Annotated in this window: 805 protein-coding genes, 10 tRNA genes, 1 other RNA gene and 5 pseudogenes (2 of these 821 only partly in view); 364 read left to right on the top strand and 457 right to left on the bottom strand. The window is 62.9% G+C overall.

Features of this window, described 5'->3' with window-relative positions:
- From ACQ4WO_RS06160 to ACQ4WO_RS06095, 14 genes are all read right to left on the bottom strand, one after another.
- On the bottom strand, positions 1–857 hold the start of the coding sequence (locus ACQ4WO_RS06160; protein WP_436480612.1) for a phospholipase D-like domain-containing protein. Its footprint begins 1,201 nt before the window's first position; 857 of the gene's 2,058 nt are visible here — the first part of the coding sequence; its start codon is at positions 855–857; its stop codon lies off the left edge, out of view.
- 25 nt (positions 858–882) lie between these two features.
- Complete coding sequence (locus ACQ4WO_RS06155; RefSeq protein ID WP_436480611.1) at positions 883–3,657, bottom strand: type VI secretion system Vgr family protein; 2,775 nt, start codon at positions 3,655–3,657, stop codon at positions 883–885.
- Between the two features lie 143 nt (positions 3,658–3,800).
- Complete coding sequence (locus tag ACQ4WO_RS06150; RefSeq protein WP_436480610.1) at positions 3,801–5,948, bottom strand: S46 family peptidase; 2,148 nt, start codon at positions 5,946–5,948, stop codon at positions 3,801–3,803.
- Positions 5,949–6,035: 87 nt separating this feature from the next.
- Positions 6,036–8,150 carry a PAS domain-containing sensor histidine kinase gene (locus ACQ4WO_RS06145; protein ID WP_436480609.1) on the bottom strand — a complete coding sequence of 705 codons (2,115 nt, stop codon included), beginning with the start codon at positions 8,148–8,150 and terminating at the stop codon, positions 6,036–6,038.
- Positions 8,147–10,735: a chemotaxis protein CheB gene (locus ACQ4WO_RS06140; RefSeq protein WP_436480608.1), complete on the bottom strand. Its 2,589-nt coding sequence runs from the start codon at positions 10,733–10,735 to the stop codon at positions 8,147–8,149. Before ACQ4WO_RS06140 ends, ACQ4WO_RS06145 begins: the two co-directional genes overlap by 4 nt.
- A gap of 139 nt (positions 10,736–10,874) precedes the next feature.
- Positions 10,875–12,305: an efflux transporter outer membrane subunit gene (locus tag ACQ4WO_RS06135; protein WP_436480607.1), complete on the bottom strand. Its 1,431-nt coding sequence runs from the start codon at positions 12,303–12,305 to the stop codon at positions 10,875–10,877.
- Entirely contained in the window at positions 12,302–15,553 is a 3,252-nt protein-coding gene (locus tag ACQ4WO_RS06130) for an efflux RND transporter permease subunit (protein WP_436480606.1), read from the bottom strand. Before ACQ4WO_RS06130 ends, ACQ4WO_RS06135 begins: the two co-directional genes overlap by 4 nt.
- Complete coding sequence (locus ACQ4WO_RS06125) at positions 15,550–18,669, bottom strand: efflux RND transporter permease subunit (protein ID WP_436480605.1); 3,120 nt, start codon at positions 18,667–18,669, stop codon at positions 15,550–15,552. Before ACQ4WO_RS06125 ends, ACQ4WO_RS06130 begins: the two co-directional genes overlap by 4 nt.
- On the bottom strand, positions 18,666–20,030 hold the full coding sequence (locus ACQ4WO_RS06120; protein ID WP_436480604.1) for an efflux RND transporter periplasmic adaptor subunit: 1,365 nt from the start codon (positions 20,028–20,030) through the stop codon (positions 18,666–18,668). Before ACQ4WO_RS06120 ends, ACQ4WO_RS06125 begins: the two co-directional genes overlap by 4 nt.
- A gap of 438 nt (positions 20,031–20,468) precedes the next feature.
- On the bottom strand, positions 20,469–21,008 hold the full coding sequence (locus tag ACQ4WO_RS06115; RefSeq protein WP_436480603.1) for a GNAT family N-acetyltransferase: 540 nt from the start codon (positions 21,006–21,008) through the stop codon (positions 20,469–20,471).
- Positions 21,009–21,082: 74 nt separating this feature from the next.
- Positions 21,083–22,957 carry a signal peptide peptidase SppA gene (gene sppA, locus ACQ4WO_RS06110; protein ID WP_436480602.1) on the bottom strand — a complete coding sequence of 625 codons (1,875 nt, stop codon included), beginning with the start codon at positions 22,955–22,957 and terminating at the stop codon, positions 21,083–21,085.
- Between the two features lie 63 nt (positions 22,958–23,020).
- Positions 23,021–24,499: a sodium:solute symporter gene (locus ACQ4WO_RS06105; RefSeq protein WP_436480601.1), complete on the bottom strand. Its 1,479-nt coding sequence runs from the start codon at positions 24,497–24,499 to the stop codon at positions 23,021–23,023.
- A 68-nt stretch (positions 24,500–24,567) separates the two neighbouring features.
- Positions 24,568–25,785 (bottom strand): YeeE/YedE family protein, encoded by a 1,218-nt coding sequence (locus tag ACQ4WO_RS06100; RefSeq protein WP_436480600.1) that lies wholly within the window; start codon positions 25,783–25,785, stop codon positions 24,568–24,570.
- 86 nt (positions 25,786–25,871) lie between these two features.
- Entirely contained in the window at positions 25,872–27,083 is a 1,212-nt protein-coding gene (locus ACQ4WO_RS06095) for an MFS transporter (protein WP_436480599.1), read from the bottom strand.
- A 144-nt stretch (positions 27,084–27,227) separates the two neighbouring features.
- Between ACQ4WO_RS06095 and ACQ4WO_RS06090 the strand changes: the two genes are divergently transcribed.
- Entirely contained in the window at positions 27,228–27,464 is a 237-nt protein-coding gene (locus tag ACQ4WO_RS06090; protein ID WP_034749909.1) for a DUF3820 family protein, read from the top strand.
- A 20-nt stretch (positions 27,465–27,484) separates the two neighbouring features.
- On the opposite strand, the gene ACQ4WO_RS06085 is transcribed toward ACQ4WO_RS06090, so the two are convergent.
- Positions 27,485–27,868, bottom strand: a complete 384-nt coding sequence (locus tag ACQ4WO_RS06085; protein ID WP_436480598.1) for a glutaredoxin domain-containing protein — start codon at positions 27,866–27,868, stop codon at positions 27,485–27,487.
- Between the two features lie 124 nt (positions 27,869–27,992).
- Here ACQ4WO_RS06085 and ACQ4WO_RS06080 point away from each other — a divergent pair, with 124 nt between their 5' ends.
- Positions 27,993–28,508 (top strand): hypothetical protein, encoded by a 516-nt coding sequence (locus ACQ4WO_RS06080; RefSeq protein WP_436480597.1) that lies wholly within the window; start codon positions 27,993–27,995, stop codon positions 28,506–28,508.
- Here ACQ4WO_RS06080 and ACQ4WO_RS06075 read toward each other — a convergent pair.
- The 3 genes from ACQ4WO_RS06075 to ACQ4WO_RS06065 all read right to left on the bottom strand — a co-directional run bounded on the left by ACQ4WO_RS06075 (position 28,505) and on the right by ACQ4WO_RS06065 (position 30,578).
- A complete protein-coding gene (locus ACQ4WO_RS06075) occupies positions 28,505–29,182 on the bottom strand; it encodes a GNAT family N-acetyltransferase (protein WP_436480596.1) in 678 nt (225 codons plus the stop codon). The two genes, ACQ4WO_RS06080 and ACQ4WO_RS06075, sit on opposite strands and share 4 nt — an antisense overlap.
- A gap of 70 nt (positions 29,183–29,252) precedes the next feature.
- The gene (locus tag ACQ4WO_RS06070) at positions 29,253–30,074 is read right to left on the bottom strand and encodes an APH(3')-I family aminoglycoside O-phosphotransferase (RefSeq protein WP_436480595.1); all 822 of its coding nucleotides are present in this window, start codon (positions 30,072–30,074) and stop codon (positions 29,253–29,255) included.
- A 15-nt stretch (positions 30,075–30,089) separates the two neighbouring features.
- A complete protein-coding gene (locus ACQ4WO_RS06065) occupies positions 30,090–30,578 on the bottom strand; it encodes an Lrp/AsnC family transcriptional regulator (RefSeq protein ID WP_436480594.1) in 489 nt (162 codons plus the stop codon).
- A 77-nt stretch (positions 30,579–30,655) separates the two neighbouring features.
- Between ACQ4WO_RS06065 and ACQ4WO_RS06060 the strand changes: the two genes are divergently transcribed.
- Positions 30,656–31,552 (top strand): EamA family transporter, encoded by an 897-nt coding sequence (locus ACQ4WO_RS06060; RefSeq protein ID WP_436480593.1) that lies wholly within the window; start codon positions 30,656–30,658, stop codon positions 31,550–31,552.
- Between the two features lie 12 nt (positions 31,553–31,564).
- Here ACQ4WO_RS06060 and ACQ4WO_RS06055 read toward each other — a convergent pair whose 3' ends face one another.
- Together ACQ4WO_RS06055 and ACQ4WO_RS06050 are read right to left on the bottom strand one after the other, a co-directional pair.
- On the bottom strand, positions 31,565–32,749 hold the full coding sequence (locus ACQ4WO_RS06055) for an MFS transporter (protein ID WP_436480592.1): 1,185 nt from the start codon (positions 32,747–32,749) through the stop codon (positions 31,565–31,567).
- Positions 32,746–33,852, bottom strand: coding sequence for an alpha/beta hydrolase (locus ACQ4WO_RS06050; RefSeq protein ID WP_436480591.1), 1,107 nt, complete (start codon positions 33,850–33,852; stop codon positions 32,746–32,748). Before ACQ4WO_RS06050 ends, ACQ4WO_RS06055 begins: the two co-directional genes overlap by 4 nt.
- Positions 33,853–33,950: 98 nt before the next feature.
- Between ACQ4WO_RS06050 and ACQ4WO_RS06045 the strand changes: the two genes are divergently transcribed.
- A complete protein-coding gene (locus ACQ4WO_RS06045) occupies positions 33,951–34,844 on the top strand; it encodes a LysR family transcriptional regulator (RefSeq protein WP_034749920.1) in 894 nt (297 codons plus the stop codon).
- On the opposite strand, the gene ACQ4WO_RS06040 is transcribed toward ACQ4WO_RS06045, so the two are convergent.
- Positions 34,809–36,041 carry an MFS transporter gene (locus ACQ4WO_RS06040; RefSeq protein ID WP_436480590.1) on the bottom strand — a complete coding sequence of 411 codons (1,233 nt, stop codon included), beginning with the start codon at positions 36,039–36,041 and terminating at the stop codon, positions 34,809–34,811. The two genes, ACQ4WO_RS06045 and ACQ4WO_RS06040, sit on opposite strands and share 36 nt — an antisense overlap.
- A gap of 97 nt (positions 36,042–36,138) precedes the next feature.
- Here ACQ4WO_RS06040 and ACQ4WO_RS06035 point away from each other — a divergent pair, with 97 nt between their 5' ends.
- Together ACQ4WO_RS06035 and ACQ4WO_RS06030 are read left to right on the top strand one after the other, a co-directional pair.
- Positions 36,139–37,047 carry a LysR family transcriptional regulator gene (locus ACQ4WO_RS06035; RefSeq protein ID WP_436480589.1) on the top strand — a complete coding sequence of 303 codons (909 nt, stop codon included), beginning with the start codon at positions 36,139–36,141 and terminating at the stop codon, positions 37,045–37,047.
- A 64-nt stretch (positions 37,048–37,111) separates the two neighbouring features.
- Positions 37,112–37,645 (top strand): DUF4256 domain-containing protein, encoded by a 534-nt coding sequence (locus tag ACQ4WO_RS06030; RefSeq protein ID WP_436480588.1) that lies wholly within the window; start codon positions 37,112–37,114, stop codon positions 37,643–37,645.
- Between the two features lie 11 nt (positions 37,646–37,656).
- Here ACQ4WO_RS06030 and ACQ4WO_RS06025 read toward each other — a convergent pair whose 3' ends face one another.
- Positions 37,657–39,813, bottom strand: coding sequence for a putative bifunctional diguanylate cyclase/phosphodiesterase (locus tag ACQ4WO_RS06025; protein ID WP_034749929.1), 2,157 nt, complete (start codon positions 39,811–39,813; stop codon positions 37,657–37,659).
- A 165-nt stretch (positions 39,814–39,978) separates the two neighbouring features.
- A complete protein-coding gene (locus ACQ4WO_RS06020) occupies positions 39,979–40,905 on the bottom strand; it encodes a LysR family transcriptional regulator (protein WP_436480587.1) in 927 nt (308 codons plus the stop codon).
- A gap of 167 nt (positions 40,906–41,072) precedes the next feature.
- On the opposite strand from ACQ4WO_RS06020, the gene ACQ4WO_RS06015 reads away from it, so the two are divergent.
- The 6 genes from ACQ4WO_RS06015 (at position 41,073) to ACQ4WO_RS05990 (ending at position 47,918) form a co-directional block, all read left to right on the top strand.
- Entirely contained in the window at positions 41,073–41,774 is a 702-nt protein-coding gene (locus ACQ4WO_RS06015) for a pirin family protein (protein ID WP_436480586.1), read from the top strand.
- 31 nt (positions 41,775–41,805) lie between these two features.
- Positions 41,806–42,192, top strand: a complete 387-nt coding sequence (locus ACQ4WO_RS06010; protein WP_128142498.1) for a DoxX family protein — start codon at positions 41,806–41,808, stop codon at positions 42,190–42,192.
- Positions 42,193–42,348: 156 nt separating this feature from the next.
- A complete protein-coding gene (locus ACQ4WO_RS06005) occupies positions 42,349–44,586 on the top strand; it encodes a PhoX family protein (RefSeq protein ID WP_436480585.1) in 2,238 nt (745 codons plus the stop codon).
- 220 nt (positions 44,587–44,806) lie between these two features.
- Entirely contained in the window at positions 44,807–45,460 is a 654-nt protein-coding gene (gene ribA / locus ACQ4WO_RS06000; RefSeq protein ID WP_034749940.1) for a GTP cyclohydrolase II, read from the top strand.
- 89 nt (positions 45,461–45,549) lie between these two features.
- Positions 45,550–46,941 (top strand): S1 family peptidase, encoded by a 1,392-nt coding sequence (locus ACQ4WO_RS05995; RefSeq protein WP_436480584.1) that lies wholly within the window; start codon positions 45,550–45,552, stop codon positions 46,939–46,941.
- Positions 46,938–47,918 carry an FHA domain-containing protein gene (locus tag ACQ4WO_RS05990; RefSeq protein WP_436480583.1) on the top strand — a complete coding sequence of 327 codons (981 nt, stop codon included), beginning with the start codon at positions 46,938–46,940 and terminating at the stop codon, positions 47,916–47,918. The genes ACQ4WO_RS05995 and ACQ4WO_RS05990 overlap by 4 nt, the downstream gene beginning before the upstream one ends.
- A gap of 73 nt (positions 47,919–47,991) precedes the next feature.
- Here ACQ4WO_RS05990 and ACQ4WO_RS05985 read toward each other — a convergent pair whose 3' ends face one another.
- On the bottom strand, positions 47,992–48,648 hold the full coding sequence (locus tag ACQ4WO_RS05985) for a CCXG family PEP-CTERM protein (RefSeq protein ID WP_436480582.1): 657 nt from the start codon (positions 48,646–48,648) through the stop codon (positions 47,992–47,994).
- A 514-nt stretch (positions 48,649–49,162) separates the two neighbouring features.
- On the opposite strand from ACQ4WO_RS05985, the gene ACQ4WO_RS05980 reads away from it, so the two are divergent.
- On the top strand, positions 49,163–49,501 hold the full coding sequence (locus ACQ4WO_RS05980) for an MmcQ/YjbR family DNA-binding protein (protein ID WP_128142493.1): 339 nt from the start codon (positions 49,163–49,165) through the stop codon (positions 49,499–49,501).
- On the opposite strand, the gene ACQ4WO_RS05975 is transcribed toward ACQ4WO_RS05980, so the two are convergent.
- On the bottom strand, positions 49,502–50,122 hold the full coding sequence (locus ACQ4WO_RS05975) for a TetR/AcrR family transcriptional regulator (RefSeq protein ID WP_436480581.1): 621 nt from the start codon (positions 50,120–50,122) through the stop codon (positions 49,502–49,504).
- A 90-nt stretch (positions 50,123–50,212) separates the two neighbouring features.
- On the opposite strand from ACQ4WO_RS05975, the gene ACQ4WO_RS05970 reads away from it, so the two are divergent.
- The gene (locus tag ACQ4WO_RS05970) at positions 50,213–51,427 is read left to right on the top strand and encodes an MFS transporter (RefSeq protein WP_436480580.1); all 1,215 of its coding nucleotides are present in this window, start codon (positions 50,213–50,215) and stop codon (positions 51,425–51,427) included.
- 4 nt (positions 51,428–51,431) lie between these two features.
- Here ACQ4WO_RS05970 and ACQ4WO_RS05965 read toward each other — a convergent pair whose 3' ends face one another.
- The 33 genes and pseudogenes from ACQ4WO_RS05965 to rpsO all read right to left on the bottom strand — a co-directional run bounded on the left by ACQ4WO_RS05965 (position 51,432) and on the right by rpsO (position 81,064).
- A complete protein-coding gene (locus tag ACQ4WO_RS05965) occupies positions 51,432–51,734 on the bottom strand; it encodes a hypothetical protein (RefSeq protein WP_436480579.1) in 303 nt (100 codons plus the stop codon).
- Between the two features lie 58 nt (positions 51,735–51,792).
- Positions 51,793–52,956 (bottom strand): annotated as a pseudogene (locus tag ACQ4WO_RS05960) (PQQ-dependent sugar dehydrogenase).
- Between the two features lie 36 nt (positions 52,957–52,992).
- Positions 52,993–53,493, bottom strand: a complete 501-nt coding sequence (gene ispF / locus ACQ4WO_RS05955; RefSeq protein ID WP_436480578.1) for a 2-C-methyl-D-erythritol 2,4-cyclodiphosphate synthase — start codon at positions 53,491–53,493, stop codon at positions 52,993–52,995.
- Positions 53,494–53,510: 17 nt separating this feature from the next.
- Positions 53,511–54,224, bottom strand: coding sequence for a 2-C-methyl-D-erythritol 4-phosphate cytidylyltransferase (ispD, locus tag ACQ4WO_RS05950; protein ID WP_436480577.1), 714 nt, complete (start codon positions 54,222–54,224; stop codon positions 53,511–53,513).
- A 12-nt stretch (positions 54,225–54,236) separates the two neighbouring features.
- Positions 54,237–54,932, bottom strand: a complete 696-nt coding sequence (locus ACQ4WO_RS05945) for a hypothetical protein (protein WP_436480576.1) — start codon at positions 54,930–54,932, stop codon at positions 54,237–54,239.
- Between the two features lie 8 nt (positions 54,933–54,940).
- The gene (locus tag ACQ4WO_RS05940) at positions 54,941–55,498 is read right to left on the bottom strand and encodes an NUDIX domain-containing protein (RefSeq protein WP_353660760.1); all 558 of its coding nucleotides are present in this window, start codon (positions 55,496–55,498) and stop codon (positions 54,941–54,943) included.
- Between the two features lie 57 nt (positions 55,499–55,555).
- On the bottom strand, positions 55,556–55,879 hold the full coding sequence (locus ACQ4WO_RS05935) for a DUF2818 family protein (protein WP_034749970.1): 324 nt from the start codon (positions 55,877–55,879) through the stop codon (positions 55,556–55,558).
- Between the two features lie 3 nt (positions 55,880–55,882).
- Positions 55,883–57,385, bottom strand: a complete 1,503-nt coding sequence (nuoN, locus tag ACQ4WO_RS05930) for an NADH-quinone oxidoreductase subunit NuoN (RefSeq protein WP_128142482.1) — start codon at positions 57,383–57,385, stop codon at positions 55,883–55,885.
- A gap of 16 nt (positions 57,386–57,401) precedes the next feature.
- A complete protein-coding gene (locus ACQ4WO_RS05925) occupies positions 57,402–58,901 on the bottom strand; it encodes an NADH-quinone oxidoreductase subunit M (protein ID WP_230540380.1) in 1,500 nt (499 codons plus the stop codon).
- Positions 58,902–58,930: 29 nt separating this feature from the next.
- Complete coding sequence (gene nuoL, locus ACQ4WO_RS05920) at positions 58,931–61,039, bottom strand: NADH-quinone oxidoreductase subunit L (RefSeq protein ID WP_436480575.1); 2,109 nt, start codon at positions 61,037–61,039, stop codon at positions 58,931–58,933.
- A gap of 46 nt (positions 61,040–61,085) precedes the next feature.
- Positions 61,086–61,394 carry an NADH-quinone oxidoreductase subunit NuoK gene (gene nuoK / locus ACQ4WO_RS05915; RefSeq protein WP_010399724.1) on the bottom strand — a complete coding sequence of 103 codons (309 nt, stop codon included), beginning with the start codon at positions 61,392–61,394 and terminating at the stop codon, positions 61,086–61,088.
- Entirely contained in the window at positions 61,391–62,023 is a 633-nt protein-coding gene (locus ACQ4WO_RS05910) for an NADH-quinone oxidoreductase subunit J (RefSeq protein ID WP_034749981.1), read from the bottom strand. Before ACQ4WO_RS05910 ends, nuoK begins: the two co-directional genes overlap by 4 nt.
- 66 nt (positions 62,024–62,089) lie before the next feature.
- Positions 62,090–62,578: an NADH-quinone oxidoreductase subunit NuoI gene (gene nuoI, locus ACQ4WO_RS05905; protein WP_010399726.1), complete on the bottom strand. Its 489-nt coding sequence runs from the start codon at positions 62,576–62,578 to the stop codon at positions 62,090–62,092.
- A gap of 14 nt (positions 62,579–62,592) precedes the next feature.
- Positions 62,593–63,675 (bottom strand): NADH-quinone oxidoreductase subunit NuoH, encoded by a 1,083-nt coding sequence (gene nuoH / locus ACQ4WO_RS05900; protein ID WP_139089907.1) that lies wholly within the window; start codon positions 63,673–63,675, stop codon positions 62,593–62,595.
- Positions 63,675–66,008, bottom strand: a complete 2,334-nt coding sequence (gene nuoG / locus ACQ4WO_RS05895; RefSeq protein ID WP_436480574.1) for an NADH-quinone oxidoreductase subunit NuoG — start codon at positions 66,006–66,008, stop codon at positions 63,675–63,677. Before nuoG ends, nuoH begins: the two co-directional genes overlap by 1 nt.
- Positions 66,009–66,030: 22 nt before the next feature.
- A complete protein-coding gene (gene nuoF / locus ACQ4WO_RS05890; RefSeq protein WP_436480573.1) occupies positions 66,031–67,326 on the bottom strand; it encodes an NADH-quinone oxidoreductase subunit NuoF in 1,296 nt (431 codons plus the stop codon).
- Positions 67,323–67,802: an NADH-quinone oxidoreductase subunit NuoE gene (gene nuoE / locus ACQ4WO_RS05885; RefSeq protein ID WP_034749989.1), complete on the bottom strand. Its 480-nt coding sequence runs from the start codon at positions 67,800–67,802 to the stop codon at positions 67,323–67,325. The genes nuoF and nuoE overlap by 4 nt, the downstream gene beginning before the upstream one ends.
- 12 nt (positions 67,803–67,814) lie before the next feature.
- Entirely contained in the window at positions 67,815–69,068 is a 1,254-nt protein-coding gene (locus tag ACQ4WO_RS05880) for an NADH-quinone oxidoreductase subunit D (protein ID WP_034749992.1), read from the bottom strand.
- Complete coding sequence (locus ACQ4WO_RS05875) at positions 69,068–69,661, bottom strand: NADH-quinone oxidoreductase subunit C (RefSeq protein ID WP_436480572.1); 594 nt, start codon at positions 69,659–69,661, stop codon at positions 69,068–69,070. Before ACQ4WO_RS05875 ends, ACQ4WO_RS05880 begins: the two co-directional genes overlap by 1 nt.
- Before the next feature lie 17 nt (positions 69,662–69,678).
- A complete protein-coding gene (locus tag ACQ4WO_RS05870; RefSeq protein WP_010399733.1) occupies positions 69,679–70,155 on the bottom strand; it encodes a NuoB/complex I 20 kDa subunit family protein in 477 nt (158 codons plus the stop codon).
- A 3-nt stretch (positions 70,156–70,158) separates the two neighbouring features.
- On the bottom strand, positions 70,159–70,518 hold the full coding sequence (locus tag ACQ4WO_RS05865; protein WP_010399734.1) for an NADH-quinone oxidoreductase subunit A: 360 nt from the start codon (positions 70,516–70,518) through the stop codon (positions 70,159–70,161).
- A 177-nt stretch (positions 70,519–70,695) separates the two neighbouring features.
- Positions 70,696–70,780 (bottom strand) — tRNA-Leu (locus ACQ4WO_RS05860).
- A gap of 192 nt (positions 70,781–70,972) precedes the next feature.
- Complete coding sequence (gene secG, locus ACQ4WO_RS05855; RefSeq protein WP_034749996.1) at positions 70,973–71,377, bottom strand: preprotein translocase subunit SecG; 405 nt, start codon at positions 71,375–71,377, stop codon at positions 70,973–70,975.
- Between the two features lie 28 nt (positions 71,378–71,405).
- Complete coding sequence (gene tpiA, locus ACQ4WO_RS05850; protein ID WP_436480571.1) at positions 71,406–72,155, bottom strand: triose-phosphate isomerase; 750 nt, start codon at positions 72,153–72,155, stop codon at positions 71,406–71,408.
- A gap of 72 nt (positions 72,156–72,227) precedes the next feature.
- Positions 72,228–73,208: an NAD(P)H-quinone oxidoreductase gene (locus tag ACQ4WO_RS05845; protein WP_436480570.1), complete on the bottom strand. Its 981-nt coding sequence runs from the start codon at positions 73,206–73,208 to the stop codon at positions 72,228–72,230.
- Positions 73,209–73,277: 69 nt separating this feature from the next.
- Positions 73,278–73,886 (bottom strand): tetratricopeptide repeat protein, encoded by a 609-nt coding sequence (locus tag ACQ4WO_RS05840; RefSeq protein WP_128142476.1) that lies wholly within the window; start codon positions 73,884–73,886, stop codon positions 73,278–73,280.
- Between the two features lie 62 nt (positions 73,887–73,948).
- Positions 73,949–74,710 carry a GIN domain-containing protein gene (locus ACQ4WO_RS05835; protein ID WP_128142475.1) on the bottom strand — a complete coding sequence of 254 codons (762 nt, stop codon included), beginning with the start codon at positions 74,708–74,710 and terminating at the stop codon, positions 73,949–73,951.
- A 109-nt stretch (positions 74,711–74,819) separates the two neighbouring features.
- On the bottom strand, positions 74,820–75,029 hold the full coding sequence (locus ACQ4WO_RS05830; protein WP_128142474.1) for a hypothetical protein: 210 nt from the start codon (positions 75,027–75,029) through the stop codon (positions 74,820–74,822).
- A 152-nt stretch (positions 75,030–75,181) separates the two neighbouring features.
- Complete coding sequence (locus ACQ4WO_RS05825; RefSeq protein WP_436480569.1) at positions 75,182–77,128, bottom strand: methyl-accepting chemotaxis protein; 1,947 nt, start codon at positions 77,126–77,128, stop codon at positions 75,182–75,184.
- Between the two features lie 262 nt (positions 77,129–77,390).
- A complete protein-coding gene (locus ACQ4WO_RS05820; RefSeq protein ID WP_436480568.1) occupies positions 77,391–77,546 on the bottom strand; it encodes a hypothetical protein in 156 nt (51 codons plus the stop codon).
- Positions 77,547–77,555: 9 nt separating this feature from the next.
- Entirely contained in the window at positions 77,556–78,251 is a 696-nt protein-coding gene (locus ACQ4WO_RS05815; RefSeq protein WP_436480567.1) for a hypothetical protein, read from the bottom strand.
- Between the two features lie 205 nt (positions 78,252–78,456).
- Entirely contained in the window at positions 78,457–80,574 is a 2,118-nt protein-coding gene (gene pnp, locus ACQ4WO_RS05810; protein ID WP_128142471.1) for a polyribonucleotide nucleotidyltransferase, read from the bottom strand.
- A gap of 220 nt (positions 80,575–80,794) precedes the next feature.
- On the bottom strand, positions 80,795–81,064 hold the full coding sequence (rpsO, locus tag ACQ4WO_RS05805) for a 30S ribosomal protein S15 (RefSeq protein WP_010399743.1): 270 nt from the start codon (positions 81,062–81,064) through the stop codon (positions 80,795–80,797).
- A 185-nt stretch (positions 81,065–81,249) separates the two neighbouring features.
- Between rpsO and bamE the strand changes: the two genes are divergently transcribed.
- A complete protein-coding gene (bamE, locus tag ACQ4WO_RS05800) occupies positions 81,250–81,747 on the top strand; it encodes an outer membrane protein assembly factor BamE domain-containing protein (protein ID WP_128142470.1) in 498 nt (165 codons plus the stop codon).
- Between the two features lie 11 nt (positions 81,748–81,758).
- Here bamE and ACQ4WO_RS05795 read toward each other — a convergent pair whose 3' ends face one another.
- From ACQ4WO_RS05795 to ACQ4WO_RS05755, 9 genes are all read right to left on the bottom strand, one after another.
- The gene (locus ACQ4WO_RS05795; RefSeq protein WP_436480566.1) at positions 81,759–83,303 is read right to left on the bottom strand and encodes a 2-isopropylmalate synthase; all 1,545 of its coding nucleotides are present in this window, start codon (positions 83,301–83,303) and stop codon (positions 81,759–81,761) included.
- A gap of 48 nt (positions 83,304–83,351) precedes the next feature.
- Positions 83,352–84,203 (bottom strand): CDP-diacylglycerol--serine O-phosphatidyltransferase, encoded by an 852-nt coding sequence (gene pssA / locus ACQ4WO_RS05790; RefSeq protein ID WP_034750030.1) that lies wholly within the window; start codon positions 84,201–84,203, stop codon positions 83,352–83,354.
- A gap of 157 nt (positions 84,204–84,360) precedes the next feature.
- The gene (locus ACQ4WO_RS05785) at positions 84,361–85,116 is read right to left on the bottom strand and encodes an SIMPL domain-containing protein (RefSeq protein ID WP_331777999.1); all 756 of its coding nucleotides are present in this window, start codon (positions 85,114–85,116) and stop codon (positions 84,361–84,363) included.
- Positions 85,117–85,217: 101 nt separating this feature from the next.
- Positions 85,218–85,973, bottom strand: coding sequence for an SIMPL domain-containing protein (locus ACQ4WO_RS05780; protein ID WP_436480565.1), 756 nt, complete (start codon positions 85,971–85,973; stop codon positions 85,218–85,220).
- Between the two features lie 205 nt (positions 85,974–86,178).
- Complete coding sequence (locus tag ACQ4WO_RS05775; protein WP_436480564.1) at positions 86,179–87,417, bottom strand: MFS transporter; 1,239 nt, start codon at positions 87,415–87,417, stop codon at positions 86,179–86,181.
- A gap of 194 nt (positions 87,418–87,611) precedes the next feature.
- Positions 87,612–88,022 carry a hypothetical protein gene (locus ACQ4WO_RS05770; RefSeq protein WP_436480563.1) on the bottom strand — a complete coding sequence of 137 codons (411 nt, stop codon included), beginning with the start codon at positions 88,020–88,022 and terminating at the stop codon, positions 87,612–87,614.
- Positions 88,023–88,330: 308 nt separating this feature from the next.
- Positions 88,331–89,347: a ketol-acid reductoisomerase gene (ilvC, locus tag ACQ4WO_RS05765; RefSeq protein ID WP_034750044.1), complete on the bottom strand. Its 1,017-nt coding sequence runs from the start codon at positions 89,345–89,347 to the stop codon at positions 88,331–88,333.
- A 75-nt stretch (positions 89,348–89,422) separates the two neighbouring features.
- Positions 89,423–89,914 (bottom strand): acetolactate synthase small subunit, encoded by a 492-nt coding sequence (gene ilvN / locus ACQ4WO_RS05760; protein WP_010399754.1) that lies wholly within the window; start codon positions 89,912–89,914, stop codon positions 89,423–89,425.
- Between the two features lie 2 nt (positions 89,915–89,916).
- Positions 89,917–91,647, bottom strand: a complete 1,731-nt coding sequence (locus tag ACQ4WO_RS05755) for an acetolactate synthase 3 catalytic subunit (RefSeq protein WP_051991041.1) — start codon at positions 91,645–91,647, stop codon at positions 89,917–89,919.
- Between the two features lie 496 nt (positions 91,648–92,143).
- Between ACQ4WO_RS05755 and ACQ4WO_RS05750 the strand changes: the two genes are divergently transcribed.
- The 5 genes from ACQ4WO_RS05750 (at position 92,144) to ACQ4WO_RS05730 (ending at position 94,918) form a co-directional block, all read left to right on the top strand.
- Entirely contained in the window at positions 92,144–92,713 is a 570-nt protein-coding gene (locus ACQ4WO_RS05750; RefSeq protein WP_436480562.1) for an RNA polymerase sigma factor, read from the top strand.
- Positions 92,710–93,114 carry a DUF3619 family protein gene (locus tag ACQ4WO_RS05745; protein WP_141170161.1) on the top strand — a complete coding sequence of 135 codons (405 nt, stop codon included), beginning with the start codon at positions 92,710–92,712 and terminating at the stop codon, positions 93,112–93,114. The genes ACQ4WO_RS05750 and ACQ4WO_RS05745 overlap by 4 nt, the downstream gene beginning before the upstream one ends.
- A complete protein-coding gene (locus ACQ4WO_RS05740) occupies positions 93,115–93,876 on the top strand; it encodes a DUF3106 domain-containing protein (protein ID WP_436480561.1) in 762 nt (253 codons plus the stop codon).
- The gene (locus ACQ4WO_RS05735) at positions 93,866–94,402 is read left to right on the top strand and encodes an RDD family protein (RefSeq protein WP_436480560.1); all 537 of its coding nucleotides are present in this window, start codon (positions 93,866–93,868) and stop codon (positions 94,400–94,402) included. The genes ACQ4WO_RS05740 and ACQ4WO_RS05735 overlap by 11 nt, the downstream gene beginning before the upstream one ends.
- Before the next feature lie 63 nt (positions 94,403–94,465).
- Entirely contained in the window at positions 94,466–94,918 is a 453-nt protein-coding gene (locus ACQ4WO_RS05730) for a group III truncated hemoglobin (protein ID WP_436480559.1), read from the top strand.
- A 112-nt stretch (positions 94,919–95,030) separates the two neighbouring features.
- Here ACQ4WO_RS05730 and ACQ4WO_RS05725 read toward each other — a convergent pair whose 3' ends face one another.
- From ACQ4WO_RS05725 to ACQ4WO_RS05670, 12 genes are all read right to left on the bottom strand, one after another.
- Positions 95,031–95,789: an rRNA pseudouridine synthase gene (locus ACQ4WO_RS05725; RefSeq protein WP_436480558.1), complete on the bottom strand. Its 759-nt coding sequence runs from the start codon at positions 95,787–95,789 to the stop codon at positions 95,031–95,033.
- Positions 95,790–96,036: 247 nt separating this feature from the next.
- Positions 96,037–96,954: a class I SAM-dependent methyltransferase gene (locus ACQ4WO_RS05720; protein WP_436480557.1), complete on the bottom strand. Its 918-nt coding sequence runs from the start codon at positions 96,952–96,954 to the stop codon at positions 96,037–96,039.
- A complete protein-coding gene (gene iscX / locus ACQ4WO_RS05715; protein ID WP_034750067.1) occupies positions 96,941–97,135 on the bottom strand; it encodes a Fe-S cluster assembly protein IscX in 195 nt (64 codons plus the stop codon). The genes ACQ4WO_RS05720 and iscX overlap by 14 nt, the downstream gene beginning before the upstream one ends.
- A 1-nt stretch (position 97,136) precedes the next feature.
- Positions 97,137–97,478: an ISC system 2Fe-2S type ferredoxin gene (gene fdx / locus ACQ4WO_RS05710; protein ID WP_034750070.1), complete on the bottom strand. Its 342-nt coding sequence runs from the start codon at positions 97,476–97,478 to the stop codon at positions 97,137–97,139.
- Positions 97,479–97,539: 61 nt separating this feature from the next.
- Positions 97,540–99,426 (bottom strand): Fe-S protein assembly chaperone HscA, encoded by a 1,887-nt coding sequence (hscA, locus tag ACQ4WO_RS05705; protein WP_436480556.1) that lies wholly within the window; start codon positions 99,424–99,426, stop codon positions 97,540–97,542.
- A 108-nt stretch (positions 99,427–99,534) separates the two neighbouring features.
- Positions 99,535–100,050, bottom strand: a complete 516-nt coding sequence (gene hscB / locus ACQ4WO_RS05700) for a Fe-S protein assembly co-chaperone HscB (protein WP_436480555.1) — start codon at positions 100,048–100,050, stop codon at positions 99,535–99,537.
- 66 nt (positions 100,051–100,116) lie between these two features.
- On the bottom strand, positions 100,117–100,437 hold the full coding sequence (gene iscA / locus ACQ4WO_RS05695) for an iron-sulfur cluster assembly protein IscA (RefSeq protein ID WP_034750079.1): 321 nt from the start codon (positions 100,435–100,437) through the stop codon (positions 100,117–100,119).
- Between the two features lie 158 nt (positions 100,438–100,595).
- Entirely contained in the window at positions 100,596–100,982 is a 387-nt protein-coding gene (iscU, locus tag ACQ4WO_RS05690) for a Fe-S cluster assembly scaffold IscU (protein WP_034750082.1), read from the bottom strand.
- A 55-nt stretch (positions 100,983–101,037) separates the two neighbouring features.
- Entirely contained in the window at positions 101,038–102,294 is a 1,257-nt protein-coding gene (locus ACQ4WO_RS05685; protein ID WP_070302224.1) for an IscS subfamily cysteine desulfurase, read from the bottom strand.
- A 40-nt stretch (positions 102,295–102,334) separates the two neighbouring features.
- Positions 102,335–102,811: a Fe-S cluster assembly transcriptional regulator IscR gene (iscR, locus tag ACQ4WO_RS05680; protein WP_034750086.1), complete on the bottom strand. Its 477-nt coding sequence runs from the start codon at positions 102,809–102,811 to the stop codon at positions 102,335–102,337.
- A gap of 189 nt (positions 102,812–103,000) precedes the next feature.
- Positions 103,001–103,552 carry a riboflavin biosynthesis intermediates N-glycosidase gene (gene ybiA / locus ACQ4WO_RS05675; RefSeq protein ID WP_436480554.1) on the bottom strand — a complete coding sequence of 184 codons (552 nt, stop codon included), beginning with the start codon at positions 103,550–103,552 and terminating at the stop codon, positions 103,001–103,003.
- Positions 103,553–103,589: 37 nt separating this feature from the next.
- The gene (locus ACQ4WO_RS05670; RefSeq protein ID WP_436480553.1) at positions 103,590–104,369 is read right to left on the bottom strand and encodes a uracil-DNA glycosylase family protein; all 780 of its coding nucleotides are present in this window, start codon (positions 104,367–104,369) and stop codon (positions 103,590–103,592) included.
- 264 nt (positions 104,370–104,633) lie between these two features.
- Here ACQ4WO_RS05670 and ACQ4WO_RS05665 point away from each other — a divergent pair, with 264 nt between their 5' ends.
- Positions 104,634–106,373, top strand: coding sequence for a diguanylate cyclase (locus ACQ4WO_RS05665; protein ID WP_436480552.1), 1,740 nt, complete (start codon positions 104,634–104,636; stop codon positions 106,371–106,373).
- Between the two features lie 27 nt (positions 106,374–106,400).
- On the opposite strand, the gene maiA is transcribed toward ACQ4WO_RS05665, so the two are convergent.
- Genes maiA through ACQ4WO_RS05650 form a run of 3 tightly spaced genes read right to left on the bottom strand, consistent with a single transcriptional unit; the run spans position 106,401 to position 108,694 of the window.
- A complete protein-coding gene (gene maiA, locus ACQ4WO_RS05660) occupies positions 106,401–107,051 on the bottom strand; it encodes a maleylacetoacetate isomerase (RefSeq protein ID WP_436480551.1) in 651 nt (216 codons plus the stop codon).
- 11 nt (positions 107,052–107,062) lie between these two features.
- Positions 107,063–108,103 carry a fumarylacetoacetate hydrolase family protein gene (locus tag ACQ4WO_RS05655; protein ID WP_436480550.1) on the bottom strand — a complete coding sequence of 347 codons (1,041 nt, stop codon included), beginning with the start codon at positions 108,101–108,103 and terminating at the stop codon, positions 107,063–107,065.
- A 57-nt stretch (positions 108,104–108,160) separates the two neighbouring features.
- A complete protein-coding gene (locus ACQ4WO_RS05650; protein WP_034750100.1) occupies positions 108,161–108,694 on the bottom strand; it encodes a VOC family protein in 534 nt (177 codons plus the stop codon).
- Between the two features lie 126 nt (positions 108,695–108,820).
- On the opposite strand from ACQ4WO_RS05650, the gene ACQ4WO_RS05645 reads away from it, so the two are divergent.
- Positions 108,821–109,789, top strand: coding sequence for a LysR family transcriptional regulator (locus ACQ4WO_RS05645; RefSeq protein WP_436480549.1), 969 nt, complete (start codon positions 108,821–108,823; stop codon positions 109,787–109,789).
- 61 nt (positions 109,790–109,850) lie between these two features.
- The gene (locus ACQ4WO_RS05640; RefSeq protein WP_128143301.1) at positions 109,851–110,441 is read left to right on the top strand and encodes a gamma-glutamylcyclotransferase; all 591 of its coding nucleotides are present in this window, start codon (positions 109,851–109,853) and stop codon (positions 110,439–110,441) included.
- 82 nt (positions 110,442–110,523) lie between these two features.
- On the opposite strand, the gene ACQ4WO_RS05635 is transcribed toward ACQ4WO_RS05640, so the two are convergent.
- From ACQ4WO_RS05635 to ACQ4WO_RS05580, 12 genes are all read right to left on the bottom strand, one after another.
- A complete protein-coding gene (locus tag ACQ4WO_RS05635; RefSeq protein WP_436480548.1) occupies positions 110,524–111,714 on the bottom strand; it encodes a PA0069 family radical SAM protein in 1,191 nt (396 codons plus the stop codon).
- 80 nt (positions 111,715–111,794) lie between these two features.
- Positions 111,795–112,502 (bottom strand): tRNA-uridine aminocarboxypropyltransferase, encoded by a 708-nt coding sequence (locus tag ACQ4WO_RS05630; protein ID WP_436480547.1) that lies wholly within the window; start codon positions 112,500–112,502, stop codon positions 111,795–111,797.
- A gap of 71 nt (positions 112,503–112,573) precedes the next feature.
- Positions 112,574–114,349, bottom strand: coding sequence for a methyl-accepting chemotaxis protein (locus tag ACQ4WO_RS05625; RefSeq protein WP_436480546.1), 1,776 nt, complete (start codon positions 114,347–114,349; stop codon positions 112,574–112,576).
- Between the two features lie 263 nt (positions 114,350–114,612).
- Positions 114,613–115,125, bottom strand: coding sequence for a lipocalin family protein (locus ACQ4WO_RS05620; RefSeq protein WP_436480545.1), 513 nt, complete (start codon positions 115,123–115,125; stop codon positions 114,613–114,615).
- A gap of 21 nt (positions 115,126–115,146) precedes the next feature.
- A complete protein-coding gene (locus ACQ4WO_RS05615) occupies positions 115,147–115,938 on the bottom strand; it encodes a substrate-binding periplasmic protein (protein ID WP_436480544.1) in 792 nt (263 codons plus the stop codon).
- A 42-nt stretch (positions 115,939–115,980) separates the two neighbouring features.
- The gene (tssA, locus tag ACQ4WO_RS05610) at positions 115,981–117,012 is read right to left on the bottom strand and encodes a type VI secretion system protein TssA (protein WP_436480543.1); all 1,032 of its coding nucleotides are present in this window, start codon (positions 117,010–117,012) and stop codon (positions 115,981–115,983) included.
- 20 nt (positions 117,013–117,032) lie between these two features.
- On the bottom strand, positions 117,033–119,672 hold the full coding sequence (gene tssH / locus ACQ4WO_RS05605; protein ID WP_436480542.1) for a type VI secretion system ATPase TssH: 2,640 nt from the start codon (positions 119,670–119,672) through the stop codon (positions 117,033–117,035).
- Positions 119,669–120,145, bottom strand: coding sequence for a type VI secretion system baseplate subunit TssE (gene tssE, locus ACQ4WO_RS05600; RefSeq protein WP_436480541.1), 477 nt, complete (start codon positions 120,143–120,145; stop codon positions 119,669–119,671). Before tssE ends, tssH begins: the two co-directional genes overlap by 4 nt.
- A 66-nt stretch (positions 120,146–120,211) precedes the next feature.
- Positions 120,212–120,703: an Hcp family type VI secretion system effector gene (locus ACQ4WO_RS05595; RefSeq protein WP_034750126.1), complete on the bottom strand. Its 492-nt coding sequence runs from the start codon at positions 120,701–120,703 to the stop codon at positions 120,212–120,214.
- Between the two features lie 32 nt (positions 120,704–120,735).
- Positions 120,736–122,226 (bottom strand): type VI secretion system contractile sheath large subunit, encoded by a 1,491-nt coding sequence (tssC, locus tag ACQ4WO_RS05590; RefSeq protein WP_436480540.1) that lies wholly within the window; start codon positions 122,224–122,226, stop codon positions 120,736–120,738.
- 1 nt (position 122,227) lies between these two features.
- Positions 122,228–122,737, bottom strand: coding sequence for a type VI secretion system contractile sheath small subunit (gene tssB / locus ACQ4WO_RS05585; protein WP_436480539.1), 510 nt, complete (start codon positions 122,735–122,737; stop codon positions 122,228–122,230).
- Between the two features lie 37 nt (positions 122,738–122,774).
- The gene (locus ACQ4WO_RS05580; RefSeq protein WP_436480538.1) at positions 122,775–123,371 is read right to left on the bottom strand and encodes a hypothetical protein; all 597 of its coding nucleotides are present in this window, start codon (positions 123,369–123,371) and stop codon (positions 122,775–122,777) included.
- A gap of 278 nt (positions 123,372–123,649) precedes the next feature.
- Between ACQ4WO_RS05580 and tssJ the strand changes: the two genes are divergently transcribed.
- The 3 genes from tssJ to icmH are packed head-to-tail and all read left to right on the top strand — an operon-like array spanning position 123,650 to position 126,427.
- The gene (tssJ, locus tag ACQ4WO_RS05575; RefSeq protein ID WP_436480537.1) at positions 123,650–124,237 is read left to right on the top strand and encodes a type VI secretion system lipoprotein TssJ; all 588 of its coding nucleotides are present in this window, start codon (positions 123,650–123,652) and stop codon (positions 124,235–124,237) included.
- A 37-nt stretch (positions 124,238–124,274) separates the two neighbouring features.
- On the top strand, positions 124,275–125,645 hold the full coding sequence (gene tssK / locus ACQ4WO_RS05570) for a type VI secretion system baseplate subunit TssK (RefSeq protein ID WP_436480536.1): 1,371 nt from the start codon (positions 124,275–124,277) through the stop codon (positions 125,643–125,645).
- On the top strand, positions 125,642–126,427 hold the full coding sequence (gene icmH, locus ACQ4WO_RS05565) for a type IVB secretion system protein IcmH/DotU (RefSeq protein WP_436480535.1): 786 nt from the start codon (positions 125,642–125,644) through the stop codon (positions 126,425–126,427). The genes tssK and icmH overlap by 4 nt, the downstream gene beginning before the upstream one ends.
- 127 nt (positions 126,428–126,554) lie before the next feature.
- Here icmH and ACQ4WO_RS05560 read toward each other — a convergent pair whose 3' ends face one another.
- From ACQ4WO_RS05560 to ACQ4WO_RS05545, 4 genes are all read right to left on the bottom strand, one after another.
- Positions 126,555–127,340, bottom strand: a complete 786-nt coding sequence (locus ACQ4WO_RS05560; RefSeq protein ID WP_436480534.1) for an OmpA family protein — start codon at positions 127,338–127,340, stop codon at positions 126,555–126,557.
- 9 nt (positions 127,341–127,349) lie between these two features.
- A complete protein-coding gene (gene tagF, locus ACQ4WO_RS05555; protein WP_436480533.1) occupies positions 127,350–128,330 on the bottom strand; it encodes a type VI secretion system-associated protein TagF in 981 nt (326 codons plus the stop codon).
- The gene (gene tssM, locus ACQ4WO_RS05550) at positions 128,327–132,148 is read right to left on the bottom strand and encodes a type VI secretion system membrane subunit TssM (protein ID WP_436480532.1); all 3,822 of its coding nucleotides are present in this window, start codon (positions 132,146–132,148) and stop codon (positions 128,327–128,329) included. The genes tagF and tssM overlap by 4 nt, the downstream gene beginning before the upstream one ends.
- A 194-nt stretch (positions 132,149–132,342) precedes the next feature.
- Positions 132,343–133,182 carry a M15 family metallopeptidase gene (locus tag ACQ4WO_RS05545; protein WP_436480531.1) on the bottom strand — a complete coding sequence of 280 codons (840 nt, stop codon included), beginning with the start codon at positions 133,180–133,182 and terminating at the stop codon, positions 132,343–132,345.
- Between the two features lie 139 nt (positions 133,183–133,321).
- Between ACQ4WO_RS05545 and ACQ4WO_RS05540 the strand changes: the two genes are divergently transcribed.
- Complete coding sequence (locus tag ACQ4WO_RS05540; RefSeq protein ID WP_436480530.1) at positions 133,322–133,996, top strand: hypothetical protein; 675 nt, start codon at positions 133,322–133,324, stop codon at positions 133,994–133,996.
- Positions 133,997–134,010: 14 nt separating this feature from the next.
- Here ACQ4WO_RS05540 and ACQ4WO_RS05535 read toward each other — a convergent pair whose 3' ends face one another.
- Together ACQ4WO_RS05535 and ACQ4WO_RS05530 are read right to left on the bottom strand one after the other, a co-directional pair.
- Positions 134,011–134,388, bottom strand: a complete 378-nt coding sequence (locus ACQ4WO_RS05535; protein ID WP_436480529.1) for a VOC family protein — start codon at positions 134,386–134,388, stop codon at positions 134,011–134,013.
- The gene (locus ACQ4WO_RS05530; protein WP_436480528.1) at positions 134,385–135,176 is read right to left on the bottom strand and encodes an alpha/beta fold hydrolase; all 792 of its coding nucleotides are present in this window, start codon (positions 135,174–135,176) and stop codon (positions 134,385–134,387) included. The genes ACQ4WO_RS05535 and ACQ4WO_RS05530 overlap by 4 nt, the downstream gene beginning before the upstream one ends.
- A gap of 340 nt (positions 135,177–135,516) precedes the next feature.
- Between ACQ4WO_RS05530 and ACQ4WO_RS05525 the strand changes: the two genes are divergently transcribed.
- Positions 135,517–135,900, top strand: coding sequence for a hypothetical protein (locus ACQ4WO_RS05525; protein ID WP_223278793.1), 384 nt, complete (start codon positions 135,517–135,519; stop codon positions 135,898–135,900).
- Positions 135,901–136,020: 120 nt separating this feature from the next.
- Here ACQ4WO_RS05525 and ACQ4WO_RS05520 read toward each other — a convergent pair.
- A tRNA-Asn gene (locus ACQ4WO_RS05520) sits at positions 136,021–136,096 on the bottom strand.
- A 256-nt stretch (positions 136,097–136,352) separates the two neighbouring features.
- Here ACQ4WO_RS05520 and ACQ4WO_RS05515 point away from each other — a divergent pair.
- Positions 136,353–137,060 (top strand): GntR family transcriptional regulator, encoded by a 708-nt coding sequence (locus ACQ4WO_RS05515; protein ID WP_436480527.1) that lies wholly within the window; start codon positions 136,353–136,355, stop codon positions 137,058–137,060.
- A gap of 76 nt (positions 137,061–137,136) precedes the next feature.
- Here ACQ4WO_RS05515 and ACQ4WO_RS05510 read toward each other — a convergent pair whose 3' ends face one another.
- From ACQ4WO_RS05510 to ACQ4WO_RS05485, 6 genes are all read right to left on the bottom strand, one after another.
- Positions 137,137–138,435 (bottom strand): NCS2 family permease, encoded by a 1,299-nt coding sequence (locus tag ACQ4WO_RS05510; protein WP_436480526.1) that lies wholly within the window; start codon positions 138,433–138,435, stop codon positions 137,137–137,139.
- Between the two features lie 75 nt (positions 138,436–138,510).
- A complete protein-coding gene (locus ACQ4WO_RS05505) occupies positions 138,511–138,912 on the bottom strand; it encodes a GtrA family protein (protein ID WP_436480525.1) in 402 nt (133 codons plus the stop codon).
- Between the two features lie 140 nt (positions 138,913–139,052).
- The gene (locus ACQ4WO_RS05500; RefSeq protein WP_436480524.1) at positions 139,053–140,513 is read right to left on the bottom strand and encodes a c-type cytochrome; all 1,461 of its coding nucleotides are present in this window, start codon (positions 140,511–140,513) and stop codon (positions 139,053–139,055) included.
- Positions 140,510–142,168: a GMC family oxidoreductase gene (locus tag ACQ4WO_RS05495; RefSeq protein ID WP_436480523.1), complete on the bottom strand. Its 1,659-nt coding sequence runs from the start codon at positions 142,166–142,168 to the stop codon at positions 140,510–140,512. The genes ACQ4WO_RS05500 and ACQ4WO_RS05495 overlap by 4 nt, the downstream gene beginning before the upstream one ends.
- A complete protein-coding gene (locus ACQ4WO_RS05490; RefSeq protein ID WP_436480522.1) occupies positions 142,165–142,788 on the bottom strand; it encodes a sugar dehydrogenase complex small subunit in 624 nt (207 codons plus the stop codon). The genes ACQ4WO_RS05495 and ACQ4WO_RS05490 overlap by 4 nt, the downstream gene beginning before the upstream one ends.
- Before the next feature lie 158 nt (positions 142,789–142,946).
- Positions 142,947–143,963, bottom strand: a complete 1,017-nt coding sequence (locus tag ACQ4WO_RS05485; protein WP_436480521.1) for an SAM-dependent methyltransferase — start codon at positions 143,961–143,963, stop codon at positions 142,947–142,949.
- 156 nt (positions 143,964–144,119) lie between these two features.
- Between ACQ4WO_RS05485 and ACQ4WO_RS05480 the strand changes: the two genes are divergently transcribed.
- The 3 genes from ACQ4WO_RS05480 to ACQ4WO_RS05470 are packed head-to-tail and all read left to right on the top strand — an operon-like array spanning position 144,120 to position 146,346.
- Entirely contained in the window at positions 144,120–144,608 is a 489-nt protein-coding gene (locus ACQ4WO_RS05480; RefSeq protein ID WP_436480520.1) for a GNAT family N-acetyltransferase, read from the top strand.
- Entirely contained in the window at positions 144,593–145,330 is a 738-nt protein-coding gene (locus tag ACQ4WO_RS05475; RefSeq protein ID WP_436480519.1) for an aspartyl/asparaginyl beta-hydroxylase domain-containing protein, read from the top strand. The genes ACQ4WO_RS05480 and ACQ4WO_RS05475 overlap by 16 nt, the downstream gene beginning before the upstream one ends.
- Positions 145,327–146,346 carry a sulfotransferase gene (locus ACQ4WO_RS05470; RefSeq protein ID WP_436480518.1) on the top strand — a complete coding sequence of 340 codons (1,020 nt, stop codon included), beginning with the start codon at positions 145,327–145,329 and terminating at the stop codon, positions 146,344–146,346. The genes ACQ4WO_RS05475 and ACQ4WO_RS05470 overlap by 4 nt, the downstream gene beginning before the upstream one ends.
- On the opposite strand, the gene ACQ4WO_RS05465 is transcribed toward ACQ4WO_RS05470, so the two are convergent.
- The 3 genes from ACQ4WO_RS05465 to ACQ4WO_RS05455 all read right to left on the bottom strand — a co-directional run bounded on the left by ACQ4WO_RS05465 (position 146,347) and on the right by ACQ4WO_RS05455 (position 147,291).
- Entirely contained in the window at positions 146,347–146,664 is a 318-nt protein-coding gene (locus tag ACQ4WO_RS05465; protein WP_436480517.1) for a hypothetical protein, read from the bottom strand.
- Between the two features lie 151 nt (positions 146,665–146,815).
- Positions 146,816–146,891 (bottom strand) — tRNA-Asn (locus ACQ4WO_RS05460).
- Positions 146,892–146,964: 73 nt separating this feature from the next.
- Positions 146,965–147,291: a Dabb family protein gene (locus tag ACQ4WO_RS05455; protein ID WP_034750182.1), complete on the bottom strand. Its 327-nt coding sequence runs from the start codon at positions 147,289–147,291 to the stop codon at positions 146,965–146,967.
- A 162-nt stretch (positions 147,292–147,453) separates the two neighbouring features.
- Between ACQ4WO_RS05455 and ACQ4WO_RS05450 the strand changes: the two genes are divergently transcribed.
- Positions 147,454–148,407 (top strand): alpha/beta fold hydrolase, encoded by a 954-nt coding sequence (locus ACQ4WO_RS05450; protein ID WP_436480516.1) that lies wholly within the window; start codon positions 147,454–147,456, stop codon positions 148,405–148,407.
- 51 nt (positions 148,408–148,458) lie between these two features.
- Here ACQ4WO_RS05450 and ACQ4WO_RS05445 read toward each other — a convergent pair.
- The 3 genes from ACQ4WO_RS05445 to ACQ4WO_RS05435 form a co-directional block, all read right to left on the bottom strand.
- Positions 148,459–148,534: transfer RNA gene (locus tag ACQ4WO_RS05445), tRNA-Asn, on the bottom strand.
- A 135-nt stretch (positions 148,535–148,669) separates the two neighbouring features.
- Positions 148,670–148,745: transfer RNA gene (locus ACQ4WO_RS05440), tRNA-Asn, on the bottom strand.
- Positions 148,746–148,876: 131 nt separating this feature from the next.
- Positions 148,877–150,091: an amino acid aminotransferase gene (locus ACQ4WO_RS05435; protein WP_175444492.1), complete on the bottom strand. Its 1,215-nt coding sequence runs from the start codon at positions 150,089–150,091 to the stop codon at positions 148,877–148,879.
- A 112-nt stretch (positions 150,092–150,203) separates the two neighbouring features.
- Here ACQ4WO_RS05435 and uvrB point away from each other — a divergent pair, with 112 nt between their 5' ends.
- The gene (gene uvrB / locus ACQ4WO_RS05430) at positions 150,204–152,291 is read left to right on the top strand and encodes an excinuclease ABC subunit UvrB (protein WP_436480515.1); all 2,088 of its coding nucleotides are present in this window, start codon (positions 150,204–150,206) and stop codon (positions 152,289–152,291) included.
- Between the two features lie 167 nt (positions 152,292–152,458).
- Here uvrB and ACQ4WO_RS05425 read toward each other — a convergent pair whose 3' ends face one another.
- Positions 152,459–152,953 (bottom strand): DUF3224 domain-containing protein, encoded by a 495-nt coding sequence (locus tag ACQ4WO_RS05425; RefSeq protein WP_436480514.1) that lies wholly within the window; start codon positions 152,951–152,953, stop codon positions 152,459–152,461.
- A 55-nt stretch (positions 152,954–153,008) separates the two neighbouring features.
- Between ACQ4WO_RS05425 and ACQ4WO_RS05420 the strand changes: the two genes are divergently transcribed.
- Positions 153,009–153,851, top strand: coding sequence for a DUF6597 domain-containing transcriptional factor (locus ACQ4WO_RS05420; protein ID WP_436480513.1), 843 nt, complete (start codon positions 153,009–153,011; stop codon positions 153,849–153,851).
- On the opposite strand, the gene denD is transcribed toward ACQ4WO_RS05420, so the two are convergent.
- The 6 genes from denD to ACQ4WO_RS05390 are packed head-to-tail and all read right to left on the bottom strand — an operon-like array spanning position 153,848 to position 159,846.
- On the bottom strand, positions 153,848–154,825 hold the full coding sequence (denD, locus tag ACQ4WO_RS05415) for a D-erythronate dehydrogenase (protein WP_436480512.1): 978 nt from the start codon (positions 154,823–154,825) through the stop codon (positions 153,848–153,850). The genes ACQ4WO_RS05420 and denD overlap by 4 nt on opposite strands.
- Positions 154,826–154,827: 2 nt before the next feature.
- A complete protein-coding gene (gene otnI, locus ACQ4WO_RS05410) occupies positions 154,828–155,619 on the bottom strand; it encodes a 2-oxo-tetronate isomerase (RefSeq protein WP_436480511.1) in 792 nt (263 codons plus the stop codon).
- A gap of 20 nt (positions 155,620–155,639) precedes the next feature.
- Positions 155,640–156,284: a 3-oxo-tetronate 4-phosphate decarboxylase gene (gene otnC, locus ACQ4WO_RS05405; RefSeq protein WP_436480510.1), complete on the bottom strand. Its 645-nt coding sequence runs from the start codon at positions 156,282–156,284 to the stop codon at positions 155,640–155,642.
- On the bottom strand, positions 156,281–157,582 hold the full coding sequence (gene otnK, locus ACQ4WO_RS05400; protein ID WP_436480509.1) for a 3-oxo-tetronate kinase: 1,302 nt from the start codon (positions 157,580–157,582) through the stop codon (positions 156,281–156,283). Before otnK ends, otnC begins: the two co-directional genes overlap by 4 nt.
- Positions 157,579–158,502, bottom strand: a complete 924-nt coding sequence (gene ltnD / locus ACQ4WO_RS05395; protein WP_436480508.1) for an L-threonate dehydrogenase — start codon at positions 158,500–158,502, stop codon at positions 157,579–157,581. Before ltnD ends, otnK begins: the two co-directional genes overlap by 4 nt.
- Before the next feature lie 15 nt (positions 158,503–158,517).
- On the bottom strand, positions 158,518–159,846 hold the full coding sequence (locus ACQ4WO_RS05390; RefSeq protein WP_436480507.1) for an MFS transporter: 1,329 nt from the start codon (positions 159,844–159,846) through the stop codon (positions 158,518–158,520).
- A gap of 158 nt (positions 159,847–160,004) precedes the next feature.
- On the opposite strand from ACQ4WO_RS05390, the gene ACQ4WO_RS05385 reads away from it, so the two are divergent.
- Positions 160,005–160,847 carry a FadR/GntR family transcriptional regulator gene (locus ACQ4WO_RS05385; RefSeq protein ID WP_436480506.1) on the top strand — a complete coding sequence of 281 codons (843 nt, stop codon included), beginning with the start codon at positions 160,005–160,007 and terminating at the stop codon, positions 160,845–160,847.
- A gap of 6 nt (positions 160,848–160,853) precedes the next feature.
- Here ACQ4WO_RS05385 and ACQ4WO_RS05380 read toward each other — a convergent pair whose 3' ends face one another.
- Entirely contained in the window at positions 160,854–161,768 is a 915-nt protein-coding gene (locus ACQ4WO_RS05380) for a LysR family transcriptional regulator (protein ID WP_338679345.1), read from the bottom strand.
- Positions 161,769–161,880: 112 nt separating this feature from the next.
- Here ACQ4WO_RS05380 and ACQ4WO_RS05375 point away from each other — a divergent pair, with 112 nt between their 5' ends.
- From ACQ4WO_RS05375 to ACQ4WO_RS05365, 3 genes are read left to right on the top strand one after another with little or no spacing between them, the layout of a single operon-like run.
- Positions 161,881–162,972, top strand: a complete 1,092-nt coding sequence (locus ACQ4WO_RS05375) for a porin (protein WP_436480505.1) — start codon at positions 161,881–161,883, stop codon at positions 162,970–162,972.
- A gap of 17 nt (positions 162,973–162,989) precedes the next feature.
- Positions 162,990–163,793, top strand: coding sequence for a substrate-binding domain-containing protein (locus tag ACQ4WO_RS05370; RefSeq protein WP_436480504.1), 804 nt, complete (start codon positions 162,990–162,992; stop codon positions 163,791–163,793).
- Between the two features lie 35 nt (positions 163,794–163,828).
- Positions 163,829–165,163 carry an MFS transporter gene (locus tag ACQ4WO_RS05365; RefSeq protein ID WP_436480503.1) on the top strand — a complete coding sequence of 445 codons (1,335 nt, stop codon included), beginning with the start codon at positions 163,829–163,831 and terminating at the stop codon, positions 165,161–165,163.
- A gap of 2 nt (positions 165,164–165,165) precedes the next feature.
- On the opposite strand, the gene ACQ4WO_RS05360 is transcribed toward ACQ4WO_RS05365, so the two are convergent.
- The gene (locus ACQ4WO_RS05360) at positions 165,166–165,792 is read right to left on the bottom strand and encodes a flavin reductase family protein (protein WP_436480502.1); all 627 of its coding nucleotides are present in this window, start codon (positions 165,790–165,792) and stop codon (positions 165,166–165,168) included.
- A gap of 197 nt (positions 165,793–165,989) precedes the next feature.
- Between ACQ4WO_RS05360 and ACQ4WO_RS05355 the strand changes: the two genes are divergently transcribed.
- From ACQ4WO_RS05355 to ACQ4WO_RS05335, 5 genes are all read left to right on the top strand, one after another.
- Complete coding sequence (locus ACQ4WO_RS05355) at positions 165,990–167,051, top strand: AI-2E family transporter (protein WP_436480501.1); 1,062 nt, start codon at positions 165,990–165,992, stop codon at positions 167,049–167,051.
- 137 nt (positions 167,052–167,188) lie between these two features.
- On the top strand, positions 167,189–167,881 hold the full coding sequence (locus tag ACQ4WO_RS05350) for a hypothetical protein (protein WP_436480500.1): 693 nt from the start codon (positions 167,189–167,191) through the stop codon (positions 167,879–167,881).
- A gap of 278 nt (positions 167,882–168,159) precedes the next feature.
- Positions 168,160–168,618: a hypothetical protein gene (locus ACQ4WO_RS05345; RefSeq protein ID WP_139089958.1), complete on the top strand. Its 459-nt coding sequence runs from the start codon at positions 168,160–168,162 to the stop codon at positions 168,616–168,618.
- A gap of 61 nt (positions 168,619–168,679) precedes the next feature.
- Positions 168,680–170,113, top strand: coding sequence for a Dyp-type peroxidase (locus ACQ4WO_RS05340; RefSeq protein ID WP_436480499.1), 1,434 nt, complete (start codon positions 168,680–168,682; stop codon positions 170,111–170,113).
- Between the two features lie 115 nt (positions 170,114–170,228).
- Entirely contained in the window at positions 170,229–170,888 is a 660-nt protein-coding gene (locus ACQ4WO_RS05335; RefSeq protein WP_436480498.1) for a glutathione S-transferase family protein, read from the top strand.
- Between the two features lie 6 nt (positions 170,889–170,894).
- On the opposite strand, the gene ACQ4WO_RS05330 is transcribed toward ACQ4WO_RS05335, so the two are convergent.
- From ACQ4WO_RS05330 to ndk, 19 genes are all read right to left on the bottom strand, one after another.
- Positions 170,895–171,200, bottom strand: a complete 306-nt coding sequence (locus ACQ4WO_RS05330) for an NIPSNAP family protein (RefSeq protein WP_034752016.1) — start codon at positions 171,198–171,200, stop codon at positions 170,895–170,897.
- Positions 171,197–172,123, bottom strand: coding sequence for a WD40 repeat domain-containing protein (locus ACQ4WO_RS05325; RefSeq protein ID WP_436480497.1), 927 nt, complete (start codon positions 172,121–172,123; stop codon positions 171,197–171,199). Before ACQ4WO_RS05325 ends, ACQ4WO_RS05330 begins: the two co-directional genes overlap by 4 nt.
- On the bottom strand, positions 172,120–172,629 hold the full coding sequence (locus ACQ4WO_RS05320) for a GNAT family N-acetyltransferase (protein ID WP_436480496.1): 510 nt from the start codon (positions 172,627–172,629) through the stop codon (positions 172,120–172,122). Before ACQ4WO_RS05320 ends, ACQ4WO_RS05325 begins: the two co-directional genes overlap by 4 nt.
- 65 nt (positions 172,630–172,694) lie before the next feature.
- Positions 172,695–173,240: a phosphoribosyltransferase gene (locus tag ACQ4WO_RS05315; protein WP_034752020.1), complete on the bottom strand. Its 546-nt coding sequence runs from the start codon at positions 173,238–173,240 to the stop codon at positions 172,695–172,697.
- 66 nt (positions 173,241–173,306) lie between these two features.
- Entirely contained in the window at positions 173,307–174,620 is a 1,314-nt protein-coding gene (locus ACQ4WO_RS05310) for an adenylosuccinate synthase (protein ID WP_034752021.1), read from the bottom strand.
- Positions 174,621–174,623: 3 nt separating this feature from the next.
- Positions 174,624–175,784, bottom strand: coding sequence for an ATP phosphoribosyltransferase regulatory subunit (locus tag ACQ4WO_RS05305; RefSeq protein ID WP_034752022.1), 1,161 nt, complete (start codon positions 175,782–175,784; stop codon positions 174,624–174,626).
- Positions 175,785–176,053: 269 nt separating this feature from the next.
- Positions 176,054–176,941, bottom strand: coding sequence for a protease modulator HflC (hflC, locus tag ACQ4WO_RS05300; RefSeq protein ID WP_101482164.1), 888 nt, complete (start codon positions 176,939–176,941; stop codon positions 176,054–176,056).
- Positions 176,941–178,224 (bottom strand): FtsH protease activity modulator HflK, encoded by a 1,284-nt coding sequence (gene hflK / locus ACQ4WO_RS05295; RefSeq protein WP_128142408.1) that lies wholly within the window; start codon positions 178,222–178,224, stop codon positions 176,941–176,943. The genes hflC and hflK overlap by 1 nt, the downstream gene beginning before the upstream one ends.
- Positions 178,225–178,226: 2 nt before the next feature.
- A complete protein-coding gene (gene hflX, locus ACQ4WO_RS05290) occupies positions 178,227–179,450 on the bottom strand; it encodes a GTPase HflX (protein ID WP_436480495.1) in 1,224 nt (407 codons plus the stop codon).
- Between the two features lie 114 nt (positions 179,451–179,564).
- Positions 179,565–179,801 carry an RNA chaperone Hfq gene (gene hfq, locus ACQ4WO_RS05285; protein WP_008450615.1) on the bottom strand — a complete coding sequence of 79 codons (237 nt, stop codon included), beginning with the start codon at positions 179,799–179,801 and terminating at the stop codon, positions 179,565–179,567.
- A 241-nt stretch (positions 179,802–180,042) separates the two neighbouring features.
- Positions 180,043–181,389: a ribosome biogenesis GTPase Der gene (der, locus tag ACQ4WO_RS05280; protein WP_070221915.1), complete on the bottom strand. Its 1,347-nt coding sequence runs from the start codon at positions 181,387–181,389 to the stop codon at positions 180,043–180,045.
- 4 nt (positions 181,390–181,393) lie between these two features.
- Positions 181,394–182,539, bottom strand: a complete 1,146-nt coding sequence (gene bamB, locus ACQ4WO_RS05275; protein WP_436480494.1) for an outer membrane protein assembly factor BamB — start codon at positions 182,537–182,539, stop codon at positions 181,394–181,396.
- An 85-nt stretch (positions 182,540–182,624) separates the two neighbouring features.
- A complete protein-coding gene (locus ACQ4WO_RS05270) occupies positions 182,625–183,293 on the bottom strand; it encodes a YfgM family protein (RefSeq protein ID WP_436480493.1) in 669 nt (222 codons plus the stop codon).
- Positions 183,294–183,347: 54 nt separating this feature from the next.
- Positions 183,348–184,709 (bottom strand): histidine--tRNA ligase, encoded by a 1,362-nt coding sequence (hisS, locus tag ACQ4WO_RS05265; protein ID WP_070301526.1) that lies wholly within the window; start codon positions 184,707–184,709, stop codon positions 183,348–183,350.
- 57 nt (positions 184,710–184,766) lie between these two features.
- Positions 184,767–186,041 (bottom strand): flavodoxin-dependent (E)-4-hydroxy-3-methylbut-2-enyl-diphosphate synthase, encoded by a 1,275-nt coding sequence (gene ispG, locus ACQ4WO_RS05260; RefSeq protein WP_436480492.1) that lies wholly within the window; start codon positions 186,039–186,041, stop codon positions 184,767–184,769.
- A gap of 38 nt (positions 186,042–186,079) precedes the next feature.
- Entirely contained in the window at positions 186,080–187,060 is a 981-nt protein-coding gene (locus ACQ4WO_RS05255) for a helix-turn-helix domain-containing protein (protein WP_436480491.1), read from the bottom strand.
- A gap of 13 nt (positions 187,061–187,073) precedes the next feature.
- On the bottom strand, positions 187,074–187,862 hold the full coding sequence (gene pilW / locus ACQ4WO_RS05250) for a type IV pilus biogenesis/stability protein PilW (RefSeq protein WP_436480490.1): 789 nt from the start codon (positions 187,860–187,862) through the stop codon (positions 187,074–187,076).
- 11 nt (positions 187,863–187,873) lie between these two features.
- Positions 187,874–189,049, bottom strand: a complete 1,176-nt coding sequence (gene rlmN, locus ACQ4WO_RS05245) for a dual-specificity RNA methyltransferase RlmN (protein ID WP_436480489.1) — start codon at positions 189,047–189,049, stop codon at positions 187,874–187,876.
- A 125-nt stretch (positions 189,050–189,174) separates the two neighbouring features.
- Positions 189,175–189,591, bottom strand: a complete 417-nt coding sequence (gene ndk / locus ACQ4WO_RS05240) for a nucleoside-diphosphate kinase (protein WP_034752036.1) — start codon at positions 189,589–189,591, stop codon at positions 189,175–189,177.
- Between the two features lie 232 nt (positions 189,592–189,823).
- Between ndk and ACQ4WO_RS05235 the strand changes: the two genes are divergently transcribed.
- A complete protein-coding gene (locus tag ACQ4WO_RS05235) occupies positions 189,824–190,498 on the top strand; it encodes a Bax inhibitor-1/YccA family protein (protein WP_411268305.1) in 675 nt (224 codons plus the stop codon).
- Between the two features lie 57 nt (positions 190,499–190,555).
- Here the strand turns inward: ACQ4WO_RS05235 and ACQ4WO_RS05230 are convergent, their stop codons facing one another.
- From ACQ4WO_RS05230 to ACQ4WO_RS05085, 30 genes are all read right to left on the bottom strand, one after another.
- Positions 190,556–191,401, bottom strand: coding sequence for a LysR family transcriptional regulator (locus ACQ4WO_RS05230; protein WP_436480488.1), 846 nt, complete (start codon positions 191,399–191,401; stop codon positions 190,556–190,558).
- 12 nt (positions 191,402–191,413) lie between these two features.
- Positions 191,414–192,574, bottom strand: a complete 1,161-nt coding sequence (cfa, locus tag ACQ4WO_RS05225; RefSeq protein ID WP_436480646.1) for a cyclopropane fatty acyl phospholipid synthase — start codon at positions 192,572–192,574, stop codon at positions 191,414–191,416.
- 249 nt (positions 192,575–192,823) lie between these two features.
- Positions 192,824–193,858 carry a cupin-like domain-containing protein gene (locus ACQ4WO_RS05220; RefSeq protein ID WP_436480487.1) on the bottom strand — a complete coding sequence of 345 codons (1,035 nt, stop codon included), beginning with the start codon at positions 193,856–193,858 and terminating at the stop codon, positions 192,824–192,826.
- A gap of 77 nt (positions 193,859–193,935) precedes the next feature.
- On the bottom strand, positions 193,936–195,915 hold the full coding sequence (locus ACQ4WO_RS05215) for a glycosyl hydrolase family 18 protein (RefSeq protein WP_436480486.1): 1,980 nt from the start codon (positions 195,913–195,915) through the stop codon (positions 193,936–193,938).
- A gap of 395 nt (positions 195,916–196,310) precedes the next feature.
- Complete coding sequence (rlmD, locus tag ACQ4WO_RS05210) at positions 196,311–197,654, bottom strand: 23S rRNA (uracil(1939)-C(5))-methyltransferase RlmD (RefSeq protein WP_436480485.1); 1,344 nt, start codon at positions 197,652–197,654, stop codon at positions 196,311–196,313.
- Positions 197,655–197,786: 132 nt separating this feature from the next.
- Complete coding sequence (rpoS, locus tag ACQ4WO_RS05205) at positions 197,787–198,818, bottom strand: RNA polymerase sigma factor RpoS (RefSeq protein WP_436480484.1); 1,032 nt, start codon at positions 198,816–198,818, stop codon at positions 197,787–197,789.
- Between the two features lie 8 nt (positions 198,819–198,826).
- Entirely contained in the window at positions 198,827–199,744 is a 918-nt protein-coding gene (locus tag ACQ4WO_RS05200; protein ID WP_436480645.1) for a peptidoglycan DD-metalloendopeptidase family protein, read from the bottom strand.
- A 42-nt stretch (positions 199,745–199,786) separates the two neighbouring features.
- Positions 199,787–200,677, bottom strand: a complete 891-nt coding sequence (locus tag ACQ4WO_RS05195) for a protein-L-isoaspartate(D-aspartate) O-methyltransferase (protein WP_436480483.1) — start codon at positions 200,675–200,677, stop codon at positions 199,787–199,789.
- A gap of 9 nt (positions 200,678–200,686) precedes the next feature.
- The gene (gene surE / locus ACQ4WO_RS05190) at positions 200,687–201,424 is read right to left on the bottom strand and encodes a 5'/3'-nucleotidase SurE (RefSeq protein WP_436480482.1); all 738 of its coding nucleotides are present in this window, start codon (positions 201,422–201,424) and stop codon (positions 200,687–200,689) included.
- A gap of 93 nt (positions 201,425–201,517) precedes the next feature.
- Positions 201,518–203,983 carry a tetratricopeptide repeat protein gene (locus ACQ4WO_RS05185; RefSeq protein WP_436480481.1) on the bottom strand — a complete coding sequence of 822 codons (2,466 nt, stop codon included), beginning with the start codon at positions 203,981–203,983 and terminating at the stop codon, positions 201,518–201,520.
- 19 nt (positions 203,984–204,002) lie between these two features.
- The gene (locus ACQ4WO_RS05180) at positions 204,003–204,608 is read right to left on the bottom strand and encodes a toll/interleukin-1 receptor domain-containing protein (protein ID WP_034752049.1); all 606 of its coding nucleotides are present in this window, start codon (positions 204,606–204,608) and stop codon (positions 204,003–204,005) included.
- A 271-nt stretch (positions 204,609–204,879) separates the two neighbouring features.
- Positions 204,880–206,934: a DNA repair helicase YoaA gene (gene yoaA, locus ACQ4WO_RS05175; protein ID WP_436480480.1), complete on the bottom strand. Its 2,055-nt coding sequence runs from the start codon at positions 206,932–206,934 to the stop codon at positions 204,880–204,882.
- Positions 206,935–206,977: 43 nt separating this feature from the next.
- The gene (locus ACQ4WO_RS05170; protein ID WP_034752051.1) at positions 206,978–207,178 is read right to left on the bottom strand and encodes a YdcH family protein; all 201 of its coding nucleotides are present in this window, start codon (positions 207,176–207,178) and stop codon (positions 206,978–206,980) included.
- A gap of 128 nt (positions 207,179–207,306) precedes the next feature.
- Positions 207,307–208,026, bottom strand: a complete 720-nt coding sequence (locus ACQ4WO_RS05165) for a hypothetical protein (protein ID WP_436480479.1) — start codon at positions 208,024–208,026, stop codon at positions 207,307–207,309.
- Between the two features lie 16 nt (positions 208,027–208,042).
- On the bottom strand, positions 208,043–209,140 hold the full coding sequence (gene zapE, locus ACQ4WO_RS05160) for a cell division protein ZapE (protein ID WP_034752052.1): 1,098 nt from the start codon (positions 209,138–209,140) through the stop codon (positions 208,043–208,045).
- A gap of 70 nt (positions 209,141–209,210) precedes the next feature.
- Positions 209,211–210,641, bottom strand: coding sequence for a dihydrolipoyl dehydrogenase (lpdA, locus tag ACQ4WO_RS05155; RefSeq protein WP_034752057.1), 1,431 nt, complete (start codon positions 210,639–210,641; stop codon positions 209,211–209,213).
- A complete protein-coding gene (locus ACQ4WO_RS05150; protein ID WP_046685723.1) occupies positions 210,631–211,020 on the bottom strand; it encodes a PspC domain-containing protein in 390 nt (129 codons plus the stop codon). Before ACQ4WO_RS05150 ends, lpdA (ACQ4WO_RS05155) begins: the two co-directional genes overlap by 11 nt.
- A gap of 94 nt (positions 211,021–211,114) precedes the next feature.
- Complete coding sequence (gene odhB / locus ACQ4WO_RS05145; protein ID WP_128142394.1) at positions 211,115–212,371, bottom strand: 2-oxoglutarate dehydrogenase complex dihydrolipoyllysine-residue succinyltransferase; 1,257 nt, start codon at positions 212,369–212,371, stop codon at positions 211,115–211,117.
- Positions 212,372–212,488: 117 nt separating this feature from the next.
- Positions 212,489–215,341, bottom strand: a complete 2,853-nt coding sequence (locus tag ACQ4WO_RS05140) for a 2-oxoglutarate dehydrogenase E1 component (protein ID WP_128142393.1) — start codon at positions 215,339–215,341, stop codon at positions 212,489–212,491.
- A gap of 257 nt (positions 215,342–215,598) precedes the next feature.
- Positions 215,599–216,573 (bottom strand): LysR family transcriptional regulator, encoded by a 975-nt coding sequence (locus ACQ4WO_RS05135; protein WP_436480478.1) that lies wholly within the window; start codon positions 216,571–216,573, stop codon positions 215,599–215,601.
- A gap of 225 nt (positions 216,574–216,798) precedes the next feature.
- The gene (locus ACQ4WO_RS05130; protein WP_436480477.1) at positions 216,799–217,341 is read right to left on the bottom strand and encodes an NAD(P)H-dependent oxidoreductase; all 543 of its coding nucleotides are present in this window, start codon (positions 217,339–217,341) and stop codon (positions 216,799–216,801) included.
- A gap of 214 nt (positions 217,342–217,555) precedes the next feature.
- Complete coding sequence (locus tag ACQ4WO_RS05125; RefSeq protein WP_436480476.1) at positions 217,556–217,897, bottom strand: winged helix-turn-helix transcriptional regulator; 342 nt, start codon at positions 217,895–217,897, stop codon at positions 217,556–217,558.
- 124 nt (positions 217,898–218,021) lie between these two features.
- A complete protein-coding gene (locus ACQ4WO_RS05120) occupies positions 218,022–218,672 on the bottom strand; it encodes a PEP-CTERM sorting domain-containing protein (RefSeq protein ID WP_436480475.1) in 651 nt (216 codons plus the stop codon).
- A gap of 203 nt (positions 218,673–218,875) precedes the next feature.
- Complete coding sequence (gltA, locus tag ACQ4WO_RS05115; RefSeq protein ID WP_099667070.1) at positions 218,876–220,180, bottom strand: citrate synthase; 1,305 nt, start codon at positions 220,178–220,180, stop codon at positions 218,876–218,878.
- A gap of 122 nt (positions 220,181–220,302) precedes the next feature.
- Complete coding sequence (locus tag ACQ4WO_RS05110) at positions 220,303–220,584, bottom strand: FAD assembly factor SdhE (RefSeq protein ID WP_034752073.1); 282 nt, start codon at positions 220,582–220,584, stop codon at positions 220,303–220,305.
- 117 nt (positions 220,585–220,701) lie between these two features.
- Positions 220,702–221,412, bottom strand: a complete 711-nt coding sequence (locus tag ACQ4WO_RS05105) for a succinate dehydrogenase iron-sulfur subunit (RefSeq protein WP_034789099.1) — start codon at positions 221,410–221,412, stop codon at positions 220,702–220,704.
- A 9-nt stretch (positions 221,413–221,421) separates the two neighbouring features.
- On the bottom strand, positions 221,422–223,203 hold the full coding sequence (sdhA, locus tag ACQ4WO_RS05100) for a succinate dehydrogenase flavoprotein subunit (protein ID WP_046685730.1): 1,782 nt from the start codon (positions 223,201–223,203) through the stop codon (positions 221,422–221,424).
- A 2-nt stretch (positions 223,204–223,205) separates the two neighbouring features.
- Positions 223,206–223,571 (bottom strand): succinate dehydrogenase, hydrophobic membrane anchor protein, encoded by a 366-nt coding sequence (sdhD, locus tag ACQ4WO_RS05095; protein ID WP_436480474.1) that lies wholly within the window; start codon positions 223,569–223,571, stop codon positions 223,206–223,208.
- Between the two features lie 2 nt (positions 223,572–223,573).
- A complete protein-coding gene (sdhC, locus tag ACQ4WO_RS05090) occupies positions 223,574–223,996 on the bottom strand; it encodes a succinate dehydrogenase, cytochrome b556 subunit (protein ID WP_034752080.1) in 423 nt (140 codons plus the stop codon).
- Positions 223,997–224,302: 306 nt separating this feature from the next.
- A complete protein-coding gene (locus ACQ4WO_RS05085; protein WP_436480473.1) occupies positions 224,303–225,184 on the bottom strand; it encodes a GntR family transcriptional regulator in 882 nt (293 codons plus the stop codon).
- Positions 225,185–225,489: 305 nt separating this feature from the next.
- Here ACQ4WO_RS05085 and ACQ4WO_RS05080 point away from each other — a divergent pair, with 305 nt between their 5' ends.
- The 5 genes from ACQ4WO_RS05080 (at position 225,490) to ACQ4WO_RS05060 (ending at position 232,423) form a co-directional block, all read left to right on the top strand.
- Positions 225,490–226,479, top strand: a complete 990-nt coding sequence (locus tag ACQ4WO_RS05080; RefSeq protein WP_034752084.1) for a malate dehydrogenase — start codon at positions 225,490–225,492, stop codon at positions 226,477–226,479.
- A 110-nt stretch (positions 226,480–226,589) separates the two neighbouring features.
- Complete coding sequence (locus tag ACQ4WO_RS05075; RefSeq protein WP_436480472.1) at positions 226,590–227,588, top strand: HpcH/HpaI aldolase/citrate lyase family protein; 999 nt, start codon at positions 226,590–226,592, stop codon at positions 227,586–227,588.
- Between the two features lie 13 nt (positions 227,589–227,601).
- Positions 227,602–228,147 (top strand): hypothetical protein, encoded by a 546-nt coding sequence (locus ACQ4WO_RS05070; protein ID WP_230519012.1) that lies wholly within the window; start codon positions 227,602–227,604, stop codon positions 228,145–228,147.
- Between the two features lie 88 nt (positions 228,148–228,235).
- Positions 228,236–230,956: an aconitate hydratase AcnA gene (acnA, locus tag ACQ4WO_RS05065; protein ID WP_436480471.1), complete on the top strand. Its 2,721-nt coding sequence runs from the start codon at positions 228,236–228,238 to the stop codon at positions 230,954–230,956.
- A gap of 213 nt (positions 230,957–231,169) precedes the next feature.
- Positions 231,170–232,423 (top strand): DUF2863 family protein, encoded by a 1,254-nt coding sequence (locus tag ACQ4WO_RS05060; protein WP_436480470.1) that lies wholly within the window; start codon positions 231,170–231,172, stop codon positions 232,421–232,423.
- Positions 232,424–232,588: 165 nt separating this feature from the next.
- Here ACQ4WO_RS05060 and ACQ4WO_RS05055 read toward each other — a convergent pair whose 3' ends face one another.
- Entirely contained in the window at positions 232,589–233,053 is a 465-nt protein-coding gene (locus tag ACQ4WO_RS05055) for a CYTH domain-containing protein (protein ID WP_436480469.1), read from the bottom strand.
- 12 nt (positions 233,054–233,065) lie between these two features.
- Positions 233,066–234,187, bottom strand: coding sequence for a M14 family metallopeptidase (locus ACQ4WO_RS05050; RefSeq protein WP_070219185.1), 1,122 nt, complete (start codon positions 234,185–234,187; stop codon positions 233,066–233,068).
- Positions 234,188–234,489: 302 nt separating this feature from the next.
- Between ACQ4WO_RS05050 and ACQ4WO_RS05045 the strand changes: the two genes are divergently transcribed.
- Together ACQ4WO_RS05045 and ACQ4WO_RS05040 are read left to right on the top strand one after the other, a co-directional pair.
- Positions 234,490–235,152 carry a TetR/AcrR family transcriptional regulator gene (locus ACQ4WO_RS05045; protein WP_436480468.1) on the top strand — a complete coding sequence of 221 codons (663 nt, stop codon included), beginning with the start codon at positions 234,490–234,492 and terminating at the stop codon, positions 235,150–235,152.
- A gap of 96 nt (positions 235,153–235,248) precedes the next feature.
- The gene (locus tag ACQ4WO_RS05040) at positions 235,249–235,620 is read left to right on the top strand and encodes a hypothetical protein (protein WP_436480467.1); all 372 of its coding nucleotides are present in this window, start codon (positions 235,249–235,251) and stop codon (positions 235,618–235,620) included.
- Positions 235,621–235,681: 61 nt separating this feature from the next.
- On the opposite strand, the gene scpC is transcribed toward ACQ4WO_RS05040, so the two are convergent.
- Positions 235,682–237,178: a succinyl-CoA:acetate CoA-transferase ScpC gene (scpC, locus tag ACQ4WO_RS05035; RefSeq protein ID WP_436480466.1), complete on the bottom strand. Its 1,497-nt coding sequence runs from the start codon at positions 237,176–237,178 to the stop codon at positions 235,682–235,684.
- 159 nt (positions 237,179–237,337) lie between these two features.
- Here scpC and ACQ4WO_RS05030 point away from each other — a divergent pair, with 159 nt between their 5' ends.
- The gene (locus ACQ4WO_RS05030; RefSeq protein ID WP_436480465.1) at positions 237,338–238,231 is read left to right on the top strand and encodes a LysR substrate-binding domain-containing protein; all 894 of its coding nucleotides are present in this window, start codon (positions 237,338–237,340) and stop codon (positions 238,229–238,231) included.
- Positions 238,232–238,282: 51 nt separating this feature from the next.
- Here ACQ4WO_RS05030 and fucP read toward each other — a convergent pair whose 3' ends face one another.
- Positions 238,283–239,584 carry an L-fucose:H+ symporter permease gene (fucP, locus tag ACQ4WO_RS05025; RefSeq protein WP_436480464.1) on the bottom strand — a complete coding sequence of 434 codons (1,302 nt, stop codon included), beginning with the start codon at positions 239,582–239,584 and terminating at the stop codon, positions 238,283–238,285.
- Between the two features lie 436 nt (positions 239,585–240,020).
- Here fucP and ACQ4WO_RS05020 point away from each other — a divergent pair, with 436 nt between their 5' ends.
- Complete coding sequence (locus tag ACQ4WO_RS05020; RefSeq protein WP_080698581.1) at positions 240,021–240,254, top strand: DUF3563 family protein; 234 nt, start codon at positions 240,021–240,023, stop codon at positions 240,252–240,254.
- Between the two features lie 98 nt (positions 240,255–240,352).
- Positions 240,353–240,880, top strand: a complete 528-nt coding sequence (locus ACQ4WO_RS05015; protein WP_436480463.1) for an NADPH-dependent FMN reductase — start codon at positions 240,353–240,355, stop codon at positions 240,878–240,880.
- Positions 240,881–240,938: 58 nt separating this feature from the next.
- On the opposite strand, the gene ACQ4WO_RS05010 is transcribed toward ACQ4WO_RS05015, so the two are convergent.
- The 4 genes from ACQ4WO_RS05010 to ACQ4WO_RS04995 form a co-directional block, all read right to left on the bottom strand.
- Positions 240,939–242,642 (bottom strand): lactate permease LctP family transporter, encoded by a 1,704-nt coding sequence (locus tag ACQ4WO_RS05010; protein WP_436480462.1) that lies wholly within the window; start codon positions 242,640–242,642, stop codon positions 240,939–240,941.
- A 93-nt stretch (positions 242,643–242,735) separates the two neighbouring features.
- Positions 242,736–244,181 (bottom strand): LutB/LldF family L-lactate oxidation iron-sulfur protein, encoded by a 1,446-nt coding sequence (locus ACQ4WO_RS05005; RefSeq protein ID WP_436480461.1) that lies wholly within the window; start codon positions 244,179–244,181, stop codon positions 242,736–242,738.
- Positions 244,178–244,894 carry a LutC/YkgG family protein gene (locus ACQ4WO_RS05000; protein ID WP_436480460.1) on the bottom strand — a complete coding sequence of 239 codons (717 nt, stop codon included), beginning with the start codon at positions 244,892–244,894 and terminating at the stop codon, positions 244,178–244,180. The genes ACQ4WO_RS05005 and ACQ4WO_RS05000 overlap by 4 nt, the downstream gene beginning before the upstream one ends.
- Complete coding sequence (locus ACQ4WO_RS04995; protein ID WP_436480459.1) at positions 244,891–245,694, bottom strand: (Fe-S)-binding protein; 804 nt, start codon at positions 245,692–245,694, stop codon at positions 244,891–244,893. Before ACQ4WO_RS04995 ends, ACQ4WO_RS05000 begins: the two co-directional genes overlap by 4 nt.
- A 140-nt stretch (positions 245,695–245,834) precedes the next feature.
- Between ACQ4WO_RS04995 and ACQ4WO_RS04990 the strand changes: the two genes are divergently transcribed.
- The 6 genes from ACQ4WO_RS04990 (at position 245,835) to ACQ4WO_RS04965 (ending at position 252,178) form a co-directional block, all read left to right on the top strand.
- Positions 245,835–246,548, top strand: a complete 714-nt coding sequence (locus ACQ4WO_RS04990; protein WP_436480458.1) for a FadR/GntR family transcriptional regulator — start codon at positions 245,835–245,837, stop codon at positions 246,546–246,548.
- Positions 246,549–246,654: 106 nt separating this feature from the next.
- A complete protein-coding gene (locus ACQ4WO_RS04985) occupies positions 246,655–247,068 on the top strand; it encodes a hypothetical protein (protein ID WP_436480457.1) in 414 nt (137 codons plus the stop codon).
- Between the two features lie 240 nt (positions 247,069–247,308).
- Positions 247,309–248,100, top strand: coding sequence for a TorF family putative porin (locus tag ACQ4WO_RS04980; RefSeq protein ID WP_436480456.1), 792 nt, complete (start codon positions 247,309–247,311; stop codon positions 248,098–248,100).
- Positions 248,101–248,157: 57 nt separating this feature from the next.
- The gene (locus ACQ4WO_RS04975) at positions 248,158–250,248 is read left to right on the top strand and encodes a methyl-accepting chemotaxis protein (protein ID WP_436480455.1); all 2,091 of its coding nucleotides are present in this window, start codon (positions 248,158–248,160) and stop codon (positions 250,246–250,248) included.
- 151 nt (positions 250,249–250,399) lie between these two features.
- Complete coding sequence (locus tag ACQ4WO_RS04970) at positions 250,400–250,999, top strand: hypothetical protein (RefSeq protein ID WP_436480454.1); 600 nt, start codon at positions 250,400–250,402, stop codon at positions 250,997–250,999.
- 135 nt (positions 251,000–251,134) lie between these two features.
- Positions 251,135–252,178 carry an acyl-CoA dehydrogenase family protein gene (locus tag ACQ4WO_RS04965; RefSeq protein ID WP_436480453.1) on the top strand — a complete coding sequence of 348 codons (1,044 nt, stop codon included), beginning with the start codon at positions 251,135–251,137 and terminating at the stop codon, positions 252,176–252,178.
- Positions 252,179–252,250: 72 nt separating this feature from the next.
- On the opposite strand, the gene ACQ4WO_RS04960 is transcribed toward ACQ4WO_RS04965, so the two are convergent.
- Entirely contained in the window at positions 252,251–258,376 is a 6,126-nt protein-coding gene (locus tag ACQ4WO_RS04960; RefSeq protein ID WP_436480452.1) for an IPT/TIG domain-containing protein, read from the bottom strand.
- Positions 258,377–258,618: 242 nt separating this feature from the next.
- Here ACQ4WO_RS04960 and ACQ4WO_RS04955 point away from each other — a divergent pair.
- The 4 genes and pseudogenes from ACQ4WO_RS04955 to ACQ4WO_RS04940 all read left to right on the top strand — a co-directional run.
- Positions 258,619–258,795, top strand: a pseudogene (locus tag ACQ4WO_RS04955) (phage tail protein); the annotation flags it as partial.
- 99 nt (positions 258,796–258,894) lie between these two features.
- Positions 258,895–259,152 carry a phage tail protein gene (locus ACQ4WO_RS04950; protein WP_436480649.1) on the top strand — a complete coding sequence of 86 codons (258 nt, stop codon included), beginning with the start codon at positions 258,895–258,897 and terminating at the stop codon, positions 259,150–259,152.
- 30 nt (positions 259,153–259,182) lie between these two features.
- Entirely contained in the window at positions 259,183–259,716 is a 534-nt protein-coding gene (locus tag ACQ4WO_RS04945; protein WP_436480451.1) for a phage tail protein, read from the top strand.
- A gap of 48 nt (positions 259,717–259,764) precedes the next feature.
- Positions 259,765–260,298, top strand: coding sequence for a phage tail protein (locus tag ACQ4WO_RS04940; protein WP_436480450.1), 534 nt, complete (start codon positions 259,765–259,767; stop codon positions 260,296–260,298).
- Positions 260,299–260,488: 190 nt separating this feature from the next.
- On the opposite strand, the gene ACQ4WO_RS04935 is transcribed toward ACQ4WO_RS04940, so the two are convergent.
- The 4 genes from ACQ4WO_RS04935 to ACQ4WO_RS04920 all read right to left on the bottom strand — a co-directional run bounded on the left by ACQ4WO_RS04935 (position 260,489) and on the right by ACQ4WO_RS04920 (position 270,552).
- Positions 260,489–260,782: a DUF6916 family protein gene (locus ACQ4WO_RS04935; protein WP_252867352.1), complete on the bottom strand. Its 294-nt coding sequence runs from the start codon at positions 260,780–260,782 to the stop codon at positions 260,489–260,491.
- Positions 260,783–260,948: 166 nt separating this feature from the next.
- Positions 260,949–266,816, bottom strand: coding sequence for a putative Ig domain-containing protein (locus tag ACQ4WO_RS04930; RefSeq protein WP_436480449.1), 5,868 nt, complete (start codon positions 266,814–266,816; stop codon positions 260,949–260,951).
- A 626-nt stretch (positions 266,817–267,442) separates the two neighbouring features.
- Complete coding sequence (locus ACQ4WO_RS04925) at positions 267,443–269,455, bottom strand: S9 family peptidase (RefSeq protein ID WP_436480448.1); 2,013 nt, start codon at positions 269,453–269,455, stop codon at positions 267,443–267,445.
- A 188-nt stretch (positions 269,456–269,643) separates the two neighbouring features.
- Positions 269,644–270,552, bottom strand: coding sequence for a LysR substrate-binding domain-containing protein (locus ACQ4WO_RS04920; protein WP_436480447.1), 909 nt, complete (start codon positions 270,550–270,552; stop codon positions 269,644–269,646).
- Between the two features lie 158 nt (positions 270,553–270,710).
- Here ACQ4WO_RS04920 and ACQ4WO_RS04915 point away from each other — a divergent pair, with 158 nt between their 5' ends.
- From ACQ4WO_RS04915 to ACQ4WO_RS04905, 3 genes are read left to right on the top strand one after another with little or no spacing between them, the layout of a single operon-like run.
- A complete protein-coding gene (locus ACQ4WO_RS04915) occupies positions 270,711–271,256 on the top strand; it encodes a sugar ABC transporter (protein WP_436480446.1) in 546 nt (181 codons plus the stop codon).
- A gap of 7 nt (positions 271,257–271,263) precedes the next feature.
- Complete coding sequence (locus ACQ4WO_RS04910) at positions 271,264–271,590, top strand: hypothetical protein (RefSeq protein ID WP_436480445.1); 327 nt, start codon at positions 271,264–271,266, stop codon at positions 271,588–271,590.
- A gap of 21 nt (positions 271,591–271,611) precedes the next feature.
- Complete coding sequence (locus ACQ4WO_RS04905; RefSeq protein WP_436480444.1) at positions 271,612–272,451, top strand: MBL fold metallo-hydrolase; 840 nt, start codon at positions 271,612–271,614, stop codon at positions 272,449–272,451.
- Between the two features lie 22 nt (positions 272,452–272,473).
- Here the strand turns inward: ACQ4WO_RS04905 and ACQ4WO_RS04900 are convergent, their stop codons facing one another.
- From ACQ4WO_RS04900 to ACQ4WO_RS04885, 4 genes are all read right to left on the bottom strand, one after another.
- Positions 272,474–273,967: an efflux transporter outer membrane subunit gene (locus ACQ4WO_RS04900; RefSeq protein ID WP_436480443.1), complete on the bottom strand. Its 1,494-nt coding sequence runs from the start codon at positions 273,965–273,967 to the stop codon at positions 272,474–272,476.
- Complete coding sequence (locus tag ACQ4WO_RS04895) at positions 273,964–277,131, bottom strand: efflux RND transporter permease subunit (protein WP_436480442.1); 3,168 nt, start codon at positions 277,129–277,131, stop codon at positions 273,964–273,966. The genes ACQ4WO_RS04900 and ACQ4WO_RS04895 overlap by 4 nt, the downstream gene beginning before the upstream one ends.
- A complete protein-coding gene (locus ACQ4WO_RS04890) occupies positions 277,131–278,294 on the bottom strand; it encodes an efflux RND transporter periplasmic adaptor subunit (protein WP_436480441.1) in 1,164 nt (387 codons plus the stop codon). The genes ACQ4WO_RS04895 and ACQ4WO_RS04890 overlap by 1 nt, the downstream gene beginning before the upstream one ends.
- Positions 278,295–278,882: 588 nt before the next feature.
- The gene (locus tag ACQ4WO_RS04885; protein WP_436480440.1) at positions 278,883–280,133 is read right to left on the bottom strand and encodes an MFS transporter; all 1,251 of its coding nucleotides are present in this window, start codon (positions 280,131–280,133) and stop codon (positions 278,883–278,885) included.
- Between the two features lie 409 nt (positions 280,134–280,542).
- Here ACQ4WO_RS04885 and ACQ4WO_RS04880 point away from each other — a divergent pair, with 409 nt between their 5' ends.
- A complete protein-coding gene (locus ACQ4WO_RS04880; RefSeq protein ID WP_436480439.1) occupies positions 280,543–281,202 on the top strand; it encodes an ArsR/SmtB family transcription factor in 660 nt (219 codons plus the stop codon).
- Between the two features lie 52 nt (positions 281,203–281,254).
- On the opposite strand, the pseudogene ACQ4WO_RS04875 reads toward ACQ4WO_RS04880, so the two are convergent.
- From ACQ4WO_RS04875 to ACQ4WO_RS04840, 8 genes and pseudogenes are all read right to left on the bottom strand, one after another.
- Positions 281,255–281,572 (bottom strand): annotated as a pseudogene (locus ACQ4WO_RS04875) (IS21 family transposase); the annotation flags it as partial.
- 158 nt (positions 281,573–281,730) lie between these two features.
- Positions 281,731–282,087, bottom strand: coding sequence for an immunity protein PIM1 family protein (locus ACQ4WO_RS04870; protein ID WP_035820925.1), 357 nt, complete (start codon positions 282,085–282,087; stop codon positions 281,731–281,733).
- A gap of 227 nt (positions 282,088–282,314) precedes the next feature.
- Positions 282,315–282,770 carry a DUF2262 domain-containing protein gene (locus tag ACQ4WO_RS04865; RefSeq protein ID WP_436480438.1) on the bottom strand — a complete coding sequence of 152 codons (456 nt, stop codon included), beginning with the start codon at positions 282,768–282,770 and terminating at the stop codon, positions 282,315–282,317.
- 202 nt (positions 282,771–282,972) lie between these two features.
- A tRNA-Pro gene (locus ACQ4WO_RS04860) sits at positions 282,973–283,049 on the bottom strand.
- A 102-nt stretch (positions 283,050–283,151) separates the two neighbouring features.
- Complete coding sequence (locus ACQ4WO_RS04855) at positions 283,152–283,766, bottom strand: TetR/AcrR family transcriptional regulator (protein WP_436480437.1); 615 nt, start codon at positions 283,764–283,766, stop codon at positions 283,152–283,154.
- A 68-nt stretch (positions 283,767–283,834) separates the two neighbouring features.
- Positions 283,835–285,283: an AdeC/AdeK/OprM family multidrug efflux complex outer membrane factor gene (gene adeC, locus ACQ4WO_RS04850; RefSeq protein ID WP_436480436.1), complete on the bottom strand. Its 1,449-nt coding sequence runs from the start codon at positions 285,281–285,283 to the stop codon at positions 283,835–283,837.
- Position 285,284: 1 nt separating this feature from the next.
- Positions 285,285–288,449: an efflux RND transporter permease subunit gene (locus tag ACQ4WO_RS04845; RefSeq protein ID WP_436480435.1), complete on the bottom strand. Its 3,165-nt coding sequence runs from the start codon at positions 288,447–288,449 to the stop codon at positions 285,285–285,287.
- 15 nt (positions 288,450–288,464) lie between these two features.
- On the bottom strand, positions 288,465–289,685 hold the full coding sequence (locus tag ACQ4WO_RS04840; protein WP_072452525.1) for an efflux RND transporter periplasmic adaptor subunit: 1,221 nt from the start codon (positions 289,683–289,685) through the stop codon (positions 288,465–288,467).
- A 473-nt stretch (positions 289,686–290,158) separates the two neighbouring features.
- On the opposite strand from ACQ4WO_RS04840, the gene ACQ4WO_RS04835 reads away from it, so the two are divergent.
- The 3 genes and pseudogenes from ACQ4WO_RS04835 to ACQ4WO_RS04825 all read left to right on the top strand — a co-directional run.
- A complete protein-coding gene (locus ACQ4WO_RS04835) occupies positions 290,159–291,646 on the top strand; it encodes an ATPase domain-containing protein (RefSeq protein WP_436480644.1) in 1,488 nt (495 codons plus the stop codon).
- Positions 291,646–292,869 carry a sensor histidine kinase gene (locus ACQ4WO_RS04830; RefSeq protein ID WP_436480434.1) on the top strand — a complete coding sequence of 408 codons (1,224 nt, stop codon included), beginning with the start codon at positions 291,646–291,648 and terminating at the stop codon, positions 292,867–292,869. The genes ACQ4WO_RS04835 and ACQ4WO_RS04830 overlap by 1 nt, the downstream gene beginning before the upstream one ends.
- Positions 292,870–292,887: 18 nt before the next feature.
- Positions 292,888–293,178 (top strand): annotated as a pseudogene (locus ACQ4WO_RS04825) (response regulator); the annotation flags it as partial.
- A gap of 7 nt (positions 293,179–293,185) precedes the next feature.
- Here ACQ4WO_RS04825 and ACQ4WO_RS04820 read toward each other — a convergent pair.
- The gene (locus ACQ4WO_RS04820; RefSeq protein WP_436480433.1) at positions 293,186–295,072 is read right to left on the bottom strand and encodes an MFS transporter; all 1,887 of its coding nucleotides are present in this window, start codon (positions 295,070–295,072) and stop codon (positions 293,186–293,188) included.
- A 234-nt stretch (positions 295,073–295,306) separates the two neighbouring features.
- Between ACQ4WO_RS04820 and ACQ4WO_RS04815 the strand changes: the two genes are divergently transcribed.
- Positions 295,307–298,507, top strand: a complete 3,201-nt coding sequence (locus tag ACQ4WO_RS04815) for a DUF2339 domain-containing protein (protein WP_436480432.1) — start codon at positions 295,307–295,309, stop codon at positions 298,505–298,507.
- On the top strand, positions 298,504–299,964 hold the full coding sequence (locus ACQ4WO_RS04810; RefSeq protein ID WP_436480431.1) for a DUF3999 family protein: 1,461 nt from the start codon (positions 298,504–298,506) through the stop codon (positions 299,962–299,964). Before ACQ4WO_RS04815 ends, ACQ4WO_RS04810 begins: the two co-directional genes overlap by 4 nt.
- 43 nt (positions 299,965–300,007) lie before the next feature.
- On the opposite strand, the gene ACQ4WO_RS04805 is transcribed toward ACQ4WO_RS04810, so the two are convergent.
- Positions 300,008–300,751: a helix-turn-helix domain-containing protein gene (locus tag ACQ4WO_RS04805; RefSeq protein WP_436480430.1), complete on the bottom strand. Its 744-nt coding sequence runs from the start codon at positions 300,749–300,751 to the stop codon at positions 300,008–300,010.
- A gap of 160 nt (positions 300,752–300,911) precedes the next feature.
- Here ACQ4WO_RS04805 and ACQ4WO_RS04800 point away from each other — a divergent pair, with 160 nt between their 5' ends.
- The 3 genes from ACQ4WO_RS04800 to ACQ4WO_RS04790 are packed head-to-tail and all read left to right on the top strand — an operon-like array spanning position 300,912 to position 302,566.
- A complete protein-coding gene (locus ACQ4WO_RS04800; RefSeq protein ID WP_436480429.1) occupies positions 300,912–301,334 on the top strand; it encodes a hypothetical protein in 423 nt (140 codons plus the stop codon).
- Between the two features lie 24 nt (positions 301,335–301,358).
- Positions 301,359–301,775 (top strand): hypothetical protein, encoded by a 417-nt coding sequence (locus ACQ4WO_RS04795; RefSeq protein WP_436480428.1) that lies wholly within the window; start codon positions 301,359–301,361, stop codon positions 301,773–301,775.
- A gap of 5 nt (positions 301,776–301,780) precedes the next feature.
- Positions 301,781–302,566, top strand: a complete 786-nt coding sequence (locus tag ACQ4WO_RS04790; protein WP_436480427.1) for a DUF2145 domain-containing protein — start codon at positions 301,781–301,783, stop codon at positions 302,564–302,566.
- Positions 302,567–302,603: 37 nt separating this feature from the next.
- Here ACQ4WO_RS04790 and ACQ4WO_RS04785 read toward each other — a convergent pair whose 3' ends face one another.
- The 5 genes from ACQ4WO_RS04785 to ACQ4WO_RS04765 all read right to left on the bottom strand — a co-directional run bounded on the left by ACQ4WO_RS04785 (position 302,604) and on the right by ACQ4WO_RS04765 (position 308,762).
- Positions 302,604–303,677, bottom strand: a complete 1,074-nt coding sequence (locus ACQ4WO_RS04785; protein ID WP_436480426.1) for an ABC transporter ATP-binding protein — start codon at positions 303,675–303,677, stop codon at positions 302,604–302,606.
- Between the two features lie 22 nt (positions 303,678–303,699).
- Positions 303,700–305,490 (bottom strand): ABC transporter permease, encoded by a 1,791-nt coding sequence (locus tag ACQ4WO_RS04780; protein ID WP_436480425.1) that lies wholly within the window; start codon positions 305,488–305,490, stop codon positions 303,700–303,702.
- A 69-nt stretch (positions 305,491–305,559) separates the two neighbouring features.
- Positions 305,560–306,657: an ABC transporter substrate-binding protein gene (locus ACQ4WO_RS04775; protein ID WP_436480424.1), complete on the bottom strand. Its 1,098-nt coding sequence runs from the start codon at positions 306,655–306,657 to the stop codon at positions 305,560–305,562.
- A 43-nt stretch (positions 306,658–306,700) separates the two neighbouring features.
- A complete protein-coding gene (locus ACQ4WO_RS04770) occupies positions 306,701–307,696 on the bottom strand; it encodes a Bug family tripartite tricarboxylate transporter substrate binding protein (protein WP_139091593.1) in 996 nt (331 codons plus the stop codon).
- Positions 307,697–307,700: 4 nt separating this feature from the next.
- Positions 307,701–308,762 carry a porin gene (locus ACQ4WO_RS04765; protein ID WP_230517322.1) on the bottom strand — a complete coding sequence of 354 codons (1,062 nt, stop codon included), beginning with the start codon at positions 308,760–308,762 and terminating at the stop codon, positions 307,701–307,703.
- Between the two features lie 214 nt (positions 308,763–308,976).
- Between ACQ4WO_RS04765 and ACQ4WO_RS04760 the strand changes: the two genes are divergently transcribed.
- The 4 genes from ACQ4WO_RS04760 (at position 308,977) to ACQ4WO_RS04745 (ending at position 312,417) form a co-directional block, all read left to right on the top strand.
- Positions 308,977–309,699 carry a response regulator gene (locus ACQ4WO_RS04760; protein WP_436480423.1) on the top strand — a complete coding sequence of 241 codons (723 nt, stop codon included), beginning with the start codon at positions 308,977–308,979 and terminating at the stop codon, positions 309,697–309,699.
- Positions 309,696–311,189, top strand: a complete 1,494-nt coding sequence (locus ACQ4WO_RS04755; protein ID WP_436480422.1) for a sensor histidine kinase N-terminal domain-containing protein — start codon at positions 309,696–309,698, stop codon at positions 311,187–311,189. The genes ACQ4WO_RS04760 and ACQ4WO_RS04755 overlap by 4 nt, the downstream gene beginning before the upstream one ends.
- A gap of 168 nt (positions 311,190–311,357) precedes the next feature.
- Positions 311,358–311,921, top strand: coding sequence for a porin (locus ACQ4WO_RS04750; RefSeq protein WP_436480421.1), 564 nt, complete (start codon positions 311,358–311,360; stop codon positions 311,919–311,921).
- A gap of 142 nt (positions 311,922–312,063) precedes the next feature.
- A complete protein-coding gene (locus ACQ4WO_RS04745; protein WP_083293510.1) occupies positions 312,064–312,417 on the top strand; it encodes a ribonuclease E inhibitor RraB in 354 nt (117 codons plus the stop codon).
- 147 nt (positions 312,418–312,564) lie between these two features.
- Here the strand turns inward: ACQ4WO_RS04745 and ACQ4WO_RS04740 are convergent, their stop codons facing one another.
- Positions 312,565–313,887 carry a homoserine dehydrogenase gene (locus ACQ4WO_RS04740; protein ID WP_034750424.1) on the bottom strand — a complete coding sequence of 441 codons (1,323 nt, stop codon included), beginning with the start codon at positions 313,885–313,887 and terminating at the stop codon, positions 312,565–312,567.
- 76 nt (positions 313,888–313,963) lie between these two features.
- Positions 313,964–315,193: a pyridoxal phosphate-dependent aminotransferase gene (locus ACQ4WO_RS04735; protein ID WP_034750427.1), complete on the bottom strand. Its 1,230-nt coding sequence runs from the start codon at positions 315,191–315,193 to the stop codon at positions 313,964–313,966.
- 423 nt (positions 315,194–315,616) lie between these two features.
- On the opposite strand from ACQ4WO_RS04735, the gene ACQ4WO_RS04730 reads away from it, so the two are divergent.
- From ACQ4WO_RS04730 to ACQ4WO_RS04685, 10 genes are all read left to right on the top strand, one after another.
- Positions 315,617–316,009: an Mth938-like domain-containing protein gene (locus ACQ4WO_RS04730; RefSeq protein WP_436480420.1), complete on the top strand. Its 393-nt coding sequence runs from the start codon at positions 315,617–315,619 to the stop codon at positions 316,007–316,009.
- Positions 316,006–317,679, top strand: coding sequence for a glycosyltransferase family 39 protein (locus ACQ4WO_RS04725; RefSeq protein WP_436480419.1), 1,674 nt, complete (start codon positions 316,006–316,008; stop codon positions 317,677–317,679). The genes ACQ4WO_RS04730 and ACQ4WO_RS04725 overlap by 4 nt, the downstream gene beginning before the upstream one ends.
- A gap of 207 nt (positions 317,680–317,886) precedes the next feature.
- A complete protein-coding gene (locus ACQ4WO_RS04720) occupies positions 317,887–319,023 on the top strand; it encodes a DegT/DnrJ/EryC1/StrS family aminotransferase (protein ID WP_436480418.1) in 1,137 nt (378 codons plus the stop codon).
- An 11-nt stretch (positions 319,024–319,034) separates the two neighbouring features.
- Positions 319,035–320,030, top strand: coding sequence for a glycosyltransferase (locus tag ACQ4WO_RS04715; protein WP_436480417.1), 996 nt, complete (start codon positions 319,035–319,037; stop codon positions 320,028–320,030).
- Positions 320,030–320,947, top strand: coding sequence for a formyltransferase (locus ACQ4WO_RS04710; protein WP_436480416.1), 918 nt, complete (start codon positions 320,030–320,032; stop codon positions 320,945–320,947). The genes ACQ4WO_RS04715 and ACQ4WO_RS04710 overlap by 1 nt, the downstream gene beginning before the upstream one ends.
- A 21-nt stretch (positions 320,948–320,968) precedes the next feature.
- The gene (locus ACQ4WO_RS04705; RefSeq protein WP_230517331.1) at positions 320,969–322,021 is read left to right on the top strand and encodes a bifunctional UDP-4-keto-pentose/UDP-xylose synthase; all 1,053 of its coding nucleotides are present in this window, start codon (positions 320,969–320,971) and stop codon (positions 322,019–322,021) included.
- A complete protein-coding gene (locus ACQ4WO_RS04700; RefSeq protein WP_436480415.1) occupies positions 322,021–322,980 on the top strand; it encodes a polysaccharide deacetylase family protein in 960 nt (319 codons plus the stop codon). Before ACQ4WO_RS04705 ends, ACQ4WO_RS04700 begins: the two co-directional genes overlap by 1 nt.
- A 75-nt stretch (positions 322,981–323,055) precedes the next feature.
- Entirely contained in the window at positions 323,056–323,526 is a 471-nt protein-coding gene (locus ACQ4WO_RS04695) for a peroxiredoxin (RefSeq protein WP_034785468.1), read from the top strand.
- 288 nt (positions 323,527–323,814) lie between these two features.
- Positions 323,815–325,602, top strand: a complete 1,788-nt coding sequence (locus ACQ4WO_RS04690; RefSeq protein WP_436480414.1) for a PhoH family protein — start codon at positions 323,815–323,817, stop codon at positions 325,600–325,602.
- A 138-nt stretch (positions 325,603–325,740) separates the two neighbouring features.
- Complete coding sequence (locus tag ACQ4WO_RS04685) at positions 325,741–326,415, top strand: site-2 protease family protein (RefSeq protein WP_436480413.1); 675 nt, start codon at positions 325,741–325,743, stop codon at positions 326,413–326,415.
- Positions 326,416–326,453: 38 nt separating this feature from the next.
- Here the strand turns inward: ACQ4WO_RS04685 and ACQ4WO_RS04680 are convergent, their stop codons facing one another.
- Positions 326,454–328,136 (bottom strand): serine hydrolase, encoded by a 1,683-nt coding sequence (locus ACQ4WO_RS04680; protein ID WP_436480412.1) that lies wholly within the window; start codon positions 328,134–328,136, stop codon positions 326,454–326,456.
- A gap of 195 nt (positions 328,137–328,331) precedes the next feature.
- Between ACQ4WO_RS04680 and yidD the strand changes: the two genes are divergently transcribed.
- The 3 genes from yidD to ACQ4WO_RS04665 all read left to right on the top strand — a co-directional run bounded on the left by yidD (position 328,332) and on the right by ACQ4WO_RS04665 (position 330,248).
- The gene (yidD, locus tag ACQ4WO_RS04675; protein ID WP_436480411.1) at positions 328,332–328,757 is read left to right on the top strand and encodes a membrane protein insertion efficiency factor YidD; all 426 of its coding nucleotides are present in this window, start codon (positions 328,332–328,334) and stop codon (positions 328,755–328,757) included.
- Between the two features lie 265 nt (positions 328,758–329,022).
- Complete coding sequence (locus ACQ4WO_RS04670) at positions 329,023–329,964, top strand: bestrophin family protein (protein ID WP_436480410.1); 942 nt, start codon at positions 329,023–329,025, stop codon at positions 329,962–329,964.
- An 83-nt stretch (positions 329,965–330,047) separates the two neighbouring features.
- A complete protein-coding gene (locus ACQ4WO_RS04665; RefSeq protein ID WP_034750458.1) occupies positions 330,048–330,248 on the top strand; it encodes a heavy-metal-associated domain-containing protein in 201 nt (66 codons plus the stop codon).
- 47 nt (positions 330,249–330,295) lie between these two features.
- Here the strand turns inward: ACQ4WO_RS04665 and ACQ4WO_RS04660 are convergent, their stop codons facing one another.
- From ACQ4WO_RS04660 to ACQ4WO_RS04625, 8 genes are all read right to left on the bottom strand, one after another.
- Positions 330,296–331,018 carry a glutathione S-transferase gene (locus ACQ4WO_RS04660; RefSeq protein ID WP_436480409.1) on the bottom strand — a complete coding sequence of 241 codons (723 nt, stop codon included), beginning with the start codon at positions 331,016–331,018 and terminating at the stop codon, positions 330,296–330,298.
- Positions 331,019–331,039: 21 nt separating this feature from the next.
- A complete protein-coding gene (gene cueR, locus ACQ4WO_RS04655) occupies positions 331,040–331,459 on the bottom strand; it encodes a Cu(I)-responsive transcriptional regulator (RefSeq protein ID WP_225242080.1) in 420 nt (139 codons plus the stop codon).
- 1 nt (position 331,460) lies between these two features.
- On the bottom strand, positions 331,461–333,884 hold the full coding sequence (locus ACQ4WO_RS04650) for a heavy metal translocating P-type ATPase (RefSeq protein WP_436480408.1): 2,424 nt from the start codon (positions 333,882–333,884) through the stop codon (positions 331,461–331,463).
- A 105-nt stretch (positions 333,885–333,989) separates the two neighbouring features.
- Positions 333,990–334,733 (bottom strand): FecR family protein, encoded by a 744-nt coding sequence (locus tag ACQ4WO_RS04645; RefSeq protein ID WP_223278986.1) that lies wholly within the window; start codon positions 334,731–334,733, stop codon positions 333,990–333,992.
- The gene (locus tag ACQ4WO_RS04640; RefSeq protein WP_436480407.1) at positions 334,702–340,572 is read right to left on the bottom strand and encodes a YDG domain-containing protein; all 5,871 of its coding nucleotides are present in this window, start codon (positions 340,570–340,572) and stop codon (positions 334,702–334,704) included. The genes ACQ4WO_RS04645 and ACQ4WO_RS04640 overlap by 32 nt, the downstream gene beginning before the upstream one ends.
- Positions 340,573–340,588: 16 nt before the next feature.
- Positions 340,589–342,199 (bottom strand): ShlB/FhaC/HecB family hemolysin secretion/activation protein, encoded by a 1,611-nt coding sequence (locus ACQ4WO_RS04635; RefSeq protein WP_436480406.1) that lies wholly within the window; start codon positions 342,197–342,199, stop codon positions 340,589–340,591.
- Positions 342,200–342,389: 190 nt separating this feature from the next.
- Positions 342,390–344,591: a CHASE2 domain-containing protein gene (locus ACQ4WO_RS04630; RefSeq protein WP_436480643.1), complete on the bottom strand. Its 2,202-nt coding sequence runs from the start codon at positions 344,589–344,591 to the stop codon at positions 342,390–342,392.
- A 50-nt stretch (positions 344,592–344,641) separates the two neighbouring features.
- Complete coding sequence (locus ACQ4WO_RS04625; protein ID WP_436480405.1) at positions 344,642–346,264, bottom strand: GAF and HD-GYP domain-containing protein; 1,623 nt, start codon at positions 346,262–346,264, stop codon at positions 344,642–344,644.
- Positions 346,265–346,451: 187 nt separating this feature from the next.
- Here ACQ4WO_RS04625 and ACQ4WO_RS04620 point away from each other — a divergent pair, with 187 nt between their 5' ends.
- Positions 346,452–347,348 (top strand): MBL fold metallo-hydrolase, encoded by an 897-nt coding sequence (locus ACQ4WO_RS04620; protein ID WP_436480404.1) that lies wholly within the window; start codon positions 346,452–346,454, stop codon positions 347,346–347,348.
- Positions 347,349–347,394: 46 nt separating this feature from the next.
- Here ACQ4WO_RS04620 and ACQ4WO_RS04615 read toward each other — a convergent pair whose 3' ends face one another.
- The 7 genes from ACQ4WO_RS04615 to rpsF form a co-directional block, all read right to left on the bottom strand.
- The gene (locus tag ACQ4WO_RS04615) at positions 347,395–348,408 is read right to left on the bottom strand and encodes an inorganic phosphate transporter (protein ID WP_436480642.1); all 1,014 of its coding nucleotides are present in this window, start codon (positions 348,406–348,408) and stop codon (positions 347,395–347,397) included.
- Between the two features lie 39 nt (positions 348,409–348,447).
- Positions 348,448–349,074 (bottom strand): DUF47 domain-containing protein, encoded by a 627-nt coding sequence (locus tag ACQ4WO_RS04610; protein ID WP_010400015.1) that lies wholly within the window; start codon positions 349,072–349,074, stop codon positions 348,448–348,450.
- 94 nt (positions 349,075–349,168) lie between these two features.
- Positions 349,169–350,554: a replicative DNA helicase gene (locus tag ACQ4WO_RS04605; RefSeq protein ID WP_034750488.1), complete on the bottom strand. Its 1,386-nt coding sequence runs from the start codon at positions 350,552–350,554 to the stop codon at positions 349,169–349,171.
- Between the two features lie 135 nt (positions 350,555–350,689).
- Positions 350,690–351,145 (bottom strand): 50S ribosomal protein L9, encoded by a 456-nt coding sequence (rplI, locus tag ACQ4WO_RS04600; RefSeq protein ID WP_034783456.1) that lies wholly within the window; start codon positions 351,143–351,145, stop codon positions 350,690–350,692.
- A 27-nt stretch (positions 351,146–351,172) separates the two neighbouring features.
- Positions 351,173–351,463, bottom strand: a complete 291-nt coding sequence (gene rpsR / locus ACQ4WO_RS04595; RefSeq protein ID WP_010400024.1) for a 30S ribosomal protein S18 — start codon at positions 351,461–351,463, stop codon at positions 351,173–351,175.
- A 25-nt stretch (positions 351,464–351,488) separates the two neighbouring features.
- Entirely contained in the window at positions 351,489–351,788 is a 300-nt protein-coding gene (priB, locus tag ACQ4WO_RS04590) for a primosomal replication protein N (protein WP_034783455.1), read from the bottom strand.
- Positions 351,789–351,808: 20 nt separating this feature from the next.
- Positions 351,809–352,198 (bottom strand): 30S ribosomal protein S6, encoded by a 390-nt coding sequence (gene rpsF, locus ACQ4WO_RS04585; RefSeq protein WP_034750499.1) that lies wholly within the window; start codon positions 352,196–352,198, stop codon positions 351,809–351,811.
- Between the two features lie 275 nt (positions 352,199–352,473).
- On the opposite strand from rpsF, the gene lexA reads away from it, so the two are divergent.
- Positions 352,474–353,109: a transcriptional repressor LexA gene (gene lexA / locus ACQ4WO_RS04580; RefSeq protein ID WP_034750502.1), complete on the top strand. Its 636-nt coding sequence runs from the start codon at positions 352,474–352,476 to the stop codon at positions 353,107–353,109.
- Positions 353,110–353,179: 70 nt separating this feature from the next.
- On the opposite strand, the gene ACQ4WO_RS04575 is transcribed toward lexA, so the two are convergent.
- The 17 genes from ACQ4WO_RS04575 to leuC all read right to left on the bottom strand — a co-directional run bounded on the left by ACQ4WO_RS04575 (position 353,180) and on the right by leuC (position 372,272).
- A complete protein-coding gene (locus ACQ4WO_RS04575; RefSeq protein WP_436480403.1) occupies positions 353,180–353,953 on the bottom strand; it encodes a tetratricopeptide repeat protein in 774 nt (257 codons plus the stop codon).
- 79 nt (positions 353,954–354,032) lie between these two features.
- Positions 354,033–355,277, bottom strand: coding sequence for a cystathionine gamma-synthase family protein (locus tag ACQ4WO_RS04570; protein ID WP_436480402.1), 1,245 nt, complete (start codon positions 355,275–355,277; stop codon positions 354,033–354,035).
- Positions 355,278–355,425: 148 nt separating this feature from the next.
- Positions 355,426–356,949 carry an amidophosphoribosyltransferase gene (gene purF, locus ACQ4WO_RS04565; RefSeq protein ID WP_436480401.1) on the bottom strand — a complete coding sequence of 508 codons (1,524 nt, stop codon included), beginning with the start codon at positions 356,947–356,949 and terminating at the stop codon, positions 355,426–355,428.
- Positions 356,950–356,987: 38 nt separating this feature from the next.
- Complete coding sequence (locus tag ACQ4WO_RS04560; RefSeq protein ID WP_436480400.1) at positions 356,988–357,476, bottom strand: CvpA family protein; 489 nt, start codon at positions 357,474–357,476, stop codon at positions 356,988–356,990.
- A gap of 20 nt (positions 357,477–357,496) precedes the next feature.
- Complete coding sequence (locus ACQ4WO_RS04555) at positions 357,497–358,480, bottom strand: SPOR domain-containing protein (RefSeq protein WP_436480399.1); 984 nt, start codon at positions 358,478–358,480, stop codon at positions 357,497–357,499.
- A 24-nt stretch (positions 358,481–358,504) separates the two neighbouring features.
- A complete protein-coding gene (folC, locus tag ACQ4WO_RS04550) occupies positions 358,505–359,803 on the bottom strand; it encodes a bifunctional tetrahydrofolate synthase/dihydrofolate synthase (RefSeq protein ID WP_436480398.1) in 1,299 nt (432 codons plus the stop codon).
- Positions 359,804–359,904: 101 nt separating this feature from the next.
- A complete protein-coding gene (accD, locus tag ACQ4WO_RS04545; RefSeq protein WP_010400390.1) occupies positions 359,905–360,777 on the bottom strand; it encodes an acetyl-CoA carboxylase, carboxyltransferase subunit beta in 873 nt (290 codons plus the stop codon).
- A 212-nt stretch (positions 360,778–360,989) separates the two neighbouring features.
- Complete coding sequence (gene trpA / locus ACQ4WO_RS04540) at positions 360,990–361,787, bottom strand: tryptophan synthase subunit alpha (RefSeq protein ID WP_436480397.1); 798 nt, start codon at positions 361,785–361,787, stop codon at positions 360,990–360,992.
- Between the two features lie 78 nt (positions 361,788–361,865).
- Complete coding sequence (trpB, locus tag ACQ4WO_RS04535; protein WP_436480396.1) at positions 361,866–363,116, bottom strand: tryptophan synthase subunit beta; 1,251 nt, start codon at positions 363,114–363,116, stop codon at positions 361,866–361,868.
- On the bottom strand, positions 363,109–363,792 hold the full coding sequence (locus ACQ4WO_RS04530; protein WP_436480395.1) for a phosphoribosylanthranilate isomerase: 684 nt from the start codon (positions 363,790–363,792) through the stop codon (positions 363,109–363,111). The genes trpB and ACQ4WO_RS04530 overlap by 8 nt, the downstream gene beginning before the upstream one ends.
- A 28-nt stretch (positions 363,793–363,820) precedes the next feature.
- Entirely contained in the window at positions 363,821–364,624 is an 804-nt protein-coding gene (gene truA, locus ACQ4WO_RS04525; protein WP_436480394.1) for a tRNA pseudouridine(38-40) synthase TruA, read from the bottom strand.
- Positions 364,625–364,914: 290 nt separating this feature from the next.
- Complete coding sequence (locus ACQ4WO_RS04520) at positions 364,915–367,365, bottom strand: motility hub landmark protein FimV (RefSeq protein ID WP_436480393.1); 2,451 nt, start codon at positions 367,363–367,365, stop codon at positions 364,915–364,917.
- Between the two features lie 244 nt (positions 367,366–367,609).
- Entirely contained in the window at positions 367,610–368,737 is a 1,128-nt protein-coding gene (gene asd / locus ACQ4WO_RS04515; RefSeq protein WP_436480392.1) for an aspartate-semialdehyde dehydrogenase, read from the bottom strand.
- A 45-nt stretch (positions 368,738–368,782) separates the two neighbouring features.
- Entirely contained in the window at positions 368,783–369,853 is a 1,071-nt protein-coding gene (gene leuB / locus ACQ4WO_RS04510) for a 3-isopropylmalate dehydrogenase (protein WP_436480391.1), read from the bottom strand.
- A 125-nt stretch (positions 369,854–369,978) separates the two neighbouring features.
- A complete protein-coding gene (leuD, locus tag ACQ4WO_RS04505) occupies positions 369,979–370,626 on the bottom strand; it encodes a 3-isopropylmalate dehydratase small subunit (RefSeq protein WP_436480390.1) in 648 nt (215 codons plus the stop codon).
- A 51-nt stretch (positions 370,627–370,677) separates the two neighbouring features.
- The gene (locus ACQ4WO_RS04500; RefSeq protein WP_010400408.1) at positions 370,678–370,800 is read right to left on the bottom strand and encodes an entericidin A/B family lipoprotein; all 123 of its coding nucleotides are present in this window, start codon (positions 370,798–370,800) and stop codon (positions 370,678–370,680) included.
- A 68-nt stretch (positions 370,801–370,868) separates the two neighbouring features.
- Positions 370,869–372,272 carry a 3-isopropylmalate dehydratase large subunit gene (leuC, locus tag ACQ4WO_RS04495; RefSeq protein WP_436480389.1) on the bottom strand — a complete coding sequence of 468 codons (1,404 nt, stop codon included), beginning with the start codon at positions 372,270–372,272 and terminating at the stop codon, positions 370,869–370,871.
- 330 nt (positions 372,273–372,602) lie between these two features.
- Here leuC and ACQ4WO_RS04490 point away from each other — a divergent pair, with 330 nt between their 5' ends.
- On the top strand, positions 372,603–373,733 hold the full coding sequence (locus ACQ4WO_RS04490; RefSeq protein WP_436480388.1) for a S41 family peptidase: 1,131 nt from the start codon (positions 372,603–372,605) through the stop codon (positions 373,731–373,733).
- A 66-nt stretch (positions 373,734–373,799) separates the two neighbouring features.
- Here ACQ4WO_RS04490 and ACQ4WO_RS04485 read toward each other — a convergent pair whose 3' ends face one another.
- Both ACQ4WO_RS04485 and ACQ4WO_RS04480 read right to left on the bottom strand, forming a co-directional pair.
- Positions 373,800–375,692: a chemotaxis protein CheA gene (locus ACQ4WO_RS04485; RefSeq protein ID WP_436480387.1), complete on the bottom strand. Its 1,893-nt coding sequence runs from the start codon at positions 375,690–375,692 to the stop codon at positions 373,800–373,802.
- Positions 375,692–376,549: a protein phosphatase CheZ gene (locus ACQ4WO_RS04480; RefSeq protein WP_436480386.1), complete on the bottom strand. Its 858-nt coding sequence runs from the start codon at positions 376,547–376,549 to the stop codon at positions 375,692–375,694. Before ACQ4WO_RS04480 ends, ACQ4WO_RS04485 begins: the two co-directional genes overlap by 1 nt.
- A gap of 467 nt (positions 376,550–377,016) precedes the next feature.
- Here ACQ4WO_RS04480 and ACQ4WO_RS04475 point away from each other — a divergent pair, with 467 nt between their 5' ends.
- The 6 genes from ACQ4WO_RS04475 to ACQ4WO_RS04450 all read left to right on the top strand — a co-directional run bounded on the left by ACQ4WO_RS04475 (position 377,017) and on the right by ACQ4WO_RS04450 (position 381,541).
- A complete protein-coding gene (locus ACQ4WO_RS04475) occupies positions 377,017–377,484 on the top strand; it encodes a universal stress protein (RefSeq protein ID WP_436480385.1) in 468 nt (155 codons plus the stop codon).
- A 141-nt stretch (positions 377,485–377,625) separates the two neighbouring features.
- Complete coding sequence (locus tag ACQ4WO_RS04470) at positions 377,626–378,270, top strand: response regulator (RefSeq protein ID WP_034750556.1); 645 nt, start codon at positions 377,626–377,628, stop codon at positions 378,268–378,270.
- A gap of 336 nt (positions 378,271–378,606) precedes the next feature.
- Positions 378,607–379,413 carry a Crp/Fnr family transcriptional regulator gene (locus ACQ4WO_RS04465; RefSeq protein ID WP_034750901.1) on the top strand — a complete coding sequence of 269 codons (807 nt, stop codon included), beginning with the start codon at positions 378,607–378,609 and terminating at the stop codon, positions 379,411–379,413.
- Between the two features lie 250 nt (positions 379,414–379,663).
- Positions 379,664–379,861 carry a hemin uptake protein HemP gene (gene hemP / locus ACQ4WO_RS04460; protein ID WP_034750559.1) on the top strand — a complete coding sequence of 66 codons (198 nt, stop codon included), beginning with the start codon at positions 379,664–379,666 and terminating at the stop codon, positions 379,859–379,861.
- 85 nt (positions 379,862–379,946) lie between these two features.
- Positions 379,947–380,273 (top strand): hypothetical protein, encoded by a 327-nt coding sequence (locus ACQ4WO_RS04455; RefSeq protein ID WP_128142320.1) that lies wholly within the window; start codon positions 379,947–379,949, stop codon positions 380,271–380,273.
- A gap of 38 nt (positions 380,274–380,311) precedes the next feature.
- Positions 380,312–381,541: a DUF2325 domain-containing protein gene (locus ACQ4WO_RS04450; RefSeq protein ID WP_436480384.1), complete on the top strand. Its 1,230-nt coding sequence runs from the start codon at positions 380,312–380,314 to the stop codon at positions 381,539–381,541.
- 14 nt (positions 381,542–381,555) lie between these two features.
- On the opposite strand, the gene ACQ4WO_RS04445 is transcribed toward ACQ4WO_RS04450, so the two are convergent.
- Genes ACQ4WO_RS04445 through ACQ4WO_RS04425 form a run of 5 tightly spaced genes read right to left on the bottom strand, consistent with a single transcriptional unit; the run spans position 381,556 to position 386,023 of the window.
- Positions 381,556–382,920 (bottom strand): sulfite reductase subunit alpha, encoded by a 1,365-nt coding sequence (locus ACQ4WO_RS04445; RefSeq protein ID WP_436480383.1) that lies wholly within the window; start codon positions 382,918–382,920, stop codon positions 381,556–381,558.
- A gap of 12 nt (positions 382,921–382,932) precedes the next feature.
- Positions 382,933–383,961 (bottom strand): FAD:protein FMN transferase, encoded by a 1,029-nt coding sequence (locus ACQ4WO_RS04440; protein ID WP_436480382.1) that lies wholly within the window; start codon positions 383,959–383,961, stop codon positions 382,933–382,935.
- Positions 383,962–383,987: 26 nt separating this feature from the next.
- Complete coding sequence (locus ACQ4WO_RS04435) at positions 383,988–384,812, bottom strand: DUF4198 domain-containing protein (RefSeq protein WP_436480381.1); 825 nt, start codon at positions 384,810–384,812, stop codon at positions 383,988–383,990.
- A gap of 10 nt (positions 384,813–384,822) precedes the next feature.
- On the bottom strand, positions 384,823–385,338 hold the full coding sequence (locus ACQ4WO_RS04430; protein ID WP_070303571.1) for a DUF2271 domain-containing protein: 516 nt from the start codon (positions 385,336–385,338) through the stop codon (positions 384,823–384,825).
- 31 nt (positions 385,339–385,369) lie between these two features.
- Positions 385,370–386,023, bottom strand: a complete 654-nt coding sequence (locus ACQ4WO_RS04425) for a PepSY-associated TM helix domain-containing protein (RefSeq protein WP_436480380.1) — start codon at positions 386,021–386,023, stop codon at positions 385,370–385,372.
- Between the two features lie 264 nt (positions 386,024–386,287).
- On the opposite strand from ACQ4WO_RS04425, the gene ACQ4WO_RS04420 reads away from it, so the two are divergent.
- Positions 386,288–386,785 carry a pyridoxamine 5'-phosphate oxidase family protein gene (locus ACQ4WO_RS04420; protein WP_436480379.1) on the top strand — a complete coding sequence of 166 codons (498 nt, stop codon included), beginning with the start codon at positions 386,288–386,290 and terminating at the stop codon, positions 386,783–386,785.
- An 84-nt stretch (positions 386,786–386,869) separates the two neighbouring features.
- On the top strand, positions 386,870–387,469 hold the full coding sequence (locus ACQ4WO_RS04415) for a DUF2239 family protein (RefSeq protein ID WP_436480378.1): 600 nt from the start codon (positions 386,870–386,872) through the stop codon (positions 387,467–387,469).
- A gap of 15 nt (positions 387,470–387,484) precedes the next feature.
- Here ACQ4WO_RS04415 and ACQ4WO_RS04410 read toward each other — a convergent pair whose 3' ends face one another.
- The 13 genes from ACQ4WO_RS04410 to ACQ4WO_RS04350 all read right to left on the bottom strand — a co-directional run bounded on the left by ACQ4WO_RS04410 (position 387,485) and on the right by ACQ4WO_RS04350 (position 403,811).
- The gene (locus ACQ4WO_RS04410) at positions 387,485–387,748 is read right to left on the bottom strand and encodes a hypothetical protein (protein WP_436480377.1); all 264 of its coding nucleotides are present in this window, start codon (positions 387,746–387,748) and stop codon (positions 387,485–387,487) included.
- A gap of 228 nt (positions 387,749–387,976) precedes the next feature.
- Positions 387,977–388,336 carry a KGG domain-containing protein gene (locus tag ACQ4WO_RS04405; RefSeq protein ID WP_436480376.1) on the bottom strand — a complete coding sequence of 120 codons (360 nt, stop codon included), beginning with the start codon at positions 388,334–388,336 and terminating at the stop codon, positions 387,977–387,979.
- 193 nt (positions 388,337–388,529) lie between these two features.
- Positions 388,530–389,201 carry a ligase-associated DNA damage response endonuclease PdeM gene (gene pdeM, locus ACQ4WO_RS04400; protein ID WP_436480375.1) on the bottom strand — a complete coding sequence of 224 codons (672 nt, stop codon included), beginning with the start codon at positions 389,199–389,201 and terminating at the stop codon, positions 388,530–388,532.
- A complete protein-coding gene (locus ACQ4WO_RS04395; RefSeq protein ID WP_436480374.1) occupies positions 389,198–391,663 on the bottom strand; it encodes a ligase-associated DNA damage response DEXH box helicase in 2,466 nt (821 codons plus the stop codon). The genes pdeM and ACQ4WO_RS04395 overlap by 4 nt, the downstream gene beginning before the upstream one ends.
- Positions 391,660–393,291: an ATP-dependent DNA ligase gene (locus ACQ4WO_RS04390; protein ID WP_436480373.1), complete on the bottom strand. Its 1,632-nt coding sequence runs from the start codon at positions 393,289–393,291 to the stop codon at positions 391,660–391,662. Before ACQ4WO_RS04390 ends, ACQ4WO_RS04395 begins: the two co-directional genes overlap by 4 nt.
- Positions 393,284–394,324: a ligase-associated DNA damage response exonuclease gene (locus tag ACQ4WO_RS04385; RefSeq protein WP_436480372.1), complete on the bottom strand. Its 1,041-nt coding sequence runs from the start codon at positions 394,322–394,324 to the stop codon at positions 393,284–393,286. Before ACQ4WO_RS04385 ends, ACQ4WO_RS04390 begins: the two co-directional genes overlap by 8 nt.
- A gap of 90 nt (positions 394,325–394,414) precedes the next feature.
- Complete coding sequence (locus ACQ4WO_RS04380; protein WP_436480371.1) at positions 394,415–396,097, bottom strand: RecQ family ATP-dependent DNA helicase; 1,683 nt, start codon at positions 396,095–396,097, stop codon at positions 394,415–394,417.
- A 112-nt stretch (positions 396,098–396,209) separates the two neighbouring features.
- Positions 396,210–396,608 (bottom strand): MAPEG family protein, encoded by a 399-nt coding sequence (locus ACQ4WO_RS04375; RefSeq protein WP_034750597.1) that lies wholly within the window; start codon positions 396,606–396,608, stop codon positions 396,210–396,212.
- Between the two features lie 50 nt (positions 396,609–396,658).
- Entirely contained in the window at positions 396,659–400,039 is a 3,381-nt protein-coding gene (locus ACQ4WO_RS04370; protein ID WP_436480370.1) for a hybrid sensor histidine kinase/response regulator, read from the bottom strand.
- The gene (locus ACQ4WO_RS04365) at positions 400,036–401,160 is read right to left on the bottom strand and encodes a hybrid sensor histidine kinase/response regulator (protein WP_436480369.1); all 1,125 of its coding nucleotides are present in this window, start codon (positions 401,158–401,160) and stop codon (positions 400,036–400,038) included. Before ACQ4WO_RS04365 ends, ACQ4WO_RS04370 begins: the two co-directional genes overlap by 4 nt.
- A gap of 106 nt (positions 401,161–401,266) precedes the next feature.
- Positions 401,267–401,875, bottom strand: a complete 609-nt coding sequence (locus tag ACQ4WO_RS04360; protein ID WP_436480368.1) for a chemotaxis protein CheB — start codon at positions 401,873–401,875, stop codon at positions 401,267–401,269.
- 1 nt (position 401,876) lies between these two features.
- Positions 401,877–402,701 carry a CheR family methyltransferase gene (locus tag ACQ4WO_RS04355; protein WP_436480367.1) on the bottom strand — a complete coding sequence of 275 codons (825 nt, stop codon included), beginning with the start codon at positions 402,699–402,701 and terminating at the stop codon, positions 401,877–401,879.
- Positions 402,702–402,824: 123 nt separating this feature from the next.
- The gene (locus ACQ4WO_RS04350) at positions 402,825–403,811 is read right to left on the bottom strand and encodes an aldo/keto reductase (protein WP_436480366.1); all 987 of its coding nucleotides are present in this window, start codon (positions 403,809–403,811) and stop codon (positions 402,825–402,827) included.
- A gap of 89 nt (positions 403,812–403,900) precedes the next feature.
- Here ACQ4WO_RS04350 and ACQ4WO_RS04345 point away from each other — a divergent pair, with 89 nt between their 5' ends.
- Positions 403,901–404,791 carry a LysR family transcriptional regulator gene (locus tag ACQ4WO_RS04345; protein ID WP_436480365.1) on the top strand — a complete coding sequence of 297 codons (891 nt, stop codon included), beginning with the start codon at positions 403,901–403,903 and terminating at the stop codon, positions 404,789–404,791.
- A 68-nt stretch (positions 404,792–404,859) separates the two neighbouring features.
- Positions 404,860–405,369 carry a free L-methionine (R)-S-oxide reductase MsrC gene (locus ACQ4WO_RS04340; RefSeq protein WP_436480641.1) on the top strand — a complete coding sequence of 170 codons (510 nt, stop codon included), beginning with the start codon at positions 404,860–404,862 and terminating at the stop codon, positions 405,367–405,369.
- On the opposite strand, the gene ACQ4WO_RS04335 is transcribed toward ACQ4WO_RS04340, so the two are convergent.
- Together ACQ4WO_RS04335 and ACQ4WO_RS04330 are read right to left on the bottom strand one after the other, a co-directional pair.
- Positions 405,370–405,957, bottom strand: a complete 588-nt coding sequence (locus tag ACQ4WO_RS04335; protein WP_436480364.1) for an O-methyltransferase — start codon at positions 405,955–405,957, stop codon at positions 405,370–405,372.
- Between the two features lie 38 nt (positions 405,958–405,995).
- The gene (locus tag ACQ4WO_RS04330; protein WP_436480363.1) at positions 405,996–406,886 is read right to left on the bottom strand and encodes a DMT family transporter; all 891 of its coding nucleotides are present in this window, start codon (positions 406,884–406,886) and stop codon (positions 405,996–405,998) included.
- Positions 406,887–406,987: 101 nt separating this feature from the next.
- Here ACQ4WO_RS04330 and ACQ4WO_RS04325 point away from each other — a divergent pair, with 101 nt between their 5' ends.
- Both ACQ4WO_RS04325 and ACQ4WO_RS04320 read left to right on the top strand, forming a co-directional pair.
- Positions 406,988–407,767, top strand: a complete 780-nt coding sequence (locus tag ACQ4WO_RS04325; protein WP_436480362.1) for an AraC family transcriptional regulator — start codon at positions 406,988–406,990, stop codon at positions 407,765–407,767.
- An 80-nt stretch (positions 407,768–407,847) separates the two neighbouring features.
- On the top strand, positions 407,848–410,310 hold the full coding sequence (locus ACQ4WO_RS04320) for a tetratricopeptide repeat protein (protein ID WP_436480361.1): 2,463 nt from the start codon (positions 407,848–407,850) through the stop codon (positions 410,308–410,310).
- Between the two features lie 120 nt (positions 410,311–410,430).
- On the opposite strand, the gene ACQ4WO_RS04315 is transcribed toward ACQ4WO_RS04320, so the two are convergent.
- The 4 genes from ACQ4WO_RS04315 to ACQ4WO_RS04300 form a co-directional block, all read right to left on the bottom strand.
- A complete protein-coding gene (locus ACQ4WO_RS04315; protein WP_436480360.1) occupies positions 410,431–411,081 on the bottom strand; it encodes an FABP family protein in 651 nt (216 codons plus the stop codon).
- 78 nt (positions 411,082–411,159) lie between these two features.
- Entirely contained in the window at positions 411,160–411,684 is a 525-nt protein-coding gene (locus tag ACQ4WO_RS04310; protein WP_436480359.1) for a hypothetical protein, read from the bottom strand.
- Between the two features lie 2 nt (positions 411,685–411,686).
- Positions 411,687–412,490, bottom strand: a complete 804-nt coding sequence (map, locus tag ACQ4WO_RS04305; protein ID WP_070260327.1) for a type I methionyl aminopeptidase — start codon at positions 412,488–412,490, stop codon at positions 411,687–411,689.
- A gap of 17 nt (positions 412,491–412,507) precedes the next feature.
- Positions 412,508–413,107, bottom strand: a complete 600-nt coding sequence (locus tag ACQ4WO_RS04300) for a TetR/AcrR family transcriptional regulator (RefSeq protein ID WP_072455223.1) — start codon at positions 413,105–413,107, stop codon at positions 412,508–412,510.
- A gap of 132 nt (positions 413,108–413,239) precedes the next feature.
- Here ACQ4WO_RS04300 and ACQ4WO_RS04295 point away from each other — a divergent pair, with 132 nt between their 5' ends.
- The 7 genes from ACQ4WO_RS04295 to ACQ4WO_RS04270 all read left to right on the top strand — a co-directional run bounded on the left by ACQ4WO_RS04295 (position 413,240) and on the right by ACQ4WO_RS04270 (position 421,962).
- The gene (locus tag ACQ4WO_RS04295) at positions 413,240–413,668 is read left to right on the top strand and encodes a MarR family winged helix-turn-helix transcriptional regulator (RefSeq protein WP_436480358.1); all 429 of its coding nucleotides are present in this window, start codon (positions 413,240–413,242) and stop codon (positions 413,666–413,668) included.
- Positions 413,665–415,425 carry a chloride channel protein gene (locus ACQ4WO_RS04290; protein ID WP_436480357.1) on the top strand — a complete coding sequence of 587 codons (1,761 nt, stop codon included), beginning with the start codon at positions 413,665–413,667 and terminating at the stop codon, positions 415,423–415,425. Before ACQ4WO_RS04295 ends, ACQ4WO_RS04290 begins: the two co-directional genes overlap by 4 nt.
- 156 nt (positions 415,426–415,581) lie before the next feature.
- Complete coding sequence (locus ACQ4WO_RS04285) at positions 415,582–416,223, top strand: class I SAM-dependent methyltransferase (protein WP_436480356.1); 642 nt, start codon at positions 415,582–415,584, stop codon at positions 416,221–416,223.
- A gap of 165 nt (positions 416,224–416,388) precedes the next feature.
- Positions 416,389–416,751, top strand: coding sequence for a hypothetical protein (locus ACQ4WO_RS04280; RefSeq protein WP_436480355.1), 363 nt, complete (start codon positions 416,389–416,391; stop codon positions 416,749–416,751).
- A gap of 150 nt (positions 416,752–416,901) precedes the next feature.
- Complete coding sequence (locus ACQ4WO_RS28110) at positions 416,902–417,213, top strand: bleomycin resistance protein (RefSeq protein WP_495542768.1); 312 nt, start codon at positions 416,902–416,904, stop codon at positions 417,211–417,213.
- Positions 417,214–417,509: 296 nt separating this feature from the next.
- The gene (locus tag ACQ4WO_RS04275; RefSeq protein WP_436480354.1) at positions 417,510–419,024 is read left to right on the top strand and encodes an AMP nucleosidase; all 1,515 of its coding nucleotides are present in this window, start codon (positions 417,510–417,512) and stop codon (positions 419,022–419,024) included.
- A gap of 484 nt (positions 419,025–419,508) precedes the next feature.
- Positions 419,509–421,962 carry a TonB-dependent receptor gene (locus ACQ4WO_RS04270; RefSeq protein ID WP_436480353.1) on the top strand — a complete coding sequence of 818 codons (2,454 nt, stop codon included), beginning with the start codon at positions 419,509–419,511 and terminating at the stop codon, positions 421,960–421,962.
- A 134-nt stretch (positions 421,963–422,096) separates the two neighbouring features.
- On the opposite strand, the gene ACQ4WO_RS04265 is transcribed toward ACQ4WO_RS04270, so the two are convergent.
- Both ACQ4WO_RS04265 and ACQ4WO_RS04260 read right to left on the bottom strand, forming a co-directional pair.
- Positions 422,097–422,567 carry a cyanophycin metabolism-associated DUF1854 family protein gene (locus ACQ4WO_RS04265; protein WP_436480352.1) on the bottom strand — a complete coding sequence of 157 codons (471 nt, stop codon included), beginning with the start codon at positions 422,565–422,567 and terminating at the stop codon, positions 422,097–422,099.
- Positions 422,568–422,569: 2 nt separating this feature from the next.
- Positions 422,570–424,852: a cyanophycin metabolism-associated ABC transporter gene (locus ACQ4WO_RS04260; RefSeq protein ID WP_436480351.1), complete on the bottom strand. Its 2,283-nt coding sequence runs from the start codon at positions 424,850–424,852 to the stop codon at positions 422,570–422,572.
- Positions 424,853–425,319: 467 nt separating this feature from the next.
- Between ACQ4WO_RS04260 and ACQ4WO_RS04255 the strand changes: the two genes are divergently transcribed.
- Positions 425,320–427,497, top strand: coding sequence for a cyanophycin synthetase (locus ACQ4WO_RS04255; RefSeq protein WP_436480350.1), 2,178 nt, complete (start codon positions 425,320–425,322; stop codon positions 427,495–427,497).
- Between the two features lie 70 nt (positions 427,498–427,567).
- Positions 427,568–430,138, top strand: a complete 2,571-nt coding sequence (gene cphA, locus ACQ4WO_RS04250; protein ID WP_436480349.1) for a cyanophycin synthetase — start codon at positions 427,568–427,570, stop codon at positions 430,136–430,138.
- A 58-nt stretch (positions 430,139–430,196) separates the two neighbouring features.
- Here the strand turns inward: cphA and ACQ4WO_RS04245 are convergent, their stop codons facing one another.
- Complete coding sequence (locus ACQ4WO_RS04245; RefSeq protein ID WP_436480348.1) at positions 430,197–430,631, bottom strand: hypothetical protein; 435 nt, start codon at positions 430,629–430,631, stop codon at positions 430,197–430,199.
- Between the two features lie 292 nt (positions 430,632–430,923).
- Here ACQ4WO_RS04245 and ACQ4WO_RS04240 point away from each other — a divergent pair, with 292 nt between their 5' ends.
- The 8 genes from ACQ4WO_RS04240 to ACQ4WO_RS04205 all read left to right on the top strand — a co-directional run bounded on the left by ACQ4WO_RS04240 (position 430,924) and on the right by ACQ4WO_RS04205 (position 443,520).
- Positions 430,924–433,590 carry a TonB-dependent receptor gene (locus tag ACQ4WO_RS04240; protein WP_436480347.1) on the top strand — a complete coding sequence of 889 codons (2,667 nt, stop codon included), beginning with the start codon at positions 430,924–430,926 and terminating at the stop codon, positions 433,588–433,590.
- A 298-nt stretch (positions 433,591–433,888) separates the two neighbouring features.
- Positions 433,889–434,173, top strand: a complete 285-nt coding sequence (locus tag ACQ4WO_RS04235) for a hypothetical protein (protein ID WP_436480346.1) — start codon at positions 433,889–433,891, stop codon at positions 434,171–434,173.
- A gap of 44 nt (positions 434,174–434,217) precedes the next feature.
- The gene (locus ACQ4WO_RS04230) at positions 434,218–435,105 is read left to right on the top strand and encodes a MurR/RpiR family transcriptional regulator (protein WP_436480345.1); all 888 of its coding nucleotides are present in this window, start codon (positions 434,218–434,220) and stop codon (positions 435,103–435,105) included.
- A gap of 81 nt (positions 435,106–435,186) precedes the next feature.
- Positions 435,187–436,509 carry an aspartate aminotransferase family protein gene (locus tag ACQ4WO_RS04225; RefSeq protein ID WP_436480344.1) on the top strand — a complete coding sequence of 441 codons (1,323 nt, stop codon included), beginning with the start codon at positions 435,187–435,189 and terminating at the stop codon, positions 436,507–436,509.
- 201 nt (positions 436,510–436,710) lie between these two features.
- Entirely contained in the window at positions 436,711–438,930 is a 2,220-nt protein-coding gene (locus tag ACQ4WO_RS04220) for a protein kinase domain-containing protein (protein ID WP_436480343.1), read from the top strand.
- Positions 438,927–439,484, top strand: a complete 558-nt coding sequence (locus ACQ4WO_RS04215) for a hypothetical protein (RefSeq protein ID WP_436480342.1) — start codon at positions 438,927–438,929, stop codon at positions 439,482–439,484. The genes ACQ4WO_RS04220 and ACQ4WO_RS04215 overlap by 4 nt, the downstream gene beginning before the upstream one ends.
- A 308-nt stretch (positions 439,485–439,792) precedes the next feature.
- Positions 439,793–442,486, top strand: a complete 2,694-nt coding sequence (gene mutS / locus ACQ4WO_RS04210; protein ID WP_436480341.1) for a DNA mismatch repair protein MutS — start codon at positions 439,793–439,795, stop codon at positions 442,484–442,486.
- Positions 442,483–443,520, top strand: a complete 1,038-nt coding sequence (locus ACQ4WO_RS04205; RefSeq protein ID WP_436480340.1) for a hypothetical protein — start codon at positions 442,483–442,485, stop codon at positions 443,518–443,520. The genes mutS and ACQ4WO_RS04205 overlap by 4 nt, the downstream gene beginning before the upstream one ends.
- Before the next feature lie 47 nt (positions 443,521–443,567).
- Here the strand turns inward: ACQ4WO_RS04205 and ACQ4WO_RS04200 are convergent, their stop codons facing one another.
- Complete coding sequence (locus tag ACQ4WO_RS04200; RefSeq protein WP_436480339.1) at positions 443,568–444,110, bottom strand: FKBP-type peptidyl-prolyl cis-trans isomerase; 543 nt, start codon at positions 444,108–444,110, stop codon at positions 443,568–443,570.
- 93 nt (positions 444,111–444,203) lie between these two features.
- Here ACQ4WO_RS04200 and ACQ4WO_RS04195 point away from each other — a divergent pair, with 93 nt between their 5' ends.
- Positions 444,204–445,325: a cupin domain-containing protein gene (locus tag ACQ4WO_RS04195; protein ID WP_092710750.1), complete on the top strand. Its 1,122-nt coding sequence runs from the start codon at positions 444,204–444,206 to the stop codon at positions 445,323–445,325.
- 353 nt (positions 445,326–445,678) lie between these two features.
- Positions 445,679–445,933 (top strand): hypothetical protein, encoded by a 255-nt coding sequence (locus ACQ4WO_RS04190; protein WP_034783358.1) that lies wholly within the window; start codon positions 445,679–445,681, stop codon positions 445,931–445,933.
- Positions 445,934–446,105: 172 nt separating this feature from the next.
- Here ACQ4WO_RS04190 and bamC read toward each other — a convergent pair whose 3' ends face one another.
- The 8 genes from bamC to ACQ4WO_RS04150 all read right to left on the bottom strand — a co-directional run bounded on the left by bamC (position 446,106) and on the right by ACQ4WO_RS04150 (position 453,168).
- Complete coding sequence (gene bamC, locus ACQ4WO_RS04185) at positions 446,106–447,299, bottom strand: NlpB/DapX family lipoprotein (protein WP_436480338.1); 1,194 nt, start codon at positions 447,297–447,299, stop codon at positions 446,106–446,108.
- Between the two features lie 81 nt (positions 447,300–447,380).
- Entirely contained in the window at positions 447,381–448,259 is an 879-nt protein-coding gene (dapA, locus tag ACQ4WO_RS04180) for a 4-hydroxy-tetrahydrodipicolinate synthase (RefSeq protein ID WP_128142286.1), read from the bottom strand.
- 84 nt (positions 448,260–448,343) lie between these two features.
- Positions 448,344–448,916, bottom strand: a complete 573-nt coding sequence (locus ACQ4WO_RS04175; protein WP_436480337.1) for a class I SAM-dependent methyltransferase — start codon at positions 448,914–448,916, stop codon at positions 448,344–448,346.
- A 42-nt stretch (positions 448,917–448,958) separates the two neighbouring features.
- Positions 448,959–449,636, bottom strand: coding sequence for a site-2 protease family protein (locus ACQ4WO_RS04170; protein ID WP_128142284.1), 678 nt, complete (start codon positions 449,634–449,636; stop codon positions 448,959–448,961).
- Positions 449,637–449,729: 93 nt separating this feature from the next.
- Positions 449,730–450,353, bottom strand: coding sequence for an L-threonylcarbamoyladenylate synthase (locus ACQ4WO_RS04165; RefSeq protein WP_436480336.1), 624 nt, complete (start codon positions 450,351–450,353; stop codon positions 449,730–449,732).
- Between the two features lie 38 nt (positions 450,354–450,391).
- The gene (gene htpX / locus ACQ4WO_RS04160; RefSeq protein ID WP_070303511.1) at positions 450,392–451,276 is read right to left on the bottom strand and encodes a protease HtpX; all 885 of its coding nucleotides are present in this window, start codon (positions 451,274–451,276) and stop codon (positions 450,392–450,394) included.
- A gap of 92 nt (positions 451,277–451,368) precedes the next feature.
- The gene (locus ACQ4WO_RS04155) at positions 451,369–452,202 is read right to left on the bottom strand and encodes a 3',5'-nucleoside bisphosphate phosphatase (protein ID WP_436480335.1); all 834 of its coding nucleotides are present in this window, start codon (positions 452,200–452,202) and stop codon (positions 451,369–451,371) included.
- A 90-nt stretch (positions 452,203–452,292) separates the two neighbouring features.
- Positions 452,293–453,168, bottom strand: coding sequence for an alpha/beta fold hydrolase (locus ACQ4WO_RS04150; RefSeq protein WP_139091531.1), 876 nt, complete (start codon positions 453,166–453,168; stop codon positions 452,293–452,295).
- A gap of 206 nt (positions 453,169–453,374) precedes the next feature.
- Here ACQ4WO_RS04150 and ACQ4WO_RS04145 point away from each other — a divergent pair, with 206 nt between their 5' ends.
- The 5 genes from ACQ4WO_RS04145 (at position 453,375) to ACQ4WO_RS04125 (ending at position 458,994) form a co-directional block, all read left to right on the top strand.
- Positions 453,375–453,899 (top strand): gamma carbonic anhydrase family protein, encoded by a 525-nt coding sequence (locus tag ACQ4WO_RS04145; protein WP_131687534.1) that lies wholly within the window; start codon positions 453,375–453,377, stop codon positions 453,897–453,899.
- A gap of 4 nt (positions 453,900–453,903) precedes the next feature.
- Positions 453,904–454,884, top strand: coding sequence for an Hsp33 family molecular chaperone HslO (gene hslO, locus ACQ4WO_RS04140; protein WP_230517402.1), 981 nt, complete (start codon positions 453,904–453,906; stop codon positions 454,882–454,884).
- A 140-nt stretch (positions 454,885–455,024) separates the two neighbouring features.
- The gene (locus tag ACQ4WO_RS04135) at positions 455,025–457,436 is read left to right on the top strand and encodes a TonB-dependent receptor (RefSeq protein ID WP_436480334.1); all 2,412 of its coding nucleotides are present in this window, start codon (positions 455,025–455,027) and stop codon (positions 457,434–457,436) included.
- On the top strand, positions 457,436–458,566 hold the full coding sequence (locus tag ACQ4WO_RS04130) for a glycerophosphodiester phosphodiesterase (protein ID WP_436480333.1): 1,131 nt from the start codon (positions 457,436–457,438) through the stop codon (positions 458,564–458,566). The genes ACQ4WO_RS04135 and ACQ4WO_RS04130 overlap by 1 nt, the downstream gene beginning before the upstream one ends.
- 152 nt (positions 458,567–458,718) lie before the next feature.
- Positions 458,719–458,994, top strand: a complete 276-nt coding sequence (locus tag ACQ4WO_RS04125) for a hypothetical protein (protein ID WP_436480332.1) — start codon at positions 458,719–458,721, stop codon at positions 458,992–458,994.
- 230 nt (positions 458,995–459,224) lie between these two features.
- Here the strand turns inward: ACQ4WO_RS04125 and ftsB are convergent, their stop codons facing one another.
- The 3 genes from ftsB to pyrG form a co-directional block, all read right to left on the bottom strand.
- A complete protein-coding gene (gene ftsB, locus ACQ4WO_RS04120) occupies positions 459,225–459,548 on the bottom strand; it encodes a cell division protein FtsB (protein WP_070221436.1) in 324 nt (107 codons plus the stop codon).
- Between the two features lie 61 nt (positions 459,549–459,609).
- Entirely contained in the window at positions 459,610–460,893 is a 1,284-nt protein-coding gene (gene eno, locus ACQ4WO_RS04115) for a phosphopyruvate hydratase (RefSeq protein WP_070260371.1), read from the bottom strand.
- A gap of 140 nt (positions 460,894–461,033) precedes the next feature.
- Positions 461,034–462,686, bottom strand: a complete 1,653-nt coding sequence (gene pyrG / locus ACQ4WO_RS04110) for a CTP synthase (RefSeq protein ID WP_072455259.1) — start codon at positions 462,684–462,686, stop codon at positions 461,034–461,036.
- Positions 462,687–462,932: 246 nt separating this feature from the next.
- Here pyrG and ACQ4WO_RS04105 point away from each other — a divergent pair, with 246 nt between their 5' ends.
- Complete coding sequence (locus ACQ4WO_RS04105; protein ID WP_436480331.1) at positions 462,933–463,340, top strand: PRC-barrel domain-containing protein; 408 nt, start codon at positions 462,933–462,935, stop codon at positions 463,338–463,340.
- Positions 463,341–463,431: 91 nt separating this feature from the next.
- Here ACQ4WO_RS04105 and ACQ4WO_RS04100 read toward each other — a convergent pair whose 3' ends face one another.
- The 5 genes from ACQ4WO_RS04100 to ACQ4WO_RS04080 all read right to left on the bottom strand — a co-directional run bounded on the left by ACQ4WO_RS04100 (position 463,432) and on the right by ACQ4WO_RS04080 (position 468,737).
- Positions 463,432–465,690 carry a TonB-dependent receptor domain-containing protein gene (locus ACQ4WO_RS04100; protein ID WP_436480330.1) on the bottom strand — a complete coding sequence of 753 codons (2,259 nt, stop codon included), beginning with the start codon at positions 465,688–465,690 and terminating at the stop codon, positions 463,432–463,434.
- 31 nt (positions 465,691–465,721) lie between these two features.
- The gene (locus tag ACQ4WO_RS04095; protein ID WP_436480329.1) at positions 465,722–466,501 is read right to left on the bottom strand and encodes an energy transducer TonB; all 780 of its coding nucleotides are present in this window, start codon (positions 466,499–466,501) and stop codon (positions 465,722–465,724) included.
- A complete protein-coding gene (gene exbD, locus ACQ4WO_RS04090) occupies positions 466,498–466,923 on the bottom strand; it encodes a TonB system transport protein ExbD (protein ID WP_436480328.1) in 426 nt (141 codons plus the stop codon). Before exbD ends, ACQ4WO_RS04095 begins: the two co-directional genes overlap by 4 nt.
- Before the next feature lie 3 nt (positions 466,924–466,926).
- Positions 466,927–467,673, bottom strand: a complete 747-nt coding sequence (exbB, locus tag ACQ4WO_RS04085; protein ID WP_436480327.1) for a tonB-system energizer ExbB — start codon at positions 467,671–467,673, stop codon at positions 466,927–466,929.
- A 140-nt stretch (positions 467,674–467,813) separates the two neighbouring features.
- Complete coding sequence (locus tag ACQ4WO_RS04080) at positions 467,814–468,737, bottom strand: ChaN family lipoprotein (RefSeq protein WP_436480326.1); 924 nt, start codon at positions 468,735–468,737, stop codon at positions 467,814–467,816.
- 177 nt (positions 468,738–468,914) lie between these two features.
- On the opposite strand from ACQ4WO_RS04080, the gene ACQ4WO_RS04075 reads away from it, so the two are divergent.
- Positions 468,915–470,324: an FAD-binding oxidoreductase gene (locus ACQ4WO_RS04075; protein WP_436480325.1), complete on the top strand. Its 1,410-nt coding sequence runs from the start codon at positions 468,915–468,917 to the stop codon at positions 470,322–470,324.
- 77 nt (positions 470,325–470,401) lie between these two features.
- On the opposite strand, the gene ACQ4WO_RS04070 is transcribed toward ACQ4WO_RS04075, so the two are convergent.
- The gene (locus ACQ4WO_RS04070) at positions 470,402–470,875 is read right to left on the bottom strand and encodes a GNAT family N-acetyltransferase (protein WP_436480324.1); all 474 of its coding nucleotides are present in this window, start codon (positions 470,873–470,875) and stop codon (positions 470,402–470,404) included.
- Positions 470,876–470,914: 39 nt separating this feature from the next.
- The gene (locus ACQ4WO_RS04065) at positions 470,915–474,058 is read right to left on the bottom strand and encodes an error-prone DNA polymerase (RefSeq protein WP_436480323.1); all 3,144 of its coding nucleotides are present in this window, start codon (positions 474,056–474,058) and stop codon (positions 470,915–470,917) included.
- Positions 474,059–474,155: 97 nt separating this feature from the next.
- Between ACQ4WO_RS04065 and ACQ4WO_RS04060 the strand changes: the two genes are divergently transcribed.
- Entirely contained in the window at positions 474,156–474,941 is a 786-nt protein-coding gene (locus ACQ4WO_RS04060) for a PhzF family protein (RefSeq protein ID WP_436480322.1), read from the top strand.
- A 165-nt stretch (positions 474,942–475,106) separates the two neighbouring features.
- On the top strand, positions 475,107–477,509 hold the full coding sequence (locus ACQ4WO_RS04055) for a TonB-dependent receptor plug domain-containing protein (protein WP_436480321.1): 2,403 nt from the start codon (positions 475,107–475,109) through the stop codon (positions 477,507–477,509).
- A 72-nt stretch (positions 477,510–477,581) separates the two neighbouring features.
- Here the strand turns inward: ACQ4WO_RS04055 and ACQ4WO_RS04050 are convergent, their stop codons facing one another.
- Together ACQ4WO_RS04050 and ACQ4WO_RS04045 are read right to left on the bottom strand one after the other, a co-directional pair.
- A complete protein-coding gene (locus ACQ4WO_RS04050; protein ID WP_436480320.1) occupies positions 477,582–477,971 on the bottom strand; it encodes a GNAT family N-acetyltransferase in 390 nt (129 codons plus the stop codon).
- 114 nt (positions 477,972–478,085) lie between these two features.
- Positions 478,086–478,619, bottom strand: coding sequence for a hypothetical protein (locus tag ACQ4WO_RS04045; RefSeq protein WP_436480640.1), 534 nt, complete (start codon positions 478,617–478,619; stop codon positions 478,086–478,088).
- Between the two features lie 164 nt (positions 478,620–478,783).
- Here ACQ4WO_RS04045 and ACQ4WO_RS04040 point away from each other — a divergent pair, with 164 nt between their 5' ends.
- A complete protein-coding gene (locus ACQ4WO_RS04040; RefSeq protein ID WP_436480319.1) occupies positions 478,784–480,979 on the top strand; it encodes an OsmC domain/YcaO domain-containing protein in 2,196 nt (731 codons plus the stop codon).
- Between the two features lie 23 nt (positions 480,980–481,002).
- Positions 481,003–481,602: a 2-hydroxychromene-2-carboxylate isomerase gene (locus ACQ4WO_RS04035; RefSeq protein ID WP_436480318.1), complete on the top strand. Its 600-nt coding sequence runs from the start codon at positions 481,003–481,005 to the stop codon at positions 481,600–481,602.
- Between the two features lie 2 nt (positions 481,603–481,604).
- On the opposite strand, the gene coaD is transcribed toward ACQ4WO_RS04035, so the two are convergent.
- From coaD to ACQ4WO_RS04005, 6 genes are all read right to left on the bottom strand, one after another.
- Entirely contained in the window at positions 481,605–482,753 is a 1,149-nt protein-coding gene (gene coaD / locus ACQ4WO_RS04030) for a pantetheine-phosphate adenylyltransferase (RefSeq protein ID WP_436480317.1), read from the bottom strand.
- A gap of 104 nt (positions 482,754–482,857) precedes the next feature.
- Entirely contained in the window at positions 482,858–483,826 is a 969-nt protein-coding gene (locus ACQ4WO_RS04025) for an IS1595 family transposase (protein WP_436480316.1), read from the bottom strand.
- A gap of 90 nt (positions 483,827–483,916) precedes the next feature.
- Positions 483,917–485,251: an ATP-binding protein gene (locus tag ACQ4WO_RS04020; RefSeq protein ID WP_034750754.1), complete on the bottom strand. Its 1,335-nt coding sequence runs from the start codon at positions 485,249–485,251 to the stop codon at positions 483,917–483,919.
- A 2-nt stretch (positions 485,252–485,253) separates the two neighbouring features.
- Positions 485,254–485,913, bottom strand: a complete 660-nt coding sequence (locus ACQ4WO_RS04015; RefSeq protein WP_034750756.1) for a response regulator — start codon at positions 485,911–485,913, stop codon at positions 485,254–485,256.
- Positions 485,914–486,043: 130 nt separating this feature from the next.
- The gene (locus ACQ4WO_RS04010; protein ID WP_139091517.1) at positions 486,044–487,558 is read right to left on the bottom strand and encodes a Do family serine endopeptidase; all 1,515 of its coding nucleotides are present in this window, start codon (positions 487,556–487,558) and stop codon (positions 486,044–486,046) included.
- Between the two features lie 274 nt (positions 487,559–487,832).
- Positions 487,833–488,291: an Hsp20 family protein gene (locus ACQ4WO_RS04005; protein WP_034750759.1), complete on the bottom strand. Its 459-nt coding sequence runs from the start codon at positions 488,289–488,291 to the stop codon at positions 487,833–487,835.
- A gap of 221 nt (positions 488,292–488,512) precedes the next feature.
- Here ACQ4WO_RS04005 and ACQ4WO_RS04000 point away from each other — a divergent pair, with 221 nt between their 5' ends.
- Complete coding sequence (locus tag ACQ4WO_RS04000; protein ID WP_034783462.1) at positions 488,513–488,863, top strand: hypothetical protein; 351 nt, start codon at positions 488,513–488,515, stop codon at positions 488,861–488,863.
- A 75-nt stretch (positions 488,864–488,938) separates the two neighbouring features.
- Here ACQ4WO_RS04000 and ACQ4WO_RS03995 read toward each other — a convergent pair whose 3' ends face one another.
- From ACQ4WO_RS03995 to imuA, 4 genes are all read right to left on the bottom strand, one after another.
- The gene (locus ACQ4WO_RS03995; RefSeq protein ID WP_436480315.1) at positions 488,939–489,697 is read right to left on the bottom strand and encodes an alpha/beta hydrolase family protein; all 759 of its coding nucleotides are present in this window, start codon (positions 489,695–489,697) and stop codon (positions 488,939–488,941) included.
- A 69-nt stretch (positions 489,698–489,766) separates the two neighbouring features.
- Positions 489,767–490,471, bottom strand: coding sequence for a glutathione binding-like protein (locus ACQ4WO_RS03990; RefSeq protein WP_436480314.1), 705 nt, complete (start codon positions 490,469–490,471; stop codon positions 489,767–489,769).
- Positions 490,472–490,551: 80 nt separating this feature from the next.
- Positions 490,552–492,039: a Y-family DNA polymerase gene (locus ACQ4WO_RS03985; RefSeq protein ID WP_436480313.1), complete on the bottom strand. Its 1,488-nt coding sequence runs from the start codon at positions 492,037–492,039 to the stop codon at positions 490,552–490,554.
- Positions 491,969–492,679, bottom strand: a complete 711-nt coding sequence (gene imuA / locus ACQ4WO_RS03980; protein ID WP_436480639.1) for a translesion DNA synthesis-associated protein ImuA — start codon at positions 492,677–492,679, stop codon at positions 491,969–491,971. Before imuA ends, ACQ4WO_RS03985 begins: the two co-directional genes overlap by 71 nt.
- Before the next feature lie 234 nt (positions 492,680–492,913).
- On the opposite strand from imuA, the gene ACQ4WO_RS03975 reads away from it, so the two are divergent.
- Positions 492,914–494,179, top strand: coding sequence for a putative Na+/H+ antiporter (locus ACQ4WO_RS03975; protein ID WP_436480312.1), 1,266 nt, complete (start codon positions 492,914–492,916; stop codon positions 494,177–494,179).
- 51 nt (positions 494,180–494,230) lie between these two features.
- On the opposite strand, the gene ACQ4WO_RS03970 is transcribed toward ACQ4WO_RS03975, so the two are convergent.
- The 3 genes from ACQ4WO_RS03970 to ACQ4WO_RS03960 form a co-directional block, all read right to left on the bottom strand.
- Positions 494,231–496,264: a GNAT family N-acetyltransferase gene (locus ACQ4WO_RS03970; protein WP_436480311.1), complete on the bottom strand. Its 2,034-nt coding sequence runs from the start codon at positions 496,262–496,264 to the stop codon at positions 494,231–494,233.
- Between the two features lie 83 nt (positions 496,265–496,347).
- The gene (locus tag ACQ4WO_RS03965) at positions 496,348–497,562 is read right to left on the bottom strand and encodes an MFS transporter (RefSeq protein ID WP_436480310.1); all 1,215 of its coding nucleotides are present in this window, start codon (positions 497,560–497,562) and stop codon (positions 496,348–496,350) included.
- A gap of 307 nt (positions 497,563–497,869) precedes the next feature.
- Positions 497,870–499,069, bottom strand: coding sequence for an extracellular catalytic domain type 1 short-chain-length polyhydroxyalkanoate depolymerase (locus tag ACQ4WO_RS03960; protein ID WP_436480309.1), 1,200 nt, complete (start codon positions 499,067–499,069; stop codon positions 497,870–497,872).
- Between the two features lie 235 nt (positions 499,070–499,304).
- On the opposite strand from ACQ4WO_RS03960, the gene ACQ4WO_RS03955 reads away from it, so the two are divergent.
- Entirely contained in the window at positions 499,305–499,907 is a 603-nt protein-coding gene (locus tag ACQ4WO_RS03955; RefSeq protein ID WP_139091511.1) for a PRC-barrel domain-containing protein, read from the top strand.
- 181 nt (positions 499,908–500,088) lie between these two features.
- Here the strand turns inward: ACQ4WO_RS03955 and hrpA are convergent, their stop codons facing one another.
- On the bottom strand, positions 500,089–504,300 hold the full coding sequence (gene hrpA / locus ACQ4WO_RS03950) for an ATP-dependent RNA helicase HrpA (protein WP_436480308.1): 4,212 nt from the start codon (positions 504,298–504,300) through the stop codon (positions 500,089–500,091).
- Between the two features lie 56 nt (positions 504,301–504,356).
- Between hrpA and argA the strand changes: the two genes are divergently transcribed.
- Positions 504,357–505,667, top strand: coding sequence for an amino-acid N-acetyltransferase (argA, locus tag ACQ4WO_RS03945; RefSeq protein ID WP_046685875.1), 1,311 nt, complete (start codon positions 504,357–504,359; stop codon positions 505,665–505,667).
- Positions 505,668–505,711: 44 nt separating this feature from the next.
- Here argA and kdsA read toward each other — a convergent pair whose 3' ends face one another.
- Positions 505,712–506,557, bottom strand: coding sequence for a 3-deoxy-8-phosphooctulonate synthase (gene kdsA, locus ACQ4WO_RS03940; RefSeq protein WP_034750794.1), 846 nt, complete (start codon positions 506,555–506,557; stop codon positions 505,712–505,714).
- Between the two features lie 219 nt (positions 506,558–506,776).
- On the opposite strand from kdsA, the gene ACQ4WO_RS03935 reads away from it, so the two are divergent.
- Positions 506,777–507,049 carry an oxidative damage protection protein gene (locus ACQ4WO_RS03935; protein ID WP_436480307.1) on the top strand — a complete coding sequence of 91 codons (273 nt, stop codon included), beginning with the start codon at positions 506,777–506,779 and terminating at the stop codon, positions 507,047–507,049.
- A 167-nt stretch (positions 507,050–507,216) separates the two neighbouring features.
- The gene (locus ACQ4WO_RS03930; protein ID WP_436480306.1) at positions 507,217–507,753 is read left to right on the top strand and encodes a DUF6622 family protein; all 537 of its coding nucleotides are present in this window, start codon (positions 507,217–507,219) and stop codon (positions 507,751–507,753) included.
- Between the two features lie 47 nt (positions 507,754–507,800).
- On the opposite strand, the gene rpiA is transcribed toward ACQ4WO_RS03930, so the two are convergent.
- Positions 507,801–508,478, bottom strand: coding sequence for a ribose-5-phosphate isomerase RpiA (gene rpiA, locus ACQ4WO_RS03925; RefSeq protein ID WP_436480305.1), 678 nt, complete (start codon positions 508,476–508,478; stop codon positions 507,801–507,803).
- Between the two features lie 208 nt (positions 508,479–508,686).
- Here rpiA and ACQ4WO_RS03920 point away from each other — a divergent pair, with 208 nt between their 5' ends.
- The 3 genes from ACQ4WO_RS03920 to ACQ4WO_RS03910 are packed head-to-tail and all read left to right on the top strand — an operon-like array spanning position 508,687 to position 510,643.
- Entirely contained in the window at positions 508,687–509,055 is a 369-nt protein-coding gene (locus ACQ4WO_RS03920) for a response regulator (protein WP_092710869.1), read from the top strand.
- Positions 509,056–509,057: 2 nt separating this feature from the next.
- On the top strand, positions 509,058–509,684 hold the full coding sequence (locus tag ACQ4WO_RS03915) for a chemotaxis protein CheC (protein WP_034750807.1): 627 nt from the start codon (positions 509,058–509,060) through the stop codon (positions 509,682–509,684).
- A gap of 5 nt (positions 509,685–509,689) precedes the next feature.
- On the top strand, positions 509,690–510,643 hold the full coding sequence (locus ACQ4WO_RS03910; protein ID WP_436480638.1) for a GGDEF domain-containing protein: 954 nt from the start codon (positions 509,690–509,692) through the stop codon (positions 510,641–510,643).
- Between the two features lie 7 nt (positions 510,644–510,650).
- Here the strand turns inward: ACQ4WO_RS03910 and ACQ4WO_RS03905 are convergent, their stop codons facing one another.
- Positions 510,651–511,619, bottom strand: coding sequence for an IS1595 family transposase (locus tag ACQ4WO_RS03905; protein WP_436480304.1), 969 nt, complete (start codon positions 511,617–511,619; stop codon positions 510,651–510,653).
- 241 nt (positions 511,620–511,860) lie between these two features.
- Between ACQ4WO_RS03905 and ACQ4WO_RS03900 the strand changes: the two genes are divergently transcribed.
- The 20 genes from ACQ4WO_RS03900 to ACQ4WO_RS03805 all read left to right on the top strand — a co-directional run bounded on the left by ACQ4WO_RS03900 (position 511,861) and on the right by ACQ4WO_RS03805 (position 529,724).
- Entirely contained in the window at positions 511,861–513,528 is a 1,668-nt protein-coding gene (locus ACQ4WO_RS03900) for a sensor histidine kinase (RefSeq protein WP_128142249.1), read from the top strand.
- Positions 513,525–514,226 carry a response regulator gene (locus ACQ4WO_RS03895; RefSeq protein WP_436480303.1) on the top strand — a complete coding sequence of 234 codons (702 nt, stop codon included), beginning with the start codon at positions 513,525–513,527 and terminating at the stop codon, positions 514,224–514,226. The genes ACQ4WO_RS03900 and ACQ4WO_RS03895 overlap by 4 nt, the downstream gene beginning before the upstream one ends.
- A 243-nt stretch (positions 514,227–514,469) precedes the next feature.
- On the top strand, positions 514,470–514,616 hold the full coding sequence (locus tag ACQ4WO_RS03890; RefSeq protein ID WP_436480302.1) for a hypothetical protein: 147 nt from the start codon (positions 514,470–514,472) through the stop codon (positions 514,614–514,616).
- 82 nt (positions 514,617–514,698) lie between these two features.
- The gene (locus tag ACQ4WO_RS03885) at positions 514,699–514,872 is read left to right on the top strand and encodes a Flp family type IVb pilin (protein ID WP_070222439.1); all 174 of its coding nucleotides are present in this window, start codon (positions 514,699–514,701) and stop codon (positions 514,870–514,872) included.
- A 94-nt stretch (positions 514,873–514,966) separates the two neighbouring features.
- The gene (locus tag ACQ4WO_RS03880; protein WP_436480301.1) at positions 514,967–515,140 is read left to right on the top strand and encodes a Flp family type IVb pilin; all 174 of its coding nucleotides are present in this window, start codon (positions 514,967–514,969) and stop codon (positions 515,138–515,140) included.
- On the top strand, positions 515,137–516,207 hold the full coding sequence (locus tag ACQ4WO_RS03875) for a phosphatase PAP2 family protein (protein WP_436480300.1): 1,071 nt from the start codon (positions 515,137–515,139) through the stop codon (positions 516,205–516,207). Before ACQ4WO_RS03880 ends, ACQ4WO_RS03875 begins: the two co-directional genes overlap by 4 nt.
- Positions 516,204–516,791: a prepilin peptidase gene (locus ACQ4WO_RS03870; protein WP_436480299.1), complete on the top strand. Its 588-nt coding sequence runs from the start codon at positions 516,204–516,206 to the stop codon at positions 516,789–516,791. Before ACQ4WO_RS03875 ends, ACQ4WO_RS03870 begins: the two co-directional genes overlap by 4 nt.
- Positions 516,792–516,831: 40 nt before the next feature.
- Positions 516,832–517,452 (top strand): methyltransferase family protein, encoded by a 621-nt coding sequence (locus ACQ4WO_RS03865; RefSeq protein ID WP_436480298.1) that lies wholly within the window; start codon positions 516,832–516,834, stop codon positions 517,450–517,452.
- A gap of 31 nt (positions 517,453–517,483) precedes the next feature.
- On the top strand, positions 517,484–518,830 hold the full coding sequence (locus ACQ4WO_RS03860; protein WP_436480297.1) for a DUF8689 domain-containing protein: 1,347 nt from the start codon (positions 517,484–517,486) through the stop codon (positions 518,828–518,830).
- Positions 518,827–519,675 (top strand): Flp pilus assembly protein CpaB, encoded by an 849-nt coding sequence (gene cpaB, locus ACQ4WO_RS03855; RefSeq protein ID WP_436480296.1) that lies wholly within the window; start codon positions 518,827–518,829, stop codon positions 519,673–519,675. Before ACQ4WO_RS03860 ends, cpaB begins: the two co-directional genes overlap by 4 nt.
- Positions 519,676–519,697: 22 nt before the next feature.
- Positions 519,698–521,284 (top strand): type II and III secretion system protein family protein, encoded by a 1,587-nt coding sequence (locus ACQ4WO_RS03850; protein WP_436480295.1) that lies wholly within the window; start codon positions 519,698–519,700, stop codon positions 521,282–521,284.
- A gap of 9 nt (positions 521,285–521,293) precedes the next feature.
- Positions 521,294–521,572, top strand: a complete 279-nt coding sequence (locus ACQ4WO_RS03845) for a hypothetical protein (protein ID WP_436480294.1) — start codon at positions 521,294–521,296, stop codon at positions 521,570–521,572.
- Between the two features lie 46 nt (positions 521,573–521,618).
- Positions 521,619–523,169 (top strand): pilus assembly protein TadG-related protein, encoded by a 1,551-nt coding sequence (locus ACQ4WO_RS03840; protein ID WP_436480293.1) that lies wholly within the window; start codon positions 521,619–521,621, stop codon positions 523,167–523,169.
- A 7-nt stretch (positions 523,170–523,176) separates the two neighbouring features.
- Positions 523,177–523,644 carry a TadE/TadG family type IV pilus assembly protein gene (locus ACQ4WO_RS03835; RefSeq protein WP_034750833.1) on the top strand — a complete coding sequence of 156 codons (468 nt, stop codon included), beginning with the start codon at positions 523,177–523,179 and terminating at the stop codon, positions 523,642–523,644.
- Positions 523,645–523,654: 10 nt separating this feature from the next.
- A complete protein-coding gene (locus ACQ4WO_RS03830) occupies positions 523,655–524,173 on the top strand; it encodes a TadE/TadG family type IV pilus assembly protein (protein ID WP_436480292.1) in 519 nt (172 codons plus the stop codon).
- Between the two features lie 23 nt (positions 524,174–524,196).
- Positions 524,197–525,348: a CpaE/TadZ family protein gene (locus ACQ4WO_RS03825; RefSeq protein ID WP_436480291.1), complete on the top strand. Its 1,152-nt coding sequence runs from the start codon at positions 524,197–524,199 to the stop codon at positions 525,346–525,348.
- A 26-nt stretch (positions 525,349–525,374) separates the two neighbouring features.
- Complete coding sequence (locus ACQ4WO_RS03820) at positions 525,375–526,742, top strand: TadA family conjugal transfer-associated ATPase (protein WP_436480290.1); 1,368 nt, start codon at positions 525,375–525,377, stop codon at positions 526,740–526,742.
- 10 nt (positions 526,743–526,752) lie between these two features.
- Positions 526,753–527,727 carry a type II secretion system F family protein gene (locus tag ACQ4WO_RS03815; RefSeq protein ID WP_436480289.1) on the top strand — a complete coding sequence of 325 codons (975 nt, stop codon included), beginning with the start codon at positions 526,753–526,755 and terminating at the stop codon, positions 527,725–527,727.
- A gap of 19 nt (positions 527,728–527,746) precedes the next feature.
- Positions 527,747–528,694 (top strand): type II secretion system F family protein, encoded by a 948-nt coding sequence (locus tag ACQ4WO_RS03810; RefSeq protein ID WP_139091496.1) that lies wholly within the window; start codon positions 527,747–527,749, stop codon positions 528,692–528,694.
- A gap of 13 nt (positions 528,695–528,707) precedes the next feature.
- A complete protein-coding gene (locus ACQ4WO_RS03805; RefSeq protein WP_436480288.1) occupies positions 528,708–529,724 on the top strand; it encodes a LytR C-terminal domain-containing protein in 1,017 nt (338 codons plus the stop codon).
- Between the two features lie 20 nt (positions 529,725–529,744).
- Here ACQ4WO_RS03805 and ACQ4WO_RS03800 read toward each other — a convergent pair whose 3' ends face one another.
- The 3 genes from ACQ4WO_RS03800 to edd all read right to left on the bottom strand — a co-directional run bounded on the left by ACQ4WO_RS03800 (position 529,745) and on the right by edd (position 533,003).
- The gene (locus ACQ4WO_RS03800) at positions 529,745–530,257 is read right to left on the bottom strand and encodes a Rhs element Vgr protein (protein ID WP_436480287.1); all 513 of its coding nucleotides are present in this window, start codon (positions 530,255–530,257) and stop codon (positions 529,745–529,747) included.
- Between the two features lie 199 nt (positions 530,258–530,456).
- Entirely contained in the window at positions 530,457–531,086 is a 630-nt protein-coding gene (gene eda / locus ACQ4WO_RS03795; RefSeq protein WP_436480286.1) for a bifunctional 4-hydroxy-2-oxoglutarate aldolase/2-dehydro-3-deoxy-phosphogluconate aldolase, read from the bottom strand.
- Positions 531,087–531,089: 3 nt separating this feature from the next.
- Positions 531,090–533,003, bottom strand: a complete 1,914-nt coding sequence (edd, locus tag ACQ4WO_RS03790; RefSeq protein WP_436480285.1) for a phosphogluconate dehydratase — start codon at positions 533,001–533,003, stop codon at positions 531,090–531,092.
- A 336-nt stretch (positions 533,004–533,339) separates the two neighbouring features.
- Between edd and pgi the strand changes: the two genes are divergently transcribed.
- A complete protein-coding gene (pgi, locus tag ACQ4WO_RS03785; protein WP_436480284.1) occupies positions 533,340–535,004 on the top strand; it encodes a glucose-6-phosphate isomerase in 1,665 nt (554 codons plus the stop codon).
- A gap of 14 nt (positions 535,005–535,018) precedes the next feature.
- Positions 535,019–535,915 carry an SMP-30/gluconolactonase/LRE family protein gene (locus ACQ4WO_RS03780; protein WP_436480283.1) on the top strand — a complete coding sequence of 299 codons (897 nt, stop codon included), beginning with the start codon at positions 535,019–535,021 and terminating at the stop codon, positions 535,913–535,915.
- Between the two features lie 240 nt (positions 535,916–536,155).
- On the opposite strand, the gene ACQ4WO_RS03775 is transcribed toward ACQ4WO_RS03780, so the two are convergent.
- Positions 536,156–537,109 (bottom strand): chemotaxis protein, encoded by a 954-nt coding sequence (locus ACQ4WO_RS03775; protein WP_034750860.1) that lies wholly within the window; start codon positions 537,107–537,109, stop codon positions 536,156–536,158.
- 563 nt (positions 537,110–537,672) lie between these two features.
- Here ACQ4WO_RS03775 and zwf point away from each other — a divergent pair.
- Positions 537,673–539,145 carry a glucose-6-phosphate dehydrogenase gene (zwf, locus tag ACQ4WO_RS03770; RefSeq protein WP_436480282.1) on the top strand — a complete coding sequence of 491 codons (1,473 nt, stop codon included), beginning with the start codon at positions 537,673–537,675 and terminating at the stop codon, positions 539,143–539,145.
- 87 nt (positions 539,146–539,232) lie between these two features.
- Complete coding sequence (locus ACQ4WO_RS03765) at positions 539,233–540,087, top strand: SIS domain-containing protein (RefSeq protein WP_034750862.1); 855 nt, start codon at positions 539,233–539,235, stop codon at positions 540,085–540,087.
- 178 nt (positions 540,088–540,265) lie between these two features.
- Here ACQ4WO_RS03765 and ACQ4WO_RS03760 read toward each other — a convergent pair whose 3' ends face one another.
- Genes ACQ4WO_RS03760 through ACQ4WO_RS03745 form a run of 4 tightly spaced genes read right to left on the bottom strand, consistent with a single transcriptional unit; the run spans position 540,266 to position 546,799 of the window.
- Positions 540,266–542,368, bottom strand: coding sequence for a Tle1 family T6SS lipase effector (locus tag ACQ4WO_RS03760; RefSeq protein WP_436480281.1), 2,103 nt, complete (start codon positions 542,366–542,368; stop codon positions 540,266–540,268).
- The gene (locus ACQ4WO_RS03755) at positions 542,365–542,988 is read right to left on the bottom strand and encodes a DUF3304 domain-containing protein (protein ID WP_436480280.1); all 624 of its coding nucleotides are present in this window, start codon (positions 542,986–542,988) and stop codon (positions 542,365–542,367) included. Before ACQ4WO_RS03755 ends, ACQ4WO_RS03760 begins: the two co-directional genes overlap by 4 nt.
- A complete protein-coding gene (locus ACQ4WO_RS03750) occupies positions 542,985–543,896 on the bottom strand; it encodes a DUF4123 domain-containing protein (RefSeq protein WP_436480279.1) in 912 nt (303 codons plus the stop codon). The genes ACQ4WO_RS03755 and ACQ4WO_RS03750 overlap by 4 nt, the downstream gene beginning before the upstream one ends.
- Before the next feature lie 35 nt (positions 543,897–543,931).
- Positions 543,932–546,799: a type VI secretion system Vgr family protein gene (locus tag ACQ4WO_RS03745; protein ID WP_436480278.1), complete on the bottom strand. Its 2,868-nt coding sequence runs from the start codon at positions 546,797–546,799 to the stop codon at positions 543,932–543,934.
- A gap of 207 nt (positions 546,800–547,006) precedes the next feature.
- Between ACQ4WO_RS03745 and tal the strand changes: the two genes are divergently transcribed.
- Positions 547,007–547,942, top strand: a complete 936-nt coding sequence (tal, locus tag ACQ4WO_RS03740) for a transaldolase (RefSeq protein WP_092710941.1) — start codon at positions 547,007–547,009, stop codon at positions 547,940–547,942.
- 68 nt (positions 547,943–548,010) lie between these two features.
- Here tal and ACQ4WO_RS03735 read toward each other — a convergent pair whose 3' ends face one another.
- Positions 548,011–548,868 carry a hypothetical protein gene (locus ACQ4WO_RS03735; protein WP_436480277.1) on the bottom strand — a complete coding sequence of 286 codons (858 nt, stop codon included), beginning with the start codon at positions 548,866–548,868 and terminating at the stop codon, positions 548,011–548,013.
- Positions 548,869–549,037: 169 nt separating this feature from the next.
- On the opposite strand from ACQ4WO_RS03735, the gene ACQ4WO_RS03730 reads away from it, so the two are divergent.
- From ACQ4WO_RS03730 to ACQ4WO_RS03720, 3 genes are all read left to right on the top strand, one after another.
- Positions 549,038–550,129, top strand: a complete 1,092-nt coding sequence (locus tag ACQ4WO_RS03730; RefSeq protein ID WP_436480276.1) for a patatin-like phospholipase family protein — start codon at positions 549,038–549,040, stop codon at positions 550,127–550,129.
- A 122-nt stretch (positions 550,130–550,251) separates the two neighbouring features.
- Entirely contained in the window at positions 550,252–551,970 is a 1,719-nt protein-coding gene (locus ACQ4WO_RS03725) for a methyl-accepting chemotaxis protein (RefSeq protein WP_436480275.1), read from the top strand.
- A 129-nt stretch (positions 551,971–552,099) separates the two neighbouring features.
- Positions 552,100–553,287: a tetratricopeptide repeat protein gene (locus tag ACQ4WO_RS03720; RefSeq protein ID WP_436480274.1), complete on the top strand. Its 1,188-nt coding sequence runs from the start codon at positions 552,100–552,102 to the stop codon at positions 553,285–553,287.
- Positions 553,288–553,301: 14 nt separating this feature from the next.
- Here the strand turns inward: ACQ4WO_RS03720 and hemW are convergent, their stop codons facing one another.
- From hemW to rph, 3 genes are all read right to left on the bottom strand, one after another.
- Positions 553,302–554,576 carry a radical SAM family heme chaperone HemW gene (hemW, locus tag ACQ4WO_RS03715; RefSeq protein ID WP_436480273.1) on the bottom strand — a complete coding sequence of 425 codons (1,275 nt, stop codon included), beginning with the start codon at positions 554,574–554,576 and terminating at the stop codon, positions 553,302–553,304.
- A complete protein-coding gene (gene rdgB, locus ACQ4WO_RS03710) occupies positions 554,573–555,157 on the bottom strand; it encodes an RdgB/HAM1 family non-canonical purine NTP pyrophosphatase (protein ID WP_436480272.1) in 585 nt (194 codons plus the stop codon). The genes hemW and rdgB overlap by 4 nt, the downstream gene beginning before the upstream one ends.
- A gap of 138 nt (positions 555,158–555,295) precedes the next feature.
- A complete protein-coding gene (rph, locus tag ACQ4WO_RS03705) occupies positions 555,296–556,024 on the bottom strand; it encodes a ribonuclease PH (protein ID WP_436480271.1) in 729 nt (242 codons plus the stop codon).
- A gap of 303 nt (positions 556,025–556,327) precedes the next feature.
- On the opposite strand from rph, the gene ACQ4WO_RS03700 reads away from it, so the two are divergent.
- The 4 genes from ACQ4WO_RS03700 (at position 556,328) to ACQ4WO_RS03685 (ending at position 560,615) form a co-directional block, all read left to right on the top strand.
- Entirely contained in the window at positions 556,328–557,218 is an 891-nt protein-coding gene (locus ACQ4WO_RS03700; RefSeq protein WP_034753986.1) for a YicC/YloC family endoribonuclease, read from the top strand.
- A 135-nt stretch (positions 557,219–557,353) separates the two neighbouring features.
- Complete coding sequence (gene gmk / locus ACQ4WO_RS03695; protein WP_080753685.1) at positions 557,354–557,992, top strand: guanylate kinase; 639 nt, start codon at positions 557,354–557,356, stop codon at positions 557,990–557,992.
- Positions 557,993–558,046: 54 nt separating this feature from the next.
- The gene (rpoZ, locus tag ACQ4WO_RS03690; RefSeq protein ID WP_010400723.1) at positions 558,047–558,250 is read left to right on the top strand and encodes a DNA-directed RNA polymerase subunit omega; all 204 of its coding nucleotides are present in this window, start codon (positions 558,047–558,049) and stop codon (positions 558,248–558,250) included.
- A gap of 82 nt (positions 558,251–558,332) precedes the next feature.
- Entirely contained in the window at positions 558,333–560,615 is a 2,283-nt protein-coding gene (locus ACQ4WO_RS03685) for a RelA/SpoT family protein (RefSeq protein WP_436480270.1), read from the top strand.
- 101 nt (positions 560,616–560,716) lie between these two features.
- Here the strand turns inward: ACQ4WO_RS03685 and ACQ4WO_RS03680 are convergent, their stop codons facing one another.
- Together ACQ4WO_RS03680 and greB are read right to left on the bottom strand one after the other, a co-directional pair.
- On the bottom strand, positions 560,717–561,307 hold the full coding sequence (locus ACQ4WO_RS03680; protein ID WP_436480269.1) for a transposase: 591 nt from the start codon (positions 561,305–561,307) through the stop codon (positions 560,717–560,719).
- A gap of 71 nt (positions 561,308–561,378) precedes the next feature.
- The gene (greB, locus tag ACQ4WO_RS03675) at positions 561,379–561,945 is read right to left on the bottom strand and encodes a transcription elongation factor GreB (RefSeq protein WP_092710976.1); all 567 of its coding nucleotides are present in this window, start codon (positions 561,943–561,945) and stop codon (positions 561,379–561,381) included.
- Between the two features lie 115 nt (positions 561,946–562,060).
- Here greB and ACQ4WO_RS03670 point away from each other — a divergent pair, with 115 nt between their 5' ends.
- From ACQ4WO_RS03670 to ACQ4WO_RS03655, 4 genes are all read left to right on the top strand, one after another.
- On the top strand, positions 562,061–562,648 hold the full coding sequence (locus ACQ4WO_RS03670) for a hypothetical protein (protein ID WP_436480268.1): 588 nt from the start codon (positions 562,061–562,063) through the stop codon (positions 562,646–562,648).
- 17 nt (positions 562,649–562,665) lie between these two features.
- On the top strand, positions 562,666–564,168 hold the full coding sequence (locus tag ACQ4WO_RS03665) for a sensor histidine kinase (protein WP_436480267.1): 1,503 nt from the start codon (positions 562,666–562,668) through the stop codon (positions 564,166–564,168).
- A 30-nt stretch (positions 564,169–564,198) separates the two neighbouring features.
- Entirely contained in the window at positions 564,199–564,846 is a 648-nt protein-coding gene (locus tag ACQ4WO_RS03660; protein WP_034753998.1) for a response regulator, read from the top strand.
- A gap of 194 nt (positions 564,847–565,040) precedes the next feature.
- Positions 565,041–566,612 (top strand): diguanylate cyclase, encoded by a 1,572-nt coding sequence (locus ACQ4WO_RS03655; protein WP_436480637.1) that lies wholly within the window; start codon positions 565,041–565,043, stop codon positions 566,610–566,612.
- An 88-nt stretch (positions 566,613–566,700) separates the two neighbouring features.
- Here the strand turns inward: ACQ4WO_RS03655 and ACQ4WO_RS03650 are convergent, their stop codons facing one another.
- Genes ACQ4WO_RS03650 through ACQ4WO_RS03635 form a run of 4 tightly spaced genes read right to left on the bottom strand, consistent with a single transcriptional unit; the run spans position 566,701 to position 571,346 of the window.
- Complete coding sequence (locus tag ACQ4WO_RS03650; protein ID WP_436480266.1) at positions 566,701–567,912, bottom strand: class I SAM-dependent methyltransferase; 1,212 nt, start codon at positions 567,910–567,912, stop codon at positions 566,701–566,703.
- Positions 567,909–568,850 carry a UDP-glucuronic acid decarboxylase family protein gene (locus ACQ4WO_RS03645; protein ID WP_436480265.1) on the bottom strand — a complete coding sequence of 314 codons (942 nt, stop codon included), beginning with the start codon at positions 568,848–568,850 and terminating at the stop codon, positions 567,909–567,911. Before ACQ4WO_RS03645 ends, ACQ4WO_RS03650 begins: the two co-directional genes overlap by 4 nt.
- The gene (locus ACQ4WO_RS03640; RefSeq protein ID WP_436480264.1) at positions 568,847–570,892 is read right to left on the bottom strand and encodes an O-linked N-acetylglucosamine transferase, SPINDLY family protein; all 2,046 of its coding nucleotides are present in this window, start codon (positions 570,890–570,892) and stop codon (positions 568,847–568,849) included. Before ACQ4WO_RS03640 ends, ACQ4WO_RS03645 begins: the two co-directional genes overlap by 4 nt.
- The gene (locus ACQ4WO_RS03635) at positions 570,879–571,346 is read right to left on the bottom strand and encodes a hypothetical protein (protein WP_436480263.1); all 468 of its coding nucleotides are present in this window, start codon (positions 571,344–571,346) and stop codon (positions 570,879–570,881) included. The genes ACQ4WO_RS03640 and ACQ4WO_RS03635 overlap by 14 nt, the downstream gene beginning before the upstream one ends.
- Between ACQ4WO_RS03635 and ACQ4WO_RS03630 the strand changes: the two genes are divergently transcribed.
- The 8 genes from ACQ4WO_RS03630 (at position 571,321) to ACQ4WO_RS03595 (ending at position 579,263) form a co-directional block, all read left to right on the top strand.
- The gene (locus ACQ4WO_RS03630) at positions 571,321–572,799 is read left to right on the top strand and encodes a flagellin N-terminal helical domain-containing protein (protein WP_436480262.1); all 1,479 of its coding nucleotides are present in this window, start codon (positions 571,321–571,323) and stop codon (positions 572,797–572,799) included. The genes ACQ4WO_RS03635 and ACQ4WO_RS03630 overlap by 26 nt on opposite strands.
- Positions 572,800–572,883: 84 nt before the next feature.
- Complete coding sequence (locus tag ACQ4WO_RS03625) at positions 572,884–573,252, top strand: flagellar protein FlaG (RefSeq protein WP_436480261.1); 369 nt, start codon at positions 572,884–572,886, stop codon at positions 573,250–573,252.
- Between the two features lie 240 nt (positions 573,253–573,492).
- Positions 573,493–576,171: a flagellar filament capping protein FliD gene (gene fliD, locus ACQ4WO_RS03620; protein WP_436480260.1), complete on the top strand. Its 2,679-nt coding sequence runs from the start codon at positions 573,493–573,495 to the stop codon at positions 576,169–576,171.
- Between the two features lie 21 nt (positions 576,172–576,192).
- Positions 576,193–576,639, top strand: coding sequence for a flagellar export chaperone FliS (gene fliS / locus ACQ4WO_RS03615; RefSeq protein WP_436480259.1), 447 nt, complete (start codon positions 576,193–576,195; stop codon positions 576,637–576,639).
- Between the two features lie 3 nt (positions 576,640–576,642).
- Positions 576,643–576,969: a flagellar protein FliT gene (locus ACQ4WO_RS03610; protein ID WP_436480258.1), complete on the top strand. Its 327-nt coding sequence runs from the start codon at positions 576,643–576,645 to the stop codon at positions 576,967–576,969.
- 24 nt (positions 576,970–576,993) lie between these two features.
- A complete protein-coding gene (gene fliK / locus ACQ4WO_RS03605) occupies positions 576,994–578,172 on the top strand; it encodes a flagellar hook-length control protein FliK (RefSeq protein ID WP_436480257.1) in 1,179 nt (392 codons plus the stop codon).
- A complete protein-coding gene (locus ACQ4WO_RS03600) occupies positions 578,165–578,491 on the top strand; it encodes an EscU/YscU/HrcU family type III secretion system export apparatus switch protein (RefSeq protein ID WP_035821344.1) in 327 nt (108 codons plus the stop codon). The genes fliK and ACQ4WO_RS03600 overlap by 8 nt, the downstream gene beginning before the upstream one ends.
- 25 nt (positions 578,492–578,516) lie before the next feature.
- Positions 578,517–579,263: a flagellar brake protein gene (locus tag ACQ4WO_RS03595; protein ID WP_436480256.1), complete on the top strand. Its 747-nt coding sequence runs from the start codon at positions 578,517–578,519 to the stop codon at positions 579,261–579,263.
- A gap of 79 nt (positions 579,264–579,342) precedes the next feature.
- On the opposite strand, the gene fliE is transcribed toward ACQ4WO_RS03595, so the two are convergent.
- A complete protein-coding gene (gene fliE / locus ACQ4WO_RS03590) occupies positions 579,343–579,645 on the bottom strand; it encodes a flagellar hook-basal body complex protein FliE (RefSeq protein WP_230517249.1) in 303 nt (100 codons plus the stop codon).
- Positions 579,646–579,961: 316 nt separating this feature from the next.
- Between fliE and fliF the strand changes: the two genes are divergently transcribed.
- The 13 genes from fliF to fliR all read left to right on the top strand — a co-directional run bounded on the left by fliF (position 579,962) and on the right by fliR (position 591,410).
- On the top strand, positions 579,962–581,677 hold the full coding sequence (gene fliF, locus ACQ4WO_RS03585) for a flagellar basal-body MS-ring/collar protein FliF (protein ID WP_436480255.1): 1,716 nt from the start codon (positions 579,962–579,964) through the stop codon (positions 581,675–581,677).
- On the top strand, positions 581,670–582,668 hold the full coding sequence (gene fliG / locus ACQ4WO_RS03580) for a flagellar motor switch protein FliG (protein WP_034754023.1): 999 nt from the start codon (positions 581,670–581,672) through the stop codon (positions 582,666–582,668). Before fliF ends, fliG begins: the two co-directional genes overlap by 8 nt.
- 43 nt (positions 582,669–582,711) lie before the next feature.
- On the top strand, positions 582,712–583,413 hold the full coding sequence (locus tag ACQ4WO_RS03575; RefSeq protein WP_139092333.1) for a flagellar assembly protein FliH: 702 nt from the start codon (positions 582,712–582,714) through the stop codon (positions 583,411–583,413).
- Positions 583,414–583,502: 89 nt separating this feature from the next.
- Positions 583,503–584,819 (top strand): flagellar protein export ATPase FliI, encoded by a 1,317-nt coding sequence (gene fliI, locus ACQ4WO_RS03570; RefSeq protein ID WP_232731380.1) that lies wholly within the window; start codon positions 583,503–583,505, stop codon positions 584,817–584,819.
- Positions 584,820–584,851: 32 nt separating this feature from the next.
- The gene (fliJ, locus tag ACQ4WO_RS03565; protein ID WP_046685922.1) at positions 584,852–585,292 is read left to right on the top strand and encodes a flagellar export protein FliJ; all 441 of its coding nucleotides are present in this window, start codon (positions 584,852–584,854) and stop codon (positions 585,290–585,292) included.
- 19 nt (positions 585,293–585,311) lie between these two features.
- A complete protein-coding gene (locus tag ACQ4WO_RS03560) occupies positions 585,312–586,601 on the top strand; it encodes a flagellar hook-length control protein FliK (protein ID WP_436480254.1) in 1,290 nt (429 codons plus the stop codon).
- A 186-nt stretch (positions 586,602–586,787) separates the two neighbouring features.
- The gene (gene fliL / locus ACQ4WO_RS03555) at positions 586,788–587,300 is read left to right on the top strand and encodes a flagellar basal body-associated protein FliL (RefSeq protein WP_436480253.1); all 513 of its coding nucleotides are present in this window, start codon (positions 586,788–586,790) and stop codon (positions 587,298–587,300) included.
- A gap of 6 nt (positions 587,301–587,306) precedes the next feature.
- The gene (gene fliM / locus ACQ4WO_RS03550) at positions 587,307–588,293 is read left to right on the top strand and encodes a flagellar motor switch protein FliM (RefSeq protein ID WP_034754035.1); all 987 of its coding nucleotides are present in this window, start codon (positions 587,307–587,309) and stop codon (positions 588,291–588,293) included.
- Positions 588,294–588,469: 176 nt separating this feature from the next.
- Positions 588,470–588,904, top strand: coding sequence for a flagellar motor switch protein FliN (gene fliN / locus ACQ4WO_RS03545; RefSeq protein ID WP_034754038.1), 435 nt, complete (start codon positions 588,470–588,472; stop codon positions 588,902–588,904).
- Positions 588,901–589,488 carry a flagellar biosynthetic protein FliO gene (gene fliO, locus ACQ4WO_RS03540; RefSeq protein ID WP_436480252.1) on the top strand — a complete coding sequence of 196 codons (588 nt, stop codon included), beginning with the start codon at positions 588,901–588,903 and terminating at the stop codon, positions 589,486–589,488. The genes fliN and fliO overlap by 4 nt, the downstream gene beginning before the upstream one ends.
- Positions 589,478–590,254 carry a flagellar type III secretion system pore protein FliP gene (gene fliP, locus ACQ4WO_RS03535; RefSeq protein ID WP_436480251.1) on the top strand — a complete coding sequence of 259 codons (777 nt, stop codon included), beginning with the start codon at positions 589,478–589,480 and terminating at the stop codon, positions 590,252–590,254. Before fliO ends, fliP begins: the two co-directional genes overlap by 11 nt.
- Positions 590,255–590,263: 9 nt before the next feature.
- Entirely contained in the window at positions 590,264–590,533 is a 270-nt protein-coding gene (gene fliQ, locus ACQ4WO_RS03530) for a flagellar biosynthesis protein FliQ (RefSeq protein WP_034754044.1), read from the top strand.
- 16 nt (positions 590,534–590,549) lie between these two features.
- Positions 590,550–591,410, top strand: a complete 861-nt coding sequence (fliR, locus tag ACQ4WO_RS03525; RefSeq protein ID WP_128142210.1) for a flagellar biosynthetic protein FliR — start codon at positions 590,550–590,552, stop codon at positions 591,408–591,410.
- Positions 591,411–591,419: 9 nt separating this feature from the next.
- Here the strand turns inward: fliR and ACQ4WO_RS03520 are convergent, their stop codons facing one another.
- A complete protein-coding gene (locus tag ACQ4WO_RS03520; RefSeq protein WP_436480250.1) occupies positions 591,420–592,064 on the bottom strand; it encodes a LysE/ArgO family amino acid transporter in 645 nt (214 codons plus the stop codon).
- 73 nt (positions 592,065–592,137) lie between these two features.
- Here ACQ4WO_RS03520 and ACQ4WO_RS03515 point away from each other — a divergent pair, with 73 nt between their 5' ends.
- On the top strand, positions 592,138–593,034 hold the full coding sequence (locus tag ACQ4WO_RS03515; RefSeq protein ID WP_436480249.1) for a LysR family transcriptional regulator ArgP: 897 nt from the start codon (positions 592,138–592,140) through the stop codon (positions 593,032–593,034).
- Between the two features lie 9 nt (positions 593,035–593,043).
- On the opposite strand, the gene ACQ4WO_RS03510 is transcribed toward ACQ4WO_RS03515, so the two are convergent.
- The 13 genes from ACQ4WO_RS03510 to flgB form a co-directional block, all read right to left on the bottom strand.
- Positions 593,044–594,303, bottom strand: coding sequence for an MFS transporter (locus ACQ4WO_RS03510; protein ID WP_436480248.1), 1,260 nt, complete (start codon positions 594,301–594,303; stop codon positions 593,044–593,046).
- 45 nt (positions 594,304–594,348) lie between these two features.
- Positions 594,349–594,792, bottom strand: coding sequence for a MarR family winged helix-turn-helix transcriptional regulator (locus tag ACQ4WO_RS03505; protein WP_436480247.1), 444 nt, complete (start codon positions 594,790–594,792; stop codon positions 594,349–594,351).
- 166 nt (positions 594,793–594,958) lie between these two features.
- Entirely contained in the window at positions 594,959–596,200 is a 1,242-nt protein-coding gene (gene flgL, locus ACQ4WO_RS03500; protein WP_436480246.1) for a flagellar hook-associated protein FlgL, read from the bottom strand.
- A gap of 52 nt (positions 596,201–596,252) precedes the next feature.
- Positions 596,253–598,220, bottom strand: coding sequence for a flagellar hook-associated protein FlgK (gene flgK / locus ACQ4WO_RS03495; protein ID WP_436480245.1), 1,968 nt, complete (start codon positions 598,218–598,220; stop codon positions 596,253–596,255).
- Positions 598,221–598,308: 88 nt separating this feature from the next.
- Positions 598,309–599,235, bottom strand: coding sequence for a flagellar assembly peptidoglycan hydrolase FlgJ (flgJ, locus tag ACQ4WO_RS03490; RefSeq protein WP_436480244.1), 927 nt, complete (start codon positions 599,233–599,235; stop codon positions 598,309–598,311).
- A gap of 10 nt (positions 599,236–599,245) precedes the next feature.
- Entirely contained in the window at positions 599,246–600,361 is a 1,116-nt protein-coding gene (locus ACQ4WO_RS03485; RefSeq protein WP_436480243.1) for a flagellar basal body P-ring protein FlgI, read from the bottom strand.
- 2 nt (positions 600,362–600,363) lie between these two features.
- Positions 600,364–601,014 carry a flagellar basal body L-ring protein FlgH gene (locus ACQ4WO_RS03480; protein ID WP_436480242.1) on the bottom strand — a complete coding sequence of 217 codons (651 nt, stop codon included), beginning with the start codon at positions 601,012–601,014 and terminating at the stop codon, positions 600,364–600,366.
- Positions 601,015–601,064: 50 nt separating this feature from the next.
- Entirely contained in the window at positions 601,065–601,847 is a 783-nt protein-coding gene (flgG, locus tag ACQ4WO_RS03475; RefSeq protein WP_034754070.1) for a flagellar basal-body rod protein FlgG, read from the bottom strand.
- Between the two features lie 72 nt (positions 601,848–601,919).
- Entirely contained in the window at positions 601,920–602,663 is a 744-nt protein-coding gene (locus tag ACQ4WO_RS03470; RefSeq protein ID WP_436480241.1) for a flagellar basal-body rod protein FlgF, read from the bottom strand.
- 57 nt (positions 602,664–602,720) lie between these two features.
- Positions 602,721–604,268, bottom strand: coding sequence for a flagellar hook protein FlgE (locus ACQ4WO_RS03465; RefSeq protein WP_436480240.1), 1,548 nt, complete (start codon positions 604,266–604,268; stop codon positions 602,721–602,723).
- Positions 604,269–604,321: 53 nt separating this feature from the next.
- Positions 604,322–605,017: a flagellar hook assembly protein FlgD gene (locus ACQ4WO_RS03460; RefSeq protein ID WP_436480239.1), complete on the bottom strand. Its 696-nt coding sequence runs from the start codon at positions 605,015–605,017 to the stop codon at positions 604,322–604,324.
- Positions 605,018–605,032: 15 nt separating this feature from the next.
- Entirely contained in the window at positions 605,033–605,434 is a 402-nt protein-coding gene (flgC, locus tag ACQ4WO_RS03455; protein WP_034754081.1) for a flagellar basal body rod protein FlgC, read from the bottom strand.
- Positions 605,435–605,436: 2 nt separating this feature from the next.
- Entirely contained in the window at positions 605,437–605,889 is a 453-nt protein-coding gene (gene flgB / locus ACQ4WO_RS03450; protein WP_128142201.1) for a flagellar basal body rod protein FlgB, read from the bottom strand.
- A 191-nt stretch (positions 605,890–606,080) separates the two neighbouring features.
- On the opposite strand from flgB, the gene flgA reads away from it, so the two are divergent.
- From flgA to ACQ4WO_RS03430, 4 genes are all read left to right on the top strand, one after another.
- On the top strand, positions 606,081–606,776 hold the full coding sequence (flgA, locus tag ACQ4WO_RS03445; RefSeq protein WP_436480238.1) for a flagellar basal body P-ring formation chaperone FlgA: 696 nt from the start codon (positions 606,081–606,083) through the stop codon (positions 606,774–606,776).
- Positions 606,777–606,887: 111 nt separating this feature from the next.
- A complete protein-coding gene (flgM, locus tag ACQ4WO_RS03440) occupies positions 606,888–607,196 on the top strand; it encodes a flagellar biosynthesis anti-sigma factor FlgM (RefSeq protein WP_436480237.1) in 309 nt (102 codons plus the stop codon).
- An 8-nt stretch (positions 607,197–607,204) separates the two neighbouring features.
- Positions 607,205–607,672, top strand: a complete 468-nt coding sequence (locus tag ACQ4WO_RS03435) for a flagellar protein FlgN (protein ID WP_128142199.1) — start codon at positions 607,205–607,207, stop codon at positions 607,670–607,672.
- Between the two features lie 400 nt (positions 607,673–608,072).
- On the top strand, positions 608,073–608,636 hold the full coding sequence (locus tag ACQ4WO_RS03430) for an FxDxF family PEP-CTERM protein (RefSeq protein WP_139092291.1): 564 nt from the start codon (positions 608,073–608,075) through the stop codon (positions 608,634–608,636).
- Between the two features lie 118 nt (positions 608,637–608,754).
- Here ACQ4WO_RS03430 and ACQ4WO_RS03425 read toward each other — a convergent pair whose 3' ends face one another.
- The 12 genes from ACQ4WO_RS03425 to ACQ4WO_RS03370 form a co-directional block, all read right to left on the bottom strand.
- Positions 608,755–609,612 (bottom strand): hypothetical protein, encoded by an 858-nt coding sequence (locus ACQ4WO_RS03425; protein ID WP_436480236.1) that lies wholly within the window; start codon positions 609,610–609,612, stop codon positions 608,755–608,757.
- A gap of 82 nt (positions 609,613–609,694) precedes the next feature.
- Positions 609,695–610,057, bottom strand: a complete 363-nt coding sequence (locus ACQ4WO_RS03420; protein ID WP_436480235.1) for a translation initiation factor Sui1 — start codon at positions 610,055–610,057, stop codon at positions 609,695–609,697.
- Between the two features lie 99 nt (positions 610,058–610,156).
- Positions 610,157–611,764: a CehA/McbA family metallohydrolase domain-containing protein gene (locus ACQ4WO_RS03415; protein ID WP_436480234.1), complete on the bottom strand. Its 1,608-nt coding sequence runs from the start codon at positions 611,762–611,764 to the stop codon at positions 610,157–610,159.
- Between the two features lie 108 nt (positions 611,765–611,872).
- Positions 611,873–612,643 (bottom strand): flagellar motor protein MotD, encoded by a 771-nt coding sequence (gene motD / locus ACQ4WO_RS03410; protein ID WP_436480636.1) that lies wholly within the window; start codon positions 612,641–612,643, stop codon positions 611,873–611,875.
- A 5-nt stretch (positions 612,644–612,648) separates the two neighbouring features.
- Positions 612,649–613,395 (bottom strand): flagellar motor protein, encoded by a 747-nt coding sequence (locus tag ACQ4WO_RS03405; RefSeq protein ID WP_046685945.1) that lies wholly within the window; start codon positions 613,393–613,395, stop codon positions 612,649–612,651.
- The gene (locus tag ACQ4WO_RS03400) at positions 613,377–614,108 is read right to left on the bottom strand and encodes an RNA polymerase sigma factor FliA (RefSeq protein WP_010400804.1); all 732 of its coding nucleotides are present in this window, start codon (positions 614,106–614,108) and stop codon (positions 613,377–613,379) included. Before ACQ4WO_RS03400 ends, ACQ4WO_RS03405 begins: the two co-directional genes overlap by 19 nt.
- A 45-nt stretch (positions 614,109–614,153) precedes the next feature.
- The gene (locus ACQ4WO_RS03395; RefSeq protein WP_436480233.1) at positions 614,154–615,017 is read right to left on the bottom strand and encodes a MinD/ParA family ATP-binding protein; all 864 of its coding nucleotides are present in this window, start codon (positions 615,015–615,017) and stop codon (positions 614,154–614,156) included.
- Positions 615,010–616,338, bottom strand: coding sequence for a flagellar biosynthesis GTPase FlhF (gene flhF, locus ACQ4WO_RS03390; RefSeq protein WP_034754102.1), 1,329 nt, complete (start codon positions 616,336–616,338; stop codon positions 615,010–615,012). Before flhF ends, ACQ4WO_RS03395 begins: the two co-directional genes overlap by 8 nt.
- A gap of 337 nt (positions 616,339–616,675) precedes the next feature.
- Positions 616,676–618,772, bottom strand: a complete 2,097-nt coding sequence (flhA, locus tag ACQ4WO_RS03385) for a flagellar biosynthesis protein FlhA (protein WP_436480232.1) — start codon at positions 618,770–618,772, stop codon at positions 616,676–616,678.
- Entirely contained in the window at positions 618,769–619,962 is a 1,194-nt protein-coding gene (gene flhB / locus ACQ4WO_RS03380; protein WP_070312136.1) for a flagellar biosynthesis protein FlhB, read from the bottom strand. The genes flhA and flhB overlap by 4 nt, the downstream gene beginning before the upstream one ends.
- A 259-nt stretch (positions 619,963–620,221) precedes the next feature.
- Positions 620,222–621,220, bottom strand: coding sequence for a fumarylacetoacetate hydrolase family protein (locus tag ACQ4WO_RS03375; protein ID WP_436480231.1), 999 nt, complete (start codon positions 621,218–621,220; stop codon positions 620,222–620,224).
- Between the two features lie 88 nt (positions 621,221–621,308).
- Entirely contained in the window at positions 621,309–622,019 is a 711-nt protein-coding gene (locus ACQ4WO_RS03370) for a pseudouridine synthase (protein ID WP_436480230.1), read from the bottom strand.
- Positions 622,020–622,275: 256 nt separating this feature from the next.
- Between ACQ4WO_RS03370 and ACQ4WO_RS03365 the strand changes: the two genes are divergently transcribed.
- Entirely contained in the window at positions 622,276–622,665 is a 390-nt protein-coding gene (locus tag ACQ4WO_RS03365; RefSeq protein ID WP_436480229.1) for a hypothetical protein, read from the top strand.
- Positions 622,666–623,042: 377 nt separating this feature from the next.
- Here the strand turns inward: ACQ4WO_RS03365 and ACQ4WO_RS03360 are convergent, their stop codons facing one another.
- The 4 genes from ACQ4WO_RS03360 to ACQ4WO_RS03345 form a co-directional block, all read right to left on the bottom strand.
- Positions 623,043–624,044, bottom strand: a complete 1,002-nt coding sequence (locus ACQ4WO_RS03360) for a S49 family peptidase (RefSeq protein ID WP_436480228.1) — start codon at positions 624,042–624,044, stop codon at positions 623,043–623,045.
- Between the two features lie 40 nt (positions 624,045–624,084).
- The gene (locus ACQ4WO_RS03355) at positions 624,085–624,462 is read right to left on the bottom strand and encodes a Rieske (2Fe-2S) protein (RefSeq protein WP_436480227.1); all 378 of its coding nucleotides are present in this window, start codon (positions 624,460–624,462) and stop codon (positions 624,085–624,087) included.
- On the bottom strand, positions 624,459–625,118 hold the full coding sequence (locus ACQ4WO_RS03350; RefSeq protein WP_034754241.1) for an HAD-IIIA family hydrolase: 660 nt from the start codon (positions 625,116–625,118) through the stop codon (positions 624,459–624,461). The genes ACQ4WO_RS03355 and ACQ4WO_RS03350 overlap by 4 nt, the downstream gene beginning before the upstream one ends.
- A gap of 90 nt (positions 625,119–625,208) precedes the next feature.
- Complete coding sequence (locus ACQ4WO_RS03345; protein ID WP_436480226.1) at positions 625,209–626,204, bottom strand: RluA family pseudouridine synthase; 996 nt, start codon at positions 626,202–626,204, stop codon at positions 625,209–625,211.
- Positions 626,205–626,900: 696 nt separating this feature from the next.
- On the opposite strand from ACQ4WO_RS03345, the gene ACQ4WO_RS03340 reads away from it, so the two are divergent.
- The 5 genes from ACQ4WO_RS03340 (at position 626,901) to ACQ4WO_RS03320 (ending at position 635,735) form a co-directional block, all read left to right on the top strand.
- Positions 626,901–630,053 (top strand): Rne/Rng family ribonuclease, encoded by a 3,153-nt coding sequence (locus ACQ4WO_RS03340; RefSeq protein ID WP_436480224.1) that lies wholly within the window; start codon positions 626,901–626,903, stop codon positions 630,051–630,053.
- A 91-nt stretch (positions 630,054–630,144) separates the two neighbouring features.
- Positions 630,145–631,482, top strand: coding sequence for a chromate efflux transporter (gene chrA, locus ACQ4WO_RS03335; RefSeq protein ID WP_436480222.1), 1,338 nt, complete (start codon positions 630,145–630,147; stop codon positions 631,480–631,482).
- 29 nt (positions 631,483–631,511) lie between these two features.
- Positions 631,512–632,633 carry a GTP 3',8-cyclase MoaA gene (gene moaA, locus ACQ4WO_RS03330; protein WP_436480220.1) on the top strand — a complete coding sequence of 374 codons (1,122 nt, stop codon included), beginning with the start codon at positions 631,512–631,514 and terminating at the stop codon, positions 632,631–632,633.
- Between the two features lie 62 nt (positions 632,634–632,695).
- Positions 632,696–634,543: a molybdopterin molybdotransferase MoeA gene (gene moeA / locus ACQ4WO_RS03325; RefSeq protein WP_436480219.1), complete on the top strand. Its 1,848-nt coding sequence runs from the start codon at positions 632,696–632,698 to the stop codon at positions 634,541–634,543.
- 259 nt (positions 634,544–634,802) lie between these two features.
- Positions 634,803–635,735, top strand: coding sequence for an MHFG family PEP-CTERM protein (locus ACQ4WO_RS03320; protein WP_436480217.1), 933 nt, complete (start codon positions 634,803–634,805; stop codon positions 635,733–635,735).
- 6 nt (positions 635,736–635,741) lie between these two features.
- Here the strand turns inward: ACQ4WO_RS03320 and ACQ4WO_RS03315 are convergent, their stop codons facing one another.
- Both ACQ4WO_RS03315 and ACQ4WO_RS03310 read right to left on the bottom strand, forming a co-directional pair.
- The gene (locus tag ACQ4WO_RS03315; protein WP_436480215.1) at positions 635,742–637,112 is read right to left on the bottom strand and encodes a DNA recombination protein RmuC; all 1,371 of its coding nucleotides are present in this window, start codon (positions 637,110–637,112) and stop codon (positions 635,742–635,744) included.
- Positions 637,113–637,116: 4 nt separating this feature from the next.
- Positions 637,117–637,512 (bottom strand): group II truncated hemoglobin, encoded by a 396-nt coding sequence (locus tag ACQ4WO_RS03310; RefSeq protein ID WP_034754244.1) that lies wholly within the window; start codon positions 637,510–637,512, stop codon positions 637,117–637,119.
- A gap of 131 nt (positions 637,513–637,643) precedes the next feature.
- Between ACQ4WO_RS03310 and ACQ4WO_RS03305 the strand changes: the two genes are divergently transcribed.
- From ACQ4WO_RS03305 to ACQ4WO_RS03295, 3 genes are read left to right on the top strand one after another with little or no spacing between them, the layout of a single operon-like run.
- Complete coding sequence (locus tag ACQ4WO_RS03305; protein ID WP_436480214.1) at positions 637,644–638,909, top strand: MFS transporter; 1,266 nt, start codon at positions 637,644–637,646, stop codon at positions 638,907–638,909.
- Positions 638,910–638,921: 12 nt separating this feature from the next.
- The gene (locus tag ACQ4WO_RS03300; RefSeq protein ID WP_436480213.1) at positions 638,922–639,269 is read left to right on the top strand and encodes a GIY-YIG nuclease family protein; all 348 of its coding nucleotides are present in this window, start codon (positions 638,922–638,924) and stop codon (positions 639,267–639,269) included.
- 57 nt (positions 639,270–639,326) lie between these two features.
- On the top strand, positions 639,327–639,794 hold the full coding sequence (locus tag ACQ4WO_RS03295) for a MarR family winged helix-turn-helix transcriptional regulator (protein WP_436480212.1): 468 nt from the start codon (positions 639,327–639,329) through the stop codon (positions 639,792–639,794).
- A gap of 3 nt (positions 639,795–639,797) precedes the next feature.
- On the opposite strand, the gene cqsA is transcribed toward ACQ4WO_RS03295, so the two are convergent.
- Positions 639,798–641,042, bottom strand: coding sequence for an alpha-hydroxyketone-type quorum-sensing autoinducer synthase (gene cqsA / locus ACQ4WO_RS03290; RefSeq protein ID WP_436480210.1), 1,245 nt, complete (start codon positions 641,040–641,042; stop codon positions 639,798–639,800).
- A gap of 163 nt (positions 641,043–641,205) precedes the next feature.
- On the opposite strand from cqsA, the gene ACQ4WO_RS03285 reads away from it, so the two are divergent.
- Together ACQ4WO_RS03285 and ACQ4WO_RS03280 are read left to right on the top strand one after the other, a co-directional pair.
- Entirely contained in the window at positions 641,206–642,525 is a 1,320-nt protein-coding gene (locus ACQ4WO_RS03285) for a sensor histidine kinase (protein ID WP_436480209.1), read from the top strand.
- A 3-nt stretch (positions 642,526–642,528) separates the two neighbouring features.
- Positions 642,529–643,536, top strand: a complete 1,008-nt coding sequence (locus ACQ4WO_RS03280) for a response regulator (protein ID WP_436480208.1) — start codon at positions 642,529–642,531, stop codon at positions 643,534–643,536.
- An 8-nt stretch (positions 643,537–643,544) separates the two neighbouring features.
- Here ACQ4WO_RS03280 and ACQ4WO_RS03275 read toward each other — a convergent pair whose 3' ends face one another.
- Both ACQ4WO_RS03275 and ACQ4WO_RS03270 read right to left on the bottom strand, forming a co-directional pair.
- Positions 643,545–646,076 (bottom strand): ABC transporter permease, encoded by a 2,532-nt coding sequence (locus ACQ4WO_RS03275; RefSeq protein ID WP_436480207.1) that lies wholly within the window; start codon positions 646,074–646,076, stop codon positions 643,545–643,547.
- Positions 646,077–646,112: 36 nt separating this feature from the next.
- Positions 646,113–647,144, bottom strand: coding sequence for an adenosine deaminase (locus tag ACQ4WO_RS03270; protein WP_436480206.1), 1,032 nt, complete (start codon positions 647,142–647,144; stop codon positions 646,113–646,115).
- Between the two features lie 579 nt (positions 647,145–647,723).
- Here ACQ4WO_RS03270 and ACQ4WO_RS03265 point away from each other — a divergent pair.
- From ACQ4WO_RS03265 to ACQ4WO_RS03230, 8 genes are all read left to right on the top strand, one after another.
- Positions 647,724–649,646 carry a PrkA family serine protein kinase gene (locus ACQ4WO_RS03265; protein ID WP_034754154.1) on the top strand — a complete coding sequence of 641 codons (1,923 nt, stop codon included), beginning with the start codon at positions 647,724–647,726 and terminating at the stop codon, positions 649,644–649,646.
- 72 nt (positions 649,647–649,718) lie between these two features.
- Positions 649,719–650,987, top strand: coding sequence for a YeaH/YhbH family protein (locus ACQ4WO_RS03260; protein ID WP_436480205.1), 1,269 nt, complete (start codon positions 649,719–649,721; stop codon positions 650,985–650,987).
- Positions 650,987–652,588: a SpoVR family protein gene (locus ACQ4WO_RS03255; protein ID WP_046686270.1), complete on the top strand. Its 1,602-nt coding sequence runs from the start codon at positions 650,987–650,989 to the stop codon at positions 652,586–652,588. The genes ACQ4WO_RS03260 and ACQ4WO_RS03255 overlap by 1 nt, the downstream gene beginning before the upstream one ends.
- A gap of 539 nt (positions 652,589–653,127) precedes the next feature.
- The gene (locus ACQ4WO_RS03250) at positions 653,128–653,784 is read left to right on the top strand and encodes an energy transducer TonB (protein ID WP_034754161.1); all 657 of its coding nucleotides are present in this window, start codon (positions 653,128–653,130) and stop codon (positions 653,782–653,784) included.
- Positions 653,785–653,870: 86 nt separating this feature from the next.
- Positions 653,871–654,803 carry a MotA/TolQ/ExbB proton channel family protein gene (locus tag ACQ4WO_RS03245; protein WP_181878028.1) on the top strand — a complete coding sequence of 311 codons (933 nt, stop codon included), beginning with the start codon at positions 653,871–653,873 and terminating at the stop codon, positions 654,801–654,803.
- Positions 654,804–654,808: 5 nt separating this feature from the next.
- Positions 654,809–655,237, top strand: coding sequence for an ExbD/TolR family protein (locus ACQ4WO_RS03240; RefSeq protein WP_436480204.1), 429 nt, complete (start codon positions 654,809–654,811; stop codon positions 655,235–655,237).
- A gap of 105 nt (positions 655,238–655,342) precedes the next feature.
- On the top strand, positions 655,343–655,774 hold the full coding sequence (locus ACQ4WO_RS03235) for an ExbD/TolR family protein (RefSeq protein WP_176741207.1): 432 nt from the start codon (positions 655,343–655,345) through the stop codon (positions 655,772–655,774).
- A gap of 78 nt (positions 655,775–655,852) precedes the next feature.
- Entirely contained in the window at positions 655,853–657,064 is a 1,212-nt protein-coding gene (locus tag ACQ4WO_RS03230; RefSeq protein WP_034754169.1) for a tetratricopeptide repeat protein, read from the top strand.
- Between the two features lie 50 nt (positions 657,065–657,114).
- Here ACQ4WO_RS03230 and ACQ4WO_RS03225 read toward each other — a convergent pair whose 3' ends face one another.
- The gene (locus ACQ4WO_RS03225; protein WP_436480648.1) at positions 657,115–657,438 is read right to left on the bottom strand and encodes a hypothetical protein; all 324 of its coding nucleotides are present in this window, start codon (positions 657,436–657,438) and stop codon (positions 657,115–657,117) included.
- On the opposite strand from ACQ4WO_RS03225, the gene ACQ4WO_RS03220 reads away from it, so the two are divergent.
- From ACQ4WO_RS03220 to ACQ4WO_RS03195, 6 genes are all read left to right on the top strand, one after another.
- Positions 657,349–658,320, top strand: coding sequence for a bifunctional riboflavin kinase/FAD synthetase (locus ACQ4WO_RS03220; protein WP_034754171.1), 972 nt, complete (start codon positions 657,349–657,351; stop codon positions 658,318–658,320). The two genes, ACQ4WO_RS03225 and ACQ4WO_RS03220, sit on opposite strands and share 90 nt — an antisense overlap.
- Before the next feature lie 67 nt (positions 658,321–658,387).
- Positions 658,388–661,288 (top strand): isoleucine--tRNA ligase, encoded by a 2,901-nt coding sequence (gene ileS / locus ACQ4WO_RS03215; protein ID WP_436480202.1) that lies wholly within the window; start codon positions 658,388–658,390, stop codon positions 661,286–661,288.
- Between the two features lie 89 nt (positions 661,289–661,377).
- Entirely contained in the window at positions 661,378–661,887 is a 510-nt protein-coding gene (gene lspA, locus ACQ4WO_RS03210) for a signal peptidase II (protein WP_034754175.1), read from the top strand.
- 17 nt (positions 661,888–661,904) lie between these two features.
- Positions 661,905–663,125, top strand: a complete 1,221-nt coding sequence (gene coaBC, locus ACQ4WO_RS03205) for a bifunctional phosphopantothenoylcysteine decarboxylase/phosphopantothenate--cysteine ligase CoaBC (protein WP_070303584.1) — start codon at positions 661,905–661,907, stop codon at positions 663,123–663,125.
- Between the two features lie 35 nt (positions 663,126–663,160).
- A complete protein-coding gene (dut, locus tag ACQ4WO_RS03200) occupies positions 663,161–663,610 on the top strand; it encodes a dUTP diphosphatase (protein WP_034785229.1) in 450 nt (149 codons plus the stop codon).
- 10 nt (positions 663,611–663,620) lie between these two features.
- Positions 663,621–664,724, top strand: coding sequence for a M48 family metalloprotease (locus ACQ4WO_RS03195; RefSeq protein WP_436480200.1), 1,104 nt, complete (start codon positions 663,621–663,623; stop codon positions 664,722–664,724).
- A gap of 31 nt (positions 664,725–664,755) precedes the next feature.
- On the opposite strand, the gene ACQ4WO_RS03190 is transcribed toward ACQ4WO_RS03195, so the two are convergent.
- Complete coding sequence (locus ACQ4WO_RS03190) at positions 664,756–664,896, bottom strand: hypothetical protein (RefSeq protein ID WP_162995759.1); 141 nt, start codon at positions 664,894–664,896, stop codon at positions 664,756–664,758.
- 97 nt (positions 664,897–664,993) lie between these two features.
- On the opposite strand from ACQ4WO_RS03190, the gene ACQ4WO_RS03185 reads away from it, so the two are divergent.
- From ACQ4WO_RS03185 to ACQ4WO_RS03155, 7 genes are all read left to right on the top strand, one after another.
- The gene (locus tag ACQ4WO_RS03185; protein ID WP_436480199.1) at positions 664,994–666,004 is read left to right on the top strand and encodes an XdhC family protein; all 1,011 of its coding nucleotides are present in this window, start codon (positions 664,994–664,996) and stop codon (positions 666,002–666,004) included.
- Positions 666,005–666,065: 61 nt separating this feature from the next.
- Positions 666,066–666,971 carry a DNA-3-methyladenine glycosylase family protein gene (locus tag ACQ4WO_RS03180; RefSeq protein ID WP_436480198.1) on the top strand — a complete coding sequence of 302 codons (906 nt, stop codon included), beginning with the start codon at positions 666,066–666,068 and terminating at the stop codon, positions 666,969–666,971.
- A 57-nt stretch (positions 666,972–667,028) separates the two neighbouring features.
- Complete coding sequence (locus ACQ4WO_RS03175; protein WP_436480197.1) at positions 667,029–667,400, top strand: COG4315 family predicted lipoprotein; 372 nt, start codon at positions 667,029–667,031, stop codon at positions 667,398–667,400.
- Positions 667,401–667,421: 21 nt separating this feature from the next.
- Entirely contained in the window at positions 667,422–667,949 is a 528-nt protein-coding gene (locus tag ACQ4WO_RS03170) for an RNA polymerase sigma factor (protein WP_436480196.1), read from the top strand.
- Positions 667,946–668,728 carry an anti-sigma factor family protein gene (locus ACQ4WO_RS03165; RefSeq protein WP_436480195.1) on the top strand — a complete coding sequence of 261 codons (783 nt, stop codon included), beginning with the start codon at positions 667,946–667,948 and terminating at the stop codon, positions 668,726–668,728. The genes ACQ4WO_RS03170 and ACQ4WO_RS03165 overlap by 4 nt, the downstream gene beginning before the upstream one ends.
- Before the next feature lie 149 nt (positions 668,729–668,877).
- Positions 668,878–669,354, top strand: coding sequence for a (2Fe-2S)-binding protein (locus tag ACQ4WO_RS03160; RefSeq protein ID WP_436480194.1), 477 nt, complete (start codon positions 668,878–668,880; stop codon positions 669,352–669,354).
- Entirely contained in the window at positions 669,351–671,657 is a 2,307-nt protein-coding gene (locus tag ACQ4WO_RS03155) for a xanthine dehydrogenase family protein molybdopterin-binding subunit (RefSeq protein ID WP_436480192.1), read from the top strand. Before ACQ4WO_RS03160 ends, ACQ4WO_RS03155 begins: the two co-directional genes overlap by 4 nt.
- Here ACQ4WO_RS03155 and ACQ4WO_RS03150 read toward each other — a convergent pair.
- On the bottom strand, positions 671,654–672,847 hold the full coding sequence (locus tag ACQ4WO_RS03150; RefSeq protein WP_436480191.1) for an MFS transporter: 1,194 nt from the start codon (positions 672,845–672,847) through the stop codon (positions 671,654–671,656). The two genes, ACQ4WO_RS03155 and ACQ4WO_RS03150, sit on opposite strands and share 4 nt — an antisense overlap.
- 110 nt (positions 672,848–672,957) lie before the next feature.
- Here ACQ4WO_RS03150 and ACQ4WO_RS03145 point away from each other — a divergent pair, with 110 nt between their 5' ends.
- Positions 672,958–673,746: a helix-turn-helix transcriptional regulator gene (locus ACQ4WO_RS03145; RefSeq protein WP_436480190.1), complete on the top strand. Its 789-nt coding sequence runs from the start codon at positions 672,958–672,960 to the stop codon at positions 673,744–673,746.
- 70 nt (positions 673,747–673,816) lie between these two features.
- Here the strand turns inward: ACQ4WO_RS03145 and ACQ4WO_RS03140 are convergent.
- Positions 673,817–673,893 (bottom strand) — tRNA-Met (locus ACQ4WO_RS03140).
- A 129-nt stretch (positions 673,894–674,022) separates the two neighbouring features.
- Positions 674,023–674,099: transfer RNA gene (locus tag ACQ4WO_RS03135), tRNA-Met, on the bottom strand.
- A gap of 186 nt (positions 674,100–674,285) precedes the next feature.
- Between ACQ4WO_RS03135 and ACQ4WO_RS03130 the strand changes: the two genes are divergently transcribed.
- From ACQ4WO_RS03130 to ACQ4WO_RS03120, 3 genes are read left to right on the top strand one after another with little or no spacing between them, the layout of a single operon-like run.
- Complete coding sequence (locus ACQ4WO_RS03130; RefSeq protein WP_034747557.1) at positions 674,286–674,864, top strand: NUDIX hydrolase; 579 nt, start codon at positions 674,286–674,288, stop codon at positions 674,862–674,864.
- Positions 674,865–674,875: 11 nt separating this feature from the next.
- Positions 674,876–675,592, top strand: a complete 717-nt coding sequence (aat, locus tag ACQ4WO_RS03125; RefSeq protein ID WP_139092322.1) for a leucyl/phenylalanyl-tRNA--protein transferase — start codon at positions 674,876–674,878, stop codon at positions 675,590–675,592.
- A gap of 54 nt (positions 675,593–675,646) precedes the next feature.
- Complete coding sequence (locus ACQ4WO_RS03120; RefSeq protein WP_436480189.1) at positions 675,647–676,369, top strand: arginyltransferase; 723 nt, start codon at positions 675,647–675,649, stop codon at positions 676,367–676,369.
- Positions 676,370–676,493: 124 nt separating this feature from the next.
- On the opposite strand, the gene ACQ4WO_RS03115 is transcribed toward ACQ4WO_RS03120, so the two are convergent.
- Positions 676,494–679,805, bottom strand: coding sequence for a S41 family peptidase (locus ACQ4WO_RS03115; RefSeq protein ID WP_436480188.1), 3,312 nt, complete (start codon positions 679,803–679,805; stop codon positions 676,494–676,496).
- A 204-nt stretch (positions 679,806–680,009) separates the two neighbouring features.
- Here ACQ4WO_RS03115 and ACQ4WO_RS03110 point away from each other — a divergent pair, with 204 nt between their 5' ends.
- The 3 genes from ACQ4WO_RS03110 to ACQ4WO_RS03100 all read left to right on the top strand — a co-directional run bounded on the left by ACQ4WO_RS03110 (position 680,010) and on the right by ACQ4WO_RS03100 (position 684,825).
- On the top strand, positions 680,010–681,059 hold the full coding sequence (locus ACQ4WO_RS03110; RefSeq protein ID WP_436480187.1) for a quinone-dependent dihydroorotate dehydrogenase: 1,050 nt from the start codon (positions 680,010–680,012) through the stop codon (positions 681,057–681,059).
- Entirely contained in the window at positions 681,059–682,105 is a 1,047-nt protein-coding gene (locus tag ACQ4WO_RS03105; protein WP_436480635.1) for an aldo/keto reductase, read from the top strand. Before ACQ4WO_RS03110 ends, ACQ4WO_RS03105 begins: the two co-directional genes overlap by 1 nt.
- A gap of 296 nt (positions 682,106–682,401) precedes the next feature.
- On the top strand, positions 682,402–684,825 hold the full coding sequence (locus ACQ4WO_RS03100; RefSeq protein WP_436480186.1) for a TonB-dependent receptor plug domain-containing protein: 2,424 nt from the start codon (positions 682,402–682,404) through the stop codon (positions 684,823–684,825).
- Positions 684,826–684,909: 84 nt separating this feature from the next.
- Here the strand turns inward: ACQ4WO_RS03100 and ACQ4WO_RS03095 are convergent, their stop codons facing one another.
- Positions 684,910–685,467, bottom strand: a complete 558-nt coding sequence (locus ACQ4WO_RS03095; protein ID WP_436480184.1) for a PEPxxWA-CTERM sorting domain-containing protein — start codon at positions 685,465–685,467, stop codon at positions 684,910–684,912.
- 389 nt (positions 685,468–685,856) lie between these two features.
- Between ACQ4WO_RS03095 and ACQ4WO_RS03090 the strand changes: the two genes are divergently transcribed.
- From ACQ4WO_RS03090 to ACQ4WO_RS03080, 3 genes are all read left to right on the top strand, one after another.
- Positions 685,857–686,435, top strand: a complete 579-nt coding sequence (locus ACQ4WO_RS03090; RefSeq protein WP_436480183.1) for a hemerythrin domain-containing protein — start codon at positions 685,857–685,859, stop codon at positions 686,433–686,435.
- A gap of 75 nt (positions 686,436–686,510) precedes the next feature.
- A complete protein-coding gene (locus ACQ4WO_RS03085) occupies positions 686,511–687,122 on the top strand; it encodes an immunity protein Imm33 domain-containing protein (protein ID WP_436480182.1) in 612 nt (203 codons plus the stop codon).
- Positions 687,119–687,472, top strand: coding sequence for an MmcQ/YjbR family DNA-binding protein (locus ACQ4WO_RS03080; protein WP_436480181.1), 354 nt, complete (start codon positions 687,119–687,121; stop codon positions 687,470–687,472). The genes ACQ4WO_RS03085 and ACQ4WO_RS03080 overlap by 4 nt, the downstream gene beginning before the upstream one ends.
- Here the strand turns inward: ACQ4WO_RS03080 and ACQ4WO_RS03075 are convergent.
- The 8 genes from ACQ4WO_RS03075 to ACQ4WO_RS03040 all read right to left on the bottom strand — a co-directional run bounded on the left by ACQ4WO_RS03075 (position 687,469) and on the right by ACQ4WO_RS03040 (position 694,261).
- Positions 687,469–688,401, bottom strand: a complete 933-nt coding sequence (locus ACQ4WO_RS03075) for a CysB family HTH-type transcriptional regulator (RefSeq protein ID WP_070301441.1) — start codon at positions 688,399–688,401, stop codon at positions 687,469–687,471. The genes ACQ4WO_RS03080 and ACQ4WO_RS03075 overlap by 4 nt on opposite strands.
- Positions 688,402–688,415: 14 nt before the next feature.
- The gene (locus ACQ4WO_RS03070) at positions 688,416–689,486 is read right to left on the bottom strand and encodes a sulfate/molybdate ABC transporter ATP-binding protein (RefSeq protein WP_436480180.1); all 1,071 of its coding nucleotides are present in this window, start codon (positions 689,484–689,486) and stop codon (positions 688,416–688,418) included.
- Between the two features lies 1 nt (position 689,487).
- On the bottom strand, positions 689,488–690,441 hold the full coding sequence (gene cysW / locus ACQ4WO_RS03065) for a sulfate ABC transporter permease subunit CysW (RefSeq protein ID WP_436480179.1): 954 nt from the start codon (positions 690,439–690,441) through the stop codon (positions 689,488–689,490).
- A complete protein-coding gene (gene cysT / locus ACQ4WO_RS03060) occupies positions 690,411–691,220 on the bottom strand; it encodes a sulfate ABC transporter permease subunit CysT (RefSeq protein ID WP_230517174.1) in 810 nt (269 codons plus the stop codon). Before cysT ends, cysW begins: the two co-directional genes overlap by 31 nt.
- Positions 691,221–691,449: 229 nt before the next feature.
- Positions 691,450–692,088 carry a peroxiredoxin gene (locus tag ACQ4WO_RS03055; protein WP_436480178.1) on the bottom strand — a complete coding sequence of 213 codons (639 nt, stop codon included), beginning with the start codon at positions 692,086–692,088 and terminating at the stop codon, positions 691,450–691,452.
- A 43-nt stretch (positions 692,089–692,131) separates the two neighbouring features.
- Positions 692,132–692,698, bottom strand: a complete 567-nt coding sequence (locus ACQ4WO_RS03050) for an RBBP9/YdeN family alpha/beta hydrolase (RefSeq protein ID WP_436480177.1) — start codon at positions 692,696–692,698, stop codon at positions 692,132–692,134.
- A 44-nt stretch (positions 692,699–692,742) separates the two neighbouring features.
- Positions 692,743–693,747 (bottom strand): sulfate ABC transporter substrate-binding protein, encoded by a 1,005-nt coding sequence (locus ACQ4WO_RS03045; protein WP_436480176.1) that lies wholly within the window; start codon positions 693,745–693,747, stop codon positions 692,743–692,745.
- 130 nt (positions 693,748–693,877) lie between these two features.
- Positions 693,878–694,261 (bottom strand): diacylglycerol kinase, encoded by a 384-nt coding sequence (locus ACQ4WO_RS03040; RefSeq protein WP_436480175.1) that lies wholly within the window; start codon positions 694,259–694,261, stop codon positions 693,878–693,880.
- Positions 694,262–694,415: 154 nt separating this feature from the next.
- Here ACQ4WO_RS03040 and ACQ4WO_RS03035 point away from each other — a divergent pair, with 154 nt between their 5' ends.
- On the top strand, positions 694,416–695,195 hold the full coding sequence (locus ACQ4WO_RS03035) for an IclR family transcriptional regulator (RefSeq protein ID WP_034747499.1): 780 nt from the start codon (positions 694,416–694,418) through the stop codon (positions 695,193–695,195).
- A gap of 32 nt (positions 695,196–695,227) precedes the next feature.
- Here ACQ4WO_RS03035 and ACQ4WO_RS03030 read toward each other — a convergent pair whose 3' ends face one another.
- The 3 genes from ACQ4WO_RS03030 to ACQ4WO_RS03020 form a co-directional block, all read right to left on the bottom strand.
- Complete coding sequence (locus ACQ4WO_RS03030) at positions 695,228–696,301, bottom strand: serine hydrolase (protein ID WP_436480174.1); 1,074 nt, start codon at positions 696,299–696,301, stop codon at positions 695,228–695,230.
- 176 nt (positions 696,302–696,477) lie between these two features.
- A complete protein-coding gene (locus ACQ4WO_RS03025; RefSeq protein WP_436480173.1) occupies positions 696,478–697,197 on the bottom strand; it encodes a nitroreductase in 720 nt (239 codons plus the stop codon).
- 21 nt (positions 697,198–697,218) lie between these two features.
- Positions 697,219–698,136 (bottom strand): DMT family transporter, encoded by a 918-nt coding sequence (locus ACQ4WO_RS03020; protein WP_034747493.1) that lies wholly within the window; start codon positions 698,134–698,136, stop codon positions 697,219–697,221.
- Between the two features lie 350 nt (positions 698,137–698,486).
- On the opposite strand from ACQ4WO_RS03020, the gene ACQ4WO_RS03015 reads away from it, so the two are divergent.
- The gene (locus ACQ4WO_RS03015) at positions 698,487–699,053 is read left to right on the top strand and encodes a phasin family protein (RefSeq protein ID WP_034747490.1); all 567 of its coding nucleotides are present in this window, start codon (positions 698,487–698,489) and stop codon (positions 699,051–699,053) included.
- Between the two features lie 253 nt (positions 699,054–699,306).
- Here ACQ4WO_RS03015 and ACQ4WO_RS03010 read toward each other — a convergent pair whose 3' ends face one another.
- The 6 genes from ACQ4WO_RS03010 to ACQ4WO_RS02985 all read right to left on the bottom strand — a co-directional run bounded on the left by ACQ4WO_RS03010 (position 699,307) and on the right by ACQ4WO_RS02985 (position 704,706).
- Positions 699,307–700,029 carry an ABC transporter ATP-binding protein gene (locus tag ACQ4WO_RS03010; protein ID WP_436480634.1) on the bottom strand — a complete coding sequence of 241 codons (723 nt, stop codon included), beginning with the start codon at positions 700,027–700,029 and terminating at the stop codon, positions 699,307–699,309.
- Positions 700,030–700,040: 11 nt separating this feature from the next.
- Positions 700,041–700,814 (bottom strand): ABC transporter ATP-binding protein, encoded by a 774-nt coding sequence (locus ACQ4WO_RS03005; protein ID WP_034747484.1) that lies wholly within the window; start codon positions 700,812–700,814, stop codon positions 700,041–700,043.
- A 12-nt stretch (positions 700,815–700,826) separates the two neighbouring features.
- Positions 700,827–702,044, bottom strand: coding sequence for an ABC transporter permease subunit (locus ACQ4WO_RS03000; RefSeq protein ID WP_436480172.1), 1,218 nt, complete (start codon positions 702,042–702,044; stop codon positions 700,827–700,829).
- Between the two features lie 21 nt (positions 702,045–702,065).
- Complete coding sequence (locus tag ACQ4WO_RS02995) at positions 702,066–702,995, bottom strand: branched-chain amino acid ABC transporter permease (protein ID WP_034785168.1); 930 nt, start codon at positions 702,993–702,995, stop codon at positions 702,066–702,068.
- Between the two features lie 295 nt (positions 702,996–703,290).
- A complete protein-coding gene (gene ispH, locus ACQ4WO_RS02990; protein WP_436480170.1) occupies positions 703,291–704,238 on the bottom strand; it encodes a 4-hydroxy-3-methylbut-2-enyl diphosphate reductase in 948 nt (315 codons plus the stop codon).
- Between the two features lie 12 nt (positions 704,239–704,250).
- Positions 704,251–704,706, bottom strand: a complete 456-nt coding sequence (locus tag ACQ4WO_RS02985) for an FKBP-type peptidyl-prolyl cis-trans isomerase (protein WP_034785165.1) — start codon at positions 704,704–704,706, stop codon at positions 704,251–704,253.
- Positions 704,707–704,826: 120 nt separating this feature from the next.
- Here ACQ4WO_RS02985 and radC point away from each other — a divergent pair, with 120 nt between their 5' ends.
- The 3 genes from radC (at position 704,827) to rpmG (ending at position 706,175) form a co-directional block, all read left to right on the top strand.
- A complete protein-coding gene (gene radC, locus ACQ4WO_RS02980; RefSeq protein ID WP_070224500.1) occupies positions 704,827–705,501 on the top strand; it encodes a RadC family protein in 675 nt (224 codons plus the stop codon).
- Positions 705,502–705,748: 247 nt separating this feature from the next.
- On the top strand, positions 705,749–705,985 hold the full coding sequence (gene rpmB, locus ACQ4WO_RS02975) for a 50S ribosomal protein L28 (RefSeq protein WP_010400928.1): 237 nt from the start codon (positions 705,749–705,751) through the stop codon (positions 705,983–705,985).
- A gap of 22 nt (positions 705,986–706,007) precedes the next feature.
- A complete protein-coding gene (gene rpmG, locus ACQ4WO_RS02970) occupies positions 706,008–706,175 on the top strand; it encodes a 50S ribosomal protein L33 (protein WP_010400929.1) in 168 nt (55 codons plus the stop codon).
- 136 nt (positions 706,176–706,311) lie between these two features.
- Here the strand turns inward: rpmG and ACQ4WO_RS02965 are convergent, their stop codons facing one another.
- The 5 genes from ACQ4WO_RS02965 to ACQ4WO_RS02945 form a co-directional block, all read right to left on the bottom strand.
- Entirely contained in the window at positions 706,312–707,481 is a 1,170-nt protein-coding gene (locus ACQ4WO_RS02965; RefSeq protein ID WP_411268328.1) for a DesA family fatty acid desaturase, read from the bottom strand.
- Positions 707,482–707,653: 172 nt separating this feature from the next.
- Entirely contained in the window at positions 707,654–709,012 is a 1,359-nt protein-coding gene (locus ACQ4WO_RS02960; protein ID WP_034747962.1) for a mechanosensitive ion channel family protein, read from the bottom strand.
- A gap of 129 nt (positions 709,013–709,141) precedes the next feature.
- The gene (locus ACQ4WO_RS02955) at positions 709,142–710,461 is read right to left on the bottom strand and encodes an RsmB/NOP family class I SAM-dependent RNA methyltransferase (protein ID WP_102292656.1); all 1,320 of its coding nucleotides are present in this window, start codon (positions 710,459–710,461) and stop codon (positions 709,142–709,144) included.
- A 21-nt stretch (positions 710,462–710,482) separates the two neighbouring features.
- Positions 710,483–711,091: a phosphoribosylglycinamide formyltransferase gene (purN, locus tag ACQ4WO_RS02950; protein WP_436480169.1), complete on the bottom strand. Its 609-nt coding sequence runs from the start codon at positions 711,089–711,091 to the stop codon at positions 710,483–710,485.
- A gap of 156 nt (positions 711,092–711,247) precedes the next feature.
- A complete protein-coding gene (locus ACQ4WO_RS02945) occupies positions 711,248–711,646 on the bottom strand; it encodes a barstar family protein (protein ID WP_436480168.1) in 399 nt (132 codons plus the stop codon).
- A gap of 401 nt (positions 711,647–712,047) precedes the next feature.
- Between ACQ4WO_RS02945 and ACQ4WO_RS02940 the strand changes: the two genes are divergently transcribed.
- From ACQ4WO_RS02940 to ACQ4WO_RS02920, 5 genes are all read left to right on the top strand, one after another.
- On the top strand, positions 712,048–712,560 hold the full coding sequence (locus ACQ4WO_RS02940) for a glycine zipper 2TM domain-containing protein (protein ID WP_128142141.1): 513 nt from the start codon (positions 712,048–712,050) through the stop codon (positions 712,558–712,560).
- 88 nt (positions 712,561–712,648) lie between these two features.
- Positions 712,649–713,437, top strand: a complete 789-nt coding sequence (locus ACQ4WO_RS02935; RefSeq protein ID WP_436480167.1) for a class I SAM-dependent methyltransferase — start codon at positions 712,649–712,651, stop codon at positions 713,435–713,437.
- 47 nt (positions 713,438–713,484) lie between these two features.
- On the top strand, positions 713,485–715,245 hold the full coding sequence (locus ACQ4WO_RS02930) for a GspE/PulE family protein (protein WP_436480166.1): 1,761 nt from the start codon (positions 713,485–713,487) through the stop codon (positions 715,243–715,245).
- A 68-nt stretch (positions 715,246–715,313) separates the two neighbouring features.
- Positions 715,314–715,389: transfer RNA gene (locus ACQ4WO_RS02925), tRNA-Lys, on the top strand.
- A 104-nt stretch (positions 715,390–715,493) separates the two neighbouring features.
- Positions 715,494–715,898 carry a hypothetical protein gene (locus tag ACQ4WO_RS02920; RefSeq protein ID WP_436480165.1) on the top strand — a complete coding sequence of 135 codons (405 nt, stop codon included), beginning with the start codon at positions 715,494–715,496 and terminating at the stop codon, positions 715,896–715,898.
- Positions 715,899–715,912: 14 nt separating this feature from the next.
- Here the strand turns inward: ACQ4WO_RS02920 and ACQ4WO_RS02915 are convergent, their stop codons facing one another.
- Both ACQ4WO_RS02915 and ACQ4WO_RS02910 read right to left on the bottom strand, forming a co-directional pair.
- Positions 715,913–716,416 (bottom strand): hypothetical protein, encoded by a 504-nt coding sequence (locus tag ACQ4WO_RS02915; protein ID WP_436480164.1) that lies wholly within the window; start codon positions 716,414–716,416, stop codon positions 715,913–715,915.
- Between the two features lie 3 nt (positions 716,417–716,419).
- Positions 716,420–717,466 (bottom strand): lysozyme inhibitor LprI family protein, encoded by a 1,047-nt coding sequence (locus tag ACQ4WO_RS02910; protein WP_436480163.1) that lies wholly within the window; start codon positions 717,464–717,466, stop codon positions 716,420–716,422.
- 175 nt (positions 717,467–717,641) lie between these two features.
- On the opposite strand from ACQ4WO_RS02910, the gene ACQ4WO_RS02905 reads away from it, so the two are divergent.
- Positions 717,642–719,801, top strand: coding sequence for a prolyl oligopeptidase family serine peptidase (locus ACQ4WO_RS02905; RefSeq protein WP_436480162.1), 2,160 nt, complete (start codon positions 717,642–717,644; stop codon positions 719,799–719,801).
- A 59-nt stretch (positions 719,802–719,860) separates the two neighbouring features.
- On the opposite strand, the gene ACQ4WO_RS02900 is transcribed toward ACQ4WO_RS02905, so the two are convergent.
- The 3 genes from ACQ4WO_RS02900 to ACQ4WO_RS02890 all read right to left on the bottom strand — a co-directional run bounded on the left by ACQ4WO_RS02900 (position 719,861) and on the right by ACQ4WO_RS02890 (position 722,847).
- Entirely contained in the window at positions 719,861–721,153 is a 1,293-nt protein-coding gene (locus ACQ4WO_RS02900) for an MFS transporter (RefSeq protein ID WP_436480161.1), read from the bottom strand.
- Between the two features lie 174 nt (positions 721,154–721,327).
- Entirely contained in the window at positions 721,328–722,059 is a 732-nt protein-coding gene (locus tag ACQ4WO_RS02895; RefSeq protein WP_436480159.1) for a BON domain-containing protein, read from the bottom strand.
- Positions 722,060–722,163: 104 nt separating this feature from the next.
- Positions 722,164–722,847, bottom strand: coding sequence for a hypothetical protein (locus ACQ4WO_RS02890; protein ID WP_436480157.1), 684 nt, complete (start codon positions 722,845–722,847; stop codon positions 722,164–722,166).
- 191 nt (positions 722,848–723,038) lie between these two features.
- Between ACQ4WO_RS02890 and ACQ4WO_RS02885 the strand changes: the two genes are divergently transcribed.
- Positions 723,039–724,019, top strand: coding sequence for an IS1595 family transposase (locus ACQ4WO_RS02885; protein ID WP_436480156.1), 981 nt, complete (start codon positions 723,039–723,041; stop codon positions 724,017–724,019).
- Between the two features lie 57 nt (positions 724,020–724,076).
- Here ACQ4WO_RS02885 and ACQ4WO_RS02880 read toward each other — a convergent pair whose 3' ends face one another.
- From ACQ4WO_RS02880 to ACQ4WO_RS02870, 3 genes are all read right to left on the bottom strand, one after another.
- The gene (locus ACQ4WO_RS02880; protein WP_436480155.1) at positions 724,077–725,798 is read right to left on the bottom strand and encodes a dipeptidyl-peptidase 3 family protein; all 1,722 of its coding nucleotides are present in this window, start codon (positions 725,796–725,798) and stop codon (positions 724,077–724,079) included.
- Between the two features lie 48 nt (positions 725,799–725,846).
- Entirely contained in the window at positions 725,847–727,559 is a 1,713-nt protein-coding gene (locus ACQ4WO_RS02875) for a methyl-accepting chemotaxis protein (protein ID WP_436480154.1), read from the bottom strand.
- Positions 727,560–727,701: 142 nt separating this feature from the next.
- Positions 727,702–728,301 carry a short chain dehydrogenase gene (locus ACQ4WO_RS02870; protein ID WP_331776903.1) on the bottom strand — a complete coding sequence of 200 codons (600 nt, stop codon included), beginning with the start codon at positions 728,299–728,301 and terminating at the stop codon, positions 727,702–727,704.
- A gap of 112 nt (positions 728,302–728,413) precedes the next feature.
- Here ACQ4WO_RS02870 and ACQ4WO_RS02865 point away from each other — a divergent pair, with 112 nt between their 5' ends.
- On the top strand, positions 728,414–729,331 hold the full coding sequence (locus ACQ4WO_RS02865; protein ID WP_436480153.1) for a LysR family transcriptional regulator: 918 nt from the start codon (positions 728,414–728,416) through the stop codon (positions 729,329–729,331).
- Positions 729,332–729,340: 9 nt separating this feature from the next.
- On the opposite strand, the gene ACQ4WO_RS02860 is transcribed toward ACQ4WO_RS02865, so the two are convergent.
- From ACQ4WO_RS02860 to ACQ4WO_RS02850, 3 genes are read right to left on the bottom strand one after another with little or no spacing between them, the layout of a single operon-like run.
- Complete coding sequence (locus tag ACQ4WO_RS02860; RefSeq protein ID WP_436480152.1) at positions 729,341–730,813, bottom strand: efflux transporter outer membrane subunit; 1,473 nt, start codon at positions 730,811–730,813, stop codon at positions 729,341–729,343.
- A gap of 40 nt (positions 730,814–730,853) precedes the next feature.
- The gene (locus ACQ4WO_RS02855) at positions 730,854–732,452 is read right to left on the bottom strand and encodes a DHA2 family efflux MFS transporter permease subunit (RefSeq protein WP_436480151.1); all 1,599 of its coding nucleotides are present in this window, start codon (positions 732,450–732,452) and stop codon (positions 730,854–730,856) included.
- A 6-nt stretch (positions 732,453–732,458) separates the two neighbouring features.
- Positions 732,459–733,652 (bottom strand): HlyD family secretion protein, encoded by a 1,194-nt coding sequence (locus ACQ4WO_RS02850; protein WP_034747407.1) that lies wholly within the window; start codon positions 733,650–733,652, stop codon positions 732,459–732,461.
- Between the two features lie 144 nt (positions 733,653–733,796).
- On the opposite strand from ACQ4WO_RS02850, the gene ACQ4WO_RS02845 reads away from it, so the two are divergent.
- Positions 733,797–734,516: a TetR/AcrR family transcriptional regulator gene (locus ACQ4WO_RS02845; protein WP_034747405.1), complete on the top strand. Its 720-nt coding sequence runs from the start codon at positions 733,797–733,799 to the stop codon at positions 734,514–734,516.
- Between the two features lie 23 nt (positions 734,517–734,539).
- Here the strand turns inward: ACQ4WO_RS02845 and ACQ4WO_RS02840 are convergent, their stop codons facing one another.
- The 4 genes from ACQ4WO_RS02840 to aceE form a co-directional block, all read right to left on the bottom strand.
- Positions 734,540–735,715, bottom strand: a complete 1,176-nt coding sequence (locus ACQ4WO_RS02840; protein WP_436480150.1) for a hypothetical protein — start codon at positions 735,713–735,715, stop codon at positions 734,540–734,542.
- A 257-nt stretch (positions 735,716–735,972) separates the two neighbouring features.
- Positions 735,973–737,763, bottom strand: coding sequence for a dihydrolipoyl dehydrogenase (gene lpdA, locus ACQ4WO_RS02835; RefSeq protein WP_436480149.1), 1,791 nt, complete (start codon positions 737,761–737,763; stop codon positions 735,973–735,975).
- A 10-nt stretch (positions 737,764–737,773) separates the two neighbouring features.
- Complete coding sequence (aceF, locus tag ACQ4WO_RS02830; protein WP_436480148.1) at positions 737,774–739,414, bottom strand: dihydrolipoyllysine-residue acetyltransferase; 1,641 nt, start codon at positions 739,412–739,414, stop codon at positions 737,774–737,776.
- Between the two features lie 94 nt (positions 739,415–739,508).
- Complete coding sequence (gene aceE, locus ACQ4WO_RS02825; RefSeq protein ID WP_034747396.1) at positions 739,509–742,205, bottom strand: pyruvate dehydrogenase (acetyl-transferring), homodimeric type; 2,697 nt, start codon at positions 742,203–742,205, stop codon at positions 739,509–739,511.
- Between the two features lie 533 nt (positions 742,206–742,738).
- Here aceE and folD point away from each other — a divergent pair.
- The 5 genes from folD to ACQ4WO_RS02800 all read left to right on the top strand — a co-directional run bounded on the left by folD (position 742,739) and on the right by ACQ4WO_RS02800 (position 747,925).
- Positions 742,739–743,584 (top strand): bifunctional methylenetetrahydrofolate dehydrogenase/methenyltetrahydrofolate cyclohydrolase FolD, encoded by an 846-nt coding sequence (gene folD / locus ACQ4WO_RS02820; protein ID WP_436480147.1) that lies wholly within the window; start codon positions 742,739–742,741, stop codon positions 743,582–743,584.
- A 50-nt stretch (positions 743,585–743,634) separates the two neighbouring features.
- A complete protein-coding gene (locus tag ACQ4WO_RS02815; RefSeq protein WP_436480146.1) occupies positions 743,635–745,704 on the top strand; it encodes a M3 family metallopeptidase in 2,070 nt (689 codons plus the stop codon).
- A gap of 8 nt (positions 745,705–745,712) precedes the next feature.
- Positions 745,713–746,138 carry a DNA polymerase III subunit chi gene (locus tag ACQ4WO_RS02810; RefSeq protein ID WP_436480145.1) on the top strand — a complete coding sequence of 142 codons (426 nt, stop codon included), beginning with the start codon at positions 745,713–745,715 and terminating at the stop codon, positions 746,136–746,138.
- Positions 746,135–746,521 (top strand): DUF2486 family protein, encoded by a 387-nt coding sequence (locus ACQ4WO_RS02805; RefSeq protein WP_436480144.1) that lies wholly within the window; start codon positions 746,135–746,137, stop codon positions 746,519–746,521. The genes ACQ4WO_RS02810 and ACQ4WO_RS02805 overlap by 4 nt, the downstream gene beginning before the upstream one ends.
- A gap of 261 nt (positions 746,522–746,782) precedes the next feature.
- Positions 746,783–747,925 (top strand): branched-chain amino acid ABC transporter substrate-binding protein, encoded by a 1,143-nt coding sequence (locus ACQ4WO_RS02800; RefSeq protein ID WP_436480143.1) that lies wholly within the window; start codon positions 746,783–746,785, stop codon positions 747,923–747,925.
- 91 nt (positions 747,926–748,016) lie between these two features.
- Here the strand turns inward: ACQ4WO_RS02800 and ACQ4WO_RS02795 are convergent, their stop codons facing one another.
- Positions 748,017–748,919, bottom strand: coding sequence for a LysR family transcriptional regulator (locus ACQ4WO_RS02795; protein ID WP_436480142.1), 903 nt, complete (start codon positions 748,917–748,919; stop codon positions 748,017–748,019).
- A gap of 91 nt (positions 748,920–749,010) precedes the next feature.
- Between ACQ4WO_RS02795 and ACQ4WO_RS02790 the strand changes: the two genes are divergently transcribed.
- On the top strand, positions 749,011–750,012 hold the full coding sequence (locus ACQ4WO_RS02790) for an NAD-dependent epimerase/dehydratase family protein (RefSeq protein ID WP_436480141.1): 1,002 nt from the start codon (positions 749,011–749,013) through the stop codon (positions 750,010–750,012).
- A 21-nt stretch (positions 750,013–750,033) separates the two neighbouring features.
- On the opposite strand, the gene ACQ4WO_RS02785 is transcribed toward ACQ4WO_RS02790, so the two are convergent.
- On the bottom strand, positions 750,034–750,345 hold the full coding sequence (locus ACQ4WO_RS02785; protein ID WP_034747381.1) for a c-type cytochrome: 312 nt from the start codon (positions 750,343–750,345) through the stop codon (positions 750,034–750,036).
- 223 nt (positions 750,346–750,568) lie between these two features.
- Positions 750,569–752,434, bottom strand: coding sequence for a dihydroxy-acid dehydratase (gene ilvD / locus ACQ4WO_RS02780; RefSeq protein WP_436480140.1), 1,866 nt, complete (start codon positions 752,432–752,434; stop codon positions 750,569–750,571).
- Between the two features lie 174 nt (positions 752,435–752,608).
- Here ilvD and ACQ4WO_RS02775 point away from each other — a divergent pair, with 174 nt between their 5' ends.
- The 3 genes from ACQ4WO_RS02775 (at position 752,609) to ACQ4WO_RS02765 (ending at position 756,107) form a co-directional block, all read left to right on the top strand.
- The gene (locus ACQ4WO_RS02775) at positions 752,609–753,520 is read left to right on the top strand and encodes a LysR family transcriptional regulator (RefSeq protein ID WP_436480139.1); all 912 of its coding nucleotides are present in this window, start codon (positions 752,609–752,611) and stop codon (positions 753,518–753,520) included.
- Between the two features lie 80 nt (positions 753,521–753,600).
- The gene (gene lgt / locus ACQ4WO_RS02770) at positions 753,601–754,431 is read left to right on the top strand and encodes a prolipoprotein diacylglyceryl transferase (RefSeq protein ID WP_436480138.1); all 831 of its coding nucleotides are present in this window, start codon (positions 753,601–753,603) and stop codon (positions 754,429–754,431) included.
- 179 nt (positions 754,432–754,610) lie between these two features.
- The gene (locus tag ACQ4WO_RS02765; protein ID WP_436480137.1) at positions 754,611–756,107 is read left to right on the top strand and encodes a GGDEF domain-containing protein; all 1,497 of its coding nucleotides are present in this window, start codon (positions 754,611–754,613) and stop codon (positions 756,105–756,107) included.
- Here ACQ4WO_RS02765 and ACQ4WO_RS02760 read toward each other — a convergent pair.
- The 5 genes from ACQ4WO_RS02760 to ACQ4WO_RS02740 all read right to left on the bottom strand — a co-directional run bounded on the left by ACQ4WO_RS02760 (position 756,104) and on the right by ACQ4WO_RS02740 (position 758,368).
- A complete protein-coding gene (locus ACQ4WO_RS02760; protein WP_436480136.1) occupies positions 756,104–756,568 on the bottom strand; it encodes an EVE domain-containing protein in 465 nt (154 codons plus the stop codon). The two genes, ACQ4WO_RS02765 and ACQ4WO_RS02760, sit on opposite strands and share 4 nt — an antisense overlap.
- Before the next feature lie 90 nt (positions 756,569–756,658).
- A non-coding RNA gene (ssrS, locus tag ACQ4WO_RS02755) (6S RNA) lies at positions 756,659–756,836 on the bottom strand.
- A 54-nt stretch (positions 756,837–756,890) separates the two neighbouring features.
- Positions 756,891–757,202, bottom strand: a complete 312-nt coding sequence (locus ACQ4WO_RS02750; RefSeq protein WP_034747344.1) for a cell division protein ZapA — start codon at positions 757,200–757,202, stop codon at positions 756,891–756,893.
- On the bottom strand, positions 757,202–757,465 hold the full coding sequence (locus ACQ4WO_RS02745; RefSeq protein ID WP_034747342.1) for a hypothetical protein: 264 nt from the start codon (positions 757,463–757,465) through the stop codon (positions 757,202–757,204). Before ACQ4WO_RS02745 ends, ACQ4WO_RS02750 begins: the two co-directional genes overlap by 1 nt.
- A 156-nt stretch (positions 757,466–757,621) precedes the next feature.
- Positions 757,622–758,368: a hypothetical protein gene (locus ACQ4WO_RS02740; RefSeq protein WP_436480135.1), complete on the bottom strand. Its 747-nt coding sequence runs from the start codon at positions 758,366–758,368 to the stop codon at positions 757,622–757,624.
- 524 nt (positions 758,369–758,892) lie between these two features.
- Between ACQ4WO_RS02740 and groES the strand changes: the two genes are divergently transcribed.
- Complete coding sequence (gene groES, locus ACQ4WO_RS02735) at positions 758,893–759,183, top strand: co-chaperone GroES (protein WP_010400979.1); 291 nt, start codon at positions 758,893–758,895, stop codon at positions 759,181–759,183.
- Between the two features lie 50 nt (positions 759,184–759,233).
- The gene (gene groL / locus ACQ4WO_RS02730) at positions 759,234–760,883 is read left to right on the top strand and encodes a chaperonin GroEL (RefSeq protein WP_128142111.1); all 1,650 of its coding nucleotides are present in this window, start codon (positions 759,234–759,236) and stop codon (positions 760,881–760,883) included.
- Positions 760,884–761,051: 168 nt separating this feature from the next.
- Here groL and ACQ4WO_RS02725 read toward each other — a convergent pair whose 3' ends face one another.
- Complete coding sequence (locus ACQ4WO_RS02725) at positions 761,052–762,146, bottom strand: hypothetical protein (protein WP_436480134.1); 1,095 nt, start codon at positions 762,144–762,146, stop codon at positions 761,052–761,054.
- Between the two features lie 290 nt (positions 762,147–762,436).
- Here ACQ4WO_RS02725 and ACQ4WO_RS02720 point away from each other — a divergent pair, with 290 nt between their 5' ends.
- The 3 genes from ACQ4WO_RS02720 (at position 762,437) to ACQ4WO_RS02710 (ending at position 765,250) form a co-directional block, all read left to right on the top strand.
- The gene (locus ACQ4WO_RS02720) at positions 762,437–762,949 is read left to right on the top strand and encodes a hypothetical protein (RefSeq protein WP_436480133.1); all 513 of its coding nucleotides are present in this window, start codon (positions 762,437–762,439) and stop codon (positions 762,947–762,949) included.
- 87 nt (positions 762,950–763,036) lie between these two features.
- A complete protein-coding gene (locus ACQ4WO_RS02715; protein ID WP_436480132.1) occupies positions 763,037–763,594 on the top strand; it encodes a GNAT family N-acetyltransferase in 558 nt (185 codons plus the stop codon).
- Between the two features lie 81 nt (positions 763,595–763,675).
- On the top strand, positions 763,676–765,250 hold the full coding sequence (locus ACQ4WO_RS02710; RefSeq protein ID WP_128142106.1) for a POT-type proton-dependent oligopeptide transporter: 1,575 nt from the start codon (positions 763,676–763,678) through the stop codon (positions 765,248–765,250).
- Positions 765,251–765,363: 113 nt separating this feature from the next.
- On the opposite strand, the gene ACQ4WO_RS02705 is transcribed toward ACQ4WO_RS02710, so the two are convergent.
- The gene (locus ACQ4WO_RS02705; RefSeq protein ID WP_436480131.1) at positions 765,364–766,995 is read right to left on the bottom strand and encodes an alpha-D-glucose phosphate-specific phosphoglucomutase; all 1,632 of its coding nucleotides are present in this window, start codon (positions 766,993–766,995) and stop codon (positions 765,364–765,366) included.
- A 316-nt stretch (positions 766,996–767,311) separates the two neighbouring features.
- Between ACQ4WO_RS02705 and ACQ4WO_RS02700 the strand changes: the two genes are divergently transcribed.
- From ACQ4WO_RS02700 to ACQ4WO_RS02665, 8 genes are all read left to right on the top strand, one after another.
- Positions 767,312–769,573: a TonB-dependent siderophore receptor gene (locus ACQ4WO_RS02700; RefSeq protein WP_436480130.1), complete on the top strand. Its 2,262-nt coding sequence runs from the start codon at positions 767,312–767,314 to the stop codon at positions 769,571–769,573.
- 51 nt (positions 769,574–769,624) lie between these two features.
- On the top strand, positions 769,625–770,371 hold the full coding sequence (locus ACQ4WO_RS02695) for a DUF4198 domain-containing protein (RefSeq protein ID WP_436480129.1): 747 nt from the start codon (positions 769,625–769,627) through the stop codon (positions 770,369–770,371).
- A 2-nt stretch (positions 770,372–770,373) separates the two neighbouring features.
- Positions 770,374–770,709 carry a DUF3649 domain-containing protein gene (locus ACQ4WO_RS02690; protein WP_436480128.1) on the top strand — a complete coding sequence of 112 codons (336 nt, stop codon included), beginning with the start codon at positions 770,374–770,376 and terminating at the stop codon, positions 770,707–770,709.
- Positions 770,706–772,328 (top strand): PepSY-associated TM helix domain-containing protein, encoded by a 1,623-nt coding sequence (locus ACQ4WO_RS02685; protein WP_436480127.1) that lies wholly within the window; start codon positions 770,706–770,708, stop codon positions 772,326–772,328. Before ACQ4WO_RS02690 ends, ACQ4WO_RS02685 begins: the two co-directional genes overlap by 4 nt.
- On the top strand, positions 772,328–772,681 hold the full coding sequence (locus ACQ4WO_RS02680) for a DUF3325 domain-containing protein (RefSeq protein ID WP_436480633.1): 354 nt from the start codon (positions 772,328–772,330) through the stop codon (positions 772,679–772,681). Before ACQ4WO_RS02685 ends, ACQ4WO_RS02680 begins: the two co-directional genes overlap by 1 nt.
- A 5-nt stretch (positions 772,682–772,686) precedes the next feature.
- A complete protein-coding gene (locus tag ACQ4WO_RS02675) occupies positions 772,687–773,214 on the top strand; it encodes a sigma-70 family RNA polymerase sigma factor (RefSeq protein WP_436480126.1) in 528 nt (175 codons plus the stop codon).
- Positions 773,211–774,164, top strand: a complete 954-nt coding sequence (locus ACQ4WO_RS02670) for a FecR domain-containing protein (protein ID WP_436480125.1) — start codon at positions 773,211–773,213, stop codon at positions 774,162–774,164. The genes ACQ4WO_RS02675 and ACQ4WO_RS02670 overlap by 4 nt, the downstream gene beginning before the upstream one ends.
- Positions 774,165–774,255: 91 nt before the next feature.
- Complete coding sequence (locus tag ACQ4WO_RS02665) at positions 774,256–776,703, top strand: TonB-dependent siderophore receptor (RefSeq protein ID WP_436480124.1); 2,448 nt, start codon at positions 774,256–774,258, stop codon at positions 776,701–776,703.
- Here ACQ4WO_RS02665 and ACQ4WO_RS02660 read toward each other — a convergent pair.
- From ACQ4WO_RS02660 to ACQ4WO_RS02620, 9 genes are all read right to left on the bottom strand, one after another.
- A complete protein-coding gene (locus tag ACQ4WO_RS02660; protein WP_436480123.1) occupies positions 776,694–778,508 on the bottom strand; it encodes a putative bifunctional diguanylate cyclase/phosphodiesterase in 1,815 nt (604 codons plus the stop codon). The genes ACQ4WO_RS02665 and ACQ4WO_RS02660 overlap by 10 nt on opposite strands.
- Before the next feature lie 168 nt (positions 778,509–778,676).
- The gene (locus tag ACQ4WO_RS02655; RefSeq protein WP_436480122.1) at positions 778,677–780,305 is read right to left on the bottom strand and encodes a methyl-accepting chemotaxis protein; all 1,629 of its coding nucleotides are present in this window, start codon (positions 780,303–780,305) and stop codon (positions 778,677–778,679) included.
- 168 nt (positions 780,306–780,473) lie between these two features.
- A complete protein-coding gene (xylB, locus tag ACQ4WO_RS02650) occupies positions 780,474–781,955 on the bottom strand; it encodes a xylulokinase (protein ID WP_436480121.1) in 1,482 nt (493 codons plus the stop codon).
- 17 nt (positions 781,956–781,972) lie between these two features.
- Positions 781,973–782,863 carry an AraC family transcriptional regulator gene (locus tag ACQ4WO_RS02645; protein WP_436480120.1) on the bottom strand — a complete coding sequence of 297 codons (891 nt, stop codon included), beginning with the start codon at positions 782,861–782,863 and terminating at the stop codon, positions 781,973–781,975.
- A 34-nt stretch (positions 782,864–782,897) separates the two neighbouring features.
- Positions 782,898–784,022 carry an ABC transporter ATP-binding protein gene (locus ACQ4WO_RS02640; protein ID WP_436480119.1) on the bottom strand — a complete coding sequence of 375 codons (1,125 nt, stop codon included), beginning with the start codon at positions 784,020–784,022 and terminating at the stop codon, positions 782,898–782,900.
- A gap of 4 nt (positions 784,023–784,026) precedes the next feature.
- On the bottom strand, positions 784,027–785,067 hold the full coding sequence (locus tag ACQ4WO_RS02635) for an NAD(P)-dependent alcohol dehydrogenase (protein ID WP_436480118.1): 1,041 nt from the start codon (positions 785,065–785,067) through the stop codon (positions 784,027–784,029).
- Positions 785,068–785,078: 11 nt separating this feature from the next.
- Positions 785,079–785,906 (bottom strand): carbohydrate ABC transporter permease, encoded by an 828-nt coding sequence (locus tag ACQ4WO_RS02630; RefSeq protein WP_436480117.1) that lies wholly within the window; start codon positions 785,904–785,906, stop codon positions 785,079–785,081.
- Positions 785,894–786,784 (bottom strand): carbohydrate ABC transporter permease, encoded by an 891-nt coding sequence (locus tag ACQ4WO_RS02625; protein ID WP_436480116.1) that lies wholly within the window; start codon positions 786,782–786,784, stop codon positions 785,894–785,896. Before ACQ4WO_RS02625 ends, ACQ4WO_RS02630 begins: the two co-directional genes overlap by 13 nt.
- 160 nt (positions 786,785–786,944) lie before the next feature.
- Positions 786,945–788,216 (bottom strand): ABC transporter substrate-binding protein, encoded by a 1,272-nt coding sequence (locus ACQ4WO_RS02620; protein ID WP_436480115.1) that lies wholly within the window; start codon positions 788,214–788,216, stop codon positions 786,945–786,947.
- Between the two features lie 293 nt (positions 788,217–788,509).
- Here ACQ4WO_RS02620 and ACQ4WO_RS02615 point away from each other — a divergent pair, with 293 nt between their 5' ends.
- The 6 genes from ACQ4WO_RS02615 (at position 788,510) to ACQ4WO_RS02590 (ending at position 795,826) form a co-directional block, all read left to right on the top strand.
- Positions 788,510–789,502, top strand: coding sequence for a sugar ABC transporter substrate-binding protein (locus ACQ4WO_RS02615; protein WP_436480114.1), 993 nt, complete (start codon positions 788,510–788,512; stop codon positions 789,500–789,502).
- Positions 789,503–789,598: 96 nt separating this feature from the next.
- Positions 789,599–790,558 (top strand): ABC transporter permease, encoded by a 960-nt coding sequence (locus ACQ4WO_RS02610; protein WP_436480113.1) that lies wholly within the window; start codon positions 789,599–789,601, stop codon positions 790,556–790,558.
- A 5-nt stretch (positions 790,559–790,563) separates the two neighbouring features.
- Positions 790,564–791,355, top strand: coding sequence for an ATP-binding cassette domain-containing protein (locus tag ACQ4WO_RS02605; protein ID WP_436480112.1), 792 nt, complete (start codon positions 790,564–790,566; stop codon positions 791,353–791,355).
- A complete protein-coding gene (locus ACQ4WO_RS02600) occupies positions 791,348–791,803 on the top strand; it encodes an RbsD/FucU family protein (protein WP_436480111.1) in 456 nt (151 codons plus the stop codon). The genes ACQ4WO_RS02605 and ACQ4WO_RS02600 overlap by 8 nt, the downstream gene beginning before the upstream one ends.
- A 44-nt stretch (positions 791,804–791,847) precedes the next feature.
- On the top strand, positions 791,848–794,475 hold the full coding sequence (locus ACQ4WO_RS02595) for a GH32 C-terminal domain-containing protein (RefSeq protein ID WP_436480110.1): 2,628 nt from the start codon (positions 791,848–791,850) through the stop codon (positions 794,473–794,475).
- A 103-nt stretch (positions 794,476–794,578) separates the two neighbouring features.
- Positions 794,579–795,826, top strand: a complete 1,248-nt coding sequence (locus tag ACQ4WO_RS02590) for an ROK family transcriptional regulator (RefSeq protein WP_436480109.1) — start codon at positions 794,579–794,581, stop codon at positions 795,824–795,826.
- A gap of 29 nt (positions 795,827–795,855) precedes the next feature.
- Here the strand turns inward: ACQ4WO_RS02590 and ACQ4WO_RS02585 are convergent, their stop codons facing one another.
- From ACQ4WO_RS02585 to ACQ4WO_RS02575, 3 genes are read right to left on the bottom strand one after another with little or no spacing between them, the layout of a single operon-like run.
- Positions 795,856–796,380, bottom strand: coding sequence for a GNAT family N-acetyltransferase (locus ACQ4WO_RS02585; RefSeq protein WP_436480108.1), 525 nt, complete (start codon positions 796,378–796,380; stop codon positions 795,856–795,858).
- Entirely contained in the window at positions 796,377–796,895 is a 519-nt protein-coding gene (locus ACQ4WO_RS02580; protein WP_436480107.1) for a GNAT family N-acetyltransferase, read from the bottom strand. The genes ACQ4WO_RS02585 and ACQ4WO_RS02580 overlap by 4 nt, the downstream gene beginning before the upstream one ends.
- Positions 796,896–796,931: 36 nt before the next feature.
- Positions 796,932–798,206, bottom strand: coding sequence for an amidohydrolase family protein (locus tag ACQ4WO_RS02575; protein WP_139091086.1), 1,275 nt, complete (start codon positions 798,204–798,206; stop codon positions 796,932–796,934).
- 381 nt (positions 798,207–798,587) lie between these two features.
- Between ACQ4WO_RS02575 and ACQ4WO_RS02570 the strand changes: the two genes are divergently transcribed.
- From ACQ4WO_RS02570 to ACQ4WO_RS02555, 4 genes are all read left to right on the top strand, one after another.
- Complete coding sequence (locus ACQ4WO_RS02570; protein ID WP_436480106.1) at positions 798,588–799,457, top strand: phasin family protein; 870 nt, start codon at positions 798,588–798,590, stop codon at positions 799,455–799,457.
- Between the two features lie 289 nt (positions 799,458–799,746).
- Positions 799,747–801,498, top strand: a complete 1,752-nt coding sequence (locus ACQ4WO_RS02565) for an ABC transporter ATP-binding protein (protein ID WP_436480105.1) — start codon at positions 799,747–799,749, stop codon at positions 801,496–801,498.
- Positions 801,488–803,296 carry an ABC transporter ATP-binding protein gene (locus ACQ4WO_RS02560; RefSeq protein WP_436480104.1) on the top strand — a complete coding sequence of 603 codons (1,809 nt, stop codon included), beginning with the start codon at positions 801,488–801,490 and terminating at the stop codon, positions 803,294–803,296. The genes ACQ4WO_RS02565 and ACQ4WO_RS02560 overlap by 11 nt, the downstream gene beginning before the upstream one ends.
- A 183-nt stretch (positions 803,297–803,479) precedes the next feature.
- Positions 803,480–805,528, top strand: a complete 2,049-nt coding sequence (locus tag ACQ4WO_RS02555) for a sensor domain-containing diguanylate cyclase (protein ID WP_436480103.1) — start codon at positions 803,480–803,482, stop codon at positions 805,526–805,528.
- A 30-nt stretch (positions 805,529–805,558) separates the two neighbouring features.
- Here the strand turns inward: ACQ4WO_RS02555 and ACQ4WO_RS02550 are convergent, their stop codons facing one another.
- Positions 805,559–805,891 (bottom strand): hypothetical protein, encoded by a 333-nt coding sequence (locus ACQ4WO_RS02550; protein WP_034747273.1) that lies wholly within the window; start codon positions 805,889–805,891, stop codon positions 805,559–805,561.
- 137 nt (positions 805,892–806,028) lie between these two features.
- The gene (locus ACQ4WO_RS02545) at positions 806,029–807,300 is read right to left on the bottom strand and encodes a cytochrome-c peroxidase (protein ID WP_436480102.1); all 1,272 of its coding nucleotides are present in this window, start codon (positions 807,298–807,300) and stop codon (positions 806,029–806,031) included.
- A gap of 163 nt (positions 807,301–807,463) precedes the next feature.
- Here ACQ4WO_RS02545 and acpA point away from each other — a divergent pair, with 163 nt between their 5' ends.
- On the top strand, positions 807,464–809,584 hold the full coding sequence (gene acpA, locus ACQ4WO_RS02540) for an acid phosphatase (RefSeq protein ID WP_436480101.1): 2,121 nt from the start codon (positions 807,464–807,466) through the stop codon (positions 809,582–809,584).
- Positions 809,585–809,642: 58 nt separating this feature from the next.
- On the opposite strand, the gene ACQ4WO_RS02535 is transcribed toward acpA, so the two are convergent.
- Positions 809,643–810,536 (bottom strand): hypothetical protein, encoded by an 894-nt coding sequence (locus tag ACQ4WO_RS02535; protein ID WP_436480100.1) that lies wholly within the window; start codon positions 810,534–810,536, stop codon positions 809,643–809,645.
- 168 nt (positions 810,537–810,704) lie between these two features.
- Between ACQ4WO_RS02535 and ACQ4WO_RS02530 the strand changes: the two genes are divergently transcribed.
- Positions 810,705–811,589 carry a hypothetical protein gene (locus ACQ4WO_RS02530; RefSeq protein ID WP_436480099.1) on the top strand — a complete coding sequence of 295 codons (885 nt, stop codon included), beginning with the start codon at positions 810,705–810,707 and terminating at the stop codon, positions 811,587–811,589.
- Positions 811,586–813,088, top strand: a complete 1,503-nt coding sequence (locus ACQ4WO_RS02525) for a hypothetical protein (protein ID WP_436480098.1) — start codon at positions 811,586–811,588, stop codon at positions 813,086–813,088. Before ACQ4WO_RS02530 ends, ACQ4WO_RS02525 begins: the two co-directional genes overlap by 4 nt.
- Before the next feature lie 209 nt (positions 813,089–813,297).
- Here ACQ4WO_RS02525 and ACQ4WO_RS02520 read toward each other — a convergent pair whose 3' ends face one another.
- Positions 813,298–813,717 (bottom strand): hypothetical protein, encoded by a 420-nt coding sequence (locus ACQ4WO_RS02520; protein ID WP_080698430.1) that lies wholly within the window; start codon positions 813,715–813,717, stop codon positions 813,298–813,300.
- Positions 813,718–814,022: 305 nt separating this feature from the next.
- On the opposite strand from ACQ4WO_RS02520, the gene ACQ4WO_RS02515 reads away from it, so the two are divergent.
- Entirely contained in the window at positions 814,023–815,093 is a 1,071-nt protein-coding gene (locus ACQ4WO_RS02515; RefSeq protein ID WP_436480097.1) for a M29 family metallopeptidase, read from the top strand.
- Positions 815,094–815,096: 3 nt separating this feature from the next.
- Here ACQ4WO_RS02515 and ACQ4WO_RS02510 read toward each other — a convergent pair whose 3' ends face one another.
- Positions 815,097–816,056 carry a LysR family transcriptional regulator gene (locus tag ACQ4WO_RS02510; protein ID WP_436480096.1) on the bottom strand — a complete coding sequence of 320 codons (960 nt, stop codon included), beginning with the start codon at positions 816,054–816,056 and terminating at the stop codon, positions 815,097–815,099.
- 109 nt (positions 816,057–816,165) lie between these two features.
- Between ACQ4WO_RS02510 and ACQ4WO_RS02505 the strand changes: the two genes are divergently transcribed.
- Together ACQ4WO_RS02505 and ACQ4WO_RS02500 are read left to right on the top strand one after the other, a co-directional pair.
- Positions 816,166–817,005 carry a phytanoyl-CoA dioxygenase family protein gene (locus ACQ4WO_RS02505; RefSeq protein ID WP_436480095.1) on the top strand — a complete coding sequence of 280 codons (840 nt, stop codon included), beginning with the start codon at positions 816,166–816,168 and terminating at the stop codon, positions 817,003–817,005.
- On the top strand, positions 817,005–817,826 hold the full coding sequence (locus ACQ4WO_RS02500) for a sugar phosphate isomerase/epimerase family protein (RefSeq protein WP_436480094.1): 822 nt from the start codon (positions 817,005–817,007) through the stop codon (positions 817,824–817,826). Before ACQ4WO_RS02505 ends, ACQ4WO_RS02500 begins: the two co-directional genes overlap by 1 nt.
- Here the strand turns inward: ACQ4WO_RS02500 and ACQ4WO_RS02495 are convergent.
- Complete coding sequence (locus tag ACQ4WO_RS02495) at positions 817,823–818,740, bottom strand: LysR family transcriptional regulator (protein WP_436480093.1); 918 nt, start codon at positions 818,738–818,740, stop codon at positions 817,823–817,825. The genes ACQ4WO_RS02500 and ACQ4WO_RS02495 overlap by 4 nt on opposite strands.
- 120 nt (positions 818,741–818,860) lie before the next feature.
- On the opposite strand from ACQ4WO_RS02495, the gene ACQ4WO_RS02490 reads away from it, so the two are divergent.
- The 12 genes from ACQ4WO_RS02490 to ACQ4WO_RS02435 all read left to right on the top strand — a co-directional run bounded on the left by ACQ4WO_RS02490 (position 818,861) and on the right by ACQ4WO_RS02435 (position 835,462).
- The gene (locus ACQ4WO_RS02490; protein ID WP_436480092.1) at positions 818,861–819,736 is read left to right on the top strand and encodes an aldo/keto reductase family oxidoreductase; all 876 of its coding nucleotides are present in this window, start codon (positions 818,861–818,863) and stop codon (positions 819,734–819,736) included.
- 21 nt (positions 819,737–819,757) lie between these two features.
- Complete coding sequence (locus ACQ4WO_RS02485; protein WP_101482558.1) at positions 819,758–820,219, top strand: MarR family winged helix-turn-helix transcriptional regulator; 462 nt, start codon at positions 819,758–819,760, stop codon at positions 820,217–820,219.
- A 165-nt stretch (positions 820,220–820,384) separates the two neighbouring features.
- Positions 820,385–822,760 (top strand): M1 family metallopeptidase, encoded by a 2,376-nt coding sequence (locus ACQ4WO_RS02480; RefSeq protein ID WP_436480091.1) that lies wholly within the window; start codon positions 820,385–820,387, stop codon positions 822,758–822,760.
- Complete coding sequence (locus tag ACQ4WO_RS02475; protein ID WP_436480090.1) at positions 822,757–823,245, top strand: DUF6702 family protein; 489 nt, start codon at positions 822,757–822,759, stop codon at positions 823,243–823,245. Before ACQ4WO_RS02480 ends, ACQ4WO_RS02475 begins: the two co-directional genes overlap by 4 nt.
- 22 nt (positions 823,246–823,267) lie before the next feature.
- Positions 823,268–825,304 (top strand): TonB-dependent receptor, encoded by a 2,037-nt coding sequence (locus tag ACQ4WO_RS02470; protein ID WP_436480089.1) that lies wholly within the window; start codon positions 823,268–823,270, stop codon positions 825,302–825,304.
- A gap of 102 nt (positions 825,305–825,406) precedes the next feature.
- Positions 825,407–826,141, top strand: a complete 735-nt coding sequence (locus tag ACQ4WO_RS02465) for a 2OG-Fe dioxygenase family protein (RefSeq protein ID WP_436480088.1) — start codon at positions 825,407–825,409, stop codon at positions 826,139–826,141.
- Positions 826,142–826,283: 142 nt separating this feature from the next.
- Positions 826,284–827,645: a hybrid sensor histidine kinase/response regulator gene (locus tag ACQ4WO_RS02460; protein WP_436480087.1), complete on the top strand. Its 1,362-nt coding sequence runs from the start codon at positions 826,284–826,286 to the stop codon at positions 827,643–827,645.
- Between the two features lie 264 nt (positions 827,646–827,909).
- Entirely contained in the window at positions 827,910–828,638 is a 729-nt protein-coding gene (locus tag ACQ4WO_RS02455; RefSeq protein ID WP_436480086.1) for a CerR family C-terminal domain-containing protein, read from the top strand.
- Positions 828,635–830,047 (top strand): efflux transporter outer membrane subunit, encoded by a 1,413-nt coding sequence (locus tag ACQ4WO_RS02450; protein WP_436480085.1) that lies wholly within the window; start codon positions 828,635–828,637, stop codon positions 830,045–830,047. The genes ACQ4WO_RS02455 and ACQ4WO_RS02450 overlap by 4 nt, the downstream gene beginning before the upstream one ends.
- A 13-nt stretch (positions 830,048–830,060) precedes the next feature.
- Complete coding sequence (locus tag ACQ4WO_RS02445) at positions 830,061–831,227, top strand: efflux RND transporter periplasmic adaptor subunit (protein WP_436480084.1); 1,167 nt, start codon at positions 830,061–830,063, stop codon at positions 831,225–831,227.
- 9 nt (positions 831,228–831,236) lie between these two features.
- Positions 831,237–834,353: an efflux RND transporter permease subunit gene (locus ACQ4WO_RS02440; protein ID WP_436480083.1), complete on the top strand. Its 3,117-nt coding sequence runs from the start codon at positions 831,237–831,239 to the stop codon at positions 834,351–834,353.
- A gap of 131 nt (positions 834,354–834,484) precedes the next feature.
- Positions 834,485–835,462 (top strand): hypothetical protein, encoded by a 978-nt coding sequence (locus ACQ4WO_RS02435; RefSeq protein ID WP_436480082.1) that lies wholly within the window; start codon positions 834,485–834,487, stop codon positions 835,460–835,462.
- Between the two features lie 39 nt (positions 835,463–835,501).
- On the opposite strand, the gene ACQ4WO_RS02430 is transcribed toward ACQ4WO_RS02435, so the two are convergent.
- From ACQ4WO_RS02430 to ACQ4WO_RS02400, 7 genes are all read right to left on the bottom strand, one after another.
- Complete coding sequence (locus tag ACQ4WO_RS02430) at positions 835,502–836,242, bottom strand: tetratricopeptide repeat protein (RefSeq protein ID WP_436480081.1); 741 nt, start codon at positions 836,240–836,242, stop codon at positions 835,502–835,504.
- 91 nt (positions 836,243–836,333) lie between these two features.
- On the bottom strand, positions 836,334–837,728 hold the full coding sequence (locus tag ACQ4WO_RS02425) for an efflux transporter outer membrane subunit (RefSeq protein WP_436480080.1): 1,395 nt from the start codon (positions 837,726–837,728) through the stop codon (positions 836,334–836,336).
- Entirely contained in the window at positions 837,725–838,906 is a 1,182-nt protein-coding gene (locus ACQ4WO_RS02420) for an HlyD family secretion protein (RefSeq protein WP_436480079.1), read from the bottom strand. Before ACQ4WO_RS02420 ends, ACQ4WO_RS02425 begins: the two co-directional genes overlap by 4 nt.
- Positions 838,893–840,587, bottom strand: a complete 1,695-nt coding sequence (locus ACQ4WO_RS02415) for an MFS transporter (protein ID WP_436480078.1) — start codon at positions 840,585–840,587, stop codon at positions 838,893–838,895. The genes ACQ4WO_RS02420 and ACQ4WO_RS02415 overlap by 14 nt, the downstream gene beginning before the upstream one ends.
- 188 nt (positions 840,588–840,775) lie before the next feature.
- Positions 840,776–843,187 (bottom strand): catalase, encoded by a 2,412-nt coding sequence (locus ACQ4WO_RS02410; RefSeq protein ID WP_436480077.1) that lies wholly within the window; start codon positions 843,185–843,187, stop codon positions 840,776–840,778.
- Between the two features lie 251 nt (positions 843,188–843,438).
- On the bottom strand, positions 843,439–843,792 hold the full coding sequence (locus ACQ4WO_RS02405) for a hypothetical protein (RefSeq protein ID WP_436480076.1): 354 nt from the start codon (positions 843,790–843,792) through the stop codon (positions 843,439–843,441).
- Positions 843,793–844,125: 333 nt separating this feature from the next.
- On the bottom strand, positions 844,126–844,539 hold the full coding sequence (locus tag ACQ4WO_RS02400; protein WP_436480075.1) for a DoxX family protein: 414 nt from the start codon (positions 844,537–844,539) through the stop codon (positions 844,126–844,128).
- Positions 844,540–844,726: 187 nt separating this feature from the next.
- Here ACQ4WO_RS02400 and ACQ4WO_RS02395 point away from each other — a divergent pair, with 187 nt between their 5' ends.
- The 3 genes from ACQ4WO_RS02395 (at position 844,727) to ACQ4WO_RS02385 (ending at position 847,279) form a co-directional block, all read left to right on the top strand.
- The gene (locus ACQ4WO_RS02395; protein WP_436480074.1) at positions 844,727–845,707 is read left to right on the top strand and encodes an alpha/beta fold hydrolase; all 981 of its coding nucleotides are present in this window, start codon (positions 844,727–844,729) and stop codon (positions 845,705–845,707) included.
- Positions 845,708–845,870: 163 nt separating this feature from the next.
- Entirely contained in the window at positions 845,871–846,623 is a 753-nt protein-coding gene (locus ACQ4WO_RS02390; RefSeq protein ID WP_436480073.1) for a sensor histidine kinase, read from the top strand.
- A gap of 14 nt (positions 846,624–846,637) precedes the next feature.
- Positions 846,638–847,279, top strand: coding sequence for a response regulator (locus ACQ4WO_RS02385; RefSeq protein WP_436480072.1), 642 nt, complete (start codon positions 846,638–846,640; stop codon positions 847,277–847,279).
- A gap of 44 nt (positions 847,280–847,323) precedes the next feature.
- Here ACQ4WO_RS02385 and ACQ4WO_RS02380 read toward each other — a convergent pair whose 3' ends face one another.
- Together ACQ4WO_RS02380 and ACQ4WO_RS02375 are read right to left on the bottom strand one after the other, a co-directional pair.
- Positions 847,324–847,602 (bottom strand): XapX domain-containing protein, encoded by a 279-nt coding sequence (locus tag ACQ4WO_RS02380; RefSeq protein ID WP_034747181.1) that lies wholly within the window; start codon positions 847,600–847,602, stop codon positions 847,324–847,326.
- A 72-nt stretch (positions 847,603–847,674) separates the two neighbouring features.
- Complete coding sequence (locus ACQ4WO_RS02375) at positions 847,675–848,361, bottom strand: hydrolase (RefSeq protein ID WP_072455759.1); 687 nt, start codon at positions 848,359–848,361, stop codon at positions 847,675–847,677.
- Positions 848,362–848,570: 209 nt separating this feature from the next.
- On the opposite strand from ACQ4WO_RS02375, the gene ACQ4WO_RS02370 reads away from it, so the two are divergent.
- Entirely contained in the window at positions 848,571–849,203 is a 633-nt protein-coding gene (locus ACQ4WO_RS02370; RefSeq protein ID WP_436480071.1) for a response regulator, read from the top strand.
- Here ACQ4WO_RS02370 and ACQ4WO_RS02365 read toward each other — a convergent pair.
- Entirely contained in the window at positions 849,177–852,257 is a 3,081-nt protein-coding gene (locus tag ACQ4WO_RS02365; protein WP_436480070.1) for a sensor histidine kinase, read from the bottom strand. The two genes, ACQ4WO_RS02370 and ACQ4WO_RS02365, sit on opposite strands and share 27 nt — an antisense overlap.
- 6 nt (positions 852,258–852,263) lie before the next feature.
- Positions 852,264–852,962 carry a YoaK family protein gene (locus tag ACQ4WO_RS02360; RefSeq protein ID WP_436480069.1) on the bottom strand — a complete coding sequence of 233 codons (699 nt, stop codon included), beginning with the start codon at positions 852,960–852,962 and terminating at the stop codon, positions 852,264–852,266.
- A 251-nt stretch (positions 852,963–853,213) separates the two neighbouring features.
- Between ACQ4WO_RS02360 and ACQ4WO_RS02355 the strand changes: the two genes are divergently transcribed.
- The 4 genes from ACQ4WO_RS02355 to ACQ4WO_RS02340 all read left to right on the top strand — a co-directional run bounded on the left by ACQ4WO_RS02355 (position 853,214) and on the right by ACQ4WO_RS02340 (position 857,598).
- Positions 853,214–855,088: an amidohydrolase gene (locus tag ACQ4WO_RS02355; protein ID WP_436480068.1), complete on the top strand. Its 1,875-nt coding sequence runs from the start codon at positions 853,214–853,216 to the stop codon at positions 855,086–855,088.
- A gap of 7 nt (positions 855,089–855,095) precedes the next feature.
- Positions 855,096–856,187 carry a porin gene (locus ACQ4WO_RS02350; RefSeq protein ID WP_436480067.1) on the top strand — a complete coding sequence of 364 codons (1,092 nt, stop codon included), beginning with the start codon at positions 855,096–855,098 and terminating at the stop codon, positions 856,185–856,187.
- 83 nt (positions 856,188–856,270) lie between these two features.
- Complete coding sequence (locus ACQ4WO_RS02345; protein ID WP_436480066.1) at positions 856,271–857,095, top strand: AraC family transcriptional regulator; 825 nt, start codon at positions 856,271–856,273, stop codon at positions 857,093–857,095.
- Between the two features lie 77 nt (positions 857,096–857,172).
- Positions 857,173–857,598, top strand: coding sequence for a cupin domain-containing protein (locus ACQ4WO_RS02340; protein ID WP_436480065.1), 426 nt, complete (start codon positions 857,173–857,175; stop codon positions 857,596–857,598).
- A 68-nt stretch (positions 857,599–857,666) separates the two neighbouring features.
- On the opposite strand, the gene ACQ4WO_RS02335 is transcribed toward ACQ4WO_RS02340, so the two are convergent.
- From ACQ4WO_RS02335 to pepN, 3 genes are all read right to left on the bottom strand, one after another.
- Positions 857,667–857,742: transfer RNA gene (locus ACQ4WO_RS02335), tRNA-Thr, on the bottom strand.
- Positions 857,743–857,857: 115 nt separating this feature from the next.
- On the bottom strand, positions 857,858–858,859 hold the full coding sequence (locus ACQ4WO_RS02330) for a class 1 fructose-bisphosphatase (protein WP_034747152.1): 1,002 nt from the start codon (positions 858,857–858,859) through the stop codon (positions 857,858–857,860).
- Positions 858,860–859,001: 142 nt separating this feature from the next.
- Positions 859,002–861,656 (bottom strand): aminopeptidase N, encoded by a 2,655-nt coding sequence (gene pepN / locus ACQ4WO_RS02325; RefSeq protein ID WP_436480064.1) that lies wholly within the window; start codon positions 861,654–861,656, stop codon positions 859,002–859,004.
- A 198-nt stretch (positions 861,657–861,854) separates the two neighbouring features.
- Between pepN and ACQ4WO_RS02320 the strand changes: the two genes are divergently transcribed.
- Entirely contained in the window at positions 861,855–862,484 is a 630-nt protein-coding gene (locus ACQ4WO_RS02320; protein WP_436480063.1) for a DUF4136 domain-containing protein, read from the top strand.
- 310 nt (positions 862,485–862,794) lie between these two features.
- Here ACQ4WO_RS02320 and ACQ4WO_RS02315 read toward each other — a convergent pair whose 3' ends face one another.
- The 4 genes from ACQ4WO_RS02315 to ACQ4WO_RS02300 all read right to left on the bottom strand — a co-directional run bounded on the left by ACQ4WO_RS02315 (position 862,795) and on the right by ACQ4WO_RS02300 (position 867,720).
- On the bottom strand, positions 862,795–863,784 hold the full coding sequence (locus ACQ4WO_RS02315; RefSeq protein ID WP_436480062.1) for a quinone oxidoreductase family protein: 990 nt from the start codon (positions 863,782–863,784) through the stop codon (positions 862,795–862,797).
- A gap of 22 nt (positions 863,785–863,806) precedes the next feature.
- The gene (locus ACQ4WO_RS02310) at positions 863,807–864,196 is read right to left on the bottom strand and encodes a methylglyoxal synthase (RefSeq protein ID WP_070287924.1); all 390 of its coding nucleotides are present in this window, start codon (positions 864,194–864,196) and stop codon (positions 863,807–863,809) included.
- A 28-nt stretch (positions 864,197–864,224) separates the two neighbouring features.
- Positions 864,225–865,145 (bottom strand): DMT family transporter, encoded by a 921-nt coding sequence (locus ACQ4WO_RS02305; RefSeq protein WP_436480061.1) that lies wholly within the window; start codon positions 865,143–865,145, stop codon positions 864,225–864,227.
- Positions 865,146–865,236: 91 nt separating this feature from the next.
- A complete protein-coding gene (locus ACQ4WO_RS02300) occupies positions 865,237–867,720 on the bottom strand; it encodes an alkaline phosphatase D family protein (protein WP_436480060.1) in 2,484 nt (827 codons plus the stop codon).
- 143 nt (positions 867,721–867,863) lie between these two features.
- On the opposite strand from ACQ4WO_RS02300, the gene ACQ4WO_RS02295 reads away from it, so the two are divergent.
- The 14 genes from ACQ4WO_RS02295 to ACQ4WO_RS02230 all read left to right on the top strand — a co-directional run bounded on the left by ACQ4WO_RS02295 (position 867,864) and on the right by ACQ4WO_RS02230 (position 879,723).
- Positions 867,864–868,589 (top strand): YebC/PmpR family DNA-binding transcriptional regulator, encoded by a 726-nt coding sequence (locus ACQ4WO_RS02295; protein ID WP_072455668.1) that lies wholly within the window; start codon positions 867,864–867,866, stop codon positions 868,587–868,589.
- Positions 868,590–868,659: 70 nt separating this feature from the next.
- Entirely contained in the window at positions 868,660–869,928 is a 1,269-nt protein-coding gene (gene purD / locus ACQ4WO_RS02290) for a phosphoribosylamine--glycine ligase (RefSeq protein WP_139091129.1), read from the top strand.
- A gap of 88 nt (positions 869,929–870,016) precedes the next feature.
- Positions 870,017–870,763: a hypothetical protein gene (locus tag ACQ4WO_RS02285; RefSeq protein WP_436480059.1), complete on the top strand. Its 747-nt coding sequence runs from the start codon at positions 870,017–870,019 to the stop codon at positions 870,761–870,763.
- Positions 870,764–870,846: 83 nt separating this feature from the next.
- Positions 870,847–872,130 (top strand): hypothetical protein, encoded by a 1,284-nt coding sequence (locus tag ACQ4WO_RS02280; protein ID WP_436480058.1) that lies wholly within the window; start codon positions 870,847–870,849, stop codon positions 872,128–872,130.
- A 4-nt stretch (positions 872,131–872,134) separates the two neighbouring features.
- Positions 872,135–872,458, top strand: coding sequence for a hypothetical protein (locus tag ACQ4WO_RS02275; RefSeq protein ID WP_436480057.1), 324 nt, complete (start codon positions 872,135–872,137; stop codon positions 872,456–872,458).
- Entirely contained in the window at positions 872,455–873,258 is an 804-nt protein-coding gene (locus ACQ4WO_RS02270; protein ID WP_436480056.1) for a hypothetical protein, read from the top strand. The genes ACQ4WO_RS02275 and ACQ4WO_RS02270 overlap by 4 nt, the downstream gene beginning before the upstream one ends.
- A 101-nt stretch (positions 873,259–873,359) precedes the next feature.
- Positions 873,360–874,274 carry an oxygen-dependent coproporphyrinogen oxidase gene (gene hemF / locus ACQ4WO_RS02265; RefSeq protein WP_128142045.1) on the top strand — a complete coding sequence of 305 codons (915 nt, stop codon included), beginning with the start codon at positions 873,360–873,362 and terminating at the stop codon, positions 874,272–874,274.
- Between the two features lie 20 nt (positions 874,275–874,294).
- Entirely contained in the window at positions 874,295–874,942 is a 648-nt protein-coding gene (nadD, locus tag ACQ4WO_RS02260; RefSeq protein ID WP_436480055.1) for a nicotinate (nicotinamide) nucleotide adenylyltransferase, read from the top strand.
- On the top strand, positions 874,943–875,632 hold the full coding sequence (rsfS, locus tag ACQ4WO_RS02255; RefSeq protein ID WP_436480054.1) for a ribosome silencing factor: 690 nt from the start codon (positions 874,943–874,945) through the stop codon (positions 875,630–875,632).
- 6 nt (positions 875,633–875,638) lie between these two features.
- Entirely contained in the window at positions 875,639–876,109 is a 471-nt protein-coding gene (gene rlmH, locus ACQ4WO_RS02250; protein ID WP_034747108.1) for a 23S rRNA (pseudouridine(1915)-N(3))-methyltransferase RlmH, read from the top strand.
- A gap of 8 nt (positions 876,110–876,117) precedes the next feature.
- Positions 876,118–876,738 carry a Maf family protein gene (locus ACQ4WO_RS02245; protein ID WP_128142043.1) on the top strand — a complete coding sequence of 207 codons (621 nt, stop codon included), beginning with the start codon at positions 876,118–876,120 and terminating at the stop codon, positions 876,736–876,738.
- Positions 876,739–876,781: 43 nt separating this feature from the next.
- Positions 876,782–878,245: a ribonuclease G gene (gene rng, locus ACQ4WO_RS02240; RefSeq protein ID WP_034747098.1), complete on the top strand. Its 1,464-nt coding sequence runs from the start codon at positions 876,782–876,784 to the stop codon at positions 878,243–878,245.
- A gap of 2 nt (positions 878,246–878,247) precedes the next feature.
- On the top strand, positions 878,248–879,024 hold the full coding sequence (locus ACQ4WO_RS02235; RefSeq protein ID WP_436480053.1) for an AraC family transcriptional regulator: 777 nt from the start codon (positions 878,248–878,250) through the stop codon (positions 879,022–879,024).
- A 75-nt stretch (positions 879,025–879,099) separates the two neighbouring features.
- The gene (locus tag ACQ4WO_RS02230) at positions 879,100–879,723 is read left to right on the top strand and encodes a LysE family translocator (RefSeq protein WP_436480052.1); all 624 of its coding nucleotides are present in this window, start codon (positions 879,100–879,102) and stop codon (positions 879,721–879,723) included.
- On the opposite strand, the gene ACQ4WO_RS02225 is transcribed toward ACQ4WO_RS02230, so the two are convergent.
- From ACQ4WO_RS02225 to ACQ4WO_RS02215, 3 genes are all read right to left on the bottom strand, one after another.
- Complete coding sequence (locus ACQ4WO_RS02225; RefSeq protein ID WP_436480051.1) at positions 879,699–880,238, bottom strand: hypothetical protein; 540 nt, start codon at positions 880,236–880,238, stop codon at positions 879,699–879,701. The genes ACQ4WO_RS02230 and ACQ4WO_RS02225 overlap by 25 nt on opposite strands.
- Positions 880,239–880,315: 77 nt before the next feature.
- Complete coding sequence (locus ACQ4WO_RS02220) at positions 880,316–880,783, bottom strand: hypothetical protein (protein WP_436480050.1); 468 nt, start codon at positions 880,781–880,783, stop codon at positions 880,316–880,318.
- A 121-nt stretch (positions 880,784–880,904) separates the two neighbouring features.
- Positions 880,905–881,930, bottom strand: coding sequence for a LacI family DNA-binding transcriptional regulator (locus ACQ4WO_RS02215; RefSeq protein WP_219327808.1), 1,026 nt, complete (start codon positions 881,928–881,930; stop codon positions 880,905–880,907).
- 207 nt (positions 881,931–882,137) lie between these two features.
- On the opposite strand from ACQ4WO_RS02215, the pseudogene ACQ4WO_RS02210 reads away from it, so the two are divergent.
- The 4 genes and pseudogenes from ACQ4WO_RS02210 to ACQ4WO_RS02195 form a co-directional block, all read left to right on the top strand.
- Positions 882,138–883,376: pseudogene (locus tag ACQ4WO_RS02210) on the top strand (malic enzyme-like NAD(P)-binding protein); the annotation flags it as partial.
- A gap of 252 nt (positions 883,377–883,628) precedes the next feature.
- The gene (locus ACQ4WO_RS02205; protein ID WP_436480049.1) at positions 883,629–884,843 is read left to right on the top strand and encodes an O-antigen ligase family protein; all 1,215 of its coding nucleotides are present in this window, start codon (positions 883,629–883,631) and stop codon (positions 884,841–884,843) included.
- A gap of 51 nt (positions 884,844–884,894) precedes the next feature.
- Positions 884,895–886,628 carry a lipid A export permease/ATP-binding protein MsbA gene (gene msbA / locus ACQ4WO_RS02200; RefSeq protein WP_436480048.1) on the top strand — a complete coding sequence of 578 codons (1,734 nt, stop codon included), beginning with the start codon at positions 884,895–884,897 and terminating at the stop codon, positions 886,626–886,628.
- Positions 886,629–886,663: 35 nt separating this feature from the next.
- The gene (locus tag ACQ4WO_RS02195) at positions 886,664–887,764 is read left to right on the top strand and encodes a glycosyltransferase family 9 protein (RefSeq protein WP_139091142.1); all 1,101 of its coding nucleotides are present in this window, start codon (positions 886,664–886,666) and stop codon (positions 887,762–887,764) included.
- Between the two features lie 15 nt (positions 887,765–887,779).
- Here ACQ4WO_RS02195 and ACQ4WO_RS02190 read toward each other — a convergent pair whose 3' ends face one another.
- The 4 genes from ACQ4WO_RS02190 to ACQ4WO_RS02175 form a co-directional block, all read right to left on the bottom strand.
- Positions 887,780–888,388 (bottom strand): response regulator transcription factor, encoded by a 609-nt coding sequence (locus tag ACQ4WO_RS02190; protein WP_436480047.1) that lies wholly within the window; start codon positions 888,386–888,388, stop codon positions 887,780–887,782.
- Positions 888,378–889,973 (bottom strand): sensor histidine kinase, encoded by a 1,596-nt coding sequence (locus ACQ4WO_RS02185; protein ID WP_436480046.1) that lies wholly within the window; start codon positions 889,971–889,973, stop codon positions 888,378–888,380. Before ACQ4WO_RS02185 ends, ACQ4WO_RS02190 begins: the two co-directional genes overlap by 11 nt.
- Positions 889,974–890,092: 119 nt before the next feature.
- Positions 890,093–891,481, bottom strand: a complete 1,389-nt coding sequence (locus ACQ4WO_RS02180; protein ID WP_436480045.1) for a sensor histidine kinase — start codon at positions 891,479–891,481, stop codon at positions 890,093–890,095.
- Entirely contained in the window at positions 891,478–892,164 is a 687-nt protein-coding gene (locus ACQ4WO_RS02175; RefSeq protein WP_436480044.1) for a response regulator, read from the bottom strand. The genes ACQ4WO_RS02180 and ACQ4WO_RS02175 overlap by 4 nt, the downstream gene beginning before the upstream one ends.
- A gap of 157 nt (positions 892,165–892,321) precedes the next feature.
- Here ACQ4WO_RS02175 and ACQ4WO_RS02170 point away from each other — a divergent pair, with 157 nt between their 5' ends.
- The 3 genes from ACQ4WO_RS02170 to ACQ4WO_RS02160 all read left to right on the top strand — a co-directional run bounded on the left by ACQ4WO_RS02170 (position 892,322) and on the right by ACQ4WO_RS02160 (position 894,625).
- Positions 892,322–893,143 carry a MipA/OmpV family protein gene (locus tag ACQ4WO_RS02170; protein WP_436480043.1) on the top strand — a complete coding sequence of 274 codons (822 nt, stop codon included), beginning with the start codon at positions 892,322–892,324 and terminating at the stop codon, positions 893,141–893,143.
- Between the two features lie 132 nt (positions 893,144–893,275).
- Positions 893,276–894,277, top strand: coding sequence for a VirK/YbjX family protein (locus ACQ4WO_RS02165; protein WP_436480042.1), 1,002 nt, complete (start codon positions 893,276–893,278; stop codon positions 894,275–894,277).
- Between the two features lie 117 nt (positions 894,278–894,394).
- On the top strand, positions 894,395–894,625 hold the full coding sequence (locus tag ACQ4WO_RS02160) for a DUF6139 family protein (protein ID WP_034747058.1): 231 nt from the start codon (positions 894,395–894,397) through the stop codon (positions 894,623–894,625).
- Between the two features lie 57 nt (positions 894,626–894,682).
- Here the strand turns inward: ACQ4WO_RS02160 and dnaE are convergent, their stop codons facing one another.
- A complete protein-coding gene (dnaE, locus tag ACQ4WO_RS02155) occupies positions 894,683–898,222 on the bottom strand; it encodes a DNA polymerase III subunit alpha (protein ID WP_436480041.1) in 3,540 nt (1,179 codons plus the stop codon).
- A 137-nt stretch (positions 898,223–898,359) separates the two neighbouring features.
- Here dnaE and ACQ4WO_RS02150 point away from each other — a divergent pair, with 137 nt between their 5' ends.
- From ACQ4WO_RS02150 to ACQ4WO_RS02065, 18 genes are all read left to right on the top strand, one after another.
- Complete coding sequence (locus ACQ4WO_RS02150; RefSeq protein WP_436480040.1) at positions 898,360–899,256, top strand: sulfurtransferase; 897 nt, start codon at positions 898,360–898,362, stop codon at positions 899,254–899,256.
- Positions 899,257–899,762: 506 nt separating this feature from the next.
- On the top strand, positions 899,763–900,845 hold the full coding sequence (rfbB, locus tag ACQ4WO_RS02145) for a dTDP-glucose 4,6-dehydratase (RefSeq protein WP_436480039.1): 1,083 nt from the start codon (positions 899,763–899,765) through the stop codon (positions 900,843–900,845).
- Positions 900,845–901,738, top strand: a complete 894-nt coding sequence (gene rfbA / locus ACQ4WO_RS02140) for a glucose-1-phosphate thymidylyltransferase RfbA (protein WP_436480038.1) — start codon at positions 900,845–900,847, stop codon at positions 901,736–901,738. The genes rfbB and rfbA overlap by 1 nt, the downstream gene beginning before the upstream one ends.
- Before the next feature lie 3 nt (positions 901,739–901,741).
- Positions 901,742–902,290, top strand: a complete 549-nt coding sequence (rfbC, locus tag ACQ4WO_RS02135; RefSeq protein ID WP_436480037.1) for a dTDP-4-dehydrorhamnose 3,5-epimerase — start codon at positions 901,742–901,744, stop codon at positions 902,288–902,290.
- Positions 902,287–903,201, top strand: coding sequence for a dTDP-4-dehydrorhamnose reductase (gene rfbD, locus ACQ4WO_RS02130; protein ID WP_436480036.1), 915 nt, complete (start codon positions 902,287–902,289; stop codon positions 903,199–903,201). Before rfbC ends, rfbD begins: the two co-directional genes overlap by 4 nt.
- Before the next feature lie 74 nt (positions 903,202–903,275).
- Positions 903,276–904,046, top strand: coding sequence for a glucose-1-phosphate cytidylyltransferase (rfbF, locus tag ACQ4WO_RS02125; protein WP_436480035.1), 771 nt, complete (start codon positions 903,276–903,278; stop codon positions 904,044–904,046).
- Entirely contained in the window at positions 904,046–905,113 is a 1,068-nt protein-coding gene (gene rfbG / locus ACQ4WO_RS02120) for a CDP-glucose 4,6-dehydratase (protein ID WP_436480034.1), read from the top strand. The genes rfbF and rfbG overlap by 1 nt, the downstream gene beginning before the upstream one ends.
- A gap of 18 nt (positions 905,114–905,131) precedes the next feature.
- The gene (gene rfbH / locus ACQ4WO_RS02115; RefSeq protein WP_436480033.1) at positions 905,132–906,460 is read left to right on the top strand and encodes a lipopolysaccharide biosynthesis protein RfbH; all 1,329 of its coding nucleotides are present in this window, start codon (positions 905,132–905,134) and stop codon (positions 906,458–906,460) included.
- A gap of 1 nt (position 906,461) precedes the next feature.
- Positions 906,462–907,559 carry an NAD-dependent epimerase/dehydratase family protein gene (locus ACQ4WO_RS02110; protein ID WP_436480032.1) on the top strand — a complete coding sequence of 366 codons (1,098 nt, stop codon included), beginning with the start codon at positions 906,462–906,464 and terminating at the stop codon, positions 907,557–907,559.
- Entirely contained in the window at positions 907,556–908,359 is an 804-nt protein-coding gene (locus ACQ4WO_RS02105; protein WP_436480031.1) for a transketolase, read from the top strand. The genes ACQ4WO_RS02110 and ACQ4WO_RS02105 overlap by 4 nt, the downstream gene beginning before the upstream one ends.
- A 1-nt stretch (position 908,360) precedes the next feature.
- On the top strand, positions 908,361–909,284 hold the full coding sequence (locus ACQ4WO_RS02100) for a transketolase family protein (protein WP_436480030.1): 924 nt from the start codon (positions 908,361–908,363) through the stop codon (positions 909,282–909,284).
- A 10-nt stretch (positions 909,285–909,294) separates the two neighbouring features.
- Positions 909,295–910,641 (top strand): MATE family efflux transporter, encoded by a 1,347-nt coding sequence (locus ACQ4WO_RS02095; RefSeq protein WP_436480029.1) that lies wholly within the window; start codon positions 909,295–909,297, stop codon positions 910,639–910,641.
- 4 nt (positions 910,642–910,645) lie between these two features.
- Positions 910,646–911,632, top strand: coding sequence for a hypothetical protein (locus tag ACQ4WO_RS02090; protein WP_436480028.1), 987 nt, complete (start codon positions 910,646–910,648; stop codon positions 911,630–911,632).
- A gap of 222 nt (positions 911,633–911,854) precedes the next feature.
- Complete coding sequence (wecB, locus tag ACQ4WO_RS02085) at positions 911,855–912,943, top strand: non-hydrolyzing UDP-N-acetylglucosamine 2-epimerase (RefSeq protein WP_436480027.1); 1,089 nt, start codon at positions 911,855–911,857, stop codon at positions 912,941–912,943.
- The gene (gene wecC / locus ACQ4WO_RS02080) at positions 912,940–914,208 is read left to right on the top strand and encodes a UDP-N-acetyl-D-mannosamine dehydrogenase (protein ID WP_436480026.1); all 1,269 of its coding nucleotides are present in this window, start codon (positions 912,940–912,942) and stop codon (positions 914,206–914,208) included. Before wecB ends, wecC begins: the two co-directional genes overlap by 4 nt.
- A gap of 14 nt (positions 914,209–914,222) precedes the next feature.
- The gene (locus tag ACQ4WO_RS02075) at positions 914,223–915,476 is read left to right on the top strand and encodes an EpsG family protein (RefSeq protein ID WP_436480025.1); all 1,254 of its coding nucleotides are present in this window, start codon (positions 914,223–914,225) and stop codon (positions 915,474–915,476) included.
- Between the two features lie 71 nt (positions 915,477–915,547).
- The gene (locus tag ACQ4WO_RS02070) at positions 915,548–916,405 is read left to right on the top strand and encodes a glycosyltransferase family 2 protein (protein ID WP_436480024.1); all 858 of its coding nucleotides are present in this window, start codon (positions 915,548–915,550) and stop codon (positions 916,403–916,405) included.
- Positions 916,402–916,812 carry the 5' portion of a glycosyltransferase family 2 protein gene (locus tag ACQ4WO_RS02065; RefSeq protein WP_436480023.1) on the top strand. The gene runs 411 nt beyond the window's last position, so 411 of the gene's 822 nt are visible here — the first part of the coding sequence; the start codon lies at positions 916,402–916,404; its stop codon lies beyond the right edge, outside the window. The genes ACQ4WO_RS02070 and ACQ4WO_RS02065 overlap by 4 nt, the downstream gene beginning before the upstream one ends.

Below are 916,812 nucleotides of genomic sequence, written 5' to 3'. Positions count from 1 at the left end.
AGATGGGCCGTCGTGTCCCAATAATCGGTCACAGAGTTCAGGCCCATCACGTAACCGACGGCCTTGGCCCCCTCTTCGTAATCGAAATCGATCAGGACAGGCTTCTGGTGGTGCGTGCCCAGGTATTGCATGCCGGGCTTTTCGATTTCCCCCATCGTCAAGCCGCGCGGCTGGTTTATTTCGGTCGAGATACTCTTGCTGATCGCATCACTGTCGCCGTGCCGCAAGCGAATCTCCAAGCCGCCAAACACGCCCTTGAACGCGGCCGCATACCAGCTGTGACAATATTCTTCCCGCGCCATCATCGGGATATCCTCGGGCCGGACGTACTCGCCCCAATAACCGTTGCCCGCAACCGGTTTCTTTTTTTTGACCGCATCCTGCAACATCGCCAGGCTGGCTTTGGCGCTGATGTCGTCGGCGCGCTGTCCATCGGTTTTCCATGGCGAGGTGCCGTGCGAATGGCCCGGCATATTGTGCACCATCGGCGAACCGATCCGGTCATGCCAGATCAGCAGGCGCACCCTGACGTGACGCCGTGCGGCGGCGATCAGCAAGTCGCCAAAAGTTTCGCCACGCGGCCAGGTCGCGCCGTTGCCGCGCACCACTTCCATACCCGGGTCGAAGCCCCAGCAGCACAGGTCGACCGAATGTTTAGCCTTGGCGATCTCCGCGGCGATGTCGGCAAACGCTTCCTGTCCGCAAATGAACAGCGCCAACTTGTTGTTGTGCGTAATTGGATGAGTGGCCTTGCCCTTCAGGTTGCGATTTTCCAGCAGCCACTGGAGCGAACTCGTCGCGCTGCGGCCGACTTCGTCGATATGGGTCGTTTCGATGCGGCCGCTCGATTCCGGCATGGCGCTCTCCAGTCAGTGTCGTGCATCATTGAACCCAGCGGCCATCGGCGGTGTCGTCGAACGCGCGCAAACCGCGGTTCGACAGCTTCTGTTCGCCATCCGCCGCCGCGTTCGGGGCGAAGCGTGCGCTGGCCTGCAATGAAAACTCTTCACCATTGCCAAGGACGACACGGTAGCGCGGCGTGCCGTCCTGATGCGCGATCAGGATGCGGCCGAATTCGTCGGTCAAGCCGCGTTCGACTTCGGCGTCTCCCCTGTACAGCGTGTACGGCACGTGCGCGTATTGACCACCATGCGCATGGGCCTGGATCGTATGCTGCAATTGCCCCGCTACCGGCGCGATGGGCGGTTCCAGCTCCGGTTGCGGCCGGTTCTTGGGCGCCAGCGTTTCCAGGTTTCCATGGAACAGCGTCGGCGACGCGGTAAAAAACTGCACCTTGTCGCTAATTTCAAGCATGCAATTGGCGCCATGCAGGCGCACGCCTTTGCGGCCGCGAATATCCACCCAGTCGGTCTGGCTGATCAACTCCAGAACCTTGTTGGCGACGATATCGACGGTATCGGTTTGCGCCGCGATCTGCACCGGGCCAGCTGCGGCGATCAGTTTCATGCCAGCCTTGTGGACGAACAGGCGGAACGCTGCACCGATGCTGGCGAACAGGCCGCCGCCGGCTGCCAGCGACAGGTCGCACCCGGTCGTCAGCGCGGTGTGCTCGGCGCTGGCGATGTGCGTCGATTGCGCGGTCGTCGTTTCGATACCGGCCGGACTGGCCAGCACCAGATGCGGCTTTGATAATTCGGGAAATGCGTTTTCGCCATTGCCGCCACCGCCCTTGACCCCGGCATGCTGGGCTTTCAGCACATCGGCGGCGGCGCCCTGCTGGGCGGCGCTTTCTTGCGCACCGTAATGCTGCGCCAAGGCGGCAAGCGCCTTGTGCCGCTCGGCAGCCTCGGCCAACCGGCGCAAGGTTTCATCCATGCTCTTGATATGCGAGCCGGCACCGGGGCGCGCTTCGGTGGTCAGCAACATGCCGCGGCCGGCGCGCGCCACGCCCCAGGCGTCTGACGCCAGTTCCCAGCCCTCGCCACGCGCATCCTTGCGCCCGTTGGCGTCTTCGATGCGGCTGATGCAGCCGAGCGACAATTGGCTGTGCTGATGATCGCTTTTCAGTTGCGCCTGGATGCGCTGGTGCGTGTCGTCGAGCACCAACTGGTTACCGCGCACGCCGTAGCCGCCGCCAGGCATCAACTCGGCGCTGCGCCAGCCCCCAAGCATGCGTTGCCCCGGCAAATTCCACGGCGGCGCATGCTTGCCGTTGTATACCGCGCCGACAATGACGGGACGGTCGATATTGCCGTCGAGAAACTGGATCAGCACTTCCTGGCCGATGCGCGGCAACGCGATCTGGCCGAACGCCTGGCCCGCCCATGGCGTCATGACCCTGATCCATGGCGAACTGCCCGCGTCGAACTTGCCCAGCCGGTCCCAGTGGAATTGCACCTTCACCCGGCCCAGACCGTCGGTATGGATGGTTTCACCTGCCGGCCCGGTGACAATCGCCGTCTGCACGCCGGGCAACGCGCAAGGCGTGCTGTTGAACTGTCGCCCCGGATACCAGCGGACGCTCTTGCGGATGCAGTTAAAACGGTTTTCATAATGCGACTTCGCACCCGTGCCTGCCTGGTAATTGTTGCTGGCGATATGATCGACCGACAGGATCAGGTATTCGCGCGAGCCGATGTCCGGGCGCGCCGGTTCACCTCTGGCCGGCATGGATTGCTTGCCGCTGAAGTGTCCGCCCAGCGTGAAACTGCGCCCGGCCTGGACGCAGCGGTGATTGCCGCCCGCGTCGAAATATTGCGCCCGGCAGTTATGCTCTTCCAGGCGGCGTTGCGCCAGCGCTTCGCCGTCGCCCATGTCGGCATAGCCATAGCCGGTGTCCTGATACAGTTCATGGGCAAACACGTCGCCCTGCTGGTGCAGCGCATGGCCGCTGGCGCGGCTGGCATACGGCTGCTTGTAGTTGAAGCTGGCCAGCGTGAGCGAGCCGGAAGCGATATTCCGTATTGCCTGCCAATCGCGAATGCCGTCGCGCTCCAGCGAGCCCGCGTCGCCGCGAAACACCATCTCGTCGGCTTCGCTGGCATGGCCGTCGCCTGGGTCGATGCTGTCGCTCAGCCAGGTATTGTCGCCCAAACAGAGCGTATGACCGTCGGCGCGATGTTCATACCAGTAATGGATACCCTGGTCTTCCCAGCGCCGGTGCAGATGGTTGTAATCGGTTTCATTATGCTGGTTGGCGCAGCTTAGTATCGCTTTTTCCTCATGCAGCCGGTTTTGCCAGTCGCGCTGCAAATAGTGATCGAAGGTCGTTTCGCTGATGTCGATGACCGTGCGTTCGTGGAACGAGACGTTGTCCATGCGCAGCCTGGAAAACGCCAGCCAGGGTTGCAGCACCATCTGGTAGAACGCGAAACCACCATCGCTGCGCAACAAGCGAAATTCGCCGACATAACCATTAAAATAGCGCAAGCTGCCGTCATCGCGCACCATCGAAATCGTGACCATCCGGCCCATCATCGCCGTCAGGGGGACGTAGAGATTGTCGGACAGCAGTTCGACGTCGAAGCGGAAGTCGCGTGACATTTCCTCGTGTGCCCGCAAGCTGTTGACCAGCAGCGCGGTATCGGGCGGACCATCGTTGCGCGGAAAATCCATGCGCAGCAAGCGGCTGTCCTGGACTCGCCAGCTCGCTCCGAAAAGGCGCGCCAGATCGGCTGCCAGCTCGCCATCATCCATTTTTCCTCCTTCGGATAGTTCCCCTAGCCCATGCTAACCATCGTGAACGCTGGCATATTGATGGAACTCAAACTAGTTGCCCATACGCAAAAAAGCCGCATCGGCCCTGCGGCGGATGCGGCTTTCATTTCAACCAAGAAAGATTATTTCTTGGCGGCTTTCGAATACTTGATGCTCATTTCCTGCAGCAGGTTATCCGCATGGTCCACTTCCTTCATCACCCACAGCATGTAGCGGATGTCGAGGTGGATGGCGCGCGTGATGGCCGTGTCGAAGTACCAGTCCTTGGTGATCGATTCATACGTCGAGTCGAAGTTCAGCCCGATCAGCTCACCGCGCTTGTTCATCACGGCCGAGCCGGAATTGCCGCCCGTGGTGTCGGCGCTGGTGAGGAAGTTGACGGGAACCGTGCCCAATACCGGATCGCGGAACTGGCCGTAGCGTTTTTGCTTGACGGCATCGATCAGCGCTTGCGGTGCTTCGAACGGGGCCTTGCCAGTGACTTTCTCGACGATGCCTTCCACGGTCGTGAACGGTCCCTTGGACAGCCCATCGCGCGGCGAGTATGGCGACACGGTGCCGTACGTTACGCGCAGGGTCGAGTTGGCGTCAGGATAGACAGGTTTGCCTTGCGACTTCTTCCATGCGATCACGGCTTGCATATATTGCGGAATCACGCGCTCGAGGTTGCCGTCGATTTCCTTGCGGCGCTCTTCCAGCGCCGCCTCGACCGGCTGCAACTTGATGGCCAGCGCCATGAAGGCGTCATCGGACTGGGCAACGGCGGCCTGGTCCTTTTCCAGCCAGGCCAGGCGCTTGGCTGTGTCAGCCAGTTGCGTCTGCTGGTACAGGGCCGCCACGGCGCTTGGCGCCGGCAGCAGCGCATCCAGGCCTTGCGGATGGCTCTTCGCCGCCAGTTGCGCGTAACGCTTCAGGCCAGCTTCAAAACGCGCCTGGTCGACCTTGTTGACGTACGATTGCTCCAGGCGGGCCAGACGGGCCTTGATGAAGGCCAGGTCGCGCTGCTGGTAGCCCGATTCGCGCTCGGCGTCCGCTTTCTGGCGCTCCAGCGACAAGCGGTAGATGGTGCGCGCGCTTTTCAGCAAGTCGCTGTTGGTGGCAACACTCCAGGCGAACTCTTCTTCGCTCAAGGCCATGTCGCTGGCGATCGCCGCGTCCAGTTCGGCCAGCAGGGTCGGCGACACGTTCGGCTGTTTCGCGTACCAGGCGCGGAACTCGGCATCCTGCACATCCTTGATGGCGGCGATGTCCTTGCGCGCGAAACCGTCGAGCAAGCCCTGGGTTTTCTTCAGCACGTTGTTGATGCTTTTCACCACGCTCGCATAGCGCACGGCAGCGGCCGCGTCGCCATTCGTCGCCTCGGCCATCACGGCCAGGTCGGCTTGCAGTTCCGATACTTTCAGGGGGAAAGCCGTGTCGCGTGCAAAACGGATTTCCGCCGGCAGCTTGTAGCGGCTGGTGCGGCCGGGGTAGCCCGCCAGCAAGATGCCGTCACCAGCTTTCAAGCCTTCGGCCGAGACCACCAGGAAATCCTTCGATTTATACGGCACGTTGTCGGGCGACGGGTCGGCCGGGCGGCCATCCTTGCCCACGTAGGCGCGCAGGAACGAATAGTCGCCCGTGTGGCGCGGCCATTCGTAGTTGTCGATGTCGCCGCCGAAGTTGCCGATCTTGTCCGATGGCGCGTAGACCAAGCGCACGTCGCGTATCATCATCTGGCGGATGCGGTAGTACTCGAGGCCGCGGTGGAAGGCAGGCACGGAGCAGCGGTACATCTTGTCCGTTTCGCATTCGGCGATCAGGTCCTTGACGCGCTTTTCCACGGCTTCGTGGCGCGCGCGGCCGCTCATGTCGGCCGTCAAGCCTTTCAGCACGCGGTCGCTGACGTTCTCCACCTTGTCCGTCACATACACGAGGCTGTTCGGACCGCCCGGCAGCTCTGCGGCGCGCGTCTTGGCCAGGAAGCCGTCGGTGATGTAATTGTGTTCCGGCGTGGAATTGCGCTGCACGGCACCGTACGCGCAGTGGTGGTTCGTCACCACCAGGCCGGCGTCGGAGACGAAAGCGGCCGAGCAGCCGCCGAGCGACACGATGGCGCTCATCGGGTGCTTGCTCAGGTCGGCCAGTTTTTCTGCAGGAATTTCGATGCCGACCCGTTTCAGTTCGGCTTTCAGCTGTGGCAGTTGATGTGGTTGCCACTGCCCTTCGTCGGCGTGTGCGCCAGCGAACGCGCCCAACAAGGCGACTGGTACAACGATTGTTTTGAACAAGATATGCCCCTCCATAAATAGCAGGCGAAAGTATAGCCTGTCCAGGGGGCATGAGTCGGCAAAAATTAACCCCTTGCAATTTCCGTATCAGGCGGCCGGCCGCCCCGCTCCCTGCAGGGGTATCTGCAGGGCCAGTCGGCAACCGACGCCCGATGCCGGCAAGCCCACATAAAAGTGGCCGCCCAGCGCCGTCACCCGCTCGGCGATGCCGATCAGGCCAAAACACTGTTTCTTGCGTTGTTGCTGCGGCGTGATGCCGATGCCGTTGTCGCTGATGGCCACGTACACGGCGCAGGCATCCGAACTGAACTCGATCTCGACCTGGCTGGCCTGGGCATGGCGCATGACGTTGCTCAGCGCTTCTTGCACGATGCGGAACAGCACGATCTCGGCCTGGCTGCCGATGGTGGAAAACAGCGCCTCGTCGCGTATCAGCAAACGGCAAGCGACGCCGCTGCGCTTGCGGAAGTCGCCCACCTGCCATTCGATGGCGGCCTGCAAGCCCAGGTCCAGCGCCATCGGACGCAGCTCGTTGATGATGCCGCGCACGCTCCTGATGGTGGTGTCGACGTTGCTGAGCACGGCGCCGACGCGGCGGTGCAGGCGCGGATGGGAGCCTTCGGTGCGCGCGCTGAGCATGGAGATATCGATGCGCAGCGCCAGCAGGTTTTGCCCCAGTTCATCGTGGATATCGCGCGAAATGCGCTTGCGCTCGTCTTCCTTGGCCGTTTCCAGGTGCAGCGCCAGCTGGCGCAACTGCGCGTGCGACTGGCGCAGGGCGCCATCCATCAGCTTGCGTTCGGTAATGTCCGTGTGCGCCACCACCACGCGCAGCGGCCCTTCGCCGAGAAAACGGCTGACCCTGGCCTGCGACCAGCGGGGGCCTGAGCGCGTGATAAATTCATACTCGAGCGCAAACGTGTCGGCACGGCCGGCAATGACGGAGCGGATGCCGGCGGCCAGCTCGCGTCCGGAACTGCGCTGCCAGCGCGGATCCGTGTCGCAAAACTCCAGGTACTGCAGCGGTTTTTGCATCTGCCCGACAAAATCGAGGCACGCCTGGTTGGCATGCACGACGCTGCCCGTCTGGTCCAGCACCAGCACCCGGTCCGTCAGCGAATCGATGGTGGCATGAAAGAAACGCTCGGCATCGCGCAAGGCCTCCTGCGCCCGCTCACGCTGCTGCACTTCCAGCTGCAGATGCTGGTTGGCGTGCAGCAATTCGGCCGTGCGGTCGATGACCCGCTGGTCCAGCTCGCGGTGCAGTTCGCGCAAATCCGCCTCGGCCAGCTTGCGCTCGGTGATATCGGAAAACACGCCGACAAAATGGCTGATGCTGCCGCCCCCCGTGCGCATGGGCGTGATCGACAGCGATTCGACGAAGCGCTCGCCATTCTTGCGCCGGTTCACCAGTTCGCCATACCAGCTGCCATCCCGGTGCAGGCTGCGCCACATGGCTTCATAGAAATGGGGCAAATGCGTGCCGCCGCCGAGGAAGGACGGATCGCGCCCGATGGCTTCCTCGGCCTGGTAGCCGGTGATGGTGGTGAAGGCGGGGTTGACGGAAATGATGCGGTTGTCGCTGTCCGTCACCAGCACGCCCTCGCGGATGCTGTCGAGGATGACGAAGGCGCGCCGCAAGGCCGATTCGCGCGCGTGCTCGTCACCCAGGTCCGTCACGAGCATGCGCGCCGTGTCGCTGGCCGCGTCAAAATTGGCTTCGATGCGCACCATGCCGCCCGCCGAGCCGCCGAACAGCTGGGCTTCGAGCACTTGCCGCGCGCCGCTCGTGAAGACGGCGTCGAGGAAGCGGCGGAAGCTGCCCTGCGCCTGGGGCGCGACGAATTGCTCGAAACGCCGCCCCAGCAGCTGGTTCTTGTCGCGCTGCAGCAAGCCGCAGGCCGCCACGTTGACACGCGTGACGACGCCCTCGGGCGCCAGCGAGAAATAACTGACGGGCGCCTGTTCATACAGCTGCGCATAACGGTCGCGGCTGCTTTCATATTCATTCTTCAGCTGTTCCAGCTCGGCCAGGGCCGCGTTCTGCATTTCCAGCTCGATCTGGCTGACCTGCAACTCATGCAGCTGGCGCATCACGTCTTCACTCGACTGCGGCGCGGGCTGGCGCTGCTGCGCCGCCAATTGCTCGGCCTGCTCTCGCAATCTGGCCGGCGCGCTCTCCTCGTCGAATGGCTCGTTCATGACACGTTCTCGCCGCTATTGCCGGCCGCCGCGGCGCCGGACTGGATCTGGCGCAACTGGGCTTCCAGCAGTTTCGATTCCGTGATGTTGATGAAGGTCACCACCACGCCATCGATCACGTTTTCGATCGTGCGGTAGGGCATGATGCGCACGTTGCGCCCCGTCTTGGTTTCCACTTGCCGCTCGCAAAACACGAGGCTGCGGATCACTTCCAGCGCATCGTCTTCCAGGCCCGGATAGTCAAGGTCGTTGACGATGTCGCTGAGCGGACGGCGCAAGTCCGTCTGGATCAATTTGTAGATTTGCGTGGCCGGCGCCGTGAAGCGGCGGATGCGCAGCTCGCTGTCGAGGAAAATGGTGGCGATATCGGTGCTGTTGAGCAAGTTTTTCATGTCGCTGTTGACCAGCGACAAGTCGTCGACCTTCGATTGCAGCTCGGCATTGACCGTGTACAGCTCCTCGTTGAGCGACTGCATCTCTTCCTTCGAGGTGGTCAGCTCCTCGTTCGTCGATTGCAGCTCTTCATTGGTCGACTGCAATTCCTCGTTGGCCGACTTGAGTTCTTCGCGCGAGGTCTGCATCTCGTCGCGCACGGCCTGGACTTCATTGCGCGCCTGCGCCAGCTGCTGCTCCAGCTCCAGCACCTTCGGATTCGGCGAGCGGCCGCGGCGCACCTCGGTCACCAGCGGCGCACTGGAGAACGTCACGAAGACCATGCCGCGCAGGGACTCGGGCTGGCTCAGCGCTTCGGCGCTCAGATCCACGCCCAGGGATTGGCCCAGGTGGTCCTTGACCACCAGCCCCTTCAGGCGCACCACGCTTTCACTTTGCAGGGCTTGCTTGATCAGGCTCGCCAGCTCGTAGCGCAAGCCTTCGCGCGCCATGGCGTGGATATTCCAGTTGGCCTTGCCGGCCGCCGGTTCCAGGAAGGCGCCCGTGCGGCCGTTGATGTACAGGATGTCGCCATCCTGGTTCAGCAGCGCGGCGGCAGGCGAATATTTCTGGAGCAATAATTGCTCGACATGGGATTGAATCTTTCCAGTCATGCTCACTTCTCTCGTGTCGCTAGGTGTAGGGGGGGATGCCAACGATACCTTGGTGGGGAAATACGTGGGCAGGCGCTGGGGCGCCAGGTTGTCGAGGCGGCGATACAGCCGGGTCGACGTGGTCAGGGGCGAAAACAGGTCGTAAAAATGGCCGGGCGTGTCGGCGCTGCCCAGCAGCAAAATGCCGTCACGGTTCAGCGCGTAATGAAACAAGGGTATCAAACGCTGCTGCAGCTTGGCATTGAGATAAATCAACAGATTGCGGCAGCACAGGATGTCGAGCTTGGTGAACGGCGGGTCTGAAATGATGTTTTGCTGGGCAAAGATGATCGTGTTGCGGATCTCTTTCTTCACGTGGTAGCCGTTCTTGTCATTGACAAAGAAACGCGCCAGCCGTTCGGCGGACACGTCGCTGATGATGCTGTGCGGAAAATGACCCTGCCGCGCGCGGTCAATGGCGTCGGCCGACAGGTCGGTGGCAAAGATCTGCAGGCTGTATTTCGACGGCGGATTGATGCTGGCCACCACTTCATGAAAGACCATGGCCAGCGAATACGCTTCCTCGCCCGTGGAGCAGGCGGGCACCCAGGCCTTGAAGGCACGCCCGTCCGGATGGGCCGCCAGCATTTGCGGAAACACCACCATCTTCAGGTATTCCCACACCTTGGGGTCGCGGAAGAAGTTCGTCACGCCGATCAGCAATTCCTTGAACAGCAAGTCGATTTCGGCGGGATTGGCGCGCAAGTACGGCACATATTCTTCCATCGACGTCATTTGATACAAGCTCATGCGCCGCTCGATGCGCCGCAGCACCGTATTGATCTTGTAATCGGTAAAACTGTTGCCGGTGTGCTCGGACAGCAAGGCAACAATTTCCTGCAGGGAATTGCGCCCGTTCGGCTCATGCCCGGGCAGGCTGAGAAAACTGCTGCGGAACAGATAGGTGATGATCTTGTCCGGCATCTTGTCGGGAAAATCGACCACGTCGACCACTTCGGCTGCCACCGCGCTTTGCGGCATCATGTCGAACTTGGCCGTATCGGGATGCTGGGCCAGGGTCAGGCCGCCGGCCTGCTTGATCGCCTGCAGGCCGCGCGTGCCGTCGCTGCCCATGCCGGAAAACACCACGCCGACGGCCAGTTCGCCCAGTTCGCTGGCGAGACTCTCGAAAAAGGTATTGATGGGCAGGCGGTGGCCGCGCAGCTGCACCGGCTCGCTGAGCACGAAACGCCCTTTCGACAGGCCCAGGTCGGCATTCGACGGTATCACATAGATGTGATTGGGCCGCAATTCCGCCTGATGCGTGATTTCCGTGACAGGAATGCTGGTGGCGCGCTGCAGCAGTTCCGGCAGCATGGCCTTTTGCGTGGGATCGAGATGCTGGATCACCACATAGGCAATCCCGCTTTCCTGCGGCACGTTGGCCAGGAAAGCGACGATGGGATCAAGCCCGCCGGCAGAAGCGCCGATGGCCACCACCGGGAAAACGATGGCGGCCACTTCGGGAACGGAAGTATTGCTGTGTTTACTGCATGTCATCGTCTGCAAGATAGCAGCCACGGCCAAAGCATCAGGCTGAAAATTAATAATCTTGGATTCTAGCACTCAAGATGCGCAGGAAAACGCGAATTTGGCGCAGGGGTTTTGCCTGCGCCAGGCAGCCGCCCTGCGACTCCCCTTACTGCGCCTGCGGCACGTGCCAGCCGCCGCCCAGCGACTGGATCAGGGCCACGGCCGTCGTCTGGCGGTCCGCCTGCGCCTGCACCAGCGAGCGGCGCGCCGACAGGGCCGTCACTTGCGCCGTCACCACGTCCGTGTAGCCGACCTGGCCCGCGTTGTAGCGGTTCAGCATCTGCTGCTCGACCTGGTCGGCGGCGGACGACGCCTGCTGGCGCAAGGCCAGCTGCTCGGCCAGCGCGCGCGTGGCCGACAACTGGTCTTCCACGGCGCCAAAGGCAGTCAATACCGTCTGGCGGTAGCGCGCCACTGCCGCCTCATGCCCCGCCTTGGCCGCGTCCACGCTGGCGGTCGTGGCGCCCGCGTTGAACAGGGTTTGCGCGGCCGACACGCCCAAGGACCACAGGCTCGACGATGCATTGAACAGGTCGCCCACCTTGCTGGCGCCGGAACCGTAGGAACCCGTCAGGTTCAGGCTCGGATAGTAGGCCGAGCGGGCGATGCCGATCTGCTCGTTGGCCACGGCCACGCGGCGCTCGGCGGCGGCGATGTCGGGACGGCGCTGCAGCAGGGTCGATGGCACGCCCAGCGGCACCTCGGGCACGGTCAGCGTCCACGGCGCCACGGCCAGGCTGAAGTCGGACGGCGCGCGTCCCAGCAGGATGGCGATCGCATGTTCGAGCTGGGCGCGCGCACGCGTCTGGCTCGACAGGTCGATCTGCGCATTGGCCAGCTGCGTCTGCGCCTGCAGCAGGTCGGACTTGGCGGCGATACCCGAGTTGAAGCGGTTGCTGGTGATCTCGAGCACGCGCTTGTAGCCGTCGATCGTGGAATTGAGCAGCGCGATCTGCGCATCGCTCTGGCGCAGCAAAAAATAATTGGTGGCCAGCTCGCCCTGCGCCGACAGGCGCGCCGCTGCCAGATCCGCCGCGCTGGCGGCCGCACTCGCATCCGCGCCCGTCACACCGGCGCGCAAGCGGCCCCAGATATCCGGTTCCCACGACGCGCCGATGGCGGCCTTGAAGTTGTTGTTCGTCTGCTGCTCTCCCCCGCCACCGGAGCGTGCACCGCTGCCCGTCAGGTTCACGGTGGGGAACAGCGAGGCGCGCTGTTCGCGCACCAGCGCGCGCGCCTGCTCGTACGAGGCGATGGCGGCCGCCACGTTCTGGTTCGATATGTCGATGCCTTCGGCCAGCTGGTTCAGCTGCGCGTCGCCGAACAGGGTCCACCACGGCCCCCGTTCCAGGGTGTCGGCCGGCACGGCAGGCTGCCAGCCGGCCGCCTCCTTGAACGTTTGCGGCGCGGCGGCCGTCGGCGTTTCATACGTGGGGCTGACGGTGCAGCCGGCCAGCAGCAGGAAAGCGGTAGCGGCGGCCAGTGCCGGCAAATGGCGTGCGGGGACGGCGGATGGAATAGGTTTTACTTGCTTCATGATTGTGTGCTCGGGTTATCTGGCCCAGGAATGCGGCTCAATTGCTGCTCGTCGGCGCCGCGCGTGCGCAGCTTGTCGAGCAGGATGTAGACCACCGGGGTGGTCAGCAATGTGAGTAACTGGCTGGCAATCAGGCCGCCGATGATGGCGACCCCCAAGGGCTGGCGTAGCTCCGACCCCTCGCCGAAACCGATCGCCAGCGGCAAGGCGCCAAGCGCCGCCGCGAGGGTGGTCATCAGAATGGGGCGGAAACGCAGCAAACATGCCTCGCGCACCGCCTCCACCGCACTCAAGCCGCGCGAACGCTCGGCCTCCAGCGCGAAGTCGATGATCAATATAGCATTTTTCTTCACGATACCGATCAACAGGAACACGCCGATCAGGGCGATGATGGAAAACTCCATGCGGAACAGCAGCAATGCCAGCACGGCGCCCACGCCCGCCGACGGCAAAGTCGACAGCACGGTGACGGGGTGGATCAGGCTCTCGTACAGAATGCCCAGCACGATGTAGATCACCACGATGGCCGCCAGGATCAACAGCGGCTGCTCCTTGTTGCTGTCCTGCGCACTCTTCGCCGAACCCTGGAAGCTGCCGCGCACGTTCACGGGCATGCCGATTTCCGACTCCGCCTGGGCCACGGCCGCCTGCCCGTCGCTGAGCGGATAGCCGTCGGCCAGGTTGAACGACACGGTAGTGGCCAGTTCGCCGCCCTGGTGGTTGATCGACGTGGCCGTCGAGCTTTCCGCAAAGCTGCTGAACGAGGACAGCGGCACCATATGCGCCAGGGTGGTCGACAGGGCCGAGCCGCTGGACGGGTCGCGCGCGGCCGTCGTATTCGACGGCGCCACGCTGGTGGTGGCGGTGCTGGTGGCGGCAGTGGTCGCGGAGCCTGTGGCGGCGACGGCCGCCGCATTCGACGCCGGCACGTACACGGAGCGCAGCGCTTCCGGGCTTTGCGCGTAGCGCGGCGCCACTTCCATGATCACGTGGTACTGGTTCAGCTCATCGTAGATGGTCGCCACCTGGCGCTGGCCGAAGCTGTTGTACAGCGCATTGTCGATATCTTTGACCTGCACGCCCAGCTGCGTGGCGCGGTCCTTGTCGATGGAAACAAAGGTTTCCACGCCATTTTCCGCCTGGTCCGTGTCGACGTCGATCAGGGCCGGCTGCAGCTTCATCTGGTCGGCCAGCTTGGCCGCCCATTTTTTGAGGTCCGCCTGGTTGTCGCTGATCAGGGTGTACTGGTAGGTCGAATTGCTCGAGCGCCCGCCCATGCGCAAATCCTGCACGGGATTGAGGAACAGCGAAATGCCCGTCACCTTGGCCAGCTGCGGACGCAAGCGAGCGATGACGGCCTGGCCCTTGTCCGTGCGCTGCGAGGCCGGCTTCAGGTCGATGAACATGAAGCCGCCCCCTGCCCTGCCGCCGCCCGTAAACCCGACGACGGTGGCGACGGCCGGATCGTCCTTGATGATGTCGACCAGCTGGCGCAATTTACTTTGCATGGCCTGGAACGAGATGCTCTGGTCGGCGCGCATGCCGCCATTGATCTGGCCCGTATCCTGCTGCGGGAAAAAGCCCTTGGGCGCGGCCGCGAACAGGTACACGTTCAGGCCGACGACGAACACGAGAATGGTCATCACGAGCGCGGCGCTGGACAAGGCCCAGTCCAGGCAGTGCTCGTAGACTTTCAGCATGCGCTCGAAACCGCGTTCGAACCAGCGCGCGACAAGGCCGGGCGGCTTGTGCTGCTCACCGCTTTTCAGCAGCCAGGCGCACATCATCGGCGTGGTCGTGAGCGAGATCACCAGCGAAATCATCACGGCGGCCGACAAGGTCACGGCGAATTCGCGGAACAGCCGCCCCACCTGCCCGCCCATGAACAGCAGCGGGATGAAGACGGCCACCAAGGACAGGCTGATCGACAGCACGGTAAAGCCCACTTCGCGCGCGCCCAGCAGGGCCGCCTTGAAGCGGTCCATGCCCTCCTCGATGTGGCGCTGCGTGTTTTCCAGCACCACGATGGCGTCGTCGACGACAAAGCCCGTGGCCACCGTCAGCGCCATCAGGGACAGGTTGTTCAAACTAAAACCCAGCATGTACATCACGCCGAAGGTGCCCAAGAGCGAGACGATGGTGGCGACAGCCGGGATGATGGTGGCGCGCACGCTGCGCAGGAAGGCGCTGACCACCAGCACGACGAGCACGATGGACAGGATCAGGGTGAACTCGATCTCGTGCAGGGACGAGCGGATGGAATTGGTGCTGTCGGACGCCACCTGCAGCTTGATGTCGCCCGGCAGCTGCGCCTGCAATTGCGGCAGCAGCGCGCGCACGCCGTCGACCGTGGCGATGACGTTGGCGCCGGGCTGGCGCGTGATCAGCACGATGACGGCCGGGTCGCCGTTGAACAGTCCCAGGGTATTGTTGTTCTCCACGCCGTCGACCACTTCGGCCACGTCGTCGAGGCGGATGGCGGCGCCGTCGCGCCACGCCACGACCAGGCTGCGGTAATCGGCGGCGCTGCGCCCGCCCGAAGCCGTCGCCGCGCCCGAATAGATCTGCAGGCTGCGCTCGTCGCCGGAAATGGCACCCTTGGGCCGGTTGGCGTTGCTGGCCTGGATGGCCGCGCGCACGTCTTCCATCGACACGCTGTAGTGATTGAGCTGGTAGGGCAGCAGTTCCACGCGCACGGCCGGCAGCGAACCGCCGCCCAGTTCCACGTCGCCCACGCCCTTGACTTGCGCCACCTTCTGCTGCACCAGATTCGACACGGCGTCGTAGATCTGGCCTGGCGTGCGCGTTTTCGACGTCAGCGCCAGGATGATCACGGGCGCGTCGGATGGATTGGCCTTGCGGTAGGTCGGATTGCTGCGCAAGGTGGCCGGCAAGTCCACGCGCGCGGCGGCAATCGCCGCCTGCACTTCGCGCGCGGCCGAATCGATCTTGCGGTTCAGGTCGAACTGCAGGTTGATGCGCGCCGAGCCCGTGCCCGACGACGACGTCATCTCGTTCACGCCCGAGATCACGCCGAGGCGCCGTTCCAGCGGCGTGGCCACCGACGTGGCCATGGTCGCGGGGCTGGCGCCGGGCAGGCTGGCGCTGACGGAAATGGTCGGATAATCGACCTGCGGCAGCGGCGAGACGGGCAGCACGAAGAAGGCGCCGACACCGGCCAGCGCGATGCCGATGGTCAGCAGCACGGTGGCAATGGGACGCTTGACGAACGGTTCTGACAGGTTCACGCGGCGCTCCCCGCGTTATCGGCCGGCTTGTCCGGGTTGACGCCCCGCGTTCTGGAGGCGAAGCGCTGGCCCAGGCGGTCGAAGCCCAGGTAGATGACGGGCGTGGTAAACAGGGTCAGCACCTGGCTGACGATCAGGCCGCCGAAGATGGCCAGGCCCAGCGGACGGCGCAACTCGGCGCCCTCGCCCCAGCCCAGCATCAGCGGCACGGCCGCGAACAGCGCCGCCAGGGTCGTCATCAGGATCGGACGAAAGCGCAGCAGGGCCGCCTGGTGGATGGCTTCCTGCGGGCTCTTGCCCTCGTCGCGCTCGGCCTCGATGGCGAAGTCGATCATCATGATGGCGTTCTTCTTGACGATGCCGATCAACAGGATGATGCCGATGATGCCGATCACGCCCAGGTCCTGCCCGGAGATCATCAGCGCCAGCAAGGCGCCCACGCCGGCCGACGGCAGGGTCGACAGAATCGTCAGCGGGTGGATATAGCTTTCGTACAGCACGCCGAGCACGATGTACACGCAGACGACGGCGGCGAGAATGAGCCACAGCTGGTTCGACAGCGAGTTTTCATATGCGCCGGCCGCGCCGAGGAACGTCAATGTCACCGATGGCGGCAAGGCGATATCCTTGGCGGCCTGGCGGATGGCGTCGACGGCGCTGCCCAGCGCCACGCCCTGCGTCGTGTCGAAACCGAGGGTCGTGGCCGGGTATTGCGCCACGTGCGTGATTTGCAGCGGCGCCTGCTTTTCGCTGACGCTGGCAAAGGCGGACAGCGGCGTCGACTTGCCGGAACCCGTGCGCACCTGCAGGTCCGACAGGTCGGACGGCGTGGTGACGATGCCCGGCTGCGCTTCGAGGATCACGCGGTACTGGTTGGTTTCCGTGAAAATCGTCGAAATGATGCGCTGGCCGAAAGCGTTGTACAGCGCGTCGTCGACGGTTGCCGTGGTGACGGACATGCGCGCGGCGCTGTCGCGGTCGATCGCCACGGTGACGGCGGCGCCCGTGGCGCCCGCATCCGTGACGACGTTGCGCAGCTGCGATTTTTCGCGCATGCGCGCGGCCAGCTTGCCGGCCCACTCGGTGACGGTGGCCGTGTCGGCCCCTTCGAGCGAGACGCGGTACTGCGTCGGGCCCGATTCCGCATCGATGGTCAGATCCTGCGTCGGCTGCAGATACAGGGTCACGCCGGCCACCTTGGCCACGCGGTTGCGCAGGCGCTCCATGACCTCGTCCTGGCTGCCGCTGCGCGGACGCTTCAGGTTGATCAGCATGCTGCCCGTGTGCAGCATGGTGTTGTTGGCTGCATCCACCCCGACGAGGGAGCTCAGGGTATCGACAGCGGGGTCTTCCAGCAGCGCGCTGGCGGCCGCCTGCTGCAAGGTGGCCATGCGCTCGTACGAGACGGCTTGCGAGGTTTCGATGCGCGCCTGCAGCTGCCCCGTATCCTGCGTGGGGAACAGGCCTTTCGGGATGGTGATATACAGGATGACGGTCAGCACCAGCGTGGCCAGCGCCACCAGCAGGGTCAATCCCTGGCGTTTCAGCACCCACACGAGCGCATGGTCGTACTGCACGATCACGCGGTCGAGGAAAGCCTGGAGGCGCTGGCCCGTGGCGCTGATTTTTTCATCGGCGTGGCTTTTCAGCCAGCGCGCCGACATCATCGGCACCAGGGTCAGGGAGACCACGGCGGAAATCAGGATCGTGATGGCCAGGGTCATGGCAAATTCGCGGAACAAGCGGCCCACCACGTCGCCCATGAACAGCAGGGGAATCAGCACGGCGATCAGGGAGACCGTCAGCGAGATGATGGTAAAGCCGATCTGCGACGCACCCTTCAATGCCGCCGCCATCGGCGTTTCGCCCTCCTCGATGTAGCGGGCGATGTTTTCGATCATGACGATGGCGTCATCGACGACAAAGCCCGTGGCGATCGTCAGGGCCATCAAGGAGAGGTTGTTCAGGCTGTAGCCGAGCAGATACATGACGCCGCAGGCGCCGATCAGCGAGATCGGCACGGACAGGCTGGCGATCACCGTGGCGCGCATGCTGTGCAAAAAGGCGAAGATCACCAGCACCACCAGCAGCACGGACAACAGCAGTTCCATTTCCACGTGCTCGACCGAAGCGCGGATGCCCGTCGTGCGGTCGCTCAGCACGTCGAGCTTCATGGCCGCCGGCAGGCTGGCCTGCAGGTCGGGCAGCAAGGCCTTGATGGCGTCGACCGTCTTGATGACGTTGGCGCCGGGCTGGCGCTGCACGTTCAGGATGATGGCCGGCTGCTTGCCCGACCAGGCGCCAAGCCGCGTGTTTTCCGCGCTGTCGACGACATTCGCCACGTCGGACAGGCGCACGGGCGCGCCGTTTTTATAGGTGATGATCAGGCGCTTGTAGTCTTCCGCCGTCACCAGCTGGTCGTTGGCGTTGATGGTGAACGAACGCGTGGGGCCGTCGAAACTGCCCTTGGCGCTGTTGACGTTGGCCGCGGCGATGGCCGTGCGCAGGCTGTCGAGGCCCAGGCCGTACGACGCCAGCAATTTCGTGTCGCCCTGGATGCGCACGGCCGGACGCTGGCCGCCCGACAGCGAGACGAGACCCACGCCGTTGACCTGGCTGATTTTGAGCGCCAGACGCGTGTTGACGATGTTCTGCACCTGCGTCAGCGGCATCGTGTCCGATGTGATGGCCAGAGTCAGCACGGGCGCGTCGGCCGGGTTGATCTTCGCGTACACGGGCGGCGCCGGCAAGTCGGTCGGCAGCAGCGAGCCACCCGCATTGATGGCCGCCTGCACTTCCTGCTCGGCCACGTCCAGGGTCTGGCCCAGCGTGAATTGCAGGGTGATGATGGAGACGCCTGCCGCGCTGGTGGAACTCATGCGCTGCAAGCCCGACATCTGCCCGAACTGGCGTTCCAGCGGCGCCGTCACCGTCTGCCCCATGACTTCCGGGCTGGCGCCCGGGTACAAGGTCTGCACCTGGATGGTGGGGAAATCCACCTGCGGCAAGGCGGCCAGCGGCAGGAACTTGAAGCCGACCAGCCCCGCCAGCACGATGGCCAGCATCAGCAGCGCCGTGGCGACGGGGCGCTTGATGAATGGCGTCGATGGACTCATTGCGCTGCGCCCTTTGCGGGAGCGGTCGCCGGCGCCGATGCTGCAGCCGATGCGGCCGGTGCGCTGGCCGCGCCGTCAGCGTGCTGGCGACGGTGGCGGCGTTCGCCGGTGCCTGCCCCCGCGCCACCGGCGCCCATGGCCGGCTTGTCGCCCGCCAGGGTGACTTTCGCGCCTTCCTTCAGGCGGTCGGCGCCTTCCGTGATGACTTGTTCTCCCGCTTCCAGGCCGGCGCGGATTTCCACCATGTCGGTGGTCGCCTGGCCCCGCGTGACCATGCGCACGGTGACGGTTTTATCCGCTTTGAGCACGTAGACAAAGTCGCCGTTGTTACTGTGGCGCAGGGCCGTCACGGGCACCAGCACGGCGCCCGTGATGTTGCCCAGCTCCAGGCGCACGTTGACGAACTGGCTGGGGAACAGCGCCATCTTGTCATTCGTGTAGCGGGCCTTGGCGCGCACGGTGCCCGTCTGCACGTCGACCTGGTTGTCGAGCGCCGTCAAGCTGCCCTTGTCCAGGGTATGCGTGCGCGTGCGGTCCAGCGCCAGCGCCGCCAGGGCCGCGCCGCCATTCAGGCGCTCCTGGATGGTCTGCACTTTATCCTGCGGCACGGAGAACTCGACGTCGATGGGCGAGAGCTGCGTCACCACCACCACGCCGCCCGTATCGCTGGTGCTGACCAAATTGCCGATGTCGATCACCTTCAGGCCCGCGCGGCCGCTGATCGGCGACACCACCTTGGTGTAGCCGAGGTTCAGCCTGGCCGTGCCTTCGGATGCGCGGTCCGTCATCACCGTGCCTTCCAGCTGTTTCACCAGGGCGGCCTGCGTATCGACGTCCTGGCGCGCGATGGAATCCTGGCCCAGCAAAGTCTGATAGCGTTTCAGGGTCAGGCGCGCGTTTTCCAGCTGCGCTTCGTCGCGCTGGCGCTGGCCCGTGGCCTGCATCAGCGCCATCTCGAACTGGGCCGGGTCGATCTGCGCCACCACCTGGCCCGCCTTGACCATGCCGCCTTCCTTAAATTTCAATTCCTTCAAAATGCCCGACACTTGCGGGCGCACCGTCACGGTGGATGCTGCCGTCACCGTGCCCAGCGCGTCGAGCACCACGGGCAGGTCGGATTTCACGGCCGTGGCCACACCCACGGTGGTCGAAGGGCCGCCGCGGCGCCCGCCCGGGCCACCGGGCCCGCCAGGACCGCCTGGGCCACCCATGCCGGGGCCGCCCTGGGCGCTGGTGCCCGAATGGGTCAGGTACCAGGCACCGCCCCCCAGCGCAGCCATCACGGCCAGCGCGATGACCGTGCCGACGATTTTCGAACGACGGCTGCGCCGCGAGGTATTGGGTGTAGTCTGCGAATCCATCGCTTATCCTTGTCTAGGCCGCTGGCACGGCGAGTCTGTGGCGCCGGCCGAGGTGGAACACACTCAGGCCGGACGACCGTTTTTCGGGGTTGTTTCGGTACAAAGCCGGGGGAGTCAAGAGCTGAAAATCAGCTGAAAAAACATCGCTCCCTAGCGTAAAACGACTCTAGCATAGTCATGTAACTGTTTCATTTCTGCCTGAAACAATTACACACAGCCAGCCAGGCATGGGAGGATCAGACGGGCCGGCAGGCGGGCCGCCACTGCGGGGGAATGGTGGAAAAATCAGGCTTGCGGGGCGCCGCGCCCTGGCGAGCACGTGGCGCGGGCGACTCGCATGCAGATACAAACTCGCTACAAATCTCCGGCCAGTCGGCTTGACCTGGCGCCGCGCGGGTGCCCAGCCGACGGGAGACAGCGGCAATTCTTTACGTGGATTTACAAGGTCATGCCGAGGATGACGTCCTGGTAGTCGGTACGGCCCACGCGGAAGGTGCGCCTTCCCAGCTGCGCAAAGCCGCAGCGCGCATAGAACGCCAGCGCATCGTGGTTTTCCGCGTACACGCCCAGCAGCACCCTCCCCGCTCCGCTGGCGCGCGCCTGCTCCACGGCCGCCTGCATCAAACGCTGGCCCACGCGCTGGCCCTGGAAGCGGTGCAGCAGGTAGATGCGCTTGATTTCCAGATCGTTCGGGCGCGGGTCCGCCACCGGCAAGCCGGCGGGACTGAGCACCAGATAGCCGACGGGCGCGCCGCCCGGCGTGGCCTCGGCCAGCCACAGCCGCATGGCCGCCAGCGCCAGCCAGTCGCGGTACAGCTGCACGTCGTGCTGGCGCTGGCAATGGGCGATGACGTCGGCGCCATCGAGGATGCCGGCGAACGCTTCAAGAAAAGTGGCCTGCCCCACCAGCGCCAGCGCGTGTTCGTCGCCCTTGACGCAAGGGCGGATGGTGATCGCGTTGTCAGTGTGTGTACTCATGTCGCTTGGCATAGTCTGCTCCTCAAGGAAAACAAGCCGGACGAAGCCGGCTTGAGGTCATATCACTACTGCGATTACTTGCCGCCTAACGGCACCTCGCACAGACAGTGCGTGAGGGCCATGAACGGTTTATGTTCGCGCGTGATGCCGGACAGCCAGGAGAGGTCCTGCGCCATGCCCAGCGCCGCGTCGGCCGGCAAGCCGGTCGTGGCCAGGCCCAGCTTCACGTGTTCGCCCAGGCCCAGCGAAGCCATGGCCTTGGAGCCGAACATGCCGATCAAACGGTCCACGTTCGACGTTTCCTGCTCCAGGTAGGTCACGCGGTAGTCGGTGCCCAGCTTGGCGCGCTTGGCCGCCGAGGCCAGCGCATCGCCATAGCTGCCGATGCGGTCGACCAGGTTGCGCTCTTTCGCCTGCAAGCCCGTCCAGACGCGTCCCTGCGCCACCTCATTGATTTTCTCGGGCGTCGTCTTGCGCGCCTTGGCGGCCAGGTTCAGGAAGTCGCCATACACGTGGTTGATCGAGCCCTGGATCACTTCGGCGAAACGGGGATCGAGCGGCCGCAATGGGTTGCCCGCGTCGGCCAGCCACGTGGTCGGCGAGCCGGCCGTGTGGATGCCCAGCTTTTCCACCACCTTGTCGGCCGTCGGCAGAATCGCGAACACGCCGATGGAACCGGTGATGGTGGCCGCGTCGGCGATCACTTCATCGGCCGAGGTGCTGATCCAGTAGCCGCCCGAAGCGGCCACGTTGCCCATCGAGACGACCACCGGTTTGCCGGCGGCGCGCGTCAGTTCCAGTTCGCGGCGGATCAGTTCCGAGCCGAAGGCGCTGCCGCCCGGCGAATCGACGCGCAGCACGACGGCCTTGATCGATTTGTCTTCGCGTGCCTGGCGGATCAGGCGCGAGGTGGACAGGCCGCCGATGGCGCCCGGTGGCGCGATACCGTCGCCGATTTCCCCGGAGGCGATAACCACGCCGACAGCGTCGCCGACGTGCACGGGGCGCAGGCGCGCCAGGTAATCGGTGTAGTTCACCTGGCGGAAGTTCGTGCCTTCCGTGTTCTTCGCGCCGCGCGCCATCATGAACTGGCGCAGTTCATCGCGTGTTTTCAGCCCGTCGACCAGCTTGGCGTCCAGCGACAGCTTGGCAATGTCGCCACCGGCGGCCGTCATCAGCGCGGGCAGCGCATCGATCGATTGCATGATGGCGCCGGCCGGCAGCTTGCGCGCCTTTTCCACGTCCGTCGTGTAGGTGGTCCACAGGCCGTTATTCAGGTAGCGGTCCGCTTCGGCCGCCGCTTCGGACGGGCCGTTGGCGATGAAAGGCTCGGCCGCGCTTTTGTACGTGCCCACTTTCAGCAGGTTCACTGTCACGCCCACTTTGTCGAGCGCGTCGCGGTAGTAATTGCGGTAGCGGCCAAAGCCTTCCAGCATGACGCCGCCCATCGGGTGCAGGAATACCTCGTCGGCCTTGGCCGCCACCAGGTACTGGCGCTGGTTGTAGCTGGAACCCCAGGCCGTGACTTTCTTGCCCGTGGCGCGGAAGCGTTCCACGCCTGCCGCCACTTCGCGCAGCGAAGCGAGGCCGCCGCCCTGCAATTCGTCGAGCAGGATCACCATGGAGCCGATGTCCTTGTCCTTGGACGCCGTGTCGAGCACCGCCAGCACATCGCGCAGCTGCACCGTTTTCTTGACTTCGCCGCTGACATTGGCCAGCACGGCCTCGCGCACGCCGCCCGGGGCTTCCTCGACCAGCGGGCCTTGCAAGTCCAGCACCAGCGTGGTCTTTTCCGCCAGGGGCTTGGCGCCGCCGCCGAAAATGGCAATCAGGATGGCGATGACGATCAGCAGAAAAATCAGATTGATGACCGCGCGGCGGGTGGCGTCGAGCGCGCGCCAGAATGCGCCGAAACCGCGGCGCAGCGGCGGGAAGGGGTTGAGTGACATTGATGCTCCGTGAGGTTGTGTACCTAAAGGAAATCAATATAACTGAAAACGGGCTGAATCGTCTTATTTTGACAAGTGTGCCGCGCCTTTGATGGTCTGCCCTGCCGGTGTCGAAATGAGGAACAGGCCACCCAGCACCAGGGCGCCATTCAGGATCAGCAATTCCAGGCCGATGCGGTAATGCTGGAACAGCAGCGCCTGTTCCTGTTCGATCAGCGCGCACAGCAGCGGCCCCGCCACGGCCACCAGCGGCACCCAGCGGTCGCGCACGCCGCGCCGGCTCAGCAAGCCGAAGGCGAACAGGCCCAGCAGCGGACCGTAGGTATAGCTGGCCAGCTTCAGGATCACGCCTATCATGCTGGGATCGTCAAACCACTTGAAGGCCATGATCAGGAGCAGGAACAGCGCGGCAAACCCCAGGTGGACACGGCGGCGCCAGCGCATTTGCGCGGTCGGATTCAAGTCCGCCCGCCGCTGCACGCCGAGGATATCGATGCAGAAGGTGGACGTGAGCGCCGTCAGCGCCCCGTCCACGCTGGGAAACAGCGCGGAAATGAGGGCAATGAAAAAGATCAGCTGCACGACGGCAGGGAAATGCCCGAGCACGACGGCGGGGAACAATTTGTCGCCCGTGGCCGTCACGCCGGCCAGCGGCGCATACAGGTGCAGCAAGCCGCCGAGGAACAGGAACAGCAGCAGCACGCCCGTCAGCACCACGGTCAGGCTGAGCATATTCTTTTGCGAGTCGCGCAAGGTCCGCACGGAGATATTCTTTTGCATCATCTCCTGGTCCATGCCCGTCATGGCGATGGTGATGAACATGCCGGCCACGATGTGCTTCCAGACATAGGCGGGGCTGTCCGGGTTCGTGGTGAAGATGCGCGTGAGGCCCTGCGCGCGCATGCGCTCGAGGCTGTCGGCGAGGGACAGGTCCATTGCGCGCAATAAAAACACGCTGCAGATGACGAGACCGGCCAGCATGCACGCCGTTTGCAGGGTATCGGTCCAGACGATGGTCTTGACGCCGCCCTCATACGTGTACAGCAGGATCAGCAGCAACACGGCGCAGGCCGTCAGCCAGAACGGCACGCCCAGGCTGTCGAGGATGGTCGCTTGCAGGATATTGACCACCAGATACAGCCGCGCCGTAGCGCCCAGCAGCCGCGACACGATGAAAAACGCCGCCCCGCTCTGGTAGGAGCGCCGCCCCAGACGCAGTTCCAGGTAGCGGTAAATCGAGGTCAGCTGCAGCCGGTAGTACAGCGGCAGCAAGATGAAGGTGATGGCCAGGTAACCGAGTACATAGCCGATCATCAGCTGGATGTAGCCGAAACCGTTGCTGCCCACGGCGCCGGGCACGCTGATGAAGGTCACGCCCGTCAAGGTCGTGCCCACCATGCCGAAGGCCACCAGCATCCAGTTGCTGTCCTTGTTGCCGATGAAAAAACTGTCGTTGGTGGCTTGGCGCGACGTGCGCCACGCAACGCCCAGCAGGATCAGAAAATACGCGAGGACGACGGCAAACAGGATGAGGGGGGGCATGGGCGATACGCTGGCGGCAAGGTGAACAGGGGCAGAAATATACAGCAAAGCCCCTGGTTACGCCGGCATCAGCAGCCGGTCGGTTTGACTTTCTCCACTTCCAGACCGAACCACGGACGCAAGCGCGTGCCGATGACGTTGCCCAGAAAAGCGCACACCAGCCACAGCCAGCCATGCAGGCTGCCCGAGATGATGCCGCTGAAGTAAGCGCCGATGTTGCAGCCGTAGGCCAGACGCGCGCCGTAGCCGAGCAGCAAGCCGCCGACGATGGCGGCGATCACCGAACGGCGCGGGATGCGCCACACGGGTGCGTAGCGGCCGGCCAGCGCGGCCGCCAGCATGGCGCCCAGCACGATGCCGATGTCCATCACGGACGTCTTGTCTTGCGTCAGCGGCGCGGCCAGCGCGGCCGCGTTGGCCTTGGTCGACCAGTAGGCCCAGCTGGCCGTGTCGATGCCGACCACGGACGCCGCTTTCGCGCCCCACAGGGCAAACGCGGACGTCACGCCCCACGGCCGGCCCGACAGCGCCAGGGTGGCGAAGTTCAGCACGACGAGGGCAACGGCGCCCGCCACCAGCGGCCAGGGGCCGTGCAGCCAGGGCGATGCCTGCGCGGGCCGCAATGGCGTGGCGACGAGCTTGCCATGGCGGCGCTTTTCAACGAAGACCGTGATGCCGGCGATCAGCGCGAAGACGATCCAGTTCAGCGCCAGCGCGGGCACCAGGCCCAGGCTTGTGACGAGAGAAATGGGTTGCAATTGCGGCAGCGCCGTCCAGAACGGCATGTGCGCCGTGCCGATCACCGAGCCGGTAATAAAAGCGGCCAGGGTGATGAGCATGCGCGTGCTGCCCCCGCCCACCGTGTACAGAGTGCCGGACGCGCAGCCGCCGCCCAGCTGCATGCCGATGCCGAAGATGAAGGCGCCGAAGATGACCGAGGTGCCGGCCGGAGAAACGAGGCCCGCGACGGGCGTGCCGAACAGGGTGCCGGCCGACAGCGCGGGGAAGAACAGCGCCACGCCGACGGCCAGCATCAGCATTTGTGCGCGCAAGCCGTCGCCGCGCCCATCGGCAATGAAGACGCGCCAGGCGGAAGTAAAGCCGAAGGCCGCGTGATACAGGGTGACGCCGAGCAAGGCACCCACCACGTACAGCGCGGACAGCGTGGCGCCGACGGTTTGCGCCAGATACCACGCGCCGAGCATGATAAGCACAAGCGCGACGCCCAGCGGTTTGGGATTGATGGCGGCGCGCAGGCGCAGCGGTGACATTGCTGTATCGGACATGGAGAGTATGGGCAAGAGGAAAGTAAACGTCATTCTCGCCCGTTTTGGTGTTTTCTGCCAGAAACTTACTGGCAGATCAGGCTAGCCTAGTGCCCCACCGCATGCATCGACTTTGCACCGCCGGCACGCACGGGAATCGGGTGCAAGCGATCCATCCGGCCGCTCAAGGCTGTCAAGCCGAAGGCACCGAGCACGACGAGGGCGCCGATCCAGCCCGTGTGCACGAGGCCCAGGTGTTCGACGATCAGGCCGCCACCCCAGGCGCCGCCGGCGATGCCAAGATTAAAAGCGGCGATATTCAGGCCCGAAGCCACGTCCACGGCGCGGGGCGTGAAGTGCTCCGCTTGCTGCACGACATACACTTGCAAACCGGCCACGTTACCGAAGGCCACGGCGCCCCACAGCAGCACGGTGATGACGACGAGTACGGGATGCGGCGCCGTGAAGGTCAACAGCAGCAAAACAAAGGCCAGCAGCAAAAAGATCCGTTTCAGGGCGCGCACTGGGCCGCGCTTGTCGGCCAGCTTGCCACCCCAGATATTGCCGAACGCCACCGACACGCCATACACAAGCATCACCACGCCCACGGCGCCGGCGCTGAAACCCGACACTTGCTGCAGGATCGGCGCCAGATAGGTAAAGGCAATGAAGGAGCCGCCATAGCCGACGGCCGTCATCGCATACACAAGCAGCAGGCGCGGCTGGGCCAGTACCTGCACCTGCCGCAGCAGGGACGCCGGTTTGCTGTGGGCGATGGTCGACGGCACGTACAGCAGGCTGCCGATGAACGCCACCAGTCCCAGCGCCGAGACGGCAAGGAACGTTTCGCGCCAGCCGACATGCTGGCCGATGAAGGTACCCAGCGGCACGCCCGTCACCAGGGCCACGGTCAAGCCCGTAAACATGATGGCGATCGCGCTGGCCGCCTTGTCTTTCGGCACCAATGACGTGGCGATGGTCGAGCCGATCGAGAAGAACACACCGTGCGCCAGTCCCGTCAGGATGCGGGCGACGACGAGGGTTTCGTAGCCCGGCGACTTCCATGCCAGCAAGTTACCCAGGGTGAACAAGACCATCAGCGACAACAGCAGGGTCTTGCGCGGGATCTTGCCCGTCAGGGCCGTCAGCACAGGCGCGCCGACGGCAACGCCCAGCGCATACAGGCTGACCAGCAGGCCGGCCGATGGCAGGTTGACGCCCAGGTCGGCGGCGATGGTGGGCAACAGCCCCACGATGACAAACTCGGTGGTTCCGATGGCAAATGCGCTGAGGGTCAGCGCGAGCAAGGCAATGGGCATGGCAAACTCCGATAAATGATGTTGGCATGCAGTATCGGGGGTTTCTTTGTGTCGAAAAATACTCCCATGGGAAGAAGATACTTGCGCACAAGTCAACAATTCCATGCTCTGCTACACTGGCAGCATCAACACGGGGTCACCACCATGAATTCAGAAAAACTGGCGCTGCTGGTCACGCGCGAAATGCCATATGGGAAATATCAGGGGCGGCTGCTGGCCGACTTGCCGGGACACTACCTGGGCTGGTTCGCGCGCGAGGGCTTTCCCTCGGGCGAACTGGGCAGTTTAATCGCGCTGATGTACGAGCTCGACCACAACGATTTAAGAAGCTTGCTCGACCCGCTGCGCACGCGCAAGTCGCCGTGGCGGCCGGGCGAGTAAAGAGAGTAATACGGCGGGTCTTAAAACTCGCGTACTTTCTTTGCCAGCATGGCGCTGAACTCGCCATTTTCCACGAGTTTTTGCAGTTCGCTGGCGCCACCGATGAGCATGCCGTTGACAAAGACCATGGGAAACGTCGGCCAGCCCGTCCACATTTTCAGGGCATTGCGGCGGTGCCACTGGTTCAAATAGCTGCCGTACTGCAAGTACTGGTAGGGCGTGCCCAGCACGTCGAGGATCTTGCGCGCCTTGCGCGGAAACGGATTGAGCGCCATGCCGACGACGACCACCTGGTGCGCGGCGATGGCCGCCTGCACCTCGCGCACGATGTCCTTGTGCTTGCTGCCGATCAAGGGGCGGGCGGCGGAATGGATCTGGGCTTGGTCAAGGATGGCGCGGGTCATGAAAGTCCTGGGATGCATGGCACGTGGCGTGCGGATCACGCATTGTGCCACGCAGACAGGTTGGCGTGGGCTACACTGCACCTCCCCTCTCCTTCGCGTCAAATATATGCAAGCCATCCATCCCATGCCTGAATGGCGTCGCACCCGCCGCCTGCTCGGCGCTTTTCTGCTGGCCGCCAGCTGCGCCAGCGTCCACGCCGCCGATCCCGGACTTGAAAGCGGCCTGCTCCACGCGCTGCACCTGAAAAAGGGCACGACGGACAGAGTCGGCACCTCGGGCAAGGCCATCGCCGCCTACATGCGCGAAGGCTACATCGGCAAGCGCCCCAACCAGCGCTTCGACTACACCGATTACTACCTGCTGAAGAAACCGGCCAGCTTCATGGGGCATGAACTGGTGCTCATCGAAGAGGAATACATCACGCAATACATAGGCTGCTGCGTCAGCCCCGGCGCCGGCGTGACGGTGAAGGTGCGTGGCAACACGCAAAACCTGCAAGCGTTCGCCAGCGCCCAGCGCTGCACCCTGACCGATCCCGTCGATGTGCAACATGCATTGAGCGAGGTGGCCATCAAGGCCCGGCTGCCCCAAGGCCATTACGCCTCATTGAGCTGCCGCGAACGCGATGCGCAGCCCTAGCGGCTCGATAGCGGGTGCAGTACGCCGGCCTGAACGATCGTTGCCGTCGAATATGGTGATGCGCTATGCCAGCCCAGGCTCGCATACAATTTCGCCCCATCGTCCGTTGCCACCAGCACCTGGCGCGCGCCGGCCGATCGTTGCCTGGCCGCCAGCGCGGCCATCAGCGCCCGCCCCAGACCCCGGCGCCGGTGGCCGGCCTCGGTGACGATGCGGTCAAAGACAAAGACACCGGCATATTCGACGGCATGGCCGCTGGCGGCAACACCGCCATCTTCGGCCAGAATACGCGCCGTCGTAATTACCTGTGACGTCGTTATTTCCAGGCGATAGCCGGCAGCCAGACCCGGCGCCTGCAGACTGCCTTCATGGGTCATGAAAAAGCCGCCGGGGCAAAGTTGCCACTGCGGCGGTAACAGCCCCAGCAATTGCTCCCCGGCGCCACACATCTTGATGAAGATATGCGGACCGTGGATAGCGGCTGCCAGCGCGCTGATGCCTGGAACAGGTCCCGCAAAAACGTGGCGCCGGATTTCGCCCGGCAAGTCCGTATCGACGCGCCACCCGCCGTGATCGGGCACGGGCAGCGCCAAGCCGCGCGCCATCGAACGTGCCGCCAGCCAGGCGGCAAGCAGGCCGGGATCGGCCAGATGCGACATTCCTTGTTCTTCCAATCTTCATGCTCCTACATTCGTCCCTGCCCCGCTTATGCCAGGGTACAGGCGGCTACACACTGGAACGCATTCAAAACAGCTCGTCGAGCAGCAAGTGAAATTGCAGCTTGCCCTGATCGGCATCAATGATCCCATATTGTTCAACAAACCTTTGCGGTAGCGAAGCGTCCAACTCGGCAAGACCATGGCAGACGATGGCCAGATCCTGGTAACGATCGGCAATACCGGCCCGCCCCACGTCGAGGCAGCCGACGACGGCGCCTTCATGCAGAAGGATATTGTCCAGCGAAAAATCGCCATGCGTGACGACGACATCGGGCGTGACCGGCAAACAACCTTGCAGCGCCGTCCACACCTGCTCGGTCGTCCAGCCTTCGCGCCCGGCATCGAAATCGTCGGCGTCGACCAGGCCCGCATCGATACGCCGGCGCGCCTGGGCCAGCCGAACGACATGGCCGGCGTCGAACGGGCAATCTTCCACCGGCAGCGCGTGCAGGCGGCGCAGGAAGCCCGCCAGTGCGTCGGCCACGGTGGGTCCCAGCGCGGGGTTTTCTTCCAGCACCTCGGAGGCCGTCTTGCCCGGCAGGGCCGCCGTCAGCAGCCAGGCCTGGTCCGGGCCTGCCACCTTGGCGAATTGCGTCACGGCCGGCACGGATATGTACTGCGCCAGCCACTGCAAGCGCGCCAGCTCATCGGCCAGGTCGACAGCGGCGGCTCCCCTGCCGTGCTTCAGGAACAGGTCCGGCGCACCGTCCGTTCCCTGCAGGCGATAGACGGCGGCGTCCGACTCGCCGACGCTGTCGCGCGCCCATCGATAATCAGCCACGGCGGCTGCCATGCTGGCCGGCATGTCCGCCAGCATGGCGGCTTGCTTCTTTCTGGAAATCGTCATCGGCCTGGCCTTTCACTACCCGAGCGGCACGTGCGAGCCCATCTTGAGGCAAGTCAGTGCCACCGACGTGCGGTAGCGCCGGATATTGTCGTCGCCGCCGAACAGGCGCTCCGTCAGCGCCTCGTATTCGGCCATGCTGCTGGCGGTAATGATCAGCAGGTAATCGGCCTCGCCCGTAATCCCGTAGCATTGCTGGATGGCAGGCTCGGCCATGATGCGCGCGCGCATGCCGGCCGTGCGCTGCGGGTGTTCGTCGTGCAGATGCACTTCCACCGTCAGGATCAGGGGGCGGCCCACGCGGCTCGCGTCGAGCACGGCCACTTCATGACGGATCACGCCGCTCTCGCGCAGGCGCCGGATGCGCCGCTGCACGGCCGGTGCCGACAAGTGCACGGACTGGGCGATTTCGCGCTGCGAAGTCGTGTTATCGCGCTGCAAGATGTCGAGGATGGCCAGGTCGAACGCGTCGAGCGTGAGGGAGGGCGTGAGCGAAAGTTGCGTCATGAAGGTCAAAATGCAGTGCAAAACTCGGAGCAGACACAATAAACTTTCGCTATTCCGATATCAAGCCTTTTATCACCATGCCATTACGCCGCTATGCCTCGTTCATTCCCCTGCTGGCCATCCTCGGCTCCGTCACCTGCCTGGGACTGGGCACCTCATGGGCCAAGCACAGCCTGTTTCCGCTCGTGGGCGCGCAGGGCACGACGGCCGTGCGCGTGGGCTTTTCCGCGCTGCTGCTGTTGCTGTTCTGGCGCCCGTGGCGCTGGCAGCTGAGCCGTGCCGACCTGCGCACGGTGGCCCTGTACGGCGCCGCGCTGGGCTTGACCAACCTGTGCTTCTACATGGCCTTGCGCACGATTCCGTTCGGCATCGCCGTGGCGATCGAGTTTTCCGGCCCGCTGGCCGTGGCCCTGCTGGCCTCGCGACGCCCGCTCGACTTCGTCTGGGTGGCCCTGGCCGTGGCGGGACTGGCGCTGCTGCTGCCGCTCGGCCACGACGTCAGCAACCTCGATCCCACGGGCGTGCTGTTCGCCTTGGGCGCCGCCGTCTGCTGGGCCTCGTATATCGTCTTCGGCAAGCGCGCCAGCCATTTGCATGCGGGCCATTCCGTCTCGCTGGGCCTGGCCATGGCCGCGCTGGTGGTCGTGCCCGTGGGCGTGGTGCACAGCGGCGCCGCCCTGCTCTCGCCCGTCGTGCTGGCCGTGGGCCTGGGCGTGGCTCTCATTTCCAGCGCGATACCGATCTCGCTGGAAATGGTGGCCCTGAAGCGGCTGACGCCGCAAGCGTTCGGCATCATGAGCAGCATGGAACCGGCCGTGGCCGCCATGCTTGCGTACATCCTGCTCGACGAGCGCCTGGGTGCGGGACAATGGCTGGCGATTGCCATGATCATGGCCGCATCGATGGGCAGTTCGTACATGGCGCAGCGCCAGAGACGCGCTGCGCCGGTGCTCAGGCCCGAATATACATCGTGAAGCTGGTATAGATCATGACGATGCCTCGTGCTGCCTGGCCGTGCGCCAGGCCAGCAGCGCGGCCAGCACGAGCAGCGCGGCGCTGGCCGTGAAGGTGGCGCGAAAACCGTGGCCATCGAGCAGGATGCCGCCAACGGTGGAACCGAAGGCGATGCACAGCTGGACGACGGCCACCATCAGGCCGCCACCGGCTTCGGCGTCGGCGGGCAAGGTCTGCGCCAGCCACGACCACCAGCCCGTCGGCGCGGCCGTCGCCAGCAAGCCCCATAGCCCCAGCAGCACGAAGACGGGCGCCAGCTCGGCGCCGAACGCCAGCAAGGCCAGCGCGATGGCCGCCATCAGCAAGGGAATGGCGACCAGCGTGCGGTACAGGCCACGCTGCAGTACGACGCCGATCAGCGCCGTGCCGATGAAGCCGGCCACGCCGATCGCCAGCAGCAGCATCGACAAGGTGGCCACGCCAACGCGCGTGACGTTTTCCAGGAACGGCCGCACATAGGTAAACAGCACGAACTGCCCCATGAAAAACGCGCCGACGGCCAGCATGCCCAGGGCGACCTGGCGGCGTTCGAGCAGGCGCATGATTTGGCCGGAACGAGCCGAACGCGGCGCCGCCGGCATCGATGGCAGGCTGCGCCACTGCCAGGCCAGCGCCAGCAGCGCCACCGGCGCCAGACACAGGAAGGCGCCGCGCCAGCCGATGCTGGCGCCCAGATAGCTGCCCAGCGGCGCGGCCACCACGGTCGCCAGCGCATTACCGCCGTTGAAGATGGCCAGCGCCTTGGGTACGCTGTGGCTGGGCACGAGGCGCATCGCCACGGCCACCGACATCGACCAAAATCCCCCCACCACGACGCCGATCAGCGCACGCCCCGCCATGTACATCGCGTAGCTGGTGGCCAGTCCCACCGCCAGCGCCGACACGCACATCAAGACCGTCAACAGCAGCAGCAAGGTCTTGCGGTTCATCGATGCCGCCAGAGTCGAGATGGACAGGCTGGCCAGCACGGCAAAGGCGCCCGAGATGGCGATGCCATAGCCGGCCAGGCCTTCGCTGACGCGCAAGTCCTCCGCCATGGGCGTGAGCAGGCTGACGGGCATGAATTCGGAAGCGATCAGGGTGAACACGCACAGGGTCATGGCAAAGATGCCGCCCCAGAACGCGGGCGCTGCCGCCTCGCTGCGGACCGTGCTCATGCCGCCAGGGCGCGCTGGAAGAACGACGCCAGCTTGTCCCAGGGGATCAGGGTCACGCGGTCATACAGGTCGACGTGGCCGGCGCCGGCAACGTAATGCAGTTCCTTAGGCTCGGCGGCGCGCCGGTAGGCATCTTCGCTGAACTCCTTCGAGTGCGCCTGGTCGCCCGTGATGAACAGCAGCGGACGGGGCGAGATCGTCTCGATATCGATGAAGGGATAGAAATTCATGAACTTCACGTTGCTGCTCAAGGTGGGACGGGTGGCGCGCTCCGGCAGCTGGCCGGCCGGGGTGTAGGCGCCGCGCGGCGTGCGGTAAAAGTCGTGGAATTCGCGTTCGATGGGGCCCGCGTTGGCGCTCAGCTCGAGCAAGGTGCCGCTCGTGTACGCGGTGGCGCCGCCGGCAAATTCCACCTGGCGCTGGCGCGCGGCTGCAGCGATATAAGCCTGGCGCTGCGCCAGCGTTTGCGAGCGGCGCAAGCCGTGGCGGCTGGCGCTGCCCATGTCGTACATGCTCACTGTGGCGACGGCCTTGATGCGCGGGTCGATCTTGGCCGCGCTGATGACAAAGCTGCCGCTGCCGCAAATGCCGATGGCGGCGATGCGTTCGCTGTCAACCAGGGCTTGTGCGCCGAGAAAATCGACGGCCGCGCTGAAATCCTCGGCGTAGATGTCGGGCGAGACGGCGTTGCGTGGCTGCCCCTCGCTCTCGCCCCAGAACGACAGGTCCAGGGACAGGGCAACGAAGCCCTGCTCGGCCATTTTGGTCGCATACAGGTTCGCGCTTTGCTCCTTGACGGCGCCCATCGGGTGACCAACGATGATGGCGGCGTGCCGGCGAGCGGGGTCCAGCTGCGCCGGCAGGAACAGATTGCCGGCAACCGTCATCTGGTACTGGTTCCGGAAGCGCACCGGCTGCACCGTCACCTTGCTGCTCTTGTAGAAATTGTCGGCGCCATCGGGCATGGCTGGCAAGGCCGGCGCGGCGGCGGCGAAAATGGGTGCGCCCAGGACGGACAGGACGCCCAGTACCGCCATTCCCGTGCCCGCGGCCTTGACGAATTCGCGGCGGCCAGCTGTCGTTTTCATGCTTGTCGTTTTCATGCCCATGCTCCTTTAAAAGTCAGGGCACCATCTTGACGCAGGCAAGCTCTTTTGATTAGCGGGTACAATCTTGATGTAGTTGTGAGAAAAATTCAGCAATGAGCCAAACCAAAGTCAACGATCTGCAAGCCTTCCTGGCCGTGGCGCGGGAACGCAGCTTTACCAAAGCCGCCGCCAGGCTGGGCATCACCGCGTCCGCGCTCAGCCACACCATCCGCACCCTGGAAGAACGGCTGGGCGTGCGCCTGCTGGCGCGCACCACGCGCAACGTGGCGCCCACCGACGCGGGCGAAAAGCTCATGCTGGCCATCGCGCCCCTGTTCGAGCAGATCGCCGCCGAAGTCGAGGCGCTGGGCGCGCTGCGCGACAAGCCGCGCGGCACCATCCGCGTCACCTGCACGGACGACCATATCGAATTGCTGCTGCGCCCCATGCTGGCCGGCTTTCTGCGCGACTATCCCGACATCAGCCTGGAACTGGTGGTCGATTACGGCTTTACGAACGTCGTCGAGCAGCGCTTCGACGCCGGCATCCGCCTGGGCGAAGCGATCAGCAAGGACATGATCGCCGTGCGCATCGGCCCCGACTGGCGCCTGGCCGTGGTGGGCTCGCCCGCGTATTTCGCGCGCCATGGGGCGCCCGCGACGCCGCATGCGCTGACAGAATTCGCCTGCGTGAATATCCGCCACCGGCCCGCTGGCGCCATCTACGCCTGGGAATTCGAAAAAGATGGGCAAGCCTTTGCCGTCAAGGCCGAGGGCCAGTTGGTGTTCAACAGCATCATGCACGTGCTCAATGCGGCGCTCGACGGCATCGGCCTGGCGTATGTGCCCGAGCCCCTGCTGGCACCCTACCTGGCTGATGGCCGCCTGGTCGAAATCCTTGCCGACTGGTGCCCCACCTTCCAGGGCTACCATCTGTACTACCCGAACCGGCGCCAGGCCACGCCCGCGTTTTCAGCCTTCGTGGAGGCGCTGCGCTACCGCGCCTGATTTCGCCGCGTTCCTGCGCGCCAGCCAGGCCAGCGGCAGCAAGGCGAGCAATGCCGCCGCCACGCCGGCCCACGGCGACGACGCCATCAACTGGCGCGACACCATCAGCGCACCGAGGATGGAGCCGAAGGAAATGCCGAGATTAAACGCGGAAATGTTCAGGCCAGAAGCGAAATCGACGGCGTGCGGCGTGTAGCGCTCGGCCGTGGCCAGCATGCCGGCCTGCAGGGCGGGCGACAGACCGAAGGCGAACACGCCCCAGACGAACAGCATCACCGTCATCATCCACTGCGAGCTGATGCTGAGCGCCACGCCCGCCTGCGTGACGGCCAGCAACAGCAGCATCACACGCAAGGCCTTTTGCCAGCCCAGGTGGCTCGTCAGGTAGCCGCCCGCCAGGTTCCCGGCAAAGGTGGCGATGCCGAACACGATCAGCAAGGCGCTGGCCATGGTGGCGGAAAATCCCGTCACGTCCGTCAGGATGGGCGTAATAAACGTGAATGCGGCAAAGCTGCTGCCAAAGCCGAACGTCGTCACGGCCATCATGGTGATAATGGGACCGCTGCCCAGAGCCGCCAGCTGCGTCATGGCATTGCCGCCCTTGCCTTGCGCTAAACCGGCCGGCAGCCAGCGTGCCATGGAGGCCAGGCCCAGCGCGGCCAGGACCACCACGGCAAAGAAAGGCAGGCGCCAGCCCATCAAATTGCCGAGGAAGCTGCCGAACGGCACGCCGATCACCATGGCCAAGGTCAAGCCCGCAAACATCACGGAAATCGCCCTGCCCGCCTGCGCCTTGTCTACCAGGCTGGCCGCCACGGTGGCGCCGATGGCAAAGTAGGTGCCGTGCGCCACGGCCGTGATGACCCGTCCCAGCAGCAACAGTTCAAACGTGTGGGAAAACGCTGCCAGCAGGTTACCGGCCAGGAACACGCTCATCAGCCCCAGCAAGGCCGCCTTGCGCGGCAGGCGCGACATCAGCAGCACCAGCAGCGGCGTGCCGATGGCCAGCGCCAGCGCATACAGGCTCACCAGCGAGCCGGCTGATTCGATGGATATCTGTAAATTTTTCGCAATGGCGGGCAGGATGCCGACGACGATGAATTCGGTGACGCCGATGGCAAAGGCGCCGACGGCCAGCGCCAGCACGCCGGGCGGCATCTTGCTGGCTTGAGGTGAGACAGGGCTTGCGGTGGTCATGGCATTCTCCGGCTGAGTTCAAGCCACTCAGTGTATCGACGCAAACGCTTTTGATATAGACTCCAATAATGGAAACACCTGTGAAATGGATTCAATAATGGCCAGGCAAGACATCAACCGCGCGTTCGAGATGGCCGTCTTCGTCGCCGTGGTGGAAACGGGGGCGTTCTCCGCCGCCGCGCGCCGCCTGGCCTTGACGCCATCGGCCGTGAGCAAGCTCGTCAATCGCTTGGAAGCGCGGCTCGGCGCGCGTTTGCTCCAGCGCAGCACGCGCCAGCTGCACACGACGCCCGAGGGCGACGCCTTCTTCGTGCAGTGCAAGCGCATCCTCGACGATATCGACGGCGCCGAGCGCGAAGCATCGCAAGGCGCGGCGCCGCGCGGACGCTTGCGCATCAACTGTTTCGTGCCGTTTGGCGTGCGCCATCTGCTGCCCATCCTGCCCGAGTTCGCGCAGCGCTATCCCGACATCGTGCTCGACGTCGTCGTCAGCGACGCCATCGTCGACTTGCTGGAAGACCGCACCGACATCGCCATCCGCACGGGCAAGTTGAAGGAATCGAACCTGGTGGCGCGCAAACTGGGCGAAGACGCGATGATCGTCGTGGCGTCGCCGGCCTACGCGGCGCGGCACGGCCTGCCGCGCACGCCGCAGGACTTATCCACGCACAATCTGCTGGCGTTCAACTTCCGCTGCCAGAACGAAACCTGGCCCTTTCTCGATGGCGCGGGCGGAACGATGCAGGTGGCGCCGCAGGGCAATACCTGCGTCAGCGATGGCGAAAGCATGCGCCAGCTGGTGCTGGCCGGCATGGGACTGGGACGCTTTTCTCGCCAGCACGTGCTGCGCGATATCGAGCGGGGCGATTTGATTCCCGTGCTGCAAGACTACAATCCGGGCGACAGGGAACTCGTGCACGCCGTCTTCGTGGGACCGGGCTTGCAAGTGCCTGCCAGGGTGCGCGTGATGCTCGATTACCTGCTGGAAAAGGTCAAGCTGGGGTGAGCGCCGCCGACGCACATCGCGTCTTATAATCGGCCGTACCATTGAGCTTCCAGGGAGCCGCGCCATGCACGATGACTTGATCCATACCTTGCAAAACCGCTTCAGCCGGCATAGGCACCGCCATCCGGGATGGGCGTGGGACAAGGTGCTGGCGCGGCTGGATGCCGCTCCCGCCAGCCTGGCGGTATTGCAGCAAATGGAAGATACGGGCGGCGAACCGGACGTCATCGGGCCCGCCGACGACACGGGCGCCGTCACGTTTTGCGATTGTTCGGCAGAAAGCCCGCTCGGCCGGCGCAGCCTGTGTTTCGATGCGGCGGCCCTGGCCGCGCGCAAGGCCAACAAGCCGGCAGGCAGCGCCATGGCCATGGCGCAAACGATGGGTATCGCCTTGCTGACGGAAACGCAGTACCGCCAGTTGCAGGAGCTGGGACCGTTCGACCGCAAGACCTCGAGCTGGATCGCGACGCCGGACGCTATCCGGGCGCTGGGCGGCGCCCTGTTTTGCGACCGCCGCTATGATCAGGTCTTCGTCTATCACAATGGCGCCGACTCGTATTATGCGAGCCGGGGTTTCCGTGGTTTGCTGCGCGTCTGATCGCTACGGCTTCAGACTGCCTCTTCCAGGCGCAACTGCCGGCCTTCATCGAGCATCAACTCGAATTCGGCCGCCGGCACGGCCGGGCTGAACAGATAACCTTGCAGCTGGTCGCAACCGAGTTCGCGCAGGAAGCGCATCTGCTCGGCCGTTTCCACCCCTTCGGCGACGATTTCCTGGCGCAGCTGCTGCGCCATGGTGACGATGGCGCGGGCGATGGCGCAATCGTTTTCCTCGAACGGCAAGCCGATGACGAACGAACGGTCGATCTTCAACGTGCTGATGGGGAATTTCTTCAGGTAGGCGAGGCTGGAATAGCCGGTGCCGAAGTCGTCCAGCGCCAGCGCCAGGCCCATGGCCACCAACTGGTTCATGATATCGATGACCTTGTCGGCACCGCGCATCAGCAGGCTTTCCGTGATTTCCAGCATGATCTGGTCGGGCCGCACGCCGTAGCGCTCGAGCACGGCCGCTATGCGTGCCGGCAACTGCTCATCGAACTGGCGCGCCGACAGGTTGACGGCGATGGCCGGCATGTGCAGGCCCCGGTCTTCCCAGCTGCGGATCTGGCGGCAGGCCTCGTCCAGCACCCAGGTGCCCAGCTCCAGAATCAAACTGGTTTCCTCGGCAACAGGGATGAAGACGCCGGGCGAGACCATGCCGCGCATCGGATGCTTCCAGCGCAGCAAGGCTTCCGCGCCCACGATACGTCCGCTGGCCAGGCTCACTTTCGGCTGGTAATGCAATTCCAGCTCCTTGTCGCCCAGCGCCAGCCGCATTTCGCTTTCCAGGCGCAGATGTTCCTTGGCCCTGCGGTTCATGTCTTCGCGATAGAACAGGAAGGTCGATTCGATGGTCTGCCCCGCCTTGGACACGGCCACGTCGGCAAAGCGGAACAGGGCCGGCGCTTCCAGGCCGTCCTCCGGATACACGGTGATGCCGATGCTGGCGCCCACGTGCAGCGCGTGCGCATCGATATTGATCGGCGCCTCGAGCAGGTTGAGCAGCTTTTGCGCCACATTCGCCGCGTGTTCGCGCTTTTCGATATGCAGCAGGGCCACGACGAACTTGCTGTTGTCGACGCGCGCCAGGATGTCCGCGTCGCGCAGGGCGCCCCGGAACAGCTGGCCGATGGCGATCACCAGCTGGTCGCCCACTTCATGGCCCAGGGTGTCGCTGATGGAACCGATGCGGCTGATGTCGATGACCATCAGCGCGCCATGCGTGCCCTGGCGTTTCGCTTCGGCCAGGCCCTGGTCGACCAATTGATTGAGCAGGCAGCGGTTGGGCAAGCCCGTCAGGCTGTCGTAGTTGGCCATGCGCTGCATGCGCGCTTCCGCATCCTTGTGCACCGAGATATCGGAAAACAGGGAAAACACGTGGCTGATTTCGCCGAATTCGTCGCGCACGACGCTGATGGTGACGTCTTGCGGGAACAGTTCGCCATTCTTGCGCTTGCCGATGATCTCGCCGCGCCAGGAACCGTGTCCGCGCATGGCGGCGCGCACCTTGGCGCGGAAATCGGGGTCGTGCACGCCCGAGCGCAGCAAGTCCGGCGTGCGGCCGATGGCTTCGGCAGGCGAATAGCCGGTGATGCGGCTGAACGAGCTGTTGATCGAGACAATGCGTTCTTCCGCATCCGTGATCAGCACGGCTTGCTCGCTGTCTTCGATGATGCGCGCGTGCAACCTGACCTTGTCCACGTCGGACAGCGGCTCGCTCATGGCCGACAGGCGCACGGCCATGCCGCACGCCTTGCCCGCCTGGTCGTGGATCACGTGGCGGTGCATGCGCAGCCACGTCACCATGCCCGACTTCTTGCGCCGGCGCACATCGGTGGCCACGTCGCCCTGCATGAAATGGAGTTCCAGCACGCTCGCTTCCGCGTCGTCTTCCGGATACAAAAACAGGATGTGCTGGCCCAGCGCCTCGATTTCGGAATAGCCGAACATCTGTTCGGCGCCATGGTTCCAGCCGATCAAAAAGCCGTCGGGATCGATTTCCAGCAAGGCGTCGGGGGGCGCCACGCGCACCACGGGCCGGCTGGCGCCGCGCAGCCGTTCCAGCTCTTCCTCCAGCCGCGCCAACGTGGCGGCCTGCTGCGGCCCCGCCTGTTCACGGGCATCCTGGGCCAGGCGCAGGCACAGCGCGACCTTCGCCTCAAGCATGGCAACCCCACTTGTGGGCCAAGTCAGGGGAAGGTATCAGGGGCGCTGCGGTGTGTGTAATCATCAAAATCCCACTGTGGGGCATGGAGGTCGGGCAAGAAATACGATTGCAATACTGCGAATATGGTAACTTAAAAATGTTGGCGTATGTCAACATTTTAAGGCCTACGCCGAATGGCCCGGCAGATGGTGCGCCAGGCGGGCAAACACATCCGGTTCGCGCATGCGCGCCATCCACCAGCGCAATGCCGCGCCATCCTCGCCCACTCTCCAGGCCAGGTAAAACGTTTCCGACGGTTTCGGCTCTTCCACGGCCTTTTCCACCAGCAAACCGCGCGCGATGGCGGCGCGCGCGCACGGTCCCGGCAGGAAGCCAAAGCCCAGCCCCAGCACCTGGTAATCGAACTTGACCTGCATGTTCGGCACGCTCAAGGCATCTTGCCCCAGCAGCAGCCCCACCGTGCGCGGCGCCATCTGGCGCGCCGAATCGGCCACCACCACGGCCCGGTGCTGCTGCAAGTGGCCGCGCGACAACGGTTCCCGCACCTGCGCCAGCGGGTGCGTGGGCGCCACGGTAAAGACGAAGTCGAGCATGCCGATCGGCTGCGCGATATAGCCGCCGCCCGCCGGCCCGTCGCCTGGCGCCCCCACGAGCAAGTCGGCGCGCCGGTCCAGCAGCGCTTCCCACGTGCCCGACAGGGTGTCCTGCGACAGGCGCAGGCGCGTCTGCTGCGCCACGTCATAAAAGGCGCGCACGTCGTCGGCCAGGGCCACGGCGGAAAACATGGAATCGATGCCGATGGACAATTCCGTTTCCCAGCCGGAAGCCACCCTGCGCACGCGGTGCTCGAGGTCCTGTGCCGCCTTCAATAGATAACGGCCCTCTTTCAGCAATTCCTGGCCGGCCGCCGTCAGCATGACTTTCGGGCCATTGCGCTGGAACACTTGCACGCCCAGGTCGTCTTCCAGCTTGGCCACCGTATAGGAAATGGTGGACGGGACTTTATGCAACTCCTTGCCGGCCGACGAGAACGATCCGCGGCGGTCGATGGCGTCAACGATTTGCAGGGCTTCCAGACTCAGTCTTAACATTCGATTTTTTCGATCATAGGTCGCAAGATTTTCCGTTTTTCTTTCTCCGCAAGGGGGCCTATACTTTGCTCATCGTACAGCGAAGGGCAGAAAAGAAGCCACGGCGTAACGCCAGGCAACGGTCCTTCGAAATTATCGCACATTAACCTTTAGAAACGGAGTCCACCATGTTACAGATTCGTCATAGCGAAGAACGCGGCGCAGCCAACCACGGCTGGCTCAATTCCCACCACAGCTTTTCCTTCGGCAGCTACCACGATCCGCTGCACATGGGCTTTGGCCCCTTGCTGGTGATCAATGAAGACCGCGTCACGCCAGGCCAGGGTTTCGGCACGCACGGCCACCGCGACATGGAAATCATTTCGTATGTGCTCGACGGCGCGCTGGAACACAAGGACAGCATGGGCACGGGCTCCGTCCTGCACTACGGCGATGTGCAGCGCATGAGCGCCGGCAGCGGCGTGCGCCACAGCGAGTTCAACCACTCGGCAACGGATGGTTTGCACTTCCTGCAGATCTGGATCCAGCCGAACGTGACGGGCATTCCGCCCAGCTATGAAGAGAAACACTTCACGCCGGAAAGCAAACGGGGCAAGCTGCGCCTGATCGCCTCCTCCGACGGCCGCCAGGGTTCCGTGCTGATCCACCAGAATGCGGCCATCTACGCCAGCATCCTGCAGGAAGGCGAACAGGCAGAACATGTGCTGGAAGAAGGCCGTCTCGCCTATGTGCACCTGATCCGCGGCAGCCTGGTCGTCAACGGCACGCCGTTGAAAGCGGGCGATGCGCTGAAACTGACGCAGGAGGCAGCCGTGACGATTACCCAGCCGGAAGATGCCGAGTTTTTGCTCTTCGATTTACCTAAATAATTAACAGATAAATATACAGAAAGAGAAAATCATGGAAAACAGAAGCAACGTATTGCTGCCCCTCGGCCGTGCCGCCCTTGGCGTGCTGTTCTTTGTCTCGGGCTTGCTGAAAATCGGCGGCTTTGCCGGTGTGGCCGGCTACATGGCCAGCCAGGGCTTGCCGATCGCCAATATCTTGCTGGTGGGCGTGATCGTGCTGGAAGTGGGCGGCGGCTTGCTGCTGATCACGGGCTGGCAGGCGCGCTGGGCGGCGCTGGCCCTGGCGCTGTTCCTGATCCCGACCACCGTGATCTTCCACGCCTTCTGGAGCGCCGATGCAGCCCACTTCCAGGACCAGCTGACGAACTTCCTGAAGAACCTGTCCATCTTCGGCGGCATGCTCTTGCTGGTGGAACGCGGTTTTCGCCAGACCAAGTAAGGCCAAGGCTGCCTGACCGGACGGGCCCGTCATCGACGCGGCCCTCCCGGCCGGCAACCTGTCACCGTTTTGTCATCAAGCTGACATGGCGCTGTCACATTCGCCAACTATCATGCGGTTGCCATTTAATCACGCAACCACAGGACATCGCAGCCCATGAACAAGCCCAACGATCTGGCCATCAGCGCCACCGATCTGAACGACATTGACAGCAACGCGTCCCACGACAACCATTTCAACAGCATCCTGAACGCCCGCCTGAGCCGCCGCAACTGGCTGCGCGGCAGCGCCGTCACGGCCGCGACCGCCGTCATGGGGTCGATGGGCCTGTCCGCTTGCGGCGGCGGCAGCGATGCGGTCGCCGTCACGCCGACGCCGACGCCTGAAAAACTGCTGGCCTTCACGGCCGTGCCGAAAAGCCTGGCCGACGTCGTATCGGTACCGGCCGGCTACACGGCCACGGCCCTGTATGCGCTGGGCGACTCGCTGCGCGCGGCCACGCCAGCGTACAAGAACGACGGCAGCGATACCGATTTCGACAACCGCGCCGGCGACCACCACGACGGCATGGAATACTACGGCCTGTCCGCCGCCGGCGCGCCGCTGGCGTCCGGCGCCGAACGTGGCTTGCTGGCGATGAACCACGAAGCGACCACGGACGAAAAACTGTCCTCGCACTTCCTGCACGTGAATGGCGGCACCACCTCGCTGCCCCGCCCTGCCGCCGAAGTCGACAAGGAAGTGGCCGTCCACGGCCTGAGCGTGGTGGAAGTCAAGAAGACGGGTAGCACCTGGGCCACCGTCAACGATTCCGCTTTCAACCGCCGCGTCACGCCGCTGACGGACGTCGAGATCGCCGGCCCCGTGCGCGGCAACGCCCTCGTGGTCACCAAATATTCGCCGACCGGCACCAAGACGCGCGGCACCATCAACAATTGCGGCACGGGCAAGTCGCCTTGGGGCAGCTACCTGTCCGGCGAAGAAAACTGGGCCGGCTACTTCACCCGCTCGTCCACCGACAACGCGGCGCGCGGCGACAAGTCCGTCGTGTCGCTGAACCGCTATGGCCGCAGCCAGGGCGGCGCCTCGCGCCACGGCTGGGAAACGGGCGGCAGCGACGACAAGTACGCGCGCTGGAATCTGAGCAAGATCGGCGCCTCGACCAACGGCAGCGACGACTACCGCAATGAGCTGAACGGCATGGGCTACATCGTCGAAATGGACCCGTACGACAAAACCAAAGCCATCCGCAAGCGCACGGCGCTGGGCCGCTATGCGCATGAAAGCGCCGCGTTCAGCGTGCCGGCCGTGGGCCAGCAGCTGGCCGTCTACATGGGCGACGATTCGCGCAACGAATACATCTACAAATTCGTCACGACGGCCGTCTGGGCCGCCGCCGATGCCAATCCGACTGACCGTATCGCCACCGGCGACAAATACCTCGATTCGGGCAAGCTGTACGTGGCCAAGCTGGCCGCCGACGGCACGGGCCAGTGGATCGAGCTGGCCATGTCGAACGCGCTGATCCAGGCCTACAGCGCCTACAAGTTCGCCGACCTGGCCGACGTGCTGGTCAACGCCCGCCTGGCGGCCGACGCCGTGGGAGCCACAAAAATGGACCGTCCGGAATGGTGCTCGGTCAACCCGGCCAATGGCGAGATCTATTACACGCTGACCAACAACTCGAACCGCACCGTCAATCCGAGCGGCTCGTCGCAGCTGGCGCCGGACAGCGCCAACCCGCGCGCCTACACGGACATGAAGGGCAGCAGCGCGCAGAACGGCAATCCGAACGGCCACATCATCCGCTTCAAGGAAGGCACGGGCGCGGCCGCGGCCACCAGCTTTACGTGGGACGTCTACCTGTTTGGCGCCGAGAGCGGCGCCGATGCCAGCAAGATCAACCTGTCGAACCTGACGGCCGACCAGGATTTCTCGAGCCCTGACGGCCTGGCCTTCAGCCCGTACACGGGCATCTGCTGGATCCAGACGGACGATGGCGCGTACACGGATGTGACCAACTGCATGATGCTGGCGGCCATCCCTGGCAAGGTCGGCGACGGCGCCAAGTCCACCCTGAACTACGCGACGGCGGCCGGCGGCAACCTGGCGGTCGACACCTTCATCGGCAAGAAACCCACGGCCGACACGCTCAAGCGCTTCCTGGTGGGGCCGGTCGGCTCGGAAATCACGGGCATCAGCGAAACGCCTGACGGCAAGACGATGTTCATCAACATCCAGCACCCGGGCGAAAACACCTCGCTGGCGAACATCGGCGATCCGTCCAAGTACACGAGCCAGTGGCCGGCCAACGCCGGCTATGGCGCCGGCAAGCGCCCTCGTTCGGCCACCATCGTGATCACCAAGAACGATGGCGGACGCATCGGCAGTTGATGTCCCGTGCCTGGCGGCGGCATCCGCCAGGCAAAGCCAGCAATTCACCTTGTAAAAGGAGGAAGTGCCCCTAAGTAAGGTTCATCACCAGACATTGCAACAACCGAATGGCAGCCAGGGAAAACGTTTCCCTGCTTTTTGGTATGATGGCAAGGCGCGCCGGCACCGGAGTGGTGTCGCGCGCCTTTTATTTTTGATAATTACTTATATGAGCACAACCATGCAAAGCGGCGCAGACATCCTGGCGACAGGCGAATTGGATTACACGACTTCCTGCGCACTGCCGACGCCGTGGGCCCAGTTCACCTTGCACGCCTTTGTCGAACATGCCACGGGCAAGGAACACCTGGCCATGGTGCTGGGTGATATCGGCAACGGCGAACCGGTGCTGGCGCGCGTGCATTCCGAGTGCCTGACGGGCGACGTGCTGTTTTCGCAGCGCTGCGACTGCGGCGCCCAGCTCGAGGGCGCCCTGAAACGCATCGCCGAAGAAGGCCGCGGCATCTTGCTGTACCTGCGCCAGGAAGGGCGTGGCATCGGCCTGATCAACAAGATCCGCGCCTATCGCCTGCAGGAAGCAGGTGCCGACACGGTGCAGGCGAATGAACAGCTGGGCTTCAAGGCCGACGCGCGCAACTACACCTTGTGCAAACCCATGTTCGCGCAATTCGGCATCCACAGCCTGCGTCTGATGACGAACAACCCGCGCAAGATCGCCGCCATGGAAGCGCTGGGCATCACGGTGGCCGAACGGGTGCCGCTGCTGGTCAACCGCAACGCCTTCAACCAGCACTACCTGAATACCAAGCAAAGCAAGCTGGGCCACATGATGACGCCGGAAACGGCGCCGGCGCTGGAAGACGGCGCCCTGTAATTGCCGCACCGGCTTGCCGCACAGGCTTGCCTGGCTGGCGCATGCGCCGGCCCTCGCCCGCCGCGCTCCGGCTCACGCACAAAGGATGCATGAAATTATCTGACTACGCCTTCCTGCTGGCCAGCCTGTGCGCTGCAGCGGGCGCACACGCGGCCCCGGCGCCTGCGCCAGCCGCGGCTACCGCCGCTTCGACTCCTCCCGCCAAACCGCCACCGGCCACCGCCGCGCCCGCCGCCACCGAACATGCGGCCCTGCCGCCGCCCTCGTCCGCCGCGCAAAAACTGTACACGGCCGCACGTGCCGACATCCTGCAAGTGCGCGTGCTGCTGAAAAACGGCCGCACGCAGTCGTCGGTCGGCTCGGGCTTCTTGATCGGCACGGGCGACCTGGTGGTGAGCAACTATCACGTGGTGTCCCAGTTCGCGCTCGACCCCGATACCTATGTGGGCGAATGGGTCGATACGAGCGGCCAGCGCGGCAATGTGGAATTGCTGGCCGTCGACGTGCTGCACGACCTGGCCGTGCTGCGCGTGAACCGCCACGGCACGGGTTTCTTCAAGATGCCGGAGCCGCTGGCACCGCTGACCCAGGGCCAGTACCTGTATTCGATGGGCAATCCGCTGGACCTGGGCTTCGCCATTTCGGAAGGTTCGTACAACGGCGTCGTCACGCGCAGCTTCTACGACCAGCTGATGTTTACGGGGCCGATCAATTCCGGCATGAGCGGCGGCCCCAGCGTCACCGCGAATGGCGACGTGGCCGGCGTGAACGTGTCGAAACGCCTCGATGGCGAACTCGTCAGTTTTCTCGTGCCGGCCCGCTATGCCCAGCAATTGCTGGCCAAGGTGGCGCAGCAAGGCAAGCCGCCGAAAGACTTCAAGCCGCTGGTGACGGCGCAGCTGCTGGCGCACCAGGAAGTCATGCTGGCGCGCCTGCTCGACACGCCCTTGAGCCTGAAAGCCATGGGCCCGTACCGCGTGCCCGTGCGCGAGTCCGACCAGATGCGCTGCTGGGGCCGCTCCAACGTCAAGTCCGACAAGCCCTACATGCTTGACAACACCAGCTGCGCCATGGAATCGGCCATCTTCATTTCCGGCGCGCTGCAGACGGGGCAAGTGTCGATGCGCCACGAATTCTTGCGCAGCAGCGAACTGGGCGCGCTGCGCTTTTCCGAGCTGGCCAGCGCCTCGTTCAAGAATGAAAGTTTCGGCAGCTACAAGAGCGTGAATCTGACGGGCCCGCAATGCACCGAGCAGTTCGTCAAGAACAAGACGCTGCCCCTGCGCGCCGTCCTGTGCGTGCGCGCCTACCGCAAATTTACCGGCCTGTACGACTTTGCCCTGCTGGCCGCCAGCACCGATGAGCCACTGATGAGCCTGCAAAGCCGCATCGACGCGCGCGGCGTGTCCTACGCCAACGGCATGCGCGTCACGCGCACCTTCCTCGAAGCGCTGTCGCGGGAAAGCAGCCGCAAGCCATGAAGCCTCCCTATTACCTTGAAATCCTCGCCGAGAATGGCGAAGTGCAGCGGCGCCAGCGGATCGAGTCCCTGCCGATCCGCATCGGCCGCGGCTACGGCAACGACTTCATCCTCGACGACCCGCATACGGCGGCCGAGCACGCCATTGTCGAGGACGACGGCGCAAACGGCCTGCTGCTGCGCGACCTGGGCAGCCAGAATGGCGTGATCCACCGGGGACAGCGGCAACCGCAAGTGGCCATGACCGGCAACAGCATCGTGCGCCTCGGCCACACGCGCCTGCGCGTGCGCGCCAGCAATCATCCGGTGGCGCCCGAACTGGGCGACACGACCCGGCACGACTGGGAAGGCTTGCGCCCCGCCGTCGCCGGCCTGGCCATGATCGGCGCCTCGGCCGCCTTCAGCAACTGGTTGAGCGATGCGGACGCCTTCGAGCCGATTTCCTACCTGATGATCGTCGCGTATGCGCTGGCCGGCGGCCTCGTGTGGGCGTCGGTCTGGGCCGTGGCAAACCGCTTGTTCGGCCATGTGGCGCGCTTCGGCCGCCACCTGTTCATCATCGGCTGCGGCCTGCTGTCCATGGAAGTGTGGGAACTGGCCAGCAACGTGGCGGCGTATGCGCTGTCGCTGGAAGCGCTGACGCGCTACGGACGGCATATGTTCATCATCATCGTGTGCGCCATGATCTACTACCATTTGTGCACGATCAAGCCGCAGCACCCGCGCCGCTCCGGCCTCGTCGCCGTCGTGCTGGCCATTCTCGGCTCGACCCTGATCCTGCTGAGCAACCTGCAGGCCAGCGGCCGCCTGGCCGACGAGACTTACATGTCCGTGATCTACCCGCCCGCCTTGCGCCTGAGCCCGAATCACACGACGGACGCCTTCTTCCGCGAGGCGGCCGACCTGCAGCGCGCCGTCGATGCCGAACGGGGCAAGGCGGCCAAGGGGGCCGACGAAGACGAAGACAGCGGAGACTGACAACGCGCATGCAAAAAAAACCGCCGGGTCCTGACAGACCGGCGGGCTTTTTATTGTTGCTTGGAACTTGCGCTTAAAATTTCGCCTCCTGCTTGCGGCGCGCCGTAAAGCCCAGCAAGCCCAGACCGATCAGCAGCATGGCGTAGGTGCTTGGCTCAGGAACGGCCGAGATCAAGCCGTCATTGGCGCCGAAGCTGGCGAAATTGTTGTTGCCAGCCTTGAACTGCACTTGCTGGCCGCCATCGCAGCAGCCTTCCAGGCCGTAGATGCTCAAGGTGTGGTTGCCGGCCGACAGGTTGCCTGAACCGCTGAGGAACTGGGTGCCATTGTTGTAGTTGCCTGCCCACCACATGTCATTGTTCTTGAAGTCCAGCGCCACGCCGTCCAGGAACAGGGCGCCGCCCTTGCCGAAGTCGACGCCGCTGCGGAAGCTCCAGGCGCCCGCATCGGCCGCGCTGACGCCAAAGTTGATCACCGACTTGAAGGCGATGTTCGAGCCGCTGCCGAACAGGCCGCTGTTGTTGACGTTATCATAGCTGGCGATCGTCGTCGAGCCATAGCCGGCGCCGGGTGTGGCCACGGCGGCATTCACGACGGACTCGTAGGCGGCGGCGGAACTTTGCGCGCCGGCGCCCGAATAGCCGGTGGACAAGGTGATGGTGCTGGCGTTCGCGTGGGCAAACACGCCGGCAACGATCAGGGACAGGGCGATTTTAGGCAAGTTTTTCATGATGGTATCCAGTAAGTAAGTATTCAGTGGGCGCAGCAAGGGGCGCTGGAGCTGAATACACGCTGCATTGAGGCGTGTCGGCGTAGCGCTAGGGATTGCAGGAATGAGCGGTCGGGGACGTGGCTTCCGCGAAACAGCGCGGACTTGCGGCGTGCCATGGCGGCACTGCAAGCGTCCTGGAAAGGGTTCGGGTTCCCGGGACAAGACCAGACAATTGACGGGTCAGGTAAGACGATGAAGCTATTCTAGCTTAAATTCCCTGCAAGAAAAGTATTTTTCTTTTGACCATGAAAGATATTTTTCTGGCAAGTGCATGTCCAGCGGCAGAAAAGCGCCATGTTCCACTCTGTCGTAACGGCCGTGCGCGGCGCGCGGCGTGTCGCGGCGGCACCACAGACCAGTCCGTCTGTGTCGCATCTTGCGCATTTCTTTTCGCATGCCGCCGTACCACGGGGCGAAACAGCATGGCAAAATGTAGTCACGCTGCTATCTGTCCGATGAGGGGGAAAGAGGAATGGTCGACCTGGAAGAACTACGCTATCTGGCACTGTCGTTTCCCGACACTACCGAGGAAGAACACCACGACCGTCCATCGTTCCGCGTGGGCGGGAAGATCTTCGCCACCCTGCCCGACGACGAGCACATCAACGTGCTGCTCGATGCGGAGGCGGCGCATATCGCCACTGTCATCACGCCATCGGGCTGCGAGAAACTGTGGTGGGGCGAACGCCTGGCCGGCATCACGGTGCGCCTGGCGGACGCCGAGCTCGACATGCTGGCCGCCGCCCTGACGGCCGCCTGGCGGCGCAAGGCGCCCAGCGACCTGGCCAAGACCATCGCCCCGACAGGATAGTTACATCGGCCAATTACGCAGCAGCAAGCCCACCATCTGCTGCAATTGCTCGCGCGCGACGCCGGCCGCCGCCTGGATGGCCATGCCCTGCGACAGGGTCACGACAAAGCGCGCCTGCTGCTCCGGGCAGGAATCGGGCGGCAAATCCCCCTCTTCCTTGGCACGCCGCAAACGGTCGCGCAACTTGATTTCACCGCGCAGCCGGCGCGCGAACAATTCATCGCGGATCGGCAAGGCATCGTCGCTGCAGGCCAGTGCCGCATTGACGCCCATGCAGCCGTGCGGGCCGTCCGGCATGGTTTGCGCGTCGACATACTGCGTCAGCAACGCTTCCACCACCTGGCGCGCCGTCGGCTGTTCCAGTGCCGCATCGAAAAACCGCATGCGCGTGTCGCTGTAGCGTTCGAGCGCCTTGTGGAACAGCTGCTCCTTGTTGCCGAAGACGGCATACAGGCTGGGCCGGTTCATGCCCATGGCCTTCGTCAATTCCGGCAGGGAACTGCCTTCATAGCCCTTTTCCCAGAACACTTTCATGGCGCAATCGAGCGCCTCGTCCGCGTCAAACGTGCGTGGCCGTCCCGTTTTTGCCTTGCCTGTCTCAGCTGTTTTCTCTTGTTTCATACCGATCGGTAAAAAATTATGACGACGATGTTCGTTTCCAGATATTATATACCGACCGGTTAAAAACCTCCGGGCTTTTCAGGAACCTCTATGCACACACCTTCCAACACTACTGGCGACGATACCACCGTGGCGCCGTGGCTGGCCGTCCTGTCGGTCGGCATCGGCGCCTTCGCCCTCGTCACCTCCGAATTCCTGCCCGTCGGCCTGCTGCCGGCCATGGCCGCCGAACTGGCCATCAGCAAGGGCCAGGCGGGGCTGATGATTACCACACCGGGCATCGTTGCCGCGTTTGCCGCCATCTTCGTTACCGTCGGCTCGGGCCGCCTTGACCGCCGCATCGTGCTGCTGGCCCTCACGGCCCTGCTGATCGCCTCGAACCTGCTGGTGGCGCTGGCGCCGTCGTATGCGTGGATACTGCTGGGTCGCGCCATGCTGGGCGTGGGCGTGGGCGGCTTCTGGGCCATCGGCAGCGCCATCGGCCCGCGCCTCGTGTCGCCGCAGCATGCATCGCGTGCCATGTCCATCATCTTCGCCGGCGTCTCGCTGGGTACGGTGGCGGGCGTGCCGGCCGGCGCGCTGGTGGGCGAACTGGTGGGATGGAGAGTGGCTTTCGGCGCGGCCAGCGCCATTGCCGTGCTGGTCTTCATCGGTCAGCTATTGCTGCTGCCCAAGCTGCCGCCAACACAGGCCATCCGCTTGCGCCAGTTGCCGATGATTTTCGGCATCCGCAAAGCCAGGCTGGGCCTGATCGCCACGGCCCTGATCTTCACGGGCCAGTTCGCCGCCTACACGTATATCGCGCCGTTCCTCACGCAAGTGTCGCATCTGGCGGCCGGCACCGTCAGCGCCATGCTGCTCGTGTACGGCGCTTCCGGCTTCATCGGCAACCTCGTGGGCGGCTGGGCCGCCGGCCGCCATGAACGGTCCGCGCTGATGGTGACGGGCGCCGTGCTGGGCATGTCCACCCTGGCCCTGGCCGCGTTCGGCAGCCATTCGGTGACAGCCATGCTGCTCGTGGCCGTGTGGGGCTTCGGATTCGGCGCCATGCCGATCGCCGTGCAGACGTGGATGTTCAAGGCGGCGCCGCACTTGATGGAAGGCAGCAGCGCGCTGTTTGTCGCCATCGTGCAAGTGTCGCTGGCGTCGGGTGCCTTGCTGGGCGGCATGGCCGTCGACCGGCTGGGGGTATCGAGCGCGATGGTGGTGGGCGGCCTGTTCGCGCTTGGCTGTGCCTTGACGATCGCGCTCTTCGGCAAACCGCAAGCCAATGCCAAGGCGGGCGCGGCATGCCCCGCGTCGTAAAAAATCAGATGCGGCCGCGGCGAAATTCGCCGAGGAACTTCGTCACTTCGGCCGGCGTCATCACGACGTCCGCGTCGCCGTGATACGCATACAGGAAAGGCGTGCCGCCCAGGCGGTCCGTCAGCTTGGCAAACAGTAAAAAGCGGCTGCCCAGCGGGTAGCGCTGCAGGTCGGCCAGGCGGCGCGAACACTGCACGGCCAGCTCGGGTGAAAAGGCCTGGCCCGGCACGGGGCGGATTTCGACGCGGCCATCGATGGCGCGCGATTCGACGGCAACGTGCCGGTATGCATAAGTATCACGGGCCATACCGCCACCTTGGAATGAAGTAAAGGCGCCATCTTAAGCGAAGACGGCGCCTGGCGTGTTACCGCGGCACGATGCGCAGCAGGCGGCCATTGTCTTCATCGGTCAGTGCATACAGATAGCCGTCCGGTCCCTGGCGCACGTCGCGCACGCGCGCGCCGATGTCCAGACGGTCCTGTCCCGTCACCTTGCCGCCGGCATCGACGGCGATGCGGCGGATATCCTTGGCTGCCAGGCCGCCGCTGAAGATGCTGCCGCGCCAGGCGGCAATCTTGTCGCCTGTGTAGACGGCCAGTCCCGACGGCGCCGGCGACGGCACCCAGGCCACGCTCGGATTGAGCATGCCCGCCACTTCGTGCTTGCCAACGGGCTCATGCGTCTTGTAGTCGGCGCCATAGCTTTGCAAAGGCCAGCCGTAGTTGCCGCCCGCCGTCACCAGGTTCAGCTCGTCGCCGCCATACGGCCCGTGTTCCGTGGCCCACACGCGGCCGGAAACAGGATCGAGCGCCAGGCCCTGCACGTTGCGGTGGCCATACGACCAGATTTCCGGCAAGGCCCCCTTGGCCGCCAGCGGGTTGCCAGGCGCCGGTTTTCCGTCTTCCGTCAGGCGCAGGATGGACCCCTGGTGCGTGGCCAGGTTTTGCGCCTGCTCGCGCGCCAGCCGGTCGCCGATGCGCAGCGGCGGATTGCCGCCATCGGCCACGCTCATCAGCAACGTGCCATCCGGCAGCCACAGCAGACGCGAACCGAAATGCTGGCCGCCGCTCTTGTCCGTGGCCACCTTGAACAGGGTCTAGATGCCCGTCACCTTCTTGCCGTCGAACACACCGCGCACGAGGGTCGTGCGGTTGGCGTCGTTGTTGCCTGTCGATACCGTCATGTACACACGCGGATTCGGCTTGGTCGCATCCTGCGGATGAACGACGATGTCGAGCAAGCCGCCCTGCCCGCCCGTAAACACCTTGGGCATGCCTTCCAGCGCCACGTCCTCGAATTTCTTGCCGTTAAGCAGATGCAAGGTCCCCTGCTTGCTCGTGACGAGCGCGCGTCCCTCGCCCAGCCAGGCAATACCCCACGGCTGGGGCACGCCCTGCGCAACGGTCTCGGCCTTCCAGCCCTGTTTGGCGGCGGGCGGCTCGCCCGTGGCTTGCAGTTCGGCCCAGGCCGATGGCGCGGCGGCCAATGCGAATGCAAGCAAGATGCTGGTACGGCGTCGCTGGAACATGCTCTCTCCTGTCTGTGGTCGATAATCGGTGGCGTATCAGGCGCGCAGCAGCAAGGCCACGGCTTCGGCCGCGATGCCTTCTTCCCGCCCCAGGTAACCGAGCTTTTCATTCGTCTTGGCCTTGATGTTGACCTGGCCCACACTCACGCCCAAGTCTTCGGCCACGTTGGCGCACATGGCGGCGATGTGCGGCGCCATTTTCGGGCGCTGGGCGATGATGGTGGCGTCGATGTTGCCGATCACATAGCCCGTCGCCTGCACGCGGCGCACGGCTTCGCGCAGCAGGGTGCGCGAATCGGCGCCCTGGAATTGCGCGTCCGTGTCGGGGAAATGGCGGCCGATGTCGCCCAGGGCGGCGGCGCCGAAGATGGCGTCCGTGATCGCGTGCAGCAGCACGTCCGCGTCGGAATGGCCGAGCAAGCCCAGGTGATGGGGGATGTTCACGCCGCCGATGATCAGGTCGCGGTTTTCCACCAGCGCGTGGCAGTCATAGCCCTGGCCGATACGAAATGGGAGGTCGGGTGTCGTTGTGTGCATGCGGGTCTCTCTGGAATTCAAGGATGGGCCAAATACAACTCGGCCGTGTGTATGTCGCGCGGCAAGGTCACCTTCAGGTTGCGCGGATGGCCTTCGACGAGCCTGGGCGCCAGGCCCAGCGCTTCGACGGCGCTGGCGTCGTCCGTGATCGCTTGCGGATCGGGTGCTTCGGACAAGGCCTGGTGCAGCAAGGCATAGCTGAACATTTGCGGTGTCTGCGCCAGCCACAGGCCGTCGCGCGGCACCGTCTGCGCCGACATGGTGGCGGCACCCGTGCCCTGCCCCGCCCGCTTGACGGTATCGACCACGGGCAAGGCCAGCAGGCCCCCGGCCGGATGCTCACCGACTTCGGTGATGAGCTTTTCGATCAGTGCCGGCGTCAGGCCGGGACGCGCCGCGTCGTGCACCAGCACCTGGTCGTGGGCAGCGATGCTGCCGTGCAGGGCGCGCAAGCCATTGAGGATGCTTTCCATGCGCGTGGCGCCGCCGCAGCGCAGCACAGTGACACCCTGCTCGGGCACGACCGTGTCGATCACGCCATCGTCGGCGCTGACGACGACATACGTATGCACGATCAGGGGGCTGGCAAGAAAGGCGTCGAGCGCATGGCGCAGCATGGGTTTGCCGGCGATGGCTAAATATTGCTTGGGACTGCCCGCTTCCATGCGCGCGCCCACGCCGGCGGCGGGGATCAGCGCAAAGTAGCGGACGGTATTCGGTGCTGCTGTCATGCCATTCCTTGTCTATTTGGTGGGCGCTGCCTTGCCCGCCAGGATGTTCTGGATTTCGCCCTTGCACGCCTTGCCCAGGCGCGCATATTCTTGTGGAGAATCGATGGCCGCCTGCAAGGTTTCCACCTTGTGCATTTCCGCCTTGATGTACGGCAACCAGCCCGTGTCGATCTCGCGCGCCAGCGCCGCCTTGGCCGTGCCGCTGGGTGCATACAGGGGCCGCGCCTCGAAGCGTTTGGCCAGCGCGGCGCGCACGGTCTTTTCCACGCGCGGCAAGTGTTCCATATAGGTTTTCATGTGCCGCAGCTCGTGCGCGAGTATCTCATCATACGCGCAAGTGCCGGGCGCAAATTCGCGGCCGATATAGATCACGACGGGCGCATACGTGAGGGTCACGGTAATCTGCGGCGCCACGCATTCATAGCCGCTGGCCGGGTCTTGCAGCATGGGGCCGGCCAGGGCGATGGCCACGCGCGAATCCGTCTTGGTCAATCCCAGTACCCAGGTATTGGCGCGCGCCGTGCCCTTCATCACCGTCAGGGCCTTGTACGGCAGATGCGTGTCGATGCTGTAGCCATTCTGCTGCGCCGTCAGCACGGACACCGTCTTGCTGATCGTGTCTTCGCAGCGCACCTGGAACGGCGTGCGCGCGGCCGCCAGCGTGTCCAGGCTGGCGGCCGCCAGCAGCAGGAAGATTGCCGTGCGCATGCGCTGTATCAGGCCGGTTGCCACGCGCCGCTGGTGATCTTGTCGAGCCAGAAGATGCCGATGACGGTTTTCACGTCCGTGATCGTGCCATCCTTGACCCAGTCGAGCAGCTGCGGCACCGTGGCCGTAAATGTCTCCAGGAATTCGCCTTCGTCGAGCTGGCGTTCTCCGGCCACGAGTCCGCGCGCCAGGAACAATTCCAGGTGTTCATCCGAATACGCGATGGCGTTATGGATGGTGGAGACGAATTGCCAGTCGCTGGCCGTGTAGCCCGTCTCTTCCAGCAGCTCGCGCTGGGCGCAGGCCAGGTGCGATTCGCCCGCGTCGATCTTACCGGCCGGGAATTCAATGAAGACCCGATCCAGCGGATAGCGGTACTGGCGTTCCATCAGCACCGTGCCATCGTCGAGCAGCGGCAGGATCACGACGGCACCCGGATGCAGAACGAATTCGCGCGCCGTGATCTTGCCGTCCGGCAGCGCAACACGGTCGCGCTGCACGCGCAGGAAGCCGCCCTGGTAGACGAGCTCGCCATCGACCTTGGTTTCAATCAGATTCGTATCCATGGAATTCCTTTATTCAATAAAAAACGGCGCCAGAGGCGCCGCTTTCGGTCGTTGTTGCTAACGGCGTTTGCGCAGGTAACGCCCGACAAAGCCCGGGAAAGCCAGCACCAGGAACAGACAGCCTGTGATGGCGTAGAACTCCCACGTCTGCGGGAAACCGTTGCCGATGCGCGCTTCGAGCGCGAACGCCACGGCGCCGACGATGAAGTACAGAATCACCATCTCCAGCAGGCGCAGCGCCAGCGGCTTGCGCCAACCCTGCTCCGCCTGCGCCGCCTTTTTCAGGGGCACGGCGGCAAACAGTTTCTCGTTCAAGAAAGGCAGGTTGGCGCCCAAGATGCCCAGGGCAATCACCAGCCAGCTCGAGACGGTGACATCCATCGGTCAGGACGCCAGGGTCTTGGTGATGGCCGAAGCGCAGGCCGCCAGGATGCTGTTAGGCATGACGCCCAGCGCCAGAACGAACACGCCGTTCAGGGCCAGCACGACGCGCATGTCGCCATGCACGACCAGCGCGTTGGTATCGGTCGGCTCGTCGAACCACATCATTTTCACGACGCGCAGGTAGTAGAAGGCACCGATCAGCGAGAACAGCACGGCGGCGATGGTCAGCCACAGCTGGCCCGTGGCCAGCACGGAGGCCAGCACCGAGTACTTGGCCATGAAGCCCATCAGCGGCGGCACGCCGGCCAGCGAGAACATGAACAAGGTCATCACCAGTGCGAAGATCGGGCTGCGTTTGCCCAGGCCCTTGAAGTCGGCCAGTTCTTCTGCTTCGAAACCATTCCGTGCCAGCAACATGATCACGCCAAAGGTACCCAGGGTGGTGAACACGTAGGTGATGACGTAGTACATCGAGGCGCCGTAGGCGGTGGCTGCGCCAGCCGCGTTCAGGGTGTTGCCTGGAGCGTCAACGGTACCGGACAGCAGACCCAGCAGGACGAAGCCCATTTGCGCGATGGTCGAGTACGCCAACATGCGCTTCAGATTCGTTTGCGCGATGGCGGTGAAGTTACCGATAGCCAGCGACATCACGGCCAGCACCAGCAGCATTTGCTGCCAGTCATGCGCCATTGGCAGCAAGCCTTCGCCCAGCAAACGCAGGGTGATGGCGAACGCAGCCAGTTTCGGCGCGCCGCCCAGCAGCAGGGTCACGGCCGTTGGCGAACCCTGATACACGTCAGGCACCCACATGTGGAATGGCACGACGCCCAGTTTGAAGGCCAGGCCGGCAACGAGGAAGACCAGGCCGAAGACCATGATGGTGCCGTTGGTCTTGCCGTTTTCCAGCGCCACGCGCAGTTCGCCCAGGTCCAGGGTGCCGGAGGCGCCGTACAGCATCGAGATACCGTACAACATGAAACCGGAAGCCAGTGCGCCCAGGATGAAGTATTTCATGGCCGCTTCCGTGGCCTTGGCGTTGTCACGGCGCAAAGCGATCAGCGCGTACAGCGACAGCGACATCAGTTCCAGACCCAGGTAGATGATCAGGAAGTTGTTGGCCGAGATCATGATCATCTGGCCCAGCAGTGCAAACAGGGCCAGCACGTAGAACTCGCCGCCCAGGTTGCCCGACAGCATGTTGCGGTCGGTGGCATAGGCACGCGAGTAGATCAGGGTCAGCGCCACGGCGCCGTACGAGAACAGTTTCAGCAGCTGCGACATCGGGTCCGACACGAACATGTTGTGGAACGTGTAGACGGTGGTGCCCGCGTTGAAGTCGCCCACGGTCAGCAAGGCGCAGCCTGCCAAGGTCAGCAAGGACAGCGCATAGGTGATCGAACGCTTCGCCGCAGGCAAGAACATATCGATCAGCAAGAGCGCCGACGTGGCGATCAGCAGAAAGATTTCCGCGTACAGCGGTACCAGATTAGGTGCATTAGTCATGTTATCGGTCTTCTATTTAAGGCAACTTGCTGGTGGCGACATGCTGCAGCAGGTCAGCAACCGAAGTTTGCATCGTGTCGGTGAACGGGGCTGGATACAGACCCATCACGAGCACGGCGATGGCCAGTACAGCAAGCATGAAGAATTCACGTTTGTTGATGTCGGTCAGTTCGGCCACATGCTTGTTCTTGATCTTGCCGAACACCACGCGCTTGGCCATCCACAGCGAGTACGCCGCGCCCCAGATCAGTGCCGTTGCAGCCAGCAGACCGATCCAGAAGTTGAATTTCACCGCGCCCAGGATCACCATAAACTCGCCGACGAAGCCGGACGTCGCTGGCAAGCCGCAGTTGGCCATCGAGAACAGCACGAAGAAGGCGGCAAATTTCGGCATGCGGTTCACGACGCCGCCGTAGTCGGCGATGTTGCGGGTATGCATGCGGTCATACAGCACGCCGATGCACAGGAACATCGCGCCGGAGATGAAGCCGTGCGACACCATCTGCACGATACCGCCCTGCACCGAGATGTCGTTGAACATGAAGAAGCCCAGGGTAACGAAGCCCATGTGCGCGATCGACGAATAGGCGACCAGTTTTTTCATGTCGGTTTGCACCAAGGCAACCAGACCGATGTAGATAACGGCGATCAGCGACAAGGCGATCATGAAGCCCGACAGGTAGTGGCTGGCGTCCGGCGTGATCGGCAGCGAGAAACGCAGGAAGCCGTAGGCGCCCAGTTTCAGCATGATGGCGGCCAGCACGGCGGAACCGCCCGTAGGCGCTTCCACGTGGACGTCCGGCAACCACGTATGGACGGGGAACATCGGCACCTTGACGGCAAACGCCATCAGGAAGGCCAGGAAGATGAAGATCTGTTCGTTCATCGTCAGCTTGAACGCGTGCCAGGCCAGGATGTCGAAGGTGCCCGACACATTGCGCAGGTAGATGATGGCAACCAGGGTCAACAGCGAACCGAAGAAGGTGTACAGGAAGAACTTGAACGACGCATACACGCGGTTCGAACCGCCCCAGATACCGATGATGATGAACATCGGGATCAGGGTTGCTTCAAAGAAGAAGTAGAACAGCAAGCCGTCCAGCGCGCAGAACACGCCGATCATCAGGCCCGACAGGATCAGGAAGGAGCCCATGTACTGGGCGATGCGCTTCTCGATCACTTGCCAAGCCGAAATGACGACGATGACCGTGATGAAGGCCGTCAGTGGCACGAACCACAGCGACAGGCCGTCGATACCCAGCGAGTACCAGATATTGAAGGTTTCAATCCACGGTGCTTTTTCGACGAATTGCATGCCGTGTGCGGCGTTGTCGAAATGCTGGATCAGCGGCAAGGTGCACAGCATGCTGAGCACGGCGCCAGCCAGCGACAGCCAGCGGGTAAAGCCCGCTTTGCTGTCACGGCCGAGAGCCAGGATCAGGACGCCGCAAATGATCGGCACCCAGATCGACAGACTCAGGTAAGGAGGTAATGTAGAAATCGTAGACTGCATCATGGTTCTCAGTATTCTTTTATCAGGTCAGCTTACTTAGCGGGCCAGAATGGCAGGAAATAGATCAGGAAGCCCAGCACGCCCAGGATCATCACGAATGCATAGTGATAGATGTAGCCGGTCTGCAGCACTCGCGACAGCGAGGACAGCCAGGCGACGACCTTGGCGCTACCATTGACGACGAAACCGTCGATCAGCTTCTTGTCACCGAAGTTCCACAGGCCATTACCCAGCAAGCGGGCACCGCCGGCGAACACGACTTCATTGAACTTGTCCATGTAGTACTTGTTGTCCAGCAGGGTGTGGATCGCGTGGAACTTGGCAAAGAACCAGGCCGGTACACGCGGGTTGACCATGTAGCAGTAGTAGGCTGCCACCACGCCGGACAATGCCAGCCAGAACGGTGCCGTCGACAGGCCGTGGATCGCCATCGCCATTGCGCCGTGGAATTCATGCGACAACTCTTCCATTGCTGGATGGTTTTCGCCAACGAAGATCACGCCCTTGAAGAAATCGCCATGCAGCATCGGGCCGATCGTCAGGTAACCGATGATCAGCGAAGGAATCGCCAGCATCACCAGCGGGAACCAGACGACGAATGGGGACTCGTGCGGCTTCTGGCCAGGCTCCAGGCCGTGGTGCGCGTGGTCGTCTTCGGAATCGTCATGCGATTCCTCGTCATGGTGGTCGTCATGCGCGTGGGCATCGTGCTTGGCCGCAGGCGCGTGATGGTCGTCATGGCCGTGCGCATGCGCCTGGCCGAAACGCTCCTTGCCGTGGAAGACGAGGAAATACATGCGGAACGAGTAGAAGGCGGTGACGAACACGCCAGCCAGCACGGCGAACTGGGCAAAGCCAGCGCCCCAGATGTGCGTCGCTTCGACGGCTTCGATGATGCTATCTTTCGAGTAGAAACCGGAGAACAGCGGCGTACCGATCAGGGCCAGCGAACCGATCAGCGATGTGATCCACGTGATCGGCATGTATTTGCGCAGGCCGCCCATGTTGCGGATGTCCTGATCGTGGTGCATGCCGATGATGACGGAACCGGCGCCCAGGAACAGCAGTGCCTTGAAGAATGCGTGCGTCATCAGGTGGAACACGGCCACCGAGTACGCGGACGAACCGAGCGCCACGGTCATGTAGCCGAGCTGCGACAGGGTCGAGTAAGCGACGACGCGCTTGATGTCGTTCTGGATGATGCCCAGGAAGCCCATGAACAGCGCCGTGATGGAGCCGATCACCAGGATGAAGGACAGTGCCGTGTCGGACAGTTCGAACAGCGGCGACATGCGCGAAACCATAAAGATACCGGCCGTCACCATCGTCGCGGCGTGGATCAGTGCCGAGATCGGGGTAGGACCTTCCATCGAGTCAGGCAGCCACACGTGCAGCGGGAACTGCGCCGACTTGCCCATCGCGCCGATGAACAGGCAGATGCAGGCAACGGTCAGCAGCGCCCAGTCGGTGCCTGGCAAGCTCAACAGCGCCAGTTCGTCTTTCTTGGCGAACACTTCCTGGTAGTTCATGGTGCCGGCGTAGGCCAGCAGCAGGCCGATGCCGAGGATGAAGCCGAAGTCGCCCACGCGGTTGACGAGGAAAGCCTTCATGTTGGCCACGATGGCCGTCGGACGCTGGTACCAGAAACCGATCAGCAGGTAAGAGACCAGGCCCACGGCTTCCCAACCGAAGAACAGTTGCAGGAAGTTGTTGGCCATGACCAGCATCAGCATCGAGAACGTGAACAGCGAGATGTAGGCGAAGAAGCGGTTGTAGCCTTCGTCGTCCTTCATGTAGCCGATCGTGTAGATGTGCACCATCAGGGAGACGAAGGTGACCACGCACATCATCATCGCCGACAGCGAATCGATCTGGAAGCCCACTTCCATCTTCAGGGTGCCGATCGTCATCCAGTTATAGATCGTGCCATTGAATGTCGCGCCATCCATCACTGCCAGCAGTGTCTGCACGGACAGGATGAACGCAATCAGTACGCCCAGGATCGTCGCGGTATGCGACGTCTTGCGTCCGACCAAATTACCCAGGAACTGGGTGCCAAGCAAGCCTGCAATCGCGGCACCGGCCAGCGGCGCCAGCGGTACGGCAAGAAGGAGGTTAGGGTTGAGGAGTTGCCCCGCCATGATGAACCTTAATCGTTATTATTCGAGAGATCGAGTCTGAAAAACATCAGCCTTTGAGGCTGTCCAGGTCTTCGACGTTGATGGTATCCAGATTACGGAACATCACCACCAGAATAGCCAGACCGATAGCCGACTCAGCGGCGGCAACCGTCAGGATGAAGAAAACGAAGATCTGACCGGCCGCGTCGCCCATGAAATGGGAGAACGCGATGAAATTCATATTCACCGCCAGCAGCATCAATTCGATTGCCATCAGCAATACGATGATGTTCTTGCGGTTCAGGAAAATACCGACGATCGAGATTGCGAACAAGATCGCGCCCAGGACCAGAAAATGTGTGAGCGATAATGTCATGGTGCCTCCTTAACTTCCGGCTCGGCCGCAGGACGCTCGACAACCGCGTCCATCTTGATGATCTTCAGACGGTCGTTGCGCTTGACGCGCACGGCATCGCCTGGAGCAAAGTGCTTGGTGTCCTTGCGTTTGCGCAGGGTCAGCGCGACCGCGGCAACGATGGCCACCAGCAGCACGACGGCGGCGATCTCGAAGGCGAACACATATTCCGTGTAGATCAGCAGGCCCAGTTCCTTGGTGCCGCCCAGGTTGACGTTGACCGGCGCGATGCTAGGCGCAAAGTTGCGGAAACCGTGCCACAGGACGGCAGCCATTTCCAGCACGATGATCACGCCCACCGTCACCGACAAAGGCAGGTAGCCCCAGAAGCCTTCGCGCATGCGGTCGATATTGATATCGAGCATCATGACCACGAAGAGGAACAGCACCATCACGGCGCCGACATACACCAATACCAGCACGATGGCCAGGAATTCAGCTTGCAGCAGCATCCAGATGCCCGCTGCGGAAAAGAAGGACAGTACCAGGAACAGTACTGCGTGGACCGGATTACGGGCCGTGATGACGCGCGTCGCTGCCAGAATCAAGATCAGCGCGAAGGCGTAAAACAAAATTGTTTTAAAGTCCATAAAAAACCCAATAGACGTACAGATGAACGAGGGGCGCGCCGCAGCCTCTCGGCTGCGGCGCATCCATCAGCGATAAGGTGCGTCGGCGGCGCGCGCAGCGGCAATGTCATTTTCATAACGATCACCCACGGCCAGCAACATCTCTTTCGTGTAATACAAATCCCCGCGTTTCTCGCCGTGGTATTCCAGGATTTGCGTCTCGACGATCGAATCGACCGGGCAGGACTCTTCGCAGAAACCGCAGAAGATGCACTTGGTCAAGTCAATATCGTAACGCGTGGTGCGGCGCGAGCCGTCGTCACGCTGTTCCGATTCGATCGTGATGGCCATCGCCGGGCAAACCGCTTCGCACAGTTTGCAGGCGATGCAACGTTCCTCGCCGTTCGGGTAGCGGCGCAGCGCGTGCAAGCCACGGAAACGCGGCGAGATCGGTGTCTTCTCTTCCGGGAATTGCACCGTGATCTTGCGCGAAAACATGTACTTGCCTGTCAACGCCATGCCCTTGATCAGCTCGCCTAACAAGAGGCTGCTGAAGAAATCTTTTACCTTATCCATTCGTATGCACTCTCTTACTTCCAAATATTCCAGGATGTCTGCATCCAGGCAGCGACGAAGACCAGGTAGACCAGCGTCAACGGGATAAACACTTTCCAGCCGAGGCGCATGATCTGGTCATAACGGTAGCGTGGGAAAGTACCGCGCACCCAGATGAACACCGACACGATGAAGAAGGTCTTGGCGAACAGCCAGAAGAAGCCGCCGAAACCACCCCAGAACTCGAGGAAGGCAAATGGTGCGGACCAGCCACCGAGGAACATGATCGAAGCCAGCGCGCCGATCAGGATCATGTTGGCGTATTCGGCCAGCATGAACATGGCGTAGGCCATGCCCGAGTACTCGACCATATGGCCGGCAACGATTTCCGATTCGCCTTCGACGACGTCGAACGGGTGACGGTTGGCTTCAGCCAGGCCCGACACCAGGTAGATGACGAACATCGGCAGCAGCGGCAGCCAGTTCCACGACATGAAGTTCACGCCCTTGTCGGCGAAGTAGCCGATTTGCTGGCCGCCGACGATGTCGATGAAGTTCAGGCTGCCCGAGACCATCAGCACGATGACCATCACGAAGCCCATCGGGATTTCATACGAAATCATCTGCGCCGAAGCGCGCATGGCGCCCATGAACGAGTACTTCGAGTTCGAGGCCCAGCCGGCGATGATGATGCCGTAGACTTCCATCGAGGTAATCGCCAGCAGCATCAGCAAACCCGCGTTGACGTTGGCCAGCACGGCTTGCGGACCGAACGGCACGACCGACCAGGCGGCCAGGGCCGGCATGATGGTCATGATCGGACCGATCACGAACAGGCCCTTGGCGGCCTTGGACGGGATGATGATCTCTTTGAACAGGAGCTTCAGCGCATCGGCGATCGGCTGCAGCAAGCCCAGTGGACCGACGCGGTTCGGGCCGACGCGGATCTGGATCCAGCCGATCAGCTTGCGTTCCCACAAGGTCAGGTAAGCAACCAGGCCCATCAGCGGCAACAGCACGCACAGGATCTTGATCAGGGTCCAGAAGAACGGCCACGAGCCGCCCAGCAAATCCTGGCCGCCGCTGTTGATGACGTTTACAAATTCAGGCAGAGCCATCAGATTTTCCCCTCTGCTGTTTCAACTGTGATGTCACCGAACATGCCGCCCAGTCCAGCCGTCGAGGCATGCGCCGCCGACACTTTGACCACATTGGCTGGCAGGCCGGCGTGAATTGCCGCCACCAGGATGGCGCTGCCGGAGCCTTGCGCCACTTTGACCTTGTCGCCCGCCTTGATGCCCAGCTTGCCAGCCAGTTCGGCGGACAGGTGCGCTTGCGGCGCGGCGCCATCGACCGTGCGTTGCAGCGGTTCGGAGCGGCGTACCAGCGCGTCGGCGAAGTAGATCGGCACGTCGGCGATGCGTTGCAGCGCTGGCGAAGCCGGTGCATACGTTGCCGCTTCCGGTGCGTTCTTGGCGATGTTGTTCAGCTGTGCCGACAGGTCGGTCACGCCGGCGCCAAACGCTTCGTCGCGGATCGCTTCGGAGGTGTCGTAGTCGAAACCGGCCAGGCCCAGGATGTTGCCCAGGACGCGCAGCACTTTCCAGGCTGGACGGGTTTCCGCCAGCGGTTTGACGGTGCCGTTAAAGCTTTGCGCGCGGCCTTCGCAGTTCACGAAGGTACCCGAGGTTTCGGCGAACGGCGAGATCGGCAGCAAGACATCGGCGTACTCCATGCCGTGCTTGAAGGCGGACATGGCCACGACCATGTCGGCGCCATCCAGGGCGGCGCGGGCCGCTTGCGGATTGGCGGCATCGAATTCCGGCTCGGCGTGCAGCAGCACGTAGGCTTTTTTCGGTACGGCAAACGCTGCTTGCACATTGGCGCGCGGCTTGGCGACCAGGTGCGCGCCAACCGTGTTGGCCGCTTCCGTCAGGTAACCGAGCTTGGCGCCCGTCTGTTCGGCGATCCATTGCGCGGCAGCATGCAGTTGCGACGCTTGCGGGTGTTGCGTTGCCGCGTTACCCAGCAGCACGGCGCCGTTGTCGCCAGCCATCAGGCTGGCGGCGATGGCCACTGCCACGTCCGAAGCGGCGACCGCTTCAAAACCGGCTGGCGCGGCGATTTCTTTGGCTTTCGCAACAGCGACGACCACTTCCGACAAGGCCGCCAGCCAATCGCTAGGTGCGACGATCATCTTGTTGGCGATGGTGATCAGTTGATCATCGTCGGAGGCGTGCAGGATCGACAGCTTGGCGCCGCCCTTGACGGACGCGCGCAAACGCGTGGCCAGCAATGGGTGATCCTTGCGCAGGAACGAGCCGATGACGAAGGCGCGCTTGATCTGGCCAAATTCGCTGATCGGCATGCCCAGCCATGGCTTGACGCCAGCGTCGAGCGCGAAGTCGGTCTGGCGCAGGCGGAAGTCGACGTTCTCGGAACCGAGACCGTTGGCCACTTTTTGCAGCAGGACCAGCTCTTCGACGGTCGAATGCGGCGTTGCCAGCGCGGCGATGGCGTCGGCGCCATGTTCGTGCTTGATGTTTTTCAGGCCGTGCGCCACGTATTCCAGCGCGGTTTGCCAATCGACTTCTTTCCACTCGTTGCCTTGTTTCAGCATCGGGGTCGTCAGGCGTTCGGCGCTGTCCAGCGCTTCGTACGAGAAACGGTCCTTGTCCGAGATCCAGCACTCGTTGACAGCTTCGTTTTCCAGCGGCAATACGCGCTTGACCTTGCCAGCTTTCACTTGCACGATCAGGTTCGAACCGAGGCCATCATGCGGGCTGACCGATTTGCGGCGCGACAGTTCCCACGTACGGGCGCTGTAACGGAACGGCTTCGAGGTCAGTGCGCCGACCGGGCACAGGTCGATCATGTTGCCCGACAGTTCAGAGTCGACCGACTGGCCGACAAACGACACGATTTCCGAGTGTTCGCCGCGGCCGATCATGCCCAGCTCCATCACGCCGGCCACTTCCTGGCCAAAGCGTACGCAGCGGGTGCACTGGATGCAGCGCGACATTTCCTGCATGGAAACCAGCGGGCCGGCTTCCTTCGGCGTGACGACGCGCTTGTCTTCCTTGTAGCGTGATTCGCTCTTGCCGTAGCCCACTGCCAAGTCTTGCAACTGGCATTCGCCGCCCTGATCGCAGATCGGGCAATCGAGCGGGTGGTTAATCAGCAAGAATTCCATGACCGACTTTTGCGCCTGCACAGCTTTATCGCTGGCGGAGCGCACGATCATGCCGGCACTGACCGGGGTCGCACAAGCGGGCAAAGGCTTGGGCGCCTTTTCCACTTCGACCAGGCACATGCGGCAGTTCGCTGCGATCGACAATTTCTTGTGATAGCAGAAGTGCGGAATGTAGGTTCCCAATTTGTTGGCGGCGTCCATCACCATGCTACCAGCAGGGACTTCGACTTTTTTGCCGTCTATTTCGATTTCAACCATGGTGATCGTTACCTGACGCAGCTTAGATATATGCGGGCACTAAGCAATGCTTGTGCTCGATATGATATTCAAATTCTTCACGGAAATTCTTAATGAAGGCCCGTACCGGCATGGCAGCCGCATCGCCCAGCGCGCAAATGGTGCGGCCCTGGATGTTGTCGGCGATCGAGTTGAGCATGTCCAGGTCGTCTGGACGACCCTGCCCCTGCTCGATGCGGTGCACCATGCGGTACATCCAGCCTGTGCCTTCACGGCAAGGCGTACACTGGCCGCACGATTCTTCAAAGTAGAAGTAGGACAGGCGTTCCAGCGCCTTTACCATGCAGCGTGTTTCGTCCATCACGATGACGGCGCCCGAACCCAGCATCGAACCAGCTTTCGCGATCGAGTCGTAGTCCAAGTCGGTCTGCATCATGATGTCGCCGCGGATCACCGGAGCGGACGAACCGCCAGGGATCACGGCCTTGATCTTTTTCCCACCGCGCATGCCGCCTGCCAGTTCCAGCAGGGTCGCAAACGGGGTGCCGAGCGGCACTTCATAGTTGCCCGGTTTTTCCACGTCGCCCGAGATCGAGAAGATCTTCGAACCGCCATTGTTCGGCTTGCCCATCGCCAGGTATTTCTCTGGACCGATGTTCAGCACGAATGGCACGGCCGCGAAGGTTTCCGTGTTGTTGATCGTCGTCGGCTTGCCGTACAGGCCAAACGAGGCAGGGAAAGGCGGCTTGAAGCGCGGCTGGCCTTTCTTGCCTTCCAGCGATTCGAGCAGGGCCGTTTCTTCGCCGCAGATGTAGGCGCCATAACCATGGTGCGCATGCAACTGGAACGAGAACTCGCTGCCCATGATCTTGTCGCCCAGGAAGCCGGCGGCGCGCGCCTCTTCCAGCGCTTCTTCGAAACGCAGGTATTCCTGGAAGATTTCACCGTGGATATAGTTGTAGCCGACGGTGATGCCCATCGCATAAGCGCCAATGGCCATGCCTTCGATCAGGGCATGGGGATTGTAACGAATGATGTCGCGGTCCTTGAAAGTGCCCGGTTCGCCTTCATCTGTATTGCAGACGAGGTATTTCTGGCCCGGGAACTGGCGCGGCATGAAGCTCCACTTCAAGCCGGTAGGGAAACCCGCGCCGCCACGGCCGCGCAAGGACGACGCCTTGAGGTCGGCGATGATCTGTTCCGGCGTGATGTTCTCTTCCAGGATACGCCGCAGGGCCGAATAGCCGCCGCGGTTCACATAATCTTGCAAATGCCAGTTCTTGCCATCCAGATCCTTCAGGATCAATGGATCGATATGGCGGTTGTGGAGTGACGTCATTTCTTGAGTTCCTCCAGCATGGCGTCGATCTTCTCGTTCGACATCCAGCTGCACATGGTTTTATTACTGACCAGCAAGACAGGCGCATCGCCGCAAGCACCCATGCACTCGCCTTCAACCAGGGTGAACTGGCCGTCTGCGGTGGTTTCGCGGAAATCGATACCCAGTTTCTGCTTCAGGTAGTCTGCAGCGCGCACGCCGCCCGACAGGGCGCATGGCAGGTTGGTGCACACGGTGATCTTGTGCTTGCCCACGGGTTTCACGTTGTACATATTGTAGAACGTGGCCACTTCCTGCACGGCAATCGCCGGCATGCCGATGTAATCGGCCAGTTCCTTCATGGTTTCCGGCGCCAGCCAGCCCAGTTCATCCTGGGCATGGGCCAGCGCGGCCATGACGGCCGACTGACGCTGGTCGGCCGGGTACTTGGCCAGCTCGCGGTCAATTTTCTTATAGCATTGTTCTGATAACAACATACTTTTTGCCTCTTAGCGGTCAATACTGCCGAACACGATATCTTGCGTCCCGATGATGGTCACGGCGTCGGCAAGCATGTGCCCACGCGCCATTTCGTCGAGCGACTGCAAGTGGGCGTAGTCTGGCGCGCGCAGTTTCATGCGGTACGGCTTGTTGGCGCCATCGGACACCAGGTACACGCCGAACTCGCCCTTCGGGTGCTCCACGGCGCTGTAGGCCTCGCCTGGCGGCACGTGGAAACCTTCCGTAAACAGCTTGAAGTGGTGAATCAAGGACTCCATGTTGGTCTTCATGTCGACACGGCCCGGAGGCGCCACCTTGCGGTTGCTGGTCATGACAGGGCCTTCATTGTTGCGCAGCCACTCCACGCATTGCTTGATGATGCGGTTCGACTGGCGCAACTCTTCCACGCGGACCAGGTAGCGGTCATAGCAATCGCCATTGGTGCCGATAGGAATGTCGAAATCCATCAGGTCGTACACTTCGTACGGCTGTTTCTTGCGCAAGTCCCACTGCACGCCCGAGCCGCGCAGCATCGCGCCCGTAAAGCCCATGGCCAGCGCATCTTCCGGCGAGACCACGCCGATGCCGACGGTACGCTGTTTCCAGATACGGTTGTCGGTCAGCAGGGTTTCGTACTCATCCACCGAGTTCGGGAAACGGCGCGCGAAGTCTTCGATGAAGTCCAGCAGCGAGCCCTGGCGGTTTTCGTTCAGCTTGCCGATCGCCTTGGCGTTGCGGATGATCGAGGCCTTGTGCTGCGGCATCGCGTCCGGCAGGTCGCGGTACACGCCGCCCGGACGGTAGTAGGCCGCGTGCATGCGCGCGCCCGAGACTGCCTCGTAGGCGTCGAACAAGTCTTCGCGGTCGCGGAAGCAATACAGGAACGGGCCCATGGCGCCAACGTCCAGCGCGTGGGTGCCGAGCCACATCAGGTGATTCAGGATACGCGTCATCTCGTCGAACATGACGCGGATGTATTGCGCGCGCAGCGGCACTTCCAGGCCCAGCATCTTTTCGATGGCCATCACATACGCGTGTTCATTGCACATCATCGACACATAGTCGAGACGGTCCATGTACGGCACGGATTGCAGGTAGGTCTTTTGTTCGGCCAGCTTTTCGGTGGCGCGGTGCAGCAGGCCGATATGCGGGTCGGCGCGCTGAATGACTTCGCCATCCATCTCCAGCACCAGGCGCAGCACACCGTGCGCGGCCGGATGCTGTGGCCCAAAGTTCAGGGTGTAGTTCTTAATCTCAGCCATTATTTCATCCCGTAATGTTCTTCGCGGATCACGCGCGGCACGTTTTCCCGCGGCTCGATCGTCACGGGCTGGTAAATCACGCGCTTTTGTTCCGGATCGTAACGCATCTCGACATAGCCGGAGACGGGGAAATCCTTGCGGAACGGATGGCCGATGAAACCGTAGTCGGTCAGCAGGCGGCGCAAATCGTTGTGGCCTTCGAAGAGGATGCCCAGCAAATCGAACGCTTCGCGCTCGTACCAGTTGACGGCGCGCCAGATACCGACCACGGAGGGCAGCAGCGGCATGTCGTCGTCCGGCGCGAACACGCGCACGCGCACGCGCCAGTTGTGCTTGACCGACAGCAAGTGCGAGACGGCCGCGAAACGCAGGCCATCCCAGCTACCGTCGCCATAGGTCGAGTAGTCGACGCCGCACAGGTCGAGCAATTGCTCGAAATGCAGGGTCGGATCGTCGCGCAAGGTCTGCATCACGGCCAGGTAGTCCTCGGCCTTGACGAGCAGGGTGACTTCGCCCAGCGCAACCGTCGTGCTAACGCGATCGCCCAGGGCAGTGCCGAGGGCGTTTTGCAATACTTCTAAATGTGTTGTCATAATCTGAAGCGGCCCCGTTAGCGTGCGATCGTGCTGGTACGCTTGATCTTGTTCTGCAACTGCATGATGCCGTACAGCAAGGCTTCAGCGGTCGGAGGACAGCCAGGCACATACACGTCGACGGGCACGATGCGGTCGCAACCGCGCACCACGGAATAGGAATAATGGTAGTACCCGCCGCCATTGGCGCAGGAACCCATCGAGATGACCCAGCGTGGCTCTGCCATCTGGTCGTAGACCTTGCGCAGGGCCGGCGCCATCTTGTTGCACAGGGTGCCGGCAACGATCATGACGTCGGACTGACGCGGCGACGGACGAAACACGACGCCGAAACGGTCCATATCGTAGCGGGCTGCGCCCACATGCATCATTTCGACCGCACAGCAGGCCAGACCGAACGTCATCGGGAACATAGACCCGGTGCGCGCCCAGTTGATCAGCTTGTCGGCCGAGGTGGTGATGAAACCTTCGCTTAATACGCCTTCAATAGCCATGGCTTATTCCCAGTCAAGGGCACCTTTCTTCCAAATGTACCAAAATCCGACCACGAATTCAGCGATGAACACCATCATCGTGACGAAACCGGCCCAGCCCAGGTCGCGCATTGCAACGCCCCATGGGAAAAAGAATGCCGTTTCCAGATCGAACAAAATAAACAGGATTGCGACCAGATAGTAGCGCACATCAAATTTCATGCGCGCGTCTTCGAATGCTTCAAAACCACATTCGTACGGGGAGAGTTTTGCTGCGTCAGGCTTGTTAGGACCTAACAGGCGCCCCAGGAGCTGGGGAGCGATACCGACACCAAGGCCGATAATAATGAACAGCAGGACGGGGAAGTAATTTTCGAGGTTCACGATTGATGAGCTTATATTGAACGATCGGTTAAATGAGGACACTGCGATCATTTGCAGCGTATCTAACGCACGACCCCAATCAAAGCTAAGACCAGGATCGAACGACACATCCTCGTAAAAAAAGCCAGCAACTTTGTACGAGCCATGGCTCGTGCGCCGTTGCTGGCTTCTGATTTCTGGTGCCGACGACGAGACTCGAACTCGTACAGCTTTCGCCACTACCCCCTCAAGATAGCGTGTCTACCAATTTCACCACGTCGGCGGTAAGGCCCGTATTCTACTCTGCTTTGCCGCTAAAGTTAATGCACAAATGCATCAAAACACAGATAAAAACGATAAATTTTTACATCTTCCAGCGCGTCACGATTTTTTCCTGCCGCACTGCTGAAACATTGAGCAATAATCTGCCCGTAATGAGAATTACTCTCGATGAGGTATCGAGCTCATACAAAAATTACTTCGGAATCGCGCCTGCCGGGGTGCTGGCAACCGGTGCCGCCGCCGCTGGAGCGCTGGCAGCCGGAGCTGCCGCAGGCACCGTCGTCGGGATCGCGCCCGCGCCGGTGACCGGCACTGGCTTGACGACTTTATCCATCACGCCGCCGCCGACCGTCGTGGCGCGCTGATTGGCCATCAGCGACAGGGCCAGGGTGGCGCCGAAGAAGATCGCGGCGGCGACGCCCGTCGATTTCGACATGAAGTTAGACGAACCCGTCGCACCGAACAGGCTGCCCGAGGCGCCCGAACCGAAGGCGGCGCCCATGTCGGCGCCCTTACCGTGCTGCAACAACACCAGCGCGATAATCGACAATGCCGAAATAACCTGTACTACCACTACCAGATTGAACATCATGTTCATTGCAATTCCATTCTTAGTTTAAATTAATTCAATCAGCGGCGTGAATAATTGCCAGGAAATCCGCCGCCTTCAATGCTGCTCCACCGATCAGACCGCCATCGATATCCGGCATCGCCATCAATTCTTTTGCGTTCTCCGGCTTCATGCTGCCGCCGTACAGGATCTGCACGCCGGCCGCTGCCACCGCATTCTTTGCCGCCAGCTGGCCGCGCAACACCTGATGCACGTCCTGCGCCATTTGCGGCGTGGCCGTCTTGCCCGTGCCGATGGCCCAGACTGGCTCATAGGCCAGTACCAGTTTCGCCACGTCGTCGGCGGAAATCGCCGCCAGCACGGCGCCCAGCTGCTGCGCCACGACAGCGTCGGTCTGGCCCGCTTCGCGCTGCGCCAGCGTTTCGCCGATGCAGACGATGGGCGTGATGCCCGCCGCCAGCGCCACAACCGTCTTGGCCGCCACTTGCGCATCGCTCTCGCCATGGTAGGCGCGGCGCTCGGAATGCCCGATCACCACATAGCCGCAGCCGAAATCCTGCAGCATGGCGGTCGAGACTTCTCCCGTGTAGGCGCCACTGGCATGCGCGGACACATCCTGCGCACCCCAGCCGAGAGCCGTGCCTGCCAATTGCGCCTGGCACTGCGCCAGATACGGCGCCGGCACACAGACGGCGCTGGCGGCGCCAGAGGCAGCCAGGCCAGCAACTATTTGAGACAATAACACCGCGTTCGAGGTGCGACTGCCGTTCATTTTCCAATTTCCGACGACGAGTTTGCGACGCATAGTAGCCTAAATTCTAATAACCCGTCATTCTAACTCCGGCACTGATGCCGGTCAAACAGGCAGTGCCCCGTTTCAAGCAACTTGCAACATGATCTTGCCCACGTGCGTGCTCGCTTCCATCAAGGCATGCGCCTCGCTGGCTTTTTCCAAGGGGAAAGTTTTATAGATCACGGGCTTGATCTTGCCCGCCTCGATCAGCGGCCAGACGGCCGTGCGCAGATGGTTCGCGATGGCCGCCTTGAAGGCGATGGAACGGGGACGCAAGGTGGAACCCGTCACCGTCAGGCGACGGCGCAGCAAGCTACCCAGGTCCAGTTCCGCCCTGGTGCCGCCCTGCACGGCGATCAGGCCGATGCGGCCATCGTCTGCCAGGCAATCGATTTCGCGCGGCAGGTAGTCGCCGCCGACCATATCGAGGATGACGTCGACGCCCTTGCCTCCGGTCAATTCCTTGACGACGGCGACGAAATCTTCCGTGCGGTAATTGATGCCCCGTTCGGCGCCCAGCGCTTCGCAGGCGCGCGCCTTCTCGTCGCTGCCTGCCGTGGCGAACACGCGGTGGCCCAGCGCGGCCGCCAATTGAATGGCCGTCACGCCAATGCCGGACGTGCCGCCCTGCACCAATAACGTTTCGCCGTCGGCCAGCGCGCAGCGGTCGAAGACATTGCTCCAGACGGTAAAGAAGTTTTCCGGCAGGGACGCGCCTTCCAGCGCAGTCAAGCCGTGCGGCAAGGGCAGGCACTGGCCGGCGGGTGCGGCGCAGTACTCGGCATAGCCGCCGCCCTGCACCAGCGCGCAGACGAGGTCGCCCTTCTTGAATGCGGTATTGGTGAAATCGCCATCGACGACTTCGCCCGCCACTTCCAGGCCCGGCAAATCGGACGCGCCGGCTGGCGGCGCGTACTTGCCCAGGCGTTGCAGCACGTCGGGACGGTTGATGCCGGCCGCGTGCACCTTGATCAGCAGTTCGCCCGCTTTATATTGCGGCATGGGACGTTCCGCAATCTGCAAAACGTCGGCGGGACCTGGCTGGCTGATGGCAACTGCACGCATGGCGGGACTCTTTCAAGGGAAAACGGCGATTGTACGCCAAGCCGTCCACCCTTGCAGCGAGGGCCCTGCCTATGCGCCGCCCGTCTTCGACTGGCGCGGCAGCGGCGTGCCCGGCTTCCATTTCGCCGACAGGGCCTGCCCTTCCTCGACTTGCTCATGCGTCATCTTGCGCACCACGGCGGCGCGCTGGTCGGCCGCATTCGCGTTGCCATTCGCGGCCGCCAAATTCCACAGCATGTAAGCGATGACGTTATCCTGCGGCACGCCACCCATGTGGTAGCGGTACATCAGGCCCAGCACCTGCTGCGCCTCCGCGTGGTTCTGCTCGGCCGCCTTGCGGAACCAGCTGACGGCCTGCTTGTGATCCTGCAGCACGGCGTTGCCCGTGTAATACATGGCACCCACCACATACTGGGCGTCGGCCTTACCCTGGTCGGCTGCCTTGCGGTGCCAGAACATGGCTTGCTTGTAATCCTGCGGCAAGCCGCGTCCCATGTAATACATCAAGCCCAGCAAATGCTGGGCATCGGCGCTGCCGGTCTTGGCCAGCGGCAGGATTTCCTTGTAGGCCAGCGCGTAATTCTTGTTGTTGTAGGCGCTGGCGCCTTCGGCGAAGCCAGCCCGCGCGGGTAGCTGTATCGTCAACAGCATGAGTAATGTAATGATCAGTTTTTTCATCGGAATGGGATGTGGTCTGACTACTTGTTCTTGTCCTGCCAAAGGCCTGCGACAGGATGCTTTTACTTCCAGCTGACTTTGCCCAGGCCCTCGACGCTGACATCGCGGTTGGCCGGCTTGCCGTACACCACCACCGAACCGAGTCCGCTCAGATTCAGCTTGGCATTCGTATGGGCATTCACCGTGGCATTGCCCAGGCCGCTCAATTCCAGGTTGACGGCATCGGCTTCGAACTGCTGCGCATTCAGGCTGCCCAGGCCGCCCAGGCTCGCTTGCAGGATACGTCCGCGTCCACCCAGCATCACCGAGCCCGCGCCCTGCAGGTCCAGTTCCGCCCGCTCATTGTTGCCTATCCATATCTGCATGCTGCCCACGCCGCCCAGGCTGGCATTGAGCTTGCGGTAATCGCCCACCAGCTTGATGCTGCCCGCCCCTTCCAGCGACAGGGTCAGTTCCTCGCCCTTGAAACCCGTGATGTCGGTGCTGCCAAAGCCTTCCGAGCTCAGTTCGCGTAAGTTCGGCAGGACCAGGTCGGCGCGGATCGACGACGGGCCGATCTTGAAGCCGCGCACTTCCGTTTCGATGTGCAGGGTGTCGCCGCTTTGCGCCGTGCTGACATCGGCGATGTAGCGCTTGTCGGCCGTGATGCTCAGCGAAGCCACGTTGCCCTGGCGAATGCGCACTTCCATCACGCCATCGAGCTTGACGCGCACCACGCGGGCGTCGACGTTGCGCATTTCCAGCAAACGGGTCTCGGCGGCCACGCCGCGCACCAGGCCCAATGTCGCCAGGAACAGCAGCGCCAATTGCAGTATCTTTTTCATGTAGTGCATCCTCGGTATCTTGTTTTTATGTGTCGCGGCACCCTCGTGGGGCTTGCGCGCATTGCCATTGACCAACACTGTATCAGCGCCGAAAACGGCTGACAATCAATCAGGCGAAACGGGCTTTTTCGGCAGCGCTCAGGCGCTTGGCCTTGACGACCACCACTTGCATGGCAGCCTTGTTCGCTGGCGCGGCCAGAGTGGCCGTGGAACTGGCCACTTGCAGGGCCGGGGCGGCCGGGGCGATGGCGTAGCAGCTGGCGCCAAGCAGGATGGCGGCGGCAACGGCAATGACTTCCATGTTTTTAGCGACGTTCATGTTGTTCTCCTCGGGTGTCTGGCAGTGGGCTTGCGGTATGGTGTCACTATAGCCATACCGCCCCCGGCAGACACGCCGATTGCGACGAACTGCATTTTTGGCAGGCTGGCCTGACAAAAACGCGGATGAACGTGCAGATCGCTAGCGTCTTCTTAAAACTCTTCCCACTCGTCGGCGCCGGACTTGGCCGCTTTGACGGGTTTGACTGGCGCCAGCGCGCGGGCCGGCGCGCGCGGTGCAGCAGCGGCTGGCTTCGCCTTGAGGCGCGTCACGGGCGCAGGCGCCGCGGCAGGACCGGCATCGCCCAGGCGGAACATGCCGACGGCTTGCGCCAGGTCCACGGCCTGCTCCTGCAGGCTTTCCGCGGCGGCGGCGGCCTGCTCGACGAGGGCAGCGTTTTGCTGCGTCATGGTATCCATGTGCGTGACGGCCGTATTGATTTCGCCGATGCCGGCGCTCTGTTCGCGGCTCGCCACCGTGATCTCGCTCATGATGGTCGTCAATTGCTGCACCGAGGCCACCACCTGGTCCATGGTCTGGCCCGCTTCATCGACAAGGCGGCCGCCGGCATCGACCTTCTCCACCGAGTCGCCAATCAATTCCTTGATTTCCTTGGCCGCGCCGGCGGAGCGTTGCGCCAGACTGCGCACTTCGGACGCCACCACGGCAAAGCCCCTGCCCTGCTCGCCCGCGCGCGCCGCCTCGACGGCCGCGTTCAGCGCCAGGATATTCGTCTGGAAGGCGATACCGTCGATCACGCCGATGATGTCGACGATCTTGCGCGAGCTTTCCTGGATGCCGGCCATGGTGCCGACCACCTGCTGCACCACGCGGCCGCCCTTGGCCGCCACTTCCGAGGCGGACACGGCCAGCTCGTTGGCCGCGTGCGCGTTTTCCGCATTCTGCTTGACGGTCGACGTCAGCTCATCCATCGAACTGGCCGTCTCTTCCAGCGCGCCCGCCTGCGCTTCCGTGCGCGAGGACAGGTCGGCGTTGCCGGCGGCAATATCGGCCGACTCGCTGCGCACCAGGGTGCTGATGCTGCGGATCTGCACCAGCACGGTGGCGATCTTTTCGACGAACAAGTTAAACGCCTTGGCGATCTGCGCCAGCTCGTCCGCGCCTTCCGCGTCGAGGCGGCTGGTCAGGTCGCCGTCGCCCGTGGCGATCGCTTCCATCGCATCGCGCACCAGGCCCAGGCGGCGCAGGGCGCGCGCCACCAGCACGCTCAGCACCGTGGCGGCCAGGGCCAGCACCAGCAAGGCCGTCAGAGCCGACGCGCGCAGCATGGAGGTCAATGCCTGCGTCGCTTCTGCGCGATCGAGCACGGTAGCCAGCAGCCAGTCGCTGCCCGGCACTTTACTTACATGCAAGATGCCGTTACGGTCACCGAGGCGAATGGCTGCGCCATCGCCGCTCTTTTCGATATCGGCCAGCGCCTGCGCGCTCAGGCCAGGGTCCAGTTCGGCCAGCGGTTTCAGAGTCAGCTTGCTATCCGGGTGGGCGATGATCTTGCCGCCGCCATCGACGAGGAAGGCATAGCTGGACGCCGTCGGCTTGATTGAAGCGACGTTTTGCACCACTGCATCCATCATCACGTCGGCCGCCATCACGCCCGTCACGCTGCCCTTGCCGCCCAGCGGCTCGGCAAACGTCACCACCAGCTTGCCCGTGCTGGCGCCGATGTACGGCGCCGTGATGATGGGGCCGCCCACTTCGGACGCCAGCTTGTACCAGGGGCGCGCCGTGGGATCGTAGTCGGCGGCGCGCTTGCGCTCCTGCGAAAAGACGGCGTGCTTGTCGGCAAAGCCGATATACGCCATGTCGAACGTGCCCGCCTGCTCGGCCGCCTTCAGGGCCGGCAGCGGATCGGCCGCCGTGGCGCCCTGCTTGAGCGAGCCCACGACGGCTTGCTTGGAACGCAGCCATTCGGCGATGGCCTGCGCGTGGCTGTGCGACAACTGCAGCATCTGCGTGTCGAGCGCGGCCAGGGTGCTGGACCGTGTCGTGAAGAAATTGGCAATGGCGACGGCCAGCATGGCCAGCACGACGATGGAAACGGCGATGGCGATCAGCCGCGCCTTAAGGGAGGACAACATGGTGCATCCAATAAAAAAGAGAAAATCGGGAGGGATGCGCCATGGTCAGGGAATAAGATTTTGTCGTCAAGCAATACCGACAGTCAATTACCCATAAACAACAATTGATACCATATATTAATCATATCTCGCCGCGCAGCTTGCGCAAAGCCGGCAAGTCGCCGCCCGTCGCTTCGAGGCGGAAGCGGGCAAATGCCTGCTCCAGTTCGGGATAGCGGCGCAGGCCGCCTTCATTAAAGTGGCGCCCGCCGGGGATGTCGCCTCATGGCAGCGGTGCGCTCAAGCCCCCGCTGCCCGCCAGGGCCAGCAGCGGCTCGAGCGCGCTGCGCAGATCGGCCACTTCCCCGTCGGCGGGCGCCAGACGGGCCAGCCATTGTTCCAGTTCGGCGGCACGCGCCTGCAAACGCTGTTGATCCATCATCGCTCCTCAATTCTCGATCGTGCCGATCAGCACGGGGGCCGACCACAGGTTGCGGTTGGGCAACAAATACTGCTGCGCCCCACCCTTGCGCCGCACCAGTCCTCCCAGCTCTTGCGTCGGCGCCACCTGGTTGACGAACACGTTGACGGTGCCCTTGGGCATGATCTGATACACATCATACAGCGGCGCCTCGCTCTTCAAGGGCAAGCCGAAACAGTCTGCCAGGGTGGCGCAGCGGCTGGATGCCAGCTGCAATTGCGCGCTGGTGGTGAAATACGGCGAGTACGGCGACACATTCTGGCCATGCGGCACGATCTTTACCAGCGCGGCCGACATCGCTTGCAGGTCGGGCAAGGTGCTGCCGGAAGCGAGCTGCTCGACCGCCCGCGCGTAAATCGTCTCGGCCGGCGCGGCCGGGTCGGCGGCATGCAGTTCGCGCAGCAATTGCTGGCCCGGGGCACTGTCCAGGTAAGGATCGATGGCTTCGCGTTGCAAGCCGGCCGTCTTGAAGGTGCTGAGATCATTGATTTCGCGCGCATGCACGGCGCGCAAGGCGTCGAGGTCTTGCGCCGGCATGGCCGCGGACGCGGCGGCGATGGGGATGGGCAGCGGCACCGGTGTCGGCGCGTTATCCAGCTGCGCCCAGGCGCCGGGCGAAACGGCAAGCAGAAAGGCGGCGGCCAGCCCGCGGAATGTGCGCATGCTGCATCTCCTTGGAAGACTCGGTCAGGGGGAATATCCCCTCCCGAATCTACAAGGCGCAGCAGCGGCCGATGCGAGCTGCATCAAGGCCGGTGCGGGCGTCTGCCCGCACCTTCGACACAGCGCAAACGCGGCGCAAAAAAAACCGCCAGGGCTTGCGCGCTGGCGGTTTTGATCATGCGGCCGGGGCCGCACTCAGGCGAACTTAAGCGGCTGGCGCTTCGTTGCCTTCAGCAGCTTTCATCGACAGTTTCAGACGGCCGCGGTCGTCCGTTTCCAGCACTTTGACGCGAACCAGCTGGCCTTCTTTCAGGTAGTCGGCCACGGCATTGACGCGCTCGTTGGCGATCTGCGAGATGTGCAGCAAGCCGTCCTTGCCTGGCATGACTTGCACGATGGCGCCGAAGTCCAGCAGTTTCAGCACGGTGCCTTCGTAGGTCTTGCCCACTTCGACGGAAGCGGTCAGTTCTTCGATGCGGCGCTTGGCTTCCTGGCCGGCTTGCGCGTCGACGGAAGCGATGGTGACCACGCCTTCGTCGCTGATGTCGATCTGGGTGCCCGTCTCTTCGGTCAGCGCACGGATCACGGCGCCGCCCTTGCCGATCACGTCACGGATTTTTTCCGGGTTGATCTTGATGGTGATCAGACGCGGTGCGAAATCGGACAGTTCGGTTTTGACGTGCGGCATGGCTTTTTGCATTTCGCCCAGGATGTGCTCGCGGCCTTCCTTGGCTTGCGCCAGTGCCACTTGCATGATTTCCTTGGTGATGCCCATGATCTTGATGTCCATCTGCAGCGCCGTGATACCGTTGCGGGTACCGGCTACCTTGAAGTCCATGTCGCCCAGGTGATCTTCGTCGCCCAGAATGTCGGACAGCACGGCAAACTTGCCGCCTTCCTTGATCAGGCCCATGGCGATACCGGCCACGTGTTCTTTCATCGGCACGCCGGCGTCCATCAGTGCCAGGCAGCCGCCGCAGACGGAAGCCATCGACGAGGAACCGTTCGATTCCGTGATTTCCGATACCAGACGCACCGAGTAGCTGAACTCTTCAGCTGCTGGCAGGGCGGCGATCAGCGCGCGCTTGGCCAGGCGGCCGTGGCCGATTTCGCGGCGTTTCGGCGTACCGACACGGCCCGTTTCGCCGGTGGCGAACGGAGGCATGTTGTAATGCAGCATGAACGAATCGGTGAACTCGCCCATCAGCGCATCGATCTTCTGGCTGTCGCGGGCGGTGCCCAGGGTCGCGACGACCAGCGCTTGCGTTTCGCCGCGCGTGAACAGGGCCGAACCGTGGGTACGTGGCAGCACGCTGGTGCGGATCGAGATCGGACGCACGGTGCGCGTGTCGCGGCCGTCGATGCGTGGTTCGCCGTCGAGGATCTGCGTACGCACGATTTTCGCTTCGATGTCGAACAGGATGTTGTTGACTTCAGCGCTGTCGATAGCCGCGCCGCCGGTGGCAGCCACTTCAGCCGACAGGTCGGCGATCACTTCCGACGTCGCTGCTTTCAGCTTGGCCGTACGCTCTTGTTTGTCCTTGGTTTGATACGCATCATTGATCTTGGCGTTGGCGAAATGCGCGACGCGGGCGATCAGTGCTTCGTTTTTCGGCGCAGGCGCCCATTCCACTTCCGGCTTGCCGCCGTCACGCACCAGGTCGTGAATCGCGTCGATGACGACTTTCATCTGGTCGTGGCCGAAGACCACGGCACCCAGCATGATTTCTTCGGACAGCTGTTTCGCTTCCGATTCGACCATCAGCACGGCCGTTTCGGTACCGGCGACAACCAGGTCCATTTCCGACGTTTTCAGTTGCTGGACGGTCGGGTTCAGGATGTACTGGCCATTGGCGTAACCGACGCGCGCGGCGCCGATAGGACCGTTGAAAGGCACGCCCGATACGCACAGGGCAGCCGATGCGCCGATCATGGCGGCGATGTCCGGATCGATTTCAGGGTTGACCGACAACACGTGAATGATGACTTGCACTTCATTCAGGTAGCCTTCCGGGAACAGCGGACGGATAGGACGGTCGATCAGACGGGAGGTCAGTGTTTCTTTTTCGGAAGGACGGCCTTCGCGCTTGAAAAAACCGCCCGGGATTTTACCGGCAGCATAGGTTTTCTCGACATAATCAACCGTCAAAGGGAAGAAATCCTGGCCTGGCTTGGCATCTTTGCGTGCCACTACCGTTGCCAGAACGACGGTATCTTCGATCGACACCAGCACTGCGCCGGATGCCTGACGTGCGATTTCGCCGGTTTCCAGGGTCACTTGATGTTGACCGTACTGGAAGGTTTTCGTAACTTTGTTAAACATGGGGTATCCCTTTTCTAATTGCCGACAGATTTTCAGGGGCTGTCGTTCACCTCACCACAGGCGGCGAAAACTTCGTTGCCGCCTTTACTACTTTACTTTTAAAACATGATATCGGTAGAGAATACTGTACTTCTCGACATAAATCCGGAATTCAAATGACAAAATGCCCGCGTCAGCGAACTGGCGCAGGCATTTCTGTATAAACCTTGTACGGCAAAAATTACTTGCGCAGACCAAGTTTAGCGATCAGGTCGCGATAACGGGTAGCGTCTTTAGCCTTCAGGTAGGACAACAGGCTCTTACGACGGTTGACCATCATGATCAGGCCGCGGCGGGAGTGGTGATCTTTCGAGTGGGCTTTGAAGTGGCCGTTCAGTTCGTTGATGCGAGCTGTCAGCAGTGCAACTTGCACTTCAGGGGAGCCGGTGTCGTTTTGACCACGTGCGTTGTCCGCGATGATAGCGGCTTTGTTGATGTTTTCTACTGTCATGATAAACCTTTCACATGCGGTGCACAGAGTCTGAACCCTATCCACCGTGAACTACGATTATTAAAATACTGGCCTATGCTTCCAACCAGACGCGCAAGTATATCGGAAAAATGCCCGCCTGTATCCTGCCGTGCGCGCTTTTCTCGGTGCATGATAGGGTTTTCCTGCATTTCAGGAGGTCAAACATGAAAAAACTGCTCAAATCAGCAACACCGCTGCTGTTTGCCATGCTGGCCGGCTGCGCCAGCTGGAACGTCCCGCCGCCCCAGCCGGGCGAGCCGCGCGCCGCCGTGGAAGCGCGCCTGGGCCGTCCCACCAATATCTACCAGCTACCCACGGGTCCCGAACTCGAATACGCGACGGGACCGTACGGCCAGTACACGTATATGGCCCGTTTCGGCCCCGACGACAGGTTGATTTCCTACGAACAAGTGCTCGACACGCCAGGCTTTGCCCGCATCAAGGTGGGCGTATCGACCCAGCAAGACGTGCTGCACACCCTGGGCCGCCCGACGGAAACATCGTATCTGTCGTTGCCGAAACTGCACGTCTGGTCCTATCGCTACAAGGAATCGGGCGTATGGGACTCCATGATGCATGTGCACTTCGACCACGACGGCATCGTGCGCATGATGATGAACGGGCCAGATCCGGCCAAGGAAGAGCGGCGCTTCTTCTGGTAGTTAGCGCCCCCTCACGGCTGAGGGTCTATACGCTCATCCTTGGCGTGTAATTTGTTGAGGGCCGACAAATACGCCTTGGCCGAGGCGACGATGATGTCGGAATCAAAGCCCACGCCGTTGACGATGCGCCCGTCGCGCGACAGGCGCATGGTGACCTCGCCCTGCGACTGCGTGCCCGTGCTGATGGCATTGACGGAGAACAGGACCAGCTCGGCGCCGCTGGCGGCCGCGCTTTCGATGGCGTTGACGGTGGCGTCGACGGGGCCGTCGCCCTGCCCTTCACAGCTGCGCTGCTGGCCGCCGACGAGAAACTCCACGCGCGCATGGGGCACGGCGCCCGTCGTCGACTGCTGCGTCAGCGCAACAAAACGGTAGTGCTCACTCTCTTGCGCCTGCGGCTCCTCGCTGACGAGGGCCATGATGTCTTCGTCGAAAATCTCGGATTTTCGGTCGGCCAGCTCCTTGAAACGCAGGAAGGCCGCGTTGACTTCCGCTTCCGATGCCAGAGAAATGCCCAGCTCCTGCAGCCGCTGCTTGAAGGCATTGCGCCCCGACAGTTTGCCGAGCACGATCTTGTTGGCCGTCCAGCCCACATCTTCGGCGCGCATGATTTCATACGTCTCGCGTGCCTTTAAAATGCCGTCCTGATGGATGCCGGACGCGTGCGCGAAAGCGTTCGCACCCACGACGGCCTTGTTCGGCTGCACGGCAAAGCCCGTGATTTGCGACACCATCTTTGATGCGGCCACGATCTGCGTCGTATCGATGCCCACCGTCAAGTTGTAATAGGCGGCGCGTGTGCGCAGCGCCATCACCACTTCTTCCAGCGCCGTGTTGCCGGCCCGCTCGCCCAGGCCATTGACCGTGCATTCGATCTGCCGCGCGCCGCCGATCATGACGCCGGCCAGCGAATTGGCCACAGCCAGGCCTAGGTCGTTATGGCAATGGACGGACCAGATGGCCTTGTCGGAGTTCGGTATGCGTTCGCGCAAGCGCTTGATGGTGGCGCCGAAGATTTCGGGCACGGCGTAACCGACCGTGTCGGGGAAATTGATGGTGTTGGCGCCCTCGGCGATCACGCCCTCGAGCACACGGCAAAGGAAATCTTCATCGGAGCGGCTGCCGTCTTCGGGGCTGAATTCGATGTCGTCCGTGAACTGGCGCGCAAAGCGCACGGCATTTTGCGCCTGCGTAAGCACTTGCTCTGGCGTCATGCGCAGCTTCATCTGCATGTGCAGGGGCGACGTGGCGATAAACGTGTGGATGCGCTTGCGCTCGGCTGGCGCCAGCGCCTCGGCGGCGCGGGCGATGTCACGGTCGTTAGCGCGCGACAGCGAGCAGATGGTGGACTCGCGCACGGCGCCGGCAATCGCCCGTATCGACTCGAAGTCGCCCTGCGAGGCGGCGGCGAAGCCCGCTTCGATCACGTCGACCTTCATGCGCTCGAGCTGCTTGGCGATGCGCAGCTTTTCCTCGCGCGTCATGGAGGCGCCCGGCGATTGCTCGCCGTCGCGCAAGGTGGTGTCAAAAATGATGAGTCGGTTGCTGGTGGTCATGGCTGCTCCTGGCTGGCTGAAGACTGGCGACGCTACCGACTCGCCGCATTAATGCTCGGGGTCGGTCTGGATGATGCTGACGGGCTTGCCCTTCGCCATGCGCCAGAAAAACACGGCGTAGCCGGACAGGCCATACACGACGAAAATCGGGAACAGCACCTTCGGCGGATCGATGGAAATGAGCGCAAAGAACAATGCCAGCAGGAATACCACGATGAAAGGCACGGACTTGCGGAAATTCACATCCTTGAAGCTGTAGAACGGTACGTTGGTGACCATGGTCAGGCCGGAAAACAGGGCGATCGTCCACGACACCCAGGCCAGCTGGTTGCCGGCAAATTCCAGGTCGTTCATCAGCAGGATGAAGCCGGCCACCATGGCAGCCGCAGCCGGGCTGGGCAAGCCCTGGAAGAAGCGCTTGTCGACCACCGCGATATTCGTGTTGAAGCGGGCCAGGCGCAAGGCAGCGCCGGCGCAATACACGAAGGCGGCCAGCCAGCCCAGTTTGCCCATGCCGCGCAGCGACCATTCGTAGATCACCAGCGCCGGCGCGGCGCCGAACGACACCATGTCGGACAGGCTGTCGTACTGGGCGCCGAATTCGCTCTGCGTATTCGTCAGGCGCGCGATGCGTCCGTCCAGGCCATCGAGGATCATGGCGATGAAGATGGCCCAGGCCGCGTGTTCGAATTTCTGGTTCATGGCCATGACGATGGCGTAGAAGCCGCAAAACAGGGCTGCCGTCGTGAAGGCGTTCGGCAACAGATAGATGCCGCGGCGGCGCAAGGTTTTCTTGCCAGTGCCATCGCTCACCGGCTGGCGCGCGAATTTGCTGAAGCGGGACGCTTTGGATACTGCGGGGGTGCCGTTCTTGCCTCTACGACGGGGGAAGTTTGCCATGTTGTTCCATATCATGTGTACTGCGGGGGAATCGGTGCCAGATGGCAGGCGCATGACTGTTACGGCATGCGCCTGCCGATGTTGTCATTATAGAGGAGCCACCGCCAAAGAAAAGCGCGGCGGCGTCAAGCTGACAATATTGATCCCTGTTCAAGCCTTATTTGAACTTGACCTTGGCCACCAGGCCCATGTTCAGGGTCGTTTCGCCCGGCTCGAAGCTCGGTTCGGCCACCTGGTTGCCACCATGGCCCATGGCATCGGCGCTCATGGCGCGCGCGCCGGCCACGTTGACGCGCTGCGCATAATTGCCCGAACCCTCGAAATCGATGGTATCGATCACGGCGTCACTGACGTTGCGCCCCATGGCGCCGGCGATGGCGGCCACGCGCTCGTTGAGGTTCTTGTAGGCGGCGGCGATGCGCTGGTCGTCGAGCTTGCGGATGGTGGCGGGCGCCAGGCCGAAATTCAGGCGGTTCAGGGTCAGCACGCCTTGCGCAGCCGACACGGTCTTCGGCAAGGCGGCCAGGTTGGTCGTCGTCACCTGCAGGTACTGGCCCACTCGCCAGCCGGTCGGCACTCTGGGCTTGGCGGCGACACCAGGCGGCAGCGGCGCCGTTTCCGGGTACACGGCATACGTGTAGTAGCCCTGGGTCTTCAGCACGGCTTGCGGATCGGCTTTCTTGACGATGGCCGCGCCCTGGTTCATCTTCTGGTTCACGCGCGAGGCGGCGGCGGCCTTGTCCTTGTCCTGCTCTTCGACGGCTAGGGTAACGGTCACCTGGTCGTTCGCATGCACCACTTCGCCGTTGGCGGGCACCACTACGAGGGTGCCGGAGGTGGGCAGGGTCTGGGCTTGTGCGCTCAGGGCAACGGTAGCGGCGGCTGCAGCCAGCAGTGATTTCATGACGGTCACGGGGTTCTCCTGGAAAATATGGGGGCAAAAACGACCATGGGGCCAACAGCCCCATGATTTTTAACACAGTCTAACGCGAAAATGTTTCCGCGCTAACGCGCTTACTTGAACTTGACCTTGCCGACGACGCGCATGTCGAGCGTCGTTTCGCCCGGCTCGAAGCTCGGTTCGGCGACGGTGCTGTCTTCGGCCATCTTGGCGCTGCGCATCATCATCGGCGCGGCGGCAGGACGGTTTTCCGTGGCGTAGTTGCCCGAACCTTCGAAGTCCACCGTATCGAGCACGGCGTCGGAGACGTTGCGGCCCATGGCCTTGGCGATGGCGGCCACGCGCTCGTTCAGGTTTTTATACGTGGCGGCGATGCGCTGGTCGTCCAGCAGGCGGATGGTTTCCGGCTTCAGGCCGAAATTCAAGCCGTTCAGGGTCAGCACGCCTTGCGCCGCCGACACGGTCTTTGGCAGGGACGCCAGATTGGCCGTCGTCACTTCCAGGTACTGGCCGACACGCCACGCCGTTGGCAAACGCGGCTTGGCAACGGCGCCAGCCGGCAATGGGCGCTCTTCCGGATACACGGGATAGGTATAGTAGCCGTACGATTTCAATGCCGCCGACGGGTCGGCCTGCTTGACGATGGCAATGCCCTTGTTCATCTTCTGGTTGACACGCGACGCGGCCGCGGCTTTGTCCTTGTCCTGTTCTTCGACGGCCAGGGTAGCGACCACCTGGTCATTGACATGCTTGACTTCGCCAAACGCGGGGACGACCACCAGGGTGCCGTTGGTCGGCAAAGATTGAGCTTGCGCGCTCAGGGCAACGGTGGCTGCGGCGGCAACAAGGACGGATTTCATCACGGTCATGGGGTACTCCTAGGTAGTTAATGTGGCTGACAGCCAGCGAACGGGGCGCTTTTGGTACCCCTTTCGCTTGAGAAACTTGTCAAACTGTGTAGATTCTAACGCCTCATTCATTCCCGTGGCGCAAATTAACAAATCGTCACAAAATGCGCCAGCCAGTCACATCTGCTCACATTTCAACACAGTGTCATCATAAATAACAATGTTATTAGTGGCCGATCACCGCGCCACCGCTGCGCCGGCCAGGCTTGAAACTGTGGCGGTGCGCGCACCAGGCGATGCTCAATGCCACCAGCAGCAAGGCCAGCATGGCCCACGGGAACGATGCAGCGCCATAACCGTCGAGCAGCATGCCACCCGCCAGACCGCCACCCGCGATGGCCACGTTCCAGATAGTCGCCACCATGGCTTGCGCCACGTCCATGCCGTCGCCGGCCGCGTCCGCCGACGCCGTCTGCAGCAAAGTACCGGCGCCGCCAAAGGTGATGCCCCAGATGGCCATGCTGACATAAATGACGGTCGGCGAGTCCATCGCCAGGCCCAGCGCCACCATCACGAGGGCAAAGGCGGCGATGCAGCCCAGCACGAGCGGGCGCAGCCAGCGGTCGATCAGCTGGCTGACCAGCCAGATGCCGGCCAGCGAACCCACGCCATACACGAGCAGCACCAGGTCAACGCGGGGACGCAAGCCGGACGGCGCCAGGAACGGCGCGATGTAGGTATACAGAATGTTATGCGCCAGCATCCAGGCAACGATCACCGCCAGAATCGGCCGCACGCCCGGCGTCATGAATACCTGGCGGATCGACAGGCGCTCGCCATTCTTTTGCCCCGGATAATCGGGCACGGCCAGCAGCACCCACGCGACCAGCACCACGGCCAGGCCCGACATGATGCCGAAGATGCTGCGCCAGCCCAGGACGCCGCCCATCAGGGTGCCCAGCGGCACGCCCAAGGAGAGGGCCAGCGGCGTGCCGATCATGGCAATGGCCATCGCCCTGCCCTGCTGCTCCACGCTGACCATGCGGCGTGCGTATCCCGCCATCAAGCCCCAGGCCAGCCCGGCTGCCATGCCGGTGACGAAGCGCGAAACCAGGGCAACGATATAGTTGGGCGACAGGGCCGTCGCCGTGTTGAAGATCAAAAAGCCGATGATGGCCAGCAGCAAGACATTGCGCCGGCGCCAGCCGCTCGTCAGCGCCGTCAGGGGAATCGCCGTCAGGATGGAACCGATGGCGTAGACGGTCACCAGCTGGCCCGTCATGACTTCGGAAATACCGAGATCGCGGGCAATCTGCGGCAGCAAGCCGGCCGGCAAAGTTTCCGACAGGAGGGCGAGAAACGCCGTCATGGCCAGGGCCAGCAAGGCCAGCACGGGGAGACGTTCGGAAATGGAAGATTCGGCAGTACCCGGCATGGGTACTGTTGCGGTAGTGCGGTCGGTCATAGGGGTCCTTCTGGTTGCGCAAGCGGCTCAATAAACTAGCGCCTGGCGTGCTACGAAAGCGGTGATGCGCGTTGCGGTCGGCAGATACCGAAACAGATGCAGTCCACAGGAAACTGCAAAGGAAGGGCGGAATTATATAGGAATATAAAAAGACAGGCGGCGGGCGAAAAGCGCGCGGGCGGGAGCAGCCGTGCTCAAGCTGGCGTCATGCAGGCATCATTGGCCGCCTTGCGTGGCGAAAACCAGGCATTCGATTTCGGACTGTACAGCAAGGCGCAGATGACGGCGAACGTCAGCGCGCCAGGCAAGACATTCATCTTGAGCGGCACGGTCGCCAGGCTGAGCGCAATGTCGATCACGCCCCACACCAGATACACAGTGCGCGCGCCACGCTGCCTTTGCAGCATGGCCAGCGCTGCCACCAGGGTAATGCCCAGGCTGGCCAGCAAGATCGCGTATTGCGCCTCGGCGGGAATCGCGCTGTGCGCCATCCACGCCTGCATCGCGGGATCGTTGCGGCCGAGGTAAGCCGACACGAGGGATGACAGAGAACCGATGACCAGAAACCAGCAACTGATGGCAAGCGAGACGGGGCGCTTGACCACATGAAGATTCCCGACAAAAACTTTAGAAAAAACAAGCATGGTGCGAACGGTATTGTTGAATGGGCCTGATTGTAACGGATGTTGCCTTCCAAACGCCTGCATAAAAAAAGCCGGCTTGCGCCGGCTTCTTGTGAAGCACTACAACTGCCTAAGTAACCCCCAATAAATTATTGTGATTTCTGACTTCCATAACCGGCGCTCTGCGGCGTTGCCCGCTGCTAGCAGTGCTCGCACTGCGTCGCAGCGGGCGCCTTGCATAGCATCCGGTTCTGTTCGTCATAATTTCACAATAATTTCCTGAGGATTACTTAGTTTTTCGACTGGTCAACCATCTTGTTCTTGGCGATCCAAGGCATCATGGCGCGCAGTTTCGCGCCCACTTCTTCGATCTGGTGCTCGGACGTCAGGCGACGGCGCGAGATCAGGGTCGGTGCGCCTGCCTTGTTTTCCAGGATGAAGCTCTTCGCGTATTCGCCCGTTTGAATGTCTTTCAGGCATTGACGCATCGCATCCTTGGTGGCCGACGTCACGACCTTAGGACCGGTCACGTATTCGCCGTATTCGGCGTTGTTCGAGATCGAGTAGTTCATGTTGGCGATGCCGCCTTCATAGATCAGGTCGACGATCAGTTTCAGTTCGTGCAAGCACTCGAAGTACGCCATTTCAGGCGCGTAGCCCGCTTCCGTCAGGGTTTCGAAGCCGGCCTTGATCAGTTCCACGGCGCCGCCGCACAGCACGGCTTGTTCGCCGAACAGATCCGTTTCGGTTTCTTCGCGGAAGTTCGTTTCGATGATGCCGGCACGGCCGCCGCCGTTGGCCGATGCGTACGACAGGGCGATATCGCGGGCGATGCCCGATTTGTCCTGGTACACGGCGATCAGGTGGGGCACGCCGCCGCCCTGGGTGTAGGTGGCGCGCACGGTGTGGCCTGGCGCTTTCGGCGCGACCATGATCACGTCCAGATCGGCGCGTGGCACGACTTGGCCGTAATGCACGTTGAAGCCGTGGGCGAAGGCCAGCACGGCGCCTTGCTTGGCGAACGGGGCGATGTTTTCGTTGTAGACCTGGGCGATGTTTTCATCTGGCAGCAAGATCATGATGACGTCGGCCGCTTTCACGGCGTCGTTGACTTCCGCCACTTTCAGACCGGCTTGCTCGACCTTGGTCCACGAAGCGCCGCCCTTGCGCAGGCCGACGGTGACGTTGACGCCCGAATCGTTCAGGTTTTGCGCGTGTGCATGGCCTTGCGAACCGTAGCCGATGATGGCAACGTTTTTACCTTTGATCAAGGAGAGGTCAGCGTCTTTGTCGTAAAAAACTTTCATGGTATTTCCTATATATTTGATGATGCGTTGTTGTTTTAAATGCGGCGCCAGGGCCGCGTAGTGCTGCTTGTATTTTTATACTTTGAGGATGCGTTCGCCGCGGCCGATGCCGGAACCACCGGTACGGACGGTTTCCAGGATGGCGGCGCGGTCGATCGAATCGATGAACGCGTCGAGCTTGACCTTGTTGCCGGTCAGTTCGATCGTGTACGTCTTTTCGGTGACATCGATGATGCGGCCACGGAAGATATCGGCGGTGCGCTTCATTTCCTCGCGTTCCTTGCCCACGGCACGAACCTTGATCAGCATCAACTCGCGTTCAATATGCTGGCCTTCGGTCAGGTCCACCACCTTGACCACCTCGATGAGGCGGTTCAAGTGCTTGGTGATCTGCTCGATGATGTCGTCCGAACCGCTGGTGACGATGGTCATGCGCGACAGGGTCGAGTCTTCCGTCGGCGCCACCGTCAATGTTTCGATGTTGTAGCCGCGTGCCGAGAACAGGCCCACCACGCGCGACAGGGCACCCGCTTCGTTTTCCAGCAAGACAGAAATAATATGGCGCATGATTAGAGATCCTCCGAACCGAGCATCATTTCGGACAGGCCCTTGCCGGCTTTCACCATTGGCCACACGTTTTCGGACTGGTCGGTAATGAAGTTCATGAATACCAGCCTGTCTTTCATGCCAAACGCCTCTTTCAGGGCGCCGTCGACGTCACCCGGTTTTTCAATTTTCATGCCCACGTGGCCATACGCTTCCGCCAGCTTCTCGAAGTCGGGCAGCGAATCCATGTACGACTCGGAATAGCGCGAACCGTAATCGATTTCCTGCCACTGGCGCACCATGCCGAGGAAACGGTTGTTGAGCATGATGATCTTCGGCGTCAGGTGATACTGCTTGCACGTGGCGAGTTCCTGGATGCACATCTGGATCGAACCTTCACCCGTGATGCAGGCAACGGTGGCGTCCGGATTGGCCATCTGCACGCCCATGGCGTACGGCAAGCCGACACCCATGGTGCCCAGGCCGCCGGAATTGATCCAGCGGCGCGGCTTGTCGAAGCCATAATATTGCGCAGCCCACATCTGGTGCTGGCCCACGTCGGACGTGATGAAGGCGTCGCCCTTGGTGATCTGGAACACCTTTTCCACCACCGATTGCGGCTTGATGACCAGGTCGGAGGTCGGGTATTTCAGGCATTCGCGGCCACGCCATTCGGCGATCTGCTTCCACCAGTTGCTCAAGGCATTGACGTTCGGCTTGGCTTCGGCCGCGTCCAGTTGCGCGAGGAACTCGATCAGCACGTCCTTGACGTTGCCGACGATGGGGATATCGACCTTGACGCGCTTGGAAATCGACGATGGATCGATGTCCACGTGGATGATTTTGCGCGGATGCGAGGCGAAATGTTTCGGGTTGCCGATCACGCGGTCATCGAAACGGGCGCCGATGGCGATCAGGACGTCGCAGTTCTGCATCGCCATGTTCGCTTCATAGGTGCCGTGCATGCCGGGCATGCCGACATACTGCTCGCTCGAGGCGCGGTAGCCGCCCAGGCCCATCAAGGTGTTGGTGCACGGGAAACCCAGGCGGTCGACCAGCTTGTTCAGCTCGGGAGCCGCATGCGCGAGGATGACGCCGCCACCCGTGTAGATCATCGGGCGTTCGGCTTGCAGCAACAGCTGCACGGCCTTGCGGATCTGGCCCGAGTGGCCCTTGTCGACGGGACGGTAGGAACGCATCTCGACTTCCTTCGGATAGTCGAAATGGCACTTGTGCATGCTGATATCCTTGGGGATATCGACCAGCACGGGTCCCGGACGGCCGGTACGGGCGATGAAGAAGGCTTTCTTGATCGTCGCTGCCAGGTCCTTGACGTCCTTGACGAGGAAGTTGTGCTTGACGACGGGGCGCGTGATGCCGACCGTGTCGCATTCCTGGAACGCATCCTGACCGATGGCGTGGCTCGGCACCTGGCCGGAAATCACGACCATGGGAATCGAGTCCATGTACGCGGTGGACAAGCCCGTGACGGCATTCGTGACGCCCGGACCGGACGTGACGATGGCGACACCGACCTTGTTCGAGCTGCGCGAATAGGCATCGGCGGCGTGGATCGCGGCCTGCTCGTGGCGTACCAGGATATGCTGGAATTTGTTTTGCTGGAAGATGGCGTCGTAGATGTACAGTACGGCTCCGCCCGGATATCCAAAGACGTGCTCGACGCCCTCTTCAGCCAGACAGCGCACGACAATTTCTGCGCCGGTAATGGGTCCTGCTGCTGCTTCGGTATTCATGAAACATTCCTTTCAAGGTCCATTGGAGATTGATCGGATGTTCTTTCCTGACGAAGTTCGCCGTGCGCGACAGTGCTCCTGCTTCCCTTTTCATGCGGTCACGACATTTCTTTGGGCACCCATAGATACCTTACAAAACAACGCTTAACGCAACTCGTTTGGCCGGAGTTTCTGTGGCGCCTGTACGAACCGCTCGCGCTTGTGGCGCGGGTTAGAACAAACTGCCTACAAATGAAAGCGCGTCTTGCCGCGGATGGCCTTGTGTGCCGGTCGCGACCTGACCATAGGGCTTTGGGGTGTTCAAAGCGTCCCATACGTTATCGCGTTGCACCATTATGGTCAAGGAAAATGTCAGCCGAAAGGCCATTTCGCCCGCACGCCGTGCAAAAACCCTGCGGAAACGCACATTTTTTGCTAGCATGCACGGGGTTGCAAAAAGCATACCCGCCCCCATTTCGCCCACCGCTCCCAGCAGCCGCTAAGATCTCCATACCGCATGGCAACAGACAAAGAATTATCCGACTTTCTAGAAAATGTCGAGCGGCGCGCTTTCAAGCAGGCCGCCTACGCGGTCCGCAAGGAAGAATCGGCACTCGACATCGTGCAGGACGCCATGATCAAGCTGGCCGAGAAATACGGCGACAAGCCGGCCGCCGAACTGCCGATGCTGTTCCAGCGCATCTTGCAGAACACCATCCTTGATTATTTCCGCCGCGAAAAAGTTCGCAACACCTGGATCAGCCTGTTTTCCGGCATGAAGCCCTCGGGCGACGAGCATGAAGATTTTGATATACTTGATACTTATGAATCGGAACAGGGCTCGAGTGCCGCCGAATCGTCGGCCGACCAGGTCGAGCGCGCGCAAATCCTTGATTTGATTGATGCAGAGGTACAAAAACTGCCCTCACGTCAACGCGAAGCCTTCCTCATGCGTTACTGGCAGGACATGGATGTGGCTGAAACAGCGGAAGCGATGGGTTGCTCCGAAGGTAGCGTGAAAACACATTGCTCTAGAGCTACCCACACGCTCGCCGAATCGCTGAAAGCCAAGGGAATTAAATTATGAACACCGACGATCTCAATTTCGCTTACAAAGTGCGCCATGCACTGAACGAAAAACTCGACGACCTGCCCGCATCGGCCACCGATCGCCTGGCAGCGGCACGCAAGCTGGCCTTGTCGCGCAAGAAGGCGGACGCCCCTGCCGCCGTCGCCGTGCGCCAGAACGTGTTCGCCGGCGTGGCCAGCGGCCTGTTCGTCGAGCCGCTGTCGTGGCTGGGCCGCATGAGCGTCATCATCCCCCTGCTGCTGCTCGTTGGCGGCCTGGTGGGCATCTATCAGTTTGAGCAGGAACAACATATTGCCGAACTGGCAGAAATCGACGCCGCCGTGCTGTCGGACGAATTGCCGCTGTCCGCCTATATGGACCATGGCTTCAATGCCTACCTGACGAAACGCGAGCAATAAATGGCACGCACGAGCGTACGCAAAGGCTGGCTGGCCGGCGGCATCGGCCTGGGTGCGTGCGCCCTGGCGGGCGCCGCCTGGGTAGGCGCGCAGCAACATGCCGCACCCGCCGCTCCTCCCGTGGTGGCAGCGCCCGTGGCGGTGCCGGTGCCGGCCGTCAAGCCCGGCTCGCCCCGCACGGGCGGCAAGGGCGGCACGCCGAAGGCTGGCGAGAATCCATCATGGAACAAGCTGTCGCGCGCGCAACAGGAAGCCCTGCAACCGCTGGCGGGCGAATGGAACAAGCTGGAAGCCTTGCGCAAGCAGAAATGGCTCGATATCGCCAACCGTTTCGCCTCCATGACGGCCGACGAGCAAATCCGCGTGCATGAACGCATGCGCGAATGGGTCAAGCTGACGCCGGAACAGCGCCGCCTCGTGCGCGAAAACTATACGCGCACGAAAAAGATCGATCCGGGTCAAAAAACCGCGCAATGGGAGCAATACCAGCAATTGCCGGAAGATCAAAAGAAAAAGCTGGCGACGGAACTCGTGCCGAAAAAACCACTGGGCAAGGTGCCGGCGATCAATTCGACCACGACCAAGCCGCCGGTGCTCATGGCGCCCGCCACGCCGGCGGCGCCTGCCGCCGTGCCTGCCCTGCCGCCCGCTCCCGCAGCGACGGCCGTGCCGGCAGGCGATCCTGCCGGCACCACGCCACCCGCCGCCGTGCCCGTCACGCCACCTGCCACGCCCGCCCCACTGCCAACCAATGCCAAATAGCACGCCTGTCGCCAGCATCACTTCCCATCCCACGATCAAGCGCCGCCTGATTTCCATGGTGTACGAGTCGCTGCTGGCCCTGGCCGTGCTGTTTTTGCCGTTTCTGCTGTTTGAACTGGCCGTGCAAGGCGCGCATACGCCGTTGACGGAACACATGCGCCAATGCCTGGCCTTCCTCGTCATGGGCGCGTATTTCATCCATCAGTGGAGCCGCGAAGGGCAAACCCTGGCCATGAAAACGTGGCGCCTGAAAGTCGTGCTGGCGGGCCGCGCCCACGTGCCGCTGCGCGTGGCCGCCTACCGCTACGTCCTGTCATGGATGTGGCTGCTGCCAGCCCTGCTCGTATCGTATCTGCTGGACTTGCAGCACTGGACGGCCCTGGGCGCCATCGGCGTGGGCATCCTGGCCTGGTCCAGCACGGCCCTGTTCACGGGCAATGGTCAATTCCTCCACGACAAGCTGGTGGGCACGCAGATCGTGCAATTGCCGGCCCCCGCGAAGAAGCCAAAGAAAGTCGCCGCCTGAGTTTTTACGCGGCTTGACCTGGGTCATTGAAGCGCCACGGGGGCTCTGCGATCATGGCATGCCATGAAGAATACCGCCCCCCTCCCCCACACACGCTTCGCCCCCTACCGCGAGGAAGTCTGCAGCGAAGACGAAGTCAAGCATCTTGTCCACACCTTTTATGCGGCCGCGCGCGACGACGCCATGCTGGGCCCCATCTTTGCCGCCGAGGTCAAGGATTGGGATGCTCACCTGGCAACATTGATCGATTTCTGGTCAGGCTTGCTGCGCGGCACCATGCGCTACCATGGCAAGCCGCTGGCCCAGCATGCGCAAATGGAAAACCTCACGCCCTGCATGTTCCGCCGCTGGCTGACCCTGTTCTTCGCCACGACCGAGAGCATGGGCAACCCGGCCCTGCAAGAGAAGGCCGATACCATCGCGCTGAATATCGCCGAGCGGCTATGGAAAAGCTTTGCGGAAAGCCATTCAATACAAATGCATCTCGAAGCAAAAAAGCAGCCTCACGACGCCTGAGAAAACCGTAGCGAGCGGAAGCTAATTGTGGCTAAGAAGCGCAACTGTACTCTAGTACAGTGAGCATCGCAGGCCGCAAATAGCGACGCACAGCAGGTTTGCTCAGGTGTTCCTAGAAGCGCTCGTAACCCTGCAAGTAACGCCATTGCCCTACGGGCATGGCGCCCATCGGGATGCGGCCGATACGCAAGCGCTTCATGGCGACGACGTCCAGTCCCACCATCTTGCACATATGGGCGATCTGGCCCGGCTGCACGTTTTTCAGGGCGAAACGCAAGCGCGTTTCATTTTGCCAGCTGACCTTGATCGGCGGCAAAGGCTTGCCATTGAACGGCAAGCCGTGATTGAGCAGCGCCAGGCCGTTTTCAGCGATGGCGCCCGACACTTCCACGATGAATTCCTGCTCCACCGTTTTCGCTTCGTCGACCAGTTTGCGGGCCACGCGAAAATCCTGCGTGAACACCAGCAGGCCGGACGCCATGGTGTCGAGCGGATTGGTGATGGTCAAACCGATCAGGTGGCGCTTGAGGAAGCGCGTGACGGAGCTGGGCGCCACATTGTCCGGCGTGAAAATCTCTTCGGGACGCAAACAGCTCAATGCGGGCTTCCCCTCGCTGCCGATACCGCCGTTAATCCCAGCCGGCTTGTGCAGCAGAATCGTCACGGGCGGCATCTCATCGAGGGTCGCGTTTGGCAGCAGTACCACTTCCTGGTTGTCCCCCACGCGCGCGCCCGACTCTTCCACCGGCACGCCATCGACCGTCACCCAGCCGCCCTCGATATACAGCTCGGCCTCGCGGCGCGAACAGGGCACGTCTTCAGACAGACGCTTGGCCAGGCGGACAGTGGGCATTTCGATTGGTGTGGTCATGGGGATGCGCAAAAAGCAAGGGAGGAGAAAGCCGGTATTGTAACCGACCCGCCCCTCCCCTCTTGTTGCCGTTGTTGCTGATTGTCCGGTGATTGTCGGATTACGCTGCGCTAATCCGACCTACGCGACCTACCGGCTGTTGCTGGTGTTTGTCGAATTACGCGCTTGCGCGCTAATCCGACCTACCCGACCTGCGCGGCGGTGGCGGATATGGCAGGTTGGATTAGCGGAACGCGCAATCCAACAATCAGGCCGTCGCCTTGGCCAATTCCTCGGCAAAGAAACGGTGGCCCATCTCTTCCAGGCCCAGCGTCTGCAGCACTTCCTGCAGGCGTTCCGTCGGGCGCTGGCGCGGCAGGTTCTTGTAGCTGGCGATGATCAGTTCATTCTTCATCGAATGCTCCCAGCCCACCAGTTCCGTCACGCTGACCTGGTAACCGTGTGCTTCCAGCTGCAGGCAGCGCAGCACGTTGGTGATCTGGCTGCCGAACTCGCGCGTGTGCAGCGGATGGCGCCACAGTTCCGTCAAGACGCTCTTGCCCAGGCTCTTGCCCTTGTTCTTCTTCAGCACGGACGCGACTTCCGCCTGGCAGCATGGCACCAGCACCATGAACTTCGCCTTTTTCTTCAAGGCGAAGTGAATCGCGTCATCGGTGGCCGTGTTGCACGCATGCAAGGCCGTAACGATGTCGATCTGCTGCGGCAGCAAGTTCGATTCCGTCGATTCGGCCACGGACAGCGGCAGGAACGACATGCCGGGGAACTTGAATTTCTTCGCCAGCTCCTGCGAGCGCTGCACCAGCTCTTCGCGCGTCTCGATCCCGTAGATGTGCGAACCGTCGTTGCCGCTCTTGAAGAACAGGTCGTACAGGATGAAGCCCAGGTACGATTTGCCGGCGCCGTGGTCGACCAGCGAGACGCCGGGGTGGTCGAGCTGCACTTCGCGCAGCAGCGGTTCGATGAACTGCGTCAGGTGGTACACCTGCTTGAGCTTGCGGCGGCTGTCCTGGTTCATCTTGCCGTCGCGCGTCAGGATGTGCAGTTCCTGCAGCAAGGCGACCGACTGGCCATCCTTGATCTCGGGCATGTTGCTGGCGGCCGTGATGACGTCTTTCGGCGCAGCGACTGCGGTGGCGGCGGCTGCCGCGCCCTTAGCGCGCTTCATCGATCCACGCCATCTGTATCGCTTCGAGCACTTTTTCGCCGCCGCGCGTGTGGTCATCGTCGAAACCGTCCAGTTCCACCACCCAGTTATGCAGGTCGGTGAAGCGCACGGTCAGGGGATCGATGTCCGGATGCGTGTCGAACAGCGCTTCGGCGATCGCGGTGATGTCGGACCATTTCATGTTAGTGGCTGCCTTCGCTGACCTGATTGATCGTGTATTTCGGGATTTCAACGACGAGGTCCGCCTCGGCCACGATGGACTGGCACGACAGGCGCGACACGGCTTCCAGGCCCCAGGCCTTGTCCAGCATGTCTTCTTCCAGTTCCGTCGCTTCGTTCAGCGATTCGATGCCTTCGCGGACCAGCACGTGGCAGGTGGTGCAGGCGCACGATTTTTCGCAGGCGTGTTCGATGTCGATGTCGTTTTCCAGCAGGATGTCGCAGATGGACTTGCCGGCAGGTGCTTCGATGACGGCGCCGTCCGGGCAAAGCTTGGCGTGCGGCAGGATAACGATTTGTGGCATGGTTTCTTCTTTCAGTCTGTCATTCGGAGCGCGGCCGCAGCTTCGGCGGCGCGCTGTTCAATTAGTCTTGTACGACCTGGTCCAGGGATTTACCCGTCAAGGCAGTGCGCACACTGCGGTCCATGCGGCGCGAGGCGAAATCCTCGGTGCCGTCGGCGAGCAGCTCGATCGCCAGCTTCAAGGCCTGGTGGTCGATGGCGCCGCTTTGCGACTGCACGATGGCGTCGCGTACCTTGTTCATCAAGCCATCCACGACAACGCGCTCGGCGTCGTCCAGCAAGCCGCCGTCTTCATCGAGCGCCGACTGCGTGGCCAGCAGGATGCGTTCCGCTTCCACCTGCTCTTCGCGCAGTGCGCGCGCCACCATGTCGACGTCGGCCGACGTGTAGGAATCCTGCAGCATGCGGGCGATGTCGTCGTCGCCCAGGCCATACGCGGGCTTGACGCTGATCGACGCTTCCACACCCGAGCGCAATTCGCGCGCCGAGACGGACAGCAAGCCGTCCGCATCGACCTGGTAGGTGATGCGGATGCGCGCGGCGCCCGCCACCATCGGCGGAATGCCGCGCAGCTCGAAGCGCGCCAAGGAACGGCAGTCGCTGACCAGTTCGCGCTCGCCCTGCAGCACGTGCACGGCCAGGGCCGTCTGGCCATCCTTGAATGTCGTGAATTCCTGCGCACGCGCGCACGGGATCGTCGAATTGCGCGGGATGATTTTCTCTACCAGGCCGCCCATGGTTTCGATACCCAGGGAGAGCGGAATCACGTCCAGCAGCAGCCAGTCGTCGCCGGCGGCGCGGTTGCCAGCCAACAAGTTCGCCTGGATGGCCGCGCCCAGCGCCACCACTTTATCGGGATCGATGTTCGCGTGCGGCGTCGTGTGGAAAAATTCGCTCACGGCGCGCTGCACGTGCGGCATGCGCGTGGCGCCGCCCACCATCACCACGCCGTCGACGTCGTCCGCATCCACGTTCGCGTCGCGCAAGGCCTTCTTGATGGCGTTCATGGTCTTGGCCACCAGGTGCTGCGTCATGGTCGCAAATTCAGCGGCCGTGATACGCAGGTGGATCTCTTCGCCCGAGTTCAGCTTGGCGTCGATCGTCGTTTCCGGCTTGGTCGACAGCAGTTCCTTGATCTCGCGCGCTTTCACCATCAGGATGGCCGTGTCTTCGTCCGACAGCGGCGCCAGCTTGGCGTGTTCGCTGATCCAGCAGAACAGGCGGCGGTCGAAATCGTCGCCGCCGAGGGCCGAATCGCCGCCCGTGGACAGCACTTCGAACACGCCCTTGCTCAGTTTCAGGATAGAGATGTCGAAGGTGCCGCCGCCGAGGTCATACACGGCGTATACGCCTTCGGAAGCGTTATCGAGGCCATACGCGATGGCGGCGGCCGTCGGCTCGCTCAACAGGCGCAGCACGTTGATACCGGCCAGCTGCGCCGCATCTTTCGTTGCCTGGCGCTGCGCGTCGTCGAAATAGGCGGGCACGGTGATCACGGCGCCGACCAGGTCGTCGCCCAGCGCATCTTCCGCGCGCTGGCGCAAGGTGGCGAGGATTTGCGCCGACACTTCGACGGGGCTTTTCACGCCGGCCACGGTTTTCAGCTGCACCATGCCAGGCGTATCCTGGAAATCGTAGGGCAGGTTTTCCGCGTAGGCGATGTCGGCCAGGCCCCGGCCCATGAAGCGTTTCACGGACACGATGGTGTTCTTCGGGTCGGTCGTTTGCGCGGACAGGGCCTTGTAGCCGATGTTCGCGTGGCCATTCGGCAGGTAGCGCACGACGGACGGCAGCAGGGAGTGCCCTTCCTCGTCGTTGAGCACCTCGGGAATGCTGTTGCGGACGGTGGCGACCAGGGAATTGGTGGTGCCCAGATCGATGCCGACGGCCAGGCGGTGCTGGTGCGGCGCGGTCGACATGCCTGGTTCGGAGATTTGCAGAAGTGCCATTGTATTCGTGCCTCGATTAATTTTTTGCGTGATGCGGTTGATGCCTGTCGCGCATTATAAGACGCGCGCCAGACTGGCGCTTGGCACGCCGGTCAAGCTATCCGGAGATCAGACTTCAATCGCCTCATAGGCAAAACGGACTTCCTCGCCGAATTTGTCGAGGAACATCAGGGCGCGCACGCTTTGCGCGGCATTCACATAGTCGGCGGCGTCCAGCTGGGCCGCCACCTGGGCCAGCAAGGCCTTGCGTTCGCCGCGCAGCTGGCGGTCCAGGGCGTCGAGCGCCTCGGCATCCTTGCCGGCACGCGCATCGCCCAGCTCTTCGCGCCACTCCATCTGCTGCATCAGGAAACTGACGGGCATGGCCGTGTTCGATTCCGTCTGCAGGTCGACGCCATTGAGTTCGCACAGGTATTGCGCGCGCTTTTGCGGGCTTTTCAGGGTTTGATAGGCTTCATTGGCGCGCGTGGCCCATTGCATCGCCACGCGCTTTTCAGCGCTGCTGGCGTTGATGAAGCGGTCCGGGTGGACCTTGCCCTGCACGTCGCGGTAGGCCGCGTCGAGCGCGCTCATGTCGAGCGAGAACTGCGCCGGCAACTGGAATAATTCGAAGTGGTTTTGCATAATGGTCAGTGGTCGCTGTACCGCAATCGATGGGTACAGCGCACCGACCGGGGTCTTGCCAGCTGTTTAAATCCTGAAGGACTCGCCGCAGCCGCAGGCGTCTTTTTCGTTCGGATTGTGGAACTTGAAGCCTTCGTTCAAGCCTTCGCGCGCGAAATCGAGTTCCGTGCCGTCGATGTAAGGCAAGCTTTTCGGGTCGACGAAGACTTTCACGCCGTGCGATTCGAAGACACTGTCTTCGGCCGCCGCTTCATCGACATATTCGAGCTTGTAGGCCAGGCCCGAGCAGCCCGTGGTACGCACGCCAAAGCGCAAACCCATGCCCTTGCCGCGCCGTTCGATATAACGGTTGATGTGCTTCGCCGCTTTTTCGGTCAGTGTGATCATGTATTTCTCCGCTCCTGTTCCCTCATGGGAACAGGTATCAAAATCCAACAAATTCTAGAGTGCCTGAAAAACGTTCAGGGCAAGGCGCATTGCCGCAGGCAGTACGACTAGTACGACAAGGCAATGCAACGCAGCCATGGGCGTTTTCTCAGGTGCTCTTACGCTGCCGGATGACGGGTCTGGTAGTCCAGTACTGCCGCCTTGATGGCGTCTTCCGCCAGGATCGAGCAGTGGATCTTCACTGGCGGCAGGGCCAGTTCTTCGGCGATCTGCGTGTTCTTGATGGCCAGCGCCTGGTCCAGGGTCTTGCCCTTGACCCATTCCGTTACCAGCGAGCTCGACGCGATGGCCGAACCGCAGCCGTAGGTCTTGAATTTCGCATCTTCGATCAGGCCATCGGCGCCGACCTTGATCTGCAATTTCATCACGTCGCCGCAGGCGGGCGCGCCTACCATGCCGGTGCCGATGGTTTCATCACCCTTGTCGAAAGCGCCCACGTTGCGCGGGTTTTCGTAGTGATCGAGTACTTTGTCCGAGTAAGCCATTTTGATGCTCCTTTAATATTCTTGCCGGCCCCATCAACAGGGGCCACGGTGTTGGTTAGTGGGCTGCCCATTGGATGGAATTGATGTCAATGCCATCTTTAAACATGTCCCACAGCGGCGACAGTTCGCGCAGCTTGTGTACTTTCGATTTCAGCAGGTTCACGGCGAAGTCGATGTCTTCCTCGGTCGAGAAGCGGCCGATGGTGAAGCGGATCGAGCTGTGCGCCAGTTCGTCGCTGCGGCCCAGGGCGCGCAGCACGTACGATGGTTCCAGGCTGGCCGAGGTGCAGGCCGAACCGGACGACACGGCGATATCCTTGATCGCCATGATCAGCGACTCGCCTTCGACGTAGTTGAAGCTCACGTTCAGGTTGTGCGGCACGCGGTGATCCATGTCGCCGTTGATGTAGACTTCTTCGATCTCTTGCAGGCCTTTGGCCAGGCGGTCGCGCAAGGCCTTGATGCGGCCGATTTCGCTGTCCATTTCTTCCTTGGCGATGCGGAACGCTTCGCCCATGCCGACGATCTGGTGCGTCGGCAGGGTGCCCGAGCGCAGGCCGCGCTCATGGCCGCCACCGTGCATCTGCGCTTCCAGGCGCACGCGCGGCTTGCGGCACACGTACAGGGCGCCCACGCCTTTCGGGCCGTAGGTTTTGTGTGCGGTGAAGGTCATCAGGTCGACCTTGGTCTTTTGCAGGTCGATGACGACCTTGCCTGTCGCTTGCGCGGCGTCGCAATGGAAGATGATGCCTTTCGAGCGGCAGAACACGCCGATCTCGTCGATCGGCTGGATCACGCCGATTTCGTTGTTTACCAGCATGACCGACACGAGGATGGTGTCCGGGCGCACGGCCGCGGCCAGCTGCTCGACAGTGATCAGGCCGTTGTCCTGCGGTTCCAGATACGTCGCTTCAAAGCCGATGCGTTCCAGTTCGCGCACCGTGTCGAGTACCGATTTGTGCTCGGTCTTGACGGTGATGATGTGCTTGCCCTTGGTCTTGTAGAACTGTGCCGCGCCCTTGATGGCCAGGTTGTTGCTTTCCGTCGCGCCGGAAGTCCAGATGATTTCGCGCGGATCGGCGTTCACCAGGGCCGCCACGTGGCCGCGTGCCTCTTCCACGGCTTTTTCCGCCGTCCAGCCATACATGTGGCTGCGCGATGCCGGATTGCCGAACTGCTCGCGCAGGTAGGGAATCATCTGGTCGGCGACACGGGGATCGATCGGCGTGGTGGCCGAGTAATCCATGTAGATCGGGAAATGCGGTGCGGTTTCAAAGTGCACTTGGCCTACGTTTTTTTCTGGGGCGTTCATCAATAACTCCTGCAATCAGCAACTTAGTATTTTGTAATATTCAACCGATGGCGGCGTGGTTACGATGCATCACCATCACGCTTTGTTCGGCAATCTTTTGTCTCTGCTGGTCGACCAGGTCCTGCAAGGACACAGAATCCAGATAATCGACCATTTTTTCGTTGAGTGTGGACCACAATTCATGTGTCATGCAGCGCGCACCCGTAGCCGCGTCGGCGCCGTGGCAATGTTCCTTGCCGCCGCACTGCGTGGCGTCCAGCGGTTCATCGACGGCGATGATGATGTCGGCCACCGTCACCTTGTCCGCACGGCGCGCCAGGCTGTAGCCGCCGCCGGGGCCACGGATCGATTCGACGATCTCATGGCGGCGCAGCTTGCCGAACAGCTGTTCCAGGTAGGACAGGGAAATCGACTGGCGCTGGCTGATGCCGGACAAGGTGACCGGACCTTTACCCTGGCGCAGGGCAAGATCGATCATCGCAGTCACGGCAAAACGGCCTTTTGTAGTCAGACGCATACATCCTCGGTTCAACTAGTTTAAAATATTGCGGCTTTTCAACTTCTCAAACCCTGAGTAGTTGAATGATTTAGTCAAGTATAACAAATTCGGCGGGGTTTGTCAGAGCGCCCGTCGATGACCACAGGGCTGGCAGGGGCATGGCCGGCCGCGCCAGGCGCGGCGGCATCAGGAAAACAACAGTACCGCTCAAGCGCGCAAGGCGCTTCTCACTTTCATCAACTCGAAACCGAGCAAGTTTAAGCCGTCCCAGGTGGCGGGGTCCAGGATGCGCGGATTGTCCGACGCCAGGCCCACGCCCCAGATGCGGTCGACGGGACTGGCTTCGACGATCACGCGCTCGCCCGTGCCCAGCAGAAACTTGCGCAGCGCGGCCTTTTGCGAGAACTTGGCAAAGCTGCCATCGAAGACGATACCGGCGCGCGCCGCTTCCCACACCTTGGCGTCAAAGTTCGCCACTTCGCGCCCCAGTTTTTTCACTTCCGACGGCCGCGCGGCCGCCACGATGCGCGCCTGCACGGCCGTGTCGCCAAACAGGGCCGCCTTTTGCGCCATCATGTAGTGCTCGGCCGTCGCATACGTCACGCCGGCCAGGCTGAACGGCGACGGGAACCACTGGCTGAAGCAGCTTTTGTCGGGCACCTGCGGCTGCGCCGGCGTGTGCCCCCAGAAATACAGATAGTCGGGCACGCCGCCCGCCGCGATCCACGCCTTCAATTCTTCCACGTTACTGATTTGCATATTCCCCGCACTTCCGCCAGATGGCGTCAATTCAATCTCAAGCACGCAATAGTTGCATCGGGCCAAACAAGGCCTGCATGTCGCGATTGCCGATAAAGGACAGATTATACGGATGTTCGGCCGTCACCTGCGGCAAGGATGCGGCCACCGGCAGGCGTTTGATGAGCTCGGCAATCTTGCCCCACAACAGCAGCTGCGGCAAGGCCGCCCCGCCCTGCCGCGCCAGCGCTTCGAGCACCACCTGCAGGAAAGGCAGCCAGCCGCGCGCATCCTGCACGGGCGGCACGTGGGCACGGAACACCAGCGCCGCGTTGAGCAGCAGGAAGCCCTGCTCCGTCATTTTGCGCTGCAGGTCGGGCAAGGTCTGGATCACGCCGCTGCCAGGTAACCGCGCGGCGGCCGCCACGGGCGCCATGGCGGTGCCCGACGTGTCGCCACCCTGCAGCTGGCCATCGGCCACCAGCAGCATCTTCATGAAGTTGCGCAGGGACGTGGCACGGTTGACGGGCTTCGACAGCCCCGTGGCCGACCACAGACTGCCGACGGCGCCATCCATGAAGCACACGCCCGTGGCGCTGTCGGCACGCGGATACGGCCCCTCGCCCACCAGCACGTAGCGCACCTGCGCCAGCGGCAGGGCAAAGGCGGCGAACAACCGGCCCTGCGTGGGCAGGTAATCGTCGATGGCCAGCGCCGGCAAGTAGGCTGGATCGGCCGCCATCACGGCGTGCAAGCCGCGCAACAGGATGGGACGCCAGGAAGCGTGCGCCAGGGACAGGGCATCGGTGATGCTGGCAGGAACGGTTGTTGCAGTCATGGCGCGTGAAATATTTGGGCAAACGCAAATTGTAGCGCACCGGTACGCCTGCATTGTTGAATGAGCACACCCCCACATTTCACAGCAATACCAATATTGCAACAACCGTATCAAATATTGCACGCCACCTGCGCCAATCGAGGCCGGCAATGCTAGACTGGTTTCCTTGGAACTTGAGCCACATCAAGAAATAGTGCTTACCGGATTCTTCAATCCACTAACGCTCATTGCGCCTGGGCAAGTTCTCAACACACTGCCCTGTCCATGCCCCGTCCCTACCTCACACGATTGCGCGCCGCGATACGCTTGCCCTGCCTGAGCTTTTTGCTTTGGCTATGCGGCAACGCACCCCTCCATGCGCAAGACCTGGCGGAGATCAGCGCACCGCGTTTTGCGCCAAGGCAAGTGCTGGTACTGTATTCGCTGGGCAGCGATGCCTCCTCGCAGTGGCAAACGCTGATCCACAAGGGCATGAGCGCCGAACTGGCCAACGAGAACTGGCGCCTCGCGCCCGGCATCTATGAGGAGCGGCTCGATTCCGTGCGCGTGGGCGAGCAGCCTGCCATAGCCGGGCTGGAAACCTATCTGCAAACCAAGTACAGAATGGTGCAGTTCGACGCCATCATCACGGAAAACTACCTGGCGGCCCAGTTCCTGAGCCAGCACCCAAAGCTGTTTCCCGGCGTGCCCCGCTACTATGTGAATCAGGGACGGCAGGACTGGGTACCTGCCGACGGCATCAATCTCGATGTGCGCCACGATTTCGGCAAGGCCGTCGCCGTCATGCTGCAAGTGACGCCAAGGCTGCGCCATATCGCCGTCGTCGGCGACGGCAGCGCACGCGGCCAGGCCTGGATCGCCGCCATCCGCGCTGCGATTGCGCCCTACCAGGAGCGACTCAAGGTCGAGTTCTGGGATCACCTGAGCCAGGAAGAGTTGTGGCGCCGCACCGGCACGCTGGGAGAAGGCAGCGCCATCTATTTGCTGCCCGTCTACCGCGACGAACTGGGGCAGCGCACCACGCCGCCCGTCATGGCGCGCGACCTGGCCGGGCGCAGCGCCGTGCCCATTTTCACCAGCGTGGAGTCGCTGATACTGCCAGGCGTGGTGGGCGGCTATGTCATCAGCGGAGAGAAAGTGGGACGCACCATTGCGCGCATCCTGCTCGGCAGAACGCCCGACCCGGATGGCATGCAGGCGTATATCTTCGACGATGCCGCGGTACAGCGTTTCGGCTTGCGCAACCTGCCCGGCGAGGCGCGCATCCTGAACCGGCCACAGGGAGTGTGGGCGCAATATCACTGGCAGATCATCGCCGGACTGTCGCTGATCGCGCTGCAAGCGGCGCTGATCACGGCCCTGCTGCTGGCCCAGCGCAGCCGCCGCGCCAGCGTGGCGGCCCTGCATGCGGAGCGCGACATGCTCGAGGAGCGGGTCTTGCAGCGCACGCTGGAACTGCTGGTGGCCAACTCCCGGCTGGAGCAGCAAGCCACGACCGACCCGCTGACGGGCCTGGGTAACCGCCGCATGATGACCCTGCGGCTGACCGAGGAGCTTGAGCGCGCCCAGCGCTTCGGCCACACGCTGTCGCTGCTGATGATCGATATCGACCACTTCAAGCGCATCAATGACGGCCATGGCCACGCCGCGGGCGACCGCGCCATCGCCGCCGTCGCGCAAGTGCTGCGCAGCGTCACGCGGGGCATGGATACGGCGGCGCGCTTCGGGGGCGAGGAATTCGTGCTGCTGATGCCGGAGACGCCGCTGCCAGTGGCGCTGGAAGTGGCCGAGCGCCTGCGCCTGGCGGCAGCCAGCTTGCGCGTGGAATGCGATGATGGCCAACTGGTCAGCCTGACCATCAGCATCGGCGTGACATCCAATACGCCGCAATCGACCGCACCAGCCAGACGGGAAGCGGACCACTTGACCGATCTGCTGATTCGCGCCGACCAGGCCCTGTACCGCGCCAAACATGGCGGACGGGACAGGGTTGAGTGGAGCTGAACCTGCTCCCCTTATTGACCGGATGCCCTATTCGGCGTCAGGCTGCTGCGACGGATGGGCGGCCGCAAACGCGGGCAAGCCGGCGCAATGCGCGTGGATGCGCGCCACGCGCGGGTACGGCGCCAGGTCGATGGCGAAACGCTGCGCATTGAATACCTGCGGCACCAGGCAGCAGTCTGCCATCGTCGGGCTGTCGCCATGGCAGAACAGGCCCGTGCCGGCCGGGTCGCCCTGCGCCAGCAGCGCTTCGACGGCCGCCAGCCCCTCGCCCATCCAGTGGCGGTACCACTCCTGCTTGGCCTCGTCCGACAGGCTCAGGGTATTTTTCAGATATTTCAGCACGCGCAGATTCGTCAGCGGATGGGCGTCGCAGGCGATGGCCAGCGCCAGCGCGCGCACCCTGGCGCGTCCCAGCGCGTCCGCCGGCAGCAGCGGCACGCCAAGGCGCGTCTCGTCGAGGTACTCAAGCATGGCCAGCGACTGCGTCAGGATGGCGCCATCGTCGTCGAGCGCCGGCACCAGGGCCGACGGGTTGACGGCGCGGTAGGCTGGCAGCAGCTGCTGTCCGCCGTCCTGCAGCAGATGCACGGGGATGCTGTCGTAAGCGATGCCTTTGAGATTCAAGGCAATGCGCACGCGGTAGGCGGCCGAACTGCGGAAATAGGTGTACAGCTTCACGGGTGCCCTCCTCAGGCGCGCGTGGCGCCGTTGCCCTTGCCTACGTACAGGGCCACGGTCTGCTCGATGCTGCCGAAGATGCTGGCGCCGGCCGCGTCGCGCATCTCGATGCGCACCGTGTCGCCGAACTTCAGGTAGGCCGTTTTTGGCGCGCCATGTTCGATGGTTTCATACATGCGCACCTCGGCCAGGCAGCAATAGCCCACGCCGCCGTTCTCGATACTCGATCCGAACAGGTTGCCCTGCTTGTTCGACACCGTGCCGGAACCGACGATGCTGCCGGCGCCCAGTTCGCGCGTCTTCGCCGCATGGGCGACCAGCTGGGCAAAATTGAAGGTCATGTCTTCGCCCGCATTCGGCTTGCCGAACGGTTTGTCGTTCAAGTCCACCAGCAGCGGCAAATGCAGCTTGCTGTCCGCCCAGCAAGCACCCAGTTCGTCCGGCGTGACGGCGACGGGCGAAAACGCGCTGGCGGCCTTCGACTGGAAGAAGCCGAAACCCTTGGCCAGTTCGCCCGGGATCAGGTTGCGCAAGGAGACGTCGTTGACCAGCATGACCAGGCGGATCGCTTTCGCCGCGTCGTCCACGCTGGCGCCCATGGCGACGTCACCCGTAATCACCGCCACTTCCGCTTCCAGGTCGATGCCCCACTCTTCGGACAGGGCGAAGATCGGGTCGCGCGGGCCGATGAAACTGTCGGAGCCGCCCTGGTAGATCAACGGGTCCGTGTAGAACGAGGCCGGCACTTCCGCGTTGCGCGCCTTGCGCACCAGTTCCACGTGGTTGATGTAGGCGGAACCGTCGGCCCACTGGTAGGCGCGCGGCAGCGGCGAGTGGCACAGCTTTGCATCAAACGGCTGCGCGTCCGGCGCCTTGCCCGCGTTCAGGTCGGCGTAGGCCTGTTCCAGCTTTGGCGCGACGGCGTCCCAGTTGTCGAGCGCGGCCTGCAAGGTGGGCGCAATGGCGGCCACGCGCTGGTACTGGCGCAGGTCGCGGCTGACGAGGATCAGGGCGCCGTCGCGGCTGCCGTTTTTCAGGGTTGCGAGTTTCATGGTGTTCCTTGTTCGGTGTTTCGGTGTAATTAGTCAGAGAGTGTCGGTCCGGTGCGCTCAGGCGTCGGCTGGCGCGTGCATCCAGGCGGCGTGCTTGGGCGCGCGGCGCGTCTGCGACCATTCTTCCAGCATTTCCCATTTGACGGCGTCCAGTTTGGCCATCATCTCCGGCGTGCCCACGTTGGCCGCCAGCTCCAGGCGGTGGCCGTTCGGGTCGAAGAAATAGATCGACTGGAAGATCGCGTGATTCACTGGACCGAGCACCTCGATGCCGCCGGCGACCAGGCGCTCCTTGGCGGCCAGCAGCTCTTCCATGCTGCCCACTTCCAGCGCCAGATGCTGCACCCAGGCCGGGGTATTGCGGTCGCGGTCCATCGGCGGCTGCGTCGGCAGCTCGAAAAAGGCCAGCACATTGCCATGGCCCGCGTCGAGGAAGACGTGCATGTACGGGTCCGGCGCCTTGGTCGACGGCACCAGATCTTCGGCGATGGCGAGGACGAAATTCATGTTCAAATGCTTGACGTACCACTCGACGGTTTTCTTCGCGTCGATGCAGCGGTAGGCGACGTGGTGGATTTGCTTGATCTTCATGTGCTTGTCTCCAATGGATGGCGCCGTGGGCGCGTTGGCTGGCCTGTTTTTCAGCTTTTCACCATTAGAATCGAGTTACAGCTATCATACAAACAATTTTTAACCATTGATTTATCGGATTACCTTATGAGTCCCAGCCTGCGGCAAATGCGCGCCTTCGTGGCGCTGGCCAAGACCGGCAGTTTTACCCTGGCCGCCGAATACCTGCATGTGACGCAATCGGCCTTGAGCGGCTTGATCAAGGAACTGGAAAGCGTGCTGGGCGTGCGCGTGGTCGAGCGCAGCACGCGCAAGACGCAGTTGTCGGAAATCGGCCGCGAACTGTATCCGCTGTTTGAAAAGATGATCGAGGACCTCGACGGCGCCATGGCCGGCATCGCCCAGCGCAAGGCCCTGAAAACGGGCATGGTGCGCATCGCCGCGCCGCAGATGATGGCCTGCACCCTGCTGCCGGAAGTGATCGCCGCCTACCGCCAGGCGCACCCGGACGTGCAGCTGCGCCTCGTCGACTGCCCTGTGGAGAATGTTTCGGCGCGCGTGTTCAGCGGCGAAGTCGATTTCGGCATCGGCCCCGAGCGCGATCCGACGGCGGAAATCGCCGCGCAGGCGCTGTTCGAGATGCCTTTCGTGCTGGTCTTCCCCGAGCAGCACCCTCTGCAGCAAAAGGAAAGGGTCACCTGGGCCGACGTAGGCGACTACCCGTTCATTTCGCTGCAGGGCCAGTTCACGGAACGCCTGCTGCGCGACATGCACGGCGCGTTTCGCGAGTTGTCGCTCAACCCGTATAACGAAGTGACCTTCATGACGACGGCGCTGGCCATGGTCAGCGCCAACCTGGGCATCACGGTCTGCCTGCCGTACGCGGAACCGATGGTGAAACTATATAAATTGCACATGCGTGCCCTGCACGAGCCGGAATTGACGCGGCGCTTTTTCGTCTACACGAAGACGGGCCGTTCCCTGTCGCCGGCGGCCGAAAGCTTCATGGCCTTCCTGTTCCGCTTTGTCGAGACGCACGAGTGGAACGTGGGAGCGGCCAGCGGCGCGGCACGCCATGCCCTGCCGGCAGGCGGCCCGGCTGGCGCCGCTTTATAATGGCGCATCGCCCCTTGCCGCCTACGCCATGACCCAGCCTGCCCAGAACGACCTGTCCGCCATCGACGCCGCCACCATCGCCATCAACCAGCGCATGAACAAATTCGACGGTCATGCACAGGTCTGGCTGTTCGGCTATGGCTCGCTGATCTACAAGGCCGACTTCCCCTACATCGAACGCCGCCCCGCCAGCATCGCCGGCTGGACGCGGCGTTTCTGGCAAGGTTCGCACGACCACCGGGGCACGCCGATGGCGCCGGGCAGGGTCGCCACCATCGTGCCGCAGGCGGGCGCCGTGTGCGACGGCATGGCTTACCTGATCACGCCCGAAGTCTTCGCCCACCTCGACCACCGCGAAAAGAACGGCTACCTGCGCCTGGCCACCGACATCACCTTCGAGGATGGCGGCAAGGTCGAAGGCCTGGTGTACATCGCCAACGAGGAAAACGCCGCCTTCCTCGGTGCCGCCCCGGAACTGGACATCGCGCGCCAGATCGCCCGATCAAACGGCCCCAGCGGCCCGAACAGCGAATACCTGCTGCACTTGGCCAGCGCCTTGCGCGAGCTGGGCAAGAGCGATCCGCATGTCTTTGCCATCGAGCAACATCTGGCGCAGATGCAGGCACCTGCACAGGATAACGCTGCAGGATAATGCTACACGCTAGCGCTACACGATAGCGCCGCAGCGCCTCCGCCCCAGCAGCGGTAACGACGACTTAACTTGGCTTAACTTCTTAAAACAAATCCAGCTGTCCCGCATTGCCCCCTTTTGCCTTGTTTCCCAACGGCGGCACCACCAGCGGCCGGCGGAACTGCGTGCAATCGAGCTGCTTGAAGCGGCCACCCTTGCCATGCAGCCCCAGCCGGTGCACGGCCTTTTCAAAGCGCTGGCGGATGAGGTCGGCCCACACGCCTTCGCCCCGCATGCGCGCGCCGAACGCGCTATCGTAATCCTTGCCGCCCCGCATTTCACGTACCCGGTTCATCACGCGCTGGGCCCGTTCCGGGAAGTGTGCTTCCAGCCATTGCTGAAACAGCGGGCTCACTTCCCACGGCAGACGCAGCACCACGTAATGGGCATGGATGGCGCCCGCGTCGCGCACGGCTTCGAGCAGCTGTTCGATTTCCGGCTCCGTCACGAACGGGATGATGGGCGCGATGCTCACGCCCACGGGGATACCCGCCTCCGTCAGGGTGCGGATGGTGCGCAGCCGCCGCGCCGGGGCAGCCGCGCGCGGTTCCAGGGTGCGCGCGATGGCCGGATCGAGCGTGGTGACAGTAACGGCCACGGCCGCCAGATGCTTGGCCGCCATGGGTGCAAGAATGTCGATATCGCGCTCGATCAGCGACGATTTCGTGATCAGCGCCACGGGATGGTCGCACTCCTGCAGCACTTCCAGCACGCGCCGTGTCAGCTGCCGTTCGCGTTCGCACGGCTGATACGCATCGGTATTGACGCCGAGGGCGATCGGTTCAGGCACGTACGACGACCTGGCTAGCTCGCGCCGCAAGAGTTCGGGGGCGTTCACCTTGGCGTAGATGCGGCTTTCGAAGTCCAGGCCCGGCGACAGGCCCAGATAGCTGTGCGTGGGGCGAGCAAAGCAATAAATGCAGCCGTGTTCACAGCCCCGGTACGGGTTCAGCGAGACATTGAACGGCAAATCGGGCGAAGCGTTGCGCGTGAGGATGGTGCGCGCCTGCTCGTCGCTGACCTGCGTCTTCCAGCCCGGCGCCGCCTCTTCTCCGGCCGCCTCATCCAGGCCGCCCACGCTCCAGCCATCATCGAAACCGGCGCGCGCGTGCACTTCATAGCGCCCTTGCAGGTTCGAGACGGCCCCGCGCCCCTTGTGAGCTTTCAGCGATTGCGGCGGCAACATGGCTTGCCCGGCGAAGCTGTCATCGTGCTCTGAAATGATTGCTTTCATGAACGGCCCCATTAACTGTATATACGTACAGTATACTATGCCGCTGTCCGGCCAATATCAAGGGCTGCCATGGTGCTATTTCAAGCTTTTTCACCCTGCGGCATGACATAACTCAACTGCTGCGCGACAAAACCGTCAAATGCCGTGATCAGGGGAACGAAGCGGGCCGCATCCTGCTCCAACTGCATCAAGGCATAGCACGTTGCTTCCAGAGTCGATAACTGATCTGGCGCGTGCGCCTTGCGGATCAGGTAATGGGAGGCGGGCGTATCGCGCAGGGGCAGGCGCGGCAGCTGTTGCAAGGGGAGATTCTGATACAGCATCTTGCGGCTCTTGCGCCAGGTGGCGTCCAGCACCACCAGCCGCAAGCGGGTAGGATCGAGCAAGGTGGCGGGGTCGAGCGCTGGCGGCGGCGCGATGCCCAGCGAACGGTCGCCTGGCGTATCCGGGTACAGCAGCACATTGTGCTTGCCGGCCAGCAGCCCGGCGAGAACATCGGGGGCAAACTGCTCGCCCGGCAGCAGGCGGCTGTTGGGCAGGCTCAGGTGCAGCAAGCGGGCGCTGCCCTTGGCATTGTGGACTTCCAGCGGATGCTGGAGGATCAGCACTTCCACCGCGTGGGAAACGGGGGCGATCCAGCGGCAGATGCAGCTGGACACGGCGCGCAGGCAGGCCGGGCAGCGCGCCCGTTTGGCGGGTTCAGCCAGGGAGGACGATGCAGCGGTAGAGCTGGAGGTATGGCTCGAGGAATTACTGAACGGATGGCTGGGGATACGGCGGGTGGTCATGGCGGAGCGCATTCGCGGCTGTCTTCAAGCCGCGATTGTAGCGCCCACGCCATGCCAAGGGGAGTTTGCGCTTAAAACTCTTCCCACTCGTCGGCACCAGACGCCACCGGTGCCTTCGGCGTGCGTGCGCGCACAGCGTCCGCTTGCCCTCCCTTGCCCGGCGCGGGCGCGGTCACGGCTGGCGCCGGCGCGCGGTGCCTTGCGGGCTGGATGGTGGGCCTGGTGGCAGGTCGCGTCGCAGGTCGCATGGCAGCTGGCGCAGACGCCGTCACGGACGGGCTGGCACTGGCCGAAACATAGTGTTGCGTTGCATCGAGCTTGAACACGCCCACCACCTCGGCCAGCTTGGCCGCTTGCTCCTGCATGGATTCGGCCGCCGCCGCCGCTTCCTCCACCAGCGCCGCGTTTTGCTGCGTCACCTGGTCCATCTGGCCGATGGCACGATTGACTTGCTCGATGCCGGTGCGCTGTTCATCGCTGGCGTCGGTGATCTGGTTCATGATCTGCGTCACATGGCTGATGCTTTGCACGATTTCGTCCATGGTGCGGCCCGCCTTGTCCACCAGTTGCGAACCGGCCTCGACCTTTTGCACGGAATCGTCGATCAAGCCCTTGATTTCCTTGGCCGCAGCGCTCGAGCGCTGCGCCAGGTTGCGCACTTCGGAGGCCACGACGGCAAAGCCGCGGCCCTGTTCGCCAGCCCTGGCCGCTTCCACGGCCGCGTTCAAGGCCAGGATATTCGTCTGGAAAGCGATGGCGTCGATGACGCTGATGATATCGACGATCTTGCGCGAGGAATCGTTGATCGAGCCCATGGTGCTGACCACTTCCGACACCACCACCCCGCCCTTGCTGGCGATCTGCGAAGCGTCGATGGCCAGCTGGTTGGCGCTGCGCGCATTGTCCGCGTTGAGTTTCACGGTGGATGTCAGTTCTTCCATGGACGACGCCGTTTCTTCCAGCGAACTGGCCTGCTCTTCCGTGCGCGACGACAAGTCCAGGTTGCCGGCGGCAATTTCGCTCGACGCCGTGCTGATCGATTCGGTGCCGACGCGCACCTGGCCCACGATACTGACCAGTTTATCGTTCATATTTTTCAGCGCATGCATCAATTGCCCCGTTTCATCGCGGCTTTCCACGACGATATGGCTAGTCAGGTCGCCAGCGGAAACGGCTTCCGCCACCTCGACTGCACGCGTGATGGGACGCGTGATCGAGCGTGTAATCCAGTAGGCGCAGGCGATGCCCAGCAAGATGGCGACCACGCCCAGCGAGATCAGCAGCAGACGGCCACTTTCATAGCGTGAACGGATTTGCGCGGCCGATTCATCGAGCAATTTGGCTTCCAGCACTTCCAGTTTCTTCAGTGCCGCCAGGTAGATGTCACGCTTGACGGCCATGTCGCCTTCGTACAGGCGCTTGCCCAGCTCCAGGTCGCCCGCATTCTTGGCCTTGAACACATTCTTGCGCACTTCCGTGTAAGCCTTGCGCGTGCTCAGCACGTCCTGGTATAGCGCTTGCTCTTCGGCGCTCAGCTGGCTCTTGCCGATATCGCTCTGGATTTCTGTGGCGCGTGCCGACGAAACCGCCATTTCCCTTTCAAATTGCTTCTGGTGTTCGGGATCGCTGACCTTCCAGGCGGCCGCCGTGCGCGCCGCGTTCACCTCGATGACTTTGGTCCACTCACCGATCAAGCGCTCGTTGCGCACCTTGACGTTGACGAGCGCATCGGTTTCCTTGCTGGCGCTTTGCATCTGCACGATGCCTACCACGGTCAGGCTGGTCAACAGGAGCAGGACGGCGGCAAAACCTCCACCGAGTCGTACGCCGATTTTGAGGTTTTTCATTGGGTGATTCCTATCTGAAAAAACAATGCACAGACGCCACGAAACCGACTGACTGCTACGTATGAATATAGCAGTCATCCGCCGTGCGGCAATCACGAGCGGTGGCGCGACGGACACTTCGCCACCGGAATGGCAGCGCGCCGCAGCGCACTACTTTGAAGCAGATTGTGAGTGAATCAGAATGGTATTGCAAGAAATAACATGCAGAAAAGCAACAACCAGAAGGTGGTATGCCGCCACGAACGGGCGGCAGGCAAGCAAGATCAGTTTTGCTTCACGTAGATCAATTTTGACGTATCGAAACCCAGGCTACCGGCTTTCTCGATCAGGCGCTGCTGCAAAGCAGGGTCCATGGTTGGCGTGCGCGACAGCAACCAGAAGTAGGATTTGTCGGGGCCGCTGATCATGGAATAGCTGTAATTTTGCTGGTCGAGGTCGAAGACGATGTAGGAACCATAGAAGGGGCCGAAAAACGACACTTTCAGGTAGCCCACGTCTTTCTTGTCGACGAAATACGCCTTGCCTTCCGCGTCCTTCCAGACAGCGTCCGCATCCTTGTAGCCGCGGTTGAGCACTTTCAGGCCACCATCCTGGCGCAGACTGTAGTCGACCGTCACATGGCTCAGGCCCCGTTCGAACGAGTGGTCCAGACGCGCGATTTCATACCACTTTCCCAGATAGCGGGTCGTGTCGAAGTTGCTAACTGGCACAATATTCTCGGGCCGGCCCACGCACCCGGCCAGCACAAGCACACACAGGAACAGCAGTTTTTTCATGATTTTCTCCATCAGCTTGAATCAGGGTTGCAGTGCGCGGTCGACGATGCGGCGGATCGCGCCATTGTTTTGCATGCGCACGATGGCGGCATTGAATTGTTCGATAAAGTCATCGCGATAAGGGTAGGCGGCAGGCCTACGCTCAGTAAAACCCAGGTGGCCCTGCTGGCTGGCCAGCTGCGCCGTTTCCTCGATTGCCTGCATCGGCGTGCCCGGCGGCCCCTCGCGCCGGATGCGCTGCAATTCCCACTGCGCCGACAGGCGGTCGCTGACGTAACAATCGATACGCCCGCGCATCAGCTTGAGCAGATTCGTGCGCGTGCCCTTGGCCGTATCGAACACGATATTGGCCGCTTGCACGGCTGCCGTCTGCTTTGCATCGCCCAGCAAAAAACCGGCATTCACGCCGATGTGCAGGCCGCCATAATCGGCGGGCCACTGCCGCAGCGTGCGTTTGGCCAGCACGTCCTGGTTGCACAGCACCACCAATTGCTCCATCAGCAGCGGCACGGAATAGCGCACGTACGGCCGCTCGCTGCGCCACGAATACGGCGGATACAGGGCAAACGCCTCGCCCGTCTGCAGCATCAGCACGCCCCGTTTCCAGGGTATGGGACGCAGCTGCACCGCATACTGCGGCATCGATTGCACGGCTTCGCGCACGATCTCCGTGTAGATGCCTTTCAACTGGCCGTTGTCGACGTAGGAGTACGGCGGATAATCGTCGTCGCCATAGATCACCAGCGGCGTCGGCCCCTCGGCCCGCGCGCTGGCCGCGATGAACAGGCATAGCGCGGCAGGCAGGATGAGCATTCTGAACATGCCCGAAGATTAGCATGGAAGGGGCAACCACCATCACCCGTTTGCGCTGTTCGTGCCCAGCATTTCGTCGAGCTGCGCCAGGGTGCTTGAATCCTTCACGACGGCGCGCAGCCACAGGTGCAGCGGCAGCTCGCCCCAGCTGGCAGCCTTGTCGGCCAGGTAGGCGACGGGGCTGTGCGGTTCCGTGCGGCGGAAAAAATCGGCCACCTGGCGCAACTGGGCCAGCGCCTGCTGGCGCTGCACGATGGCGCCCCCGCCCCCGCTGGTGCCCTGGCCGGCGGCGGGCGACGCGCCGGCAAAGTCCGCGCGAGGCGACAGCGGCGCGATGAAGTGAATGGCGTTTTCCAGCGCTTCGCGCGCGGCGCGAAAACTCGGGCCATCAACACCGAAACGCGCATCGACGCTGCGTTCGAACGCCAGCAGCGACTGCATGCAGTATTGTGCATCGGCCAGCAAGCCGTCGGAAAATGCGCGCGAGTTCCTTTGCCGCGCCGCCTCCATCTGCGCCAGGCTCGCCCCTTCTTCATGGCGCGTATCGCCCCAGCCCTGATCCGCTGCGCCCTGCGCCAGGCTCGCGGCCGCGCGCTGGCGCGCCGTATCGAAATCCTGTAGCGAATACAGACCGTTGGCGCCGTCGGTCAGCGGGATCTCGCGCAACAGTTGCGGCGTGCGCGACAGCAGCCAGAAGACATTGCCGATGCGCTGTTCCTGGTCGCCCTCCTCCGCCGGCGGATACAGGCCGTCCCAGTAACGCTCGCACAGGCCGGCCAGCAGCGCGTAGCCATCGCCCAGGCCACGGAAGTGGCGCGTTTTCGCGTGCGCCTCGGCCAGCCACACGGCCACGCGCAAATCCTTGCTGTGCGTGGCGATCAGCTGTTCGCAGCGCGTCGCCACGAAAGGCCAGTCGGCCTCCTTCAGCGCCGTCACCCACTCGCCCTGGTCCAGGCTGGGGTCGTCGTGCTGGCGCGCGCGCGCGATGGCGTCGAGCTCCTGGCTGAAAGTGATGTCGTCGCCGCAGGGACTGACGGCGCTGACGGGATGCAGCAACTGCTCCAGATTGAACATGGCGCTCTCCGGAAGGTGGATTATCGGATCGTGTACTTGAACTGCCCCTGCTTGTTCGCGCTGACGCGTATCGACGCGACCGGCACGCCTTCGGCCATGCGCGCCAGTACCGCTTCGGCGATCGCCGGCAGCAGGCTGCCGTTGAGGATCTGGTCGACATTGCGCGCGCCCGAATCGACCTCGGTGCAGCGCGCCAGCACGGCATCGACCAGGCCTGCGTCATGGCTGAACTGCGCCTGGTGATTGCGCGCGATGCGCTGCCCGATGCGCGCCAGCTTCAGGTGGATGATCTCGGCCAGCACCGCGTCGCTGAGGGGATAGAACGGCAGCACCTTCAGGCGTCCCAGCAAGGCTGGCTTGAAATGCGCCACCAGTTGCGGGCGCACCAGTTCTTCCAGCGCGGCCGGCGTGGGCAAGTCTTGCGCGACCCGGTTCAGGCAGGCGGCCATCATGGCGCCCGAACCCAAGTTCGAGGTGGCGATGATGATGGTGTTGCGAAAATCGACTTCGCGCCCTTCCGCATCATCGAGCACGCCCTTGTCGAACACCTGAAAGAACAGCTCCAGCACGTCGGGGTGCGCTTTTTCCGCTTCATCGAGCAGCACCACGCTGTAGGGCTGGCGCCGCACGGCGTCCGTCAGCACGCCGCCTTCCCCATAGCCGACATAGCCGGGCGGCGAGCCTTTCAGGCCGGCCACGCTGTGCGCTTCCTGGTATTCGCTCATGTTGATCGTAATGAGCTTGCGCTCGCCGCCGTACAGCAGGTCGGCCAGCGCCAGCGCCGTTTCCGTCTTGCCCGTGCCGGACGGCCCCGTGAACAGGAACACGGCTTGCGGCTTGTTCGGGTCGTCCAGGCTGGCGCGCGCCGTGCGCACGCGCTGTGCCACTGCTGCGATGACGTGGTCCTGTCCCAGCACCCGTTCGCGCAGCGCCCCATCCAGGGTCAGCACCGTGCGGATCTCGTCCTTGAACATTTTCCCCAGCGGGATGCCGGTCCAGCCGGCGACGATGCCGGCCACCACCTGCGCATCGACTTCCAGCGGCGACAGCGGCGCCTCTCCCTGCAGGGCCGCCAATTCTTCTTTCAGCGCCAGCAGGCGCGGCGCGCCGACCTCTCCCGGCCGCTCGCCGCGCAGCTGCGTGCGCAAGTCGCCGATCTGCGCCACCAGCGCCTTTTCGCGCTCCCAGCGCTGCGCCAGCGCCGCGATCTGCGTCTGTCCTTCTTCATGCTCGTGCCGCAGCTGCGTCAGGCGCGCGGCGCCGGTTTTATCGGGCACTTCGCCATCGGCCGCTTCGCGGCTCAAGGCAGCGATTTCCGCGCCGATGCGTTCCTGGCGCCGGTGCGCGTTCTCCAGTTGCGCCGGCGTGGCGCGCTGGCCCAGCGCCACCTTGGCGCATGCCGTATCGAGCACGCTGATGGCCTTGTCGGGCAGCTGGCGCCCGCTGATGTAGCGGTGCGACAGGCGCACCGCCTCGACGATGGCGGCGTCGCGCACCCGGATGCCGAAATGGCGCTCCATCAGCGGCGCCATGGCGCGCAGCATGGCGCAGGCGATGTCCTCGCTCGGTTCTTCCACCTTCACCACCTGGAAGCGCCGCGCCAGCGCCGCATCCTTTTCAAAATACTTTTTGTATTCGCTCCAGGTGGTGGCGGCGATGGTGCGCAGGGCGCCGCGCGCCAGCGCCGGTTTCAGCAAATTGGCCGCGTCGTTCTGCCCCGCCTGGCCGCCGGCGCCGATCATCGTGTGCGCCTCGTCGATGAAGAGGATGATCGGGTGCGGGCTTTTCGTCACCTCGTCGATGACGTTTTTCAAGCGGCTTTCAAACTCGCCCTTCACGCTGGCGCCGGCCTGCAGCAAACCCATGTCGAGCGCGTGGATGTGCGCGCCCTGCAGCACCTCGGGCACGTCGCCGGCGGCGATGCGCAAGGCCAGGCCTTCCACCACGGCCGTCTTGCCCACGCCCGCCTCGCCCGTGAGAATCGGATTGTTCTGGCGCCGGCGCAGCAGGATATCGACGGCCTGGCGTATTTCCGTCTCGCGGCCGATCACGGGATCGAGCTTGCCGTCGCGCGCCAGCTGCGTCAGGTCGGTGGTGAACTGGTCCAGCGCCGGGGTTTTGCTGGCCAGGGCCGCAACAGGATCATCAGGTGTATCGGAACGTTGCGGCACTGCCGCACGTTCCTCCTCGGAGCCGGCCGTCAGCTTGTCCGGATGGTGTTTCAGCTGCTCCACGCTGAAGCGGGCGAACAGCTTCGAGCCGCGGTATGCGAGCTGCGACAGTTCCGGCTCCGTCAGCAGCGCCAATAACAGGTGGCGGCTGCGGATGGGGCCTGGCTGCGCCGCATCGAGCGAAGCGATCAGCCAGGCGTGTTCGAACAGCAGCGGCAGATGGGGAGAAAACACGGGCGTGCGCGCGCTGCCGGTACGGAAACCGCCGATCTCGCGGCGCAGGTCCGCCTCCAGCGCCGTCAGGCTGATTTCGCTGCGCCGCGCGATGGTGACGAAATCGCTGCGCTCCTGTTCCAGCAGCGCCAGGAACAGGTGCTCGATATCGACTTCATACTGACCCAGTCCCACGCAGATGGCGGCGGCGCGGGTGGCGGCCGTGCGCGCCGTGTCATTGAGTTTGGCGATCAGGATTTTCAAATTAGTGCTCATGCGGCGGCTCCCTTGCGGTTGATCGAATAGCGCAGCGACGATGGCTGCAGCACGGCGTCGAAATTGACCATCTCGCCGCCAGCCTTCACAGCCAGGGTGCCGCTGATGACGAAGCCGACCCGGTTGATGGCGCCCGCTTCGCGCTCCAGGCGGGCACGCACATTGCGCAGGCGCGGTTCGTGCCGTTCGATGGCGCCCTTCAGCGCGGCGCAGATGCGGGCGCGGTCATCGCTGCTGGACAAGCACATGCCGGCGAAATCGATCAGACCATAGTTGACGATGGAGGCCGCGCATTCCGGATAGGCGTCGAGCGCGCCGGGCGGCAGCGCCACGCGCGTGTTGAGCAGTTCTTCCAGGTCGCGCGCCACCGCATCCTTCAATTGTTCCAGCGACAGGCGCACCGCCACGCCGCCCGCCGCCGCACCGCCATCGCCCATCAGGCGGTCGAACAGGCCAGGTACATAACTGTCCATGCGCTCTCCTGAAAAATCGGCGCGGCGCGCGGGCGTTGGTGGCCGCTGCGCGCCGCGCACCATGGATCAAGCCACGCGGTTCGCGGCCAGGTCCCAGCCGCCCGAGGTATTGCCGCCGGCGCCGCCCGTCACTTTTTGCTGCGTGTATTTCCACTTCACTTTCGAGAACTTGAAACCGACGTGTTCGCCGAGGATGTCGCCCTCTTCCACGTTCGGCGTCACGGCGCCGATCAGCACATTCTCGATTTCGATTTCAAAGTACTTGACGCGCTCGCCCTGGCCGTCGGCGCGCATGAATTCGAAGCGCGCCTTGGGGATGGTCTTGCCGGCCGAGCAGGTCTGCAGCAGCACCGGCGAGGCCAGGTCGGCCAGCTTGGAGATGACGATGTCCTTGTGCTCGCAGCGTTCAGCCGTGTGGCCGCCGCCCGTCGAGGCGGTGGCGGACTTCGGCTGCTCGACGCTCCAGCTGACCGATTTGCACTCGATCCAGTCCTTGTGCTTGTCATCGGTGGACTCGCCCTTGATGCCGTCTATCTGCAGATATACATCGATTGCCATGGTGTGCTCCTGTGGTTGAAAGATGGGGGGAATCAGGAATTGGTCGACTTCGGCAACTCCGCGACCAGTCGGAGCGAAACGGATAATTCATCGAGCTGGAAGTGCGGCCGCAGGAAGGACACGGCGCGGTACACACCGGCCCGGCCCGGCACTTCATGCACCTGCACGGAAGCCTCGCGCAGCGGGAACTGCGCCTTCTGTTCCTGGCTGGCGTTATCGTCGAGCAGCACGTACTGCATCAGCCAGCGGTTCAAAAAATCTTCCACGTTGGAGGCGGCCGCAAAGCTGCCGATCTTGTCACGCATCATGGCCTTCATGTAGTGGGCGATGCGCGACACGGCGAAGATGTACTGCAGCTGCGACGACAGCACCGCGTTCGCGTTGGCCGCGTCGCTGTTGTACTTGCGGCTTTTCTGCGCCGACTGGGCGCCGAAAAACGCCGCATACGCCGTGTTCTTGCAGTGCACCAGCGAGATGAAGCCCAGGTCCGACAATTCCTTTTCGCGGCGGTCGGTGATCGCCACTTCGGCCGGGCATTTCAGGGCCACGTCGCCCTCGTCCGTCTTGAAGGTGTGGGTGGGCAGGTCGTCCACCAGGCCACCGCCCTCCACGCCGCGGATGGCGGCGCACCAGCCGTAGTCGGCAAAGGCGCTTGTCAGCTTGCTGCCGAACGCATACGCGGCGTTACACCACAGGTATTTGTGATGGTCGCTGCCGTCGACTTCCTCGACAAAATTAAAACCTTCGACCGTGGTGCCATCGATGGGATTGAACGGCAGCCGGCCCAGGAAGCGGGGCAAGGTCAGGCCGACGTAGCGCGCATCCTCGGATTCGCGGAAGGCTTTCCATTTCGCGTATTCGATGGTGTCGAACACCTTGGCCAGGTCGCGCGGCTTGCCCAGGTCGCCGTAGCTTTCCAGGCCAAACAGTTCCGGCGCGGCCGAGGCGATGAACGGCGCGTGGGCGGCGGCGGCGATGTGCGACATCTGCTCGACGAAATAGATATCTTCCGGCTGGCGCGAAATGGCGAAGTCGCCCAGCAGCGCGGCGAATGGCGCACCGCCGAAGGTGCCGAATTCCTCTTCATACACCTTCTTGAACATGCTGCTCTGGTCGAACTCCAGCGCGGCCTGGAAATCCTTCACCAGTTCGCGCTTGGTGGCGTTGAACATGCGGATCTGCAAACGCGTGCCCGTATCGGAATTGCCGACCAGGTAGCGCAGTCCCGTCCAGCTTTGCTCGAGCTGCTGGAACGGCGCCGCGTGCATGATTTCGCTGAGCTGGGCCGAGATCAGGCGGTCGATCTCCGCTACGCGCCCGTCCAGCGTCGCCGACAGGCTGCTGGACATCAGCACCGTGCCGTCGAGCACCTGTGCCACCAGCTCGGAGATCAGGTCGCGCGCGCGCGCATGTTCGGCGCCGGACTTGGCGACGCGGCTTTGCTCGACGATCTGGTCGAGCAAGTCGGTGGCGGCCGGCGCATTGGCGGCCGGTACTGCCAGGGATTCTGCCTGGGCGCTCATCTCAATCCTCCTGCGCTGGGAACTGCGGTTTCAGGGTGGCCAGGCTGTCCGTGTTGTTCAGCACTTCCGTCAGCAAGTCTTCCAGCTTGTCGTTGCCGGCCAGCTTGTTGCGCAGGTCGGCCAGCTTGGTGCGCGCCTCGAGCAGCTTGCGCAAGGGATCGACCTGGCGCACCACCGATTCCGGGCGGAAGTCATCCATCGAGCGGAAGTGCAGATCAACGGCGAACGTGCCGCCCGCCTCGCTGATGCGGTTCGGCACGGCGAAACGGGCCACCGGCTCCACGCCGGCCAGCACTTCGTCGAAGTTGTCGCTGTCGATGGCGACGAACTTGCGGTCCTTCAGACGTTTTTTCTCGCTGTCCGGATTGCCGCCAAAATCACCGAGCACGCCGACCACGAAGGGCAGCTCCTTGTTTTCAATCGCGTCGCCAATCTCGACGTCATAGGTCATTTGCACGCGCGGCGCGCGGATCTTCTGCAGGCGTTTTTGCACGCTGTCGGACTTGGACATGTCGCTTCCTTTGCAAGGGGATGGTGGGGATGCTCGCTTATTTCAGGCCGCTGAACGGGTCCGCCGTGCTGCCTGGGGCCGTCGCGCCCTTCGCTGCCGGCGTGCCGGAGCCGGATGCGGAAGCGCGCTTGCCGGCCGCCGGCGGGCGCTTGGCCGGCGGCACCAGCACGTCTTCGCCGATGCTTGCGCGCAGCAATTTTGCCAGGTCCTGCGCTTCCGAACGCAGCGAGCCATTCAGATTGTTTTGCCGCGACAGGTCGGCCAGCGCCTTGCCGGACAAACGCAAGCCGCTGACGGCGACGATGCTGTTGGCCACCTTGTCGTCCGGGTCGCGCTCCAGCGCTTCGAGCGCATGGCCGATGGCGTCGCCGTACTGGCCGCGGTCGAACTTCATCTGCGCCATTTGCAGCCATGGCGCCTTATCGGCCGGGTAGCTGGTGCCGCCGCGTTGTAGCAGGGTCATGGCGCGTTCGTACTGGCCGGCGCGCGCAGCCGCATCGGCATCGCTCATCACTTGCGCCAGGGTCGGCGCGGCAGGTTTTTGGGACGCCGGCTGGTCCGGCGTGGCGCAGGCGACCAGCAGCAAGGCGCTGGCGAGGCAGGCAATACGGGGCAAGATGCTGACTGGCTTCATCGGGCACTCCTTCACGTGGGGGACGCTACCGCTGGGAAAGATGGGCGGCGCCTTGGTGGAGACTATTATTGATCGGCAATTTTTTGCCAAATTGAGATTAATCAGCAAAGAAGAAGTTCCACATCACAGACGCGTACAGCGCCATGAATCCTGATCTGGCGCAGTAATTGTCATGATCGCAGGCCGATCTTGCGCCAACGCAAGCAGGCCGCCAGTGCATGCGCTTAAATGACTGCACCACTTTTATTTCCACCCTTCATTTTTTACAAAGGTCGCCCATGCCATTTGACGCCATGCTCCGCCGTCTGGCCCGCGCCACCGCGCTACTGTTGCTGGCGTCGTCGCAGGCCGGCTGCGCAGGCGGCGCCATCGGCACCCTGGCCAACGCGGCGCTGCAAATGGCGGGCGTCGCCAAGCCGCCGCCGGAACTGCCGGACGCACAAAAGCCGCCGCGCAATGTCAGCATCCGCCTGCATGCGGCGCAGCGTCTAAACACGGATGCCGATGGCCGGCCGCTGGCCCTGGTGGCGCGCATCTACAAGCTGCGCCAGAGCGCCGCCTTCGAACAGGCACCGTACGACAGCTTCCTCGACACGCAGCGCGAAAAGGCCGCGCTGGGCGCCGACCTGATGGAAGTCAAGGAAGTGCTGCTGGTACCGGGCCAGCGCTACGAAGTTCAGGAAAAAGTCAGCAAGGAAGCGTATTTCATCGGCGTCGTGGCCCTGTTCCGCGCGCCGGCAGCGCAGCGCTGGCGCGCCACCTTTGCCGCCGCCGATGCGGAACGCGGCGGCATCACCGTCGGCCTGCACGCCTGCGCGCTCAGCATCAGCGGGGTGGCCGCGCTGTCGGCCCCGCGCTGCCAGTAACACGAACAGACACGCCACACATACGAGGAGAATCGAGATGGGCATGGCAGCGAAAGTCTTGTGGGGAGAAGGCCTGTTCCTGCGGCCGCAGCATTTCCAGCGCCAGGATCAATATCACGAAGCGCGCCTGCATCACACGGCCAGCGCGCTGCATCCCTACCTGTGGGGCGTGGCGCACATGGAGTGGGACCTGGCGGCGCTGAAGACGGGCACCCTGCGCCTGCAAGCGCTGTCGGCGATCTTCCGCGACGGCGAAGTATTCGAAGCGCTAGGCGACGGCGCGCCCGGCAGCGACACCCTGCCCCTGCCCGTGGACCTGGAAGCGCTGCCGCCGGCGGTGCAGGAAGTGACGTATTATGCGGCGCTGCCCATCCTCAACCGCGAAGGCATGAATTACACGCTGCAGGCATCAACGGCAGGCACGCCGGCCAGCACGCGCTTCGCGCACGCCATGCGCGCCACGCCCGACCTGTTTACGGAGTCCGCCGTAGCCGACGTGGCCTACCTGAAGAAAACCGTGCGCCTGATTCCCGACAGCGAAGCGCGCGGCTCCTACGACTGCCTGCCGCTGATCGCCCTGCGGCGCACGGTGTCGGGCGGCTTCGAACCCGTGCCCTCGTTCATGGCGCCCAGCCTGGCGATCGCCGGCGCGCCGCGCCTGCAGGGCGTGCTGGAACACCTGCTCGACGCCTTGCAGGCGAAAGTGAGCGCGCTGCACGGCCACCACCGCGAACCGAGCCGCAACGTGATCGAGTTCCGCTCGGGCGACGTGTCCTCGTTCTGGCTGCTGCACACGGTCAGCACGGCCGCCGCCGCCCTGATGCACTATGTGCGCCATCCGGCCCTGCATCCGGAGCGCCTGTACGAGGCGCTGCTGGGCCTGGCGGGTGGCCTGCTCAGCTACTCCAAGCATTACACCCTGGCCAGCCTGCCCGCCTACGACCATGCGCAGCCGGGCGCCTGCTTCGACGCCATCGACGCGATCATCCGCGAACTGCTCGACACCGTCATCTCGTCGAAGTATTTTTCCATCACCCTGCTCGAAGACAAGCCGTCGTACTACCTGGGCAAGCTCGATTCGGGCAAGATCGACCAGCACACCACCTTGTACCTGGCGATTCGCGCCGCCATGCCCGCCATCGAACTGGTCGACGTGGTGCCGCTGCGCGTAAAAGTGGGCGCGCCCGACGACGTGGAAAAATGCGTGCTCACGGCCATGCCCGGCCTGAAGCTGTCGCATGCGCCGCAAGTGCCGGCCGCCATTCCCGTGCGCCCCGATACCTATTATTTTGCGATTGAAAACCGTGGCGCGCTGTATGAGCAGATGCTCAAGGCGCAGTCGATTTCCGTCTACGTGCCGGCCGGCATACGCGACCTGCAGCTCGAACTGATCGCGGTGACGGCATGAGCCAGCTCATCGAACGGCGCGCGGCGCCCTCCCTGCTGGGACAACGCGGTTCCGCCCCGGCAGGCAGCAGCCGGCATGCCGGCAGCGCCCTGCTGGACCTGATGCACGAAGGCTTTTATATGCTGTTCATGCTGAAGCACGGTTCGGCGCCCGGCGACGAGCAAAGCTTCATGGACCGCATCACGGCCTTCCTCGACGACTTCGAACGCGAGGCGAAAAAAATCCGCGCCGATGGCGACGATATCGAGGCGGCCAAGTATGCGTTCTGCGCGGCCGTCGATGAAATCATCCTGGCCTCGCCTTTCGCCCTGCGCAAACAGTGGGAGCGGCGCCCGCTGCAGCTGCTGATCTTCGGCGACCAGCTGGCCGGCGAACACTTCTTCGACCGCCTCGACGCCTTGCGCGGAAAGGGCGCCATGCGCGTGCAGGCGCTGCAGGTCTTCCACATGTGTTTATTGCTGGGATTCCAGGGCAAGTATGCGATCGACGGCGGCGAAAAACTCAGCTACCTGACGGCGCGCCTGGGCGACGAGATCGCCCACATCAAGGGCAAGAGCCGTGGCTTCGCGCCGCGCGCGGATCGCCCCGACCAGGTGGTCAACAAGCGTGGCAGCGACGTGCCGCTGTGGACGCTGTCGAGCTTTTTCGCCCTGCTGGCCATCTGCGCCTACCTGGGCCTGAAAACACATCTGACGCGCGGCACGCAAACGACCTTGGGCGCGTATGCGGACCTGGTCAAGCTGGCGCCACGGCCGGCACACCTGACCATCACCCTGCCCTGAACACCTCACAAAACCTACTGCGCGTCGGTATAGGCGGCCTGCGATGCTCACCGTGCTCTAGCACGGTTGCGCTTCTCGACCGCCTCTCCCTTCCGCTCGCTACGGTTTTGTGAGGTGTCAACCCAATCTACTGTGCAATCCTGAACTCGATGCGCCGGTTTCTCGCCCGGCCATCGGCCGTGGCGTTGCTGGCCACGGGGCGGTCCGGTCCCTGGCCCGACACCAGCACCGAATCGGCCGCGATGCCCTTGCCGGCCAGGTAGGCGCGCACGGCTTCGGCGCGCGCCTGGCTCAGAGCCACGTTACTGGCGCGCAGGCCCGTGTCGTCCGTGTGGCCGATCACCTCCACCTTGCGTCCGCGCAGCTTGAGCATGACGGCCGCCATCTCGTCGAGGATCGCCAGGCCTGCCGGCGTGATGGTGGCCTTGCCGCTGTCGAATTCGATGATGCGTTTATCGAGCGCCGCATCGAGCAAGCCCTGCTCGGCCTCGGCCGCCTTGACCCGCAAGCCATTGTTGACGATGTAGGTGGGATTGAGGCTGGTGGCGATGTCGCTGGCGATCTGCTGGCGCTGCGCCTCGTTCGCCACTTCGCCGCGCACGCTGACGTTGTTGCCGTCGACGGTGATCTGCCCCCGTGAAATGAGCTTCAGGTTCGGCGCGATCAGCTTGCACACGTAGGCGTTCCAGTTGGCCGGCACGGCCACGTTGCCGATGGCGATCTGGTCGACTACGCGCTCGGCGCCATACAGTTCGCGCAGACGGGCCAGCACGGCCGCCTTGCCCGCCTCGTCGGCCAGGGTACCCGTGACGAGTATTTGCCCCGGCATCGGCGTCTGGGGTGCTTGCGCTTGCGCCTGGACGCGGCAGGGAACGGCCACGGCAAGCAGCAGGAAAATGGCATAAGATTTCATCGCGGTCCTTCAAGCAAAGGTATCGGCAAACATGGCACAGGCCGAGCGCAGAGACAGCTGCTCCTGCTGCAGGCAGGCGGAAAACTGGCGCAGCGCCGCGTCGTGTCCCAGCTGCTCCTCGAGCCAGTCCAGCTGGTCGAACACGATCAGCCGTTCGCTGCCGGCCTGCGGGTCGATCAGCGCGCGCAAGCCATCCGGGTCGGCGCCGCAAAAGCCGATCACCAGCACGGGCGCCTCGTCGAGGTGAGAAAAGAACAGGGCAAGTTCGAAATCGGCCTGGCGCAGGAAAGGCGCGATCAGGTGCAGCCAGAAGCTGGCCACCAGTTCGCGCTGCTGCCCGTCTTGCGGCAGCGGCAGCACCAGGCTTTTCTCCAGGCGCGGCAAGCCGCTCTGGCGTACAGGCCGCAGCAGCAGGCCCAGCCCCAGCAGCAGTTCGCGCACCGTCACGGGGAAGGCGGGCGAAGCGAGCATCGCTTGCAGGCCATGCACCGTCTGCGCCTGCAGGAAGTCAGCCAGCCGCGCCGCATGGCTAGGCGCGGCCGGTTCGACTTCCACCACGTTGCCGGCCAGCGCCAGCAGGGCCGGCCCCGGCTCGGTGCTGGCCACGATGCCTTGCGACAGCTGCTCCACCCGCTGCCACAGGGGCGCCAGCGCCAGCGGGCTGCAAGCGACAAAGGCCTCGGCGTCATCGACTTCGAGGGCGCCCATGGCCATGAAGGGAAAGCGCCGCAGCGACTGGTCGTTGCTCGCTTCCAGGCGTCCGGCGATGGCGCGCCGGCTGCGCGTGCCGACGAAGGCAAAACGCAGCGGCGGCAGGGCGTCATAATTGAGCTTCCAGCGCGGTTCCACCGTCAGCGCGGTCATGACCTGCGCCAGCCAGTCGTCGAGCAGCTGCACCAGGGCGTGATTGTCGCAAGCCTTGATGAAATCGCCGCGCGCGGGAATCTTGCCAAAGTAGCCGAGGCGCACCTGCTGCGCCGCGCGCATCATGGCGCCACCCCGGTCGCCGCAACTGCGGCCATGACTGGCACGGGAACGCCCGGCATGCCGACGATCGTCTCGGGCAGCTGCATGCCGCGAAAGCCCTGATCCTGCACCGCCGTGGCGGATCCGGCGCCTGTCGTCTCGGCGCTGCTGGTGATTTTCAGGTCGACCGCCACGGCCACGTCGCCGCGCGTCCAGCGCAGTTCGAACACGCCGCCATCCTTGCGCTTCTTGGCCGCCGCATCGATCATGCGCTTCAAGCCGAATTGCCCCGGTTCGTTGAACAGTTCCACCGTGCGCCCGTCGAAGGTGACGGCCGTGATGCGCGCGCCTTGCTGGCCCGCCGCGCCTTGCGGCCCCGGATGGACCATGTTCGTCCACTGCGCCGGGGTATTGCGGTAGCGCAGCTGCTGGCCGTCGATCTCCACCGTGTATTCCAGGGTGCCGGGCGCGGGCGACGGCTGGATCTGGAACACGGTTTGCGCCGCCGTCGAGGTGGCCGCCACGCCGCCCGCACCCAGCGGCGCGATCCAGCCGGGGAAGCGCGCCACCACCTGCGGCGCCAGGCTGATGCCCATGTCGGCCCAGGTGCGCGGCGCCAGCACGTCGCCGCGCCGCACCACCAAGGGGCCCATGGATGTGGTGACGAATTTCGCCACCAGGCCTTCCGGACCGAAGAACTGGCCGATCTCCAGGTTGCTCGCCTCGATGCGCGCCGTGGGCGCAAACGGATATTTGTTGGCCAGCGATTTCTGGAACGGTTCGTACACCTGCGCCGCCCACGTCTTGTTGATATCGAGTTCGGCCGGCGTGACGATGACGGCAAAGGTCTGCATCAGCGGGCGCACGAGGATGGGGCGTATCGCCTGCTTCTGCGCGTCGCTCATCCCCGTGAGCACCTGCTCGTCGACCAGCTTCAGGGCATCGGCCAGCTCGGAGCCGCTGCCCTCCAGCGTCTGCTGCATGAACTGGCGCGCGCCCGGCCCCGCGTCGCCCTGGTTCTTCAGCTGGTTCAGGCGGCTGCGCAGTTTCGACAGCGCTTCCAGGTAGGCGCGCAGCAGCGAGGCATTGTTGTCCCTGGCCGCCACCAGCTTGCCCACGCCGGCAAATTCGCGCCCCACGGGACCCATCGGTTTATCCAGGCGGGCCGGGTCGATCTGCGCATTGACGCCGGGATTGGCCGTCAGCTGCGACGGCGCGCGGCGCAGCACGGTTTCCTTGAACCAGGCGATGATGCCCCGCTCGGCCTTGCGCAGTTGCGCATTTTGCAGGGCCGGATTGTCCCACGAGGTTTCCTCGTAAATGGTCGTCAGCAGCCTGGCGATCGGCGACGACTGCGGATCGCCCAGGCGGTTCATCGCCTGCACGGCGTCGTCAAAACCTTTCAGGTCGGCAACGGTCACACCCTGCACGAATTTTTGCCACTCGCGCGCGTAATCGGCCTTGTACATGGCCACGAGGTTTTTCTCGATCTGCTCCGGACTGCCTTCCAGGGTCAGGTCGTCGGTGGAGGCACTTTTCAGCACCCAGTCGGCGCTTTGCAGTTCGCGGTTGGCGGCGTCGCGAAACGCACCCTCGACGAACTTTTCCCAGGCCTGGCGCGTAAAGGCGCCGGAGACGGCATAGCTACCCGCCAGCAGGGCCTGATCCTGCTCGCCGACGATGCGCGCCACCGTCATGCCGGGAAAGCGCGTCGAGGCGCGCGCCTTGACGTCGGCATACACGCGCTCGCGCGCCGGCATGCCGCGCACCACGCGGCGCAGGTTTTCGCGCGCCTGGTCGACCAGCGCCAGCTTCTGCTCGATGCGCGGCCAGGACGGGTCGCCGATCTGCGCCAGGTAAAACGTCAGCAGCCGTTCGGCGCTGCGTATCATCTGCTCGCGCGGCATGGCGCCCCGGTTGCCCTCCAGCCAGCCGCGCCAGAAGCGCGTCATCTGGTCGTTCAGGTGGCTGCTTTCCGCATGCGTCTTATCGGCCAGCATCAGATAGGTTTTCAGCGCGTTGTAGGCATCTTCCACATTCGTCGCGCTGGCCGCCTGGTACTGGACATTGCGCGGCGCGGCGGACGGCGTTGCGGGTGCGGCGGCCGGCGTCTGCGGCGTGCGCGCCGTGGGCTGCAGCTGGTCGGCGCTGGCGTTCATCTCGAACAGCAAGGCTTCCAGCGCGCCCGCCACGGGGGCCAGCATGACCTGGCGCGCGCCGGCGAAATATTCCTCGCGCAGCTTGCGTTCGAGCAGTTCGCCCTGGTACAGGCCCAGGCGCAAGGACCACGGCCGTTGCGTGCGGTACGCGTCCAGCTGCTCGATGCGGTCTTGCAAGATCTCGAGCGCTTCCAGGCGCGACTGCAAGTCCAGGCGCCGCTCCTGCAGCTTGACCACTTTATTTAAATCGGCCTCGACATTGGCCACCAGTTGCCGGTTGCCCAGGTAGGACCAGCTCCAGCCGCCCAGGCAGGCGCCCAGCGACACCGTGGCGGCGAAGAACACGGCATATTTGAAGCGCAGCTTGGCCCGGTTGGCATAGTTGGCCACCAGGTGCTTGTCGGCAAAAATCACCTTGCGGAACAGCTCCAGCAGGAAATAGCCATGCTGGCGCGCGCCCGAGGGCGCGGCGGCCGGGGCCGGCGCGAAGGCCAGGTCGAAGCGGCGCGCCACCTGCTGCGAGGAAGCGCTGACGGGCTCGCCCTCCTGCAGCGCGCTGGTGAAATAAAAGCCGCGGAACACGGGCTGGAACTGGAACGGGTTTTCCTCGAACAGGGTGGCGATGAAGGCGCGCAAGGCCGGCTTGATGGCGGCAAATTCCAGCGGGAAGGTGAATACGCCGGGCGCCATCGTCTTGCGTTGCCGGTGCGCCATATTGGCCAGGCTCAGCTCCGTCAAGCCATCGTGCAATTCATCGAAGCTCTGGTCGAAAAAGGCCAGCAAGTCGGCCGTGGGCAACTTGCGCTGGTAGGGCATGGTGGCTCCCCAGACGCGCTCGCGTTCGCTGCGCTCGGCATCGGCGAAAAACTCCGTAAAGCCGGCGATCAGGTCCGCCTTGGTAAACACGATGTACAGGGGCGCAAACACTTCCAGGCGTTCGATGACGTCTTGCACGCGCTTGCGCAGGCTGCGCGCCAGTTGCATGCCGACATCAGGATCGCCGCCCAGCTCGGCGATGCTGACGGCGATGAGGATGCCGTTGATGGGCGCCTTGCGCCGGTATTTTTTCAGCAAGTCGAGAAAGCCGAACCACTCGCCGCGGTGCTCGTCGACGACGGAGTAGCGCCCCGCCGTGTCGAGCACGATGCCGTCCGTCGTGAAAAACCAGTCGCAGTTGCGCGTGCCGCCCACGCCTTGCACGATCTTGCCGTCGGCGAAGGGGAATTGCAGGCCCGAATGCAGGATGGCGCTGCTCTTGCCGGCCGCCGGATTGCCGATGATCATGTACCACGGCAATTCGTACAGGGCGGCGGCGCCCGACTTGAGGCCCAGCTTGGACGTCTTGATGGTGTCGATGGCGGCCAGCATGCCCGTGCGCACGGCGTCGAGTTCGCCTTGCTGGGTGTTGCTGGCCGTTGAGGACGAGGCCGCCTGCGCGGCGGCGATCTCGGCCTCGTTGAGGATGGCCTGGCCCAGTGCCTGGGCATCGCGCCGCGCACGGCGCCGGCGCCACAGCCACAAGCCCAGCCAGGTGGCAAAGGCCAGCAGCAGCAAGACCAGGGCCCAGATCAACGCCACTTCCAGCACCTCGGCGCCCAGGTACAGGAACACGGCCAGCGCCACGAAGCCGAGCATGGTCAGTTGGCGGCTGTCGGTGAGGAAATGCCAGAGTCGTCGCAGCATGATAAGCCCAGGGTGAGGTCGCAAAGCAAGGCGGATTCGGCCATGCTGACAGCAATGGGGCGCGCCTTTGTTGACATACGACAAGTACCGGGCACCAGCGCGCGGCAGGCAGCGGCAGGCCATTGACGCTGCGCAAGCAAACTTACAGCTGTGAAATTCGGGCCGATACGCGGCGCTAGAATGGCTGGCGCGGCTTACTTGCCAAGCACGCGCGGTTGCGGCAATTCCGTGTGGCCAAAATCCATTTTGGTCCAGCGTCCGCCCCAGCGCAGGCCCACCGATTCGGCCGTCACGCCATATAAACGGTAGCCGCGCATGGCCCAGGCATTTTTTTCAGAAATGATGAGCTTTCCTTCATGCATGAATGCGCAATCGGCCGCCAGGCCATACTGGTGATAGCTTTGAAACGCCTTCGCGTTCGTCACGTTCGGGCCGGCCGCCGCCAATTGATCCTGGCGCGCGGGGCTGCGATAGCCTTCCAGCAACACCATGTCATAGCCATGCACATCCTTCATGATCTTGAAGACCAGCAGCAGACGCTGCGCGAAATCGTGGTCGAGCAATTGCCAGTTGCGGCTGGCGCCGCCCAGCAGCGGGCGCAGCTGCGTCACTTCCGCCGTGGAAAACAGCAGCGGCGGCAAGGTCGGTGGCGGCACCAGCTGCTCGCCCTTGAGCAAGTCGCTGACCTGGTCGTTGATGACATGTTGCTGGTCGGCATAGCCGCGCAGGGCGATGCGGTCGCTGGACAGCCAGGCCAGCAGCGGCGGCACGATGACCAGCACGCTGCCTGCCAGGCTCAGCCAACGATGCCGCCACAGCAGTTGCCAGACGCGCGCCATGCCCGAGCCCGTGTGTTGCTGCACGCGCTGCCACTGCGCGCCGCCGCCCCGCTGCAACCCCTGTGCACGCCGCTGCATGCGCCAGCCCAGGTTGACGAGCGTGTGCAGCACGATGGCGCGCCCGCCGGGAAACAGCAGCAGCCAGCAGGCAAAACAGGCGAGCAAGAAATACATCAGGACCAGGGCGACGAACATGGGGCGCTCCGTGACGGGAATCGGCGGGGCCGGGCAATCCATTGCTCGGCGGTATCGCTAGATCGTAGGCGTCCGCGGCCCGCATGAGCGCGGTTTACATCAAGGTCAGTCGAATTTGATCCACTGCGGAGGTGATATTTTGTCTTTACTGAAAACCGGGGATGGCCAGGCGCGCGGACCTGACCTGCTGAGCAAGACCGGCGCGGCTGGCGCGCGCATCGAAGACAAGGGCATCCTGTCGCAGCTCGAACACGGTGTCGCCGCGCCTGTGGCCAAGCCTGCCCGGCGCTGGCGCCCCGGCTGGCGGCACGGAGCCGCTGGCGCGCTGTGCCTGCCGGCGCTGATCACGGTCGTGCTCGCCTACGACACGGACGCCCCGCCACTGCCGCCGGCGCCCGCCACGGCCATGGCGGCACCCGCAATACCGGCGCCAACGGTGCTGCAACAGGCGGCCTCCCCGCCGCAGGCGGCCACCATCGTCAATACGGCGGGACCGCCCTTGCCCGAGGCGGCAGCCTCGAGTGCGCCGCGCAAGACGCCGCCGCCCGCGCGCCAGGCGGCCACGCGTCCTCAGGAGCCGAGACCGGCTGCCGCGCCAGGCGACAGCGACGTCGCCTTGCTGACGGCGATGGTGGCCCATGCGCACCGGCAAGCAGGCACGGCGGTACCCGCGCGCGACGTGGTGCTGCGCAAACAGGAAGAAGAAACGGCGGAACTGTTGCAGCGCTGTCAGCAGCTGGGCCTGATCGAAGGCATGCTGTGCCGTTCGCGCATCTGCTCGGGCCGATGGGACAGCGATCCCGCCTGCCATTGAGTGCCCGGCAAACCTCAGGCGCGCTCGGATACTTCGATCAGGTTGCGGTCCGGGTCGCGCAGATACACGGAGCGGATGGGCCAGTTGGCGCCCGTGCGGGCCACCGGACCTTCCTCGATGGCAATCCCCAGCGCCGCCAAATGGGCGATGAACACGTCGAGCGGGATGGCGGCGATGAAGCACAGGTCCAGCGAACCGGGCGTGGGCAAATCCGCCTTGGGCAGGAATTCCTTGCCGGCCTCATGCAGATTGATTTTTTGCGCGCCAAACTTGAAGGCATGGCGGCCGGCGCCAAACGTTTCCAGCTGCATGCCCAGCACACGCGTATAAAAATCGATGCAGGCCGCCTTGTCGCGGGTGGTCAATACCAGGTGGTCGAGGTGGTCTATCATGGGTGTCTCGGGTGAGTGGCCACGTCCATGCGGCCTTGCAAAAAGCCTTCCATCAGCGCCAGCAATGCCTGTGGCTGCTCCTGGTGCGGCGTATGGCCGCACTGCTCGACCATGGCGGGCATGGCGTTGAGCGCCTGCGCCACGATGGTGTCGACCTGGGCCGCGCTGCCGTACTGGTCTTCGCTGCCCTGCACCACCAGCGCCGGGCATTCGACGGAGGGCAGCAGGTATTCGATGTTCCAGAACTGGAAGCCATAGCTGAGCCAGGTATCCGACCAGGCCTTGAAGATGGTCTCCGTCTTGTCGCCATGGTATTTCGCCAGCGCGCGCAGCTTGCCCGCGCCAAACGCCGCGTCCGCCTCGCGTATGCCGTCGAGCGTGATGCCTTCGACAAACACGTGCGCCGCCTCGGTGATGATGCCGCGCAAGCGCGGCGGCTGCTGCGCCGCATAGATCAGGGCGATGCTGCCGCCATCGGAGTGGCCGACGAGAAAATGGTCCTGTCCCGGCAGCAGTGCCGCCAGCACTTGCGGCAGCTCGCACAGCGCGTAGTCGTGCAAATAATGGAGCTGGCGGCGCGCCACCAGCGGCGACGACTGCCCATAGCCGTGGCGGTCGTACAGCAAGCCGCGGCATCCCGTCGCCTGGCATAGCTGCGCGGGAAAATCTTTCCACATCGCACAGCAACCGAGCCCCTCATGCAGGAATACCAGGCAGGGCTTGGCGGGGTCGCCTTCGATCAGTTCGTAATAGATATCGGTTTCGGCACTCAGGTTCAGTATCGGCATGGGCTAGGCTCGCAACGGGTTCCGTATCGGCAGGTCGGCTGGGCCTATTGTGCCATTGTCCTGCGCGGCATGCGTGGCGCCCCCATAAAAATAGCCTGCTGGAAAAGTTCTTGCCGCTTGCCTGCAAGGTGTTTGCGCCAGCACAAGCGAGCGCCCCTTTTCCAGCGGCCCAGCGCGCTTTCTACGCCTGTGTATGCCTAGAATGAATTACTCCAACAGCATGGAGCAGGCGGCTACCTTATCAGCCCGGACGTGACACTGGCCGTCACGGCAACCCAGATAGGGCGTCTTGCCGCACAACGACAGGCGCGGTGTCCAAACTATCGATCAGGAGTACATCATGGAAATGAAAGTAGAAAATCACACGGGCAGCAACCTGGCCCCGGAAACCACCGACCTGCCGCTGGAGCAGGACGGCCAGGCCTCGCAAGACGCGGCCGCACAGGACCTGAACCTGAGCGCCGCCGCCTTCACCACCTACTACACGTGGACGGCCAACGGCGTGCATCCTTCGGTCAACTTCGCCAACGCCAACGTGAAGGCCAATTCGCGCGTATTGCTCAACATCAGCGAATATGGCGCCACTCCCCAGAACCGCTTCATCGGCTCAGCCCGTATGGCCGTGTACAACATCGCGCCATATAACGGCGGCTTCCGTGCCTGGGTGGATATCTCGTGGGGCAGCCCGCTCAAGGTGCGTTTCGACGTGTTTGTGGATCCCTGATCAGGGAACAGCGCGCACGTCGTTGATGCGCTGAGGCGATAACTAGCGTGAACGGGAAACCGTGTGCGCATGACAAAAAAGGCCACGTGTTGCCACGTGGCCTTTTGCTGCTGCTTGTTCTGGCTCCCCGACCTGGACTCGAACCAGGGACCTGCGGATTAACAGTCCGTCGCTCTACCAACTGAGCTATCAGGGAAAGGAGGCCGAATTATATACGTCAAAATTTCTCATGTCCAGTTGTTGCTGCATGGCCAGCAAAACTGGCCAGGGAGCAAGCCTCGCCGGCTGGCTGCGCCCGTCTGCGCAGCGCCACGCAAGATAGTAGAATAGCCAGGCCTTGCCGACACGCAAGGCGCACAACGGCATGCCGGCAGCGGAGCGTCGACCACGCCCCCGCGCGGACATGCGCTTGCAAGGCGCACCTTGCCCCTGGCTTACTGCTCTCACCCGACATGACAGAATCAAGCGCAACACTGGTGGACCATCCCGGCAGGGGCGACAGCTCGGCGGACATTGCCGCACATATGGCGGCCGCCATCGTGGCGCGACAATTGCCACCCGGCACGCGGCTGCGCGAAGAGGCGCTGTGCCGGCTGTACGGCGTCAGCCGCACCAAGATCCGCGCCGCCCTGCTCATCCTCTCCAAAGACAAACTCATACGCATGGTGCCCGACAAGGGCGCCTTCGTCAGCCAGCCGACCGAAGCGGAGGCGCGCGACATCTTTGCCGCGCGGCGCATCATCGAGGCGGCACTGGCGCGCGAATTCGTTGCGCGGGCCAAGCCTGCCGACTACAGGATGCTCGAGCGCCACCTGAAAGCGGAACGCCAGGCGCTGGCCCAGGCGACGCCGCTGCGCTCGCAACTGCTGGGCGACTTCCACGTCTTGCTGGCCGATATCGCCGGCAACGCCGTCCTGCGCGACATCGTGCGCGAACTGGTGGGCCGCAGTTCGCTCATCACCATGCTGTACCAGTCGGGCCATGATGCCGCCTGCTCGTGCGACGAGCACCGCCGCTTTCTCGAGGCGGCGCGCAGCGGCGACGCGGATCTGGCGGCGCGCCTGATGGTCGAGCACCTGGCGCACGTGGAAGCGGCCCTGCGCTTCGACGGCAGCGCCGGCGAGGCCAAAAAAGACCTGGTGGCGGCACTGCTGATGTAGGCCGCACTATCAAAAAAGGCCGCCGGTGCGGATGCATGGGCGGCCTTGTTACATGTCACATGCGACGAAAAAACCGCTACTCACCCAGGTAGATAAACTTGAACAGGAAGATGGCGGCGATGATGTAAGCCACCACGGACACCTGCTTGCCCTTGCCTGTCAGCAGTTTCAATACGGCATAGGTGATGAAGCCGAAGGCGACGCCACTGGCCACGGAATACGTAAATGGCATCATCAGCGCCGTGATGGCGGCCGGAATGCTTTCCGTGCTGTCATCCCAATCGATGAAGGTCAGTTCGCGCAACATCAAACAAGCCACGTACAGCAGCGCGGGCGCCGTCGCGTACGGCGGTACCGTGTGCGCCAGCGGGGCAAAGAACAGGCTACCCAGGAACAGCAGCGCAACGGCCACGGCCGTCAAGCCCGTGCGTCCGCCCGCTTGCACGCCGGCTGCGCTTTCCACGAAAGCCGTCGTGCTGGACGTGCCCAGGCAGGCGCCGGCCGCGATCGCCGTGCTGTCGGCCAGCAAGGCCTTGTTCATGCGTTCCATCTTGCCGTCTTTCAGCAGACCGGCACGGTTGGCCACGCCCATCAGGGTGCCCGTTGCATCGAACAGTTCGACCAGGAAAAACACCAGCACCACGTTGACGATGCCGATCGACAGCGCGCCCATGATGTCGAGCTTGAACAGGGTCGGCTCGATGGCCGGTGGCGCCGAGACGATGCCGTTGAACTGGTTGCCGCCAAAGAAGAAGCTGGCAATCGTGATGGCGAGGATGCCGATCAGGATGGCGCCCGGCACTTTCAGGCGGTCCAGCGCGACGATGATGAAAAAGCCAAGGATGGCCAGGATGGGCGCCGCCTGGTGCAAGTCGCCCAGGGCGATGATGGTGGCCGGATTCGACACCACCACGCCCGCGCTTTTCAGGGAAATGATCGCCAGGAACAAGCCGATACCCACGGTGATCGCCGTGCGCAGCGCGGGCGGGATGCTGTTGATGATCATCTCGCGCACCTTGAACAGGCTCACCAGGATGAACAGGCAGCCGGAAATGAAGACGGCACCCAGCGCCACTTCCCAGCTCATGCCCATGCCCTTGACCACCGTGTACGAGAAATACGCATTCAAACCCATACCCGGCGCCAGCGCGATCGGGTAGTTCGCGTACAAGCCCATGATCAGGGTGCCGATGGCGGCCGCCAGGCAGGTGGCGACAAAAACGGCGTCTTTCGGCATGCCCGCGTCGCCGAGGATGGACGGGTTGACGAAGATGATGTAGGCCATCGTCAGGAACGTGGTCAGGCCGGCCAGCAGCTCCGTGCGCACATTGGTCCCGTTGTCCTTCAGTTTGAAATAGCGTTCCAGGAACTGCATGATTAACCCCCTGTTTTGGTAAAACCGCGCGCCTGGTCTTGGCCAAGACGCATCTTTTTTTCTTGCAATAACTAGTTACTTGGTCGCTGTGCCAGCCGGTTTGAAGGCCCACCAGCGGCTGCCCGCGAAATTCCAGACCAGCCCGATGCCCGTCGCCAGCACCTGCGCCAGCCAGTAATACCAGCCCAGCTGGTGTACCAGCAGCCACATCAGGCCCGTATTGATGCACCAGCCGATGCCCAGCAAGGTGAAGTACTTGGAAGCCGCCTCGCCATGGCCCTTGTCGCTTTTAAACGTGAAAAAGTAATTGAGAATGTAGTTGACGACGGAACCGAGGATGTAGCCGATGCCGGACGCGGCGGCGGCGCTGATGCCGGCCCATTCCACGCCGCCCCACAGCACGCTGTATTGCACGGCCGTACCGGAAGCGCCGACGGCGGCGAAACGTAGAAATTGGTGATGCAGGGAATGGGACATTGTCAATTTTCAAATATGGCGAACACTCTCGCCAGGATCGGGCCAGAATAAAAAATGGCTACGATTGCTCGTAACCATTTTTCAGCCTGCATTTTACTGCAAGTTGCGCCCAACGTTCATATTCGCCGCCGTTTCGACACTTATTCCTTGCGTTGGCGGCGCCGGCGCAACCACACAAACAGCGCGATCAGCAGCAGGATGCCCACGATGCCGCCCGGCAGCATGAACGGTTGCGCCCGCGCCAGCACGGGTTTCTCGCCACCGCTGCGCGCCTGCGCCACGTAGGCGGGCGTGACGGACAGGTCCGGGTTGCCGTACTGTTTCAATACGTAATTGGCGATCGACGCGATCTGCTCGTCCGTCAATGGCTGCACGTAGGAGCGCTGGTCGAAACGGGGCATGAATGCCTCGTGCTCTTCCCCTTCGATCTTGCGCTCGACGCCAAACAAGATGGCCGACACCAGGTTGGCCGGCGTGTTGCCTCCGGTCGCCGTGTTGTTGAACAGGGCCGGATAGCTTTGGCCCGTGCTGCCGGCGCCGCTGGCCGAGTGGCAGCTGGCGCAGTAGCCGGAAAACAGCACGGCGCCGCTATTGAGCGAATGGCGCTCGGTGGAACTGGCCATACCGCGCAGCAGCGGTTCTTCGCTGGCGGCGCTGCCATGGCTGAAGGCAGCCTTGGTCTGGCCCGGCGCGCGCACGGGCGGCACCGTGCGCAGCCACGCGACGATGGCGGCCACGTCGTCGTCGCGCAAAAATTGCAGGCTGTTCTGGATGGCTTCGGCCATGCCGCCCGCCGCCTGCCCCTTGCCTTCCACATGGCCCGTCTTCAGGTAGGCGGCGATTTCCGCATCCGTCCACGCGCCGATGCCGCTGACCTTGTCGGACGTGATGTTCGGCGCATGCCAGGAACCGAGCGAGGCGCCGGCCAGGGTCTGGCTGCCGATTTCCGCCATCAGCGCATTGCGCGGCGTATGGCAGGCGCTGCAGTGCGCCAGGCCTTCGGCCAGGTAGGCGCCGCGGTTGATCTGCGCGCTCTTCGTTGCGTCCGGCACGAAGCGCTTATTGTCGAGGAACAAGGTATTCCAGCCCAGCATCGACAGGCGCACATTGAACGGGAATGGCAGGGCCGTCTGGCGCGCTGGCTCGTCGACGGGCTTGACGGCCTGCATGAAGTAGTAATACAGGTCGCCCACGTCCGCATCCGTCAGCTGCGCATAGCTGGTGTAGGGCATGGCCGGATACAGGTGGCTGCCATCGGCGCGCACGCCTTCGCGCAGCGCACGCGCAAAGTCGGCTTCCGTATAGTGGCCGATGCCGCCTTTTTTCGATGGCGTGATATTCGTCGCGTAGATCGTGCCCAGCGGCGAGTCGATGGCGTAGCCGCCCGCATACGGCTTGCCGCCCGCTGCCGTATGGCACGCCATGCAGTCGGCGGCGATGGCCAGGTAGCGGCCCCGCTCGAGGCGCGCATCGGGCTTGGCGGCGGCAGGCACGGCCGGACGGTCCGGCGTCAGGGTGACGGGCGGCGCCGGTGGCGCAGCGTGCGCGGCCAGCGGCAAGCCGGCCGCCAAGGACAGGGTCAGCAATAAACGGCGCATCATGCTGCCTCCCTTGCCAGGGTACGGGCGATGTCGTCGGCAGCGCGCAAACCGAGCGCGGCCATGCTGAGGGTGGTGTTCACGACGCTGGCCGACGGCATGGCGCCGCCGCCGGGCAGCCACAGGTTGGCGTGGTCGTGGGCGCGGCAATTGCCGTCGACCACGGAATCGGCGCGATTCGAACCCATGATGACGCCGCCCATGATGTGGTTATTCGCGTTCAGGCTGTCGGTGATATGGAATTCCACGGCGCCGAACAGCTTGCCGATGTGCCTGAGCTGCGCATGCGCGGCCTTCGCGCCATCGCGCACGTAGTCGCCCACGTCATAGTAAATATCGGGACAGGCCAGGCCCAGCGGGTCCTTGCGCGTCTTGCTCAAGGTCAGGCGGTTGTGCGCTTCGGGCAGCGGTTCCAGGCTGATCGACAAGTCCACGCCAAACGCGGCGCGGCGGCGGATCTCATCGTCGAGGTCCTTGCCCACCAGGCCCAGCTTCAACGACTGCTGGGTAGCGGGTCCGACCCTGGTGATATTGTTCAGGATCATCTTGTTGGCCGAATATTGCGCGCGGAAGGCGCCGTCGCGCGGGCCCACCAGGCAGCTGCTTTGCGCGGGGCCGCGGCCCGTCCAGATCGGTTCATTGGCGAGGAAGGTACAGTGGAAACCAGAATGGTCCATCATGTTGCGGCCCACCTGGTCAGAACTGTTGGCGATGCCGTTCGGATTGTTCTTGTTCGCCGCCAGCAAGAGCAAACGCGGCGTTTCGATACCGTTGCAGGCAATCACGAAAGCCTTGCCCGTCGCCATGTGCGACTGTTTCTTGGCGTCATACCAGTGCACGGCCGTCACTCTGTTGTTGTGGTCCGTGTCGATGCGATAGACGACGGCCTCGGCCAGCACGCCAGCGCCCTTCAGCTCGGCCCGTTCTACGTGGTGGATGCCGTTGTACATGGCGCCGATGGGGCAGATCGGCTGGCAATTGTTATTGCCGCAGCAGGTGGGACGGCCCTGCCATGGGCGCGTCGAGCGGCCTTGCGGAATCGGCACGGAACGGTAGCCGTGCGGATTGACTACTTCGGCGAAGCGCTTGTCGCCATAGCCCCAGGGCACCATGTCCATCGGATACGGCGCGCTGCGCTCGCTCGGCGACTGCAGGGCCGGATCGTTGGGGCCGGCCACGCCCATTTCCTGCTCGGCGCGGCAATAGTACGGTTCCAGTTCATCGTAGGAAATGGCCCAGTCGCGCCCTACCCCGTAGTCGCTTTTCATGCGCATGTCGGACGGCAGATGGCGCCAGCACGACGCCGCCCAGTGCCAGGTCGTGCCGCCCACCGTGCGCAGATAGCCCTGCTGGAAACTGCTGCCGTTGGGACCGGACACTTCCACGTAGTTATTCTTCGGGAAATACAGCGGCGCGGGCGCGTTTTCCGCTTGCGGATACAGGCCCTGGAAGTCGGAACCGACGCGGTTCTCGAACGGCATGTTGCGCCAGTTTTCCACGGCTTGCCCCCGCTCGATGCGCAGGCCCGCTTCCAGCATGATCACGGAGTGACCCTGCGCGGCCAGCTGGTCGGCCATCATGGCGCCGACGACACCAGTACCGACGATGACGACATCGGCGACGACGTCGCCATTACTCTTGAATTGGGGTGATTTCATTTTGCTTGCTTGCCTTTCGGTTCGGGGGTGCCGGTGGTGGCCGGCGCGGGCACGGGTTTCGGTTCCACGGGTGCGAAAACGCGCACGGCCGGCGGCGCCTTCAGCCACCACAGGGGGCCGTAATTGCAGTAAGTCGGCACGACCTGGCCATCGGCCACCGTGCGGTACATCAAGGCCTCGGCGTAGGCGACGACGATGGATTTCGTACCCTGCGCCGCGTTGCCGGCGACGGTGCCCGTGTACCAGGCGGCGACGATGGCCAGCGCCAGCTCGCGCAGCCCCGCATCGGCGGCGCTGGCGGCCGCCAGCAAGGTCTTCGCTTCCTGGCCCGTGACGAGCAGCGCGCCCAGTTGCGGCAAGCGCTCGGCGAAGCCGGGCACGTTGGTGCGCATGGCTTGCTCGATGCGCGCCGCCGTCGCGACGGACAGATCGCGGTGGCCCGTGATCGTTTGCGACAGGGTGTAGAACAGCATGGTGGCGGGCGCCAGGCCGGCAGCCGGCGCGCTGGCCGGCGCCTGCATGGCGGCGGACAGGGGATTGCTCCAGAAACCGGCTTGCGCCAGCAAGGCGGCCAGGCCGATCAGGGCATGGCGGCGGCTGATGCGGGGAAGGGATGACACGGATGTTGCAGATGGTTCGTTGCCTGGATGGTTCATGAGACTCCCGCAAGACTTGTTGTTTTATTGACTTCGATGATTGCGCCGTAGTGCATTTGCGCATAGATGGAACCGGTTCCATATTATCCTACAGAAGTAAATAGTCTGCCAATGTAGTATTACTACTGAGACTCCGGCTTGTGCAATTCCTGCATGGATTCAGGCGTTTCGCGCAGGCAAAACGCCAGCCCCGGCTGGCCGCCCAGCCGGTAATGGAAGTCCAGCACGCTGCCGCCGGCCAGGTTCGGCTTGCCCGGCAAAGGCAGTGGCAAGTTCAAGCTGCACTCATGGTCGCCCAAGACGATGTCGCCATGCACGCGGATGCGCGTCAGCAAGCGCGGCGCCTGCTCCAGCACGTCGGGCAGGCGGATGCTGGCGGCCGGAAGCGTGTCGCCCCGCTCCCCCTGCCAGGCGCGCAAGGCGTCCGCATCGAGGGCAAACACGCGGCCCCAGTCCGTGCACGGCTCGCCAGGGCTGCGCCGGTCCAGGCCCAGGTGCACGGTGACGGCCGCCGGCAGCAGCGCCGCCGCGGGCGCTTGGGCGTGCAGATTGCGCAGGATGGCCACCTGCGGCTCCTTGCCCAGCGCCGTATTCATGGTTTCGCTGACGATCACGTCCGGCATGGCGCCTGCAGGTATTTGATAGGCGGCCGCGTCGGCGCAAATATACCCGGCGACGTGGCCATCGAGGCCCAGGGCGGCGATCAGTTCGCGCGCATAGTCCAGGGTTTCCATATGCACGTCGAGGATGGCAAACTGCACGTCGCTGGCATCCAGCACGGCCATCACCGGCAGGGCCAGCAAGGCAAACGGACCGCAGCCCGCATACAGCACGCGCACGGGCCGCCCGCCGTTCACGGCCAGCCGCTCGCGCACGGCCAGCGCCAGGCCCTGGATGAAGGCGGCGCTGCGATACGGCTCGCGCGCGCACAGTCCCGCCTGCACGGGCGAAATGGCCCAGCCGCTGGGGAGAAAACTTTCGCCGTCGCGCAAGCCGTCCGGCCGGTCCATGGGCAGGCGCGAATGGCGCTCGACGAGCTGGCGCAGCTGCACCGTTTCGCCGACCAGGCTGGCCAGCGAACGCTGCGGATCGCACAGCGCGGCCGCCATGGCGGCCAGTTCCGCGCGCGCCGAAGTCACGCGCAACGCCACGGGCAAGGCAGGATAAAGACAGAATGCATGGCGGCTTCCTTGAAATGATTGCAAGTGCGCGGAAAAATTGGCAGCATAGCAAATAAATAAACGCCTGCGCATTTGGCACCATCGCCCCCATCGCCACCACCTACCGGAGCACCGATGCACGACTTGCCGCTTTCCGCCCCCTACCAGTTGCGCGTCCAGCGCGACGACGACGATGGCTTTGCCGCCGCGTTGTACAGCTCCACGCGCGACGACCTGCGCCAGATGCCGGCAGATCCCGCCGTCATCGAGCAGCTGATCGCCATGCAGCAGCGCATGCAAAGCCACGGTTACCGGCAAGCGTATCCGCAGGCCATATACCTGGTGCTGCAGCACGGCGACACGCCCATCGGGCGCCTGGTCCTGGACCGCCAGGATCAGGTGCTGCACCTGCTCGACATCGCCATCCTGCCCGCCGCGCAAGGCCAGGGCGCAGGCAGCGCCGTGCTGCGCGGCCTGCAGGCGCAAGCGGGCGCGCATCAATGCCGGATCCACCTTGCCGTCAACAAAAGCAACGCCGCCGCGCGCGCGCTGTACCAGCGGCTGGGCTTCCGATTGCGCGGGGAAAACGAGGTGCAGGAGCAGCTGGAATGGAGCGCGCCATAGTGCCGGCGCCGACTCCACCCAGCACCTGGCTGCGGCTGCCGCTGCGCTTTGACGTGGCGCGCATGCAGCGCGACAGCGACCAGTTCGCCACGGACGAGTGGATCCATCATTTCAATACGGGCACCTACGACACGGGCTGGAGCTGCGTGCCGCTGCGCTCGCCGGGCGGAGCAGCCGGCGACATCATGCCCGTCGACGGCGCCGCCTATGCCGGCACGCCGCAACTGGCGCGCTGTCCCTGCCTGCGCGAGGTGCTCGCCAGCTTCGCCTGCGAGATCCGCGCCGCGCGCCTGATGGCTTTGGCGCCGGGCGCCATCATCCGCGCCCACCGCGACGCCGGCACGTCGCTGGCCGATGGCTTGATCCGCATCCACATCCCCATCCACACTACGCCGCAGGTGCTGTTCAGCATTGACGGCGAGAACGTGCACTTCACGCCCGGCCACGCCTGGTACATGGACGCCAGCCGCCTGCACGCCGTGCATAACCGGGGTACGGCGCCGCGCATCCACCTCGTGCTCGACTGCGTCACCAATGCCTGGCTCGAAACGCTGTTCGCCTCGGCCGGTTTCGTGCCGAAAACGGCCCGCAAATATGGCGACCCCAGCATCAACGATGGCAATGTGCGGGCCGTCATCGCCCAGCTGCGACTGTCGCCCTCGCCTGCCAGCCTGGCGCTGGCCAGCCAACTGTCCGCCTTGGCCGACGGGAGAGCGCCATGAGCGCCGCGCCGGGCCTGGCCCAGCAGGAACGCCTGCTGGCCAAAGGCAAGACGGTGGCATGGCACGAAGGCATGGACTTGCGCGGCTGGTATCCGTTGTACGTGGAACGTGGCGAGGCGCTGGCGGACGCCGCCATGTGCTGGCGCGCGCTGGGGGAAACGGTGTTCAGCGACGCCTTCTTTGTCAATACCCTGGCGCGCCAGCCGCATGAGGAGCGCCGCGTCTGCCGCACGCCGCTGGCGGCGCTAACCATGATGGCCACGCTCGGCGATGGCCTGGCGCCCGACGCCTTCATCTTCCACGTCTCGCGCTGCGGCTCAACCCTGCTGAGCCAGCTGCTGGCGTCCTTGCCGCAATGCATAGTCATGTCCGAGCCGCCCGTGATCGATTCGCTGCTGCGCCTGCATCACGACAGCGATGACCCAGCCGCCGGCATCGCCCTGCTGCGCCAGGCCATCCTGGCACTGGGCCAGCGCCGCTCGGGCACAGAAACGCACTTCATCATCAAGTTCGACTGCTGGCACGTCCACAGCCTGGACTTGCTGCTGCAAGCGTTTCCCGGCACGCCCTGCCTGTTCGTCTACCGCGAACCGCTGGCCGTGCTGGCCTCGCACCAGCGCCAGCGCGGCCCGCAAATGGTTCCCGGCATGCTGCACCCGACACAGCTGCCGCTGCCCCCGCACCAGCTGGCGCCCGGCGATATCGATGGCTATACGGGCCTCGTGCTGACCAGCCTGTTCGACGCGGCCCTGCCCCATGCGGCGGCCGGCCGGCTGCAGTTAATTTACTACGAACAATTGCCAGATATCGTGTTCAGCGATGTATTGACTCGCCTGGGCATCACCCCCACGCCGGCACAGTTGCAAGCGATGCGCGCGCGGGGCGGCGTGCATGCGAAATACGGCACGGCCTACCACGGCGATCCGCCAGTGGCCGCAGCCAACGGCCTGGCCGCCATCGCCGCGCAAGTGCAGCCCAGCTATCTGGCGCTGGAAGCGTTGCGCACGGGGCAATAGTCACAGCGCGGCGGCATTGTCCTCGCGCCACTTGCGCACCATCTCGCTGCTGATTTCCCGTTCATAGCAGATGGGGGCGTCACCGCCCTTCCTGCTCCATGCGCTGCGTCCCCCGCAAGCGCTGCCATTCTTGGCGACATTGTAGGGACAGGGGCAGCGGCCAGGATAGGCGGCAATCGACTCGGCGATGATCTGCTGTTTGACCTTCGCTTCCGATGGCGGCTGGCGCCCTTGGCCGCCGGCAAGGGGCGCGTAGGCCGTGCCAGCGGCCAGCAGCAGCAGCAGCAGCAGCAGCAGCGGGGCGCAGAGACTCTTCATAGGAAAGTTGTTTTCATCGAGAGGCAGCAAACGTGCCAAGCAAGTATGACAGATGCTTTTCGGCAAATCAGCGTGAAATGTCACGAGAACCACGGCCGCAATGCAAAAAGCCCAACCGTAAAGGCTGGGCTTTTCGATACTGCTGATGTTCTGGCTCCCCGACCTGGACTCGAACCAGGGACCTGCGGATTAACAGTCCGTCGCTCTACCAACTGAGCTATCAGGGAAAAGAGGCCGCATTCTATAGGGCAAATTTTCAGTTGTCCAGATTTACGCTGAAAAATTTACGCGCGGCGCCGCTCAGCCCGGATTTTCCCTGGGCTGATAGTCGAACACCAGCACCCGCCCCAGCCATGGCTTGAGCAGATCGACAAAGGCCAGGTGGGCCGGATGGGCCAGGTACACGTCACGCGCACTGGCGCCATCGAAGGTCAAGGTAAAGCAATCGGTAAAGCCGTCATCGAGGCCCTCCGGGCTGACGTTCGGCCCCCATTCGAATTGCAGCACGCCGGGGATGCGGTGTTTAAGCTGGGAAAACTCATAGACCAGCTCGGCATGCTTGGCCGGTGTGATGTCCTCAAGAAAATCACACAGGACGATATGGCGTAACGGGATAGAACAGGTCATGGTGGCAACTCTCCTATGGGGTTGCATTCAGGATAGCGCAAAACGGAAAAGCACACAGGCAGCGGCCCGCCACGGCACAGATATTTTCTATATGCAACATATTATTCGGATAATATCCCCCATGGACGCCCCATACCCGCAAGCAACCATTCATATCAGACCATGACAAAGCTACTGGCAGTGCTATTCATCACCTTGATGCCATTTTCTGCATGCAAAGCGCAAGCGCTTGCCATCGACGCGCTGCTGACTCCCGACATTGGCGGGATCAAGCAGTTTGTGGAAATCAAGACAGATGACTCAAAAAAACCTGTTCTTCTCTTTTTATCGGGCGGTCCGGGAAGTTCGATGATGAAGAATGCGGATGCCTTCACCGCCATCCTGAGAAACAGATTTACGCTGGTGCAGTGGGATCAGCGCGATGCGGGAAAAACCCTGAAACTCAATCCGTCGCCCAGCCAGCCCTCCGTCGCGCAGATGAAGCAGGACACGTATCAGGTCATCACGTTTCTTCAAAAAGAGATCAAGCAGGAAAAAATATACTTGCTGGGCAGCTCCTTGGGCAATGTGCTCGGTTTTCATATCGTCGAACAGCATCCGGAACTGCTGCACGCGTATTTCGCCGTCAATCCCGTCATCAGCCAGCTGGCCAGCGAAAAGGAATTGCTGGCCAATTTGAAGGCGCATTTCCGGGACGATGCCACCGCCAGCAAGGAACTGGCGCAAGTGCATATCCCCTTTCAACACGATGAAGACCTGTTCTATTTGCGCAAATGGCTTTTCCATCAGGAGGGAAAAACATTCGCGACCAGTGATGGCTTCAAGACCGGTTTTCTGCAATGGTCCAAAGCCTGGTCGCCCGTATGGAACGAAGTGATGCATATCGATTTGCCGAAAACCTTGAAGAAAGTCGACTGCCCGGTCTATTTCTTCGTTGGCAAGAACGACATCCAGACCTCCACCCGCATCACGCAAGACTATTTTGAGCAGCTGCAGGCACCAAAGAAGGGGCTGTTTGTATTTGAACAATCGGGACACCAGATACACCAGGATGAACCGGAAAAATTCCAGCAGGCGATCATCGGGACCCTGCCGGCACCCATCGCGGCGCGCTGAAATGCAAAAAGCCCAACCGGTAAAGGCTGGGCTTTCTGCTGCTACATGTTCTGGCTCCCCGACCTGGACTCGAACCAGGGACCTGCGGATTAACAGTCCGTCGCTCTACCAACTGAGCTATCAGGGAAAAGAGGCCATATTATATAGGCCAAACCCGGCACTGTCCAGATTTCCATAGGGAAAATCTTATCTTGCCGCAAGCTACACGCGGGCGCCGCAAAAACAAAAAAGGCCACGTTTTTCAACGTGGCCTTTCGAATTCTGGCTCCCCGACCTGGACTCGAACCAGGGACCTGCGGATTAACAGTCCGTCGCTCTACCAACTGAGCTATCAGGGAAAAGAGGCAATATTATATGTCACTTGTTCCATATTTGCAAGACTGATACTGCATCGCCACAAACACGGCCATCACCGACTTTCTACCGCCATCAGCGCCGCACTTGCATGCAGCGCCGAAGAAGCAAGATATTAAAGTACTTTGGCGATCGCGTCAATGACGATGTCGATATTGCGCGAATTCAATGCTGCCACGCAGATACGGCCCGTGTCGACGGCGTAGATCGATTGCTCGCGCAAGGACGCCACCTGCTCCTTGGTGAGACCCGAGTACGAGAACATGCCGATTTGCTGGCGCACGAATTCGAAGTCGTGGCCTGGCGCCTTGGCTTTCAGCTTTTCCACGAAGGCATTGCGCATTTCACGGATGCGCACGCGCATGCCGGCCAGTTCCTCTTCCCACAGCTGGCGCAGTTCCGGCGTGGCCAGGACGGTGGCGACCACCTTGCCGCCGTGTACTGGCGGGTTCGAGTAGTTGGTGCGCACGACGCGCTTCAGCTGCGACAGCAAACGGGCCGCTTCGTCGGCGCTCGAGGCGACGACGCTCAGGGCGCCCACGCGCTCGCCGTACAGCGAGAACGATTTCGAGAACGAGTTCGACACCAGCAGCGGGCCGCCCGCGTCGGCGAAGCGGCGCACCACGGCGCCGTCTTCGGCGATGCCGTTGGCGAAGCCTTGATACGCCATGTCCAGGAACGGCACCAGGCCGCGCGAGGTCACCACGCTGATGATCTGATCCCACTGGGCCACGCTCAGGTCGGCGCCGGTCGGGTTGTGGCAGCACGCATGCAGCACGACGATGGAGCCGGCTGGCATGGCGTTCAGGCTGGCCAGCATGCCGTCGAAGTTCACGCCATGGGTGGCGGCATCGTAGTAGGTGTAGTTATTGACGACGAAACCGGCGTTCTCGAACAGCGCGCGGTGGTTTTCCCAGCTCGGGTCGCTGATGTAGACTTGGGCGCCCGGCGCGAAACGCTGAAGGAAGTCGGCACCGATCTTCAGTGCGCCCGTGCCGCCGATGGCTTGCACGGTGACGGCGCGGCGCTCTTGAATTACGGCGCTATCGGCGCCAAATACGAGTTCTTGCACAGCCTTGTCGTAGGCGGCGAGGCCTTCGATCGGCAGATAGGTGCGTGGCGCCGCCTGTTCGATCAGGATGGCTTCTGCCTTGCGTACGCAAGCTAACAGAGGCACTTTGCCGTTGTCGTCATAATAGACGCCAACGCCCAGATTGATTTTGGCGGGATTCTGGTCCGCGTTAAATGCTTCGGTGATGCCCAGGATCGGGTCGCGTGGGGCCATCTCGATGGCGCTAAACAGACTGGCAGAAACAGTTGGGTTCGTCATGATAAGATTGGATTCGATTGGAAGCAGGTTCACAGCGGAGTTGTAGACAGCGCCCCAAAATACAACGCCAGGGCCGCCAGCAGAGCACTATTCTAACAAAGGTCTGATTCACATGCCCGAATTATCTACCGCCAGCGAGGCGGAAAGCGCAATTATCTCTTTCCCGGACTCCCCGTTCAAGCTGCACCAGCCCTTCCCTCCGGCCGGTGACCAGCCCACGGCAATCGACCAGTTGTCAGAGGGGATTGCCGACGGACTGGCGTTCCAGACCCTGCTGGGCGTGACCGGTTCGGGCAAGACCTACACCATGGCCAACGTCATCGCGCGCATGGGCCGCCCCGCCATCGTCTTTGCGCCCAACAAGACCCTGGCGGCGCAGCTGTACAGCGAATTTCGCGATTTCTTCCCGCAAAACGCGGTCGAATACTTCGTCAGCTACTACGATTACTACCAGCCCGAAGCCTATGTGCCGCAGCGCGACCTGTTCATCGAAAAGGATTCGTCGATCAACGAGCATATCGAGCAGATGCGGCTGTCGTGCACCAAGTCGCTGATGGAGCGGCGCGACGTCATCATCGTCGCCACCGTCTCGGCCATCTACGGTATCGGTAACCCGAACGAATACCACCAGATGATCCTGACCTTGCGCGTCAAAGACAAGGTCGCCCAGCGCGACGTCATCGCGCGCCTGATCCAGATGCAGTACACGCGCAACGAAGTCGACTTCGGCCGCGGCACCTTCCGCGTGCGCGGCGACACCATCGACATCTTCCCCGCCGAGCATGCGGAGCTGGCCGTGCGCCTGGAAATGTTCGACGACGAGATCGAATCGATCCAGCTGTTCGACCCGCTGACGGGCCGCGTTCGGCAAAAGATCCCCCGCTTCACCGTGTATCCGGGTTCGCACTACGTGACGCCCCGCTCCACCGTGCTGCGCGCCGTCGAGACCATCAAGGACGAGCTGCGCGAGCGCCTCGAGTTCTTCCGCAAGGAGAACAAACTGATCGAAGAGCAGCGGCTCGAGCAGCGCACGCGCTTCGACCTGGAAATGATGGCGGAAATCGGTTTCACCAAGGGCATCGAGAACTACTCGCGCCACCTGTCCGGCGCGCTGCCGGGCGAGCCGCCGCCGACCCTGGTCGACTACCTCCCGCCCGACGCCATCATGTTCCTCGACGAGTCGCACGTGCTGACGGGCCAGCTGAGCGCCATGTACAACGGCGACCGCTCGCGCAAGACGAACCTCGTCGACTACGGCTTCCGCCTGCCGTCGGCACTCGACAACCGGCCCTTGAAATTCGAGGAATTCGAACAGAAGATGCGCCAGACCGTATTCGTTTCGGCCACGCCGGCCGAATACGAAAAGAACCATTCCGATCAGGTGGTCGAACAGGTCGTGCGCCCCACGGGCCTGGTCGACCCGCAAATCATCGTGCGCCCGGCCAGCAGCCAGGTGGACGACCTGATGTCGGAAATCGTCGAGCGCATCAAGAAGGACGAGCGCGTGCTGGTGACGACCCTGACCAAGCGCATGTCCGAGCAATTGACGGAATACCTGGGCGACCACGGCATCAAGGTGCGCTACCTGCACAGCGACATCGAGACGGTGGAGCGCGTGGAAATCCTGCGCGACCTGCGCCTGGGCACGTTCGACGTGCTGGTGGGGATCAACCTGCTGCGCGAAGGCCTGGACTTGCCGGAAGTGTCGCTGGTCGCCATTCTCGACGCGGACAAGGAAGGCTTCTTGCGCTCCGAGCGCAGCCTGATCCAGACCATCGGCCGCGCCGCGCGTAACCTGAACGGCACGGCGATTTTGTACGGCGACCGCATCACGGACTCCATGCGCCGCGCCATCGACGAGACGGAGCGCCGCCGCGCCAAGCAGATCGCCTTCAATACGGCCAACAACATCATCCCGATCGGCGTGAAGAAATCGATCCGCGAAATGATCGACGGCGTCTACAGCCCGCAGGAAGCGCGCGAAACCCTGCAAGTGGCGCAGGAAGCGGCCAAGTTCGAATCGATGAGCGAGAAGCAGGTCAGCAAGGAAATCAAGCGCCTGGAAAAACTGATGGTCGACCACGCCAAGAACCTCGAGTTCGAAAAGGCGGCGCAAGTGCGCGACCAGCTGCATATCCTCAAACAGCAGCTGTTTGGCGCACCAGGTACCGATAATGTGACATCGATACTGGGCAAATAAACCTCGCGTAGGTCGGATTAGCTGGCCGCCAGGCCAGCGTAATCCGACAACATCGTTGGCGCTGGTGGTGTCGGATTACGCGGCCTTGCCGCTAATCCGACCTACCTGAGCCGCTCGCTACCTTGACCGCACCAGCGCCTGCAGGACCGCTGCCCATGGGCTTTGCCCTACTCCGGCAGCGAATAGTCGATGTCGTAGAAATGCTGGCCGTTTTCAATGCGGATGGCCAGGGTGCCGCTGATGCCCGTCAGCTGCCCCGTGCCGGAATGCGGCACGATGACGATGGATAGCTGCTGCTTGCCATCGGCCATGGTGCCCGCATGCTGCGCCACGAAGCTGCCTTCCATGCCCTGCAAGACGCCCGTGATGGCTTCCATGGCGACGTAGCCGGCCGCGCCTTTGGTGTCGGTGACGGCGCTGAGCATTTCCCCCTTGGCCGTGGCGACCAGGTCGCCGGCATAGACTTTGTCGAGCAATACCTTGCCCAAGGTCGTGCGTCCCGCGCGCTGCGCCGCCGCGGATGGCGTCATGGTGATGCTGAAACTTCCCGTGGCGTGCACCGGCATGCGATGATCTCCCTCTGCAGACGAGGCGGCGCCGGCTGGCGCCACCGATAGACAACATGCGGCCAGCACCAGGCCGGACAAGCTGTGTGATTTCATGATTCCCTTTCAATCGATGCGAGAGACCAGCTTAAGACAGCGCAGGAGACAAATATTGGATAAAGCCGACAGCACGCGCAATATGCTCGCCGCGCGCGGCCATGCACCGAAGGGCATCGTCGACCCGCGGGCGGCGGCGCGCCGCATACGGCTGGCGACCTATCCGCCGGACACCGCGCTGGCACCGTTCGTCGAGTACTTCTGGCTTGTCGAATGGGACAGGCGGGGCTGTCCGCCGGAGACGCAGCGCGTGCTGCCGTACCCGAACGCCCACCTGGTATTCGACCTTGGGCGCACGGCCATCCATGGCGTGGTGCGCGGCGCCTTTGACAGGCCGTTGAGCGGTGCAGGCAAGGTGCTGGGCGTGCGTTTTGCGCCGGGCGGCCTGCGCCCGTTCATCACCCAGCCCCTGTCGTCATTCACCGACACGACCATCGCCGCCGATGCCCTGCTGGACATGCAGGCAAGGGAAGCCGAGGCGCTGGTGCTGCGGCAAGCCGACGATACGGCCATGGTGGCGCAGGCGCAGGCGCTGCTGCTGGCACGGCTGCCGCAGGTCGATGATGCTGCCCTGCTGGCCGCCAGGCTGACTGCCGCGGCGGCGGCCCACAACGGCCCGGCGAGCGTGGCGCAGCTGTGCGAAAAAATGGCCATCGGCGAACGCCGGCTGCAGCGCCTGTTCGCCAACTACGTGGGCGTGCCGCCGAAGTGGGTGATCCAGCGCTACCGCCTGCAGGAAGCGATCTGGCGGCTGGCGCAGCCCGATGCGCCCGACCTGGCCAGCCTGGCGCATGCGCTGGGCTTTTTTGACCAGGCCCATTTCAGCCGCAGTTTTGCGGAACTGGTGGGCAGTACGCCGCTCGACTATCGCCGCTCGCAACTGCCGACAGCCGCCTAGCCGGCCGCTTTCACGTCGTCGATATACGCGCGAATGATGCTGGCAAAATCCGCATCGGCCGTCAAGCCCAGCGCTTCGGCCCGTGCCGTGTCCCAGGCGCCGGGCCAGCTCTTGACGATGCGCTCGACGGCAGGATCGGGCGCATAGCTGATGCGCTTTGTTACTTCGCTGCCGGCCACCTGTTCCAGTGCGGCGATCATCTCGCCCACGCTCACGCTCAAACCCGGCAAGTTCACCGTGCGGCTGGCGCCGAACGCCTCGCCCGCCAGTTCATGGCCGGCGATCAGCGAGGCGATGGCGCCGCGCGGCGACAGCAGCCACAGACGCAAATTGGTGGACACTGGGCAGACGGCCGCCTCGCCATTCAACGGCTCGCGGATGATGCCGCTGGCGAACGACGACGCCGCCTTGTTCGGTTTACCGGGACGCACGCTGATGGTCGGCAGGCGCAGCACGCGGCCATCGACAAAGCCGCGGCGGCTGTAGTCGTTGAGCAGCAATTCGCCGATGGCCTTTTGCGCGCCGTACGACGATTGCGGGTTCAGGGCGGTCGTATCCTGCACCACGTCCGGCAGCTTGCCGCCGTAGACGGCCACGGAACTGGTAAACACGACCTTCGGCTTGTGCCCCAGTTCGCGGCAGATGTCGAGCAGCAGGCGCGAGGCGTCGAGGTTGATGCGCATGCCCAGCTCGAAATCGGCTTCCGCCTGGCCGCTGACGATGGCGGCCAGGTGGAAGATCGAGCTGGTCTGTGCATCGATGGTAGCGCGCATGAGAGCGCCGTCAGCGATGTCGCCCGTGACCACTTTGACGCGCGCATCGTTGAAGTCATGCGCGGCCACCACATCGACCAGTACCAGCTCGCTGATCGTTTGCAACTGGCCGTGGCTGTCCGTCAGCTGGCCTTGCGCCAGCAACTGGCGCGCCAGGCGCTGCCCGAGGAATCCGGCGCCGCCGGTAATCAGTACTTTCATCTTCATGCTCCTTGTTTGTTGTTGTAAGCGGCAAGCCAGCCCAGGCCATCCTGAGTGCGCCCGCGCGGACGGTATTCGCAGCCGATCCAGCCCTCGTAGCCCAGTTCATCCAGCAGGGCGTACAGATACGGGTAATTGACTTCGCCATCGTCCGGCTCATTGCGGGCCGGGACGCTGGCGATCTGCACGTGGCCGATGCCATCGAAGTTGTTCTTGAACGTCATGGCGATATCGCCCTCGACGATCTGCGTGTGGTAAAAATCCATCTGCACCTTGACGTTGGCCGCACCCGACTCCAGGCGCAGCGCATGGCCCTGTGCCTGCGTGACGAGGAAGTAGCCGGGCATGTCGCGCCCGTTGATCGGTTCGATCAGCAGCTCGATGCCATGCTCGCCCACGGCCTGGGCCGCGTACCGCAGGTTGGCCAGGTAGGTGGCGCGGTGCAGGGCGAGGTCGGCGCCCACGGGCAGCAGGCCCGCCATCATGTGCACGCGCGGCGTGCCCAGCGCCAGCGCATACTCGATGGCGCGCGTCACGCCGGCACGGAATTCTTCTTCGCGGCCCGGCAGCGACGCGATGCCCCGCTCACCGGCCGCCCAGTCGCCCGGCGGCAGGTTGAACAGCACATTCTGCAAGCCGTGCTCGCGCAGCCAGCCGGCCACTTCCTGCGGCGCGTGGTCATACGGGAACAGGAATTCGACGCCTTTAAAACCCGCTTGCGCGGCGGCGGCAAAGCGCTGCGGGAAAGGGACTTCGTTGAACATCATGGTCAGGTTGGCGGCAAAGCGGGGCATGCGGTATCTCCTTGGGAATCTTATATGTCGAGTTTGAACGTGTGCTTCAGGTCCGCGATCTGCGCCGCGTCGAGCGGGCGCGTGGGCACGTCGCGCAGCAGCAGGAACAGCTTGGCCGTCTCTTCCAGTTCCTCGGCCGCATACACGGCCGCCTCCAGGCTCGCGCCCGATACGACGGGACCGTGGTTGGCCAGCAGCACGGCCGAGTGCTTGCGCGCCATGGCGCCGATCGCACCGGCCAGCGCCAGGTCGCCGGGCCGGTGATACGGCACCAGCGGCAAGCGCCCCACCTTCATCACAAAGTAGGGCGTGAGCGGCGGAATGCAGTCGTCATGGTTCAAGCCGCACATGCACGACACGGCGGCCGAATGGGTCGAATGCAGATGCACGATGGCGCCCGCGCTGCCCCGCTCTTCGTACATGGCGCGGTGCAGGAACGCCTCTTTTGACGGCGGCGCCCCGCTGATCAAATTGCCGTCCCAATCGAGCTTGGACAATTGCGCGGGATCGAGCCGTCCCAGGCTGGCATTCGTGGGCGTGAGCAGCCAGCCGTCATCCAGGCGCACGCTCAGGTTGCCGCTGCTGCCGGCCGTCAGGCCCCGCTCGAACAGCGACTTGCCGAAGTCGACGATCAGCTCGCGCTGGCGCGATTCGGTGGCGCTCATGCCAGCACCTGCCAGGCCTTGCTGAAGAAATCGACCGTGCCGAAATTGCCGGACTTGAGCGCCAGCGCCAACGGCGCCCGGCCATCGTCGCCCGGCGCGGGCAAGGCTTGCGTCCACGGCACGCCAGGGTCGATCTCGGGGCCAATGCGCAAGCCCGCCACGCCCAGCGCTTTCACCACGGCGCCCGAGGTTTCGCCGCCGGCGACGATCAGCTGGCCCACGCCGAGGCGCACGAGGCCTTGGGCGATGGCGGCCAGGGTTTCCTCGACGAGGGCCCCGGCACGCTCCACGCCCAGCTGCGCCTGCACGGCGCGCACGGCGTCCGGCGTGGCCGTGGCATAGATCAACACCGGCCCTTGCGGCAAGTGCGCGCCGGCCCATGCCAGCGCCTGCGCGACGACCGCATCGACTACCTCGCCGCCTGCGGCCAGCTGCAGCGGGTCGACGTGGAACGATGGCGCCAGTTCACGCAGGTGCGCCACCTGCTGCTGCGTGGCCACGGAGCAGCTGCCCGAGATCACGGCGCGCAAACCCGTCGGCGGCGGCAAACGCCCGGCCTGGCCCGCAGGCGATGGCGCCAGCTGGCCCCGCTGGCGGAAATTCTGCGGCAGTCCCAGCGCGATGCCGGAACCGCCCGTGATCAGTTTCAAGTCGGCGCAGGCGGCGCCGATGGCTTCTAGGTCGCGGTTCGAGACGGCGTCGACGACGGCGAAATGGCAGCCCTGGCCCCGCAAGTCCGTAAAGCGCTGGGCGATGGCGGCCGCACCCTTCTCCACCACGGAGAAATCGGCCAGGCCTACCTTGGCTGGCACCTGCTGCTGCAGCACGCGCACCAGATTCGAATCCGTCATCGGCGTCAGGGGATGGTCGCGCATGCCCGATTCGGCCAGCGGCACGTCGCCGACGAACAGGTTGCCCTTGTATATGGTGCGGCCGTTGGCGGGGAATGCGGGACAGGCGATGGTGAAATCCGTATCGAGCGCCCGCATCAGCGCTTCGGCCACGGGGCCGATATTGCCGCGCGGCGTGGAGTCGAACGTGGAGCAGTACTTGAAGTAGAACTGCTTGCATCCGGCTTGCTGCAGCCAGGCCAGCGCGGCCAGCGATTCGGCCACGGCCTCTTCCGGTGCATTCGTGCGCGACTTGAGGGCGATGACGACGGCGTCGACATCGGCTGGCGGCGGACGTTGCGGCACGCCGATCAGCTGCACCGTGCGCATGCCGGCCTTGACCAGCATGCCGGCCAGGTCGGTGCCACCCGTGAAGTCATCGGCGATACATCCCAGTAGTACGGTCATGATGGTTCCTCTTGATTCAGTGACGCTTGCACCGGCAAAGTAATTCCCGGGAAAGTCTTGATGACGGCCGAGTCGTCCTCGCCGCCAAAACCGGCCGCCGACGCCTGCATGAACATCTGGTGCGCCGTGGCGGACAGCGGTAATGGAAACACGCTTTTCTTCGCGTAATTGAGCACGATGCCCAAATCCTTGACGAAGATATTCACGGCCGACAGCGGCGTGTAGTCGCCCTTCAGGATGTGCGGCACCCGGTTCTGGAACATCCAGGAACTGCCGGCGCTGTTCGAAATGACTTCGTACAGGGCATCCGGATCGCAACCGGCGCGCAAGCCCAGCGCCATCGCTTCGGCGGCGGCGGCGATGTGCACGCCGGCCAGCAGCTGGTTAATCATCTTGACCTTCGAGCCCTGCCCCGGCTGTTCGCCCAGGCGGTACAGCTTGGCGCAGATGGCGTCGAAAATACCGGCGCAAGCGTCGAATGCATCGGGCGCGCCGGCCGCCATCACCGACATTTCGCCGGCAGCCGCCTTGGCCGCGCCGCCGGAAATGGGCGCATCGATGAAGCGCAGTCCCATGGCCGCCAGGCGCGCGCCGAGCGCCTCGGCAAACTCGGGCGCCACGGTGGCGCAGGCGATCACCACGCTGCCCGGCGCCAGGCTGGCAGCCGCACCGTGTTCGCCAAACAGCACGGCTTCCGTCTGCTGCGCATTGACGACGACGATCAGCATCGCTTGCACCTGCGCCGCCAGCGCGGCCGGAGACTGCGCCGCATGGGCGCCCTGGCCGGCCAGCGCTTGCACGGTGTCGGCGCGCACGTCGCAAGCATGTACTTCAAAGCCGGCGCGCAGCAACGATTGCGCGATGCCCATGCCCATGGCGCCCAGGCCGATCACACCTACTTTTTCTATTGTTGCGCTCATTATTTGCTCCATTTGTTATTTGTTCACCAGCTTGGCCGGCACGCGCATGATGATGGCCGCGCCGATCACCAGGATGCCGGCCAGCAGGTAGATGGCGATGTCGGTCGACTGCGTCAGGTCCTTGATCGAGCCGATCATGTACGGCGCCGCGAAGCCGGCCAGGTTGCCCACCGAGTTGATGGCGGCGATGCCAGCGGCGGCCGAGACGCCGCCAAGGAAAGCCGTCGGCAAGCTCCAGAACATCGGCGAGGCGGCCAGGATGCCGCCGGCAGCGATCGTCAGGAAGAAGATGGCCCAGCCCGTGTTGTGGGCGCCGGCCAGCGCGCTGCAGACGATGGCGGCGGCGCCGACGACCAGCGGAATGGCCATGTGCCAGCGGCGTTCGCGGTATTTGTCCGAGCTGCGGCCCAGCAGTATCATCGACGCCACGGCCACCGAGTACGGGATCGCCGTGAACAGGCCGATATTGAGCACGCCCGTCACGCCGGCCGCCTTGATCAGGCTGGGCAGCCAGAAGGTCAGCGAATACTGGCCCATCACGCAGCAGAAATAAATCAGGGCCATGCCCCAGATGCGCGGGTCGGCGAACATGGCGCGGATCGACGGGTGCGATACCTTGCCCTGCGCTTCCGTGGCGATGCGCTGCTCGAGGATGACTTTTTCCTCTTCCGTCAGCCACTTCGCGGCGCGGATGCTGTTATCGAGGTAGAACAGCACGGCCACGCCCATCAGCGCGGCGGGAATCGCTTCGAGCACGAACATCCACTGCCAGCCCGCATAACCGTGCCAGCCGGCGAAGGTTTCCATGATCCAGCCCGACAGGGGGCCGCCGATCAGACCCGCCACGGGAATGGCGGCCATGAAGGTGCACACCATGCGCGCGCGGCGCTCGGATGGATACCAGTAGGTCAGATACAGGATGATGCCGGGGAAGAAGCCTGCTTCGGCGATGCCGAGCAGGAAGCGCATGACGTAGAACTGGGTCGGCGTCGTGACGAACATGAAGGCGCCCGAGATGACGGCCCACGTGATCATGATGCGGGCGATCCACACGCGCGCGCCGATCTTGTGCAGCATCACGTTGCTGGGCACTTCGAACAGGAAGTAACCGAGGAAGAACACGCCCGCGCCCAGGCCGTACACGGTTTCGGAAAACCGCAGGTCGGCCAGCATTTGCAGCTTGGCGAAGCCCACGTTGACACGGTCGAGGTAGGCGACGATGTAGCACAGCATGAGGAAGGGAATGATGCGCCAGGTCACCTTGCGGTAGACGGCGTCGTCGATGGTTTTCTGGCTTGCGGCGGCGCCGGCCGGCTGCCCGGGCAATGCTTGTGATACGTCCATGCTTGTCTCCTGATCGCTGGGGGATCGACCGTGCCGGGTTTTTATGGTCCACCGGAGGTGGCTGGCAACTTGTCTAAAATTTGTATGGATGTATATTATGTGTGTGTTTTGTGTGTGTCAAGCTGTATATTCCATATAATGGCAAGCAGGCAAGCCCCATGAAAACCGCTAGCACAAGGATGCACCCGATGGACCGCACGTTCCGCTTTACCCTTCCCCCGCCGGAGCCCGCCGCGGGCAGTTTCACCACCGGCACCCTGGGTGCGCGGGTGGCGGCACGGCTGCGCCAGCAGCTCCACAACGATGGCCTGGCCGGCGGCACGCGCTTGCCGTCGGAGCAGGCGATGGCCAGCCACTTCGGCGTCAGCCGCACGGTGCTGCGCGAAGCCATCGCCCTGCTGCAGGCCGATGGCATCCTCGTTACGCGCAAGGGCAGCGGCACCTTCGTGTGCGCGCAGGATGGCGCGAAGACGGGCGAACGGGGCGATGCGCTGACGGAACAGTCGGTGCAATCGCTGCTGAACCTGATCGAGGTGCGGCAAGGGCTGGAGGCGGAAATCGCCGCGCTGGCGGCCGTGCGGCGCACGCCGGGCCAGCTGGCCGACATCGAGCATGCGCTGCACCGGATCGAGGAAGCCGTGGCGGCCGGCGTCGACGGCGTGGAAGAAGACGTGCGCCTGCACCTGTCGATCGCCGAAGCGACGGGCAACCCTTACTGGCCGAAATTCGTTGCCATGTTTGCCGACCCGATCCGCTCGGCCGTGAAGGTGACGCGCGCGAATGAAGCGCGGCGCACGGACTTTTCCATCGAAGTGCGGCGCGAACATGAAAAGATCGTCCAGGCGATCGCCGATGGCGACCCGCAGCGGGCGCGCCAGGCGGCCATGGAACACATGCAGCACGCGGCCGAGCGCGTGCGCCTGGCCGACCGCGAATTCTGGCGCGGCGACGGCGGCGCATTGGCGCGCACCCTGGGTCGCGATCCCATCATGCAAAAATAAGACCGCTCATCCCCTCCGCCCCTGCTTGCCTATGCTCGCGCTCATCATGTCGAACAGGGTGCGCGACGCGGGCGGCATCGCGTGCTGATGCCGGCTGATCAGGCCCAATGTCCGTTTCACGGCGGGATTGACGAGCGGCACGCCGACCACGGTGCCTTGCCGCTCCGGCAAAATCGACAGCCCCGGCACCGCCGCCACGCCCAAGCCCGACTCCACCAGCGCCAGTATGCCTGACACGTGGTTGATCTCACACGAGATCCACGGGTGCTTTTCCACGCCGGCCAGCGCCGCATCGAGCACGCTGCGGTTGCCGCTCGACTTGGCCACCGAGATATAGCGTTCGTCGACGGTATCCTTCCAGCTCAGCTTCTTGCGCCTGGCCAGCCGGTGATCGTGCCGCATCGCCAGCACGTAGGTCTCGACATAGATGGGCTGGAAATGGATCTCCGGATTTTCCGCGCCCGTGAAGCTGATGCCGAAATCCGCCTCGCCTGTCAGCACGAGGTTGAGCACGTCCTGCGCGCTTTCGTCATGCACGCGCACGCGGATTTTCGGAAACTGCGCGCTGAAGCGCTTGAGCACGTCCGGCAGGAAGTGCCACACGGCCGATGGCACGCAGGCGAACGTCACCGTCCCCGTGCGGTGCGCGGCCAGGTCGGCGACACCGAGCACGGCATCCTCGAGGCCATTGAGCGCATCGCGCACGTTCACCAGAAACACCTGTCCCACATTGGTCAGCTGCACGCGCCGGGTGGTGCGCTCGAACAGCTTGACGCCCAGCGCATCCTCGAGTTTTTCAATGCGGCGGCTCAGTGCCGGCTGCGACAGGAACAGGTCGGCCGCGGCCTGGCGAAAGCTGTTGCGCTCCGCCACGGCCACGAAGGCCTGCAAATCATGAAGTTCGTAATTGATGCGCTGCATGCATTAATCCTCGGAAAAATTGCAATTATCAAATTATGCCATTTCAACGATGATGGGGTCTTAATGCTGAGCCTCGCCAAGAAGGCATCCCCCCCAAAAAAATGGAGACACCATGCGACATTGTTCCACGTTCGCGCTGTTGTTCGCGGCCAGCGGCGCCTGCCTGGGCCAGAGCGGCGCGGTCTTGTATGGCATCGCGGATGCGGGCATCCGTTATGGAAAAGGCTTGAACGCCGCCAACGCACCCACGGCCGCCGGCACCACGCCCGCCGTCAGCAGCGGCATCAACAACACGAGCCGCTGGGGCCTGCGCGGCCAGGAAGACCTCGGCGGCGGCTGGCAGGCGCTGTACCGCCTCGAGGGTGGGCTGAATCTGGACACAGGCAGTGCGGCCAAATCCGACAAGCTGTTCGACCGGCAAGCATGGGTGGGCTTGAAGTCGCCGCTGGGCTCCGTGACCGTGGGCCGCCAGGCGACCTTGCTGGCCGACGCCATCGCGCCGGTGGACCCGCTGGGCATCCGCTACGCCTCGTTCAATCCGAACGTCAACATCACCGGCTTGAGCAACACGGCTTTTGGCCGCCACGCGTTCGGCCAGCAATACGGCAGCAGCGGCTATGCCGACAACTTCTACCGGCTCGACAACATGGTGAAAACCAGCGCCAGCCTCGGGCCGGTGGTGGCGCGCGCCGCCTACTCGTTCGGCGAGGTGGCGGGCGCCACCTCGCCATTGTCGACCTGGGGCGCCGCCCTGACGTACCAGCAGGCGGGGCTGGCCGTCTCCGGTGCGGCGATGCGCTTTCGCAACCGCGACAACCGCAGCCTCGACGCCGCCACCGTGGGCGCCGCTTACAAGGCGGATGCCTGGCAGTTCAAGGCCAATCTCGGCGTCAACCGCGCCGACGTGGGCGCCGGTAAGTCGGTCCGGCAAAGCGTGATATCGGCCGGCGTGGGACGGCAATTGGCGCCGGAGGTGCTGCTCACGACCGCCTACTACAAGGTGCGGCGCGGCGCCACGGGCCACGTCGACGACGGCTTCCAGCGCGCTTTCGCCTACCTGGAAAAAACGCTCTCGCCGCGCTCCACCCTGTACCTCGAATCGGACTACACCTTGTGGCAAGGCGATGCCGCCGGCGTCACGGGAACGCGGGCCAACGACCGCAAAGGCATGGGCTTGACGCTCGGTCTCATGCACAAATTTTAACGACAGGAGAAACAACCATGCTTCAACATACCCTGGTGCGGCGCTCCGCCCCCATCCTGGCCGGCTTCATGCTGCTGGCCGCCGGCGCGGCCCATGCCGCCGACATCCGCGTGGTCAGCTCGGGCGGTTTCGCCCAGGCCTACAAAAACCTGGCGCCCGCCTACGAGCGCGCCAGCGGCGACCATCTGGTCTCCGAATGGGGACCGTCGATGGGCTCCACCAAGAATGCGATCCCGGCGCGCCTGGCGCGCGGCGAGGCGATCGACGTCGTCATCATGGTGGGCGACGCGCTCGACAAACTGATGCAGGAAGGCCGCCTGGTCCCCGGCAGCAAGGTGGTGCTGGCCAATTCACCGATTGCCTGCGCCGTGCGGCGCGGTGCGGCCAAGCCCGACATCAGCACCACCGAGGGCTTGCGCAGCGCTTTCCTGAAGGCGGACAAGGTCGCCTATTCGGACAGCGCCAGCGGCGTCTACATCGAGACGCAGCTGATGAACAAGCTGCAGATTTCGGAGCAGATGCAGGGCAAGGCCGCAAAAATTCCCGCCACCCCCGTCGGCGAAATCATCGCGCATGGCCAGGCCGATTTCGGCTGCCAGCAGCGCAGCGAGCTGCTGCCGGTCGAGGGCATCGATATCGTCGGCCTGCTGCCGCCGGAAGTGCAGAAGATGACGCAGTTTTCGGCGGCGCTGGTCCCGGGCGGCAAACAGCCGGAAGCCGGCCGCGCCCTGCTGCGCTTCCTCGCCTCCCCTGACAACGCCGGCGCGATCGAGGCGACCGGTCTGGAACCGGCAGCGGCGCCAACGCCAGCAATGCACTAGGCGTGCGTCACTCATCTTTCATCAATAGGTAAATCATGGACATTCCCTCCACCGCCGCGCCCATCGCCAGGGCCGCAACGCCGCGCGCGCAAGTGCGCCAGCCCTCGCGCATCGCCACCGTCATCCGGGTGACGAGCGGGAACTTCATCGAAATGTACGATTTTTTCCTGTTCGGCTTTTACGCCACGTACATTGCCAAGGCCTTCTTCCCGGCCACCAGCGAATACGCGGCCCTGATGATGACGTTCGCCACCTTCGGCGCGGGGTTTTTCATGCGGCCGCTGGGCGCCATCATCCTCGGCAGCTATATCGACCGCATCGGCCGCCGCAAGGGCCTGGTGCTGACCCTGGCCATCATGGCTTCCGGCACGGCGCTGATCGCATTCGTGCCCGGCTATGCCACCATCGGATTGCTGGCGCCATTCCTCGTGCTGATCGGGCGTTTGCTGCAAGGCTTTTCCGCCGGCGTGGAGCTGGGCGGCGTGTCCGTCTACCTGTCCGAGATGGCGACACCCGGCAACAAGGGATATTACGTCAGCTGGCAATCGGCCAGCCAGCAGGTGGCCATCATCTTTTCCGCCGCGCTCGGCTACTATCTCAACGAAACCCTGAGCAAGGAATTCATCGCGGACTGGGGCTGGCGCATTCCGTTCTTCATCGGCTGCTCCATCATCCCCGTGGTGTTCTACATCCGCCGTTCGCTGCAGGAGACCGAGGCCTACCTGACGCGCAAGTCCCATCCGACGTTCCGACAAATGCTCAAGACCATCGCCCTCAACTGGCCGCTGGTGGTCACCGGAACGATGCTGATCGTGCTGACGACGGTCGCGTTCTACCTGATCACCGTCTACACGCCGACCTTCGGCAAGAACGTGCTCAAGCTGAGCACCGAGGAAAGCCTGCTCGTTACCTTGTGCATCGGCTTGTCGAACTTCATCTGGCTGCCCGTCATGGGCGCGCTGTCCGACCGGATCGGGCGCTGGCCCATCATGGCCGTATGCTCGGCGCTGACGGTGCTGACCGCGTATCCGACCCTGTCGTGGCTGGTCGCCCATCCCAGTTTCGACCATATGCTGATGGTGGAGTTGTGGCTGTCCTTCCTGTACGGCAGCTACAACGGGGCCACCATCGTCGCGCTGACGGAAATCATCCCGGCCAGCGTCAGGACCACGGGCTTTTCGCTGGCCTACAGCCTGGCCACCGCGCTGTTCGGCGGCATGACGCCGCTGGTGTCGACCTTGCTGATCGAGAGCACCGGCGACAAGGCGGCGCCAGGCTACTGGATGGCGGGCGCCGGCGCCATCAGCCTGGTGGCGACGTGGCTGATCTATCGCGGCATCGTCAGGGAGCGCCATCCGCTCCCGGCGTGATGTTACGGCCAGGCGGGCCGGCGCATGTGGAACAGGCTGTCCGGCCCGATCTCGAAATAATCGGCCGGACCGCCGCCGCGCAAGATCGGCGCGGCGGCTGCCGTGTCGTACACGCCATCGTTGAGCAGGTGGCGCGCGATGTGCACGCCCACCACTTCCCCCAGCACCAGCCAGCTGCCGACAACGTCGCCATTGACGCCTTGCAGCTCGATGATCTGCGTGCGCCGGCATTCGAAGGACACGGGACTTTCGGCCACGCGCGGTACCTTGACGATGCGCGTGGCGGCCGGCGTCAGGCCGGCCAGCGCGAATTCATCGACTTCGGGCGGCGCGGGCGCACAGCTGACATTCATTGCGTCGGCCAGCGGACGCGTTGCCAGGTTCCACACGAATTCGCCCGTCTGTTCGATATTGCGCAAGGTATCCTTGCGGCCGATGCTGGAAAAACCGATCAGCGGCGGATGGTAATTGAAGGCGTTGAAAAAGCTGTACGGCGCCAGATTGAGCACGCCCTCGCTGCTGCGCGAGGCAATCCAGCCGATGGGCCGCGGCCCCACGATGGCGTTGAACGGGTCATGCGGCAGGCCATGGCCCTGCGCAGGTTCATAAAAGTGAATGGGGTCAAGCACGCGCGTTCCTGAAGTCGAAGTTAAAAGCGCCCGGGATGGAACGCCTGGAACGACAGCTTACTGGAATTGCCGCCACCGCGTTGCCAGCCCGCCGGCGCCAGATGCGCTCGCGCACGCATCGAGACAATTGTATGGCGCGCCGCACCATGCCTCGCTTATGATGGGACAACTCAACCCTTATCATTACGCTACCGCCCATGCATACCCTCACGCTGCACCAGAAAGTGTTCCTGCTCCTCTTGAGCATCGTCACCATCGGCTTCGGCTGGATACTGGCGCCGTATGCTGGCGCCATCTTCTGGGGCGTCATCCTGGCGATCCTGTTCGCGCCCGTGTACCGCTGGCTGCTGCTGAAAACCAAGGGACGCGCCGGCCTGGCGTCGCTGCTGACCTTGCTGCTGATCATCGTCATCGTGATCCTGCCGCTGTCGCTCATTTCCGTATCGCTCGTGAACCAGGCGGCCAGCGTCGTGGAAATGGTACGCTCGGGCGAATTCACGGTCGCCATGTTCTTCAATAAAATCATGGCCGTGCTGCCGCAATGGCTGATCAATTTGCTCGACCGCTTCAACCTGACCAGCCTGGCCAGCATGCAGGACAAGCTGGCCGAGGGCGCCAAACAGGTGAGTCAGGTGGTGGCGGTGAAAGCCATCAATGTGGGCCTGTACACCTTCGAATTTCTCACCAGCCTGTGCATCATGCTGTACCTGCTGTTTTTCCTCATGCGCGATGGTTCCGCCCTGTCGGCACGCATCAAGGGCGCAGTGCCGCTGAGCCGCAAGTACAAGCAGCGCCTGTTCACCAATTTCACCACGGTGATCCGCGCCACGGTGAAAGGCAACATCCTCGTGGCGATCGCCCAGGGCGCCCTCGGCGGCCTGGCGTTCTGGTTCCTCGACGTGCCGGCGCCCCTGCTGTGGGCCGTGCTGATGGCTTTCCTGTCGCTGCTGCCGGCCGTCGGCGCCGCCCTCGTCTGGGCACCCGTGGCCGTCTACTTCCTGGCCACGGGCGCCATCTGGCAAGGCGCGGGCCTGGCCGCCTTCGGCGTCTTCGTCATCGGCCTGGTCGACAATGTGCTGCGCCCCATCCTGGTGGGCAAGGACACCAAGATGCCCGACTACGTGGTGCTGCTGTCGACCGTGGGCGGCATGGCCCTGTTTGGCCTGAACGGCTTCGTCATCGGCCCCGTGGTCGCGGCCCTGTTCATCGCCTCGTGGGACCTGTTCGTCTCGGCCAGCGAGTTCCAGGCCGAGGATTGACGGCTTAACAAAATCATCACACAGGCGCATTTTTCAGTACCCTGGGGAGCACAATCCGCGCTCTGCCCGAAACCTGTTTACAGCACTGTTGCAAATTTACATACTGGTGCCACCTTCATCACGCAAGCATGGAACAGATGCGTATCGACCTTGCACGACAGGAGCATGATTTTTCTCTCGGCCGGCGTCCCCAGGGCCCGTACGTCGCCGCGATTATCGTGCTGCACCTGGCGCTGTTCTGGGCCGCCACGCGTCCCGTACACATGAGAATCGGGCACGATGACCGGGTCTGGCTGCAGCTGATGCCGCCACTGCCGCCAATAAGGGCGATCATTCCACCCACCGAGCCCGATCCGGCGCCGGCACGTCCGCCAGCCAGCCCAGCCAGCGCGGCAAGCGTATCGCCAGCGAAGGAGGCGGCGGCATCACAAGACTACGCCGCGCCGTCAGAATCTGCGCCGGCAGAACCCAAAGCCTCCCCCCTCACCCTGGCGCAACAGGCGCTGCAGGCAGCCGGCGCCATCGACCGCCAGCTGCGCGCCGAGCATCCGCAGGAATTCGTGGCGCCGCCCGATACGCCGCAGACGCGCCTGGCAAAGGGATTTGCGGAAGCGCATGCGGCGGTCAAGCCAAAGTGGTTCGAAGCGGCCCGCATCGAGCTGTTCAGCGCGCCAAACGACCCCAAGCGCATCTACCGCGTCATCACGGCAACTGGCGAATACTGCCTCTATTTACCGGACAAAGGCAGCATGTCGCTGAACCTCAGCGCGCGATCCGGCTACGCCGGTTTCGGCGAAGGGACTGCGGCGCCTTGTCCCATCCGGTTTTGACGGCCGGCGGTGCAGCCGCCTCAAATAAAACCTGCGAATCCCGGCGCTGCCAACGACGTCACTTGCGCTTGCAGAATCAGGCAAGAACCGGCAGGCGGCAGAGTGTCCACGGGCACCGGCCAGCCTCGGCAACTATCCACATGAGACCACATTTCATAGCAACTATCATGTTGCAATAGTATACATTTAGCAACAAATGCAAAAATATAGTTTTTGACGCAGCAAGAGCCGCGGCGTAGTGTCGGTCGTCCCGACAACCACGTAATGAGGAGCCTTCCATGGCAAATCCACTGTGCTTAATGATGCCGGTACTACCCGGCACCAACCCGATCTCCATCGCCGCAGCATTGCAGGAATACCAGACGAAGATCAATACCGCCCTCACCGATATCGGTACCGTGCACTTTGCCCGCTTCGTCCTGTTTGACCGCTCCCAGGCCAATCTCTTGCCCAACATTGGCAAAACGGGCACTTCCGATACCCTGATCATCGGCGTGATCACCGAGTACGACGGCAGCTTCAATGGCTACATCGAGGATTTCGTGGCCCAGCTGGGCGAGGTATTCGACGCGCTGCTGCAGTTTGTCGTGGGCGGCAAGGCGCTGATGCCCGTTGCCGACCATGTGGCCGCATTCGAAGCCTTCATCACCGCCAACGACGCCGCGCAGCACGTGCCCAACACGGGCCTGTATAACGCCTATCCGCAGACCGTCCAGCAAATCCTCGCTTCCGTCTAAAGAAAACGCCACGCCGGGGCTGCGCAAGCGGCCCCACCACCCCAGCCCCCGGAGAGACAGCATGGCCGATCCCACCATCGATTACGACGACGTGCAAGGCACGATCCTGCGCGGCTACCGCGTCAACCTGGCGCGCCATTTCATCTTCAGCATCACAGATGCGGCGCAGGCGCGGCGCACCATCGCGGCCCTGCTCGACGGCAGCGACGGGCTGCCGGCCATTACCACCGCGCGCCATATCCATCCCAAGCCGCCCTGCTTCCTGAACCTCAGCTTTACCGCTCCCGGCCTGTCGGCTCTGGGGATAACCGCGGCCGAGCTGGTCACCTTTGACCAGGCATTTCAACGGGGTGCGGCCGATCCGGCCAGCGTCGCCGCCGTGGGCGACGTGGGCGACAGTGCCCCCGAACACTGGCTCGGCAACCTGGGGCCGGCCACCACAGCCGGCCAGGTGCATGCGCTGCTGAGCCTGTGGGTCAGCGAATCGGAGGAAGTGCTACAGGCAACGTCGGCCAAGCTGCGTGGCGCCTTTGCCGCCGGCTGGCATGAACTGTATGCGCACGATGGCGTGGCCCTGCCAGGCAACCGCGTGCATTTCGGCTACCGCGACAACATCGCCCAGCCCGACGTCGATGGCGCCCCGCCGCGCAAGCACGAACGCGCACACGAACCGGATCCGCTCAACAGCGTCAAGACGGGCGAATTCCTGCTTGGCTATCCGAATGAAAACGGCGGCACCTACCAGGTGCAGCCGCCGCAACTGTCCACCAATGGCAGCTATGCCGCCTTCCGCATCCTGGAGCAGGACGTGCCCCTGTTCGACAGTATTCTGAGCCAGGGCGCGGCCAGTTCCGGGCTCAGTACCGAGATGGTGGCCGCGAAGATGTGCGGACGCTGGCGCAACGGCAATCCGCTCGTGCTCAGCCCGGACGAACCGGGGCCTGTGCTGCCGGACGCCAGCCTGAACCACTTTCACTATGTCGATGCGCAGCCCGAACTGGACGACACGCTGGGCCTGAAATGCCCGATCGGCGCGCATATCCGGCGCAACAACCCGCGCGACGAAGGCGTCGTGGGCACCTCGGCCCGCCACCACCGCATCGTGCGGCGCGCCATGCCCTACGGCAGCGAATACGATCCGGTGACACCCATCGCAGAGCAGCGGGGACTGGTCGGCTATTTCATCAACGCCAACCTGCGCAATCAATTCGAGTTCCTGATGCAGCAATGGAACGATGACGCTACCTTCGTCAAATCGGCCGTCGGCCCGGCCGGTCCCGAGGCGGGCAATGCCACGCTCAACATCAGCGGCCAGGACGTGTTCCTGGGAATCAACGACCCGAGCGTCAGCTCCTTCACCTTGCCCGGCGTGGGCGCCAAGGGCAGCGGCAATACGAAACTGCAACATTTCTCGCGCAGCGTCATCACGCGCGGCGGCGTGTATTGCTTCTTCCCCAGCATCACGGGATTGCGCTACCTGGCAAACCTGAGTTAGGCGGCGGGCGGGCCTCAGATGCAAGCGGAACGGCCCGGACCGCTTGCATTGATCCTGTCATTGCACTATCGTTGCCACACGCGTGTGTTGCCAACCTTGCACAGGAGATTCCACCGTGTCGCTGATCCTCTACGGCCATCCCTTTTCCTCGTACACGCAAAAGGTGCTCATCGCCCTGTACGAAAACGCCATACCGTTCGATTTCCGCTGCCTGGCGCCGGACATGCCCGAGCACTTGCGGCAGTGGCTGGAGCGCTGGCCGCTGCGCAAATTCCCGCTGCTGGTGGACGGGGAGCGCAACGTCGCCGAGACCAGCATCATCATCGAATACCTGCAACTGGCCCATTCGGGCCCCCTGCGCCTGCTGCCGGACGACGCCATGAAGGCGCTGGACGTGCGTTTTCTCGAGCGCTATTTCGACCTGCACGTCATGACACCGGTGCAGCATGCCGTCGGCGCCGCCTTGAGCGGCGACCCGGCGAAGACCGAGGAAGGCCGCGCGTTTGCCGGAGACAAGCTGGACCTCGCCTACGCCTGGCTGGAAACCCACCTGGCCGGCAAGACGTGGGCCGCCGGCGACCACTTTACGCTGGCCGACTGCGCCGCCGCGCCCTCGCTGTTCTATGCGGACTGGACGCAGCCGATTCCCGCGACGCTGCCCCTGCTGCGCGCCTACCGCGCGCGCCTGCTGGCCCGCCCGTCGTTCGCCCGCGCGGTGGAAGAGGCGCGCCCGTACCGCCACCTCTTCCCCCTGGGCGCGCCGCAGCGAGATTGACCCTGTTCAGGCAAACACGGGGCGGAAGAAACTGCGCTCATAGCTGACGATGCAGCGCGTCTCTTCCGCGTAACGGAAGGCGGCCTGGCATTCGGCGTCCTGCATCGAGTCGCTGCGGTATTGCTCGTACAGGGCCAGGCTGGGGAACGAGAACATGGCCAGCGCCACGTTGCTGGCGCCTTCCGATGGCAAAAAGTAGCCGTGGTGCTGGCCGCCGAAGCGTTCGACCAGCGGTATCCACAGCTTGCCGTAGGCTTCGAATTCCCGCAATTTGTACGGGTCGATGATGTAACGCAGGTAACAGGTGATCATGTATTTTCCTTGTGAACGTTCAGATCCATCAGCATGCCAGATTCCCAGGAACCGATGGCGGCCAATGGCGGGCCAGGCAAAAAGTCCAGCGCGCAGGGATACGCAAAATCTTCCTGCGCCAGGACGTTTAACCCGGGCCAGGCGTAGAACAGCAGCTTGCCCCTGCCGACGCGTCCCAGCGCGCTGCCGTCGGGCAGCCAGCGCAAGGCGTCGCCCGTGCCGGCGCCCGCTTCCACGGGCGCCGTGGCCAGCAGGCGGCCATCGTCCATCGCATGCACGGACAGATACTCGTCGCCGCCCGCGTAATGCAGCACGGCCAGGCGCTCGCCATCGGGCGATGGGGCGCACGACGCCAGCTTGGGCAGCGACAGCACCTTGCGCCCGCCTCCCGCTTGCAATGGCCAATCCCACACGCTGCAGTAGTCGGGCGGCTGCACCTGCCCTTCCTCCACCGACTTGATGCCATGCAGGACCAGCAAACGCCGCCCGCCATCGATGGCATAGATTGCGCGCAGCATTTCGCCAGGGTGCTCGTGCATGAACAGCAGGTCGCCCGTCTGCGCGTCGCGCACGCGCAGACGGCCATCCCAACCGCCATCGGCAAGATACCGGCCGCATGGCGACCACGCGGGGCCGCAGCCTTCGCCATCCTTTTTGTTCTGAAAGTTCAGCAGCACCTGGCCCGCCTGCGCATCCACCACGGCCTGCAGGCCCGTCGTGCTCTTGATGGCCAGCCGGCCGCCGTCGGGCGAGAACGCCATGCTGGAACAATGGGCGATGAATGTGCCGCGCCACAGTTTCTGGCGTGCCGCCACATCCCACAGGACCAGGTCGCGCCCCAGCACGGCCAGGCGCGCGCCATCGGGCGAAAACCGCACACCGTAGGCGCAGCCCAGCTTCAAGGGCTTCGGCCTTGCCGTCATGGGCGCGCCAGGCGGTACACGACGCTATCGATATCGTAATGGCGCTCCATGCCCGCGTACCGCATGCCCAGGCGCGTCATGACCTTGATCGAGGCCGCGTTGTCCGGGTGCGCCACGGCCACCACTTCGGGCGCGCCGACGACGTCGAACGCATGCGCGACGATGGCGGCCGCCGCCTCGCTGGCATAGCCCTGGCCCCAGCCCGTGCGGGCCAGACGCCAGCCGATTTCGTGCGGCTTGCTCTTGTCGCCATCGAGATGCTGCAGGCAGGCCATGCCCACCATCTCGCCATCATCGAGGCGTATCAGCGCCCACCAGGAATAGCCCCACTCGGCCCAGCGGCCCGTGACGCGCTTGACGGCGGCGCGCGTGTCCTCTTCCTTTTCGGGCTGGCCCGCGTTCAGGTAGGTCATCACCTCGGGATCGGTGTTGAGCGTGCGCATGCGCTCGTAATGGTTTTCCGTGATCGGTTCCAGGCGCAGGCGCGCCGTCGTCAGTATGGTCATCGCATTTCCTTGGACGAAAAAAAAGACGATACACGATCGTCTTTTTTTTGCAAGCGCGCACGCAATTACTTGCCTGCTTCGCCCTTCTTGATCCACGCCGCCAGCTGGTGCGGGCGCAAGCCGTCGTAGTCTTCGAACGGCTGGTGGATCCACGGATTGTGCGGCAATTCGTCGAGGAAGTAGTCGGGACGCACGACGGAGCAGCCCTTCAGCCAGATCACGGCCGATTTGACTTCGGTCACGTCAGGGAAGTTTTCCTTCAGGTGACGCGTGACCTTGTCCAGCGTGACGCCCGAATCGGCCAGGTCGTCGACCAGCAGGATGCGGCCGGCCAGCGGGCCCTTGGTCATGGTCATGTACTTGGCGATATCGAGGTCGCCGCGCACCGTGCCCGCGTCTTCGCGGTAGGAGCTGGTCGACAGGATGGCCAGTGGCAAGTCAAAAATGCGCGAGAACACGTCGCCGGGACGCACGCCGCCGCGCGCCAGGCACAATACCTGGTCGAATTTCCAGCCCGATTCGTAGACCTTGAGCGCCAGGCGCTCGATCAGGCGGTGGTATTCTTCCCAGTTGACCCAGAGGTGTTGATCGTTCGATTGTGGGGTAGTCATGATAGTGGAATCTTATTATTAGCGTGATTAAAAAAATCCGCCTTGCGGCGGATTGTGTCCAGCAGCTTACTCGAATGGGTGACGCAGCACGATCGTTTCTTCACGATCCGGACCGGTCGAAACCATGTCCACCGGTACGCCGACCAGTTCTTCGATGCGCTTGATGTAAGCGCGCGCCGTTGCCGGCAGCGCCGCCAGCGATTTCGCGCCGACCGTGCTTTCCGTCCAGCCTGGCATCTCTTCGTACACAGGCACGCAACGGGCGGCTTCTTCGGCGCCCGACGGGAAGATGTCCGTGGCTACGCCGTCGATGGTGTAGCCGGTGCACAGTTTCAGCGTTTCGATACCGTCCAGCACATCCAGCTTGGTCAGGCACATGCCCGTCACGCCGTTGATCTGCACGGAGCGGCGCAGCAAGGCGGCGTCGAACCAGCCGCAGCGGCGGGCGCGGCCCGTCACGGTGCCAAATTCATGGCCGACTTGCGCCAGGTGGTGGCCGACGCCCGCATCCGTTGGCAGTTCCGAAGGAAACGGGCCTGAACCGACGCGCGTCGTGTAAGCCTTGGTGATGCCCATGATGTAGTGCAGCATGCCAGGACCCACGCCCGAACCGGCGGCGGCATTGCCGGCCACGCAGTTCGACGAGGTGACGAATGGGTAGGTGCCGTGGTCGACGTCGAGCAGGGAACCCTGCGCGCCTTCGAACAGCAGGTTCGCGCCGGCCTTGTGCGCCTTGTACAGCGCGCTCGACACGTCGGTGACCATCGGACGCAGACGCGGCACATAGGCCAGCGCGTCGTCGAGGGTCTTCTGATAGTCGACTTTCGGCGCCTTCAGGTAGTTTTCCAGCACGAAGTTGTGGTAATCGAGGTTTTCGGCCAGCTTTTCGGCAAAGCGCTTCTCGTTCAGCAGGTCGGCGATACGGATCGCGCGGCGCGCCACTTTGTCTTCGTAAGCCGGGCCGATGCCCTTGCCGGTGGTGCCGATCTTCGCATCGCCACGCTTGGCTTCACGCGCCAGGTCGATCGCGGTGTGGTAAGGCAGGATCACGGGCGCCGCGTCCGACACTTTCAGGCGCGAAGCGACTTCGACGCCGACGGCTTCGAGCTTGTCGATTTCGCGCAGCACGTCCGGCACGGAAACGACCACGCCGTTACCGATGTAGCAGGCGACGCCTGGACGCATGATGCCCGACGGGATCAGCTGCAGCGCGGTTTTAACGCCGCCGATGACCAGCGTGTGGCCTGCATTGTGGCCGCCCTGGAAGCGCACCACACCCTGGGCGTGATCGGTCAACCAATCGACGATCTTGCCTTTACCTTCATCGCCCCATTGGGTGCCGATGACAACGACGTTCTTTGCCATAATTTTCTTTGACATCACTTAACCTAAGTTTTTAAGAATCCAGCTACTACCATTATCGGCAAGTACCAGCACGCGATCGCACTCGAACTCGTCTTGTTCATTACTGTGACCCGGCATACTCTGGATCACGACCTCGCCCGCCTTGCGCAACTCGGCGATTTTTTCCTTCAATTCTGGCGCGCTGCCCCACGGCGCGCGGATCGAATGCTTCCGTTCCGCGGTCGGCAACAGGCGCGCCAGTTCGCGCAAATCGAGCGAGAAGCCGGTCGCGGGACGTGCCCGGCCGAACGCTTCGCCGACGTGGTCATAACGGCCGCCGCGCGCAACCGCGTTCGGCAAGCCAGGTACATACAGCGCAAACATCGCGCCACTTTCATATTGGTAGCCGCGCAGGTCGGCCAGGTCGATCGCCACTTCGGCGCGGCCCAGGGCAGATCCTGCCAGCGCGGCCAGTTCGGCCAGCGCCTTCAACACGCCCGGCAACGGCGGCAGCACTTCGCGCGCACGCGCCAGCACGTCGATGTCGCCATACAGATTCGGCAAGGCCAGCAGCGCATCGCGCGTGACGGCATCGTAGGATGCGGTCAGGGCGCGCAGGCCCGGCGCATCTTTCGCGCGCAGCAGGGCGTACAGCGCAGCTTCGTCGCGCTCGGCGGCGGCGTCTTGCGCAATGATAGCGCGCAACAGGCCGACGTGCGACAAATCCAGGCGGACGCTATCGAAACCGGCCAGGGCCAGCGAAGCGAGCGCCAGTTCCTGGATCTCGGCATCGGCTTCCAGGCCGGCGTGGCCATAGATTTCGGCGCCGATCTGCAGCGGTTCGCGGGTGGCGTGCAGACCCGACGGACGGGTATGCAGCACGCTGCCGGCGTAGCACAGGCGGGTCACGGTGGCGCGGTTCAGCAGATGCGCGTCGATGCGCGCCACTTGCGTCGTCATGTCGGCGCGCAGGCCGAGCATGCGGCCCGACAGCTGGTCGACCAGTTTGAACGTGCGCAGGTCGGTATCCTTGCCAGCGCCGGTCATCAGCGATTCCAGATACTCGAGCAGCGGCGGCATCACCAGTTCATATCCGTACAGACGGAAATTATCCAGCATGAGGCGGCGCAGCTCTTCGATCTTGCGCGCTTCCGACGGCAGAACATCGGCAATATTTTCGGGCAAAAGCCAATTCGGCATGAGGGAGCGAGATACGGAAGAAAGTTGAAAAAATGCATCATGCGAGGCAGCGGCGGGCGCGCCAGGCAAGAGGCCGAACCTGATATTTTACGCGAAAACACGGGCCTTTAGGGATAAGTTGTCCGAAACGCTGCCGCACAGCCCCAAAAACAGGGAATTTTACGCCTTCCCGCAACAGCCTGGCGGGCACAAAAAAACGGGGCCGGCATCGATGCCGGCCCCGCTGCTACTGCCCCGTCGTTGCGAACGGGGGCAGTGTCGATGCTGCCTTACTTCTTGGACGGAGCGGCCGTGCCGTTACCCTTGAAGTACTTGAAGAATTCCGAACTCGGATCGACCACCATCACGTCGCCCTTGTCCTTGAACGTGGCGCGGTAGGCTTCCAGGCTGCGATAGAACTTGTAGAACTCCGGATTCTTGCCAAACGCTTCCGCGTAGATCTGCGATGCCTTGGCGTCGCCCTCGCCGCGGATCTTCTCGGCTTCGCGGTACGCTTCGGCCAGGATCACCGTGCGCTGCTTGTCGGCGTCGGCGCGGATTTTCTCGGAGTCGGCCGAACCGGTCGAACGCAGCTCATTGGCCACGCGCACGCGCTCGGACTTCATGCGCTCGTACACGGAATTGTTGATCTGCTCGACGTAATCTACACGCTTCAGGCGCACGTCGACGATTTCCACGCCGATGGCTTTCGCTTCCGCCGAGACCTTCGCCAGGATCGCTTCCATCACCTTGCCGCGCTGGCCCGAGATCACTTCGCGCACGGTGCGCTTGGTGATTTCATCGTTCAGCGCCGCCTTGACGATTTGCGACATGCGGTTGCGAGCCGGCTTTTCATCGCCGCCGAAACTGCGGAAATACAGGCGCGGGTCGGCGATGCGCCATTTCACGTAGGCGTCGACGAGGATGTTCTTCTTCTCGGCAGTGATGAAGCGTTCCGGTTCCGGCGTATCCAAGGTCAGGATGCGCTTGTCCAGGTACAGCACGTTCTGGAACGGCGGCGGCAGCTTGAAGTACAGGCCCGGCGTGCTGATGACTTCCTTGACTTCGCCGAGGGCGAAGACGACCGCATACTTACGCTGGTCGACCACGAACACGGTCGAGGACAAGAGCATGATCGCGATAAAGCCCGCGATCAGGGCGGCTACGATACGGTTCATTAGCGGCTCTCCCGTTCACGCGAAGAGCGGCTGTCGCGGCGCTGATTGACTTCTACTGTCGGCATGGCTTCCTGTGGCAAAACGGTGTTGGCTGCGGGTGTCGCGGCAGCACGGGCGGCAGCGTCGGTGGCAGCCGTCTGGGCGATCAGCTTGTCGAGCGGCAGGTACAGCAGATTGCTGCCCGTCTTCGCGTCGACCATGACCTTGCTGGCGCTGCTGAACACTTGCTGCATCGTTTCCAGGTACATGCGGTCGCGCGTGACGACTGGTGCCTTCTGGTACTCGACCAGCACCTGCTTGAAGCGCGAAGCATTACCTGCCGCGTTCTCGGTCACCATCGCGCTGTACGCGGCGGCTTCTTCCATCAGACGGAAAGCGGCGCCGCGGGCTTTTGGAATGACGTCGTTGGCGTAAGCCTGGCCTTCATTCTTCTGGCGCTCGCGGTCCTGGCCTGCCTTGACGGCGTCGTCGAAGGCGGCTTGCACCTGCTCCGGCGGCTGCACGGCCTGCATTGTCACGTTGGTGATGACGGCGCCGACCTTGTAGCGGTCGAGAATCTGCTGCATCAGCTGCTGCGTATCGTACGCCACCTTTTCGCGGCCCTCGTACAGCACGAAGTCCATCTTGCTGCGGCCGACCACTTCGCGGATCGCCGTTTCGGCGACCTGGCGCAGGGTGTCTTCCTGGTCGCGCGTGTTGAACAGCCACGCCACGGGATCTTTCAGGGTGTATTGCACCGCGAACTGGATGTCGATGATGTTTTCATCGTCCGTCAGCATCAGCGATTCGCTGGCCTGCTTGTTGCGCAGCGACTGGCGGTAACCCACTTCCACCGTACGCACTTGCGACACGTTGACGGTTTCGTCGGTCTGGAACGGGTACGGCCAGCGCCAGTTGAAACCGGCAGGCGTGGTGTGGCTGTACTTGCCGAACGTGAGCACGACGCCGTTCTGGCCCTCTTGCACGATGAAGGCGCCGCTGGCGAGCCAGATGAAGACGGCGATCACGCCGACCACGCCGGCGGTGATGCCGGCGCCCTTCATGTCGGGACGCGGACCACCGCCACCGCCGTTGTTATTGCCGCCGTTGTCGGGACGGTTCTTCTGTCCGAAAAAGGCGTTCAGGCGCTGATTGAAATCGCGCCACAACTGATCGAGGTCCGGCGGACCTTCGCCGGGCTTTTTGCCTTCTTGGGCTTTCTTGCCGTCGTCCTTGCGATTGCCCCAGCGGGGATCGTTCAGGGACAACTTCAAGCCTGTTTTTTTGAGTAGGGAGACAAGCATAACTATCGTGTTCCGACTTGGGAGTGGGTGGAAATCCTATCGTCCTCGCCAGGCTCTTCGTCCTGGTCCGGGGCGGCGCCATCGTGCTGGTCGTACTGACCGTCCAACTGATCTTCCTGCGGTGCTTCGTCGTTCTGATACAGGTGGGCCGAACCGGGCGCCTTCCTGGCCATCTCGACGATCGCATCGCGCAGCAGGTCGAGCCCGCTGCCCTTCTGCGCACTGACGAACACGCGACTGATCGTAGCATATTCGTCGCGCTCCACCGAAGGCTCCAGCCCGGCCGCATCGATCTTGTTCCACACGAGAATTTGCGGAATATGATCGGCGCCGATCTCTTTCAAGACCAGGTTGACCTGCTCGATCTGTTCCATGCGCACCGGCGACGCGGCGTCGACGACATGCAGCAGCAAATCGGCATGGATGGTTTCTTCGAGCGTGGCGCGGAATGCGGCCACCAGCTGATGCGGCAATTCGCGCACGAAGCCGACCGTGTCGGAGATCACCACGTTGCCCACTTCCTGCCCCAGGTAAACCCGGCGCGAGGTGGTGTCGAGGGTGGCGAACAACTGGTCGGCGACATACACGCCGGCCTTGGTCACGGCATTGAACAGGGTCGACTTGCCGGCATTGGTATAGCCGACCAGGGACACCGAGAATGTGTGATTGCGGCCGCGCGCGCGGCGCTGCGTTTCGCGCTGCTTGTGCAGCTTTTCCAGACGGGCGCGCAAGGCCTTGACGCGCTCGCCAATCAGCCGGCGGTCGGTCTCGAGCTGCGTCTCGCCGGGACCGCGCAAGCCGATACCGCCCTTTTGCCGCTCAAGGTGGGTCCAGCCGCGGATCAGGCGCGTGGCCAGATGCTGCAACTGGGCCAGCTCGACTTGCAGCTTGCCCTCGTGGCTCTTGGCGCGTTGCGCGAAGATGTCGAGGATCAGGCTGGTACGGTCGAGCACGCGCACGTTCAGGCGTTTTTCCAGATTGCGCTGCTGGGCAGGCGAGAGGGCGTGATTGAAGATGACGATTTCCAGGCCATCGTTGACGACGACGTCGCCAATTTCATCGGCCTTGCCGCTGCCGACGAAATACGCGGAATCGGGACTGGAACGCTTGGCCGTAATGGTGGAAATCGGGTCCGCGCCAGCAGAACGCGACAACAGCATGAGTTCCTCCATGCTGGCGGCGAAGTCGCTGTGACCGAAGTCAACTCCGACTAGTGCCGCGCGCATGATGGCATCTGATAAGTTGCGGCGGACGCCGACGCCGATGCAAACGCATCAGCGCCGCTGGCGCGGACGGGGGCGATGGAGGGTGAAAGGCGCTGGGCCGTCAAGCTCAACGCTTTACTCCGCTTCAGATTCAATATTGAGATTGACGGCACGGGCCGGCACCACTGTCGAGATGGCATGCTTGTACACCATCTGTGTCACCGTATTGCGCAGCAATACGACATATTGATCGAACGATTCGATATGGCCCTGCAATTTAATGCCATTGACCAGATAGATCGAGACAGGAACATGCTCTTTGCGTAATGCATTGAGGAATGGGTCTTGTAACAGTTGCCCTTTGTTGCTCATAACAGCTCCGTTGTTTATGTTGTTGTGTAAGAATTGGAGGCGACTCGCTTGATTTCAAGTGCTCTCACACCTTTCAAAGAAAGAAAGATGCGTCATAGCTACTGTAACCTGTTTTCGCGATCGCTGTCGCGCATGGCGCATTAACACTTTATTATTTTCGTGCAAGCAGCCATTAAGTGGCTGCCGGCGCCGCATTATCTCCGCGGCGCCTTAATATGCACTTAATTCAGCATTTAAAACATTACTTGCTTGGCGTGCGTGCAAACGGGTTTTTACCCGTACGCAGTTCGATGCGCAGCGGCGTGCCGACCAGGGCAAACGTATCGCGGAAATGTTTTTCCAGATAGCGTTTGTACGGATCGCCAACGGCGTCGAGCGCATTGCCGTGAATAACGATCACAGGCGGGTTCATGCCGCCCTGGTGCGCATAGCGCAGCTTCGGACGGATCGAGCCCTTGCGGCGCGGTTCCTGCTTCTCCACGGCCTCGATCAGGGCGCGCGTCAGCTTCGGTGTCGACAAATCGCACATGGCGGCCGCATACGCGGCGTTGAGCGACTTCATCAGTGGACCGATGTTGGTGCCTTTCAGCGCGGAAATGAAATGCATCTGCGCGAACGACAGGAAGTCGAGCTTGCGGTCGATATCGATCTTGATTTCATCGCGCTGGTGCGATTGCAAGCCATCCCATTTATTCACGGCCACGACCAGCGCGCGGCCCGATTCCAGGATGAAACCGGCGATATGCGCGTCTTGCTCCGAGATATCCTGCTGCGCGTCGAGCATCAGCACGACCACGTTGGCTTCGGAAATCGACTGCAGCGTTTTCACGACCGAGAATTTCTCGATCGCTTCAAACACCTTGCCGCGGCGGCGGATACCGGCCGTGTCGATCAAGGTGTATTGCTGGCCATCGCGCTCGAACGGGATTTCGATCGAATCGCGCGTCGTGCCCGGCATGTCGAAGGCGATCACGCGCTCTTCGCCCAACAAGGTATTGATCAAGGTCGACTTGCCCACGTTCGGACGGCCGACGAGGGCGATCTTGATGCCGCGGTCGGTCTTTTCCAGCTCTTCAGGCTCATCCGGACGCTGCGCGAACGCCAGGTCCAGCATCACTTCGACGAGGTCGTTGACGCCGTCGCCGTGCGCCGACGAGATCGCGTACGGATCGCCCATGCCCAATTCATAGAATTCGGACACGACGGCCGTGTAGCGCATGCCTTCGCTTTTGTTCACCACCAGCAAGACCGGGCGACCGCTCTTGCGCAGGAAGTCGACGATGGTCTTGTCATGCGGGGTCAGGCCTTGACGGCCGTCCACGATGAATACCACCACGTCGGCCTCGGCCACGGCCTGCTTGGTCTGCAGTGCCATCTGGTGCATGATGCCTTCCTTGGCGACGGGTTCGAAACCACCCGTATCGATGACCAGGAAGGGACGTTCGCCGACACGGCCTTCGCCATAGTGACGATCGCGCGTCAACCCAGGCAAATCCGCCACCAGCGCGTCGCGCGAGCGGGTCAGACGATTGAATAAAGTCGATTTCCCAACATTGGGTCGACCTACTAGTGCAATTACCGGCTTCATTGTATTACTCGACCGCGAGAGCGGTCACTGTCCCTGATTGGGTTTGAAAAATCAAATTCGAACCGGCAACAACGGGAGCCGAAACAATCGGGCTACCGTCGGTGCTGACACGACCTATTAATGCGCCATCTTCCCGTGACAGGAAGTGGATATAACCTTGATAATCGCCGACGGCGACGCTGCGGCCGTAGGAGGCCGGTGTCGACAGGCGGCGGCGCGCCAGCGCCTCGTTCTTCCAGGCGCTCTGGCCGCCTTCGCGGCTGAATGCCAAGACGCCGCCCTGATCATCGGCAACAAACACGAAACGCTGGTCGACGGCCACGCCCACATCGGACGAGATCGGCTTGGTCCAGCGCGGCACGCCCGTGGCGGCGTCGAAACAGCCCGCCTTGCCCTGGTAGGTGACGGCGCACACTTCGCCTTCGAACACCACCGGTGCGCCGGCGATGTCGGAGACGCGTTCGAGTTCGGTAGCGCCGCGCGGTTCGCTGACGACGATCTCCCAGCGTACCACACCGGTGGCCGCCGTCAGTGCCAGCAGCTTGCCGCCAGGCTGGGCCACGTAGATGTTCGCGCCGCCCAGCACCATGCCCGGCGCATTGCGCAGGGTCAATGCCGGCGTGGCGCGCTGCACCGTCCATTTGCGCTCGCCCGTCTTGGCGTCGAAACCGACGATGCGGTTGTCCACGCTGCGTACGACGACCACGCCTTGCCCCACGACGGGCGCCGTCAATACTTCGCTGGACGCCTGCGCCTTCCACAGCTGCTTGCCATCGGCATCAAACGCCAGCACGGCACCCTTGGCGGCGCCGACGGCCACGACCGTGCCATCGCTGCCGGCGCTCGATGTGATATCGCTGCCGGCCTTGACGCGCCACGCTTCACGGCCGCTGGCCGCGTCCAGGCGCGCCAGCGCGCCATCGGCGTTGACCACGTACAGGCTGCTGCCGGCCAGCGCAGGCGTGAATGCATAGACGCCAGCCTTGCCGATCGAATACTTCCAGGCGTCGCGCACGGCGATGCTCGATTTTAACTCGACCAGCTTGGCCGGCTCGGTTTTCGGATCTTTCGAGGCGAACGGGTTCCAGGACGAGCAACCGGCCATCAGGGCCAACAGACTTGCAGCTACCAGCTTTTCAGTGACACGCATAAGTGTTATCCAACCTTTTTCTTGTACTTGTAAGGGCAAGGCAGGCGGCGCACAACGCCACCCGGCCCCGCCATCAGTGTTCCTGTCAGGCGGCGGCCTTGCCAGCCTTGGCCTTGTCTTCCGGTACCGTACCGCCGATCGCTTCCAGTTTGACCTGGATCAGCTGACGGCCTGGATTGTTCTTGTCCGTCGCGGCCAGCGCGGCCAGGTAAGCCGTGCGGGCATCGGCCAGCTTGTTTTGCGCCACCAGGATGTCGCCCTTGCGGTCGGCCACGGCGCCGGCAAATTGCGCCACGGAAGCCGTTGCCAGCACTTTCAGCGCTTCATCGTAGGCTTTTTCGTCCAGCAGGACAGCGGCCAGGCGCAGCTTGGCGATGGCCTTGTACTCTTCCGTGCCATGCTCGGCCGCCCACTGCAGCTGGGTCTTGGCCGTTTTCAGGTCGTTCGCGTCGAACGCCACCTTGGCAGCGGCCAGGGCGCTCATCTGCGCATACGCCGTGCCGCTGAAACGCGACTGCATGTCGCCGGCCGCGCGCATCACCTTGGCCGTGTCCTTGACGGCGATGGCGTTTTGCAGTTCGTCGTACAGCTGGCCCGCTTGCGCAGCCTGCGTGCGCTGGTAGTACTGCCAGCCAGCCCAGCCGCTGTAGCCTGCCAGCGCCACGATCAGGACCCAGGAGGTCAGATTGCCATTGCGCTGCCACCAGGCCTTGAGGGTTGCCAGTTGTTCTTGTTCTTCGTGATCGTATGCCATGGGTCGTCAGTTTTAATGAGTAGTTGATCGAGGGTAGAACGGTCTTGCTGCAAATCAGTGGTGGTGATGCACGTGGCCGCCAGGACCGTGGTCATGGCCGCAATCGTGGTCGCCGATGATCTGGTCCACCACGTAATCGACGACATCGTCGAACGGCACCGTGTTCTGCTGCGCGCCCGCATCGGCTTCGCGCATGGCTTTCACCGTCGCGACATGGTTGGCGATTTCATCGTCGCCCATGATCACGGCAAATGCCGCACCGCTGGCGTCCGCCTTTTTCATTTGCGTCTTGAAGCTGCCGCCACCGTTGCTCGCTGCGCAATGTAGCACAACGTCCAGGCCCGCATCGCGAATCCGCTCGGCCAGCACGAACGCTTGCAAGCCTGCCTGCTCGCCCTGGTGCACCAGGTAGACGTCGCACTGGGCTGGCTGTTCCGGCTCGGCCGCGTCCTTCATCAGCAGCACCAGGCGTTCGACGCCCATGCCGAAACCGACGGCGGGCGTCGATTTGCCGCCGAACATTTCAACCATGCCGTCGTAGCGGCCACCGGCGCAGACCGTGCCTTGCGCGCCCAGCTTGTCGCTGACCCACTCGAACACCGTGCGGTTGTAATAATCGAGGCCGCGCACCAGGCGTGGATTGATGATGAATGGAATATTGTTGTGGTTCAGAATCTTCTGCACGCCGTGGAAATGGGCCAGCGATTCCTCGCCCAGGTACTCGAGCAGCTTCGGCGCGCCATTGACCAGATCCTGCATGGCAGGATTCTTGGTATCCAAAATGCGCAGCGGGTTGCTGTGCAGGCGGCGCTTGGCTTCTTCGTCGAGCAGCTCGCTGTGGCTTTCCAGGTAGGCGATCAGGTCGGCGCGGTGGCGCAGGCGCTCGGCCGCATCGCCAATCGAGTTCAGTTCCAGGCGGATGCCTTCCAGGCCCAGGTCATCCCACAGGCGGCGGGTCATCATGATCAGCTCGGCGTCGATGTCCGGGCCCGTGAAGCCGATGGCTTCCGCGCCAAACTGGTGGAACTGGCGGTAGCGGCCCTTTTGCGGACGCTCGTGGCGGAACATCTGGCCCTTGTACCACAGGCGTTTCGGGCCTTCGTACACAAGGTTGTGCTCGACGACGGCGCGCACCACGCCAGCCGTGCCTTCAGGACGCAGGGTCAGGTTGTCGCCGTTCATCGAATCGGTGAACGAATACATTTCCTTTTCCACGATATCGGTCACGGCGCCGATGGCGCGCGCGAACAGCTTCGTTTCTTCCACGATCGGCGTGCGGATCTGCTGGAAGCCATAGCTTTGCAGCACGGATTGCGCCGTGTTTTCAAACAATTCCCACAGCGGGGCGTCAGCTGGCAGGATATCGTTCATGCCTTTGACGGCGGTGATTTTGTCGAGCTTTTTATTTTCGGACATAGTGTTCTTCTTTGCTTTAACTTGATTGTCGGATGACGCGCACAGCGCTAATCCGACCTACGCGGCAACCGGCGCGGTATTGCCGTAATGGCTTTTAACATAATTGAGGACGATGTCCTGGAATTCCTCGACGATGCGTTCGCCGCGCAGGGTGACGACCTTTTCGCCGTCGACAAACACGGGCGCGGCTGGCGACTCGCCCGTGCCGGGCAGGCTGATGCCGATGTTCGCATGCTTCGATTCGCCGGGACCGTTGACGATGCAGCCCATGACGGCCACGTTCATCGCTTCCACGCCCGGATACGATTTCTTCCACTCCGGCATCTGTTCGCGCAGATACGTCTGGATGTTGTCGGCCAGCTCCTGGAAGGTGGTCGACGTCGTGCGGCCGCAACCGGGACAGGCGATGACCATGGGCGCGAACTTGCGCAAGCCCATGGTTTGCAGGATTTCCTGGCCGACGATGACTTCGCGCGTGCGGTCGCCGCCCGGTTCGGGCGTGAGCGAAATGCGGATGGTGTCGCCGATGCCTTCCTGCAGCAGCACGGCCAGGGCCGCCGTCGAAGCGACGATGCCCTTGCTGCCCATGCCCGCTTCCGTCAGGCCCAGGTGCAGCGGATAGTCGCAGCGCTGCGCCAGTTCGCGGTACACGGCGATCAGGTCCTGCACGCCCGACACCTTGCACGACAGGATGATCTTGTCGCGCGCCAGGCCCAGCTCTTCGGCGCGCACGGCATTTTCAATGGCCGACGTCACCAGCGCTTCATACATGACGGCTTGCGCCGGCCATGGTTCGGCACGGCCCGCGTTTTCATCCATGATGCGCGCCAGCAAGGCTTGATCGAGGCTGCCCCAGTTCACGCCGATGCGCACCGGCTTGTCGTAGCGGCAAGCCGCTTCGATCATTTGCGCAAATTGTGTGTCGCGCTTGGCGCCCTTGCCCACGTTGCCCGGATTGATGCGGTACTTCGACAGCGCGCGCGCGCAATCGGGGTAATCGTTGAGCAGGGTATGGCCGTTATAGTGAAAATCGCCCACCAGCGGCACGTCGATGTCCATCTTGTCGAGCTGCTCGCGGATGTAAGGCACGGCCGCAGCCGCTTCCGGACGGTCCACCGTCAGGCGCACCAGTTCCGAGCCGGCACGCGCCAGTTCCTTGATCTGGATCGCCGTGCCGATGGCGTCGGCCGTATCCGTGTTCGTCATCGACTGCACCACCACGGGGGCGTCGCCGCCCACCCAGATCTGGCGCTGGCCGTGCGCGATCAGCACCTTGCGGCTGTCGCGCCGGCCGGATGGACCGGAGCCGATCGCTGTTTTCGAGGTAGCCATAATATTATCTTCTGAGTTTGCTTGAACGGTTACTGCAATTATTTGATGCTGACGCGCGAGATCGTGCCACCGGCAACGGTCGGCAGCTCCAGCTTGGCGCCGCGCAAGGTTGCCTGCACCACGCCAGGTTTGCCCACCACCAGGGTGGCCGGTCCCGTGATATCGAACGTTTCCGTGCTGCCCGCCTTCACCATGCGTGAAATCAGCGGCGTACTGCCAGGGCGGCGGATTTCCACCCAGGAATCCTGCTCCACTTTCAGCACGAGCGCATTCGCGCCCACGGCAGGGGCAGCGGCAGCTGCAGGCGGCGTGACGGCAGCCGTCGCGGCTGTCGCAGGGACTGGCGCAGCAGCCGGCGGCACGGCGGCGGCCGGCGCCGAAGCGATGGCGGCAGCCGGAGCGCCAGTCTGCGTATCGTTGCCTGGCGGCGGCGGCACGGAAATCAGGGGCACGGACGGCGACTGCACGGGCGTCAAGTCCTGGCCCGGCTTGACCAGGGTCGTTTCCACGGGCCCCACTTCCGCATGCGATGTTTCTTTCCCGGCCTGCGAGGACAGCAGGCTGGCCGGCACATAACCGAGTTTATACGCGCCAAAGGCGGCCGCCACGACGACGGCTACGGCACCGGCGATCCAGAGGGGAGTCTGGTTCGACGAGCGCTGCGTCATCGACGGGAAGCGCGATTCGGAAAACGTGGCGGAAATTTCACGCCGCACGGGCGCGGCCGGGTCTTGCGCCGGCGCCGGGTGAACTTCGATCATGGCCACCAGCGGCGCCGCGTCGAGACGCACCACCTTGGCGTAGGCGCGCACGAAACCGCGCACGACGGCCAGGTTCGGCAAAGCCGCCATGTCGCCCTCTTCCAGCGCGATCACCTGGCGCGGCGCCAGCTTGAGCTGGTCGGCCACCTGCTCCACCGGCCAGCCCAGCGCTTCGCGCTGCGCCTTCAACTGCGCGCCTGCCAACGCCAGATTGCCCTGGGGCTGCTGCTGAGGCGTTTCTGCCCACTCTGAATTCATTGGTATCCCTGTCTCACTCATCAAACGCCCCATTTTGATAAGCAGCATATTCGGGGGAGCCGGAATGGTGGTTGCGCAAATGCGCCCCCAGGCCAGCTTCCGCACCCGCATCCCCGAGCTTATGCTGCACCTTGATCCCGAGCCACAGCACATCGGCCGTCTGGCTCTCCATTGTTGCTATCTTACCGAGCCGCTGCAAATAATAAGCCGCCTGCCGGTAGTCTTGCTGTTGGTAATACACGCGCACCAGGCCGGCGTTCGTCACTGCCACGTCCGGTGCGATGCGTAAGGCGCGCATCCAATACGCGCCCGCACGCGGGTAATCGTTCAGGGCCAGGCTGCAAGCGCCCCCATTGTTGAGCGCCTTTTCCGGCGATACATACGCCGCATCCGCCAATGCCGCATCGAAATACGCCAGCGATTGCGCGGCGCGTCCCGTCTGGCACAAAAACAGGCCGTAATTATTGCTCAACTCGGGATTGTGGGGCGCAAGGCGCAAAGCGTAAAGGAAATCTTTCTCGGCTGACGCAGTTTGCCGCTGGGCCGCGCGGATCAGGGCGCGCACGCCATACGCTTGCGCATCGTTCGGCGCCAATTGCACGGCTTGCTGCACTTCCGCCAGGGCCACGTCGAGCTGGCCTTGTGCATAGTACGCGCTGGCCAGCTGCAAGCGCAGCGCGGCACGCTCCGGCGCACCCGCCTGCACGTCCTTGGCGACAGTCTGCGGCGTGGAAGAGGCACAGCCGACCAGCAGCACGGCCAGGCAAACAGCGGCCACAGCGAGCGAGCGTTGGTAAGCCATGCCTTCCCTCATCAGGAGCGGATCTCCACGATCTTGCCGAAATTGGCACCAAATTTCTGTTGATACTCGGTCATCTTTTCCATGCGTTCCTGCACCCGGGTGCGGTCCTTGACTTCGCCGGCCAGCTGGCCGCAGGCCGCATCGATATCGTCGCCGCGCGTCTTGCGCACGGTGGTGATGATGCCGCCGTCCATCAGCACCTGGGCGAACGCCTTGATGCGCGGGTTTTTCGAACGGAACAAGCCCGACTCGGGGAAGGGGTTGAATGGAATCAGGTTGAACTTGCAGTTCACGCCGAACTCGCGGTCCTGCACCAGCGCCAGCAGTTCACGCGCGTGCTCGTCGCTGTCATTGACGCCGTCGAGCATGCAGTATTCGAACGTGATGAAATCGCGCGGCGCGAATTCCAGGTAGCGCTTGCAGGCCGCCATCAATTCCTTCAGCGGGTATTTCTTGTTCAGTGGAATCAAGCCGTCGCGCAAGGCATCGTTCGAGGCGTGCAGCGAGACGGCCAGGGCCACCGGCACTTCCTGCGACAGCTTGTCCATCATCGGCACGACGCCCGACGTCGACAGGGTCACGCGGCGGCGCGACAGGCCGTAGGCGTTGTCGTCGAGCATCAATTTCAGGGCCGTGACGGTCGGTTCGAAGTTCAGCAGGGGCTCGCCCATGCCCATCATGACCACGTTGGTGATCTGGCGCTCGCCTTTCGGGCCCGGTTCGATGCCCTTGGTGCGGCGCAATTCGAATTCCGCCATCCACAGCTGGCCGATGATTTCGCCGACACTGAGGTTGCGGTTGAAGCCTTGCTTGCCCGTCGAGCAAAAACGGCAGTTCACGGCGCAGCCGGCCTGGGTCGAGATGCACAGGGTGCCACGGTTTTCTTCCGGAATGAACACGGTTTCCACGGCATTGCCATTGCCCACGTCGACCAGCCACTTGCGCGTGCCATCCGTCGACGTATGGTCGCTGATGATGGCCGGGGCGCGCACTTCGGCGCGCGTGGCCAGCTTGTCGCGCAGCGACTTGGCCAGGTCCGTCATGGCGTCAAAGTCGGAGGCGCCAAACTGGTGTATCCAACGTTGCAATTGTTTCGCACGAAACGATTTCTCTCCCAACTCGGCGCAGTAAGCGATGAGTTGCGCGGGATCGAGGTCCAGCAAGTTGGTGAGGGTCGTCGTATTCATGATCTTGTCTATTCTAAAAATCCGTCCCCGCGCGCATCCGGAGCGAAAACTCCACAGCGCAGCGGGAACAGGGGGTGATAAGTTATTTCACAGATAACGCCAGGAAATAACGTTATCTAAGGCAATTAAGCCTTCAGTTCTGGGAAGAAGTAAGCGATTTCCACTTTAGCAGCTTCGACAGCGTCGGAACCGTGTACGGCGTTTGCGTCGATCGAATCGGCGAAATCGGCGCGGATCGTGCCTTTTTCTGCTTTCTTCGGATCGGTCGCGCCCATCAGGTCACGGTGGGCCAGAACGGCGTTTTCGCCTTCCAGGGCTTGAATCATGACTGGACCGGAAACCATGAAGTCGACCAGATCCTTGAAGAAGCCGCGTTCTTTGTGCGCTGCGTAGAAGCCTTCAGCTTGTTCGCGCGACAGTTGGGTCATGCGTGCTGCAACGATTTTCAGGCCAGCGTTTTCAAAACGCGAGTAGATTTGACCGATTACGTTTTTTGCAACTGCGTCTGGTTTGATGATCGACAGGGTGCGTTCGATTGCCATGTGTGAAAACTCCAATAAAAAGTAAGGTTTAAAACGGTAAATTGAGAACTCAATCAACCTTTGATTTTACCATACTCCACCCCATGTCACCCAGACAGGCAGGGGCATCTTGCCGCCCCGTCCCCGTTTAATGAAATCTTAAGCTGCTTTTTTGGCAAATTCCGGCCCTCATGCTATCCTTGAGTAAAGCGGTAATTTGAATTGACAACACGGAGGCACTATGAATCAGAACATGCAACGCACCTTTGACCTGTCGGGGGGCATGCAGCAAGTCCGCCATCAGGTCTTGCGCAACACTTACTGGCTGCTGGCGCTGTCCATGATCCCGACCGTGCTGGGCGCCTTCATCGGCGTGCAAATGCATTTGCCGATGCTGACCGGCGGCATGGGCTTCATCATCTTCATGGCCGTCGCATTCGGCTTCATGTACGCGATTGAAAAGACCAAGAACTCGGGCCTCGGCGTCGCCGTCCTGCTGGGCTTCACCTTCTTCATGGGCCTGATGCTCACGCCACTGCTGACGCGCACGCTCGGCTACTCGAACGGCGGCATGCTGATCATGACGGCATTCGGCGGCACGGCCACCATCCTGGCCGTGATGGCGACAATCGCCACGGTCTCGAAGCGCGACTTCTCGGCCATGGGCAAATGGCTGTTCGCGGGCGTGATCGTGCTGATCCTGGCATCGGTGGCGAATATTTTCCTGGGCCTGTCGGCACTGTCGATCGTGATCTCCATGGTCGCCATCGCCATCTTCTCGGCCTACATCCTGTATGACGTGCAGCAAATCATCAACGGCGGCGAGACCAACTACATCTCGGCCACCCTGCGCATCTACCTGGACGTGTACAACATCTTCACCAGCCTGCTGTCGCTTTTAGGTTTCGCCGGCGGCAGCCGCGACTAAGCATTGCGCTTAAACGAAAAGCCGACCCTCGGGTCGGCTTTTTTACGTCCACAGCATTTACTTGATTCTCTCCGCCACCTCGAGCAGGCAGGCGCGGGCGCGGTCCAGGGTCGGGTTGTCGCGCTGGGCTGCGTAGACGGCGTAGGCGGAATGCGAGAATTCGGGCGCGTCGCGCACGCGCTGCAGCAAGCCCGCATCGAGATAAGGTTGCGCGCTGCCGATGCGGAAATAACTGGCGCCACCCACTTCCAGCAGGTAGACGAGGGCCAGCGGCCCCAGCGAGATCGAGACGGGCGGGCTGCTCAGCTCCGGATACGCGGCCTGGTGGTTCGCGGCAAACGCCGGGCCCCAGTCCACGTACACGTACGTATCGGCATGCATCTGCCCGTCGGCACGCGTGGTCACCATCACGAGCTTTTCCTCGGCCAGCAATTCGCTGGCCAGGCCCGGACGCTGGGGCGGGTTGTACAGCACGGCCAGGTCGAGCGAGCCGTCGTGCACGGCGTCGAGCAGGCGCGCGGGGCTGTCGACTTCCGCGCGCAGGGCGATCTCGGGGCAATCACGGCTCATGCGTATCAACCAGTCGCCGAGCAGCGGCTGCCACAAGCTCAATTCGCAGCCGATACTGACGGCGTCGTCGCGCCCCGGCGGCAAGGCCACCTGATGGCGCGCCCTTTCCCACACCTGCACCATAGTGGCCGCATGGCGCATGAAGCGCTCGCCGGCCGGCGTCAGGCGCGCGCCCGCCTTGTTGCGCACGAACAGCTGGCGCCCCAGTTGCTGTTCCAGGGTGCGGATGCGGGCGCTGACGGCCGTCTGCGTCACGTGCATGCGTTCGGCGGCCATGATGAAGCTGCCGCAGGACGCCACTTCGAGGAAGGTACGCGCTTGATTGATATCCATCAATCCATGATATCAGCTGACACGCTCATAGCCGCCCAATACGCCCTGCTTCGACAGCACCCATTGCCACAGCTGCAGGTCGCGCGCGCGGAAGGCGCCCGCGCAGGACAGCAGATAGTAGGACCACATGCGGTGGAAGCGCCCGCCCAGCTGGGCGGCAAAGCGCGGCCACGCCCGCTCAAAATTGGCATGCCAGGCCATCAGGGTCTTGTCGTAGTCGGCGCCGAAGTTGTGCAAGTCTTCGGCCACGAACAGATCGTCCATGGCGTCGCCGATCTGGCCGATCGACGGCAAGTCGCCATTCGGGAAGATGTATTTGTCGATCCACGGGTCGCACGTGGAATGGCGCTTGTTTTTGCCTATCGTGTGCAGCAGGAACAGGCCGTCGTCTTCCAGGCATCGGTGCGCCACTTCCATGAAGGTGCGGTGATTCTTGTGGCCCACGTGCTCGAACATGCCGATGCTGAAGATGCGGTCGAATTTTTCATCGGTGTCGCGGTAGTCCTGCAAGCGGATGTCCAGGGGCTCGCCGCCCGGCATGGCGCGCGCATACGCGGCCTGCTCTTGCGAAATCGTCACGCCCACGCACCGCACCTGGTATTTTTCCGCCGCATAGCGCATGAAACTGCCCCAGCCGCAGCCGATATCGAGCACGCGCATGCCCGGCTCCAGGCGCAGTTTGCGGCAGACCAGGTCGAGCTTGGCCTCCTGCGCCTCGGCCAAATTGCCCGCATCCTTCCAGTAGCCGCACGTGTACGTCATGCGCGGGTCGAGCATGGCCGCATAGAAGGCGTTACCGAGGTCGTAGTGCTCCTTGCCCACCATCCAGGCGCGGCGTTCCGTCTGCAGGTTGAACAGGCGCGCGGTCAGCGCGTGGAAGGCCAGGCGCATGGGGCGCACGTCGTCGCCCAACCTGGCGCGCAGCAAATGGCAAAAGAATTCGTCGAGCTGCTGCGCATCCCAGTCGCCGTCCATGTACGCTTCACCGAGGCCCAGGTTGCCGCTGGCGAAGGCGCGCTCGGGCACGCCCGGCTTGCGCAGCTGCATGTCCCAGGCGGCGCGGCCATTCAAATGGATATCGGCCCTGGCCAGCAGCTCGGCCGCTTCGCGGGTCAGCCTTGTGTCGAGTCGAAGTTCAGTACGATCTGCTGGTGCTTGCTGTAACTGTGTCATTTGCTGCGTGTTCATGCCCTGCCGCCTCCAGATGGTTGGTACTGGCGCCGCGCCAGCCATCAAATTATCCGCCCGCCACCGCCATCTGGATAATGAAACATCATGGCCATTCATATTAAAATAATTGCTTCAAAATGATTTGAATCAAATATTTTATGGAAATATCTTATACAAGAAGCGCACCGTAGCATGAAAAAAGCCGCCCGTAAGGCGGCTGTTCGCGGCAAGTTCGCGCCTGCGGCAGCAAGATCAAAAGTCGTGATTCGGCGGATACTTGCTGTAAAAATCGTTATCCCATTTGAAGTTGGTAAACGCCACCGTCATCGATACGTCGAGCGCTTCGACGAAATGCCAGCAGCCGACGGGCAAAAACAGGATCTCGCCCGGCGCCAGCACGCATTCGCGCACCTGCACGTCGGCCATCAGCGGATAGCGCCGCACGTCGATGTCGCGCCCGTCGACGGGCGTAAAACAGTGGCGCTGGTTGTACACGCGCGCCACCTCGCAGGCGGCCATGATGCGCAGCCGCTTGCGCCCTTTGACCTGCGCCATGAAGTTGTTCGTCAGGTCGTGGTGGAATGGCGTCACCGTGCCGGCGGGGCCGAACCACAGAAAACCCGTGCGGCCGCCATCCTGCTTCAGGTATTCGGGCAGCTGGCCGATATCGTCCCACAGCTCGCGCAAGGCTTGCCGGTTCTGCGAATTGTTATTCGCCGTCATATAGAAATCGTTGGTCGCGCCGCTGCCCTCGACCAGGCTCGCATACTCGCCGAACGCCATCTTGCGCTTGTGCGCCACGCTGTTCATTTCGTACTGATCATCCGCCTCGCGGCCGAACTGCACTTCCACTTCGCGCTGAGCGTAATGCTCGCGGAAATAGGCGGGGCTCCACTTGGCCATGGCGGGCCAGTCGTCCATCATGCCCGTGATGATCACGGGCTGATTGGTGGAGTAGTACTCGTCGAGGAATTCCTGCGCCGTCAATTTGTCGCGGCGGGGAATCTCGGGGTCGCGCAGCTGGTTCAGCTTGCGCTGGATATCGATCACCCAGTCGCGCTTGGCCAGGCGGTTCGACAGGCGCACGGCGCCGGCCAGATAGGGACTCTGCAGCGCCAGCTCGATTTCGCGGCGCGCCAGGGGCTCCGCAATGCCCGCCTGTTGCAGCACCGGCATCAGCGCCGACGGATGACTGCCCAGCATGAGGTTTTCCGCGATCCAGCTGCGCCACTCGCGGCTCAGCTCCTGTTCCTGCTGCTTGACTCCGAATGTCGATACCGCCGCCATCGCCCGTCTCCTGTTTTTTATGTGAACAAGCGGCCGGGCAGCAATGCCGCCCGGCCGCGTCTTACTCTACTCCAGTGTTACCGCACTTTCCACACCTCGGTCGCCAGCACGCCATTCGCATCGCCATCGAGTTCCCACGAGAACGCGCCGCGCAAGCCCTGATCCTTCACGTATTTCACCTTGGTGCCGATGACGGTCGGATCGTCATAGCTCCACCACTGGCCGCCCGCACCCGTGTACAGGTACAGCTGCTTGGTCACGGGATGGTAGTAGCGCGTGCCGGCCTTGGCGACGAGGATTTTATAGTCCTCGATGCCCGACTCGTAGGTGCCCGGCGCCGTGCCCGTGGCCGCCTGGTACAGGCCATCGCCGTTCGGTCCTGGCGCCACGCCCGTCCAGCCGCGGCCATAGAACGGTATGCCCAGCAGCAGCTTGTCGCGCGGCACGCCGGCGGCAATCATGTACTGCACCGCCTTGTCGCCCACGTATTCGCGCGCCATGCCCGTCGACGGATCGGCAGGGTCGGCAAACAGCTGGGCATTGAAGTTGGTGCTCGTTTCCCAGCCGCCGTGGAAGTCGTAGGTCATCAGGTTGATCCAATCCATGTACTGCGAGTACAGGGCCGGTTCCGTGTTGTCGATCTTGTCCTTGCCGGCGCCGACAGCCGCCGTCAACAGGTAGCGCTTGCCGTTGGCCGCGCCCAGCGCATCGAGCTGACTGCGGAATTCCGCCATCAGCAAGGTGAAGTTGCGCTTGTCGTTGGGGCTGACCGTGTTGTACGGCTGGCCGCCGCCGACCGGATATTCCCAGTCGATGTCGATGCCGTCAAAGATGTTGGCTGCCGCGCCCACGCCGCCGCGACCGCCCTGCACCGGCAGGTTGCCCTTGATGTAGATGTCGATGCACGAACGCACCATCTGCTTGCGCAGCGCATCGGTGGCAGAACCGACGGAGAAGTTCTTCGACCAGCTCCAGCCGCCCAGCGAGATGAACAGCTTCAGGTTCGGGTGCGCCGCCTTCAGTTTTCTCAACTGCAGGAAGTTGCCCGACAAGGGAGCATCCCAGGGAATCGCCTGGCCATCGACGGTACGCTTCGGCGTGCGGATGTAGTCGGCCTCGGCATCGCCACCCGTACCCGCATCCGGCGAATTCGGATTCGTCGCGCCCGGCTCGGCCTTGGTGATCATGCCGCATTCATAGCCGCCGTTTTTCGGGTAGATATTGCCGAAGGCGTAGTTGATGAAGGTCAGCTTGTCGGCCACGCCGCTCGTGTGCACGTTCGCCACTTCATAGTCGCGGCCATACACGCCCCACTGCGCGAAATAGGAGCCGACTTCACGGCCCGTTGGGGTCGGCGTTGGCGTTGGCGTAGGGGTTGGCGTTGGGGTCGGAGTAGGCGTCGGAGTCGGTGTTGGCGTTGGAGTAGGCGTCGGAGTCGGTGTTGGCGTTGGAGTAGGCGTCGGAGTCGGAGTCGGCGTGGTGCTGCAGATCTCCTGGCTGGTCCATGGCTTGCCCGTGCCGGCGCCGCCGCTGCTGGTCGACGGGTTGTCGCCCTGCGTCCAGTAATTGGCGCGGTAATTCGTGCCCGCATAGCTGACGGTGGCGCCCGCGCTATAAGCCGTGCCGGCCGCCCACGCCAGTGCGCAGGTGCCGCCGGTTGGCGTCGGGGTCGGCGTCGGGGTCGGTGTTGGGGTCGGTGTTGGGGTCGGGGTTGGGGTCGGGGTTGGCTCCGGTGTCGGGGTGGGCGTCGGCGTTGGGGTGGGAGTCGGGGTCGGCGTGGTGCCGCCGTCGCAGGTGCCGCCGGCGCTCCACAGGCTAGGCGTGGAAACGGGATTCCAACCCGAGCCCACGTGATCGGTCTGCGTCACCAGGGCCGTGTAGTTGGCGCCCAGGTACGTGACCACCGTGCCCGCGTTGTAGGTGCCGCCCTCCTGCCATGGCACGCAAGCGACGACCGTGCTGGCCGCCAGCAATTGCGAACCAGCCGGCGCGCCGGCGTCACCGCCGCCGCCACCGCATGCCGCCAGCACGCCGCCGCTGGCCAGACATACCATCATGTTCCTGATTGTTTTTTTAAGTATTAAATTTTCCACGTTGTCTCCTGTTCAGGTTTGCAGAAATGCCACTCTGCTTCGCAAATAACTACCCTGTGATTTTGTTTTTTGCAGTTGCAAGAACAGCATGCTGCTGAAAAAATAGGCGGTCAAGTGGTTTTGAAGTGGCATCAAAGTGAGCAATACCACTTCACACAGAAAGCGCAGCGGAGGGTGCAGACGGCGTGTTATCCTACTGGACAATCAAAAAACGGCAGAGGGAGAATGAAAAAAGACGCTGGATCGGGAAAAGACAGACCAGTTTTATAACACGGTGTAAGTGGTATTGCGCCAGCTTGGCGCGCCGCTGAACGCGGCAGCAGCGGGTGCCTGCCTGGCCACCCGCCGCGTTTAAACGTTTATTGCGCTAGGTCAAACACTGCCATCGATTCCACGTGGGAGGTATGCGGGAACATATTGACCACGCCCGCCTTGCTCAGCACATAGCCCGCTTCCAGCGCCAGGATGCCGGCGTCGCGCGCCAGGGTCGATGGGCTGCACGATACGTACACGATGCGTTTCGGCATCAAATCGGGACGCACTTGCGACAGGCCGACCAGCGCCTGGCACAGGGCCATGGCGCCGTCGCGCGGCGGGTCGACGAGGATGCGGTCGAACTTGCCCAGCGCAATCAGGTCATCCGTCGTCACTTCGAACAGGTTGCGCGTCGAGAACGAGGTTTTTTCCGCCAGACCATTGGCCAGCGCGTTTTCCAGCGCCCGCTCCGTCAGGGCGGTGCTGCCTTCGATACCGACCACTGCGCTGCCTTGCGTGGCCAGCGGCAAGGTGAAATTGCCCAGACCACAGAACAGGTCGGCCACGCGGTCCGTCGGCTGCACTTCCAGCAGGCGCAGCGCTTTCGACACGAGCACGCGGTTGATGTGATGGTTCACCTGCGTGAAATCGACGGGCTTGAACGGCATCTTGACGCCGAATTCCGGTAGCAGGTAGTGCAATTGCTTGTCGAGCGGATAGAACGGCACGGCCGTTTCCGGGCCTTTCACCTGCAGCCACCATTGCACGCCGTATTCGTCGGCAAAGGCCTTCAATTTCGTTTCATCATCCGCCGTCAACGGCGCCATGATGCGCAAGACCATGGCGGTGACGTCTTCGCCCACGGCCAGCTCGATCTGCGGCATCTGGTCGAAAATCGACAGCGAACCGATCAGCGCACGCAGGGGCAGCAGCATGGCGGAGATATGCGGCGGCAAGATTTCGCAGCTATCCATGTCGGCGACAAACGCCGATTTCTTTTCATGGAAGCCCACCAGCACGGCGTCTTTCTTCTTGACATGGCGCACGGACAGGCGCGCGCGGTAGCGGTAGCCCCACGTCGGGCCATACATGGGGCGCATGATGCTTTGCGGACGCACCTTGCCGATATGCCACAGATTGTCTTCCAGCACGCGCTGCTTGATCGCCACCTGCGCCGACGGTTCCAGGTGCTGCATCGAGCAGCCGCCGCAATTGTCGAAATGCTTGCACTTGGGCGTCACGCGCATCGATGATTCGCGGTGCAGCGCCGTCATGCGGGCCATTTCCCAGTTCTTCTTTTTCTTGAACGTCACAAAGCTGACGCGCTCGCCCGGCAATGCGCCTTCGACAAACACGACCTTGCCCGGCGAGCCGTCTTCGTTCTCAATATGGCCAACGCCACGGGCGTCCATGTCGAGCGATTTGATTTCGATGATATTTTCTTGCATAGCGATCAATAGGTAAGAGTGGGCCAGGACGCAGGGCCGCGCTGGAACTTGAAAGAATGGGGGAAAGGTCAGGCGCCGCGAGCGGGGCGTATGATAGCAGATGCGGCCCCGGAAATACCGGGACCGGGCGTCCTACAATAATGAGTCGCGCACGACGCCGCGTGCCGCCATGGCGCGTTTCAGTTTAATCAGCGCTTCCTGCTGGATCTGGCGTACGCGCTCGCGCGTCACGCCCATTTCCTCGGCCAGCGTTTCCAGCGTGGCCGGATCGTCGTTGTCGAGGCCGAAACGGCGCATGATGACGACGCGCTGCTTGTCGGGCAGCTTGGTCAGCCAGTCGCGCACCAGCACCGTCATTTCATGGTGTTCGGCGCGCGCGTCGGGGCTGTCTTCGCTGGCGCCGGGCAGCATGTCCATCAAGGACGACTGCGGGTCGTTGTCGAGCGGTGCGTCGAGCGAGGTGGCGTGCTCGGACAGGGCCAGGATATCCTGCACCTCCTCCACGGGACGGCCCACCAGATGGGCGATGTCTTCCGCCGTGGCCTCCTTGCCGTCGTGGTGCTGGGCTTCCAGGTGGTATTTGCCGCGCAGGATTTGATTGAGTTCGCGCACCATGTGCACGGGCAGGCGCACCGTGCGCGCCTGGTTCATGATGGCGCGCTCGATGCTCTGGCGTATCCACCAGGTGGCGTAAGTAGAGAAACGGAAACCGCGTTCGGGCTCGAACTTGTCGATGGCCCGCATCAGGCCGATGTTGCCCTCCTCGATCATGTCGAGCAAGACCACGCCGCGGTTGATGTAATGCTTGGCGATCGACACGACGAGGCGCAGGTTGTGCTCGATCATGGTTTGCCGGGCTTCGAAATTGCCCTGCTTGGCAAGGGTGGCGTAATGCACCTCTTGCGGCGCCGTCAGCAGGGGCCGCGTGCCGATCTGGTTCAGATAGTGCTGCGTGGTATCGGTCGACAGCTCGGCCGCCAGCACTTTTTTCAGTTCATCGACACTTTCGACCACCACGCTGACGCTGGCCACCTCGCCGCCCTCGCCCGCGTCGACGGCGTCAATGCCGTCGAGCTCGCCGATATCGTCCGTCACGACTTCGTCTGCCCCGTCTTCCGGCAGTTCCGGGTCATCGTCCAGCTGATCGTGCGGCGCGTGTGTCATTGCTTTACCTAACGGTTAGGCAGGAATTTCGAAGGATCGACGGGCTTGCCCTGCTGTCGGATTTCAAAGTGCAGCTTCACGCGGTCGGCATCGGAATCGCCCATTTCAGCGATGGCCTGGCCTTTGTTGACGTTCTGCCCTTCCTTCACCAGGATGCTGCGGTTATGCGCATACGCCGACAATAAACTATTACTGTGCTTCACGATAACAAGATTACCATAACCACGGATTCCGCTCCCGGCATACATGACTTTTCCCGCGCCGGCGGCCACCACTTGCTGGCCCGCCTTGCCTGCGATATCAACGCCCTTGTTCTTGCCTTCGTCGAAAGTGCCGATGACCTTGCCTTCGGAAGGCCACATCCAGCTGATCTTGTCGTCGCCAGGCGCCGATGCGGCAGGGGCTGCCGCGGCGGCGGCAGGTGCCGTGGCGACGGTTGCCGCCGGCGCTGGCGCAGGCTTGGCGTCGCTGGTGCCGCCATCGGCGCGCAGCTCGGCCAGGGTGGCGTCGGAATAGGCGCGCTTCTCGCCGCGCGGGCCCGTTTTCTTCGGCACGACAGGCGCGGCCGGCTTGATTTCCGTCGACGGCGGCATGACGATGGCCGACGTTTGCGCGCCGCCCGTGTCGCCGGTCGGCGGCAGCACGCGCAGCACCTGGTCGACCTTGATGTCGTTCGGGTTGCTCAAGTCGTTCCAGGTCACCAGGTCGCGGTAATTCTGGCCGTGCTCGAGGGCGATGCGCAACAGGGTGTCGCCACGCTTGACCGTGTAATAGGCCGGGTCGCGGTCGCGCGGATCGCTGGCGGCGGCGCTGCTGCTCGGTGAATGGCGCTCCACGACGGGCGCCTGGACGCCGGTCGTGCCGCAACCGCTCAACAGCGCGGCCAAGGTGATGCTACATAGAAGTATGTTACTTTTCTTAATCATTCGCATGTAATTGTATGTCCTGCTTGCTAGCTGATCCGGGGATCATATGGTGCCCGGGCGCAAAGGCACGAAATGGCAATCTTCCAGGGTCTGGCTGGTCCATTCCATTTTCCCCACCCGGGTAATGAGTTGTAAGTGTTGCAATTTAGCCCCCACCGGCGCAACCAGACGCCCGCCGGGCGCCAGCTGTTCCAGCAGGGCTTGCGGGACTTCCAGGCCGGCTGCGGCAAGGATGATCCCGTCGAAGGGCGCCGCCTGCGGCAGGCCAAGCATACCATCTCCGTACTGCAAACGCAGATTCGACACGCGCAGCGGACGCAAATTGGCCTTCGCCAGCTCATGCAGAGGCCGGATACGCTCGATCGAATACACCTCTTTCGCCACCAGCGACAGCACCGCGGCCTGGTAGCCGCAGCCCGTGCCGATTTCCAGCACGCGCTGCAGCTTGCCGCCCTGGCGCATCACTTCAATCATGCGCGCCACGATGTACGGCTGCGAAATGGTCTGGTGGTGGCCGATGGGCAAGGAAGCGTCGATATACGCCTGCGACGCCAGCGCCTCGTCCATGAACATGTGGCGCGGCACGGCTTGCAGCGCGTCGAGCACGACCTGGTCCTTGACGCCCTGCTTCGCCACGCGGGCCACCATGGCCCGGCGCACGGCCTCCGAGACGAGCGGGTTTTGCCGCGGCGGCGACACGACGGCCGGCTGCGCCCGCTCATTGGCGATCGCTTGCGCACGCGACGGTGCGATGGCCGCGTGCGCGCCATACGGCTGCACCACGCCGCGCGCCGCGTTTTGCGCCGCATTCTGCGTGGCCGTCTGCGGCGTGGCGATCCTGGACTGGGCCAGCGACTGTCCCCCGCCCTGCCTGGCGGGCTTGCCGGCCAGCGAATCGAGGGATAGGGGGAAGGTACGCGGCTTGTCAGTCATAGTGAGCGGTCATGCCAGGCCTTTTGCCAGTGCATCGAGTTGGGTGGTATGGGTCAGATCGATCTGCAGCGGCGTGATCGATACTTGTCCATGTTCAACGGCATGGAAGTCCGTGCCCGGACCGCCCTCCTTGGCCGCGCCGGCCGGGCCGATCCAGAAGATTTCACGGCCACGCGGGTCGAGCGCGCGGATGACGGGCTCGGCCGAATGGCGCTTGCCCAGGCGCGTGGCCACCACGCCTTGCAATTGCTCGTAAGGGATGGCCGGGATGTTCACGTTCAGCAGATACGGTTTTTGCAGGGCGTCAAACTGGCGTTCGACGATTTCCCTGGCCACGCGGGCGGCCGCGTCCAGGTTGGCCCAGCCAAACTGCGACTGGGAAAAGGCGATGGCGGGAATGCCGAACAGATAGCCTTCCGTGGCGGCCGCGACGGTGCCCGAGTACAGGGTGTCGTCGCCCATGTTGGGGCCGTTGTTGATGCCGGACACCACCAGGTCGGGGCGCTCGATGAGCATGCCCGTCAGCGCCACGTGCACGCAGTCGGTGGGTGTGCCGTTGACAAAATAAAAGCCGTTGGCGGCCTTGTGCACGGACAAAGGCCGGTCCAGGGACAGCGAATTGGACGCGCCCGAACGGTTGCTGTCGGGCGCCACCACGACGATGTCGGCAATGGGTGCGAGCGCGTCGGCCAATGCCTCCAGGCCGGGCGCCAGGTAACCGTCGTCGTTACTGATAAGAATTCTCATAACGAGATTTTACCTGAAGCAATGCCCACACTGCGCATGCCGCACGCCGATAGGCAGCATTTTTTGTGCCGCCGCGCGAAGATGGGCGCCAGGTCAGCGCTGTTCGATGCGCGCTTCCGACAACGCCCCTTCCAGCGCCTGCACTTCATCCTCCTGCAAGGCCAGCAAGGCATTCAGGTCGCCTTGCAACTTGTACATTCTTTTCAGCTGCGCCATGCCGCGCCTGCGCAGCTTGCCCGGCACGCCCGGGCGCAGCAGGCAGGACTTCAAATGTTCGGCCAGTTCGCCCGCCTGCGGATACTGCTCCCGCTCGATCATGCCTTGCAACATCGAGATCATGCTGGCCAGGGTGTCCGGCTCGGCCCCTTCGTGGCCGCTGGCGCGGCCAGCCAGGATGGTTTCCTGCAAATGCCGCGCGCCGTCGAGCACGCTGTCCGCATGCCCCGTGACGGGGGCGTTCAACAGCCGGTCGCTGCCGCTGAGCACGGCATCTTCCAGCAGGCGCGCCGCCTCGCTGTCACCCTGCTGCTGCAAGGTGCCGGCCAATTGCGTCTTGCTGTGCAAGGTATCGAGGTGGTCTTCGCCCAGCAGGCGCGCATGCACTTCCAGCACCTGCTCCTGCACGCTGCGCGCCGCATCGAGTTCACCGCGCCGTAGCAGCGCCTCGGCCAGCTTGCGCTGGCTCATCAAGGTTTCCGGATGGTCGAGCCCGCGCGTGCGCTCGCGCACCGCCACCTGGTCTTCGTGCAGTTGGCGCGCGCCGGCCCAGTCGCCCTGCCCGGCCACGATATCGGCCAGCAAATCGCGCGTGGACAAGGTGGCCGCATGATCGCTGCCCAGGCGCCGCTCTTGCACCTGCAGCACGGCGGCGAGCAGGCGCCGCGCGCCTTCCAGGTCGCCTTCACGCCCCAGCGCCTGCGCCAGGGCCAGCTTGCTGCGCAAGGTATCGCCGTGCTCGGCGCCAAACAGGCGCTCGCGCGCCGCCACCACCGTGGCCAGCACTTGCTGCGCCTGTGCCAGCCGGCCCATGCGCAGCAAGGTGGCGGCGCGGCCATCCATCGCATCGAGGGTCAGCGGATGCTCGCCGCCCAGCTGGCGCGCATAGGTGACCAGCACCGTATCCTGCAGCAGCAGCGCCGCCGCCAGCTCACCCTGCTGCAACAGGGTTTGCGCCAGGCAGGCCCGGGCGGCCAGGGTGTCCGGATGTTCGCCGCCCAGCACGCGCTCGCGCACATCGAGCACGTCTTCTTCCAGGAAGCGGGCTTCATCGAACTTGCCCAGCTGGCGCAGCAGGCGCGCCATGCCGCTCTTGCACGCCAGGCTGTCGGGATGCTCCTCGCCCAGCAGGCGCACGCGGATCTCGACGCTCTGGCGGAACGCGTCGAGCGCCTGCGCGCTGCGCCCATCCTTGCGGTACAGCTCGCCCAAACGGGCCAGGTCGCGCGCCAGCGGCAAGGCCACGGCGCGGCCCGGTTCGGCCAGCAAGGCCTGGCGCGCCTCGCTGATGGCGCCCAGCAAAGCGATTTCACGGCTCGACTGCCATGGGAAGTAGCCGCCCGTCAGCCACTGCAAAAAGGCTTCGAAGGTGCGCGTGAGGGAAAAGCGGTCGCCGCCCTGGTCGATGCGCACGGCCAGCTGCTCGCCATAGGCAAAGGTTTTCGTCTGCTGCAGCTGGACTTCGTCGAAATAGCTGTCGAGGGCGATCTGCGGCAAGCCATAGGAGGTGCGCAGCAGGCGCTCGAACATGGGCTGGAAGCCGGCGATGCCCTTGTGCGCGTCGCCGCGACGCCACTCGGCGCGCTGCGCGCCATCGCCCATTTCTATGCGCGAGGGCAAGGGATACACGAGCAGCGGACGCTGTTCGTCTTCATGGCTGCGGCGGTACTCGATGGCTCGCGTGACGAGCGCGTCGACGCCTTCCAGGCTTTGCCGGTTCGGCGTGAAGACCACCACGAGCTTTTTCGGCAGCAAGGTGGTGCAGATGCCGGCGCTGTCCGTGCGGCCCGTGCGCGAATCGACGAGCACGTAGCGAAAATGCTGGGCCAGGGTATCGGCGAAGCAGCGGAACAGGGCCGGGCACGTGTCGAACAATTGATCCCAGCGCATCTGCGCCAGGCGCTCGCTGTAGCTGGCATCGAAGCGCCCCGCGCGCATCAGATACAGCGGACTGCCCTGATCGACACGCACCACGTACTGCTGCCAGTCGATGGCGTCGAGCACGCGCTGGGCCAGCGCCGCGTCTTCGCGTCCTGTGCCTTGTCCGCCGGCGCGCCCGCCCGCCGTTTCCAGGCTGATGCGTTCGAGCTGCTGGCGGCACGCTTCGAAGAACTCGAGCACGCCCGGCCGCTCCTCGTGCTGCTCGAAATAATGGTGCAAGCCCGGCGCTTCCATGTCCCAGTCCAGCATCAGCACGGGCACACTGGCGTTTTCACGGCGCGCCAGCAGGACGGCGATATTCGACAGGGCCATGGTGCGGCCGGTACCGCCCTTGTAGGAATAGAAGGTGACGACTTCGCCAGGGGCGCTCAAAGGCGGCAGGGAGAGGCGTTGGCATTCCATGACAGGACCTTTTACGTGATTAACGTGGAAAGTGGGGAGGCGGAATGGCACGCCATTCCGGTGGAATATCGGGCAACACGAAACGGCTGCAATCGTGGCCGGGCGGTGTTGACCGCTTGAGCAAGTGGTAATGCGTGGCGATGCGCTGCACGATGCGTTCGATGTCGGGCAGATATTGGGGGTTTGACTTCAGGTCGCCGCTGGCCAGCGTATAGCCGGAAAAATCGACGTACAGGCCCGACTCCGTGATTTGCGGCGGCAAGCCGTCCGGATGGCGCGTCATGATGATGGGAATGATCAGGTGGCTGGGCAGTTCATACCAGGCGCGCCGCTCCTGCTCGATCAGCTGCATGGCGGCAAATTCGCGCCGCGTATAGCCGTGCGCTTCATATTTGGGCGTATACAGCACGATCATGCAGACGCTCTGGCACATGGCGCGCGCCACGCGCAAGTCGATATCGTCGCCGCCGCCCAGCTGCTCGCTGTCGATGAACAGGACCTCCTCGCGGTCCAGGTGCGGCTCCAGATAGCACGCCAGCGCCTCGATGAGGTCATTTTTGAACTTGTTCATGAACGCATATTGGCCGTGTGCATAACTCAAGAAACAGCCGTAGCGGATCTCCATGGCATCCCCCTGTTCCCCGTGCGGCCCTGCCATCGCCGCGCCTTGCCCCTGTAAGGCATGGGCTCACTGTAGACCGCTCAGCAACAACCTTTTTGCGCTGGCGCAAAGATGTGTCTGGCGTCCTGGACATGCGTCACAATGCCAGAAACTGGCGTGATCGCGCCGCTTTCTGGCATGACAAGCGCGCAAGCCAGCAGCGCGCGAAAAATCGCTACTCGCTTGATAATAAAGGGAAATAAGCCGGCGCGCGGGTGGCGCCGGCAAGCGGGGCTTAAGCGCCCTTGGCAGGCAGGTTGCGGAAGAACTCCACCACTTCGGCGGTATCGCGCGTGCGCTTGAACGGCGGCAGGCTTTGCCAGATGCGCTTGCCATACGGCTTGGAAATGAGGCGCGGATCGCAAATCATCAGTACGCCCCGGTCGCCCTCGTCGCGGATCAGCCGGCCCGCGCCCTGCTTCAGGTTGATGATGGCTTCCGGCAGCGAGTGGTGCATGAAACCGTTCTTGCCCTGCTTTTCCATCACTTCGATGCGCGCGGCCAGCACGGGGTCGTCGGGCGGCGCGAACGGCAGCTTGTCGATGATCACGAGGGACAAGGCATCGCCGCGCACGTCAACGCCTTCCCAGAAGCTCTGGCTGCCGATCAGCACGCCATTGCCGGCCGCGCGGAACTGGTCGAGCAATTCCGTGCGGCCCTTTTCTCCCTGGACGAACAGGGGGAAGTTCAGGCCCCGCTGCCTGAATTCGTCGGCCAGGCGCTCGGCGGCGCGCTTGACGGCGCGCAAGGTCGTGCACAGGAAGAAGGTGCGCCCGCCCGCCGCCTCGATGATGGGCAAGGCGCAGTCGATGACGGCGTCCGTGTAGCCGAGCGAGTTCGGTTGCGGCAGATTCTGCGGCACGAACAGCAAGCCTTGCTGGCCATAGTCGAACGGCGACGGCCACGTATGCGACGGCTCGCCCGTCAAGCCCATCTGTTCGGAAAAATGCTTGAAGTCGTTTTTCACAGCCAGGGTAGCCGACGTGAAAATCCAGCTGCGCGGCGTGCCTTCGCGCTGGTTATTGAAGATAGGCGCGATCGACAATGGCGTTTTATGCAATTGCAGGGAGCTGGAAAACGCTTCCACCCAGAACACGGCTTCCTCGCCAGCCGCCACTTTCGCCTTCGGATCGAACTTCCAGCCGCTCAGCTGCTGCGCCAGCTCGACGCCGCGCACCCTGCACTGTTCCAGCGTTTCCGCCCGCTCCGCCTGGGTTTCCAGCACGGCCACCATGCCGTCGAGCTCATCCTTGAGGGTGTCGAGCGCGGGGAAAAAGTCGCTCGACGGGGCGATCTGCGGCAGGGACAGGCGCACGATATCCTGCGGGAAGGTCAGACGCAGGTCGCGCGCCGCCTTTTCCACCACCGTGACGGTCTTGGCCCAGTCGATGCCGCGCGCGTGCGCGAGGCCCTCGGCCAGCACATCGCGGCACAACTCGAGGATTTGCGACGTCGATACCGTATTGCCAAAGAACAAAGTGGCCGTATCGGGCAGCTGGTGCGCCTCATCGAAGATGATGGTATTGGCCGACGGCAGCAACTCCGCCACGCCCGTGTCCTTCAGGGCCACGTCGGCAAAGAACAAGTGATGGTTGACCACCACCACGTCGGCCTGCTGTGCTTCCTTGCGGGCCTTCATCACGAAGCAATCCTGGTAATACTGGCATTCGGCGCCCATGCAGGTGTCGCGCGTGGACGTCACCAGGTTCCAGATCATGGCGTTTTCCGGCACCTTGGCCAGCTCGGCCTTGTCGCCGGAACTGGTCATCTTGATGAAGCGCGAGATTTCGCGCAGATGCCCCACGTCGTCGCGCGACGTCATGCGCCCGTTTTGCAGGGTGCGTTCCAGGTGATAGTGGCAGACGTAGTTCGAGCGGCCCTTGAGCAAGGCGACGGAAACGGGCGCCTGCAGCGCGGCGCGCACGGTGGGGATATCGCGCAGGAACAATTGATCCTGCAAGTTCTTCGTGCCCGTGGACACGATGGTCTTGCCGCCCCACATCAGGGCCGGCACCAGGTAGGCGAAGGTCTTGCCGGTGCCCGTGCCTGCCTCGGCGATCAGGGTCGTCTGGCTGTCGATGGCGCTGGCGATGGCTTTCGCCATTTCCGTTTGCGAACGGCGCGGCTTGTAGCTGCCCACGGCCGGACCGAGCGGGCCGCCGGCGCCAAACAGGCGCTCGATGTCGGCATCATGCTTGCCAGGCGCCGCCTGCGGTTCGGCTGGCAGACTGGCTTGCGGATCGGCCGGCTGGCCATCTGGGCTTACTGGCAATAAATTGTGATCGGTCAAAATATACTTAGGTGAAGGCTGGACTGGACGCTACTGGCGCCCCTCAGGCGGGAACGTCGGGCACCAACTGCATTTTCAGCAAGGTGATGTGATCCTTCAATTGCAATTTGCGCTTTTTCAGGCGGCGCAGCTGCAGCTCGTCATGGTGGCCATCGAGTATCAGCAACTCGATGACGGCATCGAGGTCCCGGTGTTCCACGTTGAGTTCAATCAGGCGCCGCTCTATTTGCTGTGCATCGCTCATGTGTTGCGTTCCAGGCAGTGTTACTAACAATGTGGGGAAACCGGCGCGCGCAGGCAGCCATGGTGCGTAGTTTAACCTGCCGCGCGCCTTAGGGCACGCCATTTCCGGCGTACCCTTGCACGGCAGTCTTACTTGGCCGGCGGCACAGGCACAGCAACGGCTGGCGTGCTGGCGGCGGCCGCCGCCTTGGCAGCCTTGGCCTGCGCTTCGGCCTGGCGCTCGGCCAGGCGTTGCGCCACCCGTTTCTGGCGCTCCACGGCTTCCGCCTGTTTTTTCGCATAGGCGGCTTCACGGGCCGCGCGGCGCGGCGCTTCGGCCGCATCGTCGGCAGCCTGTTTCGCCACCTTCGCCGCTTGCTCGGCCTCGCGTTCGGCAAGGCTCTTGCCTTGCGGCTTGGGCGGCGCCGACTCGGGCGTGACCACCTTCACGGGCTTGGGCACGGCCGCGGCCCGCTGCTCGGCGTCGAGGCGCGCACTTTCCTGCGTCCTGGCCAGGTCGATATCGCGCAAACGCACGGATTCGGCCCGCTTGAAGTAATTCGCTTCCGCGTCGACGGCGCGCAGGCGCACGAGGATCAGGCGGCGCTTTTCCTTGGCCTTGTCGAGGCAGTTATTCACGAAAAACTTGTCGTAGCACTCGAGTTCGCGCGCGGCAAACTCGTTTTCCGCCGCCTCGCGCTCGCTGGCCGACCGCTTCAGCTTGGCGTCCGCTTCTTCCACGGACAGGGTCGCGGGCACTTGCGGTGCACCGACCTCATCTAATGCCGCGGTACCCTGGTGCGCGCAGGCGGACAACGCCAGGACCAGGCCCAGCGCCGCACCCAGCTTGTATAGTGTATTTGCCATCATGTTCATTATCCCTGCCTCAAACGATCGCGTCGGCCGCGCCGCGCTGTTCTTTTTCCATGTATTCGCGCGATTGCATCTCGATGATACGCGAAACGGTGCGGTGAAACTCGTTGGCCAGCATGCCGTTCGTGTACAGCTCATCCGGCGGCACTTCGGCCGACATGATCAGCTTGACCTTCTGGTCATAAAACACGTCAATCAGCCACGTGAAGCGGCGCGCCTCGGACGACTGCGCCGCCGACATGGCCGGTATGCCGGACAATATCACCGTATGGAAGCGGCTGGCGATTTCCAGGTAATCATTTTGCGAACGGGGACCGCCGCACAGCGTGGCGAAATCGAACCAGATGATGCCGCCGGCGCGGCGCAGACAGTGGATTTCGCGGCTCTCGATGCGGATGCGCGCGTCTTCGTCGGCCGTCTCGGCGATGCGCGTGTAGGCGTCGCGCAGGGCCTTGTCGGTCTCCGCGCCCAGCGGAGTATAGTAACTTTCCACCTGCTCCAGCGCGCGGCCGCGGTAATCGACGCCGGCGTCGACGTTCATCACGTCGAGCTTGTCCTTCAGCAGCGCGATGGTCGGCAGCATGCGGTCGCGGTGCAGGCCGTCCGGATACAGCAGATCCGGATCGTAATTCGACGTCATGATGAAGGACACGCCATTGGCGAACAGGGCCGACAGCAGGTTGTACAGGATCATCGCGTCGGCGATGTCGGAGACGTGGAATTCATCGAAACAGATGAGGCGGTATTTCTTGGCGATGCGCTTGGCCACCTCGTCGAGCGGGTCGGCCACGCCTTTCAATTCATCGAGCTGCTGGTGCACGCCGCGCATGAATTCATGGAAGTGCAAACGCGTCTTGCGCACGAGGGGCACGACCGAGTAAAAACTGTCCATCAGGAACGATTTACCGCGCCCCACCCCACCCCACATGTACACGCCTTTCGGCACGGCAGGACGGTTCAGCAGGCGCTTGAAGGTGCTCGAGCGCTGGCCCTTGTAGGCCACCCACTCGTCATAGCACAGCTGCAGGCGGTCGACCGCGCGCCGCTGGGCGGCATCGGCCTTGAAATCACGCTTCTGCAACGCGTGCTGGTAAAACTCTTCTACGTTCATGGGATTCGCTTTAACGCACAAGGGCGCCGGCGGAAAAAATCCGCGAGCGCCCCTGAAGGACTAACTACAATTAAAAGTTCAACGTGCGCTTGTCAACCGCCAATGCCGCTTCCTTGGTCGCTTCCGACAGGGATGGGTGAGCGTGGCAGATGCGCGCGATGTCTTCGGCCGAAGCCTTGAATTCCATCGCCACGACGGCTTCGGAAATCAGTTCGGACGCCATCGGGCCGACGATGTGCACGCCGAGGATTTCATCGGTGGTCGCATCGGCCAGGAATTTCACCATGCCCGAGGTGTCGCCCAGCGCGCGCGCACGGCCGTTGGCCATGAACGGGAAGGTGCCGGCCTTGTAGGCGATACCTTCGGCCTTCAGGGTTTGCTCGGTCTTGCCGACCCACGCGATTTCCGGCGAGGTGTAGATCACCCACGGAATCGTGTTGAAGTTGGTGTGACCATGCTGGCCGGCGATACGCTCGGCCACGGCAACGCCTTCTTCTTCGGCCTTGTGCGCCAGCATCGGGCCGCGCACGACGTCGCCCACCGCCCAGACGTTCGGCAGGTTGGTCTTGCAGTCGCCGTCGACGGCGATGAAGCCGCGCTCGTCCAGCTGCAGGCCGACTTTGTCAGCGCCCAGGCCGTTGGTGTTCGGCGTACGGCCGATCGAGATGATCAGCTTGTCGAACACGGCTTTTTGCGCTTCGCCCTTGGCGTCCACGAATTCCACGGTGACGTCTTTCTTGCCTGGCGTGATCGCACCGATCTTGCAACCGAGGTTGATCTTCAAGCCTTGCTTGGTGAACAGCTTCGACGCTTCCTTGGCGATCTGCTCGTCGACAGCGCCCAGGAAGACCGGCAGGCCTTCCAGTACCGTGACGTCGGAACCCAGGCGGCGCCAGACGCTGCCCATTTCCAGGCCGATCACGCCGGCGCCGATGACGCCCAGCTTGGCTGGTACGGCGTCGATGGCCAGTGCGCCCGTGTTCGACAGGATCAGTTTCTCGTCGAATGGTGCGCCCGGCAGTTCGCGTGCGTTCGAACCCGTGGCGATGACCACGTGCTTGGCCGTCAGGGTTTCGTTGGCTTCGCCCGTCACGCTGATGTCATACGTGCCAGCGGCGGCAGCGGCGAAAGCGGCGCGGCCGTGGAAGAAGGCGATCTTGTTCTTCTTGAACAGGTACAAGATGCCGTCGTTGTTTTGCTTGACGACGGTGTCTTTGCGCTTGAGCATCTGGCCCAGGTTCAGCTTCAGGCCGGCGACGTCGATGCCGTGCTCGGCGAAGCTGTGGCCCGCGTGTTCGAAATGCTCGGACGATTGCAGCAGCGCTTTCGACGGGATGCAGCCGACGTTGGTGCAGGTACCGCCAGGAGCGGCGCCGCCCTTGGCGTTCGACCACTCGTCGACGCAAGCGACGGAAAAGCCCAGCTGCGCTGCGCGGATGGCGGCGATGTAGCCGCCAGGGCCCGCACCGATGACAACTACGTCAAATTGTTTAGTACTCATGTTTTGTTATTCCAATCTCTTCGTCTGGTACGAAAATCCACAATAGAAGGTAAATCACCACGCCGAAGCCGAAGGTCAATGTAAACAGGACGAAGACGAGGCGCCAGATCCACGCTTCCATGCCGGAAGCGCGTCCCAGGCCGCCGCAGACGCCGCCGAGCCAGCGGTCGTTGCGCGAACGGCGCAGGCGGTTGAATTCCTGCACCAGGTCGTTCGCCGGGCCGGCAGCCGCATCGGCGCCGGCGCCGGACGTGCTGTCCGGCTTGTCCAGGTTGATATTGCTCAGGAGCTTGGCTTTCGCTTGCGCGAATTCCGCGTCGCTCAGGGCGCCCGCCAGGTGCAACTCATGCAGACGCTTGATTTCTTCAGAGATGTTCATAGGAATCCTCTTTCATTGAGATCAGCCAGCTGCGTCTTCTGGCAAGGGGTATCAGCTACATTGCCCCGGCGGCTACGCCGGGGGACTACGGTGCTTACAGGTCCAGCAGCAGGCGTGCAGGATCTTCCAGCGCTTCTTTCATCGCCACCAGGCCCAGGACGGCTTCGCGGCCGTCGATGATGCGGTGGTCGTAGGACATGGCCAGGTAGTTCATCGGACGTACCACGATCTGGCCGTTTTCGACAACAGCGCGGTCCTTGGTCGCATGCACGCCCAGGATGGCCGATTGTGGCGGGTTGATGATCGGGGTCGACAGCATGGAGCCGAAGGTGCCGCCGTTCGAGATCGAGAACGTGCCGCCCGTCAGGTCGTCCAGGGTCAGCTTGCCTTCCTTGGCTTTCGCGCCGAATTCACCGATTTTTTTCTCGATGTCGGCGATCGACAGCTGGTCCGCGTTGCGGATGATAGGCACGACCAGGCCGCGTGGCGAACCGACAGCGATACCGATGTCGAAGTAGCCGTGGTAGACGATGTCGTTGCCGTCAACGGAGGCGTTGATGATCGGGTACTTTTTCAGGGCGGCGACGGCTGCCTTGACGAAGAACGACATGAAGCCCAGCTTGACGCCGTGCTCTTTCTCGAACTTGTCCTTGTACTTGTTGCGCAGGTCGATGACCGGCTGCATGTTCACTTCATTGAACGTGGTCAGGATGGCGTTCGTCGATTGCGATTGCAGCAGGCGCTCGGCGATACGTGCGCGCAGGCGGCTCATCGGCACGCGCTCTTCCGGACGGTCGCCCAGGTTGGCTGCCGACGGCGTGGCAACTTGTTGCAGCGCTGGCTTGGCAGCGGCTGGCGCCAGCGGCGCGACAGCTGGCTTGGCGGAAGCGGCCAGGGCGTCGCCCTTGGTCACGCGGCCGTCTTTGCCCGAACCGGCGACGTCGCCGGCGGACAGGCCTTTTTCGGACAGGATCTTGGCGGCGGCAGGCATGGCGACATCGCCTTTGGTCGCGGCGGCTGGTGCGGATGCGGTAGCGGCGTCTTGTGCAGCGGCAGCCAGGGCTGGAGCGGCAACGGCCGACACTTCCATCGGGCTGACCTTGGCCGAGCCGTCGGTGTCGATGATGGCGATGACTTCGCCGGCGACGACGGTGGCGCCGTTATCCTTGATGATCTGCACGATCACGCCAGCGGCAGGCGCAGGCAGTTCCAGCACGACTTTGTCGGTTTCGATATCGATCATGTTTTCGTCGCGCGCAACTGCTTCGCCGACTTTCTTGTGCCATGCGAGCAAGGTCGCTTCTGCTACCGATTCCGACAACTGGGGAACTTTGACTTCGATTTGTGCCATGTAAAACTCCGTTTATTTTGTTATTGCGGCGCCGCCCCTGCGTAGCAAGGGCGGCGCTCCGTCATGATGTATGCAAGCAGGCGCCATGCATGTGCATGGCGCCCCTTATCCTGCCACTTACTTGGTCAGGATAAAACCCTTCAGCTTCGAGAATGCCGTTTCCAGCAGATCTTTTTGCTGGGCGTAGTGCTTGTCATAGTAACCGACAGCAGGCGACGCCGAAGCAGGACGGCCGGCGTAGGCCAGACGTTGACCCGATTCCAGGCCTTCGAAGATGTTGTGCTGGATCTGGAACCAGGCGCCCTGGTTTTGCGGCTCGTCCTGTGCCCAGACGACTTCGACCAGGTTCGGGAACTTCTTCAGTTCAGCAGCGAACGACTTGTGCGGGAACGGATACAGCTGTTCCAGGCGCACGATGGCCGTGTCGGTCTGGCCACGGGTCTTGCGTGCGTTGACCAGGTCGTAATAGACCTTGCCCGAGCAGGCGACCACGCGCTTGACTTTCTTGGCGTCGATTTTGTCGTCGACTTCGCCGATGACGGTCTGGAAACCGCCCTTGGCCAGGTCGGTCAGCGGCGAACCGGCATCCTTGTTGCGCAACAGCGACTTCGGCGTCAGGATGACCAGCGGCTTGCGGAACTGGCGCACCATCTGGCGGCGCAGCAAATGGAAGATCTGCGAAGCCGTCGTCGGCTGCACCACTTGCATGTTGTTGTCTGCGCACAGCTGCAGGAAACGCTCAGGACGCGCGGACGAGTGCTCAGGACCCTGGCCTTCGTAACCGTGCGGCAGCATCATGACCAGGCCCGAAGCGCGGCCCCACTTCACTTCGCCGGAGCTGATGAATTGGTCGATCACCACTTGCGCGCCGTTGGCGAAGTCGCCGAACTGGGCTTCCCAGATCGTCAGGGTGTTCGGTTCAGCGGTCGAGTAACCGTATTCGAAGGCCAGTACGGCTTCTTCGGACAGCACCGAGTCGATGACGGTGAACGGCGCCTGGTTATCCGACACGTTTTGCAGCGGAATGTAGGTACCTGCATCCCAACGCTCGCGGTTCTGGTCATGCAGCACGGCGTGGCGGTGCACGAAGGTGCCGCGGCCGGCATCCTGACCCGTCAGGCGGATGGCGTAGCCGGACGATACCAGCGATGCGTAGGCCAGGTGTTCGCCCATGCCCCAGTCCAGGTTCATTTCGCCACGGCCCATGGTGCCGCGGTCGCCCAGTACTTTTTCAACCAGCGAGTGGACCTTGAAGTCTTCCGGCACGGTGGTGATGCGGGTGGCCAGGCGTTTCAGTTCCGTCATCGGCACGGCGGTGTCGGCCGAATCGGTCCATTTCTTGTTCAGGAACGGCAGCCAGTCGACGGCGTACTTGTTCTTGAAGTTCGAGATGACTGGATCGACGGTATGCTTGCCGGCGTCCATGGCGTCGCGGAATGCGGCCACCATCTTGTCGCCGCCATCGGCAGGGATCACGCCTTGCGCTACCAGCTTGTCCGCGTACAGCTTGCGGGTGCCTGGATGCTGGCCGATCTTCTTGTACATCAGTGGCTGCGTCAATGCCGGCGTATCTTGCTCGTTGTGGCCAAGCTTGCGGTAGCAGATGATGTCGAGGACGATGTCCTTCTTGAATTCCATGCGGTAGTCGAGCGCGATCTGCGTCGCCAGCACCACGGCTTCCGGATCATCGGCGTTAATGTGCAGGACTGGTGCTTCGATCATCTTGACGACGTCCGAGCAGTACAGGGTCGAGCGGGCATCGCGCGGATCCGAGGTGGTGAAACCGATCTGGTTGTTGATCACGATATGCACCGTGCCGCCGGTATGGTAGCCGCGGGTTTGCGCCAGATTCAGCGTTTCCATGACCACGCCCTGGCCGGCGAAAGCGGCATCGCCGTGCACCAGGATAGGCAGCACTTGCGCGCCCTGCGCGTCGCCGCGGCGATCCATGCGGGCCTTGACGGAACCTTCGACCACAGGGTTGACGATTTCCAGGTGCGACGGGTTGAACGCCAGCGACAGGTGGACCGGGCCGCCTGCGGTGGAGATGTCCGACGAGAAGCCTTGATGGTATTTCACGTCGCCTGCAGGCAGGTCGTCGCCATGCTTGCCTTCGAATTCTTCGAACAGTTCCTGTGGCGCTTTGCCCAGGGTGTTGACCAGCACGTTCAGGCGGCCGCGGTGGGCCATGCCGATGACGATTTCCTGCACGCCTTTTTCGCCGGCGCGCTGGATGGTTTCATCCATCGAGGCGATGAAGGTTTCGCCGCCTTCCAGGGAGAAGCGCTTCTGGCCCACGTAGCGGGTGTGCAGATAGCGTTCCAGGCCTTCAGCCGCGGTCAGGCGGTCGAGGATGTGGATTTTTTTCTCTGGGGTGAAATTCGGGGTGGAGCGAATCGATTCCAGTTTCTCTTGCAGCCAGCGCTTTTCGGCCGGATCGGAGATATACATGAATTCGGCGCCGATCGAACGCGTGTAGGTATCGCGCAGATAGTTGAGCAGATCGCGCAGGGTGGCGGTCTCGGGGCCAAAATAGGTATTGCTGATGTTGAACACGGTGTCCATGTCAGCGTCGGTGAAACCGTAGAAGCTCGGTTCGAGCTCAGGAATCATCGGACGTTCCTGGCGTTGCAGCGGATCCAGGTTGGCCCAGTGGGAACCGAGGTAGCGGTAAGCGGCGATCAGCTGCGTGGCGGCGACGCGCTTGCGGCCCATTTCAACATCGAAGGAAGCGGTCACTGTGCGGATCGGACCTGCTTTTGCGCGCTCGGCGAACGAGGCGACGACGGAGGCATGCGCCACGTCAGGCTTGTTGGTGCCATCGACGGCAGGCACGTGCTGCATTGCGTCGAAGTAGGAACGCCAGTTATCGGGGACCGAGCCTGGGTTGTTCAAATATGCCTCGTACAGGTCTTCCACGTACGGAGCATTCCCACCGAACAGGTAGGAGTTGGTCGTTAATTGCTGCATATATTGCTCACCTTTCTTCGCGCTTCGCGAGGAATTAGCGGGTTAATCTAACCTTCCGCGACACGGCCTGACCGGTTAGCGGATTGCACATCAAGTTGTGGGGAAGGGCTTTTATATTGCACCAGCATTCTGCATACCGTCATTTAGAATAGCACGCGGTATTGTAACGCAACAACGGCAAGTTGAATTTTATTTGGCAAGCAAATGTAAGCTGTGTTGTTGATTTTCCCGGGCTTGCAAGCCTGTCACTGTTGTACTTACAGCACATCGGCGGCCCCGCCGGCGTGCCGCTTGCGCCCAACTGGCCTGCCCGGCGAAGACGGCGCCGCGATGGCGGCCAGCCACTCGGGATCGCCGGCAAACCACTGCACCAGGAAGTCGAGCATGGTGCGCAGCAGGGGCGACATGTGCTGGCGCGAGGTGTAGACGCCGTAGATGCCCATGTCCTGCGGCCGGTACGCGGGCAGCAGCTCCACCAGCTGCCCGCTGGCGATCAGCGGCGCGGCCGAAAAGCGCGGCTGCAAGGCGATGCCCGCCCCCGCCACCGTGGCCACCAGCAGGACCAGCGATTCATTCGCCGACAGCCGGCCGCTGACGGGGACAGTGAGCGCTTCCCCGTCGTGCGTGAATTGCCACAGGCTCTTGCCGAAATACGTATAGGTCAGGCAGTTGTGCAGGGCCAGGTCTTGCGCCCGGCGCGGCGTGCCGTGCGCCGCCAGGTACGATGGTGCGGCGCACACCACCGAGGCGCAGCTGGCCAGTTGGCGCGCGATCAGGTTCGGCTCGAGCGCGTTCGTGATGCGGATCGCCAGGTCGATGCGCTGCTCCACCAGGTTGACGGCGCGGTTCTCCATCTGCAGGTCGACGGCGGCGCGCGGGTAGCGCCGCAGGTAAGCGGTTACTGCGCCAGCGAGCGCCGTCTGCGCCAGCGATTGCGAACAGGTGATGCGCAGCAAACCGTGCGGCGTATCGAGACCCTCGGGCGAGGTGACGGCCATGGCGCCGGCCACTTCCAGCATCTGCCGGCAGCGCGCCAGAGTGGTTTCGCCCGCATCCGTCAGGCTCAGACGGCGCGTGGTGCGATGCAACAGGCGCGCCCCAGCCCACTGCTCCATTTCGGCCAGGTAGCGCGTCACCATGGCGCGCGACATGTCGAGCGTCTCGCTGGCGGCCACCATGCTGCCCCGCTCGGCGATGGCGACGAATACTTGTGCGGCGGTGATACGGTCCATGCGGTACTCCCTTATTCATCCGATCCATGCAACTATATATCGCAATCTGCCCTATTTGCCGCGCCTGGTCGAAAGGCGGGAGGGCATTCAATACAGAAAGAACAATATGTTTGCCCACGCCGCCCGCCTCTTCCGCCCATTGGGAACCGTTCCGATGCGGCGCAGTTAGCGCACACCATCGCCGCCAGCGGCGAGCGGCATTGCACCGAGGCTGGCCCCGCTGCCTTACAGCGCGGCCAGGAAGCGCTCATACTCTTGCGCACTGCGTGCCAGCCGCCCGGCATAGTCCGGCTCCTTCGGCCCGTCTTCCGCGCCATAGAAGGCAAAGAAGCGGCGGTTGTCTGCGCCGATATACGCCAGGGTCACATCGAACGGTGCCAGCAGCTGCGCCAGGGTGACGTTCCACTTGCCTTGCGGCGTGAAGTCTTCCTGGCGGATGCCTGCCGTGACGCCCAGCGCCACTTTTCTCCCCTTGAAGGTATCGCCGCCCGTGCCGTAAGCCCAGCCATACGCCAGCACCTCGTCGAGCCACTGCTTGAGCAAGGGAGGGCAGTTGAACCAGTACACGGGAAACTGCAAGACCACATTGGTGTGCGCCTCCACCAGCGCCTGCTCGCGCACCACGTCGATATTTCCATCAGGATAAGCCTGGTGCACATCGTGGATGGTGTAGCGATCTGGATACTGCGCCAACTCCTGCAGCCAGCGCTTGTTGGCGACCGACGTGTCGATGGAGGGATGGAAGACGATAACAAGGGTTTTCAACATGCTGTTTTCCTGAAAATGGACGGATGCACCGGCCTCGCGCTCTGAAAAAGCAAGCGAGCCGGTACCCTGCTCCGCAGCGCTTCATTGCACCGCAAGACGCAGAAACAGCATATCCATGGCGAGTACTTTATACAAGTACGCACATTTATTGCTCATACCATACAAAAAGTAAGCTACTCAACTATAGAAAAGCGCGTTGCCATGCGCATCTGGATCAAACTGGCTGGTGCCGCTCACCCCACTCGCATAGGGTATGCAGCACGGGGATCAGCGAGGCGCCCTTGCTTGACAGAGAGTATTCCACCTTGGGCGGCACTTGCGGATATTCCTTGCGCACGATCAGCGCGTCGGCCTCCAGCTCCTTGAGCACGACGCTGAGTGTCTTGAAGGCGATGCCACCGAGATGGCGCTTGAGTTCGTTATGCCGCAGCACCGTGTTTTCCGCCAGCGCATACAGGATCAGCATTTTGTACTTGCCGCCGATCAGCGACAAGGTGTAGCCAAATGCCGTATCGCCGAGGGCCACGCCGCTGGGAGCGCATGTTTCTTCTTTCATCACGTTCTGCTTGCTGTTGATCCAGGGCTGAGCGTAGCAGCTTTGCGCGCCATCGGCCATGCATGGCCGACATAAAAAAAGCGCGCCGCAAGGCACGCTTTTGTGCGCCAAGCCCCCTGGCCCGTCAAGCCTTGCGGCGGCGCGCGGCGGCGCCGATGGCCAGCAGGCCGGCCATCAGCATCAGATAGGTGGAAGGCTCGGGCACGGGCGATACCTCGAAAACGATGTTATCCACGCCTAGGCTCATATTGCCACCGCTCCACCACAGTCTCAGGCCGCCCAATACCGTTATTTCAGGATTAAAACCGACGATGTTATTGAATGTCGGATCCCGGTCCGAACCAATGTATGCGCGCTGCATGTACAGCATCTTCCCTTGCAGGTCGCTCACTATAAGGTCAGGAATCTGCATCCCGCTGGTTGACAGCATGTCGAAATGGCGCAGGGTCACGCTGGCCCCGGGGCGCAGCGCCGCCATCCAAATCGACACCCCGCTGGCACCGCTGGAATGCACAAAAGACGGCGACAAATATCCTCCAGAGATGGGGCTGACATCCCAGGGCACATAGCTTCCCGTCCAGGGAGCCGAATAGCTGACATCAACGACACCGGCCACATCTCCGTAGGTTTGCGGAATGCCATCGCAAGGCTGAGCGCCGCAAGCAGTGTTGCGGTCATTGAAGTCGAGGGTGTAGACATGCCCAGGCACGGCGGCAGCCGCGCTGGCGCTCGTGGCGGCAAATACGGCACAGCAAAACAGTTGTGACAGTTTCATGTGAGCCTCTCATTGGCTGTAAATAAAATAACAACACAATGATGCTATGCTTGTCGTGAAAGTTGCAATATTTATTACCTATTTATGCAATTTATATCCGGACGACTGGCGGCCAGCAAATGCGCAGACATAAAAAAAAGCGAGCCATCAGGCTCGCTTTTGTGCGCCGGGCCGCAAGGCCGGCAGGAACACTGCGCCGTGACTTAGGCGCGCTTGTCCAGTGGCAGTACTTCACGCGTGGTCGAACCGACGAACAGCTGGCGCGGACGGCCGATTTTTTGCTCTGGGTCGGCGATCATTTCGTTCCACTGGGCGATCCAGCCGATCGTACGGGCCATGGCGAAGATACCGGTGAACAGCGACACAGGGATGCCCAGCGCCGATTGCACGATGCCCGAGTAGAAGTCGACGTTCGGGTACAGCTTGCGCGAAACGAAGTATTCGTCGTTCAGTGCAATCTTTTCCAGTTCCATCGCCAGCTTGAACAGCGGGTCGTCTTGCAGACCCAGTTCTTGCAGCACTTCGTAGCAGGTTTCACGCATCAGCTTGGCGCGCGGGTCGAAGTTCTTGTACACGCGGTGGCCAAAGCCCATCAGCTTGACGCCGGAGTTCTTGTCCTTGACTTGCGCGATGAAGGCAGGGATGTTCTCGACGGTGCCGATTTCTTTCAGCATGTTCAGTGCCGCTTCGTTGGCGCCGCCGTGGGCAGGGCCCCACAGGCAGGCGATACCGGCAGCGATACAGGCGAACGGGTTGGCGCCCGACGAACCGGCCAGACGGACGGTCGATGTCGATGCGTTTTGCTCGTGGTCCGCGTGCAGGATCAGGATACGGTCCAGTGCGCGCACCAGCACGTCGTTAACCTTGTACTCTTCGCACGGGTTGGCGAACATCATGTGCATGAAGTTGGCGCTGTACGACAGGTCGTTGCGTGGGTACACGAACGGCTGGCCGACCGAGTACTTGTAGGTCATGGCGACCAGGGTTGGCATCTTGGCGATCAGGCGGATGGCCGACACTTCGCGGTGACGCGGGTCGTTGATGTCCAGCGAGTCATGGTAGAACGATGCCAGCGCGCCGACGGTGCCCACCAGGACCGACATCGGATGCGCGTCGCGGCGGAAGCCACGGAAGAAGAATTGCATCTGTTCGTGCACCATCGTGTGCTTGGTGACGGTGTCGACGAACTTGGCTTTCTGCGCCGCGTTCGGCAGTTCGCCGTTCAGCAGCAGGTAGCACGATTCCATGAAGTCGGCGTTGACGGCCAACTGTTCGATCGGGTAACCACGGTACAGCAGCTCGCCCTTGTCGCCGTCGATGTAGGTGATCGACGAGTTGCAGGCGGCCGTCGACATAAAGCCTGGGTCGTAGGTGAACTTGCCGCTACCGGCGTACAGTTTGCGGATGTCGATGACGTCCGGGCCAACCGTGCCTTTGTAGATTGGAAATTCAAGCGATGGGCTGCCATCGGAGAACGACAGGGTAGCTTTTGTGTCAGAGATATTCATGGGCTCTTCCTTCTCGGGAGTGAGTCGAAATTAAAATCAAAAATTCTGGCTGCAATTCGCACCGCAATTCGGCAGTGCTACAGCGCGCCACTCGCACCGTTTGCAAACTATCGCCCAGGCGTCTAGGCAATGCGCAGTCGTTGCAGCAGTGCGCGCACATGCGGCAGATCGACTTCGCCTTCCGGCTCTTTACGGGCCAGTACCAGATCCATTAACGCATTGTCCGATAAATCCAGCAAACGCGTCAGCGCGTCAACTTCTTCATCGGTCAATTCGGTTTCATACGCATCGAGAAAACGGGTCAGGATAATGTCGTTTTCCAGCAGGCCACGGCGTGAACGCCAGCGCAGGCGGGCGCGGTTGGCCGGGTCGGCCTGATGCGAGGACAAAATTGATTCTGTCATTTGGTTTACCACTTTACGTGTGCCTTGCGGCACGGTGCTGCTTTGCAGGCGCCGCTTGCAGGCAAGAGAGGATACCCTCTTCCCGCAAACGGCGCCCGGCGGATGCGATCAGGGGGATCAGATCGCGCGGCGGACCATCAATTCCTTGATCTTGCCGATCGCCTTGTTCGGGTTCAACCCTTTCGGGCAGACGTCGACACAGTTCATGATCGAATGGCAACGGAACAGGCGGTACGGGTCTTCCAGGTTGTCCAGACGCGCACCGGTGGCTTCGTCGCGCGAATCGGCGATGAAGCGGTAGGCTTGCAGCAGGCCGGCCGGGCCGACGAATTTGTCCGGATTCCACCAGAACGACGGGCACGACGTGGAGCAGCATGCGCACAGGATGCACTCGTACAGGCCATCGAGTTCTTCGCGCTGTTCCGGCGATTGCAGGCGTTCTTTTTCAGGCGGGATAGAATCGTTGATCAGGAACGGCTTGATCGAATCGTACTGCTTGAAAAATTGCGTCATGTCGACGATCAGGTCGCGGATGACCGGCAAACCTGGCAACGGACGCAGCACGATAGGCTCCGACAGTTCGTTCAGGTTGGTCGTGCATGCCAGGCCGTTCTTGCCGTTGATGTTCATCGCGTCCGAACCGCACACGCCTTCGCGGCACGAGCGGCGCAGGGCCAGCGAGTCATCGACGTCAGACTTGATGCGCTGCAGTGCGTCGAGCAGCATCTTGTCGGTGTCTTTCAGCTCGACCGTCAGGTCTTGCATGTAAGGCTTGGCATCCTGGTCAGGATCGTAGCGGTAGATTTTGAATTTGAGAGTGCGTGCCATGGTATAGCCTTAGAAAGTACGTGGTTTCGGTTTGAAGGTATCAACCGTCAAAGGCTTGGTCACGACTGGCTTGTATTCCAGTCGGTTGCCTTCCGAATACCACAGCGTGTGCTTCATCCAGTTGTCGTCGTCGCGGGTCGGGTGGTCGTCCTGGGCGTGGGCGCCGCGCGATTCCTTGCGCGCTGCTGCCGAAACGATGGTCGCTTTCGCCGTTTCGATCAGGTTGTCCAGCTCCAGCGCTTCCACGCGGGCCGTGTTGAAGACCATCGATTTATCCTTGAAGGAGACGTGCTTGCGGCGCTCGTCGAGCTTCATGATTTCTTCGACGCCCTTGTTCAGCATCTCGTCGGTACGGAACACGCCGCAGTACTTCTGCATCGTTGCGCGGATGTCGTTCGCCACGCCCTGCACGGTTTCCGTGCCGGTCGAGTTTTCCAGGCGCTGCAAGCGGCCCATCGCGAAATCGGCGGCGTCGGCAGGCAAAGGCTTGTTTTCCTTGGCTTTCAGGCCGCTGTTGACGATGTGGTTGCCGGCCGCGCGGCCGAAGACCACCAGGTCCAGCAGCGAGTTCGTACCCAGGCGGTTGGCGCCGTGCACGGACACGCAGGCGCATTCGCCGATCGCGTACAGGCCGTTGACAACCTTGGCCGAATTGTCCGGACCGGTCGGGGTGACGACCTGGCCGTGGATGTTCGTTGGAATGCCGCCCATCTGGTAGTGAATCGTCGGCACGACAGGAATCGGTTCCTTGGTGGCGTCGACGTTGGCGAACTTGTGGCCGATTTCCAGAATCGACGGCAGGCGCTTGGCGATGGTGTCGGCGCCGATATGGCGCAGGTCCAGCATCACGTGGTCCTTGTTCGGACCGCAGCCGCGGCCTTCCTTGATTTCCTGGTCCATCGAACGCGAGACGAAGTCGCGCGGCGCCAGATCCTTCAGCGTCGGCGCATAGCGCTCCATGAAGCGTTCGCCTTCGCTATTGATCAGGATGCCGCCTTCGCCGCGCACGCCTTCGGTGATCAATACGCCCGCGCCGGCCACGCCGGTCGGGTGGAACTGCCAGAATTCCATGTCTTGCAGCGGCAGGCCGGCACGTGCCGCCATGCCCATGCCGTCGCCCGTGTTGATGAACGCATTCGTTGACGCGGCGAAGATGCGGCCTGCGCCGCCCGTTGCCATGACCGTCGTTTTTGCTTCCAGGATCATGCATTCGCCGGTTTCCATTTCCAGCGCGACCACACCGATCACGTCGCCTTCGGCGTCACGGATCAGGTCGAGTGCCATCCATTCGACGAAGAAGTGCGTACGCGCACGCACGTTGCGCTGGTACAGCGTGTGCAACAGGGCGTGACCGGTACGGTCGGCTGCCGCGCAGGCGCGCTGCACCGGCTTTTCGCCGAAGTGGGCCGTGTGGCCGCCGAATGGACGCTGATAGATGGTACCGTCAGGATTGCGGTCGAATGGCATGCCGAAGTGTTCCAGTTCGTACACGACCTTCGGTGCTTCGCGGCACATGAATTCGATGGCATCCTGGTCGCCCAGATAGTCGCCACCCTTGACGGTGTCGAACATGTGCCAGAACCAGTTGTCTTCGGCCATGTTGCCGAGCGACGCGCCGATACCGCCCTGCGCCGCAACAGTGTGCGAGCGGGTCGGGAAGACTTTCGACAGAACTGCGACGTTCAGGCCGGCTTCAGCCAGCTGCAACGACGCGCGCATGCCGGAACCGCCGGCGCCAACGATAACCGCATCAAAGCGGCGGGTAGGGATTGCAGATTTATATGCTGCCACGATTACACACTCCAGAGTATCTGTACCGTCCAGCCGGCACAAGCGATCAACCACAGCATGGTGGCAATTTGCAGGGTCAGACGGAGGCCAGCGCTTTTCACGTAGTCCATCCAGATGTCGCGTACGCCGACCCATGCGTGGTAGAACAGGGCGACGAAGGTCACCAGGCTGAACAATTTAAACCACTGCTGTGCGAACAGACCAGCCCAGCCTTCATAGCTGAAGTTGCTGCCGGTCAGGAAAGAAATAAGCAGGATGGCCACATAGGCCACCATGACGATGGCGGTAATGCGTTGCGCCAGCCAATCGCGCAAGCCGTAATGGGCACCGACGACGAGGCGTTTCGGTCCGATATTATTGTCTGCCATGTTTAAAATACTCCAAACAGTTTCAAAGCGACCAAGGCCGTCAACACCAGGCTCACGACCAGCACGGACGACGCGGTCTTGCGTGCGGAATCTTTTTCGATGGCAACGTGCACGTCCATGAACAGGTGACGGATACCGGCGCAGAAGTGGTGCAGGAAGGCCCAGACGAGGCCCAGGGTGATCAGCTTGACGAACCAGTGCGAGGCGATGCCCTGGAAGTAGGCGTAGGACATTTCGGAACGCAGGCTCAGTTCCAGCATGTACAGGATACATGGCAGCAAGGCGAAAATGATGAAACCGCTGATGCGATGCAGGATCGAGACGATGGCGCCGACAGCCATGCGGTAGTTCGACAATTCGGTAACATGAATGTTACGGAATTGCGGCCGTTCTTTTTTTGGTACTTCTCTTACGGCTTCAGACATAACAAAAACCTCCCCTTTGAATTTCAACTAAATATTGAAGCCGCGATTTTCGCCGATTTTCGCAACCCATACCAATATCTATTGTTACATATAACCAAAATGGTTTTTTACTACAAAATACCGCGCTACTTTCCGTAGTTCACGTAATTTAATTACAGAATCGCCGGCAAAACACGGCCCGCCGGGGCGGGCCATGCTGTCGCTGCGCTTTCCGTTGTCTCCGTTGCCCGCCTTGCGGCAGGCATCTTGCAAGCGATGCACTTCAGCCTGGCTGCTTGTTCGGACGCCCGCAGGCGCCCCGCCGCTTCAGCTGAGTTCATTCTGATAATGATGGCGACTGGTCAGGTACAAGCCCCGGCGCAGTTCGACCGGCTTGTCGCCGTAGGTAAACGACACGCGCTCGGAACTGAGCAAGGGCGTGCCGAGGTCGATATTTAACAATTGCGCGGCGCCCGCGTCGGCGCACACGGCGCGGATCTGTTCGGACGCGCGTATCATGCGCGTGCCAAATTCCGTTTCGAACAGGCCATACATGGGCCCCTTGTATTCCACCAGGCGCTCGGCCGTCAGGCCCTTGAAGATCAGGCCGGGCAGCCACAGCTCTTCGACGATGGTCGGCACGCCGTCGAAATACTGCACGCGCTTGATGAAGATGACGGCGTCGCCGGACTTCAGGTCCATCAGGCGCGCCACGTCGGCCGGCGCGCGCACGCGCTTGACTTCGATAAATTTGCTTTCGGGATAATGCGGCACGCCTTCGTCCGGCACCAGGCGCAGGAAGCGGAAATGCGCGCGCGCCTCATGGTGGGTGGAAACGAAAGTGCCCTTGCCCTGGCGGCGCATGACGAGATTCTCGGCGGCCAGTTCATCGATGGCCTTGCGCACCGTGCCCTGGCTGACCTTGAAGCGGCCGGCCAGCTCGACTTCACTGGGAATCAGTTCGCCCGGCTTCCATTCGCCCGATTGCAGGCTCTGCGTGATGAGCGCCTTGATCTGCTGGTACAGGGGACTGAAGGTGGGAGAAGCGGTCGCGGCAGGCGCGGACACGGCGGCGGCAGTGGTATTAATGCTGGCGACAGGGGTGCTGGTCGCAGTGGCGGCAGGCGTGGCCGGGGTGCCCGCGGTCGGACTGACCGCCCCGCTTGCAGCAGTGGCATTGTTGGTCAGATTGGACGAGGCGGAATTCATAGTCCGACATTTCAACACAAATCACTGCCCGCGTCCAGTAAAACAGACGTAGTTATCTGTCTTATATAAGACATAAGATATGATTGACAGATAGGGATCAGAGGCCTAAACTGCCCTCGATAAAACTTGTGAGCCAGCGTTTTATGCTGTCGGCCAGCCACTCTGGCCTCGTGCAGCACAAGCGTGACGGCAGCGTACACCAGCAATTCGGTGGCGCGGGCCGGTTTTGGTATCATTATAGTTTTTCCGGATAAGCGTAAGCCCAGCTTCAAGCCCGTTTTCTTTCCCATTTTTGGAGATTCATCATGGCTAAAACCCCAATGCGTGTTGCAGTGACCGGCGCCGCCGGCCAGATCGGCTACGCCCTGTTGTTCCGCATCGCCAATGGCGACATGCTCGGCAAAGACCAGCCTGTCATCTTGCAACTGCTTGAAATCCCGGACGAAAAAGCCCAGAAGGCGCTCAAGGGCGTGATGATGGAAATCGACGACTGCGCCTTCCCGCTGCTGACGGAAATGACCGCCCACTCCGATCCGCTGACCGCATTCAAGGATGTCGACGTGGCCGTCCTGGTTGGCGCGCGTCCACGCGGCCCAGGCATGGAACGCAAGGACCTGCTGGAAGCGAACGCCCAGATCTTCACGGTACAAGGCAAGGCGCTCGACGCCGTCGCTTCGCGCAATGTCAAAGTGCTGGTGGTCGGCAACCCTGCCAACACCAACGCCTACATCGCCATGAAATCGGCGCCATCGCTGCCAGCGAAAAACTTCACCGCCATGCTGCGCCTGGACCACAACCGCGCGCTGTCGCAAGTCGCTGCCAAGACCGGCACCGCCGTGAAAGACATCGAGAAGCTGACCGTCTGGGGCAACCACTCGCCTACGATGTACGCCGACTACCGCTTCGCCACCGTGAACGGCAAGGCTGTGAAAGACCTGATCAACGACCAGGAATGGAACGCCAACGTGTTCCTGCCTACCGTCGGCAAGCGCGGCGCGGCCATCATCGAAGCGCGCGGCCTGTCGTCGGCGGCGTCGGCAGCGAACGCCGCCATCGACCACATCCATGACTGGATGCTGGGCACCGCAGGCAAATGGACCACCATGGGCGTTCCTTCGGATGGCTCGTATGGCATTCCTGAAGGCACCGTGTTCGGCTTCCCGGTCACCACCGACAACGGTGAGTACACCATCGTTCAAGGTCTGGAAATCGATGCATTCTCGCAAGAGCGCATCAACCTGACCCTGAAAGAACTGACCGAAGAGCGCGAAGGCGTGAAACACCTGCTGGCCTAAGTCCAGTTTTGGCGGCGCGGCAATGCGCCGCCCGCCAAGAAGGCCGCTCCGCGAGATTCGCGGCGCGGCTGTTTTCTCAAGTAGTTTTTACCTGCAGAAATGCCTTAAGCATGCACCCTTCCGAGGTTTTATTCCAAGGCAAACGCCAGCCGCTGTTGCTCGCCGCTTGCGACCACTACGCCGGCTCTGAAAAGCTGATGCGTAAATCGATTGCTTTGCAACAAGAGCTTGGCCCCCTGTTCGACATCACCTTCGACTGCGAAGACGGCGCCAGCGCCGGCAACGAAGAAGCCCACGCGCTGATGATCGCCGGCCTGCTGGCCAGCGAGGAGAACCAGTTCAACCGCATCGGCGTGCGCGTGCACGACGTCGACAGCCCGTTTTTCGTGCGCGACGTGGAAATCATCTGCAGCGCCGCGTCCCGCCTGGCCTATATCGCCGTGCCCAAGGTGGCCGGCGTGCAGGATGCCATGCTGGCCATCGACCTGATCAACCTGCACGCGCGCCGCGCCGGCCGCGACAACCTGCCCGTGCACATCCTGATCGAAACGCATGGCGCGCTGCGCGACGCCTACGCGATCGCCGCCCTGCCCCAGGTCGAATGCCTGTCCTTCGGCATCATGGATTTCGTGTCGGCCCACTACGGCGCCATTCCCGCCGCCGCCATGCGCACGCCGGGCCAGTTCACGCACCCGCTGGTGGTGCGCGCCAAGCTCGAAGTGGCGGCCGCCTGCCACGCGCACGGCAAGGTGGCGTCGCACAACGTGACGACGGACGTGCGCGATTCTGCCGTGGTGGCGAATGACGCCCAGCGCGCGACGGCCGAGTTCGGCTACACGCGCATGTGGAGCATCCACCCGGACCAGATCAAGCCCATCATCAAGGCCTTTACGCCGCGCCTGTCCGAAGTCAACGAAGCGAGCAACATCCTCAACGAAGCGCTGCGCGCCAACTGGGGACCGATTGCGCAAAATGGCCGCTTGCACGACCGCGCCAGCTACCGATATTATTGGACCGTTTTGCAACGCGCCAAACTGGCGGGCCTCGGCCTGCCCGAGGCGGCCGCTGCATTACTCAACACCCCCTCTTCCAGCACCACTGAAAACTGACAGGAATTACACGATGTCCCTCTCCAAATTAGCAATTGCCTGCAGCGTCGCGCTGGGCGCCATGACCCTCACGCTGGCGCCAGCCAGCTTCGCCGCCACGGCAGAGGCAAATCCCAAGGCCGTCAAGGCCAAGCCAAAGGCCAAGGCCACCAAGGCAAAAGCTGCCGCCAAGGAGGCCCATCCGCTCGCCATGTCGGCCGCCGACAAGGAAGAAGCCGACGAACCGAACACCGCAGGCTCGGCTTCCACCGATTTCAATTGTGAACTTGGTAACAAAATTACCATTTACACCAATGCTACTGACGACAAACACATCGCCCTGCGCTGGAAGAAGCGCCTGCACCGCCTGAGCCGCGTTGGCACCACCACCGGCGCGAACCGCTTCGAGAACCGTCTGTACGGCCTCGTGTGGATCGGCATCCCGGCCAAAGGCATGCTGCTCGATTCCAAGCAGGGCCGCCAGCTGGCCAATGAATGCAAGGATGCGGAGCAAGCCAAGCCGGCGGCAGTGGTGGAAGCCGCGCCATCGCTGGGCGTCCTGCCAGCCACCGGCGGCTGATGTGCGTAGCAAGGGCCTCTTCGGGGGCTCAGTCATGTTTTGTAATTTGAATAATCAATAAATAGACGATACCCAACAAGGAGAGGTCATGTCCCGCAACACTCTGAACACGCTCAAGGACTTTAATATTTCGGATAGCAAGAAGGGCAAGCTGTACTCCCTGCCTGCGCTGGAAAAAAGCCTGGGCATCAATGTCTCCCGCCTGCCAGTGTCGATTCGCATCGTGCTCGAATCGGTATTGCGCAACTGCGACGGCAAAAAAGTCACCGAAGAACACGTCAAGCAATTGGCGAGCTGGGGCCCGACCGCCGAGCGCACCGACGAGATCCCGTTCGTAGTGGCGCGCGTCGTGCTGCAAGACTTCACCGGCGTACCGCTGCTGGCCGACCTGGCAGCAATGCGCAACGTGGCCGCCAAGATGGGCATCAACGCCAAGAAGATCGAACCTTTGGTACCGGTCGACCTGGTGGTCGACCACTCGGTGACCATCGATCACTACCGCGAAAAGAAAGCGCTGGACCTGAACATGAAACTGGAATTCTCGCGTAACAACGAGCGTTACCAGTTCATGAAATGGGGCATGCAGGCATTCGACACCTTCGGCGTCGTGCCACCAGGCTTCGGCATCGTCCACCAGGTCAACCTGGAATACCTGGCACGCGGCGTGCACCACGCAGGCAAGAAAGCCGGCGACGTGTACTACCCCGACACCCTGGTCGGCACCGACTCGCACACCACCATGATCAACGGCATCGGCGTGGTCGGCTGGGGCGTGGGCGGCATCGAGGCGGAAGCCGGCATGCTGGGCCAACCGGTCTACTTCCTGACGCCAGACGTCATCGGCGTAAACCTGTCGGGCGCGCTGCGCGAAGGCTGCACCGCTACCGACCTGGTACTGACCATCACCGAATTACTGCGCAAAGAGAAAGTCGTCGGCAAGTTCGTCGAATTCTTCGGCGAAGGTACCGAGTCCTTGACCCTGACGGACCGCGCGACGATCGCCAACATGGCACCGGAATACGGCGCGACCATGGGCTTCTTCCCGGTCGACGAAGCCACCATCGACTACTTCAAGGGCACCGGCCGCAGCAAGGCTGAAATCGCCGCGTTCGAAGGCTACTTCAAGGCGCAAAACCTGTTCGGCGTGCCAAAAGCCGGCGACATCGACTACACCCGCGTGGTGGAACTGGACCTGGCATCGGTCGCTCCGTCGCTGGCCGGCCCGAAACGCCCACAAGACCGTATCGAAATCGGCAACGTCAAGGCCAACTTCGCCGAACTGTTCGCCAAGCCAACCACGGAAAACGGCTTCAACAAGAACCCGGCCGACCTGGCTGCCGTGTACGAAACGACGAACGGCGTGAAAGTGTCGAACGGCGACGTGCTGATCGCCGCGATCACCTCGTGCACCAACACCTCGAACCCGAGCGTGATGCTGGCTGCCGGCCTGCTGGCCAAGAAAGCCGTGGAAGCCGGCCTGAAAGTCGCTCCGCACATCAAGACCTCGCTGGCTCCCGGCTCGCGCGTCGTGACCGAGTACCTGACCGCCGCCGGCCTGCTGCCATACCTGGAGAAACTGGGTTTCGGCGTGACCGCCTACGGCTGCACCACCTGTATCGGCAATGCGGGCGACCTGACGCCTGAGCTGAACGCAGCGATTGCCACGCACGACATCGTCGCGTCGGCCGTCCTGTCGGGCAACCGCAACTTCGAAGCGCGTATTCACCCGAACATCCGCTCGAACTTCCTCGCTTCGCCACCGCTGGTCGTCGCTTACGCCATCGCCGGCAACATGACGCGCGACCTGATGACGGAACCTGTCGGCAAGGGCAAGGGCGGCAAGGACATCTACCTGGGCGACATCTGGCCGACCTCGGCTGAAGTCTCGGCCATGATGAAGTTCGCCATGAACGCCAAGGTGTTCAAGGACAACTACGCCGACGTCAAGGGCGCGCCAGGCAAGCTGTGGGAAAAAGTCACGACCGTCTCCGGTCAAGTCTACAACTGGCCAAAATCGACCTACATCGCGGAACCACCGTTCTTCGACAACTTCTCGATGACGCCAGCGGCAGTGGCCACCGGCATCGAAGGCGCGCGCGCACTGGGCGTGTTCGGCGATTCCATCACCACCGACCACATCTCGCCGGCCGGCTCGATCCAGGAAAACGGTCCTGCAGGCAAATGGCTGAAGGAAAACGGCGTCCTGAAAGCGGACTTCAACTCCTACGGCTCGCGTCGCGGCAACCATGAAATCATGATGCGCGGCACGTTCGCCAACGTGCGTATCAAAAACCGCATGATCCCTGCCAAGGCAGACGGTTCGGCAGTCGAAGGCGGCATCACGATCCACCAGCCTTCCGGCGAACAGATGTCGATCTACGACGCAGCGATGAAATATGTTGCTGAAGGCACGCCAACCATGGTCTTCGGCGGCGAAGAGTACGGTACGGGCTCGTCGCGCGACTGGGCGGCAAAAGGTACGCAACTGCTGGGCGTGAAAGCCGTGATCACCCGTTCGTTCGAGCGTATCCACCGCTCGAACCTGGTGGGCATGGGCGTGCTGCCGCTGCAATTCATCGGCGACGACAGCGTGCAAACCCTGGGCATCACCGGCAATGAAACCTTCGATCTGAAAGGCCTCGAAGGCGAAATCAAGCCACAGCAACTGGCTACCCTGGTGATCCACCGCGCCGACGGCACCAGCGTCGACGTGAAAGTGCTGCTGCGCATCGATACGCCAATCGAAGTCGATTACTACAAGCATGGCGGTATCCTGCCATTCGTGCTGCGTCAACTGCTGGCCGAGTAATCAGCCCAGCTGTGAGGCAAGATCAAAGCGCCGGTTTCGACCGGCGCTTTTTTTCGTCCCTGCATCCCGTTCCGACTTGAAATTTCGACTATTGGCATGATCTAAGGACAGCTTACGTATTGCGTGCGGCTGAATCCTCTACAATACGGTTATAAGGGTTTATCATTGTTTGACTGATCCATTTTTTTCACTTTCCGAGACTCTTATCCCGCTATGCGTCGTCCTTCCAAAGATTCATCCCATAAACTGACTGCCGACAGCCAGCGCCTGGTCACCTTTGCCCAGGCGATCGTACAGGCAGCCAGCCGTCTCGAAGAGCGGTCCTGGGAACACAGCCTGGATACGCAGCTCCAGAAATTACTCAAAACCGGCCACCAGGACACCATCGACAACACCCTGGGCAGCCTTTTCAAGGATGACTTGAACGCCTATGACGTGCTGATGGACTGCGTTGAAGCCGTCAGCGAATCGACCGTCATCATGCATGAAGACGTGCGCTACGACGCCCTGCTCGTCGCCGTGCCCATCCTCGCGTGGACGCGCTTTTCCATCGCCTCGGGTCCCATGGCCGGCGACGCGCACGGTGTGCTGTCGGCGCATTTCGCCGCCCACCTGCTGGCCGACGGCACCAAGATGGCCATGGCGCCAACGCTGTACTCGATCGACCAGTTGCCGCGCAGCCATGTCGAAACCTATGCCAAGACGCAAAAGCTGGCCCTGGCCGCCCTGAAAGGCACGGCCGTCAAGCCATCGAGCAAAGAAGCGGAAACGGCGCCCTTCCTGGCCGACACGCGCTACCTGCTGGTGGCCGTGGTGGCGCCCGCCGGCGCACCGCTGTTCCGCTGGCAAACACCAGCCAGCCAGCTCGACTTCATCGCCGAACGCAGCGCCGCCCTGGAACAATGGCGCACGCAGGCGACACCGACGTTCGCCCGCCTGCTGCCCGGCTGCGGCCTGGAATTGCTGCTGCCGGAAGCGTATTACGTGGCCTGCCGCGAAGCGGACAAGCTGATACGCCCCGTCTCCGTGCGCGCCGCCGTGCACTACCTGACGCATACCTTGGCCATCGAGCCGTCGGAACTGCGCGCCGTCATCGCCGGCTTCGGCGAAGAAGCGGCCGACGGCCAGGTGGACGAGTACCGCATCGCCTTCACCCTGCGCCAGGCGCCGGACGTCATCTACGGCATCGTCTGGCCTTTGTACGGCCAGGAAGACGAAGATGGCACGCCGATCGAAGGCCTGATCCAGGTCGGCATCGCCGCGCTGGACACGCAAAAGACGCCGGTCGATGAAATCATCGAGCACCTGAACGCCGCCGGCGTGACGCAGATCAAGCGCCACGCGGAACGTTTTGTCGGTGAATACTGCGACGATTGCGGCGCGCCCCTGTTTGCCGACCCGGTCGGCGAGCTGGCGCATGCGGAAATGCCGGAAGATACGCCGCAAGGTACGGAACACTTCCATTAATACAGGCTTGTCGGATTACGCGCTGCGCGCTAATCCGACCTACGCTGCCGGTATGGGCCGTAGGTCGGCTTAGCCGGCACGGCGTAATCCGACAGCAGCGTTGGCGCACAAAAAAGGCGGAACCTCGGTTCCGCCTTTTTCATTGCAACGTCATTTACAACACCATCACCACTGTGAAAACGGGTGGCGGATCAGATTCGCGTTGTAATAGCGCGCGTCGCCCGACACTTCCGCGCCGATCCACTCAGGCTTCTCGAAGGGCTGGTCTTCCGAAGCCAGCTCGATCTCGGCCACCAGCAGGCCGGCATTGGCGCCGAGGAACTCGTCGACTTCCCATACCATGCCCGCGTGTTCGATGCGGTGGCGAACCTTTTCGATCAGCGGCTGTTCGCACAGGCCGTCGAGCAGTTCGGCGGCGTCGGCCAGCGGAATCGGATATTCCCACTCGCCGCGCGTGGCGCCCACGTTGGCGCCCTTGATGGTCAGCATCGCCTGTGCGCCCTCGATGCGCACGCGCACCACGCGCTCGCGCGCGGACGACAGATAGCCCTGGCGCAGCAGCACCGCCTGCCCCAGGCCGCGCCAGGCATCGCCGGCCAGCAGGAATTTACGCTCGATCTCGACGCCCATGATCAACGCCGTTCAATCGAGCGACAGCAGGATAGGCTGCAGCATGGCAGCGCCCAGTGCCGCGCTGCGCGCGCCGTTCCAGCCCACGGCTGGATCCGGCAAGTCGGCGTTTTCCTTGAACGGCATTTCCAGGGTCAGCGCCAGGCAGCCGAAGTGGTGGCCGATGTACTTCGACGCCAGGGTCAGCATATCCGACTTGTACTTGCTGGCCGCATAGCCGAACTTGTCCTGGAAGTCGGGGCTGGCCTGCTTGTAGCGCTCGATGAAGGCCTTCTGGTGCGCCGCTTGCGCCGGCGTGAAGTTTTCCAGCATTTCATTGCCGGCCACAAAGTTGTACGGCAGCGCTTCATCGCCGTGGATGTCGAAGAACATGTCGACACCCGTTTCGTGGATCTTGTTTTTCACGCACAGCACTTCCGGGCTCGATTCCAGCGATGGCGTCATCCATTCGCGGTTCAGGTTGGCGCCGGCCGCATTCGTGCGCAGGTTGCCGCGGATGGAGCCGTCCGGGTTCATGTTCGGCACGATGTGGAACACGGCGCGCTGCAGCAGTTTGCGCGCGATCGGGTTGGCATCGTCGAGCAGCGAATCGATCAAGCCTTCGACGAACCATTCGGCCATCGATTCGCCCGGATGCTGGCGCGCGATGACCCAGATTTTCTTTTCCGCCTGCGGATTGCCGATGGTAACCATGTTCATGTCGCGGCCGTCGACCGTGCTGCCCAGGTCGGACACGCGCGCCAGCGGATGCTCGGCCACTTCGCCCAGCAGGCGCAGGTGGCGTTCCCACGAATACGGCTCGAAGTAGGCGTAGTACACGCTGTCGAGTTCCGGCGTGTGCGAGATCGTCATGACCTGGCCGTCGAACGTGGTCGGCACGCGGAACCAGTTTTCGCTGTCGTAGCTGGCCACTGCCTGGTAGTCTTCATAGCCGGCCGGATAGGTGGCCTGGCCCGCGTTCAGGAAGCGCATCGTGCATGCCTGGCCGCGCGCGCCCTGCAGGCGGAAGTGGAACCACTGATGGATGTCGGCGTGGCTATCCTTGCGCAAGTTCAGGTCGATGGCGCCGGCACTGGTGGCGCTCACCACGTCGATGGCACCCGAGTCGAAGTTCTGGCTGATTTTAATGGTCATGTAATGATCCCGTCCGAATGTAAGTGTTCCGGCGTTGCCTCGTGGGCCAGCGCCGTTGCGCTAAAAAACGCAGTGTAAGCTATCCTGCTATTTTCCGCCCTTTGGCCCCGTTCGCAAAGCCTGGCCCGGCGATTTATGCACCATTCCGGGGCATCGATGGAAAAGCGCGGGGCAGAAGCGCGAAAAGTCGGTCGACTGTCGCATCCACCGGACAAAAAACTGAATTGTAACAATGCCAGACACATTAGCGGCCCGTCGCCCCCCTATAATTCCTGCTTTTATAGAGTCGCCAGGAAAGAGTCGTGGACAAGAAGCTGACCAATATTCAGGAAAGAAAATTACGCGAGGCGCAGGCGCGGCGCGAGCACATCGTCGACGTCGTCAAAGACCTCATCAAGAAGGGCGGCGCGCGCGCCGTCTCCATCCGCAAGGTGGCCGAAGCGGCCGGCTTTTCCACCACCGTCGTGTACGCCCTGTTCCGCGACAAGGCCACCCTGATCGCCCAGGCCATGGACAAGGACTTGCTGGAACTGGTGCGCGCCATGCGCACGGCCTGCGACACCAGCACCGATCCATGGGAACGCATCAGCCTGGTCGGCCGCGCCTACATCGAATACGGCTTCCAGCACCCCGACGAGTATTCGCTGATCTTCATGGAGCTGCGCCCGCACGCGGAAGTCGACGCTGTCGACGTGGAACACGGCAATATCGAGCAAGATCCGTATGCCTACGCGCTGCACCTGTTCGGCGAGCTGGCGCAGGCGGGCCAGGTGCGCCAGGACGAGCCGGCGCTGCACACGATGACGCAAATCTTCTGGCAATCGCTGCACGGCCTCGTGTCGCTGCGCATCGTCATGGATGCGGGCGACCCATGGACGCCGCACCCGGAAATGAACGCGCATATCGACGACTTGCTCGCCGTCGTCACGACAGGCATCCGCCTGCGCTTTGCACCGCCCTCCTGACGTTTGATCCAGCGCAAACCAGGCGGACGGAAAAGGCGGACAGTGGAGTGAAGCCGCCTGCGCCGATGCAGCGCGGCTTGCGCGAAGGAGTGCGAGATGAACGAAGCCTATTCCACGGACCGGCTTGACAAACAGCAAAGCGCGAACAATGCTGTACGCATGGAAGCGCGCCTGACAAAACTGGAAACGGACCGGGAACATGACCGGCTATGGTTCAAGACCCTGGAACAGCGTCTTGGCGAAGGCCTCGATAAGGTACGCACGGAATTGCACGACGAATCACAGCTGCTGCGCGCCGACCTGACGCAATTTCGCGGCGACTTGCGCGGCGACTGCCACGCCCTGCGCACGGAACTGGGCGACATCCGCAAACACATGCACACCCACTTCCTGTGGTTCATGGGCATACAGGCCACCACCACCTTTGCCCTGCTGGGCCTGGGCGCCAAGGCGCTGCATATGTACTGAGGAAAGTAAAAAGGCAGCGCGGTGCCGCACCGCCCTGCCCTGTCGTTGCGCTGACGAGGATTTACTGCGCTGCCAGCATGCTCTGTGTTTCCTGGTAGCGCACATGCCACGACAGCGCCTGCTCCAGGATATGCGGCGTGTGGCCGCCACGCTGGCATGCCGCGTCGTAATAGGCACGCAGTTGCGCGCGGTAATCGGGATGCGTACAACGCTCGATGATCAACGGTGCCCGTTCACGCGGCGCCAGGCCACGCAAGTCCGCAAAACCCCACTCCGTCACCAGCACGTCGACGTCATGTTCCGTGTGGTCCACATGCGAGACCATCGGCACGACGCTGGAAATGCGCCCACCCTTGGCCGCCGATTTCGACACGAACATCGACACTTGCCCATTGCGCGCGAAGTCGCCCGAGCCGCCGATGCCGTTCATCATGTGCGTGCCGCACACGTGCGTGGAATTGACGTTGCCGTAGATATCGAACTCGAGCGCCGTGTTCAGCGCGATGATGCCCAGGCGGCGCACGATCTCGGGATGGTTGCTGATCTCTTGCGGCCGCAGCACGATCTTCGAACGGTAATGGTCGATATTGTCCATCAGCTTTTGATGCACGGCGGCCGACAGGGTGATCGACGAAGCCGAGGCAAACGCCAGCTGGCCCGAATCGAGCAGCTCGATGGCGCTGTCCTGCAGCACTTCCGAATACATGGTCATGTTCTGGAAAGGCGAGCCGATCAGGCCATGCAGCACGGCGTTGGCGATGGTGCCGATCCCTGCCTGCAGGGGCAGCAACTCCGGCCCCATGCGCCCGGCCGCCACTTCGCCTTGCAGGAAGGCAATCACATGGCCGGCGATCGCCTGCGTTTCCGCGTCGGGCGGCAAGGCGTTCGACGGGCTGTCGGGACTGTCCGTGATGACGATGGCGGCGATGCGGGCCGGGTCGACGGCGATGGCCGTGCTGCCCAGGCGCTGGTCCACGCGCGTGAGGGGAATCGGTTCGCGGCCCGGCAAGGTGTGCGGAATATAGATGTCGTGCAAGCCTTCCAGCGCCAGCGGCGTGGACAGGTTGATTTCGATGATCACCTGCGTTGCCTGCTGGGCGAAAGCGGCGGAGTTGCCCACCGACATAGTCGGGATGATGGCGCCGGCCGCCGTGATGGCCGTCGCTTCGATGACGGCGATATCGACGGCGGCCAGGTTGCCCGAACGCAGCTGCTCGGCCGTTTCCGACAGATGCTGGTCGATGAACATGACTTCGCCGCTGTTGATCTTGCCGCGCAAGACAGGGTCGACCTGGAACGGCATGCGGCGCGCCAGCACGCCCGCTTCGGCCATCAGGCCGTCGCTGCCATTGCCCAGCGAAGCGCCCGTGATCAGGGTCAGCCTCAAGGGGTCTTGCCGGGCGCGCTCGGCCAGCGCGCGCGGCAGGGCCTTGGCGTCGCCGGCACGGGTAAAGCCGCTCATGCCGACACGCATGCCGTTGTGGAACAATTTGGCTGCCTCATCGGCGCTCATGATTTTGCCGAGCAAGCCTGGGTGGCGGATACGGTCTTCGTACATCTGATGCTCCTGATCTTCTTCATATTCTCAAACTGGATGGCTGTCATACACCAGCCCCATAAGTGGTTTCAGTATAAAATCGCGGCTACATGCATGGCATGAATTAATTTCGTCACATCCAGTCGATATTTTCATACCCTGCCAACGCCGAGCACCCTCGTGGATATCCGTTCCCTGCGCTATTTCGTCGAAACCGTGCGCCTGTCGAGCTTTACGCAGGCGGCCGAATCGCTGCACCTGACCCAGTCGACCATCAGCAAGATGGTGCGCCAGCTGGAAGATGAAGTGGGCGCGCAGCTGCTGGTGCGCGACGGGCGCAAGCTGACCCTGACGGACACGGGCCGCATCGTCTACCAGCACGGCCAGGAAATGCTGGCCAATATGCGCCAGCTGACCCTGGAAGTGCGCGACACCCAGGCCTTGCAGCGCGGCAGCCTGACGGTCGGCATCCCGCCCATGATCAATGTGCTGTTCACACCTGTATTAAAGGCCTTCCGCGCGCGCCACCCGAACATCAGCCTGACGCTGCAGGAAGACACGGGCCAGCAGATCGAGCGCCAGGTGGCGGCCGGCGAACTGGAAATCGGCATGACGGTGCTGCCGGCCGATCCGGAACTCGATCTCGTGGCCGTGGAAGTGGCCAACTACCCGATCTGGGCCCTGGCCGAGCCGGGCACGTTCCAGAAAAACCGCACGACCCTGCCCTTCAAGGCGCTGGCCGACTTGCCGCTGGTACTGTTAAAGGATGATTTCGCGCTGACGCGCAGCCTGCGCCAGCATTTCGCGCAAGCGGGCTTTGCGCCGACCATCGCGGCCCAGAGCGGCCAGTGGGACTGGCTGGTGGCGATGGCGTCGGCGGGCCTGGGCGTGGCCCTGCTGCCCGAGCCGTTCATTCACCGGCTGGCCGGCGAGCCGCTGGAGGCCGTGCGCATCGTCGAGCCGGAGGTGGCGTGGCAGGTGGCGCATATCTGGAGCGGGCGCTATCTGTCGCATGCGGCGCGCGCCTGGCTTGAGGTATGCCAGGACGTGCTGGGCACGCCGTTCGCGCACTGACGTAAAAAAGGGTGGCCGAGGCCACCCTTTTGCTTGATCACGCCACCTTGCTTACTTGGCGCTGTCGTTGTACATGCTGGCGTACTTCCAGCCGAAGTACAGAATGAAGGTGTAGCACAGGGCCGGCACGAGGAAGGACAGTTGCAGGTTGATGTGGTCGGCCAGGAAGCCCTGGATGAACGGCACGATGGCGCCGCCGACGATGGCCATGCACAGGATGCCCGAACCTTGTCCCGTTTGCGCGCCCAGCTTGTTCAGGGCCATGCTGAAGATGGTCGGGAACATGATGGAGTTGAACAGGCCGACGGCGATCAAGGCCCACATGGCCGTGTGACCGCTGGAGAACACGGCGACGAGGATCAGCGCGATGACGACGGCGGCGTTGAAGGCCAGGGTCTTGCCCGGGCTGACATAGCGCATCACGGCAAAGCCGACGAAGCGGCCCAGCATGGCGCCACCCCAGTAATAGCTGACGAAATAGGCGGCGTCGGCGTGGCTCAGGCCCGCGATATGGCTCTCGCCCAGGAAGTTGATCAGGAAGCTGCCGATACTGACTTCACCGCCCACGTACAGGAAGATGGCCAGCGCGCCCAGCACCAGATGGCGGTGCGACCAGATCGAGACCTTGTGGCCATCATGCGCCAGGGCGGCGGCATCGTCGGCATGCGAAATCTTCGGCAATTTTGCCAGCGCGAACAGTACGGCCAGGATCACCAGGGTGGCCGCCAGCACCAGATACGGGCCTTGCACGGACGCCGCTTCCTTGGCACGGTAAGCCAGTTGCTCGGCCGCCGGCAGCAGGTCGAACTGCTGCACCGTCAGCACGGTGCCCGACAAAATCAGCATGCCGCCCAGCGCAGGCGCCACGGTGGTGCCCAGCGCGTTGAACGCTTGCGTCAGGGTCAAGCGGCTCGACGCCGTCTGCGGGTCGCCCAGTTCCGTCACGTACGGATTGGCCGCCACCTGCAGCACGGTGATGCCGGCCGCCAGGATGAAGAAGGACAGCAGGAATAGCGCGTAGCTGCCGGTGGACGCCGGGTAAAACATGGCGCAGCCGGCGGCCGCGATCAGCAGGCCGGCGACGACGCCGCGCTGGTAGCCGATTTTCTTGATCAGCATGCCGGCCGGCAGCGAAACGATGGCGTAGGCGCCAAAGAAGCAGAACTGCACCAGCATCGCCTGCACATACGTCAGGGTGTAGATCGAGCGCAGATGGGGAATCAGCACATCATTGAGCGATGTCAGCAGTCCCCACATGAAAAACAGCACCGTGACAATGATCAGGGCGCCCGTATTGTTTTGCGTGCCGGCCTGTGCGGACTGTATGCCCTGGCCTTGCTTTACGTATTCCATACCTTCTCCATTTTTCAATTCCAAGTTGATCTTGCCTGGCATGGAAGCGTCTCCACCCGGGCAGCACCAGGACGCGCAAGCGCCACGCAGATATCAGCGTGGGCCATGACTGCCATCAGCGAAACAGGGGCGGGCATGGCGCTACTTGCGCGCGGCAGGCGCACGGCCGACCGTTTCTCGCCAAAATGATGTCTTGTGGGCGCGGCACGCCTGCGGGCTGCGTCTGAAAACAACATTCAGGACAAAACAGTCTTGTAGTAAAACTACGATACTGCGCCCGCATTATGCCTTAAAGCCCCGTATTGCGCAGCTTTCCCACCTGTTATTCTAAAAATGAATAGCCGACATTTGAAATCAAAAGTAGCCTTATAACTTGAAATCGCTATACTTATATTGCAGTGCAGCACAACGCGGCACGCCACATAAGGAGTCTGCCATGTCTACCGCATTTACTTACCACACCACGCAAAACAGCAATATCGTCGCTACCCTGGTCCACGCCGCCAAACGTGTTGGCGCCTGGCTGAACCAAAGCAGCGACCGCCGCGAACGCGCTTACGAAGAAGCGTATCTGGCCGAATCGACAGATCGCTACGACCTGGAATACCGCATGCGCGAACTGGCCCGTGCCAACCCGCAGCCAAGCTGGATGAGCGGTCTGAGCCGTTAATATTGCCGCAATCCCCAGTCGCTCACCGGCTGTTGCAACATCGATAGCGCCATCCTGCTCGCCTTGCGCTTGAGCACAGGATGGGCTATACAGGCGGGATGCACACGCCCATTACCATTCTCGCCATCGCCGGCAGCCTGCGCGCTGCCTCGCTGAACACCGCCCTGCTGCGCGCCATCGCCCGGCTTGCACCATCGCCATTCGACATCCGCATCTATTCGGGACTCGGGCAATTACCGCTGTTCAATCCCGACCTCGACGCCGACAGCCTGCCGGCCGTGACGGACTTGCGCGACGCCATCCTGGCGGCCGACGTGCTGATGCTGGCCAGCCCCGAGTACGCGCACGGCGTGAGCGGCCCCATGAAAAACGCGCTGGACTGGATGGTGGGAAATGATTCGTTCATCGACAAGCCGCTGGTGCTGCTGAACGCCTCGCCGCGCGCCACGCATGCGCAGGCGGCCCTGCGCGAAACGGCAGTCACCATGTCGGCGCGCCTGATCGACGACGCCTGCATCAGCTTGCCCCTGCTGGGGTCGGGTCTCGATGCCGAGGGCATCGCTGCGGACCCGGCATTGCGCCGGGCCGTCCTCGATATGTTGCAATGCATCAGGTCATTTTCATGACCGTCTGCACGTTTTACTGTCATTTCATCTAGTTTTACTACGTACTTCTACGGACCGCTCAATGCGGGATCATGCCGGTGAACACGTAGGCCTGCAGCATGGTGATGATGCCGATGATGACGGCAAACAACAGGCTGTGCTTCAAGGTAAAGCGGAACAGGTCCGATTCCTTGCCCACCAGGCCGGTTGCCGCACAGGCGACGGCGATCGATTGGGGCGAGATCATCTTCGCCGTCACGCCGCCCGTCGTATTGGCCGCCACCATCAGGGTGTCGGACACGCCGATCTGGTGCGCCGTCGTGTTTTGCAGGGAGCAGAACAAGGCGTTCGAGGACGTGTCGGACCCCGTCAGGAAGACGCCCAGCCAGCCCAGGAACGGCGAGAAGAACGGGAAGGCGGCGCCGCTGCCGGCCAGCAGCAGGGCCAAGGTGGACGACATGCCCGAGTAATTGGCAACGAAGGCAAACGCCAGCACCAAGCCGATCGACAGCACGGGGCGGCGCAACTCCACGATCGTTTCCACAAACGCCTTCAGACCATCGCGCGGCTTCATGCGCAGCATCAGCATGGACAGCACGGCCGTCAGCAAGATCGCCGTGCCCACGGCCGACAGCAGATCGAGCTTGAACACGGCGTCATACGCCTTCGGCTCCGCCACGATGGGCATCGTCTTCATCACCAGTTTATCGAGGTAAGGCACGTGGATCTTGATGACCAGGCTGGACCACGCGCCGCCGGCGGCAAACAGCGCCTTGAAGCCGGGCAGGCTCCACACGGTGACGATGGCCGTCAACAGGCCGAACGGCGCCCAGGCGCGCATGGTCTGCGCCATCGTGTAGGGCGAGGCGGCGCGGTTGCCGCCGCGCACGGCCGCAGCACCGCCCGCACTGCCAAAGCCGGACAGCGCAGCCGTGCCGCCGCCGACGGCATGCGCCACTTTCGCATTCTTCGGCTGCCACACTTTCAGGAACAGGGTCAGCGACACCAGGCTGACGAGGGCCGAGGTGATGTCCGGCAGTTCAGGGCCGATATGATTCGATGTGAAGTACTGGGTGACGGCAAAGCTGAAACCCGTCACCAGCGCGGCAGGCCACACTTCGCGCACGCCGCGGAATCCATCCATCATGAAGACGAGCCAGAACGGCACCAGCAGCGACAGCAGCGGCAACTGGCGGCCCGCCATGGCGCCGATCAGGAATGGATCGATGCCCGTCACCTGCCCCGCCACGATGATGGGGATGCCCATGGCGCCAAAGGCCACGGGCGCCGTGTTGGCGATCAGGCACAGGCCCGCCGCATACAGCGGGTTGAAGCCCAGGCCCACCAGCAGCGCCGAGGTGATCGCCACGGGCGCGCCGAAACCGGCCGCCCCTTCCAGGAAGGCGCCGAAGGCAAAGCCGATCAACAGCACCTGCAGGCGCTGGTCGTCCGTGACCGACAGCACGGAGGCGCGGATGATGTCGATCTGCCCTGTTTTCACGACGATCTTGTACAGGAAGACGGCCGTGACGATGATCCAGGCGATCGGCCACAAGCCGTACGCAAAGCCATAACCGGCCGCCGCCAGCGCCTGCGGCACGGGCATGCCGTACGCGAAGATGGCGACGGCCAGCGCCAGCGCCAGGGTGACGGCGGCCGCCACGTGTCCCTTGATGCGCAGCGCCGCCAAGGCGATGAAGAAGAAAATGATGGGGATGGCTGCCGCCAGCGACGACAGCCACAAGCTGCCGAGCGGTGTATAAAGTTGGGTCCAGGTTTGCATGTCGGGTCTCCTCCGGTGGATGCGGGTTAAGTGAAAAAACGGCTTTTGATGTAATTGTGTGTAGCGTGTTTTTTGCGGTGCTCCGGGAACGGGCTATTCTTCCTGCCCCCGTGCATTGAGCAGGTCGGCCAGGCTGCGCGGCGCCGGCATCAAGGGCTTGCGGTGCTGCGTCCAGCCCAGCTGCGCGCGCGGCGTCAGCATGCGCAGCCGCGTGGCGGCCCAGCGGAATAGCCGGTAGCTGGCGGGGCGCGCGAAGGCGCCGCTCCAGAAGCGCCAGATCAGGCTTTCGCCGCGGCTGAACTTGGCGCCCTGCCCGCGCAGCGGATGGCTGACTTCCTCGTTCGGATTGCGGTTCGCTTCCGTGCGCAGGCGCACCAGCAGTTGTGGAATCGGAATGCGTACGGGACACACTTCGCCGCAGGCGCCGCACAGGCTCGATGCGGTGGCCAGATCCGCCGTCGCAGCTAGTCCCAGCAAGTGGGGCGAAATGATCTTGCCGATCGGCCCCGGATACGTGGTGCCGTAGGCGTGCCCGCCGATGCGCGTGTAGACGGGACAGTGATTCATGCAGGCGCCGCAGCGTATGCATTGCAGGGTGGCGCGCAGCTGCTCGTCGGCATAGGCCTGGCTGCGGCCGTTGTCGAGCAAGACCAGGTGCACTTCGCGCGGCCCATCTTTTTCACCGGCGCGGCGCGGGCCGGAAATCAGGTTGAAATACGTGGTGATGGCCTGGCCCGTGGCCGAACGCGTCAAGAGGCTGGCCAGCGGCACGATATGTTCGAGCTTGGCCACGACCTTTTCCATGCCCATGATGGCGATGTGCACATCCGGCACGGACGTCGTCAGCCGGCCATTGCCCTCGTTTTCCACCAGCCACAGGGTACCCGTGTCGGCCGCCGCGAAGTTCACGCCCGACAGGCCGATGTCCGCCTCGACGAAGGCCTGGCGCAGGGCGCGCCGCCCCGTCTGGATCAGGCTGTCGACGTCTTCCGTGTAGGGCGCGTCGGGAATATGCTCGGCGAACAGGCCGGCGATGTCGGCCTTGGTCTTGTGAATGGCCGGCATGACGATGTGCGACGGCTTTTCGCCGGCCAGCTGCACGATGTACTCGCCCATGTCCGATTCCAGGCACGTCATGCCGCGCGCTTCCAGGTAGCGATTGAGCTCGATTTCCTCGCTGGCCATCGACTTGCCCTTGATGAAGCGCGTCGCCCGGTTCCTTTCGGCGATGGCGTGGATGATGGCGTTGGCCTGCTCGCCATCCTCGGCCCAGTGCACCTGCACGCCGGCCGCCGTCAGCTTGTCTTCCAGCTGCACCAGCAAGTCGGGCAGGCGCGCCAGCGCATGCCGGCGCACGGCTTCGCCGATGTCGCGCAGGCGTTCCAGCTCGTCGCCGTCGGGGAATTGCGTCTTGCGCTTGTCCTGTAAAAAATCCATGGCGCCGCGAAAGCTCTGGCGCAGTTTCGGGTCGTCCAGCGCGGCGCGGGCGCGCGCATGGAAATCGGCCGGCTTGACGAATTGCAGGGGCTTGGCGTTCATGGCTGGCCTCCTTCATGAGCGGACAAATCATCGATGATCAGTACCCACAGCCAGCGCGGGCCGTGCGCGCCATAGGCCAGCGTCTGCTGGATATCGGACGTTTTCGAGGGACCGGACACCAGCACCAGGTTGGCCGGCATGCCGTCGCACCAGCGCTCGGCGCGCGCCGCCGCATGCAAGTCCACGTGCAGGGTGCTCGCATACATGAGGCAGACATGCAGGGGTGGCGCCAGGGACACCGTGCGCGGCGTGGCCGCATCGGGTGCGATGACCAGGGTGCCCGTGGCGGCGATGCCGGAACGCGCGATGGTGAAACCCGCATCGACGGTGTCGAACAGTTCACTTTTCCACTGCGCCAGCGGACGCGTGAAAGACAGCGTCTCCACCGCAGATGGCAAGGCGGCGCGCAAGGCCCGCCCTTCGGCGCTGCCGGTATCGAGCAGCAAACGGCGCACGCCGTGTTCACCGAGGCGCTGCGCCAGCAAGGCGGGCCAGACATCACTGCTTACACAGTCGACTTCCGCATGCGAAGCGCGCAAGGCGACCTGCATGGCGGCGATCCTGTCCCGGGCCGGCAGCGGCGCCGCGGCGCGGCGCGCCAGGTAGTGCTGGTCGATGGCCGTATCGATGAGCTCCACCGCTTCCGGTGCGGCGGGCGCGGCGGCGCGCAGGCGCCCCAGCATGCGTTCGCGGGCGGTCAGGATCGCGCTCATGCCGCGCCTCCCGTGCGGCGCCACAGGAAACTGGCCATATGCTCGACGGCCAGCGGCGCGCCCTGGTGCTGCGCGGCGTGGCCGATATTGAGCAGGCAGCCGCAGTCGGCCGAGACGAGCCGGTCGCAGCCCGTGGCGCAGGCCGAGGCGATCTTGTCGCTGACCATGGCGCCGGAAATATCGGGGTGTTTCAATGAAAACGTGCCGCCAAAGCCGCAGCATTCCGATTCGCGCTGGTGTTCGATGCGCGTCACGCCGGGCAAGGCGTCGACCAGGGCGACGCCGTGGGTGCGCGTGCCCATTTCGCGGCGCGCGCCGCACGAGGTATGCAGCACCACCTTTTCATCGGCCTGCGCTGCGGCGTCCATACCGGCCAGGTCGAGCTGCAGCACGCAGACGAGAAATTCGCTCAGTTCATACACGCGCTCGGCCAGTTCCGCCGCCTTGGGGCCGGCGACGGGATCGTCCCGGAACAGCTGCGGCCAATGGTGACGCATCATGCCGGCGCAGGAGCCGGACGGCACGATCACGGGCCACGGCTGCGCAAACAGGTCGAGCTGGGCGCGGGCCACGGCGCACGCCTGTTCCGGATTGCCGCTGCTGTAGGCGGGCTGGCCGCAGCAGCTCTGGCCGCGCGGATAATGCACCAGCAAGCCTTCCCGCTCCAGCAGGCGCACCGCGTCGAGGCCCGCCTGCGGCACGAACAGGTCGACCAGGCAGGTGGCGAACAGGTACACCTGCGGCGGTGGCGATGGATAGTGGCGCGGCTGGCGCGGGTCTGGCTGCGGTTCTGGCGGCATGGCTGTGTCTCCCCGGCGCTCTGTATGTTGCTGCGGCGCCGCTGTGTGTTGTTAAGAATGACCGGTTCACGCATAATTCCAGCTTCCGCAAGCCACTTCAAATTGCTCGGACCACTTTAAAACAACACCGGAAGACATCGATGGCGACAGGCATGCAAACGCGGGGCAGGGTCGAGATGGTGATGCGCAGGCTGGAAACGGCCCTGCTGGACGGCAGCTTGCCGGCGGGCGCGCAGTTGCCGGCCGAACGCCTGCTGGCGCAGCAATATGCAGTCTCGCGCAACACCGTGCGCGAAGCTGTGCAGCGGCTGGCGGCGCGGGACCTCGTGCGCAGCCGGCGCGGTGCCGGCGTGTTCGTGACGGATCAATTGCGCACCGGCATGGCGTCGCCGTGGAGCCAGCTGGTGGCCGACCACCCCGCCCTGCGCGACGACATCCTGGAATTTCGCCGCGTGCTGGAAGGAGCGACCGCCTACTTTGCGGCGCAGCGGGCCAGCGGGGACGAGCGCGCGCAGATCATGGCGTTGCTGGCCGAGCTGGAACAGGCGCGCGCCGGCGACGACAAGCACGGCGAGGCGCAGGCCGACGCGCGGCTGCATGAAGTCATCGCCCAGGCGTCGCACAACACCATGTTTTTGCACTTGCACACCAGCATCATCGGCATGCTGCGCGAACACATCACCATCAACGGCACGGGCTTGCGCCAGCAGGACGATGCCACCTCGCAGCACCTGCTGTCGCAGCACCGCACCCTGTGCGTAGCGATCTGCGCCAGCCAGCCGGAAGAGGCGCGCACGGCCATGCAAAGCCACATCGATTTCGTGCGCACGCGCGTCACCGGCGATGACGATTGAGGCCACCGGTAGGACCAATACTAGGATCAGTACCTAGGACCAGTACCTGCGCACAGCGGCCGCAAAAACTGCTAACATCGCGCGCCGCCCACTGATCCATCCTGCCATGACCGTCCTCGTCCACACCCATCCGCTGGTGCTCCAGCTGGAAAACGACTTGCTGCCCCTGTTCCGCGCCGCCCTGCCGCCACTTGCGGCCGCCGCGCCACGGGCGCTCGCCTCCGTCTTCGCCTTTTCCAGCGGCACGGCCAGCGCCTTCCAGGATTATCACTTCGGCGTTTCCTGTCTGCTCGAAGATGTACCCGACGATGCCCCGGAAGAAGTCGCCCTGCTCGTCAGCGTCACGGGCCTTGAGTCGGGCGCCCGGCTCAGCGCCCAGGTCGTCTGGGGCCAGCCTTCAGGCCAGGTGGAAATGCAGGCCGAACTGCAGGCAGATGACTTGCCAACCCTGCATGCCGCCCTGCCCCGCTTGCTGGCCGGCTTGCAACAGGCAGCCAGCCGTGGCGCACCAGTAATATGACAGGCGCATGAAAAAGTGCCAGGAAACAACAACTTACGCTTTCCTCCACGCAACTTTGTTGACTTCCACTAGTCCCAGCCCCTATCCTTTCAGTTACGTTTGGTGAGAATGTGTGCATGTTCATGCGAGCATGCAGGCGGCATCGCCTTGCCTCCCAAAAAGTCCATTCCGCATTTTTATTGCAACCATCAGGGCAACGCGCCTGAACGGCCGCTGCCAGCAAATACGGAGCTGACTGCCATGCCATCGCACCACCATTTTCCTGCCACGTCCTTGCTCGGCTGCCTCCTGCTGCTGGCCGCCCTGCCCGTGCAGGCGCAGACCACGGACAGCCCCGCCGCCACCTTCAGCGCCAATGTCAGCGTCACTTCGCAATACATTTCGCGCGGCTTTCGCCAGACCTGGGGCAAGCCGGCACTGCAGGCGGGGGCAGACTACGCGCACCCGAGCGGCTGGTCGCTGGGCACGTGGGCGTCCACCGTCAGCGACCGCTACATCGAGGATGCGACCATCGAATGGGACTTGTACGGCGGCTACAGCGGCACGGTTGGTGAGCTCGCTTACAGCGTGCTGGCCTACTATTACAAGTATCCGGGCGCCGTCTACCGCGCCACGGGCGTGAAGTACGACTATGGCGAACTGTCGCTGGGCCTCAGCTACAAGATGCTGTATGCAAAATATAACCATACCGTCACGCCGGATTTCTTCGGCATCACCAATGCGCGCGGCACCGGCTACCTGGACGTGGGCGCGAATGTCGACCTGGGCAATGCCTGGACCTTGAATCTGCACGCCGGCAATGGCCGGGTGGCGGGCACGGGCAACGCCATGTGGAACTGGCGCGACGCCAAGATCGGTGTCACCCGGGCCTTCGACGGCGGCTGGAGCGCCAGCGCCGCCGTCACGCGCGCCTGGGGCGCCACCGATGCCTACGACCATTACACCCTCGGCATCCCGAATGCGGCCGGCCAGTTCGACACGTCGAACCCCGCCGCGGCCACCTTCGTGCTGGCCATCAGCAAGACGTTCTAGGCGCGCCACCCGCGACGCCCATGACACCAATACCCCTCCCCATCAAGGAACAGCATCATGCAACTCTCACTGAACAGTAAAATCTGCGTCGCCGCCACCGCGCTCGCCATCCTCAGCCTGGGCGTCACGGCGGCCGTGATCGGCTACAAGAGCAGCGCCAGCGCCGAAGCGGCCGCGCTGGACCTGGCGCGCACGTCGGCGCGCGAAGTGGCGGGAGCATTGCAGGCGCGCATCGCCAGCAACCTCTCCAGCGTGTCCAGCCTGGCCGGCGCCATGCGCGGCACCAAGAGCGCCAGCCTGCCCCTGCAGCGCGAGCAGATCAATGAACTGACCAAGGCGACGTTGACCAGTTCGGAAGACTTGCTGGGCTCGGCCGTGACGTGGGAGCCGAACGCGCTCGACGGCAAGGATGCGGAGTTCGCTCACCAGAAACCGTACTACGACGCCAGCGGCCGCTTCATGCCCTACTGGACACGGGGCGCCGGCGGCAAGCTGCAAGTCGAACCCATCGTCTTCGACCCGAAACCGGGGGCCAACGACTGGTATGACGTGCCCAAGCGCACCGGCAAGACTTACTTCACGGAACCGTACATCTACCCCGTCGACGGCAAGGATGTGCTGATGGCCTCGCTGGTGGCGCCCATCATGATCGATGGCAGCTTCAAGGGCGTGGCCAGCGCCGACTTCATGCTTACGCGCCTGGCGAAAATCCTCGCCGACCTGAAAGTGATCGAGGGCGGCAAGCTGGCCCTGATCTCGAACGGCGGCCTGTACGCGAGCCACCCCGTGCCCGAGCGGCTTGGCAAGAAGGCCGACGACGTGCCGGCCGCCGGCCTGGAAAAAGTGCGCCAGGGCCAGTCGTATGAATACGAGGACGACAAGGGCTACATCCATTTGCTGCAGCCGCTGCAGATCCACCCCGATATCGCGCCCTGGAGCGTGGAGCTGAATTTCCCGAAAAGCGTGGCCACGGCCTCGGCGCGCGACCTGATGATCTACACCCTGATCGTCGCCCTGCTGTGCGCGGCGGCCACGGCCGGTATTCTGATTCTCGTCGTCAACCAGCTGACGCGTCCACTGCGTACCCTGGGCCGCACCATGACGGACCTGTCGAGCGGCGACGCCGATCTGCGCGTCAAGCTGGAAGTCAAGGGCACGGACGAGCTGGCCGTGATCGGCAAGGGTTTCAACGCCTTCGTGGAAAAGATCCATGCCGTGCTGCTGCAAGTGCAAGCCAGCGCCGACAACGTGGCCCGTGCCAGCGCGGAAATTGCGCAAGGCAATAACGACCTGTCGGCCCGCACGGAACAGCAGGCCAGTTCGCTGGAAGAAACGGCCGCTTCGGTGGAAGAGCTGACGGGCACGGTCAAGGAAAACGCCGACCATGCGCGCCAGGCCAATCAACTGGCCGCATCCGCATCCAGCGTGGCGCAAAAGAGCGGCGAAGTTGTCGGCAAAGTCATCGAGACGATGACGTCGATTAACGACTCGTCGAACAAGATCGTCGACATCATTTCCGTCATCGATGGCATCGCCTTCCAGACGAATATCCTGGCCCTGAACGCGGCCGTGGAAGCGGCGCGCGCGGGCGAACAGGGACGCGGTTTCGCCGTCGTCGCCACCGAAGTGCGCAACCTGGCGCAACGCTCGGCGGCGGCGGCCAAGGAAATCAAGCTGCTGATCGACGATTCCGTCGGCAAGGTGGCGGCCGGCAGCAAGCTCGTCGATGAAGCGGGCGCCACCATGGAACAAGTGGTCGACAGCGTGCGCAAGGTGACCGCCATCATGGCCGACATCAGCGTCGCCACCAACGAGCAAAGCGACGGCATCGCCCAGGTCAACCAGGCGCTGGCGCAAATGGATGGCGTGACGCAGCAAAACGCGGCCCTCGTCGAGGAAGCGGCGGCCGCCGCCGAAAGCCTGCAGGACCAGGCCAGCCATCTGGCCGAGGTGGTCAGCGTCTTCAAGCTGGGCGAGCAGGTGCGCCAGGCTGCGACGTCGGCAACGCCAGCAGCCACCGTGGCAACGCCGCGCGCCGCGACGCCAGGCACTCCCGCGCCAGCCAAGCGCCTGAGCGTTGCCAAGCCGCCAGCGGCACCACACGCGCCAGCCAAGGCACCGGCGGGCGATGACTGGGAAGAATTTTAAGAAAGACGCTATTACATCAAGAAAAAGCGGGATGGTGCCATTAATAGCCTGCGGTATGCAGGACGGTGAGTATTCGTGAGTTTTCAGAAAGAAATGTTTCCTATAATCATGTGCGCTCACGGCACGCCATTTTGCCGATTATAGGAAACACATGAAAAAGACCCTGGTAATTCTCGCCTCTTCGACTCTCCTGGCAGCTTGCGGCGGCGGCGGTGGTTCATCAAGCGACGCTGGCCCGAGCGCAGCCCCCTTGTCCGTGTATGCGGGCAACTGGCAAACACCGTGCGACGACCATGAACTCGATTCGCTGACCATTACGGCCAAGACCGATGGCAGCCTGGAAGTGGCCACCAAGTCCGAGTACTTCCTGATGGCAAACTGCAGCGGTACGCCAGTGGCCACGCAAACGACGACCGCCAATCCCACCGTCACCTACACGGGCTCGGCGGACACGCCTATCAAGCTCAGCGACACTGGCGCGACGACGACCGTGCGCCTCGACAAGATCAATGTCACCGTGCCATCGTACAAGCTGGCGGTCACGGGTTCCGGCGTGAAGTATGGCATCGAGCAAGGCCAGGGACAATGGTGCTTCAGCACCAGCGCCACCTCGAGTACCTGCATCCACGACACGCCTGCGGAACCGGCCACCACCAATGCCGGCGGCATCTACATCAGCGGCAATACCTTGTACCTGCTCTCGCCGGTCGGCAATACCTACATCGCGGACGAAAGCTATACGCGCAAGTAAAGAACGCGCATACGCCAAGCAAGCAAGCCACTCCAGGCGCAACCCGCGCGGTTGCGCCGTTTCCAGCCCCAATGTGCAGAACCGAACATACATGCTCATGACGGAAAGCTAAGCTCCTGAAAAAAGGAGCTTGCCATGTCGTCCATCGCCCTTTCCCATCCTGCCGATACGGATTTCAGCCACGCGGCATTGAGCGCCCTGCTGCGTCCGCACGACAGCCCGTTGCCGCCCCTGCAAGCCTTGCGCCGCCTGCAGGAGCGGGGGCTGGACCAGCTGCCCCTGCCCGGCCACGGCGCCACCCTGCGGCGCTGGCAAATGCTGGCCGCCATCGCCGCCATCGACCTGTCCCTGCTCAAGCTGTATGAAAGCCATACCGATGCGCTCGCCATCCTGGCGGAAATCGACGCCCCCGGTGCGCCGGCCGGCAGCCGCTGGGGCGTGTGGTGCGCGGAACTGCCGGGCGCGCGCGTCACGCTGCAGCAAACGGCGGATGGCCGCCATGTGCTCGATGGCCGCAAGGCCTGGTGTTCCGGTGCGAGTGACCTCAGCCATGCATTGATCAGCTGCTGGAATGCCGAGGGCCAAGCTTGCCTTGCCTGCGTGGCGCTGTCGCAGCCGGGCGTGCACGTCACCGATGAAGGCTGGCACGCCGTCGGCATGGCGGCCTGCGACAGCGTCGACGTGAGCTTTTCCGCCGCGCGCGCCTTTCCCGTCGGGGCGCCGGGCGCCTATCTTGAGCGTCCCGGCTACTGGCATGGCAGCGCCGGCATCGCGGCCGCCTGGTATGGCGCCGCCTGCGCCATCGCCGGCCACCTGCACGCGCGCGCGCAGCACGCCGCCCCCGATCCCGTGCGCCTGGCGCAACTGGGCCAGATCGACTGCGCCTTGCGCGCGGCCGGCGCCCTGCTGCGCGAAGGCGCCGCCGAGATTGACGCGCATCCGCAACGCGATGCGATGGCCCTGGCGCTGCGCCTGCGCCTGGCCGTGGAAGACGCGGCCACCCTGGTCCTGCACCTGGCCACGCGCGCGCTGGGCGCCGGTCCCCTGTGCCGCGATGCCCATTTCGCGCGCCTGGCGGCCGACCTGCCCGTCTTCCTGCGCCAGAGCCACGCGGAACGCGACCAGGCCGTGCTGGGCGGCATCGTCGCCGGCGCGCAAGAACATCCGTGGACGCTGTGACGCGCGCGGGCAAAAAAATCGCCGGACCGGATGGATTCCGGGCCGGCGATCAGCGCTAACTTGGCCAGGTGATTACTTGAGCGGCATGGCGATACCGAACATCACCGACTGGGTACGTCCGCTCTCCATACTCAGATTGCTGTTGTAGTCGACGGTGATGGTCATGCCGTTCGACAGCAGCAGCTTGACGCCCAGGCCCGCCGCCCAGTTGCCCGTCTGTTGCGGCACCGTGCGGATCACGTACACAGGGCCGTCGGCCGCCAGGTCGGCATAGGCCAGGCGCGCATCATCGGCGCCCTGGAACTGGTGACGGTACTCGAGCCGCGCGCGCGGGAACCACGTGCCCAGGCCGCCCACATAGATGCCCTCGGCCCGCACGCCGAGCGCGCCGATGCGCGAACGCACGGTCTGCTTGAAGTAGCTCAGGGCATTGATGCCCGCCGCCTTTTCCGTGTACGGATCGAGCTTGGCCGACATCAGTTCCACGCGGCCATACGGCGACCACATCCAGGTTTCCTGGCGCATCTCGATGCCGCCCACCAGCGCGCCGAACACCTGCTTGCCGTCGCGCTCGCCCGTGGCGAAACCGCTGCCATCGGTGAGATAGCGCGATGCGTCGTACTGCAAGGTGCCGTAGCCGAGCACGCCGTCAAGGAAGACGCCCTTGCTCGGGCGCAGGCTGCCATACACGGCCGCCACGGCGCTGTCGGCCGTGCTGCGGCTGCCGTTCTGGCCCACGTCGCTGCGGTCATGGCTGAAACCGGCGCCGACGCCCACGGTTGCCAGGTCGCTGAGGCGGTAATCGCCGCCCACGCTCACGCCGTTGGTGCGGAAGCGGAAGCCCGTCTCGCGGCCGTTCACATAGTGCTGGCCGAAGTCGACCGCGCCGCCGAGCCACAGAGACAAGGCCTGCTTCTGCGTGTCGGGCTTTTGCGGCATGTCCGGCAAGCCGCTGGTGGCACCGCTGACGTCGGCCTGCTGCCGCGCATCGCTGCTGAAACCGGCGTCACTCGGGCGCAAGGCCGCCTTGCGCATGAATGGTTTGACGGCCGTGCCGAACACGCGGTCCGCTTCGTCCGCCTGCCAGCGCGCCAGCGCCGCCGTCGGATTGCCGCTGTCGTTCGGCGGCGTCAGGCTCAGGCCAAAGCTCGACCTTCCCCAGCCATCGCCATGCAGACTTTCCAGGCGCTGCGTGAAGTTCGACAGCTGCGCGCTGGCGAAACGCCGCGCCGCATCGGCTTGCGCCGCCTGCAAGCCGATCACTTCCGGATCGACCGACGGGTCGCGCCGCGCCGTCACGGTCACGTTGACCACGCCCGGTTTCGAGGTGGCAAAGGCATTGCTCAGGGTGTAGCTGACGACGGCCGCGCCGGCGAACTTGCCCGAGGCCGCAAAGCTCAGCTGGTACGACGGCTTGCCGGCCGTGCCCACGTCGCGCACCACCACCTTGCCCGCCTCGGCCGGCGCCACGCTCAGCACATTCGCCGCCGTGAACGGGCCGCCCGTGGCGCCCGCCGTCAGGTCGACAGTAACCGTCAGGCCGGCCACCACCGTAGCGCTCTGGGTGAGCACTTGCGGCATCGGATTGACGCTGATGGTCGATTTGACCGGCGCCGAGGTGCCGAACGCGTTCGACACGGTATAGCCGATGCTGATGTCGCCGCTGGTATTGATGCCTGGCGTGTAGACGATGTCCATGCCATTGACCACCGCCGTGCCGCTGGCAGGCTGCGTGGTGATGGCCACCGAAGTGAACGGACCGCCCGTGGCCCCTTCCGTCACGTTCAGGGTCACCGGCGTGCCGGCCAGGACCGTGGCCGTCTTCGCCACCGGCACGGGGACAGGCTGCGGCGCCACCGTCACGCTGACCGTCGCCGGCGCGGATGTGCCGCCCGGGCCCGTCGCCGTGTAGCTGAAGGCGTCGGGACCGAAGTAGTTGGCATTCGGCACATACGTCACCTTGAAAGCGAGATTGCCGCCGCCCGCCGCGCCGCTCGACACCACCGTGACGGTCCCATGCTGCGGCGGCGTGACGATGGTCACCGCCGTGATCGGGCTGCCATCCGTGGAAGCGATGGTCAAACTCACTTCCTGGTTGGCCGAGGTCGTCGCCGTTTCATTGGGCACCGGCGGCGGCGCCTGGTTCACCAGCAAGGTCAACGCCTGCTGCACCGTGAACTGGTTGGCATCCTTGGCTTGCAGGGTAAAGGCATAACTGCCCGCCACCGTCGGCGTGCCGCTGACGATGCCGCTCGCCGCGTCGAGCGCCAGGCCGGTGGGCAAGGCGCCGCCGCTCACGGAGTAGGCATACGGCGCCACGCCGCCGGCGGCCGTGAAGGTCTGGCTGTAGGCGTCGCCGACACGGATGGCCGCCAGGCTGGCCGGCGTCAGGGTCAGGGTCGGCACGCCGACCACCAGGGTATAGCTGTTGGTCGCGCTGAACGGCGCACCCGTGCCCGTGCTGCTGTCCGTGACCTTGATGCTGAACGGGAAGCTGCCCGTCACATGCGTCGTGCCGGACAACACGCCGGTGGCCGTGTTCAGGCTCAGGCCCGCAGGCAGCGAACCAATCACGGCGAAGCTGTATGGCGCCGTGCCGCCCGCCGCCGTCAAGGTCGAACTGTATGCCACGGTGGCCGTTGGATTCGCAAGGCTCGCTGGCGTCAGCACCACCGCCGCGGAAGAAACGGACAGGTTATAGCTCTTCGCGCCCGTAAACAGATGCGCATCCGTGACGGTCACGGTGAACGGGAAGCTGCCGGCCGCCGTCGGCGTGCCGCTGAGTGCGCCGCTGCTGTTCAGGCTCATGCCGGCAGGCAGGCTGCCCGCCGACACGGCGTAGGAGTACGGTCCGCTACCGCCGCTGGCACTCAATTGCTGGCTGTAGGCCACGCTGATCTGACCCGCCGGCAAGGAAGCCGGTGTGATGTCCATGGCCGACGAGACGGTCAACGTATACGTTTGCGTCGCCACAGTATTCACCCCGGCAACGGCAGCCTGGGTAACGGTGATGATGCTGCTGCCAGCGGTGACCGGTGTGATGATGCCGCTCGCGCTGACGGTCGCCACGCCGGGATTCGAGCTCGCATAGCTGAGGGCGCCATAACTGCCGCCAGTCAGGGTGGATGTCGCCGCATTGGTGAAGCTGTTACCCAACGGTACGGAGGCGGCCGTCGGTGTCGCAAACGTCAGCACGCCGGTAGGAATAAACGTAAATTGGTCCGCCGCGCTGGTGGCACTGGTGCCACCAGCGGTGGTCACGCGCACGTCCACCGTACCCGTGCCCGCTGGCGCCGTCGCCGTGATCTGCGTCGCGCTGTTGACGGTAAAGCCGGGAGCTGCCGTCGCGCCAAAGGTCACCCCCGTCGTGCTGGCAAAGCCCGTACCGGTGATGACGACACTGGCGCCGCCGCCGACCGGTCCGAAGGCAGGATTGATGCCGCTGACAGTGGGCGCCGAGACATAAGTGAACTGGTCCGCCGCGCCGGTGGCGCTGGTGCCACCCGTGGTGGTGACGCGCACGTCCACCGTGCCGGCACTGCCCGCTGGCGCCGTCGCCGTGATCTGCGTGGCGCTGTTGACGGTAAAGCCGGTGGCCGCAGTGGCGCCGAAGGTCACCGCCGTCGCGCCGCTGAAACCCGCGCCGCTGATGGTAACGCTGGTGCCACCTGCCGTTGGCCCGGCCGCGGGCGAAATGCCGCTCACCGTTGGCGGTCCGATATACGTGAACTGGTCCGCCGCGCTGGTGGCGCTGGTGCCGCCCGCCGTCGTGACGCGCACATCAACCGTACCGCTGCCACTCGGCGCCGTCGCCGTAATCTGCGTGGCGCTGTTGACGGTGAAGCCGGTCGCCGACGTAGCGCCGAAGGTCACCGCCGTCGTGCCGCCAAAGCCCGTGCCCGTGATCGTCACAGTGGCGCCGCCAGTGGAGGCGCCCGACGTGGGCGAAACGCTGCTCACCACCGGTGCCGCTACATACGTATATTGATCCGCCGCGCTGGTGGCGCTGGTGCCGCCCACCGTCGTGACGCGCACATCCACCGTGCCCGTGCCCGGCGGTGCCGTCGCCGTGATTTGCGTAGCGCTGTTGACCGTGTAGCCGGTCGCCGCCGTGGCGCCAAAGGTTACCGCCGTGGCGCCCGTAAAGCCCGTGCCCGTGATGATGACAGACGCGCCACCGGCCGTGGGGCCCGTCGTGGGCGCAATGCTGGTGACCGTTGGCGTGCCGATATACGTGAACTGGTCCGCCACGCTGGTGGCGCTGGTGCCGCCCGCCGTCGTGACGCGCACATCGACCGTGCCGCTGCCACTCGGCGCCGTCGCCGTGATCTGCGTGGCGCTGTTGACGGTAAAGCCGGCGGCCGCCGTGGCGCCGAAAGTCACGGCCGTCGTGCCGCTAAAGTTCGAACCGGTGATGATGACGGTCGTGCCGCCGGTGGCCGGACCCGTGGTCGGCGAAATGCTCGTGACCACCGGTGCCGCCACATACGTATATTGATCCGCCGCGCTGGTGGCGCTGGTGCCGCCAGCCGTGGTCACGCGCACGTCCACCGTGCCCGTACCGGCTGGCGCCGTCGCCGTGATCTGCGTGGCGCTGTTGACCGTAAAGCCCGTCGCCGCCGTGGCGCCGAAGGTCACCGCCGTCGTGCCGCCAAAGCCTGTGCCGGTGATGGTGACGGTGCCGCCGCCAGCGGCCGGGCCGGCCGTGGGCGAAATGCTCGTCACCGTCGGCGCCGCCGCATAGCTAAACTGGTCCGCCGCGCCGGTGGCGCTGGTGCCGCCCGTCGTGGTGACGCGTACGTCGACCGTGCCGCTGCCGCTTGGTGCCGTCGCCGTGATCTGCGTGGCGCTGTTGACCGTGAAGCCGGTCGCTGCCGTGGCACCGAAGGTCACCGCCGTGGCGCCCGTAAAGCCCGTGCCCGTGATGGTGACGCTCGTGCCGCCGGCGGTAGGACCTGCCGTGGGCGAAATGCTGGTGACCGTCGGCGCAGGAATATACGTGAACTGGTTGGCGGCATCGGTGGCGCTGGTGCCGCCATCTGCGGTAACGGTCACGTTCACGGTACCGGCACTGCCGGCTGGCGACGTGGCGGTCATGGTCGTGGCATTGACGACGGTAACGGCGACGCCATTGTTGGCGCCAAACTTCAGCGCCGTGACGCCCGTAAAGCCGGTACCGGTAATCGTGACGGCCGTGCCGCCAGAGGCTGGGCCGGACGCGGGCGACACGCCGGTGATGGTCGGCGGCGGCTGGGCGTTGATCACCATGGAATAGCTGCGCGACGTGTTGTACGGTCCGTTGCCGCCCGTGACATCGGTCGATTTGATCACAAAGTTATAGGTGCTCATCGCGCTGGGCGTACCCGATAACAAGCCGCTGGAGGACAGGCTCAGGCCCGGTGGCAAACTGCCCGATTCCACTACATATGTATAGGGCGCGGTGCCATTCGAGGTGGACATCTGCTGGCTGTACGGCGTCGCCAAACCTCCCGCAGCCAGGGTGGTGGGCGTGATGGACAAGATCGGTACGGCGATCGACACGGAATAGTTCTTGGTGACCACCTGCGGCGTGCCTGCCGTCGAATCGGTGACCTTGATGCCGAACACATAGGCGCCGGTAGCCGTCACGGTGCCGGAAATCACGCCGCTCGGCGATACGCTGATACCAGGCGGCAAGGTGCCGGAATCGAGCGCATAGCTGTAAGGAGCGACGCCGCCACTCGACGACATGGCCTGGCTGTAAGATGCGCCGATCACGGGCGCGGGCAAGCTGCCCGGCAACACCGTGAAGGCGGCCGCCGCGGGCGCGACTGTCACAGTGAAAGTCACCTCCATGCTATCCTCGTCCAGCAGGATAAAGCTGTCGGACAGCGCCCCGTCGCCATTATTGATATAGGTGGAGATGCCATTGCTGTTATTGACGAGGCCTGTAATCGTGCCGTGCAAGGGCGTCGCATTATTGTCAACCAGGCCGAATCCGCTGCAAGCCGACAGGTCGATGATATGCGAGCCGCCCGAGGCGACTGAAAAACTCTGGCTGGCCGTACATTTCACGCTCGGCGCGGCCTGCGCCGGATTGGCGACGAACGCCAGCATCAGCAGGCACAGCGAAGCAAACCATTGCCCGAAACGGGAAAATACAGCGAGCAGGATAAAAAGTGCGGGACGGCCGATGGCGTCGTTGCAAATTCGCAACATAGCTTCTCCAATACAGAGTTTTCAAGACAAAAATGAAGGTGATTTCAGGCCGTCAGCGCTGCCCATTCCGGGCTCTTCTACAGTGCCAACATATGTTGACGCTTGCCATATGACAACGTATGCTACTCCGAGATTTCAATAAAGTAACTATAACAAAAAGGGTTTTTTAAAACGCAACATTGATTGCAAATGGAAAATATTATTCATTTGCCATTGAGCTGCATTCCAACCGTGGGAGAACGATGATGGCTGATGTGTATCTAGGACAAATCATGATGGGCGGCTTCAATTTTGCGCCGCGTGGCTTTGCGGCATGTAACGGGCAATTGCTGCCCATTGCGCAGAATCAGGCGCTGTTTGCACTGCTGGGTACCGCTTACGGGGGGAACGGCAGTACCACCTTTTCCTTGCCTAACTTGCAAGGCTGTACCCCGGTTGGCGCGGGTGCTTCGGCCGACGGCGCGTGGCAACCTTCGCCATACCAGACCGGCACACGGGCGGGGCAGGAGGCTGTCACCTTGATACCAACCGAGATGCCGCCGCACACGCATGCGGCCAATACGGTGACGACGCCGGGCACCTCGAAAAATCCCACCAATACCCTGTTTGGCGGCAGCGGCGCGGAATCCATCTATGGTTCGGCCGGCCCACAGGTCACCCTTTCCAGCCAGACCCTGGCGTTGAGCGGCGGCAGCCAGTCGCATAACAATATGCAGCCGTTCTCGGTCATCAACTTCAATATCGCCTTGAGCGGTATCTTCCCGTCGCGCAACTAACGAATCCGCCACTTCTTACGGAGCATAGTCATGACCACACCCTATGTCGGCGAAATTCGCCTGTTTGCCTTTCCCCGCATTCCCAGCGGCTGGTTCGCCTGCGACGGCAGCTTGAAATCGATCGCCGAGAATGAAGTCCTGTTCACCCTGCTGGGCACCACCTACGGCGGCGACGGCGTCAACACCTTCGCCGTGCCCGACCTGCGCGGCCAGGTCCCTCTGCACATGGGTACCGGCCCCGGCCTGAGCAACCGTCCCCTCGGGCAACGAAGCGGCAGTGAATCGGTCACATTGCTGCCGACCCAGCTTCCTTTGCATACGCACTCGTTCAACGTAAACAGCACGCTGGCGACCTCGAACGTGCCGGCGGCCAACCTGCTGCTGACCGCCCCGTCGAATAACGACAAGATGTACACGAGCGACCTGACCGGCCTGACCGCCTATGCACTGGCAGGCGCCGCCACGGGCGCCACGGGGGGCACCCTGCCGCACGAAAACACCATGCCGACACTGACCGCCTCCTTCTGCATCGCATGGGCAGGCATTTTCCCATCGCCGCAATAACAGCCGGCACGCAAGCGCAGCCCCTAAAATCGATCAGGAGAACCTACCGTGACCTCACCATATCTTGGCGAAATACAAGTCTTCGGCTTCAATTTCACACCCTACGGATGGGCCAGCTGCAACGGCGCCACCCTGCAAATCCAGCAATATTCCGCCCTGTTTGCCTTGATCGGCACGCAGTATGGCGGCAATGGGACCACGACCTTCCAGTTGCCCAACTTCACGGGACGCGCGCCCTGCAGCCAGGGCCAGGGGCCGGGCCTGACGCCGCGCGTGATGGGCGAGACCTTCGGCACCAACAGTGTCACGTTGAACGTCACGGAGATCCCGAACCACACCCATCAACTCACTGTGTACCGCCAGCCCACGGCTGCCCTGCAGCACAACACGCCGCTCGCTGGCGACGCCTTGATTGCGCTGGGCGGCACGGCTGCGTTCGTGCCGGCAACGCAGCCGAATATGACCTTGTCCCCGACCGCGATCGGCACTGCCGGTGGCGGCCTGCCGCACGAAAACCGCCAGCCGATGCTGGCGCTGAATTTCTGCATCGCGCTGCAAGGCGAGTTCCCGTCATTCGACTAAGAACGCATAACCAAACCTACTGCGCGTCGGGATTTGCGGCCTCCGATGCTCACTGTGCATGCGCACAGCTCCGCTTCTCAGCCACAACTCTCATCCGCTCGCTACGGTTTTGTTAAGCGTTCTAAGTCGGATTCATCCAGGCAGGCGGCGCCATCGCGGCGCCCCCCTTGCCCTTCCCGCCGTACCGGCCTCAGTTGAACACGGCCTGGTACAGAAAGCCGTGGCTGTCACGCGCCACCGGCACCAAAAAGATACCCACCTCGCCAAACGCCTCATGCTGCATCTGGAAGATTTTCTGGCTGAACAGGATGGGCGAGCTATGGTGAAACAGCAGGCTGAACGGCTTGCGCATCAAGCCCTCCAGGGTCGCTGACGGCAGCGGCTGCACTTCCTTCAGGACAAAGGCGGCGTTGCCGTCACTGGCCGCAATAAACGTCTCGTTGACGCGCGCGGCAAAATGTTCGATGGTCAGGACAGTCATCATTCCAGGCATTCCATTCCGTAAGCAGTGTGGTGAAGACGATGCCTGATTCTAATGGAATCATTGCTGTCCCGGCACGGCAATGACATGAAAAAACAGACGCCACATGCACTGCGGGGCGGAAGCAAGCTGCTCCCGCCCCGCGGCGTCACTTCCTTTATTCGCAACGCTACCTGAGCGGCATGGCGATACCGAACATCACCGACTGGGTACGTCCGCTCTCCATACTCAGATTGCTGTTGTAGTCGACGGTGATGGTCATGCCGTTCGACAGCAGCAGCTTGACGCCCAGGCCCGCCGCCCAGTTGCCCGTCTGTTGCGGCACCGTGCGGATCACGTACACGGGGCCGTCGGCCGCCAGGTCGGCATAGGCCAGGCGCGCATCATCGGCGCCCTGGAACTGGTGCCGGTATTCGAGCCGCGCGCGCGGGAACCACGTGCCCAGGCCGCCCACATAGATGCCCTCGGCCCGCACGCCGAGCGCGCCGATGCGCGAACGCACGGTCTGCTTGAAGTAGCTCAGGGCATTGATGCCCGCCGCCTTTTCCGTGTACGGATCGAGCTTGGCCGACATCAGTTCCACGCGGCCATACGGCGACCACATCCAGGTTTCCTGGCGCATCTCGATGCCGCCCACCAGCGCGCCGAACACCTGCTTGCCGTCGCGCTCGCCCGTGGCGAAACCGCTGCCATCGGTGAGATAGCGCGATGCGTCGTACTGCAAGGTGCCGTAGCCGAGCACGCCGTCAAGGAAGACGCCCTTGCTCGGGCGCAGGCTGCCATACACGGCCGCCACGGCGCTGTCGGCCGTGCTGCGGCTGCCGTTCTGGCCCACGTCGCTGCGGTCATGGCTGAAACCGGCGCCGACGCCCACGGTCGCCAGGTCGCTGAGGCGATAATCGCCGCCCACGCTCACGCCGTTGGTGCGGAAGCGGAAGCCCGTCTCGCGGCCGTTCACATAGTGCTGGCCGAAGTCGACCGCGCCGCCGAGCCACAGAGACAAGGCCTGCTTCCGCGTGTCGGGCTTTTGCGGCATGTCCGGCAAGCCGCTGGTGGCACCGCTGACGTCCACCTGCTGCCGCGCATCGCTGCTGAAACCGGCGTCACTCGGGCGCAAAGCCGCCTTGCGCATGAATGGTTTGACGGCCGTGCCGAACACGCGGTCCGCTTCGTCCGCCTGCCAGCGCGCCAGCGCCGCCGTCGGGTTGCCGCTGTCGTTCGGCGGCGTCAGGCTCAGGCCAAAGCTCGACCTTCCCCAGCCATCGCCATGCAGACTTTCCAGGCGCTGCGTGAAGTTCGACAGCTGCGCGCTGGCGAAACGCCGCGCCGCATCGGCTTGCGCCGCCTGCAAGCCGATCACTTCCGGATCGACCGACGGGTCGCGCCGCGCCGTCACGGTCACGTTGACCACGCCCGGTTTCGAGGTGGCAAAGGCATTGCTCAGGGTGTAGCTGACGACGGCCGCGCCGGCGAACTTGCCCGAGGCCGCAAAGCTCAGCTGGTACGACGGCTTGCCGGCCGTGCCCACGTCGCGCACCACCACCTTGCCCGCCTCGGCCGGCGCCACGCTCAGCACATTCGCCGCCGTGAACGGACCGCCCGTGGCGCCCGCCGTCAGGTCGACAGTAACCGTCAGGCCGGCCACCACCGTGGCGCTCTGGGTGAGCACTTGCGGCATCGGATTGACGCTGATGCTGGCCTTGATCGGCGCCGAGGTGCCGAACACGTTCGACAGTGTGTAGCCGATGCTGATGTCGCCGCTGCTATCGGCGCCGGGCGTGTAGATGATATTCAGGCCGCTGACCACCGCCGTGCCGCTGGCTGGCGGCGTGGTGATGGCCACCGAAGTGAACGGGCCGCCCGTGGCCCCTTCCGTCACGTTCAGGGTGACAGATCCGCCGGGCTCTGCCGTTGCAGTCTTGACGACGGGGACTGGCGGGGGCAATGGCGCCACCGTCAGGCTGACCGTCGCCGGCGCGGATGTGCCGCCCGGGCCCGTTGCCGTGTAGGCAAAGCTGTCCGCACCGAAGTAGTCGGCATTCGGGACATACGTCACCTTGAAACTGGCGCCGGCGGCGGCACGCGCCATGCGTGCAGCTGCGCCCGTCGTCGTCACCGTGACGCGGCCATGCTGCGGCGGCGTGACAATGGTGACATCCGTGATCGGGCTGCCATCGGTGGAAGCGATATCCAGGCTCACTTCCTGATTGGCCGGCGTGGAGGCCGATTCATTGGCCACCGGCGGCGGCGCCTGGTTCACCAGCAGGGTCAACGCCTGCTGCACCGTGAACTGGTTGGCATCCTTGGCCTGCAGGGTGAAGGCATAGCTGCCCGTTGCCGTCGGCGTGCCGCTCAGCACGCCCGTGGCGGTATCGAGCGCCAGGCCGGCAGGCAAGGTGCCGCTGGCCAGCGTGTACGCATACGGTGCGACACCGCCTGCCGCCGTGAACTGCTGGCTGTAGGCTTCGGCGATGCGGATACCGGCCAGGCTGGCCGGCGCCAGGGTCAGGGTCGGCGCGCCGACCGCCAGGGTGTAGCTGCGGGTCGCGCTGAATGGCGCCCCCACGCCCGTGCTGCTGTCAGTCACCTTGACGGTGAAGGCGAAGTTGCCGGCCACGTTCGTCGTGCCCGACAGCACGCCAGTGGCGGCGTTCAGGCTGAGGCCAGCAGGCAAACTGCCTGCGCTGACGCTGTAGACATACGGCGCCGTGCCGCCCGCCGCGGTGATGGCGGCGCTGTACGCGGTTCCCGCCGTCGAACCTGGCAGGCTCGGCAAGTTCAGGCTCAGCGTGGGCGACGACACGGCCAGGGTATAGCTTTGCGCGCCGGCGAACTGGTGTGCGTCCTGCGCTTGCACGGTCAAGGTGAAGCTGCCGGCCGCCGTTGGCGTACCGCTGAGCAAACCGCCGCTGCTCAGGGTAAGCCCTGCCGGCAGGCTGCCACTCGTGACGGTATAAGCATACGGGCCGACGCCACCGGCAGCTGTCAGCTGCTGGCTGTACGCCGTGGCCGCCGCCGCTGCCGGCAAGGTGCCCGGCGTGAGCGTAATCACCGGTGCGGCAATCGTCAAGGTATAGCTGTTGGTCGCGCTGAACGGCGCGCCCACACCCGTGCTGCTGTCGCTGGCGCGCAGGCTGAAGCTGAAACTGCCAGCCACATTCGCCGTACCCGACAGCACGCCCGTGGCGGTGTTCAGGCTCAAGCCAGCAGGCAAACTGCCGGCGCTGACGCTGTAGGCGTATGGCGCCGTGCCGCCTGCCGCCGCGATTGTCACGGCATATGGCGTTTCCGCCGTTGCATTGGGCAAGCTCGCCGGCGTCAGGCTGACAATGGGCACGCCCACGGTAATGCTCACGGTGGCCGGTGCCGACGTGCCGATACCGTTGCTGGCCGTGTAGGTAAAGCTGTCCGGCCCGACGTAGCCTGCCGTCGGCGTATAGGAGATGCTGGTGCCGCTGGATGTCGCCGTGCCATGGCTGGCGGCGGACGCCACAGCCACCGAGGTTGCCGCGCCGCCGCTCAGGTTCAGCGTGATCGGGTTGGCGCTGCTGCCATACGCCACCGTGGCGCTCACATTGCCGGCAACGGGCGCACCGGCAGCCACCGTGCCGGAATAGGCGCGTGAGCCGGAGTATGGTCCGGCGCCGGTGCTGCTGTCGGTGGCGGTGACGGTAAAACTATAGGCGCCGGCCGCCGTGGGCGTGCCGGACAGGGTGCCGTTCGCCGCCAGGCTCAGGCCCGCAGGCACGCTGCCGGCAGTGACGGCATAGCTATATGCTGCCGTGCCGCCGGTCGGCGTGATGCCCTGGCTGTAGGCCACACTCACTGTCGGCACCGGCAGGGTCGCTGGCGCGATACTGATCGTCGGCGCAGCCACCGTCATCGAATAGGCGCGCGCGCCCGAATACGGGCCGCTGCCCGTCGAACTGTCCGTGGCGCGCACGGTAAAATTGAAGGTACCGCCCGCCGTCGGCGTACCCGACAGCAGACCGGTGGACGTATTCAGACTCAATCCGGCCGGCAAGGCGCCGGCACTGATGGCGTAAGTGTATGGCGCGCCGCCGTTCGCGGCCGTCACGCTCTGGCTGTAGGCCGTCCCCACGGTTGCCGCCGGCACGGTGCTTGGCGCAAGCGTGATGGTCGGTCCGCTGACCGTGATCGTCACGGTGGCCGGCGCCGAGGTGCCGATGCCGTTCGATGCCGTGTAGGTAAAGCTGTCTGGCCCGCCATAGCCTGCCGTCGGCGTATAGGTGATGCTGGTGCCGCTGGCACTTGCCGTGCCGTTGCTGGCGGCGGACGCCACGGCCACGGACGTTGCCGCGCCGCCGCTCAGGTTCAACGTGACCGGATTGGCGCTGCTGCCGTAGGCCACCGTGGCGCTGACGGCGCCGGCAACGGGCGCACCGGCAGCCACCGTGACGGAATAGGCGCGTGCGCCGGAGTATGGTCCGGCGCCGGTGCTGCTGTCGGTGGCGGTGACGGTAAAGCTGTACGCTCCGGCCGCCGTGGGCGTGCCGGATAAAGTGCCGTCCGGCGCCAGGCTCAAGCCCGCAGGCACGCTGCCGGCGGTGACGGCATAGCTATATGCTGCCGTGCCGCCGGTCGCCGTGATGCCCTGGCTGTAGGCCACACCCACTGTCGGCACCGGCAGGGCCGCTGGCGCGATACTGATCGTCGGCGCCGCCACCGTCATCGAATAGGCGCGCGCGCCGGAATATGGGCCGCTGCCCGTCGAACTGTCCGTGGCGCGCACGGTGAAGTTGAAGGTACCGCCCGCCGTCGGCGTACCCGACAGCAGACCGGTGGACGTATTCAGACTCAACCCGGCCGGCAAGGCGCCGGCACTGATGGCGTAAGTGTATGGCGCGCCGCCGTTCGCGGCCGTCACGCTCTGGCTGTAGGCCGTCCCCACGGTTGCCGCCGGCACGGTGCTTGGCGCAAGCGTGATGGTCGGTCCGCTGACCGTGATCGTCACGGTGGCCGGCGCCGAGGTGCCGATGCCGTTCGATGCCGTGTAGGTAAAGCTGTCTGGCCCGCCATAGCCTGCCGTCGGCGTATAGGTGATGCTGGTGCCGCTGGCACTTGCCGTGCCGTTGCTGGCGGCGGACGCCACGGCCACGGACGTTGCCGCGCCGCCGCTCAGGTTCAGCGTGATCGGATTGGCGCTGCTGCCGTAGGCCACCGTGGCGCTGACGGCGCCGGCAACGGGCGCACCGGCAGCCACCGTGACGGAATAGGCGCGTGCGCCGGAGTATGGTCCGGCGCCGGTGCTGCTGTCGGTGGCGGTGACGGTAAAGCTGTACGCTCCGGCCGCCGTGGGCGTGCCGGAAAGGGTGCCGTCCGGCGCCAGGGTCAGGCCTGCGGGCAGGCTGCCGGCCGTTCTGGCATAGGTATACGTGCTGGTTCCGCCGCTGGCGGCTATCGTCTGGCTGTAGGCAACGCCAGCTGTCATCGCCGGCAGGGTCGTCGGCGCGATGGCGATGGTGGGCGCGGCTACCGTCAGCGTATAAGCGCGCGTGCCATTGACGGCCAGCGAGTCCGTGGCGCGCACGGTGAAGTTGAAGGTGCCGCCCGCTGTCGGCGTACCCGACAGCACACCGCCGCCACTCAAGCTCATGCCCGCCGGCAAGGCGCCCGCGCTGACGGCGTAGGTGTATGGTGCCGCGCCGCCCGTCGCCGTCAAGGTTGTCGTGGAGTAAGGCTGGGCCACCGTGGCATTCGGCACGGTGGCTGGCGCCAGCACGATGGCGGAGGTGATCGTGACGTTGTACACGATGGGCTGCCCCACATCGTCCTTGACGGTAAACGTGTCCGAGGTCGCGCTGAGATTCGTATTCCGGTAGCGCACGGCATTCGTGGCATTCGAATCTTCCAGCGTGCCATACAGCGGCGCCACCAGGGTGCCCGTCAGACCGAACTGGGAGCAAGGTGAATTGGTGTAATCCTCGTAATACTCGCCTCCCGCCACGATGCTGACGGCGCGCGGACTCGGACAGGCACTGGCGGCGGAGGCCTGGTACGACCACAGGGACAGCAAGACAAACAGCAGGGCTCCCGCTAGGCGCGTCAGCCACGATCGCGCCAGCGTCTGGACAGCCGGTGTGCCAGGGTCTCCGGCAACGAGACAATCAACACCGCTGACAGGCGTGGATAGCCATCCAAATTTCGTGAAATTTAGAAACATTTGTCTTCCCTCGATACATTTATCTTGGCGCTGGGCCTTGTACGGATAACGGTCATGGCAACCCTGCATGCCGATGACAGCTAGCCTCACAGGACTGAAAGTGGCTTCCCAGCATGATTGAACCTTGCTTTAAGTCAATCTATGCTACTACGGCTTACAAAGAAAGCAACTGCAAAATATTATCAAATAAGGAAGTTTTTTAACTAAAAACAATTATTGTTGAAATGGTGTATTTATCCAGCAACAGAATTGAAAGAGAATGCCTCATGAAAGGCTGGATTGACCAACTCACCGTGTGTCATGCCAGTGGTTCATCGGGAGTGGGTACAGCGAATTGGCCTTGCGCAGCCTGCCGTCAGTTGTGCGTACGCAACGCCGGAAACTGTCACCTTGCAAGCCACCCGCGCAGAATTTTCTGCAGGCGGGCAATATGGCCTGCCAGGCAGCATGCCCGGCAGGCCGCGCCACCGTAAGCAGCTTTACTGCATTGCTTGCTGCAAGCCCGGCGCAAACTCGGCACCATGCTTGACCTGGGCGGTGGACGCCTTCAGGGTGGCGCCGATCGGCTCGGCACGGCCAGACAGGCATTGCCCCAGGAAGTTTTCCGTCACGGCATTGAAGGCGATGTTGTTGACGGGCCGGGCAAAGCCATGGCCCTCATCGGGGAACAGCACATACGTGACGGGAATATTCTTCGCCGCCATGGCCGCCACGATCTGGTCCGATTCCGCCACGTTGACGCGTGGATCGTTGGCGCCCTGGCCGATCAGCAGCGGGCGCTGGATGTTTTGCGCAAAGTTCAGCGGCGAGCGCTCCTTCAGCAGCGCCTTGCCCTCTTCCGTCGTCGGGTCGCCCATGCGCTTGTAGAACTGCTGCTTGCCCGCTTCCCAGTACGGCGGAATCGTTTGCAGCAGGGTGAACAGGTTCGACGGGCCGACGATGTCGACGCCGCAGGCAAACGTCGTCGGCGTGAACGCCATGCCGGCCAGGGTGGCGTAGCCGCCGTACGAGCCGCCCATGATGGCCACCTTGTCGGCCGTGGTCACCCCGCTCTTGACTGCCCACTGCACGGCGTCGAGCAGGTCGTCATGCATCTTGCGGCCCCACTGCAGGTCGCCGGCCGAGATGAACTGCTTGCCGAAGCCCGTCGAGCCGCGGAAGTTCACCGACAGCACGGCATAGCCGCGGTTGGCCAGCCACTGGTGGTAGCCGTTGTAGCCATAGGTGTCGCGCGCCCACGGGCCGCCATGCACCAGCAGCACCATCGGCACCGCCTGCGTGGCCTTGCCGTCGGCCGTCGCCTTCGATGCCTGCGGCAAGGTCAGGTAGGACACCAGGGTCAGGCCGTCGCGCGCCTTGAGTTGCTGCGGATACATGGGCACCAGCGGCGCACCTTCCAGTTCCGGCCGGGTCACATATAAACGCGTGAGCTTTTTGGTCTTGCGCTCGTACAGCCAGCTCGATGGCGGCGCCGTGACGGCGTCCACGGCCACCAGCCACTTGTCGTCGGCATCCGTGCGCGACGTCACCGTGAACTGGCCCTTCGTGTTTTTCTTCAAGAAGGCCAGGTCGGCTTTCAGGTCGTTCGTCAGCGGCAGATATTCCTGCTGCAGATAATTGACCGTATAAGCTTGCACCTGGCCTGTGCGCGTGTCGTACAGCGCATCGGCGATGTCGGAGCGCGGGTCTTGCGCCACCACCGTGCTCTTGCCGCTGGCCACGTCCTGCGCCAGCAGCGCCGAAGTATTGCGGCCGCGCGAATCGGTCCAGTACAGAGTCTTGCCATCGACCGTAAAACCCAGCGGCGCCGTAGTCTGCGAGTCTTCCAGGCCGACTTCGGCCAGCGGCGTGCTCTCGACCTTGCCGTCCGTCAGGCGGAAATACTGCATGCCGCCATCGGCGCGCGCCTTGCTGGCGACGCGCAAATTGAGCAACTCATCGGCCAGGTAGCCGCCATAGCCATCGTTCTGCTGCATCAGGGTCAGCTTGCCGCTGGCCAGGTCGAGGCTGTACACGTCGTGCCAGCGCGCATCGCGATTATTGATGCCGACGAGGATGCGGTCCTTCACCTTGCTGCTGATCTGGACGATCCGCACGCGCGTCTTCTCGAACGGCGTGTAGCTGATCTGCTTGCCGCTCGCCACGTTCACGCCGTAGAGCAGGAAATTCTCGTCGCCGCCCTTGTCCTGGATAAACAGCAGGGTCGTCGAATCGGGCGACCAGAAGCTGCTGCGGATGGGCCGCACCTTTTCTTCCGTCAACGGACGCGCCTGCGCCAGGTCATTGGCCGGCGCCACCCACACATTGAGCACGCCATCGCGCGGCGCGATCCACGACAGCCACTGCCCGTCGGGACTGAGCTTGCCACCGGACTTGCTGGGATTACCGAACAGCTTGGCACGCTCGATCAGCGGCGTTTCCTTGACAGGGGCTTGGGCGTGCGCCGGCAGTGCGCTGGCGAACAACAGAACAGGCAGGACATAGCGAATCATGGACACCTCATGGTTGTAGGATGAAGGAAAACATAATAATTTTGCATGTGCCAGCACATCATAGGCCAAAGCCATGTCGCCAGGTTGATGACAGTGATGAAGGACGCAAATCGGGGGATGGAATGCGGGAAAGAGAGAATGGAGCGCGATGCAGGCGAACATCTCAACGCTGGGCCGCGCTTGATCGGCTAGGTCTGCGGCACAGCCATCGTTGTGTTTTTCGCCTCGTCCAGTATCCATTGCGTCAATGCCTGGACCGGTTTTCCGCTCAAGCCGATGGGCTCGGGAAGGACGATGCAGAAGGTCTTGGAGATGGTTTTTCCATCGGGCCATGGAGCGGCCAAGCGGCCTTGCGCCAGCTCCGTTTCCACGTAAAGGCGCGGCACCAGGGCGACGCCGAGGCCGGCCAATGCCGCCTCGATCAGCATGGCATGCAGATCGTAGCGTGCACCGGTCGCAGGATTGCTCAGTGCGATCCCGGCTTCCCGTGCATAACGTTCCCAGGCATCCGGGTTCTGCCGCCGGTGCAGACGCGGCAGCGTGTCCAGTGCCGTTGCTCCTTTGCCCTCTTTCAGAAGTGCAGGATGGCAAACTGGCACCAGCACCTCATGCAGCAACGGATACGTACGCATTCCTGTCCAGGCCGGATGCTCGAAATGGATGGCGGCATCGAAGCCGCTGCCGGCAAGAACGAAGGGTTCCATCCGCTCTGCAAGATGCACGCAAATGTGCGGATGCTGCTGCTGGAATTGTGGCAAGCGGGGAATCAGCCACCGCATCGCGAACGTCGGGATGACGGCAATGTCGAGGCTGGCGCCATCGACTGGCTGTCCCATCAGGTACTGGCTGTCCCGCTCCAGCCGGTCGAGCGACTCGCGCACCTGCGCCGCATAGCGCTCCCCGTTCGGCAACAGCCGCACGCGATTGCCGACACGTTCGAACAAGGTGACGCCGAGAAAGGCTTCCAGCCGGCCAATCTGACGGCTGATGGCCCCTTCCGTCAGTGACAACTCCGCCGCCGCCCGGGCGAAACTGCCATGGCGGGCGGCGGCCTCGAAGGCCATGAGTGCGGCGTTGCTGGGAATCTTGCGGCGCATGGGTGCTCCTGAGTCAGAGCCAAGCTAGCGGCTCACCTTGATGTTTAATCATGGAAGGATACCAAAAAATCGATTTATACGGCGAAATTCAGGGCGCACAATGACTGAACATCAACAAGGAAGGCCGGCGCGCAAAGCGTCCGGTCACGCGTGATCTCATGATATATACAGTCGAATGCAGCTTTGCCGATCCCGCCAGTGAAGCGGAGTGGAATAACTTCTATAGCCTGGAAAAACTGCCCGCGCTCATTTCAGTGAGCGGCTTCCATACCTCGCAGCGCTTCAAAGCCTTGAGCGCCGGTTGCCCTGTCTACCTCGCCATGCATACGATCGACAATCTCGATGTGCTTCAGGGACAGGAGTATCGCCAGAAAGGCGGTGGCAATTTCGCGCGCTGGCAGCAGCACATCACCGACTGGCACCGCAATCTGTATGCCGGCCTTGAGCGCGCACCGGCCATCGGCGCAGACGACTATCTGGTGGCGAGTACGGTCGGCCCGGAGCCGCTCGTCGACATGGGCCTCGCTCCTTGTCGGATGCAGGCTGTCGCATTGGAAAGGTTCCCTGAACATCGATGGGTGGCGAAGATGGGGCGCGCCACTGGCCCCGGCATGGAACAGCTTCCCGAGGGCGTCCATCTATATGCGCCCATGACCGGTCAATTGACGAACGGCAGTGACATCGCTCATCAAATTTCGCGGTAGAGCCCACATGCCCAACGTGACGATTTTCATGCCAACAGAAAAGATGCCGCCGGATGCAAATCTGGCGGCACTCACCGACCAATGCACCGAACTCTGCACAGGGATGCTTGAAGCTGCGCTGGAGAACGTCCACATCACCTATGTCGGTGTCCGTCATGGCCGGGGGAATCCGGCCTATGCGGAAATCCAATACCGGCTTGTACCGTTCAGGACGAAAGCAGTCATGGATGTGTTCATGGAAAGGCTGGAGGCCATCATCAAAGCAAATACTGGCCTTGCTGCACGCATCCGCTGTTTTGGCTATACGGCTCCGGCCATTCATGCACGCAATTGATTATCAGATAGGAATACAGCAATGGATCACATACCATTTCCCAGCCAGCAGATAGGAGAATTTTCGATCACGGCCATCAGTGACGGATACCTGTCCGCCAGTCTGGATTTGCTCTCCAATATCGGTTCGATGGATGCGTCAAAATTGCAGCAAGACGCAGGGGTGAGCGATCCCTCTTCCATCCATATCAACTGCTATCTGGTGCGCGGACGTGGCCGCACAATCTTGATTGATGCGGGTGCGGGCGGATTCAAGCACTGGGGCGGCAAGCTGAAAGTCAATCTTGCGCTGGCTGGCGTACAAGCCTCGGACATCGACACGATACTGCTGACGCATGCCCATCCCGATCATGTCGGCGGACTGCTTGATGCGTCAGGAGAAGCCGCCTTTCCCGATGCGCAGCTGGTGGTCCACCAGCATGAGGTTTCTTTCTGGGAAGACGATGGCAATCTCAGCCGAGCCAGTGAGCGCGCTCGCGGCAACTTTCTGTTTGCCCGGAAGGTGTTTGACAAGTATCGTGAGAAGATGCGCTTGTTTACCGGAAACGAGGTTCTCCCGGGCATTAGTGCCATGCCCCTACCGGGGCATACCGCAGGCCATTCCGGTTATCGCATCGAATCCGCTAGCCGCAGTCTGTTGATTTGGGGGGATATTGTGCATTTCCCCCAAATCCAGATTGCGCGTCCCGACGTATCCATTGCATTCGACCAGGATCCCCTGCTGTCGGCCGAAACACGCTCGACACTGCTCGATGTGGTCAGCGCCGACAACATCCTCATCGCCGGCATGCACCTTGGCGAACTCGGCTTCGCACACATCCGGCGCAAAGGCAATCTCTACAGGATAGTCTACGAAGCCTAGCGGTTGCCCGCGCGCAGTGAGGTCAAGGCCTGCCGGCGAGTTGCTTCGTCCGCGGAAGCGCCCGGGCGCCTTCACAGTCGTCGCTTGCCTGCGCGCAGATCTCCCAGCCGCCGCCCAGCGCCTTGTAGATGCTGACAACGGAAAGCCGCTGGTTGGTGCGCGCGACGGCCAGCGCGCGACGGCTGGCAAAGTCGGCCCGTTCCGCTTCGAGCACCTCCAGGTAGAAACCTTCACCTGCGGAAAACCGCAGCCGCGCAAGGTCTGCCGCCTCCCGATTGGCCGCCGCCTCAAGCATTCGCAAGCCGAGCGTGCTGCCTGCCGTGTCGTGGGCTTTGAAAGCATCGTCCGTTTCCTGGAGTGCGCGCAAGACGGTCCGGTCGTAAACGAGCAGGGCTGCCCGGGTGCGTGCCTCGCTGGCGGCGATGCGGGCGCGCACACGCCCCGTATCGAGCAGATTCCAGCGGATGACGGGGCCAAGGAAGCTCGATTGCATGCCAGCGTCGCCCATCGCATCGAGGCTGCCCGCGACGAGTCCGATAGAACCCGTTACCTGGACCTCGGGATAGAGGCCAGCCGTTTCCACCCCGATGCGGGCGGTCGCGGCAGCCAGGTTGCGCTCGGCCGCCGCAATATCGGCGCGCCGCGCGAGCAGCCCGGCAGGATCGCCCACGGCAATCGCCCGCACCGTCAGCGCGTCACTTGCCGGCGTGGCGGCGGGAAGGCTGAACGTCTGCGGCACTTCGCCAAGCAGGATGGCCAGTGCGTTGACGGAGGCCGCGCGGCGGCGCTCCAGTTCGGGCGCGGCCACCTCCACCGAGCGCAGCAAGGCCTCGGCACGAAGCCGGTCGAGTTCGCTGGCAGAGCCTGCGCTCACCATGCGCTCGACGAGCGCCAGGCTGTCGCGCTGGCTTTGGGTGATGCTGGCAACGACAGCGAGTTCAGCCTCGATGCCGCCCAGCTCGAACCAGGTGGCCGCCACCGTGGCGGCAACACCCGCCTGCACGCCGCGCAGCAACGCTTCGCGTGAGCCCGCCTGCGCCTGGCCCGCTTCCACGGACCGCCGCACGCGGCCGAAGAGGTCGATCTCCCAGGAAGCATCGACGGTGCCGCGATAGCTTTCGCTATGACGCGGCTGGCCGGGCAGCGTTTCGACCTTGCTCAGGCGGCGCTTCTCGTACCCGAGCGCGGCGCCAGCCTGCGGCAGGAAGCCCTGCCTGTCTTCGCGCAGCAAGGCTTTTGCCTCCGCGAGCCGGGCGGCAGCGATGCCGACATCGTGGTTCGCCGCCAGCGCCCGCTGGATCAAGGTGACCAGCGCCGGGTCGTCGAAGCTGCGCCACCACTCCACCTCGACCGCCCCCGGCACGAGACCGGCGTGGGCCTGGCCTGCGCTGCCGGAAAACTGCGATGCGGATAGCGGCGGCGGCAACGGCGGCGCATAATCGGGGCCGACCGCGCAGCCGGCCAGCACGATCAGCGCACTGAGAGAAACGACAACTGTTTGATACGGGCTGTTCATGATGCGCTCCTGTGCATGCTTGTCTGGGTCGTTGGCTTGTGGCGCTCGAAGCGGGCCGCCAGGGCGCGCATCACCACATAAAACACGGGCGTGAGGAACAATCCGAACAGTGTTACGCCCAGCATGCCGGCGAACACCGCGATGCCCATGGCCTGGCGCATCTCGGAGCCGGCGCCACTGGCGAAGACCAGCGGTACGACGCCAGCGATGAAGGCAAGCGAAGTCATCAGGATGGGCCGTAGCCGCAGCCGGCAAGCTTCGATGACCGCATCGAGCGCGCTGGCCCCTTCCATTTCCAGGCTACGGGCGAACTCGACAATGAGGATGGCGTTCTTGGCCGCCAGTCCGACGAGCACGATGAGCCCGATCTGCACGAAGATATTGTTGTCGCCGTCCACCAGCCACACGCCGATGATCGCGCTCAGCAAACACATCGGCACGATCAGCAGGACGGCCAGCGGCAGCAGCCAGCTGTTGTACTGCGCGGCCAGGATCAGATAGGCGAGCAGCACGCACAGCGGAAAGATGAACAGCGCCGAATCGCCGGCCAGCTTTTGCTGGTAGGTAAGGTCAGTCCATTCAAAGCTCATGCCTTCAGGCAGCACCTCCTTCGCCAGCCGTTCCATGACGGCCACCGCCTGCCCCGAACTGACGCCTGGCATCGCGCCACCCGAGATGTCGGCCGAGGGATAGCCATTGTAGTGAACCACGCGGTCCGGACCGGAACTGGGCGTGACGGTGACAAACGACGACAAGGGCAGCATGTCGCCGGCCGCGTTACGCACCTGCAAGCGTCCGATGGCCTCGGCTTGCATGCGATGCTCGGCATCGGCCTGGGCCGTCACCTTGTAGGTCCGGCCGAAGCGGTTGAAGTCGTTGACGTAGAGGGAACCGAGATAGATCTGCAGCGACTCGAACACGTCGGCCAGGCGCACTCCCTGGCTCTTGACCTGAGTACGGTCGATGGCGACCTCGAGCTGCGGGGCATTGACGTCCAGGCTGGTCATGAGGCCGGCCACCTGTCCCGACTCGCCTGCCTTGGTCATCAGGATATGCGTCTGCTGCACCAGGGCATCGAGCCCGGCGCTGCCGCGGTCCTCGACCAGCATCTTGAAGCCGCCGGTCGCGCCAAGGCCGGGCACTGGCGGCGGCGGGAACACGCCGAGGAAACCGTCGGGAATGCCGGCGAATTTCGCCTGCAGGCGCCCGGCGATCGCGTTTGCCGTGAGATCGGGCGTCGTGCGGGCCTTGAACGGGTCAAGCATGACGAACATGACGGCCGCGTTCGGCACGTTGACGAAGCCGTTGATCGACAAGCCGGGGAAGGCGACGACGCTTTCAACGCCAGGCTCGGCCAGCGCAATCTTCGACATTTGCTTGGCAACCGCGTCGGTACGGTCCAGCGATGACGAGTTGGGCAACTGCGCGATCGCCACCAGATAGTATTTGTCCTGCATCGGCACGAAGCCCGGCGGCACGGCCTTGAAGCCGAAGAAGGTCAGCGCGAGCAGGCCGCCGTACACGAGCAAGGCCACGCCGCTGACCCTGACGACTTTGCGCACCGTGTTGCCATAGGCGTCCGGCGCGCGCTGGAACGGCCGGCCCAGCATCTGCAACAGGCGCTCGGCGCGGCCGCGCGGATCATGCACGGCCCCGGCCTTGCGGGGCTCGAGCAGGAGGCCGGCAAGCGCCGGGCTGAGCGTGAGCGAATTGACGGCCGACAGGATGGTCGAGATGGCGATCGTCAGCGCGAACTGGCGGTAGAACTCGCCCTGCAAGCCGCTCAGGAAGGCGGTCGGAATGAACACGGCGGCGAGCACCGAGGTGATCGCGATGATGGGGCCCGTGACCTCGTCCATGGCGCGCCTTGCCGCCTGCCTGGGTTCTTCGCCGTTTTCGATGTGGCGTTCGACGTTCTCGACCACGACGATGGCGTCGTCGACGACGATGCCGATCGACAGCACCAGGCCGAACAGAGACAGGGTGTTGAGCGAGAAGCCCATCAGATGCATGACGGCGAAGGTGCCGATCAGCGATACGGGTACCGCCATGAGGGGAATCAGCGACGCGCGCCAGTTGCGCAGGAACAGCACCACCACGATGACGACGAGAATGATCGCCTCCAGCAAGGTCGTTGCCACCGATTCCAGCGAGGCACGCACAAACACCGTCGGGTCATAGGCGATGCGCGAGCTCAATCCTGCCGGGAAATTTTCCTCCAGCCGCTGCATGGTGTCGCGTACCGCCTGCGCTACGTCGAGCGCGTTGGCGCCGGGGCTTTGAATGATTTGCAGGGCGACGGCCGGCTCGCCGTCCAGCAGGCTGCGCAGCGCATAGGCGTCGGCGCCCATCTCGATGCGTGCCACGTCGCGCAAACGCGTCACCTGGCCTTCGGCGCCCGTGCGGATGATGATGTCGCCGAACTGTTCCTCGCCCGTCAAGCGTCCGAGCGTGTTGACCGTCACCTGGAAGGCGGCGCTGGAGTCGGGAGACTGGCCGACGGAACCGGCTGCCACCTGCACATTCTGTTCGCGCACGGCGGCAATCACCTCGCCGGCCGTCAGGCCGCGTGCGGCGATCAGGTTCGGGTCGAGCCACAGCCGCATGCTGTATTCGCCCGCGCCCCAGACGAGGACGTCGCTGATGCCGGGGATGCGGGACAGCTCGTCGCGCACTTGCAGGTAGGCGTAATTCGATATGTACAGCGGATCGTAGCGCTTGTCGGGCGACAGCAGGTGCACCACCATCAGGATGTCCGGCGAGGTTTTCTGCGTGACGACGCCCTGGCGCTGTACCTCTTCAGGCAAACGCGGCAACGCGCGCGCGACCCGGTTCTGCACCTGGATCTGCGCCATGTCGGCATTCGTTCCCTGCGCGAAAGTGACGGTCAAGGTCATGCGGCCGTCGGTTGCCGATTGCGACGACATGTACTGCATGCCCTCGACCCCGGTAATGGCCTGCTCGAGCGGCGCCGCCACCGTTTCGGCGATCACCTTGGGATTGGCGCCAGGATAGGCGGCGCTCACCTGCACGGTCGGCGGCGTCACCGCAGGATATTCGCTGAGCGGCATCTGGAAGAAAGCGACGATGCCGGCGAGCACCATCAGGACCGAGAGGACGATGGCAAAGATCGGGCGGTCGATGAAGAAACGTGGGAAGGACATTACGCGGCTCCCGAGGTTTTCGGCAAGGCAATGGGCGTACCGTCAATCGCGGCCGACTGCGGCGTCACCTGCATGCCAGGGCGCACGAGGCCCTTGACGACGATGCGCTCGCCGGGCTGCAGTCCCTGTTCTATCACGCGCAAACCATCGACCATCGGGCCAAGCTCGACGGGACGGAACTCCGTCTTGTCGCCTTTGCCGACCACGAGCACATAGCGGCGCCCCTGGTCCGTGCCTATCGATTGATCGGAAACGAGCACCCTGGCTTGCTGCGCCCCCGTCTCCAGCCTGACCTTGGCAAACAGGCCGGGCGTCAGTTTTCCATCGGGGTTGTCGACCACGGCGCGGACACGCACCGTTCCCGTGCCGCGGTCAGCGGCGTTGGCAAGAAAATCGACACGGCCGGGACGCGTGTATGTCTTGTCCGTGGCCAATGCCACCATGACCTTGGCCGCCTGCGCCCCATGCGCGGTGGCGCTGGCTCGGCCGGCGGCGAGCGAGCGCAAATAGGTGCGTTCATCGACATCGAAATAGACGTGCAGGGGATCGATGGAAACGATCGTCGTCAGGGGCGTCACGCCGCTGGCCACGTAGTTGCCCTCGGTGACGAGGACTTGGCCGACACGTCCGCTGATCGGCGCCGTGACGCGCGTGAAACCGAGCTCCAGTTGCGCGGCGTCGAGCGCGGCCTTGGCGGCGTCGACCTGTGCCTTGCCCGCATGCAGCGCCGCCGTTGCCACGTCGAGACGGTCGCGCGCGACGATCTTCCTGGCGAACAGCTGTTCGGCCCGTTCATGCTCGGCCTGGGCCAGCACCGACGCCGCCTCAGCCTCGCGCAGGCGCGCCGTGGCGGCATGCACCGCCGCCTGGAACACGCGCGGATCGATCACAAAGAGCTTGCTGCCCTTCTCGACAAAGCGGCCTTCCGGCACGCTCACGTCCTGCAGGTAGCCGGCCACCTGCGGGCGCAACTCAACCCGCTTGACGGCGGTCAGCGAGCCGTTGAACTCGACATAGGGTGTTGCCTGGCGAACGATCACCTCGGCAACGGGAACGCCGGGCGGCTTGGCCGCAGCGGCAGGCGATGCCGTCTGCTTGCATCCGCTGACGGCAAGCGCGGTGCCCAGCACCGCGGTAATCAGGTTTATTGGTGTGACTTTCATCATTGTGCCTTTCGCGACTGGAGTCGACATGGTTTTGTTGAGCTGAAACAACTCCCATTGCCTTTATCCGACCTGACACACCTGGAAGGTCAAGCTTTTTTATCAATGTGATGGCTGTGGCGGCGCGGTGCGGTGGTGCGCACCGTGTCGATATTTTCTTGGCGTGTATGGATTGGGGAAAGCCGCATCTGCGCCTGCGCCAGGACAACCCTATCGATCAAATCGACATGCCCTACCTGCCGTGGGCGCGCGGCACAGATATGCGCATACTGAAAGAATCACGGATCGAGGGTGGGCGGATCAGGATCAAGCCAAGCAAAACACACAAAAAACAGTGGCAAAGCTGTCGATATCGCCGTTATGCCTGAGACTGCCGAAGTGATCGCCCGCGCCCGTGGACTCCAAATCAAGTATGGGTTGATCAGTCAGTTCGTGTTCCCGCCGCAAAAAGGTGGCGCCCACACCCGATCGGGCCTCAGTTCGATGTGGGATGGCGCCGATGAACCGCAGCAGCGCAAAGCCCGACGGTAATGGGAAAATTTTCGGCTGACGTCACCCAAATATTGACAATTCGGATGTAGCTTACGCTCAACCGTGCAGCACTGGGGCAGCGGTCGCACCGTGCTGCGGCAATTCGACTCGAACTCTTGAAGCGATAACGAGAGCAGCGAACAGCATCACCACGCCAGCAATAATGAAAACGCCCGTGACTCCACCCAACCCGAACATAATGCCACCCAATGCAGCGCCGGCAGCTATTGAAGATTGCACCGCAGCGACGACCATGCCACCAGCTGTCTCCGCTTGATCAGGGACGGCACGGGCTACCCAGTTGGACCAGGCGACAGGTACGCCGCCGAACGCCAGGCCCCACAGAGCGACCAAAAACATCAGGCCTGTTCCTTGGACTGGCAGCAAGATCATGCCGAATGCCGCCAAGCCCACCAGCGCGGGCATGAGCACTAGAGTAGCACGCAGGCTACGCTCCATGAGCCAGCCGGCCAGCAGCGTGCCAACGAAGTTGGCGATACCAAAACCCAGGAGCATCAGAGACAAACCGTTTACATCTATATGGACAACGCTTTCAAGAGCGGGGCGAATATAGGTGAACAATGCATATTGGCCGGTATGGGCAAGTACGCAGCCCAACATCCCGATCCCAATCCCCGGGCGACGGAGCAGTCCCAGTACCGATGTGGTGCGCATCATCGTGCGCGGCGCCATACGGGGCAGCGTGAACAATTGAAACACAAGTGTTAGCCCTCCGACAGCCGCGGCTGCTATAAATGCACTGCGCCAGCCATATAGCCCCCCTAAATAGCTGCCCAACGGTACGGAAACGACCGTCCCGATGGCGATGCCGCTGAATATGATGGATAGCGCTCGCGGCACCAACCTCGCCGGCACCAGCCGCATAGCCACGGCTGCCGCCATGCTCCAAAAGCCTCCTAGCGCGACGCCCAGAAGAATGCGCATCACCAACAATACTGTCAAGCTTGAGGACAACGCCACCAGCAGGTTGGAGGCGATCATCAGCACTGTGAAAGCCAACAAGACGACACGCCGGTCAAAACGACGCGTGAGACCTGGCACCGACAGCCCCGCGAACATGGCCACTACGGCCGTCACTGTCACTGCCTGGCCAGCTAGTGCCTCCGATACGCCAAGATCGAAGGCCATCGGGGTCAATAGACTGGCTGGCAGGTACTCCGCCGTCAGTAAACCGAAAACCCCCATTGCCAGTGAAAACACTGCCATCCATGCTGCTGCCGCTGGCTCTAAAACAGACACATCGTTCGCGTTGAGCGTTTGCTTGGTAGCAAAAACATCGTTGTTCATCTCTAGAATCCCTAAAACAATCGGAGTCGAAAGTCTAGAGCTAAAATCCAGGATGATCTATGATGGCAAGTCTTGATTTTTTGATCGAAACACCTAAAATGAGCAAGCAAAATCAAATTTCTCCATCATCTAATCTCGTCAGTGAATTGTTGACAGGTAACCGTCGGCAAGATCGTTGTAACGATATAGATGTTTACTGCGTGCAGTGCCACTCCGCCTGCCAGCGCGATAGAGCGTAAGCCGTTACGCCCGTGGAACAACTCACGCCATGAGGCCTGAGGGGCTGCTGCTGTCGAGGTCATGTCCGATTCCTTCGAAGGTTTCTTTATTCCATCATTCCATTATATGATGGAATGATAGATGGGTGATATTGTGACGTCAATAGAGAACTTAGACTGTAGCTATGAATATGATTGAGACCCCATCCAAGACCCTCAACGAACTGGCCGACATCGCCAAAACGCTGGGGCATGCACATCGTCTTGCCTTGCTGGAAGCCATTTTTCAGCGAGAAAGTTCGGTGGAGCTCCTGACGAAACTCTCAGGGCTTTCCATCACCAATACTTCCCAGCATTTGCAGCAACTCCGGCGCGCAGGCTTTGTCCAAACCCGCCGTGACGGCAAGCATGTCCTGTATCGGATTGGCACCGGGCCAGTTGCCAATATGCTTGCCGCCTTGCACGACTATCTCGATTTCCAGCAAGCAGAGATTCAGCGTGTCGTATCGAGCGATATTCACCACTCGGAGCACCTGGAAGGTGTCTCTGTCGAAGAACTGATCACCAGATTGGAAGAAGGAGTTCTGCTGTTGGATGTACGCTCGGAGGAGGACTACGCAAAAGGACACATTCCCGGTGCAATCAATATCCCAACCGAGGCTCTAGAACAGCACTTTGGCGAGCTGCCGCACGACCAGGAAATTCTTGCTTACTGTGGTGGACGTTACTGCGTACTTTCTATTCAAGCGGTTTCGCTGCTAAGGACGAAGGGATTCAAGGCGCAACGCCTTGAAGATGGTTTTCCTGGATGGCAGGCCGCGGGCCTGCGTATCGATGCGATGCGACGCTGACCACGACTGGCAGGAGCATCACTGTTCGCTTGCTGGCCGGATTTTGACCCTCCCTCCAGGTCCTCGCGAACGCCGCGACCCTGTCGTAAGCCCCCTCGAACCCCAATTCTTTTAGGTCCTCATGGATCTGTTTCAGCGTGCGCCGCTGCTTGCGCGACTTGGCCGCCTCGGTCTTGAGGAACGCTGAAAGCTGGAACACGTATTTGTCGATGGCGCGGGTGGAGCCCCGCTCAGCGTAGGCTGGCTCTATGGTTTCCGAGCGCAGTTAGCGCCGGACGGTATTTCTGGAGATGCCCAACCGCCTGGCTATCTCTATCAATGGGATATGCTCGCGAATGTGCCAGCGTCGAATAATGCCTAGTAGTGCCACGTCGATCACTTCGATTCCCCGCTCAATGTCATCAGCAGGATTGTGTCTTAAACGTGGGTCAGATTCGTTTGCAAATTATGCGGCAAAGTGGGTCAGATTTCGCTGCAAATCAACACCATACCGTAAGATCGCCTTTTAACGGTTAAAGAGTGGAAGAGTTATGTTGGAAAAATACCATGGACATACGAATCCCATAGCCGGCAGATGAAAGCAATATCAGCGCCATGGAGATTGGCCTGGGTAATAAGACCAAAATCATCGGAAACATAAGCAGCCAAGTCTGGATTGCCCGTTAGTTGAAACACGGTCTTAAAGGCTGCTTCCCTAACCTCCTTGCTCGCCGTCTCGTCTACCGAATAGCCGACCACCAGCTTTTCATTGCTTTCAAGCCAGTCGGCATCGAAGGCAGCACTGTCTCTTAAATCTAGCACTGCATCCCAGTCACGCTCCTGCGCGAAAATTCTTTCGAAAAATACGCCGTCGTTGATCTTGCCTAAAATGTCGCTGGTTTGCATCACTTCTCCTATAAGGCAGCACATCGGGTATCCGCAGTCTGCGGCCAAAGAATACTCGACCTCATAGTTTTTAGCGATCAATAAAGCGCTCGCAAAAATGACCGCTACTGGCCGATTCTACTTGGTTGTGTCGCATCCGTCATCGCCACTTGCGGCCCCTTTGAGGGCATTCAAATTACAACTACGCTCAGCAAAAAACGGTTGTTGACGCTGCGCTGTTCCACGCATTAGCCAATCAGTTGCGCTCGTGCGTTTGTAAAGTCCGCGCCATCAAGAGACTCAACAAAAACACTATGTCCCCAGAATAGTCCGCCGTCTTCATACCTAAGGTCAACGCTGGAGTCCCCGGTGATCGTTACGCTACGCAAAACGAAACGCGTTTTAAACTCAGTGGAACTGAGCATTGGATTTATTACAGACTTGGTAGTGCCATCGTCCTGGACCTCATCATACTCATTCCACCCAGAGTTATAGGTATCCAAGAGATCAGTTGTAATTATTTCCTTCGAAATCCGGTCGTAAGTTTCTAAAGAGCTTGCGATAATCGCGGCAAACGCCAACACATCATCGAGCGCAATATCATCCAGTTCAATTATTAACGGGATACTGCGGCGATCGAAAAAAAGCGTCCCTACGCCCGATTCTTCACCAATTTCGAGAGTTCCTAACTGGGGATGTTGCACAAGTCCTCCTGATGCATAGATTGATTCTTTGTCTAACTGATCGTTGTAAACGACCGCTTCTGGCCGATAGCAGCCATCGAAATGCTGCGGTGAGCAAATCATATGTCACGTAAACGGAAAAACCCAGCACCGATATTATACAAAAGTATAATATACAGTGCTGGGTTTCTATACAGCTTTCGCTGTAACTCCTTGAATCTAATGGTCGGGGCGAGAAGATTCGAACTTCCGACCCCATGCACCCCATGCATGTACGCTACCAGGCTGCGCTACGCCCCGACGAGGTGGGAATTATAGCAGACGCTTTTAGGTTTTTGCCATGCTTTGCGCATGATTCATATCGAACTGCGCAAACTTTTTTGCATGCCCCGGCCAGGCGCCCTATTCGCTCAGCAGCAGCGCCGTCAGGACGATGCGGAAACCGGCGATCAGGGGCTCGACCTTCATGTGCGGATTGTGCACCAGACGCACGGGCAAGCCCTGGTACATGGCGATCATGGCGTTCAGGCGCCCTTCGAGCATCTCTTCGTCGGCCGGCAGGCCGCGCTTGATGCGCGCTTCACGGATGATCGTCAGGAACAGGGCGCGCGAACGCCGGTCGGCACAATGCAGCATTTCGGCAATGGCGGGATTGCGCGACGCCTCGGCAAAAATTTCCAGCGGCATCACCCACGTTTTCGGGTCCAGGCTTTCCAGCACGTGCTCGCCCGCATTGTCGATCACGGACTGCAGCGGATCTTCGCGCTGCGCCAGATCCTGCATCAGGTTCGACACCCGCTCGGTGTTCTTCATGACGAAGGCGGCGATGATCGCATCCTTGCTGTCAAAATAATTATAGATGTGGCCCGCGCTCATGCCGGCCGCTTTCGATATCTCGGCCATGCTGGCGCCGTGAAAGCCGCGGCGGCTGAAACAGCTTTCGGCCGCATCGAGCACCTGCTTGCGCCGCGTGTTGGCGCGCTCGGGGTCCGGATGCTTCTTTTCAACTTGGTTCATGATTTTCCAGTAGCGCGCCGGCCCTGCCCCTGCGGACAAGGGCAAGGCCGGCGTCGGCGTCCCTGTGGTTATTGGGCGCCGCCAGCCGCCGCGACGGCTGTCTGCTCAGGCTGCCAACCGCCGCCCAGTACCTTGTACAAGGTTACCAGGTTGGTCGACTTGGCCAGGCGCGCCGTGATCAGGCTTTGCTGCGCCGTGTACAGCGCGCGCTGGGCCACCAGGGCGTTCAGGTAGGACTCGGCGCCCTGCTTGTAACGCGCGTCGTGGATGGTGTAGCTCTTCGTCGACGCCTCGACCAGCGAGACCTGCGACTGCAGGCGCTCGTCGATGGTGCCGCGCTGGGCCAGCGCATCGGACACTTCACGGAAGGCGACCTGGATCGCCTTTTCGTATTGCGCCACGGAGATTTCACGCTGCACCTTGGCGATATCGAGGTTGGCGCGGTTCACGCCGCCATCGAAGATCGGCAAGCTGATCTGCGGCAGGAAACTCCACGTGCCGCTGCCGCCCTTGAACAGGCCGGACAGGTTGTCGCTGACCGAACCCGCCGTCGCCGTGAGCGAAATGCGCGGGAAGAAAGCCGCGCGCGCCGCGCCGATGTTGGCGTTGGCAGCGCGCAAGGTGCGCTCGGCCGCCAGCACGTCGGGACGGCGTTGCAGCACGTCCGACGGCACGCCGGACGGAATGTCCGCCAGGGCCGTCACGGCGCCGAACTCGGCTTGCGGCAGCAGGTCGGCCGGCACGGGGCCGCCCACCAGCAGCACCAGCGCGTTCTGGTCGAGCGCCACCTGGCTCGTGTAGACGGCTACGTCGGAACGGGCCGATTCCACGCTGGTCTGGGCATCGTACTTGTCCAGGCCCGACGTGGCGCCCGCACTGAAGCGCCGCACGGCCAGGTCATACGACGACTGCTGGCTCTTCAAGGTGTCTTGCGCCACGCGCAGGCGCTGCTGGTCGGCCACCAGGTTCAGATAGGTGCTGGCCACTTCGGCCACCAGGCTGATCTGCTGTGCACGGCGTGCTTCTTCCGTGCTCAGGTATTGTTCCAGCGCGCTGTCGGACAGGCTGCGCACGCGGCCGAAGAAGTCCAGCTCGTACGCCGACACGCCCAGGTTCGCCGTGTACTGGCGGTTGATGGACGCTTCGCCCGTCGGGCTGGCGTTTTTCGAGATGCGCGTGGCCGACTGGCCGCCCGAGGCCGACAGGGTCGGGATCAGGGCGGCGCGTTCGATGCCGTAGGTGGCGCGCGCCTTCTCGATGTTCAGGATCGAGACGCGCAGGTCACGGTTGTTGGCCAGCGCCAGTTCCAGTACCTGGCGCAAACGCGCATCGGCAAAGAACTCGCGCCAGGCGACGTCCGCCACCGGCTTGGCGTCGGCGGCGGCCGTGTCGGCCTTGTAGGAAGGACCGGTCGGCCACGCCGTGGGCGCCGGCGCTGCCGGACGCTCGTACGTGGGAGCCAGGCTGCAACCGGCCAGCAAGGCCAGTGCCGCCATGGAGAGTAGCGTTTTTTTCATATTAATGCGCATCCTTAGAAAGCGTGACGGCTGGCGAACCAGGCGCCGCCGGCGTGGTGGGCGCGTCCGACTTCGAGAAGAAGCCGCGCACCAGCACGAAGAACACCGGCACGAAGAAGATACCGAGGAACGTGGCCGTCAACATACCGCCCAGCACGCCGATACCGATGGCGTTCTGGCTGCCGGAACCGGCGCCGCTGGAAATGGCCAGTGGCAGCACGCCCAGACCGAAAGCGATCGAGGTCATCAGAATCGGACGCAGACGCAGACGCACCGCATGCAAGGTCGCGTCCAGCAGCGACATGCCCGATTCCTGCATTTCCTTGGCGAATTCGACGATCAGAATCGCATTCTTCGCCGACAGACCCACCACCGTGAGCAAGCCCACCTGGAAGTACACGTCGTTCGACAGGCCGAAGAACCAGGTGCCCAGCACGGCACCGATGACGCCCAGCGGCACGACCAGCAGCACCGAGAAAGGAATCGACCAGCTTTCATACAGCGCAGCGAGGCACAGGAAGACGATCAGCAGCGACAGCGCGTACAGCTGCGGCGTCTGCGAACCGGATTCGCGCTCTTCCAGCGACACGCCGGTCCAGCTCATGCCGATGCCTGGTGGCAGCTTGGCCACCATTTCTTCCATCGCGTTCATGGCGGCGCCCGTGCTCTGGCCCGGCGCCGGCGTACCGAGGATCTCTACCGACGGCAAGCCGTTGTAGCGTTCCAGGCGCGGCGAAGCGTAGATCCACTTGCCCGTGGCGAAGGCCGAGAACGGCACCATCTGTCCAGCGGTATTGCGCACGAACCACTTGTTCAAGTCTTCCGGCAGCATGCGCGATTCGGCATTACCTTGCATGAACACTTTCTTCACGCGGCCGCGGTCGAGGAAGTCGTTCACATACGAACTACCCCAGCCCACGCTCAGCACGCGGTTGATTTCCGAGATCTGCAGGCCCAGCGCGGTAGCTTTCTGCTGGTCGATGTCGATCTTGTACTGCGGCGTATCTTCCTGGCCGTTCGGACGCACGCCGACCATGGCAGGATTTTGCGACGCCATGCCCAGCAACTGGTTACGCGCCGCCATCAGGGCGTCATGGCCGACACCGCCGATATCTTGCAGCTGCATGTCGAAACCGGTGGCGTTACCCAGTTCCAGCACGGCAGGCGGGGCGAACGTGAACACCATCGCATCCTTGATCTGCAACAACTTGCCCATGGCGCGGCCGGCCACGGCCGGCGCTTTTTGCGCCACGTCCTTGCGCAGCGACCAGTCTTTCAGGCGCACGAAAGCGATACCCGTATTCTGGCCGTTACCGCCGAAGCTGAAACCTGCCACGGCAAACACGGAAGCGACGTTGTCTTTCTCGCTGTTCATGAAGTGGTCTTCGACCTGCTCGATCACTTTCAGGGTGCGCTCTTGCGTGGCGCCCGTCGGCAATTGAATCTGCGTAAACAGGATGCCCTGGTCTTCTTCCGGCAGGAAGGAGGTCGGCAGGCGCATGAAGACGAATACCAGGCCAGCCAGCAGGATGACGTACAACAGCATCGAGCGGGCGCGGTGACGGATCATGCTGCCAACCCAGCCCTGGTATTTGTTGCTGCTGCTATCGAAGCTGCGGTTGAACCAGCCGAAGAAACCCTTGTTCGTTGCGTGATGGCCCTTTTCGACCGGTTTCAGCAAGGTCGCGCACAAGGCTGGCGTAAACACCAGCGCAACGACGACGGACAGCACCATCGACGAGACGATCGTGATCGAGAACTGGCGGTAAATCACGCCCGTCGAACCGCCGAAGAAGGCCATCGGCACGAATACGGCCGACAGCACCATGGCGATACCGACCAGCGCGCCCGTGATCTGCGTCATGGACTTGCGCGTCGCTTCCAGCGGCGACAAGCCCTCTTCGCTCATCACGCGCTCGACGTTTTCCACCACCACGATCGCATCATCGACCAGCAGGCCGATGGCCAGCACCATGGCGAACATGGTCAGGGTATTGATCGAATAGCCGAACGCATTCAGGATGCCGAAGGTACCGAGCAGCACGACCGGCACGGCCATGGTCGGGATCAGGGTGGCGCGGAAGTTTTGCAGGAACAGATACATCACCAGGAATACCAGGATGACGGCTTCGATCAGGGTTTTCACCACTTCTTCGATCGATAGTTTCACGAACGGCGTGGTGTCGAACGCCACCTGGTAGCTCATGCCTTCAGGGAATTGCTTGCTCAGGTTGCCCAGCATGGCTTTCGCCGCATTGGCCGTATCGAGCGCATTGGCGCCCGTCGCCAGCTTGATCGCCACGCCGGTCGCCGCATGGCCGTTGTAGCGGGCCACGGTGTTGTAGTTCTCGCGGCCCAGTTCCATGCTGGCCACATCCTTCAGGTGCACCATGGCGCCCTCGGTGGTGGTTTTCAGCAAGATGGCGCCGAACTGCTCCACCGTTTGCAAGCGGCTTTGCGCCGAGACGGTGGCGTTCAGCTGCTGGCCCTTGACGGACGGCGTGCCGCCCAGTTCACCGGCCGACACTTCCGCATTCTGCGCCTGCACGGCCGTGATCACGTCCGCCGGGGTCAGATTGAAGCTTTGCAGCTTGGCCGGATCGAGCCAGATACGCATGGCGTACTGCGAACCGAACAGCGTCACGTCGCCCACGCCCGGCACGCGGCTGAGCGGATCGACGACGTTGGCGGCCACATAGTCGCTCAAGTCGGTTTGGTCCATCTTGCCGTTTTCGGAAATGAAGCCGAACACCATCAGGAAGTTCTTCGTCGCTTTCGACACGACAAGACCCTGCTGCGTGACAGCCGTCGGCAGCAGTGGCGTGGCCAGCTGCAGCTTGTTCTGTACTTGCACCTGGGCGATGTCGGGATTGGTGCCGCTGGTAAACGTCAGCGTGATGCTGATGCCGCCAGTCGCATCGCTCGACGAAGACATGTAGCGCAAGCCGTCGATACCCTTCATCTTTTGTTCGATGACCTGGGTGACCGCATCTTCCACGGTCTTGGCGGAGGCGCCAGGATAGGAGCCGCTGATCGAAATCGACGGAGGAGCAATGCTCGGGTACTGCGCGATCGGCAGGCTGAGGATCGAAATCACGCCGGCAAGCATGATGACGATCGCGACCACCCAGGCAAAAATCGGGCGGTCAATGAAAAAACGGGCCATTAATATTCTCCTGAATTAGTGGGCGCTGGCAGCCGATGCTGCGGCAGAAGCGGCAGCGGCGGGCGCAGGTGCAGGAGCGGCTTCGGCCTTGGCCGGTACGGCAACGGCTGGGGCGCCTGGCTTGACTTTTTGCAAGCCTTCCACGATCACGCGGTCGCCTGCGGCCAGGCCGGACGTCACCAGCCAGTTGGTGCCGACGGTGCCGCTGGTGGTCAGCACGCGCTGCTCGACCTTGTTTTCCTTGTTCAGGATCATGGCCGTGGCCTGGCCCTTCTGGTTGCGCGTCACGCCCACTTGCGGCACGGTAATGGCTTTCTCATCGACGCCCGTTTCCAGCTGCGCACGCACGTACATACCTGGCAGCAATTCGCCTTTCGGGTTCGGGAACAGCGCGCGCAAGATCACGTTGCCGGTGGTCGGATCGACCGTCACGCCGGAAAACTGCAGCTTGCCCGATTCGCCGTACTTGCTGCCGTCCGGCAAGATCAAATCGACCTTGGCCTGGCCTTCGCCCACTTTCTTTAGCGAGCCGTCGGCCATCTGGCGCTTCAGGCGCAGCAGGTCGGTGCTCGACTGGGTCACGTCGACATAGATCGGGTCGAGTTGCTGCACGGTGGTCAGCGCCTCGGCCTGGCCGGCCGTCACCAGCGCGCCGGCCGTCACGGTCGAGCGGCTGGTGCGGCCGCTGATCGGCGCCGTCACGGTGCTGTAACGCAGGTTGATGTTGGCCGATTCCAGCGCAGCGGTGGCGGACTCGACGTCTGCCTTGGCTTGCTCGAACGCAGCGACGGCATCATCGTATTCCTGGCGGCTCACGCCTTCGATGGCGACCAGTTCCTTGTAGCGCGACGCTTTCGGACCGGCCGTCAGCAGATTGGCCTTGGCTTTCGACAACGCGGCCTTGGCCGAATTGGCGGCCGCCTGGTATGTGGCGGAATCGATCTGGTACAGGGCCGTGCCCGCTTTCACGTCGCTACCCTCGACGAACAGGCGCTTCTGGATCAAGCCGCCGACTTGCGGGCGCACATCGGCGACCTGGTAGGCATTGGTACGGCCGGGCAATTCGGCGCTCATCGGCAACGCGGCCGGATTAACAGTAAACACGACCACCTGTGGCGCTTGCTGCGCGTGAGGTGCTTCCTGTTTTTTACTGCAGCCGGCCATGATTACAGTGGCGCACAGAACGGCAATAGCGCCGCTCGTACGCGGCGACGTCAAGGAAAAGGTTGGTTGCATCTTGGACTTTCTGAAAAAGAAGCTGGCTAGTGTCGTTAGAGTGACTAAATTTATTAACGCAGATCAAAGAATGAACGATCATTCTAAAATCGTCAAGCGTCGTTACAATTGAAACATAGCATTTTTTGACGCGACTTAATTATTAAATTCACAACATTTGAAGCTCAACTACAAGGAGATACCGGCTGGCTCACGCCCAAGGCTGGCTGGCGAAGGCAAGAACGGCAAGGCAGAAAGTGGCATTACTTTAGTTTGGAGCAATCACTGTAGCAGGGTAAAGCATTCTCTGCAGAATCTGCCGACATGCGCGCAACAGCCATCCTGGCAAACCTCAGGCGATCCGGTCCATTGCATGATTATTTATTAATGGTATCGAAAAGACATGGCAAAAAAAGCTGCGCTACTATGTCTCTCCATGGCGATATTCGGCAGAGGTGCGATCATGACGACACAGGACAGCAGGCCCCCGCAGGATAGCGCCGCACACGTCTCCCCCCCCCCCGCTGCTGTCGACCGGGGTGGCCGGGCTCGATGCAGTGCTGATGGGCGGCTTGCTGGCGGAACGCCTGTACATCATCGAAGGCGAGGCGGGAGCGGGCAAAACCACGCTGGCCCTGCAATTCCTGGCCGAAGGCGTGCGCCTGGGCGAGCCGGTGCTGTATATCGCGCTGGCCGAATCGGAAACCGAATTGCGCGGCGCCGCCCTGTCGCACGACTGGAACCTGTCCGGCATCGCCATCGAGGAAGTCGCGCCGCTGGACGACATGCTGGACCCGGAACGCCAGTACACCATCTTCCATCCGTCCGATATCGAACTGGCCTCGACCAACTTGCGCATCCTGGCGGCAATAGAAAAGCACCGGCCGGCCAGGCTGGTGCTCGATTCGCTGTCCGAGCTACAGCTATTGGTGGAAAATCCCCTGCGCTACCGGCGTCATATCGTCGCCATCAAACAATATCTGTCCAGCCGGCACTGCACCACCTTGCTGATCGATGACCGCTATCCCCGCAACGACTTGCTGCAGGTACGCAGCGTGGCCCATTGCGTCATTTCGCTGGAATTGCACAATCAAACCTATGGCAATGACAGGCGGCGGCTGCGCGTGGTGAAATACCGGGGCGTCTCGTTTCGCGGCGGCGCCCACGATTACAAGATCAGCCAAGAGGGCCTGGTCGTCTTCCCGCGCCTGGTGGCGGCCGAGTCGCGCCGCGATGCGGACGCGCTGATCCTGTCGAGCGGCTTGCCGGCACTCGACACCATGCTCGGCGGCGGCCTGGAGGAAGGCATGAGCGCGCTGATCTCAGGGCCGGCCGGCAGCGGCAAGTCCACGCTGGCAACGCAATTCGTGCACGCGGCCGTCTCGCGCGGCCAACCGTGCGCCATGCTGCTGTTCGAGGAAGGACATGGCAAGCTGCTGCGCCGTGCCCAGGCTGTCGGCATGGCACTCGATGCCGCGCTCGACAACGGTCTGCTCTCGATACAGCAAGCCGATCCGGCCGAACTGACACCGGGGGAGTTTTCCCACGCCGTCATGCGGGCGGTGGAACGGGGCGCGCGCGTGATCGTCATCGATAGCCTGAACGGCTACATGAATGCCGTACCCGACGAGCGCTTCCAGAGCACCTACCTGCATGAACTGCTCAACTACCTGAACCATTGTGGCGTGCTGACCCTGCTCGTGGGCGTACAGCAGAACATGCTGGGCACGGCCATGAGCACCTCGGCCGATGCCAGCTATCTGGCGGACAGCATCATCATGCTGCGCTACTACGAATCGGAAGGCGAATTGCTGCAGGCGATCTCGATTTTCAAGACGCGCGGCAGCAACCATAATCGCAGCATACGCGGTTTCAGCATCGGCCCGCAAGGCATCTATATCGGTCCGGCCCTGGCCGGCTTTCATGGCATCCTGTCGGGCTTGCCGACCATTGAAGGTCCGGCGCCAACCCAGGAGGGATGATGGAACTGCGCATCCTGATCTACGCACCGGCCGGCCAGGATGCGGCGCTGGCAAGCCGTGTCCTGGCCAGCGGCGCCATCCACAGCTACGCTTGCCGCAGCGCCCAGGAACTGGCGCAGCAACTTGCCCTGGGCGCGGGCGGCGTGCTGACGGTCGATGAAGCGCTGCAAGAGGATGCCTGCATGGTGCTCGACGACTATGTGCGCCAGCAGGCAGGCTGGTCCGATCTGCCCATCACCCTGCTTACGCATCCGGGCCAGGATTCGCTGCCCCTGCGTCAGGCCATCTCGCCCCTGGGCAACCTGACCTTGCTGGAACGCCCCATCCACACCCTGACCCTGATCACGTCCGCCCATGCCATGCTGCGCGCGCGGCGGCGCCAGTACCAGGTACGCGAAGCGCAACGGCGCAGGAATGAATTCCTGGCCAGCCTGGGCCATGAACTGCGCAATCCGCTGGCGCCCATCAAAGCCTCGGCAGCGCTGCTCGGCCATCTGCAACCGGGATCGGAAAAGCTGGTCCGGCTGCAGCACGTGATAGAACGCCAGGTAACGCACCTGACCCGGCTGGTAGATGATTTGCTGGATGCGGCGCGCATCAGCAGCGGCAAGATCGAACTGCAGCGCCAGGACATCGTCTTGAGCGCCGTCATCGGCCACGTGGCCGAATTGTCGCAGCAGGCGGCATTGGCCAAGCACATCCACATCACGTATGACTTGTCGCAACAAGAGATAGGCTTGCATGCCGACTATGCGCGCACCGTGCAACTGCTGTCGAACGTTCTCGTCAATGCCGTCAAGTTCACGCCAAAAGCGGGCCACATCCAGGTATCGGCCAGGCACGAAGGCGGCGTGCTCGAAGTGCGCATCCGCAATGATGGCATCGGTCTCGACGCGCAAGCCATACCAAACATCTTTTCCCTGTTTGAACAGGGCAACACCGTCACGGGCCAGCTCAAAAGCGGGCTGGGCATAGGCCTCAGCCTGTCGCGCCAGTTTGTCGAAATGCATGATGGCAGCATCACCGCCGTCAGTGCCGGCAGTGGCAAGGGCAGCGCATTTATCATCCGCCTGCCGGCAGCGGCACTGGCACCGCAGCCGGCCGCCGCGGAAACCACCGTTGCCGAGGCTGCGGCGACAACGCGCATCCGCGCGCTGGTGATGGACGACAACTGCGATGCGGCCGATGCCCTGTGCGCCTTGCTGGCGATGGAGGGGCACTAGGCAGAGGCCGTCTATGACGGGCCATCCGCGCTGGCCGCGCTCGACAGCGCCAGCACCAGGCCCGACCTGATCGTGATGGACTTGGGCATACCGGAGATGGACGGCTATGAAACCGCGCGCCGGATCCGCGAACGCCAGGGCACGGAACACATATTAATGGTCGCGCTGACGGGCTGGGGCCAGAACGATGCCCGGCTGCGCGCCCTGGAGGCGGGCTTTGACGAGCACCTGATCAAGCCCGCCGATGTAGAGGGCATCATCGCCCTCATCCAGCAGCACTTTTACGGCGCCGCCAGAGGCGATTATTAACGCACCATTACTTCCACTTGCCGCGCAGCTCCTGCACTTTCTGCTGCAGCAATTCCGGCGTCGCTTCCTCGGGCGGCACCGGCACGCCCACGGCCAGCGACAGGCGCGAGCGCAAGCCCGCCTTGAAGGTGCGCTCGAACAAATGGCCATTGCGGTGACTCAATAAATGTCCCCACAAGCCGCGCAGCGCCAGCGGAATCACGGGCACCTTGCTGCGCTCGACGATTTTGGCGATGCCGCCCTTGAATTCGCTGATCTGGCCCGTGCGTGTCAGCTTGCCTTCCGGGAAGATGCACACGAGCTCGCCCTCATGCAGCGCTTGCGCGATATCGATGAAGGCCTTTTCCATCAGGAAAGGATCTTCCTTGGCGGGCGCGATGGGGATCGCCTTGGCCGTGCGGAAGATCCAGCCCATCAGCGGCATTTTGAAGATGCGGTGATCCATGACGAAACGGATGGGACGGGGGCTGGCCGCCATGATGACGATGGCGTCCACATAGCTCACATGGTTGCATACCAGCACGGCTGCCCCTTCCGTGGGAATGCGCTCGCCATCGACCACCTTGACCCTGTGCACGGTCTGGATGAGTATCCACGCGAGGAAACGCATGAGGAATTCCGGCACCAGCGAGAAGATGTAGGCGGCCACCAGCGCATTCAAAATGGCCGTGACAAGGAACAACTGCGGGATGGTAAAGCCTTGGCCCAGCAGTACGATGGCCACGCCGGCGGCCGCCACCATGAACAGCGCGTTAAGGATGTTCATGCCGGCGATCGTGCGCGAAATGTGTTTCGGGTCGCAGCGCGTCTGGATCAGGGCGAACAGGGGCACGATGAAAAAGCCGCCGAACACGCCGATCATGACGATATCGATCAGGATGCGCGGCACGCCCGCCTGACTGACAAAGGCCAGCGCATCGACCACTTGCGTATTCGCATACGCATTGCTGGCGAAATACAGGTCGATGCCGAACAGCGACAGGCCAATGGAGCCGAACGGCACCAGGCCGATCTCGATCTTGTGGCCGGACAACCTTTCGCACAGCAGGGAACCCGTGCCGATGCCGACGGAAAACACGGTCAGCAGCAGCACGAACACGCTGTGGTCGCCATGCAGGAAATCCTTCGAGTAGACGGGGAACTGGGCCAGGATCAGGGCGCCATAAAACCAGAACCAGGAATTGCCCAGCATGGCCAGGAAGACGGGACGGTTCTTGCGCGAGAAATTCAGGTTGCGGAACGATTCGGCGACAAAATTCAGGCTCACCTTCAAGTCCGGTTCCGGTGCGGGCGTGCGCGGCACACGGTAGCTGGCGATCAGGCCGAACACGGCCACGGCGATCGTCGCGCCGGCCACCAGTTCCACGCCCAGCGGCTTGTGCACGATCAGCACGGCGCCGAGGATTTCACCCAGCAAGATGCCGACAAACGTCCCCATCTCGATCAGGCCATTGCCGCCGACCAATTCCTCGGGCTTGAGCTGCTGCGGCAGGTATGCATACTTGACGGGGCCGAACAGGGTCGAATGCACGCCCATGCCGACGACGGCGGCCACCAGCAGCCACAGGGTGTGCGTCATCCAGCCGGCGGCGGCCACCGCCATGATGGCCAGTTCCATCCATTTCACGAAGCGGGCCAGGCCCGCCTTTTCGAACTTGTCGGCCAGCTGGCCGGCCGTGGCCGAGAACACGACATACGGCAGGATGAACAGGCCGGGAATCAGGTTGGTGATGGTGGACGGGTCGAGCGTGGTCCAGCTCAGCGCATCGTAGGCGAGAATCACCATCAGGGCCGTCTTGAACAGATTGTCGTTGAAGGCGCCAAAGAACTGGGTCCAGAAGAAGGGCCCGAAACGGCGCTGCGACAATAAGGAAAACTGGCTGCTTTGACTCATGGCATGGGGAACGGGCAATTAAGGAATTGCTAAAATACAGCACTATCTTGCGCACGACAATCTGAATGTCTTCATCTTGCTTGGCGTCAATACGGAAAGTGCCGCACCGCGCCATGCTGGCCCCGCACCTTGCTACTTTCCCCGGCACAACAAAAATCGCCTGTTTCTTGATAATAAGGTAATGTGCGCATACATCGGGCGTCTTCGCCCTGACCATCCAGGAAAGCTGCCCCCATGTTTGGATTGATAACGCTGTTTATCCTTGGCGTGCTGATCACCGGCTTCGTGCTGGTGCTGCAGTACCGCAGAAAAGTGGCCGATCTGGAATTGCTGACGGCGCGCCTGCGCAAGGAAGTCGACGGCATCCAGCAGCGCCTGCTAGCGCTGGAAGGCCGGGACGTAGCGCCAGCTGCCGCGCCTGCCGTGCCCGCAGCTGTCGCACCAGTAACAGTGCCGACTCCTGTTCCTGTTCCTGTTCCCGCGCCTGCACCGGCGCCGGTGCAGGTGTCGAAGGCGGCCGTGATCGAGCCGGTCGAGCTGTCAAAGGTCGCGCCGGCCGCTCCCGAGCCGCCGAAACCATCGCCGCCCACCCCGCCGGCTCCCGCCAAACCTGCTGCCGCCTCCAACACCCCGTCCTGGATCGCGCACCCGGACGGCCTCGTTGCCAAGGCGAAGAACTGGCTGTTTACCGGCAACCTGGTTGCCAAGCTGGGTTTGCTGATTCTGTTCCTCGGCGTCAGCTTCCTACTCAAATATGTGTCGGCGCAGGTCACGGTGCCCATCGAGTTGCGCCTGGCCGGCATCGCGCTGGCCGATATCGCCCTGCTGGCCTGGGCCTGGCGCATCCGCATCAAACGCCCCGGCATCAGCTTGCCGCTGCAGGGCACGGCCCTGGCGATATTGATGCTGGTGACGTTTGGCGCCTTCCGCCTGTATGAACTGATCCCGGCGGGGCTGGCGTTTGCCGTGCTGTTCGTGCTGACGGCGTTCACGTGCTTGCTGGCCGTGCTGCAAAACGCCGTCTGGCTGGCCGTCTTCGGCATCGTCGGCGGCTTTGCCGTGCCCCTGCTCGTGTCGACAGGCCGCGGCAACCATATCGGCCTGTTCAGCTATTACGCGCTGCTCAACGCGGGCGTCTTCGCCATCGCCCTGAAACGCGCCTGGCGCGTCCTGAATGTGCTGAGCTTTGGCTTTACCTTTGTCGTCGCCACCACCTGGGGCTTGCTGCGCTACACGCCCGAGCACTATCTGTCGACGCAGCTGTTCCTGATCCTGTTCGTGCTGTTCTACATCGGCATCGCGATTGCCTACTGCGCGCGCCAGGCGCCACGCCTCAAGCATTACGTGGATGGCACCCTCGTGTTCGGCACGCCGCTGGCGGCCATGGGCCTGCAATACGGTCTGGTCCGGCACTTCGAGTTCGGTCTGGCGTTTTCCGCGCTGGTCGCCGGCTTGACTTACACGGGACTGGCAGTCACCCTGTGGCGCCGCACAGGTTTCAAACTGCTGGCCGAAGCCTTCCTCGCGCTGGGCATCGTCTTCGGCACCTTGGCCATCCCGTTTGCCCTCGATGGCCGCTGGACGTCCGCCGCCTGGGCGCTGGAAGGCGCGGGCATCGTCTGGGTCGGCTTGCGCCAGCGCCAGACCCTGGCATGGGTCTTCGGCCTGCTGGTGCAGGGGGCCGCCTGGATTGCCTTCCTGATCGCCATGCAGGACCTCAATACGGCAGCGGCCCTGCAGGCCAACATCTGGCTCGGCTGCGCGCTGCTGGCCGCCGCCGCGCTGGTGATGGCCTACAATTTCCGCCGCCACGCCAGCCACTTGCATCCTGAGTTCATGAGCAGCCTGTCCGTGCTGTTCCTGACGGTCGCCACGGCCTGGCTGCTGGGCGGCATCTGGAGCGAAATCCTGCTGCGCACGGATGCCGCCACGCAATTGAACCTGCTGACCGTCAGCGCGCTGGCAGTGGCGGTCCTGCTGGCGGCGCTGGCGCGGCGCGAACAATGGCATGCGCCGCGCGCCCTGCTGCTGGCCGTACAGGTACTGGCCGGTATGGTCATGCTCAGCCGCGCCAGCTGGGCCTGGGACCAGCATCCGGCCAGCCTGTTCGACGGCTCCTTCCTCAGCGCCCTGCTGCTGGGCGCCGCCGCCTTTGCCAGCGCCCGCTTCCTTGCGCTGCGCGCGCGCGGCGGCGACGCGCTGCTGGCGCTGGCAGCGCGCCCCCTGCTGGTCTGGAGCGGCTTGCTGTGGTTTGCCGCCATCCTCGTGCCATTCACCAGCTGGCTGCTGCGCCTGATCGACGGCGACCTGAGCATGCAGCCGTACGCGGGCGAGCACTGGCTGGCGCTGTACCTGATCGCCGTGTCCGTCACGACACCCGTGTTCGCCATTGTGGCGCGGCGCCTCGACTGGCCGCAACTGCGCTGGTTCACCGTGGCCGCCTGGCTCGGCCTGGGACTGTGGAGCGCCAATATGCTACTGGCGCTGTACCTGCGCGACTATCTGCTGACGGGCTTGAGCTGGCTGGCCCTGGCCAGCGCGCTGGCAGCCGGCGAATACCTGCTGCGTGCCTGGCCAAAAGCCGGCTGGCAACTTGACGTGCGTGCGCTGCGCCTCTTGCATACCTTGCGCACGGCCGCGCCCTGGCTGATGCTGTGGCCGGTTGGCGCCATGCATGTCAACGCCTGGCTGGCACAGCATGAAGACAGCGTCAGCCCCGCCTGGGCCCGCTACTTGCCGGCCTGGGCCATGATGCTGGTGCTGGCCTGGCTGATCCACCGCTGCCGCGCGGGCGCCTGGCCGGTGACACCGATTGCCGAGTGGTACCAGCGCACCCTGATACCGCTGGGCGCGCTGTGGTCGCTGCTGCTGATCGCCGCCTGGAACATCTTCGACGACGGCGCCATGGCACCGCTGCCCTACTTGCCGCTACTCAATCCGCTGGACTTGAGCACCGGCTTTGCCGTGCTGCTGGCCATTGCCAGCTACCGCCTGCTGCCGGCGAAGCAGTTGCCGCTGCCCGCCCTGTGGCAGGCGCGCTTGCCCGTCGTAGCCGCGTGCTGCGTGTACGTGTGGTTCAACCTGATGCTGCTGCGCACGGTGTCGCATTACGTCGGCGTACCTTATACCTTCGACGCCATGCTGGCCTCGCAGTTCGTGCAAGCGATGCTGTCACTCGTGTGGAGCGTCACGGCCCTGCTGCTGATGCGCCACGCGGCGCGCCATCAACGGCGCCAGCAATGGAGCATGGGCGCCGTGCTGCTGGGGCTGGTCGTCGTGAAACTGTTCCTGATCGACCTGTCCAACGTGGGCGGCATCGAACGCATCGTATCCTTCGTGGGCGTGGGCTTGCTGATGGTCTTGATCGGCTACCTGGCGCCCTTCCCCAAGGCTGCCGCAGCAGCGCCAGCCGAACCGCAACAAGGAGCAGCATGAAAGTCTCATTGATCTGTTGCAACCTACTGGTGGCAGGCGCCGCGCTGGCAGCGCCTGGCCAGGAGCGGCCACAGGACTATCGCTGGAGCATCGCATTGACGCCGCAGCCCGGTGCCGGCCTGAGCCGCATAAGCGTCCCCACCGACGTGTACCTGCATGCGCGCTCGGCCAGCCTGGCCGACGTGCGCCTGTTCGACAGTACCGGCAAGCCGCTGGCCTTCGCCCTGACGGCCCCGCCCGCGCAATCGCGCACGCAGCGCGACACGCTTGCCATGCGCATCTTTCCCGTCACCGGCAAAAACATCGGCTACTACGAACTGGACAACGTGGATATCCGTATCGGCAATGACGGCCGCCTGCTGTCCGTCACGGCGCTTGGAGGCAGTACGCCCGATGCGGCGCCGGGCTTGCAAGGGCTGATCCTCGATGCGGGCCCGCCCGCCAAGGATAGCCGCATCGGCGCCCTGCAAATTACCTTGCCGCCAGGAACCGATAACTACAATGCGCAAGTACTGCTGGAAGTCAGCGACGACCTGAAGCAATGGGATGCCATCGCCACCACCACGCTGAATTGGCTGCGCAACAGCGACACGCAAACCCTGGCCAACGACCGCATCGAATTCGCGCCGCGTGCCTTCCGCTATGCGCGGCTGAGCTGGCAGTACGGCAATCCCATCACTTTCGCCGGCATCGCCGCGCAGCAGGTCAGTGTCACGGCCCTTGCCCTGCCACGCGCCACTATCACGCTGAAGGGGACGACAGGCAAGAGTATCGACGAGCGCCTGTATGCCACGCCGATCGCGATTCCCGCCGACAGCATCGGCTTGCAGCTGGCTGAGGGCAACACGTCCATGCCCGTTACTCTGGGCGTGTATCACCCGGCAAGCGAAGCGCCGCGCCAGCGCCTGCATCTGGGCCCGCGAGCGCGCGCCACGCAGGCCGCCGAATTCGAACCACTGCTCCACACGACGTTCTACCGTATCAACATGGATGGCAAGGAACGGGTCTCCGGTGACTTGTCCATACCCGTAGTGCAAACGGCGCAATGGGTGCTCCGGCCGCAATATCACAGCGGCACGAACCCGAACCTCAACTCCGTCTTGCGCCTGGGATGGACACCGGCAAGCCTGGTGTTCCTGGCCAGCGGCAAGGGGCCGTATCAACTGGTCTTCGGCAGGAATGGTGCAACGCCAGCAGCGTTGCCGCTGTCGCAGGTCGCGCCTGGCTTCACGCAAGAGGAATTGCTGGCGCTGCCTGTCCCCACGGCAGCCAAGGTGGTGGCGCTGACCAGCGACGCTCCCATCGAGAAGACGCCGGACGGCGCAGGCTTGCGCTTGGCCGCACTATGGACCGCACTCCTGCTGGGCGTGGCCGTGCTGGGCTTTTTCGCCTGGCGTTTGCTGTCGCAGATGAAAGAGGAACACGGCAGTACCCAAGGCAGTACCGACAAGCAGTAACCTTAGCCACAACATTCACCGCTTGAGCGCGCTACTCGCCGGCTCACTGCCGCAGCAACGCCTTGAACGTCTGCGGCATCCAGGGACGTGCCGCCAGCATGAAGCTGATAGCCAGGCGCTCGTTGCCAGGCAGGCGCGCGTCTTCCTGGTGTTGCTGCGAGAATTCCACGGCCACTTGCTTCAGGCGTTCCAGCAAGGCGGCCGTGGATTTTTTCGACAGCATCACGTTCACAAGGCGCAGCAATTCCGTCTCGCCATCGAACTGCGAATTCAAATAGTCGCCATAGGCTTCCTTTTTGAAATACGTATGGATGGGGCCATTCGGTATCCACGCAAACGTGCGGGCCACAAGCAGTTTGACCCGGTTATTCGGCAGCAGTTCCAGAAAACCGATCTTGTCGAGACGCAGCAGGTATTTCACGGCTTGCGCTTCGCTGATGTCGTAGATGGCGACGATCTGTTCCAGCGGCAGCAGGTTCAGGGCGGAGACGGCCACCACGAACAGCCGGGTGTCCTCGATGATTTCCTTTTCCTGCGCATACGTCAGCCCCGTGATCAGGGTGGGCGCGGCCTGGGCTGACTGCACGGCCAGCGCCAGCTGCTGGAAATCGCTGCCGATGGCCACCAGGATCTGGTCCAGCCGTTGCAGGGTAAATTGCTTCTGCCAAAACATCCGCTTGACGCTGGCTTCGGACACGCCGATGCGCTGGGCCAGCTCGGCATACGTGACGGAACGCGCTTTCAACAGGCGTTTCAAGGCTTCGATCAAGGCGTGGGTTTGCGGCATGCACTTCCTTTATAAAAAAAGCATCGATTCTGGCGGCAGAAAAGTAGCGCAATATGCTACCTGCGGTATGCCTTCCCGCTACGAGTAGCGTATTCATTGACCAATTGCCCACAGTCTACAATGATGGCGTTGCCACTTGGCACACTTGAAGGAGAAACACATGAAACGCCTGCTGCCCCTCTGCTTGTCCCTGTCGCTGTTGACGCTCTCCGTGGCCGCTCCCGGCCTGGTCCACGCCGCCGCCTCCGAGAATCTGTCGAAAGGCTCGCAAAACCTCAGCGACGGTTCCGCCGTCGTCGTCGCCGGTTCCATGTCGATGCTGGTCGCCTCCGGCCAGGTAGTGGTTGCCAGCGTGGAAACGGTGGGCGAAGGCATCGTCATCGTGCTCAAGGGCGCCTCCGAAGCGGGTGGCGCCTCTATCCAGATGAGCGGGCAAGCGGCCAGGGGCCTGTCGCTGGCGGCCGGCACCGTGGTCAATGTGGTGGCGATGTCCACCGGCCATATGCTGGTTCTTTCCGGCAAGGCCATCGCCTTCATCCCGAACGAACTGGGCAAGGCGCTGCTGCACCACTCCAAAGTGTAATCACCAATAAAGAACGGAAATCCCATGAAACATCTGCTCGCCACCGCCCTGCTGTGCGCCGCCACCATGGCGCCGCTGGCCCAGGCCGCCAACTCCGACACCACCAACGCCTCCGATAACGCCAGCATGGCCTCGGCCATCGTATTGGTCGGTTCCATGTCGGCGCTGGCCGCTGCCGGTGAAATCGTCATCGACAAGGTGGAAGACGCGGCCGACGGCAGCGTCCTCGTGCTCAAAAGCACAGCCAGGGGCGCCTCGCAGGCGGCCACGGCCTCCGTCAAGCTGAGCCAGAAGGCTGCGCAAGGCCTGTCGCTGGCGGCCGGTACGGTAGTCAAGGTGGTGGCCGTCTCGACGGGACACATGCTGGTGCTGTCGGGCAAGGCCATCGCCTATGTGCCGAATGCGGCCGGCCAGGCCATCCTCCACCATTCGAAAGCGTGAACCCCATGAAACGCCTGACCGCGATGTTCATCAGCCTGGCCCTGGCCGGTACCGCCCATGCGGGACGCTCGTGCGAAGAAAAGCAAACGGACGCGACCACTCTCGTCAAATCGATGGATCTGGCGCAAAAGACCTTGCAGGCGCTCGACGCTTCGGGCGCGCAAGTGGCGCTGCTGGCGCGCGCCGGGCAAGACCTGTCAAAGTACAATTTGCGCTATTCGCACATGGCGCTGGCCTGGCGCGACCACCCGAAAGGCCGCTGGCTGGTGGTGCATGAACTCAACGAATGCGGCACGGCGCAATCGTCGCTGTACAACGAAGGCTTGGGCAATTTCTTCATGGACGATGTGTTCATGTATGAAACCCTGATTCTCGTTCCCGGCCAGGATACGCAGCAGCAACTGGTGCGCCTGCTGACGTCGAACACGCCCAAGCGCCTGCATGAGCCGCACTACAATATGCTGGCCTACCCGTTTTCCACCAAGTACCAGAATTCGAACCAGTGGGTGCTGGAAACCCTGGCCGCTGCCAGCAACGAGCCTGGCAAGATCGAAACGCGTGCCGAAGCGCAAGGCTGGCTGCGCAGCGCCAGCTACGCTCCGCAAACGCTGAGCATCCCCGCCGCCACGCGCCTGGGCGCGCGCATGTTCCGCGCGAATATCGCGTTCGACGATCACCCGTTCGAGCGCCGCATGACGCGCCAGATCGACGTCGTCACCGTCGACTCCATCGTGCGCTTCATGCGCCAGCGCGAGCCGAAGGCGCAGGAGATCGTCGTGCGGGGGAATTAAGCAGGGCGAGGCGGCCAGGGTGGCCACCTCGTCACCGTTAAAACACCCAGAGCTTATCGGCCGGCATGTGCAGCCAGTACTTGCCCGCTTCGAGCTTGTGGCGCGAGTACGCGCGCAGGCTGATGTTCTCGGCGCCACCGCGCTCGAACAGGCATTCCCAACGGTCGCCCAGGTACATGCAGGTCAGCAGCGGCAGCTCGATGGCGTTGTCCACCTGCGCGGCGCTGATCTTCACTTCCTCGACGCGTATCATGGTCGTCACTTCCGTGCCCACGTTGGCGCCGCGCGCCACGCCCTGCATGGAGGCGCCATCGACCAGCAGGCGCACCTGACTGCCTTCGCGCTGCACCACCTTGCCGGGCAAGCGGTTGTTACTGCCCATGAATTCGGCCGTGAACAGGGTATCCGGCGTTTCATACATGCTTTGCGGCGTGCCCTGCTGCTCGATCTTGCCGTTATTGAGCAGCAAAATGCGGTCGGAAATGGCCATCGCCTCGCCCTGGTCATGCGTCACCATCAGCGCGGACAGGCCCAGGCGCACGATCAGTTCGCGCAGGAAGGCGCGCGCTTCCTCGCGTAGCTTGGCGTCCAGGTTCGACAGCGGTTCGTCGAGCAGGATCACGGGCGGGTTGTACACCAGCGCACGGGCGATCGCCACGCGCTGCTGCTGGCCGCCGGACAGCTGGTGCGGATAGCGCTCGCCCAGGTGGCCCAGTCCCAGCTGCGTCAACACTTCCTTGATGCGCGCGGCGATTTCCGTGCTGCCCATCTTGCGCAATTTGAGGCCATAGGCGACGTTGTCGAACACGGTCTTGTGCGGCCACAGCGCGTACGACTGGAACACCAGTCCCAGGTTGCGGTGCTCGGCCGGCATTTCGAAATGCTTCGCGCCGTCGAAGACATTGCGCTCGCCGATCTCGATCGTGCCCGCCTTCGGGCTTTCCAGCCCGGCGACGGCGCGCAGCAAGGTGGTCTTGCCGCTGCCCGAAGGCCCCAGCAGGGCGACCACTTCGCCTTTTTTCAGGTGCATCGAGACACCCTTCAGTATCTGGTTGGCGGAGGCGCCGGTGCCGTAGTCCAGGTACAGCTCATTGACGGTCAATTCATTCATGATGTGGTCTCAGTCTTTGTATTTAGTTATGCAACTTCACGCCGAAGCGCAGCGCGATGCCCAGGCCGATGGCCACCAGGGTGATATTGATGAAAGACAGCGCCGCCACCAGGTCGGTCGAGCCGCCCGCCCACAGCGATACCAGCATGGCGCCGATCACCTCCGTGCCCGGCGACAGCAGGTACACGCCCGTCGAATATTCGCGCTCGAAGATCAGGAACACCATCAGCCAGGCGCCCAGCAAGCCGTATTTGATCAGCGGCAGGGTCACGTCGCGCGTCACCTGGCCACGGTTGGCGCCGACGGCGCGCGCCGCCTCTTCCAGTTCCGGCCCCACTTGCAGCAGCGCGGTGGAAATCAAACGCATGCCGTAGGCCATCCACACCACCGAATACGCGAGCCACAGGGCGAAGATCGTCGAGCGCACTTCGCGCAGCACCGGGATCACATGGCCGCTCAGCCACAGGGCCACGCCGTTGTCCGTGCCTTTCAATATGCCGTCGAGCCAGGCCGGTACGAACAGGAACACCCACAGGAACGACAGGCCTGCGAGCAAACCCGGCACGGCGCGCGGCACCAGCACGCTGTAATCGAGCAGGCGCGTGACGCCGTCCTGCTTGCGGTGCATGGCCAGCGCGATGAAGCTGTAGCAGCCCACGGCCAGCGCGCCGCCAACGACGCCGATCAGGATCGTGTTGACGATGCCGCGCACCAGCGATGGCTGGTCGAAAATATCGCGGAAATGCTGCAGGGTCAGCACGTCGGCCAGGTGCACGCCCTCGCCCCAGTACTGCACGAAGGAGCGCAGCACGATGCCCGTCAGCGGCAGGATGATGGTGAAGATCAGCCAGCCCGCCAGCAAGGCAAACGCCAGCCACTTCCAGCGACCCAGCGGCATGGCCTTGCTGCGCGCGCCCTTGCCCTTGATCGACACATATTTGTTGGCGGACTTGAGCAGCCAGCGCTGGATCATCACCAGCGGCATGGTCACCATCACCAGGCAGACGGCAACGGCGGCCATCAGGTGGTACGACGGCGTGCCCAGTTTATTCGTCAGCTTGTACAGATAGGTCGGCAGCACCAGGTGGCCTTCCGGATCACCGAGCACCAGCACCAGGCCGAATACTTCGAAGCCGAGGAAGAACACCAGCACGCCCGCATACGCCAGCGCCGGCATGATCATCGGCAGCGACACGTTCAGCATGACCTGCACCGGTGAAGCGCCGGCCACGCGGGCCGCTTCTTCCACGTCCGAACCCAGGCTTTTCAGGGCCGACGAGGCATACAGGTAGACGTGCGGCACGTGCGTCAGGCCGGCGATGATGACGATGCTGGTGAAGGAATAAATATTCCAGGGCACGAAGCCGAACAGCTCCTTGGCCCAGACCGAGTAGAAGCCCACGGGCCCCATCGACACGACGTAGCCAAAACCCATCACCATCGGCGAGACAAAGATCGGCACCAGCAGCATGGGTGCCACCCAGCCGCGGCCAGGCAAGTCGGTGCGCACCATCAGGAAGGCCAGCATGCCGCCCAGCGGCACGGCAATGACGGTCAGGCCGCAAGCGAGCATCAGGCCATTCTTGAAGGCCATCGAGAAATCGGGATCATCGAAGATGAAACGGTAAGAGTCAAAGCCGAATTCGCGCACCGGCATGAAAAACGGCGCGTTCAAAAAGCTCTGGTAAAAAATCAGGAACAGCGGCAGGAAAATGGCGACCATGGTGATCGCCACGACCACGCCGCGCGGCCAGTTCAGGCGCGACAAGGGAGAGCGCGACCGTGCAGGCAGCGGCAAGATAGCAGTTTGCATGATGAATCCAATGAATGAAGGGTACGGCATCCGTCCGCGGGCACGCGCCTGCGGACGGCCAGGACGGCGTTACTTCTTGCCGGCTGTTTCTTTCCATTGTTTGAGGAATGCCATGCGCTTGGCAGGTCCCAGGAATTGCAGGATGATCGGGTGCACCGGTACCGGCTTGATGTTGGCCGCGCCGATTTCCTTGATCAGGTCCGCCGAGGTGGTCTCGCCCGTGACATCGGCCCGAATCGCGTACAGCTTGGCGCCGTTCGAGATGATGGTCTGGCCGCGGTGCGACAGGATGTAGTCGAGCCACAGCTTGCTGGCGTTGACGTTCTTCGCGTTCTTGTTGATGAACTGCACGCGCGACAGGATCAGGGTGTAATCCTTGGGCAGCACCACGCCGATCGACGGGTCGGTCTTGGCGCGCACCAGGGCATAAGAGCCCAGCACGTTATAGCCGATCAGGTTTTCGCCCGACGAAATACGCTCCATCATGGTGCCCGTCGACGACTGCACGCGCACCTTGGCCGTACCAAACGCGTTTTGCAGCGCCAGGAACTGCGGATATTCCTTCGCATCCTGCGACATGAACATGAAGCCCACGCCCGACTTTTCGATGTCGTAGGTGGTGACCTTGTCCTTGAATTTCGGCGTGGCGATCAGCTTGACGAAGTCGTCGTGGTTCTTCGGCACTTCCTTGGGATCGAGCAAACGCTTGTTGTAGACGATGGCGGCAGGCTCGAACGTGGTACCGTAAGCCTGGTCATCCCACATGGCCCAGCCGGGGATCTTGGACGCTTCGACCGACTTGTATTTCAGGGCGTAGCCGTCCGAGGCCAGGCGCATCTGCAAGTCCATCGCCGACGACCACATCACGTCGGCCGTGTTGCCGCCGGCGGCCACTTCGGAAATGAAGCGGTTATACACTTCCGTCGAATTCATGTCGTTGTATTCGACCGAGATGCCCGGATACAGGGCGCTGAAATCCTTGATCAGCGGCGCGGCGGCCTTGCTGTCGGTGGCGCTGTAGATCACCACCTTGCCTTCCTTCTTGGCCGCGTCGATGATCTTCTGGTAGTCGGCCGGATAACCTGCCGGCACCTGCGCGAAAGCGGCGCCGGTGGTGCCCGCGAAAGCTGCTGCCAGGGCGATGGCGAGAATGGTCTTGGTTTGCATGGTTTGTCTCCGTCTGTGATTGTTGTATGGTTTGCTCTTGGATTCAGCGCATCAGGCCCAATTCGGCCGCCTGCCTGGAGTAGCGTTCGACTGCCTGGTTCACGTACTGCGTCAATTTGTCGCCCGTCAGCGCGAACGGATACATGCCCGATTGCGTGCGCCACTGGGCAAACTGCGGCGTGGCCATCGCACGGTCGAACGTGGCCACCCAGCGCTGGTAATCCGCCTCCGGCACCTGTGGCCCCATCCACAGGCCGCGGATGATGGGCCAGACCACGTCGATGCCCTGTTCGCGCGCCGTCGGCACGCTGGCCAGCACGCCGGGCAGGCGCTTTTCCGACAGCACCGCTAGCACGCGCGCATGGTTCTGGCCCGCGTTCAGGGTCGCTTCCGACGTATCGCCCGACATCACCTGCACGTAATCGGCCTGCATCGCCGTGAAGATCTCACCGCCGCCCTCCAGCGCCACGAAGCGCAGCACTTTCGGGTCGATGCCGGCCTTGCGCGCCACCAGCGCCATCTTCAGCCAGTCCTGGCTGCCGATGGTGCCGGACACGCCGATCAGCACCTTGTCGGGGTGGCGCTTGAGCGCGGCGATCAGGTCGGCCAGGCTCTTGTAGGGCGAGTCGTTGCGCACGGCGATCATGCCGTAGTCGGCGCCCAGCGCCGCCACCCAGCGCACGTCGCCCGTCTTGGCGTTGCCGAACTTGCCTTGCGCCAGGTTCAGCAACGAGCCGCCCGAAAACACCACCAGGGTGTTGGCTTCGGCACGCCGGCGCTGCGAACCCATCGAACGCCACGCCACCGCGCCGATGCCGCCCGGCAGATAGCTGATGCGCACCGAGGACGCGAACGGCGCTGCCGCCGCCGGATCGGACTGCAGCAAGCCTTTCTGCGCCAGCTTGCAGGTCAGGTCCATGGCGCCGCCCGGCTTGGACGGCACCACGCAGTCGACTTCAGGCGCGGCGGCCGTTGCCAGCGCCGGCAGCAGCGCGGACAACAACAGCAGCGACAGGAACACGGTGCGCAGCATGGTCATGCCCTTAGAAGCGGTGCTGGATGCCGGCGATCAGGCCACGCTGCGTGTCGCCGAAACCGGCGTCGTCACGCGACAGGCTGACCAGCTGGTTGTGCTTGGCCTTGGCATAGGCGCCGGCCACATACAGGTCGGTGCGCTTGGACAGGGCATAGCGCACGCGCGCCACGTACATGATCGGATCGGCATCGAGGTTGGCCGCCACGTTTTTCACGTCCTGGTAGTAGATCACGCCCGTCAGGGTGATGACCGGCGTGGTCTTGTAGCTGACGCCGCCCCAGTACAGGGTGCCGCGCACGTCGGCCTTGCCGCCTGCAGCAGGATCGAGCTTGTAGTCGCGCGCCGCCGCCTGCACTTTCCACGGGCCGTCGTCGTACATGGCGCCCAGGTGGTAGACCGTGGTCTTGTCGCGCGCGCCGCCGGCGATAGTGTTGCCGTTCACCTGTTCATACGTGGCCAGCAGGCTGACAGGACCCGTCTTGTAGGTGACGGCAGTCGACAGCTTGGCGCTGTCCGAGCTGCCCGTCGACTGTTCGCCGAAGCCGTACGATGCGCCGTAGCTGAAGCCGCCCGTCTTGCCCGAGTACTTGACCATATTGTCGAAGGCCGTCGTCATGCCGTATTTGCTCGGACCCGTCGCGTTGGCCGAAGTGGCCCACGAGTAGAACGGCGCATAGGCCATCGGATCGAACGGCAGCACGAAGTCGTACACGGTGGTGAACGAGCGTCCCAGCACGACGCGGCCAAACGCGCCTTCCAGGCCCACGTTGGCCTGGCGCTTGAACAGCGCGCCGTCGGCCGCGCCCGTGTCGACGAGGATGCCGCCTTCCAGATTGAAGACTGCTTTCAGGCCGCCGCCCAGGTCTTCGCTGCCCAGGATGCCCCAGCGCGAAGTGTTCATGCCGCCGGAGCTCACCTGCGTCATCGAGCTTTTGTTCGGACCGGCGTTGCTGGTGTTGCTGATGCCGGCGTCAAGACGGCCGTACAGGGTGACGTTCGACTGGGCGTGGGCGCTGCCGGCTGCGGCGAGTACCGCCATGGCGGCCAGCGAGAATGCAGTTTTCTTCATGTAGAGTGTCTCCCTTAGATATAGTTATTAGTGATATGCCTGATCAATTTCATGAATCAGGATCACACTATATGATCGCGATCCTTTCAATTCGCTTTCAGACTGACAGGTGTCGCCGGCCAGCCACAGGCAATACCAACAAATTCATTGCGGCCCCTGTCGGCGGCGTGCCGACAGGCTTACACTGCACCCATTCAAACGAATGGCGGAGACCATGCGCATATTATTAGTGGAAGACCATCTGGAGCTGTCGCACTGGCTGGCAAAGGCCCTGCGCGACGCGCACCTGACGGTGGAGACAGCCCACAACGGCGCCGATGCCGACGCCCTGCTGCATACGCAGGAATATTCATTGGTGCTGCTCGACCTGACCTTGCCGAAGATGGACGGCCTGGACGTGCTGCGCCGCCTGCGCGCGCGCGGCGGCACGCGCGGCAAGACTCCCGTCATGATACTCACGGCGCGCGGCGGCCTCGATGAAAAAGTGCAGGGCCTGAACCTGGGCGCCGACGACTACATGGCCAAGCCGTTCGAACTGGCCGAACTGGAAGCGCGCGTAAAGGCCCTGCTGCGCCGCAGCCAGGGCAACGAAGCGCTCGTGCACACCTGCGGCGCCCTCAGTTTCGACACCGTCACGCGCATGTTCAGCTATGCCGGCGCGGCGCTGGCCCTGACGCCGCGCGAACACGCGGTGCTCGAAGCGCTGATCACGCGTTCGGGCCGCGCCGTCTCGAAGGAAAAGCTGTTCGACGAAGTCTTCGCGCTGGCAGACGACGCCAACCTGGACGCCATCGAACTGTATATCCACCGCGTGCGCAAAAAGCTCGAGAACGGCGTCGAAAGCGGTTCGCCCGACGGTGCCGTCATCACCACCCTGCGCGGCATCGGCTACCTGCTGCAGCCGCGCAGCGCGATGGCACCGGCCGCGTCAAAATGACCGCACGCGCCCCAAGCCAGCCCCTGCTCGAGCGCCTGCGCCGGCGCTGGGCGCAGGGCCGGCCGCTGGGCAGCCTGCGCAGCCAGCTGCTGCGCTGGCTGCTCATCCCGTTGGTGATGCTGGTGCTGCTCGATGCCGTTTTTGTCTACCGCAACGCGCTCGACGCGGCCGACATGGCCTACGACCGCTCCTTGCTGGCGTCGACGCGGGCGCTGGCCGAAAGAGTCTCCATCGTCAATGGCAAGGTGGTGGCCGAAGTGCCTTACGTGGCGCTCGACAGCTTCGAGACCGACACCCTGGGCCGCATCTACTACAAGGTCACGGGCATCAACGGCGAGCTGGTATCGGGCTATGGCGACTTGCCGCCCGTGCCGAAAAACGTGCCCCGCTCGCAGAATTATCCGGCCCTGGTGCGCTTCTACCACGCCGACTATCACGGCAAGCCGATCCGCATCGCCGCCCTGCTGCAGCCCGTGTATGACGACTCGATGCGCGGCATCGCCCTGATCCAGGTGGCAGAAACGCTGGACGCGCGGCGCGGCCTGTCGAACCAGATCCTGTTCGATACCCTGATCTGGCAGGCCGCGATGATACTGGTAATGGGCGCCCTCGTGTGGTTTGCCGTGCGCCTGGTGCTGCGCCCGCTGATGCGCCTGAAAACGGAAGTCGAGACGCGCACCCTGTCCGACCTGTCCGACGTCGATCCCACGCTGGTGCACAAGGAAATGCGCCCGCTGGTGAGCGCCATGAACGGCGCCATGTCGCGCCTGCAGCAGCTGATCGCCAGCCAGCGCCGCTTCATCGCCGATGCTTCGCACCAGCTGCGCACCCCGTTGACGGTGCTGAAAACCCAGGCCGAACTGGCCATGCGCGAATGCGACCGCCAAGCGGGCGCGCCGCCGGACATCGCCGCCCTGCGCGACATCGTGCGCTCGATCGCCGTCACCACCGATTCGACCGTGCTGCTGGCCAACCGCCTCCTGACCCTGGCGCGCATCGAGCATGGCGGCGAGAATCTGGCCATGGACACCGTCGCGCTGCGCGACATGGCGCAGCAGGTGGGACTGGAAATGGCGATGGCCGCCGTCGCCAAAAATATCGACCTGTCGCTGGAAGCGCCCGACGAAGCGCCCGTGCATGGCCAAGCCCTGCTGCTGCATGAGCTGGTGGCCAACCTGGTCGACAACGCCCTGCGCTACACGCCACCGGGCGGCAGCGTGATCCTGCGCGTACGCGTGGGCGGCCATGCAAACGAAACGGTGCTGGAAGTTGAAGACAGCGGCGCCGGCATTCCGCCAGCGGAACGCGAACGCGTGTTCACGCCGTTCTACCGGGTCGGCGCCGCGCTCGAGAGCAACCCGGGCGGCGCCGGGCTGGGCCTGGCAATCGTTCGCGACATCGCCGCCCTGCACGGCGCCCGCCTGGAACTGGCGACGGCGGCGAATGGACATGGCTTGAAGGTGAGCGTGCATTTCAGCGGCGGCGCATGAGGCGTTGCACAGATATGTCTTCGACATTCAATGTTGCACAAAAACAACGAATAATCTATTTGTAATATTTTTTAAATAATTGCCTTACGTAAACATATTCATCCCTATACAATTCGGCTCCCATTAAGCGGCGGGACAGTCCCTCCGCATTAATTATCTAGGATGAATATGAAAAAGCAATTGTTTGCAGTAATCGTAGGCGCTGCCCTGGCATTCCCATTGTTCGCGCAAGCTGAAGGCATCTACATCGGCGGTAACGTCGGCCGTTCGGAATTGAAACTGACCGTTGAAGGCGAAGGTTCGGGCAAAGAAAACAAAACCGGCTATAAAGCTTATGCTGGCTACGATTTCACCCCTAATTTCGGCGCAGAAGCCGGATACGTCAATTTCGGCAAAGTAAAAGATAGCGACGATGGCGCATCTGCCAGCCTGAAAACCAGCGCCTTCTACGTCGCTGCAACCGGCACCCTGCCACTGAACGCCGAATTCTCGCTGTTCGCCAAGGCCGGTGTTACGCAAAATCGCACCAAAGTCAGCGCCAACGCTGGCAATTTCAGCGTCAGCGGTTCGAAAAACAAAACCGCTGCCCTGTTTGGCATCGGCGCTGCTTACAATATCAATAAAAACCTGTCGGCTGTTGCGGAATATGAAAACTTCGGCAAGACGCTGAGCGAAGACGGCGCAAAACTGAAAGCCGATCTGCTGTCCGTCGGCCTGCGTTATAAATTCTAATTCAGGCATCGCCTGTTAGAATCAAGCCAGTCATTGGCTTTTAAAGAAAACCGGCGCATGCGCCGGTTTTTTTATGGCTGCATGGTATATGGCGAGCGGCGGTGCTACTATCACGCCCTGAGAATTTAAGGAAGGCAGCGCCATGATGACCAAAGACGACGTAACCGAACTGTTTGCCAATATCGCCGAGAACGCGCCGTGGGACTTGTCCCAGCCGCTGCTGTGGGGCTATTACTTTACCAACCCGACCTCCGAGCCGCTGGAACAGGCCGCCACCCTGCTGGCGCTGCAGGGCTACCGGCCCGTGGAACTGTACCAGCCCGAGCTCGACGATCCGGCGGCACCGCCCGTGTGGGTGCTGCACGTGGAAAAGGCCGAAGTGCATGGCGTCGACAGCCTGCACGCGCGCAATGGCGAACTGATGGCGTTTGCGCAGGACAACCAGCTGGCCAGCTATGACGGCATGGACGTGGGCCCGGTCGGTACGGCGGCGTAGGTCGGATTAGGTCCGAAGGACCGTAATCCGACAATATTGTTGGCACGGCCGGTGGTGATGTCGGATTACGCTGTGCTAATCCGACCTACATCACAAACGAAAAACGGCGCCCGCGGGCGCCGTTTTGCATGGGTCGCTTGAAAACGCTCAGCTGAGGTTTTCCAGGCGGATCTTGGTGACGGTGCCCACCACGCTGTTCAACGCTTCCATTTTCTCGATGGCGGCCGTGACGTTCTTTTCCTGCGTCTGGTGCGTCAGCATGATGATGTCCGTGTGCGTCTCGCCCTCGGCCGGCTCTTTTTGCAGCATGGCGTCGATCGAGATGCCGCGTTCGGCCAGGATGCGCGTGAGGTCGGCCAGCACGCCCGGCTGGTCGGCCACGTGCATGCGCAGGTAGTAGCTGGTGGTGATTTCGGACATCGGCAAAATGGCGATATCGGTCATCGCGTTCGGCTGGAACGCCAGGTGCGGCACGCGGTGTTCCGGGTCGGCCGTGGCCAGGCGGGTGATGTCGACCAGGTCGGCGATCACCGACGAAGCGGTCGGTTCGGCGCCCGCGCCACGGCCCGAGTACAGGCTGGCGCCGACGGCGTCGCCATGCACGAGCACCGCGTTCATGGCGCCTTCCACGTTGGCGATCAGGCGCTTGGCCGGGATCAGGGTCGGATGCACGCGCAGCTCGATGCCTTCCACGCCGTTGACGGTGGCGCGCTTGGTGATGCCCAGCAGCTTGATGCGGTAGCCCAGTTGCTCGGCGTAGCGGATGTCGACGGCATTGAGGTTGCTGATGCCTTCCACGTAAGCCTTGTCGAACTGCACCGGGATGCCGAAGGCGATGGCCGACATGATGGTGGCCTTGTGCGCGGCATCGACGCCTTCGATGTCGAAGGTGGGGTCGGCTTCCGCGTAGCCGAGTTCCTGCGCCTGTTTCAGCACGGTGGCGAAATCGAGGCCCTTGTCGCGCATTTCGGACAGGATGAAATTGGTGGTGCCGTTGATGATGCCGGCGATCCATTCGATGCGATTGGCCGTCAAGCCTTCGCGCAGCGCCTTGATGATGGGGATGCCGCCGGCGACGGCCGCTTCGAAAGCCACCATCACGCCCTTGTCCTGGGCGGCGGCGAAGATTTCGTTGCCGTGCACGGCCAGCAGGGCCTTGTTGGCCGTGACCACGTGCTTGCCGTTGGCGATGGCCTGCATCACCAGGGTTTTCGACAGGTCGTAGCCGCCGATCAGTTCGACGACGATGTCGATCTCGGGATCGTTGACGATCAGGTGCGGGTCATTGACGACCTTGCAGCCGCCGGCGACGAGCGCTTCGGCGCGCGCCACGTCGCGCACGGCGACGGCGACGACTTCAATGCCGCGGCCAGCGCGGCGCTTGATTTCTTCCTGGTTGCGTTTCAGGACGCTGAACGTGCCGTAACCGACATTGCCCAGGCCCAGCAGGCCGATCTTGATGGATTTCATAGTTGTGCTTGACTGCTCATAAGTGGCGCCCCTTTGGGCGGCGCCAGGTTGATCGAGATTGCTGCTGCTGGCTGATTCAGCCCCGGCCGTGGCGCTTGCGGTAACCTTCGAGGAAGCGCGCAATGCGCCCCATGGCCTCGGTCAGGTCATCGGAATTGGGCAGGAAGACGACGCGGAAATGGTCGGGCGCGATCCAGTTGAAGCCCGTGCCCTGCACGATCAGGACCTTCGCTTCGGCCAGTAATTCATAGGCAAACTGCTGGTCGTCGGCGATCGGGTAGATCTCCGGATCCAGGCGCGGGAACATGTACAGCGCGGCCTTCGGCTTGACACAGGTGACGCCCGGAATATCGGTCAGCAGCTTGTGCGCCAGATCGCGCTGTTTCAACAGGCGCCCGCCGGGCCCCACCAGGTCTTGTATGCTCTGGTAGCCGCCAAGCGCCGTCTGAATGGCAAACTGCCCCGGCGCGTTGGCGCATAGCCGCATCGAGGCCAGCATGTTAAGGCCCTCGATGTAATCTTTTGCGTGGCGCTTTTCGCCCGAGACCACCATCCAGCCGGAGCGGTAGCCGCAGGAGCGGTAATTCTTCGACAGGCCGTTCATGGTGATGAACAGCACGTCGTCGGCCAGCGAGGCGATCGACACGTGCTCGGCTTCGTCGTACAGCACCTTGTCGTAGATCTCGTCGGCGAAAATGATCAATTGGTGCTGGCGCGCCAGTTCGACGATCTGCAGCAGCACGGAAACCGGGTACAGCGCGCCAGTGGGATTGTTCGGGTTGATGACGACGATGGCCTTGGTTTGCGGCGTGATCTTGCGGCGCATGTCCTCGATGTCGGGATACCACTCGTTCTGTTCGTCGCACACATAGTGCACGGGATTGCCGCCCGACAGGCTGACGGCGGCCGTCCACAGCGGGTAATCGGGCGCCGGCACCAGCACTTCGTCGCCACTGTTGAGCAGCGCGTTCATCGACATGACGATCAGTTCGGAAGCGCCATTGCCCAGGTAAATGTCATCGATGGTCACGCCGGCGATATTCTTGCCTTGCGTGTAGTGCATGACGGCCTTGCGCGGCGCGAACATGCCTTTCGAATCCGTATAGCCGGCCGCATTCTGCAGATTGAGCATCATGTCGCGCACGATCTCGTCGGGCGGATCGAAGCCGAATACGGCCAGGTTGCCGATATTGAGCTTGGTGATCTTGTGGCCTTCTTCTTCCATTTGCCTGGATTTTTCCAGGACCGGGCCGCGGATGTCGTAGCAGACGTCCGCCAATTTATTCGATTTCTGAATCGGTCGCAAAATAAATCCCTGTCGTGATGCGGCGCGGTGACCAGAACTTGCAGCGTGGCCGCCGCGCCAGAACTATGAACCCGTGAAACTGCGATGCGAAAGACTGCAAGGCGAAAACAACCATTCTCGCCGAAAACAGGGCATTTTATCAAATTAAACATGGCGAACCGCAGCATTTGACGCCGATTCTGCCACGCCGGTGCATCCGGACGGCAATCTGGCGGGCGCCATCTTCATCTTCCCTTAATCTTGCAGCATTACCATGGCGTCAGCATGCACCGCCACCGTGGCGCCGAACATTGCAATTTGGAAAGGATGTTGCTTTTCAGTCGCTCTTTTCTGTCATTTATGGCATGCTTACGCCCTTGGCCGCGGCACGCAGTTTGGCCGCGCGCGCACCGATCAACCGACACGACCAGCCCCGATATCGCCATGAAACTCCACGCCAGCAGCACCCAACAATACCAGACTGTCACCGGCTATGACGAAAACGGCGTCGAGATCAATGCCCAGCCGTACAACTACAGCCTGATCGTCATGCCGGAAACACCGCCACGGGCGTGGGAAGTGGACAGTTTCGAGGAATTGAACGAGGCGCATTTCGCGCAAATCCTGGCCGACGCACCCGACGTGGTCATCCTCGGCACGGGCGAGCGCCAGCGCTTCGTGCATCCGAAACTGACGGCCGCGCTGACCATGCGCCGCATCGGCGTCGAATGCATGGATAGCCAGGCCGCCTGCCGCACCTACAATATCCTCATGGGCGAAGGCCGCAAAGTCACGCTGGCCCTGATCCTGGCCCCGGCCGCAGGCAAGACCGCATGAAAATCAATGTCAATGAACTGCACTCGTCACGGGTGCTGATGTGGTCCCTGCTGGGCATCTTCATCGTCGTCACGCTGTATGCGCTGGGTATCCGTACCCTGGTGCCGCCCGACGAGGGCCGCTACGCCGAGATGGCGCGCGAAATGTTCGTCACGGGCGACTGGATCACCACGCGCCTGAACGGCATCAAGTACTTTGAAAAACCGCCGCTGCAAACGTGGATGAATGCGCTGACCTTCGCCGCCTTCGGCCTGGGCGAATGGCAGGCACGCCTGTGGACTGGCCTGTGCGGCATCATCGGCGTGTGCATGACGGCGTATGCGGGCAAGAAAGTGTTCGGCCCGCGCGTGGGCCTGTATGCGGGCCTGGTTCTGGCGTCGAGCCTGTTCTGGCTCGCTTCGGGCCAGATCAATTCGCTGGACATGGGCCTGTCGGGCATGATGACCCTCACCCTAGGCAGCCTGCTGATCGCCCAGCGCGACGACGCCACGGCGACTGAGCGGCGCAACTGGATGCTGGCCTGCTGGGCCGCCATGGCGCTGGCCGTGCTGGCCAAGGGTCTGATCGGGATCGTGCTGCCGGGCGCCGTGCTGGTGCTGTATTCGCTGTGCGCGCGCGACTGGCGCATCTGGACCCGTTTGCACCTGGTCAAGGGCTTGCTGGTGTTCTTTGCCATCGCCGCGCCGTGGTTCGTGCTGGTCGCGCTGCGCAATCCGGAACAGCCGCATTTCTTCTTCATCCACGAGCACTTCCAGCGCTTCCTGATGAAGGGGCACAAGCGCGAAGGCGCCTGGTACTACTTCCTCGTGCTGCTCATTCCCGGCATCCTGCCATGGATAGGCGTGCTGCCGCAAAGCCTGGCCGCCGCCTTCAAGCGCCAGGCAGGCACCTTCCAGCCCCGCTTGATGCTGCTGATCTGGGCCGTCTTCATTTTCTTCTTCTTCAGCTATTCGACCTCGAAGCTGCCTGGTTATATCGTGCCCGTCTTCCCCGCGCTGGCCTTGCTGGTGGCGCTGTACCTGGAATCGGCATCGCGCCGCCAGCGCCTGTTCGCCGCCGGTCTGCTGTGCGTGCTGGGCGCGGCCATCCTGATCGGCGGACCGATCGCCTTCAGTAGGGCCAGCGCACGCGACGCGGATGCACTGGTCGCGCTCAAGGGCTACCAGCCATGGCTGATGGCGGCCGGCTTCTTCGCCCTGGCCGGCGGCGCCCTGGCCTTGCTGCATGCGCGCCAGCTGCGCCGCGACATGACCGTGCTGACGATTGCCGGCGCCGGCTTCCTGGCCACGCACTGCATCCTGGCCGGCTCCGAACTGTATGGCCAGAACCGCGCGGGCACCGACATGCTGCCGCAGATCCAGGCCGAACTGACGGCCGATACCAAGCTCTATTCGGTCGGCATCTATGAACAGTCGCTGACGTATTACCTGCAGCGGCCCGTGATCCTCGTCGATTACTGGGATGAGTTTACGTTTGGCCTGAAACAGCAGCCGGTACTGTCCATCCCGAGCATCGAGACTTTCATCACGCAATGGACGAACGATACCAACGCCGGCGTGCGCGACATGGCCATTATCAGCCTGGACCGTTACAAGGAATTACAAGAGCGTGGCGTGCCCATGCGTGTTGTCGCCGAGGATGCGCGCCGCATGGTCATTGCCAACAAATAGTGTTTAACTGGGGCGCGAAGCAGCACGGATCGCGCCCCCGGCCAGCTTGCCCCGCCCCCGCAGCAGCAGGATTTTTTTCACTGCTGAACCGGCTGCGCCGCCATACTGACGATATAAAATAGCCATGCCTGCCGGCCGCGTTTGAGCGCACGGCAGCCTTGGTGACACCGATACCCTGACACCATACCGACCCAAGAGCCGCACCCCATGACTTCAACCCTGCCCTTTTTGCCATTTTCCAAACCCACCATCGACGAAGCGACCATCGCCGCCGTCGGCGAAGTGCTGCGCTCGGGCTGGATCACCAGCGGCCCGAAAGTGCAGGCCTTCGAAGCCCAGCTGTCCGAGTATTTCGGCGGGCGTCCCGTGCGCACCTTCAATTCGGGCACGTGCACCATGGAAATCGCGCTGCGCATCGCCGGCATCGGCCCCGGCGACGAAGTCATCACCACGCCCGTGTCGTGGGTAGCGACGGCCAACGTCATCATCGAAGTGGGCGCCACGCCCGTGTTTGCCGACATCGACCCCGTCACGCGCAATATCGACCTCGACAAACTGGAAGCGGCCATCACCGCGCGCACGAAAGCCATCATCCCCGTCTACCTGTCCGGCTTGCCCGTCGACATGGACCGCCTGTACGCAATTGCTGACAAGTACAATTTGCGGGTCGTGGAAGACGCTGCGCAAGCGTTCGGCTCCACGTGGAAAGGCAAGCGCATCGGCGCGTTTGGCGACTTCGTCTCGTTCAGCTTCCAGGCCAACAAGAACATCACCACGGGCGAAGGCGGCTGCCTCGTCCTGAACAACCTGGAAGAAGCCAAGCTGGCCGAGAAATACCGGCTGCAGGGCGTGACGCGCAGCGGCGTCGACGGCATCGACGTCGACGTGCTGGGCGGCAAATACAACATGAGCGACATCATGGCCGCGATCGGCCTGGGCCAGTTCGCCAATATCGACGCCATCACGGCCCACCGCCGCGCGCTGGCACGCCACTATTTCGCGCAATTCGGCAGCGACTTCGAAGCGCAGAGCGGCGCCCAGCTGCCCGTGCAGGATTTTGAAAACAGCAACTGGCATCTGTTCCAGATCATCCTGCCCGACAACGGCCCCGGCACGCGCGCCGCCTTCATGCAGCAAATGGCGCAGCAAAACGTGGGAACGGGCTATCATTACGCACCGATCCACCTGTTTACCATGTACCGCGAACGCGGCTTTACCGAGGGCATGTTCCCCGTCTCGGAAAAGATCGGCCGCCTGACCGTGACCTTGCCGATGTTCTACGCCATGACGACACAGGACGTGGAACGCGCCGTCGCCACCGTCAAATCCATCCTCATCAAATGAGCAGCGCGCCGATGAAACCTGAACTGTCCGTTATCATTCCGATCTACAACGAGCAGGATGGCCTGGCCGCCCTGTTCGCCCGCCTGTATCCAGCCCTCGACGCTCTGCAGACAAGCTACGAGATCATCTTCGTCAACGATGGCAGCCGCGACAATTCGGTGGCCATCCTGGCGGAACAGTTCCGCCAGCGCCCCGACGTCACGCGCGTGGTCTTGTTCAACGGCAATTATGGCCAGCACATGGCCATCCTCGCCGGTTTTGAAGCGTCGCGCGGGCAGATCATGGTCACGCTCGACGCCGACCTGCAGAACCCGCCCGAAGAAATCGGCAACCTGGTGGCGAAGATGCGCGAAGGCTACGATTACGTGGGTTCGATCCGGCGCAAGCGGCAAGATTCCGCCTGGCGCACCCTGGCCTCGAAGATGATGAACCGGCTGCGCGAGCGCATCACCAACATCAAGATCACGGACCAGGGCAATATGCTGCGCGCCTACGGCCGCAACGTGATCGACCTGGTCAACCAGTGCGCCGAAGTCAACACCTTCGTCCCCGCCCTGGCCTACACGTTTGCCCGCAAGCCCACGGAAATCACCGTCGAGCACGAGGAACGGGCAGCCGGCGAATCGAAATATTCGCTGTACAGCCTGATCCGTCTCAATTTCGACCTGGTCACGGGCTTTTCGCTGATCCCCCTGCAAATTTTCTCGATGCTGGGCATGCTGCTGTCGCTCAGTTCGGCCGGACTGGTGATCTATCTGCTGGCGCGCCGCTTCCTGTTTGGCGCCGAGGCGCAGGGCGTGTTCACCCTGTTCGCCATCGCCTTCTTCCTGATGGGCGTGATCCTGTTCGGCATCGGCCTCGTGGGCGAATACGTGGGACGCATCTTCCAGCAAGTGCGCGCCCGTCCCCGCTACGTGGTGCAAACCATCCTGCAGGACGGCATGGCCCAGGCGGAAGCCGAGGCGCCATCATATGTGCGCCTGGAAAAACGCCAGGTGGGCCGCTGATGGGCGCCCCGCGCGCCGTCGTCTTCGGCTACCACAATGTGGGCGTACGCTGCATCAAGGTGCTGCTGGCCGGCGGCGTCGATATCGGCCTCGTCGTCACGCACGAAGACAGCCCCACGGAAAACCTGTGGTTCGAATCCGTCGCCAGCCTGTGCCAGGCCGAAGGCATCCCCTACATCACGCCATCGGACGCGCGCGCGCCCGAGCTGCTGGCGCAGGTGCGGGCGGCAACACCGGACATGCTGTTCAGCTTTTACTACCGCCACATGCTGCCGGCCAGCATTCTGGAAGTCGCGCCTGCCTACAATATGCACGGTTCGCTGCTGCCGCAGTTCCGCGGCCGCGCACCGGTCAACTGGGCCGTGCTGCATGGCGCCCCGCAAACGGGCGCCACCCTGCATGAAATGACGGTCAAGCCGGACGCCGGCGCCATCGTCGCGCAAACGGCAGTGCCCATCCTGCCCGACGACACGGCTTTCGAAGTCTTCGGCAAGGTCACCGTGGCGGCGGAGCAAACCTTGTGGAACGTGCTGCCGGCCTTGCTGGACGGCACGGCGCCGCGCCAGCTCAACGATTTGCGCCAGGGCGGCTACTTCGGCGGACGCACGCCGGAAGACGGCCGCATCGACTGGGAGTTACCGGCGCAGCAGGTCTACAACCTGCACCGGGCCGTCGCGCCGCCCTATCCCGGCGCGTTCACCGAAGTCAATAATGTTATTTACACCATCGAAACAGCCCGTTTAAGCAAGCATTCAGCAGGAAGTTTGCCACCGGGCTTGGCCGTAGTGGATAATTGCATCGTTGGCGTCTGCGGAGACGGCCACATGCTGGCCATTTCCGCGCTGAGGGCTGCCGGGGAGCCGATTTCGGCTCAGCAATTGCAAGCAAGTCTGACCACCCGCGTCAGCACACACTGATATCACACAAGAGAATCTCACATGAAAAAAGTCCTCATCTTAGGCGTCAACGGCTTCATCGGCCACCACCTGTCCAAGCGCATCCTGGAAACCACCGACTGGCATGTCTACGGCATGGACATGAACACGGACCGCATCACGGAATTGCTGGAAGATGACAACTACAAGTCGCGCATGCACTTCTTCGAAGGCGACATCACGATCAACAAGGAATGGGTCGAGTACCACGTCAAGAAGTGCGACGTGATCCTGCCGCTGGTGGCCATCGCCACGCCATCGACCTACGTCAAGCAGCCGCTGCGCGTCTTCGAACTGGACTTCGAAGCCAACCTGCCTATCGTCCGCTCGGCCGCCAAGTACGGCAAGCACCTGGTCTTCCCGTCGACCTCGGAAGTGTATGGCATGTGCCATGACGAGGAATTCGATCCGGAAAACTCGGAACTGATCTGCGGCCCGATCAACAAGCCGCGCTGGATCTATTCCAACGCCAAGCAGCTGATGGACCGCGTGATCTGGGGCTACGGCATGGAAGGCTTGAACTTCACCCTGTTCCGTCCATTCAACTGGATCGGCGCGGGCCTGGACTCGATCCACACGCCAAAAGAAGGTTCCTCGCGCGTGGTGACGCAATTTTTCGGCCATATCGTGCGCGGCGAAAACATCTCGCTGGTCGACGGCGGCGCGCAAAAACGTGCGTTCACCTACATCGACGACGGCATCGATGCGCTGATGCGCATCATTGCCAACAAGAACGGCATCGCCAGCGGCAAGATCTACAACATTGGCAATCCGACCAATAACTATTCGATCCGCGACCTGGCCGGCATGATGCTGACCCTGGCCGCCGAATACCCGGAATACGCCGAAGGCGCGAAACACGTGAAAATCGTGGAAACGACCTCGGGCGCCTACTACGGTGCCGGCTATCAGGACGTGCAAAACCGCGTGCCGAAAATCACGAATACCTGCGAAGAGCTGGGCTGGGCGCCGACCACCACCATGGCCGATTCCCTGCGCAATATTTTCGACGCCTACCGCAGCCAGGTAGCCCAAGCCAAAGCCCTGATGGATTAATGTTGAGCAAGCCGTTCCTGACCCTGAAAATCGACGTCGATACCTATCGCGGCACCCGTGAAGGCATGGGCAATCTGGTGCGCATGCTGACCGCGCACCAGGCCAAGGCCACCTTTCTGTTCTCGCTGGGCCCCGACCACACGGGCTGGGCCCTGCGGCGCGCCTTGCGGCCCGGCTTTTTCAGCAAGGTGTCGCGCACGTCGGTAGTCGAGCACTACGGCTTGAAAACATTGATGTACGGCACCTTGCTGCCGGGACCCGATATCGGCAAGCAATGCGCGGCGCAATTGCGCGCCGTGCGCGATGCCGGTTTCGAGTGCGGCATCCACACCTGGGATCACACCCTGTGGCAAGACAACGTGGCCAAGCGCAACGCCGCCTGGACCATCAACATGATGCGCAAGGCCGCCAACCGCTACGAACAGGTGTTTGGCGCCAAGCCGCACACGCACGGCGCGGCCGGCTGGCAAATGAATGTCAGCGCCTTTGTCGAACACGACACGGCCGGCTACCGCTTTGCCTCCGATGGCCGCGCCATGCTCGATGCGCGCGGCGCCATGGCGCAGCCTTCGCAAGGCCCGCACCGCGTGCGCAACGGCAACACCATCCTGCAATGCGTGCAACTGCCCACCACCCTGCCCACCCTGGATGAATTGCTGGGCTGTGAAATCGACGGCAAACTGATCACGACCGGCAATGTTGCAGAGCATATATTGTCGCTGACGGCGGACAATCCCCGCGATCACGTGTATACCTTGCATGCGGAACTTGAAGGACAGAAACTCGCCCCCATTTTCGAACAACTGCTGGCTGGCTGGAAAGCCCAGGGCTACCAGTTTGCAGCGATGGGCGATTATTATGAAAAGATAAAAGAGTCGGACTTGCCCGTTTGCCCCATCACCTGGGATGAGTTGCCAGGGCGTTCGGGACGCCTGATTGTGCAGGGCAAAGCGGCCTGAATGCTGTATTGTTGCACCTGGATGCGTTGCCAGATTAAAAACCAGCGCTGATGATCACCGTTCAGGAGAGAACCTGTGGCTGATAGCCAATCCCTCGTTAGCATACCCGACTTTAGCGCCGCCATGACCAGCGGCAAAACCTTTCAGTTGCTGGGCCGCCCGGCCAAGGCCACCGTGCTGTTTTTCTATCCGAAGGACAACACCCCTGGCTGCACCACGGAAAACATCGCTTTCCGGGATGCGTATTCGCAATTCGTCGCCGCCGGCGTGGAAATCTACGGCATCAGCCGCGATTCCCTGCGCTCGCACGAAAGCTTCAAGGCCAAGCTGGAGCTGCCATTCGAGCTCATTTCCGATCCGGACGAAGCCGTTTGCCTGCTGTTTAACGTCATGAAGATGAAACAGATGTACGGCAAGACGGTCCGCGGCGTCGAGCGCAGTACGTTTGTGATTGACGCCCAGGGCCGATTGGTGAAAGAATGGAGAGGCGTGAAGGTCGCAACTCACGTGGAAGAAGTGCTGGAATTCGTAGCGCATCTGAATTGATCGTCCATTTTGATCCAATGCGTGTTGTCGGCTTCCAGCGAGCCTGGTTCAACCGCAGTTCAGTCACGGTACCTATCGCCATTTTGAGTCAACGAAGCGCCTCCATCCACTCCACCAGGCGGGCCAGCAGCCCGCCGATGGCGTCCATGACCGGCCATGCTGCCGGCCTTCCGGCAGTTTCTCGTCCTGTAGCATTGTTGTTCCCCTCGCATCCCCCCATGAGAAGTGCCGCCAGAAGCTGGCTGCCCATGGGAGATTCATTCCAGAAATTTTTTGATTGAGATCCTGATGCCACTGCCAAAATTACCGAGCAAGCCAGCCACCATCCTGGCCACCCAAGATTACCCAACCGCAGGCGCAGCGCGCCCGGCCACCAAAACCCCGGCAGCCAAGAAAGTGGCTGCACCGATCATTGAAGCGGCGATCGCCGAAGTTGCCAAACCGGTCCGCAATGCGGCCACGAAGATCAAGCAAGTGGCGGCCCTGATGGTCGCCAAGCCTGCACCTGCGCCAGCCGTTGCCGCGCCTGCAGCGAAAGCCAAGCCGGCCGCAAAAGGCAAGGTCACGCCGATCAAGCCCGCCAAGCAAGCCGAGCAGCCGCATCCGGCCAAGCACAAGCCTGTGGAAGTGCAGCTCAAGTCGTCCGCCAGCCGCGCCGCCGACCAGCGCGGCATCAGCAAGCTGTTCGTGCTCGACACGAACGTGCTGATGCACGATCCATCGTCGCTGTTCCGCTTCGAGGAACACGACGTGTATCTGCCGATGATGACCCTGGAAGAGCTGGACAACCATAAAAAGGGCATGACGGAAGTGGCGCGCAATGCACGCCAGGTCTCGCGCACGCTCGACGCCCTGATCAGCAACACGGACGACGACGCCATCGAACACGGCATCCTGCTGTCCAAGCTGGGCAACAAGGACGCCAAGGGCCGTCTGTTCTTCCAGACGCGCTTGCAAAGCGCCGACCTGCCGGCTGGCTTGCCAGTGGGCAAGGCCGACAACCAGATCCTCGCCGTCGTGCGCTCGCTCGAGTCGGAGCAGGAAGGCCGCCCTGTCGTGCTGGTGTCGAAAGACATCAACATGCGCATCAAGGCGCGCGCGCTGGGCTTGCCGGCCGAAGATTACTTCAATGACCATGTGCTGGAAGACACGGACTTGCTGTACTCGGGCATCGTGCAATTGCCGGACGACTTCTGGAACAAGCATGGCAAGGACATGGAATCGTGGCAGGAAAGCAAGAACGGCTACAGCTCCACGTTCTACCGCGTGACGGGCCCGTTCATTCCATCGTTGCTGGTCAACCAGTTCATCTATCTGGAACCGAAAAACGGCGAAACGCCGTTCTACGGCCAGGTGAAACAGATCAACGGCAAGACGGCCGTGCTGCAAACCCTGCGCGACTTCAGCCACACGAAGAACAATGTGTGGGGCGTGACGGCGCGCAACCGCGAACAGAACTTCGCGCTGAACTTGCTGATGAATCCGGAATGCGACTTCGTCACCCTGCTGGGCCAGGCCGGTACCGGCAAGACCCTGCTGGCCCTGGCCGCCGGCCTGGCGCAAGTGCTGGAAACCAAGCTCTACAATGAAATCATCGTTACCCGCGTCACGGTGCCGGTGGGCGAAGACATCGGTTTCCTGCCAGGCACGGAAGAGGAAAAGATGTCGCCATGGATGGGCGCCTTCGACGACAATCTGGAAGTGCTGAACAAGTCCGACTCGGATGGCGGCGAATGGGGCCGTGCGGCAACGCAAGACCTGATCCGCTCGCGCATCAAGATCAAGTCGCTCAACTTCATGCGCGGCCGCACGTTCGTGAACAAGTTCCTCATCATCGATGAAGCGCAAAACTTGACGCCGAAGCAAGTCAAGACCCTCGTCACGCGCGCCGGTCCCGGCACGAAGATCCTGTGCCTGGGCAACATCGCACAGATCGACACGCCGTACCTGACGGAAGGTTCGAGCGGCCTGACCTACGTGGTCGATCGCTTCAAGGGCTGGACCCACAGCGGCCACGTCACCCTGGCCCGCGGCGAGCGCTCGCGCCTGGCCGACCACGCTAGCGAAGTGCTGTAAGTGATAGCGGGCGGCGCAAGCTGCCCAGTCAACTCAAAGCCCCGGCTGCAGCGATGCGACCGGGGCTTTTTTCATGTGCGCGACTTTTCGTGGCGCCGTGTTCTAATACCGCTCCATTTCCTCTGGACACATTGCCCGATGCATCCCGCCTTTCAGTTGTTGCTCTGTTTCATACTCTTCATGCTCATCCACATTTCCGTCATGGCCGCGTGCGCCCGCGCATTGGGCATCACCGTGCGCGGCATCAGCTACGGCGTGGGGCCGACCCTGCTGACCGTGGGGAAAATCCACCTCAAGCTGCTGCCCCTGGCCGGCAATGTGGTACTGAAAGATACGCGCGAGGAAACCTTGTATGACGACGATCGCTGCCTGGACGCCTATAACTTCCAGCCGCTGTGGAAGCAGGTGCTGCTGCCATTGAGCGGCGTGGGAATGCTGCTGGCCTTGTCGCTGGGCATCATGGGAGCCTCGGGCTGGGAGCGCTTTGTCGCTGCCTTCGGACAAATCATCCACGGCGCGCTGGCGCCGTTGTCGACGGCGCAGGCATTGCTGGGGGATGGAGAAAGCTTTGCCCGCACGCACGGCTTTGCGCTCGTGTTCGCCCTGTTCTCATTGAAACTGTGCGCGTTCAACCTGCTGCCGTTTGCCGGCTTGAACGGGGGCCAGGCGCTGCTGGCCATCGCGCGCGGCGGCAAGCCGTACGTGGCGTGGGAAGAGTCCGTGGCGAAGTGGCTATTGCTGCCGGGGCTGGCTATCTTGCTGGCGTGGGTGGCGGCGTTCGGCTGGTATGGCTGGCAAGCCATGTCGGCGTAGGCCGGCTTGGCGCTTGCGTGCAAGCCGGCCTGCACACATCAATTCACCCTTTTGGCCGGCATGTCCTGCCCTTCCTGGCGCAATACCAGCTGCTCGGTCTTGCCGCTGGCATCCTTGCTGAAACGCACTTCCGCATCGACTTCGTTCGAGAAGAAAGCCGTCTCGCTCATCGGCAGCATGGCCAGCTTGCGGAAACCAGTCACCTGGGCAAAGAATTTATCGCCTTCGCGCGTCACTTCCAGGTACACCTCGGGCGCCAGCGCATACCTGCCAACGTAGGCATCGAATTGCGCATGCGTCATGGCGACCACGGCGCGAGCCGGCTTGACGGCGCTGGCGCGCTCGTGCACGGACTTCGATTCGCCGCCATCGTTGAGGATCAGCTGCGCTTCACCCTTCGGTCCCCGCTCGAATTCGGCCGTCGTCAGCGTATTTTCAATCAGGAAACCATTTGGAGAATACGCCAGCATGCGCTGCGCCGGGCGGCCCGTACGCTGCAGCAGCAGATTGCCCTCGAAATTGCGGATCGTGTAGCCGGCCTTGTCGTTGATGGCGTACATGCCCGCATAGGCGTCGAGGATGGCGGGCTTGAGCGTGATGACCTTGATCTCCGGATACGGCCGGCCCACGGCGACGGCGGCTGCCTTGCGGGCGACCACATCGGGATCGACCAGGCCCGTGTCCGAATTTTCCAGCACGGCCACGTAGACTTTTTCCTTCGGCAAACGCATCGCATACGTGGCAAAGCCATTGATGCCGCCGCCATGGTGGATGACGGGCGTGTTTTGCCAGGTGCCCAGCATCCAGCCATAACCGTAGCGAGTCGCCTTGCCGTCGTTCAGTTTGACTGGCGTGAACGCTTGCTGCCAGGTGGCCGCCTTGAGCAGCTTGCCGTCCGACATGGCCGCATCCCAGCGCGCCAGATCGTCCACGGTGGAAACGAGCGCACCGGCCGCATACGGCTGCGTCATGCTCAAGGGCAGGTTCGGCACATATGCGTCGCCCGAACGGATATGCCCGGCCGCGCGCTTGGCAGGCTGGCGCTCGTGGCCTTCATAGGCTGTATCGTTCATGCCCAGGGGCACGAAAATCTGCTGTTCCACAAACGTGGCATACGGCTGGCCCGCAGCCTTTTCGATAATGGCGCCCAGCAGGAAATAGCCGGAGCTGCTGTAGCGCCACTGCGTGCCCGGTTCAAAGTCGAGCGGGTCGTTCTTGAAAAAATCGATCATCTGCGCCACGCTCAAGTCTTTCGTGCTGTTCGGCACGAATTCAGGCTTGACCGTGTAGTCGTGGATGCCGGACGTGTGCGCGAGCAATTGCTCGATCGTGATTTTCTTGCCGTGGGTTGGATAGTCGGACAGGAATTTCGTGATGTCATCGGTGATGGCCAGCTTGCCCTGGTCGGCCAGCAGCAGGATGGCGACGGCCGTGAATTGCTTGGAAATCGAGCCTAGGCGCAGTGACATGTCCGGCGTCAGCTGCGTGCCTTCCCGCACGCTGGCCAGGCCATACGCCTTGCGCAGCAATGGCTGGCCATCCTTGACGACGATTACGACGGCACCAGGCTCGCCGGATTTGTAATAGGGCGCGATGCTGGCGTCAATTTGCGCGGCCAGCGCTTGCTGCTGCTGGCTCAGGGGCGCTGGCTGGCCAGCCCAGCCGGCTGGCGCTTGCAACAGGATCAAGGTGGCGAGACAGATGCTGGAAACTTTAAACATGCGGATCACTTTCACAGGAAAGATAAACAAGTTTGGTCGCTCCCCTGGCGGCAGCTATCGGGATGACATGTTGCTGTAGGAAATATTTCCAAATAGCTCATTCAGCCTAACAGACGCGACCTGAGCAATTCTCTCCATTTGTTACATTGATAATTTATGCTTGCCCGACGCTATGCATTTCGGGATACCTGTCGTATGCTCGAAGCTCCGTTTTACGACCATCGCAAAGGAGGCATCATTCTCACGCTCAATACCTGTGGCAAGCTCCTGGCCCTGTGGGCCATTCGCGCCTACCAGCGCTACCTGTCGCCATGGAAGGGTTTTTCCTGCGCCTACGGCGTGCTGACGGGGCGCGACAGCTGTTCCGCCTATGGCTACCGGGTGATTGAACGTCATGGCTTGCGCACGGGCCTGCCCTTGTTGCAACGCCGCTTGCGCGCCTGCGGCGAACGGCATCGCCAGCACCTCGCACTGCATCCTCAGGCACGGCGCAGCGGCAGACATCTGGCCCAGGCGGGCTTTTGCGATTGCGACATCCCCTCGCCAGACTGTCACCATTGCTCCTGCAACCCATGCGACTTGCTTGATTGCGACTGGCCCAGACGGAAAAAGAAACAGTAATTTCAGTAGTTATATGAATTTAAATTACAAATGAAATATTCATTCATGAAATGAATAATGCCCATTATCACTGTGAATTGGCTTGAAGCGGAGCGGCGGCCTATACTCAAGCCGTCTCCCCTACTCCGCTTCCCATGCACACCCTGCTCAGCCCGCATATATCGCGGGCTTTTTGTTCCCGGTCATTGCCGTTCTGTCTTTCCTCTTTTACCGATCACCGGGCGCGCCGTTCCCCGCCAGCCCAGCCCCCGACAGGGAGCGCAGCATGATCGTGCGCGAGCGTCCTTCGGCGCTAAGGCTGTTCCTCGTGGTGCGCGGTTCCGTCCTGCCGCGCATCCGCACCACGCTGATCGTCAATACCCTGATCGCCACCCTCGTCACGTGGTGCCACGGCACCCTGTTCGACCACAAGGTGATCCTCACGACCATCCCGTTTACCCTGATCGGTTTGCCGCTGGCCATCTTCCTGGGCTTTCGCAATACGGCCGCCTACGACCGCTACTGGGAAGCGCGCAAGCTGTGGGGCGAACTGGTCTTGCGCAGCCGTAATTTCTCGCGCCAGTGCCAGACGATGATACGCGGCGACACGCCGGCCCACGCGAAGCTGGGCCTGGAAGACGTGCGCGTGCGCATGATTTACCGCACCATCGCCTTTTGCCACGCCTTGCGCCACCAGCTGCGCGACACGCGCGGGCCGGCCGACTTGCAACCACTGCTGCGCCCGGCCGAATGGGAAGCGGCCTGCAAGGCGGCGAACCCGTCCGACTACCTGATGCTGCAGATGGGCCACGACCTGGCCGACTGCGTCCGGCAGGGCCGCATCGACAGCATCCTGGCCACGCAGATCGACAACACGGTCTCGGCCATGGTAGCGGCGGGCGCTTCGTGCGAACGCATCCGCAGCACGCCGATCCCGTTCTCGTATTCGCTGCTGCTGCACCGCACGGCGTATTTGTACTGTTTCCTGCTGCCCTTCGGCCTCGTCGATTCGCTCGGATTCATGACGCCGTTCGTCGTCGCCATCGTCGCCTACACCTTCTTTGGCCTCGACGCGCTGGGCGACGAGATCGAGGAACCGTTCGGCGAGGATGCCAACGATCTTCCCCTGTCGGCCATGTGCCGCGCCATCGACATCAGCTTGCGTGAATCCGTGCAGGACGACAAGGTGCCGCCGCCCATGCAAGCTGTCGATTTCCTGCTGAATTGATCCGTAGGGCAGCTTTCCCCTTGACCTTACCATCGGGGGAAGGCTTACAGTGGACACACTTAACCATTCAAGGAGTGCTTGCCATGTATCAGTTACAAGTTGAAAACATGAGCTGCGGCCATTGCGTCGGCTCGGTCACGAAAGCGGTGCAAGCCATCGATCCGCAAGCCCAGGTGCAGATCGACCTGGCCAGCAAGCGCGTCACGGTGGAATCGCCCGCAGAACTGGGCGCCATCAGCGCGGCCATCGTGGAGGCCGGATTTCCCGTCACCAGCGCGCAATAACAGCCACAGCAGCGTCACGACAGCCGGCCATTGCGCCGGCTGTTTTTTTATCCGTCCAGTTCGGGATAATGGCGGAAGATGCCGTCCTCATTGAAAGCGATTCTGCGCTTCGAGCGCAGGTAGCGGGCAATGTTCGGCCGCGCCGCCACCGTGTCGTGCAGGTCGGACAAGGCGGGATAAGCAGGCGTCAGGCGCGCCATGGCTTGCGGAAATGCATGGTGCAAGCCGGCCAGCATCTGGAACAGCGACAGGTCGCCATACGTGAGCCTGGCACCCACCAGATACTGGCCGCGGCCGTTCAGCAACACTTGCGTGAAATAATCGAGAAACTTGGGTAAACGTGTTTGGCGGAAATCGGCGCTGCGCAGCATGGCCGCCTGCTTTTGCTCTTCGTAATATTGATTCACCGACAGCGGATGGTGCGTGTCGTGTACTTCCGACAGCCAATCGGCCATCGTCAGCTGCAGCTGGTTCAGCCACAATCGGCCGCTTTCCGCGCGCGGCGCCAGGCCCAGGCGCCGGCCCAGGTAGAACAGGATATTCGTCGTCTGGCCGATCAGCAGTTCGCCATCGCGCAGCACGGGCGGCGCGTAGGCGGGCTGTGGCGTGCTGCCGCCATCGAGGCAGACCAGCATGGCGGGAACGCCTTGCCCCTTGCGCTCAGGCAAACGGGCGACGTCGCGGTACTCGGCGCCCGCCTCTTCCAGGGCCAGACGGATGAATTCGCCACGCCCCTGTATCGTGGGCCAGTAGTACAGTTCATACGCCATATGCACCTCCGTTGACTTACATCAAGGGCAACATGCTTTCGCTTCCTTGTCGCCGGCCAGCCCCAGGCTTTGCAGGATGGGGCAATCGGGCTTGTCGTCGCCGTGGCACGATTGCGCCAGGTGCGCCAGGGTATCGCGCATTTCCGTCAGTTCGGCGATGCGCTTGTTGAGCTCGGCGACGTGGGCCAGCGCGATGCCTTTCACGTCCGCGCTGGCGCGCTGGTCGTTTTGCCACAGCGACAGCAACTCGCGGATCTGCTCGAGCGAAAAGCCCAGGCCCCGCCCGCGCTTGATGAAACGCAGGGCGTGCAAATCGTTCGGCGTGTAGATGCGGTAGCCGGCGTCGCTGCGCGCGCTGGGTTTTAACAATGAAATGCTTTCATAGTAGCGTATCATTTTTGCCGATACGCCCGTCTCGCTTGCCGCCTGGCCGATATTCATCCTATGACTCCTTGGTATGCGCACTGCGGGCTTTCCAGCGGCGCAGCAACAGGGCATTGCTGATCACGCTGACCGAACTGAAGGCCATCGCCGCGCCCGCCACCATGGGATTGAGCAGGCCGAAGGCGGCCAGCGGAATGCCGATCAGGTTATAAATGAAGGCCCAGAACAGATTCTGCCGTATCTTGCTGTAGGTGCGGCGCGAGATATCGATGGCGTCCGCCACCAGGGCCGGATCGCCGCGCATCAGGGTAATGCCGGCCGCATGCATGGCCACGTCCGTGCCCGTCGACATGGCGATGCCCACGTCGGCGGCCGCCAGCGCAGGCGCATCGTTGATGCCGTCGCCCACCATGGCCACCTTCGCGCCCTCGCCTTTCAGCGCGACAATTTTAGCGGTTTTATCGGCCGGCAGCATTTTCGCCGCCACCGTGTCGATACCCAGCAACTTGCCGATGGCGTCGGCGCTGCCTTGGTTGTCCCCGGTCAACATCACGGTCTGGATGCCGAGGCTGTGCAGATGGGCAATGGCCGCCTGCGCGTTCGGCTTGACCTGGTCGGAAAAGGCGAACAGCCCCAGCAGTTCCTTGCCCGAAGCCAGCCATGAAATCGTGTTGCCCGTGTTTTCCAGCGACAAGGCCTGCTCCGCCAAAGGTGTCATGTCCACGTTCAATTCCTGCATCAGCCGCGTACTGCCCAGTTTCAATTCCAGGCCATCGACGCGGGCTGCCAGGCCGCGGCCCGGCAAGGCCGCCAGTCCCGTGGCGGGCAACGGTTCGATGTGGCGGGCGGCAGCCGCGTCCAGCACGGCCGTGGCAAGGCTGTGCTCGCTGCCACGCTGGATGCTGGCGGCCAGCTGCAACAATCGTCCATCGTCGATGCCGTGCGCATGCAGGGCCGCCAGCGCAGGTTTGCCGATGGTCAAGGTGCCCGTCTTGTCGAACACGACGGTATTGACGGCATGCGCCACTTCCAGCGCTTCCGCATCCTTGATCAGGATGCCGTAGCGGGCAGCGACGCCCGTGCCAGCCATGATGGCCGTCGGCGTGGCCAGGCCCAGCGCGCAGGGACAGGCGATGACCAGCACGGCCACGGCATTGATGATGGCATTCTCCAGCTCGCCGGTGGCGAACCACCAGCCCAGCATGGTCAGCAGCGCCAGCACCAGCACCACGGGAACAAAGATCGCGCTGACCTTGTCGACCAGGTGCTGGATCGGCGCCTTGGCCGCCTGCGCATCTTCCACCAGGCGAATGATGCGCGACAAAGTCGTCTCGCCACCCACGGCCTGGGTGCGCACCAACAATAAACCATCGGCATTGATGGCGCCGCCCGTCACCTTGTCACCCGGATGCTTATCGACCGGCAAGCTTTCGCCCGTGATCAGCGACTCGTTGATCTGGCTGGCGCCTTCCACCACCACGCCATCGACGGCCACCCGTTCGCCGGGGCGGATCACCACCAGGTCGCCCACTTTCACCTGCTCCACGGGCAAGTCGATTTCCACGCCGTCGCGTCGCACGCGGGCCGATTCGGGACGCAAGACTTGCAGCGCGCGGATGGCGGAGGCCGTCTGGCGCTTGGCGCGGCTTTCCAGCCATTTGCCCAGCAACACCAGGGTGATGACGACGGCCGATGCTTCAAAGTACAGGTGCGGCAGCATTTCGCCCGCCGTCAGCCATTGGTAGACGGACAAGCCGTACGCGGCGCTCGTGCCCAGCGCCACCAGCAAGTCCATATTGCCGCTGCCGGCGCGGGCCGCTTTCCAGCCCGCCTTGTAGAAGCGTGCGGCAAAGTAAAACTGCACGGGTGTCGCCAGCGCAAATTGCAGCCACCCAGGCAGCATCAAATGGATGCCGGCCCACTCGAGCAGCATGGGCAACATCAAGGGGAAGGCCAGCACGGCCGCGAACGCCACTTTCATGCCATCGCGGTTGGGTGTGGCAGCGGGCGCGCTGGCCTGGCTGGCGGCGGGCACGCTGGCCGCATAGCCGGCCTTGTCGATGGCGGCGATCAGGGTGCCCGCTTCCAGGCCGCCCGTCACCTTGATGCGCGCGCTTTCCGTCGCCAGGTTGACGCTGGCGGCCAGCACGCCCGGCACCTTCAGCAGGGCTTTTTCCACCCGGCCCACGCAAGAGGCGCACGTCATGCCGGCGACGTTCAGGTCGATCTCGCGCTGCGCCACGCTATAGCCGGCCTTTTCCACGGCTGCCTGCAGGGTGGCCAGGGGAATCGGCGTGTCGGAACTGATTTTGGCCACTTCGGTGGCCAGGTTGACGCTGGCCTGAGTGACGCCGGGCACGGCGGCCAGGGCCTTTTCCACGCGGCCCACGCACGAGGCGCAGCTCATGCCTTCGATGGCCAGCGCCTGCGCATGCGCGGCGGCGGGTGGGGAAGCGGCGGGAGCGAGTGCACTCTGGTTCATGGCAGATCCTGTACGAAAGATTAACGAATAGGGTCAGGATCTGCTATCCAACGATGGGAAGGTCAAGCCCTATTTTCAGGGATTTCCCGGGCTTGCGTGAAAAACTTAGCGCACCACGCAATCGATGGCGGCAGGCTTGCTGCCGCCGGCAGAACCGCCGCCGCTTGAGGACGATGGCACGAAGGCCTGCGGCGGCGTGAACTGGATGCCCGGATTGACGGGCAACAGCGTGGGCGGCTGCTGGAAGTTGGGCGTAAAGCCGAACTGGCCCGGGGCAAAGTTGAGCGTGCCCGCAGGATTGGTCACATGAATCATGCCATCGAGCACCTGCACATACAGGCCGGGCGGGCTAGCCTTGGGCGCCGCTGGCCCGCCAGGTGCCGCCGGCGGCACGTAGCTGGCGATGAAGGTGGTGCCACGAATGCCGATGGTGGCCGCCGGCGTCTTCATCTCGAAGCGCTCCTTGTTGCGCTTGCCCAGCAGGCCGGTGACGGAGCGCAAGCCGCCCTTGAGCAAGCTGAAGATGGCGTGGTCGCCATCGGGCTGCTCGGCCGTGTAGCTGAATTGCTCGATCACGAAACTGGTATTCGGTTTCAGGATGATTTCGCTATTGTCGATCAGCTTGATCAAGGCATAGGTTTCCTTTTCCGTCAGCAAGGTATCACCCTGCTCGACCTCGGACTTGATGGCCAGGATTTTCACCTTGCCGTCCATCTTCTTGGCCATCAGCGGACCGCTCAATTGCATGACGGTACCGGCCACCTGCCCAGCCCAGGCGTGCGCGCCCACGCACATCAGGGCCAGCCACAGCAAGGCCTTAATTGCAGTACATTTTTTTAGCGGCATCATCGAATTTGTATCCTGTAGGTTTATCTGTGGCATCGGCAACATCCTTGCTGTCTTTCTTCTTGTCGTCCGGCTTGGCTGACGGTGTGGACACGAGCACATCATTGGCACGGTCGGCCTGCTTGATGATGCGCAAGGCTTCGTCGATGGCGGCGCTCGTGGCGGCATCGATCGCGGGCTTGCCGATGGTGGTCGCCGGCAGGAAGATGGTATCCGCCATGCTCACCGTGCCATTCGGCGCCAGCAGGATGACGCCGCTGCGCTGGCGGTTGATGCGTACGCCCGCGTCACCCGTGATGCTGCCCGTTTTCGCCAGCACGCTCACGCTGCCCGCTGCCGGCAAAGTAACGCTGGCCGTGTCCGCAAAGCGTACGTAGCCTTCCGCGCTGGCGCTGAAATTGCCGCCGCTGGCGATATGCGCATTGCCGCCGACACGGATGTCGCCGCCCGCCGTCACACTGATGTCGCGCGCGGCCGCCAGCTGCGCGCCATCGCCGAGCAGCACGTCCGTGCTGGCATTGAGCGCAATGTCATTGCCCTCGATCTTGCCGTTGACGGTGACGGGGCTGTGCGCCGTCACGCTGACGTTGCCGCCATTCGCATTGATATTGCCAGCCGTGACGCCGCCCGTGTTGTCGATGGCGATATTGCCTGCGCCCGTGGTCAGCGTTCCCAGGGTCAAGCTGCCCGGCGCCGAGCTATTGTTCAGCGCAATGCCGCCCCCTGCGCTGTTGCTGGCGGTAAAACTGCTTACCTGGTTGCCCGCATTGCCCAGCACGATGCCGTTGCGCGCTTGCGCGGTCAGGCTGCCGGCGAGCAGCGCGCCATCCTGGGCGATGGCGCCGTTCAAGGCGCTCAGCTGTACATCGTTCGCCGCCAGGCTGGCGAAGCGCAAGTCGCCAGCCGCTTGCGTGATGGCCAACTGGCCTGCCAGCCGGATGGCGCCGGCAGTCTGATTAAAACTGTTGGCGACGAGCAGGTTGCCATTGCCGCTCAGCACGCCGCCGCCTTGCGCGTAACGGTCCGCCGACAGGCTGCCGTTCAGCAGCAAGCTGCCGCCGTTGATTTCCAGGCCGGCCAGGCCGCCAAGCACGGAGCGGTCCAGCGTGCTCTCGCCCAGGGTCAGGCTGCCGCCCGTCAACAGCAAGCCCGTCGACGAGTTCAGGTTTTTCAGGATGGTGTTGCCGGCCGCCGCGCTGTAGGTAACGATGCCCTTGCTGTTGGTAAAATCGACAGCCAGCACGTTCGCGCCTTCCGGCACCACGCCGCCGTCCCAGTTGGCCGCATCGCTCCATAAGCCGTTGCCGCTGCCTACCCAGGTGGACAATTGTTTTTGCGCAATCGTTGCCTGCGTGGTGCCGCCCGTCGTTTCCAGGATGTAGTTACCCGCATCGGCGCCCTCCAGGCGGAAACCGCTGGCCGTCACCAATTTCCCGGCGCCCGCATTCTTGTCGGCAAAGCTGCCGCTGCCGCCCACCACGCTGACCACATCCTGGTCCAGCACGCCGTTCGCCGACGCGCTGACGGTGGCGGAAGTCGTGCCGTCATACGTCTTGTTGACGCCATTGAGGCTCACGTTCAGGATGCGCGCCGCGATGTCGGCCGTGGTCGTGCCCGCATTTCCCCTAAGCACGTAGTTACCCGCATCGCCGCCGCTCAGCGCCACATTCGTCACGTGCACGGCCTTGCCCGTTCCTGCTTTCTTGTTGCCAAACGCGGCATTTCCCGCCACCGTCAGGACGTCGCCCTGAATGCGGTCGTCACCAAACGTCACTTGCGCGCCCGTCGTGCCGTCGTAGGTCTTGTTGATGCCGTTAAAACTCACGTTCAGGGTGCGCGCCGTGATATCGGCCGTCGTGCTGCCCGCATTTCCGTTGAGCACATAGTTGCCCGCATCGGCGCCCGTCAGGCGGCCCGTCGCCACCTGATAATCGACCACTTTGCCAGTACCCGCATTCTTGTCGCGGAAACTGCCCTGCAAGCCGGCCATGCTGACCTGATCGCCCGTCACGAGGCCTTCGAAATAGCCATTCAGGGCCGCCTGCAAGCTGCCGTCGTAGACGCGGCTTTGCGCGCCCGAGATGCCATAGTTCAGGACGCGCGCCGTGATGGCCGCCGTACCGTCCGCAGTCGTCGCGGCCAGGCTGTAGTTGCCCAGTTCATTGCCGCCCAGGGCCAGGCCGCTGGCGTGCACGGCCTTGCTGCCGCCCACATTCTTGTCGAGGAAAACGGCGCTGCCGCTGATGCTGATGTTATCGCCCGTCACCGCGTTGCCCAGCACGAAACTGACGCCGCCGTAGCCCAGGGCGCCGTCGTAGACCTTGCCATTGCCGCCGATGCTCACCGTCAGCGCGCGCGGCGTGATGGCAAAGGTCGTCGTGCCGCCCAGGGTGATGTCGTATTTGGTCGACCACAGGCCCGTCGCTGCATAACTGCCCACGTTGCGCGCGTTGCCGTAGCCAAGGCTGCCATTTACGCCCGTGTCGCCGTCAAGCAGTCCCACATAGGCGATCGAACCGAGGAAGGCGGCCAGCTGGCCATCGTAGACCTTGCCCGCGGCGTTGCCCGAGAGGTTCACTTGCAAGGGCTTGAGGAAAGCCTTCAGCATCGGCGTCGTGTAGCCTTCGTAGATGCGCCAGGTGCTGCCGAAATTGTAGTCGTTGAAGCTGCCCTGCTGCCGCATCTGCGCCGTGCTGCGGCCGCTGGAGCCGCCGCCATCGATCTGCACCAGCGACGTTTCAGAATTGAAAAAACCATAGCTGAACGGGGAACCGGCGGAGACGCGGCCGGCCACCGCGCCCACGGCCGCATAACCGTCGCCGGTCACGGCGCCGCTGCTGAAGACATGGCTGACGCTGCCCGTGCTTTCACCGACCAGCCCGCCCATGTTTTCCCTGGCCAGGATGGGATCGGCACTGCCGGCCCGGCCCACGGCCCCGCTGGCATAGGCATCATCGATGCTGCCGCCGTTCAGGCCCACCAGGCCGCCGATGCTGCGTGCGCCAGTGACATTGCCGGTGGCATACGACTGGCTCAGCGCGCCCTGGTTGTTGCCGACCAGGCCGCCGATCATTTCGCGTGCGCCCGTCACCACGCCGGTCGCATACGATGTCGCGATGCTGGCGCCGGACGCATTCCATCCTGCCAGGCCGCCGATGGCGCCGCCGTTGTCGGCATTGACGCCGGTGACGGCGCCGCTGCTGCTGGACATGGTGATGGCGCCGCCGTTGCTGCCCACCAGGCCGCCGACATTGCGCTGGCCGCTGACGGCCATGCTGCCGTTCACGCCATCGACGATGCCGCTGACGACATTGCCCGCCAGCGCGCCCACGTTGGCCGTGCCGGTGACGCTGCCGCCGCTCAGGGTCAGATTGCGCAAGATGCCGCCCTGCACGGTGCCAAACAGGCCTGCCGCCGAACCGGACGCCAGGCTGCGGTCGATTTTCAAATTGCTGAGAATAAATCCGCCGCCATCGAACACGCCGGAAAAACCGCTGCCGCCGCCGGCGATCGGCACAAAGCCCTGGCCGTCGTTCCAGTTCGCGGTGCCGCTGGCATCAATATTGCCGGCCAGGCGATAGCTGTTGCCCAGACCCAGGCTGGCGATGCCTTGCAATCCATAAATATCGGCGATCAGATAGGGCGAGGACGAGCCGCCGTCGCCGCCGGTCACCCGCAAGAAACTGGCGCCGCTGCCGATGGTGAAGTTTTTGGCGCTGAACCCGGGCAGAACCGCCGTGTTTTGCATCCAGGCACCGCCGTCGAGCACAAAGCTGCCGTCCACCGCCACGGCACCCGTGGCCGTGATGACGGAAGCTGAATTGAGGTGCAGATCGCCGGTTCTGGCGAGCGCATCCGATATGCGCATGCCGCCCGTGTTCGTGCCGTCGCCGATGGTCAAGGACGCGGCCGAGATACCGGCCAGCTCAACCGCATTCAAGCTGAGGGCCGTGTCCGATTTGGTGCCCAGATCGATGCTGCGCGAACTGCTCAGGGGTTTGATGATGACATTCGCGCCGCCCGCCGTGCCGCCGACATCAATGCCGCCGGCGAGGGTGATATTGTCGGCCTGCAGGGTCACCGTCTGACCGGCGATGCCGCTGCCTGTGAGCTGGCTGGCGCCGCCCGAGAGGCTGATGCCACCCTGCGCGTCATTCGCGCGCAAACTCAGGTTGCCATTGCCGACATGAACCGCAGCGGCCCCGGCCACGCCAGCACCGGATAGCGAAATGTTGCCGCCATTGCTGGTGATCGGTGCGTTCAGGTTGACGTTCGATCCCAGGCCATAGTTGCCGCCGGTGCTAGCAGGGTCATTCGCCGACAGGGTCACATTGCCGCCATTGGTGCTGATGGCAGCGTACACATTGATGGTTTCGCCCGCCTGCGCCGTCAAGCTGACGCCGGCATTGAGCATGTTCACCGAACTGCTGAAATTGATGCGGTGCAGGGCCTGCAAAGTGACATCGCTGGTGGCGCCGGAGATGGTATCGGCGCCGATGCTGGTGCTGCCAGTCGACGGCATGTCGCTGAACTGATCGACATTGGCCAAGTCACCGCCCGCCCCCTGCACCACGTCGATATCGTACGGGTCAAGCAGCCAGTTGCCGCGCTTGCCGCGCGCCGCGCTGGTATTGACGCGGATGCCGTCGACGGCCAGGTAATGGCCGGATGTTTCCACGAAGCCGCCATCGCCGCCTTGTGCGCCGCCGCGCGCGGAAATGCTGCCGTGCACCTGCGCCGATTCATTGCCCCAGGCGATGACCTTGCCGCCGTTTCCGCTGTTGACGGCATCGGCAGTGACGCTGGCATCCTTGCCGACGAGTACCTGGCGCGCATTCTGCACGGCCGCGTTCTTGCCCTGGTAGTCGCCGCCCAGCAAGACCGTGCCGCCGCCTGTGGCGCCACTGGCGTCGACCTTCGCATTGCCCAGCAAGCCCACCTGCTCGCCCAGCACTTGAATCTGGCCGCCCGTGCCGGACCCACCGGTGGCGCTGGTGACGCTGCCCGCTTCGAGCAGCGCCTTGCCGCTGGCCTTGAGCACGATCCTGCCGTTCTCGCCGACGACGGCGCTGTTGGCGTTGAGCACGCCACGCTGGCTGACCAGCGCGCCGGCCATGCCGATGCCGCCGCCCTGGGCGATGATCTGCCCCAGGTTCAGCGCCTGGTCACCTGGTGCCGAGACCAGCACGCGCAGCTGCGGATTGCCGGGGTCTGCCAGCTGCACGCTGCGCCCGGCCGCCAGGATCACTTCGCCGTTCGGCGCCGTGATGATGCCCGTGTTTTCCACGTTCGGCGCGATCAAGAGCACTTGCCCGCCCTTGCCCGCATTGATGGCGCCCGCATTGCCGACGCCGCCTGCCACGCCGCCGGCCGTGAACTGGCGCTTGCCGGCCAGGAAATCCTCGTTCGTCATGCCCAGGCTGGACGCGACCAGCCCGTTCACGTCCACTTTCGCGCCCTGGCCGAAGACGATGCCGTTCGGGTTGATCAGGAAGACCTTGCCGTTCGATTCCAGGCTACCCAGGATCTTGCTGGGATCTTGTCCCGTGATGCGGTTCAATACGGCGCTATTGCCGTTTTGCTGGATGAAGCGCGTGATTTCGCCCGCATGGATGGAAAAGCTCTGCCAGTTGATGATGGTGTTGGGCGTGTTCGTGATCGAGAAGATATTGCCCTGCTGGTTGAACGTCGCCTGTCCGTTGACTACCTGCGGCAAGGCGGGGTTGGCCTGCGCGGCGCCGAAACAGCCGGCCAGCAGCAGTGCCAGCGCCGTGCGGCGCAGGGGCGGCGCATAGGGAGGCGTCAGGATGAAAGCGGAGGCGTGCGGGACGTGGTTGTGCATGGTGTTCATCCTGATACTAGTAGGCCAAGGCGAGGCGGAAATGCAGGCGGTTGGCGCCCCGCTGTCCCGTGTCGCCGCCATTGACGACATGGGCGTAATCGAGTTGCAGATTGGCGTAGCGGCTCAGCAGCAAACGCAGGCCGAGGCCACCGCTGCTGATGCCTTGCGACGCGCTTTCGCCAGGCAGCGCATGGTTGCGGCGCAGCCAGGCCGTGTCATAGAACGCCAGCGCGCGGCATTGGTAGCCGAGCGCCTGGCCGCACCAGTTCGGCGTGTACCATTCCAGGTTCAGGTTGACGCCCGAATCGTTCGATACCTCGCGCTCGGCAAAGCCGCGCACGGACGCGGCGCCGCCGGCGCCGAACTGCTCGCCGGGCACCAGCGCGTCCGGCGTGACTTGCGCATTGACGAGCGCACGCCACTGCCAGTCGCCGGCCAGCACGCGCCCCGTGCTGGCGCTCAGGCGCAAGGTGTTGTAGGCGGCCTTCGCATGCGCGCGCACCCGGTCGAAATCGGCTTGCGCGCCATGCTTGCCGCCAGGGATATTGTGCGCAAAGGTGACCGCCACGCTTGTCTCGCCCGTGGGCAAGGTCCAGTTGCCGATGTAACTGACGCTGAGCGGGTGCACGGTGACGTCGGCGCCCAGTTCCATGCCGAACAGCTGCACGCTGTTGCGGTAAGCCTTGTAATCGATGCCGTATACGAGCTTGGGTTCGAAGTCGCCGCTGCGGGCAAAGTTCTGGTTGTAGCGGATGCCGGCCATGCTGCCCTGGCCGCTGACGGCCAGGTCGAAGATGCCGGCCGAGACGCTGCCCGAATCGACGTTCGAATAGCTGGCGAAAAAGTCCATCGAGTCGCCCAGCGCATACAGCGGCAAGTGATAACCGGCGCCATATACGCCCACCTTGTCCGGCTTTTCCAGGCTGCTCGTGTATTGCAGGCTGGCGACATGGTCGCGGCCAAACAGATTGGCATGCTGGAGCACCACGCCCACGTGGGTCTTGCCCGTTTGCGCATTGCCCGTATTGTCCACGTTGAGCATGGCTTTCCACGGCTTTTCATCGGCTACCGTGACGAGGGCGTCGATGGCGCCGGCCGGTTCATCGGCCTGCAGCCGCACTTCGATCTTGCGCGCCGGGTTTTCATTGGCCAGCTTCAGGCTTTGCGACAGGGCCGGCAGGTTCGGCGTCTCGCCTTCGCGCAGGGCTGGCAAGGCGCGTCGCACGTTGGCCTCGTCGACATACGCGTTGCCGCTGATGACGAGCTTGCCCAGCGGCGTTTGCAGCACGCTCAGGCGCACCACGCCCCGTTCCAGTTCCTGCTCGGGCAATTGCACCCGCACGGCGCTGTAACCAAGCTCGCGGTAAGCCGATTCCAGCGCCTCGACGGCGCGGGCGATGTCGGAAAAATCGCGCTGTACGCCCGTAAAGGGCGCCAGCAAGGCTTGCACCTGCTCGGGCGTGAGCAAGGTATTGCCCTGGACGTCGAAACGGCGGATTTCGAAGCGCGGTACGCCGTCTTCCTGCGCGGCAGGAGCGGCGTCATCCATAGGAGCGGCAGCGCCGGCGGCGCCGACGGCGAACAGCAGCGCGGAACCCGCAAGCAGGTGCACCAAACGATATGTCATGTGAAGGATTTCTTGTGTAACCGGACAAGCGCGCGGCCCACAGGCGCCTGCATGTCCGACAATGGATTGAAGACAAATTTTAGACGGCTTTTAGTTTCCAGTCAGAAATTTCTAACATTTCCCCCTGATTTTTATCGCAACGCAACAAACAGTGCGCCGAGAATGGTAAAAAATGCCGCAATGGCAGGCCTTATTTGCTATGCAATTCCGTCACGCCATCCCAGCCGGCGGGCGGCGGCGCCTTCTGGTATTGCTCCAGGCGCGCCGCGTACAGCACGTACAAGCCATCGTCGGGAAAGTCCGCCCGCAAACGGGCCAGCTGCCCGCCTGCCGCCGCCCAGTCGCGCGCGCGCAGACTGGCCAGCACCGCGTGCCAGCACTCGAGCTGCGCCAGTTCGGCGACAGCGGCGCCGGCCAGCGGGCAACGCGGCTCGAAAATGGCCACCGCTTCCTGCTTGCCCACCACTCTGACGCGGTCGAGCTCGCGGTATAGAAAGTCCGGGGCGGCGGCGCGCGTGGCCTCGCCCACGACGATGCCCACGCCATACAGCTTGCTGACCCCTTCCAGGCGCGCGGCCAGGTTGACGCTGTCGCCCATCACGGTATAGGCGCGGCGGATGCGCGAACCCATGTCACCCACATGCATGGGCCCCGTATTGATGCCGATGCCGATGCGCAGCGCCGGCCAGCCGCGTGCGCAAAACTGCTGATTCAACCGCGCCGCGCTGGCCTGCATCAGCAGGGCGCTGGCCACGGCACGGCTGGCGTGATCGCCAAAGGCGACGGGCGCGCCCCAGAATGCCATCACGGCGTCGCCGATGTATTTGTCCAGGGTGCCGCCATGACTGTCGCGGATATCTTCCGACATGGCCGTCAGGTATGCATTGATGTATTCGCGCAGCGCGGCCGGCGCCAGCTGCTCGGAAATGGCCGTGAAACCGCGCACGTCGGCAAACAGCACCGTCAGTTCGCGGTTCTCGCCCTCCATCGTGTAGCGGCGCGGATCGTCGGCCATCTCGGCCACCAGCTCGGGCGCCACGTATTCGCCGAAACGCGCCACCAGCGCGCGTCCCTTGCGCACCTCGAAAAAGTAACCCCATGCCAGGTTGGCGATGAACAGCGCAACAATCAGCAACAGCAGCACGGCGCCGCCCAGCACCAGGTCGTGCGCGGCGTACAGGTACAGGTTGATGCCGATGGCCGCCGCCAGCGCGCCGAGGGTAGCCAGCATCACGCCGGCCGGCGGCAGCACGGCCAGGGCGCCCGCCAGCAGCAGGCCAAACAGCACGATCTGCACCAGTTCGAGCGCCAGCGCATAATCGGGGCGCGCCTTGAAGCGCCCGTCGAGCATGGACTTGATCAGGTTGGCGTGCACTTCCACCCCCGGATATTCGGCATTCACGGGCGTGGCGCGGATATCGTTCAAGCCGGGCGCCGTCGTGCCCACCAGCACGATGGCACCCTTGAGCAGCGCGGGGGGCACCGTGCCGGCCAGCACGTCGGACGCCGACACGTAACGGAAGGCGCCGCCATCGGGACCGCCCGCGCCGCGGTACTGCACCGTCGTCGTCAAGGCTTCGCCCACGGGGATCGCCAGCGCGCCGCGCGGCGTGAACAGCATGATGTGTTCGAGGCCGCCGTTGGCCAGTTCGTGCGCCGACAGGGTATCGGCCGTGCCCGTGAAACGGGGGGCGATGGCGCGCGCCTGCAGGTAGACGGCGACGGTGGCCAGCGACAGCGAAGGATAATAGCCGTCGCCGATGCGCTGCAGCAGCGTCGAGGAACGCACGACGCCATCAGCATCGGTCAGCGCCGTGAAGATGCCGGCGCCTTGCGCGGCCGCCTGCAGGGGCGCGATATTGGCTTCGTAGCCGCGCGCCACGTAGGCCGTCACCGTGCGGCCATTCAGGTCGGCGACGGTAAAGGCGGGCTTGGGCAGCACGCCCTTCCTTTGCTGCTCCGAGACGCTGTAGCCGAGCACCACGGGCCGGCCCCGCATGGCTTCGGCGAACAGGCCGTCGTAGTCCATGGCCGGGCGCAGTTTTTCCAGCTGCGCCGGCAAGCCGGCCACGCCCGCCAGTTCGCCCTGCGCCAGTCCTTGCAGCACGGCGTAGCCGGAACTGGTGTCCGCTTCGGGAAACGAAATATCGAAGCCCAGCGCGGCCACGCCGTAATGCCCGGTAAGCTGGCGCACCAGGCGCGCCTGCACATCGCGGCTCCAGGGAAAACGGCCCACCCGGGCCAGGCTTTGCTCATCGATGTCGACGATGACGATGCGACGGTCGAGCTGCGGCGTTTCCGCGCGCATGCGCCAGTCGCCCAGCATGGCGTCCAACCGCGCGATATTCTCGTTGCCGGCCAGGCACAGCACGGCCGCCGCCAAGGTCAGCATTATGCCCAGCAGCGTTCGCACCCCATGCTTGCGCCAGGCCAGCGACAGTGTCACGGGGTATAGCCCGGAATGGCCGCCTCGTCGACGGCATCGATCTGGCTCGGATGCATGTGCTTTTCAGCGAAGGTCAGATAGACTTTGCTGCGGATGAAAACGTCGAACAGCTCCGGGTCGATATGCCCGTTCACGCTGAAATTGCCGAGGATACGCAGCGATTCGGACAGCGACTTGCCCTTCTTGTAGGGCCGGTCGCGCGCCGTCAGCGCCTCGAAAATGTCGGCGATGGCCATCAGGCGCGCCGGCACCGACATCTGCTCTTTCGTCAGCCCGCGCGGATAGCCCTTGCCATCCATGCGCTCGTGGTGGCCGCCCGCATATTCGGGCACCTTTTGCAGGTGCTTGGGCCACGGCAGCGCTTCGAGCATGCGGATCGACACGCTGATATGGTTGTTGACGATGGCCCGTTCGGCCGGCGTCAGGGTGCCGGCGCGGATGGTCAGGTTTTCCGTCTCGTCGGCGTCGAGAAAATCGCGCAGTTCGCCGTCGGCCGCGCGCCAGCGGCGCCTGGCGATCTGCCGCACGCGCTCCTGGTCGGCCTGCGCCATGCTCTCGCCGCCGATGTTCACCGTGCGGATGAAGTCGCGCTCGTCGCGCAGCGCGGCCTGTTCCAGTGCCAGCGCATGGGCGATGGCCTCCTTTTGCTGCGGCTGCGCCGCCTGCTGGCGCAGGGCCGCGATCTCGGCGTCGCGCAGCAGCACTTCGTAGCGCGTGTCGATCAGGGCGATGCGGTCGAAAATGGTCTCCAGCTTGGTGGCCTTGTCGACCACGTGCACGGGCGTGGTGATCTTGCCGCAATCGTGCAGCAGGCCGGCCAGCCACAGCTGCTTGCGCTCGTTGTCGCTGAGCCGGAAATCGGCCAGCGGCCCCGTTTGCGTGGCGTGCGCGGCGTCGGCCAGCAGCATCGTCAGCTCGGGCACGAACTGGCAGTGCCGTCCCGTGTACGGCGACTTTTCATCGATGCCGATATTGATCAGGGTAACGAGCGATTCGAGCAGCTCTTCCAGCTGCGAGATCAGCAATTGATTCGTCAGCGCCACGCCCGCCTGCGCGGCCAGCGCCTCGATGAAGCGCTGGTCGGTGGAGGAAAAGGCGCGCACCTGGCCCGTCTCGCCATCCTTCGCATTGACCAGCTGCAGCACGCCGATCAGGTCGCCCTCATGGTCGCTCATGGGCACCGTCAGGATCGATTGCGTGTGGTAGCCGTGGTGGCGGTCGAACTCGCGCATGCCGGAAAAATTGAAGACTTCGTCGCGGTAAACGTCGGCGATATTCACGCTGCGGCGCATGTTCGCCGCATACGCGGCCACCGATGCCAGGTTCGGCTGGTCCGCGCCATCGAACAGAGGCACGCCAGGCAAGCCCATGTCCGCCCCCTGCGCGATGCCCAGGCTGTCGTTGACGCTGATGTCGAACGCCAGCTGGCGGCCCTCGAGCGCGGGCCGGTACAGGGTCGCGCCATCGGCGCCACTCATGCTTTTTGCAAGCAGCACGATGCGCTGCAACAGCGCGCCAATGTCGTGTCCCTCGCCGCCCAGGCCGTGGCCGAGCGCGACACTGAGTTCGGTCAATTGCTCCAGTCTGTGGGCGATTTTCTCAGGGTGCAACTGAGGCATATTGGTGGCAATCAGGTAAGAAAAGGGAAGTCGGCAAGCGCCAGTGTAACGGTCGTCTCGCGCACTGTACATTACTTAGTCACAACAAAATGAAATTACTTTCCGTATCGCAACACGCATAAATGTTGCCGCCAATCCCATTAATTAGAATAGAATCAACAATAATTACACTGTAACAAGGTACTGAATGAAATTCACGTTCAGGGGCGTGCGCGGCTCCATCCCCTCCCCCGGCCCGCGCACGGCGCGCTACGGCGGCAACACCACGTGCATCGAAGTGCGCACCGACAACGATAGCCTGATCATTCTCGATGCAGGCAGCGGCATCTTTTCGCTGGCACAGCAACTGCCGCCGGGCCAGCCCGTCGACGCGCACGTCTTCATCACGCACAGCCACTGGGACCACATCCACGGCTTGCCCATGTTCTCGCCCCTGTTCGTGGCCGGCAACCGCATGCGCCTGCATGGCGCCTTTGACGGCATCAGCGGGCGCGGCATCGAGCACGTGATGGCGGTGCAGCTGCAAGGCAGCTATTTTCCCGTCAGCGAAGCGGCCATGGCGGCCAGCATCGAGTACCGCACCCTGGCGCCTGGCGAAGCCGTCGACGTGGGCGGCGCGCGCGTGCGCGGCGCGGAAATGAACCATCCCGTCGTCAACCTCGGCTACCGCATCGACTGCGGCGGCGCCTCGCTGTTTTTCAGCGGCGACCATGAACCGTTCTACAACCTGCATCCACCCGGCCACGCCGAGCATGCGGCGTGCTCAGAGCGTAATGCGCAGCGCCAGGCCGGCATCGATGCGCTCGTCGCCGGCGTCGACGCGCTGATCATGGACTGCTCGTACACGCGCGAGGAATATCCGGGCAAGCAGGGCTGGGGCCACGGCACCTTCGACGCCGCCTTCGACCTGGCCCTGCGCTGCGGCGCGCGGCGCCTGTACTGCACCCACCACGAACCGACCCGCAGCGACGAGCAGCTCGAAGCCGTGTTTGCCGACGTGATGGGCCGCTACAGCAGCCGCCTGGCCGGTTTGCAAGTGTTCCTCGCCAGCGAGGGGCTGACGGTGGAACTGGCCGGCGCATAAAAAAAGGGAGCCGCAAGGCTCCCTTTTTACTGGCGTTGGCTATCCATTACATTATATGTTGGCCAATCCACCAGGCGACTGCGGCAACAAACGCGGAGGCGGGAATCGTGAAGATCCAGGCCCAGACGATGTTGCCCGCCACGCCCCAGCGCACGGCCGACATTTTTTGCGACGAGCCGACGCCGACGATGGCGCCCGTGATGGTGTGCGTGGTCGACACGGGAATACCCAGCGCCGTCGAAACGAACAGGGTGATCGCGCCGCCCGTTTCGGCGCAAAAGCCGCCGACCGGTTTCAGCTTGGTGATCTTCTGGCCCATGGTTTTGACGATGCGCCAGCCACCGAACAGGGTGCCGAAGCTGATGGCCGTGTAGCACGAGATGATGACCCACATCGGCGGCATGGCGTCGGCCGTACTGGAGTAGCCGGCGGCGATCAGCAGCATCCAGATGATGCCGATGGTTTTCTGCGCATCGTTGCCGCCGTGGCCCAGGCTGTAGGCGGCCGCCGAGACCAGCTGCAAACGGCGGAACCACTTGTCGACCTTGCGCGGCGTCGAACGCACGAATATCCATGACACGATCAGCATCATGATGGAGCCGAACACGAAGCCCAGTACCGGTGCGATGACGATGAAGGCGACGGTTTTCCACAGGCCGGCCGCGACCAGCGCGCCCGTGCCGGACTTGGCGACGGCCGCGCCTACCAGGCCGCCGATCAGGGCGTGCGAGGACGACGATGGAATGCCGTAGTACCAGGTAAATAAGTTCCAGAAGATGGCGCCCATCAGCGCGCCGAAGATCACGTACTGGTCGATCACGGCCGGATCGATGGTGCCCTTGCCTACCGTGGCGGCCACGGTCAGCTGGTGGAACACGAAGATGGCGACGAAGTTGAACGTGGCGGCCATGGCAACCGCGGTCTGCGGTTTCAATACGCCCGTCGAGACCACGGTGGCAATCGCGTTGGCGGCATCGTGGAAGCCGTTCATGAAGTCAAACAGCAGCGCCAGGACGATCAACAGGCCTAGCACGTAGATGCTGATTTGTATGGTCATTATAGTTTCTTTTCTGATTCTGGTTCAGGACAGGCCCAACGCTTACGCGTTTTCGACGATGATGCCTTCGATAATATTGGACACATCTTCGCAACGGTCGGTCACGGTTTCCAGAATTTCGTAGATCGCTTTCAGCTTGATCAGGTTGCGCACGTCCGGTTCGTCGCGGAACAATTTGGACATGGCGGCGCGCATCACATGGTCGGCATCCGACTCCAGGCGGTCGATCTCTTCGCAGATGGCGACAATCTTGCGCGAGTTGTCCATGTTATGCAGCATGGCGACGGCGTCGCGCACTTTTTCGGTACAGGCCAGCACCAGTTCGGCCAGGCGCTTGGCTTCCGGCGTGACGGCCTTCAGGTCGTACAGCGAGACGGTTTGCGCCGCATCTTCCAGCAGGTCGAGGATGTCGTCCTGGCGCGTGATCAGCTGATGGATGTCGTCGCGGTCGATCGGTGTGATGAAGGTCTTGTGCAGCATTTCCACGGTGGCGTAGGTGACTTTGTCCGCCTGTTTCTCGATGCTTTCGATCGCATGCACGCGGTTTTCCAGGTCGTCGAAATTGGTCATCAGGCCGAGCATCTCTTTGGCGCCCTTGACGCACAGTTCCGCGTGCTGGTTAAACAATTCAAAAAACTTGCCCTCAGTGGGCATCAAGCGTCCAAACATGTCATTCTCCGTTAAGCATTGAATCGTGTTATTTACTACAGAAAGCCGCCCCGTCGTCGGGGGCGGCCGATGGAATTGCCAGTGCTGCTGAGTCTTAGTCGCCTTGGTAAAGCGCCAGGCCACCACTGTAATTGCCAAATTTGGTGTACTGCCCCATGAAGGTGAGGCGGATGCTGCCGATTGGTCCGTTACGTTGTTTACCGATGATGATTTCGGCCGTCCCCTTGTCTGGCGAGTCGGGGTTATACACCTCGTCGCGGTAAATGAACAGGATCACGTCGGCATCCTGCTCAATAGCGCCCGATTCGCGCAAGTCGGACATCACAGGACGTTTGTTCGGGCGTTGTTCCAGCGAGCGGTTCAGCTGGGACAGCGCGATCACGGGGCATCCGAGTTCTTTCGCCAGGCCTTTCAAGCCCCGCGAAATCTCGGAAATCTCCGTGGCGCGGTTGTCGCCCGGCGTATTGGCCGACATCAGTTGCAAGTAATCGACGATGATCAGGCCCAGCTTGCCGCATTGACGCGACAAACGGCGCGAGCGGGCGCGCAATTCGATGGAATTGAGCGCCGGTGTTTCATCGATGTACAACTGTGCGTCGTTCATCTTCTGGATCGCATTCGTCAGGCGCGGCCAGTCTTCGTCGTTCAGGCGGCCAGTACGCAAACGGTGCTGATCGAGCTGTCCGACGGAGCCGAGCATACGCATGGCCAGCTGGGCGCCGCCCATCTCCATCGAGAACACGGCCACGGGCAAGCCGCTGTCGATGGCCACGTTTTCGCCGATGTTGACGGAAAACGCCGTCTTGCCCATCGAAGGACGGCCCGCCACGATCACCAGGTCGCCCGGCTGCAGACCCGAGGTCATGCGGTCGAGGTCGATGAAACCGGTGGGCACGCCCGTGATTTCACTCTGGTTGTCGCGGCTGTACAGTTCATCGATGCGCTCGACCACTTGCGTCAGCAGGGGCTGGATGGCGGTCCAGCCTTGGGCGCCGCGCGCGCCTTCTTCGGCGATGGCGAAAATCTTCGATTCGGCCTCGTCAAGCATCTGCTTGACTTCCTTGCCTTGCGGGCTGAAGGCCGTGCCGGAGATATCGTCGGCGACGGTGATGAGTTTACGCAGCACGCCGCGGTCGCGCACGATCTCGGCGTAGCGCCGGATGTTCGCGGCCGATGGCGTGTTTTGCGCCATGGCGTTCAGGTAAGCGAGTCCGCCCACGTCATCGGCCTTGCCGAGCTGGGTCAGGGTTTCAAAAACAGTAATGACATCGGCTGGCTTGGAAGCGTTAACCATCTTGACGATTTGCTCGAAGATGATGCGATGGTCATAGCGATAGAAATCCTCCGCATGCATGAAGTCGGCGATGCGGTCATACGCGGCATTGTCGCGCAGCAGACCACCGATGACGGATTGTTCTGCTTCGATCGAATGCGGCGGAATACGGAGGGAATCCAGTTGCGGATCAGAGGGGGCGTTCATGGCGCGAATTATACCCGCTTCGGCGTGCTGGCAAAAATAAAGGGCTGAAATTGAGCGAAAAAAAGGCCACAAAAAAGCCGGGCGAACCCGGCTTTTCATAGTGCGGCAATGCTTGCGGGCCAGGCCCGCAGACAATTACGCGTTCGCGTCTGGAACGACAGCGATAACAACTTCCACGACCACGTCGGTGTGCAGAGCAACCGAAACGTTGTGCTCGCCAACGATCTTCAGCGGGCCGGTAGGCATGCGGATTTGTGCTTTTTCAACAGCAAAACCTTGCTTGGTCAGCGCTTCAGCGATGTCGAAGTTGGTGACGGAACCGAACAGGCGGCCATCAACACCAGCTTTTTGAGCAACTTGAACGGTCAGGCCGCTCAGTTTTTCGCCCTGGGCTTGCGATGCGGCCAGTTTGGCGGCAGCAGCTTTTTCCAGTTCGGCGCGCTTGACTTCGAATTCAGCCACAGCGGTTGCCGTAGCACGACGTGCCAGGCGTTGCGGGATCAGGAAGTTACGTGCGTAACCGTCTTTGACTTTGACGACTTCGCCGAGGTTACCGACGTTAACAACTTTTTCTAACAGAATGATTTGCATAGTTCTTCTCCAGGAATATCTGACCGATTAAGCGTGGTGCAGATCGGTGTATGGCAGCAGCGCGAGGAAGCGAGCGCGCTTGATTGCGGTGTCGACTTGGCGCTGGTAGTGCGCTTTGGTACCGGTCAGGCGTGCTGGCATGATCTTGCCGTTTTCTTGGACGAAGTCTTTCAGCGTGTCGACGTCTTTGTAGTCGACTTGCTCAACGTGAGCTGCGGTGAAGCGGCAGAACTTCTTGCGTTTGAACAACGGGTTTTGCTGTTTGCGTTTTTCTTTAAGCTTGAGCTTATTTTTGTCGAACTTTTTACCGAATGCCATGTCAGGCTCCTGTATCTAAAATGCGCTAGTCAGAATTGACTGCACTAAAATCAATGATGTGAAACACCAAACTCTTGCTGTTGCGGCTCTTCCTGGCCAGGAAACCCGTGAACTGATACACCCCGCCCAAGCTTGCCTGACTGAACCTGCCTGAGATTTCGCCAGCGGCTAGCGCGGCAACATCAAACTCGGTCAAACGGGCAATCCCTGCTTCCATCTGCTGCGAACTGTGTTGCAATACTGCATTCACAATCGGCAGCCCTGCCGGGGTATAGCGCAATATTTCGCGCTCGGCAATGATGGCGGTGACTTGTAGCTGGTTCAGCGCACGATCCTGGTCAAGAATTAAGCTGCTGCTGCGGCTGGAGCGGCTGCTGGTGCTTCGGTGCGGTGGCTTTTGGCCGCGTCTTCGCGTTGTACCGATTTCATCATCGGCGAAGGAGCTGTTTCAGCTTTCTTCATTTTAACGGTCAGGTGACGCAACACGGCATCATTGAATTTGAATGCTGTTTCCAACTCGACCAGGGTCTCGTTGTCGCATTCGATGTTCAGGCAGATGTAGTGTGCTTTAGGCAGCTTTTGGATCGAGTAAGCCATTTGACGGCGGCCCCAATCTTCCACGCGGTGAACCGAACCGCCGCGGGTGGTTACGCTGGCTTTGTAGCGTTCGATCATCGCGGGCACTTGCTCGCTTTGGTCCGGATGGACGATAAAGACTATTTCATAATGACGCATGCAAACTCCTTCAGGTCGGATTGATAATCGCCCACCCCGGCGTCAAGACGGGTGTGGGAAGGTCAGCCGAAGATTATAACCGCCTTTTGCAAACGTTTCAATCATTCCTTCCACAAGCGCCCGAAAAGCCCGTGCGCCACCGTGCTTTCCGACCGTGGACAAGTATTTCTTGCGAAATTCGCCCAAAACACGGAAATCCCCTTGCATAGTGGGCGATACTGTACAAAAATACAGACTGTTCATATAGACAGCATTTTAGTATGCACCCACCGCCCATGATCAAGCTGACAGCACGACAAGAACAAATCCTGAACCTGATCAAGGACGCGATTGAAAACACGGGCTTCCCCCCCACCCGTGCCGAAATCGCCAATGAATTGGGTTTCAAATCGGCCAATGCGGCCGAAGAGCATTTGCAGGCCCTGGCCCGCAAGGGCGCGATCGAGATTTCGCCCGGCACCTCGCGCGGCATCCGCCTAATCGGCGCGGCGGCCGAAGCGCCGCCGTCGAAAGTGCCAGCAGCCCTGCTGATGTCGCTGCCCCTGATCGGCAGGGTGGCGGCAGGTTCGCCCATCCTGGCCCAGGAAAACCTGGAAGCGAGCTACAACGTGGACCCGGCCCTGTTCTCGGCCAAACCCGACTTCCTGCTGAAGGTGCGCGGCTGGTCCATGCGCGACGCCGGCATCATGGATGGCGACTTGCTGGCCGTCAAGAAGGTCGACAGCGCCAAGAATGGCCAGATCGTCGTCGCCCGCATCGGCGACGAAGTCACCGTCAAGCGCTACAAGAAGACGGGTTCCGTCATCGAACTGCTGCCGGAAAACCCCGACTTCAAGGTGATTACCGTGTCGCCGGAAGATGAATTCGCCCTGGAAGGTTTGGCGGTAGGCTTGATGCGCAGCTGGCATTAAGAGAGAAGCGCTTGCATCACGCATGCGAGCGCTTAACTCCCACCCTAACGACAGCATCGGCAAACCTGCCTTACTTGTTTGGCACAGCGCTTGTCACCCATTGCGGCGTGTTCGCACTACGTGAGCGATTCAGTTCACTCATTTCATTTTCCGTCTGAATTTTCTTATTCTCAGCCAGGAGGTACTCCTCTGTTCTGGCTTGCCACTTGTCGCGCTGCGCCAATATCTTTTGCGCCAGCTCACGACCTTCGGCGCTCACCCGCGCATAGGCCGCATCCATGCGCAACTTAGCCTTTTCAAATTCCTGCTCATTCATCAAAGCTTCAATGGCAGACGGAATGGCTTTGCCAGGCGGCAAAGAAGCATTGAGGTTACTGACAAAACCGTTATAGCACGTCATCCAGGCATCAACACTATCGGCCACATCTCTGATCTGACGCTTGGTTTTGGAGAATTCAGGAATCACCGGAGTGACGCACTTCATTTTACTCAAGGCAACATCCTCGCCGGCATATGCGTTGACATAGTAATCAATGTCGCCTTTTCGCTCGACACGGCTAGCCATAAGGGCCAATGCAGCATCGGCATTCTTGTTACCTGCCTTGGATGCCTGCGCAAACCATTGTCCGGCTTGCACGGCATCGACACCCACTCCCTCACCATACAAATACATCTCACCCAAATGAAATTGAGCCTCCGCATTCCCTGCCTGAGCCAGCTTCTTGTACAAATCCAAGGCTTGCGGATAAGCCTTGGATTGCAAGAATTTATTCGCATCAGTCAGGTCATCAGCATATACGACGGAAGAAAATAATAAAAAAACACTCAATACAATTTTTTTCATTCCCACTCTCCAATTAAGAAATAGACACATATGCTTTAATTGCACTTAAATGTAATCTTTTTCTCAGAAAAGTGAAACCTTATTCTTCTTTCAATGCTTGCTTGAAATCATCCAGCAAATCGACTTCGTCTTCGATGCCGACGGAGACGCGAATCAGGGATTCGGCAATGCCCATGCTGGCGCGGCGCTCGGCACCCATCTCGTAGAAAATCGTGTGGGCGACGGGAATGACGAGGGTGCGCGTGTCGCCGAGGTTGCTCGCGGGAATGGCAAGATTAAGACGATTGAGGAAATCGAAGCAGTCGATGCCGTCCTTCAATTCAAAGCTGAACAGCGAGCCATAGCTGCGGAACAAGTCTGCTGCCAGTGCATGCTGCGGGTGCGACGCCAGGCCCGGGTAATGCACGGCCGCCACTCTCGGGTCCGCCTGCAACATGGTGGCCAGCGCCAAAGCGTTCGAGCAGGTGCGATCCATGCGCAAGGCCATGGTTTCCGCGCCGACAGCGATATGGTGCGCCGCTTCCGGCCCCAGCGACGCGCCGAAATCGCGCAAGGCCTTGGCACGGATTTGCGCGATGCCCCACTGGGCCGGCGCCGCCTTCTTGTAATTTTCAAAGATGTTCGGATACTGCGTCCAGTCGAACACGCCCGTGTCCGTCAAGCTGCCGCCCAGTGCATTACCGTGGCCGCCAATGGATTTCGTCAAGGCATTGACCACCAGGCCCGCGCCCACGGCTTTCGGGCGGAACAGGTACGGCGTCGTCATCGTGTTGTCGACGATGTACAAGATGCCCTTCTCGCGGCACAAGTCGCCGATTTTTTTCAGGTCGGCGATTTGCGTACGCGGATTGGCGATGGTTTCCACAAACACGATGCGCGTGGCTGGCGTAATGGCGGCCGCCACGTTGGCGACGTCCGTGGCGTCGACGAACGACACAGCTATGCCCTGCCCCGTCACCGTTTGCCACAGGCTGTTGGTGTTGCCAAACAAAAAGGCCGACGACACGACATGGTCACCCGCGCGCAACAACGATTGCACCACGGCGCCGATGGCGCCCATGCCGGTGGCGAAACACAAGGTCGCCACGCCGTCTTCCATCTTGTTGACCTTGTCTTCCAGCGCGGAAACGGTCGGGTTACCCTGGCGGCCGTAGCGGAAACCCGCTTCCTTGCCCTGGAACACGGACGCAAGCTGGCGCGCATCGGCGTAACCGAAAGCAACGGAAGTATGCACCGGCTTGTGCAGCGAGCCGTGTTCGATCCCCTTGCGGCGGTCGTTGTGCAGGATGGTGGTGGTGAAGCCGTAGTTTTTTTTGATGGTCATGGTGGAAGTTCCAAATACTCGTCTTGCCGCTTAACCCAAGGCAAGTGCTGGGGTCAGTCCCTCCGGGATCGGAATGCGCACCACTGGCGCGCGTGCCCCCGACGGGTCTGACCCCGAAAAAAAAGCCCGGCAATAGCCGGGCCTAGTATCAAGCCTCGGTAGTAGCGAGGTTCAGGTTCAGCTGGGAACGCGGCGTATCTTCGGGCGCTGCCGCCTTCGGATGGTGGCGCGCATATTCCAGGCGGTCCAGGTATTCCTGCGACACGTCGCCTGTCACGTAGATGCCATCGAAGCACGACGCCTCGAAGTTCGTCAGGGCCGGGTTGACGTCGGCGATCGCCTGCTTCAGCGCGCCGATATCCTGGTAGACCAGGTAGTCGGCCGTGATTTCGCGGCACACTTCTTCCGTCGTGCGGCCGTAGGCGATCAGCTCGTCGCGCGTCGGCATGTCGATGCCGTACACGTTCGGGTAGATCACCGGTGGCGCGGCCGAAGCGAAGATGACTTTCGTCGCGCCCGCTTCACGCGCCATCTGCACGATTTCACGGCTGGTGGTGCCGCGCACGATGGAATCGTCGACCAGCAGCACCACTTTATCCTTGAATTCGGACGGGATCGCGTTGAGCTTCTGGCGCACGGATTTCTTGCGCGCCGCCTGGCCCGGCATGATGAAGGTACGGCCGATGTAGCGGTTCTTGATGAAGCCTTCGCGGTACTCGATGTTCAGCGCCATGGCCAGCTGGATGGCGGCCGGACGCGAAGAATCGGGAATCGGCATGACCACGTCGATATGCACGCCTGGCAATTCGGCGCGGATCTTTTCGGCCAGGTATTCGCCCATTTTCAGGCGCGTGGCGTACACGGAGGCACCGTCGATGACGGAGTCGGGACGGGCCAGGTAGACGAATTCGAACACGCACGGGTTCAGGCTGGCATTGTCGGCGCACTGAGCGCTGTGCAATTTCTTGTCTGCATCGATAAAGACGGCTTCGCCGGGACCGATGTCGCGCACGAAGCGGAAGCCCATGCCTTCCAGGGCCACGGATTCGGAAGCGATCAGGTACTCGGGACCTTGCTCCGTTTCATTGATGCCCAGGCACAGCGGACGGATGCCGTGCGGATCGCGGAAGGCCAGCAAGCCGACGCCGGCGATTTGCGCAACGGCGGCGTAACCGCCCTTGACGCGGCGGTTCAGCACGGTAACGGCCTTGAAGATGGCTTCCGGGTCCAGGTTCAGGCCCGTCGTCGCTTCCTGGATTTCATGCGCCAGCACGTTAAGCAGCACTTCCGAATCGGAATCGGTATTGATGTGGCGGCGGTCGTTCTTGAACATTTCCAGCTTCAACTGTTCCCAGTTGGTCAGGTTGCCATTGTGCGCCAAGGTGATGCCAAACGGCGCATTCACATAGAACGGTTGTGCTTCCTCTTCGCTCGACGAACCGGCCGTCGGGTAGCGGCAATGGCCGATGCCCGTCGTGCCTTGCAGCGAACGCATGTTGCGCGTACGGAAGACGTCACGCACGAGGCCGTTGGCTTTGTGCATGGAAAACATACTGCTGTGATTGGTCGCAATCCCTGCCGCGTCCTGACCGCGATGTTGCAGGAGCAACAATGCATCATAGAGCAATTGATTGACAGGTTGATGGGAAACGACGCCGACGATGCCACACATGGTGTGCTCCTAAACTGTGCTACTGATTTTAAAAAAATTCAAAATTTCACATGCTGCGCGTAAGCGGCAGGCAGATAAGGCTTGATGGCGCGCGCGCCCTGCTCCGCGAGCGGGCTGAGCTGCGCATTTTTCCAGAATGGCTGCTGCGGCATGGAAGTCATGCCACACAAGATGACGGCGGTCAGCACGATCACAAGACCCCGCGCCACACCGAACAGAGTGCCCAGGGTGCGGTCCGCCAGGCTCAGGCCCGTCACCTTGACGAGCGCGTCGACCGTCATGGACAGCAATCCCATCAAAATGCGCACGCCGATGAACAGCACGACGAAAGCCAGCAACAAACGGATGGCTTCGCCGGGCACGGCTTCCGGCAAGAATTTCGCCAGAGTGGCGCCATAGGCGTTGGCAATGACGAACGCCACGATCCAGCTGACCAATGACAGTATTTCCTTGACCAGGCCACGCATCATGCTGATCAGCACGGACGTCACCAGCACGAACAGCACCAGGTAATCGAAGATCGTCACGCGCGTTCAGCCTTGCAACATCACGCCGGTACCAGGCTGCCGCCCAGGCCCAGCTTTTGCAGCTTGGCGCGGGTCTTTTCAGCGTCTTCGCGGCTGCCGAATGGCCCCACGCGCACGCGGATGCGCTCGCCCGCCGGGCTGGAGACTTTCTGCGTGTACGACTTGATGCCCGCATCGCGCAGCTTGTCCTGCAATTCGTCGACCTTGTCCTGCGTCGCCAGCGCCGCCACCTGCACCACGAACTTGCCGCTGCCGGCGTCATGTGCCTTGTCTTGTGCTTTCTCTTGCGGCTTGCCTTCCAGGATAGCCAGCGCGCGCGCGGCATCGTCAGCCGATTGCGCCGGTTTGGCAGGCTTCGGCTCGGGCTTGGCTTCCGGTTTTACTTCATGCTTGGGCTCAGGCTTGGGTTCGGGCTTGGACTCGTGTTTCGGCTCCGGCTTGGTTTCGTGCTTCGGCTCCACCTTGACCGGCTTCGGTTCAGGCTTGGGCTCGGGTTTCGGTTCCACATAGGTCGGTTTGACCGGTGCAGGCTGGGCAGCGGCCAGCACGGGGGCCGGTGTGGGTGTCGGTGCAGGGGTCGGCTTGGCCGCAGGCGGCAGCGGCGCATCGACGATTTCCTCGGACTGGTCCAGGCCATTCGCTGCCGCCTGGGCCGGGACGGCCGGCACGGGCGCCGGTGCAGGCGCAACGGCCTTTTCCTTCGACGGAATGTCGATGGCGATATCGTTGAACGGCGCCTTCGGCTCGGAGTCGAGCAGCATCGGCAAGCCGACAGCCACGCCCAGGGCCAGGGCAATGGCCCCGACCAAGCGGCGGCGTGCGCGCTTTTTTTCAGGCAAGACCGGATCCGGCGCTTCCTTGCCGCCACGGCGCGATCCGCCGCCACCGGCCGTGTTGGCGGCGCGCTTGCGGGTCGGCGACTGCGCTTCGCCAGGGACATAAAAGCCGCTGTCTTCGCCAGAGGATTCTTGCTTGTTTTTAAACAGTTTCGAGAACAAGCCCATGCGTGATTTTCAGTCGAGTGCGTTTCAGTGAAGTGAGGATTTTCGGGCCTTCATCACGCCGGCAACGGTGAGGAAAGAACCAAAGACCACAATTCTATCATTCTCACCGGCCCGGCTCATTGCATTTGCAAAAGCTTGTGCCGGATCATCGAAAATAGACACAGTATGTTCGCTGCTGTCGGGCTTATCTTCGAGCATGATCTGCACCTTGGCGGCCAGCTCGGAAGCCGTGGCCGCGCGCGGCGAAGGCAGGCCCGTCAGGCACCAGTGGTCGACGTGTTCGCTCATCGCGGCCAATACGCCATCGATATCCTTGTCCTGCATGGAACCGAACACGGCATAGGTGTACGGGTGGAAACCCATATTGCCGAGGTTCTGGTTCAATGCCGAGGCCGCGTGCGGGTTGTGCGCCACGTCGAGGATCACGCTGGGGCGGCCAGGCAAGACCTGGAAGCGGCCCGGCAATTCCACCGTCACGAGGCCCGTGCGCACTTCCTGCGCGCCCACGGGCAGCTTCAACTTCAGCACTTCCAGCGCGGCCAGCACGGCCGTCGCATTGAGGATCTGGTTGGCGCCGCGCAAGCTTGGATACGCGAGCGAATTGCGGCGCTGCTCGCGCCCGCCGTAGTTCCACTGCTGCTTGTCGCCCGAATAATTGAAATCGCGGCCCATCAGCCACAGGTCGGCGCCGATGGCCTCGGCATGGTCGATCAACGATTGCGGCGGCACGGGGTCGCTGCAGATGGCCGCCTTGCCCGGACGGAAGATACCGGCCTTTTCAAAGCCGATCGCTTCGCGCGTGTCGCCCAGGTAGTCCGTGTGGTCGATATCGACGCTGGTGACGATGGCGACATCCGCGTCGATCACGTTGACGGCGTCCAGGCGCCCGCCCAGGCCCACTTCCAGGATGGCCACGTCCAGCTTCGCCTGCGACAACAAATGCAAAATCGCCAGGGTGGTGAATTCGAAATACGTCAGTGGCGTATCGCCGCGCACGGCTTCAACACAGTGGAAACTGGCGACGATCTGTTCGTCGCTGGCCATCTCGCCCAGCACGCGCGCGCGCTCATTAAAATCGAGAAAATGCGGCTTGATGTACAGCCCCACTTTGTAGCCGGCGCGCAACAGTACGGATTCCAGCATGGCGCAGGTGGAACCCTTGCCATTCGTGCCCGCCACCATGATCACGGGGCAAGTAAACGCCAGCTGCATGCGCGCCTTGACGGCTTGCACGCGGTCCAGGCCCATGTTGATCTGGGTTTCCGAATGGCGGGCTTCCAGCATGGCGAGCCAGTCCGGCAAGGTGGTGGGGAGGTTTTGCATGGGAGGCTTCTTGATGAGGAGACAGTGCGCGAGGCGCGGAGACGGTGTTGCGTGGCAACCGGGCGGGTCCGCAGGACACCGCCCGGCCTGTTACTTTGGCGTTACGCCAACACTTCCACAGCCTGGTTTTGCAACAAGGCCAGCAGACGGGCGATTTCTTCGCGCATCTTGCGGCGGTCGACGATCATGTCGACGGCGCCCTTGGTGACGAGGAACTCGGCGCGCTGGAACCCTTCCGGCAGTTTTTCGCGCACGGTGTTTTCAATCACGCGCGGGCCGGCAAAGCCGATCAGCGCTTTCGGTTCGGCGATCACGACGTCGCCCATGAAGGCGAACGAGGCGGACACGCCGCCCATGGTCGGGTCGGTCAGCACGCTGATGAATGGCAATTTCTTTTCGGACAGCTTGGTCAGCATGGCCGTAGTTTTCGCCATCTGCATCAGGGACAGCAAGCCTTCCTGCATGCGCGCGCCGCCGGTGGCGGTGATGCAAATGAACGGCACTTTCTGTTCCAGCGCGATTTGCGCGCCGCGCACGAAGCGCTCGCCCACGACGGAACCCATGGAGCCGCCCATGAATTCGAATTCGAAGCACGCCACGACAACCGGCAGGCTCATGATGGCCCCGCCCATGACGACCATCGCATCCGTCTCGCCCGTCGCTTCCATGGCGGACTTCAGGCGGTCAGGGTATTTCTTGCTGTCCTTGAATTTCAAGGTATCGACGGGCAGGATTTCCTGGCCGATTTCATAGCGGCCGCCCGCGTCGAGCAGGCTGTCGAGGCGTTCACGCGCGCGGATGCGCATGTGGTGGTCGCATTTCGGGCACACGTGCAGATTCGATTCCAGGTCCGTACGGTACAGCACGGCTTCGCACGACGGGCACTTGACCCACAGGCCTTCCGGCATGGTCTTGCGCGCGGCAGCATCAGAACGCTGGATGCGCGGTGGCAGCAGTTTTTCCAACCAACTCATATTTTCTCCTTGGGCCCTTGTAGGGGTAGCGTCGATGGACGCCCCCGGCAGACGGTAAACTGTAAACGGTAAAACGGCGACGCCCCGCAGGGCGCCACCAAAAATTTTATCTATTGCACAATAACAGGCAAATCAGTGGCCGAAGTGTAGCCGTTTATCGCCGGGCTGTCGAACTTTGCCGCCACCCGGGCTTGCGTAAACAACAAGCTTGCTCAGGCGTCCAGTGCGGCGCGGATGCCTGCCGTAAAGCTGCGCACGGCATCGACGGCACCGCCTTCCGGGGCATTTTCAATTTCCTGGATGATGCGGCTGCCGATCACGACGGCATCGGCCACCTTGGCAACGGCCTTGGCCGTGGCGCCATCGCGGATGCCGAAGCCCACGCCGACAGGTAATTTTACATGCTGGCGGATGGCCGCGAGGCGCTCCGCCACCTGTTCCGTATCAATGTTGCCGGCGCCCGTGACGCCCTTGAGCGACACATAATAGCTGAAGCCGCCGCCAACCTTGGCCACTTGCGCGATGCGCTCTTCCGTCGAAGTGGGCGCCAGCAGGAAAATCAGGTCGAGGCCCGCTTCGCGCATGGCGCCGGCGAATTGCTCGCACTCTTCCGGCGGATAGTCGACGACGATGGCGCCGTCGGCGCCGGCCTCTTGCGCCGCTGCAATGAAGGCGGCGCTGCCGATGCGCTCAATGGGGTTGGCATAGCCCATCAGCACCACGGGCGTCGTCTGGTTCGTCTCGCGGAACTGGCGCACGTAGCCGAACACGTCGTGGATGCCGACGTTGAATTTCAAGGCCCGCTCGCAGGCGCGCTGAATGACGGGGCCTTCGGCCATGGGGTCGGAAAACGGCACGCCCAGTTCGAGCACATCGGCGCCGCCCTCGACGAGCGCATGCATCAGGGGCACGGTGGCGTCGGGGCCGGGGTCGCCGGCGGTGATGAAGGTGACCAGGCCGGTCTTGTTGTTCGATTTTAAAGTGGCGAAGGTGGTGGCGATACGGGACATGGATATCTCTTTTCTGAGGGAAATTGAAGGCTGGGGTCAGACCCGGCGGGTCTGACCCCGGTAGTCAACAGCTAACGATCAGCTAAAGTTGAGTCCCATGCGCTCCGCCACGGTATGCATGTCCTTGTCGCCACGGCCCGACAGGTTGGCCAGCACGATCTGGTCTTTCGGCAAGGTGGCCGCCAGCTTGGCCGCGTAGGCCAGGGCATGCGACGATTCCAGGGCCGGGATGATGCCTTCGATATGGCAGCAGTCGTGGAAAGCCTGCAAGGCCTCGTCGTCGGTGATCGACACGTATTGCGCACGGCCCGAGTCTTTCAGCCACGCATGTTCAGGTCCAACGCCAGGGTAGTCGAGGCCGGCCGAGACGGAGTGCGTCTCGATGATCTGGCCGTTTTCATCCTGCAGCAGATAGGTGCGGTTGCCGTGCAGTACGCCCGGGAAGCCTGCCGTCAGCGAAGCCGAATGCTTGCCCGTGTCCAGCCCTTCGCCGGCCGCTTCCACGCCGATCAGTTTCACATCTTTCTGGTCGATGTACGGGTAAAAGATGCCCATGGCGTTCGAGCCGCCGCCGATGCAGGCCAGCACATAGTCGGGCTGGCGGCCCGTCATTTCCGGCATCTGCACCAGGCATTCCTCGCCGATCACGGACTGGAAGTCGCGCACCATCATCGGGTACGGGTGCGGGCCTGCCACGGTGCCGATGATATAAAAGGTGTTTTCGATATTGGTGACCCAGTCGCGCATGGCTTCATTCAACGCATCCTTGAGGGTCTTGGAGCCCGACTCGACGGGCACGACGGTCGCGCCCAGCAATTTCATGCGGTACACGTTCTGCGCCTGGCGCTTGACGTCTTCGCTGCCCATGTAGACCACGCATTCGAGGCCGAAGCGAGCGCAGATGGTGGCCGTGGCCACACCGTGCTGGCCCGCGCCCGTCTCGGCGATGATGCGCGGCTTGCCCATGCGCTTGGCCAGCAGGGCCTGGCCGATCACGTTGTTGATCTTGTGCGCACCCGTGTGGTTCAAGTCTTCGCGCTTGAAATAGATTTGCGCGCCGCCGGCCAGCTCGGACCAGCGCTTGGCGTGGTAGATCGGCGACGGACGGCCGACAAAATGTTTCAGCTCGTAGCGGAATTCTTCAAGGAATTCCGGGTCGACGCTGTAGCGCGCGTAGGCGTCTTTCAGCTCGGCCAGCGCATGCGTGAGCGTTTCGGCAACAAAGGAGCCGCCGTAGGGGCCGAAGTGGCCGCGCAGGTCGGGAAACGGGTAGTCAGTGGCGTGGAACAATGCGGCGGCTGCGCCGGGCGCTGTGGTATGGTCATTCATGGTTGTTTCCTCTGGCAATGATGGCATCGGCATCCTGCACCGCGGCGATGAACGCGCGGACTCGGGATGCGTCCTTGATGCCCTTGGACGCTTCGACACCACTGCTGATGTCGACGGCGTAAGGGCGCACGCGCACCACTGCGTCAGTCGCGTTTTGTACGCTCAAGCCACCACTTAAAACGACCCGAGGCGCGAGTTCTTTTGGAATGAGGGACCAATCAAATACCTTTCCTGCACCGCCGTAGGCATCCACATAGGTGTCCAGCAAGAGGCTGGCAAACAAGGGACTGGCGGCGCGATAGCGCTGTTCGTATTCTAGCAAATCTTCAAAGCTGGTGTCGGGTTTGACGCGGAACACTTGCGCAAACGGCGTATTCACGGCCGCGGCCAGCGCGGCGCTGTGTTCGGGCGTCTCGTCCCCATGGAATTGCAGCATCGATAAGGGCGCAACGGCCCTGGTCGCCCGCACCTCGTCCACGCTGGCGTTGACGAATAAGCCCGCCGCCGTCACGTAGGGCGGCATGGTCGCGATCAGGGCAGCTGCCTGTTCGGGCGTCACATAGCGGGGGCTCTGCGGATAAAACACGAAGCCGATGGCGTCGGCGCCCGCCGCCACGACAGCGTGAATGTCTTCTACTCTGGTCAGGCCGCAGATCTTGATGCGTGTGCGTGGCATGGCAATCCTTTATTTAATTTGATGCGGATCAAAACCAGGGCAAGGCGCTGCTGCTGTCTTGCGGCAATGCCCATTTCGGATCGTAATCGATCTGCGCCAGGTACAAGCCGTCCGGCATGAAGGTGGGTGCGGCCGCGTGGCGATCCTTGCTTTCCAGCAAATGCCCGAGCCATTCCGGCTTTTCGCGCCCCGTGCCGATGTAGACGAGCGAGCCGACCAGGTTGCGCACCATGTGGTGCAGGAAAGCATTGGCCGTAATCGTGAAAATAACGCAATCGCCGCGCCGCTCGATGCGGATGTCATGCATGAGCTTGACGGGCGACTTGGCCTGGCATTGCGCGGCGCGGAAGGCCGTGAAATCGTGCCAGCCCAGCAGCGGCTGCACGGCCTGGCGCATCAGTTCCACGTCGAGCGGACGGAAAAAGAAGCCGGCGCGCCCTTCCACCAGCGGCGAACGGGTGGCGTTGTTGTACAACACATAATGATAGGTGCGCGCGCGGGCGCTGAAGCGGGCGTGGAAGAAATCGTTGACCGTTGGGTCGCCTTCGAGTTCCCTGGCCCAGCGCACGGCGATGGATTTCGGCAGGAAGGCGTTGACGCCGCGCACCCACGAGTGCACGTCGCGGTTCAGTTCCGTATCGAAATGCACGACTTGCTCGAGCGCATGCACGCCCGTATCCGTGCGGCCGGCGCACGTGGTGGCCAGGCGCACGCGGGCAAACCGCTCCAGCGCGTTTTCCAGCTGGTCCTGCACCGTCTGCCCGTCTTCCTGTTTCTGGTATCCATGCCAGGCCGTGCCGTCGTACTGCAGGCCGAGGACGATACGCTTCAATGGCGTTGCTGTCGTAATATTTTGCATCGAAGCATTATACCGGCGCGGCAGCCTGCCGCGCCTTCCGGCCACACAAGCGCCTGAGACGGCGTTCAGGGCAAGGCGCACGGTCGAAGACAGTACGACCAGTACGACGAGACCGTGCAACGCCGCCATGGACGTCGTATCTGGTGCTTGAAAGCGAGCGAGACGGCGTTCAGGGCAATGCGCACGGTCGAAGACAGTACGAATAGTCAAGGTGAACGCCATGACCACGCAACGCAGCCATGGACGTCGTATCGACGCTTAGCCTAGCTGAGCAGAGCACGCATGGTATTGGCTTTCGCAACCTGTTCGGCGCTACCACCCTTGATAACCTCATCGATCAGTTCGCGCGCGCCTTCCTTGTCGCCGATTTCCTGATAGGCGATCGCCAGGTCCAGCTTGGTATCCATTTCCATGTGGATGGCCGACAGCGGGTCGTCCACGCCCACGCTGGCCGTCTTGCCATCGTTGAGGTCCAGGTCGATGCCGGACAGGTCGAACTCCTGTGCCGGCGGTATGGCTTCCGGCAAGGCCGCAGGCGTTTGCGCATCGTCGAACAGGCTGTCGATGGAAGGCGCGACCGGCGCGGCAGCCGGCGCCACGGGCTCGTCGAGGTCGAAATGGGCCAGGTCGACATCCTTCAGCGGATCAGGCAGCGGCGTCAGGCCGGCGCCCACGCCATTGACGGGGCCGGCTGGCGGTTCCAGGTCCAGACCGAAATCCATGCTGGCGTCATAGTGCGCATCCTGCGTGGCGGAGACCGGCTTGCTGTCCGGTCCCGGCATGACGATCGGGTCGCTGGTGGAAACAGGCTCGAAATCGAGGCTGTCGAGGTCGAAATCGAGGGGATCGCGCGCATCGCGGGCCGTCACGGAAGACACCGGCTCGGCCGGCGCCAGATCGGCCAGCGGTGCTGGCGGCTCGTCTGGCAAGTCCATGCTCTGGCCATGCACGTCGTCGCCGGCAGCCTTGCTCAGGCTGACAACGGCGTCGTCTTCCGTATCGCCATACAGGGGATTGGTGGGGTCGAGCGCCAGGCCCAGCGCGGCCGCCTGCGGCCACTCTTCTCCCTGGCCCCGCGTCAGGCTGTACAGCTCGCTGGCCTGGTCTTCAAACGCACGCACGTCGTTGCGTGCCGAATAGATTTCCAGCAGCTTCAGGCGGGCAGCATGGCGTTCCGGGTGGATGCGCAAGGCTTCCTTGAGGATATCTTCCGCCTGGCCATCGCGGCCGTAGGCGATATACACGTCCGCTTCGGCGACCGGGTCCGTTTCATTCGCATCGAGCATGCTGGCGCCCGCTGCGGCGGCCACGCCGGCAGCGGCGGCGCCCGTACCGAACAGGTGGTTGCTCGCTTCGGACTGCTGGTCTTCCGGTGCCAGGCCGGACGGCGGCGTCACGGGCGCTTCCGGTTCGACCACGGGCGCGATATCTTCGGGCGGCGGCGGCGCCTCCTTGCGGCGGCGCGCGACCACCAGCGCGGCCACGGCCGCCAGCAGCGCGGCGATGCCGATGCCGATGGCGCCCAGATGGTCATTGATCTTGTCGGTGATGGTCGGTTCCAGAGGCGACGGCTTTTTCACCAGGGGCACCGGTTTCGCTTTCGGAACGGGCGGCTGGGCTTCGGCTGGCACGCTGGCAACAACCGGTGCGCTGGCGACGACCTCGGCTGGTTTGGCGGGCGCCGGGGCGCTCTTGTCGGCCATGGCTTTGCTCTTGACAGCCATCAACTTTTCCAGGTCGCTGACGTTCTTTTCCAGCTCCTTGACGCGAGCGGCCGCTTCATCGACCTGCTTCGCCTTGGCGATCTTGTCTTCCTCGCTGGCCACCGCGCTCTTGCCGGCCGACTTGGCCGCCGGCTCCGCCTTCGACAGTTTCAGTTTGTCTTGCGACTCGCTCACGGCCGTCGGTTTTTCCTGCACCTTCGTCGCGCCGATCTTGCCGGCCGTGCTTTGCGTCGCTTGCGCGGCCTTGGCCGGCTTGCTTTGCGACACCTGGCCCGCCAGTTTGTTGCGGTAGGCTTCGAAATCGATGGCGTGCGCCGTCACGATACCCTTCGCTTCAGCCGCACCGGTGGCGCGCACGGTGTCCGCGCCCGGCACGGCCAGGATGCGCCCGGCCTGCATGCGGTTCATGTTCTCACCCTTGAAGGCGTCGGGATTGGCGCGGTACAGAGCGACGAGCATCATGTCGAGCGACACGCCCGATGGTTTCAGTTCGCTGGCGATGCGGCTCAGGGTGTCGCCCGTCCTGACCTTGTATTCCCCGGCCGGCTTTTTCGCCGCGGCTGGGGCAGCTTCGGCGGCCGCCTTGCCTTTGCCCGGCTCGGCCGGCGCCGTCACTTGCGCGCCGCGCGTCTGGCGCGCTTCCGGCGTGTCGAGCACGAACGCATATTCGCGCACCTGGCGTCCGCTCTTGCTGCTCAGCTCCAGCAGCAGGTCGACCATGGGTTCGGCCACCGGCTGCGCCGAGCTGATGCGGATGAAAGGCTTGCCATTGCGGTTTTCCACGGCAAACGTCAGCGCGTTCAACGCGGGATTGAATTCCACGTTGGCCTGGCGGTAGGCATCCGGCGGCGCCAGCTTGGCCAGCAAGCTCGATGCTTCGCCTGGCTTGATGGCCGATAATTCGACCTCGGCGCGCAGCGGCTGGCCGGCGGCGGACAGCACCGTGATCTTGCCCAGCTCGGCTGCGGATGCCGCCGGTGACAATAACACCGCACAGGCGACAGCGCTGCTGAGTGTTTTAATGGCAAGGGAGGCGACCCGGGGACGAGTGTGTACAGGCATAGTTGGCGGCATCTTAGTTGACATGGGAAAACTGTTACTTTTCCAGAGGTATCAACATATCATCATGCCCAGAGCTATGCAAGCTCCGCATGGTTGAGCCTTGACGGGCTCAGGATGAAAAAAAAGCCGGGAAAACAGCCCCGGCTTGATCTTGATCAGCAATTTATGGCGGTTACGCGTCAAGCAAAATGCGCAGCATGCGGCGCAGCGGCTCGGCCGCGCCCCACAGCAACTGGTCGCCCACGGTGAAGGCAGACAGGTATTCGCCGCCCATGCTCATCTTGCGCACGCGGCCGACGGGTATCGTCAGGCTGCCCGTGACGGCGGCCGGCGACAGGTCGCGCACGGACGCTTCGCGCGTGTTCGGCACGAATTTCACCCATTCGTTGTTGCTGGCGATGATGTCGTTGATTTCATCGAGCGGCACGTCTTTTTTCAGCTTGATGGTCAGCGCCTGCGAATGGCAGCGCATGGCGCCGATGCGCACGCACAGGCCGTCGACTGGAATTTCCTTGGTGCCAAAATCGAGGCCGCGGCCGAGGATCTTGTTCGTTTCCGCGCCCGCCTTCCACTCTTCCTTCGACTGGCCGTTGCCCAGATCCTTGTCGATCCACGGGATCAGGTTGCCGGCCAGCGGCGCGCCGAATTGCTTGATTTCATCCGACGAATAGCCGTGCTGGGTGGCCAGCACCTGGCGGTCGATTTCCAGGATGGCGGAAGCGGGGTTGTCCAGCAGGGCCTTGACGGAACCGTTGATGGTGCCAAATTGCGTCAGCAGTTCGCGCATGTGTTGCGCGCCGCCGCCCGATGCCGCCTGGTAGGTCATCGACGTCATCCAGTCGATCAAATCGTGCTGGAACAGGCCGCCCAGGCCCATCATCATGCACGAGACGGTGCAATTGCCGCCGATGTAGTTCTTGACGCCCTTGCCCAGCGCATCCTTGATGACGTGCAGGTTGACGGGGTCGAGCACGATGACGGCGTCTTTTTCCATGCGCAAGGTCGATGCCGCATCGATCCAGTAGCCATTCCAGCCGCTGGCGCGCAGCTGCGGGAAGACAGCGCTCGTGTAGTCGCCGCCCTGGCAGGAAATAATGATGTCGCACTTGGACAGTTCGGCGATGTTGTTGGCATCCTTGAGGATGGTTTCATTCTTCGCCATGGCCGGCGCCGAGCCGCCCGTGTTCGAAGTGGTGAAAAACACCGGTTCGATGTGGGCGAAATCGCCCTCTTCCTGCATGCGTTGCATCAGGACCGAACCGACCATACCGCGCCAACCTACCAAGCCAACTAATTTCATTACCATTCCTCAAGATGAGACGGCGACTGCCGTCATTAGACTATTTTATCCCAGTGCTTTTACAACTGCATCACCCATGGCCTCGGTACCGACCAAAGTCGTGCCCGCTTCGTGGATGTCGGCCGTGCGCAGACCCTGCGCCAGCACTTGCTTGACGGCACCCTCGATACGGTTTGCCTGCTCTTCGCGGTTCAGCGAATAGCGCAGCATCATGGCGGCCGACAAGATCGTCGCCAGCGGATTGGCGATGCCCTTGCCCGCGATATCGGGCGCCGAGCCGTGCGATGGTTCGTACAGACCCTTGTTGTTGGCGTCCAGCGAGGCCGACGGCAACATGCCGATCGAGCCCGTCAGCATGGCGGCCGCATCCGACAGGATGTCGCCGAACATGTTGCCAGTCACCATGACGTCGAATTTCTTTGGCGCCCGCACCAGCTGCATGGCCGCGTTATCGACATACATGTGGTCGAGCGCCACGTCCGGGTATTCCTTGTGCACGTCGGTGACGATGTCTTTCCAGAACTGGAAGGTTTCCAGCACGTTCGCCTTGTCCACGCTGGTCAGGCGCCTGTCGCGCTTTTGCGCAGCCTGGAAAGCCACGTGGGCGATGCGGCGGATTTCGCCTTCCGCATAGCGCATGGTGTCGAAGCCTTCGCGCTGGCCCTTGAACGGACCGTCCGGGCACTCGCGCACGCCGCGGGGCTGGCCGAAATAAATGTCGCCCGTCAATTCGCGGATGATCAAAATGTCCAGGCCGGACACCACTTCCGGCTTCAGGGTCGAGGCGCCCGCCAGTTCCGGATACAGAATGGCCGGACGCAGGTTGGCGAACAGGCCCAGGTTCTTGCGCAAGCCCAGGATCGCTTGCTCGGGACGGAACTGGCGCTCCAGGTTGTCATATTTGTAGTCGCCCACGGCGCCGAACAGCACGGCGTCGGCCGCTTTCGCCAGGGCCAGAGTGGCTTCAGGCAAAGGGTGGCCATGGGCCGCATAGCCGGCGCCGCCCACGGGCGCCGTTTCCAGTTCGAACGATTCGCCCAGCACATGCAAAACCTTGACGGCTTGCGCGACGATTTCAGGACCGATACCGTCGCCGGGTAAAATTGCAATTTTCATATTTTTACCTAAGAAAATAATTTAAGCGTGCCTGAAAAACGTTCAGGGCAAGGCGCATTGCCGAAGACAGTACGAATAGTACGGCTAGGCAATGCAACGCAGCCATGGGCGTTTTCTCTGGCATGCTAGATGACGTTGGCAAGCCAGGGTTGAGTAGCGAGATGCCGTTCTTCGAAGGCGCGGATGTCGTCGGCGTGGCGCAGGGTCAGGCCGATATCGTCGAGGCCATTCATCAGGCAATATTTGCGGAAGGCGTCGATCTCGAACGCATACGACACGGAACCATTGCTGGTGCGCACGCATTGCTGCTCCAGGTCCACCACCAGCTTGTAGCCGGGGAAAGCCTTGACTTCATTGAACAGGTGCTCGACCTGGCTTTCCGACAGCACGATGGGCAGCAAGCCGTTCTTGTAGCAGTTGTTGAAGAAGATGTCGGCAAACGATGGCGCGATGATGGCGCGGAAGCCATATTGATCCAGGGCCCAAGGCGCGTGTTCGCGCGAGGAGCCGCAGCCGAAGTTCTTGCGCGTCAGCAAAATCGAAGCGCCCTGGTAGCGCGGCTCGTTGAGCACGAACTCGGGGTTCAGCGGGCGGCGGCTGTTGTCCTGGCCCGGCTCGCCATGGTCGAGGTAGCGCCATTCGTCGAACAGGTTGGGGCCGAAACCGCTGCGGTGGATCGATTTCAGGAATTGCTTCGGGATAATCGCGTCGGTGTCGACGTTGGCGCGGTCCAGCGGGGCGACCAGGCCTTCGTAAATCGTAAATTTATCCATGCTGTTTCTACTCGGTAGGACGCGCGGCGCAGGGCGCCGGCACGTCACGGTTTATTTTCCGCCGGCGCCAGTAACGACCTGGCCGACTTTCTGCACGTCGCGGCCGATGCCGGAGACGGTATTGCAGCCAGACAGGATGACGGTGGCGATGAGGAGGGCGAAGAGTTTTTTCATGATGAGTTCTCGATAAGAAAGATGGGACTGGGGCCGCTAGTGTAAACCAGCGGCGCCAGCCCCTGCCGTCATCGCAATCCCCGCACGTCGACAAAGTGGCCGGCGATACCCGCCGCCGCCGCCATCGCGGGCGACACCAGGTGGGTACGGCCGCCCTGCCCTTGCCGGCCTTCGAAGTTGCGGTTCGACGTGGAAGCGCAGCGTTCGCCCGGTTCCAGGCGGTCCGCATTCATGGCCAGGCACATGGAGCAGCCCGGCTCGCGCCACTCGAAGCCGGCATCCTTGAAGATGCGGTCCAGTCCTTCGCGCTCGGCCAGGTCCTTGACGAGGCCGGAACCGGGCACCACCAGCGCCAGAGTGACATTCGAGGCGCGGTACTTGCCGCGCACCACGGCCGCGGCCGCGCGCAAATCCTCGATGCGCGAATTGGTGCAGGAACCGATGAAGACCTTGTCGATGCGGATGTCTTCGATGGCCGTGTTCGGCTTGAGGTTCATGTAGACCAGCGCCTTTTCCATCGCATCGCGTTTGACGCTGTCTTTTTCCAGGTCGGGGTCGGGCACGCGGCCATCGACGCCGGTCACCATTTCGGGCGACGTGCCCCAGGTCACTTGCGGCACGATGTCGGCCGCATTGAGGGTGACGACGAGGTCGAAGCGGGCGCCCGGGTCCGAATGCAGGGTGCGCCAATAGGCCACGGCGCGTTCCCAGTGCGGACCGGCCGGCGAAAACGGACGGCCCTTGACGTAATTGATGGTGGTGTCGTCGACGCCGATGATGCCGGCGCGCGCGCCCGCCTCGATGGCCATGTTGCACACCGTCATGCGGCCTTCCATCGACAGCGCGCGGATGGCCGAGCCGCCGAACTCGATACAGTAACCCGTGCCGCCGGCCGTGCCGATCTTGCCGATGATGGCCAGCACGATATCTTTCGCCGTCACGCCGGCCGGCAGCGCGCCGTCGACTTGCACCAGCATGGATTTGGATTTCTTTTGCAGCAAGGTCTGCGTGGCCAGCACGTGTTCCACTTCGGACGTGCCGATGCCGTGCGCCAGCGCGCCGAAAGCGCCATGCGTGGACGTGTGCGAGTCGCCGCAGACGACCGTCATGCCGGGCAGGGTCGCGCCCTGTTCTGGGCCGATCACGTGCACGATACCCTGGCGCTTGTCGTTCATGTTGAAGTAGGTCAAGCCGTAGTGCTTGGCGTTCTTGTCCAGGGTTTCCACCTGCAGGCGCGAGACCGGATCGGCAATGCCGTCCACGCGGCTGGTGGTGGGCACGTTATGGTCGGCCACGGCCAGGTTGGCGGAAATGCGCCATGGCTGGCGGCCCGCCACGCTGAGGCCGTCGAAGGCTTGCGGGCTGGTGACTTCGTGCAGCAGGTGCCGGTCGATATACAAAATTGTCGTGCCATCATCTTCGGCCCGAACAACGTGGGATTCCCAGAGTTTGTCGTAAAGCGTCTTCATCATGATTTATGCAGCGTTGCCACAGCCTGTAGTAAGTGATCAAGTGATACCAGGTCATACGGTGATCCACAAGGATTATGCCATATATTGGGCGACACAGAACCGAAACAGGCAAAAGCGTGGGATTGGCGATACAAAGTTTGGCCACATTGTTGGATATGAGCTGGAAATTGCCGATATCGGCTTGCCGGCGCCATCACAAGCCCATCCGTACGCGGCCGGCCGAAGGACTGACGGCGGCGGCAGAAATACATGTTTTTTACTCAATCTTTCGTGTATTGTGTTTCGACAATAATGACCGGCGCACGCGCGCCACCACACCTGGGGATTTCGATGAAACTGAATTTGTTGGCGCTGGCCGCCCTGAGCCTGGCCAGCTGCCATGCGGCGGCCACCACGCCGGGAGAAACATGCGTACAGGACTTGCGCGCCATTGCACCTTTCCTGCTGGAAAACGACACGGGCGCGCGCCAGCATCTGGAGCAAAAGGGACAGGCGCATTTCGACCTGGCGCTGGCCACGGCCACCACGGCGGCCGCCAGCGCAGCCGATGCCAAGGCCTGCGATGCGATCCTGGAAAACTATGCGCGCACGTGGCGCAAGGGCCACCTGCACGTGAAACCAGGCAGCGCGCTCGATATCGCCAAACCGGCGCCGGCCCGCCCCGCTACGCCGGGACAGGCAGCGGTATCGAAGGCGCCGGCGCTGCAGCTATTGTCGGACTCGACTGTACTCCTGACCTTGCCCAGCTTTCACAGCAGCTACCGCGCCGCCGTCGCCAGCCTGCTCGACACGCACCGCGCGGCGCTGGCATCGCGTCCCCACTGGATACTCGACGTGCGCCGCAACGGCGGTGGCAGCGACAGCACGTATGCGCCGCTGCTGTCCTGGATCAGTTCGGATGAAATCGTCACGATGGGCGCCGAATGGCTGTCCACCCCAGCCAATATCGACGGCCAGGAAAAAGTCTGCACGCTGCTGGCGCCCGGCGACCAGGCCTGCGCGGCCTTTGCAAGCCAGGCCGTGACGCAGATGCGCAGCGTCAAGCCGGGCCAGTACGCGCCGCAGCAAAGCAGCGGCACCGTCATCTATACGCGCGTGGACACGCCGGAGCCGCGCCGGCCGACGCGCGTGGCCGTACTGGTCGACCGCGACTGCGCCAGTTCCTGCGAAGAATTCCTGCTGGCGGCGCGGCAAAGTTTTCATGTGAAATTGATCGGCCGCAACAGCTACGGCGCGCTCGATTATTCGAACATGCGCCTGCACATCCTGCCGTCGGGCCAGCGCCACCTGCAATACGCCACCTCGCGCTCGGCCCGCTTGCCGCAACTGCAGGTCGACCTGGGCGGCATCATGCCCGACATCTATTTGCCGCCACCGAAGGACGAAGCGGAGCGCGCCGAGGAAGTGCTGCGCGTGCAGCGCTGGCTGGAAGGCGGCACGCTACGCCCCAACAATATTTGACACCGCTGGCGCCATAAAAAAGCCCGCTATATCTAGCGGGCTTTCGAATGAATAACGATATTTACGTCAGGCAGCGAGGCGCACACTACCCCTGCACCCGTCCATCAGGAAAGATAGACCCACGACCAGCACCAGCTCGCCTTCAGCCGAACGGGCCGTGCCCGTGATGCCTTCCACGGTGATGGCCGTCATCGGCTTGATCACGAGGTCGGCCGTGCCATCGACGGCTTCCACGGCGAGAATGTACGGCTGCGGTGCAGCGACAACGATGCCGACGCGCTCGCTGCACGATTCGTAGCCCAGCGAGCCGGCCAGCGACCGCACGGGCAATGGACGGCCCTGGTCTTTCAGCACGGGCGCGCCGCCCACTTCCATGAAGGTTTCCGGCAATTCGACGACGCGCTGCACCACCGCCATCGGCAGCGCCAGCGCGGCGCCCGAGGTCGACACGAGCATGGTCGGCACGATCGACAATTCGATCGGCAGGCGGATGGCGAACTTGGTGCCCTTGCCCAGCGATGATTCGATGTGAATGGCGCCGCGGTTTTTCTCCACGGCCGTTTTCACCACGTCCATGCCCACGCCGCGCCCGGAAACGCTGGAGGCGACTTCCTTGGTCGAGAAGCCCGGCAGGAACACCAGCTGGAAGCATTCGTCGTTGCTCAGTTGCGCGTTTTCGCTGATCAAGCCCTTTTGCTGAGCCTTGCTGCGCAGGAAGACCGGGTCCATGCCCTTGCCGTCATCCTGCAGCACGATCATGACGCTGTTGGCTTCCTGCCATGCTTTCAGCGAAATATACGATTTGGCGGGCTTGCCGGCGGCCAGGCGCGCTTCCGGCGATTCGACGCCATGGTCGAGCGAGTTGCGCAGCATGTGCACGAGCGGATCGTACAGGCTGTCCACGACGACGCGGTCGACTTCCGTTTCCGCGCCTTCGATCGTCAGCTCGACATCCTTGCCCAGGTCCTTCGCCAGCTCGCGCACCAGGCGCGGGAATTTCTGGAACAGGCGGCCGACGGGCTGCATGCGCGTGGCCAGGGTGGCCCGCTGCAGTTCCGTCGAGTAGCGCGAAGCGCGTTCCAGGGTTTCCGCCAGGGTCGCCATCAGGGTGGCGGCCTGGCCTTCGAATTTGAATTGCAGCAAGCGCTCGAGCAGCACGGCAGCCTGGTTGGCGGCCTGCACGGATTCGCCGGCCACTTCCAGCAGCGCGTCGAGCTTGACGGCGTCGACGCGGATGCTGTCTTCCTTGACGGGTGCGGCATGGCGCACTTCCGGACGCTCTTCGCGTCGTTCGGCGCCATCCCAGGCCTTGGCGGCCGGTTTGGCGGCGGCAGCGGCAGGTCCTGCAGGTGCTGCGGCGGCCACGGCGGCAGGCGCAGCGGCGGCGGACACGGGCGCGGCAGCGACCCGGCTACTCTCGGGCACGACGGCGTTGTACATGGCTTCCCAGTCCAGGCCATCGGCGCCGGCAGTGGCAACGGCAGCGGCTGGCGCCGCAACAACAACTTCGGCAACCTCGGCAACGGGCGCGGTCACTTCCGCCACGGCGGCGGCTGGCGCAGGTGCATCCATGCCCTTGCCTTCGATGGCGTTCGTCAGGATGTGTTCCAGCTCTTCCGGCATGGCTGGCAAGCTTTCCGGCGCGGCACCGTTGGCCAGTTCCGTCAGCTGGTCGGCCACGAAACCGGACGCTTGCAGCGCCGCCTCGATGGCGATCGGGGTCACGGGCGCGGCGCCCGTGCGCAAGGCGTCGAACAGGTTTTCTGTCAGATGGCAGGCCGCCACCAGCGCCGGCAAGCCCATGAAGCCGGCGCCGCCCTTGATGGTGTGGAAGGAACGAAACACGGCATTCAGTGTTTCCTTGTTGTCAGGATCGCGCTCGAGGCGCAACAAGTGCTCTTCAACATTAACCGCAAGATCCATCGCCTCAACGACGAAATCCTTGAGCATATCGTCCATTAGAATCCCAAATCCGCAAGAAGGTCGTCTACATTATCCTGGTCCAGCGCCACCGACGGCACGGACGGGCCCTGCATCAGCGGCACCGGTTTTTGCGCCAGTTTCTCGCGCACCTCGGCCGGCGCGTTGTCGCGCAGCAGCTGTGCCAGTTCGTTTTCCACCGTCTTGGTGATGTTGACCACTTTTTTGATCAGCTGGCCCGTGATGTCCTGGAAGTCCTGCGCCATCATAATTTCCAGCAAGCGCGCTTTTTCCGCTTCCGTTGCTTCGGAAACGGCTTGCGCGAACTGGCGCGAATCGCCGGCCAGAGCCTTGAATTCTTCCAGGCTCAGCTTGCCATCGAACAGGGCCGTCCAGCGGCTGTCCATGTCCTTGGCCTTCTTCGACAGCACATCTTGCGCCGGCATGCCTTCGTCGAGCGTGTTCAAAACCTTGTTGGCGGCCTGTTCGGTCAGGGTGGCGACGTATTCCAGGCGGTCCTGGGCGTCGACGATCTGCGACGACGCTTCCGTCAACGCCTTGTCATAGCCCAGTTCGCGCAGCGAATCGTGCAGCAGGCGCACGATGCCGCCCAGACGCTCGAACATCGGCTTGTCGGACTGGTCGACGGGATCGGCCGCGTCGCCAGGCGCATCGGCGCTGGCCACGGGCGCCGGGTCCGGCGCGGCTGGCGTTTCTGCCGCGGCGGCTGCCGGCACGGCGGCGCTGGCCGACACGGAGTCGAACAGCGCGTCGAAATCGTCATCCGCAATCACGGCGGGAGCGGGCGCGGCGGCAGGCGCGGGCTGAGCCGCGGCCGCACTTTGCGCAGATACTTCATCGAATAATGCGTCGAAATCATCAGCGGCGTTGGTCATATCCCTGCTTCTCCATAATTTGTCAAAATTCCGCCTGAACTGTGCGTTTTACAGACTGATACCCACAATTTCTCGATTAAGATGATTTGAGGCAATACCGCTGCGATGGTGCGAGTGTAGCAGGGCGCCGCCCTGTTGGTAAATCTCAAAACGCGCTTCCTGGTGCAAAGCTGGCCCACAAGAGCTTTTCCACCAGGAAATAAGTGTTCCTGCTGTTGTATTTTGAAATACTACCATTGGCGTGCGTGCAAGACCACGCGCAGTACAAGAAATCCTGCTTCCGGGCGCCTGCGCAACAGCGCAGTATGGACATCGTTGCAGCTAAAACACGATCTTTCTGTCAATGTTGTCTATACTGAAGGTGCAGTTGTGTTGATAATTATCAAGTCTTTACATGAATACAATGCTGCCGCCGCGTCTACAATAAGAGGCGTTGCGCGCGCTCAGTCACCGTTAAAGGATCTGCCATGTATAAGAAAATTCTGATCGCCACGGACGGCTCCACCGTCTCCAACTTGACGGCCTGTGCCGGCGTTGCCTTTGCCGAACAGATGCACGCCGACATCCTTGCCGTGTACGTGGCGCCCGAATACCAGTACCCGGTATACATCGAGATCATTCCGCCAAGCTACCCCAGCGAGGAGGAGTACCGCATCGCCATGCGCAAGGCGGGCGCCGACCACTGGCAGCCCATCCTCGACGCGGCCGCCAAGCGGGGTCTGGAAGCGACGGGCTTGACGGCCTTTTCCGACAGCCCAGCCCTGAAAATCGTGGAAGCGGCGCAATTGCAGCATTGCGACCTGATTTTTATGGGTTCGCATGGCCGCAGCGGCTGGGGGCAATTGCTGCTGGGCAGCGTGACCAACAAGGTGCTGTCGCACTCGAAACTGCCTGTGCTCGTGCATAGGCTGATCAAGGAACCGCCGTCGGAATAAGGGGTCACATGGCCACGGGCGCCGCCGTTGTCGGCAGCTGCAGCAAAAGGCAAACGTGCGGCCATTTCAGTTAAAATGACAACATTTCTCGCTTCTCAACATTTGAATGTCCGGTGACGGACCCCTCCAGATTGCCCGCCTATGATACGTATTGTGATTGCCGACGACCACACCATCATGCGAGAAGGATTGAAACGCATCCTTGACGGCGCGCCGGACATCGATATCGTGGGTGAAGCCATCGACGGCTTTGAAGTACTCAACCACGTACGCCAGGGCGGTTTCGACCTGCTGCTGCTCGACCTGTCGATGCCGGGCCGCAGCGGCGTCGACCTGATCCGGCAAATCCGCAGCGAGGCGCCGAAGCTGGCCATCCTGATCCTCACCATGCACGAGGAGGAACAATATGCGGTGCGCGCCATCCGCGCCGGCGCGCAAGGCTATCTGACCAAGGAAAGCGCGGGCACCCAGCTCGTGGGCGCCATCCACAAGGTGGCGTCGGGACGTCCGTATATCAGCGCCGAAGTAGCGGAGCAACTCGTGCTCAACATCATGATGCCGAATGAAAGCTTGCTGCACAAACAGTTGTCGGACCGCGAGTTCGAAGTCTTTTCCCTGCTGGTGGCGGGCAAGTCAATCACGGAAATCGCCAACAATCTGCACCTGAGCGTCAAGACGGTGAGTACGCACAAGACGCGCATCATGCAAAAGATGGGCATGAGTTCGCTGTCGGAAATGGTGCAGTACGCCGTGGCGCACCGCCTGCTATCCCCGTTCAAAACCTGATTCCGGCGGCGCGCGCCCGCGCGTCAGCTGTAGGAACAATCCTACCTCACCTACCACAGCTCCTACCGCCATATTCAGCCACTGCTGATATTAATTGCAGGCGGTTGTTGGCATACTGAAACCAGTAATCAAGTTGCTGGGAAGTTATTTCATCACACAGCAAGTCGTCAGCGAATTGAGCTTTACTGCCTGGACGCGCGCCGCCCCTTCCCTGCCCGCCGTCCTGCACACCCCGTCATTCAACTCTGAACTACCTGTCACCAGGAGATGAACATGCTGTCCACGCAAACGCCCGAAACCCGCGCTGCCTCCCCATCGCTGGCCCCCTCCTCTCCGATGGAAGCAGGGCGCCAGCGCCAAGGGCGGCTCTGGTCGAACCTGAAGGAGGTGTGCGACCTGCTGCATATCTCCAGCGCCTGCACCATCGCCGCCGACGAGCTGCTGTTCCAGCACGTGCAATTCAAGACGGGCCAGCGCGTGCACACCATCGGCCAGCCGTTCGACACGCTGTACATCGTCAATTCGGGCTTCCTGAAAACCGTGCTCATCGATGAATTCGGCAATGAACAGGTACTGAGCTTTCCCATGAAAGGCGACATGCTGGGCGTCGACGGCATCCACTCGCGCCATTATTCCTCGGAAGCGGTGGCCCTGTCCGACTGCGACCTGATCCTGCTGCCGTTCAAGAAGCTGACGGCGTTGGGACGTGTTCACCTGGAACTGGAAAACGTCATGTACGGCGTGATGAGCCGTGAACTGGTGCGCGAACAGGCGATGATCGGCATGCTGGGCGCCTTGAGCGCCGAAGCCCGTGTGGCGCGCTTCCTCGTCTCGCTGGCCGACCGCTTCGCGCAGATGGGCTACTCGAGCAAGCTATTCAACCTGCGCATGACGCGCCATGAAATCGGCAGCTACCTGGGCCTGACCCTGGAAACGGTGAGCCGCACCCTGTCCGCCTTCAATGAAATCGGCCTGATCTCGGTTGACCAGCGCACCATCGGCATCAAGGACCCGGACGCCCTGAAAACCCTGCGCCGCCTGCCGCCTTCGCGCTCGCGCGCCAAGCAGCTGGCCGCCGCCAAGCTCAAGGCCGACACTACCGCGGCCGCCACTGCCTCGGCGCAATTGCTGGCCACGATTTAGCGCCATTCCGATTTCTTCCAGCTTGGCACAGGCTTGACCCGGCCAAGGCGCGCACCGCCTTCCGGGTCTTTTTTGCTGCCGCTCCCCTTCCACGCCGTGCCAGCGGCCGCCTTGTCGCAGCCGCCTCGCCCAAGGTGCCGTGCCGCCATAAAAAAGCGCGGATTCCCTACAAATAAGCCTTGCTTTTCGGGCCACATTCAACAATAATGCAAATACGAATCATTCTCAACTGAGATAAAGAAAGCCCAACATGCAAAGCTCAAAACCAGCCTTGATCCAGGATGCCGCTACTGCCCACGTCCGTCCTCCCGTCAGCATGGCCCAGCCGGCGCGCCGCATCACCAGCGAAGCCCTGTTGCAGCAGGGCCGCGAAGTGGAGATTGAACACAGCGGCAAGATCTATCGCCTGCGCGTCACCCAATTGAACAAGCTGATCCTGACTGCCTGAAGCAGCACGGCAGCCAGTCACCACGCTCGCCAGCCAGTCGCGCCCCGTGCGCGCAGCCAGCCAAACCACCGCACAGGAGTGTTTGATGGCGCACGACCGACCTTCCCCGATGTTTTCTTCCCCGCAAGGCCAACAGCCTGAATTACTGCTGTCGGCCGTGCTGCACCTGATGTCGCACTACCATGCGGGCAGTCCCTGCGAGAAACTGGCCGGTGTCATCGAACGCCATCTGCAAGCGCTGGCAGGTTCGCCCGGCCTGAGTCCCGTGCTGCAAGCAACTTGCCAGCAACTGTCGCAGCAATGGGCCGCCCTGGTGGCGCTGCACCAGCCCACGCCGCCGAAGACCACCTTGCTGGATCGCCTGGCACGCATGCTGAGCGCCAGACGTCCCGCTTCGCCCCTGCCGCAATAGTTCTCTTCAACATCGCCACCGCCCAACAGGATACCGCCATGTGTGACAAAGACCAGTCCCTGCCCGTCATCAGCAATTGCGCCCCCGCCGACACGGAAACGGCCGCGCTCGCTTCGCGCCGCCGCCGGCTGTGGGAACTATCGCACACCTGCCATTGTCCGTTGGTGGGCGTGGGCCTGCCATTGGGCTACCTGCGCAAGCTGGTGGGCAAGATGACGGGCGGGCGCGTGCTGGCCGACGACTACGAAGTGCACGTGGGCGCCGTGACGGAATGCGGCGTGCGCAACCGCCTGTCCGAAGCGCTGCAAAAGGAACTCGAACGCCGCTACGCTCCCGTGATCCTGCGCTTTCGCGGCGCCAAGACCACGGAGCAGGTAGCGCAACTGTGGCGCACGGCCGTCGCCAACGGCGACGTGTCGGGCGCTTTCTGGGCCGGCCTGACGCACCCGCGCTGCGATGCCGAGCTGGAAGAGCAGATGTGCCGCGACCTGCACATGATCCAGCACCAGGCCGGCGCCTGCGTGCGTGCCGACATGGGAAAATTTACTGCCTTGCAGGAAGAAAACGCGCGCCTGACACAGGAACTGGCCAAGCTGCAACAACGCAGCCAGGCAGCACTGATGGAAAAGACGGGTGAGCTGGAACGCCAGGAAGCCGTGCTGCTGCGCACGCGTGCCGAGGCTATCGGCAAGGATAGCGTGATCGACGGCTTGCGCGCGGAACTGGCACAGTTGCAGGCCGCCATCCCCGCCCTGGAATCGCGCACGCGCCTGGTCGAGCGCCTGGCGCAAATGGATGAGCGCGAAAAGGAATTGCGCCAGCAAATCGCGGAATTGAAACATGCCCAGCCGCGCCCAGCCGCTGTCGCGCCACCACCGGCGCCGAAGCTGGAACTGCCGACCGGCGGCAAGCTGAAGATGCCGATCCGCCTCGTCGACCAAAGCGTCTTGTGCGTGGGCGGACGCAGCGGCAATGTCGCCACCTACCGCGCCCTGATCGAGCGGGTGGGCGCGCAGTTCGCCCACCACGACGGCGGCCTGGAAGACAATGCCAACCTGCTCGATTCGAGCCTGGCGGCGGCCGACCTGGTGATTTGCCAGACGGGCTGCATCAGCCACAGCGCCTACTGGCGCGTGAAGGATTACTGCAAGCGCACGGGCAAGCGCTGCGTCTTCATCGACAACCCCAGCATCTCCAGCCTGGCGCGCGGCTTGCAGGAAGTGAGCGGCGAAATGGACACGGCGCCGCTGGCCGACATCCAGCCGTAAGCAGTCCTTCTTTCTTAATACACGTCGCGCCGGTAGCGCCCTTCGGCTGCCAGCGCGTCGAGCGCGGGCCGGCCCAGGATCTCTTGCAGCGCCTGGTCGACGCCGCCCGCCATGCCGGCCAGGCTGCCGCAAATATAGATGGCCGCGCCCTGCTCCAGCCACAGCTTGACTTCATCGGCATTGCCGCGCAGGCGATCCTGCACGTAGGTCCGCTCCGCCTGATCGCGCGAAAACGCCAGGTCCAGACGCGGCAAGTCGCCGCTGGCGTGCCAGCCTTCAATCTCTTCGCGATAATGAAAATCGTGGGCCACATTGCGTTCGCCAAAGATCAGCCAGTTGCGCCGCTGCCCTGCCAGCACGCGGCTTTTCAAATGTCCGCGCAAGCCGGCGATGCCGCTGCCGTTGCCGATCAAAATCAATGGCCGCTGGGCATTGTCTTCCAGGCGGAAACGCCGGTGCTGGCGCAAGCGCAGCTGCACCACGTCGCCGACCTTGGCCTGCGCCGTGAGCCAGCCCGAGGCCAGGCCCAGGCTGCCATCGGGATGCGCATGCTGGCGCACCAGCAAGTGCACGCCGCCATCGCGCGGGATCGAGGCGATCGAATATTCGCGCGGCTGCGATGGGTCGGCGGGCGCCGTCACCTGCACCAGGTCGCCCGACTGCCACTCCGGCAAGGCGCCCGCCACGGGCGCCAGTTCCACGTGATAAATGGCGCCGCCGGCGCTGCCAGGGTTGAGGTGGCGCCGCTGCGTCAGCCGCCAGTCGCCAAACGCGGGCGCGCTCCAGTCCGGTGCATCGCTGGTGCCGGCCAAGTGGCTCAGGTGCTGGAACCATTGCTCAATGGCGGCGCTGGCGCTGCGGTCGACTTCGATGCGCTCGAACAGGCGCGACGCGCCCTGCCCCGCCAGCCAGGCATCGAGCGCGCGGCCGAAGCCGCAAAATTGGCCATAGCTGCGGTCGCCCAGGGCCAGCACAGCATAGTGCAATTGCGGCAGCGCAATCTCACCCGTCATCAAGCGGCCCATGAAGACAGCCGCATTGTCGGGCGCGTCGCCTTCGCCATACGTGCTGACCAGGAACAAGGCCCGTTCCGCCTGTTGCAGATCAGCGGCTGTCACTTCGGCCAGCGCACACAGGCGCACGGGGATGCCGGCCAGCTGCAGGCTCTGCGCCGTTTGCGCGGCCAGTTCCTCGGCATTGCCCGTCTGGCTCGCATACGCCACCAGCCAGGGCCGGCTGTTGACCAGCGCCGCCTTGGCCGCGTCGGACGTGCGGCGTTTGGCGCGCGCGCGCAGCCAGGGCGCCAGGCACACGCCCGCATAACTGAGGGACAGGGCGGCCAGCAAGGCCAGCCGCGTCGTATCGTGCGTAAAAATCATGGAATTAATCGTTCATTCGTCGAGCATGGCCAGCATGTGGCTGCTCAGCGTTTCGTGGTAGCCGTGGCCGTCGCGCTGCAGGAAGCGCGCGGCCAGGCCCTGTTCTTCTGCCAGCGCCATGCCGGCCTCGACGCCCAGCACGGTCAGGGCCGTCGACCAGGCGTCGGCCGCCATGCATTGCTCGTGCACGACGGTGACGGAAGCGAGTTGATTGGCGATCGGCATGCCGCTGCGCGGATCGATGGTGTGCGAGAAACGCACCGTGCCGTCCTCGAAGAAACGCCGGTAATCGCCCGACGTCGCCACGGACAAGCCGTGCAGCGCCAGCAGCATTTCCGCCGGATGCCGCTCGGTATTGGCGCCATCGACCTGTTCCAACATCACCCACCACGGCTTGCCGTCGGGCTTGCTGCCGGCGCCGCGCAGTTCGCCGCCCACTTCGACCAGGTAATGGTGGATGCCCTGGCTGTCCAGGTAGCGGGCCAGGCGGTCCACGCCATAGCCCTTGGCGATGGCGGACAAATCGAGCTGCAAGCCGCCCGGCTGGCGCGCGCGGCGGGCCGGCAAGTCCAACTCCAGGCGGCGGCGCTGGCCTTGCGCCAGCAGCAGGGCCACGCTATCGTCTTTTGGCGGCAAAAAGCCCGGTTCATCGTAGCGATGGCGGGGGCCGAAGCCCCACAGATTGACGAGGGCGCCCGCGCACGGGTCGTACGCGCCGCCCGACGCTTGCGACACGTGCATGGCAAAGCCCAGCACCTCGCAAAACGCGGCGGGCAGGCTGTGCCAGCTGCCTGGCTCGGCCCGGTTGAAGCGACCCAGGTCGGACTCGTCGCTCCAGTGGCTCATTTGCGCCACGACCAGGTCCAGCTGCTGCTGCAAGCCCTGCTGCAGGTCGGCGCTGCCCGCGCGTCCCGGCATGGCGGACTCGAGCAGGCGCACCGACCAGCTGGTGCCCATGGACAAGCCGCGCAAGTCCCGGATCGCGGCGCCGGGCGGCGCGGCCTGATCGGAAATATGCTGCGGCAGCAGGACCCGGCGCATCGGCGCTCTCGTGACGATGCCGCCGCTTACTGCGGCAGCACTTCCACGGTGGCCGCGTACGTCATGCGGCGCTCGGGCATCACCGGCGGCTGGCCGGCCACGGCCGGTGCGGCCGCTGGCCAGGTGCTGCTCAGGTAATACATGCCGGCCGCCGGCACAGTGAACGTGATCTCGCCCTTGGCATCCGTGCTCTGGCGGATTTCACCGAGCACGCCACGGTAGCGCACGCCGCCTGGCACCAGGCTGAAGGCCTGGTTCGCCGCCGGCTTGCCATCGACGAGGAAGCGCCACGTGGCTTTCTCGCCCGCGCGCAAATCGTTCGGGTGCGTCACGGGCACGAATTCCAGGCCCACGCCGGTCGGCTTGAACACTTCCGTGCTGGTTTCGCCATTGCTGAAGAAAGTTTCCAGGCGCGCTGCCGTGCGCGTGATTTTCAGCTCTTGCGCGTCGGCCGGCACTTCCTTCTTGAACGTCTCTTCGTTGCCGCGGAAACGCTTCTGCTCGCCCTTGAGCTTGTAGCTGCCCATCACATTTTGCGACACGATGGCCGCCTTGTACGTGCCCGGCTTTTCCATTTTTACGTCGAAGACGCTGCGCAAACGGCCCGTGACCGTGTTCGCCGGCGTAACCTTCGCGCCATCCGGACCGGTGACTTGCAGCGCATCCAGGCGCAGCGGCTGGTGGTCGATATCGAACAGGCCGTCGGAAACGGCCGCGTCCACCGTCACCCAGGCGTCCTTGCTTTCCACCATCGTGCTCGATGGCACCATCCAGCCGCGGTGGGCGTGGGCGTTCATGGCCAGGCCGGCCAGGGCCACGGCGATCAGGGATTTGTTGAATTGCTTGAACATGATGTGCGCCTTATGGTTTGAGTTGGACGACGACATTGCCGAGTTCTTCCTTGCCCTTGGCAGGCACGGACTGGGCCGATTTCAGCGGCCACTGGAACGGAACGCGCACCAGTTCGCGTCCGCCCGCTTCGCGCGCCGCTTCCACGACCACCTGGTATTCGCCGGCCGGCAGCTTGTCGAGCAAGGCTTTGGCGCCGGGGAATGTCAGCGTATGTTCGCCGGGCGCGCGCGTGGCGCCGCTGACGCCGTCAACGGGCATGGCCAGGTCGCGGCCGCTCTTGCGCCACCATTGACGCATGTCCTTCAGCCATTTTTCACCGGCCTTGTCCTTCTTTTTCACGTCATACAGCACGGCCAGATTGCCAACGACCTTCTGATCCGCCGTTTCCAGCCACGCTGCCACGTAGGGACGGTGGTATTCCGCCACGTTCAGTTGCGGCAGTTCAATCTTGAGGGACAGGTCGGCAGCCATCGCCGACGTACCGATCAGGGGAAGGCCAAGCGCCAGGGAGTAGCGTAATTTCATGGTGTGCCTGTAAAAAGGAAAAATAAAAACATCAGTGGATAAACAGCAAGGCGATCGCGCAAGGTATCAAGATACCGAGGCCCACCATCGGCCAGGTAAATGGCCGGTTGGCCGCGTGGAACTTCAAAATCAACAAACCCGTCAGGCAAAACACGATGCAGGCGCCGGCAAAGATGTCGATGAACCAGCTCCAGGCCACGCCCGTGTTGCGGCCCTTGTGGACATCGTTGAGCCAGGACACCCAGCCCCGGTCCGTCAATTCATATTCGGCGGCCCCGTCTTCGAGGCCGATGCGCACCCAGGCGTCGCCACCCGCCTTGGGCAGCGGCAGATACACTTCGTCGCTTGACCATTCGGCGGGACGCCCGCCCGCATTGAGCGACCATTGCTGCTTGAGCCAGGCTTCGGCGGCCGCCGGCATCGGTGCGTTGGCGCCATCGTGCTTGGCGGCATACGCGGCCAGTTCCGTGACGAGGGGCGCCGGCAACGCCGCCTTCTGGCGCGTGATCGCCGGCTTGGCTTCGATCTGGCCGGCGTGGTTCAAAGTGATGCCGGTAATGGCGAACAGAAACATGCCCAGCAGGCAAAGCGCTGAGCTGATCCAATGCCATTGATGCAAGTTCTTCAGCCAGACGGCGCGGCTGGCGTTGTTCCTGGCCTTGTCTGCGGCGCCCGCATCAGCCATCAATCGCTCCCGGCAAGGAGCGGGCCAGGTGGCGCGACAAGTCAGTGTGCTTCATTCCCATCCTTCAATCAAAGTGCATGCTTATATTTTCAAACAAATGATAATGATTATCATTTATTAAGTCAATACATGGGGCGCCCCGCCGGGCCAGCGTTTTGTAACAGCTTTGAAACAAAGCTGGCCTGCTACGTAAGCTGCCGTACAGAGCCGCTTGCCGCACCCCGCCTATGCTGTTGTTCAGGACAATCAAACAGGAGCAAGCACATGCAACAGTATTCCAGCGAACAACTGGCCAACATCGCGGCCAAGATCAAGGACGTCAAATTCGGCATGCTGACCACCAGCGACGACATGCGCACGCTCACCAGCCGGCCGCTGACGCAGCAGCAGGTCGACAGCGAAGGGCAAATCTGGTTTTTTGTCTCGGACGATGCCGCTTACACGCGCGACTTGCTGAACAATCCGCAAGTCAACGTCAGCTTTGTCGACACGGGCGACAGCCTGTATGTGTCCGTCTGCGGCCACGCGCAGCTGCTGAAAGACCGCGCCAAGGCGGAGGAATTGTGGAATCCGCTGGTGAAAGCGTGGTTCCCGGGCGGACTCGACGACCCGAAGCTGTCGCTGATCAAGGTGACGATACAGTCGGCCGAATATTGGGATAGCAGCGCCAGCAAGATGATGCAATTCTATGAAATGGCCAAGGCCGCCATCACGGGCGAGCCGCCGAAAGACATGGGCGAACACGGCCGGGTCGAGCTGTAGCAGACTTTTTCTATTTTACCCGGGTGTTATTGACTTTCAATTTAACCCGGGTAAAATTGCCTGCATTCCCCATGGAGGCAAGACATGCATACCAATCCCCCTGCAGCAGCTCAGCTCACCGCCTTCGCCGGCAAACGCAAAGTGGCCGCCGGCCCCTTGCACGCGGTCGCGCAATCATTGAAAGAACTGGTGACGCGCGAACCCGACGCGCAGATCCTGATTTTCGACGACGCCAGCGGCAGCCAGGTCGACCTGCACCTGCATGGCAGTCTGGCCGATGTGCTGCAGCGCCTGCCACGCGCGGCCACGCCGGCGCCGCAGGAAGACACTCCCGCGCGCACGGCGGGACGGCCGAAACTGGGGGTGGTGGCGCGCGAAATCACTTTGCTGCCCCGTCACTGGGAATGGCTGGCAACGCAGCCGGGCGGCGCTTCCGTGGCCTTGCGCAAACTGGTGGAACACGCACAGCGCGGCAACAAGGCGCACGACGAACAGCGCCAGGCGCGCGAAGCGGCCTATAAAGTCATGAATGCGCTGGCCGGCGACGCGCCCGGCTTTGAGGAAGCGAGCCGCGCCCTGTTCGCCGGCAAGCAGCCGGCGTTCCTCGCGTGCGTGCAGAACTGGCCAGCCGACGTGCGCGAACACGTCTTGCAGCTGGCACAGCGGGGATGGTCCGAAGGTTAAGCGAAGGTTGGAAGATCAGACGCCCGTGCTGCCCGTGGTATCGGGCGCATCGTCGGCGCTCTGCCGGCTCTGCCCGGCGGAGCCGGCCTGGTGATGGGGCAAGCGGTCCGCGCGCCGCACTTCGCCGATGGAAAACAGATCGTCGCCGATATCGAGGCCTTGCTCGCTATCGACCAGCACAAAGTTCTCGGCCGAATCGGCCGTGCTTTGCTTGCTGCCCGCCGTGGCCGGCGTGCCACCCTGCTTATTGCCGGGCTGCGGCGTAGTGGAGTTACCCATCATCTTCTCCCTGATCGTGAGTGCGTGAGTGCGGATTGACTGCGTTCACTACGTTGACTGTGCGTGGGCCATGGCCGGCGCAGCTATTTCATCATAGTCCATGCCTGCTGCGATACATCAAAATTTTTGCGCTAGCCAGCGGTAGCCAAATAAGCGCGGCCCTGGTCAGCGGCGCGCCTGTCTTCCGCTGGCCAGGGCCCATTGCTACTTTCTACTGCTTACCAGGCACTACTTGTTGCGCGACCCCGAGCTGGAACCGGAACCGCCGCTTTGCTTGTTGCCACTGTCGCGGCCGCCATCCTGGTTCATGCTGGCATTGTCGCGCGAGCCGCTGGAGCTGGAGGCGCTTTGCCGGTTGCCATCATTCTTGTGGCTTTGGCTGCCTGCACGGCGTGCCTCTTCCGACGTGAACTCATGCGCCGTGCCCTTTTCATGCGCGGCACGTCCGCCTTCGCTGGCGATTTCACGCTGCTGGGCGGGATCCATGGAAGCGAAACCCCGTTTGCTGGTATCGCTTTGCTTGTTGCCACCGCTGCTGCCACTACTGGTTTTACTACCTTGCTGTTTATTGTCGCTCGATGTGGCCATGATAATCTCCTTGATCGATGGAATCGGAAACAGTGCAAACCATGCAATTCTTCCCCCTCGCATGGCAAGGGAACCGTCATCTTAGTGCGCACATGGGGTACAGGAAATAGGAGGATGGCAAGAGTGCATGTAGGATGAGTCCCGCCTACGGTGGCGTAGTTACTTTCAGTTTTCCACCAAAAGTACCAAACACTCAGCAGTTAGCCGGTAGCGGAAAAATCGCCGCGTCTGCCGTCACGTAGACGCGCTCGCCAGCACCCGGGCGCACCGCATGGCCGCCCGTGAAAGCACCAAACGAGGGCAAGATGGCGCGTTGCCGGCCCAGCAGGAAACACGGCAAGCGCAAGCCGCCCCTACCAGTGCGCAAGTGGAACACGGGATGCACGTGGCCGGCCAGCACATAGCCGGGCGCCACGGTATCCGGATGATGGCAGAACGACAGCCTGCCCACCTGGTGCGGTTCATCGACCATGCGTATCGCCAGCGTGGCGGCCGGGTCGCCCGCATGCGCATCGTGGTTGCCGCGCACTACCGTCAGGCGCAAGTCCCGATGGCGCGCGCGCCAGGCCAGCATGGCCGCCACGGTAGCGGGCGCATGCGCGGCGCGCGCGTGCAGGAAGTCGCCAAGAAAGACGATTTCCTCGCAAGCGTAACTGGCCAGCAAGGCGTCGAGCGCCAGCAGGTTGTGCGTCGTGGTGCCGCGCGGCACGGGCACGCCCAGCGCGCGAAACGCGGCCGCCTTGCCGAAATGGATGTCGGCGATGACCAGCATCCTGCGCGCCGGCCAATAGATGGCCTTGTGCGCCAGCAGCCAGACGATCTCGCCATCCAGCTCCACCACGCAGTGTGCCTGCGGGCCACTCATGCGGCCGCCTTTTCCAGCGCGCTGACCAGGCGCGCCACCCGGTCCGACAGCTTTTCCGTCGTCAGCTGTTCGCGGAAGCGCTCGACCATCAGGCCGAAGGCAAATGGCGATGCCCGTTCCAGCGCTTGCAGGGAAATGCGCCGTCCATGCAGCTCGCGCAAGGTGGCGCGCAGGCGCGTCAATTCCAGTTCCTGTTCCAGCACTTCGCGCTGCGCCTGCGTGAGCAGCAGATTGGCCGCATCGTGCTTGCGGAACACTTCAAAAAACAGCGAGGACGAGGCCTGCAACTGGCGCGCGCTTTTCGGCTGGCCCGGATAGCCCTGGAACACGAGGCCGGCGATGCGGGCGATTTCGCGGAAGCGCCGCTGCGACAATTCCGTCGCATTCAGGCTGGCCAGCACGTCCTCGAGCAAGTTGTCGGTGCTGAACAGGGCAAGATCGGCGCCGCTGGCACCCGACAACAGCGGCGCAAAATCGATGTCGTCCGCGCCCAGCAATTCAAAGCCGTAATCGTTGACGGAGATCGACAAGGTCGCCGGCTGCACGCGCGCGATGCGGTAGGCCAGCAAGGACGCCAGGCCCAGGTGCACGGAGCGTCCCGCAAACGGATACACGAACAGGTGGTGGCCTTCGCGGCTGGACAAGGTTTCCAGCAGCAAGGTCGCGCGCGTAGGCAGGCTCGACCATGCCTGCTGGATGGCCAGCAGCGGCGCCAGCGCGCGCATTTCCGGGCCGCTGGCCTTGCCCTCCTGCGCCAGTTGCAACTGGTCCAGCACGGCATGCGCGAGTTCCGACGACAGCGGCATCTTGCCGCCCTGCCAGCGCGGCACGGCGCCGCGACTGCCGGTTGCGCGCCGCACGTAGGCCGTCATTTCGTGCACGCGCACGAATTCCAGGATGCGCCCGCCGAACAGAAAATGGTCGCCCTGCTTCAGGCGCGCGATGAACGATTCCTCGATACTGCCGATGCGGCCGCCACCGAGGAACTTGACCTGGATCGCCGCCTCCGACACGATGGTGCCGATGCTCATGCGGTGGCGCCGCGCCAGGGCCACGTCCGGCACGCGGTACACGCCTTCCTCGTCCGGCAGCACTCTCCGGTATTCCGGATACACGGTCAGGCTTTGCCCCCCGCGCGCGACGAAATCGAGCGCCCATTGCCACTCGTCCAGGGTCAGGTGGCGGTAGGACCAGGCCGCGCGCACTTCCGCGTACAAGTCCGGCGACGTAAAACCGCCGCCCAGCGCGATCGTCACCAGGTGCTGCACCAGCACGTCGAGCGGCTTGTCCGGCACGGGCCGCGCTTCCAGGTGGCCTTGCGCCAGGGCAGTGCGGGCAGCGGCCGCTTCCAGCAATTCCAGGCTGTTGGTGGGTACCAGGGTGACGCGCGAAATGCGCCCCGGCGCGTGACCGCTGCGCCCGGCCCTCTGCACCAGGCGCGCGATGCCTTTCGCGCTGCCCACCTGCAGCACGCGCTCGACGGGCAGGAAATCAACGCCCAGGTCCAGGCTGGACGTGCACACGACGGCTTTCAGCTCGCCCGTTTTCAGGTGCTGCTCGACCCACTCGCGCACTTCGCGGTCCAGCGAACCGTGGTGCAGGGCGATCAAGCCCGCCCAGTCGGGCCGCGCATCGAGCAGGTGCTGGTACCACAGCTCGGCCTGCGAACGCGTATTCGTAAACACCAGGGTGGTGGCGCTGCCCTCGATCTCGGCGATCAACGGTTGCAGCATCTGGATGCCCAAGTGCCCACCCCAGGGAAAGCGGGTGGGGTTGACGGGAATCAGACTGTCGACGAGGATGCGCTTCTTGACTTTGCCTTCGACCAGCACGCCGGCGTTTTCCGCGCCCAGCAAGACGTCCTGCGCCTGCCGCAAATTACCCAGAGTGGCCGACAGGCCCCACGTCATCAATGCGCCATGCCAGCGGCGCAAGCGGGCCAGCGCCAGCTGCACCTGCACGCCGCGCTTGCTGCCCATCAGTTCGTGCCACTCGTCGACGATCACGGTTTCCAGCAGGCTGAAACGTTCGCGGGCATCCGCCTGGCTCAGCATCAGGGACAGGCTTTCCGGCGTCGTGACGAGCACCTCGGGCCAGGCCTTCGCCTGCCGCGCCCGCTGCGCCGCGCTCGTGTCGCCCGTGCGCGCCTCGATGCGCCAGCCGGGGGCAAGCTCCGCGCCCGAGGCTTGCAGCGCGCGCACCGTGTCGGCCGCCAGCGCCCGCATGGGCGTGATCCACAGCACGCGCAAGCCCTGCTTTCGTCCCTTGCGTTGTAGTCGCTCGGCGCGCAGCAAGGCGCCGAACCAGACGGCATACGTCTTGCCGGAGCCCGTGCTCGCGTGCAGCAGACCGGACTGGCCCTGTGCAGCCGCACGCCAGACGGCGCGCTGGAACGGGAACACCGCCCAGTCGCGCGCGTCAAACCACGTATCGATACGCTGCGCCAGCGCGCTTTTGCTCATGTGGCCTGGACCAGCATGGCCTTCAGCGTGGCCAGCGTGTCCGCATCGGCGATGGCCTTGTCGTCACGCCGGCGCAGGATGCGGGGAAAGCGCACGGCGATGCCCGCCTTGTGGCGGCTGGACGCGGCGATGCCTTCGAAGCCGATCTCGAACACCATCGTGGGCTTGACGCTGCGCACGGGGCCGAATTTTTCTATCGTCGTCTTGCGGATGGCGGCATCGACTTGCCCGATCTCCGCATCCGTCAAGCCCGAATACGCCTTGGCGAACGGCACCAGCTTGCGCTCGCCTTCCTCAACGTCATCCCACACGGCAAACGTGTAATCCGTGTACAGCGACGCGCGCCGGCCATGGCCCGCCTGGGCGTAGATCAGCACGGCGTCGATCGAATACGGGTCAATCTTCCACTTCCACCAGGTGCCCACGTCTTTCGTGCGGCCCACGCCATACGCGGCAGACATGGCCTTGAGCATCATGCCCTCCACCCCGCGCGCCCGCGATTCGCTGCGGATGGCCGCCAGTGCCTCCCAGCTTGCCGCCGCTATGCGCGGCGACAAACGCAGCGCGGGAGCATTTACCTGCGCCACTACGCTTTCCAGCAGCGCGCGGCGCTCGAGCTGGGGCAGCTGGCGCACGTCCACGCCATCGAGTTCCAGCACATCGTAGGCCACGAGCACGGCCGGCAGCTCGGCCAGCAGCTTGGACGACACGCTCTTGCGGCCCATGCGTTGTTGCAGATCGGCAAATGGCGCGGGCACGTCGCCCGGCTGCCAGATAAGGATTTCGCCATCGAGCACGGTTCCCTCGGGCAAGGCCAGCTGTGCCAGTTCGGGAAAACGCTCCGTGATCAATTCCTCGCCACGCGACCACAGCCAGTTCACGCCCTCTCGGCGCAGCAGCTGGGCACGCATGCCGTCGTATTTCCATTCGACCAGCCAGTCGCCGATGTCGCCGAGGTTCTGCGGCTCCGCCTGCAAGGGATGGGCGAGGAAAAACGGGTACGGCTGGCCGCCGCGCAGCGCATGTTCACCGTCCGACTGCGCCGCGATCAGCTTGAGAAATCCAGCGCCTGTGGGGCTGACCTTGCCATCGGTCCAGCCCATCAGGCGCTGGGCGATCAGCTTGCTGTCGACGGCGGCAATGGAGGCCAGCGCGCGCGTCACCAGCAACTTTGACACGCCCACGCGAAAGCCGCCGCCGATCAGTTTGATCAGCAGGAAGCGTTCGCGCGTTTCCAGCTCGTCCCAGTAGGCCAGCAAGTCGGTGCGGATGGTCTCGGGCGGCGCGCCGCGCAACGGCGCGATGCGCTGCTCGACCCACTCGGCCAGGCCGATATCGCTGCGTTTGGCTGGCGCGGGCAGGATCAGGGCGATGGTTTCGGCCAGGTCGCCGACGGCGTGATAGGCCTCGTCGAACAGCCAGGCGTCAAGGCCAGCCCGCTCGGTCGCATACTCGCGCAGCAACTTGGTGGGCACGGCCTGGCGCGGCTTGCCGCCGGCCAGGAAATACACGGCCCAGGCCGCGTTTTCCGGAGAGGCGCCGCGAAAATACGCTTGCAGCGCCGCCAGCTTGCGGCTGGTGGACGTCGTCTCGTCGAGTTCCGCGTACAGCCGGGCAAAGTCACGCATGGGTGACGTCCTCCGCTGCCGTGGACACGCCGGGCACGCCGTCATCGGCCTCGTCGTCGCCATACTCCGTCTCGAAGCCGCCCGCCTGCCAGCCGTTCTGCTGCAGCCAGCGCACCATGACGGGAATCGAGCCGTGCGTGACGATGATGCGTTCGGCCTGCGTGGCCGTGATCGCTTGCATCAGGCCGGGCCAGTCGGCATGGTCGGACAGGACGAAACCCCGGTCCACGCCACGCCGCCGGCGCGCGCCGCGCAGCAGCATCCAGCCGCTGGCGAACGCATCGCTGTAGTCGCCGAAGCGCTTCATCCATGGCGAACCGGCGGCCGACGGCGGCGCGATCACCATCGCCGTTTTCAGGGCCGCCTTGTCTGTCACGTCGCTCACCATGACGGTGGCAGGCAAGGCCACGCCCGATTCGCGGTAGACCTGCGTCAAGGCCTGCGCCGCGCCATGGCAGATGATGGGTCCGATGGAAGGGTCGAGCCCCGCCAGGATGCGCTGCGCCTTGCCGAAGGCATAGCAGAACAGCACGCTGGTGCGCCCTTCGGCCGCATTCCTGCGCCACCACTGCTTGATTTCATCATTGATTTCCTGCGGCGCCTGCCAGCGGTAGATGGGCAGGCCGAACGTCGATTCCGTAATAAAGGTATCGCAGCGCACGGGCTCGAACGGTACGCACGTGGGGTCCGGCTGCAGCTTGTAGTCGCCCGACGCCACCCACACTTCACCGCCCACTTCCATGCGCACCTGGGCCGAGCCCAGCACGTGGCCGGCCGGATGCAGCGACACTTGCACGCCATGGTGTTCGATGGTCTCGCCATACGCGAGGCCCTGGATGGACACGGCGCCCAAGCGCGCGCGCAGCATTTGCTCGCCGGGCGCGGCGCACAGGTAATGCCGGTGCCCGACACGCGCATGGTCGGCATGCGCATGCGTGATGATGGCGCGCTCGACGGGACGCCACGGGTCGATGTAGAACTGCCCCGGCACACAGTACAAGCCTTCCTTGCGCACCACCACCATGTCTGCCATGCCCTGCCCCCTGCGTTAAAAAAAGCGCGTTGGAATGGGCTGATTCTAGCGCTCTTGCGCCAAATCACTGTTCGGCAGCGCACCATGGGTTCACGCGGGAACGACGAACTCCGCCATGAAGGTACGCGTGGTGTTTTCCGGAAAGGCAATGGTGACCTGGTCGCCCGCCACCGACAGCACGGTGCCGATCTGGTAGCGCGGTACGCGCACGCGGCTGCCGACGGCGATCTGGGGCGCCGGCGCAGGTACTTGAGCAGGCGCTGGCAACTCATCCAGGGAGATGGGCGCGGCCAGCGCCGGCGGCGACTGGCAATTGTCGCAGGTGCAGCAGCGCTCGAAATCGCCGGCATCGCCAAAGTAATCGAGCAGCAGTTTCCAGCGGCACAGGCCGCTTTGCGCATACGCCACCATCTGCTCGAGCGCCTGCTTGTCGCGCTCCTGCTTGTCGACATAGATCTGCGCCAGCTGCGCATACGCAGGCGTGGCGTCCGACAGGGCTGTCAAGCGGTAGCCGAGCTTGCGGTCCTGGCGCAGCAGCTTGCCGTCCTTTAACAATTTCAGGCACACCTTCAAGTGGCCGTCGGAAAACTCGGGCAAGCGCGCTGCCAGCGCGGCGAACGCGAACGTGGCCGGCAATTCTTGCGCGGCCGCCACGAGGGCGGCCAGTTCTTCGGCCGTGGGATAGTGCTTGACCAGAAAGAACTGCTGCACCCGCTTGTCTTCCTGGAAGTACAGCAAGGTGCAGTCGGCGGGCAAGCCGTCGCGCCCCGCCCGGCCCGATTCCTGGTAGTACGCTTCCAGATTGGCCGGCACCTGCAAGTGGATGACGAAGCGCGTGTCGGGCTTGTCGATGCCCATGCCGAACGCGTTGGTGGCGACCATGATGCGGCGCTCGCCGTTCATGAACAAATCCTGGTTGTGCTTGCGCTCGCGCGCCGCCAGCTTGCCGTGGTAGCACGTGGCGCTCTCGCCCAGTTCCGCCAGCCGCGCCGCCAGGTCCTCGACGGCCTTGACGGTGGCCGCATACACGATGCCCACGCCCGTTGTCTCGCGCAGCAGGCGCAAGACTTCGTCCTGTTTCTCTCCGGCATTCGTCACCTGGATCACGCGGTAGCGCAAATTGGCGCGGTAGATGCCCGTATTGATGACCTGCAGCTTGCGCGCTTCGAGCTGCGCGTCGATATCGTCTATCACTTCCCCGGTGGCCGTGGCCGTCAGCGCCAGCACGGGCGGACGGCCCAGCGCGCGCAGGGCGGCCGCGATTTCCAGGTAGGCGGGACGGAAGTCGTGGCCCCACTGGGAAATGCAATGGGCTTCATCGATGACGACCAGGCTGGGCGGCGCGCTGGCCAGCAAGGACAGGAACTCGGGCATCGCCAGGCGTTCCGGCGTGCAAAAGATGATGAGCCTGCCGCCCTGGGCGATGCGGGCGATGGCGTCGTCCTCTTCGGCGCGCGACAGGCTGCTGTTGAGCTGCACGGCCGTAATGCCCAGTTCGTGCAGCTTTTCCAGCTGGTCTTTCATCAGCGAAATCAGCGGCGACACGACCAAGGTGGCGCCCGGCAACAGCGCGGCGGGCAACTGGTAGCACAGGGACTTGCCGCTGCCGGTGGGCATGATGGCCAGGGTGTCGCGCCCGGCCAGCACGCTGTCGATGACTTCCTGCTGGCCCGTGCGCAGCCGCGCCACGCCGAAGACCGAGCGCAGCAGGCGCTGGATGTGCCGACCGGACTTGTTCACCGAAGCGGACTTGTTCACCGAAGCATGCATCATTGCCGTCCTAAAAGTAAAAGCACCATGCCGGCGCCCCTGCGCCAAGGTGAGTTACTTTACGGCCGGGTCTGGCGCACCGCCATAGGACGGGCGCCAGCGCTGACGTAGGAATTCAGGAAGCAAACAGGATGGCCCAGAACAGCATCAGCAAACCGGCAATCGACACGCACCACACGAGCGTGCGCACGACGGGCACGCCAAACGCGTACAGGGGCAGGTACAGCACGCGCGCGGCCAGGTACAGGGCGGCGCCGTACAGGGTCAGCGCGCTTTCCTGCGCCGTCACGTGGGCGATCAGCACGGCGGCGGCGAACAGGGGCAGGGTTTCGAACAGGTTCGCCTGGGCCCGCCGCAAGCGGCCCGTGATCTTGCCCACGGGCGGCCCGTCGCCGTCGCGCGCGCTCACGTTATAAGCCGTGCCCGTTTCGCGCGTGCGAAAAAGCGCGGGCAGGAGGATTTGCACCAGCGCCAGCACGAGGGTACAGGCCAGCATCGTCAGTTCAGGAGTCATCCATTTGCCTCTGCAGGGTGAGACGGGCAAGCCATGCCGGCGCATGCCCGTCAGGGTTGGTCGAGTGCCGCTTGCAACTCCAGCAAATCATAGGGCTTGCGCAAGACGCTGGCGGAAAAGCCCAGTTCATCCATCGACTCCTTGCCATAGCCCGTGGAAAAGATAATGCGCATGCCCGGTTTATCGCGCAGCACCATGCGCGCCAGCGCGATGCCCGACATGCCGGGCAGGCTGACATCCGTAAACAGGATATCGAAGTCTTGCTCGTTGAGCAGTTTCCACGCCGCCTCGCCATCGGACACGCCGCTGACCGTGTGGCCCAGCATGCCCACCAGTTCACACACCATCAGCTGCGAATCGAGATTGTCTTCCACCACGAGTATTTTCATCGATGTCGGCATGTCCCCCTGCGGAGCCAAAGCGTGGCCCGTCAAGTCCAGCCCCGGCGTGCCGCCCAACCCGCTGGCCGACGTGCTGTCGGCCAGCGGGGCGCCGGACCGTTCAAACTGGCGCGCGCGCATTTGCTGCTGGCGGTTGGCCAGCACATGGCGCAGCTTGCGCGCCAGTTCTTCGCGCCGGTACGGTTTGCTGAGCAATTCAACTCCCGCGTCGAGTCTGCCCTCGTGCACGATGACATCCTGCGCGTAGCCCGACGTAAACAGCACGGCGATATCGGGCTGCAACTCGCGCGCCTGGCGCGCCATCTCCGTGCTGCTGACGGGACCGGGCATGATCACGTCCGTAAACAGCAAGTCGATCTGCGCACCGCTGTGCAGCACGGCCAGCGCGCTTTCGCCATCCTCGGCCTTGAGCACCTTGTAGCCGAGCGCACCGAGCATGTCGACCACGGTCGTGCGCACGCCCACGTCGTCTTCCACCACGAGCACCGTTTCCGTGCCGCCCGTGACGACGCAGCTCAATTCCAGCTCCTCGTCCGCTTCGGCCATCAGGGAACGGGGCAAATAGATTTTGACTCCCGTACCCACGCCAGGTTCACTGTAAATGCGGATATGGCCGCGGCTTTGCGCGACAAAGCCATACGCCATCGACAGGCCCAGGCCCGTGCCCGCGCCTTCCGGCTTGGTGGTGAAGAACGGTTCGAATGCGCGCTGCAGCACGGAACCGCTCATGCCACGGCCCGTATCGGTCACGGACAGCATCACGTACTGCCCGGCAGGCACGTCGACCAGGTTGTGCACATACTGTTCGTCGAGCACGACATTGCCCAGCTCGATGGTCAGCTTGCCCACGCCATCCATGGCGTCGCGCGCATTGATGGCCAGGTTGAGGATGACGTTCTCGATCTGGCCACGGTCGACCAGGGTATTCCACAACCCGCCACCGCCCACCAGCACGATGTCGATCGCTTCGCCCAGGGCGCGCCGCAGCAACGCATCCATGTTGCGCACCACGCGCGCCAGGTCGGCCACCACCGGTTGCAAAGGCTGGCGCCGGGCAAACGCCAGCAAATGCGACGACAGCTTGGCGCCCCGCTCGACGGCGGCAATCGCCGTGTCCAGGCGCTGGCGCATGAGGCCATCCGTGCCCGCCAGGTGCTGCAGCAAATGCAAATTGCCGGAAATGATTTGCAGCACATTATTGAAATCGTGCGCGATGCCCCCCGTCAGCTGGCCCACGGCTTCCATCTTTTGCGCCTGGCGCAAGGCGTCTTCCGCCTTCGTGCGCTCATTGACTTCCTGTTCGACCCTGTGCTCGAGCGTTTCGTTCAATTCATGCAGCGCTTTTTCCACGCGGCGCCGGTCCGTGATGTCCGTCTTGACGGCGATCAAGGAACGCGTCTGTCCCTGTTCATCGACCAGGCGGCTGACATTGCTCGACACCCACACTTGCGAGCCATCGGGCTTCAGGTAGCGTTTTTCCAGCGAGAACGATTCGCCCGTTTCCACCAGGTGCTGGAACAGCACGCTGTTGCCGGGCACGTCCGCCGGGTGCATGATGTCGTTCATGTTCAGGCTCAGCAGCTCTTCGGCCGAGCGGCCCAGCATGCGGCACAGGGCGCCGTTGACCCTCTGGAAACTGCCGTCGAGGCCCAGCTCGGACAAGCCCACCGAGGCCTGGCCGAAAATGGCCGCCATGCGCTCCTGGCTGGCGTTCAGTTCATCCTCGATCTGGCGCCGCTCCGTCACGTCGAACGACACGCCCACATAGCGGCGCTGGCCCGGCACGCGGCCAGCCACCACCTCGCCCTGGCGCGCGATCCAGCGCAGCGCGCCATCGGCAGGACGGCGGATGCGGTACTCCACGTATTCGAGGGGATTGGGCGCCACGTCCAGCTTGCTCGGCCCGACCTTCTCGTGGTCGCGCACATCGACCAGGCTTACCAGCAGGCGCTCCGTTACTTCTTCCTCGTCGGCAATGCCCCACAGGCGGCGGAAGGTGGGCGACACCAGCATCGCGCCCGTCTCGGGGAACCATTCGAAGGTGCCGATGCCGCCCGCCTGCTGGGCCAGGCGCAAGCGCTCCTCGCCTGCCATGCGTTCGGTGACGTCGATGCCTTCGACGAGGATGCCCGTGACCGCGCCCTCGTCATCCTTGATGGGCTGGTAGACGAAGTCGATCTGGCGCTGGCCCGTCTGCCCGTCCGCCGTCTGCAAATCCACCTTCACCTGGCGTCCCTCGTACGGTTCGCCCGTGCGGTAGACCTGGTCGAGCAGTTCGATGAATCCTTGCTCCTTGACTTCAGGCAAGGCCGCTTCGACTGTCTTGCCCAGCAGATCGCGATGACCGACCAGGCGCAGATAATGTTCATTCGCCAGCTCGAACACGTGCCGCGGCCCGCGCAGCATGGCCATGAAGCTGGGCGCCTGCTGGAACAGGGCGCGCAGCAGCGCGCGTTCCTCGCCCAGGCGTCGGTTGGCCGCGCGCACGGCCTCGCTCTCGGCCTGCAATATGGTGTTGAGTTCGCCCAGTTCGGCCGTGGCCAGCTTCAGCTGGCGCCCCTCTTCCATGCGCGCCGTCAATTCCAGCGCCGTGCACAGCACGCCATCGACCTGGCCGTCGGCGCCATGCACTGGCGTGTAATACAGGTCGAAACAGACATCCGCGCGCTGGCCGTCGCGCAACAGCGGCAGGCAGCATTCGCGGTGCACCTGCGTCTCGCCGCGCAGTCCCGCTTCGAGGATATGCGCGTTCCAGTCCCAGATTTCGGGCCAGACGGCCGGCACCGTGCCGCCCAGCGCCGCCGGATGGCGCGCCCCGGCGATCTGGATGTAGTCGTCGTTGTAAATCATCACGTGCTGCGGGCCCCACATCAGCACCATCGCCATCGGCGAATTGAGCACGATGTCGACGCTGGTGCGCAAATGGGCGGGCCAGCCATCGAGCGGGCCCAGGCTGGTGGCGGACCAGTCGCGCTGGCGCACCAGCTCGCCCATGTTGCCGCCGCCGCGCGGCCAGGCTGGCGCGCTCATGTCGCCATGTCCGCTTGCACGCGCACCTGGCACTGGCGCGGGATGCGCACGGTCGCCAGCGTGCCCTGCGCGGCCGTCGAACTGATCTCGACCGTGCCGCCATGGGCCTTGACGAACATGTTGACCGTGTACAGGCCCAGCCCCAGGCCCTGCGCCGTCCTGCGCTTCTCGCCCGCCTGCTGGAACGGCTCGAACAGGGTCGGCAGCAAGGCGGCCGGGATGACGCCGCGATTGGCGATGCGCAATTCAATGCTGCCGGCGTCGCGTCCGTCGAGGGCCAGTTGCACGGGCGCACCCGCCTCGCCATGTGTGATGGCATTGTTTAACAAATTCGAGATGACTTGCGACAGCAAACCCGCATCGCATTGCCCGTGCAGATTACCCACGCTGCTGACCTCGACCAGCGGGGTCTGCCCGGCCGTCTCGCACTCCTCGACGATGGCGCGCGCCAGCGCCAGGTAGTCGTGCGTGCTGCTGCGCAACTCCATCGTGCCCGAGCGGATGCGCGCCAGGTCCAGCAACTGGTCGACCATGCGCCCCATGCGCTTGGCGCTGCTTTCGATGCGCTGCGCCGTGACGATCACCTTCGGGTGGTCGCTCATCATCGGCAACAGCATGGCGCCGTTCATCACCACCGACAAGGGCGTGCGCAAGTCGTGACCCAGCACGGCCGTGAACAGTTCATTCAGGTGCAATGCGTGCTTGAGCTCGTCGAGCTGGGCCGACAATTCACGTCTCTGCTGGTACAGCTGGACCAGCACGGCCACCTTGCTTTGCAAGGCCTTCACGTCGATGGGTTTGTAGAGAAAGTCGACGGCGCCCGCCTCGTAGCCGCGGAAGCTGTAGCTCGGTTCGCGCGATGCCGCCGTCAGGAAAATCAGGGGAATGCTGCGCGTGCGCTCGCTGCCGCGTATCAGCTCGGCCAGCTCGAAACCATCCATGTGCGGCATTTGCACGTCGATCAGGGCCAGCGCCACTTCATGTGTCAACAGCAATTCCAGCGCTTGCGCGCCCGAGCTTGCCTTCAGGATGACAATACCGGGCCGTGCCAGCACGGCTTCGGCGGCGACCAGGTTTTGCGCGATGTCGTCAACGACGAGGATATGGATAGGTGCGGTCACGGAATCATCTTCAGGCATCGCAACGGCAAGATGCCATCGTGTTTCGATATGAACATCAACATTGTTTCAATTCTCACATATATTACACGCACTACACCACTCCCATTCACTTGTGTTCGCCATCGCCGAGCAATGCCAGGCTGGCGGCCATTTGCGGCAAATCGAGCACGCGGTCGGCACCGGCCAGCTTGAGCGCGGCCGCCGGCATGATGCCACAACTGGCCCGCTGCGGGTCTTGCACCCAAGCACTACCGCCCAGCTGCCGCACGCGCGCCAGGCCCGCCGCGCCGTCGGCCGAGGCGCCCGTCAGGATAATGGCCAGCATGGCGCGCCGGTATGCATACGCGGCCGTTTCCAGCAAGACATCGATCGACGGGCGCGAAAAATACACGGGCGCTTCCTGCGACAGGGAAAAACAACCATCGGGCTCGACTTGCAGGTGGTAGTCGGGCGGGGCGAAATACACGGTTCCGGCCTGCAGCGGTTCCTTGTCCTGCGCTTCGCGCAAGGGCAGCGCGCAGCGCGCCGCGTACAGATGCGGCAACTGGCTCGAGCGGCCTGGCGCCAGATGCAGCACCACCACGACGGCCGCGCGGCAGGTGGCGGGCAAGGCGCGCAGCACGATGCCCAGCGCTTCCACGCCGCCGGCCGAGGCGCCGATGGCGATCAGGCGCAGGCCGGCGGGCGGTGGCGCGACGTCGCAGCTTGGCAGCATGTCAGGCACGCTGGAAGATGCGTTCGGCCGGGCTCAGCTCGTTGAAGCTGTCCGCATGGCGGCTGAAATGCAGGCTTTCCTTCATGCCCAAGCCCAGGAAGCCCCGGTTCACCAGCGCTTCGCGGAACAGGCCCAGGCTGCGGTCCTGCAAGTCTTTATTGAAATAAATCATGACGTTACGGCAGGAAACCATGTGCACCTCCGAAAACACGCTGTCCGTCGCCAGGCTGTGGTCGGCGAAGACGAACTGGCGCCGCAAGCGCCGGTCAAAGATGGCGCCCTTGTAGGCGGCCGTGTAATAGTCGGACAGCGAGCGCTTGCCGCCCGCCAGCTGGTAATTCTCGCTGAACTGGGCGATGCGCTCGACCGGATAGATGCCCGCTTCGGCGGCGGCCAGCGCTTCCACATTGATGTCGGTCGCGTAGATCATGCTGCGCTCGAGCAAGCCCTCTTCTTCCAGCAAGATGGCCAGCGACCATACCTCTTCGCCGCTGCTGCAGCCGGCCACCCATATCTTGATCGAGGGATAGGTGTGCAGGATGGGCACGACTTTTTCGCGCAGGGCACGGAAATACGCGGGATCGCGGAACATCTCGCTCACTTGCACCGTAAAAAACTGCAGCATCTGCGCGAACATGGCTGGCTCGTGCAAGATGCGGTCCTGCAATTGCGACAGGCTGGCGCAGCCGAAGCGCTCCATGGCCTGGCGCATGCGCCGGCGCAGGGACGCCACGGAATAATCGCGGAAATCGTGCTGATAGCGCAGCAGTATTCCCTCAAGCAATAACTTCAGTTCTATATCGAAAATATCGTCATCTAACAACATCCACCTCATCGGATACCTGACCGTTGAACACGGTGCAACCTGCCAAATGCTAGCAGATCGTTGGCGATTATCCTGCAGAGAAAGTTTCAGTTAGGTACGCTGGCGTACACTCACGCGTTTTTTTCAGGCATCCACGCCCTTCATGCCTTCCTCCGTATAGCGCGCGCCTGCCGCCATACCCAAGGGAAAGGCCGCATTCATCGCCGCCAGTTCCGTCCCGTCCAGCCGCACGGCCAGCGCGCCGAGGTTGTCGTGCAGGTAGGCGATGCGCTTGGTACCGGGAATGGGAATGATGTCGTCGCCTTGCGCCAGCAGCCAGGCCAGCGCCAGCTGGGCCGGCGTGCAGCCTTTTGCGCGCGCGATGTCCTTGACCTGCGCGACGATGGCCTGGTTGCGCGCCAGGTTATCGGCGGCAAAGCGGGGATTGAACTGGCGAAAGTCGCCCGCATCGAGACTGCTCGCATCGGCAATGGCGCCCGTCAAAAATCCCCGGCCCAACGGACTGTAAGCAAAGAAACTGGCGCCCACGTCGCGGCAGGCGGCCAGCACGCCCTGCTCCGGTTCGCGCGTCCACAGGGAGTATTCGCTCTGCACGGCCGCCACGGGGCAGATGGCCGCCGCGCGCCGCAAGGTGGCGGCGCTCACTTCGCACAAGCCCACGGCGCGAATCTTGCCCTCTTGCCGCAGTTGCGCCAGCGCGCCCATCGATTCCTCCAGTGGCGTCTCGAGGTTCAGACGGTGCAGGTAAAACAGGTCGATGCGCTCCACGCCCAGGCGCGCCAGCGACGCTTCGCATGCCTGGCGGATGTAGGCGGGGGAATTGTCGACGCGGCGCGCATAACTGCCCGCCTCGCGCGCCAGGCCGCACTTGGTGGCGACCAGGGCCTGGCCGCGATGGCTGGCCAAAAAGCGCCCCAGCAATTGCTCGTTGTGGCCGAAACCGTAGGCGTCGGCCGTGTCGAACAAGGTCACGCCCGCCGCCAGGGCCGCTTCCAGGGTGGCCAGGGATTGCGCCTCGTCCGTGGCGCCATAGAATTCCGACATGCCCATGCAGCCCAGGCCCAGTGCCGAACTGGTCAAACCGCTATTGCCGATGCGTCGCTGTTGCATGCTGCTCTCCTCAGTTGTTGACTCGATGCCGCCAGTCTGGACCGCGCAGGCTGGCAAGGGAATGCCCGATTTCGTGATACCTTTCTGGTATGAGAACCCTCGATACCCACGCATTGACCCTGTTTTGCGCCGTCGCCCGCTGCCTGAACTTTCGCCAGGCGGCAGAGCAATTGCACATGACCCAGCCGCCATTGTCGCGCGCCATCAAGGGGCTGGAAGACAAGCTGGGCGCGCGCCTGTTCGAACGCGACACGCAAGGCGTGACCTTGACGCAAGCGGGCAGCACCCTGCTGCCGCAGGCGCTGCACATCCTCGATTTGCTCGATATGGCGCAGCAATCGCTGCGGCAAGACAGCGCACCCGCGCGCCTGCGCCTGGGCCTGACGAGTTCCGTGGCGGCCGGCCTGTTCCGCCCGCTGCTCGCGGCGCTGGAGGAGCAACTGGGCAATATTCGCCTGGAATTGACGGCGGCGCCGTCGCCGCGCCTGGTCGCGGCCGTGCGCAAGGGCCAGCTCGATGCGGCCCTGCTTGCGCTACCCAGCGCCACGTTCGAACTGGCCGTGCAGCCGCTGGCGCGCCAGCCCATGATGCTAGCCCTGCCCGCCGGTCACCGGCTGGCGAAGAAGCGCAAGCTGAGCCTGCTTGATATCGCTCAGGAATCCGTCTACTGGTTCGAACGGGCGCGCCAGCCCGCCTTCTTCGACCATTGCCAGCAAGTGTTCCGCCGCCACAACTTCGCGCCGCATTTCCTGCGCGAAGCGCCAGACCACCATGTGCTGCTCGGCGACGTGGCGGCCGGCAAGGGCATGGCCCTGCTGGCCGACTCGTTCCGCGCGCTGCGCATGGATGGCGTGGCCTACCGGCAACTGGCGGAGGGTGAGGAATTGGCGGCCGGCATCGGCCTGGCCTGGCAAGCCGATCGCGGCCATGCGGCCCTGCCCCTGCTGCGCCAGCTGGCGCAGGAACACCTGAAAAAGTAAGGGCCGCGCGCGGATGCGCCAGACGCGCTACCATGTCGCCTTCCCCATTTTCAAGCGCCACCACGACCATGACGTTTACCATCAGCGACGCCGCCTACGGCACCGATACCCCCGCCGCCAAGCAAGCCATGTATGCGGACTTGCGCTCGCAGCTGCAAGGCTTGCTGTCAGGCGAGAGCGATTTCATCGCCAATACGGCCAACTTCAGTTCGCTGGTCTTCAACACCATGCCGGGCCTCAACTGGGCCGGCTTTTATTTCCTGAAAGGCGAGGAACTGGTGCTGGGTCCGTTCCAGGGCAAGCCGGCCTGCATCCGCATCAAGAAGGGACGCGGCGTGTGCGGCACCACCGTGGTGGAAGGCAAGTCCATCGTCGTGCACGATGTGCATGCGTTTCCCGGCCACATCGCCTGCGACGTCAATTCCCGTTCGGAACTGGTGGTGCCCGTGTTTTCGAATGGCCAGATCATCGGCGTGTTCGACCTCGACAGCCCGCTCGTCAGCCGCTTTGACGACGTCGATGCGCAAGGCGTGGAGTCCTTGGTGCGCGTGCTGGAAGCGGCTATCGTTGCCGAATAATCAGTTGCCCGCCTTGACGGCGATGAATTCGCCCTTGCCGACCGTGGCCAGGCAGGTCGTGTAGCGGCTGTCGGCGCGGATGGCTTCGATGAAGCCGGCCATGTCCGCGTAGTGCGAACTGGCGTTGTCGACCACCAGCACGCCGCCGGCCGCCAGGGCGCGGTCCAGCTGCGGCCACCATTGCGCGTATTGCTGGCGCGCAGAATCGAGGAAGATGAAATCGTAGGCGCCGTCCGCCGCATCGCGCAGCACGTCGCCCGCGTCCGCCAGCAGCTGGCCGATCACGCCCTGCAATTGCGCGCACACAAAGTTGTCGTGCGCCATGTCGAACTTGTCCTGCGCCTTTTCCACCGTCACCACCTTGCCACCCAGCGCCTGCACGGCGCGCGCCAGCCACAAGGTGGAATAGCCATTCGAGGTGCCGATTTCCAGCACCCGCCGGGCGCCGCGCGCGTGCACCATCACGGCCAGCAATTCGCCCGTGTCGCGCGTGATGTTGAGCATGCGGCTGGCGCGCGCCGTGTGCACCGCATCATTGGTGTTACCGAATGCTTCGAGTTCACTCAACAGAGTATCGATGCTGGGCATGGCGTCTCCTTGTTCAAAACACCAGCATAGCAAAAAAACTAGGCGCTGGCGCGGCGCAGCGGACGTTTCAAATACTGCACCATCACCACGCCCAGCAGGGTCACGCCGCCACCGATGACGTCGTAGCTGTGCAAGGTTTCGCCGAGGAACAGCATGGCGATGATCACCGTGAACACGGGCAGCAAATTCATCAAGGTCGTCGCGCGGCTAGGCCCCAACTTGGCCAGGCCGTGCATCCACAAAAACGGCGCGATGATGGAGGCGGGGATGCCGGCAAACAGCACCAGCGGCAAACCGGCGCCGGTGACGGGTGGCGCGGACTGGCTCAGGTAATACACGAACAGCACGGGCACGGCGCACCAGACCTGGATCAGCAGCGAATGCCAGTTATTCAGCGGAATTTTCCAGCGCTTGAGCAGCACGCCATAGCCCGCATACGACAAACACGCCAGCATCATCAGGGCGTCGCCCACGGCCGCGCCATGGGCGAGCAGGGCGGCCGGGTCGCCATGGCTGAGCAGGTAAGCCAGTCCCAGCAGCGACACGAGGCCGCCAAACACGCCGCCCACGGTGGGCGCCTCGCCCAGCAGCAGCACGGACAGGCCGACAGCCAGCAAGGGCATCATGGAAGCGAGGATGCCCATGTTGGTGGCCGTCGTCGTTTGCGCCGCGATGTAGGCCAGGCACTGGTACATGACCATGCCCAGCATGCCCAGCACAAACAGTTTGCCCAGATACGGTTGCACCACGGCCCGCTGCTTCCACACGCCGCGGCCAAACACGAGCGCCAGCAGCACGCCGGCCAGCAGCCAACGGTAGAACGAGATGGCGGCCGGATCGATCACGCCGACGGCCATCTTGCTGACGATGGTATTGATGGCCCAGATCAGCACGGCGATCACGGGCAACAGATAGTGCTTCACTTGCATGCGGCGTACTCCAGTATTCAAGACCGCCATTTTCGCATGGTCCGATTCCATGGATATAATGCATAGCGGACAATCGATGCGAAGAACAGGACAAAGACGCCATGGCCAGCAACCAGCATTTCCCCGCCGTTTCCGACGCCCTGCCCTATCCCGTGTATTTCCGCCTCGACGATTACCGCGCGCACCAGCAATTCGATTACCAGAGCCATCCTTGGGGACAGCTCACGTATTGCTCCACGGGCGTGATGGAAATCATGGTCGCGGGCCAGCGCTACCTGTCGCCGCCCCAGTACGCCGTGTGGATACCGCCCGAGACTTTGCACGACGGCTATATCCGCCAGGATGTCGTGTTTCACTCGGCCTACATCGATGCCAGCCTGTGCGCGCAGCTGCCCGCCCAGCCATGCGCGCTGGTCCTGAGTCCCTTGCTCAAAGCCATACTCGGCGACTTTGCCGGGCGCCACGTCACCACGCCCGCCACCGAAGCCGACCAGCGCCTGGCGCAGGTGCTGGTCGACCAGCTGCAACTGGCGCCGTGCAGCCGCAACTACCTGCCCGGCAGCGACGAGCCCGTCATCGCGGCGCTGCTGGCGGCCCTGCAGGCGGAGCCCGGCAGTAACCGCTCACTGGCCGACTGGGCCGCGCAATTGCACGTAACGGAGCGCACCCTGGCGCGCCGCTGCCAGCGTGAACTGGGCATGCCGTTCGGCGAATGGCGCCAGCGCCAGCGCTTCCTGGCCGCCCTGCCCCTGCTGGAACGGGGCGACACCGTGCAGGCGATCGCGCTGGAACTGGGCTACAGCACGGCGTCCGCTTTCATCGCGATGTTTCGCCGGCAAAGCGGCGGCACGCCCGACCAGTTCCGCCGCGGCCTGCGCTGAAAAAGCGCACCGGCGCTATCCGCTTTGTCATATGGGGATGCTAAAATTCAAACATCTTTCCAGAGAGCAAAAGGACGCGCATGAACCCCAGCACCGAGACGGCCACCGATACCCAAGGCAACGAGGACATGCCCCAGGCATCAGCAACGTCCGTGACGGCGCCAGCGCCCATCGAGCTCGACAAGGAAGAGATACCGACGGTGCTGGGCAAGCTGCGCACCCTGGTGCAGGACAAGACGCGTTTCGAGCCGCACGACATCACGCCGCTGGACGAGGAAGACGTGCTGCAGGAGTTTTCGCTGCAAGCGAACTACGCGCTCGAGGCGCGCTTCGAGCAGCGTGTCATCAATGGCTATTTCACGCCAGCGGGTAATGACTGCCGCTGTGGCTCGCACGAGGTGGGAGCGCTCGCTCACGCGCAGGAGAAGGAACGGCTGCGCCGCGCGGCGGGCAAGCTCGACAATGTCTTGCGCCAGCCAGGCCAGGCTTACAACGGCGTCGAGGCGGGCGTCTACCTGCCGCACGCCGTCAAGTACTGGCACCTCGATACCTGCAGCAACTGTACCGGCCGCGGCCGCATCAACTGCCACACCTGCTATGGTGCGACAACGGAAACATGCTGGAACTGCCACGGCGGACGCACCGTCGGCTGCGACGCGTATGGCTGCTACGGCAGCGGCAAGGTGTCGTGCTCGTATTGCAGCGGCAGCGGCACGGTGTCCGAGCAAGTCACCGACTACATCACGGTGCAAGTGCCCACTACCACCTACAGCAACGGCAGCTCGCACACCAGCTACCACAGCGAAACGCGGCCCCAGTACCGCACCGAATACCGTTCTTGCTACCATTGCAGCTACGGCAAGGTCAGCTGCAACACTTGCCACGGTTCCGGCAGCATCAATTGCGGCACCTGCCGCGCCAGCGGCAAGGTCACGTGCCGCACCTGCAGCGGCGTGGGCGATTTGCGCTGCAACCCGTGCGACGGCTCCGGCAAGGTGGGCAAGGCGGCCTGGGTCGACGTGCACGTGGCGCCCGGCTACAGCGTCAGCCTGCCCAAGCAGGCGCCCGACGATGCGCGCCGCATCCGCGACAAGGAGAGCGTGCACTCACTGGCAGCCATTGCCAGCAGCCTGACCCTGGCGAAAGTGAGCATTTACAATGAAGACCAGCCGCAGGAGGTCGACGCCCTGTATGCGGCCAAGCTGCGCATCGTGCGCCTCGATGCATCGTGCAACGCGGAAAAGCACCACCTGGTCGCATACGGCACGGACTTGCGCTGGCTGACCCTGGACGACATCGTGGAAAAGCTGCTGCGCGGCGACCTCAAGGCACTCAGCGACGCGCTGGCCGGCAGCGCCGACGACGGCCTGTTCTCGGCCCACGTGCAAGGTTTGTTGACGCCGCTGCGCGACGTGGCCGCCTCGGAACTGAATGCGGACGTGATCGAGTCCGTCCTTAGCGGCGACGCGGACCATGCCCACGTCGATGTCGTCTCCACCGACTATGCCAACAATGTGCGCACCTGCGTGCTCGGCGCCCTGCGCCAGGTCTACACGCGGCTGGCCAAGCAATTCTGGTGGAAAAGTGCGCTGGCCGCGCTGGCCGCCGCCATCGCCACATGGTTCTTCGCAGGACGCGGGGCGGCCGCCGTCGCAGGCCTGCTCGTCACGGGCGCCGGCTACTGGCTGTTCAACCGCAAGGTAAAAAACGTGCTGAGCGAAGCGCTGGGCGGCGAGCAGCAAGCCGAACGGGCCATGGGCATCGCCGGCAAGGGACGCCGCAACCAGCTGGCGCAAGTGCTGATCCTCGCGCCCGCCACTCTGGCCGTGCTGGCCGCCAGCTATGGCTTGCCCGTGCGCGTGCGCCCGGCTGGTCCACAGCCGCAAACGGCCAAGGCGTCAGCGCCCATCGCGCCCCATGCGCCAGTCCCAGTGCCGCCAGATGCGAGCAGCGCCAAGGCCGTCAAGCTGTACGAAAATGGCGACAAGGTACAGGCGCTGGCCATGCTGGAAAGCCTGGTCGGCAAGGGCGACGCCGGCGCGTATGGTCTGTATGGCTGGATGCTGCTGATGGGCGAAGGCAAGCCCGGCCCCGTCGCCGCGCCGACGGCGCAGCAGCGCGAAGCGCGCCAGGTGGCCGCCAAGCCCCTGATCGGCAAGGGCCTCGTGAAAAACGACAGCTATGCGCTGACGGCGAAAGGCGTGATGCTGGCCGAAGGCTGGCAGGAACCGCGCAACATGGCGCGCGGACTCGACTTGCTGAAACAGGCCGCGAACAAGGGCAATGCGCAAGCCATGCATTTATTGGGGCTGTACCACGTGCGCGGCTACCAGATTCCCGTCAACCACAAGGAAGCGCGCAAATGGTTCACCCTCGCCGCCGACAAGGGCAGCGCGGGCGACATCTACAACCTGGGCCTGATGGACTGGGAAGGCGCTGGATTAAAACGCCCCGACCGCGCCAGCGCCATGCAGCGCTGGAAGATCGCGGCCGCCATGGGCGAGGAGCGTGCGATCAAAGCCGTGGCGCAAGGAAAACCCTAGAACCCTGACAAAACCGTAGCGAGCGGAAGGAAGTTGTGGTCGAGAAGCGCAACTGTACGGAGGTACAGTGAGCATCGCAGGCCACAAATTACGACGCGCAGCAGGTTTTGACAGGTGCTCTCAAGAGGCGGCTGCCGCCAGCGCCTGCAGCGCCATCGGGTTCGGCGTCGGTTCGGCGATTTTCGTCAGCAGGTTGCGGTCCGTGTGGTGGAACGGTTCGTCCTTGCCGCGGATGAGCATGACCGTGTCCTCGTCGTAGCCCCACGTGCCATCGGCGTGGATATCGACCTTGATCCGGTATTCGACGGTGGTGAACGCGTGTTCGAGGAAAGGGTTCGAACAGATGCCGTAGGCCGTCGAATCGCGCTTGGCCACCAGTTCGAAACTGGTGGCGTCCGCCGTCGTCGTGCCGGACGCCATGGCGATCTGGCCGCGCGGGATGGCCAGGGTCTGGATCACGGCGCCCGTGGCCGGCTCCCACAGCCAGTAGCCCACCTGCTCATGGTATGTCTTGACTTGATCCGGCTTGGTGATGTGGATGTAGTAGCGCAAGCCGTAGAACAGTTGCGGGCCGTTGGTGACGGGGTCGATCGGCTGCAGTTCGATGCGCTCGACGAAGGCCTGCTTGCGCGGGCCGTCCGCTTTCGGCTTGACGTCCAGGCCGCGCGTACCCGTCCAGATACCGGCCATGCCCGTCAAGGGGCCCAGGTTGTTCAGGGTGTGCACGTCGGCGGACGGCTCGGTGTAGATATCTTCGGGAAAATCGCTCATGCGGAAGTCTTCAAAATGGGGCAACAGTGCTTGCCGCCATTGTAAGACGCGCGCCCGCCGGCGGCAAAGCGCCAGCCGTCAGGGAAACTGCGTAGTGTGGCGCTCGATGAACAGCAGGGCCGCGGCGGCCAGCGCCGGGCGCTGCGTGTCAAACACGGCTGCATCGCGCGTTTGCAGCAGATTGGCGGCCACCTCGGGCAAGTCCAGTGCGCTGGTGATGAACGCCGCCACCGCGTCGATATTCGCGTACAGGGCGCTGTCGTAGCCTTCCCAGTCCACATAGGCCAGCCACTCGGCCAGCATCACCATGCCAGCGACGGGCGGCGCCAGGGCCGCGATGCGCTCCGCGCGCAGCACGCTGTCACTGGCGATGCCTTCCTGCTGCAGCACGGCCAGCGCCACGTGCTGCAGCGCGTCTTCCGGATCGCGCCGGTACTTGTTCAGCAGACGCTGCGTCAGCGTATAACGTTCGGCGTCGATGCCGCGCAAGGCGGCCGCCACGTCGTCATCATGCAGCGCCAGGTGGCGCGCCGCGCAAGCGACATCCACGCCGGCTTTCGCGGCGACGATATCGGTGAGCTGCTGCCGGCGCGCGTCATCCATGCTTACACCAGCGGCTCGGTCGAACCGGTCAGGGTAAAGATTTCAAAGCCCGTTTCCGTGACGGCCAGCGAGTGCTCGAACTGCGCCGACAGCGAGCGGTCTTTCGTCACCGTCGTCCATTTGTCCGGCAAGACTTTGACCTGGTAGCTGCCCACGTTGAGCATCGGTTCGATCGTAAAGATCATGCCCGGTTCCAGCACGATGCCCGTGCCGGCGCGGCCGTAATGCAGCACTTGCGGCGTGTCGTGGAAGACCTGGCCCACGCCATGACCGCAGAAGTCGCGCACGGAGGAAAAGCCCTGCGCCTTGGCTACCGCTTCGATGGCGGCGCCCACGTCGCCGAGGGTCGCTCCGGGACGCACGGTGTGGATGCCGGCCATCATGGCGTCATACGCCGTGTTGACGAGGCGGTTGGCCAGGATGGAGACGGCGCCCACCTTGAAGGTGCGGCTGGTGTCACCGAACCAGCCGTTGAACTTCGGCGTCACGTCGATATTGAGGATGTCACCCACTTTGAGGATCTTGGTCTCGGACGGGATGCCGTGCGTGACCACGTGATTGACGGAGATGCAGCTGGCGTGCTTGTAGCCGTGGTAGTCGATGGTGCCGGGGATGGCGCCGGCCGCGCGCATGAATTCTTCGCAAAGGGCGTCGAGTTTGGCCGTCGAGACGCCCGGTTTGACGAAGGGCGCGATGTAGTCGAGCGTGTCGGCGGCGATGCGGCCGGCCGCGCGCATGCCGATGAAACCTTCTTCGTCGTGCAGCGGGATTTTCTTGCCGTGTTCAAGCTGGGTGGAATAGCGCATGGGGATTCTTTTCTTTGTTAGTGTGAGGTGGTGTGGGCGGCCCAGCCGCGTACGGCATCGTGCGAGGCGCGCAGCATGGCGTCGACGCTGGCCGGTATCGGCCGCTCCTGGGTCAGATAAGGTTTGACGACGGCCACGGGCGCGTCGATCAGCACGAATTTGAGCAGCATGTGATCGAGGTCCAGCTCCGCGGTGGCGGGCATGGCTTCGGCACAGCGGACAAAGCAGGCGTCGAGCGCTGCCTGCTCCTCTTCCACGGCGGCCAGCAATTCCTCGCTGAGGCCACTGCTGAAATCGGGGCTGTCCGCGCATTGCAGCAGGAAGCGCGCATATACGGGCTTGCGCCGGCACCAGTCCAGCAAGCCGTGCACGCCGGCCCAGGTGTCGCCGCCGAGCCAGCGGCTGGCCACTTCCTCGCGGAAGTCGCTTTTCACGCGCAGCCAGGCGCGCGCCAGGATGGCGTTGCGCGAATCGAAGCGGTGATACACGGAGCCGATGGGCGCGCCAGCCTTGACGGCGATGGCGGCCATCGAGACGGCACCCACGCCGCACTGGGCGGCGACGGCGATCGCGCTGTCGATGAAGTTGTTTTCGTTGAATTTGGCTAGTCTGACCATTCAAATAGAATACAGATTCTATTTGAACCCGTCAAGCACCCGGCATTTTCCATCCGCCTGAAAAAACATCCAGATCAAGAAAATTACATCATGTTGTGATATATTTTGCGTCCCGTCATTGACAACGCAATCATGGCCACCGCAAAACTACCTACGCTGACCAAGGCCGATTTTTCAGCCCTGTCCGAATTTCGCTACCAGATGCGCCGCTTCGAGCGCTTTTCCGAAGACGCCGTGCAGGCCGAAGGCATCACGCCGCTGCAATACCTGCTGCTGCTCCATATCAAGGGCTACCCGGGCCGCGACTGGGCCAGCGTGGGCGAGCTGGCCGAGCGCTTGCAGGCCAAGCACCACGGCGTGGTGGCGCTGGTGTCGCGCTGCGAAACCATGGGCCTAGTCGAGCGCCAACCCAGCCAGGCCGACAAGCGCCGCGTCGAAGTGCATCTGCTGCCCGCCGGCGAAGCGGTGATGGCGCGCCTGGCCGAACGTCACCGCGCCGAACTGCTGTCGCTCGACGGCGTCTTTACCATACCCCGACTTTCACAGGACGAAACAGCATGAGCCAGCACGAGATCAAACCGCACTACGACAGCCGGCGCGACTTCGACGGCAAGGCCAGGCTGCTGCTGATCGCGGCCATTGCCGCCGTCATCGGCGCGCTGTCGACCGTCACGGCCGACCTGCTGCTGCACGCGATCCGCTTCTTTACCAATCTGTTTTTCTTCCAGACCCTGTCCACGGCCGCCACGTCGCCCGCCGACAATACGCTGGGCGCATGGGTGATTGTCGTGCCGGTCATCGGCGGCCTGGTGATCGGCCTGATTGCGCGCTATGGTTCGGAGCAGATACGCGGCCACGGCATACCGGAAGCCATCGAAGCGATCCTGTTCAAGAAAAGCACCATGTCGCCCAAGGTGGCGGTGTTGAAACCGGTCGCCTCCGGCATTGCCATCGGCAGCGGCGGCCCATTTGGCGCCGAAGGCCCGATCATCATGACCGGCGGCGCCATCGGCTCCCTGATCGCACAACACTTCCATTTGAGCGGCGCCGAGCGCAAGGCGCTATTGGTGGCCGGCGCCGTGGCCGGCATGACGGCCGTCTTCGGCACGCCGATAGCCGCCCTGCTGCTGGCCGTTGAACTACTGCTGTTCGAACTGCGTCCGCGCAGCCTGGCGCCGGTGGCCGTGGCCTGCGCGGTGGCAGGCTTCCTGCGCCCCCTGCTGATCGACAGCGGCCCCCTGTTCCCGATGCAAACGGCAGTCATGGCGCCGCTGGCGCTGGGCTCGTGCGTGATCGCCGGCCTGCTGTGCGGCGCCATGGCCTGGCTGCTGTCAACCGCCCTGTACCGCGTGGAAGACGCGTTTCACAAACTGCCCGTGCACTGGATGTGGTGGCCGGCCATGGGCGGCCTGGCAGTGGGCATCGGCGGCTACTTCCAGCCGCGCGCGCTGGGCGTGGGCTATGACGTAATCGGCGACCTCCTGAGCAATCACCTGGCCGCCAGCGCACTGGCGGCGCTGCTGCTGGTCAAAGCCATCATCTGGCTGATCGCCCTCGGTTCCGGTACCTCGGGCGGCGTGCTGGCACCCCTGCTGATGCTGGGCGCGGGCCTGGGCGCCCTGCTCGGCCCTTACCTGCCCGGTGGCGATCCAGCCATCTGGCCGCTGGTGTTCATGGCCGCCACGCTGGGCGGCATGATGCGCGCACCGGTGATGGCGGTGGTGTTTGCATTCGAGCTGACGCAGGACGCCAACGCGCTGGTGCCCGTGCTCGCTGCCGCCACCGTGGCCTATGGTTTTACGGTACTGACCATGCACCGCTCTATCCTGACCGAGAAGATCGCCCGCCGCGGCCACCATATCTTCCGCGAATACAGCATCGATCCGCTCGAGCGCCACAGCGTGGCCGAAGTGATGACCACCACGCCGGTCAGCATCGACGCCGAGGCGCTGGTAGCGGACGTGCTGGCCAGCCATTTCGGCCTGAGACAGCCGCACCGCGCCTACCCCGTCACGCGCGACGGCGCACTGGTCGGCATGCTCGACCGCGCCGCCATCGACGCCCATCCGCAGGCATATAAAGTAGGCGAACTGTATGGCGTCAATCCGCCGCTGCTGGCGCTGGGCGGCGAAACCTGCCGCACACTGGCTACCCGCCTGGCCGTGCACCAGCTCGAACGCCTGCCCGTAGTCGATGGCGAGCGCCGGCTGGTAGGCATCATCAGCCGCAGCGACCTGGTCAAACCGGCGCTGGCGCTGCACGACGAAGAACAGGAACGCCAGACCATGCGCCGGTTCTGGCCGGGCAAAGTGACGTGAGCGATTCGTGAACAATTGACGGGGTGAAATGTGGCGGTTAACGTTTACCATTCAGGTTGGTTTACAGCGATTGACGTTTTTACCCAGCCTGAGCCAAAAGCAGACGAAAGCAGTACGGAGCAAAACGATGGAGCAGACGAAATGGAGAGCTTCAGCATGGATCACATGACGGCCAAGTTTTATGAAAGCTACGTGCAACATGGCACGGTCGATTCAGAGGCATCGCACAGCGCTATCTCGAAATATTTTCAAGCTGCTTTTAAAGAAGGTGACAAGGTACTGGATGTCGGATCAGGTTCCGGCCGGGACTTGGCGGTTTTAATAAAAAACGGCATTGACGCCTATGGCATCGAGCCCAATGACTCGATGCGAACATACTCTCTGACGAAACATCCCGAACTGGCGGGGCGCGTGAAGTCTGGCCTACTACCTCTTACTCGCGTGCCATTCGGCGGACGTTTCGATGGCGTGCTGTGTAGCGCAGTGTTGATGCATATTCACGAGGACTGTTTTGTAGAGTCGTGGAAATCCATTCTGCAGGTGCTCAAGCCGACCGCGAAGGTGCTATTCTCATTACCTTCGATGCACCCTGGTTTGCTTCGAGATCGTCGTGATCGAGATGATCGCTTTTTTGAAAACCACCGCTTTGACGTTGTCAGCTCTATTTTGAAGTCTCTCGGTTTTATTGAAATAGACCTGGGTGTAGAAGTCACTTCCGTGTATCCCGACATAACTTGGACCATTTCTCTGTTCGAGTCCACGGCACCTAGTCCTGATGGCATGCGCCACCCCACCTGACGCCCATGGCCTATTTTGTCTTTGGGGCGTCATCGGTCGACTGTGAGAATTGCTGAGTTTTGCCGCTGGGCAAGCTGCTATGCTAGGGAGCGACGGCCGCGTTCGGCCAGAAGCGGTCTTTTGCAGAGCGGCGGAAACGGCTGAAACGGCGATGCTGACTATACAATGAAGAGATGTGAGCTTGAAGGTCCACTGTGTGGAGAAGGACGAGTCGTCCGACAAGCTGGCGGCATGCATCGCTACGGTCACGTAATCCTGTCAGTCGAACCGGCGCAAACGGCGCTTTCATTCGCATGGGAAGTCTCGCCTACAAGAATCCCTGAGGAATTTAAGGCAGCGGTTTACAGAGGCATCAAGGCACAATTCCAGCCTCACGCAAGGTTTGGTACATACAGCACGGAAGGTCTCCTGATTCGGATAGTAGGTGGTTCATCACATGCCATTGATTCGAACGAGGGAAGCTTTGAAATTGCGGCATCGTTGGCTTTGTTGGGAGCACTGGAACAACTGGCTCAGGGCTCGATATAAGTTAGGCGAGTGTCGGCTTCGGGCGTAAGCTGCCTTTCGTGACCGAACTAAAATTATCTTGCAACCAACGAAATGAGCCAAAATACCGATTCCGCCATACCGATACTGCCATGCCGCTCCGTCAACGCAACAACGGCGTTTTAAGGGCGGCTGGGATTCGAAGGCGGGGCGCACGAGTTCAGCCAGGACTACGCAATTTTCAAACGAGGCACCATCGAACTTCACTTTTTTACCCATGCCGAGCTGGTTCCGGCCCAGTCCTTGGCAGGCTGCCACATCCGTGTGGGCGATGTGCAAAGTCTGTATGAAACCTGCCTGGCTGTCGGCTTGCCTGATTCAGGCATCCCGCGCATACACCCTTTGGAAGACAAACCCTGGGGACTCAGGGAATTTGCCATTGTCGATCCGGATGGTAATCTTCTTCGCATAGGCGAACTCATTCAACCAGAAATAGCACCTTAACTGCACAAGCCAGCCAGCAGGTCTTTCTACAGCGCAAGCGCACCAGCAGAGTACTGACTACCCTGGACCGCAGCAAAGGCCCCTCGGGCCAAGCGGGCCTGAAAAATGTCGAGGGCCAGGCGCGGCGACGCAGACAGTACGCATGTACGGCAAGGAGCCGCAACGCCGCCATCGGCATTTTCTCAGGCCCGCGTCTCCGGCCCGCCGTTTTGCCGGCAACAAAGCCCCGCACGCACCACACAAATGCGGTGCCTGCCTTACAATGGCAAGCACGAACCGCCACAAGGAGAATCCGCTTGCTTACGCCCCCCTTCATCGCCTCCTCCCGCTTCGACGATCCACGCCTGGCGTTGGAACAAGTGCAAGCCATCTACCGCAGCAGCATCGAACACTTGCGCGATGCGCTGCAGCGCTTTGTCGCCGGCGAAGACATGCACGAACGTGTGCGTGCCTGCTACCCCTTCGTGCGCATCCAGACGGACACCGTGGCGCGCGCCGACTCGCCGCTGGCCTACGGTTTTGTCGCCGGCCCCGGCGTGTTTGAAACCACTTTGACGCGTCCCGACCTGTTCGGCGATTACTACCTGGACCAGTTCACCCTGCTGCTGAAAAACCATAACAGCGGCCAGAAGGTGCACCTGGAAGTGGGCGTGAGCGCCCAGCCCATCCCCGTGCATTTCTCGTTCGCCGAGCATGACCATATCGAAGGCAATATGGATGCGGGCCGCCGCCTGGCCATGCGCGACCTGTTCGACCTGCCCGACCTGTCGGCCATGGACGACGGCATCGCCAACGGCACGCACGAACCGGCGCACGGCGAAGCGCAGCCGCTGTCGCTGTTCACGGGCCCGCGCGTCGATTATTCGCTGCAGCGCCTGCGCCACTACAGCGGCACGTCGCCGCAGCACTTCCAGAACTTCGTCCTGTTCACCAATTACCAGTTCTACATCGACGAATTCATCCGCCTGGGCCACGCCATGATGGACCGCGCGCCCGATGCGGCCGCGCCCTCGGACGACGACGACTACATCGCCTTTGTCGAACCGGGCAACGTGGTCACGCGCCGGGTCGGCCAGACTGTCGAAAGCGAGGATGCGCTGGGCGCCGCGCCGCCGCGCCTGCCGCAGATGCCCGCCTACCACCTGCTGCGCGCGGACGGCAGCGGGATCACCATGGTCAATATCGGCGTCGGTCCCGCCAATGCGAAGACCATCACCGACCATATCGCCGTGCTGCGCCCGCACGCCTGGCTGATGCTCGGTCATTGCGCCGGCTTGCGCACCACGCAAAGCCTGGGCGACTACGTGCTGGCGCACGCGTATGTGCGCGAAGACCACGTGCTCGACGAAGACTTGCCGCTGTGGGTGCCGATCCCGCCGCTGGCGGAAATCCAGCAGGCGCTGCAAACGGCCGTGGCGGAAATCACCCAGCTGACGGGGCATGACCTGAAACACATCATGCGCACGGGGACCGTGGCCAGCACGGACAACCGCAACTGGGAATTGCTGCCGCAGCGCACGCCGGAGCGCCGCTTCAGCCAGAGCCGCGCCATCGCGCTGGACATGGAAAGCGCGACGATCGCCGCCAACGGCTTCCGTTTCCGCGTCCCCTACGGCACCCTGCTGTGCGTGAGCGACAAGCCGCTGCACGGCGAAATCAAGCTGCCGGGCATGGCCAATCACTTCTACCGCGAGCGCGTCGACCAGCATCTGCGCATCGGCATCCGCGCCGTGGAACTGCTGCGCCGCCAGGGCGTGGACCGGCTGCACAGCCGCAAATTGCGCAGTTTTGCGGAAGTGGCGTTTCAGTAATAAGCGCCTTTTTCAACCACCAGCCGCCCCTTCCGGGCGGCTTTTTTTTGTCCTACGCCCTGCCTTGTTCGCCGCCAATATTGTCACAAAAAAACCACAGCTGTCTAGACAGGCAATCAGCAAATACTGAACTTTCAATGATAATTTTACCTAATGGCAAATTTAATTTATTTAGCAATTGGAATTTAATACTTTCCTGCTTGCTACAAATAAAATTCATCCACTTTCGCTCTGCCACGTGTCCTGCATCTGAACAAATACCCGGCAGTTCTTGACAGTCAAGATCAAAAAATGGTCTGATGAATTGCAAATTTAAAATACTAAATTTGCAAACATGGTCATTTTGAAAATACTTTCAAATAGCTAAATAAAACCCTAAGGAAACTAAAGTTTCCTAGTTGGAGGATGGACAATGATTGAAAAGAAATTAAGCAAATCCTTGCGCATGATGTTTGCCGGCACTTTGGTCATGAGCGCAGGTTTCATGCACCAAACCGTCCAGGCGCAGGAAGCCAAGGCTGGCGAGGAAAAAGTGCAACGCGTGGTTGTCACCGGTTCCGCCATCAAGCGCGTGGATGCCGAGACCGCCGCACCGGTGGAAATCTATAGCAAGAAAGATATCGAGCGCACGGGCGCCACCAGCGTCGCTGAACTGGTGCGCAACCTGGCTTCCATCGACATCAATGACCAGGGCGAACTGAGCGCCAACTCGCCATCCGGTTCCGGCACCACCAACATCAAGATGCGCGGCTTGAGCGAACGCAACGTGCTGATCCTGTTGAACGGCCGTCGCCTGCCGACCAATGCGCTGGCAGACGGTTCGGGCGCGGGCGCCGCGGTCGATGTCAACTCCATCCCGCTGAGCGCGCTGGAACGCATTGAAATCCTGAAGGACGGCGGTTCGGCCATTTATGGCGCCGATGCGGTTGCCGGCGTGATGAACTTCATCACCAAAAAGAATTACCAGGGCCTGGAAGCGAAAACCAGCTACGGCCAAAGCTCGCGTTCGGACGCCAAGGAAAAGACGGCCAACCTCGTGTACGGTTTTGGCGACTATGACACCCAGGGCTTCAACGTACTGGCCACGGTCGACGTGTTCAAGCGCGATCCAATCTACCGCAAGGACCGCGACCTGACCCGTTCAGCCGACTTCCGCCGCTTTGGCGGTCCGGATGGCCGCAGCGGCTATCATCCTAGCGGCAATATCGTTGGCGGCGGCACCCTGGTGCCATGCCCACCGGACGATTTGAGCGATGGCTCATGCCGTTTCGACGTCAACAAGACCTTGCTGACCTCGACCAACGGCGCCGACCGCGTCAGCGGCATGCTGATCGGCAGCCTGAAAATCAATGACAACATTCGCGCGTTTGCGGAATTTACCTATTCCGAAAGCAAGGATGACTTCGAGTCCCAGGCCGCACCTGGCAACTTCGTGGCCAATGGCAAGACCGTTGCCGGCCGCTTCATGCAAATGGGCCCGCGCAAGACCAATCGCAAAGGCACGATGACCCAGTTCTCGACGGGCCTGGAAGGCACGACGCGCGGCATCGATTGGGACGTCGCCATCGGCAAGGGCGTCAGCAAGGCCACCAACCGCGATTCGAACTACGCGCACTACGACCTGTTCAACGAAGCGATCAAGAATGGCACGATCGACCCGACCCGCACCGACAATCCACAGGCTGCCGTCGACAAGATTCGCCTCACGCCTACACGCGCCGGCAAGTCGGAACTGACCTTCTTCAACGCAAAGGCATCTGCACCGATCATGGATCTGGCAGGCGGCGCGATGGCTTACGCTGTTGGCGTTTCCTACAACAAGGAATCGCTGAGCGACCAGCCCGACCAGAACCAGATCGATGGCCTGGTCTTCGGCAGCATCCAGCAAGCTGCAGTCAAGGCGGACCGCAATTCCAAGGGCATCTTCGGCGAACTGTCGATCCCCTTCCTGAAAAACGTCGAAGCGCAAGTGGCCGTGCGCTATGACGACATCTCGAATGTCGGCAGCAAAACCAGCCCGAAACTGGCCTTGCGCTACCAGCCGCTGAACAACCTGATGTTCCGCGGTTCGTATGCAGGCAGCTACCTGGCGCCATCGCTGAAACAGATGTATGGCGGCGTCGATGCGGGCGCCTATACGACGAACGACAAGGAAATCTGCGATGCCTTCCCTTCGATCGCCGGCAATTGCAAAAACTTCGCCTACTACCAGGTCTCCGGCTCCAACAAGGAATTGAAACCTGAAACAGGCAAGACCTACAACCTGGGCATGGTGTTCTCGCCAGTGAACTCGCTGACGGTCAGCATCGACTACTTCAAGATCGACAAGAAGAACGAGATCGGCACCCTGACGGAAACCAAGGCGATCGAGCGCGGCAACGTGGAAATCAAGAATGGCGACGCACGCATCCTGCTGAACAACCAGAACCTGGCCACCACCGAAGTGCGCGGTTTCGATACGGACCTGCGCTACACATCGCCGCAAACGATGTTCGGCAAATTCACGATCCGCAATGCGTCCACCATCTACACCCGCATGGAAACGCAGGATACGGAAACCGATCCGGTGCAAAGCACGCTGAAGACGTTCATGAATCCGAAGTACCGCAACACGTTCACTGCCAGCCTGGAAAAGGACAATATGTCCGGCTCCCTGGTCATCCGTACGACGGGCGACATGATCGACTCGGACTTGCGCCGCGACGAAATCAAGCCGGGTACCCGCACGATTCCTTCGCACACCGAAGTGGATCTGACGGGCCAGTACGTGGCAATGCAAAACCTGACCTTCACGGCCGGCATCAAGAACCTGTTCGACAAAATGCCACCGTTTAGCGCGATGGGCGCCGGCAACCAGTACGGCACCCTGGGCTTTGCCCAGCTGTACAACGTCCGCGGCCGTTACTTCTACATCGGCGCAGGCTACAAGTTCATGTAATGCAGCGCAATCCCCGGCGGCCTGAAACGGCTGCCGGTACCGCCCCTGAAAGCCGCACTCTTGTGCGGCTTTTTTCATGCCCGGCAGACGAAAAAAAACCGCTGCAGGCAGCGGTTTTCAAGTAACTCCGACGCTTACAGGAAGCGGTCGAGTATCTTGCGCGTCGTCTTGTCGATATTGAACATGTCGCGTATCAAAAAGTGGATGCCGTGGTTGTCGGCGATCAGCAGCGACGTGGCGCCGATACGGCGGATGTCTTCCTCGCCTTTCAGCACGAACTGCGTCTCGCCCCGGTCCGTATCGACATACCAGGTGCATGGCGTGGCAAAGCTGCTCACGCTTTTCACGCGGGCGATCTCGGGCATGAATTCGCGCCCTTCCAGTTCTTCCTGCAGCAGGCTGCGCGCCGGTTCCGGCAAGGCGTCGATGCGCTCGATCCACGCCACTTCCTTGCCATTGCCCAGCACCAGCGAAATGCCTTCGTCCGGCGACTGGATGGGGAAGGCGCGCACGGGCGCCACGCCTTCAAAGACCTGGCCGTCCGCGTCCGTCATCACCAGCTTGCCGAAGGTGTCGCGGCTTAATGTAAAAGTTGTACTGGCCATGCTTATTCCTTGTCATCCAGGGCGAGTTCGTTGTTGCGCGCCTGTGCTTCGTAGAGGCGGAAATAGGCGCCCTCTTTCGCCATCAGTTCATCGTGACTGCCCACTTCGACGACCTGGCCGCGGTCCAGCACCACCAGGCGGTCGGCGCGGTGCAGGGTCGACAACCTGTGCGCGATGGCGATCGTCGTGCGGCCCTGCACCAGGTTGTCCAGCGCCTTCTGGATTTCCTTCTCTGTTTCCGAGTCGACAGACGATGTCGCTTCATCCATGATCAGGATGCGCGGGTCGATCAGCAGGGCGCGGGCGATCGAGATGCGCTGGCGTTCGCCGCCGGACAAGCCCTGGCCGCGCTCGCCCACCATCGAATCGTAGCCTTGCGGCAGGCGCAGGATGAATTCGTGGGCATGCGCGGCACGCGCGGCGGCGATGATGTCCTGGCGCGTCGCGTGCGGCTTGCCGTAGGCGATGTTTTCAGCGATGGTGCCGAAGAACAGGAACGGCTCCTGCAGCACCAGGCCGATATTGCGGCGGTAGTCGGACACGGCGAACGAACGGATGTCGACGCCGTCGAGCAGAATCGCGCCTTCCGAGACGTCGTAGAAACGGCAGATCAGGTTGACCAGAGTGCTCTTGCCCGAGCCGCTGTGGCCCACAAGGCCGATCATCTCGCCCGCCTTGATGTTCAGGGTGATGCCGCGGTTGACGGCCCGGTTGCCATAGCGGAAACCGACTTCGCGCAAGTCGATGCGTCCTTCGATCTTGTTCAGTTTCACCGGTTGCGCCGGTTCCGGCACGCTCGACACGTGGTCGAGGATGTCGAAGATGCGCTTGGCGGCCGACGCCGATTTCTGCGTCACGGAGACGATGCGGCTCATCGAGTCGAGGCGGCCATAGAAGCGGGTGCTGTAGGCGATGAAGGCGGTCAGCACGCCGACGGTGATTTCGCCGCGCGACAGCTGCCAGATGCCGAAGCACCAAATGACCAGCAAGCCCATCTCCGTCAGGAAGGACACGGTCGGCGAGAACAGCGACCAGACCTTGTTCAACTTGTCGTTGACAGCCAGGTTGTGCGCGTTGGCGTCGCGGAAGCGGGCCGCTTCGCGTTTTTCCTGCGCAAACGCCTTCACCACGCGGATGCCGGGAATCGTATCGGCCAGCACGTTGGTCACTTCGCTCCACACGCGGTCGATCTTTTCAAAGCCCGTACGCAAGCGGTCGCGCACCAGGTGGATCATCCAGGCGATGAAGGGCAGCGGCGCCAGGGTCATGATGGCCAGCCACGGGTTCATCGACCACAAAATGACGCCCGTCATGATGATCATCAGCACGTCGGAAGCGAAATCGAGCAAATGCAGCGACAGGAAGACGCAGATGCGGTCGCTGCCGCTGCCGATACGCGCCATCAGGTCGCCCGTGCGCTTGCCGCCGAAAAATTCCAGCGACAGTTTCATCAGGTGCTCATACGTGGCCGAGCGCAAGTCGGCACCCATGCGTTCGGACACCAGGGCCAGCACATAGGTCTTGCCCCAGCCCAGCAGCCAGGCCAGCAGGGCCGAACCGAGCAAGCCGCTCATGTAGTACACCACCAGCCATGGGTCGATATGCTTGCCGTTTTGATACGGGATCAGCACATTGTCCATCAGCGGCGCCGTCAGATACGGTGGAATCATGTGCGCGGCCGTACTCAGCAACATCAGCATGAAGCCCAGGGCCAGCTGGCCACGGTAGGGATGGGCGAAGCGCCACAGGCGGAACAGGGTCCAGGTCGATGGCGGCGTGTGCAGCACCTTGGCGCAGATCGGGCATTCTTCCTGCTCCGGCGCCAAAGGCGCCTTGCAGCTGGGGCACACTTCCTGCTCCGCTTCCAGCACGGGCTGGCCCGTCAGGTGGCTGTCGAGGCGCTCGACGAACTGTTCCAGCACGCGGATCGCATGCAGGTTCTGGCCCAAAGTGAAGCGCCACGACGCCAGGCGGCCGTGGTCGTCGAACAGTTCCAGGTGGCCGACACCGGCGTGGTCGTGGTGCGTCAGGCGCAATCCGTGGCGGAAAGACCAACTTTTCCAGGTGGTATCGCCCGGCGAACGGGCCAGCAAACGCTTCTCGGTGACAACTATTATGCCTTTTGTGAAACGTAATCGCGCATCGAGGTCAACCTCAACGCTACTTAAAACGTTCTCCCCTGGAGAAAGGTTGCTCTCCACTTCCGCCAGCCAGGTTTCTGGCACGGTCGCCGGCAGCGATGTGAGGGGAATAGTTGTTGCAGGAACACTCAGTTCAGTTGTCATCGTAAAGCATACTCCGGCTCGAGGCCAAGCCCTTCAGGGCGGGATTTGGGGGATGGGGCAGACGCCCGATCAATGTTTGTGTACTGCGCGATGGCGAGGTGGATGCACCAGTGGCAATTTCCTGTATTGTATCGAATGGATGCCTGCCGGTAAGGAATGATGGCAAAACGGCGCAAAAAAATCAGCGTCCGTCGTACACGAGCAAGTATACAACAGCCCGCTGTTGCGCAAATGCTCCAGCTTGGCCCAGAGTCGGTATCTTTATAACAAGTACGGCAACAATTAGTAACAATTAGAATGACAACACCAGCAGAATAAGGGCAGCAAACGCGACAAGAGGCCGCTAAAAGTGGCACACTGCGCATACCCGGGATAAAGAACCAAGCAAGAGCCTGAAAAGACTCTGTAGAGCCAACATAAAGTATCTGGCGCCCAGACGCCTGGCTTGTTATCAAGAAACCACTTACATGATCAAGAAGAAGAACATCGAATTTGCCCGCGTCACCCACTTGCGCGGCCCCAACATCTGGACTTACCGCCCGGTGATTGAAGCCTGGGTCGACATCGGCGAACTGGAAGACTATCCATCCAATACCCTGCCCGGCCTGTACGAGCGCCTGGTGGCGTGGCTGCCCGGCATGATCGAGCACCGCTGCGGCGTGGGCGAACGTGGCGGCTTTTTCGAGCGCCTGCGCGAAGGCACGTGGTCGGCCCACATCCTCGAGCACGTGGTGCTGGAACTGCAAAACCTGGCCGGCATGCGCACGGGCTTCGGCCAAACGCGCTCGACCAGCCAGCGCGGCGTCTACAAGATGGCCTTCCGCACACGCGAAGAGCACGTGGGCCGCGCCGCCCTGGCCGCCGCGCGCGAACTGCTGATGGCAGCCATCAACGATGAAGCCTACGACCTGGAAGCGGCCCTCGCGCCCCTGCGCGACATGGTCGACTCGCGCTGCCTGGGTCCGAGCACGGCCAGCATCGTCGATGCGGCCACCGAGCGCCACATCCCTTCGCTTCGCCTGAACGACGGCAACCTGGTGCAACTGGGCCACGGCGCCGCGCAGCGCCGCATCTGGACGGCCGAAACGGATCGCACCAGCGCGATCGCCGAAGGCATCGCCAGCGACAAGGATCTGACCAAATTCCTGCTCAAATCGTGCGGCGTGCGCGTCCCTGAAGGCAGCCTGGTGCGCAGCGCCGAAGCGGCCTGGGAAGAAGCGCAAGACATCGGCGTGCCCGTCGTCGTCAAACCGTATGACGGCAACCATGGCCGCGGCGTCTCGCTGAACCTGATGACGGAAGCCGACGTGAAGGCCGCCTACGAGCTGGCCGCGCGCAAGGGCGACAGCTCGGCCGTGCTGGTGGAAAGCTTCATCACGGGCGACGAACACCGTCTGCTCGTCGTCGGCAACAAGCTGATCGCGGCCGCCAAGGGCGAGTCGCTGTGGGTCGACGGCGACGGCGTCTCGACCGTGCTGGAACTGGTCAACACGCAGATCAATACCGATCCGCGCCGCGGCGAAGGCGAAGATTTCCCATTGGGTACCGTCAAGCCGCATGAGTCGGGCGAAATCGTGCTGGAACTGCAGCGCCAGGGCATGACCGCCCTGTCCGTGCCGCAGGCGGGGCAGAAAGTGCTGATCCAGCCGAACGGCAACGTGGCCATCGACGTCACGGACGACGTGCATCCGTCCGTCGTGCATGCGGCCCTGCTGGCCGCGCGCGTGGTCGGCCTGGATATCGCCGGCATCGACCTGGTCACCACCGATATCACGCGTCCGCTGGAAGAACAGCGCGGCGCCATCATCGAAGTCAATGCCAGCCCTGGCCTGCTGGCGCACATCAAGCCGGGCGTGGGCCAGCCCCGCCCAGTGGGCGCGGCCATCGTCGACCACCTGTTCGCCCCCGAGGAAACGGGCCGCATTCCGCTGATCGGCGTGACGGGCACGCGCGGCGCCAGCCTGATCGTGCGCATGCTGTGCAAGCTGCTCAACCTGTCGGGCCTGCACACGGGCGCCGTCTGCAGCGAAGGCATGTATCTGGACCAGCGCAGAGTCGTCAGCAGCGATTGCGTGAACTGGGACGCGGGCCAGCGTTTGCTGCTCAACCGCACCGTGCAGACGGCCCTGTTCGAGAGCAATCCGCGCATGATCCTGGCCGAAGGCCTGGCCTACGACAAATGCCAGATCGGCGTCGTCACGGACATGGGCAGCCTCGATAGCGTCAAGGATTTCGACGTGCTGGACGAAGCGGGCCTGTACAAGGCCGTGCGCAGCCAGGTCGACGTGGTGGTGCCGACGGGCGTGGCCGTGCTCAACGCCGCCAACGCGCACGTGCTGGAACTGGCCGAACTGTGCGACGGCACCGTGACCCTGTATGCGCAGGATGGCGGCTTGCCAGCCATCGCGGCTCAGCTGGCCGCCGGCCAGCGCGCCGTGTTCGTGCGCGGCAACCACATCGTGCTGGCCGAAGGCGGCATCGAAACGGTGTTGCTGTGCCTGGACCTGCTGAAACCGGCCACGGCCGGCAATGTCGACAGCGTGCTGGCCGTCGCGGCCGCCGCCTGGGCCCTGAACCTGCCCGTCGATTTGATTTGCGCTGGCCTGCGCACGTTTGACGCGGCCCCTGGCTGCATCGGCAACTAAGGCAAAGCAGCACTCAAGCCCGGCCAGGACGGCCGGGCCCACAAGAACACAACAGGATTACGGTTTAATTATGGAAGTATCTCGCGTACGGGCCTTGCGTGGCCCTAACCTCTGGAGCCACGACACCGCCGTGGAAGCCATTGTTTCCTGCACCACGCAGGAACTCGACATCGCCCAGCTGCCCGGCTTCGAAGCCCGCCTGCGCGCCCTCTTCCCGCAACTGAGCCCGCTGCAACCGCTGGGCAATTACAACGCCGCGCCGATGGCGCAGGTGCTGGAACTGGCGGCGCTGGGCCTGCAGGCGCAAGCCGGTTGCCCCGTCACCTTCAGCCGCACCACGCCGACCCTGGAAACGGGCATCTTCCAGGTCGTCGTCGAATACTCGGAAGAAGCCGTCGGCCGCCTGGCTCTGGAACTGGCGCAGCAGCTGTGCCGCGCCGCGCTCGACGATGCGCCGTTCGACCTGGCCGGCGCCCTGCACCAGTTGCAGGAACTCGATGAAGACGTGCGCCTCGGTCCATCGACGGGCGCCATCGTCAACGCGGCCGTGGCCCGCAACATCCCGTTCCGCCGCCTGACCGAAGGCAGCCTGGTGACGTTCGGCTGGGGCAGCAAGCAGCGCAAGATCCAGGCCGCCGAAATGGACGGCACCAGCGCGATCGCCGAAGCCATCGCGCAAGACAAGGAACTGACGAAAAAACTGCTCGATTCGGCTGGGGTGCCCGTGCCGCAAGGCCGCGTCGCCATCGATGCGGACGATGCCTGGGCCGCCGCCTGCGAGATCGGCCTGCCCGTCGTCGTGAAACCAAAAGACGGCAATCAGGGCAAGGGCGTCACCGTCAACGTCACCACGCGCGAACAGCTGACGGCCGGCTTCCTCGCGGCGCAGGAATTCCGCGACGATATCCTCGTCGAACGCTATCTTCCGGGTCACGATTTCCGTTTGCTCGTCATCGGCAACAAGATGGTGGCAGCGGCCCGCCGCGACCCGCCGCAAGTGGTGGGCGACGGCCAGCACACGGTGCGCGAACTGGTCGACCAGGTCAACCTGGACCCGCGCCGCGGCAGCGGCCACGCCACCTCGCTGACGAAGATCCGCTTCGACGACATCGCCCTGGCCAGCCTGGCCAAGCAGGGCTATGTGGCCGAATCCGTGCCGCCGGTCGGCCAGCGCGTCATCCTGCGCAATAACGCCAACCTGTCGACGGGCGGCTCGGCCACCGACGTCACCGTCGACGTGCACCCGGAAGTGGCGGCGCGCGCCGTCGCGGCCGCGCACATGGTGGGCCTGGATATCTGCGGCGTGGACGTGGTCTCCGACAGCATTCTGAAACCGCTGGAAGAGCAGAACGCCGGCATCGTGGAAGTGAACGCCGCACCGGGCCTGCGCATGCACCTGGCGCCGTCGTTCGGCAAGCCACGCCCCGTGGGTGAAGCCATCATCGCCGCCATGTTCGCCGAGGGCGACGATGGCCGCATTCCCGTCGTTGCCGTCACCGGCACCAACGGCAAGACCACCACCGTGCGCCTGATCGCCCACCTGCTGACGGCCTCCGGCCTGCGCACGGGCATGACCAACACGGATGGCGTGTACATCGAAGGACGCCAGATCGACAGCGGCGACTGCAGCGGCCCGCGCAGCGCGCGCAACGTGCTGCTGCATCCGGACGTCGACGCAGCCGTGTTCGAAACGGCGCGCGGCGGCATGCTGCGCGAAGGCCTGGCCTTCGACCGCTGCCAGGTCGCCGTGGTGACGAATATCGGCGCGGGCGACCACCTGGGCCTGAACTACATCACCACCGTGGAAGACCTCGCGGTCCTTAAAAGAGTGATCGTGCAGAACGTGGCCGACAGCGGCGTGGCCGTGCTGAACGCCACCGATCCGGCCGTGGCCCGCATGGCCAAGAATTGCAGCGGCACGGTGACCTTCTTCGCCGCCGACAAGACGCATCCCGTGATGGCCACGCACCGCGCACAAGGCAACCGCGTCGTGTACGTGGAAGACGGCAAGCTGGTCGCGGCGCAAGGCAAGGAGCGCCACGAAATCGCCCTGTCGCAGGTGCCGATCACGCGCAACGGCGCCATCGGCTTCCAGGTCGACAACGTCATGGCGTCGCTGGCCGCCGCCTGGGCCGTGGGCCTGGACTGGAAAACCATCGCGCTGGGCCTGAAAACCTTTGCCAATGAAGCCGACAATGCGCCGGGCCGCTTCAACGTGTTCGACTACAAGGGCGCCACCCTGATCGCCGACTACGGCCACAATCCGGACGCCATCCTGGCGCTGGTGCAGGCCGTGGAAAGCATGCCGGCCAAGCGCCGCTCGGTGGTCATCAGCGGCGCCGGCGACCGCCGCGACGAAGACATCCGCCAGCAGACGGAAATCCTCGGCGCCGCCTTCGACGACGTGCTGCTGTACCAGGATCAATGCCAGCGCGGCCGCGCCGACGGCGAAGTCGTGGCATTGCTGCGCCAGGGCTTGAACGGCGCCAAGCGCACCAGCCATATCGATGAAATCAACGGCGAATTCGTCGCCATCGACAAGGCCCTGGCGCGCCTCGGCGAAGGCGACCTGTGCCTGATTCTGATCGACCAGGTGGAAGAAGCGCTGGCGCACATCGCCAAGCGCGTGGCCGAAGCCTAAGCGCTTCATCACTGCGCACAAGGGCGGCCTGCGGGCCGCCCTTTTTCATCCCTGCGCCTCAGTCGGCGCCGGCTTTCTCGATCGCCTGCGCGGCCAGCGCGCCGGCCCGCATCTCGCTGGCAAACAGCGTCGCCGCATGCGCGATGGCGCGGGTGGCACGCGCGAGGAAATGCGTCCAGTGCTGCTGCTCGATCAGCAGCATCTCGATGCAGAACCATACCTGACCGCGCTGCACATGGCCTTTCACCAGCTTGATGCGGCGGTTGACTTCATCGAGCGCGGCACGCACGCACAGCAACTCTTCCGGCGTATCGATGGTCCACACATTCGGCAACAGCAGTTTCCCAAATTGCGCGTCATCGGCGTCAAAGCACAGGACATAGCCCATGCCTTCGAAACGGAAGACGATATCGCCATCGCTGTCGATCTGCGCCTGATATCCGTCCGCTTGCAAGTGACGCAGCAACGGTTCGGTGATAGTGGATGCCAACATGGTGCTTCCTTTCATTGAGTGGGATGGCGACGCCCCATCTGGTGCCGCTGCATCGCTACCTCAACGCCGCCACCGGCAAAAAATACAAAACTATTTTCGCCACGTGTGGAGAGCGGGCAAGGCCGGCAGGTGCATGAATGCGGCAGGGATACCGGAATTGATATGGACATCGCAAAAGAAGTCATTTGTGGCGCAAAGTCATTCGCCCCTACCATGCTTCCTGAGCCAGTTCCAGCTCTGGCGGCGACTGCCGCAGCGTTCTCAACATAACTAAAATACAGGTGGAGACAAGATGATGCAATTGATGGCAACGGGCACCCGCACGCCCCGACAAAAAACACGCTTTACCTTGAAGGCGACGGTGGCCGCCCTGGCCGGCGCAGGCCTGCTGAGCAGCGCCTCCGTCTGGGCGCAGCAGGCGCCCGCCGTGGAAACGCCCGTGGAAGAAACGGTACCGGCAGCGGCGGCAGCCCCGGCCGATAATGGCGGCATCGCCGTCGTCGCCGTCACGGGCGTGCGCAGGGCGGCACAGAGCGCACAGACGATCAAGAAAAACAGCGACCAGGTGGTCGATTCCATCGTCGCCGATGAAATCGGCAAATTCCCCGACAAGAACGTGGCTGAAATCCTCGGCCGCGTGACGGGCGTGCAGGTCCGCCGCGAAGGCGGCGAAGCCGGTACCGTCATCATCCGCGGCTTGCCTGGCGTCGTGACCCTGCTCAACGGCCGCGAAATGTTCACCTCCGTGGGCCGCAGCCTGTACCTGGCCGACATTCCGACGGCCATGCTGCAGCGCGTGGACGTGTACAAATCGCAGGGCGCCGAGATGGTCGAAGGCGGCACGGCCGGCGTGATCGACGTACGCACCAACCGCCCGTTCGACTTCAAGGGTTTTACGGCATCGGGCAACGTGCGCGCCGAACACCGCGACAAGTCCGGCTCGACGGACCCGAACGTCAGCGGCATGGTCTCGAACCGCTGGAAGACCCAATACGGCGAATTCGGCGCCCTGCTCGGCCTGTCCTACCAGCGCGGCAGATACTATGACGAGACGATCTGGAACGCCGAACCCGTCAAGCGCCCGGAAGCGGGCAACATCACGGGTCCCGATTCCGTCGGCATGATCCCGACCGTGGGCGACCGCAAGCGCTACGCGGCCAACGCCGCCTTCCAGTGGCGCCCGAACTCGCAGGTGGAAGTGTATGCGGAAGGCATGTCGACCCTGATCAAGCACGCGTTCGACAGCCAGTTCTTCGTCGGTTCGCTGCCGTGGGGCCAGAACCCCGACATCACCCTGATCCCCGGCACCAATCAGGCGGCCACGGTGGGCAAGATCGACGGCCCATGGTCGCCGTTCACGCTGGGCTCGACCCAGGCGCGGCGCGACCGCTCGATCGGTTCGCAAGGCGCCATCGGCGCGCGCTGGGACATCACGCCGCAACTGCGCGCCACGACGGAATTGGCGCGCACGGTCAGCAACTTCGAGCGCGAATTTCCCATCCTCGACTTTCTCGCCCATCCGACCAGCATCATCGGCAGCACGAACGTGAACGGCGGCGCGCAGATCAGCTACCCCGGCTACAACATGATGGACCCGAAGAACTACACCTTGCTCGGTTTCTACGACAATCACAGCCACGACGAAGGCAGCTCGACCGACTGGCGCGGCGACGTCACCTACGACATGGACAGCACGGGCTTCTTCCGCGAATTTTCGGGCGGCGTGCGCCTAGCCAAGCGCAAGGCCGAATCGATCCGCGAAAAGAATGGCCAGGGCGGGCTGACGTCGATCATGACTGCGGACGCGATTCCCGGCCTGGCCTGCGCCTCGCACGAGAACACGGGCAACTTCGGCCTGCAAAGCTGGCTCACGCCGTGCCGCGACTTCATGCTCAACAACACGGCCGCGCTGCGCCAGCTGTTTACGGGCAGCAGCGAACGCAGCCCCGACGATCCGATGACCCATTACAAGGATGTGGAAAAAACCAATGCAATCTACGGCAAGGCGCGCATCGGCTTTGACCTGGCGCAGGTACCGGTCGACGGCACCCTGGGCGTGCGCGTCGTGCAGACCAAGCAGGACTTGCAAGGCAATTCCTCGCAAAACGGCATCGTCACGCCCGTGCGCGTAAAAACCTCGGATACGGACGTGCTGCCCAGCATGACCCTGAAAGCCATGCTGCGCCAGGACCTGATCGCCCGCATGACGGCCGGCAAGGCCGTGCAGCGCCCGAACTTCGCCGACTTCAACCCCGGCGTGAGCCTGGGCCAGAGCCTGGAGATGGTGCGCCCGACGGGCAGCGGCGGCAACCCCGACCTCAAACCCGTGGAAGGCAAGAACCTCGACGTGGCGCTGGAATGGTATTTCGCGCAGACGGGCTCCGTCACGGCCACCGTGTTCCGCCACAACTTCAAGAACTACATCCTGTCCGGTTCGGCCAAGGAAACGTATGGCGGCATCGAGTACGACATCACGCGTCCGCGCAACACCTCGAAGGGCCATCTGCAAGGCCTGGAAATGGCGTACCAGCAGTTCTACGACAAGCTGCCCGGCTGGATGAGCGGCCTGGGCCTGCAAGCGAACGCCACCTACATGACGGGCGAACTGGAAGAATTGAACGGCAGCGTGCACCCGTTCACGGGCATGTCGAAATGGTCGGCCAATATCGTCGGCCTGTACGAACAGGGACCGTGGTCGGCGCGCCTGGCCTACAGCTGGCGCGACAAATACGTCGACGACTACAACTACCGCGGCAAGGGCATCCATCTGACCGTGGCGCCCACCAAGACCCTGGACGCGTCGGTTTCGTACAAGCTCAACCCGAACACCACGGTGACCCTGGACGCGAACAACCTGCTCGACTCGACCTACCGCGACTACCACGACACGCCGGACTATGTGCGCGATGTGCGGCGCTACGACAAGGTCGTGGGACTCTCCGTCCGCTGGAGCTTGTAATGGACACCTGACCAAACCGGCTGCGCGGCGCGCTTTGCGGCCGGCGATGCTCACGGCACTACGGTGCCGCTGCGCTTCTCGGCCACAAATCACTGCCGCTCGCGATGGTTTTGTCAGGCGTCGAAACGTCGTTGGAATACATGTCTTCTTCCTTGAGGAGTTTCAGCGCCAGCCGGTGACGGTTGGCGTTTTTTTGCCTTGTGGAATCTATTAGACACAGGAATTGATTTAACGCAAAGTGGCGGCGCCGGGGCGCTTTTATGCTGGCAGTCTGACCATCGAACCCGGCGGGGACAGCATGCGCGATGCACGGCACGTCGATATACAGTTATTTCAACCCGACATTCCGCTGCGGCTCGACATGCGCACGGCGGCGCTGGTCGAACATGCGCTGGCCTTGCAGGAAATGGCCGGCACGGGCGCCGCCGCCCTGTTTTTGCACTGCCACGACGTGCCGCTGCCCACCGCCTTGCGCGTGCTGACGACGGGACCGCACCGCAAACCGGCCGGGCCGCACCTGTTTGCCCGCCTGCGCCCGCGCACGGCCGCCCTGGCGCACAGCGCGCCGCTACCGGCGCGCTGACGAATCCTGTACCATCGCCGCAACCTATCTAATGAGGCACGGCGATGCAGGCAGCGACACCCCACGATTCCTATGCGGCACTGATGGACCTGATCAAGGCGCGCCATGCGGAACTGAGTCCGCAATTCCAGGCCGGCGCCCGCTACCTGGCCGACCATCCTGACGAAGTGGCCGTCTCGTCCATGCGCAGCATCGCCGCGCGCGCACAAGTGCAGTCGGCCGCCCTCGTGCGCCTGGCGCAGCAGCTGGGCTTTGCCGGCTGGCCGGAACTGAAAGCCATCTTCGTCGAACGCCTGCGCGCGGGACCGGCCGGTTATGCGGAAAAAGCGGGGGCGCTGGCGGGCAAGGACGGCAATCTGGTCACCGAAGTGTTCATGGTGCAGCAGCGCAACCTGGCCGCCACGGAAAGCGCCAACCACGCCGCCCTGGATGCGGCCGCCACCCTGCTGCAAACGGCGCCCCGCGTGCACGTGGCCGGCTTTCGCGCCGCCCATCCCATCGCCTACACCCTGCATTATCTGTACCGGCTGCTGCGCCCCAGCGTGCAGCTGCTGAGCGGCCAGGGCGGCACCCTGGAAATGGACTTGCGCGCCCTGCAGGCGGGCGAAGCCGTCGTCGTCGTCAGCTTCGCGCCGTATTCGAGCGAAGCGCTGCTGGTGGCGCAGGCGGCGCGCATGGCCGGCTGCCAGGTGGTCGCCATCAGCGACAGCGCCATGTCGCCGCTGGCCCTGCAGTCCGACGCCAGCATCGTCATCGCCGTCGACAGCCCCTCGTTCTTCCCTTCCATCGTGGCCGGCGTCGCGGCCGTGGAAAGCCTGGTGGAACTGCTGGTGGCGCGCGCGGGGCCCGATGCCGTCACGGCCATCGGCGCGGCGGAAAGCCAGCTGCGGGCGCTGGGTGCTTACGTAAAAACATCAAATGATGTAAATTAAAAACAAATACATCAATCGTTGCAATGCGGCGCAACGCCTCCTATAATCGGCCATCCCACTTGCCGATAAGAAAGCGATGCCATGAGCCATGTCTTCCACCGCAGCTTGAGTACCAGCTATCCCGTCGCCGCCGGCGGCGATGGGCCCTACCTGATCGACACCGATGGCAAGCGCTACCTGGACGCCTGCGGCGGCGCGGCCGTCTCCTGCCTCGGTCATTCGGATGCGGCCGTGATCGCCGCCGTGCAGCAGCAGATTGCCACGCTGGCGTACGCACACAGCTCGTTTTTCACCAGCGAGCCGATGGAGCAGCTGGCCGATTTCCTCGTCGCCCGGGCGCCAGCCGGCATCGACAGCGTGTATTTCGTCTCGGGCGGTTCGGAAGCGGTGGAAAGCGCGCTCAAGATGGCGCGCCAGTATTTCGTGGAACGGGGCCAGCCGCAGCGCCGCCACGTCATCGCGCGCCGCCAAAGCTACCACGGCAACACCCTGGGCGCGCTGGCCACGGGCGGCAACGCCTGGCGCCGCCAGCAGTTCGAACCGCTGCTGATCGGCGTCACCCACGTTTCCCCGTGCTACGCCTGGCGCGACCAGCAGGCGCATGAAACGGATGGCGACTACGTGACGCGCCTGGGCCAGGAGCTGGAAGACGATATCGCCGCACTGGGAGCGGACAACGTCATGGCCTTCATCGCCGAACCCGTCGTCGGCGCCACGGCCGGCGCCCTGCCCGCCGTCGCCGGCTATTTCCAGCGCATGCGCGAGATCTGCCAGCGCCACGGCGTCCTGCTGATCCTCGACGAAGTCATGTGCGGCATGGGACGCACGGGCAGCCTGTTCGCCTGCGAGCAGGAAGGCATCAGCGCCGACCTGATCTGCATCGCCAAGGGCCTCGGTGCCGGCTACCAGCCCATCGGTGCCGTCATGGTATCGACGGATATCCGCGACACCGTCCGCGCCGGCACGGGCTTCTTCCAGCACGGCCACACGTATATCGGCCACGCCACGGCCTGCGCCGCCGCCCTGGCCGTGCAGCGGCAGATCGAGGAGCGCGATTTACTGGCCAACGTGCGCGCCATGGGCGGCTTGCTGCAAGAGCGGCTGCACCAGCGTTTCGATAGCCACGCGCACGTGGGCGACATCCGCGGCCGCGGCCTGTTCCTGGGACTGGAACTGGTGCGGGACCGCAATACCAAACAGCCGTTCGACCCGGCCCGCCGCCTGCATGCGCGCATCAAGACGCAAGCCATGCAAAACGGGCTGATGTGCTACCCCATGGGCGGCACCATCGACGGCCTGCACGGCGACCACATCCTGCTGGCGCCGCCCTACATCATCGACGCCAGCCACGTCGATGAGATCGTCGACAAGCTGGGCACGGCCATCGATGCCTGTGTGGCGTAGCAGCACATGCCTGCGGCAGAAACGCGCAAAGGCGACTGCCAGCAGTTTCTGTTCACTCCTTGCCAATATTAATTGACTTATTTTAAACAATCGTTTTAAATCAGGAAGTTACTCAAAATCAATCATCTTGAGCATGCAAACATCGCATTAGCCCTTTTCGATGCTTGACGCCCATGTTGATGCACTCTGAAGCCAAGGTATATGGAACTGCTCGACTCCCTGCGTCAGCCCCCTCTGCAAGACGACACGATCAGCGGACACTATGAAGTGCGCCGCTTGCTGGGCGAAGGCGGTTTCGGCCATGTATTCGAAGCGTGGGATGCCAAGCTGTGCCGTAGCGTGGCGCTGAAGCGCCTGAAACCGCAAGCCGACGTGCTGCATCCGGAAAAACTGATCAATGAAGCGCGCCTGGCCGCCTCGCTCAAGCATGCGGCCTTCGTGCGCATCTTCGCCATCGAAGGCCAGGGCACGGGCCAGTCCATCGTCATGGAACTGGTCGAAGGCCAGACCCTGGGCCAGTTCATGCACGACGGCAAGGCGGACTTGCAAACGGCACTCGACATCGCCTACCAGATCGCCGACGCCATGGACGAAGCGCACGCCATGGACCTCGTGCACGGCGACCTGAAACCGTCGAACCTGATGCTGGAAGCGGATGGCAAGGTGCGCATCCTCGACTTCGGCCTGGCCCGCCACATCGACCCGCAAGCAACGCAAACGACCACCCTGTGCGACCTGCAAGGCACGATCGCCTACATGGCGCCCGAGCGCCTGATGGGCCGCCTGCCCGACACGCGCGGCGACGTGTATGCCTTGGGCGCCATGCTGTACGAAATGCTGGCCGGCCAGCGCCACTTCGCCCACCTGAACGGCCTGGCCCTGGCCGCCGCCCACATGCAGGCGACGGAAGCCTGGCCCGACCTACCGGAAACGGTGCCGCCCACCATCAACGCTCTCGTGCGCTCGATGACGGCGCACGACCCGGCCGAACGGCCGCGCACCATGCGCGATGTGCGCGAGGCGATAGGGGCGCAGTCGTCATCTTCAGTAACGGCGGATATGCAAGCCACTGAAGTAAAGCCAGCCAAGCCACCGGTGTCGATTGCCATTCAACTTCAAGTACCGGTCAAGCGCGCTATGGTGGCGGCTAGCGCAGTTATCGTGCTTGGTCTGGGTGTCTGGCAAGGGCCGAACTTAGTGGCAGCGCTACGTGGTCAACATAGTGCCGCGACATATTCCGAAATCGCCTCCATGCGAGCTGGCATGGAAGCACTGCGCACATTTGACCGCGATAGTAGCCAGATGCAGGCCTTCGAGCACTTCACCACATTACTACAGCACAATCCAAATCATGCAGCGGCAGCCGCAGGCCTATCCATTGCGGCAAGCCTGCGCTATATCAGCGATGGCCGTGACGAGACGTGGCTGCAACGGGCCGAAATCAGCGCCAGGCAAGCACTCGCGGCAGACGACCAACTAGCCCTCGCCCATGTGGCGCAGGCCTGGGTATATGAGCGTCAAGGCAAGAACGAAGATGCGCTGCGCGAAGCAACTACCTCGCTGAATTTAGAACCCAATAACTTGCTAGGCTTGTACGGCAAGGCGCGCCTACTCATTGCCAGTCACAAGTTTGATCTGGCGCAAGCCGTATTGAAATCGGCAATTACCACCTATCCAGGCGAGCACGTATTCATTGTCCTGCAGGGCATCATGCAGTATAAACAAGACGATTACGCAGGAGCCGAGCAGGCTTTTCGTAAAAGTATAAAAATGTCACCGCAGTCGCCCAGTACCTATGCCTATCTGAACGCAGCCCTGCTGCGGCAGAATCGCAGCGATGAAGCCCTGCAGGTACTACAACAAGGGTTGCAGGTGAGTCCGCACTGGGAGCTATATACCAACCTCGGCACATCCCTGTTTGCTAAGGGTGATTACGTGGGGGCCGTGCAAGCATTTGAAAATGCCGTATCTGAGAACAAAGGGGGGCCCGGTATCTACCTGTTGTGGGCCAACCTGGCCGATGCACAACGGTGGATCCCAGCGCAAATGCAGGCATCCAAACGATCTTACCAGCGTGCAATAAGCCTGCTCCAGCCGCTGCTCCAGCGCGTGCCCAACGACATCACCATGAATTCGCGTATGGCGCTTTACCAGGCATATGTCGGCAAAAAGCAACAAGCACTAGCTCGAGTAAAGCATGCACTCAGTTTGGCCCCATTGGTGGCCGACGTGCAATTTCGTGCGGCCCTCACGCATGAACTGATTGGCAATCGCAGTGAGGCATTGGCTGCACTTCTACAGGCCAGCAAGCTTGGCTACCCCCTCAATCTGATCGAGTCCGCACCCGATCTATTGAACCTGCGGCGCGACGGCCGCTACCAACAATTTCTCATCAACCTGGAAAGAGACAGTAAAAAATGACGCCTGTAAGCCCTTGGATGAAGTTATCCGTGCATTTTGATGCAGATCAAATTACTAACCAGCTCGATTACAGTTTCACCTCGTGCGACGGTACGGCCGATCCGCGACACGGGCCCTACATGGGTGGCGTGCATTTCCAGAAAGGCCAACATGTCTATCTCGACGTTACCTGCTGCGGCTCCAAGGACAGTGGCTTTACCTCGTTCCAGATCGTCGACTGCTGCATCGTCAGCGTACCGCAACTAACGCAGATCGGTCCGAAAGTAGCGACCATCTACTCGCCTCCTTCGCCATTTTTGCAAGCTGTGGGTGCCACCTATCAACTGCCACTGGACTTCGAAATCCAGCAACTGCTGGGTGAACCAGATCAGACGCCCCTGCACCGCATCCGTCAGGCATGGAAGCACAATCTGGACGTGGGCTATGCAAGCGGCCGCTGGGAATTGTCGTTCGTCATGACCGTACGCATCATGCGCGGAGAAGACGTTCAGCCGGAACTGCGAGTCTTCTCCTTCGACCCAGAAAGTTCGGTGGGCGGCACAACCACTATGTAATGAGTAGCTTTCGACCGTCCAAGTTAGCGCACAAGGACTGAGGTGCCGGTTGACAGCCGCTGGAAGTCCTGGCCTGTCGATACCATCCACTGCGCCTCACCAGCGGGCGAAATGCGCCAAGCCACGTCAATTCCATCGACGTGGCTTTTTTCCATCCGCACGCAATACCCCGCCCTGCCCGCCGAAAGCGGTAAAATGACGGCCTTGAACCCAAGCTCCGCCCTCTGGCGCGGCCTTGAATGCACACAGCACCACACACAGCCCGGCAGGCATGCCTTTCCTGCCGCCGGACCAACGACAAAGAACACATGACCACCGTCCCAAAAGAAATCAACGCCGCCGCGGCAAAGAAAAATTCGGCTGAAAAGCTCACTCCCATGATGCAGCAATATTTAGGCATCAAGGAGAATCACCCGACGATGTTGGTCTTCTACCGCATGGGCGATTTCTACGAGCTGTTTTTCGAGGATGCGGAAAAAGCCTCGCGCCTGCTGGGCATTACCCTGACGGCGCGCGGCGTGGCCAGCGGCAACCCCATTAAAATGTGCGGCGTGCCGTTTCATTCGCTGGACGGCTATCTGGCCAAGCTGGTCAAGCTGGGCGAGTCGGTGGCCATTTGCGAGCAGATCGGCGACCCGGCCACCAGCAAGGGCCCCGTCGAACGCAAGGTCATGCGCGTCGTCACGCCCGGCACCCTGACGGATGCGGACTTGCTGCCGGAGAAGGCCGAGCGCCCGCTGCTGGCCATGTGCAGCATCACGCAGCGCAAGACGGTCACCACCGGCCTGGCCTGGCTGTCGCTGGCCAGCGGCGCCTTGAAACTGATGGAGTTTTCCGGCGACAGCAGCACCGTCGCCGTACGATTGCAGCAGGAGCTCGAGCGCATCGTGCCGGCTGAAATCTTGAGCGGCGACAATGGCAACCTGTTCGACGACTACGCGGGCACGCACATCAACCGCGTGCCGGACTGGCATTTCGACGTGGTGGGAGGCCACAAGGCCCTGCTCGACCAGTTGGGCGTGGCGACTTTGACGGGCTTTGGCGCCGATGGCCTGGGCGCCGCGTTCGGTGCGGCCGGTGCGCTGCTGCGCTATGCGCAGTCGACGCAGGGACGCGGTCTGCAGCACGTGCGTTCGCTGACGACGGAAACGGAAAGCGAATTCATCGGTCTGGATGCGGCCACGCGCCGCAACCTCGAATTGACGGAAACCATCCGCGGCCAGGAATCGCCCACTTTATTTTCCCTGCTGGATCATTGCCGCACGGCCATGGGTTCGCGCATGCTGCGCCACTGGCTGCACCATGCGCGGCGCGACCAGAAGGTGGCGCGCGCGCGCCATGAAGCGATCGCCGCGCTGGCGCAAAGCGAAGCAGCCGGTCCGCTCGCCGCCACCCTGGCGCAAGTGCCGGACATCGAACGCATCACCACGCGCATCGCGCTGCTGTCGGCGCGTCCGCGCGACCTGGCAGCCCTGCGCGACGGCCTGCTGCAACTGCCGGCCTTGCGCGGCGACGTCGTGCGCTGCTATGGTCCTGGCCAGGGCGGCGAAACCGGCTTGCTGGCCGCCATCCACACAGCCTTGGCCACGCCTGTTGCCTGCCTGGACTTGCTGGTGCGCGCCGTGGCGCAGGAACCTGCCGCGATGGTGCGCGACGGCGGCGTGTTTGCTACGGGTTTCGATGCGGAACTGGACGAATTGCGCGCGCTGTCGGAAAACGCGGGGCAGTTCCTGCTCGACCTGGAAACGCGCGAACGGGCCCGCACGGGCATCGCCAACCTGCGCGTCGAATACAACAAGGTGCACGGCTTCTATATTGAAGTGACGCACGGCCAGACGGACAAGGTGCCCGACGACTACCGCCGCCGCCAGACCCTGAAAAACGCCGAGCGCTACATCACGCCGGAACTCAAGGTTTTCGAAGACAAGGCCCTGTCGGCGCAAGACAAGGCCCTCGTGCGCGAAAAGATGCTGTACGACCTGCTGCTGGCCGACCTGGCGCCGCACATCGGTACCTTGCAGACCATTTCGCAAGGCCTGGCCCAGCTCGACACCCTGAATGCACTGACGGAACATGCGCAGCAGCACAACTGGGCCGCGCCGCAACTGGTCGACGAGCCGTGCATCAACATCGTCGAAGGCCGCCACCCCGTTGTGGAAAAGCAGATCGAACGCTTCATCGCCAACGACTGCCGCTTCGTCAACGAACGCCGTCTGCTCTTGATTACCGGTCCGAACATGGGCGGTAAATCGACCTTCATGCGCCAGGTGGCACTGATCACCCTGCTGGCCTACGTGGGCAGCTACGTGCCGGCAGCGTCCGCCACCATCGGCCCCATCGACCGCATCTTCACGCGTATCGGCGCCACCGACGACCTGGCGGGCGGACGCTCGACCTTCATGGTGGAAATGACGGAATCGGCGGCCATTTTGAACGGCGCCACCGAGCACTCGCTGGTGCTGATGGATGAAGTGGGCCGCGGCACCTCGACCTTCGACGGCCTCGCCCTGGCGTGGGCCATCGCGCGCCATCTGATCGACACGAGCCGCAGCTTCACCCTGTTCGCCACACATTACTTTGAGCTGACGCAACTGCCGGACAGCCACCCGAGCGCCGCCAACGTGCACTTGTCCGCCGTCGAGCACAAGGACAGCATCGTCTTCCTGCACGCCGTGCAGGCCGGTCCCGCCTCGCAAAGCTATGGCTTGCAGGTGGCGCAACTGGCCGGCGTGCCACAGCCCGTGATCAAGGCCGCGCGCAAGCACCTGGCGCGCCTGGAAGCGCAGGCGCTCGACGCCACGCCGCAGCGCGACCTGTTCGCCGCGCCGGCCGCCGATCCGTATGCGCAGGAGGAAGAAGAGGAAGCGGCGGCGCCGCTGGCCGCGCTGAACGCGGCGCAGCAAGCCTTGCTCGACGCCATCGCCGACCTCGATCCCGATGCGCTCACGCCGCGCGATGCGCTCGAGCAGCTGTATCAGTTGAAACGGCTGGCCGCCGCATGACCTGCCGGCGCGGCACGATACACCTGCTGGCCGCCGGCTTGCTGGCTGCCAGCCTGCCATGGCAAGCGGCGCTGGCCGCCCAGAGCGACCAGGCCGGCTTCGAGTTTGCCGTGCTGGGCCACTCCTTCAACGCCGGACCGGACGATGGCCCCCTGAAAAAAGCCATCGCCGACACCAGCGCCTTCAATGCATCTTTCGTCGTGGCCACCGGCATCAAGGCGGCCAGCGAATCGTGCAGCGACAAACTGTACAGCCAGCGCAAGGACTTGCTCGACGCCAGCGGCCCGCCGCTGATCGTCTCGCTGTCGGCCAGCGATTGGGCCAACTGCCGCAACTCGCGCGGCAGGGTCAACGCCATCGAACGCCTGAACCGCTTGCGCGACGTGTATTTCGCCGACGACCAGAGCCTGGGCCAGCGCAAGCTGACCCTGTCGCGGTTGTCATCGACGGCGAAGTTCCGCAGCTATGCGGAAAACGCCCACTGGGAATATGGCGGCGTGCTGTTTGCCACCATCAACCTGCCCGCGAATAACAACCATTTCCTGCCGGAAGCGGGACGCAACAGCGAATTCGAAGACCGCCTGGTCGCCAACCGTTCCTGGCTGCAGCGCCTGTTCGCCATGGCGCAGCGCAAGAAACTCGACGGTATCGTGCTGTTCTCCGACGGCGACATGGGCGTGCTCGATGAAGACGACAATTCGTTGCTGCCCAGCTTCAGCTCAAAACAGGACGGCTTTGCCGGATCGCGCAAGCAGGTCCGTACCCTGACGAAGAAGTTCAGCGGCAAGGTGTTATTGGTCGATACGCAGCGCGATGGCGACGCGGACGGCAAGGAAGGGAAAAGTAAAAAGGCCGCGGCCAAGGCAGGCGGGCCGAAAATCAGCTGGAAAGGCAACCTGGGTCACGTCAGCATCGACAACGACTGGTCCGCCATCGCCGTACGGCCAGGCAAGACGCCATTCTTTGAGGTGCGTCAACGCGCCGTCAGGCCATCGGCGCAAGCCAGGGTCAGGGCGTCGACCGTGCGCCGCTAGCGCATCAGCAAACAGGCCGGCATGTAGCCGGCCTGGAACAAGCGATATTAGTGAATCGGATGCGAGCGGAAGTGATCGCCTTCGTCACCCTCTTCATCATCACCATGGTCATGGCCGTGTGCGCCATGCACGTGGCCATGGGCGATTTCTTCATCGGTGGCGGCGCGCACGTCAGCGACGGTCAGCGAGAAGCGCAGCGCGATGCCGGCCAGTGGATGGTTACCATCCAGCACGACTTTGTCGTCGGCGATATCGGTGACGGTGAAAATCATCGCTTCTTCGTCCGGCGAATCGCTTTCCGGCATGCCTTCGAACTGCATGCCCACTTCCAGCGGCTCAGGCAGGCGATTGCGCGGCTCGACCTTGACCAGGGCTGGATCGTATTCACCGAAAGCATCATCCGGTTCGATCTGGATCGTGTTGGAGTAGCCAACTTCCTTGCCGTCGAGTTCTTCTTCGATCTTCGGCAGGGTGTTTTCATAATCACCGTGCAGGTAGACCATCGGCTGACGGCCGTCTTCGATCAGATTGTCTTGCGCGTCTGACAGTTTGTAGTTGACAGTCACGACCGTATTTTTGGCAATCTTCATTATGCTTCCTTTCATTGTATAAGCTGGCAAATTATACCTTCACGCCGCCAACGGCAGGCGCATTCCTGCATTTCCGGTTGTTATAATGGGCGCATGAAAACATTAACTCTCCTCGGCGATATCACGCCGGCGCAATTCCTGCGCGACTACTGGCATAAAAAGCCCCTGTTGATCCGCCAAGCCGTACCCGGCTTCAAGGCGCTGTTCGATTTCAAGGCCCTGGCCGAGCTGGCTACCCTCGATCACGTTGAATCGCGCCTGGTCAGCCATGCGGATGGCCACTGGAACATGCAGCAAGGTCCGCTGACCAGCCTGCCTTCGCTGAAACAGAAGGAATGGACGCTGCTGGTGCAGGGCGCCAACCTGCACAGCGCCAAGGCTGACGCCCTGCTGCGCCAGTTCCGTTTCCTGCCGGACGCGCGCCTGGACGACCTGATGGTCAGCTTCGCCACCGATGGCGGCGGCGTGGGCCCGCATTTCGATTCCTATGACGTGTTCCTGCTGCAAGGCCAGGGCAAGCGCCACTGGCGCATCGGCGCGCAGAAAGACCTGAGCCTGATCGACGGCTTGCCGCTGAAAATCCTCAGCAACTTCACGCCCGACGAAGAATTCACCCTGGAACCGGGCGACATGCTGTACCTGCCGCCCCACTACGCGCACGACGGCGTGGCCATCGGCGACTGCCAGACGTATTCGATCGGTTTCCGCTCGCCTTCGTTCCAGGAACTGGGCGAAGCTTTCCTGCAATTCATGGCCGACTCGATCGACTTGCCGGGCATTTACAGCGATCCGGACCTGAAAGCGTCGGGCAAGCCGGCGGAAATCCCCCGTGAAATGCTCAGCACCATCGCGGAAGAGCTGAACAAGGTGCGCTTTACGGAAGAAGACGTCACCATTTTCCTCGGTGAACACCTGTCGGAACCGAAGCACAATGTGTTTTTCACGCCGCTGTCCAAGCCGCTGACGGTGGGCCGCTTCGCGGACGCCGCACAGAAAAAGGGTGTCGTGTTGTCGCGCAAGACGCTGATGCTGTATCGTGGCAAGAATGTCTTCATCAATGGCGAATCGTTTGCCATTGGCAAGGCTGACAAAACGGCCCTGGAAACCCTGGCCAACGAACGCGCCCTCGATGGCGCCGCCGTGGCCCAGGCTTCCGATGACGTGATGGATGCCTTGTATACCTGGTATCAGGATGGCTGGATCGAACTGGCTTGAATGGGTGCAGCGTAGCAAAGTGGTATTACAGTAGGTAAAATAACAGCATCTGCGCCAGCGCAAAGAAAGATATTATTTTTATATCGTTTTGTCGCGCTTTCGCAAATCGCTTACACTTGCTTGCAATTTGCTTCGGCAAATATTGCGATATCACAAAATAGTTGCGAATTTGCCTCTTGCTCCTATTGCGACGCACCAAAAATCGCTATAATATTCGGTTAGGAAGTTTCCGTTGTCTGGCAGGCACCACCTGGTACGAAAAGCCTTCGAAGACGACCTAACGAGCGATAATTACCGGTAATTATTCATCGCAACAATGTTGATTTATTTTTTGAAATAATTAAGGAAAACAAATGAAAAAATCCCTGCTGATCGCCTCCCTGATGGTTGTTGCTCTGGCTGCTTGCAGCAAAAAAGAAGAAGCTCCTGCACCAGCACCAGTAGTTGAAACCCCAGCACCAGCACCAGCAGTTGAAGCTGCTCCAGCTGCTGCTGCTGACGCTGCTGCTTCGGCCGCTACCGACGCTGCTGCTGCTGCTTCGGCTGCCGCTTCGGCCGCTACCGACGCTGCTTCGGCTGCTTCGGCTGCTGCATCGGCTGCTAAGTAATTTAGCACCCTGCACTAAAGAAAGCCGGCCCTCGGGCCGGCTTTTTTGCGTCCGGCGTTTTATCCGCAGGATATAACGCCGGACGCAGGCAATAAAAAAGGCTGACCCGGTTTCCACCGGGCCAGCCTTTGTAATGCGCGGCAGGTTCTAATGCCTGCCGCGAATGTAGCGCTTACTTCAACTGATCGTTCAGCAGACCCAGGATCTTCTCTGCCACTGGCGAGGTATCTGGCTGGCCTTCGTTGCCGAGGATGCTGACCAGGCTGGTCGAGCCCGTGCCGGCCTTGACGAGGACGCGATAGCGCTGCGCTTCCTTGTCCTTGTCGGACGACGAACCCCAACTGAACAGTTTCGAGAAGAAACCGTCTTTCTTGACTGCATCCGGATCGACGTAACGCACGAAATACGTGCCTTGCGTGCGGTCGCGGTCTTCCACGGTAAAGCCGACGCGGTCCAGCGCCAGGCCGACACGGCGCCAGGCGCGGTCGAAACCTTCATCGACTTCGATTGCCCGCGCCGGCGTGGCGGCGTCGCCGACCAGCTTGGCGTGCTGGGGCTGCACGATGGCGGCATCGACAGCCGTCTTCGCTTGCGCATCGTCGCTGGCTGCGCCCAGGCGCGTCATCAGCTTGGCCAAGAATTGCGCTTCCAGGCCTGGATCGTTGGGACGCGCGGTCCAGGTGGTGGTTTCCTTGTCGCGGCCCGTGACGACCTCTTCCACGCCACGGTGGCTGATGTAGATCTCGGTCGAGCCATCGGCCAGGCGCTCCACGCGGGTACGGAACTTGTCTTTTTCACCGGTCGAGTACAGCGAATCGAAAGCCTTGCCGATGGTGCTGCGGATAAAGTCTTGCGGCACCTTGGCGCGGTTTTCATTCCACTCGGTTTCCATGATGCCAGCCGTAGGCTGGTCGACGGCAATGGTAAAGCCCGAATCTTCCCAGAACTGTTTCAGTTGCGGCCACAGCACTTCAGGCGATTGCTTGACGACCAGCCAGCGCTGGTTGCCCGCGCGCTCGACCTTCACGCCGCCTGCCATGACCGGCACGACACCGACCACGCCGTCGGCGCCCACGACGACGGGCGTACCGGCCGTGGCGTTGCGCTGCGCGTTGTAGCCGGAAGCCGTGGCCACGCCGTTTTTCGAATCCGGCAGCGAGTAGCGGTTGTCCTGCTGCAATTGCGTCAGGTCAGGCGGCACGTCCAGGGTGCCGGCTTTCTTGACCGACTTGTAGTCGACCTTGTCGCCGCCGACTACCGAACTGATCATGCCGCAGCCCGCGAGGCTGGCTGCGATGGCGCCGATGACGATGCCGCGGACGGCGATGGTGGCAGGCGCCGATTGGTTTTTCTTGCAATTAGTCATGTCGTAACTGGATAAGAAGCTAAGTAGCAGCTGGAATCAGGGAAGGTCCGGACTGGTCAAGTCCGGGCTTGAAGTTCGGTCTTAAGACAGGATGCCGGCGTCGCGCAAGGCATCGCGCACGGTGGCATGGCAATTTTCAGCCAGCGGCACCAGTGGCAAGCGTATGCCGGCAGGCATCAGGCCCATTTCGGCCATCGCCCATTTGACGGGCACCGGGTTGGGCTCGACAAACAACTTCTGGTGCAGAGGAAAAACCTTGTTATTGATGGCAATCGCCGTGGCGCGCTCGCCCGCCATGGCCGCGACGCACAGTTCGTGCATGGCGCGCGGCGCGACGTTGGCCGTCACGGAGATATTGCCGTGGCCGCCGCAGAACATCAGCGCCATGGCGGTCGGATCGTCGCCCGAGTACACGGCGAAGTCCGCTGGAACCAAACGCAGCAGGTCGACGCCACGGCCGATATTGCCGGTCGCATCTTTCACGCCGACGATATTCGGGATGGCAGACAGGCGCACGATGGTCTCGTTGCTCATGTCGGCAACAGTACGGCCCGGCACGTTGTACAGAATGACGGGGATGTCGACGGCTTCGGCGATGGCCTTGAAGTGCTGGTACATGCCTTCCTGGGTAGGACGGTTGTAGTATGGCACCACTTGCAAGACAGCATCTGCGCCCGCTTCTTTCGCGTAGCGCGTCAGTTTGATGGCCTCGGCCGTGGAGTTGCCTCCGGCGCCGGCGATGATAGGAATGCGTCCCTTGGCATGTTCGACGGTCAATTGGATCAGTTCGCAGTGTTCTTCCACGCTGACTGTTGCCGATTCGCCCGTTGTGCCAACGATGACGATGCCGTCCGTACCCTCGGCGATATGCCAGTCGATCAGCTTGCGCAGACCTGGAAAGTCCAGACTGCCGTCTGCGTGCATCGGGGTGACGATTGCTACAATGCTGCCCTTGATCATAGTAAGTTTATAGCGCCGATAAATAAAACAACGATTGTAGCGGATAGCCCGCGCCTGTGGTGCATTCTGACATAGTATGGCCGCTCAAAACGTCGGCAGCAGCGCTGCCAACCGTGGAAAATCCGGCCGGACGGCGCAAATTCGTTGCACAAGAGCAGCTTTTGGCTGTTCCACGCGCCCATCCTCATACGCTACCACACGCAAGCCCTGCTGCACGGCCCAGGTCAGCATTTCGCCTTCCTTCAGCAGGAATTTCGGATTCGACGGCTTGCCGAACTGTTCATTGCCCTCGGCAAACGTTTCATACAGCAGCACGCCATCGGGCGCCAGGCTGGCAACCATGGCTTCCAGCAGCGGCCGGTGCAGATAATTGGTGACGACGATGCCGGCAAAGCGGCCGGGCGCGAAGGGCCATACGGCGCCCGGCGCTTCCAGATCCACCAGCGACGTGGTGATGCCAGTGCCGGCCGCTTTTTCCAGCATTTCCGGATCATGGTCGAGCGCGATCACGGGGTGGCCCAGGCTCACCAGGTGGCGCGCATGGCGGCCAGCGCCGCAGGCCAGGTCCAGCACCTCGCCGCCCGGGATCAGGGGCGCCCAGCGGCGCAGCCAGCCGGAAATCGCTTCGGTTTCTACTGTTGGTTCAATTGCTTGCATCGGTACTTCCATCAATTATGTGCGACTATCCAGTTGCTTGTATCACGTCAACAGAGCCGTCAGGGGCGTGACCATGGTGACAAAAATGCCTATGACAAATTCGATTGCCGCCAGCAGGGCGCGGTTCAATACGCCCGTATACATCAGCAGCACCAGGGCACCGAACACATACAGGCTGTAGCGTTCGATGCTGGCGTAAGGACGCGCCAACTGCATCGGCAGCAAGCCCGTCATGATGCGTCCGCCATCGAGGGGTGGCACGGGAATCAGGTTAAAGACGAACATGGCCGCATTCACGCTGACGCCGGCGCCCGCCATCTTGCGGAAAAACATGCCCATTTCCGTTGGCGGCAGGACGCTGAGGACGACAAAGGCAATCATCCAGCCCAGGCCCATGACAAAATTGGCGCCAGGCCCCGCAAACGCCACCCAGGCCATCTGCTTCTTCGGATTGCGCAGGCGGCTGAAATCGACGGGCACCGGCTTGGCATAGCCGAACGGTACCTGGATCGCGAAATACAGCATCAAAGGCAGCAAGATCGTGCCGAAAGGATCGATATGCCGAATGGGATTGAGGCTCAGCCTGCCCTCGTTCGAAGCTGTGGGGTCACCGAAATAGCGGGCGACGTAGCCATGCGCCGCCTCATGCAGGGAAATGGCAAACAGCACCGGTACCAGGTACACCGCAACGGTCTGGACTATCGTATTGAAATCGCTCATGACCGCGATTCTACCAGAGGCGAACTACGCCCTTTCTTACGTTGTCATTAAGAACAGGTGAAGACCGGCGCGGCAACAGGCGCGCGATACCCTCTACAAGCCCAGCACGGCCGGGTCGCCGCGGCCCACGCGCACCACTTCCGCCTCCGGTCCCGTCAAGTCGATCACGGTGCTGGGGCCATGCGCGCAGACGCCGCCATCGATGATCAGGTCGACCAGTTTTTCCAGGCGCTCGCGGATGGTGTCGGCATCAGTCAGGCTCTCTTCGTCGCCGGGCAAGGTCAATGTCGCGCCCAGCAGGGGCTGGCCCAGTTCGTCCAGCAGGCATTGCACGATGCGGTGCTGCGGCACGCGCAGGCCGATGGTCTTGCGCGAAGGATGGCTGAGGCGGCGCGGCACTTCCTTCGTCGCTTCCAGGATGAAGGTATAGGCGCCCGGCGTGGCCGCCTTGAGCAGGCGGAACTGGCGGTTGTCGACGCGGGCGTACACGCCCAGCTCGCTCAAGTCGCGGCACAGCAAGGTGAGATGGTGCTTTTCATCCACGCCACGGATGCGGCGCAGGCGCTCGACGGCGCCCTTGTCGTCGAGCTGGCACACCAGCGCGTAGCAGGAATCCGTAGGCAGGGCCACGACGCCGCCGGACTGGATGATCTGGGCCGCCTGCTTGATCAGGCGCAATTGCGGATTGTCAGGGTGAATCTGGAAAAATTGACTCATGTGTAAGCGTTCTGGCGAACCAGCTTGTTAAGTTAGCATTATTGTACGCCGCGCAGCGCGGCGATGCGTTGTTCGATCGGCGGATGGGTGGCGAACAGCGCGCCCCAGCCGCCATTGCCGCCGCTGATGCCCAGCGCCTGCATCGATTGCGGCAGCTCGCCCGGCGGCACGCCGCCCAGGCGGGCCAGCGCATGCATCATCGGCGTGGGGCTGCCCAGCAGCTTGGCCGAACCGGCATCTGCGCGGAATTCGCGCTGGCGCGAGAACCAGGCGACGATGATGGAAGCGAGCAGACCAAAGATCACTTCGCACACCATCACCGTGACGAAATAGCCGATGCCGCGTCCGCCGCCTTCGCGGTTATTATTTTTCAGCAGCACATTGTCGACAAAGAAACCCACGACACGCGCCATGAAGACGACGAAGGTATTCACCACGCCCTGGATCAGGGTGAGCGTCACCATGTCGCCATTGGCGACGTGGGCGATCTCGTGGCCCAGCACGGCTTCGACTTCATCGCGGTTCATGCTTTGCAGCAAGCCGGTCGAGACGGCCACCAGCGCCGAGTTTTTGAAGGCGCCCGTGGCGAACGCATTCGCGTCGCCTTCGTACACGGCCACTTCCGGCATGCCGATGCCGGCCCGCTCGGACAGCGCACGCACGGTATTGACCAGCCATAATTCCGTCGACGAGGTCGGGTTGTCGATCACGCGCGCGCCCGTGCTCCACTTGGCCATCGGCTTGCTGATCAACAGGGAAAAGATTGATCCCGTGAAGCCCACCACCAGCGAAAACACCAGCAGGCTGCCCAGGTTCAAGGTACTGCCGCGCGCCGGATTGCCCACGCCCAGCAAACTGAGCACGAGCGACAGCACCAGCATCACGGCCAGGTTGGTTGCAATAAAAAGGACGATACGTTTCATGGGCGTTGGCTCCGGAAAAACAGAATAGCTAAAAGATAAGTGTGCAGCCGCGACTTTTCAAGCCCGCATGGCAGGCGCAGGCCGGCCGCGCCCTAGAACCAGTCGTGCCAGATAGGCGTTACATTCGATGGCAGCGGCGGCAACTTGGCAAAATCCACGCGCGATTCACCCGGCGCATGGAAATCCGTGCCGCGCGAGGCGAGGAAGCCGTAGGCGTTGGCCAGTTGCGCGTATTCGGGATACTGGTCCGGGCTATGGCTGCCCGTGACGACTTCGATGGCCAAGCCACCGAGTTGCTTGAATTCATCGAACAGCACGCCTTGCGCCATGTCGCTGAAACGGTAGCGGCCCGGATGGGCGATGACGGCCACGCCACCCGCGCCGCGTATCCAGCCCACCGCTTCGGCCAGGGTGGCCCAGCGGTGCTCGACATAACCCGGCTTGCCTTCCGACAGGTATTTCTTGAACACGTCGGGGATGTTCGCGCATTTCCCCATTTCCACGATGTAGCGGGCGAAGTGCGTGCGCGACATCAGGTCCGGGTTGCCGACGAATTTCAAGGCCCCTTCATAGGCATCGGGAATGCCGGCCAGGTCCAGCTGACGGGCAATCTCGCGGCCGCGCGCGTCGCGCCCCGAGCGCGTCTGGTGCAAGCCCTGCACGAGATCCGGATTGTTTTCATCGACTTGCAAGCCCACGATGTGCACGGTTTCGCCGGCCCACGTAATGGAAATTTCCACGCCGGCCACGAAACGCATGCCCAGGTCCAGCGCGGCCGTACGCGCGGCGGCCACGCCCGATATCTCATCGTGGTCCGTCAGGGCCCACACGTCCACATCGGCCTTGCGTGCGTACGCGGCCACGGCGGCGGGCGCGAGCACGCCGTCGGAGATATTCGAATGACAATGCAGGTCGACTTTAAGCATGTGAAAACAATACCCTGCACGGGCTCAGCATGGAAGAAGTTTTCATTGTACGCTGCTTGTCAAATCGCGCTGCGGCGTTCCCGACACACATCAGGCCAAAAAGGCTTCCACCAGCCGCGCCAGTGCCGCCGGTTGATCATGATGCAGCATATGGCCCGCATCCGCCATCATCTCGCAGCGCACATCCTTGATGCAGGCCAAACGCCGGTCGATTTCTATGCGCGCCTGTTCCTTGGGCCCCATCCATTGCCACATATTCGTCTCATCCGCCTCTACCCACAGCACGGGCGCCGTGATGCGGCGCCAGCACGCCATCACTTCTTCCACCTGATACAGGATGGGATTGACCCGCTTGTGCTGCGGATCGCCCATGATGTCCCACTCGCCCGCCTCGTTCTGCGCCGACCAGTGTTCGGCGAGGAACGCCGCGCGCTCGTCCGGCAGGCGCGGATTGGTCTTTTGCAGGCGTTCGGCCACGGCCTTTTGCGTGGGATAGCTGCGCATGGCGGGCGGCTCGCGCAATTCGTCCAACCACTTGGCGTAACGGCCCGGCGCCTGCTCCGGTTTTGTTGCCATCATGCCGAAGCCTTCCAGGTTGATGAAGCGGCTGATGCGCTCGGGCCGCACGCCCGCGTACAGGCCGGCCACGTTGGCGCCCATGCTGTGGCCCAGCAGGTTGACGGGAGCGTCCGGCGAGTAATGCAGCAGCATGGCGTCCAGGTCGGCCAGGTAGTCGGGGAACCAGTAGGTGTCCGATTGCGTGTAGTCGCTGAGGCCAAAGCCGCGCCAGTCGGGCGCGATCACGTGCCAGTCGCCGGCCAGCTCGTCGACGACGAACTGGAACGAGGCGGCCACGTCCATCCAGCCATGCACCATGAACAGGATGGGCGCCCCTACACGGCCCCAGTGGCGCACGTGCGTACGGGCGCCGCGGATGTTGATGAATTCGGAACGGGAAAGTTTCATGGGTTTCATCGGATGCCTGCCTTGAAAGTGGCGCAGATGGCGCCACATGCTGTGTCTGTCGATAGTACGGCCATAAAAGTACGACCGTTCGATAATTATACCGGATTGACGGTCGGCGCTCGGACTTGCCCTGCAACAGCGTAAAATAGCGCAAAACTTCCGCGTCCGGCCGCCCCCGGCGCTTCCACCACCGCCACAGGCTAACGATGACACTCTACCAATTGGGCGCCGATGCGCCGCAGATTGATGCTTCCGCTTTTGTTGCCGACACGGCCAACGTGATCGGCAAGGTGACCCTGGAAGCGAATACGTCCGTCTGGTTTGGCGCCACGATTCGCGGCGACAACGAACGCATCACCGTGGGCGCCAACAGCAATGTGCAGGAAGGCGCCGTGCTGCATACGGACCCTGGCTACCCGCTTGACATCGGCCAGAACGTGACCATTGGCCACCAGGCAATGTTGCATGGCTGCACGATCGGCGATGGCGCCCTGATCGGCATCCAGGCCGTGATCCTGAATGGCGCGAAGATCGGCAAGAATTGTCTGGTCGGCGCGGGCGCGCTGGTCACGGAAGGCAAGGAATTTCCCGACAATATGCTGATCCTCGGCTCACCGGCGAAAGCCGTGCGGGCCCTGACGGCAGACGATATCACCAGGCTACAAGGCAACGCCGTGAACTATGTGCAGCGCGGCCAGCTATTTAATACGCAACTCAAGAAGATTGGATAAAAGAATGACGACTGAAATCACGGGCGCAGTCAGCGCAGCCGCTACCGGCCAGGATACCCTGCAAAAATTTATTTTCGACAACGCCGCCGTGCGCGGCCAGTTCATCGACGTGTCCCACACCTGGCAGGAAGTGGTGTCGCGCCACGCCTATCCGACGGCCGTGAAAAAAGTGCTGGGCGAAATGGTGGCCGCCGCCGCCCTGCTGTCGGCCAACCTGAAATTCAACGGCTCCATCATCATGCAAATCCATGGTGACGGTCCCGTGCGCCTGATGGTGGTCGAGTGCGACTCCGACCTGCGCCTGCGCGCCACGGCCAAGCTCGACCCGGACGCCATCATCGCCGACGTGGCCACCGTGCCGCAATTGCTCAACGCCACGGGCAAGGGCCGCTTCATCATCACCCTGGACCCGGCCGACAAGGTACCAGGCCAGCAACCGTACCAGGGCATCGTGCCGCTGGACGGCGACGACATGGCGACCGTGATCGAAAACTACATGTTGCGCTCGGAACAGCTCGACACGCGTCTGTGGCTGGCCACGGACGACACCGTCTCGCGCGGCCTGCTGCTGCAAAAGCTGCCCCACCATGGCGGCAAGGCCGAAGCGACGCCCGTGTCGGAAGAAGACGCGCTCGACACGTGGAACCGCGCCGTGATGCTGGCCTCGACCCTGAAAGAAGCGGAAATCCTGTCGACGGACATCGATACCCTGATGCAGCGTTTGTTCTGGGAAGAAACGATCCGCGTCTTCGACCCGCTGCACCCGAGCTTCCATTGCAGCTGCACGCGCGAAAAAGTGGGCAATATGCTCAAGATGCTGGGCGAGGAAGAAGTCAACAGCACCCTGGAAGAAGTGGGACAAGTGGGCGTGAACTGCGATTTCTGCGGCCAGCACTACGAGTTCGACAAGGTCGATTGCGCGCAGCTGTTCGTCACGGATGCGCCGGCAGAGGTGCTCATTCCACCCGCAGCCAGCATTAACTAATTGTAATATTCTTCGCGCCGTCTCTCAGACGGCGCCTTTGTTTCTGCTGTCATCTTCCCGTCATCAGTTCGTCATCAGCCCGTCACGCGCCGCCGTTACGCTGCGCAGCTTGTATTACTCCCAATACTTTCCACAGGCTGATGATGACCACCCACTTGACGCTGGCCCTGCGCCGCCATTCCTTCCATGTTTTGCTGGGCGCCTGCGCCGCGGGCTTGAGTTTGCCTGCCCTGGCGCAAACGGCCGTGGCCGCCGCCGTAGCCTCGGCCACGACCGAGATGGCCGCACCCGCCACTGCCGCCGATGACGGCGCACCGATGGCCACCGTGGAGATTTCCTCGCGCAAGACGCGCTCTTCCGTCGCCCTGAGCAAGAATGAAATCCAGAAAATCCTGCCCGGCACGAATCCCCTGAAAGCCTTGCAAACCTTGCCGGGCGTCAGCTTCCAGACGGCCGATCCGTGGGGCAACAACGAACAGAACCTGTCGCTGTTCGTGCATGGCTTTTCTGGCCAGCAACTGGGCTACACCATGGATGGCGTGCCGCTGGGCGACCAGCAGTACGGCAACTACAACGGCCTGTCGCCGCAGCGCGCCGTGATCAGCGAAAACGTGCGCAGCGTCGTGCTGTCGTCGGGCGCGGGCGACCTGGCCACGGCCTCGACCAGCAACCTGGGCGGCACCATCGAAACCTATTCCAGCGACCCGCTGGCCACGCAGGGCGCCAGCGTGCAGCAAACGGTGGGCAGCCACCGTACTTCGCGCACGTTTGCCCGCTACGACACGGGCGCCTTCGGCGACGGCAGCAGCGCCTATTTTTCCATCCTGCACCACGAAGCGCGGGCCTGGGACTTCGATGCGCGCCAGGGCGGCGACCAGTTCAATGCCAAGTACGTCAACCGCAGCGAGGCAGGCAAGCTGACCCTGTTCTTCAATTACTCGGACAAGATCGAGCCGAACGAAGACAGCACCGTGCACGTGGCCGGCGAAACGAGCGCGCCCTACACGCGCCCCTTCCTGTACCCGGACTTCAAGGCGGCCCTCAATTACCTGTCGCCAACGGGCGCGACGCCCGCCGCGGACGGCAACAATTACCGCAATTACTACAGCGATGCGCAGCGCACCGATTACCTGGCCTACGCCAAGTTCGACGCCAACTTGTCCGAAGGCATGACCTGGTCCAACCAGATGTATTACCACAAGGATGACGGCGCGGGCGTGGTGGCCGGCCCCATCGGCGTGGCCGGCTTGCCGGGCCTGTTCAGCGTGTACTACCCGAAGCAGAACCTGAAGGAAGTCTTCGGCAACTCGGGCTACGCCGTGCGCACGACGGAATACGACATCAAGCGCGGCGGCTTCCTTTCCACCTTGCGCAAGGAAATCGGCAATCACCAGCTGGAAGCGGGCCTGTGGCTGGAACAGAACCGCTCGTCCGCCTACCGCCGCTGGTATGCGCTGGACGTCAACAACCCGACGTCGCCGTACGACCGCCCCAGCAATCCTTTGATCACCCAGTACGGCAGCGAGATCGACAACAAGGTGGTGCAGCTGCACTTGCAGGATGAATGGCGCATCCGTCCCGATATCGCCCTGCAGGCCGGCTTCAAGTCCAGCCTGCAGTTTGCCGATGGCCAATTCCCCGTGCAGCCAGCCAAGGGCGCCATTGCCGGCGGTTCGACGGCCTTGCCGGTCGGCACCATCAACACGAAAAAATGGTTCTTGCCGCAAGTGGGAGCGCGCTGGGATGTCACACCGCAAGACCAGCTGTATTTCAACATCCAGAAAAACATGCGCCAGTTCGTCACCTATGGCGGTGGCGGCGCCTCGCCGTGGAGCTTGTCGAGCCAGGCCGCTTTTGATTTGTTCAAGCGCGATGCCAAGCCGGAAACAGCCCTCACCTATGAAGTGGGCGTGCGCGGCAGCCATCCATTGAACCTGGGCGCCATCACTTCCATCGATGGGCAAGTCAACGTCTACCATGTCGACTTCAGCAACCGCTTGCTGCAGATCAGCCCGACCCCCGTGATTTCCTCTATCATCGGCGGCAACCCCGTGCTGGCCAACGTGGGCAGCGTGCGCACGAACGGCATCGATATCGCCGGCACCGTTCACTTCGGCAATAATTTTTCGTTCTACAATGCCCTGTCGTACAACCGTTCGCAGTACGCGGACAATTACGACAATGGTGCCACGCTGGTGCTCACAGCCGGCAAAAACGTGCCGGGCTCACCCGAGTGGCTGAACAAGTTCGTGGCCTCGGCGACGTTTGGCGATATCGAAGTGCAGCTGACGGGAGACTATGTGGGCAAGCGCTACGCGACGTACACCAACGATTTGTCCGTGCCCAGCTATTTCCTGATGGGCCTGGGCGTGTCGGGCAAGCTGCCGGCCATGGCCAGCTGGCTGAAAAACCCGCGCTGGAGAGTGAACGTCAGCAACCTGGCCAACCGCGAAGGCTCGCTGAACGTGGTGGTCGGCGCGGCCGACAAGACGTACAACACCTTCCCGATCGCCCCGCGCCAGGGCTTCCTCACCTTGACGGCGGACTTCTGATGCGTACGCCAATCTTGCCGCAACGGCACTTTTCGCGCCGCAGCTTCGTCCGCGCGGCCGCCGGCGGCCTGGCGCTGGCCGCCGCGCCCGGCTTTGCGGCCGGCCTGCTGGCCACGCCACCTGCCCGTCCGCTCGTGTTCGCCCACCGGGGCGCCAGCGCCCTGCGTCCCGAGCACACCTTGGCGTCGTACGCCAAGGCCATCCTCGACGGCGCCGATTACGTGGAACCGGACCTGGTCGCCACGCGCGACGGCATCCTCGTGGCGCGCCATGAAAGCAACCTGATCGACACCACCGACGTGGCGCGCCGTCCCGAATTCGCCAGCCGGCGCGGCAAGAAGATGGTCGACGGCGAATGGCACGAAGGCTGGTTCGTCGACGACTTCACCTTGGCCGAACTGAAAACCCTGCGCGCCATCGAACGGCTGCCGAAGGTACGCACAGGCAACACCCTTTACGATGGACAATTCCAGATCCCGACCTGGGAAGAAATCATCGATTTTGTTGCAGCGCAATCGGCCGCCAGCGGACGCATCATCGGCCTCGTGCCCGAGCTGAAAAGCTCGACCTACTTCCGCGATGCGGGCCTGGCGCTGGAAGACCGTTTCCTGTCGAGCATGCTGGCGCACGAATACACGCGCCGCGCACCGATTGAAATCCAGTCCTTCGAAGTGGCGAACCTGAAGTACTTGCGCGAGAAGCTGGGACGGCGCGCCAACGTGCGCCTGATGCAGCTGGTGGTGGGCGGCGATATCCGCCCGATGGACGTGGCCAAGGCGGGTGGCAAGCTGACGTTCGGGCAAATGACGACGCCGGCCGGCCTGCGCGACATCGCCGCCTACGCGGACGTGGTGGCGCCGCCCACGCGAGGCGTTATCCCGCTGGGCGCCGACCAGCGCCTGGCCAAGCCCACTGCCATCGTCGACGATGCGCACCAGGCGGGCTTGTTGCTGCACACGTGGACCTTCCGTCCGGAAAACCGTTTCCTGGCGGCCGACTTCCGCGACGGCAACGGTGAAAACGCGCGCAACGAAGCGGGATCCGTGGCGGAAATGCGGCGCTATATCGAGACGGGGCTGGACGGCTTTTTCAGCGACGATCCGGGTTTGGGACGCATCGCCGCCGGATAAACATTTCGTAACAAATTCTTTTTCAGGGCGTGGCCGGCGGCTACGCCCTTATTATTCGCTTTCTGAATTTCTGAAATTGGAATTTGGAATTAGACATATATCGTGAACTCCATTATTGTGCAATGCAACAACAGACCATTCATGGAGGGCATATGTCCACTTTTACCAACACCTACAGCAACGACAACGACAACTACTTCAGCAACCTGGGCCGTGCCACGCGCGCCTTCCTGAGCGCCCTGCTCGCTTCCAAGCCGTACAGCGACCTGGCCCAGAAGGAAGTCATCGCCAGCAGCGTCGCCAATGAAGAGCGCTATGTGCGCCCAAGCAAGCGCGACATCGCCCTGCTGAACTCGGAAGCGGCACGTTACGAAAACCTGATGCCGAATCTGGCTTCTGAGTTGCGCTTCCTCGCCTCGCGCGGCTAACTCAATACTGAAAGGATTTTTATATGATGATTCTCGAAACCGCACTGATCGCCGTCGCCGTCGTCGTTACCGGCATCCATTTCTACCTGATCTCGACCGGCAAGGCCCGTTTCTGATCAGCAAGCAACAAGGCAGTCGTGTATAGCAGTAGAAAGTAAGAAGTATCAGGTAGTAATACAGCTGTGATATGTCAGCCTGGCAATCGGTTCAGGCTGGCAAGTGGGAAGTACTCAGTGCGGCGCGGCAGCGTCCACCGGCGTTTCCTGCAGTGGCGGGGTTTGTCCCTTGCGCACGATCTGCACGAAAATCTCATTCTGTTTGACCATGCCCAGCTCATAGCGGGCACGCTCCTCGACGGCGCCCGTACCATCTTTCAGGTCGCGCACTTCGGATTCGAGCTTGGCGTTTCGCGCCTTCAATTCCATATTCTTTTTATTCGCCACCGCTACTTGGGCTTCCATGTCGGCAACGCGCAGCCAGCCGCCTTTACCCAGCCAGAGGGGAAATTGGATCAGCAGCAGCAGGGCTGCCAGGGCAAGCGTAATCAGGCGCATGGGGTAGTCGGTTAACAAACCGGCCGGATATCTCCGGCCGGCCAGTGGGTTTTACATCAGCTTACTTCAGATTATAGAACGCATCGCGGCCAGGGTAGCTGGCGATGTCGCCCAGGTCTTCCTCGATACGCAGCAGCTGGTTGTACTTGGCCATGCGGTCCGAGCGCGACATCGAGCCGGTCTTGATCTGCAGGGCGTTCGTGGCGACGGCGATATCGGCGATGGTCGAATCTTCCGTTTCGCCCGAGCGGTGCGAAATGACGGCCGTGTAGCCGGCGCGCTTGGCCATTTCGATGGCGGCGAACGTTTCCGTCAGGGTGCCGATCTGGTTGATCTTGATCAGGATCGAGTTGGCGATGCCTTTCGAGATGCCTTCTTTCAGGATCTTGGTGTTGGTGACATACAGGTCGTCGCCCACCAGTTGCACTTTCTTGCCCAGTTCCTTTGTGAGGATCGCCCAGCCGTCCCAGTCGCCTTCATGCATCGCGTCTTCGATCGAGATGATCGGGTACTTGTCGCACCAGGTCGCCAACAGGTTGGTGAACTCGGTGGCGGTCAGGCTCAGGCCTTCGCCTTCCATTTCGTACTTGCCGTTCTTGTAGAACTCGGACGCGGCGCAATCGAGGCCGATGGCGATCTGCGTGCCTGGCTCGTAGCCCGCTTCTTCGATAGCCTGGATGATCAGCTTGATGGCTTCTTCATGGTTGGCCAAGGATGGCGCGAAACCGCCTTCATCGCCCACGTTGGTGTTCAGGCCCTTCTTGTGCAGGATCTTTTTCAGCGTGTGGAACACTTCCGCGCCGTAGCGGACGGCTTCCTTGAACGACGGAGCGCCCACGGGAATGATCATGAATTCCTGGATGTCCAGGTTGTTGTCGGCGTGTGCGCCGCCGTTGATGACGTTCATCATCGGCACTGGCATCTGCATGGCGCCCGAACCGCCGAAATAGCGGTACAGCGGCAAGCCCGCTTCTTCGGCGGCAGCCTTGGCAACGGCCATGGAGACGGCCAGGATGGCGTTGGCGCCCAGGCGCGATTTGTTTTCCGTGCCGTCCAGGTCGATCAGGGTACGGTCCAGGAAAGCCTGTTCATTGGCGTCCAGGCCCATGATGGCTTCGGAGATTTCGGTATTGATGTTTTCGCATGCTTGCAGCACGCCCTTGCCGAAGTAGCGCTTGGCGTCGCCATCGCGCAATTCCACGGCTTCGCGCGAACCGGTCGAGGCGCCCGACGGTACGGCCGCACGGCCCATCACGCCCGATTCCAGCAACACATCGCATTCGACGGTCGGGTTACCGCGCGAGTCCAGGATTTCGCGACCGATAATATCAACAATAGCACTCATGTCATTCTCCAAAGTTAAGCGTAACAGGGGCTGCACACTGCGTTCTGATGCGCAATTGCACAAAGGGGGCAAAGAAACTCCCGGCGGAGACTATCAGGCCGGGAGCTGTCTTACGGGTAATACTGTGCTATCGACCGGCGTTATTCAGCGACGGCGTTGGCTTCCTTGTGCGCCAGCGCTGCCTTGATGAACGAGGTAAACAACGGATGGCCGGTGCGTGGCGTCGACTTGAACTCAGGATGGTATTGCACGCCCATATACCATGGGTGGGCATTTTCACCCGTGCGTGGCAATTCCATGATTTCGCACAAATCTTCGCTCGGCGTACGGGCCGAAACGATCAGGCCAGCCGCTTCGACACGGGCCAGGTAGTGATTATTGGCTTCGTAGCGATGACGGTGACGCTCGGTCACCACGCTGCCGTAGATCTCGGCGGCGAGGGTGCCCGGATTGACGGCGCAGGTCTGCGCGCCCAGGCGCATGGTACCGCCCAGGTCCGAGTTTTCATCGCGCAACTCGACTTTACCATCGTGGTTTTGCCACTCATTGATCAGTGCAACGACAGGTTGATCCGTATCAAGGTCGAACTCGGTCGAATTCGCGTTCGGCATGTCTGCCTTGTTGCGCGCGTATTCGATCAGGGCCACTTGCATGCCCAGGCAGATGCCCAGGTAAGGGATCTTGTTTTCACGGGCGAACTGGGCCGCCTTGATCTTGCCTTCCACGCCGCGCTTGCCGAAGCCGCCCGGTACCAGGATGGCATCGTACTTGCCCAGGTTGTCGCAACCGGTCGTTTCGATTTCTTCCGAATCGATGTACTCGATGTTGACGCGGCTTTCCGTGTGGATGCCGGCGTGGCGCAGCGCTTCGATCAGCGACTTGTACGACTCGGTCAGCTCGACATACTTGCCGACCATGCCGACGGTCACTTCCGCCTTCGGGTGTTCCATCGTGTAGATCAGCTTGCTCCAGATCGAGAGGTCGGCCGGTGCGGGATCGAGGTCCAGCGCGTCGCAGATGATCTTGTCGAGGCCCTGGTCATGCAGCATTTGCGGCACTTTGTAGATGGTGTCGACATCCCACACGGAAATGACGGCGTCTTCCTCGATGTTCGAGAACAGCGAGATTTTCGCGCGCTCGTCTTCCGGGATGGCGCGGTCGGCGCGGCACAGCAGCGCGTTTGGCAAGATGCCGATTTCGCGCAGCTTTTGCACCGAGTGCTGGGTCGGCTTGGTTTTCAGCTCACCGGCCGAGGCGATGTAAGGCACCAGGGTCAGATGAACGAAAGCCGTGTTCTTGCGGCCGGCGCGCAGGCTCAGCTGACGCGCCGCTTCCAGGAATGGCAACGATTCGATATCGCCGACGGTGCCGCCGATTTCGCACAGGGCCACGTCGTAGCCTTCGGCGCCACGGCGGATGTAATCCTGGATTTCATTGGTGATATGCGGAATCACCTGCACGGTCTTGCCCAGATATTCGCCCCGGCGTTCCTTGCGGATCACCGATTCATAGATCTGGCCAGTGGTGAAGTTATTCACCTTTTTCATGCGGGTGGAGATGAAGCGCTCGTAGTGACCGAGGTCGAGGTCGGTTTCGGCCCCGTCGTCGGTGACGAATACTTCACCGTGTTGCATAGGGCTCATCGTGCCAGGATCGACGTTGATATACGGGTCGAGCTTGAGCATGGTGACTTTAAGGCCTCGCGATTCGAGGATCGCGGCGAGGGAGGCGGCGGCAATCCCTTTTCCAAGGGAAGACACAACGCCACCAGTGACGAAGACAAATTTGGTCATTGCAGATGGTGCCGAACGGCACGTGCGGGAAATTGAAATTATACACTAAAGCCCGCCTGCGTCGCCTCCCGCGCGCGGAAATTTGCGCCAAATACCGACTATCCCTCCCCCTCCTGCTGTCTACGCACAACAAGATTGCAAGCTAGCAATAACTGAAATATTTCCAATTCCATACTTTGTGTGGGAGAGCGAACAGACCCTGCCGCACCCTGGCGGCACACTGGCATTTTCAACAGGAGGTCCATCATGAGCTACGAAGAACGCGACGCCTACGGCATGTATGTCAACCGCGGCCACAAAGGTCCCGGCCCGGAACTGATGGGTGCAGACACCCTGATCGGCGACCATGTGCACAACGCCAAGGATGAACATCTGGGCGAAATCAAGGAAATCATGATCGACATGCGCAGCGGCAAAATCGCCTACGCCGTGATGTCGCACGGCGGTGTGTTTACCATCGGCGAAAAACTCTTCGCCGTGCCGTGGGAAGCGCTGCTGCTCGACACCGTCAACAAGCGCTTCACCCTCAACGTCGACAAGGAACGCATCGAAAACGCGCCCGGCTTCGACACGGATAACTGGCCGAACATGGCGGACCAAGCCTGGGCGACATCGATCCACAATTATTATGGCACCACACCACGCGAGTATTAAAGAGCTGGCCTCATTTGGGGTCAGACCCGCCGGGGGCATGCGGCCCAATGGACCGCATGCCGATTCCAAAGGAACTGACCCCAGCTTTAAACTAGAACCGGTACTCCAGCCCTGCCACATACGTCCTGCCCCGCGCCGTACTCATCGGCGTGTTGTCCTGCGACTGCGACGGCATCGAGTTCAGGCGGTTCAGCGCTTCCGAGTAATTCTTGTCCATCGCGTTCTGCACAGACAGGCGCAGGAACAGGTTTTTCGTCACCTGCCAGCTCGCATACAAATCGATCACGGCCGGAATCTTCGGATTGTCCACCTTCGCCACTTCCCCCGTCACTTCATCGGCTTCATTGTCCGGCGACAGGCGGCGGTTCGAGCCCGTGTGCTTGATGATGGCGCCCACCTCCATTTTATTGTCCAGCAAGCGCGTGCCCACATCGAGGTTGTAGTAGGTGCTGGGCAGCTCGCTGATGTCGGACGCGCCAAACCACGCGCTGGCGATCGAGGTGGGCTGGCTGGTCTTTTCACGCGTGTACGACAGCCGCGCAAAAGCCGGACCCAGCTGGTATTGCGCTTCCAGTTCCCAGCCGCGCGTACGCACGGGCGTGGCCGAGTTGATGTAGATATACATATTGGTCACGTATTCGTCGACCGTCTCCCAATCCGTGGCGATCACTTCCGAGATATTGCACTTGCGCCCGTTGTCACAGACGAGGAAGGATTGACTGGTGATATAGCCGTCGATCTTGCTCTTGAAATACAAGGCCTTGAAGTTCAGCGCATCGTTGGCGCTCAGCAAACCGTGCAGGCTGGAATTGAAACCCAGCTGATAGGTCGTCGCCTTTTCCCCCTTCAGGAAGGGGTTCATCGACGCCCCGCCATCGTTCGAGAAAAATACTTCCTGCGGATTCGGCCCCCGCATGGTGCGCTCGGCGCTGGCAAACGGCTGGAACCACGGCGTCACCTGTGCGGACACGAGCAGCGAGGGATTGATGCCGTGTTCCTTCAACGCGATATGCGCCGCCCCTTGCGGGAAGCATTTTACGCGCTCGTCACAAGCCGGCTTATAGCCCGTCAATTCGAAACGCGTGTAATTCAGCCCGGCATTGATCTGATAGATACTGCGGTTGTATTGCAGGCCCGCATACAGGCTGTCGATCTTTTGCTTGCCGGTGGGGCCAAAGGTATTGTTTTCAATCGATTGCCGGTTCGCGTCCGGGTTGTCGGGATCGTCGACGAGGCTTTCCACGTGCTTGCTGTATTGATTGCGCATCAGCTTGCCGCCCACGGTCACCAGCGCATCGCCGCCCGCCAGCTTGAAACTGCTCGTGTTGTTGATGTCGAAGGCGTCGGCGCGGTTGGCCGTGCTCGTGTTGACGAAATTGATCAAGGCTTCCGGCATGTATTTCTGCTTGCCGCGGCTGCTGCTGGCCGTCACATTGAGATCGATCAATTCCGAAAACAGCGTGTAGTGGTATTTCACATAGTAGTCATCGCTCCGGATATCGCGGCGCGTGAACGTGTTGCGGTAATCGCGCGCCGACAGTTCCAGCGCATGGAAATCGCTCAGTTTGAGGTCCAGCTTGAGCAATTGCGACTTCGGCCTTTGTTTATAGAAACGGTTGTAGCCGAAGCCGAATTCCTCGCTATCCGTGCCCTTGCCATTCTTGTAGTTGTTGCCGATCACGCTCACGCTCGTGGCCGCCATGAAGCCGACGCTGCCGCCATCGAAGGCAGGGTTTTTCATGGCCACGGCCAGCATGGCGCTGCGTCCCACGCCGTTATTGCCGGCGGACATCTTCGTGCGCGCGCCCGCCTTCTCGCCCGTAAACACCACGTCATCGACGCCGATGGTGCGGAAGTTGGCGCTGCCGCCCAGCGCATTGACGCCGTCGCCGCCAACGACATTACCGCGCGACACGTCCACGCCGATGATGAAATTCGGGTCGATCAGGGCGCCGAACTGGCTGCTGGGCACGCTACCATGCGCCACTTCCGACGGTGCGCTGCCATAGTAATTCTGCGTCACGCCATCGACCATGGTGTTGACCCTGCCAAAGCCGGACAGGCCGCGGATGTTGACACTGACGGCCCCTTGCGCTGGATCGATCTGGGTAAACGTGCCCGGCATGCCGCGCAATATCTGGTCGACCGGCTGCAAGCGCGTATCGGCGCCGCGCGCACTGACGGCGCCCGGTTTTTCCAGCGCCTGCTGTTCCACGGGTACCGTTTCACCCGAGACATTCAGCGGCGAAAACACGACCTTGCCATTGTCTTGTGCCTGTTGCGCCCATCCCTGCTGCGCGAGCAAGGCCATGCAGATGCCCACGGCCTGCGTCATTGTCTTGATATGCATACACCCTCGATTTGTTATGTGATTGAAAAAGTCAGCTGGCGCCGTGGCCGCTCTCGGCGTCGAGCTTGAACGACACGGGCAAGGTCACCGTCACCGTGCCCTGGCGCAGGACGTTGTCGGGCGGCGCCGGCAGCGGCTGCGCGCGCTGCAGCACTTGCAGTGCTTCGCGGTCGAGCAGCACCGTGCCCGATGAGGTGACCAGTTCGCTGGCCAGCAGCTTGCCGTCGCGGTCCAACTGGAAACGTACCCAGGCGGCGCCGGCCCGCTTGCGTTGGCGCGCGTCGCCCGGATAGCGCTTGAAATGGGCCAGATGGCCCAACACGCGGCTTTGCCAACTGGCCGGCGCCGCATTGGTCAACGGCGTATCGCTATCGAATGGCGCCGCCTGCGGACCGCGCACGGCGGCCGGCGCCGGCGTGGCGCTGCTGCTGGCCTGTGCGGGTAATGACGTTTCCTTCGCAGCATCCTTGCCAATATCTGTTGACGGGCTGGGCGTTGTCTTTTCCTCTTTTTCAGCGGCGACAATCTCCTGCGCGGCGGCGCGCGCCAGCACGGGCAGCGCCTCTTGCCTGGCCGTGCTCTTTTTGGGTTGGGCGGCGCTGGACGCCGCCGACTGGCGCGCCGCTGCCGCTGCCGCTTGCCGTGTTTCCGGCGACATCGCTTGCGCGGCAAATACCACCATCACGCTGGCGGGCGGCTGCGTGGGAGCGACGCTGACGGGCCGCCAGCCGGCCCACAGCAGCAGCGCCAGCACGGCGGCCACTACCAGCAACGTGGCGATGCCCCAGCTCAATATCGGACGCGGATTCACCCGCCCTCCCGGCCCACCAGGCCCACTTTCAGATAGCCGGCCCGGCGCAGGGCATCCATCACGCCCAGCACATCTTCATAGGCCGCTTGTTTGTCGGCCTGGAAAAACAGGGTGCGCTGGCGGTCGCCGCCCGTCTGCGCGTCGAGCAAAAGGCCCAATTGCTCGCGCGCCACGGGCGCCTCGCCCAGGTACAGGCTGCGGTCGGCTTTCAGGGAAACGAACAGGGGCTTGTCGGGGCGCGGTGCCGGCTTGGCCTTGGCGGCCGGCAAGTCGATTTTCAGGTCGACGGTGGCCAGCGGCGAGACCACCATGAAAATGATCAACAGCACCAGCATCACGTCGATGAAGGGGGTGACATTGATCTCGCTCAATTCCGGCATGTCGGCCGTATCGTCGTCCGGCGTAGGAAACAGGGAAGCCATGGCTCAGGCCTGCTTGCGGGTGTCGAGGTCGCGGCTCAGCATCAGCAGCACTTGCGCGGAAGCGGCGCGCAGCTGCGCCCTGTACTGGTTGATGCCCCGGCTCAAGACGTTATAGATGACGACGGCGGGAATCGCCGCCACCAGACCCAGGGCGGTGGCCAGCAAGGCTTCCGCGATGCCGGGCGCGACAGTGGCCAAATTCGTGCTCTGGCTGACGGCGATGCCGATGAAACTGTTCATGATGCCCCACACGGTACCGAACAGGCCGACGAACGGCGCCACGGCGCCGATGCTGGCGAGCAGACCGATGCCTTGCGTCATGCTGCGTATATTGTGCGCAATCCACTGTTCCTGGCGAAAGCCAGCCCGCTCCTTCAGGGCCGCCGCTGGCGCACTGGCGTGCGACAGCTTCAATTCCTGCTGCACATCGCCGAGCAGCTGTTGCGCCAGCACGGACACCTCGCTCTTTGCCGCCGCGTCCGGCAAGGAGATCGCCGTCTTCAGCACGGCAACGGCTTGCGCCGCCGCGCGCCGGGCTTGCAGCAAACTGGCGCCCTTCACCAGCAAGACCACCCAGGTGGCCAGCGCGGCGACCAGCAAGCCGATGAGTACGCTTTTGACGACCTGGTCGGCAGCGAAAAACATGCCCAGCGGCGACATGTCATGTGGCAAGGTGGACGCTTGCGCCGTGGCATGCAACAGGGACAGAAACACGCCGCCAGCGGCGGCTTTGAGACAGGAGATACGCATGGAAGCTTCAACAGGTAACAGGCATGGCTGCGCCAACGGCGCGCACGCGCATGCAAAAAATCGGACGAACTACCTGGCTGCTGCGAAGAAGCTTGCTGGGGGAGAATGCCGGGCTGAACGCCCGGCGGAGGTGCTACGGCTTACTTGGCGCTGGCGACGGCGGGCGCAACAACCGGCGTGAACCAGACGAAATCGGCCTGCGGCGCCTGGACTGCCGCGCCCTGCTGCGCCAGGACCAGCACCAGCGGCACCGGACCGCCCGTCAAGTCCTGCACGTGCAACGGCACGCCCAGGTCCTTGTGCGCATGGTAGGCGCCTGCAATCAGCACGGCCGGCGCGGGTGCGGCCAGCAGGCGCTCGGCCATGCGGCGGTCGCGCTGCTGCTGCACCGACAGCATGGCGGCCAGGCGCGGTTCGTCGATCTGGTTGTCGTGCATGATGCGGATGATGTCTTTCAGCTTGGCATGCACCTTGCCATCGTTGGCCAGGTTCGAATGCTTGCCCTGCACGGCCGGCTTGTCGATAAACATTTGCTTGATCTCGCTGCGGTCCAGGTTGGCCGACCAGACGGGATACGGCGCGCGCATCACGGTCATCACCAGGTCGCCATATTGCGCCCACTTCCAGCCCGGCTGCCAGGCCACCAGCTCGGCCACGTGTTCGGGGCGCACGACGGGGTCCGTCTGCAGCCACGGCTTGACCTTGTCCACCTTGGCTTGCTGGTCCGGGTTCAACATTTCCAGCAGCACGCTGCCTTGCGGACGCTGGCCCTGCAACTGCTGCAACAACCATTGCTCGATCTGGTGATGGCTGAGCTGGTCATGCTGCTCGCCCACGATGACACGCGGCGCGACGGCCAGCTGGGCCAGCAATTGCTCGGCAGTCACGCGCTTGCCGCTGCGCAGGTCAACGATCTCGCCCAGCTGGCGCACGTCTTGCGCAGCGGCAGGCGCAACGGCGGTGGCGCCGGCACCGTTGACGGGTGCGACGCTGCTGCAAGCGCTCAGGGCCAGTACGCAGGCGGGCAGGACGGCTGCGAGGGACAGGGGGAATCTCATGGGCATGGCCTTTCGGATTGAAGCACGCATTGCAAAATAACTACTGGCGGGCATTTTAATAGAAATGATTCTCATTTACAACCGCTGCGCGGCGCATCATGCGGAATTTTTTACAACTGGCAAAAATGGTGCTTCGGTGAAATCTCCAGGTGCGGGGTAGAATAAAAAAAACGGAGGACTTGCGTGAATCAAACTGACCAGTTGGCGGTACTGAAAAAACCGCTGCCAGACTCTCTTGCTGCCGTACTTTCCCTGATCTTTGCCGACCGCTTTTCCATGACGCAAGCCATGCGCGAACACCATGGACGCGACGAGTCGAGCTATCCCCCCATGCTGCCTGACGCCGTCATCTTCGCCCATTCCACCGAGGAAGTGGCGGCCGCCGTCAAGCTGTGCAGCGCGCACGACGTACCCATCATCGCCTACGGCAGCGGCACCTCGCTCGAAGGCCACGTGCTGGCCCTGCATGGCGGCGTGACGATTGATATGTCGCAAATGAATCAGATGGTCGCCGTGCATGGTGAAGACTTGACGGCCACCGTGCAGGCGGGCGTAACGCGCAAGCAACTGAACGAGGAAATCCGCGACACGGGCCTGTTCTTCCCCATCGACCCGGGCGCCAATGCGTCGCTGGGTGGCATGGCGGCCACGCGCGCCTCGGGCACAAATGCCGTGCGCTACGGCACCATGCGCGAAAACGTGCTGGCCCTGACCGTGGTGACGGCCGATGGCCGCATCATCAAGACGGGAACCAGAGCGAAAAAATCGTCGGCCGGCTACGACCTGACGCGCTTGTTCGTCGGCAGCGAAGGGACGTTGGGCATCATCACGGAAGTGACGGTCAAACTGTATCCGCTGCCGGAAGCGATCTCGGCGGCCGTGTGCTCATTCCCCGGCACGGGCGAAGCCGTCAGCGCCGTGATCCAGACCATCCAGATGGGTATTCCTGTGGCGCGGGTCGAGTTTCTCGATGAAAATGGCGTGAAAGCCATCAATGCCTACGACAAGATGGCGCTGCCGCAAAAGCCGCTGTTGCTGTTTGAGTTCCACGGCACGCCGGCCAGCGTGGCCGAGCAGGCGCAGCAGGTGCAAGCCATCACGGCCGAACACGGCGCCAGCGATTTCGAGTGGGCCAGCCGCCCCGAAGACCGCTCGCGTTTGTGGGCCGCGCGCCACAACGCGTATTTCGCCCTGCTGCAGATGCGCCCCGGCAGCCGCGCCATTTCCACCGATTGCTGCGTGCCCATTTCGCGCCTGGCCGAATGTATCCTCGCCACCAAGGCCGATTGCGAGGCGCGGGGCCTCGTCTACGCCATCATCGGCCACGTGGGCGACGGCAATTTCCACGTGCAGATGCTGGTCGATCCCGACGACCCGGCCGACATCGCCCGCGCGGAAAAGGTCAACAGCGACATGGTCACGCGCGCCATCGGCATGGATGGCACGTGCACGGGCGAGCACGGCGTGGGCATGCACAAGATGGCGTTCCTCGTGGAAGAACATGGCGAAGGTGCCATCGACACCATGCGCGCCTTGAAACATGCGCTGGATCCGAAGAACATCATGAATCCGGGGAAGATCGTACGCTGGTAATCAATACCAACCCAAAAAGCAAATGCCGGGGTCGTACCCTGAGGGTGCGACCCCAGTCCTTGTCGTTGGGGTGATTTTTACAATTCCATGCGCATCGGCACGAAAGCGATGCCGCCCTCCTCCACCTTCGGCCCCGTGGCGACAAAGCCCAAGCTCATGTACAGGGGCAAGGCATACAGCGAGGAATTGACGGTAAAGGCCGTCACATCGCTCCTGGCCAGCGACGCATCGCGGGCTGCCTGCCACAGGCGGCGCGCCATGCCGCGCCGGTGCAGGGCGCGCGGCACGAACATGTGGAACAGATGCGTGTTGTCGCGCATGGCCACGACGCCGGCCAGCTCGCCGCCGATATGCGCGAGCTGATACGCATAGCGCGACTGTGACAGATAGCCTTCGATGGCTGGCTGGCGGCAGTGTTCGATGAATTTTTCCGCCCCCGCGCCATCCGGATGCAGGGTCAAAAAGGGCATCAGGTCGTCGATCAGGGCAACGATGGCGGGCGCGTCGGCGACGAGGGCGGGACGCAGTGTCGGTTCGGGTAATGTTGTCATTCTTAAATAATGCCATGCCCTCCTCCCCGCCGGCAACTCTCAACAAAAATCGCGGCTGCTGGTGCGCAAGCGTCCCAGCAGATGCGACATGTCGACCAGGCGCTTGGCCACCAGGTTGCGCACGATGCCTTCGCGCTGCCACACGCCGTACACGCCCAGCAGCGGCGCGCTCAGCACTTCGCGCCGCTGGCTTTCCACCAGGTCGGGCCAGACGATGACGTTGACGGTGCCCGTCTCGTCTTCCAGTGTCATGAAGATCACGCCCTTGGCCGTACCCGGACGCTGGCGCACGGTGACGATGCCGCAGGCGCGCGCCACTTGCCCGCTCGTGTACGTCATCAGCGTAGACGCCGGCATGAAACGCTGTTCCAGCAATTGCCTGCGCAGCAGCGCCAGCGGGTGGCGGCCCAGAGTCAGGCCTTGCGCGCGGTAGTCGCTGACGATGCTCTCGCCTTCCGTCGGGGCGGCCAGCATGGGCAAGTCTTCCTCTTGCGTCGTGGCGCGCAGCAGATCCCTGTCGGGCACGGCGCCAGCCGCCTGCCACAGCGCGACGCGCCGGTGCCCGGCCAGCGCGTGCAGCGCATTGCCGGCAGCGAGCACCTGCAAGTCATGACGGTCCAGGCCGCCACGCAGGGCCAGGTCGACCACGTCGACAAAAGCGGCAATGGCGCGCGCATCCTCGATACGCCGGGCGGCCTCGGCGCGCATGCCGAACAGGCTGTTCAAGCCCAGGCGCACGGCGGGCGCGCGCCCTTCCGTAGTCTCTTCCAACGTCGCCTCCCAGTCGCTGATGGCCACGTCGACGGGCAGCACCTGCACGCCATGCCGGCGACCATCCTGCACCAGTTGCGAAGGGCTGTAAAAGCCCATGGGCTGGCTGTTGAGCAAGGCGCACAGGAAGGCGGCCGGTTCGTGGCATTTCAGCCAGGAACTGGCGTACGTCAGCAGGGCGAAACTGGCCGCGTGCGACTCGGGAAAGCCGTATTCGCCAAAGCCCTCGATCTGGCTGAAGATGGCCTCGGCAAACTCTCGCTCATATTCATTTTTGACCATCGTTTCAACGATGCGTTTCTTGTAATTGTTCATGCCACCCTTGCGTTTCCAGGCCGCCATGGCGCGCCGCAGCTCATCGGCCTCGCCGGGGCTGAAATCGGCGGCGATGATGGCCACCTGCATCACTTGCTCCTGGAAAATGGGAATGCCGAGTGTGCGTCCCAGTGCCTTTTCCAGGCCTTTCGGATACTCGATCGCCTCCTTTTCCTGGCGGCGCTGCAGATACGGATGCACCATGCCGCCCTGGATGGGGCCGGGGCGCACGAGCGCCACTTCGATGACGAGGTCGTAGAATTCACGGGGCCGCAGCCGGGGCAGCATGCTCATCTGCGCGCGCGACTCGATCTGGAACACGCCGATGGTGTCGGCCTCGCACATCATGTCGTAGGTGGCGGGGTCTTCGCGGGGAATATCCTGCAGGCGGAACTCTTCGCCGCGCCGTGCACCGACCAGTTCCAAGGCACGGCGCAGGGCCGACAGCATACCCAGCGCCAGCACGTCGACCTTCATCAAGCCCAGCTCCTCGAGGTCGTTCTTGTCCCACTCGATGACGCTGCGCTCGGCCATGGTGGCGTTTTCAATCGGCACCAGGCGCGACAACTTCCCGTGCGCAATGACGAAGCCGCCCGGATGCTGCGACAGATGGCGGGGAAAGCCCATCAACTGCTGCGCCAGGCCGGCCCACTGCTGCGACAATGCCGCTTCCGGATCGAGCCCGCATTCAGCAAGGCGCTCCAGCAGATCGCGCTTGCCGTCGAACCAGCGGTGCGCCTTGGCCACTTTTTCCACGATGGCCAGGTCGATCCCCAGCGCGCGGCCGCTGTCGCGCAAAGCGCTTTTTGGACGGTAGCTGATCACCACGGCGGCCAGCGCGGCCCGCTCGCGCCCATATTTTCCGTAGATATATTGAATCACCTCTTCGCGCCGCTGGTGCTCGAAATCGACGTCGATGTCGGGCGGCTCGTTGCGCTCGCGTGACATGAAACGCCCGACCAGCGAATTGCCGCGTGCCGGGTCCACTTCCGTGATGTGCAGGCAATAACAGACGGCCGAATTGGCTGCCGAGCCCCGGCCCTGGCACAGGATGTTTTGCGAACGGGCAAAGCGCACGATGTCGTACACGGTCAAAAAGTACGCTTCATACGACAGCTCGGCGATCAGTTCCAGCTCCTGCTCGATCTGCTCCTGCACGTTGGCCGGAATGCCCAACGGAAAGCGGAGACGCGCGCCCGCATATGTTTCTTCGCGCAGATAGGTCGCCGGCGTGTGGCCGCCCGGCACCAGCTCGTCGGGATAGTCATAGCGCAGGCTGTCGAGGGAAAATTCGCACATCTTGGCAATGCGCAAGGTTTCCGCCAGCGCTTGCGGCGGATACACATTGGCCAGGCGCAAGCGCGCGCGCAAATGCTGCTCCGCATTTTGCGCCAGCGCATAGCCGCATTCGCCCACGGGCTTGCCCACGCGAATCGCGCACAAAGTGTCGAGCAGGGGCTTACGCGAACGCACGTGCATGCACACGTGGCCGATGGCCACCACGGGCAAACCCTGCGCCTGCGCCGCCTCTTGCACGGCGCTGCGGTGCGCGTCATCCTGCGCCCGCTGCAGCAGGTTCAGGCCGATCCAGCTGCGCTCGCCGCCAAAGGTGGACGCCATCCACGCCCCCTGCGCACGCACAGTTTCCGGCTGGGCCGGATAGCTGGGCAGCAAGATCATCAGGCAGCCAGGCAGCCCCCGCAAATGGGCAAACTCGGCCGAAGGCGCCGCAAAATCGTCGGGCGTCAGCAAATAGCGCCCCTTGGCCGCCCGCGTGCGCGCCATGGTGATCAGCTCAGACAAATTGCCATAACCGTCGATGTCTTGCACCAGCGCCAGCAAGGACAGGGCCGGACTGCCGTCGGCCTGCGTCAAATGAAAATGCGCGCCGATGATCAACGGAAAATCGGCCCGCTTGGCCGTCGCATGGGCACGCACGACGCCCGCCAGCGAGCACTCGTCGGTAATGGCCAGCCCCTTGTACCCAAGCTGGACGGCGCGCGCCACCAGCTCTTCAGCATGCGAGGCCCCATGCAGGAAGCTGAAATTGCTCAGGCAGTACAACTCAGCATACTCGGGTAAGACGGCGCCCCACATGATCTACCTCAATACTGTATATAAACACAGTATATTATACGCATCTGGAATACGGCTTCTCGGTTATGCTGGTGTTTTACCTTATGCCTCGCCCATCATGATCGTCCATTTATTGAAATGTTTCGGCGCCGCACCCGGTGGCGGCAATGCGGCGCTGGTCGTGGAAAACGACGACAACAGCGAAACGGCGCGCCAGCAATTTGCCCGCGAACGCCAGGTCAGCGCCTGCGTCTTCCTCGACCGGCAAGCGGACGGAGGCGTCGTGCTCGACTATTTTTATCCGCACACGCGCAGTCCCCTGTGCCTGCATGCCACCCTGGCGGCTGCCCATGTGCTGCTGACGGCGCCTGGCGCACCGGCAGCCTTGACGGTGACCACGGCCATGCGCGGGCAAGCCTTGCAGCTGGTGCGCCGCGCGGAAGGTATTTTCATCGGCCTGACACCGCAGCCGGCGCCGGCCGTCATGGTGGAGAAATATGTGCCGTCGGAACTGATGGGCCAGCACATGCACTTGCTGTCGCCGCCCGTGATCGCCTCCGTCGGCAGTTCGAAGCTGCTGCTGGAAGTGGCCGACCTTACCACCCTGCGCGCGCTGCGACCGAACCTGGAACTGATCGCCGACTGGAGCGCCTTGCATCAGGTCAACGGCTGCTATGCGTATTGCCGCACGGGCGAGCACGAGTACGAAGGGCGCAACTTCAACCACCTCGACCCGGCGCTGGAAGACAGCGCCACGGGCGTGGCGGCGGGCGCGCTGTCAGCGCATTTGCAGCAGTCGCTGCGCCTGCATCAGGGCCACGTGACGCAGCAGCCATGTTTGATCGAGGTGCAATACAGCGCGCAGGCAATCTGGGTGGGCGGCATGGTGCAACGCAGCACCTGAACGGGGCATGCCGCACCAGTACGAGGCAAGCCGGGCAGCGGCGAAAAGCTAATCAACCAGGAAACAACAGTTACTACAAATTTGTAATAAGAAAACAAAGTATCGCTGGTGAATGATGAAATGATGGCACTAGAATCAAATCACAATACCACTTGGAGATACTGCGTGCCGACCCTCACCACCTTGCGTAAAGCAGTCCTCATCAGCCTGTACGGCAGCGCCGCCCTGGCCGCCTTCAGTCCCGCCGCCATGGCGCAGAGCAACGACCCTGCGGCCACGGAAGGTCCCGTGCAAACGGTCAGTGTGGTCGGCTCGCGCAGGGTCGCCAGTTCCTCCACCGATACGATGGTGCCGGTCGATATCATTCCGATTTCCAAGGTGGCCGAGCAAGGCGGCCAGTTCGACCTGGCGCAATCGCTGCAATACATCTCGCCCTCGTTCAATTCCACGCGCCAGACGGGCGCCGACGGGGCCGACCTGATCGATTCGGCCGCCCTGCGCGGCCTCGGCTCCGACCAGACCCTCGTGCTGGTCAACGGCAAGCGGCGCCACACGACGGCCCTCGTCAACCTGTTCGGCGCGCGCAACCGCGGCAACACGGGCACGGACATGAATGCGATTCCCTTGTTGGCGATCAAGAACGTGCAAGTGCTGCGCGACGGCGCCGCCGCCCAGTACGGCTCGGACGCCATTGCCGGCGTGATCGACATCGAACTGAAAAAAAGTCTGGGCTGCGAAGCGGTGGCCGGCTACAGCCAGTATTCGGAAGGCGACGGCAAGAATTACATGACCTCCGCCTACTGCGGCATCGCGCTGGGCGACAAGGGCACCCTGGCCATCACCGGCGAATACCTGGACCGGGGCCGCTCGAACCGCGCCGATTCCGACAGCATGCGCATCATCGGCGACACCAAATCCAAAAACAAAACCCTGTACGTGAATGGCGACTACGCCACCAGCGGCACGGGCAAGCTGTACTTCACGGCCGGCGCACAGACGCGCGACGCCTCGAGCGCCGCATTTGGCCGGGGCGGCATCGGCAGCGACGACATCCCGTCGCGCAATTCGGCCGCCATGTACCCGGACGGTTTCGTGCCTTTCATTAACGGCAAGATCGACGACCAGTACGCCACCATCGGCCATCGCAGCCAGATCGGCGAATGGCATGCGGATTTTTCACAAACCTATGGCTACAACAAGATGCGCTACGACATCAGCAATACGCTGAACGCATCGATCGCCAATCTCGACTTGATGAACGGCGGCAAGGGCGTGAGCGCCAGCAACTACGACGCGGGCGGCTTCTCGTTCCAGCAGCTGACCAGCAACGCCGATTTCAGCCGCTACTACGACACAGTGATGCGCGGCATGAACGTGGCCTTCGGCGCCGAGTACCGCAGCGAAGAATACAAGATCATGGCCGGCGAACCGGGCTCCTACAACGACGCCGACGGCGTGGGTGTGGGCGGCAATGCGGGCAGCCAGGGCTTTCCCGGCTTCCAGCCCGGCGACGCCACGAAGGCCAAGCGCCACAGCATCGCCGCGTATGGCGACGTGGAACTGGAATGGACGGAACGCCTGAAAACCCAGGCAGCCCTGCGCTATGAAAAATTCAGCGACTTCGGCTCCACCGTCACCGGCAAGCTGGCCGGCAGCTACAAGCTGGCGCCGAACGTGCTGCTACGCGGTTCGGCCAGCACGGGTTTCCGCGCGCCATCGTTGCAGCAAGTGTATTTCTCGTCCACCTTCACCGACTTCATCGGCGGCGTGCCCACCGACGTGGTGCTGGCGCCGAATGGCGACACCGTCGCCAACGCGGCCGGCATCCCGAAGTTGAAAGAGGAAAAATCCACCAGCTTTACCTTGGGCACCACCTGGACGCCGACGCAAGCCATCTCCGTCACGGCCGACCTGTACAACATCAAGATCAAGGACCGCATCGTGCTGTCGGGCCGCTTCAATGCCGACAACTACCCTGACCTGGCCGCGCGCCTGGCCCTGCTGGGCGTGGGCGAAGCGCAATTCTTCGTCAACTCCATCGACACGCGCACGCGCGGGCTGGACCTGACGGCTTCGCACAAGGGCGAGCTGGCCGGCAACCGCCTGAACACCTTCGTGGCCTTGAACCTGAGTAAGACGGAAGTGACGAAAGTCAAGACACCCGCCTCGCTGACGGGCTTCGAGGATGTCTTGCTGTCCGAGCGCGAACGCCTGTTCATCGAACAGGGCGGCCCGCGCGCGAAAGCCACCTTGGGCTTCGACTACATCACGGGCAAGCTGGAATCGGACCTGCGCATCATCTACTTTGGCCCGCAAACCCTGGGCACCTTCAGCGGCACGGCCGAAGGCGTACCGAACGCCCGCTACAAGGCCAAGACCTCGGCCGACCTGAGCTTCACCTACAGCATCAGCAAGAACACCAAGCTGACCTTTGGCGGCAACAACATCTTCAACGTCAAGCCCACCACGCAAAACGCGGACGAGACGGATAACGGCTTCAAATACGACAGCGTGCAATTCGGCCTGAACGGCGCTTCGTATTTCGGACGGCTGTGGGTGAAGTTCTGATCACCGTGTCCGCCTAAAAAACAGCGGCTGCGCCAGCATGGGCAGCCGCTGTTTTTATGTCGGCCTCACCATTCAATGCTCATCGCCCGCATAGATCCACATGGGCTCTGTTTTCCCGGCGCGAACAAATCCCACGGATTCGTAGAACGCGATGGCCCTGCCGTCCGCTGTCAGCATTTGCTGGTGAAACCCCGCATATTTTTCCAGCATGGCCGCCATCATCCTTCTGCCGACACCCTGGCCTTGCGCCATGGGATCGACAAGCATATGCGGAAAGTAGACAACCAGATGACCATCGGAAATGGCATTGCCGATGCCAATCAATTTGCCATCGGCGCGGGCCGTCACCAGGCTGTGGGAATTGCGCAGCGCAGCCATCAGCTCTTTGGGCTTTTCCGCGGACGACCAGTGATTGGCCTTGTAGAGGGCTATCACTTCTTGCTCAGCGAGCACATCATTCATGGAAATTTGCATCGGCACGGCCTTCTTTATGGATGACGCTGACCTTCGCAATGGGAAGGCCACAGCGTTTGGATCACATTACCATCAATTATATCGATCCACGCCCCACCAATTTCACAACTCATACACGCCCATGCTCCAGTAGCGGCTGCCTTGCCTGTTGCGGGCAAGCCAACCCAATGCCTGCAGCTCCTTGCCGATCAAACGATTCATGATGCCATGTCCGACCAGCAGCACAGGCCCCTTGGCGGCAAGCGCAACAAGCCGCTCGGCGGCGGCCCTGGCACGCTGCCGGGTGAGCGTGAGCGAATCCGAGCCGCGCGCATAACCGCAAAGCCAGAGCAGGCGGAAAATCACTGCCCAGGCTTCGGGCGGCAACCAGGGCGCTTTCCAGAGCGCAAAGGGAAGCTCCGCTTCAGTGAAAATCGCCTCTTGCGTGAATGGCAAGTCGCCCAGTGCCCTGGCCGATGAGCACGCCCTAGGCGCCGTGCTGGCCACGATGGTCGACGCGGAAAGCGCGGCCACGGGGCACTCCAGAGGAATGTCGCCCTCCTTGATCAGCGATTGATTGTAGAGATCAATCCACTGTCCCATTTGCATGGGCGCTATCCAGCCGCCCTTGGCGAGTTGCGGCGCGCCGTGACGCATCAGTGTTATTCGCATGTTCAGTCAGATCGCCTCATACATTTATCATGTCTCCTTCATTGCCCCGGCCGCTCCCGGCCAGCACGGCCGCAGTGAACAATCTTTGCCCTGCGGCAGAAAGCACGGATAATAGCGCCTAACTCATAAGCACTGTATTGGATTACCTCATGGAAATTAAAGTCAACTTTCTCGACAAGCTGCGTCTCGAAGCCAAGTTCGACGATTTTACGGTCATCGCCGACCAGCCCATCCGCTACAAGGGCGATGGCTCGGCGCCTGGCCCGTTCGATTACTTTTTAGCATCATCGGCACTGTGCGCGGCGTACTTCGTGAAGTTGTATTGCGATACACGCAATATTTCCACTGAAAACATCCGCCTGTCGCAAAACAATATTGTTGATCCAGAAAACCGTTACCAGCAGATTTTCAAGATCCAGGTCGAACTGCCGGCCGATATCTCGGCCAAGGACCGCCAGGGCATCCTGCGCTCGATCGACCGTTGCACGGTGAAAAAAGTGGTGCAAACGGGCCCCGAGTTCGTGATTGAAGAGGTGGAAAACCTGGACGCCGACGCGCAGGCCTTGCTGGCTTTAAATCCAGCCCCTGGCGCGAGCACCTATATCGTCGGCAAGGATTTGCCGCTGGAACAGACGATCGCCAATATGTCGGGACTGCTGGCGGGCCTGGGCATCAAGATTGAAATCGCCTCGTGGCGCAACATCATCCCGAATGTCTGGTCGCTGCATATCCGCGATGCGCATTCGCCCATGTGTTTCACCAACGGCAAGGGCGCGACCAAGGAAAGCGCGCTGGCGTCGGCGCTGGGCGAGTATATCGAGCGTCTCAGCAACAACCATTTCTACGCCGGGTCGTTCTGGGGTGAGGACATCGCCAACGCGCCATTCGTCCACTACCCGAACGAGCGCTGGTTCAAGCCGGGCCGCAAGGATGCGCTGCCGAAAGAGATTCTCGACGAATACTGCCTGGACATCTACAACCCCGATGGCGAGCTGCGCGGCTCGCACCTGATCGACACCAACTCCGGCAATGCCGAGCGCGGCATTTGCTCGCTGCCGTATGTGCGCCATTCGGATGGCGAAGTCGTGTATTTCCCGTCGAACCTAATCGAAAACCTGTACGTCAGCAATGGCATGAGTGCCGGTAATACGCTGGTCGAAGCGCAGGTGCAATGTCTGTCGGAAATTTTTGAGCGGGCCGTCAAGCGCGAAATCCTCGAAGGCGAAATCGCCCTGCCCGACGTGCCGCAGGAAGTGCTGGCGAAATACCCGGGCATCGTGGCCGGTATCGCCGGCCTGGAAGAGCAAGGCTTCCCCGTGCTGGTCAAAGATGCGTCGCTGGGCGGCGTGTACCCGGTGATGTGCGTCACCCTGATGAACCCGCGCACGGGCGGCGTGTTCGCCTCGTTCGGCGCCCACCCAAGCCTGGAAGTGGCGCTTGAGCGCAGCCTGACGGAATTGCTGCAAGGCCGCAGCTTTGAAGGCCTCAACGACTTGCCGCAACCAACGTTTGCCAGCGAAGCCGTCACCGAGCCGAATAACTTCGTCGAACACTTCATCGATTCCAGCGGCATCGTCTCGTGGCGCTTCTTCAGCGCCAAGGCCGATTACGATTTCGTCGAGTGGGATTTTTCCGGCCACGGCGAAAACTCGAATGCCGAGGAAGCAGCAACCCTGTTCGGCATCCTCGCCGGCATGGGCAAGGAAGTGTACACGGCCGAGTACGACCAGCTGGGCGCCACGGCCTGCCGCATCCTCGTGCCCGGTTATTCCGAGGTATATCCGGTCGAAGATCTGATCTGGGACAACACCAACAAGGCGCTGCTGTTCCGCGCCGACATCCTGAACTTGCATAGCCTGGACGATGCCAGCCTGGAAGACTTGCTCGATCGGCTGGAAAACAGCGAGCTCGACGAGTACGGCGACATCGCCACCCTGATCGGCATCGAATTTGACGAAAACACGGTGTGGGGCCAGTTGACGACGCTGGAATTGAAGCTGCTGATTCATCTCGCCTTGCAGCAGTTCGAGGAAGCGAAAGAGCTGGTGGAAACCTTCCTGCAGTACAACGACAACACGCTCGAGCGTAAACTGTTTTACCAGGCCATGAACGTGGTACTGGAAGTGGAACTCGATGACGCGCTGGAACTGGACGACTACGTCGTCAATTTCCGCCGCATGTTTGGCAACGAACGCATGGATGCAGTGCTGGGCTCGGTAGGCGGCAGCGTGCGCTTCTTCGGCCTGACCCCGACCAGCATGCAGCTGGAAGGCCTCGACAGGCACCAGCGCCTGATCGACAGCTTCAAGAAACTGCACGCGGCGCGCGCCAAGGCGGCCCGCTAGCATCATCACCTGGAAGCGATGCCATGGCCACACTGGAATTCTGGTTCGATTTCGGCAGCAACTACAGCTACCTGAGCGCCATGCGCATCGAAGCGCTGGCGCATGAAAAGAAGGTACGTGTGATCTGGAAACCCTTCCTGCTGGGCGTCGTGTTCAAGGCGCTGGGCTGGGAGACATCGCCCTTCATCTTGCAAAAACTCAAGGGCGACTACACGTGGCGCGACATGGCGCGCCAGTGCGAAAAGTACGCGTTGCCATGGCAGCAGCCGAGTTCCTTTCCCCGCACGGCCCTGTTGCCCATGCGTGTGGCCTTGATCGGCGCGGACCAGGGCTGGATTGCGCCATTCGCGCGCCGCATGATGGCGATGAATTTTGCCGCGGACCGCGATATCGACAACATCGAGGCAGTCAGTGAAGTTTTAGACGAGCTGGGCCTCGATGCGCGCACCGTCCTGGCGCTGGCTTTGACACAAGATAACAAGCTGCGGCTGCGCCGCCAGACTGAGCAGGCACAAGCGCTGAACCTGTTCGGCGCCCCCAGCTTCGTCAGCAACGGGGAATTATTCTGGGGCAATGACCGGCTCGAGGATGCACTGCTGCATGCAGCAGCCAGCCACCGTTAAACTCAATTCCCCGCCAGCACCGCGATCTCTTTCCGCATGTTGTCTATCGCCCGCTCGTTGTACTGATCGGCGAAATACGCATCGCCAAACAGCTGGCCCGCCTGCGCCTTGGCGCTCAGGTGCCGCAGGGCCAGGCCCCGCTGTTCATTGAAGCGCACGGGGTCCACGTGCGCGTATTCTCTTCCGATCGCTTGCGTGTAGGCTTGATACACTTCTTCATCCTGCCCCAGGATAGCCAGGTCGGCACTGAGCATGGCGTCCTTCAGCGCGTGGCTGATGCCGGGGCCCTGGAAATGGTCGGTGGCGCGTATCAATTGCGCTACATCGAGGTTATCGCCCGCATCAAGGCCGCTGGCCAGCCACAGCTGGGCGCTCGCCTCTTCGCTCGAATACAGGGCATCGTCGTCGTGGCTGTAGACGGCGTCGTGGAACCAGAACGCCTTCTTGACCAGCGCGCTGTCGCGCTTGGGCGCAAAGGTATTGTCGGCCCACACGCGGATCTCGGACAGGCCATGCACCAGGTGGTCGAGGTTGTGATAGTGGCGGTCCGCGCCGCCATACGCCTGCGGTCCCGTCAGGTGCGCGAACCAGTGGTCCGCCAGCGCGATGTCATCTTGCGAGGCGGTCGCGTAGTTCCACAGCGCTTCCCACTCCTTGCGCAGGCAATCGAGTATCCACGCCTGGTAGGCCGGGCCGGGGACGAATTTCTTCATGGTCCAGTTCCAGCCGACCGGCCCTTCCAGCGCCTTGACGAAGCTGGAACTGACGGAGCCGAGGTCGCGCGGCGGCATGACGAAGATGGTCTTGGCGCCCTGCAGCACATCGACGTTCGTTTGCTGAATCAAGTTTTCATAGTCGAAATCGGCCGTCGTGCGGATGCCGCGTATCAGGTAGTCGCAGCCGTGCTTTTTCGCCGCGCGCGCCGTGTAGTCGCCCTTGACGATGACCACCTGCACATTATCCCAGCCGCACTCGCGTGCGCTCTGTTCGATGATGCGCTTGCGGTCTTCAGCGGGAAATTGAGGGCGCTTGGCGGGGTTTTGCGACAGGAACACGATCACCTCGTCGGCGAGCGAACGCGCTTCGCCGATCACCCACATATGGCCGTTGGTGATGGGGTCGAGGGTTCCTGAAAAGCCGATCTTCTGCATGCTGCGCTCCGTTTGCTTGATTGCTTATTGCGCAGACAATATATGCCAGCGGCGCGCGCGTCAATGCAACATGCCAAAGATCATGATCAAAACGTTATTTTTGGCTATGTCACCGTCAGATGTGGAAATGCACCCAGCGTTGCTTTCAACAGCGTTTCCGGTGAACGGATGCGCCTGGCGTCGAGTATCCACCGCCATCCCAGGTAGTTCGGCAGGTAGCGCGTCGCCACGCCATGAAACGGACCTAGCCATTGCCGCAAACGGCTGTGATAGGCGTTGACGTTCTGCACGTGGGCGGCGCCCTGCACGCGGATGCCGGCGCGCACGTTGACGGCCTGGTGGCTGATACGAGCTTCCTGAGCAAAAGCCCGGTAGGCGGGATGGCCATCGGTAACCAGCAGCACGTCCTTGTCGATGACAGGCAACAAACAGTGGTGCAGCTGCGCCTTCGTCAACGCCCCTTTGCCCGTGACGAAATCGAGGGTCTGGCCCGTACGGTCGCGCGCCACCAGGATGCAGACCTGCTCATTGGAAATGCCGCGCTTGTGGGCATGGCCGCCACGGCGGCGCGCCGGACGCGTCATCTGCCGCGCTCCCTTTTCAGATTCCAGTACATACAGTTCGTCCGCTTCGGCAATGCCATGCAGGCCATGGGGCCGGTCCGTCTTGGCTAACGATAAAAACCGGTGACGCCAGCGAAACGTGGTGTTGCGGTGTACGCCCAGTTGGCTCGCCGCCTTGCGCACGGAATCCGATGCCAGCAGACAATCGGCGTAATCGCGCCACAGCGATTTATGGCGTAAGCGCGCCAGCGGCGTGCCCGTCAAGGCGTTGAAGGTGCGGCCGCAGGGCATGCAGCGGTAGCGCTGCAGGCCGTGCGCATGGCCATGCCTGTGCAGGTGCGCCGAGTGGCAGGCGGGACAGGCCAATCGCGGCTGCGCCACACTTTCCAGCAGCGCGACGATCGCGTCGTGTGGCGCGCTGCCACGCAGCAGGGCAATACCTGCTTGCCGCTGACGCTGGCTCAACTGAGCAAACTGCGCAATCAAGGTGATCCATTCGGCTGGCCGCATGATCTGCTCCCTGCGTGATTGATATGCAGAGTCAGACAGCTCAGCCACAGGAAAATTCCGACATTTCCCCTACTTGCCGAGGACAGAGCCCTATTTTTTCACGGCTTGCGGGAATTCCACGCGCACGCACAAACCGCCCAGGCGCTCGGATTTGTCCAGCACCAGGCGCGCGCCATGGCGCTCGGCGATGGCCTTGATGATGGCCAGGCCCAGGCCGCTGCCGTTGGCGTCCGTGCCGGGCACGCGGTAGAAGCGGCTGAAGACGCGCTCGCGCTCTTCGGGCGGAATGCCGGGGCCGCTGTCTTCCACCGATAACGTCACGCCAACGGGGCTGGCGCGCAGGTCGATGTCGACCGTGCCGCCCTGCGGCGTGTACTTGATGGCGTTGTCGACCAGGTTACGCAGCATGATGTTGAGCGCATCGGCCTGCCCCGCCACCTTGGCCGCATCCATGTGATGCAGGCCCAGGTCGATCTTGCGCGCCTGCGCGATGCCGGCCATGTCGCCCAGCGCGCGCTTGACGACATCGTTCAAATCCACCGCCTGCAGCTGGTCGCCGCTGGCGGCGCTCGCTTCCTGGCGGGCCAGCACCAGCAGCTGCTCGACCAGGCGCGTGGCCCGCTCGATGCCGGCGCTCACGCGGGAGATCGCCAGGCTGCGCTTTTCCTGCGATTCGGCCCGCTCCAGGCTCAATACCTGCAGCTTCAAGGCCGCCAGCGGCGTGCGCAATTCATGCGCGGCATCGGCAACGAAATGCTGCTGCGCGTCGAACGCCGTTTTGACGCGACCGAAGAGCAAGTTCAGCTCATGCACCAGCGGGCGCACTTCGTCGGGCAAGCCCGCTTCCGAGACGGGCGACAGATCGTCCGCCTGGCGCGCCGCCACCTGTTTGCGCACGCGCGAGACGGGCGCCAGCGAACCGCTGACGACCCACCAGACGACAAGCATCAAAATCGGCGCCATCAGGGCAATCGGGCCCACCGTGCGCAGCGCCAGGCTGCCGGCCATGCGCTTGCGCACGGCCATGTCCTGGGCGATCTGCACGGTCTGGGAACTGGTTTGCACGGAGAAGATGCGGTAGGTCGTGCCGTTGGCCTTTACATTCGAAAAGCCCAACACGGCGCGCTGCGGCAATTCCGCGCGCGTGATCGAACGGAACACCTGCACGCCGTCCGGCGTCCATACCTGCACCACCATGTCATTGTTGACGGGGTCGGCCGGCAAGGCTTGCGCATGGTTGGCCAGCGGCGCGCCGGAGCGCAGCGACAGGGCCATCTGCTGCATGTGATAGTCGAAAATCTGGTCGGCGTCGTACAGGGCGCTGCGGTAGGCGATCGACGCTTGCGCCAGGGCCGCCATGATGATGGCCGCCAGCAAAAACCACAGCAGGCGGCCGCGCAGCGAGTGCGTCACCGTGACCTTCATCCTCATGCCTTGGGCACCATGTAGCCGAGGCCGCGCACGTTCTGGATCAAGTCGCTGCCCAGCTTCTTGCGCAAGCCATGGATATACACTTCCACGGCATTGCTGTTGACTTCATCCTTCCAGCTGTACAGCTTTTCTTCCAGCTGCGCGCGCGACAGCACGATGCCGGGACGCGCGATCAAGGCTTCCAGCACGGCCCATTCGCGCGCCGACAGATTGACGGGATGCCCTTCGGCGATCACTTCGCGCGTCAGTGGATTGATGGAAACACCCTGGTGTTCGAAGACCGGTTCCGGCCGCCCCGAGGCGCGCCGCAGCAAGGCGCGGATGCGCGCCAGCAGTTCGTCGAGGTCGTACGGTTTCAAGACGTAATCGTCGGCGCCCGCGTCGAGGCCGGCGATGCGCTGCTCGATGGCGTCGCGCGCCGTGGCCACGAGAACCGGCGTGTCGAGTTTGCGCAAGCGCATCGAGCGCAGCACGTCGAGGCCATCCTTGCGAGGCAAGCCCAGGTCCAGCAATACCAGATCGTAGGTCTGCGTCTGCAGGGCCGTATCGGCCATGTCTCCATCCTTGACCCAGTCCACCGCGTAATGCTCGGCGCGCAGCAAATCGAGCACCACCTCGCCGATCATCGTATCGTCTTCTACCAGCAATAAGCGCATGGCTTGCCTCTCTATCTTGTTATGCTTGCTTTCACCCCAAAAGATGAAAAGCTGGGGTCGGCCCCGACGGGGGAATGTATCCCAATGGGACACATTCCGATCACGAAGTGACTGACCCGGTACTCATTCATTAACCTAAACGCACCGGAATAAAAATCTTGTCGGGTCCCCGCTGTATCAGCAAGGCGACCGACTTGGCGGATTTTTCCACCACGTCGCGCACTTGCTCGACCGTGTTGACGGGACGGCCATTGACCGACAATAGCACGTCGCCCGGCTGCACCCCGGCGTTGGCGGCAGCACCGCCCGCGTCTTCCACCAGCAGGCCGGCGCTGATGCCGGCCTCGCGTTTTTCATCCGATTGTAACGGACGCAGGGCCAGGCCCAGCTTTACCTTGCCGGCGGCGCTGTCGCTCTTCGCCACGTCGGCCACCTTGTCGGCCGCATTGCCCAGGGTTGCCGTCAGGCTGACGATCTTGCCGTCACGCCAGACATCCATGGTGATCTTGTCGCCTGGCAAGGACGTGCCCACCAGCGCCGGCAAGTCGGCCGAGCCGATGATGCGCTGGCCATTCACCTTGCGCACCACATCGCCCGACTTCAGGCCCGCCTTGTCGGCCGGGCTGCCCCGCTCCACATTGGCCACCAGCGCGCCTTCCGGCGTGGCCAGCTTGAACGAATCGGCAAAGCCCTGGTTGACTTCCTGCACCGTCACGCCCAGCTTGGCGTGGCTGGCCTTGCCCGTGGCGACGATCTGGTCCTTGATACGGCCGGCCAGATCGATAGGGATGGCGAACGACAGGCCCTGGAAGCCGCCCGTCTGGCTGTATATCTGCGAATTGATGCCGACCACTTCGCCGCGCGTGTTGAACAGCGGGCCGCCCGAGTTGCCGGGGTTAACGGCCACGTCCGTCTGGATGAAGGGCACGTTGCTGTCGTCGGGCAGGGAACGGCCCTTGGCGCTGACGACGCCGGCCGTCACCGTGCTGTCGAAGCCATAAGGGGAACCGATGGCCAGCACCCATTCACCCACTTTCAGGTCGCTCGAATGACCGAGCGGCACGACGGGCAGGTTGTTGGCGTCGATTTTCAGCACGGCGATATCGGTCTTCGGATCCGTGCCCAGCACCTTGGCGCGGAATTCGCGGCGGTCGTTGAGCTTGACAGTCACTTCGCGCGCATCGCGCACCACGTGGGCATTCGTCATGATGACGCCGTCGGGGCTGACAATGAAGCCGGAACCAAGGCCATGCGTGGGCACATCGCGGCCACCGCGCTGCCCGCCCTGCGGCCCCTGGAAGCGGCGGAAGAATTCGAAGAAGGGGTCGTTGCCGAAGTCGTCATTGCCGGCTTGGGCCGAGGGGTCGTAGGCCACCTTGGTACTGCCCGTGACGCTGATATTGACAACGGCCGGGCTGTTGCGCGCGGCGATCTGGCTAAAGTCGGGCAAGGCCACCAGCGGCGCGGCAGCGGCGGGCGCCACGGCGGCAGCCACGGGGGCGCCTGGGGCAGCGGCGGCGGCATTCGCGCCAGCATTGTTCTGATGCACCACCATGGCGCCACCGGCGCCCAGTACACCGATCGCGGCCAGCGCGGCTACAGTGCGTTTGATTTTCAGGGATGCGGTATTCGTTTGCTGTTCCATGAATTGCTCCTCATTTAATGAGATTTTGATGTCTGCAATAGTGGGCCACGAGTCTTAGGCGGTGCTTAACATTTTTCTATTTGGAAACAGGTATTTGCGCCTTTAAGCATGGCTTAATCTGGCCTGCCGCACGCACCTTGCATGGCGCTCAATGAAGGGCCCGAACGGGCTCCAGACGTGACACTGGCCGGATTAACCGGCCAGTATTTTACTGCATGGGGAGGGGATGTTCCCTCCCGCCAATGCCAGAGAGTGGCGCCGGGATCAGCTCAGCTCAGGCTGCCTGGCGCTGTTCCAGCACACTGACGGTATCGCTGCCGGCGCCGATCTCGATCTTGCGCGGTTTCAGTGCTTCCGGCACTTCACGCACCAGGTCGATGGTCAGCATGCCGTTTTCAAACGTGGCACCCGTGACCTTCACATGGTTGGCCAGCTGGAAACGCTGTTCGAAATCGCGGGCAGCGATGCCGCGGTGCAAGAACGTGCGCTCGACGCCATCTTTCTGCTTGCGGCCCGTGACGTGCAGGGAGTCGCGTTCGGTGATGATGTCGATCTCTTCGCGCGAGAAGCCGGCCAATGCCATCACGATGCGGTATTTATCTTCCGACACCAGTTCGATGTTGTACGGCGGATAGCTCGGTTGCGCATCGGCGCGTTGTTCGTTGAGCAGCTGTGCCAGGCGGTCAAAGCCAATGGCGGAACGGTAGAGGGGAGCAAGGTCAAAAGTACGCATGATAAATATCCTTTTCAAATGAAGCGATAAGAGGGGCGGACCTCACCATGAGCATCCGCCTGTTACCGATATACGGCCTCTCCAGCCCCTTTCAAGGCCTTGAAATTGGCGAAAAGCGCCCCAGACGCCGCTGAATTTGTAAGAAATTTTTACATGGCCCATCCAGCAGGATTTGCATGGCGCCCCCCATGCGGGGCCGGCTTTTGGTGTATGCTGGCGGCATGAACAATGACACCGACATCCAGCTCAGCGGCCCCTTCAAGGCCACCGACGGCTCCGGCCGTGCCCACGACATCAAGGCCATCCGCATCTTCGACGAAGGCTACGGCATCATCGACGTCTACGTCGATTTCGCCGCCCCGCTCGAAGCAGGCGCCTACAAGGACAAGACCCTGGTCGGCCATATCCTGGCCCGTCTGCGCAGCCTCGGCTACGTGGGCCCCGACTTCGGCCACGGCGACCTGGGCCTGCAAGACAAGAAACTGATCGTTCTGGAAGCGCCGGAAGAGTTTTCGGCCTTTGCTGTAAGTAAAGGCTGGAAAGATCTTTCGGCCGAGTTTGACGAAGACTGATCCGTTTTCTCCCCCATCTGCGCCGCGCCAGCTTCTGCTGCCGCGGCGTTTTTTCTTGGGCGGCCGCTTAGTTACTTAGCTGATATAGCGCGCGCTCCACGCGGCGATGACGTTGGCGACATAGGCCGCGTCATCGCGCCCCGTCAACAGATGGTCGGCGTCGTCGAGCGAAACGAAGCTTTTCGGGTGCTTGGCCGCCGTAAAGATATCCATCGCATTCGACAGGCTGACCGTCGTGTCGTTCGGCGCGTGCATCACCAGCAGGGCGCGGCGCAGGCCGGCGATGTGCTCTTTTAAGCTGTGGCTGCCAGCGTCGTCGACGAATTGCTGGCGGATACGGAAGGGCCGCCCTTCCAGCTGCACCAGCGCTTCGCCTTCGGCGGCGATTTTTTCCAGGTGGTCGCTAAACATGCGCGTCACGTAGGCGGGCGTGCTCGGCGCGGCCAGGGTGGCGATGGCGGTCGCTTCCGGCACTTGCGACGCGGCGGCCAGCACGGCGGCGCCGCCCAAGCTGTGGCCGATCAGCAATTGCGGCGCGGCGTGCCTGGCCCGCAAAAAGTCAGCGGCGACGACCAGGTCGTCCACGTTCGACGAGAAATTCGTGGCGGCGAACTCGCCTTCGCTGGCGCCCAGTCCCGTGAAGTCGAAGCGCAGCACGGCGATGCCGTGTTCCGTCAAGCCTTGCGCGATGCGCCGCGCGGCCAGCACGTCCTTGCCGCAGGTAAAGCAGTGGGCGAACAGCGCGTAGGCGCGGATGGCGCCATCGGGCGCATCGAGGCGCGCCGCCAGCACATGGCCGTGTGCGCCGGGAAAATCTTGCCGGGTGGATTTCATTGTCTCAGATCAAAGCTGCCGCGCAGCGCGGCCGATGGCGCATTGTAGCGCCGTCCGGCCACGGCTGTTTTAGCCACGCGATGGTATGTCGAGCCCCTTGATGACGGCAGGCCTGGCCAGGAAAGCATCCAGCACGCGCTGCACATTCGGAAAGTTATTAAAACCGACAAGATCGCCCGCGCCATAAAAACCCACCAGGCAGCGCACCCACGGGAAGATGGCGATGTCGGCAATCGTGTACTGGCTGCCCATGATCCAGTCGCGGCCCTGCAGGCGCTGCTCGAGCACGCCCAGCAGGCGCTTCGCCTCGCCGAGATAGCGCTCGAGCGGACGCTTGTCCTCGTAATCCTTGCCGGCGAATTTATGGAAAAAGCCCACCTGGCCGAACATGGGGCCGATACCGCCCATCTGGAACATCAGCCACTGTATCGTTTCATAGCGCAGGCCCGCGTCCTGGGGAATGAACTTGCCTGTCTTCTCAGCCAGGTACAGCAGGATGGCGCCCGACTCGAACAGCGCCAGCGGCTTGCCATCAGGGCCGTTCGGATCGAGGATGGCGGGAATCTTGTTGTTCGGATTGAGGGACAGGAATGCGGACGATGTCTGGTCGTTTGTCTCGAAGCTGACCAGGTGCGGCTCGTACGCCAGGCCCTGCTCTTCCAGCAGGATCGAGACCTTGATGCCGTTCGGCGTCGGCAGCGAGTACAGCTGCAGGCGCTCGGGATGCCGGGCAGGCCATTTTTGGGTGATGGGGAAGTCGGAAAGCTGTGTCATGGATATCCTTCGTTTCAATTAAGATGCGACGCCGGGGAGCCAGTATAGCCAAGCACGGCAGTTTCAGCAGGACAGCCTATTCAGCCAAACAAGCCATGCAAAAACCAGCGCGGCGCGGCGTCTTCTCCGCTGCCGGCGATGCGTTCGCGGTAGACCCAGTAATGGGCGTGGTCGAGGCCTTCGGCGATGAAATAATCGCGCGCCTGCGACTGGCCCCACCAGCCCGCCTCTATGCGTTCGGCAACGGACACCATTTTCAGAGGCGAGCCATAAAACGGCCGGTGCTCGCGCATCAGCAGGGCGATGGGCTGGGCCAGCAGCCAGCCGGGACGGGGCATGCCGGGCAAGCCCGGCGGCAAGTCCGGCTGGGCGTTCTTGGCGCCGATCTTGGCCGGCAGCGGCAGCCACTGGTTGGCTGCCTCGGGACGGTAATCGGCGCGCGGCGCGGCCTGCAAGACATTGTCCGTGCCCAGGCGCGCCACCAGCAATTCCAGCAGGCGCTGGCGTTCCTGCGGCGTGCCGCCCGGCTCGGGGAACAGGGTCTCGCTGGGCGGCGCCATCGGCTGCACCTGCAGCGCTTCCAGGGTCAGGCCGATCACGGGCGCCTCCAGCGCCAGCTGCGCCAGGCGCTCCTTGAGCAGGCGCACCAGGTGCTCGTCGCGCCACACGGCCTCGCCCAGCGCCAGGTCGATGACGGTGGGCGGACGCGCCACCCTGCCCCGCTCGTGCGCCAGCAGCAGCTGAATGCGCTCGACGGCAAATTGCCGCGCGCACAGCCAGCCCGTCATTTGCTGCAGCAGGCGGCGCGCGCCGAACAGCAGCGCGTCGGCGTGCTCCACGCGGTCGAACAATTCCAGGCTGGCGCGGAACGTGGGCGGCGCTTCGAGCCACACGAACAGTTCCGTGCTGTGGCCATGCGCATCATCGAGCATATCGAGCAAGGCTGCGCCGCAACGGCGCTGCAAGCCCGGCCGGGGCAAGTGGCGCAGCTGCCCCAGGGTGCGGCAGCCGATGCCCTCGAACCAGTCCAGGTAAGGGCGCGCAGGCGGCAGCAAGGCGCACGGCAGGCGGTCGAGGCGGCGGGTGAGGCTCTCCATGCCCAGCACGCGGCTCCGGCGCGTAGCGGCGCGCGCCAGCAGCCAGGCACCGCGTGCCGTCGGGGCGCACGACAGCTGGGCCGTGTAGCCGAGCGAGCGCAAGCTGGCCGCGATGTGCCGGCACAGGGCACGCACGCCGCCGAACAGGCGCAGGCTGGCGCCCGCATCGACGAGCAGGGTCGCTTCCTCGCCTTGCGCCACCAGCGGCGAATATTGCAGCAGCGCCAGCGCCACCGCTTGCAAGGCTTGCGCTTCCAGGTCAGGGGAGCGCTCGTGCAGGCGCGCCTGAGGCGCCAGCATCAGCGCACCGGCGCGGCGCATGCCCGGCCGGATGCCGGCCGCCCGCGCCAGCGGCGACACGGCCATCACTTGCTCCTGCTCCAGCACTACGCCCAGGCTGTCAGCCGACCAGCGCGGGCAAAACACTTCGAGCGGGAGCCGGGGCAGGCACAGGCCGATCCAGAGTCGCATGGCGTAGCAGTAATGAAGGAGGTTGCAGGGGCAGGAACAGGGGCGCGTCGCGCTGCGGTCCCCGGCGCTTGATGAAGCCGATCTCGATGCCGCCCGCGGCCGGGCGCACGGACAGGCGCAGCGGCGCCGGCGACGCATCCTGGGCACCGTGCAGCGGGCGCAGCATGCAGAACAGGGTGTTGCCGCTTTGTGCGGCCAGGTGCAAGCGGCGCAGGCTGTCGGCGCGTACGTGCGGCTGCCAGAACAGCAAGGCGCCGCACGTACCGCTGCGCAAGATATTTTCCGCCGCCCACAAGGCATCCTTGCTGCCGGCGCTTTTGAGCCACAGCAGTTGCGATGGCGCCAGTCCCTGCGCAGCCAGGGCCAGTGCCTGCGGCGGATGGGGCGGCTGCAACAGCACGATGGGCAAGCCCGGCAGTTGCGCCAGCGCGGGCGCCAGCAAGCGCAATTCGCCGCTGCCCGGCTGCTGCACCAGCAAGTCGATGAGGCTGCCGCTGGGCCAGCCCCCGCCGGGCAGCTGCGCGGACAGGGCGGCAAAGCCCGTGTCCAGGCAGCGCGTGGCGCCCTGCCCCAGCTGCGATGCGCGCCACAAGGACGGGTGCAAGGCTTCCGGCGAGGCCATCAATTGAGAATGTTGCATCATTGGATAGATAGATAGATAGATAGATAGATAGATAGATAGATGAATACTGTATGCATATACAGTACTATCCAGCTCCACTTTTAGCAAGGTTTATCTGACTGCCGCTACCGCCGGGGCCGCTCCGCCATGTCCGAAAAACCCCGTTTTTGGCATCGATTGCTGTACCATAAGCACTCTCCTTACCGGTTGGCAACGTACCAGCCGGCTTCCTCCGTCCATAAGGAAACGCATTTGACCACCATCCAAATCATCAGCGCCATCGTCTTCGGCCTTGCGCTCATCCACACTTTTGCCGCCAAGTCCTTTGAAACCTTGTCGCGGCGCCATCCCCGCCATGCGGGCTTGCTGCACTTGCTGGGCGAAGTGGAAGTCGTGTTCGGCTTCTGGGCCTTCATCCTGATCCTCATCATGGCCTTTGTCTCGGGCAGCGATGCGGCCATCGAGTATGCCGAGTCGCGCCATTACACGGAGCCCCTGTTCGTCTTTGTCGTCATGGTCGTGGCCGCCTCGCGCCCCGTGCTCGACGCCGTGCAGCGCCTGTTGAAAAGCGTAGCGCGCGTGATGCCGCTGCGCACGGAACTGGCCCTCGTCTGGCTGGGCCTGGCGCTCGTGCCCCTGACGGGTTCCCTGATTACGGAACCGGCCGCGATGACTCTGGCCGCACTGATGCTGGCGCCGCAAATCTTCCGCCCGGGCATCCCTGAATGGCTGAAATATGGCGCGCTGGGCGTGCTCTTCGTCAACGTTTCCATCGGCGGCACCCTGACTTCGTACGCGGCGCCGCCCGTGCTGATGGTGGCCACCACGTGGAGCTGGGATAGCGCCTACATGGCCAGCCACTTCGGCTGGAAGGCCGCCATTGCCGTGCTCGTCAACGCCACGGGCGTGAGCATATTGCTGCGCAAATACCTGCACAGCAACACTTCCGACATCAAGCCGAAGGCCGGCGAAGTGGAAGCGCCAAAAGTACCGCTGGCCGTCAGCCTCGTGCACATGATCGTGCTGGCCGGCGTGGTGACCCTGGCGCACCATCCCGTGCTGTTCATCGGCCTGTTCCTGTTCTTCCTCGGCTTCGTGCAGGCGTACGAGCGCTATCAAAGCCCGCTGATCCTCAAGGAAGGCTTGCTGGTCGGCTTCTTCCTGGGCGGCCTGGTGGTACTGGGCGGCATGCAGCAATGGTGGCTGCAACCCATCGTCTCGAGCCTGAAGCCGCTGGCCCTGTTCTTCGGCGCCCTGGGCTTGACGGCCATTACCGACAATGCGGCCCTCACTTACCTCGGTTCGCTGATCGTCGGCATGACGGACGAAGCAAAATACATGCTGATGGCCGGCGCCGTGGCCGGTGGCGGCCTGACCGTCATCGCCAATGCGCCGAACCCGGCCGGCGTGGCCCTGCTGCGCCGCGGCTTCAAGGATGAATCGATCGGCGCCGTCGGCCTGCTGGCCGGCGCCCTGCTGCCGACGGCCGTGGCGGCCTTGGCCTTCCTCGCTTTGTAACGCTACTCACGGGGCGGCTGCCGGCCGCCCCCTGCTTCCTCAATTTCCTCCTCAGTTACCCTCATACACGAGGAAATGCAGCCGGTCATAGAACAGGCTGTAGGCATAATCGAACGTGCCCACGCTGCGAAAACCCTTGTGCAGATACACTTGCAGCGCTTCGCTCTTTTCCCACACCGTCAAGGTAATACGCGCGCAGCCCTTGCGGCTGGCCAGGTCGCGGATTTCATGGAACATCTGCCTGAATAAACCCTGGCCCCGGTATTTCTCGTCGATGGCCAGGCTGCTGACGAAACAGTCGTCGGCGCGCGCATGCGCGAGCACGAAGGCGTCATACGCATCGTCGAGCGCCTTCATGTCGTCGCGGTAATAGGAGACGGCGCCGCAGGCCTGGAACTCGTCCATCGTCGCGGCCGTGAAAAAGCCGATGAAACGCTCGTCCTCGTCATACAGGCCGTGGATGTGCGCCAGATACGGGTCGATGTTTTGCCGCCGCTGCAATTCGACGAATTGCAGATTCAATTTATTGCCGAACGAGCAGTATTCGAGGTAGCTGGTGGCAAACAGCAGCTTCGCCATGCGGTTCTTCGTCTCGTCGTCCAGCAGTTCGCCCCGCACCAGCGTGAGAGGCGCATGCGACAGCAGATCCGCCTGCGCCTCGTCACCTGGCGGGGCGGCATCGCTGACGGCCGGCATGCGCCTGCCGTGGCGGCCGACGGTCGGGCGCCAGAAAGCACCGGCGGCAATATGCTGCGAACGGTGGGCCAGCAGGTAGCGGCAAAAGACGGTATTTACGCGGTCGAGCTGCGGGTCGTCCGACAGCACCGAGTAATAGTGAAAATGGTCGATGTCGGCCCGCAGCTGGGCCGCATACGCCATGCGCGGTACTTCCTCGATATCGAACACATCGACGATGTCGGGCAGGATCATAGGATCGTCAAGCTGCCAGCCGATCTCGTCGAGCCGCGCCACACAACGCGCATACGCGCGCCGTTCCTCGTCGCTCAAGGGAATGTGCATGTCGGTAATGATATCGTCCAGCAAGCGCATACCGCGGATGCCGCCCACCACCGCTTCCCGCGCGCCGTCATACAGCACGCAATAGCGCTGGTAGAACTCGGCATGGCTGAGCACGGTCACGCCCAGGTTTTTCTTCCATTCGGCATAGAACTGGCCAAACAGCCGCGCCTCGAATTGCGGACAGGAACGGGGAACCTGCGCGTCGATGCCCGCATAGGCGAGGTTCACATTGCGCTGGATCACGCGCAGCGCGGCATCGTTCTTCTTGGCGATCAGCATGCCCGTTTCATCGAGAAACAGATTCATCCAGCTGACATGCCGGCGCTCTTCGCCGTCACCATCCTTGCGCTGGAAATAATCGGGCACTTCCGGCTTCATCAGGAAAATCGTCGCCGGATGATGCGGGATCGTATCGACATCCATATACAGGCCGCCGTATTCGCACATGATGAGGATGCGGAAATAATCGGACAAGGTGGCGAAGTAGCGCTGCGTATGCAGGGTATCGAGGGTGTCGAAGCGGGCCGGCGCGAAATCGAGCGCCAGCGCGCGCAGCGAGTTGATATGCAGGGTCGTGCCGCCGATGGCGTAGCGGCCTATCGTGTAGCGCCCGGCGCCGCCCGTGGGGCTGAAGCGCTCGTCATTGCGCAGCTGCTGCGCATCCCATACCCACAGGATGGAAACGTACGGCGCGCCGCCGTTGCGCCGCACCTCGTCGAGCGCCGCGCCCCACTGCCCGATCGCTTCGGCCGCGATGGCCGGCAACGGTCCGCCCATCCAGATGCGGTGCAGGTAGCGCTCGTCGTCGCCGAGCGCGCGCGTGGGGATGCAGCTGAGCGAGGAGCAGCTTGCGGCGTTGAAATGATTGAAGTTCAGGGAGACGAAGCTGCGCAGGGCGGCGATGCCCGTTTGGTGCTCCACGGCCAGTTGCTCCAGGTCGCTGCCGGCCGGCCGGACATCGGCCAGGGTGATGTAATCGAGTTTCAGCCGGTTGATGCGGAACTCGTATTCGAGGTTGAAAATCTTTGCTTGATCGTGTTTCGAGGCCAGGTCATCTATTTTCATGGGCGCACCATTTTCCGCAGGAGAGTGTCAATAAACTTCGCAGGAGGTAAAGCAAGGTCGAGAACAGACGCATCGTTGCGCCATCAGTGCCGGGCCAGCCGCACCACGCTTTCCCGGCGTCCCGCCATGCCCCGCGTAAACAGCAGCAGGCAGGCCGTGATGGCCACGATGACGGGAATATTGAGCAGCGCATACGTTTCCAGCGCATAGCCGAAGCGCTGGCACAGCACGTTGTACAACTGCAGCCAGGCGGACAGATAAATGCAGTACAGCAAGCTCATGGCGGCCGTCGTCAAGGTCATCGCCTCCTTGCTGGCCGTGATCGCGCTGCGGATCAGCGCGCCGTTGAACAGGCCGAAACCGATGGAATAGACAAACATGCAGGCGGCAAACACGTCGACGTGATGGCGGCCCGCGCCGGCGCCCAGCATGCCGGCGGCCGCGATCAGCCCGCCCATGCGCAGCAGGGAGACGAGGGGGAAATCCTGGCGCAGGCGCTGGATGGCGATGCTGCTGAGGACAAAGCCCGACAAGATCACGCATTGCAGGGCGATATACGTGGCGTAGGACGCGCCCATTTCCTGCAGCACGAAGATGGGCGAAAAGCCGATCCAGGCCGTCAGGGGCACGGTGGCCAGCCCTGCCGTGAACATGCCGAACATGAAGCGCCCGTTGCTGAAAATGGCCGCGTAGCTGCGCACGATGGCGGCCAGGTCCGGGCGCGTGACCTTGGGCGCCGTGCGCGGCATGCTCTTGAACAGGCCCAGCAAGGACAGCAGCGCCAGCAGTCCCGAGAGGAAAAAAACGTAACGCCAGTCCAGCCGGCTGATGATGGCGCTGCCGAGGATGGGGCCGGCCAGGGGCGCGAGGATGGTGGTGCTCGACAAAATGCTGCTCAGCTTGACGGCCGCCATGTCGTCGAACAGTTCATGGATCATGGCATAGCCGATGAAGATGAAGCAGCAGCCCATGCCCTGGATGAAACGCACGGCGAGAAATTGCTCGATCGAGGCGGTCAATGGCACGGCCAAGGTGGCCAGCAGGAACAAGGTATTGCCGGTCAACACCAGCTTGCGCTTGCCGATGCAGGCCGCCAGGGGCCCGAGGAAAATCTGCAGCGAGCTGCCGCCCAGCAGATACAGGCTCAGGGACAGGGGAACGAACTTTTTTTCCGCCTGGAACTCCTCGACGATGCCCAGCATCGCCGGCATGATCATGTCGTTCGACAGATAGATGTTGAGCTCAAAGACAAGGAAAAACGCAAAAAACCACAGCAACTGCTTCGACTTGATGGACATGGCGCGTTCCGTAACGTGGGTGGCTGCCGTCAGTGCGTATCAGCCGTCGGGGCATGGGACGGCGAACACGGTTTCACACTGAAAACGTGTACCAATTGTATACCAATTTGTATTTTTAGCACCTGTTTTTGTTATTTTTAAATACCGCAGCAATACCACTTGAATGAAATCCATGGTACTGCGAGATTGGAAATCTGCGCTGAAAAGGGCGCGGCCAGCGTGCCGGCGCGCTGGCCGCGGCCTGCGGGGAAAGGGAGAACGATGCGTACCAGTGCCAGCGCACCGTTGCGGCGCGCGGCACGCCCGCTTATCGGCGGCGGTGGCTGGCGAAGAAATCGAGCAGCATCTTGCTGGCGTCGGGCTTGGCCTTGTCGTTGAACGGCAGGCTGGCGTCGCCGCCGCTCCACGCGTGCTCGAGGTGCTCGACCTGCGCCACGCGCAGCAGCACATCCTTGCCCACCTGATAATCGTGTAGCGCATACGCATGGGCCGGATTGCGCCCGCCCGCCGCGCCGCCAGGCAGGCGCTGTGCCGTCACCACGGTATCGAACGGCAAGCGGTTGACGCGCACGCTCTGGCGCACCAGCTGCGTCTGGTTAATGGACCGCACCACCTTGTCGGCCAGCCCTTGCAGCAGGATGGTGGGCAGGCGGGGAAAGGCGGGCTGGCGCGCCAGCACTTCATCGATGGCCGCATCGGCGCGGGCTGCAGCGCCATGTTGCATCACGCCCAGCGCCCCGATCAGGTTATGCCCGGCGCCAAAGACGGGCCCGGAATGCAGGCCCAGCGCCGCGAACAGATGGGGATGATTCAGGGCCACGATATGCGCCATGCCGGCGCCGGCGGAAATACCGCAGATATAGATGCGCGCGCGGTCGATCGCATAGCGGGCCGCCACCTGCTCGATGGCGCCGACGATCAGGCGCACGTCACCGCCGCCCTCCTGCGTCAGCTTGTCATACCATTTCCAGCAGCGGCGCGCATGCGAGCGCAACGATTGCTGCGGATACAGCACGGCGTAGCCCTTGCGCTCGGCCAGACGATTCATGCGCGTGCCTTCGGCAAACTGCGTGGCGCTCTGTTCGCAGCCATGCAGCATCACCAGCAGCGGCCGGCCCCGGCTGCGCATGGCGACGCTCGGCGCCTTCTCGGGCAGATACAGGAAATACGGCAGGCGCCGGCCCGGCAACTGGCCCAGTTCCGGCAGCGGCGCATAGTGGGCGGCCAGCCACTTGCCCGGCGGGGGCGCCGTTCGCTTGCGCACGCGCGGTGGCGACAGGGGCGTGGCAAAGGGCGCCAGCGAGGGTACGGCGTCGCTGGCGGGCCTGGCGCGTGGTTTGGCGATTGTTTTGGCCTTGGTCTTGAGCACGGGCTTGCTGCGGGGTTTGGCCTTGGGCTTGGCTGGCACGGGGCCGAACAGCACCTTGGCCAGCTTGGTCGCCGTGCGCTGCTGCGCCTTACCGGCGCGCAATAACCCGCGCAGCCATTTGGTGGCGGGCTTTACCATGGCACGCGGCGTGCGTGTCGTTGTGGAGCGTACCGCAAGTTCATCCCACTGCATCGTTGCGTCATCAGCATGTGCGGCCTCCTCCTTGGAACGCATAGAGTACCGCAATTGGCTGACAGCACCGTACGTTTGCACACCGATAAAAGTGCCGCTGGCACCATTGAGGCAGATCAAACGCCACATAGTGCGTATGCTTAATCTGGATGTTCGATCAGCACTTCATAGGAGAAATACCATGAGCTATCTGGACCGCGACATCCTGGGCATGTACCGTAACCACGACGGCCCGGGGCCGGCCCTGATGGGGGCCGATACCCTGATCGGGGACGATGTCTACAATCACGAAGACGAGGAGCTGGGCGACATCAAGGAAATCATGCTCGACATGCGCACCGGCCAGATCGCCTACGCCGTGCTGTCCTTCGGCGGCGTCCTGGGCATGGGCGACAAGCTGTTCGCCGTGCCCTGGGAACGCCTGACCCTGGACACCGTCAACAAGCGCTTCCTGCTGAACGTCGACAAAGACTTGCTGAAAAACGCTCCCGGCTTCGACAAGAACAACTGGCCCGACATGGGCAGCGAAGCCTGGAACCAGCAGATGGAAGCGTTCTATGGCAGCAGCACGCGCTACGGCAGCGGCGCCATGGCAGGCAGCCACATGCCATCCGGCAGCGACCTGCGCAGCGGCGCCAGCCTGCAATCGGGCAGCGAAGGCAGCCTGACCGGCAGCTCCATGAGCGGCAGCCGCGCCGGCACGGGCAGCAGCCAGGGCGACCTGGGCGACTTGGGCTCGCGCTCCTCGCTCAGCGATGATGATGATCTCAACAAGCGCACTTGAGCCGGGTAGGTCGGGTAGGATGGATTAGCGGAGCATGTTGCTGCCCATCGTTAGCGTCAAGGCGCCTCTAGAAACCGTAGCGAGCAAGTTCAATATCGCGTTGAGTAGCGCAACCGTACTCTAGTACGGTGAGCAACGCCGACGCGATAGTGAGCTGCGCAGTAGGTTTATAGAGGCGCCATCACCGCTGCATCGACTCCCATACCTTCTGCAGGCGTTTGGCAGAAACCGGCATCGGCGTCCGTAATTCCTGCGCAAACAACGACACGCGCAGCTCTTCCAGCATCCAGCGGAAGTCGACCAGCTTCGGATCCGTATTCTTGCCGGCCTGGCGGTCCTTGGCCTGGCGCAGATACGGCGCAGCGGCCGATTGCCATTCGGCCATCAACTTGGTGTCGCGCGCGGGGTCGGCGCGCAGTTTTTCCAGGCGTACGTTGATCGCCTTCAGATAGCGGGGGAAATGCGCGAGCTGCGTGTACTCGTTTTCCGTCAGGAAGCGTTTATGCACGAGGCCTTGCAGCTGCGACTGGATATCGGTGGCGGCCGCTGCAGGAATATTCTGTAGGCGCTTGGGCAAGCCGTGGAATTCCGTCAGCACTTGCGACAGCAAACGGGCGATTTCATTGACCAGCAGAACCAGGCGCGACTTGCCCTCGACCTGGCGCTTGGCGAACGAGGCGGCGTCCAGCGGCAGCGGATCTTGCAGGCAGGCGATGTCGAGCGCCTTGTTGATGATTTGCTCGCGCAGCTCTTCCTGCGAACCGAGGGCCATGAATTGCATGCCCATCTGCTGCAAACCGGGGATGCTTTTCTCGACGTATTTGATCTGCTCCTTCATTTGCAGCGCGAACAGGCGGCGCAAGCCCACCTTGTGCGTGCGGGCGGCCACGGTCGGGTCGTCAAACACTTCCAGGTCGCAATGCGTGCCCTTATCGACCAGCGCGGGGAAGCCGATCAGGGTCAGCTTGCCCTGCACGATTTCCAGCAACTCCGGCAATTCGCCAAAGGTCCAGCCCGTCAAGCCCATGTGCTGCGAAACGGTGGCATTGCCGGACGCTGGCGCGGCAGCAGCAGCTGCGCCCTTGGCTGGCGCACCGCCTTTGCCTGCTGCCGCGTTGGCGGCGGCGCCCTGCGCCTGCGCTTGCAGACGCGACGCCACTTGCGCACCCGCCACCTTGGCACCGGGCGTGCCCGTGCCGGAAACGCCCGACACTTCGGCCAGTTTCTGGAAGCTCTGGCGCGCCTGGCCGCCGAATTCCGCTTGCAAGGTGGCCAGGTTGCGGCCCATGTCCAGCTGGCGGCCATGCTCGTCGATCACCTTGAAATTCATGAAGTGATGGGCAGGCAGGGTTTCCGGCTTGAAGTCCGTCGTCAGCACATTGATCGTGATCTGCGTGCGGATGTCTGCGATGATAGCGTCGATCAAGTCACCGCGGCCGAACACGCCCGCTGCATGCACGCGCTCGCAGAATTTCGCCGCGTAATCGGGCAGCGGCACGCAGTGGCGGCGCAGCTTTTGCGGCAGGGATTTGAGCAGCAGATGCACCTTTTCCTTCAGCATGCCCGGCACCAGCCATTCGCAGCGCTCGCGCGGCAACTGGTTCAAGGCATACAAGGGCACGCTCAAGGTCACGCCATCGCGCACGCTGCCTGGCTCGAAGTGGTACGTGAGTCCCATTTCCAGGCCCGTCACGGACATGGTTTTCGGGAACAGGTCCGTCGTCACGCCGGCCGCCTCGTGACGCATCAGCTCTTCGCGATTCAAATACAGCAGCTTCGGATTGTCGCGCGTGGCTTCCTTGTGCCACTTCTCGAAACCGGCGCCGTTGCACACGTCCGCCGGCAGCAGCTGGTCGTAGAAGGCGGCGATCAGTTCATCGTCGACCAGCACGTCCAGGCGGCGCGACTTGTGCTCGAGGTTTTCAATGTCCTTGATCAGTTTATGGTTGTGCGCAAAGAACGGCGCGCGCGTGTCGAAGTCGCCGCCGACCAAGGCGTCGCGGATGAAGATTTCGCGCGCTTCCGGCAAGTTGAAATTGCCGTAATTGATGCGGCGCTGGCTGTACACCACCAGGCCGTACAGGGTCGCGCGTTCCGACGCCGTCACTTGCGCCGAACGTTTTTCCCAGCGCGGCTCGCCCCACGATTTCTTCAACAGATGCACGCCGACTTTTTCCAGCCACTCGGGCTGGATCTGCGCCACGCAGCGCGCATACAGGCGCGTCGTGTCGACCAGCTCGGCCGCCATGATCCACTTGCCCGGCCTTTTCAGCAGCGAGGAACCGGGCCAGATATGGAACTTGATGCCGCGCGCGCCGAGATACCCGGCGCCCGGCTCGTCCTCGCCCTTGAAGCCGATATTGCCGAGCAAACCGGTCAGCAAGGCCATGTGCAGATTGTCGTAGGTGGCCGGCGCTTCGTTCAATCGCCAGCCCTGCTCCTTGACGATGGTCAGCAGCTGCGAATGCACGTCGCGCCATTCGCGCAAGCGCATCTGCGACAGGAAATGCGTGCGGCAATTGTCTTGCAGCTGGCGGTTGGTTTTCTTGTGCTCGATGGCCGATTCGAACCAGCGCCAGATTTTCAGGTAGCTCAAGAATTCCGACTTTTCATCGGCAAATTTCTTGTGCGCTTCGTCGGCCGCCTGCTGGTGTTCCATCGGGCGGTCGCGCGGGTCTTGCACGGACAGGGCGGAAGCGACGATCAGCACTTCCGTCAGACACGCGTTGTCGAGCGCGGCGAGGATCATGCGGCCCACGCGCGGGTCGAGCGGCAGCTTGGCCAGTTTGTTGCCCAGCGGCGTGAGTTTATTCACCTCGTCAACGGCGCCCAGTTCCTGCAGCAGCTGGTAACCGTCGGCCACCGCGCGCGCCAGCGGCGGCTCGATGAAGGGGAAGGTTTCCACGTCCGTCAGGTGCAATGACTTCATGCGCAAGATGACGGCGGCCAACGAGGAGCGCAGGATTTCCGGCTCCGTGAATTTCGGGCGCAGCAAATAATCCTGCTCTTCGTACAAGCGGATGCAGACGCCGTCGGCCACGCGGCCGCAACGCCCGGCGCGCTGGTTGGCGGCCGACTGGGCGATCGGCTCGACCTGCAACTGTTCGACCTTGTTGCGGTAGCTATAGCGTTTCACGCGCGCCAGACCCGCGTCGACCACGTAGCGGATGCCGGGCACGGTCAACGAGGTTTCCGCCACGTTGGTGGCCAGCACGATGCGGCGCGCATTGCTGGTTTTAAACACGCGCTCCTGCTCCTCGGCCGACAGGCGGGCGAACAGGGGCAAAATCTCCACGTGCGGCGGATGGTGCTTGCGCAGCGCTTCGGCGCAGTCGCGGATTTCGCGCTCGCCCGGCAGGAACACCAGCACGTCGCCCGAGCCGATCCGGCACAGCTCTTCCACGCCATCGACGACGGCATCCATCAGGTCGCGCTTTTCGCGCGCGGCTACACGTACATTCGCCGTGCGCTGGCCAGGCTTGTCGGGATTGGCGGCGCCGGGCATGGCGACCTGTTCACGCTCGACGGGACGGTAGCGCACTTCGACCTGGTACAAGCGGCCCGACACTTCGATCACGGGCGCCGGCTTTTCCGGCGTGCCGAAATGGCGCGCGAAGCGTTCCGCATCGATGGTGGCCGACGTGATAATGATTTTCAAATCGGGCCGGCGCGGCAGCAGCTGTTTCAGGTAGCCGAGCAGGAAATCGATGTTCAGACTGCGTTCGTGCGCTTCATCAATGATGATGGTGTCGTAGTTTTTCAACAACGGGTCGGTCTGCGTCTCGGCCAGCAAGATACCGTCCGTCATCAGCTTGACGGACGCGCCCTTCGTCAAGGTGTCGGCAAAGCGCACCTTGAAACCGACCGTTTCGCCCAGCGGCGTGCCCAGTTCCTGGGCGATGCGCTTGGCCGTCGACGAAGCGGCGATACGGCGCGGCTGCGTGTGGCCGATCAATCCTTTTTGGCCACGCCCCAGCTCCAGGCAAATCTTCGGCAATTGGGTCGTCTTGCCGGAACCCGTCTCGCCCGAGACGATGATCACCTGATTGTTCAGCAGGGCCTTGGCGATTTCTTCGCGCCGGCCCGAGACGGGCAAGTCTTCCGGATACGTAATCGGCGGCAGCGGATTGCGGAAAGTCTTTTCCGCCTCGCGCGCGGCGCGGGCTGCGTCACGACTTTCGCGGCTTTCCTGCCCCTCACGCGGCGGGCGCGGCGCACGCTGCTGCTGTTGCTGTTTCTGTTGTTCCGCGCGCGGCGGCTGCTGCCTTTGCTGGCTCACGGGCGGGCGCTGGCGGCCCGGCGCAGGCGCGGCGGCAGGCGCGGCAACATCCCCGCTGGCGGGCACATTTGCAACGTTGGAAGGAGGGGAAGACTTATTGCTGGCTGAAGACATTGTTTTTTACAGGTATTTTAAGCGCGCACATCGCGCAGCGAATTATAATGCGCTTAATGGAAAACCCTACCCAATTCGTCCAATGGCTGCGCTCCGTCGCGCCCTACATCCACGCCTTTCGCGGCAAGACCTTCGTGGTCGCCTTCCCCGGTGAACTCGTCAGCGCCGGGGCGCTGCAGGTGCTGGCCCATGATTTGTCCCTGCTGCATGCGCTGGACATCAATGTCACCGTCGTCTACGGCTCGCGGCCGCAGGTGGCGGAACAGCTGGCCCTGCGTAACGTCGAAGGCCGCTTCCACAATGGCGTGCGCATCACGGACATCGCCGCGCTGGAATGCGCGAAGGAAGCCGCCGGCGAGCTGCGCCTCGATATCGAGGCCGCGTTCAGCCAAGGCTTGCCGAACACGCCCATGTCGCATGCGGCCATCCGTATCATTTCAGGCAACTTCATCACGGCGCGCCCGCTGGGCGTGATCGATGGCGTGGACCTGGAACTGACGGGCATCACGCGCAAGGTCGACGCGGAAACCATCCATTCCATCCTCGGTTCGGACGGCCTGGTGCTGCTCTCGCCGCTGGGCTTCTCGCCCACGGGCGAAGCGTTCAACCTGACGATGGAAGACGTGGCTTGCAGCGCCGCCATCGCCCTGCACGCGGACAAGCTGATTTTCATTACCGAAACGCCAATGATGGAAGACGCGACGGGCGTGGAAATCCGCGAATTGTCGTCGCACCAGGCCGAAGCCGTGCTGATGGCGGGCTTCCTGCCCGACGCCACGGCGTTTTACCTAAAACATTGCGTCAAGGCATGCCACAACGGCGTCGAGCGCTCGCACATCGTGCCGTTCTCGATGGATGGCTCGGCCCTGCTGGAATTGTTTACCCATGATGGCGTGGGCACCATGATCAGCCATGAAAACCTGGAAAGCCTGCGCCAGGCCACCATCGAAGACGTGGGCGGCATCATCAAACTGATCGAACCGCTGGAAGCGGACGGCACCCTCGTCAAGCGGGGCCGCGAGCTGATCGAGCGCGAAATCGATTATTTCTCCGTCATCGAGCATGACGGCGTGATCTTCGGCTGCGCCGCCCTGTATCCGTTCCCCGCGCAAAAGATGGCGGAAATGGCATGCCTGACGGTCAACCCGGAAGTGCAAGCCCAGGGCGACGGCGAGCGCATCCTGAAACACATGGAAAACCGCGCCCGCGCCGCCGGCCTGAACAAACTGTTCGTGCTGACCACGCGCACCTCGCACTGGTTCAAGAAGCGCGGTTTCGTGCCGGCCACCGTCGACGATTTGCCGAAGGACCGCCAGCATATGTATAACTGGCAGCGCAAGTCGCAGGTCCTCATCAAAACCTTGTAAAAAGAAAAAGCCCGGCATGCCGGGCTTTTTTTACATTGAAATCGTTATTTGATATTCAGCGGCGCAAACGATTTGACCAGGTCGTCGAGCGCCTTCAATTGCGCGAGGAATGGTTCCAGCTGGTCCAGCGGCAAGGCGCTGGGGCCGTCGCAGCGGGCATTGTCCGGGTCAGGATGGGCTTCCAGGAACAGGCCGGCGATGCCGACGGCCAGGCCGGCGCGGGCCAGGTCCGCCACTTGCTGGCGGCGGCCGCCCGATGCGGCGCCACCGGGGTCGCGCTGTTGCAGTGCGTGCGTGACGTCGAAGATGATGGGCAGGTCGTCGCACGTCTTCTTCATGACGCCAAAGCCCAGCATGTCGACCACCAGGTTGTCGTAGCCGAGGCAGGTGCCGCGGTCGCACAGGATCAATTGATCGTTGCCCGCTTCCTTGAATTTCTCTACGATATTGGCCATCTGGCCGGGGCTCAAAAATTGCGGCTTCTTGATGTTGATGACTTTGCCCGTTTTCGCCAGGGCCACGACGAGGTCCGTCTGGCGCGCGAGGAAAGCAGGCAATTGCAGCACGTCGACCACTTCGGCCACCTGCTGCGCTTGCCATGGCTCATGCACGTCGGTAATCACGGGCACGCCGAACGCCGCCTTGACGTCCTGGAAGATGCGCATGCCTTCTTCCAGGCCAGGGCCCCGATAGGAATGGATCGATGAACGGTTGGCCTTGTCGAAGCTGGCCTTGAACACATAAGGAATGCCCAGTTTTTGCGTCACGCGCACATATTCTTCGCAGGCGCGCATGGCAAGATCGCGCGATTCGAGCACGTTGATGCCGCCAAACAGCGCGAAGCTGCCGGTATTGCTGACGTCGATGCCATGGACTTTCACTGAGGTCATAGGGATTCCATATTGGTTAATTGTTACTACTTGCTTGGAAGAGGCGCTGCCAGCGGCTGGCGCGATAAGGCATCTTACTAGCTGGGGCGGCGCAGATCAAATTTGATCCAGCGCAAGGGCGCGGCAAACGGCGTGTCGCCAGGCCGCGACGGCCCCGCGAGGGCAGGCGCAAAGTGCCTTATAATCACGCTTTATCTCTACACTGATTCAGGAGCACAGATGGCCCGCACGATCCACTGCATCAAACTCAACAAGGAAGCCGAAGGACTGGATTTCCCGCCGTACCCGGGCGAACTGGGCAAGAAGATTTACGAATCCGTGTCGAAGGAAGCATGGGCTGCCTGGCTCAAGCACCAGACCATGCTGGTCAATGAAAACCGGCTGAACCTGGCCGACGCGCGCGCCCGCAAATACCTGGCCACGCAAATGGAAAAGCATTTCTTCGGCAATGGCGCCGATGCCGCCATGGGTTACGTTCCGCCAACCGAGTAAGTTTTATCGCTTGCCCGTGACCACGTCACGGGCAGTTTCACCTGCGTTTCACGCCCGCCTCCGCCGTTTCACGGCACCGCCGCCCCGTTTCATCGCACACCGCTCGCCGCCCATGCCGCCGGCTGGCACAGTACGTCCATCGACAACCTCATTCCAAGGCGGACACCATGTTGCAGCAAATCTTCAGCCACACTCCCCTCTACGTCTGGGCCATCCTGGGCTTTCTCGTCTACCGGGGCGTGCTGGCCAGCCGCGCGCGCGAAGTGACTTTGCGCAAGCTGTGCATCATTCCCATAGTGATGCTGGCGCTGTCGCTGAGCGGCGTGCATGGCAGTTTCGGCTTCGATGGCGTGGCGCCGTTCGCCTGGGCAATCGGCGCCCTGGCCGGTGCGGCGCTGGCGTGGACGCTGACCGATGCGCGCAAGATCGTCGCCATTCCCGAACGGATCAGCGTACAGCGTCCCGGCAGCTGGGTGCCATTGATCCTGATGATGAGTATCTTCTGCATGAAATATGCGGTGGCAGTGACCCTGGCCATCGCGCCGGCCTATGCCCACGCGACCGGCTTCATCGCACCTGTCTGCCTCGCCTATGGCTGCTTCAGCGGCCTCTTCCTCGGTGGCTTGCTGCGCACCGTGGCCGTGTACCGGGCGGTGCAAATGGAAGGCTGGGGTCAGACCCGGCGGGGGAATGCGCCCCAGTGAGGCGCATTCCGATCACGCAGTGACTGCCCCCGGATTTCTGCTGCGTATCAGTAGGCCAGGGTACGCACGCCTTCCGGCATGCCCAGCAGGCAGACATTCGCGCCGCGCACGGCGAACAGGCCGACGGCGATGACGCCGACGATCTGGTTGATCTGCTGCTCCAGCGCCACCGGGTCGGCAATTTTCAAGCCCAGCACGTCGATGATCTCGCCGCCGTTATCCGTAATGAACGCTTGATCGCTGCCCGCCTTCAGGCGCAAGCGGGGCGTGCCGCCCAGCGCGGCCAGCTGGCGCGAGACGGCGGCGCGCGCCATCGGCACCACTTCCACCGGCAGCGGGAAGGCGCCCAGAGTATCGACGAGCTTGGAGCCGTCGGCGATGCAGACAAACTGTTTCGCGACGGATGCGACGATCTTTTCACGCGTCAATGCCGCGCCGCCGCCCTTGATCATGGCGCCGCTGGCCGTGATTTCATCGGCGCCGTCGATGTAGACGGCGATCGACTCGACGTCGTTCAAGTCGAAGACGGGAATGCCATGGTCTGCCAGGCGCGCGGCCGTCGCTTCGGACGACGCGACCGTCCCCTTGATACGGTCCTTGATCTTGGCCAGTTCATCGATGAAAAAGTTGGCGGTGGAACCGGTGCCGACACCGATGATTTCGCCGTCCACCACATAGTTAAGGGCGGCGCGGGCTACGGCTTGCTTCAATTCGTCTTGGGTCATGGCAAAAAAAAGGCTAAAGTGAGGAATGCCGCTATTTTAACGGATTGCCAGCCCGGCCAGCCGGCCATGATGACGGGCCATGCGATGGAATACAACAGGGAAGCAGGAAACCTTTGCTCCAGGGCAATTCCCAGCCAATTACTCTCTATGCTCCCTAAAATATGCGAAAATGGCACGATTGCCCGATATGACGTTCCAGGAATAGCACATGAATCACAGTAAACAGGTACTTGTTGTCGATGACAGCCGGGTTTCACGTTTGATGTCGCATCAGTTCATCCTCAGCAAACATGCCGACTGGCAAGTGATTGAGGCGGCGACGGGTGAAGAAGCCCTGGAAAAAGTCAAGACTGTCAGCCCTGTGCTGATATTACTGGATGTCAACATGCCCGGCATGGGCGGCGTGGCGGCGGCGGAACAATTGCGCGCGCTGTGCCCGCAAACGCACATCGTTCTCGTCACGGCCAACGTGCAAAACGCCATCCGCAACCGCGCCAGCGAACTCGGCGTCGGCTTCATGGAAAAACCGATCACGGAAACGCGCATCCACCAGCTGATCGAGTCACTGGGACTGTGAGCATGGTCAATCTCTCCGAACTCGAAAACGATGCCCTCGTAGAGATATTCAACATCGGGGTGGGCCATGCGGCGGCCGCGATGAGCGAAATCGTCAATGAAGAAGTCACCATGTCGGTGCCGTCGATCACCTTCCTGAACCGTGCCGACGCGGCTGCATTGCTGGGCAGCAAGAAGGATGGCGAACGCATCTGCGGCGTCAGCCAGCATTACGATGGCGCCTTCGCCACCGAAGCCATCTTGATGTTCCCCGAAGACAAGAGCCTGGAAATTGTGCGCCTGATGGTGGGCGACGCCATGCCGTTGCAGGAACTGACGGAAATGGAACAGGAGGCGATGAGCGAAATCGGCAACATCATCCTCAATTCCTGCGTGGGAACTTTGGCCAACCTGTTCGACAGTGAACTGCATGGCTCGCTGCCCCTGTACCATGTGGGCACCAGCGCGGAAATCCTGTCCTCGTTCGGCGGTGACGATGACGACGCCGTCGTGCTGATGCTGCATATCGACTTCGTGCTATCCAAGCACCAGATCCACGGTTATGTGGCATTCGTGCTCGACCTGTCTGCCTTGCACGACCTGAAGCAGCAGGTCAGCCGCTATCTGGCCAAGGTCCTGGGACAGGCGTGACGATCATGCCGGAGGCCTTGCACCGACTCGCCCTGCTCGAGAGCATACTCGGTGCCGTCAACCTGGGCGCCATCGTGCTCGACGAACAGCACCGCATCGTGCTGTGGAACCACTGGATGGCGCGCCACTCGGCGTGCCAGGCCGTGCTGGGCCAGGATTTCTTTGCCGTCTATCCGGAATTGCGCCACAAGCGCATAGCCTCGGCCATCACCCAGGCCCTGCGCGACAATTTCCAGTCGCTGCTGTCGCAAACCCTGCACAAGGCGCCGTTTCCCCTGTACACGCATGGCGCAGCCGAAGGCCGGGAGCGCATGCAGCAGGCGATCGCCGTCACGCCAATCAATTTGCCCGGTTCGCCGCGCCACTGCCTGATCCAGATCAATGATGTGACCATCGCCGTGGGCCGCGAAAAGCTGCTGCGCGAACAAACCATGGTCTTGCGTTCGCAAACCTTTGCCGACGGCTTGACCGGCATCGCCAACCGCCGCCACTTCGACGTGGCGATCGAAAAGGAAATGCGGCGCGCCATGCGCACGGGCAGCCCCCTGTCGCTGCTGATGATCGACATCGACCATTTCAAGGATTACAACGACCATTACGGTCACCAGCAAGGTGATGACTGCCTGATACGAGTGGCGGCCGAACTGGCCGCCATGCTACAGCGCCCCACCGACTTGCTGGCGCGCTATGGCGGCGAAGAATTTGCCGCCATCCTGCCCGACACGGACGCGGCGCAGGCGCTGCGCATGGCCGAGGCGATCCGCGAACGGGCGGCCGGGCTGCGCATTCCGCATGCCAAGACGGGCAATGACGTCAAGCACATCACGGTCAGCATCGGCATCGCCACCCAGCACCCGCAACAGCAGCCGACCATCGCCGCCCTGATCGGCGCCGCCGACCGCGCACTGTACCTGGCCAAGGGCGCCGGGCGCAACCGCGTGATGGTGCAGCCGCTGTAAAAAAAAGCTATGTCACCGTCAGGTGTGGAAATGCACCCAGCGTTGCTTTCAACAGCGTTTCCGGTGAACGGATACGCCCGGCGTCGAGTATCCACCGCCATCCCAGGTAGTTCGGCAGGTAGCGCGTTGCCACGCCGTGAAACGGCCCTAACCATTCGCGCAAACGGCTGTGATAGGCGTTGACGTTCTGCACGTGGGCGGCGCCCTGCACGCGGATGCCGGCGCGCAAGTTGACGGCCTGGTGGCTGATACGAGCTTCCCGAGCAAAAGCCCGGTAGGCGGTATGGCCATCGGTGACCAGCAGCACGTCCTTGTCGATGACAGGCAACAAACAGTGATGCAACTGCGCCTTCGTCAACGCCCCTTTGCCCGTGACGAAGTCGAGGGTCTGGCCTGTACGGTCGCGTGCCACCAGGATGCAGACCTGTTCATTCGATATACCGCGCTGGCGGTCATGGCCGCCACGGCGGCGCGCCGGACGCGTCATGTTTCTGGATCCCTTTTCCGATTCCAGCAGATATAACTCGTCGGCCTCGGCGATGCCATGCAGTCCATGCGGCCGGTCCGTCTTTGCCAACGATAAAAACCGGTGACGCCAGCGAAACGTGGTGTTGCGGTGCACTCCTAACTGACTGGCCGCCTTGCGCACGGAATCCGATGCCAGCAGGCAATCGGCGTAGTCGAGCCATAAGGTCTTGTGACGCAGGCGCGCCAGCGGCGTGCCGGTGAGCGCATTGAAGGTGCGCCCGCAGGGAGCACAGCGGTAGCGCTGCAGACCGTGCGCGTGACCATGCCGGTGCAGGTGCGCCGAGTGGCAGGCGGGACAGGCCAATCGCGTCTGCGCGACACTTTCCAGCAGCGCGACGGTCGCGTCGTGCGGCGCGCTGCCACGTAGCAGGGCAATACCTGCTTGCCGCTGACGCTGGCTCAACTGAGCAAACTGCGCAATCAAGGTGATCCATTCGGCTGGCCGCATGATCTGCTCCCTACGTGATTGATATGCAGAGTCAGACAGCACGGCCAAGGGAAGATTCCGGCCTTTCCCCTAGTTGCCGATGACAGAGCCAAAAAAAGCAACGCAGGACAAAGGATTCCAGTAGACATCTTTACGGCGTGTGCGTAGACTCGTCAGTGATTGCAGCAACAACAACAAGAATTTATCTGTGGTATCTATCCCTGCGCATGGCTCACCATGCGGGACACGGCCAGGAGCGCTTGTGAATCTCGATCCTCCCCTCAAATCCGGCTTGCCGGGTGCTGGCATGGATACGACCATGGTGAACGGCATGCGCCTGCTGCTGTCGAGCGCCACCTTGCTGACTCTGTTCATCGATCCCGAAAGCGCCGGCAAGCTGAGCAAGATTACCTGGCTGATCTTTTCCGCCTACACCATGCACAGCCTGCTGCTCTACGTGCTGGCAGTACTGGGCCTCAGCCTGCCCCAGGACATCTTGCTGTACTGGCTCGACGTGGCCTGGTATGCGCTGATCGTGTTTTCCACCAGCAGCCACAACACTTTATTCTTCCTGTTTTTTTTCTTTGCCATCCTGACCTCGTCGTTCCAGCGCGGCTTCGAGGAAGGCGCGCGCGTCACCCTCGCTTCGGCCGGCCTGTTCGCCGCCACGGCGCTGTTCGGCGAAACGGATGCGGAACTGTCGCGCCTGCTGCTGCGCACCACCTTCCTGCTGGCGCTCGGCTACATGATCGCTTACTGGGGTGGTTCGGCCATCACGCAGCGCAGCCATCTGGCGCTGCTGCGCGATGTCAGCCAGCTGTCCAATCCGCGCTTCGGCGTCGACCAGACCATTACCTCGGTGCTGGAAAAAACCCGCAGTTATTTCAACGGCCGCAGCTGCCTGCTGATCATGCAGGACAAGGGCACGCGCGTCTGGTCGCTGCGCAGCGTGCTGCAAACGGCAACGGGCGTCGTGCACACCAGCTCGCTCCTCAGCGACGACGCGGCCAGTCCCCTGCTCGCTTTCCCGCACGATAAAATCGCGCTGTACAACCAGCCCGCAGGCCCCTGGCTGCCGTGGATAGGCGGCGCGCGCATGCTCGAGCCCGACAGCGGACGCTGGCTGCGGCATGACGACGCGGCGGGCGCCCGCCTGGCCGAACTGCTCGAAGCGCACGCCTTCATCAGCGCGCCGCTGCCCCTGCGCAATGGCAAAGGCCGCATCTTTATCGTCTCCGCCACCAGCATGAGCAAGACGGATGCCCTGTTCCTCAGCCATATCGGCGCGCAGGCGTTTCCCGTCATTGAAAACATCAACCTGCTCGACCGGCTGGCGTCGCAGGCGGCCTCGCGCGAACGCGAAAAGATCGCGCGCGACCTGCACGACACGGCCGTGCAGCCGTATATCGGCTTGCGCCACGGCCTGGCCGCCTTGCGCAACGAAGCCACGCCGGGCAATCCGCTGCTGCCGGAACTGGAAAAACTGATCATCATGTCGGGCCAGGTGATCGCCGACCTGCGCAGCTACGCGCGCACGTTCAAGAACGGGCAAGTGCAAAGCGAGCCGGAACTGCTGGTCGCGCTGCGCCGCCAGGCCACGCAGATCCGCGAATTCTATGGCATCGACATCGCCCTGCAGATCGAAGGCGACCTGCACATCAACGACCGCCTGGCGGCCGAAGTGTTCCAGATCGTCAACGAGGGCATGAGCAATATCCGCAAGCATACATCGGCGCGCCACGGCGCCGTCAAGCTGACCTGCGTGCAGGGCGCGCTGCACATCAGCATCGACAACGAATGCGCCGCCGCGCACGTCCCCGATTTTCTGCCCGACTCGCTGGCCGAGCGCGCCGCCGCCCTCGGCGGCACGGCGCGCGTCACGCATGGCATGCTGGGCAACACCTCCGTGCAGATCGAGATCCCCATATGAATGACTTACGCCACATGCCACCGGCCAGCCATGTCATCAGCGTCATGCTGGTGGACGATCACAAGACCATGCTGTGGGGTCTGGAGCGGCTGATCGGCGGCGAGCACTCGGGCATGCGCGTGGTCGCCACGGCCTCCGACAGCAGCGAGGCGCTGGAGCAGGCGAAGGCGCTGCAACCGGATGTGATCGTGCTGGACCTGGACCTGGGCGGCATCAGTTCGCTGGCCATCCTGCCCGCGCTGGCGCAGTATGGCAGCACGCGCGTGCTGGTGCTGACGGCCAGCCACGACCAGGCCGTTCTCGACCAGACGGTACTGAAAGGCGCGCGCGGCATCGTCAGCAAGGATGCGCCGGCGGAGATGGTCTTGAAGGCCATCGAAAAGGTGTACCAGGGCGAGCTGTGGCTGGAACACGCGATGCTGGGACGCATGCTGACACAGCTGACCCAGCCCGGCGGCGGTTCGGCGCAAGCCATCGCCATCGCCAGCCTGACCCTCAAGGAAAGAAAGATCATCGCCGCGCTGGTGCACGGCAGCGGCACGCCGGCCAAGCTGCTGGCAGACCAGCTGTTCATCTCCGAACACACCTTGCGCAATCACCTGACGTCGATCTACCGCAAGCTGGGCGTGTACAACCGCCTGGAACTGTACGCCTACGCCACCAAGCACCAGCTGGGCCAATTGCCGCCCGGCGCCTGATCCTGCTGCCTCCCTGCGCGGCCACGGCCGCGCATTTCCTCCCCGCCTTCCCCTTCGCCAGCCAGCGGCACGGCCGTTGCGTCTGCGCGCCAGACTCGACCGTGACAATTGTCACGAAAAAAACAAGCAGTTCCTCCTTGCAACAAAAGGATGTTCTTCTGATGTAGATCAAGGTGCCAACTTCTATAGTGGTTTTACCGGAGTGCAAATCACCGCACGGCCCACCACGACACGGAGCACAGAATGCGCCTTGACAAGTTTCTTCCGACATCCCTGATCACCTACTTGCAGGGCAAGGAAAAAGCTGCGTTCTACCGCTATGCGCTCGTGGCGGCCCTCATGGCGGTGGTGTGCATCATCGGACTGCTGGCACTGGGCGAAAGCCCTTGAGCACGCCAGGTCGTAGCACCAGGAAGCAACACCGCCATGCCGTTTCATCCACCGCCGTACCTTAACCACACCAGGAGTTGTCATGAACCTCATCAAAAACTTTATCCGCGAAGAAGATGGCGTCACCGCAATCGAGTACGGCCTGATCGCCGCCCTGATCGCCGTCGTGATCATCGCCGCCATCACCATCGTCGGCACGCAACTGAAAAAGACCTTCAGCACGATCGGCACCAAGCTGACCACCGCCAATGCCTGACGCGGTACGGTCCGGGCCGGCACAGCGCCAGCCCGGACTACGCTTCCCCCATTCCCGGCACGCCCACCTTGACGAACGCATAGCGAGGCCCATCGTGAAATCTCTCTTCAGCCGTTTATCCGACGAGTCCGCCGTCACCGCGATCGAATACGCGCTGCTGGCGGGCCTGATCGCGGCAGTGCTGGTGGTCACGATCGCCCTGCTTGGCGACCAGGTCAAGCTGCTGTTTGTCTACGTCAAGGACCAAGTGGTCCTGGCCCTGTCATGAACACCCTGCGCGCCTCGCTGCGCACCCACCGCGCCCTGCTGCTGATCGTGCTGTCGTACGCCGCCGTGGCGACCTTGCTGGCAGGCGGCCTGCCCAGCGCAGCGGACATCTTCAACGTGCTGGCCGGCTTCCTCGTGGCCATCCTCACCGGTCCCGTCTTCATCCTGTGCGGCTACACCATCCACGTCATGGTGATGAAACGCCCGCACCGCCTGTGCCACTATCTGTACCACGATCTGCGCCGCTACCTGAGCAACGAGCGCCTGCTGCACGCGCTGCCGGCCATGCTGCTGATCCCCGTCTTCGCCTCCAGCTTCACCGTCATCAAGGGCGCCATCCCGCGCCTGCACTCCTACACCTGGGATGCCACCCTGTCGGCCTGGGACATCGCGCTGCACGGCGGCATGGCCCCGTGGGCAAGGCTGCAGCCGCTGCTGGGCCATCCGCTGGTCACGGGCCTGCTCAACTTCAGCTACCACCTCTGGTTCTTCCTGTTCTACGCCATCCTGTACTGGCTCATTCTCGACACGCGCCGCCCGCTGCTGCGCATGCAGTTCCTGCTCAGCTTTGCGCTGACCTGGATCGCCCTGGGCAGCATCCTGGCCGTGCTGTTTGCCTCCGTCGGTCCCTGCTACTACGGCCACCTGCACGCCAGCGATCCGTATGCGCCGCTGATGGCTTACCTGCAAGAGGCCAACCAGCACGTTCCCGTCTGGGCCCTGCAGGTGCAGGACATGCTGTGGCAAGGCTATCAAAGCAAGGGCGCACACGGCGAACTGGGCATCTCCGCCATGCCCAGCATGCATGTGGCCACGGCCGTGCTGATGGCCATCGTGGGCTGGAACGTCAGCCGCGCCGCCGGGATCGCCCTGTCCGCCTTCGCCGTACTGATCCTGCTCGGCTCCATCCACCTGGGCTGGCACTATGCGCTCGACGGCTATGTCGGCGCGGCCGGCGCGGCGCTGGTGTGGCGCCTGGTGGGACGGCTCTTGGCCAGCCAGGCCGCGGCACCGGTCGTGCACCTGGCCACGGCGCCCTGCATGGGCAAGGAAGGACTGACGTCATGAACGCCTACCTGCCCATGCTGCTGTGCCTGGCCGTACTGGCCGCCCTGCTCGCTGCCGCCCTGTGGCACGACCTGCGCACACGCCGCATCCCCAACCTTCTGGTGCTGTGGGGCACCCTGGCGGGACTGATCCTCAACAGCTTCGTACCGTCGGGCGCCGGCCTGTTCGACGCGGCCTTCGGCGGCCTGGGACTGCTGCAGGCGCTGGCCGGCGCCGCTGCCGGACTGGCCCTGCTGCTGCCCATGTACCTGCTGCGCGCCCTGGGCGCCGGCGACGTCAAGCTGATGGCCATGTGCGGCGCCTTCCTCGGTCCCGACGCCGTGCTCGAAGCGGTCCTGCTCACCTTCCTGTGCGGCGGCGTGCTGGCCCTGGCCGCAGCGCTGGCCGGCCAGCGCCTGCGCCAGGTGCTGAAAAACACCTACCACATGATGCTGGGCGCGCTGCTGCACAGCCTGGCCGGCGGCGCCGCCACGATCGCCGAACCGCCGCCCGCCACCGGCAAGCTGGCCTACGCCTTCGCCATTGCCAGCGGCACCACGCTGCAGCTGTTCCTGCATTACAACCACCTGTGGAGCCTGCGCTGAAACGCGCCGCTCCGACGACCCGCCACCCTAGGACCCGACCATGGACACCCTCGCTACTTTCTGCCACTCGCGCCACGCCAGCCTGTGCACCAGCATCGCCATGGCTTGCCTGTGGGCGTTCTTCGCCAGCGCGCACGTGGTGGGATTCCTGCACAGCGGCGACTGGAGCTATCTGCTGTTCTGCGCCGCCGAAACCCTGGCCGCCCTGTTCTTCATCGTGCGCTCGGCTCCAGTCAGCGTCTCCACCGATGCGGGCGACTGGCTGCTGGCCATCGGCGCCACCTTCGCCCCCTTCCTGCTGTCTCCCGCCGACATGGCCATCTGGCCAGGCGCGCGCTACCTGCTGGCCGTCGGCAGCCTGCTGCAGATCGCCGGCCTGCTGTCGCTGAACCGCAGCTTCGGCCTGGTGGCGGCGCAGCGCGAGATCAAGACGGGCGGCGTCTACCGCGTGATACGCCATCCGCTGTATGCCAGCTACCTGATTTCCCTGAGCGGCTACCTGCTGGCCAACACCTCGCCCACCAACACCGTCATCTATGCCGCGACGATGAGCATGATGGTGATGCGCCTGCTGCGCGAAGAGCGCTTCCTGTCCACCGACGTGCGCTATCGCGTCTACATGCGCCAGGTGAAGTACCGCCTGCTGCCCTTCATTTTCTGATATCCGGCCACCCGAGCGAGGAGCACCCATCATGCCTGACACCTATCCAGAACGCAGCGACGGCGGCGGCGTCGAACCGGCCGCCAAGCGCGCGCCACGCACGGTCGAGGAAACGGGATTGCCCTTCCTGTTCCTGGTCGAACTGCTGGTCAAGATACTCTTCCTGCGCGGCCAGATCGGCCTGCCCGCCCTGTCGACGCACGTCAAGCTGGGCGCCGGCGTGCTCGAGCCGCTGCTCACTTTCATGCGCGCCGAAAAGCTGTGCGAAGCGCGCCGCAACGGCGGCAGCGGCACCGACGCCGACCTGTCCTATATGCTGGGCGACCAGGGCCGCCTGCGCGCCGCCGAGTACATGCGCCGCAATGCCTACAGCGGTCCCGCGCCCGTCACCCTGGCCGACTACAGCAATCAGGTGCTGGCGCAAAGCGTGGCGGACATGCATGTCACCCGCGACGACGTGCAGCGCGAATTCCGCAACGTGGTGGCCAGTTCGGCCGTGCTCGATCAGCTGGGCGCGGCCATGAACTCCGGGCGCGCCCTGTTCTTCCACGGCCCCGCCGGCAGCGGCAAGAGCTACCTGGCCGAGCGCCTGAACGGTCTGCTCAGCGGCGCCATCGCCCTGCCGCATGCCGTGATGGTCGACGGCGAAGTGCTGCCCTTCCTCGACCCCATGCTGCACACCGTGTCGCGCGGCGGCCCGGTGCCATCCGACCCGCGCTGGGTACGCGCCGAGCGCCCCGCCGTGCTGACGGGCGGCGAGCTGACGCTCGACATGCTGGACCTGCAATTCGACCAAGGCACCCGTTTGTACCAGGCGCCGCCGCACCTGAAGGCCAACAACGGCATCTTCATCATCGACGACCTGGGCCGCCAGCGCTGCTCGCCCGTGGAGCTGATGAACCGCTGGATCGTGCCGATGGCGCGCCACATCGATTACCTGTCGCTGCACACGGGCTACAAATTCCCCGTGCCCTTCGACGTGATCGTCGTGTTCTCGTCGAACCTGGCGCCGCAGCACCTGGCCGACGACTCCTTCCTGCGCCGCATCGGCTACAAAATCCATGTGGGGCCCTTGAGCGCCTACCACTACCTGGCCGTGTTCCGCAGCACCTGCGCCCAGCTGGGCATCAATTTCGACGAAGCCTCCTACACCTACCTGCTGCACCTGCACAGCCAGTACGGAAGGCCCTTGATGGCCTGCTATCCGCGCGACATCCTGGCGCAGATCTGCGACCAGGCGCGCTATGAAGACCACGCGGCGCAGCTGTCGCCGGAAGGGCTGCTGTGGGCATGGAAAAACTATTTCGGCAGCGATGACGACCTTGCAAGCACACACACCGGACCGGAAGCGGTCCAGCACAAAGGGGAAGCAAAATGAGAAACGCACGCGCTCTGACGATGATGGCCATTGCGGTCATCCTGGCGTTCGCCGCGGTCATCGTGGCCGCGCGCTGGATCAATGCCCAAGCCTCGGGCAACATCAACAAGGTGGCCGTGGCCCAGGTCGACATCAGCCTCGGGGCGCGCCTGACGCCCGACATGGTGCGCATGGTGGACTGGCCATCGAACGCGCTGCCGCCGGGCGCCATCAACGATCCGAAACTGCTGGAAACGCGCGTCACGCGCACCAGCATCCAGCACGGCGAACCGATCATGGAAGGCAAGCTGGCGCCTCCCGGCACGCAGGGCGGCCTGTCGGCCGTCGTCGCCGAAGGCAAGCGCGCCATGACCGTGCGCGTCAACGACGTGGTGGGCGTGGCCGGCTTCGCCCTGCCCGGCAATTTCGTCGACATTCTCGTCAACACCCAGGGCGAAGGGGCCCGCAAGACGCCGGACCGCGATCCGAACATTTCCAAGATCGTGCTCGAACGCATCCTCGTGCTGGCCATCGCCCAGGAATCGAGCCGCGACGACACCAAGCCCAAGGTGGTCAACGCCGTGACCCTGGAGCTGACGCCGGACCAGGCGGAAAAACTCGACCTGGCACGCAGCGTGGGCACCCTGTCGCTGGTGCTGCGCAACCAGGTCGAGGACAAGCCCGTCAACACGGAAGGCGCCACCAAGTCCAGCTTGCTCGATGAAAAAGTCGCCATGGCAACCCCCGCCGCCATGGTGCAAGCCAAGCCGCTGCCACGCCGCCGTCCCGCCGCCGCGCCTGCGCCACAGGCCGGTCCAAGGGTCGATGTCATCAAGGGGCTGGAACGCAGCTCCCAACAATTCTAACCTGCACCAGAGGAGTCACGCCATGAGCACATATTGCACAGCAAGCGGAAGCCGGGTACTCAGCCTGGCGCTTGCCCTCGCCATGATCGGCGCCCTGGCGCCCCAGGCGCGCGGCGAACCCGTCGCCGCCACCGCCACCGCCGCCGACACCGGGACAGCCAAAAGCAGCCGCGCCACCACCCGGCCCAAGGCCACCCCGCCGCAAAGCGAATCGCGCGCCGGCCGCACCGAGATGGCGCCGCAAATGAGCCTGGCCGAAGGCAAGTCGACCCTGATGCGCCTGCCGTTCGCCGCCAGCCGCATGTCCGTCGGCGACCCGCGCATCGCCGACGTCATCCTGCTCAATCCCAACGAGGTCTACCTGCTGGGGCGTTCCGTCGGCACCACCAACCTGATCCTGTGGAACAAGAGCAATGACGCCACCATCATCGACCTGGCCGTCGGCATCGACAGCAGCAGCCTGCAGGCGCGCATGGCCGAGCTGCTGCCGAACGAAAAGATCAACGTCACGGTGGCGGGCGACACCCTGATCCTGTCGGGCATGGTCAGCGACGTCGTCAAGGCCGACCAGGCCCTGTCGCTGGCCAACGCCTATGTGCAGCGCAGCGCCCGCAGCGGCAGCGCCGCCTCGGGCGCAGCACCCGCCGCAGGTGCCTCCGCTGCCGCTCCCGCCGCCGCGCCCGATGCGGGCACGCCGCGCGTGATCAACCTGCTGTCGATCGCCGCGCCGCAGCAGGTGATGCTGGAAGTGAAGGTGGCCGAAGTGTCGAAAGTGCTGGTCGACCAGCTGGGCGCCAGCCTGGGCATCAACAAGACCATCGGCAGCTGGTCGTATTCGCTGCTGTCCAGTCTGCTCAGCAACAATCCCAGCGGCTTGAGCGGCGCCAGCAAGAACAACTTCTTCAACCTCGACGCGCAAAAACGCGATGGCCTGATCAAGGTGCTGGCAGAACCGAACATCATGGCCATCAGCGGCCAGGAGGCCAGCTTCCTGGCCGGCGGCAAAATCTTCATCCCCGTCAGCCAGACCAACAATAACGGCGTGCCCACCATCACCCTGGAAGAGAAGGAGTTCGGCGTGGCCGTGAAATTCACGCCCACCGTGCTCGAAGGGGGGCGCATCAACCTGAAGGTGGCGCCGGAAGTGTCGGACCTGAACAAGGACGGCATCGGCATCACGGCCACCGGCATCTCGGCCACGGCCATCCTGCCGTCGTTTACGACGCGGCGCGCCACCACTACGGTGCAGCTGTTCGATGGCCAGAGCTTCGCCATCGGCGGCCTGATCAAGAACAACGTGACCAGCAATATCAAGGCCCTGCCAGGCCTGGGCGAAGTGCCCGTGCTGGGCGCCCTGTTCCGCAGCACGGACTTCCAGACGGACCGCTCGGAACTGGTCTTCATCATCACGCCGCACCTGGTCAAGCCGCTGCCGCCCGACTACAAGCTGCCCACCGACGGCTACATCCAGCCGACGCGCGGCGACATGTTCATGCAGGGAAAAATGGAAGGCAGCGCGCCCGCGCCCGCAGCGGCACCTGCGCCAGCAGCGCCCATGCAGCCGCAAGCGGCCGCGCCCCAGCCTGCCGCCGGCTTCGACCTCAAATAGGAGAACACCATGAAAACCGCACATTGCCTGCCCTGCGCCATCCTGTCATGCCTGCTGGCCGGCTGCGCCGCCACCACCACGCCCGTGCTCGATTCGCACTTCGGCGAATCCGTGGCCCTGCTCAAGGCGCAGCAGATCATGTATCCGGACGCCTACCGCAATGCCAACCCGGTCAGCGGCATCGACGGCAAGGCCGGCGCCAGCGCCTACCAGCGCTACCAGAAATCGTTCGCGGCGCCGGAACCGCAACCGAATGTCTTCACCATCGGCGTGGGCGGACGCCAATAGGCGCCGGTTCCGCGACGCCCTCCCCCCAGGCCACCAGGAGACAGCCATGAACACCGCATTTCGCAGGCACGACAAGCAGCAGGGCGCGATCGCCATCGTGCTGGGGCTGACTCTGGTGGTGCTGTTTGCCATGGGCGGCCTGGTACTGGACCTGGGCCACCTGTACATCGCCAAGGCGGAGCTGCAGAACGGCGCCGACAGCGCCGCGCTGGCAGGCGCCGTCGAACTCAATCAAAGCGCCACCGGCATCGACAACGCGCAGGCCAAGGCCATCGCCATCGCGCAAAAGAACCGCTACGACTTTTCCACCACGCTGACCATCACGGCCGCCAACATCAGCTTCGGCTCCAGCCCGGACGGCCCCTGGTCGTCCGGCGCCAGCGCCCGCACCAGCCCCCAGGGCCAAACCTTCATCCGCGTCGACACGGGCAGCAAGACCTTCGCCACTTATCTGATGGGCATCGCCGGCATCGCCAGCACCAGCACCTCGGGTGTGGCCGTGGCGGGCCGCTTCGTCAACGACGTCACGCCGATCGGCGTGTGCGCCGTCGATCCGGCCAACAAGACGGCGCAATACACGTATCCGGCCGCGCCGGCCGGCACGGGCCTGACGGAGCTGCTGGAATTCGGCTTCCGCCGCGGCGTCACCTACAACCTGTTCGGCCTCAATCCGCTGGGCGGCCCGTCCGACCCCTACCTGATCAACCCAGTCGACGCCCCGCCCGGCAGCTGCAGCGCCTCGCATGCGAGCGCCGCCTCCACCGCGCCCTTCATGTGCACGGGCAGCAGCGCCGTCATCACCAGCGGCACGGGCCAGGTCTACACGAATACGGGCCTGTCGGCCTCGCTGGCCGCTTCGCTCAATTCGCGCTTCGACGATTACGGCGGGCCATCCGTGTGCGACCCGGTGACGGCGCCGCCCGACACCAACATCAAGGAATATCCATGCGTGGGCGGCGCGTCGCCCTGCGCCGCCAGCGCCGCCAACTCGCCGCCCACCGGCTGGATGCAGCCGGGCGCCAGCACCCTGCCCAGCCAGCAGTCCGTCAGCCTTGCCGGCAGCAAGCCGAATTACCAGCTGCCGTCGGCCGGCACGGTGCCCGCTCCCTCGGCCGCGTTCGCCCAGTTCGGCGGCTACGGCGTGCTGTGGTCGTACGGCCCCGCCTATCAAAGCAATGGCGCCACCCCGGCCAAGGCGGGCACCGCGTATAGCGTCGCGGACGGCAACGCCAACCCCATGTACAGCACGGCCAAGGCGAATTACTTCGACACCGCCAGCTATCCGACCAGCGCCGGTGCCAGCTTCCCGGCCGGCACGCCGCCTTCGCCCTACAACCAGACCAGCGGCCCCACGTTCCAGGCGCCCTCGGTGGCCCATCCGGGCCAGCGCAACCGGCGCATCCTCAACGTGGTGCTGGTCGACTGCCGCACGGCGCCCGTGGGGCCGGCTTCGTGCGGCACCATGAACGCGGTCGGTATCGGCAAATTCTTCATGACGATGAAAGCCGATTTCAGCGGCGGCACCAAGCGCCTCGACGTCGAGTTCGCGGGCCTGATCGAGCCCGTGCCGAATTCCGAAATCAAACTCTACAAGTGAGGCGGCCATGCGCATCCACCACTCCCCCCTCAGGCAGCGCGGCGGCGCCGCCGTCGAATTCGGCATCGTGCTGGCCCTGCTGATCACCCTGCTGGCAGGCATCTTCGGCTTCGGCCGCGCCTTCTGGTATTACGACGCGCTGACCAAGGCCACGCGCGACGCGGCGCGCAACATGTCCGTCAAGGCCAAGGCCGGCATCGCCTCGCAGGGCGTGCCGGCGGCCAGACAGACCGTGGTCGATGCGGCCCTCAGCGCCGGCATCAGCGACTTCACCACGGCCAACGTGACGGTCACCTGCCTGGACGCGGCATTCAACGACAGCAACTGCAACGATGGCACGGCGCCGGGAGGCATCCGCGTCGAAGTCGTCAACTACACGCTGTCGGTGGGCCAGTACCTGCCCTTCGTGATCGGCGCGGCCAGCAGCTATGCCACGCCGCTCTCGCCGCGCACCACCATGCGCTACATGCTGTAAGGAGAACGCCATGCGCCACCGCCTTTCATCGTCTCCTCCAGCCGGGCGCCAGCGCGGCGCCGCCGCCGTCGAATTCGCCCTGGTGTCGCTGCTGTTTTTCACGCTGCTGTTCGGCATCCTCGAATTTGGCCGCATGCTGTACCTGTACAACACGGCGCAGGAAGTGACCCGCCGCGCAGCGCGCGAAGCGGTGGTGCGCTGGATCGACGAGACCGACGCCATCAAGACCCTGGCCCTGTTCGGCGGCACGGCCCTGCCGGCCGCGCCGGAACTGACGGCCGCCAACATCACCATCCGCTACCTGAACAAGAGCGGCGCCGAAGTGACCTTGCCGCCGACGGACCCGGGCGACAACCTGTCGGCCTGCGGCGACATCACGCGCACGGCCAGCTGCATCGACAGCGTGCGCGTATCGATCGACAACGTCAGCTACACGCCGATGGTCAGCCTGTTCGGTTTTCTCAATATCGCCGTACCAGCCTCGGTGGTGGTCATGCACGCCGAAAGCCTGGGCTTCCAGATCAACTGAACACCTTTACCGGGGAGTACCAAGTGAATATCGTCATCGTCTCGAAGAATGAAGCCCAGCTCAAACGGCTGACCCGCTTGCTGCGCGAACGCAGCACGGCCGACCGCGTCACCCTGCTGGCGAGCATACCCGATGTATTCGACAACGGCGTCACGCCGGACCTGCTGCTGCTGGAGCAGGAGCAGACGGGCGAGGCGGAGCTGGAACAGCTCGAGCTGCTGGGCGGACGCCATCCGAACCTGGCCATCATCGTGCAATGCCCACAGCAAAGTCCGCAATTCCTGCTGCGCTCGATGCGCGCCGGCGTGCGCGAAGTACTGCAGCCGGACGACGACGCGGCCCTGTGCGCCGCCTTGCGCCGCATCGAGGAAAAACTGCAGAAGCAGGTCACGCGCAAGGGCCAGGTGCTGGCCTTCGTCTCGTGCAAGGGCGGCAGCGGCGCCACCTTCATCGCCGCCAACCTCGGCTACGCGCTGGCCGCCGGCGAACAGCGCAAGGTGGCGCTGTTCGACCTGAACCTGCAGTTCGGCGACGCCGCGCTGTTCGTCTCGGACCACAAGCCGGCCACCACTCTGTCGCAGCTGTCGCAGCAGATCGTGCGCCTCGACGCTTCGCTGCTGACCGCCAGCATGATCCAGATCACGCCCGCCTACAGCGTGCTGGCCGCCGCCGACGACCCGGCCCACGCGGCCGACGTCGAAGCCGAGCATATCGACCGCTTGCTGACCCTGGCGCGCAGCCAGTACGACTACATCGTGCTCGACGTGGGGCGCGGACTCGACCCCGTCAGCGTGCGCGCGCTGGATCGGGCCGACCTGATCTTCCCCGTGCTGCAGGCAACCTTGCCGTATGTGCGCGACGGCAAACGGCTGCTCGACGTGTTCCGCGGCCTCGGCTACCGCGAAGACAAGATCCGCCTGATCCTGAACCGCTATGCCAGCAGCGACAGCATCCGCGTGGCCGATCTCGAAGCGGCGTATGGCAAGCACGTCTACAAATCCATCCCCAACCACTACGAGGCGGTGGCGGCCTCCGTCAGCCAGGGCGTGCCCATCCTCAAGCTGACGCCGCACAACGCCGTCTCGCGCGCCCTGCAGGAACTGGCCGCCAGCATGGCCGGCGAAACCCCGCCCGCCGCGCAGGGCTGGGTTTCGCGGCTGCTGGCGCGCGCTTGATCCCCTACATTTACCGGAGACCGACCATGACTGCCGAAAAACTCACCCTGCGGGACCGCCTGGGCTATGCCCAGGATGATGCCGCCCTGAATGACGATGCCGCGCACCAGGGCGCATCGAGCCAGAGCTACCAGCAGCTCAAGCACCGCACCCACCAGGCGCTGCTCGACCGCGTCGACCTGGAAGGCATGCAGCGCCTGTCGCGCGAGCAGATCCGCGAAGAGCTGAAAATCCTCGTCAGCGACGTGCTCACGGAAGACAATGTGGTGATCAACGAGCTGGAACGGCGCTCGCTGATCCGCGACATCCAGGACGAGGTGCTCGGCTTCGGCCCGCTCGAGCCGCTGCTGGCCGATCCCGGCGTGTCCGACATCCTCGTCAACACCTACCGCCAGGTGTATGTCGAGCGCCATGGCCGCCTGGAGCTGAGCGACATCTGCTTCACCGACGATGCGCATTTGATGAAAATCATCGACAAGATTGTCTCGCGCGTGGGCCGGCGCATCGACGAATCGAGTCCCATGGTCGATGCGCGCCTGCCCGACGGTTCGCGCGTGAACGCCATCATCCCGCCGCTGGCCATCGACGGCCCCGTGATGTCGATACGCCGCTTCTCGGCCCAGCCGCTGCGCCTGGCGGACCTGATGCTCAAGCACAGCCTCACGGAGGAAATGAGCACCACCCTGCAGGCGCTGGGCAAGGCCAAGGTCAACATCCTGATCTCGGGCGGCACGGGCAGCGGCAAGACCACCATGCTCAATGCGATTTCCGGCTTCATCAGCACGGCCGAGCGCATCGTCACCATCGAGGACGCGGCCGAACTGCAGATGCAGCAGCCGCACGTGGTGCGCCTGGAAACGCGCCCGCCGAATATCGAGGGCAAGGGCGAAGTGACGCAGCGGGCGCTGGTGCGCAACGCGCTGCGCATGCGCCCCGACCGCATCATCCTGGGCGAGGTGCGCGGCGCCGAGGCGCTCGACATGCTGGGCGCCATGAACACGGGCCACGAAGGCTCGATGGCCACCATCCACGCGAACACCCCGCGCGACGCGCTGACGCGGCTGGAAAACATGATCAGCATGGCCTCGGCGGGCATGCCAGTGAAGGCCATGCGCCAGCAGATCAGTTCCGCCATCAGCGTGGTGGTGCAGGTGGCGCGCCTGACGGACGGCAAGCGCAAGATCATTTCGATCCAGGAAATCACCGGCATGGAAGGCGAGATGATCACCATGCAGGAAATCTTCACCTTCCGCCAGACGGGCATCGGCGAAGACGGCACGGTGCAGGGGCATTTCCATGCCAGCGGCGTGCGGCCGCGCTTCCTGGAACGCCTGCGCGCCTTCGGCATCAGCCTGCCGGAAACCCTGTTCGATCCCGCCCGCCAGTACCATTAAGGGGAGCATCATGGACTATCTCTATTACGTATTCGCCATTCTCACCTTTATCGCCGTGGTACTGCTGATCGAGGGCGTGTACCTGGCGTGGAACACCTCGCGCGGCCCGGAAGCGGAAAGGGTCGCGCGCCGCCTGCGCATCATGTCGGCCGGCGCGCATGGCGAGACGGGCAGTTCGATGATCAAGAAGCGCCTGCTGAGCGACACCCCGTCCCTGCAGCGCGTGCTGCTCAGCGTGCCCCGCGTGCATGCGCTCGACCGCCTGCTGGAACAGTCGGGCATGACCTGGAGCGTGGCCAGCTTCGCCGGCGTGATGCTGGCCTCGGCCGGCGCCGCATTTTTGCTGCTCAGCTACTTCGGCGTACCGTGGCTGCTGCGCCTGCCGCTGGTGGCCGGCGCGGCCCTGCTGCCGCTGCTGGTGGTCTTGCGCGCCAAGGCCAAGCGCCTGCAGCGCATCGAGCAGCAATTGCCCGATGCGCTGGACCTGATGGCGCGCGCCCTGCGTGCCGGCCACGCCTTCCCCACGGCCCTGAAAATGGTCGGCGATGAAATGAACGCGCCGCTGGCCGTGGAATTTCGCGCCACCTTCGACGAAGTCAATTTCGGCATCGCCATGCAGGACGCGCTGATGAACCTGGCCACGCGCGTGCCCAGCACGGACTTGCGCTACTTCGTCATCGCCGTGCTGATCCAGCGGGAAACGGGCGGCAACCTGGCCGAGCTGCTCGACAGCATCAGCCGCATCATCCGCGAACGCATCAAGCTGCTGGGACAGGTGCGCGTGCTGTCGGCCGAAGGCAAGCTGTCGGCCTGGATTTTATCGCTGCTGCCCTTCGGCGCGGCGGCCATGATCCAGCTGACCAATCCGCAATTCCTGGAAATGCTGTTCGTCGATCCGGGCGGACGCAAGATGCTCGTCGGCGCACTGGTGATGATGGTGTGCGGCATCCTGGTCATGCGCAATATCATCCGCATCCGCGTCTGAGCCCGCAAGGAGAATCCTCATGAATCCCGTCCATTTCGCCTTTCTCGCCCTGCTCTTCATCGCTGTCTTCGGCACTGTGCTGGTGGCCATGCGCAGCTTTGCCCCCGATCCCCTGCGCCAGCGCATGGACAATGCCACCGGCAAGAGCGCGGCGGCGCCTGGCGCCTCCGCGCCCAGCCCCTGGCTGGCGCGCATGGTGCGCCTGAGCGGCCCGCTGGCCAAACTGTCGCTGCCCGACCAGGGCTGGGAAGGCTCCGTGATGCGCCGGCGCTTCATGAATGCCGGCCTGCGCCAGGCGTCGGCGCCCATCCTGTTCTTTTCCGCCAAGACCATGCTGGCCATCGGCCTGCCGCTGCTGCTGTTCCTGGGACTGAGCGCGTCGGGCAGCCAGGTGGCCGGCAAGGCGCTGCTGTTCTGGCTGCTCATCGTGGCCGCCATCGGCTACTACCTGCCCAATATCGTCCTGGCGCAAATGATCAAGCGGCGCCAGCGCGACATCTTCGAAAGCTTTCCCGATGCGCTGGACTTGATGACGGTGTGTGTGGAAGCGGGCCTGGCCATGGATGCGGCGCTGGCCAGGGTAGCGGCCGAAATCGCCCTGAAAAGCGCCGTGCTGGCCGAGGAACTGCATCTGGTGATGCTGGAACTGCGCGCCGGCAACACCAAGGAGCGGGCGCTGCGCAACCTGGCCCTGCGCACGGGGGTCGAGGATGTCGACGCGCTGGTGGCCATGCTGATCCAGGCCGAACGCTTCGGCACCAGCATCGCCTCCTCGCTGCGCGTGCAGTCGGACCAGCTGCGCACCAAGCGCCGCCAGATGGCCGAGGAAGAAGCGGCGAAGATCGCCCTCAAGCTGCTGTTCCCGCTGATCTTTTTCATCTTTCCTTCGCTGCTGGTCGTCCTGATGGGACCAGCCTTCCTGCAAATCTACCGCGTGCTCCTGCCCAGCATGGGCAGCGGCAGCTGACCGGAGAACCGCCATGTCACAGCACACCACCCTGATGCTCATGTTCGCCTGCGCCGGCCTGCTGCCCGCCTGCGGCCACCTGCCCGGCCCGGCCACTCAGAGCAATCATGCTGCGCCACCGCAATCGCACATCGATGACAGCCCCGCCACCCGCAGCGCCGCTTTCTGCAAGCTGGGCAAGCGCATGCAGGAACTGGGCGACCCGCGCGCGGCGATGGCAGCCTATCGCGAAGCCCTGCTATTGACGCCCGACTCGGCCGATGCGCGCAATGGCGCCGCCGTGCTGCATGCGCAGCTGGGCCAGCTGGAAACGGCGCGCGGCATGCTGCAGGCGCTGGCACAAGAGACCCCGACGGCCAGGGCCTACAACAATCTCGGCTACGTACTGTACCTGCAGGGCGATTACGCGCAGGCGGCCAGCGTGCTGCGCCAGTCGCTGCAGCTCGACAACGGCCAGCAGCCGGCGCGCGCCAACCTGGACCTGGCCATCGCGGCGCTGGCGCGCAGCATCGGCACGGTCGATGCCACCGCGGAGACCATCGCGCCCGACCTAACGCCGGCGCCCGCGCCAGCGGCGCCTGCCAGCCGCCTGCAACTGACGCAGTTGCAGCCGAATATCTTCACGCTGAGCTGGCGCGACGCTCCTGTGGCGGCGCAAGCCGCCTTGCCAACCCCGGCAAAACCGGTGGCACCGGTGACAACCCTGCCACGGCTGGAAGTCATCAACGGCAATGGCGAAACGGGGATGGCGGCGCGCATGCGCGGCATGCTGGGCGGCATGGGCATCAGCGTGCTGCGGCTGGGCAACCAGCGACCGTACGGCGTCCAGGCCAGCAGCATCGTCTACCGCCCCGGTCACGCCGAGGCAGCGGCCGCCCTGGCCCTGGCCTTGGGCGGCATGCCGCAGCTGCAAGCGGCGGACGACGGCGGCATCGGCGCGGGCGCCGACCTGCGTTTATTGCTGGGCAAGGATGCGGCGGCCAGCCTGCGCGCGCCGGACATGCGCCTGGCGTCGAACACGACACCGTAACAGTGGCATCAGCGGTGGCGTCAGCGCGGCAGCAGCAGCCGGTCGGCGGGATTAATCAGGAAGCCTTGCAGGATATCCTGCAGCTGCGGCAGCTTGGCCACGTAGGTGGGAATGCCCAGCTGGCGCGCGCCGAAGTAGTGGGCGATGATGTCGCCCTGCTGCTCCATGTTGAAGTCGGACAGGACGCCGCCCGCTTGCGCATCGTAGCGGTAGGCGCGCTGCCCGATGTAGCCGCCGCCCAGCGCCAGCAGTACGCCATGCAGCAGCACGCTGTAGCCGAGCTGGTACTGCCACACGTGCACCATTTCATGGATGAAGAACAGCTTGCCGCCATTGCCTTCGCGCGAGAAATCGTCGCGGTACTGGACCGGCATGAAGTGCAGGCTGCCGCGCGGCGTCATCGCCGTGTTCTGGTCCTGCAAGCCGAACGGTAGAAAAGAGCCGCGCACGACGCGCACGCGCGCGTAGTCGATGGCGCCCTGGAAGACGCTGCGGGCCATGGCGGTTTCGCCGATGGTGAGGGGGCGGCGCAAGACTCGCATAAGAAGAAGTGAAGAAAGCGCGGCAGGCATAAAAGCCTGCCGAATACTATAACTGCAAGTACCTGACAGAAGCGTAGCGAGCGGCAGCGAGGTTCGGCGCCCCCTTGTGCCCAAGAAGCACAATGATACGAAGGCACGGTGAGCATCGCAGGCCGCAAAGCGCGACACGCGTAGCTTATGTCAGGTACGACTAGGCGGAACGCAGGCCGCTGGCAGCCTTGGCGATTTCCGTGATGCGGTCCCAGTTGCCGGCCGCGATCGCGTCTTTCGGCGTCAGCCACGACCCGCCCACGCAGGCGACGTTCTTGCACGCCAGGAACTGCGACGCCGTCTCTTGCGAAATGCCGCCTGTCGGGCAGAACGTGATGTCCGGCAGCGGGCCGTAAATCGCGTTGAGCATGCCGATGCCGCCGGCCGGCACGGCCGGGAACAGTTTCAGCTGCTGGAAGCCGTTTTCACGCGCCGCCATCACTTCGCCTGGCGTCATCACGCCTGGCAGCAATGGCAAGCCGCTGCTTTTCGCCGCCGCCACCAGGGCCGACGTCAGGCCTGGCGACACGCCGAACACGGCGCCCGCATCGCGCGCCTGGACGAATTCCTCGGGACGGGTCAAGGTGCCCACGCCGACGATGGCGCCCGGTACTTCCGACATGGCGCGGATCGCTTCCAGGCCATGCTTGGTGCGCAGGGTTACTTCCAGCACGCGGATGCCGCCCGCCACCAGCGCGCGCGCCAGCGGTACGGCGTGTTCAGGATCGTCGATCGCAATCACGGGGATCACGCTCGAGGTGCGCATAATTTCCAGTAGTGTCATGGTCATCTCTTATTTCCTAGCCAAAAAGTCTTCATCGGAACCCGGTACGGTGTCACCGACATTGTCGGCGTCGTGCAAGGCGACGGTGGTGGGAATCGGCGACGGCAGGCCGAAGGTGGTGGCACCTTCTTCCGCCGCGCTGACGGTGGAACGGAACATGGAAAACAGCTCGCGGCCCATGCCGATGTGGTTCGGCGACAGGTCTGCCGTCACCAGCGAACGGGCGTGCCAGACGTCGGCCGGCACCAGCGCCTCGAGCACGCCGGTGAAGGCGTCGAGACGGATGATGTCGCCGTCGCGCACGAGGCCCAGCGGGCCGCCGGCGAGGATTTCAGGCGACACGTGGATGGCGGCCGGCACCTTGCCCGACGCGCCCGACATGCGGCCATCGGTAACGAGCGCCACGTGGCGGCCCGCATCCTGCAGGTTGGCCAGCGCCGGCGTCAGCGCATGCAGTTCCGGCATGCCGTTGGCGCGCGGGCCCTGGAAGCGCAGCACGGCGACAAAGTCGCGGTCCAAGGTGCCCGCCTTGTAGGCGGCCATGAAATCTTCCTGCGAATTGAACACGAGGGCCGGCGCTTCGACCGTGCGGTGCTGCGGCTTGACGGCCGAGACCTTCATCACGGCGCGGCCCAGGTTACCTGCGACCAGGACCATGCCGCCGTCCGGCGCGAACGGGTTCGAAGCGGGGCGCAGCACGTTTTCGTCGGCGCTGGCGGCCGGTGCATCTTTCCAGAATACCTTGCCGTCTTCGCCGAGGAACGGTTCCATGCAGTGCGCGCGCAAGCCGTGGCCGAGAATGGTGTTGACGTCTTCGTGCAGCAAGCCCGCGTCCAGCAATTCGCGGATCAGGTAACCGGTGCCGCCGGCCGCGTGGAAATGGTTCACGTCGGCGTCGCCGTTCGGGTAGATGCGCGTGAGCATCGGCACGATGGCCGACAGCTCGTTGAAATCGTTCCAGTCGATGACGATGCCGGCCGCCTTGGCGATCGCCACCAGGTGCAGGGTGTGGTTGGTCGAACCGCCCGTGGCCAGCAAGCCCACGACGGCGTTGACGATACATTTCTCGTCGACGATATGGCCGACCGGCAAATAGCTGCCGCTCTGCGCCGTGATGACGGCGGCGCGCTGGGAGGCGGCTCTTGTGAGCGCATCGCGCAACGGCGTGTTCGGCGTGATGAAGGCGGCGCCAGGCATGTGCAGGCCCATTACTTCCATCAGCATCTGGTTGCTGTTCGCGGTACCGTAGAAAGTACAGGTGCCGGCGCCGTGGTAGGCTTTCGATTCGCCTTCGAGCAAGTCTTCACGCGTGGCCTTGCCTTGCGCATACAGCTGGCGCACCTGGGCTTTTTCCTTGTTCGACAGGCCCGACGTCATCGGACCGGCCGGCACGAAGACGGCCGGCAAGTGGCCGAAATGCAGCGCGCCGATCAACAGGCCCGGCACGATCTTGTCGCACACGCCCAGGTACAGGGCGGCGTCGAACATATTGTGCGACAGCGCCACGGCAGTCGACATGGCGATGGTGTCGCGCGAAAACAGCGACAGTTCCATGCCTGGCTGGCCTTGCGTCACGCCGTCGCACATGGCGGGCACGCCGCCGGCGAACTGGGCGACGGCGCCCACTTCGCGCACGGCTTGCTTGATGATCTGCGGGAAGCCTTCGAACGGCTGGTGCGCCGACAGCATGTCGTTGTACGAGGACACGATGGCCACGGACGGCTTCTTGTATTCCTTCAGCGACAGCTTGTCGTTGGCGGGAAAGGCGGCAAAGCCGTGCGCCAGGTTGGTGCACGACAGGGCGCCGCGCTGCACGCCCTGGATGCGGGCCGCATCCAGATGCGCCAGGTAGGCGCCGCGCGATGGCCGGCTGCGCGCGATGATGCGCGCTGTTACGGATTCGACTACTGGATGCAGCGCCATATGGATTTCCTTAAAAATGAGTATTTCGTGAAATTTTACTACAAAATGGTGAAGAAGAAGCACTCTTGCATGGGCCAGCAACACAAATAAGCGACGGATTGCGGCGTATCAAGGCAAACCCGGCAAATATCGCGTATCGGCACGTACCAACATGGCTCTTATATGTCATGGGCGCGATCGCTAAAAAAAGCACAACAAAATCCGCTTCGCGCCACAAACTGTAGTGAAATTACGTTTTTCTGATGTATTATTCTCATACCAATGCCGGATCCGCTGTTCGCCACGACGAACGCGCCGCGCTCCTTTCAACCGAGACAAGCACCCAAGCCGACCGCCATGCGCCAGCCAGCACCTACTCCTGCCATCACCGCCACCGCCAGTTTCCAGTCCCTGCAAGCGCATAGCGCCAGCCTGCGCGAAGTGCATCTGCGCCAGCTGTTCGCGGCCGACCCCGCGCGCTTTTCCAGCATGACCGTCGATGCGGCCGGCCTGCTGCTCGACTATTCGAAAAACCGCGTCGACGCCACGGCCATGGGCCTGCTGATGGACCTGGCCCGCGAGCGCGGCGTGGAAGCGCAGCGCGAAGCCATGTTCACTGGCGAGAAAATCAATCTTACCGAACATCGGGCCGTTCTGCATACGGCTTTGCGCGCGCCACGCGGCACCAAGCTGGTCGTCGATGGCCAGGATATCGATGCCGACGTGCAAGATGTGCTGCAACGCGTCAAGGCATTTACAGACAAGGTGCGCAATGGCAGCTGGCTCGGCTACACGGGCAAGCCGATCTGCGACATCGTCAACATCGGTATCGGCGGCTCGGACCTGGGCCCGAAAATGGCGTGCCTGGCCCTGCGCTCGTACGCCAACCCGGGCCTGGAAATGCACTTTGTGTCCAACGTCGACGGCCACGACATGGAAGCGACCTTGTCCAAGGTCGATCCGGAAACGACCCTGTTCATCGTGGCTTCGAAAACTTTTGTTACGGCAGAAACCATGCTCAACGCCAACACAGCGCGCGCCTGGTTCCTGCTCGAAGGCGAAGAAAAGGATCTGGCCCAGCATTTTGTGGCCGTCTCGACCAACACGCAAGCCATCGTCGACTTCGGCATTTCGCCGGACAATATGTTCCCGTTCTGGGACTGGGTCGGCGGCCGCTATTCCGTCTGGTCGTCGATCGGCCTGGCCGTGGCCCTGTCCGTCGGCTTCGAATACTTCAGCGATTTCCTCGCCGGCGCGCATGCGATGGACCAGCATTTCCGCCAGGCGCCGCTGGAACAGAACATGCCCGTCGTGCTGGCCATGGTCGGTTTCTGGAACCGCCAGTTCCTCGATTGCGGCTCCGTTTCCATCGCGCCGTATCACCAGGACTTGAGCCGCTTTGCCGCCTATCTGCAACAGCTGGACATGGAAAGCAACGGCAAGCGCGTCACCAAGGACGGCCAGCCCGTCGGCGTGCCGACCGGTCCCGTCATCTGGGGCGATTGCGGCACGAATGCGCAGCATGCGTATTTCCAGCTGCTGCACCAGGGCACGGACATCACGCCCATCGATTTCATCGCCGCCCTGCGCGCCACGCACGACTTGCCGGGCCACCACGACGCCCTGCTGGCCAACTGCTTCGCCCAGTCGGAAGCCTTCATGACGGGCAAGACGGGCGATGAAGTACGCCTTGATTTACAGGCGCAAGGCTTGCCGGAAAGCGAGATCGAAGCGCTGGTGCCGCACAAGACTTTCCCAGGCAACCGCCCCAGCAACACCATCCTGATGGACCAGCTGACCCCGACCACCCTGGGCGCCCTGATCGCGCTGTACGAACACAAGACCTTCGTGCAGGGCGTCTTGTGGAACGTCAACAGTTTCGACCAGTGGGGCGTGGAACTGGGCAAGGTGCTGGCCAAGAAAATCCAGGCCGAACTGACGGGCGAAGCCCGTCCCGACCACCACGACAGCTCGACCAATGGCTTGATTGCCCTGGCGAAAGCCGCCAAGGCGGCGTACTAACTTAATTGAGGTTTATGAATATTTACGAAATCAAAGTAGTCAGCGACAAAGCCATGCAAGTGGGCGAATGCCCGCTTTGGCATGGCAAGGAAGCGGCCCTGTACTGGGTCGATATCGATGGCCGCGCCGTGCACCGCTTGCACCCGGCCAGCGGCAAGCATGACCAATGGAGCATGCCGACGGAACCGTCGGCGCTGGCCATCAATGCCGGCGGCGGCCTGATCGTGGCCTTGCGCAGCGGCTTCGCCCACCTCGACACGAAGACGGGCAGCCTGGCGGAAATCGCCCCGGCACCGTTCGACATGGCCACCACCCGCTTCAACGACGGCAAGGTCGACCCGGCAGGCCGCTTCTGGGTCGGCACGATCTTCGAGCCGCGCAACGCCGATGCGGCGGAAATGTTCGTGCTGGAAAAAGGACAAGTGCGCAAGGTCTGGTCGGGCGGCATGACCGTCTCGAACGGCCTGGGCTTTTCCCCGGACCAGCGCACCATGTACCATTCGGATACCACCACGCACCGCATCGACCGCTTCGATTTCGATGCGGCCACGGGTGCCATTTCCGCGCCGCAGCCGTTCCAGCGCTTTTCCACGGACAAGAAAGCGTTTGATTACGGCGGGCGCCCCGATGGCGCGGCCGTCGACAGCGAAGGCAATTACTGGTCGGCCATGTTTGAAGGCGGCAAGATCTTGCGCTTCGCTCCCGACGGCCACCTGCTGGGCGAAATCACCGTGCCCGTGCGCTGCCCCACCATGGTGACGTTCGGCGGCCCCGACCTGCGCACCCTGTACATCACCAGCGCCAGCCACAACCGCTCCGCCACCGAAATCGCCGACTACCCGTTGACGGGCCACGTGCTGTCCGTGCGCGTGGACGTGGCGGGCCAGCCGGAAACAGCTTACCAGGCGTAATCCGACACCATTGTTGACCGTGGCGGCGTCGGATTACGCGCAGCGTCGCTGCGCTCATCCGACCTACCGGACTGCCACGTGCCCAGAGGCGTGGCGGACCAGCCGTAATCGTTTGCCAGCAAAAAAAAGCGCCGGCACCCGCGAGGGTCCGGCGCTTTTTCTTGCGCAACGGCGTAGATCGGATTAGCGGGACGAAGGCCCGCGTAATCCGACAACCGTGTTGACCATGGCCGCGTCCGATTACCGCGACAATACCTTGCGGATCGTCTCGGCCAATTCAGCCGCCACAAACTTCGCCACATACCCATCGGCGCCCACGCCCTTGACGTGGTCTTCGTTGGTCGAGCCCGTCAGCGACGAGTGGATCACCACGGGGATGTTGGAGAAGCGGCCGTCGTTCTTAATGTTGCGCGTCAAGGTAAAGCCATCCATTTCCGGCATTTCCAGGTCGGTCAGCACCAGCGCGACCTTGTCTTTCGCCGTCTTGCCTTCCGTGGCCGCCTGTGCCGAGATGGCCTGCAGGCGTTCCCACGCTTCCTTGCCCGTCTTGGTCATGATGAAAGGCACGCCCATCGCTTCGAGGCCCTTCTCGATCAGCGAGCGGGCCAGCGAGGAATCGTCGGCCGCGAGGATCACGGCGCCGGCCGGCAAACGCACTTGCGGGCCGATGCTGTTTTCGTCCACGTCCGGATCGCCCGACGGCAGCACGTTGCGCAGGATTTGCTCCACGTCCAGCACTTGCGCCAGGCGCGTCTTGTCCGTGTCGCCATCGAGGCGGGCGATGCTGGTGACGAGGCCGCCACCGACGCTCGATTCGGCCGACAGCACCTGGTTCCATTCCAGGCGCACGATTTCGTCGACCTCTTCCACGGCAAACGCCTGTGTCGAGCGGGCAAATTCGGTCACCATCAGGATCTTCAAGCCGCTGCTCTTGCAGCCGACCGCCATCGGCAGGTCGATCACGGGCACGATCTGGCCACGGATATTGACCACGCCCAGCATGTGCGGGTGCGAACCGGCCACCGCCGTGATGGCAGGCATTTCCATGATTTCACGGACTTTGAACACATTGATGCCGAACAGTTCGCGGCTGGTCGAGTGATCACTGGTGCCCAGCTTGAACAGGAACAGTTCGAATTTATTATTGCCTGTCAGGCTGGTGCGTTCATCGACATCTTGCTGCATTGAATTCATTGTGTCCCCTTGAGCCGTCTTGTAAAGTTAAGTCGCCTGCCCCTGATGCTGCGGACAATGCGGACTGCACGTCGCATGGACGTCGGATGGCGGGTTCGGGGCATGGCCGGCGCTAGCGGTGCAGTGTGTATCGTACAATTTCTTACAACCAATAGTTGCTATCGATTCGAGCTTGAATTATACGGTTTTTTACTTTCTCCAAAGCTACTTTACGCTGCCAACGGCGATCCTGACAGCATTTCTTGCTTTGCCTGTTGCTACAGCGCAAATGATGACGTAGAGAACTAGAAATTTCCCTGGCAACCATGGTTACTTTGAAACGCCGCGTGCAAATAGCGATAGCCTACCAAGGCCAGCGAACGGCATATAATGGCCATGCCGGCATCGCAGGCATGCATAGCGGGCAAAATGGCGACGATGGCGGCTGGAATGTAGTAAAATTTCTTGCAATTGCCTGTTCTACGTAGTAAATTTACACCACCGATTATAGTAGCGACAGACTGGCACTTCCGGTCGGCTTCCTCCCCGCTCCGGCCCTTTTACTTTTGCGACGACACTCACTTATGGCACTTACCGATTTTGACCTGGTCCTGTTTGGCGGCAGCGGCGATTTAGCAATGCGCAAGTTGTTGCCTGCAATGTATGCGCGCGACGTCGCGAACGATTTGCCGCCGACGGCGCGCATCATCTGTGTGGGCCGCCAGGACAGCGGCCAGGATGCCTTCCTGAAAATGGTGGAAACCAACTCGCGCCCGCATATCAAGGCCAGCACCCTGAATGCCGCCACCTGGAGCAAATTCTGCGCGCGCATCGTGTATGTGTCGCTCAACGCCAGCGATGCGGCCACGTACGCGCCGCTGGTCGAAGCGCTGCGCGGCGATGCCGACCTGACGCGCGTTTACTACCTGGCGACGCCGCCGCATTTGTTCGCGCTGATCTGCGACAACCTGGAAGAGAACGGCCTGGTAACGCCGAATTCGCGCGTGGTGCTGGAAAAACCGCTGGGCCGCGACCTGGCCAGCGCCAAGCAGATCAACGCCGAAGTGGGCAAGGTTTTCCAGGAATCGCAGATCTACCGTATCGACCATTACCTGGGCAAGGAAACCGTGCAGAACTTGCTGGCCCTGCGCTTCGGCAATATCCTGTTCGAACCGCTGTGGCGCCGCGAATGGATTTCCGACGTGCAGATCACCATCGCCGAAAAGCTGGGCGTGGGCAACCGCATGGGTTACTACGACACCTCGGGCGCGCTGCGCGACATGCTGCAAAACCACTTGCTGCAACTGCTGTGCATCGTCGCCATGGAACCGCCGACCTCGATCGCGCCGGACGCCGTGCGCGATGAAAAGCTGCAAGTACTGCGCTCGCTGAAAAAATTCACGCCCACCACCCTGGCGCAAAACATCGTGCGCGGCCAGTACCGTGCCGGCCATGTCGACGGCGCCACCGTGCCGAGCTACCGCGACGAGCCCGATGCGCCGGAACATTCGCGCACCGAAACCTTCGTTGCGCTGAAGGCCGAGATCGACACCTGGCGCTGGGCCGGCGTGCCGTTCTACCTGCGCACGGGCAAGCGCATGGCCGACAGCCTGGCCGAGATCGTCGTGCGCTTCAAGCAGATCCCGCACTCGATTTTCAACCAGCCCACGTCGAGCTTCCAGCCGAACTGCCTGGTGATCCGTCTGCAGCCGGACGAAGGCTTGCGCATGAACCTGATGGCGAAAACCCCAGGCGACGGCATGCGCTTGAAACCGGCGGAGCTGGAACTCGATTTCCGCGAGTCGTTCAAGACCCCGCGCATGGACGCCTACGAGCGTTTGCTGCTCGACGTCCTGCGCGGCCAGCTGACCCTGTTCATGCGCGGCGACGAACTGGAAGCGGCCTGGGAATGGGTCGAGCCGATTCTCGACAACTGGGAACAGAACGACAGCGCGCCGATTCCGTACACCGCAGGCACCTGGGGCCCGGCAGCCGCCAGCGCCCTGATCGGCCGCGATGGCTTGCAGTGGCGTGAAGAAGCATTACCCGAGGATTAACAGGCAAAACAGGGGCCTGCCCGCAGAGGGGCAGGCCCTTTACCTATTATCCCCACACTCCTGAACACCTACCAGAAGACTACCCTGATGCTGCTTGATTCCATCCGCACCCAGCTCGATTCGCTCTCCAAGTCGGAGAAAAAGGTCGCGCTGGCCGTGCTTGACCAGCCGAACCAGACGGTCAGCCAGAACATCACGGCGCTGGCGAAAAGCGCGCAGGTGTCGGAACCGACCGTGGTGCGCTTTTGCCGCACCCTGGGCTACGACGGCTGGCATGAATTCAAGCTGAAGCTGGCACAGGGCCTGGCCCTGGCCATGCCGGGCGCGAACGAGCAGCCGGCGCAGGACGACCTGGCGGCCGACCTGGTGAATAAAATTTGCAGCCGTTCCATCAACACCCTGCTCGACTTGCGCAACAACCTGAATCCGGAAGCGATCCAGCGCGCGCTCGACATCCTGTCGCGCGCCAGCAAGATCGAATTCTATGGCCAGGGCACGTCGGGCATCGTGGCGGCCGACGCGCAGCACAAGTTCTTCCGCTCGGGCGTGCCGACGGTCGCCTACAGCGACCCGAACATCCACAGCATCGCCGCAGCCCTGCTGCGCGGCGGCGACTGCCTGGTGGCCATCTCGCAGCGCGGCAACAGCCCCGCCCTGGTCCGCTCCGTGAAACTGGCGCGCCGCGGCGGCGCCGACGTCGTCGTGCTGGCGCCATCGGGCACGCCGCTGGCGGACCTGGCGACCGTGCTGATCCCGATCGACCTGGTCTTCAACACCGACCCCTACACGCCGATTTCCGCGCGCCTGGCCTACCTGGTGGTGATCGATGTGCTGGCCGTGGGTCTGGCCCTGCAACGGGGACCTGAATTCCGCAAGAAGATGCAGAATGCGCAGAAAGCGCTGCAGGAATTCGACATGCAGTTTGACTCCTTCATCGGCTGATCCGGCTGATCCTCTGCCGGCTCCAGCCCTGCTGGGGCAGCTCCTTAGCCGGGGTGGCAGAATGAAATAGATCGGGCTCAGCAAATGCACGGACTGCGTTAGTCAAGGCTGCCAGCAAGGTCGGCAATGTGCGGCTATCGACCCAGTGCACGGGTAGCTCAATGGATTGGCATTTGACTTACACCATCTTCAGCGACTCCACGGCATCGGCAGATATATGATGGGCCATCGCGATAATGCGCTGTTCCTTGTGCAAAACAGGCAGCATGCCCGCATACTGAGCGCCTGACGGCTTGAAGGTATCCGATCCCATGTAAATTGACCGGAAACGCAAATAGCCACCTCCCAGAAGTCTGTTCTCGCGTCCGCCCTTGTCCGGCTCGATCGCATCCATTTCGTTTTCGGTACCTTTGACAGCTTTGTATCGCAGCAATTGCTCTTTTTCCTTCTTGCTCAAACTATAGGGATTGGGCTTCCCAGGGTCTGCCTCCGGACCGTTCTCCCATTCACGGGCTCGCTCTTCCTGAGCCACAAGCAATTCCAGCGCGTACCACAAGTCAGGAATGTCTTTCCCCAACGGTTTGAACCACGCACGCGAGTCATGCACGAACTGTTCAAAAAAGTTGTTTACTTCGGCGGGTGGTACCGGCTTATCCCAAAATTCGGCGATAGGTTCCCATTCGGGATTACGGGGCCGCCCTCTACTGCCAGTCGTGCGCTGATCGGTGCGCCATTTTTCAAAGCTCGCAACCTCTTCCTCCAACTCCTTGTCCGCCATCGTGAGATCAGTAAAATCGAATTTCCCGCTTTTATAGGTGGCTGCCAAATTCTTGACATTCGGCAAATCTCCCATCTTGCCAAGCATTTTCTTGCGCCACTGTATGTACAGCATGTGCTGGAATTCCATAATCCTATGTAGCCGCAATGATGGCTCAGCTCCTTGCTGCGCATGGCAAAAGCCGATATAGGCATTGAAGGTGGCTATTGTGCGCGGATCGATGCGAAAGGCCCGCTTCGTCGCTTCACTGGCCTCTTCCAGCTTCAGCGGCACCCCAGCCAGGCGCGCCGCCCGGTACATCGTGGCCAAGGTAATGCGCGACATCAAGTCACCTCCGCTTGGATCTGTACCGCGCCCTTGTTCTTGCGGTAAATAGCCGCCTCCGATGTCCGAATGAACACCGGGGAAAACAATTTCCGTGCAATTACAGGGAATATTGCCCAGGTGAGCAACGGAGTCCAAGGGAAAAGACCGGCGTACTTCATGCGCCGACACCAGATGCAGGCACTTGGTTGGCCCCGGTGATGTGGGTATTCTGAGCGACACTTCGGTGTCGGCCCAGCCACCATGTCCGTCCACCATCCTGTTCGGGAGGGGCACTGAAGCCGCCAAGCCAACCGAAGCGACGGTATCGAACAGGCCCATAAAGTCGAACGTCACCTCGATAGTGCCCATACTTAACTGGCGAGCCTTGACGCCTTTGCTAACGGTCAGTTGCGCATCCAGCTTGCATAACCAGATGAACCAATTGGCAAACGAGCGCGCTTCGGCCGCGCCACGCGAGAAACCGAACATCGACACGAAAATATTGAGCACCTTGCCTTTATTGACGCTTTTCGCCGGCCCATCGGTTGGCACAAATGGCCGCAAATTGCTGTGCAACTTTTGCAAGGCCTGCGTAAAAGCATTCACCAGCGCCTGTGAAGGCCGCACTTTGCTGGGCAAACTGAGCGTATTGAAGTCCTTTTTAAACGTCTTATCATCTACCAAGGGAGCATCGGTATAATATCTGTGCACATTATTGAGTGCCTCCACCAATGCCCAGATGATACGATTTTCTCCCTTGTAGGCGAAGGCCAGGCCGCGCGCCCGGTCGCTGGTGAGGGCGCTAAATCCCTCCCCCGTATCGCCAACCTCATCGAAGCGTGTGCCGACCCCGGGGACGTAGGTGCGAAAGTAACTGTTGTGGTATTTTGTTTCCAAGTCCGGCCAGGCCTCGCTGCCATGCGTATCTTTACCGCCGGGAAATGCACGATACAAGCGCGCCACGTTGCTGTGCGAATGAAACGGCACATCCCGCTTCATATTATTGTTGGTGCCGTCGAAGAAGAAGCCGAAAAACAGATTGACATCACATGGTGGAGGAAAACCTGGAAGTGGGCATTCACGCTTCTTTATAAATTCTATAATTTCATCCATTTCATTAGCTCCGTCAAAAAAACGGTCTTTGTCAGATGGATCAGTTTTATCAACAGAATAGTTTTCGGCTAAAAAAGCTGTCACCTCACATCTCCCTCTAAACTCTGGACAATTTTTTTTTGAAATTCAATAATTTCCTTTTTTTCTTTTATCTTTTCATCTGATAATGTATAAAAGTCACGCAGTAATCTTTTCTCCAAAAAATCGAGCGTATTTCTCTCTCTCTTTAGTTTATCCTTGCGACGTTCATCCCGATACTCCTTCGTCGGTACCGGATACCCCTTGATTTTCCCCGGCCATTCCGGCCGACTCGGTCCGTAATGCGATACCACGGCCCCCACGCGGCCATCTTCATAGACGATCAGCCAGATATCGCCCGCCTTCCCATTTGGATACGGCGGGATGCTGACCGTCTCGCGATGCAGAGTCGGGTCTGGATAAAACTGATAGACCACCACGACCTTCAAATCCGCATGCCATTTTTCCGGCACGCTGAAACAGCATATCGTGCCGCCTTGGCCATAAGGATCGATCGCATCGCCACCGCCGCCGCTGTTGGTATTGCCCGGATTTTCAACCGCAATGTAATTGACTTCGCGCGAAGAATAATTCAGCGCCTGAATGCTCGCCGCCATGCCGACGCCGGGAAAACATGCGGCCAGCAAGATACCTCGCCACAGCCACTGCCTGAACAAGATAATCATGACTTTGCCTCCACTGATAACATCGGCACAGCAACAGGGGATTGCTCCGCCATCCATCCTTCAAACAATGCAGCTGGCACTTGTGCCCGTGCAGGTTCCGCTAGCCAGAATGCAAGTTGCGACGTCGCTTCCAGGCCTGGGTTTTCGAGGCCAAATATGCATACGTCAAATCGATCTGGCGGTGCTTCAAGCCGCGCATGATCAGCACAACCCAGCCAGTATTCAACCAAGGTATGGGCATGTTCGGCAGTATGTGGTTCCAGCAAGCGAGGCCTGGTCGCGCGCACTTGGAACAAGATGCCGTCGGCTTCCGCCGTACGCATCAGTTGAACGCATTGCTGCTCGCTTAACGATATGCCAGGCGCCGCCGGTAGCGCTTCACCAGGCAAGGTCAAATCACTCCAGTCGGCTTTGCGCGTGACGTATTGCCAATGGTGTGCCGGCCCACAAAACTGGCCCAACTGCTGCGCCGTCAATATCTTGAAAAGCTGCGGCAAAATGCGGGTATCGGCAAACGACAATGCCACCGTATAGTCGGCGGCGTCAACGATGCACCATGGCGCCAAACGGGCCGCCAGTTGTTTCAACGGCTCCGGCGTGACAATCAGGCTGAGTGCCGGATGACCATTGGTTTTCTCAAGCAGCCGCTCCCAAGTAAAACGGCTTGCATCGTCAAACTCAACCAGCAGCGGCGAGATGGACAAAGTTTCTTCATTCGCACCTGGCGTACCGGCAAACAACGCCTCATATCGTAGATGCTGCGTGCGCTTAAGCAAGGGATAACACGACTCGTCAAAAACACCATCGACCAGCGCATATATGTGCGCCTCGGGAAACTGGCGGCGAAACGCCTGCAAGCGCGTGTGCGATGACACTTTCCAATCAGAGGGAAACATATTAATACCCACTTAGTCGCTCTCCTCTAACTGTTGTTTTCGGCTATTCACTCTTCCACCATAGAAAAAGGCGAACCTGATTCGGCGGCGCTACGCCTGCATCGTTTACATATGGAACGGGAGAATCTGGGCAACGGATAAGCGAGCCTTTCCGGACCGATAAAACTCTTCTTGCCGGCATGCACCGTGATCTTGCCCGGACACTGCACGGTGATGTTGCCGCCCTCGATCGTGATGTTCGCCCCGCCCGCCGTCGACAGGCGGATGCTTTTGGCCGCCGCCCAGTCGATGTGCGAGGCGGCGCTGACGATATTGACTTCCTCGCGCGCCTGCACGTTGAGCACGTCTGCCTGCGCCTCGAACTCGATGGCCTGTTTGGCGGCGATCAATTGCAGGCCGGTATTGTTCTCGCCCGCCTTGACGACGCCGGCCAGCGCGCCGATGGCCTGGCCGCTGTGCACGCGCAGCTGGCCGCCGCCGACGAACTGGGTGTCCTGTCCGCTCATCAGGGCAGCCGTTTCGCCATTCGCCAGCTGGATATCCTGGCTGGCCAGCACGCCCAGGCCGGCGCGGGCGGCGATGGCGATGATGGCATCGCTGCTGTGCGGCAGCTTGCCGTCGCCGGGGCTGGTCGGCTTGCCCGCCGCGTCGCGCCGCGCGGCGGCGGTGCTGTCCTGGCTCAGCATGCCGGAAGCGGTGGTGAGAAAGGCTTGCAGGGGCGCCGCCTTTTCGTCCAGTACGCTGGTGTTCGCCTTGGCCGGGCCCAGGTGGCTGGCATATGCGACCGTCTTGTGCGTGACGGCGGCGGCGCTGAAGGTTTCGCCCAGCTTGGCCGCCTGCTTGAGCAGGATCATGCCTGGCGCATTGTCGCCGGCCGGATCGCGCGCCTGCGCGTCGTGGTTGACGAGGTAGCTGGAAATCAAGAGCCCGGCCCCGGCCCGCACGGCGCCGTAATCGTCGGTGCGCAGTTCGGCGCCCAGGCCGCGCAGGCTGCCCCGGTAATTGTCGGCCGCATGGATCAGGTGGCCAAGACTGAGCGCGCTGGCCGCATGGCTGCTCTTGAGCTCGATGCGCCCTTGCTGGTCCGTATCGTCGAACAGCAGCTGGTTATAGCCAGAGCCAGAGCCGGAGCCGGCGGTACCGAATTCCTTGCTGCGGATGCCCCATTGCGCGGCACCGTTGCGGTGGCCGGCGCTGCCGCCGGCCGCGCCATGCCAGAGCGGGCTGTTGCCGCCCGCCACGTTGCCCTGCGCCGAGGGCGCATGGTCGCGCGCCGGCTCGAACACGCTGGCGTCCGCGGGTTTGTCCGTGACGCCGCCCGGCGTGGGCGCGACGCCGCCCTCGCCTTGCCCGTTGTACAGGGCGCCGACGATGATGGGCCGGTCGATATCGTTTTCCAGGAATTGCACCAGCACTTCCTGGCCGATGCGCGGCAGGAACTGGCTGCCCATGCCGCCGCCGGCCGCGCGCTGCGCCACGCGCACCCAGCACGTGGCGCTGCCGTCAAGTTGCCAGTGGAAACGGATGCGCACCCGGCCCAGCTTGTCGCAATGGATTTCGCTGCCGCCGCTGGCGCTGGTGCCGCCGTCGGCGCCGACGACGATGGCGCTCTGGCTGCCGCAGGCCGTCGGTGTCGGGTGGTGGCGTACATCGTTGTCGCCATGCACAGGACGCCATGGCGTTGCCGCGGCAATCATCTCGATGCAGTTGGCGTAACCGCTGGCTTGCGCCTGGGCGATCGCGGTGGCAAAGTCGGCAAAGCCGTCGCCCAGCCCGGGCATGGCTTCGTCCAGCAGTTCCGGCAGCGGTCCGAACAGTTCTGCCAGCGCCTGCGAGGCGGGCGCCGGCAGGTTGTTGATGCCGATGCTGGCCATCCGGAGCACGACATATTCGGACGCGGCACCATCGGCCTGCGGCAACGGCCCCTGCGTCAGGGTAAAGCGCGTGCCGGCGCGCAGGGTGCGCACGGTCGAGCGCGCTTGCCACAGCTGGGCGCGCGCTTCATGGGCCTGCATCTGCAACTGCGCGTAGCGCTGCGCCTGGGCGGCGCTGGCGTACCAGTACTGGCCCGGCGTATCGTAGCTTTCCAGCACCGGCGCATTCTTGCCGCCGAGCACCGTGTTGGTCGGCACGCTGGCGGCCACGGCCTTTTTCGCCTTGTAGTCATAGCTGAGCACGCTGCTCAGGCCCACCTGCAGGCTGCGCCGCGCGCTCAAGGCCTGCACGCTGTCGCCGGGCTCGCCAACGCGCGCGCCATGAAAGCGCAAGCCGCCGCCTTGCGCGCTGCTGGCGTCCTCGGGCGTGGCGCACGCCTGGCTGCTGTCGGCAAAGACGATCATGGTCTGACCGTCAAACCGCCAGGCCAGCCCTTCTTCCGTCAGCAGCCGGCACACGAAATCGTAGTCCGACTCCCGGTACTGGCAGCAATAGCTGCGCTCGCCCGCTTCCTGCATGAATGACGCCACCTCGTCGCTCCAGCGCCACAGCGCATACGGCGCATAGGCCTGCAATACCTCATCGACGATGGCCGTCACGCTCCGGTCTTGCCAGACGCGGCTGTTGCGCGCCTGCGTCAACAGCCACAGCCATGGGGTGATGCGCAGCCGGTAGCGCGCCAGGCCGCCATTGCTGCCCAGCGTGGCCGCGGCGCTGATGTAGCCGGAAAACTGCGTGCGCGTGCCGTCGGCCAGGCTGATATGCAGGCTGGCCGGCTGGCCCAGCAGGGGCGCCAGCGCCACATGGGCGCTGGTGGACAAGGCGATGATCTCGCGCGCGCCAACTTCCTGCAGCCGTTCATCGGCGGCAAAGGCTTCGACCAGCAAGCCGCTGTCCTGTCCATCATCGCCGATGGACAATGCATACAGGCGTGTCTCGCCGTTGAAGGCGGCTACCGCGCTAACGATATCTTGTGTCAAAAGATGCTCTTCATCTGGAGAGTGGCATCGCACATTGCTTATTAAAACAATGTGCAAAATAAACAAGTCCAGGCAATTATGCGCGAGTTCTCAAAAAAGCAAGATTCAATTGAGCAAGTAATGCGCGGGCAAGCCAATAGTCGGTGCTTCAGGCAGTGAATTCGGTACAATAGCCCGGCAAGCCCATTCACTCTTTCCCGTGCAGCCATGAACCAACTCGAACAACTGAAGCAATTTACTACCGTGGTGGCCGACACCGGCGACTTCCAATCGATCCAGGCTTACACGCCGCGCGATGCGACGACGAATCCGTCGCTGATCCTGAAGGCCGTGCAGAAGGATGAATACAAGCCGCTGCTGGAAAAGGCCGTGCGCGACCATCCGAACGCCTCGACCGCCGAAATCATCGACCGTCTGCTGATCGCCTTTGGCGTGGAAATCCTGCAAACCATCCCCGGCCGCGTCTCCACCGAAGTCGATGCGCGCCTGTCGTTCGACACGGAAGGCACGGTCGCCAAGGGCCGCGACCTGATCGCCCTGTATTCGAACGCGGGCATTCCACGCGAGCGCGTGCTGATCAAGATTGCCTCCACCTGGGAAGGCATCCGCGCCGCCGCCATCCTGGAAAAGGAAGGCATCCGCTGCAACATGACCCTGCTGTTCTCGCTGGCCCAGGCGATCGCCTGCGCCGAAGCGGGCGCCCAGCTCATTTCGCCGTTCGTCGGCCGCATCTACGACTGGTACAAGAAATCGACGGGCATCGACTACATGGGCGCGGAAGATCCGGGCGTGCAATCGGTCCGCCGCATCTACAATTACTACCGCAAGTTCGGCTACAAGACCGAGGTGATGGGCGCGAGCTTCCGCAACACCTCGCAAATTCTCGAACTGGCCGGCTGCGACTTGCTCACCATCAGTCCCGACCTGCTGCAAAAGCTAGCCGACAGCGATGCGCCGGTGGAGCGCAAGCTGAGCGCCGAGGCGGCGCCATCGACCAACGTCGTGCAAATGTCGCTGAACGAAGAAGCGTTCCGCTTCATGATGAATGAAGACGCGATGGCGACGGAGAAACTGGCCGAAGGCATCCGCGCTTTCTGCGTCGATTCCGGCAAGCTGAAACAGATGATCGCGGCACTGCGTTAATTCCGGCTCACGAAAAAAAAGCGGCGTCCGTGCATTGCACGGACGCCGCTTTTTTCATGCCCGTGCGATCAGGAGCAGCGGAACGTGGCCACGCCCTGGTAGTTGGCGCCATTTGCCAAGACCACCTTGTAACCGCCCGTGACGAGGTAGCTCCCCGTACCGCCGTCGCCCAGCGCCAGCAGCATGCCTGAGCTGCCGCCCAGGAAGCCGCCGCTGATGACCGTCATGTCCGGCGTGTTGATCGTGCCCGTGCCGCTGGCCTTGCCGGCGCTGCCGCCGGCCGTGGCATCGACCGTCATGGCCAGTGTGGCGCCTGCCGCGCCGAAGGACAAGGTGGCGCTGCCGCTGGCCGTGCCGAAATAGCCGCCCTGCTGCACGCTGGCGCCGCCCGTATAGCTGGGCGCCGTGAACTTGCCCGCATCGCATTGGAAAGCGCCGGTGAAAGGCAAGGCCGCCACCGTGTTGTAGACGCTGTAATGGGCGCTGGCATTATTGCCGCTCATGACCGTGCTGCCGCTGCTGCGCGTGATGGTGCCGGTGAACCAGCGTCCCTGCGCAAATGCCGCGTCGCCGCTGATGTCGCGCGTGATGGCGGGTGTGCCGTTGAAGCTGGCGCCGGAGATCTCGCTCAGGGCGCCGGAACCGTCTTGCGCAACGCTGCCCAAGGTGCCGTAAGCCTGGCTGGCAACGGCCAACAGCAGGTAGCGCGGGCTCAGTCCTTTCGCAAACGGTGCGCTGACACTGCCCGTGTCGCTGCCGGCGGGCGGCGGGGTGACCGGTGTCACCGGCGGGGCCGGATTGACGGGCTGGGACGGATTCGCGGAGACCTGGGCATCGGAAGAGGAAGAGCCGCCGCCGCAGGCGCTGAGAGTGGCGGCCAGCAAGACTGGCAGAACAAGGCAGGAGGCGCAGATTGGTTTTTTCATGTATCTCTTATCAGTCAAAAAAGGCAAGGACGGCACGCTTGCAAAAGCATCTTTAGTTTTCAAATAATATTGCTTTTTCCTCTCAACTGTCGCACGCCTGCCACCGCCCTCTGGCGCGGCATGACGCGACAATCGCTACAATAAGCATCCGCCACCAGCCGCCACGCGCATGTCCTCCACACTGCCGCTTTCATCCGCCATCACCATCCGCCTGGGCCGCCGCGCCCGGGCGCGCATCGCCGACAACGGGGTGCGCGCCAGCGATATCGCCATCGTCCCTGCCGCCGCAGGCGGGCCGAAAGGCTTGATTCTGCACCAGCTCGATTGCTGGCTGTTCGGCGAGTTCCTGCCGCAGGCGCCGCGCCCGCGCCACTTCGTCGGCGCCTCGATCGGCGCCTGGCGCATGGCCGCCGCCGTGTTTCCCGACCCGGTGGCCGCGCAGCGTCGCCTGGTGCGCGAATACGTGGGCCAGCGCTATCCCGACAAACCCGAGGCGGCGCACGTCAGCCGCACCTGCCGCGCCCTGCTCGACGCCGTCCTCGATGGCCAGGATGCGCAGCTGCTGCGGCACGAGCGCCACAGCCTGTCGGTGCTGGCCGTGCGCGGCATCGGCGCGCTGGCGCAGCCGGGCAAATGGCGCGACCGGCGCGGCTTCCTGCTGGCCGCCGCCGGCAACGCCGTGGCGCGCGCGCGCCTGGCCGCCTCGCTGGAACGCGCCGTGTTCCATGCCGGGCAGGACGGCGCCAGCTGGCTGCGCTCGCGCTTCGACGCCTTTCATTCCCACTTCGTGCCGCTGGCGCAAGACAACCTGCGCGACGCGCTGCTGGCCTCCGGCTCCATCCCGCTGGTGCTCGACGCGGTCACGGACATCGCCGGCGCGCCGCCCGGGCGCTACTGGGACGGCGGCCTGGTCGACTACCATCTGCACCTGCCCTACCAGCGTGAACCGGACCTCGTGCTGTACCCGCATTTTGCCGACCATATCGTGCCGGGCTGGCTGGACAAGGCCATGCCCTGGCGCCGCGCGCGCAGCGGCGATAGCGCACTCGACAACATGATCCTCGTCTCACCGTCGCCCGCCTTCGTGGCCAGCCTGCCCAATGGCAAACTGCCGGACCGGCGCGACTTCTCCCATTACGGCCAGGACCACGCGGCACGCATGCGCGACTGGCGCCGCGCCATCGCGGAAAGCGAGCGCATGGCGGCCGCCTTCGCCCGCTGGGCCGAGCAGCCGGACTTGCGCCAGGCGGGCCATCTGTAGCACGGGCGTAGCTGCAACAGACGCCAACACAAGCGCGCTTTTCCCTCGCCTCTTGGTCACTTCTCAGTGCATACTATGTCGCACAGGCAACCTTTAATCCCTCTGCGACAGGAGCTCCAACCATGCACGCCCTCTCCCACCTTCGTATCGGCACGCGCCTGGCTGCAGGCTTCGCGCTGGTGCTGCTGCTGTCCGTGATCTCCACCTCGTACGCGCTGTACAGCGCCCATGTGAATGCCGAAGCGACGCGGCAAATGATGGAAAAACCGCTGGCCAAGGAACGCCTCGTATCGGACTGGTACGTGCTGATCTATTCGGCCATCGCGCGCACCTCGATGATCGCCAAAAGCACGGATGAAACCCTGTCCAACGTGTTTGCCGACACCATCGCCGACAGCACCAAACAGGGCAGCGAACTGCTGAAGAAAATCGAGGCGCTGCTCGACAGCGATGAGGAAAAAGCCATCTTCAAATCGTCCATCGCCGAGCGCGTCAAGTACCAGGATGCCAAGACCCTGGTGATGAATGCGCGCAAGGCCGGCGACGCGGCGCAGGCGGAAAGCACCTACCGCGACAGCTTCGCGCCGGCCGCCGCCAAATACCAAAACAACGTCAAGGCCCTGCTGTCGCAGCAGCGCCAGGCCATCGACGCCACGGCGCAAGCGATCGAGGCGGCCAACGGGCGCAGCTTCACCTTGCTGCTGACCTTGTGCGTGCTGGTGGTGGCGCTGGGCAGCGTCTGCGCCTGGCTGATCACGCGCTCGATCACGCAGCCGTTGAAGGCCGCCGTGAAAGTGGCGGAAACGGTGGCCGACGGCGACTTGCGCACGCATTTCGGCAAGGCCGCCAGCGATGAAATCGGCGACCTGATGCGCGCGCTGCACGGCATGAACGAGGCGCTGCGCAAGGTGGTGTCGGAAGTGCAGACGGGCACCAATGCGATTGCCACGGCATCGGGCGAAATCGCCGCCGGCAACCAGGATTTGTCGGCCCGCACGGAGCAGCAGGCCAGCTCGCTGGAAGAGACGGCGTCGTCGATGGAAGAATTGACCAGCACCGTCAAGCAGAATGCGGACAATGCGCGCCAGGCCAACCAGATGGCGGTGGCCGCGTCCGGCGTGGCCGAACGGGGCGGCAGCATCGTCAGCCAGGTGGTCGACACCATGGGCGCCATCGATACGGCATCGACAAAAATCGTCGACATCATCGGCGTCATCGACGGCATCGCCTTCCAGACGAATATCCTGGCCTTGAACGCGGCCGTCGAAGCGGCGCGCGCCGGCGAGCAAGGGCGCGGCTTTGCCGTCGTCGCCACGGAAGTGCGCAGCCTGGCGCAGCGCTCGGCCGCGGCGGCGCGCGAAATCAAGACCCTGATCGGCGACTCGGTGGAACAGGTCAACAACGGCACGCGGCTGGTGCAGCAGGCCGGCAGCACCATGGGCGAAGTGGTCGACAGCGTGCGCAGGGTCACCGACATCATGGCCGAGATCACTGCCGCCAGCGCCGAACAAAGCCTGGGCATCGACCAGGTCAACCAGGCCATCGCGCAGATGGACCAGGTGACGCAGCAAAATGCGGCCCTGGTGGAGGAAGCGGCGGCCGCGGCCGAAAGCATGCAGGACCAGGCGGCGCGCCTGGCGCAAGTGGCGGCCGGCTTCCAGCTCGACCACGTGGCCACGGCGGCGCCGGTGCGCGCCGCGCGGCCAGCGTCCACCCAGCTGACCAAGCCGCCGGCCAGGAGCAGCACCGCCAGGCAGCCAGGCATCGCGACCAGGAGCGCGCCCGCTGCGCGCAAGCCCCAGGCGCACGTGGCTGGCGAGCAGGATTGGGAAGAGTTTTAAGACTGGCAACAGGGCCGTCAAAAGGGTTTGACAGCGCCGTGGCGCGCGAGGATACTAGTTTCAGGTGGCATGGCGCACCACCGGCAGCAATACGTGTTGCGCCTGACATCGTTCTGCGGGAGCATGAACATGAAAAGCATCAGCGGCATCAGCGAACAGCTGCGCCTGGGCCTCCTGTCCCCCTTGCTGCTGTGCGCAGCCCTTGCCGGCTGCGCCACGGCGCCCGCCACTCCGCCTCCGCCCGACCTGTTCAACGATGCCAGCTTTGCCGCGCCAACCGTGCCGGTCGATCCGCAGCAGGCGTTTGCCATGAACGACGCCATGCGGCGCTACGTGCGTGTCGATATCGCGCGCGAGGCGCGCACCAAAAATCCCCGCCGCGCGCTCGCCGATGCCCTGCACAACCGGGCCGGGCTGCAGCTGGAATATGATGCCGCCATGACCCGCACGGCGGCACAGGCGTTCGATGCGCGCAGCGGCAATTGCCTGTCGCTGGTGCTGATGACGGCCGCACTGGCCAAGGAAATGGGGCTCAATGTGCACTACCAGGTGGTGCTGGGAGAGGAAAGCTGGAGCCGCAGCAGCGGCATGTATTTCGTCACCGGCCACGTCAATCTCGCGCTGGAACGCCGCGCCATCGGCAATACCGTCGGCTACGAGGCCGATGCCATCCTGCTCATCGACTTCCTGCCTGGCGAAGACCTCACCGGCCAGCGCACGCAGGAAGTGCGCGAAGCAACCATCCTGGCCATGTACCTCAACAATCGCGCCGCCGAAACCATGGCCAGCGGCGAACTCGATCAAGCCTACTGGTATGCGCGCGCCGCCATCCTGCAAGACCCCACGTTTGCGGGCGCCTTCAATACCCTGGGCATCATCCAGCTGCGCCACGGCGACGTTGAGCCGGCGCGGCGCACGCTCGCTTACGCGCTGGAACGTTCGCCATCGAACCCCGTGCTGCTGTCCAACCTGGCGCAAGCACTCGACGGCCTGGGACGCGCGGACGAAGCGCAGCTGCTGCGGCGCAAATTGCTGGCCCTGCAGCCAGAGCCGCCGTTCCACTTTTTCAACCTGGGACAGCGCGCCATGGAAACCGCCGACTACCAGGAAGCGGCACGCCTGTTCAAGCGCGAGATCGCGCGCGACCCCTACTACCATGAATTCCACTTCTGGCTGGCGCAGGCGTATGCGCGCATGGGCCAGATGGCGCAGGCCGGACGCCAGCTGGAACTGGCGATGGACAACAGCACCACGCGCGGCGAGCACGGGCTGTACGCGGCCAAGCTGCAGCGCCTGCGCGCCGCCACCGCGCATTAGCGCATCAGGCAGCGTCAGTCTTCCAGGAACATCTGCTGCAAGTCGTTCAGGAAGCACAACCCCCGTTCCGTCGGGCGGATGACCTGGTGGTCGCGGTACAGCAAGCCTTTCGCTTCGGCCGCATTGAGCGGCTGCTCGATGGCGTTGAGGGCCAGGCCCGTGCGCTCGGCGAACAGGTTCGGCGCAAAGCCCTGCGTCAGGCGCAAGGTATTGAGCATGAATTCAAAACCCATTTCCTCGCGCGCCAGTTCGCGCTCTTCCTGCACCGGGTTGCCGGCCAGTACCGCATCCATGTAGGCGCGCGGCTGCTTGTAGCGGGCCTGACGCAGCACGCGGTGCGGGAACGATATCTTCGAATGCGCACCCGCGCCGATACCCAGGTAGTCGCCGAATTCCCAGTAATTGCGGTTGTGCTTGGCCTGGCGGCCCGGCTGCGCATAGGCCGACACTTCATAGCGACCGTAGCCCGCCTGCGCCGCGCGCGCGGCGACCATGTCGGCGATGTCGGCGCTCTCGTCGTCGTCCGGCAGCACGGGCGGATACTTGGCGAACAGCGTGTTCGGCTCCAGGGTCAGGTGGTACAGCGACAGGTGCGGCGGCGCGAACGACAGCGCCGTTTCCAGGTCCTGCCGCGCCTCGTCCAGCGTCTGCGTGGGCAGCGCGTACATCAGGTCGAGATTGAAATTGTCGAAATTGGCGTGCGCGATCTCCACCGCGCGGCGCGCCTCGTTGTCGTCGTGGATGCGCCCCAGCGCCTGCAAATGGCGGCCACTGAAGCTCTGGATGCCGATCGACAGGCGGTTGATGCCGCTGGCCCGGTAGGACTTGAATTTTTCCGCTTCAAATGTGCCCGGATTGGCTTCCATCGTGATTTCGCAGTCGGGCTCCAGGGGCAGCAGGGTGCGCACGTCCGACATCAAGCGGTCCAGGCCCGCCGCCGACATCAGGCTGGGCGTGCCGCCGCCGATGAAAATCGTGTGGATCTTGCGGCCCCAGATCAGCGGCAGCGCCATTTCCAGGTCCAGCCGCAGGGCTGCCAGGTATTCGGCTTCCGGCAAGTCGCCGCGCACCTCGTGCGAATTGAAATCACAATACGGGCATTTTTTTACGCACCACGGGAAATGGATGTACAGCGACAGCGGCGGCAGGGCCGTCAGGTTCAGCGCGCCCGGCTGCAGGTATTTCAGGGCCGCCCCGGCCGCGCCGGAAATGCCTTCCTGCGGCATGGGCGAAGCTCCGGGCTTGGCTGCTGATTTGGCAACGGCGCCCACCAGTTTGATCGGGATCATCGCAGCTTTTCCACCAGCGCGCGCAGGGCCTGGCCACGGTGCGACAGCGCGTTCTTTTCATCGGACGTCAGTTCGGCCGCGCACTTGCCCAGCGCGGGAACGAAGAAATGCGGATCGTAGCCGAAGCCGCCGTTGCCGCGCGGCGCGGCGATCATCTCGCCGTTCCAGCGACCGTCGGCGATCACCGGCTGCGGGTCGTCCGCATGGCGCACGTACACCAGCACGCAGTAGTAATACGCGGATTTGTCGGCATGCGCCTCGAGGTCGGCGATCAGCTTGGCGCTGTTGGCTGCATCCGATTTCGGCTCGCCCGCATAACGGGCCGAATACACGCCCGGCGCGCCGCCGAGCGCATTGACGCACACGCCGGAATCGTCGGCCAGCGCCGGCAAACCCGTCAGGCGCGACGCGTGGCGCGCCTTTTGCAACGCGTTTTCAACAAAGGTGTGGAACGGCTCGTCGCTTTCCGGGACGTCATACTCGCCCTGGGCGTGGACGGAAAAACCGATGGTCGAGAGCAGCTCGTTGAATTCCTTGAGCTTGCCGGCGTTGTTGGAGGCGAGGATGAGGCGTTGGGTCATGTCAGTAGTCCGGTTGAAGTGCCGACATTGTAAACCTTTTGCGCTCCCCTCACCTTGGCCCACCGCCACGCTCGACAGCGGCAAAAGCGGGCTTGTTGCCCGGCGCGGCGGGCGGCGATGTGTAAATCTGTGTAAAGATCAGATCCCCAAAGCCTGCTTCTGCATGGCGACCAGATCGGCGATGCCGCCCTGCGCCAGGTCCAGCAGGCGGTTCATGCCGGCGCGGTCGAACGCGGCGCCTTCGGCCGTGCCCTGCACTTCGATGAAGTGGCCCGCTTCCGTCATCACCACGTTCATGTCCGTGTCGCAGCCCGAGTCTTCCACGTAGTCGAGGTCCAGCACCGGCATGCCATGGTAGACGCCCACCGAGATGGCGGCGACAAAGCTTTTCACGGGGATGGCGGCGATCGCACCGCGTGCCTGCAGCTGGGAAAACGCGTCATACGCGGCCACCATGGCGCCCGTGATCGAGGCCGTGCGCGTGCCACCGTCGGCCTGGATCACGTCGCAATCGAGGTGCAAGGTGCGTTCGCCGAATGCCTGCAAATCGAAGGCGGCGCGCAGCGAGCGGCCGATCAGGCGCTGGATTTCCTGCGTGCGGCCCGACTGCTTGCCGCGCGCCGCTTCGCGGTCCATGCGCGTATGCGTCGAGCGGGGCAGCATGCCGTACTCGGCCGTCAACCAGCCCTGGCCCTTGCCCTTCAGGAAACCCGGCACCTTGTCTTCGATGCTGGCGGTGCAGATGACCTTGGTGTCGCCGCACTCGATCAGCACCGAGCCTTCGGCATGCTTGGTGTACTGGCGGGTGATGCGGATGGCGCGCAGCGCATCGACGGCGCGGCCGCTCGGGCGGGATTCGAATGTCATGGGGGATGTCCTGTGTGATTGGGGTTGCGGCAGCGATTCTACCACCGCGCGCCCGTCTATTTGCGGCCATGCAACAGCGCAAGGCGCAATGGCGGGCGGCGCACACATGATCCATACAATCCTGCCCCGCCAAACACAATTTTCTTTACAATGCCGTAAAACGCACACTATTCAGCAATTTTCAGGCCATAGGGCACTTCGGTCCTGTTTTGCGGCGCGGGCGGTATTGCCTGCGCTGGCTGATTAAGTGTATAAGTGACTGTATACAAGACCAAATCGGGGAATCCTTTGAGCATTTCAAGCATGACAGGCTACGCGGTTGCCACCAGCGAAGGTGCTGCAGGCACACTGACAATTGAAATCAAGAGCGTCAACTCGCGCTTTCTCGACCTGCAATTCCGGATCAACGACGATCTGCGGGCCCTGGAGCCTGATTTGCGCGCCGCCGTCATGTCCGCCATCACGCGCGGCAAAGTCGAGGTACGCCTGAGCTTTGGCCGCAAGGCCGCGACGGCCGGCACGCAGGCGCTGAACCTGCCCCTGCTGACCGAACTGGCGCGCCTGCAAAACGAAGTGGGCCAGCATTTTGTCTCCGCCCCCGTCATGACGGTGGCCGAACTGCTGCGCTGGCCTGGCGTCATCGAAGAAGCGCAAGTGGGGCAGGAATCCTTGCAGGCGGACGTGGGCGCGCTGACCAAGCGCACCGTGGCCGCCTTCGTCGACAGCCGCAAGCGCGAAGGCGCGGCGCTCGAAGCCGTGCTCGTGTCGCGCATCGAGGCGATGGAAGCCATCGTCAAGCGCATCACGCCATTGATACCGCAAGTGGTGGCGGCTTTCCAGCAAAAAGCCATCGAACGCATGCAGGACGCGCTGGGTCTGGCCAGCCAGGGCTCGAATTCGGCCCTGTCGCGCCAGGACGCCATGGAACGCATCCGCCAGGAAGTGATCTTGTACGGCATCCGCATCGACGTATCGGAAGAACTGGCGCGCCTGTCGGCCCACCTGGGCGAAACGCGCCACATCCTCACCAAGGGCGGCCAAGTGGGCAAGCGCCTCGACTTCATGATGCAGGAACTCAATCGCGAAGCCAATACCTTGGGCGCCAAGGCGTCCGTCAAGGAACTGGCCGACGCCTCGATGGACTTGAAGCTGCTGATCGAGCAGATGCGCGAACAGGTGCAGAACCTGGAGTAAGCGTCAGCCTGGCCAGGCATCATCCATGCCGGCCGCTTTGGGACTGGCTCGCCGCCTTGCCTCTTGGTAAAATACCGGATTGGGCGCCGCTTGCGCGAGCATCGGCGCCAACAACACGATTATTGAAAGATCCGCATGAGCCACCCTACCGCCTTCTCCGGCAGCCTGTTCGTGGTTGCCGCGCCATCGGGCGCCGGCAAATCGACACTGGTCAACGCATTGCTGGCGCAAGAGCCCGGCATCAAATTGTCGATCTCGACCACCACGCGCGCGCCCCGTCCGGGCGAGCAGCATGGCCGCGAGTACTATTTCACGACGGCGGAAGACTTTGTCGCGCGCGCCGACCAGGGCGAATTCCTGGAATGGGCGGAAGTGCATGGCAATTACTACGGCACCTCGCGCATCATGGTGGAACAGCAAATGGCCGCCGGCACCGACATCCTGCTGGAAATCGACTGGCAGGGCGCGCGCCAAGTGCGCAAGCAATTTCCCCGCGCGGCCGGCATTTTCATCCTGCCGCCGTCGATCGATGCGCTGGAAGAACGCTTGAACAAGCGCGGCCAGGACGAGCCGCACGTGATCACGCGCCGCCTGCTGGCGGCCGGCGGCGAAATCGCACACGCTCCCGAGTTCGAGTATGTTATTATCAATGAAGAGTTTACGGTCGCTTTGTCCGAACTGAGCGCGATCGTGAGAGCGGCCCGTTGCCGGTTTGCGCAACAAGCGGCCCGCAACGCATCGCTATTCGCCCAGCTGGGCCTGCACGCAGAATAATCGTCTCTGCACGCCAGTTCACACAGCACCACGCACACAAATTTAGGAGTTACTATGGCCCGTATCACAATCGAAGATTGCCTGAAGCAGATCCCTAACCGTTTCCAGCTGACCCTGGCTGCGACCTATCGCGCACGTCAGTTGTTGCAAGGCCACACCCCCAAGGTGGAAGCCAAGGACAAGCCTACCGTTGTCGCACTGCGTGAAATCGCTGCCGGTAAAGTCGGCATCGAAATGCTGAAAAAGGTCCCGATGTAATTGGGAACCCGCGTGCCGGAACAGTGCTGACCCCTGGTTCTACCGTATCCTTTATTCACACTGTGAAGCAACGCGACGTTTTATGAGTCTGACCCCAGCCGACACGACTTCCGCAGCACTGCCGCCCCTGGCCCCGCGCCAGGCGGCAAAATCGCAGGGCGCTTCCGCGCCCGGCACCGGCACGTCCGGCAGCAATACCCCCGCAGTACCGCCAGCGCCCGCCCTCGGCGTGGCCTCCGTCAGCCATCTGGCCGACAAGCTGGCCGAATACCTTTCCCCTGCCGACCTGAAAAAAGTCAAGGAAGCCTACCGCTTCTCCGACGAAATGCACCTGGGCCAGATGCGCCGCTCGGGCGAGCCGTATATCTCGCATCCGATCGCCGTCGCCGAAATCTGCGCCGACTGGAAGCTCGACGCGCAAGCCATCATGGCCGCCCTGCTGCATGACGTGATGGAAGACCAGGACGTCAAGAAGGATGAATTGATCGAACGCTTCGGCGCACCGGTCGCGCACCTGGTCGACGGCCTGTCGAAGCTGGAAAAGATCGAATTCCAGAGCCAGATCGAAGCGCAGGCGGAAAACTTCCGCAAGATGCTGCTGGCCATGGCGTCCGACGTGCGCGTGATCCTCATCAAGCTGGCCGACCGCCTGCACAATATGCGCACCCTGGACTTCATGACGGCGGCGAAAAAGCGCCGCATCGCCAGCGAGACCATGGAAGTGTACGTGCCGATCGCGCACCGCCTCGGCCTGAACAACATCTACCACGAGCTGCAGGACCTGTCGTTCTCGCACCTGTACCCGATGCGCTACCGCACCCTGGCGAAAGCCGTCAAGGCGGCGCGCGGCAACCGGCGTGAAGTGGTCAACAAGATCATGGAAGCGGTGAAAAGCACCTTGTCCATGGCCGATCTCGAGGCCGACGTCACGGGCCGCGAAAAGACCTTGTACGACATCTATAAAAAGATGCGCAGCAAGCATTTGTCGTTCTCGCAAGTGCTGGACGTGTACGGCTTCCGCGTGGTGGTGGGCAGCTTTGCCGACTGTTACGTGACCCTGGGCACCCTGCACAGCCTGTACAAGCCCATGCCGGGCAAGTTCAAGGATTACATCGCGATCCGCAAGCTGAACGGCTACCAGTCGCTGCACACGACCGTCATCGGCCCGTACGGCACGCCCGTCGAATTCCAGATCCGCACGCAGGAAATGCACCGCACGGCCGAATCGGGCGTGGCGGCGCATTGGCTCTACAAGAGCGGCGAATCGAACCCGTCCGACCTGCAGCAGCGCACGCATGCCTGGCTGCAATCCCTGCTCGACATCCAGCAGCAGACGGGCGACTCGGCCGAATTCCTCGAACACGTCAAGGTCGACCTGTTCCCCGATTCCGTCTACGTGTTTACGCCGAAGTCGAAGATCATCGCCCTGCCGCGCGGCGCCACGGCCATCGACTTCGCCTATTCGATCCACACGGGCATCGGCGACCAGACCGTGGCCGTCAAGATCAACAACGAAACCTCGCCCCTGCGCACCGAGCTGCACAATGGCGACATCGTGGAAATCATCACCGATTCTTCGTCGCGCCCCAGCCCGACGTGGCTGTCGTTCGTGCGCACCGGCAAGGCCCGTTCGGCCATCCGCCACCATCTGCGCACGATCAACCTGCCCGAATCAATCGCCCTGGGCCAGCAGCTGCTGTCGCAGGCGCTGCACACCCTGAACATCGACGCCGACCTGCAAGCACCACTGGTCGAACGCCTGCTCAACGAATCGAGCGCCAATTCCATGGACGAGCTGTACGCGGACATCGGCATCGGCAAGCGCATGGCCACCCTGGTGGCGCGCCACATCTTCGGCCTGATCGGCGGCGAAGCGGCCAGCATGCCGGTGGAACACAATAGCGGTAGCGAACTCGACCCCGTCACCATCTGCGGCAGCGAAGGCGTCTCCGTGCAACTGGCGCCATGCTGTTTGCCGATCCCGGGCGACCAGATCATCGGCCAGCTGCGCCGCGACCAGGGCTTGCTCGTGCACACGAGCGACTGCTCGCAAGCGAAACGCCAGCGCGCCAAGGAACCGGACCGCTGGATTGCCGTGCGCTGGGGAACCGAACTGAACCGCCGCTTCGACTGCCGCATCAAAGTGCTGATCAACAGCGAACGGGGCATCCTCGCCCGCGTGGCCGCCGAAATCGGCGAATCCGACGCCAACATCATCTATGTGGGCATGGACGAAGACAAGGACAACGTCCTCGACCAGCTGCGCTTCACCGTGCAAGTCAAGGACCGGGTCCACCTGGCCGCCCTGCTGCGCAATGTGCGGCGGGTAGCCGGGGTCAACCGCATCCTGCGCGAGCGTAACTAGCCTTGGGGTCAGACCCGCCGGGTCTGACCCCAAGCTTACGCCTGCGGCTGATCTCCGCGTTCTGCAACATGTCGTAAAAAATCCTGATCACCAAGTGCAAATTAGGCATTGATACTGGCACGCAACTGACTCAAATCTCTCAACGACCAATCCCGTTGAAAAAGTTCGCGATAGGCAGCCTGTGCTTCCACCTGACTTCTCCCCAAACGCCAATACAGCGGATGTGCAGTCACCGGGCTATCATGCTCGCCACACGCGTTACAACGATAGCTGGACCAACGATACGCTCCTGGCAAGTCAACCATCCCAGCACGAACCGGATCGAGTTCGATATCACGCTGACAAACCAGCAGGTATAACGCATCTTGCACCAGGCAAGACTTATAACGGCCATCCCATATGCTTCCAGTCCTTCCGTAACGCCAATTGAAGTATTGCGCATACCGCTGCGCCAGCGATTTCATTAAACCAGAGGGAATAGTGGAAGTGTCTGCTGACAACAGCAAATGCACATGATTAGTCATGAGTACATAAGCATGGATTCTGCATGGATTCGCTTTCAACGCCTGGCTCAAATAAGACAAATATCGCAGGTAATCATCGGCATCAAGGAAACATGCTTGCCTGTCCGCCCCTCGCTGCACTACATGCAAGGGCATTCCAGGCAAAAACAAGCGCGCGGTGCGAGCCATGGCAGCTCCTCACAAAAAAGGAGCCTTCATTTTGGCGGAACACGCCGCTTGCCACCCTGCGTCACCGCAAACTACCCCTCCCCCGGCGCAGGATACGTCACTTCCAGCAACTCCAGTTCCTGCTCGCCCAGCGGCGTGTTGAGGGTGATCACGTCGCCTTCGCGTGCCTTGGTGATGGTGCGGGCCATGGGCGAGACCCAGCTGATCTTGCCGTTCAGGGGGTCGAATTCGTCGATGCCGACGATGGTGATGGTGTGCGTTTCGCCGTCGCTGGTGCGGTAAGTTACCGTGGCGCCGAAGAAGACCTGGTCGTTGCCATGGTGCACGCTGGGGTCGACGATGGCGGCCAGGTCCATGCGTTTGGTGAGAAAGCGGATGCGGCGGTCGATTTCGCGCAGTCGCCGCTTGCCGTAGATATAGTCGCCATTTTCCGAACGGTCGCCATTCGACGCCGCCCAATGGACGATGCGCACCACTTCCGGACGGTCGACGTCGATCAGCTGCAGCAGCTCGTCCTTGATGCGCTGGTAACCGGCCGGCGTGATGTAGTTCTTGGCGCCGGCGGGAATGGCCAGCGCCAGCGCGGCCGCTTCTTCATCGTCGTCGTTGTCGGATTCTTTTACAAAGGCTTTATTCATCTGTCTATTGTAGCCCCGCCAGGGAGCCACGGGCACACGGGATGCGGGGGCAAGCGGGCTTTTTTGACGTATCATCGTGGCAATCGCGGCAAACCTGCGCCGCACACGGAGACGGATGAAAAAATTCTACAGAGTCAGGCGCTGGCTGTTCGCGCCGCTGGTCTACCTGGCCGCCATCTTCCTGCTGATCGAGGAATGGCTGTGGGCGACCGGGGCCCGCATCATGCAGGTGATCGCGCAATTTCCGCCCCTGCATGCGCTCGAAGCGTGGATCAGGCGCCTGCCGCCGTACTGGGCGCTGGCCATCTTCGTGCTGCCGGCCGTGCTGCTGTTTCCCGTCAAGCTGCTGGCCCTGCTGGCGATCGCGCGCGGCCATGCGTTTTCCGGCATCGGCGTGATCGTCATCGCCAAGCTGGGCGGCGCGGCCGCCGTGGCGCGCCTCTACAGCCTGACGCGCCCTACCCTGTTGAATTTGCCGTGGTTTGCGCGCTGGCATGGCTTGTTTATGGAAACCAAGGACCGCTGGATCGCCCGCCTGCGCGCCACGCGTCCATGGCGCCGAGTCAGCCGGCTGTCGGCCGCGCTGGGCCGCGCCCGCCGTGCCTGGTGGCAGCGCTTGCGCAAAGGCACGCCAGGGCGCCATAATTCCCGCCCTGCCAGGGTGCTGCGCCGCTTCGCCGCCTTCTGGCGCGCCCGCCGCTGATGAAGAAAGCCAACGCCATGCACGACACTCCCCGGCTGGCGCCCGCCATGCGCGCGGCGGCGCCGGAAATCTACCTGTACGATACGGCCAGCTTGCAATTGCTGGACGCCAACGATGCCGCCTGCGACAACTTGCAGTACGCGCGCAAGGAATTGCTGGCGATGACGCCCTTCACGCTGGCGCCGCAACTCGACGCGCAGCAGCTGACTGCCGTGCTGGCCACCCTGGACGACAGTATCGGCGCGCAAGCCCGGCTGCACGTGCAGCAGCGCCGCCGCGATGGCAGCCTGTATTCGCTCAGCCTGCAGTTGTCGCGCGCCAACCGCCACGGCCGCGCCCTGATCCTGGCCGAGGGCGAAGACTTGCGCACGCCGCAGGCGACGGCCGCCGCCCTGGCGCAAGTGCAGTCGCGCTTCAACGCCATCGTCTCGAATACGCCGGGCCTCGTGTACCAGTTCTGCCTGCATGCGGATGGCCGCGCCGCATTCCCCTACCTGAGCGACGGTTGCCAGGCCTTGCTGGGCCTGAGCCCGGCACTGCTGCACGCGCGCCCGGAACTGTTTTATCAATTGATCCTGGCCGACGACCGCGCCTCGTATCTGGAATCGATGCAGGCGTCGAAAAACGCCTTGTGGAGCTGGAACTGGGAAGGCCGCATCTGGATCGATGCCTGGAAGGACGTCAAATGGATCAACCTGCGCTCCACGCCGCGCGCGCTGGCCGACGGCACGGTGCAGTGGGAAGGCATCATGACGAATATCACGGAAAGCCGGCTCGAGCAGATCGAAGTGCGCCAGTCGCGCGCCCGCCTGGCCGAGCTGACTGCGCATATCGACAAGGTCAAGGAGCACGAACGCACGCGCCTGGCGCGCGAACTGCACGATGACCTGGGCGGCAATTTGACGGCCATCAAGATGGCCTTGGCCATGCTGGCGCGCCGCCTGCCGCCGGACGACCTGCAGTTGCAGGAAAAGGCCGACTATGTCGACGCCCTGGTCGACCGCAGCATCGATGCCGTGCACCGCATTTCGCTGGACTTGCGCCCGTCCATGCTGGACCTTGGCCTGGTCGCCGCGCTGGACTGGCAAGTCAAGGAATTCGCGCGCCAGGCCGGCATCGAGTGCCAGTTCATTTCGAACCGCCAGCACATCGAACTGGAGCTGGACCAGGCAACGAGCCTGTTCCGCATCGCCCAGGAAGCGCTGACGAATATCGCCAAGCATGCGCAGGCGAGCAAGGTCAGCGTGCGCCTGGCCCGGCAGCGCCAGCATATCAGCCTGTCGATCGCCGACAATGGCGTCGGCATGCGCCTGTCCGACCGTGCCAAGCCGCAATCGTTCGGCATCCGCGGCATGGCAGAACGGGCCAGCGCGCTGGGCGGCACCCTGAGCCTGATGGATGGGCCGGGCGGCGGCACCATCCTGAGCATAAAAATCCGGCTGACCACGGCGCGAGAGGCGATAATAGCGGCTGCAGCCAGTGCGCCAGCGCACAGCGGGCCGCCGCCAGACGCGGCCTAGTGGGTGAATCAGATAGGAAACAACGCAGTCATGAAAGAAAAAGCCACCATCCGGGTATTCATCGCCGACGATCATGCGATCGTGCGCGAAGGCTTGAAGCAAATCCTCGCCGATACGAAGGACATCATCGTGGCCGGCGAAGCCGAAAATGGCCACGACGCCATCAAACTGTTCCGTGGCTCGAAATGCCAGGTGTTGCTGCTAGACATCTCCCTGCCCGACCGCAGCGGCATCGAGGTGCTCAAGCAGATCAAGAAGGAAAAGCCGGAACTGGCCGTGCTGATGCTGTCCATGCACCGCGAGGACCAGTACGCCATCCGTTCGCTCAAGGCGGGCGCGGCCGGCTACCTGACGAAACAGAGTGCGCCGCGCGAACTGGTCACGGCCATCCGCCAGGTGGCGCAGGGCCTGAAATACATCAGCGCCTCGCTGGCGCAGGAACTGGCCAACACGGTGGGCGAAGACCACGAAACGGCCTTGCACGACACCTTGTCTGACCGCGAATACCAGACCCTGGTCATGATTGCCTCGGGCAAGGCGGTAGGCGCCATCGCCGAGGAGCTGAAATTGTCCGTGAAAACCGTCAGCGAATACCGTGCCCGCTTGCTGGTCAAGATGAAACTCAAGAATAGCGCCGAACTGACGCACTACGCCATCCGCAACCAGCTGGTGGATTGACGCAAAGCGGCATGCCCGCTGGCATCGGGCGAATTGGCAGGACTTCTCCTTGCTTCTCGCACAATAAGTTCTTTGCCAACTCGCATATCATGAGGATAATGAGAAATATCTGAAAAGGCTGTGCCTACATGTCCAGTAAATTGCCATCTTCTCCAGCAAGCGCTCCCGCTGGCGCCACGAATACCGCCGCCGCGATGAACCCGGCCGATATCGCCCGCGAAGCGTTTCGCCGCCTGGCCACGCGCCGCATCGCCCCGACACCGAGCGCCTACCGCGATATCTACAATGAAATCGCCGGCATCAGCGAACCGGCGGACAGCGCTGGGGCGCCGGGTGCCGTGCTGGCAGCGAGCGCACCCACGGAGAGTGGCGCGGAAAACGTCCTGACGCAATTCGCCGCCAAGATGAGCGAATCGGCGGGCGAACTGGGCGACTTTGGCAAGCGTTTCCAGCGCGCACTGAAAGCGCGCGACTGGGACAGCTATGCGCGCACCCTGGCGCAGCTGGCGGAGAAACAGGTCAAGAAAGGCGGCGGCATCGAATTGCCGCCCCTGCCGGACGGCGAACAGACGCGCACCCTGCGAGAATTGCTCAGCCGCACCCTCGGCTTTGCCGTCGCCACCTTGCTGACGGGCACGCCCGCGCTGGTGGAAGAGGCCGAATCGCTGGGCGCGGCCATCAAGCAAGCCCATACGGAAGAAGCGCTGAACGAAGCGGCCCTGCGCCTGAAACAGCTGTGCTACCAGATCGAACTGAAAAGCGGCGACACGGCCGAGCAGCAAGAATTGCTGCTGCGCCTGTTCAAGTTGCTGCTCGATAACGTCAGCCAGTTGCTCGACGACGACAGCTGGCTGCGCGGCCAGGTCGATGCCGTGCAAAACCTGATCGCCGGCCCGCTCGACCAGCGCGCGCTGGAAGACGCCACGCGCAGCCTGAAGGAAGTCATCTACAAGCAAAGCCAGCTCAAGCACAGCCTGTCCGACGTCAAGCTGACGGTCAAGAACATGATGATGACCTTCATCGACCGCCTGGGCCAAGTGGCGGCCAGCACGGGCGACTTCCATGAAAAGATCGGCGGCTATTCGGAAAAGATCAGCCAGGCGGAAAATATCAGCGAACTGAACAGCGTTCTCGACGAAGTCTTGCGCGAAACGCGCATGGTGCAGAACGAGGCCTTGCGCGCACGCGACAAAATGGTGCTGGCGCGCCAGGAAGTGCAGGATGCGGAACAGCGCATTCACACCCTGGAAGCGAAGCTCCAGCATATGAGCGAACTGGTGCGGGAAGACCAGTTGACGGGCAGCCTGAACCGCCGTGGCCTGGATGACGTGTTCGAGCGCGAGACGGCCCGCGCCGACCGCCGCGGCACGCCGCTGTGCATCGCCATGCTGGACCTCGATGACTTTAAGCGCCTGAACGACACCTACGGCCATCTGGCCGGCGATGCGGCGCTAAAACACCTGGTAAAAATCGTCAAGGAAACCCTGCGCTCGATGGACGTCATCGCCCGCTTCGGCGGCGAGGAATTCCTCATCCTGCTGCCGGAAACGACGGTCGAGGCGGCCTCGTCGACGATGACACGCTTGCAGCGCGAGCTGACCCGGCATTTCTTCCTGCACGACAACGAAAAAGTCTTGATCACCTTCTCCGCCGGCGTAGCCCTGCGCCTGCCCAATGAAGATCAGGCCGAGCTGGTCAAGCGCGCCGACCGCGCCATGTACCAGGCCAAGCAGACGGGCAAGAACCGGGTGGTGGTGGCGGACTGAACCACTACATACGGTACGCGCCAACGAAAATGCCGCTCATCGAGCGGCATTTTGCATTCCGGCGCCACTGGGGCGCCTGGCGCGAGCATCAGCGGTACGGATGCTCGTCAGCAAAGAAATCGATCAAGCCGCCTTCGTGCTCGATCAGGATGGATTTGGCAACGATGCCCTCGCGCGCCATTTCGGCAGCGATATCGCGTGCGCGCCACTGCGTGGGGATGATGACCACGTCGACGGGTTCTGTTTTCAGCACGTCGCGGTAGACGATTTGCTGGCCCAGGCTCGGCACAAAGGTGCCGGCTTTGTCCGGGTCGGAATCGACCACCAGCGGGAAGCGCTGCGCGTCGGCGCCGAACTGGTGCATGAAGGCGGCGGCCTTGCCTGTGCCGCCCCAGATGGCCACGCGCCGGCCGCCGGCAGCCAAAGTGTCAAGCTGGGCGGCAATATTCTTGCGGCTGCGCTGGGCAGCAAGAGCAAACGCATTGCTGTGGCGCGCCTGCTCGCGCAGGGCCTTCGGAATCTGCAGGCGCACCAGCGCATACACGACTTCGCCGTCATAGCCATGCGCCAGTTGCACCACCTCGCCTGCGCGCTGCATCAGGGTACGGAACGATTCCGTCGTGAAGTGCGACATGTGTTCATAGAAGAAATCGGCAAGGCGGCCCGTGGCGAAGACCCGGTCGATGCACGGCACTTCGGCAAACAGCCAGCACGGCTTGTCCGAACGGGAGGCGGCCCACGCCATCTGCTCCACCAGCGCGGCCGGATCGGTCAGGTGCTCAAGCACATGGCGGATCACCAGCGCATCGGGCGCGAACTCGGGCAGGTCCTGCAGCGGCTGGAAATAGCGCGCGTGAAACTCCACGCCGCGGCCCGTTTCCGGCGTGGCGTTCGGGTCGAAACCGATGAAGCGCCCGTGCTCGCTGCGGGCATCGGCCAGCGCGCGCACGAAATGGCCTTCGCCGCAACCGATGTCGATCACCGTGGGCGAGTCAGGCAACTGGGCCAGCAGCACGTCGCGCGTGTCGGCCAGGTGGCCTTTCCATATCCCGCCCTTGTTGAACATGCGGTTAGGATTGTTTTGGTAGGGAATGGCGTCATAGGAAAACGCGCGGTTCCACACGTGCGTGCACTGCGGGCACTGCACGAAATCGTGCGGCTGCACGGCCATCGCCTGCGCTTCGGCCGCGCTGGCCGGCCAGCCCAGGGTGGCCAGGGCTTGCTGGCCACCATCAAAAAACGCCGCCGCCACCGTGTGGGCGCAGACCGGGCACACGGCCGGGAGCAATTGCTGTTTCATGCGAAGATCACTTTCTTGAAGTAGGCGATGGTTTCTTTCAAGCCATCATGCAGGCTCACCGTCGGTTCCCATTCCAGGGCGGCGCGCGCCTTGGCGATGTCGGGCTGGCGGCGCACGGGGTCGTCGGCCGGCAGGGGACGGAAGACCAGTTCGCTTTTCGATTCCGTCAGGCGCAGCACCAGTTCGGCCAGTTCACGGATGGTAAATTCGGCGGGATTGCCCAGGTTCATGGGGCCGATTTCCTTGGTCTGGTTCATCATGCGTACCATGCCTTCGATCAGGTCGTCGACATAGCAGAACGAGCGCGTCTGCTGGCCGTCGCCGTACAGGGTGATCGGGTCGCCCCGCAGCGCCTGCACGATAAAGTTGCTGACGACGCGGCCGTCGTTCGGATGCATGCGCGGGCCATAGGTATTAAAGATGCGCACGACGCGAATATCCACGGCCGACTGGCGGTGGTAATCGAAAAACAGGGTTTCCGCGCAGCGCTTGCCCTCGTCGTAGCAGGCGCGCGGACCGATCGGGTTGACGTGGCCCCAGTAATCCTCGCGCTGCGGATGGACTTGCGGGTCGCCATACACTTCCGAGGTGGACGCCTGCAGGATGCGCGCGCGCTTGCGCTTGGCCAGGCCCAACATGTTGATGGCGCCCAGCACCGAGGTCTTGGTGGTCGAGCTGGGGTCGTTCTGGTAGTGCACTGGGCTGGCCGGGCACGCCAAGTTGTAGATGCGGTCCACTTCCACGTACAGCGGCAGCCAGACGTCGTGGCGCAGCAGCTCGAAGCGCTTGTGGCCCAGCAGGTGGCGGATATTGTCCTTGCTGCCCGTGTAGAAATTATCCACGCACAGCACATCGTGGCCGTCGGCGATCATGCGGTCGCACAGGTGCGAGCCGAGGAAGCCGGCGCCGCCGGTAATCAGGGTGGTACGAGCCATCATTGTTCTCCTGCGTTATCAATCACAGCCATCCGCGCCTGCCACATACCCCACATGGCGTCTTCGAAATGGCGCGCAAAACGGGGCGCGTCGTACAGGGGCGAGGCCAGCACCTGCTCGCGCAAGCCGCCGCGCAGCGCCGCCAGCTGCGCCAGGTCGCCCGCTTTCTTGGCTGCAATGGCCACATAGTCATCATCGTTCGTGGCAACCCAGTCCGACAAGCCCGCATTGTGCATGATCGACTCGCCCAAGTGCGACAGGAAACGGTCGCCCTTGCGCGTGACGATGGGCAAGCCCATCCATAACGCTTCCATGCTGGTGGTGCCGCCCGGATACGGGAAGGGATCGAGCACAATGTCGGCCTGTTGATACGCGGCCAGTAACTCCTGCCGTGACGATGGGCCTTCCAGGCGCAGGCATTCGGCGCCGATGCCAAGGACGGCAAAACGCGCCATGGTGCGGCTGCGAACAGCGGCGTCGGCCAATTGCGGTGTTTTCAGGAACAATCGCGAACCCGGCACGGACTGCAAAATCCTCGCCCATACGGCCACCACGCCATCATTCATCTTGTTCAGCTTATTGAAGCAGGCAAACGTAACGTAGCCATTCTCGAGGGCTGGCAAAGGAGTGACGGGAATATCGAAGGCCGGCGGGCTGAAGCACAGATAGCTGTCCGGCATGTGCCATAGGGTTTCCGTGAAGGCAGTACTCTCTTCCAGCGGCGCGACAAAGCGGTCGCCCAGCAAATAATCCATCTGCTGCACGCCCGTGGTGGCGAAGTAGCCGAGCCAGGTCGCCTGCACGGGCGCGGGCCGCCAGGCAAACAGCGGCAAACGGTTTGCCGCCGTGTGGCCAGCCAGATCCAGCAAGACGTGCACCCCATCGGCCTCGATCATGCTCGCCGCGGCCTCTTCCGTCTTGTCAAAAATGGGACGCCAGGCGGAAAAGTGAGGGGCGATGCGATCCGTCAAATCGTCCACCACCATGGCCGTGGGATAGGCGATCAGTTCGACGCGCCGCTGGTTGAGCGAGGCGAGTATGCTTTCCAGAAAGTAACCGACAGGATGCTGGCGCAAGTCCCCGGAAACGATGCCGATACGCAGGCGCACGGCATCCTTGCGGCAGGACCATGCATTAAAAGGCTTGCTGACATACGATGCCACGGCCTTGCCATAACGCCGGGCCTGCTCAAAGTAGCGGCTGGAGTCATTGCTTGCGCTATAACTTTGCAGCATTAGCAGATTGCTATGTGCGCTGAAAAAATCTGGCGCCATGCTGATTGCCCTGCGATAGCTGAGCTCTGCAGGGCCCAGCTTGCCCAACTCCTGCAGGACCAGTCCCATATTGTTCTGCACTTCCGCATCGCGTGGCAACAACCGGACCGCCTTCTGCAAGCATGGCAGGGCGGCGCGGAGACGGCTTTGCATCAGCAAGGCCAGGCCCAGCATCTTCCAGCCCAGACCATCGTTCGGCATGCGGCGCGTCAGCGCACGCGCCTCCTTTTCCAGTTCGGCATACTTTTGCTGATCGAACAATATGTTCATGCGCTCGCCAGGTTGCGGCGCTGCCTTGCGCCCCACGTCCATCCGGCCGGACGGTTGCGGCGCGGCCGTATCCGTCCCTGCCTGCATACGCAAAAGTAATTCTTGCTGCAACTGATCGGCGGCCAGGCTATCGAGGCCGTGCTGGCGGCCCAAGGTCAGCATCTGTTGGGCTGTGGCATGCTGGCCTGCCAGTATCAGCGCCTCTATATAGTCGAGCCAGCTGCTGGCTTGATCAGGATGGGCACCCAGCACGACCGCGAAATAAGGTACGGCCGCCGCAGCGTCGCCGACACGCATCGAGAGCAGGCCAAGTTGTCTGTTCGCAAATGCTTGCTGCGGCGCCAGTTCCAGCACCGCCAAGAACAGTTGTGCGGCCGCATCCAGTTCATCGTCACGCAAATGCTGCTGTGCCATCTGCAATGCCGCATCGATGGCCTGTGTCACTTCGTGCGCCAGCGGCGCGGCGGCGGAGCTGCTTGAGCCCAGTTCAGTCGTTGTCATAAAAACCCGAGGTTAGGCCACGTAACGCTGCCACGGCAGCCATGGCAGGCGGAATGTGCAATATGGAAACAATATTACCAGCTGCGCCACGGCCCAAGACGACGAGCATGAGGGGAAAGGGGGGGCTTATAGATGCTTTACCGAATGGCGATGCCAGCCAGCCCGGCCTGCCAAGCGGAAAACAGCGGCATAAAAAAGGCTGAAATAAATATTTTTTCACCCTCAAGTTTTGTTTTTTCCTGCCGTCTAGCGTGCCGCACCACGGAAAAATGAGGGTAAAAAAATAAAATAAAGAATGTTTTTCCCCATCAACTTTTTCAGCCTGCCACCGATAAACATTACAACGACGGTTTGATTGCTTCAAAGTACAGAGGCAGACCAACGTGAATAGCACATAGCGCAATGTAATACCTGTCTGGAGAATTAAAATGGCTGCAGTAATTAACACCAACATCGCTTCCCTGAACTCGCAACGCAACCTGTCGACCTCGCAATCGGCCTTGACCACCTCGCTGCAACGCCTGTCCTCCGGTCTGCGTATTAACAGCGCCAAAGACGATGCCGCCGGCCTGTCGATTTCCGACCGCATGACGTCGCAGATCAACGGCATGACGCAAGCCACCCGCAACGCCAATGACGGCGTATCGCTGGCGCAAACGGCCGAGGGTGCACTGTCGAGCTCTGGCGACATCCTGCAACGTATCCGCCAACTGGCCGTACAATCGTCGAACGCCACCAACTCGGCCAGCGACCGCCAGGCGCTGCAAACCGAAGTCGGCCAGCTGAACTCGGAATTGAACCGTATCGCCCAAACCACCTCGTTCAACGGCCAGGCTTTGCTGGACGGCACGATGGGTACGGCCAACTTCCAGGTCGGCGCCGATGCCAACCAATTGATTTCGGCCAATGGCGCGAACTTCCTGACCAGCACCTACGGCAACAACCGCGTGGAAAATGCTGCCGTACAAGCGGGTTCGACCTCTTCCGCCGCTGCCGGCGCGGTCAAAATCTCGGGCAAGTTCGGTTCCGCTGATGTTACCACCACGACCGCATCGACGGCAAAATCCGTTGCCGCCGCCGTCAACGCGAAAACCGCCAACACCGGCGTAACCGCCGAAGCCCGCACCGACGTCAACCTGGACTTGGGTGCTGAAGCGTACTCGTTCAAGATTGCCTCGGACAATGCAACCGACGTCACCGTCTCGTTCGCCGTTACCGGCGGCGCCAACACGGCTGCCGACTTTGCCGCAGGCATCAACGCCATCAATGCACAAACGGCCAAAACGGGCGTTACGGCCCAGTATGACTCGGTCAGCCAAGGTATCAAGATGAGCAACGCCACCGGCGCCGACATCAAGATCACCAACACGCAGACCAACACCAAGCTGAACGTGGCAACGTACGATGAAAAAGGCGCCAAGGTCACCGCACCAGCGGCATTCAGTGCCGCCGCATCGACCGCCACGGCAGTAGCGAACGGCCGCGTCACCTTCGACGGCGACAGCAGCTTCTCGGTCAACGAGACGACGGCCACCGGCTTGAAACTGACGGGCGGTACGGCTGTCGGCGCCAACCAGGGCTCGACCCTGAAATCGGTTGCCACGCTGGACGTGACCACGTTTGAAAACGCTCAACTGGCACTGAAGATCACGGATGCAGCCTTGTCCACGGTCAACAGCCAACGCGCCCAGTACGGTGCTTTGCAATCGCGCTTCTCCTCGGCGATCAGCAACCTGCAATCGACGACGGAAAACCTGTCGGCTTCGCGCAGCCGCATCGTCGATACCGACTTTGCTGCAGAAACGGCCAGCATGACCCGTGGCCAGATTCTGCAACAAGCTGGTACCGCCATGCTGGCGCAAGCGAACTCGCTGCCAAACGGCGTGCTGAGCCTGCTGCGCGGCTAATCTTCGATTAGCAACGCTACATCGCTGGACTCAGGTTCCCCTGTCGGATTTCTTCGGCAGGGGAATTTTCACTAGGGGAGCAACATGACTATCGACACCATCGCTGCCGCCTCCGCAGCGCGCATCGACAAGAACTACCCATCCGCGGAACCGGCCACCGCGCGCGCGCAGGTGGCACGCAGCGCGAACACCGGCATCGACGCGACGGCCAGCAAAGCCAAGGAACCGAGCCGCGAAGAGCTCGACCAGGCCGTTTCGGAACTGAACCAGTCGCCACAGGTCAAAACCCAGGGCTTGCAATTTTCCATCGACGAAGACAGCCAGCGCACCGTGGTCAAGATCATCGACCAGGAAACGCAAGAAGTCCTGCGCCAGATCCCCACCCGGGAAGCGCTGGAAATCGCCAAGTCCTTTGCTTCGGCAAAAGGCCAGCTGATCAGCCAAAGCGCATAATCCATGCCGACAGCAAGCGCAGGGCCAGTGCAATATAGCAACATAGCAACGGAACCGCGAACAAGGGCCAGCCAGCCACACCTGGACTGGCCCTGTTTTTTAGTGCACTCCACATAACAAAACCCCGCCATTGCGCCCCGCCTGTTCTGCCAGCTGAAAACAAGACCATAAAAGCCCCTCTCAAGTCCTGATTGATTCTGCCGATAACAGCTTATATTAGTGTTTTCCTAGGAGCATGTAGTGGCCATCTCACCAACCTTATCTTCCCCAGGCATCGGCAACAGCACGCTGGACGTCACCGCCCTCATCGATAAGCTGATGACAGCTGAAGCACTGCCCCTGGCATCGTATGACAAGAAAACCGCTTCCTACCAGGCCAAGCTGAGCGCGCTGGGCACGCTGAGCGGCGCCGTGGGCGCCTTCCAGACCTCTCTCTCGGGCTTGAGCAACAGCAATAATTTCCGCGCCGTCTCGGCGATGCCTGCCGACCCTCTGGTGTTCACGGCCTCGGCCGGCGCCAAGGCCGTGGCCGGCAATTACAACATCAATGTCAGCCAGCTGGCGCAGTCGCAAACCCTGACCTCGGCTGGCTACGCCAGCAAGATTTCCACCATCGGCTCGGGTGCCAAGACCACCATTTCCTTCCAGTTGGGCAATGTTACCGGTGGTATCTTCGGCATGAAAGGTACGGCGCTCAGCGGTACCACTTTGCAAAACGGCATCAACAACGGCTCCCTGACCCTGAATGGCACGGCCATTCCCACCGATAGCACGACCAAGAGCACGCGCGCGCTGGCCGAAGCCATCAATGCCAAGAGCAGCACCACGGGAGTGACGGCAACGGCGCAGCCAGCCGCCAGCAGCGCCACCCTGTTCGCCGGCTATGGCAATGTTGCCACCGGTGCCGATGGCACCTATTCGCTGTCCGTCGGCGGCGTCAATATCGTTACGCAAGGCAATGGCGTGGCGGCCGGCAGCGGCATCACGGGCGCCTCGCTCGACACCACCCTGGCCGGCCCGAACGCCGTCTCGAACGCGCTGGCCGAGGCCAACATCACCGTCACCGGCAAGGCTGCCGACGGCACCCTGCAATTTACGCGCGCCGACGGCTCCAACATCCAGATCGAGGAAGTGGTCACGGGCGACGTCAAGGGCGGCATCGGCCATGCGTCCACGGCCACCAACACGGGCTTTAACGTCACCGTCGCCAGTTCCATCACGCTCGCCTCGACCAATGGCAGCCCCATCACGGTGGCCGGCAGCAATCCGGCCGCCGCCGGGCTGACGGCCGGCGCCGGCGGTGCGTATATCGGCAGCGGCTTTACCCAGGATGCGACGCAGGCGACGGGCACGGTGGTCATCGATTCCACGAACAACTCGCTGCAAGGCATCCGCGACGCCATCAACAATGCGGGCCTGGGCGTGACCGCCAGCATCGTTTCCGACGGTTCGGACAAGCCGCACCATCTGGTGCTGAGCTCGTCGAAGTCCGGCGCCAACTCCTCCATGAAGATTTCGCTGAGCGGCAGCGATGGCCAGCCCGCCGACAGCGCGCTGAGCGACTTGCTGTCCTACGACGCGTCTGGCACGCAAAACCTGAAACAGAACAGCGCCGCGCAGAACACCATGCTCAGCGTCAACGGCATTCCCATCACGAACAGTTCGAACAGCATCGACAGCGCCATCGAAGGCGTGACCCTGAACGTGCTGAAGGTGGGCAGCAGCTCGCTGTCCGTGTCCAAGGATACGTCGACGGTCAAGACCAGCGTCACCGCCTTCGTCAAGGCGTACAACGACTTGAACGCGTCGATTGCCAAGATGACGTCCTACAACGCGGAAACCAAGCAGGCCGGCATCATGCTGGGCGACTCGACGACGCAATCGATCCAGTCGCAGCTGCGCAAGCAGTTGAGCACATCGATCACTGGACTGGCAGGCAACCTGAAGACCCTGGACCAGGTCGGCATTACCTTCCAAAAAGACGGCAGCCTGGTACTCGATTCGGCCGTACTGGACAAGGCCATCGGCGCCAATTTCTCCGACGTGGCCGGCCTCTTCTCTGCTCTGGGAAAAACCACGGACAGCAACGTCAGCTTCACCAGTTCGACGGCCGCCACCAAGCCCGGTTCGTATGCGCTGAACATCACCAACATGGCCAGCCAGGGCACCCTGAACGGCACTGTGGCGCTACCAGCATCGACGACGATCGCCAGCGACACTACCTGGAGCGTCACCCTGAATGATACGGAGCCTGCGGCCGCCAAGAACACGGCGACCGTGACCATTCCTGCTGGCAACTATACCCCCGCCCAGCTTGCCGGCATGATCCAGTCGTCGATCAACGGCGTGAAGACCTTCAGTGAAAACGGCGGATCGGTGACGGCTTCGATCGACGGCAATGGCCGCCTGGTAGTGGCGTCCGCCCGTTACGGCTCCGTCTCCAACCTGGCTGTGGCCAGCGTCACGGGCACGGGCGTCGAGACGCTGATCGGCGCCGGCGTCACCCCTACCAAGGGCACGGACGTGGCCGGCACCATCGGCGGCCAGGCCGTCATCGGTTCGGGCCAGACCTTGACGGGCGCGCCCGGTTCGCCTGCCGACGGCCTGAAGATCGAAGTGACGGGCGGCGGCATAGGAGACAGAGGCACGGTGAGCTTCTCGCAGGGCTATGCCTACCAGCTGAACAACCTTGCCGCCGCCTTCCTCGGCACGGATGGCCTCATCACGGGCCGCACCACGGGCATCAACAAAAGCATCAAGGATGTGGCCGACCAGCGCCAGCGCTTTGCCGACAAGCTGACGGGTATCGAAGCGCGCTACCGCGCCCAGTACACGCGCCTGGACGTGACGCTGAGCAAAATGGCGACCACGCAATCGTATTTGACCCAGCAGCTGGCCGCCCTCGCCGCCAACCGTTAAGCCCAATCATCAGGAGAACATATGTTTGGAACCCAACAACGCGGCGTCAATGCCTACGCCAAGGTCGGCCTGGAGACGGGTATCGTTTCGGCCTCGCCGCACAAGCTGATCGTGATGCTGTACGACGGCGCCCTGGTGGCCGTGCTCAGCGCGCAGATGCACATGAAATCGGGCAACGTGCCGGAAAAAGGCAAGTCCATCTCGAAAGCCATCCAGATCATCGACAATGGCTTGCGCGCCAGCCTGGACAAGGACGCGGGCGGCCAGATCGCCGAAGGTCTCGACGCCCTGTATGAATACATGAGCGCGCGCTTGCTGGCGGCCAACATCCACAACGATCTGGCCATGCTGGAAGAAGTGCAGCGCCTGCTGACCGATCTGCGTGAAACCTGGAACGCCATAGGCGCCACCCCCGCCGCCACGCCTGGCGCCGATTTGAAACGTATGCCCAGCCTTGCGAGTGCCTGACCCATGATGACCAATCAAGAAGTCCTGACCACCTACGAAACCGTGCAGACCCTGACGGGCCAGATGGTCACCGCCGCCGCCAATGCCGACTGGGACGAGCTCGAAGCGCTGGAACAGCGCATCAGCACGCATGTGGCGGCGTTGAAGGCGAATGAAGAAAAAGTCGTGCTGGAAAGCGCAGGCCGCCAGCGCAAGGTCGCCCTGATCAGGCAGATCCTGGAAGACGACCGCAAGATCCGCGACCTCACCATGCCGTGGATGGCGCAATTGTCCAAGCTGATCAACAGCACCGGCACCGAACGGCGCCTGGCCAACGCCTACGGCGTCTAAACGCCCACGGGGCAAGGTCACATCATGTTGCCGAAGATGGATGCGATCGGCATGACGCCCTTGACCCCGGTCAAGGTCACGCGGGCGGCCGATGCCGTCGCCGACCCGCGCCAGGCCGAGTTCCAGCGCTCGCTGCAGGGACTCATCGGCAAATCCATGCAGGGGCAGGTGCTGGCCCGCATGGGCGACGGCAGCTTCCTCGTGCGCGTGGCCGGCACGCCGGCCCGCATGCAGCTGCCCGCCGGCGCCCAGCCGGGCATGGAAATTCCGCTGACCCTGATCGGCATCCATCCCCGCCCCTCTTTTCAAATCGGCAACAACCGCGACCAGCCCGCCAGCGCCCTGCTGACGTATGCGGACGCGGAGGCAGAGCCCGACGCGGCCGAAGCGCGCGGCCCCCAGGCCGGTGCCGCCCAGGCCGGCACGCGCGCCAGCAGCACGGCCGCCACCCTGCTCAGCCGTGCGCCCCTGACACCGGCCAATCTGCTGCCCGCGCTGGCAGGCGACACGCCCGCGCCAGAGCTGAGCACCACCGCGCGCGCCATCAGCACGGTGCTCAGCCAGGCGGAAAGCGTGCCCGGCGCACCCTTGTCCCTGGTCGGCAAGACGCCGCTGATGGCCACGCCGGGCGCCGCCCCGGCCCAGGTGGCCCAGAAACTGCAGGATGCGGTCGGCAGCAGCGGCCTGTTCTATGAATCGCATGTGGCCGAATGGGCCGAAGGCAAGCGGCCGCTGGCCTCGCTGCTGCTGGAGCCGCAAATGCAGAAGGCGGCACAGGGCGACATGGCCAGAATGGGCACCGACCTCGCTTCGGCGCAACTGATCAATTTACAGCTGCATACGCACGAACAGGCGCGCGTGCAGTGGCAGGGCGAAGCCTGGCCCGGCCAGAAGATGCAGTGGGATATCAGCAAGGATGCGCCGGAAGGCCAGCAGCACGATGGCCGCGAGGGCGACGAGGAAGCGACGGCCTGGCGCAGCAATGTGCGCTTCCAGTTCCCCCTGCTGGGCGACCTGGCCGCGCACGTGGTCCTGCAGGGCGGCAGAGTGGCGATCCAGTTGCAAGCGGGCAGCGAAGGCAGCGCCGACACCTTGCGCCAGCATGCGGCGCGGCTGGAAGCGTCGCTCGACGCGGCTGGCTGGCCGTTGTCGTCGCTGACGATCGCCGGCAAGCCGGTGGCGGCTGGAGCAGACGATGCTTGACGACACCAAACGCAAGGTGCCGCAGACGGCCGTCGCGCTGGCCTACCAGAGCGGCACGCCGGCGCCCAAGGTGGTGGCCAAGGGCAGCGGCCTGATCGCGGACCAGATCATCAGCACGGCGCGCGAACACGGCGTGTTCGTGCATGAATCGAAGGAATTGGTGGCGCTGCTGATGGATGTCGACCTGGACCGCCAGATTCCGCCCGGCCTGTATCGGGCGATTGCGGAACTGCTGGCCTGGTTATATCATATTGAATCTGCGAATGGCGGACCGATCCCGCCGCCGCCCGACACCAGCGTCAACCTCACCGATACATAGACAGGCATCAATGCAAGCACATATTATGGATTCCGGCCTTGAAAACTGGCATGATTTTGAAGTGGAATCGCGGCGGGAAATCATCGCCTTGCTGCGCAGCATCAGCGAAAAGAACCAGCTGATCCGCATGCTGATCCACGGTGAATCCGATGTGTGCGTCACGTCCATCCTGGAAGTCGATGCCGACCGCAACACCGTCATCCTCGACCGTTCCGTGAATGCCGACCAGAATCGGCGCATGCTGGCCGCCAAGGGCATTTCGTTTGAAACCTCGCTCGACAAGATCCGCATCCTGTTTGCCAGCGCCCTGGTGGAAGAGTGCAATTACGGCGGCACGCCCGCCTTGAAAATTGCCATACCAGAAACACTGATCCGCTTGCAGCGGCGCGAGTACTACCGCATGACGACGCCCGTGAGCAATCCCGTGCGCGTCTCGATTCCCCTGCCGCCCTCGCTCGGTGGCGCCGACACCCTGTTCCCGCTGGCCGACATCAGCTGCGGCGGCATCGCCATCCTCGACAATAAACTGATGCTGGGCGAGACGATCGGCAGGGACTATCCCGGTTGCCGCATCGACTTGCCCGACGTCGGCATCGTCACCGCGACTTTGCAAATTCGCAATTCGCTGGACATGACCCTGCTGAACAACAAGCTGAACCGCCGCCTCGGCTGCCAGTTCGTCGACCTGCCGCGCAGTATGCTCGCGCACGTGCAGCGCTATATCACGCGGCTGGAGCGGGAGCGCAATGCCAGGATGGCGGGGTTGGGCTGATCACAGTTAACCCAAAACGCAAGGGCCGGGGTCGGACCCGGCGGGTCCGACCCCAGTCTTCGTTTTGGGTTCTCAACAGTTAAACCTGCATATTCATGATCTCATGATACGCAGCAACTAACTTATTGCGCACCTGCACTGTCGCCTGGAATTCGATGCTCGACTTTTGCATCGCTACCATCACATCCGACAGGCTGACCTTTTCATCGCCCATGGTAAAGCGCTGCCCCAGCGCCGACGAGGCCTTTTGCGCCCCGCTCACGGAGTCCAGCGCACTCTTGAAGGCATCGGCAAAATTCACCTTCGCCGCCGGCATCTCGGTCTGGATCGCCGGTATTTTCGCCTCCGGCCGCGTGGCCGCCGACTTCAGTTGCGCGATCATCGCCTCGATCCTGCTGCTATCGATACCGCCTGTTTTCACTTTGCCTCCCGATTCTGGTCTATTCTTGCCTGTTGCACCCAGAGAACAAAACCCTGGCTTGCAAGGCAACGACGGGTACAATAACTTCCGTCACATGTTGCCAGGGTTCCACAATACCAGCGCCCACGCCAGCCGCTCGGCCGAGCAGGCGGCAAAAGCGCCTTCTATTTGGACGATTGAAGCGCGTGACAGTGGCGGATAATTCTGCATATCGCCCCCTCCTCCAGTGGAAGCGGCCCCCACTCATTAGCAAACATACGCGCCCCGGAAGGCAATCATGGCTGTAGCCGAAGAAATCGATGTGAACCGCATACCGCCGGAACCGGCGCCTGCCCGCTCGCCCGTGGAGTCCGTGCAAGCGTTCGCCAAGACGCCGATGGGCAAGAATTTCCTGCGCGGCCTGGGCGTGGCGGCACTGATCGCCATCGGCGTGGCCCTGTACATGTGGAACCAGCCGCCTGAATACAAAGTCCTGTTCTCGAACTACACGGACCGCGACGGCGGCGCCATCACCGCTTCGCTGGACCAGCTGGGCATCAAGCACAAGTTTTCCGAAGGGGGCGGCGCCATTCTCGTGCCATCCGAGCAAGTCCACGACGCACGCCTGAAACTGGCCGCGCAAGGCTTGCCGAAAGGCGGCAACGTGGGCTTCGAGCTGATGGAAAACCAGAAGCTGGGTGTCTCGCAATTCCTGGAACAGGTCAATTTCCAGCGCGCCCTCGAGGGTGAACTAGCGAAATCGATCGAATCCGTCTCCGCCGTCGATACGGCGCGTGTCCACCTGGCCTTGCCCAAACCGTCCGTCTTCGTGCGCGAACAGCAAAAACCGACGGCTTCCGTACTGCTGAACCTGCATCCGGGCCGCGGTCTCGACCAGTTGCAGGTGAGCGCCATCGTCCACCTGGTGGCGTCGAGCGTGCCGGAATTGCTGCCGATCAATGTCACCGTCGTCGACCAGGCCGGCACCTTGCTGTCGAACCAGGAAAAGGACAAGGACCGCGCCAACGGCATCAAGAGCCTGGACCCGAACCAGCTGAAGTACGTGCAGCAATTGCAGCAAAGCGTGATCAAGCAGGTCGAATCGATCCTGCTGCCCATCGTCGGCGAAGGCAATGTACGCGCCGAAGCGACGGCCGACGTCGATTTCTCGCAAAGCGAACAGGCAGCCGAAACCTACAAGCCGAATTCGCCGCCGGAAGCGTCCACCATCCGCAGCCAGCAAACGAGCGAATCGACGGGCGCCGGCAATGCCAACCCGTCCGGCGTGCCGGGCGCACTGTCGAACCAGCCGCCAGGCGTGGCAACGGCGCCATTGACGGCCGAGGCGCCTGGTACCCCGGGCGGCGCGCCGACCGCACCGACACAGAAGGAATCGACGACGAATTATGAAGTCGACAAGACCGTGCGCTACGAACAGAAATCCATGGGCGGCCTGCGCCGCCTGTCGGTGGCCGTCGTCGTCAACTACCGCCGCAGCTTCGACAAGGATGGCAAGGTCACGGTCAAGCCGATTTCCCCTGCCGAAATGGTCCAGATCAATAATCTGGTCAAGGAAGCGATGGGCTACAACAAGGAACGCGGCGACAGCTTCAGCGTGGCCAACTCGCCCTTCGACGGCATCGACCGCGCGCCGGAAGGCAAGCTCGAATGGTGGCGCGACCCGGCCAACTTGCCGCTGGCTAAGGAATTAGCGAAATTCCTCATCACGGCCTTGATCCTGCTGTATATCTTCATCAAGATCGTGCGCCCGATGCTGCGCCCCGTGATGCGCAAGATCGACGATTTCGGCGCACCGCCGCCCGTCATTGAGCCGGAACTGGCGAAAACGGACGAAGAAAACGAAGTCCTGCTCAGCGAGGCGGAACTGGAAGAGCTGGAAGAAGATACGGCCCGCGGTTATCGCGAAAACCTGGCCATGGCCAGGAAACTGGCGCAGGAAGACCCACGCGTGGTGGCCAACGTAATCAAAGCATGGATAGGCAATAATGACTGAGACAACGGGACTGCAAAAAGCATCGATCCTGATGCTGGCACTGGGCGAGAGCGAAGCGGCCGAGGTCATGAAATTCCTCGGCCCGCGCGAAGTGCTGAAACTGGGCGCCGCCATGGCCACCATGAAGGGCATCGCGCACGAGCAGGTGGTCGAGGTGCTCGGCGACTTCCGCGCGCAGACGGAACTCAATTCCACCGTCGGCCTCGATTCGGACGAATACATCCGCCAAGTCCTCACCAAGGCGCTGGGCGACGACAAGGCGTCCGTGCTGCTGTCGCGCATCCTGGGCGGCAAGGATGCGTCCGGCATCGAATCGCTGAAGTGGATGGATTCGCAATCCGTGTCCGAACTGATCCGCAACGAGCACCCGCAGATCATCGCCACCATCCTCGTCCATCTGGAACGCGACCAGGCTTGCGAAATCCTCGGCCACTTCACGGACCGCCTGCGCAACGACGTGGTCTTGCGCATCGCCACCCTGGACGGCGTGCAGCCGGCCGCCTTGCGCGAACTCAACGATGTGCTGACGAAACTGCTGTCGGGTAACGAAAACATCAAGAAATCGTCGCTGGGCGGCGTGCGCGCGGCAGCCGAGATCCTGAACTTCATGAGCGGCGAGCAGGAAGGCTCCGTCATGGACAACATCAAGAACTACGACAACGACATGGCGCAAAAGATCATGGACGAAATGTTCGTGTTCGACAACGTGATCGATATCGACGACCGCGGCATCCAGTTGCTGCTGCGCGAAGTGCAGTCGGAAATGCTGATCATCGCCCTGAAAGGCGCCTCGCAGGAGCTGCGCGACAAGATCTTCAAGAACATGTCGCAGCGCGCCGGCGAGATGATGCGCGAAGATCTCGAGTCGAAAGGCCCCGTGCGCCTGTCGGAAGTGGAATCGCAGCAGAAACAGATCCTGCAGATCGTGCGCCGCCTGGCGGACGAAGGGCAGATTGTCTTAGGTGGAAAAGGCGAGGATTCGTTTGTCTAATTTCATTCCCAAAGAGCAGCAAACCGCCTACCAACGCTGGGAAATGACCTCGTTTGGCGACGAGCGTCCCAGCGTGGTGGCGGCGCGCAAGCTGCTGGAACCAGATCCCGAGCCCGAGCTCGACCCGTTTGCCGAACTGCACGAGGAAGAGCTGGCCCCGCCGCTCGAATACCCGACGCAGGAAGAGCTCGACGCCATCCGCGAGGAAGCGCGCGCCACGGCCTTCGAGGAAGGCCGCGCGGCCGGCTATGCGGAAGGCCACGCGGCCGGGCATGCCGACGGCCATGCCGAGTCGTATGCGCAAGGCAAGGCGGCGTCTAGCGTGGAACTGGCGCATCTGCAAACCATCGCCGTCGACTTCGGCACGGCCGTGCACCAGGCCGACGAACTGATCGCCAACGACGTGATGGAACTGGCGCTGCAGCTGGCCAAGGGCATGCTGAAAACTGCCTTGCCCGTGCGCCCCGAGCTGATGTTGCCGATCGTGCGCGAAGCCATCGAATACTTGCCAGTGCTGCAACAACCGGCCTTGCTGATGCTCAACCCGGAAGACGCGCAAGTGGTGCGCGACGGCATCGGCGATGAGCTCGACAAGGGCGGCTGGCGTGTCATCGAAGACCCGAGCGTGGAACGCGGCGGTTGCAAGATCGACACGGCCAGCAACCAGATCGACGCGCAGGCGTCTACCCGCTGGCACCGCCTGACGCATGCGCTGGGCAAAGACCTGGACTGGTTGGCGCCGTGAGCGAGCCCGTCAAAGGCCCCACTGCCCATGCGGCGCGCTGGCGCGCCTACCTGAGCGACTGTTCGGCCGTCGTCGGCTTTGTGGAACCGATGCAAATTTCTGGCAGGGTCACGCGCGTGGCCGGCCTGGTGATGGAAGCCGTGGGCTTGCGCCTGGCCGTCGGCGCCGCCTGCACCGTGCCGCTGCCGAATGGCGGCCGGGTCGAGGCGGAAGTCGTCGGTTTCGAAGGCGACCGCCTGTTTTTGATGCCGCAAAGCGACGTCGAGGGCATCGTGCCCGGCACGCGCGTATTTTCCGTCGAACCGGCCATCCCCCGCCCCGGCAGCGTCGCGCATCCACGGCGCCGCCCCAGCGACCGCGCGCGCCACTTGCCCGTGGGCCCGCAACTGCTGGGCCGCGTGCTCGATGGCGCGGGACGCCCGCTCGACCAGCTCGGCCCCCTGCACACGGTTGACAGCGCCCCCATCAATGTACGCCCCGCCAATCCCCTGGGCCGCGCGCCCATCGTCGACACCCTGGACGTGGGCGTGCGCTCGATCAATGCCATGCTGACCGTGGGCCGTGGCCAGCGCATGGGCCTGTTCGCCGGTTCCGGCGTCGGTAAAAGCGTGCTGCTGGGCATGATGGCCCGTTACACGGAGGCGGACGTGATCGTCGTCGGCCTGATCGGCGAACGGGGACGCGAGGTGAAGGAATTCATCGAACAGATTCTCGGCGCCGAAGGCCTGGCCCGCTCAGTCGTTGTGGCCGCGCCGGCCGACACGCCGCCGCTGATGCGCCTGCAAGGGGCCGCGTATGCGACGGCCATTGCCGAACATTTCCGCGACCAGGGGCAGAACGTGCTGTTGATCATGGATTCGCTGACCCGCTACGCCATGGCGCAGCGCGAAATCGCCCTGGCCATCGGCGAGCCGCCCGCCACCAAGGGCTATCCGCCCTCCGTCTTCGCCAAGCTGCCCGTGCTGGTGGAGCGGGCCGGCAATGGCGAGGAAGGCGGCGGCTCGATCACGGCCTTCTACACCGTGCTGACCGAGGGCGACGACCAGCAAGACCCGATCGCCGACTCGGCGCGCGCCATCCTGGACGGCCATATCGTGCTGAACCGCCGGCTGGCCGAAGCGGGCCATTATCCGGCCATCGACATCGAGCAATCGATCTCGCGCGCTGCCCACTCGATCACCACGCACGAGCACCAGCAGCAGGCACGCAAGCTGAAACAGCTGTATTCGCGCTATGAGCGCAGCCGCGACCTGATCAGCGTGGGCGCCTATAGCGCCGGCACCGACCCCGTGCTGGACCAGGCCATCGCCCTGCATGAAAAGATTGAAGCGTTTTTGCAACAGCAAATCACGGAGCGGGTCAGCATGGACGAGAGCTTGGGGCAACTTACCGCTCTATTCGACTGATTAGGACTTGCATAGCGGGAATATAATCAGCCATGGCTTCTCCTTCCCAACTTGCAACCCTGATCGACCTCGCCCAGCGCGAAACGGACGACTGCGCCAAGCGCCTGGGCGCGGCCCTGAAAGCGCTCGATGATTGCCGCCAGAAGCTCGACATGCTGTCCGGCTACCGCGACGACTATGCCAAGCGCTTCGAAGCGAGCATGAGCAGCGGGATCACGCCGATGGCTTACCGCAATTTCCAGGCTTTCATGGTCAAACTCGACAGCGCGATCATGGGCCAGCAGCAAGTGGTCGAGCATGCGCAAGCGCGCAGCGACAATGAAAAGATGCGCTGGCAGCTGGCCGAACGCAAGCGCATGTCGTACACGACCCTGAACAACCGGGCGCAGGAACAGGCGCTAAAGCTGGAAAACAAGCGCGACCAGAAAGCAATGGATGAGCACGCGGCGCGACAAGCCTATTACAAACGCTAAGCAACACTGAGGCAGCATCATGCAAACCCAGCCAACCCCGATTTCCCAGATTATCTCGCCAAACGCCACGCCGGGCGCCGCCAACCGCAGCCAGCCGACCACCAGCGGTGCGGCGGGCGACTTCCAGCGCACCCTGAACCGCCAGATCGAGCAACGCCAGGCCAGCCGCAATATGGCGCAAACGCAGGCAGCAGCGCCGGCGGCGCGCCCCGCCAGCCCGGCGGCCACGCCAGCGCCAGCGACGCCGGCACCCGCCAGTGAAGCGAAGCCGGCGCAAGCGGGCACCGACCAGGCGGCCAGCAACGAACAGCCGTCCACGCCAGCGGCCGAGGCGGCCACACAAGCCAGCGGCGATGGTTCCAGCGCCACGGCCGAGGCCAACGTCCCTGCCGTCCCCGACGCGACAGTCACGCCGCCAGCCGATCCGGCCGCCGAGATGCTGGCCCTCGTGGGCAGCATCCAACTGGCCATCCAGCCGCCAGCGGCCAAGGCCGTGCCGGAACTGCCCGCGCGCGCCAGCGTCAAGGCCGACGGCAAGGGTTTGGCAACGGGGCCGTTGCTGGCAGCCGGCCAGGGTAGCGGCAAGGCCGCCGCCACCGTCATCGCGCAAACGGACGGCGGCGACTTTGCCGACAGCCTGGGCCAGGCCCAGGGCAAGGCGGTCGCCACACCAAGCGCCAGCGTGCCGGCAGGCAAGGCCGAACCGGGCAAGCTGGCCATCGACGCCCAGCTGGCGGCCACCGCCAAGGCGGGTACCGCCGTGGCCGAACCGGTCCTCAAGGAAATACCAGCCGACCTGAGCCGCCTGGCGGCCCAGTTGCAGCCGGGCGCGCTGCAGCAGGCGGCGGCCGCCGTGGCCGTGCCGGCCGACAAGCTGACGGGCCGGGTCGGTACGCCGGCCTGGGACCAGCAACTGGGGCAGAAAGTCGTGTGGATGGCGGCCGGTGGCGATCAGAGCGCCACCCTGACCCTGAATCCGCCCGACCTGGGCCCCGTGCAAGTGGTCTTGACGGTCACCAATGACCAGGCCGACGCCGCCTTCATGTCGGCCCAGCCGGAAGTACGCCAGGCGCTGGAAGCGGCCATGCCGCGCTTGCGCGAAATGATGAGCGAAGCGGGCATCGCCTTCGGCAGCGCCACCGTCTCGGCCGGCACGCCGGAACAGCAAAACAATGGCGAACGCGCCGCCTCGGGCGAACGCCGTGGCAATGGCCAGAGCGGCGGCGCCTCCGGTGGCGAGATCGCCATCGCGCCGGCGACGGGCGGACGCAGCCGGGCCAGCCTGAGTGCCGTGGATACCTTTGCCTGAGGACAATTCGTCGTCCGCAGGCCACAGGCGCGCCCCACGGCATAACTTTTCGTATAAAAACAGCGAGTTGAGGGCGCTTCCGCCCTCTTTTCACTGCATCCTCCTGCGCAGAATTTGCCGATAATGACATAATGGCGTCGTGATCCACTTCCATGCACCCGAGTACCATTGAAAGCAAATCCAAAAATGAAAGCAGATCCGAAAGCAGATGCAGGCCTGGCTCCCGCCGGCGCCTCGAAAAAGAAGCTTCTGATCATAGTGCTGGCCTCCGTGCTGGTGGCCGGCGGCATCGGTGGCGGTGCCGCTTGGTACTTCTTGCATGGCAAGGCCGATAAAGAAGAATCGGCGCCGAACAAGAAAAAACATGCCGCTTCCAAGGCAGGTCCACCCGTTTTCATCCCCGTCGATGCCTTCACCGTCAACTTGCAGCCGGAAAATGGCGAGCAATATCTGCAGATCGCGTTTACCCTGCAGGTGGGCAGTCCGGAAGAAATGGACTCGATCAAGCTGAACATGCCGAAGGTGCGCAGCCGCTTGCTGTTGCTGCTGTCCGGCAAGAAGGCGTCCGAACTCAATACCGTGGAAGGCAAGCAGCAGCTGGCGGCCGAAATCATCAATCAGGTGAACCAGCCGTTCGAGGACAAAGGGCCGGAGCAGGACGTGACGGACGTATTATTTACCGCATTCATCATTCAATAAGCAGCCATGGCCGATAATTTCCTCTCCCAGGAAGAAGTCGATGCCCTTCTGAAGGGTGTCAACGGAGACCAGGACGACGCGCAGGCGCCGGAAGACGTCACGGGAGTTCGTACCTACAACCTGGCAACCCAGGAGCGCATCGTGCGCGGCCGGATGCCGACGTTGGAAATTATCAACGAGCGTTTCGCCCGGCTGCTACGCGTGGGCCTGTTCAACTTCCTGCGCCGCAGCGCCGAAGTGTCGGTCGGGTCCGTGCGCGTCTCGAAATACAGCGAGTTCATCCGTAATCTGGTGGTGCCAACCAATCTGAACCTGGTGCACATGAAGCCGCTGCGCGGCACGGCTCTGATGGTCTTCGATCCGGGCCTCGTCTTCCTGCTGGTCGACAATCTGTTCGGCGGCGACGGACGTTTCCATACGCGCGTCGAAGGGCGCGACTTTACGCAGACGGAGCAGCGCATCATCCTGCGCATCCTCGATATCGTCTTCGAGGCGTACACCAAGTCGTGGGAGCCGGTCTTCCCCGTCGAGTTCGAATATATCCGCTCAGAAATGAACACGCAGTTCGCCAACATCGCCACGCCGAACGAGGTGGTGGTGGCTTCCACGTTTACGGTGGAATTGGGCTCCGTTTCCGGACAAATCCACTTCTGCATGCCGTATTCGATGATCGAGCCGATCCGCGATTCGCTGACATCGAGCCTGCAGGGCGAGGCGCTGGAAGTAGACAAGCGCTGGATCCGCCTGATGACGCAGCAGATCCAGATCGCCGAAGTCGAGCTGGTGGCCTCGCTGGGCACGGCGCGCGTGTCGTTCGATGAAATCCTGAACATGAAGGTGGGCGACATCATCCCGCTGAATATTCCCGAACTGATCGCCGCTACCGTCGATGGCGTGCCCGTGATGGATTGCACGTACGGCGTGTTGAACGGCCAATATGCATTGAAGGTAGAGAAACTCCTCGCCAATGCCGATAACATGAATAACCACTAAACACCTGACAAAACCTGCTGCGCGTCGCGCTTTGCGGCCTGCGATGCTCACCGTGCTCCAGCACGGTTGCGCTTCTTAGCCACAAATCACTGCCGCTCACTACGGTTTTGCCAGGGGTTACAATTAATATATACACTGGCCGCTTGGCGGCCAACTCTGTACAACAGGAGAAACACATGTCTGACAACCAAGACGACCAAAGCGCGGAAGACGATTGGGGCGCGGCCATTGCCGAGCAGGCCAAGGCGGAAGCCGAAGCGCTGCAAAACCAGGCCGCCAATACGGCCAGCGCGGCCAGCGCCGCCGTGTTCAAGGACTTTTCCAAGCAGGCATCGAAGTCGGAAACGCACAACGATATCGACTTCATCCTCGATATCCCCGTGCAGCTGACGGTCGAACTGGGCCGCACCAAGATCGCCATCAAGAACCTGCTGCAACTGGCGCAGGGTTCCGTGGTCGAGCTCGACGGCCTGGCCGGCGAACCGATGGACGTGCTGGTGAACGGCTGCCTGATCGCCCAGGGCGAAGTGGTGGTGGTCAATGACAAGTTCGGCATCCGCCTGACCGACATCATCACGCCTTCCGAACGCATCCGAAAATTGAATAAATGAAGCCTGGCCTGTTGATTTCCATCATGCTGCCGCTCATGGCGGCATGCAGCATTGCGCTGGCTGAAGCGCCAGCCGCGTCCACGCCGGCGGCCAGCGCCGCCAGCGCTTCCGCCGCCGTGGCAAGCGAGACGCCGCCTGCCGCCGCAACGGCGCCAGCAGCTTCTCCGGCTGCCTCGCCTGCCGCCGCCCTGCCCGCCATGCCGCCTGGCGCACCGGCGACGATGGCGCCGGCAAGCTCGGCCGGCAGCCTGCTGCAAACCATCCTCGCGCTGATGTTCGTGCTGGCCCTGCTGATCGGCCTGGCCTGGTTCATGAAACGCTATGGCCCCAAGGTCATGGGCGGCAACAACAAGATGCGCGTCGTCAGCTCGCTCAACCTGGGCGGACGCGAACGCATCGTCCTCGTCGAAGTGGCCGACCAGTGGATCGTCGTCGGCGCCTCGCCCGGCAGGATCAACGCGCTGGCCACCATGCCGCGCCAGGAAGGCGATCTGCCGCAACTGGCCACGGCGCAAAACGGCCCCGCGGCCGCCAATTTTTCCGAGTGGCTGAAACAGACCATCGAAAAACGCAATGGGAAATAAGCAGCAGATGGCGTGGTCCACTTTGAAGACTCCCCTGACCTGGCTGCTGGCGGCCGTTGCCCTGGCCTTGCCGCTGTGGGCGATGGCCCAGCCTGGCATCCCGGCCTTCAACAGCACGCCGGCGCCGGGCGGCGGCCAGAATTATTCGCTGCCGGTACAGACGCTCATCCTGATGACGTCGCTCACCTTCCTGCCGGCGGCCTTGCTGATGATGACCTGCTTTACGCGCATCATCATCGTGCTGTCCCTGCTGCGCCAGGCCATCGGCACGCAATCGGCACCGCCGAACCAGGTGCTGGTAGGGCTGGCCCTGTTTTTGACCCTGTTCGTCATGGGGCCCGTGTTCGACAAGATCTATACGGATGCCTACCAGCCCTATCAGGAAAACAAGATCACCATGCAGCAGGCGTTGGACAAGGGCGTCGATCCCCTGAAAACCTTCATGCTCAAGCAGACGCGCCAGGCCGACCTGGCCCTGTTTGCCAAGATGTCGCGCTCGGCGGCCCTGCAAGGCCCTGAAGACGTGCCGCTGCGCATCCTCGTGCCCGCCTTCGTCACCAGCGAGCTGAAGACGGCGTTCCAGATCGGCTTTGCCATCTTCATCCCGTTTTTGATCATCGACATGGTGGTCGCCAGCGTGCTGATGTCGATGGGTATGATGATGATGTCGCCCGCGACGATCTCGCTGCCGTTCAAGCTGATGCTGTTCGTGCTCGTCGATGGCTGGCAGTTGCTGCTGGGCTCGCTGTCACAGAGTTTTTATTAGGGGAACCAGATGACACCCGAAAGCGTCATGACCCTGGGCCGCCATGCGATGGAAATCACGCTGATGGTGGCCGCGCCCATGCTGCTCGTCGCCCTCATCATCGGCTTGATCGTGAGTATCTTCCAGGCGGCCACGCAGATCAACGAGGCGACCCTGTCCTTCATCCCCAAGCTGGTCGGCATCTTTGTCGCCATCGTCGTGGCCGGTCCGTGGATGCTGTCCGTCATGCTCGACTACATGCGCCAGGTGTTTACGGGCATCCCGAACCTGGTGGGTTAGTGCAGCCACTGTTGCCATGCTGACCCTGTCCAGCATCGAACTCAATACCTGGATCGCAGCATTGCTGTGGCCGCTTAGCCGCATCCTCGGCCTGATCGCGGCCGCGCCGCTGTTTGGCAATGCGGCCCTGCCAGCCAGCGTCAAGGTGACCCTGGGCGCGCTGCTGGCCATGATCATCGCCCCCACCGTGCCGGCCTTGCCGGCCGTCAACCCGATGTCCCTGCCCGGCTTGCTGATCCTCACGCAAGAGATGCTGGTGGGGCTGGCCATGGGCTTTTCCATCCGCATCGTGTTTTCCGCCATCGAAATGGCCGGCGAACTCAGCAGTCTCACCATGGGCCTGGGCTTCGCCTCGTTCTTCGATCCGCAAACCAAGGGCAGGTCGTCCGCCATCAGCCAGTTCCTCGTGATGCTGGCCACCTTGATGTTTTTGACCGTCAACGGCCACCTGGTCTTGCTGGCGGCGCTGGCGGAAAGCTTTGTCAGCCTGCCCATTTCGGCTAGCCCCATCAGTAGCGGCGGTTTCCAGCAATTGGCGGCCTGGGGCGGGGAAATCTTCCGTTCCGGTCTGCAAATTTCGCTGCCCATCATCGCCGCCCTGCTGCTGACCAACGTGGCCCTGGGCATCTTGACGCGGGCCGCGCCGCAGCTGAACATTTTCGGTATCGGTTTTCCCGTCACCCTGGGCGTGGGCTTGCTGGTGATCGGCATGGTCCTGCCCTACCTGGCCACGCCCTTCCAGAACATGTTCCTGCGCGGCATAGAAACGGCGCGTTTGCTGCCGCGCGGCTTTGCCACACGCGACCGGCCACCGCCGCCCGCGCCGCCCAATCCCCTGCGCCCGGCGCCACCGGCGCCGCTGCCTGCCGCGCGCTGATCGCAACGATCAGCCCAGCGCGTGGCGCAGCAGCAGCGCCGACAGCACGAACATGGTCACGCCGATCAAGCCATCGAGCACTTGCCAGGCCCGGGGCCGTGCAAACCACGGCGCCAGCCAGCGCGCACCATAACCGAGCGAGGCAAACCACAGCAAGCTGGCCGCGCTGGCGCCAACGATAAACCAGCCGCGCATTACGCCCGGCTGCTGGGCGCCGATGCTCCCCACCAGCAATACCGTATCCAGATAGACATGGGGATTGAGCAAAGTAAACGCCGCCGCCTGGGCCAGGATGGCAGCCAGGCCGAGACCGTCACCGCCCTCGGCGGCGCGCAACTGCTGCGGCCGGCGCGCGCGCCGCAGCGCTTGCCAACCGTAGACGGCCAGAAAAATGGCGCCGCCCAGCGCCAGCGCGCTGGCCAGCATGGGGCGCTGCCCCAACGCCCGGGACATGCCCAGGACGCCGGCGGCAATCAGCGCCGCGTCCGCCAGCGCGCAAAACAGCACGATGGCGCCCACGTGTTCGCGGCGCAAGCCTTGCCGCAAGACAAAGGCATTTTGCGAGCCGATGGCAACGATGAGTCCCAGGCCCAGGGTCAAGCCCTGGAGAAAGACGGAGAAAACGAGTGGTGTGGTGGCGGTCGAGAGTGTCATGCGGCGATCTTGCCAGCCGAACGAAATGAAGGCAAACTACCTTTTCTACAGCAAGTTAAGGAAAACTTCATTCATGCTCGATTATGCCGCCCTCGCCGCGCTGGCTTCCGTCATCCGCGAAGGCAGTTTCGAGCGCGCAGCGCGCGCCTTGCACGTGACGCCATCGGCCATTTCGCAGCGCATCCGCCTGCTGGAAGAGCGCGTCGGCTGCGCGCTGGTGATACGCGACCAGCCCTGCCGCGCCACGGAAACGGGCCGGCGTCTGTGCCAGCACGTGGACCAGGTGCAACTGCTGGAACAGGATTTGCAGGGCACCTTGCCGGCGCTGGCAGCGCAGGGTATGTCGCGCGCCAGCGTGCCCATCGCCGTGAATGCCGACAGCCTGGCCACCTGGCTGGCGCCCGCCATCGCCGCCTTCGCGGCCGCGCACCCGGTGCTGCTGCAGGTGGCCGTCGACGACCAGGACCATACGGCAGAGTGGCTGCGCAGCGGCGCCGTGCTGGCGGCCATCAGCGCCACGGCCCGGCCGGCTTCCGGCTGCAACAGCCGCCCGCTGGGCGCCATGCGCTACCTGGCGGCCGCCAGTCCCGCCTTCCTGCAGCGGCATTTTGCCCACGGCGTCGGCGCCGCCAGCCTGGCGCTGGCTCCCAGCCTCGTCTTCAATGCCAAGGATGAGCTGCAGGCGCGCTGGGTGCGCCGCCTGTGCCACCGGCACGTGGAACTGCCGCGCCACACCCTGCCCTCGTCGCATGCTTTCGTCACGGCCGCCTTGGCCGGCATGGGCTGGGGCTTGCATCCGCAGGCGCTGATCCAGCCCTGTCTCGACAATGGCAGTCTGGTCGAACTGCTGCCCGCTGCGCCATTGGACGTGCCCCTGCACTGGCATACGGCACGCGCCGCCTCGAGCCTGCTCGATGGCTTGAGCGGCGCCATCCTGTCCGCCGCCCGCACGGGCCTGCTGCCTCCCTGACAGCTGGCGTCAGCGCTGGTCGCTGCTGAATGCGAAGCGCCAGGCGCGCACGTCGACGTTCAAGCGCAACTGGTGATATTTGACCAGGTAGCGCACGCCGACGAGGGCCGCCGCCAGGCCGGACAAAGCGCCGATGCCGAGCGCCCAGCGCGGGCCGAAGGTGTCGGCTACCCAGCCCACGATGGGGGCGCCCAGCGGCGTGCCACCCGCCGAAATGGCCAGCACGATGGCCATCACGCGGCCCCGCATGGCGGGCGCCGTCGACAGTTGCACGCTGCTGTTGACGCTGGTGGTAAACGTTTGCGCGGCGATGCCGATGACCACCAGCATCATGCCGAACAGCCAGTAATTGGGCATCACGGCCGCCAGTGCGCACGCCAGGCCGAACAGCGCGGCCGCGCCCAGCAGCAAGGCCAGGGTGGGCTGGCCGCGCCCCGCCGCCAGCAAGGCGCCGGCCACGGAGCCGCAAGCCATCACGGAACTGAGCACGCCATACTGCCCGGCGCCCGCATGGAAAGCCGTTACGGACATGGTCGACAGGAAGATGGGGAAGTTCAGGCCGAAGGTGCCGATCAGGAACAGCATCAGCAGGATGGCCATCAGGTCGGGCCGCTGGCGCACGTAGCGGAAACCCTCGCCCAGACTGGCGCGCGTGGCCTTCAGGCGCGGCGCGCGGCGCAGCAATTCCACGCGCAGCAGCAACAGCGAACCGATCACGGCCGCAAACGAAACGGCGTTGATGATGAAGACCCAGCCGCTGCCGACGCTGCTGATGAGCAAGCCGGCCACGGCCGGCCCCAGCATGCGCGCCGCATTGAACGAGGTGGAATTGAGCGCCACGGCATTGGTCAGATCTTCCTCGCCGACGATCTCGGCAACGAAGGTCTGGCGCACGGGCGAATCGAAGGCCGTCACGCAACCGAGCAGGAAAGCAAACACATACACATGCCACAGTTGCACGAGGCCGCTGATGCACAGCAAGCCCAGGCCCAGCGCCAGCAATCCCATGGCCGCCTGCGTACACAGCAGCAGTTTGCGCCGGTCGAGCAAATCGGCCGCCATGCCCGTCAGGGGCAGCAACAGCAATTGCGGACCGAACTGCAAGGCCATGACGATGCCGACGGCGCTGGCATTGTGCTGCGTCAATTCGCTGAGCACCAGCCAATCCTGCGCCGTGCGCTGCATCCAGGTGCCGATATTCGACACGAGGGCGCCGCCGGCCCAGATACGGTAATTGGGAATGCGTAGCGAACGGAATGTGTTGTTCATCTGGGCGTGCGGGCTCCTTGCCGAGTGTTAAGGTCTAGCAGTGGATCATTCCGCCAAGCGTTTGAGTAATGCCACCGCATGGTTCAGTTCGGTGACTTCGTCCGGCGTAAGCCGGGTTTCAATGGTGCGCGCCAGCCAGTCTTCGCGCGCGGCGCGGCTGGCCGCGATCCAGGCGCGGCAGCTGTCCGTCAAGGTCAGGATCGTTTGCCGTCCGTCAGCCGGATCGGGCGAGCCCGTCACCATCTGTGCTTCCGTCAAGGCTTGCACGGTGGCGGCCATCGACTGGGGCCGCATGCCTTCGGCGCGCGCCAGGCTGCTGGCCGTGGCCGGGCCGTCGCGCTCGAGACGGCTGAGCACGGATGCCTGCGACATGCTGACGTCCCCCAGGTGCGCCTCTTCGCGCAGGCGGCGCCGCAATTTTCCGATAAGGATGCGCAATTCGCCGGCCAGTTGCAGGACTTGTTCGTGGTCTTCTTGTGTCGTGTGCATGGGAAGCGAAAGTGGATCAACGGCCCCTACTATAACAGATATACAGGTAGACTGCACAGCTTGCCTGAATATCTTGCCAAAGTGACCAGATTGCGGACGCAAAAAAGCCGGGGCCGGAGATGTCCTCCCTGCCCCGGCTTGCCGGTCGTCCTGCCGGTGCCCGTTATTAGCTGATGTAGTTGAACAGTGACAGGCCCGAGATCGAAGTGAACGATTTTTGCGCCGCCTGCAGGGTGATCTGCTGCTGGCTGAACAGGGAAATCGCCTTCACCATGTCCAGGTCCTGCAAGCCCGACAAGGTGCTCGCATATTGCAGGTCGAGGTCGTCGCCGGCGCTGTCGAGGGTATCGAGTTCCTTCAGGCGCGAACCGACTTCCGCGCGCACCGACAGCACGTTGTCGTAGGCCGTGTCGAGCAGGTCGTGCGCCGTGTTCAGGCTGGCCGTCAGGCGCGCCTGCCCCGCGTCACCCGTGGCCGGCTGGCCCAGTGCGCCGATCAGGTTGGTAATCGTGGTAAAGATCGATTCCTTGCTGCTGGGCTCAAGGGTAAACTTGTCCAGGTCGGCTGGCTTGCCCGCGACATTGACTTGCTGGCCGTCAAAGTTGATGGCGTCGCCCGATTTATAGGCCACCGGCACGGCCGGATTCGGAATGGTCTGGCCCAGGGTCACATCCGTCACGGTATAGGTCGTCTTGGCATCCGTGCCCGTGCCCGTCACCTGGAAGTCGATCGAGTACTTGTGCCCCGTCAACTTGGTGGGATCGGTGACGGTGCCGCCGGAAATGATGCCGGCGCCGCCGCGCGTAAAGTTGCCCGGATCGGCCGCCGTGGTGAACTTGCCGTTGCCCGTCAAATTGTTCTCGAACACGGCCGCGCCCGAGTCGCTGGTGGCCAGGTAGCGCGCCGAGCCCACCTGCAGCTCGCGCTGGCCCTGGTCGCCCACGTAGGTGGCGCCGCCCGGCGTCTGGCTGAACGGCTGCGTCGTCGACTTGTAGCCGGAAAACAGGTAGCCGCCCGCATTGTCGGACGTGTTGGCGATGCCCATCAGGTCGGTCAAGCGGCCCTTCAGTTCCGTGGCCAGGCTCTGGCGGTCGATATCCTTCAATGCCGGATTACCGGCCTTCAGCACCAGTTGCTGCACATCGGCGATCAGCGAGGCGGTGCTGCCCAGCGCCAGCTCTTCCTGCGAGAGGAAATTCTTGGCGTTCGAGCGGTTCGTCACGAATTGCGTGTTGATCGATTGCGACTGCGTTACTTCCAGCGCGCGCGACGAGGCGATCGGGTCGTCGGCCGGCGTCAGGTTGCGGCGATTCGCCGACAGCTGCATCTGGGTGCGGTTCAACGCGCCCTGCAGATTGTTCAGCTGTGTGCTGCCCGCGTCATAGATCATTTTGGTACTGATGCGCATGATGCTGCCCTTCCTGATGGCGGCGGGGCGCTATGCGCCGCCGCCTGAATAATTAACGTCCGAGGCCGATGACCACGTCGAACAGGGTACTGGCGATCTGCATGACCTTGCCGCAAGCCTGGTAGGCTTGCTGGTAGCGCAGCAGATTGGCCGCCTCTTCATCGAGGTTGACGCCGGAGACGGCCTGCTGCTGCGTACTGGTTTGTTGCAACAACGCAAGACTGGCCAGGCCGCTGACTTGTACCTCGCGCGTCTTGTTGCCGACATAGCTGACGGTTTCCGCGTACGAGCCCTGGAACGTGGCCTTGCCGCCATCGAGAATATTCTTCGTCTGCAAGCCGGCCAGCAAGGCGGCATTGCGGTTGTCGCCTACGCCGCCCGCGTTCGGCGCGATGGTGAATTTATCGCCCTGCGCGGGCGCGCCCGTCATGTTGAAGTTGATGCCGCCAAAGCTGAAGCTGTCGCCTTCCGTGTACGGGATGTTCGCCGTGCCGGCCGGGTATGTCGTGGTCGCGCCGTTCAAGCCTTTCACCGTCACGGCCTGGCCCGCAGGGAAACCCGACAGTGAAGTGGTCGTCTTGTCATATGTCAAGGTGACGGTGCCCGTCAACGCGTTGCCCGGCGTTAAATACGCCTTGTCCACGCTACCTAGGCCGAGCTTGCCGCTACCCGTGTTGCTGACGGGCGCACCCGTGGCGATCGGCGCACCGGCGGCCAGCTTGTTGCGGTCGGTAATTGCCACAGCCAGGTCGGCAGCGCCGTGGGCGGTCGGCCTGACCATGAAGTTGTCGCCTTCGGCCGCCGCGCCCGTGATCGAGAAATCCACGCCGTCGATGGTTTGCGGCACGGTTTGCGGATATGGGTTGATGGTTGTTTTCGCGCCATCGGTCTGGCGCGTCACCACATAATTGGCGCCGTCATACTTGACGGCATAGTCGCTGGCCGTCAGCTTGGTCGGATCGCTGACCTTGGCCGACACCACGGTCGTGCTGGTCGCATTGTTGCGGTAGTCGGCACCGATGACGGGATCGGGCAACTTGAAGAAGTTGCCCCCCATGTCGCCGTTCAAGTCCTGGCCCAGCTTGTGCTGTTCATTGAAAGTCGAGGCCAGCGCGATGGCGACCTTGCCCAGCGAATTCTGGATGCGGTCCAGACTGCCGCTGCGGAATTCCAGCAAGCCGCCCAGCGCACCGCCGCTCAGGGAACTTTCCGACAGCTTGGTGACGCTCGTGCCCGTCACATAGCCCACGTCCAGGCGGTTCGGGTCCGTCGGCGACGGCGTGGTGGCCAGCTCAAAGTTCTTGTTGCCCACCACCAGCGGCTGCCCCGAGCCGATCGAGACGGTAATCGAGTTGCCGGCGCCAGGCTGAACCGTTGCCTTGACGTATTTGTTCAGCTCCGTGATCAGCTGGTCGCGCTGGTCCAGCAAATCGTTGGGCTGATTGCTTTCATTCACGGTCAGGTTGGTAATCGCCGTATTGAGTTCAGCGATCTGCTTGGCGTAGGAATTGATCACCTTCACGTTCGAGGTAATCTGCGAATTGACGCCGTCGCCGATTTCCGTCAGGCGCGCGCTGAGGCCCTGGAAGCGCGCCGTCAGCGAGTTTGCGCTCGACAACAAGGCCTGGCGCGACGACACGGACGAGGGATTCGAGCTGAAATCCTGCACGCCCTTGAAGAAATCAGCCATCGCCGGCGACAGCCCGGCCGTGGGGTCGGCCAGCATATTGTCGATCTGGCTGATCTGCGTGTAATACGCGTCGAGCGAACTGGTCGTCGACTGCGCGCCATTCACCTGGGCCGCCATGAAACCGTCGTACTGGCGCTTGACTTGCGATACCTCGGTACCATTGCCGACAAAGCCATAGCCGGCATTGTTGAACTGCGCCGTCTGCTGCAGCACCACCTGGCGGTTGTAACCGTCCACGTTGGCATTGGTGATGTTATGCCCGGTCGTCGACAGGCCCACCTGCGCTGCAAGCAAACCGCTCTTACCGATGCTGAGTAGATTCGAAGTCATGGTGTCTTATTGGTTACTGTCATGGGTATTTACGGCAGCCGCGGCGAAAACTTGAAGCGCGCGGCCTGCACAGGGGCGCGGCGGGTTACTAGCCGACCAGCGAATTCTTGATAATTTTTGTCAATTTGGCAGCGTAATTCGGATCCGTCGCGTAGCCGGCCTTTTGCAAGCCGTGGGCGAACGTGCTGGCGTCGCCAGCGCTGGCCAGCACTTTCTCGTAGCGCTTGTTGTTGGTAATCAACTGCGCATAATCCTTGAAGCTGTCCGCATAGCTGTCGTAGGCGCGGAATTTTTCCACCTTGCGCTGCGCCTTGCCATTCACGTATTCCGTGGTGACGGCTTCCGTGACCTTGCCCTTCCAGTCGCCCGTGGCCTTGATGCCGAACAGGTTGTGGCTGCTGCTGCCGTCGCGGCTGATGATTTCGCGCTTGCCCCAGCCCGTTTCCAGCGCCGCCTGGCCCAGCATGAACTTGGCCGGGATGCCGGTGGCGCGGCTCGCTTCTTCCGCATGCACACCGAGCTTTTCCTGGAAGGCGCGCACGTGCGGCGCCTGCGTGGCGTTGGCCTTGTCGCTCAGGGTCTTGCCGGTACCGCTGGCGCTGGCTGCGCCCTCGGTGAGTGCACCCTGCTGCTGGCGGAAGGCGGCCAGTGCCTGCGCCATGCTCGACGAGCGGGCCGACGGTGCTTCGGCGCCATCGGCGACCAGGGCCTGGTTCGACGACGACAGCTGGCGGATCAGCACGTCCGCCAGGCCCGTACCGCGCTTGGCCAGGTTCTGGCTCGTCTGCTGGTCCAGCATCGAGGTGTACATCTTGCTTTGCTGGCTATCCATGATGCCGTCCTGCGGCGTCGCTTCGCGCATGCTTTTCATCATCATGTTGATGAACATGGCTTCGAATTGCGTGGCAGCCTCTTTCAGGGCGGCGGGGTCCTTCGCCTTGGCGGACTGGCGCAAGCCATCCATTCCCTTGACGTCGTAGGCGGCGGTGTTGCTGAGGTCGGTTTGGCTGATCATGGCGTGTCCATCAAATGATTTCAAGTTCGGCGCGCAGCGAACCGGCCGCCTTCATCGCCTGCAGGATGGCCAGCAAGTCTTGCGGCGAGGCGCCGATGGCGTTCAGGGCTTTCACCACCTCGGACAGCGAGGCGCCGCCCTTGACCAGCATGACCTTGCCCGGTTCCTTCTTGATATCGATCTGCGCCGTCTGCGTGACCACCGTGCGCCCGCCCGACAGCGGCGGCGGCTGGCTCACCTGCGGCTCGACATTGATGGTGACGGACAGGTTGCCGTGCGAAATGGCGCACGTTTCCAGGGTCACGGACTGGTTCATCACGACGGAACCGGTGCGCGCATTCATGATGACCTTGGCCGCCAGGCGGGCCGGATTGACTTCGATGCTTTCCAGCTGGCCCAGGAAGGACACGCGCTGGTCGCTGCCGCCCGGCGACTGCACCTGGATCACGCGGCCATCGAGCGCGGCGGCCGTGCCGGCGCCATAACGGCTGTTGATGGCGTCAACCACGCGGCTGGCGGTGGCGAAATCGGTGGCGTTCAATTCCAGGCGGATCGTGTTGTTGGCGCCCAGCGCCGAAGGCACGGTGCGCTCGACGGTCGCGCCGCCCGAGATGCGTCCCACGCTCAGGTGGTTGATGACAACGGAGCTGCCGGCCGCCTGCGCGCCCACGCCGCCCACCAGCACATTGCCCTGCGCCATGCCGTACACCTGGCCATCGGCGCCCTTCAACGGGGTCATCAATAAAGTGCCGCCGCGCAAGCTTTTCGCATTGCCCATCGACGATACCGTCACGTCGAGCAACTGGCCCGGCTGGGCAAACGCGGGCAATGCCGTCGTCACCATCACGGCGGCTACGTTTTTCAGCTGCAAACTGGTGCCTTGCGGCAAGTTGATGCCTTGCTGCTGCAGCATCGCCGCCACGCTCTGGATGGTAAATGGGGTTTGCGTCGTCTGGTCGCCGCTGCCGTCGAGGCCGACGACGAGGCCATAGCCCATCAGCTGATTCTGGCGCACGCCGGCGATGCTGGCCAGGTCCTTGATACGCTCGGCCTGCGCCACGGGCGCCAGCAAGGAAGCGGCCAGGCCGCAGATGACTAAAAAGCGGGGGAAAGTAAACATTGCCATGATCAGAACGGCAGCAGGCTGAGGAAGAAGCGCGACGCCATCGACGCCATTTCGGCGCGGTCGATCTGGCTGTTGGTACGGTATTCGACACGCGCGTCGGCCACCTGGGTCGATGGCACGACGTTGCCCGTGCCGATGGTGTCCGGATTGACCATGCCCGAGAAGCGGATGAATTCCGTACCCTTGTTCATGGCGATCTGTTTTTCGCCGGCGACGATCAGGTTGCCGTTCGGCAGCACTTCAATCACCGTTACGCCGATCACGCCGGAAAACGTGTTGCTGGCGGACTGGTTGTCGCCATCGGCAAATTTCGTCGCGCCATTCGCCGAGACGGTGCCGCCCAGGCGACCCTGCAGCATGCCCGGCGTGCTGAAGCCCACGCTGCCCGACTTGTTGCCGGAACTGGCGCCCGCCTTGACGGCATTCGTGCGCTCGGTGATGGCGATCGTCATGGTGTCGCCCACGTGGCGCGCGCGGCGGTCTTCGAAGGCGGGACGGTAGGTCGACGGCTGGTAGATGGAGCCATTGTTGACGACCACGGGTTCCGGCATCGGCGCGCGCGTGGTGGTCGGATATTGCACAATCGACGTAGGCGTGATGGCGCAGCCGGACAGCAGGACTGTGGACAACAGGGCGATGATGGGGTATTGCATGGCGAACCTCCGCTGCCATCCGGCGGCGGATGGCATGACGACTATGAAAATTAAAGTTGCGACAATTTCTGCAGCATTTGATCGGATGTGGTGATGGCCTTGCTGTTGATCTCGTAGGCGCGCTGCGTCTGGATCATGTTGACCATTTCCTCGGCCACGTTGACGTTCGACGTCTCGATATAGCCCTGCATCAGCACGCCGGCGCCGTTGGTGCCCGGGGTATTGGTTTGCGCCACGCCCGAGGCGCCCGTTTCCATGTACAGGTTTTCGCCCTTCGATTCCAGGCCGGCCGGATTGACGAAGGTGGTCAGTTGCAGCGAACCGATCTGCGATGGCGCCACGGTGTCGGGCAAGGTGACGGAAACGGTGCCGTCGCGCGCCACGGTCAGGCTCAGCGCATTGGTCGGCACGGTGATGGCGGGCTGGATGACGAAACCTTCGGAGGTGACCAGCTGGCCGTTGGCGTCCGTCTGAAACGATCCGTCGCGCGTGTAGGCGGTGGCGCCATCCGGCATCAGCACCTGGAAAAAGCCCGTGCCGTTGACCATCACGTCGCGCGAATTGCCCGATGCCTGGGGATTGCCCTGCGTATGGATGCGTTCGGTAGCCACGGTGCGTACGCCCGTGCCGATCTGCAAGCCCGATGGCAGCTGGGTTTGCTGCGACGATTGCGCGCCCGGCTGGCGCACATTTTGATACAGCAAGTCTTCAAACACGGCGCGCGACTTCTTGAAGCCCGTGGTGCTGACGTTGGCCAGGTTATTGGCGATCACGTCCATCTGCGTCTGCTGCGCTTCCAGGCCGGTTTTGGCAATCCAAAGGGAACGAATCATGATTTTTCTCCAATAACAGCGCTAGTCAGCTCTGTAGACTATTTCTATGTGACCATTATGCGGCGGCCCCCATCAATTCAAAGCGAGGATCTGGGTGGCTTTCGCCGCGTTATTCTCGGCATTCTTCAACAAGCTCATTTGCGTTTCGAACTGGCGCGCCAGAGCAATCATGCTGACCATGGAGTCGACGGGGCTGACATTGCTGCCTTCCAGCGCACCGGTGGTCAGCTTGACGGCCTGATCGGCCTGCGCCACCGTGCCATCCTTCAGGCGGAACAGGCCGTCGTCGCCGCGCACCAGTTGCTGCTCGGGCGGGTTGACCAGCTTGATGCGTCCCAGCACCGTCGACGGGCCCGGCGGCACGTCCGTGGAAAGCGTGCCCACCGTACCGTCGCTGGCAATGGCCACCGTCACGCCGGGCGGAATGGCCATGGGTCCCGTATCGCCCTGCACCATCAGGCCCGACTGCGTTTGCAGCATGCCGTTTTCATTGAGCTTCAAGGCGCCGTTGCGCGTGTAGGCTTCGGAACCGTCGGCCGACTGCACCGCGATCCAGCCGCCGTTTTCCACGGCCACGTCCAGCGCGCGGCCCGTGTGCTGCATGGGACCTTGCGTGAAATCGGAACCGACCGTCGAATCGACGACAAAGGCGCGCGTCGGCATCATGCCGTCGGCCACCACGGGCACGGCGCGGAACGAGTCGAGCTGGGCACGGAAACCCGTGCTGGTGGCGTTCGCCAGGTTATTCGCCGTGGTCGCCTGCTTGTCGAGGATATGCTTGGCGCCCGAGCCGGCGGTGTAGATGAGACGGTCCATTTTTTATTTCTCCCAAACCAACAATAAAATCGGGGGCATACGCCCCCGGTCAACTTATTAGCGGAGGTTGACTAAGGTTTGCAGCACCGAATCCTGCGTCTTGATGGTCTGCGCATTCGCCTGGTAGGCGCGCTGGGCGGTGATCATGTTGACCAGTTCCGCCGTCAGGTCGACGTTCGACACTTCCACCGACGAGGCGCGCAAATTGCCCAGGTTACCCGTCTTCGGCTCGCCCGTGACGGGCTTGCCCGAGGCCGAGCTTTCCACCCAGGCGTTGTTGCCCAGCGGCTCCAGGCCGTTCGGGTTGACGAAGTTGCTCAACACCACTTGGCCCAGGCTGCGCGTCTTGCCATTGTTGTACTGGCCCTGGATGACGCCGTCGTCGCCCACGATGAATTGACTCAGCTGGCCCGCCTTGTAGCCGTCCGCTTCCGTTTTCTTTTCCGCCGTGGGGCTGCCCAGCTGGGTGGACTTGGTGAAGTCGACCTGGAGCGACAGGGTCGCATTCGCGCCCGTGGCCGGGAAGATCGGCAAGTTGACGGTGACGGGCAAGGTTTGCGGCGGCGTCAGGGCCAGCATGGCAGCCCGGTCCAGGCTGCCGACCGTGTTGAAGACCAGCGAACCGGTCTTGACGGCTGGCACATTGGTGACGGCGCGGATGGCGGCGTCGATCTGGTCGGGCGTGCGGCTCGAGTTGACGCCATTCGGCACGGCACTGCCATACGTGGCGGCGATGGCGGCCAGTTGCGCCGGCGTGGCGCCCGCGGCGGCGGCGGCGGTCGAGACGGCGGCACCGACCGCATTGCCATAGGCGACGGCGGCGGCCGTTACATTGGCCGGCACCAGCGGCACGGCCGTGGCGGCAGCCTGGTAGGCGGCGCGCGCGGCCAGCGAGGCAGGGTCCGTCTGCAGGGCGGCCGCGGCCTTCATGCTGGTCACTTCCGTGCCGTCAACGGCCGAATAGACATCCCAGGTGTTCGTGCCCGTCTTGACGTAGAAATTCGACATGATGTGGGAGTTGCCCAGCGAATCGAAGACTTCGACGGGAAACTGCTTGCTGTACGACGTGTCTTCACCAATCTTGAACGGCACCGTGGTCGGCATGGGCGTATTGGAATTGAGGTTGACTTCCGTGTTGACCTTGGTCGTTGCCTGCGGCTTCATGTCCGACTGGTCGATTTGCAGGGGCACGATGGCGCCGGCAACGATCTTGCCGTTGGCGTCGGCCGGATAGCCGGTCAGCTGCGCCAGCTGGGCGTTGACGATGAAGCCGCTCTTGTCGACCTGGAACTGGCCATTGCGCGAGTACTGGATGGCGCCATTGACGCTGGTACGGAAAAAGCCGCCGCCATTGATGGCGATGTCGAGGGGATTCGACGACGATTCCAGGTTACCCTGGTTAAATTGCTGGGCGATTTGCGACACCGACACACCGATCCCTGCCTGGTTGCCGCCCACGCCATACAGCGAGTTGGCATAAATGTCGGCGAACTGGGCCTGCGACTGCTTGAAACCCACGGTCGACGAGTTGGCGATGTTGTTGCCGATGACGTCCAGCGATTTGGCGGCGCCATTCAAGCCGCTCAGGCCTTGTTGGAAAGACATTGTGTTCTCCTGGTAGAAATTAGGGGTAGAGGGTCACGCTAAGGGGAAGCGGCTTACAGAATCTGTTTCACGTCGGCCATGGTGATGCTGCCCACGCCCGGGACATTCAATTTCACGCCATTCGCGCCCGTCGACACGCTGGCGACCGAACCGAACATCAGCGCCGTTGCATCCTTGAGCTGGACACCGCCCCGCGTGGCTTCCACCGTGAAGGTGTAGGCGCCGTCGGCCAGCACGACTGGCTTGCCATCCTTGTCGAGTTCGGCGGTGGAACCGTTCCAGCCCAACGGCAAAGTGCCCGCCGCCTGTGCGCCCAGGTCGATGGAATGGACTTCCTTGCCAGCCTTGTAGATGACGACCCTGACCTTGTCGGCTGCCGTGGCCAGGTCCACGCCCAGCAGCGCGGCGCTCTTGCTCAGGTTGATATCCTTGCCCGCCGTCAACACACCGTGGCCGATGATGTTGGCCGCCTGCATCGATTCGGCTTGCTGATAGCTGGCTTTCAAGCTCTCCACGGTGGTATTGAGCTTGTTGACGCCCGTCACCGTCGACAGCTGCGCCAGTTGGCTGGTCAATTGCGCATTGTCCAGCGGATTCATCGGATCCTGGTTTTTCAGCTGGGTAACCAGCAGGGTGAGGAACTTGTTCGTTTCCGCTTCGACACTGCCTGGTTCGGCCGTCGTCTTCTTCGGATTCATCGTCGCCATCAGGTCGGTGACTTTGGAGGTGCTGGTATCGATGGTTGCCATAATGGTCAGTCAGCCTTATTGGCCGATGGTGAGGGTTTTCAGGAGCAGCGACTTGGCCGCGTTCATGGTTTCCACGTTGGTCTGGTACGAACGCGAAGCCGACAGCATGTTGACCATTTCGTCGACCGTATTCACGTTGGGCATGGTGACGTAGCCCTTCTCGTCGGCCAGCGGGTTCTTCGGGTCGTAGACCAGCTTCATCGGCGACGGGTCTTCGATCACCTTCTGCACCTTGACGGCCGTGGCGCCGTTGGCCATGGGCACGGCTTCGAACACGACCTGCTTGGCGCGGTAGGCTTCGCCCGTGGCGCTGGTGGCGCTGTCGGCATTGGCCAGGTTGCTGGCCACCGTGTTCAGGCGCTGCGCCTGGGCGCTCATGGCCGAACCGGAAACATTGAAGATATTAAATAGCGACATGATTACTGTCCTCCCTGGATGGCCGTCAGCATGCCCTTGATCTGCGAGTTGAGGAACGTCACGGCCGCCTCGTAGCGGATGGCGTTGTCGGCAAAGGCATTGCGCTCGAGGTCCATGTCGACTGTATTGCCATCGACGGCGCCCTGGGCAGGCGCGCGGTACAGCAGCGGCGTACCGTCGGCCAGGGTCTCGACCTTGCCGCCACCGGCCGCGCCCGCAACCGCGGCCACGCCCTTGCCCGGCATATGCTGCGGCGCCGTGCCCTTCAGGGCCGGCGGCACGCCATCCTTGCGCGCCATCGCCCCTTTCAATGCGGCGGCGAAATCGACATCGCGCGCCTTGTAGTTGGGCGTGTCGGCATTGGCGATATTCGAGGCGAGCAATTCCTGGCGCGTCGAGCGCAGGCTCAGCGCCGTCTCGTTGAAGCGCATGTAATCGTCGAGTTTCCCTATCATGTCAGGCTCCGGAAAGATCTGCCACTGGCGCCCGAGATGGCGGAAGGATGGCGGTATAGTGATGACAGGAAACATAGTACGGTGCCCACCAGCAAGACCATCGCCGGATCAGACCGTACTTTTACCCCTTAATCGGCGCTTCGAACGGGGCGGCGCGCACTATCATGGCACTATTCCAGAGGCCTATCACCATGAAAACACCGCTTGCTCTCCTCTTCGCTCTCGCCGCTCTGCCACTGCTGGCACAGGCGCAAAACGCCGGCCGGCAGACGCCGGAAGCGCTGCGCAACAGCGTGGAACAGTTCCTGCAAGTGCAAAGCAATGGCTTGCCGGGCAAAGTGACGATCACCGTCGGCGCCGTCGATCCGCGCCTGAACCTGGCCGCCTGCCCCGCGCCGCAAGCGTTCATGGCACCGGGCGCGCGCGCCTGGGGCAAGACCACCGTCGGCGTGCGCTGCACGGCGCCCTCCAGCTGGACTATCTATTTGCAAGCGAACGTGGCCGTCGTGGGCGACTACGTCGCCAGTGCCGTGCCGCTGGCGCAAGGACAAGCCATCGACGCCAGCCAGCTGGTGACGATGCAGGGCGACCTGGCCGCATTGCCGGCAGGCATCGCCACTGACATGGCCCAGGTGGTGGGCGCCAGCACGAATATTTCCTTGCCGCCAGGCACACCGATGCGCCTCGACACCCTGCGCCGCAAGCCGGTGGTGATGCAGGGCCAGCTGGTACGTGTCGTTTCCAGTGGCAACGGTTTCCAGGTGGCATCAGAAGGACGCGCCATCGGCAGCGCCGGCGACGGCCAGACGGTGCAGGTGCGCACGCAGAGCGGCCAGCAGATCAGCGGCGTGGCGCGGCCTGGCGGCATGGTGGAGGTCGCCTTTTAAACCCGGATGGACAGCGATATTGTGGTCTGGCGCACTAAAGTTTCGGAAGAAGGTGCCGATAATGACACATATCCCGGAGTTTTTTGACTTCGACCAGACGAGGATCACGCTGTGAAAATTACCGACAACACCATTAAAAGCAATCCCGGCCTGCCGTTGGCGCCCGCGAGTACCTCCGGCGCCCGGAATGCCGAGAAAGCCCAGGCAACACCGACAACGTCGGACAATGTACGCCTGTCGCCGCAAGGACAGGCATTAGCGGCCAGTGCAACTGCCGGCAGCGGCGCCGTGTTCGACACGAAAAAAGTCGAACGCATCAAGCTGGCGATCGCCGACGGCCAGTTCCAGGTCAACTCTGAAAAAGTGGCGGACGGTCTCCTCGACACAGTCAAGGACTTGCTGCACTCACGAAATAGATAGGTTCCCTCATGCAATCAGTGACTCCGTTTTCCAGCCTGCGCGACGAGCAACAGCTCATGACCACATTGCTGGCATTGATGAAAGAAGAACAGCGGCATCTGGTTGCGGCTGACATCGATGCGATCACGGAGCTCACGGTGCGCAAGACGGCACTCGTAGGACAATTGAGCCAATTGGCGGCGCAACGCCACCAGGCGCTGGCGGCAGCAGGTTTTACCGCCGCCGAAGCGGGCATGGAAGACTGGCTGGTCGGCGCCAGCGAAGCCGAGGCGGCGCCCCTGTGGAAAGCCCTGCTCGAGACGACGCGCGAAGCGAAGGAACAGAACCGGCTAAACAGCCTGCTGGTCAACAAGCACATGCTGCACACGCAAGGCGCCCTGAACGCCATGCGCCCCACGGCCCAAAGCGGCAATTTCTACGGCCCCAGCGGCCAACCGATGACGAACCCGGCCAGCCGGCGCGTCGTGATCGGCTAAGCGTCTTCCCGTTTCACCCCAGCAATAAGCCATTGCTGCACGCCTGACGCCGTCCCGAGCAGCGGCACCCATACGGCTGCCATCGAGAACGTCATCGCCGTGTCGCTCCCTCCAGGGAGACTGCGGCGGTGCCAGCGCGTCCGCATTCCCCCCACAACACCGCACGCAAAAACTACACAACCCCTTTTTGACGCCGCACGTTTGAGCATGCTCAAACTTGAGACAGGTGATGACTATATGCTAATCCCTGGCGTACGCCGTACATCTCCAGGTGGGACTTTCCTCGCCGACACGAACATCGTTCCCGCAGGCATAGCTGATCCATTTCACGCCCCAGCCTGCGCTTTTGCGCTGCGCCATGACGCACACCACCTCAATCGCAAGTACATAGGAGCATGATATGAACTCTCTCTCAGTAAGCAAGGCTGGCGCGGCGCTGCTGCTCGGCTGCACCCTGCTGGCACCGGTCGCGCAGGCCGAAACGCAATCCGTGTTCTACAACCACCTCGTATCGACCGCCGTGGTGGCCACGCCGCTGCTGGCGCAAGACACCTTGTTCGTCGACACCTTCACGACGGAGCACGGCTCGCTGCTGCAAACGACCACGTTTACGGTCGGCGCCGGCGTGCAGTCGTTCACGGGCAACGCGGCTTGGCTGGTCACGGGCGCCAACGATTTCGGTCCCCGCCTGACTGGCGTCAACATTGACTTGTTCGACTCCAGCAATAACCTGGTGCAATCGGATACCTTCACCGGCGTGCTGGGTTCGTTTGCCCATTCGACTTTCGACGGCCTGCTGGGACCAGGCACCTACACCCTGGTGGCAAGCGGCATCGGCGTGCGTGATTCCGTGCTGGACATTTCCATCACCACGGCCGTGCCGGAACCGGAAACCTATGGCATGCTGCTGGCGGGACTGGGCCTGATCGGGTATAGCATACGGCGCCGCAAAACGGCTGCCTGACCGGCATCGGGGCGCCAGCAAGCGCTGCTGCCGTCGCTGGCAGACACGCGGCAGACGCAGTGGTTCCATGCACGGACTGGCTTATGCACGGGCCAGATGCCGGGGCTGGCCTACGCACTCAACCGTGCGCGGGCCGGCCCGTATGCTGGCGGAATTTCGCGGCGATGTCATTCGCCTTGGTCAGGGCGGCGGCCTGCTGCTCGGGTGTCAGCTCGTTACGCAGCCAGTGCCAGTATTCATCCTGGTACGGATTCGTCGTGCCTGGCGTGAGGATGTCGTCGTAGACCATGCGCAGGGCCAGCAGGTAGCCATACGCTTGCGGCGCGTCCTTCTGCACCACGTCGCCATCGCGCAGGTAAGCCATCATCAGGGTCGACACGCTGGTCAGTTCCGCCGCGTCCGCCTGCGCCGTCAGCTGGGCGATCGCTTGCCGCTTCCAGGCCTGCACCAGCGGATCGTCGGGACGGTTGCGCAGCGCGCTGCGGTCGCCGAACGGGCCTTCCGACAGGAACAGGGTGGCCGCGCCCGGCACGCCGCCTTGCGCGGCAGTGGCCAGATAGCCGAGGCGGTCCTCGCGCTGGCGCTGCGTCATGCCTCCGCACAACTGCTGCTGGGCGGCTTTTTCTTCCGCCGTCATCTCGCGCCCCAGCTCGAATTCCATGCCCGGCAAGCGGCTTTCGCGCTGGAAGACGATGCAGTCGTCGATCAGGTTATAGGCCGCATACGCGTCTTCCGGCTTGCCGCTGGCGCTCAGGCGTTCGAGCCGCTGCGCCAGGGACACAACAACGAGCGCGGCATCGGCGGCCGGGGTGGCATCGATATTCAAATACGATGCCAGGCTGCGCCCCGGCGGCGCGCTGGCGGCGGCAGTGGCGGCAGCGTCCGGTGCGCCGCCATCGGGTGCGGGCCAGTACACGACCGCCAGTACTGCCGCGATGGCAGCGGCGATGGCGATACCGGTCAGTTTGTTATTCATATGAGGTGGCGCATAAAAGGAAATGCACGTTACCACAGGCGCGCGGCAGCGGGCCGCACGCCTCCGCACGCACGCGCCCCGGCTAGCCGCCGGCCTTTTTCGGCTGGCGGCCCAGCCTGGTCAGCGCGGCAAGGATGGTGTCGACATGGTCGCCCTGCACTTCGATCACGCCATCCTTGACCGTGCCGCCCGAGCCGCACTGCGTGCGCAGCTGCTTGCCCAGCAGGGCCAGCGCGATGGCGTCCAGCGGCAAGCCCTTGACCACGGTAACGCTCTTGCCGCCGCGGCCCTTGGTCTGGCGCGACACGCGCACCACGCCATCGCCAGCGGGCGCCGCCTTCGCTTGCGCCTTGCACGCGCATTGCGCCAGCGGCTGGCGGCAGGCGGGACACATGCGGCCCGTTTCGGTGGAATAGACGAGACCGCCCTGGGAGCTGCTTTTCATGATGGAGAAATAAAAAGAAAGAAGGCCGCGATTGTACCAAGCGGATGCGGAAGCAAGCGGGATCCCGCACTGTCCGGCGACGCGCGGCCGACTACGCTATTAACGCAAAGTAACGAACACGGGATTCGAATAGAACCACAGGCTGCGGTAATTGCGGTCGTTGATGTCATTGAAACGCTGGGTGCTGTCCGTCGTGCCCGTGCGCTGGTCGGCCAGCGGTTCGCCACCCTGCGTCAGACCGGCAACATCGGTCCCCAGATTGGTGCCGCGCAGACGGAAATACTGGTTCTTTGCCGCTGTGGTCTGGTAGCTCACGCTGTAGTAACCGTCAGCCCCGAGTTTCCAATCCGCGCTGGTGAAGCGCTTGAGCACCCGCGTGCTGGCATTGCTGGCAACGTTGTAGGCTGGCGTGCCTGCCGCCGCCTTCGCGCCCACATCGCCGACGATCAGGTCGACATGATCGACAACGGGCTTGACGCTGGCGGCCAAGCCGCTGTCGACAGGCTTTTCGTAGTTGTTTTTGGCCGGGTTCTTGAAGCGGATGGTAATGGTGACGGTGTCGCCGTTACCGACTTTCAGCTCCCCACCCATCTCCTTGCGGTCATCCTTGCTGGCCAGGTTGAAGTCCAGCGCGTTGATCAGGTCGCCATAGGTGGAAAACATCTTGCCCGAACGCAAGCCCGCCAGCAAGTCCTTCGCCAGCGGCGCGCCCTGCGCGCCGTTGAACACATAGTTCTTCGCATACTCGCCCGGGAAATAGCCGCTGCTGTTGCCGCCGACGATCTTGAAGTGGGTATCCGAATCCGTCAGGTTCCAGATGCGGCGCCCCTCGCCCAGCAGCGCATCCCATGGCCCGCCCAGCTTGGCCACCACGTAGTCGACGCCCCCATACACGCGCAGCAACGCATTGTCGTCCGTATAGGCAGCCGTATAGCCGCCGCGGTCCGGCTCCATCTGGTTGCCGACCATGCCTTCGATGGCGAACATGATGTTGGGGGCCGCATCGTTAAAGGCGCGGAAATCGGCAATGCTGTAGCTGCCCTTGTTGCGCGACGGATGGTTGATGACGGCGTAGCTGGTCTCCGGATAATTCTGCTTGAGCCAGTTGATCGCTTGCAAGGCGTCGGCAGCCGTCTTGTTGTAGCGGGTGTCACCGTATTTTTCTTTCCATGCAACAATATCGGCAGCGTCGAACATGGCCGCGTCGCGCGTGGTGAACAGGTATTCGAACTCTTTCATGCCCCGGGTGCTGGCGCTGAGCTTGTCCACGCCCTCGAACAGGCCGATGCCGATGTGATCGTGGGTCGGCATGTCCCACTCGAAGCCGGAAAAGATCAGCTTGTCGGCGTAGGTGCCACCCGCCTGCAGCGCCTGCACGCGTGGCACCTCGTAACGCTCGGCGCCGATGGACATGGGAATGGGCGTCGCCAGCGGCGCGCCCAGTGCATCGCGCGTGGAGACGCGCAAGTGGTTGGACAGCGCCATCCAGTCGAGGCCGTAACTGCCGAACGCCTTGGCCAGCACCTTGTCCAGCGTCTGGCTGACATCCGCATCGGCCGATTGCGTGGTGTGGGTATGCAGATCGCCGGCGATCCAGCGGCCAGTGGGTAGCGGTGGCACGCTGCTCGCCGGATCACTATCGCCGCCGCAGGCGGCAACGCTCAACAGGATGGCGATGGAAGGAAGCAGCATTCTGGAGTAAGACATAGGGTGGACCTGGAGGCTGAAAAGAAGTGCCACAGCCTAGCATTGCAGTATGACCACCGAATGACATGCGTCCGGTCCGCCGGACTGGCGCCGGCCCGCAAACCTGTCCTAGTTGGCCGGCGGCGCCGTCGGCACTTCCGTCACCGTTTCCGGGATGCCCGAGAGGATCGTCACGGCGACCCGGCGGTTGCGCGCGCGCCCTTCCGCCGTTTCGTTGGGCGCCACGGGGATGTTGTCGGCGTGGCCGACGGCCGTCAGGCGCGACGCCTTGACGCCGCTGGCGATGAACAGGCGCACCACGGCGCTGGCGCGCGCGGCCGACAATTCCCAGTTCGAGGCAAAGGACGAATTGCTGATCGGCTGCACGTCCGTATGCCCTTCCACCTGCACGTCGTGCGTATCGTCCTTGAGCAGCACGGCGACGGCGCGCAGGGCCTGGTCCGACTCCACCGTCAGGCGCGCCGCGCCCGGGTCGAACAGCACGCTGGCATTGATTTCCACGCTCACGCCGCGGCTCGTCTGCGTGACCCGCACCTTGCCTTCCTTGACCAGCGGCGCCAGGGTCGACGTCAAGTCCTGCGCCAGGCGCGTCATGTGTTCGCGCTCGCGGCGGATGGCTTCCGTGCGGCGTTTCAGGGCGGGGTTCGGCAAAGGAATGGCTTGCGGCGCTTCCATGATGATGGGCGGCGCGCCCTTTTCCAGGCTGAAGGCCTGGCCGATGGCGTTCTGGAAGACGCGGTATTTACCTTCGTTGACTTGCGAAATGGCGTACATCACGACAAAGAAGGCAAACAGCAGGGTGATGAAGTCGGCGTACGAGATCAGCCAGCGATCCTGGTTGTCCGGCTCCTCGTCATACTTCCTGCGCGCGCGCCGCATCATGGTCAGTGCTCGTGCAGCAGGCTCGACACGCGCTCTTCGATGATGCGCGTATGGTCGCCCGTGGCGATGTCGTACAGCACGGCGGCCGTAATTTCGTACTGCAGCACGCGGCGCGAGACGATGGCCTTGAGTTTATTCGCCACCGGCAGGAACAGCAGGTTGGCCAGGCCCACGCCATAGATGGTGGAGACAAACGCCACGGCGATGCCGCTGCCTAATTTACTTGGATCGGTGAGGTTTTCCATCACGTGGATCAGGCCCAGCACGGCGCCCAGAATACCGATGGTGGGCGAATAGCCGGCCGCCGATTCCCACACCTTGACGGCCTGGCGTTCGGCCATTTCGTAGGCCGAGATTTCCACGTCGAGCAACTGGCGCAGCTTGTCGGGCGCGATGCCGTCGACGATCATCCGCAAGCCCTTGGCATTGAAGCGGTCGGCCGTGTTTTCCATCAGGCGCTCGAGCGCCAGCGGGCCGTCGCGGCGCGCCGTCAAACTCCATTGCCCGATGTCGCGCGCCAGCGCGGCGCGCGTATCGGCTGGCGGCAGGAAGACCCAGCGCAGCATTTCCAGCCCGCGCACGAAAGTGCGCAGCCGCGTTTGCAGCAGCACGGCGCCGAAAGTGCCGATGATGACGATGGCAAAGGCGGCCGGCTGCAGCAGGGAGGCCATCTTGCCGCCTTCCAGTGCCTGGCCGACCAACAGGCCCGCCAGCGCCAGCGCCAGCCCGATTACGCTGGACCAGTCCACGCCTGCTCCCTCAAGGTTGCGCGCAGGCGCGCGACGGCCTGGGTATGCAGCTGCGAGACGCGCGATTCGGATACGCCCATCACCGCGCCGATCTCCTTCAGGTTCAGCTCTTCTTCGTAATACAGGCCCATGAGTATTTTCTCGCGTGGTGGCAGCGCGTCGATGGCATCGATCACGGATTGCCGGAAATCGGTATCGAGCAGGGAACGCAAGGGGTCGCTGTCCTCGTCCACGCAATGGCGGTCGAGGAAGCTGTCATTGCCGTCCGGGTCATGAAAGTCTTCGTAGTACACGAGCTGGTGGCCGCCGCCGTCGCCCAGCATTTCCTGGTAGTCGGCCAGCGACATCTTGAGCAGTTTCGCCACTTCCGACTCCGTCGGCGGATGGCCGAGGCGCTGCTGCAAGGTGCTCATCGCCTCTTCGATCTTGCGCATGTTCTGGCGCATGCTGCGCGGCAGCCAGTCGCTGGTGCGCAATTCGTCGAGCATGGCGCCGCGGATGCGCAGCACGGCATACGTCTCGAACTGCGCGCCATGCGTTTCTTCATAGCGGCTAATGGCATCGAGCAGGCCGATCATGCCGGCCTGGATCAGGTCATCGACCTCGACCGAAGGCGGCAATTTCGCCTTCATATGGTGCGCCAGACGCTTTACCAGCGGAATGTGCTCCGTCAGCAAATAGTCCTTGTTCGATTTCCCTTTGACCGTGTACATAGGCTGCTTATTGTTTTCTCATCTTATCTGGTGCTACGGTTGGCTTCAGGCGCTGAACTGGTGCGGGCTCCCCGTCTGGTACAAGGTGCCGCCAAGCACCGGTGCCGCCGAACGGGCCAGCCGCTCGGCCAGTCCGCGAAACGCCACCGAGGCGCCGGCCAGCGGAAACGCATCGACCACGCTGCGGCCCAGGCGCGCCGCGCGGTGCAGATACTCATCGGCAGGCACCGAGCCCATCGACGTCAGCTTCACGGCCAGGTAGCGGCTCGCCGCCTGTGCCATATTATCGTATACCACTTTTGCTTCGGATTCGGAAGCGCCGGTGACGAGAATGCCGAACGGACGGCGTCCCAGTTCCTGGCTCAGGCGCTTGATCAGGCAGTACGCCGCCTTGATCGAGGTGGCGCTGGTCGACACTTGCACGACGATATCGGACGACGCCATCAAGGGCACGGGGAAGCAGGCGCCCTCTTCTGCCACGACGCCGTCGACCAGCACGATGCCGCTCTGGCGCGCCAGCACGTCGAACGTCTTGCCCAGGCGGCGCAGTTCGTCCTCGCCCGCATAGTCCATGCTGTCCATCAGGTGGTTGCGCGCACCCAGGCTGGCCACGCCGAAGCCTTGCGGCACCTGGTGGATGACCTGGTTCAAGCCGCACTGCTGGCGCGCCACGTCGCGCAGGCTGGCGCCGTGCGCCAGTCCCAGGCGCGCGGCCACGCCATCGCTGCCGCCGCTGGCGTCGAGCAGCAGCACGTCATTGCCGCCGTAGACGAGCGAAGCACCCAGGTTGACCAGCATGGCGCCCTTGTCGTCCTGCGGCGTGGCCGAGAGGAACGTCATGACGCGCGGCTGCGGGCCGGCCAGCATGCGGCGCAAGCCTTCGGCCTGGTCGAAATCGAAATTAGCCAAGGTGCACCCCGCGCGCTTCGTTGTTGCGGGCGGCTGCCTGCGCCATCAAGAGCGGCAGTTCGGCATCGGAAAACTGCGTGGCCGCCGAGTCGCGCTTGAGCTTGAAGGCGCGGTCGATCAGGTAGCCGCGGTCGGCCAGGTACAGGTCTTCCGGCACGCGCTGGCCGTTCGACACATAGAACAGGTTCAGCTTCTGGCGGATCACCACGTCGAGCACGTTGCCGATCGACGCCGCTTCATCGAGCTTGGTCATGATGCAGCCGGCCAGGCCGCTGCCCTGGTAGGCGCGCACCACTTCGTTGAGGGTTTCCTGGGTCGCCGTGGAGTTCAGGCACAGCAGGCGTTTCACGTCGGCGCCGGCGCCCGACAGCATGGCCACCTGTTCCGTCACCATCTGGTCGCGCTGGCTCACGCCCACCGTATCGATCAGCACCGTGTGCTTGTTCTTCAATTCTTTCAGGGCGATGCGCAAGTCCGCTTCATCCTTCACGGAATGCACCATCACGCCGAGGATCTTGCCGTAGATGCGCAGTTGCTCATGCGCGCCGATACGATAGGCGTCCGTGGTGATCAGGGCCAGCTTTTCCGGGCCGTGGCGCATCACGCAGCGGGCCGCCAGCTTGGCCGTGCTGGTGGTCTTGCCGACACCGGTCGGGCCCACCAGGGCGAACACGCCGCCCTGTTCCAGCATGGCGTCTTCATTGGCCACCGTGTTAAGGTTACGGCTGAGGACGGTCTTGATCCAGCGCATGCTTTGCGCACCGTCGAGGCCGGCGGGCAGCTTGTCGATCAGGTAGCGCGCCAGGCTGGCGGAAAAGCCGGCGGCCAGCATTTCGCGCAGCACGACGGCTTTTTGCGGCTCGCGCTGCTGCGTCGACCCCCACGAAATTTCCGCCAGCTGGGTTTCCATCATGCCGCGCATGGCGCGGATTTCATTCATCATGCCGCTCATCTCGGCGGCGGCGTTCTCTTTGACGTGCGCCAGCGCACTGGCCATCATCTGCTGCATGCGGGCCATGTCCACTGGCTCGGAAGCAGCCTGGCGCGGCGCGGCAGGACGTGGCGCAGCCGGGCGCTGGGCCGGGGCGGCAGGACGCTGCGGCGTGGCGAACTGGGTCTGCAACTGGGGACGGGGCTGGGCCATTTCGGACGCGGCCGGCGGCGACGCGAGCGAAGCGGCATCGTCATTGGCCAGCGCGAGGATTTCCACCACGCCATCGGCCTGGCGGTTCGACAGGATCACGGCATCGGGGCCCAGCGCTTCGCGCACCTTGCGCAGCGCATCGCGCGACGAGGCGCCCGTAAATTTCTTCACATTCATGACCGGCCTCCCAGGGCGGGGGTGGCGCAATATTGGCTGAACTGTGTGACCATCATCGACTCCTGTTGCTTGAGTGCTGTCTTCCACATGGACACAGATCACTCGGACAGTTTCCATTATTAGCGATGCTTGCAGGAAACGATCGAAGGAACAGGACGGGAAAGTACCCGTTATTCAGTTTGCCGGGAGGAAATTGATGGTTATTTGACCAAAAGCAACTGCTGGGGTCAGACCCCCACTGACGCTAACGAAATCTGGGGTCAGACCCCGTCGCACGTTGGCGATGACCTTCGTGTTGATGGTGTTGAGGATCTGACCCCGGCATTAACCATGTCAATTACTGCGCGCCCACCAGCGCCGTGACGCGGATCGTCTTGGTTTCCGGCACTTCCGCATGCGACAGCACTTTGAGCTGCGGCAAGGCGCGGCGCAGGAAGCGCGACAGCAGGGCGCGCAGCGGCGCAGGCACCAGCAGCACCGGCGTCAGGCCCAGCGCTTCCTGCTGCTGGGCAGCCAGGCCCGCCTGGTGGGCGATGGTGTCGGCCAGGCCCGGCTCGATGCCGGCGCCGTCGCCGCCATTGCCCATCGCTTGCATCAGCAGGCGTTCCAGGCGGCTGTCGAGCGTCATCACGGACAGCTCGGCCGCACCGGGGAACAGTTGCTGCACGATGGCGCGGCCCAGGGAGACGCGCACCAGCGCCGTCAGCTCGTTCGGGTCTTGCGTGCTGACCGTGTACTCGGCCAGAGTTTCGATGATGGTGCGCATGTCGCGGATGTGCACGCCCTCGGCCAGCAGGTTCTGCAGCACTTTTTGCAGGGCCGACAGCGACAGCATCTTCGGCACCAGGTCTTCCACCAGGCGCGGCGCATCCTTGCCCAGGTGGTCGAGCAGCGACTGCACTTCCGCGCGGCCCAGCAGCTCGGACGCATGCGAGGTGATCAGGTGGTTCAGGTGCGTGGCCACCACGGTGCCCGCATCGACGACCGTGTAGCCCATCGATTGGGCCTGGTCGCGCAAGCTGGCGTCGATCCACGTGGCGGGCAAGCCGAACGCGGGATCGCTCGTGGCCAGGCCCGGCAAGGTGCCGCTGGCCATGCCGGGATTGATCGCCAGGAACTGGCCGTTGAACGCTTCGCCCACGCCCACTTCCACCCCCTTCAAGGTGATGCGGTAGGCGGACGGCTTCAATTCCAGGTTGTCGCGGATATGCACGGGCGGCGCCAGGAAACCCACTTCCTGGGCGAATTTCTTGCGAATGCCTTTGATGCGCTTGAGCAATTCGCCGCCCTGCGTCTTGTCGACCAGGGGAATCAAGCGGTAGCCCACTTCCAGGCCCAGGGTATCGACGGGCATGATGTCTTGCCAGCTGGCTTCTTCCTGCTCGGGCGCCACGGTCGCTTGCGGCGCTTCGGCCGGCTTTTCGGCCGCTTCTTTTTCCTGCATGCGCTTCTTGCTGATCAAATAGGCGGAGCCGGCCAGCAGCGCGGCCAGCAGGAGGAAAACCATGTTCGGCATGCCGGGGATCAGGCCCATGCCGCCGATGATGCCGGCGGTAATATACAGCACTTGCGGTTTCGCAAACAGCTGGCCCACCAGCTGGGTACCGATGTCCTGTTCGCTGGCCACGCGCGAGACGACGATACCGGCCGCCGTGGAAATGATCAGCGAAGGAATCTGCGCCACCAGGCCGTCACCGATGGCCAGCAAGGTGTAGTTCTTCAGCGCGTCGGCAAAACCCATGTCGTGCTGCAGCAAGCCTACCAGCAAGCCGCCGACGATATTGATAACGGTCACCAAGATGCCGGCGATGGCGTCGCCGCGCACGTATTTGCTGGCACCGTCCATGGCGCCATAGAATTCCGCTTCCTGCGCCACTTCCGTGCGGCGGCGGCGCGCTTCGTCTTCGCCGATCAGGCCGGCGTTCAGGTCGGCATCGATGGCCATCTGTTTACCAGGCATGGCATCCAGCGCGAAGCGGGCGCCCACCTCGGCGATACGGCCCGCGCCCTTGGTCACGACGGTAAAGTTGATGATCGTCAAAATAATGAAGACCACGATACCGACCGTGTAGTTGCCGCCGATCAGGAAGTGACCGAACGCCTCAATCACTTTACCGGCCGCGTCGGCGCCCGTATGGCCTTCCGTCAGCACCACGCGCGTGGACGCCACGTTCAGCGACAGGCGCAGCATGGTCGACACGAGCAGGATGGTCGGGAACGCCATGAAGTCGAGCGGCTTGACCGTGTACAGCGCCGTCAGCAGCACGATGATGGACAGCGCGATATTGAAGCTGAAGAAAATGTCGAGGATGAAGGCGGGCAGCGGCAGCACCATCATCGCCAGCAGCATGATGATGATGATCGGCGCGGCGAGGCCCTTGCTGGCGTTGCCTTTTAATCCGCTGAGCCAGGCTGGCATGGTCAGGCCGTTCATGGTGTGCTTCCTTTATTCTTGTCTGCCGCGTCTGCCGCGGGTTTGGTCTGCGACGCGGGGTCGAGCGGGTCGAGCTCGGGCGGTACGTCGAGTTTTTTCGGCTTGTCGGGGCGCTCGCCGTGGCCGCTGCCGTAGCTGCGCAGCTGGAACACGTAGGCCAGCACTTCGGCCACGGCGCCATACAGCGCCTCGGGAATCTCGTCGCCGATGTCCGTGTGCTTGTACAGCGCGCGCGCCAGGGCCGGCGCTTCCAGGATGGCGACCTTGTGTTCGCCAGCCAGTTCGCGGATCTTCGCCGCCACTTCGTCGATGCCCTTGGCCACCACCTGCGGCGCGCCGCGCGAATTCTCGCCATACTTCAGGGCCACGGCGTAGTGCGTAGGATTCGTTACCACCACGTCGGCCGTCGGCACGTCGGCCATCATGCGGCGGCGCGACATTTCATGTTGCATCTGGCGTATCTTTGCCTTGATCTGCGGATTGCCGTCCGACTCCTTCGCTTCCTGCTTGACTTCTTGCAAGGACATTTTCATCTTGTTGGCGTAGTGCCACATCTGGTACGGACCGTCGATGGCGGCGATCAGGCCCAAGGCGCCCACGATCAGCAAAAAGGCCGTGATCAGCAGGCTGATCAAATGGGCCGAACCGGCGCGCAGCGATTCCACCGACAGGCCCAGCACGGCATCCTTTTGATGTTGCATCACCATCCAGGCGACGACGCCGACGACAAGAGTCTTGGCGATGGCCTTGAGCAACTCCACCAGCGCATTCTTCGAAAACATATTGCCCAGGCCGCGAATCGGGTTGAGCTTGCCAAAATTGGGGGTAAACGCCTTGGAGCTGAACAGCCAGCCGCCCACCAGCACGGGTGACGCCAGGGCGACGAGCATGATGGCCGCGGCGTACGGCAGGCAGGTCAGCAAGACCGAGCCCACGTCGTAGCCGATGCGCAACATCATCGCGTCGGGATTGAGTATCTGCTCCCGGTCCAGGGTCAGCCCGGAAACCATGACGGCCGTCAGCCGCCGCACGATGGCGTCGCCGGCAAACCACAGGCAGCAGCCGGACGCCATCAGCACCGTAAACGTGGCCACTTCACGCGATCGCGGAACGTCGCCTTCCTCACGCGCCTGCTCGAGGCGCTTCGGTGACGCGGCTTCGGTCTTTTCTGCGTCGCTGTCTTCCGACATCAATCAACTCCGGTGAAGTCCTGCAGCCTGGCTAGGCGCAATACGGACTGGGCATGGAGCATTATCGGTTCAATCAACACAACGCCATCAAGGGAAAAGGGGGGCAATTGCCCTCCTTTTCCCTTGCCTATACTAAAGGCGCCGCAGGCGCCCATTTCAGAGGGGACCGAAACATGGTCAGGACAAGGCGCAGCCCCGAAGACAGTACGAATAGTACGGCGAGGGGCTGCAACGCAGTCATGGCCATTTTCTCGGGTCACTAACGATTTTTTCGCGCCTCGGCCTGCTTCACCGTCTGCTCGATTGCGCCAAACAGGGACTTGCCGTCATCACCCAGCATTTCCAGGCGGACAACATCGCCAAACAACAGGAATGGTGTGCTGGCGACGCCATCGGCGATCATCTCCTGGTTACGTCGCTCAACAATGCTGGAAAACCCCTTCTTGACTTCCTTGTTGGCGACGCCGCCCGCGCTGACCACGCTGCCGGCGCGCGCGTTGCGCGTCTGGCACAGATGGGCGAGCAATTGCGGGTAATTGAACGCCATGTCGGCACCCGCATGGGGCTGGCCCGTCAACTTGCCGTTCAGGCTGCAGCGCAAGGCGTAATGCACCTTGCCGCCGCGCCAGGCGTCGCCCAATTCGTCGGGCGTGATGGCGACAGGCGAGCAAGCCATGGCCGGTTTCGCCTGCAGGAAGCCGTAGCCGCCGGCTTGCTCGTCGGGCGCCAGGTTGCGCAGGGTGATGTCGTTGACCAGCATCAACAGCTTGATGTTCAGGTGCGCCTGGTCCGGCGTCGAGCCCATGGCCACGTCGTCCGTGATGGCGGCGATGCCTGCCTCGTAATCGATGCCCCACTGCTCGTGCGCCAGGGTGATGTCATCGTGGGGACCGAGGAAATCGTCGCTGGCGCCCTGGTACATCCTTGGGGCATCGCGCAGATTGGCGGGCGCTTCAAGTCCCGCCGCCTTGCAGGCGCGCTCGATCTGCTGCAGGTAGGACGCGCCCGCCACGCGCAGGCTGCTGCGCGGCAAGGGCGCCATGCAATTGGCCGGGTCGAACTCGAAGGCGCGATGGCCGCGGCCGCTATTGATGGTCTGGTACAGCAAGTCCAGCTGGGGCGCGATGAAGCTCCAGTCGTCGAGCGCCTTTTGCAGGGTCGAGGCGATGCCATCGGCCAGGTGGGCCGTTTTCAGGTCGCGCGAGACGACAGCCAGCTGGCCGTCGCGCGTGCCATCGTTCAGGGTAGCTAATTTCATGTGCGGGAAACTGCGTCAAAAGCAGGCAATAGGAGGCTAAAAACGCCAAAAAGCCGGGACATCCCCGGCTTTGACGGTCAGAAGGAATTTACGCCAGCAGCGCGATCTGCTCGGAAGTCAGGTAACACCACTCGCCTTCGGCGATGCCCAGCGATTCCAGGGTCAGGCTGCCGATGGCGGAACGGTGCAGCGCGCTGCAATGGTTGCCGGCGGCGGCCAGCATGCGCTTGACTTGGTGGTACTTGCCTTGCTCGAGCACGATTTCCAGCTGGTGTTCGCCGCGCTTGACGCAGACGAGGGCTGCCAGCGGGGCCGGCTCATCGTGCAATTGCACGCCGGCCAATAACAGGGCCACCAGTTCATCCGTCACGGGCTCTTGCGTGGTGGCCTGGTAAATCTTGGGAACGTGGCGCTTCGGCGACGATTGTGCATGGATAAATGGGCCATCGTCGGACATCAGCAGCATGCCGGTCGTATCGTGGTCGAGCCGGCCGACGGGCTGGACTTCGCGCCAGGTAAACTGTTCCGGCAGCAGGGTCAGCACGCCAGGGTGATGGCTGGGCTTGCGCGAGCATTCGAAGTTGGCAGGCTTGTTCAGCGCCAGGTACAGGTGCGCGCGGTAGACCCACTCTTCTTCGAACACGTGCAGCACCAGGCCTTCGGTCTCGACGGTGGCGCGGTAATTGGTCTGGGTGACGCCATCGATGACGACATCGCCATCTTCGATGAGGGAACGACAATATTTACGGGTGCCAAAACCCTGCGATTGCAGGATGCGGTCTAGGGATAATTTACTCATGGGCGTGACTTTACCAGAAGCGGCAGGCAGCGTGAAGCGGCCGCGCGCGGGGCCTGCGCCGGGCCGCCGGGCGTGCACCAGCCTTGCGCAGGCACAGATGAGCTGAAGTGCAAGGTGAGATTTCGATATAAATGGCCAATTCCTTTGAGAAATATCAAGCGCTCGGAATATCGCATTGATAGACTGAAACTTCGTTAGGAATCCGCCTAACGAGCTTTAGGAATAATAACCAGACAACGACTCACAAGGACATTGTATGAAGCATACCGATACCATCGCCTTACAAGGCAGCATCGCCGACATGCGCCTGCGCATCGCTACGGAACAGGCGGCCATGCACAAGGTCAGACTCGGCGTGGCGCGCTGGAGCAGCGCCCCGGCGCCGCAGGATGAGGACGCAACACCATCACCAGCGAGCCAGACGCATTGGCATGCCGAAGCGCAATGCCATTTCATGTGCTGGCTGGAACTCGGCGGTTTTGCCCACGCGGATGCGGATGCGGCCGCGGAAACCGACAACGTGACGGCGCCCGTCATAATGGACACAGCGCCCGAGACCAGTTCCGGCGCCAACGCCAGTGCCGACGCAGCGCCGGCCCGGCAGGCAGACGCTCTGCCCGCGCACTGCAACGGCTGCGCCGTCTGAGCGCGCCCCATCCGACCGGCCATGCCCTGCCCTCGCATGCCTGCCTTGCCAGCACGCCCAGCTACAACATCGAGCAACACTCACCCATCCGGCACGAACGACGCACAAAAGGAAACGGCGGCATTGCGCCGCCGTTTCCAAGCCCCATCGGGACTTTAGTGAGGAATGTAAATTCACTCAAAACCACATCTGCGATGCGGCGAGTAGTTCCATGACCTGCCAATCAAGTTAGTACTGACAACATAGTTGATATATCGCCCCTCCTTGAAAAGAACTACGGTTTCACTATAGCCCAAGCAGCCCCATTTTCAAGCCAATTTACCACCTTATTGAAAATCATTCTCGATTGGCTTGCTTGCCAGCCAAGAGTGATGTCCTCAGCGCAACGCCGGTTGTGACTGCTGTACGGCCGCTTTCATCGCACCCGCGCCCATGGCGGCGCCAAACTTTTTGAGCACCCGTTCCGGCAAGCCTTCATGCTGCGTATAGTCGACGATGTCTTCCGCCTTGACGACGTCGCGCGCCACGCTGTCGACCGTGCCGAAATCATCGGCCAGGCCCATTTCCACAGCTTTCGCCCCCGTCCAGTACAAGCCGGAGAAGGTATCGGCCGTTTCTTTCAGGCGCTTGCCCCGTCCCGCCCGCACCACCTCGATGAATTGCTGGTGGATTTCATTGAGCATGCCTTGCGCATACGCCTTGTGCTTTTCCGTCAGGGGGCTGAACGGGTCCATGAAACCCTTGTTCTCGCCCGCCGTCAGCAAACGGCGCTCGACGCCGACCTTTTCCATCACGCCCGTAAAGCCGAAGCCATCCATCAGCACGCCGATGGAGCCGACCACGCTGGCCTTGTTGACGTAGATGCGGTCGGCGGCGGCCGCGATGTAATAGCCGCCCGAGGCGCACATTTCATCGACCACCACATATAAAGGCTTGTCCGGATAACCCTTGCGCAGGCGCTGCATCTCGTCGACGATCATGCCGGCCTGCACGGGACTGCCGCCCGGACTATTAATATGCAGCACCACGGCCACGGAGCCGGCGTCGGAAAACGCCTTGTCCAGCGCAGGGATGACGACGGCGGCCGAGCCGCTGCCTTCGGACTCGATGGCGCCATTGATGTCGATCAGGGCCGTGTGGCGGCCCAGGGTTTCGCTGTCGTCGGCCGTGTTGTAGTCATAAAACACCCACAGGGCGAACAGCACGATCAGCAGGCCGAAGACCTTGAAAAAGATGCTCCAGCGGCGGTGCGCGCGTTGCTCTTGCAAAGTGGCAAATACCAGCTTTTCCAGCACGTCGCGCTCCCAGTTCCCCGCAGGGACGCCGTGGCCGGCGGCTGGCGCGCTGCTGTCCAGCTTGTCATTCGTGTTATCGCTCATGATTCACTTTGTTTAAATTGCAATAAGGCCTGCCCCGGCCTCAGGCCGGCAGCGGCTGGACATACTCGTCGGGTTGCCAGTACAGCTGACCATCGCGTTCGGCCACAGTGATCGGACGCAAGCGTCCGCCCTTGCAGGGGCCGCCCGCGCACAAGCCGCTTTCCGGCACATAGATGGCGCCATGCGTCGAACACATCAGGTACAAGCCGCTGGACTCGAAAAACTCGCCCTCGGCCCAGTCCAGTTCGATCGGTACGTGGGCACAGCGGTTCAGGTAGCCATACGCCTTGCCGCCATGGCGCACGACAAAGCCCGTGGTCGCTTCGCCACCGGCCGAGACGGGAAAGCGCACGCCCTTGCCGCCATCGGCCACGGCGTCGGCCGCACAAATCAACACTTCCGCAACATCAGTCATCATGCGTGCTCGCTCAGCCATTGATGCAGGTCGGCCACCGTGGCGGCCGAATACAGGGGATTGCAAGCTTGCAACTGCGCCACCGGATGCGCCCCATACTCTACGGCAATACCCGCCGCGCCTGCATTGCTTGCCATCAATAAATCATGGCTGGTGTCGCCAATCATCACGGTACGGCGCATATCCTGCCCCAATTCGCGCGTCAGTTCCTGCAGCATGGCCGGATGGGGCTTGGAAAACGTTTCATCGGCGCAGCGCGTCGCATCGAACAGGGACAGCAGCTTGACGGCATTCAAGGAGCGGTTCAGGCCGACACGGCTCTTGCCCGTGGCCACCGCCAGGAAATACGCCTGCTGCGACAGTTCCTGCAGCATCTCGTGTACGCCTGGAAACAAGGTCAGCTCATGGTCGCGCGACAGATAGTGATAGCGGTAGCGCTCGGCCATGCGCGCATGGTATTTCGGCTCCACGTCCGGCATCACCAGCTGCATCGCTTCCTGCAAACCCAGGCCGATCACGTGCGAAGCGAGCAACTCGGTGGGAATGGGCAAGCCAAGGTCTTTGGCCGATGCCTGGATGCACTTGACGATGGTCGAGGTACTGTCTATCAGGGTACCGTCCCAATCGAAGACGATCAGATCAAATTGCTTTCTTGCCATGTTTCCCGACGACATAGCCGCCGGCTCCTTGAGAATGAATGATGGCGACTGACTACCTTATGAGTAGTGTCGCGCGCACGCGCTGCATACTTATCGTGCGGCAACGGCCAATGGTTTGCCCAAGCTTACCAAGAAACGCTCGCATTCGGCAGCCAGCGGCGCGTTCAGGGTCATCGTCTTGCCCGTTTCCGGATGCGTAAACGTGATCTGGTGCGCGTGCAGGAACATGCGTTTCAGGGCGCCGCGCGTGCTGTCGGCCTTCAACAGAGCACGGTTGAGGGCGAAGTCGCCATATTTGTCGTCGCCGGCGATGGGGAAACCGGATGAGGACAGGTGCACGCGGATCTGGTGCGTGCGTCCCGTCTTCAATTCCGCTTCCAGCAAGGCGAAGTTGTGATATTTATGCAACAGTGAAAACACCGTGTGCGACGCCAGGCCATCGGCCTGCACGGCCACCCGGCGCTCGCCTTCGGCCGTCGTATATTTATGCAGCGGCAACTTGATATGCTGGCGTGCATTCTTCCAGTCGCCGGCCACCAGCACCAGGTAGCGCTTGTCGGTGACGCCGTCGCGCATCTGCTCGTGCAGATTGGTCAGCGCCGTGCGTTTCTTTGCCAGCAACAGCAGGCCGGACGTGTCGCGGTCCAGGCGGTGCACCAGTTCCAAAAACTTGGCGTCGGGGCGCGAAGCGCGCAATTGTTCGATCACGCCGAACGACACGCCCGAGCCGCCATGCACGGCCACGCCGGCCGGCTTGTCGATGACGAGCAGCTGTGCATCTTCGAAGATGATCTTGAATTCGGCGGCTGGCGCGCCCGTGGCGGCCTTTTCGGCCACGCGCACGGGCGGAATGCGCACCACGTCGCCGGCGGCGAGACGGTACAGCTGATCGATACGGCCTTTATTGACCCGCACTTCTCCCGATCGCAAGATCCGGTAGATGTGGCTTTTAGGCACTCCCTTGCACACTCTTAATAAGTAGTTGTCGATGCGCTGGCCTGCTTCTTCCTCGGCGATCGTTACGAATTGGGCTTGCGGCTGAACCGGGGGTGTTGAAGGGGGAACAACATCATTTTGACTCTTCATTTACTATGTCTTCCCAGAAATCTCTCTAAGTCCTTCATTTTGAATATATAATTGTTTTTGCTGCGGCCCTGGCTGCTGCGAGTGTAAGAATAAAAGCACATTTTACACAGGGGCGTCTCCACCGGCCTCGCCAAATTGCAAATTCGGTGGAAAAAAATGTATATGCACCATCCCTGCGCGAATCAAGGTTGCACCGTAGTTGTAATCGGATAACGCGTGGAGATGCTGAAGTGAGTGTGGGATTATAAGGATAAGTACCCGTTAGCGCGACTTATCGAGTCGGGCTCGCGGGTTGATGAAGTTGATAACGCTTGCCGTTTTCGCCAAACCCCGTATGTGGCCAAATACTGAGGGTTGTCGATGATAGGCTGAGGCCAAGCCTCGCCATCGCGATCCCTGTAATGAGCCGGCTAACGATTTTGGCTCTGAATTTGCTGACCACTTGCATTCTCTGCCCCCGATGCAGTTCATTCTCATCCGGGCTGTTTCAGATGAGTTGCAAGTGTCCTGTGCACTCGGCATGACGATCGACCTCACCGCGCCTGTTGCGGCCGTAACGTATACCTCGTACGCGTTGTTGCTCCGCACGCCTGGGCATTTCCCCCGCCAGCACTCCCGTTCTCGCATATATCCCTGTACTTCGCCGCTTCCCCGGAAGCGGCTTTGAGATGGCCTACGGGTCGCGGAGTTATAAAAATGAAACGCATGTTGTTTAATGCCACGCAGCAAGAAGAACTGCGCGTAGCGATTGTCGACGGACAAAAACTGATCGACATCGATATCGAGACAGCCGGGCGCGAACAGCGCAAATCCAACATCTACAAAGGCGTGATCACGCGCATCGAGCCATCGCTCGAAGCGTGCTTCGTCAGCTATGGCGAAGACCGCCACGGCTTCCTGCCTTTCAAGGAAGTTGCCCGCACGTATTTCCGCGAAGGCGTCGATGTCCGTAACGCTTCCGTCAAGGAAGCGCTGCGCGAAGGCCAGGAAATCATGGTCCAAGTGGAGAAGGAAGAGCGCGGCAACAAGGGCGCCGCCCTGACCTCGTTCGTCTCGCTGGCCGGCCGTTACCTGGTCCTGATGCCGAACAACCCGCGTGGCGGTGGCGTATCGCGCCGCGTGGAAGGGGAAGAGCGCCAGGAATTGCGCGAAACCATGGATAAACTGGACTTGCCAGCTGGCATGTCCGTGATTGCCCGCACGGCAGGCATCGGCCGCAACGTCGATGAACTGCAGTGGGACTTGAATTACCTGATGCAACTGTGGCGCGCCATCGAAGGCGCCGGCAAGTCGGCCAACGGCGCTTTCCTGATCTACCAGGAATCGTCCCTGGTTATCCGCGCCATCCGCGACTACTTCCAGCCCGACATCGGCGAGATCCTGATCGACACCGACGAGATCTACGACCAGGCGCACCAGTTCATGAGCCACGTGATGCCCGACATGGTGCACCGCGTAAAACGCTACAGCGACGACGTGCCGCTGTTCTCGCGCTTCCAGATCGAACACCAGATCGAAACGGCGTACAGCCGCACCGTGCCACTGCCATCGGGCGGCGCCATCGTCATCGACCACACCGAAGCGCTGGTCTCCGTCGACGTCAACTCGGCCCGCGCCACGCGCGGCTCGGACATCGAAACGACCGCCTTCAACACCAACTGCGAAGCGGCCGAAGAAGTGGCCCGCCAGTTGCGTCTGCGCGACTTGGGCGGCTTGATCGTCATCGACTTCATCGACATGGAAGTGGCGAAAAACCAGCGCGAAGTGGAACAGCGTCTGAAAGATGCGCTGCACCATGACCGTGCCCGTGTACAAATGGGCAAGATTTCGCGTTTCGGCCTGATGGAACTGTCGCGCCAGCGCCTGCGTCCTTCGCTGTCCGAAGGTTCGCATGTGACGTGCCCGCGCTGCTCCGGCACCGGCCACATCCGCGATACGGAATCGTCCGCCCTGCAGGTGCTGCGCATCATCCAGGAAGAGGCGATGAAGGAAAACTCGGCCACCATCCACGTGCAAGTGCCTGTGGACGTGGGCGCCTTCCTGCTCAACGAAAAGCGCGGCGAAGTACTGAAGATCGAGAACCGCCACCGCATCGCCGTGATCCTGATTCCGAACAAGCATCTGGAAACGCCGCACTACAAACTGGAACGCATCAAGCACGACGATCCGCGTCTGGAAGACAGCCAGGCCAGCTACAACCTGGCTGAAAACGCTGAAACCGACATGGCGTACAGCAAGCGCCAGAAGGAAGAAGCCAAGCCGCGCCAGGAAGCCGTCGTCAAGACGATCACGCCTGACCAGCCGGCACCGCTGGTCGAGCGCAAGCCCGTCGAAGCGAAACCGGCTCCAGTGGCCGCGCCTGCCGCACCACAGGGCCTTATCGCCAAGATCATCAGCTTCTTCACCGGCGCTCCGGCACCGGTGGCACCAGCGCCCGCCCCTGTCGCACCAGCCAAGCCGGCCGGCGCCGACCGCGGCGACCGCAATAGCCGTGGCCCGCGTGGCCGTGGCCGCAACGGCAAGCCTGGCCGCGAAGAACGCGAACCAGGCCAGGGCCGTCCAGCCCAGGACGATGCAGCGAAAGAAGCGGAAGCACTGGAAAAAGCGGCCCGTCCGCCACGCCCACCGCGTCCGCCACGCGAACCGCGTGAAGCGCGCGAGAACGGCGATACGGCGGCAGCACCGCGCGAACGCGGTGAACGCCCTGAACGCGCCGAGCGTCCGGAGCGCGCGGAACGTCCAGAGCGCGCCGAGCGTCCGCCACGCCAGCCACGCGAAGCGCGCGAACCGCGCGCCGACAAGGCTGTTGTTGCTGAAGTGAAAGCTGAAGAGCTGGCACTGGTTGGCGCCACCGCCAGCGCAGTCAACGTCGTCGTGCCGTCAAACGGCCCTGAATCCGATGCCGCACCGGCGAACCTGCTGAAAGCGCCGGCGAATGCCGGTCCTGAAGGCGAAGAGACGGAAAACGACGTGGAAGGCGAAGAACCGCGCCGCCGCCGCCGTCGTGGTGGCCGCAACCGCAACCGCCGCGACCGCGAAACGGGTGAGCTGATCGAATCGGCAAACGGTGACAACGAAGGCCAGGACGCACCAGTGATCAGCTTTACGGTCGCTCCGGCGCCGGAAGCTGCCGCGGATGCCGCTCCAGTCGCCGTCGTGGCCGCCGCCGCTGTCGTCGCCGTTGCCGCACCAGTGGAAGCTGCATTGGATGCCGCTCCTGCCGTCGTGGCTGAAGTCGTGGAAGTGGTCGAAGTGGTGGAAGTGGTCAAGGTTGAAGAAGCCGCACCAGCGGCTGAGGTGATCGTGCCGCCAACCCCTGTCGAAGCCGTCGTTGCTGCAGCGCAAGTTGAACCAGCCGCTGCCGAACCAGCACCAGCTGCCGAGTACAGCTTTGCCGAGAAAGCGGAAGCTGCACCGGCGCCAGCGCCTGCTCCAGCGGAAGTCATCGCCGAAGCAGCCCCAGTCGTGGAAACGGCAGCTGCCGTGGAAACCGCCCCCGTGGCTGAAGAGGTTCCAGCAGCAGCGCCAGTCGCCGAAACGGCGCCAGCCGTGGTGGAAGCGGCCCCGGTGGTTGCCGAAGTGGCTCCCGCCCCTGCTCCCGTGCCTGTTCCGGCACCAGCACCAGCGCCTGTCGTTGCTCCTGCTCCGGCTCCTGCCGCACCGCTGAACTTGAGCGCGGTGCTCGGTTCGGCCGGCCTGACCCTGGCTGCCACCGATCCGGAAAAACTGCGCCTGGCGCAGGAAGCGGCCGCCAAGGCAGTCGCTCCAGTCCGCAAGCCGCGCGAACGCAAGCCATTGCCGCCGCAATCGGATGAGCCGTTGATCCAGGTCAACACGCAACGTCCATAAGCGTGCCTGGTTCGCCCAGCCGCCAATGATGAAAGGGGGAGCTCAGGCTTCCCCTTTTTTATATCCACTTTTTTGCTGCCCTCCACCCGCCATGCACGAGAACGCCACTCTGCCCCCCGCCCCCGTCAGCCTGCGCAGCGCCTTCTGGTACTGGCTCAAGCTGGGTTGCGTCAGCTTTGGCGGCCCCGCCGGGCAAATCGCCATGATGCATGCGGAACTGGTGGAAAAGCGGCGCTGGATTTCCGAGCAGCGTTTCCTGCACGCTCTCAATTACTGCATGCTGCTGCCGGGGCCGGAAGCGACCCAGCTGGCCATCTACATCGGCTGGCTGATGCACCGCACGCGCGGCGCCCTGGTGGCGGGCCTGCTGTTTTTGCTGCCCTCGCTGCTGGTGCTGATCGCCCTGTCCTGGCTGTACATGGCGTATGGCCACGTGGGCGCCATCGCCGGCGTCCTGTACGGCATCAAGCCGGCCGTCGTCGCCATCGTGCTGGCGGCCGCGTGGCGCCTGGGCCGGCGCACCTTGCGCAGCCCCGCCCTGATCGCCATCGCGGCGGCCGCATTTGTCGCCATCGCCGCGCTACAGCTGCCATTTCCGCCGATCGTGCTCAGCGCCGCCCTGCTGGGCATGGCGGGCGGGCGCTGGCTGCCGGGCCACTTTCATGCCAACGGCGCGTCGCACGGCGGCGCGGCCCGCTACGGCGCAGCCCTGATCGATGACGACACGCCGACGCCGGGCCACGCGCGCTTCCGCTGGCCGCGCCTGCTTGGCACGGCTGCCGTGGGCCTGGCGCTGGCCTTCTTCGTCTGGCTGGGCCTGGCGCTGGCGCGCGGCGCGGACCAGCCGCTGGCGCAGATGGGCGTGTTTTTCAGCAAGGCGGCCCTGCTCACGTTCGGCGGCGCGTATGCCGTGCTGCCCTACCTGGTGCAGGGCGCCGCCGACCACTACCACTGGATCACGAGCGCGCAAATGATGGATGGCCTGGCGCTGGGCGAAACGACGCCCGGCCCGCTGATCATGATCGTCGCCTTCATCGGTTTTGTCGGCGGCTGGAGCCATGCCGTGACGGGAGAGCAGCTGTGGCTGGCAGGCGTGTGCGGCGCGCTCGTCGCCAGCTGGTTTACTTTCCTGCCCTCGTTCATCTTCATCCTGGCCGGCGCGCCCCTCGTGGAAGCGTCGCGCGGCAATCTGCGCCTGAGCGCGCCCCTGACGGCCATCTCGGCGGCCGTGGTCGGCGTCATCGCCAGCCTGGCCCTGTTCTTTGGCCGCCATGTCTTCTGGCAAACAAACCCGATGCCGCACTGGGACTGGGTAGCGATTGCCATCGCGCTGGCGGCCGGCGTGGCGCTGATCAAGTACCAAGTGGGCACCATCAAATTGCTGCTCGCCTGTGCCATCTTCGGCCTCGTGCTATCGTATCTGCCTTGACCGATTTTATGTAAGTGGCATGACCTTTCATGGCTGACAAGATTATCTACCTCGCCGAGGCCCGCAATGGGGCACCGGTGATCCCCGCACGGCTGGAAAGTCCCAGCGGCAATGTGGCCGACAGCCTGGGCCGGCCCCTGCACGACTTGCGCATCTCGATTACCGACCGCTGCAATTTCCGTTGCGTGTATTGCATGCCAAAAGACGTGTTCGACAAGAACCACGTGTATCTGCCGCACACGGATTTGCTGTCGTTCGAGGAAATCACGCGCATCGCGCGCCTGTTCGTTGAACACGGCGTGGAAAAGATCCGCCTGACGGGCGGCGAGCCGCTGCTGCGCAAGAATATCGAAAAGCTCATCGCCATGCTGGCCGCGCTGCGCACGCCGTCGGGCCAGCCGCTGGACCTGACCCTGACGACCAACGGCTCCTTGCTGGCCAGAAAAGCGCAGACGCTCAAGGATGCGGGCCTGAACCGGGTCACCGTGTCGCTCGACTCGCTCGACGACGCCACCTTCAAGCGCATGAACGACGTCGATTTCGCCGTCGCCGACGTACTGCACGGCATCGATGCGGCGCATGCCGCCGGCCTGGGACCCATCAAGATCAATATGGTCGTCAAGGCCGGCATGAACGAGCAGGAAATCGTGCCCATGGCGCGCCACTTCAAGGGCACACCGTATATCCTGCGCTTCATCGAATACATGGACGTGGGCGCGTCGAATGGCTGGAACTTGCAGGAAGTCATCCCTTCGGCCGAAGTCGTGCGCCGCATAGCCTCACACATGCCCTTGCTGCCCATTAACCCGAACTACACGGGCGAGACGGCGGCGCGCTGGCGCTATGCGGATGGCAGCGGCGAGATCGGCCTCATTTCCAGCGTCACGCAAGCGTTCTGCGCCGACTGCAGCCGCGCCCGCCTCTCGACCGAGGGCAAGCTGTACACGTGCCTGTTCGCCAGCAGCGGCCACGACTTGCGCAGCCTGCTGCGCGGCGGCCATAGCGACGCGGAAATATCCTCGGCCGTGGCGCAGCTGTGGCGCGGCCGCAGCGACCGCTATTCGCAATTGCGCACCAGCCAGACGGATTTGACGGGCGGCACACTTGAGCACGGTAAAAAGAAAGTGGAAATGTCGTACATCGGCGGCTGAATCCGGGGCGGCGCACGCCCCACGCTGCTACCATGGCGCATGCACCAATTTTCCTACCTGACATGATCAACAAACACGACATTACCGGCCTGATCCTGGCCGGTGGCCTCGGCACGCGCATGGGCCAGCGCGACAAGGGCATGCTGTGCCTGCATGGCCAGCCCCTGGCCCGCCACGTGCTGCAGCGCCTGGCGCCGCAAGTGGGCCAGCTGGCCATCAGTGTCCACGCCGATGCCGGCGATTACGCAAGCTTCGGCCTGCCCGTGTGGCCGGACGCGCTGCCGGGCCAGCTGGGCCCCCTGGCCGGCCTGCACAGCGGCATGCGGCACGCCGGCACGCCCTACCTGCTGACGGTGCCGTGCGATTCGCCCCTGCTGCCACCCGACCTGGCAGCGCGCTTGGCCGCCGGTTTGATCGACAGCGATGCCGACCTGGCCATCGCCGTCACCGAGGAAATCGATCCGGCGACGGGATCGGCCGTGCGCCGCCCGCACCCCGTCTTTTGCCTGGTGAAAACCTCGACCCTGCCCCAGTTAGACTCGTATCTGCGCGGCGGCGGGCGCCGCATGCGTACCTGGCATGGCCCCTTGAAACTGGCCGAAGTGCTCTTCGAGAACCATGGCGCGTTCGGCAACATCAATACGCCAGATGAGCTGACCGCCCTGCAGGCGCAGGGCTTGTCCGTGCCGATGGCGCAAGCCATCCTGGCCGACACGGTCGCCCCCCTCGCCGAGATCGAGGAACTGCCGCTGCCGCAAGCGTTCGAGCGCATCCTGGCGGCCGACATCATCTCGCCCATCAGCGTGCCCGCGCACGACAATTCCGCCATGGATGGCTATGCGCTGCATGGGGCCGACCTCGGTGGCGACGCACCCGTGACCCTGGCCGTGGTCGATACCATTCTGGCCGGTCGCCCGGGCACGGTCAACGTCGGGCGCGGGCAATGCGCGCGCATCATGACGGGCGCCGTCATGCCGGACGGCTGCGACAGCGTGGTGCCGCAGGAACTGGTGCGGCACGCCAGCGAGCACAGCATCACCATCGCGCCGGAGTGCATCCGCCCCGGCGACAACCGCCGTTTCAAGGGCGAAGACTTGATGCAAGGCCAGCCTGCGCTGCTGCAGGGCAAACTACTCGGACCGGCCGAACTGGGGCTGCTGGCCTCGCTGGGCATCGCCACGGTGCCCGTGCGCCGGCGCCTGCGCGTGGCCTTCTTTTCCACGGGCGACGAATTGCGCTCGATCGGCGAGCTGCTCGACGCGGGCTGCATCTACGACAGCAACCGCTACACCCTGCTGGGCATGCTGACCCGTTTGGGCTGCGAAGTGCTCGACATGGGCATCGTCAAGGACAATCCGCAAGCGCTGGAAGCGGCCCTGCGCGGCGCCTGCGCCAAGGCCGACGTCATCATCACCTCGGGCGGCGTGTCCAGCGGCGCGGCCGATTTTACGCGCGAGATCCTCGCCCGCCTCGGTGACGTGGCCTTCTGGCAAATCAACATGCGCCCGGGCCGCCCCATGGCCTTTGGCCGGATTGCCAGCGGGGGCGCCACGGCCTTGCTGCTGGGTCTGCCAGGCAACCCCGTGGCCGTGATGGCGGCGTTTTATTTCCTCGCCCGCCCCGCCCTGCTGCGCCTGATGGGCGCCGATGCGGACACGTCCACCCTGCCGCTGCTGCAGGTGGCGGCGCAAGCGCCCATCCGCAAGAAACGGGGCCGCACGGAATACCAGCGCGGCATCGTCGAGCGCGGCGCGGACGGGCGCCAGCACGTGCGCGTGACGGGTGCGCAAGGCTCGGGCATCCTGCGTTCGATGACGCAAGCCAATTGCATGATCGTGCTGCATGAAGCGCAAGGCCACGTGGCGGCCGGCGACCTCGTCGATATTGTGCTGTTCCATGGGCTGATGTAAGCAGCTACCCGCTCCCGTCCCCTGAACGGCCCGCCCTGCGCGGGCCGTTTGCATTTCCCCATTGCAATCAATTCCCCTGCGCGGCAGACGTTTTCCAATCGAGATAAAAATATCAATCATTTCCTCTTAAAACAAATCAATAAAGACAACACTAATTGTAATAATTTTATTTATTAGTTGATATTGAAGTTTCTTCGGTGATAACATTCGAACTCATACAAAAAGTTCAATTTTGATATTGTTTTCACGAGGAACAACAATGAGACACAGCTCATGGATCGCGGGAGCCAGCTTGCTGGGTACGGCCTGCCTGCTTGCCACCTTGTCCCTGGCGCCCTTGCCCGCCAGCGCGAAAGGCATCGCGCGCGCCGATGTGCTCGATAACTGCAACTGGAATCGTCCTGGCGTCGACCCGTTCATGGGTGACGTGGTGGCGGCCGTGGACCGCTATACGGATATCGCGCCGCCCGTGCGCGAACAATTGAAGGAGCGCATGCGTGCGCGCCAATACGATGAGATCGTGGTGATCAGCCGCGACGCCATCCGCGGCAAGGGCAATTACAACGCGCGCATCAGCGACATGCATTTCGGCCCTGGCCGCGTCTGCCGCAATGTCACGCGTGCGGGCTGGAACGAGCAGATGCAGGAACGGGGACTCGTGTATTGCGTGCAAGGCCAGTGCATCCTGGTGCCGACGATTTGCCGCAACGTCAGCCGTATCACGCAGGCGCCCGCATCGGCGCCGCCAGCGGCCGGTGCAGCTCCCGGTGGTGCCGCTCCCGGCGGTGCAGCACCCGTTGCCGCCGCGCCCGCCGCCCCGGAAGCGGCAGGCGCGCCCCTGATCGACAATCCCGACGCCTTGCGCGGCGGTTCCTTCACGGGCGGCGCCATGCCGCCCGAGGTGGCCAGCATTCCTTTCCTGCCCTTCGATTATGTGCGTACCGCGGGCGGCATCACGCCGCCGGCCGGCATGGGCGGCGGCGGTGGTGGCGGTGGAGGCGGCAGCGGCCTGCCTCCGGACCGGGGCAGCAGCATCATCGTGCCGCCCACCGTGATCATCCCTAGCTTGCCACCGACGGTGCCGACCGTCTTGCCGGCCGTGCCGGAACCGCAAACCTGGGGCATGCTGCTGGCCGGTCTGGCGCTGATCGGCTACAGCGTGCTGCGCCGCCGCACTGTGCGGGCAGCCTGAGGCGCGCTACTCGCCGTCGCCGGCGTCCGCCTTACCCAGCAGCAAGGCGGCCGCCTCGCCCGGCAAGGCTTCCACGGATTTCAATTTGCGCGCCATCTGCCGGCTGCGCACTTCCGCGCTTTCGATATTTTTCGCCGCCTTTTCCAGGGTCAGCCGGGTTTGCGACAGCACCTCGCCGAACTTGCCGAATTCCGTCTTCACGGCGCCCAGCACTTGCCACACTTCCGACGAGCGCTTTTCCAGCGCCAGGGTGCGGAAACCCATCTGCAAGCTGTTGAGCAAAGCCGTCAGGGTGGATGGCCCGGCAATGCTGACCCGGTGCACGCGCTGCAATTCGTCGGCCAGTCCCGGGCGGCGCAGCACTTCCGCATACAGCCCCTCGGTAGGCAGGAACAGGATGGCAAAGTCGGTGGTCAGCGGCGGCGCCAGGTATTTCTCGGCGATGGTTTTCGCTTCGCCCCGTACAGCCCGCTCCAGCTCGCGTCCCGCCAGGGCCACGGCGTCGGCATCGGCCCGCTCGGCCGCCTCGACCAGGCGCTCATACTGTTCCTTGGGAAATTTCGCGTCAATCGGCATCCACACGGGCGGCCCGCCGTCGACCATGCCCGGCAGTTTCAGGGCGAATTCCACGCGCGCGCCGCTGCCCGGCAAGGTTTCCACGTTTTTCGCGTACTGGTCGACAGTGAGTACCTGCTCCAGCAGCATTTCCAGCTGCACTTCGCCCCAGGTACCGCGCGTCTTGACGTTGGTAAGCACCCGCTTCAGATCGCCCACGCCCAGCGCCAGCTGCTGCATTTCACCGAGGCCCTGATGGACTTTTTCCAGCCGCTCCGACACTTGCTGGAACGAGGCGGACAGGCGCGTTTCCAGGGTGGCATGCAGTTTCTCGTCGACCGTCTTGCGCATCTCTTCCAGGCGCGCGCCATTGTCGGCCTGCAAGTCGCGGATCTTGTTTTCCAAAGTGGCACGCACTTCCAGCATGCGCTGGGCATTCGACTCCGTCAGCTGCGCCAGGGTCTGGTTCGTGCTGTCGGCAAAACGCGCCAGGCTTTGCGCCTGTTCTTCGCGTCCGACTTTGCCCTGCGCCTGCATCTGCGTGCGCAGGCTGTCGAGCTGTTGCAGGGTCGCCGCCTGGAATTGCGCCAGGCCCGCAGCCAGGTCTTGCCGCGTGGCCTGTGCCGACGCCTGCAGCTGCAGCCGCACTTCGCGCTCGACCCGGTCGATGCGTTCCAGGCTTTGCTGCTGGTGCTGCTGCACCAGGGCCAGGGTGGTGGCGCCGTCGCCGGCCGCGCCACGCGGGCGCAGCAAGATCAATAGCAACAGGACGATGGCGACGATGGCGGCGCCCAGCAGGCTGTAAAACTCGATTGGGCTCATGGGATCAGTCAGGTTTGTTGCGCATCCAGTCGGCCGTCTGATAGAACGATTCCATCAGGCGCACGCGCAAGGACTCTTCGATGCCCGTGTCTTCCATGGCCCAGGCCATGGCGCGCAGCCATTGGTCGCGCTCGCTGGTGCCGATGGCATACGGCAAGTGACGGGCGCGCAAGCGCGGGTGGCCGAATTTCTCGATATACAAATCCGGTCCGCCCATCCAGCCCGTCAGAAAGAAATACAGCTTGTCGCGCGAGCCATCCGTCGATGGCGGATGCATGACGCGGATGCCGGCGAACTCGGGCTCGAGTTCCATCAAGTCATAAAAACGGTCGACCATTTCGCGCAGCACGGGGGCGCCGCCGATGGTCTCGTACAGGGTAGGGGCAGTGGTATCAGTCATGGCCGCCATGATAGCGCAAGCGCTGGCGGCCCATGCGGCGCCAGCGCCCTCTGCCACAATAAATGGCAATATACTTGACTAATCAACCTTTTATCAAATATTATGCAATTTTAAACCCGAGACAAAACAGCATGTCAACCACCGTCCAACCTCGTTTGCTACGCAATATCAATTTCCGCTGGCTGCTCGGTGGCGGCCTCGTGTCCGTGCTCGGTGACCAGTTCAGCATGCTGGCCCTGCCCTGGCTGGCGCTGAGTCTGACAAACGATAGCCTGAGCCTGGGCATCGCCGTGGCCCTGATGGGCGCGCCGCGCGCCGTGCTGATTTTGCTGGGCGGCACCATCGCCGACCGTTACTCCCCCCGGCGCGTGCTGCTGCTGAGCAAATATGCGAACGCCGCCATCCTGCTGGCACTGTCCGGCCTGCTGATGCTGGACCAGGCCAGTGTGGCGCTCGCGTATGCGGCCGCGCTGGCGCTGGGCATCGCCTCCGCCTTCGGCATTCCCGCCGGCACGGCCATCCTGCCGCAAGCCGTGCCGCCGCAAACACTGCAGACGGCCAACAGCCTGCAGATGGGCGCGCGCCAGTTGTCCTTGCTGGCCGGTCCGCTGCTGGCGGCGCTCGTGCTCGGCGTCCACGATGGCGGGCAACAAACCGGCATGGCGGCACTGGCCGCCGCCTTTGCCATCGATGCGCTGACGTTTCTGTTCTCGGCCTGGACCTTGCGGCAAGTCACCTTGCGGCCACTGGCCGCCGCCGCGGCGCAGAGCATGTGGCGCGACATGGCGGCCGGCCTGTCCATGGTGTGGCGCGACATGGCCTTGCGCAGCTGCTATGCCTACTGGGCCGTGGTGGCGTTCTTCGTCATGGGTCCGCTGCAAGTGGCCCTGCCCGTGCTGGCCAGCGAACGCCTGCACGGCGCCCCGGCGCTCGGTTTGCTGATGGGCACGCACGGCGCCGGCACCCTGGCCGGCATGCTGGCGTCCAGCCTGGGCGGCACCTGGCTGCGCCGCCGCTTCGGCGCCACCCTGCTGGCTGTCGATGCGGTCGTGGGCCTGCTGCTGATGGCGCTGGGACAAATCGATACAGCCTGGCAAGGCGCGGCCTTGCTGGCCGTCACGGGATTGCTGGGCGGCTATGTGCAGGTGGCCATCTTTACCTGGATACAACGGCGCGTGGCGCCCGCCATGCTGGGCCGGGCGATGGCGCTGTTCATGGGTATCTTCCTGGGACTGGCGCCGCTGTCGGCGGCGGCCACTGGCGCGCTGCTGCGCCGCCTGAGCGTGGGCGAACTGTTCTGCGCCGGCGGCGCCCTGCTGCTGGCCGCCGCCATCGCCGCCGCCATGCTCACCGATATTGCCCGCATCGCAAGCACCGATTACACCACCCAAGCTTGAGGAAACCGCAGCATGGATAAAACACAGCAAGCTGCCTTGAAAGCAGCTTACCGGCAACAAGCGCCCGCGCTGGGCATCATCGCGCTGCGCCACCTGCCCAGCGGCCGCACCCTGCTCGAACGCAGCCGCAATGCGCCCGGCGCGCTGAACCGCCGCCGCTTCGAACTCGCGCTGGGCTCGCACCGCAATGCGCGCCTGCAGGCGGACTGGCGGCGCGACGGCGAGGCAGCTTTCCGCTTCGACATCATCGACACCGTCAAGCCATCGGCCGATCCCGGTTTCGATGCGGACGCAGAACTGGACGCCCTGCTCGCGCTGCACCAGGCGCAGCTGCTGGAACAGGGGCAATCACGCTATTGAGCGGCCATGCTTTACACTTGCGCACTCACGCACTACGCAGCAAATGAAAAGGACGCCATGACCGATCACACTTCACCGCCGCCGGACGGCGGCAGCGCGCTGGACTTTTGCCTGCGCCTGGCGCGTGCCCAGGCCATGCTCGTGCGCCGCTTCGACAGCACCCTGGGCAATCTGCATGGCTTGAGCTTTGGCGATTATCAATTGCTGTACCACTTGCAGCGGGCACCCGGCGGACGCCTGCGCCGCATCGACCTGGCCGAGCGCCTGGCGCTGACGGCGTCCGGCATCACGCGCTCGCTGATGCCGCTGGAAAAAATCGGTCTCGTGGCGCGCCAGGCCGATGCGCGCGATGCCCGCGTCGGCTACGCCGCCATCACGGCCGCGGGACTGGCATTGCTGGCGCACGCGAATACGACGGCGCAGGCGCTGGGCCAGGAATTGCTGGGCAATGCCAGCGCGGAACAACTGGCGCCTCTGTCCCTGCTATTGAACGGCATTGCCGGCAACCAGCCCGGCCAAGTCTGAGGTCTACACCAGCGCCAGCTTGCGCAGGCGCCGCGTCGATGGCCAGCGCGCCATGCCCGTCTCGTCGCGGATGGCGGCGCAGGCGGCCAGCACCCTGGCGCACTCGTCCTCGCGCAAGCCCGCATTCAGGGTCAGGCGCACCAGCGAGCGGTTCTTCGGCGTGGCCGGCGCGCAGAACACGGCGCCGTAGATGCCGTGCCGTTCCAGCGCCTTGCGCAGGATCAGGGTATCGGGCTCGGTGCCCGCCTCCAGCGCGATGATCTGCTCGGTGCCGTCGCTGACGTTGTAGCCCAGATCCATCAGCCCCTGGCGCAGTTGCACGCTGTGGCGATGCAGCGCGGCGCGGCGGCCATCGGCGGCGCGGATGAAGTCGAGCGCCGCGTCGAACCACGCCAGCTCGTGCCCGAGCAGGCAGGAGCTGAAGATGGCGGGCCGCGAAGCGGACAAAAAATATCCCTTGAAACGGGCCGAACAGGTGATCAGCCCGGCCCGGCCCGCAAACGCCTTTGCCAGCGACGCCGTGCGGAAATGCACGCGCTCGCCCAGGCCCAGCTCCACCACCAGCCCCGCGCCCTGCGGGCCGTGCGTACCCAGCGAGTGCGACTCGTCGACGATCAGCATGCTGCCGCTGCGCTCGGCGATTTCCACCATCTCCAGCAGCGGCGCCACGCTGCCATTCGTGCTGTACAGCGCATCGACGATGATGATGCCGGGGCCATGCTTGTCGATCTGGCGCTGCAGGTGGGCGCCATCGTTGTGCAGAAAAGCAACAGGCACGGCTTGCGCCGATTGCACGCCCTCCCACAGCGAAGCATGGGCCTGCATGTCGAGGTACACGGGGATGCCGGGCCCGGCCAGGCTTTGCAGCAAGCCCACGTTGGCGGCCCAGCCCGATTGCGCCAGCACGCACGCTTCGCTGCCCAGATAGTCCGCGAATTTTTGTTCGAGGCGGTGCTGGCGGCTGCCTTCCTGCAGGAAGACGGACGACATCAGCATGGCGCCGCCGCCCTGCAAGACGCGCGCCTGGGCCGCCAGCAGCGCCGCCTCGCCGGCGATGTTCAGGTAATCATTACCTGCCAGCATGACCGCACTGACCGGCATGGCTTGCCATTCATGCAAATGCTGGCCGCCAAGCAGCTTCTCGATGCGCTCGACGTAATGTTCATCCATGCGCGCGCGCACAAAGGCGGGCATCCGTTGTTCGGCGTGGACGTCGCGGGACGACAGAGGGGAAATGGCGTTTAACATAGGAACTCCTGATTGGTTGCGGGGGAACTACCGCGTCCAACATGCGCGAGCCATCCGGCAAGAGTTTGATACAACTCAACAGTTATGCTGATATCCTGCTGATATAGAGGGAACCCGCCGATCATGTTGCATTGACACGCTTCAACAAACACGCCCCCTTACCATGATGCATGCGCAGTCCCCTTCCGGAAAACGATGGCAAGGCAAGCTGCTCCAGCCTTTCCTGCATTTCCACGACGCCATCGAACACACGCCTGTGCGGCGCGCCCAGGTGCGTACGCTGGCGCTCATCGGAGCGCTGGGCATGCCGCTGTACTACGCGCTGTGGCATTATTTCTTTCCGCAGGAATACGAATCGCCGCTGCTGCGCATCGTGGCCGCACTGCTGTTCCTGCCCGCGCTATGGCCCGACCGCTTCAGCAATACCTGGTTCAGCGTCTACCTGTTCCTGGGGCTGACCTTCGAACTGCCGTTTTTTTTCACGTACATGTTCCTGATGAACCATGCCTCGACCATGTGGGCGCATTCGCTGCTGGTAGCGCTGGTCGTGCTGTTTCACTTCGATACGCGCATCGCCATACTGGCCTACCTGAGCGGCACCCTGCTGGCCTGCCTGGCGTTTGCCGTGGCCGGCGATCCCGCCTTCCTGCTCAGCGGCGACGTCTTGCAGCAATTGCCCGTGCACTGGTTCACGATTGCCGTGCTGTCCGTGGTCAAGGTGGGGCGCAACGTGGGCGCGCAAGAGAAACTGGCCGGACTGGCGGCTGGCCTGGGCAGCGTGGCGCACGAATTGCGCACGCCCCTCGTCAGCGTCGAGGCGAACGTGCGCGGGCTGCAGCGCGGGCTACAGCAAAACCTGCAAGACCAGCCGCCCGACGCGGCCAGCCTGGAAGCGCTGGCGCGCATCCAGTTCGAAGTGCGCCATATGCACCACATGATCGATCTGTTCCTGCTCAGCGCCAGCGCCGTCAACCGCAAGCTCGAAGCGAACGAAGCGGTGGCCATGCACGACAGCGTGGCGGCCGTGCTGCGCCGCTATCCGTTTACCAGCACGGCCCAGCGCGACATCGTCAAGGTCGACGTGCGTGCCGATTTCACGTTTCCCGGCCAGTCGGAGCTGTGCGTGGTGATCCTGCTGAACCTGCTGCGCAATGCCTTGAAAAGCATCCACCGCGCCGGCAAGGGCCGCGTGCGCATCATCATCGATGGCGCCCATCCCGTGCCACGCCTGCTGTTCATCGATACGGGCTGCGGCATCGCCACCAGCCGCCTGCCGCTGATCTTCGACCGCTTCTATTCGTATCCCTCGCACAACGGCAGCGGCATCGGCCTGGCCCTGTGCCGGCAAATCATGCAAGCCTGGCAAGCGCGCATCCGCTGCGTCGCGCGCGAAGGCGCCTACGCCATCTTCGTGCTGGAATTTCCCCAGCCCCTGCCCGTGCCCACGCACAACCGTTTTCCATCCATCCACCGCGCGAGGTGACGCATGCAACTGCCCGTCTACACCCATCCGACCCTGACCGTACTGATCGACGACAGCGATTCCTTCCTGAAAAGCCTGGCGTTCCAGCTCGATCCCGGCCTGGCGCGCAAGACTTTCCACGACACCAGCAGCGCCCTGCACTGGCTGCGCCAGAGCGCGCAACCGGGCGAAACGCCGCTGCACGTGAACTTCGACACACAAAACCTGCCACCCGACCAGTACAACGTGGCGCTCGACATCGAACGCATCTGGCGCATCAGCGGCCAGGCGCAGCGCTTTGCCGTGCCCTCCGTGCTGGTGGTCGATTATTCGATGCCGCAGATGAATGGCCTGGAATTTTGCCAGGCCGTGCGCGACCTGCCGTGCAAGAAGATTTTATTTACAGGGGCGGCCGATGAAAAAGTGGCCGTGACGGCCTTCAACCGGGGCTTGATCGACCGCTACATCAAGAAAAGCGACGACGATGCGCTCGACATCCTGGAACAGGAAATCCATGCCCTGCAGCGCGAATTCTTCCTGCAACAAACGGACACCGTGCGCGACTTGCTGATGCTGCACGACTACAGTTTTCTGCAAGACGAGGCGCTGGCCGCCGTCGTGCACGAGCTGTGCCAGCGACATGGCTTTGTCGAATACTATATTTTTCCCAATCCCAGCGGCATCCTGTTTTTCACGCGCGACGGCCACGCCAAGCTGATGATCATCGAGACGGAACGCAGCCTGCACACGCAATACGAAATGGCGCGCGACAGCGACGCGCCCGAATCCTTGCTGCTGGCGCTGCTGGAAATGCGCGTGATTCCCTACTTTTCCGACGCCGACAGCGACGGCATGTACGCGGCGCAGATCGGCGAGAACTGGTTCCGCTACTGCGCCTCGCCCACCATCTGCCTGGGCAGCGTGACGTATTTCTGGGCCCTGTTCGACGTGCCGGCGCACCAGCTGGGGCAACCGGTCATGTCCTATGCGCAGTTTTTGCGCGCGGGCGCGGGCGACAGCGTCAGCGCGTAGCTGGCAAATTAGCCCTCACGCAGGGTTTGCAGCGGCGGATGTTTGAGCACGTTGCGCAAGCCCAGCCATCCGCCGGCGATCGCGCACAAGGCGCCGGCCAGCAGGCCGAACGCCCACACGCCGGGCGCGAAGCTCCAGGCGAATTTGAACTGGTACGTGGCCAGGGCCCAGCCCATGGCGGCCGCGCCCGATGCCGCCAGCAAGCCGGCCAGCGCGCCGACGAGCGAAAACTCGATCAGCTGCGCCTGCGCCAGCTGGCGCCGCGTGGCGCCCAAGGCGCGCAGCAAGCCCGCTTCGCGCGTGCGCTCGTCCTGCGACCCCATCAGGGCCGCATACAGCACCAGCAAGCCCGACGCCAAAGTGAAGGCGAAGAGGAATTCGACGGCCGTCACCACCTGGTCCAGCACGCCCTGAATCTGTTTGAGCACGCCGCCCACGTCGACCACCGTCAGGTTCGGGTAGTCGCGCAGCAAGGCGTTGCCCAGGTCCGCCTGCGCGGCCGGCAAGTGGAAGGCCGTGATCCACGTTTGCGGCGTGTCCGCCATGGCGGCCGGATTGATGATGACAAAGAAATTGACGCGCATCGAACCCCATTCCAGCTTGCGCAAACTCGTGATCGCCGCTTCGACGGGCTGGCCGGCGATGTCGAAGCGCAGCTTGTCGCCCAGTTTCAGTTTCAGGGTCTTGGCGATGCCCTCCTCCACCGACGCTTCGGCTGGCGCGCCGGGCGTATTGGCAAACCACTTGCCGGCCACCAGTTTGTTTTCTTCCTGCATGGTGGCCATCGTCGACAAGTTGAATTCGCGGTCGGCCAGGCCCTTGGCGCGGTCATCCTCGTAGGTGGTTTCCGTGATCGCGTTGCCGTTCACGGCCACCAGGCGCCCGCGTATCATCGGATACAAAGGCGCGTTGGCCACGCCCGCTTGCGCCAGGCGCGCGGCGATCTGCTCTTTCTGTTCGGGCAGGATATTGATCATGAAACGGTTCGGCGCGTCCGGCGGCGTGGCGTTGCGCCAGGCCACCATCAGGTCGCCGCGCACCACCGTCAGCAGCAGCAAGGCCATCAAGCCCAGGGCCAGCGACACGACCTGGATGACGGTGGCGCCCGGGCGACGCTGCAAGGACGTGACGGCAAAGCGCCAGCCCTGGTGGTTGAAAACGCCGCGCAGGGTTTTCAGCGACTTGATGCCCAGCCAGCCGGCCAGCGCGAACAGGGCAAAGCCGCCGAGGAAACCGGCCGCCGTCAGCAGCGCCAGTTTCACGTCGCCCGCCTGCCACAACAGCAGCACGACGAAGGCGGCGATGCCCAGGCCATACGTGGCCACGGCCAGCGCCTGCGGCGGCTCCTGCTCGCGGCGGATCACGCGGTTGTGCGGGACATTGCGCAACTGCAAAATCGGCGGCAGGGCAAAGCCCAGCAAGAGCAGCATGCCGGTGGCCACGCCTTGCAGCGCGGGCAGCATGGACACGGGCGGCAAGTCGTTCTGCACCAGTTTTCCCAATAACTCCAGCAGCACCAGGTGGCCGCCGAAACCGACGGCAACGCCGACGACGCTGCCGGCCAGGCCGACGAGCAGGAATTCGATCACGTACATGGCCGTGACCTGGTTTTGCGTCAAGCCCAGGCAGCGCAGCATGGCGCATGCGTCCAGGTGGCGCAGCATGAAGCGGCGCGCGGCCATGGCCACGGCGACAGCCGCCAGCATGGCCGACAGCAAGCCGACGAGGGAAAGAAAACGGTCGGCGCGGTCCAGGGTCGACTGCATCTGCGGGCTGCCTGATTCCAGCGATTCGATGCGCACGCCCTTGATGGCCTGCGTCTTGATCTGGCTTTCCAGCCTGGCTTGATATTGCGCAAGCTCGGCCGCCTTGGCCGGTGGCGCCGACAGCAGCAGCCGGTACGACACGCGCGAGCCGTTCTGCACCAGCGCCGTGGCGGCCAGGTCGCCCAAAGGTAACATGACTCTCGGGGCGAAGTTCAAAAAGGAAGCGCCGCGGTCCGGTTCGCTGGCGATCAGTTGCGTGACGGTAAATGCCTTGTCACCCAGGGTCAGGGTGTCGCCCAGCTTCGCATTCAGGCTGGACAGAATCGCCGCATCGACCCACAGGGTGCCGGGTGCCGGCACCTGGTCCGTGGGACGTCCCACGGCATCCTGCGCTTCGCTCAGTGTGGTCGTGATTTTCAGCTTGCCCCTCTGCGGGTAGCCGGGCGAGACGGCCTTGATGGACGCCAGCTGCGACAGCGACTGCTCGCCCTCGCCCGCCTGCGCCATGCTGGGAAACGTCACCGTATCGGCCAGGATAAAGCCGCGCTGTTGCGCCTCGGCGCGCCACGCCGCATTGACGGGCTGGTCGGCGTTGATGACGAGATCGGCCCCCAGCAGCTGGTGCGCATCGCGGTTCAGGCCCGCGCGCAGGCGGTCGACGAAGAAGCCGACGGCCGACAGGGCCGCCACGGCGACGATCAGCGCGACGAGTAGGAAACGCAGTTGCCCGGCGCGCCAGTCGCGGCCGGTCATTTTCAGGGAAAGGCGGAACATGGGCGGCGGGTCTTTATGCGAGTTGGTTGTGATGCGTTATTGCGCGATGCCGTGGGCGGCCGCGTGCTGGGCGAAATACGCATCGACAGTGGCGAGGAAGGCGTCTTTCTGCGCCTGCGGCAGGAAGGCGGCGATGAAACCGTTGCGCGCCAGGCGATGCGCGTGCGACAGGCCCAGTGGCAAGGCGTCGAAGATGGCGTCGAAATTGTCGTTCATGTAGCCGCCGAAATACGCGGGATCGTCCGAGTTCACCGTTACCAGCAGGCCGGCGTCGAGCAGTTGCACGAGGTTATGGTCATGCATCTGGTCGAACACGCGCAGCTTGGTGTTCGACAGCGGGCAGACGGTCAGGGCGATCTGTTCGCGCGCCAAACGGGCCGTCAGTTCCGCGTCTTCCAGGCAGCGCACGCCATGGTCGATGCGTTCGACCTGCAAGTCGTCGAGCGCCGTGCGGATGTAGGCTGGCGGACCTTCCTCGCCCGCGTGGGCCACCAGGTGCAGGCCCAGTTCGCGGCAACGGGCGAACACGCGCGAGAATTTCTCGGGCGGGTTGCCCACTTCCGACGAGTCGAGGCCGATGCCGATGAATTTGTCGCGGTGCGGCAAGGCGTCTTCCAGCGTCTCGAACGCTTCTTCCTCGCTCAGGTGGCGCAGGAAGCACAGGATCAGGGCCGCGCTGACGGGGCTGTCCTGGCAGGCGCGGTGGATGCCGTTGATCACGTCGGCCATGGCCACGCCGCGCGCCGTGTGGGTTTGCGGGTCGAAGAAGATTTCCGTGTGCAAGACCTTATCGGCCTCGGCGCGCTGCAGGTAGGCTTGCGTCATGTCGTAGAAATCCTGCTCTTTCAAGAGCACGCTTGCGCCAGCGTAATAAATGTCGAGAAAAGACTGCAAATCCGTAAAAGCATAGGCGCTGCGCAAGTGTTCCACGGATTCATAGCCAAGCGGCACGCCATTGCGCGCTGCCAGTGCGAAAATCAGTTCCGGCTCCAGCGAGCCTTCGATATGGATATGCAGTTCGGCCTTCGGCATGCCGCGGACGATCGCGCGCAATTGGGGGTGCATCATGGGTGTTCCTTATAGGGTGACGATTAAAATGCTGGCTCGCGCACGCGCACGCGCGGCGCGCAGGGCCATCAGACATGCAGGCATCTTAGCGCAAGATGGCCGGCCTCACCGGCGCCCGCCCGCCATGGCGCCAGTTGCGGCAGCGCCACGGCCGGCATCGGCACGCGCTGGCGAATTGTCGTATGATGGTTTAAAAGGTCTACAAAGGTTCATTGAAATCGAGGAAAAATTTGATGATTTATCCAATTAAATCAACAATTTACAAACAAGTATTAAGGATATGCTGACATATCTTTTGACTTCCTGATCCTTTAGAGCAATAATTAATTTCATCGGGTAAAGGTAAGTGCAACAAGCGCTATCAACAGTGAAAAAATAAGCCGGCTGGCCACGTCAGCGCACGGCATCAAGCGCCAGTTTTTTGGTCCGGGCAATCCGGACTCGCAAAGACAGCCGGGCTTGAAACAACAATAAAAATCGGTACGGGGTACAGAAAAAATTCAGACGGCAAGCCCAGGCGAGTGCCAGGCGGGCGGCCATGGTGACTGGCAGTTCAGGTTTACATTAAAGGACATTGACATGACCATTTTTGATAACTATGCAGCACGCTACGAGCGCACCCGCGAAGAGGAAATGTCGCTCACCGAATACCTGGCCCTGTGCAAGAAGGACAAGCTGACGTATGCCAGCGCGCCCGAACGCATGCTGGCCGCCATCGGCGAGCCGCAACTGGTTGACACGCGCAACGACACGCGCTTGTCGCGCATCTTCGCCAACAAGGTGATCAAGATCTATCCCGCCTTCCGCGAATTCTACGGCACCGAGGAAGTGATCGAGCAAGTCGTTTCGTATTTCCGCCACGCGGCGCAAGGGCTGGAAGAACGCAAGCAGATCCTGTACTTGCTGGGGCCTGTCGGCGGCGGCAAATCGTCCATCGCGGAAAAACTCAAGTCGCTGATGGAACACGTGCCCTTCTATTGCCTGAAAGGCTCGCCCGTCAATGAATCGCCACTGGGCCTGTTCAACGAGGAAGAGGACGGCACCATCCTGGAAGAGGATTACGGCATCCCGCGCCGCTACCTGCGCAACATCCCCAGCCCGTGGGCCGTGAAACGCCTGCATGAATACAATGGCGATATCAACCAGTTCCGCGTCGTCAAGCGCTATCCATCCGTGCTGAAACAGATCGCCATCTCGAAAACGGAGCCGGGCGACGAGAACAACCAGGATATTTCCTCGCTGGTGGGCAAGGTCGACATCCGCAAGCTGGAAGATTACGCCCAGGACGACCCGGACGCCTACAGCTATTCGGGCGGCCTGTGCCTGGCCAACCAGGGCTTGATGGAATTCGTGGAAATGTTCAAGGCGCCGATCAAGGTCTTGCACCCCTTGCTGACGGCCACGCAGGAGGGCAATTACAAGGGCACGGAAGGTTTCGGCGCGATTCCGTTCGACGGCATCATCCTCGCGCACTCGAACGAGTCGGAATGGAAGACGTTCAAGAACAACCGCAACAACGAGGCGTTTCTTGACCGTATCTATATAGTCAAGGTGCCGTATTGCCTGCGCGTGTCCGATGAAATCAAGATCTACGACAAGCTGGTGGCCAATTCCTCGCTCGTCAAGGCCCCGTGCGCGCCCGGCACCTTGCGCATGATGGCGCAGTTCGCCATCCTGTCGCGCCTGAAAGACCCCGAAAACTCGAGCATCTTTTCGAAGATGCTCGTCTACGATGGCGAAAACCTCAAGGATACGGACCCGAAAGCCAAGTCCATGCACGAATACGTCGATTACGCGGGCGTGGACGAGGGCATGAACGGCCTGTCGACGCGCTTTGCCTTCAAGATCCTGTCAAAGGTGTTCAACTTTGACAATTCCGAAGTGGCCGCCAATCCCGTGCATCTATTATATGTACTGGAACAGCAGGTCGAGCGCGAGCAGTTCGCGCCGGAACTCGAGCAGCGCTACTTCTCGTATATTAAAGAGCACCTGGCGCAGCGCTATGTGGAATTCATCGGCAAGGAGATCCAGACGGCTTACCTGGAAAGCTATTCGGAATACGGGCAGAATATTTTCGACCGCTACGTGACGTTTGCCGATTTCTGGATACAGGACCAGGAATACCGCGATCCGGACACGGGCGAAAGTTTTGATCGCGAGTCGCTGAACAATGAACTGGAAAAGATCGAGAAGCCGGCGGGCATTTCCAATCCGAAGGATTTCCGCAACGAAATCGTCAACTTCGGCTTGCGGGCACGGGCCTCGAATGGCGGCAAGAATCCCGCCTGGACCAGTTATGAAAAGTTCCGCACCGTGATAGAAAAGAAAATGTTCTCGAATACGGAGGAATTGCTGCCCGTGATTTCCTTCAATGCCAAGGCCAGCGCCGACGATGCCAACAAGCACGCCGACTTCGTGGCCCGCATGGTGGAAAAAGGCTATACGGCCAAGCAGGTACGCCTGTTATGCGAATGGTACTTGCGCGTACGCAAGTCGTCATAGCGCGGACAGCGGAGGCGCGCTCCCTCCCGGCAACTGACGGGACGCGCAGGACGAGAGGCAAGGAGGCACCCTTTGACATACCTTATCGACAGGCGCTTGCAAAGCAAGAATAAATCCGCCGTCAACCGCGAGCGTTTCCTGCGGCGTTACAAGGGCCAGATCAAGGATGCCGTGGGGCGCGCCATCAAGGGGCGCTCGATCACGGACGTCGAGAATGGCGAGAAGGTCAGCATCCCCGTCAAGGACGTGGGCGAACCGTCGTTTGGCCACGCGCATGGCGGCGTATGGGAAGTGGTCAATCCCGGCAACAAGGAATACCTGAAAGGCGACCAGATCGCCCGGCCGAAAGGCGGCGGTGGCGGCGGGCGGGGCAAGGCGGGCAATAGCGACGAGACGACGGAAGACGATTTCATCTTCGAATTGTCGCGCGAAGAATTCATGAATTATTTCTTCGAAGACCTGGAATTGCCGCACATGGTGAAAACCCAGCTGACGGCCACCACGGAATTCAAGAACCAGCGCGCCGGCTACAATATGTCGGGCACGCCATCGAACATCCACGTGCTGCGCTCCTTGCGCGGCGCGCTGGGGCGGCGCATCGCCGTCGGCGGCGGCGCCCGCAAGCAGCTGGCGCAGGCCGAGGAAGAGCTGGCGACACTGCTGCACGAAGGGGCGCCCGACAGCGACTCGCTCGTCACGGAACTGCGCCGCCTGATCCACCACCTGCACACGCGCCTGCTGGCCATTCCCTTCATCGATCCGTTCGACTTGCGCTACAGCAACCGCATCAAGGTACCCAAACCGATGACGCAAGCCGTCATGTTCTGTATCATGGACGTCTCCGGCTCCATGGACGAGTCGCGCAAGGACACGGCCAAGCGCTTCTTCATCCTCTTGTATCTGTTCCTCAAGCGCGTCTACGACAAGATCGAGGTGGTCTTCATCCGCCACCATACGGCGGCGGCCGAAGTGGACGAGCATGAATTCTTCAATTCGCGCGAGTCGGGCGGCACCGTCGTGTCGTCCGCGCTGCACTTGCTCAACACCATCATCGACGAGCGCTATGGCGCCGGGCAATGGAACAGCTATGTAGCGCAGGCGTCCGACGGCGACAACTGGGACAACGATTCCATGCTGTGCCGCCAGTTGCTGATCAATACCATCATGCCCAAGGTGCAGTACTACACCTATGTCGAGATCACCGACGGCCCGCAGCAAAACCTGTGGGAGCAATATGCGGGCGTGCTCGACCATCACGCCCATTTCGCCATGCAAAAGATCGTCACGCCGGCCGATATCTACCCGGTCTTCCGCGAACTGTTCAAGAAACAGGTGAAATGATGAGTGCAGCCTTTGACCGCGCCAGCAATACTCCGGGCGAACCGTTCGTGCGCCTGCGCCACCCGAACGCCCTGCCCGAGCAGTCGGAATGGACATTCGAGCTGATCGAGCAAATCCACGAGGAAATCCGCCGGGTGGCGAAACAGTTTGGCCTCGACACGTATCCGAACCAGCTGGAAATCATCACGGCCGAGCAGATGATGGATGCCTACACCTCGGTGGGCATGCCCGTCTCATACAACCATTGGTCGTTCGGCAAGCACTTTCTGTCTACCGAGAAAAGCTACAAGCGAGGCCAGATGGGCCTGGCCTACGAGATCGTCATCAACTCGAACCCGTGCATCGCCTATTTAATGGAGGAAAACAGCCTGACCATGCAGTCGCTGGTGATCGCGCATGCGGCGTACGGGCACAATTCCTTCTTCAAGGGCAATTACCTGTTCCGCGCCTGGACGGATGCGGACGCCATCATCGACTATATGGTGTTTGCCAAGAATTACATCGCCGAATGCGAACAGCGCCATGGCGTCGATGCCGTGGAATTGCTGCTCGACTCGTGCCACGCCATCCAGAACTATGGCGTGGACCGCTACAAGCGCCCGGCGAAACTGTCGATGGCGAAGGAATATGCGCGCCAGAAAGAGCGCGAAGCCTATGTGCAGTCGCAGATCAACCAGCTGTGGCGCACCCTGCCCCGGCGCGACGAAGACGAGGACGAGGACGACCAGCGCAAGGCCGCCCCCCGCTTTCCGCCCGAACCCGAGGAAAACCTGCTGTACTTCATCGAGAAGTATGCGCCGCTGCTGGAACCGTGGCAGCGCGAGATGGTGCGCATCGTGCGCAAGATTTCCCAGTATTTCTATCCGCAGCGCCAAACCCAGGTCATGAACGAGGGCTGGGCCACCTTCTGGCACTACACGATATTGAACCAGCTCTACGACGAAGGCGTGGTGGGCGACGGCTTCATGATGGAGTTTCTCAAAAGCCATACCAACGTCGTCTACCAGCCGCCCATCGACAGCCCGTATTACAGCGGCATCAATCCGTATGCGCTGGGTTTTGCCATGATGAGCGACATCCGCCGTATCTGCGAGCACCCGACGGACGAAGACCGCGCCTGGTTCCCCGACATGGCAGGCAGCGACTGGCGCAAGAGCCTGGACTTTGCCATGCGCAATTTCAAGGATGAAAGCTTCATCGCCCAGTATCTGTCGCCGCGGCTGATCCGCGAATTCCATTTCTTTGCCGTGCTCGACGACGACAAGAATGAAAAGCTGGCCATTTCCGCCATCCATGACGATGCCGGCTACCGCTACGTGCGCCAGCAGCTGGCCGAGCAGTACAACCTGGGCAACCGTGAGCCGAACATCCAGGTCTGGTCCGTCAATACGCGCGACGACCGCGCATTGACCCTGCGCCACACGCAATTCCAGCGCCGCCCGCTGAACCAGCAGGCGGCCGAGGTGCTCAAGCACGTGGCGCGGCTGTGGGGCTTCGATGTCCACCTCGATACGGTCGACCCGCAAGGCGTCGTCCTGGGCACCCTGAATTGCCGACGGGAAAAACGCAACCGGCGCGATGACCCCGTTGTCAGGCCATGAAATGATTTATTGATAATAATTAATGGCAAGAATATAAGCGTTTCCTATGCCTACATAGGAATTCAGTATGGCCTGGCGGCCTCAAATGGGCCGCCAGGACCGCCTTTTTTGACCTGGGTGAAGTGGCTTCCGCACCCGTTTGGTGCGCGCACGCCGCTAAGTGGTCTGGTTCCGAGTCAAAACATTTCCAAAAGGAAAGATTTTCCTCCAAATTTAGCGGTTTCCATATTGAATATCACGAAATATAATTCCGCCATATGGGCACATCGGAGAACTTAGCAGTGGTAGCCCAAAACGGCTGTAAAAAACCGATAAGACCGCCTTTTTTTCTGTCCGAAAGCGTGCAAAGATGACATAAGCAAGTACGTTTTCAGGGCGCAAAAGCGCCAAAAATTTAACCGGTTTTAGGCGTTAAAAATCTGTGTAAAATAAAGAATTCGTATGTATAATTCGGCGACGTCCCGGATACGGCTGGAGCTTTGTGTCGTCATTTTGGGGTTCAGTTGCAAGACAAGAGATGGTATTTGGAGAAAGCAGGCATGAATTTTTCGAACGAGAAAAGTCCCAAGAACTACACAGGCATCACTATCGTTGTCCTGCTGCACGTTCTCGCGGCTTACGGGATCGTGACGGGCTTGGGCAAGCGGTTGGTCACCAAAATGATGGAACCGGTTGAAACCAAGATTATCGAGGAAGTCAAACCGCCTCCACCGAAGGATCTTCCACCGCCACCACCGCCGCCAGAAATGAAAGCGCCACCGCCGCCATTCATTCCGCCAGTCGAGGTGAACGTGCAGCAGCCGCCACCACAGCAAAACGTGATTGCAAATACGACTGCTGTGAAGCCAGCCACGAATGTATTGGCACCGCCAGCACCGCCTGCACAGCCTGCGCCAACTCCTGGACCAGCCAAATCGGTGCGTACGCCGGCCGTGGTTGACTTCAGTGTCTGCGAAAAGCCGGCTTATCCAAAGTCGTCGCAGCGCAATGAGGAAACCGGTGTGGTGACACTGTCGTTCCTGATCGGTGTAGACGGCAAGGTCGCTGATTCGAAGATCGTGAAGTCCAGCGGCTTCAGAGACCTGGACAAAGCCGCGGTGCAAGGTATCAGCCGCTGTACATTTAAGCCGGCAACAGTAGACGGCAAGCCGGAACAAGGCTGGCAGCAAATGCAATACGTTTGGTCGCTGGATTAAAACCCGAGGCAGTTATCCCCTGTCTCACACTATGATTTCGTTGTCATTACGTTCAGCGATCTGTTATTTTTAATTTTGGAGGAAGCATGTTTAAGAATACCCGTTTGTCCGCATTTTTTGCCGCGGTTCTGTTGTCCGTTACCGCTACTACCGCTCTGGTAGCAGCTCCGGCATTCGCTGACGCGCCAGCATCGGCAGCAGCTACGGCTCCAGCGGCAGACGCTGCAGCAGCACCAGCACCAGCTGCTGATGCAGCAGCTCCAGCAGCAGATGCAGCAGCTCCAGCCGCTGACGCAGCAGCTCCAGCCAAAACCGAAGAAGTCCACAACCCGTTCGGCCTGCAAGCAGTGTGGGACGGCGGCTTCGTGCCACGCGCCACCCTGATCATCCTGGCCATCATGTCGATCGGCAGCTGGTACATCATCATCACCAAGCTGATGGATCAAATGAAGATCTTCAAGCAAGCTAAAGAAACCGCTGCCAAATTCTGGAAAGCACCTTCGATCGCTGCTGGTTCGGCAACGCTGACCGAAGGCTCGCCATTCCGCTTCATCGCTGAATCGGGCACCAAGGCAACGGCTCACCATGACGGCGCCCTGCTGGAACAAATCGACCTGTCGACCTGGGTGACGATGTCGATCCAGCGCGCTTCGGACAAAGTCCAATCGCGTCTGCAAGATGGCCTGTCGTTCCTGGCAACCGTTGGTTCGACCGCACCGTTTATCGGTCTGTTCGGTACCGTTTGGGGTATTTATGGCGCGCTGACCAACATCGGCATGACCGGTAACGCTTCGATCGATAAAGTTGCAGGTCCAGTTGGTGAAGCACTGATCATGACCGCTTTCGGTCTGCTGGTCGCCGTTCCTGCCGTTCTGGGTTACAACTGGCTGGTGCGTCGTAACAAAACCGCAATGGAAGACGTACGCTCGTTCAGCGCCGACGTTCACTCGGTACTGATCTCCGGCGCAATGTCGACCAGCGAAGCTGGCCGTGCTGCCGGCGCTAAAAAGATCGGATAAGAATCATGTCGATGTCCGTCGGCTCCGACAGCGGAGATGAAGATCAAGTAATGTCAGAAATCAACACGACGCCGCTCGTCGACATCATGTTGGTTTTGCTGATCATTTTCTTGATCACCAGTCCGGTCGTCCTCAAATTGCAGCAAATCACTTTGCCGATTGAGGCCAACCAAGCCCTTCAAAGCAAGCCAGAAAACGTCAACATCGTTGTCAACAAGGATGGCGAGATTTATCTGGGCCAGAAGAAACTGAAAGATACGAGCGAACTGTTCGATTATCTGAAAGTTGAAGCAGTGAAAGTACCGCAGCCGGAAGTACACGTTCGTGGCGACCAAGAAACACGCTACGAATCGGTCGGCCGGGTTATTTACACGACCCAACGTGCCGGGATCCAGAAGGTCGGTTTCATCACCGAACCACCTGACAAGGGCTGATAGCAACTGGCAGCGGCGCCCCTGCAACATGGGCGCGCCACTGCCGGAAGCTGACCGGGCGGCAGTTTCGCCCGGTGCTTCGTTGGACTTCTTAAAGGAAACACTATGAGTATGAATGTCGGTTCGGGAAGCGCTCCAGGCGCGGATCCGGAACCAATGATGGAACTGAACATGACGCCCCTCATCGATGTGATGCTGGTGCTGATTATCATGTTGATCATCACGATTCCTAAGCAAAACCACTCGGTGAACTTGAACATGCCGGTCGGCACCCCGCCGCCACCGACAACCGAACCAGTGGTCGTCACGATCGATGTCGATTTTGACGGTACGATCTTGTGGGACAATCAGGTCGTTCCTGACCGCGCTTCGCTGGAAGCCAAGCTGAGCAACGTCGCTGCGCAAGCAGACCAGCCGGAAGTGCATCTGCGTCCGAACAAGCTGGTGGAATACAAAGTCGTCGCCGGTGTGATGGCGTCGGCGCAGCGTCTGGGCGTGACCAAAATCGGTCTGGTCGGCAACGAGCAATTCCAGTAAGCTGCAGCAATCAGGTTCTCTTTACATCCGAATAGGCAGGACTTCCTGCCTATTCGCTTTTTACTGAAAGACTTTCTTATGTCCAAGTTTCGTCTCGCTCATCTCGGCCTCGTCATGGCCGCTATCGGTTTTACCGCAGCAACTCCCGTAATCGGCCTGGGCTCGCTGGCATACGCCGCGGACACCGTGCGTGCCGAAGTGGGCAAGCCACTGCAAGAAGCGCAAAAACTCGCTAGCAGCGGCAAAAACAAGGAAGCGCTGGCCAAGCTGCGCGAAGCTGACAGCGTCGGCGGCAAGACCGCCTTTGAAAGCTACCAGATCGAGCGCGTGCGCGCCTCGGCCGCTGCCGCCGCCGGCGACAACGGCACCGCCATCAAGGCGTTTGAAGCCGTCATCAATTCCGGCCGCCTGAGCGCCGCCGAAGCCCCCAAATTCACGCAAGCGCTGGCAGGCATGTACTACCGCGCCAAGGACTGGCCGAACACCATCACCTGGATCAAACGCTCGCTGAAAGACCGCGAAGATCCACAGATGCGCGAACTGCTGATCCAGACCTACTACGTCAGCGGCAACTACGCCGAAGCGGCGAAGGAACTGCAATCGCGCGGCGGCAACTCGGAAGCGAGCCTGCAAATGCTGGCCAACATCCAGTTGAAACAGAACGACAAGGCCGGCTATGTCGCCACCCTGGAAAAACTGGCATCGAGCTATCCGAAAACCAGCTACTGGGCCGATCTGCTGAACCGCGTTTCCGGCAAACCTGGCTTCTCGCAGCGCCTGGGCCTGGACGTCCAGCGCCTGCGCCTGGCCAACGGCCTGTTCACCAAGCCATCCGAATACATGGAAATCAGCCAGCTGGCCCTGCAAGCAGGCAATCCTGGCGAAGCATTGGCCATCATCGAGCAGGGCTACAAAAAAGGCGTGCTGGGCACCGGCACCGATGCCGCCCGTCACCAGCGCCTGAAAGACCTGGCCCTGAAAACCCAGGCTGACCTGAAGGCCAATGCCGCCAAGTCGGAAGCGGAATACGTCAAGAACAAGGACGCCGACAGCTTGAGCAAGCTGGGCTTCGCCCTGGTCTACGATGGCCAGGCCGACAAAGGCCTGGGCCTGATGAATGACGCCGTGAAAATGGGCACCGCCAAGTATCCGGAAGAAGCCAAGCTGCATCTGGGCATCGCCTACATCCACGCCGGCAAGAAATCCAACGCATCGACCGCGCTGAAAGCCGTCAAGGGCACGGATGGCGCGGCTGACCTGGCCCGTTACTGGGCATTGATGAACAAGTAATTGACATCGAAGCCAAGCTACTGCGCGTCGCGCTTTGCAGCCTGTGATGCTCACCGTACTACAGTACGGTTGCGCTTCTCGGCCACAAATCGCTGCCGCTCGCTACGCTTGGCTTCGACGTTGAGAGTGCATTGAGTCAAATCTAAAGCGTTGCCGGCACCCTTGCCGGCAACGCTTTTTATCATTTCAGCAGGGAAATTGCCCCTGCGCCCGCCCTGCCGGGTGTGCATCCCTGAAACAGTCCGTATAATCCCCCTTTTGGCACAGTTTTTCATCAGATTCCTATGAAGGTATTCCGCGGACTTCCCAATGCCCAGGCACGAGCGCCTTGCGCTCTGACCATCGGCAATTTTGACGGTGTCCACATCGGCCATCAGGCCTTGCTGGCGCGCGTGCGCGAAGCTGCAACCGAACTCGGCATCGAAGCGGCCGTGATGACGTTCGAGCCGCACCCGCGCGAGTTCTTCGCGCAGCGCGCGGGCGACCTGTCGAAGGCGCCGCAGCGCATCGCCAACCTGCGCGACAAGCTGCAGTCGCTGGACGACGCCGGCATCGACCGTGTCGTCGTCGAGCACTTCAGCGCCCAGTTCGCCGCCTTGACGCCGCAGGAATTCACGGAAAAAGTCCTCGTCGACGGCTTGCACGTGAAATGGCTGATGGTCGGCGACGACTTCTGCTATGGCGCCCGGCGCGCCGGCGACGTCGCCATGCTGCAGGAAGCGGGCCGCCAATACGGTTTCCACGTAGAAACTTTACCGACGGTGATGAATGGCAGCACGCGCATCTCCTCGTCGGCCGTGCGGCTGGCCCTGGCCGCCGGCGATTTCCCGCTGGCCACGCAGCTCCTCGGCCATCCGTACGCCATTTCCGGCCACGTCATCCACGGCCAGAAGCTGGGCCGCACCCTCGGTTTCCCCACCCTGAACCTGCGCGTGGCGCACCGCCCCGCCCTGTCCGGCATCTTCATCGTGCAAGTGCACGGCCTGGGACCGGCACCGCTGCCCGCCGTGGCCAGCCTGGGCGTGCGCCCCACAGTCGACGACAGCGGCCGCGTCTTGCTGGAGGTGCATCTGTTCGATTTCGCCCAGTCCTGCTACGGCAAGCTGGTACGCGTGGAATTCCTGGAAAAGCTGCGCGACGAAGAAAAGTACGACGACTTGCCCACCCTGACGGCCGCCATCGAGCGCGACTCGAACCAGGCGCGCGCCTACTTCGAGCAGCGCAGCGGCGCCATTACCGCCACCGACCGAATTTGACGCCGGCCAACTCCGCCGACTGGCGGCTCCTGCCGCCGCAAACCATTCAATATCATTAAAGAAGATTATGTCCGATCAAAACAAGCCAGCCACGCCCAAGCAGAACAAGAAGCCTGAAAGCAAATACCCGGTCAACATGACGGAAACCCCGTTCCCGATGCGCGGCGACATGGCCAAGCGCGAGCCGCAATGGGTACAGCAATGGCAAGACAAGAAAATCTACGAGCGCGTGCGCAAGGCTGCCGCCGGCCGTCCAAAATTCATCCTGCATGACGGCCCGCCGTACGCGAATGGCGACATCCACCTGGGCCACGCCGTCAACAAGATCCTCAAGGACATGGTCGTCAAGTCGCGCTCGCTGGCCGGCTTCGACGCGCCGTATGTACCGGGCTGGGATTGCCACGGCATGCCGATCGAGATCCAGATCGAAAAACTGCACGGCAAGAACCTGCCGACGGCCGAAGTGCTGGAAAAGGCGCGCGCCTACGCCAACGTGCAGGTCGAGCGCCAGAAGAAGGATTTCATCCGCCTGGGCGTGCTGGGCGAGTGGGACAACCCGTATTTGACGATGGCGCACGGCAATGAAGCGGACGAATTGCGCGCGCTGGGCAAGCTGCTGGAAAAAGGTTATGTGTACCGCGGCCTGAAACCCGTCAACTGGTGCTTCGACTGCCAGTCGGCCCTGGCCGAGGCGGAAGTGGAATACGCGGAAAAACGCGATCCCGCCATCGACGTGGGGTTCAAGTTCGCCGAGCCGGCCAAACTGGCGGCCGCCTTCGGCCTGCCATCGCTGCCGACCGATAACGGTTTCATCGTCATCTGGACCACGACGCCATGGACCATCCCGTCGAACCAGGCGCTGAACGTACACCCGGAAGTCAAATACGCGCTGGTGAAGACCGAGCGCGATGGCCAGCCATTGCTGCTGATCCTGGCGCAAGACCTGGTCGTGGCCAGCCTGGCGCGCTTCAAGCTCGAGGGCACGACGATCGCCACCTGCGACGGCGCGGCCTTGGCCGGCATCAGCTTCCGCCACCCGCTGCATGCGAGCGACGCTTTCTATGACCGCCTGTCGCCCTTGTACCTGGCCGAATACGTGACTACGGAAAGCGGCACGGGCGTGGTGCACTCGGCGCCGGCCTACGGCCTGGACGACTTCATCTCGTGCAAGGCGCACGGCATGAAGGACGACGACATCATCAAACCCGTCATGGGCGACGGCAAGTTCGCCTCGACCCTGCCCCTGTTCGGCGGCATGACCATCTGGGAAGCGTCGAAGCCGATCTGCAACGCCCTGCGTGAAGCGGGCGCGCTGTTCGAAGTCAAGATGTTCGACCACAGCTACATGCATTGCTGGCGCCATAAAACGCCGATCATCTACCGCGCCACCTCGCAGTGGTTCGCCGGCATGGACGTGACGCCAAAAGACGGTGGCGCGACCCTGCGCGAGACGGCCCTGAAAGGCATCGCCGATACCGAATTCTTCCCGGACTGGGGCCAGGCGCGCCTGCACGGCATGATCGCCAACCGTCCTGACTGGACCCTGTCGCGCCAACGCCAGTGGGGCGTGCCGATGGCCTTCATCGTGCACAAGGAAACGGGCGACCTGCATCCGCGCACGCCGGAACTGCTGGAGCAAGTGGCCAAGCTGATCGAAAAGGACGGCATCGAGGCATGGCAGGCGCTCGATCTGAAAGACCTGATCGGCGACGAAGCGGCCATCTACGCGAAAAACAAAGATACCCTGGACGTGTGGTTCGATTCCGGCGCCACGCACCAGACGGTGCTGGGCGGCCCGCAAGGCCACGGTTCGCATTCGACGCAGCTGCAATTCCCGGCCGACCTGTACCTGGAAGGCTCGGACCAGCATCGCGGCTGGTTCCACTCGTCCCTGCTCGTGTCGTCGATGCTGAACGGCCGCCCACCGTATAAAGCCCTGCTGACGCACGGCTTCACGGTCGATGGCGAAGGCAAGAAGATGTCGAAGTCGCTGGGCAATACCCTGGCGCCGCAAAAGATCTCGGACACCCTGGGCGCGGACATCCTGCGCCTGTGGATCGCCTCGACCGACTACACGGGCGAGCTGTCGATCTCCGACGAGATCCTGAAACGCGTGACGGAATCGTACCGCCGCATCCGCAACACCCTGCGCTTCCTGCTGGCCAATACGTCGGACTTCAATCCGGCCACGGATGCCGTGCCGGTGGCGGAAATGTTCGAAATCGACCGCTATGCGCTGGCCAACATGGCATCGCTGCAAACGCAGATCGAGAACAACTACGTGCGCTACGAATTCCACCCGGTCGTCTCGAAGCTGCAGACGTACTGCTCGGAAGACCTGGGCGGCTTCTACCTGGACATCCTGAAGGACCGTCTGTACACCTCGGGCCTGACGTCGCACGCGCGCCGTTCGGCGCAGACGGCCCTGTGGCACATCACGCAAAGCCTGCTGCGCCTGATGGCCCCGGCCCTGTCGTTCACGGCAGAAGAAGCGTGGGCCGTCTTCGCAGGAAGCGAAGCGTATGCCGCCAGCGATGAAACCATCTTCACGCAAACCTGGTGGCAGCTGCCGGAAGTGTCGGACGCGGCCGGCCTGCTGGAGAAATACACGGCCCTGCGCGCCGTGCGCACGGACGTGACGAAACAGCTGGAAGACTTGCGCACCTCGGGCGCCATCGGCTCCTCGCTGCAGGCGGAACTGACGATCAAGGCCGCGCCGATGAAGTACAAGCTGCTCACCAGCCTGGGCGAGGACTTGAAGTTCGTCTTCATCACCTCGCAGGCAAGCGTGGCTGAAGTAGCCGACGAAGCGGCAGAAGAAGTGGTCGTGGCCGCATCGACGGCGCCGAAGTGCGAGCGCTGCTGGCACTACCGTGCGGACGTGGGCACGGACGCCGCGCATGCTACCCTGTGCGGCCGCTGCGTCAGCAATCTGTTTGGCGCGGGCGAGAAACGCCGCTTCGCCTAAAACAGCAAGCCGGGGCTGGATGACTCCCGCCCCGCTCCCACCGCCGCTGCCTGCAAGGGCAGCGGCGGCTTTATCTTCCCTGGAAAAATATGGCCACTAAAAACCGTTTTTCATCGAAATCGTCATCGTCGGCGTCGCTCGTGCCCTGGCTGGGCATTGCCGCCATCGTCATCCTGTTCGACCAGATCACCAAGATCACGATCCTGAAGACCTTCCGCTATGCGCAAGAGATGGTCATCACCTCGTATTTCAACCTGGTGCTCGCGTATAACAAGGGCGCCGCGTTCAGTTTCCTGTCCGACCAGGGTGGCTGGCAGCGCTATTTCTTCACCGGCATCGCCCTGGCGGCCGCCATCTACATCATCTATCTGCTGAAAAAGCACGCGGGCCAGCGCATGTTCTGCTGGGCCCTGGCGCTGATACTCGGCGGTGCGCTGGGCAACGCCATCGACCGCCTGATGTACGGCCACGTGGTCGACTTCCTCGACTTCCACTGGAAAAGCTGGGGCCATTTCCCCGCTTTCAATATCGCCGACAGCGCCATCTGCATCGGCGCGGCCCTGTTCATCATCGATGAACTGCGCCGGGTAAACAAATAAACACGCGGGAGAACGGCATGGAACTGTCCGGCAAAAAAATCGTCCTGGGACTGTCAGGCGGCGTCGCCTGCTACAAGGCGGCGGAACTGTGCCGCGCGCTGACAAAGGCCGGCGCCTCGGTGCAAGTGGTGATGACGGATGCGGCCAGCCACTTCATCACGGCCGTCACGATGCAGGCGCTGTCCGGCCACCCCGTGCACACGAGCCAGTGGGATGCGCGCATCGACAACAACATGGCGCATATCGATTTGACGCGCCATGCGGACGCCATCCTGATCGCGCCGTGTTCGGCAGACTTCATGCGCAAGCTCGCGCATGGCGTGTGCGACGACCTGCTGTCGACCCTGTGCCTGGCCCGTCCCGCCCACCTGCCCCTGCTGGTGGCGCCGGCCATGAACGTGGAAATGTGGCAGAACCCTGCCACGCAACGCAATGTGCAGCAGCTGCGCGACGACGGCATCAAGCTGTTCGGCCCAGCCGCCGGCGAACAGGCATGCGGCGAAGTTGGCCTGGGCCGCATGCTGGAGCCGGAACAGCTGCTGACGGAGCTGATCGCCGCCTTCCAGCCGAAAGTCCTGGCGGGCAAGCGCGTGCTGGTCACGGCCGGCCCCACGTTCGAAGCCATCGACCCCGTGCGCGGCATCACCAACCTGTCGTCGGGCAAGATGGGCTATGCGGTGGCGCGCGCGGCGCGCGAAGCGGGCGCCGAGGTGCTGCTCATTTCCGGCCCGACTGCCCTGGACGCGCCATTCGGCGTGCGCCGCATCGACGTGCAAAGCGCGCAGCAGATGCATGATGCCGTACTGGCCCACGTCGACGGCCAGCATGTCTTCGTCGCCGTGGCCGCCGTCGCCGACTGGCGCGTGGCCAACGCCAGCGACCAGAAGATGAAAAAGCAGGCCGACGGCTCCGTGCCCGAACTGCAATTCGCGCAAAACCCCGACATCCTCGCCACCGTGGCGGCACGCACGAACCTGGCCGGCTATCCGTATTGCGTCGGCTTTGCCGCCGAATCGGAAAACCTCGTGGAATTCGGCTCGACCAAGCGTGAAAAGAAAGGCATTCCCCTCCTGGTCGGCAATATCGGCCACAACACGTTTGGCCAGGACGACAACACCATCATCCTGTTCGACGAGGAAGGCCATACCGTGCTGCCGCGCGCCTCGAAACTGAACCTGGCGCGCCAGCTGATTTCGGAAATTTCGAAGCGTATTGCCAAGAATTCGCTGCTCAAATAATCCCTTTAAACGACTTAGCTTAGTTAGTTAGATTCATGAAAAATATCGACATCAAGATCCTCGACGCCCGCATGAAAGAACTGCTGCCGGCCTACGCCACGCCCGGCAGCGCCGGCCTGGACCTGCGCGCCTGCATCGACGAGGCCATCACCATCGAGGCTGGCCAGACCGTGCTCATTCCCACCGGCCTGGCCATTCACATCGGCGACCCGTCGTATGCGGCCATGATCCTGCCGCGCAGCGGCATGGGCCACAAAAACGGCATCGTATTGGGGAATCTGGTAGGCTTGATCGACTCCGATTACCAGGGCCAGCTGATGGTATCGACCTGGAACCGGGGCCAGAGCGCTTTCACGCTCAACCCCATGGAACGCCTGGCGCAACTGATTATCGTGCCGGTGCTGCAAGTGGGTTTTAACGTCGTCGAGGAATTCGGCGACAGCGAACGCGGTGTTGGCGGTTTCGGCAGCACCGGCAAACATTAAGGACTTTCTTATGCCAGGTTTCCGCCATCCGATCCCAGCCCCAACTTCGCTGCGCCGATTGGCCACTCCTCTCCTGTTGGCCAGTGCGGCCATTCTCGCCGGCTGCACCACCCCGATGACGAATGTCAGCGGCCCGTTCAACGTCGTGTCGGCGCCCGATGCGCCCGCGCCGACGGCGCAGCAAAAGGCGGCGCAGGAAGAACTGGTGAAGATGGTGTCGCTGCAGGACCGCCTGTCGAAAGTCTCGGCGCCCCTGCTGATCAACAATGCGGACCTGTGCAAGACGTATGCGCGCAACCTGCTGGGCTTCACGGCGCAGAACAAGTATTCCTACCCCGGCATCTATGCCGACGCGGCGCAGGCGGCCCTCGGCTACGGCGAACAGATGCAGGTGTCCGGCGTCTTGCCGGGCAGCGGCGCCGCGCGCGCCGGCTTGCGCAAGGGCGACGGCTTGCTGGCCGCCGAAGGCAAGCCGCTGCCGGCCGGCCCGAAAGCGGAAGGCCCGTTCGGCGCCATCGTCGGCCCGCTGGCATCGAAAAGCGCAAGCCTGAACATGACCATCGCCCGCGACGGCCAGCAGCAGGACCTGAAAATTCCCGTCACGCGCGCCTGCGCCTTCCGCGTTGCCCTGGGCAATGCGGACAATATCAACGCGTACTCGGACGGCGGACGCATCATGCTCACGCGCGGCATGGTCAATGCGGCGCAAAACGACGAAGGCATCGCCTTCGTCATCGCCCGCGAAATGGCGCACAACATCCTCGACCACGCGCGCAGCCAGCGCACGGCAGGCACGGCAGGCAGCATCATCGACAGCCTGGGCGCCGTGCAGCCCGACGTGTCAATGCTGACGGGCGCCGCCGGCATCAAGGCCATGCCGCAGGAACTCGACGTGCAAGCCGACACCCTGGCCATCTACCTGCTGGCGCGCGCCGGCTACAACGTCGACAACGCCGCCCGCTTCTGGCAGCGTCTGGCCACGCAAGTGCCGGCGACGGTCGCCAACGGCTACACGGCCCTGCACCCGGGCACCAACTCGCGCATGGCGGCCGTCAACCGCGCCGTCATCGACGTGCGCGCCAAGCAGGCGGCGAAGAAGCCGTTGAAGCCTTAAACGCCAAAGGCGCCTGACGCAGCAGGTTTGCTCAGGCGCCCGGGAAATTCGGGAAGTAAGTACCCATGACCCAGGTCAGGGCGCCGCAAAACACCACCGCCAGGAACAGGGCGATGAGCAGTTTGCCAAACTTGGGGATGCCGTCATCTTGCGTCTTTTGGTCGTTCGACATGAAACTCTCCGCAGGCTGTTGGAGAGCGTAGTATAGCCACAATATTGAAAAATATTCCATACTTTGCCGCGTTCCTGCGGCTTTCCTTCCGCGCCCCATGGACAGCATCGACCTTGAAGTTCTGAAAACCAGCGCCGCCTGGCTGGCCGCCGGCCACCGCTGCGAACTCGTCACCGTCATCAAGACGTGGGGTTCCAGCCCCCGCCCCGTGGGCGCCACCCTGGCCATCTGCGACGATGGCACGGTGGTCGGTTCCGTCTCGGGCGGCTGCATCGAAGATGACTTGATCGACACCGTGCGCGTGCACGGCATCGTGCGCACGCTGCCGGAAATCGTCAGCTACGGCATCAGCGCGGACGAGGCGCACCGCTTCGGCCTGCCCTGCGGCGGGACCATCGAACTGGCCATCGAACCGCTGCATGCGGACAGCCGTGTGGCCGAACTGCTGGCGCGCCTGGAAGCGCATGAACTGGTCGAGCGCCGGCTCGACCTGCGCAGCGGCGCCGTCACCCTGCGGCGCGCCACGCCAGGGGCCATGCTGGCCCTGGAAGATGGCGTACTCACCACGCAGCATGGCCCGCGCTGGCGCTTGCTGATCATCGGCGCCAGCCAGCTGTCACGCTTCGTGGCGCAGATCGCCACGGCCATGGATTACCACGTCATCGTCTGCGACCCGCGCGAGGAATACCGGGGCGGCTGGAACGTGCCCGGCGTGCCCCTGCTGCACGCCATGCCCGACGACCTCGTGCTCGCACTCAAGCTCGACAGCCGCAGCGCCGTCGTCGCCCTCACGCACGACCCCAAGCTCGATGACCTGGCCCTGATGGAAGCGTTGAAATCGCCGGCGTTCTACGTGGGCGCCATCGGCTCGCGCGCGAATAACGCCAAGCGGCGCGAACGGCTGCTGCAGTTCGACGTCAGCGCAGAACAGCTGGCGCGCCTGCATGGACCCATCGGCCTGTACATCGGCAGCAAGACGCCGGCCGAAATCGCCATCTCCATCCTGGCCGAAATGACGGCCGTGAAAAATGGCGTGCCCGACGCCCTGCAGATCCAGCATGCGGCGGCCCTGAGCCCGCCCACCACCGACATCTGCGCGCTAAGGTAAAAAGCAAGAAACGCGGTGCGCCGCATCGCCTCCCTGATACCGTCCCTGACTTTGGCCCACCATGACCCTGCTGCACTGGACCCTCCCCCTGCCCGCCGGCTACCGCCGCGACGACGTCATCGCCTTCCACAGCCGCGATGGCGAAGCCGTGGCCGAACAGGTCACCGAGACTGGCCTGCGCAAGGGAATCCTGCTGCAAGGCGTGCCGGTCGTGCTGGACGTCGCCTTCACGGACGCCGCCGCCGTCTGCCGTGCCGAGATCGACGGCGATGCGGACCTTCAAACGCCGCTGCACGGCGCCTTGCTGAACATCCTCGGCCTGCGCATCGACCCGCAACCTTTCGCGCAACTGGCCGCCGGCGACCCGCTGCTGGCGCCCTTGGTCAGCGTCAATCCGGGCCTGCGCATCGTGCAATCGGCCAGCCCGTTCGAGGCGCTGACCTGGGCCATCATCGGCCAGCAGATCAACCTGCCGTTCGCCATTTCCCTGCGCCGTACTTTCATTCTGCAAGCGGGACGCCGGCACGGCAGCGGCCTGTGGTGCTATCCCGAGGCGCGCGACGTAGCCAGGCTGGAAATCGAGGATCTGACCAGCCGCAAATTTTCGCGCGCCAAGGCGGAAACCGTGCTGCGCCTGGCACGCCTCGTCCATGAGGGAGAACTGTCGCTGGAGCTGCCGGCGTCCGGCGACGTGGCGGCGATTTCTCAGGCGCTGCTGGCCGTGAAAGGCATCGGCCCGTGGACCGTCAACTACGCGCTGCTGCGCGGCTACGGCTATGCCGACTGCTCGCTGCACGGCGACGTGGCCATCCGCGCCGCCCTGCAAAAACTGCTCGGCGAAGAGAACAAGCCGGACATGGCGCGCACGGAACAGTGGCTGCGCCAGTACGCGCCGCACCGCACCATGGCGGCCGCCCACCTGTGGGCCAGCCTGCATCCAAAAAATAATCCGCCGGCGCGGGAATAAACGGCGGGCGGCATGCGTCTATCCCTTGCAAGCCCCCAAAACCTCAAGGAGACCATCATGCGCTTCACCACTATCGCCGCCACCGCCCTGTTCACCGCCTTGTGCGCCCCGCTGGCGTTCGCCGCCGACGTCATGCCCGCCAATGGCATGCTGGTCAACGCCAGCGGCATGACCGTGTACGTGTTCGACAAGGATGTCGCCGACAGCGGCAAGAGCGCCTGCAGCGGCGGCTGCCTGGTGGCCTGGCCCGCCGTCATCGCCACCGAAGCGGCGCCCGCCGCCCCGTATGGCAGCATCAAGCGCGAAGACAACGGCGCCATGCAGCTGACCTACAAGGGCAAACCCCTGTATCTGTACAAGGAAGACAAGAAGCCGGGCGACGTGGCCGGCGACAATTTCAAGAACGTGTGGCACGTCGTCAAGCCGTAAGCAGCCCTTCCCGCCGCCACGATGACCACGCAAGAGGACAGCCGCCAGCTGCAAGCGTGCCTGCCCGGCCTGCGCCGCTATGCGCGCGCGCTGGTGGGCGCCTTGCACGCGGACGACCTGGTGCAGGACACCGTGGAGCGGGCCTGGCGCAAGCTCGATCAGCGGCAGCGCGGCGGCGAGATGCGGCCCTGGCTGTTCTCCATCATGCACAACCTGCACGTGGATCAATTGCGCCGTCCCGGCCTGGCGCTGCAGGAACTCGACGACGACGCTCTGCTGCCCGCGCCCGAGCGCACGCCGGGGCAGGCCATCGCCATCGGCGAAATGGATGCGGCGCTGGCCCGCTTGCCGCTGGGGCAGCGTGAAGTGATCCTGCTCGTCGCGCTCGAACAGATGCCGTACGAGCAGGTGGCGGCTACCCTGGGCATCCCCGTCGGCACCGTGATGTCGCGTTTGTCGCGCGGGCGCGACAAGCTGCGTACCCTGCTCGATGGCCGCCCCGCCGGCAGCGAGGGCAGCGGCCTACCCTCCCTGAAAGTCGTGAAATGACAACGCAAGCCATCAGCGAAGCGCAATTGCACGCCCTGGCCGACGGCGTCCTGCCCGAGGAACAGCGCGCGGCCATCGACGCCCACCTGCGCGCGCATCCCGACGATGCCGCCAGAGTCGACGCCTGGCGCGAACAGAACCGGCAATTGCGCGCCCTGTTCGATCCCGTGCTGGACGAAGCCGTGCCGCCAGCGCTGCTGCAAGCGACATCGCCAGCGGCGGCGAACGGCACCTGGCAGCGCCCCGCCATGCAGGCGGCAGCGGCCGTCGTGCTGGTGCTTGCCGGCGGCATGGGCGGCTGGCTGCTGCGCGGCGATGGCGCGACAGCCAGCGCCAGCCCGATCTCCCTGGCGCGCAGTGCCGCCATCGCCCATGCCGTCTACACGCCCGAAGTGCGCCACCCCGTCGAGGTGGGCGTGGAACAGGAAGCGCATCTGATGCAATGGCTGTCGAAACGCCTGGGCAGCAAATTGCAGCCGCCCGCGCTGTCGCCGCTCGGTTATCACTTGATCGGCGGGCGCCTGCTGCCCGGCGATGGCGACGGCCCCGTGGCGCAATTCATGTATGAAGATGGCGGCGGCAAACGCCTGACCCTGTACGTGGCGAAAGAACGGGCCGGCAGGCAGGAAACGGCTTTCCGCTACACGCAAGAGCAGGATTTGAGCGTGTTTTACTGGATCGATGGCCAACTCGGTTATGCCCTCTCGGCGAACCTGCCCAAACAGGAACTGGGCAAGATCGCCGACGCCGTGTACGCGCAGCTGGAACAGCCGCGCTGAATCAGGTCGGCATGAAAGCAGCCGGTGGCCGCCACCGGACCGATGCCCTGCAGCGCAGGGCGGCTGATGCTACCATCCTATACTGATGAGCTAATCCGTTTGGCGGATGGCCGTCGCGCGTCCCGCACCATCCCCACCAAGGAATACACATGACGACCCTAACCATCAATGGCAAACAGCACGAGCTTGCCCTGCCTGAAGACACGCCACTGCTGTGGGCCTTGCGCGACGAACTGGGCATGACCGGCACCAAATTCGGTTGCGGCATGGCCCTGTGCGGCGCCTGCACCGTGCACCTCGATGGCGAAGCCATCCGCTCCTGCGTGACGCCGATGTCGGCCGCCGCCGGCAAGAAGATCACCACCATCGAAGCCGTGGGCGAAGACAAGGTCGGCCTGGCGCTGCAGCAAGCGTGGCAGGAACACGGCGTGCCCCAATGCGGCTACTGTCAGGCCGGGCAGATCATGTCAGCCACGGCCCTGCTGCACAAGACGCCCAAGCCGAACGACCAGCAAATCCGCGAAGCGATGAGCGGCAATATCTGCCGCTGCGGCACCTACACGCGCATCCATGCAGCCATCAAGCAGGCCTCGGCCAGCATCAACGCAAAAGGAGCGGCCAAATGAGCATCCATGACACTCCCGCCGTCCATTCGCCTGCGCGGCGCAACTGGCTCAAGGCCGCCGGCGCGCTGGCCGGTCTGACTTTGGTGGCCGGCCCTTCCGGCCTCGTGATGGCGGCCGACGCCGTTAAATACGGGGGCGACAAGATGGCCGGCGGCGTAGTGGACGACACACTGGTCTTCCTGTCGGTGGCCGCCGACGGTATCGTCACCATTGTTGTGCACCGCTCCGAAATGGGCCAGGGCATCCGCACCAGCCTGCCCATGGTGGCGGCCGACGAACTGGGCGCCGACTGGGCGCAGGTGCGCGTGCGGCAGGCGCCCGCCGACGAAGCGCGCTACGGCAGCCAGGATACGGACGGTTCGCGCAGCATGCGCCACTCGTTCCGCGCCATGCGCCACGTGGGCGCCACGGCGCGCCTGATGCTGGAAACGGCGGCCGCCGTGCGCTGGGACGTGCCGGTCACCGAGGTCAAAGCCGTCAATCATGGCGTCGTGCATGCGGCCAGCGGACGTTCGCTGTCGTTCGGCGCGCTGGCCGAGGAAGCGGCCAAATTGCCGGTGCCGCCGCGCGCGCGCATCAGCCTGAAAACGGCGGACGAGCTGCGCTACATCGGCCAGACCAGCACGCGCGGCATCGACCTGCGCGACATCGTCACGGGCAATACCCACTTCGGCATCGACACGCGCCTCGATGGCATGGCGTATGCCGTCATCGCCCGTCCGCCCGTCTTCGGCGGCAAGCTGAAAAGCGTGGACAAGACGGCGGCCCTGAAGGTGCAGGGTGTGCTGCGCATAGTCGAACTGGCGGGCAGCCCGCCGCCGGCCATGTTCAATCCGCTGGGCGGCGTGGCCGTCATCGCGCGTAACACCTGGGCCGCCATCAAGGGCCGCGAAGCGCTGGTGCTGGAATGGGAAGATGGCCCGAACGGCGATTACGACTCAAAAGCCTTCCGCAAGACCCTGGAAGCGGCCGTGCGCCAGCCGGCCAGCCCGGCGCGCGACCAGGGCAAGACGGTGGCCACCCTGGCCGCCGCTCCCGCCGCGCGCAAACTCAGCGCCGAATACTATCTGCCCCACCTGGCCCATGCCACCATGGAGCCGCCCGCCGCCACCGTGCGCATCGCCGGCGGCAAGGCCGAAGTGTGGGCCTGCGTGCAGGCGCCGCAAGCGACGCGCAGCAACGTGGCCAAGGCCCTGGGCTTGTCGTACGACGACGTGACCGTCCACGTGACCCTGCTCGGCGGCGGCTTCGGGCGCAAATCGAAACCCGATTTCGCCGTCGAGGCGGCGCTGCTGTCGAAAGCCATGGATGGCGCGCCCGTCAAGCTGACGTGGACGCGCGACGACGACCTGCAGCACGACTACCTGCACACGGTGTCCGTCGAACGGCTGGAAGCGTCGCTCGATACGAAAGGCATGCCGACGGCCTGGCTGCACCGCACGGCCGCCCCCACCATCACCTCGACCTTTGCCGCCGGCGCGAACAAGCAGGCGCCGTTCGAGCTGGGCATGTCGGCCATCAACGTGCCGTTTGCCATCGCGAACATCCGCGTCGAAGTGCCCGAAGTGCCGGCCCATACGCGCATCGGCTGGTTCCGTTCCGTGTCGAACATCCCGCACGCGTTTGCCATCCAGTCGTTCACGGCCGAACTGGCCCACGCGGCAAAAAAGGATCACCGCGACTACCTGCTGGCGCTCTTGGGTCCCGCGCGCAAAATCAATCCGGCCGACCTGTCCGACGGCTGGAACTATGGCGAAGACCCGGCGAAGTATCCGGTCGATATCGGCCGCATGCGCCACGTGATCGAGCTGGCGACAGCCAAGGCGGGCTGGGGCCGCAAGCTGCCCAAGGGACGGGGGCTGGGCCTGGCCGTGTCCTACAGTTTCGTCACCTATGTGGCGGCCGTGATCGAAGTGGAGATCAATGCGGCCGGCGAAGTCATCGTGCCGAGGGTCGACATCGCCATGGATTGCGGCCCGCAGATCAACCCGGACCGCGTGCGCTCGCAAATCGAGGGCGCCTGCATCATGGGCCTGTCGCTGGCCATGAGCGGCGAGATCAGCTTTAAAAATGGCAGGGTCGAGCAAAGCAATTTCCACGACTACGCCGTGCTGCGCGCCGCCGACGCGCCGCGCGTGATCCACACGCACCTGGTGCCGGGCACCCTGGACATGGAACTCGGCGGCGTGGGCGAACCGGCCACGCCGCCCATCGCCCCGGCCCTGTGCAACGCCATCTTCGCCGCCACGGGCAAGCGCATCCGCGCCCTGCCCGTGGGCATGCAGCTGGCGAAAAAGGCTTAAGTCCGCCGCGCGGCTGGCCACTGCAGCAGCAGCGCCGCGGTGGCGACCAAGGCGGCGCCGGCCGCCAGCAGCCACATCGGCCAGTTGAGCAGGAGCAGTAGCCCGCCCATGGCGGCGCCGATGGCGCTGCCCAGGTAGAGCGCCGATTCGTTGAGGGCGATGGCCAGGTTGCCGTCGCCCTGCCGCGCACGCACGGCCAGCAGCTGCTGGTTTTGCGGCACTTGCAGGGCCCAGCCAGCCGCGCCCCACAGCGCGATCGGCGCCAGCATCAGCCAGGCCGACCAGCGGGCCGCCAGCGGCAGCGCGCACAAGGCCAGCGCCAGCAGCAGCAAGATGAGCCAGGTCAGTTTCGGCGCCGCCACCTTGTCCGCCCATGGCCCGACCAGCACGCTGCCCACGATCCCTCCCACGCCCCACGCCCACAGGAAGGGTGTGGCGGACATCGCCGCCCCCTGCGCGGACCACGCCAGCAGCGGCGCAATAAACGTGTACATGCCCAGGCTGGCGATGGCCGCCAGCAAGGACACGAGCAAGACGGACAGCACCTGACCATCGGCCAGCAAGGCCAGCTTGCGCCGCAGAGAAATCGCCGGTGCCGCCGGCAGCGCGGGCAGCTGCCACAGCAAGCCCGCCAGCGCCAACCCGCCGAGGATGGCGACCAGCCACAAGGCCGCCGTCCAGCCCAGCTGCTGCGCCAGCAGCAAGCTCAATGGCACGCCCAGCACCGTGCCGCCCGCCATGCCGCCCATGATCACGCCGATGGCCTTGCCCCGCTGCTGCGGCGCCGACACGCCCGCCGCCGCCGCGATACCGAGCGCCAGGTAGACGCCCGCACCGATGCCGGCAATGGCGCGCCATGCCAGCAGGCTGCTGAAACCGGACGCCAGCGCGCTGGCCCCATTCGCCAGCACGAACACGGCCAACGCGGTCAAGAGGCCCGAGCGCTGCGCGCGCGCCGGCAGCAAGGCCACGGCCAAGGGCGAGCCAAGGCCATAGGCCAGGGTGAACGCCGTCACCAGTTGCGCGGCCATCGCCAGCGAGATGGAAAACGCGCCGGCGATCATCGGCATCAGGCCCGCCGTCACATACGACGCCATGCCCAGCGCGAACGCGCCCACGGCGATCAGGTAGACGGTGGCGGGAAGCGCGGTAGTGTCAACTGCGGGGGCGCTGCGGAAAGAGTCGGACATGGGCAAGCCTTCGGAAAGAAAGCAGGCATTCTGGAATACAATATAAACAATTACAATTTAACTGTTTATGCTATTACTGATAGCAACAGGCTTACCGGAAAGACAGTACCATGCGCACTTTGCAACGCACCCGCCACGAACTGGCCGCCTACCTGCAGGCGCGGCGCGCGCGCCTGTCGCCGGAAGACGTGGGCTTGCCCGGCGGAGGACGGCGGCGCACGCCCGGCTTGCGCCGCGAAGAAGTGGCGGCGCTGGCCGGCGTGGGGCTGACCTGGTACACCTGGCTGGAACAAGGGCGCGACATCGGCGTCTCGAGCGCCTTTCTCGACAAGCTGGCCGAAGTGCTGAGACTGGACGCGGCAGAACGCCGCCACCTGTTCCTGCTCGCACATGCGCGCCCGCCGGCCGAAGAGGGCAAGACGTTTTGCGTGGTGCCGCCGCTGGTGCGCCGCCTGATGCACGAGCTGGCGCATCCGGCCTATGTGCTCAACTTGCGCTGGGACGTGCTGGCGTTCAATGCGGGCGCGGACGCGCTGTTCGGCTTCGGCGCGCATGCCGCCTCGCGCCGCAATCTGCTGTGGCTGCTGTTTACCGACCCGCTGCTGCGCTCACGCTTCACGGCCTGGGAAGAGCAAGCGCCGCTGATGCTGTCGAGCTTTCGCCGCGACTACGCGCGCGCCACGCAGGAAGCGGACATCCACGCGCTGGTGGAAGAACTGGAAAAAGTCTCGCCCGAATTCAAGCTGTGGTGGCGCCGCCACGACGTGCATGCGCCGTGTGCAGGCGTGCGCCAGCTGACAATCGACGGCGAGCAGGTCGCGTATGAGCACACCTCGCTGACCATCGATGCGGACCGCCACTTGCGACTGGTCGTGTATGCGCGCCAGGCGCCGGAGTAAACGGGGTGCACCACGGAGCGCACAACGAAAAAACCGCTGGCCCTCTTGCGAGGAACCAGCGGCTTCGAATTGGTTGCGGGGACAGGATTTGAACCTGTGACCTTCGGGTTATGAGCCCGACGAGCTGCCAGACTGCTCCACCCCGCAGGCGAATTATATACCAGTTTGCTGCACTGCGGGGAGCTAATCGCGGCAGCGAGCTGGAAGAGCTGCGTGGGCGGCTTGAGAATGAAAAAAGCCGCTGATCTTTTGCAAGAATCAGCGGCTTTCCGGTATTGGTTGCGGGGACAGGATTTGAACCTGTGACCTTCGGGTTATGAGCCCGACGAGCTGCCAGACTGCTCCACCCCGCACAAGAATTATAAGGGCAAACGGGTGGCTTAGGCAATAGCTATCTCAAATTCAACCGTAATAGACCAATCTAATGGATGCGCGGGCGACATGACCAGCTGCCAATCGTGCCTGCGCAGCTCGCCACGCGGCACGCAATCGGTGTACAGTAAGCGTTACACCAGACACCCATTTTCCTAAGCCTGCCCATGAAATTCTGCTCCGAATGCGCCCATCCTGTCAGCCTGTCCATTCCGGAAGGCGACAACCGTCCGCGCTATGTGTGCGCCAACTGCGACGCCATCCATTACCAGAACCCGAAAATGGTGGTCGGCTCGATTCCCGTCTGGGAAGAAGATGGCCAGCTGCAGGTCTTGCTGTGCAAGCGGGCCATCGAGCCGCGCCTCGGTTACTGGACGCTGCCGGCCGGCTTCATGGAAAACGATGAAACGACGTCCGACGCGGCCGAACGCGAAACGGTGGAGGAAGCGGGCGCGAATATCGAACTGGGCCCCCTGTTCTCGCTGCTGAACGTGCAGCGCGTGCACCAGGTGCACCTGTTCTACCTGGCGCGTTTGCGCGACCTCGATTTCGCGCCGGGCATCGAAAGCCTGGACGTGCAACTGTTTACGGAAGCGCAGATTCCCTGGGATGACCTGGCCTTCCCCACCATCCGCGCCACCCTGGAACTGTTCTTTGCCGACCGCGTGAAAATCCGCGAAGGTGGCAGCTACGGCGTCCATACGGGCGACATCACGCGCCCGATGGCCCGCGCGGATGCAGAATAAGCAACCGCCGCATGATTCCCTGGCTCGACATCCACACCCCGTTCCCCGACGTCTCGCACGCCCTGACCGACGAGGCGCCCGGCCTGCTGGCGGCCGGCGCCGACCTGTCGCCCGCGCGCCTGCTCGACGCTTACCGGCGCGGCATCTTCCCCTGGTTTTCCGAAGGCCAGCCCATACTGTGGTGGAGCACCGATCCGCGCATGGTACTGATGACGGAGGACTTCAAGGTGTCCGACAGCCTGGCCAAGGCGATCCGCAAGGTCGAGCGCAGCGCCGCCACGGATGGGCGCTGGCAGCTGCGCTTCGACGGCGATTTCGAGGCCGTCATGCGCGCCTGCGCGGCGCCGCGCAAGGATGGCCCGGGAACCTGGATTTCGGACGAAATCATCGCCGGCTACACGGGCTTGCACAAGCTGGGCTACGCGCATTCCTCGGAACTGTGGTTTGACGGTGAACTGGTGGGCGGCGCGTATGGCGTGTCGATCGGCCGCATGTTCTATGGCGAATCGATGTTCGCCCGCGTTTCCGATGGCTCGAAGATCGCGCTGGCCCACCTCGTACGGTTTTTGCAGGCGCGCGGCGTGGCCATGATTGACTGTCAGCAAGAAACAAAACACCTGGCCTCGCTGGGCGCGGCGCCCATTTCGCGCGCGCGCTTCCTGGCCCATGTAAGGGTCGCCATTGAAGCAGCGCAAATCACCGATTGGCATGCTGCGCCACCGGCGTAAAAAAGCTATGATAGCTCAAGGCACACCGCCGCGGACAGACCAGACAGGATCAGCATGACGCACCTGAACGAACTACCGTTTGCCACCCTGCAGTTCTATACGACGGCACCGTACCCGTGCAGCTACCTGGACGACCGCCAGGCCCGCTCGCAGGTGGCCACGCCTTCGCACCTGATCAACAGCGACGTGTATTCGGAACTGGTGCGCAACGGCTTTCGCCGCAGCGGCATTTTTACCTACCGCCCGTATTGCGACGGCTGCCAGGCCTGCATCCCCGTGCGCGTGGTGACGGGCGAGTTCACGCCCAACCGCAACCAGCGCCGCGCCTGGAGCAGGCACGCCGGCCTGCAGGCGGGCGTGGCCACGCTGTCCTTCCTCGACGAACACTACGAGCTGTATCTGCGCTACCAGAGCACGCGCCACGCGGGCGGCGGCATGGACCAGGACAGCCGCGACCAGTACGCGCAATTCCTGCTGCAAAGCCGGGTCAACACGCGCCTGGTGGAATTTCGCGACCCCGACGGCATCCTGCGCATGGTCAGCATCATCGACGTGCTGGCCGATGGCCTGTCGTCCGTCTACACTTTTTTTGACCCGGACGTACCGGGCGCCTCGTACGGCACCTACAACGTACTGTGGCAAATCGCCCAGGCGCGCGAGCTGGGGCTGCCGTATGTGTATCTCGGCTACTGGATCGAACAGAGCCCGAAGATGGCTTATAAAATCAATTTCAAGCCGCTGGAAGCGAGGATCAAAGGACAGTGGGTGGTGATGTAAAACCAAGCGCATGTCGGTGGGAGGGCAGTTGGCAGGTCGGATTAGCGCGCAAGCGCGTAATCCGACACCACCGGCGGCGCCAACAATATTGTCGGATTACGCTCCGCTAATCCGACCTACTCTTTCACTTGCTCTTGTCCGGAAACGCCGGACGCTTGGGCAACACGGGCGGGTTCTTCGCCAGCTCGGCCTGGATCACCTCGATCGCTTTTTCCAGCTGCGGATCGCGGCCGGCGATGACGTCGGCCGGCGTTTGCTCGACTTCGATATCGGGCGGCACACCTTCGTTTTCCACGCCCCAGCCGTTCTCTCGCGTCCAGAACGCCAGGTTTGGCGCCGTGATGAAGCCCCCATCCATCAGCACGGGGAAGCCGAGTACGCCCACCAGGCCGCCCCACGTGGCCTTGCCGATCAGCGGACCCATGTTATTTTTGCGGAACATCCACGGCAGCAGGTCGCCGCCCGAACCGGCCGTCTCGTCGATCAGCATGGCGCGCGGACCCTGGATCGACGCGGACGGCGTCTTCATGTCGGCGCCGTAGCGCATGGTCCACCAGGCGATTTCCTTCTTCTGCAGGATCTCGATGTAGTAATCGGCCACGCTGCCGCCGCCATTGAAACGCTCGTCGACGATGATGGCCTGCTTGTCCGCCTGCGGGAAGAAATAGCGCTTGAAGTAGGTGTGGCCCAGGCCCGCCGTATTGGGCACGTACACGTAGGCCACCTTCCCGCCCGTGGCCGCATTGACCTTGCGCATATTGCCTTCGATCCAGTCGCGGTTGCGCAAGGCATCCTCGGTGGGCACGGGCACCACGGTGATCGTGCGCGCGCCCTTGCCGTCGGCCGACGGGCCGACGGTCAGGTCGATGGCCTTGCCGGCCGTGTTCTCGAAGGCGCTGTACAAGTTGGTGGGCGGCGCCAGCGGGCGGCTGTCGACGGCCAGCAGGTATTCGCCCGCCTTGACGTTCAGGCCCGGCTCCGTCAGCGGCGCGCGCAGGGCCGGATTCCAGTTCAAGCCGCCATACACTTTCTTGAAGCGATAATGACCATCGCTCACGTCATAGTCGGCGCCCAGGAGTCCCCCCGGCACCTTCTTCGCCTCGATAAAATCGTCGCCGCCACCACCGCGGTGATGGCCCACGGCCAGTTCGCTGCACATCCACTGGATCAGGCGGTTCAGGTCGGCGCGGCTCGACAGCTCGGGCAGGAACACGGCGTACTTGTCGCGCATGGCCTTCCAGTCCACGCCATGCATGCCCGGATCATAGAAATAATCGCGGTTGATGCGCCATACCTCGTTGAAAATCTGCGTCCATTCGGCGCGCGGATCGGCTTTTACTTCGATGGCGTCGACCTTGATCTTGCCCTCGCCCGGCATCAGCAGCTTGCCCGTGCTTGACCCCATGGCCCAGTTGTCCTTCTGGCGGTACAGCAGCTTCTTGCCGTCGGCCGACACTTCGAAATCGTCGGCTTCGGCCACCACGGTTTCCGCCTTGCGCTCCTTCAGATCGAAGCGCTGCACGGCCTTCTTGCCATCGCTTTCGCGCAGCAAAAAGATCTGCCCGGCGGCCCCGGCGGCCAGACTGGAAAACTGCGCGGCCGGCAGCGGCAAGTCGACGATGCGCGTGGCGATGCCGTCGAAATCGATGCTGATCGGCGCCACGGGCGCCACGGCCACTTTCGGATCGTCGCGGCCCGTCTTCGGATCGATCTTCGGTTCAGTCTTCGGCTCCGCTTCCGCCTTCACCGTGTCTTTTTTACTCTCCGTGCTGGCGGCCTTTTCCTCGTCGCTTTCCTTGATCAGGGGCGACGGCAAGTCGCGCCGCAACACGGCCATCCACACGGTGCGCGTCACCAGATTGTCTTCGTTCTGCTGCGAGAACCAGTTGTTGCTGGGGCCCGCATTCGTCGACGCGAAGAAGTACAGGTATTTGCCGCTCTTGTCGAACACAGGTTCGGCCACGTCGGAGAGGCCATCGGTCACCGGCATCGACTTGTTCTGCTCGACGGAATAGATGTAGGCGCTGCGCGTGTAGGTGGGCGAATTGAGCGTGTAGGCCAGCCAGCGCGAATCGGGCGCCCATGAGGCGCGCATGCTCTTGTCGACGCCATACATCGGTTCCGTGGCGACCTTCTGCACCTTGCCCGTGCCGACGTCGATCACATACATGCTCCAGCCATTGTCGGCAAACGCGATCTTCCTGCTGTCAGGCGACCAGACGGCATTGTCATAGAAGCCGCTGCCATTGAGCTTGAACTTGCGCACGGCGCCCTTGCCATCCTGCGCCCGCACATGCAGTTCATACTCGCCCGACTCGTCCGAGAAATATGCGACCGAGCGGCCATCGGGCGACCAGATCGGCGTGCGCTCGTGGGCGCCGGCAGTCTGCGTCAGGTTGCGCACGTCGCCCTTGTCGGCGGGGATGGTGACGATCTCGCCCCGGTACTCGAAGGCGATGCGCGCGCCCGATGGCGAGATCGACGCGTCGCGGATGTATTTCGCGTTCTTGACCCAGCGTGGGCGCGCCTGTCCCAGGTCGCTGGCCACGGCGATGGTCAGCTTGTGCGCCTGGCCGCTAGCCAAATCCAGGCTATGCAGATAGCCGGCCTGCTCGTAGACGATGGTGCCGTTCGCTGCCGACGCGTTCAGCACGGGGAAATCCGCATGTTGCGTCAGCTGGCGCACGGCCTTGGTTTTCACGTCGTAGGCAAACAGATTGAATTCGCCATTGCGGTCGGAGCGGAAGTAGACGGTGTCGCCTATCCACATCGGATCGACGTCGTTCGAGCGCGTCGTCGGCTGCGGGATTTTTTCAATCGACTTGTCACTGGACGAGAAGAGCCACAGCCAGGAATTGGTGCCGCCCCGGTAGCGCTTCCACTGCTTGAAGGCGGGCGCCAGCGGGTTGTACGCGATGCGCTTGCCATCAGGCGAATACGTGGCGCGCGACGCATTCGGAATTTCCAGCTGCGTTTCCACGCCGCCCGCCACGGGCACCGTAAACAGCTTCTGGAAGCGGTTGTTGAAGGCGGCGCGGGGCGAGGTAAACATCACGGCCTGGCCATCGGGCGTGAACGACTGCGCCAGGTCCGCGCCCGGATGGAAGGTCAGACGGCGCGGCACGCCGCCGGCCGCCGCGATCACATACACGTCGACATTGCCGTCGATATTCGCGCTATACGCGATCAGGCTGCCGTCGGGCGAAAACACGGGATTGGACTTGTCGCCCAGGTCGGAGGTCAGGCGCCGCGCGCCGCCGCCATCGAGGTTGGACAGCCACAAATCGCCCGCATAGATGAAGGCGATGTGGCGGCTGGAGACGGCCGGTTCGCTCAGCATGCGGGTGTCTTGCGTATTGGGCAGGGCCAGGGCCGGGTGGCTCAGCAGCAGTGCGCTGGCGGCCGCGATGGCCGTCAAGATGCGTGTCTTTTTCAATCGATGTCTCGCTTATGAAGTCAACAGAACAGAGAAAAAACAGAAAGGTCCGCGGCCCAATGCAAATTATGAATGAATCAATGTTGCTTTAGACCAAAGAGAACTATACACCCGGCAGCCGCGCGGAACACGGTAAAATACGGCACTTATTTCGCGCGCCGCCAGCCCTTCCCGGCGGCCCGCACACCTACTCAAAGCGCCCCCATGTCTGAAAAATTCCTGTACTCCCTCGCCCGCCCGCTGCTGTTCTCGATGGATGCCGAAGCGGCCCATCATCTGACCCTGCCCGCCCTGAAACGCGCCAGCGCGCTGGGCCTGACGAAGCTGGCCGGCAAACCGGCGGCGGATCCGCGCACGGTGATGGGCATCACCTTCCCCAATCCCGTGGGCCTGGCCGCTGGCCTGGACAAGGATGGCGCCTACATCGACGCGCTGGCCGACCTGGGTTTTGGTTCCATCGAAGTGGGCACCGTCACGCCGCGCGCACAGGCGGGCAATCCGAAACCGCGCATGTTCCGCCTGCCGCAGGCGCAGGGCATCATCAACCGCATGGGCTTCAACAATGGCGGCGTGGACGCGTTTGTGGCCAACGTGCAGGCGTCGAAGTTCTACCAGGACCGCGCCGGCGTGCTGGGTCTGAACATCGGCAAGAACGCCGACACGCCCATCGAGCGGGCGGCCGACGACTACCTGCTGTGCCTGGAAAAAGTCTACCCGTATGCCAGCTATGTGACGGTGAACATCTCGTCGCCGAACACGAAAAACCTGCGCCAGCTGCAGGGCGCGTCCGAACTCGACGCCCTGCTGTCGCAGCTCAAGGAAGCCCAGGCGCGCCTGGCGGACAAGCACAAGCGCTACGTGCCGCTGGCCCTGAAAATCGCGCCGGACATGGATGGCGAACAGGTGAAAAGCATCGCCGAGTCGCTCACGCGCCACCAGATCGACGGCGTCATCGCCACCAACACGACCCTGTCGCGCAGCGCCGTCGAAGGCATGCCACACGGCGCCGAAGCGGGCGGCCTGTCGGGCGCGCCCGTGTTCGAGCTGTCGAACAATGTCATCCGCTTGCTGAAGGCGGAACTGGGCGACGCCTTGCCCATCATCGGCGTGGGCGGCATCATGCAGGGCCTGGACGCCGTGGCCAAGTTCGAGGCGGGCGCGCAGCTGGTGCAGCTGTACAGCGGCCTGATTTACGCGGGCCCCGCGCTGATCAAGGATTGCGCCCGCGCGCTGCGCGGCAAGCAGGCGAAATGATCAACAAGGTCAAGCTGGGTTCCAGCAGCCTGGAAGTGAGCACAGTCTGCCTGGGCACGATGACCTTCGGCGAGCAGAATAGCGAAGCCGAAGCGCACAGCCAGCTCGATTACGCGCTCGAACGGGGCATCAACTTCATCGACACGGCCGAGATGTATCCGGTGATGGCCAGCGCGCAAACGCAGGGCAGCACCGAGCGATACATCGGCAGCTGGCTGAAGAAAAGCGGCAAGCGCGGCCAGATCGTGCTGGCCAGCAAGGTGGCCGGGCCGAACTCGCGCATGCACTGGATACGCAATGGCAAGACGGACCACGACGCGGTCAACATCCGTGCCGCCGTAGAGGACAGCCTGCGCCGGCTGCAGACAGAGCATATCGACCTGTACCAGTTGCACTGGCCCAGCCGCAACCTGCCCATCTTCGGCGCCAGCGTGTACGACCCGCGCAAGGAACACGCGTCGGTCGCCATCGAAGACACCCTGGCCGTGCTGGGCAAGCTGGTCGACGAAGGCAAGATCGGCCACATCGGCGTGTCGAACGAATCGTCGTGGGGCGTGTGCGAAGTCATCAAGCAGGCCGAGCTGAAGGGCTTGCCGCGCATCGCCTCGATCCAGAACCTGTACAACCTGACGGCGCGCCATTTCGAGACGAGCTTGCTCGACGAAACCTGTCACCGGGAAAATGTCAGCTTGCTGGCCTACAGCCCGCTGGCGTTCGGCCAGCTGACGGCGAAATACCTCGACGATCCGCAAGCCAGGGGCCGCCTGACGATTTTCCCGCCCGGCTGGAGTCCACGCTACGTGCGCCCCGCTACCATCGGGGCAGCGCGCCAGTATGCGGCGCTGGCCCGCGCGCACGGCCTGACGCCGGCGCAGCTGGCGCTGGCCTGGTGCTACTCGCGCTGGTTCGTGGCCTCGACCATCATCGGCGCCACCAGCGTGGCGCAGTTGCAGCAAAATATCGACGCCCATCAAGTCAGCCTGTCGCCAGAACTGGTAGCGGCCGTCGACGCCATCCACGCCAGCCTGCCCAACCCCGGGCAGTAAGCGCCCTCCGTCTGGCGGCGCAGGCCGCCGCCAGACTCCCCACTCTCATCGCAACTAGTCGTATTTATACAACAGCTGGCAATTTACTGCTGTGCAGCATTGCGGCCTTGCCATGCCCGGTCGTATGCTGGAAACGAGGCCATATGCGCTACTCGCGCCATGTTGACGTCTTTCAGATATTTATTGCATATCGATAGACAGAACGATTCGTAAGCACGCCGCGTGCCCACTGTTAATCTGATTGCATCATCGGACCGCCATGGTCCGCGCAACCACCAACCGAAGAGATATCGTCGATGAGTTCAAGCACCGCCCGTTCCCAGCTTCCCGCCCTCCCCGTCAAAACCGTTATCGCCGCCAGCCTGGTCGCCTGCTTCAGCCTGCCGATGCAGGCGCAAGCGCAGCAAGAACTGCCGGCCGAAGGCGAATTGCAATCGGTGGTGGTGACCGGCACCTTCGCCAAGAACCGCCGCACCATCGATTCCGAATCGCCGATCGACATTCTCACATCGCGCGACCTGCAAAGCACGGGTTCGGGCGAGTTGGCGACCGTGCTGGCGCGCCTGCTGCCATCGCTGAACTTTGCCCGCGCCACAGGCGCCGACGCCAGCGACGCCGTGCGTCCCGCCCAGCTGCGCGGCCTGTCGCCCGACCAGACCCTGGTGCTGGTGAACGGCAAGCGCCGCTACACGTCGGCCGTCGTCAACGTCAACGGTTCGCTGGGCCGCGGCTCGGCGCCCGTCGACCTGAACGCCATCCCGCTGGCCGCCATCGACCACGTGGAAGTGCTGCGCGATGGCGCGGCGGCCCAGTACGGTTCCGACGCGATCGCCGGCGTGATCAACATCATCCTGAAAAAAGGCGCGGCCGGCGGCGACGTCGAGGTAGGCTACGGCCAGACGCAGGAACGCGACGGCAAGCAAAAATCCATCAAGGGCTCGGCCGGCTTCGCGCTCGGCGACGACGGCTGGGTGCGTGTCTCGGCGGAAGTAGCGGAACGCGATCCGACCAACCGCGCCGGCGCCGACTTCCGCAATCCGCTGGAGCCGCGCTACGGCAAGATCAACCAGCGCTATGGCGATCCGGAAAGCAAGCCGGCAACGATTTTCCTCAACAGCGAATACCGCATCAACGACAACATCGACTGGTACGCCTTCGGCAACTATGGCAAGCGCGACACGTCGGCCGCCGCCACCTGGCGCACGGCGCTGATCGCGGACCCGAATAATTCGAAGCAGTTCATCCAGCGTACGCCGCTGTTCCCGGAAGGCTTCTTGCCGCTGCAAAACAGCACCCTGACGGACCAGTCCATCGTCACGGGCTTGCGCGGCGAGGCGGCCGGCTGGCGCTGGGATGCCAGCCTGAATTACGGCAGCAACAAGTTCGAACTGGACCTCGACAACACGGTCAACCAGTCGCTGGGCGCGAACAGCCCCACGCATTTCTATGCCGGCTCGCTGAAAAACGAACAGACCGTATTCAACCTCGATGCGGCGCGCGAATTTCCCGTCTCTTACTTTACGGGCCCGCTGACGGTAGCCGTCGGCGCCGAAGCGCGTCGTGAAAAGTACAGCATCGGTGCTGGCGACGAAGCGTCGTACACGGGCGGCGGCTCGCAAGGCTTTGCCGGCTTCCGTCCTGCCAACGCGGGCAGCCATTCGCGCCACAACGAGTCGATCTATGTCAACCTGGAAGCGGAAGCGACGAAGAAACTGTCGGGCGGCGTGGCCCTGCGCCATGAGCGCTACAGCGATTTCGGCAGCACCACCTCGGCCAAGGGTTCTGCGCGCTATGCGTTCACGGACGCCCTGTCCCTGCGCGGCACGGTGTCGAGCGGCTTCCGCGCGCCATCGCTGGCGCAGCAGTACTACACCATCACGACGACCAACTTCCAGGTCGTCAACGGCGTCAACACGCCGATCGAAACGGGCACTTTCGCCGTCAACACGCCACAGGCGCGCGCCCTCGGTGCACAGGATCTGAAACCGGAAAAGGCCCGCAACTACAGCCTGGGCCTGCAGTTCCAGCCTAACCGCAACTTCACGACGACAGTGGATGCCTACCGCATCGACATCGACAACCGCATCCTGTTCTCGGCCAATCTGGTCCTCAACAATGCCTTGAAAAGCGTCCTGGCCGCGCAAGGCACGCCTGTGGGCTCGGGACGCTATTTCACCAACGCCGTCGATACGCGCACGGAAGGCGTGGACATCGTCAGCACCTACCGCATCGACCTGGAGGACAAGGACCGTCTCGACCTCACCGTGGCGTACAACCACAACAAGAGCAAGGTTCAGAAAATCGCCGACAACCCGGCCATCCTGACGGCCAACAACCTGAAACTGATCGACCGCCAGAGCATCGACCGCATCACGGTGGCGTCGCCGAAGGACAAGTTCAGCCTGGCCGCCGACTATGGCTTCGGCATCTGGAATGCGCACGGCGTCGTGACGCGCTACGGCAGCTTCACCGTGCCGCAGAACGACGTCAAGCTGGACCAGACGTACGACCCGCAATGGGTGCTGGACGTGTCCGGTTCCGTGAAACTGGGCAAGAACTGGCGCCTCGTGGCCGGCATCGACAACGTGACCAACCGCTACCCGGCGCAAGTGACGAGCGCGGGCAACCTGAACGTCAACGGCACCCAGCCCTACAGCATCTTCGCGCCGAACGGTTTCAACGGCCGCTACTACTACGCCAAGGCTGGCTATAGCTGGTAAATAACGCTCTGCCATGCAAAAAGCCCGGAACGCAAGATGCGTTTCCGGGCTTTTTCATGTCTTGCGCCCGCAGGCGCATCAGGCTCAGGCGCGGCGGCGGCGCGCGGCAAAACCGACCAGGCCCAGACCCAGCAGCAGCATGCCGTAGGTCGCTGGCTCAGGCACTGCCGAGACCGAGTTGAACGCGCGGAAATTGCTCAGGCCACGCGGCAGGTTGCTCAGGCTGAAAACCGTATTGGCGGCCAACGGCGTGTCCCAGTGGAACAACAGTTCGCCACGGCCATAATGCACGGCCAAGTAGTCAAAGCTGGAGTTGACGGTGAACGAACCGGATTTGCTGCTGGCTATGTCGCCCTGGGCGGCCAGGACCAGCGAGCCGGTGCCGCTCGATGGCAGACCGAATTTGCTGCTGACCAAACTCTGGATGGCGGCCGCACTTTGCGCGCCGGATGGGTTGGCGCCGTCATAGACCCAGACCGAATCCGCTGCCACGCTGCCGTAGGTGACGGTCTTGCTGCCCACCGCGAAGCCGCTCATGGCCGGATCGGTGATTTCCACCCAGCTCGCAGCCTGGGACAATGGCGCCAGGCAAGCCGAGACAGCAAGGCAGAGACCCAGTACGGCACGTTTAGTCATATTCATAGTTTCCCCTATTGAGACATTTCAAAAATTACAATGTTATTTATAGTTTTATTACATTTCCTTGCGATTGGACAAAAGATATCATTCAGGAAATCAAAATGCAATAAAAGAAACATCTTCAGCCATTGAAAATTTCAATCGGTCTCATGCATTGATTACATGAGCCCGCTTTGCGCAGTGGCATGCTTCGCACACCTGGGCCGTGAAATTGGCGGGCGGACTGAAGTGTTGTTAATTCACACAGACGCAGGCACCGTTCAGGCAAGCCCGGCCGACGTTATCGCACGCCGTCTTGCGCCAGCGCAGACAAGCGCCATTCTTCCAGCCGGGCGGCCCGTCGCCGCGCCCTATCATGCATGTTCCTGCCGACATCCATCACGGAGCACGCCATGCTGACTTTAAGCAAATTGAGTCCCTCCATCACCGACATGATCCGCTTCGACCACAGTCACGTGCTGCTGGCCTTTCACCAGTACACCACCAGCAAAAAGCCTGCCGTCAAAAAAGCGCTGGCCGAAACCATCTGCAGCGCACTGGACATCCACGCGCAGCTGGAAGAGGAAATTTTCTATCCCCAGATGCGCCAGCTGGACGGCGACGCCACGGTACGCCAGAAAAGCGTGCCCGAGCACCAGGAAATGCGCCGCCTGATCGCCGAATTGCGCGCAACCGATGCGGCGACCACGCGCCATGACGCCCTGTTGCTGGAAATGATGCGCGGCGTGCTGCACCATGTGGCCGATGAAGAAACCGTGCTGCTGCCGGAAGCCGAGACGCAGCTGACAGCAAGACGCTTGAGCGAGCTGGGCGCACAGATGACACAACGCCGCATGGCCCTGGTCAAGCCGCAAGCGGGCAAGATCGCCGCCAATACGCTGATCGGTTTTTCCAGCAGCACCGCCGCCTGGGTCATGGGCGCAGCCGGCGTGCTGGTGGCGGCCAGGCTGTTTGCCCGCAAAACGGCCTGAGCTGGCCTAGCGAGTAGCCAGGCCGGCGGGCAATCAGCTACCATGGGAGCTCTTCGACTCCGATGACGAACCACCATGCCCAGCTGGCACCTGGCCGACGCCGCCGAACTGGCGGCGCGCCACCCCTATACTTTTTATAAATCACCGCCCGAGGCCATCGCCCAAGTGCGCCCCGGCGAGGTGGTCAAGCTGATCTTCGCCTTCCACAGCGACGACCCGCAAGCGCCGGGCGCCGAGCGCATGTGGGTGCTGGTCGATACGGTCGAGCCGCATGGGCACTTCACCGGCAAGCTCGACAACATGCCAGGCTACATCGCCGATTTGCAGGCCAAAGACCCCGTCGCCTTCGCGGCATGCCACATCATCAATACGCAGCACGACGATGACGATAACCTCGTCAACCGCTACGCGGGCCTGTGCTTCGTGACGAAAAAAGTGCTGGAAGACGGCGCGCCCGTCGGCTATCTGTACCGCGAGGAGCCGGACAACGACGACGACAGCGGCTGGCGCTTCACGGCCAACGACGAGAGCGACGACTACATGAACGACAGCGCCAACGTGGCCCTCGTGTCGCTGGGCGCCGTGCTCAGCGTGGACGACCGTTTTATTACACTACTGGATGCGCCCGCCGGATCGGCCTATGCCTTCGATCACAACACGCAACAATTCATGGCGGTTGACGAATGACAACAGATGAACTGAAGGATTTTTGCACGGCCCTGCCCGGCGCACAAGCCGTGCTGTATGGCCCGCCGTCGAACATCCTCGTGTGTGAAATAAGCGGCAAGAAATTTGCCTATTTCAAGACCAGCGCACCGGAACAGTGGCGCTTCAGCCTACGGGTCAGCGCCGAGCGCTTTATCGAACTGACGGACATGCCCGGCGTGAAACCGGCCCGCTACATGGGCCGTTTTCACTGGGTGACCATCGTCGACGTGGCGCGCTTCCCCACCGATTACCTGGCGGAACTGGTGCAAGATAGCTACGCGCGCGCCGTGGCCAGCCTGACACGCGCGCAAAGGGCGGCCATCGTCTAGAGGGCTTCCTCTCCCGCCATGGCGCGGTCGATGTCTTCGCGCGTCAGGTCCGGCGCCAGCTGCAGGATGAACTCGTAGGCGTAGGCGCGCAGGTAGGCGCCGCGCCGCACGGCCAGGCGCGTCGTGTTGGTGGCGAACAGGTGCGACGCTTCCACCGCCCGCAAGCCCTTGTCGCGGCCATGATCGAAGGCCATCGAAGCCACGATGCCCACGCCCAGGCCCAGCGCCACGTACTGTTTGATGACGTCCGAATCCATGGCCGTCAAAATGATGTCGGTCGTCACGCCCGCCTTGGCGAACGCATCATCGATATGACCGCGTCCCGTGAACCCCTTGTCGTAGGTAATCAACGGATATTTCGCCAGGTCTTCCAGGCGGATCGGCGAGTGCTCGAGCAGCGGGTGGCCGTCCGGCACGACGATCAGATGGCTCCAGCGGTAGCACGGGAACGACACGAGGTCGGGGAACTGGCTCAAGCCTTCCGTGGCGATGCCGATATCGGTCTTGCCCGACAACACCCATTCCGCGATATGCTCGGGCGCGCTTTGCTGCAGAGCGATGCGCACCTCGGGGAAGGCGGCGCGGAAACCCTGCACCACTTTCGGCAACGCATAGCGCGCCTGCGTGTGCGTGGCCGCCACGGATAACGTCCCGCTGGTCTGGCCGCTGTATTCGAGGCTGGCCTGCTGCAGGTTTTCCGCCTCGATCAACAGGCGGTCGACGATCTTCAGGATGCCTTTTCCCGGCTCGGTCAAGCCCGTCAAACGCTTGCCGTTGCGCTCGAAAATCACCACGCCCAGCTCGTCCTCGAGTTCCCGGATTTGCCGGCTTACGCCCGGCTGCGACGTGAACAGGGCGTTGGCCACTTCCGTCAGGTTATAGCCGCGGCGGGCCGCTTCGCGGATCGAACGCAGTTGTTGAAAATTCATAGTGTTCCAGCCTCTCAGGTTCTTGTGGGTTCAACGAACACGTGCAGGCGTTTCGGGCGGACAACTAACGTCTCCCCTTCCTTCAGCTGCAGATGGGTAAAACGCTCGTTCGACATCACCGCTTCGATCAGCTCGCTGTTATCGACGCGCTGCAAGTCCAGCTGGGCCAGCGGACCGATCGCATGGGCGCGGCTCAGCTTGACGATGATGCCTTCCGCGCCCTGCGTGTAGCGGTCGATTTCCAGGTCGTGCGGCCGCACATAGGCCGTGCCCTTGCTGTCGCTCACGCCCGCATAATCGGGTACCTCGAAGCTGGCGTCGCCCGTCGCCATCACGCCGTCATGCACGCGGCCGTGGAACAGGTTGACGTTGCCCAGGAAGCCGTAGACAAACGGCGAGGCCGGGTGGTTGTAGACTTGCTCCGGGGAACCCAGCTGCTCGACGGTGCCCTTGTTCATCAGCACGACCTGGTCGGCCACTTCCAGCGCCTCTTCCTGGTCATGCGTGACGAAAATGCTGGTCACGTGCAGATCGTCATGCAGACGACGCAGCCAGCGGCGCAATTCCTTGCGCACCTTGGCATCGAGAGCGCCGAACGGTTCATCGAGCAGCAGCACCCGCGGCTCGACGGCCAGGGCGCGCGCCAGGGCGATACGCTGGCGTTGCCCGCCCGACAGCTGCGGCGGATAGCGGTCGGCCAGCCAGTCCAGCTGTACCAGTTCCAGCAAATCTTTGACCTTGCGGCGGATCTGGTCTTCCGACGGGCGCTCGCTGCGCGACTTCACGCGCAAGCCGAAGGCCACGTTTTCAAACACGGTCATGTGCTTGAACAGCGCATAGTGCTGAAAGACGAAACCGACTTGCCGCTCGCGCACGTGGCGGTTCGACGCATCTTCCGCGTCCAGCAGCACTTGCCCGCTGTCCGGATGTTCGAGGCCGGCAATGATGCGCAGCAAGGTCGTCTTGCCGCAACCGGACGGACCCAGCAGTGCCGTCAATTCGCCGGCGGGAAAGTCCAGCGAGATATTGTCGAGGGCGACGAAATCGCCGAAGCGCTTGTGGATGTTGTTAACTGCGATGGTCATATCAGTGCTCCGTAGAACGTAAGGCGGAATCGTCGGCGTCGCTCTCGTTCAAACGCCACTCAATGAAAGCTTTCAAGGCCAGGGTCACCAGGGCCAGCAGGGCCAGCAGGGAGGCGACGGCAAATGCGGCGGCGAAGTTGTACTCGTTGTACAGAATCTCCACCTGCAGCGGCATGGTGTTCGTTTCGCCGCGGATATGGCCGGAAACGACCGACACGGCGCCGAACTCGCCCATGGCGCGGGCGTTACACAGGATCACGCCATACAGCAGACCCCACTTGATGTTCGGCAAGGTGACTCTGCGGAAAGTATTCCAGCCCGACGCGCCCAGCACGATGGCGGCCTCTTCCTCTTCGCTGCCCTGCGACTGCATCAGCGGGATCAGTTCACGCGCCACAAACGGGAAAGTAATAAAGATGGTGGCCAGCACGATGCCGGGCACGGCAAACAGAATCTTGATGTCGTGCGCTTGCAGCCAAGGGCCGAACCAGCCTTGGGCGCCAAACATCAGCACGTAGATCAGGCCGGAAATGACGGGCGAGACGGAAAACGGCAAGTCGATCAGGGTCAGCAAGATGCTCTTGCCGCGGAATTCGAACTTGGCGATGCACCAGGAAGCGGCCACGCCAAATACCAGGTTCAGCGGCACGGCGATGGCGGCCGTGATCAGGGTCAATTTAATCGCGGAAATCGCGTCCGGATCGATGATGGCGGCGATATACGCTTCCCAGCCCTTCTTGAACGCTTCCGCAAACACGGCCACCAGGGGCACGATGAGGAAGGCCGTCAGGAACAGCAGGGCGATGGTGATCAATACCGTGCGCACCCACAGTGGTTCCAGCACAACGGGACCGACATTCGGCTCGAAGCGCCGCGCTGTGGGCAGCGCCTTGTCCACGCCAGCGGCGGCAGTCGTATTCGTACTCATGATTTCTTCGCCTTTCCGCGCGCCCATGCTTGCAGCAGGTTAATCGTCAACAACAGCAGGAAAGACACCACCAGCATCACCACGGCGATGGCCGTGGCGCCTGCGTAATCGTATTGTTCCAGCTTGGTAATAATGAACAGCGGCGTGATTTCCGACACCATCGGCATATTGCCGGCGATAAAGATCACGGAACCGTACTCGCCCGTGGCGCGGGCAAAGGCCAGCGCAAAGCCCGTCAGCAGCGAAGGGAAAATCGTGGGGAAGATGACGCGGATAAACGTTTGCAATGAACTGGCGCCCAGGCTGGCGGCCGCTTCTTCCAGTTCCTTTTCCGCGTCTTCCAGCACCGGTTGCACGGTGCGCACGACGAAAGGCAAGCCGATGAAAGTCAGCGCCACCACTACGCCCAGCGGCGTGAACGCCACCTTGATGCCCAGCACACCTTCGATGAACTGGCCGAACCAGCCATTCGACGAATACAGGGCCGTCAGGGTGATGCCGGCCACGGCCGTCGGCAAGGCGAACGGCAAGTCGACCAGCGCGTCGATGATGCGCTTGCCGGGGAATTTATAACGCACCAGCACCCAGGCCAGGATGCCGCCAAACACCACGTTCAACAGGGCCGCGATCAGCGAAGCGCCAAACGTCAGGCGGTAGGACGCCATCACGCGGTCGGACGTGACGGCGCTGAAGAAGGCGTCCCATGTCATGGTGAAGGTCTTCAGGAACACCGACGACAGCGGGATGAGAACGATCAGGGCCAGGTAAAAGAGCGTGAAGCCCAGTGACAGCTTAAACCCCGGCATGACCCGAAACGGCGCTCCGCGCGCCTTGAGCGGTGCTGCTGATGTTGCAGACATAGAAACCCCTTCTTATTACATTTTTGAGTTATAGGGCGCAATAATCACATGCAACCGTTATAAAAAGAACTAACCATTTCTCATTTGCTTAGATGGATTTTGCATACCCGCTGGCAGTATCTACGGACGAAAAAAAACGCACCGGACAGGTGCGTTTTTATGAAAGCTGAAACGTTTATTTATTTGGCTGCGGCGTCAGACGAAGGTATGGCTTGGCTGCCGTAAAGCCCTTCGGATACTTCTGCTTGATCACGTCCGGGTCTTGCACGGTCAATGGAATGATGACGTCGTCGCCGTCTTTCCAGTTGCCTGGCGTCGCCACCGTATAGCCGTCCGTCAGTTGCAAAGCGTCGATGACGCGCAGGATTTCATTGAAGTTGCGGCCCGTGCTCAGCGGGTACGTGAGGATCAGGCGCACCTTTTTGTTCGGGTCGATGATGAAGACGGAGCGCACGGTGGCCGTGACGGATTGCTCCGGATGGATCATGTCGTACAGCACCGACACTTTCTTGTCGACGTCGGCGATGATGGGGAAGCCCACGACCGTGTTTTGCGTCTCTTCGATATCCTTGATCCAGCTCTTGTGCGACTCGGCCGCGTCCACGGACAGGGCGATGGCCTTTACGTTGCGCTTGTCGAATTCCGGCTTGAGCTTGGCCGTCAGGCCCAGTTCCGTCGTGCACACGGGGGTAAAGTCGGCCGGGTGGGAAAACAGCACCACCCAGGAATTGCCAGTCCACTCGTGGAACTTGAGCGGGCCGATCGAGCTGTCTTGTTCAAAATCAGGGGCGACATCGCCCAGGCGTAAAGTCATCGTGATCTCCTTGTGAGGTTGTGTGGCGAGAATGTTCGTCGAATCAGGCTGCCTGACGGTGGCGCTTGTCGCTTTGCGCCAGATCAAACAGCGTTTGCAATTGCGCCTGGCCGTAGACCCAGTCGCCAAGGCGCGACTCGGCATTGATATGGCCCAGCGCACCGCCATCAATATACTTGCAATTCCAGCGCCGTGCCCACTGCGCCGCGTGTTCGGCCGTCATCCACGGATCGGTCTGGCTGGCGATCAGGATGCCGGGGCAAGGCAGCCGCTTTTGCGGCAATGCCTTCGCCACGCCAAACTTGTCCGGGTCGGCCGGCCCCACCAGCAGCACGCCGGCCACGCCCTGCGGGTCGCGGGCCAGGCTGTGCGCCGTCGTCAGGCAGCCGAAGCTGTGGGCGACGATCAGAGTCGGGCGCGCATCCTGCCGCCGCACCTGATCCAGCCGCGCCGACCAGCTAGCCAGGTCGGGCGCGTTCCAGTCGTCCTGCTCGACCCGCTCGAATTGCGGATACAGGCGCTGCCAGCGGCTCTGCCAGTGCTCGGGACCGCTGTTATGCAAGCCCGGCACGATCAGTACCCGGCAATCGGAAAAGCTGCGCAGCGCCATGATGTGTCCTTTTAGTAACGGTCTGGCAATCGTGCCATCCGATATTATTTAGGCTGGTAGATCTGGTCGAAGATGCCGCCGTCGGCAAAGTGCGCCTTCTGTGCCGCCGTCCAGCCGCCCGCCACTTGCTCGATGGTGAACAGGTTGACCTTGGCGAACTGCGACGCGTATTTCTTCGCGGCCTTGTCCGTTGCCGGACGGTAGTAATTCTTCGCGATGATGTCTTGCGCTTCATCCGTGTACAGGTAGTTCAGGTAAGCCTCGGCCACCTTGCGCGTACCATGCTTGTCGGCAAATTTGTCGACGACGGCGACGGGCGGCTCGGCCAGGATGCTGACGGACGGCGTGATGATGTCGAACTTGGTCGGGCCCAGTTCCTTGACGGCCAGGTAAGCCTCGTTCTCCCAGGCGATCAGCACGTCGCCGATGCCGCGCTCAACAAAAGTGGTGGTGGCGCCGCGCGCGCCGGAATCGAGTACGGGCACGTTTTTATACAGTTTGCCGAGGAAATCCTTGGCCTTCGCTTCGTTGCCGCCCGGCTGGCGCAGCGCGTAACCCCACGCGGCCAGATGGTTCCAGCGGGCGCCGCCCGAGGTTTTCGGATTCGGCGTGATGACGGAGACGCCCGGCTTGATCAGGTCGCTCCAATCCTTGATGCCTTTCGGGTTGCCCTTGCGCACCAGGAAGACGATGGTCGAGGTGTACGGCGAGCTGTTGTGCGCCAAACGCTTTTGCCAGTCGGCGGCCAGCAGCTTGTGCTCGGCCAGGGCATCGATGTCGTAGGCCAGGGCCAGGGTGACCACGTCCGCTTCCAGGCCGTCGATGACGGCGCGCGCCTGCTTGCCGGAACCGCCATGCGATTGCTTGATCTTGACGTTGTCGCCCGTCTTGCCTTTCCACTCCTTGGCAAACGCCGTATTCACATCCTGGTACAGCTCGCGCGTCGGGTCGTATGACACGTTGAGCAGGGTGATATCGGCAGCCTGCGCCGTTTGCAGAATGGCAAACGCGCTGATGGCGGCGGCAATGATGATTTTTTTCGACAGCATCTAAGATCCCCGTGTGGTTGAACTTGCAGAGCCACCAGATTACGGCGCCATGGCCGCAAAGAGAACGAAGCGTTTCGCCGTTTGATATGCGTTTTTCACATATGGACAGCGCGCAACGGGGATTTAGCAGTTAATAAAAACGGTTAAATAAAATGACGGCCCAGGTGGCAAAAGCCAGGATGCAGGTCAGCAGCACGGCGGCGCTGCCGAAGTCCTTGGCGTTTTTCGACAGCGGATGGCGTTCAAGCGAAATGCGGTCGACCACGGCTTCAATTGCCGAATTGATCAATTCGACGATCAGCACCAGCAGCAGCACGCCGATCAGCACCAGTTTTTCAAACGCGGAAATGCGCAGCAGCAAGGCGATCACCGTGCCGACGACGAACAATCCCAGTTCCTGGCGGAATGCATGCTCGTGGCGCCAGGCCGCTTTCAAGCCATCGAGCGAGTAGAAAAAGGCGGAGAAAATCCGTTTCAAGCCGCTTTTGCTCTTGAATTCATTGACAGGTTGCATAGTTTTCCATGGTTCAAAGTACATGCTATCCACGCATTATGACGGGCACAATAGGGATTGTGACAATTTATTCGCTATCTATCTCGGAACATTTCACTATTTTTTCACATCATGGTATAAAGAAGGATGAATACTGCATTGCACCAAATCCATCATGAAAATTGAACCGGTCGCTGCCCCGAAGACGACGATCCAGGTGATCGAACGCATGGTCGCCCTGCTCGATGCCCTGGCCAAATATTCCGACCCGGTCAGCCTGAAGGAATTGTCCAAAGTATCGGGCCTGCACCCCTCGACGGCGCACCGCATCCTCAACGACATGGTGCTGACGCGCTTTGTCGACCGCATCGAACCGGGCACGTACCGGCTGGGCATGCGCCTGCTGGAACTGGGCAATGTGGTGAAAAGCCGCCTCAGCGTGCGCGAAGCGGCGCTGGATTTCATGCGCCAGCTGCACAAGAAAACCCAGCAAACGATCAACCTGTCCGTGCGCCAGGGCGACGAGATCGTCTACATCGACCGCGCCTTTTCCGAGCGCTCGGGCATGCAGGTGGTACGCGCCATCGGCGGCCGCGGTCCGCTGCACCTGACCTCGACCGGCAAGCTGTTCCTCTCCGTCGACGAGCCGAAAGCCATCCGCGCGTATGCCACGCGCACGGGCTTGGCCGGGCACAACAAGAATTCCATCACGGATCTGCAAAAGTTAGAGCGCGAACTGAGCCTGGTGCGCGAGCGCGGCTATGCGCGCGACAATGAAGAACTGGAACTGGGCGTGCGCTGCATGGCCGCCGGCATCCGCGACGATACGGGCAAGCTGATCGCCGGCCTGTCGATCTCGGCGCCAGCCGACCGCCTGCAGGATGAGTGGCTGGTGGACCTGGTGGAAACGGCGAACCAGATTTCGGTTACTTTAGGTTTTATACCCCAAGACTAAAGAAACAGGGCAGCAACGCTGCCCTGTTTCTTTTAGCCGCCAGGCAGGCTCATGTTGGCAGGCTTCAGTGCCTCCAGCCACTTGCGCATGCGGCCCGCATCGGCCGTGCGCGACTGTTTTCCCTTGGAATCGAGGAAGACCATGATCACGGCCCGTCCTTCGATGACAGCCTGCATCATCAAGCAACGTCCCGCCTCATTGATAAACCCCGTCTTTTGCAAGCCGATTTCCCAGCCCGGGTTGGCCACCAGGTGATTCGTATTGCCAAACTGCATGGGCTGACCGCTGGCTTCCACGATGGCTTTCGGGTCCGTCGAATACTCGCGCAGCAGCGGATGGCGGAAGGCGGCCATGGCCAGCTTGCCCAGGTCGCGCGCGCTGGCCACATTCATTTTCGACAAGCCGCTGGAATCGACGTAATGCGTATCCATCATGCCCAGCTGGCGCGCCTTGCTGTTCATGGCATCGACAAACGCCGACAAGCCGCCCGGATAATTGCGTCCCAGCGCCGAGGCGGCACGGTTTTCCGAGCTCATCAAGGCGATGTGCAGCATATTGGCGCGCGTCAATTGCGAACCCACTTTCAGGCGCGAGCTGCTGAACTTGGCGCGATCGACATCCTCGTCCGTGATCGTCAGCAGTTCCTCCATGTCCTGATGCGCTTCGACCACCACCAGGCCCGTCATCATCTTGGTAATGGAGGCGATGGGCAAGGCCACATTCGAATTCTTCTCAAACAACACTTCCGAATTGGCCTGGTCCAGCACCAGCGCCACGCTCGACTTGAGGTCGAGCGGGTCGCGCGTGAGGTTCAGGCCGGCCAGGTCGCCCATGGTCGGCATCGGTGCGGCCATGGGCACAGCCACGCTGCTGATTTTTTGATAGATGACCTTGCGTTTGCCGCGCACCATGACGACCCGGCGCACGGTCTGGTCGCGCGGCGCGGCCTTCGCGCTCTTGCGCAGCACGACTTTGACTTTCTTGGTGTTCTGTTTCTTGGAGGCTGAGGATTTGCCGTTCGCTTCCTTGGCGTGCACGGCCGCAGCCGGCGCCAGCGCAAACAGCAGGGAAGCCAGGATACCCAGCGCAAGTTTAAACTTAGCCATTCGATAATTCCCCGTGAAGCTGTTGCCTTATTGCAGTGTAGCGAAATGCAGAGTATTCGCAAGCCTATTTAACAGTTAGGACAGTATTTATTGCAGTACTGAAATACAAATCGTTAGCGATCAGCAAACAAGCTCATCCTTGACCGGCTATTTGCTTGTGTACATCGCTGGGATGTCTATTTGTCCATGAATTTAACAAAGCCGGCCAGCGGCTCGCGTTCCGTGCTCAGACGGTTCTCGACCTTGCCCGGGTCGGCATAGCCGAGGGCCATGCCGCACACCACCATTTCGCTGGCCGGCACGCCCAGCTCGTCGCGGATGATGTCATGGTAATGGATGAAGGCCGCTTGCGGGCACGTGTCGAGTCCCCGCGCGCGCGCCGCCAGCATGATATTTTGCAAGAACATGCCGTAGTCGAGCCAGGAACCCTGCTCCAGCACCCGTTCGATGGTAAAGATCAGCCCGACGGGCGCATCGAAAAACTGGAAATTGCGTCCATGCTGGGCCGCCATGCCGGCCGTGTCGCTCCGCTCCAGGCCCAGCAGCTGGTACAGGTCCAGGCCGATCTTGCGGCGGCGCTCGATGAACGGCGCCGTCCACTGGCGCGGGTAATAGGTATACGACGCCGTGCGCGCGGGCGCATCGGGCGCCTTCGGTGCGGCATAGACGTCGAGGATGCGGCGCGACAGCCGCGCGCGCGCCTCGCCTGACAGCACATACAGTTTCCACGGCTGCATGTTGGCGCCCGAAGGCGCGCGCGCCGCCACTTCCAGGATGCGCGCGATATCGTCCTGCGCCACCGGCGTGGGCAAAAAAGCGCGGATGGAACGGCGCGACAGAATGACGGCGTCGACGGCTTGCTGCGCCGCCTGTGTTTCAGATGCTTGCTTGTTCACTGCCCTGCTCTCCCGCTCTAACTATTTCTTGACGACAAACACGACGCCGACCACGGCCACCAGCATGCCGGCGATGCCCAGCATATTGAACGCTTCGCCAAACATCAGCCAGGCCATCACGGCCGTCGTGGGCGGCGTCAGGTACAGCAAGCCCGTCACTTTCGTGGCGTCGCTGCGGCGGATCAGGGCGAACAGCAGGAAGATGGCGCCGATGGACAGCACGAGTACCGACCACAGCAAGGCGCCGATGAAATTCGCCGTCCATTGCACATTGCTGAAATGCAGGTCCAGTCCTTCGTAATACAGGGCGAATGGCAAGACCACGACGATGGAGGCGGCAAATTGCACCACCGTGCCGGTGCGCAAGTCGAATTGCGGGCAGTGGCGTTTTTGGTACATGGTGCCGGCCGTCATCGACAGCAGCGCGAACACGCACAGCAGCACGCTTTCCACGGTCAGGCCCACGAGGTTGATCTTCGCATACACGACGAGGGCCACGCCCAGCAAGCCGAAGAACAGGCCCAGCCACTGGCGCGGGCGCACGGATTCGCCGATCAGCGGTGCGGCGCAGGCCGTCAGCACAGGCTGCATGCCCACGATCAGGGCGGACAGGCCGGCCGGCATGCCCAGCTTGATCGCGCACCAGACGCCGGCCAGGTAGCCGGCCTGCATCAAAATGCCGGCCACGGCGATCTGGCGGAACTGTCCCACGGGCCACGGTGCGCGCAACAGCAGCACCAGCGGCAGCAGGATCACCAGCACGCCCAGGAAGCGCAGCAGCAAAAAGGTCAGCGGGGGCGCGTACGGCAGGCCAAACTTGGCCACGATAAAACCTGTGCTCCATAACAACACGAAGAAGCCAGGCAAGGCCATCGGCGTCAGAGTGGTCAGAAGAGAGGCTTTGCCGCTGGCGCCAGCCGCGGCGGGAAGATTGGACATGGTATCAACTCGGGAAACGGGATCGGCACCAGGTGCTGCGCCAGTGCGGGAAGCAAAGTCTAGCATGCTGCGCCGCAATCGTCCCCGTAGCCGCTGGAAACGGTAGTTTAGGCATAAACCATTGACACCCAGAAATCAAATATTTCTCTTTAGAAACAATGACTTTTGATCCAAATCTATTCAATTGTTGCATCGCACAAGAAACGCTTGACTTCGTATTTTTTAACCGTAGAATAGGGTTTGTTGCGTTGCACAATTCTTGTTCAGCTTGAAAAATTTAGATTCACCTGCTTTCCCAAACGGTACACGCAGCATCAAATTAACCAGATTTCGATTTTTTGGAGATTTATATGTTTTCAATTCCTGAGCAATTTTCGTCCGCTACCAAAGCCAACCTGGAAGCCCAATTCGCCCTGTTCTCGTCGCTGACGGGCAAAGCCTTCGAAGGCATCGAAAAGATCGTCGAACTGAACCTGACCGCTGCCAAAGCGACCCTGGAAGAATCGACCGCCGCCGCCAAGCAATTGCTGTCGGCAAAAGATCCACAAGAATTCTTCTCGCTGAGCGCTGCTCAAGCCCAGCCTAGCGCCGAAAAAGCCATCGCTTACGGTCGTCACCTGGCTGCCATCACGTCGGGCACCCAAGCCGAGTTCAGCAAAGCTGCTGAATCGCAAATCGCTGAAACCAACCGCAAAGTCCTGTCCCTGGTGGAAGAAGTCACCAAGAACGCGCCAGCCGGTTCGGAAAACGCCGTCGCCATCCTGAAAAGCGCCATCGGCAACGCCAATGCAGGCTACGAGCAATTCTCGAAAACCAGCAAGCAAGCCGTCGAAGCCATCGAAGCGAACCTGACCTCGGCCGTGAACCAGTTCACGCAAGCAGCTGAAAAAGTCGTGCCACGCGCTGCCGCCAAGTAATTCTTGTGTGACCGCTCCGGCGGTCCGCTAGTACCAGCTCCTCCAGGCATCCATCCCGCACTTCCCCGACGGATGCCATTATGCCCCAGCCCAGCTGGGGCATTTTTTATGCGCTCTTAAAACGCGTAACCAAACCTACTGCGCGTCGTGATTTGCGGCCTGCGATGCTCACTGTGCTCAAGCACAGTTCCGCTTCTCGGCCATAACTCCCTTCCGCTCGCTACGGTTTTGTTAGGCGCTCTTTGTATCCACTCTATTCTCCCAAATACGCCGCCTTTACGCGTGGATCGTCGAGCATGGCGGCCGCGTTGCCGCCCATGGTGACGAGCCCGGAATCCATCACATAGCCGCGGTGCGCCGCCTGCAGGGCCAAACGGGCATTCTGTTCGACCAGCAAGATCGTGATGCCTTCGGACGACACCTTGCGGATCACCTCGAAAATTTTCTCGACCATGATGGGCGACAGGCCCATCGACGGCTCGTCGAGCAGCAGCAGCGTCGGATGACTCATCAGTGCCCGCGCCATGGCCAGCATCTGCTGCTCGCCGCCAGACAAGGTGCCGGCCATCTGCGCCGCCCGTTCCTTGAGGCGTGGAAAGACGTCGAACCAGCGGGCGATATCGTCCTCGACACCCACCTTGTCCGTGCGCGTGTAGGCGCCCATCATGAGGTTTTCCCGGATCGACATGCGGGTAAACACGCCCCGCCCTTCCGGCACCATGGCCAGTTTCCGTTCCACCAAGTGAAACGATTTCGTGCCCTTGAGCGACTCGCCCAGGTAGCTGATCGTGCCGTCGACCTTGCAGGCCGGCAAAGTGCCCGTGATGGCTTTCAAAGTCGTTGTCTTGCCGGCGCCGTTCGCGCCGATCAGGGCGATCAGCTCGCCCTCGTTGACTTCCAGGTCGATGCCCTTGACGGCCTTGATGCCGCCGTAGGCCACGTGCAGGCCCGATACCTTCAATACATTCTTGTTCAAGCCATCGTTACTCATGCGTGCGATCCTCCCAGATAAGCCTCGATGACGGCCGGGTTTTGTTGTATTTCGGCCGGCAAGCCTTCCGCGATGCGCTTGCCATACTCGAGCACCGTGATGCGGTCGCACAGTCCCATCATCAGTTTCACGTCGTGCTCGATCAAGAGCACGGTCTTGCCTTCGGCCTTGATTTTTACCAGCAACTCGCGCAGGGCCAGCTTTTCCGTCGCATTCATGCCCGCCGCCGGTTCGTCGAGGGCCAGCAGTTGCGGGTCCGTGGCCAGCGCGCGGGCGATTTCCAGGCGCCGCTGGTCGCCGTACGACAGGAAACGCGCCGTACGGCTGGCGAACTGGGCGATGCCGACGAAATCGAGCAGCTCCATGGCCCGCTTGCGGATGGACGCCTCTTCCTCGCGCGCCGCCTTGTGGCGGAAGATGGCGCCGAACACGCCCTGGTGCGAGCGTACATGGCGCCCCACCATGACGTTTTCCAGCGCCGTCATATCGCCAAACAAACGGATGTTCTGGAAGGTGCGCGCAATGCCCGCCTTCGCCACCTTGTGCGGCGCGGATGGCGAATACGGCTTGCCGGCCAGCTCGAAAGTGCCCGTGTCGGGCTGGTACAGGCCCGTGATCACGTTGAAGAACGTCGTCTTGCCGGCTCCGTTCGGGCCGATCAAGCCGTAAATCTGGCCTTGCCGGATGGTAATGCCCACGTCGGTGAGCGCCTGCAAGCCGCCAAAACGTTTATTCACGCCGGCAATATTGAGAATGATCTGTTCGCTCATGCTACCCCTCCCTTAAGCGGACACGACGCCGGTGGATTTGTTGGGCTGGTCGACATCGTGGTCGGGCCGGTCTTCATGCTTCGGCGATGGCCACAAGCCGGCAGGACGGTTGAGCATGATCAAGACCATGGCCAGGCCGTACAGCAACTGGCGCAGCACTTCCGCCTCGATCACCACGTGGCCGAACAGCGCCTGCTGGGCAGGCTCCACCACGTGGCGCAGCACTTCCGGTATCGAGGCGAGGATCACGCCGCCGAGGATCACGCCGGGGATGTGGCCAATGCCGCCCAGCACCACCATGGCCAGCACGGCAATCGATTCCGTCAGTGAAAACGATTCCGGCGAGACAAAGCCCTGGAACGAGGCAAACATGGCGCCCGCCACGCCACCGAACGAGGCGCCCATGGAAAAGGCCAGCAGTTTCACATTGCGCGTATTGATGCCCATGGCCTTGGCGGCGATCTCGTCTTCGCGGATGGCCACCCAGGCACGGCCCAGGCGCGAATGCTGGAGCCGCTTGGTGACGAACACGACGGCGATGCACAGGAAGAGGAACAAAAAGTAATAGGCGTTCACGGACGGCATGGAAAAACCGGCCACCGTCACGGTGCTGTTGGTGCCCGCCTCGCCCGCCAGGTTGACGCCGAAGATGCGGATCGGGTCGATCAAATTGATGCCTTGCGGGCCATTCGTGAAATTGATCGGGTCGTTCAAGTTGTTCATGAAGATGCGGATGATCTCGCCAAAGCCCAGGGTCACGATGGCCAGGTAGTCGCCGCGCAGTTTCAAGGTCGGCGCGCCCAGCAAGGCGCCGAACAGGCCGGCAACACAGGCGGCCAGCGGCACGATGACCCAGATCGACAAATGGATGCCGTTTTCGCGGATTTCCGGCCCCATCAGCTGCACCAGGGTTTCGCCCAGCACAGGATATTGGTTCACCACGGATTCAAGCAGGATGGCGAACTGGGGCGACGCCAGCAAGGCCGTCAGGTAGGCGCCCACGGCATAGAAAGCGATGTAACCCAGGTCGAGCAGGCCGGCAAAGCCGACGACGATGTTCAAGCCCAGGGCCAGCATGATGTACAGCAAGGCCATGTCGATGATGCGCACCCACGAGTTGCCGAACTGGGCGGCAAAGAACGGGAACACCACCAGCAGCGCGGCCAGGCCCAGCATGCCCGCATAAGCCTTGGCCGGATTTTTCTTAGCGTCGAAATCGAGTAATGCCATGATTAATCTCCCAGTGTCACGTCAGGCGCGGTCGGCCACGCGTTCGCCCATGATGCCGGACGGGCGCAAGGTCAGCACGATGATCAGCACGACGAAGGCAAAGATATCCTGGTAGTGGCTGCCCAGGAAACCGCCCGTGATGTCGCCGATATAGCCGGCGCCCAGGCTCTCGATGATGCCCAGCAAGATGCCGCCCAGCATGGCGCCATAGATATTGCCGATGCCGCCCAGCACCGCCGCGCAGAATGCCTTCAGGCCGGGGATGGCCCCCATGGAAAATTGAATGGAGGCATAGTTGGCGCCCCACATCACGCCGGCCACGGCCGCCAGCGCGGCGCCGATGGCGAAGGTGGCAACGATGACCTTGTCGGAATCGACGCCCATCAGTCCTGCCACGCGGGGGTTTTCCGCCGTGGCGCGCATGGCGCGGCCCATTTTCGTTTTTTCCACCAGCAGCACCAGGCCGCCCATCGACAGCGCGGCCAGGGCCAGCAGCAGCACTTGCGTTTGCGAAATCACGGCGCCCCCTATGTTGATGGGGTCGGTCGACAGCAATTGCGGGAAGGGCAAGGGATTGCGCGTCCAGATCATCATGGCGAAGGTTTGCAGCAGGATGGAAACGCCGATGGCGGTAATCAGGGGGGCGAGGCGGGGGGCGTTGCGCAGGCGGCGGTAGGCGACCCGCTCGATGATGATGTTGACCAGAATACAGATGGGAATGGCGCCGAGGATGGCGGTGGCCAGCTTCAGATAACCGGGCCAGTCGGGCACATAAATGCCCAGCAGCTTGAGGATGGTCAAGCCCACCATGGCGCCGATCATGAGCACGTCGCCATGGGCGAAGTTGATCAGGTTCAGCACGCCGTACACCATGGTGTAACCGAGGGCGACTAAGGCATACATGCTGCCCAACACCAAGCCGTTAATGATCTGCTGGATGAATGTATCCATGATTGCCCTATCAAATATGCATTTTTCGGGAACAACTTCCGCCAGAACATGTCGCTGATACAAAAACGGCACCGGAGGAAGAATTCCTGCAGTGCCATCCCTGGACCGTTCTCACCAGCATGGTGCACGCACTGAAAACGGGCGTGACCTTGCTTAGTCATAACGACAACATATTCAAGCTTGAGGCAATCATAACGATCTTTTGCAAAAACTAAGCTTGGAATAAATCAATCATTTCCGAATTAAATTCTGTTTTGAGGTAACTATTTCATCGATACTCAGCAGCTGTACAGCTTCAGGCGACGTCGCGCTTGATGCCGTCGAGGCCTTTCGGCATCGGGAACGTGACGGCTTCCTGCACGCCATCGAGCGGACGCACGCTCTTCACACCGTACTCTTTCAAGCGGTCGATAACGGCTTGCACCAGCACCTCGGGCGCCGAGGCGCCAGCCGTGACACCCACGCGCAGCTTGCCTTCCAGCCAGGCGGGATCGATCTGCGAGGCATTGTCGACCATGTAGGCAGGCGTGCCCATCTTGTCTGCCACTTCGCGCAGGCGGTTCGAATTCGAGCTGTTCGGGCTGCCCACGACGATTACCACTTCCACCAGCGGCGCCATGAATTTCACTGCTTCCTGACGATTGGTGGTGGCGTAGCAGATGTCGCCTTTTTTCGGCTCGGCGATATTCGGATATTTCGCTTTCAAGGCCGCAATAATGTCGCTAGTGTCGTCAACTGACAACGTTGTCTGCGAAACATAGGCCAGGCTCTCCGGATTAGCGATCTGCAATTTCGCCACATCTTCGAGCGTTTCCACCAGATGCATGCCCATATCGGCCTGGCCCATCGTGCCTTCCACCTCGGGATGGCCATCGTGGCCGATCATGATGATCTCGCGGCCTTCGCGGCGCATCTTGCCCACTTCCATGTGCACCTTGGTGACCAGCGGGCAAGTCGCATCAAAAATGCTCAGGCCGCGCGATTCCGCCTCGGCGCGCACGGCTTTCGACACGCCATGGGCGGAAAACACGAGCGTATTGCCAGCGGGCACGTCATCGAGGTCGTCAATGAAGATGGCGCCCTTGTTGCGCAAATCGGCCACCACATAGGCGTTGTGGACGATTTCATGGCGCACGTAGATCGGCGCGCCAAATTGCTGCAAGGCGCGTTCGACGATTTCGATCGCCCGGTCGACGCCAGCGCAAAAACCGCGGGGCTGGGCCAGTAATAGTTCTTTATCCATCGCTATTCCTTTTTACAGCACCGAAATGAGCTTGACTTCAAAGCGCAGCGGCTGGCCGGCCAGCGGATGGTTGAAGTCGAACAGGGCCGAATCGTCGCGCATTTCGCGCAGCACGCCGGCAAAGCGGCCGCCGCCCGGCGCGGCGAAGTCGACCAGGTCGCCGATCTTGTAGTCGGCGCCCGGCACCGAGTTTTCGTCCAGGGTAGCGCGCGAGACGGACTGCACCAGCTCGGGATTGCGCTCGCCAAAGCCTTCTCCGGCCGCCAGCTCGAACGTCTGGTGCGTGCCTTCAGGCAAACCCAGCAGACGCTGCTCGAGGAATGGCGCCAGCTGGCCCTGTCCCAGCATCAAGGTCGCGGGATTTCCGCTGAAGGTAGTGACAATATCAGTACCGTCAACAGTAGCAAGACGATAATGCAGGGTGAGGTAAGCCGCTTCGGTGACGACTGCTGGTTGCTCGTTGGACATAGTAGTTTTCAAGTAACTGGTGCAAAACGATATTGTAAGCCACACTGGCCGCGCCTGCCCCATGGCTTCGTCAAAGAAGACCGTACTGGGGCACGCGCCGGTGCCAAACAGGAGAACAGCATGGGCATCAAGGATTGGCCAGCCGGCGAACGGCCGCGCGAACGCCTGATCGAGGATGGCGCGCAGTCGCTGTCGGACGCGGAGTTGCTGGCCGTGTTCCTGCGCACGGGCGTGCGCGGCAAGAGCGCCGTGGAACTGGCGCGCGATACGGTCGAACACTTCGGCTCCTTGCGGGGCTTGTTTGGCGCCAGCCTCGTGAGTTTTTCCGCCGTACACGGCATGGGCAGCGCCAAGTTCGCCCAGCTGCAAGCCGTGCTGGAACTGGCGCGGCGCGCCATCATCGAGGACTTGCAGGCGGGCCAGGCCCTCAATTCGCCGCACGCCGTCAAAGACTATTTACGCCTGACTCTGGGCAACCTGGCGCATGAAGCGTTTCACGTGTTGTTTTTGGACGTCAAAAACCGCCTGATCACGACCCAGGAAATGTTTCGCGGCACCCTTACCCACACCAGCGTGTATCCGCGCGAAGTGGTCAAGCAGGCGCTGCTGCACAACGCGGCCAGCGTCATGCTGGCCCACAACCACCCGTCCGGCACGCCCGAGCCCAGCGAATCGGATCTGCTGCTCACGCGCGCGCTGGCGCAAGCGTTGTCGCTGGTGGACGTGCGCATCCTCGACCATTTCGTCGTGGCCGGGCGGCAAGTGCATTCGTTTGCGGAACATGGCCAGATCTAGGCCGGCATCAGCCAATTCGCAGTTAACCATGTGTAAACAAGGACATACGCGACAGTACCGAGACGCTTATCTAACAGTAAACAGCGTTGTTTACCAGTGCTGTCCCCTATGAGGAAAGGTAAAAGTCAAATTGTTAAATTATTTAAATGAAAAATGACACAATTGTTTTTCGCAAGTCATTGATAAATCGGCTTATTTTGGATATACTCTTGTTTTTCCAATTTGGAATATCTTTAAGGAGTGCGCCATGGCACGTGTTTGCCAAGTCACTGGGAAGAAGCCGATGGTCGGCAACAATGTTTCCCATGCAAACAACAAAACCAAACGTCGTTTTTTGCCTAACTTGCAGAATCGTCGTATTTTTGTTGAATCTGAAAACCGCTGGGTCTCCCTGCGTTTGTCCAACGCCGGTCTGCGCGTCATCGATAAAGTCGGCATCGACGCCGTATTGGTCGATATGCGCGCTCGTGGCGAAAAAGTCTAATTAGCAGAATAAGGGAGCTATCATGGCAAAATCAGGCCGCGACAAAATCAAGTTAGAATCGACCGCCGGTACGGGTCACTTCTACACGACTACCAAAAACAAGCGTACGACGCCTGCGAAAATGGAGATCATGAAATTCGATCCTAAAGCACGCAAGCACGTAACGTACAAAGAAACCAAAATCAAGTAATTGATATTGTGTTCTGTAAAAAGAGCCGCTCCGATGAGCGGTTTTTTTTCGCCCTGATTTTCAGCCGACTCTCTTCACCTTTGTCCCGACGAAAAAAAAGCCCCGGAAACCAGGGCTTTTATCTGCTGCAGCTTACTTATGCATAGCTGCGCAGGCGCAACGAAAAATCCTGCAGCGACTTGATGCCCGACGCTTCGGCGCGCGTGCACCAGTCTTGCAGCTTTTGCAGCAATTGCTCGCGCGTAAAGTGGGAACGCTCCCAGATGGCACCCAGCTCCACGCGCATGTGGTGCATGGTTTCCAGCGCCTTGCTGTGCTGGAACAGTTCCGATAGCTGTTCATGGTGCGCATCGGCCAGCTTGCCCGGTTCGCGCTGCATCAGCTTGCGCGACGATTTCAGGAAGCGTTTTTCCAGCTCGGCCTTGTGCTTCAAGTGTTCCAGCTCTTCCTTCCAGGCATGCTTGATCGATTTTGCATACTTGGCCATCACGTCGTAGCGGTTGGCGATGACGGACTGCAAGGTCTCGAAGTCCGCTTCCAGCTTGCCGTGCGAGAACTTCGGTTCCGGCGCCAGCTTTTTCACCTTGGCCAGGCCCAGCATTTCCAGCGCGCGGATATACGCCCAGCCGATATCGATTTCATACCATTTCGACGACAGCTTGGCCGACGTCGCATACGTATGGTGGTTGTTGTGCAACTCTTCGCCACCAATCAAGATGCCGAAAGGAATGATATTGGTGGCCGCGTCGGCGCAATCGTAGTTGCGGTAGCCCCAGTAGTGGCCGATGCCGTTGATGATGCCGGCCGCCGTGATCGGGATCCACATCATTTGCACGGCCCACACGGAAATGCCGATCACGCCGAACAGGGCGAAGTTCACGAAGAACAGGATCACCACGCCCAGCCAGCTGTATTTGGTGTACAGATTGCGCTCGATCCAGTCCGTCGGCGTGCCATGGCCGTACTTGGTCATGGTTTCCATGTTCTTCGATTCAGCGCGGTACAGCTCGGCGCCTTCCCAGAACACTTTCTTGATGCCGCGCGTCACGGGGCTGTGCGGATCTTCTTCCGTATCGCACTTGGCATGGTGCTTGCGGTGGATGGCGGCCCACTCCTTGGTGACCTGGCCCGTCGTCAGCCACAGCCAGAAACGGAAGAAATGGCTGGGCAGCGCATGCAATTCCAGCGCCCGGTGGGCCTGGTGGCGGTGCAGGTAAATCGTGACGCTGGCGATCGTGATGTGGGTGACCACCATGGTGTACAGGAAAACTTGCCATGCGGACAGATCGGTAATGCCAGTTGCCATGAACTGCAAAACGTCGTGTAAAACGGAACTCAATGTCATTACTACTACTCCAAGTGGACAGGGCGTGCGCACGGTCGCTCCAGTGACTCTGGAGGTCCGGCAGAGTTAATTTTAGGCGTGATTGTACGCCCTAATGGGTGCTATCAGGCAAAATCGGAGGCAGGCAGCGAGGTTAAGGCTGGGTGCCGGATGGCGTGGACTCACCGTCTGCAGCGCTGGCAAGCGGGGCAGGAGGCGTACCAACAATACGCAGTTCGCGTTGCGGAAACGGTACAGTGACCTTATGTTCCTGCAAGGTGCGCCAGATGGCGCGGTTCACATTCGACTTCACGCCGCCCGTGCCGTTTTCCGGATCCGCGATCCAGAAGCCGATCTGCACATCGAGGCCGTCGGCGCCGAAACGCACGAGGGTAGCCGATGGCGGATTGCTTTGCGACACACGCGGCACCTTGGCGGTCGCCTCTTCCAGCAAGGGGAAGATGACGTCCAGGTCCGTTTCGTAACCCACGGACACGGCCGTCGACAGCCAGACCATGCGGTTGCTCAGCGACATGTTCTGCACGCCGCCGGAAATCAGCATTTCATTGGGCACGATGGATTCAACCCCATCGCCACCCAATAACACAGTATAGCGCGTATTGATCTGCGTGACCTTGCCCGTAAATTGACCGACCGTGATCATGTCGCCGATGGTCAGGCTGCGGTCGAGCAGGATGATGAAACCGGAGACGAAGTTCGCGGCGATCTTTTGCAAGCCAAAGCCCAGCGCCACGCCGAAGGCGCCGCCAAACACGGACAGCACCGTCAGATCGATACCCACCAGCGACAGGCTGACCAGCACGGAAACAAGGATCAGCACGGCGCGCCCCATGCGCGACAGCACCACGCGCAAGGACGTGTGCAGGCCCTGCATTTTCATCAGGCGCTCGTCGAGCGAGGTACCGGCCCACATGGCCAGCACCAGCAGCACGGCCACGGAAATAGCGGCTTGCAAGATGGCAGCCACGGACACCTTGTTGCGCCCCAGCGGTACGACGATGCTTTCCAGGAAGGTATGCAGTTCCGGCCACAGGCCTGTGATGTACAGGGCCATGCCGGCCCATACAACGACCGTGAAGATCTTTTCCAGCAGCAACATGGTGGGGCTGATATCGCCATGACGGGCAAAAATGCGGCGCAGCACGTAAAAACCGAAGCGCACCAGCGCCATCGACGTGCATAAGGGGATGGCGATGCTGAGCAGATTCACCGACTGGAACTTGGCCAGGAAATGCTGTGCAATGCCCAGCAGCATGGCCGCCAGCACGGGCGTCAGGATGCGGATGAAACTATCGGTGCGCTGCAGGGTTTCCGGCGTGGCAGGCGTCGCGGCCGCTTCCGCCCGCTGGTGCAGGAACACGCGCAACTGCCGCACCAGCAGCCAGCTCAGGGCCAGGCAGGCAACGATGACCAGCGCCTGCCACAGGATGGCCGGTTGACGGAAATCGTCGACAAAGTCAGTGATCAGGTTGAGCAGCGGGGTTTCATTCATGGCGGATGGAATCTGGAAGGTGGTGCGGGAAAACAAACCAAACGGGCGGGGTGCCCACAGCCTGCGCCAGACTGGCTGGCGCAAGTGCATGGCCACCGCTGCGATGCTGCAGCGATGGCCGTGACAAACTTATTCAGCTTGCTCAGCGTCAACGTCGTCGGCCGGCTTTTCATCGGCGTAGACTTTTTTCGGCATGACCTTGCGTTCGAACACGGCGGCGAAGAAGCCGTCGGTCTGGTGCAAGTGCGGCAACAATTTCAGATAGTCACCCATTTCCAGCTCGATCTTCTGTTCCGCCAGCACCTTGTTCATCGGCACCAGGGTGAAGTCTGGATGGGCCGCCAGGAATTGCTCGGCGATAAAATCGTTTTCTTCGTTCAGGAAGCTGCAGGTGGCGTACACCAGGCGGCCGCCGCCCTTGACGAGGCGCGCCGCGCCGGCCAGGATGGCTGCCTGCTTGGCTTGCAGTTCGACGATGGAGTTCGGCTGCTGGCGCCATTTCACGTCCGGATTGCGGCGCAGGGTGCCCAGGCCGCTACATGGAGCATCGACCAGCACGCGGTCGATCTTGCCGGCCAAACGCTTGATCTTGGCATCGCGCTCATGCGCGATCTGCACCGGATGCACGTTCGACAGGCCGCTGCGGGCCATGCGTGGCTTCAGCTTGGCCAGGCGCTTTTCCGACACGTCGAATGCGTACAAACGGCCCGTGTTGCGCATCAGTGCGCCCAATGCGAGCGTCTTGCCGCCCGCGCCGGCACAGAAATCGACGACCATTTCGCCGCGCTTGGCGCCGACGATTTGCGACAGGATCTGGCTGCCTTCATCCTGCACTTCGATGGCGCCGCTCTGGAACAGGGGCAGGTTTTGCAACGATGGCTTCTTGATCACGCGCAAGCCCAGCGGCGCATATGGCGTTGGCGTACTGAGGATCGGCGCTTCGGCCAGGGCCAGCATCACGTCGTCACGCGTGGCCTTGAGCGAGTTCACGCGCAAGTCCAGCGGCGCCGGCGCATTCAGCGCATCGGCCAGCTTCATGGTTTCCGCTTCGCCGAACTGGGCGATCAGCTTGTCGAACAGCCAGGTCGGCATGTTGGCGCGCATGTTCGACGGCATCAAGCTGCGGTCGATCTGCGTGATGCGTTCCAGCCATTCCACTTCTTCTTCCGTCAGGCCGCCCAGCGAATCGGCGCCCACCGCTTCGGCCAGGCCGAGGATGGTCAAACGGCGCATGGTCGGGCCACTGCCCGCTTCGGCGAAGTCCGTGAAAAACGATTTGTTGCGCAGGACGGCATAAATGCCTTCGGCGATGGCGCCGCGTTCGCGCGAACCGAGGCGCGGATGGTCGCGGAAATAGCGCGACAGGGTGGTGTCGGCCGGGGCCGTGAAACGTAAAATTTCGCGCAATACTTCTTCAGCATTGGCAAGTATCGCTGGTGGCAATCTCATTGTTATTCTTTCTGTAATATTTTATTGAGGATCCACGCGGACCTGGCCATGCTCGACTGACAGTTTATCGTCAATGAACAGGCGGATGGCGCGCGGGTAAAGCAGATGTTCCTGTACCAGCACGCGCGCCGATAAGCTCTCTTCTGTGTCGCCTGGCAAGACGGGGACTTTCGCGCTCGCCACGGCGGGGCCATGATCGAGCTCGGCAGTCACGAAATGCACGGTCGCGCCGTGTTCCGTTACGCCCGCCTCGAGCGCCTGGCGGTGCGTCGCCATGCCCGGGAACAGCGGCAGCAGCGACGGGTGGATATTGAGCATGCGCCCGTCGTAATGCTCAACGAAAGGCGGCGTCAGGATGCGCATGAAACCGGCCAGCACGACCAGGTCGGGGGCAAAACCGTCGATCACGGCTTGCAGCGCCGCATCGAACTGTTCGCGGCTGGCATAATCCTTGTTGGCAACGACTGCGGTCGCTATCCCATGTTCCGCGGCAAAAACCAATCCCTGGGCATCGGCCCGGTTACTGATGACGGCGGCAATACGGGCTGGCCATTGCTCGGCTTGCGCCGCGCGTACGACCGCTTCCATGTTGCTGCCGCGTCCGGAAATGAGGATAACGATATTTTTCATAGCGCGCATTGTACCCGCTATGGCGATGCGAACCAAGAAAGGCCGGCGATATTGTTGCGCCGCAACATGATCACACAACAAGCGCTTTCGCCGGACAATACTGTCTGCCAAGCGGGAAAAAGGCTGATTTTACGCTACTGCAACGAGAGTAAGTGTTTACTCGAACGAATAGAAGACGCGGAACGGGACTTTCTTCTCGGCCCAGTAGTCGGTCGCGTCGCGGAACACGTCGAGCAGGATCTCGCGCGCTTCCTTGTCGAATTTTTGCGTGTTTGGCAATTGCTCGAGCACCACCAGGAAACCCGTCTGCGTGCCCGCCTTGAACATGGTGTCCGTCAGGCACAGGCGCAGGGCATCGAAATTCTTCGCCAGATTTTTCGGAAACAGGAATGCTTCTGCAATAATGCCGATGACTTGCTGTTTGGTCTGTCCAGCGTTGCAATGCGCATATAAAAAGTGCTGCCCGAGACGGATCGCCTCGTCTTGTAATTCGGTCACGCGAAAGGCACGGATGGACTGGACAAGGTTGGGCGGCACGGTTAGTAACAAACTCATTTTTCCCTCAAATCGACCTGTTATGTATGGATCTCTTCTAGCTGCTCTTCTTATTGCATCCCCGCACGCGGGTCAATGCGCACGCGGTGATTCGATCTGTATCAACTTTTATGCGATTCAGTGCGATTTTATATAAGCCATACGCGTATTAGGGTAACGTGTTGTCCTGCATGAATCAACCCGAATATGATGTCAAACGCAAGATTTGTTACAAACCGCTGGTTTCAAGTCATTTCAACATCTTGTATCGATTGAAAGTGCATGTTACAGACTGTGGGGCAAGGGACTTGGGCTGTTACATTTTGTTGCCAGCCGAAACACTTGCCCCGGTCTGGCGGGATTACTATAGTCCCAAGTTGTAAAAAATACCCTGAAAGATTCTCTAGATAACGAGGTTACAAATGAACTTGCAAGCCAAATTGATGATGTCAGCCCTTTGTATCGGTGCATTGCCACTCGCCCAGGCCGCCGACTTTGAAGATTTCGGCAAGGTCGTGCGCGTCGTGCCGCAAGTGGAACAGATCAACCGTCCACGCCAGGAATGCCGCACGGAATACGTGCAAGTCCAGGCGCCGCCGCAACAGCGCAGCGCTGGCGGCTCCATCGTCGGCGGTATCGCCGGCGCCCTGCTCGGCAGCCAGGTCGGTAGCGGCAATGGCCGCACGGCCGCCGCCGCCGCTGGCGCGATTGCCGGCGCCGTCGTCGGCGACCGCGTTGACAACCAGAACAATTACCAGGGCGGCATGCAGGAACAAGCCGTCAAGCAATGCCGCCAGGTCGATCACTGGGAATCGCGCAACAATGGCTACCAGGTCACCTACGATTACCGCGGCCGCAACTACACGAGCATCATGTCCTACGATCCGGGCGAGCGCATCCGCTTGCGTGTTTCTATCGAACCCGCTCAGCAATAAGCGGCCCATACCATGCCAGCCCCAGCGGCTGGCATTTTTTATGGCGTCCCGGCACGGGCTATAATGCGGCACACTTTCAGGCCGCCTTATGCTTATCAAACGAAAATCCATCGAACAAGTCGAATCCTCGCGCCCTGCGCGCAAGCCACGCTACGCTCCTGTCACCCTGTCGGAAATGGATGGCGTGCGCTATCTGCATTTCGGCACGGAATGGGTGCAGGGCGCCATGCGCATCCGCAAGCCGGACTGGCCGGAACTCGAATACGCGCAGCAGATGATGGCGTGGATGCTATGGATCGAGCAACCGCAGCGTATCGCCCAGCTGGGCCTGGGCACGGCAGCGCTGACCAAGTTCTGCTATCGCCAGTTTCCGCAGGCGCAGGTCGATGCCATCGAACTGAACCCGTCCGTCGTCACCATCTGCGCCTCGATGTTCAAGCTGCCGCCCAACGACGAGCGCCTGCACGTGCGCGAAATGGATGCGCTCGACTACGTCAACGACGACGCCAACCACGGTACCCTGGACGCCCTGCAGGTGGACCTGTATGACGCCACGGCGCGCGGTCCCGTACTCGACAGTGCCGATTTCTATACCGCCTGCTGCGCCTGCCTGGCGCCGCACGGCATCATGACGGTCAACCTGTTTGGCGACCATCCCAGCTACGCGAAAAACATCAAGGCGATGAAGTTTGCGTTTGAACAGGTGATCTGCCTGCCGGAAGTCCATGATGGGAACGTGGTGGCGATCGCGCTCAAGACGAAAGTGGCACTCGATACCGAAGCGCAAGCCGTCCTGCTCGAGCGCGCCAAGCAGATCGTCGCCGCGACCAAGCTGCCCGCCAAGTCCTGGGTCAAGGGCATCGTCAGCACCCTGTAACCGCCGGTCTGCCCAGGCAAGGCCGGCAGCCTGGAAAGGCGCCGGCCATGCCCGCTTCCCCCCCTCCCGCCCCTCCCGACACGCCGCTGGAACTGCCGCAACTGCTGGCCTGGCTGCAGGAAGACGGCTTGCTCGATGCGGCGCAAGCGGCAGTCGTCCAGGCCCAGGCCGCCCAGCTGCCGGCGCCGGCCTTGCATCCGCTGTGCAGCATCGCCCACGGCGCACTGACGCTCGACACCCTGTGCGCGTGGCTGGCGCAACGCTCCAGCTTGCCATATGTGCGCATCGATCCCCTGCACATCGATTTCAGCCAGGTGGCCGACGTCATGACGGCCGGCTATGCGGCCCGCTTCAACATCCTGCCCGTGGAAAGCACGCCGGAGCGCATCGTCATCGCCACGGCCCAGCCCTACGCGCTCGCCTGGCAGGCGCAATTGGGAAACCTGGCACCGCGCAAGCTGAGCCTGGTCATCGCCAACCCGCTGCACATCGCCGACGCCATCGCGCAATTTTTCAGCCTGGCCAGTTCTGTCAAGGTGGCCCGGCAAGCGTCCACGCAAGACCTGGCGCTGCGCCACAATTTTGAACAACTGGTGGAACTGGGGCGCAACAAGACCAGCCTCGACGCCAACGACCAGCACGTCGTGCGCATCGTCGACTGGCTGTGGCAATACGCGTTTGCCCAGCGCGCTTCCGACATCCACCTGGAACCGAAGCGCGACGCGGGCCTCGTGCGCCTGCGCATCGACGGCCGCCTGCACCAGGCCTACCAGCTGCCGCCCGTGGTATTGCTGGCCATGACGGCGCGCATCAAATTGCTCGGGCGTATGGACGTGGTGGAAAAGCGCCGCCCGCAAGATGGCCGCATCAAGACGCGCAATGCGCAGGGCCAGGAAATCGAGCTGCGCTTGTCGACCTTGCCTACGGCCTTCGGCGAAAAACTCGTCATGCGCATCTTCGACCCCGAAGTGGCCGTCAAGAGCCTGTTTGACCTGGGCTTTCCGCCCGCGGATGCCGAACGCTGGCGCCAGCTGACGGCGCGCACGCACGGCATCGTGCTGGTAACGGGTCCTACCGGCTCGGGCAAGACCTGCACCCTGTACAGCACCTTGAAGGCGCTGGCCAGCAGCGAAGTCAATGTGTGCACGGTGGAAGACCCCATCGAAATGGTCGAGCCGGCCTTCAACCAGATGCAGGTGCAAACCCAGGCCGGCATCGAACTGTCGTTTGCCGATGGCGTGCGGGCGTTGATGCGGCAAGATCCCGACATCATCATGGTGGGAGAAATCCGCGACCTGGCCACGGCCGAGATGGCCATCCAGGCGGCGCTGACGGGACACCTGGTGCTGTCGACCCTGCACACCAACGACGCGCCCTCGGCCGTCATGCGCCTGCTGGAACTGGGCTTGCCCGCCTACCTGCTGGAAGCGTGCCTGATCGGCGTGCTGGCGCAGCGCCTGCTGCGCTGCCTGTGCGCGGGCTGCAAACAGCTGGACGCCGCCCCGGAAGTCGCTGCATGGCAACGCCTGACGGGTGGCCAGCTGGAGCGGCCGGCCGCCGCGTACCGCCCCGTCGGTTGCGCCCTGTGCCGGCACAGCGGCTACCTGGGGCGCGCCGGCATTTATGAACTGCTGAGCGTGACGGAAACATTCGGCCAGCTGGTCAAGGCCGGCGCCGACCTGCACGCGCTGCGCCGCCAGAGCATCCTCGACGGCATGACGCCGCTGCGCATCGCCGGCGCGCGCAAAGTCATCGATGGCACGACCAGCATCGACGAAGTGCTGAAACTCACGGCAGCCCTGCATTAGCAGGCCAGCACTTTCTCGCAGGAATGCTTTGCATTCTTTTTCAACTGATATATAATGCGGCCTCTTTCGGGTCGTTAGCTCAGCTGGTAGAGCAGCGGACTTTTAATCCGTTGGTCGCAGGTTCGAATCCCGCACGGCCTACCACGAATGCGCAGTACTAAAAAGCCCATCCTCACGGATGGGCTTTTTTCGTTTCCGGCCCCCACGGTTATACTGGCACTTCGTCTTGCCAGCCCTGAAAGAAACGCATGAAACTTGCCGCCGCCCTCCTCCTGGCCACCGCCTGCCTGTCCGCCCAAGCCCAGACGCAAACACCGATCGTGCTCGACGGCCAGTACCGCGCGCGCACGGACGAGATGAGCCTGGAGATCATCGGCAAGCGCGTCTGCTTCGCGCCCGACAAGGCGCAGTGGGGCCGTCTGCCCCGCCCTGCCGCCACGCATGATGCGTGGTTTTGTTTCAGCAACGATGGCGAGGCGCGCCGGCTGCTGCGCGTGCCCGCGCGCCAGGCCGACAATTGCGGCTGGCAGGCGCGTGCGCGCATCGTCATCGACAGCTATCAACCGTATGTGGAGCAAGGCGACGGCAACGACATGGCGCGCCTAGCGTCGGTCATCAAAGTGGCGCAGCCGAACGCCATCGCCTGCGAGTAATCAGTTCAGTTCGATCAGTCCAGTTCATACTCCTGCAGATAACGGGCAAACAATTCCCCATCGGACAGCGGACACGCAAAACTTGCGCCCCAGTCGGCCAGCAGCAATTGCTCTTTCAAGGGCAGCAGCAACAGCTCGGGCATGGCGTCGCTGCACCACAGGTCGCACACGATGCCCTTGTCATCCAGGCCGGCAAACAAGGTCTCCGTGTTCTCGCCGCCAAAGGCCAGCACGTTCTTGCATTCCACGCGGTAAGTGCTGTAGCCCGTGTAGACGGCGTCATACGGCGGCAAGGCGTCCGCCAGCGCCAGCCGCAGCCGATCGGCCGTGAGGCCCAGCGCGTCCATCTGCGACGGCGGCGCCTCGGGCACGTACATCTGCGTCCAGCCGGCACCGCTGCGGTGCGCATCGGCAAACGCCTCTTGCTCGCCCATCTGCGTCAAACAGTGCTGCAAGTTATCCAGTGGCAACAGTTCGATCATGCAAAAATCGTCTTCGTGATAGTACGCTTCGCGCATGCTTCAATTCTCCAGAAAATCTTGCAGTTGTACATTGCGCCGCGACGTCAGCCGGCCGGCCCAGGTTTCGCTCGTCACGGATGGATAGCGCACGGCGCCAAAGTTCATCCAGGCATCGCGGTAGGCCAGCCACAGGCGCTGGGTGGCGCGGATGCCATCCTTGCCCACGGCGCCCGCATGGGTTTGCACCGGCTTTTTCATCAGCTTGCCGTAGATGGCGTTGAGCTCCTTGTCGAGCGCTGCCGCCTGCTCCTTGGACATGCTGGCCGGCAGCTTGCCCGCTTCGTATTCGCGCAGATCGTGCGCCAGCAAATCGAGCTCGGCCGTGCGGGCGGCGATGCTCAGGGCGGCGCGTGCCGTGCCGCTCAAGTCCGTTTCGTTGGCAGCACGCGCATCGGCAAACTTGCTTGCCGCCGCCTGCAGTTTTTGCAGCGACGCTTGCGCCACGGCCGGCATTGCTTCGCTGACTTTGGCTGTCGCCTGCGTGCGCACGCGCTGCTTTTGCCGCGCATCGATGGCGCTGCACACGCCCATCATGTAGCCGCTCGTGATGTCGTCGCACAAATCGATCATGCCGCGTCCGCTGGCATTGATCTGCTGCAAGTGTTCGATGCGGCCCCGCATTTCTGCCGGTGCCGCATCGATGCTGCACGCATACTTGAGCGCCAGCAATGGGTCTTTTTGCACGCCCTGTCCATTCTGGTACAGCATCATCAGGACGGCGCTGTGTTGCGTAGCCATGGCGCAATGGCGCACGGGACGCCAGTCGGCCGGCTTGGGCGAGGACATACTCTTGGTATCGTAATACAGGTCCGTTGCCTGACATTGCTGCAGGGCCGCCACGGCCGATGGCGCCGGCAAGTCGGCGGGCGGCGGCGCCGCATCCTTGACCTTCAGGCAGCCTGCATACCAGGCCGTGCTTTCCGCGTGACCGACGCCCATGGCGCTCGTGTTCGGGTAGGGAGCGGGCGCAGCGGCAAAAACCGGGGCCGCCAGCAGGCAGCTCGCGCCCAGCAATATCGTTTTCAATAAGAGTAGACTAATTTTCATGGCCGGCCAAAGGTAGCGTCAGTAAAAGAACAAGTTTAACTGATCAGCCATGGCGCGCCCGCCCGATATGTGACCGTCCCGCCTGGTAAGTAACGGTACACGGCCTTGGCAGCGCAGGAAACCATGGGCAATAATGTTGCCCGCTGTACTTTTTTCACTACTCCGGACCACGCCCATGACCTCACCCCGTCTTCGCCGTTCCCTCGGCTCCCTGCTGATCGCAGCGGCCTGCGCCTCGCTTGCCCAGGCCGCCGATACCAAGGCCACCACCCCAGTTGCCGCTACGCAAACGCACGCCAAGCACGCCATCACGCATGAAGATGTGTGGCTGATGAAGCGGGTGGGCGCGCCCGTCGCCAGCCCCGATGGAAAGTGGGCCGTGTTTTCCGTGGTCGACAGCGCCTACTCTAGCCAAGAGCAATGGTCCGACCTGTGGATCAAGCCGCTGCTTGACGACAGCCCCGCGCGCCGCCTGACCTATTCCAAGGGTGGCGAAAGCGCCGTAGCCTGGTCGCCGGACAGCCGCCAGCTGGTCTTCGTTGCCAAGCGCGACGGCGATGAAGCTGGGCAGATCTATCGCCTCGAGGTGGCAGCCGGCGGAGAAGCGCAACGGTTGACGAGCTTGACCATGGGAGCGCGCATGCCGAAATGGAGCCCGGACGGCAAGCAGTTGCTGTTCATCAGCGATATCTATCCAGGCAACAAAACGGAAGCCGACGTCAAGCAAAGCGCGAAAGAACGCAAGGAGCGCAAATACAGCGCCCGTTCGTATGAAACGACGGCACCGCGCTATTTCGACAAATGGCTGACCGACAAACAGGTTCGGCTGTTCATCGTCGACGCCCGGCCTGAAGCCAAGGGTGAGAACACAGCGCGCGACATCCTGTCAGGTACGCAACTGGCCGCCCTGCCGGGCTTTGGCGGCGGCCAGGGCGACGAGGGACAATCCCTGGACGCCGTCTGGACGCCGGACGGCAAGGCTGTCGTTTTCAACGCGGCCACCAACCGCGACGCGGCCCAGCGCGAAGCCGTCGTCTCGCAACTGTATCTGCTGCCCGTGGCCGGTGGCGAAGCGCAGCGCTTGACGCAAGACAAGCACAGCTATGGCAGCCTGAAATTCGCCGCCGACGGCAAGACCCTGTTCGCCTTGAGCGACGCGCAAACGCCAGGCAAGGTGTATGACGTGAAGCGCCTGGCCAGCTTTGCCTGGCCGATGAGCAACCCAGCCCCGACCATCCTGACAGCCAAGCTGGACCGCTCGATTTCCCGCTTCGTGCTGCCCGAAGGCGGCAAGCGCGTCATCTTCAGCTATGAACATGCGGGCCTGGAAAAACTGTACTCGATCGACGCCAAAGGCGGCGACGTGCGCGAGGAGCCATCCTTGCCGACGGGTACCATCAACTCGCTGAGCAGCGGCGGCAAGGCCCTGGTCGGTGTGTGGGAGTCGTCCATCAACCCGCCGGAAATCTATGCCTTCAATGGCAAGCAGCCGAAGCGGCTGACGGCCTTCAACACGGACAAAGCCGATAAAATCGACTGGCAGGCACCCGAGCACTTCTGGTTCACCACGGCCGACGGCCGCAAGATCCACAACATGCTCGTCAAGCCGGCCAATTTCGATCCAAACAAAAAATACCCGTTGTTTACCGTCATCCATGGCGGCGCGGCCAGCATGTGGCGCGACCAGTTCGTGCTGCGCTGGAACTATCACTTGCTGGCCAAGCCAGGCTATGTCGTGCTGCTGACCGACTACAAGGGTTCCACCGGCTATGGCGAGGAATTCTCGCGCTCGATTCAATTCGACCCCTTGAAGGGCCCGGGCGATGAAGTCAACCAGGGCGTCGATGAAGCCATCAAGAAATATCCATTCATCGACGGCACGAAGCTGGCCGCCGGCGGTGCCAGCTATGGCGGCCACCTGGCCAACTGGCTGCAGGCAACCACCACGCGCTACAAGGCCATCGTCTCGCACGCGGGCGAAATGGACTTGATCATGCAGTGGGGCACCAGCGATGGCGGCTTCGGCCGTGAAACGAATGCGGGCGGCCCCGTCTGGTCGAATCTACCCGTGTGGCGCGAGCAAAGCCCCATCATGCAAGCGGGCAACCACGAAAAAGGCACGGGTTTCACGACCCCGATCCTGATCACCGTGGGCGAGCTCGACTACCGCGTGCCGGCCAACAATGCCTTGATGAACTTTGCCGTGCAACAGCGCCTGAACGTGCCGGCGAAACTGCTGGTCTTCCCGGACGAAAACCACTGGATTTTGAAGGGCGAGAACAGCCGCTTCTTCTATAGCGAAGTCGAGGGATGGCTGGCTAAATACCTCAAATAAATCCTGAAACGTTCTTGATAAACAGAAGCCAGGCTCCGCACATGCGGGCTTGGCTTTTTTCATGCCGCTTGCACGGCGGGCGCGGCCGACTTCTGGCGCTGGATCGCCAGCACCATCAGCGCGGCGACGAGGCAGGCGGCGCCGGCCGCGAACAGGGCCGGGTTGTAGGTCAGCATCAGGGTGCGAATGCGGCCCGCCCCATACGCGGCCACGGCGGCGCCCAGCTGGTGGCCGGCGAATATCCAGCCGAATACCATGCCTGCCCGCTCCTGGCCAAACGTGGCGCCCACCAGTTTGACGGTCGGGGGCACGGTGGCGATCCAGTCGAGGCCGTAGAACATGGCGAACAGCGACAGGCCGTACAAGGTGAATTCCGAATACGGCAGCCAGAACAGCGACAAGCCACGCAAACCGTAATACCAGAACAGCAATTTGCGGTTGTCATAGCGGTCCGACAGCCAGCCGGACAAGATCGTGCCGAACAGGTCGAACGCGCCCATCATGGCCAGCACGGACGCGGCCGGCACGGCCGACAGGCCCGAGTCGCCGCACAGGGAAATGAAGTGCGTCTGGATCAAGCCATTTGTGCTGAGGCCGCAGATGAAGAAGGTGCCGAACAGTATCCAGAAAGTGCGGTTCGCCGCCACGCTGCGCAGGATCACGAACGGCGTGGCAAACGTCATTTTTGCGGCCACTGGCGCCGTGAGGGGCGTGCCCGGGTCGGCGCCGTAGGGCCGCAAGGCAATATCCTGCGGGCGGTTGCGCATGCACAGGAAGGCCAGCACGGCGACGAGGGCGCAGGCGACGAACACGGGCATGACGGCCGTGCGCCAGCCGTAGTGCTCGATCAGCCAGGCGCCCACGGGCAGGAACAGCAGCTGGCCCGTGGCCGAGCTGGCCGTCAGCACGCCCACCACCAGGCCCCGGTGCGTCTCGAACCAGCGGTTCGCCACCACGGCGCTCAAGACCAGTGCCGTCATGCCCGAACCGAGACCCAGCAGGATGCCCCACAGGGCCACCAGGTGCCAGAACTGCGTCATGCGCGTGGCCAGCAGCATGCCGGCAGCGATCAGGCCCAGGGCCACGCAGATGACATTGCGCAAGCCGAAGCGTTCCATCAGGATGGCGGCAAACGGCCCCATCAAACCGAACAGCACGAAGCGCACGGCCAGGGCCGAGGAAATCTGCTCGGCATCCCAGCCGAACTCGCGGCTCAGGGGCTGCATCAACGCGCCCGGCAAGCCCAGCGCGGCGGACGAGGTTAATGCCGTAAGGAAAGTGATGGCGACGATGACCCAGGCAAAGTGCACGCCGCGCCGCTCCAGCCATTGCGAAAAGGGATAGGAAAGCATGCAGTCCTCATGAGTAAGAGCGAAGAGAAAGAGTGGATGCCGATCAGTAGCAGACGACGGGATTTTCCCATGTTATATTATGATCGTAATTTATACAATCAAAAAGAAACTGGAACCACACTGCTGCGTGCGGCTCCAGTCCCGGCTTTAGCGCATCATCAGAATGCGTTTCGCTTATTTCACCTTCAAGCCATTCTTCACATCCGTCACGCCTTCCACGCCACGGGCCAGGTCGGCGGCTTTTTGCACTTGCGCCTGGGATGGCACGAAGCCGCTGAGCATGACGACGCCGTTGACCGTTTCCACGTGGACGTCGAGCGCTTTCAAGTCATTGTCCTTGACGAGGTCAGCCTTGATTTTCGTGGTAATGACGGAGTCCGCCACGGCCGTCTTGGTGCTGCCGGCCGCGTTGCGCGTCACGCAGGCGGCCTTGGCCGTCGCATCCATGGCGTCGCAGTTTTCCTTCGTCGTGGCAGGCGGATTCTGCGCCACGTTGGTGCCGGCCCGGGCGCCCGTGTTGGCGTCTGCCAGTGCAGCCGTTTTTGCCGCCTTGGCATCGTTCATGCACGTGGTTTTCTCGGCACCCGTGCGGTCGCCGCATTTGGCCTTGGCCAGGTCATATTCGGCATCGGCGACGTCCTTGCGGGCCTTGCCCAGTTCGCGCGGCGTGTTGCGGTATTGCGCCACGGCGTCCGACTCTGCCTTGGCGCGCGCCACCTTGGCTTCTTCCACGCAGACTTTTTTCGCGTTGCCGCTCTGGGCGTCGCAGGCGGCCTTGGCCTGCTTGTAGCCGGCCGTTGCCTTGTCCGTCAAACTCTTGTACGAGGCATCCTGCGCATACGCTGGCGTGGCGGCAAGCAGGGCGCTGGCACTGGCGGCCAGCATGAGTGCGATCATTTTGTTCATGATGGTTCCTCTCTGGTTAGTTGATGCCCAGATTAGACCCCTGCCGGAAGCAAAGCTCCGTGCGACAGCACACGCTGACAGTCCATTCACATAAAAATCATCGTTTATTTGTCGCCGCTCAAGCCTTTTCGCCACAATACTTGCGCCTGTTCAAATATTGAAGCGGCCCCATCAAATACACCTGCGCCATCGGCCAGCGCCAGCCATGCCTGCGTGGCGTGGGAACCGCCGGCGCCGTCGCCACCAGTGCGTACGCCGCGCATCCAGGCCAGCACATGCTGGTACTGCCCCGGGTAGCGCCCATGCATCCAGGCCAGCGCCACCAGGTCCGCATACCCCTCTTCGCGGCGCGTCTCGCGCAGCTCCTGCGCCAGCGGTGTCAACTTGCCCCGCTGCATGCTGCGCGGCTCGACAAAGCCACGTGGCAAGGCGTGCCAGTCGCCCTGTGCATAGCGCTGGCAGTGGCCGATCTCATGCGCCATCATCGCTTCCATCATCAGGCCGTGGCGCGTGGCCGGCACGCCCTGCAAGACGCTGTCCACCTGCGCATTGCCGCGCAAGGACAGCACCAGCTTGCAACGCCCTGCCTCATAGCCCAGTGCCAGCGGCACGGCGCCGGGCGCATCCTGCGGCTGCACGATGATGTCGATGGGCAAGCCTTGCGCACGTGCAAACGCGATGACGGGTTGGCCCGCCTGCAGCCAGCGGGTTTCCAGATCGGTGAGCTGGGCGGCAGCCACGGCGGGCAAGGCAAGGGACACACTTAACAGCGAGAACAGTTTCAACATGGGATCAACAGGAGAAATGGGGATTTACTACTGCAGAGTAAGCGGTAAAAATGTTTCCACAAGGAAAAACTGGCAACTTTTCATAAATAAAGACGAAAAAAACAGCTCTGTCATCGGCAAGTAGGGGAATGCCGGAATTTTCCCTTGGCAGTGCTGTCTGACTCTGCATACTTACCTTGCAAGAGCAGATCATGCGGCCAGCTGAATGGATCACCTTGATTGCGCAGTTTGCTCACTTGAGTCAGCGTCAGCGGCAGGCAGGCATTGCCCTGCTGCATGGCAACGCGCCACACGACGCGACCGTCGCGCTGCTGGAAAATGTGGCGCAGCCGCGATTGGCCTGTCCCGCCTGCGGCTCGGCGCACCTGCACCGGCACCGGCACCGGCATGGTCATGCGCACGGACTGCAGCGCTACCGTTGCGTGCCGTGCGGCCGCACCTTCAATGCACTCACCGGCACGCCACTGGCGCGCTTGCGCCATAAATCGCTGTGGCTCGATTACGCCGATTGTCTGCTGGCATCGGATTCCGTGCGCAAGGCCGCGCGCCAACTGGGCGTGCACCGTAACACCTCGTTTCGCTGGCGTCACCGGTTTTTGTCCTTGGCAAAGACGGACCGGCCGCATGGTCTGCACGGCATCGCCGAGGCCGACGAGTTATATCTGCTGGCATCGGAAAAGGGATCCAGAAACATGACGCGTCCGCCCCGCCGCCGGGGCGGCCATGCCCATAAACGCGGCATATCGAACGAACAGGTCTGCATCCTGGTGGCGCGCGATCGCACGGGACAGACCCTCGATTTCGTCACGGGAAAAGGAGCGCTAACCAAGGCGCAGTTGCACCACTGTTTGTTACCCGTCATCGACAAGGATGTGCTGCTGGTCACCGATGGTCATGCAGCCTATCGGGCCTTCGCCAGGGAAGCGGGTATTAGCCACGTGGCCGTCAACCTGCGCGCCGGCATCCGCGTGCAGGGCGCCGCCCACGTGCAGAACGTCAACGCCTATCACAGCCGTTTGCGTCAATGGCTGGGGCCGTTTCACGGCGTGGCGACACGCTATCTGTCGAACTACCTGGGATGGCGCTGGATACTCGACGCCAGGCGCATTCGCTCCCCTGAAACGTTATTGAAGGCAACCCTGGGCGCCTTCCCACATCTAATGGTGACATAGCCAAAAAAACCGGCGCAGATGCGCCGGTTTTCCAGACTGACAATAATCAAAGTCAGCTTATTTCTTCGCCGCCTGGTCCAGCGCGCGGGCCGTGACGAATTCCGGGCGGATATCGTTGGGCACGGCTTTCATCTTGTCGAGCGCCACCTGCACTTCAGGGCGGATGACCACGTACTTGCTCATCATGTCTTTCGCGCGCGCATAGTCGCCCGTCGCCTCGATGGTCAAAAACTCACGGTCCAGGTCGATCACGGCCTGCTTGATCTTGCCAAAATCGACGCCGAACTTGCCGTCGCCCAGCGACACAAAGCCCCCCTTGTCGAGGATGTAATTCATCTGGATGGCCATGCCGCGCGCATGCGAATCCGTCAAGCCGAAATGCAGGGTGCGGAAACCGGAGGCGAGGAAAGTGTTGTACAGCTTGCGCTCGGCCGCCTCGCCCTGACCCAGGGTGTCGTTCAGTTGCCCCTTGTCCATCATGTAGCGCAGCGCAAACAGGCCCGTAATGTCGGCCTTGGCTTCTTCGATGGTCGAATAGGCTTCCTTCAAGTCCTGGCGCGGCGTCGATGGCTTGCCGTCGACGACGGTCGCGTGCGGGCCCAGGCCGTGCATGATTTCATGCGCGAGGATGTGCGTGAAGAAGGAATTGAAATCGACGTCCTGCTGCGCTTCGGGCGTCAGCACCAGTTTCGAAATCGGCGTCAGGGTGGCCTTGAACTTGGCTTCCTGCACGTTCTTCAGCATCACGCGCTTGGAACCGCGCGCGCTGATGATGCGCTCGTCGTTCGGCAAGTTATAGGCGGCCGTCTGCACGGCCATGTTGCCGTCGCCGGCGCCATACACCTGGTTGACCACCACCATCGGCGCCAGCGCGCCCACTTTCGGGTTGCGGTACTGGGCGTCGAGCGGCAGGTTGTCTTCCAGTTCCTGCATGTGCTTGGCGAAGAAGTTCAGTTTTTGCGTTTCCGCCTGATCGCGGATGTTCACGTACGCTTCGAACGCGGCCTTGTAGCCGAACAGCTCGTCGTTATACGTTTCGTACGGGCCGATGGTGATGTCGACGGGAGAATCGAGGTCCATCCAGGCGAAGTCGGACGGCAGATAGTCATTGTCGAGGAAAGCCTTGGCGCGCAGGGTCAAAAATTTCTTCAGGGAAGCGTTGTCCGTGGCGGCGGCGGCTTCATCAAGAAGCTTGGCCAGCTGCTTGAGTTCCACCTTGTATTCGTCCGAATACTTGACGGTCTGATACTTGCCATCCTTGCCCGCGCGGATGGTCGTGAAGAACCATTGCGCCTGCTGCTTGTCGTCAGCCGAGAGGCCATTCATCCACGTTTCCAGGCTGGCCTTGGTCGCGCCCTGCGGATAGAAATTGCCTGCTTCCGGCTTGTGCGCTGGAATGGCGATGCCGGCATAGCTGGCCGGCATGAACGAGGCGTGCGCGTCGAGCACCGACCAGGGACCTTTATTGATCCAGAAATAGTTCAAACGAGCCTGTCCCAGCTTTGACGTGTCCTTCTTCAGCGCTGCCCACAGCGCTTCGTTGCCGGACCAGCGCTGGCGCAGCTGCAGCACGTCGACCAGCTTGGCCGCCTCGACCAGCTTGGCGATGGCCTGGCGGTCGCCGGCAGACAGGTGCGTGACATCGGCCGTCAGCGCGACGGGCGCGTAGCGGGCGCTCATGGCCGCCAGTTGTTGCGCGGTGGCCGGTGCAGCTGGCGTTACGGCGCAAGCGCTGCCGACGGCGGCAGCCATCAGCAGGGGGAACAGGATACGTTTCATGGGGACCTCAGCAAACAATGTAAGGTCCCGATTGTAAACGAGCGCCGCTTAAAATTCTTCCCATGCGTCATCGGCGGGCGCCTTGGAGGCCAGCGTTTTCGGTGCCGGCTTCGCTGCTGCCTTGACGGGCGGCCTGGCAGCAGTCACGGCGGCCGGACGCGGACGCGCCGGCTGCGGCGCCTGCAGCGGCACTTGCGAGTTGTCGAGCTTGAAGATGCTGACCACCTGCGACAGGCTGCCGGCCTGCGCTTCCAGCGACGCGGCGGCCGAGGCCGACTGCTCCACCAGCGCCGCATTCTGCTGCACCACCTGGTCCATCAGGCCGACGGCCTGGTTGACCTGTTCGATGCCGGACGACTGCTCGCGCGTGGCCACGCTGATTTCGCCCATGATGTCGGTCACGCGCTTGACGCTGTCGACAATGTCTTGCATGGTCGTGCCCGCTTCATCGACCAGGCGCGCGCCCGTGCCGACGCGCTCGACGGAGTCGTCGATCAGCGACTTGATTTCCTTGGCGGCCTGGCTGGAACGCTGGGCCAGGCTGCGCACTTCAGTGGCGACGACGGCAAAGCCCCGGCCCTGTTCGCCGGCACGCGCCGCTTCCACGGCGGCATTGAGCGCCAGAATATTCGTCTGGAAGGCGATGCCGTCGATCACGCCGATAATGTCGACTATCTTTTTCGACGATTCGTTGATGGCGGCCATGGTCTGCACCACCTGCGCCACGACGGCGCCGCCCTTGACAGCCACACCCGAGGCCGATACGGCCAGCTGATTCGCTTCGATCGCGTGCTCGGCGTTCTGCTTGACTGTGCCCGTCAATTGCTCCATCGACGTGGCGGTTTCCTCGATCGAACCGGCCTGCTGTTCCGTGCGGTTCGACAGATCCAGGTTGCCGGCCGCGATTTCGCGCGAATTGGTGGCGATGGTCTGCGTGCCGGCGCGCACCTGGCTGACGATGGCCACCAGGCTGTCGCGCATGCCGCGCATGGCGTACAGCAAGCTGTTGCGGTCATTCGGCCCGGTAGTGATGGTCACTGCCAGGTTACCAGCGGCAATTTCACCGGCGATGGCGGCCGCGTAGTCGGGCTCGCCGCCAAGCTGGCGCAGCAAGCCGTGGCTGATGCGCCAGGCCGCGATGGTACCGATGGCGATCGCGCCCAGGCACAGCAGCACCATGAAGAAGAAAAAGCTGCGCGCCACCGTGCTTGCGCTGTCGGCCTGTTCGCGGCTCATCTTTTCTTCGAGGTCGATCAGCTGGTTGACGGACGCAAGCCAGCCCGTGAAGGCGGCGGCGCCCTGCTGCTGCAGCAAGGCGGTGGCGCCGGCCACATCGTCGGCCAGGCGCAATTGAATCACCTTGGCGATGATCGGCTGGGCCTTCGCTTCACTGGCCTTGATGGCAGCGAGGGCCGTGCGTTCCGCTTCGGTCACGTCCTTGCCGCTGCCGATGATCTGGTCGAGCGGCGCGGCGGCCTGCGCGTAATTGGCGGCCAGCGTTTCGATGCGCGCGATTTCCGGCTTGGCCGACGCCGCGTCGGCCGCCAGCACCACGTCGCGCAGGGCGATCGCGCGGTCATGCACGCTGCCGCGGAAATTGATCGCATGGCGCTGCTTGACGTTGTTGACGTCGCTGATACTGGTGAGGATGGCGTCGATCTTTTGCACGCGGTTGATGCCGAGTGCGGTAACGATGATCAGCAGCAACAGGACCAGGCCGAATCCCGTATAAAGCCGTGTGCTGATTTTGGTGCTTTGCATATCCGTCTCATCCATTCATTCATGAAAATGTCCAAATTCTTCATCACCATGATGTTGACATTTGGAAAGAAAAGTTAATTTATCATGAATGGAAGCAGGCTGCCTGAGGCCGGTCAAAAGCAGCCTTTTTGAGGCCTGAGCCCTACCACACGCGGTAGACCTGCCCCGTCTGCGCCCCTTCCACGCTGCGGCTGTAGGCCAGCGCTACGCGGCTGGCGGCGGCCGGCTCGAAGCCGTAGAAGAAGGGGCCATACGCTTCCAGCGATTCTTCCAGCACCGTGGGGCTGACGACATTGATGCGCACGCCGCGCGCCAGTTCGATGGCGGCGCCCCGTACAAAGCCTTCCACGGCCGCATTCGTCATGCTGGCGGCCGCGCCGAAGCGTATCGGCTGCTCGGCAACGATGCCGCTGGTCAAGGTAATCGAACCGCCATCGTTCAGGTATTCCTGCGCCACCAGCGCCACGTTGACCTGGCCCATCAGCTTGCTGTCCAGGCCCAGCTGGAATTGCTCGGGAGTGAACTCGGCCAGGGGGCCAAAATGCAGCTTGCCAGCCGTGACGACGACGGCGTCGACCCTGCCGATGCGCTGGAACAGGGCGCGTACTTGCGCGATGTCGCCCATGTCGGCCTGGTGCGTGCCCGTGCGGCTGCCCACTTCGATGATTTCATGGCGCTGCGCCAGTTGCGCGGTGACGGCCTTGCCGATGGTGCCGCTGGCGCCGATGATGACGATTTTCATGCTGCTTCCTTGTGTGGGTTAAACGATGGAGCCAGTATGCGCCGCTTGCAGAAAGGAATAAATGCGCTAGAATTTACAAGATTACCAACCCACAGTTCGGAATAAAACGCCAATGGACAAGCTGCGCAGCATGGAAATCTTTGTGTCCGTCGTCGACCAGGGCAGTTTCACGGCGGCCGCCGACACCTTCCGCATCTCGCCCGTGATGGTAGGCAAGCACATCAAACAGCTGGAAGAGCGGCTGGGCACGCGCTTGCTGGCGCGCACGACGCGGCGGCAAAGCCTGACGGAAATCGGCCGGCAATACGTGGAACAGTGCCGCCAGATCCTGGCGCAGATCGCGGCAGCCGAAACGGGCGCGGAAGCGATGCGCGCCACGCCGCGCGGCAAGCTGAAGATCACGGCGCCCGTATCCTTCGGCAGCGAATGCATCGCGCCACTGATGGCCGAGTATCTGACGGCCTATCCGGACGTGAGCCTGGAGCTCAATTTGAATGACAGGATGGTGGACCTGGTGGAGGAAGGCTTCGATGCGGCCATCCGCATCGGCAAGCTGGAAGATTCCGGCATGGTGGCGCGGCCCTTGCGGCCCTATGCGATGGTGATCTGCGCCTCGCCCGCCTACCTGGCTAAGCACGGCACGCCGCGCACGCCGGACGACCTGGCGCGGCACGAATGCGTGGATTTCATGCAGTGGTCGCGCCACATGCGCTGGCGTCTGAGCGGCAAGACAGCGCGCCACGATGGCGCTGAGGCCGAGAGCCGCTTCCGCTCGAACAATGGCCAGGCACTGCGCATGGCGGCACTGCACGGCTTCGGCATCGTCATGCAGGCGGAGATTTTACTGGCCGACGATATCGCGGCGGGACGGCTGGTGCCGCTGCTGGCCGATTACGTGCCGGCGCCGCGCCTGATGCATGTGCTGTATCCGCGCGACCGACAGCCTACGCCGAAGCTGACGACCTTCATCGATTTTCTGCTGGAACGCTACGGGCCGGCGGCGGCACCGCCACCGGCCACGCTCACGTAATCGTCGTACCTAGTTCACCTTCGCGGTGGGCGCGGAAGCCAGCTTGGCCAACTCGCCGTCCGGCTGCCAGCCCGCTCCCAAGGAGCGGGACACGGCCACGGTCGCCAGCAAGCGCTGGGTCTTGATCTGCGCGGCGGCGCGGTCCGCTGCCAGCGAACTGCGCTGCGCGTCCGTCACGTCCAGGTAGGTCGAGATGCCGCGCTCGTAGCGCGTGCGCGCCACCAGGTAGGCGCGCGCCGCCGCTTCCTGCGACAGGGCCTGGGCGTCGCCCTGCAACTGGCGCTGTTCCACGTCGGACAGCGCATCTTCCACTTCGCGCAAGGCCGTCAACAGCTTCGTTTCATGGTTCGCCACGGCTTCCGCATAGCGCGCCTTGGCCAGGTCAAGATTGGCCTGGTTGCGGCCGCCGTCGAAGATCGGCAAGGACAGGGCCAGCGGACCAAAACTGAACTGGCGCGAACCGCCCTGCGCCAGGTCGTGCAGCTTTTCCGATGCATAGCCAAAATTGCCCGTCAATTGCAGCGACGGATAAAACGCGCCTTCGGCCACGCCCACCTGCGCGTTCGCCGCGCGCAAGCCCGCCACACTGGAAACGAGGTCCGGGCGGTGCGCCAGCAGGCTGGCAGGCAAGCCGACAGGAATGGCGGGCGGCAGCGGCAAGACGGACGGATCGGCGGCCACCGGCAATTGCAGCGCCGACGGCGGCTTGCCCGTCAGGGTGGCCAGGCTGTTTTCCAGCTGGTTGCGCTGGCGCCTGACCTCATGCAAATCGGCCTGCGCGTTCGACAGTTCGACTTTCGCGCGCGCCAGGTCCAGCTCATTCGTCAAGCCCGCATTGAAGCGCGCTTCGACCAGCTGCGCCGATTCGCGGCGCGTGTCGAGCGCGCCATTCAAAATGGCCATTTCCGCATCGAGTCCGCGCAGCTGCCAGTAATTGCTGGCCACTTGCGACGACAGCATCAGCAGCACGCCGTCGCGGTCCGCTTGCGCCGCCAAGGCTTGGGAATCGGCCGCTTCGACCATGCGCTTGACGCGGCCCAGCAAATCGACTTCATACGACAGCGTGGCGCCCGCGGAAAAATTGTTGCCGCTGACCGAGCGGTTGCCCTGCGCCAGGCCCTGCGAGGTGTTGGCCGAGGTGCGCGAGTTCGATACACCCGTGCTGACGTTCACGCTCGGGCGCTGGCTGGCGCGCGCCGTGCCGCTTTGCGCCAGCGCCTGCAGCAAGCGCTCGCCGGCCGCCTTCACGCTGGGGTTGTCCTGCAGCGCGCTTTGCTCGAGGCGGTTCAGAGTCGCATCGCCGTAGATGCTCCACCACTCTTTGGGCAGTTGCGCGGCGTCCGCTGCGGCCGCGCCATGGCGGAAGGTGTCGGCGCCGGCGACATTGCCCGGCGCGGTGAAATCCTGGCCCACGATGCCGCAGGCGGACAGCGCCACGGCGAGGGAAGCGGCCAGCGCGATTTTCGTCAATACTGTTTGCATGATGTGTACCTTCTTGTTCTTGAGGTGTGTGCGTGCGCGGTCAATGACCGCCGCCACCGCCACCGGGAGCTTTGAGTTTGTCGGCCAGCCACAGGGGCACGATGCAGGCCAGCAGGATGGCGCCGATCAGGAAGAAGCCATCGTTGTAAGCCATCACATACGCTTCGCGGCGCACGATGCCGTCGATCGCCTGCAAGGCCTGGTTGCCGGCCGTGACGGCGTCATAGCCCTTGACCATGAACGACGACGTCAGCTGGTCGATGCGCAGCTGCGTGGCGCTGGAATAGGCATTGATCGCTTCGCCCAGGCGCTGCGAATGAAAATGCTCGCGGGTGCTCAGGGCCGTGGCCAGCAGGGCGATGCCGATCGAGCCGCCCAGGTTGCGCGTCATGTTGAACAGGCTCGAAGCGGACGGCATGTCCTTCGGCGCGATGCCCTTCATGGCGAAGTTCGACAGGGTCAGCATGACGAAGGGCTGGCCCAGCGCGCGCACCACCTGCGACCACAGCAGCTGGTCGTAGCCGGTGGATGCGTCCATGTAGGCATTCATCATGCACGAACCGCCAAACAGCAACAGGCCGAACGAGCACAGGATGCGGTTGTCCACCACGGACGACAGCTTGGCGACGAACGGCATGATGAACAGCTGCGGCAAGCCCACCCACATGATGACTTCACCGATCTGCATCGGCGAATAGCCGGCGATCTGGCCCAGGAACAGGGGCAGCAAAAAGGCCGAGCCATACAGGCCCATGCCCGTCACAGCCGACAGTACGGTGGCGACGAGGAAATTGCGCTGGCCGTACAGGGCCAGGTTGACGAACGGTTCGGCGCGCGTGGCGCTGGTGACGACCCAGCCCAGGATACCCACCAGGGCCATCGAAGCGAAGGCGATGATGAAACCGGAGTCGAACCAATCCTTCGAGTTGCCCTCTTCCAGGAAGATGGTGAGGCAGCCGAGGCCCAGGGCCATGAAGAAGATGCCCAGCCAGTCGGCCTTCCAGAACATCTCGAGCTTCATCGGCTCCTTGTCCAGGCCATAGATCATGCCGGCGATCAGCAGCACGCCCGGCACCCAGTTGATGTAGAAGATCGATGGCCAGCCATACAGCTCGCTCAGATACCCGCCCAGGGTCGGGCCCATGGCCGGCGCCAGTGTGGCCGTCAGGCCGAAAATCGCCATGCCGACGGCGCGCTTCGAAGGCGGCAGCTTGAGCATCACCAGGGTGAACGCCATCGGGATCAGGGCGCCGCCAGTGAACCCTTGCAGCATGCGGAAGACGATCATGCTTTCCAGGTTCCAGGCCGTGCCGCACAGAGTGGAAAACAGCAGGAAGAAAGCGGTGGTGCCGATCATGTAGGTACGCAGTCCGAACACGCGCGCCAGCAGCGCGGTGAGGGGAATGACGATAATTTCCGCCACCAGGTAGGCCGTGGAAATCCACGAGCCCTCTTCCTGGGTGGCCGACAGCGAGCCAAGGATATCCTTGAGCGAGGAATTGGTGATCTGGATGTCGAGCACCGCCATGAAGGCGCCCAGCATGCCGGCGGCGACCGCCAGCCAGGTGCGCCCGGAGACTTTCTCGTCGATCACGGGAAACGCTGGCGGCTTCGCCAGCGTGGTGGAGGGGCTGCTCATGGAAGCTTAGTGGGTGGTGGACTGGGCGGCGGGAGCGGCGGCGTGGCGCGCGGCCGGCTGCGTTTCAGGCTGATTCACTTCCACTTCGGCGATCACCGACATGCCCGGCACCAGGCGGCCATTCATGGCCTTGATGTCTTCCGGCTGGAAGACGATTTTCACCGGCACGCGCTGGACGATCTTGGTGAAGTTGCCGGTGGCGTTATCGGCTGGCAGCAGCGCGAATTGCGCGCCCGAGGCAGGAGCGAAACTGTCCACGGTACCGACCAGTTTCTTGCCCGGCATGGCGTCGATGGTCACGTGCACGCTCTGGCCGCGGTGCAGGTCGGCCAATTGCGTTTCCTTGAAGTTGGCGGTGACCCAGACGTTGTCTTGCACGATGGCCGTCAATTGCTGGCCAGGCTGTACCCGCATGCCCGTTTCCACGTTACGCTTGCCGATGCGGCCGGCGACAGGGGCCAGGATGCGGTTGTATTGCAGCTGCTGTTCCGCGTCCTTCAATTGCACGCGCAATACAGCCACTTGTGCCTTGGCGACGTCGCGCGCAGCTTGCGCCGCGCCGATCTGCGCCTTGGCGGCCGACGCGCTGTCGCGGCGGGCGGCCAGGTCGGCTACGGCGCTCGATCGAGCCGCATTGGCCGCGTCGAGTTCCGCTTTCGACACGGCTTTCATCTGGCTCGTGTACAGCTGGCCATAACGGTCGGCATCCTGTTTTGCGCGCAGCAGCTGCGCATCGGCTTGCGCCACTTGCGCCTGGGCGCCACTGGCTTGCGCCTGCACTTGCGCGATCTGCGCGTCCGCTTGCAGCACTTGCTGCTCGGCGCTGGCGATCTGCGCGGCGATCTGCTCGGTTTTCACGCGCTGGTCGAACGGGTCGAGTTCGGCGATCACGTCGCCCTCTTTCACCATTTGATTGTCGTCGATGAAGACCTTGGTGACGACGCCGGAAATGCGCGCCGAGACGGGATGCACGTGGCCGGCCACATAGGCATTTTCCGTTTCCACGAAATAGTGGCTGCGGTACCACATGCGCGCGCCGGCGCCCAGCGCCACGAGGACGATCAGGCCGGCGATGATTTTGACGCGGTTGTTCGGTGGTGCGGAGCTGGCGGAAGCGGCGGGCGCGGAAGGGGCGGCCGGGGCCGCGGGTGGGACGGCGCTCAGCACTTTGTGCTCTGCTTGGCCTGGCTGGTTGGACATACTCGCTCCGGAAATGAAATGATATATGTTCATTATTGGGCAAAGAAAAGCCAAAGTCAAGAAATGAAACGATTGCATTTCATTTTAATTTGCACTACAGTGTGAGCCATCACTTACCTTCCAACTTATAAAGAGACCCAGACCATGTCCGATCCCGGCCTCAGCGATACCTTGCCTACCGATAAAGAATCCGGCGACACCGCCCAGGAGCTTTCCTGCTGCGGCAAGCCAGCCGGCCGCCCGCGCGCGGCCGACATGGAAGCGCGCATGGACAACCTCCTGCACACGGCCGGCTGCCTGTTTCTGGAAAAAGGGTATGGAAAAGTCAGCCTGGAAATGATCGCCCGCGAAGCCCATGTGGCCGTGCGCACGATTTATGTGAAGTTTGGCGGCAAGTCGGGCTTGTTCAATGCCGTGGTGGAATTGCGCCGCGCCGCCTACTTCTCGACCATGCCGGCACTGGAAACGGATATGCGGCCCCTGCCCACCATCCTGGGCGAGTTCGGCCTGCTGTTCGTGCAACTGGTCACCATGCCGGCGGCCATCCACCTGAATCGCATGGTGGTGGCCGAAGCGGCCACGCACCCGGAACTGGCGGAAACGTTTTACAAGGTGGGACCGGGGCAGACGCGCGAGATGCTGACGAGGTTTTTCAGCCGCCCCGACATCGCGCCCCTGTTCCGCGCGGAACTGGCGCCGGCCATGCTGTCGCTGCACCTGCTCAATTGCCTGCTGGGCGACCAGATGTCGCGCCTGCTGTTTCCGCCGCAAACGCAACCGGATGTGGCGCAATTGCGCGCCAAGGTGGCCGTCAGTCTCGACCTGTTCCTGCGCGGCACCCTGCGCCAGCCGCTGGCGGACTGACGCGGGAAGGCTGACCGGGGAGGTCAGCCAGGGCGGCTGCAGCCTTCCGGTTGCGCCGCTTCGGCGTGTTCATCGTTCAAGCCCAGCGCGCGCAGGAAAGGCTGGGCCGCCGACGCGCCATCGACAGTGAGTGAAGACTCGCTTTCATCGTAGCGGTCCGGGCCATAGCGCATCAGGTCGAATGAGGTTTCAAAGCGCTGCGCCAGGAAATACGTGCGGAAGTAATCGAAGGAAAACGCCACCTGGCCATCTTCCCGCAACAGCAAGCCATGCGCATACAGCGGCGCCAGCCAGTCTCCGGCCGCCATGCTCCAGCCTTTCACACCGCAATAGTCGCTGGCAAAGCGCTCCAGCTCCGCCTCGTTGAGGAAAACGCTCTTGGCTTCGAACATCACGAACGCCAGCTCGATCAGAAATTCACGCGCATCGGCAGCCGCGCCGGCGTCCGCGCGCTGCTGCGCGCCCGCCTTGCCCAGCAAGCCATCGAGATAGCAGCGCTCGCCTGCCAGCTGCGGCAGCAAGGTGGCAAATACATACTCGGCATCCACCTGCCCCGTTTCCTGGCCATTCGGCGTGTACAGCACCGACAGCGCGAAGTTCTTGCTCACGTCATCGAACTCGCGCAGGGACACCGTCCACCGCGTGCCTGGCGCGCCGCCATCGGCCGCTGCCTCGCCGGTGCCGAACTCGAGCACGGCAAACGCCGCCATCTGGCCACTGGTATCGTACAGGCTGCCGGGATTGCTTTTGAACAGGATACCCAGCGACTTCATGAGCGAACTGGCATCGCCCGTATGCTGGTGGCCATGGAACACGGCGTGGATATTCTTGTAGTGCGCGCGCTGCTCGGCGCTAGCATGCTCATCGGCGGAAAAAAAGCTGAAGCCGGCATTGCCCAGCGCCGCAGCCGCCACACCCTGCGCGCGGCTGCCCGGCACCAGGTAGAAACGCGCGCCGGGCAAGCTGGCCGCCTGCAGCAAGGGGCGCAGGAAGTATTCGTAGACATACACGGGCGTCGTGCCGGCACAGGCGTCGGGCGCCACCAGCTGGCCCGTGAAGAAAATCGCATCAATCCGCTTGCCCGCCGCCAGGATAGCGGCCACATCCTGGTACAAGGCATGCAGCATCACGGCTTGCTCTTGCTCGTCAGCCCGGCGCAAACGGACGTCGGCAATATGAAGGGCGGTAAATTTTTTCATCGTTGCAAAGCTCTCTCAGTACAGCGGAATTTGACCGTATCCCACGCTGGCAACATTCCAGGAAAAATCACGCGTTTCTATTGAAGCAAAAAGAAGAACATAGTGACAGACCCCCATTCTGCCACTTTTTCCACACGGCAATACTCACAAATTTTCACAAGGCACCGCGACACCACGTTTTACTATGCTGCAGATCAAGGGAAATAAAAAAAACCGGGAACATGTCCCGGTTTTTTGTACTGAAAGTTAACGCTTTATCAGCGCTTGCGCGGCGGCGGCAAGTCCGTGCACACGCCTTCGTACACTTCAGCTGCCATACCGATCGATTCGCCCAGAGTCGGGTGCGGATGGATGGTCTTGCCGATGTCGGTGCCGTCGCAGCCCATTTCGATGGCCAGCGCGATCTCGCCGATCATATCGCCCGCATGCGTGCCGACGATGGTGCCGCCGATGATGCGGTGCGTTTCAGCGTCGAACAGCAGCTTGGTGAAGCCTTCTGCGCGGCCGTTGGCCACGGCGCGGCCCGAAGCTGCCCATGGGAAGTGGCCCTTCTCGACCTTGATGCCCTTGGCTTTCGCTTCGTCTTCCGTGATGCCGGCCCATGCCACTTCCGGATCCGTGTAGGCGACCGATGGGATCACCTTGACGTCGAAGTGCGACTTCTGGCCGGAAGCGGCTTCCGCTGCCACGTGGGCTTCATGCACGGCCTTGTGCGCCAGCATCGGCTGGCCCACCAGGTCGCCGATGGCGAAGATGTTCGGCACGTTGGTGCGCATCTGGCTGTCGACGTTGATGAAACCGCGATCCGTCACTTGCACACCCGCCTTGTCGGCGGCCAGCTTCTTGCCGTTCGGGCTGCGGCCCACGGCCACCAGTACCAGGTCGTAGATCTGTGGCGCCGGTGCGATAGCACCTGCTTCGGCTGCTTCGAACGTGACCTTGATGCCTTCCGGCAGTGCCTCGACGGCGACCGTCTTGGTCTTGGTCATGATGTTGTCGAAGCGCTTCTCGTTAAACTTCTGCCACACCTTGACGGCGTCGCGGTCCGCACCCTGCATCAGGCCATCCATCATTTCGACCACGTCGATGCGCGCGCCGAACGTGGAATAGACGGTCGCCATTTCCAGACCGATGATGCCGCCGCCGATGACCAGCATGCGTTTCGGGATCTGGCGCAATTCCAGCGCGCCCGTCGAATCGACGATGCGCGGGTCTTCCGGCACGAATGGCAGTTTCACCACGGACGAACCGGCGGCAATGATGGCTTGCTTGAACTGCACGACTTTTTTGGAGCCGTCGCCTGCCGTCACTTCGATGTGGTTCGCGGACAGGAACTGGCCCACGCCCGTGACCACTTGCGTCTTGCGCGCCTTGGCCATGCCGGCCAGCCCGCCCGTCATGTTCGAGATCACGCCTTCCTTGTACTTGCGTACCTGGTCGATGTCGATCGTCGGCTTGGCAAACGTCACGCCCGTGTTGGACATGTGCGCCGTTTCATCGATGACGGAGGCAACGTGCAGCAGCGCCTTCGACGGGATGCAGCCCACGTTCAGGCACACGCCGCCCAGGGTCGCATAGCGCTCGACGATGACCGTCGACATGCCCAGGTCGGCCGCGCGGAACGCCGCCGAATAGCCGCCAGGACCGCCGCCCAGCACCATCATGTCGACGTCGATGTCAACCTGGCCGCTGTAATTGCCGGCCGGGATGGCGGCAACGGCTGCAACTGGTGCCGCCGCTGCAGGAGCCGGTGCCGCTGCAGGCGCAGGAGCGGCCGCTGGTGCGGCTGCTGCAGGAGCGGCAGCGCCTTCCGACGCTTCCACCACCAGCAGCGCGCTGCCTTCGGCGATCTTGTCGCCGACCTTGACCTTGACTTCCTTGACGACGCCGGCGTGGGTCGACGGAATCTCCATGCTGGCCTTGTCCGATTCCACCGTGACCAGGGACTGGTCCACCTTGATGGTGTCGCCGACCTTGACCATCAGCTCGATGACTTCGACTTCCTTGAAGTCGCCGATATTCGGTACTTTTACCTCTACTGTGCTCATCAATCGCTCCTTACAGCAGAATTTTGCGCATGTCGGCCAGGACTTCGCCGAGGTACACGGAGAATCGCGCGCCCATCGCGCCATCGACCACGCGGTGGTCGTAGGACAGCGAAGTGCCCATCATCAAACGTGGCTGGAAGGCCTTGCCATCCCATACCGGCTTGATCGATGCTTTCGACAGACCCAGGATCGCGACTTCCGGCGCATTGACGATAGGCGTGAAGTGCGTGCCGCCGATGCCGCCCAGGGACGAGATCGTGAAGCTGGCGCCCTGCATGTCGGCCGGTTTCAGCTTGCCTTCGCGCGCCTGCAAGGAGAGTTCCGTCATTTCGCGGGCGATCTGCGAGACCGACTTCTGGTCCGCGCCCTTGATCACGGGGACCACCAGGCCATTCGGCGTGTCGGCCGCGAAGCCGATGTTGTAGTACTGCTTGAGGATCAGGTTCTCGCCCTTGGCATCCAGGGAAGCGTTAAACGCGGGGAATTTCTTCAGCGCGGCAACCGAGGCCTTGATGACGAATGCCAGCATGGTCAGCTTGGCCGCATCCTTGTTCTTCGCATTGGCCGCGTTGGTGTCGACGCGGAACGCTTCCAGGTCAGTCACGTCCGCTTCGTCGAACTGCGTGACGTGCGGGATCATGACCCAGTTGCGGTGCAAATTCGGGCCCGAGATTTTCTTGATGCGCGACAGCGGCAGCAATTCGGTCGTGCCGAATTTGCTGAAGTCCAGCGACGGCCATGGCAGCAGATCCAGGCCCACGCCCGAACCGCCTTTGGCAGCGACCGGCGCATTTGGTGCGGCGACGGCACCTGACATCACGCCCTTGACGAAGTTCTGCACGTCTTCCTGGGTGATGCGGCCCTTCGGACCGGAACCGCCCACGCGGGTCAGGTCCACGCCCAGTTCGCGCGCGAACTTGCGGATCGATGGCGACGCGTGCGCCAGCTTGCCGTTGACGGCAGGAGCTGCAGCGGCGGCAGGAGTTGGTGCCGCTGCGGCGACCGGTGCCGAAGCAACGGCGGCGGCTGGTGCGGCGGCGGCTTGCGCAGGAGCGGCGGCAGGAGCGGCAGTGCCACCGGTCGTTTCCACGACCAGCACCAGGCTGCCCTTGGCAACCTTGTCGCCGACCTTGACTTTCAATTCCTTGACAATACCGGCGTGGCTCGATGGAATTTCCATGCTGGCCTTGTCCGATTCGACCGTCAGCAGCGACTGGTCGACCTTGATCGCGTCGCCGACCTTGACCATCAGTTCGATGACTTCGACTTCCTTGAAGTCGCCGATGTCGGGCACGGTCACTTCGACCAGGGCCGGCGCGCCGGCAGGAGCGGCAGGTGCTGGCGCGGCCGCAGGAGCGGCTTCAGCGACAGGTGCTGCGGCCGGGGCGGCAGGCGCAGGGGCCGACGCGTCGTCCGCCACTTCCAGCAGCAGGACCAGCGAACCTTCGGCGATCTTGTCGCCCACGTTGACTTTCAATTCCTTGACGACACCGGCGTGGCTCGATGGAATTTCCATGCTGGCCTTGTCCGATTCGACCGTGATCAGGGACTGGTCGACCTTGACCGTATCGCCTGGCTTGACCATCAGTTCAATGATCTCGACTTCCTTGAAATCGCCGATATCCGGGACTTTGACTTCCACAATGCTCATAGCTTGCTCCGTTATTTTATTTGTCAGATGGACCCGCACACACGCCAGGGCGGCGCTTTCGCACCGCCCTGGCATCATCGGGTCCGCACAACGATTACTGGGTCACCGGATTCGGTTTGTTCGCATCGATGCCGTACTTGGCAATCGCCTGCTCCACCACCGACACGTCGATCTTGCCTTCGTCAGCCAGCGATTTGAGCGCGGCCACGGTGACATAATAACGGTTCACTTCGAAGAACTCGCGCAGCTTGGCGCGGCTGTCCGAGCGGCCAAAGCCATCGGTACCGAGCACTTTATAAGTGCGGCCCTTCGGCATGAAGGCGCGGATCTGTTCTGCAAACGCGCGCATGTAGTCGGTCGTGGCGACGATCGGGCCGTCCGTGTCCTGCATCAGCGACGTCACGTATGGCACGCGCTGCTCTTTCGACGGGTTGACCATGTTCCAGCGCTCCGCATCCTGGCCATCGCGGGCCACCAGGGTCAGCGACGGCGCCGACCACACGTCCGCAGCCACGCCCCAGTCGTTTTGCAACAGCTCGGCGGCGAAGATCGATTCGCGCAGGATGGTGCCGCAACCGATCAGCTGTACGCGCAGCTTGGCGTCCGCCGGACCTTCCTGCAGCTTGTACATGCCTTTCAGGATGCCTTCTTCCTGGCCTGGCTTGATGCCTGGCTGGGCGTAGTTCTCGTTCATGATCGTGATGTAGTAGAACACATCTTCCTGGTTGGCGATCATGCGGCGCAGGCCGTCCTGGATGATGACGGCGACTTCATGGCTGAAGGTCGGATCGTACGGCATGCAGGTCGGGATGGTCGCGGCAAAGATATGGCTGTGGCCATCTTCGTGCTGCAAGCCTTCGCCGTTCAGGGTCGTACGGCCAGCCGTGCCGCCCATCAGGAAGCCACGGGCGCGCATGTCGGCCGAAGCCCATACCTGGTCGCCGATGCGCTGGAAGCCGAACATCGAGTAGAAAGTGTAGAACGGGATCATGATGCGGTCGTTGGTCGAGTACGACGTCGCCGCGGCGATCCACGAGCTCATGCCGCCCGCTTCGTTGATGCCCTCTTGCAGGATCTGGCCAGCCTTGTCTTCGCGGTAGTACATGACCTGGTCTTTGTCGACCGGCTCGTACAACTGGCCTTTCGGGTTGTAGATGCCGATCTGGCGGAACAGGCCTTCCATGCCGAAGGTACGCGATTCATCGACCAGGATAGGCACGACGCGCTGGCCCAGGTTCGGGTCTTTCAACAGGGTCGAAATGACGCGCACAAACGCTTGCGTGGTCGAGATTTCACGGCCTTCAGGCGTCGCTTCGAGCACGTTCTTGAACGCGTCCAGGCCAGGCACCGGCAGGGTTTCTTCCGACTTCTGGCGGCGCTGCGGCAGGTAGCCACCGAGGGCCTTGCGGCGCTCGTGCAGGTAGACCATTTCCGGCGCGTCGTCGGCTGGCTTGAAGAACGGGATGTCGGCCAGCTTGTCGTCAGGGATAGGCAGCGAGAAGCGGTCGCGCATTTCGCGGATGGCTTCGTCGTCCAGTTTTTTCGTCTGGTGCGCCGTGTTGCGCGCTTCGCCGGACTTGCCCATGCCGTAGCCCTTGATGGTTTTCACCAGCAGGACGGTAGGCTGGCCCTTGTGTTCCTGGGCGATCTTGAAGGCCGCGTAGATCTTGTGCGGATCGTGGCCGCCACGGGTCAGGCGCCAGATGTCGTCGTCCGTCATGTTGGCAACCATTTCCAGCAGCTTCGGATGCTTGCCGAAGAAGTGCTTGCGCACGTAGGCGCCATCCTTGGCCTTGTAGTTCTGGTATTCGCCGTCGACGGTTTCCATCATCACGCGCTGCAGGATGCCTTCCTTGTCTTGCGCCAGCAGGGCGTCCCAGCCCGGACCCCAGATGACCTTGACGACGTTCCAGCCGGCGCCACGGAATTCTCCTTCCAGTTCCTGGATGATCTTGGTGTTGCCGCGTACCGGGCCGTCCAGGCGCTGCAGGTTGCAGTTAACCACGATGACCAGATTGTCGAGCATGTCGCGTGCGGCCAGGCCGATCGCGCCCAGGGATTCCGGCTCGTCCATCTCGCCATCGCCGCAGAAGGCCCAGATCTTGCGGTTGTCGGTTTTCGCGATGCCGCGTGCGTGCAGGTACTTCAGGAAGCGCGCCTGGTAGATCGCCATGTGCGGGCCCAGGCCCATCGACACGGTCGGGAACTGCCAGAAGTCAGGCATCAGCTTCGGATGCGGGTACGAGGACAGGCCCTTGCCGTCAACTTCCTTGCGGAAGTTCAGCATTTGCTCTTCCGTCAGGCGGCCTTCGAGGAAGGCGCGCGCGTAGACGCCGGGCGACGAGTGGCCCTGGATGTACAGCAGGTCGCCGCCGTGGTCGGCCGTAGGCGCGTGCCAGAAATGGTTGAAACCGATACCCAGCATGTTCGCCAGTGAAGCGAACGAGGACAAGTGGCCGCCCAGGTCGCCGTCGGCACGGTTGGCCTTGACAACCATGGCCATGGCGTTCCAGCGCATCCATGAGCGCAGGCGCTCTTCGTATTCGAGGTTGCCGGGACAGTGGGCTTCTTGCTTGGTGGGGATGGTATTGACATAGGCGGTGGTGCTGGAGAACGGGATCTGGGCGCCGCGGCGGCGAGCCAGGTCAACCATGCGCTCCATCAGGTAATGCGCGCGTTCCGGACCTTCATTTTCCAGAACGGCTTCGAGCGCGTCCAGCCACTCCTTGGTTTCCTGCATATCCGGGTCGGTGCCGATCTGTGTCGTTACCTGGTTCAGTTGAGCTGACATCTGTTGAGTCTCCTTTGTGAACGCCCCACCCCGATTTTCCGGATCGCTGTCGGACGGTATTTCGCTGATTATTTACTATTAAGTCGGTTTAGTGTGGGGATTCTAACAGCGTATTTACTATTTTTCAAATTACGATATAGCATTTCGTATTATGAAATTACCCTATGAAATTTATGCTGCACTGCCGCAAATTCTGTCCGGAAATTAGGGTGAGCAGAGTAGCAAATAGCGCCGAAACCGGAAAACTTGCATGCCATGGCCGTCACTGCTCCACGAGCACACCAGCAACCCGAATTAAAACCCCGGTCGTCCGCACAGGCATGCCGGGCCAAGCGGGCCTGAAAAATGTCGAGGGCAAGGCGCGGCGACGCAGACAGTACGCCAGTACGGCAAGGCGCTGCAACGCCGCCATCGGCATTTTCTCAGGCTCGCGTCTCTGGCCCGCTGTTGTCACGCCTTTGCATAGCCAAAACCGCCCCTTTGCACCGCCCGGCTTTATAATCTGTCTTTTCCCTCCCACACAGCCTCCTACCATGCCAGCACAACTGATCGACGGAATCGCCCTCTCCCAAAAACTGCGCAGCGAGATCGCCACGCGCGCCGCCGCCCTCACGGCCAAGGGCACCCAGCCCGGCCTGGCCGTGATCCTCGTCGGCGAAGACCCGGCCAGCCAGGTGTACGTCCGCAACAAGGTCAAGGCGTGCGGCGACGTGGGTTTCCACTCGGTGCTGGAAAAATATGAAGCGGACCTTTCCGAAGCGGACTTGCTGGCACGCATCGCCAGCCTGAATACCGATCCGGCCATCCACGGCATCCTCGTGCAAATGCCCTTGCCCAAGCACATCAACCCGCACAAGGTCATCGAAGCGATCGCCACGACGAAAGACGTGGACGGCTATTCCGTCCTGAGCGCAGGCGAACTGATGACGGGCTTGCCCGGTTTCCGCCCGTGCACGCCATACGGCTGCATGAAACTGATCGAAAGCACGGGCGTGGACTTGCGCGGCAAGCACGCCGTCGTCATCGGCCGCAGCAACACCGTCGGCAAGCCGATGGCCCTGCTGCTCTTGCAAGCGAACGCTACCGTCACCATCTGCCATAGTGGGACCCCGGACCTGGGCTTGTACACGCGCCAGGCGGACGTGGTCGTGGCCGCCGTCGGCCGCCGCAACACCCTGACGGCCGACATGGTCAAGCCGGGCGCCATCGTCATCGACGTGGGCATGAACCGCGACGATGAAGGCAAGCTGTGCGGCGACGTGGATTTTGCCGGCGTGAAAGAAGTCGCCTCCCACATCACCCCCGTACCGGGTGGTGTTGGCCCGATGACGATCACTATGTTGCTCATGAACACGGTAGAGGCCGCCGAGCGCATTTAAGAATCACCGGGGCGGCATGACCGCCCTTTTATATATGGATGGAACCGACGATGAATACCAATCCCCTGCTTGATTTTTCCGGCCTGCCACGCTTCGACGCGATCACGCACGAGCATGTCACGCCTGCCATCGATACCCTTTTGGCCCAGGCGCGCGCCACAGTGGCGCAGCTGGAAGCGCCCATGGAAGAAGTGAGCTGGGAAAACTTCGTCGCGCCCCAGGACCAGATCGCCGAAACCCTGGGCCGCGCCTGGAGCATCGTCAACCACTTGAATAGCGTAGTCGATACGCCCGAGCTGCGCGTCGCCTACAATGCGAACCAGCCCAAGGTGACGGAATTCTGGACCGAGCTGGGCCAGAACGAAATCCTGTTTGGCAAATACAAGCAGTTGCAGGCCCGCGCCGATTTCGCCAGCCTGTCGCCGGCGCGCCGGCGCATCGTCGACAATGCCGTGCGCGACTTCCGCCTCGGTGGCGCCGAGTTACCAGAAGATAAGAAAGAGCGCTTTGGCGCCATCCAGGAAGAACATGCGGCCGTCTCGACGCGTTTTTCCGAAAACGTGCTCGATGCCACCAATGACTACAAGTTGCTGGTCGAGAACGAGCTTGAACTGGCCGGCCTGCCCGACGACGTGAAGGCCGCCGCGCGCGCCGCCGCCGAAAAAGCGGGCAAGCACGGCTATGAATTCTCGCTGCACTTCCCGTCGTACTACCCGATCCTGCAATTTGCCGACAATCGCGCGCTGCGCGAGACCATCTACCGCGCCAACGCCACCAAGGCGTCGGACCAGGGCGACGTCTTCAGCAAGAAAGAGGAGTGGGACAACACGCAAAACATCGTCACCTTGTTGCAATTGCGCGACGAAGAGGCAAAACTGCTGGGCTACGCCAATTTCGCCGAAGTGTCGCTCGTCTCCAAAATGGCCACCTCGCCCGCGCAAGTCATCGCTTTCCTGGAAGACCTGGCCAAGCGCGCGCGTCCGTTCGCCGAGAAGGACTTGGCCGAACTGAAACAATTCGCCCGCGAAGAACTGGGCATCGCCGAGCTGCAAGCGTGGGACGTGCCTTACGCTTCCGAAAAGCTGCAGGAACGCCGCTACGCGTTCTCGGCCCAGGAAGTCAAACAGTACTTCCCTGAACACAAGGTGATCGACGGCCTGTTCCGCCAGATCCAGAACCTGTTCACCGTCGACATCAAGCCCGATACGGCGCCCGTCTGGCACCCGGACGTGCGTTTTTACCGCATCGAGCGCGACGGCAAGCTGGTCGGCCAGTTCTACCTGGATCTGTATGCGCGCGCGGGAAAAAGCGGTGGCGCCTGGATGGACGACGCGCGCGGCCGCCGCGCCGACGCGCAACACGTGCAAACGCCGATCGCCTATCTGACCTGCAATTTCACGGAGCCGGCCGTGGTCGACGGCAAGGCTCAGCCTGCCCTGTTCACGCATGATGAAGTCATCACCCTGTTCCACGAATTCGGCCACGGCCTGCACCATATGCTCACCGTCGTCGACGAACTGGGCGTGTCGGGCATCGCCGGCGTCGAATGGGATGCCGTGGAACTGCCGTCGCAATTCATGGAAAACTTCTGCTGGGAATGGGAAGTGCTCGAGCACATGACGGCGCATGCCGTCACGGGCGTGCCGCTGCCGCGCGCGCTGTACGACAAGATGCTGGCGGCCAAGAATTTCCAGTCCGGCTTGCAAACCCTGCGCCAGGTGGAGTTCTCCTTGCTCGACATGCATTTGCACTATGACTACGATGCCAGCACGGGCCAGAGCGTGCAGCAGCTGATTGACGGCGTGCGCGCCAAGTTTTCGCTGCTCATCCCGCCCCCGTTCAACCGCTTCCAGAATGCCTTCGGGCATATCTTCGCCGGCGGCTACGCGGCTGGCTACTACAGCTACAAGTGGGCCGAGGTGCTGTCCGCCGACGCCTATGCGGCGTTTGAAGAAGCCAAGGCGCTGGGACCTTACGCCACCACGGCGGCAGGCAAGCGTTATTTGCAGGAAATCCTGTCTGTCGGCGGCTCGCGCCCCGCGCTGGAATCGTTCACGGCCTTCCGCGGCCGTGAGCCGAGCATCGACGCCCTGCTGCGCCACAGCGGCATGGCAGCCTGAGCCCCGCCATGAGCCGCGTCGATTTTCACAGCAACGTGCCGGACAAGCTGGCGTATGCCTGCCGTCTGGCGCGCAAGGCCTATATGGCCGGCAACAAGGTCGTCGTGCTGGTGTCCGACAGCGCCCAGCTCGACGCATTGAACAGCGCCATGTGGACCATTTCCGCCACGGATTTCCTGCCGCACGTACTGGCCGGCGATCCGCTGGCGGCGCAAACGCCGATCATCCTGACCGATGACGAAGCGGCCGAGCTGCCGCATCACGACATCCTCGTCAACCTGTCGCAGCTGCCGCCCGCCAACTACGCGCAGTTCCAGCGCGTCTTCGAGATCGTTTCCATGGATGAGCAAGATGCGCAGGCGGGCCGCCAGCGCTTCCTGCACTACCGCCAGCAAAACGTGCAGCCGACCCACTTCGTGGCAGGGAAGACATGAGCCAGCAGCCATTCGACCAGGGCATCCCCCTGTTGACGGAGGTGCTGCTGGGGCCGGAAGTGGCCGAGGCCGTCGCGCCAGTTGCGGCGGCGCCTGCCGTCGAAGAAGCGCCGGCAGCGCCGGCGTTGCCGCCAACGGTGGCGCAGCCCGACTGGGACGCCATCGAACAGCGGCTGACGCAGCGCATCCTGCATCAAGTGCAGAGCAAGATCGACCATCTGCTGGAAGAGCGCATCGCCCACGTCCTGCAAACGGCCCTGCAAAACGCCCTGATCGGCATGCGCGGCGCCTTGCGCGAAGACTTGCAGCAGTCGCTGGAGCAGATCGTGGCGCATGCTGTCAGTCATGAACTGGGGCATTTGCACCCAGCTGCGCAAGCCTGAGCATGCTGCGCAATGTCGGGTTACGCGCTGCGCGCTAACCCGACTTACCCTATTCTCCTTCCCAACGCCATTCTTTGGTGCGCTCGCGCCCGCGAAATCGGTGCATCGCGCCTCACTTTGGTGATTGTTGCGAAAAAATGTAAAAAGCCCGAAATGCGGCTTTGCGCCGCCTGTTTTTTGTTGTACCTTTCTTCACACGTACCGCCCCTCGAAGCGGTTTTCACGAGACGCCGCCGTATCTTTATCCATTGGAGAATGTTTATGCTGCTCAAGACCAAAGTCCTTCCTCTCGCCCTAGCCTTCGCTTTTGCCGGCCATGCGGGCGCGCAGGAAATCATCAAGATAGGCCACGTCGCCCCGGTCTCTGGCGCCAGCTCCCACCTGGGCAAGGATAACGAGAACGCGGCCAAGATGGCCATCGAGGACTTGAACGCCAAAGGCTTCAAGATCGACGGCAAGGCCGTGAAATTCGTGCTGGTACCCGAAGATGACGCAGCCGATCCCAAGCAGGGCACGGCCGTCGCGCAAAAGCTGGTCGACGCCAAGGTCAACGGCGTCGTCGGCCACCTGAACTCGGGCACGACGATTCCCGCCTCGCGCATTTACTTCAATGCCGGCATTCCGCAGATTTCACCGGCGGCCACCAACCCGACGTACACCCAGCAAAAATTCAACACGGCTTTCCGCGTCGTCGCCAATGACAACAAGCTGGGCGGCACTCTGGGCGCGTATGCCGTGGGCAAGCTGCAGGCGAAGAAAATCGCCGTCATCGATGACCGCACGGCCTACGGCCAGGGCGTGGCGGAACAGTTCGTCAAAGGCGCCAAGAAGGCGGCGCCAGGCGTGCAAATCGTCGGCAAGGAGTTTACCAATGCCAACGCGACCGACTTCAATGCCATTCTGACCAGCATCAAATCGAAAAATCCCGATCTGGTCTTCTTTGGCGGCATGGATTCCGTGGGCGGCCCCATGCTGCGCCAGATGAAAGCGCTGGGCATCAAGGCCAAGTTCATGGGCGGCGACGGCCTGTGCACGGAACCGCTGGGCAAGCTGGCCGGCGACGCCGTGGGCGAAGACATGGTCACCTGCGCGGAAGCGGGCGGCGTGACGGGCGCGCAGCAAAAAGGCATGGATGATTTCCGCGCCCGCTACAAGCAAAAATACAATATGGAAGTGCAGCTGTACGCGCCGTACGTCTACGACGCCGTGATGACCATGGCCACCGCCATGCAGGATGCGAAGTCGTCGAAACCGTCCGTCTACCTGCCGTTCCTGGCCAAGGTGCAGTACCAAGGCGTGACGGGCCCGATCTCGTTCGATGCCAACGGCGACATCAAGGATGGCGCGCTGACGCTCTTCACGTACCGGGAAGGCAAGAAGACCAAGATGGAAGTGGTCAAATAATAGAACCTACTGCGCGGCGCGATTTACGGCCTGCGATGCTCACTGTGCATTCGCACAGCTCCGCTTCTCAGCCACAACTCACATCCGCTCGCTACAGTTCTTGCTGTCCTGCCACGTAAGCCTGCAAGCCTTCGGCCAGCGCGTCGAAGGTGGCGCGGCAGCGCAGGCTGCCGCGCAAGTCTGCATGCATGGTGACCCACGTTTCCATCGGTAGTGAAAACGCCTGCGGCAACACACGCCGCAGGGCCGGATCGCGCGCCGCCAGCCCCGCCTGGCACACGCCGATGCCGGCACCTGCCCGTATCAGGGCCAGTTGCGCCAGGTCGCTGTCGCTGCGCCAGGCAAAATTTTCCCGCGTAAATCCGTTGAGGGCCGCGCCCGCGTTGCGCACGAAGGGGCTCGCCTCGTCGTAGCCGATGACGGCATGCTGCGCCAGATCGGCCAGTACCAGCGGCGTGCCATGCCGCGCCAGGTAGTCCATGTGCGCGTACAGGCCCAGTGCGATATCGCCCACCTTGCGCGCCACCAGCTGCTCCTGGCGGGGCCGCAGCATGCGCACGGCGATATCCGCCTCGCGGCGCAGCAAATCCTGCACCTTGTTGCTCAATACCAATTCAACGACCAGGTCCGGATGGCGCGCGCGCAAGCTGGCCAGGATGGACGGCAGCACCTCCACGCCCACCACTTCGCTGGCAGCGACGCGCACGACACCGGCCACGCCCTGCCCCTGGCTGCTGGCGGCGCGCTCCATCAGGGCGGCAGTATGTTCCATGGTTTCCGCATGGGGCCGCAGCGCCAGCGCCACTTCCGTGGGGAGCAAGCCCAGCTGGGAGCGCGTGAACAGGGTCGCGCCCAATGCCTGCTCGAGCGCGGCGATATGCCGGCCGACGGTCGGTTGCGTGATGGCCAGCGCGCGGGCCGCGCCGGACAGGGAACCATGCTTGAGCACGGCCAGCAGCGAACGGTAGTATTCCCAGGCAATCGAGGTAGTCATACATAAATGTATAGCCTGTGGTCGATGCTCGTCAATTCCCAATTAGCCTTGCGCGGCAGATACTGGTGTCATCAACCACCCGGAGGACAATATGGACAAAATGGCATTGGTACTGGGCGCCACGGGCGGCATCGGCGGCGAGATGGTGCGCCAGCTTCTGGCGGCGGGCTGGCAGGTACGTGCCTTGACGCGGGGAGCAACGCCATCGCCACGCGACGACGGCATTGAATGGCTGCGCGGCGATGCGCTGTCGCGCGCGGACGTGCTGGCGGCCGCCAAAGGCTGCGCCGTCATCGTGCACGCTGTCAACCCGCCCGGCTACCGGAACTGGGGCCAGCTGGTGCTGCCCATGCTCGACAACACGATTTCTGCGGCGATTGCCGAAAACGCCACCATCGTGCTGCCTGGCACCGTGTACAACTTCGGCCCCGACGCCTTCCCGGTGCTGGCGGAAGACGCGCCGCAACGTCCGCAAACGCGCAAGGGCGCCATCCGCGTGGAACTGGAAGCACGGCTGGAATGGGCCGCCACGCAGGGCGCCAAGGTCATCATCGTGCGCGCGGGCGACTTCTTCGGCCCCCGCGCTGGTAACAACTGGTTTTCGCAGGGCCTAGTCAAACCGGGCCAGCGCGTGCGCAGCGTGCTGTCTCCGGGAGCGCCCGGCGTGGGCCACCAGTGGTCCTACCTGCCCGACGTGGCGCGCACGATGGTGCAATTGCTGGCCATGCGCGCCACCTTGCCCGCGTTCTCCCGCTTTCACATGGCCGGTCACTGGGACCACGACGGCCGGCAAATGACGGGGGCGATTGCCCGCGTGGTGGAACAATCGACGGGAACTGCGCCCGCCATCGGGCGTTTTCCGTGGTGGCTGGTGGCGCTGGCGTCGCCGTTCGTGGCGACCTTGCGTGAAATGCGCGAAATGCGCCATCTGTGGCAAACTCCTTTGTGCATGGAGAATGCGCGGCTGCTGGCCGTGCTGGGCCGGGAGCCGCATACGCCGCTCGAGGAAGCGGTGCGGGCGACATTGGAAGGCATGGGGAATCTGCAAAAGGCGGCGGGCAAAAAAAACGCGCCGGGATTGCCGGCGCGCTAATTGCAGGTACTGCGGCACAGATTATTTCTGTGCCAGTACCCATTTAACCAGGGTGTGGGCTTCAGCATCGCTCACTTGCGGGTTCGCTGGCATCGGGATCGCGCCCCAAGTGCCGGAGCCGCCCTTCATGACTTTCGCCACGAGCTTGTTTTCAGCGTCTTTCTGGCCAGCGTACTTGGCAGCCACGTCCTTGAACGCAGGGCCCACCAGTTTCGTGCTCACCGCATGGCAAGCCATGCAGTTTTTTGCTTTCGCCAGATCCGGATTGGCCAACGCTGCTTGCGATGCCAGAGCCGATACGGTCAATACACTCACCAACATAAAACGTTTCATTGTCTTTTCTCCAAAGTTACTTCCTGCGGCATTTTACTGTGTTTCCGCAGATGCACCACGAGCCCAGATCAAGCGTTTCAATGTAGTAACGCAGTGTAGTAGCGATTAGGCATTCATATTCTGCCCCATCTGCGCGTCCATGACCATGTTGTTTGTAAGGCGATGTAACGACAAGCGGCCCCGCGCAGTGGATCGGGGCCGCTTGTCTTACCTGCGCAACAGATCAGCGCTTCTTCAACTGCGACAGGTCGCGCACGGCGCCCCGGTCGGCCGACGTCGTCAGCGCCGCATACGCTTGCAGCGCCTGCGAGACATAGCGGTCGCGGTTGACGGGCAGCCAGGCCGCGTCGCCCTTCGCTTCCATGGCGGCGCGGCGCGCGGCCAGTTCCGCGTCCGTCACGCGCAGCTTGATGGTGCGCTCGGGGATGTCGATGTCGATGAAGTCGCCCTCTTCCACCAGACCGATGGCGCCGCCTTCGGCCGCTTCCGGCGAGGCGTGGCCGATCACCAGGCCGGAGGAACCGCCCGAGAAGCGCCCGTCCGTGAACAGCGCGCACGCCTTGCCCAGGCCCTTCGACTTGATGTACGAGGTCGGGTACAGCATTTCCTGCATGCCGGGACCGCCTTTCGGGCCTTCGTAGCGGATGATGACGACGTCGCCTTCATGCACGGTATCGGCCAAAATCGCTTCCACAGCGGAATCCTGGCTTTCGAACACGCGCGCCTTGCCAGAGAATTTCAAGATGCTTTCATCGACGCCTGCCGTCTTGACGATGCAGCCCTTTTCAGCCAGGTTGCCATACAAGACGGCGAGGCCGCCATCCTGCGAGTAGGCGTGGGCCTTGTCGCGGATGCAGCCCGTGCTGCGGTCCGTGTCGACTGCCGCAAAACGCTCCGACTGCGAGAACGCCGTCTGTGTCGGCACGCCGCCCGGCGCGGCGCGGAACAATTCATGCACGGCCGGATCGTCCGTGCACTTGATGTCGTTTTGCGCGATGGCGTCGGCCAGGGTCGGCGCGTGAATCGTTGGCAAAGTCGTGTTGAGCAGGCCGGCGCGCGCCAGTTCGCCCAAAATCCCCACGATGCCGCCCGCGCGGTGCACGTCTTCGATATGGTATTTGTCCGTCATCGGCGCGACCTTGCACAGGCACGGCACCTTGCGCGAGATGCGGTCGATGTCGGCCATCGTGAATTCCACTTCCGCCTCGTGCGCGGCGGCCAGCAAGTGCAGCACGGTGTTGGTCGAGCCGCCCATGGAGACGTCGAGCGCCATGGCGTTTTCAAACGCGGCCTTGGTGGCGATCGAGCGTGGCAGCACCGAGTAGTCATCCTGCTCGTAGTGGCGCTTGGCCAGTTCGACGATCAGACGGCCCGCGCGCAGGAACAGCTGCTGGCGGTCCGAGTGCGTGGCCAGAATCGTGCCGTTACCGGGCAGGGCCAGGCCCAGCGCCTCGGTCAGGCAGTTCATCGAGTTGGCTGTAAACATGCCGGAGCAGGAACCGCAGGTCGGACAGGCCGAGCGTTCGATTTCCGCCACGTCGGCGTCGGACACGGTGCTGTCGCCCGCCTTGATCATGGCGTCGACCAGGTCCAGCTTGATGATCTTCTGGCTGCCGTTGACGACCTTGACGACCTTGCCCGCTTCCATCGGGCCGCCCGAGATGAAGACGACGGGGATGTTGATGCGCATGGCGGCCATCAGCATGCCCGGCGTGATCTTGTCGCAGTTCGAGATGCAGACCATGGCGTCGGCGCAGTGGGCGTTGACCATGTATTCGACGGAGTCGGCGATCAGGTCGCGCGACGGCAGCGAATACAGCATGCCGCCGTGGCCCATGGCGATGCCGTCATCGACGGCGATGGTGTTGAATTCCTTGGCCACGCCGCCGGCCTTTTCGATTTCGCGCGCCACCATCTGGCCCAGGTCCTTCAGGTGCACGTGGCCGGGCACGAACTGGGTGAACGAGTTGACGACGGCGATGATCGGCTTGTCGAAGTCGCCGTCCTTCATGCCGGTGGCGCGCCACAGGGCGCGGGCGCCAGCCATGTTGCGGCCGTGGGTGGTGGTACGGGAGCGGTATTGCGGCATGATGGGGTCCTTCCGAGAAATGAATAATGCCTGACTGCGCGGATTTTCAACAAAACCCTGCATGCAGTGGGGGTACGCCAGATTGCCTTGCGCGCGCCCCACTGTCAAATATATGATGCACGTGTCTGTGAGTCGTTTTACATATCACAGCAATCAATCCGCATGGAAACACATATGAACCTCGAACTGCGCCAGCTGCGCTACTTTGTCACCGTCGCCGAGGAATTGCACTTCGGCCGCGCCGCCGCGCGCCTGCACATGACGCAGCCGCCCCTGTCGCAAACCATCATGGCGCTGGAAGAATTGCTGGGCGCGCCGCTCTTCGTGCGCACGCGGCGCGAAGTGCAGCTGACGCCGGCCGGCACGGCCCTGCTGCCCGAGGCGCGCCGGCTGCTGGCGCAGGCGCAGGACTTGCCCGCGCTGGTGCAGCGGGCCGCGCAGGGCGAGGCGGGACGGCTGAGCCTAGCCTTTGTCTCGTCGGCCGACTACAGCGTGCTGCCGCCCCTGCTGCGCACGTACCGGACGGCCTATCCGCAAGTGCAAATCCAGCTACAGGAAGCCACCTCCGACCTGCAGCTCGACGAACTACTGGCCGGGCGCACGGATGCGGGCCTGTTGATCCCGCCCCTGCCCGAAAAAGCAAAAGGGGAACTCGATTACCTGCCCGTGCTGGCCGAACCGCTGGTGCTGGCCGCGCCGTCCGGCCTCGACATATTAAATACGCCGGGCCCCGTGCGCCTGCGCGACGTACCGCCCCTGCCCCTGATCATTTTCCCGCGCGCGATATCGCCCGCCCTGCACGACGCGATCCTGGGCGTCTTCCGCGCGGCAGGCATTACGCCGCAGATCGGCCAGGAAGCGATCCAGATGCAAACCATCGTCAGCTTGGTCTCGGCTGGCATGGGCATCGCGCTTGTGCCACAATCGGTATCGAATCTGATGCGCCCGGGCGTAGAATACAGGCCGCTGCAGGACGCCACGCCGCTGGTGGAAACGGGCCTGGCCTGGCGCCGCGACAATCCGTCCGCCGTGCTGCAAGGTTTCCTGGCGCTGCTGCGCAAGCAGATCGGCGCAGCCGCCGATTAAAATTAAGTGGCCGCTAAGACAAAAAACGGCCAGCGCCCCCATACTACGCAACCTTGGCTTTAAACAAAGAAAGAAACCCCATGCTGATACACCCGATGCCCGACCCGATAGCCATCCAGATCGGCCCGCTCGCCGTGCACTGGTACGGCCTGATGTATGTGCTGGCCTTTGCCCTGTTCATTATCCTGGGCAGAGTGCGCATCAAGCAGCCGCACATCGCCGTGCTGGGCTGGAAGAAGGAAGACCTCGATGACATGCTGTTCTACGGCATGCTGGGCGTGGTGATCGGCGGGCGCCTGGGCGAAGTGCTGTTCTACCGTCCCGAATATTTCATGCACAACCCGCTCGAGATCTTCATGATCTGGCATGGCGGCATGTCCTTCCATGGCGGCTTCCTCGGCGTCATCCTGGCCATGTATCTGTGGGGCCGCAAGGCGGGCCGCAACCTGTTCGACGTGCTCGACTTCATCGCCCCGCTGGTGCCGCTCGGCTATGCGGCCGGCCGTCTGGGCAACTTCATCAATGCCGAACTGCCGGGCCGCATCGCGCCGGAAACCCTGCCGTGGGCCATGCAGTGGCCAGGCATTCCGTATCCCGTGCACCCGTCGCCGCTCTACCAGATGCTGGTCGACGGCATCCTCGTCTTCATCATCCTGTGGCTGTTTGCGCGCAAGCAGCGCCCGCGCATGGCCGTGGGCGCCATGTTTACCCTGCTGTACGGCTGCGCGCGCTTCTTCACCGAATACTTCCGCACGCCGGACTGGGAAGTCGTGTGGCTGGGCGTGCCGATCACGTCGGGCCAGATGCTGTCCCTGCCGATGATCGTCGGCGCCATCGCCCTGCTGGTGTGGGCGTATAAAAGCCAGGTAATGGGCACGCCGCCCACCAAGGCGCGTCCGGCAAACACGTAAAAACACTGCTCCCCCGGTGGCGCGCCAGCCAGGCGCGCCACCATCTCCTTCCGCAACATTTCCCTCAACACAATTAAATTTCCTCGTGGAATAGACTTGCCGTTGACATCTCGGTATCATCGTTTTCACGGGCCGCCATACCGGCGGCACGCCACGACGCCACCGGGGAGTGCCTTGCCATGCCGCCTGCAGGGCGAAAGCTGACATGCTCGATTGCGCTGGCCGCCTGCTATGTGCTGGCCCAGCTGGCCTTGATGGCCTGGGCAGGCACGCGCGCCCCGTACGTCAGCTATGCATTCAGTATTGTCTCGCCCCTGCTGGCGCTGGCCGCCTGTTGCCGCTGCGCCTACGTCAGCGCGGCAGGCGCCGCCAGGACAGGCTGGGCCCTGTTCGCCGTGGCCATGCTGTTCTGGAGCACGGGCATGATATTGTCGGCCTGGCAGGATCTGAGCGGACAAGTGGCATCCGACGCCACGTATTTTTCCGATTTCGCCTATTTCATGTATGGCGCGCCCCTGCTGCTGGCCATGTCGTCCGTAACGCACCACCATCCCTCGCGCACGCTGCAATGGCTCGATGCCGTGCAGGTGCTGCTGGCGGCCTACCTGGCTTATACGGCCATCTTTTCCGTGTCGCCATTCGACCAGCGCTCGATCGCGCCGATTCCCGCCAGCCTGCTGGTGCTGACCTACAACGTGGAAAACCTGGTCCTGGCCTGCTGCGCTTCGCTGCGCCTGCTGGCGCACCGCCGCGATGGCGGGCAAGGCCGCTTTTACCTGTTGCTGACGGTGTTTTTATGGTGCTATGCGGGCTGCGCGGCCGCGTATAACTATCTGACCTTGCATGGCGTGACGCAAGCGTGGAGCGAAGTGCTGCCGAGCCTGCCGTTCCTGCTGCTGGTGCTGCTGGCCACGCGCGTCACGGCGGCGCAGTCTGCGGCCGAAAGTACGCAGGCGCAGCAGACGCCGCAAAAGCTGACGCTGCTGATCGACAATTTCAGTCCCATCTTCTTTACGGCCGCCTTGCTGGGCCTGGGCTTTGCCGTCATGCGCGCGCATTTCTACCTGGCGGCGGCGTCGCTGTTCGTCGCGCTGCTGGTCCACGCGCTGCGCTCGGCCACTTTGCAAAGCCGCTACATGCAAAGCGAACTGGCCTTGCGCGCCGCGCATGACAAGCTGGAAAAGCTGTCGCTGACGGATGGCCTGACGGGCATCGCCAACCGGCGCTGCTTCGACCAGACCTTGCAGCTGGAGTGGCAGCGCACCGCGCGCAACCATCAACCGCTGGCCCTGCTGATCATCGATATCGATTTTTTCAAGAGCCTCAACGATACCTTCGGCCACCCGTATGGCGACGCCTGCCTGGTGCGGATCGCGGCCGCCCTGCATTCCGCGCTGCCCCGCGCCAGCGACCTGGCGGCCCGCTTCGGCGGCGAGGAGTTTGCCGCCATCCTGCCCGCCACCGATGGCGACGGCGCGCTGGCCGTGGCGCACAAGATGCAGGAAGCGATCGCCGCTGCCGCCATCGTCCACGCGCCGTCGCGCGGCGGCCTGGTGACGGCCAGCATCGGCCTGGCCTTGAATGACGCAGGACAGACGCCGGAACAATTGCTGGCCGCCGCCGACCAGGCCCTGTACCGGGCCAAGCAGAATGGCCGCAACCGGGTCGAAAGCTAGCCTTTCAGCTTATTGGTAATCACTTTCCATTGCGCCGGCGTCACGGGCGTGATCGACAGCCGGCTGCCTTTCTTAAGCAGCAGCATGTCTTCCAGTTCCGGCATCTGGCGCATCTCGGACAGGGGCAGCAGCGCCGTCTTCTTTACGCCGCGCACGTCGACGCTGATCCAGCGCGGCTGCTCCGACGTGGCCTTGGCATCGAAATATTTGCCACCCTCTTCAAACTGGCTGTGATCGGGATACGCGCCGCTGGCCACTTCGGCCACGCCCGCCACGCCCGGCTGCGGGCAGCTCGAGTGATAGAACAGCACGCCATCGCCCGGCTGCATGCCATCACGCATGAAGTTGCGCGCCTGGTAGTTGCGCACGCCAAACCACGGCATGGTGTGCTGGGGCGCGGCCATCAGGTCGTCGATGCTCACTTCATCGGGTTCGGATTTCATCAGCCAGTATTGTTTCATGCAGACTCCGTATCAAAGCGACAGGCGTAAAAAAACGGTTGCGCATCAATGCTGCAACCGTTTTCAGTTGTACTACCAAGTTACTGCGAATTGGGCCCCGCCTGTGCCGCTATGCCGGCATCCCGAACCAAACGGTTCAAGGTGGTCACGTTAGTTCAATTTCGGGTTCGTCGAACGAGCGACGCTCACTCCCATCAAACAAAATTCGCAACCGATGCGCATAAATGGTTCAAGGAATATATGACAATCGCGAACACCGCAGGGTAGACCCAAGTTTACTCCTTTGATCGCGCATCGCAAAGACAAATCGTCGCGTGCACGCTTAAAAAAGGTTTTCCTGGGGCGTCAAAGCGCTATCGAGGACAGTATGCATGGCCGAGATTTTCTGCTTCACTTCCAGAATCGTCAATTCCGACAGCGGACCTTGCGGCGACTTCACGGAGAGGAATTCCGCGGCCACGCCCAGGGCGGCCAGCACGGCGATGCGGTCGTTGCCCTTGACCTTGCCCGCGTCGCGGATGGCTTTCATTTTGCTATCGAGATAGATCGCCGCTTCGCGCAGCGCACGCTCTTCGCCGTCGCGGCACACCATGCTGTAGGACTGGCCCATGATATTGACATCGACACGCGGCATCACGCTTCCTTCTCGTTCTCGGCAATATAGGCGCCCGCTTCCGAAGCGGCTTGCTCCAGGCCGGCTTGCACCAGTTCGGGAATTTTTTCCAGCAACGCTTCGACCCGCTCCTGCGCCTCGCGCATGCGCTGCACGTACAGGGCGTTCTCGGCGGCCAGCGCGGCATTGTCCTTGCGCAGTTGCGCGTTTTCACGGCGCAGCGCATGGGTCATTTCGGCCAGCAGGCCTATTTTGTCGGATAATTCGTTGAATTCGGAAATCATCCCGCCACTATAGGGCGGACGCTCCATGGGCGTCAATCGAATCACGCCGCTGTCACACATATTTACATCAATGCAGGTCAGTTGCCGTGAAATACACGCTTTTTCCGGCGCTTTTCGCCAAGTGCGCGCATCTGCCAGCGCCGCGATGGCAGCGTTTTACTCGTCGACGTAATCGGGTTCGATATCGAGTCCGCCATAGCGGTTTTCGCAAGAGCGGCGCGTCAGCGTCTGTTGTCCACCCTTGCCGTCAAGCACCATTGTCAAATCGCGGCAAGTACGACCGTAGCTGCCAGGTTTGCCGTCCGTCAGCGAGGGCGTCAGGCGCACCGCCAGCGGTACCGCATTGCCCAGTCCCTTGTTGCTCCACTGGCGCGTCTTGCCATCCTCTTCATCTTTCAAGGTGCGCACGGCGGCCGTCAACAGGGCTTGCTTTTCCTTGGCATTCAGCTTGGCGATGGTGACGTCGGACAGGAAAGGCGGATACACGACGGGCGCCGGATCCTTGCCCTGCACATCCCAGCGGCCGCTGCTCTGCGAACAGGTACGGCGGCTCAGGTCCTGCGACTTGTCACCGGCCGTGACGACGAATTTCAGGTCGCGGCACACGTGCGCCTTCAGGCTGTGTTCCGTCATGCCCGAGTTGCTGAAGTTATACGTGACTTTGACCAGCACGCCGCGGTCGCCGCCGTTGTCCCACACATGCGCTTCCTGGTCATCGTCGTCCTTGTTCAGATCGTTGAGCAGGTCGTTCAGCAGCATTTCCTTTTCCTGCGGCGTCAAGGCGGCCACGGTGATTTCGTCGACGATGGTGGGCGTTTGCGCGGCGGCATTGCCCAGGCAGGCCAGGCCGATGAAGGTGGCGCCCAGCAGGCGCAGGGTGGAACGGGAAGTGGTCAATGGCATGGTGTGCTTTCTCGTGCAGGTGGTGATATTGATATGCAATTACAATCATCTTATCAAAGTCCATAGCAAAACTGTGTTTCCTGTGCGTACAGGAACGCCGTTCGTCTGACGGGCATGCTAGAGTCGCGCCTGTTGCTGACGCCCGGGAACGAGGCTTGCGTTTGCGCAAACCCTGCGTAAATGCAGGCTGCGCAGAACGCCTAAGCTTCTCTTCCCGGAGAATAAGCCCTTGAATAAGCCCCCTACCGTCCCTATAATTAGCACTCGTTAGTAGAGAGTGCTAACAAACTCTTTCGTAGCAATCCTCAGGACATGATGGTGTCTGCCGGGCAACAGCAGGGAACGCTACGCGGCGGGCGACGCCGCGATGCCACCACTGCCTAGCTGGCACGCACACGATGACATGGGGTTTGCTTGACCGTTGCGGGCTGCTTTCAACGGCGGTCACTGAAAGCAGGTCTGGCGCTGTGCCAGGCATGTATTCATTTAGCAACACCTATCCATTGAACTTTAAGGAGTTTTGTATGAATCTGCGCCCATTGAACGATCGCGTCATCGTCAAACGCCTCGACCAGGAAACCAAAACTGCGTCCGGCCTCATCATTCCTGATGCAGCTGCTGAAAAACCGGATCAAGGCGAAGTCCTTGCCGTAGGCAATGGCAAGATTCTCGACGACGGCAAAGTCCGTCCTCTGGATGTCAAAGTGGGCGACCGCGTCCTGTTCGGCAAATACGCTGGCCAAACCGTCAAAGTTGACGGCGATGAGCTGCTGGTCATGCGCGAAGAAGACATCATGGCGATCGTCGTCAAGTAATTGTTTCCACGTTGTAGACAGATACATCCCGAAACTCAGGAGAATTGAACATGGCAGCTAAAGAAGTAGTATTCGGCGACGCAGCGCGCGCCAAGATGGTCGAAGGCGTCAATATCCTCGCCAACGCAGTCAAAGTCACCTTGGGCCCGAAAGGCCGCAACGTCGTTCTGGAGCGCTCGTTCGGCGCCCCTACCGTCACCAAGGATGGTGTGTCGGTAGCGAAAGAAGTTGAACTCAAAGACAAGCTCATGAACATGGGCGCGCAAATGGTCAAGGAAGTTGCTTCCCGCACCAGCGACAACGCCGGCGACGGCACCACCACCGCAACCGTGCTGGCACAAGCCATCGTGCGCGAAGGCATGAAGTTCGTTGCCGCCGGCATGAACCCGATGGACCTGAAGCGCGGTATCGACAAGGCAGTTGCTGCCACCGTCGAAGAACTGGCGAAAATCGCCCGTCCTTGCACCACGACCAAGGAAATCGCCCAGGTTGGCGCGATCTCGGCGAACTCGGACTACTCGATCGGCGAGCGTATCGCTGAAGCGATGGAAAAAGTCGGTAAAGAAGGCGTCATCACCGTGGAAGACGGCAAGTCGCTGAACGACGAGCTGGACATCGTTGAAGGCATGCAGTTCGACCGCGGCTACCTGTCGCCATACTTCATCAACAACCCAGAGAAACAAGTTGCCGTACTGGACAGCCCATTCGTCCTGCTGTGCGACAAGAAAATCTCGAACATCCGTGACCTGCTGCCGGTACTGGAACAAGTCGCAAAAGCTGGCCGTCCGCTGCTGATCATCGCAGAAGACATCGAAGGCGAAGCGCTGGCGACCCTGGTTGTGAACAACATCCGCGGCATCCTGAAAACTTGCGCAGTGAAAGCACCTGGCTTCGGCGACCGCCGCAAAGCCATGCTGGAAGACATCGCTGTCCTGACCGGCGGCCAAGTGATCGCTGAAGAAGTCGGCCTGACCCTGGAAAAAGTGACCCTGGCCGAACTGGGTCAAGCGAAACGCATCGAAGTGGGCAAAGAAAACACCATCGTCATCGATGGCGCCGGCGAAGCTGCCTCGATCGAAGCACGCGTGAAACAAGTGCGTGTACAGATCGAAGAAGCGACCTCGGACTACGACCGTGAAAAACTGCAAGAGCGCGTCGCCAAACTGGCTGGCGGCGTTGCCGTGATCAAGGTTGGCGCAGCCACCGAAGTCGAAATGAAAGAGAAAAAAGCACGCGTTGAAGATGCACTGCACGCTACCCGCGCTGCCGTGGAAGAAGGCATCGTGCCTGGCGGCGGCGTAGCCCTGCTGCGCGCACGCGCCAACATCACGGTCAAGGGCGACAATCCTGATCAAGACGCTGGTATCAAGATCGTCCTGCGTGCAATGGAAGAGCCACTGCGCATGATCGTGCAAAACGCTGGCGAAGAAGCTTCGGTCGTCGTGGCAGCCGTACTGGCTGGCACGGGCAACTACGGCTACAACGCTGCCAACGGCACGTATGGCGACATGGTTGAAATGGGCGTTCTGGACCCGGCCAAAGTGACCCGTTCGGCGCTGCAAAACGCCGCTTCGATCGCTTCGCTGATGCTGACGACCGACTGCATGGTCTGCGAAATCGCTGACGACAAAGCAGCCGGCGGCATGGGCGGCGGCATGGGTGGTATGGGCGGCATGGGCGGCATGGACGGCATGATGTAATGGCCGGCGTCCCCGCGCGCAGGCGACGGCGCGCGGGGATGCATCGCCGGGCCAGGACAGGCAGACCAAAAGCTGTTTATCCCAGCCCGGCAGCCCCGAAAAGCTATCTTCTACGGAAGGTAGCTTTTTTTTCGCCTGGCGCTTGTCGCCGCTGCCGCGAACACGCCCTCAGTTCTGGCTCAGGCTTTCCGGATACACGACGGCCGATGCATAATCGATGCGCTTCTCCGTATCATCGGGCGGCAGGCCGTTCGCGGCATATTTGATGTCGGCAGCCAGCAACGTCATGCTATGCCGCCCGAATGCCCCGACATCGACGTCGGGAAAAGTCATGCGGATGTCGCGCCGGAAATCGCGCGCGTGATTGAATCTGGTCGATATCTTGCGCACAAACGACAGCGCCTCGCCGTCCAGATACACACGGGAGATGTTCGGGTCCTTCGTCACCACGTAGTTGCGCCAATGCAAGAAGAACCAGCCGGTTGCCGGGCTGGGGTCAAAGGCAACCGTCGCGCGCACATCGCACGCCTTGCTGCTATACGCCAGATGTTGCGCCAAGCCCCCTCCCAGCGAATGACCGACCAGGTCGATGGGCGCCTGCACGCCCTCGTCCCGGCCCATGGCTGCCTTGCAGACAGCCGAGGAAGTCGTCTTCGGCAACACGCGCACCAGCGCTTCGATCAGACGCCCCCCTTCTGTCCGGGCCTCGCTAAACTGGGGATTGGCGCCTACGCCAAAATCGACGTTGCTGAAGTTGGCGATCCAGTCGCTGCGCCACTCATACGTGGTATTTTCCGTACCGCGAAAGGCCAGTACCGCCTCCAGCGGGCGGCCCGCCGCATCCAGCCTGATGTAGGTCTCATATTGCAAGCCCTTGGCGCCACGGCAAGGTTGCAGCGGGCCGCCCTGTCCCGCCGCCGGCTGCATGCCCAGTTGCTTGACAAGTTGCTGATTCAGCCGGAACCAGCCATCGGGCAAGCCGCTGCGCAAGGGAGGCGCGTCCGTGGCGGTAACATAATCGCAGGCGCGCTCCTGGCGCTCCGACACGGCAAGATCGCGCCGGTAAACGGCTTCGGCCATGTCGGCATGCGGTGATAGCTGGCGCAGCATGACAAGCGCCTCACCGGCCGGCAGGGTCTTTTCCACAGCGCCGGCAGCGGTGTGCGCCGATTCATGAATCGTTGGAAACTGCTTGCCCGTGCTCGCGCACGCGGCCAGAAAGCATGACGCGGCGAGCAGCGCCGTGCGTTTGATCATGTTCATCGTTTCTCCGTGGACGTTGATGCGCTGAGCCCAAAGCCGGACATTCCGTGCCTCGCCAGCGCGACAGGCAGCCTGCAGCATGGCTTCCTGCACCAAAGTTAGCACATAAGCAATTTCACACAAGTATTTATTGATTCATTTTGGAAATTTGACGGACCTATACCGTTTTAACAACACCGAAAGGCAAACCGATAGAAAGACGGAACAACCGGCTCTGGATGCGGCATCGACAGCGTGAACGGCCGGCTGGCTGCCCCCTGCGATTGCCGGCCTGTGCGTTTTGCTTTAGCATGGCCGCCATCGTCGTTCTTTCTCATCCCACCATCATGCCGCCACGCGCCTCTTCTTCCAAAACCACCATCATCGCCGGCATCCTGGCCGGCTTGCTGGCCGCCGGGCTCGGCGCTTTCTACCTGCACCAGCAATCCGCGCCGCATGGTGACCATGCCCCTGCCGCGAGCAGCCAGACGACGGCGCAAGAGCAGAACGCGCGCGCCGTCGATGCCTTGCTGGCTTTGCCGGAAATCAAGGCCTGGTCGGCGCATATCGAAAAGGCCTCGGGCGGCCGCGCACACGGCGCCGTGATGGAAACATCGCCCGAGACGCGCCTCGTCGATGGCGTCGCCTGCTATCAGCTGAGCTTTTTCGAAAGCACGCCCGATGCGGCGCACCGCTGGGAAAGTTTCGTCGTCACGCCCGACGGCAAGCGCATCCTCGTCGACGACATCGCCAGCGGCGACCTGATCACCCTGGAACAATGGCGCAAGGACAACGCGCCCATGCAGCGCATCGCGACGCAGTAACGCTCCACGCGGGCGTCCCCTGCGGCGGGACGCTGGCGTTGCAGCGCAAGCTTTACTTTCTGGTATCGAAGCCCGATACTCGGCCACATGCCCGCCATCACTGTCCGCTCCCTCACGCCAGACGACGCCAGCGCCTACCGCGCGCTGCGCCTGGCCGGCATCGCCGAACTGCCAGCCGCCTTCTGCACCACGCATGCGGCGGAAAGCGGCTTGCCCTTGGCACAGATAGCCGAGCGCTTGCGCGCCACATCGTACCAAATAATATTTGGCGCTTTCGACAAGGAACAATTGATCGGCATTGCCGGCCTGCGCCGCGAACCGATTGCCGTCGTGCATGACAAGACCAGCCTGTGGAACGTATACGTGACACCGCAGGCACGCGGCTGCGGTGCGGGACGGCAACTGGTGCAGGCGGCCATTGCACACGCCTGCAGCGTGCCCGAACTGGCCCGCGTGCGCCTGGCCGTGGCACAGGACAACGACGCGGCATTGACCCTGTACCTGGCCTGCGGTTTTACCCTGGAGGACTGTCCCGCATCGGATGGCATGCTGCAAATGCAACTGTTGCTGCCCCGCCCTGCCCGTGCAAGTGCCGAAAGTAATGTCTTTATGAAAATCAATACCTTACAAATCCCTGCGAAATAACGGACAGGCCGTTTTTTCTGTTGCAAGCAAACGCGGCAGGCCTTAGCATCGCGGCTTACAAAAAAAACTTGGGGAGAGCCAATGTCATCGGCCGAGACACAAACCGCCACGGGCAAAATGCCCCGGCAAATACCGTACATCATCGCCAACGAAGGCTGCGAACGCTTCAGCTTTTACGGCATGCGCAATATCCTGACGCCATTCCTCATCAGCACCTTGCTGCTGATGATCCCGATCGACCAGCGCACGGGCGAAGCCAAGCACGTGTTCCACACCTTCGTCATCGGCGTGTACTTCTTCCCGCTGCTGGGCGGCTGGCTGGCCGACCGCTTCTTCGGCAAGTACAACACCATCTTCTGGCTCAGCCTCGTGTATTGCGCCGGCCATGCCTGTCTGGCCCTGTTTGAAAACAGCGTCAACGGCTTCTATTTCGGCCTGTTCCTGATCGCCTTCGGTTCCGGCGGCATCAAGCCGCTCGTGGCCTCGTTTGTCGGCGACCAGTTCGACCAGACCAACAAGCACAAAGCCAAGCTGGTCTTCGACCTGTTCTACTGGATCATCAACTTCGGCTCCTTCTTCGCGTCGCTGCTGATGCCGATGTTCCTGCGCGACTACGGCCCCTCGATCGCTTTCGGCATTCCCGGCCTGATGATGCTGGCCGCCACCATCGTCTTCTGGATGGGCGCCAAGAAATACGTGCATGTGCCGCCAGCGCCGCCGAACCCCGATTCGTTCACCCGCGTGGCCCGCACGGCCCTGCTGGCGCGTGTCGACGGCGGCTCGCGTCCCGGCCTGTACGTGGCCTACGTCGGCGTGATCGGCGCCCTGTATGCGTTCTACAGCATTCCTGAATGGGGCTTCGTGATTTCCGCGTGTACCGCGCTGGTATTGCTGCTGGCCTTCGGCAGCATCGGCACGGCCATGCAGCTGGAACGCGCACGCGGCATCCACCCTGACGAAGCCGTCGAAGGCGTGCGCGCCGTGCTGCGCATCCTCGTCATCTTCGCCCTCGTCACGCCGTTCTTCTCGCTGTTCGACCAGAAGGCCTCGACGTGGATCGTGCAAGCGAACACCATGGAAAAACCAAGCTGGTTCCTGCCGGCGCAGATGCAGGCGCTGAACCCGATGCTGGTGATGCTCCTGATCCCGTTCAACAACCTGGTGCTGTACCCGATGCTGAACCGCTTCGGCTGGGAAGCGACGGCCCTGCGCCGCATGACGGCCGGTATCGGCTTTTCCTCGCTGGCGTGGATCGTCATTGGCCTCTTGCAGCTGGCCCTCGACAGCGGCAGCGCCGTCTCCATCATGTGGCAAATCCTGCCGTACGCGCTGCTGACGTTCGGCGAAGTGCTGGTCTCTGCGACGGGGCTGGAGTTTGCCTACAGCCAGGCGCCCGTCTCGATGAAGGGCGCCATCATGAGCTTCTGGAATCTGTCGACGACGGTGGGCAACCTGTGGGTGCTGATCGTCAACCGCAGCGTCATGAACGAAGGCGTGATCGGCAAGATCGCCGAAAGCGGCATCAGCGTGACGGCCTTCCAGATGTTCTTCTTCGCCGCCTTCGCCGCCGTGGCCATGCTGGCCTTCGGACTGTATGCGAAGCGCTACAAGATGGTGGACAACTACCGCCAGGCGGTGGTGCCGGGCAAGGCGTAATCATACAAGTAGGTCGGATTAGCCCGAAGGGCGTAATCCGACAACGCTGCTGACAATGTCGTCGGATTACGCGTGGCGATGCCACGCTAATCCGCCCTACGCATCCTTCTTTTTTACGTCGTCACCGTGGGCGCGTCGCGCTCCGTGCGCTCGCGGATCTGCGCGACCTGCTGCGCCACCGCGATCAGCCCCGCCAGCGCTTCCTGGGTCGGGATGGCGTGCCGGGCCGGATCGGCTTCGTAGCGCTCCAGGTACAAACGCAGGGTAGCGCCTTCGGTGCCCGTGCCGGACAGGCGCAGCACGATGCGCGCGCCGTCCGCCATGATGATGCGGATGCCCTGCTGCGTGGCCACGGAGCCGTCGACGGGGTCCGTGTAGCTGAAGTCGTCGGCCAGCGCCACTGTGTAGCCATTGACTACCTGGCCCGGCAAGGCGGCCAGCTGGCCGCGCACGGCGTCCATCAGCTGCGCCGCAGCGGCGCTGTCGATGTCTTCGTAGTCGTGGCGCGAATAGTAATTGCGGCCATACGTGGCCCAGTGCGCGCGCACGATGTCTTCCACCGATTGCTTTTTCTCTGCCAGCAGGTTAAGCCAGAACAGCACGGCCCACAGGCCATCCTTTTCCCGCACGTGGTTCGAGCCCGTGCCGTAGCTTTCTTCGCCGCACAGTGTGGCCATGCCGGCGTCGAGCAGGGTGCCGAAGAATTTCCAGCCCGTCGGCGTCTCGTAGCAGGGAATGCCCAGCGCGGCGGCGACCCGGTCGGCCGCGCCCGACGTCGGCATGGAGCGGGCGATGCCGGACAAGCCGGCGCGGTAGCCGGGCGCCACGCTGGCGTTGGCGGCCAGGATGGCCAGGCTGTCCGAGGGCGTCACGTCGAAGCGCCGGCCGACGATCATGTTGCGGTCGCCGTCGCCATCGGAGGCGGCGCCGAAGTCCGGCGCATCGGCGCCGGCCATGATGGCGATCAGCTGCTGCGCGTTGACGGGATTCGGGTCCGGGTGGCCGCCGCCGAAGTCTTCCAGGGGCAGGCCGTTGATGACGCTGCCCTTCGGCGCGCCCAGCATGCCTTCCAGGATGGCCGTCGCATACGGGCCGGAGACGGCGTGCATGCCGTCGAAGCAGATGCGCAAGCCGCCCGCGAACAGGGCGCGGATGGCGTCGAAATCGAACAGCTGCTGCATCAGTTCCGCGTAGTCCGCGACGGAATCGATCACTTCGACCGTCATCTGCTCGATGCGCACGGTGCCCAGGGTATCGAGGTCGATATCGGCAGCGTCGCTGATCCGGTATTCGGTGATGGCCTGCGTGCGCGCAAACATGGCTTCGGTGACCTTTTCGGGCGCCGGGCCGCCACTGGCGATGTTGTACTTGATGCCGAAATCGCCATCGGGGCCGCCCGGGTTATGGCTGGCCGACAGGATGATGCCGCCGCTCGCGCCATGCTTGCGGATCACGCAGCTGACGGCCGGCGTCGACAGGATGCCGCCCTGCCCCAGCAGCACGCGCGCATAGCCGTTCGCTGCCGCCATGCGCAGCACCGTCTGGATGGCCGCGCGGTTGTAGTAACGCCCGTCGCCGCCCAGCACCAGGGTCTGGCCGCGGCAGTCGCCGAGCGTGTCGAAAATGCTCTGCACGAAATTTTCCAGGTATTGCGGCTGGCTGAACACGCCCACTTTTTTGCGCAGACCCGACGTGCCTGGCCGCTGGCCGGCTATCGGCGCCGTATTGATGATTTGAATAGCCATCTTGCCTCCATGTTAACTTCGCATGTTAACCCATGCGGGGCTGGCGGCAAAGCGTTGTACGTCTGCCACGGTGCGGTAAACCGCTTACGCTGGCTACGGCAATGCCGCAGCTCACTCTTGCATGTCTCGCAACCCAGCACTATAATAAGAATAGTTCTCATTCACATTTAGACTCTCACCAGAGTCTGCTCCCAGTCACCGGCTGGTGCGCAGCTGGATGACACGCTGCGCCAGCCAGGCACTACGCCAAGCAAGCCTTCCCCTATCAATACCTGTGTGCCGCACAAAGGCAGGCGCACGAGAAGAAGGATGTTTCATGGCGCGAGCACGTTCGCTGGCCGGCATGGTTGCCGGCCCGTTTTCCCCATCCATTTCCAAGGTTGCCATGCGTCCGCTGGCCATCGCCGTGCATTCGGCCTTGCTGACGGCGGCGCTGGGCGCGGGCGCGGCCCTGGCAGCGGAAGCGCCCGCCAAGCCCGAAGAAGCCACCTTGAGCGAAATCAAGGTGCAGGCCCAGCAAGACAAGGCGTCGACCGAACACACGGGTTCCTACACCACCAAGCAGATGGCTACGGCCACGCGCATGGGTCTTTCCATCCGCGAAACGCCGCAATCGATTTCCGTGGTGACGCGCCAGCGCATGGACGACATGGGGCTGAACAGCCTGGCCGAGGTGCTGGTGCAGTCGACGGGCGTGACGGTGCAGGAAAACGACAGCGAACGCACGAGCTTTTCGGCGCGCGGCTTTTCCATCGGCAACTACCAGATCGATGGCGTGGCCGTCAATTCCGGCAGCAATGCACTGTTCGACACGGCCATCTATGACCGCATCGAAATCGTGCGCGGCGCCACGGGCCTGGTCAGCGGCAATGGCGACCCGTCGGCCACCATCAACATGCTGCACAAGCGTCCCGGCAAGGAGTTCGCCGCCTCGGCCGGCCTGACCGTGGGCTCGTGGAACAAAGTCCGCCTCGAAGGCGACATCAGCGCGCCGCTGAATGCCGACGGCAGCATCCGCGGAAGAGTCGTCGTGGCCGGCCAGAACCGCCATTCCTATATGGACCTGTACAAGGAACGCAAGCTGGCGGGCGCCGTCATCGTCGAGGCGGACCTGACACCGGACACTCTGCTGACGGCCGGCATCGACTATCAAAAGAATACGCCGAAAGGCACGAGCTGGGGCACCACGCCCCTGTTCTTCTCGGACGGCACCTCGGCCAACATGCCCCGCTCGTTCAACATGGCGGCCAAGTGGAGCAGCTGGGAGCGTGAATTCGAAAACAAATACGTCTACCTCGAGCACCGCTTCGCCAATGACTGGAAGATCAAGGCTGCCTACGGACGCCTGGACAGCTCCTCGAACGGCAAGCTGTTCTACGGCGGCAGCGGCTTTCCCAACCGCGACGGCAGCGGCCTGGAAGTCTGGAGCGGCGCCTTCCCCTACGATGAAAAACAGGACAACTTCGATCTGTCGGCCAATGGCGCCTTCACCCTGTTCGGCCGCCAGCACGACCTGGTGCTGGGCGTGAACGGCTGGAAGCGCACCGGCACGACGAATGAAACCTTGCTGCCCGATCCGCTGCCCTACGCCACCACCATCCCCGACTTCCGCAACTGGACGGGCGACGTGCCCGAGCCGGTGCTGACGCGCACGGGCGCGCGCGATGTCGCCACCACCAGGCAGTCGGGCGCTTTCATCGCCACGCGCATCAACGTCACGGACAACTTCAAGGTGCTGGCCGGCGCGCGCGTCTCCCGCTGGGAAACATATAACGACCGCATCGACACCCGGGGCCGTTTCGTGAAGCGCAGCTCCGCCTACAAGACGGACGACGTCGTCACGCCGTATGCGGGCATGGTGCTCGACGTGAGCAAGAGCACCTCGCTGTACGCCAGCTATACCGACCTGTTCAAGCCGCAAAACCTGAAGGACAAGAACAACGCCTTCCTCGACCCGATCACGGGCAGCAACGTGGAAGCGGGCGTGAAGAGCGAATTCTTCGACGGCGCCGTGAATGCTTCGTTCGCCGTGTATGAAGCCAAGCAGGACAACCTGGGCGAGGAAGACCGATCAGTGCCGCTGACCTTCGTGCTGCCCGATGGCAGCCGTCCCTATATCTCTTCGGGCAAGGGCACGAAAAGCAAAGGCTACGAAGCGGAAGTGTCGGGCAGCCCCATGGGCGGCTGGCAGCTGTTCGCCGGCTACACGCACAACAAATCGAAGACGGGCAAGGGCGTGGTGACCAACACCATCCAGCCGACCAATATGCTGCGCGTCTCGACCACCTACCGCCTGCCGGGCGAGCTGCAAAACGTCACCGTCGGCGGCGGCTTGAACTGGCAGAACGAGATCTACACGACAGCCACCCTGCCGAACAAAAGCAAGATCCGGGTCAGCCAGGGCAGCTACGTGCTGGCCAACCTGATGGCGCGCTACCAGATCAGCCCGAAACTGTCGGCCAGCCTGAATGTCAACAACCTGTTCGACAAGACGTATTTCCGCCGCGTGGGCTTCTATAACGGCGGCTATTACGGCGAGCCGCGCAACGTGGCGCTGAACCTGCGCTACCAGTACTGAAGCACGATACGAGCCGATTTTCCACTCACATAACAAGATAAGGGATACACCATGCACATCATTTCCATCGCGCGCCTCGGCGCCCTCGCCACCGCCCTGCTGGGCGCAGCCCTCGTCTCCGGCAGCGCCAGCGCGCACCAGATCTGGCTGCAGCAGGACGGCAAGGCGGCCAGCGTCTACTTCGGCGAATTCGGCGACAACCTGCGCGAAGCGTCGCCCGGCCTGCTGGACAAGTTCAGCATCAAGAACGTGACGTGGGTATCGGCCAAGGGCGCGCAGCCGCTACAGGCAAGCAAGACGGCCGGCGCGTTCCTCCTCAATGGCAAGGTGGGCGCCGGCGAAAGCATCATCGTCGAAGAAGACAACTACCCGTCGTGGGAAGAGAAAAAGGATGGCAAGGCCACGCGCACCGTGTGGGTCCCGGCCGCGCGCCTGATCGCCGACGGCAAGGCGCAGACGCCAGCGTTGACCCTGGACCTCGTGCCGACCGGAAAACCAGGCCAGTTCCAGGTCAGCTACCAGGGCAAGCCCCTGGCGCAAGCCAAGGTCAACGCCGTGGTGCAGTCGGGCTGGGGCAAGGAAGCGTGGAGCGATGCGCAAGGCCTGGTCAGCTTCCCGCTGCCATGGAAGGGCACCTATGTGCTGGAAGTGCAGCACACGGACAAGACGGCCGGCCAGCGCGGCGCGCAAGCCTATGACAAGGCGATGTTCGTGACCACCCTGAGCCTGGTGCAGCCGCAAGGCGTGACGCCGCTGCCGGCCGGCCCGGCCCTGCCGCCCAGCAAGGATCACAACTGACCATGCAAGCGCCAGCCATCACTAAAATCGCGCGCCTGCGGCTGTCCGCCGGCGCCGTGTACCGGCTCGGCGTGGCCTCGCGCAGCGTGGCGGCCATCGTCGGCGGCTACGTGCTGGCCGCGCTGGTCACCATGCTGCTGTCGGTAAGCCTGCCCATGGCCCGTTCCGAAGCCGTCATGGCAGCCACCCTGCTGTCGTTTGCCATCTATACCTGCGCCGTGATGTGGGTCTTCGCCACGCGCAGCGCGCTGCGCGCCTGGCTGGGTCTCCTGATTCCGGCCGCCGTCATCGCCGCCATCCTGCAGTGGATGGACGCACTATCCTGGAGTCTCGCATGAAAGAAGGTTTCCGCCAGTCGATGGCATGGCTGCACACCTGGTCCGGCCTGCTCGTCTGCTGGATCTTGCTGCTGGTGTTTTGCGCCGGCACGGCCAGCTACTACCGCAATGAAATCACGCTGTGGATGCAGCCCGAACTGCATGGCGCCGCCGCCAGCGAGGTGAGCACCGAGGAAGCGGCCAAGGTCGCGCAAAAAGCGATGGAAGAGCGGGCCACGGGCGCCACGCGCTGGTTCATCAGCCTGCCCGGCGAGCGCAGCCCCGCCACGCAACTGGGCTGGAGCAAGCCATCGCAACCGGGCGAAAAGAAACGCGGACGGCGCGGCAATTTTCATAGCGAAAAAGCCGACCCGGCCACGGGCGAGGTGCTGTCCAAGCCGCGCGAGACGCGGGGCGGCGAATTCCTCTACCGCCTGCACTTCGACCTGCACTACATGCCGGCCATCTGGGCCCGCTGGATCGTGGGTTTCTGCGCCATGTTCATGTTCGTCTCCATCATCAGCGGCATCGTCACGCACAAACGCATCTTCAAGGACCTGTTTACCTTCCGGCCGAAAAAGGGCCAGCGCTCGTGGCTCGATGCGCACAACGTGACGGCCGTGCTGGCCCTGCCCTACCACATCATGATCACCTACACGGGCCTGGTCACGCTGATGTTCCTGTACATGCCATCGGGCGCCACGGCCGCCTACAAGGGCGACAAGGACGCCTTCTTCGCCGAAGCGTTTCCCGGCCGCTCGGGCGACAGCAAGCCGGCCGGCGTGGCCGCGCCGCTGACGGCGCTCGCGCCCCTCGTGCGCCAGGCGGAACAGCACTGGGGCGGCGGCAAGGTCGAGCGCATTTCCGTCAACCACCCGGGCGACGCCAACGCCACCATTTCGCTGACGCGCGCGGGCGGGCGCGACATGTCGTCGAAACAGCCGTCGATGGAATTCGATGGCGTTTCCGGCAAGCTGCTGTCGACCGACGGCGACGCGCAGCCTGGCGCCGCCGCCACGCAAGGCGTGATGGTGGGACTGCACGTGGCGCATTTCGGCGGCCCGCTGCTGCGCGCCCTGTTCTTCCTGTCCGGCCTGGCCGGCTGCGCCATGGTCGCCACGGGCGCCCTGCTGTGGGCCGTCAAAACGCGCCAGAAGCAGGCCAAGGCGCTGGCCGCCGGCAAGCGCGCCAGCTTCGGCCTGCGCCTGGTCGAGGCGCTCAACATCGGCGCCATCGCCGGCATCCCGATCGCCTTCGGCGCCTACTTCTGGGCCAACCGCCTGCTGCCGGTGGCGATGGAAGAGCGGCCGCAAGAGGAAATCGCCTGCTTCTTCGGCGCCTGGGCCCTGGCCGCCATCGTCGCCCAGCTGCGCCCGTCGCGCGCCATGTGGCGCATGCAGCTGGCCGCCGGCGCCTTCCTGCTGGCGTCGCTGCCCGTGCTGAACGTCTTTACCACCGATTCGCACCTGGGCGTCACGCTGTTCCTGGGCCGTGGCCCCGTGGCGGTGGCCGCCTTCGACCTGGTGGTGCTGGTGCTGGGCCTGGGCCTCGCGTATGCGGCGTTCAAGTTGAAACCGCTGCCCATGAAAGCGGCCAAGGCGGCGCCAGTAAAACCGGCGCAGACGATGGAGGCCGCGTGATGGAGCTGCTGTCGAACTTCCTCGTCTTCGCCCTGTGCTATGCGGGCCTGTCTTCGCTGTGCCTGGCCATGGACCGCCACTACGCCGACCTGCACGGACGCGGCGCGGAACCGCCCGCGCCGCTGCGCCGCCGCCTGCAGTGGACGGGCTGGCTGGCGCTGGCGGCGGCCCTGGCCTGGGCCATGCACATCGCCGGCAGCGGCTATGGCCTCGTCTACTGGGTCGGCAGCCTGACGGGCTGCGGCTTGCTGCTGATCTGGCTGCTGCCGTATGCCCCCCACCAGGCCATGCGCCTGGCGCGCATCATCGGCGTGGCGGCCTTGCTGGCCGCCGTCGCGCTGGCGGTGCTGTAACGGCCATGGCCATGCCCCCCCTGCTGCCCACGCAGCTGGAAAGCCATTATCGCGCGCACCACGGCTGGCTGGCGCACTGGCTGCAGCGGCGCCTGGGCAATGCTGCCGAGGCGGCCGACCTGATGCACGATACCTTCGCGCGCATGCTGGCCGGCGCGCCCATGCAGCCGCACACGCCGGCCCTGCGCGCGCCCAAGGCTTACCTGGCGACCGTCGCCAAACATCTGCTGATCAACCATTTGCGCCGCCAGTCGCTGGAACGCGCGTGGCTGGCCGCGCTCGCCGCCCTGCCCGAACAGCATGTGCCATCGACCGAGCAGCGCGCGGAAATCCTGCAGGCGCTGCAAGCGGTCGACACCATGCTCGACAGCCTGAAACCGAAGGTGCGTGCCGTCTTCATCATGGCGCAGATCGAAGGCCATGCCTACGCGGACATCGCCGCGCAGCTGGGCATCGGCGAGCGCTCCGTGAAACGCTACATGGCCGAGGCGCTGACCGAATGCGTGCTGCTGGCGCAGGACTTGCCGGCATGAGCGCGGCCACTTCGCCATATCCACCGTTGTCGCGCAAAGTGGCGCGCCAGGCCGTCGAATGGTATTTGCTGGAGCAATCGGGCCAGGCCACGCCGGACGACCTGGCAGCCAGCGCCCAGTGGCGTGCACGCGACCCGGAACACGCGCGCGCCTGGAACAGGATGCAGCAGGTGAGCCAGACGGCTGGCCTGCTGCCGCCGGAGTTGGCCGTGCCCGTGCTGCGCCGGCCGCAGCGCCGCGTGGCCGTGCAAGTGCTGTTGGCGCTGATGGCGGCGCCCGCCGCCTGGCTGCTGGTGCGCCACGACATGCTGGCCGATTACCGCAGCGGCGTGGGCGAACGGCGCGAAGTCTCGTTGCCCGATGGCGGCACCCTGGTGCTCAACACGGACAGCGCCGTCGACGTGGCGTATGGCGCCGGCGAACGACGGCTGACCCTGCGCCGCGGCGAAGTGCTGGTGCAGACGCGCCCCGACCATGCGGGCAGCCGCCCTTTCATCGTCGCCACCTGTCATGGCCGCATCCGCGCGCTGGGCACGCGCTTTACCGTGCGCGTCGACGACGACGGCAGCCGCGTGACGGTGCTCAAACACGCGGTGGAAATCACGCCGCGCGCCCCCTCGGCCACCGTCCGCACGCTCGTGGCGGGCCAGCACAGCCGCTTCGACGCCAATCACGCCGGCCTGCCCACGCCGGCGCCGCTGCAAGCCGATGCGTGGGCGCGCGGCATGCTGGCGGTGCAGGACATGCGCCTCGATACCTTCGCTGCCGAATTGTCACGCTACCGCCCCGGCCTGCTGCGCGTGGAGCCGCAAGTGGCGGGCTTGCGCCTGTCGGGCGCCTTCCAGCTCGACGACACGGACGCCGTGCTGGACAGCCTGGCGCGCATGCTGCCCGTCGACGTGCTGTACCGCACCCCGTACTGGGTCAACATCGCGGCCCGCAAAAAATAATTGATAAAAATTGGCCCTTTTTTTCGCCGTGACCTGTCCTGACGGTATGACAACGATACCTTACAACGACACTCACCGGAAAGGCCAGACCATGCACCCACCCCGTTTGACTCCCCTCGCGCGCGCCATCGGCAGCGCCTTGATCCTGCTGTCGCTGGCGCAGGCGCCGGCCATGGCGGCCGATGCCACCGCGCCAGCCACCGTGCAAACGGTCTTCCACGTGCCGGCCGGCGAACTGTCCGCCGCCATCGCCAGCTTTGCCATCGAAGCAAAAGTGAGCGTGGGCGCGGCGGCCGAACTGCTGCAAGGCGTGCGCACGCCGGGCCTGAACGGCAGCTACACGGTGCCGCAGGCACTGGCCCGCCTGCTGGCCGGCACGGGCCTCGAGGCGCTGCCCAGCGGGGAACGCAGCTACGTGCTGCGCAAGGCGGGGGCCGCATCGACCGGCACCCCGATTGCCGCCACCCTGGACGAAGTGGCCGTCAGCTCCAGCGCCCTGCGCGACGGCACCACGGAAGGCAAGCGCGGCTACGCGGGCCTGACCAGCGCCACGCGCCTGAATCTGTCGCTGCGCGAAACGCCGCAGGCCGTCAGCGTCATCACGCGCCAGCAGATCGACGACCAGGGCTTGCGCACCTTGCAGGACGTGCTGGCGCAGGCGCCCGGCATCACGGTCGACCATTCGTCGAGCACGCGCGAATACGACCAGGTATTTTCACGCGGCTTCGAAGTGACGTCGTACATGTTCGACGGCATCCCGACCAGCAAGAACCTGGAAGCGCGCACCTACGACATGGCCATCTACGATCGCGTGGAAATCATCCGCGGCGCCACGGGCCTGATCAGCGGCACGGGCAGCCCGTCGGCCGCCGTCAACCTGGTGCGCAAGCGCCCGGGCCGCGCTTCTGTCGCCACGGCCGGCGCGCAGCTGGGATCATGGGACCGCTACCGCATCGAAGGCGACGTCTCGACACCGTTGACGGCGGACGGCAAGGTACGCGCACGCCTCGTCGCCGCGCATGAAGACCAGCGCTCGTTCATTGACCGCTACCGGCAGAAAAAGGACGTGCTGTACGCCATCGTCGAAACGGACCTGACGCCGTCGACGGTGCTCAGCGCCGGCATCAACTACCAGCAGGAAAAGCTCAAGGGCGCGGGCCGCGAATTCCCCATTTTCTACAGCGACGGCTCGCAGACGCGCTTCCCCCGGTCGATGAACGGCACGACAGCGTGGAGCACGTATGACCGCGAGCAGAGCATGCTGTTCGCCACGCTCGACTATTATTTCGACAACGACTGGATCGCCAAGCTGGCCGTCAGCCGCAGCAGCAACCAGTACGATGCCTTGCAGGGTTTTTCAGGCAATGGCTACCCGGACCGCGTGACGGGTGGCGGCATGCGGCTGTGGCTGGCCAACTGGCACAGCAAGCCGCAACAGACCTCGCTCGACGCGTACGTCAGCGGACCGTTCCGGGCCTTCGGCCGCCAGCACGAACTGGTGCTGGGCGCGAGCGCCTCGGAACTCGAGACGAATAGCCCCATCTATCCGGGCTGGCGTCTCGCCGGCTATGACCATGCGGTGCCGAATATCCACGCCTGGAACGGCGATATGCCGGTGCCCGACTACAGCGGCACGCGCCTGGGCAGCTCGTACGACAAGGAGCGCGAAAGCGGCCTGTATTCGACGCTGCGCCTGCGCCCGACGGACGCGCTGTCGGTGATCCTGGGTGCGCGCCTGTCGTACTGGAAGCGCGACATCCGCAGCGATTACGATGCCGACACGGACCTGTACGACGCGATGCGCGAAAACGGCAAGATCACGCCGTATGCGGGCTTCGTCTACGACCTGGGCCGAAACTGGTCGGCCTATGCCAGCTACACGAGCATCTTCACGCCGCAAAGCCAGCGCGACGTCAACAGCCGCTTCCTGGCGCCGCTCGAGGGCAAGAACTACGAAGTGGGCGCCAAGGGCGAATTCTTCGGCGGCAAGCTCACCACGAGCGTCGCCCTCTTCCAGCTGAAGCAGGAAAACCTGGCCGAAGCCGATCCGGGCAATGTCTGGATCATCGGCACGGGCGGCGGCTCCTACGCCTATCACACGGTCAAGGGCGCCACCACGCGCGGCTTCGAGGCGGAAGTATCGGGCCAGTTGCGCCCCGACTGGCAGCTGACGGCCAGCTATGCGCATAGCCGCATCCGCAATGCCGCCGCCGCACGCATCCAGACCAACCAGCCGCAGAACATGCTCAAGCTGTGGACCACCTGGCGCCTGGCGCAAGGCGTGCCGGGCCTGCTGCTGGGCGGCGGCGTGAACTGGCAGAGCGATATCTACATGGATGACCGCGGACCGAATGGCGAACGCTTCACGCAGAACGCGTATGCGGTGGCGGGACTGATGGCGCAGTACCAGGTCAGCAGGCAGCTGGTGGCGACCCTGAACGTCAATAACGTCTTCGACAAGAAGTACTATTCGACGGGCATGGGCGGCTACTACGGCGATTCGCGCAACGCCATGCTGTCGCTGCGCTATCAGTTCTGAATGGCTTCGCTACTTTTGAGCAGCGCCTCGATGTCCTCGGGCGCCACGGCGCGGCCGAGAAAATAGCCAAACGCTTCGTCGCAGCCCATCTCGGCCAGCAGTTCCAGCTGCTCGCCGCTTTCCACGCCGCCGGCGATGGTGCGCAGTCCGAGCGTGCGCGCCATCGCCACAATGGCGCGCACCACGGCGCTATCGCCGCCCGACTTGCCCAGGTCGTCGACGAAGCACTTTTCGATCTTCACGGCATCCGTGGGAAAGCGTTTCAGGTAAGTGAGCGAAGCGTCGCCCGTGCCGAAATCGCTGATGGCGATCGCCATGCCCAGCTGGCGGAACTGGCGCAGTATCAGCTCGCAGTTCTGGTTGCTGTCGATCAGGATGCCGGCGGCGATTTCCAGTTCGATGCAATGGCCCGGCACGCCGGCCGCCTCCAGCGCGGCGGCGAAATTGCGCGCGATATCGCGCTGGTAGAACTGGCGCGCGGACAGGCTGACGGACACCGTCAGCATCTGCCCCTGCGCGATCCAGCTGCGCGCCTGCTCCACGGCCGTGGCCAGCACCCAGGCGCCCACCGGCAGGATCAAGGCGCTTTCCTCCAGCACCGGCAAAAAGTCGAGCGGCATCATCAAGCCCAGTTCCGGGTGCTTCCAGCGCAGCAGCGCCTTCACGCCCGTGATCCTGCGCGTCTTCAAGTCCATGCGCGGCTGGTAGTACAGCACGAATTCATTGCGTTCGAGCGCGTGGCGCAGGGCCGTCTCGAGGATGGTGCGCGAATACGACTGCGTCTGCATGCGCGGGGCATAACGCTGGCAAGTACCGGGCGCGTGGCGCTTGGCCGCATACATGGCCAGGTCGGCCTTTTCGATCAGCGCATTGACGTCGTCATCGTCGTCCGGGTACAGGGCCACGCCCACGCTGGCTGCCACCGACAGGCTGTATTCGCCGATGACGAAGGGCGCGGCGATGGCGCGGACGATTTTCTCGGCCACCCGCTCGGCATCATGCGCCGTGCGCAGTTCCGTCAACAGGATGATGAATTCGTCGCCGCCCTGGCGCGCCACCGTATCGACCTTGCGCACGCACTGCTGCACCCGGCGCGCGAACTCCGTCAGCACCTGGTCGCCCACGTCGTGCCCCAGGCTGTCGTTGATGGATTTGAAGCGGTCGATGTCGACGAACAGCACGGCCAGCAGCCCCTGGTGGCGGCGCGCGTAGGCGATGCCGTGCTCGAAGCGGATCTGGAAATGCAAACGGTTCGGCAAGCCCGTCAAGCCGTCGTGGTGGGCGATGAATTCCAGCTGCTGCTCGGCGCGCCGGCGGGCCGACACGTCGTGCAGCAGCAGCACCGCGCCGCCCTGCGCCAGCGGCGCGCAGCTGTACTGCACGTCGATGCGCTTGCCGTCGAGATGGCGCAGCAGCACGGCGCCGCGCGCCACTTCCAGCACTTCCTGCCGCGCCACGCAGTCGCGCACCTGGCGCGCCGCGTCGATGGGCGTGCCGTCATGGAACAGCGGCAGCAGCTGCGTCACGGCCTGGCCCGGGCCATCGTCGCCCTGCAAGCCGCCCATGGCGCTGGCGCGGGGATTCAGGTACCGCACCACGCCATCGTGGTCGGTGCCGATGACGGCCGCCGGCAGCGCATGCAGCAGCGCCAGCGCATCTGCCATGCGTTGCGCCTGCGCCGCCTGCAGCACCACGCCCGTCGCATGACGCATGCGCCACATGCGCGCCGCCCGCCACTGGCACGCCAGCAGCACGGCGAGCACCATGGCCATGGCCAGGCACAGCGCCAGCAGCGGCGCCGTCATGCGTCACCTGGCAGGCGGAAAGTACGGAACATGGTTTTCCTTTGCAACGTGCGCCATGCGGCCGGGCGCAGATACATGCTGAAAGGAAATAATATAAGAATTTTGGCGCGATATTTGCCTGATCGGGTGCCGCTTGACTGGCATCAAGCGGCGCGTGGCACGCCCGCTTCAGGCCAGCGACAGCGTCCGGGCTGCGGTGGCGCCCGCCGCTGCGGCCACGCCGGGCGTGCCGTGCAGCTTGAAGATGCTGACGGCGTCGGCCAGGCTGGCCGCCTGCTGCTGCAGCGCGTCCGCGGCGGCGGCGGCCTGCTCCACCAGGGCCGCGTTCTGCTGCGTCACGCCATCCATCTGGCTGATGGCGATGCTGATCTGCTCGATGCCGTCGCGCTGCTCCACGCTGGCCACGGCGATCTCGCCGATGATGGCGTTCACACGCTGCACGCTGCTCACGACGTCATCCATCGTGCGCCCCGCCTGGCCGGCCAGCACGCTGCCCTCTTCCACCGTGCGCACGGATTCGCCGATCAACTGCTTGATTTCCATGGCCGCCGCGCTTGACCTCTGCGCCAGGCTGCGCACTTCCGTCGCCACGACGGCAAAGCCGCGCCCCTGTTCGCCAGCGCGCGCCGCTTCCACGGCCGCATTCAGGGCGAGGATATTCGTCTGGAAGGCGATGCCGTCGATGACGGCGATGATGTCGACGATGCGCTTGGACGAGGCATTGATATGGCTCATGGTCTGCACCATCTGCGCCACGGCTGCGCCGCCGCGCTGCGCCACGTCGGACGCGCCGCCAGCCAGCTGGCGCGCCTGGTCGGCATTCTCGTTATTCTGCCGCACCGTGGACGTCAGTTCGATCATCGAGGCGGCCGTCTCTTCCAGCGAACTGGCCTGCTCCTCCGTGCGCGAAGACAGGTCCATATTGCCGCTGGCGATTTCCGCCGAGGCCGTGGCGATGGCGTCCGTGCCTGTGCGCACACGTCCCACGATGGCGGCCAGGTTGCCGCTCATCGCTTTCAGGGCCCGCAGCAGGTCGCCGATTTCATCGCGGCTGCCATCGGCCACCACGGCGCGCAAGTCGCCGGCCGCCACCTGCTGGGCGATGCCGACGGCCGCGCCCAGCGGCAGCGTGATGCTGCGGATCAGCCACCACACGGTGACGGTACCGACCACCAGGGTCACCAGCACGGTGGCCAGCATGACGATGCTGGCGCTGCGGTGCGCGGCCGCGTCCTGCTCCTTCATTTGCGCCATCAGGCTGTGCGACTGCTTGCCGATGGCAGCGACGATGGCGTCGATCTGGCGCGTCGGTTCGCGATCCATGCCCTTGACCAGCGCATCGACCACGTGGGCGCTGTCGGCGCGCGCGCCATCAAATTTTTGCAGGGCCGCCAGGTAGCTCACGCCCAGCGCATCGTGCGCCTGCAGCGCCTGCGCCACGGGCGCCGTGTCGAGCCCCAGCGCCGCCATCATCGATTGCAGGCTTTTCAATTCCTTGCGCGTCTGCGCGCCGCTGGCGACGAACGCTTCGCGGTAGCGCTGGAAGGCGGCAGCATCGCCGCCGCGCAGCAGGATGTTTTTCCACTCCTGCACCTGGATCTTGAATTCCACCTGCGCGCTGCGCGCCGCGTCGATGGCCTCCGTCAGGGCCACGGCGCGCTGCATGGCGTCCGCGCTGCGCGCACTGGCCGCGTCGAGCGCGCTCCAGCCGCGCGCGCCGACGAACACCAGCGCAAGAAAGAAGAAGGCGCCCAACAGACCGAGGCGGACGGAGATTTTCAGATTCGCAAGTTGCATGTGTTTCTCCCGGCGGCAAGAACAGGATGGCAACAAAGGCGCCGCCAAAAACTATCCAATTCTCACCAAATAAGGAAATCATGCGACGCGCCCCATGAAAAACCAAGCAACACTTTCGCTAGAGAAACACTTTCAACATAGAAACAACAAATTACAAGGAAAAGTTAACTATCCGGCCACGCCGTCGGCCGCCGCGCCGGCAAATTCCTCGCGCAGCAGCGGATACAGACGCCGGTAGCGCGCCAGCCGTTCGTCCAGCACGGCGGAGGTTTGCGGCGCAATTGTCTCCTGCACGGCAGGCCGCGTACACACTTGCGCGGGCGGCAAGCCCGTCACCGCCATCTGCGCCAGACGCGCCGCACCCATGGTGCCGCCAGCCGCGCCGTGGTCGTGGCGCAGCACGTGCAAGCCCGAGGCATTCGCGCACAGCTGGGCCCAGAAGCGGCTGCGCGAACCGCCGCCGACGAACGATGCTTCTTCCAGATGCGTGCCGGCGCTGCGCAAGGCCGCATTGCCATCGGCCATGGCAAAAGCCACGCCTTCCATCGCGCTGTAGGCCAGTTCCGCCCGGCCGTGTTCCGTCGACAGGCCAAAGAACACGCCGCGCGCGGAAGCGTCGTTGTGCGGCGTGCGCTCGCCGCTCAAATACGGCAGGAAGATGGGCGCCGTGCGCGCCTCGACGTTTTCCGCCAGGCTGACCAATTCGCCGATATCGCTCGACTGCGTCAGCCGCGCCACCCAGCTGAGGCTGGACGCGGCGCTGAGGATCACGCTCATCTGGTGCCAACGCCCGGGCAGGCAGTGGCAGAACGCGTGCACGCCCTGGCCCGGATTCGGCGCAAAGCCGTCGCTGCCGGCAAACAGCACGCCGGACGTCCCCAGCGACAGCAGGCCGGCGCCCGGCTCCACCACGCCCAGGCCGACAGCCGCCGCCGCATTGTCGCCCGCGCCGCCGGCCAGCAGCACCGGGTGCGCGATGCCCCATTCCTGGCACAGCGAGGGCCGCACCTGCGCGGCGACGGCGCTGCCTTCGACCAGGCGCGGCATGTGCTCGCGGGTCAGGCCCGTGGCCGCCAGCATGCGCTCGGACCAATCGCGTTTGGCCACGTCCAGCCACAGGGTGCCGGAAGCGTCGGACATATCGGAAACATACTCGCCCGTCAGGCGCAGGGCCACGTAATCCTTGGGCAGCAAGATCTTGGCCGTGGCGCGGAACAGCGACGGTTCGTACTTTTGCAGCCACAGCAGCTTGGGCGCCGTGAAGCCGGGCATGGCCTGGTTGCCCGTGATGGCGCGCGACTCGGGCACCAGCGCCTCGAGTTCCACGCATTCGGCAAAGGCGCGCGTGTCGTTCCACAGGATGGCTGCGCGCAGCACGTGCTGTTGCTTGTCGAGCAGGGTGGCGCCATGCATCTGGCCCGACAGGGCGATGCCGCGCAAGCCGGAAAACGCCACCGGCTGGGCGGCGCGGATGGCGGCGATGACGTCCAGGGTGGCGTGCCACCAGTCTTCGGGATTCTGTTCCGACCAGCCGGGATGGGGGCTGGACACGCGCAGGGTCACGCCGGCGCTGGCAACGATGGTTTGCGCGTCATCGGTGAGGATGGCCTTGACTTCGGAAGTGCCGATATCGATACCGAGATAAGTCATTTGATTCCAGAATAAAGTTAAAAATGGCCGTCGCCGGACGGATCGGGCATGTTCATCAGCAGGCAGGAGCGGAACTTCGACGGCGACATCTGCTTGTGGGCCAAAAACTGGCGGTTGAAATTGGAAAGGTTGTTGAATCCCGTGCGGTAGCAGATATCGGTGACCTTCATGTCCGTGTTCATCAGCAGCTCGCAGGCCAGCGCGATGCGCTCCTGGTTCACGTACTGGATGAACGAGGTGCCCGTATGCTTGCGGAAGAAACGCGTGAACTTGAGCGTATTCATCTCCGCCACGTCAGCCACGTCCTGCTCGCAAAAATCGAGCGTGATGTTCTGCTTGATATACGCCAGCACCAGGTTGATGGTCGACGACATGTAGCGGCCCGCCTGCGCCAGATAAGTGACGCTGGCCAGGGGCCGCCGCTCGCGGCAGTCGCACAGCTCGCCAAACAGGCGCGTAAACAGTTCAACCCGGCGCAAGCCCTGCGCCGTCGTCAATTCCTTCATCAGCGGCACCAGGCGCAGGCCCAGCGCATCGGGAAATTGCAAGCCCCTGGCAGCCTCGCCCAGCAGGGCTTTCAGGGGCGCCATTTCCGGGAACAGCAGCGCGCAGCGTTCGATGAAGTCGCCGGAAAACTGCAGCACCAGGTCGCGCTCGGGCAAGACCACGCCTTCCGGCAGTTCGCTGACCCAGTTGTGCGGCAGGTTCGGCCCCGTCAGGATCAGATTGCCCGCCCCGTAGCTGCCGATATGGTCGCCGATGAAAAATTTGCCGTTTGACGTAATGATGAAGTGCAGTTCGTACTCGGGATGAAAATGCCATTTCGCCACCGTGTGCGGAAAGCCGTGCGCCCACGCGCGAAACGATTCATGGATCGGTTTGTGGATCAGTTCCAGGTCAGGCATCACGGCAGTTCCTTACGCGGTCTCGTTGCCAGCTATTCTAACCACTTACCTGGGCATTGAGCGCCAAAGCCAGACCGCTGTCGGCGTCGAACAGGTGCATGTGCTCTTCATCGAAGGCCAGCGCCAGGGTCTGGCCCACCTGCGCCGCGCTGTTGGCCGCGTTCGCCGGCAGCAGCGCCGACAAGGTCAGGACGCCGCACTGGAAGCTGATCAACGCTTCGGCGCCCAGCAGCTCGACCAGGTCGATCACGCACGCCAGGCCATGCGTGCCTGCCTGCTCCCGCGGCAGCGCCGCGCGCAAGTGATTCGGGCGCAGGCCGAAGACCACGCGCGCGCCCGAATGCAGCGCCGCGAAGCGGGGAGAAATCAATGGCCAGCGGTAGCCGGCGCACACGAGCACCGTTTGCCCGCCCTCTTTTTCAACGAGGCCATCGATGAAGTTCATGGCCGGCGTGCCGATGAAGCCGGCCGCGAACAGGGTGCGCGGATGGTTGTACAGTTCCGCCGGCGTGCCGATCTGCTCGATATGCCCCCCCTTCATCAGCACCACCCTGTCGGCCAGGGTCATGGCTTCCAGCTGGTCGTGCGTGACGTACAGGGTGGTGGTGCGCAGGCGGCGGTGCAGGCGCTTGATGTCGGCGCGCAGCTGCGCGCGCAGCTTGGCGTCCAGGTTCGACAGCGGTTCGTCGAACAGGAACACTTGCGGCGTCTTGATCATGGCGCGCGCAATGGCCGTGCGCTGCTGCTGGCCGCCCGACATGGCGCGCGGCTTGCGTTCCAACAGGCTGTCCAGGCTGAGGATGGCCGCCACCTCGCGCACGCGGCGCTCGATCTCGTCGTTCGGCACCTTCAGGCGGCGCAGGCCGAAGGCGATGTTGTCGTACACCGTCATGTGCGGATACAGCGCGTAGTTCTGGAACACCATCGCCACGTTGCGCGCGCGCGGCGGCAAATCGTTGACGATGGCGCCGCCGATGTGCAGCTCGCCGCCGCTGATGTCTTCCAGGCCCGCGATCATGCGCAGCAAGGTCGATTTGCCGCAGCCCGACGGCCCCAGCAGGACGATGAATTCGCCGTCATCGATTTCCAGGTCGAACGGCTGCAGCACGGCCGTTTTCTCGTCATAAGTCTTGTGCAGCTGCCTGCAAGTGATGTTTGCCATGGTGTTAGTCTCCTGCCAGTTCGATCTGGATCTTGACGTCGCGCGGATGGCCCTGGGCCGCTTCCTCGAACGCCCGCACGCCGTCGGCAAAGCCGAAGGTGCGCGAAATGAAGGGTTTGACATCGATCTTGCCGGAAGCCAGCAAGGCGATCGCGCGCGGGAAGATGTTCGCGTAGCGGAACACGGATTCGATGCGCACTTCCTTCGCCTGGATGGCGACGATATCGAAAGGGACATTTTCGGGCGGCATGCCGACCAGCACCAGGCAGCCGTTCGGGCACAGCAGGTCGACGATGTTGTCGTAGGCGCGCATGCTGCCGCTGGCCTCGAAAACGATGTCGGCGCCCCAGCCGTCCGTCAGCTCGCGCACCGTATCAAACAGGCTGGCGTGGCGCACATCGACTGTGGTCACGGCGGGATTGCCGGCGAACAGGGCCAGCTTTTCCGGCACCAGGTCGGCCAGGATCACGCGCGAGCAGCCGCCCGCCAGCGCGGCCAGCGCATTCATGGCGCCGATGGTGCCGGCGCCGATCACGACAGCCACGTCGCCCGGCTTGATGGCCGCCTTCTTGGCCGCCTGCAGGCCGATGGCCAGAGGTTCGACGATGGCGCCTTCGCCGAAGCTGACGTTGTCGGGCAGCTTGAAGGTAAAGGCGGCCGGATGCACGACATACGGCGTGAGGCAGCCGTGGATGGGCGGCGTGGCCCAGAATCGCACGGCGGGATCGAGGTTGTACAAGCCGCGCATGGTGGCAGGCGAATCGAACTGCGGCACGCCCGGCTCCATGCAGACGCGGTCGCCCACCTTCAGGTGCGTCACGTCATCGCCCACTTCGGCTACCACGCCGGACGCCTCGTGGCCGAGCACCATCGGCGCTTCGACGGCGAAAGGGCCGATCTTGCCATGTTTGAAGTAATGCACGTCGCTGCCGCAGATGCCCACGGTGTGAATCTTGATTTTCACGTCGCGCGGGCCGACAACGAGCGGCAGGTTGATGTCGCGCAGGGTGATGGAATGCGCTTGTTCCAGTACGAGTGCTTGCATGATGGATTTCCTTATTTATGTTTGAGCATGGAGTTGAGCAGCCGTCCCAGGATGCCGACGAACAGCAGCGGCGGCAGCGCCAGCAGCACGGTGGAAGCGTTCACCACGCCCCACGGCACTTCCTGGCCCATCGAGGTAAAGGCCGACGCCACCACGGGCAGGGTCATGCTTTTCGACGAGGTGAGCGCCAGCGCGATCATCAGTTCATTCCAGACCAGCACGAAGCTGAAGACGATGCCGCCCATCAGGGTTTTCGAGGCCACCGGCAGGGCCACGTACCAGAACACCTGGTAAGGGCCGTAGCCATCGAGCGCGGCCGCCTCCTCGATCTCTTTCGGGATGCGGGCAAACGCGGGAATCGACAGCCAGATGATGGTCGACAGGGTCACCAGCAGATACGTCACCACCATCGACAGACGCGAGTCGTACAGGCCCAGGTCGATCCAGATCGAGATCAGCGGAATGGCGACGGCCACCGGCGGCAAAAAGCGCAGGGATAGCAGGAAGAACTGGATATCCTTCTTGGCCGGGATCGGATAGCGGGCGATCGCATACGCGGCGGGCACGCCCAGCACGGCGCCGGCAAGCACGGCCACGCCGACGATGGCCACGCTGTTGCCCAGTCCCGTCAGCACTTCCGGGCTGGCCAGCACCTGCTTGTAGTTGGCCAGTGTCGGGCTGAAGAAAAAGCGCGGCACGGGCGTGACGATGTCCATCAGCTCCTTGAAGGAATTGAGCACGGCCCACAGGATGGGGAACAGCGCCACCAGGATAATCGCGGTGGTAATGGCGGTGGTGGCGGCATGGTCCACGCCGCGCCGGATAGTCAGTTTTCCCATTTGGCGACTCGCTTCCAGAGCAATGTGAAAATAATGGTCGTGGCCAGCATCATCAGCACGGCCATGCTCGATGCGTACGACACCTTGCCCATCAGGCCGATGCCTTGCGCATACGCATACATGTCCAGGGTTTCGGTGGAGATGCCGGGGCCGCCCTTGGTCATCACGTAGATCAGGTCGAACGAGCGCAGCGACTCGACCATCTTGATGAACACGAGGCTCATGATGGGTACCTTCAGCATGGGCAGTGCGATGTAGGCATACACCTGGAGCGTGCCGGCGTAGTCGAGGCGCGCCGCTTCCAGCGGTTCGCCGGGCAGGGTTTCCAGCAGTTTCAGGATGACGGCGCCGAAGAACAGGCCCCACTGCCAGATATCGACCAGCGCCACCGCATACAGGGCCGTGGCGGGGTCGGACAGCAGGGCCGTGCCGCCCAGGCCCACGCATTCGAGCATCCAGTTCAAAATACCCATCAGCGGCGAGTACATGAACTTCCAGATAAAGGCGGCCGAGACGCGCGGCAGCAGCACGGGCACGATCAGCAGCAGCGCGATGACGTCACGCGTACGGCCCTTCACTTTCTCGAACAGGAACACGGCCAGCAGCACGCCGACGATCAGCGAACCGGCCACGGTCACCACTTCCCACACCGCCGAGACCTGCACGGCGTTCATGAAGCGGCGGTCGCCGAACAGGCGAATGAAATTGGCCAGCCCCACGTATTCGCTGTCGCTGTAGCGCAGCACGCGGTTTTGCAGGGCCAGGTTGATGGCGGCGATACTGGGCACCAGGCCCAGCACCAGCAGAACCAGCAGCGGCAAGGTCAGGAAGACGGCAGGCAGCCAGGTGTGGCGTTTTTTATGGATGGAGTGTGGCATAGGAATCAGCTTTCAAACGAGAACGGGCAAGCGCTGGCTTTAGCCCCAAGGCAAGAGCTGGGGTCAGACCCGGCGGGGGATTGCGTCCCAGTGGGGCGCAACCCGATCGCGAAGCGACTGACCCCAGCACTTCCGCCGTTGGGTGAAACGGCAATACGGCTTATTTGCGTTTCTTCGCCCGCGAAACCACCTCGGTCGCATACTCATTCGCCTCATCGAGCGCGCTTTGCACGTCGCCGCGCGTGCCCGTAAAGACTTCTTCGAGCACGACGCCCAGGTTGTCGCCAATGTCCGGCCATTCGGGGCTAGGCCAGATGGTGACGCGCGAGACTGGCGTGGTGTCCGTCAGGCCCGCCTGGATCTGCGGCTTGACGTGCTTGCGGAAGTAGTCGCTGTTGATGGTGCTGGTGCGGTTGTAGTCGCTGAAGACGTTGTCCTTCAGGCGCGCCTGCTCCTGCTCCTTGCCCGTGGCGAATGCGATGAACTTGCCGGCCGCCTGGCGCGTGCATTCATCTTTCGCGCCGGTGGCGGAGATGGCCAGGCCGTGGCCATACGCGGCCGATGGCAGCGGCGCTGGCGGGCGTACATAGCCGACCTTGTCGACCACCGCGGATTTTTTCGGATCTTCCATCCAGTCGGCGAACGGCGTCGATTCGATCATGAAGGCCACCTTGCCCGACCTGAATGCTTCGAGCGCGTTGCTCCAGTCATAGGTGGCGCCGCCCGGTGGCGAATACTTGAACAGCTCGCGGTACAGGGTGGTGGCCTTGACGGCCTGCGGCGAATTGAAGGCCGGCATGCCATTGTTTTCCCACTTGCCGCCGGCGGCCAGCATGAACGGCGCCCAACGCCACACATTCATGCCCGAGCCGCGCTGGCCCCGCGCCGCCCAGCCATACACGTTCGGCGGATTATTCATTTTCTTGACGGCGGCGACCAGTTCATCGAGCGTTTTCGGCACGGCGATGCCGGCCTTTTCCAGCAGGTCGCGACGGTAGAACAGGAAATCGCTGCCGCCGATCAAGGGCGCGAAATACGCCACGCCCTTGTACGAGGCGACGGCGCGGCGGCCCGGCAGGAAGTCGTCGTAGTCGGCGTCCTTGGGCAGGTATTTGAGCAGGGGGACGACCCAGCCGGCCGTGGCGAATTCGGCCACGTTGGCTTCGTCGATGTAATAGATCTGGTAGGAACCGGCCTTGGTGGAAGCATCGAGGCGGGCTTTCGAGCGGCGGTCGTTTTCGCCGAAATAGCTGATTTGTACCTTGGTGCCGCTTTTCTTTTCATACTCGGCGAGGGTCTTTTCCATCACGGTCAAGCCCAGACTTTTTTGCGCCAGCACCTTGATCACGGGCACCGAGCAGCTTTGCGCCGAGGCGTCTGCAAACCCGGCGGACATGAGGGTACCCCATGCAACAGCAGTCATGATTTTCATAACACGTCTCCATTTTTATAGTCCGGCGGTTTTCCACCGGTATGCCAACTATAAAAACAAAACCCATCTGCCACCACTGCAAAAGCGGCGAGTTTTCAAATACTATTTTTCAGCAAAACGACATCCGTGCCGGCCGCGATGGACTGATCTTTTTTACCACACACAATATATAAAGCCGCTTGATTTATTAATTTGCCGGGCGTATATTTGGCTCGGGCACCGCATTGACGGCCGCCCCCAGGCCGAGGCAATCGCCTCCCGGTAAAAAATAAATAGATTCTGGAGACCACACAATGAACGTCAAACAATGCATCGCACTGGCTATCCTGACGGCAGCCGGCGGCGCCGCCATGGCCGAGGAACCGATCGTCGGCCTGATCACCAAGACCGATACCAACCCCTTCTTTGTGAAGATGAAAGAAGGCGCGCAGCAACGCGCAAAACTGAAGGGCGCCAAGCTGTTGACGGCGGCCGGGCGCGCCGACGGCGACAACGCCGGCCAGGTGACGGCGATTGAAAACATGGTGGCCGCCGGTGCCAAGGCGATCATGATCACGCCGAGCGATTCGAAAGCCATCGTGCCGGCCATCAAGAAGGTGCGCGCCGCCGGCGTGCTGGTGATCGCCCTCGACAGCCCGACCGAGCCGCAGGACGCCACCGATGCGCTGTTCGCCACCGACAACTACAAGGCCGGCTTGCTGATCGGCCAATACGCGAAGGCCGCCTTCGCCGGCAAGCCCGCCAAGATCGCCATGCTGGACTTGTTCCCCGGCCATCCGGTGGGGATCGCCCGCCACAACGGTTTTCTGGCCGGCTACGGCGCGCCGGGCATCAGCGCCAAGACGGTCGGGCCGGCGAAAACCGCCGACGTGGTGTGCATGGCCGACAGTTTCGGCGACCAGGGCAAGGGCCAGACGGCGATGGAAAACTGCCTGCAGAAAAATCCCGACATCAATCTCGTGTACACCATCAACGAACCGGCTGCCGCCGGCGCCTACAAGGCGCTCAAGGCCGTGGGCAAGGAAAAGAACGTGATGATTGTTTCGGTCGACGGCGGCTGCGCCGGCGTGCGCGACGTCAAGGCCGGTGTCATCGCGGCGACCGCGCAGCAGTATCCGCTGAACATGGCGGGCCTGGGCGTCGAAGCCGGCGTCGAGTACGCCAAGAACGGGAAGAAGGCCAGCGGCTACGTCGACACCGGCGTCACCCTGATCAGCGACAAACAGCAAGCAGGCATCGAGAGCCGCGACACGGCGTTCGGTCTGAACTCCTGCTGGGGTAAATAAATCCACGCAGGCGGCCGCGTTCGGCAAGGCTATCTGCCTTGCCGGCGCGCGGCCGCCTGCGCGTCGCCTTTTTCCCCTCTTGAATATGGATAACAGATGCGTTCCACCATCCCGACATTTATGCCGCCGCTCTCGACACTGGGCCCGGTCATTGCCCTGCTCGCCGCCTGCGCATTCTTCGCGTCGCAGAGCGACCGCTTCCTCAGCAGCCAGAATTTTTCCCTGATTTTGCAGCAGGTCATGGTCGTCGGCATTATCGCCATCGGCCAGACCCTGATCATCCTGACCGCCGGCATCGACCTGTCCTGCGGCATGGCGATGGCCCTGGGCTCGGTCATCATGACCAAATTCGCCGTCGACCTCGGCATGAACCCCTATCTCGCGATCGGGTGCGGCATCGCCGTCACCGTGCTGATCGGCTTCATCAACGGCGCGCTGGTGACCTCGGTCAAGCTGCCGGCGTTTATCGTCACGCTGGGCACGATGAACATTGCCTTCGCCGTCACGCAGCTGTACTCGCAGGCCCAGACCGTCACCGGCCTGCCGGAAGCGATGGGTTTTTTCGGCAACACCTTCCAGCTCGGCCAGGCCACCTTTACCTACGGCACCGTACTGATGCTGGGCATGTACGTGCTGACCTGGCTGTACCTGCGCGAGACCGCGCCCGGCCGCCACCTCTACGCCGTCGGCAACAATCCGGAGGCGGCCCGCCTGACCGGCATCGCCACGAATAAAGTCTTGTTGGGCGTCTACATGATCGCCGGGATGTGCTACGGCATCGCCGCGCTGATGTCGGTGGCGCGCATGGGCGTGGGCGACCCGCAGGGCGGCCAGACTGACAACCTCGACAGCATCACCGCCGTCGTGCTCGGCGGCACCAGCCTGTTCGGCGGACGTGGTTCGATCATGGGCACGCTCGTCGGCGTGCTGATCGTCGGCGTGTTTCGCAATGGCCTGACCCTGATGGGCGTGTCCTCGGTGTACCAGATCCTGGTGACGGGCATCCTGGTCATCCTGGCCGTGGCAACCGATCAACTGACACACAAGAAAGGTTGATGAGCATGACGACACCTGTACAACCGGTATTCCAGGCCCGCGGCCTGGTCAAGCGCTACGGCAGCGTGACCGCGCTCGACGGCACCGATTTTGACTTGTTGCCGGGCGAGATACTCGCCGTGATCGGTGACAACGGCGCCGGCAAATCCTCGCTGATCAAGGCCCTGTCGGGCGCCCTCGTCCCGGACGAAGGCGAGATGCTGCTCGACGGCACGCCGATCCACCTGAAGTCGCCAATCGACGCCCGCCGCTACGGTATCGAGACGGTGTACCAGGACCTGGCCGTGGCGCCGGCCATGACGATCGCCGAGAACCTGTTCCTCGGCCGTGAACTGCTGCGCAAGGGCATGTTGTCGCGCTTCCTGCGCTGCATCGACAAGAAGCAGATGCTGGCCGAGGCGGAAGCCCATATGCGCGATTTGAAAATCGGCATCCGTTCGATGAAGCAAGCCGTCGGTACCCTGTCTGGCGGCCAGCGCCAGGGCGTGGCCGTGGCGCGCAGCACGGCGTTTGCCAAACATGTCGTGATACTTGATGAACCAACCGCCGCACTCGGCGTAAAGGAGGGCAATATGGTACTGGAACTGATACGCAATGTGCGCGACCGCGGCCTGCCGGTGATTTTGATCAGCCACAACATGCCGCACGTGTTCGAGATCGCCGACCGCATCCACGTGCAACGCCTGGGCAAGCGCGTCGCTGTCCTCAACCCGAAGCACATCAGCATGTCCGACACCGTGGCGGTCATGACGGGCGCCAAGAGCGCCGAAGACTTTCCGGAGGAAGCCCATGCTTAAGGGAATCGATCCGCTGCTCAGCCCGGAATTGCTGAAGATCCTGTGCGAAATGGGCCATGGCGAGGAAGTCGTGCTGGTCGACGCCAACTTCACCAGCCAGACCCTGGGCCAGGGCAAGCCGCTGGTACGCCTGCCCGGCATCGACCTGCAGCGTGCCAGCGCGGCGCTGCTGTCGGTGTTTCCGCTGGACGCCATGGTGGACCAGCCGGTCGCCTTCATGAAGGTATGCAACACCGCCGACGGCTATCTGTCGGCGCTGCAGCGCACCATGCTCGAGCAGATCGCCGCCACCGGCGCCGCCACGCCCGAGCAATGCGAGGCGGTCGAGCGCTTCGCCTTCTACGAACGCGTCAAGGGCGCCTACGCCATCGTGCAGACCGGCGAAATGCAGCCGTACGCCAATTTCCTGTTCAAGAAGGGTGTGATCAGCGATCCGCTGGCGGACTGAGGAACGTGCAGCTGGAATAAAACATACAATATAAGGAGACAACCATGTCAAAGCACTTCCCTGTTCTCGCCTCTTGCCTTGCCACCCTGCTGGTGGGCTGCGGCAGCGATAGCGACAGCACCAGCGGACCGCCCCAGTCCAGCTACCTGGAAACCTACCGCCCCCAGCTCTCGTACACCGCCGCCAAAAACTGGCTGAACGATCCCAACGGACTGGTCTACCACGACGGCGAATATCACCTGTTCTACCAGTACAACCCGAACGGCAATACCTGGGGCGACATGTCCTGGGGCCACGCCGTCAGCACCGACCTGCTGCACTGGAACGAGCTGCCCGTCGCCCTGACGGCGGAAAAAGACGCTGGCGGCAAGCTCACGCAAATGTTCTTCTCCGGCAGCGTGGTGGTGGACACCAACAATACCAGCGGCCTTGGCAGCGCCGGCAATCCTGCCATGGTGGCCATCTACACCAGTGTGTATCCGCAAGGAAAAACGCTGGCCAACGGACAAGTGCTCGCCCCCAACACCCAGTCCCAGTCCATCGCCTACAGCCTGGACCGGGGACGCACCTGGACCCAGTACGCCGCCAACCCGGTGATTGCCGCGCCACCGGCGCCGTTTGAAACCGAAGGGCAAAATTTCCGCGATCCAAAAGTCTTCTGGTATGCACCGGAGCAAAAATGGGTCATGGTTGCCGTGGCCTCGGAGAAGCACCAGGCGCTGCTGTTCTCGTCCAAAAACCTGCGCGACTGGACCTACATGAGCGCCTTTGGCCCCGCCAACGCGGTCGGTGGCATCTGGGAATGTCCCGACCTGTTCGAGCTGCCCGTCGATGGCGACGCCAGCAAACGCAAATGGGTGATGAACATCAACATCAACCCCGGCTCGGTGGCCGGTGGTTCCGGGGCACATTATTTTGTGGGGAAATTCGACGGCACGCGCTTTGTGGCCGACGCCAACAGCGTGATCGACAAGAAGCCGCCCACGGGCACCGTCTACCAGGACTTTGAAGCGGCCAGCTTCGACGCCACCGGCTGGGCATCGACGGGCGACTTTGCAGGCAAGACGCCCGTGGCTCCCTCGCATGGCGTGGCCGACAACCAGGGCAGCCAATTGCTCGACACCTACCGGCTGGGCAAGGATGACGGCGCTGTGGGCACGCTCACCTCGCCCGCCTTTACCGTCACCAGCAAGTACATCAATCTGATGGTCGGCGGCGGGCGCCATCCACGCCTGGCCGGTGCCGGCGACGGCACGGTCCCTACGGGAACCTTGCTGTTTCCAGGCGCCGGTTTTGAAGGCCCGGCCAATGCCACCTACGCCGACCTGGGCTGGACGCCCGCCGGCGACCTGGTGGGGCAAAAGGTTGCCCTCGGAACCGACGCCGACCGCCAAGCGGCAGCCGGCAAGCTGGGCGCGGGTGTGTTCAATTCCTTCTTCGGGGCCGGCGACACGCCCAAGGGCAGCCTGACGTCGCCCACCTTCACCATCTCCAGGGCCTATATCAACTTCCTCGTCGGGGGCGGCAACCATCCCTATGACAGCCCCAATCCTGTGGCGGTAGTGCTCAAGGTCAACGGCAAGGTGGTGCGCAGCGCCACCGGAGCGGACTCCGAACTGAACTGGACAAACTGGGACGTACGCGAGTTCGCCGGACAGCAGGCCCAGATCGTCATCATCGACGACAACGACGGGGCCTGGGGACACATCCTTGCCGACGTGTTCGAGGCATCGGACCAACCGGCCAAGCCCGTCAGCGATGAAACGACGGTCAACCTGCTGGTCAACGGCCAGGTGGTCAAAAGCGCAACCGGCGCCAATGCCGAAACCCTGAACTGGCGCAGCTGGAACGTGGACGCCTACCGGGGCAAGAGCGCACAGATCGAGGTGGTGGACAAAAACACGGGCGGCTGGGGCCATATCCTCGTCGACCATATCGTCTTTTCGGACAGCGCCAAAGAGGAAGCCAACTGGCTCGACTACGGCGCCGACTTCTATGCCGCCGTGACCTGGAACGGCATACCCGATGGCAAGCGCATCGGCCTGGGCTGGATGAGCAACTGGGACTACGCTGGCAACACGCCCACCACGCCATGGCGCAGCGCGCAGACCTTCGCCCGGGAATTCACGCTGCGCACCATAGCCGGCCAGGTGCGGCTGGTGCAGCAGCCGGTGGACAACTTCAGCACACTGCGCAGCAAAGCGCTGTACAGCGCCCAGGACCGTTCCGTGGCCGCCGGCGTGCAAGCACTCGATATCACCCCCGCCCCGGGCCAGGCCCTGGACATCGTGGCCAGGTTCCAGCCGGGCAGTGCCAGCGGCTTTGGCCTGAAGGTGCGCACCGGCACGAATGGCGAAGAAACCGTCATCGGCTATGACGCGGTGGCCGGCGAGGTCTACATCGACCGCAGCAAATCGGGCGACGCCAGCTTCAACGCCAGCTTTGCCGCCCGCCATACCGCCCCGCTGCCCCTGCGCACCGGCACGGTCGACCTGCGCATCGTGGTCGACACCTCGTCGGTGATGGTATTTGCGGGCAACGAGGTGGTGTTGACCGACCAGATCTTCCCGCAACCGTCCAGCAACGGTGTCGCGCTGTTCGCCGTGGGCGGCGCGGCAACACTGAAAGAGCTGACCATCTGGCCTTTGAAGTCGATCTGGGGCAAGCGCTAAAGCTGCACGGGAGCTCCAGCCATCTGGAGCTTCACTGGCGGGGCGTCGGATATGTAATAAAATGTCCTTCTTTTACGCCTGTAGAAACCGGACCCGCCCCGCCATGTCAGACAGCTTTACCGAAGAGGCGTCCGCGCCGCAAGCAGCCATCGACGATGTTCAATGGCTGCAGCCGCGCGGCTCGAACCAGATGGGCATGAGCCAGTTCAACGAGCGGGTGGTGCTGCAGGCCGTGCGCTTGCACGGCAGCATGCCGAAGGCCGACCTGGCCCGGCTGACCAACCTGAGCACGCAAACGGTTTCCCTGATCATCAACCGCCTGCTGGACGACGGCCTGGTCAGCAAGCGCGCGCCCGTGCGCGGCAAGGTCGGCCAGCCGTCGGTGCCCATCATGCTCAATCCGGACGGCGCCTTCTCGATCGGCATCAAGATCGGCCGGCGCAGCCTCGACGTGTTGCTGGTCGATTTCGTCGGCAAGACGCGCGAGCGCCTGTCGTTTCCCTATCCCTTTCCCGTCCCCGACACCGTGTTCGGCCAGATCGAGTCGGCGCTGAAAAGCATGGCCGTGCTGCTGGGACCGAAGTTGCTGCCGCGCCTGTGCGGCGTCGGCATCGCCGCGCCGCTGGGCTTGGGCGGCTGGCAGAATCTGCTCGAGATGGCGCCGGAGCAGGCCAACGCGTGGGACAGCATCGACATCGGCCAGCGCGTGCAGGCGATGACGGCGTTGCCGGTCGAGTTCGCCAAGGACACGGCCGCCGCCTGCGTCGCCGAGCTGGTGCTCGGGCGCGGGCGCAGCATCAAGAACTTCCTGTACATCTTCGTCGACATCTTCATCGGCGGCGGCCTGGTCATCAACAGCCATTTGCACAGCGGCCTGCACGGCAACGCCGGCGCGGTGGGCTCCTTGCCGCTCGGCATGGCCACGGCCGGCGCCAGGCATCCGCCGGGCCAGCTGCTGGGCGACGCTTCCCTGTTCAACCTCGAGCAGTTGTACACCCTGGCCGGGCTGGACCCGGCCGCCGCCCACGACGGGCGCGCGCTGCAGGAACCATTCGTCACCCACACCGTGGCCTGGCTCGACGACGCGGCGCGGGCCATCGCGCTGAGCATCACCAGCGCCACCTGCCTGCTCGACCTGGAGGGAGTGATTATCGACGGCTCCTTCGACCGCGGCCTGCTCGAGCAATTGCTGGCCCAGGTCGAGCGCGCGCTGGAATGCTATAGCTGGGAGGGCATCGCCCGGCCGCAGGTGCTCGGCGGCACCGTCGGCTCCGACGCGCGCGCCGTTGGCGGCGCCTTCCTGCCGCTGTACGCGCATTTCGCGCCGGACCGCGACCTGTTCCTCAAGTAAAGGTTCTGTCGCGTTGTTTTGTATAGAGATTAAGAAAAACTCTTGCGATAGATATTGATGTCCTTGCCAACGATGGGCTGGCGCGAAAAGCGTTCGAAGCGCAAACCGAGCTTGTTGATCAAGTTGATCGAAGGCTGGTTCTGCGGCGACACGAGGCCATACACTGCCGGCAGACACAGCACGTCGCGCGCATGGCACAGTACGCTCGATGCAGCCTCCCAGGCCAGGCCCTGGCCGCAATACGCGGGCAGCAGCGCGTAGCCGATATCGGGACCCGGCATGGTGGCGCGCTTGATCAGGCCGCACATGCCGATCGCCACGCCATCGCCACGGTGCTCGACGATATAGAAAGAGTAGCCGAGTTCCTGCTGCTGCGCGATCGGGCCCGTTTCCAGCGCCGCGCGCGCCGCGTCCACGGTATGGATCTGACGGTCGCCGATGGTCGCCAGCCAGGTCGGCTCGTTCACCAGCCCGAGAAAAAACGCCCCATCATCGACGCTGGCGGTGCGCAGGCGCAGACGGGGCGTCTCGATCACGGTGACGGCGCCGCTCATGCCGGCCACTGCATCGGATCGGTCAGCAGCTGGTACATCACATAGGCGTCGACATAGCCGAGCTGCGCGTGGCGGTAGGCCAGCGGCAAGGTGGCGACCACCGTGAAGCCCAGTTTTTTCCACAAGGTGACGGCGGCCAGGTTGGTGCTGACGACGAAATTGAACTGCATCGCCAGGTAGCCCGCGCGGCGCGCTTCTTCCATGCAGTGCACGCCCAGCAGGCGCCCCACGCCCACGCCCTGCGCGGCCGGGTCGACCATGAACGAGGCATTGGCCACATGCGATCCATGGCCAGGCTGGTTCGCCACCAGCTTGTACATGCCCAGCAGGCGCTCCGTGCCCATGGTCGCGACAAAGCTTTGCACGCCGGGGCAGAACCAGTAGGCGTGGCATGCTTCGCGCGTGGTATCGGCGGGGAAGGGGTAGGTGTCGCCGCCGGCCACCAGGGTCTGGAAGATCGGCCACATGGCGTCGAAATCGGCTTCGTTGGCCGGGCGGATATCAATTTCTTTCAAGTCGGTGCTCCCGATAACAAGTGATGGCTGATTGTATCAGCGGCCCAGGCGGAAGTTCACGCTGTCCGGACGCCCCGGCAGGTGCAGGCGCGATTGCGCGCGCGGCGCTTCGCTGACGACTTTCCCGCGCCGCAGCACCAGGCGCCGCGCCGCGCGCAGGCGCAGCGCTTCCACGGTACTGCCGCAATCGAGGATCAGCAAATCCGCATGGCAGCCGGGCGCGATGCCGTAGCCGTCGAGGCCCAGGATGCGCGCCGGCGTTTCCGTCACGGCCAGGAAGCAGTCGTGCATCGCTTGCTGGCCCGTCATCTGCGCCACGTGCAGCCCCATGTGCGCCACTTCCAGCATGTCGCCCGAGCCGAGGCTGTACCACGGGTCCATCACGCAGTCGTGGCCAAAGGCGACGGGGATGCCGGCGGCCAGCATCTCGGGCACGCGCGTCATGCCACGCCGCTTCGGATACGTATCGTGGCGCGCCTGCAAGGTGATGTTGATGAGCGGATTGGCGATGGCCGCCACGCCTGCCTCGCGGATCAGGGGCAGCAGTTTGCTCACATAATAATTGTCCATCGAATGCATGGACGTCAGGTGCGAGCCCGTCACCCTGCCCTGCATCCCAAGGCGCTGGCTGTGGAAGGCCAGGGTTTCGATGTGGCGCGACAGCGGGTCATCCGATTCGTCGCAATGCATGTCGACCATCAGCCCCCGCTCGCAGGCGAATTCGCACAGCAGGCGCACGGATTCCGCGCCGTCCGCCATGGTGCGCTCGAAATGCGGGATGCCGCCCACCACGTCGACGCCCATGGCGATCGCGCGCTTCAGATTGTCGAAGGCGCCGGGACTGCGCAGGATGCCGTCCTGCGGGAACGCCACCAGCTGCAAGTCGAGATACGGCGCCACCTGCCGCTTGACGTCGAGCAGCGCTTCGACGGCCAGCAGGCGCGGGTCGCAGATATCGACGTGCGAGCGGATGGCCAGCAAGCCGCGCGCCACGGCCCAGTCGCAGTACTGCAGGGCGCGGTCCACCAATGCCTGCTGCGTCAATTGCGGTTTCAGCTCGCCCCACAGGGCGATGCCTTCGAGCAGGGTGCCGGACGCGTTTACGCGCGGCAAGCCATAGCTGAGCGTGGCGTCCATGTGGAAGTGGGCGTCGACGAACGGCGGCGTGACGAGGTCGCCCTCGGCGTCGATCTCTTGCGCGCCCGTCACGGGCAAGGCGGTGCCGACGGCGGCGATGCGGCCGCCCTCGATGGCGATATCGATGGCGCGGCGCCCGTCGGGCAGGCTGGCATTGCGGATGACAAGGTCCATGCGGACACTCCTTCGGTTGACTACGGTATCTGGCGCTTCAAGTAGCTTGGCATCTTGGCTTTTTCAAGGATGCTGCAGTGCATGAATATAGTTACTGGCAAAAGCGTAGCCATAGTTTCCCTGACAACGCTTTGCGCCCGCGCAAACTTGTGGCAAATGCTGCCAGGCGCACGAATAGGGGAAGCACACGGCACCCGCCCTTGAGAAAATAGCTTTCAACTAACTTGAATCACCGCTAGAATATTCATATTGCGTTGCATCATAAAAAGCCTATGATCAGCTGTTTAGCACGCTACCTACTTTACAAAACGCGGCCAACTCTGGTTTTCGGGATTTTGCAGAGCGTTTTGCCAGCATTTTAATCCGTACAAAGGAGTAAATATGTTTCCGCTTCCTGAACAATTTTCCAGCGCCGCCAAGTCGCAACTGGAAAGCCAGCTGCAAATCTTCAGCACCCTCACCAGCAAAGTCTTTGAAAGCGCCGAAAAAATCATCGCGCTGAACCTGAACGCCGGCAAGGCCGCCATCTCGCAAACGGCGGAAACGGCCCAGCACCTGCTGGAAACGCAGGACCCGCGCGACTTCTTCAGCTACAGCAGCAGCCAGGCGCAACCGAACATCGAGAGCGTGCTGGCCTACAGCCGCCAGCTGTTCGGTATCGCCTCGAGCACCCAGGCGGAATTGCTGGCCTCGGCCAAGGCCCGCCTCGATGAAGCCGCGCCTGTCGCCGCACCCGCTCCTGCCGCAGCCAAGCCTTCGCTGGCAGCTGTACCTGCCGCTGTGCCTGCACCAGCGCCAGCGCCAGCAGCCGCACCTGCGCCCGTTGCCGCCAAGCCTGCCGAAGTAGCCAAGCCTGCCGCCGCGCCGGCAGCCAAACCAGAAGCAGCGCCTGCCAAGGTTGCCGAGAAGGCCGCCGACAAGCCAGCCGTAAAAGCGGTGGAAGCCAAACCGGCAGCCAAGCCGGAAGCGGCCAAACCCGCACCTGCCGCCGCACCTGCACCTGCACCAGCACCAGCGAAAGCCGCCGCGCCGGCACCGGCACCGGCACCGGCCAAGCCTGCCGCAAAACCATTTCCTTCGAGCAAACCGGCCGCCAAGCCAGCCAGCGCCGCCGGCAAGACCGTGGCCAAGGCCGCCGTGAAGCACGCCCCTGCGCCAGCCGCCAAACCGGCAGCCAAGGCCGCTCCAAAGGGTACGCCATCGAAACAGCTCGACATGCTGGGTGGCGCTAAAGGCAGCGGCCGCAAGTAGAACGCCTATCAAAACCTACTGCGCGTCGTAATTTGCGGCCTGCGATGCTCACTGTACCTTCGTACAGTTGCGCTTCTCAGCCACAACTTCCTTCCGCTCGCTACGGTTTTGTTACGCGTTGTAAGCCTCGCGCACAGTACTGACGCAGCAAAACAACGGGCTACGGCCCGTTTTTTGCGTGCCCGTCCACAGCGCGCTTTTCCACCTTGTTGTATCCTACGCGTACTTTCCGTCCGCGTGCCCGCCCTTCCGCCCCGCGGCACCCCATTACTCAAAACAAAAGGTAACCATGAGTTTATCGAGGCTCATCGCCGGCTTCGTGCGTCAGCATTGGCCGGCGTATGCCGCCGCTGCCGTCATGCTGACAGGCGTGGCAACACTGACCGTCTGGATCCCGCGCCGCGTGGGCGCCATCATCGACGCGCTGGCCGCGCACCGCATGACGGCGGTCGAACTGTGGCTTGAGCTGCTGACCCTGCTCGCCGTCGGCGTCGTCATCTACTTCCTGCGTGTGGGCTGGCGCATCACCCTGTTCAAGGCCGCCTACCAGCTGGGCGTGATGCTGCGCACGCGCTTCTACACGCGCATGTCGCAGCAGGGCGCGTCGTTTTACCAGAACCAGCGCACGGGCGACCTGATGGCGCTGGCGACGAACGACATCGACGCCATCGAAATGGCCGCCGGCGAAGCCATGCTGGCCGGCTTCGACGGCACTTTGACCTTGCTGATGGTGCTCGGCATCATGCTGCTGGGCGTGGACTGGCGCCTGGCCTGCATCGCCTTGCTGCCCTTTCCGCTGATGGGACTGGCCTTCTGGCGCATCTCGAGCCATATCCACACGGCATCGACGGATTCGCTGAAACGCTTTTCCGCGCTGAACGACCATGTGCAGGAATCGCTGTCGGGCGTGCGCACCTTGCGCGCACTGGGCCTGGAAGAGCGCAGCAGCCAGCAGTTCTCCACCCTGGCCGGCCATGCGGCCAACGCCAGCCTGACGGCGCAGCGCTGGGAAGCGGCGTACGAACCGGCCGTCGGCCTGACCCTGACGGCCGCCACGGCGCTGACCCTGGGCCTGGGCGGCTACCTCGTGTGGCAAGACCAGCTGACCATCGGCGCGCTGACGAGCTTTTCCATGTACCTGGGCCAGCTGATCTGGCCCATGTTCGCCGCCGGCTGGGTACTGTCCCTGATCGAACGGGGCCGCGCCGCCTGGCAGCGCTTGCAGCCGATGCTCGATGCGCCGCTGGCCATCGACGACCACGGCACTATCGCCACGCTCACGCCCGGCCCCCTGCAATTGCAGGGCGTCGGCTTTGCCTACGCGGGCCAGACGGTTCCGGCCCTGTCCGGCATCTCGCTGCGTTTGCAGCCGGGCCAGACCTTGGGCTTGGTGGGCCCGACGGGTAGCGGCAAGTCGACCCTGCTGCGCGTGCTGCTGCGCCAGGTGACGCCGCAGTCGGGCACGGCCACGTGGAATGGCCAGGCGCTCGACGCCTACACCCTGCACGCGCTGCGCGCTGCCATCAGCTGGGTGCCGCAGGAGTCGTTCCTGTTCTCCGCCACCATCGCCGACAATATCGCCCTCGCCCGTCCCGGCGCCACGCGCGAGGAAGTGGAACGGGCGGCGCAGCTGGCCGACATTCACGACGATATCCTGCAATTCCCCGAAGGCTATGCCACCCATGTGGGCGAAAAAGGCATCACCCTGTCCGGCGGCCAGCGCCAGCGCGTGGCCATCGCCCGCGCCCTGCTGGCCGACAACGGCTTGCTGCTGCTCGATGATGCGCTGTCCGCCGTCGACACGGGCACGGAAACGCGCATCCTGCAGCACCTGGAAGAGCTGCGCGCGCGCCGCCCCGAGCGCAGCGCCATCATCGCCAGCCACCGCCTGAGCGCCGTCGTCAACGCGGACCTGATCCTGGTGCTGCGCGATGGCCACGTCACGGAAACGGGCAACCACGACGCGCTGATGCAGCGCGACGGCTGGTATGCCAGCCAATGGCGCTATCAACAACTGGAGGCCAGCCTCGATGCCATCTAAGACAGTACAAACAGATACAGCCACCCAATCCGTGCGCCGCCAGGCCGCGCAAGCGATGGGCCTGCTGCGCCGCGCCGCCGCGCCCGACCTGCGCCATTTGTATTGGGCCACGTTCTGGCTGATCCTCGCCGCCGCCCTCGAAGTGACGGGACCGATCCTGGGCAAGGCCCTGATCGATCAGCATCTGCTGCCGCGCAACCTCGACTGGACGCGCATGTCATTGCTGCTGGGTGGCTGCCTGCTGACGGGCTGGGTCGCATCCGGCCTGCGCTATCTGCAGCTGGTGCGCCTGTCCGGCCTGGCCATGCGCTCGGTGCAGCGCCTGCGTGAAACCGTCTACCAGCACGTGCTGCGCCTGCCGATGAGTTTTTTCGACCGTGCCATCACGGGCCAATTGGTCAGCCGGGTCACCAACGACACGGAAGCCGTGAAATCGCTGTACGTGCAGGTGCTGTTCGTCATCCTCGACAGCTCCATCGTTTTGGTCGGCACCATGGCCGCCATGGCTTTTCTCGACTGGCGATTGATGCTGATCGTGCTGGCCCTGCTGCCGGCCGTGCTGGTCATCGTCTTCCTGTACCAGCGCTGGAGCGCGCCGGCCGTCACGCGCGCGCGCGCGCTGCGCAGCGAGATCAACGGGCAGATCGCCGAATCGATCGGCGGCATGAGCGTGCTGCAGGCGAATAACGCGGAAAAGCGCTTCGGCGCGCGCTTCACGGGCATCAACCAGGACCACTACACGGCGCGCATGCAGGAATTGCGCGCCAACGCCTGGCTGCTGCGCCCCGCGCTCGACATGCTCAACATCGTGCTGCTGGCCGTCGTCATCTTCAGCTTCGGCCGGCGCGAGATGGGCGCCGTGGAAGTGGGCGTGCTGTATGCGTTCATCAGCTACATCGCGCGCGTGATCGAGCCGCTGATCCAGATCACGATGCAGTTCAGCCAGCTGCAGCAGTCGGTGGTGGCCACGGCGCGCGTCTCGGCCCTGCTCGACGAAGCACAGGCGCTCGAGCACGCACAGGGAAGGGAAACACCGGCCCTGCGGCATGCGCAAACGGGCAGCGAACTGCCCGCCGTCGACATCCAGAACCTGACCTTCGCCTACGTGGAAAACCAGCCCGTGCTGCACGAGCTGTCACTGACGATACCGCAAGGTGCGTTTTTTGGCATCGTCGGTCACACGGGCAGCGGCAAGTCGACCCTGCTGTCCTTGCTGCTGCGCTTTTACCCCGTCACGCAGGGCAGCATCGCCATCAACGGCGTCGCCCTCGACAGCATCGACAACGAGCATTTCCGCGCCGATGTGGGCCTGGTGCCGCAAGACCCGTTCCTGCTGGCCGCCTCGGCGCGTGAAAACATCGACATGGGCCGCGGCTACACGCAGGCGCAGATCGAGACGGCCGCGCGCGCCGCGCATGCGCACGACTTCATCGCGGCGCTGGAGCACGGCTACGACACGCCACTGGGCGAAGGCGGCTCGCGCCTGTCGTCGGGGCAAAAGCAGCTGATCGCCATTGCCCGCGCGCTGGCCGGCCAGCCGCGCATTTTGCTGCTCGACGAAGCGACGTCGCGCATCGATAGCCAGACGGAGCAGATCGTGCAGCTGGCCCTCAACGAGTTGCGCGGCAAGGTCACCATCGTCGCCATCGCCCACCGCCTGTCGACCATCCGCGAGGCCGACCGTATTATCGTGCTCAATCACGGCCGCATCACGGAAGCGGGGCCGCACGACGCCCTGATGCAGATCGAAGGCGGCCTGTACCAGCGCCTGTATCTGTTGCAGCAGCTGGCGCAGTGATAGTCCCTTGTCGATGCCGGCCGTGTGCACTTTCGCAAATTTCTGCGTCCCGCATGATCTTTCTTGATTGCAACAGAATATAATCTGTTACAGACAGGTAGTCATTGCGGGAGCGGGACGTTGGCAGGCAGACAGAGACGGGCATCATGGCGAAAGGCGCATTGGCTGCTGGTATTGGCCTGCTTGCTGCCGCCTGCCGCGCACGCCCAGGCCGGCAACCTCGAGCAGTATCTTGCCGCCGTGCGCGACGATGGCCGCTTCGTGCCCGCGCGCGCCCTGCAGCGCCTGCAAGAGGTGGAAACGCAGGCGCGCAGCGCCCCCCTGCCCATCCGCGCGGAATTCCTTACCCAACTGAGTAACGCCCGCATGCGCCTGGGGCAGAACGACATCGCCATGCAGCTGGCCGAGGAGCTGATCGCCTACGCCCGCCAGAACAAGAGCGATGTGGCGCTGGCGAAGGGCATGCTCAACAAGGCCTACATCACGTTTGCCCGGAACGAGCGCCGCGCCTCGCACCTGCTGGCCTTTGAAGCGGAAAAGATCGCCAACCGCACGGACGACTTGACCGTGCGTGCGCAGGCCACCATCAGCGCAGGGCAATCGTGGGCAGAGGAAGGCAATTTCCCGTTTGCGCTGGCCAAGCTGCAGGCGGCCGTCGACCTGGCGCGCCAGAGCAAATCCCCGTCCAGCCTGGCCGCCGCCCTGAATGCCCTCACCCTGCTGTACACGCAGATGCGCGAATACGACAAGGGTTTCGAGGTGCTCGATGAATTGCTGGCCGTATCCAGCACCCTGGCGTCGCCGGGCCGCATGGCGCAGGCGAAAAATACGGAATATGGGCTGGCGCTCGACGCGCAGCAGCCGCGGCGGGGTCAGCGCGCCCTGCTGGCGGCCCTGGCGCTGGAACGCCAGCTGGGCGCGCGCGGCATGGTCGCCGTCACCCTCGTCAATCTGTCGGACAGCTACCTGAAGGAAGACGACTACGGGCAAACCTTGCGCTACGCGAATGAAGCCATCACGGCGGCGCGCCTCGTCAACGACGAACAGGTGGAAGCGACGGCGCGGCTCAATATCGGCCAGGCGCTGATCGGCCAGGGTCGGTTGCAGGAAGGCAAGCAAAGCGTGGGCACTGGCCTGGCCTACTACGAACGCACGGCCAACCAGCCGGAAATCCAGGCCGTGCTGCTGGAATACGGCATGGCGCTGGAAAAGGCGGGCGACCTGCGCGGCGCAGTCACCGCGTATCACCGCGAGCGCGGCATTTCCAACCAGTTGTTCGAAAAGCAGCGGCAAAAGGCCGTGTATGAGCTGCAAGAAAAGTATGAGGCGGAAAAGAAACAGCGCCAGATCGAACTGCTGAGCCGCGAAAATCAGCTCAAGAGCACGGAAATCGACAACCGCCGCCTGCAGCAGCGCGTATGGTGGCTGCTGGCGCTGGTACTGGCCATGGCGTCCGCCATCGTCGGTTTGCTGTACCGCAAGGTGCGCCATGCGAACGTGCAGCTGAAGGTAAAAAACCAGGAACTCAAGCGCCAGAGCTCGCGCGACCCGCTGACGGCCCTGTACAACCGCCGCCATTTCCAGGAATTCATGCGCAGCCATGCGGGCAAGCCGCAGCCTTCCTATGCCGGCGGCGATGTCGTGGGCGCGCTGTTCCTGCTCGACGTCGACCATTTCAAGCACATCAACGACGGCTACGGCCATGCGGCGGGCGACCTGGTGCTGACGACGATCGCCGAAACCTTGCACGAGGTGTTGCGCGAAACGGACATGATCGTGCGCTGGGGCGGCGAGGAATTCCTCGCCTTCCTGCCGGCCGTCGCCCGCGACGGGCTCGACGACATCGCGCGGCGCATCCTCAACGGCATGGCGGCGCAAAGCATCGACTACCAGGGGCAAACCATCCAGGTGCATGTGTCCGTCGGCTTTGCGCCCTATCCGCTGGCGCCGCTGGGAAGGCCGCTCACGTGGGAACGCAGCGTCAACCTGATCGACATGGCGCTGTACCTGGCCAAGGCGCACGGGCGCAACCGGGCGTATGGCTTGCGCGGTTTTCGGCAGGTGGAAAGAACGACACTGGAAGCGGTGGAGCAAGACCTGGAACGCGCGTGGCGCGACGGCTTTGTCGATTTGAGCGTGGTGCTGGGGGGAACGGACGGGATGGACAAGACGGAGACGGCCGTATCAGGCGGCCAGGCCAGCGAAGGCGCCGCCGCAGCCGCCATCACCTGACGGCAGTTGCGGGGCGCGCTGATGACGTGCTTACTTGTGCGCGGCGTCCTGCATCTTTTCGCCGGCTTTTTCCACTTTCTTGCCCACGGCATCGGCCGCTTCGCTCATTTTCTTGTCGGCGTCAGCGGCGACCTGGTCCATCTTGGCGCCCGTATCGGCAGCGGCCTGGCTCACGGCAGCGTCAGCCTTGGTAGCGGCATCCTTGATGTCGGCTTCAGCCTTGGCGGCGGCCGCATCGATCTTCTGGCCAGCCTGTTCCGCAGGACCTGCGGCGGCGACATCATCCTTCTTCTGGCAGGCAGCCAGTGCCACAACCATCATGCCGGCGGCGCATACGGTCATCCAATTTTTGCTTGCTTTCATGGTATTCCCTTTCGTTGTTATCAAAAGACACAGATCAGTTCGCAATATACACCTGGCTAAAATTTTCTAGCGTGCGCTAACGCACATAAAAACAGGCTTTTGTGGCGTAGTTGTAAGCAATGGTATCTTGATATCTTTTAGCCATGTTTTCCCTGCGCCGGATGCGCGGCCTGATAGCCATCCGTCAGGGTGTGCAGGAAGGCGATCACGTCGGCGATCTCCGCGTCGTTCAGGGCTGGTGCCTGCCCCGGCTGGCGGTCGAACGGCGCTTCCATATTCACGTTCGCCGCCAGGCCGGGCGGCAGGTCGTCGTATTTGCGCACCTTGCCGTTTTTATCCATCGGATACCATTTCTGCGGCGCCGTATCGCGCTGCACGTAGAAGCGCAGCACCTGTTCCAGGCTGTCAAAGCTGCCGTTGTGGAAGAACACCTTGCGCAGGGCAACGTTGCGCAGGGAGGGCGTCTTGAAGCTGCCGCAATACTCCCTATGCTCCATCAAGTCGGTGCGGTCCGGGCCGCACAAGCCCATGTCGAAGAACGCCGGGTTCGCATTGACGGGCAGCTTGCCATTGCGCGGCACGCCGATATTGATCAAGCCGTAATCGGTAAACTGGGGAAAGGCGCCGCCGGAAGTGATCTGGCTGATGTGGCAGGACGCGCAATTGCCCTTGCGTTCATCGTTGAACAGGGCCAGGCCGCGCGCTTCCTGCGGACTCAACACGGCCTGCTTGCGCAGCACGGCGTCGTACTTGCTCGTGTACGGATAGAAGTCCAACGGGCTTTCCTGGAACACTTCCAGCGACATCAGCGCCCAGCGCAAGGCCTGGCCCGGCTGCGCGAAGATATCCGCGCCATACGTCTGGCGGAACTGCGCCGCCAGGGGGCCAGCCTGTAATTTGGCGACGATGGCGGCCGCGTCGCGATTGCCCATCTCGCGTTTGGAGAGCAACGGCGCCAGCGCCTGCTCGTGGCCCGACTGGGCGCGGCCATCCCAGTTGCGCCCGCCCGTGGGACCCGCGTCGACGCTGTCGTCGCCATCGTCGTCATGAAAATGTTCGGTGAAGGCGGGCGCCGTCTGCAGGTAGCGCAGCGAGGGCGCCGCGCGCGTGCCCGCATCCGTCAATTCCGGGCCGCCCAGCTGCACCGCCAGCCCGTTCGGCGGGCCATATGCATGCTCGGGACTGTGGCAGCTGGCGCACGACATCTTCCCCGACACGGACAGGCCGGGCTCGAAAAACATGGCGCGGCCCATGGCTGTCATTGCCGCCACCGAAGGCGGATGTTTCAGGCTGGGCGCATAGGCACCTGCCAGGTAGGCGGCGGGAGCGGACACTTCTTTTTGCGGCGCGGGCTGGCAGGCGGACAGCCCGCAAATGGCAAGCAGCAAGGTGGAATTCGTTTTCATCATGGGCTGGCAGCGTAGCAACGGCATGTGACAGCTGCGTGACAAAACCCTGCGAAACCTAATGTATCAAGTCCGTACATTACGTCATGTAACAGGCGCTGACATGTCACGCAGCTGACATATTGCCTGCCTAGCATGCGACGTTTTCCACCCAGAAGGCATGCACATGAAACCGCACTCCCGCCCCGTCTTACGTCCCCTGCCTATCCTGCTGTCGCTGGGCCTGGCCGCCTGCGGCAGCAACTATGCGATCACGCCCAGCACCACAGGCCAGGTGATCGGCAGCTACTATGAAAACGCCCAGGTGTGCCTGGAAAGCGCCAGCGCAAAACTCACGTGCGACAGCGCTTCCAGCCCCGTGCGCACGGCTGCCGACGGCAGCTACACCTTGGACGGCCAGGGCGCCGTGCTGGTGACCATCGGCACGGACGCGATCCGCCATGAAGCCATCGGCGACGCGGGCACCAAGGTGACGCAAAAACTACTGCTGCGCGCCCCTGCCGGGCACAGCGCCTTCGTCAGCGCCCTGTCGACGGAACTGGCGCAAGTCATGGATGGCAACGGCGGCGACTTTACGGCCGCCAGCGGCAAGCTGGCCGCGCGCATCGGCGTGTCCGAAGCGGGCCTGGCGTCGGACTTCAACAAGGCCAGCGGCGACGAGCTGGCGAAACTGAAGGCGGAAAACGCCAGCGTGACGGCCTTGATCGCCAGCGCCAGCGCACAGGCGGCGCCCGCCGATGCGCTGGCCGCACTGAATAGCAGCTTGGCGCTGAACAATATCCAGACCATCGTCGTCATCTACGCGGAAAACCGCGGCTTCGATAATCTGTACGGCCTGTTCCCGGGCGCCAATGGCGTGCCGGGCGTCAACCCCACGTCAAGCGCCGCCTACGTGCCGCAGAAAGACATCGACGGCAGCACCCTGCCCGTGCTGCCCCCCACCTGGGGCGGCATGACGGCGGCTGGCCAGAGCACCGTCATCACGCAGGCGCAATCGGCCAATCTGCCGAACAAGCCGTTCCAGATCGATGACGCCAGCAGCCCCCTGTACCTGCCGCAATCGGTGATCACGCGCGACCTGGTGCACCGCTTCTACAACAACCAGATGCAGATCAACGGCGGCGCCAACGACAAGTTCGCCGCGTATTCCGATGCAGGTGGTTTGAGCATGGGCTATTACGACGGCAGCAAGATGCAGCTGTGGGACATGGCGAAACAATATGCGCTGGCCGACAACCTGTTCATCGGCGCCTTCGGCGGCTCCTTCCTCACGCACCAGTACCTGATCTGCGCGTGCGCACCCACCTACCCGAACGCGGACACCTCGGTGGCGAAAGGCTCGATCGCGAAGATCGACGTCGACGCCAACGGCAACTTCCTGCGCCTGACGCCATCCGCCACGGCACCAGGCACGGTCTTGAACGGCGCGCCCGCCTATGCCAACGATGGCGCGCTGACGCCGGCCGACAGCACGGGCATGTTCTACGCCGTCAATACCATGCAGCCGCCGTTCCAGCCGAGCAGCAACGCGCCCGCCTCGGGCGACAGCAGCAAGCTGTATGCGGACACGGGCAAGGCCAATACGCTGCCGCCGCAAACGCAGACGAATATCGGCGACTTGCTCTCTGGCAAGAACATCGACTGGGCCTGGTATGCGGGCGCCTGGAAGGACACGACGGCCCTGGCCACGGCCAGCGCGCGCGCCGGCAGCTTCCCGAATCCCCCGAACTTCCAGTTCCACCACCAGCCGTTCAATTACTTTGCCAACATGGACCCCGTGAAGGCGCCCGCCTACCGCGCCGCCCACCTGCGCGACTTCGACAGCCAGTTCCTCAGCGACGCGGGTGCCGGCAAGCTGCCGCCCGTGACCTTCTACAAGCCGCAAGGCAATTTGAACCAGCACCCGGGCTACGCCAGCGTGGCCGACGGCGACGCGCACATCGCCAGCGTCATCGCCCAGCTGAAGAAAAGTCCGCAATGGAAAAACATGCTGGTCATCGTCACCTACGATGAAAACGGCGGCTTTTATGACCACGCGGCGCCGCCGAAGGGCGACCGCTGGGGTCCGGGCACGCGCGTGCCGGCCATCCTCGTCTCGCCGTACGTGAAAAAGGGCTTGGTCGACCATACGCAATACGATTCGGCCTCGATCCTGCGCGCCATCACGCACCGCTTCGCCCTGCCCGTACTCGACGGCTTGAGCACGCGCGACAAGGCGCTGGTGGCCAATGGCGGCAAGCCCATGGGCGACTTCAGCGCCGCGCTGGCGCTGGTGCCGCAAGAGTAAGGCTGAGTAACAATGCGCCCGCCCGGTTTGACCGCGGCGGGGGTGTTATCTGCTGGCGCTACTGGCCGGGGGGCGTATCGAGCAGCGAGCGTTCGAGCAATTGCGACAGCGCCGTGCGCAACGCCTGCGTGCGCGCCGCCAGTTCCGGCCGCTTGTAGCGTTCGGCAGCGATCAGGCTGTTTTCCAGGCAGACGCGGTCGCCCTTGGCCAGGCAGGCGTCGGCCAGGTCGAGCTGGGCGCTCGCTTGCGCCACTTTCACCTTGGCGTCGAGTTCTAGGGTGTCGGGATCGTCGCCCCAGCGTTTCACGTAGATGGCCAGGCGCGTGGCGGCCAGCTCCGGCTTGCCCGCATCGAGCGCTTGCTTGACGCTGTCTTGCAGCACCGTCCACGCCTGCGCCCGCTGCTGTTGCTTCTCGCAAGTAGCAGCGGACTTGGTGATGCTCGCCTGCAGGCGCTTGATGTGGGCGGCGGGCGCCTTGGCGCTTTTCAGCACGGCCAGCGCGCTGCGCGCTCCATCCAGGTCGCACTGCGCCGCCAGCGCAGTGGCGGCCTCGACCTGTTCCGCCACGCTGGCCGGCTTGTCGGCGGGCTTGTTGTAAAACCAGATACCGGTCAGCACCACCGCCGCAGCGATCCACGTGCGCAAGCGCACGGGCGGGCGCGGCGGCGGCACCGAACCCTTGCTGGCAGGTTTGGCGGGCGGCGCCTTGGCCGGCGCGGCAGGTGCCGGCGGGGCGGGCTTGGGAGCAGGCGCGGTAGCAGGCGCTGGCGGAGGCGCTGGGATGAACGCAGGAACAGGCGGAGCTACGGGCACCGGCGGCGCCACTGCTTTCTCCAGAACAGGCGCCTGCGCCACCTGGCGCGCGCCGCAAAACGGGCAATGCGCCACGCGCAGCGGCAAGGTTTGGCCGCAAGCGGCGTTGATGCAAACGTCATTCACTGTTTCAAGCACATTCCAACCTTTTCCTGGAGTCATTCCACTGCGTTCTGCCGCAATATTACCTTACGCAAGCACCACAACGGCGCACCCGCACCGTGTTCCGCAGCCTTGATACCGATCAAAAAGCATCCGCCGCCGCGGCCTAAGCTGGAAGCACCGGCCAAGGACAAGGAGAACGCCATGCCAGCCCACCTGATCATCGAAGACGGCCAGCCCTGGTGGGACAGCGCCGATATCTGGGTCGTGCCGGGCACCGATCCGAATGGTCCGCCGGGCGCGCCCATCGCCGGCACCAGCAATTACCTGTGGAGCCGCATGCACAACACGGGCAACAGCGCCTCGAACGGCGTGCGCGTGGATTTTTACTGGGCCGATCCTTCCGGCCAGATCGCCGTCGGCGCCGCCACGCAGATCGGTTCCGCCTTTGCCGACTTGCCGCCCGGCGCCACGCAGGAAGTGCTGTGCCTGGTGCCGTGGATCCCCGTCATCGTCAATGGCGGCCACGAATGCCTGCTGGCCGTGGCCCATGGCCCGGGCGACGTCAACCCGCTGCCCGATCCCCTGCCCAACGGCTTTCCCTTCCAGCCCAAGCAGCACGAGCAGATCGCCCAGCGCAATGTCACCGTCGTGCTGGCGGCAAGGCGCGCGCAATTGCTGAGCATCGCGGTGGCGGCCCTGCCCCGTGCGACGAAAAAAGTGGAGCTGCAGATTGAATATGGCGGCGAGCTGCCCGAGCGCCTGCTGGCCACCCTGGGGCTGGAGCGGTGGCAGCCGGCCAGGGACGCACGCCTGGTAGCGGGGCTGGTGCGCACGCCCCATTGCAATGGCGATGCGCCCGGTGAGCAAAAGCTGGTGCTGGAAGTGCCGCGCGGCCAGGCGCAGGCCGTGTACCTGAGCGTGCGCGCCGAAGCCTTGCCGCCACGCCAGTATGCGCTGCTGCGCGTGCTGGAAACGCGCGACGGCAAGGTCATGGGCGGCGTTACGTATGTCGTCACCGATCTCGAGAACGAGCAAGCTCAAGAGCACGCGCAAGAACAGCACAGCCCCGAGGAGCAAGCATCATGAGCGATACCCCCCTGCAGGTGCTGACGCGGCCGTTCGCGATCGAGCCCGTCACCAATATCATGCTGCCCGATGGCATCTTCGACAATGCCATCTATGGCTTGCGCATCGCCGCCCACGTCACCAATATGTCCGGCAGCGTCCTGACGAATGTCACGGTGTACCTGGAAAGCGTGGGCGACCCCGGCATCGTGCCCGTGGCGCACACCTTTTTCTTTGCCAGCATTCCCGCCGGCGCGGCCATGCTGGTCATGTGGGATGCCGACTTCCAGCATGCGATGCCCGGCAAGCGCCTGGTCAGCTTCGTCGCCAAGGCGGACGGCCACACGCCGCACCGCTCGATCCGGCAAATCTTCGTGTCGCAGACGCGCTTCGACAGCGCCACCAACACCTACACGTGCACGGTCGAGGAAGGCACGCTGGAACTATCCAAGCCGCAAGGCCACCTGCCGGGCAAGCGCTGGGGCAGCACGGGCACGGATGGGAAGGAGTGCCGCTGCCCGCCCGGCCTGGGGCCCATCGTGCCGACCGGCATGACCCTCGTCTGGACGCCGAACCCCGCTTATGCGGGCACGCATGGAGACCTACCATTTTCCGACCCGTGGTGGAAAGTGCTCGCCATCATCATTGCCATCATCGCCGCATTGGTGGCCATCATTGCCGCTGCGCTCGGTTCAGGCAAAGCCAGCTTCAGCGTGGGCGGCACGTTCGAGGAAACCGATCCCAGCGTCGATTGCTGTTCGCTCGAAGGGGCCGGCTCGGGCCAGCCCGAATTCACGGTGGCGGGCGTGGCTTCGGCCATCGCCTCGGGCGCCATCGCCGTCGCCTGCTCCGATATCGCGGATCCGTTCTGGCGTGGCCAGGAAGCAACACCACCGGCCGCCGGCGAACTGACCCTGGCCGAGCGCGTGGTGGCGAAATGGATATTGCCGGAAGCGCCGAACGCTGGCCTGCCCTACACGGCCGACATCAGCTGGGAGTATCAGCGTTTCACCACGGGCGCCATCTATCAGCATGCCGTCAGCGAAACGCAAGTCAACATCCACGTGGCGGGGCCCGTGGAAACGGATACGCCCGCCATCGTGCAGGCCTACGAACCGCTGTGGATACGCGCCAGCTTCAAGCGCGACAACGGCAATGTGTTCCGCGGTACGGAACTGTACGCTTTCGTGCTGTTCCAGGCGCCGCAAGGCCTGTATTTCGTCGAATCGCTGACCGATGACGGCCTGGGCTTCGACCCGGGCGCCAACGATGGCGTTTACGCAGGCAGCCTGGACTTGAAGCGCGCTTACCGCACCCTGCTGCAATATGATCAAAAGGTCTACGGCACCTGGAGAGTCTTCGTCTTCGCCCAGGACGTCAACCTGACCAAGCCCGGCACGCCGCCCGAAATCGCCGCCCAGCACATCGGCGGCATGTTCGTCGCCAGCGCCATCGAAATCACCTTCGACGACACCCTGCCCTGCCCGCTCAAGGCGCAGGCGAATATCGTCGTGGTGTAGTGAGGAGCGAGAAACGAGGTCACGTGCAGGTCGCGTCGGATTAGCGGGGCAAAGCCCCGCGTAATCCGACAATATTGGTGGCTCCCGTATGCACACCAGGAGCGACTGAGAAAATGCTCAGGGCTAGGCGCCGTCCCGAAGACAGTACTTCAGTACAGTGAGGTAAAAGCGGGGCAGGCAACATCTCCCCGGCCTTGTATCTGCCGTTCTTAAACTTTAACGCTTTCAGCCTTGGCAATGACCGTGCGCGGAATGATATCCGTCGCCGGGCAAGTATCCATCGCATCCGAATACGCGAGCCAGCGCTGCAGGCTTTCCATGCGGCGAATCGTGATGCCCTTGCCATTGATGTAGCCGATCTGCTCGAAATTGGCGGGGCTGGTGGTCAGTTTCGACACGGTGGGCGCATTGTCGACCAGGCGGTCGTAGGCCTTGCGCGCCTTGTGCTCCCACTTGGCCAGCACGGGGTCGTCAAAGCGGTTGCTTTCAAAATACACGGTGATGGTGCGGTCGTGGTTGGCAAAGCCGACGATGGCCGCACCCTTGCGTATGGTCAACAGGACATCTTCCTTGACGCCCGTGACGGGAACGAAGACAGCGGCGCGCCCATCCGTATCCGGCCGCTCCATGGGAATATCTTGTCCGATTATGCTCATTACATCACACTCTTCGTCATCGCCTGTTGGCTTGTTGTCCCTGCATCACTGAAAGCGTGCCGCCGTGCGCATGCGTGCGTTTGCCGCTGCGCCGGGCCGCTGCCAGGCTCGCTGCCATACCCTGCTATACCATTTCTCAAATAATACATTGCCGGAAAGCACTACACAAGATAATCAGGGGCGCGGCGGCCGCCTGTCCTCCGCCGGATGGGGAATGGTGGCGCCCGGGGCAATCGCCTTATAATGCTGCGATTACTTCACGTCCCCACCTTCCCACCATGACGCTTCCCGAGAATGACACCAGCCGGCTCGACGCTATCAGCGCCGCCGCCACCGAAGTGGCCGCGCAAAACGTGGCCGACCTGCTGGCCATGGCCATCTGCCACCGCCCGGACGAACCGTCCCTGATCGTCTGCGACAAGCGCAGCTGGCTCAACGTCGTGCTGACGGAAGCGTATCGCCAGGCCTTGCCGGACGCCACCTTCATCGATTTCGACGAGGTCACACCCGATGCCGTGCTGGCCGCGTTTGCCGAACTGCCGGCCGGCAGCCTCGTCGTGCTGATCCAGTCGACCAGCTTCCGCCTGGAAGCGTTCCGCATCCGCATCGAGCTGTTCAAGCGAGGCCTGAAAGTCATCGAGCACGTGCACCTGTCGCGCATGCCCGGCGTGCAGGGCTTGCACTACATCGCCTCGCTGGCCTACGACCCCGCCTATTACCGGGGCGTTGGCCATGCACTGAAGGCGCGCATCAACAAAGCCCGCCACGGCATGGTCGACAGCGGCGGCGAGCAGCTGGTCTTCGCCTCGCCATTCGAGGGCGCGAAGCTCAATATCGGCGATTACAGCGGCATGAACAATATCGGCGGCCAGTTCCCGCTGGGCGAAGTATTCACGGAAGCGCAGGACCTGGAAGCCGTGAACGGGCGCGTGCGCATTTTCGTCTTTGGCGACACGCACTTCATGGTCAACCGCCCCGACACACCGATCACCCTGATCATCGAAAAAGGCCGAGTCACTGGCACGGAAAACGCCACGCCGGAATTTACCGCCATGCTGGAGATCATCCGCGTGCACGAAGGCGAAGTGTGGGTGCGCGAACTGGGCTTCGGCATGAACCGCGCCTTTTCGCGCGAACAGCTGGTCAACGACATCGGCACGTATGAGCGCATGTGCGGCATCCATCTGTCGCTGGGCGCCAAGCATGGCGTCTACACCAAGCCCCAATTCAAGCGCAAGGATGCGCGCTACCACGTCGACATCTTCGCCGTCACCGAAGCAGTTTATCTGGACGACGAGCGCGTGTACGCCGATGGCGCGTGGACGGTGGAACCGGTCGCTATCAATTGACCCTCAGCTGAAAAAACCCGCCGCTTCCAGCTCGCGGTCCCACGGCGGCACTGGCTGGTATTCGGCCACGAGGAAATCGATCAGCGCGCGCACCTTGGGCGACGGCTGGCGGCTGGCCGGATACAGGGCGCTCAAGTGATTGAGCGGCAGCTCCCAGTCCTTCAGCACGGGCACCAGACTGCCATCGAGCAGATTGCGCCAGGCGAGGAAGGTGGTGCTGTAGACGATGCCGAGACCCCGCTGCGCGGCCTGGTGCAGCACCAGCCCGTTATTCGCCGTAAAACCCGCCTGCACGCGCACGCTCACCTCTTCGCGCGACTCTCCCTCTCCACGCTGGAAATGCCAGTTCGTGCCATCGGTCAGGTGACTGAAATGCAGGCACTGGTGCTGCAATAGCTCTTGCGGCGTCTGCGGCACGCCCCATTGCGCCAGGTAGGCCGGGCTAGCGCACAGCACGGCGCGGCACGGCGCCAGCGGACGCATGGCCAGCGCGCTGCTGTCCGGGATGCCGCCCACGCGTATCGTCAAGTCAAAGCCGTGGCGTATCGGGTCGAGCAGCGCATCATCGACAAACAATTCGGCCTGCACCTGCGGGTGCGGCAGGCTGAAACGGGCGACGGCGTCGGCCAGCCACGCGCTGCCGAAACTCGACGGCGCCTGGATGCGCAGCGGCCCGGCCAGCTCCGCCCCCGCCCCGGCCTGCGCCACGTGCGCCACCATGCGCGCCGCTTCCTGCGCCTGGCTGACGGTGGCCATGCACGGCGCCAGGTAGGCGCGGCCCGCGTCCGTCAAACTCACTTCGCGCGTGGAGCGGTGCAGCAGGCGCGCATGCAGGCGCTCTTCCAGCTGCATGATGGTCTTGCTGACCATGGCCCGCGTCAGGCCCAGGCGCTGCCCGGCCACCGTAAAACTGCGCTGGCGCGCCACCTCGACAAAGATTTCCATCGCTTTTAATTGATCCATGTCAAAGATTGTCTGTGTTTTGGCGACAATCTGTCAACCACTGGGCGATTGTTTGCCGGCCTCGCCCATCCTACAATGGCGCTTTCCACTGACCTCAGGAGCAGCCGCCATGCTAACGATCGAACAACAAGAACAGTATCAACGCGACGGCTACATCATCCTGCCCGGTTTCAAGGGTGCGGACGACATCGCCGCCCTGCGCGCGCGCGCCGAGCAGATTGTCAACGAATTCGATCCCAGCGTCAGCCAGTCCATCTTCACCACGCGCGACCAGGCAAAAAATACCAACGATTATTTCCTGGCGTCCGACAACACCATCCGCTGCTTCTTCGAGGAAGAAGCGTTCGGCCCGGACGGCCAGCTGAAGCAGGCGAAATCGCTGTCGATCAACAAGATCGGCCATGCCATGCATGACCTGGACCCCGTCTTCCGCGCTTTTTCGGCCGATCCGAAACTGGCCGAAGTGGCGCGCGACCTGGGCCTGGCGGATGCGCAGGTGTGGCAATCGATGTACATCTTCAAGCAGCCCGGCATCGGCGGCGAAGTGCGCTGGCACCAGGACGCCACGTATTTCGAGACCACGCCCGTCAGCGTGACCACGTTCTGGTTCGCGCTGGAAGACGCCACCCTGGAAAACGGCTGCCTGTGGGCGGAACCGGGCGGCCACCGCGGCCCCCTGCGCGAACGCTTCATCCGCAACGGCGACCAGGTAAGAGTGGAAAAACTCGATGCCATGCCGTGGCCCGACGACAGCACGGCCGTGCCACTCGAAGTGAAGGCGGGCGCCCTCGTCTGCTTCCACGGCTTGCTGCCCCACTACAGCGCGCCGAACCGCTCGCCCGTCTCGCGCCACGCCTACACCTTGCACGCCACCGACGGCCAGACGCAATACGCGGCCCACAACTGGATCCAGCGCGACGACTCCTTCCCTGTGCGGGGCTTCGTCTGATGCGCATCGACGTCTTCGCCGCCCACTGGGGCAATAACGCGCTGCCACCCGACGTCTTCATCGAAAAGGTACTCGATGCCGGTTTCGACGGCATCGAGATGTCGCTGCCGCTGGACGCCGCCCTGCGCGAGGAATGGACGGACCGCATCGCCAAGGCGGGACTGCAGCTGATCGCCGCGCAGTGGGAAACCGTGTTCCACAGCGACTTCGAGCTGCACCGCGCGGCTCTCGCCGAACGGCTGGAAAACGCCTGCCTGGCGCGCCCCGTGCTGGTCAACACCCACACGGGCAAGGATTTTTATACGCAGGCACAAAACGGAGAACTGCTCGACCTGACCGCCGCCATCTCGGCCAGGCATGACGTGCCCATCGTGCATGAAATCCACCGCAGCCGTTTCAGCGGCCACCCGATGCTGCTGCTGCCGTATCTGGCGCAGTATCCGGAGCTGCCCTTGACGGCCGACCTGTCGCACTGGTGCTGTGCCTGCGAATCGCTGCTGGAAGACCAGCCGCACACGCTGGCGCAAGTGCTGCCGCTGGTGCGCCACGTGCACGCGCGCGTCGGTCATGCGCAGGGTCCGCAAGTGGCCGACTTCCGCGCGCCGGAAGCGAAGAGCGCGCTCGACGCCCACCTGGCCTGGTGGGATGCCATCGTCGCCCTGCGCCGCGCGGCCGGCGCCGAGCGCATGACGTTCACGCCGGAATTCGGCCCCGCGCCGTACACGCAAACCTTGCCCTGGACGCAGCAGCCCGTGAGCGACGCGTGGGAACAGAATGTCGCGATGCTGCAGCTTTTACGCCAGCGCTATCCGACAGATTAAGGAAACTGCGCAAAATTGGCCTGCACGAAATCGATGAAGGTACGCAGCGGCGCGGGCAAATGACGCCGGCCCGCATAGTATAAAAACGGGCCGGGAAAGGGCATCGCCCAGTCTTCCAGCACGGGCTGCAGCTGGCCAGCATCGATATATGGCTGCAGCCACTCTTCAAACAGATAGACGAGGCCATGGCCGGCGATGGCCATGCTGACCGCGAAGTCGGCCGCCGTCGGCGTGACGATCACGGGGCCGTCCGGCTCCACGCTCACTTTTTGCCTATCCCGCTCGAACTCCCACGGTGGAACCGCGCCACTGAGGAATTTCCCCAGCAGGCAGGCATGCTGCAGCAGGTCGCGCGGATGCACGGGCACGCCGCGCTGCGCCAGGTAGGATGGCGCGCCCGCCACCGCGAAGCGCTGCGTGCGCGGGCCGATGGGGATGGCGATCATGTCCTGCTCCAGCCGTTCGCCATAACGGATGCCCGCGTCGCAGCCACTGGCGACGACATCGACAAAATTATTATCGACCACCAACTCGACCCTGATCTGCGGATAGGCGCGCAGGAACTGGTCGACCATGGGTTGCAAAAAGAAGCGTGCCGCGTTGACCGGCACGTTCAGGCGCAAGATGCCGCGCGGGCTGTCGCGCAAGTCGTTCAGCACATCGAGCGCGCTGCTCACTTCATCGAGTGCCGGGCGTAAGCGCGTCAGCAGCAGCGCACCGGCCGCCGTCGGCGTCACGCTGCGCGTGGTGCGCTCCAGCAGGCGAATGCCCAATTGCTGCTCCAGCCGCCGCAGCGCCTCGCTCATGGCGGACGCGGACTGCCCGCTGGCACGCGCGGCCTGGCGAAAACCCCGGTGCCGGGCCACCAGGGCAAAGGCGGCCAAATCGGCCATGGACGGGCTGTCTGCATGCATGGGAAGAGCTTTCATTGTGCGTAAATGAGTACAGCCTGTACCGGATTGACCCGATTATCATACAGCGCAATCGGCTTTACGATGGCTGCTCTTGTCCTCAACCACCATACAGGAGCTGCCATGCACACGCATTCCCCCGCCCGCGACCAATTCACGCCCGCCCATTGCGACATCCCATTCAACCGCCTCGGCTACGGCGCCATGCAACTGGCCGGCCCGCACGTCTGGGGGCCGCCGAAAGACCGCGCCGCCGCCGTCGCCGTGCTGCGCGAGGCCATCGAACTGGGCGTCAACCATATCGACACCTCGGACTTTTACGGCCCGCACGTCACCAACCAGATCATCCGCGAAGCGCTGCATCCCTACCGCGACGGCTTGACCATCGTCACCAAGATCGGCTTCATGCGCGGCGCCGACCAGTCCTGGCTGCCGGCCGCATCGCCACAGCAACTGCGCGACGCCGTGCACGACAACCTGCGCAACCTGGGCCTGGACGTGCTCGACGTGGTCAACCTGCGCGCGCCGGGCATGGCCGGACCTGACGGCTCGTCGCTTGCCGGGCCGCTGGACACGCTGGTGCAGCTGCAGCGCGAAGGCCTGGTGCGCCATATCGGCCTGTCCAATGTCGATGCGGCCCAGGTGGCCGAGGCACAGCGCATCAGCCCCATCGTCTGCGTGCAGAACCACTACAACCTGGCGCACCGCGCGGACGATGCGCTGATCGACTCCCTGGCCGCGCAAGGCATCGCCTATGTGCCCTTCTTCCCCCTGGGCGGTTTTTCGCCGCTGCAGTCCGATACCTTGAACCAGGTAGCGGCCGCCCTGCAAGCGACGCCAATGCAAGTGGCGCTGGCCTGGCTGCTGCAGCGCGCGCCGAACATGCTGGTCATTCCCGGCACTTCGTCGGTGGCGCATCTGCGCGAAAACGTCGCGGCCGGCGCGCTCACGCTCGACGGGCAGGCGCTGGCGGCATTGAGGTCGCTTGCAACTAAGTAGTGCACTATATATACTGTAGCCATGGATACCACTACCGCCCCCAACCCCTTGCACCAGGTGCCGCGCCTGGACGGCCAGCTGTGCTTTGCGCTGTACTCGACCTCGCTTGCCATGAACAAGCTGTACCGCAAGCTGCTGCGCAAGCTTGGCCTGACCTATTCGCAATACCTGGTGATGATGGTGTTGTGGGAGCGCGACGGCTTGACGGTGTCGGAAGTGGGCGAGCGCCTGTTCCTCGACTCGGCCACCCTGACGCCCTTGCTCAAGCGCATGGAGCAATCGGGCTTGCTCACGCGCACGCGCGCCGCCAGCGACGAGCGCCAGGTCATCATTTCCCTCACGCAGCAGGGCGACCAGCTGCGCCACGAGGCGGCCCTGCTGCCCGAGGCCATCCTGGCGGCCAGCCACTGCAGCGTGGAGCAGGTTGTGGACATGAAACAACAACTGAACCAGTTGCGCGACAGCCTGATGAAAAGTGAGTAAAAGCGCCGCTTTTCCGAGCAAAATCAGGCAAAGCCTGCCCCTGACAGCGGCAGGCAAAAGCTGGCGTAAAATCCGCCTTTCTTTATTACAAATCGATACATGGATGGCCCCACCCTGCGTATAGAATAGTTGCCACTATTTCCTTACAACAACATCAAGGTGATCATGCGCATACCTTTCGGCTCCGTAGCCTCGCTGGCTCTGTGTTTTACCGTGTCGGCCTTCGCTGCCGAGCCATTTGACGACAAGTTCCGCCAGCTCGAAGAGGTGTTGCCCACCCCGAATACCTACCGCACCGCCTCCGGCGCGCCAGGCCACGCCTACTGGCAGCAGCGCGCCGACTACACGATCCGCGCCACGCTCGATGAAGCCAGGCGCGAAATCGCCGGCAGCGGCACCATCACCTACCATAACCAGTCGCCCGACACCCTCGGCTACCTGTGGGTGCAGCTGGACCAGAATATCTACAAGCCCGATTCCGATGCGCGCCGCATGGCCACGGCGCCGTCGCGCCAGGCGTGGGCCAAGACGGCGGGCGAAGACACGATGAAATTCGAAAGCTTGCGCGGCATCCTCGCGCGCGGCGACTTCCAGGGCGGCTTCCATATCCGCCGCTTGACGGGCGCCGATGGCCAGCCTTTGAAGTACGTTATCAACCGCACCATGATGCGCATCGACCTGCCGCAGCCCTTGAAGCCGGGGCAGGACTTTGCCTTCCAGATCGACTGGGATTACCGCATCAACGAACAGAAGGTGCTGGGCGGGCGCGCCGGCTATGAAGTCTTCGACGACAAGAACGCCCTGTTCGAAGTGGCGCAGTGGTTCCCCCGCATGGCGGCCTATTACGACGCGGCAGGCTGGCAGCACAAGCAGTTCCTCGGCTCGGGCGAATTCACGCTGGAGTTCGGTGACTACGACGTGCAGCTGACGGTGCCCGCCGACCATATCGTCGCCTCCACGGGCCAGCTGCAAAACCCGCTGGACGTGCTGTCTGCCGCGCAGCGCGAGCGCCTGGAAAAAGCGCGCGGCAGCGACAAGCCCGTCGTCATCGTCACGCAAAAGGAAGCGGAAGCGGCCGAGAAAACTGTCAGCCGCGCGCAAAAGACGTGGCACTTCAAGGCGGCCAACGTGCGCGACTTTGCCTGGGCCTCGAGCCGCAAGTTCATCTGGGATGCGCAGGGCTACAAGAAGGGCGGCAGCGATGTGATGGCCATGTCCTACTACCCGAAAGAGGGCAATCCGCTGTGGGAAAAGTACAGCACGCAAGCCATCGTGCACACGATCGAGCAGTACAACAAGTACAGCATCGACTACCCGTACCCGACGGCCATTTCCGTCAACGGCCCCGTCGGCGGCATGGAGTATCCGATGATCTCGTTCAACGGCCCCCGTCCGGTGAAAGACAAGAAGACGGGCGAGCTGACCTACTCGAAGCGCACCAAGTATGGCCTGATCGGCGTGATCATCCACGAGGTGGGCCACAACTACTATCCGATGATCATCAACTCGGACGAGCGCCAGTGGACATGGATGGACGAAGGCCTCAACACCTTCGTGCAATACCTGGCGCAGCAGGCGTGGGAAGAAAACTATCCTGCCTCGCGCGGCGAACCGCGCGAGATCGTCGACTACATGCGTAGCCGCGACCAGGTGCCCATCATGACCAATTCCGAATCCCTGCTGCAGTTCGGCAACAACGCCTACGCCAAGCCGGCGGCGGGCCTGAACATCCTGCGCGAGACCATCCTCGGGCGCGAGCTGTTCGACTACGCGTTCAAGGAATATGCGCAGCGCTGGAAGTTCAAGCGCCCCACGCCCGCCGACTTTTTCCGCACCATGGAAGACGCTTCCGGCACGGACCTCGACTGGTTCTGGCGCGGCTGGTTCTATACGACCGACCCGGTCGACATCAGCATCGACGGCATCAGCGAATACGGCGTAAGCTCGAAAGACCCGGCCACGGAAAAAGCGTGGAAAAAGGCGCAGAAAGACGCCCAGCCGGAATCCGTCACGAGCCGCGCCAACAAGGGCATGCCGCGCCGCGTCGATGCCCATCCGGAGCTCAAGGATTTCTATAACCAGCACGACGATTTCACGGTGACCAACAAGGACCGCAACGCCTACGCCGAAGCGCTGGCCGCTCTGGAACCGTGGGAAAAGGACTTGCTGAAACAGGGCAAGCACCTGTACCTGGTCGACCTGTCGAACGTGGGCGGCATGGTCATGCCCCTGATCCTCGAAATCGAACTAAAAAGCGGCAAGAAATACGTCGAGCGCGTGCCGGCCGAAGTGTGGCGCTACTCGCCGAAGAAAATAACCAAGGTCGTCATCACGGATGAACCGATGGTGGGCCTGGTGCAAGACCCGTACTGGGAAACGGCCGACATCGACACGAGCAACAATAGCTGGCCGCGCAAGATCACGCCATCGCGCCTGGAACTGTTCAAGAGCGAAAAGTCGCCCAAGGATAACCTGATGCGCGATTTCCATACGCCGCTGAAAGGCCAGAACGGCGGCGCGTCCAAGGGCGACGAAGCATGAAGCGCTGGCGCGCGCTGGCTTGCGCCGTGCTGGCCTGCGCCAGCATGGCGGCCGGCGCCCACAACTTCCACATGGGTATCGCCGACATCAGCTACAACGCGGCCAGCGGCAGCACGGAAGTGGTGCACACCTACACGGGCCACGACGTCGAGGCGCTGCTGACGAACTTGTACCAGCGCCAGTTCGACCTGGGCCAGGAAGACAGCGAAGCGGCGCTGCGCCGCTATGTGGAAAAACAGTTTTACCTCGTGGGGCCGGACGGCAAGCGCTTGCGCCTGAACTGGGTCGGCATGAAGGTCAATGCCGACAATGTTGTCATCTTCCAGGAGATCGAGCGCACGCGCCTGGCCCCCGCCACGCGCATCCACAACCAGCTGCTGATCGACTTCCTGCCCAGCCAGCGCAATACCCTCAACGTGCAGGACAGCGGCACTATCCAGACGCTGATTTTCGACCGCCAGAACACGGAACTGCCGATCCGCTAAGGCCCGCCCCCCTATTACATCCATGACGCCACGCTCTCTTCCCCTGCTCCTTGCCGCCCTGTTTTCAGCCACCGCCGCCCATGCCGACGACATCTTCCAGCGCGTGCTGATCGACGGTTCGCGCCTGAACCAGCTGGGCGTGGCCGATTCGGCCAATGCGGGCAGCGTCACGCAACAGCAGCTCGATGCGCGCACCAGCTACCGGCCCGGCGAATTGCTCGAAGCCGTGCCGGGACTGATCGTCAGCCAGCATAGCGGCGAGGGCAAGGCCAACCAGTTCTACCTGCGCGGCTTCAACCTCGATCATGGCACGGACTTGCGCACCACGGTCGACGAGATGCCCGTCAACCAGCGCAGCCATGGCCACGGGCAGGGCTGGACGGACCTGAACTTTCTGATCCCCGAACTGGCCATGCGCCTCGATTACAGGAAGGGGCCGTATTCGGCGGCGCAAGGCGATTTCTCCTCGGCGGGCGCGGCGTCCGTCGTCTACGCGAACCGCCTGACGCAGGGCATCGCCAGCGTGGGCATCGGACAAAACGGCTTTCGCCGCGCCCTGCTGGCCGATACGCTCGATGCGGGCGACGGCAGCCTGCTGTACGCGCTCGAAGCGCAGCACAACGACGGCCCGTTCACGCAGCCGGACCGCTACCGCAAGCTCAATGGCGTGCTGCGCTACAGCGAAGGCTATGCCAACAACGGCTTCAATGTCACGGCCATGGCGTATGACGCCAGCTGGAACGCCACCGACCAGATTCCGCTGCGCGCCGTGCAGGACGGCACCCTGGGCCGCTTCGACGCCATCGATGCCAGCGACGGCGGCAAGGCCCAGCGCTACAGCCTGTCGGGCGCCTGGCGCCAGACGACGGACGACATGTCGTCCAAAGTCAGCGCATATGTGATCGCCAACCGCCTGGCCCTGTTCTCGAATTTTACGTATGCGATGGACGCCCCCGATAACGGCGACCAGTTCGCCCAGCCCGACCGGCGCGTGACGGCCGGCCTCGACGCCAGCCACACCTGGCACCGCCACACGGACAGGGGCAGCAGCGACACCACCATCGGCCTGCAGCTACAGAACGACAATATCCACAATGGCCTGTACAACACGCGGCAGCGCCAGACCGTGTCGACCACGCGGCAAGACCACATCGTCGAATCGAGCATCGGCGTATATGGCGAAAACAGCACGCGCTGGTCGCGCTGGCTGCGCACCGTGGCCGGCCTGCGCGCGGACGCCTACCGCTTCGACGTGCGCAGTGACCGCGCCGCCAATTCGGGCAAGGCCAGCGACCATTTGTTCAGCCCCAGCCTGAGCGTGATCGCCGGGCCGTGGCGCGATACGGAAGCGTATATCAACATTGGCAATGGTTTTCACAGCAACGACGCGCGCGGCACGACGATCACGGTCGACCCGAAGACGGGCGAAGCGGCCGACAAGGTCACGCCGCTGGTGCGCTCGCGCGGACTGGAACTGGGCTTGCGCAGCGCCGCCATCGCCGGCCTGCAAACGTCGCTGTCGCTGTACCGGCTGGACTTCGATTCCGAACTGCTGTTCATCGGCGACGCGGGCGCCACCGAGGCGGGCCGCCCCAGCCGCCGCTACGGCATCGAGTTTTCCAGCTATTACAAGGCGGCCAGATGGCTGTCGCTGGACCTGGACCTCGCGTATGCGCGCGCACGCTCGCGCGGCAGCGACCCGGCGGGCGGCTTCATCCCCGGCGCCATCGAAGGCGTGGCCCAGCTGGCCATGACGGTGACGCCGCCAGGGCCGTGGTCGGGCTCCTTGCGCTTGCGCTACTTCGGCCCGCGCCCCCTGATGGAAGACAACAGCGTGCGCTCGTCGGCCAGCGTGGGCTTGAACGGGCGCATCGCCTACCAGATCGACAAGACCTTGCGCGTGGAGGTGGAAGGCTACAACCTGGCCAACCGGCGCGACTCGGCCATCGACTACTACTATGCCTCGCGCCTGCCCGGCGAGGCGCAGCCCGTCGACGACGTCCACTTCCATCCGGTGGAATCGCGCTCGCTGCGCCTGACCCTGGTAAAGAATTTTTAAGTAAACAAGAATAATTCTTATCGCACTGCACAGGAAACGCCGCGAAGTCGTAGAATGCCAGGCTGGATAAACTGAGACAGGCCGCGTTGCGGCCGCACCGCCATGAGCACTTCCGCACCGATCTTTACCGACCCGTCCCACGTCAAGGAAGCCTTGCGCGATGACGGCTATGCCGTCCTGCGCCCGCAGGACGTGGCCGCGCTGGCCGGCTGCCCGCTGGACGCATTGCGCGCGCTGGAAGGGAGCTGGAATACCCTGGCGCTGGACAATTACCTGAAGGATGGCGGCCGCTATCGGCGCCGGCGCCACTCGTGCTTCGTGCAGGATGGCGAGCGCCTGGCGCAGACGGCGCACCGTCCGCACTGGCAGCCGGTGGAATACAACGCCCTGCACGGCGGCATGCACCGCCTGTTCGAACCGGTCGAAGCGGCTATCGTCGCGCAAGCGGCCTGGCAGCAGGTGATCCGCGCGCTCGGCGACGTCTGCTCCCAGGTCAAGGGCAGCCAGCCGTGGTTCATCGAAGCGCACCAGTTCCGCATCGATACGACCGACGGCATCGGCCGGCCCACGCCGGAAGGGGCGCACCGCGACGGCGTCGATTTCGTCGCCGTGCTGCTGATCGGGCGCGAACAGGTCAAGGGCGGCGAGACGCGCATCTTCGAAGCGAATGGCCCCAACGGCAAGCGCTTTACCCTGACCGAACCGTGGTCGCTGCTGCTGCTCGACGACGCTGCCGTGATCCACGAATCGACGCCGATCCAGCCCCTGGGCGAGCATGGTCACCGCGATACCCTCGTGCTGACATATCGCGCAGGCCAGTTCCAGGGCGAAAACTGACAAGCGGCCACAGCATTTCCTGTGGCCAAAATAGTTACTTGGAAGTTACTTTTGCAGACCTAAATCCGATATAGTCATACGATGTCGATATTGCGCGCTCACGGCGCCCAGCATCACCACACTGAAATCCTAGGAGAGGTCTGTGGACTCCAACAACCAAATCAAGCCTGACGAAATCGAGATCCTGATCGTCGAGGACAGCCCGACCCAGGCGGAGCGCTTGCGCCGCCTGATCCAGTCGCTGCACTACAACGCGCGCGTGGCGGCGAATGGCCAGCTGGCCCTGGCCGCCATCCGCGAGCGCAAGCCGCACCTGGTGCTGTCCGATATCGTCATGCCTGAAATGAATGGCTACGACCTGTGCCGCGCCATCAAGTCCGACCCGACCCTGCGCGACATTCCCGTGATCCTCGTCACCTCGCTCAACGATCCGAAGGACATCATCCGCGGCATCGAGTGCGGCGCCGACAATTTCATCCGCAAGCCCTACGCGGAAGACTACCTGCTCAACCGCATCAGCCACATGCTGATGAACCAGAAGCTGCGCAAGAACCAGAACGTGGAAATCGGCATCGCCCTGTACCTGGGCGACCAGAAGCATTTCATCAATGCGGAACGCCAGCAAATCCTCGACCTGCTGATCTCCACGTATGAACAGGCGGTGCAGGTCAACGGCGAACTGCAGGCGCGCGAACGCCAGGTGATCGAGCTGAACATGCGCCTGGCGCACCATGCGGCCGAACTGGAAACCATCAACCGCGAAATCGCCCTGAAGAACCTGGAGCTGGCCGAAGCGAGCCGCATGAAGTCCGCCTTCATCGCCAACATGTCGCATGAACTGCGCACACCGCTCAACGCCATCATCGGCTTCACGGGCGCGCTGCTGATGAAACTGCCCGGCCCCCTGACGTCCGACCAGGACAAGCAACTCAATACCATCCGCGCCAGCGCGCGCCATTTGCTCTCGCTGATCAACGACATCCTCGACGTGGCCAAGATCGAAGCGGGCAAGCTGACGCTGTCGATCGAACCCGTGCACTGCCAGGAACTGATGGCCGACGTGGCCGACACCCTGCGTCCCCTGGCCCAGCAAAAAGGCCTGGCGCTGGAACTCGAACTGGGCGAGCCGGGCCAATCTCCCGCCATCATCGAGACGGACCGTCGTGCGCTGACGCAAATCCTCATCAATCTGCTCAACAACGCCATCAAGTTCACGGAACAGGGCACGGTGCGCATCAGCCTGTCCCAGCGCGACGAAGACGGCGTGCTGGTGACGGAAATGAGCATCGCCGACAGCGGCGCCGGCATCAAGGAAGAAGACCAGGCCAAGCTGTTCCAGGCCTTCTCGCAGCTCGATTCCACCTCCACGCGCCACGTGGAAGGCGCGGGACTGGGCCTGTACCTGTGCCAGAACCTGGCCAACGCCATCGGCGGCGCCCTGTTCTTCAACAGCGACTACGGCTCGGGCAGCACGTTTACACTGGCCCTGCGCAGCAAGGCCTGAGCTTCTGTGCGCCGCAGCATGGAATACCGGCTTTTTGCCATCGAAAAGAGACCGATACAGTAGTTCTACGGTATTGCACTGCACCATTTTCAGCGCTATAGTAGAACTGTCTCCTCCAATTCGTTCTCCGAACATTGGCTTCAGCCCGCGAATACAACCGCGGGCTTTTTTTTGCCTGCGTTTTTCATTATCTTCATCATTCCTTAACTAAATCAACCGGCTTAGTTATATCAATCGTTTGAGATATATGATTAAATCTCCGGCATGATTGAAAAAAACGCCATCCCCACTTCCCATGCCGACGACGGGCGCAAGCCCCGTTCCGACGGCGAGCAGTCGCGCGAGCGGCTGCTGCATAGCGCCATCCGCCTGTTTGCCGAGCAAGGCTACGCCAAGACGTCCACGCGCGAGCTGGCGCAGGCGGCCGGCACCAACGCGGCCGCCATCAGCTATTATTTTGGCGACAAGGCTGGACTGTACCGCGCCGCCTTTGCGCAGCAGTCAGCGGATCCGCAAGACAATATCGCCCTGTACGAGCAACCGCATTTCACCTTGCGCCAAAGCCTGGAAGGCTTTTATGCGCAATTGCTCGCGCCCATGCAGCAGGGCGACATCGCGCGCGACTGCATGCGCCTGTGGTGCCGCGAAATGCTCGAACCGACGGGCCTGTGGGCGCGCGAGATCGACCAGAACATCCGCCCCGAACACGAAGCGCTCACGCGCGTGCTGGCGCGCCACCTGGGCGCGCCCGACAACAGCGACGACATGCACCGGCTGGCGTTTTCCATCGCCTCGCTGGCCCTGCAGCACATGGTGGGCACGGAGGTGCTGCACACCTTGCGCCCGCAACTGCTGGAATCGCCGCACGCGATCGACACCTGGCTGGCGCGCATGACCGACTACGCGCTGGCCATGGCCGACGTGGAGCGCCGGCGCCTGGCCATTCCTCCCTCGCCCTCTACCACTCAACGACAAGCAGAAGGACCAGCATGACGACTATTCGATGCACCGTTCAACGCGTCCTGGCCGCCAGCATCGTGCTGGCGCTGGGCGGTTGCGCCCTGCAGGGGCCGCCCGCAGCGGTGGCCGCCAGCGCGCCCGCGCAGTGGCAGGCGCCGCTGCCGCACAACGGCAAGCTGACGGACCTGGCCAGCTGGTGGCAGGGCCAGGGCGACAGCCTGCTGGTGGAATTGATCAACGACGCGCAGCAGGTCAGTCCGACCATCGCCGCCGCCGGCACGCGCATCGTGCAGGCACGCGCTGACCGCATCGCCAGCGGCGCCGCACTGGCGCCCACCTTGGACGCGACAGGCAGCGTGGTGCGCACCAGCCAGCAATCGGCCCAGCCCAGCGGCACCACCTCGCAGGCCGCGCTGCAGGCGTCATGGGAAATCGACGTGTTCGGCGCCAACCGCGCCACGCGCGACGCGGCCCAGGAGCGCCACGACAGCGCCCGCGCGCTCTGGCATGAGGCCCGCGTCTCGGTGGCCGCCGAAGTGGCGAACCAGTACTACGCCTTGCGCGCCTGCCAGCAACTGCAGGCCGTGTCCGAACAGGACGCCGTCTCGCGCCGCGACTCGGCGCGCCTGACGGAACTGAGCGCCGGCGCCGGCTTCCAGCCGCCCGCCAACGCCGCGCTGGCCCGCGCCAGCGCCGCCGAAGGCGCCAGCCGCGCCATCGAACAGCGCGCCGCCTGCGACGTGAATATCAAGGCGCTGGTGGCCCTGTCGGCGATGCCGGAAGCGTCGCTGCGCGAGAAACTGGCGGCCAGCCCCGCCATCCTGCCCTCGCCCGTGGCGATCGCGGAACTGCCGGCGCAAACCCTGGGCCAACGCCCAGACATCTACAGCGCCGAACGCGAAGTGGCGGCCGCCAGCTTCGAAGTACGCGGTGCGCAGGCGCAGCGCTATCCCCGCCTGAGCCTGGCCGGCTCCATCGGCAAGGGCAATATCCGCGCCGGCGGCACCAGCATCACGGCCAGCACCTGGAGCATCGGCCCGCTGGCCGTCAGCCTGCCCATCTTCGACGGCGGCACCCGCCGCGCGCAGATCGATGCGGCCACGGCGCGCTACGACGAAGCCGTAGTGAAATACCGCGCTGGCGTGCGCCAGGCCGTGCGCGAAGTGGAGGAAGCACTGGTCAACCTGGCCAGCACGGACGAGCGCAGCAGCCATGCGCAAACGGCACTGGAAGGCTACCGCGTGTCTTTCGTCGCCACGGAAGACCGCTACAAGAATGGCCTGGCCAGCCTGATCGAACTGGAAGACGCGCGCCGCACGCGCCTGGCCGCCGAAAACACGGTGGTCAACCTCGAGCGCGAACGCAGCGCCGCCTGGGTGGCGCTGTACCGCGCCGCCGGCGGCGGCTGGACCAGCAGCGCCATCGCCAACAACGCCCCCTGACGGATACGACAACATGAAAAAAATGACCTTGAAACCGATGGCGCTCGCCTTTGCGGCCCTCGTTGTGGCGCTGGGCGCCGGCGTGGCCCTGTACTCCCCTTCCTCCACGGCGGCGGACGACGCCAAGGATAAAAACGCGGCGCAAAAGCCGGCGCTGACCGTCACCACGGCCAAGCCGCAAACGGCCAGCCTGCCCATCAAGCTGAAGGCCAACGGCAACGTGGCCGCCTGGCAGGAAGCCGTCATCGGCAGCGAATCGAACGGCTTGCGCCTGACCGACGTGCGCGTCAATGTCGGCGACGTCGTGCGCGCCGGCCAGGTGCTGGCCGTGTTCTCGAACGACACGGTGAACGCCGACGTGGCGCAGGCCAAGGCCGCCGTGCTGGAAGCGGAAGCCAATGCGGCGGAAGCGGCCGCCAACGCGCAGCGCGCCCGCTCGCTGCAAAGCACGGGCGCCATCAGCGCGCAGCAGATCAGCCAGTACCTGACGGCAGAACAGACGGCCAACGCGCGCATCGCGTCGGCCAAGGCACAGCTGGCGTCGCAGCAGCTGCGCCTGAAATACACGCAGGTGGTGGCGCCCGACAGCGGCATCATCTCTTCGCGTTCGGCCACCGTCGGTTCCGTGGTGGGCGCCGGCACGGAACTGTTCCGCATGATCCGCCAGGGCCGCCTCGAATGGCGCGCCGAAGTGACGGCCACCGAGCTGCTGAATCTGAAGCCGGGCACCCTGGCGCAAGTGAAGGCGGCCAACGGCAGCGTCTTGACGGGCAAGGTGCGCATGATCGCCCCTACCGTCGATCCGCAGACGCGTTCCGCCCTCGTGTATGTCGACCTGCCTGCCGGCACGGGCAGCAACGCGCCGTTCAAGGCCGGCATGTACGCCAGCGGCGAATTCGAACTCGGCACCTCGGGCGCGCTGACCGTGCCACAGCAGGCGATCGCCGTGCGTGATGGTTTCAGCTATGTCTTCCGCCTGAATCCCGACCAGCGGGTCAGCCAGATCAAGGTGCAGGCCGGACGGCGCCTGAGCGACCGCATTGAAATCCTTGGGGGCATCACGGCCGACACCACCATCGTCGTCAGCGGCGCAGGCTTCCTCAATGACGGCGATCTGGTACGGAATGTACAGGCTCCGGCAGCGGCCAAGGCTGCTGTAGCACCTGCAGCGAAAAAGTAAGGAGAGGCCATGAATTTTTCCTCCCTCTCGATCAAGAACCCGATCCCGGCCATCATGCTGTTCGCGCTGCTGACCCTGGCCGGTCTGCTGGCCTACAAGGCCAATCCGGTGCAGGATTTCCCTGACATCGAACTGCCCATCGTCACCGTCAGCGCCGTGCTGCCCGGCGCCGCGCCAGCCCAGCTGGAAACGGAAGTGGCGCGCAAGATCGAAGATTCCGTCGCCACCCTGCAAGGCGTGAAAAACATCTACACCAAGGTGCTCGATGGCGTTGTCACGGTGACCGTCGAATTCATCCTGGAAAAGCAGATCGCCGAAGCCGTCAACGATGTGCGCGACGCCGTCGCGCGGGTCAAGGCGGACATGCCGGCCGAGCTGCGCGACCCCACCGTCACGAAGGCGTCCACGGCGGGACGCGTGGTGCTGACCTTTATCGCCACGGCGAAGCCGGGCGTGGACAACCCGCTCGACTCTCCCGACCTGTCCTGGTTCGTCGACAACACGGTGGCCAAGCGCCTCTTGACCGTGCCCGGCGTGGGCGCCGTCACCAGAGTCGGCGGCGTCTACCGCGAGATCCAGGTGGAACTCGACGAGGCGCGTATGGCCGCATTGAAAGTGTCGGCCCTCGACGTGTCGCGCCAGCTGCGCCTGGTGCAGCGTGAAGCGCCTGGCGGCAGGGGCGACATCAGCGGCGCCGAGCAGTCGGTGCGCACGATCGCCACAGTGAAAACGGCCGATGAACTGTCGCGCGTGGAAGTGCCGCTGCCGGACGGACGCCATGTGCGCCTGGACCAGGTAGCCACCGTGCGCGACACCATCGCCGAACCGCGCGCGCTGGCCGAGCAGGATGGCAAGGCGGTCGTCGCCTTTGAAGTATTCCGCACCAAGGGCGCCAGCGAAGTGGCCGTCGCCAAGGGCGCGCGCGACGCCATCGCCGACCTGCAGAAGGAAAACCCGAACGTGGTGCTGCAGCAGTCGATCGACAATGCCTTCCCCGTCGAGGAAAACTTCGACGGCTCGATGGAGCTGCTGTACGAAGGCGCATTGCTGGCCGTGCTGGTGGTGTGGTGGTTCCTGCGCGACTGGCGCGCCACCCTGGTGGCCGCCGCCGCCCTGCCCCTGTCCGTGATGCCGGCTTTCCTCGGCATCTACTGGTTCGGCTACACGCTCAATACCGTCACACTGCTGTCGCTGGCGCTGGTCGTCGGCGTGCTGGTCGATGACGCCATCGTGGAAATCGAAAACATCGAGCGCCATCTGCGCATGGGCAAGTCGCCGATGGAAGCGGCCATGGAAGCGGCCGACGAAATCGGCATGGCGGTCATCGCCACCACCTTCGCGCTGGTGGCCGTGTTCCTGCCCACGGCCTTCATGAGCGGCATTCCCGGCCTGTTCTTCAAGCAGTTCGGCTGGACGGCCGTGCTGGCCGTGCTGGCGTCCTTGGTGGTGGCGCGGTTGCTCACGCCGATGATGGCGGCCTACATCCTGAAACCGCTGCCGCACAAGGAAGAACAGGATGGGTGGCTGATGACGCGCTACCTGACGGTCATGCGCTGGTGCCTGAACCATCGCGGCATCACGGCCATCGCCGCGGCCCTGTTCTTTGTCGGCGCCATCGCGCTCGTGCCGCTGCTGCCGACCGGCTTCGTGCCGGCCGCCGACCGCGCGCAGACGCAGATCAACCTGGAACTGCCGCCCGGCTCCACCCTGGGCGAAACGCAGGCCGTGGCGGCCCTGGCGCGCGATGCGGCCATGCGCACGCCGGGCATTGAAGGCGTCTTCAGTTCGATAGGCGGCGGTTCCAGCGGCGACGCCTTCGCTCCCGGCGCCGCGGCCGAGGCGCGCCGCGCCGTGCTGACCCTGACCACCGTGCACCGCACCGAGCGCAAGGAATCGATGGCGGACCTGGAAACGCAGCTGCGCCAGAAGCTCGATACCATCCCCGGCGCCCGCTTCACGGTGGGACCGCCCGACACGGGCGTCAAGATGCAGCTGGTGCTGCGCTCGGAAGATCCGGTGGCGCTGATGGCCGCGGCGCAAAAGGTCGAGCGCGAACTGCGTGGCTTGAAAGGCATCGGCAACGTCAATTCCAGCGCCTCGCTGGTGCGCCCGGAAATCATCGTGCGTCCCGATTTCGCCAAGGCGGCCGACCTGGGCGTGACGACGGCGGCCATCGGCGAAACCGTGCGCGTGGCCACGGCCGGCGACTACGACACGGACCTGACGAAAATGAACCTGCCCGAGCGGCAAGTGCCGATCCGCGTCAAGCTGCCCAACAGCGTGCGCGCCGACCTGGCCGCCATCGAGCGCCTGACCGTGCCCGGCAAGAATGGTCCCGTGCGCCTGGCGAACGTGGCCAGCGTGACGATGGAAAGCGGCCCGGCGCAGATCGACCGCCTGAACCGCAGCCGCAACGTGACCCTCGACGTGGAACTCGGTTCGCGCACCCTGGGCGAACTGAATGAAGAGGCGCGCGCGCTGCCGTCGATGAAGAACTTGCCGCCATCCGTGAAGATCGCCGAACTGGGCGACGCGCAAGAGATGGCCTCGCTGTTCGCCAGCTTCGGCCTGGCCATGCTGATCGGCGTGCTGTGCATCTATTGCGTGCTGGTGCTGCTGTTCAAGGACTTCATGCAGCCGGTGACCATCCTGGCGGCGCTGCCGCTGTCGATCGGCGGCGCCTTCGTGGCGCTCCTGATTACGGGCAGCGCCCTGTCGATGCCGTCGATGATCGGCCTGATCATGCTGATGGGGATCGTCACCAAGAACTCGATCCTGCTGGTCGACTATGCGATCCTGGCGCGCCAGGCCGGCATGAACCGCTTCGACGCGCTGGTCGACGCCTGCCACAAGCGCAGCCGCCCCATCCTGATGACGACGATCGCCATGGGCGCCGGCATGATGCCGCTGGCGCTGGGCTGGGGCGCCGACCCCAGCTTCCGTTCGCCGATGGCCATCACCGTCATCGGCGGCCTGATCACGTCGACCCTATTGAGCCTGCTGGTGGTGCCGGCCGTGTTCACCTACATCGACGACCTCGAGCACCTGCTCAAGCGGGGCGTGGCGAAACTGCGCCGCCAAAAGGCGCCGCTGCGGCGCGATGACAAGGTGGCGCTGGAAAAATAAGCGCCACGGTCAATTGCAAAATCGCCCCCTGCGGGCAAGGAAACGAGGGACCGGCCGCCAGGCCGCGCTCCCTCGCTTTCATCTATCTGGCATACTGCGCCCATTCTCCATGAACGCAATCTGCCCTGCCTATGAATTACCGCACCCCGCTCGTCCTGCTGATGGCATCCGCGCTGCTCGGCGCCTGCTCGGACAAGACCGCCCCCGCCAGCGCCGACCTGGCAGCTGACGTGGTCACCGAAGCCCCCGCTGCCGCTGCCGCAGCAGACACCGCATCGGCCGAACACGTGCCGCCGCCTTCCGCCACCGCACCGAGGACGGAAGCGATGAACACGCCCCAGGCGCGCGAGCGCGAAGTGGGCATGATGCGCGCCGTCTTCGGCAAGGACTACCGCAGCGACAGCGAAGATGCGCTGGCCGACCTGCCCGATCCCGATAACCACGTCGACAAGCTCAGTTACGTGGTCAGCGCCGTCAGCCACAAGCTGCTGCCCGATGGCAGCGCCATCCTGGTGGCGAATGCGGAAACGGCCAACACGGAAGGCACGGCCGAATCGGCGCATGCTTCACCGGGGCTGCTGAATGTCTTTTTCCTGGCGCCCAAGGGCCAGCCGGAAGACGGCCAATGGCAAGTCGTGAAGCGCCTGGAAAACATCGCCGCCCTGGGTTCGTCGGGGCAGCTCGGCGAAGTGCACTGGGCCATGCTGGGCACGAACAAGCCGGGACTGGTGATCCGCCATGGCTATACGGGCCAGGGCTACACCATTACGCAACTGGCCCTGTTTGAAATCGGCGACGGCAAGGTCACCTCACTCGATGGCGCCATCGACCTGTATTCGGACAATATGGGCGCCTGCGGGCCCGAGACGGACGAGTGCTGGATGGTCAAGGGGAACTGGCGCTTCGCGCCGGCGCGCAATGGCGGCGCCTATGATGACTTGCTGATCGATTTCAAGGGCGCCTCCGAGAAGATCAAGCCCGGCGTCGCGGTCAAGCCCGACGAAGACCCGCCGCGCATCGCCACGCCCCTGAACAACCACGCGCGCTACGGCTTCGATGGCAAGGGATATAAACTGATTGAAGGGAAAAACACGGTACCGGGCGTCTAATGGGGTCAGGCCCGCCGGGTCTGCCCCCACGTAAGCCAGCTACTTGCGCGCCGCTTCCAGGCGCGCCAGCAGCGGCGCATACATGGCACGCGTATGGCTGCTCCAGCGGGCCATGGCGCTGTCGATATCGAGCAGCAGGCGTTCCGACAACACCTTGTCGCCCTGCTGCAGCGCCCAGATCGCACACTCGGCGCGGCACTCGAAGCTGTTGTAGCGCGTCAGCGCATCGTCGAATTCCGCTTTCGCTTCCACCTGGCGCCCGCTTTGCGCCAGCGCGCGCGCCGTCAGCAGGGACACCATCTCGGGACGAAAATGCATATCCGTGCGGCGGATGAATTCCAGGTGCGTCAAGGCCTCGGCGCCCCGTTCGCACTCCAGGTAGGCGCGCGCCGCACCGAGGCGAATTTCCAGGTCCGATGCAAACGCCCCCTGCAGGCAGGCTTCATACGTCGATGCCGCTTCCTTTGCATCGCCTGCCTCGAGCTGCGCGCTGGCCAGACGCATCTGGTTTTGCGCCGTCGGCGTGTACTCGAAGGCCGCTTTTGCCTCGCGCAATTCGCGGTTCGGATCGAGCACCTGCACGGCCACCGATGCGACCTTGCGCGCGCCTTGCGGCAGGCGCGAATTGGGCAGGTAGATGGCGAAGAAATACACCACGCTGCCCAGCAGCGGGAACATGAATAAGATGAGCAGCCAGTACAGCTGCTGCCCGTTGCGCACCACGTGGACCGCAAAAAATACCGCGATCAGGATGTGGATGCCTATGCCAAAAATCGTCATGCTGCGACCTCGTTCGTGATGGGAGCAGCCGGCACCATGCCGCCGCTTTTCCTGCTCAGAATATTACACTGGCCGCGCCGTGCACACGCGCCTATTGCGCCTTGGCCGACCAGCCGCCGCCCATGGCGCGGTACAGGTCGACCGAGGCGACGAGGATGCGCGTCTTCAGCTGCAACAGCCCCACGTCGGCACTGTACAGGGTGCGCTGGGCGTCGAGTTCTTCCAGGTAGGATGCGTAGCCATTGCGGTAGCGGTTGTGCGCGATGCGCAGGGTGTCGGCCGCCGTGGCGCGGCGCGCATCGTTTTCCGCGGCCTGCTGCCGGAGGCGGTAGATGGCGCCAAGGCTGTTCTCCGTTTCGGCGAAAGCATTGCGCACCACGTTTTCATATGTGTACACGAGCTGGTCGCGCTGGGCGCCGGCCGCATCCGTCTGCGCCTGCACGCGCCCGCCATCGAACAGGGGGCCGGCCGCCAGCGCTGTCATGCGCCACAAGGCAGTGGGCGCATGCAGGAAATCGGTGAGGGTCGTGGCTTGCCCGCCGCCCACGGCCGTCAGCTTGAACGAGGGCAGCAGCTGGTCGCGCGTGGCGGCCAGGCTGGCGTTGGCGGCAGCCAGGTTGTGTTCCGCGCGCGCGATATCGGGCCGCCGGCGCAGCAATTCGGATGGCAATCCTGCCGGCACGCCAGGCGCCGCCAGCTCGGCCAGCGGCAAGCCGCGCGCGATGGGACCGGGATTGCCGCCGACGAGGACGGCCAGCGCGTTTTCCTGTTCAAAGATCTGCCGCTGCAGCTGCGGCACCTGTTCCGCCGCCGCATGGTATTCCGATTGCGCCTGCAGCCATTCCAGGCGCGAGCTGTAGCCCACCTCGAACTGCTTGCGCGCCAGCTCGCGCGACTGTTCGCGCAGCTGCAGGGTCGATTGCGTGAGCGCCAGCTGCGCGTCGAGCCCCCGCAGATTCAGGTAACTCGTCGCCACGCTGGCGGCGATCGACAGGGCCGCCGCATCGAGGCTGGCCTGCTCGGCGCGGTAGCTCTCGCCCGCCGCATCGCTCAGGCTGGCCAGCCGGCCCCACACGTCGATTTCATAGCTGGCCTGCAGTTCCGCCTGGAAGACATTCGTCACGTACGGTTTGCCGCTGGACGCGAGCGTGCGCGTACGCGTGGGCGAACCGTCGAAGGCCAGGTTGGGTGCGCGGTTCGCGTCGGCCTGCGCCAGGCGCGCGCGGTATTCCTGCACGCGGGCGCGCGCCACGCGCAAATCGCCATTGCGCGCCAGCGCCTCGCCCACCAGGTCGCTCAAGACCGGGTCGCCGAAGGCTTGCCACCACAGCTGCTCGACATGGGCCTCAGTCGCCGCAGGCGCGCCTGCCGCTTGCGCGCGCCAGCCGGATGGCAGCTGCAGTGCCGATGCAGGCTGCGGTGGCGCGTTGGCGGCGCAACCGGCCAGCGCCAGCGCGCCGGCCATCAGCAGGAAACGGCGCTTCATGGCTTGGCCTTCTTCGGCGGCGGTGGCGGCGCCGGATTGTCCGCCGAGTCGTTCAGCACGGCGGACGTATCGACGCTGACCACTACCGACATGCCGGGCACGAGGCGGCGCGCATTCGCCTGCCCCGCATCGATACGGATGCGCACGGGAATGCGCTGGGCGATTTTGAGGTAGTTGCCCGTCGCGTTATCGGCCGGCAGCACGGAAAACTCGGAACCGGTGGCCGGCGAAATGCGCTCCACTTGTCCCGTCAGCACGGCGCCGTCGAGCGCGTCGACGTGGAAAGTGGCGCTCTGCCCTTCCTGCACGCCGTTCATCTGCGTTTCCTTGAAATTGGCGATCACCCACATCTGGCGCGGCACCAGCGCCATCAGCTGCGCGCCCGAATTCACGTACGCGCCCTGGCGCACCGTCACCTGGCCCAATTGTCCATCGGATGGCGCCACGATGCGCGTGTTATCGAGGTCGATCTTCGCCGCCTTGACAGCCGCCTGCGCATTGGCCACGGCCGCTTCCAGCGCCTGCTTGTTGACCACCACGCTATGCACGCTTTGCTGGGCGATGTCGAGATTGGCGCGGGCCTGCGCCAGCGCCGCCGCCATCTGCGCCTGCGTGGCGCGCGACTGGTCGTGTTCGCGCTGCGACAGCGAGCCGTCGGCCACCAGCTGCTCCACGCGATTGAGATCGGCGCTGGCCTTGCGCGCCTGCGCTTCCGCGTTGGCCAGGGCCGCTTCGCTGACGGAAATGCCCGCCTGCGCGCTGGCTTTTTGCTGCGCCCAGTTCGACAGCGCCGCCTGCTGCGCGGCCAGCTGGGCCTGCGCCTGCTCGTAGCGCTGCTGGTAGATGCGGTCGTCGATGCGCACCAGCAGCTGGCCTTCCTTGACGTCCATGAAATCCTGCACCGTCACTTCCACCACATAGCCCGACAGCTGCGTGCCGATGATGGTCACCTGCCCGCGCACGGTGGCGTTTTCCGTCGTCACGATGGGACTCGTAAACGGCGGCAGACGCCACGCATACAGCACGATCAGCACGCCCACCAGGGCCACGGCGGCAAAGGCCAGCGCGGACAGCCACTGATGGCGGCGGTCCGGCTGCGCCGTGGAAGTGGTTGGCGCCGGCGTGGTCGCGGCTGCGGGCGTTGTCGGTGCTGGTGGCGGAGTATTATTTTCTGTCATTGCTCGGTTCCGAATTGGTAATGGGGACGATGGCCATGGCCGTCTGCGCATCGCGCACGGGGCCGACCAGGCGGCGCGCGCCGGTGGTGATGCGGGTCCAGGACTGGCTGACCAGCATCCAGATCAGGGTGGCGATGGCAACGCCGGCGATCATCAAAAAAACGTCGTTATAGGCCAGCACATTGGCTTCGCGCGTGGCGACGGCACCCAGACGCGCCACGCCCTGGGCGCTGCGCAAGGCAGGGTCCATCAGTACGCCGCCATAGCTTGCGGCGCCCGACTGCACGCGCGCCGCCACCTGCGGATCCAGCATGCTCAAGTGCTCGACCAGATAACTGGAATGGTATTTTTCGCGCGCCGTCTGGATGGTGCCGACGATGGCCGCACCGAGCAGACCGCCCAGGTTCTGCGTCATGGTAAACATCACGGAAAAACTCACGAGGTTGCGCGGTTCGGCGATCACGGCGCCCATGCCCGCCACCATCGTGGGACCGAGGAAATACGAGCCGCCAAAGGCCAGCAGGAACTGGCTCACATACATGTTGACGGGGCGCGTCTGGCTGGTGGCGTGCGCGTCGATCAGGGCGCCGGCGGCGATCAGCAGCAGCGCGAACATCAGCGAGCGGTTCAAGGTCGCCGGATTGATCGTCAGCGCGCTGACCACCAGGCCCGCCACGCTGCCCAGCAGCACCACGACGAACAGGTTCTGCATCTGGTCCGTGTTCAGGCCCAGCGCCTGCAAAAAGCCGACCGCCCCCGTCGATTCGGACAGCACGATGCGAAACAGCAGCACCGATAAAAACAGCTTGGCGATCTTGCCCGTGGTGAGCCAGCGCGTGTTGAGCAGCGGACGCGCGCGGTTATGCTCGATGGCCAGCGAGGCGGCGATCAACACGATGGAGCACGCCAGGCACACGCCCACCCATTCGGACTCCATCCACCATGCCGTGCGCCCCTGCGCCAGCACGGCACAGAGCAGAGCCACGCCGGGCGCGAACAGGATGAAGGTGAGGAAATCGAGCGGCTCGAAGGTCTGCACCCGGTCGCCGGGCGGCAGCTTCAGGGCCAGCACGCAGCCCAGCGCCAGCAGGGCCAGTCCCAGCTCGAACAGGTACAAGCCGTGCCATTCGCCGATCTGCAGCAGTTCGGAGGTGAAGATGCGCGCCAGGGGCAGCGCCAGCTGGGCAAAGCCCAGGCCCAGCACCACGCCCTTCAGGCGGTGCCGCGCGGGAAACGCCTGCAAGGTGTAGTACAGGCCCAGCACCCCCAGCGCGCCGCCCACCATGCCATGCGCGGCCCGCACGGCGATCGCCGACGGCAAAGTATTCGCGTACAAGTGGGCGAACGTCACCAGCGCATACAGCACCAGGAACGCTTCCGTAAACAGGCGCAGGCCGAACTGCTGGCGGAACTTTACCAGCAGCAGATTCATGGAAACGATGGTCATCACGTAGGCGGCCGGCAGCCACTGCATCTGGTAGGCATAGGCGGCCAGCGAACCTTGCAGGTTCAGCAAATTGGCCGTCACCAGGCCGTTGCCCAGTCCCCCCGTCAGCGCGACGATCAGGCCGACGATGAAATACGCGACACGCTTGGGCGTCGAATGTTCGGGCATCGATGGCGACCCGGGCAAGGTCGGGCGTTCGCCCGGCCCCCAGGTGCGAGGTGTGTACTTGTCCATGCAGTAATCGCGATCCGGTTTGCTGAAGCCGTTCCTTGCTGCTGTTATACAGATGGTGGCAAATGAACAGTTCTAGTCAGCAGCATAGCACCGCAGGACGTTTTTATTGTTTACATTGTTGCACGCAATTGCAGGCATGACGGAGACAGGGCAAGCCAGGCCCGCCCTGTCCTCCGTTCAAGCGGGTATCACACCCGCGGCGGATCCGTCTCGCGCACAAACGCCCGGTGCGCGGCCAGCGCCTTTTTGAACGCAGCCACGGCTTTCACCGCATCGCCGAACGACGCGACGATGATGGCGGGATCGGGCTTGCCATCGGGCAGGGTCACTGGCACGCCAGCCTTGTCCAGCAAGTCCTTGCCCGCGCCGATGACCAGCATCGGCTTGCAATGGCGGTATTGCAGGCGCAGGAAGTCGAGCGCATTGGCGTCGCTGCCCAGCTGCTGCACGGCGCCCTGGCCGTCCGGCACCACGACGGCGTCGAACAGCACCCCCGGCCCCGCTTCGAGCGAGATTTCCACGACCAGCGGCACGCCGCCGCTGGTGTCGACTTTGCCCAGGTGGCTGCCCACCAGGCGCGGCACGGCGCCGTCGGCCAGCAGCGAGGCATAGATATTGCGCACCTGCGTACCATCGCTGCCCGGCCCCACCAGGAGGGCCACGCGCCGGGTATGAATGCCCGTCTTGCCAGGGCGGAAAAAGAGCGACAGGGCTGGCGATGGCGGATATGCCGGCAGCGGCTGCAGCGAAGCGCGCGGCATCACGGGCGGCAGCGCCAGGCCCAGGCCATCGGCCAGGCGCTGCGCCAAGGTCTCGTCGACATTGCGCAGCATGGCGACGATGCGCTGGCGGATGGCCACCGTCTGCACCTTGCTCAGCTCAAAGCGGAACGCATGCACAATGTGCTCTTGTTCGACAGGCGTCTGGCTGATCCAGAACAGGCGCGCCTGGCCATAATGCTCGGCGAATTTCTCGGGCTTGCCGCGCACCTTGTCGCCTTCTGCGGACGCGGGAAAACTGTTGAAACCTTTCGCCCCCGCCTGGAACGGACAGCCGCCCGCCAGCGAGTTCGGCTCATACGCGACCCGGCCCCGGTTGATGGCCTGGCGGTGCATGCCGTCGCGCTGGTTGTTGTGCACGGGCGCCAGCGGCGCATTGATGGGAATCTCATGGAAATTGGGGCCGCCCAGGCGCGTCAGCTGGGTATCGACATAGGAATGGATGCGCCCCTGCAGCAGCGGGTCGTTGGAAAAATCAATGCCGGGCACGATGTGCGCCGTGCAAAACGCCACCTGCTCCGTCTCGGCAAAAAAATTGTCGGGATTGCGGTTCAAGACCATTTTCCCGACGGGGATGAGAGGGACGACTTCTTCGGGAATCAGCTTGGTCGGATCGAGCACGTCGAAGGGGAACGCTTCCGCCTGCGCTTCCGTGAAGACCTGGAAGGACAGCTCGTATTCCGGGTATTCTCCGCACTCGATGGCTTCCCACAGGTCGCGCCGGTGGAAGTCGGAATCGGCACCGCTGATCTTGACGGCTTCGTCCCACACGAGCGAATGCGTGCCGGCCATCGGCGACCAGTGGAATTTGCAGAACACGGACTGGCCCTTGGCATTGACGAGGCGGAAGGTATGCACGCCGAAGCCCTGCATCATCCGATAGCTGCGCGGGATGGCGCGGTCCGACATGACCCACATCAGCATGTGCGTGATTTCCGGCGACAGCGACGCAAAATCCCAGAAGGTGTCGTGCGCGCTGGCCGCCTGCGGCATGCCGTGGTGCGGCTCGGGCTTGACGGCGTGGACCAGGTCGGGAAATTTCATCGCATCCTGGATGAAGAAGACGGGGATGTTATTGCCGACCAGGTCCCAGTTGCCCTCGTCCGTATAAAACTTCACGGCGAAGCCGCGCACGTCGCGCGCCGTATCGGTGGAACCGCGTTCGCCGGCCACCGTGGAAAAGCGCACGAAGACGGGCGTGCGCTTGCCCGCCCTGGCGAACGGCGCTGCGCGCGTCAGCTTGCTTTGCTCCATGTAGCATTCGAAGTAGCCGTGGGCGGCCGAACCGCGCGCATGCACGACGCGCTCGGGTATGCGTTCATGGTCGAAATGCGTGAGCTTTTCACGCAGGATGAAATCTTCCATCAGAGTGGGGCCGCGCAGGCCCGCCTTCAGCGAGTTCTGGTTGTCGCCCACGGGCACGCCCTGGTTCGTCGTCAGCACGCAGCCGCTATCGTCGCTGCGGGCGCCATCGAGCGAGGCGCTGCGCGCGTTTTCGCCCAGCGCGGGCCGGCCATCGCCCGTCTTCGGCGACGCCGTCGTTTCACCGGTGGTGCTGGCCGTGGCCAGCGGGTCGCCCGTTGCTACGTGCACGCCTTCGACCTGTGTGCGCGCCGCCTCGCCATACTGGCCGCCTTCCTTGGGATTGACGGCCATGGCGGCGGCCAGCTGCTGGCCGGCGGCCGTCTTTTGCAGCAGCGCGCGGGTTGCGTCATTGTCCGCGCCGAGGCTGTGCGGCGCAATGCCGTCGGATGGGCCGGACATGCTGCTCATGACGGAGCCAGCACCGTCCGTGGACGGCGTTTTCTTGTTGGTAGCCATTACGTCTCCTGTGAGTAGATTGCCCCGGGAGAACGCTACAACTCCCTCATTCAGCGCACGAACAGGGCAATCAAAATAATGATGGGAATCATGAAAAGAACAGGTACATCGATCAAGCACGACAAGATGGAGCGCATCATCACTCTCCTTCACTGCTTGCTACTGCCTTGCGCGCGTGGACGCCGGCACACCCCGCCATGGTGGCGAAGCGAGCAGCGCCCACGACATTCCCTTCCAGGAAGGCGCAAAATCTATTTACGCGAACCCAGCAGTTTCGACAGGCCATAACCGGCCGCAGCCGCAATCAGCAGCGACACGGCCGGGCGCTCGCGCACGTAGCCGCGGCCCGTCTCGCCGGCGCGCTGGCAGGCAGCGCTCAATTGCTTGCCGCGCGCCATCAGGGTTTCGGAAGCCTTGCTGACGGTATCGCTGACCTGGCCGATGCGCTCGCCCACCTGGTCCACGCCGTCATGGGCGCGCGTGGCCACCTTGTCGATGAGAGGCTGGGCCTGGTCGGCCATCTTGTCGATGGTGCGGTGCAAGTCCTGGCGGGTATCCTGGGCGCTGCCGTTAATATCGGAGCTGGTTTTTTCAATCGCGTTCATGACGGTTTCCTTTAACAGTGAATAATTTCAACCATGCTCGATGCCGTGACCGAATCATGATTCTCCTCGCTTCGGAAAAAAAGAAGCGGCTAAACGCTGCCGGGCTGAGCCATATCAAACACGGGATCAGCAGCAAGCTGTTGGCACTACCTTAACTGCGTCCGCCCCGCGCCACCGTGCGCTGCCACACCTTGAGGCACAGACTTAAATTCCTGTTGGAAATAACAATCCCCTCCGGCCTGGTGGGGCGGACGGGGATCGGGGTGAAATGGTGTTATTTAGGCGTAGGTCGGGTTAGCGGAGCGTAACCCGACACATCGTTGACATCACCGCTTACGCCCGCAACCGCCCATCGAGCGAATAGCGTCCCGCGCCGCTGATGACAATGGTGCCAAAGACGATGATCAGCAGCCAGCCAAACTGGCCGTCGGCGATGCTCCAGTCCGGGTGCACGAGCAGCATCGACACGCCCAGCAAGAACAGCAATGGCAAACAGGCCAGGCGCGTCAGCAAGCCGGCGGCAACCAGCAGCGGGCAGACGATTTCCGCAAACAGGGCGCAGTACAGGGTGACGGCGCGGCCCAGGTGCAGCGGGTCGTCGATATGCGCCAGTTCATCGGAAAAATGCAGCAGCTTGGGCAGACCGTGCACGTGCAGCACCAGCAGCGCGCCCGTCAGGCGCGCAAACAGCATACCCGCATCGGGTAAAAAGGGGCCGGCCAGCGCCGCCATCCAGTTTTTCTTCATGATCGCTCCAATAGGAAAGCCAGTCGGCGCGGCGCGCCGCTGCCAGCCATCATAGGCAGGCGGACACTTGGGCGCGACTGGTCTTTTGGCAGAGGCGCCGGCGCGCGCGAAGGCCTAGACTGGCCGATGCCATCACTGGTCCAGGCCGTGACCGGCCTCCCTCCCCCATCCCCGAAGGAAATGCATCATGTCGAAGAAAATCGAAGCCGAAGAAGTCACTTCCCGCCGCAAGCTGCTCGTCAGCGTCGCCGGTGTCGCCGCCGGTGCGGGCCTGCTGGCCGCCGGTGGCGCCAGCGCCGCCGCCAAGCCTGCCGCTGCCGCTGCCACCGCGCCGGGCAAGCTCACCGTCAACAGCGTTACCGTCAAGGACGGCACCGTCATCCACTTCAAGGACTGGGGCACGGGCACGCCCGTCGTCTTCAGCCACGGCTGGCCATTGCAGGGCGACGCCTGGGAAGACCAGATGATGTTCCTGGCCAGCCACGGCTACCGCGTAATCGCGCACGACCGCCGCGGCCACGGCCTGTCGAGCCAGCCATGGCAGGGCAATGACATGGATACCTACGCCGACGACCTGGCCACCCTGCTCGAAGCGCTCGACATCAAGGGCGCGACCCTGGTCGGCCATTCGACGGGCGGCGGCGAAGTGGCGCGCTATATCGGCCGCCATGGCGAAAAACGCGTGGCCAAGGCCGTGCTGGTGGGCGCCGTGCCGCCGCAGATGGTCGAGTCGGAGACCAATCCGGGCGGCTTGCCGATGTCGGTGTTTGACGGCATCCGCGCCGGCGTGCTGGCCGACCGTTCACAATTTTTCAAGGACCTGACCGTGCCCTTCTTCGGCGCCAACCGTCCCGGCAACAAAGTGTCGCAAGGCATGCGCGACACCTTCTGGCTGCAGGGCATGCAGTGCGGCATCAAGAACGCCTACGATTGCATCAAGCAGTTTTCCGAGACGGACTTCACGGCCGACCTGAAGAAAATCTCCGTGCCGACCCTGGTGGTACACGGCGGCGACGACCAGATCGTGCCGATCGACGCTTCCGGCAAGGCCGCGGCCAAGCTCATCAAGAACGCCAAGCTGGTCATCTATGAAGGCGCGCCGCACGGCTTGCCGGCGACCCACAAGGACCGCCTGAACGAAGACTTGCTGGCCTTTATCAAGTCCTGATCGTTCTTCGCTCCCCGCACCGCCGGCCCGCCCGGCGGTGTTTATCGCCTCCGCCGCATAAAAAAACCGCCCGCCTCCCCCATTCGTATAACTGCCTTGCCTGACGGCGCGTGCATACTTGTTGCAATGCGGCATACGCCGCGACAGCGACAGGAGCACGGCGATGGCCAGCATGCATTATTTCCCTCAGAAGCAAGACGCCGACCTGGCGCACGCGCGGCACATGGGCAGCATGGACGGCATGGACGGCATGGGCGAATTTGCCGCATCGGTCGCGCACGAGGTGCGCCAGCCGCTGGCGGCCATTGCGCTCAATGCCGATGCCGCCTTGCGCTGGCTCGATCACGATCCTCCCCGCCTCGACGAGGCGCGCGCGGCGCTGGCCCTGGTCGCCAGCGCCGGCAGCCATGCCAGCGCCGTGCTGCGCAGCGTGCATGGCCTGGCCTGCAAGGCGCCGGGCAGCCACGATCATTTTGTGGCCGACGACGCCGTGCAAGAACTGTTGCCGCTGCTGCGCGCGCCACTGCAACGCCACGCCATCCACCTGGAAACGCAGCTGGCACCGGGCCGCCCGCTGCTGCACGCCGATCCGGTGCAATTCCGGCAAGTCGTCCTGAACCTGCTGATGAACGCCATCGAAGCCCTGCAGGGCACCAGCGGCAGGCCGCGCACGGTGCTGCTGTCCTCGCGCCTCGATGGGGGCGTGCAACATTTCAGCATCGCCGACAATGGCGCCGGCATCGCGCCGCAGGCAGCCGGCCGCCTGTACGACGCCCTGTATTCCAGCAAGCCGGACGGCATGGGCATGGGCCTGGCCATCTGCCGCCGCATCGCCGACGCGCATGGCGGGCGCCTGTGGCATGCGCCCGGCGCGCCCCACGGCAGCGTCTTCCACTTCACCCTGCCAGCGTTATGAGGACAACCATGGACATGACCACGCCCCCGGCCGATCCGCCGATTACCCTGCTGATCGCCGACGACCACCCGCTGATCCTGGCCGGCCTGGCCTCGCTGATCGCCTCGCTGCCCGGTTTACGTCTGCTGGGCCAGGCCGGTACGGGCCTCGCCGCCGTGGAGCTGTACCGGCAGCTGCGGCCCGACGTGGTGCTGATGGATTTGAACATGCCGGAGATGCATGGCGTGGAGGCGATCGAGCGCATCTGCGCAGACGACGCGCAAGCGAAGATCGTCATCCTCACCACCTACCAGGGCGAGGACAGCGTGCACCGGGCCTTGCGCGCCGGCGCGCGCGGCTACCTGCTGAAGGATTCCGGCTTCCTGCAACTGACGCAGTGCATCCGCCAGGTGGCCGCCGGCAGACATTACCTGCCGCCGGAACTGGCGGCGCAGCAGGCCGGCCGCATCGACGCGAACCGCCTGTCGAAACGCGAACACGACATCCTGCTGCACCTGTCCGCAGGCAAGAGCAACAAGATGATCGCGCGCAGCGCCGGCATCGAGGTAGGTACCGTGAAATTTCACGTGAATAATATTTTGACCAAGCTCAACGTATCAAGCCGCACCGAGGCGGCCACGGTGGCCGCCCGGCGCGGCTTGCTGGGCGCGTTCTAGCTGCCGGGAACCGGGGTCAGACCCGCCGGGTCTGACCCCAGCATTTACGCTGCATCATCATCCAACTTTGCCGCAGCCTTGGCCAGCGTTGGCTTCGCTTCCACGCCGCTGATCTTCGGCACGCATTCGCTGCGCAGCCACGACACCGTCACGGCTTCGCCCGCCATCAGGCGCTTGACGCTGGGGACGATCTGTTCGCCGATCAGCATGCCCAGCAGGCCGATCAGGGCAATGGCTGGCGGTGCCGGCGAGCGCACTTGCAAGACGGCGTAGATGATGCCAACGAGCAAGCCCACAGCCAGCGAAATCACATATAACTTCATGGCGCATTCCTTTCGATAAAAAAAACGCCGCGCACGGTCAGGCGCACGGCGCATGGCATAGCCGCGCGGCGATTACTTGGCCGGCACCGGCGCCAGGGTAGTATGGTCGCCGTGGATGCGCTGCGGCGCCTTGTGCACCATCGTGTAGGCGTAGTCGACGCCCATGCCGTATGCGCCCGAATGTTCACGCACGATGGCCATGACGGCGTCATAGGTTGCCTTGTGCGCCCAGTCGCGCTGCCATTCCAGCAGCACCTGCTGCCACGTTACCGGCACCACGCCGGCCTGGATCATGCGCTGCATGGCGTAGTCGTGCGCTTCCTTCGAGGTGCCGCCCGAGGCATCGGCCACCATGTAGATTTCGTAGTCGCCTTCGAGCATCGCGCACAGGGCGAAGCTGTTGTTGCACACTTCCGTCCACAGGCCCGACACAACGACTTTCTTCTTGCCGTTGGCGGCCAGCGCATCGCGCACCTTCTGGTCATCCCACGAATTCATCGAGCTGCGCTCGAGGATATCCTTGCCGGGGAAGACGTCGAGCAGTTCCGGATAGGTGTGGCCCGAGAAGCTTTCCGTTTCCACCGTGGTGATGATGGTGGGGATATTGAACACCTTGGCGGCCTTGGCCAGGCCCACGGTATTGTTTTTCAGCGCCTGGCGGTCCATCGACTGCACGCCGAACGCCATTTGCGGCTGCTGGTCGATGAAGATGATCTGGCAATTGTCGGGGGTAAGGACTTCCAGTTTCGGATTGGTCATGATGTCATCCATGAAGAGAGGGTTGAGTGGGTACTGCCATGCATCGTATGCCTGGCGGCGTGCCCGCACCACTATCTAAATATAGGCTGGCATGTTGATTGCCTCTGGGAAATAGCTCCTACAGGAGGGCGGGCGCTGCGGTAAAATACCTTTTGCTCACCATGCTCCGACGACTCTTGATCGATAACTCCTCTTTGCCAGACAACATCATGCGCAGCGATACGGCACCGATACGCGTCCTCATCGCCGACGACCACCAGTTGCTGCTCGACGGCATCGCGGCCCTGCTGCGCGCCTTTCCCGGCGTGGTACTGGTGGGCCAGGCTACCGATGGCCAGCAGGCGGCGCAGCAATTTGACGCGCTGCTGCCCGATGTCACGCTGATGGATTTGCAGATGCCGGTCATGAGCGGCCTCGACGCGATCGGCACCATCCGCGCACGCCATCCGCAGGCGCGCATCATCGTGCTGACCACCTACAAGGGCGACACGCAAGTGCTGCGCGCCATCCGCGCGGGCGCCTGCGGCTATGTGCTGAAAAGCGCGCTGCGCCACGAATTGCTGGCGGCGATACAGAACGTGCACGCGGGGCGGCGCCACATCACGCCCGAGATCGAGGCGGAGCTGGCCATGTATGCGTGCAGCGACGTGCTGTCGAACCGTGAACTGGACGTGCTCAAGCAGGTCGCGCAAGGCAATTCCAACCGCGAAACGGGCGCCCTGCTGCAGATCAAGGAAGAAACCGTCAAGGCGCACATGAGCACCATCCTGGCCAAGCTGGGCGCCAGGGACCGCACCCATGCCGTCACCATCGCGCTACGGCGCGGCATCCTCGACGCCTGAACGGCGCCAGCGCTGCCACCAGCGGCGCAGCGGGCCGTGCGCCACCGGCCAGGCGCGGCGCGCCGGCACCCGCAGGCGCCACTGCGTGCCGCCTCCGTCGCGTCCGTCCACGGACAGGCGTGCGCCGAGCCTGGCGGCGCGCTCGCGCATGCCGGGCATGCCCCAGTGTCCGGGAATCTGCCCGTTCGCCGCGACCACCGGCGGCAAGCCCTGGCCATCATCGCGCACAAGCAGTTCGATGCCGCCGCACGCATAGCGCACCGCCACCTCGACCACCTGCGCGCGCGCATGCTGGAAGGCATTGCGCAGCGCTTCGCTGGCGATGCGGTAGATTTCGTGCGCGGCGCGCGCATGCAGCATGCGCGGCTCGCCTTCCTCCGCATAGCGGAACACGATGCCGTGCTGCGCCGCCAGCCGTTCGCCTTCGCGCTGCAGGATGGCGCTCCAGCGCGCGCCGGCATCGTCACCGGCGCGCAAGTCGTGCACGTGGTCGCGCCCCTCGCCCAGCATGCGGTCGGCGTCGTCGAGCGCGCGCAACATGGCGGCGCGCGCGGGATCATCCTCGGCGATGGCCATGCTGGCATTGTGAAAGTGCAGGATCATCGCCTGCGTGCCCTGCAGCAGGGTATCGTGCAGTTCGCGCGCGATGCGTTCGCGCTCGGCCTGCTGCGCCTCCATCCGCGCCTGCAGGCGCGCGGCGTGCTGGCCCAGCCGCCAGCGGCAAACGCCATACGCGGCCGCCAGCAGCGCCGCCGCGCACAGGCTGCGGAACCACCAGGTCTGGTAAAAGGCGGGCAGCACGCGGAACGGCAATTGCGCCACCGCGCTGGCCACGCCGTCGCCATTGATGGCCATCACCTGGAAGCGGTAGCTGCCCGGCCCCAGGCCCGTGTATTGCGCCTGGCGCCGCTCGTCCGCATGCTGCCAGTCCCTGTCATATCCTTCCAGCCGGTAGCGGAAGCGCAGGCGCGACGGCGCGCCCAGGCTGCTGGCGTTGTAGGTGAACTGCACGTCGCGCGTGCCGGCGGGCAGGCGCTCATAATCGGCGACGGCAACGTTCTCGCCGTCGACCATCAATGCGCCGATCTCGGCCTGCGCCGCCGGCAGTGGCGGCGCCGGCTGGCGCGGGTCGATCCAGAAGGTCGCGCTCTCGCGCGAAAACCAGATTTTGCCATCGTCCGCCTCGGCAATCGAGTCGTTATGCAGCAAGCTCATTTTGCCGTTCAAGCCATCGGCGCCATCGTACAACTGCGCCTGCATGGGATGCGATGGATCGCGCAGAGCCTGCGCAACTTCGGCCGCGGCCACGCGCACGGCGCCATTGCCCGTATTGAGCCACAGGCTGCCGTCGCGCGCGCGCAGCATGCCGACCACGCCATCGAAAACGCCGGGCACTGCGGCGCGCAGCGACACGAAGCGCCCATCGCGCCATAGGGCCAGGCCATGCTGACCGCCCGCCAGCAGCTGGCCGCCCGTCTCGAGCAGCGCGGGCACCTTGCCCAGGTCCAGGCCCTGTGCGGGACCATAGCTGGCCAGCCGTCCGCCGCCCAGCGCCGCCACGCTGCCGTCCGGATAGGACAGCCACAGGCGGCCGGCCGCATCGGCCAGCAGCGCCAGCGGCACCTTGCGCCCGCCTTCGGGCAAGGCCGGTTCGCGCCGCCATGCGCCGTCGGCGTACTGGAACACGCCGGCGCCGCTGAAAATCGCCCACAGGCTGCCGTCGGGCGCGCTGACGGCCATGCGTATGCGTTTCAGGGCGGCCGCTTCCGGCGGATAGGCGATGGTCCCGAGCACGCGGCCATCGTCGCCATCGAGCCGCAGCAGGCCGGCCCGGGTGCCGACGCGGATGCCGCCCGGCGCCGCCATCATGGCCGTGACGGGCCCCAGTGCAGGGGCGCGCAGCACCTTGCCGTCGGGTGCCGCCAGCATCAGCGGCGCATCGCCTTCGCGCGACAGCCACATGCGGCCCCCCGTGCCGGGCGACAGTTGCTGCCCGCGGAAGGTTTCGGGCGCCTCGGGGCCCGCGCGCGCGCTGAGGATCACGGGCGCGGCCTGGCGAAAGCGGTCCAGGCCCGCATACGTGGCAACCCAGACATTGCCTTCGTTGTCGTCGCACAGGGAACCGATCAGCACATTGCTCAAGCCGTCGCGGGGCAGGAACGATTCCGTGTCGCCGCTGATGCCCAGCTGTTGCGGCTCCAGCGCGCCGGCGCTGCGCGTGCGATGCAGGCCGAACTGGCTGTCGAACCACAGGGTGCCCTGGCGGTCGACCAGCATGCTGCCGCTGGTGCCGCTCGTATCGCGGTAGATCCAGCGATGATCGAGCTGGTCGTAGCGCGCGAGCGAGTCGATGATGCGGATGCCGCGCAGCTCCAGCAAATACAGCCGGCCGTCCGGTCCCTGCTGCGGCGGCGCGCGCAAGTCCAGGCGGCCCACGGGCGGCGCGAAGCGCGCCTGGCCCGGCTGCCAGATAAACAGGCCCTGTTCGCTGAACACGCCCAGCCTGCCGTCGCGGTCCGCGAACACGGCCGAGGCCTTTTGCGCCGTGTAGCCCTGCGCCGGTCCCATCGCCTGCCAGCGCCGGCCGTCGAAGCGCGACACCCCGGCCACGCCGGCGGCCCACACGGCGCCCGTGGCGTCGATGGCAAAACCCCAGATGGAACCGGGCCGCACGCCCTGCGCCTCGCCGTAATTGCGCACCACGCCATCCTTGACATGGCTGATGCCGCCCACTTGCCAGCCCACCCACATGCCGCCATCGGCCGCGCGCTTGAGGGCCAGGGTCACCGTATCGGGAAACGCGCCCTGGCGCGCGCGCAAGGGTTCGAAACGCAGGCCGTCAAAACGCACGAGGCCCGAATGGGTGCCCAGCCACAGGAAGCCGTCGCCGCCCTGGGCGATGACGCTGATATCGTCCGGCGCGCCATCCCTGGACGTCCAGCTGGTGTGCTGCAGCTGGTGGATGCCGCGCGCCGCGTCGATGGCCAGCCCGGGCGGGCTGAACAACAGCAGCAAGGGCAGCCAGCACAGCGCGGCCAGGACGGGCAGGCGCACGGCCGGTCAGGCGGCAGGCACGGCCGCGCGGCCGCTGCGGTGCTGCACGATGATCAGGCCGGCGAGCAGCAGCAAGGGCACGGCCAGCGCCACGAAGCCGAAGGCCAAGTAGGCAAAGGCGGCCGCGATGGCGCCCAGGGCGAAGGCTGCCAGCGGCCAGAAGAACTTGCCGCAGCGCGCCTGGGTGGCGGCATCGGCAGCGCCGCGCAGCACGTCGACGGTGTCGATGACGATCTGCGTCACGTTCCCCGTCATCATGGAGGTGGGCGCCAGGTGTGCCAGCAGCAAGCGGCTGGTAGCGCTGTGCACGCCCATGGCGGCCGTGCCCAGCAAGCCTGCCGCCATGGCCATGGAACTGACATCCTTGCCGATCGGTTCGGCCAGGATGCCAAACACCATGAAGCCGGCCAGCAAGGTCCACTGCAGCAGCATCGCCAGGGTCAGCGACGGGCCGGCGCGGCGCTCGACGGCCAGCACCATCAGGCGCGTGATGGCGACGCCGGCGATAAAGGCGGGAAAAGCGAGAAACTTCAACAGGATGGAGGCGCGCGATGCATCCGCCAGGGCGGCGCCGATCAGCACGAAGTTGCCCGTGACATGGGCCGTAAACAGGCCAAACAGGGCAATAAAACCCAGGGTATCGACATACCCGGCTAAAAATCCCAGGCTGGTGCCGAACAAGCGGCTGTGTGGTGGCTGATCCATCGAATGACTCCCGATACCGTGCAAAGCACTTAACAATAAATAAAACGCGCCAGGCAAGCGCCCGGCGCCACAGCCTGCATGGTAAGCCATGCGGCCAGCCGCCGCCCCCGCCATTCGGCCAGTGCGCCATGCCGCACCTGATCTTTTGGCCCGTGTGCAACCGTGGGACCTCCGCTACACTGGATCACGTGACTTTCGCGCCGCGCACGCCGGCCCCCTCCCCCCTTGCACCGCAACCATGGAGCTGCACCATGCCAGAACACACCCTCCCCGCCGCCGCGCCCTTGATACTGCTCAACGGCTGTTTCCATACCGTCGACAAAAGCTGCCCGCAAGCGAGCGCGGTGGCCATCGCCGACGGAAAATTTCTCGCCGTGGGCGACGCAGACGACGTCATGCGCCACCGCGCGCCCGACAGCCGCGTGATCGACCTCGGTGGCCGCACCGTGATTCCCGGCCTGAACGACTCGCACCTGCACCTGATTCGCGGCGGCTTGAACTACAACCTGGAACTACGCTGGGAAGGCGTGCCGTCGCTGGCCGACGCCCTGCGCATGTTGAAAGAACAGGCGCTGCGCACGCCGAACCCGCAGTGGGTGCGCGTCGTCGGCGGCTGGAACGAATTCCAGTTCGCGGAAAAGCGCATGCCCACCCTCGATGAAATCAACGCGGCCGCGCCCGACACCCCCGTCTTCATCCTGCACCTGTACGACCGCGCCCTGCTCAACCGCGCCGCCCTGCGCGTGGTCGGCTACGATAAAAATACGCCGAACCCGCCCGGCGGCGAAATCGTGCGCGACGCGGCCGGCAACCCCACGGGCATGCTGATCGCGCGTCCGAACGCCATGATTTTATATGCGACCCTGGCCAAGAGTCCAACCCTGCCGCGCGAATTGCAAGTCAATTCCACTCGCCAGTTCATGCGCGAACTCAATCGCCTGGGCCTGACCAGCGCCATCGACGCGGGCGGCGGCTTCCAGAATTATCCGGAAGACTACGCGGTGGTCGAGGAACTGGCGCAAAAAGAGCAGCTGACGATCCGCATCGCCTACAACCTGTTCACGCAAAACAAGGGCGCGGAACTGCAGGACTTCCAGAAGTGGACGGGCATGATTAAGCCTGGCGACGGCACTGACTTTTACCGCCACAACGGCGCCGGCGAAATGCTGGTATTTTCCGCCGCCGACTTCGAGGACTTCCTCGAGCCGCGGCCGGACCTGGCGCCCGGCATGGACGACGAACTGGAAAAGGTCGTGCGCCACCTGGTCGAGCAGCGCTGGCCTTTCCGCCTGCACGCCACCTATGACGAATCGATCGAGCGCATGCTGACGGTCTTTGAAAAGGTCAACCGCGATATCCCGTTCGACGGCCTGCACTGGATGTTCGACCACTGCGAAACCATCACGCCGAAAAACATCGACCGGGTTAAGGCGCTGGGCGGCGGCATCGCCATCCAGCACCGCATGGCCTTCCAGGGCGAGTACTTTGTCGACCGCTACGGCGCGGAAGCGGCCAAGGCCACGCCGCCGATCGCCCGCATGCTTGCCTCGGGCGTGCCCGTGGGCGGCGGCACGGACGCCACGCGGGTCGCCAGCTACAACCCGTGGACGGCGCTGTACTGGCTGGTGTCGGGCCGCACCGTGGGCGGCTTGCGCCTGTACGACGCAGGCAGCCGTTTGTCGCGCGACACGGCGCTGGAACTGTGGACGGCGGGCAGCGCCTGGTTCTCGAGCGAGCAAGGCAAGAAGGGCCGCATCCAGGAAGGCATGCTGGCCGATCTGGCCGTGCTGAGCGCGGATTTCTTCAGCATCGATGAAGAGGCGATCAAGTCCATCGAGTCCGTGCTTACCATCGTCGGCGGCAAGATCGTCTACGGCCAGGCGGAATTTACCAAGCTGGCGCCACCTCCGATTCCCGTGCTGCCCGATTGGTCGCCCGTGAAAAACGTGGCCGGCCACTACCGCGCCGCGCCGCCGCAAAAGACCGGCGTCATGCAACAGCACCAGTGCCAGGGTGCCTGCGGCGTGCACGCCCACGCCCACGACGTGGCGCGCAAGAGTTCCGTGCCCGTCTCGAGCCATTCCGGCTTCTGGGGCGCGCTGGGGTGCAGCTGCTTTGCGTTCTGAGATGCGTATGGCGCGCGTGTTTTCATGCGCCGCCGGTGCCCTGACACTGGCGGCATCCCTGCCCGCCACGGCACAGGAAAATGTGCAGCTGTACGGCCGCCTGAACGTGGCGCTCGAAGCGATGCGCTCGTCCGGCAGCGGCGACAGCGTGCAGCGCCTGTCCAACAACCGCTCGGTACTCGGTGTTCGCGGCAGCGAAGACCTGGGCGGCGGCTGGCAGGCGCTGTTCCAGGTCGAGGGTACCTTGTCGCCCGACACGGGCGCGGGGGCCATCGCCGCGCGCGACACGCGTGTCGGCATTGCCGGGCCGTGGGGCACGCTGTTTGCAGGCAACTGGACCCTGCCCTACAACAGCGCCACCTCCGCGCTCGACCCGTTCTATCCCACCACGGCCGGCTACATGAGCCTGATGGGCAATGGCGCGGGCGCGACCGAAAACAATACCAGCAACACGTATTCGTTCGACCGGCGCCAGCAGAACAGCGTGCATTACTGGACGCCGCAGTGGCAGGGCTGGTCGCTGCGCGTGGCGCGCGGCATGGCGGAAGAACGGCCGGCCAGTGGCGCACATCCGGCACTGACGTCGGCCGCCCTGCTCTACGACGGCGGCGCCCTGTACGCCACGGTGGCGCAGGAAGAGCACCACGATTACCAGGGACGGGGCTTGAGCGACCGTGGCAGCAAGCTGGCCATTGCGTGGCGCGTTGACAGCGCCACGCAGCTGGCGCTGGCGCTGGAAAGCCTGCGCTATGCCACGGCGACAGGAGACCTGCGCCGGCGCACGGTGTATGTCTCCGCCACGCGCCAGTTCGGCCGCCACGGCGTGCGTGTCGGTCTGGCCCATGCGCAAAGCGCCACCGGCAATTCGCTGGAAACCATCGGCACCGTGCGCGCCGGCAGCGGTACGGGCGCCACCTACGCCACCATCGGCTACGACTACCAGCTGTCGAAACGCAGCAGCCTGTATGCCTACTACACGCGCCTGGCCAACGGCCATAACGGCATCGCCGGCTTTGCCATCAACAGCGTCGGACGCGAAACAGGTACGGCAGGCGCGTCCCTGTCAGGCGTGGCGCTGGGGATCAAACACAATTTCTGAGGCACGGTTTTCGTGGACAGCCCCGCGCGCGGCGCGTACAGTCTTCGTTCCGCAACCAGGGCAGGCATCTGCGAACAGACACCATGAAGCGAGCATCAGCGCCGGCGCTTGGCGACTGGGTCAAGTGCGCCGAACCGGTACAGGGAATCGAACGCATCGAGGCGTGGTTCCAGGGCAAGGCCTATGCCATGCACCGCCACGACACCTACGCCATCGGCCGCACGCTGGCCGGCGTGCAGCGTTTCAGCTATCGCCGCGGCCAGCGCGACAGCCTGCCCGGCAATACCATGATCCTGCATCCCGACGAGGCGCACGATGGCCAGGCGGGTACGGACGCCGGCTTCCGTTACCGCATGCTGTATATCGAACCGGCGCTGTTCCAGGACGTGCTGGGCGGCTGCGCCTTGCCCTTCATCGAAGGCGGCGTGTCGACCGATCCCCGCCTGGCGGCGGCCACCTGCGCCTTGCTGCCGCACGACGGCCATCCGCTCGAAGCGCTGGAACAAAGCGAGGCACTGGCCGAACTGGCGCATGCGCTGGCGGCGGCGGCCGGCACGCCGGCGCAGCGTCCAAAAGGCGACTTCCTGGCGGCGCGGCGCGCGCGCGACTACCTGCAGGCGCACTGCACGCGCGCCGTCACCCTGGCGGAACTCGAAGCGGCGACGGGACGCGACCGCTGGAGCCTGTCGCACGACTTTCGCGTGTTTTATGGCACCAGCCCATACCGCTATCTGACGATGCGGCGCCTGGAGATGGTGCGGCGCCTGCTCTTGGGTGGCGCCACGCTCGCCTCGACCGCCATGGCGGCAGGCTTTGCCGACCAGAGCCACATGACGCGGCATTTCCTGAAAACCCATGGACTCACGCCCGGCCGCTGGCTGCGTTACGCTGGCGGCGGCAAGGGCTGAAAACACCCACGATCATTCAATACGGCCGGCAAGCGCCTGCGTATTCTCGCTGCATCGCCACTTGAACGAAGCACAGCATGCCAGACACCACCACTACCACTACCACCACCACGCGCGGCCAGGGCCAATCCATCGACCTGGCAGGCAAGATCGACCTGATCGACGGGCACTGGCAACCGCGCGTCATCGCCGAAATGAACGACTACCAATTCAAGGTCGTCAAGGTACTGGGTCAATTCCAGTGGCACCGGCACGCCGATACGGATGAAACCTTCATCGTGCTGGACGGCGAATTGCGCATCGCCGTGCGCGGCCCTGGCTACGCGGAAGGACACGTCATTGTGCTGACTGCCGGCCAGATGGCCGTGTTGCCCAAGGGTGTCGAACACAAGCCGTGCGCCAGCGCCGAAACCAGGCTGCTGCTGATCGAACCGCGCGGCGTGGTCAATACGGGTGACGGCGACACGGGCGAGCGCACGGTGCAGAACGATCAGTGGATCTGAAACAGGAACGATGACAAAAACAAAAAACCCGCTGACTTTTGCAAGTGAGCGGGTTTTCTGATGAAACTTGGTGCCGTTGGCCGGAATCGAACTGGCGACCTTCACATTACGAATGTGCTGCTCTACCAACTGAGCTACAACGGCGAAGACCCACATTCTACAAACAATGCAAAAAATTTGCTAGTGTCAACGCGAACTTTTTTGCATTTTTTTAGCGGCCTGGCTGCGGGCCGCTGAAAATCGTGGAAAAGTGCGGCTTTTACTCCGCGTGGTAGGCCGTGACGCGGGCCACTTCGTCTTTCGAGCCGAGGAAGACGGGCACGCGCTGGTGCAGCTTGTGCGGGGCGATGTCCATGATGCGCTGCTGGCCGTCGGTGGCCGCGCCGCCCGCTTGCTCGACGATGAAGGCCATCGGGTTCGCTTCGTACATCAGGCGCAGCTTGCCCGGCATCGACGTGTCGCGCAGGTCGGCCGGGTACATGAAGATGCCGCCGCGGTTCAGGATGCGGTGCACGTCGGCCACCATCGAGGCGATCCAGCGCATGTTGAAATTGGTGCCGCGCGGGCCCGTGTCGCCGGCCAGCAGTTCGTCGACATAGCGTTTCACGGGCGGATGCCAGTGGCGCGCGTTCGACATGTTGATGGCGAATTCCTTCGTCGTCGGCGGAATCTGCATATTGCTTTGCGTGAGTACCCACGAACCCATTTCGCGGTCCAGGGTGAAGCAGTTCACGCCATTGCCGAAGGTCAGCACCAGCATGGTTTGCGGGCCGTACACGGCGTAGCCGGCAGCCACTTGCTTGCTGCCTGCCTGCATGAAGTCCTGTTCCGTCGGCTGCCCCATGCCGTCCGGCGCCTTCAGCACGGAGAAGATGGTGCCGATCGAGACGTTGACGTCGATGTTCGACGAGCCATCGAGTGGGTCGAACAACAGCATGTATTCGCCCTTCGGATAGCGGTTCGGGATCGGGTGGATCGATTCCATTTCTTCCGACGCCATGGCCGCCAGGTGGCCGCCCCATTCATTCGCTTCGAGCAGGATCTCGTTGGAGATGATGTCGAGTTTTTTCTGTACTTCGCCCTGCACGTTTTCCGTGTCGGCAGTGCCCAGCACTTCACCGAGCGCACCCTTGCCGACGGCGTGGCTGATAGTCTTGCAGGCGCGCGCGACGACTTCGATCAGCAGGCGCAGTTCGGCCGGAATGCTGTTGTTCGAGCGCTGCTCTTCAACCAGGTATTGCGTAAGACTGATGCGTTTCATGAAACCCCTTCGTTAGTTTTAAATACGTCTCGTTCGGTGCCTGTCGGCTTACGCGCCCCTGGCGCTAAGCCGACCTACAAATGATGAATGCCCATGCATGCGCGTAGGTCGGATTAGCCCGCAGGGCGTAATCCGACAGCCGTCAATTTGCCAATGCCTTGGAAACGACTTCCATCACGTCGTTCGACAAACTGGCCTGGCCGGCGACTTTTTCCAGCGCGTCGCGCATGGGGCTTTGCAGCGCGGGCACGTAACGGCGCCAGCGGTCCATCGAGCGCGCCAGGCGCGCGGCCACTTGCGGGTTCAGGGCGTCGAGCGCGATCACTTGCTCGGCCCAGAAGGCGTAGCCGCTGCCGTCTTGCGCATGGAATTGCGATGGATTGCCGTTGGTGAAATTGAAGATCAGGCTGCGCGCGCGGTTCGGATTTTTCAAGGTGAAGGCCGGGTGCGTCATCAACCGGCGCACGGCTTGCACATCGGTCGTTGGCGCGGCCGCCTGCATGGCGAACCACTTGTCGACCACCAGCGCTTCGTTCTCGAAGTCGGCATAGAAGCTGGCCAGCGCCGCCTGCGCGTGCGGCTGCGAGCCGGAATGAATCAGCGCCGCCAGCGCCGCGGCGCGGTCCGTCATGTTGCCGGCATTGTCGAACTGCAGCCGCGCCAGGTTCAGCTCCGCCGCTTCGGGTGCGATCAGCAGATACGACAGGGCCAGGTTTTTCAGCGCGCGCTTGCCGGCCGACAGCGCGTCCGGGCTGTACTCGCCCGGCGTCTGGTTGGCGTGGTACTGCGCCAGCAATTCAGGCTTCAGGGCTGCCGCGATGGTGCGGCGCATGAACTGGCGCGCCGCGTGGATCGCTTGCGGGTCGACTTGCGCCATGCGCTCGGCGATGATGGTTTCCGACGGCAGGATCAGGGCCAGCTCGCGGAAGGCAGGATCGAGCGTGTCGTCGGCCAGCAAGGCGCGCTGCGCTTCAATGAAGGTGTCGTCCAGCGCCAGGGTCTCGCCGGCGGCGACGGCGCCCGTCAGTTTCAACAGGCGCTCCATGGCCAGGCGCTGGCCCGCTTCCCAGCGGTTGACCGGGTCGCTGTCGTGGCGGAACAGGTGCAGCAACTCGGCGTCGGTATAGCCGTATTCGAGCACCACGGGCGCGGAAAAATCGCGCAGCAGCGACGGCACGGGCGCTTCCGCCACGTTCGTGAAGCGGAAGGTTTGCGACGCCTGCGTCAATTCCAGCACGACGCTGGTGGCGCCATTGGCTGCCACGCCATCGACGTGCAGCGGCAGATCGCGGCCATCGGCCGCCAGCAAGCCGACGGTGACGGGAATGTGGAACGGCAGTTTCTTCGCCTGGCCCGGCGTGGCGGGGCAGCTTTGCGCCAGGGTCAGCTCGAACGTCCGGCTGGCCGCGTCATAGCGCGTGGAGGCTTTTACTATCGGCGTGCCGGCCTGGCTGTACCAGCGCTCGAATTGCGTGAAATCGCGGCCATTCGCGTCCGCCATGGCGGCGCGGAAGTCGTCGCACTGCACGGCCTGGCCATCGTGGCGCTCGAAATACAGGTCCATGCCCTTGCGAAAAGCCTCGCGGCCGACCAGGGTCTGGTACATGCGCACCACTTCGGCGCCCTTCTCGTAGATGGTGACCGTGTAAAAGTTATTGATCTCGACAAAGGAGTCGGGACGCACGGGATGGGCCATCGGGCCCGCATCTTCGGGGAACTGCGCCTGGCGCAGGGTGCGCACCTGGTCGATGCGCGTGACGGCCCGGCCCGTGTCCGTGCCGATCATGTCGGCCGAAAACTCCTGGTCGCGGAATACCGTCAAGCCTTCCTTCAGCGACAGCTGGAACCAGTCGCGGCACGTCACGCGGTTGCCGGTCCAGTTATGGAAGTACTCGTGGCCCACCACCGCTTCGATGCCCGCGTAATCGACGTCGGTGGCAACGCGCGAATTGGCCAGCACGTACTTGGTATTGAAAATATTCAGGCCCTTGTTTTCCATGGCGCCCATGTTGAAATCGCCCACGGCAACGATCATGAAGCGGTCCAGGTCCAGCTCCAGGCCGAAGCGTTCCTCATCCCAGCGGATCGAGTTTTTCAGCGACTGCATGGCGTAGTCGGTCTTATCGAGGTTGCCCTCTTCCACCCACACTTGCAGCAGCACTTCGCGGCCCGACTTCAGGGTGTAGCGTTCTTCCTGGCACACCAGGCGCGCGGCGACGAGGGCGAACAGGTAGGATGGCTTCTTGAACGGATCTTCCCACTTGGCGTAATGGCGGCCGTCGCCGAGGTCGCCCTCTTCGATCAGGTTGCCATTCGATAGCAGCACCGGATATTGTTCCTTGTCGGCGCGCAGCATGACCGTGTATTTGGCCATCACGTCGGGACGGTCCGGGAAGAAGGTGATGCGGCGGAAGCCTTCCGCTTCGCACTGCGTGAAGAAATTATGGTTCGACACGTACAGGCCGGACAAGGACGTGTTGTCCTGTGGCGCCAATATGGTTTCGATATCGAGTTCGACGTCGTCCGGCGCCTTCGGGATGGTCAGCATGCCGGCCGTCAGCTTGTACTGCGACGGCTTCAGCACTTTGCCATTCAGGCGTACCATCACCAGTTCGATATGTTCGCCGTGCAATTCGATGCTGCGGCTGGTACTGGCCGGGTTGTGGCGCATGCGGATCCGGCTCGCCACCACTGTGCGGGCGGGATCAAGATCGAAACCAAGTTCGACGCTGTCGACCAGGAAGCTGGGCGGCGTGTAATCTTTGCGGTAAATCGTCTGAGGGCTGTCTGTGCGCATAGGGATTTGGGTGGGAGCGGAGGCAAAAGCCTATTTTACCAACACCAGCCCCCGATAGTCGCGATTCAGCTCAGGAATGTTGGATTCCCTTACACGCCGACATGCTCGGTAACATTCTGTAATAATGAATAGAAACAAATAGAACTATTCTTATAATACTAAGCGATGAATTGTGTCTAATAATCAGGAGGTCATGCAATGAAACGTTATCTCACCATCATGATGGCCGCATTGACCGTGTTGCTGACCGGATGCGCCACCACCATACGCAGCGATGTGACCGTCTTTCATGAATGGCCTGCGCAATTGCACGACAAATCGTATGCGTTTGAAGCGCCAGCGGCGGAAAACGACACGCTGGAATACCGCAGCTACCAGAACCTGGTGCGCGCGGAACTGGCCAAGCACGGCTTTGGCGAAGCTTCCGGCCCTGCGGCAGCCAATTTGCGGGTGGCAATGAATTTCTCCACCGTCGACTATCCTGAGCGCGTGCTGCAGGCCACCGACCCATTCTGGTATGGTCCAGGCTACTGGCCCGGCCGCTATGGCTACCGCTACGGCGCCTGGCCTGGCTATGGCCGCTTCGGCTACAACCCCTACTGGTATGGTCCGCTGGACGTGGAAGAAAGCGTGCGCCATAAATACGAGCGCGAACTGCGCATCACGATCAATGACCGCAATGGCAAGAAACTGTACGACGTGACCGTGCAATCGACCAGCAACAAGCGCGCCACGTCGCAAGTGATGCCGGCCATGGTAGCCAGCGCCTTTGCCGACTTCCCCGGCCAGAGCGGTGTACCGCGCAAGGTCGAAGTCAAGGTAGACTGAGAGCGCCAGCCAAAACCTACTGCGCGTCGCGATCTACGACCTGCGATGCTCACTGTACCTTCGTACAGTTGCGCTTCTCGACCGCAGCTCCCTTCCGCTCGCTACGGTTTTGTCAGGCGCGGAAAGTCTGAAGTATGTTAAAAAAAACCCGGCTTGTGCATTGCTGCATCAGCCGGGTTTTTCATGTATGCATTTCATTCCTAAGAATAATACGCCTCGGCTGCAAAGGTCAGCGCGCCGATCAGGGCGACGGCCAATAACAGCACGATCAGCAGGCGGCCGAATTTCGGCGTGCCGTCATTGCCGCCGCTCATGGCACGATGATGGTCGAGCCCGTCGTCTTGCGCCCTTCCAGGTCCATGTGCGCCTGGGCGATATTGGCCAGGTTGTAGCGCTGGTTGATCTCGATCTGCACTTCACCGCTGCTGACGACGCCGAACAGCGAGGTCGCCATCTCTTCCAGGTTCGTGCGGTTCGACGCATAACTGAACAGGGCCGGACGCGTGAGGAACAGCGAACCGCGCGAGGCCAGTTCGCCGAGGGTAAACGCCGGCACGGGACCGGACGCGTTGCCGAAGCTGACCATCATGCCCAACGGCGCCAGGCAGTCGAGCGAGCCCGTAAACGTATCCTTGCCGATGGAATCGTAGACGACGGAAACGCCCTTGCCGCCCGTGATTTCGCGCACGCGCTCGACGAAGTTTTCCGTGTTGTAGTTGATGACGTGGGCCGCGCCGTGCGCCTTGGCCAGCGCCACCTTTTCATCGGAACCGGCCGTGCCTATCAGATTCACGCCCAGCACTTTCGCCCACTGGCAGGCGATCAGGCCCACGCCGCCCGCAGCCGCGTGGAACAGGATGGTGTCGCCCGCCTTCAGGGCCACCGTGCGGTGAAACAGGTATTGCACCGTCAAGCCTTGCAGCATCATGGCGGCGGCCGTGTCGAAAGCGATACGCTCGGGCAACACCAGCAGCAGGGCCGCCGGCAGGTTGCGCTGCTGCGCATACGCGCCATTGATGCGCGCCGCATACGCCACCCGGTCGCCCACCTTGACTTCCGTGACGCCCTCGCCCACCGCCTCGACGATGCCCGCGCCCTCGACGCCGAGGCCATTGGGCAGCGGCTGCGGGTACAGGCCCGTACGGAAATACACGTCGATGAAATTGAGGCCGATGGCCTCGTGCCTGACGCGCGCCTCGCCGGGACCGGGCGGCGGCAGTTCCACGTCCACATATTCCATCACTTCCGGGCCGCCCGTGCGCTGCACGCGGATGGCTTTGGTGGTAATCGTTGCGCTCATGCTATCTCCTCGTGTAGGTGGATCAGGCGGCCGCGCTGGCGCGCGCCTGCAGTTGCGACAGCACCAGGTGCGCCGACGACAGATTCGTCGCGCACGCCACGTTGTGCACGTCGCAGGCGCGCACCAGCGCGTTGATGTCCGGCTCGTGCGGCTGCGGCGTCATCGGGTCGCGCAGGAAGATCACGCAATCGATCAAGCCTTCCACCAGCAGGGAACCGATCTGCAAGTCGCCGCCGAACGGGCCCGAATGCTTGCGCTCGACGGCCAGGCCCAGTTCATTGATCAGGCGCCCGCCCGTCGTGCCCGTGGCCGACAGTTCGCAGCCCTGCAAAAAATCCAGGTATTCGCCCGCCAGGGTAATCATGTCATCTTTTTTCTTGTCGTGGGCAATCAGGGCGATGCGTGTTTTCATGGTGAGGACTTTTCAGTGGGTGGAGGAATTATTTCTTTTTCGATAGCAAGTAAATACCGGCCAATACGAGGCTGGTGCCCGCCAATTGCCAGTTGGTGATCGGTTCATCGAGGATCATGGCGCCCAGGAACAGGGTCGACACGGGGCCGATCATGCCGGCCTGCGAAGCGACGGACGCGCCGATGCGCTCGACGGCGATCATCGTCATGAAGACGGGCATCACCGTGCAAAAGATACCATTGAGCAAGGACAAGCCATACACGGGCATGGGCTGGATCAGCAGCTCGACGGGACGCAGGATGAAGAATTGGGCGATGCAGGCAAAGCTGGCCACGCACATCGCGTAGGAAACGAGCCGCATCGAGCCGATGCGCTTGACCAGTTCACCGGAGCCCAGCAGATACACGGCATACGAGCAGGCCGAACCCAGTACGAGGGTCGACCCCAGCGCCACATTGCTGGCGCCGCCCTGCAAGTCGTGCACGAACACGAGCACGATGCCGCAATACGAGGTGAGCAAGGCCAGCCACTGCATGCGGCTGATGCGCTGCTTGAAGTACACGGTGGTAATCAGGAGCACGAAGGTGGGCGTGAGGAACAGGATCAGTCGCTCGAGTCCCACGGAAATGTATTGCAAGCCCAGGAAATCCAGATAGCTGGACAGGTAATAGCCGACGAGGCCCAGCCCGACCAGGCGCAGCCGGTCGCTGTTTGATAACGGCGGCTCCGTGCGCATCTTCCACCAGGCGATGACGGCGAACACGGGCAGCGAAAAAATCATCCTGAAGGCGATCAGGGTGACGGCGTCGATCTGGTAGCGGTATAGCAGCTTGGCGACGATGGCCTTGGTGGAAAACAGCACCGCCCCGCCCACGGCGATGGCCAGGCCACCGAGGTAGACGGAACGGGGAAGCGATGCAGGGGTTGCTTGCGGGGAACTGGAGCTCATGCCCAGATTGTAAGGCAAAAGCCGGGGTCAGACCCCGCAAGCGTCAGCACAAGCCTCTGAGTTAGCGGCATTGAGGGTCTGACCCCAGCAGTTATGCCACCACCACCGCCGCCCCCCCTGCATTGACCGTCGCCGTCGTCACCCGTGCAATCACGTTCGCCGGCGCCGCCGTGCCGATCAGTTTATTCACCTGCTTGAACTGCGCCACCAGCTTGCCTGGCGTCAAGGTCACCACCGTGTAGCCCTGCGCATCCGTGTTCAGATGCTTGATCCACGGATTGTTGCCCAGGCCGGACAATTGCTGCGCCAGGCCCAGCAGAGTCACACTGAAGTCAGTGCTCGCTTTCAAGCCCGCCTGTACGGCAGCGACCGTCGCGTCCAGTTGCGCTTCCGGCACGCCCTTGGCGGCCAGGGCGCCGCGCAGTTGCACGCGCAATTGCTCGAGCAGGCTGTCGACGGTGGGCGCCGCCTTGCCCATGGTGTAATCGAGCAGGTTGACGTCGAGATTGACCGTGCCCAGGCCCGTGACGGGAATGGCCAGCGGGTAGCTGACGAGGGTGCCGATATCGCCCATGCTGCCGGCGGCCGATTTCAGGTAGCTGAAGAAGGAATCGGAGCTGACGCCGGCCGACACCAGGTCCACCATGACCGGCGTGCCGCCGCCCGCTGCGTCGAAGTCGTCGCTGACGGTGCCGGCAAAGAACGAGTGGATATCGCCGGTCAGTGCCACCACGTTGCCGATAGCATTGGTTTTCAGGTGCGCCATCAAATTCTTGCGCTCGCTGTTGTAGCCATCCCACTGGTCGCAATTGAGCAGGAAGCGCGTGAAGAACGGCGCCAGCGCCGCTTGCTGGCCGGAAGCGGCGACAAAGCTCGATGCGGCGCCCTTGGCCTGCACGTCGGGCTTGATCCAGCCGAAGGCGATCACTTGCGCGGCGGCGGCCGGCGAAGCGCTGTTGTAGGCGGCCACCGTGATGCCGGCCTGGGCCGTGCTCAAGCCGGCGCCCATGGCAGCCGCGCCCTGGGCGCTGGCGTTCGCTGCCGCGCCGGCAATGGCCATGGCCGCCGCTTGCGCCACGTTTTGTGCGGCGCCCGCCGTCGATGCTGCCACGATGGCGGACGCCAGCGGCACGCTGCCCCCCACCAGCGGCAAGGTGCTGGCGATGGCCTGGCCCACCTTGCTCATGGCGCTCAGCGCCAGCAAGGTGGCAATCGCATCCGTACCGTTCAAGCCCATGCGCAGCAAGGACACTTCATTGCCCCACAGTTTCCAGGTCGAGGTCGCCGCCTTCATCTTGCTTTTCCACCAGTCGCGCTGGGTCGTGCCCAGCATGCCGACAGCGGCCAGCGGGTCGGCGCCGGCCCTGGTGGCGGCCGCCATTTTCTGTCCTTCCACGCTGTCGAACAGCGCTTGCGGTACCAGGTAGCGGCTGCCGATGCTGCCCAGCGGCTTGCCCGTGGCCGGGTTGATGGTCGACTCGGCGATCGCATGGTCGGCGCGGTACAGGCGCTCGTCCGTCATCACCAGCTGCATCAGTTTGCCGAACTGGAAATCGCGATAAATCTGGATATTCTGGAACGAGGTCGCGGCGCTATCGAACGTGACGTCGGCCGGCATGTATTCGAACCACGCCTGGTTGGCGCTGCGGCGGCGGGCCGGCTGGTGCAGATCGGAGCCGTCGGCGGCCACGATGCCCTCGTAGGTGGAGGCGTCCTGCCAGGCGTCGTCCGTGAATTCATGGTCGTCCCAGATGGCGATGAAGGCAAAGCGCTCGTGCACGGCCTGCAGGCGCGCATCGGTGCGGTATTTCTTGTACAGGTAGCGGTAATCGGCCACCGTGGTCGCGTATTTGGCGCCGGACGTGCCGCTTTTGAAGGTGCCGTCGGGCAATTTCAGCTGGTCGTGGCGGCTTTCCACTGCGCCGCTCTGGAATGCTTCTCCCACCGTTTCATAGATGTAGTCGCCCAGGTGGACGATGAAATCGAAGTTTTCATTGGCGGCGATGTGCGACAGCGCGCCCCAGTGGTTGATGCTCCAGTCCTGGCACGTCAGGTAGGCGAACTGCAGCTGCGACACATCGGCCGTGGCGGCGGGCGCGGTCTTGAAGCGGCCCACGTTCGAGCGCACGTCGCCGGCGATGAACTGGTAAAAATACACCTGGCCAGGCTGCAAGCCCGTCACCTTGTGGCGCAAGGTATTGTCGAAATCGGCTTTCAGGGGCAATTTCGCGTCGACGATGGGCGTGCCCGCCAGGGCCGTGTTGCCGCCCAGGGCGGCCGTATTGTCGCTGGCGCTGACGATCAGGCGCACGGCCACGTCGGACTTGCCGGCCACGGCGGGCGCGACGGCGTCGAAACTGGCGGGCACGACGCGCGTCCACAGCATGGCGCTGTCGGCGCGCGGGTCGCCCGACGCCACGCTTTGCGGGAATTTCCAGTCGCCGCCCGAAGCGAGCGGCACGCCGGGATCGCTGTAATCGGTGCTGCCGCAGGCGGCCAGGCCGGCGGTGGCCACGGAGACGGTAATGAAGCCGCCCAATTTCAGAAATTGCCGCCTGTCCATTTGACTTGCCATGATGTCGCGCCCTCGATATGGTGAAAGCGCGTCACTTTAGCAACAGATTGTGTCATCCTGATGACGGGGCCATGCCGCTTGCCAGGGGGCCGATATGCTAAAATGTCGGCCACAATTGAACACCCGTCTAAGGAAGATTCGACATGGCAGGACATAGCAAATGGGCCAATATCAAGCACAAAAAGGCTGCCACCGATGCCAAGCGCGGCAAAATCTGGACGCGCCTGATCAAGGAAATCACGGTTGCGGCCCGCATGGGCGGTGCCGACGCCATCACCAATCCGCGCCTGCGCCTGGCGGTCGACAAGGCGGCTGACGCCAATATGCCGAAAGACAACGTCCAGCGCGCAATCAACCGCGGCAGCGGCGGCGTCGATGGCGCCAACTACGAAGAAGTGCGCTACGAAGGCTACGGCGTGGGCGGCGCGGCCGTCATCGTCGAATGCATGACCGACAACAAGGTGCGCACGGTGGCCGAAGTCCGCAACGCCTTCAACAAGAACGGCGGCAACATGGGCAACGAAGGCTCGGTCGCCTTCATGTTCCAGCACTGCGGCCAGCTGCTGTTCGCGCCGGGCACCGACGAAGACAAGCTGATGGAAGCGGCCCTGGAAGCGGGCGCCGACGACGTCATCGCCGACGAAGAAGGCGGCTTCGAAGTGGTGACCCCCGTGCACGATTTCGCCGCCGTCAAGGAGGCGCTGGAAGCGGCCGGCTTCAAGGCCGAAGTGGCCGAAGTCATCATGAAACCGGCGACGGAAACCGTGTACTCGGGCGACGACGCCATCAAGATGCAAAAGCTGATCGATGCGCTGGAGCTGCTGGATGACGTGCAGGAAGTGTTTACAAACGCCCTGATCGAGAACTAAGCAAAAAATAAGCTGTACACCTCAAGGGCGGCACCGCCGCCCTGCAACCCACATTGAACGAACGGTCCCTATGAAAATTCTGGTAGTCGGCTCTGGCGGCCGCGAACACGCCCTGGCCTGGAAACTGGCCCAGTCCGAACGCATACAGATGGTGTATGTCGCGCCGGGCAACGGCGGCACCGCGCGCGATGCGCGCCTGGTCAATCTCGACATCAGCGATCCGCAGTTGCTGGCCGACTTCGTTCAGCAGGAACACATCGGCCTGACCGTGGTCGGCCCGGAAGTGCCGCTGGCCGCGGGCATCGTCAACCTGTTCCGCTCGCGCGGGCTGAAAATCTTCGGCCCGACCAAGGAAGCGGCGCAGCTGGAATCGTCGAAAGACTTCGCCAAAGCCTTCATGCAGCGCCACGGCATCCCGACGGCCGCCTACCAGACGTTTTCCGACGTCGCTCCCGCGCATGCCTACGTCGACGCCATGGGTGCGCCCATCGTCATCAAGGCCGACGGCCTGGCTGCCGGCAAGGGCGTCGTCGTTGCCATGACCCTGGAAGAAGCGCACCAGGCGGTCGACATGATGCTGTCCGATAACCAGTTCGGCGACGCCGGCGCGCGCATCGTCATCGAGGAATTCCTCGCCGGCGAAGAAGCGAGCTTCATCGTCATGTGCGACGGCAAGAACATCCTGCCGCTGGCCACCAGCCAGGATCACAAGCGCCTGAAGGATCACGACCAGGGTCCGAACACGGGCGGCATGGGCGCGTATTCGCCGGCGCCGATCGTTACGCCGGCCATGCATGCGCGCGTCATGCGCGAGATCATCGTGCCGACCATCCAGGGCATGGCCAAGGATGGCATCACGTTCACGGGCTTCCTGTACGCGGGCCTGATGATCGACGACAAGGGCACGCCGAAAACGCTGGAATTCAACTGCCGCATGGGCGACCCGGAAACGCAGCCGATCATGGCGCGCCTGAAAACCGATCTGGTCACCGTCATGGAACACGCCGTCAACGGCACGCTCGATGCCGTGGAACTGGAATGGGACCGCCGCACGGCCGTTGGCGTCGTGATGGCCGCCGCCGGCTATCCGGACGATCCGGTCAAGGGTACGGCGATCGGCGACATCCCGGCCGAAACGCCAGACTCCGTCACCTTCCATGCGGGCACCCGCATCGACGGAGAACGCCTGGTCACCAATGGCGGGCGCGTGCTGTGCGTGGTCGGCCTGGGCGACAGCATCAAGATGGCGCAGAAGCAGGCATATGAAACCGTGGAAAAAATCCATTTCGACGGCGCGCAATACCGCCGCGACATCGGCTGGCGCGGTTTGAAGCATTGATCGCCCCATAACGATCACACGGCGGGCCGGCGCGGAATGCATCCGCCCCGGCCCGTTTTCATTTTGATTCCCACCCCCATTCATCGCCATGACCATTCCAAGCGGCCTTGCCGCACCAGACAACGATGGCCCGGCAAGCCCCCTGGCCTGGCTGACGCTTGCCTCGCTGCTCGTTGCCGGTCTGGCCTGGTACTGGTTCGGCAGCTATGCCGTACCACGCTGTGACGCCAGACAAACCGTGGCCGCGGTCACTGATGGCAAATTCAGTCTGCATGAGATCAAACAGGCCGGCTATGCCTGGCCGCAAAAAACCCGTGGCTGCCTGGCCACCGTCATGCAGGACGGCAAGCCGATGCAATACGCCTGGACCATTTCGCGTGTGGAAGGCCGCCGCAAAAGCCGGCTCGAGTATGACCACGCGCATCCGGGCATCGTGCAAACACGCTTTGCCGACATCGCCTGGCACGGCGGCTTTGCGCAGCGGGGCCAGCCCATCGGGCGCGATGCGCTGAAAAATGCGGTGCTGGCCGGCATGGATGCACTGCGCGGCAAGCCGCTCTACCATGTCAATCTCAATGCAGTGGTGTCGCCGCAGCACTACCGTGAAATTGGCGATATTGAAGCGCTGGGGCCATGCAAGCCAGTATTGCCCGGCGTAGTTTCCTGCCGCCTGCTGCTGGCCCGTAACGACCTTGCGCCCGCCGCCGCAACAAAGGTGCTGGCAGTCTCGGTGCTGCAGCAAGGCGACTTTACTTTCCAGCGCAGCAAGGATGGCAAGAACTGGTCAGTCACACCGCAGTTCAGGACAGAGCTGGATCAGGCGCAACTTCAATAGTGCGCTGAGGAAACGAGAGTGCATTGTAAAATTGATCATCTTGATTCTTGGCACAGCCACTCCCGATGACAAGCAATCCACCTGTGTCCACGCATACTTCCGTCGAGGCGCTGCATGTGCTGAAGCTGCTCACGCGCCGCCAGCGCGAGCAGGCACTTGCGCATCCCGACTTGCCACAGCTCGCCATCGGTACGCCGCTACCCGACACCTTGATGTGGTTGTATCAGCGCCAGATCGTGACGTCCGAAGATGTGACAAGCCTGTTGTCGAGCGTGGCGCGCCACTTCAGCGGCGGCGAGCTGGCACTGCGTTTGTCGATATTGCAGCAGCTGGTGGAAGCACTCAATCGCGTATCTCTCGATCATCTGCGCGACGAAACGCTGATCACGCCGGAGCTGTACCAGCGGGCGCTGGCACACCTGCCCGGCGACGTTTTGCTGCCCACGCCGGGCGAGGCGCTGAACTGGATGCTGCATGTGGGACTGCTGCCGCGCGCAGAATTCAAGTCCATGACCCAGCGCATCGCATCCGGCGGCAGCGATGAGGCAAAGCGCATGGTCCGGCATGCGCAAGCGCGCCAGGATGAACATAAAAAGGCGGTACGCGGCGCGATCCTCGATGGCCTGTTTCCCGGTTCGCGCCTGACCTGGGTCATCGTCGCGCCGCTGGCGCTGGCCGGGATGGTCTGGTACGTGGTCAGTGGCAATTCTGTGCCCGAGTGCGACGCCACCGACACGATCACCACCGTGACACGCATGCTCAACAAGGCCGCGCCGGAAGGCACGGGCAAAGCAAGCCTGCACGACGTGAAAGAAGCCGGTTACGCCGCGTCACACAATATCCGTGGCTGCCTGGCCACGATCATGCTCGATGGCGAGAAGATGGACTATGCCTATACCGTCGCGCGCGACGACAGCGGCAGCAAGAGCCGCATCAGCTATGCAGGCGCGCAACCGTTGCTGGTCCAGGCGCGCTTTGGCGCCATCGAGGATGGCGACTTTGCCCAGCAAGCCCAGCCCCTGGGACGCGAGGCGCTGGAAAAGGCTTTCCGCGACGGCATGGAGGGTGCGCGCATCATGCCCCGGCCACGGCAAGCGTTTTCGCTGACGCAATCGATGGAGCGCACGCGCGAAATCGCCGAAATCGAACCGCTGGCGCCATGCAGGGAAATCTCGCCGGGCGTCTATTCCTGCCGCCTGCTGATCGAACGCAATGACGCCGTGCTGAGCATGCTCAACGGCGGATCGGCGGTCATGCAAGAAGGCGACTTCACCTTCCAGCGCAGCGGCGAAGAAAGCGCCGGCAAGGGCTGGTCGGTGACGCCGCAATTTGCCGGCGAACTGCGCCAGGCCACAGTAAAAGAGTAAGTCCATGCATATCGCACCGCCCCACGCATCGCTGGGCCAGCCGCACCAGTTTGAACTGGACGAGGCCAACTCGGATCGCGACGTCGACGCCGTGTACCAGCTCGATTTGCTGAACCAGGTCCAGCGCGATGCCGCGCTGGAAGTGCGCGTGCGTGAACATGGCAGCGAACTGATGCGCGGAATCATGACAGCGTCCAGGCTGCGCCATGGTCGCGAGCGCATCCCGTACCAGCGGCCACCGGCCTGGAAGGGCGCGCTGATCGTGCTGGGGCTGATCCTGCTGATGTCCGTCGTGTATGGTTCGCTTGCCGGAGGCCTGCAGCCATGAGCACCGATCCACGCCTGCTGCCGCTGGCAGAGCTGCTGCGCCTTGGCCTGATCACCAGCGACGAATACGACGATACGCTGGCCGAGCTGGAGATCATCGAGCTGCAGCGCGCACACAATGCCGCCGAAGGCATCGATGTGACGGAACTGGCGATGAACGCCGACCAGATCAGGACGCTGGCCTGGTTGCTGAGCGCCGACCTGGTGCCCGAGGACCGTTTTTTCAAGCTGCTGCGCAAGCTGCCCGCCGATGACCCACGCCGGCAACTGGCCGACGCCGCGCTGCGGCAGGTGAACCGGCAGGCGGTCGACGCGCTGTACGACCAGAACCTGATCAACGCGTGGCAGCGCGACGCCGCCCACGACAGCGTGCCAGCCGATCACCTGGCCGCCACGCCCGTCGCGGCCTTGCGCCATATGCTGAAACAGGGCACGCTATCGCCGCTGCAATACCAGGAGCTGCAAGCGCGCACGCGCGCGAACGGCTCGCCATTGGCGCGCGTGATCGTCGATGCCGCCGGCAAACCGCCGGCCCGGTATGGCCGGCGCGCCGCGCGCCCGTTTAACGTCCTGATGATCGTACTGATGCTGGTGATGCTGATGAGCGTGGCGATTGTGGGGCCGTTGTGGTTCAAGCGCGAGCAGCCAGCGCCTGTGGCACCGCTGGCGCAGCCGGTCGGCACGGTCGAAGGCGACGACCTGCAGCAGCGTGCGGCGCAAGCACTCGACGCCGCCCGCCAACCGGGCCATGACAGCGTGCAATATGACGTCCATGTGGCGCAGGACAAGCCACCTCGGTAAAGCAGGGCCGGCGACAGCATCGCCGGTTTTGCTATCACAAAAATCCGTAACAGGGTACAATCCGTCCTTACTTTTTTATTTCGGCCTCGTCGGCCCACGCGATGTCGTCAACTCCCTCTCCTTCGGCCGTCAAGGCTTATTTGCTCGATTTGCAAAGCCGTATCGTGCAGGCGCTCGAAGCGCAGGACGGCAAGCCCTTCCTGACCGATGCCTGGCAGCGCCCCGAGGGTGGTGGCGGCATTTCGCGGCTGATCGAGGAAGGCAATGTGTTCGAGCGGGGCGGCGTGAATTTTTCGCACGTCACCGGTGCCGCGCTGCCGCCATCGGCAGCGGCCGCGCGCCCTGAACTGGGTGGCAAGGCATGGGAAGCGATGGGCGTGTCGCTGGTGCTGCATCCGCGCAACCCATACGCGCCCACGGTGCACATGAACGTGCGCTTTTTCAGCACCGTCAATGCCGATGGCGCACCCGTATGGTGGTTCGGCGGCGGCATGGATTTGACGCCGTATTACGGCGACGCGGGCGACGTGAAGCACTTTCACCAGGTGTGCCATGATGCGCTGGCGCCGTTTGGCGACGAACTGCATCCGAAGTTCAAACAGTGGTGCGACGATTATTTCTATCTGAAGCACCGGCGCGAAGCGCGCGGCGCCGGCGGAATCTTCTTCGACGACTTCAACGCCCTGGGCTTTGACGACAGTTTCGCCATGATGCGCAGCGCCGGCGACGCCTTCATCGACGCCTATGTGCCGATCGTGGCGCGCCGCAAGGACACGCCGTACGGCGAACGCGAACGCGATTTCCAGTGCTACCGGCGCGGACGCTATGTTGAGTTCAACCTGGTCTTCGACCGCGGCACCCTGTTCGGGCTGCAGTCGGGCGGACGCACCGAGGCGATCCTGATGTCGATGCCGCCCGTGGTCAAGTGGCGCTATGACTGGCACCCGGAAGCGGGCAGTCCGGAAGCGGCGTTGTATACTGACTTCCTCGTGCATCGCGACTGGCTGCAGGCGTGAGGGAAAGTGGTACGGCGTGCGTGACGCTGCTCGGCGGCAGCTACGATCCGGTACATAGTGGCCATGTCGCGCTGGGCACGCATTTTTCCAGCCTGCTGCACGCCGATGAACTGCGCGTGATACCGGCGGGCGCGCCCTGGCAAAAGGGTAGCCTGGGCGCCACCGGCCAGCAGCGCGCCGAGATGGCCGGCCTGGCCTTTGCCGGCCTGCCCCTTCCCGTGGTGATCGACCGCCAGGAAATCGAGCGCAGCGAACATGGCCAGGCCAGCTACACCATCGATACCTTGCGCCAGGTACGCGCCGAGCTGGGACCACGCGCTTCCATCGTTTTCCTGATGGGCGCCGACCAGCTGCAGCGGCTCGCGACATGGCGCGAATGGCAGCAATTATTTGAATACGCGCATATCTGCGTCGCGGCCCGCCCCGGCTTCGCGCTGAATGACACAGCAGTACCGCAAGTGGTCGCCGACGAATTTTCGCGCCGCCTGGGGTCTCTGGAAAGCATCCGCAACACGCCGCACGGTCTGACTTATCTGGCACAGGACTTCGCGGTGGATATCTCCGCCACCGAAATACGTGCGGCATTACAACGGGGGAATCGGGCGAACTCGCTTGTTTCCCCGCTAGTGCTAGACTATATTGAACAACATAATTTATACAAAAGCTAAATGGACATCAAAAAACTGCAAACCCTCGTCGTTGACGCCCTTGAAGACGTCAAAGGCCAAGACATCGCCGTCTTCGAAACGAGTCACCTGACCAGCCTGTTCGACCGCATCGCGATCGTCTCCGGCACCTCGAACCGTCAAACCAAGGCGCTGGCCGCCTCGGTGCGCGACAAGGTCAAGGACGCCGGCGGCCAGATCATCGGCATGGAAGGCGAGGAAACCGGTGAGTGGGTGCTGGTCGATCTGGGCGACATGATCGTCCACATCATGCAAGCGCCTATCCGCGCCTACTACCGCCTGGAAGAAATCTGGGGCGACACGCCGGTCAAGCTGGGCGCCGCCAAGCGCGCGCCGAAAAAAGCGGCCGGCGACGAGCCGAAAAAGGTCAGCGGCCATCTGGCGGCAAGCAAGGCCAATGTGGAAGCGACGCCCGTGATCGAGAAAAAGACACCGGCCAAGAAAGCCACGGCTGCCACCGCCGCCAAGAAAGCCCCGGCGAAAAAAGCCACCGCTTCCAAAGCCGTCGGCAAGACCGTGAAAGTCGCGCCAACCAAGACCGAAGCGGCTGCCGTGAAAGCCCTGAAAGCGCTGCCGGAGAAAAAAGTACGCGCCCCACGCGCGGCCAAGCCGGCAGCCGATGCCGCACCGGCAAAAACCGTGATCAAGCGTATCAAAAAAGTCGAAGCGTAAGCCTCGATGCAGCTCATCATCGCTGCGGTCGGCCATAAAATGCCGGCCTGGATAGAGACGGGCTTCGCGGAATACGCGAAGCGCATGCCGCCGGAATTGCGCATCGTGCTGAAAGAAATCAAGCCGGTGGAGCGTTCCGGCAGCAAGACCGCCGCCACGGCGATGGCGCTCGAACGCGAGCGCATCGAAGCCGTCCTGCCCAAGGGCGTACGCATCATCGCCCTCGACGAACGCGGCAAGGACCTGACCAGCGTCGGCCTGTCGCAGCAATTGATGGCGTGGCAGCAGGATGGCCGCGACACCGCCTTTTTGATCGGCGGCGCCGACGGTCTCGATCCGCAACTCAAGGCACGTGCCGAAGGCATGCTGCGCATTTCCAGCATGACCCTGCCGCACGGCGTGGTGCGCGTGATCCTCGCCGAGCAGCTGTACCGCGCGTGGTCGATCACGCAAAACCACCCCTATCACCGCGTCTGAACTCCCCCATGAAAACGGCTGATCACAAGATCTACCTCGCTTCCAAAAGCCCGCGCCGGCGCGAACTGCTGCGCCAGATCGGCGTCGATTTCGAATTGCTGCTGCTGCGCAGCGACGGCCCGCGCGGCGCCGACGTCACCGAGGAAGTCCTCCCCGGCGAATCGGCACTCGACTATGTCGCCCGCGTGTCGAATGAAAAAGCCGCCTTCGCGTGGGACCTCGTGCGCCGCCGCCACCTGACCCCGCGCCCCGTGCTGGCGGCCGACACCACCGTCACCATCGACGGCGTCATCCTCGGCAAACCGGCCGACCGCGCGGAAGCGGTGGCCATGCTGGAGCAGCTGTCGGGCCGCACGCACGAGGTACTCACCTCGATTGCCGTGCACTACAAAAACTTTGCCGAGCAGCGCACGCAGGTATCGCAAGTGCGCTTCGGCGTGCTCTCGCCCGCCTCGATCGCCGCGTATTGCGCCACGCCGGAACCGTACGACAAGGCCGGCGCCTACGGCATCCAGGGCAGCGCCGCCCTGTTCGTCGAGCACATCGAAGGCAGCCATTCCGGCATCATGGGCCTGCCCCTGTACGAAACCGCACAATTGCTGCGGCTAGCTGGTTTGCCCCTGCCCTGATCCCGGGTATGATGTCATTCGTTGCCTCCACTCCCGCGCCTCCATGAACGAAGACATCCTGATCAATATCACGCCGCAAGAAACGCGCGTCGCCCTCATCCTGCAGGGCGCCGTGCAGGAATTGCACATCGAGCGCACGCTCACGCGCGGCCTGGCCGGCAATGTGTATTCCGGCAAGGTGGTGCGGGTATTGCCGGGCATGCAATCGGCCTTCATCGACATCGGCCTGGAGCGCGCCGCGTTCCTGCACGTGGCCGATATCTGGGAAGCGCGCGGCCACGACGGCCAGAACGCGACACCGGCACCCATAGAAAAAATCCTCTTCGACGGCCAGGTGCTGACGGTGCAGGTGATCAAGGACCCGATCGGCACCAAGGGCGCGCGCCTGTCGACGCAGATTTCCATCGCCGGGCGCATGCTGGTGTACCTGCCGCAAGACAAGCACATCGGCATCTCGCAGAAAATCGAAAAGGAAGCGGAACGCGAGCAGTTGCGCGTGCGCCTGCAAAGCCTGCTGCCGCCCGACGAAAAGGGCGGCTACATCGTGCGCACCATGGCCGAGGACGCGTCCGACGCGGATCTGAAGGCGGACGTCGATTACCTGAGAAAAACCTGGAGCACCATCACGCACGGCGCGCGCACGCGCCCCGCCACCAGCCTGCTGCACCAGGACTTGAGCCTGGCGCAGCGCGTGCTGCGCGACTTCGTCGGCGATGAAACGGCCACCATCCAGGTCGATTCGCGCGAAAACTACGTGAAATTGCGTGAATTCGCGGAAATCTACACGCCCAGCGAACTGACACGCTTGCAGCACTACACGGGCGAGCGCCCGCTGTTCGATTTATATGGCGTGGAAGAAGAGATCTTGCGCGCGCTGGGCCGCAGGGTCGACCTGAAATCGGGCGGCTACCTGATCGTCGACCAGACGGAAGCGATGACCACCATCGACGTCAACACGGGCGGCTTTGTGGGCGGGCGCAATTTTGCCGACACGATTTTCAAGACCAACCTGGAAGCGGCGCACGCCATCGCCCGCCAGCTGCGCCTGCGCAACCTGGGCGGCATCATCATCCTCGACTTCATCGACATGGACAATGCCGAGCACCGCAACGCCGTGCTGGCCGAGCTGAAACGCACGCTATCGCGCGACCGCACCAAGGTTTCGGTGAGCAACTTCTCGCCGCTGGGCCTGGTGGAAATGACGCGCAAGCGCACGCGCGAATCGCTGGCCCACATCCTGTGCGAACCGTGCCCCGCCTGCGCCGGCAAGGGACAAGTCAAGACGTCGCGCACGATCTGCTATGAAATCCTGCGCGAACTGCTGCGCGAGGCGAAACAGTTCAACCCGCGCGAATTCCGCATCCTCGCCTCGCAGGAAGTCGTGGATTTGTTCCTCGAAGAAGAATCGCAGCACCTGGCCATGCTCGGCGATTTCATCGGCAAGAAGATTTCGCTGCAGGTGGAGAATGCCTACCACCAGGAGCAGTACGACGTCATCCTGATGTAGTCATGTCGGACACCACCGCCTTCTGGCGCGATCCGGCCTTGCCCCACGTGGAGAGCCGGCGCGCCTGCCACAGCCGGGCGTGCTACAAGCCGCACAGCCATCCCACGTTTTCCATCGGTGCCGTCGACTCCGGCGGCAGCATCTTTACGGGCAGCCAGGATGGCCAGGCCGTGCTCGCCAATGGCAGCCTGGTGCTGGTGCCGGCCGGTTGCGTGCACGCCTGCAATCCCCTGCCTGACACCCTGTGGAGCTACCAGATGCTGCATCTCGATGCGCAGTGGCTGCAGGCACACGCGCCGGGGCTCGATGGCGACACGGCGACGGTGCTGCACTGCCCGCTGCTGTACGCGCAGTTTTGCGCCATGAATGCGATGCTGTTTTCAACGGCCGGTGCGGCGCACAAGGATGCGGCGCTGCTGGCGTTCCTGGGCGCTTGCGCCAGCTCCCGTGCAGACGTGCTGCCCTCGGAACGCAAGCCCGTGCCGCAACGGCTGGCGCCCGTGCTCGCAACGCTGCAGGCGCAGCCCTCGGCCAGCCTGCGGCAAATGGCGCAAGCGGCGGGCCTGAGCCCGTATCAATTGATCCGCGCCTTCCGCGCCGCCACGGGCATGACGCCGCATGCCTATCAGTTGAACGCGCACGTCAACCGCGCGCGCAGCGGCCTGCAGGCGGGGACGGCGTTGGCGCAACTGGCGCATGAGCTGGGCTTTGCCGACCAGAGCCATTTTCAGCGCGTGTTCAAAGCCCATACGGGCATCACGCCGGGACGCTACCGCTAATCTGCAATTTTCTTCAATACAGGCTGCCGCCTGCCCCTGCATACTCGCGCATCGCCATTGCCCGAGCCTAACCCCATGCAGGATTTCCTCTTCATCGCCGCCGCCCACTTTCTTTCCCTGCTGTCACCCGGTCCCGATTTTTTCCTGATCGCGCGCACTTCGCTGGCCCACGGCTGGCGTGGCGCCGCCGGCACGTGCGTGGGCATTACCGTGGCCAATGCCGTGTTTATCATGGCGGCGTTTGCAGGACTGTCGGTGCTGCGGGCGGGCAGTACGGCCTTCATGGTGGTGCGGCTGGCGGGCTGCGCCTATCTGCTGTATCTGGGCTGGCTGTTCCTGCGCCATGCGGGCAAGAGCAGCCTGGAAGCCGCGCCCGCCACCGGCAAGGCGCGCTGGCGCGGCGGTATGGTGGTGGGGTTTGTCTCCGCCATCCTGAATCCGAAGAATGCGCTGTTCTACGTCAGCCTGGCCACCGTGCTGGCCGCCAGGCAAACAAGCCCGGCCGCGATGGCGGCGTATGGCGCGTGGATGGTCTTTGCCGTGCTGGCGTGGGATATGGCGGTGGCGCTGGCCATCGGCAGCAGCGCCCTGCGGCAGCGCTTCGCGCGCGCGCTGCCGTTGCTGGAACGGCTGTCGGGCGTGATGCTGATGGCGTTAGCGATAGTGCTACTGGTTCAGGCCGGCAGCGGATCCAGGTAAAACACGGCATACACTTTCAAGGGCGTGGTTTCCGTCGCCTTTTCCGAGCGCACGACGGAGCAGTCGTCGGCGGCCAGACTGCGCCAGTTCTGGATGCTGGCCTTGGCGAACATCGCGTGCGCCGGAGCATTCGCGGCCAGGTCCAGCACCAGGCAGGCGTTGCGCGGGCCGGCGCCGTAGTTGACGGCGCGGATCTCGATGCCGAAGGTCGTCATCCATGGTTCCCACAAGCCTTTTTCCTTGCCGGCCGCCATGCGGTCGAGCATCTCGCCAAAGGTCAAACCTTTCTTGACGGTATCGCGCAATGCTTGCAGCGATGGCGCCAGGCGGGGATCAGGCTGCTTGTTGCCGGCACGGATCTCGGCGATCGCCTTCAGTTCCTTGATGATGGCTGCATCGCGCTCCGTGTAGTCGCGCATGCGCGCGTAGAAGTCGGCGTCCAGGAAGGGATTGACGGTCAGCTTTGCGACGCCCTCTTCGCGGCGTTTCGGGGAAGGCGTATTGGTTTTGGTCATGGCGGTAGAGGGCAAGAGAATCGATGAGGGGCGCCAGTTTAACATCATGGCGCGCAGGCGGCGGCGTCAGCGCCGCTTTAATGTTGCGCCCGGCGGGTGCGGGCGGCCACCGCGGTGCGCGCGACAGGCCGCATGAAGCCGCGTCGTGGCCCGAACAGGAAGACGGCGCCCGCATACAATCCCGCCAAGGGGAAGCGCACTTCCCTGAGCAACTGGTGGAAAACGGCGATCGACTGCGCGCGGGTGACGGGAATGTCGGCGCGCCACTGGCATAGCACGTCATGCACGAGGCTGGCATGATAGGTGGCCGGCAAGCCCAGGTGCTGCGCGCCATCGGGCGTGCCCACATAAAACAGGCCGAGCACGCTGATGCAGGGCGAACAGCCGTCCCAGGCATAGCCGGCGCGGATGCGGATCGCCGATTCGCGGATGGTGACCCACTCGTTTTCAAACTCTATGCCGTCGAGCAAGGGCGAGCAATAGCCATAATCGCTGCCCAGCGCATAGCGCCAGGCGTTGCCGGGCATGCCGAAATTCTTCGGCATCAGCGGCCTCCCTGCTGTGCTTGCGGCCGTTGTCGCCTATCTGTCGTCTGCATGGCGTTGCCTTGATCATTATCAATATCAAGATTTAAACATACTCGGCAGAAAGAAGGGCAAGAAGGTGTCAGGCGCGCGGCGCGGCAGTCGATTCGCGCACCACAAGTTCGGGTTTCAGGCGCACGTCGAGCACCGGCGAATCGGGCGAGGCGATGGTTTGCAGGATCAACCGGGCCGCTTCCGTGCCGATGCCGTGGTGGCGGATGCGGATGGTGGTCAGCGGTGGGCGGATCATGTCCATGTACGGCATGTCGTTGTGGCCCACGACGGAAATATCTTCGGGGCAACTCAAGCCCAGTTCGCGGATGGCGTCGTAGCAGCCGAGAGCCACCAGGTCGCTGCCCGTCACCACGGCCGTCGTTTGCGGCGAATGGCGCAGCAGTTCCAGCAACGCCTCCTTGCCGCATTCGCGCGAATAGCCGCTGCTTTCAAAGACGAACGCTTGCGAGGGAGCGAGTTCGCTGGCCTGGATGGCGGCCAGGAAACCGAGGCGGCGCACGTGGCCCGTGGACAGGTTTTCCGGGCCGGCAATGTGCGCGATATGACGGTGGCCCAGCGCCAGCAAGTGCTCGACGGCCAGGCGCATGCCGACCACGTCGTCGCTGACGACGCAGGAAGCGACGCCGTTTTCATCGCTGCGGTTGACGGTAACGACAGGCACATTCTGGTCGATGCACATCTTGATGACGGGATCGTCGCGGCGCGCCGTGGCCAGGATCAGGCCGTCGACCTGCTGCCCCAGCAGGCGGTTGATGACGAACAGCTGTTCTTCCTCGTCGGCGCCCACGTTGGCGACGATGGCCAGGTAGCCATGCTTGCGCAAGCCTTCCTCGATGCCCAGCAAAATCGGCGGAAAAACCGCGTTGGTAATGTCGGGCAAGACCACGCCGATGATGCGCGACTTGCGCGTAACCAGGGTGGAGGCGGCGCGGTTGGGCCGGTAGCCGAGCCGGCCCGCTTCGGCCAGCACGCGCGCGGCCACCTCGGCGCTGACCATTTGGCGCGTTGCCGGGTTCATCACGCGCGACACGGTGGAAAAGTGCACGCCGCTGGCCCGCGCAACGTCGCTTAAGGTGGGGTTCTTGTTTGTCATGGGCTTCCCGGATCGCAATAGCATGATTTTATCGTAAAAATTGCCCATTCCGTCAAAAACCGAGCAAACGCTTGCATTGAAATAATGCCGCTGTCCAAAGCGGTTTTGTTACCTTTAAGTACAATCCAGCCTTGACAGCGTGCAAACGCTTGCATACCATGGCTCGGACTTACCACTCGGGCCATGCATGCCCCTCCCAGAATTCCTATGTCTACTTCGCACAGCAAGCACGCCGAACAGAACGGCGAAACCTTCAACCTGAAAGAAGCCGCCCTCGCCTATCACGCGGAACCCCGCGCAGGCAAGATTTCCGTCACGCCCACCAAACCGCTGGGCGACGCCCGCGCCCTGACCCTGGCGTACTCGCCGGGCGTGGCGTTTGCCTGCGAAGCCATCGTGGAAGATCCGCGCACGGCCGGCACCTACACGTCGCGCAGCAACCTGGTAGCCGTGATCACGAATGGCACGGCCGTGCTGGGCCTGGGCGATATCGGCCCGCTGGCCAGCAAACCGGTCATGGAAGGCAAGGCTTGCCTGTTCAAGCAGTTCGCCGACGTCGATGTGTTCGACATCGAACTGGCCGAGAACGATCCCGACCTGTTCATCGACACCGTCGTGCGCATGGAGCCGACCTTCGGCGGCATCAACCTGGAAGACATCAAGGCGCCCGATTGCTTCTACATCGAACAGCAATTGCGCAAGCGCATGAACATTCCCGTCTTCCACGACGACCAGCACGGCACGGCCATCATCGTCGCGGCCGGCATCCTGAACGGCCTGGAACTGGTGGGCAAGGATATCGGCAACGTCAAGGTGGCCGTCTCGGGCGCCGGCGCGGCCTCGATCGCCTGCCTGGACCTGCTCGTCTCGCTGGGCCTGAACAAGTCGCTGCTGAAAGTGTGCGACAGCCAGGGCGTGATCTACCCGGGCCGCGATGCCAACATGGAAGAGAACAAGGCGCGCTACGCGAACGACACGAGCGACCGCGACCTGGCCGATGCCATGGTCGGTGCCGACATTTTCATCGGCGTCTCGAAGGGCGGCGTGGTCAGCGCGCAGATGGTCGAATCGATGGCCGCCAAGCCGTTGATCTTTGCCCTGGCCAATCCGCATCCGGAAATCGCCCCGGAAAAAGTGCATGCAGTGCGCGACGACGCCATCGTCGCCACGGGCCGCTCGGATTACCCGAACCAGATCAACAACGTGCTGTGCTTCCCCTACATCTTCCGCGGTGCGCTCGACGTGGGCGCCACCACCATCAACGAAGAAATGAAGCTGGCCTGCGTGCGCGCCATTGCCGCGCTGGCCAAGGAGCCGCTGCCGGGCCACGAGAGCAGCGCCTTGAGCCCGCTGCAACTGATACCGTCGCCGTTCGACGAGCGTCTGCGCAGCTGGGTCGCGCCTGCCGTGTCGCAAGCGGCCATCGCCACCGGCGTCGCCACGCGCGTGCCAGCCACCGCCTGAGACGCATGACAGGCCTTGCGGCCTTGGCAAAATAACAGCAAGTTACCATTGCTTACAAAAAAACCATGGCTAAAAACCATGGTTTTTTACATTCTTCCCCTTGAGACCGTTTACATAGTTATCGAAGAGTCAATTCCGTACAGGCGTTTTTGCAGCCACCTTCGATTACAATGACGCCTACTTTATGTTGCTACAGTTGCCATCATGGCGACACGTGCGTTACCAAGGATATTCATGCTCGGCCTGACCTCTGTTTGTGTTTTTCTCTTTTCGGCATTGGCGCTGGCTGTCAACAGCGGATATTCCCTTGGCGCGCTGGTGCTGCTGCTGGCCAGCAGCTGGCTGCTGTGGAAACGCCCCCGCCTGAACCTGCAACGCCGCGATTATCTGATGCTCGGTACCCTGCTGCTGTACTTCGCCATCTTTACCGCCAATATGCTGTATCACGGCGATCCGGCACGCGAACTCGACATGCCCCTGCGGGCACTGCTGGCCGTGCCCGTGCTGCTGCTGCTGCTCGCCTATCCGCCGCGGCCGGCGGCCTGGTGGGGCGGTGTCGCCATTGGCGCCATCGGCGGTGCCACACTGGCGTTTTGGCAATTCATCGTGCTGAACATGGAACGCCCCCAGGCGGCAACCAGCAACGCCATCCATTACGGCAATGTAAGCATGTTGCTGGGCATGCTATCGCTGAGCGGCCTGGTCTGGGCCCGCGAACAACGCCACCGTGTGGCATGGTCAACACTCTTGCTGGTCGGCGGCCTAGCCGGCATTCTCGGCTCTGTCATCAGCGGCAGCCGCAGCGGCTGGCTGGCCTTGCCCGTTTGCGCTAGCATCATCGCCCTGCATTACGCGAAAAAAGATGGCAAACGCTATATTGCTAGTACTGCCATCGCGATCATCGCCTTGGGTGCGGTCACTTACTCCATGCCTGATTCCCAGATACGCAAGCGCATGCATGCCGCTGTCGAGGAGACGCAGAATTTTGAACATGGCGCCGATCTCAAATGGTCGTCCGTCGGGCAACGCCTGGAAATGTGGCGCACGGCCTTGCTGATATCCCGTGACCATTTGGCGGTAGGTATAGGCCGTACCGGTTATCTGGAGGCGAAGCGCATCCTGGCGGCTGAAGGCAAGATGAGTAAGACAGTCGGCGAGTATACCAATGCCCATAACGACTATATTGACACGCTGGTCAAGCGTGGCGTCACCGGCCTGCTGGCACTGCTGGCGCTCTTCCTCGTTCCCTTGTCCCTGTTGGGCCGCGCCCTGCGCCACAGTGCTCCTGCAGCCCAGCCATATGCACTGGCAGGCGTGATACTGTGCACCTGCTATATGATTTTTGGCCTGACAACGAGCTCGCTAACCTTGAATATCGGCATCATCATGCTGGTGTTCCCGATGGTGATATTGTGGACCCTGTTGCGCCAGCAAGAGCGTACCGCTTGAGCTCGTTTTTCGCCTGACCGTTTTTGCTGCCCCCTGCAAGGAACCATACCGATGCTGACGCCCGACCTGAAGCGCCTCACCGCGCTGCACGCGCCGTATAAAAAACACCTGGCTTTGGCCCTGCTGGCGATGGTCGTCACGGCAGGCACGGAACCGCTGCTGCCGTATGCGCTCAAGTTGCTACTCGACAATGGTTTTGGCGGCAAGGTGAGTTTTTCCTTCTGGCTGGTGCCGCTGATCGTCATCGGCATCTTTGCCATCCGCGGCGCCTCGACGTTTGCCAGCAGCTACCTGATGAGCTATGTCTCCACGCGCATCCTCAACGAATTGCGGCGCCGGATGTTTGCCAGCATGCTGAACTTGCCCATCGACTTCTACAACACGCACACGGTGGGCAAAGTCATCAACTCCATCATGTTTGAAGTGCAGCAGATCATCGAGATGGTAACCAAGGTGTTTACCTCGATCGTGCGCTCCTCGCTGACCGTGCTGGGCCTGCTGGCGTGGCTGCTGTACCTGAACTGGGCACTGACCCTGGTCACCCTGGTGCTGCTGCCCGTGCTGACCATCGTCGTGCGCACCACGGGCAAGCGCCTGAAAAAACTCAACCGCGACTCGCTGGCCGTCAATGCCGAGCTGACCCAGGTCATCGAAGAAACCACGCGCGCGCAGCAAGTGATCAAGATCTTCGGCGGCCAGGCCTACGAGAAAGCCCGCTTCGAAGAGCGTGCCGAACAATTGCGCCGCTACAGCATGCGCATGACGACGACCTTTTCCGCTACTGTGCCCATCACGCAAGTGATCACGGCCGCCGCCGTGGCCCTGGTCATCGTGATGGCCCTGTTCCAGTCGGAGCAGGGTCAGATCACGGTCGGCGGCTTCGTTTCCTTCATCACGGCCATGCTGATGCTGCTGACGCCGTTGAAGCAACTGGCCGAAGTCAACGGTCCCCTGCAGCGCGGTATGGCCGCCGCGGAGGAAGTCTTTTTGCTGATCGACAAGACGCCGGAACGCACGGGCGGCAAGCCGCTCGCTGGCCGCAGCAAAGGCTGCATCGAGTTCAAGGACGTGAGCTTTGCCTACCCCGGACATCCGGAGCCGGCCCTGCAGCACATCGACCTGAGCATCGCGCCAGGGCAAACGGTCGCCTTTGTCGGCATGTCCGGCGGCGGCAAATCGACCCTGGTCAGCCTGCTGCCCGGGTTTTACTCGGCCAGCAGCGGTGAAATCTTGCTCGATGGACAAAATATCGATGCCATCGCCCTGACCAGCCTGCGCAGCCAGATCGCCATGGTCAGCCAGCAGGTGGTGCTGTTCGACGATACCCTGGCGGCCAATATCGCGTATGGCGATGCGGTCCCGGACCGGCAGCGCATCGAAGCGGCCGCTGCGGCAGCCTTCCTGTCGGACGTCATCGACGGCTTGCCCGACGGCCTGGAAACGCGCCTGGGCGACAACGGCTCGCGCCTGTCCGGCGGCCAGCGCCAGCGCGTGGCCATTGCCCGCGCGATCTACAAGGATGCGCCCATCCTGATCCTCGATGAAGCCACTTCGGCATTGGATACGGAGGCGGAACGGGCCGTGCAAGCGGCACTCGAGCACCTGATGCAAGGTAAAACCACCTTAGTTATTGCTCATAGGCTGTCAACAATTGAACGTGCGGACCGTATCGTGGTATTGTCACATGGGAAAATAATGGAAACCGGCAGTCACCAGCAATTATTGGATGCCAACGGCGCGTATGCCAATCTCCATCGCCTGCAATTTTCCCAGCAAGTGCTATGACACCACCGAATGAATACCTGAAATCGTACTGATACATGACGCCCTTGATTCCCGCCGAACTTCTACAAAAGTCGGACAAAATTCTGTTCATCGCCCATCTGGCGCTGGGAGACTTCACCTACCTGCAAAACGGTTTCCGCGCCTTTGCCGCGGCCTACCCGCATATCCAGATCCACCTGTGGGTGGACGAAGTACGCCGCACGTCCGACGCCAAACAATGGGAAAGCTTGCGCACCTATTCGCTGTACGACTGGGTGGAACAGTCGGGCCTGTTTTCCAAGGTGTACCGCAAGACCTACAGCCCCGCGCTATACGAAGAGTCACTGCGCGAAGCCAAGGCGGAGCACTATCCTGTCGTCGTGTCGCTGGCCCACGTACGGCCGCAGCAATACGCGGACCTTGCCCGCGCGATCAGCCCGCACGGGCTGGTGATCGGCACGCGCAAGCCGTTCAGCCCGCTACGCCCCTGGCATTACCTGGCCTACCGCAAGATCGATGCCGTGCTGGCCTCGTATGCGGGACAGGATGCCGGCGAGCACCATATCAGCAGCGTGTATGCGGACTGGTTCCATCAATTGACGGGACTCGACATTCCCGTCGCCGAACGCTATCCCTTCGTGCACATTCCCGAGCACGCATTGCAGCAGGCGCAGGAGCAGCTGGCCGCCTGGGGCTTTGCCCCGCGCCAGGGTCCGCTCGTGCTATTGAACCCGTTTGCCAAGTCGCACAAGCGCGGCTGGCCCCTGGAGCGCATTGCCGAGCTGATCACGCGCATGCAAGCGATGCCGAAATGGCAGCATGCCTGCTTCCTGATCAATGCCATGCCGCAGGAACTGGCCAAGGTGAATGCCGTCGTGCAGGCGCACAACTTGCCGCGCACGCAAGCCTTCAGTGCCGTCGACAACTTTTTCCAGTTGCCGGCCATGCTGGCGCAATGCGACCTGATTATTTCGGTGGAAACATCGATCATGCATCTGGCAAACGCCGTGCATGTGCCCGTGGTGGCATTGATGCGCAAGAAGAATCCGGAATGGGCCCCCTTCGACAGCGCCAACAGCACCGTCATCACGGTGGCGCGCCGCAGCGACTGGGTCAAGGCGATTTCAAGCGATCAGGTATTGCAGACCATCGCCTAGAGTACGCTTCAGCGGCTAGCCGGTGGCCAGCATGCTGATGCGCACCAGGTCGGCCACATTATCGACGCCCAGCTTGTCCATCAGCCGCGCCTTGTGCACTTCCACCGTACGCACGGAAATACCCAGCGCCGGGGCGATATCGCGGTTGTGCTGGCCCGTCACCACCAACTGCATCACTTCGCGCTCGCGCGGCGTCAAGGCGCGCAGCAAGGCCAGCCCGTCCACCTGGCGCTGCAACTGGCCGCGCGCATGCGCCTCGCGCGAAAACGCTTCATCGATGGCGGCCAGCAGCTTGTCGTGATCAAATGGTTTTTCCAGGAAATCGCTGGCTTGCGCCTTGAATGCCTGGCGTGCCAGCGCCACGTCGCCGTGCCCCGTAATGATAATGATCGGCAGCAGGCATTTAAGCTCCAGCAAGCGGCGCTGCAGGCTCAGGCCATCCATGCCCGACATGCGGATATCGATCAGCAGACAGCCGGCCCACTCGGGCCGCCAGCTGTGCAGGAAATCCTCGCCGCAGGAAAACAGGGCCGTGCGGTAGCCGCGTATGCCCAACAGCAAACCCAGCGCATCGCGCACGGCGGGATCGTCGTCCACGATAAACACCGTCAAATTACTTGTCACCATACTCTCCCGTAGCGCCTGCACCGGCGTGCGCCAGGGGCAGGATAAAACGAAACATGCCATGCTTGCCCACTTCGGCCCAGAGCTGGCCGCCATGCGCTTCGACGATGCTGCGGCTGAGCACCAACCCCAGCCCCAGGCCGCTGGCCTTGGTCGAGACGAACGGTTCGAACAGGCGTGCGGCCAGGCTGCTGGAAATGCCGGGCCCGCTATCTTCCACGGACAGGCGCAGCCGCCCGCCCTCGAGCGGCTCGGCCGAGACCGTGATGCGGCGCTGGCCGCGCGGCTGGCCCATCACCGCATCCTGTGCATTGGCCAGCAGGTTACGCAGTACCAGCTCGATTTGCAGGCGGTCCACGTTGACGGCCAGCGGCGACGGCGGCGCCAGCGCCAGCTCGATGCCATGCTCGTGGAACAGCGGCGTGAACTGGCGCGCCAGGCCCTCGATCAGCTCACTCGCCTGCACCGCCTCGAGCTGCATCGCGCCCGTGCGGAAAAAGTCGCGCAGGCGGCGCACCACGTCCGCGGCGCGTCCCGATTCGACGATCATGTGCCCGATGGCGCCTTGCAGCAAGACGCCGCTCTCGCCCCGTTCCAGCAGGTATTCACACGCCTTGCCATAGGTCGACAAGGCCGTCAGCGGCTGGTTCAGCTCATGCGCCAGGGCGGCCGCCATTTCGCCGGCGGCCGCCAGGCGCAGCGTGTGTTTCAGTTCGTCGGCCACTTGCCGCATTTCATCGACGACGATGCCGATAAAAAAGCCCACCAGCGCCAGCACGGCGTCGAGCAGTTGCAGTTCATAAAACTGGATATCGACGGCATGCGTCCATTTCACCAGAGTGATGATGCATAGCTGCAATACGAACACGGCCAGCATGGCACCGTGCAAGCCTTGGCGCGAGGCGGCCCAGATGACGGGAAGAAACAGGAAATAGAAATGCTTGTATTCGGAACGCACGATGGAACCGAAGAGGCTCCACAACACGAAGCTGGCCAGGGCCAGGTAGGCCAGGGTTTCCCAGCGCCAGACGGCGGCATGCAGGCGCTCGCGCCCGCGCTCGCTGAACAGCACCCAGATCAGCGGCATCGACACCAGCATGCCGACCGTGTCGCCAATGCCGAAACGCCAGACGGCCGTGCCCCATTCGCCGGCCGGTATGCGCCCCGTGAGCGACAGCAAGGAAATATAGCCGAGCGCATTGAGCGCGGTGCCCAGCAGCACGATGAGGACCCAGGCGCTCAGGCGGCGCCGGTTGTCGAAGATGTCGCTGCTGCTGAAACTGCGGCGCAGGACTGCGCCGATACCGCCATAGCCGAGCACCAGCCACGCCGAACAGAGCAGGGTCAGGGGCAGGCCTGCCGGCATGCCGCGCACCAGCACCTCGCCGGCCACCAGGGCGATGAACCATGGCAGCGCCGCCTTGCGGCCATGGATCAGCCAAAATACGAGGCCCAGCGCCGGGTCGGGATTCCACGGGGTGATGTTCAGCCCGTACATCGGGTCGATATACGTGGCCCAGTCAAACAGCAGATACAGGCCGACAAAGGCGGGATACGGCAGGTAGCGGGACAGGAATGGACGCATAACGGTGTTTTTTTAACTGTCCCGCATTATGCATCGCAAGCGTGCGCCACGCCATGTCATCTTGCGTTATATGCACATGACATAATTTTCATGCAACATCACAAGATCTTCCAGCGCGGTCAGACCACGGCCAAGGGCAAGCGCACCTCCACCAGCAAGCCCAGGCCGCCGTTACCGCTGTGCAGCTGAATCGTGCCGCCATGCTGGCGCACGACGGAAGCGACGATGGACAAGCCCAGGCCACTGCCTGGCTGCGCCTGCTGCGGCGCGCGGAAAAAGCGGTCGAACACACGGTCATACAGCGCCGGCGCGATGCCCGGTCCCTGGTCGGCCACATGTAACACGGCCTGGCCCCGCTCAGCATGCAGCGACACTGTCACGCTGCTGCCGCGCGGGCTGTACTTGATGGCGTTTTCCACCAGGTTGTCGATCAGCGAGACGAGGCTCTCGCGCTGTCCCGGCACGCTGAGCGAGACGCTGGCTTGCAATTCAAGTTCGATATCGCCCGCCTGGGCCAGGCCGGACAGGGCCGCCAGGCGGTCTTGCAGCAAGGTGTCGAGCGCCTGCCGCCGCGGCAACTCGCCCGCGCCCGCCTGCACTTCGCTGCGCGTCAGCTGCAGCAACTGGCCCACCAAGCGCGCGGCCCGGTTGCCGCTGTTCAAGATACCGTCCAGCAGTTCTTGCTGGCGCGCATCATGTACCTGACCCTGCAAGGCCTCGACATTCACGCGCATGGCAGCCAGTGGCGTGCGCAGCTCATGCGTGGCATCGGCGATGAAGCTGCGTTCGCGCGCGGCGCTGGCGTCGACCCGCTGCAGCAGCGCATTGATATTGTCGACCAGTGCCGCCAGTTCGCCATGCGGCGGCTTGAACGCCAGCGGCCGCAAATCCTGCGGCCCGCGCGCCGCCACCTCTTGCGCCAGCTTGCGCCACGGGCGCATGGCAAGGCGGATCGACAACCAGGCCGGTACCAGCAGGAATGGCAGACTGATCAGCAGCGGCAGCAGGTAGTAACCGCGTGAATTGATCGTGATGAACAATTGCCATGCGCCTCCCGCTTCCAGCACCGTCACGCGCGTGCTGCCCTCGGCCAGGCTGCGGCTGCGCCAGGCCTGGCCCTTGACGTACACCACTTCCATCTGCTCCGGGCCGGCGCTGCGGATACCGCTGGGCGCATCGGGCGACTTGTAGACCAGCTTGCCTTCGCGCCAGACCAGGATGCGCGGCGCCAGTTCCGGCACCTGTCCCGTTTCAAACTCTTCACGCAAGGCTTCGTCGATGGCGCGCAAACTTTGTTCCTGGCGCTGCGGCTGCTCAGCCAGGTTATCGGCCACGCTGATAATGGCATGCAGGACGCCGCGGCTCACATTGCTCGCTTCGTCCGCCCCCTCGACCATCACATACGCCACGGCCAGGCTCCACACCATGGTCAGCATCAGCATTTGCGCCATCATCAGGCGGCGTACCAGGGTAGGCCGGCGCAGCATGGCCCAGAAACGCCCCATCATGCGCCGGCACCCGGCGCGGTGGGAGGTTCGCCCTGCTGGTCGATGACATAGCCGACGCCGCGCACGGTGCGGATATACCCTTCCCCTATCTTGCGGCGCAGGTTGCCCATGTGCACATCGAGGGTATTGCTGGCATTGGCCAGCCCGCCGGGCAGGATGTGTTCTTCCAGCACGCGGCGCGTGATGACCCGGTTGGCGCGCATCAGCAAGGTCTTCAGCAGCGCATATTCACTGGCCGTGAGCTCCACGGGCCGGCCATGCACGCTGACACGGCGCGTGGGGACCTGCAGCAGCAGGCCGCGCAACTCGATGGTGTCGCCGTCGAAACCATAGCTGCGGCGCGCCAGCGCGCGCACGCGCGACAGCAGCTCGGCCAGCACGAAGGGCTTGACCAGGTAGTCGTCGGCGCCGCCATCGAGACCCCGCAAGCGCTGCTCCAGCGTGTCGCGGGCACTGAGGATCAGCACGGGCAGGCGGGCCGCGCGCAAGCGGACCAGCAAATCGAGGCCATCGCCATCAGGCAAGCCCAGGTCCAGCAGCACCAGTTCGCAACTGTCGTGCTCGATGCTGCGCGCCGCATCCTCGAGGCTACGCACCCAGACCACTTGCATGCCCTGGTCGCGCAAGGCGATCCGCACGCCATTGCCCAGGTCCATATCGTCTTCAATCAGCAGTATCTTCATGGTGAGTATTAAACCACCGCAAGCTGAAGAAAGGGTAAAGAAGCGCTCTTCATGCAATCTTAATAAAAGGCTCATTTTTCCTTCATGGCAAGGACAGATACTGTCGCCAGTCAATCGAGCCACTCCGGACTCGGTTCTCCACCTGACGGAAAACTCCATGCACGCATCTACAACCTTGTTGACCTCGCTGGCACTGGCCTGCGGCCTGAGCTTGAATCCCCTGGCTGCAGCGGCGGCCGAACCGGCTGCGGAAAATGTCTTCACCATCGGCGGCGGAGTGGCCGCCGTGTCCAGCTATTCCGGCGCCGACAAGCTGTCGGCCTCGCCGCTGATCATCCTCGATTACGCCATGGCCAATGGCCTGTTCTTCAGCACGTCGCGCGGCATCGGTTATGGCGGCGAGGCCGGCCCCTTCAGCTACAGCGCTGCCTTGGGCTACCGCGGCAACCGTGAAGACCACAAGCGCAATGGCGCCAACGGCTGGGGCGGCAGCGATTACCTGAAGGGCATGGGCGAAGTCAAAGGCAATGCGAGCGCCCTGCTCAGCGCTGGCTATTCGCCATTGCCGGGTCTGTCGCTGAGCGTGTCGAGCGACATTCCCCTGTCGAACCGCGAAAATGGCGCGAACGTGCATTTCGAAGCGACGGGCCAGGTCTACGGCAGGTCCGATGCCAAAGGCATGCAGAAGGACAGCGTGACCATCGGCGGCCAGCTGGCCTGGGGCGAGCGCAAATACGTGCAGACCATGTATGGCGTCACGGCCACCCAGGCCGCGAACACCTCGTTCAAGCAATACACGCCCAAGGCCGGTTTCTATGAAGCGCAAGCCACCGTCAACTGGGAGCACCGCTTCGATGCGCGCTGGGGCATCAATACCCTGGTCGGCGTCGAGAGCCGCCTGGGCGACGCGGCCAAGAGCCCCATCGTGCAGCGCAAGACCTCGCCGATCGGCGCCGTGTATGTCACCTACCGCTATTAAAACAGGGCTGGCATAAGGGGAACCCGTACGCTGTTTCGCCAATTTACAGGGGGAGATGGCGTGCATAAGATGACATGGTTTTCCGACCATGACCATCCCTTCCATGCATGCAGCACGCCTTGCCACGCCACAATGATGCCAACCATTACCCTGTCTGACGGCTTGATGGCGATGCCGAGCGGCATGCGCCGCTGGCGCGAAATGCTCAAGCTGCATCTGCGCGCCCGCGTGCAGCAGCGCCAGACCCGCCTCTGGCTGCAACTGCTGAACTCGCATCCGGTATTTCATGACCTGGTGCAAGCCTATCCGCACATGATCCACAAGGTCTACCGCCCTTACCTGAGCCTGACCTTGAATTGCCAGCAGCGCGTGGAGTTGCTGGCCGAGCACTACCATTTCATCTTGCAGCAAGGCTGGGGCAAGCTGATGAGCCAAGCGGCGCACGGCCCCGTACGCCTGGGCACGGTGCCGGGCAAGTCGGGCGCGCCCTACCATTTGCAACTGTGTTCGCTGCATCCGATGGACCGCGAAGGCGAGATGGTGTTGCAACTGATGCACGACGACGACGTGCTGTATTCGATCGCCTTTTCCTTCTTCGGCAGCCAGCTGCGCGCCACCCTGGGTATGCGCATCGGTTGCCTGCAAGGCCCGAAGGGCGAGGACAGCGCGCACCGCGTGCGCGAGGCAACGCGCGACTTGCACGGCATGCGTCCGAAGACCCTGATGGTGCGCCTAGTGCGCCAGCTGGGGTACGAACACGGCTGCCGCAAGATGCTTCTTGTCGGCAATATCAACCGCGCCGTGCACCACTCCGCCAAGAAGGGCCGTTTGTTCGCCGACTACAATTCGCTATGGAAAGAACTGGGCGCGCAAGCGCGCCAGGATGGCGATTTTGAGTTAGCGTGCGAAAACCTGCCCTTGCCCGCACTGCAAGAAATCCCTTCCAAAAAACGCTCGGAAGCACGCAAGCGCCACGAACTGACACTGGCCATGATCGCCAGCCTGCGCAACGGCCTCGACGCCCATCGCAGTCCGCTGCAAGCCGCCACGGCAGGTGCTGCGGCCGCCGCCGGCGAAGTGCGGCAATCGGCCATGCTCGGCGAAGACGACGACTACGCTTCCGCCATCGCCTGAGCGTCCCCGCTCCTGCGGCACACGCTACAACCCGTGCACGGCACAATCCTGTTACGCTAGCGCTATCGGCATGCACTGCGGTGCACCGGTTCCCCCAACGCTTACTAGGAGGCATTCATGCGCGTAGACATCTACCGCCGGGCCGAGCACGACGGCATTTTTTCCTACCTCGCCGTGCCGGAAGGAAAGCTCATTCCGGAAGAAGTGACCAATACCGACTGGCAGCTCGAAACACGCGCCAGCGAAGTGGCCGACGATGCCGAAATCTTGCCCGACTACCATATCGAACAGCCGCACCAGCAGATCGCCGCCAAAGGCTATGCGATCACGGGCCTGAAAGACATGTAAACGAAAAAAGCCAAACCAGCATGTCTGCGGTTTGGCTTTGTTGTCTGCGCCAGGCGGTCAGTATTCGACCGCCACCTCTTGTGCGCCCAGCATTTGCTCGAGCGCCATCTGCAGCTCATCCGATGGTGCCACTTTCCACTCATCACCAAACTGCAGCACGCAACTGACGCCTTGCGGGCTGACCCGCGCGGCAATCGGCAATCCCGTCTCGGCGCGGTGCGGCATGATCACGTCACGGATGCGCTTGGCATCCAGAGTGGCCGGCAAGGTCAGGCCCAGCTGGCGGCCATACTGCACGCGCGCGGCGATGATGTCGAAGGCACTCTCGGCGGTGATACGCAAGCCGCCCGAAAAACGGTCTTCCGACACCTTGCCCACGACGGCCAGGAATTCATCTTCCTTGAAGATTTTCCGGTTGGAGTCAAATAATTCGCCGTACACCGTCACTTCCACCGTGCCGCTCTTGTCATCCAGGGTGACGATGAGGATCTTGCCCCGTTGCGTCATCTGCGTGCGCAAGCCCGTGATGACGCCGGCCATCATGCGCGGTTCGCGCGACGGCGACAGCTCCGACAGTTTCGTGCGCGCAAAACGGCGCGCCTCGGGCGCATACGAATCGAACAGGTGGCCGGACAGGTAGAAGCCCAGCGCGATCTTTTCTTCCGTCAATCGCTGTTTATCGGTCCACACGGGCACCTTGACGTATTCGGGCGGCGCCACCATGTCGCTGTCGTCGCCGCCGAACAGGCTCACCTGGTTTGCCGCCTTCGCGGCCTGGTCGGCGCATTCCATGGCGAAGGCCACGGATGCGAGCAAGATGGCGCGGTCGACCTTCAGACAGTCGAAGGCGCCGCTGCGGATCAGCGACTCGATGGTGCGGCGGTTGATCTGCTTCTTGTCCACGCGCTTGCAGAAATCGAACAGGCTCGTGAACGGCCCGCCGGCCTCGCGCGCGGCGATGATGGCTTCGATGGCGTTCTGGCCCGAGCCTTTCACGGCGCCCAGGCCGTAGCGGATCTGCGTGACTTTCTTGCCGCTCACGGACGGCGGCGCGCCGCTCGGCGTGAAGCGGTAATCGGATTCGTTGATGTCCGGCGGCAACAAGGTCAGCTTGCAGATTTCCAGCGAGTCTTCCACCAGGATCTTGATCTTGTCTGTGTCGTCCATGGCCAGCGACAAGTTGGCGGCCATGAAGGCGGCCGTGTGGTGCGCTTTCAGGTAAGCCGTGTGATACGACAGCAAGGCGTAGGCGGCGGCGTGCGATTTATTAAAACCGTAGCCGGCGAACTTTTCCATCAGGTCGAAAATCTCGTCGGCCTTTTCCGCCGTCAAGCCATCTTTCGCCGCACCGGCGCGGAAGATCTCGCGGTGTTCGGCCATCTCTTCGGCTTTCTTTTTACCCATGGCGCGGCGCAGCATGTCGGCGCCGCCCAGCGAGTAGCCGCCGACGATCTGCGCCATCTGCATCACCTGCTCCTGATACACCATGATGCCGTAGGTTTCGGACAGGATCGATTCCGTGCGTGGATCGGGATAATCGAAGCGTTCGCCGTGCTTGCGCTTGCAGAAGTCGGGAATCAGGTCCATCGGGCCCGGACGGTACAAGGCCACGAGCGCGATAATGTCTTCGAAGCGGTCGGGACGCGCATCTTTCAGCATGCCCTGCATGCCGCGCGACTCGAGCTGGAACACGGCCACGGTCTTGGCCTTGGTCAGCAAGTCGTACGACGGCTTGTCGTTCAGCGGCAAGGTCGCCAGGTCGAAGTTCGCTTGCGCCGGATCGAGCTGCTTGATGTAGCGCACGGCGCGGTCGAGGATGGTGAGGGTCGTCAGACCCAAGAAGTCGAACTTCACGAGGCCGACGGCTTCCACGTCATCCTTGTCGTACTGCGACACGACGCCGGAATCGCCGCCCTGCGTGTACAGCGGGCAGAAATCCGTCAGCTTGCCGGGAGCAATCAACACGCCCCCCGCGTGCATGCCGATATTGCGCGTGATGCCTTCGACCTGCTGCGCCAGGTCCAGCAGCTGCTTGACCTCTTCCTCGTTTTCCAGGCGCTCCTTGAGCAGCGGCTCCTCTTCGATAGCGTCGGCGATCGACACGGGTTTGCCCGGCTTGAACGGGATCAGCTTCGAGATGCCGTCGCAGAAGTTGTAGCCGAAGTCCATCACGCGGCCCACGTCGCGGATCGCGCCCTTGGCCGCCATGGTACCGAAGGTGGCGATCTGCGAGACCGCCTCCTTGCCATACAAATCCTTGACGTGCTGAATGACTCTGTCGCGCCCTTCCTGGCAAAAGTCAATATCGAAGTCGGGCATCGAGACGCGTTCGGGATTCAAAAAGCGCTCGAACAGCAGGTTGTACTGCAATGGGTCGAGGTCGGTAATGAGCAGCGAATACGCGACCAGCGAACCGGCACCCGAACCGCGGCCCGGGCCGACGGGCACGCCGTTTTCCTTGGCCCACTGGATAAACTCGGCCACGATGAGGAAGTAGCCGGGAAATTTCATGTTGCAAATCGTATCCGTCTCGAACTTCAGGCGCGACTCGTAGCGTGGACGCTCTTTCTCGCGGCGCTCGGGATCGGGGTACAGCTGGATCAGGCGTTTTTCCAGGCCCGCCTGCGATTCGGCGACGAGGAACTGGTCGATCGTCATGCCGGGCGGCGTGGGGAAGTTCGGCAATTGCGGCTTGCCCAGAGTCAGGGTCAGATTGCAGCGCTTGGCGATTTCCACGGAATTGGCCAGCGCGGCCGGCAAGTCGGCGAACAGCTCGGCCATGTCGGCCTGCGACAGAAAGCGTTGGCTGTCGTTAAACCGTTTGACGCGCTTGGCATTGGCCAGCATTTCGCCTTCGGCGATACAGGTGCGTGCTTCGTGGGCAATAAATTCTTCAGGGGAAATGAATTGCACGGGATGCGTGGCCACCACTGGCAAACCCAACTTGGCCGCCAGCGCCACCGCATGGCGTACCTGCGCTTCCTGGTTGGGCTGGCCGCCGCGCTGGATTTCGATATAGAAATGACCTGGAAAAATCTCGGCCCAGCGCTGCGCGTTGCGCTCGGCCAGGGCCAGGTTGCCATTCTCGATGGCGGTACCGACATCGCCAAAGTGCGCGCCGGACAGCACGATCAAGCCATTGGCCGCGCTTTCGCCCGGGTACAGGTCATAGGTATTCGTCGCCAGCGCCTGCAGCCACTCGATGCGCAGCTCGGCGCGTCCCTTGTACTGGTTCGTCAGCCAGGCCGTCGACAGCAGTTCGCACAGCTGCAGATAACCCATGCGGTTCTTCGCCAGCAACAGCAAGCGCGACGGCTTTTCGCGATTGTCGTCATTCGTGATCCACACGTCGACGCCGACGATGGGCTTGATGCCCTTGCCGCGCGCTTCCTTGTAGAACTTGACCATGCCAAACAGGTTCGACAAATCGGTGACGGCCAGCGCCACCTGCTTGTCCTTCGCCGCCGCCTTGACCACGTCGTCGATGCGCACCAAGCCATCGACGATCGAGTACTCCGAGTGCACGCGCAAATGGACGAAAGCAGGACCGGGCTGCATCGCTTGCTGTGAACCTGCCGGAGCGCCGGCCTCTTGCATTACCATTTCCATCCTGTGTACCGTTTCGTGCAAAATTCAATGGGGTCTATTCTACCGCGTCGCGCGTACGGACCGGGTATCCTGCCTGGCCTGTCGGGCTTATAATATCGGCTGTTCAGTCTAAGCCGATCGCCATCATGCAAGCCATCACCCCAGCAACACCCGCCGTTTCCGCCGCCGCCAGCCCGCTGGCCACCACGTTTGTCAATATCGCCGCGTATAAATTCATCACGCTCGACGATACGGAAGCCATGCGTCCCTTATATCAGGAGCAATGCCTGGCGCTGGAACTGAAGGGTACGATCCTGCTGACGCCGGAAGGCATCAACATGTTCCTGTCGGGCACGCGCGAGCATATCGACAGCTTCCTCACCTGGGTACGCAGCGACGCGCGTCTGGCCGATCTGGAATGGAAGGAGAGCTTGTCGAACGAGCAATCGCACAAGCGCATGCTGGTCAAGCTGAAAAAAGAAATCATCACCATGCGCATGCCGCTGATCAAGCCGGAACTGGGCCGCGCCCCGTCCGTCGACGCGCACACGCTCAAGCGCTGGCTGGACGCCGGCGTCGACGATGCGGGCAAACCCGTGGTCATGATGGAAACACGCAACGCCTTTGAAGTGGACGTGGGTACGTTCAACAACACGCTCGATTATCGGATCGACAAGTTTACGGAATTCCCTGCCGTGGCCGCCGCCCACAAGGACGAATTGGAAGGCAAGACCGTCGTCACCTTCTGTACGGGCGGCATCCGCTGCGAAAAGGCCGCCATCCACATGAAGGAAATCGGCTACGACAGCGTGTACCAGCTCGACGGCGGTATCCTCAAGTATTTCGAGGAAGTGGGCGGCGAGCACTACACGGGCGACTGCTTCGTGTTCGACTACCGCACGGCCCTGAACCCGAAACTGGAACCGACGGAAACCGTGCAGTGCTTCGTCTGCCGCGCCGTCGTCACGCCGCGCCAGCAACTGGCGCCGGAATATGTGTATGAGGTGTCTTGCCCAAACTGCTACGAGAAAACGATGCCTTGATGCGGTTCCGATGTCGCTGTTTCCCAGGCGACATCTTTCAGAAAAATTAGTTTCACAATAACAATTTATTAGCACTTTCTCCGCCAGGCCTGGCGGTATCCAAGCGGCTCAAAAAGCAAACAAATGTAACAATATTGGATTTGTTTGCCATTCTCATAAACACTAGCTTTCCCTGGCTCAGTGAGCCATGCAAAAAAATCAATCGACGGCTGCTTCACGCCGACCTGCCCGTATGAACTTGCCTATGGGAAAAGAACAACACAGATTGCGTAAAGCGTTGACTAGTGCGCGCGCAAACTGCTGCAAACATGGCAATTTAAGGGGTTCTGAATTATAATCAAGAGTTAAGTATTGATTGATGTTTTCAGTTATTAACATCATGAAATGTGTGCATATCATGAAATATGCGCATTGTGGATAGGCAGATTTCGTTGCCTACTACCATTATTAAAGAAATGAATTAAGCAGCATCTCTTATTTGTATTTTTTTTGCAGAGGAAGCTCAGATGATTTTAGTGACAGGTGGCGCAGGCTTTATCGGATCGAATTTCGTTCTGGATTGGCTCGCACAAAGTAATGAACCGGTAATTAATCTGGATAAGCTGACATATGCAGGAAATCTGAATAACTTGCTGGCGGTACAGAACGATCCACGCCACCTGTTTGTCAAAGGCGACATCAATGATGGTGCCTTGCTGACACAGTTATTGGCACAGCATAAGCCACGTGCCATCGTACATTTCGCAGCCGAGAGCCATGTCGATCGCTCGATTCATGGACCAGCAGAATTCATCAGCACTAATATCAATGGCACCTTCAGCCTGCTGGAAGCCGTGCGTGCCTATTGGCAAGCACTGCCTGAAGCAGAACATGCGGCCTTCCGCTTCCTGCATGTCTCGACCGATGAGGTGTACGGGACACTGGGGCCGGATGATGCGCCGTTTACAGAAACCACACCCTATGCGCCCAACAGCCCTTACTCGGCAACAAAGGCAGCGTCGGATCATTTGGTGCGCTCCTATCATCACACGTATGGCTTGCCAACGCTGACCACCAATTGCTCGAATAATTATGGCTCTTACCACTTCCCGGAAAAGCTGATTCCCCTGATTATTGCCAACGCGCGCGCAGGCAAGTCCTTGCCCATCTATGGCGACGGCCAACAGGTGCGCGACTGGTTGTATGTCAGCGATCACTGCACGGCCATTCGCCGGGTACTGGAAAGCGGACGCACGGGAGAAACCTACAATATCGGCGGCTGGAACGAAAAAGCCAATCTCGACGTCGTGCATACCCTGTGCGATATCCTTGATGAACTCCAACCGAAGGCAACTGGCGGCAGCTATCGTGAACAAATCAGCTATGTTGCTGACAGGCCAGGCCATGATCGCCGCTACGCCATCGATGCGCGCAAAATTGAGCGCGAACTGGGCTGGAAGCCGGCAGAAACCTTCGATACGGGCATCCGCAAGACGGTGCAATGGTATCTGGACAACGATGCATGGGTGCGCGACGTCCAATCCGGCGCCTACCTGACGTGGCTGGAAAAAAACTATACGGCCCGCGCCGAACAGAATACGGAGTCTTGATGGAAACCAAACTGGCCCGCAAAGGCATTATCCTGGCTGGGGGGTCAGGCACACGCCTGTATCCCGTGACGATGTCGGTCTCGAAGCAACTGCTTCCCGTATACGACAAGCCGATGATTTACTATCCGCTGACAACGTTGATGCTGGCGGGAATGCGCGACATCCTGATCATTTCCACGCCCGCCGATACACCCCGTTTCAAAGAGTTGCTGGGTGACGGCAGCCAATGGGGGATTAACCTGAGCTATGCGGTACAGCCATCACCCGATGGTCTGGCACAGGCGTTCATCATCGGCCGCGAGTTCCTGGGCGATGCACCCTCGGCATTAATCTTGGGTGATAATATTTATTATGGCCATGATTTCGAATCGAGCCTGTCTGCCGCTTCCGAGCGCACGAACGGCGCGACCGTGTTTGCCTATCACGTGCAAGATCCGGAACGCTATGGCGTGGTGGAATTTGACGCCAATCAGCAAGCCATCAGCATCGAAGAAAAGCCCTTGCAGCCAAAGTCGAATTATGCCGTCACCGGCCTGTATTTTTACGACAAGGACATTGCCGATATCGCCGCATCGATCAAGCCGTCCGAGCGGGGTGAACTTGAAATCACCGATGTCAACCGCGTTTATCTGAACCGCGGCACGCTCAAGGTGGAACGCATGGGGCGTGGCATGGCATGGCTCGATACGGGGACACACGAGTCATTGCTCGAGGCAGGCCAATTTATTGCCACCATCGAACACCGCCAAGGCTTGAAAGTTGCCTGCCCTGAGGAAATTGCTTACCGCAAAGGCTACATTACCGCAAGCCAGCTGGAACAGCTGGCCCAACCACTGAAAAAGAACGGTTACGGACAATATTTGTTACGCCTGTTGAATGATAAGATTTTTTAAGCCATGCAAATTCAGACCACTGCCATTCCCGACGTATTGATCCTCGAGCCCAAAGTATTTGGCGATGACCGGGGCTTCTTTTACGAAAGCTTCAACCAGCAGCGCTTTGCCGACTTGACGGGTATTACGACCAATTTCGTCCAGGATAACCACTCCAAGTCCAGCAAGAATGTCCTGCGCGGCCTGCACTATCAAATCCAGCAACCGCAAGGCAAGCTGGTACGCGTGGTGGCAGGCGAGGTCTTCGATGTCGCCGTCGATATCCGCGCCTCCTCCCCGACGTTTGGCAAATGGGTCGGCGTCGTATTGTCTGCCGAGAACAAACGTCAGCTCTGGATACCTGAAGGATTTGCCCATGGCTTCATGGTGACCAGCGAGAGCGCTGAATTTCTCTACAAGACCACGGACTACTGGGCACCCGAGTTTGAGCGCAGCATTGCCTGGAATGATGCGGCTATCGGCATTGACTGGCCACTGCATGGCGACGCACCCATCCTGTCGGCGAAAGATCAACTGGGCAAGGAACTGGCAGTTGCCGAGGTCTTTGCATGAGAATCCTCATTACTGGCAAGACTGGCCAGCTTGGATATGCTTTACAGAAACGCCTACAGGATATGGGTGAAGTGATCGCGCTGGACCGCTCGCAAATGGACTTGGCCGACCTCGATCAGGTTCGAAGCGTGATACGCGCAACCGAGCCTGACCTGATCATCAATCCGGCTGCCTATACGGCCGTCGACAAGGCCGAGAGCGAGCTGGCGCTGGCGATGCGCATCAATGGCGAAGCGCCAGGAGTCATGGCGCAAGAAGCCAAGCGGCTCGGTGCTGCCATCATCCACTACTCGACTGACTATGTCTTCGACGGCAGCAAGGGTAGTCCATACACGGAAGACGATGCAACGTGTCCGCTCAACGCCTATGGCCGCAGCAAGCTGGCGGGCGAGCAGGCCGTGCGCGAAAGCGGCGCCCGCCACCTGATATTGCGCACAAGCTGGATATACGGTGCGCATGGCAACAATTTTCTAAAAACGGTGCTCCGCCTGGCACAGGCGCGGGATGAGCTGCGCATCGTTGCCGATCAATATGGAGCCCCCACCTGCAGCACCAGTATTGCCGATGCAACGGCCTGCGCCATTGCCACATTGGGCTCGCCCTCCGGTTTCGCGACGGCAGGAGACGCCTCGGCTGATGCGTGGAAACAACACTCGGGCCTGTATCATCTCACTGCACAAGGGGAAACCACCTGGTATGGCTTTTCCAAAGCCATCTTGGAACATCCATCAACGTCCAGAAAGCCCCCTGTCGTGCCTATCGCCACGCAAGACTACCCATTGCCGGCAGCACGGCCGGCCTACTCGGTATTGTCCAGCGCACGGTTTATCAAGACCTTCTGTGCGTTGCCGGATTGGCATGAAGCGCTCACGCTTTGTCTCGACGGCATGGCCAAAGACAACAATCAGTAAGCAACAGAAGTTGCGAATCCAATAAAAACAACGGCGCTAGCAGCATCCACTTCGATCAAGAGGAATAATTAATAATGAAAGCAGTCATTCTTGCCGGCGGCCTTGGCACCCGAATTTCCGAAGAGACACATCTCAAGCCAAAACCGATGATTGAAATTGGTGGCAAGCCGATCCTTTGGCACATCATGAAGAGCTATTCAGCGCACGGCATCAATGATTTCGTGATTTGCTGCGGCTACAAGGGCTATGTGATCAAGGAATATTTCGCCAATTATTTTTTGCATACCTCCGATGTCACTTTCGATATGCAAAACAATCAGATGGAAGTACACGCACGCAATGCCGAGCCCTGGAAGGTTACCCTGGTCGATACCGGTGACGAAACCATGACGGGGGGCCGCTTGAAGCGTGTGCGCCAATATCTGAATGATGAAGAAATGTTCTGCTTCACCTATGGCGACGGTGTCAGCGATGTCGATATCAGCGCGCTGGTCAACTTCCACCGCGCGAATGGCAAGCTCGCCACCGTCACCGCGACCCAGCCACCGGGCCGCTTTGGTGCCCTGAGCCTGGACGGCCACAAGATCAACAGTTTCCAGGAAAAACCGCAAGGGGACGGCGCCTGGATCAATGGCGGCTATTTTGTCCTTTCGCCAAAAGTCATCGACTTCATCAGCAATGATGCTACCGTATGGGAAAAGGAACCGATGGAGAGCCTGGCCAAACAAGGCGAGATGAATGCCTTCTTCCACCGCGGTTTCTGGCAGCCGATGGACACCCTGCGCGATAAAGTACACTTGGAAGAGCTGTGGCAATCGGGCAAGGCACCCTGGAAGGCGGCTTGATGAATCCCGCATTTTGGCAAGGGAAACGTGTTTTCCTCACCGGCCACACCGGCTTCAAGGGCGGCTGGCTGAGCCTGTGGCTGCAACAACTTGGCGCCGACGTGACCGGCTACGCGCTGGAAGCGCCCACCACACCCAGCCTGTTTGAAGTAGCTAATGTAGCGCGCGGCATGCAGTCGATCATCGGCGACGTACGCGATGGCGACGCCGTCAAGCGCGCCATGGCTGTCGCGTGCCCGGATGTAGTGATCCATATGGCGGCACAGCCATTGGTGCGCTACTCGTACGTGAACCCGGTGGAAACGTATTCCACCAACGTAATGGGTGTAGTGAATATGCTCGAAGCCGTGCGCGCCACGCCAGGCGTGCGCGCGGTGGTCAATGTCACTAGCGACAAGTGTTACGAAAACCGCGAGTGGCCCTGGGGCTATCGCGAAAACGAAGCCATGGGTGGCTACGATCCCTACAGCAATAGCAAGGGTTGCGCCGAACTCGTCACGGCTGGCTATCGCAGTTCCTTCTTCCATGCGGACAAATACGCCGAGCACGGCATCGCCCTGGGCAGTGGCCGCGCCGGCAACGTCATCGGCGGTGGCGACTGGGCGCTGGATCGTTTGATTCCCGACATGCTGCGCGCGATCGGTGCCGGTGAACCCGTCATGATCCGCAACCCCCACGCCATCCGCCCGTGGCAACACGTGCTCGAGCCGCTGAGCGGTTATCTGACGCTGGCGGAAAAACTGTACACGGAAGGTCCCGTACATGCCGAGGGCTGGAACTTCGGTCCGCACGATACCGACGCCAAGCCCGTCGAATGGATCATCGAGCGCATGACGCAAGAGTGGGGCGCCGGCGCCTCCTGGTCGCTCGATGGCCAGGACCATCCGCATGAGGCGACCTATCTGAAACTCGATTGTTCCAAGGCGCGCGGCCAGCTGGGCTGGCATCCGCGCTGGGATATCGGCCAGACCATCGCCAAAATCGTCGAATGGCATAAAGCGTGCGACCAGGGCGCCGACATGCGTGCAATGACCTTGGCGCAAATCACTACTTATCAAAATACCTAACAAATTGAAGGCTTTACCATGAGCGAACAACTGACCCAACAACAAATCCGTGATCAAATCGCCGCCCTGGTGGCGCAATACGGCGCACTGGCCAGCGAGCCAAAACCATTCGAACCTGGCGTGACGGTGATTCCCCCGGCCGGCAAAGTCGTTGGCGCGCCTGAGATGGGCCTGATGGTCGAAGCGTCGTTGGACGCCTGGCTGACCACGGGTCGCTTCAATGACGAATTTGAAAAACGCCTGGCCAAGCTCATCGGCGTGGAATTCCTGATCACTGTGAACTCCGGCTCGTCGGCCAATCTGGTGGCCTTCTCGGCGCTGACCTCACCAAAACTGGGCGCGCGCGCCATCCAGCCTGGTGACGAAGTCATCGGCGTAGCGGCCGGCTTCCCGACCACCGTCAACCCGATCCTGCAATTCGGTGCCGTCCCCGTGTTCGTCGACGTCGAGCTGGGCACCTACAATATCGATGCCTCGAAAATCGAAGCCGCCATCACGGACAAAACCAAGGCCATCATGCTGGCCCATACCCTGGGCAATCCATTCAACCTGGAAGTCATCGTCGCGCTGTGCAAGAAATACAATCTGTGGCTGGTGGAGGATTGCTGTGACGCCCTGGGCGCCACGTACAACGGCCAGATGTGCGGTACTTTCGGCGATATCGGCACCATGAGTTTCTACCCTGCGCACCATATCACCATGGGCGAAGGCGGCGCAGTCTTCACCAGCAATCCGGAACTGAAAGCGATCGCCGAATCGTTCCGCGACTGGGGTCGCGACTGCTATTGCGCGCCGGGCAAGGACAATACCTGCGGCCAGCGCTTCTGCTGCAAGCTGGGCACGCTACCAGATGGCTACGACCACAAATACACGTACAGCCATCTGGGCTATAACCTGAAGATTACTGACATGCAAGCAGCATGCGGTCTGGCACAACTTGATCGCGTGGATAACTTTGTTGCCGCGCGCAAGAGCAACTTTGCCTACCTGACACAGCGACTGCAAAGCTGCACGGAATTCCTGATCCTGCCGGAAGCCACCCCCAACTCGGATCCGTCCTGGTTCGGCTTCCCTATAACATTACGTCCCGAAGCCAATGTCAACCGTGTCGACCTGCTGACCTATCTGGACCAGCATAAAATCGGCACGCGCCTGCTTTTCGCCGGCAATCTGACGCGCCAGCCTTATATGATTGGCCGCAACTTCCGCGTATCGGGCGAACTCACCAATACCGACCGGGTTATGCATGATACGTTCTGGATCGGCGTTTATCCGGGCCTGACGCGCGAAATGCTTGACTTCGCCATCGACAAGATTGAAGCATTCTTCGGCCTCAATTTTGACTAAAATGGATTGCCAAACCGCCAAGCCGACGAAACAACACCAGCCCGGTGTCGCACATGAGGATCTGCAATTAATCCTGCAGCGCGTGCCAGCCAAGGTCTGGGATGCGCTGCGGGGACGCCGCGTGTTCATCACAGGCGGCACCGGCTTTATCGGCTGCTGGCTGCTCGAGGCATTGATCTGGGCAAACCAGGAGCTCGAACTGGAGCTGCAGCTTATCGTGCTCAGCCGCAGTCCTGAGGCGTTTCGTGCCCGGGTGCCGCACTTGGCCGAGCATGCCATCGTACGCTTGGTCGAGGGCAATACCAATGCCTTGGGCCACATCAGCGAACCGTTTGATATGCTCATCCATGCCGCCACTGATGTAGCGGCGGCCAACGGCAAGCCGCACGCCGTATTCAACGATATCCTCGACGGCACCAGGCAGACCCTGGAGTTGGCCGTGCGTTGCGGTGCCAGTCACTACCTGCTGACCAGTTCCGGCGCAGTGTACGGAGCCCAGCCAGCGACGCTGACGCATCTGCCGGAGCTGCACGAGGGTGCGCAGGACATGTCACAGCCAGGCGCCGCATATGGCGCGGGGAAAATTGCCTCGGAATGGCTGCTGGGCTGGTATGCGCGTGAATATGGCTTACATGCAAGCATCGCGCGTTGTTTTGCGCTGCTCGGCCCGTATTTGCCCTTGGATGGCCATTTTGCCGCCGGCAACTTTATCCATAACGGCTTGCGTGGCGAACCCATCGTCATGCGAGGCGACGGCAGCGCCGTACGCTCTTACCTGTATGCGGCAGACATGGTGGTTTGGTTGCTGACCATTATGCTCAATGGCGAAAGTGGTCAACATTACAATGTAGGATCAGAACACGCACTGAACATAGGCGAGCTGGCCCAGCTAGTCGCCGCGCAGACCGATGCGCCCGCGCCCGTCAGGACGAGCACGGCGAGCGCCTCGCTGGCGGCGCAGCGCTACGTCCCCGCCACAGCGAAGGCACGCAAGCAATTACAACTGGAGCAATATACCGATCTGCCATCGGCACTCAGTAAAACCATCGACTGGGCGCGGCTGCACATCATCCGCTCTACTATTGAGAAAAGACCATGACCAAATTCAATTCACGCGCCCTGCGCCGCTCCGTATTGCAAATGGCATACGCAGGTTCTACCGTTCATATCGCCTGTGCATTTTCGATTATCGATATCCTGGCGGTGCTGTACCGTCACCATCTGCACTATCCGGACAACGATCCCACATCTGCGCAGCGCGATCATCTGGTCTTGAGCAAAGGCCATGGCGTAATGGCCCAGTACGCCTGTATGCATGAAAAAGGCTGGCTCTCCACAGAGGAGCTGGGGAATTATTTCGCCGATGGCACACGCCTAAAAGGATTGTCAGATGCACATGTTCCGGGCTGCGAAGTCAGTTCCGGCTCGTTGGGGCATGGTCTGTCCGTCGGTGTCGGCCTCGCACTGGCAAACAAGTTAAAGGGCAGCTCGCAATACTGCTATGTCATCGTGGGTGATGGCGAAATGAATGAAGGCACCATGTGGGAAGCGATGCTGTTCGCTACCCACCATAAGCTCGACCAGTTGGTCGTGATTGTCGATGAGAACGGTTTCCAGGCCATGGGCAGCACTGACGAAGTAATGGCGCCAGGCAGCTTCCAGCAAAAATTCACCGCCTTCGGCTTCGACACCGTATCAATCGACGGGCATGACGAAACCGCGCTGGAAGACGCACTCAATACCCTCAAGCAACGCAAGAACGGTATGCCCAAAGCGATCATCGCCAAGACCGTCAAGGGCAAAGGCGTGTCCTTCATGGAACATGACAATACCTGGCATTACACCCGCCTGAACAGCACCACCTTTACGCAGGCCATGGCCGAACTGGAGCAACCATAATATGCGATCGACTTTTTCCCATGCCCTCGTCAAGGCTGCCCTGAACGACCCGAAAATCGTACTGTTGACGGGCGACCATGGCTATGCCCTTTTTGACGATTTCTGTAAGGCGGTACCGGGGCAGTTCATCAATGCTGGTATCGCCGAGCAAAACATGGTCGGCATGGCCGCCGGCCTGGCAAAGGCTGGCTTCAAGCCTGTGGTTTACGGCCTGAGCGCATTTGTGCCTGTGCGCGTGCTGGAGCAGATCAAGATCGACGTCTGCTATGAAAACTTGCCAGTGGTATTTATCGGCGACGGTGCGGGCCTGGTCTACAGCAGCCTTGGCAGCAGCCACCAGTCCACCGAGGATATCGCCGTGTTGCGCGCCATTCCGCACATGCGCATTCTCTCGCCAGGCGACACTTTCGAGATGGCATATGCGATGGAGCATGCGCTGGCGTTCCATGCGCCATTGTACTTGCGCATGGGCAAATCGGATCTGGGCGACGTGCACCACGCCCCTATCACGGCGCAGCTGGGCGACCTGGTGCCGGCTCACCAGGGTACGCCGGGACGGCTGGCCTTGCTGGCCACAGGCTCCATGGTGGGCCGCGCCATGCAGTTGTCACAACAACTGGGCAATTGCCCGGTCTGGAGCGCGCCGTCGATCAAGCCGATCAACCACGGCCAGGTTGCGGCGCTGGCGCGCGAGGTGACACATCTGGTCGTGCTGGAAGAGCACGCCGAAGTGGGCGGCCTCGGTGGGCTGGTCGCTGAAATCGTCGCAGGCCAGCCCGGCCAACGGGCACAGGTGATTCGTTGCGGCATCACGGACCGCTTTTCCGAAAAATGCGGCAGCTATAATTATCTGATCACCGAACACGGCCTCGACGTGCCTGCCCTGCTGACTAAAATTCGCCTTGCCACCGGTATGGTTTCCTGAGCGCGGCACGATGAAACAATTATTGATGGTGGCGCAAAAACGCATCGGCATGGATCGTGCGATTTTCGCGACACTGCTTAACCGTGGCTCCTCGGCAATTGCCAACCTGCTCACGATTGCATGTCTCGCATGGTTCTTCACAGCCGAGCAGCAGGGTTATTACTACACATTCGCCAGCCTGTTCAGTCTTCAGGTATTTTTTGAATTGGGGTTCACGTTTGTCCTGACACAATTCTCCGCGCATGAATTCTCAAAGGCGCGCGCGGAAAATAGTTCCCTTGCAGAACGCGAACACGCTTCTGCCAGGCTGCATGCGCTCATCAGTATGAGTCGGCGCTGGTTCATGCTCGTGGCCGTTGCCTTCTGGCTGAGCGTGACAGTGGCAGGTCTGGTCTTTTTCACAAAAAATCAGGCGCCGTCGAGCTCCCTTGCCTGGCAGGGACCTTGGCTGATGGCCGTGGCCGCATTTTCCTGCGGTATCCTGCTATTGCCGCTCAATGCCATCCTCGAGGGCTGCCAGAAGATCAAGGAAGTCGCATACATCCGCACCTGGCAAGACCTGGTGGGCTTCGGCTGCTTTGGACTGGCGCTCGCTGCCGGCGCGGGCCTGTACGCCATCGTCATCCTGCATGCCATGCGCGTGCTGACAGGGCTGTTCCTGCTCAAACGCACGGGCCTGCTGGCGTGGCTGTCCACACAGCGCGACAAAAGCAACACGATGACCGCCTCAATTTCGTGGAAAAAGGAGATTTTTCCTTTCCAGTGGCGCATCAGCCTGAGCTGGCTGTCCGGCTACCTCATCTTCAGCCTGTTCAACCCCGTCCTGTTCGCCTTCCACGGCGCCGCAGTGGCCGGCCAAATGGGCATGACGTTCGCTGTCTTCATGGGCATCACCAATATCGCGATGGCTTGGATCACCACCAAGGTACCGACTTTTTGCCAGCTGATCGCGCTAGACAAGCAGGACGAGCTGAAGGAATTTTTTCTCAGCACGTTAAAGAAATCTTCACTCATCAGCGTGTTGCTGATCGGTGCAGGCCTAGTGCTGGTGCTGGGAGGGCCAAAACTCTTCCCCGTGCTGGCCAATAAATTCCTTCCGGCCCCGGCCAGCATCTGGATCGCTATCTCCTGCATCGCCAATTTCTTCGTATTTGCGTCAGCCGCCTACCTGCGTTCGTTCAAACAGGAGCCATTTCTGTACCTCTCCGTATGCATGGCCTTCGTAACCGCCTTATCGACCTATTTCCTGGGGAAATACTATGGTGCAAATGGCATGACTTTCGGCTACATGGCCGCAACAGTACTCATTTCACTGCCGTATGCCCTCATCATTCTGCGCAGAAAACTACGTAATTGACCATATGCATCAACGCACCTTTTTCGTCAGCCGTGGCGCTCCATATTACATAGCGGCGCCCAGCTATACTGAACACTCGGCAGGTATTGTCGTCCTGCATCTGCTGTGCCATGCACTTAATGTATCGGGACAGGAAGCCTACCTGGTCATCGATGCACTACAACGCAACCGCAAGAGTAAAACCCGTGCTGGCCTCGCCACGCCATTGCTGACCAAGAAAATCCTGCTGTCTCACCAACGGCAAGGCCGTCAGCCGGTGGCCATCTATCCCGAGGTAGAGCAGGGAAACCCATTTCACGCCAGCAAAGTGGTGCGCTACTATCTGAACAAGCCTGGCTTTTTCGACGGTGTGGCCGCATTACGGGACGGTGAATTCAACTTGGCATATTCATCGGCCATGCTTGAAGGCTTTGCCGCGCCGGACCATATCCTGTATTTGCCGCTGATCAATACCGAACTGTTCCATGAGTCCGGCCACCGCACGCCCGGCAAGAGCTGCTTCTATCTGGGGCGCCACCGTACCGCCAAGGCCAGCAGCCCGCTGATTAACAACGACAGCGTGGAAATCACACTGTCCTATCCGGACAACAAGGAAGAACTGGCTGAGTTGTTCCGTAGTTGCGAATATTTCATCAGTTATCAATTTTCCAGCCTCTGCATCGAAGCGACCCTGTGCGGCTGTATCGCTATCGTCATCCCCAATGACAACGCGCCATCGGCGCTGGTCAAGACAGAAACCCAGATGCATGGCATCGCCTGGGGTGCTGAGCCAGCCGAAATTGCACGTGCCAGGGAAACCTTGCCTCTGGCACGTGCCCTCTATCTGGAAAAGCAAGCCCAGTTCTGGGACAATCTTGATATCTTTATCGAGAAAACCCAGCGTTTTGAAGCTTCGGACGCCCGCATCGACCCGAGCCGTTATTTCGGCTGGCGCAAGTTCGGTCGGCGCCTGGTGGCGTTCGTCCAACGCAAATGGAAAGGACAGAAATGAGCCTCCAGAACCGTGCCGCCCAGCACTCGGCCTTGTCCGGTGAAATAGCAAAATGTTATAATGTGACCAGAGTCAATCTGGCCATCGGCGTCCTGCCATCTACCGCACTGCCACGCCGCCCAGCAGCGGTCGTTTCACCATCTACTACTCATGACCACTCTACTTTTGCAGCCTCGATTGAAAGTTCTATCCATTTTTGGTACCCGTCCGGAAGCAATCAAAATGGCGCCACTGGTTTTGGCGCTCGCCGCCGATACGCATTTCGAAGCAAAAGTCTGTGTTACCGGTCAGCATCGTGAAATGCTCGATCAGGTCTTGCAGTTGTTTGATATCGTCCCCGATTTTGACCTGAAGATCATGAAGCCAGGGCAGGACTTGAGTGACGTTACCAGCGCCATCCTGTCTGGCATGAAAACCGTCTTCGCCGAATTCAAGCCTGACCTGGTATTGGTACATGGCGATACCGCCACCACTTTCGCCGCCAGCCTGGCCGCCTACTACCAGCAAATTCCCGTCGCTCACGTGGAGGCTGGCTTGCGCACCGGCGACCTGTACGCGCCCTGGCCGGAAGAGGGCAACCGGCGCCTGACTGGCGCATTGGCAGCCCTGCATTTCGCGCCCACCAACACCTCCCAGGCGAACCTCCTGAGAGAGGGCGTCGATGCGGACAGCATTGTCGTGACCGGTAATACCGTGATCGATGCTCTGCTCGACGTCGTGCGCAAGCTCTCGCAAGATACGCAACTGCGTGCTCAGATGGAGTCCCAGTTTGCCTTCCTGCCCCCCCAAAAAAGAGTCTTGCTGGTCACCGGGCACCGTCGCGAGAGCTTCGGCGACGGTTTCGAGCGCATCTGCAGTGCGCTGGCGGCGACGGCGGCGCGCTTCCCCGACGTGCAGATCGTCTATCCCGTCCATCTGAATCCGAACGTCATGGAGCCGGTGCGACGGCTGTTGGCGGGCATCGGCAATGTGCACCTGATCGAGCCGCTCGATTATCTGCCGTTCGTCTACCTGATGAACCGCGCCCACCTGGTGCTGACCGATTCCGGCGGCGTTCAGGAAGAGGCCCCGTCGCTCGGCAAACCGGTACTGGTCATGCGTGAAACCACGGAACGTCCGGAAGCGGTCGAAGCCGGCACCGTGCGCCTCGTAGGCACATCCGTGGAAACCATCAGTGAACAGTTGGCGCTACTGCTGTCCGATGACGCCGCTTATGAAAGCATGAGCTTTGCCCACAATCCCTATGGCGACGGTGCCGCCTGCGCGCGCATCATCGCCTCCATTCTTCAATTCTACCGTCCGACACCATGAAATTTGATTCCGTTTCCATCATAGGCCTCGGCTACATCGGCCTGCCAACCGCCGCCGTATTTGCTTCGTTCAAGAAAAAAGTCATCGGCGTCGACATCAGCCAGGCCACGGTCGATACCATCAACCGCGGCGAAATTCACATCATCGAACCCGATCTCGATATGGTTGTCCAGGCTGCGGTGAGCCAGGGTTACCTTCGCGCCACCACGCAGCCGGAAGCAGCCGATGCCTTCCTGATCGCCGTACCCACCCCGTTCAAAGGCGATCACGAACCTGACCTTTCCTATATCGAATCGGCCAGCAAAGCGATCGCCCCCGTGCTCAAGCGCGGCGACCTGGTCATTCTTGAGTCGACTTCGCCAGTCGGCGCCACCGAACAGATGTCCGCATGGATGGCTGAGGCGCGCCCGGACCTGACGTTCCCGCAAAGCCATGGCGAAGCATCCGACATCCGCGTGGCGCACTGCCCTGAACGCGTGTTGCCCGGTCATGTCTTGCGCGAACTGGTGCAGAATGACCGCGTAATCGGCGGCATGACACCGGCCTGTTCGCAGGCAGCCGCCACGCTGTACCGTACTTTTGTGGAAGGCGAATGCGTCATTACCGATGCACGCACGGCAGAAATGTGCAAACTGACTGAGAACAGTTTCCGCGACGTGAATATCGCGTTCGCCAACGAGCTGTCGATGATTTGCGACAAGCAAAATGTCAACGTGTGGGAACTGATCCGATTGGCCAACCGTCACCCGCGCGTCAGCATCCTGCAGCCAGGGCCCGGCGTAGGTGGGCATTGCATCGCCGTCGATCCCTGGTTCATCGTCAGCCAATCGCCAGAACAGGCGCGCCTGATCCGTAGCGCGCGCGAAGTCAACGACAGCAAACCGGAATGGGTCATGCAAAAGGCTAAAATCGCCGTTGCCGATTTCCTGCAGCGCTACCCGGACAAGACGGCACGTGACGTGACCATCGCCTGCCTCGGCCTGGCGTTCAAGCCCGATATCGACGATCTGCGGGAAAGCCCGGCGCTGTCAATCACGCGCAGCATCGCTGCCAGCCATCCGGGGACGGTGCTGGCGGTAGAACCGAATATCACCGCCCTGCCTGCCAAGCTGGCCGATGCACTGCAATTGACGGACGTGGACGATGCCTTGCTCCGGGCACAAATCGTGATCCTGCTGGTTGACCACAAGACGTTCAAGACCATCCCTGCAAGCCGCCTGAGCGAACATCTGGTAATCGATACGCGCGGTATCTGGCAAGGTTAAACGTTGCTGCCGGAGTGCAGGCTCCGGCAACAATTTGTTTCAACCTCCTGGCTTGCGCCATACCCGCATTTAACGTATCGTCATCGCCGCGCTGGAATGCTCTGCTGGAGGAATCGTGCCAGCATCGTCGCGGACCTTCTCAAGTGCGCTGGAGCAAGCAAATACCCGTGCTTGCGCACCGGATGCATAAACAGCACGTGCCAGCCGGCATTCAATTTTGCGCGAAGACATTATCAGCGATGGAAGTATACTTTTTTTTATTCATCTTAATTGCAGCATTTTCATTCAGCCGCAATGTAACGTCGCGCGTATCGTTTTTTGCCATTGGTATCCTGCTGTTCCTGTTCGCCGCCATGCGCGGCGAAGGGGTGGACCGAGATTATCATGGTTATCTGGAATATTATGGCTACGTGCTGGATTCGGCGTTTAAAAACGTAGAACCGACTTTCATTCTCATTGCAAGTCTGGCCGACCGCCTGTTCTCCTCCAGCCTGATGATTTTCTTCGTGTATGCGTTTCTGGGAGTGGGCACCAAGCTGTACGCGATTAATCAAATCACGCCGCACCGCAACTTGGCGTTACTGGTTTATTACTCGATGTTTTTCATGCTGCTGGAAATGACGCAGATCAGGGTCGGTGTAGCGGCAGGTTTCCTGTTGTTGTGCATCCGCCCCATCCTGGAGCGCAATCTCAGGCTATTTTTGTTATTCTCATGCCTGGCATTTTTATTCCACTATTCTGCCATCATTATTTTTCCACTATATTTCCTGACTGGCAGCAGCACCAGCCTGAAAAAATATGCCTGGCTGGTGCCAATTGGCCTGACTATGTATTACATAGGGATAGACATTTTCAGCTCTTTAAAGATGCTGCCGATTGATTTGATCCGGCTGAAAATCGAGAATTATACGGAACTTGCGTATTTTGATTCCGAAATCAATTTTCTCAATTTTCCATATGTGATGCGTTGTTGCATTGCCTATGCCTTGTATTGGCATATCAAGACCCTAGAGCGGATAAACCCATATATTTCGCTACTGTTGAAGATTTACTTTCTAGCCCTGTTTATTTTTGCTGCCTTTGCTAGTGTTCCGGCAATCAGCTCGCGTACCAGTGAGCTGCTGCTTATCGTGGAAATCGTCCTGCTGCCGAATCTAGTGTACCTGATCAAGGATCGGAGAATGGCGATAGGAACCATTATTGGCATTTGTTTCGCATATCTGTTCTTTTTATTATTTTCAGCGAATCTGCTGGGGCCGTATTTTTAGACCGATGATGTTCCCTTCAAACAAAGGCGCTACCCGAGCGTAATTTCACAGGCAGTATTAACAATATATTTATGCGCTCAAGCTCAGTTATCGCAATTATCGTCAGTTATAATGGGGGGAAAAAGACCCTGGCAACCGCGCAGGCGCTGATGCCTCAGGTCGATTCCATCCTCATCGTCGACAACGGCTCCGACGCGCAATCAATGCGTACGCTGGACGAACTGGAAAAATACGAACATGTTGCAATTATGCGACTTGGAAGCAATCGCGGCATAGGTTACGCGCTCAACGCTGGCTTGCTCCATGCACAAGAGCAAGGCGCCGCTTGGGTGCTGACCATGGATCAGGATAGTGTCGCGGCGCCAGGCATGGTCGGTGCCATGCTGGCGGCCCACGCGCGCGATACCAGCGCACTGTGCCTGTCACCCAACCTAGTGTTGCATGGTGAAGCCAGGGCGGCCGTTCAAGCGGGTACGGTGAAGTACGCGATTACCTCCGGCAACCTGGTCAACATGGATATCTATCGCAGCGTTGGCACTTACAATGAAAATTACTTCATCGATTGCATCGATATCGAATTTTCATTACGCGTCAGGCATGCTGGCTTTTCCATAACGAAAGTCGGCGACGCTGTTCTTTACCACGAACTTGGCGCGGCCCACCAGGTACCGAAACTATTCAAGCGCTACTACACCTTGCACTCGCCATTGCGACGTTATTATATGTACAGGAATTTTATGTATTTTTCACAACAATATCTGCGATCCGATTTTCGCTTCACCTTGAAATTTGGTATCGCACACGGCATTTTATGCATACTCGTGCTCTTTTACGACCCGCAGCCCCGCGCCTCCCTGCGCATGATGGCCCGCGGCGTTCGCGATTTTTTTAGCGGAAAAGTCGGCGCCTATCCATTGGAGAAGAAATGAAAATTGGCTACGTTTGCACTAATTACAACAATACGCAGTTTACACGCGCCGCCGTCGCGTCGCTGGTAAAAAATATCGATCATGAATATCAAATTGTTATTGTTGACAATAACTCCACGCCGGATAACGTCACCGCCCTGCACCGTCTGAAGGATGAGTTTCCGGACATTACCGTTATTTTCAATCCGGACAATTCCGGCTACTTCGCCGGCCTGAATATCGGCATCAACCATTTACGCAGCCACCATAGCGATATTAACTACATGGTGGTCGGTAACAACGATCTGACCTTCCGGACGGACTTCTTGCAGTCGATCGTCCGCCACAAGGCGCTATTCCAGACCTATCCCGTGGTGTCGCCAGACGTCATCACCGTGGACGGCATACATCAGAACCCGCACGTAATC

The organism is Janthinobacterium aestuarii, from assembly GCF_051380835.1.
GTDB classification, from domain to species: domain Bacteria; phylum Pseudomonadota; class Gammaproteobacteria; order Burkholderiales; family Burkholderiaceae_D; genus Janthinobacterium; species Janthinobacterium aestuarii.
Note: the sequence above shows the minus strand (reverse complement) of the source record. Positions and strands in the feature narration are given on the sequence as shown.

Excerpts from the sequence above, each read along its gene's own strand:
- ACQ4WO_RS02485 (WP_101482558.1), top strand. The coding sequence starts at position 819,758 with ATGGATACCACTACCGCCCCCAACCCCTTGCACCAGGTGCCGCGCCTG.
- folD (WP_436480147.1), top strand. The coding sequence starts at position 742,739 with ATGCCAGCACAACTGATCGACGGAATCGCCCTCTCCCAAAAACTGCGC.
- ACQ4WO_RS04475 (WP_436480385.1), top strand. The coding sequence starts at position 377,017 with ATGTATAAGAAAATTCTGATCGCCACGGACGGCTCCACCGTCTCCAAC.
- rpoS (WP_436480484.1), bottom strand. The coding sequence starts at position 198,818 with ATGACACACGCGCCGCACGATCAGCTGGACGATGACCCGGAACTGCCG.
- nuoL (WP_436480575.1), bottom strand. The coding sequence starts at position 61,039 with ATGGCGGGGCAACTCCTCAACCCTAACCTCCTTCTTGCCGTACCGCTG.
- ACQ4WO_RS03180 (WP_436480198.1), top strand. The coding sequence starts at position 666,066 with ATGACCCTGCTGCACTGGACCCTCCCCCTGCCCGCCGGCTACCGCCGC.
- cysW (WP_436480179.1), bottom strand. The coding sequence starts at position 690,441 with ATGGGCGCGCGGAAAGGCGAAGAAATCATGAGTACGAATACGACTGCC.
- ACQ4WO_RS06010 (WP_128142498.1), top strand. The coding sequence starts at position 41,806 with ATGGAAAACAGAAGCAACGTATTGCTGCCCCTCGGCCGTGCCGCCCTT.
- trpA (WP_436480397.1), bottom strand. The coding sequence starts at position 361,787 with ATGTCCCGTATCGCCACCACCTTCGCCACTTTAAAATCGAACAACAAG.
- ACQ4WO_RS03150 (WP_436480191.1), bottom strand. The coding sequence starts at position 672,847 with ATGTCCGACTCTTTCCGCAGCGCCCCCGCAGTTGACACTACCGCGCTT.
- ACQ4WO_RS02745 (WP_034747342.1), bottom strand. The coding sequence starts at position 757,465 with ATGATTTCCGAATTCAACGAATTATCCGACAAAATAGGCCTGCTGGCC.
- ACQ4WO_RS05315 (WP_034752020.1), bottom strand. The coding sequence starts at position 173,240 with ATGACTACCCCACAATCGAACGATCAACACCTCTGGGTCAACTGGGAA.
- ACQ4WO_RS04635 (WP_436480406.1), bottom strand. The coding sequence starts at position 342,199 with ATGACATATCGTTTGGTGCACCTGCTTGCGGGTTCCGCGCTGCTGTTC.
- ACQ4WO_RS02245 (WP_128142043.1), top strand. The coding sequence starts at position 876,118 with ATGAAAACGGCTGATCACAAGATCTACCTCGCTTCCAAAAGCCCGCGC.
- ACQ4WO_RS03685 (WP_436480270.1), top strand. The coding sequence starts at position 558,333 with ATGAGTCTGACCCCAGCCGACACGACTTCCGCAGCACTGCCGCCCCTG.
- ACQ4WO_RS04885 (WP_436480440.1), bottom strand. The coding sequence starts at position 280,133 with ATGAACAACGATGTTTTTGCTACCAAGCAAACGCTCAACGCGAACGAT.
- ACQ4WO_RS02550 (WP_034747273.1), bottom strand. The coding sequence starts at position 805,891 with ATGAAAGCAAGCAAAAATTGGATGACCGTATGCGCCGCCGGCATGATG.
- ACQ4WO_RS03985 (WP_436480313.1), bottom strand. The coding sequence starts at position 492,039 with ATGCGACTCTGGATCGGCCTGTGCCTGCCCCGGCTCCCGCTCGAAGTG.
- ACQ4WO_RS02110 (WP_436480032.1), top strand. The coding sequence starts at position 906,462 with ATGGATTGCCAAACCGCCAAGCCGACGAAACAACACCAGCCCGGTGTC.
- ACQ4WO_RS03020 (WP_034747493.1), bottom strand. The coding sequence starts at position 698,136 with ATGTCCAATCTTCCCGCCGCGGCTGGCGCCAGCGGCAAAGCCTCTCTT.
- exbD (WP_436480328.1), bottom strand. The coding sequence starts at position 466,923 with ATGGCTTCCCTGTTTCCTACGCCGGACGACGATACGGCCGACATGCCG.
- ACQ4WO_RS02905 (WP_436480162.1), top strand. The coding sequence starts at position 717,642 with ATGACCTCACCCCGTCTTCGCCGTTCCCTCGGCTCCCTGCTGATCGCA.
- nuoK (WP_010399724.1), bottom strand. The coding sequence starts at position 61,394 with ATGACATTATCGCTCACACATTTTCTGGTCCTGGGCGCGATCTTGTTC.
- iscU (WP_034750082.1), bottom strand. The coding sequence starts at position 100,982 with ATGGCTTACTCGGACAAAGTACTCGATCACTACGAAAACCCGCGCAAC.
- ACQ4WO_RS03255 (WP_046686270.1), top strand. The coding sequence starts at position 650,987 with ATGAGTGCAGCCTTTGACCGCGCCAGCAATACTCCGGGCGAACCGTTC.
- ACQ4WO_RS03990 (WP_436480314.1), bottom strand. The coding sequence starts at position 490,471 with ATGACACAGCTTTCCGACTTCCCCATCACCCAAAAATGGCCTGCCCGG.
- gltA (WP_099667070.1), bottom strand. The coding sequence starts at position 220,180 with ATGAATATCTCTGACACAAAAGCTACCCTGTCGTTCTCCGATGGCAGC.
- ACQ4WO_RS05255 (WP_436480491.1), bottom strand. The coding sequence starts at position 187,060 with ATGAATTCAGAGTGGGCAGAAACGCCTCAGCAGCAGCCCCAGGGCAAT.
- ACQ4WO_RS05480 (WP_436480520.1), top strand. The coding sequence starts at position 144,120 with ATGCACGACTTGCCGCTTTCCGCCCCCTACCAGTTGCGCGTCCAGCGC.
- rplI (WP_034783456.1), bottom strand. The coding sequence starts at position 351,145 with ATGCAAATCATTCTGTTAGAAAAAGTTGTTAACGTCGGTAACCTCGGC.
- ACQ4WO_RS06140 (WP_436480608.1), bottom strand. The coding sequence starts at position 10,735 with ATGACATGCAGTAAACACAGCAATACTTCCGTTCCCGAAGTGGCCGCC.
- folC (WP_436480398.1), bottom strand. The coding sequence starts at position 359,803 with ATGCAAAACCTCCCCACCACCTTGCCGGACTGGCTCGCCATGCTGGAA.
- ACQ4WO_RS05390 (WP_436480507.1), bottom strand. The coding sequence starts at position 159,846 with ATGGACGTATCACAAGCATTGCCCGGGCAGCCGGCCGGCGCCGCCGCA.
- ACQ4WO_RS04450 (WP_436480384.1), top strand. The coding sequence starts at position 380,312 with ATGTGTGACAAAGACCAGTCCCTGCCCGTCATCAGCAATTGCGCCCCC.
- ACQ4WO_RS04215 (WP_436480342.1), top strand. The coding sequence starts at position 438,927 with ATGACGCCTGTAAGCCCTTGGATGAAGTTATCCGTGCATTTTGATGCA.
- ACQ4WO_RS02930 (WP_436480166.1), top strand. The coding sequence starts at position 713,485 with ATGCCCGCTTCCCCCCCTCCCGCCCCTCCCGACACGCCGCTGGAACTG.
- ACQ4WO_RS05475 (WP_436480519.1), top strand. The coding sequence starts at position 144,593 with ATGGAGCGCGCCATAGTGCCGGCGCCGACTCCACCCAGCACCTGGCTG.
- ACQ4WO_RS05020 (WP_080698581.1), top strand. The coding sequence starts at position 240,021 with ATGTCTACCGCATTTACTTACCACACCACGCAAAACAGCAATATCGTC.
- ACQ4WO_RS02610 (WP_436480113.1), top strand. The coding sequence starts at position 789,599 with ATGCGTTCCACCATCCCGACATTTATGCCGCCGCTCTCGACACTGGGC.
- ACQ4WO_RS02515 (WP_436480097.1), top strand. The coding sequence starts at position 814,023 with ATGACGCTTCCCGAGAATGACACCAGCCGGCTCGACGCTATCAGCGCC.
- ACQ4WO_RS05185 (WP_436480481.1), bottom strand. The coding sequence starts at position 203,983 with ATGGAATGCCAACGCCTCTCCCTGCCGCCTTTGAGCGCCCCTGGCGAA.
- ACQ4WO_RS04385 (WP_436480372.1), bottom strand. The coding sequence starts at position 394,324 with ATGGCAGACATGGTGGTGGTGCGCAAGGAAGGCTTGTACTGTGTGCCG.
- ACQ4WO_RS03075 (WP_070301441.1), bottom strand. The coding sequence starts at position 688,401 with ATGAATTTTCAACAACTGCGTTCGATCCGCGAAGCGGCCCGCCGCGGC.
- ACQ4WO_RS05910 (WP_034749981.1), bottom strand. The coding sequence starts at position 62,023 with ATGGACTTTAAAACAATTTTGTTTTACGCCTTCGCGCTGATCTTGATT.
- ACQ4WO_RS02205 (WP_436480049.1), top strand. The coding sequence starts at position 883,629 with ATGCTCGGCCTGACCTCTGTTTGTGTTTTTCTCTTTTCGGCATTGGCG.
- ACQ4WO_RS05545 (WP_436480531.1), bottom strand. The coding sequence starts at position 133,182 with ATGTTCGTCGCCCTGGTCCTGATGTATTTCTTGCTCGCCTGTTTTGCC.
- ACQ4WO_RS05820 (WP_436480568.1), bottom strand. The coding sequence starts at position 77,546 with ATGGATCAACAGCGTTTGCAGGCGCGTGCCGCCGAACTGGAACAATGG.
- ACQ4WO_RS04000 (WP_034783462.1), top strand. The coding sequence starts at position 488,513 with ATGAACAATGACACCGACATCCAGCTCAGCGGCCCCTTCAAGGCCACC.
- ACQ4WO_RS04945 (WP_436480451.1), top strand. The coding sequence starts at position 259,183 with ATGACCACACCCTATGTCGGCGAAATTCGCCTGTTTGCCTTTCCCCGC.
- ACQ4WO_RS03170 (WP_436480196.1), top strand. The coding sequence starts at position 667,422 with ATGACCACGCAAGAGGACAGCCGCCAGCTGCAAGCGTGCCTGCCCGGC.
- ACQ4WO_RS02430 (WP_436480081.1), bottom strand. The coding sequence starts at position 836,242 with ATGACGATTTTTGGCATAGGCATCCACATCCTGATCGCGGTATTTTTT.
- ACQ4WO_RS03295 (WP_436480212.1), top strand. The coding sequence starts at position 639,327 with ATGACCGATCACACTTCACCGCCGCCGGACGGCGGCAGCGCGCTGGAC.
- pilW (WP_436480490.1), bottom strand. The coding sequence starts at position 187,862 with ATGGCTTACCAACGCTCGCTCGCTGTGGCCGCTGTTTGCCTGGCCGTG.
- ACQ4WO_RS04630 (WP_436480643.1), bottom strand. The coding sequence starts at position 344,591 with ATGCTGACCTTGGCGGCGGCCGTGCTGTGCCTGGCCGGCAACGAGAAT.
- ACQ4WO_RS06090 (WP_034749909.1), top strand. The coding sequence starts at position 27,228 with ATGAATTCAGAAAAACTGGCGCTGCTGGTCACGCGCGAAATGCCATAT.
- iscX (WP_034750067.1), bottom strand. The coding sequence starts at position 97,135 with ATGAAATGGTCCGACATCACCGCGATCGCCGAAGCGCTGTTCGACACG.
- ACQ4WO_RS04665 (WP_034750458.1), top strand. The coding sequence starts at position 330,048 with ATGTATCAGTTACAAGTTGAAAACATGAGCTGCGGCCATTGCGTCGGC.
- ACQ4WO_RS04965 (WP_436480453.1), top strand. The coding sequence starts at position 251,135 with ATGTCGTCCATCGCCCTTTCCCATCCTGCCGATACGGATTTCAGCCAC.
- ACQ4WO_RS02635 (WP_436480118.1), bottom strand. The coding sequence starts at position 785,067 with ATGCAAGCACTCGTACTGGAACAAGCGCATTCCATCACCCTGCGCGAC.
- ACQ4WO_RS04715 (WP_436480417.1), top strand. The coding sequence starts at position 319,035 with ATGAAACCTGAACTGTCCGTTATCATTCCGATCTACAACGAGCAGGAT.
- ACQ4WO_RS04705 (WP_230517331.1), top strand. The coding sequence starts at position 320,969 with ATGAAAAAAGTCCTCATCTTAGGCGTCAACGGCTTCATCGGCCACCAC.
- ACQ4WO_RS04405 (WP_436480376.1), bottom strand. The coding sequence starts at position 388,336 with ATGGCCACATCGAGCGACAATAAACAGCAAGGTAGTAAAACCAGTAGT.
- ACQ4WO_RS03365 (WP_436480229.1), top strand. The coding sequence starts at position 622,276 with ATGAAGCATACCGATACCATCGCCTTACAAGGCAGCATCGCCGACATG.
- ACQ4WO_RS04760 (WP_436480423.1), top strand. The coding sequence starts at position 308,977 with ATGCGCATATTATTAGTGGAAGACCATCTGGAGCTGTCGCACTGGCTG.
- tssH (WP_436480542.1), bottom strand. The coding sequence starts at position 119,672 with ATGAGCACTAATTTGAAAATCCTGATCGCCAAACTCAATGACACGGCG.
- ACQ4WO_RS04375 (WP_034750597.1), bottom strand. The coding sequence starts at position 396,608 with ATGACTCCTGAACTGACGATGCTGGCCTGTACCCTCGTGCTGGCGCTG.
- ACQ4WO_RS02765 (WP_436480137.1), top strand. The coding sequence starts at position 754,611 with ATGCCGCCTGCAGGGCGAAAGCTGACATGCTCGATTGCGCTGGCCGCC.
- ACQ4WO_RS05385 (WP_436480506.1), top strand. The coding sequence starts at position 160,005 with ATGAAAACCGCTAGCACAAGGATGCACCCGATGGACCGCACGTTCCGC.
- ACQ4WO_RS03660 (WP_034753998.1), top strand. The coding sequence starts at position 564,199 with ATGAAAGAAAAAGCCACCATCCGGGTATTCATCGCCGACGATCATGCG.
- ACQ4WO_RS02435 (WP_436480082.1), top strand. The coding sequence starts at position 834,485 with ATGAATTACCGCACCCCGCTCGTCCTGCTGATGGCATCCGCGCTGCTC.
- ACQ4WO_RS04165 (WP_436480336.1), bottom strand. The coding sequence starts at position 450,353 with ATGAGTCAATTTTTCCAGATTCACCCTGACAATCCGCAATTGCGCCTG.
- ACQ4WO_RS03890 (WP_436480302.1), top strand. The coding sequence starts at position 514,470 with ATGCGCCTTGACAAGTTTCTTCCGACATCCCTGATCACCTACTTGCAG.
- ACQ4WO_RS06060 (WP_436480593.1), top strand. The coding sequence starts at position 30,656 with ATGCCATTACGCCGCTATGCCTCGTTCATTCCCCTGCTGGCCATCCTC.
- ACQ4WO_RS06040 (WP_436480590.1), bottom strand. The coding sequence starts at position 36,041 with ATGACCACCGCAAGCCCTGTCTCACCTCAAGCCAGCAAGATGCCGCCC.
- ileS (WP_436480202.1), top strand. The coding sequence starts at position 658,388 with ATGTCCGATCAAAACAAGCCAGCCACGCCCAAGCAGAACAAGAAGCCT.
- ACQ4WO_RS02150 (WP_436480040.1), top strand. The coding sequence starts at position 898,360 with ATGCAAGCCATCACCCCAGCAACACCCGCCGTTTCCGCCGCCGCCAGC.
- ACQ4WO_RS05305 (WP_034752022.1), bottom strand. The coding sequence starts at position 175,784 with ATGCCGAATTGGCTTTTGCCCGAAAATATTGCCGATGTTCTGCCGTCG.
- ACQ4WO_RS05615 (WP_436480544.1), bottom strand. The coding sequence starts at position 115,938 with ATGCTCATCCTGCCTGCCGCGCTATGCCTGTTCATCGCGGCCAGCGCG.
- ACQ4WO_RS04625 (WP_436480405.1), bottom strand. The coding sequence starts at position 346,264 with ATGCCTCAGTTGCACCCTGAGAAAATCGCCCACAGACTGGAGCAATTG.
- odhB (WP_128142394.1), bottom strand. The coding sequence starts at position 212,371 with ATGGCACAAATCGAAGTCAAAGTTCCCCAGTTGTCGGAATCGGTAGCA.
- ACQ4WO_RS03735 (WP_436480277.1), bottom strand. The coding sequence starts at position 548,868 with ATGAAAAAACCAATCTGCGCCTCCTGCCTTGTTCTGCCAGTCTTGCTG.
- fliI (WP_232731380.1), top strand. The coding sequence starts at position 583,503 with ATGCAAATTTCTGGCAGGGTCACGCGCGTGGCCGGCCTGGTGATGGAA.
- purD (WP_139091129.1), top strand. The coding sequence starts at position 868,660 with ATGAAAATTCTGGTAGTCGGCTCTGGCGGCCGCGAACACGCCCTGGCC.
- ACQ4WO_RS02455 (WP_436480086.1), top strand. The coding sequence starts at position 827,910 with ATGATTGAAAAAAACGCCATCCCCACTTCCCATGCCGACGACGGGCGC.
- ACQ4WO_RS03175 (WP_436480197.1), top strand. The coding sequence starts at position 667,029 with ATGCGCTTCACCACTATCGCCGCCACCGCCCTGTTCACCGCCTTGTGC.
- ACQ4WO_RS02810 (WP_436480145.1), top strand. The coding sequence starts at position 745,713 with ATGAGCCGCGTCGATTTTCACAGCAACGTGCCGGACAAGCTGGCGTAT.
- accD (WP_010400390.1), bottom strand. The coding sequence starts at position 360,777 with ATGAGTTGGTTGGAAAAACTGCTGCCACCGCGCATCCAGCGTTCTGAT.
- wecB (WP_436480027.1), top strand. The coding sequence starts at position 911,855 with ATGGCGCCACTGGTTTTGGCGCTCGCCGCCGATACGCATTTCGAAGCA.
- ACQ4WO_RS06085 (WP_436480598.1), bottom strand. The coding sequence starts at position 27,868 with ATGACCCGCGCCATCCTTGACCAAGCCCAGATCCATTCCGCCGCCCGC.
- ACQ4WO_RS03635 (WP_436480263.1), bottom strand. The coding sequence starts at position 571,346 with ATGTTGGTGTTAATTACTGCAGCCATTTTAATTCTCCAGACAGGTATT.
- lpdA (WP_436480149.1), bottom strand. The coding sequence starts at position 737,763 with ATGAGCACAGTAGAGGTAAAAGTACCGAATATCGGCGACTTCAAGGAA.
- ACQ4WO_RS05875 (WP_436480572.1), bottom strand. The coding sequence starts at position 69,661 with ATGACAACACATTTAGAAGTATTGCAAAACGCCCTCGGCACTGCCCTG.
- ACQ4WO_RS02620 (WP_436480115.1), bottom strand. The coding sequence starts at position 788,216 with ATGAAAATCATGACTGCTGTTGCATGGGGTACCCTCATGTCCGCCGGG.
- ACQ4WO_RS03470 (WP_436480241.1), bottom strand. The coding sequence starts at position 602,663 with ATGGACCGTCTCATCTACACCGCCGGCTCGGGCGCCAAGCATATCCTC.
- ACQ4WO_RS04490 (WP_436480388.1), top strand. The coding sequence starts at position 372,603 with ATGAAACTGAATTTGTTGGCGCTGGCCGCCCTGAGCCTGGCCAGCTGC.
- hisS (WP_070301526.1), bottom strand. The coding sequence starts at position 184,709 with ATGTCCGAAAATAAAAAGCTCGACAAAATCACCGCCGTCAAAGGCATG.
- rpoZ (WP_010400723.1), top strand. The coding sequence starts at position 558,047 with ATGGCCCGTATCACAATCGAAGATTGCCTGAAGCAGATCCCTAACCGT.
- fliS (WP_436480259.1), top strand. The coding sequence starts at position 576,193 with ATGTTTGGAACCCAACAACGCGGCGTCAATGCCTACGCCAAGGTCGGC.
- hflK (WP_128142408.1), bottom strand. The coding sequence starts at position 178,224 with ATGCTTGTCTCCCTACTCAAAAAAACAGGCTTGAAGTTGTCCCTGAAC.
- ACQ4WO_RS05685 (WP_070302224.1), bottom strand. The coding sequence starts at position 102,294 with ATGAACGCCCCAGAAAAAAACGTAGGCCAAGTGCACTTTGAAACCGCA.
- ACQ4WO_RS03560 (WP_436480254.1), top strand. The coding sequence starts at position 585,312 with ATGCAAACCCAGCCAACCCCGATTTCCCAGATTATCTCGCCAAACGCC.
- ACQ4WO_RS02935 (WP_436480167.1), top strand. The coding sequence starts at position 712,649 with ATGCTTATCAAACGAAAATCCATCGAACAAGTCGAATCCTCGCGCCCT.
- ispH (WP_436480170.1), bottom strand. The coding sequence starts at position 704,238 with ATGGATAAAGAACTATTACTGGCCCAGCCCCGCGGTTTTTGCGCTGGC.
- ACQ4WO_RS02385 (WP_436480072.1), top strand. The coding sequence starts at position 846,638 with ATGACCACGCCCCCGGCCGATCCGCCGATTACCCTGCTGATCGCCGAC.
- ACQ4WO_RS03220 (WP_034754171.1), top strand. The coding sequence starts at position 657,349 with ATGAAGGTATTCCGCGGACTTCCCAATGCCCAGGCACGAGCGCCTTGC.
- tssE (WP_436480541.1), bottom strand. The coding sequence starts at position 120,145 with ATGGACAGTTATGTACCTGGCCTGTTCGACCGCCTGATGGGCGATGGC.
- ACQ4WO_RS02235 (WP_436480053.1), top strand. The coding sequence starts at position 878,248 with ATGTCGGACACCACCGCCTTCTGGCGCGATCCGGCCTTGCCCCACGTG.
- ACQ4WO_RS03850 (WP_436480295.1), top strand. The coding sequence starts at position 519,698 with ATGAGCACATATTGCACAGCAAGCGGAAGCCGGGTACTCAGCCTGGCG.
- ACQ4WO_RS04235 (WP_436480346.1), top strand. The coding sequence starts at position 433,889 with ATGCGCGATGCACGGCACGTCGATATACAGTTATTTCAACCCGACATT.
- ACQ4WO_RS05755 (WP_051991041.1), bottom strand. The coding sequence starts at position 91,647 with ATGAATACCGAAGCAGCAGCAGGACCCATTACCGGCGCAGAAATTGTC.
- ACQ4WO_RS04280 (WP_436480355.1), top strand. The coding sequence starts at position 416,389 with ATGAAGAGATGTGAGCTTGAAGGTCCACTGTGTGGAGAAGGACGAGTC.
- ACQ4WO_RS03165 (WP_436480195.1), top strand. The coding sequence starts at position 667,946 with ATGACAACGCAAGCCATCAGCGAAGCGCAATTGCACGCCCTGGCCGAC.
- bamB (WP_436480494.1), bottom strand. The coding sequence starts at position 182,539 with ATGCGTGTCACTGAAAAGCTGGTAGCTGCAAGTCTGTTGGCCCTGATG.
- lgt (WP_436480138.1), top strand. The coding sequence starts at position 753,601 with ATGCTGATACACCCGATGCCCGACCCGATAGCCATCCAGATCGGCCCG.
- ACQ4WO_RS05110 (WP_034752073.1), bottom strand. The coding sequence starts at position 220,584 with ATGACAGAATCAATTTTGTCCTCGCATCAGGCCGACCCGGCCAACCGC.
- ACQ4WO_RS03775 (WP_034750860.1), bottom strand. The coding sequence starts at position 537,109 with ATGAATTCAATGCAGCAAGATGTCGATGAACGCACCAGCCTGACAGGC.
- ACQ4WO_RS04370 (WP_436480370.1), bottom strand. The coding sequence starts at position 400,039 with ATGAGCGCGCCAGCCTGGCCGCGCGGCGGCGGCAACATGGGCGAGCTG.
- ACQ4WO_RS05140 (WP_128142393.1), bottom strand. The coding sequence starts at position 215,341 with ATGCAGCAATTAACGACCAACTCCTACCTGTTCGGTGGGAATGCTCCG.
- ACQ4WO_RS04380 (WP_436480371.1), bottom strand. The coding sequence starts at position 396,097 with ATGATGCATGCTTCGGTGAACAAGTCCGCTTCGGTGAACAAGTCCGGT.
- ACQ4WO_RS06020 (WP_436480587.1), bottom strand. The coding sequence starts at position 40,905 with ATGTTAAGACTGAGTCTGGAAGCCCTGCAAATCGTTGACGCCATCGAC.
- ACQ4WO_RS05340 (WP_436480499.1), top strand. The coding sequence starts at position 168,680 with ATGGCCGATCCCACCATCGATTACGACGACGTGCAAGGCACGATCCTG.
- ACQ4WO_RS02175 (WP_436480044.1), bottom strand. The coding sequence starts at position 892,164 with ATGAAGATACTGCTGATTGAAGACGATATGGACCTGGGCAATGGCGTG.
- ACQ4WO_RS03415 (WP_436480234.1), bottom strand. The coding sequence starts at position 611,764 with ATGTCTTACTCCAGAATGCTGCTTCCTTCCATCGCCATCCTGTTGAGC.
- ACQ4WO_RS02300 (WP_436480060.1), bottom strand. The coding sequence starts at position 867,720 with ATGGCAAGTCAAATGGACAGGCGGCAATTTCTGAAATTGGGCGGCTTC.
- ACQ4WO_RS05945 (WP_436480576.1), bottom strand. The coding sequence starts at position 54,932 with ATGCGCACGGCAATCTTCCTGCTGCTGGCGGCCGCCAGCCTGGACACG.
- rpsF (WP_034750499.1), bottom strand. The coding sequence starts at position 352,198 with ATGCGTCATTATGAAATAGTCTTTATCGTCCATCCGGACCAAAGCGAG.
- ACQ4WO_RS03070 (WP_436480180.1), bottom strand. The coding sequence starts at position 689,486 with ATGACCATCGCAGTTAACAACATCCACAAGCGCTTCGGCGATTTCGTC.
- ACQ4WO_RS05970 (WP_436480580.1), top strand. The coding sequence starts at position 50,213 with ATGCACACACCTTCCAACACTACTGGCGACGATACCACCGTGGCGCCG.
- rfbH (WP_436480033.1), top strand. The coding sequence starts at position 905,132 with ATGAGCGAACAACTGACCCAACAACAAATCCGTGATCAAATCGCCGCC.
- ACQ4WO_RS05560 (WP_436480534.1), bottom strand. The coding sequence starts at position 127,340 with ATGAAATCTTATGCCATTTTCCTGCTGCTTGCCGTGGCCGTTCCCTGC.
- ACQ4WO_RS05215 (WP_436480486.1), bottom strand. The coding sequence starts at position 195,915 with ATGATGGTATGTCTGGCCAGCGGCGGCGTGCTGGCGGCATGCGGTGGC.
- ACQ4WO_RS05725 (WP_436480558.1), bottom strand. The coding sequence starts at position 95,789 with ATGACCACACCAATCGAAATGCCCACTGTCCGCCTGGCCAAGCGTCTG.
- ACQ4WO_RS05510 (WP_436480526.1), bottom strand. The coding sequence starts at position 138,435 with ATGCAGTTCCTGGAACGCTATTTCAAACTGAAGGACAACGGGACCAAT.
- ACQ4WO_RS03895 (WP_436480303.1), top strand. The coding sequence starts at position 513,525 with ATGAATGACTTACGCCACATGCCACCGGCCAGCCATGTCATCAGCGTC.
- ACQ4WO_RS04130 (WP_436480333.1), top strand. The coding sequence starts at position 457,436 with ATGCGTACGCCAATCTTGCCGCAACGGCACTTTTCGCGCCGCAGCTTC.
- ACQ4WO_RS03665 (WP_436480267.1), top strand. The coding sequence starts at position 562,666 with ATGCACGACACTCCCCGGCTGGCGCCCGCCATGCGCGCGGCGGCGCCG.
- ACQ4WO_RS03600 (WP_035821344.1), top strand. The coding sequence starts at position 578,165 with ATGCTTGACGACACCAAACGCAAGGTGCCGCAGACGGCCGTCGCGCTG.
- ACQ4WO_RS02910 (WP_436480163.1), bottom strand. The coding sequence starts at position 717,466 with ATGAAAATTAGTCTACTCTTATTGAAAACGATATTGCTGGGCGCGAGC.
- ACQ4WO_RS02420 (WP_436480079.1), bottom strand. The coding sequence starts at position 838,906 with ATGACAGAAAATAATACTCCGCCACCAGCACCGACAACGCCCGCAGCC.
- ACQ4WO_RS04645 (WP_223278986.1), bottom strand. The coding sequence starts at position 334,733 with ATGATGCCGCTAAAAAAATGTACTGCAATTAAGGCCTTGCTGTGGCTG.
- aceF (WP_436480148.1), bottom strand. The coding sequence starts at position 739,414 with ATGAGCATTGTGGAAGTCAAAGTCCCGGATATCGGCGATTTCAAGGAA.
- ACQ4WO_RS04425 (WP_436480380.1), bottom strand. The coding sequence starts at position 386,023 with ATGGCTGATGCGGGCGCCGCAGACAAGGCCAGGAACAACGCCAGCCGC.
- ACQ4WO_RS03840 (WP_436480293.1), top strand. The coding sequence starts at position 521,619 with ATGAACACCGCATTTCGCAGGCACGACAAGCAGCAGGGCGCGATCGCC.
- denD (WP_436480512.1), bottom strand. The coding sequence starts at position 154,825 with ATGAAAGTACTGATTACCGGCGGCGCCGGATTCCTCGGGCAGCGCCTG.
- ACQ4WO_RS04220 (WP_436480343.1), top strand. The coding sequence starts at position 436,711 with ATGGAACTGCTCGACTCCCTGCGTCAGCCCCCTCTGCAAGACGACACG.
- ACQ4WO_RS02955 (WP_102292656.1), bottom strand. The coding sequence starts at position 710,461 with ATGAGATTGCCACCAGCGATACTTGCCAATGCTGAAGAAGTATTGCGC.
- ACQ4WO_RS04410 (WP_436480377.1), bottom strand. The coding sequence starts at position 387,748 with ATGGGTAACTCCACTACGCCGCAGCCCGGCAATAAGCAGGGTGGCACG.
- ACQ4WO_RS02480 (WP_436480091.1), top strand. The coding sequence starts at position 820,385 with ATGCGCATACCTTTCGGCTCCGTAGCCTCGCTGGCTCTGTGTTTTACC.
- ACQ4WO_RS02870 (WP_331776903.1), bottom strand. The coding sequence starts at position 728,301 with ATGAAAATCGTCATCATCGGCGCCAGCGGCACCATCGGCAAGGCCGTC.
- ACQ4WO_RS03910 (WP_436480638.1), top strand. The coding sequence starts at position 509,690 with ATGCCGGAGGCCTTGCACCGACTCGCCCTGCTCGAGAGCATACTCGGT.
- ACQ4WO_RS04260 (WP_436480351.1), bottom strand. The coding sequence starts at position 424,852 with ATGACAACTGAACTGAGTGTTCCTGCAACAACTATTCCCCTCACATCG.
- ACQ4WO_RS06080 (WP_436480597.1), top strand. The coding sequence starts at position 27,993 with ATGCCTGAATGGCGTCGCACCCGCCGCCTGCTCGGCGCTTTTCTGCTG.
- ACQ4WO_RS02395 (WP_436480074.1), top strand. The coding sequence starts at position 844,727 with ATGTCGAAGAAAATCGAAGCCGAAGAAGTCACTTCCCGCCGCAAGCTG.
- fliJ (WP_046685922.1), top strand. The coding sequence starts at position 584,852 with ATGGCTTCTCCTTCCCAACTTGCAACCCTGATCGACCTCGCCCAGCGC.
- ACQ4WO_RS05665 (WP_436480552.1), top strand. The coding sequence starts at position 104,634 with ATGCCCCGTCCCTACCTCACACGATTGCGCGCCGCGATACGCTTGCCC.
- acnA (WP_436480471.1), top strand. The coding sequence starts at position 228,236 with ATGTCCCGCAACACTCTGAACACGCTCAAGGACTTTAATATTTCGGAT.
- ACQ4WO_RS04935 (WP_252867352.1), bottom strand. The coding sequence starts at position 260,782 with ATGATGACTGTCCTGACCATCGAACATTTTGCCGCGCGCGTCAACGAG.
- ACQ4WO_RS04070 (WP_436480324.1), bottom strand. The coding sequence starts at position 470,875 with ATGACAACATTACCCGAACCGACACTGCGTCCCGCCCTCGTCGCCGAC.
- ACQ4WO_RS02465 (WP_436480088.1), top strand. The coding sequence starts at position 825,407 with ATGAGCACTTCCGCACCGATCTTTACCGACCCGTCCCACGTCAAGGAA.
- pnp (WP_128142471.1), bottom strand. The coding sequence starts at position 80,574 with ATGTTTAACAAAGTTACGAAAACCTTCCAGTACGGTCAACATCAAGTG.
- flgA (WP_436480238.1), top strand. The coding sequence starts at position 606,081 with ATGAAAACACCGCTTGCTCTCCTCTTCGCTCTCGCCGCTCTGCCACTG.
- ACQ4WO_RS02370 (WP_436480071.1), top strand. The coding sequence starts at position 848,571 with ATGCGCAGCGATACGGCACCGATACGCGTCCTCATCGCCGACGACCAC.
- ACQ4WO_RS03315 (WP_436480215.1), bottom strand. The coding sequence starts at position 637,112 with ATGAGCCCAATCGAGTTTTACAGCCTGCTGGGCGCCGCCATCGTCGCC.
- cqsA (WP_436480210.1), bottom strand. The coding sequence starts at position 641,042 with ATGTTAAACGCCATTTCCCCTCTGTCGTCCCGCGACGTCCACGCCGAA.
- ACQ4WO_RS02695 (WP_436480129.1), top strand. The coding sequence starts at position 769,625 with ATGCACATCATTTCCATCGCGCGCCTCGGCGCCCTCGCCACCGCCCTG.
- purN (WP_436480169.1), bottom strand. The coding sequence starts at position 711,091 with ATGAAAAATATCGTTATCCTCATTTCCGGACGCGGCAGCAACATGGAA.
- ACQ4WO_RS03970 (WP_436480311.1), bottom strand. The coding sequence starts at position 496,264 with ATGAAAATAGATGACCTGGCCTCGAAACACGATCAAGCAAAGATTTTC.
- ACQ4WO_RS03300 (WP_436480213.1), top strand. The coding sequence starts at position 638,922 with ATGGATAAAACACAGCAAGCTGCCTTGAAAGCAGCTTACCGGCAACAA.
- ACQ4WO_RS03375 (WP_436480231.1), bottom strand. The coding sequence starts at position 621,220 with ATGAAATTAGCTACCCTGAACGATGGCACGCGCGACGGCCAGCTGGCT.
- ACQ4WO_RS03655 (WP_436480637.1), top strand. The coding sequence starts at position 565,041 with ATGAACCCGGCCGATATCGCCCGCGAAGCGTTTCGCCGCCTGGCCACG.
- bamE (WP_128142470.1), top strand. The coding sequence starts at position 81,250 with ATGAAAAAACTGCTCAAATCAGCAACACCGCTGCTGTTTGCCATGCTG.
- ACQ4WO_RS02185 (WP_436480046.1), bottom strand. The coding sequence starts at position 889,973 with ATGCGTCCATTCCTGTCCCGCTACCTGCCGTATCCCGCCTTTGTCGGC.
- ACQ4WO_RS04395 (WP_436480374.1), bottom strand. The coding sequence starts at position 391,663 with ATGAGCAAAAGCGCGCTGGCGCAGCGTATCGATACGTGGTTTGACGCG.
- purF (WP_436480401.1), bottom strand. The coding sequence starts at position 356,949 with ATGTGTGGCATCGTCGGCGTCGTTTCCCATCAACCTGTCAATCAATTG.
- ACQ4WO_RS02105 (WP_436480031.1), top strand. The coding sequence starts at position 907,556 with ATGACCAAATTCAATTCACGCGCCCTGCGCCGCTCCGTATTGCAAATG.
- ACQ4WO_RS05645 (WP_436480549.1), top strand. The coding sequence starts at position 108,821 with ATGAGTCCCAGCCTGCGGCAAATGCGCGCCTTCGTGGCGCTGGCCAAG.
- ACQ4WO_RS02355 (WP_436480068.1), top strand. The coding sequence starts at position 853,214 with ATGCCAGAACACACCCTCCCCGCCGCCGCGCCCTTGATACTGCTCAAC.
- ACQ4WO_RS03810 (WP_139091496.1), top strand. The coding sequence starts at position 527,747 with ATGAATCCCGTCCATTTCGCCTTTCTCGCCCTGCTCTTCATCGCTGTC.
- ACQ4WO_RS02170 (WP_436480043.1), top strand. The coding sequence starts at position 892,322 with ATGCACGCATCTACAACCTTGTTGACCTCGCTGGCACTGGCCTGCGGC.
- ACQ4WO_RS02445 (WP_436480084.1), top strand. The coding sequence starts at position 830,061 with ATGAAAAAAATGACCTTGAAACCGATGGCGCTCGCCTTTGCGGCCCTC.
- ACQ4WO_RS03885 (WP_070222439.1), top strand. The coding sequence starts at position 514,699 with ATGAACCTCATCAAAAACTTTATCCGCGAAGAAGATGGCGTCACCGCA.
- ACQ4WO_RS02800 (WP_436480143.1), top strand. The coding sequence starts at position 746,783 with ATGCTGCTCAAGACCAAAGTCCTTCCTCTCGCCCTAGCCTTCGCTTTT.
- ACQ4WO_RS02595 (WP_436480110.1), top strand. The coding sequence starts at position 791,848 with ATGTCAAAGCACTTCCCTGTTCTCGCCTCTTGCCTTGCCACCCTGCTG.
- ACQ4WO_RS02940 (WP_128142141.1), top strand. The coding sequence starts at position 712,048 with ATGAACTTGCAAGCCAAATTGATGATGTCAGCCCTTTGTATCGGTGCA.
- ACQ4WO_RS05350 (WP_436480500.1), top strand. The coding sequence starts at position 167,189 with ATGCGTATCGACCTTGCACGACAGGAGCATGATTTTTCTCTCGGCCGG.
- ACQ4WO_RS04795 (WP_436480428.1), top strand. The coding sequence starts at position 301,359 with ATGAAACATCTGCTCGCCACCGCCCTGCTGTGCGCCGCCACCATGGCG.
- ACQ4WO_RS02440 (WP_436480083.1), top strand. The coding sequence starts at position 831,237 with ATGAATTTTTCCTCCCTCTCGATCAAGAACCCGATCCCGGCCATCATG.
- flgC (WP_034754081.1), bottom strand. The coding sequence starts at position 605,434 with ATGTCGCTATTTAATATCTTCAATGTTTCCGGTTCGGCCATGAGCGCC.
- ACQ4WO_RS04640 (WP_436480407.1), bottom strand. The coding sequence starts at position 340,572 with ATGCACAACCACGTCCCGCACGCCTCCGCTTTCATCCTGACGCCTCCC.
- ACQ4WO_RS03120 (WP_436480189.1), top strand. The coding sequence starts at position 675,647 with ATGACGCACCTGAACGAACTACCGTTTGCCACCCTGCAGTTCTATACG.
- ACQ4WO_RS03730 (WP_436480276.1), top strand. The coding sequence starts at position 549,038 with ATGTCCTCCACACTGCCGCTTTCATCCGCCATCACCATCCGCCTGGGC.
- ACQ4WO_RS04265 (WP_436480352.1), bottom strand. The coding sequence starts at position 422,567 with ATGGCCAGTACAACTTTTACATTAAGCCGCGACACCTTCGGCAAGCTG.
- ACQ4WO_RS04500 (WP_010400408.1), bottom strand. The coding sequence starts at position 370,800 with ATGAAAAAACTCTTCGCCCTCCTCATCGCCACCGTCATCCTGTCTGGC.
- ACQ4WO_RS03280 (WP_436480208.1), top strand. The coding sequence starts at position 642,529 with ATGCAACTGCCCGTCTACACCCATCCGACCCTGACCGTACTGATCGAC.
- iscA (WP_034750079.1), bottom strand. The coding sequence starts at position 100,437 with ATGATCACACTGACCGAAAAAGCGGCGAAGCACATCAACCGTTATATC.
- ACQ4WO_RS03085 (WP_436480182.1), top strand. The coding sequence starts at position 686,511 with ATGCCCAGCTGGCACCTGGCCGACGCCGCCGAACTGGCGGCGCGCCAC.
- aat (WP_139092322.1), top strand. The coding sequence starts at position 674,876 with ATGATTCCCTGGCTCGACATCCACACCCCGTTCCCCGACGTCTCGCAC.
- ACQ4WO_RS04285 (WP_436480356.1), top strand. The coding sequence starts at position 415,582 with ATGGATCACATGACGGCCAAGTTTTATGAAAGCTACGTGCAACATGGC.
- hflC (WP_101482164.1), bottom strand. The coding sequence starts at position 176,941 with ATGAACCGTATCGTAGCCGCCCTGATCGCGGGCTTTATCGCGATCATG.
- ACQ4WO_RS04480 (WP_436480386.1), bottom strand. The coding sequence starts at position 376,549 with ATGACCAACGCCGCTGATGATTTCGACGCATTATTCGATGAAGTATCT.
- ACQ4WO_RS06005 (WP_436480585.1), top strand. The coding sequence starts at position 42,349 with ATGAACAAGCCCAACGATCTGGCCATCAGCGCCACCGATCTGAACGAC.
- ACQ4WO_RS04970 (WP_436480454.1), top strand. The coding sequence starts at position 250,400 with ATGAAAAAGACCCTGGTAATTCTCGCCTCTTCGACTCTCCTGGCAGCT.
- pgi (WP_436480284.1), top strand. The coding sequence starts at position 533,340 with ATGCGCCAGCCAGCACCTACTCCTGCCATCACCGCCACCGCCAGTTTC.
- ACQ4WO_RS02675 (WP_436480126.1), top strand. The coding sequence starts at position 772,687 with ATGGCCATGCCCCCCCTGCTGCCCACGCAGCTGGAAAGCCATTATCGC.
- ACQ4WO_RS03235 (WP_176741207.1), top strand. The coding sequence starts at position 655,343 with ATGAGTATGAATGTCGGTTCGGGAAGCGCTCCAGGCGCGGATCCGGAA.
- ACQ4WO_RS04150 (WP_139091531.1), bottom strand. The coding sequence starts at position 453,168 with ATGAAACTTTCCCGTTCCGAATTCATCAACATCCGCGGCGCCCGTACG.
- ACQ4WO_RS04255 (WP_436480350.1), top strand. The coding sequence starts at position 425,320 with ATGATCAAGAAGAAGAACATCGAATTTGCCCGCGTCACCCACTTGCGC.
- ACQ4WO_RS03360 (WP_436480228.1), bottom strand. The coding sequence starts at position 624,044 with ATGAGCGATAACACGAATGACAAGCTGGACAGCAGCGCGCCAGCCGCC.
- ACQ4WO_RS02315 (WP_436480062.1), bottom strand. The coding sequence starts at position 863,784 with ATGAGCGCAACGATTACCACCAAAGCCATCCGCGTGCAGCGCACGGGC.
- ACQ4WO_RS03515 (WP_436480249.1), top strand. The coding sequence starts at position 592,138 with ATGCTCGATTATGCCGCCCTCGCCGCGCTGGCTTCCGTCATCCGCGAA.
- ACQ4WO_RS04360 (WP_436480368.1), bottom strand. The coding sequence starts at position 401,875 with ATGCTGCCAAGCTGCGACGTCGCGCCACCGCCCGCCGGCCTGCGCCTG.
- ACQ4WO_RS03955 (WP_139091511.1), top strand. The coding sequence starts at position 499,305 with ATGAGCTATCTGGACCGCGACATCCTGGGCATGTACCGTAACCACGAC.
- rpmG (WP_010400929.1), top strand. The coding sequence starts at position 706,008 with ATGGCAAAATCAGGCCGCGACAAAATCAAGTTAGAATCGACCGCCGGT.
- ACQ4WO_RS04765 (WP_230517322.1), bottom strand. The coding sequence starts at position 308,762 with ATGAAGAAAACTGCATTCTCGCTGGCCGCCATGGCGGTACTCGCCGCA.
- nuoN (WP_128142482.1), bottom strand. The coding sequence starts at position 57,385 with ATGACTAATGCACCTAATCTGGTACCGCTGTACGCGGAAATCTTTCTG.
- ACQ4WO_RS02470 (WP_436480089.1), top strand. The coding sequence starts at position 823,268 with ATGACGCCACGCTCTCTTCCCCTGCTCCTTGCCGCCCTGTTTTCAGCC.
- tssA (WP_436480543.1), bottom strand. The coding sequence starts at position 117,012 with ATGTTCAATCTGGAGCAGTTGCTGCATCCCGTCAGCGCCGTCAGTCCC.
- gmk (WP_080753685.1), top strand. The coding sequence starts at position 557,354 with ATGAGCCACCCTACCGCCTTCTCCGGCAGCCTGTTCGTGGTTGCCGCG.
- coaD (WP_436480317.1), bottom strand. The coding sequence starts at position 482,753 with ATGCAGAAGATCGGCTTTTCAGGAACCCTCGACCCCATCACCAACGGC.
- ACQ4WO_RS05595 (WP_034750126.1), bottom strand. The coding sequence starts at position 120,703 with ATGGCAATCGATGTATATCTGCAGATAGACGGCATCAAGGGCGAGTCC.
- ACQ4WO_RS04295 (WP_436480358.1), top strand. The coding sequence starts at position 413,240 with ATGGCCACCGCAAAACTACCTACGCTGACCAAGGCCGATTTTTCAGCC.
- ilvC (WP_034750044.1), bottom strand. The coding sequence starts at position 89,347 with ATGAAAGTTTTTTACGACAAAGACGCTGACCTCTCCTTGATCAAAGGT.
- xylB (WP_436480121.1), bottom strand. The coding sequence starts at position 781,955 with ATGACTTATCTCGGTATCGATATCGGCACTTCCGAAGTCAAGGCCATC.
- ACQ4WO_RS02090 (WP_436480028.1), top strand. The coding sequence starts at position 910,646 with ATGCATCAACGCACCTTTTTCGTCAGCCGTGGCGCTCCATATTACATA.
- ACQ4WO_RS06045 (WP_034749920.1), top strand. The coding sequence starts at position 33,951 with ATGAGCCAAACCAAAGTCAACGATCTGCAAGCCTTCCTGGCCGTGGCG.
- ACQ4WO_RS02215 (WP_219327808.1), bottom strand. The coding sequence starts at position 881,930 with ATGACAAACAAGAACCCCACCTTAAGCGACGTTGCGCGGGCCAGCGGC.
- groES (WP_010400979.1), top strand. The coding sequence starts at position 758,893 with ATGAATCTGCGCCCATTGAACGATCGCGTCATCGTCAAACGCCTCGAC.
- ACQ4WO_RS02900 (WP_436480161.1), bottom strand. The coding sequence starts at position 721,153 with ATGCTTTCCTATCCCTTTTCGCAATGGCTGGAGCGGCGCGGCGTGCAC.
- ACQ4WO_RS05425 (WP_436480514.1), bottom strand. The coding sequence starts at position 152,953 with ATGAAATCACACAGCTTGTCCGGCCTGGTGCTGGCCGCATGTTGTCTA.
- ACQ4WO_RS04045 (WP_436480640.1), bottom strand. The coding sequence starts at position 478,619 with ATGCGTCACGGCGCGCCGCAACTCGCCAAGGGCGGCTGGATAGCGCCC.
- ACQ4WO_RS02165 (WP_436480042.1), top strand. The coding sequence starts at position 893,276 with ATGATGCCAACCATTACCCTGTCTGACGGCTTGATGGCGATGCCGAGC.
- ACQ4WO_RS04780 (WP_436480425.1), bottom strand. The coding sequence starts at position 305,490 with ATGCAAACTGCTATCTTGCCGCTGCCTGCACGGTCGCGCTCTCCCTTG.
- ACQ4WO_RS04040 (WP_436480319.1), top strand. The coding sequence starts at position 478,784 with ATGGAAATTAAAGTCAACTTTCTCGACAAGCTGCGTCTCGAAGCCAAG.
- ACQ4WO_RS03820 (WP_436480290.1), top strand. The coding sequence starts at position 525,375 with ATGACTGCCGAAAAACTCACCCTGCGGGACCGCCTGGGCTATGCCCAG.
- fucP (WP_436480464.1), bottom strand. The coding sequence starts at position 239,584 with ATGGAATACGTAAAGCAAGGCCAGGGCATACAGTCCGCACAGGCCGGC.
- ACQ4WO_RS04690 (WP_436480414.1), top strand. The coding sequence starts at position 323,815 with ATGCCACTGCCAAAATTACCGAGCAAGCCAGCCACCATCCTGGCCACC.
- flhA (WP_436480232.1), bottom strand. The coding sequence starts at position 618,772 with ATGAACGGCCTGACCATGCCAGCCTGGCTCAGCGGATTAAAAGGCAAC.
- ACQ4WO_RS04290 (WP_436480357.1), top strand. The coding sequence starts at position 413,665 with ATGAGCCAGCACGAGATCAAACCGCACTACGACAGCCGGCGCGACTTC.
- sdhD (WP_436480474.1), bottom strand. The coding sequence starts at position 223,571 with ATGGCAGACAATAATATCGGACCGAAACGCCTCGTCGTCGGTGCCCAT.
- fliK (WP_436480257.1), top strand. The coding sequence starts at position 576,994 with ATGTTGCCGAAGATGGATGCGATCGGCATGACGCCCTTGACCCCGGTC.
- ACQ4WO_RS05320 (WP_436480496.1), bottom strand. The coding sequence starts at position 172,629 with ATGACCATACTGACGACGGCGCGCCTGCGCCTGGAACCGATCACGGAA.
- leuB (WP_436480391.1), bottom strand. The coding sequence starts at position 369,853 with ATGAAAATTGCAATTTTACCCGGCGACGGTATCGGTCCTGAAATCGTC.
- ACQ4WO_RS04195 (WP_092710750.1), top strand. The coding sequence starts at position 444,204 with ATGAAAACATTAACTCTCCTCGGCGATATCACGCCGGCGCAATTCCTG.
- ACQ4WO_RS03320 (WP_436480217.1), top strand. The coding sequence starts at position 634,803 with ATGAGACACAGCTCATGGATCGCGGGAGCCAGCTTGCTGGGTACGGCC.
- ACQ4WO_RS02700 (WP_436480130.1), top strand. The coding sequence starts at position 767,312 with ATGGCGCGAGCACGTTCGCTGGCCGGCATGGTTGCCGGCCCGTTTTCC.
- kdsA (WP_034750794.1), bottom strand. The coding sequence starts at position 506,557 with ATGACCTCAGTGAAAGTCCATGGCATCGACGTCAGCAATACCGGCAGC.
- ACQ4WO_RS04720 (WP_436480418.1), top strand. The coding sequence starts at position 317,887 with ATGACTTCAACCCTGCCCTTTTTGCCATTTTCCAAACCCACCATCGAC.
- ACQ4WO_RS02225 (WP_436480051.1), bottom strand. The coding sequence starts at position 880,238 with ATGACCAAAACCAATACGCCTTCCCCGAAACGCCGCGAAGAGGGCGTC.
- rfbD (WP_436480036.1), top strand. The coding sequence starts at position 902,287 with ATGAGAATCCTCATTACTGGCAAGACTGGCCAGCTTGGATATGCTTTA.
- rlmD (WP_436480485.1), bottom strand. The coding sequence starts at position 197,654 with ATGCAAGAAAATATCATCGAAATCAAATCGCTCGACATGGACGCCCGT.
- rfbB (WP_436480039.1), top strand. The coding sequence starts at position 899,763 with ATGATTTTAGTGACAGGTGGCGCAGGCTTTATCGGATCGAATTTCGTT.
- ACQ4WO_RS02600 (WP_436480111.1), top strand. The coding sequence starts at position 791,348 with ATGCTTAAGGGAATCGATCCGCTGCTCAGCCCGGAATTGCTGAAGATC.
- flgG (WP_034754070.1), bottom strand. The coding sequence starts at position 601,847 with ATGATTCGTTCCCTTTGGATTGCCAAAACCGGCCTGGAAGCGCAGCAG.
- ACQ4WO_RS03185 (WP_436480199.1), top strand. The coding sequence starts at position 664,994 with ATGGACAGCATCGACCTTGAAGTTCTGAAAACCAGCGCCGCCTGGCTG.
- ACQ4WO_RS05150 (WP_046685723.1), bottom strand. The coding sequence starts at position 211,020 with ATGAACATCTCTGAAGAAATCAAGCGTCTGCATGAGTTGCACCTGGCG.
- ACQ4WO_RS04345 (WP_436480365.1), top strand. The coding sequence starts at position 403,901 with ATGAGAACCCTCGATACCCACGCATTGACCCTGTTTTGCGCCGTCGCC.
- ACQ4WO_RS05995 (WP_436480584.1), top strand. The coding sequence starts at position 45,550 with ATGAAATTATCTGACTACGCCTTCCTGCTGGCCAGCCTGTGCGCTGCA.
- ACQ4WO_RS02305 (WP_436480061.1), bottom strand. The coding sequence starts at position 865,145 with ATGAGCTCCAGTTCCCCGCAAGCAACCCCTGCATCGCTTCCCCGTTCC.
- ACQ4WO_RS04390 (WP_436480373.1), bottom strand. The coding sequence starts at position 393,291 with ATGCGTGACTTTGCCCGGCTGTACGCGGAACTCGACGAGACGACGTCC.
- ACQ4WO_RS04895 (WP_436480442.1), bottom strand. The coding sequence starts at position 277,131 with ATGTCCTTCCCACGTTTCTTCATCGACCGCCCGATCTTTGCCATCGTC.
- ACQ4WO_RS03830 (WP_436480292.1), top strand. The coding sequence starts at position 523,655 with ATGCGCCACCGCCTTTCATCGTCTCCTCCAGCCGGGCGCCAGCGCGGC.
- ACQ4WO_RS04990 (WP_436480458.1), top strand. The coding sequence starts at position 245,835 with ATGGCGACAGGCATGCAAACGCGGGGCAGGGTCGAGATGGTGATGCGC.
- ACQ4WO_RS02805 (WP_436480144.1), top strand. The coding sequence starts at position 746,135 with ATGAGCCAGCAGCCATTCGACCAGGGCATCCCCCTGTTGACGGAGGTG.
- ACQ4WO_RS03720 (WP_436480274.1), top strand. The coding sequence starts at position 552,100 with ATGAAAAGCATCAGCGGCATCAGCGAACAGCTGCGCCTGGGCCTCCTG.
- ACQ4WO_RS05985 (WP_436480582.1), bottom strand. The coding sequence starts at position 48,648 with ATGAAAAACTTGCCTAAAATCGCCCTGTCCCTGATCGTTGCCGGCGTG.
- ACQ4WO_RS06135 (WP_436480607.1), bottom strand. The coding sequence starts at position 12,305 with ATGAAGCAAGTAAAACCTATTCCATCCGCCGTCCCCGCACGCCATTTG.
- ACQ4WO_RS05330 (WP_034752016.1), bottom strand. The coding sequence starts at position 171,200 with ATGATCACCTGTTACCTGCGTTACATCATCGACCCGTACAAATTGCGG.
- ACQ4WO_RS02525 (WP_436480098.1), top strand. The coding sequence starts at position 811,586 with ATGAGCGATACCCCCCTGCAGGTGCTGACGCGGCCGTTCGCGATCGAG.
- flgL (WP_436480246.1), bottom strand. The coding sequence starts at position 596,200 with ATGCGCATCAGTACCAAAATGATCTATGACGCGGGCAGCACACAGCTG.
- ACQ4WO_RS03755 (WP_436480280.1), bottom strand. The coding sequence starts at position 542,988 with ATGATTATCTTGTTCAGGCAGTGGCTGTGGCGAGGTATCTTGCTGGCC.
- ACQ4WO_RS03190 (WP_162995759.1), bottom strand. The coding sequence starts at position 664,896 with ATGTCGAACGACCAAAAGACGCAAGATGACGGCATCCCCAAGTTTGGC.
- ACQ4WO_RS02985 (WP_034785165.1), bottom strand. The coding sequence starts at position 704,706 with ATGTCCAACGAGCAACCAGCAGTCGTCACCGAAGCGGCTTACCTCACC.
- ACQ4WO_RS04900 (WP_436480443.1), bottom strand. The coding sequence starts at position 273,967 with ATGAACAGCCCGTATCAAACAGTTGTCGTTTCTCTCAGTGCGCTGATC.
- ACQ4WO_RS04205 (WP_436480340.1), top strand. The coding sequence starts at position 442,483 with ATGACCTGCCGGCGCGGCACGATACACCTGCTGGCCGCCGGCTTGCTG.
- ACQ4WO_RS03245 (WP_181878028.1), top strand. The coding sequence starts at position 653,871 with ATGTTTAAGAATACCCGTTTGTCCGCATTTTTTGCCGCGGTTCTGTTG.
- ACQ4WO_RS02285 (WP_436480059.1), top strand. The coding sequence starts at position 870,017 with ATGACCATTCCAAGCGGCCTTGCCGCACCAGACAACGATGGCCCGGCA.
- ACQ4WO_RS05195 (WP_436480483.1), bottom strand. The coding sequence starts at position 200,677 with ATGACTGACAAGCCGCGTACCTTCCCCCTATCCCTCGATTCGCTGGCC.
- ACQ4WO_RS05015 (WP_436480463.1), top strand. The coding sequence starts at position 240,353 with ATGCACACGCCCATTACCATTCTCGCCATCGCCGGCAGCCTGCGCGCT.
- ACQ4WO_RS02375 (WP_072455759.1), bottom strand. The coding sequence starts at position 848,361 with ATGACCAATCCGAAACTGGAAGTCCTTACCCCCGACAATTGCCAGATC.
- ACQ4WO_RS02320 (WP_436480063.1), top strand. The coding sequence starts at position 861,855 with ATGAAACGTTATCTCACCATCATGATGGCCGCATTGACCGTGTTGCTG.
- ACQ4WO_RS06095 (WP_436480599.1), bottom strand. The coding sequence starts at position 27,083 with ATGCCCATTGCCTTGCTCGCGCTGACCCTCAGCGCATTTGCCATCGGA.
- hfq (WP_008450615.1), bottom strand. The coding sequence starts at position 179,801 with ATGAGCAACAAAGGGCAACTGTTACAAGACCCATTCCTCAATGCATTA.
- otnK (WP_436480509.1), bottom strand. The coding sequence starts at position 157,582 with ATGACCGTACTACTGGGATGTATCGCCGATGACTTCACGGGTGGCACC.
- ACQ4WO_RS04555 (WP_436480399.1), bottom strand. The coding sequence starts at position 358,480 with ATGGGCTTGTTCTCGAAACTGTTTAAAAACAAGCAAGAATCCTCTGGC.
- ACQ4WO_RS05055 (WP_436480469.1), bottom strand. The coding sequence starts at position 233,053 with ATGGGCGTCGAGATCGAGCGTAAATTCCTGCTGGCCGGCGATGCCTGG.
- ACQ4WO_RS03700 (WP_034753986.1), top strand. The coding sequence starts at position 556,328 with ATGACAGGCTACGCGGTTGCCACCAGCGAAGGTGCTGCAGGCACACTG.
- ACQ4WO_RS02390 (WP_436480073.1), top strand. The coding sequence starts at position 845,871 with ATGGCCAGCATGCATTATTTCCCTCAGAAGCAAGACGCCGACCTGGCG.
- flhB (WP_070312136.1), bottom strand. The coding sequence starts at position 619,962 with ATGTCGGAAGACAGCGACGCAGAAAAGACCGAAGCCGCGTCACCGAAG.
- ACQ4WO_RS03865 (WP_436480298.1), top strand. The coding sequence starts at position 516,832 with ATGGACACCCTCGCTACTTTCTGCCACTCGCGCCACGCCAGCCTGTGC.
- lexA (WP_034750502.1), top strand. The coding sequence starts at position 352,474 with ATGATCAAGCTGACAGCACGACAAGAACAAATCCTGAACCTGATCAAG.
- nuoH (WP_139089907.1), bottom strand. The coding sequence starts at position 63,675 with ATGGCTCTGCCTGAATTTGTAAACGTCATCAACAGCGGCGGCCAGGAT.
- coaBC (WP_070303584.1), top strand. The coding sequence starts at position 661,905 with ATGGAACTGTCCGGCAAAAAAATCGTCCTGGGACTGTCAGGCGGCGTC.
- ACQ4WO_RS06030 (WP_436480588.1), top strand. The coding sequence starts at position 37,112 with ATGCACGATGACTTGATCCATACCTTGCAAAACCGCTTCAGCCGGCAT.
- hemP (WP_034750559.1), top strand. The coding sequence starts at position 379,664 with ATGCAAAGCTCAAAACCAGCCTTGATCCAGGATGCCGCTACTGCCCAC.
- ACQ4WO_RS05005 (WP_436480461.1), bottom strand. The coding sequence starts at position 244,181 with ATGAACGCCAAGCCCCTGCAATTCGTCAAGCCGGCCGATTTCCATGCG.
- ACQ4WO_RS05525 (WP_223278793.1), top strand. The coding sequence starts at position 135,517 with ATGGAAATGAAAGTAGAAAATCACACGGGCAGCAACCTGGCCCCGGAA.
- pyrG (WP_072455259.1), bottom strand. The coding sequence starts at position 462,686 with ATGACCAAATTTGTCTTCGTCACTGGTGGCGTTGTGTCTTCCCTTGGA.
- ACQ4WO_RS04815 (WP_436480432.1), top strand. The coding sequence starts at position 295,307 with ATGTTTGGATTGATAACGCTGTTTATCCTTGGCGTGCTGATCACCGGC.
- ACQ4WO_RS04170 (WP_128142284.1), bottom strand. The coding sequence starts at position 449,636 with ATGAGCGATTTCAATACGATAGTCCAGACCGTTGCGGTGTACCTGGTA.
- ACQ4WO_RS03340 (WP_436480224.1), top strand. The coding sequence starts at position 626,901 with ATGAAACGCATGTTGTTTAATGCCACGCAGCAAGAAGAACTGCGCGTA.
- fliF (WP_436480255.1), top strand. The coding sequence starts at position 579,962 with ATGGCTGTAGCCGAAGAAATCGATGTGAACCGCATACCGCCGGAACCG.
- sdhC (WP_034752080.1), bottom strand. The coding sequence starts at position 223,996 with ATGTCTGAAGCCGTAAGAGAAGTACCAAAAAAAGAACGGCCGCAATTC.
- rdgB (WP_436480272.1), bottom strand. The coding sequence starts at position 555,157 with ATGACCCAACGCCTCATCCTCGCCTCCAACAACGCCGGCAAGCTCAAG.
- ybiA (WP_436480554.1), bottom strand. The coding sequence starts at position 103,552 with ATGCAAATCAGTAACGTGGAAGAATTGAAGGCGTGGATCGCGGCGGGC.
- ACQ4WO_RS05975 (WP_436480581.1), bottom strand. The coding sequence starts at position 50,122 with ATGAAACAAGAGAAAACAGCTGAGACAGGCAAGGCAAAAACGGGACGG.
- ACQ4WO_RS04685 (WP_436480413.1), top strand. The coding sequence starts at position 325,741 with ATGCATCCCGCCTTTCAGTTGTTGCTCTGTTTCATACTCTTCATGCTC.
- ACQ4WO_RS03860 (WP_436480297.1), top strand. The coding sequence starts at position 517,484 with ATGCCTGACACCTATCCAGAACGCAGCGACGGCGGCGGCGTCGAACCG.
- ACQ4WO_RS02840 (WP_436480150.1), bottom strand. The coding sequence starts at position 735,715 with ATGAAAAAATTTACCGCCCTTCATATTGCCGACGTCCGTTTGCGCCGG.
- tssJ (WP_436480537.1), top strand. The coding sequence starts at position 123,650 with ATGCCATTTGACGCCATGCTCCGCCGTCTGGCCCGCGCCACCGCGCTA.
- ACQ4WO_RS05325 (WP_436480497.1), bottom strand. The coding sequence starts at position 172,123 with ATGACGGCAAGGCCGAAGCCCTTGAAGCTGGGCTGCGCCTACGGTGTG.
- ACQ4WO_RS04025 (WP_436480316.1), bottom strand. The coding sequence starts at position 483,826 with ATGCGGCCAGCCGAATGGATCACCTTGATTGCGCAGTTTGCTCAGTTG.
- ACQ4WO_RS03430 (WP_139092291.1), top strand. The coding sequence starts at position 608,073 with ATGAACTCTCTCTCAGTAAGCAAGGCTGGCGCGGCGCTGCTGCTCGGC.
- der (WP_070221915.1), bottom strand. The coding sequence starts at position 181,389 with ATGAAGCCGGTAATTGCACTAGTAGGTCGACCCAATGTTGGGAAATCG.
- ACQ4WO_RS03100 (WP_436480186.1), top strand. The coding sequence starts at position 682,402 with ATGAGTTCAAGCACCGCCCGTTCCCAGCTTCCCGCCCTCCCCGTCAAA.
- ACQ4WO_RS04605 (WP_034750488.1), bottom strand. The coding sequence starts at position 350,554 with ATGAACGCCCCCTCTGATCCGCAACTGGATTCCCTCCGTATTCCGCCG.
- ACQ4WO_RS04750 (WP_436480421.1), top strand. The coding sequence starts at position 311,358 with ATGAAAAAGCAATTGTTTGCAGTAATCGTAGGCGCTGCCCTGGCATTC.
- ACQ4WO_RS03425 (WP_436480236.1), bottom strand. The coding sequence starts at position 609,612 with ATGAATAACAAACTGACCGGTATCGCCATCGCCGCTGCCATCGCGGCA.
- ACQ4WO_RS03005 (WP_034747484.1), bottom strand. The coding sequence starts at position 700,814 with ATGAGCGAACAGATCATTCTCAATATTGCCGGCGTGAATAAACGTTTT.
- eno (WP_070260371.1), bottom strand. The coding sequence starts at position 460,893 with ATGAGTGCTATTGTTGATATTATCGGTCGCGAAATCCTGGACTCGCGC.
- ACQ4WO_RS05655 (WP_436480550.1), bottom strand. The coding sequence starts at position 108,103 with ATGAAACTCGCAACCCTGAAAAACGGCAGCCGCGACGGCGCCCTGATC.
- exbB (WP_436480327.1), bottom strand. The coding sequence starts at position 467,673 with ATGCGTATCTCCTGTCTCAAAGCCGCCGCTGGCGGCGTGTTTCTGTCC.
- ACQ4WO_RS03130 (WP_034747557.1), top strand. The coding sequence starts at position 674,286 with ATGAAATTCTGCTCCGAATGCGCCCATCCTGTCAGCCTGTCCATTCCG.
- ACQ4WO_RS05180 (WP_034752049.1), bottom strand. The coding sequence starts at position 204,608 with ATGGAGATCCGCTACGGCTGTTTCTTGAGTTATGCACACGGCCAATAT.
- ACQ4WO_RS03265 (WP_034754154.1), top strand. The coding sequence starts at position 647,724 with ATGACCATTTTTGATAACTATGCAGCACGCTACGAGCGCACCCGCGAA.
- ACQ4WO_RS04155 (WP_436480335.1), bottom strand. The coding sequence starts at position 452,202 with ATGCTTAAAGTCGACCTGCATTGTCATTCGAATATCTCCGACGGCGTG.
- ACQ4WO_RS03240 (WP_436480204.1), top strand. The coding sequence starts at position 654,809 with ATGTCGATGTCCGTCGGCTCCGACAGCGGAGATGAAGATCAAGTAATG.
- ACQ4WO_RS05720 (WP_436480557.1), bottom strand. The coding sequence starts at position 96,954 with ATGAAGCGCGCTAAGGGCGCGGCAGCCGCCGCCACCGCAGTCGCTGCG.
- ACQ4WO_RS03465 (WP_436480240.1), bottom strand. The coding sequence starts at position 604,268 with ATGTCTTTCCAACAAGGCCTGAGCGGCTTGAATGGCGCCGCCAAATCG.
- ACQ4WO_RS02860 (WP_436480152.1), bottom strand. The coding sequence starts at position 730,813 with ATGCAAACAGTATTGACGAAAATCGCGCTGGCCGCTTCCCTCGCCGTG.
- ACQ4WO_RS03460 (WP_436480239.1), bottom strand. The coding sequence starts at position 605,017 with ATGGCAACCATCGATACCAGCACCTCCAAAGTCACCGACCTGATGGCG.
- ACQ4WO_RS04080 (WP_436480326.1), bottom strand. The coding sequence starts at position 468,737 with ATGCCCATGAGATTCCCCCTGTCCCTCGCAGCCGTCCTGCCCGCCTGC.
- tssK (WP_436480536.1), top strand. The coding sequence starts at position 124,275 with ATGGGCATGGCAGCGAAAGTCTTGTGGGGAGAAGGCCTGTTCCTGCGG.
- ACQ4WO_RS05165 (WP_436480479.1), bottom strand. The coding sequence starts at position 208,026 with ATGATGGCAAATACACTATACAAGCTGGGTGCGGCGCTGGGCCTGGTC.
- bamC (WP_436480338.1), bottom strand. The coding sequence starts at position 447,299 with ATGACTAATTGCAAGAAAAACCAATCGGCGCCTGCCACCATCGCCGTC.
- ACQ4WO_RS05125 (WP_436480476.1), bottom strand. The coding sequence starts at position 217,897 with ATGAAAGAAGAAACATGCGCTCCCAGCGGCGTGGCCCTCGGCGATACG.
- ACQ4WO_RS03870 (WP_436480299.1), top strand. The coding sequence starts at position 516,204 with ATGAACGCCTACCTGCCCATGCTGCTGTGCCTGGCCGTACTGGCCGCC.
- fliE (WP_230517249.1), bottom strand. The coding sequence starts at position 579,645 with ATGATCGCGCAACTGAAGTCGGCGGCCACGCGGCCGGAGGCGAAAATA.
- ACQ4WO_RS05220 (WP_436480487.1), bottom strand. The coding sequence starts at position 193,858 with ATGGCGGCGGTATCGACATTCGGAGTCAAGCAGCAGGAACAGGAGCTG.
- ACQ4WO_RS04350 (WP_436480366.1), bottom strand. The coding sequence starts at position 403,811 with ATGCAACAGCGACGCATCGGCAATAGCGGTTTGACCAGTTCGGCACTG.
- ACQ4WO_RS02850 (WP_034747407.1), bottom strand. The coding sequence starts at position 733,652 with ATGTCCAACCAGCCAGGCCAAGCAGAGCACAAAGTGCTGAGCGCCGTC.
- ACQ4WO_RS04700 (WP_436480415.1), top strand. The coding sequence starts at position 322,021 with ATGTTGAGCAAGCCGTTCCTGACCCTGAAAATCGACGTCGATACCTAT.
- ACQ4WO_RS05650 (WP_034750100.1), bottom strand. The coding sequence starts at position 108,694 with ATGAAGATCAAGCAAATCCACCACGTCGCCTACCGCTGCATCGACGCG.
- ACQ4WO_RS02350 (WP_436480067.1), top strand. The coding sequence starts at position 855,096 with ATGGCGCGCGTGTTTTCATGCGCCGCCGGTGCCCTGACACTGGCGGCA.
- ACQ4WO_RS02230 (WP_436480052.1), top strand. The coding sequence starts at position 879,100 with ATGCAGGATTTCCTCTTCATCGCCGCCGCCCACTTTCTTTCCCTGCTG.
- ACQ4WO_RS05075 (WP_436480472.1), top strand. The coding sequence starts at position 226,590 with ATGCACCCTTCCGAGGTTTTATTCCAAGGCAAACGCCAGCCGCTGTTG.
- ACQ4WO_RS04135 (WP_436480334.1), top strand. The coding sequence starts at position 455,025 with ATGATGACCACCCACTTGACGCTGGCCCTGCGCCGCCATTCCTTCCAT.
- ACQ4WO_RS04960 (WP_436480452.1), bottom strand. The coding sequence starts at position 258,376 with ATGTTGCGAATTTGCAACGACGCCATCGGCCGTCCCGCACTTTTTATC.
- ACQ4WO_RS02220 (WP_436480050.1), bottom strand. The coding sequence starts at position 880,783 with ATGCCGAAGAATTTCGGCATGCCCGGCAACGCCTGGCGCTATGCGCTG.
- ACQ4WO_RS05635 (WP_436480548.1), bottom strand. The coding sequence starts at position 111,714 with ATGAAAGCAATCATTTCAGAGCACGATGACAGCTTCGCCGGGCAAGCC.
- ACQ4WO_RS03230 (WP_034754169.1), top strand. The coding sequence starts at position 655,853 with ATGTCCAAGTTTCGTCTCGCTCATCTCGGCCTCGTCATGGCCGCTATC.
- ACQ4WO_RS02495 (WP_436480093.1), bottom strand. The coding sequence starts at position 818,740 with ATGCATGCAGACAGCCCGTCCATGGCCGATTTGGCCGCCTTTGCCCTG.
- fliQ (WP_034754044.1), top strand. The coding sequence starts at position 590,264 with ATGACACCCGAAAGCGTCATGACCCTGGGCCGCCATGCGATGGAAATC.
- ACQ4WO_RS02740 (WP_436480135.1), bottom strand. The coding sequence starts at position 758,368 with ATGCCATTGACCACTTCCCGTTCCACCCTGCGCCTGCTGGGCGCCACC.
- ACQ4WO_RS05270 (WP_436480493.1), bottom strand. The coding sequence starts at position 183,293 with ATGGCATACGATCACGAAGAACAAGAACAACTGGCAACCCTCAAGGCC.
- ACQ4WO_RS02070 (WP_436480024.1), top strand. The coding sequence starts at position 915,548 with ATGCGCTCAAGCTCAGTTATCGCAATTATCGTCAGTTATAATGGGGGG.
- ACQ4WO_RS05925 (WP_230540380.1), bottom strand. The coding sequence starts at position 58,901 with ATGATGCAGTCTACGATTTCTACATTACCTCCTTACCTGAGTCTGTCG.
- ACQ4WO_RS03345 (WP_436480226.1), bottom strand. The coding sequence starts at position 626,204 with ATGAAGAGTCAAAATGATGTTGTTCCCCCTTCAACACCCCCGGTTCAG.
- ACQ4WO_RS03575 (WP_139092333.1), top strand. The coding sequence starts at position 582,712 with ATGACCTCGTTTGGCGACGAGCGTCCCAGCGTGGTGGCGGCGCGCAAG.
- otnC (WP_436480510.1), bottom strand. The coding sequence starts at position 156,284 with ATGAGCGCCACCGAATCGCGCCAGCGCGAGCTGATCGTCGACTTCGGC.
- ACQ4WO_RS02710 (WP_128142106.1), top strand. The coding sequence starts at position 763,676 with ATGTCATCGGCCGAGACACAAACCGCCACGGGCAAAATGCCCCGGCAA.
- ACQ4WO_RS05310 (WP_034752021.1), bottom strand. The coding sequence starts at position 174,620 with ATGTCAAAGAAAATTATGGCAAAGAACGTCGTTGTCATCGGCACCCAA.
- ACQ4WO_RS05070 (WP_230519012.1), top strand. The coding sequence starts at position 227,602 with ATGTCCCTCTCCAAATTAGCAATTGCCTGCAGCGTCGCGCTGGGCGCC.
- ACQ4WO_RS02360 (WP_436480069.1), bottom strand. The coding sequence starts at position 852,962 with ATGGATCAGCCACCACACAGCCGCTTGTTCGGCACCAGCCTGGGATTT.
- ACQ4WO_RS02500 (WP_436480094.1), top strand. The coding sequence starts at position 817,005 with ATGCGCATCGACGTCTTCGCCGCCCACTGGGGCAATAACGCGCTGCCA.
- ACQ4WO_RS03650 (WP_436480266.1), bottom strand. The coding sequence starts at position 567,912 with ATGAAACAGCAATTGCTCCCGGCCGTGTGCCCGGTCTGCGCCCACACG.
- ACQ4WO_RS04785 (WP_436480426.1), bottom strand. The coding sequence starts at position 303,677 with ATGAATGAATTGACCGTCAATGAGCTGTACCTGGACTACGGCACCGGC.
- ACQ4WO_RS02545 (WP_436480102.1), bottom strand. The coding sequence starts at position 807,300 with ATGATGAAAACGAATTCCACCTTGCTGCTTGCCATTTGCGGGCTGTCC.
- ACQ4WO_RS04245 (WP_436480348.1), bottom strand. The coding sequence starts at position 430,631 with ATGTTGGCATCCACTATCACCGAACCGTTGCTGCGTCACTTGCAAGCG.
- ACQ4WO_RS06120 (WP_436480604.1), bottom strand. The coding sequence starts at position 20,030 with ATGGATTCGCAGACTACACCCAATACCTCGCGGCGCAGCCGTCGTTCG.
- ACQ4WO_RS02760 (WP_436480136.1), bottom strand. The coding sequence starts at position 756,568 with ATGAAACAATACTGGCTGATGAAATCCGAACCCGATGAAGTGAGCATC.
- ACQ4WO_RS02380 (WP_034747181.1), bottom strand. The coding sequence starts at position 847,602 with ATGAAGTTATATGTGATTTCGCTGGCTGTGGGCTTGCTCGTTGGCATC.
- ACQ4WO_RS03930 (WP_436480306.1), top strand. The coding sequence starts at position 507,217 with ATGTTGCAGCAAATCTTCAGCCACACTCCCCTCTACGTCTGGGCCATC.
- ACQ4WO_RS02590 (WP_436480109.1), top strand. The coding sequence starts at position 794,579 with ATGTCAGACAGCTTTACCGAAGAGGCGTCCGCGCCGCAAGCAGCCATC.
- rpiA (WP_436480305.1), bottom strand. The coding sequence starts at position 508,478 with ATGACCCAAGACGAATTGAAGCAAGCCGTAGCCCGCGCCGCCCTTAAC.
- ACQ4WO_RS02400 (WP_436480075.1), bottom strand. The coding sequence starts at position 844,539 with ATGAAGAAAAACTGGATGGCGGCGCTGGCCGGCCCCTTTTTACCCGAT.
- ACQ4WO_RS05060 (WP_436480470.1), top strand. The coding sequence starts at position 231,170 with ATGCGTCGTCCTTCCAAAGATTCATCCCATAAACTGACTGCCGACAGC.
- ACQ4WO_RS03310 (WP_034754244.1), bottom strand. The coding sequence starts at position 637,512 with ATGACTGATACCACTGCCCCTACCCTGTACGAGACCATCGGCGGCGCC.
- rfbF (WP_436480035.1), top strand. The coding sequence starts at position 903,276 with ATGAAAGCAGTCATTCTTGCCGGCGGCCTTGGCACCCGAATTTCCGAA.
- ACQ4WO_RS02560 (WP_436480104.1), top strand. The coding sequence starts at position 801,488 with ATGCCATCTAAGACAGTACAAACAGATACAGCCACCCAATCCGTGCGC.
- ACQ4WO_RS02095 (WP_436480029.1), top strand. The coding sequence starts at position 909,295 with ATGAAACAATTATTGATGGTGGCGCAAAAACGCATCGGCATGGATCGT.
- tssM (WP_436480532.1), bottom strand. The coding sequence starts at position 132,148 with ATGCTGCGACGACTCTGGCATTTCCTCACCGACAGCCGCCAACTGACC.
- ACQ4WO_RS05965 (WP_436480579.1), bottom strand. The coding sequence starts at position 51,734 with ATGGCCCGTGATACTTATGCATACCGGCACGTTGCCGTCGAATCGCGC.
- flhF (WP_034754102.1), bottom strand. The coding sequence starts at position 616,338 with ATGAATGTGAAGAAATTTACGGGCGCCTCGTCGCGCGATGCGCTGCGC.
- rfbC (WP_436480037.1), top strand. The coding sequence starts at position 901,742 with ATGCAAATTCAGACCACTGCCATTCCCGACGTATTGATCCTCGAGCCC.
- aceE (WP_034747396.1), bottom strand. The coding sequence starts at position 742,205 with ATGTCAGCTCAACTGAACCAGGTAACGACACAGATCGGCACCGACCCG.
- greB (WP_092710976.1), bottom strand. The coding sequence starts at position 561,945 with ATGAATAAAGCCTTTGTAAAAGAATCCGACAACGACGACGATGAAGAA.
- ACQ4WO_RS02895 (WP_436480159.1), bottom strand. The coding sequence starts at position 722,059 with ATGAACAAAATGATCGCACTCATGCTGGCCGCCAGTGCCAGCGCCCTG.
- ACQ4WO_RS05495 (WP_436480523.1), bottom strand. The coding sequence starts at position 142,168 with ATGAAATCACCCCAATTCAAGAGTAATGGCGACGTCGTCGCCGATGTC.
- ACQ4WO_RS02270 (WP_436480056.1), top strand. The coding sequence starts at position 872,455 with ATGAGCACCGATCCACGCCTGCTGCCGCTGGCAGAGCTGCTGCGCCTT.
- ACQ4WO_RS06105 (WP_436480601.1), bottom strand. The coding sequence starts at position 24,499 with ATGCCCCCCCTCATCCTGTTTGCCGTCGTCCTCGCGTATTTTCTGATC.
- ACQ4WO_RS04980 (WP_436480456.1), top strand. The coding sequence starts at position 247,309 with ATGCCATCGCACCACCATTTTCCTGCCACGTCCTTGCTCGGCTGCCTC.
- ACQ4WO_RS03145 (WP_436480190.1), top strand. The coding sequence starts at position 672,958 with ATGCGCACTTTGCAACGCACCCGCCACGAACTGGCCGCCTACCTGCAG.
- ACQ4WO_RS04570 (WP_436480402.1), bottom strand. The coding sequence starts at position 355,277 with ATGACCATCAAAAAAAACTACGGCTTCACCACCACCATCCTGCACAAC.
- ACQ4WO_RS04020 (WP_034750754.1), bottom strand. The coding sequence starts at position 485,251 with ATGAAGGTCACGGTGACGCACTCGCTGCGCGGCCGCCTGCTGTGGTTT.
- ACQ4WO_RS06125 (WP_436480605.1), bottom strand. The coding sequence starts at position 18,669 with ATGAGTCCATCGACGCCATTCATCAAGCGCCCCGTCGCCACGGCGCTG.
- ACQ4WO_RS02475 (WP_436480090.1), top strand. The coding sequence starts at position 822,757 with ATGAAGCGCTGGCGCGCGCTGGCTTGCGCCGTGCTGGCCTGCGCCAGC.
- ACQ4WO_RS06025 (WP_034749929.1), bottom strand. The coding sequence starts at position 39,813 with ATGCTTGAGGCGAAGGTCGCGCTGTGCCTGCGCCTGGCCCAGGATGCC.
- map (WP_070260327.1), bottom strand. The coding sequence starts at position 412,490 with ATGCGCTATTCCACCCAGCTTGAACACGGCAAGAAAATCCCGCTGCAC.
- ACQ4WO_RS04125 (WP_436480332.1), top strand. The coding sequence starts at position 458,719 with ATGTCCACTTTTACCAACACCTACAGCAACGACAACGACAACTACTTC.
- ACQ4WO_RS03645 (WP_436480265.1), bottom strand. The coding sequence starts at position 568,850 with ATGATGGCTCGTACCACCCTGATTACCGGCGGCGCCGGCTTCCTCGGC.
- dnaE (WP_436480041.1), bottom strand. The coding sequence starts at position 898,222 with ATGCAAGAGGCCGGCGCTCCGGCAGGTTCACAGCAAGCGATGCAGCCC.
- pdeM (WP_436480375.1), bottom strand. The coding sequence starts at position 389,201 with ATGAGTGGCCCGCAGGCACACTGCGTGGTGGAGCTGGATGGCGAGATC.
- tagF (WP_436480533.1), bottom strand. The coding sequence starts at position 128,330 with ATGATGCGCGCGGCGCAGCAGGTGCGCCTCGGCTACTTTGGCAAGATT.
- ACQ4WO_RS03015 (WP_034747490.1), top strand. The coding sequence starts at position 698,487 with ATGTTTTCAATTCCTGAGCAATTTTCGTCCGCTACCAAAGCCAACCTG.
- nuoI (WP_010399726.1), bottom strand. The coding sequence starts at position 62,578 with ATGGATAAGGTAAAAGATTTCTTCAGCAGCCTCTTGTTAGGCGAGCTG.
- ACQ4WO_RS05345 (WP_139089958.1), top strand. The coding sequence starts at position 168,160 with ATGGCAAATCCACTGTGCTTAATGATGCCGGTACTACCCGGCACCAAC.
- ACQ4WO_RS05515 (WP_436480527.1), top strand. The coding sequence starts at position 136,353 with ATGACAGAATCAAGCGCAACACTGGTGGACCATCCCGGCAGGGGCGAC.
- leuC (WP_436480389.1), bottom strand. The coding sequence starts at position 372,272 with ATGATGAAGACGCTTTACGACAAACTCTGGGAATCCCACGTTGTTCGG.
- ftsB (WP_070221436.1), bottom strand. The coding sequence starts at position 459,548 with ATGCGCCTGATTACGCTTGCCCTGGCAGCCCTGCTGCTGCTGATCCAA.
- ACQ4WO_RS03965 (WP_436480310.1), bottom strand. The coding sequence starts at position 497,562 with ATGTCCATCAAGTCGAAGCAGTTGCTGTGGTTTTTTGCGTTTTTCCTT.
- ACQ4WO_RS05880 (WP_034749992.1), bottom strand. The coding sequence starts at position 69,068 with ATGGCTGAGATTAAGAACTACACCCTGAACTTTGGGCCACAGCATCCG.
- ACQ4WO_RS03250 (WP_034754161.1), top strand. The coding sequence starts at position 653,128 with ATGAATTTTTCGAACGAGAAAAGTCCCAAGAACTACACAGGCATCACT.
- ACQ4WO_RS02885 (WP_436480156.1), top strand. The coding sequence starts at position 723,039 with ATGCGGCCAGCTGAATGGATCACCTTGATTGCGCAGTTTGCTCACTTG.
- ACQ4WO_RS04355 (WP_436480367.1), bottom strand. The coding sequence starts at position 402,701 with ATGTTGTTAGATGACGATATTTTCGATATAGAACTGAAGTTATTGCTT.
- ACQ4WO_RS02790 (WP_436480141.1), top strand. The coding sequence starts at position 749,011 with ATGGACAAAATGGCATTGGTACTGGGCGCCACGGGCGGCATCGGCGGC.
- ACQ4WO_RS06050 (WP_436480591.1), bottom strand. The coding sequence starts at position 33,852 with ATGAAAACGACAAGCATGAAAACGACAGCTGGCCGCCGCGAATTCGTC.
- ACQ4WO_RS02660 (WP_436480123.1), bottom strand. The coding sequence starts at position 778,508 with ATGACGGCGCCGCTGCTGGCGCTGTGCCTGGCCATGGCCATGGTGCTC.
- ACQ4WO_RS02775 (WP_436480139.1), top strand. The coding sequence starts at position 752,609 with ATGAACCTCGAACTGCGCCAGCTGCGCTACTTTGTCACCGTCGCCGAG.
- ACQ4WO_RS05530 (WP_436480528.1), bottom strand. The coding sequence starts at position 135,176 with ATGCCGATACTGAACCTGAGTGCCGAAACCGATATCTATTACGAACTG.
- scpC (WP_436480466.1), bottom strand. The coding sequence starts at position 237,178 with ATGTACGAAGACCGTATCCGCCACCCAGGCTTGCTCGGCAAAATCATG.
- ACQ4WO_RS04770 (WP_139091593.1), bottom strand. The coding sequence starts at position 307,696 with ATGACCATGCTGCGCACCGTGTTCCTGTCGCTGCTGTTGTTGTCCGCG.
- ACQ4WO_RS05370 (WP_436480504.1), top strand. The coding sequence starts at position 162,990 with ATGCTTCAACATACCCTGGTGCGGCGCTCCGCCCCCATCCTGGCCGGC.
- nuoG (WP_436480574.1), bottom strand. The coding sequence starts at position 66,008 with ATGGTTGAAATCGAAATAGACGGCAAAAAAGTCGAAGTCCCTGCTGGT.
- ACQ4WO_RS02505 (WP_436480095.1), top strand. The coding sequence starts at position 816,166 with ATGCTAACGATCGAACAACAAGAACAGTATCAACGCGACGGCTACATC.
- pssA (WP_034750030.1), bottom strand. The coding sequence starts at position 84,203 with ATGGCAAACTTCCCCCGTCGTAGAGGCAAGAACGGCACCCCCGCAGTA.
- ACQ4WO_RS04610 (WP_010400015.1), bottom strand. The coding sequence starts at position 349,074 with ATGTTTGGACGCTTGATGCCCACTGAGGGCAAGTTTTTTGAATTGTTT.
- ACQ4WO_RS06065 (WP_436480594.1), bottom strand. The coding sequence starts at position 30,578 with ATGACGCAACTTTCGCTCACGCCCTCCCTCACGCTCGACGCGTTCGAC.
- ACQ4WO_RS05500 (WP_436480524.1), bottom strand. The coding sequence starts at position 140,513 with ATGATGCGCCGTTTATTGCTGACCCTGTCCTTGGCGGCCGGCTTGCCG.
- ACQ4WO_RS05940 (WP_353660760.1), bottom strand. The coding sequence starts at position 55,498 with ATGGATACGAATCTGATTGAAACCAAGGTCGATGGCGAGCTCGTCTAC.
- ACQ4WO_RS05375 (WP_436480505.1), top strand. The coding sequence starts at position 161,881 with ATGCGACATTGTTCCACGTTCGCGCTGTTGTTCGCGGCCAGCGGCGCC.
- iscR (WP_034750086.1), bottom strand. The coding sequence starts at position 102,811 with ATGCGTCTGACTACAAAAGGCCGTTTTGCCGTGACTGCGATGATCGAT.
- ACQ4WO_RS02715 (WP_436480132.1), top strand. The coding sequence starts at position 763,037 with ATGCCCGCCATCACTGTCCGCTCCCTCACGCCAGACGACGCCAGCGCC.
- ACQ4WO_RS04230 (WP_436480345.1), top strand. The coding sequence starts at position 434,218 with ATGCAGGCAGCGACACCCCACGATTCCTATGCGGCACTGATGGACCTG.
- ACQ4WO_RS02690 (WP_436480128.1), top strand. The coding sequence starts at position 770,374 with ATGCAAGCGCCAGCCATCACTAAAATCGCGCGCCTGCGGCTGTCCGCC.
- rfbG (WP_436480034.1), top strand. The coding sequence starts at position 904,046 with ATGAATCCCGCATTTTGGCAAGGGAAACGTGTTTTCCTCACCGGCCAC.
- ACQ4WO_RS05580 (WP_436480538.1), bottom strand. The coding sequence starts at position 123,371 with ATGAAGCCAGTCAGCATCTTGCCCCGTATTGCCTGCCTCGCCAGCGCC.
- ACQ4WO_RS04035 (WP_436480318.1), top strand. The coding sequence starts at position 481,003 with ATGGCCACACTGGAATTCTGGTTCGATTTCGGCAGCAACTACAGCTAC.
- argA (WP_046685875.1), top strand. The coding sequence starts at position 504,357 with ATGGAAAACCCTACCCAATTCGTCCAATGGCTGCGCTCCGTCGCGCCC.
- fliM (WP_034754035.1), top strand. The coding sequence starts at position 587,307 with ATGGCCGATAATTTCCTCTCCCAGGAAGAAGTCGATGCCCTTCTGAAG.
- ACQ4WO_RS04725 (WP_436480419.1), top strand. The coding sequence starts at position 316,006 with ATGAAAATCAATGTCAATGAACTGCACTCGTCACGGGTGCTGATGTGG.
- ACQ4WO_RS02875 (WP_436480154.1), bottom strand. The coding sequence starts at position 727,559 with ATGCAAAGCACCAAAATCAGCACACGGCTTTATACGGGATTCGGCCTG.
- ACQ4WO_RS03915 (WP_034750807.1), top strand. The coding sequence starts at position 509,058 with ATGGTCAATCTCTCCGAACTCGAAAACGATGCCCTCGTAGAGATATTC.
- ACQ4WO_RS04740 (WP_034750424.1), bottom strand. The coding sequence starts at position 313,887 with ATGAAATCCATCAAGATCGGCCTGCTGGGCCTGGGCAATGTCGGTTAC.
- surE (WP_436480482.1), bottom strand. The coding sequence starts at position 201,424 with ATGAGAATTCTTATCAGTAACGACGACGGTTACCTGGCGCCCGGCCTG.
- tssC (WP_436480540.1), bottom strand. The coding sequence starts at position 122,226 with ATGAGCGCCCAGGCAGAATCCCTGGCAGTACCGGCCGCCAATGCGCCG.
- ACQ4WO_RS02880 (WP_436480155.1), bottom strand. The coding sequence starts at position 725,798 with ATGAAACGTATCCTGTTCCCCCTGCTGATGGCTGCCGCCGTCGGCAGC.
- acpA (WP_436480101.1), top strand. The coding sequence starts at position 807,464 with ATGAAACCGCACTCCCGCCCCGTCTTACGTCCCCTGCCTATCCTGCTG.
- ACQ4WO_RS04730 (WP_436480420.1), top strand. The coding sequence starts at position 315,617 with ATGAAACTCCACGCCAGCAGCACCCAACAATACCAGACTGTCACCGGC.
- ACQ4WO_RS04465 (WP_034750901.1), top strand. The coding sequence starts at position 378,607 with ATGGAAGCAGGGCGCCAGCGCCAAGGGCGGCTCTGGTCGAACCTGAAG.
- ACQ4WO_RS05000 (WP_436480460.1), bottom strand. The coding sequence starts at position 244,894 with ATGAGCGCGATCCTGACCGCCCGCGAACGCATGCTGGGGCGCCTGCGC.
- fliP (WP_436480251.1), top strand. The coding sequence starts at position 589,478 with ATGGGAAATAAGCAGCAGATGGCGTGGTCCACTTTGAAGACTCCCCTG.
- ACQ4WO_RS02785 (WP_034747381.1), bottom strand. The coding sequence starts at position 750,345 with ATGAAACGTTTTATGTTGGTGAGTGTATTGACCGTATCGGCTCTGGCA.
- ACQ4WO_RS03640 (WP_436480264.1), bottom strand. The coding sequence starts at position 570,892 with ATGACAACGACTGAACTGGGCTCAAGCAGCTCCGCCGCCGCGCCGCTG.
- ACQ4WO_RS02295 (WP_072455668.1), top strand. The coding sequence starts at position 867,864 with ATGGCAGGACATAGCAAATGGGCCAATATCAAGCACAAAAAGGCTGCC.
- eda (WP_436480286.1), bottom strand. The coding sequence starts at position 531,086 with ATGACCATGACACTACTGGAAATTATGCGCACCTCGAGCGTGATCCCC.
- zwf (WP_436480282.1), top strand. The coding sequence starts at position 537,673 with ATGGCACTTACCGATTTTGACCTGGTCCTGTTTGGCGGCAGCGGCGAT.
- ACQ4WO_RS04745 (WP_083293510.1), top strand. The coding sequence starts at position 312,064 with ATGATGACCAAAGACGACGTAACCGAACTGTTTGCCAATATCGCCGAG.
- ACQ4WO_RS04190 (WP_034783358.1), top strand. The coding sequence starts at position 445,679 with ATGAAAAAATCCCTGCTGATCGCCTCCCTGATGGTTGTTGCTCTGGCT.
- ACQ4WO_RS05630 (WP_436480547.1), bottom strand. The coding sequence starts at position 112,502 with ATGACCACCCGCCGTATCCCCAGCCATCCGTTCAGTAATTCCTCGAGC.
- ACQ4WO_RS03160 (WP_436480194.1), top strand. The coding sequence starts at position 668,878 with ATGACGACCCTAACCATCAATGGCAAACAGCACGAGCTTGCCCTGCCT.
- uvrB (WP_436480515.1), top strand. The coding sequence starts at position 150,204 with ATGCCCGAATTATCTACCGCCAGCGAGGCGGAAAGCGCAATTATCTCT.
- rph (WP_436480271.1), bottom strand. The coding sequence starts at position 556,024 with ATGACATTCGAATCCCGCCCGAGCGGCCGCGCCGTCGATGCGCTGCGC.
- ACQ4WO_RS02100 (WP_436480030.1), top strand. The coding sequence starts at position 908,361 with ATGCGATCGACTTTTTCCCATGCCCTCGTCAAGGCTGCCCTGAACGAC.
- ACQ4WO_RS04670 (WP_436480410.1), top strand. The coding sequence starts at position 329,023 with ATGATCGTGCGCGAGCGTCCTTCGGCGCTAAGGCTGTTCCTCGTGGTG.
- flgB (WP_128142201.1), bottom strand. The coding sequence starts at position 605,889 with ATGATAGGGAAACTCGACGATTACATGCGCTTCAACGAGACGGCGCTG.
- ACQ4WO_RS03960 (WP_436480309.1), bottom strand. The coding sequence starts at position 499,069 with ATGGTAAAGCCCGCCACCAAATGGCTGCGCGGGTTATTGCGCGCCGGT.
- ACQ4WO_RS04810 (WP_436480431.1), top strand. The coding sequence starts at position 298,504 with ATGAAAGTCTCATTGATCTGTTGCAACCTACTGGTGGCAGGCGCCGCG.
- ACQ4WO_RS04225 (WP_436480344.1), top strand. The coding sequence starts at position 435,187 with ATGAGCCATGTCTTCCACCGCAGCTTGAGTACCAGCTATCCCGTCGCC.
- ACQ4WO_RS04575 (WP_436480403.1), bottom strand. The coding sequence starts at position 353,953 with ATGAAAAAAATTGTATTGAGTGTTTTTTTATTATTTTCTTCCGTCGTA.
- ACQ4WO_RS04620 (WP_436480404.1), top strand. The coding sequence starts at position 346,452 with ATGAAATTCACGTTCAGGGGCGTGCGCGGCTCCATCCCCTCCCCCGGC.
- ACQ4WO_RS03305 (WP_436480214.1), top strand. The coding sequence starts at position 637,644 with ATGTCAACCACCGTCCAACCTCGTTTGCTACGCAATATCAATTTCCGC.
- ACQ4WO_RS02855 (WP_436480151.1), bottom strand. The coding sequence starts at position 732,452 with ATGAGCAGCCCCTCCACCACGCTGGCGAAGCCGCCAGCGTTTCCCGTG.
- ACQ4WO_RS04015 (WP_034750756.1), bottom strand. The coding sequence starts at position 485,913 with ATGCGCTTATTGCTGGTAGAAGACGATACGATGATCGGCGAGGTGGTG.
- ACQ4WO_RS04855 (WP_436480437.1), bottom strand. The coding sequence starts at position 283,766 with ATGAACCAAGTTGAAAAGAAGCATCCGGACCCCGAGCGCGCCAACACG.
- ACQ4WO_RS06145 (WP_436480609.1), bottom strand. The coding sequence starts at position 8,150 with ATGAACGAGCCATTCGACGAGGAGAGCGCGCCGGCCAGATTGCGAGAG.
- ACQ4WO_RS04240 (WP_436480347.1), top strand. The coding sequence starts at position 430,924 with ATGATGCAATTGATGGCAACGGGCACCCGCACGCCCCGACAAAAAACA.
- ACQ4WO_RS05990 (WP_436480583.1), top strand. The coding sequence starts at position 46,938 with ATGAAGCCTCCCTATTACCTTGAAATCCTCGCCGAGAATGGCGAAGTG.
- ACQ4WO_RS05120 (WP_436480475.1), bottom strand. The coding sequence starts at position 218,672 with ATGAAACTGTCACAACTGTTTTGCTGTGCCGTATTTGCCGCCACGAGC.
- rpmB (WP_010400928.1), top strand. The coding sequence starts at position 705,749 with ATGGCACGTGTTTGCCAAGTCACTGGGAAGAAGCCGATGGTCGGCAAC.
- hscB (WP_436480555.1), bottom strand. The coding sequence starts at position 100,050 with ATGCAAAACCACTTCGAATTATTCCAGTTGCCGGCGCAGTTCTCGCTC.
- tssB (WP_436480539.1), bottom strand. The coding sequence starts at position 122,737 with ATGTCCAAGTCCGACAGCGTGCAAAAACGCCTGCAGAAGATCCGCGCG.
- trpB (WP_436480396.1), bottom strand. The coding sequence starts at position 363,116 with ATGAATGACCATACCACAGCGCCCGGCGCAGCCGCCGCATTGTTCCAC.
- ACQ4WO_RS05870 (WP_010399733.1), bottom strand. The coding sequence starts at position 70,155 with ATGGCTATTGAAGGCGTATTAAGCGAAGGTTTCATCACCACCTCGGCC.
- secG (WP_034749996.1), bottom strand. The coding sequence starts at position 71,377 with ATGAACATGATGTTCAATCTGGTAGTGGTAGTACAGGTTATTTCGGCA.
- ACQ4WO_RS02340 (WP_436480065.1), top strand. The coding sequence starts at position 857,173 with ATGCCAGACACCACCACTACCACTACCACCACCACGCGCGGCCAGGGC.
- ACQ4WO_RS04455 (WP_128142320.1), top strand. The coding sequence starts at position 379,947 with ATGGCGCACGACCGACCTTCCCCGATGTTTTCTTCCCCGCAAGGCCAA.
- ACQ4WO_RS02890 (WP_436480157.1), bottom strand. The coding sequence starts at position 722,847 with ATGTTGAAACTGTTCTCGCTGTTAAGTGTGTCCCTTGCCTTGCCCGCC.
- ACQ4WO_RS02845 (WP_034747405.1), top strand. The coding sequence starts at position 733,797 with ATGTCCGATCCCGGCCTCAGCGATACCTTGCCTACCGATAAAGAATCC.
- ACQ4WO_RS02995 (WP_034785168.1), bottom strand. The coding sequence starts at position 702,995 with ATGGATACATTCATCCAGCAGATCATTAACGGCTTGGTGTTGGGCAGC.
- rfbA (WP_436480038.1), top strand. The coding sequence starts at position 900,845 with ATGGAAACCAAACTGGCCCGCAAAGGCATTATCCTGGCTGGGGGGTCA.
- flgK (WP_436480245.1), bottom strand. The coding sequence starts at position 598,220 with ATGACTTCGAATCTACTCAGCATCGGTAAGAGCGGTTTGCTTGCAGCG.
- ACQ4WO_RS05935 (WP_034749970.1), bottom strand. The coding sequence starts at position 55,879 with ATGGATGTCACCGTCTCGAGCTGGCTGGTGATTGCCCTGGGCATCTTG.
- ACQ4WO_RS06155 (WP_436480611.1), bottom strand. The coding sequence starts at position 3,657 with ATGGATGATGGCGAGCTGGCAGCCGATCTGGCGCGCCTTTTCGGAGCG.
- ACQ4WO_RS04485 (WP_436480387.1), bottom strand. The coding sequence starts at position 375,692 with ATGGACGATATGCTCAAGGATTTCGTCGTTGAGGCGATGGATCTTGCG.
- ribA (WP_034749940.1), top strand. The coding sequence starts at position 44,807 with ATGCAAAGCGGCGCAGACATCCTGGCGACAGGCGAATTGGATTACACG.
- ACQ4WO_RS04005 (WP_034750759.1), bottom strand. The coding sequence starts at position 488,291 with ATGCGTACTTTTGACCTTGCTCCCCTCTACCGTTCCGCCATTGGCTTT.
- ACQ4WO_RS04445 (WP_436480383.1), bottom strand. The coding sequence starts at position 382,920 with ATGATTTTTACGCACGATACGACGCGGCTGGCCTTGCTGGCCGCCCTG.
- ACQ4WO_RS05380 (WP_338679345.1), bottom strand. The coding sequence starts at position 161,768 with ATGCAGCGCATCAATTACGAACTTCATGATTTGCAGGCCTTCGTGGCC.
- ACQ4WO_RS03355 (WP_436480227.1), bottom strand. The coding sequence starts at position 624,462 with ATGATGACTGATGTTGCGGAAGTGTTGATTTGTGCGGCCGACGCCGTG.
- ACQ4WO_RS02630 (WP_436480117.1), bottom strand. The coding sequence starts at position 785,906 with ATGGGAAAACTGACTATCCGGCGCGGCGTGGACCATGCCGCCACCACC.
- ACQ4WO_RS03625 (WP_436480261.1), top strand. The coding sequence starts at position 572,884 with ATGACTATCGACACCATCGCTGCCGCCTCCGCAGCGCGCATCGACAAG.
- ACQ4WO_RS02795 (WP_436480142.1), bottom strand. The coding sequence starts at position 748,919 with ATGACTACCTCGATTGCCTGGGAATACTACCGTTCGCTGCTGGCCGTG.
- ACQ4WO_RS03095 (WP_436480184.1), bottom strand. The coding sequence starts at position 685,467 with ATGAATATGACTAAACGTGCCGTACTGGGTCTCTGCCTTGCTGTCTCG.
- hrpA (WP_436480308.1), bottom strand. The coding sequence starts at position 504,300 with ATGTCTTCAGCCAGCAATAAGTCTTCCCCTCCTTCCAACGTTGCAAAT.
- ACQ4WO_RS04320 (WP_436480361.1), top strand. The coding sequence starts at position 407,848 with ATGAACCCCAGCACCGAGACGGCCACCGATACCCAAGGCAACGAGGAC.
- ACQ4WO_RS04905 (WP_436480444.1), top strand. The coding sequence starts at position 271,612 with ATGGATCACATACCATTTCCCAGCCAGCAGATAGGAGAATTTTCGATC.
- ACQ4WO_RS03275 (WP_436480207.1), bottom strand. The coding sequence starts at position 646,076 with ATGTTCCGCCTTTCCCTGAAAATGACCGGCCGCGACTGGCGCGCCGGG.
- lpdA (WP_034752057.1), bottom strand. The coding sequence starts at position 210,641 with ATGAGTACTAAACAATTTGACGTAGTTGTCATCGGTGCGGGCCCTGGC.
- ACQ4WO_RS02160 (WP_034747058.1), top strand. The coding sequence starts at position 894,395 with ATGCGCGTAGACATCTACCGCCGGGCCGAGCACGACGGCATTTTTTCC.
- ACQ4WO_RS03435 (WP_128142199.1), top strand. The coding sequence starts at position 607,205 with ATGCAATCAGTGACTCCGTTTTCCAGCCTGCGCGACGAGCAACAGCTC.
- ACQ4WO_RS03765 (WP_034750862.1), top strand. The coding sequence starts at position 539,233 with ATGCTGCTTGATTCCATCCGCACCCAGCTCGATTCGCTCTCCAAGTCG.
- ACQ4WO_RS02530 (WP_436480099.1), top strand. The coding sequence starts at position 810,705 with ATGCCAGCCCACCTGATCATCGAAGACGGCCAGCCCTGGTGGGACAGC.
- ACQ4WO_RS02655 (WP_436480122.1), bottom strand. The coding sequence starts at position 780,305 with ATGCAACTTGCGAATCTGAAAATCTCCGTCCGCCTCGGTCTGTTGGGC.
- ACQ4WO_RS05235 (WP_411268305.1), top strand. The coding sequence starts at position 189,824 with ATGCAACGCACCTTTGACCTGTCGGGGGGCATGCAGCAAGTCCGCCAT.
- ACQ4WO_RS03090 (WP_436480183.1), top strand. The coding sequence starts at position 685,857 with ATGCTGACTTTAAGCAAATTGAGTCCCTCCATCACCGACATGATCCGC.
- ACQ4WO_RS06100 (WP_436480600.1), bottom strand. The coding sequence starts at position 25,785 with ATGTCCGATACAGCAATGTCACCGCTGCGCCTGCGCGCCGCCATCAAT.
- cueR (WP_225242080.1), bottom strand. The coding sequence starts at position 331,459 with ATGAATATCGGCCAGGCGGCAAGCGAGACGGGCGTATCGGCAAAAATG.
- asd (WP_436480392.1), bottom strand. The coding sequence starts at position 368,737 with ATGAAATTAGTTGGCTTGGTAGGTTGGCGCGGTATGGTCGGTTCGGTC.
- ACQ4WO_RS02180 (WP_436480045.1), bottom strand. The coding sequence starts at position 891,481 with ATGATGGGGCGTTTCTGGGCCATGCTGCGCCGGCCTACCCTGGTACGC.
- ACQ4WO_RS03040 (WP_436480175.1), bottom strand. The coding sequence starts at position 694,261 with ATGCAACCTGTCAATGAATTCAAGAGCAAAAGCGGCTTGAAACGGATT.
- ACQ4WO_RS04660 (WP_436480409.1), bottom strand. The coding sequence starts at position 331,018 with ATGGCGTATGAACTGTACTACTGGCCCACGATACAGGGGCGTGGCGAA.
- ACQ4WO_RS02965 (WP_411268328.1), bottom strand. The coding sequence starts at position 707,481 with ATGGCAACTGGCATTACCGATCTGTCCGCATGGCAAGTTTTCCTGTAC.
- ACQ4WO_RS05815 (WP_436480567.1), bottom strand. The coding sequence starts at position 78,251 with ATGCGCACATTCCGCGGGCTGGCCGCCGCCTTTCTGCTTGCCGTTTCG.
- ACQ4WO_RS06055 (WP_436480592.1), bottom strand. The coding sequence starts at position 32,749 with ATGAGCACGGTCCGCAGCGAGGCGGCAGCGCCCGCGTTCTGGGGCGGC.
- ACQ4WO_RS04870 (WP_035820925.1), bottom strand. The coding sequence starts at position 282,087 with ATGCAAACCAGCGACATTTTAGGCAAGATCAACGACGGCGTATTTTTC.
- dut (WP_034785229.1), top strand. The coding sequence starts at position 663,161 with ATGAAAAATATCGACATCAAGATCCTCGACGCCCGCATGAAAGAACTG.
- ACQ4WO_RS03110 (WP_436480187.1), top strand. The coding sequence starts at position 680,010 with ATGTCTGAAAAATTCCTGTACTCCCTCGCCCGCCCGCTGCTGTTCTCG.
- rlmH (WP_034747108.1), top strand. The coding sequence starts at position 875,639 with ATGCAGCTCATCATCGCTGCGGTCGGCCATAAAATGCCGGCCTGGATA.
- rlmN (WP_436480489.1), bottom strand. The coding sequence starts at position 189,049 with ATGAATACGACGACCCTCACCAACTTGCTGGACCTCGATCCCGCGCAA.
- ACQ4WO_RS04800 (WP_436480429.1), top strand. The coding sequence starts at position 300,912 with ATGAAACGCCTGCTGCCCCTCTGCTTGTCCCTGTCGCTGTTGACGCTC.
- ACQ4WO_RS02585 (WP_436480108.1), bottom strand. The coding sequence starts at position 796,380 with ATGAGCGGCGCCGTCACCGTGATCGAGACGCCCCGTCTGCGCCTGCGC.
- ACQ4WO_RS04790 (WP_436480427.1), top strand. The coding sequence starts at position 301,781 with ATGAAACGCCTGACCGCGATGTTCATCAGCCTGGCCCTGGCCGGTACC.
- yidD (WP_436480411.1), top strand. The coding sequence starts at position 328,332 with ATGCTCGAAGCTCCGTTTTACGACCATCGCAAAGGAGGCATCATTCTC.
- ACQ4WO_RS02275 (WP_436480057.1), top strand. The coding sequence starts at position 872,135 with ATGCATATCGCACCGCCCCACGCATCGCTGGGCCAGCCGCACCAGTTT.
- ACQ4WO_RS04975 (WP_436480455.1), top strand. The coding sequence starts at position 248,158 with ATGCAACTCTCACTGAACAGTAAAATCTGCGTCGCCGCCACCGCGCTC.
- ACQ4WO_RS05080 (WP_034752084.1), top strand. The coding sequence starts at position 225,490 with ATGGCTAAAACCCCAATGCGTGTTGCAGTGACCGGCGCCGCCGGCCAG.
- fliR (WP_128142210.1), top strand. The coding sequence starts at position 590,550 with ATGCTGACCCTGTCCAGCATCGAACTCAATACCTGGATCGCAGCATTG.
- ACQ4WO_RS02450 (WP_436480085.1), top strand. The coding sequence starts at position 828,635 with ATGACGACTATTCGATGCACCGTTCAACGCGTCCTGGCCGCCAGCATC.
- ACQ4WO_RS03485 (WP_436480243.1), bottom strand. The coding sequence starts at position 600,361 with ATGGCAATGTTTACTTTCCCCCGCTTTTTAGTCATCTGCGGCCTGGCC.
- ACQ4WO_RS05670 (WP_436480553.1), bottom strand. The coding sequence starts at position 104,369 with ATGACTGCAACAACCGTTCCTGCCAGCATCACCGATGCCCTGTCCCTG.
- otnI (WP_436480511.1), bottom strand. The coding sequence starts at position 155,619 with ATGCCCCGCTTTGCCGCCAACCTGACCATGATGTTCAACGAAGTCCCT.
- ACQ4WO_RS05835 (WP_128142475.1), bottom strand. The coding sequence starts at position 74,710 with ATGAAAAAGATACTGCAATTGGCGCTGCTGTTCCTGGCGACATTGGGC.
- ACQ4WO_RS02520 (WP_080698430.1), bottom strand. The coding sequence starts at position 813,717 with ATGGAGCGGCCGGATACGGATGGGCGCGCCGCTGTCTTCGTTCCCGTC.
- ACQ4WO_RS06070 (WP_436480595.1), bottom strand. The coding sequence starts at position 30,074 with ATGACGATTTCCAGAAAGAAGCAAGCCGCCATGCTGGCGGACATGCCG.
- ACQ4WO_RS05830 (WP_128142474.1), bottom strand. The coding sequence starts at position 75,029 with ATGAACGTCGCTAAAAACATGGAAGTCATTGCCGTTGCCGCCGCCATC.
- lspA (WP_034754175.1), top strand. The coding sequence starts at position 661,378 with ATGGCCACTAAAAACCGTTTTTCATCGAAATCGTCATCGTCGGCGTCG.
- ACQ4WO_RS03845 (WP_436480294.1), top strand. The coding sequence starts at position 521,294 with ATGAAAACCGCACATTGCCTGCCCTGCGCCATCCTGTCATGCCTGCTG.
- ACQ4WO_RS05130 (WP_436480477.1), bottom strand. The coding sequence starts at position 217,341 with ATGTTGAAAACCCTTGTTATCGTCTTCCATCCCTCCATCGACACGTCG.
- ltnD (WP_436480508.1), bottom strand. The coding sequence starts at position 158,502 with ATGAGCGCAACAATAGAAAAAGTAGGTGTGATCGGCCTGGGCGCCATG.
- ACQ4WO_RS05200 (WP_436480645.1), bottom strand. The coding sequence starts at position 199,744 with ATGATTAAGAAAAGTAACATACTTCTATGTAGCATCACCTTGGCCGCG.
- ACQ4WO_RS03285 (WP_436480209.1), top strand. The coding sequence starts at position 641,206 with ATGATGCATGCGCAGTCCCCTTCCGGAAAACGATGGCAAGGCAAGCTG.
- wecC (WP_436480026.1), top strand. The coding sequence starts at position 912,940 with ATGAAATTTGATTCCGTTTCCATCATAGGCCTCGGCTACATCGGCCTG.
- ACQ4WO_RS05620 (WP_436480545.1), bottom strand. The coding sequence starts at position 115,125 with ATGAAAAAACTGCTGTTCCTGTGTGTGCTTGTGCTGGCCGGGTGCGTG.
- ACQ4WO_RS03225 (WP_436480648.1), bottom strand. The coding sequence starts at position 657,438 with ATGGCCGATGTGGACACCGTCAAAATTGCCGATGGTCAGAGCGCAAGG.
- ACQ4WO_RS04315 (WP_436480360.1), bottom strand. The coding sequence starts at position 411,081 with ATGAGCGATTTTCCCGAAGATATCTACACCGAGCCGTCCGCCGACGTG.
- ACQ4WO_RS06035 (WP_436480589.1), top strand. The coding sequence starts at position 36,139 with ATGGCCAGGCAAGACATCAACCGCGCGTTCGAGATGGCCGTCTTCGTC.
- ilvN (WP_010399754.1), bottom strand. The coding sequence starts at position 89,914 with ATGCGCCATATTATTTCTGTCTTGCTGGAAAACGAAGCGGGTGCCCTG.
- ACQ4WO_RS03000 (WP_436480172.1), bottom strand. The coding sequence starts at position 702,044 with ATGGCATTACTCGATTTCGACGCTAAGAAAAATCCGGCCAAGGCTTAT.
- ACQ4WO_RS04985 (WP_436480457.1), top strand. The coding sequence starts at position 246,655 with ATGACCGTCCTCGTCCACACCCATCCGCTGGTGCTCCAGCTGGAAAAC.
- ACQ4WO_RS04470 (WP_034750556.1), top strand. The coding sequence starts at position 377,626 with ATGATACGTATTGTGATTGCCGACGACCACACCATCATGCGAGAAGGA.
- ACQ4WO_RS02410 (WP_436480077.1), bottom strand. The coding sequence starts at position 843,187 with ATGGCTACCAACAAGAAAACGCCGTCCACGGACGGTGCTGGCTCCGTC.
- ACQ4WO_RS05730 (WP_436480559.1), top strand. The coding sequence starts at position 94,466 with ATGAAGAATACCGCCCCCCTCCCCCACACACGCTTCGCCCCCTACCGC.
- ACQ4WO_RS03420 (WP_436480235.1), bottom strand. The coding sequence starts at position 610,057 with ATGAAAAGCAGCTCCCAGGGCGGTCTCGTCTATTCCACCGAAACGGGC.
- ACQ4WO_RS02720 (WP_436480133.1), top strand. The coding sequence starts at position 762,437 with ATGGCCGCCATCGTCGTTCTTTCTCATCCCACCATCATGCCGCCACGC.
- ACQ4WO_RS04530 (WP_436480395.1), bottom strand. The coding sequence starts at position 363,792 with ATGCCACGCACACGCATCAAGATCTGCGGCCTGACCAGAGTAGAAGAC.
- nuoF (WP_436480573.1), bottom strand. The coding sequence starts at position 67,326 with ATGACGTCACTCCACAACCGCCATATCGATCCATTGATCCTGAAGGAT.
- ACQ4WO_RS02915 (WP_436480164.1), bottom strand. The coding sequence starts at position 716,416 with ATGCGCGAAGCGTACTATCACGAAGACGATTTTTGCATGATCGAACTG.
- ACQ4WO_RS05780 (WP_436480565.1), bottom strand. The coding sequence starts at position 85,973 with ATGACCGTGATGAAATCCGTCCTTGTTGCCGCCGCAGCCACCGTTGCC.
- ACQ4WO_RS03030 (WP_436480174.1), bottom strand. The coding sequence starts at position 696,301 with ATGGCTAAGTTTAAACTTGCGCTGGGTATCCTGGCTTCCCTGCTGTTT.
- ACQ4WO_RS04920 (WP_436480447.1), bottom strand. The coding sequence starts at position 270,552 with ATGCGCCGCAAGATTCCCAGCAACGCCGCACTCATGGCCTTCGAGGCC.
- ACQ4WO_RS04890 (WP_436480441.1), bottom strand. The coding sequence starts at position 278,294 with ATGAAAGTCACACCAATAAACCTGATTACCGCGGTGCTGGGCACCGCG.
- fliO (WP_436480252.1), top strand. The coding sequence starts at position 588,901 with ATGAAGCCTGGCCTGTTGATTTCCATCATGCTGCCGCTCATGGCGGCA.
- zapE (WP_034752052.1), bottom strand. The coding sequence starts at position 209,140 with ATGAACGTAGAAGAGTTTTACCAGCACGCGTTGCAGAAGCGTGATTTC.
- ACQ4WO_RS04325 (WP_436480362.1), top strand. The coding sequence starts at position 406,988 with ATGGCCAGCAACCAGCATTTCCCCGCCGTTTCCGACGCCCTGCCCTAT.
- ACQ4WO_RS03905 (WP_436480304.1), bottom strand. The coding sequence starts at position 511,619 with ATGCGGCCAGCCGAATGGATCACCTTGATTGCGCAGTTTGCTCAGTTG.
- ACQ4WO_RS04820 (WP_436480433.1), bottom strand. The coding sequence starts at position 295,072 with ATGAGTCAAAGCAGCCAGTTTTCCTTATTGTCGCAGCGCCGTTTCGGG.
- ACQ4WO_RS04805 (WP_436480430.1), bottom strand. The coding sequence starts at position 300,751 with ATGCCGCAAACCCACGCCTTGATCGAAGCCTTGAAACGCCTGTTGAAA.
- ACQ4WO_RS02490 (WP_436480092.1), top strand. The coding sequence starts at position 818,861 with ATGCACACGCATTCCCCCGCCCGCGACCAATTCACGCCCGCCCATTGC.
- ACQ4WO_RS02725 (WP_436480134.1), bottom strand. The coding sequence starts at position 762,146 with ATGAACATGATCAAACGCACGGCGCTGCTCGCCGCGTCATGCTTTCTG.
- ACQ4WO_RS03480 (WP_436480242.1), bottom strand. The coding sequence starts at position 601,014 with ATGCAATACCCCATCATCGCCCTGTTGTCCACAGTCCTGCTGTCCGGC.
- rpsO (WP_010399743.1), bottom strand. The coding sequence starts at position 81,064 with ATGACAGTAGAAAACATCAACAAAGCCGCTATCATCGCGGACAACGCA.
- ACQ4WO_RS02195 (WP_139091142.1), top strand. The coding sequence starts at position 886,664 with ATGACGCCCTTGATTCCCGCCGAACTTCTACAAAAGTCGGACAAAATT.
- rpsR (WP_010400024.1), bottom strand. The coding sequence starts at position 351,463 with ATGGCATTCGGTAAAAAGTTCGACAAAAATAAGCTCAAGCTTAAAGAA.
- ACQ4WO_RS02945 (WP_436480168.1), bottom strand. The coding sequence starts at position 711,646 with ATGAGTTTGTTACTAACCGTGCCGCCCAACCTTGTCCAGTCCATCCGT.
- ACQ4WO_RS04755 (WP_436480422.1), top strand. The coding sequence starts at position 309,696 with ATGACCGCACGCGCCCCAAGCCAGCCCCTGCTCGAGCGCCTGCGCCGG.
- ACQ4WO_RS04145 (WP_131687534.1), top strand. The coding sequence starts at position 453,375 with ATGACACTCTACCAATTGGGCGCCGATGCGCCGCAGATTGATGCTTCC.
- ACQ4WO_RS04430 (WP_070303571.1), bottom strand. The coding sequence starts at position 385,338 with ATGAAATTACGCTACTCCCTGGCGCTTGGCCTTCCCCTGATCGGTACG.
- hflX (WP_436480495.1), bottom strand. The coding sequence starts at position 179,450 with ATGCGCGCGGCACTAGTCGGAGTTGACTTCGGTCACAGCGACTTCGCC.
- hemF (WP_128142045.1), top strand. The coding sequence starts at position 873,360 with ATGTCGTCAACTCCCTCTCCTTCGGCCGTCAAGGCTTATTTGCTCGAT.
- ACQ4WO_RS05845 (WP_436480570.1), bottom strand. The coding sequence starts at position 73,208 with ATGCGTGCAGTTGCCATCAGCCAGCCAGGTCCCGCCGACGTTTTGCAG.
- ACQ4WO_RS04845 (WP_436480435.1), bottom strand. The coding sequence starts at position 288,449 with ATGGCCCGTTTTTTCATTGACCGCCCGATTTTTGCCTGGGTGGTCGCG.
- icmH (WP_436480535.1), top strand. The coding sequence starts at position 125,642 with ATGAGCCAGCTCATCGAACGGCGCGCGGCGCCCTCCCTGCTGGGACAA.
- ACQ4WO_RS04830 (WP_436480434.1), top strand. The coding sequence starts at position 291,646 with ATGGAACTGCGCATCCTGATCTACGCACCGGCCGGCCAGGATGCGGCG.
- ACQ4WO_RS05840 (WP_128142476.1), bottom strand. The coding sequence starts at position 73,886 with ATGAAAAAACTGATCATTACATTACTCATGCTGTTGACGATACAGCTA.
- ACQ4WO_RS02570 (WP_436480106.1), top strand. The coding sequence starts at position 798,588 with ATGTTTCCGCTTCCTGAACAATTTTCCAGCGCCGCCAAGTCGCAACTG.
- ACQ4WO_RS04680 (WP_436480412.1), bottom strand. The coding sequence starts at position 328,136 with ATGTTTAAAGTTTCCAGCATCTGTCTCGCCACCTTGATCCTGTTGCAA.
- ACQ4WO_RS04310 (WP_436480359.1), bottom strand. The coding sequence starts at position 411,684 with ATGGATGACGCGCGCCGGCAGCAGCTCACCGATATCGTCGCCGCGAAA.
- ACQ4WO_RS03050 (WP_436480177.1), bottom strand. The coding sequence starts at position 692,698 with ATGGCGCTGCGCAGCTTTTCCGATTGCCGGGTACTGATCGTGCCGGGC.
- pepN (WP_436480064.1), bottom strand. The coding sequence starts at position 861,656 with ATGCGCACAGACAGCCCTCAGACGATTTACCGCAAAGATTACACGCCG.
- ACQ4WO_RS05230 (WP_436480488.1), bottom strand. The coding sequence starts at position 191,401 with ATGGATATCAATCAAGCGCGTACCTTCCTCGAAGTGGCGTCCTGCGGC.
- ACQ4WO_RS05455 (WP_034750182.1), bottom strand. The coding sequence starts at position 147,291 with ATGACCTGTTCTATCCCGTTACGCCATATCGTCCTGTGTGATTTTCTT.
- ACQ4WO_RS03920 (WP_092710869.1), top strand. The coding sequence starts at position 508,687 with ATGAATCACAGTAAACAGGTACTTGTTGTCGATGACAGCCGGGTTTCA.
- ACQ4WO_RS04440 (WP_436480382.1), bottom strand. The coding sequence starts at position 383,961 with ATGCGCCGGGTCCTGCTGCCGCAGCATATTTCCGATCAGGCCGCGCCG.
- ACQ4WO_RS02415 (WP_436480078.1), bottom strand. The coding sequence starts at position 840,587 with ATGGACAAGTACACACCTCGCACCTGGGGGCCGGGCGAACGCCCGACC.
- ACQ4WO_RS04415 (WP_436480378.1), top strand. The coding sequence starts at position 386,870 with ATGCATACCAATCCCCCTGCAGCAGCTCAGCTCACCGCCTTCGCCGGC.
- ACQ4WO_RS05735 (WP_436480560.1), top strand. The coding sequence starts at position 93,866 with ATGCCAAATAGCACGCCTGTCGCCAGCATCACTTCCCATCCCACGATC.
- ACQ4WO_RS05050 (WP_070219185.1), bottom strand. The coding sequence starts at position 234,187 with ATGACCATTAAAATCAGCCAGAACTTCGACTCGGGTGCCATCGACGTG.
- dapA (WP_128142286.1), bottom strand. The coding sequence starts at position 448,259 with ATGATCAAGGGCAGCATTGTAGCAATCGTCACCCCGATGCACGCAGAC.
- ACQ4WO_RS02665 (WP_436480124.1), top strand. The coding sequence starts at position 774,256 with ATGCACCCACCCCGTTTGACTCCCCTCGCGCGCGCCATCGGCAGCGCC.
- ACQ4WO_RS02865 (WP_436480153.1), top strand. The coding sequence starts at position 728,414 with ATGGACAAGCTGCGCAGCATGGAAATCTTTGTGTCCGTCGTCGACCAG.
- sppA (WP_436480602.1), bottom strand. The coding sequence starts at position 22,957 with ATGTCACTCAACCCCTTCCCGCCGCTGCGCCGCGGTTTCGGCGCATTC.
- ACQ4WO_RS04175 (WP_436480337.1), bottom strand. The coding sequence starts at position 448,916 with ATGCAAGCAATTGAACCAACAGTAGAAACCGAAGCGATTTCCGGCTGG.
- ACQ4WO_RS03595 (WP_436480256.1), top strand. The coding sequence starts at position 578,517 with ATGGATTCCGGCCTTGAAAACTGGCATGATTTTGAAGTGGAATCGCGG.
- ACQ4WO_RS04100 (WP_436480330.1), bottom strand. The coding sequence starts at position 465,690 with ATGCATATCAAGACAATGACGCAGGCCGTGGGCATCTGCATGGCCTTG.
- leuD (WP_436480390.1), bottom strand. The coding sequence starts at position 370,626 with ATGGATAAATTTACGATTTACGAAGGCCTGGTCGCCCCGCTGGACCGC.
- ACQ4WO_RS02310 (WP_070287924.1), bottom strand. The coding sequence starts at position 864,196 with ATGAAAACACGCATCGCCCTGATTGCCCACGACAAGAAAAAAGATGAC.
- mutS (WP_436480341.1), top strand. The coding sequence starts at position 439,793 with ATGACCACCGTCCCAAAAGAAATCAACGCCGCCGCGGCAAAGAAAAAT.
- ACQ4WO_RS03270 (WP_436480206.1), bottom strand. The coding sequence starts at position 647,144 with ATGATGCACCCCCAATTGCGCGCGATCGTCCGCGGCATGCCGAAGGCC.
- ispD (WP_436480577.1), bottom strand. The coding sequence starts at position 54,224 with ATGACAGCAGCACCGAATACCGTCCGCTACTTTGCGCTGATCCCCGCC.
- groL (WP_128142111.1), top strand. The coding sequence starts at position 759,234 with ATGGCAGCTAAAGAAGTAGTATTCGGCGACGCAGCGCGCGCCAAGATG.
- ACQ4WO_RS02615 (WP_436480114.1), top strand. The coding sequence starts at position 788,510 with ATGAACGTCAAACAATGCATCGCACTGGCTATCCTGACGGCAGCCGGC.
- tal (WP_092710941.1), top strand. The coding sequence starts at position 547,007 with ATGAACCAACTCGAACAACTGAAGCAATTTACTACCGTGGTGGCCGAC.
- ACQ4WO_RS04060 (WP_436480322.1), top strand. The coding sequence starts at position 474,156 with ATGATCGTCCATTTATTGAAATGTTTCGGCGCCGCACCCGGTGGCGGC.
- ACQ4WO_RS02680 (WP_436480633.1), top strand. The coding sequence starts at position 772,328 with ATGGAGCTGCTGTCGAACTTCCTCGTCTTCGCCCTGTGCTATGCGGGC.
- ACQ4WO_RS04650 (WP_436480408.1), bottom strand. The coding sequence starts at position 333,884 with ATGAACCAGAGTGCACTCGCTCCCGCCGCTTCCCCACCCGCCGCCGCG.
- ACQ4WO_RS05740 (WP_436480561.1), top strand. The coding sequence starts at position 93,115 with ATGGCACGCACGAGCGTACGCAAAGGCTGGCTGGCCGGCGGCATCGGC.
- ACQ4WO_RS02920 (WP_436480165.1), top strand. The coding sequence starts at position 715,494 with ATGAAACTTGCCGCCGCCCTCCTCCTGGCCACCGCCTGCCTGTCCGCC.
- fliL (WP_436480253.1), top strand. The coding sequence starts at position 586,788 with ATGAAAGCAGATCCGAAAGCAGATGCAGGCCTGGCTCCCGCCGGCGCC.
- ACQ4WO_RS05775 (WP_436480564.1), bottom strand. The coding sequence starts at position 87,417 with ATGACCGACCGCACTACCGCAACAGTACCCATGCCGGGTACTGCCGAA.
- ACQ4WO_RS05040 (WP_436480467.1), top strand. The coding sequence starts at position 235,249 with ATGAACGAAGCCTATTCCACGGACCGGCTTGACAAACAGCAAAGCGCG.
- ACQ4WO_RS04710 (WP_436480416.1), top strand. The coding sequence starts at position 320,030 with ATGGGCGCCCCGCGCGCCGTCGTCTTCGGCTACCACAATGTGGGCGTA.
- ACQ4WO_RS02425 (WP_436480080.1), bottom strand. The coding sequence starts at position 837,728 with ATGAAGCGCCGTTTCCTGCTGATGGCCGGCGCGCTGGCGCTGGCCGGT.
- ACQ4WO_RS02750 (WP_034747344.1), bottom strand. The coding sequence starts at position 757,202 with ATGCCGCGTGTCGATGTCAATATCATGGGCCAGTCCTACAGCATGGTG.
- ACQ4WO_RS05435 (WP_175444492.1), bottom strand. The coding sequence starts at position 150,091 with ATGACGAACCCAACTGTTTCTGCCAGTCTGTTTAGCGCCATCGAGATG.
- ACQ4WO_RS04775 (WP_436480424.1), bottom strand. The coding sequence starts at position 306,657 with ATGCAAACCAAGACCATTCTCGCCATCGCCCTGGCAGCAGCTTTCGCG.
- ACQ4WO_RS05505 (WP_436480525.1), bottom strand. The coding sequence starts at position 138,912 with ATGTCCCATTCCCTGCATCACCAATTTCTACGTTTCGCCGCCGTCGGC.
- ACQ4WO_RS03875 (WP_436480300.1), top strand. The coding sequence starts at position 515,137 with ATGAACACCCTGCGCGCCTCGCTGCGCACCCACCGCGCCCTGCTGCTG.
- ACQ4WO_RS04915 (WP_436480446.1), top strand. The coding sequence starts at position 270,711 with ATGATATATACAGTCGAATGCAGCTTTGCCGATCCCGCCAGTGAAGCG.
- ACQ4WO_RS02640 (WP_436480119.1), bottom strand. The coding sequence starts at position 784,022 with ATGGCAAACATCACTTGCAGGCAGCTGCACAAGACTTATGACGAGAAA.
- ACQ4WO_RS03080 (WP_436480181.1), top strand. The coding sequence starts at position 687,119 with ATGACAACAGATGAACTGAAGGATTTTTGCACGGCCCTGCCCGGCGCA.
- ACQ4WO_RS03055 (WP_436480178.1), bottom strand. The coding sequence starts at position 692,088 with ATGACTTTACGCCTGGGCGATGTCGCCCCTGATTTTGAACAAGACAGC.
- moeA (WP_436480219.1), top strand. The coding sequence starts at position 632,696 with ATGATCAACAAACACGACATTACCGGCCTGATCCTGGCCGGTGGCCTC.
- cphA (WP_436480349.1), top strand. The coding sequence starts at position 427,568 with ATGGAAGTATCTCGCGTACGGGCCTTGCGTGGCCCTAACCTCTGGAGC.
- ACQ4WO_RS03505 (WP_436480247.1), bottom strand. The coding sequence starts at position 594,792 with ATGCACACGACACAAGAAGACCACGAACAAGTCCTGCAACTGGCCGGC.
- ACQ4WO_RS05010 (WP_436480462.1), bottom strand. The coding sequence starts at position 242,642 with ATGCAAACCTGGACCCAACTTTATACACCGCTCGGCAGCTTGTGGCTG.
- fliG (WP_034754023.1), top strand. The coding sequence starts at position 581,670 with ATGACTGAGACAACGGGACTGCAAAAAGCATCGATCCTGATGCTGGCA.
- ACQ4WO_RS04880 (WP_436480439.1), top strand. The coding sequence starts at position 280,543 with ATGATTGAGACCCCATCCAAGACCCTCAACGAACTGGCCGACATCGCC.
- cpaB (WP_436480296.1), top strand. The coding sequence starts at position 518,827 with ATGAGAAACGCACGCGCTCTGACGATGATGGCCATTGCGGTCATCCTG.
- ACQ4WO_RS02510 (WP_436480096.1), bottom strand. The coding sequence starts at position 816,056 with ATGGATCAATTAAAAGCGATGGAAATCTTTGTCGAGGTGGCGCGCCAG.
- ACQ4WO_RS02405 (WP_436480076.1), bottom strand. The coding sequence starts at position 843,792 with ATGAACGCGATTGAAAAAACCAGCTCCGATATTAACGGCAGCGCCCAG.
- ACQ4WO_RS05535 (WP_436480529.1), bottom strand. The coding sequence starts at position 134,388 with ATGATAGACCACCTCGACCACCTGGTATTGACCACCCGCGACAAGGCG.
- ACQ4WO_RS03725 (WP_436480275.1), top strand. The coding sequence starts at position 550,252 with ATGCACGCCCTCTCCCACCTTCGTATCGGCACGCGCCTGGCTGCAGGC.
- ACQ4WO_RS03780 (WP_436480283.1), top strand. The coding sequence starts at position 535,019 with ATGAATATTTACGAAATCAAAGTAGTCAGCGACAAAGCCATGCAAGTG.
- edd (WP_436480285.1), bottom strand. The coding sequence starts at position 533,003 with ATGGCGCTGCATCCAGTAGTCGAATCCGTAACAGCGCGCATCATCGCG.
- ispG (WP_436480492.1), bottom strand. The coding sequence starts at position 186,041 with ATGGCTACCTCGAAAACAGCGATCGGCTCCGGTCCATCCGGCCGGCGC.
- chrA (WP_436480222.1), top strand. The coding sequence starts at position 630,145 with ATGCACGAGAACGCCACTCTGCCCCCCGCCCCCGTCAGCCTGCGCAGC.
- ACQ4WO_RS03370 (WP_436480230.1), bottom strand. The coding sequence starts at position 622,019 with ATGAGTAAATTATCCCTAGACCGCATCCTGCAATCGCAGGGTTTTGGC.
- ACQ4WO_RS04435 (WP_436480381.1), bottom strand. The coding sequence starts at position 384,812 with ATGTTCAAGCAATTCAACAAATCCCTGATCGCCGTGGCCCTGGCCGGC.
- ACQ4WO_RS05625 (WP_436480546.1), bottom strand. The coding sequence starts at position 114,349 with ATGAAAAACCTCAAAATCGGCGTACGACTCGGTGGAGGTTTTGCCGCC.
- ACQ4WO_RS02565 (WP_436480105.1), top strand. The coding sequence starts at position 799,747 with ATGAGTTTATCGAGGCTCATCGCCGGCTTCGTGCGTCAGCATTGGCCG.
- hemW (WP_436480273.1), bottom strand. The coding sequence starts at position 554,576 with ATGATCCCGATCAAACTGGTGGGCGCCGTTGCCAAATCAGCAGCCAAG.
- ACQ4WO_RS03035 (WP_034747499.1), top strand. The coding sequence starts at position 694,416 with ATGAAAATTGAACCGGTCGCTGCCCCGAAGACGACGATCCAGGTGATC.
- hslO (WP_230517402.1), top strand. The coding sequence starts at position 453,904 with ATGACGACTGAAATCACGGGCGCAGTCAGCGCAGCCGCTACCGGCCAG.
- ACQ4WO_RS04065 (WP_436480323.1), bottom strand. The coding sequence starts at position 474,058 with ATGTGGGGCGCCGTCTTACCCGAGTATGCTGAGTTGTACTGCCTGAGC.
- ACQ4WO_RS04335 (WP_436480364.1), bottom strand. The coding sequence starts at position 405,957 with ATGCCCAGCATCGATACTCTGTTGAGTGAACTCGAAGCATTCGGTAAC.
- ACQ4WO_RS03995 (WP_436480315.1), bottom strand. The coding sequence starts at position 489,697 with ATGAAATCCACCCGGCAAGATTTTCCCGGCGCACACGGCCATGTGCTG.
- ACQ4WO_RS06115 (WP_436480603.1), bottom strand. The coding sequence starts at position 21,008 with ATGAGTACACACACTGACAACGCGATCACCATCCGCCCTTGCGTCAAG.
- ACQ4WO_RS05745 (WP_141170161.1), top strand. The coding sequence starts at position 92,710 with ATGAACACCGACGATCTCAATTTCGCTTACAAAGTGCGCCATGCACTG.
- flgJ (WP_436480244.1), bottom strand. The coding sequence starts at position 599,235 with ATGATCAGCCAAACCGACCTCAGCAACACCGCCGCCTACGACGTCAAG.
- ACQ4WO_RS05365 (WP_436480503.1), top strand. The coding sequence starts at position 163,829 with ATGGACATTCCCTCCACCGCCGCGCCCATCGCCAGGGCCGCAACGCCG.
- ACQ4WO_RS04340 (WP_436480641.1), top strand. The coding sequence starts at position 404,860 with ATGACGTTTACCATCAGCGACGCCGCCTACGGCACCGATACCCCCGCC.
- ACQ4WO_RS02960 (WP_034747962.1), bottom strand. The coding sequence starts at position 709,012 with ATGAATGAAACCCCGCTGCTCAACCTGATCACTGACTTTGTCGACGAT.
- ACQ4WO_RS03155 (WP_436480192.1), top strand. The coding sequence starts at position 669,351 with ATGAGCATCCATGACACTCCCGCCGTCCATTCGCCTGCGCGGCGCAAC.
- cysT (WP_230517174.1), bottom strand. The coding sequence starts at position 691,220 with ATGCCGGGGTTTAAGCTGTCACTGGGCTTCACGCTCTTTTACCTGGCC.
- ilvD (WP_436480140.1), bottom strand. The coding sequence starts at position 752,434 with ATGCCGCAATACCGCTCCCGTACCACCACCCACGGCCGCAACATGGCT.
- ACQ4WO_RS04840 (WP_072452525.1), bottom strand. The coding sequence starts at position 289,685 with ATGCAACCAACCTTTTCCTTGACGTCGCCGCGTACGAGCGGCGCTATT.
- hscA (WP_436480556.1), bottom strand. The coding sequence starts at position 99,426 with ATGGCACTTCTGCAAATCTCCGAACCAGGCATGTCGACCGCGCCGCAC.
- rng (WP_034747098.1), top strand. The coding sequence starts at position 876,782 with ATGAACGAAGACATCCTGATCAATATCACGCCGCAAGAAACGCGCGTC.
- htpX (WP_070303511.1), bottom strand. The coding sequence starts at position 451,276 with ATGAAACGTATCGTCCTTTTTATTGCAACCAACCTGGCCGTGATGCTG.
- ACQ4WO_RS04270 (WP_436480353.1), top strand. The coding sequence starts at position 419,509 with ATGCACCAAACCGTCCAGGCGCAGGAAGCCAAGGCTGGCGAGGAAAAA.
- tpiA (WP_436480571.1), bottom strand. The coding sequence starts at position 72,155 with ATGCGTCGCAAACTCGTCGTCGGAAATTGGAAAATGAACGGCAGTCGC.
- ACQ4WO_RS04010 (WP_139091517.1), bottom strand. The coding sequence starts at position 487,558 with ATGGAACAGCAAACGAATACCGCATCCCTGAAAATCAAACGCACTGTA.
- nuoE (WP_034749989.1), bottom strand. The coding sequence starts at position 67,802 with ATGTTGTTATCAGAACAATGCTATAAGAAAATTGACCGCGAGCTGGCC.
- ACQ4WO_RS02705 (WP_436480131.1), bottom strand. The coding sequence starts at position 766,995 with ATGGCTATTCAAATCATCAATACGGCGCCGATAGCCGGCCAGCGGCCA.
- ACQ4WO_RS03350 (WP_034754241.1), bottom strand. The coding sequence starts at position 625,118 with ATGGCAAGAAAGCAATTTGATCTGATCGTCTTCGATTGGGACGGTACC.
- ACQ4WO_RS05825 (WP_436480569.1), bottom strand. The coding sequence starts at position 77,128 with ATGTTGTCCTCCCTTAAGGCGCGGCTGATCGCCATCGCCGTTTCCATC.
- ACQ4WO_RS03045 (WP_436480176.1), bottom strand. The coding sequence starts at position 693,747 with ATGCTGTCGAAAAAAATCATCATTGCCGCCGCCATCAGCGCGTTTGCC.
- ACQ4WO_RS03835 (WP_034750833.1), top strand. The coding sequence starts at position 523,177 with ATGCGCATCCACCACTCCCCCCTCAGGCAGCGCGGCGGCGCCGCCGTC.
- ACQ4WO_RS04200 (WP_436480339.1), bottom strand. The coding sequence starts at position 444,110 with ATGAAGATTGCCAAAAATACGGTCGTGACTGTCAACTACAAACTGTCA.
- ACQ4WO_RS05750 (WP_436480562.1), top strand. The coding sequence starts at position 92,144 with ATGGCAACAGACAAAGAATTATCCGACTTTCTAGAAAATGTCGAGCGG.
- ACQ4WO_RS02345 (WP_436480066.1), top strand. The coding sequence starts at position 856,271 with ATGAAGCGAGCATCAGCGCCGGCGCTTGGCGACTGGGTCAAGTGCGCC.
- ACQ4WO_RS02575 (WP_139091086.1), bottom strand. The coding sequence starts at position 798,206 with ATGGACCTTGTCATCCGCAATGCCAGCCTGCCCGACGGGCGCCGCGCC.
- cfa (WP_436480646.1), bottom strand. The coding sequence starts at position 192,574 with ATGACACAGTTACAGCAAGCACCAGCAGATCGTACTGAACTTCGACTC.
- ACQ4WO_RS05170 (WP_034752051.1), bottom strand. The coding sequence starts at position 207,178 with ATGAGCGATGCACAGCAAATAGAGCGGCGCCTGATTGAACTCAACGTG.
- ACQ4WO_RS02815 (WP_436480146.1), top strand. The coding sequence starts at position 743,635 with ATGAATACCAATCCCCTGCTTGATTTTTCCGGCCTGCCACGCTTCGAC.
- ACQ4WO_RS02685 (WP_436480127.1), top strand. The coding sequence starts at position 770,706 with ATGAAAGAAGGTTTCCGCCAGTCGATGGCATGGCTGCACACCTGGTCC.
- ACQ4WO_RS04910 (WP_436480445.1), top strand. The coding sequence starts at position 271,264 with ATGCCCAACGTGACGATTTTCATGCCAACAGAAAAGATGCCGCCGGAT.
- fliN (WP_034754038.1), top strand. The coding sequence starts at position 588,470 with ATGTCTGACAACCAAGACGACCAAAGCGCGGAAGACGATTGGGGCGCG.
- motD (WP_436480636.1), bottom strand. The coding sequence starts at position 612,643 with ATGCGGCGCGCGCGCAGGAAGTATGACGAGGAGCCGGACAACCAGGAT.
- ACQ4WO_RS03520 (WP_436480250.1), bottom strand. The coding sequence starts at position 592,064 with ATGACACTCTCGACCGCCACCACACCACTCGTTTTCTCCGTCTTTCTC.
- ACQ4WO_RS02605 (WP_436480112.1), top strand. The coding sequence starts at position 790,564 with ATGACGACACCTGTACAACCGGTATTCCAGGCCCGCGGCCTGGTCAAG.
- ACQ4WO_RS05355 (WP_436480501.1), top strand. The coding sequence starts at position 165,990 with ATGCATACCCTCACGCTGCACCAGAAAGTGTTCCTGCTCCTCTTGAGC.
- ACQ4WO_RS03510 (WP_436480248.1), bottom strand. The coding sequence starts at position 594,303 with ATGAACAACACATTCCGTTCGCTACGCATTCCCAATTACCGTATCTGG.
- adeC (WP_436480436.1), bottom strand. The coding sequence starts at position 285,283 with ATGAAAAAAACGCTACTCTCCATGGCGGCACTGGCCTTGCTGGCCGGT.
- ACQ4WO_RS05135 (WP_436480478.1), bottom strand. The coding sequence starts at position 216,573 with ATGGACCGTATCACCGCCGCACAAGTATTCGTCGCCATCGCCGAGCGG.
- ACQ4WO_RS05795 (WP_436480566.1), bottom strand. The coding sequence starts at position 83,303 with ATGACCACCAGCAACCGACTCATCATTTTTGACACCACCTTGCGCGAC.
- ACQ4WO_RS03610 (WP_436480258.1), top strand. The coding sequence starts at position 576,643 with ATGATGACCAATCAAGAAGTCCTGACCACCTACGAAACCGTGCAGACC.
- ACQ4WO_RS05465 (WP_436480517.1), bottom strand. The coding sequence starts at position 146,664 with ATGAAGAGTCTCTGCGCCCCGCTGCTGCTGCTGCTGCTGCTGCTGCTG.
- ACQ4WO_RS05105 (WP_034789099.1), bottom strand. The coding sequence starts at position 221,412 with ATGGCACGCACTCTCAAATTCAAAATCTACCGCTACGATCCTGACCAG.
- ACQ4WO_RS05470 (WP_436480518.1), top strand. The coding sequence starts at position 145,327 with ATGAGCGCCGCGCCGGGCCTGGCCCAGCAGGAACGCCTGCTGGCCAAA.
- fdx (WP_034750070.1), bottom strand. The coding sequence starts at position 97,478 with ATGCCACAAATCGTTATCCTGCCGCACGCCAAGCTTTGCCCGGACGGC.
- ACQ4WO_RS05980 (WP_128142493.1), top strand. The coding sequence starts at position 49,163 with ATGGTCGACCTGGAAGAACTACGCTATCTGGCACTGTCGTTTCCCGAC.
- radC (WP_070224500.1), top strand. The coding sequence starts at position 704,827 with ATGGGCATCAAGGATTGGCCAGCCGGCGAACGGCCGCGCGAACGCCTG.
- rsfS (WP_436480054.1), top strand. The coding sequence starts at position 874,943 with ATGGACATCAAAAAACTGCAAACCCTCGTCGTTGACGCCCTTGAAGAC.
- ACQ4WO_RS04300 (WP_072455223.1), bottom strand. The coding sequence starts at position 413,107 with ATGGTCAGACTAGCCAAATTCAACGAAAACAACTTCATCGACAGCGCG.
- ACQ4WO_RS05450 (WP_436480516.1), top strand. The coding sequence starts at position 147,454 with ATGACAAAGCTACTGGCAGTGCTATTCATCACCTTGATGCCATTTTCT.
- ACQ4WO_RS04925 (WP_436480448.1), bottom strand. The coding sequence starts at position 269,455 with ATGATTCGCTATGTCCTGCCTGTTCTGTTGTTCGCCAGCGCACTGCCG.
- ACQ4WO_RS03195 (WP_436480200.1), top strand. The coding sequence starts at position 663,621 with ATGCCAGGTTTCCGCCATCCGATCCCAGCCCCAACTTCGCTGCGCCGA.
- imuA (WP_436480639.1), bottom strand. The coding sequence starts at position 492,679 with ATGCAACATTCTCAATTGATGGCCTCGCCGGAAGCCTTGCACCCGTCC.
- ispF (WP_436480578.1), bottom strand. The coding sequence starts at position 53,493 with ATGCACACAACGACACCCGACCTCCCATTTCGTATCGGCCAGGGCTAT.
- ACQ4WO_RS03670 (WP_436480268.1), top strand. The coding sequence starts at position 562,061 with ATGAAAAAATTCTACAGAGTCAGGCGCTGGCTGTTCGCGCCGCTGGTC.
- moaA (WP_436480220.1), top strand. The coding sequence starts at position 631,512 with ATGGCTGACAAGATTATCTACCTCGCCGAGGCCCGCAATGGGGCACCG.
- ACQ4WO_RS06015 (WP_436480586.1), top strand. The coding sequence starts at position 41,073 with ATGTTACAGATTCGTCATAGCGAAGAACGCGGCGCAGCCAACCACGGC.
- ndk (WP_034752036.1), bottom strand. The coding sequence starts at position 189,591 with ATGGCAATCGAACGCACCCTGTCGATCATCAAACCAGACGCAGTTGCA.
- ACQ4WO_RS03815 (WP_436480289.1), top strand. The coding sequence starts at position 526,753 with ATGGACTATCTCTATTACGTATTCGCCATTCTCACCTTTATCGCCGTG.
- ACQ4WO_RS03630 (WP_436480262.1), top strand. The coding sequence starts at position 571,321 with ATGGCTGCAGTAATTAACACCAACATCGCTTCCCTGAACTCGCAACGC.
- ACQ4WO_RS03935 (WP_436480307.1), top strand. The coding sequence starts at position 506,777 with ATGGCCCGCACGATCCACTGCATCAAACTCAACAAGGAAGCCGAAGGA.
- ACQ4WO_RS04105 (WP_436480331.1), top strand. The coding sequence starts at position 462,933 with ATGAGCTACGAAGAACGCGACGCCTACGGCATGTATGTCAACCGCGGC.
- ACQ4WO_RS02330 (WP_034747152.1), bottom strand. The coding sequence starts at position 858,859 with ATGAAACGCATCAGTCTTACGCAATACCTGGTTGAAGAGCAGCGCTCG.
- ACQ4WO_RS04330 (WP_436480363.1), bottom strand. The coding sequence starts at position 406,886 with ATGCAAGTGAAGCACTATCTGTTGCCCGTGATCGCCGTGCTGATCTGG.
- ACQ4WO_RS05085 (WP_436480473.1), bottom strand. The coding sequence starts at position 225,184 with ATGAATTCCGCCTCGTCCAATCTGACCAACAATGCCACTGCTGCAAGC.
- ACQ4WO_RS02670 (WP_436480125.1), top strand. The coding sequence starts at position 773,211 with ATGAGCGCGGCCACTTCGCCATATCCACCGTTGTCGCGCAAAGTGGCG.
- ACQ4WO_RS04995 (WP_436480459.1), bottom strand. The coding sequence starts at position 245,694 with ATGCCGCCAGAACCGCAGCCAGACCCGCGCCAGCCGCGCCACTATCCA.
- ACQ4WO_RS03400 (WP_010400804.1), bottom strand. The coding sequence starts at position 614,108 with ATGTACACGGTCAAAGGGAAATCGAACAAGGACTATTTGCTGACGGAG.
- ACQ4WO_RS04420 (WP_436480379.1), top strand. The coding sequence starts at position 386,288 with ATGCAACAGTATTCCAGCGAACAACTGGCCAACATCGCGGCCAAGATC.
- ACQ4WO_RS03680 (WP_436480269.1), bottom strand. The coding sequence starts at position 561,307 with ATGGCTCGCACCGCGCGCTTGTTTTTGCCTGGAATGCCCTTGCATGTA.
- msbA (WP_436480048.1), top strand. The coding sequence starts at position 884,895 with ATGCTGACGCCCGACCTGAAGCGCCTCACCGCGCTGCACGCGCCGTAT.
- ACQ4WO_RS04050 (WP_436480320.1), bottom strand. The coding sequence starts at position 477,971 with ATGAATGATGTGCTCGCTGAGCAAGAAGTGATAGCCCTCTACAAGGCC.
- ACQ4WO_RS03805 (WP_436480288.1), top strand. The coding sequence starts at position 528,708 with ATGTCACAGCACACCACCCTGATGCTCATGTTCGCCTGCGCCGGCCTG.
- ACQ4WO_RS02625 (WP_436480116.1), bottom strand. The coding sequence starts at position 786,784 with ATGCCACACTCCATCCATAAAAAACGCCACACCTGGCTGCCTGCCGTC.